The organism is Herbaspirillum sp. WTB6 (assembly GCF_057457785.1).
Genome location: NZ_CP176522.1, coordinates 1,813,611 through 2,718,408, shown reverse-complemented (window position 1 = coordinate 2,718,408; position 904,798 = coordinate 1,813,611). Strand labels below are relative to the sequence as shown.

The following is a 904,798-nucleotide window of genomic DNA, read 5'->3' as shown; positions in this document are numbered from 1 at the left end:
CCACCGTCAAGAAGCTGGGCCTGGAACTGGGCGGCCATGCGCCGTTCATCGTGTTCGAGGATGCCGACCTCGACGCCGCGGTGGAAGGTGCGCTGGCCTCCAAATACCGCAACGCCGGCCAGACCTGCGTCTGCACCAACCGCTTCTATGCGCACGAATCGATCTACGATGCCTTCGTCGCCAAGCTAGCGGCCGGCGCCGCACAGATCAAGGTCGGCAACGGCTTCGAGCCGGGCGTGGCGCAGGGCCCGCTGATCGACGAGCAGGCGGTGGCGAAGGTCGAGCAGCATGTGGCCGACGCACTGGCCAAGGGCGCGAAGATCGAAAGCGGCGGCAAGAAGCACGCGCTGGGCGGCCGTTTCTATGAGCCGACCGTGCTGTCGAACGTCAGCGCCGAGATGCAGATCATGCGCGAGGAAACCTTCGGCCCGGTGGCGGCGGTGATCAAGTTCAAGACCGAAGCGGAAGCGGTGGCGGCCGCCAACGACACCGAGTTCGGGCTGGCCAGCTATTTCTATTCGCGCGACATCGGCCGCGTCTGGCGCGTCGCCGAGCAGCTTGACTATGGCATGGTCGGCATCAACACCGGCATCATTTCCAACGAAGTGGCGCCGTTCGGCGGCGTCAAGCAGTCCGGCCTCGGGCGCGAAGGCTCGAAATACGGCATCGACGAATACCTGGAAATCAAGTATCTGTGCATGGGCGGGGTCTGAATGACAACACCGGCCGCACCGCCGTATGCGACATAAAAAGCCATCACGAAACGGCTTGCGGCCGCCAACTGCGGCACCCGGCACGGTATAATCGCCAGCTTGTGGCCGCAGCGCGCAAAGGCGCGCCGGCCGTGGCTCCACCCCCGAAAATGCAGTATGCCGGCGACGGCTTGCGGCCCGTCCGAGGCGCGCCGGCATACCGCGCGACAGCGTTGCGCCCACTTGGTTGTCATGCCCAAAAAACCGTCCAGCAAGCCGATCGAAATCAAAATCTCCACCGTGGTGGCCGTCTGCGCCATCCTGCACGATGCCGAGCCGGCCAAGCTGGAGGCCGCGCTGCGCCAGATGACCGGCGGCGTCGCCGATTTTTTCGACCATGAATTCACGGTGATCGACGTCGGTGCGCTGGATCGGAACGCGCTTGCCGCGCTCGACTGGCCGGCGCTGATCGGGTTGCTGCGCGCGGTGCGGCTGAATCCGGTGGCGGTGCGCAACGCCACGCCGGAGATGGAAGCGGCGGTCGTCGCGCACGGCCTCTCCCTCGACAGCGAAGTCAAGCCGCGCGCAGCAGAGCCCGCTGCGGCGCCGGCACGCGCAACTCCGCCGCCCGCGGCTGCCCCCGCTGCTGCAGCTCCGGTCGCGGCCATGATCGTCGACACGCCGGTGCGCGCCGGCCAGCGCATTTACGCGCACGGCGACCTGATCGTCACTGCCGCCGTCAACAACGGCGCCGAAATCATCGCCGACGGCAGCATCCACGTCTACGCACCGCTGCGCGGGCGCGCGCTGGCCGGCGCTTCCGGCAATCTCGAAGCACGCATCTTCGCGCTCGACATGGAAGCGGAACTGGTGTCGATCGCCGGCGTCTATCGCACCTTCGAGGACGGGTTCCCGAAGGGGCTGGCGCACAAGGCGGTACAGGTCCGTCTGCAGAATGACACGCTGGAAGTGGCGGCGGTCGAACGCCACGCACGGGCATGAATCTCATTTTTTGAAGGAGCCTTTTTGTGGCAAAAATCATCGTAGTCACCTCCGGCAAGGGCGGCGTCGGCAAGACCACCTCCAGCGCCAGTTTCGCCACCGGCCTGGCAATGCGCGGCCACAAGACCGCGGTCATCGATTTCGATGTCGGCCTGCGCAACCTCGATCTGATCATGGGCTGCGAGCGGCGCGTGGTGTACGACCTGATCAACGTCATCAATCGCGACGCGACGCTGAACCAGGCGCTGATCAAGGACAAGCACTGCGACCAGCTGTTCATCCTGCCGGCCTCGCAGACGCGCGACAAGGATGCGCTGACCGAGGACGGCGTCGAACGCGTGCTGACCGACCTGGCGGCGATGGGCTTCGAATACATCATCTGCGATTCGCCGGCCGGCATCGAGCACGGCGCGCTGATGTCGCTCACCTTCGCCGACGAGGCGATCGTGGTCACCAATCCGGAAGTATCCTCGGTGCGCGACTCCGACCGCATCCTCGGCATCCTGCAGGCCAAGTCGCGCCGCGCGAAGAATGGCGGCGAGCCGGTCAAGGAGCACCTGCTGATCACGCGCTATTCGCCCAAGCGGGTGGAAGCCGGCGAGATGCTGTCGCACACCGATGTGCAGGAAATCCTGCGCATCCCGCTGATCGGCATCATTCCGGAATCGGAATCGGTGCTGCATGCCTCGAACCAGGGCAGCCCGGCGATCCACCTGAAAGGCAGCGACGTTGCCGAAGCCTATGAAGACGTGGTGGGACGCTTCCTCGGCCAGGACCTGCCGCTGCGTTTCGCCACACATGAAAAGCCGGGATTATTCAAGCGCATCTTTGGGGGGAAATGACATGGCCCTGCTCTCGTTTTTATTCAACCGCGAGCCGAAAAGCGCGGCCGCCGCGAAGGAACGTCTGCAAATCATCATCGCGCGCGAACGCGGCAGCCGCGGCGGCAACGACTTCCTGCCGGCGCTGCACCAGGAATTGATCGCCGTCATTTCCAAGTACACCAAGGTCAATGCCGACGACATCAAGATCTCGCTCGACCGCCAGGGCAACCTCGAAGTGCTGGATGTGAACGTGGTGCTGCCGGATACCGAAGTCCGCGCCTGAAACCGGCGGCAACCCCGGCCGCCCACATACTCCCAATAGCAACATCGATTTCCGGGCATGTAACGGTCGGAATTGACCAATACTCCATATCTGACCATGCCCTCTGACAACGATAAGCCGCTCCCGCAGCCAAGCCTGCCGGCGCTATTCATCAGCAGCAACCTGCTGGCGCTGATCCTGGCCGGGCTGGCGATGCTCGGCCCGTTCGCGGTCGACACCTATCTGCCGGCTTTCCCCAACATCCAGGCCACGCTGGGCGCCAGCCCACTCGAAGTGCAGCAGACGCTGACTGCCTACATGCTGTCGTTTGCGGTGATGATCCTGTGGCACGGCGCGCTGTCCGACGCCTTCGGCCGCCGCAACATCATCCTCGGCTCGCTGGCGCTGTTCGCGCTGGCCTCGCTCGGCTGCGCGGCCTCGCACAGCGTCGGCTACCTGTGGGCGTTCCGCATACTGCAGGGAATCTCGGCCGGCGCCGGCGTCGTCATCGGGCGCGCGATCATCCGCGACCTGTATGCCGATGCGGCGGCCTCGCGCCTGCTGTCGCTGGTGACAATGATCTTTTCGATCGCGCCGGCGATCGCACCGATCCTGGGCGGCTGGATCGTCAAGCTGTTCGACTGGCGAACGATCTTCCTGTTCCTGTTCGCCTACACCGTGCTGCTGCTGTGGGTCTGCTACAAGCGGCTGCCGGAGACCCTGGCGCCGGCGCAACGGCAGCCGTTCAATGCGCGCTTTTTGATGCGCAGCTATCACTCGATTTTCCGCTCGCCACTGTTCCATCTGAAGGCCGGCACCGTCGCCTTCAATTTCGCCGGTCTGTTCCTGTACGTGGCGGCGGCGCCGGTGTTCCTGACCCAGCACCTCGGACTGGGGCCGGATCAGTTCGGCTGGCAATTCATCCCGGGGGTGGCCGGCATCTTTCTCGGCGCGCTGAGCGCAAACCGAATGGCCGGCAGGCTGCCGATTGCGAGGCAGGTGCTGATCGGTTTCGTGCTGCTGGTCGGCTCCGGCCTGTTCAACGTCGGCTATCACCTGTTCTTTCCGCCGGCGCTGCCGTGGTCGGTAGCGCCGCTGTTTTTCTATACCTTCGGCATGTCAATCGTGGCGCCGGGCGCGACACTGCTGGTGCTGGACCTGTTCCCGCAGATTCGCGGCATCGTCGCCTCCTGTCAGTCGTTCACGATGACCATGCTGGCGGCGCTGGTGGCGGGCGTGATCGCGCCCTTGCTGTGGCATTCGGCGCTGTGGCTGGCGCTCGGACAACTGGCATTTGCCCTGATCGCGCTGGCGCTGTGGCTGGGGCGCGGCTCATATCACCAGATGCGGCTGCGGCGCCAGCCGAATGCCTGGCAAAACGTCGAAAACACTCCCGGCTAGCATCCGGCCGGAATGCGCCGCTTTGCGCAAACCGAAAAAGCAGACGGCGCGCGCATTCGATGGCATTTACATCCCACCAATATTTGTTGTTCTGCGGCACGTTTTAGTCATATACTTGACATTCCAATATGGTTATATCCGACCATATTTGCCTTATATCAGCATTTCATCCCTTTCCTCTCCTCCGCGCCCGGATTTCGATGAACAAGAATCAATTTCACCGCATATTCTTTCTCTCGATCCTGGTTGCCGCGCTGGCCGGTTGTAGCGGCGGCAACGACACCCCGCCGCCGCTTGCCAAAAGCGACCCGTTCCACGAATTCCAGTGGCATCTGAAGAATGTCGGCCAGCCCGCCTTCGCGGCGGAAGGCGGCATCGCCGGCATCGACCTGAATATGGAAGAGCTGTTCCAGGCCGGCCATCGCGGCAGCGGGGTCAAGGTGCTGGTACTGGATGAAGGCGTCGATATCCGGCATGAAGACCTGGCGGCCAACATCGATCACGACATGTTGCGCAACTTCGACCGCAACGCGCCGGATGAAAACGACCCAACCCCGCTCGGGATCGACGATGCCCACGGGACGTCGGTGGCCGGCATCATCGCCGCGGTCGCCAACAACGGCCTCGGCGGGCGCGGCGTAGCGCCGCAAGCCTCGCTGGGCAGCGTCAATTTCCTCTGTCCGGGCTGCGTAACCATTCCCAACATGGTGGCGGCTTACGGCAACGACAGCTATAGCGGCAACGCCTGGGTCATCAATGCCTCGTACGGGACCACCGCAACTGCGCCGGAGGCCAGGGACGTCGATACCGACCCCGTCTTGCTGGCAATTCGCGGCTTCACCGGCATGCGCGCGGGCAAGGGGATCGTCATGGTCAAGAGTTCTGGCAACGATTTCGACGGCTTCAAGGGTGAAAACCGGGACGAACCGAACAGCTACTGCGGCCCCGCCCGCCAACACAAACTGAGCTGCCTGAATGCGGCGCTCGACCCCGCGAATGCGATGCCGCAAGTGGTCACGGTCGGCGCCGTGAATGCGCGCGGCGTCAAATCCAGCTACTCGACCGCCGGCTCCAGCCTGCTGGTCGCGGGCCTGGGTGGCGAGTATGGAGATGGCCAGCTAACCAATCATCCGGAAGCCGGACCAGCGATCGTCACCACCGATTTGTCCGGCTGCACGCGCGGCTATGCGCGGCAAAACAATCCCCCGTACCGCAACGTGTTCGTCGATCCGTCCAGCTACCTCGCCAAACAACTTAATCCCGACTGCAATTACAACTCGGTCATGAACGGTACCTCGTCGGCGGCGCCGACCGTGACCGGTGTCGTGGCGCTGATGCTGGAAGCCAATCCAAAGCTGACCTGGCGCGACCTGCGCCTGATCCTGGCCAAGACCGCGCGCCAGATCGACGCCAATATCGCGCCGAACACGCTGAAGCTGGCGGGCGGCGACTACATTGCCGAACCAGCCTGGACCACCAACGCCGCCGGTCTGAAATTCCATAACTGGTACGGCTTTGGCCTGGTCGACGCCGCCGCCGCGGTGGCCATGGCCAAATCCACTACCGCCCATCTGACCGGCCCGATTGCCGACAGCGGCTGGCGCGATGCCAGCCCTGATCCGGACGGCCTGGAGCTGGATGTGCCGCTGGCGGATCCAAACGGCGCCAGCAGCTCAATCACGCTGCCTACCGCCGTCAAGCGCACGATCGAAGCGGTACAGGTACGGGTCATGATCCGCGGCAACGGCAGGCTGGGCGATTTGGGGATAGAGCTGATCTCGCCGAAAGGCACGCGCAGTGTGCTGCTCAACGCCCACAACGTGCTGCAGAAATCACAACAGGCCGACACTCTGCTGTTGCTGTCCAACGCCTTCAACGAAGAAGAGGCGGGCGGCAACTGGACGCTGCGCATCGTTGACGTCAACGGCCGTGAAGCCACCGACCCCGCGCAACAGGCAACCCTGGTCAACTGGTCGCTGCGTGTATATGGCCGCTGATTCCTCTCTTTGAAAGATGGTCCGATGAAACGCTCATTACTTGCTTTTGCCGCCATGCTGACGTGCAGCTGCGCCTTCGCCCAAAGCGCCATCCAGGGACAGCCGGCGCCGGCAACGGTGCTGGATCAGATCAAGCACGCACCGCTCACCAGAATCGGCAGCCAAAGCGTGCGCGCCATCCCGGCCGCGCCGATCGGCGGCAAGCAGGCCGGCGCCGGCGATGTTGGCCAGACGCTGGTGGTACGCGAGCCCGACAATCTGGTCGGCATCAGTGCCAACGAGCTGGTCATCGTCAGCCCCGCGCTGGATGCGATCGCCGCCAAGGTGGCCAGCCTGCAGTTGCCGGGCGCGCGCACCCATGCCTACCCGAAGCTGCAACTGCTGATCGTCAAAACCCCACGCTTCGAGCAACTGGAAACGGTGCGCGGCGAGGTCGCGGCCGCCTTCCCCGCGGCCCGCTTCGACCTGCCAGTGACTTACTTTCCACAGCAGGCCCGCTAAGGCGCCGCGACAGTAGACGCCGCACGAAGCGCCACCGGCACCGATCAGCGGCCGGTTTCTGCGGTGTTACGAATCGTTTTCTTACGTTAATGGAGATGAGCGCCGATGAATAGCAAGAGATTTCACGCCCACCGGGCGCTGCTGGCGGCTGCCGCGCTGGCGTTGGCCGGCTGCGGCGGCGGCAAGGACAACTCGCCGCCACCGGCTGCCAAGGGCGATCCGCTGTATGAATTTCAATGGCACCTGAAAAACACCGGGCAAACCAGCTTTTCCTCGGCGGCCGGGATTGCCGGCTTCGATCTGAACGTGGAATCGCTGTTCAACGCCGGCAGCCACGGTAGCGGCGTCAGGGTGCTGGTACTGGACGACGGCATCGACATCCGCCATGAGGATCTGGCGGCCAATGTCGACCAGTCGATGTTGCAGAACTTCGATCCGAACGCGAAGGACGTCAACGATCCGACACCACTCGGCGCCCACGATTCGCACGGCGTCGCGGTGGCCGGCATCATCGGCGCGGTGGCCGACAATGGCCTCGGCGGTCGCGGCGTCGCCCCCAAGGTTGCGCTCGGCAGCATCAACTATCTGTGCTCGGAATGCATGTCGACCGAGAAAACCATCCTGGCCTATGGCGGCGCCCCGTACAGTGCCGACGCCTGGGTCATCAATGCCTCGTATGGGACAAACCCCACGGCGCCGATCCCGGTCAACATCGATACCGATGCCAAAATGCGGGCGATTCGTGGCTTCGCCAACATGCGCGACGGGAAGGGCATCGTCATGGTGAAAAGTGCCGGCAACGAATTTCTCAGAATCGGCCCCGAAGAGGGCGGGATCGAAGAAGATCAGTGCGGCCCGGCACGCCAGCATGGGCTGAGCTGCGAGATCCCCGCTTTCGATGAAGAATCCGTGATGCCGCAAGTGGTCACAGTCGCCGCCGTCAATGCGCGCGGCGTCAAGTCCAGCTACTCCAGCGCCGGCGCCAGTATCCTGGTGGCGGGTCTGGGCGGCGAGAGCGGCAAGACCATGCCGAAGAATCCGGCAGATGCTGGACCCGCGATCATCACCACCGATCTCCCAGGCTGCGACCGCGGCGAGTCGCGCCGCAATCCGGCCGACCCCTATGAGAACGATTTCGAAAACCCCGACTCCGAAACCGGCAAGAAATTCAATCCGGACTGCCACTACACGTCGCTGATGGGCGGAACATCATCGGCCGCACCGACCGTCACCGGCGTCGTCGCGCTGATGCTGGAGGCCAATCCAAAGCTGACCTGGCGCGACCTGCGCCTGATTCTGGCCAAGACCTCACGCAAGATCGATGAGAACCATCAACCGATCCGGCTGGCGCTGACCGGCGGCACCTATGTTGCCGAGCCCGGCTGGACCAGGAACGCAGCCGGCCTGTGGTTCCACAACTGGTACGGCTACGGACTGGTGGATGCGGCAGCCGCGGTGGCCATGGCCAAGACCTATGCCAATTACCTGCCCGGCGGCCAACTGATCGATAGCGACTGGATTGACTTCAACAGCGGTGGCGCGGTTCCGGTGGGAAATCCTGCCGGGGTCACGAACAGCATCGTTTTTGCCGACAAGCGCACCATCGAAGCGGTGCAAATCCGCGTGACGATCGACGGCGATGGGCGCCTGGGCGATCTCGGCATCGAGCTGGTGTCGCCAAGCGGCACCAGCAGCGTGCTGATGACCCCGCACAACGTGTTCCAGACCAGCGAGACAGTCGTCGATCTGCCGCTGATGTCGAATGCCTTCAACGAAGAACCGGCCGAGGGTACATGGACCCTGCGCGTGGTGGACGTCAATGGCCGGCAGGACGCAGGCGCGCAGGCGATACTGCGCACATGGTCGCTGCGCATCCTTGGCCGCTGACGGCGCCCCGGCTGCCGTTACCTGCCCCATCAACCTCGAGAGAATCCGATGAAACAGGCACTCTATGCAATCGCGCTACTAACGGCCGCCAGCGGCGCGTCGGCGCAAACCCTGCAGCAAGGCCGGCCGGCGCCGCCGGCAGTGGTCGAGCAGATCAAGGATGCGCCGGCAACCCGCATCGGCTCGCAAACCGTGCGCGCCCTGCCGCCCGCGGCGCTCGCCGGCAAGCACGCGAATGGTGCGCTACCAGCCACCGGGGGAGGCCGTACGCTGGTAGTGCGCGAGCCCGACAACCTGGTCGGCGTCAGCGCCAACGAACTGGTCATCGTCAGTCCCGACCTGGATGCAATCGCCGCCAAGGTCGCCAGCCTGCAGTTGCCGGGCGCGCAAACCAACGCCTACCCGAAGCTGCAACTGCTGGTCGTCAAAACCGCGCGCTTTGAACAACTGGAGACGGTCCGCGGCCAGATCGCCGCCGCCTTCCCCGACGCCCGATTCGATCTGCCGGTTACCTATTTTCCGCACAAGCCGCGCTGATGTCTGACCGGAGCCGACCGCCACTCATACCCCTGCTGTAAGGTTCGATGGCCACCATTGCAGGATACAGACCGACCGATCCGTTCGTGGTGCGATCCCTGGCGGCGCCACACCCTACCATATGGCTCATTCGGGCTATATGAGCGGCGCCGCTGATCGCACACACTCATCCAGCCCGGATACTGTGCGCCAGTCGGCACCCTTCCATCATCTGCAACGAGGGATATCCATGACCAAAACTCCTCGCACCGTCCTTCCATCCTGGCTCATCGCAAGCGCGTTGCTCGTGAGCGGCTGCGGCGGCGGAAGCGATCCAGCGCCGCCGCCGGTAGTCAAGACCGATCCGCTGTATCAGCATCAGTGGCACCTGAAAAACACTGGGCAAGCCAGCTTTGCGTCGGAAGGCGGCATCGCCGGAATTGACCTAAACATCGAGAGCCTGTTCCAGGCTGGCGTAACCGGCAGCGGCGTCAAGGTGCTGGTGCTGGACGACGGCATCGACATCCGGCACGAAGATCTGGCTGCCAACGTCGACCATTCGATGTTGCGCAACTTCGACCCGGGAGCGAAAGACGTCAATGATCCGATGCCGCTCGGAATCGGCGATGCACATGGCATCGCGGTGGCTGGCATCATCGGCGCGGCCGCCAACAACGGCGTCGGCGGCCGCGGCATAGCGCCCTCAACGTCGCTCGGCAGCATCAACTTCCTATGCGACGACTGCAAATCCTTGCCGAATCTGCTGGCCGCCTATGGCGGCGCGCCCTATAGCCAGGGAGCCTGGGTCATCAATGCCTCGTACGGCAGCGAGCCGGCCGCGCCGGAAGAAATCGACATTGACACCCACCCTGGAGCTCGTGCGATCCGGGGATTTGCCGACATGCGCGACGGCAAGGGCACCGTCATGATCAAGAGCGCCGGCAATGAATTCAGTAATTTCCAATTGGAAGACGGTGAATGGTCTGACCAATGCGACGCCGCCCAATGGCACGGCCTAAGCTGCCAAAACGCGGCCTTCGACCCCGAATCGACAATGCCGCAAGTGGTGACGGTCGGTGCGGTCAACGCGCGCGGAGTCAAGTCCAGCTACTCCACCGCCGGCTCCAACCTACTGCTGGCCGGCCTGGGCGGGGAATATGGCATGGCAAACCCGGGCACGCCAGACTCGGCCGGTCCGGCGCTGGTGACCACCGACCTGGCCGGCTGCGAACACGGCTACGCCCGTAACGGCAATACGCCGTACAAGAATGCGTTTGAAAATCCGGCCAGCCAACTGGCCCGCGAATTCAATCCGCGCTGTGACTACACCTCGGCCATGAACGGCACCTCGGCCGCGGCCCCGACCGTGACCGGCGTGGTGGCATTGATGCTGGGCGCGAATCCGAACCTGACCTGGCGCGACTTGCGCCTGATCCTGGCAAAAACTGCACGCAAGATCGACGGCGGCCGTCCAGCCAAGGTGGTATCCCTAACGCATGGCGACTACGTCGCCGCAGATGCATGGGTCATCAACCAGGCCGGACTGTCGTTTCACAACTGGTACGGCTATGGGCTGGTGGATGCGGCGGCCGCGGTGGCAATGGCAAAAACCTACGGCAATTACCTGAGCGGCCCGATCGGCGATAGCGGCTGGCTGCCGGCGAGCATGGATCCGGACGGCTTGGATTTGTCAATACCCTTGGAGAATCCGGATGCCCCTGCCAGCCATATCGATTACGCCGCGGCGCATACGGTCGAGGCGGTGCAAGTGATGGTGTCGATCGATGGCACTGCGATCCTGGGCGATCTGGGCATCGAACTGATTTCGCCGCAAGGTACGCGCAGCGTGCTGATGAACGCGCATAACGCATTTCAGAAATCGAGGACCGCGAATAACCTGCTGCTGATGTCGAATGCTTTCAACGAAGAAAAGGCGAACGGCAAGTGGGCGCTGCGTGTGGTCGACGCGAATGGGCGCCGCTCGCTTGGCGGCGACGAGGCGATTCTGGCCAACTGGGCATTGCGCATATACGGCCGGTGAGCCCGCGCTTGGACCACTCGATATGAAAGGACAGGAGATGAAAACATCGGTGTTTGGGATGGCCCTGACGCTGGCCTGCGGTATCGCCATGGCGCAAACCGGCGAGGCGGGTCGGCCGGCGCCGCCGGCAGTAATCGAGCAGATCAAGGATGCGCCGCTTACCCGAATCGGCTCGCAAAGGGTGCGCGCCCTGCCGCCAGCGACGCTCGCCGGCAAGCATGCGAATGGCGCAATGGCGGCAGCCGCCGAAGGCCGCACGCTAGTGGTGCGCGAGAGCGACAATCTAGTCGGCGTCAGCAATAACGAACTGGTGGTCATCGAAGCCAACCTGGATGCAGTCGCAGCGAAAGTTGCCGGCCTGCAGTTGTCGGGCGCGCAAACCCACGCTTACCCGAAGCTGCAACTGCTAGTCGTCACGACCGCGCGCTTTGAACAACTGGAGACGGTCCGCAACCAGGTCGCCGGCGCTTTCCCCAACGCCCGCTTCGACCTGCCGGTCACTTATTTCTCCCGCAAGCGGCGCTAGTGCGGCATTGCACGTTAGGGCCGACCGCACAAAAAAACCGGCCGCAAAAAGCGCGACCGGTCTTGTATGTCAAGCCTCAAACCGGAGACCTGGCTCGCGCTTTAAAACCTGTGGCGAATGCCTGCGTTGAAGGTCGAAGCGCTGGCGCCGGCGGTCTTGGTGCCGATCGTGCCCTGGGCATCATTGCTGATTTTCGCGTAGGACGTGTAGAGGTTGGTGCGCTTGGACAGGCTGTAGGTATAACCGAGCGCCCATTGCTTGGCGTCGGATTGGGCAGCCAGCTTGTCCTTGTGCTGGATGTACGAAGCAAGGATGGTGCTGGCGCCGAATGGCGCGCTGACACCCACCATCCAGTCGCGGCTGTCGACATTGTCGACAACACCGCTGTCGCCCTTGTTCCAGGCAAAGCCGCCGTGTAGTTTGGCTACGCCAAAGTTGTAGGTGCCACCCAGCAGCGTGCTCTTGGCGCTGCCTTTATTCGTAATGGCATCGGTCGACTTGTCCTGATTGTGGTAGGCCAGGGTGATATAGACCGGGCCGTTGGCATAATTCGCGGCCAAACCCAACTGGCGGCTGGCCGAAGTGCTGCCTGCCACTTCACCGAAACCGTAGGCAAGCTGGCCGGAAAAACCCGACAGCTTCGGCGTCGCGTAATTGATCGTGTTGTTGGCGCGCTCGCCGTACACGTTGAAGATGTTCTTGAGATTGCCGGCCAGACCGAGACCGAATGGATCGATCGCTTCGGCGGACACACGAATCGGGTTGTATTGACGGCCCAGCTTGACGCTACCGAAACCACCATTGAGGCCGACGAAGGCTTGGCGGCCAAACAGGGCGCCCTGGCCCTGGGTGCCGTCATCGAGGTTGAAACCGTTTTCCAGCGTGAAGATGGCTGACAGGCCGTTGCCCAGATCTTCGCTGCCCTTGAAGCCGAGGCGGCTACCGGACTGCTGGCCGCTGCCCAGCGCCCATGTCTTGGAATTGGTCGCAGCGCCGTTGTCGGAATAGCCGATGCCGGCGTCGACCACGCCGTAGATGCTGACGCTGGTTTGCGCGGAAGCGGCGCCGGCGATGGCGCCCAGAACTGAAAGTGCAAGAAGCGATTTTTTCATTTACATATTTTCCTGAAGTGATAGGCCAGGAATGATCGGCGTTCGGGAAGTTCGCTGATTTGCGTCGGCTCCCGCGCCGCCGGCATCCAACCGGCCCGTTGTGTTTACTTTCCAGCGTGAAGTAAATCGAAACCGAGTCTAGGGCCGGCATGTGACAACTTCATGAAATCGGGCGCGCTGTCGCGCCGGTGCCACAGAGTACTGAACATGCGGAGCCCCGGGTTGGCATGGCCGATCGCATATAAAAAAGCCCGCTCACCTTGCGGCCAGCGGGCAAAACTCCAACTCTTGGGAAAAAGGAGATGCGTCGAATAGTGCCGGGTCAAAGCTACCGCATGATGACTTCGCCAATTCCCGATCGTCATCGCATCAGAAAATTCGAGACAAATTCCCTGACCACACCCAGCCTGACATTCATCAGGAAGCAGAGTTGCGCCAGGTCCGGGAAAGCGTTTCCGCGCAACGTCGATATGCACCCCGAGCAACCGACCGGTTGCCCGTGTACGCCAGCCACGCGCCTGCCAACGTGAATAGACTGGACAACCAGCGCTCATGGCGACCAGAATGCGTTTCCCCCTCCTCACGCTGCCAAAAATGAGAATATCCCGACGCTGGCCCCGATTTCTCTTGATCGCCGCGCTGTTGGCCGTTGCCGGTTTCACCACATGGAGCTGGGCACCCGATATCCCGGTCGCCGACCTGAAGGCCCGCTGGGCGCAGCCGCCTTCGCAATTCATCGCGCTGGACGGCATGCAGGTGCACGTGCGCGACGAAGGCCCGCGCGACGACCCGCTGCCGCTGGTGCTGATCCATGGCACTTCGTCCAGCCTGCATACCTGGGATGGCTGGACCGCGGCCTTGCGCGGCAGCCGGCGCGTGATCCGCTTCGATCTGCCGGGCTTCGGTCTGACCGGGCCGAACGCCAGCAACGATTATTCGATGGCCGCCTATGTCCGTTTTGTCGCCGCCCTGCTCGACCAGCTTGGCGTTGCGCGCTACGTGATCGGCGGCAATTCCCTGGGCGGCGAAGTGGCCTGGGCGACCGCGCACGCGTACCCGCAGCGCGTGGCAAAGCTGATTCTGGTGGATGCGGCCGGATACCGATTCGAATCGGCTTCGGTGCCGATCGGCTTTCGCATCGCGCGCACGCCCGGTTTGCGCCGCGTGATGACCTATCTGCTGCCACCGGGCATGATCGAAAAGTCGCTGCGCAATGTCTACGGCGATCCGTCGCGCGTGACTCCCGAGTTGATCGATCTGTACACGGACATGGCGCGCCGCGCCGGCAACCGCGAGGCGCTCGGCATACGCATGACGCAGGCCCAGACCGGGCGCGAGCAGGATATCCGCGACCTCAAGCTGCCGACGCTGATCCTGTGGGGCGGCCAGGACCGCTTGATCCCGCCGGCCTATGCGGAACGCTTCCACGCCGACATTGCCGGCTCGAAGCTGGTGATGTTCGAGAATCTGGGCCATGTGCCGCAGGAGGAAGATCCGGCATCGACCGTGGCGGCGCTGCAAGCGTTCCTGTAGCGTTCGCCGGATCGCGCGCCGGTTTTGCCAGCCACCCCGAACGCGCGTAAAATGCGGGCAGCGCGGGTGTAGCTCAATGGTAGAGCAGAAGCTTCCCAAGCTTACGACGAGGGTTCGATTCCCTTCACCCGCTCCAGTTCAGATCAAGGCACCCGCAGTCCGGTGCCTTTTTTCATCGTTTCGCCCCCGTCCAACCGTCTCCTGCGCATGTCTGAAAACAAATCCGGAAAGCCGCTGTTCTACGATCCGACCGAGCACCGCATTCGCAGCTTCGTCACCCGCGCCGGGCGCCTGTCGACGGCGCAGGCGCGGGCGCTGGAGGAACTGGGGCCGCGCTTCTGCATCCCCTACACCAAGAATCTCCTCGATCTGGAGCAGGCGTTCGGCCGGCAAGCGCCGACGATTCTGGAAATCGGCTTCGGCATGGGCGAGACCAGCGCGAAAATTGCGGCCGGCATGCCGGAAAAAAATTTCCTCGGCGTCGAAGTCCACACACCGGGAGTCGGCAGCCTGCTGAAGCTGATCGGCGAACAGGGCCTCTCCAACCTGCGGCTGATCCAGCACGATGCGGTCGAGGTGCTGACGCACATGATCGCGCCGGCCTCGCTGGCCGGCGTGCACGTATTTTTCCCCGATCCGTGGCACAAGGCGCGCCACAACAAGCGGCGCCTGATCCAGCCGCCGCTGGTGGCCCTGCTGGCCTCGCGCTTGACAGCGGGTGGCTACCTGCATTGCGCCACCGATTGGGAAGATTATGCGCAGCAGATGCTGGAAGTATTGAGCGCCGAGCCCGCACTGCAAAACAGCGCCGACGGCTACGCGCCGCGCCCCGATTACCGGCCGGTGACCAAGTTCGAGAACCGCGGCCTGCGGCTCGGGCATGGGGTGTGGGATCTGGTATTCCGCAAGCGCGGCTGATCCGCGTTTCCCCTATACTCCAACATCCAAGGCCTTTTTCCGCCTGCTGTTAAAGCGGAATTTATACATACTCCGCCGATCTACCGGATACAATTCAGGCCATGTCCGCGATCAACGCGATAATATCGGCGCCATAACTCTCCAGCTTCTTTTCGCCGACGCCGCTCACGCCGCGCAGCTCATGCAAGCTGGATGGCTGGAGCTTGGCGATCTCGCGTAGCGTCGCATCGTTGAAAATCACGTAAGCCGGAACGTTGTGCTTGCGCGCGGTCTCGACGCGCCACCAGCGCAGCTTGTCGAAGATGGCCTGTTCCGGCGCCGACAGGCCGGCTTCGACATAGCCTTTCGCCTTGCCGGCCTCGCGCCGCGTCTTCGCCGGTTTCTGGTATTGCCGCAACTGGATGTTCTGCGCGCCGCGCAGCACCGGTTTGGCGGCGTCGGTCAGCTTCAGTGCGCTGTAGGCTTCATGGTCGACCGTCACCAACCCGAGCGCGATCGACTGCCGCAGGATCGCGCGCCATTCGGCCTCGCTGGTGGCGGCGCCGATGCCGAAGGTGGAGAGCTGATCGTGCCGCCATTGCTTGACCTTGTCGGATTCGACGCCGCGCAGCACGTCGATCACGTGCACTGCGCCGAAGCGCTGCTCGACCCGGTACACCGCCGACAGCAGCTTTTGCACCGCCACCGTGGCGTCGAACGAGACCGGCGGCGACAGGCAGGTATCGCAGTTGCCGCACGGCGTCGCCCCTTGGCCGAAATATTCCAGCAGCCGCATGCGCCGGCAAGAGAGCGTTTCGCACAGGCCGAGCATGGCGTCCAGCTTGACTCCCTGCACCCGCTTGAACGTCTCGTCCGCGTCCGATTCGTCGATCATGCGCCGTTGCTGCACCACGTCCTGCAAGCCGTAGGCCATCCAGGCATTGGCCGGCAGGCCGTCGCGCCCGGCGCGGCCGGTTTCCTGGTAATAGCCTTCGATGCTTTTCGGCAGATCGAGGTGGGCGACGAAGCGCACGTCGGGCTTGTCGATGCCCATGCCGAAGGCAATGGTGGCAACCATCACGATCCCGTCCTCGCGCAGGAAACGCGCCTGGTTGGCACTGCGCGCGGCGTGCTCCATGCCGGCGTGATACGGTAGCGCCGCGATGCCGTTTTCGCACAGGAATTCGGCGGTTTCCTCGACCTTCTTGCGCGACAGGCAATACACGATGCCGGCATCGCCCGCATGCTGCCCCTCGATGAAATCCAGCAACTGCTTGCGGCCGTTGCCCTTTTCGACGATCTGGTAGCGGATGTTGGGGCGATCGAACGAAGAGACGAACTGCGGCGCCTCGTCGAGTTGCAGGCGCTGCGCGATTTCAGCGCGGGTCTGGCGGTCGGCGGTGGCAGTCAGCGCGATGCGCGGCACCGCCGGGAACTGCTCGTGCAGCACTGATAGCTTGATGTATTCGGGGCGGAAATCGTGGCCCCATTGCGACACGCAATGCGCCTCGTCGATCGCGAACAGCGCGATCTTCGATGCCTGCAGCAGGTCGAGGCAGCGCGGGGTCAGCAAGCGTTCCGGCGCGACGTACAGCAGATCGAGTTCGCCGCGGCGCGCCATGCGCTCGATGCGCGCCGCCTCTTCATAGCTCTGGGTCGAATTCAGGAAGGCAGCGCGCACGCCAACTTCAGCCAGCGCATCGACCTGGTCCTGCATCAGCGCGATCAGCGGCGACACCACGACGCCGACGCCGTCGCGCAACAAGGCCGGGATCTGGTAGCACAGCGACTTGCCGCCGCCGGTCGGCATCAGCACCAACGCATCGCCACCGCCGGCAACGTGCTCGACGATTTCCGCTTGCTGGCCGCGAAACGACGGATAGCCGAATACCGTTTGCAGCAGATGCAGCGCGCGCGCGCCGCTGGATTCGCTCATCTCAATCTGCCCACACCACCCAGCCGCCATGGGCGCTGACCAGCACCAAGAGGCCGAAGGCAATCCGGTACCAGGCAAAAAAGGTGAAATCGTGCGTGCTGATGTAGCGCAGCAGCCAGCGCACGCACAAGAAGGCGGAGACGAAGGCGGCGATGGTACCGATGCCGAACACCGGGACGTCGGCCATCGACAGCAGCGCACGCTCCTTGTACAGCGAATACACGGTGGCTGCCAACAAGGTCGGAATCGCCAGGAAGAATGAAAACTCGGTGGCGGCCTTGCGCGACAGCCCGAACAGCATGCCGCCGATGATGGTGGCGCCCGAGCGGCTGGTACCCGGGATCAGCGCAAACCCTTGCGCGCAGCCGACCTTGAAGGCGTCCAGCGCGCTCATGTCGTCCACCGACTCGATGCGGGCGGCGACCGGCTTGGCGCCGTTCCGGCGCTCGACCCAGAGAATCACCAGGCCGCCGACGATGAAGGCGATCGCCACCGGCACCGGCGCGAACAGCACTGCCTTGATGCTCTTGTTGAAAAGAAAACCGAGCAGCGCCGCTGGCATAAAGGCAATCAGCAGATTCAACACGAACTTCTGTGCCTTGCGGTCGGAAAACAAGCCGCCCAGCACGCGCCCGAGGCGCACCCGGTATTCCCAGCAGACCGCGAAGATGGCGCCGGCCTGGATCACGATCTCGAACACCTTGATTTTCTCGCCGGTGAAATTCAGCAGGCTGCCGGCCAGGATCAGGTGGCCGGTGGACGAAATCGGCAGGAATTCCGTCAAACCTTCGACGATGCCCATGATGAGCGCTTTGAATGCGAGAATAGGATCCATGTTTGGCAAGCTCGAAGACTGAAAAATCAACAAAAAGCCCGCGCTGCTGGCAGTGCGGGCAACATAAGGAAAGCGCGCAAACGGGGCGTCGCTATTTTACCGGCTCGAAGGTAAGCACGAGCGCATTCGGCCTGACCGCGATCCCGACTGGTGTGAAGTCGACCCCCAGATGGCGGAAATCGCCCGCCTCGAGGCGGTACAGCGGCAACTCGGCCAGCATCTGCTGCAACAGCAAGGCACCGATGCGACCGAGCTGGGCCGCGTAATAGTCGTCAACGCCATCCAGCACGAAGCGCTCGATACGTGGCTGTGCCAGCACCAGGGCGCGCTGGGCGGGGTCGATCCGCAGGCTGCCGGAAACGGCCAGACTGCCATATGTGGGCTGATTGCCAAGCACCGGCACGATGCGGGCGGCCAATTGCACTTCGACGCGTCCCGAATCGGGATGCAGCACCAGGTGCGGCTCGGATAGCGTGACGTCAAACAGCGCCAGATAACGGTTGTCATACGGGAAATGCTTCTCCAGTTCCTGCTGCAGTCGCGGCAATGGCAGCACCAGGTCGCGCGGCCCCGACAGCAGCGAGCAGCCGCTGCCGAGCACCAGCAGTGCCAGCAGTGCCAGCCGCAGCAGTATCGTGGGCAGCGCCCTGCGCTCATTCATAGCGTAGCGCCTGGATCGGCAGCAGCCGGGACGCCTTGCGCGCCGGGTAAAAACCGAAAAACACCCCGATGCCGGCCGAAAAACCGACCGCCAGCACGATCGACTCCGGCGACAGCCGCGTCGCCCAGCCGGCGAAGGCGCCGATCGCGTAGGAGCCGGCAACCCCCAGCAGGATGCCGACGAAGCCGCCGATCAGGGACAGCGTGATGGCCTCGACCAGGAACTGGGTCAGGATGTCCGAGCTTCGGGCTCCGACCGCCATGCGCAGCCCGATTTCGCGCGTGCGCTCGGTCACCGACACCAGCATGATGTTCATGATGCCGATGCCGCCCACCAGCAATGACACCGAGGCCACCGCCGCCAGCAGCAGGGCCATCACGCGCGACGACTCCTCCTGCGCCTGCAGCATCTCGGTCAGGTTGCGCACGGTAAAGGCGTCGTCCTGTCCCTGCGGGGTGCGCTGGCGCTGCCGCATCAGGGCGCGGATCTTGTCTTCCGCGTCCTGCATGCTGGCCCCTTCCAGCACCTTGACCTGGATCGTGCCGACCCGCCGCAGCTTGCCCTGGCTAGTGCCGAACAGGCGGTTGCGCGCAGTCGACAGCGGCACCAGAATGAGGTCGTCCTGGTCGGTTCCCAGCATGCTCTGGCCTTTGGGAGCCAGCAAGCCGACCACCGTAAACGGCACGTTCTTGACGCGCATGCTCTGGTCCAGCGGATCCATGTCGCCGAACAGTTGCGTCGCCACCGTCTGTCCGATCAACGCCACCTTGGCCGAACCGGCCAGCTCCGCCGGTTCGAAATTGCGGCCGGCGGCCAGCGACCAGTCGCGCGCCTCCAGATAGTCCGGCGTGACGCCATAGATTTGCGTGGCCCAGTTGTTGTTGGCGGCGATCAGTTGGCCCGAGCTGCGCGAGGACGGCGCCGCCACCTGCACTTCCGGCACTTCGTTGGCGATCGCGAGCGCGTCGTCCTCGGTCAGGTTCTGGTTGGCGCCGGCACCCAGCCGCACACCGGAAGCGGTGGTCGAGCCGGGGATGATGATCATCGAATTCGAGCCCAGGCTCTTGATCTGGTCCTGGATGCGCGCCTGCGCGCCACCGCCGACCGCGATCATGGTGATCACCGCCGCCACGCCGATGATGATGCCGAGCATGGTCAGCATCGAGCGCAGCAGGTTGACGCGCAAGGCATTGAGCGCAATGCGCAGGGTCGCCAGCAGGTTCATGCGACCGCCCCCAATTGGTCCAGATCGGCCAGTTGCGCCTGCGCATCCTGCGCCGGGTGGGCCTGGTCGCTGACCACGCAGCCGTCGCGAAACGTGATGATGCGCGACGCGAAGCGGGCGATTTCCAGTTCGTGCGTGACGACCACGATAGTCATGCCCTGCCGGTTCAGTTTTTGCAGCAGCGCCATGATTTCGATGCTGGTGCGCGAATCGAGCGCGCCGGTCGGCTCGTCGGCCAGGATCAGCGACGGGTTGTTCACCAGCGCACGCGCGATCGCCACCCGCTGCTGCTGGCCGCCGGACAGTTGCGCCGGGTGATGGTCGAGCCGGGCCTCCAACCCAACCTCGGTCAGGCGCGCGATGGCCCGAGTGCGACGCTCGGCGGCCGGCAACGACGTGTATAGCAGAGGCAATTCGACATTATCTTGCGCACTGGTGCGCGGCAACAGGTTGAATTGCTGGAACACGAAACCGATGCGCCGGTTGCGAATCGCCGCCAGCTGGTCGCCGGACAGCACCGACACATCCTCGCCCGCCAGCAGGTAAGTGCCGGCAGTCGGCGAATCAAGGCAGCCAAGCAAATTCATGAAGGTCGATTTACCGGAGCCGGAAGCGCCCATGATGGCCACGAATTCGCCCTCGCCGATCGCGATCGAGACGCTGCGCAAGGCGCATACGCGATTGGCGCCCATCACGTATTCCTTGACCAGATTGCGGGTTTCGATCAGTTGCGGCACGCGTTATTCCGATCAGAACATGCGCGGACCACCGCGCGGCGCGGCGCCGGGCCGCGCCGCGCCGCTTTGCGGCTGCGCGATGCCGACGATAATCTCGGCCCCTTCCTTGAGATCAGGCGCCATCACTTCGGTCATCGTGCCGTCGGTCAGCCCCAGCCGCACGTTCAACTCCCGCGGCTGGCCGGCGCCATCCAGCGTATAAATGCGGCCACTGCTGCTACGGCCGCCGCGCCCGCCCTGGCTTTCGGCGCTGATCGCGTCAAATTTGCGCGCCTGCTCCGGCGTCAGGATTTCGACGATCTGCGTCCGCATCTCGGCCCGATTGCGCTCCAGCAGCTTTTGCCGCTCCTCCGGCGAGGCGCCTCTGGCTGCCGCCATTTTTTCACGCAAGCCGCTGAAAATCGCATCCAGCCGGGTTTTTTGCGCATCGCTCAACTGCAGCTCGCTTTCCAGCCGCTGCCGCAGTTGCTGGCTTTGGCCGCCGCTGCCGCCACTTCCGGTGGCAGCAGCCGGGCGTTCTGCCGGCGCCGCGTTGGACGCACCGGCGCCGCTTGGCTTGAAGCGCAGCGCGGCGTTCGCCACTTTCAACACCTCCCGCCGGCTGTCGGTGGCGATCCGCACGTTGGCAGTCATCCCCGGCAGCAATTCCTTCTTCGGGTTGTCGGCGCTGACTTCGACCATGTAGGTGATCACGTTCGAGACGTTTTGCGCCGCCTTGCGAATTTGCCGCACTTCACCCTCGAAAGTGCGGCCGGGAAAGGCATCCACCGTGAAGGTCGCCTTCTGTCCTTGGCGGATACGGCCGATTTCCGATTCGTCGATCGCGGTATCGACCCGCATGTCGGTCAGGTCGCCGGCGATGATGAATAATTCGGGTGCCTGCAGGCTGGCGGCCACGGTCTGGCCGGCGTCCACGCTGCGCTTGATGACGACGCCATCCACCGGCGCCTTGATCGCGGTGCGTCCGAGATCGACATTGGCCTGCGCCAGCACTGCGCTGCGCTGCCGTACCGCTGCCTCGCCGTTGCGCAGGTTGGCTTCAGCGACGGTGACTTGCGCGCGCGCCGTGGCCAGTTGCGCCGCCGCCGCGTTATACACGGCGCGCGCCTTGTCGCGGTCGGCGGCCGAAATAAAACCTTTCTCCAGCAACTGCTGCTTGCGCTCGAAATCGCTCTTGGCATCCAGGACCGTGATTTCATTGCGCGCTACTTCCGAACGCTGAGCGGCGATCATGGCTTGCTGGGTCTGCACCTGGGCGCGCGCGGCATCCAGATCGGCCTGCGCCTGCCGCACCTTGTATTCGAAGGTTTCGGGATCGATACGGGCGATCAACTGGCCCTGTTTCACCTCGCTGTTGAAATCGACCAGAATTTCCTTCAACTGGCCGGATACTTGCGATCCGACCTGCACCGAGACCACTGGATTCAAGGTGCCCGACGCCGCCACGGTGGCGGTGATCGCGCCCTTTTCGATTTTCACGGTCTTGTATTGCGGGTCGGAATTTTTCTCCGACCAATATCGGTAGCCGATACCGCCCGCCGCCAGCAACAGCGCGGCCAGCAGCCAAACCTGCCATTTTTGCATCCAGCGCATAGACGATCTACCCAATCAATCAAGGATGTGGCGATTCTACCGGCAATCAACGCTGACCCGGCCGAGCCTTTGTAAGAACTTGTTTCGATCCCGCAAGCTTTCACGAGCGATGCGCTATTTATCAACACCGCGCCACTGCGATCTCAAGCTGCCACGATTTACCGGCAAAATAGCGGTACACGACGACGCTTTCCGAAATTTCGCGAGGTTGCACAACCGGAGCCAGGTCAGCTCATGACTCTTCCAGACGACGCGCGCACCAGTGACGGCCTCACTACGGCAGAGGCAGCCCGCAGGCTGGCCGAGCAAGGCCCGAACGCATTGCCCAGCGCGCGCCGGCGCACATTGATACATATCATGTGGGAAGCTGCGCATGAGCCGATGTTTATACTGCTGTTCGCAGCTGGCCTGCTGTACCTGATTTTGGGCGAACCGCACGAGGGCGTGTTTTTATTTGCCATGGTCCTCCTGATGGTGGGCCTGACGCTCTATCAGGAAGGAAAAACCGAGCGCGCGCTGGAAGCCTTGCGCGATATCAGCAGCCCGCGAGCCTGGGTCATTCGCGACCGCCAGCGCCAGCAAATCGACAGCCGCGAAGTGGTGGCCGGCGACCTCATCGTGCTGTCGGAAGGAGATCGGGTGCCGGCCGACGGCATCCTGATTTCCGGCAACGACATGCAGGTCGACGAATCGCTGCTCACCGGAGAATCGGTGCCGGTGCGCAAGATCGCGGGAGCCGAGACCGATGCTGCCGTCGCGCCTGCCCACCTCGGTGGCGACGACCAGCCGTTCGTTTATTCCGGCACGCTGGTGGTGCAAGGCCACGGCATGCTACGCGTGACCGGGACCGGACCGCGCAGCGAAATCGGGCGGATTGGCTCCGCCCTGCAGAAACTAAAGTCTGAAGCGTCGCCGCTGCAAAAACAGACGGCGCGCATGGTCACGTTATTTGCGCTGCTGGGACTCGGCCTCAGTCTGCTGTTGGTGATTGTCTACGGCCTGCTGCACGACGACTGGCTGCAAGCCTTGCTGGCCGGCATTGCACTGGCGATGTCGATGCTGCCGGAAGAATTCCCGGTGGTGCTGACTGTGTTTCCGGCGCTGGGCGCGTGGCGCCTGGCGCGCCAGCAAGTGCTGACGCGGCGTCTGGCAGCCATCGAAACCCTGGGCGCGACCTCAGTGCTGTGCGTCGATAAAACCGGAACGCTGACCGAGAACCGGATGACGGTGGCCTGCTTGTATGCCGGCGGCGGACAGCTTGCGGTGGACTACAGCGCACAGGCCGAGTTGCCGGAGTCGTTTCACGCGCTGGTGGAATTTTCGATCCTCGGCAGCGCAATTGCTCCGGTTGATCCGATGGAGAAGGCGTTTCACCGGCTCGGCCAGCATTTTCTGGCGCACACCGAGCACCTGCACAACGACTGGAGCCTGGTGCAGGAATATCCGCTCACGCCCGAGTTGCGCGCCATGGCGCATGCCTGGAAAGCCGTTGGCACGGACGAGTACGTGATTGCCGCCAAGGGCGCGTCGGAAGCGATCGTCGATCTGTGCCATCTGGACCGCGTCAGCCAGGAGTCGATTTCAGCAGCGGCGGACGCGATGGCGCGCCAGGGTTTGCGGGTACTGGCCGTGGCGCAAGCGCGTTTCTCGGGTGGCGCCTGGCCTCAGAGCAAACATGAGTTCGACTTCATTTTCCTGGGCCTGATGGGGCTGGCCGACCCGCTGCGTGCGGACATTCCGGACGCGATGCAACAATGCCGCCAGGCCGGCATCCGGGTCATCATGATCACCGGCGACTATCCGCTCACCGCCCGCACCATTGCGCGCCAGGCCGGCATTCCGGCCGGAGAGACACTCACCGGTGACGACCTGGCAAGCCTGGGTGAAGCGGAACTGCGTCAGCGCATCCAGACCGCGAATGTCTGCGCCCGCATCGCGCCCGAACAAAAACTGCATATCGTGCAGGCACTGAAAGCGAACGGCGGCGTAGTCGCCATGACTGGCGACGGCGTGAATGACGCGCCCGCGCTGAAGGCGGCGCATGTCGGCATCGCCATGGGGCAACGGGGCACCGACGTGGCGCGCGAGGCGGCGTCGCTGGTGCTGCTCGACGATCGCTTCCTGTCGATCGTGCATGCGGTCCGGCTTGGACGCCGCATCTTCACCAATATGCAGAAATCGATGACCTACGTGCTGGCGATGCATGTGCCGATCGCCGGCATGGCATTGCTGCCGGTGGTGCTGGGCTGGCCGGTCATGCTGTATCCGATGCACATCGTGTTCCTGGAGCTGATCATCGATCCGGCCTGTTCGCTGGCGTTCGAGAATGAGCCGGCGGAACCGGACAGCATGCAGTCACCCCCACGCAACCCGGCTGCGCCGCTGTTTGGTGGCTGGACGCTGGCCATGGCGGCACTGCAAGGGCTGGGAGCGCTGGCCGCGACGCTGGCGGCTTACACCTGGGCGACGCATGTCCTACCAGAACCGGAGGCGCGCGCCTTTGGTTTCGCGACGCTGATCATTGCCAATCTGGCGCTGATTTTTTCAAACCGCTCGCGCACGCGCACCATCGTCGAAGCCTGGCGCGCGCCCAACCCGATTCTGTGGGTCGTCACCGGCACCACACTGGCATTGCTGGCGCTGGCGCTATACCTGCCGTTGCTGGCGGACGTGTTCCGCTTCGCGCCGCTGAGCGCCGCCGAACTGGCGGCAGCGTGCGGCATCGGTATCGCCAGCGTGCTGTGGATCGAGGTACTCAAGCTGGTTCGGCGCAATGGCATGGGCTGAGCCTGCGCGAGATCGCCATGCCGACGGCAGACGACCAATTTCACATCCAGGCCAACGCCTGTCCGCCATCCACCGGAATCGCCGCGCCAACGATGTAGCTGCCGGCATCGGACGCCAGCAACAGCGACACACCATCCAGGTCTTCCCGTCTGCCGAAGCGCCGCAGCGGCGTGCGCTTCAACAAACCATCCTGGAAATCGTGCAAGGCGTCGTGCATGTCGCTTTCGATCGTGCCCGGGCAGATTGCATTGACGCGGATTCCCTTGCCCCCGAGTTCGAGCGCCATCACCTTGCTCAGATGGATCAGGGCCGCCTTCGATGCCGCATAGCTCGCCAGCCAGCCGCCGGCGCGCAGGCCGGCGACCGAGGCGATATTGATGATCGCACCCGAGCGCCGCGGCAGCATGCGACGCGCCGCCTCCTGGGCGACCAGCATCGCACCCTTCAGGTTGGTATCGAAGATGCGCGCGATTTCCTCTTCTTTCTGCTCGACGAACGGGCTGGCATAGATCACGCCCGAATTGTTGTAGAGGATGTCGATCGGCGCGCCGCACTGCCGTTCCGCGCTCTCGAATGCCGCCGCGATCGTTTCCGTTCGCGTAACGTCGAGATAGACGCCATGGGCCGTATGGCCCTGCTCGCGCAGAGCCGCGACCGCCGCCTCGATACGCTCCATGCGCCGCGCCGCCAGCACCACGGTGGCGCCGGCACGCGCGAACACGCCTGCGATATGCAGGCCGATACCGCTCGAAGCCCCGGTGATCAGCGCCGTCCTGGCGCTCAGGCCGAACAAATTATCCATCGTGTCATCCTTCGGATGTCGGCGCGCCGGCACTGGAATCCCGGCATGTGCCGCGACCGGCGCGGCGCACGCTCAGGACTGGCGGCCGACCCACTCGGGGCGGCGCTTTTCGACAAAGGCCCGGATACCCTCCCTGGCATCGGCATGCGCCATATTCCGCACCACCACTTCGCCGCAATACTCGTAGGCATCCGCCAGCGGCATCGGCAACTGGCGATAAAACGCCTGCTTGCCGAGCGCCAGCGTGTAGGTAGACTTGCTGCCGATCTCGTTTGCCAGCGCCGCTACCGCCACATCCAGTTCGGCGGCCGGTACCACCTGGTTGACCAGCCCGGCGCGCAGCGCGAACTCGGCATCCTGCAGGCGGCCGGTGGCAAGCATCTGCATCGCATGCTTGGGCAGCACGCTGCGCCCGAGCGCCACCATCGGCGTCAGGCACCACAGGCCGATGTTTACCCCCGGCGTGGCGAATTGCGCATCGCTGGCGGCGATCGCCAGATCGGCGCTGGCCACCAGTTGGCAACCGGCGGCGGTCGCGACACCCTCCACGCGCGCGATCACGATTTGCGGCTGCTCGCGCAGCGCCTGCATCATGGCCGAACAGCGCACCGAGACGGCCTTGAAGAATTCCGGATCGGTTTCGGCGCTGAACTCGTTCAGGTCATGCCCGGCACAAAAGATTTTTTGCCCGACGCCGCTCAGCACGATCACACCGATGCCGGTTTCGGAACGCAGCTCGAGCAGGCGCCGATGCAATGCATCGATCATCGCCAGCGACAGGCTGTTGCCGCGCTGCGGGCGGTTCAGGGCCAGATAACTTACCGGGCCACGGTCCAGGCGCGTAACCAGGTTTTCCTGCGGATTCGTCATGGCTCTCTCCTTTGCCGGCCGGTATCAGCCGAGCCAGCGCTTGCGCCGCCGATAGTGCTTCATTTCCCGATAGCTCTTGCGCTCGCCATCCATCGTCAGCCCGAGGTAGAACTCGCGCACGTCCTCGTTGGACTTGAGGTCGGCGGCGGCGCCCTCCAGCACGATGCGGCCGTTTTCCATCACGTAGCCGTAGTCGGCGAGATCGAGCGCCACGCGCGTGTTCTGCTCGACGATCAGGAGCGTCAGGCCGCTCGCTTTCAGTTGCGCCAGCAAACCATATACTTCCTCGATCATCAGCGGCGCCAGGCCGAGCGAGGGTTCGTCGATCATCATCAGTTTCGGGTCCGACATCAGGGCGCGGCCGATCACCAGTAGCTGCTGCTCGCCGCCCGACAGGTAACCGGCGGTGCGGCCGCGCAGGGCGGCCAGGCGGCCGATGCGCTGGTACACGTGCTCCAGGCGCCGGCGCGCCTCGGCTCCGCCCACCATGTGGCCGCCGACCACCAGGTTCTGTTCGACCGTCATGTGCCGCAGCACTTGCCGCCCTTCGACCACGTGCACGATGCCGCGCCGGACGATATGCGCCGGCTCCTGGTTGGTCAGCGGCGCGCCGTCGAAGGAAATGCCGCCTCCCGAAACCCGTCCATCCTCGCAACTGATCAGGTTGGAAATCGCCTTCAAGGTGGTGCTCTTGCCGGCTCCATTGGCTCCCAGCAAGGCCACGCATTTCCCTTTCGGGATATTTACCGAAATCCCCTTGACCGCGAGAATCACGTCGCTATACAGCGCTTCCACGTTATTCAGTTCAAGCAAGTGTCTCTCCCAAGGCAATTCACGCGCCCCGCCGGGGCGGGGCGCGTCAGGTTCATATCACCACTTGTTCAATACGGGAACGGCGACGTTCTGGTCGACGATCGTGTACTTTCCGCCTTGCACCGAACCGATATTCACCGTCAGGCCGCGCGTCGGGAACGGCGCATCTTCGGAATAGGTCAGCGTCGGCAGCACGCCAAAGCTTTGTTCAGTCGAAATCGGCGTCGTCACCAGCGTCTTGCGAACGATCTCGCCGCTCAGCTTGGTCGGGCCCACCGCCTTTGCGGCGTTCTCCACCGTGCGCACGGCGACAATCGCCTGATTCAAGCCCATCAGGCAGGGGACGTTGTAGCCGGCCGTGACCTTGTACTTGTCGCGCAGTTTCTCGTAGAAGCCGCGCGCCGTGGTCTTGTCCTCGGTCGGGATCGCCATGCCGTAGGCTTCGTAGTTCCCTTCCATTTGCGCCAGCCCGCCGATCGCCTTGCCGGATGCCTGCAGGCTGTTGTGCGCGCTCATCATGATGGGGATATTGGTCTTGCCCAGGCTTTGCAGCGCGCGCCGGGTCGCGACCACGGCTGCGGTGTTGGTCTGGATCTGGATCACCTCGCCTCCCTTGCGCACCAGGCGTGCCACCTGCTGCGTCAGGTCGGTCGGCTGCACCTCGGTATAGATGGTCTCGACCACTTCCAGCAATTTCGGATTTTCCTTGGCGTATTTTTCCATGCCCTTATGGATATCCACATAGGCGGGCGAAGCTTCCGAAGAAATGATGCCCAGCTTCAGCGGCGCATCGCCGCCGCGTTTCTTGCGGAACCATTCCATGAAGGCGCTCGCCTCGTGCGGGTAGGTCGGGCGCGCATTGAACACCCAGGGGTTCGGCTTCCAGCCATAACCATAGCCGGCGGTGGCCATGATCATCGGCACCTTGTCAGCCGGCAAGCGCTCCTGCAGCGCGGCGGCATCCGGGCCGCCGATACCGAACACCAGGATCGGATTCAGTTCCGATTTGGCGCCCGGCCACAGGCTGGCCACCTGCGCCACGTCGTAGCGGGTGTCATAGTCCTTGATTTTCAGTACCACGCCAAGATCCTTGCCGACCTCGGCATTCCACCAGTCGACGACCCCGCGGCGGCAGCCCGTGACGTCCTTCATGATGTCGGCATAGGGGCCGGTGAAATCGGCCAGGCCGGCGAGGTTGTAGGTGGTCTGGGCTTGCGCGCCGGCGCCAGCCAGCAGCATGCTCAAGCCGCCCGCCGCGCCGAGCAGCCAGGCATGCGTCCGAGCCGGAGCCGGGGCCGGCCGTTGGTCAAATTTTGCTTCAAAAAAACCCATTTTCATCTCCTTGGTAGTTATCGAACGCACCGACAAGAGGAAGCGCCGCCTTCGGCCGCTTCCGTTTTTTTTCAACTTCAATACGGGAAAGGCCACAAGCGGTAGGAGCGCTTCATGATCTGCCACCTGTGCATCAGGCCGCGCGGCTCGAAAATCAGGAAGCCGGCAATCATCGCTCCCAGGAAGATATTCATCGCGGCAAACACGATGTCGCCGCTCAGGAACGAAACATGCTCGACGATCGTGGAGCCGGCCGAACTGATCATCTCTTGCGCCAGCTTGATCACGAACACGCCGATCAGGGCACCCGTGATCGAGCCGACGCCGCCGACGATGATCATGGCGATCAACCAGATCGAGTGGAACAGCGTGAACTGGTCGACGGCAACGAAACGCACGTAATATGCCCACAGGCCGCCGCCGATGCCGGCATAGAACGCGCCCAGCAGGAAGGCCACGGCCTTGGTGCGGACCACGTTGATTCCCATCATCCCGGAAGCAACGTCGTCGTCACGCACTGCCAGGAAAGCGCGCCCGTGCCGGCTGCGCGCCACACTGTAGGCGCCGAACAGCATCAGCGCCGCCACTGCCAGGCAGAGGTAATAGATCGAGCGGTCCGAGTCGAAGTGGAATCCCAGGATTTCGGCCGGCTTTACCGTGATGCCGTTCGAGCCGCCGAGCCAGGAGGCGGGCAGATTCAGCACCAGGAAGTGGAACAGGATCTGGGCCGCGATCGTGGTCAGGGCCAGATAGAAACCCTTGATGCGGACCGCCGACATGCCAAAAACGAAGCCGAATATGGCGGCCGCCATGCCGCCCGCCGGCAGCGCCGCCCAGATCGGCCAACCGGCCTTGCTGGCCAGGATCGCCGTGGTGTAGGCGCCGGCTCCCATGAACGCGGCTTGCCCGAGGTTGATCTGCCCCGCCAGGCCGGTGTTGATCTGGAGGCCGAGCACCACCACCGCCGTGATCAGCATCGCGGTCACGATGGCGACGATGCGCGGCTCGAACAGCAGCGGCAGGATCGCCATGAACAACCCGAACAAGGCTAGGGTCCAGCGCTGCTTGGAAGTGCGGATCAACGCCTGATCCTGGGCAAAGCTGGTTGCGAATACGCCTGCTGGATCCATGATTTATACCCTCTCGATAGTCTTCCAGCCGAACATGCCGGTCGGCCTGATCAGCAGTACTAAAAGCATGATGATGAATGGCAGCACCGAGCCTACCGCGCCGCCGACCAGCGGATCGAGATAGGCCATGGTCAGCGCCTGGACGATGCCCACCAGCAGCCCGGCCAGCAGCAGGCCGCCAATCGATTCGAGGCCCGCCAGCAGCGCGACCGGCAGCGCCGCCATACCGATTTCCGAGGTCAGCAGATTGAGCGATTTCCCGCTCAGGTAGACGATTGCGCCCAAAGTCGAGAGCACCGAACCCAGCGCCCAGGCGAAGGCCACCGAGCGCCGCACCGAAATCCCCAACGACATCGCGACCTGATGGTCTTCCGCCACCGCGGTCATGCGCAGGCCGGCCCGAGTCCGGTTGAAGAACCATGACAAGCCGAACCCGATGACGATGGTCAGGAGTCCGCCATAGAACAGCGAGCGCGGAATCAGCAGCTCGCCGACCAGGATCGGCGCCAGCGGAAACACGATCGGGAATGGCCGCACCTGCGGGCCGAACGCGACCAGGATGACGCCGCGGATCAGGATCAGCAGGCCGATGGTCACCATCACCATCGAGAAAACCGATTCGCCGACCAGGCGGGAGAAAAACAGCCGTTCGATCAACAGCCCGAATACCGCCGCAGCGGCGAATGCCAGCGGCAAGCCGGCCCACATCGGCAAGCCCATCTGCATGATCATCCACCAGACCAGGAAGCCGCCGAACACCACCAGTTCGCCCTGGGCGAAATTGAACACCTTGGAGGCGCGGTATATCACCACGAAACCCATCGCGATCAGTGCGTACAGCAAACCGATCAGCGCGCCGTTGATCAGATAATTCGGAAACTCGATCATGCTACCCTCCGTTCGGCTGAGACCGCCCCGTGCCGCGCCGCGGCCGGTTCGCTGTCGTAAATCGCGACCCGGGCCGCCAGGCTGCCCTGGCGCCCATCCTGATAGGTGACGGGAATCCGGATGTCGACTACATCGGCCGCCGCGTACAAACCATCGATTACGGCCGCATAGCGCTGCTCCAGGAACTCGCGCCGCAGTTTGCGCGTGCGCGTCAGCTCGCCCTCGTCCGGATCGAGCTCCTTCGGGAAATTGGCGAAACGGCGCACCCGCGCATGGGCCGGCAGAAAGGAATTGACTCGCTGAATTTCACCGCGCAGCAATTCCGCCACCTCGGGTTTTTGCGACAGATCGGTGAAGGTGGAGAAGCTGAGGTTTTGTTCCTCGGCCCAGCGCGACACCACGCTCATGTCGATATTGATCAGGGCCGCGACGAAATCGCGCGTGGCGTCGCCAACCGTCATGATGTCCTTGATGAACGGGCTGAAGCGCAGGCGGGTTTCGACGAACTGCGGCGGGAAGCTTTCTCCCGACCTCAGGCGCCGCAGATCGGCCATGCGCTCCAGGAACACCAGTTCGTCCCGCTCGCTGCGGGTGACCGCGTCGCCGGTGCAGAACCAGCCGTCAACCAGCTTTTCGGCGCTGGCGTCGGGGCGCCGGTAGTAGCCCTGGAAATGCGTGCCGCCGCTTATATGCAGCTCGCCATCGGCAGTCAGGCGCCATTCGAGCGGCGCACCCGCCTCCGGATGCGCGCGCAGCCAGTGCCCGACCGTTTCCAGATCGTAGCGGTCCCCCTGATGCATGGTCAGCAAGCCGGTCTCGGTCGAGCCGTAGATGTTGCGCAAGGGCACACCGATCGCATGGAACATCCGGAACACATCCGGCGCCATGGTGGAACCGCCGCAGCCGGCAACCCGAAGCCGGGTCAGTCCCAGTTGGTCGCGCAAGGGCCGCAATACCAGCGCTTCCGCCAGCGGAAACGCCAGCCGTGCGCGCGTGCTGACCGGCCGGCCTTCGAGGCGGGCGACGTTGACTTCGTGGCCAATGGCCAGGCCCCACTCGTACACGCGGCGGCTGATCTTGCCGGCATCGAGCATGCGTGCCTGCACTGTGGATGCCAGGCTTTCCCACTGGCGCGGCGCGAATACCATCGCTTCCACCGCCAGCTCGCGGATATTGTTCAAGACCTGCTCCGGCCCCTCCGGAAAATTCACCACGAACGGCAAGCCGACGCCGAGCGTGATGCCGATGATCTGCTCGGTCGCCCAGGCCGGAGCGATATAGGTAAGGTACTCCATGCCCGGTTCGGCGCCGGTGGCGTCGATCACGCGCTGCGCATTGTCGATCAGGTACTTGTGGGTCAGAATCACGCCCTTGGGCTTGCCGGTCGTCCCCGAGGTATACGACAGCACTGCGATATCGTCGGGCTTTCCTTGCAGCAGAAAGGCGCGGTACAGCTCGGGTTGCTCGCCATGCAGGCGCCGGCCGTCTTCCTGCAACGCGGCTACCGTGCGCAGCGCGTCATGCCGATAGGACCACATGCCGGTATCGTCCCAATAGACGATCTTGCGCAGCAGCGGCAGGCGCTCCATGGTTGCCAGACCTTTGTCGACCTGCTCCTGATCCTGTGCGAACAGGTACACCGCCTCGCTGTCCTCCAGCAGGTAGGCGACCTCGTCCGCCGTCAAATCTGGGTAGAGGGAGACCACCTTGCAGCCCAGCGCCTGGGCCGCGAATTCGGCCCAGAAGTGTTCCGGTTCGTTTTCGCCGAGAATGGCGACCGTCTCGCCGCGCTGCAGGCCGAGTCGATGCAGGCCGAGCGCCAGAGCGCGCACGTTTTCCTGGACCCGGGCGAAGCTGAATTCGCGCCAGATGCCGCGATATTTGTGCCGCTGGGACAGACGCTCGGGCGTCTTGTCCGCGTGTTGCTGGAGCAACTGCGGAAGCGTTGACATGGGTAGCATCAGTGTCCTCCGTCACCGAGATAGGCTTTCAGAACCGCCGGATCAACCTGGATCTGGGCGGGCGTACCGTCGGCAATCTTGCGGCCGAAATCGAGCACTGCGATGCGATCGGCCAGGTCCATCACCACCCCCATGTCATGCTCGACCAGCACGACGGGAATGCGCCGTGCTTCCCGCACGTCGAGGATGAAGCGGGCCAGGTCTTCCTTTTCTTCCGAGTTCATGCCCGCCATCGGCTCGTCCATCAGGAGGATCTTCGGTTCCTGGGCCAGGGCCCGGCCGAGGTCGACCCGCTTGCGCAGGCCATAGCCGAGGCTGCCCACCGGCTGATGCCGGATCGACTGGATTTCGAGCAGCTCGATGATTTCCTCGACCGCTTCGCGGTGCTGGAATTCTTCGCGCCGGCTGCGGTTGAAATAAAAGAACGCTTCCGGCAGCGTGGCCCGCATGTGGATATGGCGGCCCACCATGATGTTTTCCACCACGCTCATGCCGGAAAAGATGTGCGTACCCTGAAAGGTGCGGGCCAGGCCGGAGCGGGCGATCTGATGCACCGGCCTGCCCTTGATGTCTTCCTGGTTAAGCAGAATGCGGCCCTGCTGCGGACGATAGAATCCGCTCAGGCAGTTCATCAGGGAAGTCTTGCCGGCGCCGTTCGGGCCGATGATGGCGAGCAGCTCGTCGGCGCAAACTTCGACCGATACATTGTCGAGCGCGACGATGCCGCCGAACGCCATGCGGATTCCCTCCGCCGCCAGCACCGCCTGCGCGCCTTGCGCCGCCGGTCGCGGCGTACTCATGCCGCTCCCCGCTGCGCTGATACCTTGTCTCATCTCGTCTCCTGTCGTTTTTTTCTCACGCGGCACCGGCTCGTGGCCCGCGCGCCGCGCTTACTTCCCGGCCGGCGCTCCTTGCGGCGCCTACGGCTTGGTGCGCCAGCTAGCGCGTGCCGACGCGGCCGCCGCCGTCGATACTGATGGTGGTAGCGTTGATGTAGGGGTTTTCCGCGATATGGCGCACCAGGCCGGCGAATTCGTCCGGTTGGCCCATGCGCCCCGGATACAGCACCATGTTATTGATCAGCTTGTCCGCCACTTTGGGCGGCATGCCCGCCGCCATGCCGGTCTCGAACAGGCCGGGCGCGATCGCTACCACGCGGATGCCGTGCTCGGCCAGATCGCGGGCGATCGGCAGCGTCATGCCGATCACGCCGGCCTTGCTGGCGCTATATGCGGCCTGCCCCATCTGGCCTTGCCAGGCGGCGCCGGATGCGGTGTTGAGGACCACGCCGCGCTCGCCGCTCGCGTCCGGTTCATTGCGGGACATGGCAAGCGCCGCATGCCGGATCATGTGGAAAGTACCGCTCAAGTTCACCGCGATGACACGATTCCACAGGTCGATCGGGAACAGTTCGCCTCTCGACAGGGTCTTGCACGGACCAAGGATGCCGGCGCAGTTGACCACGACGTGGATGGCGCCGTGCAATTCCACGACGGCATCGATGCCGGCCTTGATGCCGGCTTCATCGGAGACATCCACCGCCAGCCCCTTCATATCAGGCCCCAGCGCGGTTTGCACGGCCTCGGCATCGAGGTCGAAACCGACCACCCTGGCGCCGGCGGCAAACAGCGCCTTGCAGGTAGCCAATCCAAGACCGGAGGCGGCGCCGGTAACGACGGCGACTTTGTTGTTGAGGTTCATTTGCGGGTTTCCAATTTGTCTGTGGTAAATCTCGGCCAAGCGGCCGCCAGGGCTCGCTCGGCATTTCCTTTTGGCGCGGTGCCGGTATCCTGTTGCGTCACACCGAACGCCATTCGCCTTTCCAGTATTTTTCTCGTATGTCGCGCTTGAGCACCTTGCCCACCGCGCTACGCGGTAATTCGTCCCAGAACTCGATACTTTTCGGTGTCTTGACGCTGCCGAGTTCCTGTTTGCAGAGAGAAATCAGCTCGTCGGCGGCGGCTTGGCAGCCGGGTTTCAGCTGGATCACCGCCTTCACCGCCTCGCCCCACTTTTCATCCGGCACGCCGACGACGGCACAATCCAGCACGGCCGGATGGGTATTCAGCACCGCCTCGATTTCGCTCGGAAAAACGTTGAACCCGCCGCTGACGATCATGTCTTTCTTGCGGTCGACGATGGTGATCAGGCCCCGCGCATCCAGGATGCCGACGTCAGTCGTGTGATGCCAGCCGTAGCCGGACACTTCCGCGGTTTCCGCCGGTTTTTTGTAATAACCCTTCATCACCATCGACGAGCGCACCACGATTTCCCCTTTCTCGCCGGGGGGAAGGATGTTGCCATCGTCGTCCATGATCTCGACACGGGCATAGGGAACTGCGCGGCCGGCCGAGCGCAGCGCTTCCTCGTCGAAACCGCCGTCGGCGTGGATGTAATCCTCCGGTTGTTTGGCCACCACCGGAAAGAGGCATTCGCTTTGCCCGTACACTTCGTAGATCACCGGCCCGAACACCCGCACCGCCTCTTTCAGCTTTTCCGGCGCGATCGGCGCGGCCCCCACCGCCAGGCAGCGCAGCGATGTCAGATCCGTCGCCGCAATCGCAGGGGCGGCAAGCAGGGCATACACGATGGTGGGCGGCATGAACAGATGACTGATGCGCTCACGCTCGATGGTGGCCAGTACCGCCTGCGCATCGAAGCCCGGCAGTACGACCGTGCAGGCGCCACGGGCAGCGCCTGTCAGAGTGATGAAGGCGGCGGCGTGGGTCAGCGGCGCGACCGCCAGGATGCGCGAGCTGGAATCGATCCGCAACGTGCTGAAAATGGAAATCAGCGTCATTTCCAGCGACCGGTTGGAATGCAATGCGCCCTTCGATGGACCGGTCGTTCCGCCAGTCGGCTGCAGCACGCTGGCATGCTCGGGATCTTCCGGCAGCGCGACATATGGCTTGCGATGCGGCGCGATCCAGGTTTCCAGAAATTCTCCGTGCTCGGACGGCCGATCGATGCAGATGAAGCGTCGCACCCGGGGCAACCCGGCTTTCAAGCTCGGGACGATGTGCTCGAAACTGCTGTGGAAAAAAATCAGATCGCAATCCGCATAATCGAGCATTGCCAGGTTAGTGGCCGGCGCATTCCGGGTATGCAACGCGACCCAGACCATTTCCGCCCGGTTGGCCGCGATCTGCAGCAAGCTGATGCGGTAATCGTTGGGCGCGTAAATCGCGACATGGGCACCGCGGCCCAAGCCAGGTTCGCTGGTCAGTGCGTGCGCCGTGGCGTGCACGACTTCCCGCGCCTCGCCATACGTCAGGCGCGTTGCGCCGTCGACGAAGGCTTCGTACCGCGGGAAGCGCGCGGCTGTCGCGTCAAAATAATCTGCCAAACGCAATTTTCTTCTCCTGATTCAACGCTGCTGCGCCGATGCGCAATCCACTAGCGGCCAAGGATGGTGATGCAGGCGACCGCCTCTTCGATGCCTTGCAGGCCACCGCCGTTCTCCGCCAGCGCCAAGCGTGCGCCCATCACCTGCCGCACGCCTGCCTCGTTGCGCAACTGGGTCACCAGCTCGTGCACCTGGGCGATGCCGGTGGCACCGACCGGATGTCCCTTGGATTCCAGGCCACCGGAGGGATTGACCGGAATGCTGCCGCCAATACTGGTTTCACCGCGCTCCGAGAACGGACCACCGTCGCCGAATTCGCAAAACCCGAGATTTTCGATCTGAATGATTTCCCCCATCGCGGTCGCGTCATGGACTTCGGCCACCGAGATGTCTTGCGGTCCAACGCCGGCCAGGTCGTATGCGCGGCGCGCCGCCAGCGCCGTGCAGTGCTGGCGGTAATCGGCCTCGGTCCGATCCGATCCGGTATGGACGATCGACGCCAGCACGCGGATGGCGCGCGATGGATCGATGTTCCAGCGCTTCAGGCCGGCGGCGGTGCAGACCACGGCGGCGGCCGCCCCGTCCGAGATCGGCGAGCACATCGGCAATGTCAGCGGGTAGGTGATCGGCGGCGCGGCGAGGATCTCGTCGGTCGTGTACGCGTTCCGGTATTGCGACAGGGGGTTGTGGACCGAATGCGCGTGATTCTTTGCCGCGACCGCGGCCAACTGTCGCTGGGTGGTGCCGAAGCGCTTCATGTGCGCGCGCGAAAATGCGGCGTAGACGTCCATGAAGACGCTATACGGCTTGGACGATATGCTGCCCTCCGGAACTTCCACACCCTGTCCGAGTTGCAGCAGGCGATCGCGAATTTGCTCGGCCTCGTGCACATCCCAGGCGCTGTCGAACACCGAGAACATGCGGGCGCGGTCGGCGGAATACATCTTTTCCGCACCGACCGCCAGCGCCACATCGGCTGCGCCGGCGCGCAAGTGGTTGACGGCAAGGGTAAACGCGCTGCTGCCGCTGGCGCAGGCATTTTCCACGTTCACCACCGGAATACCGCCCACCCCCATCGAGCGCAGGGTGACCTGGCCGCGGATCATGTGCTGCCCCTCCATATGGCCTTGCGACGCATTGGCAAAGAACGCCGCTTCCAGCGCATCCTTGCCCAGGCCGGCATCCGCCAGCGCGGCTTCGACCGCCTGCCGAGTCAGGGCCTTCATGCTGGTTTCCAGATGGCGTCCGAATGGCGTCATCCCCACACCCACCACGTAAATCTGCTCCATCCCTTTTCTCTCCCTCATCCAGGTCGGCGTCCTGCCGGCATGAGCCCGCCTGCAGGCAACCATACACAAGATTTACTCGTTAGTAAGATAAAAGCCTAATAAGTAATTTAAATTACCAAAAAATCTAATTTTTGAGGCCGGCCATTACGGATTGCGTGTCCGCCCCGAGCGCAGCGACGTCCGACCTCGGCCCCGGATGATCGCCGCCGAAAACTAGCGGCTGCGCCACATGCCAGGAAGCGCCACCGCCCGCGCCTGCGACCTGACGAAACAATCCGCGCTGGCGAAAATGGGGGTCCGACAGCACTTCGTCCAGGGAATTCACCGGCCCCCAGGGGATGCCGGCCTGATCAAACTGCACGCCCCAGGCCTGGCGTGGCTGGCGCGCCAGGCAGGCGGCGATCCGCTCGCGCAAGCGGTCCCGCTCCGCGATCCTCTGCGGGCGCTTCAACGATGCCGCCTCGTCCATGTCGAGCAGCGCGCACAACGGTTCCCAGAACCAATCCTCGTGCGCAATCGATAAGGTCAGCAACTTGCCATCGCCGCATTTGAAGGTGCCGTACGCCGGCTCGTCGTTGACCGATACCGAATCGACGCCATTCATGCGCGGAGCCAGGAGTGTCGTCATCCAGGAAACCAGGCAATCCGTCATCGAAACGTCGATGTAGGTTCCCTTACCGGTTCTCCCGCGCTGCAGCAAGGCCGACAACATCGCTACCAACGTGAACATGGCGGACGAAAGGTCGCCGATCGCCATTTCCGGCGCCGCCTCGATATGTCCGCTGTCAGCCTGGCGGAACAGGAGGCCGGCCAGCGCCTGATAGGAAAGGTCGTGCGCCGGACGATCCCGATAGGGGCCGGTTTGCCCGAATCCGGAGATCGACAGGTACACGATGCGCGGATTGATGGCCGCCACGGAGGAATAATCGAAGCCCAGGCGCGCCATGGTGCCAGGGCGAAAGCCCTCCATCAGGACATCGGCATCGCGGATCAGGCGGCGCAACGCGTCCTTCCCCTGCTCCGATTTCAGATCGAGCACCACCGATTTCTTGTTCCGGTTCAAGGAGGCATGAAAGCCTGGGAACTGGCGCGCCGGATCGCCGGCACCCCGTTCGACAATGATCACTTCGGCGCCGAGATCGGCCGCCACCAAGGTCGCGAACGGACCCGGATACTGCTCGGCCAATGTAAGGACGCGCACGCCTTCAAGCGGGAGAGCCATGATTTTTTCCTATACGAAACCAGGACACCAATCGATTCGGTATTTCGAAAGCCACATACCGGAATCAATTCTACTCGACAGTCAAATAATTTACCATATAATTATTTTTATTTCCAATTAGAAGAATTAGGCTAATAATGGTGCACAGAATCCAACTGATGAGGAATATCCGATGAATGACGCTGAAATCATTTCCGAGGTACGCGGCGGCGCGCTGTGGATCACGATGAACCGTCCTGCCGCGATGAATTCGATCACGCCGCAGGTGTTGACCGGCATCTCCCGCGCCCTGGACCGGGCGCAAGCCGAAAAAGACGTCCGAGCCGTGGTACTGACCGGTACCGGGCGCGCCTTTTGCGCGGGCGCCGATCTGAAATACGTGCAAAGCCAGACCAATGATTCCGGTGACGGAACGAAACGCTTTTTGGGCGACGTCCTGGCGACGATGAATCGCCTGGAGAGCTTCCCACTACCGGTGATCGCCGCCGTAAACGGACTGGCGCTCGCGGGCGGCTTGGAGTTGGTGCTGTGCTGCGACCTGGTGATTGCGGCGCGCTCGGCCAAGCTGGGCGACGCACACGCCAACTACGGCCTGCTTCCGGGCGGCGGCGGGTCGGTGCGGCTGCCGCGCAAGATCGGCCCGACGCGCGCCAAATACCTGCTCTATACGGGAGAGTTCGTCGCGGCCGAGGAACTGGTGGCAGCCGGCCTGGTGAACCTGGTGGTGGACGACGCGGAATTGCCCGCGGCTACCGAAAAACTGGTCGCCAAGCTTGCCAACAAGAGCCCCGTCGGCCTGCGCCGGATGAAGGCACTGGTCGACGATGGCCTGGCCCAACCGATCGAGTCCGCCCTGCGGCTGGAGTTGCTGGCGTCCGAGGTGCATGCCCACAGCGCCGACATGAAGGAAGGACTGGCCGCGTTCAACGAAAAGAGAGCGCCGGTGTTTATCGGCCATTAGCGATTATTTGCGAGGAGACCCAAGTGACATCCAGTGACCGATTTTCCCGTTTGCGCACCGTGCAGGAAACCGCCTGGCGGATGGCGCCGGCCATCCGTGCCATTTATGAACGAACCTGGATGACCCCTGCCGACATTCGGACCGCGGCGGACCTGACACGGCTGCCGATCACAAGCAAGGACGAACTGCTCGCGCTGCAGCAGTCCCACCCGCCGTTCGGCGGATTTCTCGCCGCGCGCGAGCAGGATATCGCGCGGATCTTCGTTTCGCCCGGCCCCCTGCATGAACCCCAACTGCGATCGGACTGCGATGGGCACGGCTTTGCGCGGGTATTCCAGGCGGCCGGCATCGGACCCGGCGACCGCGTGCTGAACACCTGGTCTTATCACCTGGTTCCCGCCGGCCTGCTGCTCGATCAAGGGATTGCCTCCTGCGGCGCCACGGTGATTCCGGCAGGCACCGGCGGTGCCGAGCTGCAGGCGAAAATCGTGCTCGACCTCGGCATCACCTGCATCTGCGCTTCGACCGCATTTTTCATGACCTTGATCGAAACCCTGGAGAATCTGGGACACGGATTGCCGCAGGACTGGAAGGTCCGTGCCGCCATGCTCGGCGGCGAGATGGGCGACTGGATGGGCAAGCGCCGCCGCCTGGAGGAGCGGTACCGCATCCAGACCTTCTCCGCCTATGCCACCGGCGATTTCGGACTGATCGGCTATGAACAGGAAGGCAGGGAGGGTTACGCGATCCACGAAGACCGGCTGCTCCAGATTTGCGACCCGATCACCGGGCTACCGGTCGCGGAAGGCACACCCGGCCAGATCGTCGTCACCACCCTGGCACCCGGCTGGCCGTTGATCCGCTTCGGCACCGGCGACGTCGCCTGCGCCCTCGAAACCGACGCCGATGGATTCGCAGCCCGGATTGGCCCGATACAGGGGCGGGTCGGGCAGGCGGTCAAGGCCAGGGAAATTTTCATTTACCCCAGGCAGTTGGAGGAGTTGGCGATCCGCGTCCCGGGCGTAAAGGCTGCCCAGGCGGTAGTCACCCGTCCCGGCAATCGCGAGGAAGTCACGCTGCGCCTCGCGATCGACCCGACAGCAGAACGCGAATCGCTGGAATTGGCGGCGGCGCAGGAATTCCAGAAATTGTCGCGGCTCAAGCCCGACCACGTCGAATTGCTGGCGATCGACGCCCTGGCGGCGGAAAGCGCGCTGGTCGTGGACCGAAAGGGCGGCGCCTAGAAGATCATCCGGTACCAGGCGCAGCCGTCTTTTTCGATCTGCACCGAGACTTCGCCGCGCGCCACCAGATAGTTGAGATGCGCCAGGCTTTCCCCGGTCGCCATGCTCATCAGATGGTGCTCCGACGTGATCGGCCGCGCGAACAGGGCTCCGTACACGTCGATCGCGCGCCGCGGCTCGCGCAAAGCCTGGCGCAGCCGGTCGAGCGCCCGATGCTGGCTCTGATCGAGCGCATCGAGCCGGCGATGCAAGCCTCGGAACGGCTCGTTATGGGACGGCAACACCAGCACATCGTCCGGCACTTCCCGCTTCAGCTTGCCGAGCGAATCGAGCCAATCGGCCAGCGGATTGGCATCCGGTTCGGTCGGAAAAACCGAGATATTGGAAGAAATGCGCGGCAATACCTGGTCGCCGGAAATCAGCAGCTTCAGTTCGGGGCAATACAGGCAGGCATGTTCGGGCGAATGGCCGTTCCCAACCACGACGCGCCAGCGCCGCGCACCGATCTGAAACTCCTCGCCGTCGTGCAAGCGGCGGTAGCTGTCGGGCAGGGCATAAATCATCTTGCCGAAACCGCCAAAACGGGTACGGTAATTTTCGATGCCGTCCTCGTCCCAGCCGGCCCTGCGGAAAAATTGCACCGCCTCCTCCGGCGCCTCGCGGCCGGTATCGGCGCCGAGCACGCGGCAGCTCAGGTATTCCAGACGGCTGATCCATAGCCGGCAGCCGAACTTCCTGGTCAGCCAGCCGGCCATGCCGATATGGTCGGGATGCATGTGGGTGACGAAGACGCGCGTCAGCGGAGCGTCGAGCGCCCCGGAAAACAACCCGCGCCATGCCGCCGCCGTGTCGGGCGACCAGATGCCGGTATCCACCAGCGCCCAGCCGTCGCCGTCCCGAAGCGCCCACACATTGATGTGGTCGAGCTGAAACGGCAAGTGCATGCGTATCCACAGCACCCCTGGTGCAATTTCCTTGGCACTGCCGGCTGCCGGCGCCGCTCCGTACGGGTAACTCAATCCGGATTTGTCGACCGCCCCGCCCTCGTTTTCCGTACTCATGACGAACTCCCGTTGCGCACCGGCCGTGTCATCCGATCGGCAGGAAAGCCTCAGACCAGGCTGCGTGCGATGATCAGCTTCTGGATGTGGCTGGTGCCTTCATAAATCTTGCAAACCCGGACGTCGCGGCAATAACGCTCGACCGGGAAATCCTTGATATAGCCGTATCCGCCATGAAGCTGCAGGGCGGTCGAGCACACCTTCTCCGCCATCTCGCTGGCGAACAGCTTGGCCATCGAGGCTTCCTTCGCGCACGGAATGTTCGCCTCGACCAGCCGGGCCGCATGCAGCACATACTGGTGCGCGACATCGACCTGCATCGCCATCTCCGCCAGATCGAAGCTGACCGCCTGCAGCTTGATGATCGGTTCGCCATAGGCTTCCCGATCCTTGGCGTAGCGCAAGGCAGCCTCCAGCGCGGCGCGCGCGACGCCGACCGCCTGCGCCGCAATCGCGACCCGGCCGTGCGACAGCAGCGTCATCGTTTGCTGATAGCCGGCGCCTTCGGCGCCGAGAAGGTTTTCCGCCGGCACCCGGCAATCGGTCAATTCGATCTGCGCGAGATGCGCCGTGTGCTGGCCATATTTGCTTTCGACGCGCGCAATGTTGTATCCAGGCTGCTTCGGATCGATCAGGAACAGGCTTTTTCCGCGCTTGCCGGCGGCCGGGTCGGTGACCGCCAGCGCGATCGCCAAGCCGGCCTCGCTGCCGTTCGAGATGAACTGCTTGCTGCCGTTCAGGACATAGTGGGCGCCATCGCGCCGCGCGGAGGTGCGAAACGCCGCGGTATCGGAGCCGGCATGCGGTTCGGTCAGCAGGAAGGCGCCGATATGCATGCCGCTTGCAAGTTGCGGCAAATGCTTGCGTTTTTGCTCCTCGCTACCCGACCACAGCAGCGTCAGGCCGAGGCTGTTGTGGACATGGACGATGGTCGCGAAACCGGCATCCGCGGCCGCGAACTCTTCGATGGCAAGGCAGTAGTCAACGAAGCTCGCTCCCGATCCGCCGTATTCTTCCGGCACCAGCATGCCGAGAAAACCAAGCGCGCCGGCGGCTTTCAACTCATCGTGCGGCCACGCTTGCGATTTGTCCCGCGCGGCTGCCGTCGGCCCAACGACTTCGTTCGCCACTTTTCTGGCGGAGTCGCGGATCATGACTTCCTGTTCGCTCAGGAATATTGTGGAAGTATCGGACATCGTATCTCCTCTGAATCGCGCCGCTTGGAGGCGCATTGTTGTCCCGGTCGACGCAAACCTTGTCTTTTCCTGCTTTCAGGGAGCACCGTCCCTCAGACAAATTCGACCCTTAGGAAAATTATTTTACCTATTGAAAATAAATTCTACTCTAAAGTCAATTATGTTCTCGGCGCATTTGTATGTCAATCATGCCTTGGATCTTCGATGAGACGGCAGCCCTCTCCGCGTCCACAAGAAAAGACGAGGCAGAACCACTTTACCGGGGAGCTGGATAGTTATCGAGAAACCGCTGCCGCCGCGTCAATTCGGGATCGGCGAGTGGATGCTGCTGCCCGGACGACTCCCGGATGGCCGGGCACGCTTCGGGGGGAGTCGAACGCAAGACAAAGGGAAGCGGCCGCCAGCCGCAGTGGGATGCGAGGCAGCCGGATGTAGCGGGAAAGATTTTTATGAAGTTTTTGTCACTTCTGACTTTGAATGCCCTGCACCAGGAATTGCACGAAGGCTTCGGCGATTTCGGTACCGGAGAGTTCGCCGTCGATCCTGAACCAGCGCGGAATGCCGGTGATCGCCCCCATGAACCAGAATACCGCGAGCTTCGGATTGCACTGGACGATGGTTTTGTCGTCTATCCCTTCCTGAATCAGGCTGCGCAGGCGCAGGTCGAACTGCCGGCGGCGCGCCATGATCCGTTTGCGGTCGCTCGGCGTCATGGCATTGTATTCATGCAGGACTGCGGAAGCTCCGAGCTCGCTGGCAAAGTCTTGAATATAGATCGAAAGGAAGCTTTTCAATTTTTCGAGACCGGTTTTACCGGTCGCCATCGCCTGCTCGAACGCCTCGTCACCGATTTCCATCGACAGGCTGTGACACTCATACAACAGCTCCTGCTTGCTCTTGATGTAGTGGTACAACGCCGGCTTGGTGACATTCAGGCTTTTCGCGATGTCGTCGAGCGAGACATTTTGATATCCGCTGTGCCCGAACGCCCGCGACGCTTCCGCGATCACCGCTTGCCGCTTCAGTTGGTATTGCTCATCCTGGCTCTTGACCAGATTGTTCCAGCGCCTAGGCGCGGCCGGCTTTTTCTTGGGAGCCGTCTTCTTCGCTTCGGCGCTTTCGCTAACGCTTTCTGCTTTTCTCAATTTATTTTCCTCGTCCCTGTGCGCGCACAGTCTACTTGCCAATAAAACTTTTTACCCAAGGATCGATTATAAGACCTGCTCTCCATGCGCCAAAGCAGAAGGAGCGCTTGCACTCGACCGGAAGCTGCCTTTTCATGGTGTCCAGAGACACATCCCACCATTTACCGTTTCTTCATTCGACGCGAATTCAACCATACGGTAATATTATTAAACAACAAGTAAATTATGCTCTTATAGTCGCCGGCACGCATAGCGCACTCCAAAATACACGGCCGCAGCCTCGGAGGCGGCTGAACAGCAACTGCCGTCTGTCCACAGATTAATTGCCCCACTTCACACCATGACTTGTAACCGCTTCTGTCGAATCCCTGGTCCGAATGTGCTACCTGTGATCGTGGCGCCAATGTTTCTTGTTTCCGGCCCTAAACTGGTCAACGCCTGTTGCAAAGCCGGCGTGATTGGCTCATTCCCCTCCATCAATGCACGCACTCCGGAACTATTCGAACACTGGCTCCAAGAGATCGAGGCAGCGCTCGCCGATGCCCGCGCAACGGCGCCGGAAAAACCGGTGGCGCCCTACGCGGTCAACCTCATCATGCATCCGACCAATGGCCGGCGCGATATCGACCTCGCCATCCTCGCGCGCTATCGCGTGCCGTTGGTGATTGCCAGCGTCGGCAATCCAGCACCGGCCGTCGGTACGGTACGCGGTTACGGCGGCCAGGTATTTTGCGATGTGGCCACGGTCAGGCATGCGCGCCGCGCCCTCGAGGCTGGCGTGGATGGCTTGATCCTGCTATGCGCTGGTGCCGGCGGACATTCCGGATGGCTCAACCCGTTCGCATTCCTGCGGGAGGTGCGCGACTTTTTCGGTGGCCCGATCGTATTGGCCGGGGGAATCGCGAACGGCCAGGCGATCCGCGCCGCACAAATACTCGGCGCCGATGGTGTCTATATGGGAACACGGTTCCTGGCAGCCAGCGAAAGCCTGGCCTCGGAAGACTATAAGGCTGCCCTCGCCGTCAGCGGTGCTGACGACATCGTGTTAACCACGGCGGTCAGCGGGTTGCCCGGGAATTTCCTGCGCCAAAGCCTGGAGCGCTATGGTTTGCATCGGACGGGCGGCGCCGACCAAGCTTTTCAAATACCGACTGGGGAAAGCGAGGGCAAGCGCTGGCGGGACATCTGGAGTGCCGGCCATGCAGTGGGCGCAATACATACCGTTGAGCCGGCCGCGGCGATCGTGCAGACGCTGGCCGAGGAATTCCGGCAATCCGCCTCGGCGGCCCCCGCCTGAAAAACCTTTCATAACCGTCAACCCAGCCGACCATCGAAGCCTCCTGCAAGCTCGCGTCAACTGCACGTTGATGCCGCTTGCAGGTAGCAAGGCAACGAAGCCGCGGCCGGCAGCATGCTCTGCCATGGGTTGAACCGTCTTGTTCGCATTCACCCCATTTGCCAGCTCACTCGCTCCCCGCTTTGTACAGAGGGAGGCGTACGCCGGCCACCGTGCCCCGGGGGTTGGCACTGGTTCCGCATGGCAGAGATGAATGGGCCAGCGGGATGCGTTTTCTGCCGATTCCTGATGCGGCGTTTTGCTGTTACGCACACGTGATCGGGAGAGCGCAACCGTCCAATCATTCCCCGCATGGGATACGGAAAATTGGTGGCAAATCAACCTGCCTTGACGGCATCCGTAATGCCGATTACATTACTGACCCAAAAGTAAGTTATTCTCCAGGCTGCCTCCAAGATGACCTGCCCGTTCCATGACAAGCCCCGCTGGGCACGCCGCAAGGAAGCGCGCCCGCAGGAACTGCTAGGGGCTGCCCTGGAGCAGTTCGTCGAACGCGGCTATGCGGCAACCCGGCTGGAAGACGTAGCAAGGCAGGCGGGCGTGTCGAAAGGCACCCTGTATCTGTATTTCGCCAACAAGGAAGAATTATTCAAGGCAGTGGTGCGCGAAAACATCGTGCCGGTGATCGGCGAAGCGGAACAGGCGATCGATGGCTATGCCGGCGATAGCGCCACCTTGTTCCGCGAAATCATGCTCGGCTGGTGGCAACGCATCGGCGACACGCCGCTGTCCGGCATTAGCAAGCTGATGATCGCCGAATCCGGCAATTTTCCGGGGCTGGCGCGCTTTTACCAGGAAGAAGTCATCGCGCGTGGCAGCGCCATCGTGGTGCGCATGCTGGAACGCGGCATCGCGCGCGGGGAATTTCGCCCGGGCAACCCACATATGCTTGCCAGCGTGGTGATGGCGCCGATGCTGATGCTGATGCTGTCGAAACACTCACTTAATGCCTGTCAGGCGCAACCGCTGCCCCCGCAGGAATACCTGAACAGTTTCATTGATCTATGCCTGCGTGGCCTGCTGGAAAACAAGCTCTCTGCCCCTCCCACTGCCAAACAATAATGGACTCTTCATGCTGAAACGCCGTACCTTCTGGATCGTCCTGCTGATTGTCGCCGCTGCCGCGGCAGGCGCCGTAACGCTTAAAAAGCGCACCCGGCCGGCGCCGGCCGTTGCCATCAGCGCCGCCGCGCCGGCCACGCTGGAATTTCTGCCGGGCGACCTGATCGTAGTGGAGGCGCGTGATCTGCGCCAGACCATGGCGCTGACCGGCTCGCTGCGCGCCCTGAACCAGGTCACGGTTAAGGCTCGCGTAGCCGGCCAGGTACGCGAAGTCATGGCGCGCGAAGGCGAAGCGGTGAAGAGCGGCCAGGTGCTGCTCAGCATGGATCCGAGCGAATACCAAGCGCGCGTCCATCAGGCACAGGGTGCGCTGGAAGCCGCCCGTGGCCAAGTCGACATCGCCAGCAAGACGCGCGACAACAACCAGGCCTTGCTGGCCAAGGGTTTCATTTCGCAAAACGCCTATACCACCGCCGCCAGCCAGTATGACATCGCGCGCGCCAATCTCGATTCGGCGCGCGGTGCGCTGGATGCGGCGCGCAAATCACTGAACGACACTGTGATCCGGGCCCCGCTGTCCGGCCAAGTCAGCAGCCGCACGGTGCAGCCGGGCGAAAAAGTGGCGCCGGACAATCGGCTGCTGGATATCGTCGACCTGCGCCAACTGGAATTGGCGGCCGCAGTGCCGGCAGCCGAGATCATGCGCATCGCGGTGGGTCAAAAGGTCCAGGTCGGCGTTGAAGGCTTGGCCGCTCCAGTGCCGGGCACGGTGGTGCGCATCAACCCGGCGACCGAGTCCGGCTCGCGCTCGATCATGACTTTTATCCGAGTCGACAATCCAACCGGGGTACTGCGCGCCGGCATGTTTGCCGAAGCCCAGTTGACGCTGGCCGACAAGACTGGCGCGCTTACCGTGCCGCAATCGGCGCTGCAAAGTACGGCCGGAAAACCGTGGGTGTATGCGATTGAAAACGGCAAGCTGGTGCAGAAAATGGTAACGCTCGGCATGCGCGGACGCGATGCTGACGGCATTGCGGTTGAAGTCACCAGCGGCCTGGAGCGCGGCGCGCAAATCGTCAAGACCAACCTCGGCAACCTGCCGCTCGGCACGCCGATCCGCCTGTTGCAAGCGGCCACGGATGCGACTCCGGCCGCTGCTGCTGCCAGCACGGTAGAGGCGCAATGATGGCGCGCCGCCCGAAGTCCAAGCCCGGCGTCGCCGGCCGCGCGACACCCATCGCAACCACCGCCAAACGGAGCTGACGCATGTGGTTCACCCGCATCAGTATCGGTAATCCCGTGCTGGCAACCATGATGATGTTGGCATTCGTGGTGCTTGGCCTGTTTTCCTACAAGAACCTGCGCGTCGATCAATTCCCCGACGTCACCTTCCCGGTGGTGGTGGTGCAGACCGACTATCCGGGCGCCTCGCCGGAAACGGTCGAGTCCGACATCACGCGCAAGATCGAGGAAGCGGTCAATACCGTCAACGGCATCAATGCGCTGACCTCGCGCTCCTATGAGGGTTCGTCGGTGGTCATCATCGAATTCGTGCTGACCGTCGATCCGGCGCAGGCGGCGCAGGACGTGCGGGAAAAGGTGGCGCTGATCCGCTCCGCTTTCCGCAAGGAGGTCAAGGAGCCGCGCATCACCCGCTACGACCCGGCCGACCAGCCGATTTTTTCGGTTGCCGTCAGCAACGATCCGGGCGCGGCCCAGCAGCGCAGCCTGCGCGAACTGACTACGATCGCCGACCAGGTAGTCAAGAAGCGGCTGGAAAACGTGCGTGGGGTCGGTTCGGTTTCGCTGGTGGGCGGCGTCAAGCGTGAAATCGACATCTACGTCAACCCGATCGCGATGGAAGCGCTCGGCATTGGCGTCGATCAGATCATCAACGCGGTACGCAACGAAAACCAGGAGTTGCCGACTGGCGCCATCCGCTCGCTGGCCAACGAGAAAATTGTCCAGGTGCAGGGACGCATCCGCAATCCCCAGGATTTCGGCAACATCATCGTCGCCCGCCGCGGCGGCCAGCCGGTGACGCTGGCGCAGGTTGCGCGCGTGATCGACGGCCAGGAAGAACAAGACAGCCTGGCGCTATACAACGGGCAGCGCACCATGGCACTCAATATCGTGAAGGCGCAGGGCCAGAACACGATCGAGGTTGCGGATGGGCTGAACGCGGCATTGAAAGAATTGGAGCCGCGCATGCAGATGCTGTATCCGGGCGTCAAGACCGAGGTCATCCGCGACGGCTCGCGCCAGATCCGGGTCGGCGTGCAGAACGTGCGCAGCACCTTGCTGGAGGGTGCCGCGCTGACCATCCTGATCGTGTTCCTGTTCCTGAATTCCTGGCGCTCGACGGTGATCACCGGCCTGACTTTGCCGGTGGCGCTGATCGGCACCTTCCTGTTCATGCAAATGTTCGGCTTCACGATCAACATGCTGACGCTGATGGCGCTGTCGCTCTGCGTCGGCCTCCTGATCGACGATGCGATCGTGGTGCGCGAAAACATCGTGCGCCATGCCGGGATGCGCGTAAATGGCCGCTTCAAGGATCACAAGACGGCGGCGCTGGAAGGTACCGCCGAAATCGGGCTGGCAGTCTTGGCCACCACGCTGTCGATCGTGGCGGTGTTCCTGCCGGTCGGTTTCATGGGCGGCATCATCGGCCGCTTTTTCCACCAGTTCGGCGTCACGGTGGCAGCTGCGGTGCTGATCTCGATGTTCGTGTCGTTCACGCTCGACCCGATGCTGTCTTCGGTCTGGCACGACCCGGTGGTCCATGGCCACAGCGGCGAGAGGCGCGGCTGGTACGCCAACACCGTCGGCCGCGTACTGGAACAGTTCGAACGGCTGGTGCAGCGGTTTTCCGACGCCTACCAGTATCTGCTGAAATGGTCGTTGCGGCATCGGCTGTTGACGCTGGCGATCGCCTTCCTCACTTTCGTCGCCGGCCTAGCGATCCCGGCGGTAGGCCTGATCGGCACCGAATTCGTGCCGCAGGCCGATTACTCGGAAACCGGCGTGACCTTCTACACCCCGGTCGGCTCCTCGCTGGAATTCACCGAATCGAAGACGCACCAGGTGGAGGCGGTGCTGCGCGAATTTCCGGAAGTGCGCGACATCTACAGTACCGTGAATACCGGCACTTCCCAAGGCAAGAGCTACGCCAGCGTCTATGTACGGCTGGTGCCGCGCGAACAGCGCGCGCGCAGCACCACCCAGATGATCCCGCTGCTGCGCGAGCGGCTGACGCAGATTGCCGGCATCACGGTAACCCACATTGGCGCCATGGATGGTGTGGGCGGCGACAACAAGCAGTTGCGGCTGTCGCTGCTCGGCAGCGACCTGAAGCAGTTGGCGTCGCTGTCGGAGCAGGCGCAAGCCAGGATGCTGGCGATTCCCGGCTTGGTCGACCTCGATTCCAACCTGAAGGCGGAAAAGCCGACCATCTCGGTGCAACCCAAGCGCGATCTGGCAGCCGACCTCGGTATTGGTGTAGCGCAGATCGGCGGCACGCTGCGCCCGCTCCTGGCGGGGGAAGCTGCCAGCAGCTGGCGTGCTGCGGATGACGAAAACTACGACGTCAACGTGCGCCTGGCGCCGGATGACCGCAACGCCACCGAAGATTTGTCGCGCTTGATGCTGGCTTCCAGCCAAAGCAATGCCGACGGCTCGCCGAAGATGGTGCCGCTACGCCAGGTGGCTGACATCATCCCCTCGACCGGCGCCAACCAGATCAACCGGCGCGACCTGAACCGCGAGGTGGAACTGTCGGCCAACGTCGCGCAGCGCTCGGCCGGGGAGGTCAATGCCGACGTCAAGCACGCACTGGACAGCATCCACTGGCCGCCCGGCTATCGCTACCAGATCGGCGGCGCCACCAAGAACATGCAGGAATCGTTCGGCTATGCGCTGTCAGCGCTGGGGCTGGCGATCATCTTCATCTACATGATCCTGGCCTCGCAATTCGCCAGCTTCCTGCAGCCGCTGGCCATCATGTCGGCGCTGCCGATGACGCTGATCGGCGTATTCCTGGCGCTGATGCTGTTCCGCTCGACCCTGAACATTTTCTCGATCATCGGCTTCATCATGCTGATGGGGCTGGTCACCAAGAACGCGATCCTGCTGGTCGATTTCGCCAACCAGGCGCGCCGCGCCGGGGCCGAACGCGGCGCCGCGTTGCTGGAGGCGGCGCATGTGCGGCTGCGACCGATCCTGATGACCACGCTGGCGATGGTGTTCGGCATGGTGCCGCTCGCCTTCGGCATGGCGGAAGGCTCGGAGCAGCGGGCGCCGATGGGGCAGGCAGTGATCGGCGGCATCATCACGTCTTCGCTGTTGACGCTGGTGGTGGTACCGGTGATCTATACCTATCTGGATGATCTGGCAGCCTGGGCCCGGCGGCGTCGGCAAGGGGTAGGCAGCCGGCCGCATGCGGTCGAAATCGATACCCCCCTTTGATAGAATGACGGTTCCCTTCTTCCGGCAAACACTGACATGAATATCGAACAAGCCCGCTTCAATATGATCGAACAGCAGATCCGTCCCTGGGACGTGCTGAATCAGGATGTGCTTGACTTGCTGCAGGTAGTGCGACGCGAGGAATTCGTGCCTGCGGCCTACCGCAGCCTGGCGTTCGCCGACTGCGAAATTCCGCTGCCGTGCGGCGCCAACATGCTGACACCCAAATTCGAGGCGCGCATCCTGCAGGAAGCGGCGCTGAAGAAGCATGAGACGGTGCTCGAAATCGGCGCCGGCTCCGGCTATATGGCGGCGCTGCTGGCGTATATGGGACGGCAGGTGACCAGCGTCGAAATCGAACCGGAGCTCAAGGCCCTGGCGGAAAAAAACCTGGCCGCCAACGGCATTTCCAATGTCGAGGTGGCGCTGGGCAATGGCGCCCAGGGCTGGCCGGCGGCCGGGCAGGCGCAACCGCTATGGGACGTGATCGTGATTTCTGGCTCCCTGCCGGTCTTGCCGGACCGGTTCCTGCAGCAATTGAAGGTCGGCGGCCGGCTGCTGGCCGTGCTGGGTCAGGCCCCGGCCATGACCGCCCAATTGATCACGCGCAGCACCGAAACCGCATACAACACGCTGACCCTGTTTGAAACCGACATCAAGCCGCTGCGCGACGCAACGCTGCCGTCAGCCTTTAAATTCTAAGGAAAACCCATGTGGGACATCAGCGCGCCGCAACTGGCCGCCTGGCTCGACGATGCCTCACGGCCGCCGCCATTCTTGCTGGATGTCAGGGAACCCTGGGAGTTCGAGACCTGCCATATCGACGGCGCGCGGCTACTGCCGATGCGCACCATCCCGCAACATCTGGCGCAACTCGATCCGCCCGCACCCATCGTCTGCATCTGCCATCACGGCGCGCGCAGCCTGCAAGTGGCGGCGTTCCTGGAGCGGAACGGCTTTGCCGACGTCGGCAACTTGACCGGTGGCGTGCATGCCTGGGCATTGCAGGTCGATCCTGCGATGCCCACCTACTGACTTTCATGAGTGTGTTTCATCTCCGGAGAATTGCATGCGCAACCGCTTAGCCATCCCGCGCCTGGTCCCGCTGATCGCCGCGCTATTTTCCAGCCCGCTGCTCGCGTGGAACGCGGAAGCGGCCGATCTGCTGCAGATCTACAGCCAGGCGCTGGCCAACGACGCGGTCTACGCCAGCGCACGCTCGGCCCAAGTCGCGGGCCAGGAAAAGGCGGTACAAGGCCGCGCCAACCTGCTGCCCGGCATCGGACTCGGCGGCAGCTACACCCGGAATAGCAGCGACGCCACTGGCAGCGCCGATTATTCCGCCAACAGCTACCGTTTATCCCTGACGCAACCGCTGCTCAACCTCGGCAACTGGGAGAGCTATCAGCAAAGCAAGCTGGCGGTAGTACTGGCCGATACCCAGTTCGCGCAAGCGCAGCAAGACCTGATCGTTCGCGTGTCGCAAGCCTATTTCGATGTGCTGACGGCGCAGGACACGCTGCTCTTCCTCCGGCAACAGCAAGCATTCATCAGCGAGCAACTGGCTTCCGCCAAACGCAATTTCGAAGTCGGAACGGCCACTATCACCGACACCAACGAGGCGCAGGCGCGCTTCGACCTGAGCCTGGCGCAGCAGATCGCGGCGCAAAGCGATCTCGAAGTCAAGCGCGCGGCATTGCAGCAAATCGTCGGCGACGCGCCGGCCGAACTGGCACCGCTGCGCCCGGGAGTCAAGCTCTCGGCACCGGAACCGGCGCAACTCAACCTGTGGGTCACCAGCGCCGAAAACCAGAACTACGAAGTGCTGCGCCAGCAACTGGCGCTGGAAATCGCCAAACGCGAAATCAAGCGCAACCGCGCCGGCCATTATCCGACCGTCGATCTGATCGCCAGCCGCAGCCACAGCAATAGCAATCAGTCGAGCGTTCTGAGCCCGAACGGCGGCACCGTGAATTCGAATTCGATTGGCGTGCAATGGTCGATCCCGCTGTTTTCCGGCTTTGCGGTCGACAGCAAGGTGCGCGAAGCGATCGCGCTGGAAGACAAGGCGCGCAACGACCTGCTGTTTACGCAACGGACTTCGGCGCAGGCGGCACGGCAGGCATTCGCCGGCGTCAACAACGGTCTGGCGCAAGTGCGCGCGCTGGAAGCGGCCGAAGTGTCCAGCCAGTCGGCTCTCGAATCGAACAAGCTCGGCTACCAGGTCGGCGTGCGCATCAACATCGATGTACTGAACGCCGAGCAACAACTGTATTCCACCCGGCGCGACCTGGCGAAGGCGCGCTACGACACAGTGATGAACGGCTTGCGCCTGAAAGCGGCAGTCGGCTCATTGCGGGAAGAGGACCTGGCGCAGGTCAACCAGTTGCTGGCGCCGGCTGCCTACTGAGCATCCGTCCTACCTTGCCGAGGGTGATCGGGCCGCGCTGCGCCCTACGCGGCACCGGGGGTTCGACTCATCGAGCCGAACCGCCCTGCGTATCTCGCGCTGCCTTACGAACCCACTGCTACCGGCGCGCCGATCGCTGCAGTGCCTTCGGCAGTTGGCGCCGCTGCCAAGCCGCGCGCTTCCAGCGAACTCAGGAAGCGCCAGACAAACAGCAGCGTCACCAGCAGCAGCCCCGGATAGCCTATCCCGGCCATCAGGTATGGCAGCGTCGGATCGCCTGCCTGCACCCGCGGCAAGTTGAAGCTGAGCAGGCCGAACGTGATGACCGCGCCAAACAGCCACATCCCCAGCAGCCAGATACCGGTTTCGTAGCCGCTCAGCGGCCGCGACCAGCCGCTTGCCGGCACCACAGATTCCGCATGCCGGTCGATGTCGGCTTGGCCGCCCACCGCCGACACCTTGGCCGCGGCGACGGCCCTGGCGCCACGCCCCAGCGTCACCAGATCGAACACCAGTACCCCGGTGCCGATCGCGAACACCATGCCGAATAGCGGCACCAGCAGCTTGAACAGGCCCATGGCCGGGAACACGTCGCCGCCGAACCAGTCCAGTCCCAGTGTACGGTAGACAAAGACCTGGACCGTGCCGCCGATGGCAAACGCGAACGCCATGCCCAGCATGCCGATGAACACCAGCCAGAAGGCCAGCCGTCCCATGCGCTGGTCGAAAGCCGGCACCTTGCGCAGCAGCGGAATCGCATAATAGGCGGCGGCAATTCCCAGCATGCCAAAGGTTCCGAACAGCGCCAGGTGGGCGTGGCTTGGCGTCACCCAGGTGCCGTGCGACCAGACGTTGGTCAGCGCAAACGTCATGGTAAAACCGAGAATGCCGGCGCCGACCTGCTCCAGAATCACCGAACCGAGGATGAAGTAGAACGCAGGCGCGTTTTCCAGCGGCCGTCGGTCGTGGTGCGCATCCAGATAGATATGCCAGAAGCAGAAGATCAGTGGCAACGGCTCCAGCGCCGAAAATAGCGAACCCCAGAACTGCCAGAATTCGGGCGTGCCGATCCAGAAATAATGATGAGCGTTACCCAGCAGGCCGGACAGCCACACCATGGTCACACCCCAGAACACGGCATAGCCCACGGTCTTGACGTCGGCCCGGAACATCAGCACCAGCAGGAAGCCGACCAGGCTGATGTGGATCACTTCCCATACACCCTCGACCCAATAGTGCACCACATACCAGCGGAAGTATTCGCTCACATCCAAGCGCTCGATGAAGAACAGGCCGAACACCCAAACCAGCGTCAGCGCCAGGACGCCCAGTCCCAGGCCCCAATGGATTTCATTCCACTTGCGCAGCGGCGGGAAGGTCCTCAGCACCACATAGGTCAGGATGGCGAAGCCGATCAGGATCACGATATCGGCGATGCGGCCGGCTTCCAGGTATTCCAGCCCTTCCTGGAACCACGGCTGCCCGAGCCACCAGCCGGCAATCCCATACTGCGCCATGGCCTGCGCGATAACGTTCCAGATCACCACCGCCACCAGCGCCACGAACAGGAACTTGATCAACCACGGCGCCGCCAACTCGCGCTCGGACAGCAGCGGTCCGACAAACAGGATGGTGCCGATGAAGCCGGCCAGAATCCAGACAATGCCGAGATTCAGATGCTCGGAGCGCATCACGTTGAAATTCAGGACGCCCGACAGCAGCGTCGGGTCGACCTGCTGCGCCGCCAGCATCAAGCCAAAACCGACCTGGACCAGGAACAGCACCAGCATCAGCAGGAAAAAGCGCAGGCTCAGGCGCTGGGTTTCATACTGGATCTTGATCATCGTCATTCTCCCTTCAAGCTGCGGATATAGGCGACGATGGCGTCCACCTCGTCTGCCTTGAGCAGGCTGGCATAGGCCGGCATGACGCCGGCCGGATAGCCGGCGACGACCTTGCTGTCCGGCTCGCGGATCGATTCCGCCAGATAGGCGTCGTCCGCGGTCACCGCGGCGCCGGAAGCCAGGCTCACCCGGGCGCCATACAGGCCGCCCCAACCCGGGCCCACCAACCGTTGCTGGGCGCTGGAATGGCACGACATGCAGCCATACTCCTGCGCGACCCTGACGCCATGTGCAGCCGCATCGGCGGCAGCCGGTGCCGCGGCGGCTGCCGCCGGTGCGACCAGGGCGGTCCCCAGCGGCTTGGCCGAATGTGCAGCCTGGGCAAACTTGAGCCCGTCCACCTTCGGCTTCGGCGGCCAGCCTTCGTTGTTCATCAAAGACGTGTATTTCAGGAAGGCCACCAGATGACCGACCTCATCCTTGCTGAGCGGCAAATTCGGCATGAAGCTCGTGCCGCCGCCGCGCCGCTCGACCCGCTCGGCAGCGCCCGGATAGCGCTTGAAATAAGCTTCCGCCGATTCGCTCTCCGGCTCCGCCGCTGCTGCCACGTTTTGCAATTGCGTGCGCACCGCGGCGCTGGTAGGCCAGCTTGCCGCCGAAGGCAAAAATGCCGCCAGCCAGGCCGGGCCGGCGCGCTCATACACCTTGGTCAGGTCAGGGCCGAAATAGGCGCCGTTGCCGACGATCGTGTGGCAGCCCATGCAGTTGTACGACTGGAATACGCGCTTGCCTTCCACCGCGTTGTAGCTGCCAAAGGCTACCTTGTCCGGCGTCACTTGGCCCCGCTCCTTCAGGAAAGAGAATACGGACAGGGCTGCGAACAGCAGTGCCATCAGGCCCAGCACGCCGATCGCGATTCGGCGCTTGCGCGGCTCCTCGCATTTTCCGTCAGCGCCGCAGCTCATGGCCGGTCTCCTTCATCGTTGACATCGGGATTCGCATTGGGCGCCTGGGCCGCGGCATGTTCCAGCGCATCGTGCTCGAACAGCGTGCGCAGGCTCCCCAGGAACACGTAAAAGACATACACCGACAAGATGAAACCAACTGCAAAGTAAAGCTGCCACATCGTGTGCGACTCCGGCCAATACTGGAAGTCGCGCCAGAATGGCCATGACAACAGGAAAGCGGCGGCGCTGGCAAACGCCGCCAGCGTGATATCGATGGTTCGCTGTACCATGTTTCCCCTCCAGACGTGGATTGAATTTCATTCGAGCAAGCCTTGGCAAACGCTACCCCGCATGTTTTACCCAGTCAACGCGCCCAAAAATTCATGGTGAAACACAAGATCGCAAGCAATGGCGCGGGTTTTCAGCCCATTGCGCGAATTACCATGCGGGAATGACAATCGTTCCCATAGATTGATTTTTCATAAAAGATAGATATCACATACACTATTTCTTCTCCCGTCCTTTTCCTGCGAACCCACTGGTCAGGCCCTTGGCGCCGCTGGGGCGACAATCGGCACGGCTCCACCAAAAAACCTTCAAAGGCGACGCGAAATCGGAAAAAGAAAGACGTTAGCCGGCGTTTCAAGAAAATGATGCTGGCTACTCTTCGAAAGTTCTTTTGCTTTTCGGCATCTCATTTATACGCAGCAGTGCGTCCTGCGTTATTCTTGCGCTTACCGCTTTTGTATGCGTATCGGCAACAGCCGTCCGGAGCGCTGGCGCCATTCCCCAATCACCGTATGAGAGATTCATGAGCCCAGTTGATTACACTCGCCGTACCCGGGTCTTTCCGCGACTCCTGCCTGGTTGCGCGCTGGCCCTGATGACTCTGTTTGCCGTGTCCGGTTGCGGCAACAAGACGGCCACGACGCCAACCCAGAGCGCCGGTATGCCGCCGGAAGTCGCGGTCATCACGGTCGAGCCGCAACGGCTGGCGGTCATCAATGAACTGCCGGGCCGGCTGGCAGCAACCCGGACCGCGCAGGTGCGGGCGCGCGCCGCCGGTATCGTGCAAAAGCAGGTATTCCGCGAAGGCAGCGACGTCAAGGCTGGCGACGTGCTGTTCCGCATCGATCCGGCGCCGTTCGAGGCGGTGTTTTCCAGTACCGAAGCCGCAGTTGCCAAGGCTGAAGCGAACCTGGCCCAGGCCAGCCTGAAAGTGCAGCGCTACAAACCGCTGGTCGAGCAGAACGCGGTCAGCAAGCAGGAATACGATGATGCGCTGACCGCACAGAAACAAGCGGCCGCCGATCTCGCAACCGCCAGGGCGGCGCGTCAGACCGCAAGCCTGAACCTGGGCTACGCCACCGTCACCGCGCCGATCGCGGGCCGCATCGGCCGCGCCCAAGTTACCGAGGGCGCGCTGGTCGGACAGGGCGAGGCGACACCGTTGGCCACCATCCAGCAGATCGACCCGATCTACGTCAACCTGACCCAGTCCAGCACCGAAGTGCTGCAACTACGGCGCGCACTGGCAGCCGGCAAGCTGGCCAGAGCTGGCGCTGGCCAGGCGAAAGTCACACTGGTCACCGAAGACGGCCAGCTCTATGGGCATGCCGGCAAGCTGCTGTTTTCCGACTTGACGGTAGATGAAAGCTCGGGCGCGATCACGCTGCGCGCCGAGTTTCCCAATCCGGACCGTTTTCTGCTGCCCGGCATGTATGTACGCGCGCGGCTCGAGCAGGCAATCGATGAACAGGCGCTCACGGTGCCGCAGCAAGCGGTGATGCGCGGAACCGACAGCTCGACGGTAATGGTAGTGGGCAGCGACGGCAAGGTGACGGCACGCACGGTCAAGGCCGACCGGGTACAGGGCAATTCCTCGATCGTCAGTGAAGGCTTGAAAGCCGGCGAGCAGGTCATCGTTGAAGGCCTGCAGAAGGTTCGGCCCGGCGTCGCCGTCAAGGCGGTGTCCTGGAAAGGGCCGGTCGGGCAAGCGCCAGCGGATGCCGCCGGCGAGCAAGCGGCTGCGGATAAAAAACCGGCGGCACAATAAGGGGGCCGCAGATGGGACAGTTTTTTATCGATAGACCGGTTTTTGCGTGGGTGATTGCGTTATTCATTATTCTGGCCGGCGCGCTATCAATCACCAAGCTGCCGGTTTCGCAATACCCGACCATCGCGCCGCCCACCATCGTGGTCACGGCGGTCTATCCCGGTGCCACCGCGCAAACCCTGGAAGACAGCGTCACCAGCCTGATCGAACAGGAGATGAACGGCGCCGACGGCCTGCAGTACATGGAGTCGCAAAGCCAGGCCAACGGCCAGGCCCAGATCACGCTGACGTTTTCCACCAACACCAACCCGGACCTGGCCGCGGTCGACGTCCAGAACCGCCTGAAGCGGGTCGAGTCGCGGCTGCCGCAGGCGGTCACGCAGCAAGGCGTACAGGTCAACAAGGCGCGCAGCAACTTCCTGCTGTTCATCACCCTGTCGTCCGAAGACAACCGGCTGGATCCGATTGCGCTTGGCGACTATCTGTCGCGCAACGTGCTGAATGAAATCAAGCGCATCCCCGGCGTCGGCCAGGCGCAGCTGTTCGGCAGCGAACGGGCGATGCGGATCTGGATCGACCCGGCCCGGCTGATGGGTTACCGGCTGACCCCGGCCGACGTCAGCAATGCGATCCGCTCGCAAAACGCGCAGGTCGCCTCCGGCACGCTGGGCGAATTGCCCAGCCCGGCCACCCAGCAGATCGCCGCTACAGTGGTGGTCAACGGCCAGTTGTCGACGCCCGAGCAGTTCGGCGCGATCGTGTTGCGCGCCAACCCGGACGGCTCGGTGGTACGACTGCGCGATGTGGCACGAATCGAGCTGGGGGGGCAGGCTTACGCCACTGCGGCGCGCATCGATGGCAAGCCGATTTCCGCCATCGGCGTGCAATTGTCGCCGACCGCCAATGCGCTTGGCACCGCCACCGCGGTATACGCCAAGATGGATGAACTGCAGAAGTATTTCCCGCCCAACGTCAAGTACACGGTGCCTTACGACACCTCGGAATTCGTCAAGATTTCGATCCAGGAGGTGGTCAAGACGCTGCTGGAAGCGATCGTGCTGGTGTTCCTAGTGATCTTCCTGTTCCTGCAAAACATCCGCTACACGCTGATTCCGACCGTGGTGGTGCCGGTGGCGTTGATGGGCACCTTCGCCACCATGTATGCGCTCGGATTTTCGATCAACGTGCTGACCATGTTCGGCCTGGTGCTGGCGATCGGCATTCTGGTCGACGATGCCATCGTGGTAGTCGAAAACGTCGAACGCATCATGAGCGAGGAAGGTCTATCGCCGCGCGATGCGACCAGGAAGGCGATGGGCCAGATTTCCGGCGCACTGGTCGGCATCACGCTGGTGCTGGTATCGGTATTCATTCCGATGGCTTTCTTCGCCGGCGCAGTGGGAGCCATTTACCGGCAATTCACGCTGTCGATGGTGGCCTCGATCCTGTTCTCGATCCTGATGGCGTTTTCGCTGACGCCGGCGCTGGCGGCGACCATCCTGAAACCGATCAAGCAGGGCGCGCACCTGGAAAGGAAAGGCTTCTATGGCTGGTTCAACCGCAAGTTCAACCGCACCTCGGCCGGCTATCAGGGCACGGTGGCGCGCCTGCTGCAAAAAACCGGTCGCACCATGCTGGTCTACGGACTGGTGCTGGTGGTGGTCGGCTTGTTGTATGTGCGCCTGCCCTCGTCCTTCCTGCCCAGCGAAGACCAGGGCAACATCATCACCAATATCCAGTTGGCGCCGGGCGCCAGCCAGAGCCGGGCGCTGGAAGTGGTGAAGCAGGTGGAGGACTACTACCTGAAACAGCCGGGAGTGGCACATGTGGTCGCGGTCACCGGCTTCAGCTTTTCCGGCAATGGCCAGAATGCCGCATTGGCCTTCATCCCGTTGAAGGAATGGAGCCAACGCGGCAAGGAAGATTCGGCCGATGCCATCGCCACCAGGGCTTTCGCCGCCCTCTCGCAGGTCAAGGATGCCATCATCTATCCGCTGAATCCGCCGCCGATCCGGGAGCTGGGTAACTCCACCGGCTTCACCTTCCGCCTGCAGGATCGCGCCGGCCTCGGGCACGACGCGTTGACCGCCGCGCGCAACCAGTTGCTCGGCTTTGCGGCGCAAAGCAAGGTGCTGGCCGGCGTGCGCCCGGAAGGACTGGAGGATGCGCCGCAACTGCAACTGGATATCGACCGCGACAAGGCAAATGCGCTCGGCGTATCGTTTGCCGATATCAATAGCGTGCTATCAACCGCGCTCGGCTCGACCTATGTCAATGACTTCCCGAACCAGGGCCGGCAGCAGCGCGTCATTGTCCAGGCCGACGCGCCAATGCGGCTGCAGCCGGAAGACCTGGCACGGCTCTATGTGCGCAATGCAAAGGGCGACATGGTGCGTTTCTCGTCGTTCAGCAGTTCGCAGTGGACCAAGGGCGCGGTGCAGATGGTGCGCTATAACGGCTATCCGGCGATGAAGATTTCCGGCAACGCCGCTCCGGGCTACAGCACAGGCGACGCCATGACCGAAATGGAAGCGCTGGTGGCCAAGCTGCCGGAGGGCTTCGGCTATGAATGGACGGGCCAGTCACTGGAAGAGAAGAGTTCGGGCGCCCAGGCGCCGGCGCTGTATGCACTATCCCTGATCGCGGTGTTCCTGGTGCTGGCGGCACTGTATGAAAGCACCTCGATTCCGGTGGCGGTAATGCTGGTGGTGCCGCTTGGCGTACTCGGTTCGCTGCTGGGCGTGACCTTGCGCGGCATGCCGAACGACGTTTACTTCAAGGTCGGGATGATCGCGGTGATCGGCCTGTCGGCCAAGAATGCAATCCTGATCATCGAATTCGCCAAGGACTTGCACGCGCAGGGCAAGGGCCTGATCGAAGCCACGCTGGAGGCGGCCCACATGCGCTTTAGACCGATCATCATGACTTCGCTGGCCTTCATCCTCGGCGTGCTGCCGCTGGTGCTAGCCAGCGGCGCCGGTTCCGCCGCGCAGCGCGCGATCGGTACCGGCGTGATGAGCGGCATGATCACTGCCACGGTGCTGGCGGTGTTCTTCGTGCCGGTCTTCTTCGTCGTCGTGCGGTCCATCTTCAAGGGCAACGAGAGGCAGCGCAAGATGTACGCATCGCATATCAAGGCAAGCCCGGAGGAGCAGAATGTCTAGGTTTTCACCGAAAGGAATCGCCGTTGCCATGCTGGCGGCGGGCGTCCTTGGCGCCTGTTCGCTGGCGCCGCAGTTCGTGCGCCCCGAGGCGCCGGTAGCGGCAACCTATCCCGCCGCTGCCGCCGCCCCGATCAACCCGGACGCGGTCGATCCGAGCGCGCTCGGCTGGCGCCAGTTCTTCCCCGACCAGCGCTTGCAGGATCTGATTGCCACCGCGCTGCAAAACAACCGCGACTTGCGCAGCGCCGCCCTGCGCATCCAGGAAGCGCGCGCGCTATACAACATCCAGTCGGCAGATTTGCTGCCGACCGTGTACGCCGGCGCTTCCGCCGCCCGTGCCCGCACGCCGGCCGCGCTGTCTTCGAGCGGACGTAGTTCTGTCACCAGCAGCTACCAGGTCGGGTTCAACCCGGCCGCGTTCGAGCTGGATTTTTTCGGCCACGTACGCAGCCTGAATGACGCCGCGCTGGCGCAATACCTAGCGACCGAGGAAGCGCAGCGCAGCGCCCATATCAGCCTGGTGGCCGCCGTGGCCCAGGCCTATCTGGCTGAGCGCGCCCTGGCCGAGCAGCAGACGCTGGCGCAGCAGACGCTGGACGGCCGGCGCAGCGCCTACGAACTGGCGCAAAAGCGCTTCGAGGTCGGCGCCTCCTCCGCCCTTGATCTGCGCCTCTCCGAAACCCTGGTGCAATCGGCGCGCGTAGCCTACGTCACCCTGGCACGGCAACATGCGCAGGCCGAGAACGCGTTGAGTCTCCTGGTCGGCACGCCGCTGGCCGCCGCGCCGGCGGCACCGACCCTGAGCGAGCAAAACCTGGTGACCGATATCCCGGCCGGCCTGCCGTCCGAGCTGTTGACGCGCCGCCCCGACATCCGCGCCGCCGAGCAGCGGCTGCGCGCGGCCAACGCCAACATCGGCGCCGCCCGCGCGGCGTTCTTTCCACGCATTTCGCTGACCGCCGCGCTCGGCACCGCCAGCCCGGCGCTATCCGGCCTGTTCGATGCCGATTCGCATGCCTGGAGCTTCGGGCCGCAATTGCTGCTGCCGATTTTCGACGCTGGCCGTAATCGCGGCAATCTGGAACTGGCCGAGGTACGCAAGAACCTGGCGGTTGCCGACTACGAAAAGACGATTCAAACCGCGTTTCGGGAAGTCGCCGACGCTCTGATGGCGCGCGCCACGTTCGACGAGCAGATCGATGCCCAAGACAAGTTTTTACGGGCGCAGGCGGAGCGCCTGAAGCTGTCCGAACTACGTTTCCAGAACGGCGTCGCCAGCTCGCTTGACGTGCTGGATGCGCAACGCGAACTGTTTAGCGCGCAGCAGGCGCTGGTGCAGGCCAGATTGCTGCGGCTGACGAATGCGATCGACCTGTATCGCTCGCTGGGCGGCGGCTTGCAGGAAACTACGGTGGCGGCCAGCGTGCAATAGCGGGGCCGCATCTGTTTGAGCTGCATTTCGCCTCTCATTCGCGCAGTTTTTAGCGGGAACGAACCAGGAAGGGGCAGCAGTTGATGGCGCCGCCGACAGGCGCGGCTTTGGGCTCTGTCGCAGTTATCTGTTGAACTTCAGGCCAATGCCAAGCGAGGCGGAGTGAAACCAGGGTCAGAGTTTTTTTACGCCGGCCTCATGGCGTAACACTCTGACCCTGCTTTCACGGATCAGACGGAGCGGCCTCAAAACCCGCGTGATTTGGAGTCTCATCCCTGTAGGCCGTTACTGGGGTCTGAGTAATTTTCGCGATGAAGCATTGCGAAAAAACTCCGACCCCACTAACTCCGATGTCCGATGGCGCTCAACAGATAACTGCGACCGCCACCATAAAACGAGGAGTATATTTGTTAGAACACCATTTTTAGATCGGAAATGGCCGCATGCTTTGAGAGTATGTTGCAACGCATAGAACCCGGCAGCGCCCTGCCGTACCTGCCTCAATGAAGCAACGGCTTGAGCAAGGCCATGGTCCGTCGCGTCGCGCCCCGGTGTTGCAACGCAAATCCTTGCGCCGCCTGGCCCATTGCGTCGCGCTCGGCATCGGCATGCAGCAGGCGCAGCCCGGTGGCCAGCAGCGCCGCCGCATCGGCCACCCGCAGCGCCGCCCCGGCCGCGACCGCGTCCTCGCTGACCGCGCTGAAGTTGAAGGTATGCGGCCCGATTAATACCGGCTTGCCCATCGCGCAAGCCTCGATCAGATTCTGTCCGCCGAGCGGCAGCAGGCTGCCGCCGATGAAAGCGAGGTCGGACGCTGCATAGTAGGTAAACATTTCCCCCATCGAGTCGCCCAGCAGAACCCGCACCTCGGGCCGCAAGGCCTCCGCCCCTAACGTGGAACGGCGCGCCAGCGGCAACCCTTCGGCCGCCACCAGTTGCGCCACCTGCTCGAAACGCTGCGGATGGCGCGGTACCAGCAACAGCAGCGCATCGCCCAACTCGCAGGTGCGCATGGCCGCCAGGATCAGCGCTTCCTCGCCCTCGCGCGTGCTGGCGCACAGCAGTACCGGACGCGCGCCGATCTGCCGGCGCAAGGACGCGCCCAGGGCGGCAGCCTCGGGCGGCGGCGCGACATCGAATTTCAGGCTGCCAGTGACGTGCACGTTGGGGGCGCCAAGCTGGACGATGCGCTCGGCATCGGCGGCAGTCTGGGCGGCAACGCATGAAATGCTGCGCACCGCAGCGCCAACTAAGTCGGAAAAGCGCTGCCCGCGGACCAGCGAGCGTGGCGACAGGCGCGCATTGACCAGTGCCAGCGGCACCTGGTGGCGCGCGCATTGCGCCACCAGGTTCGGCCACACCTCGGTTTCCATCAGCAGCCCCAGGCGCGGCGCAAAATGCGCGAGGAAGCGGCCGGTCATCCAGCCGGTATCGTATGGCAGCCAGCTTTGCAACACGCGCTTGCCGTGGCGCGCAAACAGCGCGGCGCCGGTGGCGCGGCCGGTCGCGGTCATGTGCGTCAGCAGGATGCTGTGGCGCGGATAGGCCGCCAGCAGCGCTTCCACCAGCGGCTGGGCGGCACGCGTTTCGCCGACCGATACCGCGTGCACCCAGATCAGCGGCGCCGCGCCGGCAGTCAACGGCGGATAAAACCCGAGCCGCTCGGCCACGTGTTGCCGATAGCCAGGTTCGGCATGCCCGCGCCACCAGAGCCGCGCCAGCGCCAGCGGCAACGCCAGCCACCAGGCAATGGAATAAAGAAGGCGGCTCAAATCAGGGGCCGGCCAACAAGGCGGGTCAGGATCGCCAGCGGGCTGGCGGATGGATCGTATTGCTGCGTGGCCGGCAGGTGCAGCGTCTGTTCCAGCAGGTATTGGCCCGACATCGCCGCGTGCGAAGTCTGGTCGGAAAAGCAGACCCAGACGCTGCCGGCCGGAAACAGCATGCTGATCTGCCGGGCATCCTGCTGATAGTCGAGATCGGCTTTCATGCCGTCGTGCAGTTGCAGCATCAGGTGATCATATTCGCTGCGCAGCGACTTGGTGACATGCAAGGCGAACAGCAGCCGCGCCTGCCAGCGCACATAGGGTTTCGCCCGCGGCAGGAAATGGCGCGCCACCGCCTCGAACGGCTCGCCGATGCGCCACACGCGCGGCACGCCGTTCGGGTTGATGTTGGCAAATACGCGCAGGATGCGCTCGCCGTGGTCGGGCCGGGATGGGAAGGCATCGACATGCAGCCGTCGATCGTCGGCGCGCCAATGCTGCGCCCGGGTCTCCACCTGCTCCGGGCGGTAGCTGGTGGGCGCCAGCCGCAAGGCGCCGGCATAGCGCGGCAACAACGCATGGATCAAGGCCTGTGCCTGGGTGCGAAAACGCCCGATCATGATGGCCAATTCCAGTAGCTGCGCGGTATCGCCGCGCGCGCCTTTCAAGTGGCCGTGCTCGTCCAGGCTGATGTTGCGGGCCTTCGGGTCGTGCACCGCCGGTGTCAGGAAACGCCGCTCATCCGGCAACAGCTCAAACGCCAGATGTGGAAAATACAGCACCTTGCCCGCCTCCAGCGCGTTAATCCATTCCTGGTTCGACGGCACGGCCTGCCAGTCGGCACACTCAATTTCAAGGATTTGCTGTTCCATAGGCGATATTATGCCGCGCCGAGCCAGGGTGGTTGTTGAGGTATCTTACGGTGGATACCAAGAGGCTTGTCGTCGCCGCCACTCCCCCGGCGATGGCACCGTTCTTCAAGTGCAGCCTGCACCGGCCGCTGGCAGCCCGATTTCCGACAACGCATCCAGCGCCGCCGCCACCTCCTCCACCGAGGGCGGCGTCCCGCAATCGCCCAGATTGATGATGTTCGGCGACCAGTTGCCCTCGGTTTTCCAGCGCGGCGAATCGCAATACAGCTCGATGGTCGGACGCTCGTACGCGGCCGCGATATGCGTCAACCCGGTATCGACGCCGATCACCAGCGCCGCGCGCTGCGCCAGCGTCACCGCCTCCATCATCGACAGCTGTGGCAGCACTTGCGCATTCGGCATCTGCGCCGCCAGGCGCTGGGCGTCCTGCCGTTCGGCTTGGCTGCCCCACGGCAGCAGCACCGGTAGACCGCGCGCGGCCAGCAACTGCGCGATGCGCAACCAGCCTGCCGCCGGCCATTGCTTGGCGGCGCGCGCGCTGGCGTGAAAAAAAACCGCATACGGCCGCGGCGGCAGCCAGGCTGGCGCGCCGGAAGCGGCAGGCGGCGCCTGCAGGCTGAAATCGGCCCGGTCGTCGACTTGGTACCCCAGCGCCACGGCGGCCACCAGGCGCCCACGCTGTACCGCATGGGTGTGCCGTCCAACCGCCACGCTGTGCGCATGAAACAGCCGCGACAAGGGCTCATAGCCCGAACCTTCGGTGCCATTCGCCAGACCGACCCGACGCCCGCCCGCGGCCAGCTGCGCCAGGCCCATCACGACGCCGGTTTTCAGCAAGCCCTGGGTGTCGAAGACGAAATCGTAGGATTCCTGCCGCAAGCGCCGATAAAACACGCGCATTTCGGCGCGTGTGGCGGCCGACAGCAAACTGCGGCGCCAACGCCGCAAGGCGATCGGGATGATGTGGCGCACATGGGTATTCAGGCGCACCAGGTCGGCATAGGATTCTTCCACCACCCAGTCGATCTGTGCGGCGGGACAGTGGCGCGCGATGTCGGCCAGCATTGGCATGTTGTGCACCACGTCGCCCAGCGACGAGACACGCACGATCAGGATCTTCAAGCGCTCGCTCTCCGCTGCGGCAAGGTTCGACGCAGCGCGCTCAAAACGGCAGCGCCGCGTCGGCCCTGACCGCCAGGATCACACGCCGGAATTCCGCCTGGATTCGCGCCAGCGCCTGCCGGGTCTCGGCCTCGAAGCGCAACACCACGACCGGTGTGGTATTCGAGGCGCGCATCAGCCCAAAGCCCTCTGCATATTCGACCCGCAAGCCGTCCACCGTGATCACCTGCTCCGAACCCGGGAAAACCGCTTCGCGCTGCATCGCGTCGATCAAGGCGAAATTCTCGCCCTCGCCCAGCCACAACTGCAACTCCGGCGTGCTGATCGATTGCGGCAAGGCATTCAGCAATGCCGCCGGATCGGCTACCCGGCTTACCAGTTCCAGCAGGCGCGCGCCGGCATACAGGCCGTCATCAAAGCCATACCAGCGGTCCTTGAAAAATACATGCCCGCTCATCTCACCGCCGAGCGGCGCTCCGGTTTCGCGCATCTTGGCTTTCACCAACGAATGGCCGGTCTTCCACATCAGCGGCACGCCGCCATGCGCCTCGATCCACGGCGCCAAGTGGCGCGTGCATTTGACGTCGTACAGGATCTGCTGCCCCGGATGGCGCGTCAGCACATCCTGCGCAAACAGCATCAATTGCCGGTCCGGGTAGATAATCTGGCCGTCCTTGGTCACCACCCCGAGCCGATCGCCGTCGCCGTCAAACGCGAGGCCGATTTCGGCATCCGTCTGGCGCAGGCAGGCGATCAGGTCCTGCAGGTTTTCCGGATGCGCCGGGTCCGGGTGGTGATTTGGAAAGGTGCCATCGACCTCGCAAAACAGCTCGGTCACTGCGCAACCCAACGCGCGGTACAGCTCGCCGGCAAACGCGCCGGCCACGCCGTTGCCGCAATCGACCGCGACCTTCATCGGCCGCGCCAGCTTGACGCCGCCGGCGATGCGCTGCAGGTAGGCATCCTTGATGTCATGCTTGCGATAACTGCCGGCGCCACTGGCAAACTCACCGGCGACGATGGTCCGATACAGCGCCGCAATCGCCTCGCCATAAATCGCCTCGCCCGCCAGCACCATCTTGAAGCCGTTGTAATCCGGCGGGTTGTGGCTACCGGTGACCATCACACCGGAGCGTGCATCCAGCACATTGGTGGCGAAATACACCATCGGCGTCGCCACCACGCCCAGGTCAATCACATCAACGCCAGCCGCCTGCAAACCCTCGGCCAGCGCCGCCAGCAATTCCGGCCCCGAGAGCCGGCCGTCCCGGCCAACGACCACGGCCTGCTCGCCCCTGGCGCGCGCCGCCGTGCCAAAAGCCCGGCCAATCTGGTGCGCAATTGCCGCGTCCAGGGTCTTGCCTACCACGCCGCGGACGTCATAGGCCTTAAAAATACTGGGAGTCAGAGTCAGTGGTTGGGTCATGGGATGCTGAAGTGACGGTGAATATTATCGAGCGAGCGTCGGGGCCCGCCTCGGAAATACACTTGGAAGGATTGATTATGCAGAATTTACAGCGTATTCCGGCGCGGCGCAGTGTTGTCGTTCCCGCGGCCTTCAGCGGGAATGCATGCCTTCGCCCCCCAGTGGCCTTGTACTGAGCGCACCGTCAGAACGGCATCATCAATGGACAATGAATGGCACTGGCTCCCCGCCTACCGCCTGCATGACAGAATGGCGGGAAAAAATGACTACGCCAACTATACGCGCAAGGCATCCAGCGACTGCCCTGAGGCCACCCACTCCTGAATCCACTTCGGCTGCCGCCCGCGCCCGGTCCATTCCAAAGCGGGATTCGACGGATGGCGGTAACGCACCGCGACGCTGCCCTTGCCGCTGCGCGGCTTCGCGGCACCGATCAGATCCTTCAGCGAAATTCCGGCCTTTTGGGCGATGGCCAGAATCTGCGCGCGCGCTTGGGCGCGCTCGGTTTGCTCGCGCTCCTTCAAGGTTTGCTTGATTTTTTCCTGCAAATTATGCAGTTCCGCAATTGACAGTTTTGACAGGTCCATTACTGCTCCCAAAGATTATTGAAACATTCGCAAACACCACAAGCATCGCCACATTACTGTCGTCATGCCTTCGATGACATCAGTGCACGATCGGCCCCGCTTGCACTACCGCCAATTTTGTCTTCTTGCCCTGCGCCAGCCAGATAAAATCCTCGATATCGCATTGGGGCGTATAGCCGGCAACCGCGCGCAACAGCAACGCCCGGACTCCCTCATAATCGAAGCGGTCGCAGGCGAGCCTTAATTCCGTCAACAGTTCCTGCAGTCTGGCCCAGGGTATTTCAACCTCCTGCGCCCGCATGATCAATGGATGCGCAGTTCCCTCCACGTCTTCCCCAATCAACAGTTCCTCATAAAGCTTCTCTCCCGGACGCAAGCCCACATACTGGATTTCGATCCCGTCATCGGCCTTCGTCTCGCCCCTGACCTCCAGCCCGCTCAGATGCACCATGCGCCGCGCCAGATCCACGATCCTGACCGGCTCACCCATATCCAGCACAAATACATCGCCACCTTCCGCCATGCCTCCCGCCTGCAGGACCAGTTGCGCTGCCTCCGGAATCGTCATGAAATAGCGCGTGATCTCCGGGTGCGTCACGGTGATCGGGCCGCCGGCCATAATCTGCTTGCGAAACAAGGGCACCACCGAACCGGACGACCCCAACACATTGCCGAAGCGCACCATGCAGAAACGCGTCGCCGCCTGCTGGTGCGCAAATGCCTGCAAAATCAACTCCGCCAGCCGCTTGGTCGAGCCCATCACATTGGTCGGGCGTACCGCCTTGTCGGTCGAGATCAGTACAAAATCCTTCACACCGGCGCTCAGCGCCGCCTGCGCAATACCTAAGGTTCCAAACACGTTATTGCGAATACCCTCGATCGGGTTATGCTCGACCAGCGGCACGTGCTTATAGGCAGCCGCGTGGTATACCGTATCCACCATGAACGTGCGCAATATTTTTAGGCATTTCTCGTGTTCCAACACCGAACCGAGGAAGGGTATCACCTCTACCTCAATACCCAAGGCGCTACGCAGCAGCAGTAATTCACTTTTAATCGAATACAACGCGTATTCCGACATTTCCAGCAAAACAATTCGAGTCGGTCGCAATGCAATAATCTGGCGACACAGTTCTGACCCGATAGACCCGCCGGCACCAGTGACCAGCACCGCCTTGCCAGTAATGCAAGTAGAGAGCAATTTCGTATCCGGCGTGACCGCATCCCGTCCCAGCAAGTCTTCGATTTCGATATCCCGTACATCCTGCAGCCGCAATTCGCCATTGATCAGACTCTCGATCGGAGGCGTGACTTTGATCTTGAGCTTGAGCGGCTCCAGTTTTTCAAGAATCTGCTTTTGTCGCTGCTTGCTCTGGGACGGCAGAGCAAGCAGGATTTCCGTGATCTTCTCCCTTTCGATCAAAGCGGGCAGTCGATCCAGCGAATAAACCTTGATGCCACCAATCGTCGCGCCTTGCAATTCCCGCTTATCGTCGATAAAGGCGACCGGCACGTAGTCGCGCACATTGCGCAAGGCACTGACCAGTTGAATCCCCGCCTGTCCGGCACCATAAATTGCCAGCCGTACCGCGCCGCTGGCAGCAGTCGCGCGCAAGAAATAGCCACGTGCGACAAAACGGCTGGCAATGATGTACATGATCGCGCCAGCCCAGTAGATACCGAATACGCCGCGCGACATACCGATCATTTGCTTGGTCAACGCTGCTAACACAACCAGCGCCAACACGGAGAGCGTCACCCCAACGAAGACGATGTATACAATCTTTTGATCTATGAAACGAACCACGGCGCGGTACAGCCCGAGCCGAATGAAAATCGGGATCGAAACAATGGGCGCAGCGATAATCAACAAAAGATACTGCGCGAACAACGCTGCCGTCACACCGTCGTAACGAAGCGAAATTGCCATATAAAAAACCAGCGGCAGCATAAGCAGATCAACCGTCGCTGCGGTCAACTGCTTATAGAGGCGCGGCAGTTTCAGGAATGATTTCATTTAATCCAGTCAGACTTCATTTGACACGTCCTGTTCGCCCCTCAAAGATAGCCTGAGCGCTGTTTATTGATAATTAACAAGAAAATTTCAAATATCGACGGAACGAACCATTTAATCAAAGTAGAAATTCGAAATGCCCGCGAATCATCAAAAAATAAGCTATAAGAGCTAAAATTTTCTCTTGATCAAACGCGGTTGCGGCGCCCCCTCCAGACCGCACACATCGCACTGCCGAGCCCGCTTGAGCTAGTTCTTTTAGAGACTCCCACCGAAGCTCATGTAAACAGCCTTACGAAATTTGCCAGATACCCTATTCCAACAATTACTTTCCCCTTTGTTCCTCAAACCCACTTTAGCCTTGGGCTGTTTGGATTATCCAAAAACGATCCCATCATGTATCACGATGAAAAAATTATCAGGCAACACTAGCATATCTCGTCCATGAATAACCAAATGCATGATGTGTAACAATATCCCGTCATGCCATAGCTACACGACCATTGGAATCAAGCAATATTTATGCAGCCCATGATATTTCAACAAAACAATTTGCTGAAAAATCACGATTGAAAAACAGGATAGGTACGCAACCTTCCCAATTTAATAAAACCAACCGGGGGCTTTATTAAATATATAATTTATTATGAGTCTCGGCTGGTTACGATTTCAGTGGATCCAGGTGGAGGGGTCGGTACCAGCACGTCCCTTCTAAGGGCGATTTGACACAATTTTTTCTCTGCACCCATTTGAGATAGCAATTTACTGACCGCCACCAATGCTTTCTCTCGATTCGCAATTGCGACAATCGTAAAAAATATAATTTTAATATCTATCAATATGGAAGTATTCCGAACATAAAAAAGACCAAGCCATCCTTTCCAGGGGCGAATCAGTTGATTATACGCAATATCCGGATCCGCCTTGTCTTTCAGAATTTCACCCTCGTCTGAAAAAACGATCGAAGAAAAATCGGTAATCCCTGGTTTTACCGACAAAAGCTCTTTTTCAAGCGGTGTATATAAATCAGTTTCTCTTTTAACATTCGGACGCGGCCCAACCAAGCTCATGTCGCCAATAAGAACATTCCATAACTGCGTTAATTCATCAAGCTTATAGCGCCGGATGAAATGCCCAACAGCAGTAATACGCGTATCATTGGCACCAGTGGAATCAACTCCGCTTTTATCCGCATTGACAGTCATGGACCGCAATTTGATCATGCGAAATTGGCGTCCGTTCTTACCGACACGCGGAGCAACGTAAAACGGCGAATGATAATCCTGAAGCCACACGGCGATCATAGTGGGTACAAGCACTATAGATGCAAGTATCAGGCCAAACAATGAAGCGAAAAAATCAAATAAGCGTTTCATCACGTATATCGTCTTATTCAGGAGCTAGAAAGGACCAGGTGCTGTGCCAATTCAACAATGGCCCGCGCGGTAGGATAGTACGCCGCTTCCAGCGGCTTGCTAGTAGGTGCCGGTGCATCGGGCAAGGTAATGCGACGTGGAGCGCTGCGCAATTGCGACGGCTCGATCGCCTCCACCACGCGGGCAAGCACTTCTCCTGCCAGCCCACAGTTGGCCCACCCGCCATCGACTGCGATCAGACGCCCGGTTTTACGGACTGATTTAATGATCTCGGTTACATCTAGCGGGTTGATTACGCGTAAATCGACCACCTCTGCATCGATCCCCTGCTCGGCAAGTATTCCGGCAGCTTCCATGGAACACATCGTGGAATGGCTTGCGGCGACCAAAGTGATATCTTTGCCGGCACGTATGACGCGCGGGCCTATGGTTCGCAAGTCCTGCTCTATGATGGGCGCCGCCGGATCGATGATTTCTGACTGGTCGTACAGCCAGCGGTCGTCGATGTACACGACAGGATCGTCACATAGCGTAGCGGCGATCAGAAGATCGCGCGCGTCCTGCGGAGAATACGGCATCACCACACGCAACCCCGGTATGTGAGCAAACCAGGCATGCAGTGCCTGGGAGTGTTGGGCACCTTGTTCTCCACCTCGGTTCACGATAGCACGGATCACAACTGCTGGATGCGCTTGGCCACCCAGCATGTGAGACCACTTGGCGGCCTGGTTGACGATCGCGTCCATACCATATAACAAAAAATCAATCCGGGGATGGACCATGATCGGGCGATAACCGCATAGCGAAGCTCCCACCGCCGCGCCGGTACATGCCAGTTCGGATACTGGAGTATCGATTATTCTTTGCTTGCCAAATTTCTTGTCCAGATCTGTCATCGTATTACCAACGTACCAGGGACTCCATAAGCCTTGGCCAATTACGAATACGTTTGGATGCCTCGACAGCAAATGTTCAAAACCGATACGGATCGCATCGCCGTAAGTCAGAATGCTATTTTTCATGAATTCAACGGAAGTTAGACATAGACGCAATCCAGCAATGCGGAAAGGGGTGGGTAGTCGGCCTCTTCGGCACGTTGCCAAGCAGCTTCGATTTCCGTCCGTAACGACTGGAGAATATCCTCCAGATCGCTTTCCGTCATTGTGCCTGCGACGTGTAGCGCGTCAAACAAACGGCGCACCGGATCCCGCCGCTTCCAAATAACCAAATCGTTGCCGCGATTTACGCCAACATCCATATCATCGCGCGGGCCAACGTGCCCACGCCAACGATAAGTCACTGCCTCCAGAAAGCCCGGACCATCTCCAGCTCGCGCGCGCTCGAGCAAACGAGCAGTAGCCTTGGCAACCGCAACAACATCATTGCCATCCACAACTTCGGACGCCACGCCATGAGCCTGTGCAAAGCGTGCAACGCTATTGGCGGACTGGCGCAGACTAATATGAAGATGGCTGGAAAAAAGATTGTTTTCAACGACAAAAAGTACAGGTAGCTTGAATACGCTTGCCAGGTTCAACGACTCGTGCACCACGCCTTCTTCCGTTGCTCCATCACCAAAATAGGCCACGCCTACGTCGCCGTTACCATCGAATTTGGCAGCGAAACCTGCGCCCACGGCAAGAGGTACCGTGCCTGCAACGATCGGCACCGAACCCAAGAAACCATTAGCTTGGTCGACCAGATGCATCGAGCCGCCCATACCGCGGGAACAACCGGTCACCTTGCCCAAAACTTCCGCAAAAATGCCGTCGAGTGAGCCGCCAAGCGCAAAGTAGTGCGAATGTGATCGATGACACCCAAATACACGATCGGTTTTGCGAAGATGGGCGGCGACACCTACTGCAACCGCCTCCTGACCGATACCCAGATGCACGGGGCATTTGATCATACCGGCAGTCACCATATCGCCGATTTTTTCTTCTGCTAACCGGATCAATAGCATGTCGCGTAGCTGCCTCGCTAGCAGCCCGACATCGCAATTTTTGATATCGAGTGCCTGATGGTAGGCATCCGCCCGAGCCAAATCACCTAATAAATCCTGCATGTAACGACCTTGTTCAAGCGTGGGTGAATTGGCGCCGTCACGCACCATAGAACGCAGCGATCAGATCACAGATGTAATCCACGTCATCATCGGTGAGTGTCGTATTCATAGGCAACATGAAGCAGCGCTCGAAGAAATGGTCTGTCCTTGGCACGCTCACATTCTTGAACCCCAGATCGGAAAACTGATGAACTGGCGTTCCTGCCCACTGAATGATTGAGCGCACGCCGCGCTCCTCGAGATAAGCACGTAACTCGTCGCGACGATCCCCTTCCAGCTCATAATTTTGGTATACATCATAATGACGCTGATCCGCGTCAGGCGCCGGCGGCAACGTTAGTTGCGGCAATTTGCCGAGCCGTTCCTGATAGTGCGCAGCGATCGCACGGCGGCGCGCCGTATCCTGTTCGAATGTCTTCAGCTTGAAATCGAGCACGGCCGCCTGCAGATTATCCAGGCGCGAGTTGAAACCCCAGGCTACCACACGACCTTCGGCATTGCGGCCATGATCACGCAGCAGCGACACGCGCTCGGCGACCGCATCGTCGTTGGTCACAATTGCGCCGCCATCACCAAAGCAACCGAGCAATTTCGCCGGATAGAAGCTGATCGTGCCGAATTTGCCGAACGTGCCGGCGCTCCTGCCTCTGAATTTCGATCCCAGACCTTGGGCCGCATCTTCGACGATCATCAGACCATGCTTATCGGCAACCGCTTGCAGCGCATCCATGTCGCAGGTCCGTCCATTTACCTGGACCGGCATGATCGCCTTGGTACGCGGCGTAATCAGCTTCTCGACCGAGGCGGCATCCAGCATGTGGTCTGGGCCGATATCGGCCAGCACTGGCGTGGCGCCGACGAAATGGACCGAAGCGGCGGTCGCGATATAAGTATGCGATGGCAAAATCACTTCATCGCCCGGACCAATCCCCACGGCCATCAGACCAATCCAGATCGCGTCGGTCCCATTTGCCACACCGAACGCATGCTTTACGCCCATATAGCTGGCAAGGTTCTTTTCGAACTCGAACACTTCCTTTTGCATGATGTACGCACCGCGACGGCATACGCCTAGCATTACGTCGGTCAGTTCTTTTTCCTGGGAAGCAAACAACGCTTGATAGTTAAAAAATGGAATATTGCGGGTCTTCGTCATACTACCTCCACGTCTTAATTAGGTTATTGCTTAACAAATTCGGATGAAATTATCCAAGTGGGCAAGCAGTATTGCAATACTGCTTAAAAAATCTCACATCAATTTTTATAAAAAATCATCAACTAGAATTGCTTTTGGCCAAACCCCTTTGCGACCAGCACAAATTTGAATCCAGAACGCTTAATCCGGATTACCCGATCAAAAAAATCAGATACCGATCCGGCCCGCTTGTCTCCGAAAAGCCGCGCTACAATCGGCATTGCGAAAGTCAGCGCGCCAAAATAATGCACATCCACAGTTGCAAAGCCACAGCTAAGTGACTCAATGCGTGCAAGGTCAGGCATGTGTTGCAAAGTGCTCTTGGTTCGCTCGCCGCGTCGATAGTGTAGCCAACGGTTGGCGCGATAGATCGGATTATGGTTGAGCGAATCAACGCAAATCAGCATGCCGCCTGGCCGCAATACACGCCTGATTTCGGCATCGACCACATGAGGTTCACCGTAACTCAAGCTGCCCGCGCATGCAATCGCGTCGAATGAGGAAGCTTCATAAGGGAGACGTTCCATGTCGGCGACCTCAGTCTTGAGGATGCCAGAGGTGTTCTGAAAGCGCTGCTTGAGTAGGCTCAGGGAGTTCGGCGAAATATCGCTTGCAGTGACCTGCGCCCCGGATTCCAGCAATATCCGGGTATGCAAGCCAGAGCCGGCGCCCAACTCCAGCACACGGTGACCTGGTCGGATCAGTTCGGCAATTTTCTGCTCATAGAGGATATAGGGCGTCCGCAAATAAGAAGCCATTGTTTGCGAGCCCAAGGGAGCCTCTGCAACCATGGCCGCAGCCATTTGCGATTTGGCACGCGCGTCGTAGCGTTCTCTCTCGACCTGCTTGTCACGCTCCATCATGACGATCGCCTGCTCCGAGCCAGCATTTCCAGATGCCTGACCAGATCGCCATAAACCGTTTCGAAAGAAAACCGCTTCTGAAAGAGCTGCAACGCGTTACCAGAAAGTTCATCGCGCAAACCGGGCGTGGTCATAAGATCTTCAATACACTGCGCCAGCGTTTTACCGGTCGCGGCGCCATACGACATCCCAATACCGGAATCAGAAATCAAACGTTTAACCTCACCATCCAACGGGCTCAACACTGGCAACCCCGAGGCCAACGCGTCAATCACTTTGTTCGGAATACTCATTACAAAGTCTTCACTGTTGTGGTAAGGCGCGAGTGCCGCGCTGGAACGAAGCGCCAACGCCTCGATCCTGGTTCGATCAATCCAGCCCGGGAAATAAACGTTTGTAAGACCAGCCATCTTTTCCCGCCAAGCAGATGAATTGGCTCCATCGCCGCAAAGGACAAATTGGCACGCGCTCCCTGCCCGCGCCATTGAATTGGCGGCTTCGCATACCGGATCGATGTCAAAAGTTGGAGAATGGCTACCTACAAAAATAACGCGCTGGGTCCCGTCAGCTTTAATTCCTTGTCGATCCCACCAATGACCTGCATTCTCAAGCTCGACTGCAGATACCTGCCCAGTCGGCGACGTTAGCGGAGCCACTAGATCAAGCTGGCCAACCGTACGCCCGGCAAAGTCTACCGCCCACCGCAAAAAACTATCAGCCATAGCTGATAAGGCGGTTGCATCCCGCATGGCGCGTCGCCCATAATAAAAATATGGCGTAAGTATGATACGACCAAGGAGCTTAAGAGGCGAAGGCAACGCAGCAATAAAAATAGTTGGCCACTGGTCTTTGACATCAACCATGCAAGGAATTTTGCGCGTTACGAGCCATTGCACCATAGTAGTAGTCGTTTCAATAGGAGGATATCCAATGAAGGCAACGTCCGGCGCATTAGTCTCTGCATTCAGTTCTTTCGCCAGATTGCGAGCCAGTACGGCGTGATCCCACAACCTGCCGAGACCAATATTGCGCTGGTAACCCGGACTTGCGATGAGCCTTATCTCCAATGCCGATGAGACAACAATACGCTGGGTGCCCTGTACCCTGTGACGCTTTTCTTGGTGATAAAACGATGAACTCCACAACACCACCTTGTGTCCAGCAGCGACCAGCGCATTAGCCAAATTCATCGCCCGCATGGGCCTGGGATTTCCTTGATCGCTATGAAGCGGTTCACCAGTTTGCAACAACCAGACCGTTAACGGCTTGTTCATCTTGCAGTGTATTTAAAGGGAATAATGTATATTATGAAAATTCGCCGCGACATTAAATGCCGCAAACAATATGGTTGTAATTTTATATAAAGGCTATTTCATCTACATATAGGTGAAGTATATCTTCAAATATCTCAATCTATCCGGTATGCATACGACAAAATACCTACATAACATCCTGTACATTTATCGCACTACCCTGGCTGTTCTACCTATGCTACCAGACCAATATGCTAACAGACGAATAATCAGCAGCACAATCAAAACGATAAAAAGACCATGTGCACCAAATACCGCCTGCAACGAAGCCGAGGACGGTAATATAGCCAACCCGCACAACAATACGCCATAACTAGCCAGCCCTACCGGATGCGAGGTAAAAAGAAAGGCTGCGCCAACTCTGGCAACCAACAACAAAATCGTCGCGACCGCAACCCCCGCCACCCCCCCGCGGGCAAACGAATCGGCGTCAAAAGAAGCGTAGGCACTGACCGTCCTCGAATACTTGTCAGGGAATCTCGCCTGGTACGCCCAAATACCAACCTCCCGACTCGGAGCATCCCCAGTTGTTGTCCGCCGCGTGGGTAAAAAATTGTGAAAGCCCATGGACGTTTTTTTAACGTAGCTAAAATATTGATACCACCTATTGGAAACATCCGCAGGCGTTAACCATGTTCGGTACAAAATATATTCCGCAATATTCGATACTTTGGAGCGCTGCAGACTGTCATCGGGAGGCTCGAGCCTAATGTAATCACCAAGGGTTAGGGCACGCCGAGGGTCATCAGCATTCATTTGTCCAAACACAGAAGGTGGCAGATAGGACAGTCTGATTTTATTGAAATACTGTGAGCTTGAAAATAACATAATTCCAATGAAAGCCACCCCTAGCAATACAGATACTGCCAAGCCCAAAGACAAGCACCTCCTGAACCGCGAAGGCATGACACATGAAACGAACAGACAGGTAATTAGCAGCAGCACCAATGGAAGTTTGGCCAATGTAGCTGCCGCATACAAACTCGCCATTATCAAACCCAATATGGCCAGAAATTTATGCCCCGTAAAAAATGCAACCATGATATAGATCGGCGCGAAAACTGCCAACGCCCAGGTAAACAAATATTTGACAAGCGGCGGTATGTCCAGAAATTTTGCTGAGTCATCCCGTAGCAACATCAACGAACTTTGGGTGACATCGCTGTCAAATACCGCTATCAGTAATGGAATCTTCGGCATCAAATATAAGTGCGCGGCCGCAGGTAGCAAGAAGAAAAACCCGGCCAAGGTCATCCACAGCTTTGTCGAGCTCTGGGCTATGGCGGGCAACCTCTTTGTGGCTTTACTGAAACATAAAAAATCGGCCAAAAACAAAAATACGGCAATTGCGGTGACCAAAGTGAGCTGCATGCCCCGCGCCGTCGGGTGTAGATCCGAATATTGGAAAACAAGAGGCAATAGCATCAAACACAGCCATCCCAATGACGGCGCAAATTCCACAATGGAATCAATTTGAGCGCCGTGCCTGTCAAACAATGTCACGCCTTAGCCCCGTTAAAAGACGACTTCCTGGGCGTCGGCACTTCGCAAAGCATCGCACTCAGGAGAAGCCCAATCCAGACCAATCGAAAGTCCACGTAATCTCCCCCGAATACAGACCCAATACACATAGCCGCGACGAAGGCAATGAGCGGCAAGCCAGGCTTAATTTTTTCTTTTGTGCGCAACACTTCCCAGGTCAAAATCAAAAGAACACCAGCAATTAACAAGGTTCCGAGCACACCAACCGCGTAAAGAAGCTCGACTACAATGTTATGAGGGTGTGAGTAAGGTTCAGGCATTCCTGTATACAGATTGGTCGCTACGGCATGGAAACTGCCAAACCCATTGCCCACCCAAGGAGCTTGGGAAATTCCGCTCAAACCATGCATCAAGAGACGAATACGGAATGAAAAATCAGGGATGTACACGCGAAATCGCAACATGGTATCGGCAATATCCTGCTCCCAACGCTCTACTTTGAACCCACAAGAGTATTTTCCAGCAGTGCAGGCTACTATGGCAGCCAACCGCCGTTGCGCCTCAAAATTTGAATTGCTCTGTTTTAACAGGCAAGCCGTCGAGGTCGCATCAAGGGAAGGACCAACTGCTACCAATTCTTCGCCTGTCGGCGGTGTGACTGATTCCGTACTCAGCGAATACCCAACTCCGAGTACGCCCTCGGTAATCCTGGCGGTGAACATTCCACCGGACACAATAATGAACAGAATGGTAGCAGCAAGGGAAACGGCAACCACAGCCACCGCCCGACGTTTTTCAAACCAAGTGACATGGACGCCAGCCAGAAGCAGCAGCCCGCCAGTTCCTGCGAGCAAAGCCGCTTTCGACAGAGACATATAGGCTGCGACAAAACAAAGGACTGAGCAAAGCCCCAATAACCATCCCCTAGCTAATTTTTTGAATTGGAAAAGTACAACAAGGGCTGCAAACCCGCCGAAGATCTGAAGTCTGTAGAACGTGAATGTCGTCGCGAGCGGCCTGTCCTCACCGCTAGATTTTGTACCAAGTGACGCCAATAGCATCCACGCGGCCAATAGAAGTGCAACAAACAAAGCAATCCACATCAATACATTGACCAGCCGCGTACCCCACACTTGAAATGCGACACCCAGAATGCCGGCAATCAAAATAATGGTTGTCAACTCCCAAGCAAGGTAATTAGAGTGTGCATTAGGCATATAAAAAAGCGTATGACTCATCACCGCAAATTGAACTCCAACCACTAGACCCACACATCTCCAGACCTGCTGCTTATTGGCAGGATATCTCGCGCTGTTGCGCGACTTCCAGCCGATAGAAACCAAGATCGCCGCGAACAACACTGCCCATGTCCTGACTTCGCCCAACACAAACCATTCTGGTGATATTTTTGGGAAGACTCTTGAAATCGGAAATCTACCCACAAACGTTGCCGCGTAGATTGACAACGCACTACAAAAAAGCAGGAATTTTCCTGAATACCGGTCAATTGGGAACCGTCCCGCAAGCACATTTGAAGGCTTTAACATTTTATTTAAACCTGCGATTTAGCGACTTTTTGCAAAGATAGTATGATGCCGTAATGCGTCACTGCCGCAAAAAATGGAACCAGAACAAGCGCCACTTGAAGAGGGGCCAATAATGAAACGAAGAAAAAAAAGATTGCCGCTAAGATTAACAATCGCAAATGTTCATAGTGATATATCAAACTATTTTTGAGCGAGACCAGTATAACAGACCCGATAGTTAGTATCTGGTAAAGATACATACTGAACCGTACGGCCGTAGAGATGGTATACCCGTAAATTTCACCTGGCTCGCCTGTTTGAATAAATGCCCAATAGGTAATTGAATAAGTTGCAACATTGGTTAGGAAAATGCTTTGAATTAGCTTTTTAAATTCCATGAAGGAACTATCAGAGCGCAAAGAACTGGTAGGGGTTAATCGAATTACCCGCCACATGCTCCACGAAAACACAGTACCTACTGCCACGGCCATAAGAAATGAGGACTCTACGCCCAGCCCCCCAATCACCAATCCGGCCAAAATAACGGAAGAGATAGCTTCACGAATTCTTCCTGAAAAAACCCATCCCCGCTCTATCAACACGCGCGACCATTGCGCACCCGCGATCCACATCAGTAGAATCAAGCTGAGTAAGGTTAAGGTGTGGGGTGTCGCACTTGACATGGGCAACATGACAAATATGACAAACACACCCAGCAGTGAGAGAAAAGTTAACCCGACTTTTCCCAAGGAGCCGCTCCCCAGTGCAATAGCGTTCACACCAAAACTGGCGGCCATGGAAACGACATAAAACAGTTGGAAGAAATGTTTATCTTGAACGGAAAAATTGATAATGGCATAATCTCTCAGCAGAGAAGCCAAAAATGAAATTCCGGCGGCACCATAAGCAGCAAATAAAAATCGAAATTGCAAATTATTTCCCGATTTCAAACTGAGATAATCTTTTGACCGATATGCTCAAATAAGTCATGATACTCATAAACATATAAGACGAACCTACCAATAAGAATCCCCCCTTACCAAAACAAGTACCGGGAAAAATATTTTAATACTCTTTAAATAAAAATCCGTAAAGGTAAGATTTCTTATTCAATCGTCTCTTAAATGATATTTAAAATTAAATAAATCGAAAAATTACAAAAAAATACCTGTATCAAAAACTCGATAATATGGTGACCTATGTATAAAAACCACGTCATACAAAACATTAACAGCCCGAAGGCCGTCGATATCTGGTCGGTAAGCCGGGCGATCGGAAAGTTCAGTTCTCACTTTGATTAGCGCTCACCAGTGCCGATATGATTTTTTTCTGTTCTTCCACTTCAAGGTCTGCACCCATCGGCAAACTCAACACCATTTTCGCCATCTCGACCGATACCGGGCAACACTCGGCGCAGCATAGATGTGCATAAGCAGATTGCAGATGCATAGGAACAGGATAATGAACCGCTGTAGGAATACCCGCGTCCTTTAAGGCTGCCTGTATCTTCTCGCGGCCTGCTACTTTGACGGTATATTGAGCGAAAACGCTGGTGCGGTCGGAACCCTGCGCGATAGTTTCAACCTTATTTGAAAATAATTCGTTGTAGCGAGCGCCAATTTTTAGACGTCGTTCAACTTCCCAATCAAAGCGTTCGAGCTTGGCCAAGACAATGGCGCATTGAATGGTATCCATACGACCACCCACACCGACGCGAGTATGAACGTAGCGTTTGGACTGACCGTGCACGCGAATCTCACGCATGGCTTGCGCTAATGCGTCATCGCTGGTAAAGAGAGCGCCACCATCACCATAACAACCCAGCGGCTTACTGGGGAAAAAGCTGGTACAGCCGATGGTGGAAAGGTTGCAGCTTTTCTTGCCTTTGTAGGTCGCACCAAAACTTTGCGCGGCGTCTTCAACCACGGTCAGACCGTGCTTGGCTGCGATCGCGTTAATCTCATCCAGGTCAGCCGGCTGGCCGTAGAGTGAGACCGGTATGATCGCTTTAGTACGTGCGGTGATTTTCGATTCAATCAGGGCGGCGTTGATGTTACAGGTATCCGGTTCGATATCGATGAAGACCGGCTTGGCACCGAGCAGGACGATCACTTCCGCCGTGGCGATAAATGAAAATGGCGTGGTGATGACTTCGTCACCAGGTCCCACATCCAGCGCCATCAGCGCGATCAGCAAGGCTTCCGTGCCGGAGGCAACAGTAATACAGTGCTTGGCGCCAGTATATGCAGCAAGCTTTTCTTCCAGTTCCTTGACTTCCGGGCCCATGATGTACTGGCCGTGGTCCAGCACTGTCTGGATACGCCCATTGATGTTGTCGCGCAAGGCATTGTATTGAGCCTTGAGATCAATGAATTGCATGAATTTGCCCTTTTATTGATTGGAGATCAGGGTACAAACATTTTCTTTTAATTCGTAGCGCTCGCCAGTATGAGCGCAGGTAGCTTCACCAGTACCTTTGAGCGGCAACTTGAGACGCTCGCCAAACCGGCTCATCCAGCCAATCTGGCGCGCCGGCACGCCAGCCATCAGGGCAAAATCAGGCACATCGCGATTCACGACTGCTCCGGCGCCGATAAACGCATGTTCGCCGATGGTGGTACCGCACACGATGGTGCAATTGGCTCCCAGGGTTGCGCCGCGCCTGACCAGCGTCTTGCGGTATTCGTTCTTGCGCGTCACCGCCGAACGCGGATTGTAGACGTTGGTGAACACCATGCTCGGGCCACAAAATACGTCATCCTCGATCGTTACTGCGTCATAAACCGAGACGTTGTTCTGAATCTTGACGTTGTCGCCAATGACGACGTCGCTGCCGACAAAGACGTTTTGGCCCAGCGAGCAACCGGCACCGATACGTGCGCCACCGCAGACATGCACGAAATGCCAGATCCGGCTGCCGTCGCCGATAATCGCTCCATCGTCGACAATCGCACTCGGATGAATCGTGGCTGCCATCTCAGTACTCCAGCGGCAGCGCGACCCGCTTGCCGTCGCGCGCCGACAGATACGCGGCAATCAGGACTTCCATCGATTTCAAGCCCTCGCGGCCGTCGGTCTCGGGTTCGGACTCTCCGCGCAGTACCCGGATGACGTTGTCGTAGTAGAGCGGATGGCCAAACCCATAGACAGAGGTGGTCTGATAGCTGGCATCCTTGATTTTCTGGTCGTCCTCGTCCGCCTCGGCGAACTCCCAGTGCTGCACCTCATTAACCGCGACCCCGCCGATACGGACAGTACCTTTCTCGCCAAGAATGGTAATGCTGCCCTCCAGGTTCTTGGGGTAGGTCAACATGGTTACGTTCATCGAACCGAGCGCGCCGTTGCGCCAACGCACACTAACGACGCCGCTATCTTCCACCTCGATGTCGCGCGCCAGCGTGGCCGTGTACGCGTGCAGGCTTTCGACCGGGCCGATGATCCAGTCGATCAGGTCGACGTAATGGCTGGCCTGGTTCATGAAGGCGCCGCCGTCAAACTCCCAGGTCCCCCGCCACTTGGCGCTGTCGTAGTATTCCTGTGGTCGTGTCCAGAAGACATTCAGGTTGACCATGTAAATACGGCCGAAACGGTTTTTTTCGACTGCCCGCTTCAGCAATTGCAACGTGGCGTTACGGCGATTTTGCTTGACGACGAACAGACGTACTCTGGCCGCATCGCAGGCCGCAACCATGCGCTTGGCATCGTCCCAGCGCGTCGCCATCGGCTTTTCAGTAATCACATGGCGACCAGCCTGGGCAATCTGAATTGCCTGCTCTGAATGCAAGCCAGATGGCGTAGTCAGAATGAAGGCATCGGCATCGCAACCTTCGAGCATGTCTTTTAAATTCTTGAAAGGCCTGGCGCCCGTCGCGCCTGCGGCCTCTTCCAAGGCTTGCGGATTGATGTCGCAGACGCCGACCAACTCGCAGCGCTCTTCATGTTGCTTCATCGCGGCAAAATGATTTTTGGCGATGCGGCCGCAGCCGACTAGAGCGAAACGGATTTTGCGATCGGTAATCGCGGGAGGAAAGGAACGCATTGAATTGTCTTCCAAGTTCTTAAGCTTTTACTACGTTGGGCAACGGTTTCAAATATACGCCGCGCGTGTCGACGATCAGCTTTGCGTGCTGCTGGATCAGCTCGTAGTCAAATGCCTTATGGTTTGTTGCCAACAACACCACATCATAGGAAGCGATCGAGCCGGCGGTCAGCGCCACGCTCTGCAGGTCGAAATGGTGTTCGCGCATTTTCGGAAATACCGGTACATGCGGATCTGAATAACTGACTGCGGCGCCTTTATCACGCAGAATCTCCATCAATTCGACCGACGGCGATTCCCGCATGTCGTCGACATTTTTCTTGTATGCGATGCCGAGCACCAACACCTTGCTGCCCTTGACCGCGCGGCCACGGTCGTTCAGTGCATCCGCCACCTTGCCAATTACCCAGCGCGGCATATCGCTGTTGATCTCGCCGGCCAATTCGATGAAACGGGTGTGAACCCCGTATTCACGCGCCTTCCAAGTCAGGTAAAACGGATCGATCGGGATGCAATGCCCACCCAGCCCCGGGCCGGGATAATACGCGGTAAAACCAAACGGTTTGGTCGCTGCGGCGCGGATGACCTCGTGAATATCGATATCCATCTTGTCCGCGATGATTTTCATTTCGTTGACCAAGCCGATATTCACCGCCCGATGAATATTTTCCAGCAGCTTGGTCAATTCCGCGGCCCGCGTGGAACTGACCGGCACGACTTTGTCAATCGCCACGCTATACAGGGCAATGCCCGCTTGCTGACAGCCAGGAGTAGTTCCGCCGCATATCTTTGGGATTGTACGTGTTTCGAAATCTGGATTACCGGGATCTTCACGCTCCGGCGAGTACACAAGAAATACGGTTTCACCGACCTTGAAGCCGCGCGATTCAAGTCGCGGCCTCAACTCTTCATCGGTGGTACCTGGATAAGTCGTACTTTCCAAGGATATGATTTGGCCCGCACGGATGTATGGCACCAACGCATCAACCGTATTGAGTACAAAACTCAGATCCGGCTCGCGATAAGCGTTCAACGGAGTTGGTACGCAAATAATCAGCGCGTCCGGTTCCGATGCCCTCGAAAAATCCGTGGTTGCCTCGAAGCCTTTCGCCCGGGCCGCTGCAATCGATTCACCGGATATATGCTCAATATAGCTTTGCCCCTGGTTTAGTTTATCGACCTTATCAAGATCAATATCGATTCCCAACACCTTAAAGCCAACATGAACGAACCGGAGCATCAGCGGCAATCCAACGTAACCAAGGCCGACGATTCCAATAACCGCGGACCCATCATTCAGGCGCGATTGAAGCTGGCGTAACTCTTGTGATTCCACTTTATTACGGATATCCATGCTGTCTACATATAATTGGAAAAATACTAAAAATAACCTCGCAACCGGAATACTAAAATTACAACCTCAGGTAACGCCTCACACGCGCAACTGAGAAACTCCAGCGCGAACTGGTTGGTCAAGCTCCTACCGAAAACAGACACGAACGTTTGAGCGAGTCGCCGCTCATAGCGTGTTTTTTTGATTGGCCATGGCCACGGCTGGACTTTTTACTTCGGATTTCAACGCCTCAATTTCCTGTCTCAAACTCTCGTATTCGGCCATCTTCCGCTCCAGGAAGCGAACCGTGAGACCGGTTTTTTCGGCGATGCCGGCGGGTGTAAGCAGGTAGGCATAAGCCAGTTTCTTCGGGCTTTTGCTGAAGCTCTGTATCTTGATCCATCCCTTGTCCAGCAATGCCTTAATGCAATAGTTGGCCTTACCCAGACTTATTCCCAGTGCGTTGGCCAGATCGCGCTGATTCATGTGCGGGTTGGCCTCCAGAAGACGCAAGACCTTGAGGTGATTTTCTTCTTGGAGGGAGGGAGTTAACATCTTGTTCGATGTCGGTTTTTGGTATTCGAGATCCAAGCCGCCCGAGATAACGATTGGCTGCTAGAGCCGAACAAATGGAAACTCGGGTTGTTCAATTAATGAACACCAATGTTAACACATCGAACACGGCATTGTCTTGGTCAAATCAGCAAGCTGACGGACCGGTTCTACATTGAACCAGTTGTATCGGACAGCGAACCGAGGGAAAGCCATTTATTCCGCCGCACCCATGCACAGGCGCAACGCCTCCGGCCACTGCGGCAGGTCGCAAAACGTATTTCTCAGGCGTTCGGTACAGAGGATGGAGTTCGCGGGACGCTTGGCCGGCAAGGGGTAGTCTTCGGTCCGGATCGGCATCAGCACTGGCCGCTTGACGACGCCGGCATGATCCAGAATTTCCTTGGCGAAGCCATGCCAGGTGGTCTGCCCGCGAGCGCTCAGATGATAAATGCCGCTTCGCTCCTGCCACCAGTCGCACGCCTGCTTCGCCGCATGGCCTTGGGCCACGATATGCGCAGTGATGTCGGCAATGGTGCGGCACCAGGTCGGTGCGCCATGCTGATCGGAAACGATGCGCAACTCATCGCGCTCCTGCGCCAGCCCCAGCACGGTCTGCAGGAAATTCTTGCCCCGATTGCCATACACCCAACTGGTGCGCAGGATCAGGTGCGGGATGCCGGTAGCTTGGATCGCCTGCTCGCCGGCCAGTTTGCTGGCGCCATATACATTGACTGGCGATGGCCGGTCGGTTTCCGTGTACGGGCCGGCCTTGGTGCCGTCAAATACGTAGTCGGTCGAGTAATGGATCATCAGCGCGCCGAGCTTGCGCGCTTCTTCCGCCATGACGCCGGGCGCTTCGCCGTTGATGCGCATGACCAGCTCCTGCTCGCGCTCGGCCTGGTCGACCGCGGTATAGGCGGCCGGATTGACGATCAGCGTCGGTTGGATGTCGCGAATGACGGCGCGTACCTGGGCCAGATTGGCTAGATCCATTTGCGCGCGATCGAGGGCGATGATGTCGCCCAGGCCTTGCAGGCTGCGCTCCAGTTCGTAACCGACCTGGCCGGTTTTGCCGGTGAGGAGAATGCGGGTCATGGAATCGGCTCGCCTGTCGTGCTGTTGTGCGAAGTGATCGCTGCAGGGCTCAAAACACCTTGCCTTCAAGCAGTTGCAGCAGGTAGCGGCCGTAACCGTTCTTCTGTAGCGGCTGCGCCAGTTCCTGCAATTGTTCCGCGCCGATATAGCCTTTGCGATAGGCAATTTCTTCCGGGCAGGCGATTTTCAAACCCTGGCGATTTTCTATGGTAGCGATGAACTGGCCGGCATCCAGCAGGGATTCATGCGTGCCGGTATCGAGCCAGGCCATGCCGCGTCCCATCAATTCGACGTTCAACTGGTTGCGTTGCAGATAGGCACGGTTGACGTCGGTGATTTCCAGTTCGCCGCGCGCGGATGGCTGGATGCCGGCGGCGATATCGCATACCTGGTTGTCGTAGAAATACAGTCCGGTAACCGCGTAATTGGATTTCGGCCTGGCCGGCTTTTCCTCGATGCTGACGGCGCGCCGCGCAGCATCGAATTCGACCACACCATATCGCTCCGGATCCAGCACATGGTAGGCAAACACGGTCGAGCCCGCATCGCGCTCGGACGCGGCGCGCAACTGGCGCTCGAAGTCGTGGCCGTAGTAAATGTTGTCCCCCAGGATCAGCGCCGACGGCGCCGCACCGACGAAATCACGGCCGATGATGAAGGCTTGCGCCAGGCCATCCGGGCTCGGCTGCACCGCGTAGGAGAGGCTCAGCCCCCACTGCCGGCCGTCACCCAGCAGTTCCTGGAAGCGCGGGGTGTCTTGCGGCGTCGAGATGATCAGGATCTCGCGGATACCGGCCAGCATCAGCGTGGTCAGCGGATAGTAGATCATCGGCTTGTCGTACACCGGCAGTAATTGCTTGGAGACCGACATCGTCACCGGGTAGAGCCGGGTGCCGGAACCGCCGGCCAGGATGATGCCTTTGCGAGCTTGGGTCATGGGCGGAGTATGTTCAAAATCGCATTAATTGACATGCCACTGCGTGATCAATGTCGTGGAGTATGTAAATACGGAGGCCTCATGGTATGCGCTGTTCGCCGCCATTCTTGCTGCCTTCGGTCTCGCCACACCCGGTAGCTGCAACCACTTCCTCAGTAGATTCCAGCGCGATGCCCAGCACCCGGCACGCCCGCCGCAGGTTGTCCTGCGCCTCTCCCAGCGTCGGCGCAACGAAGGTGACATGCCCCATCTTGCGGCCGCGCCGCGCTTCGCGCTTGCCGTAGAGATGCAGGTTGGCGCCCGGCAACGCCAGCACCTGGTCCCATGCCGGTTCGCGCGCGTCGGCAGCGCCTTCGCCTTCGAACCAGATGTCGCCGAGAATATTCAGCATCACAGCCGGCGAATGCTGGCGCGCATCGCCCAGCGGCAGGCGCGCCATCGCCCGCACCTGCTGCGCGAACTGGCTGGTGACGCAGGCGTCGATCGTGTAGTGGCCGCTGTTGTGCGGGCGCGGCGCCATTTCGTTGACCACCAGCGAACCATCCTGCAGCACGAAGAATTCGATGCACAGCACGCCGACATAGTCGAGCCGGTCGATGATTGCCAGCGCTGCCGCCTGCGCCCGTTGTGCGCAATCGGCGCTGACATTCGGGCTAGGCACGATGGTGGTGAACAGGATGCCGTCGCGGTGCACGTTTTCGGCGATCGGGTAGACCACTGACTGGCCGTCTGCACCGCGCACGGCCAGCACCGAGATTTCATAGGCCAGCGGCAGCATCTTTTCCAGCACGCACGGCACCTCGCCCATGGAGGCAAACGCGGCGCGCAGTTCGGCGCGGGTCGCCACGCGCGCCTGGCCCTTGCCGTCGTAGCCGAGCCGCACGGTTTTCAGGATGCCGGACAGCAAGGCTTCGTCCGCAGCGTCGATGTCCGCCGCCGACGCGACCAGACAATGCGGTGCCGGCAGCACCCCGGAGAGCGGCGCGCATTCGGTGAAGAAGCGCTTTTCGGCGGCGCGATCCTGCGCGATCGAGACGCAGGCGGCGGCAGGCGCGACAAAGCTGTCCCGCGCCAGGAATGCCAGGCTCGCGGCCGGTACGTTCTCGAATTCGGTGGTCACCGCCGAGCATTGTTGCGCCAGTTCCGCCAGCGCCGCGCGATCCTCGTAGCCGGCCGCCAGCAAATGGTCGGCAGCATGGCCCGCCGGGCAGTCGAGCGCCGGCTCCAGCACCGCGACCTTGTAGCCCATCGCCTGCGCGGCATGGACAAACATGCGGCCGAGCTGGCCGCCCCCCATCACGCCCAGCCAGGTGGCGGGCGCTGCCGTCGGATTGAAAGCTGGGTCACTCAATTGCAGGCTCATACGAATCTCATGCCGGCAAGGTCATGGCTTGCGCCTGCGCGGTTTGGGCGATGCGGAATTCCTGCAGGCGCGCAGCCAGCGCCTGATCACCTGCCGCCAGCATCGCGACCGCCATCAAGGCGGCATTGGCGGCGCCGGCTTCGCCGATGGCGAAGGTGGCGACCGGGATGCCCTTTGGCATTTGCACGATCGACAGCAGCGAATCCTCGCCGCGCAGATACTTCGACGGTACCGGCACGCCCAGCACCGGAACGATGGTCTTGGCAGCCAGCATCCCGGGCAGATGGGCGGCGCCGCCAGCGCCGGCGATGATGGCGCGCAGGCCGCGCTCGCGCGCGCTTTCCGCATAGGCAAACATCTGGTCGGGCATCCGGTGCGCCGAAATCACGCGTGCCTCGTGCGCCACGCCAAACTCCTTCAGCAGCGCCACTGCGTGCTGCATCACTTCCCAGTCGGAAGAAGACCCCATCACCACGCCCACCAGGGGCGCGCCTGCCTGCGCTTCTATCGTCATCTCGGTCCTCTTCAATCTTGCAGCGTGGCGCCGGTCAGGCGCTCCAATGCCTCGCGGTATTTGGCGCCGGTCTTCTCGATCACGTCGGCCGGCAGCGCCGGCGCCGGTGCCGTCTTGTGCCAGTCGGAGAGGGTTTCCAGATAGTCGCGCACGAACTGCTTGTCGAACGATGGCGGCGACATGCCGGGCGCATAGGAATCCGCTGGCCAGAAGCGCGAGGAATCGGCAGTCAGCACTTCATCCATCAGATGCAGCACGCCGTTCTCGTCGAGGCCGAACTCGAACTTGGTGTCGGCGATGATGATGCCGCGCGTCGCCGCATAATCGGCGGCGGTCTGGTACAACCTGATGCTGATGTCGCGCATGCTGGCCGCCAGTTCCTTGCCGATGCGCCGCTCCATTTCCTCGAAGCTGATATTTTCGTCATGCTCACCCAGCTCGGCCTTGGCGGCCGGGGTGAAGATCGGCTGCGCCAGCTTGTCGGCCTGGCGCAGACCCGCCGGCAAGGCGATACCGCAGATGGCGCCAGTCGCCTGATAATCCTTCCAGCCGGAACCGATGATGTAGCCGCGCACCACCGCCTCCACCAGGATCGGCTGCAGGCGCTTGGCGACCACCGCCCTGCCCTTGACCTGATCCGCCTCGTCCTCGCGCACGACGCTCTCCGGCGCGATGCCGGTCAGATGGTTCGGCACGATGCCGGCCAGCTTACCAAACCAAAAATTCGACATCTGGTTCAAGACCTTGCCCTTGCCGGGGATCGGTTCATTCATCACGACATCGAAGGCAGACAGGCGATCGGTGGTGACGATCAGGAGCTTGTCGTCGCCGACTGCATAGTTGTCACGCACCTTGCCACGGCCGAGCAGTGACAGCGAGCTGATGGAGGATTGATAGAGGCTGTTCATGGAAATTCCGGATGCTGCGTTAGTGATTCTCTCGCCCCTTCGGTTTCACGGAGCAGGGCTGTTCATTACTTCAAAGATGTGCACGTCTTCCCTGTTGTTCCCAGCCACGCGGGAACAACAGGAAGACAATGGCCCCCGTTTCACGGGAAGCGAAGCGCCGATTACTGCACCACCTGTTTCAGCTCGCCGTTCTTGTAGCGCTCGGCCATCTTTTCCAGCGTCACCGGCTTGATCCGGGCCGCCTGGCCTTCGCAGCCGAACGCCAAATAGCGCGCCTTGCAGATGTTCATCGCCGCTTCGCGCGCCGGCTTCAGGTAGTCGCGCGGATCGAACTTGGATGGGTTTTCCACAAAATAGCGGCGGATCGCGCCGGTCATCGCCAACCGGATGTCGGTGTCGATATTGATCTTGCGCACGCCGTGCTTGATACCTTCCTGGATCTCTTCCACCGGCACGCCGTAGGTTTCCTTCATGTCGCCGCCGAATTCGCGGATCTCGGCCAGCAGTTCCTGCGGCACCGAGCTGGAGCCGTGCATCACCAGGTGCGTGTTCGGGATGCGGGCGTGAATTTCCTTGATGCGGTCGATTGCCAAAATGTCGCCGGTCGGCTTGCGTGAAAATTTGTAGGCGCCGTGCGAGGTGCCGATCGCGATCGCCAGCGCGTCGCACTGGGTCAGCTTGACGAAATCGGCGGCTTGCGCGACGTCGGTCAGGAGCTGCTCGCGCGTCATCGTGCCTTCCGCACCGTGGCCGTCCTCCTTGTCGCCCTTCATGGTTTCCAGCGACCCGAGCACGCCCAGCTCAGCTTCGACCGTGACGCCGATCGCATGCGAAAACTCGACCACCTTGCGCGACACCTCGACGTTGTAGGCGTAGTCGGCCACCGTCTTGCCGTCGGCCTGTAGCGAACCGTCCATCATCACCGAGGTGAAGCCGGAGCGGATCGCGGTCATGCACACCGCCGGCGACTGGCCGTGGTCCTGGTGCATCACCACCGGGATGTGCGGATAGGCTTCGACCGCCGCTTCGATCAGGTGCCGCAGGAAGGCTTCGCCGGCATATTTGCGGGCGCCGGCCGAGGCCTGCATGATGACCGGCGCGCCGACCGCATCAGCCGCGGCCATGATCGCCTGCACCTGTTCCAGGTTATTGACGTTGAAAGCCGGCAAACCGTAGCCGTTTTCGGCTGCGTGGTCGAGCAGTTGACGCATGGATACGAGAGGCATGATGGTTCTCCAAATAAAAAATATCAAAAACCGGAAATCGCGGGCTTCAATCACCAATCCGCATGATCTTCAGGGCGTTGGTGCCGCCGACCTGCCCCATCGGCTCACCCCAGGTCAGCACGATCATGTCCCCGCGCTGCACCACGCCTTTGGCCAACAGCAAATCCTGCGCAGCCTTCAAAACGGCATCCCGATCGCTCGATGCGGCCAATTCAAAAGTATGGACGTTGCGAAACAAGGCCGCTTTGCGCTGCGTCGAGCGTTTGGGCGTCATCGCATAAATCGGCGTATCGGTGTTGTGGCGACTCATCCACAGCGCGGTCGAGCCGGAATCGGTCAGGGCGGCGATCGCTTTCACTTTCAGGTGGTAGGCGGTAAACAAGGCGCCATAGGCGATCGACTGGTCGATGCGAGTAAATTCGACATTCAGGAAATCGCCGTCCAGCTTGTAGTTTTCGGAATTCTCTGCCTCCAGGCAGATCGCCGCCATCGCTTCGACCGTCTCCACCGGATATTTTCCGGCGGCGGTCTCGGCCGAGGTCATCACGGCGTCGGTGCCGTCCAGCACGGCGTTGGCCACGTCCGACACTTCGGCCCGGGTCGGCACCGCGTTGACGATCATCGATTCCATCATCTGGGTGGCGGTGATTGCCAGCTTGTTGGAGGCACGCGCCATGCGGATCATGCGCTTTTGCAAGGCCGGCACCGCGGCGTTGCCGACTTCCACCGCCAGGTCGCCGCGCGCCACCATGATGCCGTCCGAGGCATCGAGGATTTCCTGCAGGACCGGAATTGCTTCCGCGCGCTCAATCTTGGCAATCAGCATCGGCTTGTGCTTGTACGGCTCGCCGGCAATATTCGCCAACTGGCGCGCCATTTCCATGTCGGTCGCGCTTTTCGGAAACGAGATCGCCAGATAGTCGGCCTGGAAACTCATTGCAGTCTTGATGTCGTCCATGTCCTTGGCGGTCAGCGCCGGCGCCGTCAAGCCGCCGCCTTGGCGGTTGATACCCTTGTTGTTGGACAGCTCGCCGCCGACCCGCACCGTGGTGTGGATTTCACCGCCCGCTACCCGGTCCACCACCAGCACGATCAAGCCATCGTTCAGGAGCAGCACGTCGCCGCGCCGGACGTCACGCGGCAAATCCCGGTAATCGAGGCCGACGCGCTGCTGGTCGCCCAACTCGCAATCAGCGTCCAGAATGAACTGGGCACCCTTTTCCAACTGAATCTTGCCATCAACAAACTTGCCGACTCGGATTTTCGGGCCCTGCATATCGGCCATGATCGCCACTTCGCGCCCGCAGGCAGCCGCCACTTGGCGCACCAGTTGCGCGCGCTCGATATGATCCTGGGCCTTGCCATGCGAAAAATTCAGCCGCACGACGTCGACGCCGGCCTCGATCATTTGCGTCAGGGTTTCGGAATCGCTGGAAGCGGGGCCGATGGTGGCGACGATTTTGGTGGATCTGGGCATGTCGACCTTTTACGGCTGGGCGGCGCGCCGCATCAAAATTTCGACCGCAGGCAAGGTCTTGCCTTCCAGGAACTCAAGGAAGGCGCCGCCGCCGGTGGAGATATAACCGATCCGGTCGGCGATACCGTACTTGGCGATCGCCGCCAGCGTATCACCGCCGCCGGCAATCGAAAAAGCCTTCGAGGCCGCGATCGCCTGCGCCAGCGTCTTCGTGCCGTTAGCGAACTGGTCGAATTCGAACACGCCGACCGGACCGTTCCAGACGATGGTACCGGCGCCGGCGATCTGTGCCGCCAGCCGCGCCGCGGTGTCGGGGCCGATGTCGAGGATCAGGTCGTCGTCTTCCACCGCCGCTACCGGCTTGACGGTTGCGGCCGCATCGGCGGCAAACGCCTTGGCGCACACGACGTCGGTCGGAATCGGCACTGAAGCGCCGCGCGCCGCCATCAGCTCGATGATCGCGCGCGCCTCGGCCACCAGGTCTGGTTCGGCCAGCGACTTGCCGATCCTCAAACCGGAAGCCAGCATGAAGGTATTGGCGATGCCGCCGCCGACGATCAGATGATCGACCTTGTCCGCCAGCGCCTTCAGGATGGTTAGCTTCGACGAGACCTTGGAGCCGGCGACGATCGCCAACAGCGGGCGCGCCGGCTGGTGCAGCGCCTTACCCAGCGCGTCCAGCTCGGCCGCCAACAGCGGGCCGGCGCAGGCCACCGGCGCAAACTGGGCGATACCGTAAGTGGTGGCTTCGGCGCGGTGCGCGGTGCCGAAGGCGTCGTTGACGTAGATGTCGCACAGCGCCGCCATCTTGCGCGCCAGCTGCTCGTCGTTCTTTTTCTCGCCGCGGTTGACGCGGCAGTTTTCCAGCAGCATCACCTGACCCGGCGCCAGATCGGCGGTCGCGCCGCCGTCGAGCCAGTCCTGCTTCAGCGGCACCGGCTGGCCCAGCAGTTCCGCCAAGCGCTCGGCCACCGGCGCCAGCGTGTCCTGCGGCGTCAATTCACCCTCGGTCGGGCGCCCCAGATGCGAAGTCACCATCACCGCGGCACCGGCGTCCAGCGCCTGGCGGATCGCCGGCACCGAGGCGCGGATGCGGGTATCTTCAGTGATCTTGCCGGTGTCGTCTTGCGGCACGTTCAGGTCGGCACGGATAAATACCCGCTTACCTTGCAACTGGCGGGCGGCGATCAGGTCGGAGAGTCGATTGAATTTCATCGCGGGCAAAAAACGGGATGGACGAGAATCCGCCATTTTACCCTACCGTCCGGGCAAAAACCGGCCACGCCGCCCCGGCGGGCGGGCGCTAGAACGCCAGGCGCAGCACCGAAAACAGGCCCATGCCGACGATGATGGTGCCCAACAGATGGCGCGTGGCGAGGAAAAACAGCGTGGCGCCGATCCCGGCCCAGAGTTTCGGGTTGAACCAGGCGAAACTGGCCGCGCCATTCGCCAGCCACAGATCGGGAATCACAATCGCCGCCAGCGCCGCCGCCGGCGCATAGCGCAGCGCGTGCTGCACCCTGGGGGGAAACTTGACCGCATGGCCAAACAGGAACAGCGAGCTCCTGGTCAGGATGGTCGCCAGCGTCAGAAAACCGATGGTGAGCCAGACATCGCTCGCGCTCATGCTTTTTCCTTGTACAAAATCCCATCTACCAGCATCGCCGCTACCATGCCGAGAATCACCGCCAGCAACAGCCCGAGCCGAAACGGCAGGTCGATCGCCAGCACCGCCACCGCGCCGGCCACCGCGACGCCTGCCAGCGCGGCCAGATTCACAGTCAGCGGGATCAGCACCGCCAACAGGGCCAGCGTACCGGCAAAACCAATATTCCAGCTCTCTGGAATCTGGCTGCCGAGCAGGATGCCGGCGATCGATCCAACCTGCCACGCAAACCAGTTGGGATAGGCGATGCCGTTGAAAAAACCAAGCTTGCCGGCCGGCAGGTGCACGCTCGAGGCCGGGAACCGCTGCGGGAAGAAGCCCATCGTCAGGTCGCCGGTGAAGTAGCCGTGCCAGATACGCCGATACCACGGCAGATGCGCGAAATGCGGCCCGATCGCGGCCGAAAAAATCACGAAGCGCAGGTTCACCACCATTGCCGTCGCAAACACGATCCAGATCGGCGCGTTGGCGGCGATCAGCGGCAACGACGCCAGTTGCGCCGAACCGGCAAACGCGGCCAGCGTCATGCCCAGCGCCTGCCACACTGTCAGGCCGGACTTCACCATCGCCATGCCGGTGACCATGCCCCAGGCGCCGATGCCGGGCATGGCGGCGGCGCACAGCTTGAACGCTTCGCGGTAGGCGCTGCGCTCCACCGCATCGATGGCCGCCGGGTTTGCCGCCCGCGTGCCGCTGAAATCGCTATCCATGTTTGCCGTGGGCGTCGCCGGTGGAGGTTGGTACGGGTGCCGCTTGCCAATGTTGCAAGCCGACTGGAATCCGGCCGGAAAGCCGCTGCACGGCGCTCCGATTTTCGGGAAGGCGTATTCTACCGGCGATTTTTTGCCACCGCCCGAATCCGTTAGAATTGGCGTTTCGCTTCAATTTACGGAGATTTCGAGATGTCCATGTCCGACCGCGACGGAAAAATTTGGAAAGACGGCAAGCTGATCGACTGGCGCGACGCCACGATCCACGTGCTGACCCACAGCCTGCACTACGGCATGGGCGTCTTCGAGGGCGTGCGCGCCTACAAGACGCAGGACGGCACGGCGATTTTCCGGCTGCGGGAGCACACGCAGCGGCTGTTCAATTCGGCCAAGATCTTCCAGATGAAAATTCCGTTCGACATGGAAACCATCATCGAGGCACAAAAGCAGGTGGTGCGCGAAAACCGCCTGGAATCCTGCTACATCCGGCCGCTGGCCTGGATCGGCGACGAGAAGCTCGGCGTCTCGGCCCAGGGCAACACGATCCACGTCGCCATCGCCGCCTGGCCTTGGGGCGCCTACCTGGGCGAAGACGGCATGAGCCGCGGCATCCGCGTCAAGGTGTCGTCGTTCACTCGGCACCACGTCAACATCTCGCTGGTGCGTGCCAAGGCTTCCGGCTACTACATCAACTCGATCCTGGCCAACCAGGAAGCGCTGGCCGACGGCTACGACGAAGCGCTGCTGCTGGACACCGAAGGCTTCGTCTCCGAAGGTTCCGGCGAGAACGTCTTCATCGTCAAGAACGGCAAGCTGTATACGCCCGATCTCGCCTCCTGCCTGGACGGCATCACGCGCGACTCGGTGATTACCATGGCGCGCGACCTCGGCATCGAAGTGATCGAAAAACGCATCACGCGCGACGAGATGTACTGCTGCGACGAAGCCTTCTTCACCGGCACCGCGGCCGAAGTCACGCCGATCCGCGAACTCGACAACCGCCAGATCGGCCCCGGCCACCGCGGTCCGATCACCGAAAAATTGCAGTCGCTGTTCTTTGAAATCGTTGCAGGCCGCGCCCCGCAATACCGGCACTGGCTAACGGCAGTTTGATGCCAGCCGAACCCGTAACCCGCACCGCAAACGAACCCGCCATGGAAAATCAGATGATGCCAACCGTTGAAGTCATTCCGGTGGAACTGGACGACGCCAGCTACCTGTCGGCCTACTGCCCGAATCCAAAAATGCCGCTGTGGTCGGCGCACCCGCGCGTGTATCTGACCTTCGATGCCAGCGGCCGCACCAAATGCCCGTATTGCAGCACCGTGTATCAGTTGAAAGCGGGCGTACACACCCATCGCCATTGAGCCGGTCCGGCGCCCTGCGCATTCGCCCGATTTCCCATGTCACGCCCCAAACTGGTGGCCGGCTCGGCCGATGATATCGAAAGCGCGTTCTACGACGCGCTGGCGCGGGCCGACATCGAGGCCCTGATGGCGCTGTGGGCGGAGGAAGACGAGATCGTCTGCATTCATCCGAACGCGCCGCGCCTGGTCGGCTACGCGGCAATCCGGGCTTCATGGGAAGCGGTGTTCGAACAGGGCGGCGTACACATCCGGCCGCGTCAGCTGCACACGGTACGCAACCCGATGACCGAGGTGCACAGCGTGCTGGAGGAAATCAACCGGCCCGGAGCCGGCAGCCAGGAGGTGCACGTACTGGCCACCAATGTCTATGTCAAGACCGTACACGGCTGGCGCATCGTTCTGCACCACGCTTCGGTGGCGCCCGGCAAGGCGCCGCCGGAACCGGCCGGAGCCACGCTGCTGCACTGATTGGGCGGCCGCGGGCCCGCCTTGCAGGCGACGGTTCTGGTGATTTTCATCCGCCTTTGAGGCCGCGCAACAGGCACCCGCGCATCCGGCCACAACATTGAACCTCATGGATTTCCCCGCGCCACGCTGGCTGCCTGGCGGCCATCTGCAAACGATCTATCCCGCGACCTGCATCGCCAGGCCAGCGGTGGCGTACCGGCGCGAGCGCTGGGATGCGCCGGACGGCGATTTCATCGACATCGATTTTGTCGACGGCCGTCCGGGCCAGCCGTTCCTGGTACTGTTTCACGGCCTGGAAGGATCGTCGCAGAGCCATTACTGCCGCGCACTGATGGCGGCCGTAGCAGCGCGCGGCTGGTCGGGCGCGGTGCCGCATTTTCGCGGCTGCTCGGGCCAGATCAACCGGGCACCGCGCTTTTACCATTCCGGCGATGCCGCGGAAGTGGACTGGATTTTGCGCCGGCTGGCGGCGCACGCCGGCGCCGCGTCGAAGTTCTACGCAGCCGGCGCCTCGCTTGGCGGTAATGCGCTGTTGCGCTGGCTGGGCGAAGCGCAGCACCAGGCCGAGTTCGTCGACGCCGCCTGCGCGATTTCGGCGCCGCTTGACCTGGCCGGCGGTGGCGCCGCGCTGACGCGCGGCTTCAACCGGATTTACGGCTGCATGTTCCTGCACACCATGAAGTCGAAGAGCCTGCAGAAGCTGGAGCAATTCCCCGCCCTGTTCGACCGCGAGCAAATGCTGCGCGCACGCGACCTGTATGCGTTCGACAATATCGTCACCGCGCCGCTGCATGGTTACCGCGGCACCGACGATTACTGGAACCGCGCCAGCGCCAAGCACGTGCTGGCCGACATCACGCTGCCGACGCTGGTGCTGAATGCGCAGAACGACCCTTTCCTGCCGGCCCGGTTCTTGCCGCGCAGCGCCGCGCGCAGTGTGACGCTGGAATATCCGCGCGAGGGCGGCCACGTCGGCTTCGCCACCGGCGTGCCGCCGGGACGGCTGGACTGGCTGCCGCGGCGCATCATGCGTTTTCTGGAGGACGACAACGAGGCTTGACGACAGCGGTACCAGACGGCAGCCGCACTGCCACCGGCTTCGCTGCACCGGCGGGTGGCCGCAGGCTGCAGGACACGCTACAGTACCCCCATCGGCAAACCCACATCTATCGAGGAAGGATGCGCATGGATCCTATCGTGCAACAGGCGCTCGCCAAGTGGCCCAACGTGCCCCATTGCTATGGCTGGCTGGCGCTGGATGCGCGCGGCAGCTGGCGCATGCGCGACGAACGGGCACAGGCGCTGAAATTGCCGGGCGACAGGATCAGCAACGCGGCGCTGCTCGGCTTCATCCACCGCAATTACACCCACGACGAACAAGGCCGCTGGTACTTCCAGAACGGTCCGCAGCGCGTCTACGTGAACCTGGAAATCACGCCTTACATCGCGCATACCGATCCGGCCCAGGGCTTTGTCCTGCAGCACGGCGAGGCGCTGACGCCGATCGACTCGGCATGGATGACGGAAAACGGGCAACTGATCCTGCAAGCCGGCGCCAAGGTGGCGGCGCTCGACGACCGCGACCTGGCCGAATGCCTGACCGCCTTGCGCATCGACGGCGCCCCGGCCGGCGACGAACGCCTGCTCGACTGGCTTAGCGGCGCAGCCGACGGCCGGCTGACGCTGCACTACGCCGGTCAGCGGCTGCCGCTGCAGCGCATCGCGCGCGCGGACCTGGCCACTCACTTCGGCTTCGTGCCAGCGCCGCAGCCGGACCCGGCATGAGTGCCGGTACGGCGCGCCGGATATTCGATCTAGGGGTATATTAATTTCCCGACCGGAATACGTACGGAAGTGAGTTGTGCATCAAGGAGTATATGAACGAAAGGAGATCGCGCAGCTAGCGGTTCTTCTTACTCTCTTCCAGTTGCTGGCGCCACTGCGCCTGCAGTTCGCGTTCGCGGGCGTCGATCATCGCCTGTTCGTAAAAGCTGCCATCCGGCGCGCGGCGTGCGATCTTCAACTGCTCCAGCGCGCTCGGCAGGGTGCCCGAGAGCGCATACGATTCGGCCAGTGCCAGATGCTGCAACACCTGCTTGCCCTGCGCCGCGTAGGATTTCGCCAACAGCGCCTGCAACTCCGGTTCCTGCCGGTACAACTGCACCTGGTCGCGCAGGTAGCGCGTGGCGTCGTCGGCGCGGCCGGCTTCGATCAGCGCCTCGGCGTACTGGCGCGCGATGCCGCGCGACAGCGGAAACTGGGCGCGCGCGGCGTCGGCCAACGTCACCGCTTGCTCGGGCTGGCGCGCAGCCAGCTTGAGTTCGATGCCAAAGGCGGCCAGCACCGGACTGCGGGTATTTGCCGGTAGCGCGCGGCGCGCCTGCTGCAGCAGTTTTTCGGCTTGCTCCGGCTGGCCGCGTCGATGCGCGATGACGGCCAGCCCATAGTTGGCGGCGGCGACATCCATTGCGGTTTTCTGCTGCAATTGATTTTCAAAGAACGCAGTGGCGTCGCGCAGGCCCTGCACCGAGCCGTCCTGCAGCACCCGCACGCGCGCCCGGATCAGGTAGAAATCCAGGCTGTCGGCACGCTGCTTGTAGCGCTGGCCGCGAATGCGGGCCTCGATGTCGGCGATGCGCTCGGTGGTCAGCGGATGCGACAGCAGGTAAGGCGGCACGGCATCGGAATAGTTGCGGGTCGCGTTCTGCATCCGGCCAAAGAAAGCCACCATGCCGCTGGTGTCGAAGCCGCCGTCCTGCAGAATCTGCAGGCCGATGCGGTCGGCCTCGCGCTCCGCATCGCGGCTGAAGTTCAGCTGGCGCTGCATGGCCAGGCCGGTACCGCCCATCAGCATGCCGACCGCCGCATCGCCGGAAGAACGCGCCGCCAACGCTGCCAGCAGCACCGAGGCCAGCGGAATCAGCGCATCCTGCTTCTGGCTGCCGATCATGCGCGCGATGTGGCGCTGCGCCACGTGGCCGACCTCGTGCGCCAGCACCGAGGCCAGTTGCGACTCGGTCTGCGCCGCCAGGATTAGCGCCGAATGCACGCCGATGAAGCCGCCCGGCAGTGCAAAGGCGTTGATGCGCGGGTCGCGCACCGCGAAAAAGGAAAAATCGAAAGCCGCCTGACCGCGCACATCCGGCCGCGCCGCCACCAGTGTGGCGCCAAAGTCGTTCAGGTATTCCAGGACTGGCGCGTCGCTCAGGTAATCCGGATCGCGCCGGATGTCGTGCATGATTTCCTCGCCCAGCTTGCGCTCCATCAGTGGCGACAATTCGCTGCCAGCGGCATCGCCTAGGGTTGGCAGGCCATCGGCGGCGAAAACGGGAGGGATAGGAGCGGCGCCGGCGGCGATGCAGGCGGCGCACAGAACGGCCACCGCCCGGCGCGCGGCAACCGTCGCCAAACGCCAGGCGGCCGCCGACGAAGCGTTGAATGATGCGAGGAAAGATTTCACGATACTATGATACTAGCAAAGGAAAATCGTTCGGCTGCCGTTACAACCAGTAATGGCAGCGACGACCCTGCAACAAGCCAACGAACCCGATCATGAACCAGCCGACCGTCTCGCCACCCGCGTCCCAGGTGAAGCCCGAGAGCAATCCGATCCCTCCCGCTCGCGCCACACCGGCGCCCGGTTTGACCCACTTCGACGCTGCCGGCCAGGCGCACATGGTCGATGTCGGCGCCAAGCAGGAAACCCACCGCATCGCGCGCGCCGCCGGCCGCATCCGGATGCGGCCGGAAACGCTGGCACTGATTCAATCCGGCACCGCCAAAAAAGGCGACGTACTGGGGATTGCCCGCACCGCCGCGATCATGGCGGCCAAGCGCACCAGCGATCTGATCCCGCTGTGCCATCCGCTGGCGATCACTCGCGTCGCAGTCGAGTTCCAGATCGTGCCGGAGGCATCTTGCGTGGACTGTACCGCGCAGGTCGAGACGGTCGGCAAGACCGGGGTCGAGATGGAAGCTCTGACGGCGGTGCAGGTCGGCCTTCTGACCATCTACGACATGTGCAAGGCGGTTGATCGCGGCATGGTGATGACCGATGTGCGGGTGCTGGAAAAACATGGCGGCAAATCGGGCGATTGGGTGGCGAGTTCGTAGCAGACGGATCGTGCTTTTCAGATGAACGCCTGCCCTGCAACGACTGCGGCGCAACCGTATCACTGAGACAGATGACATCAGACAAATTGCAGCACGGCGACGATACCAGGCGCAACCAGAGGGTGCTGGAAACAAACAGCATGGTCCTGCAACGCATCGCGCAGGCGGCCCCGCTGGCCGAAACGCTGAGCTGCATCGTGCGGATTGCCGAACAACAAGCTCCTGAAATTGCGGGCGCCATTTTGTTGCTGGATGAGGATGGGGATTACCTGCGCCTGGGCGCGGCGCCCAGCCTGCATCCGGATTACCGTCGCGCCCTGGACGCAATCGCGCTCGGTGCCGGCGGCGTCCAGCGCCAAGTCGCGGCGGACACTCCATTCCACACAGCGATTGAGCAGATCGAAGCCAGCCGCTTCTGGCAGGACTTTCGCCACATGGCTTTGCAACACGGGCTGCATGCCGACGCGGCAATACCGATCTTGTCCGCCGGCCACTACCTGCTCGGAATTTTTGTCGCTTATTCGCGCAGTCCCGATCCCGCCGAAAATCGGCGCGAGAATCGGCAGACGCTGCTGGATCTGGTGCCGCTGACGGTGATCGCGATCGAGCGCAACCATGACCAGGAAAAAATACAAAGGGCCGAGCATACGCTGCATGAAAGCGAAACCCTGATGGCACTGGCGATCGAGGGTAGCGGCACCGGGATCTGGGATCGAAATATCCCTGGCGGCGAGATTTATTACTCCACCACCTGGAAGGCCATGCTGGGCTACACCGAGTCGGAGGTCAGCAACCGGATCGAGGACAGCTACGCGCGGGTGCATCCGGACGATGTGGAGTATGTCAAGGCGACCATCCAGGCGCACTTCGATCGCAAGACCCCAACCTACAAGGTCGAACACAGAATCCGCTGCAAGGATGGCAGCTACAAATGGATCCTGAGCCGCGGCAAGGTGGTGAGCCGCGACCAGCACGGCCAGCCGCTACGCATGATCGGCACGACCACCGACATTACCGCGACGCGGACGCTGTCGGAACGGCTGCAGCAAACCGTCGACCTGATCACCTGCCTCACCAACGAAGTGCCTGGGCTGGTATTCCAATACCGCCTACCGCCCAACCAGCGCGGCTTCCTGACCTATGTCAGCGACGGCATCCGCGACATTTACGAACTGACTCCGGAACAGGCCACCGGGAACATCGGCCTGGTGCACGCCCTGATTTACCCGGACGACCTCGAGAATTACCGCGCCTCGCTGCAAGCCTCGGCGGCCAGCCTGACGCCCTGGCATCTCGAGTATCGCGTGGTGTTGCCGCGACAGGGGTTGCGCTGGCGGCGCGGCGACGCCCGGCCACGGCGGCTGGAGGACGGCGGCACGCTCTGGCATGGCTTCGTCACCGACATCACCGACCGCAAGCACAGCGAGCTTGAACTGCACGAATTCGCCACCATCGATTTCCTGACGCAACTGCCGAACCGGCGCTGCTTCATGGGGTGCATGGGGGAAATTCTGCGCCGAAACCAGCGCCTGCCGGGTGCGCGCGCAGCAGTGCTGATGTGCGACCTGGATCATTTCAAGGCGATCAACGACAGCTACGGCCATGCCACTGGCGATCTGGTACTGAAGCATTTCGCCAGCATCTTGCGCGATGGTTTGCGCAAGCACGATACGGTGGGCCGGGTTGGCGGCGAGGAATTCGCAGTGGTGCTGCCCGATGCCGACATCGATGACGCCACGATCTTTGCAAAACGGATCCAGGCGCGCTTGCGCGAGGCGCCGCTGCGCGACGGCGCGCACCTGATCCCGATTACCGTCAGCATCGGCATTGCGCGCATCCATGAGAGCGATGCCAGTGTCGAGGCGGCCCTGACGCGCAGCGACCAGGCGCTGTACCGCGCCAAGGCGGGCGGCCGCGACCGCATCGAGGTGAACCCCGAGTAGGCCTACCTGGCGCGCTACTTGGCCATCGAGCAGTGGCCGCCGCTGACCTCCTGGCCGGAGCCGGCCGCGATCAGCGGCGGCTCCTGGCGCAGATCGATCGGCGCCGAATGGGTCCAATCCCAGGCCAGGAAAGCCAGCAGCCCGGCCCAGAAGACGATGCGTAATGTGGAAGTTCGTTGCATAGCAATCCGGTCCCGGTTCAGAACTGATAATGGCGCCGCACGCGCACGCCAATCAGGGTGCCGGCGAATGCCACCGGCATCCAGATCCAGCCGTGCAGGCTGCCGGTGGCGATTCCGCTCAGCATGGCGCCGATGTTGCAGCCGAACGCCAGGCGCGAGCTATAGCCGAGCACGAAGCCGGCCACCAGCCCCACCAGCCATTGCTTGGCGCTCAAGGGTTTGGCGGATGCCGGGGTCCGCGCCGAAATCCAGAGCGCGCCACCGAGGATGCCGATGTTGGTAATCGAGGTCACATCCAGCAGCAACGACTGCGACAGCCGCTGCAGGTTGCCGGCCTGGCTCCAGAACGGGTTGATGGCCGGGTCAAACCAGCCGACCGCGTGCGCCACCTTGGCCGCCCACAGACCGAAGCCGTAGACCACGCCCCACGGCTGGCCGGCGATGATCAGGTTCAGCGCAGCCAGCACGCCAAGCGCCAGCGCACCCCAGATCCAGCGCGATTCCAACCATGCCTTGCCCCCGCCGACCCAGGCGCGCACCGCCAGCGCGACCACACCCAGCAGCAGCCAGGTCACCAGCAGCGCGGTGCCGACGCCCCACTGCTCGACGAAACCGACCGGCGCCAACTGGCCCAGGCTGAGCCAGGCATCCAGATGGGCCGAACCGAGAAAGCTGCCGAGCGCAAACAGCGGCAGGATGCCCATGTTCAGCGGCACGCCGAGTCCAGCCTTGTACAGCGTGCCGGAACCGCAGCCGTCGGCGATCTGCATTGCCAGGCCAAACACAAAGGCGCCCACCAGCAGGCTGATGCTGGGCGGACCGAGCGCCGCGTGCAATTCGGGAAAGGCGCCGAGCAAGGGCATCGACAAGGTCGCCGCCAGTCCCAGCAGCAGCAGTTGCCCGAGCGCGCCGCGCGGATCGCGCTGCTCCACCAGTTGGCGCCAGCCGGTGGTGAAGCCGAAGCGGGCGCCGGCCAGAGCCGCGCCCATGCCGATGCCGACCAGGAACAACACTGCCTGACGCACCGAGACGTTCCAGAGCAGCAACACAAAAAAGGCGGCCAGCAAGGCCGCCAGTGGAAAACGTTTCATCATGTCACTTGGCGTTTTTTGCGGCCCACAGCTTGGCATCGATCAGCAACTGGGTGGCGCGCCCCGGCACGTTCTCCATCGGCAGGCTGTTCGCCGCCTGGGTCCAATCCACCATCGAACCCGGGTACAGCTTGACGTTTTTCTGCCCTACCACTTCCGACAGCGCGAACCAGTCGGTGGCCGCCCAGTGGCCGGTGTTGCAGAAGGAAACCGTTTCGTGCTGCGGATCGAGCGGCGCGACAGCGGCGATTTTCTTCGCATCTTCGGTCGAAACGAAGGTCGCGGTACCGGGCACGAACCACTTGTCGTGCTCCAGATTCACCGCGCCCTTGAGTGTGCCGGGCAGCTTGGCGGCGGCGTGGCGGGTTTCGCCGCGGAAGAAATCGGCGGGACGGGCGTCGACCAGGTTCAGCTTGCCGGTCGAGATTTGCGGCGCCAACTCGTCGCGGGTCACGATCAGGCTGTGGTCGAGTTGCGGCGCGTAGCTGCTGGCCGCGACCTTGACTGGCGCCGCATCCAGCGGCAAGCCGGGTTGCGCCCAGCCCTTGATGCCGCCGTTCAGGATCGACAACTGTTTCAGGCCCAGCACCTTCAGCGTCCAGTAGACGCGGGCGGCGGCGCCGAAATCCGTGGCGTCAGCGCCGCTCGAGACCACCACCGCATGTGTCGCCGGCGTCAGACCCAGGCTTTGCACCAGCGCGGTCAGTTTCGGCAATTCCGGCAGTTCGCCGGGATTGGAAGCCGGGCCGCGCCAACTGCCATAAGGAGCCGAGACGGCTCCCGGAATATGCTGCTCGGCGTACGACTTGGCGTCGCGGATATCGATCACGCGCAGGCTGGCATCCTTCAGCCGTGCTTGCAGCTCGGCCGGCGACAGCAACGGTTGCGCGGCCAGAGCCGTGCCAGCGGCGGCCAGCGCCAACAACAAGAACCAGATTTTTTTCATGAACGTCTCGCAGGGAAATTCGGATGATGGCGAGTATGCCGAGCATCCGGCGTTTTCCCAAATACAAATTTCTTGAATGCTTATAACGGCACAACACAGTCGGCTGGCTCGACGTTGCCACGCATGCACCTGTTCGTGTTGTTTACGGCGCGAGCGATGCGCGAGGTTTGAGGGTGCGCAAGCCAGGCAGTGCGGAAGATGCCTATCGTATATCGACGCTGAAGGCTTCGTACCGCGCCTATCCCACTTGAAACCAACGCGGCAGCAAAGGCACGGGGCACACGGCTGAAAAATGAACAACGAGCGGTGGCGTAGTTTTTCCCGGCAGCATTTCCTGCCGCCGGTATTTCACCTCATTCACGACTTCGCCCCATGCCGAATAACGAAACCATCCTGGTCACCGGCGCCTGCGGCTACATCGGCTCGCACACCTGCGTGGCGCTGGCCGAGGCCGGGTATTCGCTGGTGGCCCTGGACAATCTGTCCAATAGCTCGCGTACGGCTTTGCGACGAGTGGAACAAATCATCGACCGCAGCATCCCCTTTTTCGAGGTCGATGTGCGCGACCGCGCGGCACTCGATGCAATCCTGCAGGCGCATCCGGTCGCCGCCGTGATCCACTTCGCCGGCCTGAAGTCGGTGGGCGAATCGGTGGCGCAGCCACTGGCATATTTCGACAACAACCTGTCCGGCACCATCACCCTGCTGCAGGCGCTGCAGGCAGCCGGCGTCAAGCGCTTCGTGTTCAGTTCCTCGGCCACCGTCTACGGTGACCCCCAATCGGTGCCGATCGCAGAATCGGCGCGCCTGTCCACCACCAATCCGTATGGCCGCTCGAAGCTGCTGGTCGAGCAGGTGTTGGAGGATCTAGCGCAATCCGACCCTGGCTGGGCGATCGGCACCCTGCGCTACTTCAACCCGGTCGGCGCGCACCCCTCCGGCCTGATCGGCGAAGACCCGCATGGGGTGCCGAACAACCTGATGCCCTTCGTCGCCCAAGTCGCGGTAGGCCGCCTGCCGCGACTGTCGATCTTCGGCCACGACTACCCGACTCCGGACGGCACCGGCGTGCGCGACTACGTGCACGTGATGGACCTGGCGCGCGGCCATGTGGCCGCGCTCGATCATCTGTTTGCATCCCAACAATGCTTCACCGTCAACCTCGGCACCGGCCAGGGTTACAGCGTGCTGGACATCGTGCGCGCCTTCGAAACTGCTAGCGGCCGCGCCATCCCCTACCAGCTCGCGCCGCGCCGCCGCGGCGACGTCGCTGCGTGCTACGCCGATCCCAGCCAGGCGAAAACGCTGCTGGGCTGGCAGGCGCAACTGGGGCTGGCCGACATGTGCGCCGACTACTGGCACTGGCAGAGTCAGAATCCGAAGGGCTTCAAGGGCGCGGCGCGGTAGCGGCAAGCCAAGCGCCTTGCAGGGTATTTTGCAGTCGAAGCAATTCGCCAAACACTGCACAATATCAGGAGCATATTGTCAAAACATAAATTTTATGCGTGGAATTTGGCGCCATATAAATGAGTATATGATTAATTAAGTATTTGCTGCGCCAGCACATTATCGACGCCTATCGTCATGCATTACATCCCGGCGCAGCCTATGGTCTGGCGGCGCGCGATTCGTTCAAGACAGGAGGTTCGTGCACACCCGCAATATAAATTGGCGGCGGACTAATAAGCTGCAAACAAAAAAACACCCCACGAATGGGGTGTTTCGGAGATACTACGTGGGGACAACAACGCACCCACCCTACCCGGCTTTATTTGCAGCTTGCTGGCAGATATTTGGCCGCAATGGTGCCAGTGCATACCCAAGTAACTTTCCCATCAGCCAGTAAAGTTGGTGTCAAGGTAATATTTCCACCGCCTGGAATCTCGGCCGCCACCGCAGCTGCGTCCACTTTTGTGCCATCCCAAGTCACGCCCGAAACCTTTGGTGTTGCTGTCCAAACAGGCACGTAATCCGCCGCTGCTGGTAACGCATTTTTGGTCTGTGCCCATTCAGCAATAGCAACCTTAGAGGCTGAAGCGGCCAATACGACTTCCGTCACCTTGGCTCGAACTGTGTAATCCTGATACGCCGGCAGCGCCACCGCCGCCAAGATACCAACAATTGCCACCACGATCATCAATTCAATCAGGGTGAAGCCGCGCTGGGCGGATTGCATCATTTTCGTCGATTTCATTTCTTGTCCTCCTTGGATAAATTGGGCACTCGCCAATTTCTTATGAGCAATTGGCGTGCCAGGCGGCGTTATGGCGAAATGTCACACGGATGTTATGAATATGTGAATTTTTCGTCAGTTTGTTGGCCGTGATCATGACAGTATTTGTCACAAGGTAAAAAATTGTCAAATTTCTTCTTTCGTCATGTTGCTAAAATGGCACGTGATTCACTCCAGTGCAAACAGCAACTGTGCCCCGGACAATTCGATGATGTCACCCGAAGCCAGCGGTGTGGCCGAGGTGCCGACCGATTTGCCGTTCAGGAGCGGGTGAGCCTCGCCTTCGATGTGGGCAATGCAATAGTCATGCGGCCGTTCGAGGATGACGGCGACTTGCACGCCCGGGCGGCCGATGCTGGTGAGCGGCTTGGCGAGCACCAGTTCGCGGCCAGCGCCGGGACCGGCCAACACCTTGAGGCGGGCGCGCGGGCGCGGCGCGCGCGCGGCGCCGGCCGGCCCCTGCGCCTCGGCGCGGTAGCGGATTACGTATTTGGCGATCTCGATGGTGTCGCCGTGTTGCAGAAAATGCTTCTTGATCGGCTGGCCGTTGACCAGGGTGCCGTTGGTGCTGTTCAAGTCCTCCAGGAAGGAATCGTTGGCAATGGTGACGATGACGGCATGCTCGCCGCTGACGGCCGGGTGATCGAGCACCATGTCGTTATGGGGGCGGCGGCCGATGGTGACGCGCTCTCGGTCCAGCGTCAGGTGCTGCAATTCGGCCGCGCCGAGAGTCAGCGTGATGCCGGCGGTTTTTTTTCCTGCGCTCATGTTATTTGATCCAATGGGCGACGCGGCCCAGCAGCCCGGGCAGCGCCGTCCTGCCGGATTCGGCCTCCGGTTGCGATTGCGGCCGGGACAGCACCCGGACCAGGATGACGGAGATGTTATCGCGCCCGCCGTGCTGGTTGGCGCGCTGCACCAGCGCATCGGCAGCGCCCTGCAGATCGGCGGCCTGGGCCAGCTCAGCGATTTCCGCTTGCGACAGCATGTCGGACAGGCCGTCCGAGCAGAGCAGATAGAGATCGTCGGCGGCAATTTGATGTTCGTGGATTTCGACTTCGAGCGCCGGTCCGACGCCGACTGCGCGCGTCACCAGGTTCTTGTGGTCGACGAAGCGCGCTTGCTCGGGGCTGATCAGGCCGGCATCCAGTTCGTCCTGCAGCAGCGAGTGATCATGCGTCAATTGCTCGAGGCGGCCGTGGCGGATGCGGTAGGCGCGCGAATCGCCGACGTGGGCGATCGCGACCTGGTCATGGTGGAATAGCGCAGTGACCAGGGTCGTGCCCATGCCGGCGTATTCCGGCTGGCGCTGGGCGCTGGCGAGTATCGCGCTGTTGGCAAATTCGGCCGCGGCCGCCAGCAGTTGGCGCGCGGCGCCGGCACGCGGTGCGCGCTGCCAACTACGCTTGCCGAGCCGCCTTTCGACGCTCTGGCGGATCACGGTGGTGGCGATGTTGCTGGCGACTTCGCCAGCCGAATAGCCACCCATGCCGTCAGCCAGCACCGCCAGTCCGTGCACGGCGCTGACGGCGACCGCATCCTCGTTGTGCGCGCGCATCAGCCCGGTGTCGGTGCGGGCGGCGAACTCGAGTTCGAAGCGGGGGGTCATCGGACGACCGCCCGGCCGTTGCCGGCAGCGAGCCGGGGTAGAGCCTGTCGCCGAATGTTTGAGTCGGGAACAGCAACCCAGCGGCGCTTTTGGCATCCGACCCGGCGAAACAGGATATTCAGCGGTGACGCACCTCGCTGGGTTCCCGCATCCGCGGGAACGACAGGCAAACAATTAATCACCCTGGTCGGCAAGTGGATCGTTCTGATTTTCACAGCACGATTGTAGTGACATTCGCCGTGTTTGGTTATCTCACGGCGCATTTTGCGCGGTTTTTTTCCGCGCGCGCCAGGAGCCGGCCACCACCACCGCGACCGCGCCGATCAGGGCCGGCACGCTGATCAGCAAATCAGTGCCGGGAACCAGAAATTGATGCGGCGGCAGCCACGGCGCGAGGCCGACGTCGGTAAAGATCATGCCGCCAGCCAGATAGCCGAGCAGTCCGGCGCCAAAGGTGACGATGACCGGGAAACGCGTCATCAGCTTCAAGACGACGGTACTGCCCCAGATGATGATCGGGATGCTGACCAGAATGCCGAATATCACCAGCAGCAATTGATGCTCGTCCGCCGCCTGGCTGGCGGCGCTGGCGACCGCGATGACGTTGTCGATGCTCATCGCCAGATCGGCGACGACGATGGTTTTGATGGCGGCCAGCAGACGGTCGCTGGCGGCAATGGCGGTATGGTCCTGGCCGTTATCGGCCAGCAGCTTGACGCCGATCCATAGCAGCAATAGGCCGCCGGCCAGCTTGATGTAGGGCATTTCGAGCAGCGTGACGGCAAACGCGATCAGCGCAATGCGCAGCACGATGGCGCCGGCGGTGCCCCAGAGGATGCCGCGCAAGCGCAGATGCGGCGGCAGATTGCGGCAGGCGAGCGCAATCACGATCGCATTGTCGCCGCCCAGGAGGATGTCGATCAGGATGATCTGACCGACGGCAACCCAGTTCAGCGTCAGCAAAAAATCCATCGTCCGTTCCGAGAAAATATGATGCTGGAAAATAATATGGAGAGCCGCGGCTCTCCATACGGGTACGAGAAGACGTACGGCTGTTTATTTCAGGGCTGCTTTCAGCAGCCGCCCCATTTCCGACGGATTACGGGTCACGGTGATGCCGCAGGCGGCCATGATTTCCAGCTTGGCTTCGGCGGTGTCGGCGCCGCCCGAGATCAGCGCACCGGCGTGGCCCATGCGTTTGCCGGCCGGCGCGGTAACGCCGGCGATGAAGCCGACCACCGGCTTTTTCATGTTGTCGCGGATCCAGTAGGCGGCGTTGGCTTCGTCCGGGCCGCCGATTTCACCGATCATGATGACGGCGTCGGTATCCGGGTCATCGTTGAACATTTTCATGATGTCGATGTGTTTCAAGCCGTTGATCGGATCGCCGCCGATGCCGACTGCCGACGACTGGCCGAGGCCGAGCGCGGTCAACTGGCCCACCGCTTCATAGGTAAGCGTGCCGGAACGCGAAACCACGCCGATGCGGCCTTTCATGTGAATATGGCCGGGCATGATGCCGATCTTGATTTCGTCCGGCGTGATCAATCCCGGGCAGTTCGGCCCGAGCAGCAGGGTCTTGCTGCCGGCCTTGGCCATGCGGTCCTTCAATGCCAGCATGTCGCGCACCGGGATACCTTCGGTGATGCAGATCGCCAGATCCAGCTCGGCTTCCACCGCTTCCCAGATGGCGGCCGCGGCGCCGGCTGGCGGCACGTAGATGACTGACACGGTGGCGCCGGTTTCCTTTTTTGCTTCGCTGACATTGGCGAAGATCGGGATGCCCTCGAAATCCTCGCCGGCTTTTTTCGGATTGACGCCAGCGACGAAGCAGTTCTTGCCGTTCGCATAATCGCGGCACATGCGGGTATGGAACTGGCCGGTCTTGCCGGTGATGCCCTGGGTGATGACCTTGGTGTCTTTGTTGATCAGGATGCTCATTTAATCTTTCCTTTTTACTTGCCGATCGCGCGGGAACGGTCGCTGTATTGATTACTTGCCGTTAGCCGCAGCCACCACCTGCTTGGCCGCATCTTCCATGGTGTCGGCCGAGATGATCGGCAGACCGGATTCGGCCAGCATCTTCTTGCCGATATCCTCGTTGGTGCCTTTCATGCGCACTACCAGCGGTACTTTCAGCGAGACGGCCTTGGACGCGGTGATCACGCCTTCGGCGATGACGTCGCAGCGCATAATGCCGCCGAAAATGTTGACCAGGATCGCCTTCAGACCCGGGTTTTTCAGCATGATCTTGAAGGCTTCGGTGACTTTCTCGGCAGTGGCGCCGCCACCGACGTCGAGGAAGTTGGCCGGTTCGCCGCCGAACAGCTTGATGGTGTCCATGGTGGCCATCGCCAGGCCGGCGCCGTTGACCAGGCAGCCAATGTTGCCGTCCAGGGAAATGTAGGCGAGGTCGAATTTGGACGCTTCGATTTCCGCCGGGTCTTCTTCATCCAGGTCGCGGTAGGCAACGATTTCCGGATGGCGGAACAGTGCGTTGGAATCGAAATTGAACTTGGCGTCGAGCGCGATCACGCGGCCGGAGCCGGTCAGGATCAGCGGGTTGATTTCAGCCAGCGAGGCGTCGGTTTCCCAATAGGCCTGGTACAAGCCTTGCAACTGGACCCGGGCATCGGCAATCGACGCGGCCGGAATGCCGATCTTGGCGGCGATCGCGTCGGCGTCGGCGTCGGTCAGGCCGGTGGCGGGATCGATCGCGACCTTGTGGATCAGTTCCGGATGCTTGTCGGCCACTTCCTCGATGTCCATGCCGCCTTCGGAAGACGCCATCAGCACCACGCGCTGGCTGACGCGGTCGGTGACCATGGAAACGTACAGCTCTTTCTTGATGTCGGCGCCTTCCTCGATCAACAGGCGGCGCACTTTCTGGCCTTCGGGGCCGGTCTGGTGCGTGACCAGTTGCATGCCGAGGATCTGGTTGGCGTATTCGCGCACCTGTTCCAGCGACTTGGCGACCTTGACGCCACCGCCCTTGCCGCGGCCACCGGCGTGGATCTGGGCCTTGACCACCCAGACCGGGCCGCCCAGCGTTTCCGCTGCCTTGACCGCGTCGTCCACCGAATTGCAAGGGATGCCGCGCGGCACCGTCACTCCGAATTTGCGGAGAATTTCCTTGCCCTGATACTCATGAATTTTCATGCGAGCTTCCCTTCTGAAACTTATTGAAAAAAACTGCCAGGTAAAAAATCTAGGATGGTCCGTTATGGTCCGTTTAACCGGGTTCCGATTCGGCCCGCACCGCCCAGCGCGGATAGTATTGCGCCACCGCGGCGCCATCGGTACGCAGCGCGTGGCAGCGGTCCAGCTGGAACGGTTTGACCTCGCGCTCATCGTTGCCGCTGGTATCGAAGACATCGCCGGCAAAGGCCTGGATCGCCGCCGTTGGCAGCACTTGCGCCAGTTCGCTCAGATGGGTGCAGCCCAGAACGCCACCAAGACGCTCGGCCGCTTGCCTGCGAAAACCCTTGAGCAAATTCAGGCCGACCAGCCGCTTGTAGGCCGGGCCGATGGTGTCGCAAAAACCGGGATACGGTACCGCGTCGGAGACCGCCTCGGCATCGAGTATCGTCAATTGTGTATCGACCGTCAGCCGCAACCATAAGTCATGCACCGGCGTGTTGGCCGGACGCATGGTGCCGGCTGCCAGCGGCATGTCGCGCGTCTTGATGTCCGTGATGCGGGCGTCCAGATCCCACAGACCATCGTCGCGCGCAAAGGCCGCAACTTGTATGCTGCGGGTGTGTTTCAGCGTGCGGCCCGATGCGGGTGGCGATAGTGGCATAAAGACCAATGCCGGCGAACGGCGAAATAATAATCGCCGCATTTGCGTGTTGTCGTCGCAGTTTCTGCGGCAACAGCCGCTCCTGCGGCGCTGCAAAAAAACCGTGAAAGTGTAGCACAGCCGGGAGATGCGCCGCTTGGCCGGCTACCGGGCGACGGTCGACGCCGCGCCCTCCGCGCTCAATCGTCGGCGTCATCCTTGCGCATGGCCGCCCGGATCGCCTGCTGCGAGAAACCGCGCTGCAGCAGGAAGCGCACCTGCTTCGCATGCTGCGTCGCATCAGCCGCCGGTTCGGGAAATTTGCGGCGCCAGACTGCGCGGGCGCGCGCCGCTTCATCCTGCGCCAGCCCGGCCTTGAGCGCGCCCAATTCCTCGGCGACGATGCCGTGGCTTTGCAGTTCGGACAGGATGCGGTTATTGCCGAAGCGGGCGGCGCGGCGATGGATCAGGGATTCGGAAAAGCGGGATTGGGACAGCAGGTTGGCGGCTTCCAGCGCATCGAGCAGGGCGTCGATATCGTCGCCCTCCTGCGCGTAGCGCGACAGTTTGCGCGCCAGTTCGAGCCGGCTGTGCTCGCGCGCCGACAGGTAGCGCAGCGCGCGCGCTTTCAAACTGATTTTGGGTGCGGGCATGGCGCGGATTCAGCAAGTCGATGAAGGCCCGCGTGGGCGGCAATGTTGTTCGGCGAAACAAGTTTCCAGGAAACTGTCATGCCCGCGCAGGCGGGAATCCAGCGACGCGTTGAACGAACGTCACTGGGTCCCCGCCTGCGCGGGGACGACCCGAAGAAGTATTTCGCATTAACTAAAACTAAACGGGATTGCCGCACGGGCCGATCTTCCCACGGGCGCCTTATTCCACTTCCTTGGCCGCGGCTTTCTTGCCGGCCGCCGCTGCGGCAACCTGCCCCGCACCCTTGACCGCGCCGAGTTCCGGCACGCCGAGCGCGGCGCGCACCTTGTTTTCGATTTCGCGCGCCAGTTCCGGCCGCTCTTTCAGGTAGTTGCGCGCATTGTCCTTGCCCTGGCCGATACGTTCGCCGTTATAGCTGTACCAGGCGCCGGATTTCTCGACGATCTTGGCTTCGACTCCGAGGTCGAGGATTTCCCCTTCGCGCGAGGTGCCTTCGCCGTACAGGATGTCGAAATGCGCTTCCTTGAACGGCGGCGCGATCTTGTTCTTGACCACCTTGACCCGGGTTTCGTTACCAATCACTTCATCGCCCGACTTGATCGAGCCAGTGCGGCGGATATCCAGGCGCACCGAGGCGTAGAACTTCAGCGCGTTACCGCCGGTCGTGGTTTCCGGATTCCCGAACATGACGCCGATTTTCATGCGGATCTGGTTGATGAAAATCACCAGCGTATTGGTGCGGTTAATCGAGCCGGTCAGCTTGCGCAGCGCCTGCGACATCAGCCGCGCCTGCAGCCCCGGCAGAGAATCGCCCATGTCGCCTTCGATTTCCGCGCGTGGCGTGAGCGCTGCCACCGAGTCGATCACGACCAGGTCGACCCCGCCGGAGCGTACCAGCGCATCGGTAATTTCCAGTGCCTGTTCGCCGGTATCCGGCTGCGAAATCAGCAGGTCGGACAGGTTGATACCGAGCTTTTGCGCATAGCCGACATCAAGCGCATGCTCGGCGTCGATGAAGGCGCAGGTACCGCCCAGCTTTTGCATTTCCGCAATCGTCTGCAGCGTCAGCGTGGTCTTGCCGGATGATTCCGGACCGTAGATTTCAACCACGCGGCCACGCGGCAAGCCGCCGACGCCGAGCGCGATATCGAGGCCAAGCGAGCCGGTGGACACCGTCGCCACCTCTTCCACCACGGCGCCGTCTTCCATGCGCATGACCGAACCTTTGCCGAACTGTTTTTCGATCTGCGCCAGCGCGGCGGCCAATGCCTTGCCCTTTTCGGTAGCGGAGGCGGATTTCTTGTCATCCATAAGAGTGTCTTTCAGCGAAAGGAGGTTGAACAGTAGGTGCGCGATGCTGTGAATTCTCGAACCAAAGCAGCACTGTATAAAATAACAGTGCTTTATGCAAGCACACAATTATTTTCCCGGGCTGCGGCTTGCCTTGTCCCTATTGCGGAAACACAATAGACTACCGGCTCCCGGATTCGGACTTCCCACCTGCCACAGCCCACCATGCGCATATTACTTGCCGAGGATGACAATGTACTGGCAGATGGCCTGACGCGCTCGCTGCGTCACTCCGGTTACGCGATCGACTGCGTCAAGGACGGTGCCGAAGCGGATCTGGCGCTGGCGGCCCAGGATTTCGATCTGCTGATCCTCGACCTCGGCTTGCCGAAAATGCCGGGCCTGGAAGTGCTGCGCCGGCTGCGCGCGCGCAATTCGCACTTGCCGGTACTGATCCTGACCGCCGGCGACTCAATCGAGCAACGGGTGACTGCGCTCGACCTCGGAGCTGACGACTACATGGCTAAGCCATTTGCACTGTCGGAACTGGAGGCACGCGTGCGGGCGCTGACGCGGCGCGGCGCCGGCGGCGGCCCAAGCGTAATCCGGCACGGGCCGCTGTGCTACGACCAGGTCGGTCGCATCGCCTATATCGACGAGCAGATGCTGGAGTTGTCGGCGCGTGAACTGGGCTTGCTGGAAGTCTTGCTGCTGCGCTGCGGGCGCCTGGTGTCCAAAGAGCAACTGGTCGACCATTTGTGCGAATGGGGCGAGGAAGTCAGCAATAACGCCATCGAAGTCTATGTGCACCGGCTGCGCAAGAAAATTGAAGTTGGCGGCGTGCGCATCGCCACCGTGCGCGGCCTGGGCTACTGCCTGGAAAAATTCTCCGACGCCGGTGCCCGCAACGGTGGCGCGCCGGCGCGCTAAAGACCGGCATGCCCTCGTCACCCCATGCGCCGCTTCGCGATCCGACGCCGAGTGCGGATGCCCTGGATGGCTTGCTGGCCGACCCACCGGAAGAACGCGTTCAGCGTTCGCTGTTCGGCGAAATTCTCGACTGGATGCTGGTGCCGCTGTTGCTGCTGTGGCCGCTTTCCATCGGCGTGACCTACCTGGCGGCGAAATCGATTGCCAATCAGCCGTTCGACCGCGCCCTGGAAGATCGCGTGCTGGTGCTGGCGCAGCAGGTCAAGGAAAACAAGGGCAAGCCGCAAGTGCGGCTGCCGGAGACCGCGCAGCATGTATTGCGCGCCGACGACATCGACAATGTGTATTTCCGCATCAGCGGGCCGGATGATGAATTGCTGGCCGGCGACCCCGATCTGCCGCTGCCGCCGCCGTCCCCGGATACGCCGGTGCAGCCGTGGTCGGTGCAGTTTCGCTATGACTACATGCGTGCCGCCGAAGTCCGGGTCGCGTGGCTGTATCTGCAGTTGGGCCCGGCCGCCGATCGCGGGCCGCTCGCGACCGAGCCGCGGCGCGCGCTGGTGCAGGTCGGCGAAACCCTGGACAAGCGAACGCAACTGTCAAACCAGATCATCAAGGGCGTGATCCTGCCCGAATTCGTGATCCTGCCGATCGCGCTGGCGCTGATCTGGTTCGCGCTCTCGCGCGGGCTGTCGCCGCTGGCCGAATTGCAGCGCCGCATCCGCGCGCGGCGCCCGGACGATCTGTCGCCGATCGAATCGGGCCAGGTGCCGGAGGAAATTTCACCGCTGGTGCGCTCGCTGAACGAGATGCTGGAACGGCTGTCGCAATCCATCCAGATGCAAAAGCGCTTCATCGCGGACGCTGCGCATCAGATGAAAACGCCGCTGGCCGGCATGCGGATGCAGTCCGAACTGGCCTTGCGCCAGACCAGCCAGGATGAAATTCACCGCTCACTGGAGCAATTGTCGAAAAGCTCGCAATCGGCGACCCGCCTGGTGAACCAGTTGCTGGCGCTGGCGCGCGCCGAAAACCCGTCGCCGCAGGCGCAGCCGCTGCTCTTGACCGAATTGTCGGACCTGGCGCGCGACGTGGTGCAGGAATGGGTCCAGGCTTCGCTGGCGCAGGGCATCGACCTCGGCTTTGAACAGCCCGGGCATACAGTGATGGTGGCGGCCAATCCGGTCATGCTGCGCGAACTGCTGAATAACCTGATCGACAACGCCGTGCGCTATTCCGCGCCCAGCGGCAGCGTCACGGTGCGGGTGCGCAGCGATGAAGAGGCGCGGCGCGCGATGCTGGAAGTCGAAGACACCGGTGCCGGCATTCCGCCGGCGGAGCGCAGCCACGTATTCGAACGGTTTTACCGGATCCTGGGCAGCAACACCGAAGGCAGCGGGCTCGGACTGGCGATCGTGCGTGAAATCGCCCAGCGGCATGAGGCCGAGGTGGATATCTTCAGTAACCCGCATTGCCAGGATCCCAAATTCCCCGGCTGCCTGGTGCGCGTGACGCTGCCCTTGCGGCAAGCCGCGACCTTGATGGAAGACATCGGCTGACATGAACTCGACGAATGCACCCGGCGCCGCACGGCGGGCGGAACACTGGCGCCGCACTCGGCGCTTGACGCTATGGCTGGCGCTGGCCTGGTTCGCGCTGACTTTTTGCACGATTTTTTTCGCGCGCGAACTGGCGCAAATCAGCTTCTTCGGCTGGACCCTGCCGTTCTATCTGGCGGCACAGGGCGCAACGCTGCTGTATCTGGCGCTGGTGGCCGGATATGCCTGGCGCATGCGGCGCCTCGATCGCATGCTGGAAGGTGGCGGCACCGATGACGAATAAGGTCTTTTTCCGCAAGCTGAAGCGTTACTACTCCTGGTATACAGCCGGCTTCATGCTGCTGCTGCTGGTGCTGGCAATCCTGGAGCGCGAAGGTTTTCCGCGCACCTGGATCGGCTACCTGTTCATGCTCGCCACCATCATCCTGTACGCCGGCATCGGCGTCATGAGCCGCACTTCCGACATCTCCGAGTACTACGTCGCCGGGCGGCGCGTACCGGCCTTGTTCAACGGTATGGCGACCGCCGCCGACTGGATCTCTGCCGCCAGCTTCATCAGCCTGGCCGGCGGCCTGTACCTGCTCGGCTTCGACGGCCTGGCCTTCATCATGGGCTGGACCGGCGGCTTTTGCCTGGTGGCGCTGTTCATCGCACCCTACCTGCGCAAGTTCGGCCGGTACACGATTCCGGATTTCCTGGCGGTGCGCTACAGCGGCCGCTATGGCGGCAACCTGGTACGGATTTGCGCGGTGATGGCCACCGTGGCGGTGTCGTTCACCTATGTCGTGGCGCAGATTTATGGCGTCGGCCTGATCACCTCGCGCTTCACCGGCGTCGATTTTTCGGTCGGCATCTTTCTCGGCCTGGCCAGCATCCTGGTGTGTTCCTTCCTGGGCGGCATGCGCGCGGTGACCTGGACCCAGGTCGCGCAATACATCGTGTTGCTGATTGCCTACCTGATTCCGGTGATCTGGCTGTCGGCCAAGCATACCAGCGTGCCGATTCCCCCCGTCGCCTACGGCGCAGCCTCGGCCAAGCTGGCCGAGCGCGAACGGGCACTGGCTGCCGACCCTGGAGAGCAGCAGGTACGCGAGGTATTCCGCCAGCGCGCCGGCGAGTACGACAGCAAGCTCAACCACCTGCCGCAATCCTGGCAGGATGGGCTGGCCGCGGCGCAGCGCAAGATCGAACGGCTGCGCAGCAACGATGCCTCATTAATCGAGATCAAGGCGGCCGGGCGGGAACTGGCTGCCTATCCCGAGACCGCAACCGACGCCGAGCGCGTCTGGCTCGAAGCCCGGGCCGCCAATCTGGCACGTGCCGAGCCGCCGACGCCGCACGCGACGCCATTTCCCGGCAAGGATCAGGAAGCATCCGACATCAAGCGCAACAATTTCCTGGCGCTGGTGTTTTGCCTGATGCTGGGTACCGCCGCGCTGCCGCACATCCTCGGCCGCTACTACACCGCGCCATCGGTGGCCGAGGCGCGCAGTTCGGTGGCCTGGACGCTGTTTTTCATCAGCCTGCTGTACATCACGATCCCGGCGCTGGCAGTGCTGGTCAAATTCGATATCTACACTTCGCTGGTCGGCACCGAGTTTTCGCAACTGCCGTCGTGGGTGTCGTACTGGGCCGGCATCGACAAGCTCAATCCGCTGGTGAGCATTACCGACATCAATCACGACGGTGTCGTGCAACTGGCCGAGATCGTGATGGACGGCGACATCGTAGTGCTGGCGACGCCAGAGATCGCCGGCCTGCCCTACGTCATTTCCGGTCTGATCGCGGCCGGTGGCCTGGCGGCCGCGCTCTCCACCGCCGACAGCCTGCTGATGACGATTTCCAATACGCTGTCGAACGACATCTATTACAAAATCCTGAATCCGGCCACCTCGACCCAGAAGCGGGTGACGATTTCGAAGCTGCTGCTGCTGGTGATGGCGCTCCTGGCAGCGTATGTGGCGTCGTTGAAGCCGGCCGACATCCTGTCGCTGGTCGGCGCCGCATTTTCGCTGGGCGCCTCGGCGCTGTTTCCCGCCCTGGCGTTCGGCGCCTTCTGGAAGCGAGCCAATCAGCAAGGCGCACTGGCCGGCATCGTCACCGGGTTTTGCGTCTGCGCCTACTACATGCTGCACACGCACCCGGCCTTGGGCGGCGCGGTGCAGAACCAATGGTTCCACATCGCGCCGATCTCGGCGGGAATCTTCGGCGTGCCAGCCGGCATGCTGGCCTTGATCGTGGTCAGCCTGCTGACGCCGGCGCCAGAGGCGCGCGCGCTGGCGCTGGTGGATCATATCCGGGGACCGTGAGCGGCGCGGCGCTGCCGTTGCTTTTGAAGTGGTTTTTGACGTTGCTTTTGACGTGATCCCGCTTGGGCGCTGCCGCTGCTGCGGCGCCGAAATCGGATCAGAAACGAAACATGTCTGAGCGCAGCGAGTTGGTTTCGTTTCCCGATTTTGGCGCCGCAGCGGCGGGAAGCCGAAGGCCAGCGTCCTTGCGGTCGCCTTCTTATGCTTACTTTTCTTGGCGAGACAAGAAAAGTAAGTAGCCGCCGGGCTACCCCCGGCTAATCACCACGAAGTAGCAACCTGATCGCTTAGCCCAAAACCTCACTAGGTTCCCACCTAAACCCTCGGGAACGACGCATGATTGAGTATATCGAAATTCACCAATGCTGAAGCCCGGCATTGATTGGTACAACCAGGAGTATATGCAACTCACACCACGATGGTCTGCGCCTCACCCTCGGCACGCTGACGAATCACCCCAATCCGGCTGACCTGCTCTCCCGCCGCCGTCAATTGCGCCACCGCCGCGTCCGCGTTCTCCGCCGACACGATCACCGCCATCCCAATCCCGCAGTTGAACACCCGATGCATCTCGCCATCCGCCACGCCACCATGCTGCTGCAACCAACCAAACAGCGGCGGCATCACCCAGCCGTCGCGCCGCAATTCGGCGGTCAAATGATCCTGCAACACGCGCGGGATGTTTTCCAGCAAGCCACCGCCGGTGATATGCACCATGCCCTTGACTTCCAGCACCGCCATCAGCGCCAAGAGCGGCTTGACATAGATCCGCGTCGGCTCCATCAGCACGTCGGCCAGCGGCCGGCCGTGAAAATCGGCGTTCAGGTCGGGCTTGGCCACCGACAGGATCTTGCGCACCAGCGAATAGCCGTTGGAATGCACGCCGGACGAAGCCAGCCCCAGCACCACGTCGCCCGGCGCGATCTTCTTGCCGTCGATGATGTCGGCCTTTTCCACCGCGCCGACCGCGAAGCCAGCCAGGTCATATTCGCCTTCCGGGTACATGCCCGGCATCTCGGCGGTTTCACCACCAATCAGCGCGCAGCCAGCCAGTTCGCAACCGTAGGCGATGCCCTTGACGACATCGGTGGCGGTGGCGACGTCGAGCTTGCCGCAAGCGAAATAATCGAGAAAAAACAGCGGTTCCGCGCCCTGCACCAGGATATCGTTGACGCTCATCGCCACCAGGTCGATGCCGACCGTGTCATGGCGCTTCAAGTCGAACGCCAGCTTCAGCTTGGTGCCGACGCCGTCGGTGCCGGAGACCAGCACCGGTTCCTTGAATTTCTTGCTGATTTCAAACAGCGCGCCGAAGCCGCCGATGCCGCCCAGCACGCCTTCGCGCATGGTGCGTTTGGCAAACGGCTTGATCGCATCGACTAACGCATCGCCGGCGTCGATATCCACACCGGCGTCGCGGTAGGAGAGGGAAACTTGGGAAGGGGTAGTCATGATGAAATGAGCAGCAGAGGCGGTAAAATACGCGGTTAGGATCAAAGCCGCAGCGCACGCCGCAGCCAATTCGCCATTTTATCAAACCGATCGCCGCGCCCCCCTCTTACATGCCATTTTCTTTCGCTTCGGATCAAAAACAGGGTTGGTTGTGGCTTGCCGTCGGCTTGGCACTGGCGGCCCTGCTGGTGTTGCTGTCGCCGATCCTGACGCCTTTCATCGCCGCCGCCATCCTGGCGTATGCGCTGAACCCGGGCGTCGACTGGCTTGCCGCACGCCGTCTGGTCGGCCGGTTTCACGTACCGCGCGCGTTGGCGGTGCTGATCGTAATGCTGCTGCTGCTGGCGGCAATTCTGGCGCTGTTGCTGGTCGTGGTGCCGGTCGTGCAAAAGGAAATCCCAGCCCTGCAGCAGCAAATCCCGGCGCTGCTGGAAAAACTGAACGCTGCGGTGGCGCCCCGGCTGCAGGCGCTCGGCTTCGACGTCAACGTCGATATCGCCGGCATCAAGAAACTCCTGGCCGAACACTTGGCAGGCAGCGGCGAAGCGCTCGCCGGCACGCTGTGGGCCTCGGCCAAGAGTGGCGGCAGCGCCGTCATCGGCTGGCTCGGCACTGTGTTCCTGATCCCGGTGGTGTTGTTTTACCTGCTGCTCGACTGGCATGGATTGCTGGCAAGAATCGAGGATGCGCTGCCGCGCAGTTGGGTCGCCCGCGTCGGCGGCCTGGCCCACGAAGCAGACAGCCTGTTGGCGCAATACCTGCGCGGCCAGTTGCTGGTGATGCTGATCCTGGCCGTGTATTACTCGTCGGCGCTGGCGATCGCCGGCTTCGAGATCGCGCTGCCGGTCGGCATCATCACCGGCTTTCTGGCCTTCATCCCCTACCTCGGTTTCGGCCTCGGCCTGACCCTGGCGCTGCTGGCGGCGATCCTGCAGTTCACCGGCCTGTACGGGCTGATCGCGGTGGCGATCGTGTATTCGATCGGGCAAGTGGTGGAAAGCTTCATCCTGACGCCCTACCTGGTCGGCGAACGGATCGGCCTGCATCCGATCGTGGTGATTTTCGCCTTGCTGGCCTTCGGCCAGTTGTTCGGCTTTGTCGGCGTGCTGCTGGCCTTGCCGGCTTCCGCCATCCTCTCGGTTGCGGTGCGGCATCTGCACGTGCTGTACCGCAACAGCACTTTCTACAACCAGCCATGAGACAGTTGCTGCTCGGCCTGGAACCCGACAAGCCGCAAACGCTGGCCAATTTCGTGGTCAGCCAAAATCGCGAGCTGGCGCAGTTGCTGGCGCAGTTCGCCGGCCATGCCGACAACCCGCCAAAAGAGCGCTTCGTCTACCTGTGGGGCGAACCCGGTTCCGGCAAGACGCACTTGCTGAAGGCGCTGGCAGCCGGCAGTGCGGCGCGCTATATCGCGCCAACCGATGATGCCGCGGCCTTCCTGTTTTCCCCCGCGATCCGCCTATACCTGCTGGACGATTGCGACGCGCTGCCGGCCGATGCGCAAATCGCCGCCTTCGCCCTGTTCAACCAGATCCGCGAACACGGCGCGATATTGGTCTCGGCCGGGGCGCTGCCGCCGGCGCAACTGGCGCTGCGCGAGGACTTGCGCACCCGGCTCGGCTGGGGCCTGATTTATCAGGTGCACGGCCTGTCCGACGAGGACAAGATCGCGGCCTTGAGCCAGGCCGCCGCCAGCCGCGGCCTGACGTTGTCGGCTGGGGTCTTGCCGTACCTGATCACGCATTTCCGGCGCGACATGCGCTCGCTGTCGGCCATGCTGGATGCGCTGGACCTATATTCACTGGAAACCCGGCGCCCGATCACGCTGCCCTTGCTGCGCCATCTGCTGCAGCAGGAAAATCAACACGCAACCGAAAACCCGATTTCATGAATCTCGCCCTGTTCGATCTCGATCACACGCTGCTGCCGCTCGACTCCGATTACGAGTGGGGTCAATTCCTGACGCGCATCGGCGCCGTCGACGCCGAAGAATTCGAGCGCCGCAACGCCGGCTTCTATCAGCAGTACCAGGCCGGCACGCTCGATCCGGTGCAATACCTGGAATTCGTGTTCGGCACGCTGGCCCAATTTCCGCGCCGCCAACTGGACGCGTGGCACCGCCAGTTCATGCAGGAAGTGATCACGCCGGCGCTGTTGCCGGCGCCGCGCGCGCTGGTACAGCAGCACCAGGATGCCGGTGACCTGGTAGCGATCGTGACCGCCACCAACCGCTTCATCACGGCGCCGATCGCCGCCGCCTTCGGCGTATCCCACCTGATCGCCGCCGACGCCGAGGTGGACGAGGCCGGCGAGTTCAGCGGCCGCCTGCGCGGCACACCGCCGTATGGCGCCGGCAAGGTGGTCAACACGCGCAACTGGCTGGCGACGCTGAACCGCTCGCTCGACAGTTTCGAGCGCAGCTATTTCTACAGCGATTCGCAAAACGACATCCCGCTGCTGTCGGCAGTCACGCACCCGGTCGCCACCAATCCCAACCCGCTGTTGCGCGCGCATGCCGAACAGCAGCATTGGCCGCTGCTGCATTTGTTCGATGAACCCCAATAAAACCAACCCATCTCGATGATTAAACAATTGATCCGGCGCATTCTGGGCAAGAAGAAGAACGACGCCGAGCGCGACCCGACCCAGCCTGTGGTGCTGGGGCCGAAACAACACGGCATCGATCCGGCGCTGGTCTCGGCCAATGCGATCCGCGTTACGCACACCCTGCAGCAAGCTGGCTTCACCGCCTTCATCGTCGGCGGCGCGGTGCGCGACCTGCTGCTGAACGTCAAGCCGAAGGATTTTGACGTCGCCACCAACGCCACACCGGAACAGGTCAAGCGGCTGTTCAAGCGCGCCTTCATCATCGGCAAGCGCTTTCGCATCGTGCACGTGATGTTCGGCGCCGACCTGATCGAAGTCACCACCTATCGCGGCGCGTCGCCCGACGAAGCGCCCAAGGACGAATTCGGCCGCGTGCTGCGCGACAACACGTTCGGACTGCAACACGAAGACGCGGTACGGCGCGACTTCACCATCAACGCCATGTATTACGACCCGGCGACGCAGACCGTGCTCGACTACCACGGCGGCATGGACGACATCCGCAGCGGCACCTTGCGCATGATCGGCGTGCCGGAAGTGCGCTACCGCGAAGACCCGGTGCGCATGCTGCGCGTGGTGCGCTTTGCAGCCAAGCTGAACTTCACGATCGACCCGGAAACGGCGGCGCCGATCGCGGTTATGGCGCCGCTAATCAACAACGTGCCGACGCCGCGCGTGTTCGATGAAATGCTGAAGCTCTTGATGAGCGGACAGGCGCTGGCCTGCCTGCAGCAATTGCGCAAGGAAGGCTTGCATCACGGCTTGCTGCCGCTGCTGGACGTGGTGCTGGAGCAGCCGATGGGCGAGAAATTCGTGACGCTGGCGCTGGCCAATACCGACGCCCGCGTGCGCGCCGGCAAACCGGTGTCGCCGGGCTTCCTGTTCGCCTCGCTCCTGTGGTACCAGGTGCTGGGCAAATGGAATGCCTATCAGGCCGCCGGCGAACACCCGATTCCGGCGCTGCACCTGGCTGCCGACGACGTGCTGCACGCACAGACCGACGCGCTGGCACTGCAGCGCCGCATCGCCTCCGACATGCGTGACATCTGGTCCATGCAGCCGCGCTTCGAGCGGCGCACCGGCAAGGCGCCGTACCGGCTGCTGGAAAGCGAGCGCCTGCGCGCCGGCTACGACTTCCTGCTGCTGCGCTGCGCATCCGGCGAAATCGATGCCGAGCTGGGCGACTGGTGGACCGCGTTCATCGCCGCCGATGGCGCCGGGCGCGAGGAATTGCTGGCGCAAAAACCGAAGGGCGGCAGCGGCGGCCCCGCCAAAAAGCGGCCACGGCGGCGCGGCGCACGCAAGCCGGCAGCGGGCAGCGCGCCGCAATCACAGCCAGATCAGGAATCATCTTGAACACCGACGCGCCGGTTGCAGTGGCCGCCTATGTCGGCCTTGGCGCCAATCTGGGCGACGCCGCCGATACCGTACGGCGCGCACTGCTGCGGCTGGCCGGCCTGCCGCACAGCCGGCTGACGGCGCAGTCCAGCCTGTTTCGCAGCGCACCGCTGGATGCCGACGGCGACGATTATGTGAACGCGGTGGCGCGGCTCGAGACCGAACTGGCGCCTGTGCAATTGCTACGTGAACTGCAGGAACTGGAGCAGGAATTCGGCCGCGTACGCAGCTACCGCAACGCGCCGCGCACGCTGGACCTGGACCTGCTGCTGTATGGCGATACCCGGATTCAGAGCGATTCGCTGACGGTGCCGCATCCGCGCCTGACCGAGCGCGCATTCGTCCTGCTTCCGCTGCTGCAGATCGAGCCGCTGATCGCCATTCCGGGCGCCGGGCCGGCGCATGCGTTTGCGCCGGGAGTGGCGGCGCAGGTGATCCGCAAGATCTGATTCGGCCTTGCACGATGCAGGCGACGGCACCTCCCGCCCGCGGCCGCGGGAACGACTGACTCTCCTGATTTTTTGCGCACGCAAATAGAACACCATGCAGATTCCCGTCATCGTCCAGACCGTCGGCCTCTTGAGCCTGTCCAACATCTTCATGACGGTGGCCTGGTATGGCCATCTGAAGAATCTCTCCAGCAAGGCCTGGTGGCTGGCGGCCCTGATCAGTTGGAGCATCGCGCTGTTCGAATATCTGCTGCAGGTGCCGGCCAACCGGATCGGCTATAGCGAATACAGCCTGGCACAGCTCAAGATCCTGCAGGAAGCGATTACACTCACGGTGTTTGTGCCGTTTGCGATGCTGTACATGAACCAGCCATTCAAGCTCGATTATGTCTGGGCCGGGCTGTGCCTGATGGGCGCGGTTTACTTCATTTTCCGCACATGAACCTGGAAAAATATCGATACATCGTGGTCGAGGGGCCGATCGGCGCCGGCAAGACTTCGCTCGCACGCAAGATCGCCGAGCACCTCGGCGCGCAGACGCTGCTGGAGCAGCCGCAGGAAAACCCGTTCCTGGAAAAATTCTATCGGGACGCCGCACGCCATGCGCTGCCGACCCAGTTGTTTTTCCTGTTCCAGCGCATCGGCCAACTGCGCGACCTGGCGCAAGGCGACTTGTTCGACGCCCGCATCGTGTCCGATTTCTTGCTCGACAAGGATAGAATCTTCGCGCAACTGACGCTCTCCGACGACGAGCTGAACCTGTACCGCCAACTGTACGATCAGTTGCGCCCGCAGGCGCCAACGCCGGATCTGGTGATTTACCTGCAGGCCGACCCGGACACGCTGCTGACCCGTATCGAGCAACGCGGGATTCCGATGGAAGCCGCGATCTCCGAAACGTATCTATATCAATTGTGCGAAAGTTACAGCCGCTTCTTTCATCACTACGATGCGGCGCCGCTCCTGATCATCAACAATGAGCATTTGAACCCGCTGCAACAGGAGCAGGATTTTGAATTGTTGCTGGCGCGCATCGAGCAGATGCGCGGCCGGCGCGAATTTTTCAATCGTGGAGAGTAGGCATGGCCAATTATTTGCAGGACCCGGATAGCGCGCAGCGCCAGCCGGTCACCATCCCATCGCTGTCGGCCATGCGCCAGCAAGGGCAGAAGATCGCCATGCTGACCTGCTATGACGCCAGCTTCGCGGCATTGATGGACCGCTGCGGCGTCGATGTGCTGCTGGTCGGCGATTCGCTCGGCATGGTGTGCCAGGGCCATGCATCGACGCTGCCAGTATCGATGGCCGACGTCGCCTACCACACCGCCAGCGTGGCGCGCGGCAACCAGGGCGCGCTGCTGGTGGCCGACATGCCGTTCGGCAGCTACGCCACGCCGCAAGAAGCTTTCGAGCATGCGGTACAACTGATGCAGGCCGGGGCCCAGATGGTCAAGCTGGAAGGCGGCCACTGGCTGGCCGACACCATCCGCTTCCTGACCGAGCGCGCGGTGCCGGTCTGTGCCCACCTCGGCTTGACGCCGCAATCGGTGCACCAGATGGGCGGCTACAAGGTGCAGGGCAAGACCGCCACCGCCGCCGGCAAACTGAAGTCCGATGCGCTGACGCTACAGGAGGCGGGCGCGTCGCTGCTGGTACTGGAAGCGATTCCGGCGGCGCTGGCCAAGGAAACCACCGACTTGCTGGCGATTCCGACCATCGGTATCGGCGCCGGCCCCGACTGCTCCGGCCAGGTGCTGGTAATGCACGATCTGCTCGGTGTTTTCCCCGGCCGCAAGGCGCGCTTCGTGAAGGATTTCATGCAAGGCCAGAGCAGCATCGAGGGCGCGCTGCGCGCCTATGTCGCAGCGGTGCGGGACGCTTCATTCCCGGCGCCGGAACACTGCTTCTAGCGCCTTCGCGGTTTTCCGATGCAGTTGACCGCAGCCATCCGCGATGCCTTCATCCTGCTGTTTTCGGGGGACCACGTCCTATGGCAGATCATCTGGGTGTCGCTGAAAACCTCGGTCGTCGGCCTGCTGGCGGCCACGCCGCTGGCGGTGGCGATCGGCTACGCGATCGGCAGCCATCGTTTCCCGGGACGACGCATCCTGATCTGGCTGGCGCAGGCGGCGCTATCGCTGCCGACGGTGCTGATCGGCCTGTTGCTGTATCTGCTGCTGTCGCGCCAGGGGTTGCTGGGCGGGCTGCAATGGCTGTTTTCGCAACCCGGCCTGATCGCCGGCCAGGCCCTGATCGCGCTGCCGGTGTTGATCGCGTTCACGCTGGCGGCGGTGCAGGCCTGCGATCCGCGCCTGGCGGAAACCGCGATCACGCTCGGCGCTTCGCGCCTGCGGGTGATGTTTACGGTGCTGCATGAAGTGCGTTTCGGCGTCATGGCGGCGCTGATCACCGGCTTTGGCCGGGTGATTTCCGAAGTCGGCTCGGCGCTCATGATCGGCGGCAATATCGCCGGTGAAACGCGCACCATCACGACCGCCATCGCGCTGGAAACCAGCAAGGGCGAATTCGCGCAGGGCATTGCACTGGGCATCGTGCTGATCGCGATCGCGCTGGTGATCAATGCGGTGCTGGTGCTGCTGCAAGGCGACGCGCGCAGCGCGGGAGTGGTTTCATGAGCGCGCTGCTGTCGGTGCGCGGACTGCAAAAGCAATTCGGCGCGCGGCCGCTGTTCGAGATCGACCTGCTGGAAATCGAAGCCGCCAGCGCCTACGTGCTGACCGGCATCAACGGCGCCGGCAAGAGCACGCTGTTGCGCGTGTTGTGCGGACTGGAGCAGGCGCAGTGCGCGCAACTCGAGTTTGATGGCCAGCCACTCTTGCTGCACCCGTATCCGCGCATCCTGCGCGACACCATCGTCTATGTTCACCAGCATCCGGTGATGTTTGCCAGCAGCGTGCCGGCCAATATCGGCTATGGCCTCGCGGCGCGCGGTATCGCTACGGCCGAAATCGGGCGCCGGGTCGAGGCGGCGATGGAATGGGCCGGCATCGCGCATCTGCGCCACAGTCGGCCGGCGACGCTGTCCGGCGGCGAAAAGCAACGCATCGCGCTGGCGCGCGCGCGGGTGCTGGCACCGAAATTACTGCTGCTGGACGAACCGACCGCGAACCTGGACGGCGCCGCGCGCGAACAGGTGATCGCGCTGATTCCGGCGCTGATCCGCGAAGGCAGCAGCATCGTGATTGCCTGCCACGACCGCGACCTGATCGGCCTGCCCGGTGTGCGGCGCCTGAAGCTGCGCGACGGCCGCCTGCACTTGCGTTAGCTGCTTTCCTGGTAGCGCGCCAGGCTGCTCGCCATCCCGGCTTCCAGGTCTTCGGGCTTGCTGACGGTCACGCCCAGGTTGCGCAACAGCCCATCCTTCAAGCCATACACCCAGCTGTGCAGCGTCAATTCCTGGCCGCGCTCCCAGGCGTCGCGCACGATCGAGGTGTGCGCCAGGTTGGCCACCTGTTCCATCACATTCAACTCGCACAGGCGGTCGAGCCGGGTTTCGGTGGGCAACACTTCGCCCAGGTAGCGCGCGTGCTTGTGCTGCACGTCTTCGACATGATGCAGCCAGTTATCGACCAGGCCGAGGCGGCGCCGCATCAGCACCGCATGCACGCCGCCGCAACCGTAATGGCCGCAGACGATCACATGCTTGACGCGCAATACATCGACCGCGAACTGCAACACCGTCAGGCAATTCAAATCGGTATGCACCACGACGTTGGCGATGTTGCGATGGACAAACATTTCGCCGGGCAACAGCCCCAGCAATTCATTCGGTGGAATGCGGCTGTCCGAGCAGCCTATCCATAGATATTCGGGCGACTGCTGTGCTGCCAGTTTCTCGAAAAAGCCCGGGTGGGAGGTGGAAATTTCTTCGGCCCATTGACGGTTGGCGCGAAACAATTGTTCCTGCATCGATTCACTTATCTGTTTTTCTGCCATGTAATTTCCTGAAAAAAAACGACTGTTCGACCAGACGCGAAGACGCCGCCATGCAGTCGCTTCAGCCGTCCATTTTATCGGAAGCCGGCTCGGCAGGAGATTCGCCCGGCGGACTCAGTCCGGCACGTCGGCCTTGAACGGTGCCGAAAAACGCTGCATGAAGCGACGGTCGATGCGATCCTTCCAGCGCCAGACCCAGTCGCCCTGCCACACCAGGCCATACCAGGAGGCCACCGCATGGCGCGCGCCGGTCGACAGCAGCGACAGGTAATCGCGCTGCGGCCGGTATGACAGCAATGGGCGCTGTGGCTGCAGCGCGCAGCGCAACAGGTTCTCGGCCAGGAACGGCCCCTGGCGCACCGCGAACACGCCCGCCTTCGACCGCGGGTCTTGCGCGCAACTGGCGATGTCGCCGGCAGCGAATACGTCGGGATGGCTGATCGACTGCAGGTGACGATTGATGGCGACAAAGCCGGCCGCATCGCAAGCCAGCCCGGATGCCGCCGGCCAGGTTTGCGGCGCCGAGCCGGTGGCCCACAGCAAGCGATCGAAGGCGGCGGCGCTGCCGTCGGCGAACAGGAGCCGTCCATCCTCCACCGTTACCACCCTGGCATGCAGGCGCAGCGCCACCCCGGCCTGGGCCAGTTGGCGCGCCAGCAGCCGTGCCGCGCGGCGCGGATAACCGGGCAGCAGCTCGCCGGCGGTCACCAGCGAACACTTCACCTGCGCGCGCCAGGGCGCCAGGCGGGCGGCCAGCGCCAGCGCCGCTTCGGCCCCGCCGGCGCCGCCGCCGACCACCACCAGATGCTGGGTGCGCACCGGCTCGCCTTGCTGGCGCTGCAGTTGCGCCTGGAATTGCTGCCAGTACTCGAGAAAAGCCGGGATCGGCTTGATGCCGCAGGCATGCCGGGCCGCGCCCGGCACCGCCGCCAGCGCCGGCGCCGAGCCGATGTCGAGCGAGACCAGGTCGAACGGCCAGGCCCCGCTATCGGCATGGGCGATGCGCGCGGCCAAATCGATCTGCCGGATGTCGGCCTGCACCAGCGCGACATCGGCGCTGGCCGCCAGCGGCTGCAAATCGACATGGCATTCGCGCGGCCGGTAATGGCCGGCAATCAGCCCGGGCAGCATGCCGGAATACGGTGTGTGCAAGTCGCGCGAAACCAGAGTCACCTGCAGCCGGCCGCGCCACTCGGCGCGGCGCCGGCGCAGCGCCTCCAGCACGAACAGGTGCGAGTGGCCGCCGCCGATCAGCAACAGGCGCTTAGTTGAGCTCACGGGCAGCCATTCTCATTGGTCGGAAAAAAAGATGTCGCCGTACCAGGCGCGGGCGTCAAGGCCGCTGTTATCGCCGTCGGTCATGATCGCTACGGCGTCGATCTGCTCGATGCCGTCGCCGAACGCCGCTTGCCAGTCGGCACGCACGTTGCGCTTGTGCGTCACCCACTGGCCGGCGCCGGTAGTGCCGCTGTCCTGCGCGATCATGCGCGCATTGGCGGTGAACGGATTGGGCCAGATCTGGCCGAGCGGCTTGCTACTGGCCCAGACGTAATTCAGCGCCCGCGTCGCCAGGCCGAATACGCCGCGCTGCGCCACCACATACACGCGCACCGGAAAATCGTCGCCGCCCTTGGTGCTCTCATCCAGCCCGGCATACGGCTTGTCGATCTTCCAGGACCAGTTGAGGTAGGGCGTCTTGCGCAGATCGACCTGGATTTTCTTGATGCGCCCGGACGCCGCGCCCTGGGTGGCGGCGCCAAGCACGGTCTTGCCAAGTTGCGCATCGAGCGTGAGTTGATACGAAGTCTTGCCCTTGAAACTCTTTTCCTCCCAACCACTGAAGTCGCGAGCGGCAAAGCTACCGACCGCCAGGCGCTCGGCGCCGGCGGCCATCGGCCACAAGCAGGCCAGGATCAAGGCCAAGAACCGGATCGCCTTGCGGCTCGCCGTTCGGGCTTCTTGCGGCAATCTCGGGGGATGCATAAAAATTATATACCCCCAATTACAATGGTAATATTCGAACATTAAATGGCGCTTTAAATAACATACTCCCTTGATTCTTCTGGCGACAGCACAGGTACGGTACAAGATGAAGCCCCGAATCAAGAACCGGCTAAGCGAGTTGCTGCAGCGCCTTGGCGACGCCGGCGCCATAGCCCGGGTCGGCCCGGCTGCAGTTCTCGATATGGCGTTGCCGCACCTGCTGTGAGGTACCGCGCATGGCACGCGCGGTGTTGTCGAACAGCGCTTGCTGCTGCGGCGGCGTCATCAGGCGGAACAGGTCGCCCGGCTGCGAATAGTAGTCGTCATCGACGCGGTGGTTCCAGTGGTCGGCCGCGCCTTCGATCGCCAGCGGCGGCTCGGAAAAGTCCGGCTGCTCCTGCCACTCGCCGCGGCTGTTCGGCTCATACGAGGTAGCGGCGCCGTAGTTGCCGTCGACCCGCATCGCGCCATCCCGATGAAAGCTGTGATACGGGCATTTCGGCGCGTTCACCGGAATCTGATGATGATTGACGCCAAGCCGGTAGCGCTGCGCATCGCCATAGGAAAACAGGCGCGACTGCAGCATCCTGTCCGGCGAAAAGCTGATGCCGGGCACCACGTTGGCCGGACTGAACGCGGCCTGCTCGACGTCGGCGAAATAATTTTCGGGATTGCGGTTCAGCTCCAGCACGCCGACCTCGATCAGCGGGTAATCCCTGTGCGGCCAGACCTTGGTCAGATCGAACGGATTCAGGCGGTAGCTGCCGGCATCCCTTTCGGGCATGATCTGCACGCACAGCTTCCAGCGCGGGAATTCCCGGCGCTCGATTGCCTCGAACAGGTCGCGCTGCGCGCTTTCGCGGTCGCGCCCGATCAGTTCGACGGCCTCGGCATCGCTCAGGTTTTCGATGCCCTGCTGGGTCGGCAGGTGGAACTTGACCCAGAAGCGCTCGTTTTGTGCATTGATGAAGCTGAAGGTGTGACTGCCGAAGCCGTGCATGTGACGGTACGAGCGCGGGATGCCGCGCTCGCTCATTACGATCGTGATCTGGTGCAGCGCTTCCGGCAGCAGGGTCCAGAAGTCCCAGTTGTTTTCGGCGCTGCGCAAATTGGTTTTCGGATCGCGCTTGACCGCATGGTTCAGGTCCGGAAATTTGAGCGGATCGCGGAAGAAGAAGACCGGCGTATTGTTGCCAACCAGATCCCAGTTGCCTTGCTCGGTATAGAACTTGACCGCAAAGCCGCGGATGTCGCGTTCGGCATCGGCCGCACCGCGTTCGCCGGCGACGGTGGAAAAGCGCATGAACAGATCGGTCTGCTTGCCGATTGCCGAGAACAATTTGGCCTTGGTGTAGCGCGTGATGTCGTGCGTCACGGTGAAGCTGCCGAACGCGCCCGAGCCCTTGGCGTGCATGCGCCGCTCGGGAATCACTTCGCGATCGAAATGCGCCAGTTTCTCCAGATGCCATACGTCCTGCAGCAAGGCCGGGCCGCGCGGACCGGCGGTCTGGATGTTCTGGTTGTCGACGACGGGCGCACCGGCCGCAGTAGTCAGTTTTTTCATCATGCTTCCTTTCAGGAAAATCTCCCAGGGCAATGAACAGCGACGACTCCGGTTTGCCGGCAGCCGCGCCCCCACTCTAGCAAATAAAGATCGGCGTGACCGGCACGCGCGGCCATCGGCCGGGGCTAGTTCGGCTGCGCGCCGGAGCCGCTGTTCCCGCCTGCGGCCTGGCGTTGCTCCCAGGCCCGCAACTGCTGGCGGTAACGCTCCAGCGCGTCCTGGTACAGCTCGAATATGCAAGGGTCGCAACCGCCGCGGCAGCAGTCGGTGCTGGCCGGGCGAGGCGGTGGCAGCGGACGCGGATCGTTGACGGGTGAGGTAGCCATGGCTGGAAATGAAGCTGGCGCTGGCGGCCTTCGGCGCCAGCCAACGCACTGCTATTTTATGGCTGTCGACGGCTCGGCGGGTTGCCGCAGCGCGGCCAGGCGATTCGCCAGCGCCACGAATTGTTCCATCGGCACCGCTTCCGGCCGCGCCTGCGGATCGACGCCGGCGTCGATCAGATCGTTTTCGGCCAGCATGCCGGCCAGGCAGTTGCGGATCACCTTGCGCCGCTGCGCAAACGCCTTCTGCACCACCTGCTCCAGCAGGCCCTGGTCGCAGGCCAGCGGCTGCGCGATCGGGATCATGCGCACGATGGCCGACTCGACCCGCGGCGGCGGCTCGAATGCGGTCGGCGGCACCACGAACAGCAGTTCCATGTGGTAGCGCCATTGCAGCATCACCGACAGCCGGCCGAACTCCTTGCCGCCGGGTTGCGCCACCATGCGCTCCACCACTTCCTTTTGCAGCATGAAATGCTGGTCGTGGACTTGCGGCGCGATGCCGGCCAGGTGAAACAGCAAGGGGCTGGAAATGTTGTATGGCAGGTTGCCGACCACGCGCAGCTTGTGCGCCGGCGGCGCCGGAATCGCGGCGAAATCAAACTGTAGCGCGTCGCCGGCATGGATGGTCAACTGCGCAGGAGTGAAGCTTTTCCGCAGGTGCGCCACCAGGTCGCGGTCCAGCTCCACCACGTGCAGATGCCGCAGCGACTCCAGCAGCAGGCGCGTCATCGCGCCCAGGCCGGGGCCGATCTCGACCATGACATCATCGGGCTGCGGATCGATGGCACGGATGATGGCGTGCAGCACGGCCTGGTCGGTCAGGAAGTTCTGGCCGAAGCGTTTGCGCGGAATGTGTTTCATCGATTCGGGAGTTTGATCAAGCGGGTTGCGCCGCACCGGCGCTGGCGGCCATCTGCGTCGCCATCTGGATCGCCGCCAGCATGCTGCCATGATCGGCCGCGCCGACGCCGGCCGCCGCCAGGTCGAGCGCGGTGCCGTGGTCGACCGAAGTACGGATGATCGGCAGGCCGAGCGTGATGTTGACGCCGTGGCCGAAGGTGGCGTACTTCAAGACCGGCAGGCCCTGGTCGTGATACATGGCCAGCACGCAATCGGCCTCTCCCAGGTATTTCGGCTGGAACAGCGTGTCGGCCGGGTACGGGCCACGCGCATCGATGCCCTCCGCCTGCGCCGCCTGCAGCGCCGGCGCAATGACGTCGATTTCCTCCCGCCCCAGATAGCCGCCCTCGCCCGCGTGCGGATTCAGGCCGGTGACCAGGATGCGCGGCTGCGCCAGGCCGAACTTGCGCCGCAAATCGCCGTGCACAATCCGCAGCGTACGCAGCAGACCATCAAAGGTGATCGCCGCCGGCACCTCCTTCAGCGCCAGATGGGTGGTGGCCAGCGCCACCCGCAAGGTTGACGATGGCCCGACGGCACCGGCCAGCATCATCACCACCTGTTCGGTGCCGGTTTGCTGTGCCAGATATTCGGTATGGCCGGTGAACGGAATGCCGGCATCATTGATCGTGCTTTTCTGCAGCGGCGCGGTGACGATGCCGTCAAAGCGACCGCGCTGCGCGCCTTCAATCGCCAGATCCAGCGTCTGCAGCACGGAGCGGCCGTTCTTCGCATCCAGCCGGCCCGGCACCACGTGCGCTGCCAGCGGGCAATCGATGACCGCGATGCGGTCGACGGGAAAATCCGGCAAGCCGTCATGGCGCCATGCCGCCGCCGAAATCGCCGCCAGCCGAATCGCCGGATCGATCGCGGACGCAGTCAACGCCAAAAAGGCGGCATCGCCGATCAGCACGCACGCGGTATGCGCGCGCACTTGCCAGGCCGCCTTCAGCGCAATTTCGGGGCCGATGCCGGCCGGTTCGCCGCAGGTGACGGCCAGCACCGGCCGCCGCACCTTAGCTGGCAGCGTCATCGAAGCGGTATTCGACGTAGGCACGATCGCGCAGCACGCGCAGCCACTCCACCGTCGCCTCTTCCAGCTTGCGTTCGCGGATCGCCTGCCGTGCCGCCAGCCGCAGTCGCTCGCGCGAGACGTCGTCGGTCTTGCGCTCCAGCACCTGAATCAGGTGATAGCCGAATGGCGACTCGATCGGATCGCTGACCTGGCCCGGCTGCAGCGCGTTCATCGCGCGTTCGAATTCGGGCACGGTATCGCCGGGGTAGAGCCAGCCGAGGTCGCCGCCCTTGGAGGCGGAGAGATCATTCGAATACAGCTTGGCCAGTTCGTCGAAGGTGGCCGCCTTATTGTCCAGCCGCTGCTTCAGTTCGGTCAGCTTGCGCTGGGCGTCGGTTGCCGACACCAGTTGATTGACCTTGATCAGGATATGCCGCGCATGCGTCTGCGTTACCGATGGCACATTGGCCGCAGCCGCATTGACGCTGCGTTGATCGACCAGCTTCAGGATATGAAAGCCGTTCGCGCTTTTGACGATCGCCGAAATGCCGCCCGGCTTCAGGTCGGCGATCGCATCCAGGAACAGTTGCGGCAGGCGGTCTGCGCCGCGCCACCCCAGTTCGCCGCCCTTCAACGCCTCCTCGGCATCGGAAAAGACCGCCGCCACCTTGGCAAAATCGCCTCCCGATTTCAATTGCCGATAGGCTTCCTCGGCGCGCTGCTGGCGCTGCGCAATCTGTTCCGGCGAGGCGTTCTCCGGCGTGCGCACCAGGATGTGGGCCAGTTTCAATTCCTGATGGGTGCCGGCGCTGCCCATTTCTGCCGCCAGGTAATTGTCGATTTCGCTATCGGAAATCTGGATCTTGTTGTCCACTTCGCGCTCGCGCAAGCGCTGCATCGTGATTTCGCGCCGTACCTCTTCGCGGAACTGCCCGAACGGGGTGCCTTCGCGCTCCAGCCGATTACGAAAATCCTGCAGCGACAACTTGTTTTGTTCGGCGATGCGGGCCAGCGCGCGGTCCAGCATCATGTCGTCGACCTTGATGCCCTGCTCGGCGGCCAGCTGCATCTGCGCGCGCTCGACGATCATGCGCTCGAGAATCTGGCGCTGCAATTCGGCGCGCGGCGGCGGCGTGCCGCCCTGGCCGGCCAGCCGTCGTTCGATGAGGGCGGAACGGCTGACCAATTCGCGCCGAGTAATCACTTCATTGTTGACCACGGCGACGATCGCATCCACCAGTTGCGGTTGCCCGGCGGCGGTGGCGGTCGTTGCCGCAGGTGCCGCCGCCGGCTTTTGCGCGCCGGCGTTCGGCAATTTTGATTGGGCAACGGCTTCGGACGCCAGGCCAGCCAGCGTCATCAACATCACGAGCGCCATGCCGGCACTCTTGATCGGGTTGTGCAGTGTGCGCATAAAATGAAGAGCGTTCATGGAATGGATAAATGGCAAGTGAATGGGGTGGGCAAATCGCTTATTAATTGATCATCTGATAACCAGGTACGTTGGCACGAATGGCTTCCAGCGGATTCGATCCGATTCGGGACAAACCATTCAATTCCAGCTGGATAAAAAATGCCGAGGTGGCGGTCTGGGTTGCGGTCGGAATCCGCTGCGCGACGACCCGGAAAATCCAGCAGTCCGCCTTGTATTCGAGACCCAGCAAGCCTTCGGCCACTCTCCTGTCGGGCAGGGAATAATTGATCCGCCCCACACCGTACCACCGTTGCGCAATCGGCCACTGGCCGGATACATCGACCTGCTTCAATTCGTTCAGCGGATTGGTCGGATCTTTGCGGTCGAAGCGATATTGCAGGTTCAACAATTTCTTCGGCGCCGGCTCCCAACGCAGCGCATAGCTGCTGCGCGTGCTCTGGCGCAAGGTTTGGCTGTACTGCAGGTTGCCGTCCACGGTCAAGCTCGGCAACAGCTTGCCGGTCGCCGCCAGCAGCAGGTCGGAACGGCTCTCGGTGGTTTCGCCACCCAGCGTCACGCGCTGATCGGAAAAGGAAAAGCGCTGGCCGATTGCCAGCCGCATGCGTTCAGCGCCGGACGGCTCGATATAGCGCGTCACCAGTGCCGCGGTCAACTGATTGGCGTCGCCGATGCGGTCATGGCCGGCGTAGCGGTTTTCACTAAATATCTGGGCGAAATTCAAATCGGCCAGGCCGGTGTCGAATACCGGGAACCGGCTCTGGTCGCGGAATGGCGTCTTGACGTAAAAAAGCCGCGGCTCCAGCGTTTGCGTCATCGAATTGCCAAAAAACATCGCGTCGCGCTCGAACACCAGGCCGCTATCCAGCGAGAAAGTCGGTAGCGTCCGGGTCAGGCTGGTGGGCGCACCAGCATTCAAATTTTCCAGCCGATAAGTGGTGGCGTCGAACGATACCTTGGGCGTGATGAAATAACCGGAACGAATGATCGGGTACGAAACGCTGGAATTGAGGTAGGCGCGGTCGCCGCGCACCCCGACCACCGACAGGTCCGGATGCCAAAACCGCGTGAATTCGGTGCTGGTGGTCCAGTCAAATCCACCCACATCGAGTTGCGCGGCATTCAAATTGAACTGCGGCAGGCGATCATATGGGCGCCCGATCGGGTTCAGCGGGTCTTGCAGCACCTGGTAGTTCGACACCCGTGCGCTGGCGGCCCAGAAGGCGCCGCCATAGGTCAGATTCACGTCACGCAGCAGCAGGCGCTGGGTGCTGGCGGTCAGCGAGCTGGCAAAATCGCTCGGATAATTGTCGTCGGAGGCGCCGTTGAGGTTCCAGTTCAAACCCACTCCGGAGGCAAAGGCCTGGGTATGGATGGATGAAATCGAATAGCGCGTCGTATTCGTCACCCGGTCGTTGGGCAGCATTTCGGCGGTGGTGGTGCCGGAATAGCCGCTGCCCAGATAGCGCGCATTGGCGCCCAGTTGCAGCCCGCGCCGCGCGATGAGCTTCGGAAACAGCGTCAGGTCGCGATTCGGCGCGATATTGAAATAGTACGGCACCATCACTTCGAAACCGCCGGTGCTGGTGGTGCCAAAGGTGGGCGGCAGCACGCCCGACTTGCGCGCATCCGACAACGGAAACGACATCGCCGGCGTGCCCAGGATCGGCACCCCCTTGAAATACACGATCGTCTTGCGCGAGGTGCCGAGATCGCGCCCCTGGTCGAGGCGCATGGTGTCGGTTTTCAGGTACCAGTCCGGGTCCGGGCCTTCGCAGGTGCTGTAGGTGCCGTCCGTGATGTCGGCTACCTCTTTCGATTCGAAATCGATGCGCTCGGCGGCCCCGCGCGCATTGTTTTTCTGCAACTGGTAGGTCGGATGCAGCACATAGCCCTGGCCCGACTCCAGGTTCAGCTTCACCTCGTCGCCGGTATAGCGGTCGCCATAGCGCCGCATGCGCACATCGCCGCTGCCCTCGACTTCGTCTTCGACGATGTGGTAAGTGCCGGAGTCGGCGTTGATGACGGTCGCGCCGCGCACGATTTCCACGTCGTGGCGGGCGTTGACTTCGCGATCCGGGCGCCCGGTCAGTTCCTCGGCGCGCACCGTGGTCGGGGCATCCTGGTCGCCACGCGCGCCCTGCGCTGCGGCGGTGCCCGGCCACGCTCCGGCCGCCGCGGCCGCCACGGCGGCGCTTGCGCAAAGCAGGTGCTGCAAGGCGGAAATGGGGCGGAACCGGGTCATGTAAACGGGCGATTGACAACCATGGCGGGCGATTTTTCGGGGCGAATCCCTTATTATATGGGAACTGTCCGCCGCTACCGGCTTCCCCGCACCGTGATTGTCATTGCCTGGCCTTCCATGTCTTCTGCCGCTTCCTCTTCTTCCGCTCATTCCGCATCCTCTTCCGCCGCCGACCCGCGCCTGACGCAACTCCGGCAATGGCTCGTCACGCTGGACACCAGCGCGGAGCTCCCGGTACTCCTGCCCGACTCGTTGCGGCCGGCCTCGGCCGACGCCAGTTTCCGCCGCTATTTCCGCCTCGATACCGCAGCCGGCGGCACGCTGATCGCGATGGACGCGCCACCGCCGCAGGAAGACGTGCGTCCGTTCGTCCACGTGGCGCAATTGTTCGCCGCCGCCGGCGTCTCGGTGCCGCAGGTGCTGGCGCAAGACGCGGCCCAGGGTTTCCTGCTGCTGTCCGACCTTGGCAGCACCACTTACCTGCACCAGTTGAATGCCGACAGCGCACACCGGCTATACCTGGACGCAATCGATGCGCTGGTGCAACTGCAACTGCACAGCCAACCCGGGGTGCTGCCGGAATACGACCGCGCCTTGCTGCAGCGCGAGCTGGCGCTGTTTCCGGAGTGGTACGTCGGCCGCCACCTGGGCGCGACGCTGGATGAAAAACAGGCGACGCAACTGCAGCAGGTGTTCGACGCACTGCTGGCCAACAACTTGGCGCAGCCGCAGGTCACCGTGCATCGCGACTACCACTCGCGCAACCTGATGGTATTGGCGGCGGGCAATCCCGGCATTCTCGATTTTCAGGATGCGGTGTACGGGCCGATCACCTACGACCTGGTGTCGCTGTTGCGCGATGCGTATATCCGCTGGGACGAGGAAATGGTGCTGGACTGGGCAATCCGCTACTGGGAACGGGCGCGCCGCGCCGGCTTGCCGGTCAATCCCGACATCGATGCGTTCTATCGCGATTTCGAATTCATGGGCCTGCAGCGCCACCTGAAAGTGCTCGGTATTTTCGCGCGGCTATACCATCGCGACGGCAAGGATGCCTACCTGAAGGATTTGCCGCTGGTGATGGAATACACACGCAAGACCGCGCAGCGCTACCGCGTCCTGACGCCACTGCTGCGACTGCTCGACACGCTGGAAGAAAAAACGCCGCAAGTCGGCTACACGTTTTAGCACCCAAGGAGTATGACAAAAAACATGGCATTTATCGCAACAAACACGCACGAATTAAAAAATACTCCCGTTAATTCTGGCGCAGCATGAAAGCGATGATCTTTGGCGCCGGACGCGGCGAACGGCTGCGGCCGCTGACCGACACCTGCCCCAAGCCGCTGTTGACGGTGCGCGGGCGGCCGCTGATCGTCTGGCACATCGGCAACCTGGTGCGCGCCGGCATCACCGAAATCGTCATCAACCACGCCCATCTGGGGCAGATGATCGAAGACGCGCTGGGCGACGGCGCGCAATTCGGCGCCCGCATCGCCTATTCGGCCGAAGGCACGGCGCTGGAAACCGCGGGCGGCGTCGCCCGCGCGCGCCATCTGCTGGGCGAGGCGCCGTTCGTGGCGCTGGCGGCCGACATCTACTGTCCGCATTTCGACTTCGAGCAGGTCAAGGACGTGCTGCAGGATGCCGATCCGTGGGGCAATCCGTATCCGCTCGATCAGCGCGACGTCGCCTGGTTGTACCTGGTGAAAAACCCGCCGCATCACCCGCAGGGCGACTTCGCGCTGCACAGCTTTTCGGTGGCAAATGAAGGCGAGCAGCGCTACACCTTTTCCGGCATCGGCGTCTACCGGCCGCAACTGTTCGACGCCGTCGCGCCCGGCGAATCCGCCAAGCTGGCGCCGCTGCTGCGCGAATACGCGGCGCGCGGCCAGGTCGGCGGCGAAGTCTGGCGCGGCGACTGGACCGACGTCGGCACCGCCGAACGGCTGGCGCAACTGAACGCACCCTTATCAAGGAACTTCCGATGAAATCGTATGCAAGCCGGCGCGCGGCGCTGATCGCGCAAATGCAGGCCAAGGGCGGCGGCGTCGCCATCATCCCGACCGCGCCGGAAGTGATGCGCAACCGCGACGCCGATTATCCGTATCGGCACGACAGCTACTTCTACTACCTGTCCGGCTTCACCGAACCGGAAGCGGTGCTGGTGATGGTGGCAACCGGCAGCGCCGGCCGCAGCATCCTGTTCTGCCGCGACAAGAACCCGGAGCGCGAAATCTGGGATGGCTACCGGCACGGGCCGGAGGCGGCGCGCGAGCAGTTCGGCTTCGATGCCGCCTTCGCAGTCGAGGCGCTGAATGTGGAAATGCCGAAACTGCTGGCCAATGCGCCGGCGCTGTTTTACGCGCTCGGCAGCGACGCCCGCCTCGACACCCAGGTGCAAGCCTGGCTGCATCAGGTGCGGCTGCAGGGGCGCGCCGGCGTCACGGCGCCAGCGGCGCTGCATGACGTGCACCTGCTGCTGGACGAGATGCGGCTGTTCAAGGACGCCGGCGAGATCGCGCTGATGCAGCGCGCCGGCGCGATTTCCGCCGCCGCCCATTGTCGCGCGATGCGGGTTGCGCGCCCCGGCCTGCGCGAGTACCAACTGGAAGCGGAATTGCTGCACGAATTCCGCCACAGCGGCGCGCAAGCCCCGGCCTACGGCTCGATCGTCGCCACCGGCGCCAATGCCTGCGTGCTGCACTACCGCGCCGGCGACGCCGAACTGAAGGACGGCGACCTGGTGCTGATCGACGCTGCCTGCGAGCTCGACAGCTACGCTGCCGACATCACGCGTACCTTCCCCGCCAACGGCCGCTTTTCCACACCGCAAAGAACGCTGTATGAAATCGTGCTGGCGGCGCAGGCTGCGGCGATCACCCATACCCGCCCCGGCTACAGCTTCCTGGCCGGCCACGACGCTGCGCTGCGGGTGCTTGCACAAGGCATGCTGGATACCGGCTTGCTGGACGCGAACAAAGTCGGCACGCTGGACGATGTGATCGAGAAAGGCGCCTACCGCCAGTTCTACATGCACCGCACCGGCCACTGGCTGGGGATGGACGTGCACGACGTCGGCGACTATCGCGAACCTGGCAAACCCGGCGGCAGCGGCGAGGATCGCCCGTGGCGCGCGCTGCAGCCCGGCATGGTGCTGACGGTGGAACCCGGCATCTATGTGCGGCCGGCCGAAGGAGTGCCCGAACAATACTGGAACATCGGCATCCGGATCGAGGACGACGCGCTGGTCACGCCTGACGGCTGCCAGATCCTGACCGCCGGTGTGCCCAGCGGCGCCGCCGAAATCGAAGCGCTGATGCAGCGCTGAGCGCCAAACGCAACAGCCAATGAGCACCGACTTCGACATCGCCATCTGCGGCGCCGGCCCGGTCGGCCTGTGCCTGGCGGCCTTGCTGGCGCGGCATGGCATGGCTCCGGCGCGTATCGGCCTGATCGACGCCCGTACGCTGGAGCAGGCCGTGCACGACCCGCGCTCGATCGCGCTGTCCTACGGCAGCCGGCAGATCCTGGAGGCGGTCGGCGCCTGGCCGCTGGCGGCTGGCGAAATCCATCAAATCCACGTGTCGCGCCGCGGCCATTTCGGCCGCACGTTGATCGACCGCGCCGACTACGCCTTGCCGGCGCTCGGCTACGTCAGCCGCTACGGCACGCTGGTGGCGGCGCTGGCGGCGGCGGTTGAACGCGCCGGCGTGACGCCGATCCGGCCGGCCCGCATCGCCGGCGTCGACGAACGGGATGACGCGGTGCAGCTCGAACTGGAGGGCCGCAACGGCATCCGCGCGCCGATCCTGGTGCAAGCCGAGGGCGGCGTGTTTTCCGACCAGGGCGCGCGCAGCCAGCACCGCGATTACCGGCAAATTGCGATCGTGGCTGAAATCAGCGTCAGCGCGCCGTTACCGCAGCGTGCCTTCGAGCGCTTCACCGCGGAAGGCCCGCTGGCCTTGTTGCCGCAGCGTGGCGCGCCTGGGCCGGAGAACAGTTACGCACTGGTCTGGTGCATGCGGCCGGAAAACGCCGAACGCCTGCTGCAACTGCCGGAAGACGCCTTCCTGCAGGAGTTGGGAGCGGCATTCGGCACGCGCCTCGGGCGCTTCGTCAGCAGCAGCGCGCGCAACGCCTTTCCGCTCGGCCTGAACGCGCAACCGGCGGCCAGCGCACGCACGGTGGCAATCGGCAATGCCGCGCAAACGCTGCACCCGGTTGCCGGCCAGGGCTTGAACCTGGGTTTGCGCGACGCCACGGTGCTGGCGCGCCTGCTGGCGCCGCCGGCCAAGCCAGGCGTGCTGCAGGAATTTCTGCAAGCGCGCCAGGCCGACCGCAGTCTGACGATCCGCATCACTGACACCATGGCGCGCATCTTTGCCAGCGCGCCGGACGGCGCGCTGTCGCAAACCTTGCTGGGCTTGGGGCTGGGTGCGATTGACATCCTCGATCCGGCGCGGCGTCTGCTGGCCGAACAGATGATGTTCGGCCACCGCTAGCCAACAGCGCTAGTGGAAGAAGGCATCCACCTCGTCCAGATATGCCTGTTTGGCGGCAGTATCCAGAAAGGCGGCGGTAAAGCTGTTGCGCGCCAGTAGCTGGGCATGCAGCCGCTGCAGCGGCAGCGCTTCAAATGCGGCGATGAAGTTGTCGTTGATATAGCCGCCGAAATACGCCGGGTCGTCGGAATTGACGGTCGCACACAGGCCGGCATCCAGCAGTTGCAGCAGATTGTGGTCGGCCATGCGGTCGAACACGCGCAGCTTGACGTTCGACAGTGGGCAGACGGTCAGCGGAACCTGTTCGCGCGCCAGCCGTCGCGTCAGCTCCGCATCATCCAGGCAGCGCACGCCATGGTCGATCCGCTCCACGTGCAAGACATCGAGCGCGGCCTGGATGTAGGCCGGCGGCCCTTCTTCGCCAGCATGCGCAACCAGGCGCAAGCCCAGTTCGCGGCAGCGCGCAAACACTTGCGCGAATTTTTCCGGCGGATTTCCGCGTTCCGACGAATCGAGGCCGACACCGATAATCTTGTCGCGGTGCGGCATGGCCTGCTGTAGCGTTGCGAAGGCATCTTCCTCCGACAGATGGCGCAGGAAACACATGATCAGGCCGCCGCTCATGTCCCATTGCGCGCGCGCGTCGCCCAGGGCGCGATGAATGCCGCCGATCACGGCCGCGAACGGCACGCCGCGCGCGGTATGGGTTTGCGGATCAAAGAACATTTCGACATGGCGCACCTTGTCCCGACGGGCGCGCTGCAGATAGGCCCAGGCCATGTCGTAGAAATCCTGCTCGGTCAGCAAGACGCTGGCGCCGGCGTAGTAGATATCGAGGAAGGACTGCAGGTCTTTGAACGCATAGGCCGCGCGCAGCCCCTCGACCGAGGAATAGGCAAGCTGCACACGGTTGCGTTCGGCCAAGGCAAAGATCAGCTCCGGTTCCAGCGAGCCCTCGATGTGGATATGCAGTTCGGCCTTCGGCATCTGCTGCAGCAGGCGGCGTAGTTCGTCGTTCATCATTCGCATCCATTAGGTTTGATACAGCACCTGCCAATTATCGGATCAATCCGTCAGATCAATCGCTGCCGAGATAGATGAATTTGAACAGAAACAGGCCGGCAATGACCCAGATGATCCACGGCACCTGGCGTGCGCGGCCGGTCAGCAGCTTCAGCACCGCGTAGCTGATGAAACCGAAGGCCAGGCCGTTCGCAATCGAATAGGTGAACGGCATCATCAGCAGCGTGACAATCGCCGGCACGCTTTCGGTGGCGTCTTCCCAATCGATGTTTACCAGTTCGCGCAGCATCAGGCAGGCCACGTACAGCAAGGCCGGCGCGGTCGCGTACGCCGGCACCACGCCGGCCAGCGGCGCGATGAACAGGCAGGCCAGAAACAGCAGCGCCACCATCAGCGCGGTCAGGCCGGTGCGCCCGCCCGCCTGCACCCCGGCCGCGCTTTCGATATACGCGGTGGCGCTCGAGGTGCCGAGCAGCGAGCCGGCCACAATCGCCGTGCTGTCGGCCATCAGCGCCTTGTTCAGCCGATCCATCTTGCCTTCCTTCAACAGGCCGGCACGGTTCGCCACCCCCATCAGCGTGCCGGTGGCATCGAACAATTCAACCAGGAAAAATACCAGCACCACGTTCAAGAGGCCGGTCGAAAGCGCGCCCATGATGTCGAGCTTGAATAGGGTCGGATCAATCGAGGGCGGGGCCGAGACGATTCCGGCAAACTGGTTGCCGCCGAACACGAAACTCAGGGCGGTCATCAGCAGGATGCCGATCAGGATCGCGCCGCGCACCCTTAGGTGGTCGAGCGCGACGATGATGAAAAAGCCGATGCCGGCCAGCACCGGCGGCGCCTGGTGCAAGTCGCCCAGCGTGATGAAGGTGGCGGGATTGGCGGCCACGATGCCGGCATTCTTGAGCGCGATCAGGCCGAGGAACAGGCCGATGCCGGCCGTGATCGCGTTGCGGATCGAACGCGGAATGCCGTTGACGATCACTTCGCGCAGGCGCACCGCGGTCACCAACACGAACAGGCAGCCGGAGATGAACACCGCGCCGAGCGCCACCTGCCACGTATAGCCCATGCCCAGCACCACGACGTAGGAAAAGTACGCATTCAGACCCATGCCGGGCGCCAGCGCGATCGGGTAATTCGCGTATAGCCCCATCACCAGCGTGCCGATCGCGGCGATCAGGCAGGTGGCGACGAATACCGAATCCTTCGGCATGCCGGCATCGCCCAGGATCGACGGGTTGACGAAGACGATGTAGGCCATCGTCAGGAAGGTCGTCAGGCCGGCCAGCAACTCGGTGCGGACATCGGTCTGATGTTCGCTCAGCTTGAAAAATCTCTCCAGAAATTGCATTTTTCCGCGCCCTTCATCCGTTGTTTTGCACTCGGACGTGATGACCGAATTTCTGCGAAAAATTCAATGCCTTGTGAATTTCAGCAAGCAAGCTATCACATACCTAGATGGAAGTGTAATTTCCGATTTCCCTCCTCCGCTAGTGGACTGTGCCGTTCCTTTTGACTTGAAGCCCTGCTTATTTAAAAGCTCGCGACAAGGCGTCCACAATGATCCAGCACTCCCCCGAAGGGGAGAAACCTGATCAATACCGCTTACTTGACCATGGGCAAGCGCAAGCCATGCTGGTTGGCACAGGCAGCAACGCCGGCCATGCTGGAACGGTTCGCGGCACAGCAGAACGCCGACCGCGACCTGACCACCCGTCTGACCGACGTGGTGCGCCCGGCAAAAAAGCTTCTCGCCGAGCAAATGACGTTCGGCCGCCGCTGATCCGTTCCGCCGCGCACAAAAAAACCGCGTGGGTCGCACGCGGTTTTTTTTCGGCAGGCGGGAAATCAGGACTTGGCCAGCGCTCCCAGCACTTCGTCCAGCATCTTCTTGGCGTCGCCGAACAACATGCGGTTGTTGTCCTTGTAGAACAGCGGATTGTCCACCCCCGCATAACCCGAGGCCATGCTGCGCTTCATGACGATCGAGGTCTTCGCCTTCCACACTTCCAGCACCGGCATGCCGGCGATCGGACTGGTAGGATCTTCCGCCGCCGACGGATTGACGATGTCGTTGGCGCCGATCACCATCGCCACATCGGTGTCCGGGAAATCCTCGTTGATCTCGTCCATCTCCATGACGATATCGTAGGGCACCCTGGCTTCGGCCAGCAGCACGTTCATGTGGCCGGGCATGCGGCCCGCCACCGGGTGGATGCCGAAGCGCACGTTGACGCCCTTCTCGCGCAGGTTCTGCGTGATCTCGTTGACGATGTGCTGTGCCTGCGCCACTGCCATGCCATAGCCGGGCACGATGATGACGCTCTTCGCCTCGCGCAGCAGCTCGGCGGTGTCCTGGGCGCTGATGGCCACCACTTCACCCTGCGGCTGCTCGGCCTCGCCCTTGGCCTTCGGCTTGGCCGCGCCGCCGCCGAATCCGCCGGCGATGACGCTGATGAAGTTGCGGTTCATCGCGCGGCACATGATGTAGGACAGGATGGCGCCGGAAGAACCCACCAGCGCACCGGTCACGATCAAGAGATCGTTCGACAGCATGAAGCCGGTGGCCGCCGCCGCCCAGCCGGAATAGCTGTTCAGCATCGACACCACCACCGGCATGTCGGCGCCACCGATCGCCATCACCATGTGGATGCCGAACAGCAGCGCGATGACCGTCATGACGACCAGAGCCACCATGCCGGCTTCGATCGACCCAGCGCGCACGAATTGCACGCCGTAATAGATGACGACCAGCAGGCCGGTCAGGTTGAGCCAATGGCGCGCCGGCAGCAGCAGCGGCTTGCCGCCGATGCGGGCCGACAGCTTGCCGAAGGCGATCAGCGAACCGGAGAAGGTCACAGCACCAATCAGGATGCCGACATAGATTTCGATATCGTGGATGGTCTTTTCGGCGCCGCTGTAATGCGACGACGCCGCGGGATCGATGTAGCTGGCAAAGCCGACCAGCGCTGCGGCCAGGCCGACCAGGCTATGCATCAATGCGACCAGTTCCGGCATCTGCGTCATCTTGACGACGCGCGCCGCGTACAGGCCGATGGCGCCGCCGACCACCATGGCACCGACGATCCAGGGGATGCCGGCGGCCGCCACGCGCGAACCAAACACGGTGGCCAGCACGGCGATCGTCATGCCGATGATGCCGTACAGGTTGCCGCGCCGCGAAGTTTCCGGGTTGGACAAGCCACCCAGGCTGAGAATGAACAGGATTGCCGCGCCCAGATAGGCGACGATGGTAAGGCTGTCAGACATTTTTATATCGCCTTTCTTCTTATTTGCGGAACATCGCCAGCATGCGGCGGGTCACGGCGAAGCCGCCGAACATATTGATTGCGGTCAGCACGATGCCGATCACCGCCAGCCAGCGGATCCAGTCATCCGGCCGCCCCACACCTGCCTGCAGCGGCGGCGCGATCTGCACCAGGGCGCCGATGGCAATGATGCTCGAAATCGCATTGGTCACGCTCATCAAGGGCGTGTGCAAGGCGGGCGTGACGTTCCACACCACCATGTAGCCGACGAAGCAGGCCAGCACGAAGACCGTGAAGTGGCCGATGAAGGCCGCCGGTGCAAAAGCGCCGATCAGCCAGAACAGCGCGGCGGCGATGCCGAACACGATCGCAAGCGAGCTACCAGACATCGGCGCGCTGGGCGCGCCGTGGCCATGAGCTTTCGGCGCCGGCGCAGTAGCCGGCTTGCCGGCTGCCGGCGCTGCAGCCGGCAGCTTGAGCGCCGGTGGCGGCCAGGTGACTTCGCCATTCTTGATGACGGTTAGCCCGCGAATGGCATCGTCTTCCATGTTGACGTTGATATTGCCATCCTTGGTCTTGCACAGTTCTTCGGTCAGGCGCAACAGATTGCTGGCGTACAGCGTGCTCGATTGCTTGGCCAGACGGCTCGCCAAATCGGTGTAACCGATGATGGTCACGCCATGCTTGACCACGGCCTTGCCCGGCTCGGTCAATTCGCAATTGCCGCCCTGCTCGCCTGCCATGTCGACGATCACGCTGCCCGGCTTCATCGATTGCACCATCTCGGCAGTGATCAGTTTCGGCGCCGGCTTGCCGGGGATCAGGGCGGTGGTGATGATGATGTCCACTTCCCTGGCCTGCTTGGCGTACATTTCGCGCTGGGCTTGCTGGAAGCCTTCCGACATCACTTTGGCATAGCCGCCGCCGCCGGAACCTTCCTCTTCGTAATCAACTTTCACGAACTCGCCGCCCAGCGACTTGACCTGGTCCGCCACTTCCGGCCGGGTGTCGTTGGCGCGCACGATCGCGCCCAGGTTGGCGGCGGTGCCGATGGCAGCCAGGCCGGCCACGCCGGCGCCGGCGATGAAGACCTTGGCCGGCGGGACCTTGCCGGCGGCAGTGATCTGGCCATTGAAGAAACGGCCGAAGGCATTGGCGGCCTCGATGACGGCGCGATAGCCGCTGATACCGGCCATGGAAGTCAGCGCGTCCATCTTCTGAGCGCGGGAGAGCTGGCGCGGCAGCGAGTCGATGGCCAGCACGGTCACCTTCTTCGCGGCGAGCTGCTGCATCAGTTCCGGATTCTGTGCCGGCCAGATGAAGGAAATCAGCGTCGTGCCCTCGCGCATGAAGCCTATTTCTTCCGCATCCGGCGCGCGCACCTTGAACACGATATCCGCGCCGGCCCACAATTTCGCGGCGCCATCGACGATACTCGCGCCCGCGGCGCGATAGGCATCGTCACCGAAATTCGCCGCGTCTCCCGCACCGGATTCGACTGCGACGGCAAAGCCCAGCTTGATGAGCTTTTCCACCACGTCCGGCACGGTTGCCACTCTCTTTTCTCCGGGATAGATTTCCCGGGGAATGCCAATCACTAAAGCCATAGGTGTTCCCCCTTCGGTTGATTTCATTTTTTCCGCATATCCGGCATGGGCATGAGGCTTGTCCGTAAAGGCAGCAATCCCGCTGTGCCCTGATGGACGCAGCGGGATCGGATTTCCGGGTTCGATATGCGTCGCGGTCTTGTACAAGGCCGTGGATCCCTTATTTCTTCAGACCCGTCATCCTGTTCTTGTCATCGACGAAAACGATCTTTGGCTGATAGCTTTCCACCTCTTCCTCACTCATCGGTGCGTAAGTGCAGATGATCAGCAGATCGCCCAAGTGCGCCAGGCGTGCCGCCGCGCCGTTGAGCGAAATCTCGCCGCTGCCGCGCTTGCCCTTGATTGCATAGGTCGAGAAGCGCTCGCCATTGTTCACATTGTATAGTTCGATTTTTTCGAAAGGCCGGATATCGGCCGCTTCCAGCAAATCTTCGTCGATCCCGCAGGAACCTTCGTAATTCAAGTCGCATTGAGTAACGGACGCGCGATGGATCTTTGCGCGCAGCATGATGCGTTGCATGTACTTCCCCCCAAAAACAGTGCCTGCGGAATCTTACAGCAAACTTACTCCGTCACAAGCCGGAATCGAACCCCAAAAGCCCAAAAAAACGGCAACGCATCGTCTTCCCGAACCCAAAATTTCAGAAAATCCAGCAAAATCAGCAGTGATTCCTTTAAATTTCCCCATAGTTCGCTGGCGCTTGGCATTGATCAATCGCAGCGGCCGATTCGCTGGAACAATCACGGGATGCCGTTGGCGTTGCAGCACGAGGCCACTTGCCGCCCCAATGTGGCTGCCACGGTAAAATGGCGCTCTCTCAAGAAACCCCGCCGACACATCGCCCGCCTAGGCGCCGTGATGGATCGCACAGCGCGACAGCCATGAGCTCTCAAGTTTGGACACCTTCGGTCACGGTCGCCGCCATCATCGAACACGATGGCCGCTTCCTGCTGGTCGAGGAAGAAACCAGCGACGGCATACGCTTCAATCAGCCCGCCGGCCATCTCGATCCCCAGGAATCGCTCGAACAGGCGGTGACGCGCGAAACCATGGAAGAAGCCGCGCACGACTTCACGCCGACCGCGCTGGTGGGCATGTACCTATCGCGCTACCTGTCTTCGCGCACCGGCCAGGAAGTGACTTATTTGCGCTTCGCCTTCGCCGGCGAGCTGGGCGCCGCCTATGACCGGCCGCTCGATGATGGCATCCTGCGCACCGTATGGATGACGCGCGAGGAATTGCTGGCTTGCGAAGAGAGGCATCGCAGCGCGCTGGTCTTGCGCTGCGTGGACGACTACCTGGCCGGCAAGCGGGCGCCGCTGTCCTTGCTGTACACCCATCCAGATGTCATCGGCCCGCTGCCCGCGGCAAGCGCTGTTCCCAATCTCCTTGCGATGTTCAAATGAGTTCCAGAAAAAAGGTGGTCATCGGCATGTCGGGCGGTGTCGATTCCTCGGTGTCGGCCTGGCTGTTGAAGCAGCAGGGCTACGAGGTGGTCGGCCTATTCATGAAGAACTGGGAAGACGACGACGACGACGAATATTGCTCGACGCGCCAGGACTGGATCGACGCGGTCAGCGTGGCCGACGTGCTCGGCATTGATATCGAGGCGGTCAACTTCGCCGCCGAATACAAGGACCGGGTATTCGCGGAATTCCTGCGCGAATACCAGGCCGGCCGCACGCCCAATCCGGACGTGCTGTGCAACGCCGAAATCAAGTTCAAGGCCTTTCTCGACCATGCGATGCAGCTTGGCGCCGACCACATCGCCACCGGCCACTATGCGCGTGTGCGCGAGGTCGACGGCGCTTTCCAGCTGTTGAAGGCGGTCGACGCCAGCAAGGACCAAAGCTATTTCCTGCACCGGCTGAATCAGGCCCAACTATCGAAAACCCTGTTCCCGCTCGGGGAAATTCACAAGACCGAAGTGCGCCAGATCGCCGAGCAGCTGAACCTGCCGAATGCGCGCAAGAAGGATTCAACCGGCATCTGCTTCATCGGCGAGCGGCCGTTTCGTGAATTCCTGAATCGCTATCTGTCGTATCAGGCCGGCCCGATGAAGACCGCGGACGGCGAAACGGTGGGCCAGCACGTAGGCCTATCCTTCTATACGCTGGGCCAGCGCAAGGGCATCGGCATCGGCGGCCTGAAGTCGCACCGCGACGCGTCCGGCGACAGCGCGCCCTGGTATGTCGCCATGAAAGACATGGCCGACAACACGCTGTATGTGGTGCAAGGGCATGACCATCCGTGGCTGTTGTCCTCCGCCTTGAGTGCGCGCCAGGCGAGCTGGATCGCCGGCACTCCGCCGGCGCCGGGGCGATTCGCGGCCAAGACCCGCTATCGGCAGGCCGATGTCGGCTGCCGCTTTGCCGCCAGCGATGGTGCATCGTTCCGGCTGGCGTTCGACGACCCGCAATGGGCAGTGACGCCCGGCCAGTCTGCGGTGCTGTATGACGGCGCAATCTGCCTCGGCGGCGGCGTGATCGAGGCCGCCGAAGCAGCCTCTCCGGCCTAGCATTTGCGGCGCAAGCAACGATAGTTATCGAGAAGTCATCGGCCACGGGGGCATGCACAGCGTTTCGCGGCGCAATAAAACACCTTGCCAAGCGCACGTAAATCGGGAATAATCTAAATACGAATTGTTCTCATTTACAAAAAAGGCATGTCCCCATGCAGCAGGTAAAGCCACCCGAACCAGTGCTTGCCGCCGCCGCGAAAGCGGCCGCAAGGCCGGCGGCGGTACGCATCACGAGCCGCGAGTTGTTCGGCCAGGGACGGGAAATCGAGATTGATCATGAGGGACGAATTTACCGTTTGCGCCTGACCCAGCTCAACAAGCTGATCCTGACGGCCTGAGCCCGGACATGCATGGCCGCATCTCCACGACAAGCATCGCTCGGCACAAGCAGTGCCGATCTGGCTGGAAGCAGCCGCAAGGATTATCATGATCGTCTGCATTTGCAATAACGTATCGGATCGGGATATCCGCCAGGCGGTTGACGCCGGCATGAGCACCATGCGCGAATTGCGCGACAATCTCGGAGTTGCCACCTGTTGCGGCAAATGCAATGCTTGCGCCCGGCAGGTACTGCGCGAATCCCTCGCGCAAAGCCGGCAACAGACGCCTAGCGCCGGTTTTCAGCCCGACTGGATGCCGGCCTGATCTACGAGATGAACGCCACCCTTTCGCTACCGATGCACGTATCGCGCCCCAGGTCGTGGCCATATGCCAGGCGGCTGATACCGCTGACGCTGATCCTGCTGCTGCACGCCGGCTTCTTCTACGCGCTGCAAATCGGTTTGTTGCAGCCGCCGCCGCAGACCGCTCAGAGTGAGGTGCTGGTACGGCTGATCGCGGCCGTCCCGGCGCCGCAGCCGGCCCCGGCGCCGGCGCCCAAACCAGCTCCCAAAACATTGCCGGTCATCAAAAAACCGGTCCCTCGGCCGGCAGTAAAGCCCACCCCGGCCCCGGCCGTGATTCCGGCGCCGGCGCCGGCGGAACAGGCGATCACGCTGCCAGCCGCCGAGCCGCAGCCGGTGGCGGCGGAACCATCGGCCAGCACAGCGCGCGAAGCAGCCCCGGCCGCACCGGCGCCGGCGCTGCCCAAAACCATTTCTTCCGGAGTCGAATATCTGCAAGCACCGCAGCCCGAATATCCACTGCTGGCGCGCCGCAGAGGCGAGGAAGGCAAGGTCGTGCTGCGCGCGCTGATCAACCTCAAGGGGCGCCCGGAACAGGTCGAGATCCAGACTTCGTCCGGCTCGCCCCGACTGGATGAAGCGGCGCGCCAGGCGGTATTGCGCGCCGTCTTCAAGCCGCACCTGGAAGACGGCAAACCGGTCATGGTGTACGCCATCGTGCCGATCAAATTCCAGCTGGATCGCTAGCGCGAAGCGGCTGATTACATTCAAGACAGGGAGTGACGATGGAACTGAATCCGTATGGATTGCAAAGCATGTGGCTGCAGGGTGACTTGGTCACGCGCGCGGTGGCGGTATTGCTGGTGGCGATGTCGCTGGCGTCGTGGTATGTGATGCTGACCAAGGCGCTGCAGGTATGGCTGTTGCGGCGACCGTCATGGGCCGCCGGCCACCAGTTCTGGGACACCACCAGCCTGGACGACGGCATGGCCACCCTCGGCCGCGACAACCCGTTCGCCTCGCTGGCCCAGGCCGGCGTCAACGCCATGCGCCATCACGCCGCACACAAGGGCCACCTGCACGACCAGCTCTCATGCAGCGACTGGATCACGCTGTCGCTGCGGCAGGCGATCGATGAAACCGCGGCGCGGCTGCAGTCCGGCATGGCGGTACTGGCCTCGGTCGGTTCCACCGCGCCGTTCGTCGGCCTGTTCGGCACGGTGTGGGGCATCTATCACGCGCTGGTGTCGATCGGCACCTCCGGCCAGGCCAGTATCGACAAGGTCGCCGGCCCGGTCGGCGAGGCGTTGATCATGACCGCGCTCGGGCTGGCGGTGGCGATTCCGGCCACCTTTGGCTACAACGCGCTGGTGCGCGGCAACAAGTCTACCCTGGCCAAGCTCAACAAGTTCGGCTTCGATCTGCATGCGCTGTTCGTCACCGGCGCCCGCGCCGACGGCGCCGATGATGACGGCAAGCCGGCTGCCAACGGCGCCCGACTGATCGCGGTCGGGGGCGCATGATGGCGATGGGCACGCTGTCCGATGCGGACGACGATTTCAACCCGGAGATCAACACCACGCCGCTGGTCGACGTCATGCTGGTGCTGCTGATCATCTTCATCATCACGATTCCGGTGATGAACAACCAGATTCCGATCGACTTGCCGCGCACCGCCAGCCAGCCGGAGCAGATCAAGCCGGACAACATCAACCTGGCGATCGACGCCGTCGGCACCGTGTATTGGAACGACACCGCCGTCACCCCGGCCGAGCTCGACTTGCGGATTGCCGCTGCCGCGCAAAAAACCCCGCAACCGGAGCTGCACTTGCGCGCCGAACGCACCACCCAGTATGAAAAGGTGGCGCAAGTGATGGCGGCGGCGCAAGCCGGCGGTCTGACGAAAATCGGTTTCGTCACCGAACCACCAGCCAGATAGCCGGCAAAACCGGCCTCCCCGCCCGCGCCGTCGGCGCGGCGGCCGTCAATTCAGCCACCTCCCGAGAGGCGGCATCGTTCCTGATGCTGGCGCTGCACTAGTCGCGGAGCGCCTCCTCTGCTGCTGTTCTACTACCTGGCACCAGCCGAAGGAAGGCGATAACAAGATGAGTATATTGCCAGAGCATAGGGTATAAGGGCGAAATCCCACTTGACGGTATGGAGTATATAAGGAGCACGCACTCTCCATCGGTTGCAGGCATGAGCCTGGCAGCACCACGGCTTGGCAGCCACGCCATCTTGCCGAGCAAAAATTTTTGCTTGCAATTCTAAATGAGAATTATTATCATCAGTGCCTGCGACTGCCGTCGGCCGCAAGCAATCCCCCCGCACATCTCCAGCCAGCAATTCCATCGTTTCCTTCGGATAGCCAGCCACCCTGATGGCTTTTTGTTCGAAATAGGAGACTTTGAAGATGCCCTACCCGCCGTCCCGCCGACCATCGGCCGCCACGCCCGATTCGATTCCATTTCCCGCCGTTCCCACCAGCAGCGCGATGCGCCACCCGCCCCTGCTGCCGCTTGGCGTGATGGTGGCGGCAATTGCATTCGGCGGCAACGCCTGGGCGCAGACGGCGCCGTCTGCACCGGCCGCCAAGATGGCGGACGGCGAGACCTTGCCGACCATCGACGTCAAGGGCCAGCGGGACGAACCGGGCTACCAGGCGCAAAAAACCACGATCGGCAAAGGCAAGCAGGAATTACGCGATATCCCGCAATCGGTAACGGTGGTCACCCACCAGTTGATCCACGACCAGAACGCCGATACGCTGAAAGAAGCGCTGCGTAACGTCTCCAACCTCTCGTTCAACGCCGGCGAAGGCGGCCGCATCGGCGACAACATCAACCTGCGCGGCTTTTCCGCCTACGGCGACATCTACCTGGACGGCATGCGCGACGTCGCCCAATACAACCGCGACACCTTCAACATCGAGCAGATCGACGTGCTGCGCGGCTCGGCCTCGATGCTGTTCGGGCGCGGCTCGACCGGCGGCGTCATCAACCAGAGCAGCAAGATGCCGTTCCTGGGCGAACGGAGCGAGCTCGACCTGACCTACGGCAGCAGCGACTACAAGCGCGCCACGGCTGATCTGAACCGGGTGGTCGGCCAGAACGCCGCGTTCCGTCTCAACGTCATGAAAACCAACGCCGGCAGCTTCCGCGACGGCGCCTCCACCAACCGCTTTGGCATCGCGCCATCGTTTACCTGGGGCATCGATTCGGAAGACGAATTCAATCTTTCCTACTACCACCTGAATTACCAGGACACGCCGGACCTCGGCATGCCGTGGTACCAGCAGCGGCCAGTCCACGATTCCAGCCTGAAGGTGCCGGTAACACGCTTCTATGGCCTCAACAGCGATTACCAGAACGACAGCGCCGACATCTTCACCGCGAGCTGGCTGCACCGTTTCGATAATGACAGCTCGCTCAAGACCGTGTTGCGCGCAGGCGACTTCAAGCGTGATCTGTGGGCGACGCAACCGATTTTGGGCAATCCGGTGCCGCTGCTGGCCAGCAGCCCGATCAGGAGAAATTTCCAGGCGCGCGGCGCCAACGAGAAAAACACGACGCTGCAATCGGATTTCACGACCAGGCTGGAAACCGGCGCCATCAGGCACGAACTGCTGGCCGGGATGGAACTGATCCATGAAAAGGTCGAGCGCTACAACTACCTGAAACCGGCCGCGGCGCAGATTCCAACCACTACGCTCAACAACCCGGATCCGAACCAGACGCTGCCGCCCGGCTTTCCGGCGTCCACCATCGTCGACAGCAGTCGCGTCAACTTCGGCGCCAACACCGTCAGCCTGTATGCGCAAGACATGATCGCGCTGACGCCGCGCTGGAAACTGCTGGCCGGCGCCCGCTTCGACAGCATGGACGCCGACTACCATACCGCCACCTATGACACCGCCCGCAAGGACAACGTCTGGAGCTATCGCACCGGGATTCTCTACCAGCCGACCGATACCCAGTCCTACTATGCGTCATACGGCACTTCCTTCAACCCCTCGGCCGATACCTATTCGCTCGACCCGCGAGGCAGCAACACGCCACCGGAAAAGAGCCGCAACATTGAAGTCGGCGCCAAATGGGATCTGCTGGACGGCAACCTGACGCTACGCACCGCGCTCTTCCGCACCGAAAAGACCAATGAGCGCAACACCGATCTCGATGCCAGCCCGGATCAATATCTGCTGTCCGGTAAACGCCACACCGACGGCATCGAATTCGAAATAGCCGGCCGCCTGACGCCGGACTGGGAAGTCTTCGCCGGCTACTCGCCGATGAAGGCCAATGTCGACGTCTCGAATGCCGGCAACCAGGGCTTATGGCCGGACAACACGCCGAAATACACTGCCAACCTGTGGACCACCTACCGGCTGGCCGGCGGCTGGCGCGTCGGCGGCGGCTTCAACAGCATCGGCCAGCGCATCATGTATCGCGGCGGAAATACCTTTACCGCCCCTGGCTACACCCGCTGGGATGCGCTGGTGGAGTACGCGCACGGCAAATACACGATCAAGCTGAATCTGTTCAACCTGTTCAACAAGGAGTACGCGGATGGCCTGTATCCGGGCATGTACATGCCCGGCACCGACCGTGCCGCGCAAGTCAGCTTGAATTACAAGTTCTGAGCGACAAACTCCAACCAAAGACTGGAAAAGCAAAATGCTGTTGCGCGTACCGGAAGTACTGTCGGCAGAAGCGGTGCAACGCTGCCGCCAACTGATCGAAACGGCCGACTGGGGCGATGGCAAGATTACCGCCGGCACCCAGTCCGAGCAGGTGAAGAACAACCGCCAGTTGCCCGAGGATTCGGAAGCATCGCGGGTGGCGCGCGCGATCGTGCTGGAGGCCTTGAGCAAGAGCGCGCTGTTCATCACCGGAGCGCTGCCCAAGAAAACCTTCCCGCCGCTGTTCAACCGTTACGAGGGTGCCAGCAACGCCTTCGGCAACCATATCGACAATGCGGTACGCACCTCCAAGGCCACCGGCCTGTGGGTGCGCACCGACCTGTCCTGCACCCTGTTCCTGTCGCAGCCGGACGAGTACGACGGCGGCGAATTGGTGATCGAGGACACCTTCGGCACGCAATCGGTCAAGCTGGCCGCAGGCGACCTGATCCTGTATCCGTCCTCCAGCGTGCACCGGGTCGAGCCGGTCACGCGCGGCTGCCGGCTGGCCTCCTTTTTCTGGATCGAAAGCATGGTGCGCGACGACAGCCGGCGTCGGCTGCTGTTCGACCTCGACATGGCGATCCTGGCATTGCGCGGCGCCGCCGGCAGCGACGGCGATAGCGAGCCGGTGGTCAAGCTGACCGGCTGCTATCACAACCTGCTGCGCATGTGGGCCGACACCTGACGACCGGCGCCGCGCGCTGAAAAAGCGTGCGGCCTACGCTATCATGTCCTCGCCCCTTCCCCCTGGGCCGCCGGCAGCGCGCCGGCTCCGACCCGGGCGCGAAGTCGTCCTTCCACCCACCAACGAGGCCACCATGCAAGGCGACGCCAATATCATCAAGCTGTTGAATGCCCAGTTGACCAACGAACTGTCCGCGATCAACCAGTATTTCCTGCATGCCCGCATGTACAAGCACTGGGGCCTGGAAAAAATCGCGAACAAGGAATACGAAGAATCGATCGGCGAAATGAAGCACGCCGACAAGCTGATCAACCGCATCCTGATGCTGGGCGGCTTGCCCAACCTGCAGGCGCTGCACAAGCTGATGATCGGCGAATCGACGCCCGAGATGCTGGAATGCGACCACAAGCTGGAGTTGCTGTCGCAAAAGACGGTGAAGGACGGCATCGCCGCCTGCGAGTTGGCCGGCGACTACGTCTCGCGCGAAATCTTCCAGGCCATCCTGGACGATACCGAGGAACACATCGACTGGCTGGAAACCCAGATCGACCTGATCGCCAAGCTCGGCCTGCAGAATTATCTGCAAAGCCAGATGGAATAATCTGGCCGCATCCACAACCAGGCGGTTTCAAACACGAAGTGCAACACCGATCAACGGAAGGAGGGCGAGATGCGCTAGCATTCGAACCCTTTGACCAGCCAGTCGAAAGTTGCCGAATATGCGCTATACGCACCTCACCCGAGACGAACGATACCAAATTCACGAACTGCAGGCAGACGATCATTCAGTCAGCGAGATTGCGCGCCGGCTGGGGCGGCATCGCTCGACGATCAGTCGCGAACTGCGGCGCAACCGGGGCGTGCATCAATGGCGGCCTGGCCAGGCACACGATAAAGCCTTGGCACGGCAACAGAACAGTCGTAATGCGAGCCGGGTTGCCGACGCCGCCTGGTTGGCGGTTCAGGCCTATATCCGCCTGGACCTGTCGCCCGAACAAGCGATCCACCGCCTGACGCTGGAACGGGGCAGCCCGATCGGCATCAGTCATGAGAGCGTCTATCAACGGATCTACGCCGATCGGCGTGGCGGCGGCGATTTGATCCGGCACTTGCGCAGCCAGAAACCCCGGCGCCAGCGCCACGGCAGCGGCCGGCGGCGTCGGGGAATCCTGCCGGGCCGGATCGGCATCGAGCATCGTCCCCTGATGGTCGAGCAACGCCTGCGGCTGGGCGATTGGGAAGGCGACACCGTGATTGGCAAAGGCCAGCAAGGGGTGCTGGTGACGCTGGTGGAACGGCGGTCGCGCTTCACCCTGGCCGCCCCAGCCAACAGCAAGCAGGCCGAGGGCGTGGGTGCGGTGGTGGTCGATTTGCTCAGCCCGCATCGGCGGGTGTGCCACACCATCACCTTCGACAACGGATCGGAATTCGCCGACCACGCCTTGATCAGTGCCCGCCTGCGGGCCGATGTCTACTTTGCCCGCCCCTATCATTCCTGGGAGCGCGGCCTGAATGAAAACACCAATGGCTTGCTCCGGCAGTATTTCCCGAAGAACACCAATCTGAAAACCGTCAGCCAGCAAGCGCTCCAGGCCGCCGTCGACAAACTCAACCACCGCCCCCGCAAATGCCTTGGTTACAGAACCCCGCATGAGGTCTTTTACAACCTTGCTACACTTCCTCTGGATTTAGCCTATGTTGCACTTCGTGTTTGAAACCGCCCCAACGATTAGCGGAGTATGCCGGCAAATCAGCCGATTTCAGGGCGAAATTAACGGTTTAGCCGTGGAGTATATGAAAATGGGCGCATCCGGCCAACCGCCGCATACGCCCATTTCGGTGTGCCGCGCCGGCTCAGCGCGGAACGGTATCCTGGAACGAGGGCCGCTCGGTGAGCTTGTCGTACAACTTGGCCAGGTTCGGATATTCGCCGCGCCAGTCAATTTCCGGGAAGCGGAAGGCCAGCCAGCCGAGCGCGCAGCCGACCGCGATATCGGCCAGCGTGAAATGATTGCCGGCACAGAATGGCGTCTCGCCCAGGCCGGCGGACATCGCCTTCAGGCCGGCCCGCACCTTGCCCATCTGGCGTTCGATCCAGGCCGGGCTTTGCTGCTCCGGCGGGCGCCAGGTTTTTTCCAGCCGCACCAAGACGGCCGCGTCCAGCACGCCGTCAGCCAGCGCTTCCCAGCACTTGACCGCGGCCCGCTCGCGGCTGCTGTTGGCCGGCAGCAGCTTGCCGACCGGAGTCAGCGTATCCAGGTATTCGGCGATCACGGCGGAATCGAACATCGCGCCGCCGTCCTCCATCACCAGGCACGGCACTTTCCCCAGCGGGTTCGACTGCTGCAGCGTGCTGTCGGCGGACCAGACGTCCTCCAGCACGAATTCGCAATCGAGCTTCTTCTCCGCCAGCACGACACGCACTTTGCGAACATAAGGACTGGCAAGGGAACCAATTAATTTCATAGACGCTCATGGTAAAAAGGGCGGCGCCGATTATAGCATCGGCTCCGGCCCGACTTGCCCCGTGGCACAGCCTCGGCGGCGCGGAGGACGGCGGCCAGACGCTGGCGCCGATGGTAAAATTGCCGCTCGCCGCAGCCCGCGGCTCCCCACCCGCGCTGGCGCCGCGCGCCGCCGCCTCACCCTCACCGCTACCGCTTTATGACGTCACTTACACCGCTCTCCGCCCTCTCCCCGCTCGACGGCCGCTACGCCGGCAAAACCGATCCGCTGCGCCCGCTGTTGTCCGAAGCCGGTTTCATGCACCACCGGGTCAAGGTCGAAATCGCCTGGCTGCAGGCGCTGTCGGAAGCCGGCTTTGCTGAGATCCAGCCATTTTCCGCCGCCGCCAATGCCCGCCTGCAGCAATTATCGGACGGTTTCACCGAAGCCGATGCGAGCCAGATCAAACAGATCGAAGCCGTCACCAACCACGACGTCAAGGCGGTCGAATACTGGCTCAAGGAGCGTTTCAAGGACACTCCCGAACTGCTGCGCGCGGCCGAGTTCATCCACTTCGCCTGCACCTCGGAAGACATCAACAACACCTCGCACGGCATGATGCTGAAGGCGGCGCGCGACGACGTGCTGCTGCCGGCGCTGCGCCGCGTGGTGGCGGCACTGAGCGCGCTGGCGCAGGAACACGCGGCGCTGCCGATGCTGGCGCGCACCCATGGCCAGCCGGCCAGCCCGACTACGCTCGGCAAGGAAATCGCCAACGTCGTAGCGCGCCTGCAACGGGCCTTGAAGCGCATCGAGGCGGTCGAAATCTTGGGCAAGATGAACGGCGCAGTCGGCAACTACAACGCCCACCTGGCGGCTTACCCGGAGTTCGACTGGCAGGCGTTTGCCCAAAACGTGGTGGAACAGCGCCTGGGACTCACGTTCAATCCATACACGATCCAGATCGAGCCGCACGACTACATGGCCGAGCTGTTCGATGCCGTCGCCGGCGCCAACACCATCCTGCTCGACCTGAACCGTGACATCTGGGGTTATATTTCAGTCGGCTATTTCAAGCAGCGCACCAAAGCGGGCGAAATCGGCTCCTCGACCATGCCGCACAAGGTCAACCCGATCGACTTCGAGAATTCCGAAGGCAACCTGGGCCTGGCCAACGCTATCCTGAAGCACATGGCGGAAAAGCTGCCGATCTCGCGCTGGCAGCGCGACCTGACCGATTCCACCGTGCTGCGCAACCTCGGCGTCGGTTTCGGCTATGCGCTATTGGCCTACGACAGCTGCCTGCGCGGCCTGAACAAGCTGGAGGTCAATCCGCAACGGCTGGCGGCCGACCTCGACGCCAACTGGGAAGTGCTGGCCGAGCCGGTGCAAACCGTGATGCGTCGCTACGGCATTGAAAATCCGTATGAACAGTTGAAGGAACTGACGCGCGGCAAGGGCATTTCGCAGCAGGCGCTGCAAGACTTCATCCGCACGCTGGCGATCCCAGACGACGCCAAACAGCGCTTGCTCGCTCTAACGCCGGCCAGCTACACCGGCGACGCCGTCCGGCTCGCCCGCGCAATCTAGCCCGCTTCCGCGCCGCCCGGCATTCCACGGCCCCGCGCCGCCGGAATGCCGTTCCCCTTTCGCGGTAAGCGCCCACTTGCACCGCCGAAACAAAAGACTGCTATCATATTAGTCCTAGTTAAGACTAATTTCCAAAAGTGAATTTCATGCCCCGCTTTACGAAAACCGCGATCCTGCTGCACTGGCTGGTCGCGGTATTGATCGTCTCGACCTTCGCGCTCGGCACGGTCATGGTGGACATCCCAGGCCTGACGCCGACCAAGCTGAAATACTTTTCCTGGCACAAATGGCTCGGCGTCACCGTGTTGGCCCTGGTCGCGCTGCGCCTGCTGTGGCGCTTGATCCATGCGGCACCGGCCTATCCGGCCGTGATGCCGGTCTGGCAAAAGCGTGCCGCCCATGGCCTGCACGGCCTGCTCTACGCGCTGATGTTCGCGATCCCCGTCTCCGGCTATTGCTACAGCCTGGCGGCCGGTGTGCCGGTGGTCTATCTCGGCGTTCTGCCCTTGCCGGTACTGATCGCTCCCGATCCGGAATGGAAGGCCGCCCTGAAACAGGTCCATTACGCGTTGAACATGGCCCTGCTCGTTACATTCGCGCTGCATGTGGCGGCGGCGCTCAAGCACCAATTCATCGACAAGGACGACGTGCTCAAGCGCATGCTGCCCTGATTCCGCCGTTTTCATATGAAAGGATTTTCATCCATGTCCAGAACCTCCCTGATGCGCCTGGCCGCGGCCGGCGCCGCCACATTGGCGCTGTTGCTGGCCTTGCCCGCGCTCGCTTCCGCGCTCAAGACCGCCCCGGAAAAGAGCAGCGTGAGCGCGGTCTTCAAGCAATTGAGCGTGCCGGTCGAAGCGAAATTCAAGAAGTTCGATGCCCGGATCAGCTACGACGGCACCAGGCCGGAAGCCTCGAAGGCCAGCGTGGAAATCGACATCCCCAGCTTCGACCTCGGCGATCCCGAGTACAGCAAGGAAGTGCTGAAGAAGGAATGGTTCAATGCCGCCGAATTCCCGAAGGCCAGCTTCGTTTCCAGCGCGATCAAGCCGGCCGGGGCTGGCAAGCTGGCGGTTGCCGGCAAGCTCACCATCAAGGGCAAGACCACCGATGTCAGCTTTCCGCTGACGGTGAAAAAGGAAGGCCCAAACCAGGTTTTCGAAGGGTCGCTGCCGATCAAGCGGCTCGTCTTCAATATCGGCGAAGGGGAATGGAAGGATACCAGCATGGTCGCCGATGAAGTCGTCATCAGGTTCCGCATCGTCGCGGCGCAATAACCGTTCAACCCACTCACTCAACAAGGAATCGCACATGCAAATCAAGCATCTGGTCGCCGCCCTGCTGGCGGCCGCTTCGGCCTCGGCCTTCGCCAACACCTATAACATCGACCCCAGTCATACCTACCCGAGCTTCGAAGCCGACCATATGGGCATCTCCTCCTGGCGCGGCAAGTTCACCAAAACCAGCGGCACCGTCATGCTCGACCGCGCCGCCAAGACCGGCGCGCTGGACATCACGATCGACGCCAATTCCCTGGATTTCGGCCACGCCAAGATGAACGAGCATGCCAAGACCAAGGATATGTTCCATGTCGAGAAATTCCCGACCATCACCTACAAGGGCAAGTCGATCAGGTTCGACGGCGACCAGCCGGTCGCGGTCGAAGGCGAACTGACCTTGCTCGGCGTGACCAAGCCGGTGACGCTGGCGATCACCAAGTTCAAATGCATCCCGCATCCGATGCTGAAGCGCGAAGTCTGCGGCGCCGACGCCAGCGCGCAATTCAACCGCACCGACTTCGGCCTGAGCTACGGGGTGCCGATGGGCTTCTCACCGGAAGTCAAGCTGGCCATCCAGGTCGAAGCCGTCAAGGCGGATTAAGCGCGCGCCCGGCGGCGCCGGCTCTTTCTTTACACCGGAACGGAACTCGAAATCATGGGGGAACGATACCTGCGCAGCATCCGCCTGATGGTGGAGTGCTATCACGCTTTCGAGCGCATGTCGGGCGCGCACATCCGCACGCTCAACCTGACGCCGCCGCAGTTCGACATCATCGCGACCCTCGGCAACACACCGGGCATGTCGTTCAAGGAACTGGGAGAAAAGACGCTCATCACCAAGGGCACCCTGACCGGCGTGATCGACCGGCTGGAGGCCAAGGGGCTGGTCGAGCGGACGGCCAGCCAGGAGGACCGGCGCAGTACCATCGTGGGGCTGACAGTGGCCGGCGAACACGAATTCCAGCGCATCTTCGCGCCGCACGTCCAGTTTTGCAAGTCGCCCTTCGCGCACTACTGCAAGGAAGACTTCGCCGCGCTGGAGAAGGAACTGGGCAAACTGAAGGCCAGCCTGGAGAGGTGCCCGGCCAGCATGGCGGAATAAAAACGGCAGCGCCATCCATCAAAAAGCCAGCATCGAAGCTGGCTTTTTTCATGGATCTGACACCGTATCAAACTACCGCGCCGTCAGTCTCGTCTTTTTCCTTGACCGGCTTGATCAGGTCTTCGCGCTTGACGCCCAGCCACATGGCGATGGTGGAGGCCACGAACACCGACGAATAGATGCCGAACATGATGCCGATGGTCAGCGCCATCGCAAAATAGTGCAGTGCCGGGCCGCCGAAAAAGAACATCGACAGCACCATCACCTGGGTCGAGCCGTGGGTGATCACGGTACGCGAAATGGTGCCCGTGATGCCGTGGTTCAATACCTCGGGTGTCGTCATCCGGTTGCAGCGGCGGTCGCGGAAAGTCTCGCGCACGCGGTCGAACACCACCACCGATTCGTTGACCGAATAGCCGAGCACCGCCAGCACCGCAGCCAGCACCGTCAGTGAAAACTCCCATTGGAAGAAGGCGAAAAAGCCCATGATGATGATCACGTCGTGCAGGTTGGCGATGATCGCGGCGACCGAATACTTCCATTCGAAACGGAACGCCAGATAGATCATGATGCCGATCACCACGAAGGCCAGCGCCATCAGGCCGTCGTGGGTCAGTTCATCCCCGACCTGCGGCCCGACGAACTCGACCCGTTGCAGCTTGACGTCGGGGTTTTGCCGCGTCAAGGCCGCCAGCACATTCTCGCTTTGCTGGGCCGAACCAATGTCCTTGCGGGTTGGTAGCCGAATCATCACGTCGCGCGCAGTGCCGAAGCTCTGCACCTGGTTATCGGTATAGCCCAGGCTCTCGACCGTCTTGCGAATGCTGTCCAGGTCGGCCGGCTGCGAATAGGTGACTTCCATCACCGTACCACCGGTGAATTCGATCGACAGGTGCAGCCCGCGATGGAACAGGAAAAACACCGCCAGCACAAAGGTCACGGCCGAGATGACGTTGAAAACCAACGCATGGCGCATGAACGGTATGTCTTTTTTGATGCGGAAAAACTCCATCACATCCCTTTCTGTCCAGGCTTCGAGCAGCCCGGGAATATCAGCCAACAGGCATCACGGCGGCGAAGCAGCAGCGGCCGTGCTGCGGTCTTGTGTCGAGGGCTCAGGCAGTCGGTTTCCAGACGTGCCCAATCGATACCGAATTCAGTTTCTTCTGGCGCCCGTACCACAAGTTGACCACGCCGCGCGAGACGAACACCGACGAGAAGATCGAGGTCAGGATGCCAAGGCAGTGCACCACCGCGAAGCCGCGAATCGCGCCGGAACCGAAAATCAACAGCGCCAGGCCGGCGATCAGCGTGGTCACGTTGGAATCCAGAATCGTCGCCCAGGCGCGCTCGAAGCCGTGGCTGATTGCCATCTGCGGCGACATGCCGGCCCGCAATTCCTCGCGCACCCGCTCGTTGATCAGCACGTTGGCGTCGATCGCCATGCCCAGCGTCAGCGCGATGGCGGCGATGCCGGGCAAGGTCAGGGTCGCCTGCAGCGTCGACAGCACGGCGACCAGCAACAGCAGGTTGACCGTCAGTGCAAACACGCTGAAGAAGCCGAACAGGTGGTAGTACACGATCATGAAGATCGAGATCGCGATGAATCCGTACAGCACCGAATCGAAACCCTTGTTGATGTTGGCCGCGCCGAGCTGCGGGCCGATGGTGCGTTCCTCGATGATTTCCATCGGCGCCGCCAGCGAGCCGGCGCGCAGCAGCAGGGCCAAGTCGCTGGCCGCTTCGGACGAGCCCATGCCGGTGATCTGGAAGCGCGAGCCCAGTTCGTCGCGGATCGTGGCCACGGTCAGCACCTCGCCTTTGCCCTTTTCAAACAGCACGATCGCCATCGCCTTGCCGATCTTGTCGCGCGTGGCGCTGCGCATCTTGCGCCCGCCATCGCCATTCAGGTCGATGCTGACCGAAGGTTGCTGGTTCTGGTCGAAACTGGCGCTGGCATTCGAGATGTAGTCGCCGGTGATGATCGGCTCCTTGTACAGCACCACCGGCGCGCCCTTGCCGACCTTGAACAGTTCCGAGTTGAACGGGATTGCCGCGGTTTCCTCGGTGCCGCGCGCCACCGATTCATCCACCATGCGCACCTCCAGCGTCGCGGTGCGGCCGATGATATCCTTGGCGCGGGACACGTCCTGCACGCCCGGCAGCTGCACCACGATGCGGTCGGCGCCCTGGCGCTGGATCACCGGCTCCGCGACGCCCAGTTCGTTGACGCGCTTGGAGAGGGTCGTGATGTTTTGCTGCACGCCGTCCTGCTGCGCGGCTTTCAGCGCTTCAGGCTTGAGCGTGACGATCAACTTCAGGCTGTTGGCATTGCCGGCATCGGCCAGCAATACGTCCGGCAGCTCGCTGGCCAGTACGCTGCTCGCCTTGCTGCGGGTATCAGCATCGCGAAAGCTGATTTCGATCTGGTCGCCGGCGCGCGTGATGCCGGCATGGCGGATATTCTTGTCGCGCAAGACGCCGCGCGCGCCGGCCAGCAAACCCTGCAGGCGCTTGTTCAGCAAGGCCTTGGTATCGACCTGCATCAGGAAATGCACGCCGCCGCGCAAGTCGAGCCCGAGATACATCGGGAACGCATGCAGGCTTTGCAGCCACTGCGGTGTATTCGGCACCAGGTTGAAGGCGACGCTATAGGCGGGATCGGTCTGGTCCGGATTCAGCTTGCTTTCCAGCAGCGACTTGGCCTTGAACTGCGTGTCGGTGTTGAGAAAGCGCGCCCGCACCGATCCTTGCGTGCCGCTCATTTCGAAAAATACGCCATCCGGCTTCAGGCCACCTTCCTGCAGGATCTGTTCGATGCGCGGCATCAGGCCGGCTTCCACCTTGATCGTCGCCTTGGCGCTGGCAATCTGTACCGCCGGCGATTCGCCAAAAAAATTCGGCAAGGTGTACAGCGCACCGAACAGCAGCGCGATGGCGATCAGGATATATTTCCAGAGGGGGTAACGATTCATAGCGAGTCAGCGTTCATTGTTGCGCGGCGAGGGGCCGGCCGGATACGGCAGATAGCGGAGCGCCGGCCAGGGGCCGGCGTCCGATTCCGTGTGCTTACAGTGAAGCCTTGATCGTGCCCTTCGGCAGCAGGGTGGTGACGGCGGCTTTCTGGACAACTACTTCGGTGCCATTCGCCACTTCCAGCGTGACAAAATTGTCCGCCACCTTGGTGATCTTGCCGAGCATGCCGCCGACGGTTGCCACTTCATCGCCCTTGGCGAGCGCCTCCATCATCGCTTTCTGCTCTTTCTGACGCTTCATCTGCGGCCGGATCATCAGGAAATACAGCACCACGAACATCAGGATGATCGGCAAAAAGCTGGTCAGGCTGCCACTCAATCCCGCAGCGTCACCGGCGGCTTGGGCATAGGCATTGGAAATAAACACGAAGGACTCCCGTTGGTTGGTTCGAAACAACTCTGCATTTTAGCATTGGGAGCCGCCCGACTCGCCAACTTCTGTGCCGCTCGCGGCAGGCGGCCGACTACACGCCGCGCGCCCGCTCGGCCCGGAATTGCAGCACGAAAGCCGGGAAACGACCTTCGTCGAGCGCGCTTCTGATGTCAGCCATCAGCCGCAGGTAATAGTGCAGGTTGTGGATCGTGTTCAGGCGGGCGCCGAGGATTTCGCCGGTACGGTGCAAATGGTGCAGGTAGGCGCGTGAAAAATTGCGGCAGGTATAACAATCGCAAGTCTCGTCCAGCGGCTGTTCATCCTCGATATGGCGCGCATTCTTGATCTTGATGTCGCCGAAGCGGGTAAACAGCCAGCCGTTGCGGGCGTTGCGCGTGGGCATCACGCAATCGAACATGTCAATCCCGGCCGCCACCCCCGCCACTAGGTCTTCCGGCGTCCCGACTCCCATCAGGTAGTGCGGCTTGGCCGCCGGCAGGCGCGGGCCGATATGCGCCAGCACGCGCAGCATTTCTTCCTTCGGTTCGCCGACCGAGAGGCCGCCGATCGCGATGCCATGAAACGGCAATTCCTCCAGCCCGGCCAGCGATTCGTCGCGCAGATGCTCGAACATGCCGCCCTGGACGATGCCGAACAGCGCGTTCGGATTGTCCAGTTTGGCAAATTCATCGGTCGAACGCTTGGCCCAGCGCAGCGACATGCGCATCGAGCGCGCGGCCTCCGCCTCGGTCGCGGGGCGGCCATCGATCTGGTACGGCGTGCATTCGTCGAACTGCATCACGATGTCGGAATTCAGCGCGCGCTGGATCCGCATCGACACCTCGGGCGACAGGAACAGCTTGTCACCATTCACCGGCGAAGCGAACTGGACGCCCTCTTCCGTGATCTTGCGCATCGCGCCCAGCGAAAACACCTGGAAGCCGCCGGAATCGGTCAGGATCGGCTGGTCCCAGCCCATGAAACGGTGCAGGCCGGCGAACTTGTCCAGTACCTTGGTCCCGGGCCGCAGCCACAGGTGGAAGGTATTGCCGAGAATGATCTGGGCGCCGACTTCCTTCAGCTCGAGCGGCGACATCGCCTTGACGCTGCCGTAGGTGCCGACCGGCATGAAGATCGGCGTTTCTACCACGCCATGATTCAGGCGCAGGCGGCCGCGCCGAGCGCTGGTCTGGCCGCTGTCATCAGTTTTCAGGAGTTGGAATTCAAGCATGGTTGACACCGGTAAGAAGCATGGCGTCGCCATAGCTGAAGAAACGATAGCGTTGCGCCACCGCGTGCGCGTAGGCGGCGCGGATTTGCGGATAGCCGGCAAATGCCGATACCAGCATCAAGAGGGTTGATTTCGGCAAATGGAAATTGGTGATCAGCCGCGTTACGGTGCGAAAGCGATAGCCCGGCGTGATGAACAGCGCGGTGTCGGCGCTGCCGGCCTGCAAGGTTCCGCCTTGCGACGCCGATTCCAGCGCCCGCAGGCTGGTGGTGCCGACCGCGATCACGTCGCGCCCGGCCGCCTGCGCCGCGCGCACCACTTCCACCGTCTGCTGACCGATGGTGTACCACTCGCTATGCATCTGGTGTTCGGCCAGGTTTTCGGTGCGCACTGGCTGGAAGGTGCCGGCACCGACGTGCAGCGTGACGAATGCAAGTTGCACGCCCTTGGCTCGCAGTTGCGCCAGCAGCGCCTGGTCGAAATGCAGGCCAGCGGTGGGCGCGGCCACCGCGCCCGGCGCCTGCGCGTACACCGTCTGGTAGCGGTTTTCGTCGACGGCGGTGGCTGCGTGTTCGATATACGGCGGCAACGGCAGCCGGCCGTGCGCGTCGATCAGCTCCAGCACGTCACCGGGAAAGCGCAGGGTGTAAAACTCGCCGCTACGCGGTCCGACCTCGACCTCGAACGCATCCGCCAGCCGGATCGTGCTGCCCGGCGCCGGCGACTTCGAGGCCCGCACCTGCGCATGCACGGTGCGGGCGTCGAGCACCCGCTCGACCAATACCTCGACCTTGCCGCCGGTCTCCTTGACACCGAAAAAGCGCGCCTTCAGCACCCGCGTATCGTTGAATACCAGCACGTCGCCGGCCTGCAGCAAGTCGACGATGTCGACAAAACTGCGGTCCGTCAGCACCTCGCCCTCCAGTTGCAGCAGGCGCGAGGCGCTACGCTCGGCCAATGGCGTTTGCGCGATCAGGTCCGGCGGCAGCGTGAAATCGAAATCGGAAAGCGAATACATGAAGCAAAGGTAAAGGGGAAAATGGACGGCACGGCTTACAATGGCAAGCGACCCGCAAGCAGGCCCGGCCCTCGATAAACCTGCTATTTTACGCGCTGCCGCTTCTGTTACGGCCCGATATGCCGACCGCCAAACAAAACCCGTCGAACAGCATCCCGCCCGCCAAACCGGCCGCCAGCCGCGCGGCCCGCAGCGCGCACAAGCTGGCCGCACTCGGGCTGCACACCGACATGGATCTGGTGCTGCACCTACCGCTGCGCTACGAAGATGAGACGCAGATCGTGCCGCTGGCGGCGGCGCTGCAGTCGGCGGGCCGGATCGGCGCCCAGCCGGTGCAGGTGGAAGGCGTGGTCAGCGCCTGCGACATCCAGTACCGGCCGCGACGGCAACTGGTAGTGACGCTGGTCGCTGCCGATACGAATGCCGATGGCGCGGCAAGCGAGGCGCACCTAACGCTACGCTTCCTGAATTTTTACGGCAGCCAGGTCAAGCAGCTGGCCATCGGCAACCGGCTGCGCGTGCGCGGCGAAATCCGCATCGGCTTTTTCGGCGCCGAGATGGTGCACCCGACCTACAAAATCGTCACGCCGGACACACCGCTGGCGGCCGCGCTGACGCCGGTCTACCCGGCCGGCGAAGGCTTGCCGCAGGCTTATCTGCGGCGCGCCATCGCCAGTGCAATGGCGCGCGTCGACTGGCGCGACACGCTGGCGCCGGAATGGCTGGCGGCACTGCAATTGGCGCCGTTCGAGCAGTCGGTGCGGTTGCTGCACAATCCGCCGCCCGAGGTCGATCAAGCCGGCTTGCTGGAGCGCTCGCACCCGGCCTGGATCCGCATGAAGTTCGACGAGTTACTGGCGCAGCAACTGTCGCTGAAGCGCGCCCAGCAGGCGCGCCGCACGCGCAATGCCGCCGCCCTGCCGCTGGTCGGACCGCTGTGCGCCGCGCTACGCGTCAACCTGCCGTTTGCGCTGACCGCCGCCCAGGAGCGGGTGTTGGCCGAGATCCGGGCCGACCTCGGGCAAAGCCACCCGATGCAGCGCCTGCTGCAGGGCGATGTCGGCAGCGGCAAGACCGTGGTGGCGGCGCTGGCGGCGGCGCAGGCGATCGACAACGGCTTCCAGGCGGCGCTGATGGCGCCGACCGAAATCCTGGCGGACCAGCATTTCCGCAAGATTGCGGCCTGGATCGAGCCGCTCGGGGTATCGGTCGCGTGGCTGACCGGCAGCCTGAAGAAAAAGGAAAAGGCGGCGGCGCAGGCGGCGATCGAAGCCGGGGCCGCGCAACTGGTGATCGGCACCCATGCGCTGATCCAGGACGGCGTGCGCTTTCCGAAGCTGGGGCTGGTGATCGTCGACGAGCAGCACCGTTTCGGCGTCGGCCAGCGCCTGGCGCTGCGCAACAAGGGCTTGTCGCCAGGCGCGCCGGCGGCATTGCCGGCGCCGGGGGAGATGGTGCCGCACCAGTTGATGATGTCGGCCACGCCGATCCCGCGCACGCTGGCGATGACCTATTACGCCGATCTCGAAGTTTCGGTAATCGACCAGTTGCCGCCCGGCCGCACGCCGGTGCTCACGCGCGCGATCGACCAGAACCGGCGCGACGAAGTGATCGAACGGGTGTACGCGGCCGCGCTCGAAGGCCGCCAGGTGTACTGGGTCTGTCCGCTGATCGAGGAATCGGAGGCGTTGCAATTGCAGACCGCGACCGAGACCCACGCGATGCTCTCGGCGGCGCTGCCCGACCTGCGGGTCGGCCTGGTGCACGGGCGCCTGAAACCAAACGAAAAACAGCAGGTGATGGACGCCTTCGCGCGCGGCGAAATCCAGTTGCTGGTGGCCACCACCGTGATCGAGGTCGGGGTCGATGTGCCGAATGCCTCGCTGATGGTGATCGAGCACGCGGAGCGCTTCGGCCTGTCGCAACTGCACCAGTTGCGCGGCCGGGTCGGGCGCGGCAGCGCCGCTTCGGTCTGCCTGTTGCTGTATCAAGGCCCGCTGGGCGGCACCGCCAAACAGCGCCTGCTGACCATGCGCGAAACCGCCGACGGCTTTGAGATCGCGCGGCGCGACCTGGCGCTGCGCGGCCCCGGCGAATTCCTCGGGGCCCGGCAATCGGGGCAGGCGATGCTGCGCTTCGCCGACCTGGAAAGCGATCAATGGCTGGTGGAACCGGCACGCCAATTGGCGCAGGAGCTGCTGGAGCACGAGCCGGAGACGGTGCGCGCCCATCTGGCGCGCTGGCTCGGGCAGCGCGAGGAATTCCTGAAAGTCTGAAGGCCGGGGACTAGCCGCGGTCCATTTCCTTGCGCTGGCGCTCCATGAAATCGGCCAAAGTATCAATGCCGCGCAGTTGCAGGATGGTGTTGCGCACCGCGGCTTCCAGCAGCACTGCCAGGTTGCGGCCGGCCGCCACCGGGATCACCACCTTGCGCATCGGCAGCCCCAGCACGTCCTGGGTCTGGGCGTCGATCGGCAGGCGCTCGTAGTTTTCGTCCAGCGTGCCGCGCCGCACCAGGTGCACGATCAGGTTCAGCCGCATCTTGCGGCGCACCGCCGTCTCGCCGAAGATGGTCTTGATGTCGAGCAGGCCCAAGCCGCGCACTTCCAGCAGGTTTTGCAGCAGCGGCGGGCAGCGCCCTTCGATCATGTTGGGCGCGATGCGCGCGAATTCGACCGCGTCGTCGGCCACCAGGCCGTGGCTGCGCGAAATCAGCTCCAGCCCCAGCTCGCTCTTGCCCAGCCCCGATTCGCCGGTGATCAGCACGCCCACGCCCAGCACGTCCATGAACACGCCGTGCATGGTGACCCGCTGCGCCAGCTTCTTCGACAGGTAGACGCGCAGGAAGTCGATCACCTGCGCCGCCGGCAGCGGCGTCGAAAACAGCGCGATGTTTTTTTCATCGGCCACCGCCAGGATGTCGGTCGGCGTCGCCAGCCCCTGCGCGATGATGAAGGCGGGCGGCTCGCCGGCCACCAGCTCCGCGGTCTGGTAGGCGCGCGAAGCCGGCGACAGCCGCTGGTAATACTCGGTTTCCTGGTGGCCAAACACCTGGATGCGGCCGGGATGGATCAGGTTCAGGTGGCCAACCTGATCGGCGGCCGAGGCGGCATCGCCCAGGATCAGCCGCTCGCCACCGGAAAAACCGGCAAACCAGCCGAGTTCCAGCGTTTCGCGGTTGTCGTCATACAACTGCTGGATCGACAGGGAAGTGGTGGCGGGCATCGTGGCTCCGGCGGACGGTGGCAAGAAAACCGGGACAAGGCAGCACCGCTGCCGGACGCGGCGGCGGCTAGCCGAATTTCAGCAGGTTGGGCTGCCAGCGCACGATGCGCTGGTAGGCCGCGGCCGGATCGGTTTCCTTGGCCAGACCGGTACGGAACGCCTCATCGGAAAACATTTCGGCTATCTCCGACAGGATTTCCAGATGATGCTGGGTCACGTGGTCGGGGATCAGCAGAAAGACCAGCAGGCTGACCGGCAAGCCGTCCGGCGACTCGAACGGGATCGGTTCGCGCAGGCGCACAAAGGCGGCCAGCGGCGTTTTCAAGCCCTTGATGCGGCCATGCGGCACGGCGACGCCATGTCCCAATCCAGTCGAGCCGAGCCGTTCGCGCGCAAACAGGTTGTCCGATACGGTCGAGCGGGCAATGCCGCAATTGTTTTCGAAGATCAGCCCGGCCTGTTCGAACGCGCGCTTTTTGCTGGAGACTTCCAGGTCCAGCACGACGTTGTCCACGGTCAGGATGTTGGCAAGATTGGTCATGGCATTGGCGCAAATGGTGCAGCGCACAAAATGAATATTCGAGGCAGATTATAGGCCACTTGGCAGCCGGCGCAAGCCATACTCGGCGCGCTTTTGATTCTACGCCGGAATTCAGCGCGGCGAGTCCCGCTCCGGGCTTGGCGCGGCGCCCGCCAATTTCCAGCCTACCTGGGAGTATTTTTTAACTTGACCATAAATAAAGCGGAAATGACCAAATCTCCAGCATACTCCCGGATATAGAGAATTTCAGCGGGATTCCCGGCGAGGCGCCTACTGGCGCGCGTTGCGCCGGTTGGACGGGCGCACGCTGCTGCTGAAATTGCTGCGCCAGGGATTGATGTCGAGTCCGCCGCGCCGCGTGTAGCGCGCATACACCGACAGCTTGTACGGCCGGCACTGGCGCAGGATGTCGACGAAGATCCGTTCCACGCATTGCTCGTGAAATTCGTTGTGTTCGCGAAAACCGATCAGGTAGCGCAACAGGCCCTCCTGTTCGATCGGCGCACCGACGTAATGGATCTGCACGCCGCCCCAATCCGGCTGGCCGGTCACCAGGCAGTTCGACTTCAGCAGGTGCGATACCAGCGTTTGCTCGATCGGCGGCCCATCCTCGGTGCGCAACAGTGCCGGGTCCGGTTGGTAGCGGTCGACCTCGATGTCCAGCCGGTCCAGCAGCAAGCCGTCCAGCTCGCCCATTTCCAGGCTGGAAAAATGCTCGGGCAGAATCAGCTCGATCTGGATCGGCGCGCCGAAGCCGGCCGACAAGTCCGCGCGCAGCAGTTCCAGCAAGGCCTCTGGGCCGCCGAGCCGGGTCTGGTTGAACGAATTCAGGTACAGCTTGAAGGATTTCGATTCGATGATGTTGGGCGAGTCGGCCGGCACCGTGAGCGTGGCGATCGCCACCTGCGGCTTGCCGCGCAGGTTCAGCCACGAGATTTCGTAGGCATTCCACAGATCGAGGCCGAAAAACGGCAGGCTGGCGCCGATCCCGAGTTCCTCGCGCTTGGGTCGACGTGCGATCGGAAACAGCAGCGACGGGTCATACTGGCTGACATAGGCGGCCGGCCGGCCCAGCGGCGAGCCGTGCGGCGTGGGGAAACTGGTCATGGCAAAAACAGGCGTGAAACGCGTATTTTGACAGAGTTCGCCGCATCCCATCCGTGCGCCCGGGCGGTGTCCCCCTGCGTGCGGCAAGCTGCGGCCGGATTACAAAAAGCGTTCATCGCGGCAAGAAAAAATGATAGCATTTACGGCCCGTCGTCCCGACTTGCGCCTGTTGATCCAAGGCTTGGCCGCTAGCGTCGGCGCGAGCCCCCTGCCCCCCAGCGATCCTGGCCCCAGAAGCGCGCTCGCAGTCTCCCCCTATTTGTTAAAGGAATGATCTTGAAATACGCCAGTCTGGATGACTTTCTCGTCATGGTCGCCAAGCGCGACCCCAATCAACCCGAATTCCTGCAAGCGGTCAAGGAAGTGATGACCAGCCTGTGGCCGTTCATTCGCGCCAATCCGCAATATGCCGAGCATGGGTTGCTGGAGCGCCTGGTGGAACCGGAGCGCGTGATCCAGTTCCGCGTATCCTGGGTCGACGACCGCGGCCAGACCCAGGTCAACCGCGCCTTCCGCGTCCAGCACAATTCGGCGATCGGTCCGTTCAAGGGCGGCATGCGCTTTCATCCATCGGTCAATCTGTCGATCCTGAAATTCCTCGGCTTCGAGCAAACCTTCAAGAACGCGCTGACCACGCTGCCGATGGGCGGCGGCAAGGGCGGCTCGGATTTCGACCCGAAGGGCAAGAGCGACGGTGAAGTGATGCGCTTCTGCCAGGCACTGATGCTGGAACTGTTCCGCCACCTGGGATCGAACACCGACGTGCCGGCCGGCGACATCGGCGTCGGCGCGCGCGAAGTCGGCTTCATGGCCGGCATGATGAAAAAACTTTCCAACGACGCTTCCTGCGTGTTCACCGGCAAGGGCATCGCCTACGGCGGCAGCCTGATGCGGCCGGAAGCGACCGGTTACGGCACCGTATATTTCGCCGAACAAATGCTGCGCCGGGTCGGCAAGTCGTTCAACGGCATGACGGTGTCGGTGTCCGGCTCCGGCAACGTCGCCCAGTACGCGGTGGCGAAGGCGATGGAAATGGGCGCCAAGGTGGTCACGGTGTCGGATTCCGGCGGTACCGTCTACGACCGCCACGGCTTCAACCAGGAAAAACTGGAAGCGCTGCTCGAATTGAAGAACGTGCAGCGCGGCCGGCTCGACCAGTTCGCGCGCCAGTTCGACCTGCATTACGAAGCCGGCAAGAATCCGTGGCACATCCCGGCGCAGATCGCGCTGCCGTGCGCGACGCAAAACGAGCTGGACGGCAAGGATGCGCAAACGCTGGTCAAGAATGGCGTGGTGTGCGTGGCGGAAGGTGCCAACATGCCGTCGACGCTGGACGCGGTGGACGTGTTCCTGAAGGCCGGCACGCTGTACGCGCCGGGCAAGGCCAGCAACGCCGGCGGCGTCGCCACCTCGGGTCTGGAAATGTCGCAGAATTCGCTGCGGCTGTCATGGCGCCACGCGGAAGTGGATGAGCGCCTGCACGCGATCATGAAGGACATCCATGAGAACTGCGTGAACCACGGCAAGGCCAGAGACGGCAGCGTCAATTATGTGGATGGCGCCAACATCGCCGGCTTCGTCAAGCTGGCCGACGCCATGCTGGCGCAGGGCACGTACTAACCAGGTCCGAGCAAAAAAACGCAGCGGCCGGCCGCTGCGTTTTTTTTCGCCCTCGCCTGCGGCGCTTGGCGGCCCAGGAACAGTCAGCCCAGAAACAGCTTGTAGGCCGGATTGGCGCTTTCGTCCAGATGCGGGTAACCGAGCGTCGCCAGGAATTCGCGGAATCCCTTCATCTCCTTCTTCGGCACCTGCAGGCCGACCAGGATGTGGCCAACGTCGCCGCCCTCGTTGCGGTAATGGAACAGCGAGATATTCCAGTTCGGCGCCATGCTGTCCAGAAAGCGCATCAGGGCGCCCGGCCGCTCCGGGAATTCGAAGCGGTACAACAGTTCGTCCGGCGCCAACCGGCTCTTGCCGCCGGCCAGGTGGCGGATGTGCAGCTTGGCCAGCTCGTCGTGCGTCAGGTCGAGCGTCGGAAAACCGTGCTTTTCGAAATTCTTCGTGATCTTGCCCGACTCGTCGCGATTCGAGATTTGAACGCCGACGAAGACGTGCGCTTCCTTTTCGTCGTTGATGCGGTAGTTGAACTCGGTCACGTTGCGCGGCCCGACCAGCCCGCAAAAGCGCTTGAAGCTGCCGCGCTCCTCCGGCATCGTCACCGCGAACAACGCTTCGCGCGCCTCGCCGACGTCGGCGCGTTCGGCGACGAAGCGCAGGCGGTCGAAGTTCATGTTGGCGCCGCAGGCGATGGTCACCAGCGTCTCATTCTTGATCGGCTTCTTGTCGGCCGCCGCGCGCTCGACGTAGGCCTTGGCGCCGGCAATCGCCAGTGCGCCGGCCGGCTCCAGGATGCTGCGGGTGTCGGTAAACACATCCTTGATCGCGGCGCAGACGGCGTCGCTGTCGACCAGGATGATGTCATCCACGTATTGCTTGGCCAGGCGGAAGGTTTCCTCGCCCACCAGCTTGACCGCGGTGCCGTCGGAAAACAGACCGACGTCGTTCAGGGTCACGCGGCGCCCGGCTTTCAGGCTGCGCGCCATCGCATCCGAATCGGTGGTCTGGACGCCGATGATCCGGATGTCGGGGCGCACCGCCTTGACGTAGGCGGCGATGCCGCTGATCAGCCCGCCGCCGCCGATGGCGACGAAAATCGCATGGATCGGATCCGGATGCTGGCGCAGAATTTCCATGCCGATCGTGCCCTGGCCGGCGATCACGTGCGGGTCGTCAAACGGATGCACGAAAGTCAGCTTCAGTTTCTTTTCCAGCGTCAGCGCATGGTTGTAGGCATCGGTGTAGGAATCGCCGAACAGCACCACTTCGCCGCCGCGCGCCTTGACCGCGTCGATCTTCACCGGCGGCGTGGTGGTCGGCATCACGATCACGGCGCGGCAACCCATGCGCGCCGCCGACAGCGCCACGCCCTGCGCATGGTTGCCGGCCGAGGCGCAAATCACGCCATGCTTCAACTGGCTCGGCGTCAGATGCGCCATCTTGTTGTAGGCACCGCGCAGCTTGAAGCTGAACACGCTTTGCATGTCTTCGCGCTTGAAATAAATCCGGTTGCCTAGCCGTCGCGACAGCGCGGGCGCCAGTTCAAGCGGGGTTTCGATGGCGACATCGTAGACGCGCGCGGTCAGGATCTTTTGCAGATAGTCGGTGGTCATGAAGAAGAGAGGGGTTTGAGGGCGGGAATGCGTGGTTGGCGCTGGATGGTTTGACGGTAATTATAATGGAGCCCCCGCCGCACGCTGGCGCCCAAGCCTGCGCAGGCCGCCCGCAACGTACGCGCCACTGCCAAGGAAAACCGATCTTGTCCCAGTTTTCATGTCCACGATGATCGAAACCGCGATTGCCTGGCTGCTGGGCGTTCTGGCGCTGCCGGCTGTCGGTCTCGGCTCGGTATTCCTGATCAGCCTGGTATCGGCCACGCTGCTGCCGCTCGGCTCGGAACCGGCGGTATTTGCCGTGATCAAGGCCAATCCGGCGCTGTTCTGGCCGGCGTTGGCGGTCGGCACGCTTGGCAACACGATCGGCGGCGCAATCGGCTACGGCATCGGCTATGGCGCGCAAAAAATCTGGCTGCGCGAGCGCGAACACCGCTGGCTCGGCTGGCTGCAGCGCTTCGGCCCGAAAACCCTGCTGCTGGCCTGGCTGCCGGTCGTCGGCGATCCGCTGTGCACGCTGGCCGGCTGGCTCAAGCTGCCGTTCTGGGCCAGCGTCGGCTACATGGCGCTCGGCAAGTTCTTGCGCTATCTGACCATGACCTGGCTGCTGCTGAAGGTGCCGGACGGATTCTGGCATCAGATGCTGGCATGGCTGTGAGTTCTGCTTGCGGCATACTATAGACGGTATTTTTTAGATCGCCCGGATCGCGAGCGCAATCGACCGTTTTTTTGGCATACTCCAGCTTCACGTGTTTTCGATCGCAGATATGCGGCGGCGGCAGCAACACCGGCTTCGGGCGGGGGCGTCGCCCGTGGCAATCAGCTAAAATGCCCGCTTGACGTACGCCCCTCCTTTCCTTCTGCCGATGAACGCTCCCACCCTGCTCGATTCCCCGCTTGCCGCCGCATCGGACGACGTAGGCGCCACGCGCCTGCGCGAAATCCCGTACAACTACACCTCGTTTTCCGACCGCGAAATCGTCATGCGCCTGCTGGGCAAGGACGCGTGGCGCCTGCTGGACGAACTGCGCGGCAAGCGCCAGACCGGCCGCTCGGCGCGCATGCTGTTCGAGGTACTGGGCGACATCTGGGTGGTGCGGCGCAATCCCTACCTGCAGGATGACCTGCTGGACAATCCGAAGCGGCGCCAGGCCTTGATCGATGCCTTGAACCACCGGCTGGCGGAAGTCGACAAGCGGCGCCTGCTGACCGATCTCGGCGACAGCGGCGACCCACTGGCCAAGGCGCGCAGCGCCAGCGTCGAGGCGCTGCTGCGCGCAGCCAAGCAGGCGGTCGCCGATTTTTCGCAGGAATTCCGCCAGACCTACGATTTGCGCAAACGCGCCACTCGCATACTGGGGCGCCATACCGCCAGGGACAACATCAAGTTCGACGGCCTCTCGCGCGTGTCGCACGTGACCGACGCCACCGACTGGCGCGTCGAATACCCGTTCGTGGTGCTGACGCCCGATTCCGAAGACGAAATGGCCGGGCTGGTCAAGGCCTGTATCGAACTCGGCCTGACCATCATTCCGCGCGGCGGCGGCACCGGCTACACCGGCGGCGCGGTGCCGCTGACGCCGCTGTCGGCGGTGATCAACACCGAAAAGCTGGAAGCGCTGGGCGAAGTCGAAATGACCGCGCTGCCGGGGCTGGAGACGCCGTTCGCGACGATCCACTCGGGCGCCGGCGTGGTCACGCGGCGCGTGGCCGATGCCGCCGAGCGCGCCGGCTTCGTATTCGCGGTCGACCCGACCTCGGCCGACGCCTCCTGCGTCGGCGGCAACGTCGCGATGAACGCCGGCGGCAAGAAGGCCGTGCTGTGGGGCACCGCGCTCGACAACCTGGCCTCGTGGCGCATGGTCGATCCGAACGGCGACTGGCTGGAAGTCACCCGCCTCGATCACAACCTGGGCAAGATCCACGACGTCGAACTGGCCCGCTTCAAGCTGGAATGGACGCACCCGGCGCAAAACGGGAAAAGCGGCAAGCCGGGCACGCCGTTCAAGACTGAAATCCTGGAAATCCCGGGCCGGACTTTTCGCAAGGAAGGCCTGGGCAAGGACGTCACCGACAAGTTTTTGTCCGGCCTGCCCGGCATCCAGAAGGAAGGCTGCGACGGCCTGATCACCTCGGCACGCTGGATTTTGCACAAGATGCCGAAGGTCACGCGCACGGTCTGCCTGGAATTCTTCGGCCAGGCGCGCGAGGCGATTCCGTCGATCGTCGAGATCAAGGATTACCTCGAAGCCGAAACCAGAAAAGGCGGCGCGATCCTGGCCGGCCTGGAACATCTGGACGAGCGCTACCTGCGCGCGGTCGGCTACGCCACCAAGTCGAAACGCGGCGTGCTGCCGAAGATGGCATTGTTCGGCGACATCGTCGGCGACGACGAAAACGCGGTGGCGCAGGCCGCCTCGGAAGTGGTGCGCATGGCCAACAAGCACGTCGGCGAAGGCTTCATCGCGGTCAGCCCGGAGACGCGCAAGAAATTCTGGCTCGACCGCGCCCGCACCGCCGCGATCGCGAAACACACCAACGCCTTCAAGATCAACGAAGACGTGGTGATTCCGCTGAACCGGATGGGCGAATACACCGACGGCATCGAACGCATCAACATCGAACTGTCGATCAAGAACAAGCTGCAATTCCTGGCCGAGCTGGGCAGCTTCTTCGCGCGCGGCAGCCTGCCGCTGGGCAAGATCGAAGACGCCGACGGCGAAGACATACCCGACGCCGAAATGCTGGAAGACCGCGCGCACCAGGCCGAGGACCTGCTGGACGCCACCCATGCGCGCTGGTCGTATCTGCTGCTGCATTTGGACACGCCGCTCGCCACGGCGCTGCCCGAGCTGGCGGCGCTTGGCTTCGGCCAGGCGATGGCGGTATTCGACGAACGCCTGCAGCGACAGCCCGACGCCACCCTGTTCCACCTGGTGCAGGACCGCACGGTGCGCGTCTCGTGGAAGCAGGAAGTGCGCGCACCGCTGCGCCAGATTTTCAACGGCGCGGCGTTCCGCCCGGTGCTGGAGGAATGCAGCGCGATCCACAAGCGGGTCTTGCGCGGACGGGTGTTCGTGGCGCTGCACATGCACGCCGGCGACGGCAACGTCCACACCAACATCCCGGTCAATTCCGACCACTATGAAATGCTGCAGGATGCGCATGCGGCGGTAGCGCGCATCATGGCGCTGGCGCGTTCGCTGGATGGCGTGATTTCCGGCGAACACGGGATCGGCATCACCAAGCTGGAATACCTGACCGAAGATGAAATCAAGGATTTCCGCAGCTACAAGCTGCGCGTCGACCCGGAAGGCCGTTTCAACAAGGGCAAGCTCTTGAACGACCCGGCCATGCCAGCCGATTTGCGCAACGCCTACACTCCGTCGTTCGGCCTGATGGGACACGAATCGCTGATCATGCGACAAAGCGACATCGGCGCCATCGCTAACAGCGTCAAGGATTGCCTACGCTGCGGCAAGTGCAAACCGGTGTGCGCCACCCACGTGCCGCGCGCCAACCTGCTGTACTCGCCGCGCAACAAGATCCTCGCCACTTCGCTGCTGGTGGAAGCCTTCCTGTACGAAGAGCAGACCCGGCGCGGGATCTCGATCAAGCACTGGGAAGAGTTCGAGGACGTGGCCGACCACTGCACGGTGTGCCACAAATGCGTCACGCCGTGCCCGGTCGACATCGACTTCGGCGACGTCTCGATGAACATGCGCAACCTCTTGCGCAAGATGGGCAAGAAATCCTTCAAGCCCGGCACCGCGGCTTCGATGTTCTTCCTGAACGCGACCGATCCGGCCACCATCAACGCCACCCGCAAGGTCATGATCGACTGGGGCTACAAGGCGCAGCGGCTGGGCCACGAGGTGCTGCAGAAGTTCGCGAAGAAGCAGACCAAGGCGCCGCCGGCGACGCACGGCAAGGCGCCGGTGCGCGAGCAGGTGATCCACTTCATCAACAAGAAGATGCCGGGCAACCTGCCGAAGAAAACCGCGCGCGCGCTGCTCGACATCGAAGACGACAAGATCGTGCCGATCATCCGCAACCCGCAGGCGACCACGGCCGATACCGAGGCGGTGTTCTACTTCCCCGGCTGCGGTTCGGAGCGGCTGTTCTCGCAGGTCGGGCTGGCGACGCAGGCGATGCTGTGGCAGGTCGGCGTGCAGACCGTGCTGCCGCCGGGCTACCTGTGCTGCGGCTATCCGCAGCGCGGCAACGGCGAATACGACAAGGCGGAGAAGATCATCACCGACAACCGGGTGCTGTTCCACCGCATGGCGACCACGCTGAACTATCTCGACATCAAGACCGTGATCGTTTCCTGCGGCACCTGCTACGACCAGTTGCAGGGCTATGAATTCGACAAGATCTTCCCCGACTGCCGCATTCTCGACATCCACGAATACCTGATGGAAAAAGGCGTCAAGCTGGAAGGCGTGACCGGCACCCGCTACATGTACCACGAGCCGTGCCACAACCCGATGAAGCTGCAGGAATCGGGCAAGACCATCAATGCGCTGATTGCCACCGCCGACCATGTCAAAATCGAAAAGAACGAGCGCTGCTGCGGCGAGTCCGGCACGCTGGCAGTCGGCCGCCCGGACATCTCGACCCAGGTGCGCTTCCGTAAGGAAGAGGAAATGAGCAAGGGCGCGGACAAGCTGCGCGCCGACGGCTTCGCCGGCGAGGTCAAGATCCTGACTTCCTGCCCGTCCTGCCTGCAGGGCCTGTCGCGCTACAACGACGACAGCGGCACCCAGGCCGACTACATCGTGGTGGAGATGGCGCGCCACCTGCTGGGCGAGAACTGGCTGCCGGACTACGTGGCGCAGGCCAACAACGGCGGCATCGAGCGCATCCTGGTATGAGCATGAGCACTGCCTGCGAACTGTGCGCGACGGACGGCGGTGCGGTCGTGCATCGCGACGACTTCCTGCACGTGGTGCTGGTGGCGGATGCCGACTACCCCGGCTTTTGCCGCGTGATCTGGAATGCGCACATGCGCGACATGACCGATCTGCCGGCCGAACAGCGCGCGCGCCTAATGGCCGCCGTGTGGCAGGTGGAAGCGGCGCTGCGCGAAGTCATGCAGCCGCACAAGATCAACCTGGCAAGCCTGGGCAACATGACGCCGCACCTGCATTGGCACGTGATCCCGCGCCATACGGACGACCGCCATTTTCCCGATCCGGTGTGGGCGCCCGCCCGGCGCGCTGCCGAGCCATCCAGCCTGGCACAGCGCGCGGCGCTGCTGCCGGCACTGCAGCAAGCGATCCGGCGCCGGCTGACGCCGGTCATGTAATTCCGTTTCCAAGACGGCGGACAGACCAAGGAGGACATCATGGCAACGAGCTCGAAACAGACGCCGGCCGCGCCGGTACCAAGCGACCTGACGGTGCGCATGCAATCGCGCACGCTGGAAGTCAGCTTCGACAACGGCCTGCAGTTTTCGCTGCCGTTCGAATTCCTGCGCGTGTATTCGCCCTCGGCCGAGGTGCGCGGCCATGGACCCGGGCAGGAGGTATTGCAGACTGGCAAGCGCGAGGTGACCCTGACCGCACTCGAGCCGGTCGGCAACTACGCCGTGCAGCCGCATTTTTCCGACAGCCACAACACCGGCATTTATTCCTGGGATTACCTGATGTGGCTGGGCAGCAACCAGGAGGAACTGTGGGAAGCCTATCTGCAGCGGCTGGAAGCCGCCGGCTTCACGCGCGAATCCGGGCGCGACAAGCGGATGCCGATCACGATGGCCGACCTGCATCGCGCCGCCAAGGCCAAGCAGGAGCGGGACCAGCACCAATCCTGATTTGCCGGCCCTGAACTGCCGCGCCGGATCGGGTGAGCGGCGCGCTTGCGCTTGTATATAATGGCCGCTGACCATGCAGACAGACAGGCGAATCCAGCAATGACCAACACCACCCATTTCGGCTACCAGACCGTGGCCGAGGAAGACAAGGCGCACAAGGTAGCCGGCGTGTTCCACTCGGTAGCCGCCAAATACGACGTGATGAACGATGTCATGTCGGGCGGCCTGCACCGTCTGTGGAAAATGTTCACCATCGCGCGCGCCGGGGTGCGGCCCGGCTTCAAGGTGCTCGATATCGCCGGCGGCACCGGCGACCTGGCCAAGGCCTTCGCCAAGCAGGCTGGTCCGACCGGCGAAGTGTGGCTGACCGACATCAACGAATCGATGCTGCGCGTCGGCCGCGACCGGCTATTGAATAGCGGCCTGATCACCCCCACCTTGCTGTGTGACGCCGAAAAGCTGCCGTTTCCCGACAATTATTTCGACCGCGTCAGCGTCGCCTTCGGCCTGCGCAACATGACGCACAAGGAAGCGGCGCTGGCGGAAATGCGGCGCGTGCTGAAACCCGGCGGCAAGCTGCTGGTGCTGGAATTCTCAAAAGTGTGGCAGCCGCTGCAAAAACCGTACGATACCTATTCGTTTTCGGTGCTGCCGTGGCTGGGCCGCAAGATTGCCGGCGACGCCGACAGTTACCGTTATCTGGCGGAGTCGATTAGAATGCACCCGGACCAGGAAACGCTGAAGAACATGATGCAGGATGCAGGTCTGGAGCGGGTCGAGTATTTCAACTTAACGGCTGGTGTAGCCGCACTTCATACCGGAATCAAACTTTAGGAGGTTGCATGAAGAAATTATTGATGACTTTGGCGCTGGTGTTGACCACGATGACGCTGGTGATGCCGGAAGCCGAAGCCAGGCGCATGGGCGGCGGCGGCTCCTTCGGCAAGCAGTCGCAAGGCGTCAGCCGCTCGGCGCCTTCGCAGTCCTCGCAAAACGCCACCAACACCGCCAAGCCGGCGGCCGCGCCGAATAGCGCACCGCAAGGCACGCCGCCGAAACCGGCTTCGCCGTGGAAAGGCATCCTCGGTGGCGCGCTGCTCGGCCTCGGCCTCGGCGCCCTGTTGTCGCACCTGGGCCTGGGCGGCGCCATGGCCAGCATGATCAGCACGCTCCTGATGGTCGCCCTGCTGGCATTCGCGGCGATGTTCATCTTCCGCATGATCCGCCGCAAGAGCGCGGCCAACGGTCCGCAAGCTGCCTATGCCGGCGGCTACGAAAAATCGGCCTACACGCCGGAAATCGGCTCGCGCATCGAGTCCCAGCCGGCCGCCCTGCAGTCGGTACCGCTGGCTTCCGGCGCCGGCCTGGCGGCCAGTGCGCCGTGGGGCGTGCCCGCCGATTTCGACACCCCGGCCTTCCTGCGCAGCGCCAAGACCTATTTCATCCGGTTGCAGGCAGCATGGGACAAGGCCGACATCAATGATCTGCGCGAATTCACCACGCCGGAAATGTTTGCCGAACTGAAAATGCAGATCCAGGAACGCGGCGCCAATCCGAACAATACCGACGTCGTCAGCCTCGATGCCGAATTGCTGGGGATCGAAACCGTCGGCGACGAATATCTGGCCAGCGTCAGGTTCAGCGGCAGGATCAGCGAAGCCGCCGGCGCGCCGGCCGAACCCTTCACCGAAGTCTGGAATCTGTCGAAGCCGGTTTCGGGTGCGGGCGGCTGGGCTCTGGCCGGGATCCAGCAAATCTCGTAAGCCGATGCCCTCAGCCACTACCATCCGGCTGATGCGCTAGCGCAAGCTGTTAAACTGGAAACCGCCCGAGGATCATCCCGGGCGGTTTTATTTTGTGACGATGACTCCTTCCCGAATTTTCCCGATCCCGGCCGCGATCAACCACTTGCTGGGCACCGAACCCTGGGCCCGGCGCCGGCTGGCGCCGCATGCCGGCAAGGTGGCCTGCATCGACGCCGGCCTGGCCACGGTGGCGCTGCTGGTGACCGCCGACGGCTTGCTGCAGGCGGCGCCGGCGGACGCTGTGGCCGCCGTCACGATCCGCATCCAGGCGGCCGATCTGCCGCTGATTGCGCAGCATCGCGAGCGCGCATTTTCCTACGTCAAGGTCGAGGGCGACGCCGAGTTCGCCAACGTGATTTCGCTGCTCAGCCAAAACCTGCGCTGGGAAGCCGAAGACGACCTGGCCCGGCTGGTGGGCGACATCGCCGCCGCGCGCATCGTCGGTGGCGCCAGGGGCATTCTCGAGCGCGCCAGCAGCGGCAGCCGCAAGCTGGCCGAGAACGTGGCGGAATACCTGGTCGAAGAACAGCCGATGCTGATGCGGCCGCTGGCGGTGCGCGAATTCGCCGATCAGGTGACCACCCTACGCAACGATCTGGAGCGCCTGTCCAAGCGCATCGAACGGCTGGAAAGCAGCCGCAAAAAAAAAGGCTTGAAATGATCCTGAAATTCCTGCGCGTGCTGAAAATCCTGCGCGTGGCGGTACGCTACGGGTTGGATGAAATCGCCATCTCCAACCTGGCGATTCCGCGCACCGCCAAGCTGATCGACACACTGATCTTCTGGCGCGACATCTCGGCGCCGCGCGGTGTACGCCTGCGCCGCGCGCTGGAAGACCTGGGGCCGATCTTCGTCAAGTTCGGCCAGGTGCTGTCGACCCGGCGCGACCTGATGCCGCCCGACATCGCCGACGAACTGGCGCGCCTGCAGGATCGCGTGCCGCCCTTCGATTCCGGCCTGGCGATCGCGCAAATCGAGAAATCGCTGGGCGCCCATCCAGACCAGTTGTTCGCCAGTTTCGAGCGCACGCCGGTGGCTTCCGCCTCGATCGCGCAGGTGCATTTCGCCTGCCTGAAAAACGGCACCGAAGTCGCGGTCAAGGTGCTGCGCCCCGGCATGAAGAAAACCATCGGCAAGGACGTGGCGCTGATGCACATCGCCGCCGGCTGGGTCGAACGGCTGTGGGCCGACGGCAAGCGGCTCAAGCCGCGCCAGGTGGTGGCCGAATTCGACAAGTACCTGCACGACGAGCTGGACCTGATGCGGGAAGCCGCCAACGCCAGCCAGTTGCGGCGCAATTTCGCCAACTCCGAATTGCTGATCGTGCCCGAGATGCACTGGGACTATTGCTCGGAATCGGTGATCGTGATGGAGCGCATGCACGGCATTCCGATTTCCCAGACCGAGCGCCTGCGCGCCGAAGGCGTCGACCTGGAAAAACTGTCGCGCGACGGCGTCGAGATTTTCTTCACCCAGGTGTTTCGCGACGGCTTCTTCCACGCCGACATGCACCCGGGCAATATCCTGGTATCGGTGGCGCCGGCAACCTTCGGCCGCTACATCGCGCTCGACTTCGGCATCGTCGGCACGCTGACCGACTTCGACAAGGATTACCTGTCGCAGAATTTCCTGGCCTTCTTCCGCCGCGATTACAAGCGGGTGGCGGAAGCGCACATCGAATCCGGCTGGGCGCCGCCCGAAACCCGGGTCGACGAGCTGGAATCGGCGGTGCGCGCCTGCTGCGAGCCGATCTTCGACCGCCCGCTGAAGGATATTTCGTTCGGCCAGATCCTGCTGCGCCTGTTCCAGACTTCGCGCCGCTTCAATGTCGAGGTACAGCCGCAACTGGTACTGCTGCAAAAGACGCTGCTGAATATCGAGGGCCTCGGGCGCCAGCTCGATCCCGAGCTGGACTTGTGGAAGACCGCGAAACCGTACCTGGAACGCTGGATGAAGGAGCAAGTGGGCTGGCGCGGCCTGATGGAGCGGCTGCGCGCCGAGGCGCCGCGCTACAGCCACCTGATCCCGCAATTACCGCGCCTGGCGCACCAGGCGCTGACGCAGGCCAATGTCCCGCAACACAACGCCGACTTGCTGCAACGGCTGCTGGCCGAGCAAAAGCGCACCAACCTGCTGCTCGCCCTGGCGGTCTATTTCGGCGGCGGCCTGTTGGGCGGGGTGCTGCTGGCGCAACTGCTGCTGCACTGGCAGCGCCTGCCGTTCTAGCGCCAGGCCGGTAAAAGCGGAGTATATTTCTTAGAAGTCCGTTTGTAGGACGGAAACAAGCGTCGTATCTTGGAGTATATAAAACCCGCCACAGGCCGAACCATGAACTTGCAAACGCGCGATCCCTCGTCGCCCGACTTTTGGAGCGAACGCTTCGAACAACACTTCACGCCCTGGGATCGCGGCGCGGTACCGTTGGCCCTGCGCGATTACGTCGCGCGCGAGCCACAGCCGCGGCACGTGCTGATCCCGGGCTGCGGCGTCGGCCACGAGGTCGCCTATTTATCCGAGGCCGGATGGGAGGTCAGCGCCATCGATTTTTCCGCCGCCGCGGTGGCCGCCGCGCGCGCGGCGCTGGGGCCGTGGGCCGGGCGCGTGCAGCAAGCCGATTTCTTCACCTACCAGCCGGCCGCGCCGCTGCAAATGATTTACGAACGCGCCTTCCTGTGCGCATTGCCGCGCCACATGTGGCCGGCGCTGGCGGCGCGCTGGGCCGGGCTGCTGCCGGCGGGCGGCTTGCTGGCCGGTTTTTTCTACTTCGATCAGGCACCCAAGGGGCCGCCGTTCGGTGCCACCGCGGAGCAGTTGCAGGCCTTGCTGGAACCCGCCTTCGAGCGCGTCGAGGACGCTGCGGTAACCGATTCGATCCTGCCGTTTCGCGGCAAGGAACGCTGGCAAGTGTGGCGTCGGCGCTAGTCCCGCGGCCCATATGATCCGCAAGCGGCGGTGCCGTCTATAATGCCGTGAAATTTTTGTACGGAGGCTGGATGTGGGCACCCTGATCGGTTTCGTTGTCCTCTATTTGCTGGTGTCGATTGCGATCGGCCTGTTTGCGGCGACCCGCGTCAAGAACACGCGCGACTATGCAAATGCCGGCCGTTCGCTGCCGCTGTATATCGTGATCGCCACCGTGTTCGCCACCTGGTTCGGCTCGGAAGCGGTGCTGGGGATTCCGGCCACCTTCGTGCGCGACGGCCTGGGCGGCATCGTCGAGGACCCGTTTGGCGCCGGCATGTGCCTGATCCTGGTCGGGCTGTTCTTCGCGCGCAAGCTGTACCGCCTGAACCTGCTGACCATCGGCGACTACTATCGGCAACGCTACAGCCGCAGCGTCGAAGTCATTGTCTCGCTGTGCATCGTGATTTCCTACCTGGGCTGGGTCTCGGCCCAGATCACCGCGCTTGGCCTGGTGTTCAACGTGCTCTCGCAAGGCGCGATCTCGGTCCCGGTCGGCATGGTGCTCGGAGCCGGAGTCGTCCTGCTGTATACGCTGTTCGGTGGCATGTGGTCGGTGGCGCTGACCGATCTGTTCCAGATGTCGATCATCATCGTCGGCCTCCTGTACATCGCCTATGTGCTGTCCGGCCTGGCGGGCGGCGCGACCACCGTGATCAGTCACGCCGCCGCCGCCGGCAAATTCGAGTTCCTGCCGAAGCTGAACTCGCGCGACGTCCTGGCCTTCGCCGCCGCCTGGGTGACCATGATGTTCGGCTCGATTCCGCAGCAGGACGTGTTCCAGCGCGTGACCTCGGCCAAGAGCGGCAACATCGGCGCCATCGGCGCGGTGGCGGGCGGCGCGCTGTACATCGCCTTCGCCTTCGTGCCGATCTACCTCGCCTACTCGGCCTCGCTGATCGATCCCAAGATGGTGGCTTCCCTGATCGACAGCGACGCCCAGATGATCCTGCCGACGCTGATCCTGCACAACACGCCGCTGTTTGCGCAGGTGATGTTCTTTGGCGCGCTGCTGTCGGCCATCATGTCCACCGCCAGCGGCACGCTGCTGGCACCTTCCATCACCGTCACCGAAAACATCCTGCGCGGCTTCGTGCCGATGACCGACCGCCAGTTGCTGCGCGCGACGCGCATCGCCGTGCTGTGCTTTACGGTCGCGGTGACCGTGTTTGCATTGTTGTCGCAGGGCAAGTCAATTTACGAAATGGTTGGCAACGCCTACAAGGTGACGCTGGTGGCGGCATTCGTGCCGCTGGTGATGGGCCTGTACTGGAAGAAAGCCTCGACCCAGGGCGCCTTGTGTTCCGCCATCGGCGGCCTGTTGACATGGGTCGGGATGGAATTGCTGGCCCCTGACTCGATCTGGCCGCCGCAACTGGCCGGCCTGCTGGTCAGCTTTGGCGGCATGGTGGTCGGTTCGCTGGCGCCGCAGTGGACGGCGCGCTCGGCGCCCGCCTGAGCCCGCGCCGCTGCCGCAGGGTATCCTGATGATGGCTGGAAAGCTACTATAATAGACGGTTTTCGACGTTTTCCGGTTGGGAGGTGCGATGCCGATTTATGCTTACCGCTGCGAATCCTGCGGCTTCACCAGGGATGTACTGCAAAAATTATCCGATGCGCCGCTGACGCAATGCTCGTCCTGCGGCCAGCCGACGTTCAAGAAGCAGTTGACGGCGGCCGGGTTCCAACTGAAGGGAACCGGCTGGTACGCGACCGACTTCCGCGGCGGCGGCAACAGCGCCAGCGCGCCGGCCGCCGAGCAGCCGGCCAGCACCCCCGCCGACGCGGCCCCAGCCACCTGACGGCAAACCCGGGCGGCCGGCGCTGCGATGCCCAACCAAACCAAAAAAATGCGTAAATATTTCATCACCGGCTTGCTGGTACTGGTTCCGCTGGCGATCACCCTGTGGGTGCTGAACCTGATCATCGGCACCATGGATCAATCGCTGCTGCTACTGCCGGAACGCTGGCGGCCGGAGGCGCTGTTCGGCTTCCGGATTCCCGGCCTGGGCACGATCCTGACCCTGCTGGTGATCTTCCTGACCGGCCTGGCGACGCGCAATTTCGTCGGCAACCGGGTGGTGCTGATGTGGGAATCGATGCTGACCCGGATTCCGGTCGTCAATTCGATCTATTCCAGCGTCAAGCAGGTGTCCGACACGCTGTTTTCGTCGTCCGGCAACGCCTTTCGCAAGGCGCTGCTGGTACAGTATCCGCGCCACGGCAGTTGGACCATCGCCTTTTTGACCGGAGCGCCTGGCGGCGATGTGCGCAATCACCTGCAGGGCGACTACATCAGCATCTACGTCCCGACCACGCCCAACCCGACTTCCGGCTTCTTCCTGATGGTGCCGCGCAGCGACGTGATCGAGCTCGACATGAGCGTCGACGCGGCCCTCAAATACATCATCTCGATGGGCGTGGTGGCGCCGGAACAAGCCAGGGACAAAGCCGTCATCAACCCGCCCAAAATGTAAATCAAGCCGGCTTGCCGGGGCCGATTACGCCCCATCGCCTGGCGCCATAGAAACCGAACTGGAAATCAACATGTCAATGCGTACTCACTACTGCGGCCTCGTCACCGAAGCGCTGCTCGGCCAAACCGTCAGCCTGTGCGGCTGGGTGCACCGGCGGCGCGACCACGGCGGTGTCATCTTCATCGACCTGCGCGATCGCGAAGGCCTGGTGCAGATCGTGTGCGACCCGGATCGCGCCGACGTCTTCAAGCAGGCCGAGGCGGTGCGCAACGAATTCTGCCTGCGCATCACCGGCCTGGTACGCAGCCGCCCGGAAGGCACCGGCAACGCCAACCTGAAGTCGGGCCAGATCGAAGTGCTGTGTCAGCAACTGGAAGTGCTGAATCCGTCGGTGACGCCGCCGTTCCAGCTGGACGACGACAACCTGTCGGAAACCACGCGCCTGACGCATCGCGTGCTCGACCTGCGCCGCCCGCAAATGCAGAACAACCTGCGCCTGCGTTACAAAGTGGCAATGGAAGTGCGCAAGTACCTCGATGAACACGGCTTCATCGATATCGAGACGCCGATGCTGACCAAATCGACGCCCGAAGGCGCACGCGACTACCTGGTGCCGTCGCGCGTGAACGCCGGCGAATTCTTCGCGCTGCCGCAGTCGCCGCAATTGTTCAAGCAATTGCTGATGATCGCCAACTTCGACCGCTACTACCAGATCACCAAATGCTTCCGCGACGAAGACCTGCGCGCCGACCGCCAGCCGGAATTCACCCAGATCGACTGCGAAACCTCGTTCCTGAATGAACAGGAAATCCGCGACCTGTTTGAAAACATGATGCGGCTGGTGTTCAAAAAGGCGCTCGAGGTCGACCTGCCGAATCCGTTCCCGGTCATGGACTACGCCAGCGCGATGGGCCTGTACGGCTCCGACAAGCCGGATCTGCGCGTCAAGCTGCAGTTCACCGACCTCACTGCGGTGATGAAGGACGTCGACTTCAAGGTGTTCAGTGGCGCGGCCAACATGGACGGCGGGCGCGTGGTCGGCTTGCGCGTGCCGGGCGGCGGCGCCATGCCGCGTTCCGAGATCGACGCCTATACCCAGTTCGTCGCCATCTATGGCGCCAAGGGCCTGGCCTACATCAAGGTCAACGAGAAAGCCAAGGGCCGCGACGGCTTGCAGTCGCCGATCGTCAAGAACCTGCACGACGCCGCCCTGGCGCAGATCGTCGAGCAGACCGGCGCGCAGGACGGCGACCTGATCTTCTTTGGCGCCGACAAGGCGAAAGTGGTCAACGATGCGATCGGCGCGCTGCGCGTGAAGATCGGCCATTCCGAGTTCGGCCGCAAGAACGGCCTGTTCGACGACGTCTGGAAGCCGCTGTGGGTGATCGACTTCCCGATGTTCGAATACGATGAGGAAGCGCAGCGCTGGAGCGCCTGCCACCATCCGTTCACGGCGCCGAAAGACGGCCACGAAGACTACCTGGAAACCGATCCCGGCCGCTGCATCGCCAAGGCCTACGACATGGTGCTGAACGGCTGGGAACTGGGCGGCGGCTCGGTGCGGATCCACCGCGCCGAGGTCCAGAGCAAGGTATTCCGCGCGCTCAACATCAACGACGAGGAAGCGCAACTGAAGTTCGGCTTCCTGCTCGACGCGCTGCAGTACGGCGCCCCGCCGCACGGCGGCATCGCCTTCGGCCTGGACCGGATCATCACCATGATGGCCGGTGCCGACTCGATCCGCGACGTGATCGCCTTCCCCAAGACCCAGCGCGCGCAGTGCTTGCTGACGCACGCGCCGTCACCGGTGGACGAAAAGCAATTGCGCGAACTCCATATCCGCTTGCGCAACGTCGAGCCGACGCCAAAAGCATAGGCGACGCAGCGCCGTTTCGGAGCATAATGAAAAGCGCGGGCGACCGCGCTTTTTTATTCGGCCACCGTCTTGTTTAACAGGAGTATGTTGTTGGAACGGCCATTTTATATACGGAAATGATGTTTCCAATTAGGAGTATATGGCGGCAAGCGCAGTCCGGGGCAAGGACCGGTAGTATCATTGCTGCTTGAAAAGCCAGGCTTCGGACGCATATCCTGTCAACATGGAACCCCGCTATAAAATTCCCGAATCGGTACTGGTCGTGATCCATACCGCGGAGCTGGACGTGTTGCTGCTGGAACGCGCCGACCAGCCGGGATTCTGGCAATCCGTAACCGGCTCGAAAGACACGCTGGAAGAACCGCTGGAACTGACTGCGGCGCGCGAGGTGCTGGAGGAAACCGGAATCCGGGTCGCCGTGGCCGGCCGGCAGCCGGCCGGCGTCGGGATTCCGGCGCGCAATCTTCGAAACTGGCAACTTTCCAACACCTACGAAATCTACCCTGTGTGGCGCGCCCGTTATGCGCCCGGTGTGACCCGTAACATCGAACACGTGTTCGGCTTGCTGGTGACGCCGGATGTGCCGGTGACGCTGGCACCGCGCGAGCACCTGCGCTATTGCTGGCTGCCGTACCGGGAAGCGGCGGACAAGTGTTTTTCGCCCTCCAACGCCGAAGCGATCCTGCAATTGCCGCACCACCGATACTAAACAAAGTCATTCATGAAACTGCGTGTGGCCACTTACAACATCCACAAAGGCGTGACCTCGATCGGCACCCGCCCACGCGTGCTGGGTCTGAAACAGGCCTTGACCTCGATGGATGCCGATGTGGTGTTCCTGCAGGAAGTCCAGGGCCGGCACGACCGGCTGGCGGAACGCCATGCGGCGGTCTGGCCGCAGCAGCCGCAATACGATTTCCTGGCCGGCGAGTCGCACCACGCGGCCTACGGCATGAACGCGGTATACAACCACGGGCATCACGGCAATGCGCTCCTGAGCGCATTCCCGATCGCCTCCTGGGACAACAAGAACGTCTCCGACCATGCCTATGAATCGCGCGGCATCCTGCATTGCGTGATCCAGGCGCCGACCACCGAAGTGCACTGCTACGTGGTGCACCTGGGCTTGTTCGGCGGCGGCCGCAAGCGCCAGACCGAAGCCTTGATCGAGGCGGTTGGCGACACCTCGCCCAGCGGTTCGCCGATCATCATCGCCGGCGACTTCAACGACTGGGGCGATCAATTGAGCGACTCGCTGCGCAAGGACCTGGGCGTCTCCGAAGTATTCGACGAGCGGGTCAGCGCCGCCGGCTTCGGCTCCTACCTGCGGCAATTGAGCGGCCGCCAGCAGAAAATCCTGCAGCCGGCCCGCACCTTTCCGGCGGCGCTGCCGTGGCTGCGGCTGGACCGCATCTACGTGCGCGGCTTCAAGGTGCAATCGGCCGAGGTCTTGCGCGGCATGTCATGGGCTAAACTATCGGATCACGCGCCGATCGTGGCAACGCTGGAGCTGATGTAGCCAGGTACAGGGAGCAGGCTGCGCAGCACGCATGCCGCCACGGTCATCGACAGAACGCAAACGGAGATTTGCCACAGATGCCGACTTTTCCATGCGCACGGTAAGCTTCACCGGCGATAACGACATCACGCTGCTGCAATCGGGCGCGCAATATTTCCCATCCCTGATCGACGCCATCGATCGGGCGCGCCACGAAATTTTCCTGGAAACCTACATCTTCGCGCTGGACGCCATCGGCGTGTTGGTGCGCGACGCCTTGCAGCGCGCGGCAGCGCGCGGGGTGGCAGTGTACGTGGTGGTCGACTGGCTCGGCACCGGGCGCGCCACCTGCAACCTGCTGCGCCAGCAACTGGGCGCCGCCGGCGTCCAGTTCCGCAGCTTCAATCCGTGGTTTAGGCGCGGCATCGCACGCACGCATCGCAAGATCTGCGTCACCGACCGCGACTACGCGTTCGTCGGCGGCCTCAACATCAACGACGACCTGGTCTCCGACCGCCGGCCCGAGATCGTGCTGCCGGCGCCGCGCTGGGATTTCGCGATCCGCATCCGCGGCACGCTGGTGGCCAACGTGTACCTGGAGATGACGGCGCAATGGACCCGGCTCGGCAACATGAAACTGCTGGCGCGCTGGGAAAACTTCCGCCGCAGCCGCGCCTTGCTGCCGGCGGCCGGCGGCGGGCCGGCCCAGGCCGGGCTGGTGCTGCGCGACAACCTGCGCGACCGCCGCACGATCCAGCGCGCCTATCTGCAGGCGCTGGGCCGTGCACGCAAAAGCGCGTTCTTGGCCAATCCGTATTTCGCGCCGGGGCGCAAGCTGCGGCGGGCGCTGGAATCGGCCGCGCAGCGCGGGGTGGCCGTCACGCTGCTGCTCGGGGTCGGCCAATTCCACCTGCAGGATGCGATCGCGCACTCGTTCTACCCGAAACTGCTGGCCTCCGGCGTGCGCATCTTCGAGTACCGCAAGACCGATCTGCACGCGAAAGTCGCAGTGGTGGACGACGAATGGGCCACGGTCGGCTCCAGCAACTACGACGGCCTCTCGCTGTTCGTCAATCACGAGGCCAACGTGGTGGTGCAGGATCACGCCTTTGCCGAAAACCTGCGGCGCCGCCTCGAAAGCGCCGTGGCCGAGGCAGTGCCGGTGCGGCCAGCCGATTTTTCCCATATCGGCTGGCTCAGGCGTTTGCGCAACGGCACCATCTTCGTGCTGTACCGGGCGGCGATCCGCCTGGTTTCCTGGGGCCGCTACGACTGAGTCGCAGTCGCTATCGGTCCAGCGCCGGGTAGTGGCGGAAGATGCCGCTCTGGTTGAACGGCAGGCGGCGGCGCGAAGCCAGGTATTTTGCCACCCGTGGCTCGGCCGCGACCCGCTCGTGCAGCGCCAGCAGCAATGGACAATCAGGCGCCAGCCGGCGCAGGGCTTTTGGATACGCATAGCGCAAGCCGGCGATGATCTGGAACAGCGACAGATCGACAGTCGTCAGCGCAGCCCCCACCGCATGCCGCTCACCTTCCGGATTGCGCCGCAGGACCTGTTCGAAATAGCCGAGGAATTTCGGCAGCCGTTCCGCAGTCAGGTCGGCAGCGCGCCGCAGCGCTTCGGCCTTTTGCTCTTCGTAATACAGGCCTCCAGCAATCGGATGATGGCTGTCGTGGATTTCCGTGACCAGATCGGCGATGGTCAACTGCAATTGATGCGCCCACAGGCGGCCCGCCTCGTCTTCCGGCGCCAGCCCCAGGCGCGGGCCGAGAAACAGCAGGATGTTGGCGGTCTGGCCGATCAGCAGATCGCCGGCCTTCAGGTAGGGCGGCGCGAACGGCGGCCGGACGACGGCTTCGTCTTCGAGAAAATGCATCAGGGCCGGCATTCCCAAGCCACTCTTGGCCGAGCGGCGCGCGACATCGACATACTCGGCGCCAGCCTGCTCCAGCGCCAGCCGGATGAACTCGCCGCGGCCCTGGATCGTTGGCCAGTAATACAGTTCGTAGCGCATCGCCGCCCTCCTCGGGTCAAGCCTCAGAATCGCTGATATCCCGCCAGATAACGCCATTGCCCGGGCGGCAAGCCGGCCATCGGCACGCGGCCGATGCGGATGCGCTTGACGCTCAGCGCATCGAGGCCAGCCTGCCGGCAGATGGCGGCGATCTGACCTGCCTGCGGCGTCTTGATGGCGAAGCGCAGCCGGGTTTCGTTCTGCCAGCTGACCTTGGCCGGCGCCAGCAGCTTGCCGTTCCAGCGCAAGCCCTGATTCAGCCGGGCCAGACTATCCGCCGCCGCATCTCCGGCTCCAGCCACCTCGACAATATATTCCTGTTCGATGCCGGCGAGGTCATCCACCAGCTTGCGCGCTACCCGCCAATCCTGCGTCAAGACCTGCAGGCCGCTGGCCTCCGCCTCCAGCGGCGCAACCGGCATCAAGTTGTCCAGATGCCGCTTCAGGAAACGGATGCGGGTGTGGTCGTCGGCGGCATGCGCCGCCTGGGTAAGGAGTGGCAGCAGCGCCGCGCTGTCAGCACGCGTGCCAGCCGGTTTATGCAGCAGCAGCGTGATGGGCTCCAGTGCCGCCGCGCTCGCCTGCGGCAGCAACTCCACCCGTTGCTGCGGCAGCACCCGCAAACCTGGCTCTTCCACCACCTGGCCATCCACCAGCACCCAGCCGCCGGCGATATAGCGCTCGGCCTCGCCGCGCGAGCAAGGGAGCATTTCGGCGAGGCGTTTGGCAAGGCGGACGGTTTCGGTCATCGGATGGCTGCGCAACAAAGTCAGCCCCCATTGTAGCGACTGCGTCAATCGCCAGTGCGCCAAAGCCTTGCGGCGCGCAACCAGGACGCCGGCGATCACCCCTGCCATCAAGGCCAGCAGGCTGGAGGTAGCCGAGACGAACGACCCGATGTTTCCCGAAATCGATGAAGAATGCGCTCAACATCCCGAGTTGATGGTGTCGGCGGCCTCGCATCCGATGTCGCACTAGACGGTCAGCAGCCGCGAAAACTGCGTTTGCGCCCGGCTGGCGGTAATCACGGACGCAACCTGAAAACCCTGGCTGCCCTTCCGGTACTGGCGCAGGTGCTGTGTGCGACCGGCCAGCAATTGTCCTGACAATCGGAAATCATCGCCGAACGTATGCTCCCGGTGGCAAAGCAAAGCGGGCAATCATCCGATTAGCCAGCCGCCGCTCCGTTCGGAGAGTCCTGATGCGTGCCGGCGGCCGTGCGGGACGGCCTCGTTCCCCTGAAGAGAGGTATCGAACCGTGGGAAATCACCCGGTTTGTCCAACTATCTGTAATATTCAGCGCCAGTCGAAATGAAGCCCGTCTCCAGATCGATGCAGGCAACCAAGAACAGACATCAGAACGATTTTCAAAGGTTGGACATGCCAAGGAAAAAAATCCTGAGGGTCACCATTGCGCTTCTTTGTGGCACCGCCGGCGCTGAAGAGACAACGCTACCCGACATCGTGGTATCGGCGACCCTGTCGGCACACGATACGCGCACCGCGCCGGCCTCGGTCACGCTGTTGCCGCGTGAAGAACTGGAAGCGCGCAACGCCGCCGACCTGCTGGACGCCGTGCGCGGCACCCCCGGCATCACCTTGACTCCCCGCAGCACGGTGGGTGGGCGCAAGGCGCTGGCACTACGCGGCATGGACGGCAAACACACGTTAACGCTGATCGACGGCCGCCGCATCTCGCCATCCGATGACGTCGTCGGCCACTCCGATTTCCAGTACGGCTGGCTGCCGATGGCGGCGATCGAACGGATCGAAATCATCCGCGGCCCGATGTCGACGCTATACGGTTCGGAAGCGCTGGGCGGCGTCATCAACCTGATCACGCGCCAGCCAAAGGAGCGCTGGACCGGCTCGGTTGCTGCATCCGGCCGGGCCGCCGTCAGCAGCGCGAATGACGCGGGCGGCAACGGTGGCAGCGTATCGGTCTTCGCCGGTGGCCCGATCAATGACAGCCTCAGCCTGCGCGTTGCCGGCGAGCGTATCCGCAGCAGTCCGGTGCCGCGCAAGGAAGACCCGCGCTATTCGGAAATCGAGGGGCGGGATTCCACCATCGGCAGCCTCGGCGCGAGTCTGCAGTTGACGCGCGAACAACGGCTGGAGGCCGACTGGGTCGGCGGCACCGAACAGCGCTTTTTTGACGATGTCACCAAGGCCGGACGGCCGTATACAAACCGCTATGACCTGCGCCGTTCGCACGCCAGCCTGGCATGGAACGGCGAATTTCGCGACTGGCGCGGTCAACTGCGCGCTTATCGCAGCGAATTTGACATCGCAAACCTGCCGACCAATGGGGTTGCGCCAACCCGCCCGCAAAACATGAGCAATCAGGTCTTTGACGGTTTCGTGGCAGCCTCGGCGGGCGCTCACGCGCTGACCGCAGGCGGCGAATTTCGTCGGGAAACGCTGGTTAATGATGGCTTGAAAAACGGCAGCGATTCGGCGCAGCACCGGGCGCTCTTCATCCAGGATGAATGGGCGATCGACAACCGGTTGCTGCTGACTGCCGGCGTGCGCGCCGACTGGCACGAATTGTTTGGCAGGGAGCTCAGCCCGCGTCTGTACCTGGTCTGGGAAGCCACGCCGGAGTTGGCGATTAAGGGTGGCTACGGCCACGCTTTCAAGGCGCCGACGCTAAAGCAGATTTCGCCCAACTATGTCAGCACCGAGCTCCAGTTTACCTTCCTCGGCAACCCCGCGATCCAGCCGGAAAAATCGGATTCGATCGAAATCGGCGCCGACTGGAAGCGTGGCCCGTTGGCGCTCAGAGTCGCGCTGTTCCATAATGAAGTGCAGAACCTGATCTTTCAGCGTCCTGTGGCGTGGGTGGGGCCGCGACCCACGACCTATCTCTTCGACAATATCAACCGGGCGAGCATTACCGGCCTGGAGAGCGGCTTCAACTGGTCCCTCCACCCGCGCCTCGACTGGAGCGGCGCCCTGACTTTGCTGAAGACCCGCGACCGCGACACCGGACAGCGGCTGGAAAACCGGCCCAACGTCACGCTGGCTTCGCATCTTGACTGGCGCAACGATGGCGGCTGGAGCTGGCGCGGCGGTTTCGAACTGGTCGGCTCGCAGATCGCCACCGGCGGCACGACGAACTTGCCGTCCTATACGCTGTGGAACGCCAGCGTCGCCAAACAACTCGGCAAGAACCTGACACTGCGCGCCGGCATGAACAACATCGGCGACTTGCGGCTGGCTGAAAAATCGCCGAATTTCACCTATGCGGAACGCGGCCGCACGCTGTACGCAACCCTGCGCGCCGACTTCTAGCAAACACCGGCGCGGCGGCCCGAAACGAGGCAATTCTGACCCCGCCAGATCAGGGCGACGCAGCGCCACCGCGAACCTTCATCACGCGGTAGCCACCCCACGTCCAGGCAAGCGAAGGCTGGCCGGAAAAGGACTTATCGCGCGGTCATCCACAGGCCGTCATTTGTAGATGCCGCACCCCACGATCATGTCGTCCACCTTTTCGACATAGGTCGATTTCGCTTCGACCACGCCAGTGACGGGATTGGGCCAGCGGTAATCGATCCAGCCTTTTCCGTGGGCGCCAGCAACACGCACGAACTCCCTGATGAAACCCTTGCCGTCGGCATCCTTCAGGTCGATCAGGTTCTTGCCCACCAGCTTGGCGTTTTCGCCGTGCGCAAACGTATTGCCGTTCATGTCGATGACATTGATGTACAGATCGTTTTTCTTGAACGCCGGATCGGGCAGATTGAATGCGGCCAGCGCGGTTTGCATGCCCTTTTCCCGAATGCAGGCGGCGGCGCGACGCACCATCCCGACTGCTTCGTCGGTATTGCTTTCGAGCCGGAACACGCTGACCGAGCGCGCCAGCGCCGCGGCCTGCATACGCATCCCTTCGGTGGCAGCGGAAGCCTGCTCCACCAGCGCGGCGTTCTGCTGCGTCATCTCATCCATTTGCAGGATCGCGCGATTGATTTCCTCGATGCCGGCGCGCTGCTCCTGGCTGGCCTGCGCAATCTCGCCCATGATACGCGCCACCGAGCCAATCGAGGTCACGATCTCGTCCATGGTCTGGCCGGCATTCTCGACCAAGGCGCTGCCTGAATTGACCCTCTGCACCGAACCGACGATCAATTCCCTGATTTCGCGCGCCGCGCCGGCGGAACGCTGCGCCAGATTTCGTACTTCGGCCGCGACCACCGCAAAGCCCTTGCCGCCCTCGCCGGCCCGTGCCGCCTCCACCGCGGCATTCAGGGCCAGGATATTGGTCTGGAATGCGATCGCGTCGATGACGCCGATGATGTCGGCGATCTGGCGCGAACTGTTCCTGATTTCCTCCATCATCACGACCACTTCGCGCATCGCCTGCCCGCCCCGTCCCGCCACCTCGGAAGAGCCGGCAACCAGTTGGTCGGCATTGCGTGCGCTATCGGCGTTCTGCCCGACCTTCTCGGTCAATTGCTTCATCGAGGAAGCCGTTGCTTCCAGCGAGCCTGCCTGCGCCTCGGTGCGTACCGACAGATCCGCATTACCGGATGCGATTTCCCCAGACGCGGTTTCGATCGAATCAGTACCGCGCCGCACTTCCGCCACCAGCTTCAGCAGGTGATCGTTCATGGTCTTGAGCGAATGCAGGAGGTCGCTGACTTCATCGCGGCCGGCCACGATCGGCTGCGATGACAGGTCGCCAATGGCGACCCGGCGTGCGATCGAAACCGCCGTCTGCAGCGGACGCGTGATGCTGAGCGTCAAGCGCCAGGAAATCAATCCGCCGCAAGCAACGGTGACCGCGCAGATCGCCGCCAGCAGGGACAGCAACTGGCGATCGCGCTCGGCCGCGGCGTCAAACAATCGGCGGCTCTCGCCCTGTTGCAGTTCGGCAAGGCGATCCACTGCGGCGACCGCTTGCGTGCCGGCTGCCCTGAGCGCGACTGCCGTGCTGGCGTCGCCCTCCTGTCCTTGCGTGCTTAGTTTTCGGTATGCCTGACGCAGCCCGGCCACGGCCACCTCGATGCCGGCCAAGCGAGCCTTTTCTTCCTCGTGCAGGCCACTGGCCGCGAACTTGGCGCGTGCTTCCGCATGGCGTGCCAGATATGCTTCCGCCTCGCGGGCCGCGCCGGCATCGAACATCGCCAGCGCGGCTTCCAGCAGCCCCGATTTCATCGAAGCGACCAGCGCGCTCTTGTGGTTGGAAGCTTCGACCTGTGCGATCAGCGCTTCCCGGCCCGCGACATTGGTCGCGTTCATCAGGACTACGGTTGAAATCAGGATCAGCAGGCTCGCCCCGAATCCGACGCCCAATCTCGTGCCTATGCGCCAATCGCGCAGGTTCATTTCACTCTCTCCTCCGTCCGGTCATGCCGGCTCTTGTTCCATACCCGCGTGCAAAAATCACATGCCGAGGTAGGCCGCCTTCACCCGCTCGTTTTCCAGCAGTTCGCGCCCTGGGCCGGAAAGCGCGATGCTGCCGGTTTCGATCACGTAGCCGACGTCTGCGATCGCCAGCGCGGCATGCGCGTTCTGCTCCACCAGCAGGATGGTGATGCCTTGCGCCTTCAGGCTCTTGACGATGCGGAATATTTCCTCGACCAGCAGGGGCGCCAGTCCCATGCTTGGTTCGTCCAGCAACAGCAGCCGCGGCTTGCCCATCAGCGCGCGCGCCATCGCCAGCATCTGCTGCTGCCCGCCAGACAGCGTGCCCGCCAGCAGATGCCGCTTTTCCTTGAGGATGGGAAACAGCGCGTACATCTCTTCAATCTCGGCGTCGATCTCGCCCTTGGGCCGCGTGAACGCGCCCAGCCGCAGGTTGTCCTCGATCGACATCGGGCCGAACACCTGCCTGCCTTCCGGCACCTGGCAGATGCCGGCACGCACGCGCTTGTCGGCGCTCATGCGCGTGATGTCCGCGCCCTGCAGGCGGATGCTGCCGCCGCTGGCCGGCTGCACTCCGGACAAGGTGCGCAGCAGCGTCGTCTTGCCGGCGCCATTCGCGCCCACCAGGGCCACCAATTGGCCTTCGCCGACCTCGATATCAACGCCATGCAGCGCCTGGATACGCCCATAGTGGCTGGTCAGGCCCTTGATCTCGAGCACCTTGGCTGTTCCAGCCGACGCCGACGCTGCCGGCGGGGTGCCGCCGAGGCCGACCGGCTCCGGTGCCAGCGTTACCAGGCGCGAGCGCAGTTCCGCGAATTCGGTTTTGGCATTGGCGCCGAACAGCGGATCGTCGTTGTTCAGGAACGCGGCGTCGATTTCTTCCCAGTCGGCGGCGGTGAGCATTTTTTTTGCCAGCGGCATCACCCGGGTTTCCTCGAAACGGATGTGCTCGCGCAGGCTGCCGGTAAAGCGCGCCAGATGCTCGAAGAATGCCGACCTGGCTTCCGCCCGGCCTTGCGCGACCGCGACGGTCAACTCGCGCAGCGCCGCCAGCTGCTCCGGCCCTTGCACATGTTCGGCCCGCAGGCGGTCGATGTCGGCACCGGCTTCCGGAGAGCGCAGACGCAGCAGACGAAACAGGTACTCATCTTCCTTTGGGTGATGCATGCGGTCGATATACGAACTCAGGTAGTCCAGCATCAGCGCCACCACCTGCGCCGGCGCATGCGCGCCACTGTTGCGCATTTCCTGGCCGATGCTGTCGAGCGCCGTCGTCAGCCGCCACATCCCGCTGTGCTCCGCGCTGATGATATTGAGGGCTTGCATGTATGTCTCCTTATGCCGACGCGCCGAGATAGGCGGCGATCACGTCGGGATTGGCGCGCACCTCGGCGGGTGAGCCTTCGGCCAGCTTCTTGCCGTAATCGAGCACCGAAATGTGATTGGACAGGTTCATCACCAGCTTCATGTCGTGCTCCACCAGCACCACCGTCACGCCGGACTCGGCGACCTTGCGAATCAACGCTTCGATCTCGCCGGTTTCGGTATGGTTCAAGCCGGCGGCCGGCTCGTCGAGCAGCAGGATTTGCGGGCGGGCGGCGAGCGCGCGCGCGATTTCCAGCCGCTTCAACGCACCGTACGGCATCTGGCTGGCCGCATGGCCGAGATATTTACCAACACCGACGAAATGCATCAGCTCGGCCGCTTCTTCGCGGCAGGCGCTGTCGGCGCGCCTGATGCCCGGCAATCGCAGCATGCCGGCAATCAGGCCCTGGTTCAGGCGCAGGTGGGCGCCGACCATCACGTTTTCCAGCGCACTCATGTTCATGCACACCTGCAGGTTCTGGAAGGTGCGGCTCATGCCGCGTCGCGCCAGCTCGTCCGGCGACTTGCCGGCGACGTTCTCGTCGCAGAACAGGATTTCGCCAGAAGTGGGTGTGTAGACGCCGGTGATCAGATTGAACAGTGTGGTCTTGCCGGCACCGTTGGGGCCGATCACCGAGTGGATCGCGCCTTGCTTGATGTCGATGCTGACGTCCTGCACCGCCTTGACGCCGCCGAAGGTCTTGCTGAGATTGCGTACGCTCAACATGATCAGCTTCCCTGCTTGCCGAAGCGGCGCGCCAGCGTAGGCACCAAGCCTTTGGGCATGAATATCATGGTCGCCATCAGGATCACGCCGAACACCACCGTCTCCCAGCCTTCGAAGGTCGACAGCACTTGCGGCAGCAGGGTCAGCAAGGCCGCGCCGACGATCGAGCCGAACACCGACGCCATGCCGCCAGTGACCACCATCGTCACCAGCTCGATCGAGTGAAAGAAGCCGGCGATGCCGGGAGTCAGAAAGCCGACATAGTGGGCGCTCAGGCTACCCGCCAGGCTGGCCACGACCGCCGATAGCACGAAAATGCGCACCTTGAAGCGCGTGGTGTCGACGCCGGCAACGCGGGCCGCGACTTCGGAGCCGTGGATCGCCTGCAGCGCGCGCCCGCCAGGGGAGTCGATCAGGTTGAGCGCAGCCCAGGTGACCAGCACCAGCAGCACCGCGATCACCGCGTACCAGGTTTTCTCGCCGGAGAGGGCCCAGCCGAACAGTTCGAACGCCGGCACGGAAATGCCGTCCGGCCCGCCGGTGTACTGCGCTTCGTTGCTGATGATGATCGAGATGATGATGCCCAGTCCCAGCGTCGCCATCGCCAGCGTATGGCCTTTCAGTTTCAGGATCGGACGCGCAACCAGGAAGGCCAGGATGCCGTTGGCAAGTATGCCCGCGACCAGCGCCGCCACCGGCGACCAGCTGAAGTGCGTGGTCAGCACACCGGACGAATACGCGCCGATGCCGAAAAAGCCGGCGTGGCCAAGGCTGATCTGCCCCGTGTAGCCCATCAGCAGGTTCAATCCGATGACGACGATGGCATTGATGGCAATGCGGATGACGACGTCATAGTAGAAGCTGTTCGGGAGCAGCAGCGGCAGCAGCGCCAGCACCGCCACCAGTACGGCCAGGCCCTTGTAGCGTGCCAATCCGCGCCCGGCCAGTCCGAGCAAGGGGCTTGTGCCGCTAGGCGCAGCAATCGGGGTGGAAGTCTTCATACGCGCTCCGCCAGTTTGGAGCCGAACAATCCGTCCGGCCTGAAGAACAGGATCAACAGGATCAGCACGAACGGCACTGCATCCTTGTACGCGGACGAGATATAGCCGGCGGCCATCGCTTCGGCGATGCCGAGGATCAGGCCGCCGGCAATCGCGCCGGCACCACCGCCCAGCCCGCCGAGCACGGCGGCAACGAAGCCTTTCAGGCCGAGCATGATGCCGATGTCATACGAGGTATAGGTGATGGGCGCGAGGATGATGCCGCCGACCGCGCCCAGCACCGCCGACAGGCCGAACGACAGCAGCAGGATCACCTTGGTATTGATGCCGACCAGTTGCGCGGCCAGCTTGTTGTGCGAGGTCGCGAGCATCGCCTTGCCCAGCGTCGTCCGGCCGAAGAACCAGCCGAGCAGGAGCACGATGACCAGCGCCACGCCGAGCACCCAAAGGCTTTGCGGCAGCAGGCTGGCGCCGAGGATCTGGATCGGCGTCTCGCCGGAAAAGGCCGGCAATGCGTGGTTTCCCTTGCCCAGCCACACCTGCACCAGTCCGCGCAGCGTCAGCGATGCGCCGATGGTAATGATAATGAGCGTCACCACTTCCGCGTTCTTCGCCGGCTCGATCGCCAGCTTCTCGACCACGAGACCGATCAGGCCGGTGGCGACGATCGCCAGCGCGATCGCCAGCGGCAGCGGCAGGCCGACTGTCAGCAGCGCCGCCGACAGCATCCCGCCCAGCATGATGAATTCGCCTTGCGCGAAATTGATCACGCCGCTGGTGTTGTAAATGATCGTGAATCCGAGCGCTGCCAGCGCATACGCGGCGCCGACCGTGATCCCCGAAAACAGAAACTGCAAAAATTGCGCCAACATGGGTGTCTCCTAGAGGGGACTTTCAGAATGCGTGCAGCCCTCCCCTCCAGCAAAAGGGGAGGACCGCTGGCCATCGTTCATTGGCAGCAGCGTTCTGGCTGCCGATGCATCGGCCTTACTTCAGCAGCTGCCAGTCGCCGTTCTTGACTTCCACCATGCGGAAGGCGCTCAGATCCAGGCCCATGTGGTCGGTCGGGCTCATGTTGAAGGCGCCGGTGGTGGCGACAAACCCCTTAGTCTGTTCGATGGCGGCGCGGATTTTTTCCTTGTCGGTCGAGTTGGCGCGCTTCATCGCGTCAACCGCCAGCAACAACGCGTCGTACGCATAGCCACCGAAGGTCGACGGCTCCGTCTTGAACTTGTCGCGGTAGGTCTTGTTGTACCCGGTCACCATCGTCTTTTGCGGGTCGTTGGCCGGCAGCGCGTCGGCAACCAGCATCGCTGGAGTCGGCAGACGGATGCCTTCAGCGGCCTTGCCGGCGAGCTTGATGAACTCGTCCGATGCCACGCCGTGCGACTGGTACAACGGCAGCCCGCTGCCCAGCTGACCGTAGTTCTTGGTCACGACGGCCGGACCCTGGCCGAGACCAAACACGAAGATCGCCTGCACGCCGGGCGTGTTCTTGATCTTGGTGATCTGTGCGGTCATGTCGGTATCCTTCGGGCCGTAAGTTTCATCGGCTACCAGCGTGATGCCGTACTTGCCGGCGACGGTGTGGGATTCCTTGCGGCCCGACTGGCCGAAGCCGCTGGTTTCGGACAGCAGGCCGACCTTGCTGATACCGCGCTTCTTCATGTCCTCGAACACTTTTTCCGCCGCCATGCGATCGGTGTGCGGCGTCTTGAACACCCACTTCTTCGCGGGCTCGACGATCACCACCGCGCCGGCCAGCGAAATGAACGGCACGCCTGCTTTCTCGACCAGCGGCACCATTGCCATGGTAGCGCCGGTAGTGGTGCCGCCGATCAGCACGTCGACGTTGTCGGATTCGATCAGGCGCTTGGCGAAGCTGTTGGCCTTGCCCGACTCGCTACCGTCGTCGTAATGCACCAATTCCAGCTTGCGTCCGAGCACGCCCCCTTCTGCGTTGATCTTCTCGACATAAGTCTGCAAGGTTTTCAGTTCGGGGTCGCCGAGGAACGCGGCCGGCCCGGTAACCGACAGCACGGAACCGATCTTGATCGGTTCGGCCGCGATCGCGCCGATCGCCGCCGACACCAGGGACCCGAGCACCAGCGCCTTGCCAAACATTTTTCCAATCATGTCTACCTCCACCTTTCGATAAATTTTTATGAAATGGTTGAACTACTCTTTTTTCGCCCGCTTTCACTCAGGCGCCTGCCGCCCTTCATCGGCCGCATTCTTATACGCGCTCGATGACGAGCGCGATGCCTTGCCCGACGCCGATGCACATCGTGCACAGCGCGTAACGACCGCCGCCACGCTCCAGCTGATTCAACGCGGTCGTGACCAGCCGCGCGCCGGAGGCGCCGAGCGGATGGCCGATGGCGATGGCGCCACCGTTCGGATTCACATGCGGCGCATCGTCCGGCAGGCCGAGGTCGCGCGTCACCGCCAGCGCCTGCGCGGCGAACGCTTCGTTCAATTCGATCACGTCCACCTGCTCCAGCTTCAGCCCGGCCAGCGCCAGTACCTTGCGCGTCGCCGGCGCCGGGCCGAAGCCCATGATGCGCGGTGCCAGTCCGGCGACCGCCATGCCGAGCACGCGGGCGCGCGGCTTCAACCCGTGCCGGTCGGCTGCCGCCGCCGACGCCAGCAGCACCGCGCATGCGCCGTCATTGACGCCGGACGCATTGCCCGCCGTGACGCTGCCATCGGGGTAAACCACGCCCTTCAGCCTGGCCAGCATCTCGAGCGTCGCATCCGGACGTGGATGCTCGTCGGTCGAAAACATCTTCGGCTCGCCCTTCTTCTGCGGGATGATGACCGGCACGATCTCGGCGTCGAAGACGCCTGCCGCCCGCGCGGCCGCCCAGCGCTGCTGGCTGCGCAGCGCGAATGCATCCTGGTCGGCGCGGCTGATCCTGAAGTCGACCGCCACGTTTTCGGCGGTTTCCGGCATCGAATCGATGCCGTACTTCGCCTTCATCAGCGGATTGACGAAGCGCCAGCCGATGGTCGTATCCTCGATCTTCGCCGAGCGCGAAAACGCGCTGTCGGCCTTGCCCATCACGAAGGGCGCGCGGCTCATGCTTTCCACGCCGCCCGCGATCACCAACTCCGCCTCGCCCGACCTGATGGCGCGCGCGGCCGTGCCGATCGCATCCAGGCTCGAGCCGCAAAGGCGATTGATAGTGTTGGCCGGCACATCGACCGGCAAGCCCGCCAGCAGCGCCGCCATGCGGCCGACGTTGCGATTGTCCTCGCCGGCCTGGTTGGCGCAGCCATATAGCACGTCGTCGACGCGCGCCCAGTCGACGCCCGGGTTGCGCTCGATCAGTGCCTTGATCGGCAAGGCCGCGAGGTCGTCGGCGCGCACCGTCGACAGCGTGCCGCCGTAACGGCCGAAGGGCGTACGGATGGCGTCGCAGATGAAAGCCTCAGTCACGTTGGATGCTCCGTTCTATGGTTCTATGGAAGGCTGTCGGATCAGGGTGCGACCTTGGGCCGCTTGTCAACCACACGGCGCGCCTTGCCGGTGGCGGTGCGTTCAATGGTGTTGGATGCCATCACGCGCACGCGGGTAGTGACGCCGACATGGGTCTTGATGTGGTGCTGCAGTTCGCGGCAGATGGCTTCCATTTCAAGTTCGGACAGCTTGCCGGAGATTTCCGGACGCAATTCCGTCAGCACGTCCAGCTTGTCGAGATGCCCCTCGCGCGTCACGATCAACTGGTATTGCGGCGCCAGGCCCGCCTGCTTCAGGATCAGTTCCTCGATCTGCGACGGGAATACGTTGACGCCGCGGATGATCAGCATGTCGTCCGAGCGGCCGGTGATCTTGCCGATGCGCCGCATCGAGCGCGAGGTCGGCGGCAAGAGGCGCGTCAGGTCGCGCGTCCGGTAGCGGATGATGGGCAGCGCCTCCTTGGTCAGCGAGGTGAACACCAGCTCACCTTCCTCGCCGTCCGGCACCACTTCACCGGTGTCCGGATTGATGATCTCCGGATAGAAATGGTCTTCCCAGATCACCGGACCGTCCTTGCTTTCAATGCACTCGCTGGCCACGCCTGGCCCCATCACTTCGGACAGGCCGTAGATGTCGACCGCGTCGATGCCTGCGCGCGCCTCGATTTCGGCCCGCATCGCATCGGTCCATGGCTCGGCGCCAAAAATGCCGACCTTGAGCGAACACTCGGCCGCGTCCAGCCCCTGGCGATAAAACTCTTCAATGATGTTGAGCATGTAGGACGGCGTCACCATGATGATTTTGGGCTTGAAGTCCTGAATCAGCTGCACCTGCTTTTCCGTCTGCCCGCCAGACATCGGGATCACGGTGCAGCCAAGCCGCTCCGCGCCGTAATGCGCGCCCAGGCCGCCGGTGAACAGGCCATAGCCGTAGGACACATGTACTATGTCGCCGGGGCGGCCGCCAGCTGCACGGATCGAGCGCGCCACCACGTTGGCCCAGGTGTCGATGTCGTTCTGCGTATAGCCGACCACGGTCGGCTTGCCAGTGGTTCCACTGGAGGCATGCAGGCGCACCACCTTTTCGCGCGGCACTGCGAACAGGCCGAATGGGTAGTTATCGCGCAAGTCCTTCTTGCCGGTGAACGGAAACTTGGCCAGGTCGGCCAGCGTTTTCAGGTCGTCTGGGTGCACACCGGCGGCATCGAATGACGCGCGGTAATGCGGCACATGGTCATACGCGTGGCTCAAAGTCCACTTCAGGCGCTTCAGTTGCAATGCCTGCAACTCGTCCCGGCTGGCCTTTTCGATGGGCTCAAGCTCGCCCGGATTTTGTGTAGCTTGTAGCATGGTGTCTCCTCCGATGAATTTTTCCGGCGCCAGGTTTCAGGAGCCGGCGCCGATGACTTCGCCCTTGATCTGATGGGACTTGCCGCGGAACAAAGCAATGCGGGTACCTTCCTGGTTCGTCACGCTGATGTCGTACACGCCGCTGCGCCCCACCCTGGCCTGCTCGACCGCTTGTGCCGTCAGTACGTCCCCCGCCCTGCCGGGCGCGAGGTATTCGATCGAACAGCCGGCGGCCACCGTGTTGAGGTTGTAGCTGTTGCAGGCGAACGCGAAGGTGCTGTCGGCGAGCGCGAAGATGAAGCCGCCATGACAGGTTTGGTGCCCGTTGAGCATGTCCGGCCTTACCTTCATGCTGATGCGCGCGGTGCCGGGGCCGACGGCAAGGATTTCCATGCCGAGCGTCCTGGTGGCTTCGTCGCGCGCATACATGGCTTTCGCCGTGGCTTCGGCCAGCTCCTGCGCATCCGATTGTTTGAGTACTTCATGCATGGAACAAGGCTCCCGTTGCGACTTTCCTGCGAATCAGCGGCGACACGCGGTAACGGTCCTCGCCATAGCTTCCCGCGATGTTTTCGAGCACCGCCATCACTCTGGCGATGCCGATCGCATCGGCCCAGGCCAGTGGCCCGCGCGGATAGTTGACACCTTTCTGCATCGCGGTGTCGACCGCCTGCACGCTGCACACTCCCTGATTCACTGCATCCGCGGCTTCGTTGGCCAGCATCGCGACCGTGCGCATGACCGCCATGCCGGGCACGTCATCCAGGCGCGACACCGTATAACCGGCCGCCTGGAAAGTACCGACCACGGCGCGGTAGGCAGCCTCGTCGCACTGATCGGCGCACGTCAGCGCGGCCCGGCTGGCGGTGCTCCAGTCTAGCGCCAGATCCAGCAGCACGGTGTTGCACACGCCGTTGTCGCGCGCGCGCCGCGTGGCGCTGCGGCCGTCGGTCAGATACACGGTGGCGGCGCCGCATTGCAGCAAGGCGTCGCTGCTGGCGGCGGCGACGCGCTCCACCTGCAGGCCGCCGGCCGCGATCCGCGCCGCCAGCGCCTGTGCGAAGGCATCGGCGCCAAAGACCGTCACGCCGGCCGGAGCGGGCTGCACAGCTTCATCCTGTGGCTGCGGCGCCGGCGCTTGGTTGCCGTATTGGTAAAACCCGCGTCCGGTCTTGCGGCCGAGGAAACCCGCATTGACCAATTCCTGCTGCATCAGCGACGGCGTGAAACGCGGGTCGTTGAAGTAGGCTTCGAATACCGACTTCGTCACCGCGAAATTGACATCGTGGCCGATCAAGTCCATCAGTTCGAACGGCCCCATGCGGAAGCCGCCCGCTTCGCGCAGGATGGCATCGAGCGTAGCCGGGGCCGCCGCCTGCTCGGTGGCGATGCGCAGCGCTTCGGCATAGTACGGGCGGGCGACGCGGTTGACGATGAAGCCGGGCGTCGACGCGGTATGCACCGGGCTCTTGCCCCAGGCGGCCGCGGTGGCATAAACGACGTCGGCCACTTTCCGCTCGCTGGCCAGTCCGCTGACCACTTCCACCAGCGCCATCAAGGGCACCGGGTTGAAAAAATGCATGCCGACCAGGCGCTGCGGAAAACGCAGGCCGGCGCCGATGGCGGTGACCGAAATCGACGAGGTGTTGGTGGCGAGAATGCAGCGCTCGCCAACAATCGCTTCGAGTTCGGCAAACAGCTTGCGCTTGGCCTCCAGGTTTTCGACGATGGCTTCCACCACCAGGCCGGCATCGCCGAGCCGGTCGATCGACGCCACCGCTTGCAGTCGCGCGCCGGCGGTCTCGGCATCGGCGGCGTTCATCCTGCCCTTCTCGACGAGCTTGCCGAAATTCCGGCGGATATTGGCGATCGCCTGCTCCGCCGCTTCGGCGCGGGCGTCATACAGCTTGACCGGATGACCGGCGGCGGCCGCGACCTGCGCGATGCCCGCGCCCATAGCGCCGCTGCCGACAACCGCGACCGTGACCGACGGATCGAGTGCCGAGACCATGCTTCAGGCTCCGGTGAAGCGCGGCGCGCGCTTTTCCATGAAAGCGTTCACGCCTTCGCGGTAATCGTGGCTGTTGCCGAGTTCGCGCATGAAGTCGCGCTCCAGGTTCAACTGTTGTTCGAGCGTGTTGCCGGGGCTGGCGTAGATCGCCTGCTTGGTGCGCGCCAGTCCCTTGGTCGGCGCGGCGGCGAAATGTTTCGCCAGCGCATCGACTTCACCCGCCAGTGCGTCGTCGTCGACGCATTTCCAGATCAGGCCCCAGCTTTCCGCGCGTTCCGCGCTGAGCTTGTCGCCCAGCATCGCCAGCCCCATCGCGCGCGGTGTGCCGATCGCGCGCGGCAGGAAATAGGTGCCGCCAGTATCGGGAATCAGACCGAGGCGGCAAAACGCTTCGACGAAGGAAGCGGATTTCGCCGCGATCACGATGTCGGCCGCGAGCGCCAGATTGGCGCCGGCGCCGGCCGCGACGCCGTTGACCGCGCAGATTACCGGCAGCGGCAGATTGCGCAGCGCCAGCACCAGAGGGGCGTAATATTTTTCCACCGATTCGCCGAGATCAACCGCGGCGGCGCCGGGCGCGACCGCGCGGTCCGCCAGATCCTGGCCAGCGCAGAAGCCGCGGCCCGCGCCGGTCAGCACCAGCACGCGCACGGACGGATCGGCCTTCACCTTTTCCAGCGCTTCACGTACTTCGAGATGCATCGCGGCGGTGAAGCTATTGAGCTTGTCGGGCCGATTGAGCGTTAGCCGGGCAATCCCTTGGCCGATCTCGAACAGGATATTTTGATATGTCATCGCTTGCTTTCAATCAGGGCTAGATATGCGCGCGGCTTTGCACGACACGAAAACGGTTTGCGACGAAGGCGGCGTCGCACAGCGCCGCATTGGCGGCCGGGTTGGCGCCGGTCCCATGGAAGTCGCTGAAGGCCGCCGACTGGTTCACGAACACGCCGCCGGTCAGGTTGATCGACAGTGCGACGCCCGTCTCCTCCGCCAGGTCACGCGCCTGCTCGATCACTTGCGGATCGCGCGCATACACGGACAGCGTCAGCGCTCCCTGTTCGCGCACGCCTTTATCCGCCAGCGCGAGGCTGTGCGCGGTGCCTTTGGTCGCGACGCCGAACGAGATCGGGCCGAAGAATTCCTGCATGATCCTGTCTTCGTCGAAAGTCTTGATCTTCAGCAGCAGCGGCGTGCGGGTACGTGCGGCCGGAAATTGCGGATGCGCCAGCGGCCGGCTGTCGGCCACCACTTCGCCTAGTGCCCGCGCGGCTTCGATACGGTCGATCACCGCGCTGTTCTGGATCGCGCCGGTTATCTCCACCGCCTTGGCGGCATCACCGGTCAATTTGGCGATGCCATCGGCGATTGCCTGCACTACCTCGTCGAAGCCGACGCGGCCATCCGGCGTGTCGATGCCTTCGGCCGGGATGTAGATGTTTTGCGGCGCGGTGCACATCTGCCCGGAATACAGCGTGAGCGAGAACGCGATGTTGCGCGCCATGCCTTTCAGGTCGTCGGTCGAGTCGATGATGATCTGGTTCACGCCGGCCTTCTCGGTATACACCTGCGCCTGATGCGCGTTGCGCTCCAGCCAGTTGCCGTTGGCGCTGCTGCCGGTGAAATCGATCAGGCGCACTTCGGGACGGGTCGCAAGCGTGGCGGCGGTATCGTCGCCCTGGTCATGCGCGGCCAACGTGACGATGTTCGGATCGAATCCCGCTTCCTGCAGCACCTCGCGCGCGATCTGGACGGTGATCGCGAGCGGCAGGATCGCGCCGGGATGCGGCTTGACGATCACTGCATTGCCGGTGGCAAGGCTGGCAAACAGGCCCGGATAGCTGTTCCAGGTCGGGAAGGTGCAGCAGCCGATCACCAGGCTCACGCCGCGCGGCACGACGGCGTAACGCTTTTCCATCCTCAGCGGCTCGTTCTTGCCTTGCGGCTTTTCCCAGCAAGCGGTCTCGGGAATGCGGCGCATCTGGTCCCACGCATAGGCGACGGCTTCGAGGCCGCGATCCTGCGCATGCGGGCCGCCCGCCTGGAACGCCATCATGAAGGCCTGGCCGGTTGTATGCATCACCGCATAGGCGATCTCGAAGCTGCGTTTGTTCAGGCGTTGCAGGATTTCCAGCGACACGCCGACCCAGGCTTCCGGGCCGGCCTTGCGCCAGGCTGGCGACGCCACCTTGATCGCCGCGAACAAGGCATCCAGATCGGCTTTCGGATAGGTGATGCCGAGATCGAAACCGTATGGAGAGGCTTCCCGGCCGCCGCGACCGACGGTCGCTGCCTGTTCCAGCGCAAATGGCTTGTCCAGCAAGGCCTCGAAGGCGGCCTTCCCGTCGTCATTGGCGGTCTCGCCGTACGCCTTCGGGCTCGGCATTTCGGCGTAGGCGCTCCAGTAGCCGCGCGTGACGATCGATTCGGTCGCCTTATCCAGCAAGGGCCGGTGGCGTTCAAGGAAAGAGGTGGGCATGCATGTCTCCAAAAATCTGTTCTTGTCTGGCGCCGCCAAGTGTTAGTGATCCTGGTCGAAATCCATCACCAGCCTGTCCGTCACCGGGAAGCTCTGGCATGACAGCGCGAAACCGCGCGCGATCTCGTAATCCTCCAGCGCGTAGTTCACATCCATGTCGACCTTCCCTTCCACCACCTTGCAGCGGCAGGTCGAGCACACGCCCGCCTTGCAGGAATGGCGCACGTCGATACCGTGCCTGAGCGCCGCGTCCAGCACCGATTCCTTGTCTTTTTCCATGCTGAAGTTGACATGGTTGCCGTCGATGACTAAGGTCACCTCGCATTCCGTGCCGCCGGGAACCGGGCGCGCTCCAGGCACGTGCTCGCGCCGGGGCGCGCTGGCGGCGAATAGTTCCACCTTGATTTTTTCCTTTGGAAAGCCGTGTTCGCGCAGCGCCCTCGACACCTCGTGCATCATCTGCTCCGGGCCACAAATGAAGGCGGCATCGATGTCGTCGAGCACGACCCAGCTCTTGAAGAAGCGCGCGCACTTGTCCCCATCGATGCGGCCGTTGAACAGGTCAATGTCCTGCTGCTCGCGGCTCATCACATAGACCAGCTTGAAGCGGGCCAGATAGAGGTCTTTCAGTTCGGCCAGCTCTTCCTTGAAGATCACCGACGACGATGCGCGGTTGCCATAGAACAATGTGAAACTGCTGCCTGGCTCCGTCTGCAGCGTGGTCTTGATAATCGACAGCATCGGAGTGATGCCGCTGCCCGCAGCGAACGCGAGATAATGTTTGCAGTTATCCGAAGACAGCGGTACATGGAAGTGGCCCATCGGCGGCATCACATCGAGCTGCGCACCGGCCTGCAGCGAATCGTTGGCCCAGGTCGAAAACAGGCCGCCAGGCGTGCGCTTGATCGCCACGCGCAGCGTGGCGTCCCGCACCGACGAGCAAATCGAATACGAGCGACGCACATCTTCCCCGCCGATCGCCACCCGCAGCGTCAGATGCTGCCCCTGCGTATAGCGGTACGCATCACGTAGCTCGGACGGCACGTCAAAAGTGACGGCGACAGCGTCGCGTGTCTCGCGCCTCACCTGCGAGACGGTCAACGCATGAAACTTGCTCATATCAAACTGCTCCCCCAACCCTGTCAGGCATCCGGCGTCGCGTGCCAGAGATTGCCTGTTCAATGGCTTTTGAAATAATCGAACGGTTCCAGGCAGTCGTCGCAGCGGTACAGCGCCTTGCATGCTGTCGAACCGAAACGGCTGCTCAGGCGCGTTTTGACCGAGCCGCAACGCGGGCACTCCACCTCCGACTCCATCGATTCCTTTCTGCGTAGACGGCTGATATCGATCACCTGATGATTACTTGCTTTTCGCGTCGGCGGCGCGATGCCGTAACTCTTCAGCTTCTGCTTGCCGCTTTCCGTCATCCAGTCGGTGGTCCACGCCGGCGACAGCTGCGTCTCCAGCCGCACTCTTTTGAGACCATGGCTGCGCAGAACCGCTTCGACCGCACTGGCGATCGCCAGCATCGCCGGACAGCCGCTATAGGTCGGCGTGATGGTGACGACGAACTCCTCGCCGCCCGCCTGTTCCACCTTGCGCACGATGCCCAGATCGACGACCGAAATCGCCGGGATTTCCGGATCCGGGACTTCCTCCAGCCATTGCCAGACCTGCTCTACGGTGGCCGTCATCGCGCTCACCAGTTGGCGCCCGGATACGCGCGCTGCAGAAACTGCATTTCCGCCAGCAGATAACCAAGGTATTCGCTATGTACGCCGCGTTTGCCGCCTCGCTGCATCCATGCATCCGGTGCCGGCATGCGCAAGGTGGCCTCTTCGAGCACTTCGCGCACATGCCGCAGCCATGGCTCGCGCAGGCTGGCGAGATCCGGCGCCACGCCCTGGCCGGCCATCGCACGGTCGATCTCATCGGCCTCGAACATTTCGCCGGTATACATCCAAAAATCATCAAGCGCGGCCTGCATCAGCGCGTGGCTGTGGTCGGTGCCATCGCCCAGCCCCACAACCAGATCGCCGCTGCGACGCAGGTGGTAACTGACCTCCTTCAGCGACTTCTCAGCGATGGCTGCCACGCCTGTGTCACAGGACGCGCAAAGCCGCTGCAGAAGCAGGAAATGCCATGCATCGAAATAAAACTGTCGCGCCAGCGTGTCGGCGTAATTGCCGTTGGGCTGCTCGACCAGCAGCAGGTTGCGGAAGTCGTGCGCGTCGCGCAGGAACGCCAGTTGGTCTTCGTCGCGGCCTTTGCCTTCAACCTCGCCCGCGTAGGAAAACCAGAATCGGGCCTGGCCGATCAGGTCCAGCGCCACGTTGGTGAGCGCCATGTCTTCTTCCAGTGCCGGCCCCTTGCCGCACCATTCGCTCAGCCGCTGGGAAAGCACCAGCGCATTGTCGGCGAGACGCAGCAGGTATTCGAATTTTTGATCTACCATGACTATCCCGGCTCTACAGGTTCTTCACTTCTTCGGGCATCGGGAAGAAGGTCGGATGGCGATAGACCTTGCTGTTGGATGGCTCGAACAGCGGCACCTTGTCGCCGGGGCTGCTGGCGGCAATATCGGCCGCTTTCACTGCCCAAATGCTGATACCTTCATTGCGGCGGGTATACACGTCGCGTGCGTTATTGATCGCCATCTCCGCGTCGGGCGCGTGCAGACTGCCCACATGCTTGTGCGCCAAGCCGTGCTGGCTGCGGATGAAGATTTCCCAGAGGGGCCATTCCTTGCTCATATCCGTCTCCATTGATTCAGATGGCGGTCTGCCTGGATGCCTTGCGGCGCTCCTGCTTTTCAGCATGCGCGACCAGTGCGTCGCGAAACCATTCGCCATCCTTGTATGCCTTCACGCGCGCGCGCAAGCGGTCGCGGTTGCAGGGGCCATTGCCCCTGATGACGTCGTTGAATTCGCTCCAGTCGATAGCACCGAAGTCGTAGTGCCCGGTTTCCTCGTTCCACTTCAGCTTCGGGTCGGGAATCGTCAAGCCCAGGTATTCGGCTTGCGGTACCGTCTGGTCGACCATGCGCTGGCGCAAGTCGTCGTTGGAATGCAGCTTGATGCGCCATGCGGCTGATTGCGCGCTGTTGACGGAGTCTGCGTCGGACGGACCGAACATCATCAGCGCCGGCCACCACCAGCGGTTGAGGGCGTCCTGCGCCATCCGCTTCTGCTCGGGCGTGCCCCTGCATAGCGACAGCATGATGTCGTAGCCCTGGCGTGCATGGAAAGACTCTTCCTTGCACACACGAATCATCGCGCGGGAATATGGCCCGTAGGAGCAACGGCACAACGGGATCTGGTTGATGATCGCGGAGCCGTCTACCAGCCAGCCGATCGCACCCATGTCGGCCCAGCTCAGGGTCGGGTAATTGAAGATGCTGGAGTATTTCGCCTTGCCGGAGTGCAGGTCGGCCAGCACTTGATCGCGCGACACGCCCAGTGTTTCGACCGCGCTATACAGGTACAGGCCATGGCCGGCCTCGTCCTGGATCTTCGCCAGCAGGATGGCCTTACGCTTAAGCGTCGGCGCACGCGTCACCCAGTTCCCCTCCGGGAGCTGGCCTACAATCTCCGAATGCGCGTGCTGCGAAATCTGACGGATCAGCGTCTTGCGATAGCCTTCTGGCATCCAGTCCTTGGGCTCGATCTTGATGCCAGCCTCGACGCGCTGCTGAAACCCGCGCTCCTGCGGCGCCATTTCGTCAAGCGATCGGACTTTCCCGCTTCCGGTATCGACCAATTGTGCGTACACGCCCCTACTCCCTCTTGAATCGGCTCGAAACATTTCATTCCGGCCCGTAACGTGCGACCGCATGGAAGCAGAACCGAATTTTGAAATTCTTGATGCGAATCATTTGCGCAAGAATTATTTAGGTTTAGCCACGCCCTCATAATATGATACGTAGATTGGTATGTAAATAGTTTTAAGCGTATCATTAAAAATATTTGTATCGTTTTTGGATTTCCTTCGCCAGCGTGTGTTCCATATGTATCATCTTTCCCCCTGAAGAATATTTACGTAGAAACCTGATCAACCCATGTCATCAACCAAAAGCCATGCCCTCAAGAAATGGATCGACCAGTACATGACCGATCACCCGCCGCGCGCGAAATCCCTCGTGATGACGCTGTTCGGCGATGTGATCACTCCGCACGGTGGAAAGGTGTGGCTGGGCAGCCTGATCGACTTGCTGGCGCCATTTGGAATCAGCGACCGCTTGGTGCGTACCAGCGTGTTCCGACTTGCGGAAGAAGGCTGGCTTGATGCGCAGCGCGAAGGGCGACGCAGCCTGTACGCGCTGAATCCGTCTGCGGCGCCCCGTTTCGAGCGCGCCTACCAGCGCATCTACACGCCGTCGGTACGGGAATGGAGTGGCGAATGGACGCTGCTGTTTGCGACCTCCGGCACGATTACCGCCGAGCAGCGTGCGGGCTTGCGCAAGGAGCTGCTATGGCAGGGGTACGGGATGATCGCGCCCTCCGTGTTCGGCCACCCGAATGCCGACCCGGAGACGCTGGATGAAATCCTGCAACGCGTGGGCGTGAAGGGAAATGTCTTCGTTTGCGTCGCGGCCGACTCCGCCGCGTTCGCGACGCGACCCTTGAGGGACCTGATCGGGCAGTGCTGGGAACTGGGCAGCGTGGTCGACGATTATGCGCACCTAAGCGAACGCTTCGCGGCAGTGCCGAAATTGCTGGACGGAAGAAGCGCGCTCGACCCCGAGCATGCGTTCATGATCCGCACGCTGCTGATTCACGCCTACCGGCGCGCGCAGCTGCACGATCCGCAATTGCCGCTGGAATTGCTGCCCGAGAACTGGCCAGGCATGATTGCCTATGAATTATGCCGCAAGGTATATCGCGGCACCTGGAAAAACGCCGAACAATACGTCCTGGCAACGCTACGCCGCGAAGACGAAGCGGCGCCGGAGGCCGCGCCGTATTTCTACCAGCGTTTCGACGGCCTCCACTGACACCGTCGCAGCGTATCGCTTGTTGGGGACACGGCACGGAGCGCCAAAGGCGCCATCAACGTGGCGCGATTTCCGGTGCGTAGAACGCACCCCGGCCCGATTCATCGAAGCCGGCGTGGTGCGCATCGCACGTTCACATCACGAGCGCTTGGCCACCAGCGTAAGGATGTCGTAGCTGGCGACCAGTTCACCATCCTGATTGATCACCGCCACATCCCATGCGACTACGCCTTGCCCGACGCCTTTCGGATCTTTCTTGCGGCGGTCGATCTTTCGCTTGCAGGTCAGGCGCGCCTGGATCGTGTCGCCAATGCCGACCGGCTTGACGAAGCGCAGCGTGTCGAGGCCATAGTTCGCGAGCACCGGCCCCGGCGCGGGCGACACGAACAGGCCGGCAGCAGCCGACAGCACGAAGTAGCCGTGCGCGATGCGCTTGCCGAATTGCGTTTGCTTCGCGGCGATCTCGTCGAAATGCATGTAAAAGTAATCGCCCGACAGGCCCCCGAAGGCGACGATATCGGCTTCGCTGACGGTGCGGCGGTGAGTCAGCAGCGAATCGCCGACTTGCAGGTCGTCGAAATGGCGGCGGAACGGATGCACGTCGGATTCGTTGAGCGCGGCGCCGCGTACATATTCGCCGGTGACCGCGGTCAGCATCGTCGGCGAACCCTGTACCGCGGCGCGCTGCAGATAATGCTTGACCGCGCGGATCCCACCCAGTTCCTCACCGCCGCCGGCACGACCCGGGCCGCCGTGCTTGAGCATCGGCAGCGGCGAGCCGTGGCCAGTCGATTCGACCGCCGCTTCGCGGTCCAGTACCAGCAGGCGACCATGGCGCATCGCGGCAACCGGAATCGCCTTGGCGGCGATCTTCGGATCGCGCGTAACCAGCGAACCGACCAGGCTGCCCTTGCCTTTCGCGGCCAATGCCAGCGCTTCGTCGATGTCATCGTACGGCATCAGCGTGCTGACCGGGCCGAAGGCTTCGATGTCGTGCACGCGCTCGTCGCGCAGCGGATCGCGGCACAGCAGCAGTGTCGGCGAGAAGAACGCGCCGTTGCCGACGTTATCGCCCACCGGCGCGAAGCCGTCGCGCTCGCCATAGACGACTTCATTGCCCTGCGCCAGTTGCGCGACGCGCTCGGCCACGTCGGCCTGCTGCGCATGCGAGGCCAGGGCCCCCATTTTCACGCCTTCGCGTGCCGGATCGCCAACCACGGTCTTCGCCAGACGGTCGCGCAGGCGCTGCGCGACCGCGTCGAGATGCTTGCGCGGTACGATCGCGCGGCGCACGGCGGTGCATTTCTGGCCGGCCTTGGTGGTCATTTCGCGCGCCACTTCCTTGACGAACAGGTCGAACTCTTCATCGTCCGGCGTGACATCCGGTGCGAGGATCGCGCAATTGAGCGAATCGGCCTCGGCGTTGAACGGGACCGCCTGGCGGATCAGGTTCGGATGCGCGCGTAGCTTCGCCGCGGTGTCGGCGGAACCGGTGAAAGTGACGACGTCGAAACCATCGAGCCGCTCCAGCAGGTCGCCGGTGCCGCCGATGACCAGTTGCAGCGCGCCTTCCGGCAGCAGGCCGGACTCGTTCGCCATGCGCACCATCGCCTCGGTCAAATAGCTGGTCGCGGTTGCGGGCTTGGCGATGCATGGCATGCCGGCGAGGAAGGTCGGCGCGAATTTTTCGAGCAGGCCCCAGATCGGGAAGTTGAACGCGTTGATGTGGACCGCGACGCCGCCGCGCGGCACCAGGATGTGGGAACCGAAGAACTTGCCCTGCTTGCCGATCTGGATTGCCGGCCCTTCATGCACCACGTTGCCGGAAGGAAGCTCGTTCGACCCCATGCTTGCATAGGCGAACAAGGTGCCGTTGCCGCCTTCGATGTCGATCCAACTATCGGCGCGGGTCGCGCCGGTATGGTAGGACACGGCATACAGCTGCTCCTTGCGTTCGGAAAGGTAGGCGGCCAGCGCTTTCAGGCGCGCGGCGCGCTCCTGGAAATCCATCGCCATCAGCGCCGGCACGCCCTTGCCGCGCGCAAATGCAACCGCTTCGGCGAAATCCGGTGCCTCGGCGTGGGTGTGGGCGACGATGCGCCCATCGACCGCGCTGGCGAGCGCCTGCGCCGCCTGCTGGCCAAACCAGCGTCCGCCGATGAAACTTTGTAGGGTAGGCGCGTTGGCCATGTGTGTTCTCCTGGTTGATCTTGAATGAATGAAAGAGCGGAGGCGGCTCAGGCCGGCTCCGGCGATTCTGGCCTCGGCGGCACGCGCACGGCCGGGATGCCACCGAAGAAAAGGTCGGCAACGACCGGCGCCATCGCTTCGTAAGTCAGTTCGCCATCCGGCTTGAGCCAGGTGAACATCCAGTTGATCATGCCGAACAGCAGCATGGCCAGCGGCTTGGCCATGCGCGCCGTATCCAACTCGGGGCGCAGCTCGGCAATGGTGTCGGCGAAGCCGACGACGACGCGGCGCTCCCCGGCGAGAACGCGTTCGCGGTCGTCGTCGTTCAGGAAGCGCACGTCGCTGGTCAACACCTGATGCGCATGCCGCGCGCCCGCGTATTCCTCGACGAAACGCCGGATCAGCCGCTCCAGCCGCGCTTTCGGATCGAGCGGCTCCCGCCGCACGTGGTCGACGACGGATTCGAGGCGCGTCACGTGGCCTTCGGCGATGTTCACCAACAGCGCGTACTTGTCGCGGAAATAGTGGTACAGCGACGGTTTGGACACGCCGCAGGCTTCCGCGACTTCGTTCATCGAGGTCGCAGCGAATCCGCGCTCGGCGAAGAGCTGCGCCGCGCGCGACAGGATCATTTCGCGCTGCTCTTCGTAGGCGGGTGAGCGTCCTCTTGCCATGAGATGTAAGCCTTAATAATGGCCTGCCGCCACCAAAAACATTATTGACCGACCGGTCGGTTTAAATTATATTGAAGTGCCAGCCAGAGATCAACCACCTCAAACTGCATTAATCGTCCGCCTTCCCACATCATCTTTTAGCTATTTCGCCGTGTGCGTATCCGCTCCGGCATCCCCCCGGAGGAGTTTCGCATGCCCTACTATTCCCTTGAAGGCGTCATTCCTGTTGTCGATCCGAGCGCCTACGTGCATCCGACCGCCGTACTGATCGGCGATGTCATCGTCGGTCCGAACTGCTATATCGGTCCCTGCGCAGCCTTGCGCGGCGACTTCGGGCGCATCGTGTTGCAACGCGGCGCGAACGTGCAAGACACCTGCGTCATCCACGGCTTTCCCGCATCGGACACGGTGGTGGAGGAAAACGGCCATATCGGCCACGGCGCGGTGCTCCATAGCTGTGTCGTCCGGCGCGATGCATTGGTCGGCATGAACGCGGTGGTGATGGACGAAGCCGAGATTGGCGAGCAAGCGATCGTGGCTGCCAGTGCCTTCGTCCGCGCCGGCATGAAGGTCCCGCCGCGTTCTCTGGTCGCCGGCGTGCCCGCGAAAGTGTTGCGCGAACTTAGCGCAGAAGAAATCGCGTGGAAGCTGGAAGGCACCCTCACCTATCAGGACCTGACCAAGCGCTGCCTGGCGACCATGACCGAAGTGGCGCCTCTGACCGCGATCGAAGCAAATCGTCCGCGCTTGCAGGCGCCCGACGTGCAGCCGCTGATCGCGAAGAAAAGAGGCTGACGCCGCCGCACACCCAGTCTCAGACCGCCGCCAGCTTGGATGCCGGCGCGGTCTGCGGCTGCTGCTGCTGGAAATATCCCTCGACATGGATCAGTTCGTCCTTCGCGCCAAGACGCTTCGCCGCCTCCGTGCAACTTTCGACGAATTCCGGCGTGCCGGCGATGAAAACGCTATATCCCGACAGATCGGCGAACTGCGTCGACAGAATGTCGGGGATGCGGCCATGCAGCATGCCGTCATGTTTTTCGCGGGTCAGTGTCGGCATGAACTTGAAGCGCCGGTTCTTTGCCTGCAGGAAGGCCATCAAACCTTGGTCGTACAGATCTTGGGCTGTGCGCGCGGAAAACATCAGCTTCACCGGCTGCCTGAAACCGCGCCGCAAAGCGGCTTCCGTCAGCGACAGGATCGGCGCCAGCCCGGAGCCGGCTGCCAGGCACAGCACCGGTGTCTCGACTGAGGGATCGCCAATAAAGGTGCCATAGGCGCCGGATAGTTTGACCATGTCACCCACCTGCACCTGGTCGTGCAGCCAGCGGCTGGTGGCGCCGTTTTCATCGCGCGTAATGTGCAGCACGATTTCGCCGTCCGGCCTCGGCGCGGCGGCGATCGAATAGCAGCGCGGCGGCGCACCAGTGTTCGCATCGCCGACCATTACATACTGGCCGGGCCAGTAGCGCACCGGGTTGCCCAACGGGCGCAGGCGGAATTCGGTGATGCGCGGCGTGCGCCGGATCTTGTCGGTGACCACGTGCAGCATGTTCTCGCGCGGCGGAAACAGCTTGGGCTTGGCGTCTTCCGTACCCCATTCGATCACCAGTTCGTCCGACAAGGGCTTGGCCATGCACATCAACCCGTAGCCCTGCGCGCGCTCCTCCGGCGACAAGGCCATATCCAGCACCATCCCCTGATCGAACTCGCCCCGCAGCACTTTTACCTTGCATTCGCCGCACGCACCGGCGCGGCAATTGTTGGGCAGAGCGTAACCCGCACGCTCGACCGCCGTCAGGACAGTATCTCCGTGCTGACAGACAATTTCATGGCCCGATGGATGCAGTTTGATTCGGCTCACTTGTCATCCTTCAACAAATTCATGATACGCAAATACGGATGGCGCGAAGGCCTTGCGGCGCCCGCACCATCCGCCAGGAACATCAGAACACCGGAATGATGTCCTTCATGTCGATGTCGGTGACTTCCTCGCCCGAAATGCCGACTTCCGGAATCGCTGGAAACGGAATGTCGTACTTGTCGAGCACACCTTTGAGGTTAAGCATCGCGGCCTTCCAGTTTTCCTTTTTCTGCTCATAGCCGGGGATATGGAAGCCAGCTTCGCGTGCCACCGCTTCCCCCTTGCGCTGGACTTCGATGAAATTGGCGGGCAGATCCCAGAAATCCGCCGGCGGCTCGAACAGCACGGCCGACAGGAACAGGTAGCCGGCGCGCACCTGCTTGGTGATGATCGCGCGGTCTTCCATCTTCATCCTTGGATAGTCGCGCTCCATCAGCGCCATGCAGATCGCCATGTGGCGGCCTTCGTCGCGGCCGATGTTGCGGAAGCCTTCCTTGAATACCGGCTCGGTGCAGCCCGCCGCCATCTGGTGGAAGATCGTCGCGGCGGCAATCTCGCCCATCAGGAAGGAACTGAACAGCACGGCGAGGCTGTATTTCGGCACGGCCGCCTTGTAGCCGGTCCAGTAGCGGCCGCCGTTGTAATACAGCCAGGCGGTGTTGCGCTTGAGCTGCTTGCCAAGCTCGGTCTTCGGCTCGTAAGTCAGCGGATCGGTATGTTCTAGCAGCTTGGTGATGGCCAGGCCGCACATCTGTTCATGGTTCTGCTCGTCGCGCGTGACCGAGAAGAAGCAGCGGCGCACCGCATCTTCCTCATGCACTTCATACGTCTTGATAAAGGCTTCGGCGAAGACCGGCGGCGCGGATGCATCAAACACCGAGAGCAGGGTCCACCAGTATGCAATCGCCTCGCGCTCCTCCCAGGTGTAGCTGCTGACATCGAAGGTGTCCCACGGCAGCGCCTGCGGATCCCACGCCTCGCGCAGCGACGCGCTCCACACCTCCTCCAGTTTCGAGGTCTGCCGGTGCCAGGACAGCGGATACACGTTCGGCTGTTCCGTGGCTGGCGGGTATTCCATCAAGTGAGCGATTTTTTCTTGGTTCGACATGCTGCGTCTCCTTCAAAGAATGTGATGCCGGCCGGGCATAGACCAGCGTTGAGAAGCTCGTAGGCGTTGCATCGGTGCGTTCATAGAACGTCCCAATCATGATACTGCTTTTTATTTGTGTCAATCATTTTTTGTGTCGTATTTATTTTCGGTATCATGTTTCCAAGGCGATACATTGCCGCCCCGGGTACGGCTCGTTAGCCGTGGAGTTGCCGACAATGGCGAAAAAAGCGGCTTTGGTTGAACGGCAAGCCCGGCTGCTGCCGCGATAGGCGGCACGGGCTCTATCGCAAACGTTCCACCCTCAGCCGCCTCCGGCCGCGCAGTCCACTTTGGTCAAGCCTTGCGTCCTGCTTGCCGAGTTATCATTGAAAACACCATCCGGCCAAGCCGGAGAAGGCGGACGCGAGCGAGGAGCGAAGCGATGACCAACCTGAACCGGAAGTGGCTGCCGTGGATCGCCAGCGGCTTGGTGCTGGCGGCAGCGGCCGGCCTGCTGGGACGCCAATACCTGGGCCGCGACCAGAACAGCGACAACATCGTCAGCGGCAACGGCCGCATCGAGGCCACCGAGATCGACGTCGCGGCGCGCGCCGCCGGCCGCATCAAGGAGATATTGGTCAACGAGGGCGACTACGTGCAGGCCGGGCAGGTGCTGGCGCGCATCGATTCCGACGCCATCGATGCCCAATTGCGCCAGGCCGAGGCGCAGGCGCAGCAGGCGCAAAACGCGATTACCACCGCCCAAAGCCAGCTGGCGCAACGCATTAGCGAGAAACAGGCGGCGCAAGCCGTGGTGGCGCAGCGCGAGGCCGAACTGGCCGCGGCGCGCAGCCGCTCGGCGCGCTCGGCGACGCTGGTGGAGGCCGGCGCGTCGTCGCGCCAGGAAGCCGACGACGACCTGACCCGGCTGCGCAGCGCCGAAGCGGCGATTGCCGCGGCCAGGGCGCAGGTGGCGGCGGCCGATGCCGCGATCGCCACCGGGCGCGCGCAGGTGCAGGGCGCCGAGGCGGGCGCCGCAGCCGCCGGCGCCACGGTCGAGCGGGTTCGCGTCGATCTGGCCGACAACCAGTTGAAGGCGCCGCGCGACGGCCGGATCCAGTACCGCGTGGCCCAGCCCGGCGAAGTGATCGGCATCGGCGGCCGGGTGCTGAACATGATCGACCTGGCCGACGTCTACATGAGCTTCTTCCTGCCGACGGCGGCGGTCGGTCGCGTGGCGCTCGGTGCGGAAGTCCGGCTGGTGCTGGATGCGGCGCCCGAGTATGTGATTCCGGCGCGGGTATCGTTCGTCGCCGATGTCGCCCAGTTCACGCCGAAGACGGTGGAGACCGCCAGCGAGCGCGAGAAACTGATGTTCCGCGTCAAGGCGCAATTGCCGCCCGAACTGTTGCGCGCCCACATCCACCAGGTCAAGTCCGGTCTGCCCGGCACCGCCTACGTGCGGCTGGATGCGCGGCTGCCCTGGCCTGATCGTCTGCAGGTGAAATTGCCGCCATGAATCCCGACAGCGCAATTGCCAGCGCAACGGCACCGCTGGTGCGGGTGACCCGGCTTGGCCTACGCTACGGCAAGACGCTGGCGCTGGACGAGGTCACGCTGGATTTGCCGGCCGGCCGCATGAGCGGGCTGATCGGCCCGGACGGCGTCGGCAAGTCGAGCCTCCTGGCGCAAATCGCCGGCGCCCGCGCAATCAGCCAGGGGCAGGTCGAAGTCCTCGGCGGCGACATGCGAAATGCGCGCCACCGCCGCGCGGTCTGCCCGCGCATCGCCTACATGCCGCAAGGCCTGGGGAAGAATCTCTACCCGACCCTGTCGGTCCAGGAAAACATCGATTTCTTCGCCCGCCTGTTCGGCCATGGCCGCGGCGAACGCGAACGCCGCAGCGCCATCCTGCTGCAAGCCACCGGCCTGGCGCCGTTCGCGACGCGCCCGGCCGGCAAGCTGTCGGGCGGCATGAAGCAAAAGCTGGGTCTGTGCTGCGCACTGATCCACGACCCCGACCTGCTGATCCTGGACGAGCCGACCACCGGCGTCGATCCGCTATCGCGCCGCCAGTTCTGGGAGCTGATCCGGCAGATCCGCGCCGACCGGCCCCACATGGGCGTGCTGGTCGCCACCGCCTACATGGAAGAGGCGCTCGGCTTCGATTCTCTGATCGCAATGAACCAGGGCCGGGTACTGGCCGCCGGCACGCCGGCGCAACTGTTGCAGCGCACCGGCGCCGCCTCGCTGGAGGAGGCGTTCGTGCGCCTATTGCCGGGCAGCGCCAACGCCTCACATAACGCGATCGCCATCCCGCCGCGCGCGGCCAGCGGCGAAATCGCGATCGAGGCGCGTGAGCTGTGCCTGCGCTTTGGCGATTTCGTCGCGGTCGATCATGTCAGCTTTCGCATCGAGCGCGGCGAAATCTTCGGCTTTCTCGGCTCCAACGGCTGCGGCAAGACCACCACGATGAAGATGCTGACCGGCCTGTTGCCGGCCTCGGCCGGCCAAGCCTGGCTGTTCGGCCACCAGGTCAACCCGCACGATCTCGATACGCGGCGGCGCGTCGGCTACATGTCGCAGTCGTTCTCGCTGTACACCGAACTCACGGTGCGCCAGAACCTGGAGCTGCATGCGCGCCTGTTCCGCCTGCCGTCCGAGGGCATCGCCGCCCGCGTGCACGAGATGGGCGAGCGCTTCGGCCTGGGCGAAGTAATGGACGCGCTGCCGCCGGCGCTGCCGCTCGGCGTGCGCCAGCGGCTGTCGCTGGCGGTGGCGATGATCCACGGGCCGGAGCTGCTGATCCTCGACGAACCGACCTCGGGAGTCGATCCGGTCGCGCGCGACGAGTTCTGGCGCATCATGGTCGAGCTGGCGCGCCGCGACCAGGTGACGATCTTCATTTCGACCCACTTCATGAACGAGGCCGAGCGCTGCGACCGCATTTCGCTGATGCATGCCGGCAAGGTGCTGGTGACCGACACGCCGGCCGCACTGAAGACCGGGCGCGGCGCAGCCACGCTGGACGATGCCTTCGTCGCCTACCTAAAGGAAGCGGTCGAGCCGGGCGCCGCACCGCTCGCGGCAGGCGCGATCGCGGCGCCTCCGGACGACAGTGACGCGCGCCGGCCGGCGGCCGGCTTCAGCCTGCGCCGGCTATTCGCCTACCTGCGCTGCGAAGTGCTGGGGTTGCGGCGCGATCCGATCCGCCTGACGCTGGCGCTGTTGGGCAGCATCCTGCTGCTGTTCGTGATGGGTTTCGGTATCAACAGCGATGTCGAGGACTTGAGCTTCGCCGTGCTCGACCGCGATCAGACCGCCACCAGCCGGGACTACACGCTGAACCTGGCCGGCTCGCGCTACTTCATCCAGCAGCCGGCCATCGCCGACTACGACGATATGGATCGCCGCATGCGTGCCGGCAAGCTCAGCCTGGCGCTGGAGATACCGCCCGGTTTCGCGCGCGACCTGGCGCGCGGCACGCCGGTAACGATCGGCGGCTGGATCGACGGCGCGATGCCGATGCGCGCCGAAACCGTGCTGGGCTACGTGCAGGGCATGCACGCCGAATGGCTCGCGGCACAGGCGCGCCGGGCGCTCGGCTCCCGGGCCCGCTTCGACAACATCGACATCGAGACCCGCTTTCGCTACAACCCGGACGTAAAAAGCATCATCGCGATGGTGCCGGCGGTGATCCCGCTGCTGTTGATGCTGATCCCGGCGATGCTGACCGCGCTGTCGGTGGTGCGCGAAAAGGAGCTGGGCTCGATCGTCAACCTGTACGTGACGCCGGTCACGCGGCTCGAATTCCTGCTCGGCAAGCAGATCCCCTACGTGCTGCTGGCGATGCTGAATTTTTTCCTGCTGACGCTGCTGGCGGTCACCGCCTTCGGCGTGCCGCTGAAAGGCAGCCTGCCGACGCTGACCGCCGGCGCGCTGCTGTACGTGCTCGCCGCCACCGCGATCGGCCTGCTGATCTCGACCTTCATGCGCAGCCAGATCGCCGCCGTGTTCGCCACCGCCTTGTTGACGATTCTACCGGCCGCACAATTCTCCGGGCTGACCACGCCGGTGTCGTCGCTGGAAGGCATCCCGGCGGCGATCGGAACGGTCTATCCGACCACGCACTTCCTGACCATCTCGCGCGGCGTGTTTTCCAAGGCGCTGCAGTTTTCCGACCTGCATGCCTCGTTCCTGCCGCTCGTGCTGGCGGTGCCGCTGTTGCTGGTGCTGTGCACCGTGCTGCTGAAGAAGCAGGAGCGCTGACGATGCGCCTCGCCAACATCGTCCAGCTCGGCATCAAGGAATTGCGCAGCCTGCGGCGCGATCCGGGCATGCTGGTGCTGATCGCGTTCGCCTTCACGGTAGCGATCTACACCGCCGCCAGCGGCATGCCGGACACACTCAACAAGGCGCCGCTGGCGGTGGTCGACGAGGACGGCTCGCCGTTGTCGGCGCGCATCGTCGACGCCTTCTATCCGCCGCAATTCATGCCGCCGGCCGTGATCAGCCGGCAGCAGATGGACGCCGGCATGGACGCCGGCCGCTACACCTTCACGCTCGACATCCCGGCCGGCTTTCAGCGCGATCTGCTGGCCGGCCGCCAGCCCGGCCTGCAGCTGAACGTCGACGCCACCCAGATGAACCAGGCGTTTTCCGGCGCCGGCTACATCCAGGCGATCGTCGCCGGCGAAGTCCGGGCCTTCCTGCACGCCGACCGGCGCGCCGCCGCACCGCCGGTCGATCTGGCGCTGCGCACCCGCTTCAACCCGACGCTCGACAAATCCTGGTTTGGCGGTGCGATGGAGCTGATCAACAACGTCACGATGCTGTCGATCGTGCTGACCGGCGCAGCCCTGCTCCGCGAACGCGAGCACGGCACCATCGAACACCTGCTGGTGATGCCGGTGACGCCGCTGGAAATCATGATCAGCAAGATCTGCGCGATGGGGCTGGTGGTGCTGATCGCCTCCGCACTGTCGCTGACCTTCGTGATCCGGGGATTGCTGGCGATGCCGATCGAGGGTTCGCTGGCCCTGTTCATGGCCGGCACCGCGCTGCTGTTGTTCGCCACCACTTCGATGGGCATCTTTCTCGGCACCGTGGCGCGCTCGATGCCGCAGTTCGGGCTGCTGCTGATGCTGGTGCTGCTGCCGCTGGAAATGCTGTCGGGCGGCATGACGCCGCGCGAGTCGATGCCGGCGCTGGTGCAGGACCTGATGCTGGCGGCGCCCACCACGCACTTCGTGATCTTGGCGCAGGCCGTGCTGTATCGCGGCGCCGGCCTGGAGATCGTCTGGCCGCAGATGCTGGCGCTGGTGGCGATCGGCGCCACCCTGTTCGCACTCTCGCTGGCGCGCTTTCGCCGCGCGCTGGGCAGCATGGCCTGAGGGATCAGGCGCCCATCGCCTGCTGCCGCCGGCGCGCAAAGTCGATGAAATAATCGAGCGAGCCGGGATTGCTCATCGCGTCGCGGTTGGCGATCTTTTCGATCGGCATGCCGAGCAGCAGCTTCTTGATCGGCAATTCCATCTTCTTGCCCGACAGCGTGCGCGGGATTTCCGGCACCGTGAAGATCTCGTTCGGCACGTGGCGCGCCGACAAGGCATCGCGGATGTTGTCCTTGATGCGTTTGACCAGAACCTGGTCCAGCTCGACGCCTTCGCGCAAGACGACGAACAGCGGCATGTAGGACTCGCGGCCGAGATATTCCAGGTCGACCACCAGGCTGTCCAGCACTTCGGGCACCTCCTCCACCGCGCGGTAGATTTCGCTGGTACCCATGCGGATACCGTGACGGTTGATGGTGGTGTCGGAGCGGCCGTAGATGACGGCGCCGCCGCGCGACGTGATGCGGATCCAGTCGCCGTGCCGCCACAGGCCCGGGTAGACGTCGAAATAGCTGTCGTGGTAGCGCAAGCCGTCCGGATCGTTCCAGAAATACAGCGGCATCGACGGCATCGGCTCGGTCACCACCAGCTCACCGACCTGGTCGATTACCGACCGGCCCTGCTCGTCGAAGGCATAGGCGGCAATCCCCAGGCCGCGCGCCTGCATCTCGCCCGAATACAGCGGCAAGATCGGGCAGGCGCCGACGAAGGCGGCGGCGATGTCGGTGCCGCCGGAGATCGAGGCCAGCAGGATGTCGCGGCCGACGTTGGCATAGATCCATGCATAGCCTTCCTGCGGCAACGGCGAGCCGGTCGAGCCGACCGAGCGCAGGCGTTGCAGGTCGGCCACCCGATTCGGCACGATGCCGGCCTTCATGCAACTGGCGTAGTAGGCGGCACCGGCGCCAAAGAAAGTGACACCGGCGCGCTCGGCGAATTTCCACAAGGTGCCGAGGTCGGGCGTGCCGGGGTTGCCATCGTAGATGCAGATGGTGGCACCGACCAACAGGCCGGTCACCTGCGAATTCCACATGATCCAGCCGGTGGTCGAATACCAGTGGAAATGATCCTGCGGCCCGAGGTCGAGCTGCAGTGCATGGCCTTTCAGCGTTTCCAGCAGCGCGCCGCCGTGGCCGTGCACGATCGGCTTCGGCATGCCGGTGGTGCCGGACGAATACAAAATCCACAGCGGGTGATCGAACGGCAATTGCTCGAAGCGGATCGCTTCGTCGGTCGGCCGCAGCAGGCTGTCCCAGGCCAGCGCATCCGGCAGGCTGGCGGCCTGGTTCAGGTACGGCAGCAGCACCGTGTGCTGCAGCGTCGGCAACGCGCGCCGCATTTCCTCCAGCACCGGCAGCCGGTCGAAATCGCGCCCGCCGTAGCGGTAACCGTCGACCGCGATCAAGAGTTTCGGATCGATCTGGCGGAAGCGGTCGAGCACGCCAGCACTCCCCATATCGGGCGAACAACTGGACCAGACCGCGCCGATCGAGGCGCAGGCGAAGAACGCCACTGCCGCTTCCGGGATGTTCGGCAGATAGGCGGCGACGCGGTCGCCGGGCTGGACGCCGAGCGCGCGCAGGCTGTGCGCCACCACCGTAACCTGTTGCCGCAGTTCGCGCCAGGACAGTTGCGTCAGCGGCCGCAGTTCCGATTGCGCGATGATCGCCGGCCGCCCACCCTCCTCCCCCTCGTGAAAGCGGAACAGCTGCTCGGCGAAATTCAGCCGCGCGCCATCGAACCATGTGGCGCCCGGCATCTTGTGCGCGTCCAACACCTGCCGGTACGGCGCCGAACTGCGCACTTCGAAGTATTGCCAGACCGATTCCCAGAAATCCTCCAGGTGCTCGACCGACCATTGCCACAGCGCATGGTAGTCGCCGAAAGCCAGCGCTTTTTCGCGCTCCAGCCAGCGCATGTAGTCGTGCAGGCGGCTGTTTTGGATGCGCTGCTGCGACGGGGTCCATAGCAATTGATTGTCGGTCGACATGGCGTGCTCCTGTTTTAATATTTATGCGGGGAAACGAGCCAGGGCGTGCAAGCGGGATCGGCGGGGCGAAAGAGTTGACGGCGTCTGACGGTGCCGTTCATTACAGCAACAATCGGCGCAGGGTGCAATCCCTGGCGCCATGAAAATCTGCCATGCGTATTTTTACGACTTGTCGCGAACCATCATTCCGACTAACTTGCAGTAAGATGAATTTCTGCAAAGTTGCAACTCTTTCCACGCTACTGAAAGGAAACAAAAATGGACGACGTCGTCATCGTTGCCGCGCAACGCACGGCAGTAGGCAAGTTTGGCGGTTCGCTGGCAAAAATTCCGGCGTCCGAACTGGGCGCGCAAGTGATCCGCGCGCTGCTGGCGAAAACAGGCCTCAAGCCGGAGCAGATCAGCGAAGTGATCCTGGGCCAGGTATTGACCGCGGGCGTCGGCCAGAATCCGGCGCGCCAGGCCGTGATCAAGTCCGGCCTGCCCGACATGGTGCCCGGCATGACCATCAACAAGGTGTGCGGCAGCGGCCTGAAGGCAGTACATCTGGCGGCGCAGGCGATCAAGTGCGGCGACGCCCAGATCGTGATCGCTGGCGGCCAGGAAAACATGAGCGCCGCGCCGCACGTGCTGAACGGTTCGCGCGAAGGCCAGCGCATGGGCGACTGGAAGATGATCGACAGCATGATCGTCGACGGCCTGTGGGACGTCTACAACCAGTACCACATGGGCATCACCGCCGAAAACGTTGCCAGGAAATACGACATCTCGCGCGCGCAGCAGGACGAGTTCGCGCTGGCCTCGCAAAACAAGGCCGAGGCGGCGCAGAAAGCCGGCAAGTTCAAGGATGAAATCGTGCCGATCGAGATCCCATCGAAGAAGGGATCGGTGGTGTTCGACAGCGATGAATTCATCAAGCACGGCGCCACGCTGGAATCGCTGGCGGCGCTGCGCCCGGCCTTCGACAAGGCCGGCAGCGTCACCGCCGGCAATGCCTCCGGCATCAACGACGGCGCTGCCGCGGTGGTGCTGATGTCGGCCACGCTGGCGAAGGAACTCGGCCTAACGCCGCTGGCGAAAATCAAGGCTTATTCGTCAGCGGGCGTCGACCCGACCATCATGGGCATGGGCCCGGTGCCGGCGTCGCAGCTGTGCCTGAAAAAAGCCGGCTGGAGCGCGCAAGACCTCGACCTGATGGAAATCAACGAAGCCTTTGCCGCGCAGGCACTGGCGGTGAATCGGCAGATGGGCTGGGACACCAGCAGGATCAACGTCAACGGCGGCGCGATCGCGATCGGCCATCCGATCGGTGCGTCCGGCTGCCGGATTCTGGTGACGCTGCTGCATGAGATGGTGCGGCGCGACGCCAAGCGCGGCTTGGCCAGCCTGTGCATTGGCGGCGGGATGGGTGTGGCATTGGCGGTGGAGCGATAGGGGATTAGGAATTCCTAACGCCTGAATTGAGCCGGGTCGCGAAGCGGGTTCGGCTTGAATAATTTGTTATACGGATTCCAAATCCTTTAGCGTCCTGCCAGCTTGGTTTTTCCAGGCTGTGCGCCCATTCGCTGTGCCTCCATGGACAACGGCCGCCGCCGCACTTGGGCTAGAAAATTCTGTGTCCTTCGTGAAGCAAAGAGCGTCCGAGCCAGCACGAAGAACGCCTTCATCCATAAGCCGCTGGCGCGCATTGATGACCCAGGGATATTGCTGCGCAGAGGCGCGTGGCTCCAAGACGGCTTGGGAGCCCTTCAATACAACAATTCCATTCGGTGTCAGGTGTCCAGTCGCCCGCAAACCATGTATTTCGCACGATAAGATTTCCTGCTCTGCCTTAACTTCCGGCTTGGATGACGTGGGGACCAAAACTTCAACACCAAGTGCAGGCAGAAGTTGATGGATTTTTTCTAAATATATCTCCATATCTTGACGATCGGACTCGGGTAGTTTGGAGCCACTGCCTTGACCGTTTTGAACCGTGGCGCGGCCTGCTTGTTTGGCTTGCTCGATCAATCTACCTTCTAAATAGCGGATGTGAGATTTGGTGAGATTTTCGTCTTTACTAATGAAGAAGACGATGTGGTTCCAAAAATCCCTGTCAACATGATTCTTGACGCGATCACGAATGCATTCAGATTCTCCGATGTAAACAGCGGGTGATCCTGTATCTGGATCGTTGCCAGACAAAAAGTAAACGCCTGGGCTTCCACATTCATCCCGCGCCAGAATACTGTCAAATTCAGTACGTGGCCCTGCGATAGCTTTTCCTGTCCAGTTGGAAATTTCTGCGGTTCGCAGGCGCTTCGGATCGCCATGAACGAGAAAAATTTTGATCGTTGCGCTCGGCATTCTGGATATCCGTATGGCTTGATTTGTCTTTCGATAAGATAACAGATTGATCCGCCAAACCAATGATAGGGGTATGCTTAACAAATTGCGATTTCAAAACGGATATTAACTGCCCATGTTTGGAGTATATGATTGCCAAGGAGTCGCTTGATTGCGGCAACACTGCAACGCGAGAAAAAAATCGGCCAGCGCAGATGTGACAACTCACCGCGATGCTGTCAAAACTCCAGTCGCAGGTGGCTCTCGAATTGCCGCAACTGGCCGGAAATCGGATCGATAAATTCCAGTGATTGCGCCAGCAATTGCAGCGGCCGGCTGAAATCCTCGGCGCCATCGGCCGCTTGCGGCAAATGCAGCGGATAGATGCAGTCGTTCAAGATCGGAATGCCGAGCCCATTCATGTGCGCGCGCAACTGATGCTTCTGTCCCGTCGTGGGCCGCAGCGCGTAGCGCGCCAGCTTGCCTCGCACTTCCAGCAACTCGATCGCGGTCTCCGCATTTGGCTCACCGGCAACTTCCTCCATCTGCATGAAGGCCGCGCTTTGCGCGAGCCGGCTGCGATACACCAGTGGCAATTCCAGCTCAGGACGCCATGGCGCAATCGCTTGATAGCGCTTGACCACGGCGCGCTCGCGAAACAGCGCCTGGTAGCGGTCGCGGGTTTCTGGCCGGATCGTGAACAGCACCAGGCCGGCGGTTTCGCGGTCAAGGCGGTGCATCGGCGCCAGGGTGTCGATGCCGAGCTGGCGCTTCAGGCGCACCAGCAGGGTTTCCTGCAGGTAGCGGCCAGCCGGCGTCACCGGCAGAAAGTGCGGCTTGTCGGCCACCACCAGATAGTCGTCCTGGTACAGCACCGTGGCTGCGAACGGAATCGGCGTCTCCGCCGGCAGGCTGCGGTAGTAATGGATTTTTGCGTGTGGCCGGTAGGAGCTGTCGGGCGAGATCCTTTCGCCGTGGGCGCCGAGCACGTCGCCGCGCAGCATGCGCGCGCTCCATTCCACGCGCGCCACGTTCGGGAAGCGCTGTGCCAGAAAATCGAGGATGGTCGGCCAGGTGCCGGGCGGCAGCGCGACGCAACTGGCGCCGACGCCGTCCCTGGCAGGCGGGGTTGTCTTAGTCTGCCGCATCCAGCCGTTTGGCCCGCTGCAGGCGCCAGGCGCCGTCCGGCTCGTCGCGATACACGTCTTCGGCGGTGGTGGCGGTTTCCTGCAGTTTGGTATCGAGCGCGATGCGGTTGTCGAACACGAAGCACTCGCCTTCCCAGTCCCGTTCCGCATCCGGCATGGCCTGAAAATAATTCAGGATGCCGCCTTCCAGTTGGTAGATGTCGATGCCGAGATCGGTCAGGGCGGCGCTGGTTTTTTCGCAGCGGATGCCGCCGGTGCAATACATGGCGACGCGCTTGCCTTGCTCTTTCCAGGCCGGCGCTTGGGCCGCGACATAGGCTGGGAAGTCGCGGAAGTTGGCCACCTGCGGGTCGAGCGCCGACTTGAAGCGGCCGAGGCGGTATTCGAAGCTGTTGCGGTTGTCGATCAGCACCACATCGGGTTCGGCGATCAGGCGGCGCCAGTCGGCCGGGCTGACGTCGATGCCGGCGCCGGCGGTGTTGCCGGGAGATGGGCCGACGCCGAGCGCGACGATTTCAGATTTGCGGTGCACCTTGATGCGGCGAAACGGCACGCTCTTGCAACCGCTGCGCTTGAAAGTGATGCTGGCGAAGCGGTTTTCGAACAGCGAATCGTCGAGCAAGGCTTGCTGGAACTCATCCAGCGCCGCCGCGCTGCCGGCCAGCACGCCATTGATGCCCTCTTCCGCCACCAGGATGCTGCCGAGCAGCTCGCACGTGAGTTCGCGCAGGCGCGCCGCCACCGCGTCCGGATCGGGCAGTGCGACGAACTGATAGAACGCAATGTGGAACAGCGGCGGGTTCGGCTGCGGTGCGGTGCAGGGCGCCACGGTATTGGCGGGGATGGTCATGGTCGGAGGAATTGTCGCAGAATTTGCCGGCGCCAAGCCGGGTGGATATGTCAAAGGGCGATTGGAATGATGTGCAGGCTGCGCTCGATGATCGGCTTCACCAGGATTTTGTAGCTGTCGGCATCGAAGACGCGCCGCGCCGGCCGCTTCAGCTTGCCGGCGCCACCGGCGCCGTCGATCGAGCCGAGATAGAACCAGTGGTCGACCACGTGGGTCTGCTTCCAGTTTGCCGATTGTTCGACGATGCCGACCGCTCCCGGGTACGGCCAGACGATCACGCGCAGCGTCTCCAGCGCACCGCGCAAGCGGCCGGCATGCGCCGCGGCCGATTCGGCGCCGACGCAGGCGCCGTGGCAACGCGCCAGTTGCCGCGCGAAACAGGGGCGCCCGGGCGCGAGCTTTTCCAGCCCGACCAGGGCCGAGCATAGCTGATGCAAATCGACCAGTTCGCGCAGTTTTTCCAGCGCCGCGCGGCGCGTCGCAAACAGACCGTACAAGCCTGCGGTGCGTGAAAAATCCAGCTCGCGCGCATGCACGATTTCCGGCGCGGAACCGGCCTCACCAGTCAGGCGCAGCGTGCACATGTCGCGCGTGCGGCGCAGCTTCTTGTTGTGCACCGGTTGCAGTTCCTTGATCAGGCGCGACTCCAGCAGCAGCGCGCCGATCTCGCCGGCGGTGCGGAAAAATTCGACGCGGCGGCTGTGCTTCAGCATCCGCGCTTCTTCCGGCGTGCGCAGGTGGGACAGCACGCGGCTGCGCAGATTGACGCTCTTGCCGATATACAGCGGCGCGTCGTTTTCATCGCGAAAGATGTAGACGCCGGCGTGCCGCGGCAGCGCGTCCAGGCTGGCGCGGTCGATATGCGCCGGGTATTCGAACAGATCGGCCGGATTAGGCCCGATCAGCAATCCGGCCGAAGTGAGACGTACTGGCATGCAAAGCGGAATTCAAAAGATAACGAGCGGATAAGACTGTTGAAGCAAACGGACGAATCGGGGTTTGACTAATTCGGGGCCACCCTTATACTGTACATATATACAGTTATTTTACAGACTCATTAATTGCCTGATGGCAAGTTCATCGGGACTTTCCGGACTGCCAACAACTCCGAATTCACCGATGTCCGCCCTCCCCTCCAGCCGTTGCAGTATAGCCGCTGCCGATGCGGTGGTTGCCCGCATGCCACACGCCTTGTGGCGCGCCAGCCAGATGGCGGCGCCCCGCTCGGCGGTGACGCCGTCCGGCGCCGCCGCGCTCGACCGCGAATTGCCGGGTGGTGGCTGGCCGCGTTCGGCGCTGATCGAGCTGCTGTTGCCGCAGCCCGGCATCGGCGAAATGCAGTTGCTGCGCCCAGCCTTGGCCGTGCTCGTGCGCCAGCACCGGATCGCGCTGCTGCAGCCGCCGTATGCGCCGCAGGCAGCCGCGTGGTTGGCCTGGGGCTTGCCGCATGAACGCCTGCTGTGGGTCAAGACCGCGCGCAGCGCCGATGCGCTGTGGAGCGCCGAGCAGATATTGCGCAACGGCAGTTGCGGCGCGCTGCTGTTCTGGCAATCGCAGATCCGGCCGGAAGCGTTGCGCCGGCTGCACTTGGCGGCGCAGGCCTGCGACACCACGCTGTGGATGATGCGGCCGCTGGCGCAAGCGCAGGATGCATCGCCGGCGCCGCTACGGCTCGCCTTGCGCGCGGCGCCTGGCGGCATCCGCATCGCGCTGGTGAAACGCCGCGGGCCGCCGCACGACGGCGAACTCTTTGTGCCGCTGGCCGCAGCGCCGGCGGCGCGCGCCCTTGCCAGGACCCGGAACCATGATGCGCCTGTGGATCGGTGTACACCTGCCCTTGTTGTCGCTGGAAAGTCTGCGCCCGCGCTGGTGTGAGCCGGGCTCGCATGTGGTCGTCGAGCAGGCGCGGGTGGTGGCGGCCAGTGCGCCGGCAGCGGCGGTTGGCGTGCGTCCGGGCATGCGGCGTGGCGGCGTGCTGAGCCTGTGTCCGCAGGCCGTGCTGCATGAACGCGATGTACGGCGCGAGCAGGCGGCGCTGCACGAAGCGGCGCTGGCCATGCTGCGCTATACGCCGGAAGTGGCGCTGGCCGAAGAGAGCTCCTTGCTGCTCGACGTCGGCGCCAGCCTGTCGGCGTTCGGCGGCCGCCGCGCGCTGTACCGGCAGGTCGGCGCCAGCCTGGCGGCGCTCGGATTCACCGCACGGATCGGCATGGCGCCGACCGCGCAGGGCGCCTGGCTGCTGGCGCGCCAGGGCGGCAGGCGGCGCCGCACCGTGCAGCCGACCAGCCTGGCGCGCCGGCTGGATGCCTTGCCGCTAGCCATACTGCCCGCCGCGCGCCCGCATGCCGACTGGCTGCGCGGCATCGGCTGCCGCACCCTGGCCGACCTGCGCCGGCTGCCGCGCGCCGGACTGCAAAGACGCTGCGGCCCGGCCGTGCTGGCAACACTGGACCGGGCCTACGGCGATGCCGCCGAACTGTTCGAATGGGTGGCAGCGCCGCCGGCGTTTTCGGTCCGGCTCGAATTGCCGGATCGCATCGAACATGCGGAAGCGCTGCTGTTCGCGGCGCGCCGTCTGCTGCTGCAACTGTGCGGCTGGCTGGTGGCGCGGCAACTGGCGGTGGCGCGCTGCGTGTTGTTGCTGGAACACGAGCGCGGGCGGATGGCGATCGCGCCGACCGCGATCGAGATCGCGCTGGCCGAGCCCGCCTGGCGCGAAGAGCATCTGCTGCGGCTGTTGCGGGAACGGCTGGGGCGTACCGAACTGCCAGCGGCGGTGATCGCGTTACGGCTGCAGGCGCACGAGACGCGGCCGCTGGCTCCAGGCTCGGACACGCTGTTTCCGGAACCGGGCGGCACGCCGGCCGATTACCGCCGGCTGCTGGAACTGCTGACCGCGCGGCTCGGCGCCGATTGCGTGCTGACGCCGGCACCGCGCGCCGACCATCGGCCCGAAGTGCGCAACGGCTGGGCTCCTGCTTCGATTGCGAGCTCGATTTCGGCCGGCAGCGCCGTACCCGCCCGGCCGCCGATGGCCGGCGCCGGCGAGCGGCCGTTCTGGCTGCTGCAGGAGCCGTTGGCCTTGCCGCTGCGCGGGCAGCGGCCGTTTTACGGCACACCGCTGACGCTGCTGCGTGGCCCGGAACGGATCGAATGCGGCTGGTGGGACGGCATGCCGGTCATGCGTGATTATTTCGTCGCCCAAAGCGAGACGGCGGCCTGCTACTGGATCTACCGGCAGCGCAGTAGCGAGGACATGTGCTGGTTTCTGCACGGATTGTTTGCCTGAGCTGCCGGCCGAAGATACCGGCGGGGGCCAGCCCTACCAATATACTCCGTCAATCATCAACCTTATCCGCCGGTAAATCAATTGTTCTACGAGCATACTCTCTTCGAGAGACGAATACCCGTCCGCGCATCCGATGCCTAAAACAATTCCAACTGCCCGTTCATGCCGTTGTCATCGCCAGTTGCGGCCACAGGCCGGCGAAAGCGCGACCCATCCAGGCCGCGGAAACTTTCCGCGCGCGCTCCCAGCCCGAAGCGGGCAGCCGCCTTTTCGAAGCGCTGCCGGATCAGCTCGGCCCATACGCCTTCGCCGCGCATGCGGCTGCCGAAGCCGGCATCGTAGTCCTTGCCGCCGCGCATGTCGCGTATACGGTTCATCACGCGTTGCGCGCGCTCCGGAAAGTGCGCCTGCAGCCATTGCTGGAACAACGGACTCACTTCCCACGGCAGGCGCAGCACGATGTAGCTGGCATTGACGGCGCCTGCGTCGGCCGCGGCCGCCAGCACGCGTTCGAGGTCGGGTTCGGTGACGAACGGGATCACCGGCGCGATGCTGACGCCGACCGGGACGCCGGCCTCGCTCAGGGTGCGCACCGTGCGCAGCCGCCTCATCGGCGCGGCCGCGCGCGGCTCCAGCGTGCGCGCGATGTGCGCATCCAGCGTGGTGATGGTGATTGCCACCGCCGCCTGCCGCTTGGCCGCCATCGGCGCCAGCAAATCGAGGTCGCGCTCGATCAGCGCGGACTTGGTGATCAGCGCCACCGGGTGCTCGCATTCGTGCAGCACTTCCAGGATGCGCCGCGTCAGCCGCAAGTCGCGCTCGCACGGCTGATAGGCGTCGGTGTTGACGCCGAGCGCAATTGATTCGGGAACATAGGAGGGTTTCGCGAGTTCCCGCCGCAGCAGTTGCGGCGCGTTGCGCTTGGCAAAAATCCGGCTTTCAAAGTCGAGTCCGGGCGACAGGCCGAGGTAGCTGTGCGAGGGTCGCGCGAAGCAGTAGATACAGCCGTGCTCGCAGCCGCGATAGGGATTGAGCGAAACGCTGAACGGGATGTCGGGCGAGGCGTTGCGGGAGAGGATGCTCTTGGCGTCCTCTTCGGTGACCCGGGTTCTCCAGGCCGGCGCCGCGCCCGCCGCCTCGGCTCCATCATCATCGGCGCCCCAGCCGTCGTCGAACGCTTCGCGCGCCAGCAATTCATAGCGGCCTTGCAGGTTCGACACCGCGCCGCGCCCCTTGCGGGCTGTGGGCGGCGGCTGGAGCAGCCGGGATTCCACTCCCGCGTCCCATTTCAGATCGGACATTGGGCACTCCTAAATACTGTATATAAACACAGTATAATGAAAATGAATGCAGGGTGCGGAAAACGCTCCTCCAAGCGCGCACCGCCCCTGTTTCGACAGCATTTTCATTCAGCCATGCCTACGGCAATTCCCCACTTCCTCCCCGCCTATGCCGAGTTGCAATGCGCCAGCAACTTCAGCTTCCTGCGCGGCGCCTCGCACCCGGAGGAGCTGGCGGCACGCGCGGCGCAGCTCGGCTATGGCGCGCTGGCGATCACCGATGAGTGTTCACTCGCCGGCGTGGTGCGCGCGCACGTGCAAGCCAAAGAGCTGAAACTGCCCTTGCTGATCGGCAGCCAGTTCCGCCTGGAAAACGCGGACGGCAGTCCGGCGTTTTCGCTGATCCTGCTGGCGCAAAGCCGGGAAGGCTACGGCAACCTGGCGGAACTGATCACGCTGGCGCGCATGCGCGTCGAAAAAGGCGCCTACCGCCTGACGCCGGACGATCTGGCGGTACCGGCAGCGCTCCATGCGCATCTGCGTGGCATGCCGGATTGCCTGGCGATCCTGACGCCGGCGCATGGTGTCGCCCTCGAGCATTTGCGCCCGCAGGCGGAATGGATGCGGCGCGTATTCCCCCAACGCGCCTGGATCGCGCTGACGCTCTTGCACCGCGCCGGCGATGAACAGCATCGCGCCGTGGTCGAGCAAGCCGCGCACCAAACCGGCTTGCCGCTCGTCGCCACCGGCGATGTCTGCATGCATCTGCGCTCGCGCAAGCCGCTGCAGGACACGCTTGCTGCGATCCGGCTCGGCAAGCCGATCGCGGAATGCGGATTCGAGCTGGCGCCGAATGCCGAACAGCATCTGCGCTCGCGCCTGCGGCTGGCCAATCTGTATCCGCCGGCTGCGCTGGCAGAAACGCTGCGGATCGCGCAACGCTGTCGCTTCTCGCTCGACGAATTACGCTACGAATATCCGGAAGAACTGGTGCCGCCGGGTGAGACGCCGGCCAGCTATCTGCGCAAGGAAGCCTATGCCGGCGCGCTGCAACGCTTTCCTTCAGGAATACCTGCTGCGATACGCAAGCAGCTCGAACATGAATTGCAACTGATTGCCGAGAAATCCTATGAACCGTATTTCCTGACGGTGTACGACATCGTGCGCCACGCGCGCAGCATCGGCATCCTGTGCCAGGGCCGCGGCTCGGCGGCCAATTCCACCATCTGCTATTGCCTGGGCATCACTGAAGTCGACCCTTCGCGCGGCACGCTGCTGTTCGAGCGCTTCATCTCGCGCGAACGCGACGAGCCGCCCGACATCGACGTCGATTTCGAGCACCAGCGGCGCGAGGAAGTGATCCAGTACATCTATGAAAAGTACGGCCGGCTGCGCGCGGCATTGACGGCCGTGGTCATCAGCTACCGGCCGCGCAGCGTGTTGCGCGACGTCGGCCGCGCGCTCGGGGTTGACCTATCGATCGTCGACCAGGTGGCCAAGTCGCATCACTGGTGGGACGGCAAGAGCAACCTGGCCGAGCGCTTCGCCGAATGCGGGATCGACCCGGCTGCCCCGCTCGCGCAGCAATGGGCCGCGCTGGCGCTGACGCTGATGGGATTTCCGCGCCATCTGTCGCAGCACCCGGGCGGCTTCGTCATCGCGCGCGGCAAGCTGTCGCGGCTGGTGCCGATCGAAAACGCCGCCATGGAAAAGCGCAGCGTGGTGCAATGGGACAAGGACGACCTCGATGCGCTCGGCTTGCTGAAGATCGACGTGCTGGCGCTCGGCATGCTGTCAATGATCCGCCGCGCGCTGGCCCTGGTCAGCGCGCGGCGCGGCGCGCCGTTCCGCATGCAGGACATCCCGAAGGAAGATCCGGCCACGTACGCGATGATTTCCGCAGCCGATACCGTCGGCGTGTTCCAGATCGAAAGCCGGGCGCAAATGAGCATGCTGCCGCGGCTGAAGCCGAAGGAATTCTACGACCTGGTGATCCAGGTGGCGATCGTGCGGCCGGGGCCGATCCAGGGCGGCATGGTGCATCCATATTTGCAGCGCCGGCAGAATCCGGCTTTGGTAACCTACCCCAGGGACGAAATCAGGCCGGCGCTGGAGCGCACCTGCGGCGTGCCGATTTTCCAGGAACAGGTGATGCAGATCGCGATGATTGCCGCCGGCTTTTCCGCCACCGAGGCCGATGGCCTGCGCCGTTCGATGGCCGCGTGGCGGCGCAAGGGCAACATGGAGAAATATCACCAGAAGCTGGTCGATGGCATGGCAAAAAAAGGTTACGAGCCGGAATTCATCAACGCCATCGTGGAGCAGACCAAGGGCTTCGCCGAATACGGTTTCCCGGAAAGCCACGCCGCCAGCTTTGCGCTGCTGGCATACGTCAGCGCCTGGCTCAAGCGCCACGAACCCGCCGCTTTTCTGGCGGCGCTCTTGAACAGCCAGCCGATGGGCTTTTATTCGCCGTCGCAACTGGTGCAGGATGCGCGCCGCCATGGCATCGAAGTGCGGCCGGTGGACATCCACGGCAGCGCCTGGGAGGCGGCGCTGGAACCGGCTCTTGGCGCCCAGCCGGCAGTGCGGCTGGGCTTCAACATGGTCGGCGGGCTAACGCACGCCGCGGCAATGCGCATCGAGCAGGCGCGCACAGGGCGGGATCGACAGCAGCCGTTTGCCGACGTCGCCGACCTCGGCCTGCGCGCGCAATTGACGCGCGCCGAACTGCAGGCGCTGGCCGCCGCCAATGCGCTGCAGCCACTGGCCGGCCACCGCCGGCAGGCGCTATGGCAGGCGCAGGCCGGCGCTCCCGACCAGGGTTTGCTGCAGCCGGCGCCGATCCGTGAACGGCCGCTGGCGCTGGCGCCGCCGTCGGAAGCGGAAGACATCCTCGGCGACTACCGCGCGCTCGGCCTGACGCTGGGCCGCCACCCGCTGGCGCTGTTGCGGGAAGCGCTCTTGGCGCAGCGATTCCTGCCGGCCGCGACACTGAATACATTTACCAGCGGCCAGGTCGCGCGCGCCGCCGGCATCGTCACCGGACGCCAGCGGCCGCAGACCGCGAACGGCACGGTGTTCGTCACGCTCGAGGACGAAACCGGGCCGGTCAACGTGATCGTCTGGCCGGCGCTGGTCGAGCGCCAGCGCAAGGAATTGCTGGCTTCGTTGTTGTTGGGCGTGTACGGCGTCTGGCAGTCGACAGACAACGTGCGGCACCTGGTCGCGAAACGGCTGGTGGACCTCTCGCCCTGGCTCGGCAAGCTGCACACGTCGAGCCGGGATTTCGCCTGAGCGCCTGGCCCGCATGCGGTATGATCCCCCCATGCGAATCATCCTCATCACCGGCATTTCCGGCTCTGGAAAAACGGTCGCCTTGAACGTCCTGGAGGACGCCGGTTATTTCTGTGTCGACAACCTGCCGCCGACCCTGTTGCGCGAGCTGGTCGCGACCCGCATTCGCGAAGGGGCGCAGATGCTGGCGGTGGCCACCGACGCCCGCAGCGCCGATTCGCTGGCCGGCCTGCCGTCCGACATCCAGTGGCTGAAGGAACAGGGACACGATGTGCGGGTGCTGTTCTTGACCGCCAAGACCGAATCGCTGATCAATCGCTATTCGGAAACCCGCCGCAGCCATCCGCTGTCGCACCGCTTGCTGCCGGGCCAGAATCCGTCCGATCGCATGACCCTGTCCGAATACATCCTGCAGGAACGGGAAATGCTGAGTTCGATCGAGGAGCTGGGACACGTGGTCGACACTTCCGGCCTTTCCGCCAACAAGCTGCGCGGCTGGGTCAAGGAATTCATTGCGGCCGAACGCTCGTCGCTGACCTTGCTGTTCGTTTCGTTCGCGTTCAAGTTCGGTGTGCCGCTGGATGCCGACCTGGTGTTCGACGTGCGCATGCTGCCCAACCCTTACTACGACACCAAGCTGCGCCCAATGACCGGCCGCGATGCTCCGGTGAAGGCGTTTCTCGAGGCCCTGCCGATGACGACCGAGATGCAAAACGACATCCGCAGCTTTGTCGAAAAATGGCTGCCGGCATTCAAGGACGACAATCGCAGCTACTTGACGGTTGCCGTCGGCTGTACCGGCGGCCAGCACCGGTCGGTGTACATGGTGGAGCAACTGGCGCAGCATTTCCAGCACCGCGAACGGGTTGTGCGCCGCCATCGGGAGCTGGACTGAAGCGCAACCCGGTCCGGAACGTTGCGAATCGCCACCATCCCCTCCTCCTGAAATCCGCCATGCCCGATCTTCCGCCCTGGCTGCCGCTATTTCCCCTGCATGCGGTGCTGTTTCCGAACGGTATCCTGCCGCTCAAGATATTCGAGGCGCGCTATATCGACATGGTCAGTTCCTGCATGAAACAGGCCCGGCCATTCGGCGTCGTGTTGATCCGGGAGGGCCAGGAAATCGGCGCGGCGACGCCGGAAGCCGTCGGCTGCCTGGCGCATATCGTTCAATGGGATATGCACGGCGATGGCCTGTTGACGCTGCGGGCCGAAGGCAGCCGGCGCTTTCGCATCCTCGAACAGCAGCTGTCGGGGCAACTGCTGGAAGCGCGCATCGAGTTGCTGCCAGCCGAATTGCCGCGCGCCATACCGGACCGGCATCAGGCGTGCGCGGATACGCTGCGGCGGATAATCGACGAGATCGAGAGCAAAGGCCGGGTCGCCGATGCGAATCGAAACTCTTATTGCAGCCCGTTCGCTCGCCCCTTGCAATTCTCCGATGCCGGCTGGGTAGCCAATCGCTGGTGCGAAATCCTGCCGATCCCGCTCAAGGCCAGGCAAAAACTGCTGGAACTGGATGACGCCGCCAGCCGCCTCACCATCGTCGATCAATACCTGCGGCAGCACCACATCCTCCATTGATTGGCGATGTGGCGGCGATTCCAGCCGGCAAAATTTTCTTGCAGATTGTTGTTTTAACGCAAGGCCGACCGGTGCCGGCTGGCTTACAACGGCAATGGCTCGCTATCAGCCTCGCGGATAACCCACGCCCCGCAGCGACGCGGCAGGCGTTACGCGGAATGCCAACCGATGACGCCAACCCATGCCGCCCCAACCTCCGAATCGCAGAAGGGCCAAAGCCACTGCGCATTTCCTGAAGATATCCCACGTCAGCCTGCTACTGCTGGCGTATCTGCTGACCCTGCTGTTTTTCTACCGGGAAGGCAGCTTGCGCTGGCAAGCCCTGATTTCCGCCGCATTCCTGATCGCCTTCGATATCGCGTGCTTTTACCTGCTCTTTCACTATGGATGGAACGTGCGCAGCCGCGAACCGCAACTCGTCATTCCGCAAATCATGGCGGCCATCGCGATCCTGTATTGCATCGCCTGGCTGGACCGCTCCAGCCAGGTGGTGCTCGCGCCATTTGTGCTGGCCGTGTTCCTGTTCGGCGCGCCGCGCCTTTCCACCACCGCGCTGGCGCTGTTGGCGCTGGCCTGCCTGGCCGCCTATCTGGCGCTGATCCTGCTACGGGGACTGGACACGGGGCCAGAAGATCTGCCTGTCGACCTGTTGCAGTGGTTCGTCCTGATGGTGGTGCTACCGAGCGTGATCCTGGTTGGCAACCAGATCCGGCAATTGCGGAAAATTCTCGACATTACGCGCCACCAGCTTTCGCATTACGAGAAGCAGGCGTCGCGCGACGAGCTGACCGGCCTTTACAACCGGCGCCAGCTCCAGATCGAACTGGAGCAGGCCAAACTGCGCGCGGTGTTTTCCTCGGTGCCGTTTTGCCTGTGCCTGATCGACATTGATCATTTCAAGGAAATCAACGACAAGAGCGGCCATCTGGCAGGCGACATGGTGTTGCGCCGATTCGCCCGCCTGGCGCGCGACAGCATACGCAGCAGCGACATTTTCGGCCGCTACGGCGGCGACGAATTTCTGAAGATATTGCCGGATACCGATTTGCCAGGCTCGATAGTGCACGCGGAACGGCTGCGGCTGCTGGCGTCGCAGCTGGATTGCCAGGATGTGCTGGCGCAGCCGCGCATCTCGATCTCGATCGGCGCCGCCCAGTATCGTCACGGCGAACCCATCACGACCCTGATCCAGCGCGCCGACAAGGCCTTGTACCGCGCCAAGCAGTTGGGCCGCAACCGGGTCGAATGGATCGACTGAAGTGCAGGCCTGATGGCGATCAGGCGGCTCCGCCCAGCGTTTGCAGCAGCAATTTCTTCACCGGCGCCGGCAGCGGCGCCTGCGCCAGCCGATCCGTGTCATACCAGACATGCGGCAACTGGCCGGCGATATCGGCGCGCCGCTGCAGGCTGATCCGGTACGGCACCACATGCAATTTGAAGTGCGTAAAGACATGGGAAAACGGCGCCAACGCTTCCCAGCCGGCGATGCTGCCGAACGGCGCCAGGGCCTGGATCAATGCCGGCGACGGCACGGCCGCAGCCGCGATTGGCTCCGCATCCAGCTCCGGCAGCGACAGCAAGCCGCCCCAGATACCGCTATCGGGCCGCTGCATCAGCAATACCTGGGCGCGGTCGACCACCACCAGCATCGCCACCCGTTTTTCCGGACGGACTTTGGCCGGCTTACGCTGCGGCAATTGATCGACCCGCCCTGCGGCCAGCGCAACGCAGCGCGAACGCAGCGGGCAGCGCTCGCACGACGGCTTGCTGCGCTTGCAACATGTCGCTCCCAGATCCATCAAGCCCTGCGTGTAGGCTTCAATCCCGTGTTCCGGCAGCAAGGCCAGCGCGCGCTGCCACATCAGGTCCGCGACCGGTTTGTCGCCGGGATAGCCGTCGATCCCGAATACCCGCGCGAATACCCGTTTGACGTTGCCGTCCAGGATGGCCGCGCGCACGCCGCAGGAGAATGCCGCGATCGCCGCCGCGGTGGAGCGCCCGATACCGGGCAGCTCGGCCAGCAAGGCCGGATCGGAAGGAAATTTGCCGCCGTATTGCTGCACCACGCGTTGCGCGCATTGATGCAGGTTGCGTGCGCGCGAGTAATAGCCCAAGCCGCTCCAATGCGCCATCACCTCTGCCACTGGCGCCGCAGCCAGCGCGGCGACATCGGGAAAACGCGCCAGGAAGCGCTGGTAGTACGGAATCACCGCCGCCACCTGGGTTTGCTGCAGCATGATTTCGGAAAGCCAGATGCGGTAGGCATCGCGCGTGTCTTGCCACGGCAGCGCGTGACGTCCATGCTGCCGTTGCCAGGCAACGATGGCGCTGGAAAAGGATGGATCGGCGAATTCCTCCGCAGCCGGCAAAGCGGCCGCCGCATCGGCCATCCGTCGCATCAGGCGACCGCTCTGGAGGGCTGGCGCGCGACCCCGATGATTTGGTTCAGCTCCGTCTCCAGCGCCGCCAGCATCCTCTTGTGCTGTTCCAGGCCGGCTTGCATCTGCTCGAACGCCTGCACCTTTTCGTCCAGGCTGTCGGTCGCCAGATGAATCCGCTCCATCGATTGCATGCGCTGCTTCAACTGTTTCTTATGCTCGCGGATCTGCGTCTCGAGCGGCGCCATCACCACTTTCAGCCAGGCTTCGACATCGCGGTTGGCCTGCAGGAAACTCTGCTTGACGCGCGACGCGATCGAATCGAAAAACTTCTGCATCAGCACCACCTGCCGGGTCGTCATCACCACTGCGGTGCCGAATTGGCGCTGGTACACGCCTTCGATCATGGCGATTTCCTGGCGATACTTGTCGAGCGAAAACGGCATCGGTGTCGACAGGGCGAGGCCATGTTCGGTGGAGAACTTGCGGTACATCACGCTCATCATTTCGCCGATTTCATCGGTTTTCTGGCCCGACAGCGTCAGGTTGTGCTGCATCTGCTCGAAGAATTCCCTGACCGCGGCGCGAAAGCCGGAGGTGAAGCGGCTGCGGTTCATCGCGTCGCGCGTGTGCGCGATGTTGGCTTTCAGCATATCCATGCCGAGGCTGGTGAACACCTCGGTCGACAGCCGCGAAAACACGGTGCGCGTGCCTTGCAGTTTCAGCAGGCTGCCGTCGAACTCGCTTTTTTCGACTTCGATGCGCTTCATCATGTGGTTGATGATGGTCTGGTTCTTGCCGCGCAGGCTTTTCAGTTCCAGCAACTGCTCCAGCACGCTGCGCGCGCGCGCCGCCAGCAATGCCTGCCGGCCGCTGGCGAGGGCGGCGAAGTCGGCAGCCAACTGGGCGCGGATCAAGTCCGAGGTGTGCGGAATCAGCTCGGCCGACAGCGCGCTCTCCAACGCGGTCAGGCGGCTTTTACGCAGCAGTGCGGCGTCGCGGTTGATCTTGCCGACCAGGCCTTTTTGCGCCGACACCGGGAAAATCTGCGACGGCGACAGATCCAGCGTCTGCGCCACGCTGACGACCTGGCGCTCGATCTGGGCCTCGACTTCCTGCGCCGAGCGCAGCTCGTCCCACATGCTGTCGATCTTGTTCAGCACCACCATGCGGCCGGCGCCGCCGCCGATGTGGTCGCGCCAGACTTCGATATCGCTCTTCGTGACTCCGGTGTCGGCGGCCAGGATGAACAGCACCGCATGCGCATTCGGAATCAGGTTCAGCGTCAGTTCCGGCTCGGTGCCGATCGCGTTCAGGCCCGGCGTATCGATGATCACCAGGCCCTGCTTCAAGAGCGGATGCGGAAAATTGATGATCGCGTGGCGCCACTGCGAAATCTCGACCATGCCGTCGGCATCGGCCGCCTGCGCATGGTCGGGGTCGGCGGCATCGTACAGGCCGTAGCTTTGCGCCTCGTCGGCCGGCACCCGCTTGGTCAGGCTGACTTGCAGGAATGCTTCCAGCATGCCGTCGCCGGATGCGATATCCAGCGGCAGCACGGTCCAGGCCTGGCTTTGCGCCTTGAAGTCGGAAGTCGATTGCGTTTCGCTGCGGGTTTCGATCGGCAGCAGGCGGATCGACGGCGGCAGGGTTTCGTCGTACAGCAGTTCGGTCGGACACATCGTGGTACGGCCGGCGGCCGAGGGCAGGATGCGCTGGCCATAGTCGGCAAAAAAGATGGCATTGATCAACTCCGATTTGCCGCGCGAGAACTCGGCGACGAAGGCGATCGTCAGCTTGTCGTTTTGCAGGCGCGCCAGCATGCGTTCGATGTGCGCATCGCCGGCCGCGTCCGTCAATTCCGTTTGCCGGCCCCAGGCCTGGTAGCGCCGCAACGCCGCCGCCACTTGCTCGCGCCAGTCGCTGTATTGCTGGAACTGCTGAATCAGATCGCTCACTTTTTCCCCATTCGCTGTGCCGCGATTGCCTCGCGCCAGATGCTGCAGCCGCCTCAGGTCTGGCAATGCGCGCAGTAAAACGTCGACCGCTGCCCCTGTTTCAACTGGCGCACCGCGCCGCCGCATACCCGGCACGGCAGCCCGGCCCGATCGTACACGAAGTAGCTTTGCTGAAAATAGCCGGATTGTCCATCGGCACCGATGAAGTCGCGCAGCGTACTGCCGCCCTGTTCGATCGCCGCCGCCAGGATTTCCCGGATCGCCAGCTCCAGCCGCGCATAGCGCACCAAGCCGATGCGCCGCGCCGGCGTCTTCGGGTCGATGCGCGCGCGAAACAGGCTTTCCGAAGCGTAGATGTTGCCGACGCCGACCACGATGTCGCCTGCCAGCAACACCTGCTTGATCGGCGCGCTGCGCGTACGCGTCTCCCGGTACAGCAGTTGCGCAGAAAATCCGTCTTCCAGCGGCTCGACGCCCAGCTCGCACAGCAGCGGGTGCTCCTCCACCGGCCCGGCCGCCGCCGGATGCCACAGCACCGCGCCAAAACGCCGCGGGTCGGTCAGGCGCATCAGTTGCGCGCCGATCACCAGGTCGAAATGATCATGCTTCTGCGGCGGCGTTTGCGCCGCCAGGATGCGCAGCCGCCCCGACATCCCCAGATGCACGATCAGGGTGCCATGCGCAAACCGGATCAGCAGGTATTTGCCGCGCCGGCCGGTACCGAGAATCGGCTGTCCGCGCAAGCTGTGCTCGAGCCCGGCCGGAAACGGCCAGCGCAAGCCGCTGTGGCGAAATACCACGGCACTCACGGTCCGCCCCTGCAAATGTGGCGCGACACCGCGCCGCGTGACTTCAACTTCCGGCAATTCAGGCATGGGAAAAATCAGGAAACGAAACGAAGACGGTGCGCCACGGCACCCTTGGCACGGCAGCGCAGCGGGCGCCAACGACCGATGGCTGCAGGCATAATATAGCCGCCGCCGTCAGGCATGTGCACCCGTTTTGCCGCTGGGCCGGGCGGTGGCTTCAGCGTAAAATCAATCTTCGCAGAACAGTCGGGACTTCTCTTGAAAAACATCGCCGCCATTGTAACGCTCTCGCTTTTGCTGCCGGCTTGCGCACAGTTACAACCGCCCGCCACCAGCGCGGCAGCACCGGTCGCCGCCGCTCCCAGCCCGGCGCCGGAGGCGGCAAAGGCCGAAGTCAGGAAGCCGCCGGTCAAGCTGCCCAGCGTGGCCCTGACGCCGGATATCATGGTCAAGCTGCTTTCCGCCGAACTCGCCTTCCAGCGCGGCGACTCGCAGTCCGCCTACGTGACTCTGCTGGCGCTGGCGCAGCAGACGCGCGACCCGCGCCTGGCGCAGCGTGCCTCGGAAGTGGCCCTGAGTTCGCGCCGCCCGGCCGAGGCGCTGGCGGCGGTACGGCTGTGGCGCGAACTGGCGCCGGACTCCGAGCAGGCGACGCAATACTACCTGGGCTTCGTGATCCTGAGCGACAACCCGGAAGAAGCGCAGCCGATCCTGGCCGCACGGCTGCAGCAGGCCAGCCCGCAAAGCCGCGGCGTGATGATCCTGCAGGTGCAGCGCACGCTGTCACGCGCCAAGGACAAGGCGGCGGCGTTTTCCATGCTGGAAGCACTGGTGACGCCCTACCTGGTGCTGCCGGAAGCGCACCTGGCGCTGGCCCAGGCCGCTTTTTCAAATGGCGACGGCGCGCGCGCCACGCACGAGGCGCAACTGGCGCTGGCGGCCAAACCCGACTCAGAACTGGCGGTTCTGACGCTGGCCCAGGTCGCCGCCGACAAGGCCACCGCCGCGCGCGAGTTGGCGGCCTTCCTGCAGCGCTACCCAAAGGCGCGCGAGGCACGGATGGCCTATGCGCGCGTGCTGTCCGAACAAAAACTGTACCGCGAGGCGCGCGCCGAGTTCGCCACCCTGCTGAAATCCGACCCCAAGGATTTGACCACCCTGTTCGCGCTCGGGGTGCTGTGCACCCAGCTTGACGATTACCTGGCCGCCGAGCGCTACCTGACTTCGTATATCCAGATCCTGACCGCACAGCCGGATGAAGCGCGCGACCCGACCCAGGCGCTGCTGCTGCTGGCGCAGATCGCGCAGGAGCGCAAGGATACCGACGCCGCTCTCAAATGGCTGGGCCAGATCGAACCCGGCCCGGCCTATGTCGGCGCCCAGATCCGGCGCGCGCAACTGGTGGCGGCGCGCGGCGACGTCGACGAGGCGCGCAAGATCCTGGAGGAAATCCCGACCGAAGGCGAGCGCGAGCAAACCCAGGTGACGCTGGCCGAAGGCCAGATCCTGCGCGACGCCGGGCGCGTGCCGGAAGCGCTGGCGCTGCTGCAAAACGCGGTGCAGCGCGCCCCGGAGAATACCGACCTGCTGTACGACTATGCGATGCTGGCCGAAAAGCTCGACAAGCTCGACGTCATGGAAGGCGCACTGCGCAAGGTGATCGAACTGGCGCCCAAGAGCCAGCATGCCTACAACGCCCTTGGCTATTCGCTGGCGGATCGGAACCTGCGCCTGCCGGAAGCGCTGCAACTGATCGAAAAGGCGCTGCAACTGGCGCCGGACGATCCGTTCATCCTGGACAGCATGGGCTGGGTGCAATACCGGCTCGGCAAGCTGCAGGAGGCGGAAGAATACCTGCGGCGCGCCTATGCGCTGCAACCGGATGCCGAAATCGGCGTGCACCTGGGCGAAGTGCTGTGGGTCAAGGGCCAGCGCGAGGCCGCGCAGAAACTGTGGCGCGACGCGCGCGCCAAGGACCCGCAAAATGATGCGCTGAAGAGCACGCTGGCGCGGCTGCACGTGCAACTGTAGCTGGGTGACGCCAGTGCCGAATCCCGATCACAGCACATACTGACATGGGTATTTTTAATGCCGCTCGAAAATCCTGCGAAAATGGCGCATTTTCAGGCATACCCCCTCAAGTATCGATTCCATCCAGAAGCGTGACAGCTCTCATTTGCGCCGGCGCACGCCTGCGGCGCGGCGCGGCTCTGCTGGCTACCTTGCTGCTGGCCGGCTGTGCCAGCCTGGCGCCGCCACCGCCGGTCGCCGGCGGCCCGGCGCCGACCTACCTGGATGCAATCGAACTGGGCGGCCGGCTGTCGCTGCGCTACCAGCAGAACGGCAAGGACGAAGCGGTGCACGGCAGCTTTACCTGGGACCAGGCGCCGCAGCGCACCGAACTGATCCTGCTGTCGCCGCTGGGCCAGACCATCGCCCGCCTCGACATTACGCCGCTCGCCGCCAGCCTGACCCAAGCCAACCAGCCGCCGCGCGTGGCGACCGATGTCGATGCGCTCGCCAGCCAGACGCTGGGCTGGCCGCTGCCGGTGGCCGGCATGCGCGACTGGCTGCAGGGTTTCGTGCTGGCTCCCGGCGGCCAGCGCCAGGCGGTGCCGCGCACGCCGGGCGCGACCGTCCGCAGCAACGGCTGGCGCATCGAGTATGCCGACTGGGACCATAACGGCAGCGGTGCTGCCCACCCCCGGCGCATCGACCTCGAACGCAACGACAGCGGGACGGAGGACAACGCCGGCCCGGTCATGATCCGCATCCTGATCGACAGTTGGCAAGCGCGATGACGCCGGTCAGCACCCACAGCATGCCGGCCGCGCTGAACGACTGCCCGGCGCCGGCCAAACTGAACCTGTTCCTGCATGTGGTGGGCCGCCGCGCCGACGGCTACCACTTGCTGCAAACGGTGTTCCAGTTGCTCGACCACGGCGACCTGCTGCATTTCGAACGGCGCGACGACGGCATCATTCGTCGCACCACGGATTTGCCCGGCGTGCCGGAGGACAGCGATTTGTGCATGCGCGCGGCGCGCCTGCTGCAAGCGGCAGCCGCTGCGCGCGGCCAGGCCGTGCCCGGCGCCAGCATCGCGCTCGACAAGCGCCTGCCGCAAGGCGGCGGCCTGGGCGGCGGCTCGTCGGATGCCGCCACCACGCTGATCGCCCTGAATCGCCTGTGGCAAACCGGCCTGACGCGCGCCGAGCTGATGGCGCTCGGGCTGCAGCTGGGCGCCGACGTGCCGTTCTTCTTATGCGGCGGCAATGCCTTCGCGGAAGGAATCGGCGAGGCGCTGCAGGTGCTGGAGACCCCGGAACGCTGGTTCGTGGTGATCGAACCGGGCGTCACAATTCCGACCGCGGCAATATTTGGCGCAACGGAATTGACAAGGGACTCCAAACCGGTCAGAATATCGGACTTTTCCAGAAGCCCGGAAAGCTTCGGGAAAAACGACCTGCAAGTCGTGGCCAGCCAGCGCTTTCCGGTTGTCGCCGAAGCCATAGAATGGCTATCCGCGCACGGAAATGCGAGAATGACCGGCTCCGGCGCCTGCGTTTTTTGTCCGTTTGAAAACGAGCGGCAGGCAGACCAGGTACTGAAGCAGGTGCCGTCGCGCTGGAAGGCATGGAAAGCACGCAGCATGCAGCGCCATCCGCTGGCTGACTGGCTGCCGCGGTAGCACGGTTTGCAGAGAAGGACTTGAAGTACAGAATTGAATTGGTTTGACGCGGCATCAGGCTGCGGCAAACACCCGGTTGTGTAGGGGAATCGCCAAGCTGGTTAAGGCACTGGATTTTGATTCCAGCATTCCAAGGTTCGAATCCTTGTTCCCCTGCCATTAATTGCAAGTGCAAGTCAGTCGTGCCCCGGCCGCGCCCCGGTTTGACAACGTCAGGCAGCAGGCAAACATATCTCACGTCACGACCCAAATAGTTAGCAGATCAGCCAGTGGCAGATACACGAACCGTTTCGCATATCCCCCGCCCGCCGCTCTCGCCTCGATCAACGACCCCGCTTAGGACTCTCCATGTCAATTGAAAACCTGATGGTTTTTACCGGCAATGCCAATCCGGAACTGGCGATGGGAGTGGTCAAGCACCTCGGCATCCCGCTCGGCAAGGCCCTCGTTTCCAAGTTCTCGGACGGCGAGGTGATGGTCGAAATCAATGAAAACGTGCGCGGCAAGGATGTGTTCGTGCTGCAATCGACCTGCGCGCCGACCAACGACAACCTGATGGAACTGATGCTGATGGTCGATGCGCTGAAACGCGCCTCGGCCGGCCGCATCACCGCCGCCATCCCCTACTTCGGCTATGCGCGCCAGGATCGGCGGCCGCGCTCGGCGCGGGTCGCGATCTCGGCCAAGGTGGTGGCCAACATGCTGCAGGAAGCCGGTGTCGACCGCGTGATGATCATGGACTTGCACGCCGACCAGATCCAGGGCTTTTTCGACATTCCGGTCGACAACGTCTACGCCTCGCCGCTCCTGCTGGACGACCTGGTCGCCAAGCACCACGACAATCTGCTGGTGGTTTCGCCCGACGTCGGCGGCGTGGTGCGCGCGCGGGCTCTCGCCAAGCGCCTCGATTGCGACCTGGCGATCATCGACAAGCGGCGCCCGAAAGCGAACGTCTCGGAAGTGATGAACATCATCGGCGAAGTCGAAGGCCGCAACTGCGTGATCATGGATGACATGGTCGATACCGCCGGCACCCTGACCAAGGCTGCCGAGGTATTGAAGGAGCGCGGCGCGCAGAAAGTCATCGCCTACTGTACCCACCCGGTATTGTCCGGCCCGGCGATCGAGCGCATCGCCAATTCGCCGCTGGACGAACTGGTGGTCACCGACACCATCCCGCTGTCCGCCGCTGCCGCAGCTTGCAGCAAGATTCGCCAGCTGAGCTGCGCCAAGCTGCTGGCCGAGACCTTCAAGCGCATCAGCACGGGCGATTCGGTAATGATGCTGTTTGCGGATTAAAAACTTATCAATTGCGGGACAGAGTTTGTGAGGCGCCGCAGCGCGCCGAGCTACTCTGTCCCCAACAAATCAGAAAAGGTCACACAAGGTTGGCTCCCGCAGAAACGCCGGTCGAGCAACCATGAACGACACTGGGTTCCCACCTACGCGGGAACGACAGGCAAAGATGATTACCACACCGTTCCTTCCGGAGCGGTTTTTCAAATCCCCTGGTCGCGGGGGATTTTCACCGTAAGACGCAGTCCGGTCTTACTTAACTGGAGCTTCAAAATGAAAATCGTTGCATTTCCACGCACTGAGCTGGGGTCCGGAGCGAGCCGCCGCCAGCGCACTGCGGGCCAGACGCCGGGCATCATCTATGGCGGCACGACCGCACCCGTTTCGATCTCGCTTGACCACAACGCGCTGTACCATGCGCTGAAGAAGGAAGCGATCCACTCCTCGATCCTCGATCTCGAAATGGACGGCAAGGTGGAGCAGGTCCTGCTGCGCGATTTCCAGATGCACGCCTACAAGCAACTGGTGCTGCACGTCGATTTCCAACGCGTCGATGCCAGCCAGAAGATCACGGTCAAGGTGCCGCTGCACTTCGTGAATGCCGAAGCCTCGCCGGCCGTCAAGCTGTCGGGCGGCATCATCAACCACGTGCTGGTCGATCTCGAAGTCTCGTGCCTGCCGAAAGACCTGCCGGAATTCATCGAAGTCGACCTGTCCGGCCTGGAAGTCGGCCATTCGATCCACCTGTCGGCACTCAAGCTGCCGGCCGGCGTCACCGCCGTCACCCGCGCCGGTGAAGACGATCTGACGGTCGCCAACGCCTCGATCCCGGCCGGCAAGGTGGAAGCTGAAGCGGAAGCCGCCGCCGCACCGGCAGCAGCGGCCGGTGCTGCCGCGCCAGCCGAGAAGAAGTAATCCGGCCGCCGGCCCTTGCGGCCGGCACCGGACAAAGAGAGCCCGCCGTGCAAACGGCGGGCTTTTTTCTGCCCGCTGGCATTGGCTTGAGATTCCAGACTTCCTGCCAGATCACATACTCCCATAATTCAACATCGATTCCACTTATAAAATTTGCTCGTATAAAACATACTCCCACTAAACTGCGGTAGCGAAATGAAGCCAGGGGAAGAGCACATTGGACGATCCGCCGTCCATCCCTGATAATCGCCATTTTCCTTCCCAACGCCCATGTCCATCCGCCTCATCGTCGGCCTCGGCAACCCCGGCCCGGAATACGAACAAACCCGCCACAACGCCGGTTTCTGGCTGGTCGACGCGCTGGCCGACCAGACCGGCGCCCGCCTGCAGCGCGAGGCGCGCTACCAGGCGTTGGCAGCCAAGACCGTCATCGGCGGCGCCGAGGTCTGGCTGCTGCAGCCGCAAACCTACATGAACCGCTCCGGCCAGTCGGTCGGCGCGCTGGCGCGCTTCTACAAGATCGGCGCCGATGAAATCCTGGTGGTGCACGACGAACTCGACCTGCCGCCGGGCGCCGCCAAGATCAAGAAAGGCGGCTCCTCCGGCGGCCACAACGGCCTGAAGGACATCACGGCCGCGCTCGGCACGCAAGACTACTGGCGCCTGCGCATCGGCATCGGCCACCCACGCACCGTCGGCGTGCAACAGCCGGTGGTCGACTACGTGCTGCACCGGCCGCGGCGCGAGGAGCAGTTGCTGATCGACGAAGCCGTCGCCCGCAGCCTGGAGGTGCTGCCGCTCTTGTGCGAAGGGAAATTCGAGGCGGCGATGATGCGGCTGCACTCGGCCGCGCACCCGGCCAAATAGGCGGCCGGGACGGCGCCGGGAGTTACAATTGCCGTTTGCCGAAAATCCGGCCGCGGCCGCCGCTGGCGTCCGCTGTCGCACCCTTTTCACGCGCTTCACCCAGTCATTTAGAAAGTCTTCCCATGAGTCTCCAATGCGGTATCGTCGGCCTGCCTAACGTCGGCAAATCCACCCTGTTCAACGCCCTGACCAAGGCCGGCATCCCGGCCGAGAATTACCCGTTCTGCACCATCGAACCGAACGTCGGCGTGGTCGAAGTACCCGACCCGCGCTTAAAGGCGCTGGCCGAGATCGTCAAGCCCGAGCGCGTGGTACCGGCGGTGGTCGAATTCGTCGACATCGCCGGGCTGGTGGCCGGCGCCTCCAAGGGCGAAGGCCTGGGCAACCAGTTCCTCGCGCACATTCGCGAAACCGACGCCATCGTCAACGTCGTGCGCTGCTTCGAGGACGACAACGTGGTGCACGTGGCCGGCAAGATCAGCCCGCTGGACGACATCGAAGTGATCCAGACTGAGCTAGCGCTGGCCGACATGGGCACGGTGGAAAAGGCGATCCACCGCGAAAACAAGAAGGCGCGCTCGGGCGACAAGGACGCCGCCAAGCTGGTCGCGCTGCTGGAACGCATCATGCCCGCGCTGAACGACGCCAAGCCGGTGCGCGCGCTCGGCCTGGACGCCGAGGAAATGCTGCTGATCAAGCCGTTGTGCCTGATCACCGCCAAGCCGGCGATGTACGTCGCCAACGTTGCCGATAACGGCTTCACCAACAACCCGCTGCTGGACCAGTTGTCAGCCTACGCCGCCTCGCAAAACGCACCGATCGTGGCGATTTGCGCCGCCATCGAATCCGAAATCGCCGACCTGGACGATGCCGACAAGGCCGAATTCCTGGCCGACATGGGGATGGAAGAGCCGGGCCTGGACCGCCTGATCCGCGCCGCCTACAAGCTGCTCGGCCTGCAGACCTACTTCACCGCCGGCGTCAAGGAAGTGCGCGCCTGGACCATCCACGCCGGCGATTCGGCACCGCAGGCGGCCGGCGTGATCCACACCGACTTCGAGCGCGGCTTCATCCGCGCCCAGACCATCGCCTACGAAGACTTCATCGCCTACAAAGGCGAGCAAGGAGCAAAGGAAGCCGGCAAGATGCGCGCCGAAGGCAAGGAATACATCGTCAAGGATGGGGATGTGTTGAATTTCCTGTTCAACGTCTGATGGTGCCTGGAGGTGCCTGGAAGGCGCTCGCCAAGTTGAACCCCACAGCGCAAGGATGACTGGTGATTCTGTAGCGCCCCGATCGCGAGCGTTACGAAAACGAAAAACGCCAGAAAGTCAATGCCGCATGTCACCGCTGTCCGACGGCAGGCATGGTATACCTGCTGGTGACGCGCCGGTAGCGGCGCGTCGTCCGTCATCCGACGACTGCGATTCGCTCACCAGATAAAAAAGGAGAAACCAAATGGACACCTGGCTGACCACCCTGAAGACCGCCACCCCGCAAGAGGGTTTTGAACTGGCCATCAAGCTGGCCCGGATGGGCGTCAAGTACACCCAGCCGTCGGCCGAAGTGCGCGACAAGCTGCGCCCGGAATACGGCGAAAGCGCCGACAGCCTGATCGCTTCGTCGCAGGTGGTGGCCACCAATTTCCAGACCGTCGCCGCCGCCAACGGCTACTGGCGCGGCTGAGCGGCTGCCGCCGTCGGTGCGGCGCCGGGTGCAACCGGCAAGTCTTCAAGGTCGCCGAAGCGCACGATCACCGGCGCCTTGGCTCCTTCCCGGATCAGGGTTTCGGCCGCGCGCTGGATCGCTTCGCGTCCCTGCTCGAAGGCGCCGCGGTGATGCTGGCCGGGGATGCGGTACACCGCCGCCAGCCGGTTCAGCTCGGCGTAGGGCATGGTGCAGCGCACGCTCTGGTTGTTGACGACGACTTCGAAATCGACGCCGTCTTCCTCCGGATACAGTTCGTCGCTGAATTTGAAGGTGGAGTAGCGGTCGACGGTGGTGGTCGGCATGCCGCGTCCGGTGCGGTGCCGCAGCGAGGGCCTTGGCGGCATCAGTTCGGTTCTGGCGACTGCCTCGATGCGGGCGATTTCGGCATCAACCTCTGGCCGCAGTTTTTCCAATTGAGTGGCGCGCGCGCCCGGGTCAAGCGCCGCAGACTGCGCGATGCGTTCGGCGTGGCGGCGCAACTGCAACAGCGGCGCGATCAGGCCGGCGTCGGGCGCGCGCTCCAAAGGGAGGTACAGCAACGCCAGACCCAGTTGCTGCGCCTGCGGCACCAGTTCGGCTGGCGCCAACATGCGCGAACCGTCGTACAGCAGCCGGCGCGCCTCGTGCCCGAGCGCCAGCGCGGTGTCGATGAATTGCCGCTCGCGCTTTTTGTCGCGCCGCCGTACCTGCCAGGCCGAGAGCGCATAAATCGCCAGCGCCAATAGCGCCGCCAGCACCACTCCCATGGCCTGCAGCCACGCGGCCAACACCTGCTGTCCGGCGGCCCATTCCGATAGTGCGGCCATGCCACGCCTTTCGCCCGGCTGTCGATGCCGATCGTGCTTCATGCTGCGCCGACCTTGCTGCCGCAGCAAGAGTTGCGCCCGGGATTCCATTCATTGCATGACCTCGCTCAAGCATCCGGCGCGCCTCCTGTCGACTTAGCTGCAGGCGGTCGGCGTGGCATACTTTCGCCTGTTCCCATTTATTTCCAGCCAACTCATGCCAACCCTGACCGCACTGACGCTGTATCCGATCAAATCCTGCGCCGGCATCGCGCTCTCCGAAGCGACGCTGACCGAAGCCGGCCTGATGAGCGAGCAAATTTACAACCGCGAATGGATGGTGGTCGATTTGGAAGGCAATTTCCTGACCCAGCGCGAGCACCCGAAGATGGCGACCATCGTGCCGCGCATCCGGACCGAAACCCTGGAGTTGCGCGCGCCCGGTATGCTGCGGCTGGACATTCCACTCGGCCTGCCGCACCCGGACGAGGCGCGCACGATTGCCGTGCGGGTCTGGGATGACAGGCTGGAAGCGCTGGATTGCGACGATCTCACCGCCGCCTGGTTTTCCAGTGCGCTTGGCGTGCCGTGCCGGCTGGTGCGCTTTCATCCGGATGCGCGCCGCATCGCCAGCCTCGACTGGACCGGCGGCATCGAAGCGCCGACCATGTTCGCCGACGGCTTTCCGCTGCTGGTACTCAGCCAGGCCTCGCTCGACGACCTGAACCGCAAGCTGGCCGCGCAGGGACGCGCGGCGCTGCCGATGAACCGTTTCCGGCCCAGCCTGGTGATCGATGGGGTGGAGGCGTTCGAGGAGGATTTCGCGGCCTCGATCGCGATCGGCGACGCGCGCCTCAAGCCGGTCAAGCCCTGCCCGCGCTGCCCGATCCCGTCGGTCGACCAGGCCAGCGGCGAAGTCGGCCCCGATCCGCTGGATATCCTGCGCGGCTATCGCGCCAGCCCGAAGCTGGATGGCGGCATCGCCTTCGGCATGAATGCGATCGTGACGGCGGGCGCCGGACAGGTGCTGCGGGTGGGCCAGGAAATCGAGGTCGAACTGGCGCTGTGAGTTATTTGGCGCCGGTGCAGTTGTCGCCGGCGGCGGCATTCGCCGCCAGCTTCTGCTTCAGCCAGCGCTCGACCGAGGGGAAGACGAATTTCGAGACGTCGCCGCCCAGGGTGGCGATCTCGCGCACGATGGTGCCGGAAATGAACTGGTACTGATCGGACGGCGTCAGGAACAGCGTCTCGACATCCGGCAGCAGGTAGCGGTTCATGCCGGCCATCTGGAATTCGTATTCGAAGTCGGACACCGCGCGCAGGCCGCGCACGATCACGCGCGCATCGTGGCGCCGCACGAAATCCTTCAGCAAGCCGGAAAAGCTCTCGACCTTGACGTTGGGATAATGCCCCAGCACTTCGTTGGCGATCGTCAGGCGCTCGTCGAGCGAAAAGAACGGCCTCTTGTTCTGGCTGTCGGCAACGCCAACCACCAGACCATCGAACAGGCCGGAAGCACGGCGCACCAGATCTTCATGACCGCGCGTGAGCGGATCGAATGTTCCCGGATAAACGGCTGTGACCATCGCAGCTTCCTCTCGGCGTGACCTGTGAAACGCGCATTATGCCCTACTGCTGCCCGCTTTTGCGTTGCAGCAAATGATAAAACACCAAGCCGGCCCGATCGGCGCGCACAATTTCCCAGTCGTCCATCCAGGCCGGCACCGCATCGCCTTCCAGTGCGGCCTCGTTTTCGACATATACGATAGCGCGTTCCGTCAGCAGCCGCGCACACAGCGGCAGCACCTTCTCCAGCCATTCGCGGTGATACGGCGGGTCGATGAAAATCAGGTCGAAGCGCGGAGCATCGGGCACCCCCTCCGCGGCCCAGGCTTGCGCCAGGCGCAAGCCGTCGGCACGCAGGATCGTCACTTGCTGCGCCTGTAACTTGGCCTTGGTTGCCTCCAGTTGCCGCGCCGCCGGCGTGCTCTGTTCGACCAGCGTCACCTGGGCCGCGCCGCGGCTGGCGGCCTCGAAGCCGAGCGCGCCGCTGCCGGCGAACAGGTCCAGACAGCGCACCCGCGCCCAGTCGCCATCCAGCAGGTGGCCGAGCCAGTTGAACACCGTTTCGCGCACCCGATCCGGCGTCGGCCGCAAGCCCTCCGCGTCCAAGACCGGGAGCGGCGTGCGCTTCCACTGGCCGCCGATGATGCGCACCTGATGCGGCACCGCCGGCCGGCCCCGTGCCGGAGTTTTCTGTCGTTTTTGCATTTACCAGGAGTATGCGTTCAAATCGGCCGATTCCGCCCGTCAGATGGGCGGTTTTTAAAATACTGGCGAATAAGATGAATAAGCCGGTTATTTCCCGGGATTCTCGGCGCCGACGATCACGGTCGACAACTGCTGCTGCACCACCTTGCGCGCAAAGGCGGCGCGGATGTCGGCGATGCCGACCTTGGCCACCTGGTCGGTCCAGGTATCGAGGTAATCCAGCGGCAGGTTGTAAAAGCCGATCAGCGCGATGTTGGCGAGGATCTTGCGGTTGTTGTCGATGCGCAGCGCAAAGCCGCCGATCAGGTTGTCCTTGGCCGCCTGCAGTTCATCCGCGGTCGGGCCGTCGCGCAGGAAGGCCGCCAGCGTCTGGTTCACCAGTTGCAAGGCCTGCTCGGCGTTTTCCTTCTTGGTCTGCAAGCCGATCCGGAACGGTCCTTTTTGCGCCATCGGCATGAAGCTGCTGTAGACGCCATAGGTCAAGCCGCGCTTTTCGCGCACCTCGGCGGTCAGGCGCGAGACGAAACCGCCGCCGCCAAGGATGTAATTGCCGACCATCAGCGCGAAATAATCCGGGTCGCCGCGCACTTCGGCCGGCATGCCGAGCAGGATGTGCGCCTGCGAGGCCGGGTGCGGAATGCGCTGCTGCTGCGCGCGCGCTTCCGGCACCGGCGGCATCGCCGGCAAGGGCGCGCCCTGCGGCAGGCGCAGCGTCAGTTGGCGCGCGATTTCCTCGGCCTCGGCGCGCGTGACGTCGCCGATGATCGCGATCACCGCGCGATTGGCGACGTAGTGCGTGCGGTGAAACAGCGCCAGGTCGTCGCGCGTGATGGCTTCGACCGAGGCCACCGTCGCCTCGTTGGCGTATGGATGATTGCCGTACAGCAGGCGCCAGAAGGCCTTGCCGGCGATCGCCTCGGGCCGCGTCAGGTCTTCCTTGATGGCGGCGATGGTGCGCGCCTTGTCGCGCGCCAGCAAGTCTTCGGGAAAGCTCGGCTGCGCCACGATGCGCGCCAGCAGCTTGACCGCCCGCTCGCGCTCCGCCTGGCTCGACAGACTACGCAGGGACAGGCTGCCGCGCTCGGCATCGGCGCCGCCGCTGCGCTGGGCGGCGATGTCGGCGAAGGCATCGGAAATCTGCGCCTCGGACAGCGCCGGCTCCAGCGTCATGTACGCCGGGTCGGCCGGACCGCGCTCACCATCGCCGAAGCGCTCCTCGCGCACGCCGCGCGCCAGCATCGCATTGGTCAGCGCCGCCAGGCCGGCCTTGTCGGCCGGATCGCGCCGGTTGCCGGCATCGAAATCGAGATTGACGTCGACGATCGGGATCGAATGGTTTTCGACGAACAGCACGCGCGCGCCGTTGGCCAGCGTCCAGTTCTGGATCTGCAGCGCCGCCTGCGCGCTGAAGCTGAAGCAGGCGACGAAACTGGCGGCAATGACGAGGATCAGTTTTTTCATCGGGGTAGCCGGTTATGGGGAACAGGGGCGGCGCATCTGGCCGCGCCGCGATATCGGAGTTAGCGCAGCAGGCCGGCCGCCGCCGGCGCCGGCTTCTTGTCCGCCAGCGGCAACGGCACCAGGGTTGCGACCGTCAGGCTGTCGTCGCCGAAATATTTTTGCGCCACCGCCTGCACCTGCTGCGCGCTGACCGCTTTCAGGCGCTCGATGATGCGATCGTTCAGGCGCTGCGAAATGCCGCTCATTTCCAGCATTCCGATCTCCATTGCCTGGCCGAAAATCGAATCGCGCTTGTAGATCTGGCTTGCCACCAACTGCGTCTTGACCCGCTCCAGCTCGGCTGCGGCCACTCCGTCCCGGGCGACGCGCTGCACTTCGGCGCGCAGCTTCTGTTCCAGTTGTTCAGTGGAAACGCCGGCCACCGGCTCGCCTTCCAGCGTGAACAGGACCGGGCCGCGCGCGGTGCCGGAATAACTGGCGCCGACCGCGTTGGCAACGCGCTCGGTGCGCACCAACGTCGCATTCAGGCGCGCATTGTCGTAGCCGTCGAGCACCGCCGCCAGCACCTGCAGCGCGAACACGTCGTCATCGCGTTCGACATCCGTCAGGCGCGGCGCCTTGAACGCCAGCGCCACGTTCGGGTTTTCCGCCGGCGCCTTGACCGTGACGCGCCGCATCCCCTTCTGTGCCGGCTCGTCCTGCGGCTTGCGCACCGGCAGCGTCTTGGCCGGGATGGCGCCGAAGTATTTTTGCGCCAGCGCATGCACCGCTTGCGCGTCGACATCGCCGGCCACGACCATGGTGGCGTTGTTCGGCGCATACCAGCGATCGTGCCAGGCCTTGGCATCGTCCACCGTCATGTTTTGCAGGTCGTCCATCCAGCCGATCACCGGGCGGCGGTACGGATGGGCGACGAAGGCGGCCGCATTCAGCGCCTCGTCCACCTGCGCGCCCGGCTGGTCGTCGGTGCGCAGCCGTCGCTCTTCCATCACCACCTTGATTTCCTGCGCGAACTCGGCCGGATCGAACACCAGGTTGGCCAGGCGGTCGGCTTCCAGCGCCATCACCGCCTCCAGCTTCGATTTCTCGATTTGCTCGAAATAAGCGGTGTAGTCCTTGCTGGTGAAGGCATTTTCGCGCCCGCCCAGCGCCGCCACGCGGCGGCTGAATTCGCCCGGCTTCAGCGTCTTGGTGCCCTTGAACATCATGTGCTCCAGCGCATGGGCGACGCCGGTGGTGCCGTTGAATTCGTCGATCGAGCCAACCCGGTACCAGATCATGTGCGCCACGGTGGGCGCCCGATGGTCTTCCTGGACGATGATCTTCATGCCGTTGGCCAGCATGAATTCCTGGGCCGGCGCCGCCTGCGCCAGCAGGCACCAGCCCAGCCAAAGCCAGGCCAGCGCGATTGCGCGAATCGAAAATTTCATGGTCGGTGCTCTGTTAGAATGCGGGTGATTGTATATCCTTGCCCGCTACCCCGCTGTGGGCATTCTCGCCTGGCTGCCGATGTTTAGTTTCTTCAAGAAAAAACCCAAACCCGAAACCACCGTCGCGCCCGAGCCAGCGCTGCCGATTCCGGCGCCCGCCCCGAATGCCGCGGCGCCCGCTCCGGCACCAACCACCCTGGCGGCCACCGATGACGGGGTCGTGATCCCGGCCGCCGCCAACCCGGAACAGAAAAAATCCTGGATCGCGCGCCTGAAAACCGGGCTGGCCAAGACTTCGTCCAGCCTGACCATGATTTTCGTCGGCGCCCGCATCGACGACGCGCTGTACGAAGAGCTGGAAGCGGCGCTGCTGATGGCGGATGCCGGGGTCGATGCCACCCAGTTCCTGCTTGGCGCACTGAAGAAGAAGGTCAAGGACGAGAAGTTGACCGAGGCGCAGCAAGTCAAGCAAGCCTTGCGCGCGCTGCTGACCGAATTGCTGTCCCCGTTGCAAAAGCCGCTGGTGCTGGGCCGCCATCAGCCGCTGGTGATGATGATCGCCGGCGTCAACGGCGCCGGCAAGACCACCACCATCGGCAAGCTGGCCAAGCATTTGCAGGCGCATCGACAATCCGTGCTGCTGGCGGCTGGCGACACTTTCCGCGCGGCCGCGCGCGAACAACTAACGATTTGGGGCGAACGCAACAATGTGGCCGTGATCGCGCAGGAATCGGGCGACCCGGCCGCGGTCGCCTTCGACGCGGTGCAGTCGGCGCGCGCGCGCGGCACCAGCGTCGTGATGGTCGATACTGCCGGCCGCCTGCCGACCCAGTTGCACCTGATGGACGAGCTGAAGAAGATCAAGCGCGTGATCGGCAAAGGCATGGAAGGCGCCCCGCACGAAGTGCTGCTGGTGATCGACGGCAACACCGGCCAGAACGCGCTGGCCCAGGTCAAGGCTTTCGATGCCGCGCTGGAACTGACCGGGCTAGTGATCACCAAGCTGGACGGTACCGCCAAGGGCGGCGTGCTGGCGGCGATTGCGCGCAGCAACCCGGTGCCGGTGTATTTCATCGGCGTCGGCGAAAAGATCGAAGACCTGCAACCCTTCGATGCGGCCGAATTCGTCGATGCACTGCTGGGCTGAGCGGAAGCGAGCACGATGACCGCCATGATCGAATTCCAGCGGGTCGGCAAGCGCTATGCGGCCGATGCGGTGGCCCTGCGCGAGGTTTCGCTGGCCGTGGAACGCGGCGAGTTGGTGTTTCTGGCCGGGCCGTCCGGCGCCGGCAAATCGACGCTCTTGAAATTGATCGCCGGCATCGAACGCCCGAGTTCCGGCACGGTGCTGGTGCAGGGGCAGGACATCGGGCGCCTGAAAAGCGCCGGCCTGCCGTGGCTGCGGCGCAAGCTGGGCCTGATCTTCCAGCAGCAGTCGCTGTTGAACGACCGCCCGGTGCTGGCCAACGTGATGCTGCCGCTGCTGGTCTGCGGCGCCGCCCGCGCCGAAGCCGAAAAGCGCGCGCGCGCCGCGCTCGACAAGCTGGGCCTGCTGGACAAGGCGGCGGCCGAGCCGCTGGCGCTGTCCGGCGGCGAGCAGCAGCGGGTGGCGATCGCGCGCGCGATCGTCAACCGGCCGCAGATTATCCTGGCCGACGAGCCGACCGCCAACCTTGACCGCGCCAGCGCCAACCAGGTACTGGATGCGCTGAAATCGTTTCACGCGGTCGGTGTCACTTGCCTGATTTCCACCCACGACGAGCAATTCCTCGATTCGGCCAACCGCGTGGTGTTCCTGGATCACGGCCAGGTAACCGAAACCTGGCGCCGGCAAGAGCCGGCGGAGGCGGGCGCATGAAAGGCTGGCTGCGGCAGCATCGCTTCGCGCTGGCGGTGGCTTGCGCCCATTTGCTGAAGTCGCCGGCCAGCTTCGCGCTGAACGTGCTGGTGGTAGCGATCGCCTTCGCGCTACCGATCGCCGGCCTGACCCTGCTGGAGAATATCCGGCCGGTGTCGGCGCAACTGGCGGTGGAGCCGGAAATCAGCATTTTCCTCAACATGGACACCTCACGCGAGCAGGCCAAGGCGCTGGCGCCGGCGATCCGGCGCGTGTTGCAGCAGCAGGCGCAGGGCGCCGCCAAGCTGGAATTCGTGCCGCGCGAGCAGGCGCTGGACGCGCTGAAGGACAAGAGCGGCCTGTCGGATGCGCTGGCCACCCTCGGCTCCAACCCGTTGCCGGACGGCTATGTGCTGAAACTGCCGGGTTTTCAGGATGCCGCCGACGCCGCCGGCATCGATACCCTGGCGACCCGCTTGCAGGCGCTGCCGGGAGTGGAAGCGGTGCAGGTCGATTCCGCCTGGGTCAAGCAGCTGGCGGCGCTGCTGCGCATTCTGCGCCTGTCCTTGCTGCTGCTGGGAGCGACGCTGGCGGTGGTGGTGATCGCCGTGATCTTCAACACGATCCGCCTGCAGGTGATGACGCAGCGCGAGGAAATCGAGGTCTCGCGGCTGGTCGGCGCCACCGATGCCTTCATCCACCGGCCGTTTTACTACAGCGGCGTGCTGCTTGGCCTGTGCGCCGGCGGCGTGGCGATGGGCGGCGTGGCGCTGGCGCTGCAACCGTTGAACCAGGCGATTACCGAATTCGCCCGGCTGTACGCATCGGACTTCCGCCTGGCGCCGCTCGGATTGTCGACCACGCTCAGCCTGCTGGCGGTAGGCGCGCTGCTGGGGCTGGCGGGTGCGCTGCTATCGGTCAGGCGCCATCTGGCCCGGCTAAGCTGAATTCACTTTCCTGCGGCTGACAACATACTACCCGCCGTATTTTCAATGCCGCCCTATATATCAGCGAAATTCACCTGTTTTACAACATACCCTGACCAACATCAATTTCCGATGGGGATTGATTGATTCTGTCGCGCTTTCCTTTGTGGTAACGCAACTTTCGGCCTTCGATTCATTCTAATCTCTTGATTTGAAGAGCAATCAATCCAGTTTGATTCATAGCTGTCAGCTATAGCGTCGTTCAATTGCCGCAATTAGCACTCGACAGGTAGGAGTGCTAAAATTGATCAATGAATTGCTTGATGGCTGTTCCAGAAGCAAAGCAACGCCGCACATTATTGGGAGAAACGATGAAATCACGCTCTGCGCAAGCTGCACTGATTCCAGTGAACAACACTGCCTTGGCGCTCGGTTTTACCGGAGGCCTGGGCAATATCGATGCCTACATCTCGGCCGTCAACCGGCTGCCGATGCTGACCCACGACGAGGAAGTCTCGCTGGCACGCCGCCTGCGCGACAGCAACGACCTGGCCGCCGCGCAAGAGCTGGTGCTGTCGCACCTGCGGCTGGTGGTGTCGATTGCGCGCGGCTACCTGGGCTATGGCTTGCCGCATGCGGACCTGATCCAGGAAGGCAACATCGGCCTGATGAAGGCGGTCAAGCGCTTCGATCCGGACCAGGGCGTGCGCCTGGTGTCGTATGCGATGCATTGGATCAAGGCCGAGATGCACGAATACATCCTGAAAAACTGGCGCCTGGTCAAGGTCGCGACCACCAAGGCGCAGCGCAAGCTGTTCTTCAACCTGCGCAGCCACAAGGAAGGGCTGGACACGATGACGCCGGCCCAGGTCGACGCCCTGGCGCAGACCCTGAACGTCAAGCGCGAGGAAGTGATCGAGATGGAAACGCGCCTGACCGGGCGCGACATCGCACTGGAAGCGCCGACCGACGACGATGACGAGAAATTCGCGCCGATCGGCTACCTATCGTCCGAGCTGCATGAGCCGACCAGCGTGCTGGAAGCGCAGCAATACGACCGCCTGCAGTCGGAAGGCCTGGAAAGCGCGCTCGGCAAGCTGGATGACCGCTCGCGCCGCATCGTCGAGGCGCGCTGGCTGGCCAACGACGACGGCTCGGGCGCCACGTTGCACGAACTGGCCGGCGAGTTCGGCGTGTCGGCCGAACGCATCCGCCAGATCGAGGCGGTGGCCTTGAAGAAGATGAAGGGTTCGCTGGCCGAATACGCTTGAAGCCAGGCCGAGCCAGGCTGAAAACGAAAAGCGCCCGCAGGGGCGCTTTTTTTCTGGGCAGCGGCCGCCGGACGTAGTGCCGGAGCGCGCCCGGGATAAACATATACTCTAGAATGAAACAGCCGAATCCGCCCTGAAAATGGTGGATTTTACAACATACTCCAGCGATCAGGACAGCAGCAGCTTCAAGTCATGCACGATCGGCTCGGCACCCTGCCCGTGCCGGATGAACAGGCGGATGCGGCCCTGCGGGTCGAACACATAGCTGCCGGCGGTGTGATCCATCGTATAGCTGCCCGGCTCCTTGCCCGGCACTTTCTGGAAGAACACCTTGAATTCCTTGGCCACCTTCTCGGTCGCCGCCTGGTCGCCGTACAGGCCGAGGAAACGGGAATCGAAGGCCGGCACGTATTTCGCCAGCAATTCCTGCGTGTCGCGCGCTGGATCGACGGTCACGAACAAGACCTGCACGCGCTCGGCCAGCGGCCCCAGTTCCTGCATCACGCCGGCCATCTCGGCCATCGTGGTCGGGCAGACATCCGGACATTGGGTATAGCCGAAGAACACCACCACCGCCTTGCCCTTGAAGTCGGCCAGCGTACGCGGCTTGCCATTGTGGTCGGTCAGCGCAAAATCGCGCGCATAGTCGAGCCCGGTGACGTCGGTATTCTTGAACTTGCCGGTACTTTGCGCCGGCGCCGAACCGCCCGCGCCCTTATCGCCGCAGGCGGCCAGCGCCAGCAGCATCAGCAGCGCGAACAAGGCGCGCCGCAGGTTCATGTTCATGACCATTCCACAAACCTCAAATAGTGATCCACCAGCAAGGCGGCAAACAGCAAGGACAAGTAGACGATCGAATAGGCGAAGGTCTTGCGCGCGATCCGGTCGCTGTAATGGCGGTAGATCTGCCATGCGTACCAGAGGAAAATCGCGTCCAGCACCAGCGCGCCGGCCAGATACAGCCCGCCGCTCATGCCGACCGCGAACGGCAGCAAGGTGGTCGCCACCAGCGCGATCGTGTACAGCAGCACATGAAACTGGGTGAATGCCAGGCCGTGCGTGACCGGCAGCATCGGCAGGCCCGACTTGACGTAATCGTCGCGCCGGTACAGCGCCAGCGCCCAGAAATGCGGTGGCGTCCAGATAAAGATGATCAACACCAGCAACCAGGCCTGCATCGGCACGTCGTTGGCGATCGCGGCCCAGCCCAACGCCGGCGGCATGGCGCCGGCCAGGCCGCCGATGACGATGTTTTGCGGCGTGGCCGGCTTCAGCACGATGGTATAGATCACCGCATAGCCGACGAAGGTGGCAAAGGTCAGCCACATGGTGAGCGGATTGACGAAGTTGTACAGCACCCACATGCCGATGCCGCCGATCATGCCGGAAAACGCCAGCGTCTGCGCCACCGTGATTTCGCCGCGCGCCATCGGCCGGCGCGCGGTGCGCGCCATGCGCGAATCGATTTCGCGCTCGACCAGGCAATTGACCGCGAAGGCGGCGCCGGCCAGCAGCCAGATGCCGATGGTCGCGGCCACCACCCGGCGCCAGTCGGGCAGCTCCGGCGTCGCCAGGAACATGCCGATCACCGCGCAGAACACCGCCAGCTGTGTCACGCGCGGCTTGGTCAGGGCCCAGTACTGGGCCAGGCGATTGGGGGAAATGGTCAGGGTAGTCATGAGTGAGGGTTCCGCAGATAGCCCGGCGCCGACTGGCCACTATGCACGGAAGCCGGCGCGTGCAAGGGCAGATATCTGGTCCTGAAGTTTAGCATGACCAGCAGCAACACCAGCAGCGCGGCGCCGCCATTGTGCACGACCGCGATCGCCAACGGCCAGTTCAGGAATACGGTGGCCAGCCCGGTCGCGAGCTGCAGCGCCAGCGCCGCCAGCAGCCAGCTCCCAAGCTGGCGCACATGCCCGATGCCAAGCGCGCGCCAGCCGAGCCAGGCCAGATAGGCGAAGACCACGAAGGCAAAGCTGCGATGGGTCCAGTGAATCGCGGTCAGAGCCGGGAACGGCAGGTATTCGCCGTCCACCGTCTTGCCCAGTTCGCGCCAGGCGGAAAAGCCGTGGGTAAAATCCATCTGCGGCACCAACGCGCCGTGGCACAGCGGGAAATCGGTGCACGCCACGGCCGCGTAATTGGTGCTGACCCAGCCACCCAGCGCGATTTGCACCGCAAGCAGCAACAGCCCGAAGCCGGCGGCGCCGGCCAGGACCGGCGCCGCCGCGCGCTGCGCCAGCGGGTCGTTCTGGCGCACGCCGAACCAGGTCAACAGCGCCAACAGGCCCAGGCCCAACATCAGATGAGTGGTGACGATGATCGGCTGCAGCTTCATGGTCACGGTCCAAGCGCCGAATGCGCCCTGCAGGCAGACGAAGACCAGCAGCACGCTGGGCAGCGCCGGGGAAAACTTGCGGTCGCGCCGTTCCGACTTCAGCCACATGCGCCAGGCGATCACCACCAGCGCGATGATCAGGACGCCAACCGCCATCGCCAGATAGCGATGGATCATCTCGATCCAGGCCTTCATCACCGTCACCGGGCCATCCGGCAGTAGGGTTTCGGCGGCGCTGATATGCGCATGGGCTTGCAGCGGATTGGCGTGCCCGTAGCAGCCCGGCCAGTCGGGGCAGCCGAGGCCGGAGTCGGTCAGGCGGGTAAAGGCGCCGAACATGATCAGGTCGAAGGTTAAAAACAGCGTGATCCAGCCTAACTTCCGGTATTTGTCGGCATCGCCCGAGGCCCAGACCACGGTCAGCGGCAGCAATGCCACCAGCACGCCCATCAGCGCAAGTTGAATCAGCATGTGACTATCCTATGCTCGACGCTTTCAACAGCCGCGTCAGGTCTTTCTTGATCTTGTTGGGGTCGGCGTCCTTCGGAAAACGCATCATCAGGTTGCCGAGTGGGTCGATCATGTAGATATGATCGGCGGGGCTAGTTCCGGCCTCGGTCGGCAGCCAGTCTTTCAGCGCCTCGGGCTTGACGCGCAGCAGATGGGTGCCGTCATATTCGCGCAACAGCATGGTTTCGACCGGCTCCCGGTCGGTGATCAGCCAGACCCGCTCGACCCTGTTGCGGTCCCGCCCCTGGGTTAGGCGCAACTGCCGCATTTCAAACAGCTTGGTGCGGCAGGCCTGCGCGCATTCGGCACGATCGACTTGCAGCATGATCCATTTGCCCTGGTAGGCATCGAGTCCGGCCGGGGTGCCGTCCAGCGCCGTCGTATCGAGCGCCGGCATCGGATGATTACGCGGGTCGAGCAGGGTGCCGTAATTGGTGCGCGCCTGCGGCTTCAGTACATAGTAGGTGAAATAGGAGGCGATCAGCGGCGAAGCGCAGACCGCGAGAATCGCCAGGAGCTTCCAGCGGCCGCGTGCTTGCTTATTTCTTTCCATTCCGAAATCCCGTTGCAATAAAAAATAACACCGCCATCAGGGCCAGCGCATACCACTGGAAGGCATAGCCGCGATGCGTCTCGACGCCGGAGGACGGCCGTGGCCAGTCACGCTCCAGGCCGTCATGCGTGTCGCTCGCCTGCTCCAGCAGGAAGGGCTGGAATGCCAATTTGCTGGCCTCGCCGAATTCGGCGATGTCGAGATTTTGCACGATTGCCCACGGCCGCACCACGTCGGCCCGACCCAGGCTCAGCAGGCGACCCGGATTGCGGCGCGCCACGCCCTCGATCTCGATCGTCCCGGGCGGTGTCGTCAGCGCCGGCAGTCGGGTGCGGTCGGCCGCATCGCGCGGCAGCCAGCCTCGCGCCACCAATACGTAGCGCCCACTGCCGGCGAGGTGAAACGGCATCAGCAGGTAAAAACCGGCCACCCCGTGCAGCGGCCGGTTGTCCAGATAGACCGGCCAGTCGGCAACGAATTCGCCGCGCGCCACGACACGACGAAATTCGACTTCCTCCGGCGCCAGCGGCGCAGCGCCCAAGCGCAGCGCCGGCAGCGCCTGCCGGCTCACCAGTTGTGCCTCGATCGCCTGCTTTTCGGCGGCTCGCCGCGTCTGCCACTGGCCCAAGGCGACACCCGCCAACACCACGATCAGCGTTGCCACCAGCGGAATTGCCCTGAAGCGGAATGTGATTCGCATTACAATGTCGCTTTATCTGCTGGCTACCGCCGCACGCCGGAGCGGCGCGGGAACTCCCTTGAAAATCGTTGTCGTCGTCGCGTTTGTCCTGATCATCGCCAGCCTCGGTTCGGCGCTGGTATTCCTGATGAAGGACCGCGGAAAGAGCGATCGTACCCTACATGCGCTGGCGTTGCGGGTCGGATTTTCAATCGCCTTGTTCCTGCTGCTGCTGATCGGCTACCGGCTCGGCTGGATTGCACCAACCGGCATTCGCTACTGAAGCATGATCCGAAGCAGCCGCCGATAGGCGTCATCAGCAAAAAAGCCGCACCGAAGTGCGGCTTTTTCATGACTGGAACTGGAACCAGGCCAGCTTACAGCCAGTAGATCACCACGTACAAACCGAGCCAGACCACGTCCACGAAGTGCCAGTACCAGGCGGCTCCTTCGAACGCGAAATGATTCTCGGGCGTGAAATGCCCCTTCAATACCCGGTACAGCACCACCGACAGCATGATGGCGCCGACCGTCACGTGGAAGCCGTGAAAGCCGGTCAACAGGAAGAAGGTCGAGCCATACGCTCCCGAGGTCAACTTCAGGTTCAGTTCGGTGTAGGCGTGAATGTATTCATAAACCTGGAAGCCCATGAAGGTGGCGCCCAGCAAAATCGTCAAGAACAGCCAGAAAGCCGTCTTGGCGCGCGCGCCGGCGCGCAAGGCGTGGTGCGCAATCGTCAGGGTGACACCGGAAGTCAGGAGCAGCGCAGTGTTGATGGTCGGGATCGGAAACGGTCCCATGGTCTGGAATTGCTCGACCGTGCCGGCCGGCCCGACATTACCCCAGTGCGCGACGAAATCGGGCCACAGGATCTTGTGATCCAGATCGCCCAGCCACGGCATCGACACGCTGCGCAGGTAGTACAGGCCGCCAAAGAAGCTGCCGAAAAACATGACCTCAGAAAAAATGAACCAGGCCATGCTCCAGCGATAGGAGACGTCGATCCGGGCGCTGTACAGGCCACCCTCAGACTCGGCAATCGAATCCCCAAACCAGTTGTACAGCACCACCAGCAGGGAGAATATTCCCAGCAGGTTGGCGTACGGACCCCAGCCATAGCCGTTCAGCCAGGCGGTGCCGCCCACCATGGTCAGGAACAGCGCGGCGCCGGCCAGCACCGGCCACCTGGATGGCCCCGGCACAAAATAATACGGCGCACTAGCGTGTTGAGAAGCCATCTTCATTTCTCCCGATACGATTTCAAAGTAAGTTGCTTATTGTTATGCCGCGACCGCGATTTTGACCAGCATCACCAGCACACCGATAAAAATCGAGACGCCAATCAGTGCCGCAATAATCACATGAACCGGGTTCAGGTGTACCGCATCTTTTTCGTAGGCGCTTCTCTTTCTGACTCCGAAAAAAGACCAGAATACCGCTTTCATCGCCGCTACAAAGGACAGCCTGTCACCTTCGCGCTTGCCTGGGTCTTGCATATCCACACCTCAACCCGATTTCTTGTCCGGGCCGCCAATCTCGAAAAAGGTATAAGACAAAGTGATCGTCTTGATATCCTTCGGTAGTGCCGGATCGATGAAAAACACCACCGGCATTTGTTTCGCCTCGTTCGGCCCCAAGGTCTGCTGCTGGAAACAGAAGCATTCCACCTTCTTGAAGTGCGGCGACGCCTGTTGCGGCGCGTAGCTCGGGATCGCTTGCGCGTTGACGCTGTGCGCCTGCGTATTCACCACCTCATAAACCACCTGGGCCATTTCGCCCGGATGCACCTGCATGCTATTGACGGTAGGCCGGAATCTCCACGGTCCATGCGAATTGGCGTCAAATTCGATCGTCACGGTGCGGCTGCGATCGACCTGGGTATTCTCGACCGGCGGCGCCGTGCCATCTTTCAATGCCAACACATTGATTCCGGTGATCTCGCAAATTTTCTTGTAGACCGGAACCAGCGCATAACCAAAACCAAACATCAGCACAGCCACCACCAGCAGCTTGCCCAGCATCTGCGAATTCAGTTTTCCGGTTTCGCCGCTGGCGCCGCCACCGGAATCATGTTTTTCCATCTCAGGTAAACCACATCCTTTTGACTACCAGACCGAGAAAAAAGGCCAGCGCAATCGACGCTAAAATCAGCCCGGTCTTGAGGTTATTCGGATTCTTCCGAGGCATGCGAAATCGGCAGGCATCCGCCTGCCGCCCTGTTATTTGACCACCGGCGGAACTTCAAAGGTATGGAACGGCGCCGGGCTCGGCACGGTCCATTCCAGCCCTTCGGCGCCGTCCCACGGCTTGGCTGCCGCCTCCTGCCCACCACGGATCGACGGGATCACCACCGCCAACAGGAAATACACCTGGCTCAAGCCGAATCCGAGCGCACCGATCGAAACGATCATGTTGAAATCGGTGAACTGCGCCGGGTAGTCGGCGTAACGGCGCGGCATGCCGGCCAGGCCGAGGAAGTGCATCGGGAAGAAGGTGATGTTGAATGTGATCAGCGAGGCCCAGAAATGGATCTTGCCGCGCGTCTCGTTATACATGAAGCCGGTCCATTTCGGGCCCCAGTAGTAGAAGCCGGCGAACAGCGCGAACAACGAACCGGCCACCAGCACGTAATGGAAGTGGGCGATGATGTAGTAGGTATCCTGGATCTGGATGTCGATCGGCGCCACCGCCATGATCAGGCCGGTGAACCCGCCCATCGAGAACACGAAGATGAAGCCGACTGCAAACAGCATCGGCGTCTCGAACGTCATCGAGCCGCGCCACATGGTGGCGATCCAGTTGAAGATCTTGACCCCGGTCGGCACCGCGATCAGCATCGTCGCGTACATGAAGAACAACTGTCCGGTGACCGGCATGCCGGTAGTGAACATGTGGTGCGCCCATACCAGGAACGACAGGATCGCAATCGAGGCAGTTGCGTACACCATCGATGCGTAGCCGAACAGCGGCTTGCGGGCGAAGGCAGGAATGACCTGCGAGATAATGCCGAACGCCGGCAGGATCATGATGTACACCTCGGGATGGCCGAAGAACCAGAATACGTGCTGGTACATCACCGGGTCGCCGCCGCCGGCGGCGTTGAAGAACGAGGTGCCGAAGTGGCGATCCGACAGCGTCATCGTAATGGCGCCTGCCAGCACCGGCATCACCGCGATCAGCAGATAGGCGGTGATCAGCCAAGTCCAGCAAAACATCGGCATCTTCATCAGCGTCATGCCGGGCGCGCGCATGTTCAGCACGGTGGTGATGATATTGATGGCGCCCATGATCGACGATGCGCCCATCAGGTGCAAGGCGAAGATCGCCATGTCCATGCCGACGCCCATTTGGGTCGACAGCGGCGCGTACAAGGTCCAGCCGGCGGCGGTGGCGCCGCCCGGTACCAGGAACGAACCGGCCAGCAACAGCGCGGCCGGCGGCAGCAGCCAGAACGAAAAGTTGTTCATCCGCGCAAATGCCATGTCCGAGGCGCCGATCTGCAGCGGGATCATCCAGTTGGCGAAGCCGACGAAGGCCGGCATGATCGCGCCGAACACCATGATCAGGCCGTGCATGGTGGTCAACTGGTTGAAGAACTCGGGGTGGAAGAACTGCAGGCCAGGCTGGAACAATTCGGCCCGGATCAACAGCGCCAGCACGCCGCCGGTCATGAACATCGTGAACGAAAATATCAGGTAGAGGGTGCCGATGTCTTTATGGTTGGTCGCGTATAGCCAGCGACGCCAGCCGTGCGGTTGCTCGTGCGCATGATCGTGAGCGTGATCGTGTGCGTGCTCGACTGCGGTTGTGCTCATCTCAAACTCCTAATTTATTAAAAACAGAGCAACGGCTGACCCGGCCCTGTCCCGCACTTTCCATCATGCCGGGGGCAGAGCGCCTACCCTGCTCCCATTTCCACTCTGCTGCGACAGGGCAGCCTGCGCCCAACCCTGCCTCGCAATCAATGGCTTCCTCTACTTGCGCGCAACCAGCACTTCAGATGGCTGCACAATATTCTCTTGCGCCTTGTTGGACCAGGCATTACGGGTATAGGTGATTACGGCTGCAATCTCGGTATCCGACAAAACCGCTTTCCATGCCGGCATCGCATTCTTGCCGTCCATCACAGTCTTGATCTGCCCGGCTTTCGGCCCATTGACCACCGCCGAGCCATCGAGCGCCGCGAATGCCCCCGGCACACCTTTGCCGTTGGCCTGATGGCAAGCCACACAGTTCGCCGCATAAACCTTTTCGCCGCGCTGGCTCAGCTCATCAATAGTCCAGACCTTGTTCGGGTCATCGGCCTTGGCGGCCATTTCCTTCTTCTTGCCATCGACCCATTTGGCGTAATCCTCATCGCTCACCACATGCACCACGATCGGCATGAAGGCGTGTTCCTTGCCGCACAACTCGACGCACGATCCGCGATAGGTGCCGATCGTATCGGCCTTGAACCAGGTATCGCGCACGAAACCGGGAATCGCATCCTGCTTGACGCCGAAGGATGGCACGGTCCACGAGTGGATCACGTCATTGGCGGTCAGAACCACGCGCACCTTCTTGTTGACCGGCACCACCATCGGGTTATCCACGTCCAGCAGATAATTGTCGTCCTTGGTCAGAGCGGCATTCGTGATCTGTTCGCGCGGCGTCGCCAGACTGGACAGGAAGGAAATTCCTTCACCGCCGCCCTTCAGATAGTCGTAGCCCCACTTCCATTGCATGCCGGTAACCTTGATCGTCAAATCGGCGTTCGAGGTATCTTTCATCGCAATGATGGTCCGGGTGGCCGGCAAGGCCATGCCGATCACGATCAGGAACGGCACCACGGTCCAGGCGATTTCGACCGCGGTACTTTCGTGGAAGGTGGCCGGCTTGTGCCCGAGCGATTTGCGATGCCTGAAGATCGAATAGAACATCACGCTGAAAACGGCGATGAAAATCACCAGGCAGATGACCAGCATCAACGTATGCAGCGAATAGATCTGCTGCGCGATTTCGGTGACGGGCTTATGCAAATTAAGCTGTAGCACGGCCGGGCCGCCCGGACTGTCCACCACTGCCCAGGACGGCAAAGCCGCTGCCAGCAGCGGGGCTCCTGGCATCAACGAAAGAAGGCGCTTCGCATGTTTCATGTTTTCCCCAACAGCCCTGAATAAGAATCCTGTCTAACCACCTGCGGCCGGACCGCGCCGCAGCTCCCGTTTCAGCTCCTGCGCGAACTCGCGCCGCTTGTGTTCGGTAAGAAATCGCCCTACTTCGACGCGCACGCCAACGGCCTCCAGCGTGATCAGCGCATGCCGGGACGATGGCAATTCGATCCGCGTCAGATCGCGCCTCAAGCGGAATTGCCGCGCCCGCCCCACCTCTATCAACTCCACCAGCAAACAATCGCCAATCAGCGCAATACGCTCGCGGTCGCCCACATGGCGCGCATATGTCAGAAATGCCGCCCCGATCACCGACATTTCCAGCAACGCGAATCCGAACACGTAGTGCACGCCAAGCAGCGCACATATGCCCGCGATGGCGAAAGACGCGACGCACAAACTCGCGTAGAACAGCGCCAGTTGGCGCGGCGAGAGAGAACAATTGCGCCTTAAAATCCATTCGCGCGCGGCCATGGCATTACGCTCCGGCGGCAAATCGAATGCGTACCTCCCAAAAGAAGTGCAGGAAGTATAAGACCGAACAATGATTTATATCAAGAAAATTCAACCTTGCTCAAAACCGGTACGCGCCCACTCGGCACATGAAAATCAGGCATCGATCCGGCATCACATTGGATTGAGGCGCGCAGCTTTCCCGTTCTTCACGCCGGCCCAGGCGAGGCCACCATCTCGTCAGCACGCTTGAAGCGCGGCGCCGGCCGGAACGCATGGCCGTAAATGATTTCAAAGCTGAGTGGAATCCTGCCATCCGGCCGGCGCATGGCTTCCAGTTCGCGTAGCATGCGCGTCCAGGCTGCGCGGCCCACCAACCCGCGGCCGCGCGTGTCGAGCGGGTTGCCGCCCCAGGCGCGGACATCGGCCAGCAGCTTGTCGGTGGTTTCGTAAGTCACGGTGATCGTTTCCATATCCATCACCGGCGTCGAAAAACCGCTGCCGGTCAACATGTCGCCAAAATCATGCATGTCGACAAAGGTGAGCGCATGCGGCGCCGCGTCGGCGGCGGCAAATGCGGTGCGCAATTCCTTGAACGTATCCGGACCAAAGCAGGAAAACATCAGCAAGCCGTTCAGACGCAGCACGCGCCGCCATTCAGTGAAGACGCGATCGGGCTGCGGATGCCAGTGCAGCGCCAGATTCGACCAGATGACGTCGACCGCCTTGACACCCAGCGGCAGCGCCGCGAAATCGCCGCACGTCAGGCCAATCCCAGCCTCGGCCGCGACGCCCGGCCTGGTTGGCAGCCATTTCTTCAGCATCCGCTGCAATGCGGAGCTGGCCGCCTGCTGCCCGCCGCGCGCCGCCGCCAACATGGCCGGCGACGCATCCAGGCCCAGCACGTGCGCATCGCCAAAGCGCTGTTGCAGCAGCGCCAGATCCGCTCCCTCACCGCAGCCGGCATCCAGGATCTGCCGCGGCTCGATCTTGATCAACTCCAGCCGCTCATGCATCCTGGCGGCAATTTCGCGCCGCAGGAAGGCCGATTCGGCGACCCGCTCGGCGCGGGCAAACAGATGGCGCACGCGGCGCAGGTCGATCGGCGCGCTGTGCTTGGCTTTGGAAGGGGCTTTCGGTTGCATGGAAGTCGCTGGCGGGGGGTGAGATAATCGGACCAGTTTACACCTTGAAAAGGTTTGTCGCGATGCTGTCTGGCTTGCGCCGCTGCTCACGCCAATGGTGGCAGCGCCTGCCGGCGTTGCTGCCGTCGGCCTGCGCGCTGTGCGGCCGTTCCGGCGAATTACTGTGTGTCGCCTGCCAGGCGCAATTTTTCGAGCCATCGCAGCCGCGCTGCCGCCAGTGCGCGACCCGGCTGCCGGCGGCAGCCGCCGCCGAAATCTGCGGCAATTGCCTGAAAGCGCCGCCCGCCTTCGATGCCACCCTGGTTGCCGCCGATTATGCGGCGCCGATCGATCAACTGGTGCAAGGTTTGAAGTTCGGCCACCGGCTGGCGCTGGCGCCGCTGTTTGCCGGCCTGCTGCGCGACGCGGTGCTGCAGGACGGTGCCGGCGCGCCGCTGCCGACGCTGCTGACGGCGGTGCCGCTCGGGCCGCAGCGGCTGGCGCAACGCGGCTTCAACCAGGCGCTGGAAATCGCGCGCCCGCTATCCGCCATGCTCGGCATCGAACTGGCGCCGCAACTGGCGCTACGCCTGCGCGAAACCCGGCCGCAGACGCTGCTGCCGCCTGCGCAACGGCAGCAAAACGTCCGCCACGCCTTCATGGTCGACGGCAGCGCGCTGCGGCGCATCGCCGGCCGCCATGTCGGCGTGGTGGACGACGTCATCACCACCGGCGGCACGCTAGGCGAACTGGCGACGACCCTGAAGCGCTACGGCGCCGCGCGCGTCACCAATTTCGTCTTTGCACGCACCCCGCCGCATTAGCGGCTACTGGAGAAATCACTTGTTTCATGTCGTTCTGGTCGAACCGAAGATCGCCCCCAATACCGGCAACATCATCCGTCTGTGCGCCAATGCCGGCGCCCAGTTGCATCTGGTCGAGCCGCTCGGATTTACGCTGGATGACGCCCGCATGCGGCGCGCCGGGCTGGACTACCACGAATTCGCCCGCATGCAGGTGCATCGTGATTGGCCGTCCTTCCTGCAGGCCGCACGACCCGATCCGGCGCGCCTGTTTGCGCTCACCACGCACGGCTCGACCCCGATCGGCGAGTTGGCGTTCCAGCCGGGCGACATGTTCGTGTTCGGCTCCGAAACCAGCGGCCTGGATGCGGCGCTGCGCGAATCGTTTCCACCGCAACGCCGTATCCGGCTGCCGATGCGGCCTGACAACCGCAGCCTGAATCTGTCGAATGCGGTGGCGATCGTGGTGTTCGAGGCGTGGCGCCAGAACGGTTTTGCCGGCGGCGTCTAGAAAAAATTGCCGCCTTGGCACGGTTGCTATAATCGCGCGGTCCACACGTCTTGCTCCGCTTGCCATGCCACGTGCCGTTTCGCGCTCATTGATTGCCTGGCTCGCAGCGTTCAGCCTGCTGCTGAACGGGCTGCTGCCGGGCGTCGCGCAAGCGATGCCGGCAACACCGGCGCTCGAGATGGCGATCTGCAGCGTCGCCGGCGCCACCACTCCGGATCAGCAGCACGGCGCCGCGGCGCATTGCCTGGCTTGCTGCCACCATGGCCAGTTGCTGGCGCTGCCGGCGACAACCGCAGCGATACCGGTGGGTGTGCGGCCGGCATTGCAGCCGGCGCAAACCGCAGCCGCCACGCGGACCGGCGCGCAACCATACCGGCGCGCGCGGCCGCGCGGGCCGCCGCACGCCTGATGCGTGCCGGCGCTAGGCCGGCGCCGCTTTATATTCCCTGATTCGCTATACCGGCCGACCGGCGCGTCCAAGGCGCGCATCGGCCAATGACTCGAACCCACCACCTGAAGGATCATCATGCAATTTCGCTTTTTCGCTCCCTTGTTTGCGCTGCTGGCGTTTTGCGCCGCTGCCTCGGCTCACGACTATCAAGCCGGCGCTGTCCATGTCGACCACCCATACGCGCGCGCCACGGTTCCCGGCCAGCCGTCCGGCGCCGCCTACATGACGCTGGAAAACAGCGGCAAGGACGGCGACCGGCTGCTCGCCGCCGCCAGTCCGGCCGCCCAGAAAACCGAAATCCACACCATGGCGATGGATGGCAACGTGATGAAAATGCGCCAGGTGGACGGCATCGAATTGGCGCCGGCGGCCAGGGTCGTGATGAAGCCGGGCGACGGCTACCACATCATGCTGCTCGGCCTGAAGCAGCAATTGAAGATCGGCGATACGCTGCCGCTGACGCTGACTTTTGAAAAAGCCGGCAAGCTCGAGGTCTCGGTGCAGGTGCAGGAAGTCAAGCAGCCGATGAAGCACAGCCACCAGTGACGGGCGGCGCGGCCGCGGGCGACGGCAAGGACGCTGGACGCTAGGCCTTGCCGATTTGCAGCACCGGCCGCACTTCGCCGGTGTGCAAGCCCATGAAGTTGCGGAGCTGCGGCCGCAGCCACGGCGCCAGCGGCGAATGTTCCGGGTCTGCGACCAGCCCCAGTTGCTGCAATACCGCGACCGCCGCCGTATAGAGCGCGCGCATGTTGCCGTCGACCACCTTGATCGCGATCCCGAGTCCGGCCGAACGCACGCCGATCACTTGCACGCCGTCAGCGCCGATCTTGGCGACCCAGTCGCCGGCGCCGGTTTGCATGAACGCCAGGTCGTTGCGGCCGCTGCCCGACACCAGTTCCGGATGGCCGGTCATGGCCCGATACAGCGCGCCGAGCGCGTCGCCGTACTCGTCATCCGGCGCGCCCTGCGCCAGCCGCGCGTACGCCAGCGCCAGGTGCGACAACGGCATCGCATAGTTCGGCGCCGAGCAGCCGTCGATGCCCATCTTCAGTTGCGCTGCCGGCAGGCCGGCGAAATGGGCGACGGCGGCGCGCACCTCCTGCTGCAGCGGGTGCGACGGCGCCAGGTAACTGTCGAGCGGATAGTCGTGCTGCACGCAAGCCGCCAGAAAACCGGCATGCTTGCCGCTGCAGTTGTTGTGCAACTGGTTGAACACTTCCTCGGCCGGCACCCGGTCGTTGGCGCCGTAGCGCATCGGAATGTGGCAGCCGCAGCGCAGGTGATGCTCGTCGCAGTCGGCCTTGTGCAGCATCGACTGCACCGCGTCGATGTGCATCGCTTCGCCGGAATGGCTGGCGCACAGCAGCGCCACTTCCGCCTGCGTGTAGCCGAACCGCGCCGGGCCGCCGTCGCGCATGAACGGCGCCGCCTGGAACGGCTTGATGGTGGAACGGGTGAAAGTCAGGAAATGCGGATCGCCGGCCTGGCACAGCAGCTTGCCGTGCAGATCGACCACCGCCACCGACCCGGCGTGGATGCACTCGACTTCCTGACCGCGCGTAACTTCCACCAATGGCACGTACTGCATATCGACTTCCTTTCGCGCCAGCGTGTCAACGTGCCGGCATTTTCATATACTCCAGCGTGTGACGGCAGATTCCACCCGTCCACGCTCCAATATTGACGCATACCCTATCTTAACGGGGGGGTGGGAGCGCGATGCGCGCATACGCCGAACCGCCATCAGCCCTGTCGCCGGGCCTTGGCCAGCAGCTTGCTGGTCGAGCGATCGTGCTCGAAGGCGATCGCCACCACCCGGCCCCCGTACGCCTGCACTGCCCGCCCCTCCGGAATCGCCGCCATGTCGTAGTCACCGCCTTTGGCATATACCGCCGGGCGCACCTGCCGCACCACTTCCAGCGCCGTGTCCTCGTCGAACGGCACCACCAGGCTGACCGCTTCCAGTGCCGCCAGCACCGCCATACGATCGGCGCAGGAATTCAACGGCCGGTCGTCGCCCTTGCCCAGGCGCTTGACCGAAGCATCGGTATTCACCGCCACCACCAGCGAAGCGCCGAGCGCGCGCGCCTGCGCCAGATAGCTGACATGGCCGCGATGCAGGATATCGAAGACGCCATTGGTCAGCACCACCGGCTGCGGCAAGCCGGCGACACGCGCGACGAGGCTGGCACGGTCGCAGATTTTCTGTTCAAAGGAGGGCATCGCACAACCGATTAAAAACGCAAGCAGACCTTGCGGCCCCGATTATACGGCGCGCTTGCGCCGCCATCCCATGCGCAGCGCCGGCACTCAGGATGGCTTGCGCTTGCGCGCGGCGGCGGGCTTGGTTTTTGCTGCCGGCGGCGATTTCGGCTGGGCCGCGGCCGGCGCGCTGCCGGTTGTCTGATCGCTGAGCGCATGCATGACCGCTTGCTGGAATTGCTCCTGCAACAGGTTCCACCAGGCCGATGGATTGGCCGATGCGGAAGCGAAATCCGGCATGCCGGGCTTGGCCTCGGAGGCACTGGGGGTTGCTGCCGGCCCACTCCAGGCCGGGATTTCGAAGGCCGGCTTGGCGGGCGCCGCAGCTTGCTCCGTTGCACCCTGCGCCGGCGCCGCGAACGGCGATTCGAACGGCGGCGCCGACTCGCCTTGCGGCGTGCCCGGGATGCCGATTGCCGCACTCATCGATTGCAGCGCCGCAATCGTGCCGCTTTGTACTTCAAGCGCCTGAATCGTCCCGCGCAGCATGTTCATGTTCAGGGCCAGCCAGGATTCGACCGCCTTCAGATCGGAAATTTTCTTGTTGATCTCATCGATCGACAGCGTCGGCACGACCATGCCGGGCACACCCAGATTGCCCCACATTTTCTTGACGAAATCCAGCGTATCGGTCATCGCCCCAAGAGCGGCGATTCCGGGCGGGTTCGGGTTTTCCATGCGCTCCTCCGTGAAAGGATGATTCCTGCCAGCCATTGCCGTGCGCCGTGCCAGACCGGGATCCCAGCCATTGCCTGCCGTGCTGGCGCACGCCGCAGAGGGTCATGATGCCACGCTTTGCACCGCGCCGGACGCACACCGCACCAACCCGCCCAGCAATCCATGCAAGCCAGCGCAAGCCGGCCGCCGCTGGCCCGGCAAGCCCGGTTTACAATGAACAGAGCCGCCGACATCGTGCCAGCGGCGGCCACCGAGCCCAGCCTCAGTCTGATGACCGATTTTCCACCTGCTGCCCGTTCGTCGCCTCGCGCCACGCCACCCGCCTCCAGGCGCTGGATCGTGGTGCTGGCACTGTCGATCCTGCTACATCTGCTGGTGCTGGGCTGGGGTTCGGATAGCCTGCGGATTCCGGTGCCGCATGCGGCACCGGAGCCGCTCCTGGAAGCCGCCTTGCTGGTGCCGCCGGCGCCGGTGATCCCGCCAACACCGCCGGTGGCGGCACCCGCTCGGCCGGCTGCCGCCGCGCAAGCGCGACCCAGGCCGCCAATCCCGGCGCCGGCTACTACGGCAATCGCGCCCCCGGCCGAGGCCGAACCCGCAACTGCTCCGGACCGCGCTTACAGCGTGCCAGACGGGCCATTGCCAGTGCTGCCAACATCTCATATAGGCAGCGCCACGCCGGAACAGCCGGCAACCAACCCCGCCGAAACCTCCGCCGAGCCGCACTACCTGGTCGACCCGCCGCCCTCGGTCACGCTGAAATACGATGTCGAAGCCTGGCGCCAGGGGCAGCGCGTGTATGGCCACGGCAGCATCGCCTGGGACACCGACGGCGGCAGTTACCGCATCCGCGGCGATGCCGGTATCCTGTTCTTCTCGGTGCTGAGTTTCACCAGCGAAGGCATGATCGACGCCTTCGGCGTGGCGCCGGTGCTATACAACGAAAAGCGCTTCCGCAAGTCAGCCACCAATACCCATTTCCAGCGCGAACGCAATCTGATCAGCTTTTCTGCCTCCACCGCGTCCTACCCGCGCCAGGGCGGCGAACAGGATCGCGCCAGCGTGATCTGGCAACTGGCCGGCATCGGCCGCGGCGACGGCGGCCGCTTCGTAGCCGGCGCCGACATCGACCTGTTCGTGGCCGGCGTGCGCGATGCCGAAACCTGGCGCATCCATGTCGTCGGCCAGGAGCAAATCGAGATCGACGGCCAGTTGACGCCGGCTTGGCATGTGGTGCGGGCGCCGCGTCCCGGTTCTTACGACCAGCGCATCGACATCTGGCTGGCGCCCGGGCAGCAGTGGTATCCGGTAAAGTTGCGCTATACCGAAACCAGCGGCGATTATCTCGATTTGCTGCTGTCCAATCTCAAGCCGTCGCAACCACCAGCGACCGCGGCCGAAACGCCGGCGGCTGACAACCCGGCGCCAAGCCCGGAATGGATCAATTGATGCTTCGTTTCCTGTTATCCACCAGCATCGCCACTCTGCTGCTGGCCGCGCTGCCGGCGCTGGGCGCAACCGATGCCGGACACCCAGCACCCAAGCGCAAGTTCAACCTGCCGCCATCGGTCGATCTGGTCTATGTGATCGATGCCCGCCAGGGCGGATTGCGGATCCAGGGCAGCGCCCTGGTGCAATGGCGGAATGGCGGTCAGCATTACAGCGTGGCGGCGGAAACGCGCGCCATGCTGGTGGGAAAAATCCTCGAGGCCAAAAGCGAGGGCGCAATCGACGCCTATGGCCTGGCGCCCGCCAGCTTTACCGAAAAACGCTTTCGCAAGGGCGCCACCAGCACCACCTTCGACCGCGCCGCCCGCACCATCACGTTCGCGCAATCGGACGCGAGCTACCCGCTGATCGGCGGCGAGCAGGATCGCACCAGTATCACCTGGCAACTGGTCGCAATCGCGCGCGCGCAGCCGAAAAAACTCACGCCCGGCTCCGAATGGCCGTTTTTCGTCGCCGGCCAGCGCGACGCCGAGCGCTGGTCATTCGAGGTCATCCGCCAGGAAAAAATCCGCACCCCGGCCGGCGAACTGCCGGCCCTGCACATCGTGCGCGCGCCGCCGCCCGGCGATCAGAGCCAGAAGCTGGACCTGTGGCTGGCACCGGGACTGGAATGGTATCCAGTCAAGCTGCGCTTCACTGATGCCGACGGCGAATACATCGAACAGACGCTGCAGGAATACCGCAAGCCATAACCTCGACACCTTCCGATATTTGCGGGAGTATGCAGATAAACACCTGATTTCCGTAAATATTTTCTACGGATTTAAAAACACTACTACCAGTATCAAGAGCCAATCACGATGAGCGAATCACTATCCGCCAGCCGCGCGCTGGTCCTGTTCAGCGGCGGCCAGGATTCCACCACCTGCCTGGCCTGGGCCTTGGCGCGCTATGCCCATGTCGAAACCATCGGCTTCGATTACGGCCAGCGGCATGCAATCGAACTTTCAGTGCGGCCGGCGCTGCGGCAAAAACTGCCGTCCGTATCGCCGGCCTGGGCGACACGCCTCGGCCCCGACCATATGATCGACCTGTCGCTGATCGCGCAGATTTCCGATACCGCGATGACGCAGGAAATCGAAATCGTGACGCAGGAAAACGGCTTGCCCAACACCTTCGTCCCCGGGCGCAACCTGTTGTTCATGACGGTCGCCGCCACCGTTGCCTACCGCCGCGGCCTCGATGTCCTGGTCGGCGGCATGTGCGAAACCGATTTTTCCGGCTATCCGGATTGCCGCGACGACACGATGAAAGCGCTGCAAGTCGCGCTCAACCTCGGTATGGCCACGCGCCTGAAACTGGAGACGCCGCTGATGTGGCTGGACAAGGCAGCCACCTGGCGGCTGGCGCAAGATCTGGGCGGCACGGCGCTGATCGACCTGATCCGCGAAGACACGCATACCTGCTACCTCGGCGAGCGCGGGGCGCTGCATGACTGGGGCTACGGCTGCGGCACTTGCCCGGCTTGCGCATTGCGGGCTCGCGGGTATCGGCGGTTTGTCGGATAATGTCGACGGTTGCGCTTGCCGCCTGTTTTCAGATCGTGCGCCGCCCCCACGCTCATAATCTCTCATGCCAAACATTCCGCCCAACCAAGCAATTACCTCGCCGCAGCGCGCCGATGCCAACTCCGACTATCAGGATGATTCCATCGATCTGGCGCGAATAGCAGGATTTGTGCAACGCAATTGGGGCACGCTGGTCATCTGCGTGTTGCTGGCGCTGGCGTGCGGCGCGGCGCTGTTTGCGGCACTGCCGTCACGCTGGCAGGCACTGACCACGATTGAGATCGGGCAAGTACCGTTGGGAACGCCTGTAAGCGGATCGCGTGGGTCCGCTCTGATCGAACCATCCACGCAGGTGGTCGAACGATTGAAGCAACGCGAATTGATGAACATAACGCTGACCAGTCTCGAGATTCCGACTGACCAGTAGGATGAAGCGCGGGCATCTTTGTTTCGACACACCCTGAAGGGAACGGTGGTCAAGAATACCAACTTCATCCAGGTCGCCGTCGCCGGCTACTCGCCGGACGAAGCACGCGATAATCTGGCGGCCGCCGCGCGCGCGTTGATGGAAACCCATAACCGATTGATGATTCCGATCGTCGGGCGCATGATGGCGCAACTGGAGGACAATGCGAAAAAGATGGCTGACGCCCAGGCCGAACGTACCCGGTTGACAGAGCTCTTGAATAATGCGGAGAAAGCCAATTCGAAAATCGAATTCGCACCGAACATCGTCGCGATCAACCAGTTGGCAAACACAGATGAGCAGATCCGAAAAATCATCGCCGAACGCGCCGAACTGCAAGACGCGATGGCTTCTTCACGTACTTATCCGACCCGCATCATCGATCCGGTGTACGTAGAGCCAAGGCCTTCCTTCCCCAAACTGCCGCTATTCCTGGCGGTGGCGGCGATACTGGGTTTGGGTCTGGGCGTCATTGTGGCGCTCTATCGCGAGCACAGGAAAGCGGCCAGACTTCTGGCAACCTGAGCGTCCCAACCAAAAAATGGCCGGCAGATCGCCGGCCACGTTCTTGTTTGGACGACCTTCCTCAGGCAGCCACCGAACGCCCGCCCACTGCCCCGACAGCGGATGAGCGCGCGCCAAACTCGACCAGCAGCCGCGCTTCTTTTTCCCGCGCCGTCTTCAAGTGTCGCTCCTTGACATGTCCATAGCCGCGGATTTCTTCCGGAATGGCGGCAATCGCCGCCGCCTGCGGCAGGTTTTCAGCGGTCAGTTGCGGCAGCAAGGTCGTGATGGTGTCGCGGTATAGCCCGATCAGTTGTCGCTCGACGCGCCGTTCGGCGCTGTAGCCGAAGATATCCAGCGCAGTCCCGCGCAGGAACTTCAGTTTCGCCAAAAGACCAAACGCCTGCATCATCCACGGCCCGAACTCCTGCTTGATCAGGTGGCCGTTGGCGTCGCGCCTGGCAAACAGCGGTGGCGCCAGGTGGAATTTCAGCTTGTAATCGCCTTCGAACATGGCGGCTACCTTGCCGGCGAATTTCGAACCGGCCGCGGCGCTGGCGTACAGCCGCGCCACTTCGTATTCGTCCTTGTAGGCCATCAGCTTGAACAGGTAACGCGCCACTGCTTCGGTCAGGCGCAATTTGGTCGTGCCCGCGACCCCTGCTTCGGCCTGGCGCACCCGCTCGACAAAGGCGCGATAGTGCTCCGCATACGCGGCGTTCTGGTAGCCGCCCAGGAATTCGACGCGGCGCGCGATCACCTCATCCAAGGTCGGCGCGCGCTTGAATTCGATCACTTGCGCCGGATTCGCCTGCTCCGCGACCAGCTTTTCGAGCGCGGCCAAGTCGTGCGCACCACGCCGGCCCCAGGAGAATGCCTGCTGGTTGAAAGCAACCGATACGCCGTTCAACTCGATCGCGCGCAGAATGGCCGCCTCGGACAGGGGTACCCAGCCCTTTTGCCAGGCGTAGCCGAGCATGAACATGTTGGTGGCGATGGCGTCCCCCATCAGCGCGGTGGCGATCCTGCCGGCATCGATGAAGTCGACCCGCTCGCTGCCGCAGGCGCCACCGATATTGTGCTCGGCGGTGGTACCGGGAAATTGCCAGTCCGGATTCCTGACGAAGGCGGCGGTCGGCGTGCGGCCGGCATTCACCGCCGCCCGCGTGCGCCCCTCGCCCATGCGCGACAGCGCATCGCTGCTGGCGCTGACGATCAGGTCGCAGCCGATGACCAGATCGGCGGCACCGGTACCGACCCGGGTCGAATGAATCTGTTCCGGACGAGCGGCCAGCCGCACGTGCGACATTACCGGCCCGCCCTTTTGCGCCAGCCCGCTCATGTCCAGCACCGAGCAGCCCTTGCCCTCGACGTGCGCGGCCATCGCCAGGATCTGGCCGACGGTGACGACGCCGGTGCCGCCAATGCCAGTCACCAGAATGCCGTACGGCTCTTCAATGATCGGCAAAACCGGCGCCGACAGCGGCGCTGCGGCAACCCCAGCCTGCGTGAAGCTTGCTGCCGCCGCTTTCTTCGGTTTTTTCAATTGGCCGCCCTCGACCGTGACGAAACTTGGGCAAAAACCGTTGACACAGGAAAAATCCTTGTTGCAGGACGACTGGTTGATCTGCCGCTTGCGCCCGAACTCGGTTTCCAGCGGTTCGACCGACAGGCAGTTCGAGGCCACGCTGCAATCGCCGCAGCCTTCGCACACCGCCTCGTTGATCACCACGCGCTTGGCCGGGTCCGGGTATTCGTTCCTTTTCCGGCGCCGCCGTTTTTCCGAGGCGCAGGTCTGGTCGTAGATCATGGCCGACACGCCGACGACTTCGCGCAGCTCGCGCTGCACCGCGTCCAGTTCGCTGCGGTGGCGCACCGTCACGCCCTCGGCCCAGGCATAGCCGGCCGGGTACTTGTCCGGCTCGTCGGTGACGACGATGATCGGGCGCACCCCTTCGGCGGCGATCTGGCGCGAGATCATGCCCGGATCGAGTGGGCCGTCGAACGGCTGGCCGCCGGTCATCGCCACTGCGTCGTTGTACAGGATCTTGTAGGTGAGGTTGACCTTGGCCGCGACCGCGGCGCGGATCGCCAGCAGGCCGGAATGGAAATAGGTGCCGTCGCCCAGATTCGCGAACACATGCTTTTCGCTGGTGAACGGCGCCTGCCCGACCCAGGTCACGCCTTCCGCACCCATGTGGGTGAAGGTCGCGGTTTCCCGATCCATCCACAGCGCCATGTAGTGGCAGCCGATGCCGGCCAGCGCGCGGCTACCGGCGGGCACCTTGGTCGACGTGTTGTGCGGGCAGCCGGAGCAGAAATGCGGAATCCGGTCCTTGGCCGGGTCTGGCCGGCTGCTCACCTTCAGGATCGCTTCCTTCGCCTCCAGGTAGGCGATGCGTTCCTGCACCCGCTGCGCCACCGGATGGCCGCCGAAGTATTTGCCGATGCGCGCGGCGATCGCGCGCGCGATCTGTGCCGGATTCAATTCATAGGTCGCCGGCAGCAGCCAATCGCCGTGGCCGCTGCGGTCGGGATTGCTCCATTCGCCGGTGTCGTCGAACTTGCCGACCACGCGCGGCCGCTCCGCATCCTTCAGGTTGTACAGCTCTTCCTTCAACTGGTATTCGAGGATCTGGCGCTTCTCCTCGACCACCAGGATTTCTTCCAAGCCGTGCGCAAACTGGTGCACGCCCTCGGCCTCCAGCGGCCAGGTCATGCCGATCTTGTACAGGCGGATACCGATGTCGCGTGCGATCTGCTCGTCGATGCCGAGGTCGGCCAGCGCCTGGCGCGTATCCAGATACGACTTGCCGGCGGTGATGATGCCGATCTTCGCGCGCGGGCTGTCCCAGACGATGCGGTTCAGGCGGTTGGCGCGCGCATAGGCCAGCGCCGCGTACCACTTGTAATTGTTCATCCGCGCTTCCTGCTCCAGCACGGCATCCGGCCAGCGGATGTTGAGGCCGCCGGGCGGCAACTCGAAATCGTCCGGCAACGCGATCCGCACACGCTCCGGATCGAGTTCGACCGCGGCGCCGGATTCGACGATGTCGGTCACGCATTTCATCGCCACCCACAGGCCGGTGTAGCGCGAGATCGCCCAGCCGTGCAGGCCATAGTCGAGGTATTCCTGCACGTTGGACGGATACAGCACCGGGATGCCGCAGGCTTTCAGGATGTGTTCGCTCTGGTGCGCGGTGGTCGAGGACTTGGCCGCGTGGTCGTCGCCGGCCAGTACCAGCACGCCGCCGTGCGGCGCGCTGCCGGCCATGTTGGCGTGCTTGAAGACGTCGCCGCAGCGGTCGACGCCCGGGCCCTTGCCGTACCACAGTCCAAACACGCCGTCGTATTGCGCGCCGGGAAACAGGTTGACCTGCTGCGTGCCCCAGATGCTGGTGGCCGCCAGGTCTTCGTTGACGCCGGGATGAAACTTCACATGATGCGCATCCAGATGCTTCTTCGCCTTGGCCGCTGTCAGGTCGATGCCGCCCAGCGGCGAACCGCGATAGCCGCTGATGTAGCCGGCGGTATTCAGGCCGGCGGCCAGGTCGCGCTGACGCTGCAGCATCGGCAGGCGGACGATCGCTTGGGTGCCGGTCATGAAAGCGCGACCGCGCTGCAGCGTGAATTTATCGTCGAGGGAAATTCGATCCGCCATGGGTTCCTGCGGCAGCGGCAGGGCGGAAGCGAGGGGTGCGTTCATTCAGTCTCCAGGCCAAAAATTGTGTCTTTGGATTGCTTGCGCCATTCCATGGTGCGCCGTCAAACGGATTCACCTTGTGGGCTGACCGTACTTGTCTTGACGCACGTCAGCGTAGCATAGCGCCCCCTGCCGCTCAATGCGCGGCGCAGCATGCCGCGCTCGAACGTAACACCTGTAACAACGGGTAAATGCGATGTTGCAGCGCAGCCGCCTGACTTTAAATGGGAACAAGTCAACCGGCCTCGCAACTTGCCAAGGAGATTCACATGCAATCGAAATTCTTACTGACGGTCGTCAGTAGCTTGTTCGCCAGCGGCGGCGTCCTGGCGCAAACCGGCCCCGCCCCGGCAACCCCGCTGACTCCGGCGCCTGCCGCGGCTCCAAGTGCAGCGGCGGGATCGTCCAGCACCGATCGTGCCGCCAGGATACCGGAGCGCTTCGCCCGGTTTTTTGTCCAGTTGGACCAAGATGGTGACGGCACCATCAGCCGCGCAGAAGCGGCCCGGAACCCGCGGCTGGCGAAGGACTTCGACGCCATCGACAGCAACAGGGATGGCAAACTCGACAAGGACGAGCTGCGCGCACAAGACCCCGTCATGCATCCACGAAGCGAGCGGCACGCGAGAGAGGGCCGGCGCTCGGAACGCTTCGATGCAACATTCAAGGCCGCCGATCTGGATGGCGACGGCGCGCTGACGAAAGCGGAAGTGGAAACGGCGGCCGGCAAGTGGTTCGACCAGATGGATGCCAACAAGGACGGCAAGCTGACCCGCGACGAACTGCGTGCACAGTGGCAGGCACACGGCGGACCATATGCGAAGCGCGGCGAACGACCGGCGAGATTCGAGACGGCATTCAAGGCGGCCGACGCCAATGGCGACGGCGCATTGACGAAGGCTGAAGCGGAAACCGGCAAGCTCGACTGGATCGTCAAAAATTTCGATGCGATCGATGCCAACCAGGACGGCAAGGCAACGCGCGAGGAAGTACGCGCCTTCATGATGAGCCGGCACAAACGCAGTTGAGCGCCGCCAGCACTCGCGCCAGGCGGACTGCAGCGCTGCTGCAGTCCGCTTTTTTTTATGCGACCGGCAAATTCACCTCACCCGCCAACAGCGTGTTCGCGGCCAGCGGCGGCAATTGCTTCAGACGCGCGTACAGCGGCGCGAAATCGGGCGCGGTGTCATCAAACAGTTGCTGGAAATCGTCAATGACAAAATAGGTTTCCTGGTACGAATCGATCTTGTACAGGGTGCGCATCACGCGCTCGACGTTGAACGGGATGCGGAGCGGGGTTGGACTCGAAAGGCAATAGCCGATCTCGCCGCCGGACGACAGGATGCCCGCGCCATAGGCACGCAAGCCTTGCGGACTCTTGATCAGGCCGAATTCGATGGTGTACCAGTACAGCCGCGCCAGCAGCTCCAGCCCGCCCAGCCGCAATGCTTTCAGGCCGCCCTTGCCATATTCCTGCATGTGGTCGGCGAAGATCGGGTTGAACAAGAGCGGCACATGGCCGAAAAAATCGTGGAACACGTCGGGCTCGACAATGTAGTCGAATTCCGCCGGTTCGCGCAGCCAGACCGTGACCGGAAAACGACGATTCGCCAGATGCTCGAAAAACACCTGCTCCGGCACCAGCCCGGGCACCGCCACCAGGCGCCAGCCGGTGGCCTTCTCCAGGGCGTCGGAAGTGCGGGAAAAATCGGGAATCCCGGCACCGATCTCTAGCCGCGCCAGGCTGTCGATGAACGCGTCGCAGGCGCGCCCCGGAATCAGTTGCGCCTGGCGCTGATACAGGCGGCGCCATAGTTCATGCTGAGCCGGCGTATACGCGGCCCAATCCTGCGTCACCACGTATTGCGCATCAGCGCGGCTGTAATCGCCGCGCAGCGCGCCGCTTGCGGATTTGTCGGCGACGGTGGCAAAAAATTCTTCGGTTGCGATCGCGGTATTCATGTTCGCTGACCTCCATTCAGATGGCAGCCGGGCTCAGGCGAGCGCGCTGTCGTCTTTCAATACACCGCGCCGGATCTGATCCAACTCGATCGATTCGAACAGCGCGCGGAAATTGCCCTCGCCAAAACCCTGGTCGCCCTTGCGCTGGATGATCTCGAAAAAGATCGGCCCGATCACGGTCTGGGTGAAGATCTGCAGCAGCAGTTCCGGCGTACTGGCATTGCTGTTGCCGTCGATCAGGATGCGCAGCCGGCGCAATTCTTCCAGCGGTTCGCCGTGCCCCGGCAGGCGCTTGTCGACCAGGTCGTAGTAGGTGTCGATGGTGTCCTGGAACACGACCTGGCGCGCCTTCATCGCCTCCACCGTGGCATACACGTCGCCGGTGCCGAGCGCGATGTGCTGGATGCCTTCGCCGTGGTACAGGTCGAGGTATTCGGCGATCTGCGACTTGTCGTCGGACGATTCGTTGATCGGGATGCGGATCTTGCCGCAGGGCGAAGTCATCGCCTTCGATTTCAGGCCGGTCAGCTTGCCTTCGATGTCGAAGTAGCGCACCTCGCGGAAGTTGAACAGGTTTTCATAGAACTCGGCCCACTCCTTCATGCGGCCGCGATGCACGTTGTGCGTCAGGTGGTCGATGTAGGTCAGGCCGCAGCCCTTCGGATTGGCCTCGGCGCCCGGGATCGCGACGAAATCGACGTCGTAGATGCTGATGTCGCCAATGCCGCCGGCAGCGCCGTTGGCGGCATGCTTGCCGCGCCAGCGGTCGACGAAATAGATCAGCGAATCGCCGATGCCCTTGATCGCCGGGATGTTCAGTTCCATCGGCCCGGTCCGGTTGTCGAAGCCCCAGGCGCCCAGGTCCAGAGCGCGCCGGTAGGCATGGGCAGCGTCCCGCACCCGAAACGCGATGGCGCAGATCGACGGTCCGTGCAGGCGCGCGAAGCGCTGCGCGAACGAATCCGGCTCGGCGTTGATGATGAAGTTGATCTCGCCTTGGCGATACAGCGTCACGTCCTTGTGGCGATGGCGGGCAATGGCGGCGAAACCCATCTGTTCGAACAGCGCGCCCAGCGCTTTCGGATCGGGCGCGGCATATTCGATGAATTCGAAGCCGTCGGTGCCCATCGGGTTGTCCCAGGGGGTGAAATCCATTGTTGTCTCCTCGATGCGAATTATGTCCGGCGCATCAGTATAGACAATAGGGCATGGCATAAAATTGCAAATGAATGCGTAAAACTCCAGCCTTGCGCAATACTATAGCCTTTAAATGTCAATCCAAGGTTAATCATGCCAATCATCGAATTGGATCAAACCGATCGCAAAATCCTGGCGATCCTGCAGACCGACGGCCGCCTGTCCAACCAGGAGATCGCCGAGCGCGTCAACCTCTCGCCCTCTCCCTGCCTGCGCCGCATCAACCGGCTGGAACGGGCCGGCGTGATCCGCCAATACGTGGCGCTGCTGGCGCCGGAAAAGATCGGGCTGGGTTTGCTGGCCTATGTCAACGTGCGCCTGGCGCGGCAAAACGACCCCGCCAGCGGCATGCGCTCGCCGCGCGCCGATTTCGCCGCCGCGGTGGCGCAGTGGCCTGAAGTGGTGGCCTGTTATGCGATGACCGGCGACATGGATTACCTGTTGCGCGTGCATGTCGAGGACATGGAGCATTTCTCGCGCTTCACGATGGAAACGCTGTTGCGCCATCCGGCGGTGCAGGATGTGAAGTCCAGCTTTGCCCTGCAACGCGTGAAAGACACGACGGCGTTGCCTCTGGCGTGAGGGAAAGCTAGGCCGCCACCAGGTTATGAAGGAGTATGCCAAAAAATGGCCGAATTCCGCCCTGAATATGACGGGATTGAAAAATACTATATTCGGTATATAGGAATGTGCGGTGATTTTGAACCCGGCGGCAGTTCAACTACCGTCCTTGCCGGACCCCGTCAGGTTTTCCAGCCATTTCACCGCGGCACGCGCATTGGCTTTCAACGCATAGTCGAAGGTCGCCACCTGTTCGTCCACCGCCTCCTGCAGCATGCTGGCCGGGTTGGCCGGCGGCAGCCGCAGATAGGCATCCGCTTCGCCGTAGTCGCGCTGGATTTCCATGCCGGCTTTCTTGGCGATGTGCATCATTACCTGGTTTGACGACAGGCAATGCATGTATAGCGTGTCGACGTCGGCGTTGCGGCAGCGGATCGCGGCGCGTTCGAACAGCTTGCTGCCGACTCCCATGCCGCGCGCCGCAGCCGAAACCGAAACGCCGAATTCGGCTATGCGTTCCCGGGTGGTATGCGCCGCCAGGTTCGGCAGCGCTTCGCGCGGCGCAAACGCCAGGTGGCCGACGCCAACCAGCTTCAAATGGCCGTCATAGACGCCGAACACGGTGTCACGCTCGAAATCGATGCCTTCGACATACTTGATGATCAACTCATCCGGCAGTACGCTGCCGAAGCGCAACAGCCGGTCGTGCTCATCCAGCGCCAGGAAATGCTTGCGCAGGCGCCAGTGCGCGCGCTTGGACAATTCCTTGACCAGTACCCACGGCTTGGCCCTGCGCTCCGGGGTCGGCGCCGGGTCCGGTTTCGATGGATTCATGACTTACCTCCTGCAAAACGATTTGTGCACTGCACCATCAAATTGTAGGCGATGATGCCTGGCACTGCCAGCGCTGGCGCCTCCTCTGGAAGTAGAGGCCGCAGAGCCGCTCCGGTTCTCGGCTACGTGTATCTACGTAATGCTGGAATTGTTAACTCCTTGTATGATCATTTTCCTCGGGCAACATTCTTGCCGTCCTTTCTCCGCCCACAATCGAGGAAATACCATGAAGATGCATCGATTTATCGCCATTTTCGTCGCGTTGCTGAGCGCCGCCATCCTTCCAGCCGGCGCGGAAGACGGCGTCACCGACACCAGCATCCTGATCGGCCAGACCATCGGCATCACCGGCACCGTCGCCGCCCCGGTCAAGGAAATGAACCAGGGTGCCAAAGCATATATCGACAGCGTCAACCGTGCCGGCGGCGTCAACGGCCGCAAGATCGAACTGCGCATCCTGGACGACGGCTTCGTGCCGGCCAAGGCCGCCGCCAACGCCGAACAATTGATCAAGCAGGAGCGCGTGTTCGCACTGTTCCAGACGCGCGGCACGCCGCATACCGAAGCGGTGGCGCCGATCCTGGCCGCCAACGGCGTGCCGCTGGTGGCGCCCAGCAGTGGTGCCGCGCTTTTTCACAAGCCGGTCAACCGCCTGATCTTCAACGTCCGCGCGCCTTACCAGGAAGAGGTGATCAAGGGCATCGAGCATTTCACCACGGTCGGCTTCAAGCGCATCGGCCTGTTGCACGTCGACGATTCGTTTGGCCGCGACGGCCTGGAAGGCTTCCAGAAGGGGATGGCGGCGCACAAGCTGGAGCCGGCCATCATCGCCAGCTTCGCGCGCGAGAAGCCCGACGTCAGCGCCGCCGCGGCGCAACTGATCAAGGCCGACCCGAAGGCGCTTATCATCGTCAGTTCGTCGAAAAATACGGTGGACGTGATCAAGGCGATCCGCGCCCAGGGCGGCAGCATGCAGATCATGACGCTGTCCAACAATTCCTCGGATTCCTTCGTCAAAGACCTGGGGCCGGCCGGGGTCGGCCTGATCGTGTCGCAGATCACGCCGGCGGCCGACCTGGTGTCCTCCATCCTCGGCCAGGAATTTCAGCTCGCCGCCAAGGCCGGCGGCGCCACCCGGTCCTATGCGGCGATGGATGGCTTCGTTTCGGCCAAGGTGCTGGTGGAGGGCTTGCGCCGCGCCGGCCGCAACCTGACGCGCGAGAGTTTCGTGCGCGGCCTGGAGTCGATCCACCAGATGGATCTGGGCGGATTGATGATCAGCTACGGCCCGAACGATCACACCGGCAGCGAATTCGTCGAACTGACCATGATCGGCCGCAACGGCCGTTTTGTGCGTTAGGCGGCGCGACAACTATAGACCACACAAGCCCAGCACTTTTTCTTGCTGGCTGCAGGTTTTCGCCGGCCCCGGCAACTGTCCGGACGGCCCCCCGCCCGCATTCGCGATGCCGCTGCGGCGCGCGATGCAGGTGCGTAATACCTTCTCCATTGGCGGGTAATAAGTCCAGCCCTTGCCGAGCGGCGGCAACTCCAGCTTCACCTGCTGCCACTTGGCGTGTCCCTGGCTTTGCAGATTGTCGAAATTGGCGCATAGCGCTTGGGCGAAGCGGTTCAAATAAGCCTGCGTATGCGCCATGCGGTAGTCGTAGGTGACCAGGAAAGCCTTGACCGTCAGCGTCGGCACGCCTTCGCTGAGCCAGTTCGGATAGCTGCTGGGACGGATGGTGGCCGGAAAATACGTCTTGGTCGCGCGCAGGCTTTCGGCCGCCTTGTCGTCGAGCCGCAGTAGCTTGATGAAGTTGCGCGCCTCCGGCGTCATGTCGGCAAACAGTTTGGCCGGCTGGCCGGCGACGATCACGACCACATCGATCGACTTGTCGCTGGTCAGCTTGATCAGCGCCTCTTCGTTCGACAGATAACTGGCATTCGCCTCCGGCAAAGCCTGGCCGAACATCAGCTTGTACAGGGTGGTCGCAGACAGCGCGGTGCCGCTGCCGACCGGGCCGACGTTGATTTTCTTGTCCTTGATCTGGTGGATGAATTCGAGCGGCGTATCGGCCCGCGTGACGAAATAGATTTCTTCGTCATACAGCGGCAGCACCACGCGCAACGGCTGAATCAATTGGCCGGCCGCGCGGTTGCCGGCTGCGGCCTGGTCGAGCATCGCCTGATACACGTCCGATTGCACCAGCGCCAGCTTGACGCCGGGCTCATAACGCAGCCGCTGCACGTTCTCGGCCGAGCCCTTGGATGGCAGCACTTCGAGCGTGATGTCGGCCGGCGCCGCCACCCATTTCGCGATGTCGCGTCCGATCTGGATATAGGTCCCACGTTCGGACGCGGTGACGATCTTGTAGTCGATGTTGGGCAGCGCCTGCGACGACGGCGGCAGCGCCAGCATGACCAACCAGACCAGGACTTGGGCAAGCATGGTGCGGGACTTGTTCATCATATTCCTCGGCTGTATTTCGATTCGATCAACGACTCCTGACGTCGCATAAAGCCATTGCCCGCGCGGCGGCGCTGCAGGACGGCGCGGGGCTGGCATCGCTCGCCGGGCTCTTGGCAGCGATCGGATTCGATGCACGACGAGCGGCGCTCTTGTTGGTGGCAGCCGCCATCGGTTGAACCGGTGCATCGACCGCTGCCGCACCGGCGGCTGCGGCATCTGGCGGTGGGCGCCCATTTATCGCAGGCGGCCGACTGTCAGGCGGCGGCAATTCCTCGTTTGTCATCTCGCCTCCCCCCGACCTGGTCGTGGTGGTTGACGCCGGTTCCAGCCAGGAAAGTCGAATCAAGCCGGCTGTCACAGCCAGCATCAGCAACAGGCAGAGCCCCAATATCCAGCGCCATTGTTGTTGCTGAGGGGATGAATGTTTCATCACTCGACCGGTCCAGGGGGTACGCCAGCTGCCGACTCCCGCTCAACCTGATTCGCGCTATCGCTCAATCTCCTCGATCGGATATGGCGGCAGCGCCGGGGGCGTCATCGGAATGGCTGGCGATCTGGCATCAGTATCCATTTGATAGCGCCGCAAGCTGCCGTCCTTGAGCGAACTCAACAAACGGTCTGTTTCGGAACTGCTGCCACCGTGTCAGGCCGCAATCATGTTGCTCCCGCCTGGAGGCGGGGCGATATTTGCGGTGCCGCACATTGGACCGGCCCAACCGGGAAACGCTCGCAGGCGGGCCAAAACCACGCGCCGCTGAGCGAGCTTTTCCGCAAGCCGCGCGTGCCGGCGGCGTCCCAGACCCCGCGATCTCGTTACGGCCGCTCCGGCGCCCAGGCTGCGGCTGGCTCGGCGGCGCGCCAGGCGTCCATCCGTTCGCGTACCAACTCGACGCGCGCCGCCCGGATCGCCTCCGGGATGCGCTGCGGCTCTTGTGCAAACATGGCGGCGATTACGCCCGCCTTGACCGATTGTGCCGCGGCCAATAGCGCCTCCAGATATGGTGCCTGCGGGAACGGCCGCTGCTCGAAACCAGGGCGACCGCAGTAGTCGCACTCGGCCGCGCGCAGCATGTCGATGAAGCGCTGCGGCTTGCGGAAGGCGTCGCAGCGCTCCAGCAGGTCGAGCACGGTGTCGGCGCGCAACTCCAGTGCGCGCGCGACGTTGCCGTGCTCGCGTGCCGTCATTTGTGCCAGATCCTGGCATTCATTGGGAATTTTCAGGCGCTGGCAAACCGTCTTCACCAGCGCAACGCCGCGCCCTTCGTGGCCGTGGTGGCGTGGCCACTCGGCCGGCGGGGTGGCGCCCTTGCCCAGATCGTGGGTCAGGGCCGCAAAGCGGATCGGCAGCGCATGGTTCATACTGGCGGCGAGGTCGATCACCAGCATCACGTGCACGCCGGTATCGATTTCCGGATGGTGCTGCGGCGGCTGCGGCACGCCCCACAGCGCGTCCAGTTCGGGCAGGATGCGCGCCAGCGCGCCGCAGGCGCGCAGTACCTCAAACATGCGCGACGGCTTGGCTTCCATCAGCCCGCGCGCCAGCTCCTGCCAGACGCGCTCCGGCACCAGCGCGTCGACCTCGCCGGCGGCCACCATCTGTCGCATCAGTTCATTGGTTTCCGGCGCCACCGTGAAGTCGGCAAAGCGCGCGGCGAAACGGGCGATACGCAGGATACGCACCGGGTCTTCGGCGAACGCCGGCGACACGTGGCGCAAGACGCGATCCCGCAGGTCGCGGCGGCCGCCGAACGGGTCGATCAGCGCACCGTCCTCGGACTTGGCGATGGCATTCACGGTCAGGTCGCGCCGGATCAAGTCCTGCTCCAGCGTAACGCCGGGATCGGTGTGGAACACGAAGCCGGAATAGCCGGGCGCGGTCTTGCGCTCGGTGCGCGCCAGCGCGTATTCCTCATGCGTGGCCGGGTGCAGAAATACCGGGAAATCCTTGCCGACCGGGCGAAAGCCGTGCGCGACCATCTGCTCGGGCGTGGCGCCGACCACCACGTAATCGCGATCCTGCACCGGCAAGCCGAGCAGTTCGTCGCGCACCGCGCCGCCGACGGTATAGATCTTCATGCCGCTGCCATCTTCCTGCGCCGCGCTGTGCCGCAAATCAATGACCGCCCGGTTCGTATTTCGGAATCACTTCCGTTTCGGCCAGGGCATCGCGCATCCAGCGCGCCACCGCCGGATGCGCGGCGACGCGATCGGCATAGGCCTGCAGCGCCGGCGCCAGCGACACCGCATAGGTGCGAAAGCGCATCACCACCGGCGCGTAGAAGGCGTCGGCGATCGAGAAATCACCGAATAGGAATTGCCGATGGCCAAAATTCGCCAGGCAGGTTTCCCAGATTTCGCAAATGCGGCCGACATCGGCCTGGGCCGCCGGCGTATGGCCCTGGCCCGGCAGGCTGGCGCGGATATTCATGCCCATCTGGCTGCGCAAATCGGGGAAACCGGAATGCATTTCGGCAGAAATGCTGCGCGCCACCGCACGCGCGGCGGCATCCTGCGGCCACAGCGGCAGGGGCGCGAATTGCTCGGCCAGATATTCGCAGATCGCCAGCGAATCCCACACCGTCAGATTACCGTCGATCAGCGCCGGCACCCGGCCGGAGGCCGAATAAGCGGCAATCCGGGCGGCGGTATCGGGGCGGTCCAGCGTGATCCGGATTTCCTCGAAGGCAATGCCGAACGCGGTCAGTACCAGCCACGGCCGCATTGACCAGGACGAGTAATTCTTGTTGCCGATTACCAGTTTCAGGCCGGTTTCATCGAACGCACGGCGCGGCGTTATGGCTGTTTGGGGGCGCGTCGGCTCCAGTTCAGTGGTTTGCATGCTGCTCCTTGATCTTTGGCTTGGTTTTTTGAATTGGATGCGGAGGAAGGCCGGCGCTATCCGGTCAATGGTGGAATGGCGTTGCGCGGCGCCTGTCCCGACAAATAATACGGCGCCACCGCTTCCAGCGCGACCGGATCGATGCCCAGCACCGGCGCGATCGGCCCGGCGGCAACGTTATCGACCTGCATCGAATCGAGATTGTCGCGGGACATCAGCGGCTCGCCCGGCAGGCATTCCAGCAGCCCTACCTGCAGCCGCGCCAGCGCCGGCGGCAAGCCGATGACCGGGCGCGGATGGCCGGACCAGACGCCGGCCAGCCGCACCAACTCGCGCAGCGTGTACACCTTGGGCCCAGCCAGCTCGTAGGTATGGCCGATGGTGGCGTGGGCGTCCAGCGCGTTGATGAAGGCGCGCGCCACATCTTCCACCCAGACCGGCTGAAAACGGGCGTTGGCAGCACCCAGCGGCATCACCGGAAAGAGTTTCTGCAGACTGGCAAAACGGTTCATGAAATGATCATCCTGCCCGAAGATGACCGAGGGACGGAAAATTGTGCTTGCCAGCGCCGGATTCGACTGCGCCTCCCGTTCGCCGGCCGCCTTCGAGCGCAGGTACATCGAGGGCGCGTCGGCTGCCGCTCCCAGCGCGCTCATATGCAGGTAGCGCGGCACGCCCTGCGCCACGCAGGCGGCGACGATGCGGCGCGGCAGCTCGACATGGGTATGGGCGAAGGCCGGACCGAACGGCGAGCCGGGCTTCGAATGCAGCACGCCGGCCAGATTGATCACGACATCGACGCCGGGCAGCAGCGCCGCCAGCGCATCGTCGCGCCCGACATCGGTCTCGACGATGCTGACCGTCGGCAACGGCAGCAAATGGCGCGCCCGCATGTAGCGCCGGGTCGGCACCACGATGTCGCAGCCGCCGCGCGCCGCCAGTTGCGCCACCAGGTGCGAGCCGACGAAGCCGGAAGCGCCGATCACCAGAATAGTGCGATAAGCCATGTCCAGGTACTCCATCAAAGGCAACCGACCGCATCCCGCCGGGCGATTTGCCGGATCATCTCAAGGCGTGACGGTACCTAGCCGCGCCTTCAGCGATTGCGCGCGATTTTCGAACAGCGCCGCGTACCAGGTGGCGTTCGACAGCACGTTCTTGACGTAACCGCGCGTCTCCGCAAACGGAATCGATTCGGCAAAGATCGCGCCCTCCACCGGTCCCTTCAGGGTCGAGCGCCAGGCGCGCGGCCGGTTCGGACCAGCGTTGTAGGCGGCGGAAGCCAGCGTCTGCGAGCCATCCAGTTGGCCCAGCACCATGTTCAGATAGTTGGTGCCGAGCAGGATATTGGTGTCGATGTCGTTAACCTGGCTCGGGTTGAAGCCATCGAAGCCGATCTTGCGCGCCACCAGCCGCGCGGTGGCCGGCATGATCTGCATCAGGCCGGAGGCGCCGACATGCGAACGCGCATGCATGATGAAGCGCGATTCCTGCCGGATCAGGCCATACACCCAAGCCATGTCGAGTCCGAGCGCCTGCGTGTTGGCCAGCATGACGCTGCGGAACGGGGTCGGAAAGCGCTGCGTGAAATCGACTTCAACCCGGGTGCGGTCGGAGGTGTTCACCATCCGGTCCAGCACATCCTTTTGCCGCGCGAACTCGGCCGCCGCCAGATGCGCGCGCTCGTCCATCTGACGCAATTCCCAGTTCCATTCGCGCACGCCCTCGAAGCGCAAGCCCATGTCGAAGAAACGCAGCGCGCGACGAAATCCCTGGTTCTGCGCCATCGGCGCCACTTCGTCGGCGGAAGGCGGGGTGGCGCGCGGCGGCGGCAGGATCTCGCGCCCCAGTTCTTCGCGCGCCAACTGGCCGTAAAAGCCGGTGCGCTCGGCGATCGCCGCAAAGCGCGCCGCGGCTTGCTCGCCCTTGCCCTCGCTCTGCAGGGCCCGGCCATCCCAGTAGACCCAGCTTGGGTCGTTGCGCAAGGCAGGCGGCATCGCGTCGATCCCGGCCTTGACCAGTTTCCAGTCGCCATCGCGCAAGGCGGAGCGTACCTTCCACTGATAGCCATCTGCCGACAGCGGAGCGTCTTTGGCGCGGCGCCAGTAGTCGCCCGCCTCCGGCGCCAGCTTCAGTGCCGCCTGCAGCGCGATCTGGGCCCAGCCCAACGCCTGATCGGCGCCTCCCAGGCGCGGCGCTTCGGCAGCCAGCGCGGCCGCAGCCTGCTGCGGATCGTTGCGCGCCACGCGTCCAAGCGCAATCAGATACAGTTGATGGGCGACAGCTCCGCGGCCGGCACTTTGCGGAACGCCACGGGCCAGCGTCAGCGCCGGCTTGTCGAAGGCTTCCGCAATCAGCTTGTCGGCGGCTCCGGCCAGCGCCGCAACCCGCTTGCCAATCGCCAGGTAATTCGCCTCCGACGCCAGCCGCACCTGAGCCCAGAGGTCGGACTGGCTGAACTGGCCGTTTTGCGCCAGCGCCGCGATCAGCGCCACGCAGCCTTCGCCATAGTCCTTCGGCGTGTCCAGTAGCGCGCGCGCCGGCTCGGCGACGTTCTGCCCTTTCGCCGCAGCCGACAGCAGCGCATAGCATTTCAGTTGAGTGTCGTCTTGCAGCACAAACAGCGGAAACTGCTCGTCAAAGGTGCTCCAGTTGCGCGCCCTGCCCAGTTCCAGCAGCCAGTCGTTGCGCAGGCGGTCGGCAATCGCGCTACCGTCATAGCGCTGCAGGTAGGCACGAATTTCGCCATCCGGGAAATCTGCAATGCGCGGTTTCAGCCGGTAGTAATCGACGTAGGAAGGAATGTCATAATCCTGCAGGCGCGCCGCCAGCGCTTCCACCTTGTTCAGGTCCTTCTTGCGAGACGCCTCGCGCAGCGCCAGAAAAGCTTCGTCGGCGGCGGAACTGGCGGCGCTTGTCTGAGCCCGGACAAACGGCGCTGTCGCACCAAGCACGGCAACGGCAAGCGTAACGACAACCAGGTAATTCTTGAAAAACATGACTTTCCCGACTTGTTTATCGAATCCGAAGCGATTCAAGGATAGCACGTGATGACGTCCGACAAGGCCGCATCCCCGGCCGCGCTTGCGCCGGCGCAGACCGGGCGCAACGCGCTGCGGCAACAGTTGCTGGCGCAGCGCAACGCGCTCGACCCAAACTTGAAAGAACGCTGGGACCAGGCGATCCGGCAGCACTTGCTGGACTATTTTGCGACGCCACTGCAGGGGCCACCCCTTGCGCCGCTGGGCGTGTATTGGCCGATGCGCGGCGAACCCGACCTGCGGCCAGCCTACGCGGCGCTGGCGGCGCGCGGGATGCAACTGGCCCTGCCGGTGGTGGTCGAACGTGCAGCGCCGCTCCGCTTCGCAAAATGGACGCCGGACACGCCGCTGGTGGCCGGCACTTTCGGGGCACTGGTTCCTGCCGAGCCGGCGTGGCTCAAACCGTCAACGCTGCTGGTGCCGTGCCTGGGCTTCAATTCCGCACGCATGCGGCTTGGCTATGGCGGCGGTTTTTACGACCGCACGCTGGCCGCTGCGCCGCGTCCGGCCACGATCGGCATCGCCTATGACTGTCTGCATGCCGAATTCGAGGCGGAGCCGCATGACGTCGCACTCGATTGCATCCTGACTGAGAGCGTTTGCCGCTAAAAAAGCTAGGCCGAATGCAGTTGCAGCCGCTGCACGATTGCCTCGGTCGACACCGCCTGATTCAGCGAATAGAAATGCAAGCCCGGCGCACCGCCGGCCAGCAGCCGCTCGCACAGCGCGGTCGTGACATCCAGGCCGAAGGCGCGGATCGACGCCACATCGTCGCCGAAACTCATCAGCTTCAGGCGGATCCAGCGCGGGATCTCGGCGCCGCACATTTCGGAAAAGCGCAGCAGTTGCGAGCAGTTGGTGATCGGCATCACGCCGGCCACGATCGGCACCGTGACACCGGCCTTGCCGGCATCGTCGACAAAGCGGAAATAGGCGTCGGCGTTGTAGAAATACTGCGTGATCGCGGCGTCGGCGCCAGCCTTGATCTTGCGCGCGAAATGCTGCACATCGTCCTGCGGCGACTTCGCCTGCGGATGGGTCTCCGGATAGGCACCGACGTGGATCTGGAACCAGTCGCCGGTTTCGGCGCGGATGAATTCGACCAGTTCATTCGCGTAACGGAATGCGCCGGACGACAATTCGAGCGCGCCGAAACCGCTCGGCAAGTCGCCGCGCAAGGCCACCAGCCGGTGGATGCCGGCCTCCCGGTACTGCGCCAGGATCGCGCGCAGGGTGTCGCGCGAGCTGCCCATGCAGGACAGGTGCGGCGCGGCATCGTGCCCTTCGCGCCCGATCTCGAGCACGGTATCGAGCGTGCCCTGCTGGGTCGAGCCGCCGGCGCCGAAGGTGACCGAAAAATATCTCGGACTCAACTGCGCCAGGCGGGCTCGGACGACGCGCAGCTTTTCCGCGCCTTCCGCCGTTTTCGGCGGGAAAAATTCAATGCTGAAATCGGCCGCAGTCATGTGATTCTCATGATTTGATTTTCATTAGCAATGCGGACAGCGCCCACGAGATGATGCTGTACAGCAGCGCGCCGCCGACCGCCGACCAGAAGCCGGCCACATGGAAACCACCCACCAGTTGCGCCACCACCCAGAACATCAGGCCGTTGATGATGAAGATAAACAGGCCCAGCGTCAGCACCGTGACCGGCAGCGTCAGCAGCACCAGCACCGGCCGCACCAGCGTATTCACCAGCCCCAGCACCAGGGCTGCCACCAGCGCCGTCCACAGGCTGTCGACCTGCACCGAGTGCATCAGGTAGGGCACCGCCAGCAGCGCCAGCGCGTTCACGATCCAGACGATGAGCAAAGGCATGATTTTTCCTCGTTCGTTGTCAGACGCCATCCGGCGCGGGCACTGCCAGATCAGGTGCATGGCCCGCGCTGGACAATGTTAGCGCCGATCAATAACGGTAATGCTCGGCTTTGTACGGACCTGCCTGCGCCACGCCGATGTACGCAGCCTGCTCGGCAGTCAGTTCGGTCAACTGCGCGTTCAGCTTTTTCAACTGCAGGCGCGCCACCTTCTCGTCCAGATGCTTCGGCAGCGTATATACGCCGACCGGATAGGCTTGGGTATTCGTAAATAGCTCGATCTGGGCGATGGTCTGGTTGGCAAAGGACGAGCTCATCACATACGACGGATGGCCGGTGCCACAACCCAGGTTCACCAACCGGCCTTCGGCCAGCAGGATGATCCGTTTGCCGTCGGGGAAAATCACGTGGTCGACCTGCGGCTTGATGTTTTCCCAGGTGTACTGTTTCAAAGCCGCGACTTCGATTTCATTGTCGAAGTGGCCGATGTTGCAGACGATCGCCTGGTCCTTCATCTGCTGCATGTGGGCATGCGTGATCACGTGGTAGTTGCCGGTGCAGGTGACGAAGATGTCCCCGTGTGCGGCCGCATAATCCATCGTCACCACGCGATAGCCTTCCATCGCCGCCTGCAGCGCGCAGATCGGATCGATCTCGGTGACCCATACCTGCGCCGACAGCGCACGCAAGGCTTGCGCCGATCCCTTGCCGACGTCGCCATAGCCGGCCACCACCGCCACCTTGCCGGCGATCATGACGTCGGTGGCGCGCTTGATGCCGTCCACCAGCGACTCGCGGCAACCGTACAGATTGTCGAACTTGGACTTCGTGACCGAGTCGTTAACGTTGATCGCCGGGAACGCCAGCTTGCCTTCCTTGTGCATCTGGTACAGGCGGTGCACGCCGGTGGTGGTTTCCTCGGTCACGCCCTTGATTTGCGCCAGGCGGGTCGAATACCAGTTGGGCGATTCGGCCAGCTTCTTCTTGATCGAATTAAACAGGCAGACCGCTTCTTCCGAATCCGGGTTGGCCAGCACGCCGAGGTCTTTTTCGGCGCGGGTGCCGAGATGCAGCAGCAGCGTCGCATCGCCACCGTCGTCGAGGATCATGTTGGCCTGCTGGCCCGGCCAGTCGAAGATGCGGTGCGTGTAATCCCAGTATTCGTCCAGCGATTCACCCTTGACCGCGAACACCGGCGTGCCGTTGGCGGCAATCGCGGCGGCGGCGTGATCCTGGGTCGAATAGATGTTGCAGGAAGCCCAGCGCACCTCGGCGCCCAGCGCTTCCAGCGTCTGGATCAGCACCGCGGTCTGGATCGTCATGTGCAGCGAACCGGCAACCCGCGCGCCCTTCAGCGGCTGGCTGGCGGCGAATTCCTCGCGGATCGCCATCAGGCCCGGCATTTCGGTTTCGGCGATGCGGATTTCCTTGCGACCCCAATCAGCCAGATTGAGATCGGCGACGAGAAAATCGGAGGAAGTATGGGATACAGCGGATTTCGACGGGGTTGCTATAGCGGCGCTCATCACGCGCTCCTTTCCATGAGAAAAAAGTGACGTGAGCGCCGTTGCGGTGAGATTCCAAGCCTGACACGATCCGTTAAAACCGTGCTGCAACGCTCCTTGGAGGGGATGGATTATAGCGCAGATATTTGACATCGATCTTGCCTGGGCAAATACCGCACTCCCGAAATATCAGCGGAAAACGGCAGGCAATATTCTTGCCGGCAATCGGGATCATCAATACACTTTAGCGCTCGTCCACCGGCCAACCCAAGGTAAAGAAGAGATTTCATGCGCGCACCCACCCAATTGGCACGATTCATCGATTTCGGAAAACTGTCCGGCGCACTAATACTCGCGCTTGCGGTCGCCGCCTGCGGCGGCGGCTCTTCCAGTCCGGCGCCGGTTGATCCGCCGCCGGCTGCCGGCACGTTGCTGATTTCGGAAATCGCAACCAATTTTCACTCCGATGCCGTCGCCTGGTTCGAGGTATACAACCCGAATGGGAGCGCAGTCGCACTGGCGGATTACACGTTGAAAAGTGGCTGGATCGATCCGACCAGCGGCGCCGGGAGCACCGAGCCGGTCGGCTTCGGCTTGCCAACCATCGACGTGCCGGCCAAAGGCTATCTGGTGATCGCCGCCGGCGTGCACGACAAGCTGGAAAACAACGCCCAAATCGTCTATGTAAAAAACGGCAACCGGGTGCCGTTCTGGAACGCCAACGGTTCGGTGGAACTGCTGAAGGGCGGCCAGACCACCGATTTCGTCCGCTTCGGCACTTCCAATGCGGCGCCGCAGACCGCCTCACACTGGAGCGGCGCGGCGGTACCGGCACTGCCCTCGGGCGCGAATGAATACAGCAAGGCCATCGTGCGCCTGGCATCCGGCGGCATGGCCGACACCAACAGCGCGGCCGACTGGAAGCTGGTGAATTTCGCGACACCGGCCGGCCCCAACGACATCGCCCCCGGCGTCGTCGACTCCGACGGCGACGGCATCCCCGACAGCGCCAAGGTCGCCGGCAGCACCTATGGCGGACTGGACCTGTACGCGATGGGCGCGCGCCCCGGCCGGCGCGACCTGTTCGTCGAAATCGATTACATGGGCGGCGCCGACCCGGCGCTGACGCCGCGCCAGGAAGCACTGCAAAAAATGGTCGACGCGTTCCAGAAGCAGAATATCGCGCTGCACCTGGATACCGGCCCGCTGTACAGCGCCGCGTTCGACCCGGCGGGCTTCAACCTCGGCGGCGGCAACGCGATTGCATTCGCCAAATGCATCGAGCTGGTTACGGACAGCGCTGAAGCGACGCCGGGCTGCACCTCGTTCTACAGCTACAAGAATTCCAATTTCGACGTGCGCCGCAAGCTGGCCTTCCATTACGCCCTGTTCGCCAATTCGCGCAACGTTGATGGCTCGGCCGGCTCCTCGGGCGTCGCCAAGGTCTTCGGCAACGACCTGGTGGTGACGCTGGGCGGCTACGGCTTCAACACCGCCTCCAGCGCAAGCCTGAACTGGCTGATCAACGTGCAGGCGGGAACCTTGATGCACGAATTCGGCCACAACCTTGGGCTTCAGCATGGCGGCGACGAAGACGTCAACAACAAGCCGAACTATTACAGCATCATGAACTACCTGTATCAGTGGGCCGGCCTGAGCAAGACGCCCGACACCATCAACGCCGCCGAACGCTACTACCTGGAGCGCGGCTGGAAGGGCAAGACCAACTGCAACCTGGTCGAGAATTCGCCCTGCACCGACCAGTTCTACATGGATTATTCCGATGGCAGCAGCGCTGCACTGGACGAAACCAAACTGTCGGAAGCGCTCAACATCGGCCGCGACAGCGTCGGTGGCGGCTATGCCGACTGGAACAACGACAACGTGCTGACGTCGGGATTGTTGTCGCTCGACCTCAACGGTGACGGAAACAAAACCATCCTGAAAGACTACAACGATTGGGCCAATCTGCAACTTCCGTTCGCGCGCACCTTTTACGGCAGCACCTCGGGCCGGCCGCTGGCACAAAAAACGCCGCGGCCGCGCTTCGATCCGATGGCCGAACGCGCCGAGCGACTGGTGGTCGAGGCGCCGCTGCCGGCCGCGCTGCAAAACGAATTGCGCAAACTGCGGCCGGTGCACTGAGATGGCGACGCAACTACCGCGAGTTCTGGCGCGCTGCCTGCTGGCCGCCGGCATGCTGTGCGCCGGTGGTGCCCAGGCGCTGCGCATCGATGGCCTGAAGCCGATGGAAGCGCTGACGGCCGCGCCCGCCAGCGCGGTGGTGCGCGACGGCCACCTTGAACTCACGCTGACCGATGGCAATACGCTTGGCGTTGCCGACTGGCCGGCCTTTTTGCCGCAGCGCTTCGGCCCGCAGCGGGTGGATGCCAGCCGCCGTCTGCATCCGACCGGACCGACCGACCAGTTGAGCCTGACCCGCACTGGCGAAAACCAGCCGTGGCTGATCGTCGGCAGCGGCGCGCGGCGCGGAGCAACCCTGATCGGTGCATGGCAGTTGCGGCTGACCGGCCGCCTATGGAGCATTTCCGACGGCGTCACGGAAAAGGCGCTCGGCATCGATGCGCAGCAAGCGACTCCGGTGCGGGTCTCCGTAGAGCGGCAGGACTGGTGCATCTATTTGCTGCAGACGCGGCTGCCGCAGCCACGCCCCGGCCTCGCGCTGGAAGACGAGCCGCAAATTTCCTGGGCCGGATGGCGGCTGCAGAAGAACCGGAAGCACTGCCCGCCCATCCGCTGAGGGATGCCGGCTGGCATTTTTCCGATAAACAACGGAGTATGTTACAAATTAGACCGCCTTACGCCCGGAATGGCATGCAATCGGTCGGAGTATGCGATTCCAACGCGACGCTCAGAACACCCCACACGCACCTCCAGCGCGCTGCAAACAACAAAAAAGTGCGCCGCAGCGCGCTTTTTCAGCTCCACACTTGGAATTCAGAATCCGGCCGCGGCCTTCAGTGCCGCCGCGCGATCGGTGCGCTCCCAGGTGAACTCCGGTTCTTCCCTGCCGAAGTGGCCGTAGGCGGCAGTCTTCGCATAGATCGGCCGCAGCAGGTCGAGCATCTGCACGATGCCTTTCGGCCGCAGGTCGAAATGTTCCTGCACCAGTTGCGCCAGCTTTTCGTCGCTGATCTTGCCGGTGCCGAAGGTGGTCACCATCACCGAGGTCGGGCGCGAGACGCCGATCGCGTACGAGACCTGGATCTGGCAGCGCTCGGCCAGGCCGGCGGCGACGATGTTCTTCGCCACGTAGCGTCCGGCATAGGCGGCCGAACGATCGACCTTGGAGGCGTCCTTGCCGGAGAAGGCGCCACCGCCGTGTGGCGCCGCGCCACCGTAGGTATCGACGATGATCTTGCGTCCGGTCAGGCCGCAATCGCCCTGCGGACCGCCGATCACGAAGCGCCCGGTCGGGTTGACCAGGTAGCGCGTGTTTTGCAGCCATTCGGCCGGCACCACCGGCTTGATGATCAGTTCGATCACCGCTTCTTCGATCTGGCTATGCTTGACGTCCGGCGCATGCTGGGTTGACAGCACGATGGTGTCGATCGCCACCGGGCGGCCGTCGACGTATTTCAGCGTCACTTGCGATTTGGCGTCCGGGCGCAGCCACGGCAGGCGACCGTCCTTGCGTAGCTGCGACTGCCGTTCGACGATGCGGTGCGCGTAATGGATCGCGGCCGGCATCAGCTCCGGTGTTTCGTCGCAGGCGTAGCCGAACATCAGGCCCTGGTCGCCGGCGCCCTGGTCGAGATCGACGCCCTCGCCTTCATTGACGCCCTGCGCTATGTCCGGCGATTGCTTGTCATAGGCCACCAGCACCGCGCAGCTCTTGTAGTCGATGCCGTAATCGGCATTGTCGTAGCCGATGCGCTTCAAGGTGTCGCGCGCGATCTGAATGTAGTCGAGGTTGGCGTTGGCGGTGATTTCACCAGCCAGCACCACCAGACCGGTGTTGCACAAGGTTTCGGCGGCGACGCGGGCACGCGGGTCCTGTTCCAGCGCGGCATCCAGGATGGCGTCGGAAATCTGGTCGGCAACTTTATCGGGGTGGCCTTCGGAGACGGATTCCGAAGTGAAGAGGTATTCGTGGGTCATTTACGTCAGGCTCCTGTTTCTATTGGTGACCATGTCGCGGCCAAAAACTGAAACTGAGCCTGCGACGCTTTAGCGATTTTTCGGCGACGCTGCTGCTGTCGCCGACCGCCTCGCAAGTTGTCTATTAAACTTGGCGGTTATTACACTGTGCTATTTTACGCCTTCTAAAAAATTTTTGGCGCATGCCGCTGATTGACCTTGATCAATGCTGGTTCTCCTGTTCCGCCTGTTGTCCAGGCTGCCATTGTCCGTGCTGCACGCGCTGGGGAGCGCGCTCGGCTGGCTGGTATACCTACTGTCCCCGACTTACCGCCGCCGCCTGAGGGGCAATCTGGAAAGCGCCGGCTTCGGCGCGCTCCTGCCTGACGCCATCGCCGAAGCCGGCAAGAGCATCGCCGAACTGCCGTTCATCTGGTGCGCGCCGCCAGAGCGGGTGTTGCGCAGCGTGACGATGGTCAACTGGGAGCTGGTGCAGGCGGCACTGGATGCGCGCTCCGGCGTGATCTTCCTGACGCCGCATCTTGGCTGCTTCGAAGTCAGCGCCCAGGCGACCGCAGTACATACGCGCCTGACGGTGATGTACCGGCCGCCGCGCAAGGCGGCGTTGAAGCCGCTGATGGAAGATGCGCGCGCGCGCGGCAACCTGTTCCTGGCACCGGCCAACCTGGGCGGCGTGCGGCTGCTGCTGAAGGCGCTGAAACGCAACGAGACGGTCGGCGTCTTGCCGGACCAGGTGCCGCAAGAGGGGGAAGGCGTGTGGGCCGATTTCTTCGGCCGCCCGGCCTACACCATGACGCTGCCGGCCAAGCTGCAGCAACTCTCGGGCGCGCCAATCATCCTGGTGTATGCCGAGCGGCGGCCGCACGGCCAGGGCTATCGGCTGCATTTCGTCGAATGCGGACAACTGCCAGCCGGCACCCCGCAGCAACAGGCGCGCGCGATCAACGCCGCGATGGAGGCGCTGATCGCGCGCTGCCCGGCGCAATACCTGTGGAGCTACCAGCGCCACAAGGCGCCGCCCGGCGTGCCCGCACCCACGGCGCCCGCCGACGGACAGGAGCCGGCGTGAGACTGCTGCTGGGCTTGCTGTGGCTACTGCACTGGCTGCCGTTGCCGCTCCTGGGCCGGCTGGGCGAAGCGATCGGTGCGCTGCTGTTTGTGCTGGTGCGTTCGCGCCGCCATATTGCGCTGACCAATCTGCGCCTGTGCCTGCCGGAACTATCGGAAGCCGAGCGGCGTGCAGTCGCGCGCCAGCATTTCCAGGATTACGCGCGTGCCGTCCTCGAGCGCGGCATCCTGTGGTGGGCGCCGCCGGCGCGCTTGCAGCGGCTGATCCAGATCGAACCGGCGGCGCCGCTGGAATTGATCGGCGCCGGCCCGCTGATCTTCCTGTGCCCGCATTTTGTCTGCCTCGACGTCGCCGCGTCCGCGCTGGCGCAAATCGGCCCCGGCTGTTCGATCTACACCCGCCAGAAGAGCCGCGTATTCGATCGCGCCTTGCTGCGCGGGCGCACGCGCTTCCATCCGATCCAGGTGTTTTCCCGCGACCAGGGCATCAAGCCGATCCTGCGCGCGATGCGCGACAATCTGCCGTTCATGATGCTGCCGGACATGGATTTCGGCAGCAGGGATGCCGCATTCGTCCCTTTCTTCGGGGTGCCGGCGGCGACCCTGACCGCACCGGCGCGCATTGCCGGCCTGACCGGCGCCACCGTGGTGCCGGTAGTAGCCACCTTCCTACCGGACTATCGCGGCTGGAAAGTCGCGTTCTATCCACCCTGGCAGGATTATCCGGGTAGCGACGTGCTGGCCGCGACGCGCCGCATGAACGCCTTCATCGAGGAGCGCGTGCGCGAAACTCCGGCCGAATATTTCTGGACCCACAAGCGCTTCAAGACGCGTCCGCCAGGCACGGCCGATGTCTACCATCCGCCAAAACCCCTTGCTTGAGCGCCACCGGAAGCGTGCCGCTCGCGGTCTATAATGCCGGCATGAAGCTCAAATTCACCAAGATGCATGGCGCTGGCAACGACTTCGTGGTGATCGACGCCATTCGCCAGCAGGTCGAGCTGACGCCCGAGCAATGCCGGCGGCTGGCCGATCGCCGCTTCGGCATCGGCGCCGACCAGATTCTGGTGGTCGAGGCGGCGCCGGCGGAACTGGCCGATGTCGATTTCCGCTACCGCATCTACAACGCCGATGGCGGCGAGGTCGAACAATGCGGCAATGGCGCCCGCGCCTTCGCCCGCTTCGTCGCCGAGCATGGCTTGTCGACCAAGCGCACGATCCGCGTCGCCACGCTGGGCGGCGTGATCGCGCCGACGCTGGAAGACGGCGAGCGCGTCACGGTCGACATGGGCGTGCCGCTGCTGGAAGCAGCACAGGTGCCGTTCGATGTCGCCGGCTTGCAGGCGCAACAGGAGGGCGACGCCACGCTGTGGCCGTTGGAACTGGGCGCCGGCCATGCAATCGTCTGGATCTCGGTAGTTTCGATGGGTAATCCGCACGCGGTGCAGATCGTGCCCGAGGTCGAGAGTGCACCGGTGGCCGCCGACGGACCGTTGATCGAACGCCACCCACGCTTTCCGCAACGGGTCAATGCCGGCTTCATGCAGATACTCGAACCGCACGCGATCAGGCTGCGCGTGTTCGAGCGCGGCGCCGGCGAAACCCTGGCCTGCGGCACCGGCGCCTGCGCCGCGGTGGTGGCCGGTATCCTGCTTGGGCGGCTGTGCTCGCCGGTGGCGGTCGCCACGCGCGGCGGCCAGTTGTCGATCGCCTGGGACGGCCCGGGCAGCGCGGTGCGCATGACCGGGCCGGCGGTCACGGTATTCGAAGGCGAAATTTCCCTTTAGACTCCACCTCTTTAATCTCCAGACGAGTAAGCGATGAGCCCGATGCACAGTTTGAATTCCGACGATGTCGCGCACTACCTGGCGGAAAATCCGCATTTTTTCGAAGAACACGCGGAACTCCTGTCCGGCGTGCGCCTGACCAGCCCGGTGCTGGGGCGCGCGGTGTCGCTGCAGGAAAGACAGATGGAAGTGCTGCGCGAAAAAATCCGCACACAGGAACTGCATCTGGCCGAATTGCTGCGCGTGGCGCAAGACAACGACGCCATCGGCGTGCGCTTCCAGGACTGGACCCGGGCCTTGCTGCAGGCGCGCAACGACGTCGATTTGCCGCATGTGCTGACCTCCGGCCTGCAATCGATCTTCTCGGTGCCGCACGCCACGCTGCGCCTGTGGAACGTGGCGCCGGCCTTTGCCCATACCTGGTTCGCCGCGCCGGTGTCGGAGGATGCGCGGATTTTTTCGAACAGCCTGGATGCGCCGTTCTGCGGCCCGAATCATGACTTCGAAGTCTGTGCCTGGCTGGAGGACGCCAGCCCGGTACAGTCGGTCGCGCTGCTGCCACTGCGAAGCGAGGGTGGCAGCGGCGAAACCTTCGGCCTGCTGCTGCTCGGCTCGCCCGATCCGGCGCGTTTCGGCAGCAACATGGCGACCGATTTCCTGAGCCGCATCGGCATCACCGCCAGCGCCGCGCTGGCCTGCCTGCTCGACTGAATCGGGCCACCGATGGCGGCGCCGGCACAACGCGACTGGATACGCGACTACCTCGCCTTCCTGACCAGCCAGCGCCAACTGGCCGCGCATACCGTCGGCAATTACGGGCGTGACCTGAGACAGTTGCAGCAACTGGCACAAGACAGCCAGGCAGACTGGGAACTGGCTGGCCTGAATCATTTCGACATCCGCAAGTTCGCCGCGCAATTGCACGCACGCGGTCTTTCCGCGCGCTCAATCGCGCGCAAGCTGTCGGCCTGGCGCGGCTTTTTCGACTGGCTGGCACAACAGGTGGAACTGGCCTCGAATCCGGTTGCCGGCGTCAAGCCGCCCAAGCGCGCCCGGCCGCTGCCGAAAGCGCTGGCGGTCGATGACGCGGTACGCCTGGTGTCGCGCCCCAATCCGCTGCGCGCTGACGGTTCGGCGGCGCAAGCCTGCGATCAGGCGATGTTCGAACTGCTGTATTCAAGCGGCCTGCGGGTGTCGGAACTGGTCGGCCTCGACTTGCGCTATAGGCGGACGGCGCAGCGCGTCTCCGCCGGCTGGATCGATTTCGAGGCCGGCGAAGTGGCGGTGACCGGCAAGGGCAGCAAGCAGCGCCGGGTACCGGTCGGCCGCGCCGCGCTGGACGCGGTGCAGCGCTGGCTGGCGTTGCGCCCGGCCCTGGCCAGAGAGGACGAGGACGACGCCCGCTGTGCGCTATTTCTGAACGCGCGCGGCAGGCGCGTCTCGGCGCGCGTGGTGCAACTGCGGCTGAAGGCACAGGCGCGCGCCATCGGCCTGACCAGCTCCGTCCATCCGCACGTGCTGCGCCATTCGTTCGCCTCGCATGTGCTGCAATCGTCCGGCGACCTGCGCGCGGTCCAGGAAATGCTGGGCCATGCCTCGATTGCTTCGACCCAGATCTATACGGCGCTCGATTTCCAGCGGCTGGCCGAGGTATACGACGCCGCCCATCCGCGCGCGCGGAAAAAGCCCGACGCCGGCACATAGGCGGCGCCGGCCGCGCCCTGCCCCGGAATCGACAACGACCTTATACCGGATAGAGTATTTTTGGATCCGCCAATATACTTTGCGGAAAATAGCCATTTTTGACCATACTCCCGCATTGTGGTAAGTTCTCAAGAAGCTGGCACGAGTCCCTTGCAATCCGCCGCCGGCCGCCCCATGTATGCAACTGGATTGCATGCATGGGGCATAATCAATCGATACCGATTCCCCGACAGGCGATGAACACCCGAGCACAGACCCGTTTGCAGCAAGACGGCACAAGCCGCGCGCCGGCACTGCCGCCGGCGCAGGCCGAGGCGCAACTGCGCGCGGCCGCCGTGCGCGTGACCGCAGCCCGGATCAAGGTCCTGGCGGCGCTGCTGGACGCACCGAGCGCGGTGTCGCACCAGGATTTGCAGGCGCGCTTGAGCGAACTGGACCGGGTCACGCTGTATCGCGCGCTGGATTGCCTCACCGATTCCGGGCTGGCGCACAAGATCGCCGGCGACGACCGCATATTCCGCTACAGCGCCGGCACCGAGCACGGCGCCCGCGACTGGCCGCATGCGCAGCACCCGCACGGCCATTTCAAGTGCACCCGCTGCGCCCGCGTGTTTTGCCTGGACGACGACAACGGCCCCGCGGCACCGCAGCCTGGCTTGAGCCTGCGCGAAGCCGGCGCCCAGGCCGCGTTGCAGCGGCAATTGCAAGACGTCGTGCGCCAGACGCTGGGCGACGGCTTTCAAAGCCACGATATCGAACTGACCATCAAGGGCTGGTGCGCCGATTGCGCCCAGTAACCACTAACCAACCAAGACGCCATGGCTCTGATTCCCACCACCATCCTGACCGGCTTTCTCGGCGCCGGCAAAACCACGCTACTGAACCGCGTCCTGCAGGAGCAGCACGGCCACAAGATCGCCGTCATCGAAAACGAATTCGGCGCCGAAAACATCGACAATGAAATCCTGGTGCAGGACCAGGGCGAGCAGATCGTCGAGATGAACAACGGCTGCATCTGCTGCACCGTGCGCGGCGACCTGATCCTGGCGCTGTCGGCGCTGGCGCAAAAGCGCGCGGCCGGCGAACTGGCATTCGAGCGCGTGATCATCGAAACCACCGGTCTCGCCAACCCGGGGCCGGTGGCGCAAACCTTTTTCATGGATGACGAAGTCGCGTCGCAATTCCGGCTGGACGCGATCATCACCGTGGTCGATGCGCGGCATGCGATGCAGCAACTGGATCAACACGAGGAAGCGCAGCGCCAGGTGGGGTTTGCCGATCGCATCCTGCTGTCCAAGACCGATCTGGTCGGCGCCGATGAAGTGCAGGCCCTCTGCGCGCGCCTCACGCACATCAATCCGCGCGCGCCGATCGAGCGCGCCGATTTCGGGCGCGCGCCACTGACGGCGATTCTCGACGTTCACGGCTTCAACCTGAACGACAAGCTGGAAATCGACCCCGACTTCCTGGCGGCGGAAGAACCGCACGTGCATGACGAACATTGCGGGCACGACCACGCGCACGAGCATGGGCACGGCCCTGCCGGCCACGGCCATACCGATGACATCGCCGCCTTCGTCTTCAAGAGCGCGCGCCCGTTCGATCCGGCGCGGTTGGATGATTTCCTCGGCAGCATCGTCCAGGTGTACGGTCCGCGCATGCTGCGCTACAAGGGCGTGCTGCTGATGGAGGGCGCCGACCGCAAGGTGGTGTTCCAGGGCGTGCACCAGATGATGGGCAGCGATATCGGCAACAAGTGGGGCGAGCAGGAGGAACGCGGCAGCAAAATGGTGTTCATCGGCAAGAACCTGCCGCAAGATATCTTTATTCAGGGACTCGAGCAGTGTTTGGTATAAACTACCGTGGTTTAAATTAAGGGGCCGAAGGCGGGGAACGGCAAAATCACAAACGGACGGCTGAACATCGTGCACGGTCCGACCGGAATGGCGGTTCGGACAGATTCTTGAGGATAAGGGAATCATGAACACAACCGTTACAAAAATCACGAAAAAAAGTGCGGTCGCCAAACCATCGAGCAAGGCAGCGCGCGGATCCGCCTCGGCAGCCCGCCCGGGCCGCAAACCGGCCACCCCCGCGACACTGAAGTCGGCAGCCGGAAAGCTGGTAAAGTCCCTGGTGCAGGCACTCAAGCCGAGCGCCAAGGCGACCGCGAAACCGGCGGCAAAGAACCTTCCCATCGCCCCTGCCAAGGCGCCAAAACCGGCAGCCAAAACGGGCAGTAGGGCGACAATCAAGCCCGCCCAGAAAACGCCGGCCGAGCCCGCTCCCAGACAGCGGGCTGCGGCCGCCACCCCCACCAGCACGGTCAAGGCCGTAACGCCTGCCGCAGGAACGGCCGGCAGCAAGCAGCCAGCAACGCGCAACGGAGCACAACCTGCCACCGGCGCCAAGCGCAAACCCGCCGCGCAAGCGGCATCCCAGACGCCCCGACCCGGCGTAGCTCTGCGCAACAACAAGGCAGCCGCCGGGATAACGGATAAAATTGAACCAATCGTTGTATCGAGAGCAAGCGAAGTGACCACGAAAACTACCAAACCGACCTCTGCCGTCCCGACCGACGGCACCCTGCTGACCGAAGCGCAAATCCTGAAGATGAGCGACAAGGACTACATGAACGCGGCGCAGCGTGCCTTCTTCAAGGCGCGTCTGCAGCAACTGGAAAAGGACCTGCTGAAAAACGCCGGCGAAACTACCGAACACCTGCGGGAGACGGTGCTGGTTCCGGACCCCGCCGATCGCGCCACCATCGAAGAAGAACACGCGCTGGAATTGCGCACGCGCGACCGCGAACGCAAGCTGTTGAAAAAGGTCCAGCAGTCGATTGCCAGCATCGACTCCGGCGATTACGGCTGGTGCGAGGAAACCGGCGAGCCGATCGGCGTGCCGCGCTTGCTGGCGCGCCCGACCGCGACGCTGTCGCTGGAAGCGCAGCAGCGGCGTGAGCTGAAGCAGAAACTGTACGGCGACTGAAGTCAGCCGGGCTCCGGCATGTCGGATGCCGGCATCTTCCGTCGTTGGGAAAGCTGCCGCGCGTGGCACCTGTCACGCCGCCCGGCTTGCCAGCGGGCTGGTGGCAAGCCGTTATGTGATACCGCTGAACGCCGCGCCGGCGTTCAATCATGCTGACCAGGATCAGGAGCACCGTGGGGATTTTTTCGCATTTCAGGAAAAAAGATCGGCAACCGCTGCCCGCTGAAGACAGGCCCTCTTCAAACGGCAAGCGGACTGGCGACACCCCGGAGCCGCTGTCCGACCCCTCCACCATCCAGCGCGACATCGCCCGCGCCACCGCGTTGAAGATCGATGCGATCGAATCCGAGATGACGCTGGAATTCGTGACCACCACCCAGCTCGGCAACGCCGGCAATACCGTGGCGCCGATCCTCGACCAAGGCCCGGCAGCGGGCAAGAAAACCGGGGGCGATACCCGCAAGCTGCCGGAAGCCGAAGCCGCCATACCACTGGTCTGTGAGCCGGCGACGGCTGCGGCCAAAGTGGCGCCCTCCATCGCCGCCGCGGCCAGCGCCAAACCCGCGCCCGAGTTGCCGAGCGCGCCGGCGCTGGAGGAAGCGGCAATCCTGTTCGCCAACGGCCAGACCGCAGTAGCGCAGCAAATCCTCGAGGAAGCGATACGCGACGACACGCTGGGCGCGGCGACGGCGCTTGCGTGGAGCATGCTGTTCGACCTGCACCAGGTGACCGGGCAGCGCGAGCAATTCGATGCGCTGTCGATCGCCTATGCCGGCAAATTCGAAACTTCACCGCCAGCCTGGCTGGATGCGCCGGCCCTAACCATGGCACCCGGTTCCGAGAGCGGCCGGCCGGCCGCGACGCCGAGCGTGGCCTTTTCCGGCGTGCTGGATGCGCAAAGCACGAAGCAACTGGCGCGAGCCCAGAAACTGGCCGAGAGCCACGCGCTGCTGCGCCTGGAATTTTCCCGCGTCACTGCGGTCGATCCAGTCGGCTGCGGACTGCTGCTGCGGGTGCTGAAGCGACTGCAGAAATCCGGCCTGGAACTGGTTCTGGTCGGCGCGCCGGAGCTGGCCAACAAGATCCGCGCGATCCTGACGGTCGGGCGGCGCGACGAAACCGAGGCACCATGGCTGCTGCTGCTGGAAATCCTGCAACTGCTGAACCGCGAGCAGGAATTCGAGGAAACCAGCATCGATTACTGCGTGACCTTCGAAGTCTCGCCGCCGCCCTTCATCACACCCCAGACCCGGGTCAGCACCGCGCCGGAAGAAATCCCGGCCGAAACGGACGCCGACGCCTTCCTGATGCCGCTGGTGATCGAGGGCGATACCCAGCAGTTGGCGAGGACGATTGCCGACTACGTCGAGCAGCATCAGCCGGCGATACTCGATTGCCGGCAACTGGCGCGGGTCGATTTCAGTGCCGCCGGACAACTGCTGGGCGACCTCGCGGCGCTAGCCGGCAGGTCGATCGAATTACACAACGTCAACCATCTGGTCCTCGCCCTGCTGCAGACACTCGGCCTGCATCGCAGTGTGCCGATCTTCCCGCACAAGAATTGAGCGCCCGGCGCGGCTGCATCTTGCAATCAACGCCGCCGCCCCCATCCTTTCCAAAGGTCATCGGCGCTCGGCCGAACCGGTTCATTTTCAGAGGAAAACATGGAACAATTTCACGGCACCACCATCCTCTCGGTGCGGCGCGGCAACCAGGTTGCGCTCGGCGGTGACGGCCAGGTAACACTGGGCAACGTCGTCATGAAAGGCACCGCGCGCAAGGTGCGCAAGCTGCACCACGGCAAGGTGCTGGTGGGTTTTGCCGGCGGTACCGCCGACGCCTTCACGCTGCTCGACCTGTTCGAGGCCAAGCTGGAAAAGCACCAGGGCAACCTGATGCGGGCCTCGGTCGAACTGGCCAAGGACTGGCGCACCGACCGCATGCTGCGGCGGCTGGAAGCGATGCTGCTGGCGGCCGATCGCGATACCACGCTGATCATCACCGGCAACGGCGACGTGCTGGAGCCGAACGACGGCATCGGCGCCATCGGCTCCGGCGGCACTTTTGCGCAATCGGCGGCCAAGGCGCTGCAGGACAACACCGACCTGGCGCCGGAAGAGATCGTCAAGAAATCGCTGACTATCGCCGGCGAACTGTGCATCTACACCAACCTGTCGCACATCATCGAAACGCTGGACTAGGCGCTTCGCGGCACGGTGCGGCACGGCAACCATTCATTCAGGCACTATCCCTCATCATGAACATGACACCCCAAGAGATTGTTTCCGAACTCAATAAACACGTGGTCGGCCAGGCCAACGCCAAGCGCGCGGTCGCCATCGCACTGCGCAACCGCTGGCGCCGGCAGCAGGTGACGGAGCCGCTGCGGCATGAAATCACGCCCAAGAACATCCTGATGATCGGTCCCACCGGAGTCGGCAAGACCGAGATCGCGCGCCGCCTGGCCAAGCTGGCCGATGCGCCGTTCATCAAGATCGAAGCCACCAAGTTCACCGAGGTCGGTTATGTCGGGCGCGACGTCGACACCATCATCCGCGACCTGATCGAAATCGGTATCAAGCAGACGCGCGAGGCCGAAATGCGCAAGGTGCGGGCGCGAGCCGAAGATGCGGCGGAGGACCGGGTGATCGACATCCTGGTGCCGCAGCCGCGCGACTTCGGCTTTTCCACCACGCCCGGCGCGGCGGGCGACGACGGCGGCAACAGCACGCGGCAGACGATGCGCAAGCGGCTGCGCGAGGGCGCGCTGGACGAGCGCGAAATCGAAATCGAAGTGGCGGAAGCCGGACCGCAGATGGAAATCATGGCGCCGCCCGGCATGGAGGAAATGACCGAGCAAATCAAGTCGATGTTTTCCGGCGTCGGCGGCGGCCGCAAGAAGGCGCGCAAGCTGAAGATCGCCGACGCCATGAAGCTGCTGATCGAGGAAGAAGCCGGCAAGCTGATCAACCACGACGAGCTGAAGCAGAAGGCGATCGCCAACGTCGAACAGAACGGCATCGTGTTCCTGGACGAGATCGACAAAATCGCGACCCGCTCCCAGGTCGGCGGCGCCGACGTCTCGCGCGCTGGCGTGCAGCGCGACCTGCTGCCGCTGGTGGAAGGCACGACTGTCAACACCAAGTACGGCATGATCAAGACCGATCACATCCTGTTCATCGCTTCCGGCGCCTTCCAATTGGCCAAGCCGTCCGATCTGATTCCGGAATTGCAGGGCCGGCTGCCGATCCGGGTCGAGCTGGAATCGCTGTCGATCGCCGATTTCGAACGCATCCTGACCGGCACCGACGCTTGCTTGACCACGCAGTACGCGGCGCTCCTGGCGACCGAAGGCGTGACCATCGAATTCGCGCCGGAGGGCATCGCACGGCTGGCCGAAATCGCCTTTGAGGTCAATGAAAAGACCGAGAACATCGGCGCCCGGCGCCTGTACACGGTGATGGAAAAGCTGCTGGAAGAAATTTCCTACAGCGCCAGCGAACACACCGGCAGCGCGCTGGTAATCGACGCCGCCTATGTCAATGAACGGCTGGGCGCGCTGGCAGTCAACGAAGACCTGTCGCGCTACGTGCTGTAGGCGGCAGCGGCGCGTCCTGCGCTCGTGGCGGCGACATCGAGGCTCGGATCATGGCCAACAAAAGTCTGCGGACCCGGCAGAAACTGGTATTTCGCGCAGCGCTGACGCCGCGCCAGCAAAAACCGCGCAACCCGGTGGCGGTGGCAGCCGGGCTGCGCGCCGCCGGGCCGCACCGGAAAAGCGCCTCGGCCCTGCGCCAGGCGCAGCGGCGCGCGCTGAAGAAAACCCTGGCCGGCTCCGGCGAGGATTGAACGGCGCTACTGCGATGGCGTGGCCGGATTGGCGGGCGTGGCCGGATTGGCGGGCGTGGCCGGATTGGCGGGCGCGCCCGGTACCGATTGCTGGATCGGCATCGCCGGCCCGACACTGACGGCCGGGACAGGCTGGCTGCTGGGCGGATTGGGCCGGACCGGCGCCGGCGGCGGGTTGGACCCGATTGGATTGACACGGGCCGAGGATGGCGCGCTTTCCGGCAATTCGACCCGCTTCGGCACGCCGCCGTCCGACACCAGCACATAGCGCCGGTGCACCTCCTTGACCACCGCGCCCGGCACGATTTCCGCACCCTGGCGCACCGCTTGCGCCGGCTTGCCGTTGGCGGAGAGGATCGCCACGCTGTCGCGACCATCGTCAGCCGCCACCACGCCCTTCAACTGGAAATTGCTGGCCGCGGCCACCGTGCTGCGGCCGCCGAACAGTCCGGCCGCCGCCTGCAAGTCGACCTCGCTCGAAACTGGCGGCGGCGCACTCACCGCGCGCACCGCCGGCTTGAACAACTGCATCGCCCAGAACGCCAGCGACACGCACAGCGCGATGAACAGCACAAAACTGGCCAATCCCGGCAAACGTTTCATTTCATCTTCCTTCGAGCTGCTGCCACAAACATATACTCCAGATGCACATAGAAAATTCCGCACATATCATGGTAATTTTACCGACATACTCCATATAATTTTATCCAATCAAATGCCACATGCCGGCCGTGCCGCCGCATCTCAGCGTACCAACTGGTTGATCTCGATGATCGGCATCAGCACCGCCAGCACGATCAGCAGCACCACCACTCCCATTCCCAGGATCAGCGCCGGTTCCAGCAAGCCGGCGATGGTCAGCGCGCGCCGTTCCAGATCCTGCTCCTGGGCATTCGAGGCGCGCTCCAGCATCGCCGGCAGTTCGCCGGTAACTTCGCCAGCACGGATCATGTGGATCAGCATCGGCGGGAAATGCTTGTGCGCCGACAGCGCGCGCGCCAGGCTGACGCCTTCGCGCACGCTGGTGGTGGCGTCTTCGACCTGCTGGCGCATGGCGACGTTGGTCAAGGTGTCGCGGCTGGTTTGCAGCGCGCGCAGGATCGGCACGCCGGAGCCGGTGGTGATCGCCAGCGTGCTGGCGAAACGCGCGGTGTTCAGGCTGCGCTCGAACTTGCCATACAGCGGCGCATCCAGCAGCCAGGCGTGCCAGCGCAGCTTGATTTCCGGATTTTTCAGCAGCCGGCGCCAGAACATAAACAGCCCGACGACGATCAGCGCCACGATCCAGCCGTAATTGCGCACGAAGTCCGAGATCGCCAGCATCATCACCGTCAGCAGCGGCAGCTTCTGCTTGGTGTTGGCGAATACCGAAACGATCTGCGGCACCACATAGGTCAAGAGGAAGATCACGATCGCGAACGCCACCACCGTGACGATGGCCGGATAGGTGAACGCCAGCTTGACCTTTTGCACCAGCGCGTTGCGTCGCTCGATGTAGTCGGCCAGGCGCGACAACACCCGCGCGAGCTGGCCGATCTGCTCACCGGACGAAACCAGTGCCCGGTAGATGTCGGCGAAGTCGCGCGGATGCTGCGCCAGCGCGTCCGACAGCGAGGCGCCGCCCATCACGTCGGAACGGATCGAGGCGATCAAATCGCGCAGATAGGGCCGCTCGGCCTGCTCCAGCAAGGCCGAAAAAGCCTGCTCCAGCGGCAGACTGGCTTCCAGCAGGCTGGCCAGCTGGCGCGTGAACAGCGCCAGTTCGGTGGTCGACAGATGCGAGCGCAAGCCACGCCCGCCGGCGCGGCCGGCGGCATCGAGCTGGGCGCTGATGGCCTCGACCGCGATCGGCGCCAGCCCCTGGCTGCGCAAATCGGAGCGCGCCGCGCGCGCGCTGTCGGCATTCACGACGCCGCGCCGGGTACCGCCGGCGGCGTCCACCGCTTCATAACGAAATGCTGGCACGGCGCGATACTACCTTTCGGAAAATGGAGGGAAGTGGCACCACCTGACCCTAGTCCTTGGTAACCCGCAGCAATTCAGCCTGGGTCGTGGTGCCGTCGGCCAGCCAGCGCTCGCCATCCTCGCGCATGGTGCGCATGCCGTCGCGCTGGGCGGCGGCGCGAATCTCGGCTTCCGAGGCCTGCTCATGGATTTGCGCCCGGATCTGCTCGGTGGTCAGCAGCAGTTCATAGACGCCGACGCGGCCCTGATACCCGGTTTGCCCGCACTGGTCGCAGCCGACCGCGTGCCAGTGCTCGCCATCGTAGCGCTTGCAATGCGAACACAGCTTGCGCACCAGCCGCTGCGCCACCACGCCCAGCAGCGACGACGACAGCAGAAACGGTTCGATCCCCATGTCGAGCAAGCGCGTGACCGCCGCCGGCGCGTCGTTGGTGTGCAAGGTCGCCAGCACCAGGTGGCCGGTCAACGACGCCTGCACTGCGATCTGCGCGGTCTCGAGATCGCGGATTTCGCCGATCATGATGACATCCGGGTCCTGCCGCAAAATCGCCCGCAGCGCCTTGGCAAACGTCATGTCAATGCGCGGATTGACCTGGGTCTGGCCGACCCCGGCCACTTCGTATTCGATCGGGTCCTCCACCGTCAGGATATTGGTGGTCGAGGCGTTCAGGCGCGACAGCACCGCGTACAGCGTGGTGGTCTTGCCGGAGCCGGTCGGCCCGGTCACCAGCACGATGCCATGCGGTTGCGCGATCAGATGATCGAATTGCCGCTGCACCTCGGCGCTCATGCCGAGATGATTCAGGTCGAGGCGGCCGGCTTCCTTGTCCAACAGGCGCAGCACCGCCCGTTCGCCGTGCCCGGTCGGCAGCGTCGATACCCGCACGTCGACCGGCTTGCCGCCGACGCGCAGGGTGATGCGGCCATCCTGCGGCAGGCGCTTCTCGGCGATGTCCAACTGCGCCATGATCTTGATGCGCGAAATCAGCGAGGCGTGGATGCCCTTCTTCGGCCGCACGACGTCGCGCAGCGTGCCGTCGATGCGGAAGCGCACGATCGAGATCTGCTCGAACGGCTCGATGTGGATGTCGGACGCGCCTTCGCGCAGCGCCTGCGTCAGGAGCGCGTTGATCATGCGGATCACCGGCGCATCGTCGGCCGATTCCAGCAAGTCCTCGACCGCCGGCATGTCCTGCATCAGCTTGGCCAGGTCGAGGTCGGATTCGTATTCGTCGATCACCTGCGCGGCGTCGCCGCCGGAGCCGGCATAGGCTTGCGCGATCGCCGCCTCCAGCTCCGCCAGCGGCATCGCCTTCAGCCGCACGCGACCGAAACGGCGCCCGACTTCGGCAATCGCCGCCGGTGCGGTGGCGTTCGACACCAGCACCTCGACCGCGCTGTCGGGGTCATCGCCGCGTTGCGCCAGCAGCGCGAAGTCGCGCGCGAAGGCATAGGGTAAAAGGCGAGCTTCCATGTTCAGCGAATCAGTTGGTTCAGTTGACGAAGCGATCGATCGGCGACTCGGCCGGCTCCACTGGCGGCAGCGGCACGAATTTCTGCGGCAGCGGCTTGGCGGCAGGCTCCTTGTCGGCCGGAACATTGTTGTACAGGGAACCACCTATCATGCGCCCATCCTGCAGCGGCGGCAGCACCGGCGCATTCATTTTCGGCAGCACGATGGTCGGCTCCGGCTGGGTCGCGATCTGCAGGTTGCGAATGAAATCATAGCGGTCGGCGGCGACGTTCACGCTCTGTTCATTGCTGCGGATCACGCTTGGGCGCAGGAACACCATTAGATTGGTCTTGGCGCGCCCGCGCGTGCGGTACTTGAACAGATTGCCGACCACCGGGATGTCGCCCAGGCCGGGCACCTTCTCCAGGCTGTCGGTGACGGAATCCTCGATCAGGCCGCCCAGCACGACGATCTGGCCATCGTCCACCAGCACGTTGGTCTCGATCGAACGCTTGCTGGTGATCAGGTCGGCGGCGCCGGTGGTGGCGGTGGTGGTTTTCGGCTGGATATTCGAAGTTTCCTGATAGATCGCCATCTTCACCGTGCCGCCTTCCGACACTTGCGGCCGCACCCGCAGCGACAGCCCGACATCCTTGCGCTCCACCGTCTGGAACGGGTTGACGCCGGCCGCACCACCCGAGGCCTGGGTGGTGAACTGGCCGGTGATGAACGGCACGTTCTGGCCGACGATGATCCGCGCCTCCTCGTTGTCGAGCGTGATCAGGTTCGGCATCGACAGGATGTTGGTGTTGGTCTGGCTAGCCAGCGCATGCGCGATCGCCCCCAACCCGAGCTGGCCGTTGATCTGGCGGAACACTCCCAGGTTCAGGCCGTTTGAGGGCGGCGTCGTTGCCGGCTTACCGGTGGTAGCCTGGGAGATGATCTGGTTGATCAGGTTGTCGCCGCCGCTGGAAAATCCGGTAATCGTGCCGACCCGGTAACCGCTGCTGCTGTCGCCGGAGAGGCCGGCCCACTGGACGCCCAACTGGTCGGCGTCGCTGGCGGTGATTTCGACGATCAGCGATTCAATGTACACCTGCGCCCGGCGCGCATCGAGCTGCTCGATCACGCTGCGCAGATTGCGATACACCGCCTCGCTGGCGGTGATGATCAGCGAATTGGTGGCCGGGTCGGCCTGGATGAATCCGGCCGCGCCGCCGCTCGGCAGCGTTGCCTGGCCTTGCCCCGGCGCCGACGGCTGGGCCGCACTGGTGTTCAGGCCACCCGCCATCCCGCCGGAACCGAGTCCGGAGGAATTCGCCGGGTTCGGGCTCAGGCTGGAACTGGTGCCAGCGGCGGCCGCGCCGCTGGCCGATGTGTCGGAAGACACCACGGCGCGCAAGGTTTGCGCCAGCCGGGTTGCTTCCGCGTTCTTCAGGTACACCACATGCACATTGCCCGGCTGCGCGGTCGGCAGGTCCAGCTTGGCGACCAGCGACTTGGCCAGGTTGGCGCGCGCTGCCGACGGCGCCCGGATGATGACGGAATTGGTGCGCGGATCGGCCAGCAGGCTGACGCGGCCGCTATCGGCGGCGCCCGGCGCCGCGCCCGCGCCAACAGCCCCCGGTTCCAGCAGCCGGTTGACCATCAATGCGATATCGGAGGCCACCGCGTACTGCACCGGCACCACGTCCAGATCGGCCGCGGCCGGCGCATCCAGCGCGGCAATGATCTTGCCCAGCCGCTTCAGGTTGTCGGCATAATCGGTGATCACCAGCGAGTTGCTGCCGGGATTGGCGTTGATCGTGTTGTTGGGAGAGATCAGGGGCCGCAGCACCGCCACCAGGTTGGCCGCCGACTCGTAGTTCAGGCGGTAGATCTGGGTCGCGATCTGGTCGCCGCGCACCGCACCGGATTGGGTCGGGCTGACCTGCAGCTTGGCGTCGGCCTCCGGCACCACCTTGGCATAGCCGTCACTCATCACCACCGCATACCCCTGCAGCCGCAGCACGGAACTCAGCATCTGGAACGCCTGCGCCTTGCTGACCGGCTTTTCCGACACCAGGTTGATGGTGCCCTTGACGCGCGGATCGATCACGAAGGTGATGTTGGTGTATTGGCCGATTGCCTTGATCACGGTATCGATATCGGCGCCGACGAAGTTGAGATTGGCCGTACCGGCGGCCGTTGCCGCCATCGGCTCCGCTTCGGCGCCGATGGCCGGCGGCGCCAGCAGCACCCCGAACAGAACTGCGGCCGCGCCCAGGCGCTTCCACTGGCGCCGCGACGGCAAGTTGGCTGCGATTTTCTTTTTCATTGTCTGAACTCTAAGGCGATAAAATTTTTGCCATCTTCGGTACGGCGCTGACCCAGCAAATTCAGCAGATTTGCCAGCCTTTCCTCGTCCCCCGGCGCCGCTTCCGCCCGGCCGCTAAACTGGAAGCGACCATTCTGGATGCTTCCGGCGCCGCTCAGCAGCATCGGTCCGCGCTCCGTTTTCAGTTGCATCGCCGCGCTCTGGCCCTGCCAATCCATTGTCAGCCGATATGCCCCCAGCGGCTTGATCGGCGACAGGCGCGACCCGATATCCATCATTTCCAGCAGCAGCGATCCGCGCAGCTCGACCTGCTGACCATGCCGCGCCAATTGCAGCCGCTGCCACGACAGCCGCATCTGGCCGGACGGCTGGATCGTATTCAACGGCGCACCCAGCGCCGCCAGCCGCTGCGCCGGCAGCATCACTGCCGCCGGACTGACCTGCCACTCGCTCCAACTGCCGTCAACGTGCAACGGGGCCGACAGGGCCGCCGGATTCTGCAGCTCCAGATCGACCCTAGCCAGCAGCAGCGCCGGCGACAGGCGCCAGGAAAACCGTCCCGGCAACAGCGGCGTCAGCGCATCATTGCCGCCCGGCGCGCCGCCGACGAAAGCCGAACCGCGCCACAGCGTGCCGTCGGCATCACCCAGCGCCAGGCGGCCGCCGGTTTGCCGCTCGAGCAGCACCGACAGCCACGCGGCCGGCAGGAAAGCCATTACCGTCAGCGCCGCCGCCAGCAGGCCGGCGCCACACCATATCACGAGGCGGCGCATGTATCCGCCCGACTTGGCCGCGCACGATTCGTCCGCCGCAGCGCCGCTTCACTCACTTTGCCGCCGCTGCAAGGTCAGCGTCGCATTCACGCTGCCCGGCTCGGCCAGCGCCGTCACGGCGGCTTCGCTGACGGCCAGGCGAGCGCCGGTTTGCATGTCATTCAGCCAGCCGACGATACCGGCAAACGGCGCCGCCGCCAATTGCACCTTGACGAAATCCCCGGTCACCACCACGCTTTGCGCCACCAGTCCGCTGCGCGCCAGACTGGTTTCGATGCTTTGCTTCGACACCGCCAGCGCCGGCGCCGCCGCCTTGTCCCCGAGTGCCGCAGCCTCGCTCGCCAGCACCTGCAATTCCGCCACTTGCTGATGCAGGTCCGGCAGGCTCTTGCGCAACTGGGCGCGGCCGCCCAGGGCAGGGTCGATCAACAGCGCGTAAACCAGCGCCACCGCCAGCGCGGCCGCTCCCCAGCCCAGCATGATCCGTTCGCGCCGGTCGCGCGCCGCCAGAAACAGCAGCACCGCTTGCCTCAGCCGCTGCAAGGCGTTCATCGCGCGCTCCGGATCTGCAGCGCATCCGCGCCTTGCTGGGTTAATGCCAGGTTGCGCGCCGCCAGCGCCGGCTGCAATTGCGCCAGCGGAATCTCGCCCGGTGCCTTGATGCGCACCAGCAACGCGCGCTCGCGGTATTCCAGCGCGGCAATGGCCGGCAACGGCTGACCGCCGCTGCCGGCACGGCTCCAGGCCTCGGCAAAGCCAGCTGCCAGCGGCGCAAAGTCGTCCGGCGCCGGCTGGCCGGCCTCGCGCTTGGCGGCGGCAATTTTTTGCCGCATCTGCAATACCGGGTCGATGATCACGGTCTCCTTCGGATAGGCTTGCTGGAACACTTGGGCGAGGGCCGAGCGCGTCGTATCCGCTTCCCGCTTCAGGCGCCACCAGTCCAGATTCAACGCCAAGGCATTGACCAGCAGCAGCGCGCCGGCCAGCGCCAGCGGCCAGCGCCAGCGGTTCCAATCGATGCCAGGACCGGCGGCGCCAGCGAGGCCGGCCAGCAAATCCGGCTGCGCGCGCTGGGCGCCGGCAATCCAGTGCGCCCACGAATCCGCTTGCAGCGTGACGCGTTGCTCTCCTTCGGTTTCCAGCGCGACCTGATACGCGCGCACCTCGGCGGCCGGCACATACAACGTGATTGCAGCTTCCGGCGCCATCAGCCGCAGCATTTGCAAGGTTGCCGGCGCCGTGGCGGTACCGGTCTGCGGCAGCACCGGCAGGCCGATTCCCGCTTCCTCCGCCAGCCGCAACGCGAGCGTGAGGTCGCGCTCGCCGCCAGTCTCGATGACGCACAGCGCGGCGCTGACGGTGTCGGCGCGGTAGGGTAAGCATAGTTGCGCCGGCAACGCCAGGATTTTGCGCGCACCCAGCGCCAGCATGATATTGACCAGCAATTCGAGCCAGTCGCGCTGCACCACCGCCACTGTGCGCAAGCCGTCAGTGGCGCGTCCGGCAGCCACCACCACTTCCGCCGGCTCGGCCAGCAACTGGTCCTCGACCAGATTGGGCAGCGCCACCCGCAGCCGCGCCGGCGACAGCGGCGGCACCGCCACCCGCAACAGGCTGACATCAGTGGCCGCCAGAATCAGCAGCACGCGCTGCGCGCCGGCAACCAGCGCGCCCAGTTCCGACAGCGGCGCCATGCCTTCGCGCTCCACGTTGCCGGCGTCGGACGCCAGCGCAAAGGCGCAGCCCAGTTGCGCCGGCTGCAGCGCATGATTGGCCGCATGGCCGGCTGCAATGCGCGCCGGCAGGCGAATGTAAAGTGTGCTCAAAGGCGTCCCGATTTCCTGATTTTTATGTCGCTTCCGCGATGTCCTGGCATCGATTCTGCACTGCTTTTGTGACTTTCCGATTTTCCTTAATTTTCCCTGACCCAGAGCAGCTTGGTACTCGATCCGTTGCGTTCGATCAAGGCCAGCATTTGCAGCGAGGCCCGACCGATTCTGACCTTGCCGTCCACCAGAAAGAAATTGGTGGCAAAGGCGAGCTGGCTGCTGCTCGGCGCGATTCCGGGCACGCGCTGCGCCAGATCGGCGCCGTCGCGAAAATAGGCGCGGTCGCGGCTGGCAACCAGCGCCGTGGCATCGGACGCCGACAGTGTATCAATGATCGCCTGCAGCACTTCGGCCGGCGCCGTATTGGCATTCACCGGCGTCGGGCGCGGCAGCACCGTGACGAAATCCTTCAACCTGGCATATATCTCCGGAGAAAAACCCGGCACCGCCAGCAAATCGTCAATCTGGGTGATACCGATCGGGCCCTTGGCAGGCGGCACCACAGCCGCGCCGGTGGCAGAGGCGGCCTTGGGCTGGCTCGCAGCCAGCAGTTCGGCGCTGGCCTGGGCCAATCCGGTATCCAGTTGCAGCGCGCTTAACAGGCGCTGAAAGATCGCGACCTGCGCCGCATCGACGGTGCCATTGGCGGCCAGATTGGCGAGATTGAAGCGCGACTGGGCATCGATGACACGGCCGGATAAGGTGGCGTTCCCGATATCGCCTTCGATCCGTTCATTTTCCACGTACTGATCGAGCCTGGTTTCCGCCAGCTCCACCGCCCACGGCTCGCCCAACTGGTCCACCGTCGAATATTTGGCGTCTTCGCGCAAGATCAGCCGCGCCCAATCCAGTGCTCCACGCAGCACCCACTGCTTCTGCAATTGCAAGCGCTGGTTCTCGATCGAGCGCACCTGCACCTGCTGCTGCCAGAACAGGCTGGCAACGATCGTAATCGCCAGCGTGGTCAGCAGCAAGGCGGTGATGATCGCCACGCCGCGCTGCCGCCGGCGGAATCGGTGCCGTACCCGCATCTCTACACCGCCCCCAGCAAAAACACCTTGACCATGCTGGTCTGCTGGCCACGCAATTGCAGCGCAACTTCCAACCCGGTCGGTTGCGGCGCCGCCGCTCCAGGGCTGGCGTTGGCGCCGGCCAGCGCGGCGTCGGCGGAGCTGCGCCAACCCGGGCGATCGGCGCCCCAGATCCGCACCGTCATCGCCGCCAGGTCCGATTCCAGCACCACCGCCGGCGCCGGTGCGCTATTGTTTTGCGCAGCCAGCCACAAGCCGTCCAGCTCTGCCAAGTCGCGGGTCGGCACCGATTCCTGGCGCGTCAGCACGCCCTCGTGCAGACGGTAGCCGACCACCTGCAGGCGCGTCGGCTGGTCGTCGGCGTATACCGTACGCACCAACAGCAAGCGCTCCGGATCGACCGCCAGCGCGCTGCGCCCGGCGAGCAAGCTGGCCGGCACGATGCGCGCGCAATCGCTTTGCAATTGCGCGAACGCCAGTTGCAGGCCGCGCGTTTGCGCCAATTGCTGGTTGAGCGCAATCCGCGCACGGACGATGCCGTCCAGGCCGCGCCAGCCCAGCACCGCCACCACCGCCAGCACGCTGATCGCCACCAGCAATTCGATCAAGGTGAAACCGGCCCGGCGCCGGCGCAGCAACCTAGCCATTCGGCACCACCTGCGCCAGGCGCACGATGCGCCGCTCCGGCTGGCCGCTGACGAAGACGCTGACCTGCACCCGGCGGAAATAAGGATTCGGCGTCGCCAGCACTTCCTCTTCGCAGATCAGCGCCAACTCGCCCTGGGAGCAGGCGAACTCGCGTTTGCCCAACGCTGGCCATTCGCGCGCCAGGCGGATCTGCGAGAGCCGGTTCTCGGCCGACCAGGTCGCCATCATTGCCGCCCGCAGATCGTCGCTGTTGCGGGTCAGGCTGCCGACCGCGCGCAGGCTGGCGCCCAGCGCGGTGCCGACGATCACCAGCGCCACCAGCACTTCAAGCAGGGTGAAACCGCGCGCCGCGGGTGTAGCCGGGCACGAGCGGGGGCGCCGCATCTCACTCGGCGGCATTGCCTTCAACCTCGTAATGGCCGATGCCGTCGGCCCGGATGGCGACCCGGCTGGCGCCGGCGGCCAGCGTCAGCACGAATGGCTTGTCGACCGGTTCGCGACCAAAGACGATGCGCAGCGGATTGCCAACCGCGGCGCCCGCCGGTTCGATCGACAGCGCCACCGGCGGCCGCTGGAACCGGCGCTCACGCAACATCTCGTCCTGCTCCAGCGGCTTCCAGACATTGCCCTCGCGCAGCACGAAGCGATAGCCATCGGGCGCCGCTTCGAACGCAATCGGCCGGTCGCGCACGATCGCCTCGTCGCGCGCCAACTGCATCAGCAGCGCGATCCGCTGCGCCTCGTTTTGCAACCCCTGCTGCACACTCGGCGCGGCGTTGAAGGACACCAGTCCGAGCGTGATGCCGGCGATCACGATCACCAGCAACAGCTCCAGTAACGTGAAGCCGGCGCTGCGCGGATCGCCGCGCGACGGCTTGCGGTAAAACCGAGATGGCGGGGTCAAAGATCCCACGAACCGATATCGGCATCGTTGTCAGCCCCGCCGGCCTGGCCGTCGGCGCCATAGGAAAACACGTCGACCTCGCCTTTGACCCCGGGTGACAGGTAGTGATACGGATTGCCCCACGGATCCTTGGGCAGTTTGTCGAGATAGCCGCCGGTCTTCCAGCCATTGGCGGCCGGTCCGGCGGTCGGCTTCGTGATCAGCGCCTGCAAACCCTGTTCAGTGGTCGGATAGCGGTGATTGTCAAGCCGGTACAGCTTCAACCCCTGCATGATGGTGGCAATGTCCTGCTTGGCGGCGATGATGCGGGCATCATCGGTACGCCCCATCAGTTTCGGCACCACCAGTGCCGCCAGGATGCCCATGATGACCACCACCACCATGATCTCAATCAGCGTGAATCCGCGCGAACGCGACTGCGGCAACGGACGCCGCGGCGCCGGGAGGAATACTGTATGCATAAGGGAAATCGGCAAGAATCGTAAGAGTGACAAAATGAAGGGCCAGTATAAAGCGCAACCCGCTCTTTCCGTATTATTCGAATCTGGATCGGATCGCTGCGGATGACAGCAGAATATCGCAAAATGACGTTGCGTTGGAGGCCCACGTGGAACTTCCGGCAAGCCAGCGGAAGGTCGATATTGCCGATTGGACGCCATGCTGCCGCTTTGGTTCGCCGTTTCCCGACATCGAACCGGGCATCGCGGGTTTGTTTTTACACCAGACTCAAGGAGACGAACATGGCTTTGCCACATGCCCGTTCCGGCGACGTGATCGACGTCCGGCCGCTCGGCGCCAGGCTGACGCAGGCGAGTTCCAGCGCCTTGTTCAAGAGCGATACGCTGGAAGTGATGCGGCTGGTGCTGCCGACCGGCAAGAAACTGCTGAACCACAAGGTACCGGGTGCAATCACGATCCACTGCCTGGAGGGTGTGGTCGAGTTGCAGGCGCACCAGTGCAGCAGCACACTGCAAGCCGGCGAAATGATGTATCTGCAGGGCGGCGAGCCACACCAGTTGCTGGCATTGCAGGACGCCTCGCTGCTGGTGACGGTAGCGCTCAAGCCTTAACGGCCGGCAACCATCCTCAAGACCGCGCGCCTCAGGCGCTTTCCTCGCGCGGATCGCGCGCCAACAGTTGCGCCACCATCCGTTGCGGCGAATCGCCGGCAAACAGCACGCCGGCCACCGCATGCGTGATCGGCATCTCGACGCCGCAGGCGCGCGCGCGCGCCGCTACCGCTTCGGCGCAATACACGCCTTCCGCCACATGGCCCAATTCCGCCACCACCTGCTGCAGGCTCTTGCCCTGCGCCAGTGCCAGCCCGACCCGGCGATTGCGCGACAGGTCGCCGGTGCAGGTCAGAATCAGGTCGCCGACGCCGGCCAGCCCCATGAAGGTTTCCGCGCGGCCGCCGAGCGCGACGCCGAGCCGGGTGATTTCCGCCAGCCCGCGCGTGATCAGCGCCGCGCGCGCATTCAAGCCGAGGCCGAGGCCGTCGCTGATGCCGGCCGCGATCGCCAGGATATTCTTGACCGCGCCACCGACTTCGACGCCGATCATGTCGTCAGTGGAGTACACCCGCATCGCATCGCCATGCGCCGCCGCCACCACCCGCTCCGCCAGCGCCGGCTCGCTGCTGGCCACCGTCAGCGCGCACGGCAAGCCGCGCGCCACCTCCTGCGCGAACGACGGCCCGGACAGCACGCCCAGCGCAATCCCCGGTCCCAGCACCTGCCGCACCACCTGGTGCGGCAGCAGATCGCTATGCTGCTCGAAACCCTTGCACAGCCAGACCAGATGCGGCACCGGCCGCCCCTGCAGGCGCTCAGCCAACGGCCGCAAGCCGGACACCGAGGAGGCCGCGATCAGCAAACCGTCGGCCGCGGCCGCGTGCGCCAGCGCGGCCTCGAAATCGGCGCTGACGGCCATGCCGGCCGGTAACTCGAAGCCGGGCAGATATTTGAAATTTTCGCGCCGCTCGGCAATCGCGCGCATGGTCGCGTCGTCGCGCCCCCACAGCAGCACCCGATGGCGCGCCGCCAGCGAGATCGCCAGCGCGCTGCCCCAGGCGCCGGCGCCGAGGATCGTGATATTCATGCCGGCCCTCCCGCCAGCCGCGACGAACCGAGGATCATCCCCTACTCCAACAATATACTATTGCCAGTATAAAAAATCCCGCCCAAATTGCGGGCGGAACACGGCTGTTTTTGAAGATACTCCCGACTTGAATGGGAGATGGCACAGCAGGGAAACGGCGCCTCAGTCGCCCCAGACCTCGGTCGCCTTGACGTAGCCGCCCTGGCCATCGCGATGCCTGACCTTGAGCCAGGGCGATGACGGCGGCTCCACCAGTTCCAGCAGCACACCCTTGTCGGCGGAAAACACCAGCGCGCTGGCCTCATCGGCAGCGGCATGAATCCGCGCCTTGGGCGCGCTCACCACCAGCATGCGGGCATTGCTGAGCGCCTTGCTCTCGACCCACGACAGGTCGCCGCCAGCGTCGCGCACCTTGCTCCATTCGTTGTAGGTCAGCACCACCTCCACCGGCATGCCGCGCGGCGCGACAAAGATGCGCCGGCCACGTTCCGAGGGCGCGTCGTAGAGCACCGCCGGCGCCGCCCCGATCGATTTGAAATCGGCGGCGCGGACGGCGCCAGCCGCCAGCGACAATGCTGCCAGCAGCAACAGGAGCGCGCTTTTCAGCCTGCCAAGTTTGCGGGGAAGCATGCGCCGCCTCCCGCGCTCAATGGGTTGCCGCGCTGGAGCCGTCCGGCATCACAATGCCCGAACCCGCGCTCTGCGCCTGCTGCTCGGCCAGTGCCTGCAGGCGCTGCTGGTAAAACACCTCGAAATTGATTTCCGACAGATGCACCGGAGGGAAGCCGGCGCGCGTGATGGCGTCGGCGATATTGGCGCGCAGGTAGGGATAGATGATGTTCGGGCAGCCGATTCCGAGCAGCGGATCGAGCTGCTCGGCAGGGATATTGCGTGCCTCGAAAATGCCGGCCTGCTTGCCTTCGACCAGGAACGCGACCTTGTCGTTGATTTTCGAAGTGACGGTGATCGTTACGGTCGATTCGAAAATGTTTTCGGCCAGGGCGGCGGCGCCGACATCGACCGCGACTTCAATCGTCGGCGCATCCTGCTCCAGGAAAATCGCCGGCGAGTTCGGCTGCTCCAGCGACAAGTCCTTCAGGTACACGCGCTGGATCTGGAATACCGGCTGCTGCTCTTCTGCGTTTGCTTGGTTCTGATCGGCCATACAATACTTTCGTCAAGATTGGGGGTGGCGGCAAATTGCCGCCGCGTTGGGTGAAGCCGGATTACGCGCCCTGCAGCAGCGCATCCAGTTGGCCGGCATGCTCCAGCGCACTCAGGTCGTCGAAGCCGCCGACGTGGGTATCGCCGATATAGATTTGCGGCACCGTGCGGCGGCCGGTCTTCGCCATCATTTCGGCGCGCTGGGTTGCGTCGAGGTCGATCCGGATTTTTTCGATATCGGCGACGCCCTTCGCCTTCAGCAGCCGCTCGGCCATCTGGCAATACGGGCACACGCCGGTGCTGTACATTAAAACACGTGCTGTCATCGATGCTTCTCCTGGCTTATTTGGTGACCGGCATGCCTTGCGCCTGCCACGCGGCGAGGCCGCCGTCCAGATTGAAGACCGACTCGAAGCCCGCCTTGTTCAGCACGCTGGCCGCCTTCGGCGAACGTACCCCGGACTGGCACATCACGATCACGTTTTTCGCCTTCGCCTTTTCCAGCTCGGCGAGGCGCTGCGGCAGCTGGTTCAACGGGATATTCCTGGCATCGCGCAGATGGCCGGCGGCGAATTCGGCCGGCTCGCGCACGTCCAGCACGAGCGTCTTGCCCTGGTTGATCATTTGCGTGGCCTGCAGCAGCGAGACCTTGCTGCCGCGCCGCTGTAGATGCGGCCATGCCAGCGCGCCGCCGGACAGCAGCACGATTCCGAACAGCGGAAGGTTGTCAATGATGAATTTCACGGCACTCCAATGGTATTAATCAATACCTGCATTATAAAATAGAAGCTGCAAGCTGCTTCCGAATCGCGCAGCGGGTTGGCAGATGTGGCAGACGCCGCCTCGACGGCCAACGATTTTTCACCTTTCCCGCCCACTTACCGCTATCCACAATGTACAAAATAGTCTTCATGCGCCATGGCGAATCCACCTGGAATCTGGACAACCGCTTCACCGGCTGGACCGACGTCGATCTGACGGAAAAGGGCATGGCCGAAGCGCGCCAGGCCGGCAAGCTGCTGCTCGATGCCGGCTTTGACTTCGACCTGACCTATACCTCGGTGCTGAAGCGGGCGATCCGCACGCTCTGGATCACGCTCGACGAAATGGACTTGATGTGGCTGCCGGTAGTGCACAGCTGGCGCCTGAACGAACGCCACTACGGCGCCCTGCAAGGCTTGAACAAGGCAGAAACGGCGGCCAAATACGGCAACGAGCAGGTGATGGTGTGGCGCCGCAGCTATGATACGCCGCCGCTGCCGCTGGAGCCGTCCGACCCGCGCAGTTCCGCCCACGACCCGCGCTATGCGCGCCTGAAACCGGAAGAAATCCCGCTCACCGAGTGCCTGAAGGACACGGTGGCGCGCGTCATGCCGCTGTGGGACGAATCGATCGCGCCGGCAATCCGCGCCGGCAAGCGCATCCTGATCTCGGCCCACGGCAACAGCCTGCGCGCGCTGATCAAGATGCTGGACAACATCAGCGATGCCGACATTGTCGGCTTGAACATTCCCAACGGCCAGCCGCTGGTGTATGAACTGGACGCCGATCTGAAACCGATCAAGAGCTACTACCTGGGCGACGCCGCGGCGGTGCAGGCAGCGATGCAAGCGGTAGCGGCGCAAGGGAAGGCAAAATAACACCTTGCGCAGTTTGCCGATTCGCCCTCCCCGGCCACTGGCGGCGGCGTTGCTGCTGGCGCTGCTGCTGACCGGCACGGTCGCCGCACTGGCGCAGCCGGCGCCCAAGGTGACCGAACGCAGCCGGCAAAAGCAGGCTGTGGAAAGCGAACGCGCCGATCTGCGGCAAAAACTCTCCGAGCTGAAACGCTCGATCGAGCAAACCGAAAGCGCGCGCGGCCAGGCGGCCGATGCCCTGGCCGATTCCGAAAGCGCGATTTCCAGGGCCGACCGCGCGCTGCACGACCTGGCGCAGGAACAAAAACTGACCGAGGCCCGGCTCGAACGCCTGGCCCGGCAGCAGGCCGAACTGGCCGCCACCGTCGCCGCCCAGCAAAAACGCTTGGCCAAGCTGTTGCGCGGGCAGTACGCAGCCGGCAACGAAGACCGGCTGAAACTGTTGCTGTCCGGCGATAACCCGAACCGCATCAACCGCGATCTGCATTACTTCGGCTATGTGTCGCAGGCGCAGGCCAGCCTGATCGAAGCGCTGCGGGCCAACCTGCAGGCAGTGGAACGCAACCAGGCCGAGACCCGCAACGCCAGCGACGAACTGGAAGAAATTGCGCAGGAACAGCAACAGCAGAAAACCCGGCTGGAAACCGAAAAGGCGCACCGCGCGACGCTGCTGGCGCAACTGGCGGGCAGCCTGGCGGAACAGCGCAAGCAGGCTGGCGGCATCGCGCGCGATGAGCAACGCCTCGGCCGCCTGGTGGATCAACTATCGCGCCTGATCGAAGAGCAACAAAAGGCGGAGGCCGCGGCGCGCGAAAAGCGCCGTCAGGAAGAGTTGGCGCGGGCTCGGGCCCGCGCCGCTGAGGAAAAGCAGCGCGCAGCGGCGGCCAAGAACCCTGCTGCCATGCCGCACGCCGCCAACCCGGACGCGATCGACGACGACGAGCCGCCGGCGCGCGCGCTGGTACAAAATGACATCACGCCTGAAGCCGGCGCCCACGCCGGGCGCGCCTTCGCCGCCCTGCGCGGCCACTTGCGCTTGCCGGTGGCGGGAGAGGTCACGGCGAAATTCGGCGGCCGGCGCAGCGACGGCTCCGGCCCTGGCGGCAAAGGCCTGTTCATACGCGCCGGCGAGGGCAGCGCGGTGAAGGCGGTCGCCGACGGCCGGGTGGTGTTCGCCGACTGGCTGCGCGGCTTCGGCAATTTGCTGATCGTCGACCATGGCAGCCAGTATCTGACGATCTATGGCAACAACCAGGCGTTGCTGAAGCGGCCCGGCGATCGCGTGACGGGGGGTGAGACCATTGCCCGCACCGGAAATACCGGTGGCAGCGAAGAATCGGGTTTATACTTTGAAATGCGGTATCAAGGGCGTGCGTTCGACCCGCTCGGATGGGTGACAACTAGGTGATCAATGGGTAGCAAACTCAAGAATTTCGGCCTCGTCGGCCTCGGTCTGGTGGCCGGCATCGCCGCCTCGATGCAGTTTGACGCGCTGGCGCAGAAAAACGCCGGCTCGCCGTTGCCGGTCGAGGAGTTGCGGCAACTGGCGGACGTGTTCGGCCTGATCAAATCCGACTATGTCGAACCGGTGGAAGACAAGAAGCTGCTGACCGAGGCGATCTCCGGCATGGTGGCCTCGCTCGACCCGCACTCGGCCTACCTGGACAAGAAAGCCTTCAAGGAACTGCGCGAAGGCACGCAGGGCAAGTTCGTCGGCCTCGGCATCGAGGTCGGCATGGAAGACGGCTACGTCAAGGTGATTTCGCCGATCGAGGACTCGCCCGCCTATCGCGCCGGCATCAAGGCCGGCGACCTGATCACGCGGCTCGACACCACGCCGGTCAAGGGCATGACGCTGGATCAGGCGGTCAAGCGCATGCGCGGCGAGCCGAACACCAAGATCACGCTGACCATCGCCCGCAAGGATGAGGACAAGCCGGTCATCGTCACCATCATCCGCCAGGAAATCCGGGTGCAAAGCGTCAAGGCGAAAATGGTCGAGCCGGGCTACGCCTGGCTGCGCGTGTCGCAATTCCAGGAGCCGACCGTGGCCGACCTGGCGAAAAAATTGAACGCGCTGTACGCCGAAGACCCGAATCTGAAAGGCCTGGTGCTCGACCTGCGCAACGATCCGGGCGGCGTGTTGCCGGGCGCGATCGGCGTCGCCGCCGCCTTCTTGCCGAAGGACGCGGTGATCGTTTCCACCAACGGCCAACTGGCCGGCTCGAAAGCAACGTTTTACGCCAAGCGCGAATACTATGCCTCGGGACCGCTGGGCGATCCGCTGGCGAAACTGCCGGAAGCGGCGAAGAAGGTGCCGATGATCGTGCTGGTGAATTCCGGCTCGGCCTCGGCCTCCGAAATCGTCGCCGGCGCGCTGCAGGATTACAAGCGCGCGACGATCATGGGCACGCAAACCTTCGGCAAGGGCTCGGTGCAATCGATCGTGGCGCTGCCGCCGGAGCGCGATACTGCGGTCAAGCTCACCACCGCCCGCTATTACACGCCGAATGGCCGCTCGATTCAGGCCAAGGGCATCGTGCCCGACCTGATGGTGGACGAGTATGCAGACGGCGACGGCTTGAACGGCATGCGGCTGCGCGAAGCGGACCTGACCAAGCATCTGTCAAACGACAAGGACAAGAATGCCGAGGCCGGCAACCCCAAAGTCGACGAACTGGAAGAAGAGCAGCGCCTGATCGCCGCGGCCAAAAAGCGCAAGCCGCTGGAATTCGGCAGCAAGGAAGACTTCCAGTTGGCGCAGGCGCTGAACCAGCTGAAGGGCAAGCCGGTGCAGTTGTCGCAGGCCAAGGTGGTGGAAAACAAGAAGGAGCCCGGCATCAACCAGACTCCCGAGGATGAGAAAAAATAATTCCGGCCTGACCGATCCATGTGGCGCGCGCGCAATGCGCCGGCACCCTGACCGGACATGCCACCAGGCCGCAGCGATGCGGCCTTTTGTTTGGGAATGTGCGATCGCCGAACCTGCCGGGAAATTCCTGACCAGTCGATGAACGACCAACAATTGCTGCGCTATTCGCGCCATATCCTGCTCGACGAAATCGGCATCGAAGGCCAGGAGAAGCTGCGCGCCGCGCATGCGCTGATCCTCGGCGCCGGCGGCCTCGGCTCACCGGCCGCGCTGTACCTGGCGGCGGCCGGCGTCGGCAAGATCACTCTGGTGGACGACGACGTGGTCGACCTGACCAACCTGCAGCGCCAAATCTTGCACACCACCGCGCGCATCGGCCTGGCCAAGACAGTTTCCGGCCAGCAGGCGCTGGCGCAGATCAACCCGGAAGTCGAGGTGGTGGCGATCGCCGAGCGGGTCGACGGCACGCGGCTGGAGATGCTCCTGGCCGACGTCAGCGTGGCACTCGACTGCACCGATAATTTCGCCACCCGCCACGCACTGAACCGCGCCTGCGTCGGCCGGCGAGTGCCGCTGGTGTCGGGCGCGGCGATCCGCTTCGACGGCCAGATCAGCGTGTTCGACGCGCGCAGCGCCACCTCGCCCTGCTACGCCTGCCTGTTCCCGCCCGGGCAGCAATTCGAGGAAGTCAGTTGCGCCAGCATGGGCGTGTTCGCGCCGCTGGTCGGCATCATCGGCTCGATGCAGGCGGCCGAGGCGCTGAAGCTGCTGCTCGGCATCGGGCCATCGCTGGCCGGGCGCCTGCTGCTGCTGGATGCGCGCAGCATGGAATGGAGCAGCATCGGCATCGCCCGCGACCCGGCCTGTGCGGTCTGCGGCAGGGTAGTGGAATCCCCGCTTCCACCCGCCCCCTGATTCCCATACTCCAACTTATGGAGATGGATTCCGCAAGTAAATCCGGAGAACTTTAGACATACTCCAGATACTTAACAAAAAGATCACCGCCGCCGCTAGCCCACCTTCTTCGCCAGCCCGAGGTAGGTGTCGATCACCTTCGGATCATCGGCCAGCACCGCCGCCGGCCCTTGCAGCACCATGTCGCCGGTTTCCAGCACGTAGGCATGATCAGCCGCCTGCAACGCCGCGCGCGCATTCTGCTCGACCAGCAGGATCGCGACGCCAGTCTCCTTCAGGCGCACGATGATGTGGAAGATTTCCTTCACGATCAAGGGCGCCAGGCCCAGGCTCGGTTCGTCCAGCATCAACAGTTGCGGCTTGGCCATCAGCGCCCGCCCCACCGCCAGCATCTGCCGCTCGCCGCCGGACAGCGTGCCGGCTTCCTGCCGGCGCCGCTCGCGCAGGCGCGGAAACAGGTCATACACCACCGCCATTTGGTCGGCATAGTCCTTTTCATGCGCCCGGTAGCGACGGTAGCTGCCCAGCAGCAAATTGTCTTCCACGCTCATGCTGGCGAACAGTTCACGCTTTTCCGGCACCAGGCACATGCCGCGCGCCACCCGCGTCTCGATCGGCACGCCGTCCAGGTCGTGCCCAAGCAGGCTGACGCCGCCCTGCATCGCGCCGGAAGCCGGCAAGGCGCCGGCAAGCGCGTTCAGCATGGTCGATTTGCCGGCGCCGTTGGGGCCGATCACAGTCACGATCTGGCCGGCGCCGACTTCCAGGCTGACGCCGTGCAGCGCCTCCACCTTGCCATAGGCAACATGCAGGTCGGTCACCTGCAGAACAGGCGTAGTCATCCGCGCTTCCTTTCCTCTATCAATCGATGCCGCCCAGATAGGCTTCCAGCACGGCCGGATTCTGCTGCACCTCGGCCGGCAAGCCCTCGGCGATCTTGCTGCCGAATTCCATCACCACCAGGCGGTCGGTCAGGTTCATCACGAAATCCATGTCGTGCTCGACCAGCAGGATGCTCATGCCTTCGGCCTTCAGCTTTTGCAGCAGTTCGGCCAGCGCCTGCTTTTCCTTGTAGCGCAGGCCGGCGGCCGGCTCGTCCAGCAACAGGAGGGTCGGGTCGCAGCACAGCGCGCGCGCGATTTCCAGGATGCGCTGCTGACCCAGCGCCAGGCTGCCCGCCTCTTCGTACAGCAGCTCGCCCAGGCCGACGCGCTCGAGCTGCTGCTTGGCTTCGAACAGCAGGGTCTGTTCTTCGGTCTTGTTGAGGCGCGCGATGCCAGTGAAGATGCCGGCGACATCGCCGTGCGTGCCGCGCAGGTGGGCGCCGATGGCGACGTTCTCCAGCACGCTCATCGCCGGCAGCAGGCGCACGTGCTGGAAGGTGCGGCCGATGCCGCGCCTGACGATCTCGCGCGAGGGCAGGCCGTCGATGCGCTGCAGTTGGCCGCCGCTGCGGAAGCGGATTTCACCGCTGGTCACAGGCAAGACGCCGGTGACCAGGTTGAACATGGTCGACTTGCCGGCACCGTTGGGTCCGATTAGGCCCATGATTTCGCCGGCGCGCACGGAAAATTCCAGGTCGTTGACCGCCACCAGGCCGCCAAATTCCTTGCGCGCCTGTGCCACTTCCAGCACCACTTCGTCGTCGGCATGGCGCGCGCGCATCGGCAGCGCGGCAGCCGCGGCCGGCGCCACCGCCAGCGGCTTTTGCGGAAACCATTGGCGGATGAACGGCCAGATGCCGTCACGCGCGCGCTGCAGCAGCAACACCATCATGATGCCGAACACGATGATTTCGAAGTTGCCGTTGCTGCCCAACAGCGCCGGCAGGATCGACTGCAACTGGTCCTTCAGCAACGTCAGCAGCGTCGCGCCCAGGATCGCGCCCCAGACGTAGCCGGCACCGCCGACCACCGCCATGAACAGGTATTCGATGCCGGCGTTCAAGCCGAACGGGGTCGGATTCACCGAGCGCTGCAGATGCGCGTACAGCCAGCCGGAAATCCCGGCCAACAGCGCGGCGATGACGAAGATCACGATCTTCATCCAGGCGGTGTTGACGCCCATCGCCTCGGCCATCACGCCGCCACCCTTCAGGGCGCGGATCGCGCGCCCCGGGCGCGAATTCAGCAGGTTCTGCAGCGCGACCACTGCCAGGATCACCACCAGCCAGATCAGGTAGTAGATCCTGTGGCCGGTATTCAGGGAAATCCCGAACAGGTCGATCGACGGGATGCCGTTGATGCCGTCGTACTTGCCAAGGAATTCCAGGTTGCCGAACAAAAAGAACAGCGACAGGCCCCAGGCGATCGTGCCCAGCGGCAGATAGTGGCCGGACAGACGCAGCGTAATCGCCCCCAGCGCGAAGGCGGCGACGGCGGTGATGACCAGGCCGGCTACCAGCCCGAGCCAAGGCGAGAGGCCGAACTGTGTGGAGAGGTAGGCGGTGGTGTAGGCACCGAGGCCGACGAAGGCTGCCTGGCCGAACGAGGTCAGGCCGCCGACCCCGGTTAACAGCACCAGGCCAAGCGCGACGATCGCGTACAGGCCGATGTAGTTGGCCAGCGTGATCCAGAATTCCGGCACCGGCAGCAGCGGCAGCAGCGCGGCGGCGGCGCTGAAGAACAGGAGGGACTTGCGCATCACTCTTCCTCCTCTTCGACCTGGCGCGAAGTCAGCGAGCGCCACAGCAGCACCGGGATGATCAGCGTAAACACGATCACTTCCTTGAAGGCGCTGGCCCAGAACGAGGAGTACGACTCCAGCAATCCGACCAGCACCGCGCCGCCGGCCGCCACCGGGTAGCTGCCCATGCCGCCGATGATGGCGCCGACGAAGCCCTTCAGGCCAATCAGAAAACCGCTGTCGTAATACACGGTGGTGAGCGGCGCGATCAGCACGCCGCACAGCGCGCCCATCGCCGCCGCCAGCACGAAGGCCAGGCGCCCGGCCTGGGTGGTTCCGATCCCGACCAGGCGCGCGCCCAGGCGGTTGACCGCGGTGGCGCGCAGCGCCTTGCCCGACAGCGTGCGTTCGAAGTACAGGTAGAGCCCGACGATCAACGCGATCGAGACGCCGACGATGACGATGCTCTGGCCGGTGATGGCGAGCGCACCGATCTCGATCCGGGCATCGGAAAACGGCGTGGTGCGCGAGCCCTCGGCGCCGAACATCAAGAGACCCAGGCCGGTCAGCGCGAAATGCACGCCGACCGCGACGATCAGCAGCACCAGCGTGCTGGCTTCGGCCAGAGGCTGGAACGCCAGCCGGTACACCATCGGCCCCATCGGGATCACGATCGCCAGCGTCAGCAGCACTTGCCATGGCAGCGCCAGCGCGGCGTTGCCGACACTCCTGGTCAGCGCGAAGATCGCCAGCGGAAACAGCACGAACTTGCCGAACGCGAGTCCAATCGCGCGCACGGCGCCGCGCCGGCGCTCGGCGCTGCGCAGGTTGGCCGCCACGTCAACCAGGAAGGTCAGCACGCCCATGCCGACCAGCAGCGTGGCCGATTGCGGGAACCGGTCCGACTGCAGCGCCGCCAGCGTCAGCGCACCGAAGGCGACGAACTCGCCTTGCGGGATGAAGATCACACGCGTGACCGAAAACACCAGCACCAGCGCCAGCGCCAGCAGCGCATAGATGGCGCCGCTGGTGATGCCGTCCTGCACCAGGATGGCGGCAATTGAAAAATCCATTCCGATTCCCGATTAATTTCAACAAGAAAAAGGCGCGATGCCGATCGCGCCTTTTCTGGAATATTGGCCTGCCGCTTTATTTTGCCGCGTCAGCCAGCTTCCATTTGCCGTTGACGATCCGTACCATCACGCGCGCGCGCTGGTCCAGCCCGAGGTGGTCATTCGGCCCCATGCTGAAAATGCCGTGCGCACCGGGCAGGTCCTTGACCTTTTCCAGCGCGTCGCGCAGCGCCTTGCGGAATTCCGGCGTACCGGGCTGGGCGCTCTTCAGCGCCACCGGCGCGGCCGCCCCCAGCAGCAGGCCGGCATCCCAGGCATGGCCGCCGAAGGTCGAGACGCTGCCGGCGCCGTATACTTTTTCATAGGCGGTCTTGTAGGTCATGGCCGACTTCTTGACCGGATTGGAATCCGGCAGTTGCTCCGCCACCAGCAGCGGACCGGACGGCAGCCAGGTGCCTTCGCAATCCTTGCCGCACACGCGCAGGAAGTCGTTGTTGGCGACGCCGTGGGTTTGATAGATCACGCCCTTGTAGCCGCGCTCCTTCAGGGTTTTTTGCGGTAAGGCGGCAGGCGTGCCGGCGCCGGCGATCAACACCGCATCCGGATTGGTGCTCATGATTTTCAGAATCTGGCCTGTGACCGAGGTGTCGGGACGGGCGAAGCGCTCGTTAGCGACGATCTCGATCTTGCGTACATCGGCCAGCTTGGCGAATTCCTTGTACCAGCCTTCGCCGTAGGCGTCGGAAAAGCCGATGAAGGCGACCCGTTTGATACCGTGGTCCGCCATGTGGCCGGTGATCGCGGTCGACATGTGGGAATCGTTTTGCGGCGTCTTGAAAATCCACGAGCGCTTGGCGTCGACCGGCTCGATCAGCATGGCCGAAGCAGCCATCGTGATCATCGGCGTCTTGGTTTCGGCGGCGACGTCGCTCATCGCCAGCGAATTGGGGGTGATGGTGGAGCCGATCAGCAGGTCAACCTTGTCCTCGGAAATCATCTTCCGCACGTTCTTGACCGCGGTGGTCGGGTCCGAAGCATCGTCCAGCACGATGTATTCGACGCTCTTGCCGGCGATTTCCTTGGGCAGCAGCGCGAAGGTGTTTTTTTCCGGAATCCCGAGCGAAGCCGCCGGGCCAGTGGCGGAGACCGACACGCCGACCTTGATCTGGGCCGAAGCGGCAGTAGCGAACGCCAGCGCCAAGAGCGGCGGCAGGACTACGTGCAGTAATTTGTTTTTCATTCCCTCATCTCCGTAACTGGGGTTGCCGCCGCGCTGGCGCGCATGGCGGCGATTCATCGATTCGCGGTGTTGCAGTGTAGCGGTTCAATTTCCATGGCACAAGCTTGGCGCCAATCACACCGCGTGCCGCAATTGCGTCAAGGCAACCTGTATTATGCCGTTGTTGTCTCCGATCGACCGTTCGTTTTTCCCCGTGAAAAAAATTTTCATGCTCCCGCTCGATCTCGCCAAGCTGATCATGCTCGCCGCCATCTGGGGCGGCTCCTTCATTTTCCTGCGCATCGCGGTGCCGGAACTGGGGCCGATGCTGACCGCCACGCTGCGGGTCGGCCTGGCCACGCTGGCGCTGGTCGGGTATGCCACCGCAATCGGGGTACGGATGGAATGGCGGCGCAACCTGAAGGCATATGCGCTGGTCGGCCTGACCGCCGCCGCCATACCGTTTGCCAGTTTCAGTTACGCCGCCCAGTACTTGCCGGCCGCCTACTCGGCGGTGCTGAATTCGACCGCGCCGCTGTTCGGCGCGCTGCTGTCGATTTTCTGGCTGTCCGAACGCTTGAGTCTGCGCAAGGCGGGTGGACTGCTGCTGGGCGTGGCCGGGGTCGCCATCCTGATGGGGGCCGGTGCGCTCGCCACCGATGCCCCGACGCTGCTGGCGGCGGGGGTCTGCATGTTCGCCGCGGCGTCGTACGCTGTGTCGTCGATCATCGTCAAGCTGCTTGGCCGCGCAGCCGGGCATCGGCCGATCGAACCGCTGGCACTGGCTACCGGGTCGATGGCATGGGGCACGCTGTTCCTGCTGCCGACGGTACCGTTCAGTCTGCCGGCGGCCGAACCGTCGCTGCTGGCCTGGGGCTGCGTGGCGGCGCTGGCGCTGCTGTCGACGGCACTGGCGCAAGCCACCTTCATTCCGCTGATCATGCGCATCGGCCCTACCCCGGCAATGTCGGTCGCCTTCCTGATCCCGTTGTTTGCGATGCTGTGGGGCGTCGTATTCCTGCAGGAAGCGGTGCAGTTATCGATGCTGATCGGCGCCGCGATCGTGCTGCTGGCAATGGCGTTGGTGCTGCCGACCAGCATCATGAAACCCTTCCGCAACCGCCCCTAGGCAAACTGCAGTAGCCGGGTATTTCCCAAGCGGCAAGCAGAGATTGCGTTAAATGTGCTATTTTGCAACATACTCCACGCCAACCCGCAAAACGACCAGCGGCTGGCGCGATCGCGTACCGGATCACCATGTCTGCCACTACTCCTAGCTTCGCCGTACAGCGCCCGTTCCTGACCGCGCTGGCACTTTCCCTGGGCGCCGCCGTATCGCTCGGCCTGACCCGATTTTCATACGCACTCCTGCTGCCACCGATGCGCAGCGACCTCGACTGGAGCTACCTGCTAGCGGGCGCGATGAATACCGGCAATGCGCTCGGCTATCTGATCGGCGCCTTGTTGACGCCGGCGCTGATGCGGCGCTTCGGCGCCCAGAAGACCCTGATCGGCGGCTGCCTGCTGGCGGCCGCCTTCATGCTGTGGTCAGGCTTTGAAATCCACACCAGCTTGCTGATGGCGCAGCGAATTCTGGCCGGCATCGCTTCCGCCTTTGTCTTCGTCGCCGGGGGTGTGCTGGCGGCACGCCTGGGCTCGCTGCATCCACGGCGCGCTGGCCTGCTGATCGGCCTGTACTACGGCGGCGTCGGCATCGGCATCGCGCTCTCCGCCTTGCTGGTGCCGCTGACCCTGGCGGCGGCGGCCGGCGCCCAGGCCACGCATGGCTGGCAATGGGCCTGGCTGGTGCTGGGCACCCTGTGCCTACTGGCCATCGCACTGATGGCCGCTCCAGCCGCCAGCATCGATGGCGCGCCGGCGGCCGCCAGCGGCGGCGGTCGCTTCCGTATTCGGCCATTTGCCTTCGGGCTGGCCGGCTACTTCATGTTCGGCGTCGGCTACATCGGCTACATGACGTTCGTGATTGCGCTGCTGAAGGAACAGGGCATGGGCACGCCGATGACCACGCTGTTCTTTACCGCGCTGGGGCTGGCGGTGGTCGCTTCGTCGCGCATCTGGGCCGGCATGCTGGACCATTTCAAGGGCGGCGAATCGCTGGCGATCCTGAACGGCCTGCTGGGGGTGGCGATCCTGCTGCCGGCGCTGACCGCCGCGCCGGCGGTCAGCTTCGCCTCCGGCCTGCTGTTCGGCGCGGTATTCCTGTCACTGGTCGCCTCCACCACCGCGCTGGTGCGGCACAACCTGCCGCAGGAAGCCTGGTCGGCCGGCATTGCCGCCTTCACCATTGTGTTCGCCTTTGGCCAGATCGTCGGGCCGGCGATCGTCGGCTGGATCGCCGACGGCGCCGGTGGCCTGCAGCGCGGCTTCCTGTATTCGTCGGCGGCCCTGTTCATCGGCGCGCTGCTGGCCTGGCGCCAACGGCCGCTAGTGCCGCCTGCAAACGACGGGATCTAGCTGCCGCGCTTGGATAAATAAATTCCCCACAGCAACAACACGCCGCCGACGATCTGCAGCGGCGCCAGCACTTCCTGGAACAGGAACCAGGCGGCGATGGTCGCGGTCAGCGGCTGGATCAGCAGGCTAACCGAGGCCAGCGTGGCCGGCAGGTGGGCGAAGGCGTAGGCGATCACGGTCTGGCCGCCGATCTGCGCCAGCAAGCCCAGTGCCAGCAGCGGCCACCATCCGGCAGCCTGCAGCGGGAAAAACGGGCCCGGCGCAAGCAGGGCGAACGGCAGCAGGGCGAGCGCGGTGATACTGGTGCTCCAGGCCATCAGGCGCGCGGTCGAATAGCGCTCGCGCGCATCCTTGATCACCAGTTGGTAGGCGGCGTAGAACACCGCCGAAAACAAGCCCAGGCCATCGCCCAGCAGTTTGCCGGCGCCATCAGCGCCACCGGCGTTGGGCCCGACCAGCAGCACCGCGCCGAGCAGGGCCAGCGCCATGCCGAGCAGGAACACGCGCGCAAAGCGCGCGCTGTGCGCCAGCCACATCCACAGCGCGAGAAATATCGGCGCGAAATTCGACAACAGGCTGGCGTTCGAGACGGTGGTGTAGTGCAGCGCCAGATGCCAGACGCCGATGTCGCCGGCGAAATAAATCCCGGCCAGCGCCAGCACCGGCGCGAAGTCGATCGACTTGCCGGCGGCGCGATCCTGCTTGCGCACCACGAAGGCCCACAGCCACAGCGGCGGCGCCGCCAGCGCCATACGCCAGAAGGCCGATGCCAGCGGACTGACGTCCGACCAGCGCATGAAGATGGCGCCAAAGCCGATGGCAACACCGCCCGTCAGCAGCAGCGCGAAGGCGCCGGCCGGAAATTTTGGAAGAGACATGAAAGATAAAAGAATGACGCGCCGCAGCGCGGCAAGACGGGCCCGCTCAGGTTAGCAACAGGGTGATCTGGGCGGCGGCGCCGTCCGACGGATTGTACCGAAAGCCGCTTTTGGCGAAACGCTGCCAGCGGCCCAGCACGTAGCTGGCGATCAGATTGGCGCGCAGCGCCGCTTCTTCTTCGCGCGCCTGGCCCTGGCTGGCGGCGATCCGCAGCGACTGCTTCAAGGCCAGTTCGATGCGCTCGACGAATTGGTTCATACGCTGCTGCAGCCGCTCGTCTTCGTTTACCAGCGCATCGCCGATCAAGACCCGCGTCATGCCGCGATTTTTCTCGGCGAAGTTGAGCAGCATGCCGGTGATCGAGTGCGCCTGCGCCAGGCCGTTTTCCTGCTGCTCGGCGATCTGGTTGATCAGGCCGAACACGGTCGCCTCGATGAATTCGATCAAGCCCTCAAACATCTGCGCCTTGCTGGCAAAATGCCGGTACAGCGCCGCCTCCGAGACATCGATTCTGGCCGCCAGCGCGGCGGTGGTGATCTTTTCGCCTTTCGGCTGCTCCAGCATCGCCGCCAGGGTCTGCAGGATTTGCAGTTTGCGTTCGCCGGGTTTAGTGGTTGCCATGTCGTTCTGATGGGTGAGCGGTCGGGAGCAGGTCGCTGCACGTTCACCAAACTTAGCGCAGCCGATGCAGGTTACCAGATAGTTGCCGCACCGACCTTATTTTGACATCGACATAGGGCGGATGCGGCACCCGCAGGCGCGGCGGCAAGCCGGCCGCCGCCCTCTCGCGCCGCTGCTGGCCGGCCAGATAGCCGGTCACCCACACGGTGCGCAAGCCCAGCGCTCGCGCCGCTTTCAGGTGGCCAGGCGTATCCTCGACCAGCACGCAGCGACCAGGGGCCACGCCTTCGCGCGCCAGCAGCTTGCGCAGTAATTGTGGCGCCGGCTTGGGCCGCAACTGGCCATGCACGCGCATCGATTCGATCGCGATGTGGCGCGCGAAATGGCGCTGCAGGCCGAGCTGGCGCAGCACCTGGCGCGAATAATCGAGCGGCGCGTTGGTCAGCAGGATCTTGCGCCCAGGCAGGCGCTTCAACAAATCGAGCAGGCCGCGTTCGGCGCGGATCAGCGCCGTCAAGTCGTCGAATTGATGCGCTTCGCGCAGGAAATGTTCGGGTCGCACCCGGTGGTGACGCACCATGCCGAGCAGCGTCGCGCCATAACGCCGCCAGTAGTCGAGCCGCACCGCGTTGGCGAGCTCGGGCGAAGCCGGCACACCATCCACTGCCAGTTCCTGCATCAGGAACGCATTCATGTTGTGTTTGATGGCGGGGAAGATCGCATGCGAGGCGTCGTGCAGCGTATTGTCCAGATCGAACAGCCAGAGCGTGGAAGGTTTTGACATACACCGGCAATTTGTAAAATTGCTGGTTAGTATAGATTCGTAACCAGAATGAAGAGGGTAGAAATTTTTTTGACCCGCTCCCGATTCTAAAGCAAAAGATCCGATTCACTCCGATGTTGCTCCCACCCGCCTCCCGGCTCAGAGCAAACTGATGCCAGCCAGCTGCAGCCGTGCCTCAATAAGACTGGCACCACCAAATCGCGAATCCTCTCAATGCAACAGCAAGACAAATTCAAACAAATCCTGGAACTTTTCCGCGCGATTTCACCATGCATGATCGCCTAGTTTCCGCAGGTTCCGAACCACATTGCTTACCTGCTATGTACTACCCGCCACCAGTCGGATCGTGCTTCATTTGCTCCGCACCGAGTCAGCCGGCGCAGAAGAATGTACTGACCAACAAGATCCGTGCCGACAATCAGAAACCCGACTTCACCTTGCACTTTCGTTGGTGCCGCCGACGAACAGCCTGGCCAGCCAGACGGCAAAAAGCAGCCCGGCGAGCGCGACCATCAGCCACCCAGCCTTCGTTTGCTGATCCGACAGGTAGTTGTTGCAAATGCGCACTGGGAGCGCGATATAGAGCCAGCCAACGACGGCCAGCATGCTGATGAAGTTGGTCAATATGAAGCCCTGACCGACGATCGGGAGCCGCGGCCAGGCCAGCGCCAAGGGTAGGCCGACCAGAGCGGGAAGACTGACGAACTTTGCCGTCTCCATCAGCGGGTCGGTCAACGCCGCATCCAGCGCGCGTGGCAGCATCCAGTAGCTTGATGCGAAGAGCGCCAGCAAAACACAGGGAGTTGCGCCGCCCGCAGCAGCAAGCAGCGAATCCTGCCATCGCAGCGGCAGCAAGCGGCCAGCGATGCAGCCGATCACCACGAGCAGTGGTATCTGTACCAGCATGTGGGCGCCCATCACGGCCTCCAGCGTGGTTCGTGCGGTCGGCATCGCCAGGAACAGGTACAGGACGCCGAGGCCGAACGGGGCATACCGGGACCGGGAAATCTTCAGAACCATGCGGCCACCCCTGCGGCAAACGTTATGGGCTGGTCAATGTCGCTGATCTGCGCCAGTTTGCCGTCGCGGCCGACCAGATGAATGGCCGCGTTATGTTCGAATCCGCCCAGTCGATCCGGAATCACGACGATGCCGAAGGCCGCAAGCAGCGGCTTCAGATCCGCCTTATTGCGCACCCGCGCAATGCGCCAGTGTTCGCCGTCGGCGCCATACGTATCGCCATACGCCTTCAGACTGGCCAAATCGTCCCGATCCGGATCAAAACTGATGCTGAGCAAGACGAACTCGCGCCCCAGCGCTTGCTGCGGCAGATGATCGCGGATCTGTCTAAAGGCCATACCCAGACTGCGGCAAATCGTGGCGCAGCGCGTATAGATGAACTCTACCGCCAGCAGCCGGCCCTGATAATCCTGCAGGCGAAAGGCACGGCCATCCTGATCTTCAAGGACGGCGGCCGGCAGCGCTCGTGGCGAGCGCTGGATGTCCAAACGGCGGGCGGTTTCGGCGGTGAAGGCACTGAAACCGTCGGTGCCCCACCAGAAGACGCCGATGCCCGCGAGGGTCACCAGCGCCGTGGCGGCGAGGCTCCGTTTTCCGTGTTTCAAGCGGCGGCACTGCGCGCCAGAGTAGCCCGTGGGTAGTCACGTCCGGACGAGCTCAAGCGGGTAAGGAAGCGGACGATGAACACCAGCACGGAAGCAATCACGAGTACCACGAAGACCGACGCGATGCGGTCGTATGGAACCCACTCGGGGAGATGCTCGGCGTAGCGGCGCGGCACGCTTTCCTTGCCCGAATAAAGGAAGCTCAGGATGAAGCCGAGCACACCGACGGTGAATCCCCAGAATGCAGCGCGGTCGAGCAGGCTGTCCTGCGCCTCCTGGTTGGGTTTGCCGATGTAATACATGAAACCGAATACCATCGCCACCATGCCGAGCAGCAGATAAGTATGGAAATGCCCCGGCACCCACAAGGTATTGTGCATCACGTAGTTGATCGTGATCGTGCCGTCGATGAACGCCGGCATCGTGCCGGCCGCCCAGCCGAACAGCGATACGAATAGCAACTTGGAGGCCATGTCCCAGCGGATACCCGAACGGTAGACGATCATCAGCGCACCGTAGCCGGTCACTACCAGGATCGGGAAGGTGTTCAGGTAGCCGATCACCTGGCCCATGATCAGAAACCATTTCGGGAAAGCGAAATCCATCAGCAGGTGATGCGGGAAGATGAACAGGACCATCACCGTGGACGCCGTCCACGAGGCGAGAAACACCCGGTTCGATTTCCACGGGCGCTGCGTGTAGCGCGGCAGGATCTCATAGACCGCAATCACCGCCATGTAGATGACGGCATTGATGAATATGTGGCCGAACACGTAGATCATGCCCTTGGCCAGCAGTGCATCAATGGCGAAGCCCGGGGAATAGAGGTTCACCAGCATCATGGTCAGGATGCTGGCGCCGACCACCAGGCCGACGATGTTGACGATGGTGACCATGGTGCTGGCGACTATCGTGGGCGGCGGCGCCTTGCCGTCGTCCTCCCCGAACAGCTGCGGCCAGCCGAGCGCGTGGGCGAAGTTGCCATAGCGGGCGATGATCGCGCGGGAGATATCCAGGTGCATCAGGAGGAAGCCGACACCAATCACCAGCAAGCCGCCCATGAACAGGGCCGCAGCTCCAGGACTCCACATGCCCATTGATTTCGACGGCAGCGGGTAGAGGAAGGTCCAGGCGCCGTGGAATTGGCCGAAAAGGACGCTTGCCAGGATCATGACGACGCCGACCAGGAACAACACCAGGTTGGCGACAAATATGCGTTGGGATAGGTCCACATATTGGCGCAGGAAGTGCCACATGATGGCAGCCCCGGCGATAGCGGTAATGCCGACCATGCCGGCGCCGTGCAGCGTCATGATTTTGTAGAACCAGACCGGTCCGACGGAAATGAGCTGCGCCTGCTCCAGACGCATTAGCAGGCCAAAAGACATCATCAGCAGCAATACGGCAGCTGCGGTGATCAGATAGGCCAACACGCTGGCTTTGGCTCCATGATCGGGAGCCGGGATATAGGTGTAGTTCGCCATGTCCAGTTCCTCCGTTACGGTTTAGAGGGCACCCACTTTGATTTCGGCCACCATGTTGTGGTGCGCGGCACCGCAGTACTCCAGGCACATGACTCTGTAAGTGCCTTCATCGCGGAAGGTGTGCCGGATGATGTTGGTGTAGCCGGGCATCGCCTGAGTCTGTGCAACCAGGCGCGTGTTGGCGTCATAGATGCCGAAGCCGTGGTTGACGTCCGCGCTGGTCACGCGAAACTCTACCGGCTGGTCCTTTGCCACGTGGTCACGACTCAGTTCCCAGCGCCATTGATGCCCGATTGCCTCGACAATCTGCACTGCGTCCGGGTTGTTGCTTCTCGCGCGGCTGGCGTCGTAGGGGAGCTCCAGAAGGGTGTAGATCATCACCGGTCCGAGCGTAAGTGCCAGCACCCAGAACAGCTTGGTGCGCAGGCCATAGGCGCGCTTTGTCAGGAGTGCGTAGTCTTCCTCCCGTGCGCCGGAATTAAGGGCGACGAAGGCAAACCCCAACGCCACGAGCAACATCAGGACCAAAGAAGCCTGCCAGGCGATCTGTTGGGACATGTGCTCCCCCTTTCTGTGGTTGCGTGAGAAACATCAGTTATTCGGCCAAGACCGGAGACGACTGGTGATGCTTGCTAAACGCATACGCCAGCGCCAAGGGCACGGTGCATGCGGGCAATCTTGCATACTTGCTTCACGTAACTACATAAGTCCGATACTAATCGATAGAATTGATGTAAATCAAGGATATTTTTAAAGAAATCTGAGTCACGGAATCGAATGAAGATATCCGCCCCCTGCATTTCGTTTTTCAACAGGATTCAACAAGGGAATGAGATGACCACTGCGACCCAATGAAATCGGAACGGTGCCGCCTGCCGGTGGCTAACCACTTGGCGGCGTGGTTGATGCGCATAGCGTTCATTCGCCAGCCGGTTAGGCAAATGTCATTTCAATTTTCATTGGGAAAGGGGACGGAACAGATAGTCACAGACCGCTGCCCGTGCCGCAGGACATTGCGATACACCTGCGGTTTTCAGCATCGAGCAGGGATGGCTTGCCTATAGCGCCGAAAACCACGGCAATTCGATGCTTGCGGAGGACTTGATGCGCAATGTGTGCAACCTGCAGGCCGAGACGCTTATCGAGGCCGATGTGATCAACATGGGGTAGGGGTCACCTCCCGAACTGGGACGACCTCTATGCCTCGGCGGTCGTCTCAATAATCGGAGAACCAGTAAGAACCCTATGCACGGGGCAACGATCCGCGATTTCAAGCAACTTCGCTAATACTTTATCTTCCGGCATTGGCTCGATGGTGACGATGCGGCGGAAACGATCTCTCTTTTCACCGCCAGTCGATGGTATCCATTCATGCTCAACCGAAATCGTGATCTTTCCGATGTCCCATTTTTTCTGTTGAGCGTACATTCGCATGGTCATGGAGGAGCATGCGGCCAGGCTCGACATCAATATTTCGATCGGGTCCGGCCCTGTGTCGCGTCCTCCCAGACCCTGCGGTTCGTCCGCAGTGAAAACATGACGGCGAGCGACGGCAACTTGACCGTAAGGACCTAATCCACTTTCACCTATAACCACTCGCCGCGTTCGATCGAATGCCTCACTCATACCTGGAAACTCCATTAAGTCCAATCAGGGTATTGTTGCCATACCGCTGATTAATAAAAATCATTCACATCGGCGGATTGACTTGAATCGGCCGCAGCCCATAGACAAACATATTCGCGTAATGAAGCGCCACCGTTTCCGGATCCAAAGGGCCGGAAACCCGATACCACTTGGGAATGATATTGATCGCGCTCATCAGCATGAGCACTACCAGCTTGGGCTCGGCCTTCGGGATGCGGCCCTGATCGATCAAGCTCTCGACCAGCTTGCGCAGCTTGGCATGCACCGCTTCCCTGCGTAGCTGAATTTCCACACGGTCCTGCTCGGGAAGCAACTCGATGTCGAGAAGCACCGCACCAGGGCTTTCATCCCCGATCAACAGAAGCACATAGGAATGGATGAATTTCCGTAAATGCTCAAGTGGATCTTCATCGAACGACTCCAGAAAAGCTCTCTCCAGCAATTCGGTTGCCAGCGTATGGCAGACTTTGAAAATATCCTGCTTGCTTGAAAAATAGTAGTAGATGATCGTCTTCGTCAGCCCGAGCCTGCTCGCGATATCTTCAACCGTAATCCGTTGATATCCGATAGAGCAAAACATTTCCCCCGCGACCCGGACGATTTCCGAGCGCTTCTGCTCACGGACGTGGGAGCGATCGAAAGGGCTATGAGAACTCAACGGTCAAGCATGGCATCGGGCAGCCATGTCGCAATTTGGGGGTACGCCAACAGAGCGGCAAGAGTCAATAACTCCAAGAATATGAATGGAATCACACCTCTGAACAGCTCACCTGTTCGAACTTGTCCCTTGAGTGCGCCCAATACCGCAAACAAATTCAGTCCTACCGGCGGTGTTATAGCCGCTATCTCAATCAATTTCACCACTAGCACCCCTAGCCAAATTGGATTGACGCCAAGATTCATTGCAATGGGGTATAGGAACGGCAAAGTTATGACCAGAACCGAAACGCCATCAACGAACAAACCAAGCACAAGGTAAATAATAACCACAATGGCAATAAATTGCGTCTTGCTAATGTCAAGCTGGACCAACAATGCAGACAATTCCGTCACCAATCCGGTCGAGATCAGGAACCGGGAAAACAGCAGTCCGGCTATAACAATCATGAACAGCGCGGTTGAAGTGATGGCAGCTTCGCGCAGCGCATCTGCCATGTCCCCCGCCTTCAGCTTGCGCCGCAGCAGCCCAATCAATACCGCGCCGGCGGCACCGACCGCACCGGCGGAGGACGGGGAAAACGCGCCCGAATAAATCCCCCCGAGCACCAAGGCAGCCAGCGCAATGACGAATACAACCGGTTTCAGCGAGGAAAATTTTTCCGCCCACGAAAACGGCTGCGCCGGAGCCGGCGCCCAGTTCGGATAGAAAACCAGCAGGATCCTGGTCCCGACGGCATATACGATTGCGGTCATGACACCCGGTATCAGGCCGGCCAACAACAGCGCGCCGATCGATTCGTTAGTCAGGATGCCGAACAACACCATGACCAGCGATGGCGGAATCATGGCCGACAGCGTACCGGCCGCCGCAATACATCCCGCCGCCACGCCGACCTTGTAACCGTAGCGCTTCATTTCCGGCAAAGCGATGCGGCTGAACACCGATGCCGCAACCACGGTCGAACCGGAGATCGCGGCAAATGCGGCAGACGACAGGATTGTCGACATAAAAAGCCCGCCTTTCATCGCTGAAGTAAAGCGATAAGCGGCGGCGTACAGGTCGCTGATGACGCCGATGCGTGCACAAACTCCGCCCATCAGCACAAACATCGGCACAACCAGAAAGGTATATTGGCTTGCTAGGCTATACGGCAACGTTTCCAGGGTCGCAAACAGGAATGTCGGACCGACGGAAAAATAGAGTCCTGCGGCTGCAACGATTCCAATCGCGTACGCGACGGGAATTCCCAATGCCAGAATCAGCAGCAGCGCTACGGCAGCGAGTCCAGAGAGTTCAAAGCTGCTCACGCGTTACTCCCGGAATTGTTCAATTCGAAACCCAGCATTGCCAGAAATGCTCCGACGGTGGATATCGACACCCCTGCCGCGCAGAGCATCTTAAATGGCCAAACGGGAAAGGCCCAGTATCCAACCGCAACTTCATCGATCTCAATGCTGTGATATACCAAGCGCCACATGAAGATCGAAACCAGCAGTTGAAAGCAGAATCCGAAAAGTGCCGCGAGCCGCGCAAAATGCGGCTTCCATTTTTCGCTCACATTTTCCCGAAGTAGATCAATCGAGATGTCGGCACCGGATTTTTGCACCATCGGCAGCGCCAGAAAAATCGCCGAGGCCAACATGACCTCCGACAACTCAAGCTTGAATGCAAACGGCTTGCCAACAAACTGTGCGATGACATCGAATGCTCCCAATACCGCCAGGAAGAGCAGGAATATACCGCTCAAGGCAACCGCACCTGTACAAATGACCGAATAGCCTTTGGCAACGTTCATTGTTAAAAGACCTCTTTGGGAAACATGACTAATAGCAGGCTCGCTTGGTTTTTCTATGTCACTTGACCATTGCAGCTTCCGGCTTCAACAAGGTCATAATTTCCGTAGTCACTTCCTCGTGACCTGCGGATTTCATTTTCTTGGCCCAAATATCGAGCGCAGAGGGCACTCGTTCGGCGAACTCACTCGGATTCGTCAGTTCGACAAAGCTCACTCCTTTGGCCGTCAGCGCTGGAACGGCCTTGTTCAATGCCTCTTGCGCCGCACTCACATCGCGAGCCGTAGCTTCCTCACCTACCTCCTGCAGAAGCTTCTGTACATTTTTCGGCAGCTTGTTGAACGTGGAGTTACTGGCCCAAATCTGCCAGGTCGAAAGAGCACCAAAGTTGATTCCACTGGCAAATTTCGCAACCTCATAGATCTTGGAAGCGAACATCTGGTCGTATGAGAGCAGTGTGCAATTCAGATTTCCCTTTTCAAGAGATTCATAGACCTCATTGGCGGGAGTATTGACGGGCACAAAGCCGGCTGCTTTATAGACGATCGGAATGTATTCGCCAACCGATCGGATTCGATAGCCCTGCATGCCAGCCAACGTTGCAACGGACTTGTTGCAAGCGACCCGGTAGGGATTCGCATAGTGGCTCATCATGAGCGTGACGTTATTTTTCCGATGCTCCTCCTGAACCTTCGGCATCTTGTAGACCTTCGACAGGGCCGCATGAGCGCGACTCACATCGGAAAAATTCCGCGGCAGGCTGCCCACGTTGGTTAGGCCGAATTGACGCGGATAGTAGCTCACTGGAAATGCGGCAAAATCCACCGCCCCGGAACCGACCAGGTTCAGCAGCTCACTCGCATTACCCATCGAGCCTGCCCAATAAATCTCAACCTCGATGGCTCCGTTTGAGCGCTTTTTCACCTCATCGGCGAACCATTGGTCGACGTCTGCTTGCGCAAAGGTGGCCGGCAAAAAATGGCCCATTTTCATTTTCATCTTGGGATACGTTGTATCCGCCTGCGCGCTCATGGCGACGCCTCCCAAGGCCAAGCCCATCGCGACTGTAGTCAATAAATTCCGCATTTCCATATCTCCTGAGTTTTATGATTTTTTAAATGACTATTTTGTTCGCGAACGCGCCTCGTCCCGTACCTGGCGGCGCAGGATCTTTCCGTAGTTATTCTTTGGAAGGGCATCGACAAACTCTGCTGTTCTTGGGCGTCGATCATTTGGCAGGCGTTCTTTCGCCCACCCCAGTAGTTCGGCATCGCTCACCGACGAACCCTTTTTTCGGACGGCGACCACATGCACCGTTTCTCCCCACAGGTCATCCGGCAGACCGACCACACATAGCTCTTCCAGCTCCGCATGCTGATAGAGCGTGTGCTCAATCTGCGTGGGGTAGACGTTCATACCGCCGGTGATGATCATGTCCTTCTTGCGGTCGGTAATGTAGAGATAACCTTGCTCGTCTTTGTAGCCGACATCTCCGGTTCTCTGCCAAATGCCATGCCGAATCTCCCTGGTTGCCTCCTCGTTCTTGTAATAGCCAACCATGAGTTGCGGGCCAGAGGTCGCAATCTCGCCAAGGCTGCCGGCTTCCAGGACGTTTCCTTCATCATCAAGAATCTCAATATCGGAAAACATCGTTGCACGGCCGCCCGAGGAAAGGATCGATGAATTCCCTTGCAATCCGTCAACGTGGTCTTGGCGGGTTAGTAGCGACACGGCAATCGGTGATTCCCACTGCCCGTAGCCCTGAACCATGACAGGCCCAAATAGCTCGAGCGCTTCCTGTAGCCGGTGCGTCGGGAACGGCGCGCCACCATATAGCAGGCAGCGTAAACGAAATTTTTTGGCCTGGGCTGGCGTGACATGCTGCATCAACAACTGAATCATGGTCGGCGCCATGAAGGTTGAAGACACGCCCTCGGACGCCAACAAATGATTGACGCGCCCAGCGTCGAAATGGTCGAGCAGCAAGAGCTTTGAACCCCTGAGCAAGGTCGGCATGACCAGGGAGCCCGTGGCGTGCGTCAACGGCGCAGCGAGCATGGCCACATCATTTTCCCCTTGCCAAGGGTCCATTTCGGCCGAATAGCAGTAGGTAATCCGCATCCAGTTCAGGTGCGAGAGCAATACACCTTTCGACTTCCCGGTCGTTCCAGATGTGAAATAAATGGAATGAGGCGCGTTCGCCGAAATCAGCGCCCGCTCACATGATGGGGAGGCCTTGGCAAGCAACGTCTCGTAGTTTTCGGCCCACGGGAACTGGCCGCCAACGCAGACATAGCGCTGGACCTCAAGCTGATCGCGGATCGCATCGATGACATCGACCAGCGACACGTCGAACACCAATACTTTGGCGCCAGCCAGATTGAGCGAATGAACATAGTCTTCAGCCGGCGCCTTCGAGTTCAGCAGAGTTCTGATGAATCCGCCAGTTGAACAGGCGAGATCCAGCTCCACCAGCTCATGCTTGTTCGGCATGATCCCCGCGACCACATCGCCGACGGAAATCCCATACATGCGCAACACATTGCAAAGTCTGGCAGTACGTTCAGCGAGCTGGGCGTAGGTTATCGAACGATCTTCGGATGCGATTGCGATGCGATCCTTGAATGATCGCGCCGCACTAAAAAATGCTCCAGAAATACTCATCAAGCGTCTCCATTAATTTATTTTTATCTGCCCAGCCGATACTGATTTTTATCTTCCTTGCCAATTTGGCTGGCGCTTCGCAACAAATGCACTAATCCCTTCGCTTGCATCCGGATGCGCCATGTTTCTAACCACCACTTCACCGGCATACTCGTACGCGTCGGAAAGCGGCATCTGGAGCTGGCGGTAAAACGCGTGCTTGCCGATCGACAGGGTATAGGTGGATTTCGATGCAATTTCCTCGGCAAGGCCGCGCACCGTATCGTCCAGTTGTTCAGGTTCGACGACCTGGCTCACCAGACCCACCCTGAGGGCGAAATCGGCGTCATAGAGACGCCCGGTTGCCAACATCTGCATTGCATGCTTTGGCAGGACGCTGCGCCCCAGGGCGACCATGGGAGTGAGGCACCACAACCCGATATTCACGCCTGGCGTGGCGAATTTCGAGGAACTTGAGCAAACGGCGAGGTCCGCTGTTGCTACGAGTTGGCAGCCTGCTGCGGATGCAATTCCATCCACTTGAGCAATCACGATCTGAGGTTGATCGCGAATTGCCTGCATCATCGCCGAACACCGTACTGACATCGATTTAAAGAATTCCGGATCGCTTTCGGCCGACATTTCCTTCAAATCATGACCGGAACAAAAAATCTTTTTTCCTACACCAGAAAGAACAATGACCCCGATTTTCTTTTCGGTACGCAGATCCAACAGATGCTGATGGAGCGCATCGATTGTCCCCAGGGACAAGCTGTTGCCCCGCTGCGGCCGATTAATAGAAAGATAAGAAATTGCGCCCTTATCTTCGCGGGTCACCAACACTTCATTCACATTGATCATGACATCTCCTTTATTTTTTTGAACTCTAAGGCATCAATATTGAATATGTCAACAATAAATTTGACCTGTAATTCAAATTAACGTAAAAGGACTGCCTACTGCCGCAGGAAGGCGGCGCAGGCCTCCACGGGACGGGGGCTCAGAGGGGTGCTTACGCTATGGATTTCTGCGTTGGGGAGCCAACGCTTGTGGAAAATGAGAGGGCGGATCAATGGAAAGATTTCCGGCCGCCGTTTTAAATTTAGGTATGAAGGGATGCGGATTTCACGATCAAAACCGCTTTGCACAGTGCAGTCAAGCCATCAGATCGGCGGCGGGTTTAGATAGTCCTGGATTTCCGGCAACAGGAAGCTAACGGACGGCCAGCGCCTGCACCAAGCTTGAAAAGTCGGCGTCCCAATCATCTCAGGCACAACAGCCACACTGCAGGCAGATCATGATGTTGAACGGGAGGAAATTAAGATCGCGCATAAGGCATCGCACGGCGTGTCCGGATTGTACATCCAGAGCGCCGAGCGGCTTTGCCGGACCGGAGTCTAATGACATACCCACAAGGTCGATGACAAATTTCCGTATATAAAGCAAGAGAAATTAGATCATACTCCCTATTTTTTGAGAAAATGGCTGCGCGCACCGTAATTCAATGCGAGCGAATCATCGTTCCGAATGCCTGTTCCGTCAGCACTTCCAGCAGCAGCGAATGCTCAATCCGGCCGTCGATGATGTGCACCGTGTTAACGCCCGATTTGGCGGCGTCCAGCGCCGATGAAATCTTCGGCAGCATGCCGCCGGAGATGGTGCCGTCGGCAAACATTTCATCGATCTCGCGCGCCGACAGGTCGGTCAACAAGTTGCCGGCCTTGTCCTGCACGCCGGCGATGTTGGTCATCATGATCAGCTTTTCCGCGCGCAGGATTTCGGCGATCTTGCCGGCCACCAGGTCGGCGTTGATGTTGTAGGCCTGGCCGTCCTCGCCGAAGCCGATCGGCGAGATGATCGGGATGAAGGCATCGTCCTGCAGGGCTTTCACCACCGCCGGATTGATGGCGTCGATCTCGCCGACGAAGCCGATGTCGATGAACTGGCCCGGATGCTCCTTGTCCGGCATCGCCATCTTGCGCGCGCGGATCAGGCCGCCGTCCTTGCCGGTCAGCCCGACCGCCTGGCCGCCGTAGTGGTTGATCAGCATCACGATGTCCTGCTGCACCTCGCCGCCCAGCACCCACTCGACCACTTCCATCGTCTCTTCGTCGGTGATGCGCATGCCCTGCACGAAAGTGCCCTGCTTGCCGACCTTCTTCAGCGCATTGTCGATCTGCGGGCCGCCGCCATGTACCACCACCGGATTCATGCCGACCAGCTTCAGCAGGATCACGTCACGCGCGAAGCCGTGCTTCAGGCGCTCCTCGGTCATCGCATTGCCGCCGTACTTGATTACAATGGTCTTGCCATGGAATTTGCGGATATACGGCAGGGCCTCGGCCAGGATCTCTGCCTTGACTTGCAGGGAAACGGCGCTAAGGTCGGTGGGATCGGTCATGTTGGGGTCCTGGCGGCAGGTAAATGGAATGGCGCGATTTTACAGCGAAAGCAGCAGCCGTTCCGGCCATTCGATGCGGTGCAACACGGCCTGCGCCGGTGGCCCCGAGGCCAAACAATCCAGCCGCCGTTGCGAGAAAAACAAGATTTAATTTTTCCGCCAGGACACTATGATTTACTTGGAATCTCCATACATAAAACAGCAATTCATCCAGGAGGGGACATGAAACAGATGACAGGAGCCGCCGGCACGGCGGCCATGCTTGGAGCGCTACTCCTGATGGTCGGCTGCAGCCGCGATGCGACGGTCAAGATCGGCGTGGTCGCGCCAATGAGCGGGGCGCTAGCGCAGTACGGCAAGGATATTGCGCATGGCGCCGAAATCGCGGTCGATGAATTGAACCGCGACAACTTCTGGATCGGCGGCAAGCGCGGCCGTTTCGAGCTGGTGATCGAGGACGACAAGGCGTCGCCGGAAGAAGGCAAGCGCGCCGCCCAGCGGTTGCTCGATGCCAAAGTGCATGCGGTATTCGGCCACTTCAACTCGGGCGTGACGATCGCCGCCGCGCCGCTATATGCGCAGGCCGGCGTCCCGCAACTGTCGGTCTCGACCAATCCGAAATACACGCGGATGGGCCTGAAAACCGCGTTTCGCATCACCGCCGACGACGTCGCGCAAGGCGCCACCCTGGGCCGGATGGTGAGCGAGAAATTGCGCGCCAAGTCGATCTACATGGTGGATGACAAGACCACCTTCGGTCTCGGCCTGGTGGAGGAAATCAGCAAGGTGTTCAAGGCCCGAAACATCGCGGCGCCGCAGGCCAGTGTCGACGCCAAGAACGCCGATTATGCGGCGCTGGCGCAAACAATCGCCACCGCCCGTGCGGACACCGTCGTCTTTGCTGGCGACGAGGCGGTCGGCCTGCCGCTGCTGAATGCGCTGCGCAAGGCCGGCTCGACGGCCCGCTTCGTTGCCGCCGACGCGATGTGCGACCAATCGACGCTGAAGAACGCGAAGGGCGACGCCAACGACGACTTCTATTGCACCATCGCCGGCGTGCCGCCGTCCTGGCTGGCCGCCGGCATCGGCTTCACGCAGATGTACCAGGCCAAGTTCGGCGCACCGGGCGCCTATTCGTCGCTCGCCTATGACGGCGTGCATGTGCTGGCGCAAGCGATGCAGCAGGCCGGCTCGACCGACCCGCGGATCTATTTGCCGGAACTGGCAAAAGGCTCGTTCGACGGCAAGATCCAGGGCACGGTGGAGTTCGACAGCAAGGGCGACGTCAAGGACGGCGAAGTGGTGGTGTTCCAGGCGATCGGCGGCAAGCTGACCGAGCAGCGCCGGCTGATGGGCGCCGGCCTGTAGCCGCGGGGCTCGCCTTCAACCGTTCGTGTGGCCCTCGGCCGGGCCGCACGGGCGCGCCTGCTGCGCCGGAAATTCGGCGCGCACTTGCTCGAACGCCGCCTGCTCCTCCGGCTCCAGCCCGCGCAACTGGAACGACTGTTTGCCGGGAGAGCTTCCACGCACATGGATGCGGGCGCCACGCAGGCCTTTCTTCTGCAGATTCGCCAATTGCGTACTGGCCCCCTCCTCGGTCTTGAATACACCCAGAGAAATCGCCCCGGGCAGGATTGCCGCCTGCGGCAGGACGAAAAAATCCTTGACCTCGAGCCGCTGCAACTCGGCGCTCTGACGCTCCAGCGCGGCACGGTCGGCCGGCGCTGGCAGGTAGACCATGTAACCGCTGGCGCCATCGTGTCCGCCCAGTGCGCGCGCCACGGTCTTGCCTTGCAAGCCGAGCGCCGCCAGTTGCGCCGCGAAACGCTGGCCGTCGGCGGCGCCAAAATCGCCAATCTCGACGCAGGCCGCGGCCACCGGCGCTTGCGGCGCGGCCGCAGGCGCCGCCGCGCTGGCAGGCAGCGGCGCAATGGCAGCCCGGGCGCTGCTCTCGCTGAGCAGTTTTATCTGGTCGGCCTGCAGTTGCGAACGCATGCGCTCGGCTTCGTGGCGCTCGCTGCCGCTGCTGCCGAGATAGCCTTGATGCAGCGCGAACAGCACGCCATTGGCCAGCAGCAAGATCCAGAAAAACAGCTTCAACATGTCGCCTCATCCTCCATCGCCGCCACCTGCAAGCCGATCAGCACCAGGTTGTCCACCCGTTCGCAGGGCACGGCCAGATGCGGCGCAATCCAGGCCGCCGCCCCGCCCGCCAGCACGCAGCGCGGCGCGCCGGCCGTGGGCGCACGCGCATGCAGCGCCAGCGCGTGTTCAATGGCGCCGACCTGGGCCGCGATACAGCCGCTGACGATCGCGTCCAGCGTATTATCGGCGAACTTGTCGAGCGCGGCCGTCTGCGGCGCTGCCTGCGGCAGTTGCGCAGTATTGCTGGCCAGCGCACGCGCCATCAATTCGAGTCCGGGCAGGATCATGCCGCCCAAAAATACGCCGTCCGCCGTCAGCGCATCGATCGTGGTCGCGGTGCCGCAGTGAACGACGATCAGCGGCCGGGCCGGAAACAGCGCATGGGCGCCGATCGCGGCGGCGAAGCGGTCGCAGCCAAGCTGCTCCGGATCGCGGTAAGCATTGCGCACGCCGGCCAGGGCCGGCAACGAGGCGAACCATTGCAGCCGCACGGCGGCGCCGAACGCCTGCCGCAGCTGCCGCTCCAGTTGCGCGCGCAGGGCGGCGCCGGCCACGTTCGACACCAGCACGCGAGTCACCGCCGCGTTGGCCGCCGCCGCGCCGCACCAGGCCGCCGCCAGTTGTTCGACCTGTTCCCGGGCGCAGGCGCCGGCTTGCCGCCAGCGCCCCAGGGCCGCGCCGGCGGCTGGCGCGCCGCCTTCGAGCATGGCCCACTTGATCGAGGTATTGCCGGCATCCACCAATAGCCACATGGCTCACGCTCCCTGCAGGCGCAGCGAAACGTCGCCGGCCATCACCGGCAGCACGCCGGCCGCAGTCTGCAGCAGCAGGCAGCCGCTGGCATCCACCCCCTGCGCCACGCCCTGCTGCACGATGTTGCCGTGATCCAGCAACACCACCGGCTGGCCGGCATACGCATGGTGCCGGTTCCAGCGTTCGCAAAACATCGCAAAGCCGTATTGTTCGAACTGCAGCAGCGTATCGGCCAGGCCGCTCAGCAACTCGGCCAGCAGCAATTCCGGCTCGACCCGCAGCAGCTCCGGCATGGCCGCCGCCGCGGCCTCGTCGTCCAGAGCCGGCGGCAACAGATTCAGGCCAACGCCGATTACGGCCCAGCAGCCTTCGGCGCGCGGATAGGACGGCGTTGCGGTCTCGATCAGCACGCCGCCAACTTTTTTGCCGTCGCGCAGCAGGTCGTTCGGCCATTTCAGTTGCAACGGCAGATTGAAGCCGTCCAGCACTTCGGCAATGCCGACACCGATCGCCAGCGGCAGGCCGATCAACTGATGCAGCGGCTGCGCAAAGCGCCACGCCAGCGAAAAGGTCAGCGAGGCGCCCGGGGCCGACTGCCAGGAACGCCCGGCACGCCCGCGCCCTGCGCTCTGGCTGGCGGCCACCAGCAGCGTCGGCTGCGTCAGGCGCTCGACTTGGGCCAGCAGGTCGGCATTGGTCGATCCGGTGCTGGCGACAGTTCGAATCTCGATCTGCTGCGCGCTGCTGCGCAAGTGGGCGGCAATCTGGGCTGCCGAAAGTGGGGAAGTCATGCCGCGCATTGTAACGGTAGGCCGCCGGCGATGACACGGCCGTTGCGGCCGGCCAGCACGCCGCGTTTGGCACGTGACCGCCCACCCGTTTGCCCTTAAACTTGCCACATGCCTAATCAACAAGCGTCGCCGCCCACCCTGGAACTGCTACACGGCTCGATCGTGCGCGCGCGCGGCGACTGGCAAGTCCAGCAACTGGCGCATGCCGACATCACCGACGCCATCCAGGCGCAATTGCGGCGCTTGCCGCCCGGCGCCGCCTGGGACCTGTCGCAGATCGGCGCGCTCGACCACTTCGGCGCGCAGTTGCTGTGGAATGCCTGGAATCGCCGGCAGCCGGCGCAGTTGCAGTTGCAGCCACGCAACGCACAAATCTTCGAACGGCTGGCGCAGCAGCCGCTGCCGGCACTCCCCACGCCAGTGCGCACACCGTGGCTATCGCCAACCAGGCTGAACCGGCGACTGCAGCAAGTGCTGGAACAGTTGCTCGGCTTCGTTAGCCTGCTCGGGCAATTGGTGCTGGACCTGGCGCGCTTCGCCAGGGCGCCGCAGCGCGGGCCGTGGAAGGAAATCTCGGCCAATGTGTTTCATGCCGGCTACCAGGCGCTCGGCATCACGGCGCTGGTCGGATTCCTGATCGGCATCGTACTTTCCTACCTGTCGGCGCAGCAGTTGCGCACCTTCGGCGGCGACGTCTACCTGGTCAACATCCTCGGCATGAGCATCATCCGCGAGCTGGGGCCGCTTTTGGCGGCGATCCTGGTGGCCGGCCGTTCCGGCTCGTCGATCACCGCGCAATTGGGTGTGATGCGCGTCACCGAGGAACTCGACGCGATGCTGGTGATGGGCTTGCCGCACGGCTTTCGCCTGATCATGCCGAAAGTGCTGGCGCTGGCGCTGGTGATGCCGCTGCTGGTGATCTGGACCGACGCCGTGGCACTGTTCGGCGGCATGGTGGCGGCCAAGATGGAGCTCGGGATCTCGATCCGCTATTTCATTGCCGCGCTGCCGGATGCGGTGCCGCTGCCGAATTACTGGATCGGCCTCGGCAAGGGCGTGACCTTCGGCGCGCTGATCGCGCTGGTGGCCTGCCATTTCGGCTTGCGCATCGAACCGAACACCGAGAGCCTGGGGCGCGGCACCACCACCTCGGTGGTGACGGCGATCACGATCGTGATCCTGGCCGACGCGATTTTTGCGATCGTGTTCAACGACGTCGGATTTTATTGATGGCGGTGCAGAATCCTTCGGGCCCGCCGCCGGTGATCCGCATCCGCAATCTGTGGAAACAGTTTGGCGATTTCACGGTCCATCAAAGCCTGAACCTGGAAGTGCCGCAAGGCGCGATCGTGTCGCTGGTGGGCGGTTCCGGCTCCGGCAAGACCACGCTGCTGCGCCAGATCCTCGGCTTGGAACAGCCGTCGCGCGGCGTCATCGAAGTGTTCGGCACCGACATCTGCCGCGCCGACGGCGCGCAACTGCAGGCGATGCGCAACCGCTGGGGCATGCTGTTCCAGCAGGGCGCGCTGTTTTCGGCGCTGACCGCATTCGACAACGTGGCGCAGCCGATGCGCGAGTTGCGCCGCCTACCGGAGCCGGTGATCCGCGACGCGGTGCTGCTGAAGCTGGGCATGGTCGGCATCACGCCGAAGGATGCGCTGAAGATGCCAGCCGAGCTGTCCGGCGGCATGATCAAGCGGGTGGCGCTGGCACGCGCGCTGGCGCTGGAGCCGGAATTGCTGTTCCTGGACGAGCCGACTGCCGGTCTCGACCCGGATCGCTCCGATAGTTTCGTCGACCTGATCCGCTCGCTGCATCGCGAACTGGAGCTGACGGTGGTGATGGTGACGCACGATCTGGACACGATTTTTGCGCTGTCCACTGCGATCGCGGTGCTGGCCGACAAGCACGTGGTGGTCTGCGCTCCACCGCGTCAGGTGATCGAGTTCGAGCATCCGTTCATCCGCCATTTCTTCCTTGGCCCGCGCGGCCGCCGGGCGCTGCAAGTACTGGACGAAACGCCCGCGGCGCCAGCGCCGCGCACCTGAAGTTCGACTATGGAAACGAATCATGGAAAATAAGTCACACGCCCTAATCGCGGGCCTGTTCACCATCCTGCTGCTGGCGGCGGCGATCCTGCTGTCGATGTGGTTCAACCGTGACCGCGTGGTACGGGTGCCGTATGAGTTGGCGACCAAGCTGTCGGTGCCGGGCTTGAATCCGCAGGCGGCGGTGCGTTATCGCGGGCTGAACGTCGGCAAGGTCGACCAGATCATTTTCGACCCGCAGGTACCGGGCCAGATCCTGGTGCGCATCAGCGTCAATCCGGACACGCCGATCACGCAGTCGACCTTCGCCATGCTCGGCTACCAGGGTGTGACCGGCATCGCCTACGTCCAGCTCGACGACGACGGCAGCCGGCCGGTGCGCGTGTCCAGCTCGCGCGAGCATGTGGCGCGCATCGAGCTGCGCCCGAGCCTGTTCGAGGCACTGCAGGGCAAGGGTCTGGCGATCCTGACCGAGGCCGAGGAACTGGCGCGGCGTTTCAACGCGCTGCTGGAACCAGCCAACCAGAAGACGATGCTGGCCGCCTTCACCGACGTCAGCCGCGCGGCCAACGAATTCGGCACCGTCCCGCGCCAGTTGCAGCCGACCCTGGCCCGGCTGCCGGCGCTGACCGCCCGCCTGGATCAGACGCTGGCATCGATCTCGACCCTGTCGCAGGACGTCAGCCGGCTCTCCGCCAACCTGGATACACTGACCACCAGCCTGCAGGCGCAAAACGGGCCGATCGAGCGCCTGTCCGACAGCATGGAAAACCTCGGCGCGGCGGCCGGCAGCCTGGAACGCGGCACGCTGCCGCGCGTCAACCTGCTGGCCGGCGACGCCCGCACCTCGCTGCACACGCTGAACCGGACGCTGGAGAATTTCAACCAGCGTCCTCAGAGTATCCTGTTTGGCGCGCCGTCTGCGCCGCCTGGCCCGGGTGAAGCGGGTTTCGTTGTCCCCGCGCGATGATATTGCCACCCATTAAATAGGGAGTATGTTGAAAAATCCGGCGCTCTCGCTTATTTTTATTGCGGAATTTTAAATACCACCATCAGTACAGAATATGTTGGGAATTGCCGCCAACTGTCGCCACTCCTGCACAAGGGCTCCGATGAAAAAAAACCTGCTCGCAATCGTATTCCTGGCCAGCCTGCTGGCCGCCTGCGCCCATACGCAGCCCCCGTCGGCGCCAACCCTGTATGACTTCGGCCCGCTGCCGGCAACCGCCGCCGTGCCGAACCTGCCCGCCCTGACCCTGAGCGAGGTCAGCGCTCCTGCCTGGCTCGACAATCCCGGCATGGTCTATCGGCTCGCCTATGCCAACGGCCAGCAGCCGCGTCCGTATGCGGACAGCCGCTGGAGCATGGCACCGGCGGCGTTACTGGAGCAGCGGCTGCGGGCGCGCCTGGCGGCGGCCGGCGGCGTGGTCGCACCGGCCGCCGCCGGCGCCTTGAACCTGCCGCTGTTGCGCATCGAACTGGACGACTTCAGCCAGAATTTCAGCGCTCCGGCCGCCAGCACGGCGCACATCAGCGCCCGCGCCACGCTGTTTTCCGGCCGTCTGCTGCTGGCGCAAAAGAGCTTTGCGCAACAGGTGCCGGCCCCCAGCGCCGACGCCGCCGGCGGCGCGCGCGCGCTGGCCACGGCCAGCGACCTCCTGATCACCGACCTGCTGCAGTGGCTGACGACGGTGCAGCTCAAGAAATAATGAGCGCATCGACGGCGGCCGCCACCAGCCACGGCTCCTCTTCGGCCCGCGCCAGCCTGTTCTTTTACCTCGTGCTGATCGTTTACGGCAGCTGGTACCCGTTTTCCGGCTGGGAGAATCGCGGACTGTCGCCGCAGGCGCTGCTGCTGGCTCCCCTGCCGCATTACTGGACGCTGTTCGACGCCGCGACCAACGTGCTGGCCTACCTGCCGTTCGGCCTGCTGCTGGTGTTCGCGCTTTATCCGCACATACGCGGCGTAAAAGCCGCCTTGCTGGCGGTCGCCGCCGGCACCTTGCTGTCGGCGGCGATGGAAGCGGGCCAGACCTTGTTGCCCAGTCGCGTGCCATCCAACCTCGACTTGCTGACCAATGCGCTGGGGGCCTGCATCGGCGCGGTCGCCGGTGTGCTGCTGACGCGCCCGTTCCTGGAGCAGAGCCGCCTGCTCGCATTGCGGCGGCGCTGGTTCGGCGGCGATGCCGGGCGCGGCCTGATCGTGCTGGGGCTGTGGCCGCTGGCGCAGATTTATCCGCAGGGCTATCTGTTCGGCCAGGGCCAGCTCACGACCGTGCTGTCTGACTGGTTGTCCGACTGGCTGGCGACCCCGATCGATCTGGCCGAGTTGTTGCGGCACGGCGTCGAGCCGAGCGTCGAACAATACTGGCTGGCGGAAACCATCATCACCGCCTGCGGCATGTCCGGCGCCGTGCTGGCCCTGCTGTTCCTGCTGCGCAAGCAGGCGCCGAAAAGCGCGCTGGCGCTGGCGCTGGTGGGCGCCGCGGTGACGGTGAAAGCGCTGGCCAGCGCACTGCTGTTCGCGCCGGAAAATGCCTTTGCCTGGCTGACACCGGGCGCCGGCGGCGGCCTGCTGGTGGGCACCCTGATGCTGGCCGGGCTGACCGTTGCGCCGCCACTGGCACAGCGCCGGCTGGCGGTGGCAACGCTGGTCACCAGCCTGGTGATCGTCAACCTGGTGCCGTCCAACCCGTATTTCGTCGCCACCCTGCAAGCCTGGGTCCAGGGCAAATTCCTCAACTTCAACGGCGCCGCCCAATTCCTGTCGCTGCTATGGCCGTTCTTCATGCTGTGGTTCCTGCTGCACCCGACGCACCGCCGCAAGCGCTGGCCGGCCTGAACGGTATCCGGCCTGCCCGCGGCGCGCTCCTTATCCGGCTGCGATGTACGCCGTCTTTACCGTCGTATAGAACTCCGCCGCATAACGCCCCTGCTCGCGCGGCCCGTAACTTGAGCCTTTGCGGCCGCCGAACGGCACGTGGTAATCGACGCCGGCAGTCGGCGTATTGACCATCACCATCCCGGCCTGGACTCGGCGTTTGAACTGCGCCGCATGCTTCAGCGAGGTGGTGCAAATGCCGGCCGACAGGCCGAACTCGGTATCGTTGGTGAGTTCCAGCGCATGTTCGAAATCCTCGGCGCACAACACGCAGGCAACCGGCCCGAAAATCTCTTCGCGGCTGATCCGCATCGTCGGCGTGGCGCCGACAAACAGCGCCGGCTCCAGATAATGGCCGGGGGCGGCACGTTCCAACAAGCGGCCTCCCTGTAGCAGTTCGGCGCCCTCGGCGCGGCCGATGGCGATGTATTCCAGATCCGCCTGCAACTGTTGCTCGTCGACCACCGGGCCGATGTGCGTGTCCGGATGGCGCGCGTCGCCGACCACCAGGCGCGCCAGGCGCTGGCGCAAGCCGTCGACGAACGCGTCGTGGATCCCGCGCTGGACGATCAGCCTGCTGGACGCCGTGCAGCGCTGCCCGGTCGAGTAATACGCACCTTGCACCGCGCATTCGATCGCCTGCTCCAGGTCGGCGTCATCCAGCACCAGCAGCGGGTTCTTGCCACCCATTTCCAACTGCGCCTTGGCCAAGCGCCGGCTGGTGCCTTCGAGCACGCGCCGTCCGGTCGCGGCGGACCCGGTAAACGTCATGGCATTCACGCGCTGGTCGTCGATCATGGCCTGGCCGACGATCCGCCCCGGCCCCATCACCAGATTGAACACGCCGGCCGGAATACCGCAGCGGTGAATGATTTCCGCCAGCGCCCAGGCGGATCCGGGCACCAGGTCGGCCGGCTTGAAGACCACGCAGTTGCCATAGGCCAGCGCGGGCGCGATCTTCCAGGCCGGAATCGCGATCGGGAAATTCCAGGGCGTGATGATGCCGACCACCCCGAGCGGTTCACGGGTGATCTCGACCTCGATCCCGGGCCGCACCGAGGCCAGGCGCTCGCCCGGGATGCGCACCGCTTCGCCGGCGAAGAAGCGGAAGATCTGGCCCGCGCGCTTCACCTCGGCCACTGCTTCCGGCAAGGTCTTGCCCTCTTCGCGCGCCAGCAGGTCGCCCAGTTCCGCTGCCCGCGCCAGCAGTTCGGCGCCCACCTTGTCCAGCGCGTCGGCCCGTACCTGCGGCGACGCCATCGACCAGGAATCGAAAGCCCGCTGGGCGGCGGCCACCGCCAACTCGACTTGCGCCGCATCGGCCTGCGCATACTCGTCGATCACGTCGCGCGTATCGGAGGGGTTGATGTTGGGCCGGGAAGCCGCGCCGGCGATCCATTCGCCGTTGATCAGATTCTGTTTCATGACTTTGTCCTTCGGATGGGGGCGGGCGCTCAGCGGATGACGCCGCCGTCCTTGAGTCTTTGCATCTCGGATTCGGTTAAGCCGAGCCAGTCGGAAAGCACCTCATCGGTGTGCTGGCCCAACAGCGGCGGCGCGCGCCGGTATTCGACCGGCGAGGCGGACAACCGGATCGGATTGGCGACCAGCGGCACTTCGCCCGCCACCGGATGCGGCAGCGTCACGCGCAACTGCCGCGCCAGCACCTGCGGATCGGCGAATACCTGATCGATGCGATTGATCGGCCCGCATGGCACGCCCGCCTTCTCCAGCGCGGCGATCCATTCGTGCGTTGGCCGGAATACCGTCGCCTGCCGGATCAGCGGCAGCAGCGCCGCGCGGTTTTCGACGCGGCCGCGATTGCTGGCGAAGCGCTCATCCTGCGCCCACTCGGGGTGGCCGGCAATGCCGCAGAAGCGCGCGAACTGGGCATCGTTGCCGATTGCCAGGATCATGTCGCCGTCCGCGGTCGGGAAATCCTGGTAGGGCACGATGTTCGGATGCGCATTGCCCATCCGTTCCGGCACGATACCGCCGATCAGGTAATTGGCCGCCTGATTGGCCAGCGCCGCCACCTGCACGTCGAGCAGCGCGATATCGATATGCTGCCCATGGCCAGTCTTTTCCCGTTCGGCCAGCGCCGCCAGCACGCCCACCGCGGTGTACAGGCCGGTCATCACGTCGGTCAGCGCCACGCCCACCTTTTGCGGCCCGGCGCCCTCTTCGCTCTGGTGGCGGCCGGTCACGCTCATCAGCCCGCCCATGCCCTGGATCAGGAAGTCGTAGCCGGCGCGCGCCGCATACGGGCCATCCTGGCCGAAGCCGGTAATTGAGGCATAGATCAGGCGCGGGTTGAGTTTCAGCAGCGACTCGGCGTCGAGGCCGTATTGCCGCAGTCCGCCTACCTTGAAATTCTCCAGCAGCACGTCGGCCTGGCCAGCCAGGCGACGAATCAGCGCCTGCCCTTCGGCGGCGCTGATGTCGATCGCGAGCGAACGCTTGTTGCGATTGGCGCTGAAGAAATAGGCGGCGTCCGTCGTCGCATTGCCGGCTTCGTCGCGCAGCCACGGCGGGCCCCAACCGCGCGTGTCGTCGCCAGCTCCCGGGCGCTCGACCTTGATCACGTCGGCGCCGAGGTCGCCCAGCAACTGCCCGGCCCAGGGCCCGGCCAGGATGCGCGACAGGTCGAGCACCTTGAGGCCGGTCAGGGCCGCGGGCCGCGCGGCCGCCGATGGGGTGGATGCGCTTGCCACCTCAGAACGCCGCGATGCCGGTCTGCGCGCGTCCCAGGATCAGCGCATGGACGTCGTGCGTGCCTTCGTAGGTATTCACCACTTCCAGGTTGACCAGGTGGCGTGCCACGCCGAACTCGTCCGAGATGCCGTTGCCACCCAGCATGTCGCGCGCCAGGCGGGCGATGTCCAGCGCCTTGCCGCAGGAGTTGCGCTTCATGATCGAGGTGATCTCGACCGCCGCCGTGCCTTCGTCCTTCATCCGCCCCAGCCGCAGGCAGCCCTGCAGGCCGAGCGTGATCTCGGTCTGCATGTCGGCCAGCTTCTTCTGGATCAGCTGGTTGGCCGCCAGCGGCTTGCCGAACTGGGTACGGTCCAGCACGTACTGGCGCGCGCGGTGCCAGCAATCCTCGGCCGCACCCAGCGCGCCCCAGGCGATGCCGTAGCGCGCCGAATTCAGGCAGGTAAACGGCCCCTTCAAGCCGCGCACTTCGGGGAAGGCGTTTTCCTCCGGGCAGAACACTTCATCCAGCACGATTTCGCCGGTGATCGAGGCGCGCAGGCCAACCTTGCCGTGGATCGCCGGGGCACTCAATCCCTTCCAGCCTTTTTCCAGCACGAAGCCGCGGATCGCCCCTTCGTCGTCCTTGGCCCAGACCACGAACACGTCGGCGATCGGCGAATTGGAAATCCACATCTTGCTGCCGGTAATCGCATAGCCGCCGGCCACTTTCTTGGCGCGCGTGACCATCGAGCCGGGGTCGGAGCCGTGGTTCGGCTCGGTCAGGCCGAAGCAGCCGATCCATTCGCCAGTAGCCAGCTTCGGTAGGTATTTCTGTTTCGTCTCTTCATTGCCGAATTCGTAGATCGGCACCATCACCAGCGAGGACTGCACGCTCATCATCGAGCGGTAGCCGGAATCGACGCGCTCGACTTCGCGCGCGATCAGGCCGTAGGCGACGTAGTTCAGGCCGGGGCCGCCGTACTGCTCGGGAATGGTCGGGCCCAACAGGCCCAGTTCGCCCATTTCGCGGAAGATCGCCGGATCGGTCTGCTCGTGGCGGAAGGCTTCCAGCACGCGCGGCGCCAGCTTGTCCTGGCAATAGGCCTCGGCGGCGGCGCGCACCGCGCGTTCGTCGGGGGTGAGCTGCTGCTCCAGCAGCAACGGGTCGCTCCAGTTGAAACTGGCTTTGGCCTTGGACACACTCATGACAACTCCTTCGATGGTAGGTAACGAATCAATTTCGAAAAATATTTTAAGCGGCCTGGCGCTAATGGCCGCCTTCCGCCTGACGCAACCTGGCGACGGTATGCTCGATATCGCTCCAGGCCGGCTTGTCCAGCGCATAACGCTGCCGCATGTAACCGGCAATCCGGGCAATCTGCTCATCGCTCAGGCTGTGCTTGAAGGCGGGCATGAAGCCGCCTTCGCGCCCCGCCGTATCGCGCACGCCGTTCAGGACGACTTGCACCAGGTTGTCTGGCGTCTGGCTATGCAGGTTGCTGTTGAGCGCCAGCGGACGATTCAGGCCGAGCAATGCCGGACCCTCGCCGTCGTGATGGCAACTGCCGCAGGCGGTCGAGAACAGGCGGCTGTCGCTGCTCACCAACTGCTGCGCCTTGGCCTGGGACGCCGTGACCAGTTCGCGCGCCGCCGCCGCGGCCTCGTGCGCGGCGGGCGGCGCATTGAACGAGGTCAGATAGTGGGCCATCGCCCGCACATCGTCTTCCGGCAGCGTCGCCAGTTGCTGCACCACCGGCAGCATGGGCCCGGACGCCACGCCGTGCTGGGCGCTATCGCCATGCCGCAGATAGCGGAACAACTCCTGTTCGGTCCACGGCACCGGCGCATGCGTAATCGCGGTCAGAGGCGGCGCTTCCCAGCCATCGATCAGCGCCCCGGTCAAATAGTGCTTGCCGTCCTTTTCCGCTCCCAGGGCATTGCGCGGCGTATGGCAGGCGGTGCAATGGCCCAGGCCATTGACCAGATAGGCGCCGCGGTTCCATTGCGCCGAGCGCGTCGGATCTGCGGCGTCGGGGCCAGGCTTCAGGTACAGCGCGTTCCACAAGCCCACCAGCGGCCGCATATTGAATGGAAACGCCAGTTCGTTGTTCGGCACTTCGGCGCGCACCGGCGGCTGCGACATCAGATAGGCATAGAGCGCCATCAGGTCGTCGTCAGTGGTCTTGGTGAACGAGGTGTACGGGAACGCCGGATACAGGTGCCGGCCGTCGCGCGAGATGCCTTCGCGCATCGCGCGCTGGAAGGCGGTGAACGACCACTTGCCGATGCCGGTTTCAGGATCGGGCGTCAGGTTGGTGCTGTAGATCGCGCCGAACGGCGTCTGCAGCGCGCGGCCGCCGGCATTCGGCACGCCGTTGGGCGCGGTATGGCACACGACGCAATCGCCGGCCGCTGCCAGCAGCCGGCCCCGCTCGATCACGCCTTGCGTATAGATCGAGGGATCGGTGCGCGTCACCTCGGGAATGCTGGGCTTCCAGCCGATCATGGCAGCGGCGATGCCGGCCACGCCGGCCAGCAGCGCGCCGGGAACCGCCCACCAGCGGCGGCGCGTGCGCGGCGGCGCCGCTGGCTCCGGTGGCGGCGGGTTCAACGCAGCCTTGACCACCTCGGGGGTAAACGGCGGCTGCCGCAAGCGCACGCCGGTCGCATCGAAGATGGCGTTGGCGATCGCTGCCGTACCCGGCACCGAGGCGGATTCGCCGGCACCCTGCGGCGGCTGGTCGGGGCGCGGCATCATCATGACGTCGATCACCGGCACTTCGCGGAAATTCAGGATCGGATAGCTGCCCCATTCCTTGCTGACCACGGTGTTGGTGACCTTGTCCACCTCCACCTTTTCCTTCAGCGCGCGGCTGGTGGTCTGCACCACGTTGCCGTGGATCTGGTGCTTGACGCCGGCCGGATTGATCATCAGGCCGGCGTCATGCCCGACCACCACCCGCCGTACATGCACTTCGCCGGTGTTGCGATTGACCTCGACGTCGGCCACCCAGGCGGCCCAGGAGGCGCCGAAGCCGGGAAAGCGGCTGTGCGTGTAGCGGGCATAGGCGAAACCCTGCCCCTTGAGGAATTCGCCGTCCGGCTCCTGCTGTTGCGCCTGCGTATGCGGCAGCCAGCCGGCGCGCTCGGCGGTGGCGCGCACCAGGTCGACGGCGCGCTCATCCTTCAGGTAGCGCAGGCGGTACTCGACCGGATCGACGCCGGCCTCGGCCGCCAACTCGTCGATATAGCATTCATGCGCGAACGAGTTGGGCAAGGCGGACACGCCGCGCAGCCACGACGCGCGCAGGATCGGCGCCATGTCGTTGATGGTTACCCGCAGGTTCTGGTAATCGTAGGGCGGCACCGAGGTGCGGTCGCCCATCTCGTAGGCCACCGGCTGCGGGTTGACCTTGCCGGTCAGGAGCAGCGCCAGCGAGACCGCGCCGTTGGATGGATAGGAGGTTTGAAAATCGTAGCCGGCGACGCCGCCGTCGGCATTCAGGCCGCCCCGGATCTCCATCAACTGCGCGGCGCCCTTCGGCTCCCACAGGTGCTCCTGCTCGCGCGTCAGTTGCACCCGCACCGGGTGGGCCACCGCGCGCGACAGCAGCGCGGCATCCGCGGCCACGTCGTCGGCGCAGTTGCGGCCGTAGCAACCCGAGGCTTCCATGCGGATGACGTCGATCGCGAGATCCGGCAGGTCCATCAGCCTGGCGAGCTCGGCCCGCAAGACATGCGGGTTCTGGCTGCCGGCCCATACCGTCATGCCGTCCTCGCGCCAGTCGGCCACCGCGCAGGAGGGGCCGATCGACGCATGCAGCTGGTACGGCCAGACATAGCTGCGGTCCATGCGCACGGCGGCGTCGGCCAGCGCGGCGTCGACATCGCCCTGGTTTGCCACCACCCGCTGGGTGGAGGGGTTCTGGCGCAGCGCAACTTCCAGATTGGCGAGGTTGGGCAGGGCCGGCCAGTCGCGCCACTGGACGGCCAGCTCGCGCATCGCCTGTTCGGCATGTTCCTCGCGCAGCGCGACCACGCCGACAAAGTCACGGATCACGACCACCGCGACGATACCGGGAATGTGCGCGATCGAGCTTTCATCGACCGATTCCAGCGTATTGCCGATGAAATCGCCATGGTCGGCGCCGGCATATGGCGGCCGGATCACCCGGCCATGCAGCATGCCCGGCACGCGCACGTCATGCACGTAGGTCAGCTCGCCGACGGCCTTGCCCGGAATATCGACGCGCGGCGCGCTTTGCCCGACCAGGCGGTAGTCTGCCGGTGCCTTCAGCGGCGCTCCGCTGTCGAGCAGCAGTTCGACGTGGCGCCCTCGGACCAGTTCGGCGTAGCTGACCGAACGCTGCGGCTGGGCGCGGACCGCAACGATGCCGGCCTCGACCTCGAGTTCGGCCGGCGTGGCACCGAGCCGTTGCGCCGCCTGCGCCACCAGCCAGGCGCGCGCCTGCGCGGCGGCACTGCGCAGCGGCACCGCATGGATCTGGATCGAAGCGCTGGCGATGGTCGCCCCCTGGTTCGGAGCGCGGGTGGTGTCGCCCAGCACCATGTTGAGCTGTTCCATCCGCACATCGAGCTCTTCGGCGGCGATCTGTGCCAGCGCGGTGCGGATCCCGGTGCCGAGGTCGACGTGACCGTTGAGGGCGGTGACACTGCCGTCGTCCCACACCGCGATCAGGATTTCGACCCCTTCGGCCGGATTCCCCGACACCGCCGCCGGCTGGCCCTGCACCGGCGGTGGCGGCGGCGGCGGTTGGCGGGTAATCAGCAGCACGCCGGCCGCCTGGTGGAAATCACGCCGGTTGTAAGGCAGATCGGCGCGCCGGCTCATCTCGCTCTCTCCTCGGTGGCGGCCAGCAATTCGACGGCCCGATGAACCGCTTGCAGGATTTCGACATGGGTGCCGCAGCGGCACAGATTGTGCGCCAGCCCGTCCCGGATCTGGGCATCGCTCGGCCGCGGGTTGATCCGCAGCAGCGCCACGGTCGCCATGATCATGCCGTTCAGGCAGTAGCCGCACTGCGCGGCCTGGGCCTCGATGAACGCCCGCTGAACGAAATGTAGCGCTTCCCGGCCGCCCAGCCCCTCCAGTGTCGTGATCTCCCGCCCGGCCGCGCCGCGCACCGGGATCACGCAGGAGCGCGCGCATTTGCCGTCGACCAGCACCGCGCAGGCGCCGCACTGGCCGAGGCCGCAGCCGTACTTCGGGCCGTTGAGCTGCAGGTCGTTGCGCAGCACGTGCAGCAACGGCGCATCGCCCGGCACCTCCAGGCAATGCCGCTCGCCGTTGACGGTCAGCGCGATTGCGGTGGGCGATGTGCTCATGCCGATTGCAGCCTCAGACGCTGAGGTAGGCCTGCCTGATCGCTTCGTTCGCGGCCAGTTCCTCGATCGTGCCCTCGAAGCGGATCTGGCCCTTTTCCAGCACGTAGGCGCGATCGGACACCAGTTCGGCGAAATGCATGTTCTGCTCGGACAGCAGGATACTCACGCCCTCCGCCTTCAGTTCCAGGATCATGTGCGCCATCTGCTCGACGATCACCGGCGCCACGCCTTCCGACGGCTCGTCCAGCAACACCAGGTAGGGATTGCCCATCAGCGTGCGCGCCACCGTCAGCATCTGCTGCTCGCCGCCGCTCATGCGGCCACCGGGCCGGTTCGGCATTTCGCCGAGGTTGGGAAACAGCTTGAACAGCCGCTCGGGGGTCCAGGTCGGCGCCGCCGAGCCGTCCGGCCAGCGACGATCGGACTGGCGGCCGACGTCCAGGTTTTCCATCACGGAAAGATCGGTGAAGATGCGCCGGTCCTCGGGCACGAACCCGAGACCGCGCGCGGCGATCTCGTGCGGCTGCGCCGACGAAATGTCCTGCCCGATGAAGGACAGGCTGCCGCGCCGTTTCGGCACCATGCCCATGATCGCCTTGAGCGTGGTCGACTTGCCGGCGCCGTTGCGGCCCATCAGGGCCACGACTTCACCGCGCCGCACCTCGAGGTCGACATTGAACAGGATCTGCGCCGCCCCATACCAGGAATTCAGCGCCTTGATCTCGAGCAGTTTTTCCCTGGCGGTGCGGGTTTCAGTGCGGGCACCCAGCACGGCGCTTGCTGCAGCGGCTGGCATCATGCGGCCTCCTTCGATGTCTTGTTTTTTTCAAACGTCTTGCCGCTGCCGAAGTAAACTTCCTGCACCTTCGGATGATCGCGGATCTCGTGCGGCGCGCCGCCGGCGATCAGACGGCCGCGCGCCAGCACGATCATGCGGTCGGCATACGCGAACACCACATCCATGCTGTGCTCGGTGAACAGTACCGCCATATTGCTTTCGGTCACCAGTTTCTTGGTCAGCGCCATCAATTCGTTGCGCTCCTTGGGCGCCATGCCGGCGGTCGGCTCGTCCATCAGCAGCAGCTTCGGCCGGTTGGCCATCGCGATCGCCAGTTCGACTCGCTTGACGTCGCCATACGCCAGCACGCTGCAGGGGCGGTCCGCCTGCGCCGCCATGCCGACCTGATCCAGCAGCGCCAGCGCTTCGGCGCGCTTGTGTGACGACGCCTTGCGCCACATCGAAAACAGTTTACCGTCGGCCGATAGCAGCGCCATTTGGACGTTCTCGACTACCGTCAGCGAGGCAAATGTCTCGGCGATCTGGAACGTGCGGCCGACGCCCAGGCGCCAGATCTCGCGCGGCTTGAGCCCGACCAGTTCCTTGCCGCCCAGCTTGATCGAGCCGACGTCGGCCTGGAGTTGGCCGTTCACCATGTTGAAGGTGGTGGATTTGCCGGCGCCGTTTGGCCCGATCAGCGCCAGCAGCTCACCGGCATGGAGGTCGAAGGTGATGCCGTCGACCGCCTTGATGCCGCCGAAGGACTTGCCAAGATTGCTTACTGTCATGAGGCTCATTGGTGCGCCTCCTTCATTTCGGTGGTTTTGGCATTTTCGGTCCTGCGCTCGGTCAGATTGACATACAGTTGCCGGGCAAAGCCGGCGACACCCTGCGGGAAGAGCAACACCAGCAACAAAATGATGCCGCCCAGCATGGCGCGCCAGTAATCGGTACTGCGCGCGATGGTGTCATGCAGCCAACTGAAGGTGACCGCGCCGACGATCGGACCGACCAGGGTCTGGATGCCGCCCAGCATCACCATCACGATACCATCCACCGATTTGCCGACGTGCAGGCTTTCCGGCGATATGCTGCCTTTGGAAAAGGCGAACAGTGCACCGGCGACGCCCGCCACCAGGCCGGCGACGACGAAGGCGGCCCATTGCATGCGCTTCACATCGATCCCGATCGCATCGGCCCTGAGCACCGAATCGCGGCAGGCTCGCATCGCGTAGCCGAACGGCGCAAACAGTACCCGCCGCAACAGCAGTACGCCGGCCACCACGATGGCGAGCGTCAGATAGTAGTACGAGGTTTTGTCGGACAGCCAGCCTGCCGGCCACACTCCGGTCAGGCCATTGCTGCCGCCAGTGACCGCATCCCACTGGTAGACGATCGCCCAGGTGATCTGTGCAAAGGCCAGCGTCAGCATCGCCAGGTACACCCCCGACAGGCGCACGCAGAACCAGCCGTACAGCAGCGCGCCGGCAGCGGCCACCAGGGGACCGACCACCAAGGCCACTTCCATCGGCAGATGCAGGCTGCGTACCAGCATCGCGGCCCCATACGCACCCAACCCGAAATAGGCGGCGTGTCCGAATGAGTGCATACCGGCTGGACCCATGATGAAGTGCAGGCTGGCGGCGAACAGCGCTGCGATCAGCAAGTCGATCGCCAGCACGATCATGTAGGGCGAGTCGCCGGTCAACTGCGGCATCACCACCAGCAGCAGCACGAGTGCCACGCCGGTGGCCTTGTAGACGTTGCCGGCGGCGCGCAACGGCGCCTCCGCCGCGCCGTAGCTGCGGGCCGGTGCCTGCGGCCTTCCCAGCAGCCCGCAAGGGCGCACCACCAGCACGGTGGCCATCACGAGAAACTCGACCACCAGGGTCAGCTTGGAAAACGACACGCTGACCCCCAGCACGTCAACCAGCCCGAGCCAGATGCAGATCGCCTTGATTTCCGCGATCAGCAGCGCCGCGATGTAGGCGCCGGGAATCGACCCCATGCCGCCCACCACCACCACGACAAACGCGGCGCCGATCGTGATCAGGTCCATCTCCAGGTTGGCCGGTTCGCGCGGCAATTGCAAGGCGCCGCCCAAGCCCGCCAGCAATGCGCCCAGCGCAAACACGCTGGTAAACAGCCAGGCCTGGTTCACGCCCAGCGCGCTGACCATCTCGCGGTCCTGGGTGGCGGCGCGCACCAGCGTGCCCCAGCGGGTGCGGCTCAGCAACAGCCAGAGCAAGCCAAGCACCACCGGGCCGACCACGATCAGAAACAGATCATAGGTGGGGAACTGGCGCCCGAGAATCGACACCGACCCTTCCAAGCCGGGCGCCCTCGGTCCAAGCAGCTCTTCCGGCCCCCACAACCATAGCGACGCGTCCTTGATGACCAGCACCAGTGCAAAGGTGGCCAGCAGCTGGAACAGCTCCGGCGCGCGGTAAATACGGCGCAACAGTACTATTTCGACCACGGCGCCGAGGATGCCGACAACCACCGCCGCCAGCAGCAGGGCCGGCCAGAATCCCATGCCGTCACCCATCCGGGCCACCAGCGTATAGGCGACATAGATGCCGACCATGAAAAAGGAGCCGTGCGCGAAATTGACGATACGCGTCACGCCGAAAATCAGCGACAGTCCGGCGGCCACCATGAACAGCGATGACGCGCCGGCCAGGCCATTGAGCAACTGCACCGAGAAGCTTGAAAAATCCATGAAACGTTCTTTCTTTCAGCGGGATGGCTTGATGAGTGTCCGGCAGCTACCGGACGCCCACGCCCTCCCTATACCGGGTATCCCGTTTCTGGCACGGGAAGGAAAACAGCTCCCCTCGTGGCCTGAAGACCGCCGGGATGGAGGCGAAATCCGGGCGGGTGTCGCCGCCGCTCATTCGCCAAACCCGTCAGCATCATTGTCGCAGGGGGTGCCGGGCGGCACGCCCTGCGTCTTGCGCATGCTTCCCGCGGACGATCCGTCAGTCAGCCGGGCGCAGCTTTGCCACTTCGGCCGCCGAAGGAAGATAGCCGGCACCATCCAGGTAACGGAAGTCGACCATCACACCCTTGCCGTCGTTGTTCTTGGTGCGTCCCACGTAGACGCCCATGGTCGACTGGTGGTCGGAGGCGCGGTAAACGATCGGGCCGAACGGCGACATCAGCTTCAGGTTCTTGAACGCTTCCACCAGCTTCTCGGTATCGGTCGATTTTGCCTTCTTGATACCCTCGGCAAGCGACACGATAGCGGTATACCCGACGACTGTGCCCAGACGCGGGTAATCCTTGAACTTCGCTTCATAGGCACCACGAAACGCCTTATGTTCCGGGGTGTCGATGCCGTACCAGGGATAGCCGGTGACAATCCAGCCGTCCGGAGTCTCATTTTTCAGCGGGTCGAGGTATTCCGGCTCGCCGGTCAGCAGGCTCACCACTTCGCGACCCTTGAACAGTCCGCGCGTATTGCCTTCACGGACAAACTTCGACAGGTCCGCGCTGAACAGCACGTTGAAGATCGCATCCGGCTTGGCGTCGGCCAGCGCCTGCACTACGCTGCCGGCATCAACCTTGCCCAGCGGCGTCGCCTGCTCCGCCACGAACTCCACATCCGGCTGCGCTGCCTTGAGCAATTTCTTGAACGAGGCAACTGCGGATTGGCCGTACTCATAGTTGGGATAGACCAATGCCCAGCGCTTCTTCTTCAGCTTGGCCGCTTCCGGCACCAGCATCGCGACCTGCATGTAGGTTGAGGTACGCAAACGGTAAGTGTAACGGTTGCCGTTCTCCCAGACGATCTTGTCGGTCAGCGGTTCGCCGGCCAGGAAGAAAATTTTGCGCTGCTTGGCAAAATCCGTCATCGCCAGCCCCACGTGCGATAGAAAGCTTCCGGTCAGCATGTCGACGCGCTCGCGCGAAATCAGCTCTTCAGCCGCCCGCACCGCATCGCCCGGGTTGCCGTTGTCGTCACGGATGATCAGTTCGAGCTTCTTGCCGTTGACGCCACCGGCGGCGTTAATTTCCTCGACCGCCAATTCCATGCCCTTGCGGTATGGCTCAAGGAATGCCGGTTGCGCCTTGTAGCTGTTGACTTCGCCGATCTTGATGACGCCTTGCGCCTGTGCCTGCGCAGTGAAGGCACTACCGGCAGCCCAGAGAGCGGCCGCCGTGGCGAGCCAACTGGTTGTCTTTGTCATGTGTGTCTCCTTTATGAGTGGACTGGTTAACGCAATAATTGTTGACGAATAGCGAAATGGCAGACTTGCTAGCGCAGGCCATCCTCGCCTTTGATTTCGTGGGACTGCAACCCTCCCACGCGAGGTAACGGTCGGCCGCTGTCGGTGACAACAACGGCGACAACGATTTCGTGCGGGCGCGGCGCATCCGCCACCCTTGCCTCCATGGCGTCGAAATGGCTGCGGACGAACGCAGCATCCTTGTGGCCAAGCGGGACGTCGATCGCGGTACCGACGCCACCCATCTTCTTGGAGGACGGGACGAGCGCGGCGCCCTTGCTTACCGCCTGGCGCAGCGGTGCGCCAAGTTTGGGATGAAGAATGGCCGCGGCATGCTCGAGTTCACCCCCCTCGCCAACAATCGCGGCCTTGCCGTAGCTTTGTGCTTGCTCCGGCGCGATACCCAGCGCCTCGACACAGCGGCGCCCGAGCAGACCGCCCAGTTCCTCGCCGATCGCGATCAGTTCGTCGAGCGACTCGGCGTAACGGCCAGCGTAGGGGTTGTCGATGACCGCCATCGCCAGCGCCTTGCGGGTGGGCGGGTCAATGGCTTGGCCCATTTCGGAGCGGGTTTCGTCGACTTGGACGATAAGCTTGCGAATCTTTGCTGGCATTGCGTCTCTACCTTCCATGTATGAGTTGGGAAATGAACGGCCCGGGTCAGCGCAGACCGTCCCACTGGGCGATGTCGGCTGCCTTCAGGCCACCGACGCGGTTGTGAATACGCGGGCCGGTGCTCATCGCCAGGATGAACACCAGTTCATCGGGACGCGGCGCCCCAGGAACCCGGACTTCGATGGCATCGAAATGGCTGCGCACATAGGCGGCGTTGATGTGTGTCAGCGGCACATCAAGCGTTGCCCCCGCGCCTCCGACTTTTTTCGTGGATGGCACGATCGCCAGCCCATTGGCGGGCTGCCCTTTGACCCCGCCTCCCTTGCCCGCCGCATAATCGGCCGGATTGCCTTTCCAGCCCAGCAGCTCGCGCATCGCATAACCGCCGGGCACGTGCCAAAGCGCGCCGTGCTCGAGCTCGCCAGCGGCACCAACCAGGGAGCCCTTGCCATACCCCTCGATTTGCTCCACCGTGACCGCGAGACGACCGAGCAATGCATGTGCCAACTCGGTGCCGACGTCATTGAGCTGCGCCATCATCGGCAGGATGTCGGCCTCGTAGCGCCCGGCATAGGGATTGGCGAGAACCCCGGCAATATAGCCGCGCCGCAGCGGCGTCGGTGCCACAGGTCCGAATTCATGAAAAATGTCTTCCACATGGCAGAAGACGCGGCGTATCTCGATCATGGGCATATCCTCGCGGTTCTCAGTTCGATGGTGTTTGGTATCGGCATGGTCTGCTCTCGGGAATGTTCAACACGCCATAGCGGCGACGCCGGCTGCGGCTGTCAGCGGCGCATTCCAACCGGAGGGGGCTGCGGACAGCGCCTCGGCGGCATCGCCATGCAGTTGCGCCACCTGGCCCTGGCACACCAGGACCGCGCCCCAGATCAGTCTCATGTCCCGCAATTGCCGCGCCCGTGCCAGGCCGGCACGCAACGCGGCATGAATCAGATCGGCCTCAAGGTGCGGCACATCGGCAGTCACCAGCAGGTCGCCAAGGTCCGAATCATCCTTGAGCGCGCAGGCCGGCACACGCTCGATACGGGCATCCTGCACGTTGACGGCGTTGGCGATGACGGTCGCCGCGGCATCGGCCTGTGCGGCGCTTGCCGCCAGCACCGTGACGCTGTCGGCAATCCCGAGCGAGAAACTGCGCCCGCGCCAGCCGCTGGTTGCGATGCCGCGCACCGGCATCTGTGCATCGATCCGGATTTCGCCATCCGGCCGCAGCACGCCGCGCGCGGCGTCTGCGGTCGCGGTCAAAACATCGGCGCAGACACCAACCCGATATGACTCACCGGCATCCAGATGGAGCGCGATGTCGCCGCCATTGTTGACCGCAGCCCGAGCGACCCCCGGCCGCGCATAGCAGGCGATCAGCTCCTGCGCGACCGCACCCGCCACCGCCGCCATCGGCGTGATGTAGCCGGCGCGAAATGGGTGACATGCCTGCCACATGCGCCTGGCAATAACTCCATGCAGCGGATTGGCGCCGGCTACCGGACGCCGCAATTGCTCAAGCTCGCACACCAACTCCGGCAGCACCGCCTCGAAGCGGCGCCACGCAATCTGATGTGCAGCCTGCACGACATCCGCCCGACCGTCGGCCTGAATCACCAGATCGATCGGACCGTGCGCAAAATGCAGGCGCCCATCCGGAAGCGAGGTGCACTGGGGTGTCACGTTCAGCCCTTTCAGTCAGCCAAGCATCGGACCGGCGTCGGCCGGCCATGCATTCACTGAGGGCGGAGACAACCATTTGCGGCGTGTCGGTGCGCCTTCGTTGTGCCAGGCGCCGGTATCGAGTACGGACGACAGCGGGCGCACATACTCCATATGCCCGCCCAGCACAGAATAGTCGGCTAACTTCATCGTGAACTCGATCGGCGCAACGATGGCGGGCGTCGGCACGGTGCCGAAGCTGTTGTCCGGCATGCGCATCACGTCCGCCATGACGGTGATGCCGCCACCTGGCCAGACATAGGCTGGTGCGCCGCCGCAGGTCACATTCACCAGCGTCTGCTTGATCGAGCGTGTCAGCAGGACGGGATTTTCGGTGACGCCGGCCCTCAGACTGCCGCCGGCACCGCCGAGGAATAGGACCGTGGTCAATGACGGTTCGCAGTTTTCACCGATCCGATCCACCACTTTTTTGACCTCGGGCGGCATCGGTTGCTCCACCGCGCACAGCTTATCGTCCAGCACGAACCAGGCGGCATGCTCACCGGTGGTGGAGGTCATCAGCAGCCTGAATCCCGGCCGTGCCACTTCCGGGTCCCACCCCTCGATGATGGAAAGCGGATCGGCGATATCGGTCCCACCCCATCCGGTGCCGGGGTTGGCGACCTGGAAGTAGCGGCCCGGTGTCGACTTGCGACCGCGAATCTTGACGCCGGATGGCGAGATTCCCAGGCAGCGCCCGGCCTGATGCTCGGTCAGCACGCCGGTGATGTGATCGTCGACCACGATCGCCTCATCCACCTGGCCGTACAGCTGCTTGGCAAAGATGCCGATGGTGGCCGAACCGCAGCCGACGCGCATGCGCCGCTCCTCGACGCCATTGACGATCGGCGCGCGCCCGGCCTGGACCACGACCTGGGAGCCGCCGTCGATGGCCAGTTCGGCCGCCTGTTTGTTGCCGATCAACTGCATCATCTCGGCCGTCAGACGACCTTCCTTCTTGCTACCTCCGGTCAGATGATGAACGCCACCGAGCGACAACATCTGCGAGCCGTATTCGGCAGTCGTCACGTGGCCGACCACCTCGCCCTTGTAGCGCACGTTGGCCTGCTCCGGTCCGAGGTAGCGGTCGGTATCGATCTTCACCTTGAAACTGCAATAGCTGAAGATGCCTTCCGTCACCACCGTCACCATGTCCACACCCTCCGCCCTGGAGGCGACGATGAAGGGCGCAGGCTTGTAGTCCGGATAAGTGGTCGACGAGCCGACGCCGGTGACGAACACCTCGCTGGCCTGCAGCAGATCCCCATCCCAATCGGCTGCGGCGGCGCCCTCGCTACCCCGCTTCGCCCCGCCGTCATCCCCCCCCAGGCGCGGACGCCCGGAAAACGGCACGACCGCCCCATCCGGCGCAGCGAGCGTCTTCTGCAGCAGGACCACGGGGTCCACCCGCACCAGAGTCCCATCGACGTTGGCATAGCGATCACAGGCACCGGTGCGGCCCGCAGTAATCTGGCACAACACGGGACAGGCATTGCATTCGATTTTGTCGCTTGCCATACGCTCGCTGCGCGGCTTGGCGCGCTCCAGCACTTGCGGCTCGAGTTGCGGCAGTCCGTCGGTCTTGGTGTGCTCGGTCATGACGCTGGCGTCTCCTTCGTGGCGTGAGCATGCGTCGCATGCGATCGACGCGTTTCACATTCAATTTTAAATGTAGTGTACACCACATTTTTGTTTAGTGTACACTTCATCTTAATGTAGTGTTCTCTACATTAATACAATGTAAAGCACCTGCCGATATTTGGCAATGCCCCACTGCCGGGGCCCGCCAGCAAGGAGACCACGATGACCCATGTAGTGACCGAATCCTGCATCCGCTGCAAATACACGGACTGCGTCGATGTATGCCCGGTCGATTGCTTCAAGGAAGGACCGAATTTTCTGGTAATCGATCCGGAAGAATGCATCGATTGCGCCGTGTGCATCGCGGAGTGTCCGGTGCAGGCGATTTACGCGGAAGACGACCTTCCGGCCGAGATGGAGCAATTTATCGGCCTCAACGCCGAACTTGCAAAAGCCTGGCCGACCATCACCAAACGCAACGGCCCGCTGCCGGACGCGGAGCACTGGAAAGATCAAACGGAAAAGCTCGCGCACCTGGCGCGTTGAACCAGGCCGAATTTTTAAATGTCATCGATTACGGAGAAAATATGAGTGCCCTGAATGAAGAACGAGTCCTGACCGTTCACCACTGGACCGACCGCCTTTTCACGTTCACGACCACGCGCGATTCCTCGCTGCGTTTTTCCAACGGCCATTTCACGATGATCGGCCTGCGAGTGGACGGCAAACCCCTGCTGCGGGCGTACAGCATTGTCAGCCCCAATTACGAAGACCACCTGGAGTTCCTGAGCATCAAGGTACCGGATGGTCCGCTGACCTCCAAGCTGCAGAACATCCAGGTCGGAGACACGATCATCGTCGGCAAGAAACCTACCGGAACGCTGGTTACCGACTATCTGCTGCCCGGCAAACGGCTCTATCTGTTGTCTACCGGGACCGGGCTGGCGCCGTTCATGAGCATCATCCGCGATCCGGAAATCTACGAAAAATTCGAACAGGTGATCCTGGTGCATGGCGTGCGCCAAGTCGACGAGCTTGCTTATCACGACCTGCTGGTGGAAAATTTGCCGAATCATGAATTCCTCGGCGACCTGGTGACCAGCAAGTTGCGCTACTACCCGACCGTGACGCGCGAACAGTACAAGAACATGGGGCGCGTGACCGACCTGATCACCAGCGGCAAGCTGTTTGCCGACCTCGGGGTGCCGAGCCTGGACCCACAGGCTGACCGCATCATGATTTGCGGCAGCCCCGGCATGTTGCGCGACCTGAAGCAGATGCTTTCGGACAGCGGCTTCACGGAGGGAAATACTTCGACACCGGGTGATTTCGTGATCGAGCGCGCCTTTGCAGAACAATGATTTGGCATTGCCGCGCGCATTCGACTTGACGGTTTCGACGAACTTCAATAACGGCTGATTATGACGACACCTACTCCACGACGAGCCACTGCCAACGGAGCAGCAGTAAAGCGGCCGCGCGTGCGCGAGTTGGCTGCCCTGACGACCCAGGAAAACATCCTGCGTGCGGCCACCAAGGAGTTCGCCAAACACGGCCTGGCGGGCGGACGCATCGACCAGATATCCAAGGCCGCCAAGTCGCACGACCGCATGATCTACTACTACTTCGGCAGCAAGGAAGGATTGTTCATCGCCGTGATCGAGGACGCCTACCGGCGCTTCAACGAAGCGGAATCGAAGGTCGCCCTGAAAATGGACGATCCGGTCGAGGACCTGAAAACGCTGGTCCAATTCATGTGGTCGTACTACCAGAAAAAGCCCGAGTTCATCACGCTGCTCAACAGCGAAAACCTGCATCGTGGCAAGCACATTTCCAAGTCGATGCGCGCGCGCGAGTATTCGTCGCCGGCCATTTCGGTGCTCAACCAGGTGCTGGCGGCCGGTATCGAAATGAATATTTTCCGGCGCGACGTCAGGGCGCGCGACATTTACCTGATGAGCGCTGCGCTGGCCTATTTCTACGTTTCCAACCGCTTTACGCTGTCGGCCTTTCTGGGCGAGGACCTGATGGAGCCGGAGGCGTTGGCGCACTGGGAAGAATTCATCACCTCTGCGGTGATCCGGCAGGTTTCGATCGCGCCATCGCCGTAAGCCCCGGAAGCCCCGCCAATACCGATGAGACCATCCGGGCTGCAGCCCGGATGGCTGAACCTATATACCAGGAGATAACCCATGGCAGAAGCAGCCACCACCTCGAAGTCGGGAAAAGTCGTCATCAAGAATATCGGCCTTCTCCTCTCGGGCGATATCGACCAACCGATCCTCCAGGCCGATACCATCGTGATCAACGACAGCCTGATCGCTGCCGTCGGCAAGGCCGCCGATTGCGACACTTCGCACGCCGAGCTCGTCATCGATGCCCGCCAGACTTGCGTAGCGCCCGGTCTGATCGACAGCCACGTGCATCCGGTTTTTGGTGACTGGACGCCGCGCCAGAACCAGCTAGGGTGGATCGACTCGACCATGCACGGCGGCGTCACTACCATGATTTCCGCCGGCGAAGTGCACCTGCCGGGCCGCCCCAAGGACATCGTCGGCCTGAAGGCGCTGGCGATCACGGCGCAGCGCGCGTTCGACAATTTCCGCCCCGGCGGCGTCAAGGTCATCGCCGGTGCTCCGATAATCGAAAAGGGCATGACCGAGCAGGATTTCAAGGATCTGGCCGAGGCCGGCGTCAAGCTGCTGGGCGAGGTCGGCCTCGGTTCGGTCAAGGCCGGCTACGAGGCGCAACAGATGGTGGCCTGGGCCCGCAAGTATGGCATCCAGAGCACGATCCACACCGGCGGCCCGTCGATTCCCGGTTCCGGCCTGATCGACAAGGATGTGGTGCTGGAAGCCGATGCCGATGTCATCGGCCACATCAACGGCGGCCACACCTCGCTGCCGGAAGCGCACGTCTGCGAGCTATGCGAGAAATCGAGCCGCGCGATCGAGATCGTCCATAACGGCAACGAGCGCGTCGCGATTGCCGCGGCGCAGGCAGCGCTCCAGTTGAAATGCCCGCACCGCGTGATTCTCGGCACCGACGGTCCAGCCGGTTCCGGCGTCCAGCCGCTCGGCATGCTGCGCATGATTGCGCTGCTGTCGAGCCTGGGCCGGATTCCGGCCGAGCTGGTGTTCTGCTTCGCCACCGGCAACACGGCCCGCATCCGCGGCCTGAACTGCGGCCTGATCGAGGTCGGACGCGCGGCGGATTTCGTCTTCATGGACAAGGCACAGCACTCGGCCGGGCGCGATCTGCTGGACAGCGTCCAGCTTGGCGACATTCCCGGCGTCGGTATGGTGATGATCGACGGCATCGTGCGCTGCGGACGCAGCCGCAACACACCGCCCGCCACCGAAATTCCGGTGGCCGTCGCGGCAACACATTGAGCACGCATGCTGGCGTCTGCACGAGAATGCATTTTTCAGATATGAAATGGAGAGTCATATGAAGGTATTGGTTCCAGTCAAGCGCGTGGTCGACTACAACGTCAAGGTCCGGGTGAAATCGGACGGGACCGGAGTCGATATCGCCAACGTCAAGATGTCGATGAATCCGTTCGACGAAATCGCGGTGGAAGAGGCGATGCGGCTGAAGGAAGCCGGCAAGGCGAGCGAAGTGGTGGCGGTCTCGTGCGGCGTGGCGCAATGCCAGGAAACCCTGCGCACCGCGCTGGCGATTGGCGCCGACCGCGGCATCCTGGTCGAAAGCGACGCCGAACTGCAGCCGCTGGCGGTGGCCAAGCTGTTGCAGGCGGTGGCCGACCGGGAACAGCCGCAACTGATCATCCTCGGCAAGCAGGCGATCGACGACGACTGCAACCAGACCGGCCAGATGCTGGCGGCGCTCCTGGGCTGGCCGCAAGCCACCTTCGCCTCCAAGGTGGTGCTCGAGGACGGCAAGGCCACGGTCACGCGCGAAGTCGACGGCGGCCTGGAAACGGTGGCGCTGACGCTGCCGGCCATCGTCACCACCGACCTGCGCTTAAACGAGCCGCGCTACGTGACGCTGCCCAACATCATGAAGGCCAAGAAAAAGCCGCTGGACGTGCTCAAGCCGGCCGATCTCGGGGTCGACGTCGCACCGCGCTTAAAGACCCTGAAAGTCGCCGAACCGCCCAAGCGCTCGGCCGGCGTCAAGGTGCCGGACGTCGCCACCCTGGTCGCCAAGCTGAAGAACGAAGCGAAAGTCATCTGATGCATTGCGGGACAGAGTTGAGCGTAGCGCGTTTTGTCCCTTGTGGGACAGAGTGAAGCGTAGCGCGTTTTATCCCTTGTGGGACAGAGTTCAGCGTAGCGGTACTCTGTCCCCAACACTTCAGAGAATTTTAGAATTTTAGAAATTTAGAAATTTAGAAGGAACATCATGACTGCACTCGTCATTGCCGAACACGACAACGCCTCACTCAAGGGCAGCACCCTGAATACCGTCACCGCCGCCGTCCAGTGCGGCGGCGAAGTCCACGTGCTGGTGGCCGGCTCCAACTGCGGCGCCGCCGCTGCGGCCGCCGCCCAGATCGCCGGCGTCGCCAAGGTGCTGGTGGCCGATGCGCCGCAGTTCGCCGACGGCCTGGCCGAAAACGTCGCTGCCCAGGTGCTGGCGCTGGCAGGCGATTACTCGCACATCCTGGCGCCGGCCACCGCCTACGGCAAGAACATCGCGCCGCGCGTGGCCGCCAAGCTGGACGTCGGCCAGATTTCGGAAATCACCAAGGTCGATGCGCCCGACACCTTCGAGCGCCCGATCTACGCCGGCAATGCGATCGCCACCGTGCAATCGGCCGACGCCGTCAAGGTCATCACCGTGCGTACCACCGGCTTCGATGCCGCCGCCGAGGGCGGGGCCGCCGCCATCGACAATCTGACCGCGGTGGCCGATTTCGGCAAGTCCGCGTTTGTCTCGCGCGAACTGGCCAAGTCCGACCGGCCGGAGCTGACCGCCGCCAAGATCATCGTCTCGGGCGGGCGCGGCATGGGTTCGGGCGACAACTTCAAGATTCTGGAGCCGCTGGCCGACAAGCTGGGCGCCGCCATGGGCGCCTCGCGCGCGGCGGTGGATGCCGGCTTCGTGCCGAACGACTGGCAGGTCGGCCAGACCGGCAAGATCGTCGCGCCGCAGTTGTATATCGCAGTCGGCATTTCGGGCGCGATCCAGCACCTGGCCGGCATGAAGGATTCGAAGACCATCGTCGCCATCAACAAGGACCCGGAAGCGCCGATCTTCTCGGTGGCCGACTATGGCATCGTCGGCGATTTGTTCGAGATCGTGCCGCAGCTGACCGCGGCCCTCTGAACGACGCGCCAGCTACCCGGCCCAGAGCCGGGCAGCCTGCGCGAACTATCCGAGCAGCAGCACGTCATCGTCGATCTGTTCGCCGCGCGTGCGCTCAAACATCCGCAGCAGGTCCGGCACGTCCATGCCGGCGCGTTCCTCGCCCGCCACATCCAGCACCACCCGGCCCTGATGCAGCATCAGCGTGCGCTCGCCGTAATCGAGCGCCTGGCGCATGCTGTGCGTGACCATCATCGTGGTCAGGTTGCTTTCGCGCACGATGCGATTGGTCAGCTCCAGCACGAAGGCGGCGGTCTTCGGATCGAGCGCCGCCGTATGTTCATCCAGCAGCAAGATGCGCGACGGTTGCAGCGATGCCATCAACAGGCTGACCGCCTGCCGCTGGCCGCCCGACAACAGGCCGATGCGATCCGCCAGCCGATTTTCCAGACCCAGGTTGAGAATGGACAGCTTGTCGCGGAACAGCTCGCGCAAGCCGCGGTTCAAGGCCAGCCGGAAGCCACGGCGCGAACCGCGCGCCATCGCCAGCGCCATGTTTTCCTCGATCGTCAGCGCTTCGCAGGTGCCGGCCATCGGGTCCTGGAACACACGCGCCACCAAATTGGCGCGCTCCCAGGCCGACTTGCGCGTAACGTCGATGCCGTCGATCTCGATACGGCCGCTGTCGATCGGCAAATCGCCCGAAACCGCGTTCAGGAAGGTCGACTTGCCGGCGCCGTTGGAGCCGATCACGGTGACGAACTGGCCGCTCGGAATCTCCATCGACAATCCGCGCAAGGCCCGGGTTTCGATCGGCGTACCGGCGTTGAAGGTGATGTGCAGGTCTTGTGCATTCAACATCTCACGCCCCTCCTTTTTTCGCCGGCAGCAGCTTGCGCTTGGCCAGCGGCAGGATCAGCGCGATCGCCACCAGCAAGCCGGTGATCAGGTTCAGGTCTTGCGCCTGCAGGCCGATGAAGTCGCTGTTCAGCGCCAGCGCAATGAAGAAGCGGTACAGGATGGCGCCGATCACCACCGCCAGCGTGGTCAGCATGATGCGCCGCGCCGGCAGCACGCTTTCGCCAATGATGACCGCAGCCAGGCCGATCACGATGGTGCCGATCCCCATCGAAATGTCGGCCACGCCCTGGGTCTGCGCAAACAGCGCGCCGGCCAGCGCCACCAGGCCGTTCGACAGCGCCATGCCGGCCAAGGTCGCGCGTCCGGTGGCAATGCCCTGGGCGCGCGCCATGCGCGGGTTGGCGCCGGTGGCGCGCAGCGCCAGCCCAACCTGGGTCGAGAAAAAGAAATCCAGCGCCAGCTTGATGACCAAGACCAGCACGAACAGAATCGCCGGCCGCGCCACTGCGTCCGACATCCACTCCGGCTGCAGCAGCGTGAAGATGGTCGGCTCCATGATCAGCGGCACATTGGGTTTGCCCATGATGCGCAGGTTGATCGAATACAGCATCGTCATCAGCAGGATGCCGGCCAGCAAGTCCATGATTTTCAGGCGCACGTTGAGCCAGCCGGTGACGAAGCCGGCCAAGGCGCCGGCGGCGATCGCGGCCGCGGTGGCGGCAAACGGGTTCCAGCCGACCACGATCAGGGTTGCGGCCACTGCGCCGCCGAGCGGGAAGCTGCCATCCACCGTCAGATCGGGAAAATTCAGGGTGCGGAAGGTAATCAGCACGCCCAGCGCGACCAGGCTATAGATCAGGCCCAGTTCCAGCGCGCCGAGTAAAGCGAATAGCGACATAAATGACCTTGTAAGTCGGCGGAATCAAACGACCTCGGCGCGGAGCATGCCATGCGGCAGCATCCGCGCCTGGATCGGCCCGGGCGACGCCGGGCGGCATTCAAGCTTACTTGACGACGCTCTTGGCCGATTTGATCAAATCGGCCGCCAACGTCACGCCCTGCTTCTCTGCCATGCCGGGATTGACGAACAATTCCAGCTTGCTGCTGGTTTCGGAGGCGATCGCTCCCGGCTTTTCGCCCTTCAGGATGCGCACCACCATCTTGCCGGTTTGCCGGCCCAGGTCGTAATAGTTCAGGCCAAGCGCAGCGATGGCGCCGCGCTTGACAGTGTCGGTGTCGGACGCGATCAGCGGCAGCTTCGATTCGGTCGCCACCTTGACCATCGATTCGTAGGACGAGACGACGTTATTGTCGGTCGAGGTATAGATCAGGTCGACCTTGCCGACCAGGCTCTTGGCAGCGGCGCCGACGTCCACCGTGCGCGGCGCCGGCGCTTCGACCAGGGTCATGCCAGCGGCCGCCAGCAGTTTCTTCATCTGATTCACCACCACCACCGAGTTTGCCTCACCCGGGTTGTACACCATGCCGACGCGCTTGGCGTTCGGCAGCACCTGCCTGATCAGCGCAATTTGCTTATCCAGCGGCAACAGGTCGGAAACGCCGGTGACGTTACTGCCGGACGGCTCCCAGCTCTTGACCAGCTTGGCGGCGACCGGATCGGTGATAGCGGAATACACCACCGGAATCGACTTGGTGGCGGACACCACCGCCTGCGCCGCCGGCGTCGCGATTGCCACGATCACGTCCGGCTTGTCGCCGATGAACTTGCGGGCGATCTGGGCGGCGGTGCCGACGTTGCCCTGCGCGCTCTGGAATTCCCATTTCAGGTTCTTTCCAGCCTCGTAACCTTCCGCCTTCAGTTCGTCGCGCACGCCGTCGCGCACCGAATCCAGCGCCGGGTGCTCGACGATCGACAGCACCGAGACCGATACCACCTTGTCGGCCGCCAAGGCGGGGCCGGCAGACAGCGCCGACAACAGCATGACTCCAGCCAAGACGCGCAACTTTGCTTTTCCTGCAATAAACATCACCTGCTTCTCCATAAAAAATCAAAAAATGGCCGGCCGCGATCATACCGCGCATACTGCCAGCCAAGCCGGGAGTGTACCGCCGAAGCGGCCGTGCACTCGGGCGCACGCCATGCAGAAAACCTGTGCAAGTACCGCAGCGTGGGCGCAGTGTATGATTTGCGCCTGTCTTCACGATTCGTCCGAACCTTCCATGAGTGAACCATCCTACTACCGGCAACATGTTTTTTTCTGCATCAATCAGCGTGACGGCGGGCGCACCTGCTGCGCCGACAAGGGGGCGCAAACGGCGCAGGAGCACGCCAAGCAGCGCATCAAGCAGCTGGGCCTGAGCGGCCAGGGCAGGATCCGCATCAACAAGGCCGGCTGCCTCGACCGCTGCGAAGAAGGCCCAGTGCTGGTGGTGTACCCGGAAGGCACCTGGTACACCTACGTCGACACCAAGGACATCGATGAAATCATCGACAGCCACCTGGTCGGCGGCAAGATCGTCGAACGCCTGAAGATCTAATGCTACCGCGCGGCCTGCCGCTGCTTCCGTAACGACCCCGCCCATGATCAACATGAACCCGCACACGCAATTCTTTTCGCTGCAGGGCGCCGCCGGCGCGCTCGAATGCGCGCTTGACCTGCCGCCCGATCCGCAGACCAACCCGCCGCGCGGCATCGCGCTGGTGGCGCACCCGCATCCGCTGTATGGCGGCACCATGAACAACAAAGTGGCGCAGACGCTGGCGCGCGCCTTCGTCGCGACGGGCTATGCCGCGGCGCGCATGAATTTCCGAGGAGTCGGCAACTCGGCCGGGGTGCATGACCATGGCCGCGGCGAAACCGATGACATGGCGCTGCTGGCGGCGCACATGCGGCGTCAATATCCTGGCCTGCCGCTGGCGCTGGCCGGCTTTTCCTTCGGGACCTTCGTCCAGGCACAGTTGCAGCAGCGCCTGAGCGCGGAAAAGGCGCCGGCCGAACGGCTGGTGCTGGTCGGCAGCGCCGCCGGCAAATGGGCGATGCCGGAGGTGCCGGCCAACACCCTGCTGATCCACGGCGAACACGACGAAACCATCCCACTAATCGACGTGTTCGACTGGGCGCGCCCGCTGGACATCCCGGTAATCGTGATCCCCGGCGCCGACCACTTTTTTCACCGCAAGCTGCAACATATCAAGAGCCTGGTGGTCGAAGCGTGGCATTGCTGAGGCATTGCCTGCGCCGTGGCGGCGCTATAATCTGCACCAGCCGGCAGCCGTCATGCCTTGAATCCGCTCCTTTTTTGAACCGCCTGCCTCGCCAAATTTGCGGCGGGGCGCAGTTATCGACACACTCCATGAAAAAATTCCTCGCGGCAGTCGCCGCCGCTGCCCTATCCGTATCACTATCGTTTTCCACCGCCTTCGCGCAGGCGCTGCCGCCGCCGTCCATCGCCGCCAAATCCTGGCTGCTGCAGGACGTCACCAGCGGCCAGACCATCGCCGCCGAAAATGCCGACCTGCGCATCGAGCCGGCCTCGCTGGTCAAGCTGATGACGGTCTATCTGGCGTTCGAGGCGCTGAAGGATAAGAAGCTGACGCTGGATCAGATGATCACCGTCTCGGAACGCGCCTGGAAGGTCGACCCGGCCAGCTCGAAGATGTTCATCGAGCCGCGCGTGCCGGTCAAGTTCGGTGACCTGCTGTACGGCGTCATCGTCCAGTCCGGCAACGACGCCTCGGTGGCGGTGGCCGAAGCGGTGGCCGGCACCGAAGATGCGTTCGTGGTGCTGATGAACCGCGAGGCGCAGCGGATGGGAATGAAATCGACCCGTTTCGCTAACGCCCACGGCTTGCCCAGCCCGGACAACTACTCGACCGCGCATGACCTGGCGCTGCTGGCCTCGCACCTGGTGGCCGATCATCCGGAGTCATACAAGATGTATTCGACCCGGAGCTTCACCTACAACAAGATCACGCAGCAAAACCGCAACCGCCTGCTGTGGCTCGACCCGAGCGTGGACGGCATGAAGACCGGCCACACGCAGGCGGCCGGCTATTGCCTGATCGCCTCCGCCAAGCGGCCCAATGGCGGCGGCGAACGGCGTTTGATTTCGGTGGTGCTTGGCACCAGCTCGGACCAGCAGCGCGCGCAGGAAAGCCAGAAGCTGTTGAACTGGGGCTTCCAGAATTTCGACACCGTCAAGCTGTACGCCAAGGGCGCGCCGGTGGCGACGCCGGAAATCTGGAAAGGCACGCAAAACCAGATCAAGCTCGGCTTCAACCATGACGTCTTCGTCACCGTACCGCGCGGCATGGCCGACAAGATGAAGCCGGTGCTGGAACGGCGCGATCCGCTGGTGGCGCCGGTGGCTGCCAACAGCCAGGTCGGCACGCTGAAGATGGTGGCCGACGGCAAGACGCTGGCCCAATTCCCGCTCTTGGCGCTGGAGCAGGTGAACCAGGCCAGCATCTTTGGCCGCGCCTGGGATCAGGTACGCCTGTGGTTCAAATAGAACGGCCGGGCGCAATGGCGCCGGCCACGCCCGCCTGACGATACCGCAAGGGCGCCGCGTTCGCGGCGCCGATTTCGAGCGCCACTGCCCGCGCCGCGCGCTTCCGCTTCTATTCCGTTTTTGCATCGGCGCCGGCCGGCGCCTGTGCAAAAATGGTCTGTCTTCAATTCACGGGAATTCCTCATGCACGACCCGCTGGTTTACCTGAATGGCGCCCTGACGCCGCTCTCCGAAGCCAAGATCCCGGTGCTCGACCGCGGCTTCATTTTTGGCGATGGCATTTACGAGGTGATCCCGATTTATCGCGGCAAGATGTTTCGCGCCGAACATCATCTGGCGCGCCTGTTTCGCAGCCTGGCCGCGGTCGGCATACGCAATCCGCATAACCGCGAAGAGTGGCTGGCGCTGATCGCGCGCGTGGTCGCGGCCGATGCCGATCAAATGGTCTACATCCAAGTCACGCGCGGCGTCGCACCACGCAAGCATTCGTTTCCGCAGGATGCCACGCCGACCGTATTCATCATGAGCAATCCGCTGGTGCTGCCGTCGGCGGCGGCGCGCGAGCGCGGCGTCGCCTGCGTCTCGATGGAAGACCTGCGCTGGCTGCGCTGCAAAATCAAATCGACTTCGCTGCTGGGCAACGTGCTGGCGGCGCAGAACGCGGCCGAGCAGGACGCCACCGAAACCATCCAGTTCCGCGACGGCTTCCTGACCGAAGCCTCGTCCTCCAACGTCTGGGTGGTGAAGGATGGGCAACTGATGGCGCCGCCCACGGACAACCTGATCCTGGAAGGCATCCGCTACGGCCTGATCGAGGAATTGTGCGCCGCCAACGGCATTCCGTTTACAGCCCGCCGGATCGGGCGCGACGAGGTGTTCGACGCCGACGAAGTGCTGCTGTCATCGGCCACCAAGGAAGTGCTGCCGGTGGTGTCGATCGACGGCAAGACCGTCGGCAACGGCCGACCGGGACCGATCTATCAACAGCTGTATGCGGCCTATCAGGTAGCCAAGGCCGCCCTGTAAATCATGCCAACCCCATTTCGAGACTGAAAGCCGATGCCGGAACAGCACCCACCCAAGCAGCGCACGGAAAGCCTGATCGACTATCCGAGCGACTTCCCGATCAAGATCATGGGGCCGATGCACGATACCTTTGCGCAAACCATGGTCGAAGTCGTGGTGAGCTTCGACCCTTCCTTTCATGCCGGCAAGATGGAAATGCGACCTTCCTCCAAAGGCAACTACCTGTCGCTGACCGCCACCGTGCGCGCCACCAGCCGCCAGCAGCTGGACGATCTGTACCGCGCACTGTCGTCGCATCCGATGGTCAAGGTGGTGCTGTAACACCCGGCGCGCTCTGGTTGCACATACTCCATTACTAACACCTGTTTTCTGGCCATGAAAAGGTGAGTTTCTTAATATACCCGTACGTATTTTGAGCGCAGCAAAAACAACCGAGGTTGTCGCCATCTTTAATGAGAATGATTAGCATTTGTGTTAAAGTGCTGCACGTCATTCAATCCAACCGCCGGGAGCCTCAATTGAAACGTGTATTGCCCACCCTGTTCGCCTCCCTTGCCATGCTCGCTGCCGTTGCACCGGCGACCGCCGCGGCCGAGGAAGTGGTCGTCTATTCCGCGCGCAACGAACAGTTGATCAAGCCGCTATTCGATGCCTACAGCAAGCAGACCGGCGTTGCGGTCAAGTTCGTGACCGACAAGGAAGGCCCGCTGATGCAGCGCCTGAAGGCGGAAGGCGCGAACACGCCGGCCGATGTGCTGATCACGGTTGATGCCGGCAACCTGTGGTACGCCGCCAGCCAGGGTTTGCTGCAGCCGATCGACTCGGCCACACTGAAAGCCAACATCCCGGCTCACCTGCGCGACCCCGGCAACCAGTGGTTCGGGCTGTCGGTGCGGGCACGCACGATTTTCTACAACACGCAAAAGGTCAAGCCGGAGGCGCTGTCGACCTATGAGGCGCTGGCCGAGCCGCAATGGAAGGGCCGGCTGTGCCTGCGCACCTCGAAGAAGGTGTACAACCAGTCGCTGACGGCGATGATGATCGAGGAGCATGGCGCCGCCAAAACCGAACAGATCATCAAGGGCTGGGTCGCGAACCTGGCGACCGACGTATTCGCCGACGACACCAAGATGCTGGAAGCGATCGGCGCCGGCCAATGCGACGTCGGCATCGCCAACACCTACTACTTCGGCCGCCTGCAGGCGAAGAAGCCGAACCTGCCGGTGGCGGTGTTCTGGGCCAACCAGAACGGCAAGGGCACTCACGTCAACGTCTCCGGCGCCGGCGTCACGCATTACGCGAAGAACCCGCAAGGGGCCCGCAAACTGATCGAGTGGCTGTCCTCGGCGCAGGCGCAAAACCTGTTTACCGACGTTGATCTGGAATACCCGGCCAATCCGGCGGTCAAGCCGGATCCGCAACTGGCGGCCTGGGGCCCGTTCAAGCAAAACCTGATCAATGTCGCCAAGGCCGGCGAATTGCAGGCGGAGGCAGTAAAACTGATGGACCGCGCCGGCTACAAATAAGCACAAACCGGTACCGGCAAGCATCAATAGCAGCGACAATAGCGGCTGATTCCAACCAGCCACGGCGGGCGCTCGCGGCGATCCGCGCGCTCCCTAGTCAAGCAAAACCGTATGCAAGCTGCCATTCCCGACCACTCGCCGCGCGCCGCCTGGCGGCCCGGCGCGCTGCTGGGCCGCTGGTTCGGCGGCTGGCGCATCGCCGCCTTCCTGGTCTCGTTGGTGACGCTGGTGCCGCTGGTGGTGGTGCTGTCGTCGTTCCTGACGCCGCAAACCGAAATCTGGCAGCACCTGGCGCGCAACGTGCTGCCCGAGCTGCTGGTCAATACCTTCTGGCTGGTGGCCGGCGTCGCGCTCGGCACCGGCGTGCTGGGCACCTCGCTGGCCTGGCTGACCGCAGTCTGCGAGTTTCCCGGCCGCCGCTTCTTTGCCTGGGCGCTGATGCTGCCGCTGGCGATCCCGGCCTACGTCACCGCCTTCGTCAGCATCGGCCTCTTGGACTACACCGGCCCGCTACAGGAGGGCTTGCGCGCACTGTTCGGCAGCAGCGCCTGGGTGCCGCCGATCCGCTCGCGCGGCGGCGTGATCCTGGTGATGACACTGGCGCTGTATCCGTACGTCTATCTGCTAGCGCGCAACGCCTTCCTGACCCAGGGCAAGCGCTCGCTGGAAGTCGGGCAGTCGCTCGGCCTGTCACGCCGCCAGGGCTTCTTCAAGGTGGCGCTGCCGATGGCGCGGCCGTGGCTGGCGGCCGGCGTGATGCTGGCGACGATGGAAACCCTGGCCGATTTCGGCACCGTCGCCGTGTTCAATTACGACACCTTCACCACCGCCATCTACAAGGCCTGGTTCGGCCTGTTTTCGCTGTCGGCGGCGGCGCAACTGGCCTCGATCCTGGTGGTGCTGGTGCTGGCACTGGTGCTGGCCGAACAAGTCTGGCGGCGCGGCAAGCGCTATCACGCGGTCGGCCGCTCGCAGGCGGCCTCGCGCCTGCAAATGGGCCGGCGCGCGCGCCTCGCCGCCTGCGCTTACGCCGGCATGGTGCTGGCTGCCGCCTTCGTGATCCCGGTATTGCAGTTGCTGGTCTGGAGCGTGCAGGTATTTGCCGAAGATTTCGATGCGCGCTACCCGTCCTTCGTCTGGCATTCGATCGTGCTGTCGGCGCTGGCGGCGCTCTTGGTGGTGGCCGCGGCGCTGGTACTGGTGGTCACGCTGCGCCTGCACCGCGACTGGCCGACACTGTTTTTCACCCGGCTGTCCACGCTCGGCTACGCGATCCCCGGCACGGTGCTCGCGGTCGGCATCTTCATCCCGATCGCCTGGCTCGACAACCAGTTGGTTGCGCTGCTGAAAGCATGGTTCGGCATGAACCTCGACGCGCTGCTGCGCGGCACGCTGGCGGTGATGCTGCTGGCGTATGTCGCGCGCTTCCTGGCGGCCGGCTTCAACCCGATCGAGAGCGCGATGCAGCGCATCACCAAGAGCCAGGAAGAAGCCGCGCGCGGTATGGGCGTCACCGGCTGGCGGCTGTTCGCGCGGGTCCATTTGCCGCTGTTGCGCGGCGGCCTGGTCAGCGGCGCAATCCTGGTGTTCGTCGACGTCATGAAGGAAATGCCGATCACGCTGATGACGCGCCCATTCGGCTGGGACACGCTGGCGGTGCGGATTTTCGAGATGACCTCGGAAGGCCAATGGGAACGCGCCGCGCTGCCGGCGCTGGCGCTGGTGCTGGCGGGCCTGTTGCCAGTGATCCTGCTGACGCGGCACTCGGAAACCTGATACGGATTCGCCATCCGACCAGCCTTCAACCCTAGCCCTGCCCCCTATAATTCGCACCCATGAATCCTGCCGCCGCCATCCGCGCCACATCCGAACCAGAACCGCTGCTGCGGCTCGACCGCGTGTCGCATGCCTATGGCGCCACCACCACCTTCAGCGATCTCGGGTTCAGCCTGGAAAAGGGCCGGATCGGCTGCCTGCTGGGGCCGTCCGGCTGCGGCAAGACCACCGCCCTGCGCTGCATCGCCGGCTTCGAACCGATTTCCAGCGGCGCCATTCATCTGAACGGACAGCAGGTCAGCAGCGCCGCCTCTTCGCTGCCGGCGCACCAACGCCGGATCGGCATGGTGTTCCAGGATTACGCGCTGTTTCCGCATCTGAACGTGCACGACAACGTCGCCTTCGGCCTGCATGGCGCCGACCGGGCGCAGCGCGCGCGGCGCGTGGCCGAGTTGCTGGAAACGGTTGGCCTGCAGGCGCTGGCCCGCGCTTATCCGCATGAATTGTCGGGCGGCCAGCAGCAGCGCGTGGCGCTGGCGCGGGCGCTGGCACCGCAACCCGACCTGTTGTTGCTGGACGAGCCGTTTTCCAATCTGGACGTCGAACTGCGCGAGCGGCTCGGCCTTGAAGTGCGCGACATCCTGCGCCAGCAAAACACCACCGCGGTGCTGGTCACGCACGACCAGCACGAGGCGTTCGCGATCGCCGACGAGATCGGCGTCCTGCACCAGGGCGTGATCCAGCAGTGGGATAGCGCATACAAGCTGTATCACGAGCCGGCCAATCTGTTCGTGGCCGGCTTCATCGGCGAAGGCGTGCTGATTCCGGGCGCGGTGGTCGGCCCCGCCATCCTCGACATCGAACTGGGGCGGGTGCCGGCACAGTTGCCGGCCTGCTGCGCGGCCGGCTGCCGGGTCGACGTGCTGGTGCGGCCGGACGATGTCGTGCACGACGACGCCAGCAGCATGCAGGCCACCGTGCTGGCCAAGGCCTTTCGCGGCGCCGACTTCCTGTACACGCTGCAACTGGCAAGCGGTACCCGCGTGCTATCGCTGATCCCCAGCCATCACAATCATCCAATTGGCGAAAAGATCGGCATCCGCCTGGAAATCGACCACGTGATTGCCTTCGAGCACCCCGATTGCTAGTGTGGTGTTGCCGCGCAAGGAACGACCAGCTTCGGTAAACTGAGGCCATGTCCAGTCCCATCATTCTCCAGCGCGGCCGCGAAGCGTTTGAAGCCAGCTACCAGGCGATGCGCGCCTTCACCGATACCCGCGACGCCAGCACTCCGGACCAGTTGTGGCTGGTCGAACATCCTCCGGTTTTCACGCTCGGCGTGGCGGCCGATCACGCCCACGTGCTGGACGCGCACCAGATCCCGATCGTGCAGACCGACCGCGGCGGCGAAGTGACCTATCACGGACCCGGGCAGGCGGTGGTCTACCTGCTGCTGGATTTGCGCCGCAAGCGACCCGGTGCGCGCTGGTTCGTGCGCGAATTTGTCACCCACATCGAGGATGCGGTCCTCGACACGCTGGCCGCGCATGGCGTGACCGGCACGCGCAAGACCGGCGCACCCGGCATCTACCTGGCAGACGGCGCCTGGCAAGGCGCAAAAATCGCCGCACTCGGCCTGAAAATCCGCGGCAACGGCTGCACCTATCACGGCGTGGCGCTGAACGTGGCGATGGACCTGACGCCATTCTCCTGGATCAATCCGTGCGGCTACCGGGGCTTGGCGACCATCGACATGAAGACGCTCGGGGTCGACGCCAGGCCACAGGACGTGCAGTTGGCACTCGCTCACAAACTGATCGAACGGCTCTGACGGACCAGCGCCGCGACCCCTCCTCCACACCACATGAATCCCGCCATGCCGCCCTCTCCATCCGAGCCACTGCCAGATCGGCCGCGTCCCAAATCGCCGTCCGACCTGTTTTTCGCCTTCACCATGCTGGCCTTGCAGGGCTTCGGCGGCGTGCTGGCAGTGGTGCAGCACGAGCTGGTGGAACGCAAACAGTGGCTGACGCGCGAGGAATTCCTGGAAGACTGGGCCGTGGCGCAACTGATGCCCGGGCCGAACGTGGTGAATATCTCGCTGATGATCGGAGCCCGCCATTTCGGTTTGCGCGGCGCGCTGGCGGCACTCGCCGGCATGCTGGCCGCACCATTGCTGTTGCTGCTGGTTCTGGCTCTGGTATATGCCCGCTTCGCCTCGCATCCGGGCGTGGCCGGCGCGCTGCGCGGCATGAGCGCGGTGGCCGCCGGCCTGGTGACCGCGACCGGCCTGAAGCTGGGTAGCGCGCTGCAAACCAATGCGCTCGGACTCTGGCCATGCCTGGGATTCGCGCTGGCGTGTTTCGCGGCGATCGCCTGGCTGCACTGGCCGCTGCCGTATGTGCTGGGCGGCCTGGGTGTGCCGGCCTGCGTGCTGGCTTGGCACACGCTCAAGGCATGAGTACGCCGCTCTCGATTGCGCTGGCCCCGGACGACTGGCTCCAGCTGTTCGTCCATTTCCTCGGCCTGTCGCTGATGTCGATTGGCGGCGCGATCACCACGGTAGCGGAAATGCATCGCTACCTGGTGGTGCAAGAGCACTGGCTGACCGATGCCCAGTTCAACGCCGCGATCGCGCTGGCGCAAGCCGCGCCAGGGCCGAACGTGCTATTCGTGGCGCTGATGGGATGGAATGTCGGACTGAATGCCGGCGGCCTCGGCAGCGCGCTGTTCGGCGTGCTGGCTGCGATGTCCGGCATCCTGATTCCCAGCACCACGCTGACTTACCTGGCGGCGCATTGGGGCCACCAAAACCGCACCCGACTCGCGGTGCGGGCTTTCAAGCAAGGCATGGCGCCGCTGGTGGTCGCGCTGATCATCGCCACCGGCTGGACCCTGGCCGGCGCCAGCGACACGTCCGGCCCGCAGTTGGCACACTGGGCGCTGATCCTGGCCACCATCCTGCTGATATGGCGCACCAGGATTCACTTGCTGTGGCTCCTGGCCGCCGGCGCGCTGCTCGGGTGGTACGGCCTGGTGTAATCGCGGCCGCATGATTCTCAAGGGAAATGAAGCGATTTTCTGTATCATTGCCCAATGTCAATTTTTCACAGCATCAAGTTCCGCATCGTCGCCCTGGGCGTATTGCTGGTCATGTCCGGCGTCTGCGTCCGGCTGTGGGTTGCACTGCCGTTCGCGCAGGATCTGCTGCGCGACCAGGTGGCGGACCAGCAATCCTCGATCGCCTCCTATGTGGCGCGCGACATCGAGCTTGCCATCCGGGAGCGGCGCGCGCTGCTTGCCGAGTTGGGCTCCGCGCTGCCGCTCGCGCTGCTGCGGCAGCCACAGCAACTGGCGGCCTGGATTGCCGAGCGGCAGCGGCTGAACCCCTTATTCAATAAAGGACTGTGGGTGCTACCGCCGGATGGCATCGGCGCGCTGGCCGAACATCCGGCAGCCGGACGCAACAAGCTGCGCTATGCGGATGCCGACTGGTTCCAGGCGGCGTTGCGCGCGGAAGCGCCGGTGATGGGCAAGCCGCAGCGCGGCCGCATCAGCGGCGAACCGGTCCTGATCATGGCACAGGCGGTGCGCGATACAAGTGGCCGCGTAGCGGCAGTGCTGGCCGGGGTGGCCGCGCTCGATACGCCCGGCTTCCTCGATTTGCAGGATATCCGCCTGGGCGCCAGCGGCGGCTTCCTCGTGATTTCGCCGGCCGACCAACTGTTCGTCGGCGCCAGCGATCCCGCCATGGTGTTAAAGCCAACCCCGCCGGCCGGCGTCAACCCGCTGCACGATCGGGCCATGGCCGGCTACCGCGGCACCGGCACCACCATCAACGCCAACGGCGTCGAGGAACTGTCGGCAATGGTGACGGTACCCAGCACCGGCTGGTTTGTCGTCGCCCGCATCCCGACCAAGGAGGTGTTCCATCCGATTGCCGCCATGCGCAGCTTCACGCTGCAGGCCACGCTGGTAATGGGAGCGGTCGTGATTGCGGCCCTGCTGGTGCTGTTGCCGCTCATGCTGCGGCCGCTGACCGATGCCGCGCGCTCGATCCGCGACATGGCCGATGGAAAGCGCCAATTGGCACCGCTGCCGATCAGGCGCCGGGACGAGGTCGGCGACCTGCTGCTCGGTTTCAATCATCTGGTGGCGCGGCTGCATGAAAAGGAAGAAGCACTCAAGGCGAGCGAAGCGCGGCTGGGATTCATGGCGCACCACGACGCCCTCACCGGCCTGTGCAACCGCACCATGCTGGAAGACCGTCTGCAGCAAGCCCTGGCGCATGCCGAGCGCAGCGGCTCGCATTTTGCGCTGCTGTTTTGCGATCTCGACGATTTCAAACCGATCAACGATCAGTTCGGGCATGAGACCGGCGATACCATCCTGCGCCAGGTCGCCGTGCGGCTGCGGGAAGGGCGTCGGCGCACCGATACCGTGGCGCGGTTCGGCGGCGACGAATTCGTGGTGCTGCTGACCGATCTGGACGATGCCCGCGGCATGGCGGTTGGCATCGCCCAGCAATTGCTGGCAACGATCGGCATGCCGTTCGAGGTCGACGGCAAGACCTTTACCCTCAGCGCCTCGATCGGCATCGCGCTGTATGACAACGCCAGCGCCGCCGGCGCCACCACGTCGCAATTGATGTCGCAGGCCGACACCGCCATGTATCACGCCAAGCGGACCGGGAGGAATGGGTTTTGCCTGTTTGACCAGGCGCTGGAAGCCACAGCCGTTCAACCGGCATAAGGCGCATGCCGCCGGCTTGCCGATCATGCTTGGCCGCAACGGCCAGCTAGGCCGATGGCGGCGCAGGCACCAGGCCGTATCCGGCCATGACGGCCAGCAGCTTCAGGCGATCCGGCGGACCGCCGGCATCGATGACGGCAGCCACGTCCCGGAAGTACTGGGCGCCGATATCGGGCGTCTGGATTACCAGTGCGCGGGCGGCTGCAGTGTGCGGATTGCTGAACTGATGCAGCGAGCCTTTCGGTGAAAACATCCAGTCGCCTGGCGCCAGATCACGCGTGGCGCCGTCCACCGAATAACGCAGCGTTCCCTCGAGAAGATAGATGCATTCGTCGTTTTTTGAATGGCTATGCGGCGGCGGCACGTTCGAGCCGGGCGGCACCGTCAGTTCGAACAAACCCATGCCGCCGCTGGCGGAACCGTCGATCAGGTAACGAATGGTCAGTTGACCGACCTTGATGGCGTCCTGCTGGATCATGGCTGCCTCCAGTGGCTGGCGGGTAAAAGGAAAAGAACCTGAGGTTTGACACGAGCGGCGCGGTGCCGGTTCATCGCGCAATGTCCGGCTGGCATCACGGCCAGGCACCCGCTTGCCGGCGTCAACGCTTGCGCTGCGGCGGGAAATACCACCACACCGCCGCGACGATCAACCCGAAGAGCGAGTAGCCCAGCGTGAATACCCAGGAAGGCGCCTCGTAGTACAGGGCCCGCTGCAACCAGTGCTCGATGAAGCTGCCCGCGTAAGTGGTGACTTGCGCCTTGGCGCGCAGCCACATTTCAAGCGAGGTGAGCGGACAGGTGGCGCCGAACCAGGCCTCTGCGACCACGACGGCAATCGCGGCCAAGTGCGCAAGTCTGAACCCGAAGCCATTGACCCAGTGCCAGCCACGCAGATTGCCGGCAACGATGAGAATCAAGCCGCCGACGACGAATGCAACCACGGCTACATGCAGAACAAGCACCGCATCGGCGAGCAGTTGAAATGGCATGGAGTCGTGCATTCCGGATCAGTGCGCGCCGCGTGCGGATCAGGCCACCTCAGCTCGACATTTACATGAGTATATTGCCTAGACTATCTAAATATAAGCAATAAAGCGGCAAGCATTCAGGAGTATATGGCGCAGGCGAATTCCAACGAGACGCCGGCACAGTACCTGGGTGAAGATCGAGGGCTGCGCGCAATCGCCGCAGCCATGAGCCAGGTAGCGCTGGCGCTCAGGCGGCCAGCGCCTTTTCCAGCAACACGTGCAACTGGGCGAAGTCGGGCGCGCCGACGTAGCGCTTGAGGATGCTGCCGTCCTTGCCAATGACGAAGGTGGTTGGGGTCAGCTTGACGTCGCCGAACGACTTCGCCAGCGTGTCCTGGGTGTCGAGCGCGACATGGAATGGCAGTTGCCGCGTTTGCGCGTAGTTCAGCACGTAGTTCGGCGGATCGTAGCTCATCGCCACCGCGACAAAATCCAGGCCCTGGCCCTTGTACTTGTCGTAGGTCTGGATCATTTCCGGCATTTCCTGCACGCAGGTGGTGCAGGACGTGGCCCAGAAATTCACCATCACGACCTTGCCGCGCAGGCTTTGCAGCGACAGTTTCTCACCTTTCAGGTTGGTGAAGCTGACGTCCGGCGCCTTGGGCTGCGCCGACATCGAGACGTAGCCGCCGATGGCGACGGCGGCCACCACCAGCGCGGCGGCCAGCTTGAGCCAGCGCCGTTTGCCGCCGGCGGCCGGGTCTGTTGCGGTATTCGATGCTTGCATGATGGTGCCCCCTGGCACGGAAAAACATTCACGTAAAAGACATTATAGCCAGCCGCCGCGGCGCCTGCCGGAGCGCTCCAGCCGGATTATATAATTCTGGGAGTATGATTAAAAATCACGTTTTTACGCCCGATTTATATACGATTCTGAAAATACTCCATGTCGTACGGATACAGATCGTCGAACCGGTCAGGGCCGCAGGTAGACGAAGCCCTCTTCGGCTTGCAGCCGTGCAATCTCCGCCACGCCGGACGGCACGATCGTCGCTTGCGGCAGCAGGCGCGCCGCCGGCACGTCGTGCGCGGCCAGCGTGTTGTCGCAGACGCGAAATTCGACGCCCTGCGCCGCCAGCGCCGCCACCTGCGCGTCGAACGGCTTGCCGTTGCGGTCCTTGGCGTCGGTCAGCAGGAAGCTGATGCCATCGGCCAGCGCCACCACCACGATCCGCGTCTGCGGCGCGGCGCGCAGATGGTTGCGGATATTCGCCAGGCCGCGCGCCGCCTGCGCGGTGCCGTCGACGAAGTGATACACCACCTTGACCTTGGCATCGGCTGCCAGCGCCGGGCGGCTGACGGCCAGCGTGCCAGCGGCGCTCAGCGCGGCCAGCGGCAAGCCGGCCATCAGGTTTTTCAGAAAGGTGCGACGCATTCAAGACTCCCATGAATATCAAATAATGGCCGGAATCAGGCCGGCTTCATGCCTGGCCCTGAAAACAATCGGCATAGCTGGCGGCGACCACGGCCGGAATCGGCGCGTCGATCGCCGCGCACAGCGCCCGCAGCACATCGGCACTGACCGCAGAGAGCAGCTTGCCGTCCAGCGCCACCGCCAGCCAGGCCTCCACCAACTCCGGCTTGGCCCGCGGCGCCAACTGATTGGCGCGCTCCAGCGCGGCGCGCACGGCGACGAAGCCGATCGCGCTCGCCGCCGTGAAATCCCGGGCCGTGAAGCCCAGTTGCGCACAACCGGCGGCGCCGTGCAGAAAGCGCTGCAACGCAGCGGATTCGACCACGACGGTAGCCGACGGTTCCGTGGCGCTGGCAGCCGCCACGTGCGCCACCAGCGACAGCAGCAACGCGACTTCGGCGCGCACGCCGGCGAGTGTGCCAAAGCGCACCGGCACCGCGCGCCCGGCATGCGCGCCAAGCCGACGCTGCAGGATCGTTTGCAGCACCAATTCGGCCAGCGTGACGCGCGCGTCGGCGGCGATCAACTGGTCGGCAGTCTGCAACAGGATACGCTGCTGCCGATTCGACAACTGGCGCAAGGCCGGCATCGCCAGGTCGAGCAACGGCAGGCGCGTGCTTTTCGGCCAGCGTGCCAGCGTCTGCGCCAGCCAGACCGCCAGTTTCGCCTGCTGCGGCTGGGCCGCCTGCAGCAGCGCCAGTTGCGGTGGCCGCTCGGACGCCGGGCCGAGCAGCAGCGCGTAAACCACGGCACACGCGGTTTGCGGTTCGCGCACGGCATTGCGCAGCCCGATCGGCAACCGCGACACGCCAGCCGCCGGCAAGGCCATCGTCGTTGCTGCCGCTACGGCCGGCCCGGGCTGCGGAGCCTGGGCTCCGGCTACGACCGGGCTTAAATACGGAATATCCGCCAGCATCGGCTCGCCGGCGGGCGCCGGCTCGGCGATTTCCGGCGCCTCCAGCAGCTCGACGCCACGGCCATAGATGCGCCGCAGGCGCTCGGCCAGCGGCGGGTGGGTGGCCAGCCAGCCATTCATCAGCGCTGGCCGCGCCGCGCCCAAAAACAGGTGCGACAGTTGTTCCGCATTCGAATTGTCGATGCGCGAACCGGGGCCGTCGTGGCGCGCCAAGCCGCCAATCTTGCGCAGCGCGCCGCCGATGCCGTCCGGGTTGCGGGTGAATTGCACCGCGCTGGCGTCGGCCAGGAATTCGCGCTGGCGCGATACCGCGGCCTTGATCAGGCGCCCGAAAAAAATCCCGATGTAGCCGACCACGAACAGCACCAGCCCGATCGCCACCACGATTGCCCGCCCCGCCGCGCCTTTCTCGTCGCGCCCGCGCCGGCCCCAGACGCGGGGGCCGAACTCCATCAGCGTGCGGCCGAACGCGGCCACCATCTGGATCCCGAACAGCACGCCGATCAGGTTGACGTTCAGGCGCATGTCGCCGTTCAGGATGTGGCTGAATTCATGTCCGACCACGCCCTGCAACTCGTCGCGGTTCAGGCGCGTCAAGGCGCCGCGCGTGACCGCGAGCACCGCCTGGTTCGGGTTGTGGCCGGCGGCAAAGGCGTTGATCGCCTGCTCCTGGTCCAGCAGATAAACCTTGGGACAGGCGATGCCGGCCGCCAGCGCCATTTCCTCCACCACGTTCAACAGGCGCCGCTCCGCCAGGTCGCGCGAGCCGGGCAGGACCGGCCGGCCGCCGACCATGCGCGCCACCGTGTCGCCGCCATCGCGCAAATTCCAGCTCTGGATCAGGGTACCGCCGCCGATCAGCGCCAGCGTGACGAGCGTATTGGTGGCAAAAAATCCGGCCGGATAGTCATGACTGCCGGCCAGCGGCTGGCCGTTGGCCCCGATCCAGATCAGCGCCAGCGCCAGGTTGACGGTGGCCACGATCGCGACCACCGCCAGCGCGAACAGCAGCAGCAGCGTCCTGGTCTGGCGCCGTGCGTGTTCCTGCTGTGTGAAGAAGTCCATGTGGTGATGAGCGGCCTGACCGGCGGCTGAGCCGGGGTTCAGCATCCGGTCAGGCCGGGCACGCTCAGAAAGTGACCTTGACCGGCTGCCGCTCCTGCGCCGATTCGGTGGCTTCCAGCAGTTGCCCCGGCACGAAGGCGAACATGCCGGCGACGATCGAGGCCGGGAATAGTTGCAGCGCGGTGTTGTACTCGGTGACGCCATCGTTGTAGGCCTGGCGCGCGAAGGCGATGCGGTTCTCGGTGCTGGTCAACTCCTCGGTCAACTGCATCATGTTTTGGTTGGCCTTCAGGTCCGGATAGGCTTCCGACAGCGCGAACAGCTTGCCCAGCATCGCCGTCAGCGTGCCTTCGGCGGCGGCCATCTGCTGCACCGAGGCGGCGTCGGCCGGATTACCGGCGGCGCGGGCGGTGGCGCTGACCGCCTGGCTGCGGGCAGCGATCACCGCTTCCAGCGTGTCGCGCTCGTGCTGCATGTAGCCCCTGGCGGTTTCCACCAGGTTCGGGATCAGGTCGTAGCGCCGCTTCAACTGCACGTCGATCTGGGCAAAGGCATTCTTGAAGCGGTTGCGCAGGTTGACGAAGCGGTTGTAGGCGCCCACCGCCCAAAATACCGCCAGCAGGACGATGGCCAGCGCCACGATCAGAGCGATCATGCTTCCCCCGAAAAAAAACCGCCAGACGGATTGTCTGGCGGCTTACGTTAACCCAGTTGATACCTGAAAGCAAGATTCGGACTACTTGCTGGCCTGCGCCTCCGGCTTGGCGGTCAGGTCCTGCAGCTCGGCATCGGTGATGTATTCGAACACCTTGACCACCTTCTGCACCCCGGACACGCCGCTGGCAATCGACGCCGCGCGCGCACCCTCGGGCGGCGTCACACGCCCCATCAGGTAAACCACGCTGCGTTCGGTGACGACCTTGATTGAATTGGCATAGATCACCTTGTCATCGACGAAGGAGGCCTTGACCTTGCCGGTCAACAGCGAATCATTGGAGCGCGCGGAGAAGCTGGTGGCGCCCATCACCGCCAGCTCGTTGACCACCGATTGCACGCCCTCGATGCCGGCCACTTCGCGCGCCGCCGCCGCTTTCGCCGATTCGTCGCGCACTTCGCCGGTCAACAGCACCTTGCGGTTGAAGCTGGTGACGTTGACATGGTTGCTGCTCGCACCCGGCACGTTCGCCAGGCGGTCGATCGCCTTCAGCGCGATCGCCTTGTCCTCGGTTTGCGCGCCCAGCGTGCGGCGGTCGGTCGCCGCCAGCGTGCCCATCACGGCGCCGCCCACCGCCAGCCCGAAACAGCCCTGCAGGCTGACGGCCAGCATGCCGCACAGCGCCACCGCGGCCAGCGGCCGCCGCACTGCATTCCAGCCGCGTTGTAATTTCGAGCCTGATTCAATCATGCGCATCTCCTCCAAATAAAGCGACATCGATGCCGTCGCACAGGCAGTGAATCGTCAACAAGTGGACCTCCTGGATGCGCGCGGTGCGGTCGTGCGGCACGCAGATATGCACGTCGTTGCCGCCCAGCTTGCTGCCGATCGCGCCACCGCCCCTGCCGGTCAGCGCCACCACGTGCATGTCGCGCTCCAGCGCGGCGTCGATCGCGGCCAGCACGTTGGCCGAATTGCCCGAAGTCGACAGCGCCAGCAGGATGTCGCCGGCCTGGCCGAAGGCTTGCACCTGCTTGGCGAAAATCTCGTTGAAGCTGTAGTCGTTGCCGACCGCTGTCAGGATCGAAGTGTCGGTGGTCAGCGCCAGCGCCGGCAGCGGCAATCGTTCGCGCTCGAAGCGCCCCACCAGTTCGGCCGCAAAATGCTGGCAGTCGGCAGCCGAGCCGCCGTTGCCACAGGCCAGAATCTTGTTTCCATTAGACAAGGCGGAAAACATTAGTTCCACCGCTTGTGCAATTGGCTCGGCCAGCAGTGAAGCAGCCTGGATCTTGAGTTCGGCACTTTCCTGGAAGTGCCCCAGAATGTATTGGAAATTCATGGTCGACGATTATAAAGGAGCGCAAGCCGGGCAGCGCGTTCATCCGTATCCGTATCAGTTCTCGATCGCGTTTTTCAGCCAGGTCATGGCGCCACCGTCAATTGCGATGACGTCGAAGCGGCAGGCCGGCGGCGCCCGGTAGCGCAGCAGGTAAAACTGCGCCGCCCGCAGCAGGCGCGCCTGCTTGGCCGGCGTCACGCTGGCGGCGGCGCCGCCATGGCGCGCATCGGCACGGCGCCGCACCTCGACGAATACCAGCGTCGCCCCGTCGTGCAGAATGAGGTCGATCTCGCCGCCCTTGCAGCGGAAATTGCGCTCGACCGGCACCAGCCCCTGCTGCTGCAGATAGGCCAGCGCCGCATCTTCCCCGGCCTGGCCGATGAGCTGGCGGCTGGTGCGCAAGCGCCGCAGGAGCGGGCTGAAATCCATCTAGGCGGATACCTTCAAGCGCATTGGAGCCGTTTCATTGGAAGGTGAATCGAAAATGCGCGGGCCGCGCACGACGCTAATCGGGCCGTCAGTCGTCAGCTTTCCGTTGGTCGTGCGGCTCGTGCCGGAACCTGGGCAGGTTCCAATGGTAACGCAACGACAGGTAGCGCAGGCCGAAGCAGGCCAGGATCGGCAGCCAGGTACTGGTCGCGGCCGGCCATTGGTAATGCACGCCCGCCACGGCGAGCGCGGCACCGACCAGTGCCGCCGACGCGTAGATTTCCTTCCGCAGCACGATGGCCACGCGATTCAGCAGCACATCGCGCGCCATGCCGCCGCCGACCGCCGTGATCATGCCGAGCAGGATGGCGATTTCCGCGCCGTGGCCGAAATGCAGTGCTTTTTGCGCGCCGGAGACCGCGAACAGGCCGAGGCCACCGGCATCGAACAGCAAGACCGGCTGCTGCAGCCTGCGCACCAGCGGGTAGGCGCCGATGGTCAGCAGCGCCGCGCCCAGCGCCAGCGCCAGATAGCGCCAGTCGGCAAGCCCGGCGGGCGGGATGGCGCCGATGCACAGATCGCGGAAAATGCCGCCGCCACAGGCGGTGACAAAGGCGATCGCGAGCACGCCGAACAGGTCGAGATTGCGCTGCCGGGCGGCGGTGGCGCCGCTGATGGCAAACACGAAGGTGCCGATCAGGTCGAGCAGGTTGAACGCGAACTGGCCACTCATGCGGCCAGCCCGCTGCCGCACAACCACGCCGCTGCCGCCGCCAGCATCGCCTGCAGCCCGGTTTTCAGGGTCGGGGCCAGCACCGGCGCGTATTTGGGTGAATGGTTGCTGGGAAGAGCGTTCAGTTGCTTGCTGGCCTTGGCTTGTTTATAGACCTCCGGGTCGGTGCCGCCGACGATCCAGAAGACATAGGGAACGTTCCAGCGCCGGCCAAAGACGCTGAAATCCTCACTGGCCGAGGCGGGCGCCGTTTCATAGGCGTTCGCGCCGAATTGCGCCTGGAACGCCTGCACCACGCGGGCGGTGGCGGCGGCGTCGTTCTCGGTCAGCGGATAGCTGCTCAGGCTGCTGAACTCTGGCTCGCGCGGCGCGTCCGAGGCCCGGCATTCGGCGCAGCAGATGCGCCGCACGGCCGCCAGCATGTGTTCGCGCACGTCTTCGTCGTAGGTGCGGATATTCAGCTTGATCGTGGCATCGTCCGGGATGATGTTTTCCTTGGTGCCGGCCTGTAGCGCGCCGATCGTCAGCACCGCGCTCTGCAGCGGCCCGATCTCGCGCGACACGATCGTCTGCAAGCGCATCGTGGTGGCCGCCGCCATGATGACCGGATCGATCGCCGTCTGCGGCTGCGAGCCGTGCGAACCGCGTCCGAACAGCTTGACCTTGAGGCTGTCGCCGGCCGACAGGATGATGCCGCTGCGATAACCGACGGTACCGGCGGCGCCGACCATCACATGCTGGCCGAGGATCACATCGGGCTTCGGAAAGCGCTGCGCCATGCCGTCGTCCATCATCCCTTGCGCGCCGCGCGACACTTCCTCGCCCGGCTGGAACACCGCCAGCAGCGTGCCCTGCCATTGCCGGCGCTGGGCAGCCAGCACGCGCGCCGCGCCGATCAGCCAAGTCACATGCAGGTCGTGTCCGCAGGCATGCGCCACCCCCACTTCCACGCCCTCATCGTCCGTGGCCGTGACGGTGCTGGCATACGGCAAACCGGTGGCTTCCGTGATCGGCAGCGCGTCCATGTCGGCGCGCAACATCACGGTCGGGCCGTCGCCGTTGCGCAATACGCCCACCACACCGGTGCCACCGATGCCGGTCGTCACTTCGAAACCGCACGCGGCCAGCGCATCGGCGGCGATCTTCGCCGTCCGCACCTCTTGCATCGACAGTTCTGGATGGCGGTGCAGGTCCTGGTAAATCGTGGTCAGCTCCGGGATCTGCCGCTCGATGTCGGCCTGCGCGGCGGCGATGAAGGGATGCATTGCCATCTCCCAAGGATGCATTGAAACGTCCGACCCGGGTGCCATTTCCATCGGACGCCGCACGCACACATCCGCGCCGCGGTTCGTGGTCCGGAATCGCAAAACGCCATGTTGATTATTTACTATAGCGTGGCGCCGGCGTTTTTCCATGCTTTTTTGCGGTGAAGGCACAGGCAATATTGGGGCTGTGCCGCCAAGCATGGCTCATGGTGCGGCCAGTGGCTGTACGCGGCCGTCACGGTAGACCGCCTGCGTTTCGATGCGCTGGAAGCCGGCAGGGCCTGCGCCAAAGCTGACCGCCAGCCGGCCGGTGACGCCATCGAGCCCGAAACTAGTACCGCCGGCGGCGATTTGCCGCGCCACCCGGTAAGCGTCGATGCCGAGCGCATACAGCCGCTCGAGGTCGGCGCTGCGCTTCTGGTCGGCCGCCACCACCGGATGCGGATACACCATCACCGCCGGGTGATCCGGCTGCAACTGCCACGGGATGTCGACCAGAAGCGCGCCATTCATTTCATTGGCCGGCTCGGCCGTGACCCACTCGGCCGGAGTCAGCGGATTCAGTTGCGAGGTGCCGTACAGCGCGATGTCATCGCCGATGGCGACCCGCAATTGCCGCGCCTGGCCGGCGTCGAGCGCGACGAACAGCGCCTGCGGCTGCTCGGCCGCGATCCGCTGCCGCAGTTGCACCAGCCCGCCCGGCGCGAGGGCGCCGCCGGCCAGGCTCAGCTCCATGCTTTGCGTGCGCAAGCCGGTGGCTTGTGCCTGGAGCGCGAAGGCGCGCGCGGCGCGCTGCTGCCAGGCGATGCCGCTCGACAGCACGAACACCTTGGCCATCGGTTCGGCGGCGCCGATCCAGTCAGCCACCTGGCGCGCTTCATCTTCCAGCGACAGCCCGACCACCAGCATGCGCGGCGGCAGCGGCGCTTCTTCCGCGCCGCCCTGGCCGGCAGGCTGCGGCTGCGCCAGCGCAATCGTCGGCCGCCTCACATTCCCGCCCTGCGCCACGGCGGCAACCTCGGAACGCGACAGCGGTCCGATCACCAGATCGAACTGGTCGACGGCGGCGGCATAGGCCGGCAACAGTTCCGACGGCGCCTCGCCGCTGTCCAGCACGCTCAGGGTGACGCCGGTCGGCTCGCGCTCATGCGCCGCCAGCACGCCGGCGCGCACCGCGCCCGCCGCTGCACCCAGCGTCGCCGAGCGCAATGGCAGCAGCAATGCGATGCGAGTCGGAGCCGGCACGGCCGGCAGCGGCTGCACCTGCAGCACGTTCTGCGCCAATTGCAGCCGCTCGCCGGCGGTTGTATTTGCCGGCACGGCAGCGCACAATCCGCACCATGCCAGCGTCAGCAGCGCTTTCACCGACCTGTACCACATCGCCACCTCCCGATGATCCACCACGCTTCCGATATTTCCGCTGCCTTGCCGATCATGCGCGAGGTGGCGCAGCAGACCTATCCGTTGTCAACATTATATGTTCTGGCCACACCGATCGGGAACGTCGGCGACATCACGCTGCGCGCGCTGCACGTGCTGACGCTGGTGGACGCGGTCGCCTGCGAAGATACGCGCAACACCGGCCATCTGCTGGGCCGCTACGGCCTGTCGAAACCGCTGATAGCCGCCCATCAACACAATGAGCGCACGGTAGCCGAGCAGATCGTCGCCCGCCTGCAGGCCGGTGCACGCATCGCGCTGGTATCGGATGCCGGCACGCCCGCAGTGTCCGATCCCGGCGCACGCATTGTCGATGCCGTGCTGCAGGCCGGCCTGCGCGTGCTGCCGCTGCCAGGCGCCTCGGCCGCGATTGCCGCGCTGTCCGTCTCGGGACTCGTCAACGAGCATTTCCATTTCGTCGGCTTCCTGCCGGCCAAGGCGCAACAACGCGCCAGTGCGCTGGCCAACTTGCGCGCGCTGCCGGCCACGCTGGTGCTGTATGAAGCGCCGCACCGCATCGTCGAGACCGTGGCGGCGCTGGCGTCGGCCTTCGAAGGCGCGCGGCAAATCGTGTTCGCACGCGAACTCTCCAAGCTGTTTGAAGAAATCCACCGCTGCCCGCTGGCCGAGGCCGGCGCCTGGCTGGCGGCCGATCCACACCGGCAAAAAGGCGAATTCGTGTTGTTGCTGGAAGGCGCGCCGGCCGCCGGCGACGCCGAAGCCGCAGAGGCTGAACGCATCCTGCGCATCCTGCTGGGCGAATGCACGGTCAGCCAGGCGGCGGCGCTAGCTGCGCAAATTACCGGCCAGAAAAAAAACGCGCTGTATCAGCGCGCCCTGCAAATCAAGGCAGAGTAATACAATCGCACGCCGCATTCTTCGGCAACACTCTTTCGCACAGGAAACACGGGAAGCTGCCCAGCCCGATGCGAAACGGTGCCAGGCTACCGCGCGTCCGGCCGCTTTGACTTACTGCCGTTCGCGACCTAAATTGACCATGCGGCGACCGGACAGCGTCGGTTGCGCCTGGGCCGCTCGCAAGCCGATCGCAGAGGCGGCATGACTTGACTGCCAGTGGAGGTTCTTCAAACAAGGGGTGCAACGCCATTCTCAACCTCAAGGAGAATTTGCATGGCCAAGTACATTGTGTTGGTCAACTGGACTGACCAGGGTATCCGCAACGCAAAAGATACCGTCAAGCGCGCTCAAGCGTTCCGTGAAATGGCCAAGTCGATGAAAGTCAAGGTCGATGAATTTTTCTGGACGCTTGGCCCCTACGATCTCGTCTGTTCATTCGACGCCCCGGACGACGAAACCGTGACCCGGCTCGGCCTGATGCTGGGCATGCAGGGCAACGTCCGAACGATCACCTTGCGCGCGTTCGGGGAAACCGAAATGGGGCATATCCTGCAAAAACTGGCTTGAGCGGGAGTTTCATCACCTCAATCGTGCCGACAGGCCCAAGCGCACTGTCACCGCTTCCGCCAGCTCTTGATGGCAACGATGCCTGCCTCAGTGGCTGGCGGGCGGCGCCACCAGCAGAAATTGCCGCCAGAGCTTACCCAGCCGGCGCAGGCCGTTCGGCCTGCTGCCTGCCAGATACCCTCTGGCGAAACCGGCGCCATGCGCCAGTTCCGGCCGGCGCGTCGCCAGTTGTCGCAGCAAGCCGTCGGCCACCGTCATGTCATTGATCCAGCCCAATTCGTCCTGCAGCGCCGACAACGCGGCAAGACAGGGCCGCACGCGCCGTGGATGGCACAGCGACTGGAAAAACTCGGTCGCATAGCGCGCTTTCTTGGCGGCGATGCGCAGCCGGTGGCATTGGCGCGGGTCGGCCTTGCGCACCCGTTTGCCGCGCCGCCGCAGCCGCTTCTGGCTGCGCGCCAGCACCTGCCGCCCGTATCGCGCCAGTGGCGCCGCCAATGCCGCGGCCTGGCCCGGCGTCGGCGCGACGCACCAACCCGCGCCTTGCAGCCAGCCGCCCAGCATCAGCCACAGGCGCGCGTAGCGGATCGAATCGATTGCCGCTGCCGCCTGGCGCCGGCGCGCTCTGGCAACCTGCTGCGCGGCCCTCCGCAGCGGCTCCAGATCCGGCGCACCGGAAGCCGCGCCGATCACCTTGCCCAGTGTCTCCGCGGCCAGCACTTCCCAATCGCGCGCCGCCCCCAGTGCGGTCGCCAGCCATTCGATCTCCGCCTGCAAGGCCGGCGGACAAGGCCTGAGCGACTCGAATAGTTCCAGCGCACAGCGCAGGCGGCGCAGGCCCACCCGCATCTGATGCACGCACTCCGGATCGCTGCCCTGCATGACACCGGCTTCGTTGGCTTGGATCTGCTGTAGGCAGTCGCCGGCTATCGCTTGCCAACCCTGCTCGACGCTCAAGCCCGGCGCCAGTTTCAGCGGCGTCGCCGGCACCGCCGCCAACGGTTGCGGGGCGCTCAGCGCATAGCCACGCTCGGCCTTGCTGAGGCTACCCGCGCGCAGCGGCAGGTCCTGCTGCAGCGCGAGCGCGAAATCGAATAGCGAACTGGTCTGACCCGACTTCAGTTCCAACTCGATTTCGCAGATCGGCAGGCGCATGCCAGGGTGCCGCAACTCGCCCTGGTCCAGCGCCAACTCGACCTCATCTCCTTGCTCCAGGCGCAGTTGCCAGGTGGTGCGCGTGACGTGGCTGGAGAACATCGGCCGCAGGCGTTGCGCCAGTGCCGGATCGGACAGGATGGGGGCCCACTCCGAGTCCGGCCCCACCAGTTGCAACAAGGCCGCAAGCTCGGGCTGCCTGCCGGCAATTGCGGATTCCCACTCGTCGCGCCGGTGCAGCCCGGCTTGCGCCGTGCCGCCGCCTTTCAGGGTCTGGACCCAGCGTCGCGCCACGCGTCGCACGCGCAGCGCGCCGGCGCGGCGTTTGAAGGTCAGCTCCGGGGTGTCGAAATACACGCTGACCAGCCTCTGCCGCAACGGCGCAGCGCTCGCATATCGCCTGAGCAGCGGATGCCGGCGCAAGGCGGCGACGTCGTCCGAATCGATCGACAGTTTCAATTCGGTTTCCATTGCCAGGGTTCGGAAAATTGATTGCCGGCAAAACCGCCGGCCGGCCGCCGCGCTCACATCTGCCAGCGCAGCCATGTAAACAACACGTTGCCATTGCCGACGCCACCGGGAATGTAGGTGGATTGGATTGCCAGGCGCCCGTATTCGAGCGAAACCAGCGGGAACAACACCGGAAATGGAATGTAGTGATATTCGGCGCGCGCGGTCACGCCCAGCGTGAAGCCGGCGCCCAGCCGCAGAGCGCCCGCCGGTCGCCAGATCTTCTGGAATGCGTAGCCGGCGGTCGGCTCGACGTCATTGTGCGATTCGAGAAAGGCCATGGCATACAGCGCGTGCCAGTCGCCATCAGCATCATAGCGATACTCGCCGATCCCCAATCCCCACGGGTCTTCATTGAAGGAAGCAATTTTTTGCGGACTGTAGCGCGAACGGTTGTGCCACATGTTGATCGGCACATACAGTTCATACTGGTTCGAGCGCCAAGTGTCGCCCAGGGTCTTTTGAAACTGCTCCCAATGAGAGGCGAGCGCCGTCGTTGTCGCATTTGTGGCGCCATCGGCAGCATCGCCGGCATGGCAAGCCAGCGGCGCCAAAGCGGCGACGCACAGCACCAGCCGGCAGCAGAGCGAGGACAGAAGCATGGCTTCGATGTTTCGGGTGCAGTTAAGACGCCTCCAACATATTCCATGGTGGCTTCAGGCAATTTGATTATCGACAAGCGCGGGGAACCGAAGTTACGCCGGACTTCGGCAGCAGTGCGAGAACAGCCATCGGCGGCACCAGCGCGGAAGTTGGTTGCGTGATGCCGATCTGCCCGATCTCGACGGTGCGCCGCGCCAATGCCGTCAATTGCCCGAATCTTGCGCCAGCGATCGTTGCCGATATCCAAGCTGCTGCGCCACGAAGCCGTCGAACGCACGCAACAAGCTTGGGTATTTATCGCCTGTGCCCTCGATTCGCATCAGGACATGACAGGTGGCTTCCAGCGTCGAAAGCTGGTCGCGCCGATGCGCTTGCCGGATGCGATAGCGCGATGCCGGCGCATCGCTAAGCGACAGTCGTGGCAGTTGCTGCAGCAGCGGATTCCGCAACAGCATTTTCCGGCTCTTGCGCCAGGTACCGTCCAGTACGATCAGGCGCAGGCGCTGCGGCTCATGCAATATGGATGAATCCAGCGGCGGCGGCGGAGGCATCCCGGGGCTGTCCGGATACAGCAGGACCGCAGCGCGATGAGCCGGCGGCGGCGTGCTCCGCTGCAGCGCCGGCGTCCAAGGCTGATGCAACAGCGCCTGCAATTCCTGCTCCGCAAACGTTTCCCCGACCTGCAACCGACTGTGGCGCAGGCTCAGGTGCAGCAGGCGGGCGCTGCCTTTGGCATGGTTCAGCTCCAGCGGATGCTGCAGAATCAGCACTTCGACCTGGTTCTGGATCGCTGTGCTCCACTGGCAAATGCAGGCAGATTGCGGGCGCTGGCAACGCACGCAAACGAGGCGTTTCGGAATTGAAGCGAATGGCATGGGCCGATTGTATTACCGGCGCCGCTAGCCTGGTGGCGCCTTGCCACTCCTGGCGTCGGCCAGCAGCGTAAAGATATCCATCGGCACCGGAAACACGATGGTCGAGCTTTTGTCGCCGGCGATCGCGGTCAGCGTCTGCAGGTAGCGCAACTGCATCGCCTGCGGCTGCTGCGCCAGCATCTGCGCCGCCTGCAGCAGCTTTTCCGAGGCCTGCAGCTCGCCCTCGGCATGGATCACCTTGGCGCGCCGTTCGCGCTCGGCCTCGGCCTGGCGCGCGATGGCGCGGATCATGGTTTCGTTGATGTCGACGTGCTTGATTTCGACCGTCGAAACCTTGATACCCCAGGCGTCGGTCTGGCTGTCGAGCACGCGCTGGATGTCGAGGTTGAGCCGTTCGCGCTCGGCCAGCAATTCGTCCAGCTCGTGCTTACCGAGCACCGCGCGCAGCGTGGTCTGCGCCAGCTGGCTGGTGGCTTCCAGAAACTGCGCCACCTGGATCACCGATTTTTCCGGGTCGATGACGCGGAAATACACCACCGCGTTGACCTTGACCGAGACGTTGTCGCGCGTGATGACATCTTGCGGCGGCACGTCGAACACGATGATGCGCAGATCGACCTTGACCATCTGCTGCACCAGCGGAATCAGCAGAAAGAAGCCGGGGCCCTTGACGCCGGAAAAGCGGCCCAGCGTAAACACCACGCCGCGCTCGTACTCGCGCAGGATGCGCACCGCCATCATCAGCAACAGTAGCACCAGCAGCAACAGGACGCCGCCGAATCCGAGGCCTGCTCCCATGACTATTCTCCTTGCCTGGTTTGACTTCTCTCGTCGGCCGCGACCACCGACAGCACCAGCCCGTCGCGCGCCACCACCCGCACCCGCTGGCCGCGCCGCAGCGGCGCCGCGCTACGGATCGCCCACTGCTCGCCCTGCACGCGGGCCCAGCCCTGGCCGCCCTGCGGCAGATCGGCCAGCACCTCGCCCAGGCTGCCGGACAGGGTTTCCTGACCGCTCACCACGGGCCGTCGGCGCGCCTTCAGGGCCACGCCGGCGACCACGAAAATGAAGCTGGCGGAAAACACGCTGACCGCCGCCACCAGGCCCAGCGGCACGCCATAGGCGGGCGACTCGGTATCAATCAGCATCAGCGCGCCAACCGCGAAGGCGATCATGCCGCCCACCGCCAGCACGCCGAAGCTGACCAGGAACACTTCCGCCACCATGAACGACAGGCCGAGCAGGATCAGCGCCAGGCCGGCGTAATTGACCGGCAGCATGTGCAGCGCGAACATCCCGAGCAAAAGGCAGATGGCGCCGACCACGCCCGGCAGCACGAAACCGGGACTGGCGAATTCGAAGAACAGGCCGTACACGCCGGCCATCAGCAACAGCAAGGCGATGCCGGGATCGGTGATCACGGCCAGCAGGTGCGCCTTCCAGTCGGGCTCGACGCGGATCACGGCCGCATCCCGCGTGTGTAGCAGGTGCTCGCCGCTGGCGGTGCGCAGGTGGCGGCCGTCGAGCGCCGCCAGCAGTGCCGGCACGTCGGCCGCGGTGAGGTCGATCACGCGCTGTGTTAGCGCCTCATCGGCCGACAGGCTGACCGCTTCCCGCACCGCGCGCTCGGCCCATTCGGCGTTGCGCCCGCGCAGTTGCGCCAGGCCGCGGATGTAGGCGGCGGCGTCATGCACCTGCTTGCGCTCCAGCGCACCCGGCTGAGCAGCGGGCGCGCTCTTGCCGCCTGCGGCCGCATCCGGCGCCGGCTTCCCGCTTTCGTCCGGCGCGCCGCCCAGGCCGATCTGCACCGGAGTGGCGGCGCCCAGATTGGTGCCGGGCGCCATGGCGGCGATGTGGCTGGCGTACAGGATGTAGGTGCCGGCGGAAGCGGCGCGGGCGCCGCTGGGCGAGACAAAGGCGGCGACCGGCACCGGCGAGGCGAGGATCGCCTGGATGATGTCGCGCATCGACAAATCCAGGCCGCCGGGCGTATCCATCTGCAGCACCAGCAGTTGCGCGCCGTCATGGGCGGCGCGGGCGATGCCGCGCGTGACAAAATCGGCGCTGGCCGGGCCGATGGCGCCGACCAGCGGTAGCACCAGCACCGGCGGCGGCGCCGGGCCGACTACAGCACTGGCTCCCGGCAGAAACAAGCCGCAGCAGGCCAGCAGTACGGTAGGGAACAGCTTGCGCACGTTCGCACCCGGATCGATCAGGTGCCTTGATTATTGCAGAAATCCGGCAACGCGGCGGCCGGCGCCGGGATCAGGCGATGTGGAAGATCGAGTCGTAGCCGTCCTGCGCGCTGTGCGCATCTTGCAGCTCGTCCACCAACTCCAGATCGGCCAGTTCCTCCACCGCATTGGTGTAACTGGCCAGCCGGTCGGCGCCGATGATGCGGTAGATTTCGCCGGCTTCGTTGCGAATGCCGATGATCAGCGCTTCCTGCCGCACCTCGGCAACGCTCGCGTGGTCCAATAGCAGGTTGCCGATGATGGTGGAATCGATTTTGGCGATCTGGACGCGCTCGATCAGTGCTGTTTTCAAGGTACTTTCCGGTAATAGGGTTGGGTCATGATTGGCGGCGCTCAATATAACCGCAAATGCCTTTCTGCGCCTTGCCGCGAATCAATTCCGGCTTGCCGCAGATTGGCGCTGCCAGCGCCGGATTGTATGTTCCAATAGCGGCCTGCCCGGCGCTTGGCGCCGCCCATTCTTCCTTTCGATTGCCGATTTCCATGATTGTTCAGCCACCGGTTGTTTCCGCCCCGCATGCCAAAGGGGGCGCGATACCTGAGCCAAGCGCGCCGCCGCTGCTCCACTGGAGCGAAGACGATCAGCCGCGCTCGGCGCGCTGGCGCTCGGAAAGCGGGCTGGCGCCGCCGAAACGGGTGATCCTGGCCGACGACACGCTGAGCGCCGATAGCGCCTACCGGCTGGCCTGCGAGGGCACCGGCTTGCTGTGGCGCGGCGACTTCCAGAATGCGCGGCAATTGCTGGCGGCGCTGGCGCGGCGCATCGATCGCCCGCACAAGAAAAGCAGGAAAGGGCCGGCGACGCCGCCAACGCCGGCCACCGCCTTCCATTTGCACCGGCAGGCGCAGGCGCAGCGGGCGCGCGTGTTGGCGATGCTGCTGCTGCCGTTCGACGCCGACTACCGGATTCCGCTGCGCCGCGCGCCGGACGTGAAACTAGCCTGCAACGAAGCCTGGGGTGCCGGCCGCGAACCGTTCGTGGCCTCGCTGCGCGAGTTGCAAGGCGTGATCGGCGCGCACGAGTGGCGCAAGAACGGGGTCGAGATTCCGGCCCTGGGCGCGCGCATCCACCCGCATTACGGCGTGTTTTCGCCGCTGCGCGGCGAATATGTCGATTTGGTGGCAGCCGCGCCGCTGCCCGCCACCACGCTGGCGTTCGACATCGGTACCGGCAGCGGCGTGCTGGCGGCGCTGTTGGTGCGACGCGGCGTTTCGCGCGTGGTGGCGACCGAACTGGAGCCGCGCGCGCTGTCCTGCGCACGCGAGAATTTCGCCTGGCTGGACGTCGCCGGGCAGGTCGAGCTGGTCGAAGCCGATTTGTTTCCGTCCGGACAGGCGCCGCTGGTGGTGTGCAATCCGCCCTGGCTGCCGGCGCGCCCCAGTTCGACCATCGAGCACGCCATTTATGACCCCGACAGCCGCATGCTGCGCGGCTTCCTGGCAGGCCTCGGCGCGCACCTGACTGCGGGCGGTGAAGGCTGGCTGCTGCTGTCGGATCTGGCCGAGCATCTGGGTTTGCGCTCGCGCGCCGAACTGCTGGAGTGGATCGCCGCCGCCGGCCTCCAGGTGCTGGGCCGCAGCGAAATCAAGCCGCAACACCCGAAAACCGCCGATGCCAACGATCCGCTGCATACGGCGCGCGCGGCCGAAGTGACCTCGCTGTGGCGCCTCACCGTCCGCACCTGATCCAAGAGTATGCTGAAAATAGCTCCATTTTTTGCCCGGTATTGACCAGGCATTAATGGAGTATATGAATCTGCCGCAGTCCTAGCGCTGTACCACCAGGGGCCGCGCGGCGCCGGCATCCTGCACCTGCTGCGCCGCGCCGGCGGCATCGTTGCGGCTGGCGAACGGACCGCTATGGACCCGGAACAGCGTGCCGTATTGCACCACTTCCAACGGCGGCAGCGCGGCTGACCAGGTTTGCGCCAGCCGCGCGCGCAGCGCTTCAGCGTTGGCCGCCTGCGAATAGGCGCCCAGTTGCAGATAGAAGCCGCCGCCGGCCGCGGCCGGCGCGATCGAGGTGGCGACGCGCGTCGGCACTTCCGCCGCCGGCTGCGCCGCGCCGGCTTCCGCCTGCAGCAGCGTGTCGATCGACACTGGCGCGACCGCGCTGGCCGTCGCCGCCGACGCAGTCTCCGGATTCTGCGGATTCTGCTTGTTGGCGGCGATGCGCAGGATTTCGTCCGGCAGCAGCCGCTCGACTTCGAGCTCGGTGCTGCCGTGCGTCAGGTAGCCGAGTTTCAGCGCCGCGGTATACGACAGGTCGATGATGCGGTCGGAACGAAACGGCCCGCGATCATTCACTCGCACGATTACCTGGGTGCCGGTGGCGAGGTTGGTCACCCGCACATACGACGGCAGCGGCAGGGTCGGATGGGCAGCGGTCATCTGGTACATGTCGTACAGCTCGCCGGATGAAGTCTTCTGGCCATGGAATTTCTTGCCGTACCAGCTACCGATGCCGCGCTGCTTCAGCGGCCGCTCGTCGGTGATCGGGGTGTAGGTCTTGCCGAACACCACATACGGCCGCAGTGTCGCTTTGGCATAGGGCTCGATCTTCGGTTCGGCATCGGGTATGGACAGCAAATCCTCCGGCGGCGCGTCGCCCGGGCCGTCGTCCAAGTAATAGCCGCCGCGCCCGGAACCGGCCGGCGGCAGCACCGGCAGCTTGCGCGCGGTAGCCGGCTGCGCCTGGGTCGGCCTCGCCACCGGCGCCTGTGGCGCAGGCTGTTGCGGCACGCTGCCGCAGGCGGCCAGGATCAAGGCCGGCACGACTGCCGCCAGCCGGAGCAGCAGGCGGTCTCTCTGCGGATGCAGGCTTGGTGGCATCGAAAGGCTCCTTAAGTCTGAATCAGTTTTCGATGGCGCTGGATGCTCATCAGGATACCGACGCCCAGGCCGAGCGTCACCAGCGCCGTACCGCCGTAGCTCATGAACGGCAGCGGCACCCCGACCACCGGCAGAATACCACTCACCATGCCCATGTTGACGAAGGCATAGGTGAAGAAGATCAGCGTGATGGCGCCGGCCAAGAGGCGCGTAAAAAAGCTTGGCGCATTGGCGGCGATGATCAGGCCGCGCCCGATCAGCAGCAGATATAGCAGCAACAGCACGCCGTTGCCGATCAGGCCGAATTCCTCCGAATACACGGCGAAGATGAAATCGGTGGTACGCTCGGGAATGAAGGCCAGGTGCGATTGCGTACCGTTTAACCAACCCTTGCCGGAAATCCCGCCGGAACCGATGGCGATGGTCGACTGGATGATGTGAAAACCCTTGCCGAGCGGGTCGGCGGTGGGGTCGATCAGCGTCATCACGCGCGAACGCTGGTAATCGTGCAGCATCGACCACACCACCGGCAGGCTGGCGGCCACCGCCAGCACCAGCCCGGCCAGCACCTTCCAGGACAGCCCGGCCAGGAAAATCACGTAGAACCCCGCCGCCAGCACCAGCAGCGCGGTACCGAGATCCGGCTGCTTGGCGATCAGGCCGACCGGCACCAGCAGCAGCAGCGCCGCCAGCAGGTATTCGCGCCAGCCGATCTGGCCTTCGCGCTTCTGGAAGAACCAGGCCAGCATCAACGGCATCGCGATCTTCATGACTTCCGACGGCTGCACGATGATGCCCACGTCGAGCCAGCGGCGCGCGCCCTTCTTGACCAGCCCGAACAGCGCCACCGCAATCAGGAGCGCCACGCCGAAGGTATACACCGGCAGCGCGAAGCGCATCAGTGTTTGCGGTGGCACGTTGGCGGCGGCCCACATGACGACGAAGGCAATCAGGATGTTACGCAACTGGTCCTCGACCCGGCCCGGCACGTCGATCCCGGCCGAATACAACGTGACCAGGGCCACCGACAGCAGCAGGAACACGATCAGCGCCAGCGGGCCGTCAAACACCGTGAAATACGGCTTGGCGACTTCCCAGAAGGTACGCCGGTCCTTCAGCCCCATGACTGGACTCCGGCACCGAGCAGCGGCATGGCGGCAAATGGGCGTTGCGCAAGAATGGGCACGTCAATCCTCGTGAATGTGGGTGCCGGCAGTGGCGGCAACGGCCTTGGCCAACGGTGCTGGCGCCGGCGTCGCGTCCTGCGCTCCCGGCTTTTTGCCAAGCAGGAAATAGTCGAGCGCGGCGCGCACGATCGGCGCCGCCGCTTGCGCGCCGAAACCGCCGTTCTCGACGATGATGGCGAGCGCGATGCGCGGCTGCTCGGCCGGCGCGAACGCGGTGTACAGCGCGTGGTCGTGGTGCCGAGCGTCGATCTTGCTGGCATCGTATTTCTCGTTTTTCTTGATCGCGATCACCTGCGCGGTGCCGGTCTTGCCGGCCGACTCATAGCCGGCGCCGGCGAATACCCGGCGCGAAGTGCCTTCCAGCGTGACGCCGACCATCGCCTGCTTGATGACGTCGATATTTTTTTTCTGCAGCGGGATGCGGTAGCTTTCCTTCGGCACCGTCAGCGTGCGCTCATGGCTGTCCGGGTCTTCGACCGCCTTCACCAGGTGCGGTTTCATCACCACGCCGTTGTTCGCCAGGATCGCGGTCGCGTGCGCCAGTTGCAGCGGCGTGAAGGCGTTGTAGCCCTGGCCGATGCCAAGCGAAATGGTCTCGCCGGCAAACCATTTCTTTTGCTCCGGCTTCTTGTAGGCCGCTCTCTTCCAGGCGGTCGACGGCAACAGGCCAGCGCGCTCATGCTCGAGGTCGATCCCGGTCAACTGGCCGAAGCCGAACGGTTTCATGAAGTCATGGATCGCATCCACCCCCATGTCGTTGGCCAGCAGGTAGTAGTAGGTATCGCACGACTGCACGATCGACTTGTACATGTCGACCATGCCGTGGCCGCCTTCGTTGTCATCGCGGAACTTGTGGTTGCCGAGCCAGAAATAGCCGGGGTCGGCGATCGCGTCCTGCGGCTTGCGCTTGCCCAGCTCCAGCGCCGCCAGCGCCATGAACGGCTTGTAGGTCGAGCCGGGCGGATAGGCACCCGACAGCGGCCGGTTCACCAGCGGCTTGTCGGGGGAACTGTTCAATTCGTCCCAGCTTTGCTGGTCGATGCCGTCGATGAACAGGTTGGGGTCGAAGCCGGGGCGCGAGACGTAGGCCAGGATGTCGCCGGTCGCCGGCTCGATCGCCACCAGCGCGCCGCGTCGCTCGCCGAAGGCCTGTTCCACCACTTTCTGCAGTTCGATGTCGATCGACAGGATCAGGTTGTGGCCAGGGGTGGCCGGCGTACGCGACAGAGAGCGCACCGCGCGGCCGCTGGCCGAGACTTCGACCTCTTCGTAGCCGGTGGTGCCATGCAGGTATTTTTCGTAGCTTTTTTCGACCCCTTCCTTGCCGATGTGATTGCTGCCGGCATAGTTGGCGCCGTCCTCGCTTTGCTCGATCAGATCGGCGTCGCGGGCGTTGATGCGGCCAATGTAGCCGATCACGTGCGACGCCACATCGCCCAGCGGATACTGACGGAACAAGCGCGCCTCGACCTCGACTCCGGGAAAGCGGTAGCGTTGCACCGAGAAACGCGCCACTTCCTCGTCGGAAAGACGGGTGCGGATCGGCACGCTTTCGAACTTGCGCGAATCCTCCAGCAGACGGCGGAACTGCTTGCGGTCGCGCGGCGTGATCTCGACCAGCGTGGACAGGTCGTCGATCACGTCCTCCAGCTTGCCATCGATCTTGGAGGGTGTGATTTCCAGCGTGTAGGCGGAATAATTGCGCGCCAGGATGACGCCGTTGCGGTCGAAAATCAGTCCACGGTTGGGCACTACCGGCACCACCGAGATGCGGTTGTCCTCGGCCTGCGCCGCGTACTGGTCGTGGCGCGCCACTTGCAGCCAGACAAAGCGCGCGGCCAGCACGGCGAAACACAGCAGCACGAACAGCGCCACCGCCGACAGCCGCAACCGGAACAGGTACAGCTCGCGCTCGGCATTCTTGAATTCAGTCATGCGTGGCGGTCTTTCGTGTTTTTCCGGCGCGCCGCGCCTAGCGCGGCCGCCGCTTCAAAGCGGACGGTTGTCATCGCGGTTGACGGCGCGCCGCTGCGGCGCCAGCAACAACCAGGTCGCCAGTGGCCAGAGCGCCACCGAAATCAGGCTTTCGGTGAAATACAGCCAGCCCGGAAAACTGCCGCCCGCCATCAGGCGAATCAGCAACTGCACCAGTTGCGTCAGCAGCAGCAGGGGCAGCACGTGCAGCGCCTGGGTCCCCATCGAAAACCACAGCACGCGGCGATGGATCATGATCGCAAAATACGACAGCAGCGTGTAGGCCAGCGCATTCTCGCCCAGCAGGCTGGCATCATGCACATCCATCATCAGCCCCATGAAAAAGGCGATGCCGATGCCGACCTTGCGCGGCTGGTGAATGTTCCAGAACACCAGGATCAGCGCGAGGAAATCCGGCACCCCGCTCCAGCGCCCCCAAGGCAGCAGGTTGAGCAGGAAGGCGATGATCAGGCTGGCTGCGATGAACAGCCCGGAAGCCGGCAGCAGGATGTATTGCGGGCGATTCATCGGGCGATCTCCCCGGCCGGGGCCGCCTTTTTCGGCGGCGCCTGGATTTTTTGCGGCTCCTGCTTGGCTCGTTGGCGCGCGGCGCGGGATCCGGGCTGCTTTCGTGCGTCCTGTTGCTCCACCTCGATCGGCGGCAGCGGCTTGGCGGCAGTCAGCAGCACCAGCAACTGGCGATGGCGGCCAAGCCCGGCCAGCGGCTCACACACGATATGGGCAAAGGCATCGGTCACCTTGTTTTCAACCTGGGTCACGCGCGCTACCGCCAGCCCCGCCGGATAGACGCCGTCGATGCCGGAAGTGACCAGCACGTCGCCGTTGCGGATGTCGCCGTTGGCCACCATGAAACGCAGTTCCAGCAGGCCCGACTGGCCGCGCCCGTAGACCACGCTGCGCAAACCGTTGCGCAGCACCTGCACCGGAATCGCCTGGTCCTTGTCGGTCAAGAGGCTGACCTCGGCGGCAAAAGGAAATACGCGCGTCACCTGGCCAACCACACCGGTATCGTCGATCACCGGCTGGCCGGCGGCGACGCCATCGCGGCTGCCGCGATCGAGTACGATCTTGCGCGTAAATGGATCGCGGGTGTCATACAGGATTTCGCTAGCGACCGATTGCACCGCGAGCTGGTCGCGGATTGCCAGCAACTTGCGCAACTGCTGGTTCTCCGTCGCCAGAAATTGCGCCTGCTGCAAGGTGCGCGCATTGTCGGCGTGCTGGCGCCGAAAGCTCTGGTTTTCCTGCTCCAGGCGCGTTTGGGAAGTGAAGTAATCGCCGATCCGATACAGCGCATCGCGCGGCATCAGCGCGGCAGCCTGCAACGGATAGAGCGCGGCACCCACCAGTTGGCGCAGCATCGCCAGCGACTGCGTGCGGGCATCCGTCACCAGCAATGCGACCGCGATGAGGGCGAAAAAGACCACTTTCGCACGAGCCGAAGCGCCCTGCTTGAAAAGTGGCGGTGGGCTACTGAGTTCCATTTATCGTCTTGCAAACCCCGGCGAGTACGACGGCACCGGCGCCCCGGCGCCGGCTTGGTTGCGGGTCAGGCTGAAAGGTTGGTGCCGATGCTGCCGAACGTGCCGCGCACAGCATCGCGGCGCTTATTCGTAGGAGAAGATCGAACCGAGTTTGTCCATGCGTTCCAGCGCCATACCGGAACCGCGCACCACGCAAGTCAGCGGGTCCTCGGCGACGATCACCGGCAGGCCGGTTTCTTCCATCAGCAAGCGGTCAAGATCGCGCAGCAGGGCGCCGCCGCCGGTCAGCATCATGCCTTTTTCGGCGATGTCGGCGCCCAGTTCGGGCGGCGTCTGTTCCAGTGCGTTCTTGACGGCGGAAACGATGCCGTTCAACGGTTCGGTCAGCGCCTCCAGAATTTCATTGCTGGAGATGGTGAACGAGCGCGGGATGCCCTCCGACAGGTTGCGTCCCTTGACTTCCATTTCCTTGACTTCCGAACCGGGGAAGGCGGAGCCGATTTCCTTCTTGATCGCCTCGGCGGTCTGCTCGCCGATCAGCATGCCGTAATTGCGGCGGATATAGTTGACGATCGCTTCGTCGAAGCGGTCGCCGCCGACCCGGATTGAACCCTTGTACACCATGCCGCCGAGCGAAATGATGCCGACTTCGGTGGTGCCGCCGCCGATGTCGACCACCATCGAGCCGGTGGCGTCCGCCACTGGCAGGCCGGCGCCGATCGCGGCCGCCATCGGTTCCTCGATCAGGAATACCTGCGAGGCGCCGGCGCCCAGCGCCGATTCGCGGATCGCGCGCCGTTCGACCTGGGTCGAGCCGCACGGCACGCAGATGATGATGCGCGGCGACGGCCGAAACAGCTTGGAATCGTGCACCATGCGGATGAACTGCTTCAACATCTGCTCGGTGACGGTGAAGTCGGCGATCACGCCGTCCTTCATGGGCCGGATCGCCTCGATGTTGCCGGGCACCTTGCCCAGCATCTGCTTGGCTTCCTTGCCGACCGCCATGATGGTTTTCTTGCCATTCGGCCCGCCCTGCTCGCGGATCGCCACTACCGACGGCTCGTCCAGCACGATGCCCGAGGTACGCACATAAATCAGCGTATTGGCCGTCCCCAGATCGATCGCCAGGTCATTTGAAAAATAACTGCGTAAAAATCCGAACATGTGTCAATTTCCATTTCATTGTGGGGCGAAACTCAGCCCGGCGGAACTCGCTCCGCAAGAAATCCGGTTACTGCGAAATAAGGCCCGGCGCCCAGACACCCGTCCCGGCAAGCCTCGGCCCCAAGGTTGCCGGCGCCACGCACGGTCGGTTGCGGCCCGCGATTCCATGCCGGCCCGGCGCCCGTCGAGTATTAGCCCCGCATTCTACCTTATAATTTGTACGTGCCCGATCGGACATTTCCTCTAAAACTCAGCGTCAATTGCCGGTTTTGACAAGTTTTTGCCGGCATTAAGGCGCCATTCGAACCATCTGAACTTCTCGCCGACGCAAGCCATTTGCGCACCCGACCATGTCACTCGATCTGTCCGATGTCAAACGCCTCGCCATCCTCGCCCAACTCGAATTGAGCGAGGCCCAGGCCGCCGCCACCCTCTCCAAGCTGAATGACATCTTTGCACTGGTGGAGCAGATGAAAACCGTCGATACCAGCGGCATCGAACCGCTGGCGCACCCGATTGCCGCGTTCCAGCCAGGGCTGTCGCTGCGCCTGCGCGAAGATGAAGTCACCGAGCCCAACCGGCGTGACGATTACCAGCGCAATGCGCCTGCCGTCCAGGACGGCCTGTTCCTGGTCCCCAAGGTCATCGAATGATGTCGGATTCGCAATAATCGTCGCTCAATGTCCGGTCGGCCGAGTTTGCGCCGGGCACCCACACCACGCTGAATCGAACATGATGCATACCAAAACCATCCGGCAGCTATCGGATTTGCTGCAGACCCGACAAATTTCCGCAGTCGAGCTGGCCAGACTGTTCCTCGGCCGCATAGCCGACAGCAGCCTGAATGCGTTTTTGCATATCGACCCCGAGCTCACTCTGCAGCAGGCGGCCGCAGCCGACCAGTTGCTGGCGCAAAAACAGGCAACGCCGCTGACCGGAATTCCGATCGCGCACAAGGACCTGTTCGTCACGCGCAACTGGCGCACCACGGCCGGCTCCAAGATGCTGGAAAACTATGTCAGCCCGTTCGATGCCACGGTGGTCGAGCGCTGCCAGCAAGCCGGGATGGTAACCTTGGGCAAGCTGAACTGCGACGAATTCGCGATGGGCTCGACCAACGAGAATTCGTTTTTCGGCGCCGTCAGGAATCCATGGGACACCACGGCGATCCCGGGCGGATCTTCCGGCGGCTCGGCGGCGGCGGTGGCGGCGCGCCTGACGCCGGCCGCGACCGGCACCGATACCGGCGGCTCGATCCGGCAGCCGGCCGCGCATTGCGGCGTGACCGGCATCAAGCCGACCTACGGCAGCGTCTCGCGCTACGGCATGATCGCCTTCGCGTCCTCGCTCGACCAGGGCGGGCCGATCGCGCGGAGCGCCGAGGATTGCGCGCTGTTGCTGAATGCGCTGGTCGGCTTCGATGCGCGCGATTCGACCAGCGTCGCGCGCCGTGCCGATGGCGCCGCCGAAGATTTCACGGGCGCGCTGAACGACGATCTGCGCGGCCTGAAGATCGGCGTGCCGCGCGAGTATTTCGGCGATGGCCTGGCACCCGAAGTCGAGCAGGCAGTGCGCGCGGCGCTCTCCGAATACGAAAAACTGGGGGCGACGCTGGTCGACATTTCGCTGCCGAATACCGCGCTGTCGATCCCGGCCTATTACGTGATCGCGCCGGCCGAAGCATCTTCCAACCTGTCGCGTTTCGACGGCGTGCGCTACGGCCATCGCGCCAGCCAGTATCACGACCTGGCCGACATGTATCAGAAGACCCGCGCCGAAGGCTTTGGCGACGAAGTCAAGCGCCGCATCCTGGTCGGCGCCTACGTGCTGTCGCACGGCTATTACGACGCCTATTACCTGCAGGCGCAGCGCATCCGGCGCCTGATCGCGCAGGATTTCCAGAACGCGTTCCGGCAATGCGATGTCATCATGGGGCCGGTGGCGCCGACCGTGGCCTGGGATCTCGGCGCCAAGGCGGACGATCCGGTGGCGATGTATCTGGCCGATATCTACACCTTGTCGACCAGCCTGGCGGGCCTGCCCGGCATGTCGGTTCCGTGCGGCTTCGGCCAGGATGAAAAAACCCGGGGGCGTCCGGTCGGCCTGCAAATCATCGGCAATTATTTTGCCGAGGCAAAATTACTGAACATCGCGCACCGCTATCAGGGCGCCACCGACTGGCACCTGCGGCAACCGGAAACAGCATGAAACCTGGTCGCCAGTTTGCCATCCTGCTGCATGCCGCGCTGCTGCTGGCACTGACGGCCTGGGCCGCGCCGAGTTGGGCGCAACGGCTGGATACGCGCTTTTCCTGCAGCGCGACGCGCGACGAAGATGGCGAGCGCGTGATCTACAGCGACAACGGCGAGTTCCACCTGGACGGCGACCGGATCGAGTCCTTTCGCTGGGAATCGGCGCTGCATCGCCCAACCCACGGCTTCGATTGCAGCATCGACGACGGCGACGGCTTGCAGGCGGAACTGATGCAGGGACTTGACCACGACGCCTGGCGCATCCGCCTGCGCGACGCCCGCGCCGCGCGCGACGCCCGCGGCTACAACTTCGATCGCGGCCTGAATTGCAGCATCCGGCTCGAGCGCCACGGCGACACCCTCGCCGTGAAGCCGAGCTGCCCGGCGCTGTGCGGGTCGCGCGCCAATTTCACGCAACTGTCGGTCGATCTGAAAACCGGCAAGTGCCATTACGTTGAATAAAACAGCAAGCGGGGAAATCATGCAGTGGGAAGTCGTCATCGGTCTGGAAACGCACGCGCAGCTCACGACCCAATCCAAGATCTTCAGCGGCGCCCCGACCCGGTTCGGCGCCGAGCCGAATACGCAAGCCTGCCCGGTCGACCTGGCCCTGCCGGGCGTGCTGCCGGTGCTGAACCGCGGCGCGGTCGAGCGCGCGATCCAGTTCGGGCTGGCGATCGGGGCAACGATTGCACCGCGCTCGGTGTTCGCGCGCAAGAATTATTTCTATCCCGACCTGCCCAAGGGCTACCAGATCAGCCAGTTCGAAATTCCGGTGGTGCAGGGCGGCAGCCTCTCGTTCATGCTGGAACAGGACGGCCAGCCGAGCCTGAAAACGGTGGCACTGACGCGCGCGCATCTGGAAGAAGACGCCGGCAAGTCGCTGCACGAGGATTACCACGGCATGAGCGGCATCGACTTGAACCGCGCCGGCACGCCGCTCTTGGAAATCGTCACCGAGCCCGACATGCGCAGCGCCGCGGAAGCGGTGGCCTACGCCAAGGCGCTGCATGCGCTGGTGACCTGGCTCGGCATCTGCGACGGCAACATGCAGGAAGGCTCGTTCCGCTGCGACGCCAACGTCTCGGTGCGCCCGCTCGGGCAAAAGGAATTCGGCACCCGCTGCGAGATCAAGAACCTGAACTCGTTCCGCTTCATGGAAGACGCGATCAACTATGAAGTGCGGCGCCAGATCGAACTGATCGAGGACGGCGGCCGCGTGGTGCAGGCAACCCGCCTGTACGATCCGGACAGGAAGGAAACGCGCGCCATGCGCAGCAAGGAAGATGCGCAGGATTACCGCTATTTTCCCGATCCCGACCTGCCGCCCTTGGTGATCGAGCCGGAGTGGATCGAACGCGTGCGCGCGACGATGCCGGAGTTGCCGGGCGCGATGCGCGAACGCTTCGTGCGCGATTATGGTTTGCCGGAATACGATGCGGCGGTGCTGACGCAGTCGAAGGCGATGGCGAATTATTTCGAGGCGGTGCTCGCCAAGGCCGGCCGCGAACAGGCCAAGACCGCCGCCAACTGGCTGATGGGCGATGTCTCGTCCACGCTGAACCGCGCGGGCGTCGAGATCGCTGCGGCGCCGGTCACCGCGCAACAACTGGCACTGCTGCTGCAACGCATCGCCGACGGCACGATCTCGAACAAGATCGCCAAGGAAGTGTTCGGCGCGATGTGGGAAGCGCAGTCGGCGGCGCCGACGCTGGCCGACGACATCATCGAAGCCAAGGGCTTGAAACAGATTTCGGATACCGGCGCACTGGAAAAAATCGTCGACGAAGTGCTGGCGGCGAATGCGAAGTCGGTCGAGGAATTCCGCGCCGGCAAGGAAAAGGCCTTCAATGCGCTGATCGGACAGGCAATGAAGGCGACCAGGGGCAAGGCCAATCCGGCGCAACTGACCGAGCTGCTAAAGCAAAAGCTGGCCGGCTGAGCCGGCGCCCCACCGATGACCCGCATCAACGCCGATCTGCTGCCGGCGGTACTGACCGACCAGCATCTGTTCGCCGAGTACCGCGAGATGCGTCGGATACCGAAGAACCTGCTGAAATCCCTGGCGGGGAAGTCGCACGACGAGTTGATCGGCCAGATCCCGACCGACTTTCGGCTGGGGGCCGGCCACGTCAAGTTTTTCTATGACAAGGGGCATTTCCTGATCGCGCGCTACGCCTTGCTGCGCCGGGAGCTGGTGCAACGGAACTACCAATTGACCGACGACGGCGTCTTCGACAATCTGGGCGTCTATCAGCAACACCCTGCCTTCCTGGGCAGCAGGCGCTATTCGTTTACGCCCGAATCCAGGAGCTTGATCGTCGAACGCATCATGGAGCGCATCCGCGACAAACCGCATATCTATACGCTCAAGAAATCACCAATCGAAATCGAGCGCTACTACGCGTTGCTCCAATCCAGCCTGGGCGCCTGAGCCGCCACCCCTTCGTCACATCCGCCTCCATACTCCCGCAAGGTCGAATGGAGTATGCACAAAAAAACAAGAATTTACGGGCGGAATTTGCCTCACAAGCATGGAGTATTCATCCGATGGGCGACTCACTCGCAGAGTTGTGCCGGCGTCCGTTCGCGATAGGCGAGGATGTAGTCGTCGAAACTGCTGCCGCGATCGGCCTGTTCCATGCGCGCCTGCTCGGCCAGCGAGGCGCGCCCCAGTTCGCTGAAATAGGCATCATCCTCGGCGCTAGGCGGGCGGGCGCGGAAATCGGCCGCGTGCGCCAGGCTTTGTGTCAGCGCAAAGGCAGGGAACGAGCCGCCGTTCGCGCGCAGCGCCGCCAGCACCTGCGCCGACGGCGTCAATTCGGGATCTTCCAGCTTGGCGGCCTGCGCCTGCAGGGCCTGCGCGTGCACCGCGCCGTCGCGCTGGGCATCCAGCACTGCGGCCGCGGCACCGATCCGCTCCAGTAATTCCAGTCCCCACGCGCGCAGCCCGACGGCGGCGCCGTTTCGTTGCAGGCGCAGCCCGGGCGCGCGGCCGCGCTTGACGACCGCCGCGAAATTCGCGGCATTTTCCCGGTTTTCCGCCTGGTCGGTCGGGGCGCTGTGATCGAGCGCGCAAAACAGCAGGAAGGCATCCAGGAAGCGCGATGCTTGCAGGCCGATGCCGAGCGGCTGGAACGGATCGACGTCGAGGCAGCGCACTTCGATGTATTGCACGCCGCGTGCGCACAGCGCTTCCAGCGGCCGCTCGCCGCTACGGATCACGCGCTTGGGCCGGATCGTCGCATAGAACTCGTTTTCAATCTGCAGCAGATTGGTATTCAACTGCACCCATTGGCCGTCGCGCCGCATGCCGATTTTTTCGTAAGGCGGATACGGCTGTCGCACCGCGCGCGCCAGCCCGGCCATGTAGTCGTGCAGTGTGTTGTAGGGCGGCATCAAACCGGCTTGCGCATTGTTCTTGTAGCCGAGGTCGCTCATGCGCAGGCTGGTGGCATGCGGCAGGTACAGGGTATCGGCCGCCAACGGCTGCAACTCATGTGGACGGCCGCGCAGGAAACCGGCTTCCATCGCCGGCGAGGCGCCGAACAGGTACATCAGGAGCCAACTGTAGCGATGGAAGTTGCGGATCAGCGCAATGTAGCTTTCCGATTGGTAATCGAGCGCAGTCATGGCGGCCGGCGCCGCTTCGGCCTCCTGCAGCACGCGCCACAGCGCTTCGGCCAGCGAAAAATTGTAGTGGATGCCGGCGATGCACTGCATGCTCTTGCCGTAACGCAGCGCCAATCCGCGCCGGTACACATGCTTCAGCATGCCGATGTGCGAACTGCCATACCAGGCGATCGGAATCTCCGCCTCGGCCGGTAGGGCGCCCGGCATCGACTGGCTCCACAGCAATTCATCGCCCAGCTTGGTATAGGCATAGCGGTGAATTGCGTCGAGCCGCTCCAGCGCGATGCCGATGTCGGGTTCGGCCGGAGTGATGAATTCCAGCAGCGATTCGGAATAGTCGGTGGTGATCTGCACATGCGTCAGCGCGGCGCCGAGCGCGCGTGGATGCGGCGTCAGCGCCAGATGGCCGTGCCGATCGACGCGCAGCGTTTCGCGCTCGATGCCCCGCAAACCTTGCATCAGCAACGGTCGATGGGCGGCGGAGGACAGCAGTGCGAGGCGGCGGGCGAGCAGATCGCTCATGAAGATCCTTGTTTCGTATAGGCAGCGCCGCGGGAGTACGCGACAAATTTTATGCAAGGATAAACGAAAAGTGCGAATCGAACCGGGCGCCGGCGGCGTGCTTGGGCGACAAGCGGTACTATTCCTACCTGACGGCAACCTCGCCCGGGTCGCCGAACCAAACAGAACGCGGCCCGCTCATCCGACTCCGATTGCCACCCGTCGCCATGGAATTTGCCTTGCACAGTCTGCGTTGGCCCGCTCGCGTTGGCGGTGCGCCCCACCCCGCCGCCAAGGGCTGATCTTGCCCGCCCTCAGTTCCCGCGCGATCGGCCTGCTGTGCCTGCTGGTGACTTCGGTCGGCTGGGGCTTCAACTGGCCGGTCATGAAATTCCTGCTGACGCAATGGCCGCCGCTGTTCGCGCGCGGCAGCGCCGGCCTGGTCGCGGCGCTGGCGCTAGCGCTGCTGGCATGGCGGCGCGGCGAACGGTTGACGGTGCCGCGCGCGCAGTACGGCCGGCTGCTGGCGGCCGCCTTCATCAATGTGTTTGCCTGGATGGGATTTTCGACGCTGGCGCTGCAATGGCTGGCGGCCGGCCAGGCGGCTTTGCTGGTGTATACGATGCCGATCTGGGCCACGCTGCTGGCATGGCCGCTGCTGGGCCAGCGGCCACGGGCGCGCAACATCGGCGGGCTGGTGTTGGCGCTGGCCGGCTTGCTGCTGCTGTTTGGCGGCTCCGGCGCGGGCTTGGCCGGGGGCCAGTGGCCGGGTGTGCTGTTTGCACTGGGCGCGGCGCTGCTGTTCGCGCTCGGCACCGTCACCTTGGGCGCGCTGGCCTTGCCGCCATTGACCGCCGTGGTCTGGCAACTGGTGCTGGGCTGCACGCCGATGCTGGTGTACGGGGTTTTGTGCGAGCAGCCGCGGCTGGCAGCGCTGACGCCCACCGGCTGGGCCCTGATGGCATATGTGACGGCGGTGCCGATGGCACTGTGTTACCTGACCTGGTTCGCAGCGCTGCGCCGCCTGCCGCCGGCCACCGCCTCGATCGCGACGCTGGCCACGCCGGTGATCGGCGTGCTGGCCGCCGCCGCGGCGCTGGGTGAGCCGCTGACGGCGAAAGAGCTGCTGGCCATGGGCCTGACCATCGGCGGCCTGGCGCTGGTACTCAGGCGCGGCTGAGGCGGCCGCCTATTCCCCCGGCACCGGCACGTGGCCGCGCAACAGGGCCGCGAATTCATCGCCCGGAATCGGCCGGCTGAAGTAATAACCCTGCATTTCGTCGCAGGCATGGGCGCGCAGGAAGGCTTCCTGCTCCTGCGTTTCAACCCCTTCCGCTACCACCGTTAGCGACAGCGTCTTGCCCATGGCGATGATCGCTTCGGTAATCGCCTTGTCTTCGGTGTTGGTGGCCAGATCGCGGATGAAGGAGCGATCCACCTTCAGCGTATCGATCGGAAAATTCTTCAGCTGGCCGAGCGACGAGTAGCCGGTGCCAAAATCGTCAATCGCCAGCCGCACGCCCAGTTGCTTGATGGCTGAGAGCAGCTTGATGGCCTGCGCCGGATTCTGGATCACCATGCCTTCGGTGATTTCCAGCTCCAGCAGGCTCGGCTCCATGCCGGTTTCAGCCAGGATTTCGGCCAGGTCGCACAGCAATTCCTCGTCGCTGAACTGGCGCACCGACAGGTTGACCGCCATGCAGATCGGCGGCAAGCCCTGCTTTTGCCAGGCGACGTTCTGCAGGCAGGCGGTGCGCAGCACCCATTTGCCGATCGGGACGATCAGGCCGGTTTCCTCGGCGGCCGGGATGAACTGCGCCGGCGACACCGAGCCCAGCTCCGGATTGTCCCAACGCAGCAGCGCCTCGACCCCGGTAATCGTGCCCTTTTGCAGGTCGCGCTTGGCCTGGTAATGCAGGGCCAGTTCGCCCCGGGCCATCGCATGCCGCAGGTTGTTTTCCAGCGTCAGCCGTTCCAGCGTCTGCGACGTGATGTTGCTCGAATAGAACTGGAAATTATTCTTGCCTTCGCTCTTGGCGAAATACATCGCGATGTCGGCGTTCTTCATCAGCGCCTGCTCATCCTCGCCGTCGCCCGGATAAAGCGCGATGCCGATGCTGGCGGTGACCCGGCATTCGCGTTCCAGCAGCATCACCGGCTTGATCGCCGCCGACAACAGCTTGCGGGCAACCGTGGCGGCCTGTTCGGTGCCGTCCAGTTCCTGGATCAGCACGACGAATTCATCGCCACCGAGGCGGGCCACGACATCGCTGGCGCGCAGCGCCTTCTTGAAGCGGCGGGTGATTTCCTGCAGCAACTGGTCGCCGGCGACGTGGCCCAGCGTGTCGTTGATGAACTTGAAGCGATCCAGATCGATGAACAACACCGCGCACTGGCGTTCGTAGCGCTGCGCGCTCGACAAAGCGTGGTTCAGCATCTGATTGAACATCGCACGATTCGGCAGCCCGGTCAGGCTGTCGTGCGTGGCCAGGTGCTGGATGCGCGCCTCGGCGATTTTCTGGTCGGTGATTTCGCGCGAGACGCCGCGATAGCCGAGGAAGCGGCTGTCGCCGTCGAACACCGGCTCGCCGGACACGCTGATGTAATACGGCGTGTCGTCGGCCAGTTGGCGAAACATGATGGCGTCGCGGAACGGCTGGTGCGCCAGCAACTGCAACCGGTGCTCATCCCAGCCGCCGGGCGCATGCATCTCCAGCTCGGTTTCCCACGGCCGCTTGCCGATGAAGGTCTTTTGCACCGCATCGCTGGTGGTATACCGGCTTTCCATCCGTGTGTAGCGCAATTCGGCGTCCTGCTCCCAGTACCAGTCGGACGACAGGTTGGTCAGCGCGCGGAAACGCGCTTCGCTCTCGCGCAAGGCCTGTTCGATCTGGCGCCGTTCGGTGACGTCGCGCAGGATGCCGGCAAAACCAATCGGGTGGCCGGCGGCGTCGCGCACCAGTTGCACCGAGCCCTCGCCGACCACCAGATGGCCATTCTTGTGCAGCATCTCCCATTCAAAGCTGGGAGTTGCAATCCCCGTGCGATAGACGGCGTTAAAATTTTCGAACACGCGAGTGGCGGTTTCGGGTGGCTGGATTTCGCGATAGTTCTTGCCCGCCATCTCGCTCTCGGAATAGCCGGTCAGGCGGCAAAAAGCGCCGTTGCACTGGACGATGTTGCCCTTCAGGTCAACTTCGTAATAGGCGTCTTCGATGGTTTCCAGAATCCTGCGGTATTTGGCCTCGGCCAGGCGCTGCTCCTGCGCGGCCTGCCTGCGCTCGTCTTCCCGCGCAAAGCTCTGCAGCGCAAAGGCGACATTGCGTGCCAGCCGTTCGATCAGGCCCAGCGTTTCTTCTTCGAAGGCGTTTTTCTCGACCGAATAAAACAGCAGTACGCCCAGCACCTGCTGCTCGCGCAGCAGCGGCACGGCGGCGCCCGACTGCACGCCCTGGCTGACGGCCACTTCACGCCATGGCGCGGTGCGCGGATCATTCAGGAAATCGTTGCTGAAACAGGGGCGCCGGCCGCGGAATGCGTTGCCGACCAGCCCCTGGCCGTGCGGTGTATCGTCCACCACCGAAATCGCGATGCCGCCCCCTAGTTGCCGCGATTGCGCGCCGGCGGTGGCAACGATCTGGATGCGGCCGGTATCGGGGTCTGGAATTGCCACCGCCATCACCAGGAACTTGCCGCTCTCGACCGCGGCTTCACATACTTTCTGGTACAACTCGTCAGCGTTGGTGGCGCGCAGCAGGGCCTCGTTGGTAGCGCTCAGAACCGCGTAAATCGCTGCCAAATGTCCCCGTGCCGCACCGTCCTGCGGCAGTTTCATGCTTGCCATGGTTATTTTTCCGATCGGTTGCAGGCGCCCAGTGAAGACCAGGCCAGCGCCCGCCGATGCGGTGGCGCCGGACTTCAGTCTAGCCTGTCAGTTACCGGTAGGCAACCGTTCGCTTGGCTAGCTTCCCGCCGCCCCGCTACCGATTCCATAACGTTGGCGATAAGCGGCCACCGCCGCCTGATATTGCGCCAGTTGTGAGCCGGCGCCGGCAGCGGCGATATATTCCAGCAAATCGTCCAGGTTGGCGATGGCAATCACCGGCATCCCATACAGCGCACTGACTTCCTGCACCGCCGAGCCGGCTGACAGCGCGCCGTCGCGCCCGGAGCGCTCCATGCGGTCGAGTGCGATCAACACTGCGCACGGCGTGGCGCCAGCGGCGCGGATGATCTCGACCGATTCGCGCACCGAGGTGCCGGCCGAGATCACGTCGTCGACGATCACCACCCGGCCGGTCAGCGGCGCGCCGACCACGCTGCCGCCCTCGCCGTGGTCCTTGGCCTCCTTGCGGTTGAAAGCGAACGGCACGTTGCGCCCCTGCTGCGCCAGCGCCACCGCGGTGGCCGAGGCCAGCGTGATGCCCTTGTAGGCGGGACCGAACAGCATGTCGAACTGCAGTCCGGAAGCGGCCAGCGTGCGCGCATAGAAATCCGCCAGCCGCCCCAGCGAGGCGCCGTCGTTGAACAGGCCGGCGTTGAAGAAATAGGGCGAATTGCGGCCGGCCTTGGTCACGAATTCGCCGAAGCGCAACACGCCGGCGGCGACGGAAAAGGCGATGAATTGTTGGCGTAGGTTGCTCAAGTTCGACCTCGATGGTGGTTGCACAGACAGGAATGCGCCAGGCTGGCGCCGGCGCGGCAGCGCTATTTTATGGCTTCCGCAACACGCGGGCGCAATCGGGTATCCTAGCCGGCCTGACTTTTACCTTGCGACACCGATGAAAATCATTTCCGCCAACCTGAACGGTATCCGCTCCGCTGCCAAAAAGGGTTTCTTCGAGTGGCTGCCGGCGCAGAATGCCGACGTCGTCTGCGTGCAGGAACTGAAAGCGCAGGCTACCGACATGGCGCCGCAATTCCTGGCGCCGGCCGGCTACCACGGCTATTTCCACTACGCCGAAAAGAAGGGCTATTCCGGCGTCGGCCTCTATAGCCGCACGCCGGCCAGGAACGTGATCATCGGTTTCGGCAATCCGGAATTCGACGCCGAGGGCCGCTACGTCGAATGCGACTTCGGCGCGCTGACGGTGATTTCGCTGTACTGCCCATCCGGCTCCTCCAGCCCGGAACGGCAGGAAGCCAAATTCCGTTTCATGGAAATTTTCCTGCCGCACCTGCTGGCGCTGAAAAACAGCGGCCGCGAGATCGTCATCTGCGGCGACTGGAACATCGCGCACCAGCAGATCGACCTCAAGAACTGGAAGAGCAACCAGAAAAATTCCGGCTTCCTGCCGGAAGAGCGCGCCTGGCTGTCGCGCGTGTTCGACGAGGTCGGGCTGGTCGACGTCTATCGCACGCTGTATCCGGATGCCACCGGCGAGGCCTACACCTGGTGGAGCAACCGCGGCCAGGCCTGGGCCAAGAACGTCGGCTGGCGCATCGATTATCAGATCGCCACTCCCGGAATTGCGCAATCCGCCTCCCAGGCTGGCGTCTACAAGGAAACGCGCTTTTCCGACCATGCGCCGCTGACGGTGGACTACGACAACAGCCGCTAGCCGTTTCGGGCCAAGCCGGCCGCCGCGCCATGCAATAGAATGCCGGTTGCAAAAAATTCTCCCTCCTTCAACCGACACGCCTTGCCGGCGACAGGATCGCAGCATGACCCAACTTTCCACCGAACAGATGGCCGCCGATTGGCGGCGTCTGCTGCTCCGCTTTACGAGCCATGTCCTGCAGCGCGTGCGGGTGTTGGCCGAGGAGCACCGGGAAGCACTGGCCAGCCATTTCTACCAGCAGATGCTGCAAGACTCGGCGGCGTCCAAGCTGCTCTCGCACGAACAGGTGCAAGACCGGCTGCACGGCTCGATGCAGCGCTGGGTGGCGGCCGCGTTTGCCGCCGGCCCGGAGGACGACTTGCAGCCGGTGGTAGCGCGCCAGATGCAGATCGGCGAAGTGCATGCACGCATCGACGTGCCGGTGCACCTGGTCCTGCGCGGCACCCGCAGCCTGAAGTACAAATTCTACGAATTGCTGGACGCCGACCAGGAACTTAAGGAGGCCGAGCGCACCGACGCCGCCCGCCTGGTGCACGACGTGATCGACTTCGCGATGGAAATCATGAGCCACGCCTATTCCAGCTCGCACGACCGCAATTCGCGCGCGGCGGAGGCGTACCGGCTGTTTTCGGTGGTGCAGGACGTTGCGACCGAACGCGAGCGCCAGCGCGCCGCGCTGCTGGACTGGGAAAACCACCTGATGTTCGAACTGGCGGTCGGCCAGGGGGCGTCTCGCCTGCCGCGCCTCGGCTCAGCCGAGTTCGGCCTGTGGTTTCGCCACAAGGGCGCGCATGCGTTCCAGGGCGCCGCCGAAACCGACCTCATCCTGCAGGCGATCGACCATGTCGACGCGGTGCTGCTGCCGGTGTTCGACCTGCCCGCGCGCCCCGGCGAGGACGAGCGCGTGCAGCACCTGCGCGAATTGCGCGAACAGGCCAGGACCATCGCCTTTCATCTCGATGCGCTGTTCCAGCAGAACAACGAACTGGAAGCCGGACGCGACGTCCTGACACGCCTGTTGAACCGCAAATTCCTGCCGGTGGTGCTGCGCAAGGAAGTGAGTTACGCGCGCCAGCGCGGCGCCAGCTTCGCCATTCTCGCGATCGACATCGACCACTTCAAGCAGGTCAACGACAGCTACGGCCATGAAGCCGGCGACATGGTGCTGCAGCAGGTCGCGGTGCTGCTCGCCAACAGCAGCCGCGGCGGCGATTATATTTTCCGCCTGGGTGGCGAGGAATTTCTGCTGTTGCTGGTCGATGTCGACCAGCAGCGCGCGCGCAAGGCCGCGGAAAAACTGCGCCAGCAGATTGCAAGCGAAAGTTTCCGCCTGCCGCAGGAGCGCAGCCTGACGGTTACCATCAGCGTCGGCCTGGCCCTGTACAACGGCCATCCCGACTACAAGCGCATGCTGCGCCGCGCCGACGATGCGCTGTACCGCGCCAAGCATGGCGGGCGCAATTGCGTGGTGGAAGCCGAAGAATAGCAAGGCGGCGGTGCGGCCTTGCCGGAGGATTTGCCGACGGTCGCCGGGCCGCTTCCATGCCAGATGGAGTATTTTAAAACCCGCCCTGAATACCGGCGGAATTGCGCTATTTTCCTGTATACTCCCGCTAATGACGAACCGCGCCGTCAGCCAGCGCCGGCTTCGGCTGGCTCCACGGCGCCACTTTCGGCAGCAGCAGCATGCCCGGCAGCGCCAACGCGAAGCAGATCAGAAAGAAATTGAACCAGCCGGTCTGGTCGACGATGTAGCCGACCGAGGAATTGATGAAGGTGCGCGGCACCGCCGCCAGGCTGGTGAACAGAGCGAACTGGGTGGCGGTATAGCGCGGATCGGTGGCAGTGGCGATGTAGGCGACGAAGGCAGCGGTGCCGACGCCGACGCCGAATGCCTCGAAGCCAATCACCAGCGCCAGCACCAGCGGATCGGCGCCGACCTGCGCCAGCCAGGCGAAGCCGAGGATCGCCACCGCCTGCACCACGCCGAAAATCCACAGGCCGCGATTGATGCCGATACGGATCATCCAGACTCCGCCCAGCAGGCCGCCGACCAGGCTGGCCCAGAAGCCGGTGGTCTTGGCGATCACGCCGATCTGGGTCATCGTGAAGCCGAGGTCGAGATAGAACTTGGTGGCCAGAGCGGTGGCCATCGAGTCGCCCAGCTTGTACAGGAAGATGAAGCCGAGGATCCACAGCGCGTTGGCCCAGCCGCCACGCGCGATGAATTCGCGAAACGGCAATACCACTGCCTCACGCAGGTTTTTCGGCGGAGATCCATACACCGCCGGCTCCCTGATCAGCAGCGTGCAGACCAAGCCCGGCAGCATGAACGCGGCGGTAATCCAGAATACCGCCTGCCACGCCATCAGGTCGGCCAGGATCAGCGACAGCGCGCCCGGCACCATGCCGGCCACGCGGTAGGCGTTGACGTGCACCGCGCTGCCCAGCCCCTGCTCGTTGTCTTCCAGCAGTTCGCGCCGGTAGGCGTCGATCACGATGTCCTGGCTGGCCGACAGGAACGCCACCGTCGATGCCACGAAGGCGATCAACCCCACCTGCGTCTGCGGATCGAGCATGCCCATGCCGCCGATCGAAAAGAACAGCAGTACCTGGGTCAGCGCCATCCAGCCGCGCCGGCGCCCGAGCGAGCCGAAATGGTAGCGATCCATCAAGGGCGACCACAGGAATTTCCAGGTGTAGGGGAACATCACCAGCGCGAACAAGCCGAGCGCCTTGACGTTCAGGCCGGACTTGGCGAGCCAGGCCTGCAGCAGGCTCAAGAGAATGAACAGCGGCAGGCCGGAGGTGAAGCCGAGGAAGACGCAGATCAGGATGCGGCGGTTGAGATAGCTTTGCAGTGGCATTGCGGCGTCCCGATGGTCGGTAGAGTGCGGAAAATTATCTTTTCTTGAGGCGGAAGATCGCCAGGCTGCCGCGCCAGTTCGGCAGCAGCGTCACCTGCCGGCCGTCGTCCAGCGCGACCCGCTCCAGCACTTCCAGCCCGACCTCGTTGGCCAGTTGCTCGAAATCCGGAATCGTCGCGCAGCGCAGGTTGGGCGTGTCGTACCACTCGTAGGGCAGCGATTTCGAGACCGGCATGCGGCCGCCGAGCAGAGCCAGCCGGTGCGGCCAGTAGCCGAAATTCGGGAACGAGACGATCGCCTCGCGCCCGACGCGGGCGATGTCGCGCAGGATGCCTTCGACATCCTTCATCATCTGCAGCGCCGACAGGCACAGCACGGTATCGAAGGCGTTGTCGGCGAAGATCGCCAGCCCCGCCTCTAGGTCCTGCTGGATCACCGACACCCCGCGCGCCACGCACAGCGGGATCTTGTCGTCGTCGATTTCGACGCCGTAGCCGGTGCAGCCCTTGTCGCTGCGCAGATAGTCGAGCATGACGCCGTCGCCGCAGCCGAGATCGAGCACATGCGAGCGCGCGCCGACCCAGTGCGCGATGAAGGCGAGGTCGGGCCGCAGGCGGCTGAGTTCGCGGAAATTCATGCCTGTCTCCCGAGTTCCTGCCACACCCGGTCGTAATAGGTGCGGATCACGCTCATGTAGCGCGGGTCTTCCAGCAGGAAGGCATCGTGCCCGTGCGGCGCGTCGATTTCGGCATAGGTGACGCGGCGCCGGTTGTTGACCAGCGCCTGCACCATCTCGTGGCTGCGGGCCGGCGAAAAGCGCCAGTCGGTGGAAAACGACACCAGCAGGAAATCGGCCCGGGTGGCGGCCAGCGTTTTGGTCAGGTCGCCGTCGAAGGCGCGCGCCGGATCGAAATAATCGAGCGCCTTGGTGATCAGCAGATAGGTGTTGGCATCGAAATATTCGGAAAATTTCTCGCCCTGGTAGCGCAGGTAGGATTCGATCTCGAAATCGATGCCGAAGCCGAACTGGTAGCCGCCATTGCGCAGATCGCGGCCGAATTTTTCCGCCATATCGTCGTTCGACAGGTAGGTGATGTGGCCGATCATGCGCGCCACCCGCAAGCCGCTTTTCGGCACCACGCCATGCGCGTAGTAGTCGCCGCCGTGAAAATCCGGATCGGACAGGATCGCCTGCCGTGCGACGTCGTTGAAGGCGATGTTTTGCGCCGACAGCTTGGCGGTCGAGGCGATCACCACGCAGTGGCGCAGTCGCTCTGGATACAGCAAGCTCCAGGCCAGCGCCTGCATCCCGCCCAGCGAGCCGCCCATCACCGCCGCCCACTGGCCGATGCCGAGCGCGTCGGCCAGCCGCGCCTGCGCATGCACCCAGTCCTCGACCGTCACCACCGGGAAATTGGCGCCGTACGGCTTGCCGGTGCCCGGATCGGTGTGCATCGGCCCGGTGGAGCCGAAACAGGAACCGAGGTTGTTGATGCCGATCACGAAAAACTTATTGGTGTCGAGCGCCTTGCCGGGGCCCACCATGTTGTCCCACCAGCCGGCGCTTTTCGGCTCGCCGGCGTAGGTGCCAGCCACGTGGTGCGACGCGTTCAGCGCGTGGCACACCAGCACCGCGTTGCTGCGTTCGGGGTTCAGGCTGCCGTAGGTTTCATACACCAGCGTGTAATCGGCGATCGACGCCCCGCTTTGCAGTGGCAGCGGGGTCGAAAAATGCATGGTCTGGGGTGCTACGGTTCCAATGGACATACGTTCCTGGTCAAGCCGGATGGGGACTGCTGCAACGCGGCCGCTGCCTGAATTGAAAAAGCCCGACTGCAATCCGCTGGTCGGGCTAGACGATGCCTGCACTTCAAGCACGCTTTAGCCGTATTTATCAAGGCGCCCGCAAGCTGGTATCAAATCGGCGCAAAGCGTAAGAATAACCAAGTCGCCGGGCAGCGTCAAACGGCCACATCCGGCCGTCCGCCGTCACAGGTTGGCGAGCATGCCGACCGCCTCGCCGATCGCATCCGGCTCGGTGGCGCGCAATATCTTCCTGGTCTGCTGCGTCAGCGACCCCAAATCGCTATTCAGAATCTCCTGTTTCACCGCCAGCAACTGCGACGGATGCATCGAGAATTCCAGCAGGCCCATGCCCAGCAACAGCCGCGTCAGGCGCGTGTCGCCGGCCATTTCGCCGCACAGCGAGACCGGAATGCCGGCTTTCCTGCCGCCGGCGATCACCAGCGACAGCAGATGCAAGATGGCCGGATGCAATGGGTCGTACAGATGCGCGACCTCATGATCGACTCGATCGACCGCCAGCGTGTACTGGATCAGGTCGTTGGTGCCGATCGACAGGAAATCCATGCGCTTGACGAACATCGGCAGCGCCAGCGCCGCTGCCGGCACCTCGATCATGGCGCCGACCTGGAGCAACGGATCGAATTTCTTGCCGGCCACTCGCAGTTGCGCCTTGGCGTGCTCGATTTGCGCCAGCGCCTGGTCGATCTCGAACGCGTGCGCCAGCATCGGGATCAACAGCTTGACCGGGCCGAAGGCCGAAGCGCGCAGGATGGCGCGCAATTGCGCCTGGAAAATTTGCGGCTCGGCCAGGCAATAGCGGATTGCGCGCAGGCCCAGCGCCGGATTTTGCGCGGTGTGCTCGGCGCTATCGAATGGCTTGTCGGCGCCGATGTCGATGGTGCGGATCGTCACCGGCCGCCCCTTCATCGCCACCACCGCCTTGCGGTAAGCCTCGAACTGCTCGTCCTCGGAGGGCAGTTTGTGGGTATGGCCGATGCGGCCCATGAACAGGAATTCAGAGCGGAACAGGCCGATGCCGGCGGCGCCCACTTCCATCGCCGCCGCGCAATCCTCCGGCAGCTCGATATTCGCCAGCAAGGTGATCGGCGTGCCGTCGCGCGTGACGCTGGCGGTCTTTTTCAGCTTGCCGAGCTTCTTGCGGGTGCGCAGCAGGCGCGCCTGCCATTCGCGGTACTGCTCCAGCACCAGCGGCGGCGGATCGACGATGACGACGCCGGCATCGCCGTCGATGATCAGCCAGTCGTCGTCCTGGATCAGGGCCGACGCATTGTCCATGCCGACCGCGGCCGGAATGTCGAGGCTGCGGGCGACGATCGCGGTATGCGAATTCTGTCCGCCGAGGTCGGTGACGAAACCGGAAAAGGCGCGGCTACGGAATTGCAGCATGTCGGCCGGAGAAATGTCGTGCGCGACGACGATCACGTGCGCCGCCGCCTCGTCGCCGTCGAGGTCTTTTTTCGGCAGTGCGTGGGCCGTGCCGACCAGCACTTTCAGCACCCGTTCGCCAACCTGTTGGATATCGACCTTGCGCTCGCGCAGGTAGGCGTCCTCGATTTCGTCGAACTGCGCCGACAGCTCGCCGATCTGGGTCTGCAGCGCCCATTCGGCGTTGTAGCGGCGGCGGCGGATGATGTTCACGGTGGATTCGGCCACCATCGGGTCCGACAGGATCAGCGCATGGACGTCGATGAAAGCGGCCAGTTCAGCCGGAGAGTCGGGCGGCAGCTCTTTCCAGATCGTCTGCAATTCCTTCTGCACCGCGGCGATCGCGCTCTTCAGGCGCTGGACCTCGGTTTCCACCTCGGCTTCGCTCACCAGTTCGTGCTTGATCTCGTGCGCCGCCGGCGCCAGCAGGTGCGCCCGTCCAATCGCGATCCCGCGCGAAACCGGAATGCCATGTAGCGTGAAGGATGCCATCGAGTTCAGTCTGGGTTGCGTCTGCATGCCGGCCCCGCCCGGGCCCGCCGTCATTCGGTTTCGTCAAATTTCCTTGCAATCAGCGCCGCCAGCGCCGCCACGCATTCGGCTTCATCGGCGCCGGAAGCCTCCAGCGTCACGGTCGAGCCGCGGCCGGCGGCCAGCATCATCACGCCCATGATCGATTTCGCATTCACCCGCTTGCTATTGCGCGTCATCCAGACTTCGCTGTCGAATTGCGCCGCCAACTGCGTCAGTTTCGCGGAGGCGCGGGCATGCAGCCCAAGTTTGTTGATGATTTCGGTTTCTTGCTGAATCATATTGTAGTTTTTTTAACGAGTGCCAATAAACCCTCCGGCCGCGGCCGCTAGCTGATCGACAAGCGGATCCGGTGATCGACCCGCAGCGCGCCCGCCTGGCCGCCGGCCAGCGCCATTTGCGCCGCCACTTCCAGCGTGTCGTTGCGATAGGTAATGGCGCGCAGCAGCATCGGCAGGCTCAGGCCGGCGATCACCTCGACCTTGCCGGCGACGGCGATGGCGTCGCTGCAGTTGGACGGCGTGCCGCCCATCACATCGGTCAGCACCAGCACGCCGCTGCCGTCGTCCAGACGCGCCACCGCCGCCTGCGCCAGGCGCCGGACTTCGGCCGGGTCCTGGTCGGGCCGCACGTCGAGTGCCTCGATCCGTGCCGGGCAGACGCGGAACACGTGCGCGGCCGCGGCCAGGAACGCTTCCCCCAGCGGCGCGTGGGTCAAAAGAAGAATGCCAACCATAGCCTTGAAGTGTCAGTCACCGGCTGGCCTGGCGCCTGCGCGCCCCGGCCCGGAATCCGGCGCCCATCATTATGCATTCTTCGCCGGCGCGCTGCGCGCCAACATCAGCACGCCGCTTCCAGCGCGTCGATGAACATGGCGGCGACATCGAAGCCGGTCTGCTGCTTGATTTCCTGGAAACAGGTCGGGCTGGTGACGTTGACTTCGGTCAGGTAATCGCCGATCACGTCCAATCCTACCAGCAACAATCCGCGCTGCGCCAGGATCGGCGCCAGCGTTTCGGCGATTTCGCGGTCGCGCGCCGAGATCGGCTGCGCCACGCCGACGCCGCCGGCGGCCAGGTTGCCGCGCACTTCGGTCCCTTGCGGAATGCGCGCCAGGCAATACGGCACTACTTGGCCGCCGATCAGCAGGATGCGCTTGTCGCCCGCCGCCACTTCGGGGATGAAGCGCTGCGCCATGATCATGCGCCGCCCGTTGTCGGACAGCGTCTCGATGATCGCGCCCAGATTCAATTCGTCTTCGCGGACACGGAAAATCCCGGTGCCGCCCATGCCGTCCAGCGGCTTGAAGATCAGGTCGCGGTGCTCGGCATGGAAGGCCCGCAGGCGCCGCTCGTCGCGCGTGACCACGGTCTCCACCACGAATTGCGGGAATTCGGCGATCGCCAGCTTCTCGTTGTGGTTGCGCACCGCCAGCGCCTGGTTGACCACCCGTACGCCCTGCGCCTCGGCGCGCTCCAGAAGATAGGTGGTGTAGACATATTCCATGTCGAACGGCGGATCCTTGCGCAGCAGGATCGCGTCCAACCCGGCCAGCCGCGTCGGCGCCGCTTCCGAGGCGCGGTACCAGTCGCCGGTGTCGCCGGTCAGGGTAACCCGCCGCGCATTGGCGACCACCTCGCCGCGCTCCAGCGCCAGGTCGCCCTGCTCGAATGCGTACAGCTCGTGGCCACGGCGACCGGCCTCGGCCATCATGGCGTAGGTGGTGTCCTTGTAGGTCTTGAAGCTGGCGAGCGGATCGGCGAGGAAGGCGATTTTCATAGTTGGGCTTGGGGGAGAATCATATACTCCATGTCATATGCAATAATTTCGGACGTCGTTCCGCTGTTTCTTCAGCATACTCCACTATTAATTTTGTCGCTCCCGCGCAGGCGGGAGCCTAGTGGCGTTTGGCGGTTGCCCAACCAGTCTTTCTGCGGGAGCCAATCTTGCTCAAGCTCTGCTCTGATTGGTTGGGGACAGAGTAGCTCGCCGCCTACGCGTCTCACAAACTCTGTCCCGCAATGATTAATATATTTCCGGATTCGGATCGGTCTTTTCCAGCTCCAGCGACGCCGCCAACAGCGCCAGCCGCGCCACCACGCCGTACATGTAGAAACGGTTGGGCGCGGCGGTGCCCGGCTTGGCGTGCAGATCCGGCAGCGCGTGCTGCTGGGCGAAGGCCAGCGGCACGAAGTGGGCGCCCGGCGCATTCAGGTTTTCGTTGACGCCACGCTCGGCGTGCACGCGGTAGAAGCCGCCGACCACGTAGCGGTCGATCATGTAGACCACCGGCTCGGCGACGGCGTCGTTGATGCGCTCGAAGGTATGCACGCCTTCCTGCACGATCACTTCCGACACCGCCACCCCTTCCTTGATCACCGACATCTTGCTGCGCTGCTTGTGGTTCAGGTCTTTCACCTGGCTGCCGTCGGTCACCGTCATGATGCCCATGCCGTAGGTGCCGGCATCGGCCTTGATGATCACGAACGGCGTTTCCTTGATGCCGTATTCGCGATATTTCTTGCGGATCTTGGTCAACAGAGAGTCGACGCTGGCCGCCACGCACTGCTCGCCGCTGTGGTGCTGGAAATCCACTTCGCCGCACTTGGCGAAGAACGGATTCAGCATCCACGGGTCGACATCGATCATCTTGGCAAACTTCTTCACCACTTCGTCGTAGGCGGCGAAGTGGTTGCTCTTGCGCCGCACCGCCCAGCCGGCATGGAGCGGCGGCAGCACATTCTGTTCATGCAGATTTTCCAGCACCGCCGGAATTCCTGACGACAGGTCGTTGTTCAAGAGGATGGTACAGGGATCGAAATTCTTCAGGCCCAGCCGGCGTCCGCCGGCCAGGTGCACCAGCGGCTCCAGCATCAGCGTGCTGCCGTCCGGCAGATGGATCGGGGTCGCCTCGGCCAGGTCCTCGTCGAGCGAACCGAGCCGCACGTTCAAGCCGGTCTGGCGGAAGATCTGCACTAGGCGCGCGATGTTTTGCAGGTAAAACGAGTTGCGCGTATGGCGCTCGGGAATCAGCAGCAGGTTCTTGGCGTCCGGACAATATTTTTCGATCGCCGCCATCGCCGCCTGCACCGCCAGCGGCAGCATTTCCGGCGCCAGGTTGTTGAAGCCGCCGGGAAACAGGTTGGTATCCACCGGCGCCAGCTTGAAGCCGGCGTTGCGCAAATCGACCGAGCAATAGAACGGCGGCGTGTGCTCCTGCCATTCGAGCCGGAACCAGCGCTCGATGGCCGGCGTCGCATCCAGAATCTTCTTTTCCAGCTCGAGTAGCGGGCCATTCAGGGCGGTGACGAGATGCGGAACCATACAAACCTTTGATTGAACTGCACAGGAATTGACGCCGATTCTAACGGCAATTCCCACCCATCGTCGATTGCGCGACGAGGGGCGGGGACAAATCAGCGTGCCAATGCAATTCAGATCAGGGCGAATCCGGGGTTTTAAAGTGCCAACGCACAAAACGCTCCGGGCGGGAGCGTTTTCTGTCTTTTTCGCAAAATTTGAGGCTAGTAGTGATAAGCCGATTCGCCGTGGCTGGCAATATCCAGCCCTTCGCGCTCGTGCTCTTCGCCCACGCGCAGGCCGATCAGCAGATCCACCAGCTTGTAGGCAATGAAGGCCGCCACGCCCGACCAGGCGATCGTCACCAGCACGCTCTTGACCTGCACCCAGAGCTGATGGCCGATGACAAAATCGGGGCCCTGCGTCCCGCCCAAGGCCGGCGCCGCCAGCACGCCGGTCAGGATGGCGCCAAGGATGCCGCCCACCCCATGCACCCCGAACACGTCGAACGCATCGTCGGCGCCCAGCAGCTTCTTCAGGCCGCCGACGCCCCACAAACAGACCAGTCCGGCCAGCAGCCCCAGCACGATCGCGCCCATCGGGCCGACGAAGCCGGCCGCCGGCGTCACTGCCACCAGGCCGGCGACGGCACCGGAGGCGGCGCCCAGCATCGACGCCTTGCCCTTGATCAGCGCCTCGCCGCCGATCCAGGACAGCGTGGCGGCGCTGGTCGCCAGCATGGTGTTGATGAAGGCAAGACCGGCGACGCCGTTGGCGGCGCCGGCCGAACCGGCATTGAAGCCGAACCAGCCGACCCACAGCAGCGAGGCGCCGACCATGGTCAGGGTCAGGCTGTGCGGGGTGAACGCTTCGCGCCCAAAGCCGATGCGCTTGCCGAGCACGAAGGCGCCCACCAGGCCGGCCACGCCGGCATTGATGTGCACCACGGTGCCGCCGGCAAAATCGAGCGCGCCATCCTGCGCCAGCCAGCCGCCACCCCACACCATGTGCGCCATCGGAACGTAGCTGAAGGTAAACCAGAGGATGGCAAACAGCAGCACCGCGGAAAACCGGATGCGCTCGGCAAACGAGCCGACGATCAGTCCCACCGTGATCGCCGCGAAGGTGGCCTGGAAGGCGATGAACACATATTCCGGAATGGTCGGCAGCGCCGCCGACAGAGACTCCGGCGCAACCCCCTTCAGGAACAGTTTGCCGAAGCCGCCGACGAACTGGCCAGTACCGCCAAAGGCCAGGCTGTAGCCGTAAATCGCCCACAGCAGGTTGATCAGCGCAAAGATCACGAACACCTGCACCAGCACCGACAGCATGTTCTTGGAGCGCGCCAGGCCGCCGTAAAACAACGCCAGTCCGGGGATGGTCATCAGGATCACCAGCATGGTCGAGGTCAGCATCCAGGCGGTGTCGCCGCCATCCAGCTTGGCCGCCGCGGTAGCGGCAGGAGCGACGGCTGCGGCGACCGGTGCGGTTGCCGTGCTTTCCGCCGGGGTCGGGACCGGCGTCTGCGCCAGGGCGGCGCCGCCCAGCAACAGTCCGAACCCCAGGATGAAGGATGCGAGCAGATTTTTCATATTGTTTCCTCTTGGGTACGATTGGATGTCAGAGCGCTTCCTTGCCGGTTTCCCCGGTGCGAATCCGCACCACCTGCTCCAGCGCCGTGACGAAAATCTTGCCGTCGCCGATCTTGCCGGTGCGCGCCGCGGTCTGGATCGCCTCCACCGCATGCTCCACCACGGCATCCTCGACCGCCGCTTCGATCTTGGTCTTGGGCAGCAGATCGACCACGTATTCGGCACCGCGATACAGCTCGGTATGCCCTTTCTGGCGACCGAAGCCCTTGACCTCGCTCACCGTAATGCCCGGTATGCCGATCTCCGACAGGGCTTCGCGCACTTCGTCCAGCTTGAACGGTTTGATGATCGCGGTAATCAGTTTCATGTCAGCCTCCTGCGCAGATATGTTTAAAAGAGCGCTTAAAACGTTTTGGAAAGGGACAGCACGGCCGTGGTGCCGCCAATGTCCTTGGTGTTGCCGGCACCATCGGTGACGATGTACCAGGCGCGATCGGCATTGGTGCCGACCAACGCCAGCCCCAGCGTGGCGAAGCCAAAGTCGCGCGCGACGCCGAGCTTGTAATCGGTGTAGTTGAGCTGGCCGTAATGGCGCACGGTCTGGCGCCCGGCGTGCAGGGTCAGCGTGGTCTTGTCGGCGACCTCAAAATTCGCGTTCAGGTCGAGATAGCCGGAACCCCTTGAGCCGCCGTTGGCCCCGCCCGAGCGCGCATTCAGGCCGAAAAAGTCGGTCAGGCCATAACTGTACTTGACGGAAAACCAGCGATAGCCGAAGCCGAAATACAGCTCGCCATTGTTGTATTTCTCGCCGCTGCTGCCGATCGAGGCTCCCGGGTAGTAGTAGTACAGCAGACCGATGTCGGCCATGACGTCCTTGACCGGTTCGAACTTGTAGCCGCCATAGAAGTCCATTTCGAGACCGGCGCCATTGTTATACTGGTTGCCGCTGACGCTGGAATTCCAGTTGCCGACATACAAACCACTGGGATGGGCGTAATCGAAGCCGCCCTGCAGCGCCGGCTGCCGAAAGCTTTGCGACAGCCCGCGAAAACGGTAGTCGCTGACCACGGTCAGGTTGACACTCAGCGGCGCGGCTGGGGTGGCCGGTTGGGCCGGCTCGGCAGGAACTGTCTGGGCGGAAACGGACAGGTTGAACCCGGCCAGCAAAGCGGCGGTGAAGAGCGGTTTTTTCATCAGACTCCCCTTGGACGGTGTGAAAACATGGCTGAAGCTGGGGTTTCAGGCTAGGATTAGCAGGAGACGTGCCAGCCGCAGCCGGCGGCCGCGCGTAGGTTTTTGCCCCATCGCATGGCCCGATGCGGGTTGGATGGCAGTGCGCGGTGAATCGCGCACCAGAATGCAGCGGGCCGGCCCCAAAAACGCACCGTCCCGGTGCCGGCGCAAGGACGACCAGCAATGGAAAGGAACGCTATGGACAAGCCCAATTTTTTCGACGACATGCAGGCCAAAATCAACAAGGTGATTGAAAACTCCCCGGCCAAGGACCTTGAAAAGAACGTCAAGGCGATGCTGAACTCGGGCTTCGCCAAGCTCGACCTGGTGACGCGCGAAGAATTTGAAGTGCAAGCGCAAGTGCTGGCAAAAACCCGCGCCAAGCTGGAAGACCTGGAAGCGCGCGTGGCGGAACTGGAAATCCAGGCCGGGAAATAGGCGCGGCGCCAGCCTTGGCGTCGAACCGCTACTGAAAGACCAGATCGTGACCCTGACACTTGGCAACGGCGTCGACAGGATTCGCCTAACCCGCATGCGCGCGGCGCGCCCTTGCCGATGAGTCTCGCGGTCCTGAAAAGCCGGGCGTTGGCCGGCATGGAGGCGCCGCAAGTCACGGTTGAAATCCATCTGGCCAACGGCTTGCCGTCGTTCACCATCGTCGGTTTGCCGGAAACCGAAGTCAAGGAATCGAAGGACCGGGTGCGCGCGGCGCTGCAAAATGCGCACTTCGAATTTCCGGCGCGGCGCATCACCGTCAACCTGGCGCCGGCCGATTTGCCGAAGGAATCGGGCCGCTTCGATCTGCCGATCGCGCTCGGCATCCTGGCGGCTTCGCAGCAGATGCCGGCCGACGAACTGGGCGACTACGAATTCGCCGGCGAATTGTCGCTGTCGGGTGAACTGCGACCGATCCGGGGCGCGCTGGCAATGGCCTTCGCGATGCATCGCGCGCCTGGCGCCAACGGCCGCCGGCCGGCTTTCATCCTGCCGCGCGCGAATGCCGAAGAAGCGGCGCTGGTGCGCGAGGCCAGCATTTTCCCGGCCGACTCGTTGCTGCAGGTATGCGCCCACTTCGCCGCCAGGGACGGCACGGCCAGGCTGACGCGGCATACCGCGCGGCCGTTGGTAGACCCACCGAGCGGCCCTGATTTCAGCGAAGTGAAAGGGCAATTGCCATCCAAGCGGGCGCTGGAAGTAGCGGCCGCCGGCGGCCACAGCATCCTGCTGATCGGCCCGCCGGGCACCGGCAAGTCGATGCTGGCGACGCGTTTTGCCGGCATCCTGCCGCCGATGACCGACCAGGAGGCGCTGGAGTCGGCCGCGGTGCAGTCGCTTTCTTCGGGTTTTTCCAGCGCGCGCTGGAAGCGGCGGCCGTTCCGCGCGCCGCATCACACCGCCTCCGGCGTGGCGCTAGTGGGCGGCGGCGGCATTCCGCGTCCCGGCGAAATTTCGCTGGCGCATTGCGGCGTGCTGTTCCTGGACGAATTGCCCGAATTCGACCGCAAGGTGCTGGAAGTGCTGCGCGAGCCGCTGGAATCGGGCCGCATCACGATTTCGCGCGCGGCGCGCCAGGCCGACTTTCCGGCCCGCTTCCAGTTGATCGCGGCGATGAATCCCTGCCCGTGCGGCTATCTGGGCCACGCCGCCAACCAGTGCCGCTGCACGCCGGATCAGATTGCGCGCTATCAGGACCGGATTTCCGGGCCGTTGCTGGACCGCATCGACATGCAGATCCAGGTCGGCGCGCTGGCGCACGACGATATGCAAAAACAGGCCGACGGCGAGCCGTCGGCAGCCATCGCGGCGCGCGTGGCCCAGGCGCATGCGCGCCAATTGCAGCGCCAGGGCAAGGCCAACCACCTGCTCTCGACCACCGAACTGGACGCGCTGTGCCGGCCGGATGCCGCCGGCGAACAGCTGCTGCGCGGCGCCATGACGCGCCTGAACTGGTCGGCGCGTGCCTATCACCGGGTCTTGAAGGTGGCGCGCACGATCGCCGATCTGGACGGCAGCGCCGGCATCGGCGTCCTGCATATCGGCGAGGCAATCCAGTACCGGCGCGCGCTGCGCGAGCGCTGACGCCGTCGAGACATCGGTAACGCGCGGCATGGTGCCGTCGGACGGCGCAGCCTGCGGTGCAGGCCGTGATAGCTGACCGGGTAGGTGTCGCCGCTTTCGCGGCAGCGATGCATGCGCGCAATCGCCCTCGCTCGGCATGCCAGCCGGACCTGCCATTGACGGCGAGAAAATCATGTTCTAATCCCGGCTCGCACCCGGCACGGAAGCCGCCACCCAAAAATCAGATGAATACGTATTTCAAGGCAGTATATATAAACTTCGCAGACATAAAGAGCGATAAAACTTTATATCACAGGGAGTATAAGAGGCGGCCGAAGGCACTCCCGGCGGCATCGATTGGCGCCGGCTGGCGATGCTGATCGGCTTTCTCTGCGCGCTCGGCGCCGGCCTGCTGTGGGGCCTGGTGTTCGTGGCACCGCTGATGCTGGCGGATTATCCGGCCGCCATGCTGTCGTTCGGCCGCTACTTCGCCTTCGGCCTGATCGCGCTGGCGCCGGCGGTGTTCGACCGCAAGCGCATCGCGCGCTTGTCGAGGGCCGACTGGCTGGTCGCCTTCAAACTGGCGCTGGTGGGCAATCTGCTGTACTACGCGGCGCTGGCCTCCGCCATTCAGTTGGCGGACGCACCGCTGCCGACCATGCTGATCGGCACCCTGCCGGTGGTGATCGCCATCTGCTCCAACCTGGCTCCCGGCCATCCCTCCGACAGCGTGGCTTGGCGGCGGCTGGCGCCATCGCTGGCGATCATCCTGTCCGGCCTGCTGCTGGTGAATGCCAGCGAGCTGCGCGCCTTCGACGGCAGCCGGACGCTGACCGACTATGCGCTGGGCTGCGCGATCGCGCTGGGCGCGGTGGCTGCCTGGACCTGGTATCCGATCATGAATGCGCGCCACATGAAAGCGCATCCGCACATCGGCTCCTCGACCTGGGCCACCGCGCAGGGCTTGGCGACGCTGCCGCTGGCGCTGCTTGGCTTGGCCGGCTACGGCTTGTACAACGGCCTCAGCGGCGGCGCCTATGCTTTCCCGCTGGGACCGCAACCGCTGCGCTTCGTCGGCCTGATGCTGGTGATCGGCCTGCTCGCCTCCTGGCTCGGCACGCTGCTGTGGAACCGCGCCAGCCAGCGCCTGCCCACCACGCTGGCCGGCCAGTTGATCGTATTCGAAACGCTGTCGGCCTTGTTGTATGCGTTCCTGTGGCGCGGCGTGCTGCCGTCGGCGCAGGCGCTGGCCGGGATCGCGCTCCTGTGCGCCGGCGTGGTGCTGGGCGTGCGCCTGTTCCGCGCGCCGCCGCATTAGAACCGGATTGAACCGGCCTGCTACCATGGCATCCATGTCAAACACGTTCAACTGGCGCCGCGCCGCAACCGCCGGCATCGCCGGCCTGCTCTTCGCGGCTTGCGCCCCACACTACGACTGGCGCGAAGTGCACGGCAGCAACGCGCCGTTTTCGGTGTTGCTGCCGGCCAAGCCGGCCACGCTGTCGCGCCCGGTCAATCTGAATGGCATCCAGGCAACGATGACGATGACCGCGGCCGAAGTCGATGGCGTCGCCTTTGCGGTCGGCAGCGCCGAACTGGCCGATGCAGCCAGCGCCGGCAGCGCGCTGGAGGCGATGCGCGAGGCGATGCTCAACAACATCGGCGGCAGCGTGCGCCACGAGGAGAGTAGCGCTTCCGGCAGCAGTCGCCGGATCGACCTCGAAGCTGGCGGCGCGCTGCCGGCGCACGGCAGCGCGGGGAGTGCGCCGCTACTGGTCGCGCGCTTCGTGGCGCGCGACCGGCGCGTGTATCAGGCGGTCGTGCTGGGGCCGGAAAGCGCGGTTTCGCACGAGGCGGTCGATACTTTCTTGAGCTCGTTCAAAGTCGATTGAGAGCGCTGGCAGTCGGCGCCGACGCGGGTTATTCTAGTTATACAGTTGCCATTTTCGTCATCCACACGGAGGCTCTATGCTCATCACCTTCAAATCCAAGGCCGCCGCCGATGTTCTGATGTACGAGCAGCATGCAAAGCGCATCCTGGATCTGCTGCACAAGGACGTCAAACGCGGCGTCATCACCGTGGCCGAACTGGGGCCGGCGCTGGACGTGCTGGAAACCGTGCTCGGCGAGTCGCGCAACCAGATGGCAGCCGAAGGCTTGCACCGCGAGACCGGCAATCAACCAGGCGAGCCTGGCGCCGAAGGCGAGGAGCATGCCGACTATGTCAGTTTCGCGGCGCGCGCCTATCCGCTGCTGGCGATGCTGCGCGAAGCCAAGAAGGGCGGCGTCAATGTCGCCTGGGGTATCTGATGGCGGCTGCCGGCGCTCCGGCGCGTGAAAAAATGCTGACGGCGGCCGACGGCACGCCGCTCTTCGTACGCGACTGGCCGCTGCCGGCCGGCATGGTGACGGCCGGCGCCGTCATGCTGATGCACGGACTGGGCGAACATTGCGGCCGCTACGCCCACGTGGCACGCTTTTTCAATCAGCGCGGGTACGTCGTGCGCGGCTACGACCATCGCGGCCACGGGCGCTCCGGCGGCGCGCGCGGCGATGTGCCGGATGACGCAGCCATCGTGCGCGACGCCCGACTGGTGCTGGATGATTTCATGCAGCCGGGAGGCGAGGCCGCCGCCAGCGGCCATTTGCCGCTGCTGTTCGGGCACAGCATGGGCGGCCTGTTCGCGGCGCGCTTTGCCACTGCCCAGACGGCGCCGCTCTCCGGCCTGATCCTGTCGTCGCCGGCGCTGGCGTTGCCGCTGTCCGGCGGCCAGAAAACCCTGCTCAAGATCCTGGCCGCGGCCGCGCCCGGCCTGGGCGTGCCAAACGGCCTGCAAACCCGCTACCTGTCGCACGACCCGGCGGTCGAAACGGCTTATAAGCAGGACCCGCTGGTGCATGCAAAAATCAGCGCACGGCTGTTGCGCAGCATGCTGGACGCGATCGAGTTTGCGCAAGCGCGGGCGCGGACGCTGGATATTCCGACGCTAATGCTGGTGGCCGGCGACGACCGGCTGGTCGACGCCAACGGCAGCCGCGCCTTCTTCCCCAAGCTGGCGCCCGGGCTTGGCACGCTGCGTGTCTACGACGACTTCTACCACGAGATTTTCAACGAGCGCGGCGCCGAACGGGTATTCGACGACACCCATGCCTGGCTGGCGGCGCAGGGTTTCGCGCCTCAGACGGCGGCGGCCGGGTTGGCGGGGACAGCGCCGGCATGGGCGGCGATTTCCACCTGATTATGGCCGCCCTGCTTGCTCGATAGCATCGCCTCATCGGCGCGCCGGAACAAGTCCTTGTGCGATTCGTCGGCGCGCAGGCTGGCCACTCCGACCGAAATGGTGATGGCCTGTTCCAGCCCGAAATTGAATTTCTCGATCTTTTGCCGCAGCCGTTCCGCGATCTTGTAGGCGGTGTCGGTATCGGTATCGCGCATGATGACGGCAAATTCGTCGCCGCCCCAGCGATACAGCAAGTCGTCGACGCGCAGACCCAGCTCGAACAGCCCCGCCACCTGTGTCAGCATCTGGTCGCCGACGCTGTGACCGTAGCGGTCGTTGATCGATTTGAAGTGATCGAAATCGATCAGCATCAGCGACAGGTCGAGGTTCTTTTCGCCGGCACGGCGCACCAGGGTCGGCAAGTGCTGGGAAAACGTGCGCCGATTCAACAAGCCGGTCAACTCATCGTGATTGGCGCGGTGTTCGGCGCGCTGGAACAAGGCTTCGTTTTCAATCATCTGCGCATGCAGCGTACTGAAAATGGCCACCAGTACCAGTACCACCACCGCCTGCGCCACCGCCAGGACCGTGCCGAACGGAAACAGGCTCTTGCCGATCGGCCGCAGCACGCCCGCATCCATGATCAGGAAGGTCGCGTAGTACAGTGCGACCTGGCCCAACCCGAAACGGCGCTGGTCATGAAACACCATACCCCAGTACACCGCCAGCAACGGCGCCCAATACAGGTAGGCGGCCAGCGTGTCGAGACTGGCTGGCGTCGGCAGCAGCGCCACCTGCAGCAGGACACTGCCGAGCGAGGCCCAGACCATCAGCGAGACGCCGATATCGACGTGGCGCAGGCGCGGCGCCTGCGGGCCGGGCAACCAGGTCGCTCCCCACAGCATCAAGAACAGTGCCGCCGTCAGCGCGCCGGCGAACAGATCCAGCCGGTCGCCGGCTTGCCATGCCCGTGCCATCCCCCATATCACCAGCAGCGGCAGCGCAAGCCGATACAGGTACAAGTGCCAGTTGCGGGCAATACTGGCCTGACTGGGAAGAGTGAATAGCATAGATATAGTTTATTTACAGCAATAATTTTAGTAACGGTACAGTAAACAAACGTGCTGTATTGTCAAATATTGCAAACTGTTATCAAAGTTACCTCTTCACAATCATCAAAAATCAGGAATATCTGGCTCATCGCTCACCGGGCGCCGCTACAATCAGGCTTTTCCCTCACCCCACGGCTGCCATCCATTTCATGTCCCTGCCCGCCCGCTCCAATTCCCCCCGACTTGACCCGTCTCCCGGGCACAGGCTGACATGCCCGGCATCGCACTGAAGCCTGATTCACTGGCTTTCAGCCTGGCCGGCGCGGCCCAGGCGGTGACGCTGGTACGCGCCGGCACGGCATTGCCGCAGGCGCTCACCACCGTATTTGCGCGCCCTGGCGCGCCGGCGGCGCGCGGCGCAATCCAGGACATCGCTTATCGCAGCATGCGCCAACTGGGGTTGACGCAGACCCTAGTCGCCCGGCTGACCGAGCGCGCGCCGCCGGCGCCGCTGCACAGCCTGTTGTGCTGCGCGCTGGCGCTGATGTGCGCGCCCGACGACACGCCGCCGTACGAGGCATTTACCGTGGTCGATCAGAGCGTCGCCGCCGCCGCGGCCGATCCGGTCGGCGCGCGCGCCAAGGGCATGGTGAATGCCGTGCTGCGGCGCTTCCTGCGCGAGCGGGAAACCCTGCTGCAACAGGCGCGCCAGACGCCGCTGGCGCGCTGGAACTATCCGCAATGGTGGATCGATGCGGCACGCTCGGCCTGGCCCCACGACTGGCAGCGGATTCTGGAGATCGGCAACATTGCCGCGCCGCTGACGCTGCGTGTCAACCGCCGGCATGGCAGCGTCGCCGATTACCTGCAACTGCTGGCGGCGCACGGACTGGCCGCCAGCCAGATCGGACCGGACGCGGTGCGCCTGCAGCGGCCGCTGCCGGTGGCGCAAATTCCGGGTTTCGAGCGCGGCCTGGCATCGGTGCAGGATGCGGCGGCGCAGTTGGCGGCGCCGCTGCTCGATCTGCGGGATGGCATGCGCGTGCTGGATGCCTGCGCCGCGCCCGGCGGCAAGAGCGGCCACCTGCTGGAATGCGCACAGGTCAACTTGCTGGCGCTCGACAACGACGCCGCGCGGCTGGCGAAGATCGACGACAACCTGCACCGCCTCGATTTGACGGCCACGCTGAAACAAGGAGATGCGGCGCAGGACGACTGGTGGGACGGCGTACCGTTCGAGCGCATCCTGGCCGACGTGCCGTGCACCGCTTCCGGCATCGTGCGCCGCCATCCGGACATCCGCTGGCTGCGGCGCAAGAGCGATACCGCGCAATTGGCGGCGCAGGCGGCGCGCATTCTCGACAATCTTTGGCGCATGCTGGCGCCGGATGGTAAATTGCTGTTTGTAACCTGCTCGCTGTGGCCGCAGGAATCCGAGGCGCAGGCCGCGGCGTTCGCCGTGCGGCACCAGGCTCGCCGCCTGGCAGCGCCCGGCCAATTGCTGCCGACGGCCAGCGCAACGACCGAACATGACGGCCTGTTTTATGCGCTGTTTCAAAAATCCTGATGCAAGTATTTTTTTCAACCCCTGGCACCAGCCTATTGCGCGGAGATCGGTCCGCAGCCGGACGCGCGTGAGGCGGCGGCTCCTTTCTTTTTCGCTGCCGTGGCTATTCGGGCTGCTGCTGGCCGGCATGCTGCAGGCGCCGGCCAGCGCGCGCGCCGCCGAGCAGATCGACCTGCTTGAAGCCCGGCTGGAAAACAGCGACGACGGCTACAAGCTGGCGGCCATTTTTTCCTTCGACCTGAACCATGGGCTGGAAGACGCGCTGAGCCGCGGGGTGCCGCTGTATTTCACCACCGATGTCGAAATCACGCGACCGCGCTGGTACTGGTTCGATGAAAAAACCATCCGCGCCACGCAGACCGTGCGCATCTCGTACAACGTGCTGACGCGCCGCTATCACGCCGGTGCCGCCGGCCAGTTGCAGCAAAGCTTCAATACGCTGGAGGATGCGCTGGCGCTGATCCGGCGCCCGACTCGCTGGCTGGTGGCAGAAAAAAATGTGCTGAAGGCGGGCGAAACCTACCGCGTCGCGCTGCGCATGGGGCTGGACGTGGCGCAATTGCCGAAGCCGTTCCAGATCAATGCGCTGAACAATAGTGACTGGCGGCTCTCGTCCGACTGGAAATCCTTCAACTTCAGGGCGGAATAGCGGTGACGCGGGCCTTGCGCTACGTGCTGGTGGTGGGCGGAGCCATCCTCGGCATCCTGTTGTTCCTGCTGGCTTCGGCCTCCGAGAATTCCGCCTTCTTCGACCAGCACTACCCGTGGCTGCTGGGGTTGAATGCGCTGGTCGCGGTGGCGCTGCTGGCGCTGGTGGTGCTGCTGCTGACGCGGCTTTACCAGCGCTACCGGCGCCGCAAGTTCGGCTCGCGCCTGATGGCGCGGCTGGTGCTGATGTTCGCCCTGGTCGGCATCCTGCCGGGCCTGGTGATCTACCTGGTGTCGGTGCAGTTCGTCTCGCGCTCGATCGAATCCTGGTTCGACGTGCGGGTCGAGGCGGCGCTGGAATCCGGCCTCAACCTGGGGCGCACCGCGCTCGACTCTTCGCTGCACGATCTCGGCGAACGCGCGCGCGCGATGGCGCGCGAACTGGCCGACCTGCCGGACAATGCGCAGGTGCGGCAACTCTCCGGGCTGCGCGACCAGACACAGGAAGCCACCATCGTCAGCGGCAGCGGCCAGGTGATCGCGATGGCGGGTGGCCAGTTGGCGGCACTGGTGCCGGAATTGCCGAGCGCGGCGATGCTGCGCCAGGCGCAGACGACGCGCGGCTTTGCCGCGATCGAAGGCAGCGCCGACGCCGCACCGGTAACCGATGCCGCCGGCACGCCGGACGCGGCAACCAGCTTGCGCCTGCGGGTGGTCGTGATGATTCCGAGTTCCAGCAATGCGCTGGCGCTGCGCAGCGAAGCCCGTTTCCTGCAATTGATGCAGCCGGTGCCAACCCCGCTCGCGGTCAACGCGGAGGCGCTGCGGCAGGCCTACAGCGAGTACCAGCAGCGCTCGGTGGCGCGCTCCGGCCTGCGCAAGATCTATCTGGTGACGCTGACCCTGACCCTGCTGCTGGCGATTTTTGGCGCCATCGCCAGCGCCTTCCTGATCGCCACCGAACTCGCCAAGCCGCTGCTGCTGCTGGCCGAAGGCACCAAGGCGGTGGCCGAAGGCAATCTGTCGCCGCGCCCGATCAGCAGCAGCAACGACGAGCTCGGCACGCTGACGCAATCGTTCAACACCATGACCCGGCAACTGCATGACGCCCGCGCCGCGGTCGAAAAAAACCGGCTGGCGCTGGAAAACGCCAAAGCCTACCTGGAATCCGTGCTGGCCAACATGTCGGCCGGGGTCATGGTGCTGGACGGCGAATTCCGGCTGCTGACTTCCAACCAGTCGGTCGAGCGCATCCTGCAGCAGGACGTTGCCAGCCACATCGGCGCGCCGCTGGCCGCGATCGACGGCCTGCGCGGCTTTTCCGAAGTGGTCACCAGCGCCTTTTCCGAACAGAGCGCGCAGTCGGCCACGGCCGGCGACGGCGCCCAATTGCACTGGCAAAAACAGATCGAGATCGTCCGCAGCGAGGGCGACGACCTGGCGCTGCTGGCGCGCGGCACCCGGCTGCCGATCGAAAACGGGCTGGGCTACCTGGTGGTGTTCGACGACATCTCCGACGTCATCTCGGCCCAGCGTTCAATCGCCTGGGGCGAAGTGGCGCGGCGCCTGGCGCATGAAATCAAGAATCCGCTGACGCCGATCCAGCTCTCTGCCGAACGGCTGCAGATGAAACTGGAAAACAAGCTGGACGGCGCCGATGCCGCCATGCTGAACAAGGGGACCGCCACCATCGTCAACCAGGTGGCGGCGATGAAGCGGATGGTGGATGATTTCCGCGATTATGCGAAAACGCCGCCGGCGGTACCGGCCGCGCTGGACCTGAATGCGCTGATCGGCGAGATCCTGAACCTGTACCTGGACGACGTCGAACGCGGCGTGATCCGGCCGCAGCTTGCGCCCGGCCTGCCGAAGGTCATGGGCGACGCGACCCAGTTGCGGCAGGTGATCCATAATCTGCTGCAGAACGCACAGGATGCGGTGAGCGAGCGCCACGGGCCGGGGTCGGCGCAAATCGATGTGCTGACCGAGGAAGTCCTGTATCAGGGCGCGGATGGCGCCCGCCACAGCGCGGTACGGCTGTCGATCACCGACAACGGCCCCGGCTTCGCGCCCAAGATTCTGGCGCGCGCGTTCGAACCCTACGTCACCTCCAAGCCGCGCGGCACCGGCCTCGGCCTGGCGATGGTGAAAAAAATTATCGAAGAACACGGCGGTCGCATCGACCTCCAGAATCGCACAGACGGGAAAGGGGCAAGAGTGGCGATTTTGCTGTTAAAGTTAGCCGCCTAACCAATTGGCAAATCGACATCAACCATGATGGGCAGCAACCTCTCGCAAGCTTGAAAAGGATCGAATGGAAATAAGGAAGGTACGCGCATGGCGAATATCCTGGTAGTGGACGATGAAATGGGCATCCGCGAACTGCTCTCGGAAATCCTGGGCGACGAGGGGCACGTGGTGGCAACCGCGGAAAATGCGCAGCAGGCACGAGCGGCCCGCCAGGCAGCGGTACCGGACCTGGTGCTGCTGGATATCTGGATGCCGGACACCGATGGCGTCACACTGCTGAAGGAATGGCAGCATGACGGTTTGTTGACGATGCCGGTGATCATGATGTCGGGCCATGCCACCATCGACACCGCGGTCGAGGCAACCCGCATCGGCGCCTTGAATTTCCTGGAAAAACCGATCGCGTTGCAAAAATTGCTGAAGGCGGTGCAGCAAGGCCTGGCGCACCAGCAGGAACCGATTCCGGCCATGGCGCCGGCGGCGCGCCCGCAACCAGCCGCCAGCATGGCCAGCGTCATTAGTGCCGCGGCGGCGCCGCTCCTGGTGCGGGTTGCCGAAAGTACGCCGGCGATGGTCGATCAGCGGCTCTCCGGCTCGTTCGAGCTGCCGTTGCGCGAAGCGCGCGACAACTTCGAGCGCGCCTATTTCGAGTATCACCTGGTGCGCGAAAACGGCAGCATGACGCGGGTCGCCGAAAAAACCGGCCTGGAACGTACCCACCTGTACCGCAAGCTAAAGCAGCTCGGAGTAGAACCGGGCCGGCTGGGCAAGAAAGGCGGATGACACTCGTCACGCTGGTCGGCGGCGGTTCGGCGGCGGCGCGCGAAGCGGCGATTGCGGCAGCCATCGGCGCGGCCCAGACTGCCGAGCCGCCACTGCCGGTGGTGGCGCTGTTGGAAGGCCTGGCCGACGGCCGCGCCAAACCGGCGCTGGCCGCCGGCCCGCACTTGCAGATCATCCGCATCGCCGCCGGCTGCCCCTGTTGCGTCGGCAACCTGACCCTGCGCGTGAGCCTGAACCGCATCCTGCGGCGGCCGCCGGCGCACCTGTATATCGGCCTGGCCAGCAGCGACCATCTGCCGCAAATCCGTGATTTCCTGTGCCAGCCTCCCTACTGCGACTTGCTGCAATTGAACCCGGAACTGCGGATCGACTCCAATTCATAGCTGCTGCGTTGCCGTGCCGAAGTGCTCTGCTGCGGACGGGGGCGGACTTGAAAATGCGGGTTCGGACGCCATCTTGGGAGCAAGGCGAATGCAATGTCATTCTGCAATTTTAGGAGCGCACATGAACCTGATCTACAACAGCGACCAGTACAGCGTGGTCGAATTCGGCAGCGATAGCGAGCGCGAAGCCCTGCGTTTCGGCGCCTTTGAAATTGTCGACAAGCCGTCCCGGCGCGAAATCTTCATTGGTGGCGATCTGGCCAAATCGTTTCGCGCCGGCGTCGAGGAATTGATTGCCGGCACCCCCAGCGTCGAGGAGATCGATACTTTTCTCGGCCGGTACGATGCCTTGATGAGCCAGTCGCTGACCCTGCACTGACTGGACGAAAAATCGGCACAACCCGCAGGCGGGGCAAGGCATGAAATTTTGGCATGACTGACCATTGCCGCAGACCGTATTTCCCGATCGACAGCAGCCGCGCCAGCGGCTGTTTTTTTTGGCCGACGGTGCCGCGGCGTGCTAAATTCAGGCGCCTCGTCCATCGGTCCAAGCCCGCCGCCACCGTCTCATGCACACCCCGTCCCGTCCGATTTTCAGCGCCCAGACCGGCGTCCACCAGCGCTTGCCGCAACTGCTGGCGCGCCACCTGGCGCAGCCGTTCCGGCGCCCGATCGCGGCGCACAACCGGCTGGCCTTCGACCACAGCATGCGCGCCTGGCGTGCGGCCGGCGCGCCGCCGCTGGTACTGGACGCCGGCTGCGGCGTCGGCCTCTCCAGCCTGTACCTGGCGACGCAGTTTCCCGATCATTTCGTGATCGGCATCGATCAGTCGGCCGACCGGCTAGCGCGCAATACGCGTTGGGCCGGCAGCCTGCCGGAAAATTGCCTGCGCCTGCGCGCCGACCTGGTCGACTACTGGCGCCTGCTGCTGGAAGCCGGCGTGCGGCCGGCACGGCATTATGTGCTGTACCCGAATCCGTGGCCGAAGATCGGCCAGCTCGCCCGCCGCTGGCACGGGCACCCGGTGTTCCCGACGCTGGTCGCGCTGGGCGGCTATTTCGAATGCCGCAGCAACTGGCGCGTCTACATCGAGGAATGCGCGGCCGCCCTGCGTCAGTTGACCGGCATCGACGTGACGGCCGAAGCCTACGCCACCGCCGATCCGATCACGCCGTTCGAGCGCAAGTACCTGGATTCCGGCCACGGCCTGTGGCGCTGCCGGGTGCAGCTTGTGAGGCCTGAGGGCGCCTGAGCCCGCCTGCGCGCGAGCGCCTGCCAGCTCGCCGGCCTCCCGATTCGGCGGTGCCGAAGCGATCTTTTATGACGTAATATTGGTGCTGGCCAACACCGCGACCAACCTCTCGATTTTCAAAAACATGTGCCAGCTCCTCGGAATGAACTGCAATGTCCCGACCGACATCGTGTTCAGCTTCACCGGCTTTGCCACGCGCAGCAGCGTCGGCCGCCACAACGACGGCTGGGGCATCGCCTTTTTCGAGGGCGCCGGCGTGCGCCATTTCGTCGATTACCAGTCGGCGCTGGCGTCGCCGGTGGCGGAGCTGATCAAGCGCTCGCCGATCAAGTCGAAGAACGTGATCGCGCATATCCGCAAGGCGACCCAGGGCCGGGTGGCGCTGGAAAACTGCCACCCGTTCGTGCGCGAACTGTGGGGCCGCTACTGGGTGTTTGCGCACAACGGCGACCTGAAGGATTTCGCGCCGACCCTGGACGGGCCGTATCGCCCGGTCGGCAACACCGACAGCGAGCATGCGTTTTGCTATCTGCTGCAGGAATTGCGGCGCCGCTTCGGCGACGACCCGCCGGCGCGCCCGGCGCTGACCGCCGCGCTGCGCGAACTGTGCGCGGAAATCGCCGCACACGGCACCTTCAACCTGATGCTATCGGACGGCTCGGCCCTGTTCGCGCACTGCTCGACCGACCTGCACTACCTGGTGCGCCAGTATCCGTTTGCCGAGGCGCGGCTGGCGGACGAAGACTTGAGCGTCGATTTCTCGCAAGTCACGACGCCCAACGACCGCGTCGCCATCATCGTCACCGAACCGCTGACCGCGAATGAAACCTGGCAGCGCTTCGGCGCCGGCGAACTGAAGGTGTTCGTCGACGGCGAGCCGCTTGCGCCGTGAACGCCAGCCAATAGGGCTTTACATACTCCAAATATCGAATCGTATTTCCGCCTATAAATAAACGGAAAACAAGACATACTCCGCAGCGGCGCAAACCCGAGCGGCTTCGCCTGCGCTACCGGCGCCGTGCGAACTTCAGGTGCGTCACGCTCGGCGTGGCGACGGTACGCACCAGTTCCAGGCCATGCAGGTCGTCGCCGACGCCATCGAACAGCCGCTCGCCGCTGCCGAGCAGCGTCGGCACCAGATTGATCTCCATCTCGTCCACCAGGCCGGCGGCCAGATACTGCTGGGCTGCCTGGGCCCCGCCAGCCAAGGAAACGTCCTTGCCGGCGGCGGCGCGACGCGCCAGTTCCAGCGCCTTCTCGATGCCTTCGGTGACGAAGGTGAAGCTGGTCCCGCCTTCCAGCACCAGCGGCGCGCGCGCGTGATGCGTCAACACGAACACCGGGTGATGGAACGGCGGATTCGCACCCCACCAGCCAGTCCACGGATGCTCGGCACCCCACGGCCCGGGGTGCCCGCCGAACATGTTACGCCCCATCACCGTGGCGCCGATGTTGACCCAGGATTCCTCGACCACCGCGGTGCTGGCGTTGACTTCGCCGCCCTCCATGCCGAGCAGCGTCCGAAACGCGGCCAGCCGGAAGGCCCACTCGTGCAGGCGAGTGCCGCCGATGCCGAGCGGATTGGCGACACTCTGGCTGGGGCCGGCCACGAAGCCGTCCAGCGACATCGAGATCTTGAAGCGCAGTTTCGACATATCCGATCTCCCGCATTCCCACTGCTCGCACGGCAGGATCTTTGAAGGGTGGCCCGGCTCCCTCGTCCCAAGCTTCGCCGAGCCCGATCTGGCATTCGTAACAAGCATCATAGCCGAGGACCGAAGATGCCTGTGGGTGCCGGAGCCGATGCCATATCCGCAGGCATGCCACGCGAGCAAGTACGCCGACAATGCCGCTAAAATGGGCAACGTGCGATTCATCGCGCCTGCCGAATGCAGCGGGAGTGTTTGTCATGCATCAAGCCCCTCACCCGAACCGCCGCCGGCTGCTCCAGTCTGTTGCAGCGCTGGGAGCCGGCATCCTGCTGGCCCCGCTCGCCAGGGCGGCGGCGCCGCGCGCCATCCTGACCCGGCCGATTCCGTCAAGCGGCGAAGTCCTGCCGGTGATCGGGCTGGGAAGCTGGATCACCTTCAACGTCGGCAACGACCCGGTCGCGCGCGCCGCCTGCGCCGAAGTCATGCGGGCCTTCTTCGACCTGCAGGGCCGCCTGATCGACTCGTCGCCGATGTACGGCTCGGCGCAGCAAGTCATCGGCGCCGGCCTGCAGCAGCTCGGCATGCCGCCGCAAGTCTTCGCCGCCGACAAGGTCTGGATCGCCTCCGGCGCGCGCGGCCCGAGCCAGATCGAAACCTCGCGCCGCGACTGGGGCATCCCGCGCTTCGACCTGCTGCAGGTCCACAACCTGCTGGCCTGGGAGGAGCACCTGCCGACGCTGTTTGCGATGAAGGCCGCCGGCCGCCTGCGCTATGTCGGCATCACCACCTCGGAAGGCCGCCGCCACGACGAAATCGAACGGGTCATGCGCAGCCAGCCGATCGACTTCGTGCAGATCACCTACAACATCCTCGACCGCGAAGTGGAAGCCCGCATCCTGCCGCTGGCGCGCGAGCGCGGCATCGCCGTCATCGCCAACCGGCCGTTTCGCCAGGGCGCGCTGATCAGGGCCGTGGCGCGCCAGCCGCTGCCGCCGTGGGCGGCAGAAATCGAGTGCGCCAACTGGGCGCAATTCCTGCTCAAGTTCATCGTCTCGCACCCGGCCATCACCTGCGCGATTCCGGCCACGTCCAGCGTCGCCCACCTGCGCGAGAACATGGGCGCCGCGCTCGGCCGCCTGCCGGATGAGGCGCTGCGCCGGCGCATGATCGCCCACATCGAGCGGCTCTGATGTCCGAATGGTGGACTTACCGGCTGTCGAATTTCCTGCTATTTTCGGCGCGCACCTACTATCGGCTGTTCGAGCTGTACAACCGCGACGTCTGGCCGGCCCAGCTCGTCGCTCTCGCGCTCGGTGTCGTCATCCTGGCATGCCTGTTCAGGCATGTGGCCTGGCGTGGAAAGGTCGTGGCGGCGATCCTCGCCGCCTGCTGGCTGTGGGTCGCCTGGGCATTTCTTGCCGAACGCTATGCCACCATCAATTGGACCGCGCGCTATTTCGCGATCGGCTTCGCGGTCGAGGCTCTGCTTCTGCTCTGGGCCGGGATCGTGCGTGCCGAACCGGCGGACATGCCGGCGCGCAGCCCGATCACTGTCACCGGTATCGCCCTATTCCTCTTCGCGCTGGTCGTTCAACCTCTGATCGGCCCGATGCTGGGCCGGCCGTGGCTGCAGGCGCAGATTTTCGGGATGGCGCCGGACCCGACCGTGGCCGCCACACTCGGCACCCTGCTGCTCACGGGGCGCCAGCCCCGGTGGCTTCTGATGATCATTCCAGTCGTTTGGTGCCTGATCAGCGGAGCCACGCTTTGGACGATGGGCTCTCCAGATGCCGGGGTGATGCCGGTCGTTGCATTGCTGGCGGTGTTGCTGGCCGTTCGGAAGGCGCTGATGCCGCGACCGACTGACTTGGCCAAAACTGGTTAGGGCCGAATCCGGTTCGTTGCCGCCGCTCGGCCGAATCTTGTGAGTGTCTGCTGCTGCGCGAGAAGCGGGCTAGCGACATTGCGACGTCCCAAGTTCGGTGGTGTACCCGAGCCGGCACAGCGGCCAGCGGCGGATATGGGAGGATTGGCTGGCCTCGCTAATCGGCACGCATTAGTGATTCTGCCGTGACTGTCCGTCTTCCGCGTGTGATAGCTCGCGATGGGTGTGCCACGGTCTCGCGCAACCCCGCGCCGATGGTCGGGCTGGTGGATCGTGGTGAAAGCGCGCCGGAGTCATGCAAACGGGGCGGCGGATTAGGTGAGTTTAGGTGCGCCGGGAAATGGGAGGGCGATCCAACGCTTTGCGCCCTTGGACGTTGGTTGACGTTGAGTCAGTTTTGCAGGGCGCATCCTTCGGCATAGGAAGCTGCTGCGCTCCAGGCGCGCCCGCGCAAGAACTCCGTAAACTGAAGCGCCGGCCCATCCTGCGCTTCGCTTTCCCGCCGGACCAGGTAGATTTCCTTGCGCGGCGGTTCGCCTTCGATACACACCGCATGCAACCAGCCAGTGCGCAGTTCCCGTTCCACCGTGGCCGCCATGACAAGAGAGATCCCGAGCCCGGCATGCACCGCATGTTTGACAGCTTCCGTGCTGCCGAGCTGCATGGAGGCGGCCATGCTGGAAACATCCTCTCCGAGATACTGCCGCAACAGGCGGCCAGTGCCGGTACCGCTTTCGCCGCCCAGCATGCTTTGGCCTTTGATCCAATGGCGCGGTATGCTGTGCCGCCCAGCCCATGGATGCCCGGGCGGTACGATGAGGACCAGCTCTTCACTGCGCCAAACCTCGGCCACGAAACCCGGCGAATGGTCCCACCATTCCATCACGGCAACGTCAATTTCGAAGCTTTTCAGCTTCCCTGCGATGCGGTTGTTGTCGCCGATACTCACATCCACCGCGTGTCGCGCGGCTTCCTTGTAGGCTTTCAGGTGCGGCTGCAACAGGTAGATCCCGGTGTTCGAACTTGCCCCGACGACAATCGAATTTTTTTCGAATGCGGCGCGGGCGCGGCTGCAAATGGCGAGCAGGCATTCCGCGTAGGGCAGAAAGCTCCGCCCTTGCGGAGTCAGCGTACTGCCGGCATTGCTGCGGTTGATCAAGGGCGCATTGAGCGATTGCTCCAGACGTTTGACATGCTGGGTGACCGCCGATTGCGACATGCCGGTATGCTTGGCGGCCTCGCGGAATCCGCCGTATTGCGCCACTGCTAGGAACGTCGCGACCCGCTCCAGATCGATCACGCAACACCCATCCCGGATGCCGGACGATTGATCGCACCGCTTGGCCGTTGGCCGCGAAGCGCCTGGATGATGTTGCGCGCCGCCTCGCGCTCGATTTCGATCCGGACTTCCCTTACCGCCGAACCGAGATGCGGGGTGAAGAAAGTCTGTGCCGGGTTGTCCAGCAAGGCTTGCGGAATGCTGGCGGGCCGGTCGCTGCGCTGCCATTCTTCCATTTCGAACACGTCGGCGGCATAGCCGGCCAAGTGCCCGCGCCGCAATGCGTCGACCACCGCCTGCTCGTCCACTACCGAGCCGCGGCAGGCGTTGATCAGATGGCTGCCGCGCTTCATCCGGTTGATCCTGGCGGCATTGAGCAGATGCAGGGTTTGCGGCGTCATCGGCAACATCGGCACCACAAAATCGCTCTGCTGCAGCAGCTCGTCCAGGCTGACGCGCCGCGCTCCCCACGCCTGCTCCTGCTCCGCGGCGAGCGCAACCTCGTCACAGTAGAGCAGTTTCATGTCGAAGCCCGACAGGCGCTTGGCGATGGCACGGCCCACCGCGCCCATGCCGATGATCCCCAGGGTACGGCCGGTCAGTCCCGTGCCGTACAGCTCCGGTCGCCAACCGCGGAATGCGCCGCTGCGGATCCGGCGGTCGCCCTCGGGCAAGTGGCGCGTCAGGCCAAGGAGCAGTCCGATCGTCAGTTCGGCGGTCGGTATCGTCAGCAAATCGGGCACGATGCTGAACCACACGCCGCGCTGCGTGCAGGCGTCGACATCGAAGTTGTCGTAGCCCTTGAGTGCCGCACCGACGATCTTCAGCTTGGGGCAGGCGTCGAGAAAGCTGGAGTCGATACTGTCCGGCATGAACACCATCAGAGCATCGGCGTCTTTCGCGCGCGCCAGTACTTCCTCCCTTGGCAGGGTGTCGCGCGTGGTGTTGGGGATCACCTCCGCGACCGCTTGCAGCATTTCGATGATTTCCGGGTGCACCCAGTGGGTGAGTACGACTTTGGGCTTCATGGCGTGTTCAGTGTGGTTCAAGGTGTTATTTGAATTTGCGCCGCAGGAAGGAACTGAATGCATCCACCAGCGTCACCATGAAAAGAATGACGAGCAGGATGGCCGATACGTCCTGGTACTGCATGATGCGCAACGAACCCATCAGTTCGAAACCGATGCCGCCGGCGCCCACCATGCCCATCACGGTCGATGCACGAAAGTTGTATTCCCAGCGGTAGATCGCGGTATCGGCCATCTGCGGCAATACCTGCGGCAGAATCCCGTGAAAGATCACTTGCAGCGGACTGCATCCGGCGGCGCGCGCCGCCTCCACCGGCGCCTGGTCGGCATGTTCGATCGCCTCCGCGAAGAACTTGGCGACCATGCCGATCGAATGCAGCGCAAGCGCCAGCACGCCAGGCAGCGCGCCGAATCCGACCGCCGCGACGAACACGATGCCCATGATCAGCTCGGGGATCGAGCGCAAGGCATTCAACAGGCCGCGCGATAACTGGTACAGGACCGGATGCGGACTGGTATTACGCGCCGCAAGAATGGCCAGCGGCAGCGAAAGCAGCACGGCGATGGCGGTGCCGGCAACGCTCATCGCCAGCGTGTCGAGCAGCGGTTTGACCCAGCTGCCGGCTGCGGCAAAATTGGGCGGAAACATTTCACCGACCAGGCTGAACAGGCTGGGCACCCCCTCGCCCAGGCGCTGCGCATCGAACAGCCCGACGTAGTACCAGCATACGGCCACGACGGCCAGCACCACGGCGAGAGTGCGTAGCGAGCGGTTCCACGCTTGCCGCTGCTGCAGCAATACCAGTTTGTAATCAGCTTGCATGGCAATCTGTTTTAAAACTTCGACAGGTCAAGTTTCAGCAGGCCGCCGAGATCGCGCACGACGTCGTAGTCCTTGTCCGAAATCGGACCGAAGCCATCGGCCTTGAATGATTTCAGCACTGCCGGATCGGTGATATTGAGGAAGACGGCCCGGATTTTTTCTTTCAGTTCAGGCTTGAGGTTGGAACGCAGGGTCCAGGGGTATTGCGGGAACGGCTTGGACTCGGCGAGCACCTTCACCTTGCTGCCGTCGACCATGCCGCGCTGTACCAGCGATTCAAAGATCGGTTTGCTCAATCCGCCGGCCTGCGCATGACCGTTTTGCACTGCCATCGCAACTGCATCATGCGCGCCCACGAAGTGCTCACGGTAATCCTGGCCGGCATTCAGGCCGCTCTCGGCAAGCAGCGCCTTGGGGATCAGGTGGCTGGAGGTCGACGCCTTGTCGCCGTAGGCCACATTCTTGTTGGCGATGTCGCCGATCTTGTTGATGCCGGCAGCGGCATTGGCGATCAGCACCGCTTGGTACGTCGTGGTTCCTTTTTGCTTGATCGCCGCGAACGGCTCGATCTCGCTCTTCTGTTTCGCCAATACGTAGGATAGCGGGCCGAAGTAAGCCAGGTCGAGACGGCCATGGCGCATGGCTTCGATCATCGAGGAATAATCGGTGGTGACCACCAGCTCGACCTTCTTGCCGAGTTCCTTTTCGAGCAGCAGTTTCAGCGGCTGGTTATTCTTGATCACCGTCGACGCATTTTCATCGGGCAACAGCGCAACCTTGAGCGTCGCCGGATCGGGATCGGGAGCGGCATGCGCGGCATTCCCCAGCAGGGTCAGTGTCGCCAGGCCGAATATTGCCAATAGTTTTTTCATGTTCATTCCTCTACGGTTGCGAGATTGAGTGGAAATAGCGAGGGGTGGGATGAAGACGGCTGCGGCTCGGCGATCGCTGGCCGCTGCGCGTACAGCGCTTCCGCCTGCTCCGCAGTCAGTTCTTCGGGCGCGGCGTCAAATACCAGCTTGCCGTGCGCCAGCCCGATGATGCGGTCGGCGTAGCGCTTGGCCAGCTCCACCTGGTGCAGGCTGACCACGGCGGAAATGCCGTCTTCCTTGCAAATCTGATGGAGCATGGCCACCACCTTGTCGGCGGTTGCCGGGTCAAGGCTCGCGACCGGCTCGTCGGCGAGAATCAGTCGCGGTTGCTGCGTCAATGCGCGGGCGATACCGACACGTTGTTGCTGGCCGCCACTCAACTGGTCGACACGGGACAGCGCCTTGTGCAGCAAGCCGACCCGTTCAAGGCTGTGCAAGCCGATCGCCTGCTCTTCCTTCGGCAAAGGCAGGAGGCTGCGCCAGATCGAGTGATAGCCGAGGCGTCCCATCAGCACGTTTTGAAGCGCCGATAGACGGGCGATCAGTTGATGCTGCTGGAAGATCATGCCGGTACGGCGACGATGGGCTTGCAGTGCCTGTTTGTTGTGCAGGCTGCCCAGTCCGCTGACGGCGATGCTGCCGCCATGCGGCTGGTTCATCAGGTTCAGGCAGCGCAGCAAGGTCGACTTGCCGGCTCCGGACGCGCCCAGCAAGACCGTGAATTGGCCTTCCCGAAACGAGAGTGAGGTTGGATGCAGTGCCTGGAAGCTGCCGAACCGCACCGATACGTCGTTTAGTTGAATCATGGCTTCTCCGTTTATTTCGGTCCGCAATCAAAGTGCACTGGTGATTACGAAAACGAATTACGAAGCCATGTTAGTGCGCCGTTGCTACCTCGCCGTGACGGTTGTGTGACAGCGGCGTGACTTTCACGAGCCACGGCAGTGCGCTTGCCATGTCGAAGCCGCTTTGAGCGCCGGCTCCGCAGCCCGCCTCACGCTCACATGGCTGTATGTCCGCTCTCAGTCCGCAGTCCTGAAGCGGGCCTTTTCACGGAATAGTCGACAGACGGCTCCTGGCCGCCTGCTGCGGGCGAGAGTTGAGAATAATCGCGACTTTGACGAGCGCGTGAGGGCAGTATTGATGTGGTATTCGCGAATCAAGATTTTGTCGCGATGGCTTGTTGCAACCGCCGCGCAGCCTGATCCGGGCAGGCCGTGTAGGTAGCTTTCGATGCGCTTTTGCGCTGCCACTGGACGAACGGAGTTCCAGCACACATGATCACCATCAGCAGCGACAGGGTGACCTGGATGCTACCCTCACCGACACCGAAGGATTGCGCCAGCAGAGGAAAGGCTGGCAGGTAGACGTCGGTGGCCAGCGGCGGCAGCGCCTACCGCAGGCCGAGGATCAGGATCGGGAAGCCGGTGGAGGAAACACCGGCGCGGGCGACGATCATATGGGAGCGGGTCAAGGTGGCGGCCGCCGGCCGGCGCCGGCAGCCGGAGGATCAGGACTGCCCGATCACTTGCTGGCGAAAGACTGCGGATAGAGTCCCCGCCAGAAGCTGCACTGGTATTCCCGGGCGGCGTCGAACAGGGCGTTCTTGCCCGGCTCGAAACGCATCGTCGCGCCGCGCTTGCCGAAGGTTTCCCAGGCCGGCACGCCGGCGGCCTTCGGCACCCCGGTGCGGATGAAGCTGGCCCAGGTCGCCACCATCTGGTCGGCCAGTTTCTGCGACGCCGGCTTCAGGTCGGGCGCGTCGATCCTCGAAGTGTTCGAGAAATTAGGGAAGAAATAATTCAGCTCGGCCGCATGCACCGCGCCCAGCTCGAAGCCGGGTTCGGGCGTGGCCGGGATCGACACGCCCAGCGTCGGCGCGTCGCGGTCGGCGAAGTCGACCTGGTAGACCGGCACATGGCGCGACAGCAGCTTGGCGGTGTCCAGGAACTGGCAATGGTTGATGCCGTTGTCGGGACGGAAGTCGGAGGTGAGCGAGCCGAGCGCGGCCGGCGCCGACGAATATTGGCCGACCGGATAGCGCGCCTGCACGGCGGCGGCGTGGTCGCCGTAGACGGCGCGGATGTTGTCGCCATAGTTGTCGGCGGTGATCTTTTGCCCGGCCTGGACCGCGTAGCCGACCCACAAGCGCAGCTCGTCGCGCGTGCCGCCGTACAGCACCGGCACGCGGGCGAACTGGCCCGCCTGCAGCGAATCCAGCCCTTGGCGCGGCAGGGTCTGGTTGCCGTAAACCGGCGCGAAGGCCATCAGGTCGGAGCCCGCCACCTTGTCGCCGGCGGCGATCAGCTCCTGCACGCCCTTGCCGCGCATGCAGGCCACCGCCTTGGCCGGATCGGTGCAGCCGACCTCCTGCGCCACCTTGCTGCCGAACTCGCTCCACGCCTTGACCTCGCGCAGGCCGAAAGAGCAGGCGGCGCTCTGGATGATGGCCTTGTGGAACAGCCCCTGGGTGTGCTCGGGCGTCATCAGGTGCATGCAGGCCGAGGCGCCGCCGGCCGATTCACCGGCCAGCGTGATGTTGTCCGGGTCGCCGCCGAAGGCCGCGATATTGTTCTTGACCCAGCGCATCGCCAGGCGCTGGTCTTCCAGCGCATAGCCGCCGTTATGATCGGCTTCGAAGCCGGGATGCGGCATGAAGCCGAACACACCGAGCCGGTAATTGATCGAAACGACCACCGCGTCGGCCAGTTTCGCCAGACGATCGAGCCGGTACAGCGAGCCCGAGCCGCCGACGAAGGAGCCGCCGTGGATCCACACCAGCACCGGCCGCTTTTGCTTCGCCAGCGACACGCCAGTCCGATAAGGGCGGGAGATGTTCAGGTGCAGGCAATCCTCGTTGTCGCTGGCCTCGGTCAGGTTGTAACGCGCCGCCTGGGCGCAGGCCCCCTTGAAGCTGACCGCCGGCAACACGCCGTCCCATGGCTGCGCCGGCTGCGGCAAGGTCCAGCGGCTGTCGCCGGCCGGCGCGGCGCCGTAGGGAATGCCGCGGAATTCCAGCACACCGTTGCGGATCACCCCTTGCACCTTGCCCTTGTCGGTGTCGACGATCGGCAGCTTGTCGGCCGCCAGCGCCTGCTGCGCCGGCGCGCCGATGGCGCCGAAAACCAGGCATGCCGCCAGGCAGCCACCCGCCATTCTTTTGATCCAGCCGTGTTTTTTCATCTTGTCCCCAATCGGTTGTCGCAAAACCTTCTTGCCGCGCGTCCTCTGGAACCGACTGGTGCCAATTCAGCGCGGACCGGAAGCCCTCTGGACAGCCCAGGGCGGCGCGCAAAATTGTAAACAAGAAAACAAGCAACGGGATACGGTCCGACGATATTTTCGTCGCCTCCCTCCGGGAGTCCGGAAGCCGCTCTCGGATGCACCTTCCACGGCCCCGCAGGCGACCGCGCTACAGATTCGGCGCCAGCCAGCGCTCGACCTCTTCACGCGCCACGCCGCGCCGCTATGTCCTCGGCCCCTCGAATGATGGGATGGACTCCCCCCGTCTTTTTGCGTCAAAGTAGGCGCACTGGTCAACGTGGGGACGGGGATCAGTTTTCAACGAAAGGAGTCCGCCATGAAGTCTACTACCGTGGCCGTTGACCTGGCCAAATCCGTGTTTCAACTTGCCGTTGCCGATGCAAACTGGCGCGTTACCGAACAGCATCGATTGACACGTACCCAATTCGAGCGCTGGTTCGTCAATCGCGACGTCTCGCAGGTCATCATGGAAGGCTGCGGTTCCGCTCATCACTGGGCGCGCTGGCTCAACAGCCTGGGCATCGACGTCAAGATTCTGCCGGCTGCCTACATCCGGGCTTACGTCAAGCGCAACAAGACCGATGCGACCGACGCGTGAGCGAACGGTTAGGCCCCGCTTGGCGGCGGGGGAAACTGAATTCCGAACGATTGACCATATGCCTCCAGTGCCTGCGCGGCAGAAAGGCCGAAGCGCCAAAGAGTGATGATCGTGTCGTACAACTCGCTGGCCTGTAAACGAACCAGTTCGCCAATCTCGAACTGTCGCTCGTTGTCGACGAAGTGCAGTTCCAACATTGAGTCTTCCGTGGTCACTATGCCAGGGCGATCAATGACAAGTTCTTGTCCAGTCTCTTGGCCCCGAGCAACGAACTTGGCATGCTGGAAGGTGATTTTCAGAACTCCCGTGTCATCGACATCAAGTGCCGACACGACGCCGAGCCTGTGCACGACACAAGTACGGGCCTTGTTCAAACTCAAGACGTTTGCGTTGAAGCGCGTAGCTATGCCGAACTGCCGCTCAAGCTTCTCGAGCTTCTTCGGAAAGTGCAGCTTGTGGTTAGTGCGGGGCAGGTCGTGGAAGATGCGGTGAAGCTCGGCAGCTTTCGCGGACCCCTTTGCCGCCAGTGGGAAGAGCTCGCAGACCTGGAGGCACTGATCGAGAAAATGTCCGGCTGCTTCGATCGCATCACGAAGGAATCCCCGCAGCAGCCAGTCCTGGGCTTCCGCCTTGGCGTCATCGTGTTTGAGCTGGGCGCCGTGTGCAGGAACGAAAGCGCCAAACTCTCTCTGCTCGGCTATCTGCTCGGCGGTAACGCGTTCGCATCCAACCTGCAGCACCTTTGTCATGTCAAGCTGATGCTGCAGACGATGGAAGAACGTGGCCTGCAGGGCGGAAAGGTCGATCTGGATGTTGAGTGGATCGGACGGCACTGACGAGGCCTAACGTTTGATATGAGAGGGGCTTGGAGGCCGTAGGCCGGAAAGCGTCCTCTCGATGGAAGGGTTGGGCGTCACTGATGCCATACCTATACCCGCATTTCTTCGGGTCTACCGGGTCGTCCTAGCGATTTGATGTACTCGATGTCGGACGGCTTCAGATCGAACCACTCGCCTTCGAGTCTTTGGGAACGAAAGTGATCGTGAAGAGACCTTTCGGCTTCTGTGTAGTTATCGAAGTGTGCGAAGTGCTCGACCGAAAACCGGAAGGGTAACTTCACTTCAAACAATCTTGTTCGCGACTGCATGCTTACGGTCTTGCCAATCTTGAATCCGTACTCTGAGCGAAGCAGATACACGAATCCTGGTGTTGCAATCGTCGGCAGGCGACGCGCGATGCCAGTCATCGGCTTTCTGCTCGAGAACGCTAGTTGATCGAGGTCGACAAACCGCTCTGCAAATAAATCGGCCAAGCCGTAGCGCTGTGTGACAGAGTCTGCGAATCCGAAGAAGGGCTTGCTCCGCCAGTGTGCGCGACCGGCAGGCAAGGGCTTCAGAATCGTCTGTACTTCGCGCCAATCCATCCTTGCGCCTTCGTCGCTTTTGTCTAGGCATACGCCAAGTGCGCTGACATTGCCCACCAAATCCACTTCATCCCAGGATGCGAAAGCGACACCTTCGCCGGGTTGAATGCGACGCAGCAGTTCAGTCGGGGCAGGCAACCATTCGTTCTCGAATGGCGAAAAGTTTGCAGGAAGAGCGGAAGGAGCCACTCGCCAGTAGTTTTTGATTGTGACCATGAGATGGAACTCGCCTGTGACGCCCAACTTCAGACAGGGTAAAAAAAAATTTCTGCCTATCCTGGCGAGGCCTCTGCCTAACCTGGCGTGCCAAATCGCCTACGATAAATATAGAGTATATGAAAATATCTCCCTATTTATCTGCGGAAATTGTCGTGACTTATGCCAGTATATCAATGGACCTCACGGTGGCGCCACCCTCGCCTACAAATTCGGCGCCAGCCAGCGCTCCACCTCTTCGCGCGCCACGCCGCGCCGCGCCGCCATGTCCTCGACCTGGTCCATGCCGATCTTGCCGACCGCGAAATACTTGGATTGCGGGTGGCTGAAGTAGAAGCCGGAGACCGAGGCGCCGGGGAACATCGCCATCGCTTCGGTGACCCGCATGCCGATCTCGGCGCAGTCCATCAGGCGGAACATGTCGCCCTTTACCGTGTGCTCCGGGCAGGCCGGATAGCCGGGCGCCGGGCGGATGCCGCGATAGGCTTCCCCGATCATTTCCTCGTTGTTCAAGGATTCGTCCGGCACGTAGCCCCACAGGTCGGTGCGCACCCGGTGGTGCATGTATTCGGCGCAGGCTTCGGCCAGGCGGTCGGCCAGCGATTCGAGCAGGATCGCCGAATAGTCGTCGAAGGCAGCGCGGAAGCGCTGCGCATGCGGCTCGATGCCGAGGCCGGCGGTGACCGCGAACATGCCGATGTAGTCGGCCACGCCGGATGACTTGGGCGCGATGAAGTCGGCCAGGCACTGGTTGGGCCGCTGCACGCCGTCGATCACCGGTTTCACGCCCTGCTGGCGCAGGCCGTAGTAGGTCAGCAGGACTTCGCTGCGCGACTCGTCGGTATAGATCTCGATGTCGTCGTCGTTGATGCTGTTGGCCGGCAGCAGCATGATGACGCCGTTGGCGGTCAGCCAGCGGCCTTCGATCACCTGCTTCAGCAGCGCCTGCGCTTCGGCGAACACCTTGCTCGCGGTTTCGCCGACCACCGGGTCTTGCAGGATCGCCGGAAACTTGCCGGCCAAATCCCAGGTCTGGAACAGCGGGCCCCAGTCGATGTATTCGGCGATGGTCGCCAGGTCGAGATTCTTGAACACGCGGCGACCGATGAATTTCGGCTTGGTCGGCGCGTGCGCGCCGGTGAATTCGAGTTGCATCTTGTTCTGGCGCGCGTCGGCCAGCGATAGCATCGGCAGCGCCTTCTTGTTGGCGTGCTGGGCGCGCACCCGCTCGTAATCGGCGGCCACTTCGGCGATGTACTGTTCGCTGCTTTCCGGCGTCAGCAGCGACTGCGCCACCGAGACCGAGCGCGAGGCGTCCGACACGTACACCACCGGGCCGCTGTAGTTCTGGTCGATCTTGACCGCGGTGTGCACGCGGCTGGTGGTGGCGCCGCCGATCAAAAGCGGGATTTTCCGTTCGCGGAAATACGGGTCGCGCTCCATCTCGCGCGCGACGTACGCCATTTCCTCCAGCGACGGCGTGATCAGTCCCGACAGCCCGACCATGTCGGCGTTCTCTTCCTTCGCCTTGGCCAGGATTTCGGAGCACGGCACCATCACGCCCATGTTCACCACTTCGAAGTTGTTGCATTGCAGGACCACGGCGACGATGTTCTTGCCGATGTCGTGCACGTCGCCCTTGACCGTGGCGACCACCAGCTTGCCCTTCGGCTTGGCGGCGACGCCGGTAGCTTCCTGGTTCAGCAATTTTTCCTGCTCGATGAACGGGATCAGGTGCGCCACCGCCTGCTTCATCACGCGCGCCGATTTCACCACCTGCGGCAGGAACATCTTGCCCTGGCCGAACAGGTCGCCGACGATGTTCATGCCATCCATCAGCGGCCCTTCGATCACCTGGATCGGCCGGCCGCCGGCCGCCTGCAGTTGCAGCCGCGCTTCCTCGGTGTCTTCCACCACCCATTGCGTGATGCCGTGCACCAGCGCATGCGCCAGCCGCTGCTGCACGCTGCCGGCGCGCCATTCCAAGCTCTCTTCCTGCTTCTTGTCGCCGGCTTTCAGCGTGGCGGCGAATTCGACCAGGCGTTCGGTCGCGTCCGGCCGCCGGTTCAGCACCACGTCTTCGACCCGCTCGCGCAGTTCCGGCGCCAGCTCACTGTAGACGCCCATCATGCCGGCGTTGACGATCCCCATCGTCAGGCCGGCCTGGATCGCGTGGTACAGGAACACGGTCTGGATCGCCTCGCGCGCCGGATCGTTGCCGCGGAAGCTGAACGAGACGTTGGAGACGCCGCCCGAGACTTTCGCGTGCGGCAGGTTGGCGCGGATCCAGCGCGTGGCCTGGATGAAATCGACCGCGTAGTTGTTGTGCTCCTCGATGCCGGTGGCGATGGCAAAGATGTTGGGGTCGAAGATGATGTCTTCCGGCGGGAAATCGACTTCGTTCACCAGGAGCTCGTAGGCGCGCTTGCTGATTTCGGTCTTGCGCTGGAAAGTGTCGGCCTGGCCCTGTTCGTCGAAGGCCATGACGATGATCGCCGCGCCGTAGCGCCGGCACAGCTTCGCCTGGCGCAGGAATTCTTCCTCGCCTTCCTTCATCGAAATCGAGTTGACCACCGGCTTGCCCTGGATGCAGCGCAGGCCGGCTTCCAGCACCGCGAACTTGCTGGAGTCGATCATGATCGGCACGCGCGCGATGTCCGGCTCGCCGGCGATCAGGTTCAGAAAGCGCGTCATCGCCGCCACCGCGTCGAGCATGCCTTCGTCCATGTTGATGTCGATCATCTGCGCGCCGTTTTCGACCTGCTGGCGCGCCACCGCCAGCGCCTCGTCGTATTTCTCGCCCAGGATCAGGCGCGCGAACGCCTTCGAGCCGGTGACGTTGGTGCGCTCGCCGACGTTGACGAACAGCGAACTGTCGTCGACCGTGAACGGCTCCAGCCCGGACAGGCGCAGCGCGCGCGGGATTTCCGGCACCACGCGCGGGGCGATGCTCTGCACCACCTCGGCGATCGCGCGGATATGCGCCGGCGTGGTGCCGCAGCAGCCGCCGGCGATGTTGACGAAGCCGCTCTCGGCGAACTCCTTCAGCAGCGACGAAGTCACGTCCGGCGTCTCGTCGAAGCCGGTGTCGCTCATCGGATTCGGCAAGCCAGCGTTCGGATAGATGCAGACGAAGGTGTCGGCGATCTTCGACAGTTCTTCCGCGTAGGGCCGCATCAGCGCCGCGCCGAGCGCGCAGTTCAGGCCGATCGTCAGCGGCCGCGCATGGCGCACCGAATTCCAGAACGCCTCCACCGTCTGCCCGGACAGGATGCGGCCGGAAGCGTCGGTGACGGTGCCGGAAATCATGATCGGCAGTTTCTTGCCCGATTCCTCGAAGAAGCTGTCGATCGCAAACAGCGCCGCCTTGCAGTTCAGTGTGTCGAACACGGTTTCCACCAGCAGCACGTCGACCCCGCCTTCGACCAGCGCGCGCGTCTGCTCCAGATAGGCGTCGACCAGTTGCATGAAGCTGACGTTGCGCGCCGCCGGGTCGTTCACATCCGGCGAGATCGAGGCGGTCTTCGGCGTCGGCCCGAGCGCGCCGGCGACGAAGCGCGGCCTGTCCGGGGTCGAATGCTTGTCACAGGCGGCGCGCGCCAGCTTCGCCGAAGCCAGGTTCATTTCATACACCAGGTGCGCCATCTGGTAGTCGTCCTGGGCGATGCCGGTGGCGCCGAAGGTATTGGTTTCGATCAGGTCGGCGCCGGCCGCCAGGTATTGCTCGTGGATTTCGCTGATGATCTGCGGCTGGGTCAGCGACAGCAGTTCGTTGTTGCCGCGCACGAATAGCTCGCGCCCGCCGGCCGCTCCCTTGAAATCGATGAAGCGCCCTTGCGGCCCGCCGCGATAATCTTCCTCCGTCAGTTTGTATTGCTGGATCATGGTGCCCATCGCGCCGTCCAGCACCAGGATGCGTTTGGATAGCAGGTCGCGCAGCAGCGCTTCGGTGGCGGAAGGAGAGGTAGGTGTCATGGCGCGCTTTCGGACGATGAAAAAACCCGGCTGCTGGCAATAAAAAAACCCGGCCAAAGCGGGCCGGGTTCTTTGCCTTCCGCTTTAGCGGTATTTGTTTGGGACCGGCACGGGTGGCGATCCTGGCGCCCGCAAGCTGGGTTTGACGTTTTGCATCAAATCGGCGCTTCAAAATTATACGTGAGATCGGCTGCCGCTGCCGCCGGGCGCCGGATCAGCCCGCCAGCGGCGGCAGCAGTTTCTGGAATTCGGCGGCCGGCAGCGGCCGGCTGAACAGGAATCCCTGGTACGAATTGCAGCCGTTCTCGCGCAGGAAGTGCAACTGCTCGATGGTTTCCACGCCTTCCGCGATCACGCCCATCTTCAACGCCCGCGCCATGGCGATCACGGCGTCGGTAATGGCGGCATCGTTCGGATCATCGATGATGTCGCGTACGAAGGACTGGTCGATTTTCAGCGTATCGATCGGAAAGCGCTTCAGGTAACTGAGCGACGAATAGCCGGTGCCGAAATCGTCGATTGCAATCTGCACCCCCATCTTGCGCAGCGCATGCAGGGCCAGGGTATTTTGCTCCGGCGCCTGCATCACCGTGCTTTCGGTAAGCTCCAGCTCCAGCCAGCATGCCGCGAGGCCGGTCTGGGCCAGGGTGTCCGACACGGTCGCCACGATGTCGCCCTGCAACTGGCTGCTGGAGAGGTTGACCGACACCACCAGCCCGGTGTGTCCGTTACGCTGCCACTCGGCATTCTGGCGGCAGGCTTCCTCCAGCGCCCAGCCGCCGATGATGCGGATCAGGCCCATTTCCTCGGCCAGCGGAATGAAGCGCGCCGGCCCGATGACGCCCAGATCCGGATGATTCCAGCGCAGCAGCGCCTCCATGCCGTAAATGCGCGCCCCCGACCCGCGCACCTTGGGCTGGTAGTACAACTGGAACTCGCCGCGCGTCAGCGCGTGGCGCAGCGCGTTTTCCAGCATGATGTGTTCCAGCGGCGCGGTGTCCATGCCAGCCGCAAAGAACTGGTAATTGTTCTTGCCGCTGCCCTTGGCCCGGTACATCGCCACATCCGCGCTCTTGATCAGGGCCTCGGCGTTGGCGCCATCCTGCGGAAAAATCCCGATGCCGATGCTGGCGGCGACGAACAGTTCCTGCCCTTCGATATGGAAGGGCTGCGACAAGGCCGCCATCACCTGTTCGGCCAACTCGGTGGCAGCCTCCATGTCGGCCGTCGATTCGGCCAGGATCGCGAATTCGTCCCCGCCCAGGCGCGCAATCAGATCGGTCTTGCGCACGCATTCGTAGAGCCGGTGCGCCACCAGTTGCAGCAGCAAGTCGCCGGTCGGATGGCCGAAGGTGTCGTTGATGTTCTTGAAGCGGTCGAGATCGATGAAAAACACGGCGAAACTGCGCTGTTCGCGGCTCGCCGCGGCAATTGCCTGATCGAGCCGCTTGTAGAACAAAAAGCGGTTCGGCAGGCGCGTCAGCACGTCATGGTTGGACAGGAACAGCAAACGGTTTTCATGCTGGCGCCAGGCACTGACGTCCTTGTATACCGCCACCAGAGTGACCGGATCGCTCGCCCCCTGGCGCGTAAAATGCAGCGACAGCAGGCACGGAAACAAGCTGCCGTCTTTCCGCCGCAGCATAACCTCGGCATCACCTGGTGTTTGGCTGCGCAGGCACTTGGAGGCGATACGGTGCCACAGCTTCTTGTCGTCGTAGAAAAAGCCGCCGTCGCGCCCGACCAATTCCTCCTGGCCGTAGCCGGTCATGCTCGTCAGCGCGCCATTGACCGTCAGGATCGGGCCCGGCCAGGCGCTGATCACCACCCCTTCGGTCATGCTTTCATACACTTTTGCCGCCAACGACAGCGCTTTCTCGGCTTGATGCTGGGCGCTGATGTCGCGCGCCATGACGCAGGCCAGCCGGCGCCCGGGCACAGGGACAAAGCAGGTTGTGCATTCGGCCAGAAAAACCGAGCCATCCTTGCGCTTCAACTTGCGGTGCAAGACACCCGGCGGCTGCGCCGAGACCAGCAGTTCCTGCATCAGCGCCTGCGCCCGCCGCGGCTGCGTGCTGACCCGGGTAATTGCCATGCCGGTCGCTTCCTGGCGGCTGTAGCCGAACAGCCGCTCGAACGCCGGATTGACGGTGACGAAGGTTTCCAGTTGCGGGTCGATGATCGCCATCGAATCCTGCTCGTTCTCGAAAATGGCGCGAAACATCTGTTCGTTCTCGACCAGGCTGTCGTCCAGTTGCTTGCGCCCGATCGTGCGGCCGGCCAGGAACGCCACGTGCTGCACCACTTCCAGTTCGAATCCCTGCGGCGCACGCGCCTCCCGCAGATACACGACGAGCGCGCCCAACACCTCATGCTGGGCCGATATCATCGGTACCGCCCAGCAAGCCTGAAAACCGGCTGCCAGTGCCGCCGCGCGCAATTCAGCCCAGCGCGGGTCATGCTCGATGTCGGTGATGATCGCCGGTTCGCGGGTCCGGATCGCGACCGCGCAGGAACAACTCGGGCGCTGCAGGTTGGCGCGCTCCAGCGCTTGAAGGAACGGCGCCGGCAGGTGTGGCGCCGAGGCGACGTGAAAACCGGCGACGGAGTTGTCCAGTTGCAGGATGGCGCATACGATGCCGGCACCCATGCTCTCGAGCTCGAGCGTCAGCGTATCCAGCAGGTCGCCCAGCGGCAGCCGGTTCGCCAGCCGCTCCATCATGAGCTTTTCGATGTCGAGCAAATCCCGCAGCGATTGCTCGCCGCCAAAATTGCCGCCGGTAATATCAGTTTGCTTCATGCGACTCTTCAAAATAAGAATGCGGCTGGCCGCAGGCCGGCCTCATGGCTCGAATACCACGCTGCAATCGCGCGTCTGCTTGGCCTGCAGCAGCGCCATGTCGGCCGCGTGCAGCGCTTCTTCCCAGCTCTGGCCATGCTGCGGATAGAGCGCGACGCCGAGCGAAATCGTGATTTCGCCAAGCGTCGCGCCATTGATCTGGATGTGCAGCAGGCGGACTTGCTGGCGCAGCTTTTCGGCGATCTCGCCGGCCTGCGGCAAGCCGGTGCTGGGCAGGATGATGGTGAATTCCTCGCCGCCGTAACGGCAGGCCAGGTCGCCGCCGCGCATCTGGGTCTGCAGCAGCTTGCCGATTTCGCGCAGCAGGGCGTCGCCGGCGGCATGGCCGAAACTGTCGTTGAAACGCTTGAAGTGGTCGATGTCGAGCATGATGATGGCGATCGTGCTGTGGTTGCGCCTGGCGTTGCGGGTTTCGCGCAACAGGGTTTCCTCCATGTAGCGGCGGTTGAACAGCCCGGTCAGGCCGTCGCGCATGGCCTGGTCGTGCAGATGGTTGGAGAGCCGGATGTGCGCCAGCCGCAAGCCCGCATGTTCGGCCGCCGCTTCCACCAGCGCCTGCGACCCCGGCTCGGTTTCGTCGGTCGGAAAGCCGTGGTCGTTCTCCAGGTGCAGCATGCCGATGATTTCGCCCTGTACCAGCAGCGGCACGCACAGGTAGGAAAACGGCGGCGGCTGCTGCACGTGGCGGCAGCGGATTTGCTGGCCGCCGCCGGCATCGACCCGGAACGTCTTGCCGCGCCGCACGGCCCAGCAGTCGTTCGGCAGGAATTCGCGCTCGCTGGCCGGTTCCTGCCAGTGCGCCACGCTGGTAAAACGGTCGCCGCTGGCGTCCAGCATGTAGAGCGCGCCGGCCCGGCCCGGAAACAGCCTCTGCAGGCATTGCCGCACCACTGCATACACTTCGTCGCGCGTCACGCACGCCTGCAGCGCATCGTTCATGTCGCGCAACTGGCGCATTTCCTGCCCGTGCCGCTGCAATGCCTCGACCCGGCTTTCGATCGCCTGCGCCATGCTGTCGATCGCGCCGGCCAGTTGCGCCGCCTCGTCGGTACCCGGCTTCAGACCACTGCGCACCTGTAGGTCGCCGTGCCGGATGCGGTCGGCAGCCTGGATCAGGAGCCGCAGCTTGTTGACGATCAGCACACCGCTGCCGATCCAGGCAATCGCCAGCACCAGCAGGCAGGCCAGCGCCAGGCTGAACATGTCGTAGCGAAACGCCTGGCGGGCGCCGGCGTAGGCATCTCCGGCGGCGATGCCCAGGCCCAGGAACACGGTCTGCTCGGCCGTCTTGTGCACCGTCGTATAAGCGTACAGGCGCTCGATACCGCTCGGGCCGGGAAGGTCGGCCACGCCCTCCTCGCCATGCTGGCGCGCATATTGCACCAGCGGCGCCTGCGGCCGGTAGCTGCCAGTCCAGTGCAGGCTGTCGCGGTAGCGCGCCAGGACCAGCCCTGCCTGGTCGAACATGACGATCAGCGAATCGGGCTGCAGTTGCAGCGCCTCCGACCAGTTGACGAACCCGGACAGGTCGAGCGCGGCAAACAGCACCGCCACAACTTGCCCCGAGGCATCCATGATCGGCACGCCGATATACACCACCGCGGCCGGTGCCAGCGCATCCATTTCATACGGTCCTGAAGCGGTCATGTGGGTAGCCACGGCGTCCTTGAAAAAGCGTAAATGGGCGATGTTTCCGCGCAACCGGGCGGGCGACGCGTTGCAATAGACATCGCCATTCGACGCGGCCAGGCCAAAGGTACGAAAGCGCGGAAAATGCTGCGTCAAATCGCGCATTGCGGCCTGGCACTGCGGCGCCGTCAGCCGTTCGCGCGGTGTCAGGCGCGAAATCGCCTCCAGCACCGCCGAGGCTTGCGCCACCAACTCGCGGTGACTGACTTCCATCACGCGTACCAGGCGCAAGGCGTTGCTTTGCTGCTCCATCTGCTGGGCATGCAGACGCTGCACTGAACTCACGATCGCCAGGCTGAAGGCGGGAATGAAGGCAAACAGGATCAATAGGAACAGGCGAGTCTTCAGATTGGCGCGAAACAAGGCTTTCACATCAGGCTTTCACTCGACCGGCCACCCATCCGCCAGAATCCGGCAAACCCGCAAATGCCAAATTGGACACGCTTTGGCCGCAGGTGTTCCGGCAGGCCGTGCATGTTTGTTGTGATTCAAGCCAGCGGCGCGCGGCCGAAGCCGCCAGTCGCTGCGGTATCGGCACGGATGATGCGCAGCAAGGAAAGCTCGGACGAAAACGGCCATGGCGCCTGCCAGTGCCTCCGCAGAAAATTATTTTCTGTGGGTATATGCAATATCTTGATAGCTTATCGGCGACGCAAAGCCGAGCATTAAGGAGTATAGGGGTGCGGCCGGGACCCGCGCAGAGTTGCGCTAGGTAAAGCGCCCGTCGCGCGGCGCATAGCCTTGCAGGAATTGCGCTGCCGACAAACGCTTGCCGCCGGCTTTTTGCAACTCGGTCAGGCGCAGGACGCCGCTGCCGCAGGCGACGTCGATCCCGGCTGCCGTCGCCGCCAGCAGGGTGCCGGGAGCGGCATTTGCCTTGCCGGCTGGCAAGGCATCGGCGCGCCACAGCTTGAGCGGCGTGCCGTCCAGGCGGGCAGTCGCGCCGGGAAACGGATTGAAGGCGCGAATCTTGCGCGCCAGCACCTCGGCCGGCAGCGCAAAGTCGAGCGCCGCCTCGCCCTTGCCGATCTTGGCGGCATAGGTCGCGCCGGCCGCCGGCTGCGGCTCGGGCGCCAGCCCATCCTGTTCCAGCGCGCGCAGCGTCTGCACGATCATGCCGCCGCCCAGTGGCGCCAGCTTGTCGTGCAGGCTGCCGGTGGTGTCGTCGGCGGCGATCGGCAGTGCCTGCCGCAGCAGCATCGGTCCGGTATCCAGCCCCTCGTCCATCTGCATGATGGTGATGCCGGTTTCGGCATCGCCGGCTTCGATGGCGCGGTGGATCGGCGCCGCGCCGCGCCAGCGCGGCAACAGCGAAGCGTGGATGTTGATGCAGCCGCGCGGGGGAATTTTCAGGACGGCGGCCGGCAGGATCAGACCGTAGGCCGCCACTACCATGACGTCATGTTCGCTGGCGCGCAGCAGCTCATGCGCCTCCTGCGCGACCTGCGGGTATTTTCCATCCAGCCGCAGTGACACCGGCTGCGCCACCGGGATGCCGTGCGCGACGGCGAATTGCTTGACCGCCGACGCCTGCAATTGCAGGCCGCGTCCGGCCGGGCGATCCGGCTGGCTCAGCACCAGCGGGATCTCGAAGCCGGCGGCGTGCAGCGCGCGCAAGGCGACCGCGGCGAATTCGGGCGTACCCGCGAAGATGATTTTCATAGGGGAAGGTGGTGCGCCGCCGCCTGCGCGACGCGCACGTCAACAACTTAACGTACCGCCGCCAACTGCTTTTCGCGTTTTTGTTCGCGCTTCTGTTCCCGCTCTTCCTTCAGCATGCGGGCCTTGATCCGGTTGCGCTTCAACGGCGACAGGTATTCGACGAACACCTTGCCTTTCAGGTGGTCGATCTCGTGCTGGATGCAGACCGCCAGCAGGCCGTCCGCCGCCAGCTCGAACGGCTTGCCGTCGGCATCCAGCGCCCGCACCTTGACCTGCACATGGCGCTCGACGCCGTCATACACGCCCGGTACCGACAGGCAGCCTTCGTCATAGACCTGCTTTTCCGCGCTGGCCCAGACGATTTCGGGATTGATGAAGACCCGCAGTTCGTCGTGCGTGTCGGAGACGTCGATCACGATCAACTGCTCGTGCACGTCGACCTGGGACGCGGCCAGCCCGACGCCGGGCGCGTGGTACATGGTCTCGGCCATGTCGGCCACCAGTTGCTTCAGGCGCGCATCGAAGGTGCGCACCGGTCGGGCGACCTTGTGCAGGCGCGCATCGGGATAACGCAGGATCGGTAACAGTGACATATGGACGGCTTATATACGGCTTTTGTGCAACAAGGTAACAATAGGAGACGGCGGTTGTTCTTGCTAGTTCAAGGATTTATGGGCAGAATTTGATTCACTTTGGCAAGTTTTTTGTCAACTTTTCCTCTTGCGCCACCCATTATTCACGGCATCTCGCGTTCGCCGTCTTCACCGGAAGAACCATGAAAAAGTTTAGCACAGCCGCCTGCATGTCCGCTCTCGCCATGGTACTGGGCGTACTGTCCGGCGCGGCCGCCGCCGCCCCGGCCGCACCCCATTGCGGCTTCCTCGACAATGCGCCGGACCAGCATACGGTGGTGCGCGGCGATACGCTGTGGGGGATCTCCGGCAAATTCCTGCAGCATCCGTGGTGCTGGCCGCAGGTATGGGACATGAACCGCGAGCAGATCCGCAACCCGCACTGGATTTATCCGGGCCAGATCGTCTACCTGGATCGCGCCGCCGGCCGCCTGCGCCTGGCACAGCCAGCCGGCACCAACGGCGCCGAGCAGCGCCTGACGCCGCAAATCCGCAGCCAGCAACTGGGGGACGATGCCATTTCCTCGATTCCGGCCGGCGAGATCGAACCCTTCCTGTCGCAGCCGCTGATCGTCGAGCAGAATCAGTTGCAAAACACGCCGCGCATCATCGCCACCCAGGAAGGGCGCGTCTACCTGGGCAAGAACGACAAGGCCTATGTGCGCGGCGAACTGGGGGCGGCGACTGCGTTCCAGGTATTCCGCCCCGGCACGCCGTTGCTCGATCCCGACAGCAAGGCGATACTCGGCTATGAGGCGGTTTATCTGGGCGACGTCAAGCTGGAGCGCGCCGCCGGCACGGCGGACGAAGCGCATACCTTCCGCGTCACCCGTTCGAAGGAAGAAATGGGAGTCGGCGACCGCCTGCTGCCGATGCCGCCGACGCCGATCATGAATTACGTGCCGCATGCGCCGGCAAACCCGGTCGCGGCGCGCGTGATCTCGATCTACGGCGGCGTCAGCCATGCCGGTGGCAACCAGATCGTGGCGCTCAACCGCGGCGCCGCCGACGGCATCGACATCGGCACCTCGCTCGAACTGTACCGCTTCGGCCGCGTGGTGCTGGATCGCACCGACGACAAGAAGCCGGTCAGGCTGCCGGATGAGCGCTACGGCTCGCTGTTCGTGTTCCGCGTGTTCGAGCAGGTGTCGTACGGCCTGATCATGCAGGTCACCGATGCGGTGCAGGTCGGCGACCTCGCCCGTTCGCCCGAGTAACCCGCTGCCGATGGCCGACAGCCGTCCGCCCCAGGCCGGAGACGACGATCTGGCCGCATGGCTGCGCCTGGCCCGCACGCCCGGCGTCGGCCCGGAAACCGCGCGCCGCCTGCTGGCGGCCTTCGGCTTGCCGGGAAATATTTTCGCCGCCAGCTTTTCCAGCCTGCAAAAAATCGTCTCCGAACGCGTCGCCCAAGCCCTGCGCCTGCCTCCCGCCGAAGCCGCCGCCGACCAGATCGGCCAAACCCTGGCCTGGGCCGCTCAGGCCGGCAACCGCGTGCTGACGCTGGCCGACGCCGACTATCCGCCCAGCCTGCTGGACATTCCCGATCCGCCGCTGATCCTGTACGTCAAGGGCCGGCTGGAATTGCTGGCGCGCCCGGCCCTGGCGGTGGTCGGCAGCCGCAACGCCAGCGCGCAGGGTGTGCTGGACGCCGAAAAATTCTCGCAAGCCTTGAGCCAGGCTGGCTACACCATCATTTCCGGCCTGGCGCTCGGGATCGACGCCGCCGCCCATCGCGGCGCGCTGTTGGCCGGTGTCGAGGGCGGCTCGACCATCGCCGTGATCGGCACCGGCGCCGACATCGTCTATCCGGCGCGCAACCGCGAGCTGGCGCACCGCATCGCGGCCGAAGGCTGCATCGTCAGCGAATATCCGCTCGGCATGCCGGCGATTGCCGCCAACTTTCCGCGCCGCAACCGCATCATCTCCGGCCTGGCGCGCGCGGTGCTGGTGGTGGAAGCGGCGGCCCAGTCCGGCTCGCTGATCACCGCCCGCATGGCGGCCGAACAGGGGCGCGACGTGCTGGCGATTCCGGGCTCGATCCACGCCCCGCTGTCCAAGGGCTGCCATCGGCTGATCAAGGAAGGCGCCAAGCTGGTCGAATCGGTGCAGGACGTACTGGAAGAATTGCAGCATCTGCCGCTGTCGGCGCAGGTGCCGCCGACCGAGGTGGCCGCTGCGGCCGGCGAGCCGGCGTCGCCATTGCTGCAGGCGATGGGCTTCGATCCGGTCACGCCGGACTTGCTGGCGGCACGCTGCGGGCTGGATGCCGCCACCCTGATGGCGCAACTGCTGACGCTGGAACTGCAAGGCCAGATCGAAGTGTTGCCGGGGGGCAGCTACCGGCGACTGGCCTGATCCGGCCGCGAGCCTTGTGCTACAGTGGCGGCATGTTTGATGTCCTTGTATACGTTTACGAAACTTATTACCGGCCCGACGCCTGCCCGGAACCGGCAGCGCTGGCACGCAAGCTGTCGGCAGCCGGCTTCGAGCAGGATGAAATCGCGCAGGCGCTCGCCTGGTTGACCGATCTGGCGGAAACCAAACATGAATTTGCCGGTCATCCTGCACAGCAAGAGCCGTTTTCCAGCGGCATCCGGATTTATGCGGATGCCGAATTGAACTTGCTGGGCACCGCGGTGGTCGGCTTCATTCAATTCCTGGAGTCGGCCCGAATGCTGAACCCGGTGCAGCGCGAAATTGTCATCGAGCGCGCGCTGGCCGCCAGCGAATCACCGCTGACGCTCGACAAGCTGAAGGTGATCGTACTGATGGTGCTGTGGAGCGAAGGCAAGGAACCGGACGGCCTGATGTTCGACGAACTGTTCGAGGACGACGATCCCGAACCGCGCCTGCTGCACTGACAGGCCGCCAGTCGCCGCGCCTCTTGCGGCTCCTGCCAATGCCGGGCTGGCTTGCGATTTTCGCGGCATCACGCTTATCATTGGCCGCTCAATTACTTGATTCCGATTGATGCATACGAAGCAGCAATGAAGTTGCGGCGTCGCAATTTCTGTACACTGCATGGTTTCGCGCCTGCCCGGACGGCATCTTGCGCGCCAATTTCGAGACCCTATTCATGAGCAAAACCCTCATCATCGCCGAGAAACCCTCCGTCGCGAACGATATCGCGAAGGCGCTCGGCGGCTTCACCAAGCACGATGAGTACTTCGAGTCAGACCAGTATGTATTGTCGTCGGCGGTCGGCCACCTGCTGGAAATCGCGGTGCCGGAGCAATACGACGTCAAGCGCGGCAAATGGTCGTTCGCCAACCTGCCGATGATTCCGCCGCACTTCGACGTCAATCCGATCGCCAAGACCGAGGCGCGACTGAAGGTGCTGAACAAATTGATCAAGCGCAAGGACGTCACCGCCCTGATCAATGCCTGCGACGCCGGGCGCGAGGGCGAGCTGATTTTCCGCCTGATCGTGCAGCACGCGAAAGCGAAGCAGCCGATCCAGCGCCTGTGGCTGCAGTCGATGACCCCGGGCGCGATCCGCGACGGCTTCGCCAAGCTGCGCAGCGACGCCGAGATGCTGCCGCTGGCCGACGCCGCGCGCTGCCGCTCGGAAGCCGACTGGCTAATCGGCATCAACGGCACGCGCGCGATGACCGCCTTCAACTCGAAGGAAGGCGGCTTTTACCTGACCACGGTGGGCCGGGTGCAGACGCCGACGCTGTCGATCGTGGTCGAGCGCGAAGAGAAGATCAAGAAATTCGTACCGCGCGACTACTGGGAAGTGCGCGCCGAATTCGTCTGCGCCGCCGGCATCTACGAAGGGCGCTGGCTCGACACCAGGCACAAGAAGGACGAGACTGATCCCGAGAAGCGCGCCGAACGCCTGTGGAGCCGCGCCGCCGCCGAATCGATCGTGGCCGCCTGCCGCGGCAAGCTGGGTAACGTCACCGAAGAATCGAAGCCGACCACTTCGATGGCGCCGGCGCTGTTCGACTTGACCAGCCTGCAGCGCGAAGCCAACTCGCGCTTCGGCTTTTCCGCCAAGAACACGCTCGGGCTGGCGCAGGCGCTGTATGAAAAGCACAAGGTGCTGACCTATCCGCGTACCGATTCGCGCCACCTGCCGGAAGACTATCTCGCCAGCGTCAAGCAGACGCTGGAGACGATTGCCGAAAACCATAACTACCAGCAGTTCGCGGCGCAGATCCTGAACAAGAACTGGGTCAAACCGAACAAGCGGATTTTCGACAACACCAAGATTTCCGACCACTTCGCGATCATCCCGACCACGCAGGCGCCGAAAAACCTGTCGGAACCGGAACAGAAGCTGTACGACCTGGTGACCAAGCGCTTCATGGCGGTGTTTTTCCCGGCCGCCGAATTCCAGGTCACCACCCGCTATACCGAAGTCTCCGGCCACCAGTTCAAGACCGAGGGCAAGGTGATGACCAACCCCGGCTGGCTGGCGATCTACGGCAAGGAAGCAGCCGGCGACGACGACAAGGAAAACGCCGGCACGCTGGTGGCGGTGGCGAAAGGCGAAAAGGTCAAGACCGAAAAAGTCACCGCCAACGGCCTGGTCACCAAGCCGCCGGCGCGCTACACCGAAGCGACGCTGCTGTCGGCGATGGAAGGCGCCGGCAAGCTGGTCGACAACGAAGACCTGCGCGAGGCGATGGCCGGCAAGGGCCTGGGTACGCCGGCCACGCGGGCGGCGATCATCGAAGGCCTGCTGACCGAGAAATACCTGCTGCGCGAAGGCCGCGAGATGATGCCGACCGCCAAGGCGTTCCAGCTGATGACCCTGCTGCGAGGGCTCGGCGTCAACGAGCTGACGGCGCCGGAACTGACCGGCGGCTGGGAATACAAGCTGGCGCAGATGGAAAAGGGCAAGATCAGCCGCGAGGAGTTCATGCGCGAGATCGCGCAGATGACGCAGATCATCGTCAAGCGCGCCAAGGAATACGACAATGACACGATTCCCGGCGACTACGCGACGCTGTCGACACCGTGCCCGAATTGCGGCGGCGTGGTCAAGGAAAACTACCGCCGCTTCGCCTGTACCCAGTGCGAGTTTTCGATGTCGAAGACTCCGGGCGGGCGCCAGTTCGAAGTGGCCGAAGTGGAAGAACTGCTGAAGAACCGCAGCATCGGCCCGCTGCAGGGCTTCCGCTCGAAGATGGGACGGCCGTTCGCGGCGATCCTGAAGATTTCGCGCGACGAAGAGATCAACAACTTCAAGCTCGAATTCGACTTTGGCCAGGGCCAGGACGACGACGAAAACGCGGAAGGCGTCGATTTTTCCGGCCAGACGCCGCTCGGGCCGTGCCCGAAATGCGGCAGCGGCGTGTACGAAATGGGGCTGGCCTACGTCTGCGAAAAATCGGTGGCCAAGCCCAAGGCCTGCGACTTCCGCAGCGGCCGCATCATCCTGCAGCAAGAAATCCTGCCAGAGCAGATGACCAAGCTGCTGAACGACGGCAAGACTGATCTGCTGCCGGGCTTCGTCTCACAGCGCACGCGCCGTCCGTTCAAGGCCTTCCTGGTCAAGGGCAAGGATGGCAAGGTGAGCTTCGAGTTCGAGCCGCGCAAGGCAAAGGCTCCAGCGAAAAAAGACCAGGCAGCGGAGGCCGCCGCGGAGGACGGCGCGGCCGCGACGCCAAGCAGGAAAGCCGCCCCGAAAAAACCGGTCCGGGCCAGGGCTGCAGCGAAGAAAGCAAGTGCCTGACCTGGCAGCGCCTGCCTGATCCGGGTTTGCAAGCAACGTGAGAACCAGGCGTGCAGCCGCAGACCGTGCTGGTGCACGGCAAGGCGAAGCAACACAGTGTTCGCTTTGATTGCGAATCCGCCTGAACCAAGAGAGTAGACATGAATGACATCATCGAAGTCGGCCCGAGCCGCGACGAAACCAATCTGGCGATGCTGGCGCATCTGTTCGGCATCTTTACCGGCTTCATCGGCGCCATGGTGATCTGGCTGCTGAAGAAAGACGATTCCGCCTTCATCGGCCAGGAGGCGCTCGAAGCGCTGAATTTCCAGATCACGCTGATGGTCGGCTACGTGATTGCCGGCATCCTGGCGTTCTTGCTGATCGGCCTGATCCTGTTCCCGATCCTATTCATCCTGAACGTCGTGTTTTGCCTGATCGGGGCGACCAGCGCCTCCAAGGGCAAGCCGTACCGTTATCCGTATTCCCTGCGCCTGCTGAAATAACCCCGGCTCTCGCCCTCATTATGGAGTATGTGGCTAAAAAAGCCATTTTACGCCCGGCAAACACTGTCAACTCCGAGAGTATATGTGACGCCTGCGGCTGGCGCCGCACCGCTCACGCGCGTTCCGGCTCCAGCCCGGGGTAGCGCGGCCAATCCTCGTCCAGCGCCGCCCATGGCGGCACCGTGGTCGCGAAAATATGCGCGACCGGCACCGCATCGACCGCCGTGTCGAGCGTTCCCATGCGCAGCCGCAACACCTGCGGCGCATCGTCGCGCCGCGAATACAGTGGCGTGCCGCAGCGGCGGCAGAAGGCGCGCTGCTTGCCGGGCGAGGATTCGTATTCGGCGATCAACTCGGTCTCGCCGCTCCAGCGCAGCCGTGCGGCGTCGGCCGGCGCTGCGGTCACGCTGCCGCCCTGCGCCTTGCGACAGGTGGCGCAATGACAGACGGTGATGGCGCCGAAGCCGCCGTCATATTCGTAGCGCACGCCGCCGCACAGGCAACTTCCATGGATCATGTCGAACTCCGCTGATTGACGTTGCTTGTTTGAAGTGAGCGCGGCTCACGAATGGCCGAGCACCGGATGCGGCTGATAGGCGCTTTCCAGCGCGCCGATTTCTTCCGCCGTCAGGCTGAGCTCGGTCGCGGCCGCCGCCTGCTCCACCTGTCCCAGCTTGGAGGCGCCGACGATCGGCGCCGTCACGCCCTTGTGCAGCAGCCAGGCATACGCGGCCTGCGCATTCGAGATGCCCTTCGCCTGCGCCACCCTGGAGAGCGCCGCCACCACCGCGAAATCGGCGTCGTTGTAATAATACTTCTGCGCCATGTCGTCGCTGCCGGCGCGCGCGGTGGCCGCATGGGTGGTCGCGCCATCGACACCGCCCGCCCTGTCGCCGCGCGCCCGGTTGCCGGCCAAGAAGCCGCGCGCCAGTGGGCTCCACGGAATCAGCGCCACGCCCTGCTCGCGGCACAGCGGAATCATCTCGCGCTCTTCTTCGCGGTACACCAGGTTGTAGTGGTTCTGCATCGACACGAACGGCGTCCAGCCATGCTCCTTGGCCACCTGCTGCGCCTTGGCGAACTGCCAGGCCCACATGCTGGAAGCGCCGAGATAGCGCACCTTGCCGGCCTTCACCACGTCGTGCAGCGCCTCCATGGTTTCCTCGATCGGCGTCGCATAGTCCCAGCGGTGGATCTGGTACAGGTCGATGTAGTCGGTACCGAGGCGCGCGAGCGAAGCATCGACCGCGTGCAGGATGTGCTTGCGCGACAGGCCCTGCCGGTTCGGCCTCAATAGCTCCGGCGGCGCCGTGTGATGATCGAGATGCATCTGCTCGAACACCGGGAAAAACACCTTGGTCGCAATCACTACTTCCTCGCGCCGCGCATATTCTTTCAGCAGCGCGCCGGTGGCAGTTTCCGAGGCGCCGTTCGAGTACATGTCGGCGGTATCGAAAAAATTCACGCCAAGTTCCAGCGCGCGCCGCACGAACGGCCGCGCCGCCGAGGCATCCAGCACCCACGGCCGCCATCGCGGCGAACCATAGGTCATCATCCCGAGGCAGATGCGGGATACCTGAAGGCCGCTACGGCCGAGACGTGCATATTTCATGATCAATCCTTTTCCTGCCGCCGGCACCGACGGTTCCGCCAAAGCATGCCCGTCCGGAACCATCGCCGGCGCGGCCGATCTTAACAACAAAGGGAGTGAAACGTAGTCTGGCATCCGCCCCCTGTCAAGCATGCCCGCCAGCACCAACATTCACGGAGGAATCATGATTTCCCGCACTCTCGCTTCATTCACCTGCGCGGCCGCGCTGCTCGCACTATCGGCATGCTCCACTCCTCCCACCCGCCAACAGGTGGGCATCGGCACCGGTGCGGTGGTGGGCGGTGTGGTCGGCAATGCTGTCAGCGGCGGCGGCGCGCTCGGCACACTCGGCGGCGCAGCGGTCGGCGGCGTGATCGGCAACGAGGTCACCAAGCCGCATAAATAAAGATTGCGGCGCGGTCGCCGGGTTCCCGGCGGCGGATACGCGCCGCTTACTAGTGCTGCGTGCTTTCGTTTTCGGCGCCGGCAAAGTCCGGCTCGAAAAAACACCACACCGCTTGCGGCCATTGCCGCTGCAGCCCAGCTTCAATCGCGTTGATCGCCTCGACCAGCGCCCGATCGCTGCTTTGCGGACGCATTTCTGCCTGCACCGCGACCATCAGCTGCGCGCCCCATTGCAGCGTGATGAAGTTGATCACGCGCACGACTTCCGGATGCGTCTCGATATACGCCAGGATCGCGGCGTCGATTTCCGGATCGGCCGATTCGCCGGTCACCATCGCCTTCAGTTCGCGCGTGATCACCAGCGCCACGATCATCAGCAGCACGCCGACCGCGATCGAACCGAGCGCATCCCACAGTGGATTGCCGGTGACCACGCTCAGCAGCACCGCCGCGAAGGCCAGCGCCAGCCCGGCCAGCGCGGCGATGTCTTCGCCGGCAACCACCATCAGCTCCGATTGCCGGGTTTCGCGAAACCATTTCAGGAACGGCTTGCCGTTGGCAACCTTGCGGATCTCGCGCAGCGCGCCATACAGCGAAAACGCCTCCAGCGCGACCGAGATCCCGAGCACCGCCAGCACCACGATAGCATTGCTGAGCGGCTGCGGATGCTTCAGATGTTCGATCCCCTGCAGCACCGAAAAGGCGCCGCCTAGAAAGAACAGCAGCAGCGCCACCATCATCGCCCAGAAATACACCACCCGCGCGTGCCCCATCGGGTGCGCGCGGCTGATCGGCTGTTGCGCCTGGCGCAGGCCGATCAATAGAAATACCTGGTTGGTACAGTCAGCCAGCGAGTGGATCGCTTCCGCCAGCATCGCGTTCGAGCCGGAAAACAGCGCCGCACCGAACTTGGCCAGCGCGATGCCGCCGTTGGCACCGAGCGCATAGAAAATTGCCTTGGTTGAGCCTGCGGTATGCGCGGCCATCGGGGTCACTCCAAGTCGATCAAAGAGATCACATTAGCCGCTCCACTGCCGCCAGGCAAGCGCTGCCGGCGTTGCCGAATATCGTATTTATACTACTGTGCGCACCTGCGGACTTCGGTTACTCTAACCGCACAATAAACTGAATCACCCCATGGAGGAGAAACCATGAAACACCATCTGATCGCGGCGCTGGCCGTGCTCTGCTGTGCCGCCCCGCTGCAGGCCAAGGACATCCGGATCGCCCACGTCTATGACAAGACCGGCCCGCTCGAAGCCTACGCCAAGCAAACCCAGACCGGCCTCATGATGGGCCTCGAATATGCGACCGGCGGCAGCATGACGGTCAACGGCAGCAAGCTGGTGCTGATCGAGAAAGACACCCAGGGCAAGCCGGACGTCGCCAAGTCGCAACTGGCTGCCGCCTATGCCGACGACAACGCCGACATCGCGGTCGGTCCGACCGGCTCCGGCGTGGCGCTGGCGATGCTGCCGGTGGCCGAGGAATACAAGAAAATCCTGCTGGTGGAGCCGGCGGTGGCCGATGCCATCACCGGCGAAAAATGGAACCGCTACGTGTTCCGCACCGGCCGCAATTCGTCGCAGGATGCGATCTCGAACGCGGTCGCACTCGACAAGGACGGTGTCACGATCGCGACGCTGGCGCAGGATTATGCGTTCGGCCGCGACGGCGTCAAGGCCTTCAAGGACGCGCTCAAGCACGCCAAGATCGTGCATGAGGAATACCTGCCGACCAGCACCACCGACTTCACCGCCGGCGCCCAGCGCCTGTTCGACGCCTTGAAGGACAAGCCGGGACGCAAGGTGATCTTCATCATCTGGGCCGGCGCCGGCAACCCGTTCAAGATCGCCGACCTCGATCCGAAGCGCTACGGCATCGAGATCGCCACCGGCGGCAACATCCTGCCGGCGATGGCGTCCTACAAGAACTTCCCCGGCATGGAAGGCGCCACCTACTATTACTACGGCATCCCGAAGAACCCGGCCAACGACTGGCTGGTGAAGGAGCATGAAAAGCGCTTCAAGTCGCCGCCCGACTTCTTCACCGCCGGCGGCATGGCGGCCGGCATGGCACTGGTCGAGGCCTTCAAGAAGACCGGCGGCAGCACCGACACCGAAAAGCTGATCGCCACCATGGAAGGCATGAGCTTCGACACGCCCAAGGGCAAGATGACTTTCCGCAAGGAAGACCACCAGGCGCTGCAATCGATGTACCACTTCAAGATCAAGGTCGACCCGGCGCTCGCCTGGGGCGTGCCGGAACTGGTGCGCGAGATCAAGATCGAGGACATGAACATCCCGATCCGCAACAAGCGTTAAGCAATTGCTTTAGTTGCGGCGCGGATTGCCGGTGGCCCCACTCGCGCAGGGCGGGGCCGCCTTCGATTTACCTTGCCTGACGGCCGGCGTATCCAACCATTGACCAACGCTCCCGACGGAGGTTGACCATGTCCCTGCAACAATCTGATTCCCGACGCGCGGCCTCGCTCGAAACCCGCGACCTGACGATCCGCTTCGGCGGCCACGTCGCGGTCAATGCGGTGTCGTGTGCCTTTTTGCCCGGTACGCTGACCGCGATCGTCGGCCCCAACGGCGCCGGCAAGACTACCTATTTCAACCTGATTTCCGGCCAGTTGCAGTCCAGCGCCGGCCAGGTGCTGTTGGGCGGGCGCGATATCTCGGCGCTGCCGGTGGCGGCGCGCACCCACGCCGGCCTCGGGCGCGCCTTCCAGTTGACCAGCTTGTTCCCGCATCTGACGGTGCTGGAGAACGTGCGCCTGGTGCTGCAGTCGCGCCGCCACCTGGGGCTCGACCTGTGGCACGTCTGGAGCCGCCATCGCGACCTGATCGAGCGCGCCGAGCAGGTGCTGGAAACGGTGGCGCTGACGGCCAAGCGCGATTTGCCGGCGGCGGCGCTGCCGCACGGCGACCAGCGCAAGCTGGAAGTCGGCCTGTTGATGGCGCTCGACCCTGAGGTCTACATGTTCGACGAACCGACCGCCGGCATGAGCGTCGATGAAGTGCCGGTGATCCTCGACCTGATCCGTCAACTGAAGGCGCATTCGGGCAAGACCATCCTGCTGGTCGAACACAAGATGGACGTCGTGCGCGAACTGGCGGACCGCATCATCGTACTGCACAACGGCACCCTGATGGCGGACGGCGAACCGGAACGGGTGATCGCCTCGCCGGTGGTGCAGCAAGCCTATCTCGGCCTGGCGCCGTTGGAGGAAGCCGCATGAACGCCACGACACTCTCGCCGCTGCTGACGCTGAAAGGCGTGCATACCCACATCGGCGCCTATCACATCCTGCACGGCGTCGACCTCGACGTGCCGCGCGGGCAACTGACGATGCTGCTGGGCCGCAACGGCGCCGGCAAGACCACCACTTTGCGCACCATCATGGGCCTGTGGTCGGCGTCGCAGGGCCGCATCAGCTTCGACGGCGCCGACATCACAGGCCAGGCCACGCCCGACATTTCGCAGCGCGGCATCGCCTACGTGCCGGAAAACATGGGCATCTTCGCCGACCTGTCGGTCAAGGAAAACATGCTGCTGGCGGCGCGTGCCGCGCGCCGCATCGACGACATCGACAGCCGGCGGCTGGAATGGATTTTCGAACTGTTTCCGGCCATCCGGAAATTCTGGCTGCACCCGGCCGGCAAGCTGTCCGGCGGCCAGAAGCAGATGCTGGCGGTGGCACGCGCGATCGTCGAGCCGCGCCAGCTGCTGTTGATCGATGAACCGAGCAAGGGGCTGGCGCCGGCGATCATCGCCAACATGATCGACGCCTTCCGCCAACTGAAGCAGACCGACACCACGATCCTGCTGGTCGAGCAGAACTTCAATTTCGCCCGGCAGCTGGGCGACACGGTGGCGGTGATGGACGACGGCAAGATCGTGCATCGCGGGCAGATGGCGGAACTGGCGCAGGACGAGGAATTGCAGACGCGCCTGTTGGGCCTGTCGCTGGCGGCGCACCACTGAGCGGCACACATGAGCGCGACAAACGGAGACACGATGGAACCAAGCACGACCCTGCCGGCCGCGCCGACGACGCCGGCGGCAACACCAGCGGCCCCGGCCGCCAGGACAATCGACTGGGCGCCGCTGCTGCTGGTGCCGGCGCTGGCGGCTGCGGCGCTGCCGCTGATCGGATCAGTCCCGACCTGGATCACGCTGACCGCCGCCGGCCTGGCGATGGGCATGATCATCTTCATCATCGCCTCCGGCCTGACGCTGATTTTCGGCCTGATGGACGTATTGAATTTCGGCCACGGCGTGTTCATCGCGCTCGGTGCCTTCGTCGCGGTGTCGGTGCTGGGCGCGCTCCCGGGCTGGACCGCGGCCGACGACCTCGGCCTGAACCTGGCCGCGCTCGGGCTGGCGGTGGCCGCAGCCATGCTGGCCGCCGGCGCGCTCGGCTGGGTGTTTGAGCGGGTGCTGGTGCGCAAGGTGTACGGACTGCACCTGATGCAAATCCTGATCACGATGGGCGGCATGGTGATCGGCGAGGAATTGATCAAGGTGATCTGGGGGCCGCAGCAGATTCCGCTGCCGCTGCCGGGCGCGCTGCGCGGCGCGCTGCTGGTGGGCGAGGCCGCGATCGAGAAATACCGGGTGCTGGCGGTGGTGGTCGGGCTGGCGGTGTTCATCGGCCTGCTGCTGATGCTGAACCGCACCAAGCTTGGCCTCCTGATCCGCGCCGGGGTGCAGGACCGGGAAATGGTCGAGAGCCTCGGCTACCGCATCCGCCGCCTGTTTGTCGGCGTGTTCGTCGCCGGCTCGGCGTTGGCCGGCCTCGGCGGCGTGATGTGGGGGCTGTACCAGCAAAACGTGATTCCGCAGATGGGGGCGCAGGTCAACGTGCTGATCTTCATCGTCATCATCATCGGCGGCCTCGGCTCGACCGCCGGCTGCTTTCTGGGCGCGCTGCTGGTCGGCCTGCTGGCCAATTACACCGGCTTCCTGGCGCCCAAGGTGGCGCTGTTTTCCAACATTCTGCTGATGGTCGCGATCCTGCTGTGGCGGCCGCAGGGCTTGTATTCCGGTGGCAAGCAATGATCGGCCGCCTGCTCTCCCAGGACTTGCCAAGGAGCCGGCTGCTGGCGCTGCTGCTGATCGCGATCGTGCTGGGCCTGGCGTTGGCGCCGTTCCTGTTCCCCGGCGCCAAGGCGCTGAATGTCGCCGCCAAGATCCTGATCTTCATCGTGCTGGTCGCCAGCTACGACCTCTTGCTCGGTTACACCGGCATCGTTTCGTTCGCGCACACGATGTTCTTCGGCATCGGCGCCTACGGGGTGGCGATCGCCAGCAGCCAGCTCGGCCCGGGCTGGGGCAATCTGGCGCTCGGCATCGGCGCCGCACTGCTGTTATCGCTCGCACTGTCGCTCGTGATCGGGCTGTTTTCGCTGCGCGTGCGGGCGATCTTTTACGCGATGATCACGCTGGCGGTGGCGGCGGCGTTCCAGACGCTGGCTTCGCAGCTCTCGAACATCACCGGCGGCGAGGACGGCCTGAGCTTCAAGCTGCCGGAACTCTTGTCGCCGGCCTTCCGCCTGCTGGAAGAGCCGCTGTTCGGTGTCGTCGTCAACGGCAAGCTGATCACCTATTACCTGGTGTTCTTCGCTGCCGCCCTGCTGTTTCTGGCGCTGCTGCGCATCGTCAATTCGCCGTTCGGCCGCGTGCTGCAGGCGATCCGCGAAAACGACTTCCGTGCCGAGGCGATCGGCTACCGCACGGTGGTGTTCCGCACGCTGTCGAACGTGCTGGCGGCGCTGTTCGCGACGCTGGCCGGCAGCCTGCTGGCGATCTGGCTGCGCTACAACGGCGCCGACACTTCGCTGTCGTTCGAGATCATGATCGACATCCTGTTGATCGTGGTGATCGGTGGCATGGGCACGATGTATGGCGCAGTCTGCGGCGCCACCATCTTCATCCTGGCGCAGAGCTACCTGCAGGATTTGATGGCGGCAGGCGCCGGCGCCGCGCAAGGCGTGCCGCTGCTGGCGGCGTTACTATCACCGGACCGCTGGCTGCTTTGGCTGGGCATCCTGTTCGTGCTGTCGGTATATTTCTTCCCGACCGGCATCGTCGGCAAACTGCGCACCTGGAGATCACGATGACGCCTACCTCGCACTACCTGCGCTGCTGCGAACGGGAAATCCATTACACCGCCTGGGGCAAGAAAAGTGCGCCGCCGCTGATCCTGTGGCATGGGCTGGCGCGCACCGGGCGCGACTTCGACGACCTGGCGCAGGCGCTGGCCGGCGACTACCGCATCGTTTGCCCCGACACCATCGGCCGCGGTCTGTCGCAGTGGAGCCCGGACCCGGATGCCGAATACTGCCTGGCGTTCTACGCGCAGATCGCGCAGGCGCTGGCCGACCAGCTCGGCATCGAACGCATGCGCTGGGTCGGCACTTCGATGGGCGGCGCGCTCGGCATGGTGGCCGCCGCCACTGCGCTCAAGGGTCGCATCAGCCACCTGGTGCTGAACGACATCGGGCCGGAGTTGGCGACGGTCGCGATCGAGCGCATCAAGTCCTACGCCGGCAGCCCGCCGGCGTTCGACACCGTGACCGAACTGGAAACCTACCTGCGGACGATCTATAAGCCCTACGGCTGGCAGAGCGACGCCCAGTGGCGACGGATGACCGAAACCTCGGTGCGGCGCCTGCCGAACGGCCAGGTCACCACGCATTACGACCCGGCGATGGTGCGCCAGTTCTTCGTCCATCCGCACGACTATGACCTATGGGACGCCTACGACACGCTGGAGCTGCCGACGCTGGTGTTGCGCGGCGAACACTCCGATCTGCTGACCGCCGCCACCGCCGAACAGATGACCCGGCGCGGGCCGCGCGCGCAGCTGGTGGAAATCGCCGAATGCGGCCACGCGCCGTGCCTGAACGTGCCGCACCAGATCGAGCTGGTACGGGCATTTCTCGCCACTGCGGATTGATATACCGGGAGTATGGGCAAAAACAAGCCATTTCCGTTCGAGAAAATTACGGGTCGAATAATACTGCCATACGTATGAACCAAGGCCGGGCAACACTACCGTGCCGTGCGCGGCTGCCGGCACCGCCTTGCGGCCAGAATTCATTGCATCAGCCCTAGCCGCTGCACCCCCGCAGGAAGCAAAGTTCATTGCTTTAGAGCAGTTTTTTCGGCAAACTTTTGGCTCGGCATGTTTGCCCACACTCGCCCGCTGCTTCCTCCATGCCGTCCTTCCCGAATCTCTGGAAAAAATATCACCTGCTGATCTGGTTGAGCGTGCTGCTGGTCGTCGGTTTTGTCACCACCAGCGTTGCCAGCTATATCGTTTCGCGCGACACGATACGGCGCGATATTACCGAGCAGGGTCTGCCGCTGACCGGCGACAGCATCTATTCCGAAATCCAGAAAAACATCCTGCGTCCGACCTTCATTTCTTCGCTGATGGCACACGACACCTTTGTGCGCGACTGGATCTTGAACGGCGAAAAGGATGACGACCAGATCGTGCGCTACCTGGCCGAGATCAAGCAGAAATACGGCACCGTCAGCAGCTTCCTGATTTCCAACCGCAGCTACAAATACTATTACGGCGAGGGGCTGCTGAAATCGGTCGACCCGAAGGCGGAGCGCGATGTCTGGTTTTTCCGCGTGCGCGACATGAGCCAGCCGTATGAGATCAATATCGATCTGGACATGGCCAACCGCGACACCGTGACCATCTTCGTCAACTACCGGGTGCTCGACTACCAAGGCAATTTTATCGGCGCCACCGGCGTCGGCCTGACACTCAATGCCCTGGCGCACACCATTGACGACGCGCAAAAGCGCTTCCAGCGCAGCATCTATTTCGTCGCCCCCGACGGCAAGATCATGGCCGCCGGCAGCGCGATGAATGTGCCCCAAGGGTCGATCCACCAACTGCCCGGCATTTCATCGATTGCCGCGCGCATCCTCAACCACAGCACCGAACCGACGCAACTGCAATATCGGCGCGATCACGCCACGGTGCTGGTCAATTCGCGCTTCATTCCCGAACTGGGATGGTATCTGGTGGTGTCGCAAGACGAGCGGGAGGCGGTCAAGCCCTTGCTGCAGGTATTCCTGATGAACCTCGCCGTCAGTTCGGCGGTGACGCTGTTGGTCCTGACGCTGACCCTGTTTGCGGTGACCCGCTTCCAGCGCCGCCTGGAAAATGCGGCCGCGGTCGATGCGATGACCGGCATGCTGAACCGCCAGCATTTCGAATCCGCCTTCGAGCAGGCCAGGCGCGACGCCCGCCGCAGCCGGCAGCCGATGTCGCTGATTCTGGTCGACATCGACCTGTTCAAGGCGATCAACGACCAACACGGCCACCTGGCCGGCGATAAGGTGATCGCCGCCGTTGCCGACCTGATCCGGGACTCGGTACGCCAGAACGATGTGCTCGGCCGCTGGGGCGGCGAGGAATTCCTGATCCTGCTGAAGGATTGCCGATCCGAACAGGCCTACGCGCTTGCCGACAAGCTGCGCCAGTCGATCGCGGCGCAACGCTTCCACTTCGACGGCGGAGAAGTCAGCGTCAGCGCCAGCATGGGGGTGGCCGAGTGCCGGGCCGACGAGCCGCTGGCCGGCACTTTCGCGCGCGCCGACGCCTCGCTGTATCGCGCCAAGGGCGACGGACGCAACCGGGTCGAACTCGCCGCCGCCTGACGTTGCGCCGGCGGCCCGCTATGGCAGCGGGGCGGACTCGCTGCGCGTGACCAGCAACTGGTCGATCCGGTAATTGTCGATATCGACCACCTCGAACTTGTAGCCGGCATGCTGCACGCAGTCGGTGCGTTTCGGAATCTTGCGTAACTGGTACATCATGAAACCGGCGATGGTTTCGTAGTTTTCGCTGTCCGGGAAATCATCGATGTCGAGCGCGCGCTGCACGTCCTGCACCGGCGTGATGCCGTCCACCAGCCAGGTGCGCTCGTCGCGCCGCACGATCTGGTCTTCCGCCGACGGGCTGGCGATATCGCCCATCAGCGTGCTCATCACATCGTTTAACGTGATGACGCCGACCACCCGCGCGTATTCGTTCAGCACCACCGCGAAATCCTCGCGCGTGCCCTTGAAGCGATCCAGCACTTCGGACAGCGTCAGCGTTTCCGGGATCGCCAGCACGGTGTGCATCGTCAGTTCGCTCAATGCGATCGTCTTGCCGTTCAGCAGGCGCATCAACATGTCCTTGGCATTGACGTAGCCGAGCACGCTGTCGACATCGTCGGTGCACACCAGGTACGAGGTGTGCGGCTGCTCGGCGATCTTGCGCTTGATGCCGGCCTCGCTTTCCTGCAGCGAGAAATAGACGATGTCCTCGCGCTGCGTCATCGAGGCGCTGGCGGTGCGCGACTCCAGCTCCAGCACGTTCTCGATCAAATGGTGTTCCTGCTGCTGCAATACGCCAGCGGAAGCGCCGGCATCCATCATCGCCAAGATGTCGTCGGCGGTGATGTCGTCGCTGCGCGCGGTCGGCAGCTTGAATAGCCGCAGCAGCAGGTCGGCCAGGCCGTTGAACACCAGCACCAGCGGCTTGAACAGGCGCACGCAGAACAGCATCGTGCCGACCGTGGCCAGCGCCACCCGCTCCGGCGCGATCATCGCCAGCCGCTTCGGGATCAGGTCGGCGATCAGGATGAAGAGCGAAGTCATCAACAGGAACGACAGCACCGGCGCCGCCTGCGCGGCGAACGGCAGGCCGGCCGGCAGATACGCCAGCAGCGCGGCAAAGTGCGGCGAGAACACCGCTTCGGAGAGGATGCCGCCCAGGATCGCGACCGCGTTCAGGCCGATCTGCACCACCGTGAAGAAATGCCCCGGCTGCGCCTGCAGCGCCAGCACGCGGGCGGCGTTACGGTTGCCCTCGTCGGCCAGCAACTGCAGCTTGAATTTGCGCGCGGCGGCCAGCGAGATTTCGGCGCAGGAAAAAAATGCGCTGCAGCCGATCAGGGCAAGGACGATCAACAGGGTGCTGGGCAGGCTCATCGGTTTTCGGCTTTTGGCCAGGAATGCGGTTGGATGATTGCTTGCGATCATAGCATCGGCGCGGCCATGCACGGCCTCCGCTACCTGGCCTGCCACCGGCGCCGGGCCACCTCCGGCGGCGCTTTAGGCTACACTCGCTTTCCATCGATCCGACTCGTTTGCCGCCATGTTGACTGCCTCCCGCGCACCTTCGCTGACCACCCTGCTCCTCGCCAGCGGCGTGGTGCTGACCCTGGCGATGGGCGTGCGCCACGGCTTCGGCTTCTGGCTGCAGCCGATTTCGCAGGCGCATGGCTGGACCCGCGAAACCTATTCGCTGGCGATGGCGCTGCAAAACCTGATGTGGGGCGTGTTCGGCCCGTTCGCCGGCATGGCGGCCGACCGTCTGGGCACCGCGCGCGTGGTGATCGCCGGCGCCCTGCTGTACATGGCTGGACTGTTGTGGATGGCGCTGGTCAGCCAGCCGACGCTGTTCGTACTCGGCTCCGGCGTCCTGATCGGCGCCGCGCTGTCCTGCACCGCATTCGGCGCGATTGCCGGCATCATCGGCCGCCACGCCCCGGAAGCGAAACGCTCCTGGGCCTTCGGCATTTCGGCCGCGGCTGGCTCCTTCGGCCAGTTCGCGATGATGCCGGTGGAGCAGCAACTGATCTCGCTGACCGGCTGGCAGAATGCCTTACTGATCCTGGCCGCGCTGGTGGTGCTGGCGATGATCCCGATGGGATTCCGCCTGCGCGAACCGGCACCGGCCAAGACGCACGGGCCGCAGCAAAGCAGTTGGCACGCGACGCGCGAAGCCTTCGGCCACCGGCCATTCCTGCTGCTGCTGTCGGGCTATTTCGTATGCGGTTTCCAGGTGGTGTTCATCGGCGTCCACCTGCCGGCCTACCTGCGGGACAAGGGCATCCTCGACCCGAACGTGGCGGTGATCGCGCTGGCGCTGGTCGGCCTGTTCAATATTTTCGGCTCCTTCTACGCCGGCAAGCTGGGCGGTATCTTTCCCAAGCGCTACCTGCTGGCGCTGATCTATATTGGCCGCTCGGCCATCATCGGCCTGTTCCTGCTGGCGCCGCTGTCGCCGGCCTCGACCTACGTCTTTGCCGCCGCGCTCGGCCTGCTGTGGCTATCCACCGTACCCCTGACCAATGGCGTGATCGCCGGCATCTTCGGCGTGCGCAACCTGTCGATGTTGTCCGGCTTCGTGTTTTTCTCGCACCAAGTCGGCAGTTTCCTCGGGGTCTGGCTGGGCGGCTTCCTGTATGCGCGCCAGGGCAGCTACGACACGGTCTGGGGCATCGTGCTGGCGCTCGGCGTATTCGCGGCGCTGATCAACCTGCCGATCAATGAAAAGGCGATCGCGCGCGGCCAGCCGGTGCTGGCCTGAGCGAGCGCACCGGCCATGGTGCATGGGTCTCATTGAAGATGCAAAATGGCTCATTCGCGTGAAAATTTCATTTCACAGAACGTGACGCCATGATTTCGCTGTTGCAATTCCCATAGGCGTAAGAGGATGATAACTTAGCTTCATGCTCAAATTGCCATCTTCCCTTAGCTGGTTGATTGAAAAACGTGGACGAGTTGATGGTTCGATCCAGAAAATCGAACAATATCTGGACAACCATCGGCGTCAATTTGAAAAATATCAGGAATTAACCAATGAACTCTCCCTATTGAAAGAGACATTGGCCTCAATCGATACGGCCTTACGACTGCACAAGTTGCAAGTTGATCCTCAAAACATCCCTGCGATTCGCGGGAAAAATCCTATCACCGACCTGCCACGTGGAGCGTTAACTCAGCTCATCTGCGAAAGAATAGAAATGGGCAAGGGGACCCCAATCTCTTCAGAGCAAATCGTCGATTTCATTTTGGAGCATCGGCAAACTGCAGGTGAGCCACCAATTGTCCGGACCTTTCTCTCTAAGCAGGTCACCAGACGACTTAATGGTTTATATCGGGAAAAGCAATTGGTACGCCACCATCCGCAGCAAACGAGTTATTGTGGATGGTGGACACTTTCTTCAAATCTCACCCAAGATATTCAAGCGGCAGACGACGCCCTTGACAGTAGCCTCTAAAAGCAAACGAGATAGCTCCTCGCAGAACGGAACTGAGCAGAGATTTGAATTTCTCTTTCATCGATTTTTTTCGATTGTCATCACGCCAGCCAAATTCCGCAGCATAGAATGCGAGATATTTCGGACGCATGCCGTGATATACACCATACTCAGCACGACGTAGGCGAGAAAAAAGTCCTTCGGCTTGGTTGTTATTGACGCCATCGTCTGTCGAATACTCAACTGAGTGACGCACTGTTTTATGGTGATAACCAAGGCTTTTCAACGCTGAAAACGCCTTCCCATCATCAGTTTCGATATAGGTTCCTAGTGCAACATACTTCCGTACCGCTTCAATTACTTCAGCAGAAGATTCAGCCGTCAGCACACACGTAATCGTACGAACTACGCCATGGCCTTTTTCGCCTATCTGCCGTAATGCCAAGATGATGCGACGATTCTTGAGCTTATCAATGTTCCAAGGTTCGATTGGAAGACGATTGGGAACCATGCCTGCTTTCCGGTTCTTCAAATGGTTGTTGATGATGTTGTTGTCCATTTTCAGACGCTTGCGACCGCGGCGTGGTTTGCCGCAAACGTGGCAACCGTCGATCTGCACATGACTGTTAAGTTTCATACGATCTTGATCATGAAAGATCGCTTCACGAACCTTGTTCAAGTTCTGCCATGCAGTGCGATAGGTAATGCCCAACTTGGAGCAAATATCACTGGCAGCAATTCCCTTCGGAGCAACCGCATATTCGTAGATCAGTTCAATTAGTTTCACGAAGGGTAAACGGCGGTTTGCGAATGGCGTATCTGATGTGACACTGAAAACGTGACCGCATAATTTGCATCGCCATTGTTTTCTGGCCGGATTGGGATAGTGATTATCAATTTCGTGACAGGTCGGACATGGCATGTAGGTTTTGCTTCCCCAGCGAATTTCGCAGAATAGCTCCCAAGCACTACGCTCCGTCATTTGTTTGATTTCGTCTCGGGAAAAATCCCGGAATTTTTTACTTCTTGAGATGTGCTGCGCCATCCAATGCCCCTTGAGCTTGGGTTGTGCTGTCAGGTCATGATTTTTTATCTCATGACCCACCTGATGTCGGGTTTCCCCCGACAGGGGGCACAGCGTTGGGCAAAACCTCCCCTCAAGCGAATGTTTGCTTGACAGTTCCATCCAACCTCAGCACAATGAATGCACAGGTGACCACTTGTGCACTTTTCCGAGCCCGAATCTCCTCGCCAAAGGACTTCGGGCTTTGTGCTTTCTGCGCCAGTAGTTCCGTTTATGGGTCCATGGCGCCTCCGTTTTCTTGATCCGAGCGGGTAGTAGAGCGATTTCGTTGTCCAGCAAGCCAGGCCGCGACGTCTTTCGTCAGCACGAATTTCCCTCTTCTCTGCTCAAGACCGAATACTGGGATGGGCACCGTCTTGCGCGCGAGCGCCTGTCGGAAGGCGTCTTTCGATGGATAGCCGAGCGCAATCCGCAAAGGCTCTCCCGTCATCATCGGGCCATGCAGCCGTAGAAGGGATTCGAGGAGTTGCGCTTCCAGGAGAGATGGTGTGTCAAGGGTTTCCGTTGGTGTATTCATAAATGGTGGCTGAAAGCTGGTAGTCACATATTGTTTGTGACTTGCCCCATTTTTTCCACCCGAACTGATAATCTTATTTTCCGTACTCCAGATTTTTCACATCTCATGAACGTTGAACCACGCAAGCGAGGCCGTCCAGCCACCCATCCTGTGGATCGGCTCAGGACAAAGCTATGGTTCAGCGTACTTAAAGAGGTATCGGGCCTGTCTTCCGCTTATGCCATTGAAATGGAACTCGATGGTGAACTCGTGCGCAAACGTGCCACGGACGTGGCGCGCCCCAGAAAATGGGATAGGTACAGAACGGGGAAGAAGGTGCCAGACGATCAACGGGAAGCGCGCAATGCTGTCGACCAGGCGGAGGAACGATTTCCAGGAGCTGCGCGTTGGTTTCGCAGCCCGCTTTGGAGCTATTTAAAAAAAGAGTCATTCGATGCACGACAATTCGAGGACGCTCTACGGACACTGGAGCCAACCGTTGTCTCGCTGCTATTCGAGGCAAAACCGCGCGAACATGAAAAGGAACCGCGTCAGCGCCCTTTCGATGATGCCGCCGCCAAGCAACTGATCGCGCTCGGCAGCTTGGATTCACTGGTCGCGGCTGTGTTGCTGATAGGCATGTCGGAAGTAATTGCTTCGCCGGAGCTACGGGAACTGGCGTTGAACGTCTACGTGGAAATACAAGCACCGTTGCGACGAATGCCTATCTTGAAAGACATCTATCCTGAGTTGTTTTCTCGAATCGATTCGCACTGCAAACACTGGGTCTATCTTTCGCCGAATCAACGTATGGACATAGTAATCTTTTGGCAGGGAATGGCCGACGATGCAGAACGTCGCTCTTCTAAGGATGCAAAAGACATCGACCTCAACTGAACAGCAAATTCGAGCCGGCGGGCACGCCATACCGTTACTCCCAATTTTTGCCTCAGATACAGAAACCGAACGAAAGGTGGCTTGAAAACTCATTTCGCAACGGCGGTGGATTTCCGCGCGAATGCGGGCCTCATGAGGGGCCGGAATGACAAAACAGTCCGCTCATGGCGAGCTGCTAAAGAGACAGGGTGTATAGCGCTGCGGAACAACGTCTAGGTTAGTTAGTCCGCGCGGCATCAATGGGTCGTACGGCCAAGTTGCAGCCTTCTCCAAGCAGTGGAAGGTGAATTAGATAGGCCGACTCAAGGCGGCAAACAAAGGAACAATCAAGCTGGGCGTCGTATCTTGTGCTACGATCTATGTCAGATCCAGCCAATAATGGCGTATCTCAATAGGTCCAAGCTCTCCCTGACGATCATGATGAGACTTGTATCGTGAGTTCCGCTGCTCATTTCTACAGGAATCGGATGATCAGAAGTGCTCCATCCAGGCACTTTTGCTGCAACACGATCATCCACCCAGCCAATCACTTTTGACAACCATGAAGGAGCAGCTTGCTCTTGTACAAATCCAATCATCGCAGCTAGTGAGTGGCGAGATCCATGGTGCCCATCTTTGAATCGTTGAATCCCACCTGTAGTGGATTTCTCGGTGAAGACGTACTTAGTTTTCTCTCGGTCTTTATCCTTTGGCATAGACTGCGGCTAAATTACTCGCTGCAAATCTGTTCGGTGTCAGGTAGCCGAGCGAGTAGTGCGGTCGCTCGCCATTGTATTCCTGGCGCCAATCTTCGATCACTTGCCGCGCATGCCGCGTCGAGATAACCCAATGCTCATTCAGGCATTCCTCGCGGAACTTACCGTTGAAGCTCTCGGTGTAGGTATTATGCAGCGGCTTGCCAGGTTGGATGAAGCTCAGTTGCGCCCTTGCTGTAAGCCCATTCATCCAGCGTCTTGGCTTAGTCCCGCCGTGATCGGGTTCCTCCAGATCAGTTGCTCGCGAATGCGTCTCCAGTCAATAGCAGCGCGGAAATATCGGGTTTCGATGCACGAAGATTGTTCGGTTGCGCAATGTATCTTTTCGGCTCGGCTAGTGGAATAGCGACTTTATAGCCATTGTTGTCCTTGGCATATCTCATTTCAAAGCAAGCCAGGCCAGCCCCTACCGTGATTAGCTTACTTCCCAACGGAGTCACCACCAAACGGCAGTTCCCCAATACTTTTAAGCTTTGCTGATAGCGCTTCATTGCCCCAAGCAATTGGCGGTAGGCTTCAAACGGGTTCGATTCATGTACAAAAACGATATTAGAGGTCGGCGTTCTGCTGCTTTTGAATAGAGGCTCTTGATACTCCATCAAAAGATTGTCGCCTCTCCGCGGATTCTTCGAAGGATGCGGAATTACCGGACAAATTTCAGCATCTCCCGAAATTTCTGAGGAGGTCAGCACTTTGACCAACTGATTTGCCCTGTTCTCCCCGAGTATTGGGAACCATACGAGCGGCCAATCCTTAATTGACTCAGCATGGAATGCGCCGGCAAATCCCGGTAGTTGTACGAGCTCACTGCTGGGGTCTTCAGCTTTAATGTGCCCGTCCAGTTCCGCATCCTCGGCTACGAGTACCTGGAAGTTGATTCCATTGGCAAATAGCGGGTACGGCTTGTCAGCGGCAATCGTCGTATCCGGAACAAGTTTCCAAAGTAGGCTCGTTAGAAGCGCTAAATAGGCGACCCTCGGAAGAGAGCTGACGTCGAGGACAATGTCCGTTTGCCCATCCACAAACTTCAGTACCTTTTGCGCACCCACTCGAAGTGCATTACTAGATGTGACCTCTTCGCCATCATCGCCAAGCTGACCGCTTCCGATCGTGATGGTCTCAGCAGTCCCCAGCCGTGAGAAGATCGCCTCCAATTGCTTTGCGTTTTCTTCTGTCAGGTCCTTGATATCTTCGTCCAATTCATAACCTGAAAACCCTACAAGTAGCAATTTCGCCTCATCGACGCGGTTTCCACTAGTAATCAATGAAGATACATACTCCTGCATGACGGCTTGAGCACGAACGTCGAAGCCTCGACCCGCGATATACAGTATCTTGAGCGGGCGAGAGCCATGGGTCCGCTCCCATAGCTCGTTTACGGCGTTGCTACCGCGGCGGAAAACGTAGTGGTCCCAAAGCATATTAAGCCTCTGACAGGTCTAGTTTTGATGGGGTAAGTCGGCGCTCCATCCACTTGATGAGTTCACCAGCGGAAACGTCCTGCCATCCGCCCAATTGCAATGGGAGCTCGTGCATGGCACATAACGTTCGATTTAGATAAAAAATAGTGCCGCTGTCTCGGTTAGTGCTGGCTGAGCTTTCTTTTGGCACCAAGAGATTTTCGGCTGCGCACTCTGCGAGCACCTTAGCCAAGCGGTTTCCTGGCTCTCCCAGAGGTCGATCTTTACGGGTCAGTTTATCCAGCTCACTCTTTGAGAGCCTCACACCAGTTACACCCGGCGCATAAGGTGCGTTGGGCAAGTAGGTTTTTTCTCTACAAAAAATGGCTATCGATTCGAGTAGGCGTTGAGCCCGTTGGCCCTCTGTATGACTCTTTGGGATGAAGTCCCATTTTTTACGTGCCGCTTCTTTGATTAGCCGCTCTTGTTCTTCGGGGGAAAGAATTATCTCTGGCTTACGCAGGATTTGCCTTGACTGCAAACCCTCATACAAAGGTGCAGCCAGGAAGAGCAATTCTTCAACATTGTTGGTCGCCATCACGCAGAGACGGTCGAGCCCGAAGTAGTAGGGAATTTTAAGTTCCAAGTGCATAAACAATTCTGCAGCTGCACGCACTTGTGAGTTTTCCCTGTCTTCGAGTTCTTCAGCAGAAAGAGCCAAATCAAGTGACATCTGCTTCTTCGCCTCATCCCGGATCAACAATATACGTGTCGTATAAAGCTCAAGAACGGTGTCGATGGATACGTCAGAAGCAATTTTTTCTGCTTTGGCGAGCCATTCACTGTAGCGCACGTTGTTCTTCCGCTTTTCAACCGATATTCGAAACTGTTCGATACCGGCGGCTGCTTCCTTTTTTAACGACTCGACGACAAGTTCGTTTTTCAGGCAATTGGCGAAGAACCTAGATGCAACCACGTCTTGGTTGCTCATCCGGCGATCAAGAATATTTTGCGCGTAAGAAGAGAACTGTTTGGCAGTCCAAATGTTGTCGAGATCGATTTGGTCCACGTCGCGTCCGTCCCGGCCTCCTTGGGACAGTACCTCCTCCCCCAGAGCAATTTTGCGTTCTGCCAGCCAGATCGGGAACATTGGGCGAAGTACGATTAGCTCATCGATCAGCAGGTTTCGTTGCTTGCGGCGAAGGCGGTGAAGATCGTCCACCATCAACATTCTTTTGGGCGCAACCTCACTACCATCATAAGTGAAGGTGGCAAATTGAAGCCAAAGCACGCTTTCGAAGCGCTCATGGCGTGGTCCTGGATCACCATCGAGCGAGAAGGTATCGAGCTGGGCATATACATTCTGCTCGTATCGTTCTGCCCAATCCACTAGCTCTTTTGCGGTTCCGGCTGAAGGTATATATTTAAGAGTTTCGCCCGTCGGCGGCGCGTACTTCACCTGAATTTTATCTAGGTGTTCGGAGCCTACCCCAATGAGTAGGGTTAAGCTGCGCAACGACCGGAGGACTACCCGGCAATCGAGCAAAGCCCTAAACAGGCCTTCGTGTTGATTTTCGTCCGGCGGCAAGTCGGCATATCCCGCTGCACAAGACAATACAATTCCTAAGAATGACGGTGCTTCATCATTAGTTAGTACTTGGTGTCCTACTAAACTTTGAAACGATTCGTTGAGTTCAGGTGAGCGACGGGCATTCCAAAACGCTCTCAGCGCAAGTGGCGTGAAAGCTCGCAGAAGTGTTGTTTTTCCAGCCCCAGGGGCGCTGCGAAGGATATGGACTCCTCCCTTAAGTGCGTTCTCTTCTAATTTCTCAAGAATTTTTGGAGAAAAAAGGCGAACGAAATCGTGGTCGGAGGCCGTCCGTTCGGACATTCGCTCTAAAAAAGGATTCGACTGATAAGCCATTAGAATTCTCTGTGTCGGCTAATTCTCGGGAACAGTCCGGAGAACTGCATGTCCTCTGGTCCCCAGAGAATGAAGATGGAATTGTTAGGTGTGTTATGCGATAGGACCAATGGTAGCGCGCAATTCGCGAATCCCATTCGCGGGTCATCTGTGCCGCCTTTTTTGAAATGCTCGTCCGCAGCTCGTTGATCCGAATAGCGTGCGTTTCCTAGTAAGGCTGTTACATCATTGTTGCTGTTCTTCAGGAGCGAGTTTTCCGGTTCAATGATGCATAGCACCTTGACCTGTAACGGCTTATAGCCCTTCTCGGATGTAAAACGCTCAGCCCAGTATTCGATGTGATCTATCGCTTGGCGGGTTGCGACATATAGCAGCAAGAAAACCTCGTAATGCTGCGGGTCAATCAAATCGCCCTTCTTCAAAAGGCGTTCGTATATTTTCGGAATTTTCCCTTTGAATCGTTGGTCCTTGCTATCGAAGCGTACGTACGTATTCCCACTCCCGGAAAAGTCATCAAGCAGCCAGATGAGATTAAATCTAGGTTGCTCGACGACTTTCTTTGTCTTTTTTTCGAGCGCCTTTTTTAGCTCTCCAATCATATCGCCCGCTTTTTCTTCCCCCAGCTCATACGCTTGCCAGATTTGTTCGTTGCTTATCTCTCCATAGCTGGCCCGCCTAAGTTCATTTGTCCTAGCTCCATCGCTTAGCCCAAGGTAAAGAGATTTCAAGCCCAAATCGGTGAATCGAGGATGTTTCGAGATTTGGACAACCTTGTGCGACCCAACATTGAATTCCTCAGCTACCAAGCGAATTCGTTCCTGGACTATCAAGTCTGGGTAAGCAGTCGTTACCAGATGAGACATTTCTGCGTCCGAGAAGAAGACCAACCGACGTCTCACGAAATTCAAAGCGTGCTCACGATCAGCGACGTCGAATTGATTGATCCATAAAGCCAGGCTTTCAATGAAGCGCTTGCCAGGAGCGAACCGCTGGTAATGGTCATACTTGTAGTCTGCCAGCAATTGAAGTGGAAGCAGTACTTTTGAGACTTCATTGACCTCATCCCAGTTCATCACATGCGCGAGCAATCGCGCAGCGTTCTGGTCCTGCATGTTTGCCTCCCCCTAATCGAGCTTTACTTTGCAGCGTCCGCCATCTATAGTTTTAAGTCGTTCCAAATACCAGATCGTTGCGCTTACGTCTCTTTTATAAGCAGGTGCCAGCTTCCAGCCTCGATCTAGCCTTCTCGTTGGCTCGTCCACGCTCAGCGAGTATCGGTGCTCCAGCAAGGCAGCATCATTTCCTGGCCATGCGCCCTGGTCACCCATCGTTAGAACCTCATAGGGCTCGATTTTCGACATGTTAACGATGTGAGCTATCAGCCTGGCCTTACTTACGCCAGTTGCCAACACATCAATGGAGTGTTTGCTGCGAACCATCGTAGAAAGGTCGAGACCTGCTTGTCGAAGCACATCGCCAACAACGAACCACATAGAATCCGTAAGCAGCCCCTCCCTAAAGCGAATGCTAACCTGGTAGGGGTGCGTCGTTCGAACCGTGTCGATTGGGACGCCAAGTTCCCTGAGCCGATTCACGATCCGCGTTACGTGGCTAAGGAATTCGCTCGTCTGCTCGCTAACTGTAGGCGAGACAGTGGCGTCTGCTATCCAACCGCAGTTGTACAAGCCAAGCTGAATTTTGCTCAAGACTTCCTCTGGCAATTCCTCTTTGAGCTTTTCTTGAACTGAGCCTCCACGTCCTGAAGCGATGCCCACCACGATCCCGGCCCTCACGAGCCGTTCGAGGTGCATGAGAATTTCGTTTGAAGGGGGGTGATCAGCCCGCTGGGAGCTACATAGCGTTCCGTCGTAGTCAAATACGATTGCTCGAAACTCCCGTTGCCCGATGTCCTTTTCGAACTCAAGGCGCGCTCGACGCATTGATGGATGATTGAGTTCGGACGGCCATTTTGCACCGAGAACCTCATACTTTGACTTTTCGCTCTCTCCCTCATGCTTAGCTGGAGTGGGAATTACTGACGGCAAATCTACATAGTAGAGATCACGACCAAATTGTGGGACGCTCGGACGCCCGATGTCTTGATTTTGAACATTGGCGATGTTCGATACGAAATGCATTTGAGCAATCAGGCCGGTGATCAAGTCTCGCGGGCTTGATCCTTGCAGTGGCATGGTCAATGTAGGTACTTCACTCGGGAAAAGCGCCTTCATACGGCTCCACAGATCGCCGAGTGACGGCTCAGTTAGCGCCAATATTGCACACTCCTGTGGCCTATTTGCCAACCACAGATGGCGTCCATGCGCATATGAGCGTAGGTCAGCAAACTGTACATGCAAGAGTGCCGCTTCAGAAAGCCTCGACTCAAGATCGATGGCAATAGGTTTGAGAAGTGGCGAATAGATGACCGTCAAGGCGCCCCGTGCGCTGGCCTGTTCAGCAAAAGGCTTGGCTTTTTTTACCCATTCATCGACGCTCTCATCACCGATTTTTAATTCGCTAAAATCAGTTGGAAGGTCGCTGGTAGTGCGGTCTAGTTCCGTATATGCCCGCGCGATCAGCGCCGCATCTAGCAGAAGACTATTCGTCGCAAGGTAGCCGTCCTTATCTACGAGGGTGAATACGTGGGCGGTCACATCATTGTGGTCTGCCACGCGTGACATGAGCAGGCTTTCTTTGCGATTGGTCAGAACATGCAACCTCCGTGAACTGTGATGGCTTGCTCGTTGTAGCGCCTCACAAATGTCAGGGTTCTTGCCCTCGGCAGATATTAGGAATACGGGGCTAGATGAAGCCAGCGTCGGGTTACATATGATTTCCAGCGGCGTCGACGCACGTGAAACGCGTCCCGTGTAGGTTTCATGAAGGTGGCAAAGCAACGAAGCGGTCGTAAATGAGCCACCCGAACCAACACCGATGAGACTGGATTCGCTTGCGCTTTGGATCGCAGACTTAAGTTTATTAACGTCTGCTACTGAAGCATTCAGCGCAGCTCGATACGTTTCAGCGAGCTGCGCCAGTTCCTTTTCGTAATGGGTAGTCGTCATAAATATGAGTATGCCACCTCATGCTGCGAGTGCGAACTCCCGCTCGACGGCCGACTTACTCTTGGCCTTTCCAGCCTTGACCGTAGAGCCAGCTTTGGGTTTTTGATTTTCCTTCGCTTTTCGAAGCTCCTCCCTAACCTCCATTAGCAAGACCCCCAGCATATTCTTCCCCTTGCCGTTGACCTCGCCCCAGGTCCTATTCACGAGATTATCCGTAGTCCCCGCTTCTACTAACCGAGCATTTCCTGTCTCAAGCAGCAATTGCTTCAGGTGTTCATGTTGAGTGAATTTTGCGCGCAGAACATCACGCATCCGGTCGAATTTGATCTTCGACCAATTTGGAACGATGTCCCACGTATAGAGACCGTGGGCAGCCATCGCTACCAGCGAGGGGGTTGGGGCACTCAATATCCATTCACGAACTGCCTCCTTGCTGGCCTTGCCCGCTTGATAGGCGTGTTCCGAGGTCGGGTATTCCCTGCCTTCGAAGACTACCGGCGTCCGATGCAGGTTGCTAAAGACACCATAAGGCTTTTCGTTTGAACGGTAGAAACGAATTTCTTCGACGTTTTCCGTTTTTGCCGGTGTTACTGCGGCCTTTGGTTTTGCAACGGTCTTTGTTTTCATGACGTAGGCTCCTGCTTGCTGGACTGAGGGGGCTCGATACCAATGGACTCACCGTGCTTTAGCAACAGTATTTCGACCAAGCTCGTGACACTGCGGCGCTCCCGCTTCGCGGCGAGCTCGGCAATAACCTTTATCTGCGGTTCAACGCGCAAGGTCATCACGGCTGTCTTCAACTTTGGCTTTCCCTTTGGCATACATGAAATATATAGTATTAATACTTAAAAGCACAGTTATTTGCGCATAATGTGTACTGCATTTTTAAGTACGTTAGAGGAAGATCCTATTCCACTTTTCCATCGAACCCTCCGGAGTTGGGGGCGGAGCCCCCCTTGAGACAAGAATGACGACCCGTGCCCAAATATTTGATGCTCCAAGGGCGGACTAATACTGCATTTGTGAAAAAAAATGCCGCTCAAAACGAGCGGCATCTGTTGTAAGTTGTTGATATAATTACATTTTATGCATCAGTGAGATCATGGCGGAACGTGATGAACAAAAAGCCCCGCAAGAGGCTTTTTGTTTATGCATGCATTGGCGAAAAGTAACGAATGTTTTGATGCATACGGGTCCTGCTGACTGACAGCGTCAAATAGCCTCCGGTACGGTGGTCGCTTCGTTCCGACCCACAGTCACTGGAGGCTAATACCCTATCTGGGGGGGAATCACCCTCTCTCCGCCAGTTGTGCAAAAACCCGCATCGCGACACGCTTTGCGGGTTTTTTTCTGCCGGACGGATAACCTGTCTCCGGTTCATTTTTGTGGGGCCGGTGGGATGAACGCACCGGCAATCCATGTCAGCTGCCTGGTTTGTCAGAGCTTTCCGATCGGTTGCATTTCCAGCCAGGCCGTGCCTTCCACCGGTTCACCATTCAGCGTGCCGGTCACGTTGCCCAGGCCTTCGTAGACGAATCTTCCACGCACATTCGCCTCCTGCTCGTCCCAGGCCATTTTGACGTGCAGATGGGTTGGGTACTCGCCGGCCAGATCGATCTTGAACTCGGTGTAATAGCTCAGCTTGGATTGTGGACTGGTCCAAATCTTGTCAGTCAGCGGGGTTATCTTGATATCCTGCAGATTCCAACGGTATTTCGGCTCCAGGACCCCATTGGCGTTTTTCGGCGCGTCGTGGGTAAACAGGGAACTGATCGGGTAGGTTCCAACCGGGGTTCCGACCGTGGTCGTCATGAGGGCTTTCTTTTGCTTGGGGAATTGCATGATGAAGAAAGACCAGGTGGCGTCTTTGATGATGTCCGCGGTAGAGTCTTCGAAGGTCTGATAGACGACATCCATCCACAGCAGGCCACCGGTGCCTGACGAAATGACTGCGTTGTTGCGCTTGATCGAGTAGGTCAGGACTTTCAGGAAGGGCGCCGAATAGTAATAAGATCCTTGGCCGGTCATCGGATCCTGGGTGTTCTTCAGATATTTTTCCAGTGAACCGCCGTAGTTTTCCATCACGGATTTTCTCTGTGCCGGATACAGCCAGTTCGGAACGAAAGCGTTGGGACCAAAGCCCTCGTTGACGAAACCCATGCTGTCTTCCACCAGTACCGAGGTTTCCAGCAAGCCGCCTTCGTTGTCCTGGTTGGTAGAGACGATTTCGTAGCGGGCGCCCGGCTGGCCAAAAGTGCCCGAGACAATCCGGGCTTGGGTGGTGTTTTGAGGGGTGACCGATCCAGCGGGATTGCTCTCGGTCACGCGGAAGTTCCAGGGCTGTTCGAGCGTGATCCAGTTGTCGCGGTAAGAGAGGTCGAAGGTTCCGCCCAGCAGGATGCGCTTCAAATCCGGGTTGCTGACCCCTGTCCCGACCATGATGAGAGGCAGTCTTGTATTATCGGCCTCCGGGAACTGTTTGTTCAATCGTTGGACCAGGCTGAAATAGGCCTGCTTGGGTTGCCCCTCTTCCCCCAGGTAGCCAAAAAAGCAGTAAGCCTGCAGGGAAATTCCGGGCTGGTCGAAAGACAGGAACTTTTCCAGTCCGGCCGGGTTTTGGGTTTGGGTCAGATTGAGGTTGTCGGCGTAGTACAGGCTGCCCATACCGAGCGTCGTCACGCTGATCTGATTGGGGCCGGCCGCGACCTGGACTGCCTGACTGGTGGTCCCCAGCAGGGCGCCCTTCGAATTGAAGGCGGAACTGCGGATGCGATACGCGCCCGTCTGCCGGACGGGAAAGTCAACCTGGACGGTATCACTGTCAGCAGAAACATCGACCTTGAGAAGATCCAGAGGTTTCCCCTGGTCGTCGAGCAGTTCGACCTGGAACCAGCTGATTCCACCAAGCAGCTGGATGGATTGATGCCAATCGGCGGTAGGGGTTGGATTTTTAGACAGCTGCACCCGCAGATTGGCTGCGTAATCGCTATGACCCGAAGAACATGCAGTCATCACAAAGGCCACAAAGAGAACGGCGGCGGCCAGGAATTTTTTGCAATTTGAATCGAACATCAAAATCCCATTGATAAAATTGATTGGCGGACACGTTGTTTATAGCATCTCTCTTGCCCCTAGTCTGTAGGAAAGACGCTGTCGATCAGCACAGTGGAAGCACAGTTGAAAGTTTGGGAAGCGAAAGAACGAATGGGGGCATGGTAGTCATGTGGTGGCAGTCAGCGCTGCCCAACGCCAAGTGGCAACGGCGTGTCCGGTGCCACTTGGGAAGTTTTGTTTCATCGAACTGACCTGCTCCCCTCACCCCGTGCCGCCAAAAAATAGAGCAATCCGTCAAATCAAGGAGAATGACGGTTATGAAGAAAAGCAGATACAGCGAAGAGCAAATCATTGGTTTTTTGAAACAGGCTGATGCCGGGGTTCCGATCAGGGAACTGTGCCGTTAAAGCGGTTTTTCAGAAGCCACGTTTTACAAATGGCGTGCCAAGTTCGGCGGTATGGACGTCTCGGGCGCCCGCCTGCTGAGAGAACTGGAGCATGAGGATGCTCGGCTCAAAAAACTGCTGGCAGAAGCTCACGTCGACATGGCGGCTTTGAAAGGCGTCTTCAGGGTAGGGCGCTCATACGCCTCTCTTGTCGGAATATGCGCTTTGAGTTCTGTATGGGACTCGGAAATGCATAACAATGGTGTTTTCACGATACTTGAAAAAAGTAGCGATTTTTCATGGAGCGTGAGGCTGCGCGGAATAAGTAATGTCTCATTGAGATGTAAGATCCTTCATGAACCATGGCGCCGCTTTTCATCTTCAATGAGACCTTACACATGGCGAACCAACCAGAAGAAGAGATGGCGATTTCGCGGCGCAAACTGCTGTTGGCCGGCGACGCCCCCGGCATCGGCCGGATCGGCATTGGCGCCGCCACCGTTGCCGTCGCGGCCGACTTCTACCGCCCGCAAAAGCTGATCGACGGCGTGCTGACGACGCAAACCGACCAGCTGTTTCAGCAGCGCTCCAATTGATGCCGAACCGGACCACAGCATGACACCCGCCCTGCGCTCTCGCCTGCTGCCCCTGCTACTTGGCGCTGCCTTTGCCGCGCTGCTGGCGCTGCTTTTTTTGGCCTATTTGCAGCCCGACTTCGTGCTCGATCTGGCCAACCGCATCTATCTCTGCTTCTAGCCGCCGGAAGATGTACATCATGCTGACCGAACTGGCTCGCACCACCAACCACTGGTGTCGGCAGCGATGAGCGCCGACGTGCGCTTCCGGCTGCGCATCCGGCGCGCCGGCGAGATCGTGATCGGCCCTGGCAAGATCGAGCTGCTGGAAGCGATCGACAGCGCCGGCTCGATCGCGGCGGCGGCGCGCGCGCAAAACATGTCGTACCGCCGCGCCTGGCTCCTGATCGATGAAATGAACCGCGGCTTGCGCGAACCGGTGATCGAAGCCCGGAGCGGCGGCGCCCACGGCGGCGGCGCGCTGCTGACGGCCACCGCGCACGACATCATCCGCCGCTATCGCGCGATCGAGCAATTGGCGCAGCGGGCCGCCGCCGCCGAACTGGCGGCGCTGACCCGGCTATTGAAGGATTGATGCGGCGAACCTGCATGAGCCTCAGCCAGACTGGCCGACGCTGCGCCGGTCCAGCGACACCGCCTTGATCAGCGCAAACACGGTCTGCCCCGGCGCCAATTGCAGCAGATGTGCCGAGCGGCGCGTGATGCGCGCGATCAGGAACACCGAGCCGACCTGGATGCGCGCCTCGACGATCGGCCCCGACTCTGCCGTCAACTCCAGCAGCCGCCCTTCCAGCACGTTCAACAGGCTGACATTCTGCGGGCGCGTGGTGGCCAGCGAAATGTCGCGCGCGCGGATGCGCACCCGTACCCGTGCGCCGGGCGCGACATCGATCTGCGGCATCTGCAACTGGCCGCCGTCGAAAGCCAGCGTGGTCAGCTCAAACTCGGGGTCGTGCCGCAGCACTTCGGATTCGATCAGGGCGCCGGCTTCGTAGCGTCCGGTGTGCGGCCGCAAATCGAGCCGGCCCATCACGTCATGCACGTCGCCGGCAGCGATCATCTTGCCGGCCGACAGCAGCACCAGCAGATCGGCGATGCGCGTGACTTCCGGCACCGAATGGCTGACGAACACGATCGGAATGTGCAACTGGTCGCGCAGCAGCTCGATATAGGTCAGGATTTCGTGGCGGCGCTCCATGTCGAGCGAAGCCAGCGGCTCGTCCATCAGCAGGATGCGCGGATTGGCCAAGAGCGCGCGGCCGATCGCGACCCGCTGCTTTTCGCCGCCCGACAACAGCGCCGGCCGCCGCGCCAGCAAATGGCCGAGGCCCAGCAATTCGATCACGCGCGCGGCATCGATCGGCGCGCCGCCGGCCCGATGGAAGCGTGCTCCATACAGCAGGTTGCGCTCGACCGAGAGGTGCGGAAACAGCAGCGCATCCTGGAACACGTAGCCGATGCGGCGCTGCTCCGGCGGCAGGTCGATGCCGGCCGCGCCGTCGAACAGCACGTGGCCATCGATTTCGATATGGCCGCGGTCCGGCCGCGTGATGCCGGCCAGGCAATTCACCAGGCTGGTCTTGCCGGAGCCGGAGCGGCCGAACAGCGCCACCACCGGCGCCGCCGTCTCGAATACGGCCTCCAACTGAAAGGCGCCCAGCCGCTTGCTGACCTCGATCTTGAGCATGGCCGCCGTCCCCTACAGCAGCGGGTTGCCAAAGGCGCGCCGGTAGCGCCGCGCCAGCCATTCGGAGCCGCCCAGCGCGGCTACCGACAGCAGCACCGCGAACAGCGACAGGCGCAGGGCCTGCCAGTCGCCGCCCGGCGTTTCCGTCAGCGCGAAAATGGCCAACGGCAAGGTCTCGGTTTCGCCCGGAATGTTGGAGACGAAAGTGATGGTGGCGCCAAACTCGCCCAGGCTGCGCGCGAACGACAGCAGCACGCCGCTGGCGATGCCGGGCAGCGCCAGCGGCAGGGTGATGCTCCACAGCACGTGCCAGCGGCTGGCCCCCAGCGTGCGCGCCGCGGTTTCCAGCCGGCGGTCGATGCCGGCCAGCGACAGCCGAATCGCCCGCACCATCAGCGGGAAGCCCATAATGGCTGCCGCCAGCGCGGCGCCGGTCCAGCGGAATGCGAACACGATGCCGAACCAGTCATGCAGCCAGGCGCCAAGCGCGCCCTGCTTGCCGAACAGCAGCAGCAGCGCAAAGCCGATCACCACCGGCGGCAGCACCAGCGGCAGATGCACCAGCACATCGAGCGCGGTCTTGCCGGGAAATTCGCTACGCGCCAGCAAATAGGCGACGCCAAACGCGATTGGCAGACTGGCGCCGACGCCGACCAGGGAGACGCGCAGGCTCAACAGGATGATGCCGGTTTCGGCACTGGTTAGTCCGATCATCGGATTTGATTGGTTGGGCTAGAAATCGGATTGCCGGCGCACGCCGGACTGGATGCCTGCGCTGCCATTCTGCGGCGTCAGTCAAGCACGGTAAAGCCGAATTTTTTCCACGGCGCCGCCGCGCTCCACAGGTAAGCGGCGAAGCGCTGCGCCGCCAGCGCGCTGGCGCCCGACTGCACATGCGCCGTCAGCGCCAGCGGATAGACGATCGGCTGGTGGCTAGCGGCCGGGAAGGTGTCGACGATGCGCACCTTCGGCTCGGCCAGCGCGTCGGTGCGGTAGACGATCCCGTAGGGGGCTTCGCCGCGCGCCACCAGCACCAGCGCCGAGCGCACGCTGATCCCGCGCGCCACCTGTTTTTCCAGCGCCGGCCAGACGCCGAGCGCCTGCAGCGCCGCCTTGCCGTATTTGCCGGCCGGGACCGTATCCGGATTGGCCATCGCCAGCTTGCCATTTCCCAGATGCGCCGCCAGCGCAAAGTTGGGCCCGATCTTCAGCGTGCCGGTGCTGGCGGCGGGCGCGATCAAGACCAACTGGTTGCCGAGCAGGTTCTTGCGCGTGGCGGGGTCGATCAGCTTGCGCTCGGCCAGATAATCCATCCAGTCGAGGTCGGCCGAGATGATCAGATCGGCCGGCGCGCCGTTTTCGATCTGGCGCGCCAGTGCCGAGCTGGCGGCGTAGGAAACGGTGATCTTGTCGCCCGCTTGCCGGCTGTATGCGGCGGCCACGGCATCCAGCGCCTCCTTCAGACTGGCGGCGGCGAACACCGTGACGTCGGCGGCGCCGGCGGCGCGGCACAGCAGCAGGAACGGCAACAGCGCGAGGACGAGGATTTTTTTCATCGGAAGCGGCAGCGGAACCGCAAGAGTGGGGTCAGCGTGATATCCGTCAGAATATCACGATGATCTTCCGGCCCGGTAACCACCGACTGCGCGGCGCACTGGGCCGAGCCGTCACTGGCACATACTCCATACATAAGCAGTGTTTTTCGCCTATATAAAGTCCGTTTATGCTGCATACTCATCAAATCTGGTTCTGTCGCCGTTTGCTGTTGAGCACCCTCGGACAACGGAGTTAGTGGGATCAGACTCCAAACCACGCGGGTTTTGGCGCTGCTGCGCTTGACCCTGGTTTGACTACGCCTTGCTTGGCGTCCGCCTGAATTTCAGCAGCTAACTGCGGCATAGCCGAAAACCATGGTTTGACGCAACGCCGCCCGCGATTTTTCGTGCGCCGTTGCCACTGGCGGCGCAAGCGCTGGTTAGCCTAATCGACTTCGGCCGCATTCCGGCGGCGCGCCTGGCGCGGTGGCAAGGCTTGCGGCCCCAGCTTGCCGGCGGCTGCGGCGGATTTCACGGGCGCCGGCGGCCGACTGGCGCGCCCGGCCTGGTCGCTGGCCAGCAGCGCGCCGGCGTGCTCGGCATCGACATCCTGGGTTTGCAGCCATTGCAGCAGCAGCGCCGCCAAGCGCTCCAGCGCAATCCGGTGAGTGGCGTCGGTCGTCAGGTAGAGCCAGTCGGACAAGGCCATGAAGCGCGCGAATGGCGCCGCGCCCAGGATCAGCGGCAGGGTGTTGGCAAAGCGGCCGGAATTGGCGATCAGGTCCCAGTAGCGCGCAAAGCGCACCAGCCGCTGCATGGCGGCAAAGTCGATGCGGTCGGTGGCCAGGATCGCGTACGGCGGATGGGGGTCGAACACCAGCCCGAACGCTGCGGTGTGGCGGATGATCGGCGTGCCGCGCAGGCGCTTCAGGATGCCGAACTGGATTTCGTGCGGACCCAGCTCCCACAGGCGGTCAAAGCCGCGCGCGAAGCTCGCGACGTCCTCGCCCGGCAGGCCGGCGATCAGGTCGACGTGCAAGTGGGCGTTGGAGTGCTGCACCAGCCAGCGGATGTTGGCGGCCGCCTTATCGTTGTCCTGACGCCGGCTGACCAGCGCCTGCACTTCCGGGTTGAAGCTCTGGATGCCGATCTCGAACTGCAGCGCGCCAGGCGGAAATTGCCGGATCGAATCCTTCAGCGCGTCCGGCAAATGGTCCGGCACCAGCTCGAAGTGCAAGAACAGCGGATCGTCCGGGGCGGCGGCCAGCTTGTCGAGGAAGAACTGCATGATCTTCAGGCTGGTCTTGACGTTCAGGTTGAAGGTGCGGTCGACGAACTTGAACAGCCGCGCGCCGCGCGCATAGAGCGCGTCGAGCTCGGCCAGGAAGCGCTCCAGCGGGAACGGCCAGGCGGTCTTGTCGAGTGACGACAGGCAGAATTCGCATTTGAACGGACAGCCGCGCGAGGCTTCGACGTATAGCGTGCGATGCGCGAGGTCCTCGTCGCTATAGAGCGAATAGGGCAAGGCGATCTCCTCCAGCGGCGGCTGCACGCCGGCGTGGATCTTCATCAGCGGCTTGGGGCCGTGCAGGATCTGCCGGCACAGTTGCGGGAAAGTGAGGTCGCCCCAGCCGGTGACCAGGTAGTCAGCCAGTTGCACGATGCTCTGCTCGCCCGGCTCATGCGAGACTTCGGGCCCGCCCAGCACGATCACCACCTCGGGCGCAACGCGCTTGATCATCGCCACCACTTTCGCGGTTTCCTCGGCATTCCAGATGTAGACGCCGAAGCCTATCACCAGCTTGCCGCCGGCGTCGGCCGGCGGCCGGTGCGCCAGCAGCTTTTCGACGATGTCGGCGGTCTTGACGCCGATCACGAATTCAACCAGCCGTGTGCGCTCGCGCAGTTCGCCCATGTTGGCCAGCAGGTAGCGCAGGCCGAGCGAAGCGTGCGCATAGCGCGCATTCAGGGTGGACAGCAGGATGGTCATGGGCGCGCCAGGAAGAAATGAAAACCGGGCCGGCCATTCTACGGCATGGCGCCGCGCTCCGGCTCAGGACGCCAGTTCCTTCTCCTGCAGCGCGCGCCACATCACCTTGCCGGTGGCTGACTTCGGCAGCGCGGCGACGAATTCGACCAGGCGCGGCACCTTGTAGGCGGCCATCCGTTCATGCGCCCAGGCGATGATCTCGTCGGCGTCCACCGCGCTGCCGGCGCGGGCGACGATCACCGCCTTCACCGTCTCGCCGCGATAGGCGTCGCGCGCGGCGATGATGCAGCACTCCTGGATCGCCGGGTGCTGGTACATCATCGACTCGACTTCGGCCGGCCACACCTTGAAGCCGCTGGCGTTGATCATCCGTTTCAGGCGGTCGATGAAATAGAAATAGCCGTCGGCGTCGACGTAGCCGAGGTCGCCGCTGCGGAAGAAGCGCTTGCCGTCGCGCTCAAAAAAGGCTTCGGCGGTCTTTTGCGGATCGTTCCAGTAGCCTTCGAACACCTGCGGGCCGCGGATCACGATTTCGCCGACCTCGCCTGCCGCCAGCGGCTCCAGCGTGGCCGGATCGACCACCAGCGCTTCGGTGTTGCAGATCGGAATGCCCAGGCATTGCTGGCGCAAGCCCTGCGGCGGATTGGTGTGCGACGGCGCCATGGTTTCCGACAGACCATAGCCCTCCATGTATTGCAGCCCGGTCAGCTCCAGCAGCTTTTGTGCGATCGCGACCGGCATCGCGGCGCCGCCGCCGCCGATGCGGCGCAGGCTCGACAGATCGTATTCGGCCAGGCGCGGATTCGACAGGAAATCGATCAGCATGGTCGGGATGTTGGTCCAGCCGGTGACCCGGTAGCGCGTGATCAACTGGCCGGCAGCGTCGTGGTTCCAGCGCGGCAGAATGACGATCGTGGCGCCGCAGTAGATCACCGCGTTCATGCTGCCCTGCATGCCGGTGACGTGGAAGAACGGTAGCACCGCCAGCGCCACCTGGTCCGGCACCGCCGGCCCGGCCCAGTGGGCGCCGGCCACCGCAGTAAACATGACCGAGCGATGGGTGTGCACGCAGCCCTTCGGCGCGCCGGTGGTGCCCGAGGTGTACGGCATGCAGGCCAGATCGTCCGGGCCGGCCTGGTGCGGGCGCGGCGCGTGCCGCGCCGCCAGCGCCTGGTGCCAGGCGACCACGCCCAATTGGGCCGGCAGCGCGCGCGGCGCGGCGACGAAATCCGGCAGTGGCAGATCGGTCGGCGCGGTCAGGTAATCGGAGTAGGTGGCCACCACCGCATGCGCCAGGCCGCCTTCGCCCATCAGCGGCGCCAGCCGCGCAAACACTTCCTGCGCCGCGATCGCGACCTTGGCGCCGCTGTCCTCGACGTAGTGGCGCAATTCCTCGGTCATCAGCATCGGATTGACCGGCACCACCATCGCGTCGGCACGCAGGATCGCGTAATAGGCGATCACGAATTGCGGGCTGTTCTGCAGATCCAGCAGCACCCGGTCGCCGCGCTGCACGCCGCAGGCCTGCTGCAGGTAGCCGGCCAGCGCCTCGACTTCGGCCAGCAGTTGCCGGTAAGTCAATACCGAGTCGTAGAACACGGTCGCTCGCTGCTCCGGGTAGCGGCGCGCGCTGATCTCGAGGTTGGTGAAGACGCTGGTGGCGGGCGCGGTCAACTGCCGCGGCATGCCCGCCGGCCAACTCGGAGGATGGGTGATGGTCATCTCTGCGCCTATTCCGATGAATGAATGCCGGGCCGAATCATTATAGGCAGGCGGCGCCCTGCGCGTAACCGACTGCGGTGCGATGCTCTGCAGCATCTTGAGCGCTGCGCTACCATGCACGCGGCAAGCCGCCGACGCGCGCCACCGCCGGCAAGTCGCCGGCAGCCCGATGCGCGCCTTACCCTCCTCGTGAAAGACCAACCAATATGAAACTGTATTTTTCCCCCGGCGCCTGCTCGCTGTCGCCGCATATCGTGCTGCGCGAAGCCGGCCTCGCATTCGAGCTGGTGAAAACCGACCTGCGCAGCAAGCAGACTGCCGGCGACGCCGACTACACCGGCATCAACCCGAAAGGCTCGGTACCGGCGCTGGAGCTGGCCGATGGCCAGGTGTTGACCGAGGGTCCGGCGATCGTCCAATACCTGGCCGACCTGGCGCCGGAAAAACAACTGGCGCCGACCGCCGGCAGCCTGCCGCGCTACCGGCTGATGGAGTGGCTGAATTTCATTTCCAGCGAAGTGCACAAGGGCTTCTCCCCGCTGTTCAACCCGGCCATGCCGGAAGATGCCAAGAAACTCACCATCGAACGCCTGATTTCGCGCATCGACTATATCGAGACGCAACTGCAGCCGGGTGCCCACCTGCTGGGTCCGCAATTCACGGTGGCGGACGCCTACCTGTTCGTGGTGCTGCGCTGGAGCGCCTATTTCGACATCGGCTTATCGCGCTGGCCGGCGATCGCCGCCTGGTTTGCCCGCGTCGAGCAGCGCCCGGCGGTACAAGCCGCGCTGGCGGCCGAAAAATAGCGGCGGCATGGCGCGGATCCCGGCCTGGCCTGATTCCCTGGAGAAACAAGGGCTTGGCGGCATTCTGGCGGCAGCAAAAGTTTTCATAAAATAAATTGGTGCGTCGCACAAAAATATGTTGACATCCACTTGGATTGGTCTACAATCGCTTTTGTTGCGGCGCACCAAACGGGTTTGCCGCCAGAAATGTCACTCATTTCAATTTAGGAGAAACCATGTTTGCCACCGTACCGGAACAGTTTTCCGCCGCCACCAAAGCCAACTTCGAATCGCAACTGGCGATGTTGAATGCCTTGACCACCAAGGCCTTTGAAAGCGTAGAAAAAGTCATCGAATTGAACATCAACGCCACCCGCGCCTCGCTCGAAGAAACCTCGGAAGCCGCGCGCAAGCTGCTGGCCGCCAAGGATGCGCAGGAATTCTTTTCGCTGAGCGCCGCGCAAACCCAGCCGACCGCTGAAAAAGCGCTGGCCTATGGCCGTCATCTGGCCGGCATCGCCTCCAGCACCCAGGCTGAATTCGCCAAGGCTGCCGAAACCCAGGTCGCCGAAGCCACGCGCAAGGTCAGCGCGCTGGTCGACGAAGTCACCAAGAACGCCCCGGCCGGTTCGGAAAACGCGATCGCGATGTTCAAGGCAATGCTGGGCAATGCCAGCGCCGGCTACGAGCACCTGACGCGCAGCACCAAGCAGGCGATCGACACCCTGGAAGCGAACCTGGCCAGCGCCACCAGCCAGTTCGTGCAGCCGGCGGAAAAAGCCGCCCCGCGCGCCGCCCGCAAGTAAGCGCCTCGGCGTTTCCCCCGAAACGGGCCGCGCTGCGGCCCGTTTTCATTGCGCCCGCCGCCCAGCGGCGGCGCTTCAATATTCCAGGCTGAGCGTCAGCGAGCCGTAGCCGTGGCGGCTGGGTTGGCCCTCAAACTCCTTGCTGCGGATGTATTGCGCATAGCTGAGCTTGCCGCCCGGCCATTGCCAGGACAGGCCGAGCGCGGCATCGCCCACCAGATGCTTTTTCGGCACGCTGTGGCTGCCGCCAAAGGTATTGCCGTCGAGGAAAATATCGCGCGCCACCGCCCGCGCGTCGAGCGCCAGGAACACGTGCATGCCATTGCTGCTCAGGCGCCGCATCTGGTTGCTTTCCAGCGGCGCGTTGCTGTCGGCGCCGGGACGGATCGGCGCCGTGCCGAAATCGTCCGGCACATGGCCGAGCCGCAATTCCACCCCGCCGTTCAAATACGTCTTGACGTTGCCGAGGCTGGCACCGTAGTGGGTGATCACGTCGAACTGCGGGCCGGTCGGGTTGGCGCTGATGAACACCTTGTTCTTGCGTTCACGCACGATCTGAACCCCGAGCTCGTTGTGCAACTGGTTGTCCCACCCCTGGAAGCGCTCGAAGCCGCGCACCCGGTGCACGAAATCCTGCGCCTGCTTGGCCAGCGAAGCCGGGCCGACCACGCCGAGGTCGATCTCGGTGGTATCCATCTGGCGCGCATTGCGGGCGTTGTAGGCGAGGCCGAGATACAGCCAGCCGGCATATGGGCGGTCTTCCTGGATCAGGTCGCGCCGATGCAGATCGGTCGGCGTATACATCGCCTGGCCCACCGTCACCACCATGTTGCGCGACTCGTAGCCGCCCGGCTTCAGCACTTCCGAAATCCGGTTCAGTTGCCGCACCCAAGGCGGCAGGCAGGGGTCGCTGACATAGTCGCTCAGGTTCGACGAGACCCACGAAAGCTTCATGCCGTTGGTGTAATTGTTGTCGCTGCCGGCGAACAGGTCGTTTTCGTAATAGAAGTTGTAGACGCCGGGATAGGCGCGAATCGCCTGCACTCCGGGCTCGCGCGCGCAAGCGCCGGCGGCCACCGGCTCGGCCGCCACCGCCAGCGGCGCCCAGCCGAGCGCGGCCGCGAGCAGTATCAGGGAATGGAAAACGCGGCGGCAGTTTGGCATCGACAATTGGCGGGCCGGGCCGGGCAGCTTGGACGGCAGCCGGCGTCACTCCGGGAGAAAACCAGAATAGATGGAGTATATGAAAAAATGCCGGCGTTTTCGCTTATAAACATTGCTGGTATAAAAAATACTGATCACAGTACCGGTGCGCCCTGATACCGTTGGAGCCGTGAAAGCCGGTCCAGCGGCCATTCTACCGTAGCGTCAGCGCCTCCCGCCGGCACGCCGGCGCAACCAGCCCAGCGCCAGTTTGACCGCATACACCACCAGCAGGCTACCCAGCAAGTCGCCGATGAACATCACCGCCAAGCCGGCCGGCAAGCCATCCGTAATTCCACGCAGCCAGAACCCGAGGTGAAACAGCAGCGAATTGGCGAACGCGTACAGCACGATCAGCGCCAGCAGGCGGCGGCCGCTCAGGTTGGCCAGCGACGGGCGCAGGCCACACCAGCGCTGGGCCACCAGATACGCCAGATATGGCGCGGCGGCGGAACTGGCGGCGCCAACCATGGCGCGGCCGAAATCGCCGGGAAAATAATAGAAAAACGCGGTCAGCCCGGACGCCAACAGGATGCCAAGCGCGCCAACCCCGCCGAACAGCAGCGTGCACAGCAGGCGCACGCCGGCCGGCAGGTAGACCCAGTTGATGCCGCGCACGAATTCGGCCCGCCCAAACAGCCACTCGTTGAGCGCGAACGCCAGCAGGAACAACAGCATGGAGGCCGCCAGCAACAGCAGATTGAACCGCAAGCGCTGCATCATGGTTAAATTTCCGCGATCAAAAGTGTGAAACCAGGCGACTTCTTTCCCGATTGCATGTTAGATTACCCGCGCTGTCCATTTGAGCCGCTTTACCGCAATGAAAACCTCCAAACGCCCTGCCGAGATCTATCTGCGTTTCCTGCAACTAGCCGACGCCTTGCGCGACTTGCCGTCGCTGCCGTCGCTGGACCCGCTGGAAGAGCGCATCCTGACGCTGGTGGCGCGTGCCGGCCAGGAACAGCAGCGGCTGTCGGTGCGCGACATGATGGCGCAGCAGGCGCTCGGCTCACCGGCGACGCTGCACAACCGGCTCAAGTCGATGCGCGAAAAAGGCTGGATCATGCTGGCCGACACCGAAGACAGCCGGCGCAAGCAGATCACCCTGACCCAGGCCGCGCTGCTGCATTTCGACAAGCTGTCCAAGTGCCTGCTGCAGGCCGCCAGCGACGGCCGCTAGGAAGCCTGCCCTTTCCGCCAACCGACAATCAGAGACGCGGATTCAATTCGCCCAACGATCGGGCTGATTCCACCCTTTGCATGGTGAAAGGAAAAATCCGCCCGGTGCCGGCAGCGGATCATCCTGTTCAGAAAAATTTGATCCGATAGCCGATCAAAGCGGTTTCCACAAGGCGGGCGTGGTGGATGGGGTCCATCCTGCGCCGACCCATGCGGTATGCGGCTGCAGGCAACTATATTTCTTGCCCATATAACTCACTACCTGACCAAGTTTGTAGGTTGGCCCTTCCTTCCATTCATCGCCGGCAACCGGCGGCACCACGTCACCCTCGCCTTTTTTCAAGTCAATGTTGTAGGTATAGCCCTGGTAACTGTCGTTGAGATAAACGTTGTTGGAAGTCGCGCTTCTTTCCGGAACGATGGTGACGTTTTTATCCGTCTGCTTGATGACGCCGATCCGCATCGAGGGCGATTCCGCATTGACTTTCATGCCCAGTTCATACGGCCAATTGCTTGCCATGCCGGCAGTCGCATCCAGGCTGACGGTGTGTTTTTCCGCATCGCGGCCTTGAGCGTCGAACACGCGCAAGGTGGCGGTACTCTTGGCCGGCAAATTTTCATGCGCAGTCACGCGGCCCAGCTCTTTCCACGGATTATTCAGCGGCGGGTCCACCGGCGTGCCGCCGTTGCCGGCGAACTTCACATCGGAACAGGAATAAAACGCTTCCTCGCTATCGGAGCGCTTCCAGACGTTAAAAATAATGTGCTCGCCGGTTTTATTCGCCGGCAATTTCACCGTCATCTTGTAGCGGCCATCCACCAGCGGCGGAGTGCCATGCACCACTGCGAATTCTTCCAGGTCGGACCAGGTCAGCGCCGCATTTCTATTCCAGCCATTCTTGGTGACATAGAACTTGAAATACTTGGTGGCGTGCGGCGCGGTGGCACGATAGACGAATTCAAAATTGCCGCGGCTATCGGGAACGATATTGGTGGAAACCCAATCGGTACGGCCCAAATCATAGCCCCGATGTTTGCTATTGCCGCCGGAGCACAGCATGCCATTCGCGACGACCGATTGATGATTGTCGCCGGGCGGATTTTGACTAATGGCATTCCAGTCATAGGCAGCCTGAGTGCCGCCAATGTTCTTGGCTTCCTTGCAGGCGGCGGACCTAGGGTTCTCGGCACCTTCGTTATAGCAGTTGAGAACGCGGTTCACCGGCACTTCCATAGTGCCGTGAGCAAAGGACAGCACAGGAACAGAGGCCAATGCCAGCAGCATGTACCCAGCAGATTCTATATGTCGCATGTAATCCCTAATCAGTTAAATTAAAGTGACGTGAATCCATGGAGTCCTCCGAACTAAGAATTAAAGGAGGCGTTACTCCAACCGGCGCAAGTATCTTAAAAGCAGGAGGGAGCGGCTATTGTGGTTTTTACTGATAAAAAGCCAACAATGCCCGTAAACACTAAGGTAACGGGACTATTAGATGAATCCCTCTATGAGTTCGGCGGCAAGGCTGAGTCCGGGATCAAGAGCGCGTTCGGAAGAGCACGGCCCATCACCCGGACACACTCCAGAGCAGTGACATGAGCGCTGATAAAACGCTGAGCGAAATCGCGCGGCCATACGAAATCCACCCGCGCCTGGTAGCTGAATGGCAGCCGTCATGGCCGGAGCGGGCGACCGCTGCCGGTAATCGATTTTCTTAGCCGGCGGAGGCCCGATGGCAGCCGGCCAGGTGATCGTCCACCATGCCGATCGCCTGCATGTAGGCATACACGATGGTGGGGCCGACAAACTTGAAACCGCGCCGCGCCAAATCTTTCGACAGCCGCTCCGACAGCGCGGTTTTCGCCGGCACCTCGGCCATGCTGCGCCAGCCGTTGCGAATCGGCACTCCGTCCACGTAAGCCCACAGGAACGCATCCAACCCACCTTCTTCCGCGCGCAGGCGCAGCGTGGCCTGGGCATTGGCGATCGTTGCCGCCACTTTCAGGCGATTGCGCACGATGCCGGGATCGGCCAGCAGCGCCGCCACCTTGGCGGCGTCGTAGCGGGCGATTTTTTCCGCGTCCCAGCCGTCGAATACGCACCGGTAGTGCGCGCGCTTGTTGAGGATGGTTTCCCAGGAAAGGCCAGCCTGCGCGCCTTCCAGGTTCAGCATTTCAAACAGCCGGGTTTCGTCGTGGCAGGGCACGCCCCATTCGCGGTCGTGATATTCGAGATACAGCGGATTGGCCGGATTGGCCCAACTGCAGCGCAGCAAGGAAGTCATGGCAGGCGGAATATGCGTAAAATTGCGGCCCCGGCCGCGCAAGTTCCAGTATACGGCCAGCCGGCATGGTTTCATCCCTTCCCATTCTCGCCAGCGCCCGCCATGACCGCTTCCGCTCCACAGCCAGCCACCCGCGTCGCCGTCATCGGCGGCGGCCCGGCCGGGCTGATGGCGGCGCAAACGCTGGCCGCGGCCGGGATCGGCGTCGACCTGTACGACGCCATGCCCTCGGTCGGGCGCAAGTTCCTCCTGGCCGGCAAGGGCGGCATGAACCTGACCCATGCCGAACCGGCGCCGGCCTTCCTCGCCCGCTACGGCGCGCACGCGGCGCAGGTCGGGCCGTGGCTGGACGCCTTCGCGCCGACCGCACTACGCGACTGGGCGCACGGGCTCGGGATCGACACCTTCGTCGGCAGTTCGGGCCGCGTGTTCCCGACCGACATGAAGGCGGCGCCGCTGCTGCGCGCCTGGCTGCAGCGCCTGCGCGCGGCCGGCGTGCAATTCCACATGCGCCATCGCTGGCTCGGCTGGGACGCCGCCGACGGCAGGCGCGGCCTGCGCTTCGCCACGCCCGACGGCGAACGCACGCTGGGCGCCGACGCCGTGCTGCTGGCGCTGGGCGGCGGCAGTTGGGCGCGGCTCGGCTCCGACGGCGCCTGGCTGTCGCTGCTGGCGCAACGCGGCATCGCGGTGGCGCCGCTGCAGCCGGCCAACTGCGGCTTCGAAGTCGGCTGGAGTGCGCATTTTTCCGCACGCTTCGCCGGTCAGCCACTGAAATCGGTGATGGCCGGGTTCACCGACATCGCCGGCATCGCCCACCGCCGCCCCGGCGAATTGATGATCACCGCCGGCGGCGTCGAAGGCAGCCTGATCTACGCCTGGTCGGCCATGCTGCGCGACGCCATCGCCGCGCGCGGCAGCGCCGAGCTGCGGCTTGACCTGGCGCCGGCGCGCGAACTGCCGTGGCTGATCGAACAACTGGCGCACCCGCGCGGCTCGCGCTCGCTGTCCAGCCATTTGCAAAGCCGGCTCGGCCTGTCCCCGCTGAAGACCGGCCTGCTGCGCGAACTGGTGGCCGCCGACGACTTCCGCGACCCGGCGCGCCTGGCCGCCGCGATCAAGGCGCTGCCGCTGCGCCTGATCGCGCCGCGCCCGCTCGACGAAGCGATCAGCAGCGCTGGCGGCGTGCGGTTCGAGGCGCTCGACGCGCGCCTGATGCTGCGCGAGTTGCCCGGCGTGTTTTGCGCCGGCGAAATGCTGGACTGGGAAGCGCCCACCGGCGGCTATCTCTTGACCGCCTGCTTCGCCAGCGGCCGCTGGGCCGCGCAAGGCGCGCTGGCCTGGCTGGCGGAAACCGGGCACTAATCAATTCGCTGGGGTATGCGTGAAAAGCTCTCGCATAACGCCGGAATCAAGCTGCTCTTACGATGAGTATTTCAAGAATTATCCACCCTGGCTCAAAACCGGGCGGCCTTGTGTCATCATGGCAACTTGATATAGTGATGACATAAAGCAAATTTATTCGCGCTGACTCTTACTGAATCGGCGTTACGCGTTTGCGGCAATCTGGACGGCCTAAGTATCCGCACTAGGACTCCTTAGAGAACTGATGAATAAAATCAGTATGTTTCGCGCATTAAGGATGCGCTATCCACCTGCTCAATTGGATACATGCCTGTAAAGGTGTATATCAAACGTCAGGCGGCATGAAACACCGCGCGCCATTCCGGCAGCGCTAATCGTAATTGACCAATTAATCATCATCGATGTGTATTAATTCCTTATGACGATCAAATTCAACTGAAAACGGTTCGATTCGCCATGCAAGTTCAATAAGGAGCCTCGTATGAAAAGATTTCTTTTTGTTGCGCTGTGGGCAATTTTCTCCACCAATTCGACTGCATTTGAAATATTTGCGCTCGGCACGAGTAATACAAATTGCAAGGGTGTTGATAGATCAAAAATATTTACGGTTCATCTAGAGGAATTGCTGCGGGCTGATGGTTTCGACGTAAATGTCATTAATGCCGGCGTGGATGGGGATAAACCGGTTTGGATGATGGATCGGTTGGCCAATGCAAATCTGGAAAAGACCCGTTTGGTAATTTTTGAACCGGGCGCCAATGATCCAAACAAGACTTCAAATATTGAAACCTTAGAAAAAATATTATCGCAATTGCAGGACCGAAAGATACCAACAATATATGTTTCTATAGGCCTAATTCAAACCATTAAGGAAGCAGAGGAGACTGCAAGAAAGTATAACGCTTACTATTACGGGAGCTGGATAAAAGATATTCCGGTCGATAAAGAGCATAGGCAATTTGACAGAAGCCAGGGAGGCCACCTAACCGCCAAGGGCTGCCAACTGTGGGCAAAAAATATGTTTCCTTTAGTGAAACGTATATTGGTAGAAAAAGACATTAAATAAATTTGTCATAAGAAAACTCCAACGCGTAAATATTCGGATTGCCACCAAACTTCCTGGCTCTCCCGAGTGATACGTGTCCGCGCTGGGTGGATCAGGGGCCAATGCAGTACGCAACCAAGTGCCGCATAACACTTAGGTGGAACAGACGGGCGGATATGGTCCCAAGTTTCTGCGGAGCGCGTGACGGCGCCGCCCCGCTCGACGAAGCAATCAGCAGCGCAGGCGGTGTGCTGTTCGAGGCGCTCGATGCGCGCCTGATGCTGCGCGCCCTGCCCGGCGTGTTCTGCCACGGCGAAATGCTGGATTGGGAAGGGCCCACTAGCGGGTATCTCTTGACCACCTGCTTCGCCAGCGGCCGCTGGACCGCGCAAGGGGCGCTGGCCTGGCTGGCGGAAACCGGGCATTAATCAATTCGCCCGGGTATGCACAAAAAACATCCGTGCGATGCCCGACTCAAGCCACCCATATCACCAGTATTCAACGGCTGCTTCGCCCCTGCTTAAAACGGGCCGCGCTTGTGTCATCATGGCAACTTACTGCCGTAATGACGTGGACCAAATTTATTAGCGCTTGCTTTGACTGGAACGACTTTTACACGTTTCGCCGCAGTTTGGGTGGCTGAGTGTCACAACTCGGCGCCATCAGAGGATTGATGAATCAAATCAGTACATTGCGCATATTAAGGATGCGCTATACACCCATTCAATTGGCTTGGGCAAACGTTAGGCACCAAGCACACCCCTCACAATCTTGCGTCCAATCTAAAGGAGGAAAGTCATGGACTTCATCGACCAGTTGCGCATGCTGGCAAGCAGAATTGTCAATACCAGAACGATGATTCAAACTGAGGAGGCCACCAAGAACGCGATGGTCATGCCATTTATCCAGGCCCTTGGATACAACGTGTTTGATCCGTTGGAGGTTACGCCTGAGCTTGTGGCTGACGTTGGAACAAAGAAGGGCGAGAAGGTCGACTACGCGATCTTGCGTGACGGTAAGCCGATCATGCTGTTCGAGTGCAAGAAGTGCGGCGGTGACCTCAACATCAATCATGCAGGTCAACTCTTCCGATACTTCCATGTCACCGAAGCTAGGTTCAGTGTTCTCACGAACGGGCTCGTCTATCGTTTCTTCACCGACCTTGAACAGCCCAACAAGATGGACGAGAAGCCGTTCTTCGAGTTCAATATCCTCGACTTCAAGGAACGGGACGTCGAGGAACTGAAGAAATTCGCTAAATCGGCCTTCGACCTCGATACGATCCTGACGACGGCGAACGATCTGAAGTACACGCGAGCTATCCAAACGAAGCTGGCTGAACTGGTGGCAAACCCCTCCGAGGATTTTGTGCGTCTCCTCGCGACTGATCTTCTCGGGTCAAAACGATTCACCCCGGCTGTTCGAGATCAGTTCACCACCATCTCTAAGCGGGCATTCGAACAGTTCATCGGTGAGCGAATCAACGAACGACTAAAGGGAGCCATGTCTCCTGAGTCAGTCACGATTTCCGATAAATCTGCTGCTGTGGTTCAGAGCGAATCTTCCGTGGCAAATGAGCCAGTCATCGTCACTTCAAGCGAAGAGCTTGAAGGCTTCCACACCGTTCGGGCGATCATCCGAAATCTTGTGCCTACGAAGCGTGTTGTCATGCGAGATGCGCAGAGCTACTGTGCAATTCTTCTTGACGACAACAACCGAAAGCCGATCTGCCGACTACGCTTCAACAACACCCAGAAGTTGAAGCTCGGGGTCTTTAACGCGCAGAAAGAGGAAGAACAAGTTTCGCTTGAGTCGGTGGACGACATCTACAATTATGCCGAGCAGCTTCAGGCAACGGTTACATCCTATGTTGGTAACGTTGATGCCTAACCCTTACATTGAGAGAACGTTGGGCATCTTAGGATACGGCGCATCCAGCCAGCTCCGAAAACGCCAGATCAGACTAGGCCGTACCCGCTCAATTCGCGCTTGACGTAGGCATACAGCACCGGCGCCGCAATCACACCCGGGACACCGAACAGCGCTTCCATCGCCAGCATCGCGGTCAGCAATTCCCACACGTGGGCGTTGATGTGGGAGCCGATGATCTTGGCGTTCAGGAAATATTCGAGCTTGTGGATCAGCATCAGGAACAGCAGCGAGGCGACCGCGATGGAGAGCGAGTGCGACAGCCCGACCACCACCAGCACCGTATTCGAGATCAGGTTGCCGACCACCGGCAGCAGGCCGGCGACGAAGGTGATCGCGATCATGCTCTTGGTCAGCGGCAGATGGACCCCGGCCAGCGGCAGGATCACGACCAGGTAGATCCCGGTCAGCACCGCGTTGATGGCGGCGATCCGCACCTGGGCGAAGACGATGTTGCGAAACGCCCGTTCCAGGTGCACCACGCGCGCATGCAGCGCCGCCGCCAGCGGCCGGTAATTGGCCACCGAGCTGGCGTTGTACAGCGCCGCCATGGCGCCGATCACCATGCCGATCAAGAGGTGGACGATGATGCGGCCGGCTTCCTGGCCGACGGTCTTGGCCTGGGTCGCGTGTTCGCGCAGCCAGACGGTGAACATCTCGCGCAACGCTTCGGCGTTTTGCGGCAGGTTTTCGCGCAGCCAGGGCGGGATCTGGTCGCGCGAGGCTTCGATGATGTCGGCCATGCGCTGCAACACCATCTGCATGTTGCCGGCATCGCTTTGCATGAAGATCACCACGCCCCAGATGGCCAGGCTGAGCAAGGCGACGATCAGCGAGCCGAGCAGCGCCACCGCGATCATGCGCGCGCGCTGGCTGCTGATTTTCTTGCCCAGCACGGGCGCCAGCAACAGCACCAGCGAATACACCAGCAAGCCGGAAAACAGCGCCGCCAGCAGACCGGTCCCCATCACCAGCAGCAGGGCGCCGATCATCAGGACATAGGAGGCAATTACGATCGGGCCGAATTTTTGTTGATCGGGCATGGCAATCTTCGCGTGGCGTGTGGGTGGAGCCGGTCATGCCGGCAGCACGGATTGTGCCACGAAGCGCTGTTGCCGCCCTACAGGGGATGCGCCGCCACACTGGCGTCTCCAGGCAGGCGCGGGAATGAAGCTACCTGCCGCCGCCCACTTCCAAGCCGGCGCCGCGCGCGGAAGGAATGCGTACTGGCGGCAGAAATGCCCGAGCCGTATCTGCCGCACCAGGCGTGCTCGCCTCCATGCGCGGCCAGGATGGCCGATGGCGGGCAGCTGGCCACGGTGCCGACAGTCGCCGAGGCGGCTGGATTAGTAGCCGGGCGGGGGCGGCGTGTTCGGCGGCGGCGGCCGGTAGGAGCCCGGCCGCGGTGCTCCGCCCGGAACGGGAGGCGCGGGCGGCGCCGCCATGAAGCGCCCGGAAACCGGCACCCGATGCCCCTGCGCATACATGCATTGCGTGTAGGAAAAATCGTAACGCTGCTGGGTACCGTAGGCGGAAGTGTTGGCGGCGCCGACGCCGGACAGGCCGCCCATCGCCGCGCCAACCCCGGCGCCCACACCGGCACCGCGGCCGCCGTTGATCGCAGCCCCGGCCACCGCGCCCAGCACGGTGCCGACCGCGGCGCTGCGCAGGCCGCTGTCAATCGCCGCCTGGTCCGCGCTCATGCCATTCATCTGGAATTGCGCATACTGGCGGCAGGACGCGTCATCGGCCCGGAACTGGTCGAAACTCTTGCCGGTTCCCGGCAGCGCCAGGATGCTCGGGCCGGTCGGCAAGGTGGTGCAGGCGCCCAGCGCCAGCAACGCCAGCAACGGTGAAAATTTCAGATTTGCAGCCATGATGCCTCCCTATCAGTTGCCGTCAGCCGGCGGTTGCGGCGTCACCTGGCGCCAACCCGACGGACAGGTCTGGACGTAGGGGTAATATCCTTTTGGATCGGCGCAGAAATACCAGTACTGGTCGGCGTCGGCGGCGTCCGATCCCTGCTCGATGTAGGTCTGCGGCACCGGCGTCACCACTATCGGCGGGCTGTAATACGGCCCCGGATAATACGGATAATAGGGATAGGAGTAATAGGGCCAGTACAGCGGGCCGCCAATCACCACCCCGACCCTGCCGCGGAAATGCCCGCCGCCATGGAAATGGCTGCCACCTCCGTGGAAACCGGCGCCGCCATGGAAGCCGCCGGGCGCGGCCCATGCCGTGCTGCCGGCCACCGCCGCCAGCAGGACCGACAACAGCAATACCGATTTGATCGTTTTCATGATATACCTCACCCTTCCACACGCCACGTGCGTCACACCCTGCGCCAGCCGTCCGCACGGGACACAGTCCAGTATTGCAGCTTTCCCGGCCCCGGGAACGCGCTGAAACATTTGCTAACCAACGAAACCCGGCCGACACACGCAGCGGCCGCGGCCGGCTTGCCCTGCCGCAATGCGCGCACCATGACCTAAAAGCGGTTCAGCGGAATCTTCAGGTAATGCACGCCGTTGACTTCCGGCGGCGGCCAGGCGCCGGCGCGGATGTTGATCTGGATCGCCGGCAAAATCAGGTTCGGCATTTCCAGAGTGGCATCGCGCGCGCTGCGCATGGCGACGAATTCCGCTTCGCCAATGCCGTCGTGCACGTGGATGTTTTCCGCGCGCTGGCGCGCCACCGAACTTTCCCATTGCGGCGCCCGCCCCTGCGGATAGTCGTGGCAGACGAACAGGCGGGTGGAGTCCGGCAACGCCAGCAGGCGGCGCGTCGAACGGTATAGCTGATGCGCGTCGCCGCCGGGAAAATCGCAACGGGCGGTGCCCAGGTCCGGCATGAACAGCGTGTCGCCGACGAACACCGCATCGCCCACCTGGTAGGCGACGTCGGCCGGGGTATGGCCGGGCACATACAGCGCGCGCGCCGTCAGGCGGCCGATCGCAAATTCCTCGCCGTCGCCGAACAGGTGGTCGAACTGGCTGCCGTCGCGGCGGAAATCGGCTTCGAGGTTGAAAATCCGATGGAACACCTCTTGCACCACGCCGATCCGGTCGCCGATCGCAATCCGCCCGCCCAGTTGCTGCTTCAGGTAGGGCGCGGCCGACAGGTGATCGGCATGCGCGTGGGTTTCCAGGATCCACTCCACCGTCAGGCGCTCGGCGCGCACGAATTGGAGCAGCCGATCGGCCGCCAGCGTGCTGGTGCGCCCGGCCTTGGGGTCGTAATCGAGCACCGGATCGACGATGGCGCAGGCGCCGCCGGCCGCCTCATACACGACATAGCTGACGGTGCCGGTGACCGGATCGTGAAAACCTTGTACGTGGGGCGACATGGGCAACTCCTGAACGCGGGGTTCGATACTATACTTTGCGGCGCGCGGCGCGGACAAGGTAGCGCCGCGCGCCCTTCTTTCAATACGGAAAAATATGGAAATCCCCTTGGCGCTGGGCCTGGTGGTCGGCCTGATCCTGGCGCTGACCGGCGCCGGCGGCGGCATCTTGGCGGTGCCGCTACTGGTGTTCGGCGCGCACCTGGGCATGGCGCAGGCGGCACCGATCGGCCTGCTGGCGGTGGGCATGGCGGCGGCGCTGGGCGCGCTGCTGGGTTTGCATGCCGGCCACGTGCGCTACAAGGCGTCGCTGCTGGTGGCGGCGGCCGGCATTCTGGTCACGCCGCTCGGCCTGTGGCTGGCGCAGCGGCTGCCGAACCGGCCGCTGGCGCTGCTGTTTGCCGTGGTCTTGCTGGGCGTGGCGCTGCGCATGTGGCGCCAGGCGGCTGGCAGCGCCGCGACTGCGGCCCGGGGCGCGCCGCCATGCCGCCTGAACCCGGCGCACGGGCGCTTCCACTGGACCTGGCCATGCGCGCGGGCGCTGGCCGCGGCCGGCATGCTGACCGGGTTTTTATCGGGCTTGCTGGGCGTCGGCGGCGGCTTCGTGATGGTGCCGGCCCTGCGCCGCTACACTGACCTGCCGCTGCCGCAGGTGGTGGCGACCTCGCTCGCGGTGATCGCGCTGGTGTCGTTTTTCGGCGTCGCCTCCAGCGCCGTGGCCGGCACCCTGCACTGGCCGGTGGCGGCGCCGTTCGCCGCCGGCGCCTTGCTCGGCATGCTGGGTGGACGCGCGGTCGGCTCGCGGCTGGCGGGGCCGCAACTGCAAAAGGGATTTGCGCTGGTGGCGGCGCTGGTGGCGGTCGGGATGATGGTACGTGCGCTACGCTAGACGGCACAGCCCGGGAACAGCGCATACTCCCAGCAATGAACACCAATTTCGCATATAAAAATGGATCATTTTTTGCATACCCAGATATTGCGCGACGACCATCCACAACCGACCGGTACGCCAAGCAAGGTCTTGCTGTTTGCCGGAGCGCATCTCAACACCATTAAATGGATGCCTCACCCATGAAAAAAACCACTCTCCGGCTGGCATTTGCCATTGCCGCGATCCTGCCGCTGATGGCAGATGCGGCCAATACGGCCGACGCCCAGCGCCAGGCCGAAATCGCCAAGCGCGGGCCAGACGTGATGCCATTCAGCCTCCAGGCCACCATCCATATCTTTACCAAGACCGCCGACGGCGGGACGCAACGCGTGGTGGCCAGGAACATCGCCGACGCCGGCCAGACCCGGCTGGTGCGGCAACATCTGCAGGAGATCCAGGCGCAGTTTCTTAAGGGTGATTTTTCCGGGCCGGCGCACATCCACGGCCAGAACATGCCGGGCCTGGCGCAACTGCGCTCGGCCAAGCCCGGCCAAGTCGCGATCGAATACCGCCAAGTCGAGGGCGGCGCGGAACTCGTGTTTCGCAGCGCCGACGCCGGCCTGATCTCGGCCCTGCACCAATGGTTCGACGCCCAAGTCTCCGACCATGGGCCGGACGCCATGGCCGGCCACCAGCACCACCACGGCGAGCAACCAAAGAACTGAGCGGCTTCGCCCGGATCCATCGGAATCGATCCGGCCAGCGCCGCCAAGCCAAAAAAATAGCCCGGAGATCATCCGGGCTATTTGCAACTTCCACATACTCCGCGACACAAATAAGGATATCGCTCTTAAATAGGCAGCTTTCTACCTATACTCATCCATGATCCGACTGGCCCGCAGCCGCGCCCTCAGACTGCGGCCAGCGCCTGATCCAGATCGGCGATCAGGTCGTCGATGTGCTCGATGCCGACCGACAGCCGGATCATGTCTTCCGAGACGCCGGCCTTGGCCAGTTCGGAGGCATCCAGCTGGCGGTGCGTGGTGGAGGCCGGGTGGGTGGCGAGCGACTTGGTGTCGCCGATGTTGACCAGCCGCATGAACAATTGCAGCGCATCCAGCGCGCGGGCGCCGGCCGCGCGCGGGTCGGCGCCGTCGCTCTTGACGCCGAACGACAGGATGCCGGAGGCCTTGCCGCCCATGTATTTCTGCACCAGCGCATGATCCGGATGCTCCGGCAGGCCGGCGTAGTTGACCCACGCCACTTTCGGGTGCGACTGCAGGTATTTGGCCAGCGCTAGCGCGTTGGCGCAGATGCGCTCCATGCGCAAGCTCAGCGTATCGATACCTTGCAGGAACAGGAAGGCGTTCATCGGCGCGATTGCCGCGCCCATGTTGCGCAGCGGCACGACGCGCGCGCGGCCGATGAAGGCGGCGGCGCCCAGCGCCTCGGTGTACACCACGCCGTGGTAGGACACGTCCGGCTCGTTCAGGCGCTTGAAGCGCTCCTTGTGCTCGGCCCAGGGGAACTTGCCGGAGTCGACGATGATGCCGCCGATGCTGTTGCCATGGCCGCCCAGGTACTTGGTCAGCGCATGGATCACGATGTCGGCGCCATGCTCGATCGGCCGGCACAGGTAGGGGCTGGGCACGGTGTTGTCGACGATCAGCGGGATGCCGTGCGCGTGCGCGATCTCGGCCAGGCGGGCGAAATCGGTGACGTTGCCGAGCGGGTTGCCGATCGATTCGCAAAAGATCGCCTTGGTGCGGGCGTCGATCAGCGGCGCGAAGGTTTCCGGCTGGCGCGCATCGGCAAAGCGCACTTCGATCCCCTGCTGCGGGAAGGTGTGGGCGAACAGGTTGTAGGTGCCGCCGTAGATGGTGCCGGCCGAGACGATGTTGTCGCCGGTTTCGGCGATGGTCTGGATCGCCGCCGTGATGGCCGCCATGCCGGAGGCCAGCGCCAGCCCGGCGATGCCGCCTTCCAGCGCCGCCACCCGCTGTTCCAGCACGTCCTGGGTCGGGTTCATGATGCGGGTGTAGATGTTGCCCGGCACCTTGAGGTCGAACAGGTCGGCGCCGTGCTGGGCGTTGTCGAAGGTGTAGGCGACGGTCTGGTAGATCGGTACCGCCGCCGCCTTGGTGGTGGGGTCGGAGGTGTAGCCGGCGTGGACGGCGAGGGTTTCAAACTTCATGGGAACTCCTGTGGTGGGGAAACAAATTCACGGTGGCGCCAGCGCCCGGTCGGCCGCCAGCGGCGCAGCGGCATCTCGCGGTAAAGTGAGGCTTTGATCGATCCGCTCTGCACGCGCACGTTCCGCGCCGCGCATCATGCTTCGGCGGATTATAGGATAACCCTGCCGGCCCGCTCCATGTCTGTCGATACCACCGCCGCCAACCAGTTGATGGACCATTTCGACGGCCACCACCAGGTGTGGCTGTTCGGCTATGGCTCGCTGATCTTCAAGGCCGATTTCCCCTACCTCGAACGGCGCCCGGCCAGCATCCGCGGCTGGACGCGCCGCTTCTGGCAAGGCTCGCACGACCACCGCGGCACGCCGGCCGCGCCGGGACGGGTGGCGACGCTGGTGCCGCAAGCCGATGCGGTGTGCGACGGCATGGCCTACCTGATCACGCCGCAGGTGTTCGGCCACCTCGATTACCGCGAGAAAAACGGCTACCTGCGCTTCGTCACCGACATGGAATTCGACGACCACACGCACGCCGAAGGGCTGGTGTATATCGCCACCGAGGACAACCCGGCCTTTCTCGGAGCCGCGCCGGAAACCGATATCGCGCGCCAGATCCATGCCGCCCACGGTCCGAGCGGCGCCAACCGCGAGTACCTGCTGCAACTGGCGCAGGCGTTGCGCGCGCTCGGCAAAAACGACCCGCACGTGTTCGCGATCGAGCGCCATCTGCGCAAGCCATAGCGCCGGCCTTGATCCCGGAAACACTCGACACTCAACTGGAGGGTAGGCATGGGCATGTTGATCGACGGCCAATGGGTCGACCAGTGGTATGACACGCAAGCCAGCGGCGGCCGTTTCGTGCGCAGCGAAGCGCAGTTCCGCAACTGGGTCACGGCGGACGGCGCCGCCGGCCCCTCAGGCATTGGCGGCTTCCAGGCCGAGGCCGGCCGCTATCACCTGTACGTGTCGCTGGCCTGCCCGTGGGCGCACCGGACCCTGATTTTCCGCGCCCTGAAGGGGCTGGAATCGATGATTGGCGTCTCGGTGGTCAACCCGTTCATGGGCAGCGAGGGCTGGAGCTTCGAGCCGGATGCCGGCGTGATCGCCGACGAGGTCAACCATGCACACTACCTGCGCCAGGTGTATACCGCCGCCGCGCCGCGCTACAGCGGCCGGGTGACGGTGCCGGTGCTGTGGGACAAAGAGCGCCGCACCATCGTCAACAATGAGTCGGGCGAAATCATCCGCATGCTGAACAGCGCGTTCGACGGGCTGGGAGCGGCTGCGGGCGATTTCTATCCGCCCGCCTTGCGCGCCACCATCGACGAGATGAATGGCTTCGTCTATCCCAACGTCAACAACGGCGTGTACCGCGCCGGCTTCGCCACCTCCCAGGCCGCCTATGAGCAGGCGGTCAGCGAATTGTTCGCCGCGCTGGAGGTGCTGGAGCAGCGCCTGGCGCAGCGGCGCTACCTGACCGGCGAGCGCATCACGGAAGCCGACTGGCGCCTATTCACCACGCTGCTGCGCTTCGACGCGGTGTACCACGGCCACTTCAAGTGCAACCTGAAGCGGATCGCCGATTTTCCGAATCTATGGGGTTTCACGCGCGAACTCTATCAATGGCCCGGCGTCGCCGCGACCGTCAACATGGATCACATCAAGGGCCATTACTACCGCAGCCACGACATGATCAATCCGACCCGGATCGTGCCGCTCGGGCCGCAACTCGATTTCGGCGCTCCACACGGGCGAGGATGAGCTGGAGTATATGGAAACAAACCATATTTTATCGGCGGCATCTAAGGCCTAAACATAGAGTATCCGGCGGCGCCGATCACGGCGGCCGATGCGGCATCGCGCCGGACCCTACCGCACCGCCGGCTCGCTTGTCGGACACCGTTCATGCCCTGCGGCAATCAGGTCGGCCAGGGCCGCGGCGGCGCGCCATCGAAAATATGGATAAACAGCATCGAAATATTGCGCTGCCCGCGCCAGTTGCCGCTCAATACAATGGTGCATGCCGGCATCGCGCACACTGCGCGGCGGATTCAATCCGGGAAATTCCGACCATTCATCGACAGGGCTTACATGACAACCAAAGTACAGATCGTTTTCTATAGTTCCCACGGACACGTTTATAAAATGGCCGAGGCGATTGCCGCCGGCGCGCGCGAGGTGGCGGGCGTCGAAGTCACGCTGCTGCAGGTGCCCGAACTGGTGCCGGACGCGATGCTGGAAAAATCCGGCGCCGCAGCCGCGCGCAAGGCGTTCGCCCATGTGCCGCTGGCAACGCCGGAGCATCTGGCCGAGGCCGACGCAATCATTTTCGGCACCCCCACGCGCTTCGGCAATATGTGCGCGCAGATGCGCAATTTCCTCGATCAGACCGGCGGCCTGTGGATGAGCGGCGCCCTGATCGGCAAGGTCGGCAGCGTCTTCGCCAGCACCGCAACCCAGCATGGCGGCCAGGAAACAACCTTGACCAGCTTCCACACCACGCTGCTGCATCAGGGCATGATCGTGGTCGGCTTGCCGTATTCCGAAGCGCGGCAAATGACGATGGCTGAAATATCGGGCGGCAGCCCCTATGGCGCCACCACCATCACCGGCGGCGACGGCTCGCGCATGCCGAGTGAGGCCGAGTTGGCGATGGCGCGCTTCCAGGGCCGCCATGTGGCGCAGATCGCCCGCAAGCAGGCGACCAACTAAGGTGGCGGCGCAACCCGCTCACGGGCAATATCCAGTAGCCGCCCGGCAGCGAGTCGGCCGCCCTTTGTTCCATGTCAAGAAAACGTTGCTCCAGCGGAATGCGACCGCTGCGAATGCGGGTACATTGAGTGCTCTGGAATCCGGGATGTCCGAAACAATCAACCATCAGGAGAGAACATGGATAAGGTATTGAACCTCGCGGCACGGTTGCTGATGTCGCAAATTTTCATCATTTCCGGCTTCGGCAAACTCACCGGCTATGCCGGAACCCAGGGATATTTCACCTCGATCGGCTTGCCCCTGCCGGCTCTGGTGACGCCGCTGGTGATCCTGATCGAACTGGGCGGCGGCCTGGCCTTACTGTTCGGCTTCAAGACGCGCTGGGTGGCTGCGGTGCTGGCGCTATTTTCGGTCGGCTCGGCGCTGATCGCGCACACCAATTTTGCCGATCAGATGCAGATGATCAACTTCATGAAAAACATGGCGATGGCCGGCGGCTTCCTGCTGTTCGTGCAACACGGCGCCAGCCAGCCCAGCATCGACCGAGAGGCGGCCGATTAACCACGGCGTTTGCTCAAACAACACGCAACGCCGGGCAACCTGGATTCAGCGCCGGGCAATCAGCGGCACCCCGGTCAGGCGCTGCAGTTCGTCAAACGATATGTCGGCCAGGATCTCGCGCAGCGCCAGGCCGTCGGGTGTCACGTCCAGCACCGCCAGGTCGGTATAGATGCGGTTGACGCAGCCGATCCCGGTCAGCGGATAGCTGCAGCGGGAAACGATCTTGCTCTCGCCACTCTTGGTCAGGTGCTCCATCATCACGAACACCTGGCGCGCGCCGGCCGCCAGATCCATCGCGCCGCCGACCGCCGGAATCGCATCCGGCGCGCCGGTATGCCAGTTCGCCAGGTCACCGGTGACCGACACCTGGAACGCCCCCAGCACGCAGATGTCGAGATGGCCGCCGCGCATCATCGCAAACGAATCGGCGTGGTGGAAATAGGCACCGCCGGCCAGCAGCGTCACCGGCTGCTTGCCGGCATTGATCAGGTCTTGGTCTTCCTGCCCTGGCACCGGTGCCGGGCCCATGCCGAGCAAACCGTTTTCGCTGTGCAGGATGATTTCACGGTCGGCCGGCAAGTAGTTCGATACCTTGGTCGGCAGGCCGATGCCGAGATTGACGTAGGCGCCTTCCGGGATGTCGCGCGCGACGCGCTCGGCGATCTGGTCGCGGGTCAGGGGTTTCATCGGATCTCCTTCGCTTGCGCCGTTTCCGACACCACGCGCTGCACGAAAATCCCCGGCGTCACGATCGCCTCCGGGTCGAGCGCGCCCAGTTCGACCACCTCGGCCACCTGCACGATCGCGCACCTGGCCGCCATCGCCATGATCGGGCCAAAGTTGCGTGCGGTCTTGCGATACACCAGGTTGCCCCAGCGGTCGGCGCGCTGCGCCTTGATCAGCGCGAAGTCGGCGTGGATCGGCTTCTCGAACACATAGTGCTTGCCGTCGATTTCGCGGGTTTCCTTGCCTTCGGCCAGCAGCGTGCCGTAGCCGGTCGGCGTGAAGAAGCCGCCGATGCCGGCGCCGGCAGCGCGGATGCGTTCGGCCAGGTTGCCCTGCGGCGCCAGTTCCAGTTCGATCTCGCCGGCACGAAACAGCGCGTCGAATACCTGCGAATCGACCTGGCGCGGAAACGAGCAGATGATCTTCCGTACCCGCTTCGCCTTCAACAGCGCCGCCAGTCCGGTTTCGCCATTGCCGGCGTTGTTGTTGACGATGGTCAGGTCGCGCGCGCCCTGCGCGATCAGCGCATCGATCAGCGCGGCCGGCATGCCGGCATTGCCGAAGCCGCCGATCATCACGGTTGCGCCGTCGTGAATGTCGGCCACCGCTGATTGCAGCGATTCATAAGTTTTATCGATCAAATTCCAACTCCTTTCCTGCTTCCATTCGCCTTTCCATCCTTTGCAGACCGGCGCCGCCTGGATCAGCGATACGAAAATTTCTGCGCGGCCTGCTCCGGCGTGTAATAACCTCTTGCCACATCCTGCTCGACCGCCTTCCGGTCGCGTAGAGCAGGGTCGCCATAGCCACCACCACCGGGAGTAAACACTTCGATCACGTCGCCCGCATGCATGATCACGCCCTGGTCCTTGCTGATGTGCGGCGGCTCGTAGGGCACCCCATCGCGATAGATGACAATCCGCGTCTTGCCGCCGTCGCCGCCGCCGAGCGCGCCGGGCGGTCCAAACTTTCCATGATCCATCACCATCGACGCGGTGGCGGTGCCGCGCAGGAGGCGCATCCGGAAATGGATGCCCATGCCGCCTCGGAACTGGCCGGCGCCGCCGGACCCTTCATGGATCGCGTATTTTTCAAAGACGACCGGGTAGAGTTGTTCCAGCACTTCCGCCGGTTGCGATTTCGAGATGCCGATGGTCGAGCAGCCGTTGGTCAGGCCATCGCCGTCTTGATAGCCGCCGTAGCCGCCGCCGGAAATCGCGTACATCACATACGACCGCTTCTTCTCAGGATCGTATCCGCCGATCGCCAGGTTGGCGGTGGTACCGGCCGGCGCCGCGAACAGCAAATCCGGTATGGCATTGATCAAGGCATTGAAGACCGCTTCGGCGATCCGCTGGCTGACTTCGGCAGCGCAACCGGATACCGGCCGCGGATACCGGGCATAGAGAAAAGTGCCGTCCGGATCCTTGATCGTCAGCGGCTCGAAGATGCCGGCGTTGATCGGCACTTCGGGAAAAATATGCTTGATCGCCAGGTAGATCGACGATTTGGTGGTCGCCAGCACGCTGTTCATCGGTCCCTGGCAGGGCGGACTAGACTGGCCGAGATCGAACGCAAGGCGCCCGGCGGTCTTGGTCACGCGGATGTGGATGCGCAGCGGTTCATCGACCACGCCGTCGGAATCGAGGAAGGATTGGCCGACGTATTCGCCATCCGGAATACGGTCGATGCAAGCCCGCATCTGGACGCTCGAACGGCGCTTCAATTCCTCGATGGCATCCTCGATCGTGGCTTCGCTATAGCGGTCAAGCATTTGCGTCAGGCGCTTTTCCCCGATCACCAGCGCCGACGCCTGGGCCTTGATGTCGCCGATCCGCTGTTCTGCAATGCGGATATTCGACATGATGATGGCCAGGATTTCCTGATCGATCTCGCCGCGCTTGAACAGCTTAACCGGCGGCAGACGCAGCCCCTCCTGTTCGATTTCAGTCGCATGTGCGGAAAAGCCACCGGGGACCATCCCGCCGATATCGGGCCAGTGACCGGTATTCGCCAGCCAGGCGAACAGCTTGCCCCGATAAAAAAACGGTTTGACGAAGCGCACGTCCATCAGGTGGGTCCCGCCCAAGTAGGGATCGTTGACGATGTAAATGTCGCCGGGCTCGATGGCAGCGGCGCGCTTGATCACTTCCTGGGTCGAGAATTGCATGGTGCCGACGAATATCGGCAGCCCGTAGTCGCCCTGGGCGATCAGCTCGCCGCTGGTTCGATGGTAAATCCCGTTGGAGCGGTCTTGCGATTCCGAAATCACGGGTGAGAATGCCGCTCGACAAAATGAGAGATCCATTTCGTTGCAGACCTGCTGCAAGCCGCTCTGGATTACCGTAAGCGTTACGGGATCGATAACTGCCATGGTGTTACCTCAATGGGAATATTGTTGGATAGCGATGATCAGGTTGCCGGACGCGTCGGATCGCGCGGTATTGCCTGGCTCCAGCACGATGGTTGCATCGAGTTGCTCGATGATCGCCGGGCCGGCAACGTCGACATCCGGCAGCAATTCCCGGCGGTAGATCGGCGTTTCAAGCCAACCGGCGCCATCGAACCACACCCGCCGGCGACTCACTTCGGCGCCGGCCAGTGTTGCCGCCGGCCGGGACTGCGCCAGATGGGATAGCGAAGGCTCGGCGCGCGTCCCGATCACGGTGGTATTCAAGGTCACCAGCACCGGCCGCAGCTCGCTCAGCTCGACTTCGAAACGATTCCAGTAGGCACACGCAAACGCTTGGTTCAGCGCCGCGATGCCGCACGCATCGCGCGCAAGCTCGACGGTCAACAGATGGCTTTGCCCCTGGAACTGCATTTCCGCGGTGTGCAGCACGTCGACGCCCGTGACCGGGATGCCTTCGCGGTCGATAATCGCATGCCCCTGCCTTACCTGGTCGTCGAGGCAGTCGGCGATGTCGCCATCCGCCAGGCTTGTCAGAGGACGATTGAAAGTTTTGACCAGATCGTGGCGCACATCGGCAACCAGGCAGCCAAGCGCGTTGGTCAAGCCGGGGCGCACCGGGATCAGTACCTTCGGAATGCCCAGTTCCCGCGCCAGCGCGGTGGCGTGCAACGGCCCCGCTCCGCCGAATCCGAACAGCGCAAAGTCGCGCGGATCATAGCCGCGTGCCAGGCTCACCAGGCGGATCGCCCCGGCCATATTGTTGTTGCCGACACGCAGGATGGCCGCTGCCGCCGTTTCCGCATCGAGGCCGAGTGGACGACCGATCTTTTCTTCGATAATGCGGGCCACCGCCGCCAACTCGACCGGATTATCCACCGCCAGCAGTTTTTGCGAATCGAGCCGGCCGAGCAAGAGGTTGGCGTCGGTGAGCGTCGGCTCGGTACCACCGCGGCCATAGCAAATCGGCCCCGGACGCGCGCCGGCACTTTCCGGCCCGACCTGTAGAATGCCGCCGGCATTGACGCGTGCGATCGAGCCGCCGCCGGCGCCGACCGTATGGACATCGACCATCGGCAGATGAATCGGCATCGCGTATTCAAGCTCGAGTTCGCTCGATACTTTCGGCAAGCCATTCTCGATCAGAGCCACATCGGACGACGTACCGCCCATGTCGTAGGTAATCAAATTCGGCAGACCGGCGATGCGCCCGGCATGCGCCGCCGCCATCACGCCCGAGGCCGGACCCGACATCACGGTATTGACCGCTACCTTCGCAACCGATCTGGATGACACGGTGCCACCGTTGCCTTGCATGACCAGCAACTCGCTGCGAAAACCCTCCTTGGTCAATTCACCCTGCAGGCGGTCGATGTAGCGGTCGAGAATCGGCTGCACCGCTGCGTTCACGGCGCCAGCGGTGCCGCGCTCATATTCGCGGAATTCCGAGATCACCTGGTGGCCGGCAGTGATATAGCCGTTATGCCAGTGCTCGCGCGCCAGCTGCAGCGCTTCCTGTTCATGCGCCGGATTGATGTAGCTATGCAGAAAATGGATCAGCAGCGACTCGGCGCCCATTTCGCGCAGCCGCTTGACGGCACTCACGAACTGGTCACGGTCGAGCGGCGTCAACACCTTGCCGGCCGCGTCCATCCGTTCGTCGACCTCGAGACGGAATTCGCGCGAAACCACCGGATTGAACCTGCCCTTCAGCCCGTAGGCTTGTGGCCGGGTGCGACGTCCGAGTTCCAGGACGTCGCGAAACCCGCGGGTGGTGATCATCCCGACCAGCGCGACCTTGCGCTCAAGCAAAGCGTTGGTGGTGGTGGTGGTGCCATGCACGATACTGTCGACATCCGCCAGCGCGACGCCAGTGTTCGCCAGCGCCTGCAGCACCCCAAACGCCTGATTATCGAGCGTTGTCGGGACTTTCGACAGGCGCACCTCGCCCTTCACGTCATCCATCAGGATCAGGTCGGTGAAGGTGCCGCCCACGTCGATGCCGACGGTAATTGCCATAAGATTCTCCAAAAAAAATGGTCCCCTGCCGCTGCGCCGGGGGCAGTGGCACTCGTCCCATCTGGTAAATATTCGCTAGTTGCGGATCAGCCGTTGGCGGCGCCCGGCCCTTCGCTGGCAAGCTCGCCCAGCGCGCGTGTGAATGCAGCCCCGATCTGCTCGATGTCCTGATCGGTCATCGCCGTCGACAAGGCGATCAATCCGTAGCTGGCCGTCATGACGCCGCTGTTCAGCAGCTTGGTGGTCAGCCGCGCCAGCATCCGCTGCTGCTGCGCGCTCGGGTATGCCGAGCGGTAATCAGTGATCTGTCGCCGATGGAAATGCACTTTCAGCAGCGAGCCGACACCCGTGGCCTGGCCTTCGAGTCCGGTGGCGCTGAACGCGTCGTTGATGGCATTACGCAGCACATCGCCATGGCGATCCAGTTGTGCGAACGCCTCGTCGTTCAGCAATTGCATGGCCCGAAGGCCGGCAGCCATAGTTACCGGGTTGGCCGAGAACGTTCCGCCGTGTGGTACCGGTGGGCGACCCGACGACGGGTCGAACACCGACATCACCTCGGCGCTGCCACCTACCGCGCCGACCGGAAAACCGCCGCCGATGATCTTGCCGGCGGTGGTCATGTCCGGCACGATGCCGTACATTGCCTGTGCGCCGCCGGGTGCCAGGCGCAGCGTGATCACCTCGTCCATGATCAGCAGGATGCCCAGCTCGCGGGTGATCCTGCGAAGTGCCGATAAATACTCTTTCGATGCCGGAATCAGGCCGACGCGGTTGGGCACCGGATCGAGCAGCACTGCCGCCAGCGACGCGGCATTCTCGCGCAACAGCCGTTCGGCGGCCGCAACATCGTTGAACGGCAGCACAACGACATCAGACAACACGCCCTGCGGCGTGCCTTGCGAGTAGGGGATCGAATTCGGCCGGGCCTCGCCCCAGTTCGACGGCGCCGCGTCCAGGCTGGTCTCGGCGTAGTCGTAGGAACCATGGTAAGACCCTTCGACCTTGGCGATCTTGGCGCGGCCGGTATAGGCGCGCGCGGCCTTCAACGCCATCATCACGGCCTCGGTGCCGGAGTTCATGAAGCGCACGCGCTCGATCGACTGCACGCGCGAACACAGCAGTTCGGCCAGGTCGACCTCGCTCGGCGTCGGCATGCCGAAGGTCGTGCCGAGCTGGATCTGGCGGACCGCGACATCGATTAGCTCAGGGTGGGCATGGCCGTGGATCAGCGAGGTGAAATTATTGATGCAATCGATGCGCTCGACGCCGTCGAGGTCGGTGACCCGGCAGCCCTTGCCGGACGCGGCATAGATCGGATATGGCGACATAAATACCGTGGTGCGGGTATTGCCGCCGGGCAGGGATTGCTTGGCACGCTGATAAAGCTGGGCGGATTTCGAAGATAGATCTGGGTACATGGGTTGGCCCTTCCTGGTGAGTTAGCGACCGAGATACGCGTCGCGCACGCGCGGATGGTCTCTGAGTGTCTCGGCACGGTCGGTAAGAACGATCTGTCCGTTTTCAAGCACGTAGGCGCGCGATGCGACTTGCAGCGCGAGCACGGTGTTTTGCTCGACCAGCACCACCGTGAGGCCGCCTTCGTTGATGGTGGCGATGCGCGCGTACACTTCTTCGGCCAGGCGTGGCGCCAGCCCGAGCGACGGCTCATCCAGCAACAGCACGCGCGGACGCGACATCAGTGCGCGCGCGATGGCCAGCATCTGCTGCTCGCCGCCCGACAATGACCAGCCGAGCTGCTTCTGCCGTTCGGCCAGTCGCGGAAACAGGTCGAACATGTGCGCGAAATTTTCATTGATTTCACTCTTGCGGAAGCGTCTAACCGACGCGCCAACCTCGAGATTTTCACGCACCGTCAGTCCGGGGAAAATGCGGCGTCCCTCGGGTACATGGGCGATGCCACTGCGCACCCGCTGCTCCGGCGACAAGCCGTCGATATTCCGGCCATCGAAGCTGACGCTTCCGGAACGCAGCGGCATCAAGCCGGAGATCGCGCGCAACAGCGTGGTCTTGCCGGCGCCATTGGCGCCGATCAGCGCAATCGCCTCGCCCTCGGCGACGTCGATGTTTATTCCGCGCAACGCGACGATATCGCCATACGCGGCACTGAGGTCATCACACTTCAACATGCTTGTATCCCTTGCCGAGGTAGGCTTCCAGCACCTTCGGATGCCGCTGAATTTCAGTCGGCGTGCCTTCCGCGAGCTTTTCGCCGAAGTTCAGCACCGCGATCTGTTCCGCCAACCGCATCACCATGCCCATGTTGTGCTCGATCAGGAGCACGGATAGCTGATGCTCGTCGCGCAGTTCGCGCAACAGGCTGATCAATTGTTCGACCTCGCCGAGGTTGAGGCCGGCGGCCGGTTCATCCAGCAGCAACAGTTTCGGCCTGCCCATCAGCACGCGAGCCATCTCGACCAGGCGCCGGTTGCCGTAGGAAAGCGAACCGATTTCGCGGTCGGCGAGGTGCGCCAGACGAAAGCGTTCCAGCATCGCCATGCATTTGCCCCGATTCACTGTTTCGAGCGCGCCGCCTTTGCCCAAACCAGTCAGCGACGACAACAAGCTGGGCCGCTCGTGAATCGCGGCGCCGGGCATCAGGTTTTCGAGGACCGACAATCTGCCGAACAGCTTGCCATTCTGGAAAATTCTTCCGAAACCGGACCTGACCAGCGCATCAGTCGGCAAGCCGGTAATATCGCGGCCGCAGAATTCGATGCGACCGGCGGTCGGCTTGTACAAGCCGGTCAGCACGTTCAGCAGCGTCGTCTTGCCGGCGCCGTTGGGGCCGATCACGGCAAAGAACTGGTTTTCCGCCACCTGGATGTCGATCCCGCTCAGCGCCTTCAGGCCGCCGAAATTGATTCCGAGCTTTTCTATGCGCAGCAGGCTCATGATTGGCTCTCCATCTCTTTGGCAACAACCGCCGTTGTAACTGGACGCTTGCGTTTGAACATGCCCGGCAGTCCGACCAACCCTTTCGGCAGCAGCACCAGCACCGCCAGCACCAGGACACCGAAGATCAACAGATAGGCTTCACCAGTGCCGCGCAGCACTTCGGGCAGCATCGTGACCACCAGCGCGCCGAGGATCGCACCGGCGAGCGACCCTTCGCCGCCGACGATCAGCATCGCGAGATGGGTAATCGAATGGTGATAACCGAAGTCCTCAGGAGACACGAAGCGCACGTGAAACGCGAACAGGCAGCCGGCGATCGCCGCATATACGGCAGCCAGCGTAAACGCCGCGGTCTTGGCCTTGGTGACCGAGATGCCGGTCATGGCTGCGGCGATCTCATCGTCCCGCACGGCGATGAAAGCGCGCCCGAAATGGGAGTGCCTCAAGCGCTCTACGGCGAATGACAGCAGCACCAGCACCGCCAGCGCGAACCAATAAAAATGGCGTTCTGTGGTGATTTGCAGCGAAAACAATGGCAGGGCCGGAATGTTGGCGATACCGTCGGTGCCGCCGGTGAACTTGATCCAGTTCGACACGACGATGGTGAAGCTGACGTTGAGGCCAAGCGTTGCCAGCGCCAGGTAGTGTCCCTTGAGTCGCAGCACCACGCGCCCGATCCCGTAGGCGACGACAGCGCTGATCGCGATCGCGATCAGGGCAGCAAGCCAGGGGCCGACGCCATGGCGAACCGTCAGGATCGCGACTCCGTATGCCCCCATGCCGACGAAGGCCGCATGGCCGAGTGAAATCAAGCCAGCATAGCCGAATGCAATATTCAGCCCGACCACCGCGACCGCCGCGATCGTCGCCACGGCAAGCAAGCGGGTCAGATATTCAGTTGCGAAGAGCGGAGCGATTACCGCCACGGCGACAACGGCCGCGATCAGAGTCCAGTTGGTTTTGGTAGGTCGCATTCTCATCCCCTTTCGCTGATGCGTTCGCCAAAGATGCCCTGCGGGCGCACGAGCAGGAACAGGATCATGAACCCGAACGAGAGCAGGTCCTTGTAGGTCGAGGATATGTAAGAGGCGCCAAGGATTTCGACCAGGCCGACCAGCAGGCCGCCCGCGATCGCGCCGGGAACGCTGCCGAAGCCGCCGATGATCGTTGCGGCGAACGCCTTCAGCGCAATCGGGTCGCCCATATTGACGTCGGCAAACCACATCGGCGTCACCAGCAATCCGGCGAACGAAGAAAACACCGCCGCCAAGAACCAGGAAAAGGCGAGCCACAAGGTGACCGGCAACCCCATCATGCGCGCCGCTTCGACGTCCTGCGCAATGGCGCGCATCGCGCGGCCGGCACCGGTACGGTATAGCAATAGATAAAGCAGTGCGATCAACACCAGCGTGATCGCGATCGTCGCCAGCGCATGGATCGTCACCACGCTCGACCCGATCGACACGTTGCCGTCGCTGAACGGCGATGGGATGCGCAGCGGCCACGGCCCCCAGATCAGCAGCGCAGCGTTTTGCATCACGATGCCGGCAGCGACCGTGCCGATGATGATGGAAACGATCGGCCGCTTCTGCAGCGGCACGTGAACTGCGAGGTAGAAGACAATGCCGAACAGCCCCATTGCTGCGACCGCCAACGGAAACGCGGCCATGGCCGGTAGTTGCAGGTTCACGATCGTCAGCACGCCGAAGAAGGCGCCCAGCATCACAAACTGTCCGGCGGCGAAATTCACCACGCTGGTGGCCGAATAGACGATGACGAAACCGAGCGCGGCCAGTGCATAGACGCTGCCGAGCGCAACGCCGTTGACCACCAGTTGAAGTAGTGCATCCAATGTCTTTCTCCCTGCCGGCAGCCGCTGGCGCGGCTGCCGTTGGCTTCTTATTTAACCGTGATCGACTCGAGATATTCCACGTCCTTGCTGCCGGCACGGAACTTCACGACTGCGACGTCATGGACGCCGTTGCGGTTTTCATCGAAGCTGTAGACGTGAGACACCCCTTGATAGCCCTTGACCTTCAGCAGGTAGGCCTGGAGTGCAGCAGCATCGGTGCCGACGGCATTCATTGCCTGCGCCATCAGCATCGCGCCGTCGTAGTAAGCGGCGCCGTACGGGTCGGCGTCGGTGCCGAATTTGGCCTTGTAGCGGTCGAGGAAATCCTTGCCGCGCGGCGTGCCAGGCAAGTGTGCGTCGATCACCCCCCAGACATTTTCCAGATCCGACGGTGACAGCAACTGCATCGCCGCCGGCACGAATGCGGCGGATGAGGCGACCACCGGCTGCTTCAGGCCGAGCGTCTTGATCTGGCGCAGCAGCAGTGCGCCATCCTGCGGATAGACGAACGCGAGAATGACGTCCGCGCCCTTGTTTTTCAGGTTGAGAAGCTGGGCCGACATGTCCTTGTCGTTCTGGCCATACGATTCACTGCCGACCGTCTTTACGCCCTGCTCTTCCAGAAACTTCTCGGCCGCCTTGGCGCCGCCCTGGCCGAAGTCGTTCTGGATATAGATCAGGCCGGGTTTCGAGCCCTTCAGCTTGTCCTTGACGTAGCGCGCCATCGCTACCGCGGCCGTACTATCCTGCGGGCGGATACGGAACATCCATGGATTCTTCAAATCGGCAACCGCGTCCGCGCCGCCCGCATACATCACGGGTATGGCCGCTTTCGTGACCTCGGGCGCGACGGCGATGTTTTGCGTGCTATAGCTGGTCAGGAAGACAAACGGCGGCTTGCGTTCCTGGACCACCTTGATGAAGGCATTGATGCTGGTGCCATTTGACGCCTGCGCGTCCTCGAAGGCGAACGAAATTTTCGCGCCTTTAACCCCTCCCGCCTTGTTGATGTCTTCCTCTGCCAACTTGAGAGAATTGAAATACTGCTTGCCGGTCAGCGACAGCGGGCCGGTCAACGGCACGGTCGCGCCGACATGGATTGCCTGCTGGGCAGACACTGCGGCGCACGCGGTAACCAGCAACGAACCCATGACCACTTTAATCAGGCCGGCTCGTAAATTTAAAAAATGGCTTTTCATCTACATTTCCTCCATTGGGGGTTAAATTGATGTTCCGAAAATCGGAATTATGTTTTGATTTATGGTACAGTGTAGGTTTCCAATTTTTGAGTGTCAAGCACATTTTTTCCAATAAGCTGTCTCTGGTGTAGATTCGCGTGCTGGAAATCAGCCCCTAATGTGAAGTGAAGTGAACCCCGATGTCTGAAAAAGAAAAATTGCCACCGCTGGAACGGTATATCCGCATTCTCGAATTGCTGTCCGCGTTCCCGAATGGTTTGTCGCTCACCGATGTCGCGACGATGGTCGAGCTACCCAAAGCCAGCGTTCACCGATTGCTTAAGACGATGCAGGATTTGGAGTTGATTGAACCAGCAAGAATAGGGACGCTCAGCTACGTCACAGGAAGCCGTATGCGAAAGCTCGCGTATATGAGCGCAGACACCGAATGGATCGAGGCGGTCGTGCGACCCTACCTACACGATTTGACGGCCGATACGGGCGAGACCAGCTATATCGCCAAGATGGAAGGGATCACCGTCCGGTCGATCGCGATGGAGGCTCCGGATACGCCGTGGCGCGGTTTCGTCGTGCCTGGTCGTGAGATGCATCCGCACGCCGCCGCATCCGCCAAGGCGATCCTTGCCTTCCAGGATGCTGCCACCATCGAGCGGGCACTGAGCCAGCCGCTCGAACAACTCACCTCGCGCACGAATACCTCGGAAGCATTGGTCAAGAAGGAATATGAAACGATACGGAAGACCGGCTTCGCGACCTGTATCGGCGAGATTGACGAAGGCCTGGTTGCCATCGCGGTGCCAATCTTCGTCCGTGGCCCCGAAGTCATCTTCAGCCTCGGCCTCACCGGGCCGATTAACCGCATTGCCGCCCACGAAATGGAAAATCTGGCGGCAACGATGAAGGGCTATGCAAAGCGCATTGCGACCGGACTCTCGGTCGGACTTTCAAAGCGGACGAAGTAATTCCAGCCAAGCGGCAACCATTCCAGGCTTGGCCCGGATGAATGGCACAGAAATGGGCAACTTCAGATTCTTGCCCTGGTCCACCAAGCCGTAGGAGCGCGCCCACGAATTAGACTAGTGCTGTGCAATGGCAGTCAAAACCGGTGCCCTAGCCCCAGCGCGTTCAACGACTGAAGAGATGTCCTCAGATCGTCGAGGCGAAGCGGAACAGGAGTATATTGTCTGAATTTCCATTCCATAACGGAAATGGATGCTCTACTCTTGGAGTATGTAAACGAACGGGGATCCAGCGGCATTTACGGCAAGCGCCCGCGCCTGACCTTCGCGCTGCCGTCGATTCACCCGGCGCCCCGAACCAACCAAGGACAAGCATGACGGCCAACTTGGCGCCGGAGAGTGCGCTGGAACTGGTGGTGGTGCCGCGCACGCACAATCTGGGCGATGGCTTCGAGGTGCGGCGTGCGTTGCCGTCGCGCCAGCGGCGCATGGTCGGGCCGTTCGCGTTTCTCGACCAGATGGGGCCGCACCGGTTCGCCGCCGGCCAGGGGCTGGACGTGCGTCCGCATCCGCACATCGGCCTGGCCACGGTCACCTATCTGTTTGCCGGCGAGATCCTGCACCGCGACAGTCTGGGCAGCGTGCAGGCGATCCGCCTCGGCGACGTCAACTGGATGACGGCGGGGCACGGCATCACCCATTCCGAGCGCACCGCGCCCGAATTGCGGCAACAGCCATTGCCGCTTGCCGGCCTGCAATGCTGGGTGGCGCTGCCGCGCGCGCAGGAAGAATGCGCGCCGGCCTTCCACCACACCGGGGGCGCCGAGCTGCCGCTGGAAGAAGGCGAAGGCGTGACCGCGCGCATCATCGCCGGCAGCCTGTTCGGCCGCAGCTCGCCGGTGCCGACGCAGTCGCCGTTGTTCTACGCCGACGTCCAGTTGCAGCCGGGCGCGCGCCTGGAACTGCCGGCCGAATACCCGGAGCGCGCGATCTACGTGGTCGAAGGCGCGCTGGACCTGGGCGCCGACGGCCAGTTCGAGGCCGGCCGGCTGCTGGTCTTGAAACCGGGCCAGTACGTGACGCTGGCCGGCGCCGGAGCAACCGCAGCGCGGTTCATGCTGCTGGGCGGCGAACCGATGGACGGGCCGCGCTACCTCTCCTGGAATTTCGTTTCCAGCTCGGCCGAGCGGATCGAACAGGCGCGGCAGGATTGGCGCGCGCAGCGCTTTCCCGAGATCCCCGGCGAAACCGAATTCATCCCTCTACCCGACACTCCCGGCAAGCCGGTGCGTTACCCGTAAACCAGCACACTTGCGGCAAATCAAATCCGCCATCGGCAAACGGCCGCAAATTAAAGCGTAGTCCAACATGGACAGCATGCAGGGCGGCAAGCTGCGCAGAAAAGGAAGCCATTCGACGAGCTAGCCGATGCCCGGCATGCAGCCACTCCGCCAAGTGTTGGCGGCACCGACTGAAAGGGATTCGACATGCCTCTGAAACACAGGGTGTTGCTGGCGGCAGTGGCGGTCATGAGTGCCGGTGCATGGGGCGAAGCGGCGGCGCAGACCGGCCTGGCTATCTACGGCACGCTCGATCTGGCGCTGGTGTATACCAGCAATCAAGGCGGAGCCTCCAACACCTACATGCGCAGCGGCAATCTTGCTGCCAGCAAACTCGGATTCAAGGGCAACGAAGACCTGGGCGGCGATACGCAGGCGCTGTTCGTACTGGAGAACGGTTTCGAGGCCGACACCGGCGCCATGAGTTCTTCCAACACCCTGTTCAACCGCCAAGCTTATGTCGGCCTGGCCAATGCCCGCTACGGCACGCTGACCGCCGGCCGCCAGTACACGCCGTACTACCTGTTCGTCGGCCCGCTCGGCCCCACCGCCGTGCTGACCGGCGCCACCGGCGCCCATCCGGGCGACATCGACGGGCTGGACACCACGATCCGGGTCAGCAATTCCTTGAGCTATACCTCGCCGCTGTGGTCGGGCGCGCAGATCGGCGTGCTGGTTGGCCTGGGCGAAACCCCCGGCCACCTGTCAAGCGGCAGTTCGCTCAGCGCGGCCTTCAAGTACGACTACAACGCCTGGAACTTCGCGCTCGGCTATCTGAAATTGAAGAACGGCAATGCCGCCGGCATTTTCGACCCGACCGCGTCCGGCAGCTTCGGCGCCTCGCCGCTCAACCGCGGCTACCTGTCGGCCGACTCGGTGCAATACCTCGCCGCCGTTGCGCGCTACACGATGGGCAAGCTGGCGCTCGGGGTCAACGCCAGCAATGTCGCCTATCGGCCCAAGGGCAGTTCGCTGTTCGCCGACACCGCGGTCTTCAATACCGCCGGCCTGGTCGCCACCTACCAGCTCTATCCAGCCCTGTTCGTCAGCGCCGGCTACAGCTACACCCGCGAAAACGCGGCCAACGGCATCGCCGACCCGGCGCGCTATCAGCAACTGTCGCTGGAACAAACCTACTCGCTCTCCAAGCGCACCGCGTTCTACCTGCTGGAAGCGTATCAGGTCGCCCGCGGCAGGACGCTGGGCGTGACCGGCATCGGCAATCCGGTCGATGCGGTGGCGGTCGTCGGGGATTCGCAAAACGGCAGCCCTTCCAACAACGGCAACCAGGGCGTGCTGATGATCGGCGTCCGCCATTCCTTCTGAGTGGGGCCACAGCATGAATCGCTACGGCCAGGCGGCGCCAGCCGGACCGACGTTTCACGGCCGCAGTTGAGCCAGCGTCAAGGGATCGGGCTCGCCGCCGAAATATTTCTCCAGGCATTCGAGGAACACAGCGTTATCGGCGCCGGCCTGGGCGAACAAGCTCATCGACGAGCGGAACTTCAGGTCGTCGGGATAGCCGAAGATTTCCTCGATCGAAGCCGCATTCGCCGCCGCCACCAGCCGGCTGCATTCGCGCAGCCGGGGTCCGAGCAGCGGGTGCGCCAGATAAGCCCTGGCCTCGTCCAGCGAAGAGATCGCGAAGCGGCGCGCCATCGGGCTCGAGCCCAACCCCCGGATCTGCGGAAAGATGAACCACATCCAGTGACTGCGTTTCTTGCCGGCGCGCAGTTCTTCGCAGGCGGCATCGAATACGCTGCGCTGCGCATCGACGAAGCGTTGCAGATCATAGCGGTCGTTCATGTCGGGCTCTCCGCTGATGGCTGGCGCACTCAGTCCGATACTTTCCCGCGCATCGCCTTGATCTGGCCGCGCAGGCTTTTGCTGTCGAGGCGCTTGTGCTGCGAACTGCGGGTCGGCCTGGTGGGCCGCCGCACGCGCGGCAGGACGGCGACGCTGGCCACCATTTCCTGCAACCTTGCCAGCGCCTCGGCTCGGTTCTTTTCCTGGCTACGGTGCGCCTGCGCCTTGATCACCACCAGGCCGTCCCGCGTAATGCGCTGGTCGTGCAGCCGCAGCAGGCGCTCCTGCAGCAGCGCCGGCAGCGAGGAGGCGCGTATGTCAAAGCGCAAGTGGACTGCGCTGGACACCTTGTTGACGTTCTGGCCGCCGGCGCCCTGGGCGCGAATCGCGCTGAATTCGACTTCGCTTTCGGCAATGATCGGGACGTGAATGATATGAGTCCTTGCTGGCGAACAATCTGGAGCACCGGCCTTGGCGCGGCCTCCATGCTGGTTCCCATTGTAGGCGACGCCGGCGCCGGCACTGCCGGCCAGTCAGCGGTCGCCGCTGTCGCAGCCACAGCCGGCAGCCTGCGCGATCCGCAGATGCAAGGCGTGGTAAGCGTGCTCGGAGTCGTCGTCGAAATCCAGGCAATGGATCATCGAATCGACCATGAACCAATCTTCCTGCCGCAAACGCGCCAGCAGCGGATAGAGCTCGCGCTCTTCGCCTTCGATGTCCCGGCGCAAGCGGGCAACATAGGCGCGCGCCTGGCTCTCCACGGCCTGCCGCGGCAGCATCGCGCCATGCATGACAGCCCGCAAGTCGGCCACCAACCGAACCCCGGCAGCGGCCATCTCGGCATGCTGGCGGTTGAGCGCGGCAGCGACGGCGGTCACCGTCGGCTGGCGGCGGGCCAGCCGCTGGAAGGCCAGGTCTTCCCTGGCATGGTGAAAGCGGTCGGCGTAGCGCGTCATGTAATGCATGACGTCCAGCATCAAGTCATAGTCCGGCCGTTCGCCGCCCTGAAACAACTCGAACTGCGCTTCCAGCAGTTCCAGCAGGCGGACAAAGTTGGCGTGCTCGCGCTGCCATTCCTTCACGTGTTGCGACATGATGCTTCCCCCTCGGTGGAATCCTCGGACGTTGCCGCTTGCCAGGCCGCAACGCGCCAAAAGCCATGGGTACAGAGTAGCCGCCCCGAGCCGCACCGCGGAATGACTTCGGTCATGTCGATGACAGTCGCGCTCCCGTATGCTGGTGGCGTAATCGGCGGCATTCGTCACGGCGCGCTGCGCCGTTAGCCCGGACCGGCATGCCACAAGCCTCCGGCCGCCGGAATGCCGCCGCCCATGTGGCCCGCGACCAGCGATGGAGGGTTTCATGCACAAGCTGATTTTTGCGCTGCACGACCTGCGCAGCCGATTCGCGCCACACCAGGCGGCGCGCTGGCCGGAGGCAGCGCCGGCCAAGCCGGCGGCGGTTTTCTGCGCGACATCCTCGGTGCCGATATTCGCAACAGCACCGGCCCCGCCGCCGCTGCCGAAGCGGCGCCGCGACGTGGCGACACTGCGCGCCGACTCCCGCGGCAATACCACGCTGGAGCTGATCACGCGCTGGCTGCGCAAGCAGCCGTGACGGCGCCAGGCGCCGCTGCCGCTGCGAGTGGGCGGCAATGAGCACGGCCAGCGCCGAACAATACCCGTGCGAGTGGCAGCGCATTACGCTGGTGTGCGAGCGCGACGGGCTGGAACGCGGCCTCGATTTTTGCGCGCAGAGCGCGCGCATCTACCGCAGCGTCCTGCTGAGCACCGCGCGCCGCGGCCACCAGCATCCGCACTTCGCAACATTGCCGGCCTACCGCGCCGGATTCATCGGCAGCTACCTGGATTTCAAGCGCTTCTTGCGCGCGCACCGGCGCAGCGTGGCCTGAAGCCGCACAACACGTCGTCGCCAGCGGCGCCGGCGCGGTTATACTCTCGGCCCCTGTCAACACTGCATTTGCACCCGGAGAAATCATGCCGACACTGCCACCCTGCCCTCAATGCGGCATGGAAAACACTTACCCTGACGGCGGCAACACGGTGTGCGCCGACTGCGGCCACGAATGGCCGACCTCGCCAGCCGCGCGCGCCGCGGACGACGCCGACGCGGTCATCGTCAAGGATGCCAACGGCAACCTGCTGAGCGACGGCGACGCGGTGGTGCTGATCAAGGACTTGAAAGTGAAGGGTTCATCCATCACGCTGAAACAGGGCACCCGGGTCAAGAGCATCCGCCTGGTCGGCGGCGACCATGAAGTTGATTGCAAGATGGAGGGCGGCAGCTTCATGCTGAAGGCCTGCTACCTGCGCAAAGCCTGAGGAAAGGCTGGCGCGCAGGCTTATACTCCCTTGGCAGACCGCCGATACCACTCATTAAATGGCAGCTTTAACAACATACTACCCATAACAATCGCACGGCAAGGCGGTTGCTGGTTCCCGCCGTTGCCGGCGGGAACCCGGGAGCGCAAGGCTAGACCCGCGCGAACACCAGGCTGCCGTTGGTGCCGCCAAAGCCGAAGCTGTTGGACATGATGGTATCGACGCGCTGCTCGCGGCTTTCGCGCAGAATCGGGAAACCTTCGGCGCCCGGATCGAGCTTGGAAATATTCGCCGAGCCGGCCAGGAAACCGTCCTTCAGCATCAACAGGCAATAGATCGCCTCGTGCACGCTGGCCGCACCGAGCGAATGGCCGGACAGCGCCTTGGTCGAGGATAGCGGCGGGCAGGCGTCGCCAAACACCGCGCGCACCGCTTGCAGCTCGATCAAATCGCCGACCGGGGTCGAGGTGCCATGCGTGTTCAGGTAGTCGATCGGCTGCTTGATGCCGGCCAGCGCCATCTGCATGCAGCGCACCGCGCCTTCGCCGGAGGGCGCCACCATGTCGGCGCCGTCGGAGGTGACGCCATAACCGATCAGCTCGGCGTGGATGCGGGCGCCGCGCGCCTTGGCGTGCTCGTACTCTTCCAGCACCAGCATGCCGCCGCCGCCGGCGATCACGAAGCCGTCGCGCTCGGCGTCATACGGGCGCGAGGCTTTTTGCGGCTGGTCGTTCGAGCCGGTGGAGAGCGCGCCCATGGCGTCGAACTGCGAGCTCATGCCCCAGTGCACTTCCTCGCCGCCGCCGGCGAACATGATGTCTTGCGCGCCGTGCCGGATCATGTCGGCGGCGGCGCCGATGCAATGCGCCGAGGTGGCGCAGGCAGCCGAAATCGAATAGCTGACGCCGTGAATCGGATAGGCGGTGGCCAGCGTGGCCGAGACGGTCGAACCCATGGTGCGCGGCACCATGTAGGGGCCGACGCGGCGGATGCCGCGCTGGCGCAGCAGGTCGGCGGCTTCGATCTGCCATTGCGGCGAACCGCCGCCGGAGCCGGCGATGACGCCGGTGCGCACATCGCTGACGGCGGCCGCGTCCAGGCCGGCATCGGCGATTGCATCGCGCATCGACAGGTAGGCGTAGGCGGCGGCATCGCCCATGAAGCGCTTCAGCTTGCGGTCGATCGCCGCTTCCAGGTCGATCTGCGGCACGCCGGCCACCTGGCTGCGCATGCCGAGCGCGGCATATTCGGGAACATGGCTAATACCCGGCTGCAGGTCGCGCAGCGATTGCGCGACACTGGCTTGGTCGTTTCCCAGGCACGACACAATGCCCATACCGGTGACAACAACTCGGCGCATCATTAAAACCCCACAGTTGATTTGAACAGGCCCACCCGCAAGTCCTTGGCCACGTAAATTTCACGATCGTCGACGAAGGTGCGGCCGTCGGCGATCACCAGTGCCAGCTTGCCGCGCATCACGCGCCGCACGTCGATCTGGTAGCGTACCTGCTTGGCGCTCGGCAGCACCTGGCCGCTGAATTTGACCTCGCCCACTCCAAGCGCACGGCCATGGCCGGGTTCGCCCAGCCACGGCAGGAAAAATCCGGCCAGTTGCCACATCGCATCCAGCCCGAGGCAGCCCGGCATCACCGGATCGCCCTCGAAGTGGCAGGCGAAAAACCACAACTCGGGATGGATGTCGAATTCGGCCCGGATCAAACCCTTGCCATACTCGCCGCCTTCAGCCGTGATTTCGGTAATGCGATCGAACATCAGCATCGGCGGCATCGGCAGTTGCGCATTGCCGGGGCCGAACATGTCGCCACGGGCGCAGGCGAGCAACTGCTCGCGGTCAAGTGAAGAAGGTCGTGTCATCTATTTTCCTGGCTTTTGAAGAAAGAGTCTATCGGTGCAGTCTTGGAATTCTGATTGACGCGGATCAATGCCGGGCGACGGCAGCGCCGCCTGGCACATCCGCCGCGCACAAAGCACCGCTGCGGTGAGAACGGAAGCGAACTCGCTTAAACGTCGATGTTGCCGGCACGCAGCGCGTTGGTTTCGATAAATGCGCGACGCGGTTCAACATCGTCGCCCATCAGCGTGGTGAAAATCTGGTCGGCGGCGATGGCATCGGCGATCTGCACCTTCAGCAGCCGGCGCACGCTCGGATCCATCGTGGTTTCCCACAACTGGTCGGGATTCATTTCGCCCAGCCCTTTGTAGCGCTGCTTGGAAACACCGCGTTCGGCTTCGGCGCGCAGCCAGTTGACCGCCTGATGGAAATCGGCGATCGCCGCTTCCTTGGCCTTGTCACCCTGGCCGCGCCGCACCAGCGCGCCGGCGCCGATCAGGCCGCGGAACACCGCCGCCGCATGCGAGAGCACCTGGTAATCGGGGCCGGCGACAAAATCGGCATCGATCACGGAAATCCGCACGTTGCCATGCACCCGGCGCGCGATGCGCAGCGCATGCGTGCCGCTCGCCGGATCGGCTTGTACCTCGATCGTGACGTTGGCATCGTCGATGGTGGCGGCCAGCGCCTGCGCCGCCTGCTGCGCTTCGGCGTCGGAGCCGAGCGCCAGCGTGACGCCGGTCATGATGGCCGACAAGGCGGCATCGTCGATCACGCGCGCCAGGCGCAGGATGATGGCGTTGGCGGTATTGTATTGGCGCACCAGTTCGGCCAGCGCCGCGCCGGCAATTGGCGCCGCCCCCGCCGCCGGCACCAGCTCGGCATCGTTGAGGGCGATCTGCAGCATGTACTGCGCCTCTTCCAGATCGTCCTTCAGGTAGCGCTCGTCCTTGCCGTGCTTGACCTTGTACAGCGGCGGCTGCGCGATGTAGATGTGGCCGCGCTCGACCAGTTCCGGCATCTGCCGGTAGAACAGGGTCAACAGCAGGGTGCGGATGTGGGCGCCGTCGACGTCGGCGTCGGTCATGATGATGATGCGGTGGTAGCGCAGCTTGTCGGCGTTGAATTCGTCCGGGCCGATCGAGGTGCCGAGGGTGGCGATCAGGGTCGTGATCTGTTCCGACGACAGCATCTTTTCAAAGCGCGCCTTTTCCACGTTCAGCACCTTGCCGCGCAGCGGCAGGATGGCCTGGAATTTGCGGTCGCGGCCCTGCTTGGCGGAGCCGCCGGCGGAATCGCCCTCGACGATGTACAGCTCGCACAGCGCCGGATCGCGCTCCTGGCAATCGGCCAGCTTGGACGACAGCCCGAGGCCGTCCATCACGCCCTTGCGCCGCGTCAGCTCGCGCGCCTTGCGCGCGGCTTCACGGGCGCGGGCGGCTTCAACGATCTTGCCGCAGATGATCTTGGCATCGTTCGGCTTTTCCATCAGGTAGTCGGTCAGCGTCTTGGCGACGATTTCCTCGACCGGGCCGCGCACTTCGGAAGACACCAGCTTGTCCTTGGTCTGCGAGCTGAACTTCGGCTCCGGCACCTTGACCGACAGCACGCAGGTCAGGCCCTCGCGCATGTCGTCGCCGCTGACCTCGACCTTGGCCTTCTTGGCGAAGTCATGCTCGTCGATGTACTTGTTGATGACGCGCGTCATCGCCGCGCGCAGGCCGGTCAGGTGGGTGCCGCCATCGCGCTGCGGGATGTTGTTGGTGAAGCACAGCACCTGTTCGTTATAGGCGTCGTTCCATTGCATCGAGACGTCCACGCTGATGTTGGTATCGTGTTCCGACATCCGTTCGCCGGTGGCCTGGAAGATGGTCGGATGCAGCACGCTCTTGTTCTTGTTGATGTATTCGACGAAGCCGCGGGTGCCGCCCTCGAAGGCGAAATTTTCTTCCTTGCCGCTGCGCTGGTCGACCAGCTTGATGTGCACGCCGTTATTCAGGAACGACAGTTCGCGCAGGCGCTTGGCCAGGATGTCGTACTGGAAGTCGATGTGCTCGAAAATCTCTTCGTCCGGCCAGAAATGGACTTCGGTGCCGTGCCGGTCGGTGTCGCCGGTGACCAGGATCGGCGAGACTTCAACGCCGTCGAGGACTTGCAATTGCCGGTTCTGCGGAATGCCGCGCGCAAATTCCATGTAGTACGCCTTGCCATCGCGCCGGATCACCAGCTTCAAGAGCTTCGACAGACCGTTGACGCAGGAGACGCCGACGCCGTGCAGGCCGCCCGAGACCTTGTACGAGTTCTGGTCGAACTTGCCGCCGGCATGCAGTTCGGTCATGACGATTTCTGCGGCGCTGCGCTTCGGTTCATGCTTGTCGTCCCACTTGATGCCGGTCGGGATGCCGCGACCGTTATCGGTCACCGACACTGAATTGTCGGCGTGGATCGTGACGCCGATTTCGGTGCAGTGGCCGGCCAGCGATTCGTCGATCGAGTTGTCCAGCACTTCGAACACCAGATGATGCAGTCCGGTGCCGTCCGAGGTGTCGCCGATGTACATGCCGGGACGCTTGCGCACCGCTTCCAGGCCCTCCAGGATCTGGATCGAGGACGCGCCGTACAGGTTCGCTTGCGGCTGGTGGGAGTGATCAGTGGGAATTGCGGACATTGGCTACTTTCAAAAAACGATTACCGGACGACCAAACAGGTTCATGACGAGGCGGATAAGGCACCCCTAAGCGCGGCAAAGGGGCGCTACGGCCCCTCCGGCGAACGGCGCTGCCAGAGCGCGTCAAATGCGCATCGGCATCACCACATACTTGAAGTCGGCGTTGTCTGGCACCGAGATCAACGCCGAAGAGTTGGCGTCGCCGAGCGCGACGTTGACGCTGTCGCTCTTCAGGTTGTTCAGGACGTCGAGCAGGTAGGTGACGTTGAAACCAATATCGATCTCGTCGCCGCCATAGTCGATTTCGATTTCCTCGACCGCTTCTTCCTGCTCGGCGTTGGTGGAGCTGATCTTCATGCTGCCCGGAGCGACGATGCAGCGCACGCCCTTGAACTTGTCGGAAGTCATGATGGCGGCGCGTTGCAGCGAGCGCAGCAAGGTCTCGCGGCCGATCTTGAAGTTGTTCTTGTAGCCCTTGGGCACGACCCGCGTGTAGTCGGGGAACTTGCCTTCCACCAGCTTCGATACCAATTCGATATCGGCAAAATTCAGCTTGACCTGGTTGTTGGCGATTTCCAGTTCGACCGGATCGTCGTTTTCTTCCAGCAGGCGCTGCAACTCGAGGATGGTCTTGCGCGGAATGATGACTTCCTGGCGCGCGAATTCCTGCTCGGTGACAACCTGGCAAAAGGCCAGCCGATGGCCGTCGGTGGCAACCGCGATCACGTTCCTGCCATCCACCACCAGCAGCAGGCCGTTCAGGTAATAGCGGATGTCCTGCTGCGCCATGGCGAAATGCACCATATTGAACAAATGCTTCAGAGTTTTTTGCGGCAACACTACCTTGGCGTTGAAATGCTCGGCCAGCGCCACCGTCGGGAATTCTTCTGCCGCCAGTGTCTGCAAGGCGAAACGCGACTTGCCGGACTGCACCGTCAAGCGCTTGTTGGCCAGCGTCAGCGACACTTCGCCGGACTCCGGCAGCGCGCGCAGGATATCCAGCAATTTGCGGGCGGCCACCGTGGTTGCGGCCACTTCGCCGCCGCTGCCAACCTGGGCGTGAGTCGTGATCTGCACTTCGATATCGGTCGCCAGGAACGACACCGCCTCGCCTTCCTTGCGAATGAGGATATTGGCCAGAATCGGCAGCGTATGCCGACGCTCGACAATACCACTCACGATTTGCAGCGGCCGCAGCAGAGTGTCCCGGTGGGTTTTAACCAATTGCATAGTCATATCCTCGTAGTGATGATTGGCTCTAGTGTCGCCCAAAAGTGTTGCGGAAAACCGTTATTGTACAAACCCCGTCTCCCTCTCCCACCAGACAGTTATCCACAGGCGGACGGGCAGCGACTCAGCCCTTCAAGGTTTGTTCCAGCACATGCAGCTCATGATTGCACTCGGGACTCTTGGCACGGTCCGCCGTAATCTTGCGTACCGCATGCAAGACGGTGGTGTGGTCGCGCCCACCAAACAGATCGCCGATTTCCGGCAAGCTCTTCTGCGTCAATTCCTTCGCCAGGTACATCGCGATCTGGCGCGGCCGCGCGATATTCGCCGGCCGTTTCTTCGAATACATGTCGGCCACCTTGATGTTGAAAAAATCGGCGACCGTCTTCTGGATGTTTTCTACCGAAATCTGCCGGTTCTGTACCGACAGCAAGTCTTTCAGCGCGTCTTTCACGACGTCGATCGTGATGTCGCGGCCGTGGAAACGCGAATAGGCGAGGATCTTGCGCAGCGCCCCTTCCAGTTCGCGCACGTTGGAACGCAGGTGCTTGGCGACGAAGAAAGCGACGTCGTCCGGCAGCGCCACCCCCTCCTGGGTTGCTTTCTTCAGCAGAATCGCAACCCGCATTTCCAATTCGGGCGGCTCGATGGCCACCGTCAGGCCGGAATCGAAACGCGAAATCAGGCGATCGTCCATCCCGGTAATTTCCTTCGGGTAGGTATCGCTGGTAATGATGATTTGTTTCTTGGCCGCAATCAGCGCCTCGAACGCATAAAAGAATTCTTCCTGGGTGCGGCTCTTGCCGCCGAAGAACTGGATATCGTCGATCAGCAGCAGATCGAGCGAGTGATAATAGCGCTTGAAGTCGTCGAAACCCTTGCGCTGGTAAGCGGTCACTACGTCACGCACGTACTGCTCTGCATGGATGTAGCGAATCTTGGAAGACGGGTTGTCGACCAGCACCTGGTTGCCGATGGCGTGGATCAAGTGCGTCTTGCCGAGGCCGACGCCGCCATACAAGAACAGCGGGTTGTAGGAACTGCCGGGATTGTTCGCCACCTGGATCGCCGCCGCGCGCGCCAATTGGTTGGCTTTGCCGGTCACGAAACTCTCGAACGTCAGCGCGCTGTTGATGCGGGTTTGCTCATGGCGCGGCGCCGGGTCGATCGGCGCCGGTACCATCTGTACATGATTCGGCACGGTATCCGTCGGCGAGCCATTGACCGCAGCCCCGTTCACCGCTACCGGTGCCGTCCTTCTGGCACCCAGTTTCGGGTCCAGCACGAACTGCACTTCGATCGGCGCATCCCAGTATTGGGCCGCGAGGGTGCTGATCCGGCTCGCGAACTGGGTCTTGACCCAATCCAGCTTGAAGCGGTTGGGTGCAGCAATCCGCAACTTGCCATCCTCGTAATCGAGCGGAGCAAGCGGCTTGATCCATGCGCTGAATTGTTGGGGGGTCAATTCCTGTTCCAGTTGCGCGGAACAGGCTTGCCAGAAATTATCCATGAATTGCCGTAATGAAAGGATGTGAGGGGATGCTCGGGCCGGCTGCGAGCCGTTTTTACTGCTGGTAAGCGCGCCACACATTCAAGCTATTTTACCCTCCCGGGCCCAAGTTATCCACAGGCATGCCGCTTATTTCCCGGTTGGTGGCACTTTGCCAATCCCCGCCAAGCATCAGCAAGTCATTGACAAACAAGCAGAAAGTACTGTCTAATTCAGGGTTCACCATCCGTTCCACGCGCGCAATACGGGCGCCGTGCCGGCGGCGCCCCGAACCACCAAGGTGTCAGGCGATATGCGCGCTGCCCCAATTTAATTTCTGCACATTAGCGAGATCAACCATGAAACGTACCTACCAGCCTTCCGTCGTACGGCGCAAACGCACCCACGGCTTTCGTGCCCGCATGGCAACCGCCGGTGGCCGCGCCGTGCTCAACGCGCGCCGCGCCAAAGGCCGCAAGCGCCTCGCGGTCTGAGGCGGAGCTACCCTGCTGTTGGCGTGACTGACGGCCTTTCGCACGCCTACCCCCGCGCTCGGCGTATCGTTAAAACGGATGACTTTTCATCCGTTTTTCGTTTGCGCCCGGTTCGAAAAACGGCGCATTTCGTCCTTTATGCCCGCCCCAATTCCTTGCCCCAGGCGCGCCTGGGGGTGGTGGCAGCCAAGCGGCTGGCGCCGCGTGCCGTGACCCGCAACGCGATCAAGCGGGCGGCGCGCGAATGGTTCCGCCAGACGCCGCTGCCAGCTTGCGACTACATCGTGCGCCTGGCGCAAGCGCTCAACCGCAAGGCCGACGCCGCGATCAGCGCCCGGCTGAAAGCGCAGTTGCACGCGGAATTGAAGCAGTTGTTCGAATCACAGCGCCAGCCCGGAGAGGGAGTATGAAAAAGCTGTTCCTGCTGCTATTGCGCGGATACAAGCTGGGCATCAGCCCGTTCCTGGGCCAGAACTGCCGCTTTTATCCGAGCTGCTCGGACTACGCCGCCGAGGCCATCCGCGAATATGGCGCCGTCAAAGGCAGCGCGCTGGCCGCGCGGCGGCTGTGCAAGTGCCATCCGTGGCATCCGGGCGGATTCGACCCGGTGCCAAGCCGCACTCCCGATCCATCTTCTGCAAGCCATCACGGTTGCGGTCATTCCTGAATTTTCCTGAGAAACACCAATATGGATATCAAACGTACCGTGCTGTGGGTCGTGTTTTCCCTGTCGATACTGATCCTGTGGGACAACTGGATGCGGCACAACGGCAAGCCGTCGATGTTTTTCCCGACTGCCTCGCAACAGGCTGCGCCGGCGCCGGGCACCGGCAATGAAACCAAGCGTGGCGAATTGCCGCAAGCCAGCAACCCCGCTCAGGCCAGCGCCGGCAGCGCGGCCGGCGAGGTTGCCGGCGGCCCGGCCGCGGCGCACGGCGAAACCATCACCATCACCACCGACGTGATGAAAGCCGATATCGACACCATCGGCGGCGAATTGAAACGCCTGGAATTGCTGCAGCACAAGGACACGCTCGATCCGAGCAAGAACCTGGTGCTGTTCGACGACAGCCAGAAACTCACCTATCTGGGCGAATCGGGCCTGATCGGCGGTCCGTTCCCGAACCATAAATCGCTTTTCGTCGCCCAGCCCGGGGTGCGCACGCTGGATGGCTCCAATCAGGTGCAATTGGTGCTGGTGTCCGAGCAGGACGGCGTCAAGCTGACCAAGACCTATACCTTCAGCCGCGGCGACTACACAATCGACCTGAAGCACACCGTCACCAACGGCAGCGGCGCGCCGATCGCACCCTCGCTCTACCTGCAACTGGTGCATGACGGCAACAAGCCGCCCGGCGATTCGATGTTCTACAGCACCTTCATCGGCCCGGCGATCTATACCGATGCCGACAAGTACCAGAAAATGACTTTCGACAAGATCAAGGAAGGCAAGGCGGATCACGCGCGCCAGGCCGACAATGGCTGGATTGCGATGGTGCAGCACTACTTCGTTTCGGCGCTGATTCCACAAGACAAGGCACCGCGCGAAATCTTCACGAAGACGGTCGCGCCCAACCTGTATGCGGTCGGCACCATCCAGCCGCTGGGAACGATCGCGCCGGGCGCCAGCACTACGGTCGACACCCACCTGTATTCCGGACCGCAGATTTCCTCGGTGCTGGAAAAACTCGCACCGGGGCTGGAACTGGTCAAGGATTATGGCTGGCTGACGATCGTCGCCAAGCCGATTTTCAGCCTGATGACCTATATTCACAAGGTGCTCGGCAACTGGGGCTGGACCATCATCGTGCTGACGGTGCTGATCAAGCTGGTGTTCTTCCCGCTCTCGGCCGCCAGCTATCGCAGCATGGCCAAGATGAAGCAAGTGACGCCGAAGATGCAGGCAATCCGCGAGCGCCACAAGGGCGATCCGGCCAAGATGAACCAGGAAATGATGCAGCTCTACAAGACCGAGAAGATCAATCCGCTTGGCGGCTGCCTGCCGATCGTGGTCCAGATCCCGGTCTTCATCGCGCTTTACTGGGTGCTGCTGGCCTCGGTCGAAATCCGCAACGCACCCTGGCTGGGCTGGATCCACGACCTGGCGTCGCCCGATCCGTTCTACATCCTGCCGGTCGTGATGGCGGTCTCGATGTTCATCCAGACCAAGCTCAATCCGACGCCGCCGGATCCGATCCAGGCCAAGGTGATGCTGTTCATGCCGATCGTATTCTCGGTCATGTTCTTCTTCTTCCCGGCCGGGCTGGTGCTGTACTGGGTAGTCAACAACATCCTGTCGATCGCCCAGCAGTGGGTCATCACCAAGAAGATGGAAGCTGGCACCATCAAGTAAGCTCCAGCCGATATCGCGCAAAGCCTGTGGTTTAATCTCCACAGGCTTTTTCATTTTCCCCCTGCCCCTTAGAATTCAGGCATGAACCTCGACTCTTCCCCCATCGCCGCCATCGCCACCGCGCCCGGACGCGGCGGCATCGGCGTCGTACGCCTGTCCGGCAAGAACCTGACACCGGTGATCGCGGCGCTGTTCGGCGCCGCCGCCAACCTGGCCCCGCGTCACGCCACCTACCTGCCGTTCACTGACGCCAAGGGCGAAGTCATCGACCAGGGCTTGGCGCTGTATTTCCAGGCGCCGCATTCCTATACCGGCGAAGACGTGCTGGAACTGCACGGCCACGGCGGTCCGGTGGTGCTGCAAATGCTGCTGGCGCGCTGTCTCGAGGCCGGCGCCGGGATCGGCCTGCGGCTGGCCGAGCCGGGCGAATTCACGCGGCGCGCCTTCATGAACGACAAGCTCGATCTGGCGCAGGCGGAAGCGGTGGCCGATCTGATCGAAGCCTCGACCGAAGCCGCGGCGCGTTCAGCCTCGCGTTCGCTGTCCGGGGCCTTTTCCAAGACCATCCACGAACTGGTGGAAAAAGTGACCCACCTGCGCATGCTGGTCGAAGCCACGCTCGATTTCCCGGAAGAGGAGATCGATTTCCTGGAAAAATCCGATGCCCGCGGTCAACTGGCCGAGATCCGCACGACGCTGGATCAGATCTTCACGCAAGCCGCACAAGGCGCGTTGCTGCGCGAGGGCTTGAACGTAGTGCTGACCGGCCAACCGAACGTCGGCAAATCGTCGCTGTTGAATGCGCTGGCCGGCGCCGATGTCGCGATCGTGACGCCGATCGCCGGCACCACACGCGACAAGGTGATCGAAACCATCCAGGTCGACGGCTTGCCGCTGCGCATCATCGACACCGCCGGCATCCGCGATATCAGCAGCGACAGCGCGCAAGATAGCGACCAGGTGGAACGGATCGGCATCGAGCGCGCCTGGAACGAAGTCGAGCAAGCCGACGTCATCCTGCACCTGCTGGACGCCAATCGCGGCCCGACCCGCGCCGACGAAAAGATCGTCGAGCGCTTTCCGCCCGGCATCCCGGTACTACGCGTCTGGAACAAGATCGACCTGTCCGGCCACAAGCCGGCCGCCGACCGCATGCCGGACGCTACCCACATATACCTGTCGGCCACCGAACGGCGCGGCATCGACCTGCTGCGCGCCGAATTGCTGCGCATCGCCGGCTGGCAACAAACCGGCGAATCGCTGTACCTGGCGCGAGAACGCCACTTGATCGCGCTGCAGGCGGCGCGCGCACATCTCGACAGCGCCGCCGCGCATGCCAATGCCGAGCACAGCGTCAACGACCAGGCGCTCGACCTGTTCGCCGAAGACTTGCGGCTGGCGCAGGACCGTCTGGCCAGCATCACCGGCAAGTTCACGCCGGACGATTTGCTGGGGGTCATTTTTTCGCGCTTTTGCATTGGCAAATAGCGAAAGTCGGCAGAGCCGGCCCTCTGCCCATGCCCGCCTTGAGATTGATCGATATTGCGGCATCGCAAGCAAAGCCAATGCCGACGCCGCTTAAGCCGGTGCGCAAGGAAGATATGCACTGGCTTATCCACAAAATTTGTGGGTATTCATGCCAAAGCGCGCCCTTGAAAACGAATCACCGGGACACATATCGACTGTGTCTCCTCCGATTCATCCAGGAATTGGATTGTGCCCGCCGCCGCAAGGTGCGCGGGCTTTTTTTTGCCTGCTTGGCGGCAAGACGGGCAACACGCGCAAGCAGTCGCGAGGGAATGGCGGCAGAGTTGGTAGCGGTAAAACCCGCCACCGGGCTACTGGGTGGTAAATGACCAGGCGCGGCTGACTGCCTGGCCGCCGGCGCTGCCGCTGAATTGCACGTCGTAGGTGGTGCCCGGCTGCAGTACCGTCAGCGGTATGATGGCGGCCGCGCCCTCCGGAGTTTCGGTATCCGGCGCAGGGATCAGCAGCTTGACCGCCAGGGGCAGCCCGGCGCGCGGCCGGATGGTGAAGCTGTCGACCGTGAGCGGCGTCGCGATGCCGGCCTGGACGCTGACCGGATAGCCGACCGCATTGGCGTCGGCAACCGGGTCCGGGGTTTCGTTATCGCTGAAAAAAACCGTCGGCACCTGTTGCTGGCCGGGTGTCGGATAGACCGCCACTGTGCCCGGCGCCAGTGCCGGACCGAAGCCGTCAGCGGCCAAATCCACCGTGACATACGTGTAGCCGTCCGGCACCGCGGCGGAGCCGACGCCGATCTCCTTGAAGCGCGGCTCGAGCACGATGAAACGGTGATAGATCGCGACCAGCAAGGCGTCGGCCACGCTGGCGCCGGCCGGGTTGCCGGTCGCCACCAGCACTTCGCCGTAGGCCGAGGTGGGTTGGGTAAAACGGTAGCCGGCAGCGTCCAGCCGATTGGTCAGCGTGGCACCGGTAAAGCCGGGGCTGCCGGGCTGCTGCACATGCATGATGACGTTATTTAGCCGCTGGTAATCGGAATGTCCTTGCGCGGCCAGGTCCAGCAAGCCGTTGCGCACCAGCGCAGGCAAGCCCGCTTGCTGGCGCCGCAGATTGATGGCGTTGAAGGTATCGGCGGCCGTGACACTGGCGGCCGGCAGCGCGGCTTGCCGGCCGTTGTCGCCGCCCCCACCGCCGCAGGCAGCCAGCAACAGCAACAACAGCAGGGCAATCGTCCGCGCGAGCGGATGCAAGGAATGGGGCATGGCGAGCGTCCAACAGGAAGGAGAGCCCGTTAGACGATGGCGCCGGGAGTTTAGTTGCGCACAAGACAAGCCGGCTTGAGCCAACTCCAGGCGGGGTCAATCCCCGCGCCCAGTCCTGCATGGGTATATCTTGCACATCGCCATTTCATGCACGAAATAACAGGTCGATACCAGCAGTATGTGATATCGACCGGAACCCGAAAGGCTCAGGCGAACTTGGCCAGCATCTCCGCCAGGTGTTTGGCACGCTCAGCAGCGTCTTCGGTGCTGGCGGCGCCGCTGGTATGGGTGACGATGGCGCCGGTCAAGAGCGTCACGAAGGCGCGATCCAGCGCCTTGCGGGCTGCCGCCAGTTGTTGCGCCACGCCATCGCAGTCGGCCGGTACCGCAGCCTGCGCCACCAGTTTCTGCACGCCGCGCAATTGGCCTTCGACCCGTGCCAGACGATTCAGCAGGTCTTTCTTTTGTTCGCCGTTCAAGGCCGTGCCTTCGACGACTTTCAGCGGAGCATCGTACAAGATATACCTCCTTCGCAAGTAAAACAGGGTGGTTTACTACAATACTATACAGGGTATATTATCACCAACAAAGCCGGATGCAAGGAAAATCTGCAGCACTCACCTCACGCTCTGCCCGGGGCGCAGGCTTGGCGCCGAGTCGCGTCGGGCAGGCAAGCTGCCGGCGCTATCGCTGCCGGAATAAATCGGGCGGCCGATCAGCGGATCTTTATTCAATGCAACGCATGCACAATTCGGGTATATATTTCAGGTTCGGTGCGGGGCAGCAGTTGAGCCGCCGGCTCTACCGCCGCTATTTGCAAAGGAAGGACGATGCGCCTTGGATGCCGCTTGCCGCTGGTCTGGTTTCTTCTTGGTGCCGCCGTCACGGCCAGCGCGGCCGGCACCGATGGCCCCGACTGTTCGCGCCGCCTGACACTGGCGCTGCATGACCACGGCTTGCTGTATTCTGCGCAAACCGATACCGGTATCGATCGCGATTTTGCCGACGCACTGACCGCCCGCAGCGGCTGCCAGATCGCCGTCAGCGTCATGCCGCGCGACCGCATCTGGCAACTGATCGAATCCGGCGCGCTCGATTTCAGCCTGTCCGGCATCGCCACCGAGGAGCGCAGGCGCTTCGCCGGTTTCGCCTGGTATTTTGCCAACAAGTACTATCTGCTGGCGCGGCGCGACGCCGGCGTCGGCAGCGTTGCCGATTTCGTCCGGGACGGCAAACTCAAGCTGGGCGCCATCCGCAGCTTTCGCTACAGCAGAAATGCGGATTGGATGCTGCATCGCCTGGATGCCGACCAGCGGGTCGAATACGCCTCCCGGCTCGAACCGCTGTATCAGATCCTGACCCTGAACCGGGTGCAGGGGATGATCATTGAACCGTTTGACTATCCGCAAATCGAGACCACCCCGATCCGCGCCATCACCACCATCATCGATACCGGCGACCCGGCGGTACCGCATGGGCTGATCATGTCCAACCGGGCGCTGTCGTCGTCGGAGCAACAAAAATGGCGCGCGCTGGTGAACGAGATGCGCGCCGACGGCACCGTGCACCGCATTTTCGGCAAGTACTTCGGCCCGGAACTGACGCGCGCCATGGTCGACTTCTGACTTCATCATGTACCGCCTGCCACGCCGCCTGCTGACGCCGCTGGTTCTTGCCGGCGCACTGGGGGTTACCTGGCTGCTGTGGCAGCATGAGCGTCAGAGCGTGGCACGCGATCAGCAGGCCACGCTCGATTTCGTACTGCGCGGCAACGTCAGCCGCATCCAGCAGGCGATGACGACCTACCAGCAGGTCCTGCGCGGCGTGCAGGGCTTGTTTGCCGCGTCCGGGCAGGTCGAGCCGGAGGCGTTTCGCGCCTACGTCGAGGCGCTGCGCCTGAATGCCGACTTTTCCGGCCTCGACGACGTCGGCCTCATCCCGCTCGTGCCGCAAGCCGGGCGCAGCGCACATGTGGCGGCGATGCGCCAGCGCGGCTGGGACAACTACCAGATCTGGCCGGAGGGCGAACGCGCGCTGTACGCACCGCTGAGCCAGATCGAGCCGACACCGTCGGGCCGGCTGGCACTGCTCGGCTTCGACGCCTGCACCGATCCGCTGCAGCGCCCGGCGATGGAACTGGCGCGCGACGCCGACGTGCCATCGATTACCGGCAAGCTCGGGCTGGGCTCCGGTCATGCCCCCCAACCCGGCTTCATCATGTATCTGCCGCTGTATCGCAAGGATGCGCCCCACGATACGCTGGCAACCCGGCGCGCCAACCTGACCGGCTGGGTTTCCGCGCCGTTTCGCATGCACAAACTGATGGCCAGCTTGTACGGCGCGCACCGGTACGGTACCCGCATCCGCATCTTCGACGGCATCGAGCTGTCACCGCAAAACCTGCTGTACACCTCAATCCAGCATGGCGAGGATGAAGACGCCGGCAGCGTCAAGCGGCTGGAATACCTCGAGGTCGCCGGCCGCACCTGGACGCTGGAGATCAGCATGCCAGCCGCCGGCGGCGCGCCGCTGGCCAGAAACCGCCCGCAGATGATCGCGCTGGCCGGCATCAGCTTGAGCCTGCTACTGGCGCTGCTAACCTGGGTTCTGGTCTCGGGCCGCGAACGCGCGTTCGCGCTGGCCAGCAACATGACGGCGGCGCTGCGCGCCAGCGAAGCGCGCTACCGCCATCTGGCGCAGCACGACACGCTGACCGACCTGCCGAACCTGCCGCTGTTCTCGGACCGCCTGCAGCAGGCGCTGATCCTGGCCGGGCGCAACCGGCAGCAACTGGCGGTGCTGTTTCTCGATCTCGACCAGTTCAAGTCGATCAACGACGAGCTGGGGCACCATGTCGGCAACCTGTTGCTGCAGGCAGTGGCCAAGCGCCTGCACGACTGCGTGCGCGCCTCCGATACCGTGGCGCGCATCGGCGGCGACGAATTCGTGCTGCTGTTGCCAGTCATCACCGGCTTGCCGGAAGCGCTGTCGCTGGCCCGGACGATCTGCGACAGACTCAGCCAGCCGTTCGAAATAGCCGACGGCCAAAGCCTCCAGGTTTCATCCAGCATCGGGGTGGCGGTCTATCCGGAGCACGGCAGCGACGGCGCACAGTTGATGAAGCATGCCGACCAGGCGATGTACGAGGCCAAGCGGCGCGGCCGCAACCAGGTCTGCTGGCATGGCATAGAGCCCGGCACCCGAATCGGCACACCGGACGCGCCGGCACAACCGGAGCGAACGGCGTGAGCGCAAACCGGGGTGGGTCCTGCGCGGGTTCAGTCGGTGGCCACGATGTCGGCCGTGTGCACCGAGGTCGCCACCGCGCTGCGATTCCTGCCGCCAGTCTTGGCGGCATATAACGCCTGGTCGGCGGCCTGCAGCAGCCCTGCGGCATCCAGTTCGCGCCCCAGCGTGTCGCCGCCGGCGACGCCGATGCTGACCGTGACGATCCCGTACTCGCTGGTCTGGTGCTCGATCCGCAGCGCGCGGACCGCGCGGTGAATCTTGGCTGCGAGCTGCAGCGCGCCGGCCGTATCGGTGGACGGCAGCACCACCACGAACTCTTCGCCGCCGAAACGGCCGGCGATATCGCCCGGGCGCCGGACGGCGCCGCCAATCGCTTGCGCGACCGCCGCCAGGACATCATCTCCGGCCTGGTGGCCATAGCTGTCGTTGAAATTCTTGAAGCGGTCGATATCGATGAACACCAGCGACAGCGGCGCGTCTGCGCGCCTAGCACGCTGCCATTCGTTCTCCAGCGCCTGATCCAGCGTGCGGCGGTTGTCCAGGCCGGTCAGGCCATCCTTGCGCGATAGCAGCAGCAACTCGTTCTGGATCTTCATCCGGTACCGGAACTGCTCGGCCAGCAGCCAGGCGGCGCCCAGCAAGGCGGCCGCCAGAAACAGGGCAAATGCGCCTATCGTCCATGCGCGCCGGGTCCAGGCGGCAAAGATGTCTTGCCGGGCTGGGGCGACGCTGATCAGCATCGGAATTTTTTCGAATTTGCGGGAAACGTACAGGCGTTGTTCCGCGTCCAGCGCGGCGCGGCCGAAGAACCAGCGCTCGCGCGCCTGCTTGAAGCGTTCGAAGTTCGAGGTCCCCTTCAGGTTGCTGCCAATGCGCGCGGCGCCATCCGGGTAACGCATGATGATCGTGCCATCCTCGTGAAACAGCGTGATCGCGCCATGCGGACCGAGCTTCAGGTCGGCCAGCAGATCGCGAAAATGGCTGATCCGAAGCGCGCCGACCGCCACCCCGGCAAACGAGCCATCGGCATGATTGACGCGCCGGCTGAAGGCAATACTCCATTCCTGGTTGCGCAGGCGCGACTGGTAGGGCGGACTGATGAACAGGCCGGCCGCAGGGTTGTCCCGGTGCACGGAAAACCACGAACGGTCGGCGAAATTGCCCTGGCGTGGCACCGGACTGGTCGAATCCACGGCGATGTCGCCACGTTCGTCGACGTAGAGCAGCGCACCCATGTATTTCCCGGCGCTGGCGGAGCGGTCGAACAACAGATGCTGCCGGTATGGCGGCGACAAACGCATGACTTCCGGATCCTGGACGCCGTCCACCACCGCCTGCAGCGACAGGTCGAACAGTTCAACCGTGCGCGCCACGTCGCGCTCGACAATCAGTGCCAGATTTCCCGCATTGTCGGCCGCGCGCGCGGCCGCATCGTGCCGCTCCTGCACCAGCATCGTCGCTACCAGCGCCAGCAATATCAGCGTAAATGCGCCGCAACCGGCCACGATCATGCCGGGATGCCGGACCAGGAATGACGCGAAACGCGCAAAGAATGTCAGCTTTTTCAGAATTTTTCCGTGTTTGCGGTGCCACGGCGATGACTTCGCAAACCGACGCGTGCGCATGCCATGAGGAAGGAATTGCCGGCAAGATACAACAATTGCCTGGCCAAGTCATCCCAAGGCGCTCCGATCAGCAACAGGCCCTGATTTTCTGAGCTTGAATCGTGGCTTGCGCGGACTGCGTCCAGCCTACTCGAGTGCATATCAAGCATGCCAAATGGATACGTGTTGGCAACTATGGAAATGACCGTACTGGAACTTTTCCCCACGGCATGGGTTCGTATAGAGCCTGTGATCGTGCACGATTGCTTTTTCCAATCGGGGACCGGCAACCATCCGGTCTTTTTACATAGGAGTATTCATGGAACTCATCCGCCTAGGGGTGGTGTACCTTCATCTAGTCGCTTGCTGTATTGCCATCGGTCTGATTCTGACCAGCGACCTGAAAATGATCAAGCAACTGGCCGCCAGAGAGAGTGCCGAACACCATGATCCCGCGCATCTCGACTCATTGCAATCGACGATTTCCAGTGCCTTGATTGCGCTGTGGATTACCGGTGCCGCCATTATCTGGCTTGACGCTTCGACCAAGGGCTTGTCCTATTTCTACAATCCGAAATTGCAAGCCAAAATCGGGATGGTGATCCTGGTAACACTCAATGGTTATCTGCTGCACTCGGCCGTAATGCCAGCAATCAAAAAAGCCGGCTCGCTGCTGGACTTGAAGTTCAACCAGCGGATGCTGGCCATATTCTGCGGCGTCGTATCCGGTGTGTCCTGGCTGTATGCCGCGATGCTGGGAGTCGGTCGACCGCTGGCCTGGAAGTACTCGCTGGTGCAATTGCTGGCAGCGTATCCGTTTCTCATCGCCAGCGGAGTCACCTCGATGCTGGCATTCACGATCTGGGCCAATAACCGGGATCGCGCCGGTGCCGGGGACGTTGCACAAATCTAGTTGTTGAGCGTAACAATTCCCGTATCAAGATAGCCCTGCGGGCCTGACACCAGCTTCGGGCACTGCAAGGCTGTATCGTCTTTGCACCGCGACCCATGCATGCTTTCTGACCACGTGCCTTGCGTGCGCCAGACTCCGTCGAAACGCCATGCAACCGCGCCTGCAACAAGAGCGTCCGTCCAATCGACTGCAAACCCAAAACTCGAATAGTATTAAGGGGTTTTTAGGTACGAACGTGCTTTTCCACCTTCCCAAAGAAAACTGGCAATCGCGCAACCGCCGGGAGGCGGTCACAGGTTCACCGCGGGCAACGCCGGGCCAGCCGTGTTTTGTCTTAACCAAACTCTTTTGAAATGGCCATTTTCGGGCTAACCACGATGCCGGACGACACCCTCTTCAACACCGAACAAGTCTTGAATTTGCTGCAACTGGAGACGATCGACACTGACCGCTTCCGCGGCCAGAGCCATTTCATGGGCAGCCCGAACGTGTTTGGCGGCCAAGTGCTGGGACAGGCATTGCAGGCGGCGACGCAAACCGTGACGGGCCAGGCGCCGCAGCGGCGCGTGCATTCGCTGCACTCGCTGTTCATCCTGGCGGGCAACCACCGCTTGCCGATCGAATATGAAGTCGAACGGGTGCGCGACGGCGGCTCGTTCTCGACCCGGCGCGTGGTCGCCAACCAGGAAGGGCGGCGGATTTTCGTGATGTCCGCCTCGTTCCAGCAGGAGGAAGATGGCTTGTCGCACCAGAAGGACGCGCCGCCGGCCGCCGACCCCGAGAGTCTGCCATCGAGTGTCGCAGCCTGGAAAGAGCGCGGCAAGGACGGCCGGCTGTTCCAGCCGGTGCCGGTCGATTTCCGTGCCGATCATGCGGGCGACATCTATGACAGCCACAACGGCAAGCCGAGCAAGCAAGTGTGGGTGCGCGCACCGATGGGGTTGCCCGACGAGCGCTTGACGCATGAATCGCTGTTTGCCTACGTTTCCGACTACGGCCTGCTCTGGACCGCGCTGCAGCCGCACGGCATCCGCATGGGCGACCCGCGCCTGCAAATCGCCAGCCTCGACCACACGATCTGGTTCCACCGGCCGTTCCGCATGGACGAATGGCTGCTGTTCGCGATGGACAGCCCGAACGCCTCCGGCGGCCGCGGGCTGAGCCTGGCGCATGTGTACAACCGGCGCGGCGAGTTGGTGGCGACGCTGGCGCAGGAAGGTTTGATCCGGCTGCGGGAAAGATTGGCCTGAGCGGCGCAGGCCGTATTGGGTTTGTGGGCACTCAGCAGAAGCGCGACAGATAAAAAATATCCCAGAGATCCCGAATAAGGGACACCAGACAGTGATTGCCCCGCAATCCTGCAGGGAAAACCAATTTTGGCCGCATTTTCCGGAATTGCTATAGTCCCATATTGGGACTATGATGCAAGACATGAGAGTCATCGCGAAAAAACGTTTGCTGGAATATTGGGGCAAGCACCCCGACGCGGAGCAGCCATTGAAAGCCTGGTACGACGAAGCAGTGAAGGCACAATGGAAGACATTCCAAGACATCAAGAAACGCTATCCCAGCGCGAGTTTCCTTTCCAATAACAGAGTGGTATTCAATATCAAGGGTAACGACCACCGACTGATTGTGGCCGTGGCCCACCGGCTGGGCGTGGTCTATATCAAGTTTGTCGGCACCCATCAGGAGTACAACAGGATCGATGCCGCCACTATTGAAAAGGAGTGAAGATGAAACTGAAATCCGAACTGAAACCGGCATTGAAACCTATCCGTACCAAAGTCGAATACGAAGCCGCGCTGCGCGAAGTCGCCGCTTATTTCGATAACGAACCGGCACCCGGCACGGCGGACGACGATCGCTTCGAAATTCTGGTCATGCTGATCGAAAACTACGAAGCACAGCACTACGAAATCCTGCCGCCCGATCCGATTGAGGCGATTAAATTCCGCATGGAACAGGCGGGCCTAACGCCCAAGGATCTGGAACCGATGATAGGCCGCACCAATCGCGTATATGAGGTATTGACCCGCAAACGCCCGCTTACGCTGGCAATGATCCGGCGTTTGCATGCCGGGCTGGGCATTCCCGCAGAGAGCTTGATCGCCGATGTGGCGTCCGTATAATTTCTGAAAGCCGAATAGCTTGGAGACGGAACCGAGCCGCTTCTTGATATTAAACCGTGACCAGGGTTTTCTCTGACATCAAGCCGCGTTCGACTTGGCCAGCAGCGCCTTCAAATTCGCCAGCCGATTTTGCGGCGTGATCGCTTCCGCTTCAGTCGGCACCGCATCGCCCTCGTCCAGCTTCATTTCCTTGATGAAGCGCGACACGTCGCACTGCACGCTCTCTCGCGCGCGCTTGCGCTTCTTGCACCAGGACACGTGCAGCGTGCGCTGGGCGCGCGTGATGCCGACGTACATCAGGCGCCGTTCTTCCTCGATGCGGGCGGCGAGCGTCTCCACCGGCGCATCGGGGTCGCCCTTGTGCGGCAGGATGCCTTCCTCGACCCCGACCAGGAATACGTGCGGAAATTCCAGCCCCTTCGACGCGTGCAGCGTCGATAGGCGCACGGCGTCCGGCTCTTCGTCGCGGCCGTCGAGCATGGTCATCAGCGCCACCATCTGCGTCAGGTCCAGGAGGCTTTTTTCGGCATCGGCGCCATCCTTGCCGCCGCTGCTCTTTTCCTTCAGCCAGGTGGTGAAGTCGAGTACGTTCTGCCACTTGTTTTGCGCGGCGCGCTCGTCGAAGGTGTTGTACAGATAAGCCTCGTACTCGATTTCCTTCATCATGTCGTCCAGCAGCCGTGCCGCGTGGCCCTCGCGGTGCGCGTGCGCTTCGAGCTGGTTGATGAAGTCGCCGAACTGGCGCAGCGGCATCAGTTGGCGCTCGGACAGGATCGCCTCGACGCCGCCCTTGTACATCGCTTCGAACAGCGAACATTGCCACTGGCCGGCGTAGGCGCCGAGCGCCTCCAGCGTCGCTTGGCCGACGCCGCGCTTGGGCGTGGTGACGGCGCGGATGAAGGCCGGGTCGTCGTCCTGATTGGCGATCAGGCGCAGGTAGCTGATGATGTCCTTGATCTCGGCGCGGTCGAAGAAGCTCTGGCCGCCCGACATGGTGTACGGTATCCGCTCGCGCCGCAGCGCCTTTTCGATCACCCGCGCCTGGTGGTTGCCGCGGTACAGAATCGCGTAGTCGGAAAACTTGGCGCGCCGCTCGAAGCGATGCGCCGACAGCATGATCGCCACCTGGTCGGCTTCAGCCTCGTCGTCTTCCATCGCCAGCACCTTGATCGGATCGCCCAGGCCGTGCTCCGACCATAGCGACTTCTCGAACAGCTTCGGGTTGTTGCCGATCACGGCATTCGCGGCCTGCAGGATGCGCGTGGTGGAGCGGTAGTTCTGCTCCAGCTTGATCACCTTCAGGTCGGGAAAATCGACCTGAAGGGTCTTCAGGTTTTCGATGGTGGCGCCGCGCCAGGCATAGATCGCCTGGTCGTCGTCGCCCACCGCGGTGAACAGCGGTTTCTTGCCGATGCCGGTCACCAAGAGTTTCACCAATTCGTACTGGCAGGTGTTGGTGTCCTGGTATTCGTCCACCAAGAGGTAGCGCAGCCGGCGCTGCCACTTGTCGCGCACTTCGTCGTGGGCGCGGAACAACTCCACCGGCAGCCGGATCAGGTCGTCGAAATCGACCGCCTGGTAGGCGGACAGCGTTGCCACATAGCTGCGGTAGATGCGCGCCGCCTGCGCTTCGTCTTCGTCCAGCGCGTTCTTGAGCGCGGTATCGGGGTCCTGCATCGCATTTTTCCATAGCGACATCGCGTTCTGGATGCGGCGGATCAACTGCTTGTCGGTGGTCGCCGCCAGATCCTGCACCAGCGCGAAACAATCGTCGCTGTCCAGGATCGAGAAGCGGTCCTTCAAACCCAGGTGTTTCGCTTCCTGGCGCAGGATTTTCACGCCCAGCGAGTGGAAGGTCGAGATCGTCAAATGCTTGGCCTGCTTCGGCTCGACCAGCAGCTTGGCGATGCGTTCCTGCATTTCGCTCGCGGCCTTGTTGGTGAAGGTCAGCGCCGCAATGTTTTTGGGGTCATAACCGCAATTTTCGATCAGGTGCGCGATCTTTTGCGTGATCACGCGGGTCTTGCCGGAACCGGCGCCGGCCAGCACCAGGCAGGGACCGTCTAGGTATTTGACTGCTTCGCGCTGCGGGGTATTCAGACCAGACTGCGGAGGATGTGACATGCGGAAATGAAGGGCGAGACCGGGCGCGCCATTGTAGCAGTGCATATACTCCACATAATTGCCACCAATTATCGCCATTAAATATCACTTTTTTGAATATACCCCTGCAATCATCGCGTAATGCCAGCCGCGACTGCGCAGGTTTGATTTGCCTGGACCTCACGCCATTTATTTAAGTGGCGTCAACCGATGCATTTTCTTTCCGATCGGCAACTAGTTACATATGTATACCCATGTATATCCGGCTCTTGATTCGCTCAATCTGCAGATTGGCGCGCCAAAACTTGACTCTTTTGTTTGAATCCTGTAAAGCCTAAAAACAGGCTGGATTGACAACAAAAGACAGGAGACAAGCACATGCAAGTTCAACTGACGGTCAATGGCAAATCCTCCACCCTTGACCTCCCTCCGAATACGCTGCTGGTCCAGGCGTTGCGCGAACACCTGAATCTGACCGGCACCCACGTCGGCTGCGACACTGCCCAGTGCGGCGCCTGCACCGTGATCATGAACGGGCACGCGGTCAAGTCGTGCAACCTGCTGGCAGCCCAGGCCAGCGGCGCCGAGATCACCACCATCGAAGGCCTGGCGCAACCGGACGGCACGCTGCATCCGATGCAGGCGGCGTTCAAGGAATGCCACGGGCTGCAGTGCGGCTTTTGCACCACCGGCATGGTGATGAGCGCGATCGACCTGTGCCAGCAGAACCCGCACGCCTCCGAAGCCGAGATCCGCGAACTGCTGGAAGGCAACATCTGCCGCTGCACCGGCTACCAGAACATCGTCAAGGCAGTGCAGCAAGGCGCTGCCGCCATGACTGCCTGATTCATCGCCAAACCTCCAAAGGAGTACAAGCATGGGTGCAAGTAACTTTGCCGGCCTGCCGCATATTGGCGAGGCCGTCCGCCGTAAAGAAGACTACCGCTTCCTGACCGGGGGCGGCCAGTACACCGACGATGTGAATCTGGCCAACCAGCGCTACGCGGTATTCGTGCGCTCGCCGTATGCGCACGCCGTCATCAAGAGCATCGACGTCAGCCGCGCCGAAGCGATGCCGGGCGTCGCCAAGGTATTCACCGGCAAGGACGTGGAAGGCAAGATGGGCGGCCTGCCCTGCGGCTGGCTGATCACCAGCACCGACGGCACGCCGATGAAGGAACCGCCGCATCCGATCCTGGCCCAGGGCAAGGTGCGCTACGTCGGCGACCACGTGGCGATGGTGGTGGCCGATACGCTGGAGCAGGCGAAGAACGCTGCCGAGGCGGTGGAGGTCGACTACGATGCGCTGCCGGCGGTGGTCGATGTGCGCGACGCCGCCAAGGGCAGCGCGCTGCACGAGGTGGCGCCCGACAACCATTGCTACAAGTGGGTGCTGGGCGACAAGGCGCAAGTCGATGCCGCTTTTGCCGGCGCCGCCCACGTGACCAAACTCGATCTCGTCAACAACCGGCTGATTCCGAACGCGATGGAGCCGCGCGCCGCGATCGGCTCCTACAATCGCGCCAGCGACGAATACACGCTGTACGTTTCCAACCAGAACCCGCACGTCGAGCGCCTCTTGATGACCGCCTTCGTGCTCGGCCTGCCCGAGCACAAGGTGCGCGTGATCGCGCCCGACGTCGGCGGCGGCTTCGGCTCCAAGATCTACCTGTATGCCGAAGACGTGTGCCTGACCTGGGCCGCCAAGCAGTTGAACTGCGCGATCAAGTGGACCGCCGAGCGCAACGAGAGCTTCGTCAGTGACGCGCATGGCCGCGACCACGTCAGCCACGCCGAAATGGCGATGGACAAGGATGGCAAGTTCCTGGCGATGCGAGTGCACACCGACGCCAACCTCGGCGCCTACCTGTCCACCTTCTCGACCGCGATCCCTACCATCCTGTACGGCACGCTGCTGGCCGGCCAGTACGCGACGCCGCAGATCTACGTCGAGGTCGACGCCTGGTTCACCAACACCGCGCCGGTCGACGCCTACCGCGGCGCCGGCCGCCCTGAGGCTACCTATCTGGTGGAGCGGCTGGTGACCCGTTGCGGCTGGGAGCTGGGGCTGTCGCAGGATGAAATCCGCAAGCGCAACTTCATCACCCAGTTCCCGCACCAGACGCCGGTGGCGCTGCAGTACGACGTCGGCGACTACCATGCCTGCATGAACCAGGCGCAGGAGCTGGCCGACGTCGCCGGCTTCGACGCCCGGCGCAAGGAAAGCGAAGCCAAGGGCCTGCTGCGCGGGATCGGCTATTCGAGCTACATCGAAGCCTGCGGGCTGGCGCCGTCCAACATCGCTGGCGCGCTGGGGGCGCGCGCCGGCCTGTTCGAGTGCGGCGAGGTACGCGTGCATCCGACCGGCAGCGTGACGGTGTTTACCGGCTCGCACAGCCACGGCCAGGGGCATGAAACCACCTTTGCGCAGGTGGTGGCGGCGCGCCTCGGCATCGCGGTCGACGCGGTGGACGTGGTGCACGGCGACACCGGCCGCGTGCCGTTCGGCATGGGCACCTACGGCTCGCGCTCGCTGTCGGTCGGCGGCGCCGCCATCATGAAGGCGCTCGACAAGATCGAGGCCAAGGCCAAGAAGATCGCGGCGCACCTGATGGAAGCCTCCGACGCCGACGTCGAGTTCGCCAACGGCGAATTCACCGTCAAGGGCACCGACAAGAAAGTCACCTTCGGCCAGGTGGCGCTGACCGCCTACGTGCCGCACAACTACCCGCTCGACAAGCTGGAGCCGGGGCTGAACGAAACCGCATTCTACGATCCGACCAATTTCACCTACCCGGCCGGCACCTACATCTGCGAAGTCGAGATCGATCCGGCCACCGGCACCACCCGTGTCGACCGCTTTTCCGCGGTGGATGACTTCGGCGTGATCGTCAACCCGATGATCGTCGAAGGCCAGGTGCACGGCGGCATCGCGCAGGGTATCGGCCAGGCGCTCTTGGAACGCTGCGTGTACGACCGCGAAAGCGGCCAGTTGCTGACCGGCAGCTTCATGGATTACGCGATGCCGCGCGCCGACGATTTCCCCGAGTTCAAGCTGGGCCATGTGTGCACGCCCTGCACCCACAACCCGCTCGGTTCCAAGGGCTGCGGCGAGGCGGGCGCGATCGGCTCGCCGCCGGCCGTGATCAACGCCGTGCTCGACGCGCTGCACGCGGTCGGCGTGCAGGAGTTCGACATGCCCGCTTCGCCCGGCCGCGTGTGGGAAGCCATCCAGTCTGCCAAGCAATCCGCACAAGCCTAAGGAGAGCCATCATGTATGCATTCACACTGGAGCGCCCCGCCACCACCGCGGAAGCCGCCAAACTGGCCGCCGCTGGCGCCAAGGTGCTGGCCGGCGGGCAAACCCTGCTGGCGTCGATGAAGCTGCGCCTGTCCGATCCCGGCCAACTGGTCGATCTGGCCAACATCAAGGAACTGGCCGGCATCCGGCGCGACGGCAACGCCTTCGTGATCGGCGCCATGACGCGCCATGCCGAGGTTGCCGCCAACACCGAACTGAAGGCCGCGCTACCGGCGCTGGCCGAGCTGGCCGCGCACATCGGGGACCGCCAGGTGCGCGCGATGGGCACGCTGGGCGGCTCGGTGGCCAACAACGATCCGGCGGCCGATTACCCGGCAGCGGTGCTGGGACTGAACGCCACGGTGCACACCACGCAGCGCCAGATCGCCGCCGACGACTTCTTCCAGGGCATGTTCACCACCGCCTTGCAGGATGGCGAGCTGATCACGGCCATCAGCTTCCCGATCCCGCGGCGCGCGGCCTACATGAAGTTCCGGCAGCCGGCGTCGCGCTTCGCGCTGGTGGGCGTGTTCGTGGCGCAAACCGACGCCGGCGTGCGCGTGGCGGTAACCGGCGCCGGCAACGGCGTGTTCCGCCACCAGGGTTTGGAGAACGCGCTGACCGGGAGCTTCACGCCCGCGGCGGCGGCCGCCGTTCGCATCGACGCCGCAGACCTGAATGGCGACATCCACGCCAGCGCGGCCTACCGTGCCAACCTGATCAGCGTGCAGACGCAGCGCGCGGTGGCCCAGGCGCTAGGCTAGATACACCGTGTTTGCCACGATCGATGCGCTGATGCTGGCCCTGGAGGAGGCCGGCTACTATGCCGACCGCCGGCTGGCCACCGCGGTATTCCTGGCGCTGCGCCTGCAGCGCCCGCTGCTGCTGGAAGGCGAGCCGGGCGTCGGCAAGACCGAGTTGGCGAAGGCGCTGGCGACCGCGCTGCAACGGGTGCTGATTCGCCTGCAGTGCTACGACGGGATGGAGCAGCGCGAAGCCCTGTACGAGTGGAATTACGCGGCCCAGTTGCTGCACATGCGGGCCGCCGAATTGCGCCGTGAAGGCCTGGGCAATAGCGAGCAGATCGAGCGCGAGGTCTACCAGGACCGCTACCTGATCCACCGGCCGCTGCTGCAGGCGCTGCAGACGCCGGCGCCGGGAGCGGTGTTGCTGATCGACGAGGTCGACCGCGCCGACGAACCGTTCGAGGCCTTCCTGCTGGAATACCTGGGCGAGTACCAGGTCAGCATTCCCGAGATCGGCACGGTGCGCGCCGCCAGCACGCCAGTCACGATCCTGACCAGCAACCGCACGCGCGAGCTGCACGACGCGGTCAAGCGCCGCTGCCTGTATCACTGGCTCGACTACCCGGAACGCGAGCGCGAACTGGTGATCGTGCGCGCCCAGGTGCCGCTGGCCAGCGCCGCGCTGTCGGCGCAAGTCGCCGAATTCATCGGCCGCTTGCGCAGCGCGCCCTTTGCCAGCGCTTTCCAGCGCGCGCCGGGGATTGCCGAAAGCGTCGAGTGGGCCAAGGCGCTGGTTGCGCTCGACACGCTGGCGCTCGATCCGGAAGTGGTGTTCGACACTGCCGGCATCCTGTTCAAGCAGCGCGAAGATGTGGCAGCCTTGACGCGCGACATGGCGGCCGAGTTGCTGCAGCCCGCAGACACCCCCGCTCCTGCGCCCACACCCGCGCCCGCAGCCGCCTGAGGCCACCCGGGCGAGGAAATCCCATGCTGCTCGGCGACGCCCGTTCCGGCAAACTGGCCGACAATATCACCGGCTTTGGCCGCGCCCTGCGGCGCGCCGGTGTACGGGTCGACAGCTCGCGCATTGCGCTGGCCGAAGAGGCGGCGCTGGCGGTCGGGGTCGACGCCAGGCAGGATTTGAGCGCCGCGCTGGAGGCGGTGATGATCAGCCGCGAACAGGACCGGCTGGTATTTCGCGAGCTGTTCGACGCCTACTTCCGCGATCCCGACATCGCCAGGAAACTGCTGGCGCAACTGCTGCCCAGCGCCGAAGGCCGGGCCGAGCCCAGCAAGCGCCGCCCGCGCGTGCGCGAGGCGCTGGCGCCGCAAAAAGCCTATGGCCAGCAGGCCAGGCCGGCACCGCAAGACCAGAAATTGGAATTCGACGCTGCCATGACCGCCAGCGACCTGCAGCGCCTGAAACACGCCGACTTCAACGCACTGTCTGGCAAGGAATACCTGCTGGTGGAGCGGCTGGCGCGCGACGTGCGGCTGCCGCTGCCACAGTTCGCCGCGCGCCGTACCTATCCGGCCGCTGCCGGCGCGCGCCTGCACTGGCCCGGCGTCATGCAGCGGGCCTCACGCACCGGTGGCGAACTGCTGGACCTGCCGCGCCTGCAGCGGCGCGAACAACCGCTGCCGCTGCTGGTGCTGGTGGATGTGTCCGGTTCGATGGAACGCTACGCGCGCCTGCTGCTGGCCTTCCTGCATGCCGCCACCCGGCGCCATCCACGGCGCGACGTGTTTGCCTTCGGCACCCAGTTGACCGATCTGACGCCGGCGTTCCGGATCGCCGATACCGACCAGATGCTGGCCGTGGCCGGCGCCGCGATCGAAGACTTTGCCGGCGGCACCCGGCTCGGGTCGTCCCTGGCCAGCCTGCGCTTGCTGCATGCGCGGCGGCTGGTCGGGCGCCGCACGCTGGTGCTGATCATCACCGATGGTCTCGACACCGGCGAGCCGCAAGATTTGATGCAGGAGCTGGCCTGGCTGCGCCGCGCCAGCCGCCGGCTGCTGTGGCTCAATCCGCTGCTGCGCTTTGATGGCTACACGCCCAGCGCGCGCGGCGCCGCCGTGCTGCACGCGCAGGCGCATGGCATGCTGGCGGTGCACAATCTGGAAAAGCTGGAAGACCTGGCGGCCAGCCTGGCGGCGCTGCTGAAGCGCTGAACGGTGCACAATCAAACCTGGAGAGCGAGGAGAACACAATGGAGATGCAGGCAAACCGGCAACTGGCGGTCACGCAACAACAAGCCTGGGACGCGTTGAACGATCCCGTGGTGCTCAAGACCTGCATTCCGGGCTGCGACAAGGTCGAAGCCAGCGGCGACAACCAGTACGCGATCGGCCTGGCGCTGAAGATCGGCCCGGTCGCGGCCAAGTTCAACGGCAAGATCACGCTTTCCGACATCCAGCCGCCGAACAGCTACAACATCGCGTTTGAGGGACAGGGCGGGCCGGCCGGGTTTGGCAAGGGCAATGCCCAGGTCACGCTGACGGCCAACGATGCCGGCTGCGACCTGGCTTATACCGTGCATGCCTCGGTCGGCGGCAAGGTAGCGCAGCTCGGGCAGCGCCTGATCGATGGCGCCGCCAAATCGATGGCGGAAGATTTTTTCAAGCGCTTCGACGAGGAAATGCAGCGCCGCTTCCCGCAAGCGTATGCGGCCCGGGCAGCGGAAGCGGCAGTTACCACGGAGGCGGCGGCTGCCGCCGGCGCCGGGATTCCAGCCTGGGCCTGGGTCGCGGGCGCGGTGGTGCTGGTGGCGGCCCTGATCTGGTGGCTGCGCTAGGGTGTCGGCGGCGACAGACACGGCAACGAAAAAGGAGTGGCGATGGAAAACCTCGACGTGATGGTATTGCGCACGCTGCGCGACTGGCGCCTGGCCGGCAAGCGCGCCCTGCTGGCGACCGTGGTGCGCACCTGGGGCTCGTCGCCGCGGCCGGTCGGTTCGATCATGGCGCTGTGCGAAGATGGTGTGGTGGCCGGCTCGGTCTCGGGCGGCTGCATCGAAGATGACCTGATCTATCGCCATACGCAAGCCTATGCCAGCCAGGATGCGAGCAAGCAAATTCCCAGCGGCGCGCCCGGTTTCGTCAAGTACGGCGTCACGGCCGACGAGGCGCACCGCTTCGGCCTGCCGTGCGGCGGCACGCTGGAATTATTACTGGAATACGACCCCGACGCCGCCAGCCTGGCCAGCCTGGTCGGCGCGCTGGAAAGCGGGCAGTCGATGCGGCGAACGGTACGCCTGGCCGATGGCCTGGTGTCGCTGGCCCCGGCCAGCGCGCCGGCGGAACTGGACCTGACGCCGACCGAACTGGTCAATAGCTTCGGCCCGGAATACCGGATGCTGCTGATCGGCGCCGGCCATCTGGCCGAGTACCTGGCGACGATGGCGCTGTTTTCCGGCTTTACCGTCACCGTCTGCGACCCGCGCGAAGAGTACCGCAGCGGCTGGTCGGTGGCCGGTGCCAAGGTGGTGGCCGAGATGCCGGATGACGTGGTGCTGGACTTCAAGCCCGACCACCGCAGTTGCGTGGTGGCGCTGACGCACGACCCCAAGCTGGACGACCTGGCGCTGCTGGAGGCGCTCAAGACCGAGGCGTTTTACGTCGGCGCGATCGGTTCGCGCCGCAACAACGACGCCCGCAAGCAACGCATGATCGAGCACTTCGAGCAGACCGAGGCCAGCCTGCAACGGCTGCGCGGCCCGATCGGCATCTACATCGGCAGCAAGACGCCGCCCGAGATCGCGGTCAGCGTGATGGCGGAAATTCTCGCCGTCAAGAATGGCGTGACCCTGCCGCGCGACATGAACGTCGCGCAAGCCAAGAACGAACGCGCGATCGTCCACAACGATCCGGGCGAGATGGTGTGCGCGCTGCCGCAGGCGCAGGCGTGACGTCAGCCGCCGGCTCCAGCCACATACTCCATCAATACATGGCCCGTTCCACCCTTGAAACGGGATCTATTTGGATATACTCTGCGATTCGATGAAATAGGCTGTCAACTGGCCGGATTCCGGCTTGGCGCTCAACTGCCTTGCAAATCCGTAACCGTATCGATGTCGCGGCAGACGCCCGGATCATCGACCGCGATTTCGACCACCGGATAGTGTTGCAGCAGCTTGCGGGCGCCGACGTCCCCCGACAGTTGCAGCAGATGTTCCAGATGCACGCGGCCGAATCCCACCGGATTGCCGCGCACGCCGTGGTAGACCGGAACCGCGATCCCTGCCCCTTGCGCCAGCGCAGCCACGATCCGGCTAATGGTGTCCGGACGCACGAACGGCATGTCGCCCAGCGCGATCACCCAGCCGCTGGCGTCTTGCGTTGCCCGCAAGCCATGCACCAGGGAAGCCGCCATGCCGCTGTCGGCGTCGACGCATTCGGTCATCTCCACGTCCAGCGCGGAGAGCTGCGCGGCGAGGTCGGGCGAAGCGGGCGGAACCACCGCCAGCGTTCTGCCGACCGCGGCCTGCAGGCTTTTCGCTGCTTGCGCCACCACCGTGTCGCCGCCCGGCAAGCGCTGCAGCAACTTGTTGCGGATGCCGGCCGGATCGAAGCGGCGGCCCTTGCCTGCCGCCAGCAGGATTCCCGCCGTGTGCAATTCTTCCGGTTGGTTCGCCGCCACGTTGCTCTGACCCATGTTGCCCCCGTTTTAATTGCCGTCCAGCCGGCTTGCCAAGGTGAAACACAAAGCGGCCACGAATGAGTTGAGAAAGATCAAACTCCAGACGGGCCTGAGCCGTATTGTAAGTAGAACGGCTGCCGATGCACGCTTCACGCCATCTGGCTGCGACCGTGAGCCAGCCTTCGCCGTCATGCGCCGTCGTACCGGGGCTTGCCAGCCTGCCGAACACTCCCGCCGTCCTTTGGAACTGCCATCATTCTTGCCGAGGTGGATCATGCCCAACCTGAAAAACGAAATCGTCGATCAATTCAAAGCCGGCTTGCGCGGCCCGCTGCTGCGGCCGGACGATCCCGGCTACGATCAGGCGCGCAGCGTCTGGAATGCGATGATCGATCGCCGGCCGGCACTGATCGTGCGCTGCGCCGGGGTGGCCGACGTCATGCGCGCGGTGGTCTTCGCGCGCGACAACGATTTGCTGCTGGCGGTGCGCGGCGGCGGCCACAACATCGCCGGCAATGCGGTATGCGACGGCGGCCTGATGCTCGACATGTCGCTGATGCGCTCGGCCTGGATCGATGTCCACGCCAGGCACGCATTCGTCGAAGCCGGCGCCACGCTGGGCGACTTCGACCACGAGGCGCAGGCGTTCGGACTGGCGACGCCGCTCGGCATCAATTCCACCACCGGCGTCGCCGGCCTGACGCTGGGCGGCGGCTTCGGCTGGTTGAGCCGCAAGCACGGCCTGACGGTCGACAACCTGATTGCGGCTGAGATCGTCAGCGCCGACGGCGAACGGCGCTGGACCAGCGCCGAGCAGGAGCCCGACCTGTTCTGGGCGATCCGCGGCGGCGGCGGCAACTTCGGCGTGGTGACGCTGTTTGAATTCCAGTTGCATGCAGTCGGGCCGGAAATCTTCGGCGGCCTGATCGTGTTCCCGCACGACCAGGCCAAGTCGGTGCTGACCCAATACCGCGATTTCGTCGGGCGCCTGCCACAGGATTTGAGCGTGTGGGCGGTGCTGCGGCAGGCGCCGCCGCTGCCGTTTTTGCCGGCAGCGGTGCATGGCAAGGATGTGGTGGTGCTGGCCGCGTTCTACTGCGGCAAGAGCGCCGACGGCCCGGCGGCGGTCGAGCCGCTGCGCGGCTTCGGCCAGCCCTACGGCGAACATCTCGGGCCGATGCCGTACACCGCCTGGCAAAAGGCGTTCGACCCGCTCTTGACGCCGGGCGCGCGCAACTACTGGAAATCGCACAACTTCAGCGCGTTGAGCGACGATGCGATCGACACCGTGATCCGCTACGCCGGCCAGTTGCCGTCGCCGCAGTGCGAAATCTTCCTCGGCCTGATCGGCGGCGAGGCCAGCCGGCCAGCAGCGGATGCCACCGCCTACCCGCACCGCGACGCGCTGTACGCGATGAACGTCCATACGCGCTGGAGCGATCCAGCCGAAGACCGCAAGTGCATCGACTGGGCGCGCGCCTTCTTCGACGCCGCCGCGCCGTATGCCAGCGGCAGCGTGTATGTCAATTTCCTGACCCAGGACGAGGCCGGACGGATCGGCGCCGCCTACGGGCCGAACTACGAGCGCCTGGTGCGGGTGAAAAACCGCTACGACCCGCGCAACCTGTTCCGGCAGAACCAGAATATCGCGCCGAACGTATAGCCGATCAGCCGATTGCCACCTGCCCGGCCGGATAGCGGACCGCCGCGCCACGCGGATTGGCAATCACGAACGCCAGCGTCAGCGGCCCGACGCGGCCGATCAGCATCAGCAGCATGATCACGCCCTGGCCGGCGGCCGACAGCCGCGGCGTGACGTCGCGCGACAGGCCGACGGTGGACAGCGCTGAGACCACCTCGAACGCCAGGTCGAGAAAGTTGCCATCTTCGGTCAGCAGCAGCACGAAGGTGGCGCCGACCGCGCACAGCATCGCGATCAGCGTCACTGCCAGCGCCTTTTGCACGGTGGCGGCATCGATGCCGCGGCCGAATACCACCGGCTGCGCTCGCTGCTGCATGAAGGCGCGCGTCGCCACCAGCAGGATGATGAAGGTGGATAGCTTGATGCCGCCGCCGGTCGAGCCGCTGCCGGCACCGATGAACATCAAGGCCATCACGAACAGCGCGGAAGACGGCAGCAGATGGCCGATATCAACCGTGCTCATGCCGGCGCTGCGCGGCGTCACCGCCTGGAACCAGGTGGCCCACAGCCTGGCGCCCCAATCATGGAGGCCGCCGATGGTGGCCGGGTTGCCATACTCCAGCAGCAACAGCACCAGCATCGCCACCGCGTTGATCACCAGGGTGCCGACCAGCATCAGCTTGGTATGCAGCGTCAGGTCGGCGAAGCGCTTCTTGCCGCGCAGGTCGGTCACCACCACGAAGCCGATGCCGCCGGCGATGAACAACAGCGAGATCACGCTGTTGACCAAGGGGCTGCCGGCGTACGCGACCAGGCTGTTCGGCTCGAGCGCGAAGCCGGCATTGTTGAAGGCCGAGATCGCATGAAACAGGCTGTAGTACAGCCCGCGGCCCCAGCCCATCTGCGGCACCCATTGCAGCGCCAGCAAGGCGGTGCCGAGCACTTCCATGACGGCAACGAACGCAATCATGGTGCGCAGCAGTTGCCCAAGGTCGCCGCGTCCGGTCTGGTTGAAGGAATCGCGCAGCGCGGCGCGATCGCGCAGGCGCAACCGGCCGCTGCTGAGATGCATGAAAAACACGCCGAAGGTCATCAAGCCAAGCCCGCCAAGCTGGATCAGCAGCAACAGCACAGCCTGCCCGAACAGCGTGAACTGGCTGCCGACATCGACCACCGACAGGCCGGTGATGGTGGCGGCCGAGACCGCGGTAAACAGCGCCTGCAGCCAGCTGGTCGGGACCTGGGTCGCGATCGGCAGCTTGAGCAGCAGCGCGCCGGCCAGAGCCAGACCGACGAATGACAGGATCAGCGCCTGCGGCGGCGTCAGGCGCCCCACTCCGGCGCCGACCTTTACCCGCAACCGATGCGCCAGCCGCGGCGTCAGATGGCGGCGCCCCCTCATAGCAGCGGCGAAATCTTGCGCAGGTCGCTCAGGGCGCCGAGCAGCACGATCTGGTCGCCGCGCTGGAACACCAGGTCATCCGCACCCGCCGCCAGCACCTCCTTGCCGCGCTTGACCAGCAGCAAGCGGATTCTGCGCTGCGCCAGCCCGAGCGCCGCCACGTCACGCCCGGCCAGTCGCTCGGAGGCACGCACCTCCACCGTGAACTGATCGTGACCAAGATTGATGTAGTCGACCACTTCCGGATAGGTCAGCATGTGCGCCAGCCGCAGGCCCATGTCGTATTCCGGATGGACGATGTGGTCGGCGCCGAGCTTTTGCAGGATGCGGTGATGGTTGTGGGTCAGCGCCTTGGACCAGACCGCCGGCTTGTGCATGTTCTTGATGTTGAGCGTGATCAGGATGTTGGCTTCCATGTCCGAACCCATCGCCACCACCACCGCGTCGCATTCGGCCACGCCGAGGTCGCGCAAGGTTTTTTCATCGCGCGCATCCGCCACCACCGCCTGCGTGACGCTGTCGGCGATGTCGTTGACGCGGCCGGCATCGGAGTCGATGCATAGCACCTCGTGCCCGAGCCGCGCCAGTTCGCGCGCGGCGGTGCTGCCGAAAGCGCCGAGTCCGATGACGGCGAAAGTACGTTTCATGTTCGAGTTCGACCTGGGTTGAAAGACAAGGGCAAATTAAACCATACGACGGATCAAATGCCGGACGGTAAGTCAATCAGCCGACATGGCGCGCCACAAAATATGAAACAGCTCATCGAACTGGTCGATCAGTGGGCGTTCTTCGCCACGCACGATGTGCATCAGCACCACGCGCCCGATGATGCCCATGAAGACATCCAGCAGCACCTTGCTGGACACGCGGTGGTTCAGCACGCCACGCTCCTGGCCGTCCTTGAACACGCCAAGAAAGGCGCGCATCAGTTCAGGATTTTCATAGATGTCGATGTTCTGGTAGCGCGACACCGGTAGGGCCGTAAACAGCAGCAGCATCACGGCCGGGTGGCGGTCCATGTAGTCGAGCGTCACCCAGCAGGTCTTGCGCAGCCGCTCGCGCGCGTCGTCGATGCCTTGCAGGTGATCGATCATGCGCTCGGCCAGGCGGCCCAGCATCACATCCAGCATGGTGTAGACCAGGATTTCCTTGCTGCCGAAGTATTTGTAGATGGTTTGCAGCGACACATTGGCCGAGCGGGCCACGTCCAGCAGGCCGACGTCGTGAAAGTCGCGCGTCGAAAATAATTCGAGCACGGCTTTTTCGATGCGGCGCCAGGTATCGGGCCGCATCGCGTGGTGCGCGGCGCGACGCTCGTGCGGCGGTACGGGTTCCGCAGCACCCGCGGCGGCAGCGGTGGGAGGCCGGCGAGGAGAAGGCATGGGACAAGACTCGTTCAGGATGGAAATTTGAATTACCAAATATATGGAATCCGGCCTGCAAGCAGCATTTCTTCTTGCAATGAGGACGCCGGACGGACACCATAGCCAGATACAGGCACCCAACCCCGGGGTGCCGTTGGCCGTGATAGTAATCTAAATTACCGCAATTGGAGAACCGAGATGCCGATCAACAACTTCGCCCCTCCCTGGATGACCGCAGAGCACTCGATGCTGCTGGACTCGGCCACCCGCTTCTTCAAGGAACAATGGGGGCCCAAGGACGAAGCCTGGCGCGCCGCCGGCGTGATGGATCGCCAAGCCTGGCTGGACGCCGGCGCCAACGGCTTCCTGTGCGCCTCGATGCCGGAAGCCTATGGCGGCGGCGGCGGCGATTTCGGCCACGAAGCGGTATTGATCCTGGCCCAGGGCGCGGCGGCGATCGGCGGTTTTGGCGGTTCGCTGCACTCCGGCATCGTCGCCCCCTATATCCTGCGCTATGGCACCGAACAACAAAAGCAGCGCTGGCTGCCGAAGCTGGCCAGCGGCGAGTTGATCGGCGCCATCGCCATGACCGAACCGGGCACCGGCTCCGATCTGCAGGGCGTGCAGACCCGCGCCGTCCTGAAGGGCGACCGCTACCGCATCAACGGCAGCAAGACCTTCATCACCAACGGCCAGTTGGCCAATCTGGTGATCGTGGTCTGCAAGACCGACAAGGACAAGGGCGCGCAGGGCATCTCGCTGCTGGTGGTCGAGACCGAGCAGGCGCCGGGGTTCCGGCGCGGCCGCAACCTCGACAAGATCGGCATGGAGGCGCAAGACACCTCCGAGCTGTTCTTCGACGACGTGGCGGTGCCGGCCGACAATCTGCTGGGCGGCCAGGAAGGTCAGGGCTTTTTCCAGTTGATGCAGGAGTTGCCGCAGGAGCGGCTGATCGTGGCGGTCGCCGGGATTGCCGCGATGGAGCTGGCGATGAAGGAGACGCTGGCCTATACGAAAGAGCGCAAGGCCTTCGGCAAGCCGATCTTCAACTTCCAGAACACCCGCTTCAAGCTGGCCGAATGCCAGGCGCTGCTGCTGGCCTCGCGCGCGCTGGTGGACGCCGCCATGGTGGCGCACCTGAAGGGTGAGCTGGGAGTCGACCGCGCCGCGCTGATCAAGTACTGGATCACCGACAACCAGTGCAAGCTGATCGACGAATGCCTGCAACTGTTCGGCGGCTACGGCTACATGAAGGAATACCCGATCGCCCGCCTGTACGCCGATGCCCGCGTGCAGCGCATCTACGGCGGCACCAATGAAATCATGAAAGAGCTGGCTTCGCGCTTCCTCTGACCCATCCATTTTTTGAAGGAACTGGCATGACTGAAGCCTATATTTTCGACGCCGTGCGCACCCCGCGCGGCAAGGGCAAGAAGGACGGCAGCCTGCACCAGGCCTCGCCGGTGTGGCTGCTGCGCACGCTGCTGCAGGCGCTGCAGCGGCGCAATCGGCTCGACACCGCACTGGTCGACGACGTGATCCTGGGTTGCGTGACCCCAGTCGGCGAACAAGGGGCCGACATCGCCCGCACCGCGGTGCTGGACGCCGGCTGGGCCGAAAACGTGGCCGGCGTGACGCTGTCGCGCTTCTGCGGCTCGGGGCTGGAAGCGGTCAACCTGGCCGCCGCACAGATCGCCTCCGGCATGGAAGACATGCTGGTGGCCGGCGGCGTCGAATCGATGAGCCGCTGGGCGATGGGCAGCGACGGCGGCGCCTGGATCATGGATCCGCGCATCAACAGCGCGCTGGCGTTCGTGCCGCAAGGGATCAGCGCCGACCTGATCGCCACCCTGGAAGGCTTCAGCCGCGCCGACCTCGATGCCTTCGCCGCCGAATCGCACCGGCGCGCCGCGCAAGCCCAGGTCGAGGGCCGCTTCGAGAAATCCATCGTCGCGGTGCAGGACATCAACGGCATGACGCTGCTCAACCGCGACGAAACCATCCGTCCCGGCACCTCGGTCGAATCGCTGTCCAAGCTCAATCCGTCGTTTGAAATGATGGGTGCGATGGGCTTCGACGCCACCGCGCTGGACAAGTACACCACCATCGAGAAAATCAACCACGGGCACCACGCCGGCAATTCCTCCGGCATCGTCGACGGCGCCGCGCTGCTGCTGTTGGGCAGCAAGGAAGCCGGTCTCAAGGCTGGCCTGAAGCCACGCGCACGGGTGCGCATGTGCTCGGTGATCGGCTCCGAGCCGACCATCATGCTGACCGGCCCGACCCCGGCCTGCCGCAAGGCGCTCGGCAAGCTGGGCATGGCCCCGGCCGACATCGACCTGTGGGAAATCAACGAAGCCTTCGCCACCGTGCCGATGAAGACCGCACGCGATTTGGGTATCTCGCTGGGCCGGGTCAACGTCAATGGCGGCGCGATCGCGATGGGCCATCCGCTGGGCGCCACCGGCGCCATCATCCTCGGCACCGCGCTGGACGAGCTGGAGCGCAGCGGCAAGGGCACCGCGCTGGCCACGCTGTGCATTGGCGCCGGCATGGGCATCGCCACCATCATCGAACGCGTTTGAGGAAGACCACGACATGACACAAGCCAACACCCTCACCTTCGAGATCGACGCCAACGGCATCGGCCTGGTTACCTTCGACCAGCCGGCGCGCGCGATGAACGTGCTGAATCCATCGCTGGCCGAACCGTTCGCCGCCATCGTCGAGCGGCTGGAGCAGGACGCCGCCATCAAGGGCCTGGTGCTCACTTCCGGCAAGCCGACCTTCATCGTCGGCGCCGACATCGATCAACTGACCCGAATCGAAAGCGCCGAAGAAGCCTTCGCGCTGGCCGAAGGCCTGAAGGCGCTGCTGCGCCGGATGGAAAAATGCGGCAAGCCCGTGGTCGCCGCCTTGAATGGCACGGCGCTCGGCGGCGGCCTGGAACTGGCGCTGGCCTGCCACGCCCGCTTTGCGCTGGCCGACCCCAAACTGAAACTCGGCCTGCCGGAAGTCAAGCTGGGCCTGCTGCCGGGCGGCGGCGGCACGCAGCGACTGCCGCGCATGATCGGCATCCAGCAAAGCTTCGAGCTGATCACCCAGGGCAAGGAATTGTCCGCCGCCAAGGCGAAGGAAATGGGCCTGGTCAACGAGCTGGCGGCCGACCGCGCCGAACTGCTGCAGAAGGCGCGCGCCTGGTGCCTGGCGCACCCGAAACCGGTGCAGCCGTGGGACGCCAAGGGCTTCCGCTTTCCCGGCGGCGACAGCAAGAGCCCGGCGGTGGTGCAGGTGCTGGCGATCGCGCCGTCGATGGCGAACGCCAAGGCGCACGGCAACTACCCGGCCGTCACCCACATCATGTCCTGCCTGTTCGAGGGCGGCTTGCTGGACTTCGATGCCGCATCGCAAGTCGAGTCTCGCTACTTCGCCGCCTGCGTGATGTCGCCGGCATCGAAGAACATGATCGGCACGCTGTGGCACCAGTTGAATTCGATCAAGAAAGGCCAGTCGCGGCCGAAGGATTTTGCGCCCGCCAAGGTCAGGAAACTCGGCATCCTCGGCGCCGGCATGATGGGTGCAGGGATCGCCTACGTCTCGGCCAAGGCCGGCATCGAGGTGGTGCTGCTCGACACCACGCAGGAAAATGCCGAGCGCGGCAAGGCCTACTCGCAGGGCCTGCTGGACAAGGCGGTGGCGCGCGGCAAGAGCAGCGCCGAACAGCGCGAGCAACTGCTGGCGCGCATTGCGCCGACCACCCGCTACGATGATCTGAAGGCCTGCGACCTGGTGATCGAGGCGGTGTTCGAAGACCGCGCAATCAAGGCCGCCTGCACGCAGAAAACCGAAGCCGTGCTCGCGGCCGATGCAGTGTACGCGTCCAACACCTCGACCCTGCCGATCACCGGCCTAGCGAAGGCCAGCGCGCGGCCGGCCAATTTCATCGGCCTGCATTTCTTTTCACCGGTGGACAAGATGCCGCTGGTCGAGATCATCGTCGGCGCGCAAACCTCGGACGAAACGCTGGCACGCGGCTTCGACTACGTGCTGCAGATCGGCAAGACGCCGATCGTGGTCAACGACAGCCGCGGCTTCTACACCTCGCGCGTGTTCGCCACCTACGTGATGGAAGGCCTGGCGATGCTGGCCGAAGGGGTGCATCCGCGCTCGATCGAAGTGGCCGGGGTCAAGGCCGGCATGCCGATGCCACCGCTGGCGCTGCAGGACGAGGTCTCGCTCAGCCTGTCGCTGCACATCGGCGAGCAGACCAGGAAGGATTTGGCGGCTGAAGGCAAGACGCTGCCCGAGCATCCGGGCGCGGCGGTGCTGCAACTGGTCGGCGCCCAGCATGGGCGGGTCGGCAAGAAGGCGGGCCAGGGCTTTTACGACTACCGCGGCAAGGAAAAGAGCCTGTGGCCGGAACTGACCACGCTATTCCCGCCGGCAGCCGAACAGCCGGCGCAGCAGGAACTGGTCGACCGCCTGATGTACATCCAGGCCAACGAAGCCGCACGCTGCTTCGAGGAAGGCGTGCTGCGCTCGGTGGCCGACGCCAACATCGGCTCGATCTTCGGCTGGGGCTTCGCGCCGTTCCATGGCGGCGCGCTGCAGTTCATCAACGCCATCGGCGCGACGCGCTTCGTGGAACGCTCGCGGCAACTGGCCGAGCGCTACGGCGAGCGCTTCGCGCCGGCCGCGATCGTGCTGCGGCAGGCGGCCGAGGGCAGGCGCTTCGAGGACGCCGTGTGACGGTTGCCGGCAACGAGAGCAACCAGCGCGCCGGACTCGGCCAAGCCGGTGCCTTGTCGGGGCTGCTGGCCGGGCTGCGCGTCATCGATCTGACGCGCAACCTGCCGGGGCCTTTTTGCACTCGCATGCTGGCCGATCTCGGCGCCGAAATCATCAAGGTCGAGCCGCCGGAAGGCGACCCGGCCCGCGCGCTCGGCCCCTTGTTCGACGCCTTGAACCACGGCAAGGAATGCCGCCGCATCGACTTCAAGCAGAATGCCGACCTCGAGCATTTACGCGGCTGGCTGGCGACTGCCGACGTCATGCTGGACAGTTTTCGGCCCGGCGTCTTGCGGGCCTTGGGCCTGGATTTCGCGGCGCTGAAGGCGATCAACCCGAAGCTGGTGCTGGTCTCGATCACCGGCTATGGCCAGCAAGGTCCTTGGGCGCAGCGCGCCGGACACGACCTGAATTTCATGGCGATGTCCGGCGCTCTGGATCAGATACGCGCGCCCAGCGGCGAGTTGGCCCTGTCCAACGTGCAATGGGGCGACCTGTCGGCCGGCAGCGCGCTGGCCTGCATCGCCGTCCTGGCCGCGGTTTTCGATGCGCAGCGCCGCGGCCAGGGACGCCACCTGGATGTCAGCATGACGCATGGGCTGCATGCTCACCTGGTGCTGCCGCAGGCGACGGCGGCATTGCTGGCGCCGCTGCTGGGACACCGCCCGCGGGCCGGCGAAGACCTGCTGAACGGCGGCCTGCCTTGCTACAACCTGTACGCCACGGCCGACGGCCGCCATCTGGCGCTGGGCGCGCTGGAGTTCAAATTCTGGAAAGCCGCGTGCGAAGTGTTTGCACGTCCCGACTGGGTCAAGCGCCACTGGCAACGCGGCCAGGTGCCCGGCTCCGCGGATTGCGCGCTGCTGCGCGACGAGGTGGCCGCCCTGGTGGCTTCCCGGCCGCTGGCTTACTGGAGCGAGCGCTTCGAGTCCGCTGACGCCTGCGTCACACCAGTGCTGACACTGGAGGAGGCACAGGCGCACCCGCTGTTTGCCGGCAGCACCCGGCGTCAGCCATGGGCCGGGGTTGCGAGCTGATTCGGGGTCAGGGTCGAATCCTGCGCAACGACCGGTGCCTAATCCGCCAGCGCCGCCCGCACCTGTTTGCGCAACACCGGCAAGACTTCAGCGGCAAACCACGGATTGCGGGTCTGCCAGAAGCGGTTGCGCGGGCTCGGATGCGGTAGCGGCATGAAGCGCGGCAGATAATCGGCGTAAGCCGCCACGGTCGCGGTCAGGGTCGGCTTGCAGGCTTTTTTCAAGTACCAAGCCTGCGCGTAACGGCCGATCAATAGCGTAAAACGGATTTCCGGCATCGCCGCCAACAGGCGCGGGTGCCACCGCGGCGCGCACTCGGGGCGCGGCGGCAGATCGCCGCCGGCGCCCTTGCCCGGATAGCACAAGCCGACTGGCACGATCGCCACCCGGCTCGCGTCGTAAAACTGCTGCGGCGTCAATTGCAGCCAGGCCCGCAACTGATCGCCGGACGGGTCGTTCCACGGAATTCCGGTTTCGTGCACCCGGCGTCCGGGCGCCTGGCCGACGATCAGCAGGCGCGCGCCGGGGCCGGCCGCCACCACCGGGCGCGGCGCGTGCGGCAGGCTGGCGGCACAAGCCTGGCAGGCGGCAATTTCCTGGAGCAGGCAATCGAGCGGGGACGAAGACATCAATCGCAATCGGCAAGCAACATGGGCGGGGTCAGTGTAAGACGGATCGGGCGAACGCGGATGCGCGCGGCGCGGACTCAGGTCTTGAGACGGTAGCCGGTGCGGAAAATCCAGCGCACCAGCAGCAGGCACAGGGCCAGGAACGCCAGCGTCATGCCGATGCTGAGCCCGACGCTGACATCGGCGACGCCATAGAAGCTCCAGCGAAAACCGCTGATCAGGTACACCACCGGATTGAACAAGGTGACTTTTTGCCAGAACGGCGGCAGCATGTGGACCGAATAGAAGCTGCCGCCGAGGAAGGTCAACGGCGTGATGATCAGCATCGGGATGATCTGCAGTTTTTCAAAACCGTCGGCCCAGATGCCGATGATGAAGCCGAACAGGCTGAAGGTCAGCGCCGTCAGCAGCAGGAACAGTAGCATCCACAGCGGGTGGGCAATCTCGAACTCGACGAACAGGCGCGCGGTGGCCAGGATGATCAGTCCCAGGATCACCGACTTGGTGGCGGCCGCGCCGACATAGCCGGCGACGATTTCGACGCTGGAGATCGGCGCCGACAACACCTCGTAAATCGTGCCCGAGAACCGGGGCATGTAGATGCCGAACGAGGCGTTGGAAATGCTTTCGGTCAACAGCGACAGCATGATCAGGCCCGGCACGATGAAGGCGCCGTAGCTGATGCCGTCGATCTGTCCCATGCGCGAACCGATCGCCGAGCCGAACACGACGAAGTAGAGCGCGGTCGCGATCACCGGCGAAGCCAGGCTTTGCATCAGCGTGCGCCAGCTGCGCGCCAGCTCGAACAGGTAGATGGCGCGGATCGCATACAAGTTCATGGCCGCCCCCGCACCAGGCTGACGAAAATTTCCTCCAGCGAACTCTGGCTCGACTGCAGGTCCTTGAAGTCGATGCCGTGCTCGTTCAGTTGCCGCAGCAGGCCGCCGATGCCGGTCTGCTCGCCCTGCGCATCGAAGGTGTAGACCAGCTCCTCGCCGCCGGCGGACAGCTCCAGCCGGTGCGCGCCCAGCGCTTCCGGAATCTGCGCCAGCGGGCGTTGCAACTGCAACCGCAATTGCTTCTTGCCGAGCTTCTCCATCAGCGCCGCCTTGTCCTCGACCAGGATGATTTCGCCCTTGCTGATGACACCGATGCGGTCCGCCATTTCCTCGGCTTCCTCGATGTAATGAGTGGTCAGGATGATGGTGACTCCATGGTCACGCAGACGTCGCACCATCTGCCACATATCGCGCCGCAGTTCGACGTCGACACCGGCGGTCGGCTCGTCCAGGAACAGGATCTGCGGCTCGTGCGACAGCGCCTTGGCGATCATCACGCGCCGCTTCATGCCGCCTGACAGGGTCATGATGCGCGCGTCCTTCTTGTCCCACAGCGACAGCTCGCGCAGCACTTTTTCGATGTGCGCGTGATTGCGCGGCTTGCCGAACAGGCCACGGCTGAAATTGACCGTGGCCCACACGGTCTCGAACGCATCGGTGGACAATTCCTGCGGCACCAGGCCGATCTGCGCGCGCGCCGCCCGGTAGTCGGCCACGACGTCATGGCCAGCCGCTTGCACCGTGCCCTTGCTCGGATTGACGATGCCGCAAATGATGCTGATCAAGGTCGTCTTGCCGGCGCCGTTCGGCCCCAGCAGCGCAAAAATTTCGCCGCGCCGGATGTCGAGGTCGACACTCTTCAGCGCATGCAAACCGGAGGCATAGGTCTTGGTCAGATTTTTTACCGAGATGATCGACTGCATAACTTCCTTCTGCCGCAGCTTGGGATTCATGTCCGCCACAGCGGCCCGCAGCGCGGCGCAAACCGATGCGTGTCAGTCGGCCGGAGCGTGGTTTCTTTGCCGAATGATACCGAACGGCCGGCAGCGCTGCACGCAGGCGCCGCCATCGATGACACGCGAATCCGCCGGCTCTTGCCGGCAAGCACTTCGATATCCGCCCGCGCCGGCTTGCCGTCCGGCGTCGCAAATATGGTGTCTAATAGGCTATGCGTCGCCGCTGCGCGGGCGGCGACCGTTTTCACAAGCCAGGCCTACACCATGAAATTCACTCACCTGATTGAAGTCAACGACCCTCTGAACCCGCTGCTGGAGCCGCTGTCGCGCGACCAGCTGTGGCGTGGCCTGGTGCTGCGCGCGCAAGCGCCCACCTTGTTCATGCCGCACCTGGATGAATGCACGATTTTCGAGCACAACGAAGAAGTGATGTTGCGCGAATTGCGCTACGGCAGCCTGGTGATCCGCGACCAGGTGACGCTGCTGCCGCAGCAACAGGTGCAGTACCGGGTGCCGGCGCAACACGACATCGTCGCCTCCAGTCTCGACATGACGATCGAGGAGCCGCAGCCCGGCTTGCTGTACGTGCGCTTTACCTACGATGCGGACGACGCCGGTGCCGAGGGCGAGGAGGAAGCGATGTACAACGATTTCCGCCGTTCCGCCTATGAAGAAGCGGATATCGACACCATCAGCATGATTCGGGAGATGGCGGCGAGCAACCGTTTCGGGCCGGACTGAGCAGCCCCCGTCAGGCCAATGCCTCGTCCTCCAGCACTGCTTCCTGCATCCCGGCAAACCAGCCCAGACGGTCATGCAGGGCCGCCACCTGGCCGACGATGATCAGGCAAGGCGATTTGAAACCGCGCGCGGCAACCAGGCGGGAAATGTTTGCCAGCGTGCCGCGCGCGACCCGCTGCCGCGGCGTGGTGCCTTGCTCGACCACCGCGGCCGGCATATCGAACGGCTGGCCGTGCGCAATCAACTGTCGGCTGATTTCCGGCAGTGCCTTAAGTCCCATATAGATCACCACCGTCTGGCGCGGCTGCGCCAGGGTTTCCCAATCCAGATTCAGCGTGCCGTCTTGCAGGTGGCCAGTGGTGAAGATGCATGACTGCGCGTGATCGCGGTGCGTCAGCGGAATCCCGGTGTAGCACGAGATGCCGCTGGCCGCGGTGACGCCCGGCACCACTTCGTAGCGGATGCCGCCAGCCGCCAGCGCTTCCAGCTCTTCGCCGCCGCGCCCGAAGATGAAAGGGTCACCGCCTTTCAGGCGCACCACCTGGCGGCCTTGCCGTGCCAGCCGCACCAGCAGCGCGTTGATGCCGTCCTGCGACAAGGTGTGATTGCGCTCCTCTTTGCCGACGTAGATCCGTTCGGCATCGCCGCGCACCAAAGCCATGACGCCGCTGCCAACCAAGTGGTCGTACACCACGCAATCGGCCTGCCCCAGCAGGCGGGCCGCACGCAGCGTCAACAGGTCGGGATCGCCTGGCCCGGCGCCGACCAGATAAACAGTGCCGGTGCGAGGTGGCCTGACCAGCATGTCCAGCGTATCCGGCAGGGCGGGGAATTTGCTCATCATGTTTTCTGGATTCCGTTTTTTTCCAAGATCCGACTGGGTTCAGCATGGCGCCAATTTATCGCGAGCAGGTCGAAATAAAACTGATGCGGATTAAGGAAACAGAAACATGTATGCAGCAAGCTGCGGGCGACTGGAAGCAAAAGAAGTCATGCATTGCCAATCATGGCGTTCGCATTTGAATCAGCCCTATCGCAGTTCAAACATCCTTAAAAGGGGAGTCAACATGATGCTGAGTAAATCCTCGATCCACCGATTAGCGGCAACGCTGGTAGCGTTGCCGCTGGCGATCGGCATGGCCTATGCCGACGAAAAGCCGAAAGACGCGCACACCGACACGGAAATGCGCTATCAGGCCGGCAGCTCGCCGCTGGCCAACGAACCGATGCACCAGAATATCAACCCGAAAGCGCCGCCGATGAAAGAGGCGGAGTTCCAACAAGGCAAGCAGATCTACTTCGAGCGCTGCGCCGGTTGCCACGGCGTCCTGCGCAAGGGCGCCACCGGCAAGCCGCTGACTCCGGATATCACGCTTACCAAGGGCACCGACTATCTGAAGGTGTTCATTGCCTATGGTTCGCCGGCCGGCATGCCGAACTGGGGCACCTCGGGTGAGCTGACCGATGCCCAGGTCGACCTGATGGCGCGCTATATCCAGCAAGAGCCGCCGACGCCGCCGGAATTCGGCATGAAGGACATGGAAGCGACCTGGAAGGACATCATCCCGGTGGCCAAGCGTCCGACCAGGAAAATGAACAAGTACAACATCGCCAACATCTTCTCGACCACGCTGCGCGACTCCGGCGAAGTGGCGCTGATCGACGGCGATACCAAGAAGATCATCAACATCGTCAAGACCGGCTACGCAGTGCATATCTCGCGCACCTCGGCCTCGGGCCGCTATCTGTACGTGATCGGCCGCGATGCCCGCATCAACCTGATCGACCTGTGGATGGAAACACCGGACAACGTTGCCGAAATCAAGATCGGCCTCGAAGCGCGTTCGGTCGAAACCTCGAAGTACAAGGGCTTCGAAGACAAGATCGCGATCGCCGGCGCCTACTGGCCGCCGCAGTTCGTGATCATGGATGGCGCCACCCTGAAGCCGTTGAAAATCGTTTCCACCCGTGGCATGGCGGTGGATAACGAATATCACCCGGAACCGCGCGTGGCCTCGATCGTGGCCTCGCACTACCACCCGGAGTTCGTGGTCAACGCCAAGGAAACCGGCAAGATCATGATCGTCAACTACCAGGATCTGAAGAACCTGAAGACGACCACGCTCGACGCCGCGAAATTCCTGCATGACGGCGGCTTCGATTCGACCGGCCGCTACTTCATGGTGGCCGCCAACGCCTCCCACAAGATCGCGGTGGTGGATACCAAGGACAACAAGCTGGCGGCAATGGTGGATGTCGGCAACACCCCGCATCCGGGGCGCGGCGCCAACTTCCTCCATCCGAAGTTCGGTCCGGTCTGGTCCACCAGCCACCTGGGCGACGACACCATCTCGCTGATCGGCACCGACCCGATCAAGCACAAGGCGCAGGCGTGGAAAGTGGTACAGACCATTAAGGGCCAGGGTGGCGGATCGCTATTCATCAAGACCCATCCGAAGTCGAAAAACCTGTGGATCGATACGCCATTGAATCCGGATGCCAAGATCAGCCAGTCGGTCGCGGCGTACGACATCAACAACCTCGACAAGGGCTTTGTGACGCTGCCGATCGCCGAGTGGGCCGACATCGGCGACGGCGCCAAGCGCATCGTGCAGCCCGAGTACAACATGGCCGGCGACGAAGTCTGGTTCTCGGTCTGGAGCGCGAAGGACAAGCAGTCGGCGATCGTGGTGGTGGATGACAAGACGCGCAAGCTGAAAGCGGTGATCAAGGATCCGAAGCTGATCACACCGACCGGCAAGTTCAACGTCAACAATACCCAGCATGACGTCTATTAAAGCAGAGCCGTAGCCGGGCCCGGCATGGAGCGGCTCGAGCCGCCCCATGCCGGAGTCAGCAGAGAACATCGCCATGGACAGCGCATCACACTGTAGAACCGGAATCAGGACCGCCATCGCGCGCCTGTGCGCCGCCGCCCTGGTTCCATCCTGCATCTGGATTTTTCCGAGCATCTCGACGGCGGCCGATGCCGCCGCCTACGTTCCAAGCGCCGCGCGCCGCGGCGAACTCATCACACTGGTGCGGCAGGACTGCGGCTCCTGTCACGGCCTGACGCTGAAGGGAGGCCTCGGGCCGGCCCTGCTGCCGGAAACGCTAACCGACAGGCCGCGCGAAAGCTTGATCGCCACCATCCTGCAGGGCCGCACCGGCAGCGCGATGCCGCCCTGGCACCGCTTCCTGACGGAGCAGGAGGCGGCCTGGGTAGTCGATCATTTACAGAAAGGATTTCCCCCGTGAGCTACCGGATTCTTGCTGCCGCCACAGTGCTCATGGCACTCGGGGCTTGCGCCAGCCCGCCGTTGCGCGGCACCGGCGACCTCGGCGTCATCATCGAGCGCGCCAGCGGCAGCGTGCAGGTAATCGATACCACGCACCAGACCGCGATCGCATCGGTACCAGGACCGGGCGACCTGTCGCACGCCTCGCTGGTGTATTCGCGCGATGCGCGCTATGCCTACGTGTTCGGACGCGACGGTGGCCTGTCGAAGGTCGATCTGCTGAAGGGAACAATAGAGCGACGCGTGGTCCAGGCCGGCAACAGCATCGGCGGCGCGATTTCGCAGGACGGAAAACTGCTGGCGGCGCAGAACTATGCGCCAGGCGGGGTCAAGATTTTCGATGCCGACACGCTGGAACTGCTGTCCGACATCCCGGCCACCTACGGCGCGCAGGGACAGCGCTCGAAGGTGGTCGGGCTGGCCGATTTGCCGGGCAACCGCTTTGTCTGGAGCCTGTTCGACGGTGGTGAAATCTGGGTCGCCGACCTCAAGAACCCGCGCGCGCCCGACATCCAGAAGTTCACAAATATCGGGCGCGAACCCTACGATGCGCTGATCACGCCCAACGGCCGCTACTACCTGGCCGGCCTGTTCGGCGAGGATGGCCTGGCGTTGCTCGACCTGTGGCATCCGGAGCGGGGCGTCAAGCGGATACTGAACGGCTACGGCCGCGGCGAGGAAAAGCTGCCGGTGTTCAAGATGCCGCATCTGCGCGGCTGGGCGGTGGCCGGGCGCTACGCCTACCTGCCCGCGGTCGGACGCAACGAGGTACTGGTGCTGGACATGGAAACCTGGCAGGAAGCGGGCCGGATTGCGGTTGCCGGCCAGCCGGTGTTCGTGATGGCGCGCCCGGACGGGCGCCAGGTGTGGGTCAACTTCGCCTTTCCCGACAACAGCCAGGTGCAGGTGATCGACGTCGAGACGCGGCGCGTGCTAACGCGGCTGGAGCCGGGCAAGACGGTGCTGCACATGGAATTCGCGCCACGCGGCGAAACGGTCTGGATCTCGGTACGCGACGACAATCGCGTGGTGGTGTACGACACTGCGTCGTTTGCGCGCCGGGCGGAATTGCCGGCACAGGCGCCGAGCGGGATCTTCTTCACCAACCGCGCCGGCCGCATCGGTTTCTGACGACCGGAACAAGCACATGAACTCCGACCCAGCCACCGCGCCAACCCCGTTCGAGTTTGATCTGCTGAATCGCTTTCAGCGCGACTTCCCGCTGCAGCCGCGTCCGTTCGCGGCGCTGGCCGCCACGCTGGGCAGCGGCGAGGTGGAGGTGCTGGCAAGCTTGCGCCGGCTGCGTGCCGCCGGCACCATCAGCCGCGTCGGCGCGGTGTTTCGGCCGAACACGATCGGCGCCAGTGCGCTGGCCGCGCTGGCGGTGCCGGCGCCGCGGCTGGAAGAGATTGCGCACCACATCAGCGGTTTTCCCGAAGTCAATCACAATTACGAGCGCGAGCACCACTTCAACCTGTGGTTCGTGGTCGCCGCGCCCTCGGCTGCGCACTTGCGCGCGGTACTGCATGAGATCGAAGCGAGCTGCGCATGCGGCCAATTGCTGGCGCTGCCGCTGGTCGAGGATTATCACATCGACCTCGGCTTCGATCTGTCGGCTGCTGCCGGCGACTACGCGACGCCAGCGCATGCCGCCGATGCCTGCACGCCGCGGCGTCCGGCCGCGGTCGGTCTGAGTGACTCCGAACAGCGCGTGGTCGCCGCGCTGCAGGACGGCTTGCCTCTGTTTGAGCGCCCGTTTGCCTGCCTCGGGGTGGCGGAAGCGGAGGCCATCGAGATCATCGCGCATTGGCTACAGAGCGGCGTGGTCAAGCGCTTCGGCGTCGTGGTGCGGCATCACGAACTGGGCTATACCGCGAACGCGATGACGGTGTGGGATGTGCCGGACGACGCGGTCGACGCCGTCGGCCAGCGCATCGCCGCCAGCGGCCGCGTCACGCTGTGTTACCAGCGGCCACGCCAGATGCCGGACTGGCGTTACAACCTGTTCTGCATGATGCACGGCAAGGACCGCGCCCAGGTGCAGGCGCACATCGCGGCGCTGGCGGCCGAGTGCGGGCTGGCTGCCTACCCGTCCGAAATGCTGTTCAGCCGGCGCCGCTTCAAGCAGCGCGGCGCGCATTACGCGAGCGTGCGCCATGGATGAACTGGAGCGCGCCATCATCAATACCCTGCAGGGCGGCCTGCCGGTATGCGAACGGCCCTGGCTGCAAGCCGCGCAGCGCCTGGGCGTTTCCGAAGATGCGCTGCTGGAGCGGCTGGCGCAGATGCTGGAGCGCGGCACGCTGACCCGCATCGGGCCGCTGTTCCAGATCGAACGGATGGGTGGCGCCTTCACGCTGGCGGCGCTGCAGGCGCCAAGGGCAGAGTTCGAGCGGATCGCCGAGCGCGTCAATGCGCTGCCGGAAGTTGCGCACAATTACGCGCGCGACCATGCACTCAACATGTGGTTCGTGGTGGCGGCGGAAACGCCGGACGGCGTCGCCCGCACGCTGGCAAAGATCGAACGCGACAGCGGCTGCCGGGTATTCAACTTCCCCAAGCAGCGTGAATACTTCGTCGAGCTGAAATTGACCGTCTGAGCCGCCATGAACACCGCCAACGCCTCCGCCGCCTCTGCAACAAACCCCGCCGCCGATGACGCCATCGACCGCGCGCTGATCGTCGCCACCCAGCGCGGCTTGCCGCTGGTGCAGCGGCCGTATCACGCGCTTGCCGAGCAATTGCGGCTCGACCCGGAAGAAGTCATGGCGCGCATCCGGCGCATGCAGGAACACGGCCTGATCCGTCGCATCGGCGTCGTGCCCAACCACTATGCGATCGGCTACGTCGCCAACGGCATGTCGGTATGGGACGTGCCGGATGAGATGGTGGACGAACTGGGCACCGGCGTCGGCCGCCTGGAATTCGTCAGCCACTGCTACCGCCGCCCACGCCAATTGCCGTATTGGCGCTACAACCTGTTTGCGATGGTGCATGGCCGCACGCGCGATGAAGTAGAAGCCAAAGTGGCGCAAATCGCCCGCTTTCTGGGCGTGAACGTGCGCGCCCATGACGTGCTGTACAGCACCCGCATCCTGAAAAAGACCGGTCTGCGGCTGGCCTCCCAATCAGCCGAATAGAGGAAAAACCATGTTTCGCATCAGCCAGTACATGCAGGAAATCGTCCACCCGACGCCGCTTGGCCCGAGGCGCAATCCGCCAGGACCGGTGGTGATCTGGAATCTGATCCGCCGCTGCAACCTGACCTGCAAGCATTGCTATTCGATTTCGGCGGACAAGGATTTTGCCGGCGAACTGACGACTCCGGAAATCCATGCGGTGATGGATGACCTGCGCGCGTTCCGGGTGCCGGTGCTGATCCTGTCCGGCGGCGAACCGCTGTTGCACCCGGACATCTACGCGATCGCGCGGCGCGCCAAGGACATGGGGTTTTATGTCGGCCTGTCGACCAACGGCACGCTGATCGACGACGGCAATATCGAACGGATCGCCGCGGTCGGCTTTGATTATGTCGGCATCAGCCTGGACGGCATCCGCGCCACGCACGACCTGTTCCGCCGCCGGCAGGGAGCGTTCGACGCCTCGCTGCGGGCGGTCCAGTCATGCCGCCAAAACGGCATCAAGATCGGCGTGCGCTTCACGCTGACCCAGGGCAATGCGCACGACCTGCCGGCGCTGCTGCAACTGGTGGACGACGAAGGCATCGACAAGTTCTACCTGTCGCACCTGAACTACGCCGGCCGCGGCAACACCAACCGCGCCCAGGACGCCTTCCTGCAGACCACGCGCGACGCGATGGACCTGCTATTCGACACCTGCTGGACCCATATCCAGCAGGGGCGGCACAAGGAATTCGTCACCGGCAACAACGATGCCGACGGCGTCTACCTGCTGCACTGGGTGCGCCGCCACCTGCCGGAGCGCGAGCCGCACCTGCGCGCCAAGCTGGCGCAATGGGGCGGCAATTCGTCCGGCGTCAACGTCGCCAATATCGACAACCTCGGCAACGTCCATCCGGACACCATGTGGTGGAGCCACAACCTGGGCAACGTGCGCGAACGCAAGTTCTCCGATATCTGGCGCGATACCTCCGACCCGCTGATGGCCGGCCTGAAAGCCAGCCCGCGCCAAGTCAAGGGCCGCTGCGGCGAGTGCGCCTACTTCGACGTCTGCGGCGGCAACACCCGCATGCGCGCATTCCAGGTCACCGGCGATCCATGGCAGGAAGATCCGGCCTGCTACCTGAGCGACGCCGAAATCGGTCTGTTTGGGGAACGCGAGCGGGTACCGATGAAGCCCTACGGCGGCAGGAAGCGCGAAGCGAGGCCGGCATGATGCTGCGCGCACTCCTGACCGCCGGCGCCGCGCTGGCGGCGCTGTGGGCCGGCTCTGCGCAATCGGCGCAGACAGCACAATCGTCGGCGCGGTCGGCGCCGAACGCCGCCGCGCTGTACCAGCAGCACTGCGCTTCCTGCCACGGCGCCGACCGCCTGGGCGGCACCGGGCCGGCGCTGCTGCGGGAGAACCTGGCGCGCCTGCGGCCGGCGCAGGCGCAAAAGACGATTGCCGAAGGCCGCGTCGCAACCCAGATGCCAGGCTTTACCGGCACGCTGGACGCCGCCGACATCCAGTCGCTGATCGAGCTGATCTATGCGCCACTGGCGCAAACGCCGGTCTGGGGCGCCAACGAAATGCGCGCCTCGCGCATCGAATACCACGCGCCCGGCAGCCTGCCGGACAAGCCGGTGTTCGACGCCGATCCGCTGAACCTGTTCGTGGTGGTCGAGCTGGGCGACCATCACGCCACCATCCTGGACGGCGACAAGTTCGAACCGGTGGCGCGCTTCGCCACGCGCTATGCGCTGCACGGCGGGCCGAAATTCTCGCCGGACGGCCGCTACGTCTACTTCGCCTCGCGCGACGGCTGGATCGCCAAGTACGACATCTGGAACCTGAAGCTGGTGGCGGAAATCCGCGCCGGCATCAATACCCGCAACCTGGCGGTATCGAGTGATGGCCGTTACGCGATGGTCGCCAACTACCTGCCGCACACGCTGGTGGTGCTCGACACGCGCGACCTGAAACCGCTCAAGGTGATCGAGGTCAAGGACGACCACGGCAAGTCCTCGCGCGTGTCGGCGGTGTACGACGCCGCGCCGCGTCACAGTTTCATCGCGGCCTTGAAGGACCTTCCCGAAATGTGGGAAATCAGCTATGACGACCACCCGCCGCCGGTCTACCGCGGCCTGGTGCACGACTACAAGATGGCCGAGGGACTGGCCGAGCCGGGGCCGTTCGCGGCGCGCCGGATCGCGCTCGACGACTACCTGGACGATTTCTTCTTCGATCCCTCCTACACCAACCTGATCGGCTCGTCGCGCGAAGGCAAGAGCCAGATCGTCAACCTGAACATCGGCCGCAAGATCGCCAATGTCGAGCTGCCCGGCATACCGCACCTCGGCTCCGGCATCAGCTGGGACTATCACGGCACGCCAGTGCTGGCGACGCCCAACCTGAAGGACGGCATCGTCACCGTGATCGACATGAAGACCTGGAAAACCGTCAAGCAGATCCAGACGCTGGGGCCGGGCTTCTTCATGCGCAGCCATGAAAACACGCGCTACGCCTGGGTCGACGTGTTCAACGGCAGCACCGATCGCGACGTGATCCAGATCATCGATAAGGAAAAGCTGGAAGTGGTCGCGCGGCTGCGCCCCAGCCCCGGCCAGGTCGCGGCTCACACCGAGTTCACGCGCGACGGCAAGTATGCGCTGGTCAGCGTCTGGGAAAACGACGGCGCGCTGGTGGTCTACGACGCCGCCACGCTGCAGGAAGTCAAGCGCCTGCCGATGAAAAAACCATCCGGCAAGTACAACATCTACAACAAGATCACGCGCTCGGCCGGCACCAGCCACTGAAGCCGCCCCGCTCGCCACCGGCAGCAGTCCGGCGCTGGTTTACCCTGAGTATGTGTAAATTTCCGCCTTTTTATATACGGAAAACACTATCTGCATCAGGAGTATATGGTCATGGCGTGCGGCTGGCTATTTGCCGTCGTTCGCCACCGCCCACACCGCCGCCTCCAGCCGTGAACGGAACTGCATCTTCTTCAGCAGGTTGCGGATATGCACCTTGACCGTGCTTTCCATGATGTCGAGTTCGCGCGCGATCAGCTTGTTGGATTTGCCGCCCGCCAGTAGCTGCAGGATTTGCCGCTCGCGTTCGGTCAGTTCAGCCTGGGCGCGCGCCTGGTCCAGCGCTTCGGCGCGCAGCGCGCCGGCCAACAGGCTGGACAGCTCGGGGCTGATCGTGGTGCGCCCGAACATCGCTTCATGCAGCGCCTTCAGCAAGTCTTCCGGCTCGGTGTCCTTCAACAGATAGCCATCGGCGCCGGCGCGGATCGCCGCCACCAGGTGCTCGGCGGCGTCCGACACGGTCAGGATCACGATGCGGGCGTCGATCTGGTGCGCGCGCATGCGCTGCAGCGTGGCGATGCCGTCCATGCCTTTCATGTTCAGGTCGAGCAGGATCAGGTCGGGCTCGAGCGCCTTGGCTTGCACCAGCCCGGCTTCGCCGGAATCGGCTTCGCCGACGCACACCAGGCTGGGGTCGATTTCAATCAGTTGCCGCACGCCCTTGCGAAACAGCGGGTGGTCGTCGATCACCAGCACCCGCGCCGGGGCAGGCGCATCCGCTACGGCTTTTTCGGCTTTCATCGCTTCTCCATGTCAGGAGTACATCGGCGCGGCCTGGAAGCGCAGTTCGACGCCGGTGCCGGGCCGCGCCGGGTCCAGCTGCCAGTTGCCGGCTTCGGCCGGCAGTGCCGCTGCAGCCGGACCGACCCGCAGGCTGCCGCCCAGGCTGGCGGCGCGGTCACGCATGATCGAAAGGCCAAAATGATGCGAGGGCGCAGTGGCGTCGCTGATGCCGATGCCATTGTCGCAAATGTCGACCACCAGTTCGCGCTGCGCGATGTCGCCGCGCAGCGCAACCAGCGCGGCGCTGGCTTGCGCATGATGCTCGATGTTCGAAAGTGCCTCGCGCACGATATGCAGCACGTGGATTTCCTGATTGGCCGACAGTTGCAAGCCGCCCAGGCGCAGGTCGAGCCGGGCATCGATGCCGGTGCGTTCGCGGTAGGCGTCCACCGTGCTGCGCAAGGACTCCTGCAGATCGTCGCCATCCAGCTTCAGGCGGAAGGTGGTCAGCAGTTCGCGCAACTGGCGGTAGGCGGACTTCAGGCCGCCGCGCAACTCGCCGAGAATGGCGTCGTCCGGCCCGACCGCACCCTGGCGCAAGCCGTTTTGCAGCCGCAGCACCTGGATGTTCAGGTAGGACAGCGACTGTGCCAGCGAATCGTGCAGTTCGCGCGCCATCACGCTGCGCTCCTCCAGCACCGCCAACTGGCGCTGGTCTTTCTCGCGCCGGGCATTCGCCAGCGCCGCCGCGATATGCCGCCCGACCGCTTCCAGCACCGGCTGCTGCCATTCTTCCAGCTTGGCTCCGGGCGCCAGCAGCAGCGGCATCACGCCATGCGCCGCGTGGCCCTCGCGCAGCGGCACGCTGATCACCTGCGCGCTGCCGGCGTCGATCTGGTGCAACTCGCCCGCGCCGCGGCAATGGTCGCAGCCGATGTGGCCGCACAGTTGTTCGCGCTCGCGCGTCGACAGGCTGGTGGCGACCGGCCAGGCGCGCCCGTCCTGTTCGTTGCGCACGCAAATCAGGCCGGCGCGCACCCCGATCGACGCCTCGACATCGCGCAATACCTGGTGCAGTTTTCCCTGGCTCAAGCCGTCTTCGCTCAGGCTGCGGCTGGTGCGATACAGCAATTGCAGCGACTGGTTGCTGCGTTGCAGGTCGGCGGTTTTTTGCGCCACCCGCTGCTCCATCTGGCCGGTCATCTTCAGCACTTCGTCGGTGGCGTGGTCGAAGGCCTGCGCTAGGCGCGCCAGTTCATCGCCGCCCTCGATCGCCAGGCGGCGGGAAAAATCGCGTCGGCTGATGCGCCCGGCTTGCTGCAGCAACGCGTGCAACGGCTGCAGCACCTGGCTCTTGATCATCCACAGCACGACGCCAGCCACCAGCAGGATCAGCGCCAGCAAGCCGCGCTGTGCCCATTGCAGGAGGCCGATGCGGTGTTCCAGATCGTGCTCGATCAGCGAAGTCAGGCGATCGGCGCGGCGAAAGAACTCGTCCGCGCTTTGCAGCAGCTCGCTGTCGGCTACGCTGGCGCGCGCGCTGACCAATTGCAGGGCCAGCGGCTCGGTGCTGCCGCGCCATTGCTGCACCAGGTCCTGATATGCCTGCGGCACCGCGCTGTAATCGCCGCTGCCTTGGCGCACCAGCGCACCGAGCGACTCCAGCCGCTGGTTGATCAGGCCGTCGATGCGCGGCACCGCCTGCGCCGCCTGACCGCTGGTCAACTGCTCGGTCAAGCGGTAGGTCAACATGCGCAGGGAGCCGGAATCGTTGATCGCCTTGGCCTTGCCGACACTGTTTTCGGCGACGAAGGAAGACAGCAGGATCGAAAAGATCGCCAGCACCGTGATGGTGCCGATCGCCAGACCGACCCGCACCGCCAGCGATTCACGCCAGCGCGTCGTCAAAACCGCCATACCGCTTCTCCCGAATACCGCCTTGCCAGCCACCCCGCGAGCCACATCGGCGCACCTACCTCCAATGCGCTGAATCTGGCACAAGGCGCGCGCATCTTGCCAGAAGCATTTCTAATGCATTGATTTTAAATGTTTTTGATCTTATCCCCACTACCTATTTGGAGGTAGAACGGTGCCGCCCCGAGGTCCTGCGGGGGCTGTTCGCGCACGCGAGCCACTTCTATGATGCAAGCGTCATTGATGCCAGCGCCATCGCCTCAGCTGCCTCCCAACATCAGCCCGCGGGAAATTTCATATGCTCAATCGCCAACAGCTTTCGGTTCTCATTATGAGCACACTGGCGTTCACCGTGTGCTTCGCGATCTGGATGATGTTTGCCGTGATCGGCATTCCGATCAAGGAAAAACTGGGCCTGAATGCAACACAGTTCGGCTTGCTGGCGGCCACCCCGGTACTGACCGGCTCGCTGATCCGGTTGCCGCTCGGGATGTGGACTGACCGCTTCGGCGGGCGCATCGTGTTTTTCCTGCTGATGGTCGCCTGCGTGCCGGCAGTCTGGCTGATCGGCAACGCGAGCCGGTACTGGCAACTGCTGCTGCTGGGCGCGCTGGCCGGCTGCACCGGCGGTTCGTTCTCGGTCGGCGTGGCCTACGTCGCGCGCTGGTCGAACAAGGACAACCAGGGCCTGACGATGGGGATCTTCGGCGCCGGCAACGCCGGTTCGGCGCTGACCAAGCTGGTCGCGCCCGGCATCGTGGTCGCCTTCGGCTGGACCATGGTACCGAAAGTGTATGCCGTGGCCCTGCTGGTGACGGCGCTGCTGTTCTGGCTGTTCACCTACACCCATCCGTCGCACCTGTCGGCCTCCAGCATCACCATGCGCCAGCAATTGCAGACACTGCGCGACCCGCGCGTCTGGCGCTACTGCCAGTACTACTCGATCGTGTTCGGCGGCTATGTCGCGCTGGCGCTGTGGATGACCCAGTATTACATCGGCGAATACGGCTTCAGCCTGCAAAACGCGGCGCTGCTGGCGGCCTGCTTTTCGCTGCCGGGCGGCGTGCTGCGCGCGATCGGCGGCTGGCTGTCGGATAAATACGGCGCCCATGCGGTGACCTGGTGGGTGATGTGGGTGTCCTGGATCTGCCTGTTCATCCTGTCCTATCCGCAGACCGAATTCGTGATCCAGACCGTGGCCGGCCCAACCAGTTTTCACCTTGGACTGAACCCCTGGCTGTTTACCGCGCTGCTGTTCGTGATGGGCATCGCCTGGGCTTTCGGCAAGGCTTCGGTATTCAAGTACATCGCCAACGATTTCCCCGACAGCATCGGCGCCGTGTCCGGCATTGTCGGCCTGGTCGGCGGCCTGGGCGGCTTCGTGCTGCCGATCCTGTTCGGCGCGCTGCTCGACCTGACCGGCGTACGCTCCTCGGCCTTCATGCTGCTGTACGGCATCACCTGGGTTTCGCTGATCTGGATGTATTTCACCGAAGTACGACGTGCTCCGGTGATGGCATGAGGCGCCGCATGTTGCCCGACCGGTCACCGCATCATTCAACCACAAGGAAGCTCCATCATGGCAGCTAACAACCCAGGCGGCCGCCTGCTGAAAATCTGGACGCCGGAAGACCAGGCGTTCTGGAAACGCGAAGGACAGGCGATCGCCAGCCTGAACCTGTGGATCTCGGCGCCGGCGCTGTTTCTGGCGTTCGCCATCTGGCAACTGTTTTCGGTGATCGCGGTGCAGTTGCCGCAGCTCGGCTTCAAATACACCCAGGACCAGTTGTTCCTGCTGACCGCGGCGCCGTCACTGACTGGCGCCACGCTGCGCATCTTTTACTCGTTCGTGGTGCCGGTGTTCGGCGGCCGCCGCTGGACCGCGATCTCGACCGCCTCGCTGTTGATCCCGGCGGTCGGCATCGGGCTGGCGGTGCAAAATCCGGACACGCCGTACTGGGTGATGCTGACGCTGGCGCTGTTGTGCGGCTTTGGCAGCGGCAATTTTTCATCGTCGATGGCCAACATCAGCTTCTTCTTCCCGAAGGAGCGCAAGGGCTCGGCGCTGGGCGTGAATGCCGGCCTCGGCAACCTCGGCGTGTCCTCGCTGCAATTCCTGGCGCCGCTGGTGGTCGCGGTCGGCGTGCTCGGCCCGCTGGCCGGCGCGCCGCGCGTGGTGACCAACCTGAACGGCGACACGGTACATTTCTGGGCGCAGAACGTCGCCTTCATCTGGGTCCCGTTCATCATCCTGTTCACGCTGGCGGCCTGGTTTTTCATGAATGACATCGCCGACGCCCGCGCTTCGTTCAAGGAACAGTCGGTGATTTTCAAGCGCTCCCACAACTGGCTGATGTGCTGGCTGTACCTGGGCACCTTCGGCTCCTTCATCGGCTATTCGGCCGGCTTCCCGCTGCTGATCAAATCGCAGTTCCCGCAGATCAACGCGCTGCAATACGCCTGGCTCGGCCCCTTGCTGGGGGCGCTGGCGCGGCCGTTCGGCGGCTGGCTGGCGGACCAGGTCGGCGGCGCCCGCGTCACCTTCTGGGTATTCGCAGCGATGACGCTGGCGGTGCCGGGCGTGCTGTATTTCCTGCCGTCAGGCCCGTCCGGCGGCAGCTTCGCCGGTTTCCTGTCGCTGTTCCTCATCCTGTTCCTGGCGTCCGGGATCGGCAACGGCTCGACCTTCCGCATGATTCCGGTGATCTTCCTGACCCAGCACATGCGGCAGGCGCAGGGCAAGAGCGCGGCCGCGCAGGAGCAGGCGGTCAAGGCCGCCAACATGGAATCGGCCGCCGTGATCGGCTTCACCGCCGCGATCGGCGCCTATGGCGGCTTCTTCATCCCGAAGAGCTTCGGCACCTCGGCCGCGCTGACCGGCGGCCCGCAAGCCGCGCTATATGCCTTCATCGTGTTTTACCTGTCCTGCCTGGCGCTGACCTGGTGGTGGTATGCGCGCAAGAACGCGCCGATGCCATGCTGAACCATTCGCCGCGCACCGCTTCCAATCATTTGCCTGGACCCAAGGAGCCCACATGAGCCATTTCCTCGACCGCCTGCGCTTTTTCAGCGCCGACAAGCCGACCTTTGCCGATGGCCACGGCATGACCACCAGCGAAAACCGGGCTTGGGAAAACGCCTACCGCGACCGCTGGGCGCACGACAAGATCGTGCGCTCGACGCACGGCGTCAACTGCACCGGCTCCTGCTCGTGGAAGATCTACGTCAAGGGCGGCATCGTCACCTGGGAAACCCAGCAGACCGACTACCCGCGCACCCGGCCCGACATGCCGAACCACGAGCCGCGCGGCTGTGCGCGCGGCGCTTCCTATTCCTGGTACCTGTACAGCGCCAACCGCTTGAAGCACCCGATGATCCGCAGCGCGCTGTTGAAGCTGTGGCGCGAGAAGCGCAAAACGCTGGAGCCGGTGGCGGCCTGGGCCGCGATCACCGGCGATTCGGCCGCGCTCAAGTCTTACCAGCGCCAGCGCGGCATGGGCGGCTTCCTGCGCGCCAACTGGGACGAGGTGAATGAGCTGATCGCCGCCGCCAACATCCACACCATCAAGGAATACGGTCCGGACCGCATCATCGGCTTTTCACCGATTCCGGCGATGTCAATGGTGTCGTATGCCGCCGGCAGCCGCTACCTGTCGCTGATCGGCGGCGTCTGCATGAGCTTCTACGACTGGTATTGCGACCTGCCGCCGGCCTCGCCGCAGACCTGGGGCGAACAGACCGACGTGCCGGAATCGGCCGATTGGTACAACTCGACCTACATCATGATGTGGGGCTCGAACGTGCCGCAAACCCGCACGCCGGATGCGCACTTCATGGCCGAGGTGCGCTACAAGGGGGCGAAGATCGTCTCGGTATTCCCCGATTACGCCGAAGGCGCCAAGTTCGGCGACATCTGGCTGCACCCGAAACAGGGCACCGACGCCGCGCTGGCGCTGGCGATGGGCCACGTGATCCTGAAGGAATTCCACCTGTCCGGCGCCAGCAGCTATTTCCACGACTATTGCCGCCAGTACACCGACATGCCGCACCTGGTGCGGCTGGTGAAACAGGGCGAACACTACGTGCCGGAGCGCCTGTTGCGCAGTTCCGACTTCGCCGACCGCCTTGGCCAGGACAACAATCCGCAGTGGAAAACCGTGGTGCTGGACGAACTGTCCGGGCGCTTCACCGCGCCGGTCGGCTCGATCGGCTTCCGCTGGGGCCAGAAGGAAGGCCAGGATCAGGGCAAATGGAACCTGAAGGAAGAGGATGCCGGCGGCGCCGCCATCCGCCCGCGCATGTCGCTGGTCGGGCAGCACGATGAAGTGGTCGCAGTCGGCTTTCCCTACTTCGGCAACCAGGAGCATGAGCATTTCGCCTCCACCAGCCACGCCGGCATCCTGCCGCGCCACATCGCCGCCAAGCGGGTGCAGACGGTCGAGGGCGAAATCCTGGTGGCCACCGTGTATGACTTGTTCGTCGCCAACTACGGCCTGGACCAGGGCCTGGGCGGCCCGAACGTTGCCGCCAGCTACGACGACGACCTGCCGTACACCCCGGCCTGGCAGGAAAAGATCACCGGCGTACCGCGCGCCGACGTGATCCAGGTGGCGCGCGAATTCGGCGACAACGCCGACAAGACGCACGGCAAGTCGATGGTGATTCTCGGTGCCGGCCTGAACCACTGGTATCACATGGACATGAATTACCGCGCGATCATGAACATGCTGATCATGTGCGGCTGCGTCGGCCAGTCGGGCGGCGGCTGGTCGCATTATGTCGGCCAGGAAAAGCTGCGCCCGCAAACCGGCTGGACACCGCTGGCCTTCGCGCTCGACTGGAACCGGCCGCCGCGCCAGATGAACAGCACCTCGTTCTTCTACGCGCACACCGACCAGTGGCGTTATGAAACGCTGCAGGTAGCCAGCATCCTGTCGCCGCTGGCCGACGCCAGCCAGTTCAGCGGCCAGTTGATCGACTACAACGCGCGCGCCGAACGCATGGGCTGGCTGCCGTCGGCGCCGCAATTGCAGGCCAACCCGATCGCCATCACCAAGGAGGCCAAGGCTGCCGGCATCGAACCGAAACAGTACGCGCTGGATCGGCTGAAAAGCGGCGAGCTGAAATTTGCCTGCGAAGACCCGGACCACCCGCAAAACTTCCCGCGCAACCTGTTCGTCTGGCGCTCCAACCTGCTCGGCTCGTCCGGCAAGGGACATGAATATTTCCTCAAGCACCTGCTCGGCACCACGCACGGCGTGCAGGGCAAGGACCTGGGGCAAAGCGGCGGCGCCAAACCGGAAGACGTGGCCTGGCATGAACAGGCGCCGGAAGGCAAGCTGGATCTCTTGGTGACGCTCGACTTCCGCATGTCGACCACCTGCCTGTATTCCGACATCGTGCTGCCGACCGCGACCTGGTACGAAAAGAACGACCTCAACACCTCCGACATGCACCCGTTCATCCATCCGCTGTCGGCGGCGGTCGACGCCGCCTGGGAGGCGAAGAGCGACTGGGAAATCTACAAGGGCTTCGCCAAGAAGTTTTCGGAACTGGCGGTCGGCCAGCTGGGCGTCGAGCAGGACCTGGTGACGCTGCCGCTGCAGCACGACACGCCGGCCGAGCTGGCGCAGGCCGAAGTCAAGGACTGGAAGAAAGGCGAATGCGAGGCGATTCCGGGCCAGACCATGCCGGCCATGATCGTGGTCGAGCGCGACTACCCGAACACCTACGCCCGCTTCACCTCGCTCGGACCGCTGATGGACAAGCTCGGCAACGGCGGCAAGGGCATCAACTGGAACACCGAGCACGAAGTCAAGCTGCTCGGCCAATTGAGCTACACCGTGGCCGACGGCGCCGCCAAGGGGCGGCCGCGCATCGACAGCGACATCGACGCCGCCGAAGTGATCCTGGCGCTGGCGCCGGAAACCAACGGCGAAGTGGCGGTCAAGGCCTGGGCCGCGCTGTCGGCTTTCACTGGCATCGACCACACCCACCTGGCGCGCACCCGGGAGGATGAAAAAATCCGCTACCGCGACATCCAGGCACAGCCGCGCAAGATCATCTCGTCGCCGACCTGGAGCGGGATCGAGTCCGAGCACGTCAGCTACAACGCCGGCTATACCAACGTGCACGAGCTGATTCCCTGGCGCACGCTGTCCGGGCGCCAGCAGTTGTACCAGGACCACGCCTGGATGCGCGCCTTTGGCGAAGCGCTGTGCGTGTACCGGCCGCCGATCGACACCCGCAGCCACCAGGCCCTGCATAACGCCAAGCCGAACGGCAACCCGGAGATCCTGCTGAACTTCATCACGCCGCACCAGAAATGGGGCATCCACAGCACCTACAGCGACAACCTGTTGATGCTGACGCTATCGCGCGGCGGGCCGATCGTCTGGATTTCCGAAACCGATGCGAAAAAGGCCGGGATTGTCGACAACGACTGGATCGAAGCCTTCAACGCCAACGGCGCGCTGTGCGCGCGGGCGGTGGTCAGCCAGCGCGTGATGCCGGGCATGGTGTTGATGTACCACGCGCAGGAAAAGATCATCAACGTGCCAGGTTCGGAAATCACCAACACGCGCGGCGGCATCCACAACTCGGTGACGCGCGCGGTGCTGAAGCCGACCCATATGATCGGTGGCTATGCGCAACTGTCGTACGGCTTCAACTACTACGGCACGGTCGGCTCGAACCGCGACGAATTCGTGATCGTACGCAAGATGAACAAGATCGACTGGATGGACGGCGAAGCCGACGCCGCCACCGCCAACACCTCAGAGGCCTGACATGAAAATACGCGCCCAAATTGCGATGGTGCTGAACCTGGACAAGTGCATCGGCTGCCATACCTGCTCGGTGACCTGCAAGAACGTCTGGACTTCGCGCCCCGGCATGGAATACGCCTGGTTCAACAACGTCGAAACCAAGCCCGGCATCGGTTATCCGAAGGACTGGGAAAACCAGGAGCGCTGGCAGGGCGGCTGGCAGCGCAAGGACAACGGCAAGATCGCGCCGAAGATCGGCGGCAAATGGCGCGTGCTGGCGAAGATTTTCGCCAACCCGCACCTGCCGCAGATCGACGACTATTACGAGCCGTTCACCTTCGACTACCAGCATCTGCACAACGCGCCCACCAGCCGCACGCAGCCGGTGGCGCGGCCGCGCTCGCTGATCACCGGCGAACGGATGGAAAAGATCGAGTGGGGTCCGAACTGGGAAGAAATCCTCGGCGGCGAATTCGAGAAGCGCTCGCAGGACTACAACTTCGAGGCGGTGCAGAAGGACATCTACGGCCAGTTCGAGAACACCTTCATGATGTACCTGCCGCGCCTGTGCGAGCACTGCCTGAACCCGGCCTGCGTCGCCGCCTGCCCGTCCGGCTCGATCTACAAGCGCGAGGAAGACGGCATCGTGCTGGTCGACCAGGACAAGTGCCGCGGCTGGCGCATGTGCGTCTCGGCCTGTCCGTACAAGAAGATCTACTACAACTGGCAGTCCGGCAAGGCGGAAAAATGCACTTTCTGCTACCCGCGCATCGAAGCCGGGCAGCCGACGGTCTGTTCGGAAACCTGCGTCGGCCGCATCCGCTACCTGGGCGTGCTGCTGTATGACGCCGATGGCATCGAGCAGGCCGCCAGTGCGGCCAACGAGCAGGACCTGTACCAGGCCCAGCTCGACCTGTTCCTCGATCCGCACGATCCAAAAGTGCAGGAACAGGCACGCAAGGATGGCGTGCCGGAAGCCTGGCTGGTCGCGGCGCAACAGTCGCCGACTTACAAGATGGCGATCGAGTGGAAGATCGCCTTCCCGCTGCATCCCGAGTACCGCACGCTGCCGATGGTCTGGTATGTGCCGCCGCTGTCGCCGATTTCCGCTGCCGCCAACAACGGCCAGATCGGCACCCGCGGCCTGCTGCCGGACGTCGAATCGCTACGCATCCCGCTGCGCTACCTGGCCAACCTGCTGACCGCCGGCGACGAGCAGCCGGTCAAGCTGGCGCTGGAGCGGATGCTGGCGATGCGCGCCTTCATGCGCGAACGCCACGTCGACAAGCACGACAACCCGGCGCTGCTGGCGCAGGTCGGCCTCTCCACCGCGCAGGTCGAGGACATGTACCGCTACATGGCAATCGCCAATTACGAAGACCGCTTCGTGATCCCGTCCACGCACCGCGAATATGCCGAAAACACCTTCGATCTGCGCGGCTCGTGCGGCTTTTCGTTTGGCAACGGCTGTTCCGGCGGCGACTCCGAGTTGAGCCTGTTCGGCGGCAAGAAAAAGAGCCGCGTGATCCCGATCAAGGAGGCGCTATGAACACCGTCACTACCGCTTGCCGCCTGCCGACGTATTCCGCAATCGCCGCCCTGCTCGACTATCCGCAGGCCGAACTGCTGGCGGCGCTGCCCGAATTGCGCGCCGCGTTGCAGGCGGAAAAACTGCTGCCGCGTCAGGGCCTGCAGGAGATCGTTGCATTGTGCGACTACCTGGGGCGGCACGACCTCTACACGCTGCAGGAAAACTACGTCAGCCTGTTCGACCGCGGGCGCGGCCATTCGCTGCACCTGTTCGAGCACGTGCACGGCGAATCGCGCGACCGTGGCCAGGCGATGGTCGACCTGCAGCAGCTGTATGCTGGCCAGGGGCTGCACCTGGCCGCCGCCGAATTGCCCGATTATCTGCCGGTATTCCTCGAATTCCTGTCGCGCCAGCCGCGCGCCGAGGCACGCGAACTGCTGGCCGAAACTGCGCACATCCTGCAGGCGCTGGGCGCGCGGCTGGCTGCGGCCGGCAGCCATTATCACCATGCGTTGAATGCGCTGCTCTCGCTGTGCGGCGAAAAGCCGGTCGCAGGCGAATTCGTCGCCCGGGATGGTGCCATCGAGGCTGACGACTTCGAGGCGATCGACGCCGCCTGGGCCGAGGAGCCGGTCGCCTTTGGCGGCGGCTGCGCGACGCCGACCGTCAATCCGGCCGGCGAAGCGGTGATCCGTTTCCAGCCGCGTGCCGGCAGCCCGTCTGCCGCGTCTGCGTCCCCCTCCCGTTCCCCTTCCAGCCCCAGCGCAGGAGCCTGACATGAGCGCCTTTCATAACTTCCTGTTCGGAATCTATCCGTACATCGCCCTCACCATCTTCCTGCTCGGCAGCCTGGTGCGCTTCGACCGCGACCAGTACACCTGGAAGAGCGATTCCTCCCAATTGCTGAAGCGCGGCCAGTTGCGCTGGGGCAGCAACCTGTTCCATATCGGCGTGCTCGGCTTGTTTTTCGGCCACCTGGTCGGCCTGTTGACGCCGCAGGACTTGTACCACGCGGTGGGCTTGTCCACTGCCGGCAAGCAACTGCTGGCGATGGCGGCCGGCGGCGTGATGGGCTTGCTGTGCCTGATCGGCCTGGTGCTGCTGGTGCACCGGCGCCTCGCCGAGCCACGCATCCGCGCCACCAGCAGCCGCATGGACATCTTCATCCTGCTCTGGATCCTGGTCACGCTGCTGCTCGGCCTGATCAGCATCTTCGCCTCGTTCGCCCACATGGATGGCTCGGTGATGCTGCTGCTGGCCAACTGGGCGCAGCACATCGTCACCTTCCGCGGCGACGCCGCCGCCTTCCTGGCCGGCACGCCGCTAATCTACCGCGTGCACCTGTTCTTCGGCATGACGCTGTTCCTGCTGTTTCCATTCTCGCGCCTGGTGCACGTCTGGAGCGGCTTTGCCAGCATCGGCTATGTGGTGCGACCGTACCAGATCGTGCGCAAGCGCTAACCGCTTTTGACTGCGAAGGAATCGACCATGGATCAAGCCTTGCCACTGGTGATCAACGACACCGTGATTCCGCCCGCCGCGATCGCCGCCGAGCTGGAATGGCACGACTCGGAAGCGGCGGCGCGCAACGCGCTGGCGATCCGCGAATTGCTGCGCCAGCGGGCGCTGGAGCTGGGCTTGCTGACAGCCGACACCGCTGCCGAGGCCAACCCCGACCACGGCGCCGCCTTCGATGCCGCGCTGGAACGCCTGCTGGCGCAGGAAGTGCGCCTGCCGCAAGCCGACGAGCAGGAATGCCGGCGCTACTACGCGCTGCACGCCGATTCTGAATTCTGCGTCGGCGAACTGGTGGCCGCCAGCCATATCCTGTTCGCCAGCTCGGAGCGGGTGCCGCTGGCGGCGCTGCGCGCGGCCGCTGAACGGGTGCTGCACGAGGTGCTGGCGCAACCGGACAGCTTTGCCACCGCCGCCCGCGACAATTCGAATTGCCCGTCGGCCGCGGTCGGCGGCAGCCTGGGCCAGCTCGGGCGCGGCGACAGCGTGCCGGAATTCGAGCAGGCGCTGTTCGAGCACAAGCAGCATGCCAAGCCGGCGCTCGGCATCCTGCCCGGCCTGGTGAATACCCGGTACGGTTTTCATATCGTGCGCATCGACCAGCGCGTGCCGGGCCGGGTGCTGCCGTTCGAGGAAGTGCAGCCGCAAATCGCCGAGCGCATGCGGCAGGCGGTGTTCGCCAAGGCCTTCCAGCAATACGTGCGGCTGCTGGCCGGCGCCGCCAGCATCTGCGGGGCCGAGCTGGACGCCGCTGGCAGCCCGCTGGTGCAATGATGAAAGTCTTCGGCATCAGCGGCTATTCCGGCAGCGGCAAGACGACGCTGATCGAGCAACTGATCCCGCGCTTCCGCCAGGACGGCTACACGGTGTCGGCCATCAAGCACACCCACCACGGCTTCGACCTCGACCGCCCCGGCAAGGATTCGCACCGGATGCGCCGCGCCGGCTGCGGCGAAGTGCTGCTGGTCGGCGACTGCCGGCTGGCGCTGCTGCAGGAGTTCGCGCCGGACGAGCCGCCCGGCCTGCCGCAACTGCTGGCCCGGCTGGCTCCCTGCGACCTGGTGCTGGTGGAAGGCTATAAGGACAGCGACCTGCCGCAACTGCGGCTGCACCGCAGCTCCCTGGCGCGGCCACCGCAACTGGACAACCCGGCCATCGTCGCGGTCGCCAGCGATATCGCGCTGGATTGCGCACAACCCTGGCTGCCGCTGGCGGACGTGACGGCGATCCATCGCTTCCTGCAGGATCATCTGTTCGGCGCAGCGCGCTCCGGCTCCCGCTCAGCGCCGGCGTATTGCTGGGCTTGACCGCCGCCTCTGCTGGAGCGGACAGATACTCCAGATCCACCGACCTGTTGTCGCCTATAAATAAACCCTGATTACCACATACTCCAGCTGATCATAAAAATTTCCGGAAAATCCCGGGCACTGAAGGCGGGCCCTGATCAAGCCTGGCCGCTGGCGCCAGGATCCGGCGCCGGGCGCCGCGCCGACACCAGCGCGACGCCGGCGCAGGTCACCGCAATGCCGGCGAGGCTGAGCGAGGCCGGCACCACGCCATACATCAGCCATTCCAGCAGCACGGCGATGATCGGCGTCAGGAAAAACAGGCTGGTGACGCGGGTGGCGTGGCCGCGCCGCATCAACAGGTGCAGCGCGTTGACCGCCAGGATCGAGGCGAAGATCACCAGGAAGGCGATCGAACCCAGCAGGCTCCAGCTCCAGCGCACCGCGAAGCCCTCGACTTGCCACGCCAGTGGCAGCAGCACCAGTAGCGACGCCAAGAATTGGATCAGCGAGGCGCTGCGCAGATCGACCGCCGGGCAAAACACCCGCTGATACAAGGTGCCGCCGGTAATCGCCAGCAGCGAAATGCCGACCGCCATCAGGCTGGCGCCGGAAGCGGCCTGGAAGTTGACCTTGTGCCACACCACCAGCGCCACGCCCAGCAGGCCGAGGCCGACCCCCAGCCATTGCGCCGGGCGCAGCCGCTCGCCCATCAGCCGGGATGCGAACACTGCCGTCAGCAGCGGCTGGGTCGCCAGCAGCAAGGCGGTGATGCCGGCCGACATGCCGAGGTATTGCGCATAGTGGCTGCCGCTCAGATTGACCGCATGCATCAGCAGGCCGGCGACGCAAATATGGAAAAATTCGCGGCCGCTGCGCGGCCAGCGCGCTCGCGCCAGCAACAGCCATGGAAGCAGGCAGGCGACGCCGAACAGGTAGCGCAGGGACAGGAAGGTGAATGGCGGCGCATCCTGCATGCCGGCCTTGCTGGCCAGGTAGCCGGAACCCCAGACCAGCACGAAGAACCAGGCCAAAAAGCTGTCACCACGATGGGCGGCAGGTAGGCTGGCAGCGGGCGCGGACGGCATCAGGCAGCTTCAGCGGGCATTTGCGGCATGGCTGGCCAGCACGATCCTTACCGCGGGGTCGAGCGTGGCCATGAAACCTTCGACCGTGTCGGTATACGCACCGGGCAGGCCGAGCTCCTGATTGATCTGGCGGTGCGACAAGTCTTGCTCCAGCACCCCGGCCGGGCGGCCGAACAGGTTCACCTTGGCGGCAAATGCATGCGCCGGCGTGCAGGAATCGGCTTGGCGCCGGGTCGAGCACACCATCAGCATCGGCAGTGCAGCGGTCGTCAATTGGTCGAACGGCGATACCGACTGCCAGTAGGCCGGGTTGCTGCCGAATACCCGGTCGTACAGCCTCGAATGGCGGGCCTGCATCAGTTGCACCAGGTCGAGCGCGGCGCTGTCCAGCACGATCGCGCCCAGCCACGGCCGGGCGCCGAGCGCCAGCGCCCGGGCCGGCGCCGCCGCCAGCAGCGCAACCAGGTGTGCACCGGCTGAATGCCCGAGCAGGATGAAACGGGCCGGGTCGCCGCCCCATTGCTGCGCTTTGCCTTGGGCTGCGGCCAGCGCGTGCGCGACATCCTCGGCCTGCTGCAACGGGTCGGCCCTTGGCCACAGCCGGTAATTGACTGAAACCAGGATGAAACCCTGCGGCGCCCAGCGCGCCAGCTTGTTTTCCACCACTGCGCGCGCACCCTTGTCGCCATAGCGCCAAGCGCCGCCATGCACCATCAGCAATACCGGCGCCTGCTTCGCCTGCGGCGGCAGATATACGTCCATGCGCTGTTGCGGGTCGCGACCATAGGCCACATCGCGCAGCAGCCGCACCCCGGCCGGCAGTGTCACGGTTTCGGCGGCAGTTGCCGCGGGTATTGCGCCCGGCAGTTGGGCCGGTTGCGCTACAGTAGGCTGCGCCGTCCGCTCACCCGGCGTCCCGCCGAATGCGAGTTGCGCGGCAAACGACAGCGCCAGCGCCAGCGCGCACACGGGGACGCCGGTTCTGATCACGCTGGCAGGAAGTCTCATGTTTTTTTGGGGCGCGGCGCAAGCAACGAAGGAAGTGGAAAGGGTGATGATCTTTGCGCAAACCGTTTGATTCCACCTCCGACCGGACAGCCGAATTACACTATCCGGTTGGGTAACCGTTGGAGGCATCGCATGCCGCGCAAAGTATTCTGGGACGATCCTTACCAAACCACGCTAGAGACCCGCATCGCCAGCGTTCGCGGCGCGCAGGTGACGCTGGAAGCGACCATTTTCTATGCGTTTTCCGGCGGCCAGGAAAGCGATGCCGGTTCGATCGCTGGCCAGCCGGTGCTGGCGGCGCAGAAGGACGGCATGGAGATTCTCTATACGATGGCGCCGCAGCATGGCCTGTGCACCGGGCAGGCGGTGCGGGTCGAGATCGACTGGTCCCGGCGCTACCGCCTGATGCGGCTGCATTTCGCCGCCGAACTGGTGCTGGAACTGGTCTATAAAACGCTGGGCGACATCGACAAGGTGGGTGCGCACATCGCCGTCGACAAGGCCAGGATCGACTTCGCCTGGCCGCACAACATCGCGCCGCTGCTGCCGGCGCTGGCGACCCAGGCGCAGGCGATCGTTGACGCCGACCGCACCATCGTCAGCGCCTTCGCCGACGGACCGAGCGAACAACGCTACTGGGAACTGCCGGGTTTTGCGCGCGTGCCCTGCGGCGGCACACACCTGCGGCGCACCGGCGAAGTCGGCATACTGCGTCTGAAGCGCAATAACATCGGGCGCGGCAAGGAGCGGATCGAAATCTTCGTCGATTGACCGCCGGACCGGCGCTGCCTCAAAGCATTCGGCAGGCATTCGCCGCTACCTATCCCCACTTCTTGCCCAGCTCCTCCAGCCCGGCTTGCTGCAGGTCCTCCGGCGTCATCGCGATCCGGAATTGGCAGTCGGCATTGAAGTGCAGGAACCACGGCTCGGCCAGCGCCGGGATCTGCGCGGCCCGTTCGACATCGACGATCAGCACGGCGCCCCGTTGCCCGCTCTGCTCGGTAAAGTAGATTGCTTCCGGCTTGATTTCTTCGGTGATGCGTCGAATCACGGCCCCCGCCGTGCCGTTCCGGACCGCGGTATTGAACGGCTCATGGGGGAATACGACGTTGAGTAACATACGCACGATGCTTGACTCCTTGAACTGGTGCCAACCAGGCCAGCCGGTGCAGCGAGCATGGCCAGTTCCGGATGGCGACGGCGGTCAGTGCTACTACAGCCCATACGCGCCGCGGTGTTGAAAAACCCCCGCCAGCGCGTGATTTTGCCGCCTTTGACGGTGAAGACATGGGCCCATTCGGAGGCAAAATCCTGCTTGCTGTCGAGCGCCGTGGATTGCTCCCATCCGAGTACGGTGACATGCTCGCCAGCCTCAATGAATTCGCGCGGCTCGAACACGTGAATCGCGTCCGCCACCAGGATTGCCGCAAAAAAAGCGGCCACCTCGGCGCGGTTGCGCCGCCGCCCGGCGTACGGCAAATTGTTCGAACCGACGAACTCCCAATCGACCTCGTCCGCCACCAGCTCCAGGATCGCCGGCACATTTCCCTGACCGAAAGCAGTGTATGCCTGCTGCACGATGGCAGTAGCGGTGCTCATGCCGAAGCCTCCTGTCGAGCAACCACCCGAGAGATCTGGGCGGAACCACATCGATGCCGACGACTTGATTTGCTGGTGATGTAAAGGCCGCGGCGGCAACGCAGCCATAGGAAGACCCTTGCCAAGCCTGAACTTTAGTATTTCTCACTGCGATTACCATGCGCGAGCACGGCGCATTTGCGCTATATCAAACGGCCGCCAGGAAAGGCCGGCCGCATGGAACCAGGTCGTACGCCCGCGCTTTCTCGGGCGTTTCAGTTCGTGCGCGGCACGGCTCCACGCATCTCGCGTCAAATATCGACCGGATCGACTTCCAGCGACCATTTGACGCGGCTCTTCATCGCGCGCAGCGCCGCAACCCACTGTTTCAGGAACGCCTGCAGCGCCGGCCGCGACGCGCATTCGAGCAACAGTTGCGCGCGCTCGACGTTGGCCACCCGGGTCAGCGTCATCGGGATCGGGTCGTGCAGCGTGATGCCCTGGTGCGGCAGGCAGTCCTTGGCCAGTTGTAGGAAATCCAGCGCCACCTGCAATTCGCGCGCCTCGGCGCGCAGCAGCGCCTGGTGGATGTAGGGTGGCAGTTCGGCGGCGCGCCGCTCGGCCAAGAGCGCGGCAGCGAAATGGTCGTAGTCGTGCGCCATCACCGCGGCAAACAGCGGGTGCTGCGGATAGCGGCTCTGGATCAGCACTTCGCTGGGACTGCCGCCCTCCTTTTGCGCAGCACGGCCGGCGCGCCCGGCGACCTGCATCAGTTGCGCGAACAGCCGCTCGCTGGCGCGGTAGTCGTGTGAAAACAGTGCGGTGTCGGGGTTCAGCACGCCGACCAGGGTCAGGTTTTTGAAGTCGTGCCCCTTGGCCACCATCTGGGTGCCGATCAGGATGTCGACTTCGCCCTGGTGCACCTGCTCGAACGCGGCTTGCGCGCTGCCCTTTCTGCGGGTCGAGTCGGCGTCGATGCGCAACAGGCGCGCTTCCGGAAACTGGATCTGCAGACTTTCCTCCAGCCGCTGGGTGCCGCGCCCGAGCGGCTGCAGGTCGACGTTGCCGCAGGTCGGACAGTGGCGCGGGATCGGCAGCTCCAGGCTGCAGTGATGGCAGCGCAGGCGCCGCTCCGGCTTGTGCAGCACCATGAAGGCCGTGCAGCGGCGGCAGTCGCTGACCCAGCCGCAGGCGTCGCACGCCAGCACCGGCGCATAGCCGCGCCGGTTCAGGAACAGCAGCGACTGCTCGCCGCGCTGCAGGCGCTGCTTCAAGGCGCCGATCAGGGTCGAGGTCAGCCCTTCAGCCGGCTTGTCGCGCTCCATGTCGATCAGGCGCACCTTCGGCAGCATGGCGTCGCGCACCGCGCGGGCGCGCAGTTCCAGTTTCCGGTAGCGGCCCGACTGCGCGTGCTGCCAGGATTCCAGCGACGGCGTGGCCGAGCCCAGCACCACCGGGATCTGCAACTGGTGCGCGCGCCACACCGCCAGGTCGCGCGCCGAATAGCGCAAGCCCTCCTGCTGCTTGTAGGACGGATCGTGCTCTTCGTCGATCACGATCAGCTTCAGGTGCGGCAGCGAGGCCAGCACCGCCAGCCGCGTGCCGAGCACGATCGCCGCGCGCCCCAGGTGCGCCGCCAGCCAGTGTAGTGTGCGCTCGCCTTCGGCCAGGCCGCTGTGCAGGGTCGCTACCAGCGTGCCGGGAAAGCGCGCGCGTACGCTGGCTTCCAGTTGCGGCGTCAGGTTGATCTCGGGCACCAGGATCAGGACCTGCGCCGCCTCGCCACGCGCCGCCGCCAGCGCCAGCACGCGCGCGGCGGCATGCAGATAGACCTCGGTCTTGCCGCTGCCAGTGACCCCATATAAAAGGCTGGGCGCGAAACCATCGGCGCCGGCAATCGCGTCGGCCGCGGCCTGCTGCGCCGGATTCAATGCGGGTGCGTCGGCAACCGGCGCCGCGACTGGCGCCGCCCCGTCCTTGGACAGCTTTTTCAGCGCGCGCAGCAGCGCCAGCGGCTTGGCTGCGCGCAGGTTCTTCGGCAAGCCGGGCAGCATCACCTCGCCCAGCGGCCGCTGGTAATACTCGGCGGCAAAAGCGCACAGCGCCAGCCACGACGCCGACAGCGGCGCCAACTCGGCGCGCAGCGCCAGCACGGTTTTCAGCTTGTCCGGCGCCAGCGCGGAAACGTCTTCGATGCCGACGATCACGCCGACCTCCTCGCGCCGGCCGAACGGCACCAGCGCCAATTGCCCGATTTGTGGCGGCGGCACATCCGACGCCGCTTGCCAACGGTAGTCGAAAGCAAAGTCAAGCGGGGTATCGAGCGCGATTTTGAGGATTCGTGGTTCCACGACTTAATGTAATTCCTGAGAAGTCGGGCTAACTAACGGTTTCATATGGAATTTTCAGACTATCCACAAAAACTGTGGATAACTTTGTGGGTAAGTACCTCTTGACAGCCGTAAACGCCAGAATTCATGCGGCTTGCATTAGATTGCCCAAACCAAATGCAAAATATAACTTCTTTAAAATCAATGGCTTGCAAATCTCTCTGAAAACATAAAAAATTCTTTTCATAAAAATTTGCCGTCCCGCATCCCATTCAGGAATGTGCATAAGTTGTTGCAGTGCAGATAAAAATTGTTCCTGGTGCCGGCTCTTGCATGACCTGAGTATGCAAATCCGCGGCTTATCGAGGCATTTCGGGCGGAACATGGCACGGGCTCTGGCTTTCCATAAACAAACCTTGCAAATAGGGAAACCTCGGGCCGCCCGGCTGCCACGCGCAGCATGTTGCAGCTTGACAAACAAGTTTGCGCATCCGGGTGAATTTGTAAAATCGAACGCCGCCGATGTCCGGCTTGCCGCCACCGCGCCGCTCTACTGGCGGGGGGAAAACGGCCGCCTGTCAAGCTGGTTTAATCCAGACAGCGACGATGCAACGCAACAAGAAGTTAATGTAAAAATTCATGTTGTCACCTAAGCACCCGATTCTAAAGCGCTTTTTCAACTATCCACAAAAATTGTGGATAACTTTGTGAGTAAGCGCCTCTTGACAATCGCTAGAGCCATGATCCACGCGGGTTTCAACAAAATGCACAAACTAATCGCAAAAATTAACTACTTGAAAATCAATAACTTAAGAATTTTCTCTGCGCCAAGGCAATAAGGTTTTTTTTAATTTTCGCGACGTTGTTTAAAAGATCATTTTGTGCATAAGTAAGCACGTTTTACTGCCTTGGGCGCTGCCGCAAAGCCGCTTTCCGCTACCGGCGGCGGCTTTCCGCAGGGTTCGCCCGGCTGCACTCCAGTGCCCTCAGGCGCGCATGGAGCGGCTGATTTGATGCACCGCCTCGACCAGCGCCGTGACCGCTTCGGGCGGCGTGAATTGTGAAATCCCGTGCCCCAGATTGAACACATGGCCGCTCCCAGCGCTGGGCGCGCCGAATGCCGTCAGTACCCTTTCCACTTCGGCGCGGATCTGCTCCGGCTGGGCGAACAGCACCGCCGGATCGAGATTGCCCTGCAGCGCCACGCGCTGGCCGACCCGGGCTCGCGCCTCGGTGAGGTTGACGGTCCAGTCGAGGCCAACCGCATCGGCGCCGATCGCCGCGATCTGCTCCAGCCACAGGCCGCCGCCCTTGGTGAAGACGATCACCGGAATCGATTCGCCATCCTTGTCCCGCTTCAGTTGCGCCAGCACCGCGCGCATGTAGTCCAGCGAAAACTGCTGGTAGGCGCCGTCGGCCAGCGCCCCGCCCCAGGTGTCGAACAGCATCAGCGCCTGGGCGCCGGCGTCGACCTGGGCGTTCAGGTAGGCCGCCACCGCTGCCGCGTTGGTGCGCAGGATGTGGTGCATCAGATCCGGGCGGTTGTACAGCATGGTCTTGACGGTGCGGAAATCGTCCGAGCCGCCACCTTCCACCATGTAGCAGGCCAAGGTCCAGGGGCTGCCGGAAAAGCCGATCAGCGGTACCCGCCCGTTCAGCTCGGTGCGGATCTGGGTGACGGCGTCGAATACGTATTGCAGGCTGCCGAGATCGGGCGCGCGCAGGGCCATGACGGCCTTTTCATCGCGCAGCGGATGGCGGAATTTCGGCCCTTCGCCGTCGACGAAATACAGCTCCAGCCCCATCGCGTCCGGCACCGTCAGGATGTCGGAAAACAGGATCGCCGCGTCCAGCGCGTAGCGGTCGAGCGGCTGCAAGGTCACTTCGGTGGCGTAGTCCGGGTTCTTGGCCAAACCGAGGAAGGAGCCGGCGCGTTCGCGCGTGGCGCGGTATTCGGGTAAATAACGCCCGGCCTGGCGCATCAGCCACAGCGGCGTGTAGTCGGTCGGCTGGCGGCGCAGCGCGCGCAGGAAGGTGTCGTTCCGCAAGGGGGAAAAATGTGGCATGGCAAGTGGGAGATTTCAGGAAGCCGCTATTATCGCCCAAAGCATGGTGCCCGGGCCGCATCCGCGCTGGCGTCACCGAAGTGCGCCGGCGGAGCCCGCAGTAACCCGATCCGTTTATATACTCCCACCGATCGGGACTAATCTCGTCGATAAAATAGCTGCTTTCACAAAATACTCCACCAAGAGTGGCGCAGACGGCAGATTGCCGCCTGCTTGCCCGGCACGCCTAGAACTGTTCCCATTCGTCGTTGGAGCTGCCCTGCGCCGCCGCCAGACGCTTGGCCGGGGCCGTCCGTTTGGGTGCAGCGGGAATGGTGCGCGCGCTGCCGCCCGGCGCCGCCTGCTGCAGTTGCGCCCCATCCAGCCGGAACACCGCCACTACCTGCGCCAGCTTGCCAGCCTGTTCCTGCATCGCTTCCGAGGCCGCCGCCGCTTCTTCCACCAGCGCCGCGTTTTGCTGCGTGACCTGGTCCATTTGCGTGATCGCCTGGTTGATCTGTTCGATCCCCGAGGTCTGCTCCGCACTGGCTGCGGTGATTTCGCTCATGATGTCGGTGACCCGCTGGATGCTGTCGACGATTTCCTGCATCGTGGCGCCCGCTTCGTCCACCAGCTTGGCTCCCGAGTCGACCTTGTCGACCGAGTCGTCGATCAGGGTCTTGATTTCCTTGGCCGCGGCTGCACTGCGCTGCGCCAGGTTCCTGACTTCGGCAGCCACCACCGCGAATCCTCTTCCCTGTTCGCCGGCGCGCGCCGCTTCCACCGCCGCGTTCAACGCCAGGATGTTGGTCTGGAAGGCGATGCCGTCGATGACGCCGATGATGTCGACGATCTTTTTCGACGAGGCGTTGATCGAGCCCATCGTCTGCACCACTTGCGAGACCACCGTGCCGCCGCGGCTGGCCACTTCCGAGGCCGAGACCGCCAGTTGATTGGCCTGGCGCGCGTTGTCGGCGTTTTGCTTGACGGTCGAGGTCAGTTCTTCCATCGAGGAGGCGGTTTCTTCCAGCGAGCTGGCTTGCTCTTCGGTGCGCGAGGACAAGTCCTGGTTGCCGGCCGCGATCTGCCCCGAGGCGGTGGCGATGGTGTCGGTGCCGCTGCGTACTTCACCCACCACTTTCGCCAGGCTGTCGCGCATGCTTTTCATCGCATACAGCAGGCTGCTCTTGTCGTTGGCCTTGGTCTCGACTGCCACCGTCAGGTCGCCCGCCGCAATCTTGCCTGCTATCCCGGCCGCGTAATTCGGTTCGCCGCCCAGTTGCTTCATCAGTCCGCGGGTGATGAACCATGCGGCCAGAATGCCGAGCAGCACGGCAAAGGCGCCGAGGCCGAGCATCAGTATGGTTGTCGCCCGCGCCGTTTCTTCGGCCTGCTTGCCGGATTGGCGCATCAGCGTTGCCTCGAATTCCACCATATCCGCCAAAGCCTTGAAATAATCAGCCTGCAACGGACGAACCTGCAAAAACAACGCGTCGCGTGCCTGATCCTTCTTGTCCTCGCTGGCCAACTGGATGACGCTATCGCGCGCCCCGATGTACGCGCTACGCACCTCCATCAATGCCTTCAAGCGCGTCCGCGCTTCCGGCAGGCGAAGTACCTTTTCCAGCTGGGTGAAATCCTGGGCCACGTTCGAACTGGCTTGCAGGATCCGATCCAGTTCCTGCTTCGCTTCCGCCTGGTCGGTCAACAGGATCATGTTACGCATGCTGCGGGCCTGCAGGTTGACCTGGTCCTGCAGCCGGTGCAGCAGCGCGGTGGTTTCATAATGTTCGTTGACCACCTCGTCGATCTGCGTTGCCAGTTGCGTCAAGCGCACCACACCGGCCAGCGTGATGATTGTCATGAATACGATCAACATGCCAAAGCCAAGGGCGAGCCGCTGGCTGACTTTCAGGTTTGCAATGTTCATGGTGTTTCAGATGAATGGTTGACGGTTTGGTTAGGTGGCCAACTGGTCGATCAGCCCGATCTCGGCGCTCGACATCAGGCGCTCGATATCGACCAGGATCAGCATCCGCTCGTCGAGCGCACCGAGGCCGATCAGGTAATCGACGTTCACCGCCGAGCCCATTTCCGGCGCCGGCTTGACCTGCTCCGGCGTCAGGGTGATCACGTCCGAGACGCTGTCGACCACCATCCCAACCACCCGCCCGCCGATGTTGAGAATGATCACCACCGTAAACTGGTCGTAGCTCGGCGTGCCGAGATTGAACTTCAGGCGCATGTCGATGATCGGCACGATGATGCCGCGCAGGTTGACCACGCCCTTGATGAATTCGGGGGCGTTGGCAATCCGGGTCACGCTGTCGTAGCCGCGCAACTCCTGCACCTTCTGGATGTCGATGCCGTATTCCTCCGTGCCCAGGGTAAACGCCAGGAATTCCAGTGTGGGCGGAAGCGCCGCAGCGGACGACCCGATGTGGCCGGCCGCGAGATTCGGTGTGGGATTGGTTTGCATCGCGTATTGATTAAATAGTGAATGGAGTTCCGCAGCCGGTCTGGTCTGCCGACCAGCCGGCATGCGCCCGGTTTGCGCGCTCGATGGTGCGGCGGCAATCGGGTCGCGATTCGGACACACTGTGCAGTGCCGAAGGCTGGATCGCTCCGGAAAATTTGATTCCATACGGCAACATTGCGGGGCAATGTAACACATTCGATTTGGAAATGTGTTAACTAATGTGTCATGCCGCAACCATTCGGGGCAGCGAGCCGCTCGGGCTCGCCGGATGTGTCGGGGACAGAGGCTGCGGGGACGTTTGCAGCCTCATATACTGCCGTCAATAAACCGCTTTCCTGCTTAAAAATAAAGGGAAATTTATTTATACTCCCTGATCCTTTGGATAAGGATCAGGGCCGGGCGGCGCCGGCTAGAACTGTTCCCATTCGTCGTTGGAGCTGCCCTGCGCCGCCGCCAGACGCTTGGCCGGGGCCGTCCGTTTGGGTGCAGCGGCGGGAATCGTGCGCGCGCTGCCGCCCGGCGCCGCCTGCGGCGTGATGCTTCGCACTGCCGCCTGCTGCAGTTGCGCCCCATCCAGCCGGAACACCGCCACCACCTGCGCCAGCTTGCCGGCCTGTTCCTGCATCGCTTCCGAGGCCGCCGCCGCTTCTTCCACCAGCGCCGCGTTTTGCTGCGTGACCTGGTCCATTTGCGTGATCGCCTGGTTGATCTGTTCGATCCCCGAGGTCTGCTCCGCACTGGCTGCGGTGATTTCGCTCATGATGTCGGTGACCCGCTGGATGCTGTCGACGATTTCCTGCATCGTGGCGCCCGCTTCGTCCACCAGCTTGGCTCCCGAGTCGACCTTGTCGACCGAGTCGTCGATCAGGGTCTTGATTTCCTTGGCCGCGGCTGCACTGCGCTGCGCCAGGTTCCTGACTTCGGCAGCCACCACCGCGAATCCTCTTCCCTGTTCGCCGGCGCGCGCCGCTTCCACCGCCGCGTTCAACGCCAGGATGTTGGTCTGGAAGGCGATGCCGTCGATGACGCCGATGATGTCGACGATCTTTTTCGACGAGGCGTTGATCGAGCCCATCGTCTGCACCACTTGCGAGACCACCGTGCCGCCGCGGCTGGCCACTTCCGAGGCCGAGACCGCCAGTTGATTGGCCTGGCGCGCGTTGTCGGCGTTTTGCTTGACGGTCGAGGTCAGTTCTTCCATCGAGGAGGCGGTTTCTTCCAGCGAGCTGGCTTGCTCTTCGGTGCGCGAGGACAAGTCCTGGTTGCCGGCCGCGATCTGCCCCGAGGCGGTGGCGATGGTGTCGGTGCCGCTGCGTACTTCACCCACCACTTTCGCCAGGCTGTCGCGCATGCTTTTCATCGCATACAGCAGGCTGCTCCGGTCATTGGCCTTGGTCTCGACCGCCACCGTCAGGTCGCCCGCCGCAATCTTGCCCGCTATCCCGGCAGCGTAATTCGGTTCGCCGCCCAGTTGCTTCATCAGCCAGCGCGTCATCAGGAAGGCGGCGACGATGCCCAGCGCCAGGGCACCGAGCAGCAGACCGATGATCAGGCTGCGCGCTGTCTCGTACAGTGCATCGCCCACGTGCGAAGCCTGGATGCCGCCGTCCACACTCAATTGCGCCAGCATATCGATGTTCTTGGTGAGTTCGGCGTTCAACCGCGACGATTCGCCGCGGATTGCGGTTCGCGCTTCCTCAGTCATATTTCCACGTGACAAGGCGACGATGTTGGTGCTTTCGTCGATATACGTTCCCCACAGCTTGAGGATTTCGCCGTACATCGCTTTTTCTTCCGATCTGGAAATGCGGCGCGAAAATTCTTCACCGTTTTTCTGGAAGTCTGCCGCAGCGGTAGCCATGCTTGCTTCATACCTCGTCATTTCGGGTTCGTCGACCGAAAGAATATGCTGCAATGCCTGCCCCCGATAGCGCGCCAGGCTGGCCTTCATTTCCAGCGCCGCGCGCGAGGCCGGCATCCAGTTGTCGGCGATATCGCTGGAGCTGGCGTTGACCTTCGCCAACTGGATGATCGAGAAAGCGCCGAGGATCAAGGTCAATACGAGTACGGCGGCGAAGGAAAGCGCCAGTTTGGTGGCGAGTCGCATGTGATGAAACCAGTTCACGGGTCTGCTCCTGAAAATAGTGTTTGATGGCCGGGTGCGGCCGTGTATTGGCAGGCCGGCTCAAGCGGCCAGCTTATCGATCAGGCCGATTTCTTTACTGGACATCAGGCGATCGATATCGACCAGGATCACCATCCGCTGGTCGAGCGTCCCCAAGCCGATCAGATAGCCGGTATCGACCACGGTACCCATCTCCGGCGCCGGCTTGATCTGCTCCGGCGTCAGGGTAATCACGTCCGAAACGCTGTCGACCACCATGCCGACCACCCGCCCGCCGATATTGAGTACGATGACGACCGTGAGTTGGTCATAGGCTGGCTGGCCCAGATTGAACTTGATGCGCATGTCGACGATCGGGACAATCGTGCCGCGCAGATTGACTACGCCCTTCAGGAAAGCGGGCGCATTGGCGATGCGGGTGACGGCATCGTAGCCGCGCAACTCCTGTACCTTTTGGATATCAATGCCGTATTCTTCGGCACCAATGGTAAATGCCAGAAATTCCAGCGGCGACTCGATCCTCGCGGCCGGTGGCCCGGTATCAGACCGCCGAAGATTCGGCGTGGCGCTTGCTTGCATCGTAGTCCCTTCTATTGCGGTTGATCATCAAGGGGGTGCCCCGCTTCGTAATGGCCGATCGGTAAATGATGTCTGGCAGTGCACATATACCGGTTTCATGGCGTCGACTCACCTTCTCAAAAAACAGAGCGCCAAGTTTGCTGCCTCGCCACGTTCGGTCGATGGCTGTCTGTAAATTTAGTTCCATACGGCAACATTTACGGCGCGAAGGGTACAGCATCCAGCCCCGGATGTCACGATTAGTGTGTTCACTGTTAGTGTGCCTTGGGCAACAGTGGACGTTTATGTCACAACTGAGACGCCGTTTTGGAGAATGCATCCGTGAGCTGCGCCAGGCACAGGGCTTGTCGCAAGAGGCATTCGCGGATAAATGCGGTTTTGCCCGTACCTACATGAGCCGGATCGAAACTGGCGGCGCCAACCCGTCGCTGGACGCAATCCACACACTGGCGACGGCGCTCGGGCTGAGCCTAAAGGGTCTGTTCCAGCACCTGTGAGGCGCCATCGGCATGCCGGTGACAGGAGCGCATCAGTCTCCGCAATCCAAGTACGGCAGGGTTTCGTCATACTCCCTGTTTTTCCCATTTCGGCGGGAGGACACACTGGTCCCATCGCCGAGGTACCGGGGTGTTGCTGACAATCAGGTGACCAGCCGATGACGCCGGTGCCGCGCGCTGCCCTCAAGCGCGCGAATCAGGCTTGCAAGCGAACATGAGCGGCTCGATACCGCGGGTGGCGACGCCAACGTGACGCGACGGACGTCGCTCGGCGGCACGCCTAGAACTGTTCCCATTCGTCGTTGGAGCTGCCTTGCGCCGCCGCCAGACGCTTGGCCGGGGCCGTCCGTTTGGGTGCAGCGGCGGGAATCGTGCGCACGCCGCCGCCCGCCACCGCCTGCGGCGTGATGCTGCGCACTGCCGCCTGCTGCAGTTGCGCTCCATCCAGCCGGAACACCGCCACCACCTGCGCCAGCTTGCCGGCCTGTTCCTGCATCGCTTCCGAGGCCGCCGCCGCTTCTTCCACCAGCGCCGCGTTTTGCTGCGTGACCTGGTCCATTTGCGTGATCGCCTGGTTGATCTGTTCGATCCCCGAGGTCTGCTCCGCACTGGCTGCGGTGATTTCGCTCATGATGTCGGTGACCCGCTGGATGCTGTCGACGATTTCCTGCATCGTGGCGCCCGCTTCGTCCACCAGCTTGGCTCCCGAGTCGACCTTGTCGACCGAGTCGTCGATCAGGGTCTTGATTTCCTTGGCCGCGGCTGCACTGCGCTGCGCCAGGTTCCTGACTTCGGCAGCCACCACCGCGAATCCTCTTCCCTGTTCGCCGGCGCGCGCCGCTTCCACCGCCGCGTTCAACGCCAGGATGTTGGTCTGGAAGGCGATGCCGTCGATGACGCCGATGATGTCGACGATCTTTTTCGACGAGGCGTTGATCGAGCCCATCGTCTGCACCACTTGCGAGACCACCGTGCCGCCGCGGCTGGCCACTTCCGAGGCCGAGACTGCCAGTTGGTTGGCCTGGCGCGCGTTGTCGGCGTTTTGCTTGACGGTCGAGGTCAGCTCTTCCATCGAGGATGCGGTTTCTTCCAGCGAGCTGGCTTGCTCTTCGGTGCGCGACGAGAGGTCCGCGTTGCCGGCCGCGATCTGCCCCGAGGCGGTGGCGATGGTGTCGGTGCCGCTGCGTACTTCGCGCACGGTTTCGATCAGGCTGTGCTGCATCTTCGCCAGCCCGCTCATCAGCATGCCCATTTCATTGGTGGACGCCGCTTCGATGCGACGGTTCAGGTTGCCGCCGGCAATCGCATCGAAATGGCCGAGCATTTCCTGCAGCGGCCGCGTAATGGCGCGCACCAGGAAGAACGCGGATACGGCTACTGCCAGCAGTCCGAACAGGACGCCGCCGATAGCCAGGACACGGAAGATCTCGAACATCGACTGGCTGCGCTCATAGGTCGCGGCGGCGGTTTTCATCTGAAAATCCGTGAGCGCCCTGGTACTTTTCTCAAAGGGGGAAAACAGCGGAACCATTTTTTCAAACATGATCCGCTCCGCTTCTTCCCCTTGTCCGGCATTGATGGCGGCCAGCAATGCGCCGACACCATCGCGCAGATAGATGTCGCGGTTGGCGATCACTTCATCCGCCAGTTTTTTTTCCTCTGCGCTTGCCGGCAACGCCAGGTAGGTCTTCCATGCCGTATCCGATTGTTCGCGAAACCCCTGGGCGCGCTTGACGGTCTCGGCGGCATTCGACGCACCCGGACGCATGATGACGCGATCAAGCGCCGTGCGCTCCTGGAGCAGCCGGATTATCGACGTATTGATCGCGGTGGCGGAGGCCAACTGGGTGCTGTACACCTCCTGCAAGGAGCCATTCGTGCTTTGCAGGCCAAGGACCCCCATCGCGCCGCCGATAATCAGCATGACTCCCATGAAGGCCATCGTGGCAACCAGGCGCAATTTGATTGATATGTTTCTGAACATTGTGTCTCCGAACCGATAAATATTGAGTTGGCGGGGCTGTGATCAGGCCGCCATTTTTTCGATGAGCCCCATTTCGGCGCTCGACATCAGGCGGTCGATATCGACCAGGATCAGCATCCGCTCGTCGAGCGCGCCCAGGCCGATCAGGTAATCGACGTTCACCGCCGAACCCATTTCCGGCGCCGGCTTGACCTGCTCCGGCGTCAAGGTGATCACGTCCGAGACGCTGTCGACCACCATCCCAACCACCCGCCCGCCGATGTTCAGAATGATCACCACCGTAAACTGGTCATAGCTCGGCGTACCGAGGTTGAACTTCAGGCGCATGTCGATGATCGGCACGATGATCCCGCGCAGATTGACCACGCCCTTGATGAACTCGGGGGCGTTGGCAATCCGGGTCACGCTGTCGTAGCCGCGCAACTCCTGCACCTTCTGGATATCGATGCCGTATTCCTCCGTACCCAAGGTGAATGCCAAAAATTCCAGTGCGACCAGGGGTACTGCGGCGGGCACGGCGGACCCAGCCGAAAAATTCGGTGTGAGATTGATTTGCATCGCGTATTTGTTAAATGATGAATAAGGTTCCGGCGCCAGGCGTGTACTGACGCTGACTGGCCGGCATGCGCCCGCGTTGCGCGCTCGATGGTACGGCGGCAAGCGGGTCGCCATTCGGACACACGGTGCGGTGCCGAAGACTGGATTGCCTAGGGAGATGTAATTCTGGACGGCAATATCGCGCTGCAGCGTAACAGCATTCCAAGTTGAAATGTGTTAATTACTGTGTCGTGTCGCACCCATCGGGCGGCGAGCCGATCGCACTCGCCGGATGGGTCGGGAACAGGGGCCGCGAATACGCTCGCAGCCCCATATACTGCCGTCGATAAATCGCTTTCCTGTTTAAAAATAAAGAGAAATTTATTTATACTCCCTGATCCTTTGGATAAGGATCAGGGCCGGGCGGCGCCGGCTAGAACTGTTCCCATTCGTCGTTGGAGCTGCCCTGCGCCGCCGCCAGACGCTTGGCCGGGGCCGTCCGTTTGGGTGCAGCGGCGGGAATCGTGCGCGCGCTGCCGCCTGCCACCGCCTGCGGCGTGATGCTGCGCACTGCCGCCTGCTGCAGTTGCGCTCCATCCAGCCGGAACACCGCCACCACCTGCGCCAGCTTGCCGGCCTGTTCCTGCATCGCTTCCGAGGCCGCCGCCGCTTCTTCCACCAGCGCCGCGTTTTGCTGCGTGACCTGGTCCATTTGCGTGATCGCCTGGTTGATCTGTTCGATCCCCGAGGTCTGCTCCGCACTGGCTGCGGTGATTTCGCTCATGATGTCGGTGACCCGCTGGATGCTGTCGACGATTTCCTGCATCGTGGCGCCCGCTTCGTCCACCAGCTTGGCTCCCGAGTCGACCTTGTCGACCGAGTCGTCGATCAGGGTCTTGATTTCCTTGGCCGCGGCTGCACTGCGCTGCGCCAGGTTCCTGACTTCGGCAGCCACCACCGCGAATCCTCTTCCCTGTTCGCCGGCGCGCGCCGCTTCCACCGCCGCGTTCAACGCCAGGATGTTGGTCTGGAAGGCGATGCCGTCGATGACGCCGATGATGTCGACGATCTTTTTCGACGAGGCGTTGATCGAGCCCATCGTCTGCACCACTTGCGAGACCACCGTGCCCCCGCGGCTGGCCACTTCCGAGGCCGAGACTGCCAGTTGGTTGGCCTGGCGCGCGTTGTCGGCGTTTTGCTTGACGGTCGAGGTCAGCTCTTCCATCGAGGATGCGGTTTCTTCCAGCGAGCTGGCTTGCTCTTCGGTGCGCGACGAGAGGTCCGCGTTGCCGGCCGCGATCTGCCCCGAGGCGGTGGCGATGGTGTCGGTGCCGCTGCGTACTTCACCCACCACTTTCGCCAGGCTGTCGCGCATGCTTTTCATCGCATACAGCAAGCTGCTCCGGTCGTTGGCCTTGGTCTCGACCGCCACCGTCAGGTCGCCCGCCGCAATCTTGCCCGCTATCCCGGCCGCGTAATTCGGCTCGCCGCCCAGTTGTTTCGATAATCCCCGTGTGATCAGGAATCCGATGACTGCGGCAAGCAACAGTGCCGCCGCGCCCAAAATGAGCATCAAGCCGCGTGCACTGGCGTAGGTTTCGCTGGCCGTCTTGGCGGCGGCTTCGATCTGCTCGACCTGATAGTGAACCATATTGTTCAAGGCCTCTTGATAAGAAACCAGAATGGGGCGCAACTCATGATTCAGGTAAGCCTTTGATTCTGTGGATTGTTCCGCAGTGATCAGTTCAATTAATTTTTGTTGGCCGGCAACATATTTTTCGCGATTGGCGGCAATCTTCTGAAACAGTTCTTCTTCCTTCGGCGTCGTTATTATTTTTTGCAGCCTGTCCATATTTTCTTTCGCTGTTTTTCTTGCCTGCAGGATGCCATCGGCTTGCTTTTGCTTGTCGGCCTTGTCGTCGCTTAGCATCATGTTGCGTAGCGCAATTGCGATATGGTCGTTATATGACTTTGCTTCCGACACCATCGAAATTTTGGGCCAGTGATTGTGGGTGATGTTGGACGTCCCGTCGTCAAGCGTAGATAGTTTGCTTAGCCCAATGCCGATAATGATCAGCAAGAACACGCAAATACTGCCAAAACCGAGCCCCAAGCGCGTACCGACTTTCAAATTCGAAAAATTCATGTTTTCCTCGAAAGTATTGGTTGGTGATTGTTGGTACAGGACGCAGCGAAAAAATCTTCGGCAACAGAATTTAGGCAACAAGTTTTTCGATCAAGCCGATTTCGTCGCTCGACATCAGCCTTTCAATATCGACCAGGATCAGCATCCGCTCGTCGAGCGTCCCCAAGCCGACCAGGTAGTCGGTATTCAGCACCGAGCCCATCTCCGGTGCCGGCTTGATTTGCTCCGGATTTAACGTGATCACGTCCGAGACGCTGTCGACCACCATGCCCATGACCCGATCCGCCACGTTCAGAATGATCACCACCGTAAACTGATCGTAGGCCGGGCTGCCAAGCTTGAATTTGATGCGCATGTCGACGATCGGGACAATCGTGCCGCGCAGATTGACTACGCCCTTCAGAAAAGCGGGCGCATTGGCGATGCGGGTGACGGCATCGTAGCCGCGCAACTCCTGCACCTTTTGGATATCAATGCCGTATTCTTCGGCACCAATGGTAAATGCCAGAAATTCCAGCGGCGACTCGATCCTCGCGGCCGGTGGCCCGGTATCAGACCGCCGAAGATTCGGCGTGGCGCTTGCTTGCATTGCATCCTCCCGTTCCGGTTGATGGTTTTGCTACTCCGCGCCTCGCTATATTTACCGGGCTAAATCGGGCTATTCGCGAACAGTCGCCATTTGATGGCGATGCTTCCCGACAGGGCCACGAGGCTGAAACTATCACGCCACGTTATGGTCTATTGATTCGCTAGTTTTATTCCTGAAAGCAATATTGATGTCTCAGAGCGTACAACACTTTTGGCTCGACTGTCACGATTAGTTAACATTACGCAACAGTTGAATCCTATGTTCTTATGTCATCTCTGAGAAACGATTTCGGGCGACGCATCCGCGAATTGCGCCAGGCACAGGGCTTCTCGCAGGAAGCGTTCGCGGATCAATGCGGATTCGCCCGTACCTACATGAGCCGAATTGAAACCGGCGGGGCCAATCCTTCGCTAGATGCCATTCAGACAATCGCCTCGACCTTAGGCATCAGCCTGAGCTCCCTGTTTCAGTACCTGTAAGACATCGTCGACGCGGCGATACCGGCCCAAGCCCAAGTTGCCCGCGCCTGCTGCCTGTGGATTTGTCACGCTTGGCCGAGAGCCCGCGCGCAGCGATCACGATCGGCCGCGCGCGCCTTTCTCCAGCGCCTCCAGCCGCGCCGCCAACTCTGGCGACTTCAGGGATTCGGCATAATGCCGGCGCAGCACGGCTTCGTCCGCCACCCCTGCCGCCTGCGCCATCAGATCGGCTTTCATGGTAGTGACCACCTTGCTCTCGCAGGCCAGGATGCCGTCCACGTAGGCGCGCACGGCGGCATCCAGTTGCTCGGCTGGCACCAGCTCGTGCAGGAAGCCGAGGCGCAGCATTTCCAGGTCGCCAATGGTTTGCGCGGTCAGGAACAGTTTCTTGGCGGCGGCCAGGCCCAATACCGTGACGTAGCGGCGGATGCCGCCCGGGTAATAGTGCAGGCCGATACGGGAAGCCGGCATCAGCAGGCGCGAACCGAACACGCCGATGCGGAAATCGCAGCACAGCGCGAGGTCGGTCGCGCCGCCGTAGACGCTGCCGTTCAGCGCGCACAGCGTCGGCAGCGGAAAGCGCTCGATGTGGTCCAGCATGTCTTCGAAGCGGCTATCGAGCTGATCGCGGATTGCGCTCAGCGTGTAGCCGGAACTGAAGGTTTTGGCGCCGGTGCCGGTAATGATCAGCAGGCGCAGCCCTGGCGTGGCCTCCAATTGCGTGAGATAGCTGCGAATCACCTCGGAATCTTCCGGCGCGATCCGGTTGTGCTGGCTGGGGCGGCGCAGCGTGAGCGTCGCCACCGCGCCTTCCACGGTAAGGCCGGGGGCCTGGTCTTGCATCAAGTCGGACATGAATTGCTTTCCTCGTTCATTGAATTCGCGGCGGACGCCGCGCGAATACCAGGACTAGGTCGCCGGCCCCATCAGGGTATCGGGCAGCCAGGTGGCGATGCCCGGGAAGATCGCCAGCAGCACGATGAAGGCCAGCATGATGACGACGAACGGCAGCGCGCCCCACATGATGTCGCGCAGCGGCACTTCCGGCGCCACACCGCGGATCACGAACAGGTTCAGCCCCAGCGGCGGGTGGATCAGGCCAATTTCCAGGTTGATCGTCATCATCACCGCGAACCAGACCAGGTCGATATTGCTGTGCACCAGCACCGGCAGGATCACCGGCATGCTCATGAGGATGATCGACACCGCCGGCAGGAAGAAACCGGCGATTAGCAGGAACAGGTTCAGGATCAGGATCAGTTCCCACTTCCCCAGGTTCCAGCCGAACATCCATTCCGCCAGGCTTTGCGTGATGTACAGGTAGGACATCATGTACGCATATACCGCGGCACCGGCGACGATCATCAGGATCATGCACGACTCGCGCACGGCGTCGCGCATGATGGCCCAGATTTCCGTCACGCGCCAGGTGCGGTACACCAGCACCACCATCGTCAGCGCCAGGAAGGCGGCGATCGCGGCCACTTCGGACGGCGTCGCAAAGCCACCGTACATCACCACCGTGACCGAGATGATGATGGCCAGGAACGGCAGGATGCGCATCAGTCCCGACAGCTTTTCGGACAGCGTGTAGTTTTCGACCACGCGCACCGGGTTGTTGCGCAGTTCGCGGTAACTGCTGCCCCAGGCATAGGCGGCGAAGATCAGCACCAGCATGATGCCGGGCACGACCCCGGCCAGGAACAGGCGCGCGATCGAAGTGTGGGTGACGATGCCGTAGATGATGAAGGTGAGCGAAGGCGGAATCAGGATGCCGAGCGTGCCGCCGGCGGCGATCGAGCCGGTGGCCAGGCGCGCCGGCACATGGCGCCGGATCATCTCGGGAATGCCGACGCGGCCGATCGCCGCCGCCGTCGCCGGACTGGAGCCGCACATCGCCGCGAACAGTCCGCAACCGAGGATATTGGCGATCACCAGCCCGCCCGGCACCTTGCACATCCAGCGATGCAGCGAGTCGTACAGATCCTTGCCGGCGCGCGAGGCGCCGATGGTGCAGCCGAGCAGCACGAACAGCGGGATGGTCAACAGCGCGAAATTGGACAGCTCGCCGACAAAGGTATTGGGAATCGCGGCCAGGCCGCCAGCGTCACCAAAAAAATACAGAAAGCCGATCGACACCAGGATCAGCGCGAACGCGATCGGGATGCCGGAAAACAGCACAGCGAAGGTGACCACGAACAGCAGCGCACCCACTTCTAGTTCCGACATGCAGACGCTCCCTTGTCATTTTTGCCATTGCGGTCGCGGCGCGCGCAATATTCGCCGTGCATGCCGACCGCATACTGCAGCGCAGTCATGAACATGCCGATTGGAATCGTGGCGTATTTGGGCCATGCCAGCGGCTGCCAGATGCCCAGTGCGCGCTCGCCGGTCACGAACGCGTGCTGCGTCATCTGCCAGCCTTTCCAGCCCAAGTACAGGCACACCAGGCAGCCGACCAGCTTGGCCACAAACGCCAGCTTGTGTTTCATGCTCTCGGGCAGGATGGTCTCCAGCAAATCCATCTTGACGTGGCCACCGGTCGCCAGCGTGTAGGGCGAAGCCAGGAAGATGGCGCCGATCATCAGTTCGATCGACAGTTCCAGCTCCCACGAGTTTTGCAGGCCGATGCCGCGCTTCACCACCATCATGGTGATGATCAGGGTCGCCGCCAGCAGCAGCGCGGCGGCCGCCACCGCCATGGCGGCGCTGATGCGGTTTACCCAGCGATCGAAATTACGCATCCGTGTCTCCGTAAATATTCTGGCGCGGGCGGACCCGAGCGGGCCGCCCGACTGGTTCGCCGCGTCTTATTTGTTCAGCTTTTCCACCGCTTCCAGCAAGCCCTTGGCTTCCGGGCTGATGCTGGCGTAGTCGGGCCAGGCGGTTTTCTTCGCCAGGTCCAGCCATTGCGCATACTCACCCTTGCTCATCTGGTGCACCTCGACCTTGGCCGCCTTGAACTTGGCCACCACCTCGGCCTTGATCTTGTCCTGCTCGGCGTTGAAGTTGGCCTGGGTGGCTTCCGCGGCCTTCTCGAATATCTTCTTTTGCTCCGGCGTCAGCGCATTCCAGGCCTTGGTCGAAATCACCAGCGGCTGGAACACCACGAACACCGTGTAGTCGCCGCCCAGCGTCGCGTACTTGACCTGCTCGTAGAGCCGCATGCTCATGAAGGTTTCGTAGGACGTCATCAGGCCGTCTAGCACGCCGCTTTGCATCGCGTTGTACAGCTCGGTCGAGGGCATCGCGAATACCGAGGCGCCGGCCTGCTTCAGCATGGTGTCCAGGGTGCGGTCGGCGCCGCGGAATTTCAGGCCCTTGACGGTGTCCGGCGTGGTGATCGGGCGCACGCGGTCGGCGATGCCGCCTTCGGTCCACCACCAGGTCAGGATACGGAAGCCCTGCTTCTCGGCCACCGCCTGCAGCCGCTTTTCATAGTCGGTGCCCTTGAAGCGCATCGCATCCTGCACGCTGTTGATGGCGCCTGGCAGGATGGTGATGGAAAACTCCGGCGCCCGGCCGACCGCGTAAATCAGCGGGAAGATCGAGAGATCGACCGAGCCGCTGGAGAGCGCGTCGATCTGCTTCACCGGGTTGCTGATCAGCGAGGCGCCCGGATAAATCCGGAACTTGAACGACGGGTCCTGCTTCACGACTTCCTCGACGAAGTGGCGCGCCCCCTTGTCGCGGCCATCGCCCTGCGGCCATTGATGAGTCAGTTTCAGCACGTCGGCGTGCGCGATGCCGAGACTCAGCACGCCAGCCGCCAGCAAGATCAGGTTCTTGAGTTTCATGTTGGTCTCCGTTCATGTGATTCATACTTGCGCGCCAGGCCGGTTCTATCGCCCGCCGTGGCATGCGCCGCTTAACTGCTCTGGAACACTACCTTATTGGCCACCAGCTCCCGAATCGCCTGCTGCGGCAGGCCGTAAGCTGCCAGCACTTCTTCGGTGTGCTGGCCGAACAGCGGCGGCGCGCTGCGCACCGAACCGTGCGCGGTGGCCGCCATGCTGATCGGCAGCGCCACCTGCTTCAGCGCACCCAGCAGCGGATGCTCGACCGTTTCGACCAGATTGCAGGCCTTGACCTGCTCATCTGCAAAGACGTCGGCCAGCGTATTGATCGGCCCCGCAGGAATCCCGGCCCGGAGCATCAGCGGCGTCCATTCCATGCGGGTCTTCCGGGCCAGGCTGGCTTCCAGCAATTGCTTCAGCGCCAGCCGGTTTTGCATGCGCTCGGCATTGGTCGTGAAACGCGGATCGTCCGCCAGCTCCGGCAGTTCCAGCACCTCGCACAGCCGCAGCCACATGTCCTGGGTCGCCGGCGCCAGATTCAGCGGGCCGTCGGCAGTCTCGAAGGTGCCATAGGGAGCGATCACCGGATGCACGTTGCCGCTCGGTTCGGGGACTTCGCCGACGCTCAGATAGCGCTGGCCCTGCACGCTCAACAAGCCCAGCAGGCTGGCCAGGAGCGAGGTCTCGACGTGCTGGCCACAGCCGCTCTTCTGGCGCTCGATATACGCGGCCAGGATGCCGATCGCCACCCACATGCCGGCGGTCAGGTCGCCGATCGCGGTACCGACCCGGGTCGGGCCGGACTCGGGCGTGCCGGTCAGGCTCATGAAGCCGGAATAGCCTTGCGCGATCTGGTCGAATCCCGGCCAGTCGCGTGCCGGGCCGGTGCTGCCGAAGCCGGAAATCGAGGCATAGATCAGCTCCGGCCGGGCCGCCGCCAACTCCGCGTAGCCGAGGCCCATGGCGTCCATGGTGCCGACCTTGAAGTTTTCCACCACCACGTCGGATTTCAGCGCCAAGTCCTTGATCAGGGCCAGGCCTTCCGGTTTGCGAAAATCGACGCCGATTCCTTTCTTGTTGCGGTTGGCGCTAAGATAATAAACACTTATATCTTGATCGAACGGGCCCCACTGGCGGATCATGTCGCCGTTCGGAGTCGGTTCGACCTTGATGACTTCCGCGCCCAGATCGGCCAGGATCATGGAACAGAATGGCCCGGATAGGGCGCGGGTCAGGTCGAGCACCCGGATGCCGGAAAGAGGCAACTGCATGACTGCTGGTCTCCTGTGTTGGTTATTGCATGTCTTTGCACGGATTCTAGGCAGTCAGCGTCGCAGAATGAAATACTGTTTACTGAGCACACAATAAGATTGTCTTATGGCGCGCCGGTGGCTTCCCGCCCGCGCGCCGCCAGGGGGGAATGGCGTGAACCTGAAACAGTTGAATTACTTCGTCAAGATCGTCGAAGCGCAGAACATGACGCGCGCCGCCGAAGGCCTGCACATCGCGCAACCGGCCCTGAGCCAGCAAATCACGCTGCTGGAAGACGAGCTGGGGGTGAAGCTGCTGAGCCGTAGTTCGCGCGGCATCCAGCCCACGCCGCATGGGGACCTGCTGTACCGCCACGCCAAGACCATCCTGCGCCAGGTCGACAACACGCGCATCCTGCTGTCGAAGAAGGAGGGTGACGTCACCGGCAACGTCTCGGTCGGTATGCCGTCTTCCACCGCCAAGCTGCTGGCACTGCGCCTGATGCGCCTGGTCAAGCAGCGTCATCCGTCGATCGTGCTGGAAATCGTCGATGTCCCGAGCGCCGACCTGACCTCGCTGGTGGCGCACGGACGGGTCGATTTTTCGCTGGTGCCCGATCCGCAAAAGCCGAAGGACATGAGCTTCTTGCCGCTATTCCGGGAAGAACTGTATTTCATGAGCCGCCGCGGGGCGATCCCGGGCAGCGGCAAGATCAGCCTGAAAAGAATCTGCGAACTGCCGCTGATCCTGCCCAGCTTGCCCAACACGCTGCGCTCGCGACTCGAGCACGCGTTCCTGAAAGCCAACCTCGCCTTCAACCTGTTCGGCGAGGCCAGCACCTCGGCAATCCTGATTCCGGCTGTGCGCGCCGGCCTGGCGACGACGGTGCTGCCCTATTCGGCGGCGCATGAGGAAATCCTGGACGGGAAAATCGATGCTCACCGGATCGAAACCGGCTTTGCGCGCGACATGTACCTGTGCACCAGCGACACGCTGCCGGCCTCGCCTGCCACCGCGACCGTGATCGCGCTGTGCTGCGAAGCCTTGCAGGAACTGGTTGCCAGCGGTAGCTGGAAGGGCTGCAAGCTACTGCACTGAAGCTGGCTGCGGCGCCGGCTTCTGCCGTTTCGGCGGCAACAGGAACTGGCGCGGGTAGAACAGCAGCCGGTGCAGCACCATGCCGAGCAGGCTCCAGCCCTGGAAGAAGGTCACCTGGCGCGCGCGCAGCGCCACCAGCAGCGCCAGCGTGAAGCTGACCACCAGGTTGGTGATGCCGATCACCGCCACGCCCAGCACCGCCATCAGCAGCAGGTGCAGATCGGGCGCGAAATCGAAGGCCACCAGCGCAAAACCGACGCTGGTGGCGGAAAACGTGATGTGGCGGATGTCGATCGGCAAGCCGACCAGCAGGCCGAAGGTGGACATGCCGCCCAACAGGAAGCCGAAATAGAAATTCCCCGCCAGCGCCCCGAGGTTGCGGTCGATGTAGGCGGCGAAGCGCTGCATGCGCGCCGCGCCGAACAGGCGGCGCGGCCAGGCAAGCTGCAGCAGCCGCTGCGGAATCCGGTTGTAGGCGGCCAGGTTGTCGTAGTAGCCGGCGATCAGACCCGACAGGAACAGGCAGAAGCCGGCATTCATCGCGAAAAAGAAGGCGCCGCTGGAGAGCGGGTCGATGTCGCGCAACATGGCGGTGGCCTTGCCGGTATCGAGGAAATGCGCGCCGAAGGCGAAATTCCAGACCAGCGCGATCGCCATCGCCACCGGCACCGTCAGCGCCAGGTTGCCGAAGATCGCTGCCAGCTGGCTGCGCACGGTGCGCGCGATCAAGGTCGTCAGCTCGGTCAGGCTGCGGCCGCCGCTGCCGGTATCCTGGATGCTGGCGGCGATCGCGTTGGCGGTCATCGCCGGCTGCTTGGTGGCGACCGTGAAGTGCAACATGTGGATCAGCACGAAGCCCAGGCCGTAGTTCAAGCAGTACAGCAAGCCCTGCACCAGCGGCGCCAATTCCAGCTTGCCGAGCAGCGTCTTGATTGCGGCCATGAAGGCAATGATGAAGCCGGCCCCAAGCGCCGAGCGCAGCAGCGCGAAATACTCTTCGCGGCTGGAGGTAATGTAGTGCTCACCGGTGCGCTTGGCGCTTTCGGTGACGCGCAGCGCCAGCAGAGACACGGTCTGGCGCCAGTAGTGGCGCAGATTGTTGCGCCGGCATTCGGCCGCCACCACCTGCGCGAACAGCTTGGCGAGCGGCGCGCCGACCGCTTCCAGCGTGCGGCTCTGGCCCATCGCCGCCAACAATTCCAGCAGCTCTTCGCTGCGGTCCAGGTGCTGCCGCAGCCGCTCCAGCGTGAAGGTCAGGCGCACGCTGGTGCCGCTTTGCACCGCGTGCTCGCGCGTGCGCCGGATGACCTCGCGGCATTGCCCCAGTTGCACCTGCAGGCGGATGCTGTTCGGCCACGGCTGTTCGGGGTCGGCCCACCAGGCGGCATAGGCGTCGACATAACTGCGCATCGCCTCGTTTTGCGACAGGAAAGCGGAGTCCGGCTCTTCCAAACGCGGATCGACGTGGATCAGTTCCGAATCCAGCCCCATCGCCGAGATGTGGTAGGACAGCACCTGCAAGCCCTCCAGCAACTGGCCAATCGCATACGGCAGCGTGTGCTGGCAAAACTCTTCATCTTCCTCGAATTGCAGCGCCGCGAACAGGCCGAGCCAGGTCGAGCCGGCCATGCGCTTGACCCAATGGGCGTCGCCCGGCTTGTTGAAGATCAGGCGGATCGTATCGCGCAGGTAAATCGGGTCGATCGCTTCCGGCAACAGCTTGTGGCTGAAGCGGCGCGAGGTTTCGGTGAAAAAGCCGGAATTCGGCAGGATGCCGCTTTCCACATACAGCAGCAGATGCTTGCGATTGCCGAGCAGATTGACGATCGCTGCGCGCAGGGTGGCGCGGCAGCCGGCGTCGGCCGCCACCAGGTCGGACAGCGCGCGCAACCGGCGCGTGGCCAGCGCCACGTTGCCGCTGCGGCGCGGCCGGACCGCCTTCACCAGCGCGGCCAAGAGCGGCACGGGATCGGAATCGGCTTGGTGTTGGCGCAGCAAGGTGTCGAACATGGCGAATATTTTTCAGTGGTGGTGTTGGCAGGGCTGCCAACGCTGGGACGATGAACCGGGAAAACAGTAGCGGTAAAAATTGCGCGGCAAAATTCCGGCTTGCGAATATACCATCGGCAGCGGTCGGCGCACAGCAGGCGAACGGCGTATATTTGACCGGCACATGCAAGCCGGCGCCGCATCCCGCCGCGCCGCCCGACCAAGGGAGAGTCCAAGATGGAACATCCGATGTATCCGCCGCTAACCAAGGAGCTGGCCAAACAACGGGCCGAGCTGACGCCCGAAATCCAGACCGCGTTCAAGGTCTTTTCCGCCCGCGTCTTTGCCGACGGCGCGTTGCCGAACAAGACCAAGCAACTGATCGCGGTGGCTGCCGCCCACGTCACGCAATGCCCGTACTGCATCCACGGCCACACCGAGTTGGCGCTGAAAGCTGGGAACACGCCACAGGAAATCATGGAAGCGATCTGGGTCGCGGCCGAGATGCGCGCCGGCGCTGCCTATGCGCATGCCGGGCTGGCGCTGGATACGATCAACCGGGTGCAAGGCGCCGCCGACGCGTAAGGCCGCCGGGCGTCCACAGTCGTAAAATGAGCGTATCCGGACTGGCTTTCTGCAAGGAATCGCCATGGCGCAAATGACACCCGAATGGATCGACTGGATCGAGGAAAACATCGCGCGCGGAGTATCGCCGCAAACCCTGATCGACACCCTGCTGCAGCACCAGTTCGCACGCGCCCAGGCCGAATATGCCGTGCAGTCGCGCCTGCCGGGCTATGTGGCGCCGCCTGCGCCGGCCGCCGCCGCAGCCGAGCAATACCGGATCGAAGAAGGCGGCCCGCAGCCCGGCAACCGCATCGCGCTCGACGGCCACGTGGTCGGAGTACGGATGATGCTGGCGCGGCCGCGCCTGATGGTGTTCGACCATGTCCTGACCGGGGACGAATGCCAGCAGTTGATTGCACTCTCCGAGAGCAAGCTGGCGCGTTCGACCACGATCGACGAGGCCACCGGCCGCGCCGAGGTCCACGCCCACCGCACCAGCAGCGGTACTTTCTTCGCGGTCAACGAAACGCCGTTCATCGCCGACCTCGATGCCCGCATCGCGGCGCTGATGCGGCTGCCGGTGGAAAACGGCGAAGGCCTGCAAATCCTGCATTACCAGGTCGGCGGCGAATACAAGCCGCACTACGACTACTTCCCGCCCGATCAACCCGGCAGCGCACTGCATCTTGCCCATGGCGGCCAGCGCGTTGCCACCCTGGTCATGTATTTGAATGACGTCGAGGAAGGCGGTGGCACGGTATTCCCCGAGCTCGGGCTGACGGTGGCTCCGGCGCAGGGCAGCGCGGTGTATTTTTCGTACTGCAATTCAAGCAACCAGCTCGATCCGCTGACCTATCACGGCGGCGACCCCGTGACGCGCGGCGAGAAATGGATTGCCACCAAGTGGATGCGGCAGCGCGCCTATCGGTGACGCCCGGCTCCCGGGTTCGTCAAATACTCCCATGAGATAACGTGGTTACCACCGATTAAATAAAGGTATTTACAACATACTCCATATAATTTTGATTGGTGCCCGTTGATCCGGTTACGGAGCATGCGTTTTCTAAATCCAAAAACCGGCCGGCTCAACCCTGGTTCAGCGCCGCCAGTACCTGTCCCTTCAGGATCTTGATCAGCGATGCTTCATCGCTCGGCACTCCTTCCGGCGCCAATTGCACGCGGTCGGCATAGAACAGGCCGAACGGCGTTTTTTGCACCACCAGCGGCAGCACGATGAAGCTGCGCGCATCCGGCAGCAGCAGCCGGTGCCAGAGCGGGATCAGTTCGCGGATATTGGCCGCGCTGGCGTCGGAAATCATCAAGTCGGCGTCGTTCTCCAGCGCCAGGTGAAACAGGTCGCGTTGGCTCGCCATCGGGAACGTGAAGCCGGCCTGGCGCGCCGCAGGCTGCTCGCCGATCGCCACCCGGGCGCGGAACTGGCCGCTCTTCGGATCCTTCAGGCACACCGTGGCAAAGCGGAAACCCATGCTGTGATAAATCGTTTCCAGCACCAGCAGGATCAGTTCATTGGTCTTGCAGCGCCCGGACGCCATCATCTGCGTCGCGTCCTGCACCCCGGCCAGCAGCAGTTCGCGCGCATTGCGCGGCTTGCCGCTGGGGTACTGGCGGCTGGCGCTGGGCGAAGCGCCCGGCTCGGGCGGCGCCAGCAGCAGTTCCCCCGGCAAGCCGCCCGCCGGCACCTCCGGCGCCGCCGCTTCGACCGGCTGCGGCGGCAGCGCCAGGTCGACGCTGTCCAGCAAGCTGCGGATTTCTTCCGAGGTTTTGGCAAACAACTGCTCGATCCGATCCTGATCCAGATTCAGCGCAGCGCCAAAACGGTTCAGCAGCACCTGGCGCCAGACATTGCCGTCGGCGCCGTCCAGCGCCGGCAGCAGGCGCGCCGCCTCGGCGGCAAAGGCGGTGACTTGCTGCATCCATTCCGGACGGCTGGCGGCCGGCCGCAGGGGACGCGCCGGCAGCGGCGCCAGCGCACGCACAATGCTGTCGGGAATTTCCCAGGCGCGCAGCACGGTTTCCGCCAGCGCATCGAAGCGAAAGCCGAGCACCTGCACCGCCGCCTGCGCCTCGCTCAGGTTGCCGCTGCTGTCGCCGTTCTCGACCAGAGTCTGCACCGCGCTATAGCCGGCATGTTCGTGGGCGGCCACCAGCAAGCGCCCGAGGTTCTTGAACAGGGCTGCGATCGCCGCTTCTTCCGCATCCTGATAATGGCTGCGGCGCGCCATCTCGCGCCCGACCACGCTGGCATACAACGCCTGGGCCAGCTCGGCGCGCACGCTTTGTGCGTGTTCGCCCTTGGCCAGGCCGTCCACCAGCAGCAGCGCCAGCGCGCTGGTCTTGATAGTATCGAAGCCAAGCAGGAAAATCGCGCGCGAAATCGTCGTCACCGGTTTACCGCCGGTCACGGTGCGGTAGATCGCGGCGTTCGACAGGCGCAGGATTTTCTGCGTCAGCGCGACATCGGACAGCACGAAATAAGTCAGGTCATGCACCGCTTCGTTGTCCGACGACGCCAGTTGCACCACCCGCGCCACCGCGCTGCCGAGCGCCGGCAGGTCGGTATCCTTGCCGATTCTTTGCAGGAACTGTTCACAGGTGCCGGCAGGGCGGGCAGCGGCGGACTTGCTGGGCATTTCTGGCATCGCGCTTTTCAGGTAAGGGTATTCATCTGGCCGCAGGCGCCGCCATCCAGCGCCATTATGCGGCCGGCACGACTGGCAAACTGTGACTTAACGTAAAAAGAAGCCGGTCGGAAACGGATCGGATTCTTCCAGCAGCCACTGGTTCATGCCCATGATGTGCGCGGCGCCGCTCACTTCGGTTTGCGCCGCGTCGAATGTGCCGACCCTGGCGGGTGCCGTGACGCGCACCGAAAAGCGGCTGCCGACGATGCTGTCGTTGACGTAGGACTGGTTCAGGCCGAGCTTGCCGCGCAAAAAGAGCTGGGCGGCGCGGCCCGAGGTGCCGGTGCCGGTCGGCGAGCGGTCGACTTCGCGGTCGGCGAAAATGCAGACGTTGGCCTGGTCGGCGCCAGGCTGGTTGGGCGCGCCGTCGATGATGGTGCCGTACAGCTGGTCGAGTCCCGGTTCCAGCGGATGCTGGATTTTCACCTTGGCCTGCACCGCCGCCTTGGCCTCAGTCCCGAGCTGGATCAGCGAGCGCACCTGTTCCGGCCGCACTTCGAGTCCGCTCTGGGCGATGTTGATGTAGTAGTAGAAGGCGCCGCCGAACACGATGTCGCCGACTACCTTGCCGAACGACGGCGTGTCCACTTCCAGGTCGCGCAGATAGATGAAAGCCGGCACGTTGTTGAAACGCACGCGGCCGGCGCGGCTGCCGTCCCACTCGACCCAGGCTTCGATGAAGCCGGCCGGGGTGTCGAAGCCGATCCGCGTTTCCGGCGCCACGCGCTCGACGAAATTCAGCTCCACCAGCACCTTGCCGAGCGCGATGATGCCGTGCCCGCACATGTCGCTATAGCCTTCGTTGTGGATGAAGATGACGCCGAAATCGGCATTCGCGGTGACCGGCGGCAGCAGATAGGCGCCGTACATGTCGGCGTGCCCGCGCGGCTCGTTCATCAGGAAGCAGCGCAGATCGTCGCGCTCGGCCTTCAGCCAGGCGCGCTTTTCCAGGATGGTGACACCGGGAACCGGCGGCATGCCGGCGGCGACGATGCGCAAGGGTTCGCCGCCAGTGTGGGCGTCGATGGTGTGGATGGTGCGGGTCAGGTTGAGCATGGTGATTCCCGGGATAATGGATTGCGTGCGGCGACCGGCGGCACGGTCGGCGTCATCCGGAACTATACCCGCAGGCAGTTCGCTGCGCGCAGCCAGCCATCGGCCGGCAAATGCCGCGTCGATCGCCATAAAGGATCGCATGGCGACTCATGGGCGTTCGCCTCCGTGTCATTGAGCGCGATGTTGTCGCCCAATCAAGCGTTGCGCCTTTCCATGAGCGACAGATTCCCGCTCGGCCGTCCCATCCGCCCGGTCCGGCCATCCAGGCCTGTCATCGCCGTCGCCACCAAGAGCGCGGCCCTGGTACACGACTCTTCCGAACGTCGCGGATGCCAAACAGCGTCGGGCCCGAGTGTGCTGCCGCCAGCATTTGCGGATCGGTGGAATTCTATTGATCTCTCACGTAACATGTTTTAAGATATATCAATACCCTTGGGAATCACGCGGCATGTCATTTCGTGTTTTGAGGCCGCACCAGGTAAGCAGGTTTTTTGTTGGCCCCCCACTTTCAATCAACGCGAGGAATCCATGTCAATCGATCAATTCAAAACACGACGCGCCACGTTGCTGGGAATTGCCAGTGCCGGCGTACTTGGGCTAGCGCTTGCCCCCCTTGCGGTCCATGCCCAGACACCTGCCCCATTCAAGATTGGCGTGCTGGCCACGCTGACCGGTGGCGTCGCGGACATCAACATCGGCGAGGTCAACGGGTTGAAGTTGCGCCTGAAGCAATTGAACGGCCAAATCGCCGGCCGCAAGATCGAGTTGATCGTGGAGGATGACGCGGGCGATCCCAACCTCGGCGTGACCAAGGTTCAAAAGCTGGTCGACCGCGACCAAGTGGATATCGTGATTGGTCCGTTCCTGGCGCACGTGGTCGCCGCCACCCAGGACTACATCGGTCGCAAGGGTATTCCGCACATGCCGATGACCGGCCAGACGCCGGAGAACGCGAAGCACCCGAATACGCTGGTGCCGAGCTGGAATTCGGTTCAGCTCGGACGCATGATGGGCGACTACTCGTACCGCAAGCTCGGCTACAAGAATGCGGTCGTGGTCAGCTCCAAATACAGCTACGGCACCCGGGTCTCGGACGGCTTCCGTGCCGGCTTCATCGCGGCGGGCGGGAAAGTAGCGAAGGAACTGTACGTGCCGTTGGGCACGGCCGATTGGGGACCGTTCCTGGGCGGCCTGCCGGAAGCGAACACCGTCTTCTCCGCGACGGCCGGCGCCGACGCGATCAAGTATGTCAAGGCCCGTCACGAATTCGGTCTGCGCGACAAGCTGCCGCTGGTTGGCGTGATCAGCACCGTCGACGGCATGCTGCTGCCTGCCATGGGCGAGGCGGCGGTCGGCTCGGTAGCGGTTACCCACTACCTGGAAGAACTCGACAACCCGGAGAACAAGCGCTTCATCGACGATTACAAGCGCGAATACTCGAAGACGCCGGCCGGCTATTACGAAGCGCTCGGCTACACCATCGGCCAGATCATCGAGGCCTCGCTGAACGCGACCAACGGCAAGAGCGAACCGGCAGCGCTGCTGGCGGCGATGAAGGCGGTGGATCTGAAGACGCCGCAAGGGCGGTTCCGTTTCGATGCCGAGAAGCGCTATCCGTACCTCGACTACTACTTCGTGAAAGTGGTCAGCAAAGGCGGCAAGCCGGGCTACCAGATTCTGGACGTCGTCAAGGACGTGCGGCCTGACTAAGTGTTGCGGCTTGCATGCGACTCGTGTTTGTGCCGCGCCCGTGAGCGGCGCACCTGAACCCCGGGCCATGGCCTGGCGTTCAGGTGCGCCAGCAGGGCAAGTGCTGACCACGCGGTTCGGCATGCGCGGCAATCCGTCCCGTGGCACACCGCTCGCTGCCGCGTCCGCTTGTTCAAATTTCTATTTTTCGGAGAAAGCTCCATGCAAGACAGTACTTCCATCGGCCAGCTAGCGGCGCAAGGCACGCCAGGACTGGATGAGATCCTCATTCATGCGACCGATATGTCGTGGCGGCCGAAATCCCTGGCCGGGGTGCACGAGAAAATGTTGTGGCGCGACGAGTCGACCGGCGCCTCGATCGCGCTGATCAAGTTCGAGAAGGGGGCCAGCATCCCGAAGCCGCACAGCCATGCCTCGAACCAGTTCATGTATTGCCTGAGCGGCAAATACGAGTACACCGCCACCGGCGTGACCCTGCTGCCCGGGTCGTTTTACTGCAACCCGAAAGGCAACGTGCACGGGCCGACCCTGGCGCACGAGGAAACCGTGGTGGTCGAAGTGTATGACGGTCCGCACTACCCGCAGATGCCCGACTGGTACACCGATGAGCAGGACGCGCGTTGAGCGCTGCAACCGACGCAATAACGGACTGAATTCATAAATGAGCAATATACAAGTTACCGCCGCTTCCCTCGCGCAACTGATCGAAGAGCTGTTTGTCGCGCTCGGCGCCGCCCAGCCGCAAGCTGCCTGTCTGGCCGATTCGCTGGTCGCCGCCGACCTGGAAGGCGTCGCCTCGCACGGCGTGGCGCTAGTGCCGATGTATGTCGAGCGCGTGCGCGCCGGCAGCGTGTCCCTCACCGCCACACCGGTCATCGTCGAGGACCACGGCGGTCTGGTCGTGATGTCAGCCGGCAACTCATTCGGACAGGTATCGTCCGTGGCGGCGGTGGAACTGGCCATCGAACGCGCACACCAGCATGGCCTGGCCTCGGTGGCGGTGCGCGATGCCTTCCATTTCGGAGCGGCCGCATACTGGGCAGGCCGCTTTGCGCAGGCCGGCATGATCGGCTTCGCCTTTTCCAACACGCGTCCGCTGATGCCGGCGCCGGGCGGCGCCGAGCGCGTGGTCGGCAACAACCCGCTGGCGATCGCCTTCCCGTCCGCCAGCGGCGAGCCGCTGGTAGTGGACATGGCGATGAGTGCCACCGCGATGGGCAAGATCCGTCTGGCGCAGGCGCAGGGGAAATCGATCCCCGAAGGCTGGGCGACCGATGCCGGCGGCCGGCCGACCACCTCCCCAGCGGACGCCATCAACGGCATGCTGCTGCCGGCGGCCGGACCGAAAGGCTTCGGACTGGCGGTGGCGGTCGACCTGCTGTGCGGCGCGCTGGCCGGTGGCGCCTTCGGCGCCGCAGTGCGGCCGCTATACGGCGAACTCGACAAGCCCTACAACTGCGCGCACACCTTTCTCGCGATCGACGCCCAGCGCGTCGGTGGCGGCGCCGGCATCGGCGCCCAAGTGGCGGCATTCGCGCAAACCATCCGCGATTCGCGCAAGGCACCCGGCAACGAACGCATCTATGCGCCGGGTGATTTGGAACGTGCCCGCCGCCAGCAACAAAACGGCCGCTGCCTGCTGGCGGCCGATCTGGTCGACAACCTCAACCAATTGGCGCAGCAGACCGGAATCGGCGCGCGCCTCAATTTTTCGCAACCCTGAAGGAGTATCACCATGAAAGAACAAATCACTTCCCCGCTGCTGGCCAAGCCGAACGGTCAATTTTCGCAGGCGACCGCGATCGAAGCGCGCGGCAAACTGGTGTTCATCTCCGGCATGACGGCACGCGCCCAGGACGGCAGCATCGCCGGCATCGGCAATGTCGAAGTGCAGACGCGCCAGGTGTGCCAGAACCTGAAAGCGGCGGTGGAAGCCGCCGGCGGCACGCTGAAAGACATCTGCCGGGTCGACGTCTACGTGCGCAATATCGAGCATTTCAGCGTGATCCACAAAGTGCGCCAGGAATTCTTCGAGGCACCGCTGCCGGCTTCCACCATGGTCGAAGTGGCGAAGATGGTGTCGCCGGAATACCTGATCGAAATCAGCGCCATCGCTGTCATTCCGGAATAAGGGACGCCAGCGTGAAAATCGGAACCGTTCTGGCAGGAGGCGCCGAGCGCGTCGCCTGCCTGCTGGATGACCGGCAGGGGGTGCTGGCGCCGGTCGCCATGGGCGACCTGGTCAGCATCATCGGACAAGGCGACGCGGGCCTGCGGGCCTTGCGCGCGCTGGCCGGCGATGCCGGCGCCGAGCGCTTCAACCTGGCCGAGGTGCGGGTGTTGGCGCCGATTCGCCGTTTCCAGCGCGACATCCTGTGCACCGGCTGGAACTACTGGGATCATTTCTACGAGAGCGCCGGTAAACGCGAAGGCCAGGATGTGCCGAAGCCGGATGCACCGACCTTCTTCACCAAGGGGCCGGACGTCGCGATCGGTCCGAACGACGACATCGCGTTCGATGCCGTGCTGTCCGCCAAGTGGGACTACGAGGCGGAAATCGTGGTGGTGGTCGGCAAGACCGGCCGCAGCATCCCCAAGGAACGGGCGATGGAGCACGTGTTCGGCTATTGCCTGGCAAACGACATCTCGCAACGCGACCTGCAGCGCCGCCACGGCGGCCAGTGGCTCAAGGGCAAGAGTATCGATGCCACGATGCCGCTCGGTCCGTGGATCGTGCTGCGCGACGATATCGATCTCGCCCAGGTCACCATCGAGTGCGAGCTGAACGGCACGCTGATGCAGCAGGCCAGTGCTTCGCAGATGGCGTTCAGCATCGCCGAATTGATTTCGGAGCTGTCGTTCGGCATGACGCTGCGCGCCGGCGACGTGCTGCTGACTGGCACCCCCAGCGGGATCGGCAACGCCCGCACGCCGCCGGTGTTCCTGGCCGCCGGCGACGAACTGCGGGTGTGCGCCACCGGCCTGGGCGAATTGCACAACCGTATGTGCGCAACCGACCTCAGCTCCTATCGGACTTAAGGAAACAACATGGAAACATTACGGGTTCAACATCTGGCAGGCTACGGCCTGGAAGTGCCCGACGTCGATGTGGCCGAGAAGTTCTACACCACCTTCGGCCTCGCTGCCGACACCAGCGGCGGCACGCTGCAACTGCGCAGCCTGCAGTCCGGGCCGGCGGAAATGGTGGTGGTCAAAGGTGCGCAGAAGCGCCTGCACCACCTCTCATTCGCGATTCGCGAGCAAGATCTGGCGCGCTTCGGCGAGCATCTGAAAAGCATCGGCACGCCGCCGGTCACGCCGCCGTTCGGCGCGCTGCGCGACGGCCTGTGGTTCCAGGATCCGTGGGGCACCTGGATCAACCTGGTGCCGGCGGCGCCGGCCGCGGAGAGCCTGCCGGAGCCGGTGGTGCTGCAGCCGCGCGTGGACCGTCACCTGTGGCAGGAATTGAAGCGCGAGGTACGCCCCAATCGCCTCGGTCACATGCTGATGTTTACCCAGGATTGGGAAAAGACCGAGGCCTACTACAGCCTGGCGCTCGGCCTGCGCACCAGCGACCGCGCCGCCGGCAAGGTGTCGTTCATGGCAGGCGGCACCGGGGTGCGCGACCACCACTGTTTCGGGCTGATCAACAGCACGCACCGGGGTTTCCAGCACAGCAGCTTTCAGGTCGATTCGGTGGACGCGATCGGCTTCGGCGCGCTGCAGATGCACAAGGCCGGCTACACCGATGGCTTCGGCCTCGGGCGCCATGCGCTGGCCTCCAACCTGTTCCACTACACGCGCGATCCGTGGGGCAGCTGGATCGAGTACTACGCCGACATGGACAAGATCAGCGAAGCCTGGCAGTCGCGCGACTGGAACGAGCTGCCCTATGTCTGGCCGCAGTGGGCGCCGGAATTCTGGGGCAAGGAAATGAATGCCAATCATGAGCCGCGCTGAGCACAGCATGATCGAGCTGGACGTCCATACCCACCTGGCGCCAATCAATCCCGGCCGGCTGGCCGGGATGCCCGGGGTAAGCTGGTTGCCGGATGAGGGCGCGTTGCTCCTCGACGGCCATCGGGTCGGCATGCGCGACCTGTTCCATCCGGAGCGCCTGCTGGGCTGGATGGATGAAAACCAGGTACGGCGAGCGCTGGTCTCGATCCCGCCGCCGTTATATCGGCAAGCTCTGCCGGCGCCGCAGGCGCTGGCGTGGGTGCGCTATGTCAACGAGGAAATGCTGGCCATCACACAAGCCAGCGATGGCCGGCTGAGCACCCTGTTTTACCTGCCGCTGGAGCATCCGGAACTGATCGAAACCCTGTTGGCCGACTATCGCGCCGGTCCCTATGAGGGCATGGCGCTGGCCGCCGGCGGCCATCCGGACATCGACTATTCGCAGGGCCGCTACGCGGCGCTGTGGCAATGCCTGGATGAAAAAAAGGCCTTCGTCTTCATCCATCCCGGCACCTGCGCCGATCCGCGGCTGGCGCGTTTCTATCTCGAAAACCTGGTCGGCAATCCCTACGAAACCGGGGTCGCGGCCAGCCATCTGGTGATGGCCGGCGTGCCGGCCAGGTATCCCGGCATCCGTTTCTGCCTGGCGCATGCCGGCGGCGTTTTTTCCGCGCTGTGCGGGCGCATGCAGCAAGGTTTCGACACCAGCCGCCCCGGCGTCGACCTCGAGCAGGAACTGCCGTTGCAAGCAGCGCTGCGCTTTCGCGTCGATTGCATCGCGCACCACCCGGGCGTGCTGCGCCTGGCGCGGGACGTGTTCGGCGCCGACAACATCCTGTTCGGTTCCGACTGGCCGTTTCCGATGGGCATCCGCGATGCGGTTGCGAACTATACGAGTCTCTTGAAGGATACCGATGGGGACTAGGCACAGCCTGCAAAGGCTACCCGCGCCGATCGCCGATGCCGTCATAGCCGCCACGCGCGGCTTTCCGGTTCATCGATGGCCATCGCGGGGTGCGGAATTGACACTATTCGACTAGCAGGAGACTTCCTTGATTGACGATGCATTCGTCCGCTGTACCCGTTCCCGTGCCCACCTGGCCTCCCAAGGCATGGGCAACCGATCCGCCCGCAGGCGGCCCGAGTTGTTCGGCATCGAGAAGCCCGGGGCGGCCCCACACCATTCCGGGACCACATCATGACTTTCTGGATTTATCAGTTACTTAACGGCCTGTCGTTCGGCATGCTGCTGTTCCTGTCGGCGGCCGGGCTGGCGCTGATCTATGGCGTCATGCAGATCCTCAACCTGGCCCACGGCGCGTTCTATGTGTTCGGCGTGTGGACCGCGATCTCGGTCTTCAAGCACACCGAAAGCCTGCTGCTGGCGGCCGCCGGCGGCATCCTGGCGGTGATCGTGATCGGTGTCCTGGTCGAACGCTTGCTGCTCAGGCGTTTGCCGCGCGACGAATTGCCACAAGCCTTGATGACCTTCGGCCTGATGCTGATGCTGGGCGACCTCGCGCTCTGGATCTGGGGCGGCACACCGCAAACCCTGCCCCGCCCCGAATGGCTGTCGGGCGCGCTGAACGTGGCCGGCGTCATGTTTCCGAGCTACCGACTGTTCGTCATCGGCGTCGGCCTGGTGGTCGGCATCGCGCTGTGGTACCTGCAGGCGCACACCCGTATCGGTGCGCTGATCCGGGCCGCGATCGACGACGCCGAGACGGCGCAAAGCATCGGCATCAATGTGTCCTTGCTGTCCACCATGACCTTCGTGGTCGGTGCTGCCCTGGCGGCGTTCGGCGGCATCATCGGCGGCCCGATCATCGGCGTGCATGTCGGCACCGAACTGGAAGTCTTGCTGCTGTCGTTCGTCGTCGTCATCATCGGCGGCCTCGGCAGCCTGCAGGGAGCCTTCGTCGGCGCCATCATCGTTGGCCTGCTCGACAGCATCGGCAAAGCGCTGATCCCCGACTTCGCCCTGTTTACCCTGTTCGTGCCGATGGCCCTGATTCTGGCCATCCGCCCCAATGGTCTTTTTGGTCGCAAATCATGATGAATCCGCTCGCTCCATCCATATCCGGAACACGCTCGCCGCAACGGCGCAACCTTGTGCTGGTAATCGCTGTCCTGCTCGTGCTGGCGGCGCTGCCGCTGGTCACCGGCTCGTATTACCAGGGAGTGGCGGCGAAGATGATGATCTTCGCGCTGTTTGCCGCCAGCCTGAACCTGATCCTGGGCTACGCCGGGCTGGCTTCGCTCGGGCATGCCGCCTATTTCGGGGTCGGCGCCTACGCGGCCGGCAAGCTGGCGGCCAGCGGAATTCCGAGCTTCTGGCTGCAACTCGGACTGGCGGCCGGGCTGGCGCTGCTGACCGCCGCGCTGTTCGGTTTCCTGACCTTGCGCGCCAAGGGCTCTTATCTGCTGATGATCACGCTGGCGCTGGCCCAGGTGCTGTGGGGCGTGGCCTATAGCTGGCGCGAGTTCACCGGTGCCGATGATGGCATTCCGGGGATTGCCCGGCCGTCCGGCGCGCTGATCTGGAATCTCGCCAGCGACACCGGTTTCTACTACCTGGTGTTCCTGATCTTTTGCCTGCTGCTGCTGGCAATCTGGGTGCTGGTCGGCTCGCCATTCGGCAAGGCCCTGGTCGGCATCCGCGAGAACGAGCGCCGCATGACCGTGCTTGGCTACAACGTCTGGCTGTACAAATACCTGGCCTCGCTGCTGGCCGGCATGGTGGCCGGCATCGCCGGGGCCCTGCTGGTATGGCAGAACGGCTTCGTCGGCCCGAGCTACCTCAGCATCACGTTCTCGGCCACCGCCCTGATCATGGTGATTCTCGGCGGCGCCGGCACCGTGTCCGGTCCGGTGCTGGGCGCCTTCATCATCATCGCGCTGGAAAATCTGGTCAGCGGCATAACCGAGCGCTGGGTCCTGATTCTGGGCGCAATCTACGTACTGGTGACTCTGTTCGCCCCGCATGGCCTGGTCGGCCTGTTCTCTACCCGCAAGAAGGATCAGGCATGAACGCGCTGTCGATTGAAAACCTGAGCTTGCAGTTCGGCGGCCTGCGCGCCATCGACGACTTGAGCTTCAGCGTCGAGGCCGGCGAGCGCCTGGTCCTGTTCGGACCGAACGGCGCCGGCAAGACCACGCTGTTCAATGTCATCACCGGCCTGCTGGCGCCGACCGGCGGACGGGTCAAGCTGTATGGTCGCGATCTGGCCAAAAGCAGCGTGCGCCAGCGCGTCGCGCTGGGACTCGGCCGCACCTTCCAGATCACCACGCTGTTCCCGCGCATGACCGTGCTCGAAAGCGCGATGCTGGCGGTGCAGGCCGGCGAGCCCTCGCGCTACACCATGTACCGCTCGCTGATGTCCTACGGCCATATCAAGCAGCGCGCGCTCGAACTGCTGGCCGACTGGGGCATCGCCGCCAAGGCCGAGGTCGAGACGCGCTTCCTGTCATACGGCGAGCAGCGGCAAGTCGAACTGGTGCTGGCGCTGGCGCGGCGGCCGCGCCTGCTGCTGCTGGACGAGCCGGCCGCCGGCTTGTCGGCGGCGGAAACGGCGACGGTGGAGGCGATGATCGAAAAATTCCCGCGCGACATCACGGTCTTGCTGATCGAGCATGACGTCGATATGGCATTGAGGCTGGCCGACCGCGTGCTGGTTTTGCAGCAGGGCCGTTTGATGGTGTCCGGGTCGCCGCAGACCATCCGCAACGATCCGGCAGTGGCGCAGATCTATTTTGGAGTTGAAAGTGTCTGACATCCTGGTTGTCAACAATGTGCATGCGGGTTACGGCGCGAGCACCGTACTGCACGGTATTTCCTTCGCGCTGCAGCCGGGCCGCATCTGCGCCATTCTGGGTCGCAACGGGGTCGGCAAGACGACCCTGATTCAGGCCCTGGCCGGCCACAACCGGGTGCGCCAGGGCTCGGTCCACCTGGCCGGTGAAGAGGTCACGAATCTCGCGCCCTACCTGCTCGCGCGCAAGGCGGTCGGAATGGTGCCGCAAGGCCGGCGATTGTTCCCCTCGCTCAGCGTGCGCGAGCACTTGAGCGTCGGCGCGCGCGCGGCGACGGCGGGCATTCGCCCCTGGACGGCCGAGCGCGTGATCGAAGTCTTTCCGCGCCTGGGCGAGCGGCTCTCTAACCTGGGCGGGATGCTGTCCGGCGGCGAGCAAAGCATGGTGGCGCTGGGTCGGGCACTGGTCGGCAACCCGCGCGTGCTGCTGCTCGACGAGCCGTCCGAGGGCCTGTCGCCGCTGCTGGTGAATAATGTCGCCACGGTGCTGCGCACGCTGCGGGACGAGGGCCTGGCGATCCTGCTGGTCGAACAGAACCTGAACCTGGCGCTATCGCTGGCCGATGAGGTGCACATCATGAGCAAGGGGCAGATCGTACATTCCGGGACTGCCGGGGAGTTGCGCGCCGATCCCGATCTCAAGGCGCGCTTCCTGGGGGTCTGATAACCGGGAGTCGCGGCTCCGGCGGCGTTGCGCGATATTGAGGCTTGTTGTCGCGCCACGAAGCCCGGCCTGATTCATACTGATGGGCTTTTAGTAACGGCAATCAATCGTTCGGCAGAAACGCATATGACCAAGAAAATGACCAGCAAGGCCAACCACCCAGAGGATATCTCCGGCGAGCATGAGCCGGCCGCCCGCGGCATGTCGCTCAGCGAGCATGCTTATACGCAGATCAAGGACAAGATCCTGTCGCTCGAACTGCGGCCCGGCTTGTTCCTGAACGAAGCCAACCTGTGCGAAATGCTGGATCTGGGCCGCATGCCGGTGCATCAGGCCATCCATCGGCTGAAGGCGGAAGGTCTGGTCGAGGTGATCCCGCGCAAGGGGCTGGTGATCCGTTCCGATTCCTTGCACGACATCCTGGAACTGATCGAAGCCCGGCTGGCGATGGAACCCAACATCGTCGCCCTGACGGCGGAGCGCATCACGAAGGAGCAGATCACGGAACTCAAGAAAATGCTGCAGGAGTCGCGCAAGCTGAAGAACCAGAGCAGCCGCGAAGCGTTCAGCGTGATCGATCGCGCCTTCCACACGCTGGTCGCGGAGGCCGCCGGCAACCGTTTCCTGGCGGATGCGCAGCGGCTGCTGCACGACCGCTCGACCATGATCTGGCATCTGCGCATCATGCCGGAGGATGGCCTGGTCGTGACCCAGCGCGAGCACGAGGCGATCGTCGACGGCATCGCGCGCCAGGACGCCAATGCGGCCAGGGCGGCCATGACCGAGCATCTGCTCTCGCTGCAGAAGCGGATTCTGAAGGCATTGCGCTAGCTCGCCGCGGAAATTCCATCTTCCTTTCGGCGCACTCCGGGTTCCGTGCATCGGAGTGCCGCCATCATCCAAGCCACGGTTCACAGATCGATCAAATGACTAATCCAAATCCCAAGCAATTGCCTGTCGCCATTGTTGGTGCAGGCCCCATCGGGCTGACCACGGCGCTGGGGCTCGCGTATTACGGCATCCCCACGGTGGTCTACGAGGACGATGTGCAACTCTCGCTCGATACCAAGGCCGGCACCATCCTCACCCGCACGCTCGAGATTTTCCGCCGCTATGGCGTGGCGGACGACGTGCTGGCGCGCTCGCTGCGGGTGGACGAGATCGGCGAGATCGATCGCCGCACGCAGCAATCGACCTTTCCAGTGCTGCTCGACGCCTTGTCGGCCGAGACCCGCTACCCGTTCGTCATCAACCTGCCGCAGCATCATCTGGAGCCGATCCTCGCCGCCGCGGTGGAGCGCTCCGGGCTGATCCAACTGAAGATGGGGCATCGGCTGGAAACGTATGAAGACCGGGGCGATCATGTGGTGCTGAACCTGCGCACCAGTGACGGTCTGGTGCAGGAGGAAGCCGCTTTCCTGCTGGCCTGCGACGGCGGCCGCAGCACGGTGCGCGAACAGCTGGGGGTGATGGTCGAGGGCAAATCGCTGCCGGTCAAATACGCGCTGGTCGATCTGGTAGTCGACCTCGATCTCGAGAATCCGCGCGACTATCCTTACCTGGCCTATTTCGCCGACCCCGAGGAATGGATGATCCTGGTGCGCCATCCGCACTGCTGGCGCTTCCTCTATCCGCTGCAGGAAGGCGCCGAGGAGCCGACCGAAGAAGAATTGCGCGACAAGTCGCTATCCTTCATCGGCCATGTCAGCAACGTCAAAGTGATCAACAAGGTCACCTACAACGTGCATCATCGGGTGGCGACCGAGTGGCGCCGCGGGCGCGTGTTCCTGATGGGCGATGCCGCGCATCTGATCACGCCGATGTGGGCGCTGGGCCTGAACACCGGCGCGCTCGACGCCTCCAACCTGCCGTGGCGGCTGTCGTGGTACCTGCGCGGCTGGGGCGATGAAAACATCCTGGACGGCTACGAACGCGAACAGCGGCCGCTGGCGGTGCACGGCTCGGGCGAGATGGCCGAGGCGGCGCGGCTGTCGATGGCCAAGCGCGGCGATGCATCGCATGCGATGTCGGACAACAACTGGAGCAACGCCTACACCCGCACCATGCTCGGCGTCAAACTGGACGTCAACGGCTCCAACGACTGGTCGATGGTCACCCGCAGCAGCCGCCCCGCGGTCGGCGCGGGCGACCGCCTGCCCGATTACCTGGTGCACACCCCGGCCGGCTGCGAGGAGCGTATCCACGACTTGTGCTCGGGGCGCTTCACCGCGCTGTATTTTTGCGACGCGCGGCGCCGCCCGCTGATCCCCGAAGACAAGTCGCCGACGCTGCGGCACTACGCGGTGTCGCGCTACGACGCGCCGCACGACTCAGGCCTGCGCGACCGCAGCCTGCTCGATCCGGGCGACGCGCTGGCCAAGCGCCTTGGCATCCCGCCCAACACCCTGGTGCTGCTGCGCCCCGACGAGCACATCGCCGCCATCGTGCCGATGACGGACAACCCGACACAGGCGCAAGAGTTGTACCAGCAGATCACCGGTCTACCGCCGGTCACGGAGATGCAATCATGAAGGTCAGCTACGATTTTTCAGGCCGCACCGTGCTGGTTGCCGGCGCCGCTTCCGGCATCGGCCGCGAAGCCGCGCTGGCTTGCGTGCAGGCTGGCGCCACCGTGCTGGCATTGGATATCGACGCCGCCGGCCTGGCCGAACTGGCGGGACCGCGCATGCTGGTGCAAACCGTCGATATCGCCGACCCGGCGGCGGTAAATGGCGCGGTGACCGGACTGCTGCAAGCCACCGGCCGGATCGACGCTGCCATCATCACCAGCGCGATCCAGAAGCGCACGCCGATCGATGCGCTGTCGGATGCCGAGTGGCAGCGCCATCTGGATGTCAACCTGTCCGGCGTGTTCTACTTCTTGCGGGTGCTGTTCCCGGTGATGAAACAGCAGCGTTCCGGCTCCATCGTTGCCTTCACCTCGGGGCTGGCCAGCAACGGCTGGCCGGGCGCCGCCGCCTATGCGGCGACCAAGGCCGGCATCATCGGCCTGGTGAAATCGGCCGCGCATGAGTTGCGCAGCCACGGCGTGCGCATCAATGCGGTATCGCCCGGCCTGGTGGCGACGCCGGTATTCCTGCAATCGGCCAGCGCCGAAGAATTGGCGATGTACGAAAAATCACTGGGCGTCTCGACTCCGGACGAAGTGGTACCGACCTTGATGCACCTGATTTCCGACGGCGCCGCCACGATTTCCGGCAACATCATCGAGCGGCGCCTGATTCCGCGCGCTAGCGAGTAACCCGGCGGGATACCCATGCCGGGCGCTGCCCGAGGCCCGGCATAGTTTTCCGAAAACCAGGGTATATGCAAAAACCTTCCGATTGACGACCGAAACAAGCCGTTAATCCATGGAGTATAGGTGCGGATAACGACCTGACGCGCCTCCGGTAGCGGCGCCGCCTTCTCCAGCGGCGCCGCCGGAAAACACCCCCGCCGCCTGCAGCAGATGCGTCATGCGCCCGCGCCTGGCAGCCGAACTTGTCGCGCCCGGTCACCGGCCGGATGACGCGCGGCTGCCCGGTTATGGCCTGCGGCATGATTCACGCCTGCCAGCGCCAATGCAGCTTGCAAGGGCGGCGCCCACGCCGTTTGTTCTTTAGGCCAGAGGATTCCCGCTGACCCTCGCGGGAGCACAGTGGAATGAACCCGATGGGCACTGGCGACAGGCCCCACTCCTGGCTGTGTCACGGATCACTGTTGCGGCTCGTTTGCTGTCATCATCACGCCGCGGTTAAGATCGTGCTGCGGCCTGGGCTGAAATTGCACCGCGCTGCCGCACGCTTGCTCACCGCACCCGCACCGGAGACATCAGGATGAATCGTTTTTCCCTTGCCCCGATCCTGGCGCTGGCCTTGGCCTTGAGCGCCTCGCAAGCCGGCGCCTGGACCAACCACAGCCCGCCGACTTACCGCGCGCTGGAGCGGATGCCGGAGGTAGCCGAGGCTCCCGCCGTCACTGTGGAACCGCTGGAAACCTTCCTGAAAGCGGAGGAAAAAGCGATCGAAGCCCTGCTGGCCAGCCAGGAAGCCTGGGCCGTCGCCAATCTGGACCCCTACCCGGCGCGCCCGCCGGCGCTGGCCTTCGTGGCCGATGCCGGCCGTTCGGACCAGGCACGCCGGCTGGCGTTCCTGCGCGCCCTGCGCATCGCCGCCGACAGCAAATTCGCGCTCTACCTGCAGCCCGACCCGTGGCGCGAGGCGGCCGGCACGCCGCTGCCCTATTCCGCCGTCAGCACGCTGCCCGAGCCCGCGGCGCGCTACCGTTTCATCAGCCTGAAGGCGGGCGACCGGGTGGCGCCGCTGGCGGTGATCGCCTCGGCCGCCGACGAGCCGGATTACGGGCTGGACATCAACCTGTGGCAGGACAGCCCGTCCGCCTGGGGCAAGGAGTATGGCCTCGGCGCGCTGCCATTCGGTAACCCGGCGCTGTCGTTCTCGACCCAGGCGCCGTTTCACATGGGGTTTTTCCACGAAGGCCGCATCCTCTACCTGGCGGCACCGTTCATCAAGCGCACCTTCCCGCTGCTGCGCTCGCACCAATATGCGTCGCTGGCTGCGCTGGCGTTTCGCAGCGGGCATGCGTACTGGGGCTGGCGCTTTACCGGCCTGTCGCTGCATTACCTGCAAGACCTGACCCAGCCCTACCACGCCAGCCTGGCGCCTGGCGAGTCGACCGCCAAGCTGCTCGGGATCAACCTGCTGGCGATGGCCGGCCTGCACGGCTACAAGGACGACATGATCGTGCTGCTCTCCAACCGCCACCTGGCGCTGGAAAACTACCAGCATGAGCAAATGCGCGCAGCCGCCCGCCAGCGGCGCGAAACCGCGTTTGAACAAGCGCTGCACGACACCGGCAAGGACCGCGACTACCCGGCCTGGAGCGAGCGCTACCTGCGCGACGTGGTGTCCACCCAGTCCCGCCGCAGCGCGCCGCAAGTGGCCAAAACCGTAGTCGCCGCGCTGCCCGCGCAGTATGTCTCCGACCCGGCGTTCGACTTCGGCGCCCACGAATCCGAAATCGACCTGCTGCGTGCGATGGAGCAGCAGGACGCCACCCGCCGCGCCCGGCTCGACCGCACGGTGGCCGAATTGCTCGGCAACTTCGGCGCCCATACCCGCAACGCGGTGCGCGGCATCCTGCAAGCCGGCCAGCGGCAGTAGCAGGCGGTTGCCGCCGCACCGGCGGCGCGGCTCGAACCCCCATTTTGGCGCGAGGACAATGCCAGCAATGCCCGACAAAATCGATTGCATCGAGTGCGATGTGCTGGTGGTCGGCGGCGGCATCAACGGCGCCGGCATCGCGCGCGACGCCGCCGGGCGCGGCCTGTCGGTCGTGCTATGCGAAAAGGACGACCTCGCGCAGCACACCTCGTCAGCCTCAACCAAGCTGATCCACGGCGGCCTGCGCTATCTCGAATATTACGAATTCGGCCTGGTCAGGAAGGCGCTGATCGAGCGCGAAGTGCTGCTGCGCGCAGCGCCGCACATCATGTGGCCGCTGCGCTTCGTTATGCCGCATGAAAAAGGCCAGCGCCCGGCCTGGATGATCCGCGCCGGCTTGCTAATGTACGACCTGCTGGCGCGGCGCGAATTGCTGCCGGCATCAACCGGCGTCGACCTGCGCCGCCACCCGGCCGGCACACCACTGAAAAGCGGCTTCGTGCGCGGCTTCGAATACTCGGACGGCTGGGTCGACGATGCGCGGCTGGTGGTGCTGAACGCGATCGACGCTGCCGACAAAGGCGCGACGGTGCTGACCCGCTGCCGCTGCGAGGCGGCCGAACGGCGCGCCGATCATTGGCTGGCGACGCTGCGCAAGGCCGACAACAGCACCCTGCAAGTGCGCGCGCGCTGCCTGGTCAACGCTGCCGGGCCCTGGGCCGCAGAATTCCTGCAGACTGCGGCGTGGCAGCCGGCGGCCAAGGCGCTGCGCCTGATCAAGGGCAGTCACATCGTCGTGCCGCGGCTGTTCGAGCATCCGTATGCCTACATCTTCCAGCACGCCGACGGCCGCATCGTCTTCGCCATCCCCTACGAGCACGACTTCACGCTGCTCGGCACCACCGACCTCGACTACCACGGCAGCCTGGACCAGGTCGCGATCGCGCCGGACGAAGTCGACTACATCTGCGGGCTGGCCAACCATTACTTCCAGAAACGGATCACGCCAGCCGACGTCGTCTGGTCGTATTCCGGCGTGCGACCGCTGGTCGAAGACTCTTCGGCCGACGCCGCCGCGGTGACGCGCGACTACCGCCTCGAATTCGACGCCGGCGTGCAAGATAGCCGGCGCGCGCCGCTGCTGTCAGTCTTCGGCGGCAAGATCACCACCTTCCGCAAGCTGGCCGAGGAAGCACTGGACCGGATCGCGCCGGCGCTCGGCAACCGCCACGGCACCTGGACCGCGAACGCCTGCCTGCCGGGCGGCGACCTGTACGGGCCGCGGCCGTCGAAGCGCTCGGTGCTGGAATTCGCCGGCTACGTCCAGGACTTGCAGGCGCGGTACGGCTGGCTGCCGGCGCCGCTGGTGGCGCGCTACGCGCGCGCCTACGGCACCCGCATTCACGCACTCTTGGCGGGGCGGAGCGAACTGACGCAGATGGGTGAAGAGATCGCGCCCGGATTGTTTGCGGCTGAAGTGGAATACCTGATCGAGCACGAATGGGCGGTTAGCGGCGTCGACATTCTGTGGCGGCGCTCGAAGCTTGGGTTGCATTTAGCTACGGATGTGGAGCGGCGGCTGGATGAATGGATCGCCAAGCGCGGTTTGATTGCAACTAGCAGACCAGCTTGATTCGGATAAATCGGCGAGAAAGAACAATCTGGCATGGCATGTTAGAACGCGAACGGCTCAGATCGACCCAAAGCCGACCTTGAGTTTCTGGCCAGTATCGGACTGCTAAGCGACATTTAGCTGCTATTCAGCCAAGGACACCCACAGGTATCTAATGGCCAGATTATGGATGCTATAAAGATATTACAAGTGCTTTCTCTGCTATTCTCACGGCATGCTGAATCACTACTTGCAGTTTGAAGAAAAATAATGACCAAAAATTAGGGGACTAAGGGGGCGTAGTTGGATACAACAAGTGGATCGCCAGGTAGTAACCCTCTTGCCGCAGCACAGCGAGAAAGGGCTGGCGCACAAACGTTCGAGAAGTACGAATACCAGTATCACTGGGCGCTCTGTCGAATTCTTGGTGCTCACGAAAACGCTGCCGATTACGTTGTCTTTATCGAGCTGCATGAGGACGTGGTGTTGGCGACTTCGACCAATGAATCCGTCGCACGGTTTGAATTCAATCAGGTCAAAAATGTCAGCGCTACACCTTGGAACCAGAAGAAATTGACTTCGGTCCCAAAGGCCACCGCCAAAAAAGTGACAAACTCAATTCTCGGCAAAATGCTCCAAGGGGTTCGTAAAAAGCCCTTTGTCGACAAGCTGAACTCGCTCGATTTAGTTGCAACCTGTGGCTTCAACCTGCCTCCTAAAACTGATTGCCTGAAGCTCTCAATCATTTCGATTGGTGATCTCCACGATGACTGCCTCAAAGACATCCAGGCTGCAATCGACAAGGAGCTTGGCCCCTATCCCATCCCTAAAACCTTGAGGTTCATTACACCGGATCTACCTGCCTCCGGCTTTCAGGATGTAGCTATTGGCCGAATTTCCAAGCTTGTCGACGTGAAAGCTCCTGGCGCCAAGTGCAATGCATCAACAATCTATCGCGTGCTAATTGACGACTTGCATCGTAAGGGAACTGTGGCGTTTGACTTTACTGAATGGAACAACCTTGTAAAGAACAAAGGAACCACTCACAGCGACGTTGAGAGAGTTATTTCCGCATACACGGAAAGCAAGGGTATTGAGGCCTTTTTACAGGACTTCGAAGACATCCTTAAAGATTTGGAACTGAAATCAAACAAGCGGATTCAGGTTCGCAGAGCTTTTGAGCGCTACCACAATGCAGTGCGGCTGGAGCGGACCTTGATTGCCATTGACAATCAGGAAGCAGTCAAAGATACAGTGGAACGCAACTTTGAATTATTCAAAGAACAAGGTGTGAAAGAGTTTATGGAGCAGGCATTAGCGTCCTTGCCCGAGACGACCCAGAACAACCTTGTCGATTTGGAATCAACCCAGGCCGCGATCATCTACGAGCTGTTGAGCAAATGCCATGAAAAATGAGCCGACCATCGACAACTTCAAACTGCTGATTAGAAATCTCAGGACAAAGCAGCATGAAAAACTTAGCATTCAAACGACTGGTAGTAGCGTCCGATACCCTAAAGTCCGGAAATCAGTTCGAGTTCAAACCCCGCTTCAACCTAATAACGGCGAACGACAATAGCTTTGGAAAATCGACCCTAGCCAAATTGCTGTTCTGGACATTAGGTGGAGATCCGGTGCTGGATATCACATGGACATCATTTGATGTTCGCTGCTTGGTTGATTTCAGTGTTGGCAACGAGACCTATCAGGCTGGACGATACGGGAACATAATGTTCCTCCGTCGCCCGAATGGTCAATGGGAAAAATTCTCCAAGATCACTGGCGCGTACTCAGAGACCTTTGCCGAAATCGTTGGTTTTGAGGCACTATTACCAAACAGAAACGATGCGACCAAACTTGAAACCCCTCCCCCTGCTTTCTACTTCCTGCCGTTCTACGTAGATCAGCAGCGTAGTTGGTCTCAAGCATAGAATGGCTTCATCAATCTTGAGCAATATTCCAAGTGGCAAAAGACCATCATCGAATATCACACAGGATATTTACTGCCCGAATTTTTCGCGTTCGAGGAGCAAATTGCAGCTCGGAACCTTGAGAAAAAAACGGCAGAGGTTGAGGTCAGAAAGATTGAGACTGCGATCGAGGTAGTCAAAACGTACCTGCCGACGTCGAGCAAAACCGTTGCCCTATCAAAGGGAGAGTTCGACACCCTCGCAGCCGAGGTCTCTGAAGACATCGCCAAACTTCAGGCTAAGCAAGATGAACTGCTTGGGACGATTGCCGAAACCCAAACGGAACGCCTCTATTTACAGGGTCAGCTTGATCTGGCGAAACTGGCATCTGCTGAGCTTGAAAAGGATTACACCTTCTCTGTCGAATGTGTCGAAGGTGAGTCCCTGCTGTGCCCGTTATGTGGAACCGTGCACGACAACTCGTCACCAAAGCGGGCCTCAATCCTCGCTGATAAGGACGAGGCAGACAGCCAGGTAATTCAGCTCAGTGGAAAGATCGAGCGCCTAGACAAAAAACTGGCCAAAAGTCAGGAACGGCTTGAGAGCACGCGTTCTGAAATTGACACCATCAACAACAAATACAAACCGCTTGAAACCTCGGAAACGACTGACACAGAGGCAAGCGCAGCCGAATCATCATTCCTAGACAGCATCGCATCTCGTGCGGTCCAGAAGCATGTGCAACGAACGATGGAAACCAAGACGGCCCTGATTCGAACCATCAAGTCTACGAACAGAAACTTGAGGGCCGAACAAAAAAAGCTACTGACCAAGGAAGAGCGGGAAGATCTGGACGCCGCGTTCAAAGACTCCTTGGCCAAGTATGTCGATGATCTGAAGGCCCAAGGCGTCAATTTGTCACCGGTCGAGTCCCCGCTTGATTACAAGAAGCTCTACGGAAGCGGTGGAGCGGCGGAAAGCACCCGTGGCATCCTAGCCTACTACATGTCCGTTATCCGACAGGTGCACAAAGCAGAGAATGAGGCCTTTTCGGCTGTTGTGATCGACACTCCGAATCAACAGGAGCAAGCTGATTTCAACTACGAAAAGATCCTCAAGTTCCTGATGGACACCGTTCCTTCAAACGCACAACTCATTTTGTGCGCCATGAATCGCAGCGAAATCCAGAGCTACAAGAGTGCTGCACACGTTATTGAGCTGGACGAAAAGAAGATTCTCAGGGACACGAAGTACGCCGAATGCCGAGCTTTGCTCAACTTTGACGGATCAATCGTAGAAGCCGCCACCTAATCTGACGGGTTCCCGTTTTGAGGGTGCAGGATTGTCAGATTGAATCGCCCCGACTTATGTAGTCAGTATTTAACGTGTGCTCTGCGGCGCAATACAGCCGCAGAGCAAAAGGCGGTTGGAAGACAGCTTTTGGCCGATCAGCGACGCACTAGCAGCCGACGCTGCGCAACAGCCAACATCGACGCCGCCGCTGAAAAGCCCGTCGCTTATGCCGGCGATTCCCTGTCGGTGCCATCACCGGGACCGTTTGGCCCGACCCTCACCTGCGAGCGGCTATCCCTGTCTTTTCGCGAAATACATGGCCTCGTCGGCGTGTTTGAGCAACTGCTGCTCCCCCTCGCCATGCTCGGGATAAAGCGCGATCCCGATACTCGGCACCATGCTCAGACGGTGGCCGTCGATGTTCAGCGGTTGCTGCACAGCGTTGCGGATTTTGTCGGCCACCATTGCGGCGCACTCGGGCGATTGCAGGTTTTCGAGCAGCACCACAAACTCGTCGCCGCCGATGCGCGCGACCGTGTCCGATTCGCGCACGCTCTGCCGCAGACGCCTGGCGACTTCCTGCAGCAACAGGTCGCCGGCGGTATGGCCAAAGCTGTCGTTGACCTGCTTGAACTTGTCCAGGTCGAGGTAGAGCAGGGCCAGGCGTCCTTGTTCGCGCCGCGCTCGGGCCAGCGCGACTTTCAGGCGGTCATGCAGGAATCCGCGATTGGGCAGATCGGTCAGCTGGTCGTATTGGGCCATGTGCTGCAGGCGGGCGTACAACTGCTGGCGCTCGATCGCGGTGGCGATCTGGGCGGAGACGAACTGCAGCAGCTCCTTGTCCTTTTCGCTGTAGCGCACGCCGCCCTGGTAGCTCTTCAGCACCAGCACTCCGATCGTGCCCTTGTGCGAGTTGAGCGGGACGCCCAGCCAGCACAGCGAATTCCTGCCCACAGCGGCGCGCAAGCCTGCGGGAAGGACCGCCATCGTCTCGGGAGTCAGCAGCAGCGGCTGGCCGGTATGGATCACCTCTGCGCAGAGCGTGCCGGCGGCCGGCCTGGGTGGGACGGAGGACTGGTCATACTCGTCCACCATATAAGGAAAGCTCAGCAGGTCTTTTTCCTCGTCGTACAGCGCAACCGAAAAATTAACCGCCGGCAGCAGTTCACCGAGGATCTGATGGATTCGTTGAAACAGCGCGGGCAAATCCTCTGCGGCGTGCGCGGCTTCGGAAATCGCATACAGCGCAGCCTGCATCGCCTCGGCCTGCTTGCGCTCTGTGATGTCGCGCGCGACCCCGATCCGCAGTTGGTCGACTTCCGACCAGCGCGCCGACCACATGATGTGGACGATTCGTCCGTCCTTGCGGATATAGCGGTTCTCGAAATGCAGTTGGGGCTGGCCGGACATGACCTCGCGCGCCGACTGCAGGGTGCGCTCGCGATCCTCCGGCGCCACCAGTTCGAACATGCTCTTGCCGACCATTTCTTGCGGGGTATAGCCGAAAATGCGCTCGCAGGCGGCACTGACAAAGACGATACGGCCGTCGGTATCGACCGCACAGACTGCGTCCAGCAAGAGGTCAATGAAGCCGGCCGGAGGAGAAGGGCTTATTGTTTGCATGTTGGCAGCGTATTGCCTGAAAGTTATGCGAACGCCTTGTTCAGTTCACCCGCAAAATCGGATGCCTTGAAATAGTCGACTTCATTGATGCGCGCCATCTTCATCATGGCTGATAGCGACAATTATATACTCCAATACATATGGACAATTTACGCCCGTAATTTATTGAAATTTTGCATATACTGGTACATTTTTCTGGAAACCGCTCACTTGGTCACAAAACTATCCGCAGCAGCCCAAAGGCAAGTATGTGGCGGCGCTGAGACAGATCGGCTAAGGGAGCATCAGCAAGGGGGCCGACGCCAGGCGAAGCGTTTGGTCGATCCAGGAAATATGAAAGGGCGCGGCACCGCCCCGCCGCAACCAGCCGCTCAGGACTTCCCGGCAGTAAAGCCCCCATCCACCAGCAGATGCGCACCGGTGATGAAGCTGGCCTCGTCGCTGAGCAGGAACAGCACCGCGTTGGCAACTTCTTCCGGGCGGCCCAGGCGCCCGATCGGGTGCAGGTCGATCAGGGCCTGGCGCATGCTGGCGTCCAGCGCCGCCAGCAATGGCGTGTCGATGTAGCCGGGGCCGACGGCGTTGACCCGCACGCCCTTGGTAGCCGATTCGAGCGCCAGCGTGCGCGTCAGGTTGACCACGCCGCCCTTGGCGGCCGAGTAGGCGGCGGTCATGCTTTGGCCGAATACGCCGAGGATCGACGCGCAGTTGACGATGCTGCCGCTGCCCTGCCGGTACATCTGGCGCAGCGCGGCGCGCGCCACGCGAAACACGCCGTTCAGGTTGATGTCGAGCACGCGCAGGAAGTCTTCGTCCGGGTAGGCGTCGGCCGGGCACAGGCTGCCGATGCCGGCGTTGTTGAAGACGCCATCCAGGCTGCCGAGTTGCGCCACGGTATCGGCAATCAAGCGGTCCACCTGATCGGTCGACGTGACGTCGACCGGCAGGAACAGGCAGCGGCCGGAGTAGCGCGCCTCGAGGTTCCGGGCGTGCTGTTCGCCGGCGGGGCCGGGCAGGTCGGCGATGACGAGGTTGGCACCTTCCCGCAGGCAACGTTCGACCGTGGCCAGACCGATGCCGCTGGCGCCGCCGGTGACGATGATGTTCTTGCTCTTCAGGCGCATGACAGTTCCTTGAAATCGTGGATGGAGCAGAGGCGATGCCCGACAAGCCATCGCCTGCGGCAGCGCCAATTATCAGGCAAAAAACCGGGGGGCCGGATCGAGTTCGACCCGACCCTGCGTTCCATCAAATTCGCGTCTCGCGTGAGCGGATGCCGGTTTGCATGGCGGCGGCAGGCGACGGCTCGCCGCTCAGGCTCGCTGCGGGACGTCCAGACCCTTGACGACCGCCGGCCGTGCCAGGAACGCCTGCAGCGTGCGGATGACATGGGGGAAATCCGCGATGCCGACCAGTTCGCCCGCTTCATAGAAACCAATCAGGTTGCGCACCCAGGGGAAGGTGGCGATGTCGGCGATCGTGTAGTCGTCGCCCATGATCCAGTCGCGTTCCGCCAGGCGCCGGTTCAGCACGCCGAGCAGGCGCCGCGATTCCGCCACGTAGCGCTCGCGCGGGCGCTTGTCTTCGTAATCCTTGCCGGCGAACTTGTTGAAAAAGCCGAGCTGGCCGAACATCGGGCCGATGCCGCCCATCTGGAACATCAGCCACTGGATGGTTTCATAGCGGGCGCCGGTATCTTGCGGCAGGAGGCGCCCGGCCTTGTCGGCCAGATAGATCAGGATCGCGCCGGATTCGAACAGCGGCAGCGGCTTGCCACCCGGACCGTTGGGGTCGAGGATGGCCGGAATCTTGTTGTTCGGATTCAGCGACAGGAATTCCGGCGAGGTCTGGTCCTGGGTATCGAAGCTGACCAGATGCGGCTCGTAAGGCAGGCCTGTTTCTTCGAGCATGATCGAGACCTTGACGCCATTCGGCGTCGGCAGCGAATAGAGCTGGATGCGGTCGGGATGGCGCGCGGCCCATTTGCGCGTGATGGGGAAAGCGGAAAGAGAGGTCATGGAAAATCCGGTAGGTTGCGGGGAATGGTGTGAGCCGATTTTCTCACGGGACACGCGATCCGGCCGGCGCGGCCGATCCTGCGCCGGCTGGCCGGTGGCGACCATGCAACGCTAATCGGCGGCCGGCGCCAGGCTGGCCATGAACACCGCGCACAGCGCCTGCATGCCGGCGCGGTCTTCCTGATCGAAACGGTTGATTACCGGACTATCGACATCCCACACGCCCAGCAGCGTGCCGTCGGCGCGAATCAGCGGCACCACGATTTCCGATTGCGACGCCGAGTCGCAGGCGATGTGGCCGGCGAAGGCGTTGACGTCGGCCACCAGTTGCGTCTGGCGCGTCTGCGCGGCGGTGCCGCAGACGCCGCGCCCGAGCGCAATGCGGATGCAGGCCGGCTTGCCCTGGAACGGCCCCAGCACCAGCTCGCGGCCGTCGTACAGGTAGAAGCCGGCCCAGTTCAGTTGCGGCAGGCTGTGGTAGACCAGCGCGCTGAAGTTGGCGGCGTTGGCGATCAGGTCGCGCTCGCCGGCCGACAGCGCGCGCGCCTGCTGCAGCAACTCGGCGTAGTGCTCGCGCTTGCCGGCGTAGATTTGCGGTTTCAGATCGAACATGCGGTGCTCCGGTGATGATGCGGAAGGCGGCCGGGAAAAATACGGTGCGGGAATTTACATTCCTCAGATACTCCTGATTGCGACATCTAATACCGCCCTGTTTTTATTGTAATTTTAACCATACTCCGCTTACTTTGGGTTGACCAGCGGCGCCAGGAAGCTCCCGGTTAGTCGATTTTCAGCGTCAGGTATTCCGGATGCGGCGGCGGATAGGCAAGCTTCATCTCCTCGAGGGTTTCCAGCACCACCGAGGCGATCGCCAGGTTGCGGTGCGTTTTCGAGTCCGCCGGAATCACGTACCAGGGCGCGTGGTCGGCGTCGGTGGCGTTGATGGCATCGGCATAGGCGCGCTGGTAGTCGGCCCAGAGGACGCGCTCCTTCAAATCCTGCGGATCGAATTTCCAGTGCTTGTTGGGATCGGCCAGGCGCTCCTGCAGCCGCTGCTTTTGCATGTCGGCCGAGATGTGCAGGAAAAACTTCAGCAGCACAGTGCCGGTTTCGGCCAGCATCCGCTCGAATTCGCGGATCTGCGCATAGCGCCGCCGGCATTCATGCTCGTCGATCAAGCGGTGCACGCGGGTGATCAGCACGTCTTCATAATGGCTGCGGTTAAAAATCACGATCTCGCCGCGCGCCGGCACTTCGCGGTGTATCCGCCACAGATAGTCGTGGTCGAGTTCGATCGGCGTCGGCGCCTTGAAGGAAATGCTGCGGATACCGAGCGGTTCGATTTCGCGGAACACGCCGGAGATGGTGCCGTCCTTGCCGCTGGTGTCCATGCCTTGCAACACGACCAGCAGCTTGCTCTTGCGCTGCGCATAAAACACTTCTTGCAGCTCGGCGATGCGGCGCGCCATCTGCAGCACGCGCTCCTTGTCGGCCGCCTTGTTGTTGCTTGCCAACGGAGTTTCGCCGGCGCCGGCGTCGTTCAGCGTCAGCTTGCCCGGGGCGCGAAAGCGCGCTTGTGCCTTCATTCGGTTGCCTCCCGCGTTACTTTCCCTGACGCCGGCGCGCTCACAGGACGCCGTGCAGGTTGCCCTCGGCGTGCTCGATCTTGATGCAGCGATCCATGATCACGGTGGCGCCGGCGGCGCGCGCGCGGGCGGCGGCGGCTTCGTCGATGACGCCCAGTTGCATCCAGATGCACGGCAGGCCGAGCGCCAGCGCTTCGTCGACGACGGCGCCGACCTCGCTCGACTTGCGGAAGCAATCGACGATGCCGATCCGCAGGCCCTCCCCTTCCAGGGCGGCAGCCGATTCGTGCAGGCTTGCGTAGCAAGGCTCGCCAAGAATGTGAGTACCTGCATACGTCGGATTGACCGGGATGATGCGATAGCCCTGCGCCTGCAAATATTGCGCCACTTCATGGCTGGGACGGCTGCTCTTGGCGGACAAGCCGACCACCGCGATCAGCGGCAAGACGGCGGGAAGCGGCTCCGGAGGGGTGCTGGACATGGCGTGTCTTCTTCGGTATCGAGTGGAAATAACGTGGATATCTTACCGCCATCCGGTCGGCGGCGCGGCGACACGCGCCACACGTGGCGCCCTTGCGCCGGTAGAAGCGGCAACCGCGGCAGTGCGATCGCTTCGGGAACAAAGCGAGTGGTCGCAGCGCCGTTTGCGGCCGCGAAAACAAAAAAAGCAGCCGAAGCTGCTTTTGATGTTACCGCGTGAAGCACGATCAGCGCTTTTGGCGCAACTTCTGAATCGCCGCCAATTGCGCGATCGCCACCGCCAGCTCGGCTTGCGCCGCCGCATAGTCGATCTTCGATTCGCGGTTGACCAGCGCTTCTTCGGCCTGCTTCTTGGCTTCGATCGCCTTCGCCTCGTCCAGGTCGGCGCCGCGGATCGCGGTATCGGCCAGCACGGTGACATTGTCCGGCTGCACTTCCAGCAGGCCGCCGGCCACGAACACGAATTCCTCGCCGGCCTTGCCCGGCACCTTGATGCGCACCGCGCCCGGACGGATGCGCGTGATCAGCGGCGTATGGCGCGGATAGATGCCGAGTTCCCCGGCTTCGCCCGGCAACACGACGAACTCGGCTTCGCCGGAAAAGATTTCCGCTTCGGCGGAGACCACGTCAACGTGGATGGTGTTTGCCATATAAAACCCTTAAGCTTTTCCCGGTCGCTGCAGGCGCCGATTGCCGGTTTCTCACCGTACAACCAGCACCGGCGCGCATCGACCGAGGCGTTGCCGCCGTTACTGAATCTTCTTGGCTTTTTCGATTGCTTCCTCGATCGTGCCGACCATGTAGAACGCCTGTTCCGGCAGGTGATCCAGTTCGCCGGAAGCGATCATCTTGAAGCCCTTGATCGTGTCCTTCAGCGAAACGTACTTGCCGGGCGAGCCGGTAAACACTTCGGCGACGTGGAACGGCTGCGACAGGAAGCGCTGCATCTTACGCGCGCGGGCCACCACCAGCTTGTCTTCCGGCGCCAGTTCGTCCATGCCCAGAATCGCGATGATGTCGCGCAATTCCTTGTAGCGCTGCAGCGTGCCTTGCACCGCACGCGCCGTTTCATAGTGCTCCTGGCCAACCACCAGCGGATCGAGCTGGCGCGAGGTCGAGTCGAGCGGGTCGACCGCCGGGTAGATACCGAGCGAAGCGATGTCACGCGACAGCACCACGGTCGAATCCAGGTGGGCGAAGGTGGTAGCTGGCGACGGGTCGGTCAAGTCGTCGGCTGGCACGTACACGGCCTGGATCGAGGTGATCGAACCGGTCTTGGTCGAGGTGATGCGTTCCTGCAGGCGGCCCATTTCTTCGGCCAGCGTCGGCTGGTAGCCCACCGCAGACGGCATCCGGCCCAGCAGCGCCGAGACTTCGGTACCGGCCAGCGTGTAGCGATAGATGTTGTCGACGAAGAACAGCACGTCCTTGCCTTCGTCGCGGAAGCCTTCAGCGATCGTCAGGCCGGTCAGCGCCACGCGCAGACGGTTGCCCGGCGGTTCGTTCATCTGGCCGTAGACCATCGCGACCTTCGAGTTTGCCGGGTTTTCCAGATCCACCACCTTGGCTTCGGCCATCTCGTGGTAGAAGTCGTTGCCTTCGCGGGTACGCTCGCCGACACCGGCGAACACCGACAGACCGCTGTGCGCCTTGGCGATGTTGTTGATCAGTTCCATCATGTTGACGGTCTTGCCGACGCCGGCGCCGCCGAACAGGCCGACCTTGCCGCCCTTGGCGAACGGGCACACCAGGTCGATCACCTTGATGCCGGTTTCCAGCAAGTCTTGCGACGGCGACAGCTCGTCATAGGCCGGGGCCTTGCGGTGAATCGACGCGGTTTGCGCATGGCTGACCGGACCGCATTCGTCGATCGGGTTGCCCAGCACGTCCATGATGCGGCCCAGCGTGGCCTGGCCGACCGGCACCGTGATCGGGTTGCCGGTGTTTTGAATCGTCATGCCGCGGCGCAAGCCGTCGGAGCTGCCGAGCGCAATGGTGCGGACAATGCCGTCGCCGAGCTGCTGCTGCACTTCCAGCGTCAATTCGGAGCCTTCCATTTTCAGGGCATCGTAAATCTTGGGCATCGCATTGCGGGGAAATTCAACGTCCACCACGGCGCCGATACACTGAACGATTTTGCCATCAGCCATTTTCGTTCCTTCAATAGTTAATTTAAATTCTGGTTAGCGCGCTGCCGTTCGGGGAGCCATCGCTAATTTTTTCTAATCAGTTGGGGACAGAGTACCGCTGCGCTTAACTCTGTCCCACAATGTACGAACTTCGCTACGCTTAACTCTGTCCCGCAATACATCAAACGGCAGCCGCGCCCGCGACGATCTCGGACAGTTCCTTGGTGATCGCGGCTTGGCGGGTCTTGTTGTAGATCAGCTTCAACTCGTTGATCACGTTGCCGGCGTTGTCGGAAGCGGATTTCATCGCCACCATCCGTGCCGACTGCTCGGACGCCAGGTTTTCCGCCACCGCCTGGTAAATCAGCGCCTCGACGTAACGCACCAGCAGTTCGTCGATCACGGTCTGCGCATCCGGCTCGTAGATGTAGTCCCAGGAATGGTTTCCCTTGTCGGCTTGCATCCGATGCTCGGCGAGCGGCAGCAGCTGCTCCATCATCGGTTCCTGCTTCATCGTATTGATGAACTTGGTGTACACCAGATAGACCGCGTCCAGCCGCCCTTCCTGATACGCATCCAGCAACACCTTGACCGGCCCGATCAGCTTGTCCAGATGCGGCGTGTCGCCCAACTGGACCGCGTGCGATACCACCTTGGCGCCGATCCGGTTCAGGAAGCCCAGGCCCTTGTTGCCGATCGCAACCGCCTCGACCTTGTTGCCCTGCGTTTCCAGTTCGCGCACCTTGTTCGTGACCAGCCGCAGCGCGTTGGTGTTCATGCCGCCGCACAGCCCCTTGTCGGTGGTGACGACGATGAAGCCGACCGCCTTGGCGTTGTCCTGCTTGATCAGGAACGGATGCGTGTATTCCGGATTGGCTTGCGCCAGATGCGAGGCGATATTGCGGATCTTGTCGCTGTATGGACGGGCCGCGCGCATCCGGTCCTGCGCCTTGCGCATTTTGGATGCGGCGACCATTTCCATCGCCTTGGTGATCTTCTTCGTATTTTCTACGCTCTTGATCTTGCCGCGTATCTCTTTACCCGCTGCCATGAGGCTTTACTCCTTGTGCGCCGTGCTCAGAACGATTTCTTGAAATCGGCAACCGCGGCGGCCAGTGCAGCTTCGCCATCCTTGTCGAGTTGCTTGGTTTCTTCGATCTTTTGCAGCAGTGCCGCGTGGCTGGTCTTCATGAAGTTATGCAGACCAGCTTCGAACGCCAGCACTTGCTTGACGTCGATGCTGTCGAAAAAGCCCTTGTTGACCGCGAACAGCGACACCGCCATCAGTGAAATCGGCAGCGGCGAGTACTGTGCCTGCTTCAAGAGTTCGGTGACGCGCGCGCCGCGATCGAGCTGCTTGCGGGTCGCTTCATCCAGGTCCGAGGCGAACTGGGCGAACGCCGCCAGTTCACGATACTGCGCCAAGTCGGTACGGATACCGCCGGACAGGTTCTTGATGACCTTGGTCTGCGCCGCACCACCCACGCGCGACACCGAAATACCGGCGTTGATCGCGGGCCGGACACCGGCGTTGAAGAGCGAGGTTTCAAGGAAGATCTGACCGTCGGTAATCGAAATCACGTTGGTCGGCACGAACGCGGAAACGTCGCCGGCCTGGGTTTCGATGATCGGCAGCGCGGTCAGCGAGCCGGTCTTGCCCTTGACTTCGCCGTTGGTGAATTTCTCGACGTAGTCGGCATTGACGCGCGCGGCGCGTTCCAGCAGACGGCTGTGCAGGTAGAACACGTCCCCTGGATAGGCTTCGCGGCCCGGCGGACGGCGCAGCAGCAGCGATACCTGGCGATAGGCCACGGCCTGCTTCGACAGGTCGTCATACACGATCAGCGCGTCTTCGCCACGGTCGCGGAAATACTCGCCCATTGCGCAGCCGGAATAGGCCGATACGTATTGCATCGCGGCCGATTCGGAAGCGGTGGCGGCGACCACGATGGTGTAGTCCATCGCGCCGTTCTGTTCCAGTGCCCGCACCACGTTCTTGACCGACGACGCCTTCTGGCCGATCGCGACGTAGATACAGGTCATGTTCTGACCCTTCTGGTTGATGATGGCGTCAATCGCCACCGCCGACTTGCCGGTCTGGCGGTCGCCGATGATCAGTTCGCGCTGGCCGCGGCCGATCGGCACCATCGAGTCGATCGATTTCAGGCCGGTCTGCATCGGCTGCGAAACGGATTGACGGGCGATTACGCCCGGGGCGATTTTCTCGATCGGCGCGGTCAGCTTGGCGTTGATCGGGCCCTTGCCGTCGATCGGCTGGCCCAGCGCGTTGACCACGCGGCCTTTCAGTTCTGGGCCGATCGGCACTTCCAGGATGCGGCCGGTGCACTTGACGGTATCGCCTTCGGAAATATGCTCGTAGTCGCCCAGAATCACGGCGCCCACCGAATCACGTTCCAGGTTCAGCGCCAGGCCGAAGGTGTTGCCCGGGAATTCCAGCATCTCGCCCTGCATCACGTCGGACAGCCCGTGGATGCGGCAGATGCCGTCGGACACGGAAATCACGGTGCCCTGATTGCGAATCTCGGCGCTGTTGTCGAGTCCTTGAATCCGGCTCTTGATCAGTTCACTGATTTCAGACGGGTTGAGTTGCATGTTAACTCCTAAAAGTATTCTCTGTTCTGGGCGGCCTGGGGCCTAGGCGGTCAGTGCTGCCTGCATCTGTTGCAGCCGCGCACGCACCGAAGTGTCCAGCACCTCGTCGCCAACCACCACGCGCACGCCGCCGATCAGATCCTGATCAACCGTTACCGACGGGTTCAGCTTGCGCCCGAATTTCTTTTCCAGTGCCGCAATCAAGTCGCCGACCTGGGCATCCGACAACGCGAAGGCGCTGGTGATGCTGGCATCGGCCGCACCTTCCTGGGCGTTCTTCAACGCATGGAATTGGGCTCCGATTTCCGGCAGCAGGCTCAAGCGGCCGTTTTCGGCCAGCATGCCGACGAAGTTTTTGGCTTCCGCACCGACCGGCGATTTCAGCAACGCCAGCATGGTGTCAGCCACCTGTTGCGCCGACAGCTTGGGATTGTTGGCCAACGACTGGAAATCGGGATTGGCGGCGACCTGCATCATCTCGGAAACCAGGTCGGACCACGCCGCCAGGTTGCCCGACTGGGCAACCCGGAATAGCGCTTCGGCGTAAGGACGGGCAATCGTTGCGAGTTCGGCCATGATTACAGCTCGGTTTTCAGCTGATTCAGCAAATCGGCGTGCGCTGCGGCATTCACTTCGCGCTTCAGGATCTGCTCGGCGCCCTTCACGGCCAGGCTCGCCACTTCGGCGCGCAAGGCTTCGCGCGCCTGGGTCACTTGCTGCTCGGCTTCTTCACGGGCGGCGGCGACGATGCGGGCGGCTTCATCGGCGGCGCTTTTCTTGGCTTCCTCGATGATGCCGAGCGCGCGCCGTTCGGCGTCGCCAATCCGCTTCTGGCCTTCGTCGCGGGCAGCCGAGAGTTCGACCTGCACGCGTTTTTCCGCAGCGGCCATTTCGGCCTTGCCACGATCGGCGGCAGCCAGGCCATCCGTGATCTTCTGGGCGCGTTCGTCCAGAGCCTTCATCAGCGGCGGCCAGATGAACTTCATCGTGAACAGCACCAGGATGAAGAAGACCACGAACTGTGCAAACAAGGTTGCATTGATGTTCACGGTGATTTCCTTCTTAAAAATGACGTGCGCCGCGCCCGATTCCGCGAATCAGGCCGGCGACAAACCAACGATACAGCCTGGATTAGCCCGCGAACGGATTGGCGAACGCAAACATCATCGCGATACCGACGCCGATCAGGAACGCCGCGTCGATCAGACCGGCCAGCAGGAACATCTTGGTTTGCAGGGTGTTCATCAGTTCCGGCTGACGTGCCGAAGCTTCAATGAACTTGCCGCCCATGATACCGATGCCGATACAGGCGCCGATCGCGCCCAAACCGATGATCAAACCGCAAGCCAAAGCAACGAGAGCGACGTTAGTCATGAAAACTCCTTAGATAGTCAAAGTCGAAAAAAGTTGAAACCCAAATACTGCGAAACCTGCAATTACAGCGATACCAAAACCACGTTCCTAATGACTTTCATGCGCCTGGCCGACATACACCAGCGCCAGCATCATGAAGATGAAGGCTTGCAGGATGACGATCAGGATATGGAAGATGGCCCAGATGGTCCCTGCGAATACGTGCATGCCGAAGCCCCACCAGGTCGCGGTCGAGCCGAGCAAGGCGATCAGCAGGAAGATCAGTTCGCCGGCATACATGTTGCCGAACAGCCGCATCGCCAGCGACACCGTCTTGGCGACGAACTCGATGATGTTCAACGCCAGGTTCGGAATCCACAGCGCCGGATGAGCGCCAAACGGCGCGCAAAACAGTTCGTGCACGAAACCGCCGGCGCCCTTGATCTTGAGGTTGTAGTAAATCATCAGCGCGAACACGCCGAGCGCCATGCCGAGGGTGCCGTTCAGGTCGGCGGTGGGGACGATGCGCTGATATGGCACCGCCTCGCCCAAGCCGACCAGGCCGAGCAGGCCGGACACCATGTCGACCGGCAGGAAGTCCATCGAATTCATCAGGATTACCCAGATGAAGACGGTCAGCGCCATCGGCGCGATGAAACTGCGGTCGCCATGGACGATGGCTTTCGACTGGTCTTCGACCATTTCGACGATGATTTCGATGAAGGCCTGGAACCGGCCCGGCACGCCGGAAGTCGCGCGGCGCGCCACCATCCACATCACGGCCGAGCCGATGATGCCGACCGCGATCGACCAGAACAGGGTATCCATGTTGATGATCGAGAAATCAACGATCTTGGACTGATGCACGGTGGAAAAGTGCGTCAGGTGATGGATGATGTACTCGGAAGCGGTGGGCGCGTGCGCCGCAGCCTGATGCGCCCCCTCAGCAGCCATTTCAGTTGCCATGTCAGTGCCTAAACAATAAGATGATGTAACTTTTCAGCGCCGCGATGAAGGCGGCGATCAGCGCCAGCCAGTTCAAATCGCGGTACAGCCAGGCGACCGCGCCCAAGAGCGCCACCGTCAATGCAATCTTGATGAATTCACCGATGACAAACGACATCGGGTTGGCACCGCCGGGCCGTTGCGCATTCGCGAACAGGCGCAGCGCAAACAGTGCATTCGGCACCACGCAACACAAGCCGCCCAGAAGCGCCGACCACAGCGCCGACCAACCGCCGAGCGCGCCGGCAATCACAGCCACGATCAGCGTTACGACGAATTGCAATACAACGATACGCCGCATGTTTGCCCAAATCGTACGACTGGTGTCGCGCAAGCCAGCGTCATTCCGCTGCCGGCACCTTCCAAAGCCACGGGATTATAAGGGTTTTCCGCAATGGGCGTCAAACGTTTGCGGCGCTGCAATGCTCCGCGCGCACGGTCTGGCGTCAGCGGGGAAGATCGGAGACTTCCGGTTGTGACAATTGCTGTAGCCAGCGCTGCCCCTGCGGCCAGTCGGCCAGCCCGCTGTCGGCGTTCAGATGGCCGCGCGGCCCCGCCGCCTGCCACTGTGCGCCCCACTGCCGGGCCCAGCCGCGGGCACGCGGCAACGCGCACCACGGATCGTTTTCGGACGCCACCACGATACTGGCAAACGGCAGCGGCACGCCCGGCATCGGCCCGAAATCGCGCACTGCGGGCGGAGCGTCGCCCCGTTCGACGTCCGGCGGCGCCACCAGCAAGGCGCCACGGACCTTGCGCGCATGGGGTTGGGCGCCATGCGTCAATGCCCACCAGGCCGTGGTGGCGCAGCCGAGGCTGTGCGCGGCCAGCACGATCGGCCCGGTGGCCGCGCGCACCGCGGCGTCCAGTTGCGCTACCCATTCGTCGCGGCGCGGCGCGTTCCAGTCGCGCTGCTGCACGCGCCGCGCTTGCGGCAGCGTAGCCTCCCACAGGGTTTGCCAGTGGCCGGGTCCGGAGCCATACAGGCCGGGGATCAGCAGGACAACGGCATTCATCGGCACCGCCAGTCGGCAGATACTCCTGGATATGTCTGCAAAATCCGGTCTTGAAATGGCCGTTTATTTAACATACTCCATCCACACCAGTATGATCAGCCGCGCAGCCGGGCGATCACGCCGTCCAGCGCATCCAGGCTGGCGAAATCGATGATCAACTGGCCCTTGTTGCGGGCGCCGGTCTTGATGCTGACTGCGGTCGCCAGCAAATCGGACAATTCTTCCTCCAGGCGCGCGATGTCGCGCGACTTTTCCTTGCGTGGCGGCGCGCTGGCGGCGCGGCTGCCGTCCTGTTCTGCGGCGGCGCGCGTCACCAGTTTTTCGGTTTCGCGCACCGACAGCCGTTTCGCCACCACCTGGTTGGCCAGCGTGATCTGGGTCGCGCCATCCACCGCCAGCAGCGCCCGCGCGTGGCCCATGTCGATGTCGCCCGCCATCAGCATGGTTTGCAGCGGCCGCGCCAGATTCAGCAGGCGCAGCAGGTTGGAGACTGCGCTGCGTGAGCGGCCGACCGCGCCGGCCGCCTGCTCGTGCGTGAATTCGAAATCGTTGATCAGCCGCGCGATGCCCTGCGCTTCTTCCAGCGGATTCAAGTCTTCGCGCTGGATGTTTTCGATCAGCGCCATCGCCGCCGCCGCCTGGTCGTCGACTTCCTTGACCAGCACCGGCACTTCCGCCAGGCCGGCCAGTTGCGCCGCGCGAAAACGCCGTTCGCCGGCAATGATTTCGTAGTGCGCGTCGCCATTGGCGCCGATCGGCCGCACCAGGATCGGCTGCAGCAAGCCTTGCGCCTTGATCGACGCCGCCAGATCGGCCAAGCCACCCTCGTCCATGCGGGTGCGTGGCTGGTACTTGCCGGCCTGCATGCGGGTGACCGGCAGCACCGACGGCGCACCCGGTACCGACGGCACCGCCTCGGCCAGATCCATCGAGCCGCCCAGCAGGGCTTCCAGTCCGCGTCCGAGGCCTTTGGATTTTTTCGTGACCATGTTTTCTCTCTAGTCGGTTGGGGACAGAGTACCGCTATGCTTAACTCTGTCCCGCAAATTGTCGGCTTAGTTGGGGACAGAGTACCGCTACGCTCAACTCTGTCCCGCAATAATGGATGACGCGCTGCGCTTAACTCTGTCCCGCAAATTACATGCTTTTGATCCGCTCAACCATTTCGGCGCCGAACGCGACGTAGGCCTGCGCGCCCTTGGACGCCGGGTCGAAGTTCACTCCCGGCAAGCCGTAGGACGGCGCTTCGGCCAGCCGCACGTTGCGCGGGATCACGGTCTTGAATACCTTGTCGCCGAAATGCTGCTCCAGTTGCGCCGACACTTGCTGTGACAGCGTCATGCGGGTATCGAACATGACGCGCAGCAAGCCGATGATCTTCAGGTCCGGATTCAGCTTGGCATGCACCCGCTTGATGGTGTTGACCAGGTCCGACAGGCCCTCCAGCGCATAGTATTCGCACTGCATCGGGATGATCACGCCATTGGCCGCGCACAAGCCGTTCAAGGTCAGCATCGATAGCGCCGGCGGGCAGTCGATCAGGATGAAGTCGTAGTCGGCATCCACCGTGGCCAGCGCCTGCTTCAGCCGCATTTCGCGCTGTTCGAGCGCCACCATCTCGACTTCGGCGCCGGCCAGTTCGCGATTCGCCGGCAGCACGTCAAAGCGGCCGGCACCCGAGCGCACCCGCACTTCGGCCAATTGCGCCATGCCGAGCAAGACTTCATAGATCGATGCGTTCAGCGCCGACTTGTTGATGCCGGCGCCCATCGTCGCATTCCCCTGCGGATCGAGGTCGACCAGCAGCACGCGCTGATCGATCTGCGCCAGGCCGGCGGCGAGATTGACGGCGGTAGTGGTCTTGCCAACGCCGCCTTTCTGGTTGGCAACGCAGAATATTTTGGCCATATTGTTTTAGTTGGTGGTGAGCTTGATGCCGAAGCCGATCAAGAAAATTCCGGCCGCTTTCGACGCGTAGGCGCCGATGCGCCGGTGATGCGCCAAGCGACGCGCGGCGGCGTTGCCCACGAGAACCAGCAAGCTGCCATACAACAGCGTGCAGCAGGAAATCACCGCCGCCATCGCGATGAAGGTCAGGCTGCCGCGCTGCAGCGCCGGGTCGATGAAGAGCGGGAAGAAGGCCATGTAAAACACGATCGCCTTCGGGTTGATCAGCGTCACCAGCAAGCCGCGACGAAAATCGGCAGCATTCGAAAACGGCACCACGGTTGCGCCCTCTTCCCGCCTCGTGCTCAGCAGCTTGAAGCCGAGCCAGGCCAGGTAGGCGGCGCCCAGGTACTGCACGCCGTGAAACAGCAACGGGTTGGCTTGCAGCAAGGCGGCGACGCCAATCGCAGCCAGGAAGATCAGTACCGCGTCCCCCAGCATCAAGCCGGCCAGCGAGGTGAAGCCGCCGCGCAGGCCGCGCTGGCCGGCGCAGGTCAGCACGCAAAAGGTGCCTGGGCCGGGCAGCATCAAAAACACCATGGTGGCAGCGATCAATTGCCAGACATCGGTGATGCCCAAAGAATGAAATAGTGCGCTCATGCTCCTTGCTCTCCGTTTTTTTCCATCAATACCAGATGACGCTCGGCCTGCAGACCGGGTACTTGCAGCTGCCGCACTTCGGTCACGCGCCAGCCGGGCGGCAGGCGTGCCATTTCCGCCTCCGGCCGCACGCCTTTGAGCGCAATGAAGCGGCCGCCCGGCGCCAGCAGATGACCGGACCAGGTGACGAAATCAGCCAATTCGGCAAACGCGCGCGAAGTGATCACGTCGAACTGGCGCGCCACCCGCAGTTGCTCGACCCGGCCGGTGTATACGGTGACATTCGCCAAGCCGAGTTGCGCCTTGGCCTGAGTCAGGAAGGCGGTCTTCTTGTGCACGGTGTCGATCAGCGACACCTGCAGCGCCGGTTCGGCTTCAGCCGCCCAGATCGCCAGCACCATGCCCGGCAAGCCGCCGCCGGCGCCGACATCCAGCACATTCTGGGCGCCAACAAAGGCTGGCAACGCCGCCAGCGAGTCGAGCAGATGCTGGACCACCATCTGCGCCGGGTCGCGCACCGCGGTCAGGTTGTAGACCGCGTTCCATTTCGCCAGCAACGCGAGATAGTCGAGCAGGCGCTCGATCTGCGCCGGGCTCAGGTGCAGGTCGAGCGCCTCGACCCCTTGCGTCAATTTGTCCGTCAGCGCGGCACGCTCCGGCAAGCTCATCACCGCTCAGGCCGCATCGACGTCGGGCGCCACCGGCACCCGGTAGCCGCGTTTTTTCAAATGAATCAGCAGCAAGGAAATCGCCGCCGGCGTCACGCCGGCGATGCGCGAAGCCTGGCCTAGCGTCTGCGGGCGCTGCTTGTCGAGCTTTTGCCGCACTTCGATCGACAGCGCGCTGACCGCCATGTACGGGAAATCGGCTGGCAGCTTGAGGTTTTCATAATGCTCGTTGCGATCGATTTCGCGCGCCTGGCGCTCGATATAGCCGGCGTACTTGATCTGGATTTCGACCTGCTCCCTGATCAGCGGATCAGCCACGCCCGGGCCGGCCAGCAACTGGCCGTCGGTGCCGGTTAGCGTCATCAGCGCAGCGTAGTCGACGCTTGGCCGGCGCAGCAAGTCAGTTAGTGCATACTCTCGCTCAATCGCTTTACCCAGGACACGATTCGCCTCATCCTCGCCAAGTATCCGGGGGCTGACCCAGGTCGACTTCAGGCGTTCCAGCTCGCGTGCCACGGCTTCCCGCTTGCGCTCGAAGGCGGCCCACTGAGCATCGCCGACGCAGCCCAGGCGGCGCCCGATCTCGGTCAGGCGCAGGTCGGCATTGTCTTCGCGCAGCGACAGCCGGTATTCGGCGCGGCTGGTAAACATCCGGTATGGCTCTTGCACGCCCTGCGTGATCAGGTCGTCCACCAGCACGCCGAGGTAGGCTTCGTCGCGGCGCGGGGTCCAGGCTTCCCGCCCCTGGGTTTGCAGCGCGGCGTTGATCCCGGCCAGCAAGCCTTGCGCCGCCGCCTCTTCATAGCCGGTGGTGCCATTGATCTGGCCGGCGAAAAACAGGCCGCCGATCGCTTTCGTTTCCAGCGAAGCCTTCAAGCCGCGCGGATCGAAATAATCGTATTCGATCGCATAGCCGGGGCGCAGGATATGGGCGTTTTCCAGGCCGCGGATCGAGCGCACCAACTCCAGTTGGACATCGAACGGCAGGCTGGTCGAAATCCCGTTCGGATAAAACTCGTTGGTGGTCAGCCCTTCCGGCTCCAGGAAAATCTGGTGCGAAGCCTTGTCGGCGAAGCGATGAATCTTGTCCTCCACCGACGGGCAATAGCGCGGGCCGACGCCCTCGATCTTGCCGGTGTACATCGGACTGCGGTCGAGCCCGGCACGGATGATGTCGTGCGTGCGGCTATTGGTATGGGTAATCCAGCAGGGCAACTGGGCCGGGTGCATGGCTACCGAACCCATGCTGGAGAATACCGGGATCGGATCGAGGTCGCCAGGCTGCTCATCCATCACGGAAAAATCGATGCTGCGGCCGTCGATGCGCGGCGGGGTGCCGGTTTTCAGGCGGCCGATGCCGAGGCCGCCGTCCTTCAATTCCTTCAGCCGCAACGCCAGAGAAATGGCGGGCGCATCCCCTGCCCGTCCGCCCGAGTAATTATTCAGGCCAACATGGATTTTCCCGTTCAGAAATGTTCCTGCCGTCAACACCACGGCCCGACTGCGGAACTGGATCCCGACCTGGGTTACCGCACCCACCACTCGATCCTGCTCGATCAGCAAATCATCGACCGCTTGCTGGAACAGCCACAAATTGGGCTGGTTCTCCAGCATGCTGCGAATCGCCTGCTTGTACAGGATGCGGTCGGCTTGAGCGCGAGTGGCGCGCACAGCCGGGCCTTTCGACGAATTCAGGATGCGGAACTGGATCCCCGCCTGATCGGTGGCGAGCGCCATCGCGCCACCGAGCGCATCGACTTCCTTCACCAAATGGCCCTTCCCTATGCCGCCAATCGATGGATTGCACGACATCTGACCCAGGGTTTCGATGTTGTGGGTCAACAGCAGCGTCCGTTGGCCAATGCGGGCAGAAGCCAGCGCGGCTTCGGTGCCGGCGTGGCCGCCGCCGACCACGATGACGTCAAATTCGGTAGGAAATAGCATGGGGCGCCTCAGGGAGACGATGAGCAGAGGCCGAATTATAAGGTTTTTTTGAACCACCGACCTTGCCGATAACGTGTTCCACGTGGAACATATCAGTGCAGGTAGCGCATCAAAAGCGACAGCATGATGAACAGCACGCCGATCCCGATGAACCAATACTCCCAGGACGGCTTGCGCTCGGCATCTGGCGCCTGCCCGACAGGCGCGCGCTATGACTAGGCATCCGATTTGCCGGCAGCGGATGCGCGCCCGTCTCCGGCGCCTCGCCCAGTGGCAAATAAAAATCGACGCTGCTCGCCTCTGGCTTGGGGGACGCCTGCGGCGGGGCGGTGCGCTGAGCCACCCAGCTATCGACATTGATCGACGGCAGCGTGTTGCTGGTATCCGCCAGCCCGGGGGCGGTCAGCTCGAAATCCTGCTCAGGCTCAAACGAAATCACCGTGACCGGATCGAGCGGATCCTGGTGCAGGAATCGCTCGATCTCCGCGCTATCGAAATTTTCCGCGAGCTGGACTTCTGGAACCAGCAGCAACTCCGAGATCAGTCCAAGTTGCTCTAGCTTCAACAGGATTTGCTGCAACCTCTGCGGACTGAGGCGAATCAGCTTTTGTCCCAAGGCATCGCAAGAAGTGCCGCCATCCACCAGGATCAGCGTCTGGCGTTCGCTCTGAGTCAAGCCGCGACTCTTGTTCCTGATTTCGGTCCGACCTTGTTCCGTGCGCTGATAGACCGTCGATTCTTGCATCATCGCCCCTTCCACAGTGTTTCACGTGAAACAAACCGGCAAACTTATTTCATGAAGGCATCGTAACCGGTCTTGACTATCAACAGCGCCACCACCAGCAGGAATATCTTGCGCACGAACCCGCTGCCATGTCGGATCGCCAGCCGGCTGCCCACCAGCGATCCGCCAACATTAAATACCGCCATCACCAGGCCGACTTGCCACAGCAAGTGACCACTATACCCAAACCAGATCAACGCCGAAATGTTGCAGGCAACGTTGACGACCTTGGCAATCGCCGACGCACCCAGAAAATTGAAGCCAAAAAACCGGACAAACAGGAACACCAGGAAACTGCCGGTGCCCGGGCCGAAAAAACCGTCATAAAAACCGATGCCGGCACCGACCAGCACCGCCACCAGCTTTTCCTTGGCGCCGGTATGCAGAGGCGTATGCAGGGCGCCAAAATCCTTTTTCTTGTAGGTATACAGTGCCACGGCCAGCAAGATGAAAGGCAGCATCTTGCGGATGAAGTCCGGCGGCACCCGGGTCACGGTATACGCACCGGCAAAAGCAAACACAAATGCGGTCAAGGCCGCCGGGGCGGCGGTACTCCATGCCAACCGGATGCGGCGCGAAAAATGCAGCGCGGCACTGGCGGTACCAAACACCCCGGCCAGTTTGCTGGTGCCGAGCAGGCTGGCCGGGGCCGCGGCCGGCAATACTGAAAACAATGCCGGGATCTGGATCAGCCCTCCTCCGCCCACTACTGCATCGATCAATCCGGCCAGAAATGCGGCGGCCGCAAGCAAAATATAATCAGGCATGCTTACCCATTACCACGCATCAAGAGAATTTGAGCAAAAAGAGTTATGATTATTTTTGTATCGGAATAGGCATGCGCCGCAGGCGTATTTTACGTGCGCCCCCAGTTCGACAGCATAAAAGTTTTCAAAACAACATCCTCCTTTTCCCGCGAACCAGCGCCGCGCACCATTACCCGTCATTTCAAGGAAATCCCATGACCTCGCTGCAAACGCCAACTCCTTTCAGCTTCAGCACCGTGCCGCACATCATCTGCGAACCCGGCGCCAGCCGGCGGCTGGGCGCGCAGCTCGGCCAGCAATTCCCGAATGCGCGGCGGGTGCTGATCGTGACCGATGCCGGCTTCCGGCAAACCGGCCTGCTTGAGCCGGTCATCGCCAGCCTGCGCGAAGCGCGGCTGCAGGTCGAGATATTTTCCGAGGTGCTGGCCGATCCGCCGGAGGCGGTAGTGCTGCAAGCCGCCAGCGCGGCGCGCGGCGCCGGCATCGACCTCGTGATCGGCATCGGCGGCGGCAGCTCGATGGACGTCGCCAAGCTGATCGCGGTATTGGCGGCCGGCACGCAGGAATTGAAGACCATGTACGGCATCGGCAACGTCGAGGGCCGCGCCTTGCCGTTGGTGCAAGTGCCTACTACCGCCGGAACCGGCTCGGAGGTGACGCCGATCTCGATCGTGACGACCGGCGCCACGACCAAGATGGGGGTCGTCTCGCCGCATCTGTTCGCCGACCTGGCGGTGCTGGACGCCGAACTGACGCTCGGCCTGCCGGCGCGCGTTACCGCCGCTACCGGCATCGACGCCATGGTGCATGCGATCGAGGCCTACACCACGCGCCACAAGAAAAATCCGCTGTCCGACATGCTGGCACGCCAGGCCTTGACGCTGCTCTCGGCCAACCTGGTGGCCGCCTGCCGCGACGGCCGGAACCTGGCCGCGCGCCAGGCCATGCTGCTGGGGGCGATGCTGGCCGGACAGGCCTTCGCCAATGCGCCCTGCGCCGCCGTGCATGCGCTGGCCTACCCGATCGGCGGCATCTTCCACGTACCGCACGGCTTGTCCAACTCGCTGGTGCTGCCGCACGTGCTACGCGTCAACGCCTCGCATGCGGCGCCGCTGTATGCCGAACTGGCGCAGATCGTCGTGCCCGGCGCACAAGGCAGCGACGAGGCACGCACCGAAGCCCTGATCGCCGGCATGGAACGACTGGCACTGGAAGTCGGCATCGAAACCCGGCTGCGCCAGGTCGGCATCGCCGCCAGCGATCTCGACCGCCTGGCCGATGATGCCATGCTGCAAACCCGGCTGCTGACCAACAACCCGCGCGAACTGACGCGCGCCGAGGTGCATGCGATCTACGCGGCCGCCCTGTAGCGGGAGCGGTGTCCACCCCCTCTTTCGCAGTGATGCTTGGAGTATATTCGATAGCTTGTTATTTTATGGGCGTAAGCCGCGTCTAAACAGGCCAGTATCTATAAAGCCAGAATTCAGCAAGCGCGGCCGCGCATAAAAAAAGGCCGGAAGACTCCGGCCTTGTGTTCTGCTTGCTGTGGCGCCTCAGGGCTTCTTGCCCGGCGCGAAATGCGCCACGATCTCGCCCACGATGCCTCTGCGGAAGGCCAGCACGCAGACGATGAAGATGAATCCGATCACCATCGTCACCGACTCGCCGATCTGCTTGAACCACTCGATGCTGGTGGCGTCGGCCAGGAAGTTGCCCATGTTGCCGAGCCGGTTTTCCAGAGAAATGACGATGATCGCGCCCACGATCGGCCCGGCCAGTGTACCCATCCCGCCCACCAGCGTCATCAAGACCACCAGCCCCGACATCGCCCAATGGACGTCGGTCAGCGTGGCAAAGCCCAGCACCACCGTCTTGGTGGCCCCGGCCAGTCCGGACAAGGCCGCCGACAGCACGAACGCCAGCAGCTTGTAGCGGTCGACGTTATAGCCGAGCGAAATCGCGCGCGGCTCGTTCTCCTTGATCGCCTTTAACACCTGGCCGAACGGCGAATGCACGGTGCGCATGATCAGCGCGAAGCCGGCCACGCAAATCGCCAGCACCACGTAGTACAGGACCAGGTCGTTGCCGAGGTCGACGACGCCGAACAGGCGCCCGCGCGGCACCCCCTGCAAGCCATCCTCGCCGCCGGTGAAGTGCACCTGCAAGGCGACGAAATACAGCATCTGCGCCAGCGCCAGCGTGATCATCGTGAAATAGATGCCCTGGCGCCGGATCGCCAACAGCCCCATGCCGAGCCCGATCAGGGCCCCCAGCGCGGTGCCGGCCACCAGCCCCAGCTCGGTCGGCCAGTGCAGCGAGGCCAGCGTATAGCCGGTCAGATAGGCGGCCCAGCCGAAGAAGGCCGCATGGCCGAACGACAACAGGCCGGTGTAGCCGATCAACAGGTTGAAGGCGCAGGCAAACAGCGCAAAGCACAACAACTTCATCAGGAACACCGGGTAGAGAACCAGCGGCGCCACCAGTGCCAGCGCCAGCGCGATGCCATAACCGACTTTTTTGTTCATGTACTGCTCCGATCCACTTGAATAACCCGGTAACCACTGCGCCGCCGCACGCGGCACGCCATCCTATTTTTCCTTGCCGAACAAGCCGGCCGGCCGCACCATCAGCACGATCGCCATGATCACGAACACCACGGTAGACGAGGCTTCCGGGTAGAACACCCGGGTCAGGCCCTCGATCACGCCCAGCCCGAGGCCGGTGACGATCGACCCCAGGATCGAGCCCATGCCGCCGATCACCACCACCGCGAACACCACGATGATCAAATTCGACCCCATCAAGGGCGAGACCTGGGTGATCGGCGCCGCCAGGACGCCGGCAAAGGCCGCCAGCGCCACGCCGAAGCCGAAGGTCAGGGTCACCATCAGCGGCACGTTGATGCCGAACGCTTCCACCAGCTTGGGGTTCTCGGTGCCGGCGCGCAGATAGGCGCCCAGCCGGGTCTTTTCGATCACGAACCAGCTGGTGAAGCACACCACCAGCGACGCCAGCACCACCCAGGCGCGATAGTTCGGCAGGATCATGAAGCCGAGGTTGGTGGCGCCCGAGAGCGCGGCCGGGGTCGAATACGGTTGGCCGGAGACGCCATAGAAGGAGCGGAACAGCCCTTCCAGCAAGAGCGTGATGCCGAAGGTCAGCAACAGGCCGTACAGGTGGTCCAGCTTGTACAGCCAGCGCAGCATGGTGCGCTCGATGACGATGCCCAATAGGCCCACCACCAGCGGCCCGACGATCAGCATCACCCAGTAGTTCAGGCCGAAATAGGTCAGGCCCATCCAGGCCGTGAAGGCGCCCATCATGTATAGCGCGCCATGCGCGAAATTGATCACGTTCAACAGGCCGAAGATCACCGCCAGTCCCAGCGACAGCATCGCGTAGAACGAACCGTTGACCAGGCCCAGCAGCAACTGGCCCAACATCGCTTGCAGCGGTATGCCGAATATTTCCATGGCGATAGGAAGAAAAAAATCACCCGCGACAGGTGAAGGAGCAGAAAAAAAAGCGGCGCGCCAGGCTCGTGCTGCGAGCCGCGCGCGCCGCCCGGGCTAGCTTACTTCCAGAGCGCGCACTTCGATTCGGCTTTGGTGGTGAACGCCTGGTCGCCCGGAATCACTTGCGCGACTTTCAGGTAGTCCCACGGCGTCTTCGATTCGGCCGGCGCTTTCACCTGCATCAGGTACATGTCGTGCACCATGCGGCCGTCGGGACGCAGAGTGCCATTTTTCACGTACATGTCGTTGAACTTGGTGGTGCGCAGCTTGGCCATGACCTTGTCGGCGTCATCGGTGCCGGTCGCCTTCACCGCTTGCAGGTATTGATAGGCCACCGAGTAGTCGGCTGCCTGCAGGCTGGACGGCATGCGTTTCATCTTTTCAAAGAAGCGCTTGGCCCAGGCGCGCGATTCCGGGCTCTGGTCCCAGTACCAGCTATCGGTCAGGTACATGCCCTGGGTAGCGTTCAGGCCCAGCGCGTGGATGTCGTTGATGAACATCAGCAGACCGGCCATTTTCATGGTCTTGGTGATGCCGAACTCGTTGGCGGCCTTGATCGCGTTGATGGTGTCGCCGCCGGCATTCGCCAGCCCCAGGATCTGCGCTTTCGAAGCCTGCGCCTGCAGCAGGAACGAGGAGAAATCGGACGCGGACAGCGGGTGCTTGACCGAGCCCACCACGGTGCCGCCGGCGGCCTTGACCACATGCGCTGTATCCGATTCCAGCGAGGCGCCGAAGGCGTAGTCGGCAGTCAGGAAGAACCAGCTCTTGCCACCCTGCTTGACTACCGCCGAACCGGTGCCCTTGGCCAGCGCCACCGTGTCGTAGGCATAGTGCACGGTATACGGCGAGCATTCTTCATTGGTCAGGCGCGCGCTGCCCGGGCCGATTGCCAGATACGGCTTTTTCTTCTCTGCCATCACCTTGGCGGTGGCCAGCGCGGTCGCCGAGTTGGTGCCGCCGATGATCATGTCCACACCCTGCTGGTCGACCCATTCGCGCGCCTTGGAAGCGGCGATGTCGGCCTTGTTCTGGTGATCGACCGTCAGCAGTTCGATTTTCTTGCCGTTGATGGCGCCACCCATGTCGGCAATCGCCATCTTGATCGCTTCGGCGCCGCCAGGGCCGTCGATGTCCGAGTACAGGCCCGACATGTCGCTGATGAAGCCGATCTTGATCGTGTCGTTCGAGATTTGCGCCGATGCCGATGCGCCGATACCCAGAGCAAGTGCAGCGGACACGGCGAGCGTGATGGTTTTCAACTTCATTGTCTTCTCCTTTGTTTTATTACAAGAACAGCGCCCGATTTCAGGCCAGACGATCTTTAAACCCCCAGCAATTGATTGAGTACCGGCATCCTCGCCTCGAGTTCGGACGAGTCGAACGCCAGTGCCACCTGGCCATGCTCGATCACATAGAACCGGTCCGCCAGGGGGGCGGCGAACCGGAAATTCTGTTCCACCATGACGATCGTGTAGCCCTTGGCCTTCAGGGTCGTGATCATCCGCGCGAGGGCCTGCACGATCACCGGCGCCAGCCCTTCGGAGATTTCGTCCAGCAGCAGCAGCCGCGCCCCGGTGCGCAGGATGCGCGCCACCGCCAGCATCTGTTGCTCGCCGCCCGATAGCCGCGTGCCTTGGCTGTTCTTGCGCTCGGCCAGGTTGGGGAACATGGCGTAGATTTCCGCCACCGACATCCCTTTGTCGGTGGCGGAGACCGACGGCGGCAACAGCAGGTTTTCTTCCGCCGACAGCGATGAGAAGATGCCGCGCTCTTCCGGGCAGTAGCCGACCCCGAGGTGGGCGATTTTGTGCGTCGGCAAGTCGATCGATTCGACGCCATTGACCTTGATCGAGCCGCTGCGCCGTCCGGTCAGGCCCATGATCGCGCGCAGCGTGCTGGTGCGGCCGGCGCCGTTGCGCCCCAGGAGCGTGACCACTTCACCCGGATTGACCGTCAGCGACAGGTTGTGCAGGATGTGTGATTCGCCGTACCAGGCCTGCAGGTCGCGGATTTCCAGCGCCGGGGTGGCGGGCCGGGACGCCGCTTGCGGCTGTGCCGCCATCTGTGCGGCCATCAGTGCGCCCCTTCCAGGGCGCCGGTGGTGGTTCCCATATACGCTTCCATGACTTGCGGGTTGGCCGAGACTTCGGCATACGGCCCTTCGGCCAGTACCGCGCCGCGCTGCAGCACGGTGATCTTGTCGCAGATGCCGGCCACCACGTTCATGTTGTGCTCGACCATCAGGATGGTGCGCCCGGCCGAGACTTTCTTGATCAGCGCGGTGACGCGGTCGACGTCTTCGTGGCCCATGCCCTGGGTCGGCTCGTCCAGCAGCATCAGCTCCGGCTCCATCGCCAGCGTGGTGGCGATTTCCAGCGCGCGTTTCCTGCCATATGGCAGGTCCACCGTGAGGGTGTCGGCGAACTCGGCCAGGTCGACTTCGGCCAGCAATTGCATGGCGCGCTCGTTCAGGCGGTTCAGGCTCTGCTCGCTCTGCCAGAAGTAGAACGAGGTGCCGAGCGTGCGCTGCAGGCCGATGCGCACGTTCTCCAGCACCGTCAGGCGCGGGAACACGGCCGAGATCTGGAACGAGCGGATGATGCCCTGGCGCGCGATCTGGGCCGGAGCGGCGGCGGTGATGTCGCGGCCGTTGAACAGGATCTGGCCGGCGGTCGGCACCAGGAACTTGGTCAACAGGTTGAAACAGGTGGTCTTGCCGGCGCCATTGGGCCCGATCAAGGCATGGATCTGGCCGCGCTCCACCTGCAGATTGACATTGTCGACCGCGGTGAAACCCTTGAAATCCTTGGTCAGGTGCTTCGTCTCCAGGATGACGTCGGTCATCGGGCCTCCTTCTATTTTTTACTTTATATGGAATTCTTATACTAATTTTTTAATGGTACACAGTGTATCCGCAACCGGGCAATACGTATAAATACTACTCTCTCAAGCGCCAGCTAGCGCGCGTTGCGGGCCGCGCGGATCAGGCCGGCGGCCTTTTCGGCGATCATGATGGTTGGCGTATTGGTGTTGCCGCTGGTGATCAGCGGCATCACCGAGGCATCCACCACCCGCAGTCCGGCCACGCCCTTTACCCGCAACTGGCTGTCCACCACCGCCGTCGGATCGCCGGCCGCTCCCATCTTGCAGGTGCCGACCGGATGAAAGATGGTGGTGCCGATATTGCCGGCCGCGTGCGCCAGCTCCTCCTCGCTGCGCAGTTGCGGGCCCGGCATGAATTCTTCCGGCGCGTATTTCTGCAGCGCCGGCGCCGCCACGATTTTACGCGTCAATCGCAGGGAATCGGCAGCCACCTTGCGGTCTTCGGCCGTCGACAGGTAGTTGGTGGTGATCTTCGGCGCCGCCCGGTAATCGCCGGAGGCGATCCGCACATGGCCGCGCGCGCTCGGCTGCAGGTTGCAGACGCTGGCGGTAAACGCCGGAAACGGATGCAGCGGATCGCCGAATTTATCCAGCGACAGCGGTTGCACATGATATTCCAGGTTCGGCGCCGGCTGGCTCGGGTCGGAGCGCGCAAACGCTCCCAATTGCGACGGCGCCATCGCCATCGGTCCGCTCTGGAACAGCGCGTACTGGGCGCCGATCTTCATCTTGCCAAACCAGTTGCCGGCCATCGTGTTCAGGGTCTTGGCGCCGCGCACCTTGAACGCCATCCGTATCTGCAGGTGATCCTGCAGGTTTTCGCCGACGCCGGGCGCATCCAGCAGCACCGGAATGCCGTGCTGCTGCAACAACGGCGCCGGCCCGATTCCCGACAACTGCAGGATCTGGACGCTGCCGATCGAGCCGGCCGACAGGATCGTCTCGCACGCCGATTCGGCCATCCACTCGCGGCCGTCGCCGAAGAACTCGACGCCGCTGCAGCGCACGCCGGCAGTGTTTTTTTCGATGCGCAAGCGCCGCACCTGGCTGCCGGTCATGACCGTCAGGTTACCGCGCGCGAGCGCCGGTTTCAGGAACGCCTTGGCGGTATTCCAGCGAATCCCGCGCTTCTGGTTGACCTCGAAATAGCTGCAGCCTTCATTATCGCCCTGGTTGAAATCGGCGACCTTGGGAATCCCGACCTCCGCCGCCGCCTCGCGAAACGCGTCCAGGATGCGCCACGACAGGCGCTGCCGTTCGACCCGCCATTCGCCGCCGGCACCGTGAAACGCGTCGCCGCCGCCATGATGATCCTCGCTTTTGATGAACAGCGGCAGCACCTGCTCCCAGCTCCAACCGTCGTCGCCGGTCAGTTGCGCCCAGCGGTCATAGTTGCGCGCCTGGCCGCGCATGTAGATCATGCCGTTGATCGAGGAGCAGCCTCCCAGCACCTTGCCGCGCGGGTAGATCAGTTGGCGCCCGTTCAGGCCGGGATCGGCCTCGGTGCGGTAGCACCAGTCGGTGCGCGGGTTATTGATGCAATACAGGTAGCCGACCGGGATATGGATCCAGATGTAGTCGTCCTTGGCCCCGGCCTCGATCAGCAGCACGCTGACCGCCGGGTCCTGCGTCAGGCGATTCGCCAGCACGCAGCCGGCGCTGCCGGCGCCGATGATGATGTAGTCGTATTTACCTGCCGATCCCATGAGCCTGATCCTCGCTTGGTTCACTTTACTTGGCCACCGGCATGGTGAATTCGGCGCCCTTGGCAATGCTCTGCGGCCAGCGCTGCATGATCGACTTGTAGCGCGTGTAAAAACGAATCCCTTCTTCGCCGTACGCGTACGTATCGCCGAACAGCGAGCGCTTCCAGCCGCCGAACGAATGCCATGCCATTGGCACCGGGATCGGTACGTTGACGCCGACCATGCCGACTTCGATCCGGCGCCCAAATTCGCGCGCGGTATTGCCGTCGGCAGTAAACAGCGACACGCCGTTGCCGAATTCATGGTCGTTGATCAATTCCACCGCCGCCGCGAAATCCGGCACCCGCACGATCCCCAACACCGGCCCGAAGATTTCCTCGCGATAGATCTTCATGTCCGGCGTCACATGGTCGAACAGGCTGCCACCGATGAAGAAGCCCTGTTCGTGGCCCGGCACCGCCAGGCCGCGGCCGTCGACCAGCAGCTTGGCGCCCGATTGTACGCCGTCTTCGATATAGCCCTCGACCCTGGCCTTGTGCTGGCCGCTTACCAGCGGCCCCATTTCGGCATCCGCTTCCATGCCGTTCTTCACCTTCAACGCCTTGACCCGCGGGATCAGCGCTTCCACCAGCCGGTCGGCCACGCTGCCGACCGCCACTGCCACCGAAATCGCCATGCAGCGTTCGCCGGCCGAGCCGTAGGCGGCACCGATCAGGGCATCGACCACCTGCTCCAGGTCGGCATCCGGCATCACCACCAGGTGGTTCTTGGCGCCGCCCAGCGCCTGCACCCGCAACGGGTATTTGCCGGCACGCTTGCTGCCTTCGCTGTAGACATATTCGGCGATCGGGGTCGAGCCGACGAACGAGACCGCCTTCACGTCCGGGTGCTGCAGCAGGGCGTCAACCGCCACCTTGTCGCCTTGCACCACGTTGAACACGCCGTCCGGCAAGCCGGCTTGCCGGAACAAATCGGCCAGCAACAGCGAAGACGAAGGGTCGCGCTCGGATGGCTTCAGCACGAAAGTATTGCCGGTGGCGATCGCCAGCGGCGCCATCCACAGCGGCACCATGACCGGAAAATTGAACGGCGTGATGCCGGCGGTGACGCCCAGCGGCTGGCGCAAATTCCAGTTGTCGATGCCGCCGCCGATGTTGTCAGTGAATTGCGTCTTCAGCAGTTGCGGCACGCCGCAAGCGAATTCCACCACCTCCAGCCCGCGCGTGACTTCGCCGCGGGCGTCGGACAGCACCTTGCCATGCTCGCGTGTGATTGCCGCCGCCAGCGCGTCATGCTGCTGTTCCATCAATTCCTTGAAGCGAAACAGTACCCGCGCGCGCTTCAGCGGTGCCAGCGCGGCCCATGCCGGGGCGGCGGCGGCGGCGGCGGCCACTGCCTGATTCACTTCGTCGACGCTGGCCAGCGCCACCTGCGCCGCCACGGCGCCGGTGGCGGGGTTGAACACCGGTTGCTGGCGGCCGCTGGCAGGAGTTACCAGCCGGCCGTTGATGTAATGGGAGATGGTGGGCGTTGCGGAATTGGTCATGATGATTCCTTCGGATTGATGGATTTGCTAGCAGCATAGCCGCGGCCAAGAGCGGAATCCAATGAGTTATCATCGGTTTCGTTATAAGAGGCGCTAATGATGCGGCATTGGCATCTGGACATCGAAGCGGTGGGCAAGCTGTTTTCTCGAGACACGAGGGTTACGGCATGGATCTGATTCAACTGCGGGCTTTCGTTGCGGTGGCGCGCGAAGGCAACCTGACCCGCGCGGCCGAACAGCTGCACGTAACGCAGCCAGCGGTCAGCCTGCAGCTCAAGGCGCTGCAAACTGCGTTGAACCTGCAACTGTTCACACGCATCCCGAGCGGCATGCGGCTGACCGACGACGGCGCCAAGCTGCTGCCGTTGGCGGAACGCACGCTGGCCGGCATCCATGAATTGACCCAATCGGCACAAGTGTTGCGGGCGCGGGCCGCCGGCACGCTGACCGGCTCGCTGGCGATCGGCACCATCCTCGATCCCGAATTCACGCGCCTGGGCGCCTTCCTGAAACAGCTGGTGGAAACCTATCCGCAACTCTCCACCCAGCTACGGCACAGCATGTCGGGCGATGTCCTGCTGCGAATCGAGAACGGCAGCCTGGATGTCGGCCATTATCTGGGACGGCCGCCGCGCCATTTCCACAGCCTGACACTGACGCCGTTCACCTACCTGGTGGTGGCGCCGCGCGGCTGGAAGAACCGCGTCAGCGGCCGCGACTGGCGCGCGCTGGCACGGCTGCCGTGGATCTGGACGCCACCGCAATCGGCGCATAACAGGCTCTTGAGCAAGACCTTTGCCCAGTACAAGGTCGCTCCCAACAAGGTGGCGCTGGTGGATCAAGAATCGTCGATGCTGGATCTGGTGAAGTCTGGTGTCGGCCTGTCGCTGATGCGCGAAGCGGTGGCGCTGCGCGAGGCGCATGCGCACGGCCTGGTGATCGCCGATACGGTCAGCCTGAATACCGAGCTGTCGTTCATCACCTTGAAACGACGCTGCAACGAACCGGAGATCGCCGCCGTGCTGGCGATCATGTCCGCGCTGTGGTCAAGCTGAAGCGGCTTGCCGCAGGCTGTGGATAAGGCTGGGGACAAACGGTGCACGCTTTGCGGATAAGCAAGGATTTTCCGATCGGAAAAATTGTTATCCAGAATCGATACGGCATCATCCCGGCCTTATACCGGTTTTTATACCGTATACAGGTTTTTGAATTCAAACAGGTTTACGGGGTTATCCACAAAAAATGGAGAACACTACTATTACTACTATTTTTATATATGTAAGACACGGATTAAAACCGGAAACTCGTTATGCGAGCGCCATGAACCAGGTACTGTCGTTAAACATGGCCATAACCGATGTCCGATCGCACCTTGCCGCGAAATACCCAATACGACCAGAACACGTACAAAAGGATCACCGGCAGCAAAAATAGCGTGCCGACCATCAGGAATTCCTGCGCCATCGGTGCCGCGGCAGCGTCGCGCAACGTGATGGAGGGCGGCGCGACGTACGGCCAGAGAGAAATGATCAAGCCGGTGTAAGCCAGGAAGAACAATCCCATCGCGCAGATGAATGGCAGCACATGGCGTTCCCTGCGCAAGGCAAGCCACAGCAGCCAGGCCAGCAGCGCCGTCAGGATCGGTACCGGCGAGAAGAACAACAGGTTGGGAAAACTGAACCAGCGTGCCGCAGTGCGCGCATCCATCAGCGGCGTCCAGATGCTGATCATCAGGATGAACAGCAAAATCCCGAGCAAGCCCCAGCGGGATTTTTGCCGCGCCCATTGCTGCAAGTCATCTTCGGTTTTCATGTACAGCCAGGTCGCGCCCAGCAAGCTGTAGCCGACCACCAGTCCAAGCCCGGTCAACAGCGGAAACGGTGCGATCCAGTCCCAACTGGTGCCGGAAAAAACCCGGCCGCTGACTGGAAAGCCCTGGATGAAGTTGCCCAGCACCACGCCCTGGGCAAACGCGGCGATCAGCGAACCGAAGCCGAAAGCGCCGCTCCATACCCATTTGCGCGCGCCCGGTACGTCGCGAAACTCGAAGGCGACGCCGCGAAACAGTAAACCAAGCAGCATCACCAGGATCGGGAAGTAGAGCGCCGGCATGATCACCGCGAACGCCAGCGGAAATGCTGCCAGCAAGCCGCCGCCGCCCAGAATCAGCCAGGTTTCGTTGAAATCCCAGACCGGTGCCACCGAGGTCATCATCAGATGGCGGTCGGCTTCGTTCCTGTGAAACAGGAACAGGATGCCGACACCGAGATCGAAACCGTCCAGCAGTACGTACATCAGCACTGCCAGCGACAAAATACCAGCCCACAAGGGCACCAGATCAAGATGCATCGCGCGCTCCCGGTACCGGGGGCAGGGAGGTACTACTCGCCTCGGCGGCGGCCGCCAGCGGTGAATGCGAGGCAGGCAGACGCGTCGCGTCGCCGGCGGTGGCCGAAGGCCCGATCTGGACTAGTTTTTTCAGCAACACCAAGCCGCCGCCGAAAATCACCAGGTAGCTGACTACGTAAGCTGCCAGCGACAACCAGACATCCTGTGCGGTCAGCGATGGGGTCACGCCGTCGGCAGTGCGCATCAGGCCGTAGACCACCCAGGGCTGGCGGCCGACCTCGGTGGTGGTCCAGCCGGCCAGCACGGCAATGAAGCCGATCGGCATGCACCAGGTACAGAGTCGCAAATACCAGCCGGTTTCGAACAGGCGGCCGCGGCGCCACAGCACCAGGCCGGTAATTACCAGCGCCAGCATCAGCAAGCCCAGGCCGACCATGATGCGGAAGGCGAAATAGACGATCGCGACCGGCGGCCAGTCGGCGCGCGGAAACGCCTGCAAGCCCTGTACCTCCCCATTCCAGTCGTGCGTCAGATACAGGCTGGCCAGCTTCGGAATCGCAATTTCATAGTGATTTTTTGCCGCGGCCTGATCCGGCACGGCAAACAGCGATGCCGGCGCCCCCCGTTGCGTTTGCCACAAGCCTTCCATCGCCGCCAGCTTGGCCGGCTGATGATGCAAGGTGTTCACCCCATGCAGGTCGCCGACGACCACCTGGATCGGCACCATGATGATCAAAAACAGCAGCGACATGCGCATCATGATCCTGCTTTCGGCAGCAAAACGTCGCTGTCGCAGATACCAGGCGCCGACTCCCAGGATCACGAACGCCGTGGTAATCACGAACGCCGTTACCGTATGCATCAGCCGATACGGAAGCGAAGGCGTGAAGATCACGTCCAGCATGCCGGTCGGGAAGAAGCGGCCATCGATGAATTGGTAGCCGCCCGGGGTCTGCATCCAACTGTTGACCGCCAGGATCCAGAACGACGACAGCAAGGTGCCGAGCGCCACCATCACGCCGGACAGGGCATGCGCCCAGCGCGGCACCAGCTTGCGGCCGAACAGCAGCACGCCGAGGAATGCCGATTCCAGGAAAAAAGCGGTTAGCACTTCGTAGCCCAGCAAGCCGCCGATGATGTTCGACGTGCTATCGGAAAAGCGGCTCCAGTTAGTGCCGAACTGGAACGGCATCACGATACCGGACACCACGCCCATGCCGAACGAAACCGCAAAAATGCGAATCCAGAAGGCCGATAGCCTTCCCACCACTTCATCCCTGGTGATCCACCAGCGCACTTCCAGTGTGGCGATGTAGCAAGACAGACCAACCGTGAAGGCCGGCAACAGGATATGCAGCGCAACCACCCAGGCAAACTGGATTCTGGACAACAACAATGCATCCATGCCGCAGCCTCTTTGTCGCCGATTGCGTGGTCATGCAATGAACTCGCTGCGCAAGCTGCAGCGGTGAATTGATATTAGGCGGAGAAATGCGGCGGAACTTGAGCAGGGACAAGAGCGGGTAATCGGAACTCGATTCCGACCACGGAAAGCGCAAGAGTATGGTTTACAAAACTATTTACATATACAAATAGTAGTAATAGTAGAGCTAGTCGTTTCCTGTGGGTAAGTGACAGAATCCCTTGGAAATCAGGCGGTTGCTGCTTTCATAAGGACTGGATAATGGCGGTATTGGCACCAGGTCGATTCTGGATAAAAGTTTCGCCCTTTCTGGTTGGCGATTTATCCTCAATCGGTACACCGCTTATTCACAGGTTTATCCACACCTTAGCCATAAACCAGAACCTTGAAGAACAGGCTGATCTGGGGTACGTAGGTAATTAGCATCAGGCACAGCAGCACGACCCCGACGAATGGCAACAGCGGCCGCACTAGCCGTTCGATCGGCAGCTTGGCGACATCGCAGGCGGCAAACAGGTTGACCCCGAATGGCGGCGTGACCATGCCGAGCGCCAGGTTGACGACCATGATCACGCCGAAATGGGCTGGTGCGACGCCGAACTGCACCGCCACCGGCAACAGGAGCGGCGCCAGCACCACGATCGAGGCCGAGGTTTCAATGAACATGCCGATGACAAACAGGGCGGCGTTCACCCCCAGCAAAAAAGTGTATTTATTGCTGAAAATGTGGCTCAGCCACTCACCCAGCGCGGCTGGAATGCCGGCCCGGTTCAGCAGGAAGCCGAATACGCCGGCATTGGCGATCACGAACATGATGACCGCGGTCGAAATCACCGAGCGATGCAGCGTCTTCGACAGATTGGACAGGGTCAGCCGCCGATAGATGAAGATGCCGACCACCAGCGCATAGATCACCGCCACCGCCGAGGCTTCGGTCGGCGTGAAGATGCCGCCATAGATGCCGCCCAGGATGATGGTCGGCATCAGCAGCGCCAGCCATGCCCGCTTGAAAGCCGGCCACAGCGCCAGCCGCCCTTCGCCATCGGTTTTTCCATAGCCATGGCGGCGCGCATACAGCCAGACATACAGCATCAGTGCGCCGCCGATCAGCAAGCCCGGCCCAATGCCGGCGATGAACAGTTCGCCCACCGAGGTATCGGTGGCGACCGCAAACAGAATCATCGGGATTGAGGGCGGAATGATCACGCCCAGTTCCGCCGCGCTCGCCTGCAGTGAGGCGGCAAACGGTTTCGGATAGCCGTGCCGCACCATGGCCGGAATCAGGATCGCACCCACCGCAAAGGTGGTGGCGACGCTGGAGCCGGCCACCGCCGCAAAAATCATGCAGGTCAGCACGCAGGTGCAGGCCAGGCCGCCCTGAAAGCCGCCGACCACGCTCTTGGCGAAATCGACCATCCGCTCGGAGATTCCGCCCGCTTCCATCAGGTTGCCGGCCAGGATGAAGAACGGCACCGCCACCAGCGGATATTTGTCCAGCGACGCGTAGATTTGTTGTGCCACCACCAGCCAGGTCATGTTGCCGTCGTAGGCCACGCCAGCCATGCCGGCCAGGCCGATCGAGACGGCGATCGGCACCGACACCGCGAAAAACAGCAGCATCGAAACAACCATCAGTTGCGGCATGCGCTCACCCGGAAAATTGGTTTGGGAGGGAAATATGGAAACGGCGGCTCAGATCACGGTATCGTCGATCGCCGTTTGGTGCGGGCCTTCGGACCAGTGCGCCAGCACCGCCAGGATCGCCAGCGCCGAGCCGATCGGAATCGCCACGTAAACCCATGAAATCGAAATTTCCAGGCTCGGCATGGTTTGAAAGCGTACGCGCCACGTCATCTGGCCGCCGACCCAGGCCAGAAAGCCGAGAAACGTAACGCAGACGAGCAGAATCAGATGCTCCAGGCGGCGTTTGTTGCGCACGCCCAGAAAGCCGTGCAGCATGTCCACGCTCAGCATCGCGCCATGCCGGAATGCCAGCACGATCCCCAGCATCACGGTCCAGATCAGCGCCGAGCGGGTCCAGGCTTCGCTCCAGTCGGCGGGCGATTGCAGGATGAAGCGCGCGATCACTTGGTAGAAGCCGGCCGCTACCGCTGACAGCAGCAGCAACTGAGTCAGTAGCGAAACCACGCGAAACAGGCTACGGTCCAGCAAGCGGATGATGGCCACGGTCAGGTCCCAGGCAGGTGGTGGAGATCGGATGTCGGAGGGCGGCGCATCCGGGGATTGATCCGGCTGGCGCCGGCATCCCCGGGACGGCCATGCATGGCGCGCCGGCTGGCCTTACTTGGTATTGCGGATCGCTTCTACCAGATCCTTGCCGAACTGCTTGTAATATTGCGGGTAGACCGGCTCCACCGCCTTGACGAAGGCGGCATGGTCAACGCTATTGACCTGCATGCCCTGCTTCTTGACCTCCTCGACGCCGCTCTTTTCCACCGCATCGACATAGTTCCGCATCGCCGCCGCCGCCTGCTGGCCGGCGCTCTTGAACTTCGCCTTGTCGGCGGCCGACAGGCTGTCGTAGACATTCGGCGAGATCAGGATCAATGCCGGGCCGTACACATGCGCGGTCAGCGACAGATATTTCTGCATCTGCGGCAATTTGGCCGACACGATCACCGACATCGGGTTTTCCTGGCCGTCAATGGTGCCTTGCTGCAATGCCGTGGCCACTTCGGGCCAGGCCATCGGCGTCGCCAGCACGCCAAGCTGGCGGAACGCGGCGATATGGATCGGGTTCTCGGTGGTGCGGACCTTCAGGCCCTTCGCATCTTCCGGCTTGGCCACCGGCCGCACGTTATTGGTCAGTTGCCGGAAACCCTGTTCGCCCCAGGCCAGCGCCACCAGGCCGCGCTTGGGAAATTCGGCCAGCAGCTTCTGGCCGATCTCGCCGTCCAGCACCTTGCGCGCATGGCCCAGATCGCGGAACAGGAAGGGGATGTCGAACACGCCGGTTTTCGGCACGAAATTCAGGGTGGCGCCGGTCGAGACGATCGCCAGATCGATGGTGCCGAGCTGCAACCCCTCGATCACTTCGCGCTCGCCGCCGAGGGCGCTGTTCGGGAATTGCTGGATCTTGAAATTGCCGCCGGCGCTCGCCTCGATCGACTTGGAAAACGCCTCGCCGCCAGCGCCATAGTGCGAACTGGTCGACAGCGCGTAGGCCATTTTCAAGGTCTTGTCGGCATGCGCCGGCGCCGCGACGAAAAGGCCGGCCGAAGCCAGCGCCAGAATCACCCTGGAAAACGAAGTTTTACGCATATCGAAAGCCCGTCCGGTTGTGTGGAAAGCAACGATATTACTGCGCGCGCGTTTCAATTCCAAGAGTAATATTTCTTGGGGAAAACAAAAAAATTGCCGGCATATTGCCGTGAAGCCGACGCTGAACCCAGCTGCTGAAACGGGGGGGGGCAACCGGAGTGCTTTACATACTCCTGTTTAGATCAATTAAATCCGTTCACAAACGCTGGGTCATTACGGCATACCCTGCCGTTCAAATGAACGGGGGGGACCATATGGGTGCGCTGGCGGCGCCTCAGCCGCCCAGCGTCATCAGGCTGGCATTGCCGCCGGCCGCCGTGGTGTTGATGCACAGTGCCCGTTCCGCCACCAGCCGCCACAATGGGATCGGCGCGTCGGCAACGGTTTCGACCACCGTCACCAGTGCGCCGGGCCGGGCCGCCAGCCGCGCGCGCCACGCCGCGTCGGCGCCATGCTCGAGCAAGGCCAGCGCCAGCGGCGCCGCCTCCAGCGCGGCCTCGTCCAGCAAGTCGATGCGTTCGCGCACCGCAGCCGGGGCGCCGAGCGGAATCAGCGCCGCGCTGCGGGCGGCGACCGCGGCGCGGTTACCGCTGGCCAGCACCGCCGCCAACTGGTTCAGCATGGCATTGACGCTGGTCGCCGCGCACAGCACCAGCCCGCGCGGCGCGAACGACAGGGTATTGCGCTCGCCGGTCGGACCCGGCAACACCAGCGTGGTGCCAAGCAGCGTGCCGTGCGCGTATTGCTCGGCCAGCGCGGCGAAGCGCTGGTGGCCGTGAGTCTGGGCCCAGGTTAGCAGCGCATCAAGCGCCGGCGTCGGCGATTGCGCACCGCGCGGGCGGGCTGCGGCGTGGATGGTGTGGGCGCCGAGGCTGACCGTCGGCTGCCGCTGCAGCCGTTTCAGGTACAGCGGGCCGCCGGCTTTCGGGCCGGTGCCGGACTTGCCTTCGCCGCCGAATGGCTGCACCCCGACCACGGCGCCGACGATGTTGCGGTTGACGTAGATGTTGCCGACGTGCGCCTGGCTGCTGATGAAATCGATGCTTTCGTCGATGCGCGAATGAATCCCGAGCGTCAGGCCGTAGCCGCTGCCATTGATCTGTTCCACCAGTTGCGGCAACTGCTCGCGCCGATAGCGCAGCACATGCAGCACCGGGCCGAACACTTCCTGCTGCAGTTCCGCCAGCGACTCGATTTCGATCACGGTCGGCGCCACGAAGGTGCCGTGGCCGGCGCCATCCGGCAGCGGCAACTGGTACGGCGCGCGCCCGTTGTCGGCCATCTGTTCGATGTGGCGCAGCAGCTTTTGCTGCGCTTCGGCATCGATCACCGGGCCGATGTCGGTCGCCAGCCGGTCCGGATTGCCGACCACTAGCTCCCGCATCGCCCCTTTCAGCATTGTCAGCGTCTTGTCGGCGATGTCGGCCTGCAGGCACAGCACGCGCAAGGCCGAGCAGCGCTGGCCGGCGGAATCGAAGGCCGAGGTCAGCACGTCCTGCACCACCTGCTCCGGCAAGGCCGAGGAATCGACGATCAGCGCATTCTGGCCGCCGGTTTCGGCCACCAGCGGAATATCGCCGGATTCTGCCGCCGAGCGCTGTGCCAGCGTGCGGTTGATGATCTGCGCCACTTCGGTCGAGCCGGTAAAGATCACGCCCGCCACGCGGGCGTCGGCCACCAGCGCCGCGCCCACCGTCTCGCCGCGCCCCGGCAGGAATTGCAGCACCGCGCGCGGCACGCCGGCCTCGTGCAGCAATTGCACCGCGCGCTGCGCGATCAACGGCGTTTGCTCGGCCGGCTTGGCCAGCACCGCATTGCCGGCCGCCACCGCGGCACTCACCTGGCCGGTGAAGATCGCCAGCGGGAAGTTCCAGGGGCTGATGCAGGTCACCACGCCCAGCGCCGGCGCGTTCGCTTCCGGCAGGATCTGCGCCGCGTAGTAGCGCAGGAAATCGACCGCTTCGCGCACTTCGGCCAATGCGTTCGGCAGCGACTTGCCGGCTTCGCGCACCGCCAACGCCATCAGTTCGGCGCGATGCACTTCGAACAGGTCGGCGCCGCGCTGCAGGATGGTGGCGCGTTCGGCGGGCGGCTGTTGCTGCCAGCCGGGCGCTGCCTGTTGTGCCGCCTCCAGGGCTGCTTCCACCTCGTCGTCGCTGGCTTCGCGCACGCTGCCGACCACGTCGCGGCGGTCGGCCGGATTGTGCAGCGGCTGCGGGGAGCCGACCGGGGTCGACGCCGGTCCCGCGATCAGCGGCGCGGCCTGCCACTGGCGCTGGCCGAAGGCGGCGAATTCCGCGTTCAACAGGCGCAACTGGTCTTCGTTGCTGAAATCGAGTCCGGCCGAGTTTTTCCGTTCGGCGCCGTACAGGTCGGCCGCCAGCGGAATCTGCGGATGCGGGCTGATGCCCTGCTGTTGCACCAGCTCGAACGGGTCGGCGATCAGCGCCTCGATCGGCACCGTTTCATCGACAATCTGATTGACGAACGAGGAATTGGCGCCGTTTTCCAGCAGGCGCCGCACCAGGTAGGCCAAGAGCGTCTGGTGCGAGCCGACCGGGGCGTAGATGCGGCACGGCCGATCGAGGTTGGCGGCGCCCACCACCTGGTCGTACAGCGCTTCGCCCATGCCGTGCAGGCACTGGAATTCATAGTCGCCGATGCCGCGTGCCGCCGCCAGCGTGTAGATCGTGGCCAGGGTTTGCGCATTGTGGGTGGCGAATTGCGGATAGATGCGATCGGTCAGGCCGAGCAGCTTTTGCGCGCACACCAGGTAGGACACATCGGTATGCACCTTGCGCGTGTAGACCGGGTAGCCCGGCATGCCGCCTTCCTGCGCACGCTTGATCTCGCTGTCCCAGTAGGCACCCTTTACCAGCCGCAGCATGAACTTGCGGCCGCTTCTCTGCGCCAGGTCGGCCAGGTAGTCGATCACGAACGGGCAGCGCTTCTGGTAAGCCTGCACCACGAAGCCGATGCCGTCGAAGCCGGCCAGGGAAGGATCAAAAGCTAGTGCTTCCATCAGGTCCAGCGACAGCTCCAGCCGGTCGGCTTCCTCGGCGTCGATGTTGAGACCGATCTGGTACTGCTTGGCCAGCAGCAGCAATGCCTTCAGGCGCGGCAGCAGCTCGGCCAAAACGCGCGCGCGCTGGGCCCGGCTATAGCGCGGATGCAGTGCCGACAGCTTGACCGAGATGCCGGGGCCGTCCTGGATCCCGCGCCCATTCGAAGCGCGGCCGATGGCGTGGATCGCGTGTTCATAATCGGCGTAGTAGCGCGCCGCGTCTTCCGCGGTCAGCGCCGCCTCGCCCAGCATGTCGTACGAATAGCGGTAGCCGCGCTTTTCATTGTCGCGGCTGTTGGCCAGCGCTTCCTCGATGGTCTGGCCGGTGACGAACTGGTTGCCCAGCATGCGCATCGCCAGGTCGACGCCCTTGCGGATCAGCGGCTCGCCGCCCTTGGCGATCAGCTTGTTCAAGGCCGCGCCCAGCCCCTGCTCGCTGCTGGTGCCAACCAGCTTGCCGGTAATCAACAGGCCCCAGGTGGCGGCGTTGACGAACAGCGACGGCGATTCGCCCAGATGCTTACGCCAGTCGCCGCGGCTGATCTTGTCGGCGATCAGGCGGTCGGCGGTCTGGTGGTCGGGAATCCGCAACAGCGCCTCGGCCAGGCACATCAGCGCCACGCCCTCTTCCGACGACAGCGAAAATTCGTGCATCAGCGCATCGACGCCGGAGGCGCGGCTGCGTTTTTCGCGTACCGCCTGCACCAGCTTTTGCGCCAGCGTACGGGCGGCGCCGGTCTGCGCCGGGTCGCGCTGAAACTGGCTTTGCAGCCACCGCACCGCGTCTTGTTCGTCGCGCCGATAGGCGCCGGTGACGGCGGCGCGCGCCGGGCTGGCGGCGCGCTCCACTTCGTGGTCGAAGGCGGCGAATGGCACCTCGGGCGCGCCAGCGGGTCGCGGGCCTGACACGGATTTGGTACTCTGGCGGTGCGGGTCGGACATGGGAGTTTCTCGAAATGGATGATCCAGCGGGCGGGCTGAACGGGAAATCGGCGCAGATGCTTCTGATTTGCGGATATTTTGATTGTATCGACGAAGCGGATAGATTTATTCTGGTATTGCACCGCACTATCCAAATTTTGTTATAGGTGCGAAAATTTCGCCGAATAAAGTTTTCCGAGGGTGGCAATGCTCGACAAGATCAGCAAGAAAATTCTGGACGAACTGCAAACCGATGGCCGCATCAGCAATGTCGACTTGTCGGCGCGCGTCAACCTGTCGCCCGCCGCCTGCCTCGAGCGCGTGCGCAAGCTGCACGAAGCTGGCTACATCCTCGGTTATAGCGCGCAACTGAATCCGCATTTGCTGGACGTGTCGCTGCTGGTCTTTATCGAGGTGATCCTGGAACGCACCACGCCCGAAGTGTTCGATGCCTTCAAGCGCAGCGTGCAGACCATCCCGGAAATCCAGGAATGCCATCTGGTGGCGGGCGGTTTCGACTACCTAGTCAAGGCGCGGGTGAAGGACATGAACGCCTACCGCGAGTTTCTCGGCAAGTCGCTGCTGCAACTGAAAGGCGTGCGCGAAACGCATACCTATGCGGTGATGGAAGAAGTCAAAAGTACCACCAAGCTCGTGATCCGTTAGCTGCTGCCCATATACTCCAGGTGTTGCACCCTCATTCCGGGTGTATGGTAAATGTTTTTATAACATACTCCCGTGGTGACGCCGAACGCCGCCACCAAAACAAACGGCCCGCCAGTGGCGGGCCGTCGTCTCCGGCAAGCAGCACGGCAGCCGCCGTGCCAGCCATGTTGCATCGACCACTTACATCTTGATGCCTTTGAGGTCGGCGGTCAGGTAGCCGACCGCGGCGCCGAACTTGTCCTTGTAGTTGGCCTTGATCAGTGGATCGAGCTGGTCCTTGACCTTGCCATGGATGCCGCCCCAGTCGCCGGCGTGCTGGAAGTTGTTCATGATGTAGGTCCAGCCGTTGATTTCATCGACCGCGTGCAGGCCGGTCGATTCGCCGCCGGCCGGGATCGACATCACGCGGGCGAGCTGCTTGGTGTCGATGTTGTAGGCCCACAGGAAGTTGTTGACGTGCTGGCCGCTGTCCTCGCCGATGAACAGGGTGCGCATCTTCTCGGAGAATTTCAGGTTGTCCGGATTGGCGATCTTGTCCGGGTTGGCGGTGTTGCCCAGCGCATCGGCGGCGATGTCTTCGCCGGTGATCAGCGCCCTGGTGTCGACCGGCATCCAGTCGCTGTTGATGGCCGCGCCCTTGTCGTCCTTCTGGCCGCCCTTCAGATTGAGCGCCATCACGGCGCCGGCCTTCAGTTCCTTATTGACTGAAATGCCGTTGCCGGGCACGTTCGCCTTGTCGCCGGCGACCATGGACGCCTGGACGTTCTGCAGCGCCGAATAAGCCACCTTGTCCTTGACGTTGACGGTGGTGCCTTCCATCTTCGAGAAACCCATGCTGGCGCCGACATAGCCGGCGTAGCGGTGGGTTTCCAGGAACGCCGCGGCTTTTTCATTGATGACCTTGATCCACTCGGTCTTGCCGTTGGCGACCACCTTGCGATGCTCGGGGCTTGGCTGCGGCGTGGTGACGTCATCCTTGTAAGCCTGCACGTCCAGGATGTCGGTCGGTTTGATGCCGCCGTCTACCAGCGCGCGGATTTCGGCGCTGGTGGCGGCGCCGAGCTTGATCCAGGTCAGCGGTGCGGCGGCGGCGGCCGGGTCGATCGAGAAGCCGGCGCCGACCTTGGCCACGTACAGCGAACCGGACGACAAATCCTTTTCCTTATCGGCGACGAATACGAAATAGCCGGAGTTGGTGGCGTCGTCGCCCATGAACGCGGTGCGGTTGTCCGGCATCACCTGCACCAGCTCGTGCGAGATGCGGCCCATGCAATAGTGCTTCTTGATGCTGGCGCTGCCGTCGGCGTTGACGATCACTTCCGGCATGTGGCCGTAGTGGTAGGGATTGGCGGTGGCCGGATTGCCATACAGGTTCTGGCTGAAGTCGTTCATGAAGTTGCTGGCGCGTTCGGCGAAGGCGTCCGGCTCGTATTCTTCCGACGACAAATGCGTGCCCCAGGGCGACAGGCTGGCGCCGCAGGTGATCCACAGGCCGTTGACGCCGCTGGTGTCGACGTTGTGGTACTTCACCAGCGACAGGCGGCCGCTGTCCGGGTCCTGGTCGAGCGTGAGCACCGCGATCGGCGACGGCAGCTTGCCGTACATCTTGGTTTTGCCGTCCTGGGCATAGGTCGCGTATTCGAACTGCACCACCGCGAACACGGTATTGCCCTTGACGCCGTTCACCTTGGCGCCCTCGATCTTCAGCAGCGAAGTGCCGTCCGGCGAATCGCTGAAGTAATGGCGCTCCTTGCCGGCCACCGTGTTGTCCATGATCGGCTGGTTGTTGATGTCGTAATAGCCGCCTGCCAGGACCTTGCCGCCCTTGCCGTCGGCCACCAGGTCGCCGGTGATGAAGAACGGCTGGTAGGCCAGCTTGTAGCTCTGGGTCTTGCCGTCAGACAGCAGGATGTCGAGCGTCGAGTCGACCGTGGTGGTGGCCATCGCGCCGGGATTGGCGAGGCTGGGCGCCGCCATCGAGGAGAACTTGGCGGATACGAAGCCCGCCGCCGCCGGAGCGGCATCGCTGCCGCCGCCGCAAGCAGCCAGCAGCGAGCTGCTGCCCAGCGCGGCAACCGGCAACAGCGGTACGCCGGACAGGAATTTGAGGGCGCGGCGGCGCACGGGATCAAGGGCTTGGGTCATGTCGGTCTTTCTGCAGTAAGCGGACAAAAGGAAAGCAGGTGGCCCGCGCCTGCCGCGCGCCAGTTGGGCGGCGCGGTGCGCGCTGGGTGCCTGCATCCTAGTCAGCGTATGTGACCGAGGAGTGACTGCAAGATGTCAGGAAAATGACTGATGACGATGGCGTACCCGGCTCGAATACGAGCCGTCAATCGTCCGCCGGGACCTTGCTGTAGGGGTTGCTTTGCATGGCCGACATGTGCTCGCGCAGCCATTTGTGCGCCGGGCTGCGGGCGTCGCGCTCGTGCCACAGCATGTCGACGTTGACTTCCGGCATCGGGAACGGCAATTCCTTCGAAATCAGGGCATCGGTCATGCCGGTCGAGGCGATCAGATGGCGCGGCAGCACGGTGATCAGGTCGGAATTGGCGACCACGCGGCCCGCGGTGATGAACTGGTTGACGATCAAGAGGACCCGCCGCTCCCGGTTCAGTTCCAGCAGCGCCTTGTCCACCAGGCTCTGGGCGCGTCCCGAAGAGCTCACCATCAGGTGATTGGCGGCGCAATAATTGTCCAGCGTCAGCTCGACGCCGGCCAGCGGATGGTGCCTGCGCATCACGCACACGTACTGGCCGGTATATAGCCGTTCATGCCGGATCGGCGTGTTGCGCGAGGCTGCCAGTTGGGCCGCCACGCCCGGGAAAAATCCGATCGCCAGGTCGATCTCGCCGCCCAGCAGCATCGGTCGCGGATCGCGCGTCATCAAGGTCACCATGCGCACGCTCATGTGCGGCGCCTCGCGTTCGATCGAGCGCACCAGCGACGGCAGCCACAGCGCCGCGGTCGAATCGGCCATCGCCATGCGGAAGATTGCGTGGGTCTTCGAGACGTCGAAGGTCCCCGGCGTGATCGCGGCCTCCAGTTCCGACAAGGCGCGCCGTACCGTCGGCCACAGTTCTTCGGCGCGCGCCGTCGGCCGCATGCCATGCGCGGTGCGAATCATCAACTCGTCGCCCAGCGCGTCGCGCAGCCGGCGCAAGGCGTTCGACACCGCCGGCTGCGTCATCGCCAACAGGCTGGCGGCGCGCGTCAGATTTTGCTCGGTCATCACCGCGTCGAATACGCGCAGCAGATTCAAATCGAGATTCACAAAGCTCATGGAGGGGGCCTATCGGGTCGGCGTTGCCGGTCAAAAGTGATATTCATAAAAAGCATAATAGGTATGGTGCAACAAAATTGGATATCTCGCATGGAAAGCCTATACTGCACTGCAACAAAACAGCTTTTTCGAGAGGGAAATATCATGTCCAACTTCGCTTACGCTGCCGCCAACCATGCTGCCAATAACGTCGTTCGCGGCCACCAAATTACCACCCTGCAAGCCTATGCCGACAACTTGGGGTACGCCGCCCGCCTGTTGCTGGGCGCCCTGTTGGCGCGCAAACCGGCACAGGTGGAACGGCAATTGAGCCGGCGTCAGAAGCTGCGCGCGGTACTGGCGTTGAACGACATGGCGCGCGACGTGGAAGGTTCGATGCCGAACCTTGCCGCCGAATTGCGTTACTTGGCGGCAAACCGCTGAAGCAAGCCAAAGCCACTCGTGTGGCATTGCAGCATAAATAGTCGTCAACCAGGAAAATATCATGTCCATCTGGGCTCTCGCGTTTCCCGTGGAAGCAGCACTGCCGCTGGCGGAAACTGCGGTTGTCACCGCCGCCCGCTTTTCGCGGCCGTTGCTCGGCTTGGGCGCGACCGCCGGCTTGCTGGTGCTGTTCAAGCCCCTGCTGATCGGACTTTTGCAGGCGGCTATCCTGGTACTGCGCCCGCGCCAAAGCCTGGCACAGCGCAGCGCCGCGCAGAAATTGCGCGACATGCTGCTGCTCAACGGTTTGGCGCGGCATGTTGAACAATCGCAGCCGAACCAGGCCGCCGAATTGCGCGCGCTGGCTTCGCGCGACTGACACTGCAGCATCTACCGGCAGGAGAATTTTTATCATGCTGAACGCTTATAACCCGCCGATCGCCGTCGTTCCCGGCTGCGTTGCCCCGAAACTGAGCCCGCAGGAAGCGGTTCGCCGGAACGGGTGGTCGCTGGCGCATGAAACAATCCGCGGCCTTGCCCTGAATGACATTGCAGCCGTCTCGGCGCGTGCCACTGCTGTCAACGGCCTGGCGCCGCGGCGCAAGCCGCACGGCGATCCGATCCGCCGCTGACGCGTAACCGTGTCTCCTCCTCCCTCCCAAGGAAGGATTTAGCCCCGCCCGGTACAGCCCCGGCGGGGTTTTTTTTGGCGGCGTGTCGCGGGCAAGGTCGTGCTGTGACGAAGGGCAAGCGCGGCCGGATCAGCGTTGCCGCGGCGGCGCAAACGATTTGACCGGTCGCGACGACCTGTCAGACCCTTGCCAGGCGCGGTGATTTCGGCTTGGGCCACAGGCCGGGCATCTCGGGCGCGCCCTCGTCTGCCGGCAATCGGGCGGCGCCATCTTCTGCGGAAAAGGTATGGGACAACAAATAATTGATCAGTAGCCGGACGCGCGAAGGCATGAAGCGGTTGCGCGCATACACGATGTTGAGCGCCGCCGAATCCGCGCTGTGCCATTCCTTGAAGAGCGGTACCAGGCGGTGCGTCCAGCCGGTTTCGAGCAAGTCGCAGGCCGGGACGTGGATCACGCCCAGCCCCAGCAGTGCCGCCTGGATCAGGATCTCGGCGCTGTTGCTGCAAAGAGGGCCTGCAGGTTCGATTACGGCCTCCTGCCCGCTGCGGCAAAACCGCCATGGCCGGCCTGCGAACGACAGGCAAAGGTTTTCCTGAAGCGTCAGCGGCGAGAGCGGGGTACCGGCCTCGTTTTCCAGCCGTTCGATCAGGCCTGCGCTGGCCACCGTCACCATCGGCATTTCCGCGAAGCGCCGCGCGACCAGCGCATTGCTGTTTTCCAGCGGTGCCATGCGCAGCGCGAAATCGAACCAGCCATCGAGCAGATCGACCTTTTGGCCCGACAGGTCGACCTCGATGCGCACCCTGGGGTGCGCGGCGCAGAAATTTGCCAGTTGCGGCAACACCTGGCGCACGACGAACGCGCCGGCCATGCTGAATCGGATCGAGCCTTCGAGCGACTCGGTCGCCGCCAGCACGCCATCCTGTATCCGCTCCAGTTCTTCGAGCAACGGCAGGCTCCGGCTCGCCAGCTGTTCGCCGGCCACGGTCGGCCTTACCCGCCGAGTGGTGCGGGCAAACAGCTTCGTTCCCAGCCGTGTCTCCAGCCCTGCCACGTGACGGCTGACATGCGCGACCGAAGCACCGAGCTTGCGCGCCGCGCTGGAAAACGATCCGGTTTCGATCACCGCCATGAATTCGATCAAGCCCTCGAACCGGTTCATTGTTTCATTTTCGAAATAGTCTTTTTTGGGTCGGCCGATTATGCGGGTTATGGAAACGCTTGATAAGCCATCTATTTTTCCATTTTAGTAATAGTTTTTTGCAAATCCGATGGGTTCCGGGAGTAGATGAAACGGTCTACATTATGACCATTGCTTTCTGGAAATTTTACCTGTCCATTCGCGCCGCCCGCTGTAGTAGGCACTGTTCTGTTTCGGCACCAAATGGCGAAGTTTGCAGGATTTCCTGAATGCACAGGCCCGGCGACGCAATCCGCCCGGTGCGTCGCTGGCATGCTCATACCGAAAATGGGGGACGGGAAATGGACAATCAGCAGCGGTGCGAAGGAATCGAAGCGCTGGCATTCAGGCTGGGCGGGGAAGAGTACGGCGTCAACATCCTGAAGGTGCAGGAAATTCGCGGTTATGACGCCGTCACCCGCATCGCCAATGCGCCCGACTTCATCAAGGGCGTGGTCAATCTGCGTGGCAGCATCGTGCCGATCATCGACATGCGCATCAAGTTCAATCTGGGCCAGCCAGCCTATGACCAGCTCACGGTCGTCATCGTGCTCAATATCGGTGGACGGGTGGTCGGCATGGTGGTCGACAGCGTCTCGGACGTGATTACCCTGACGCCGGAGCAGATCAAGCCGGCACCGGAAATGGGCACCGTCGTCGATACCGGCTACCTGATCGGCCTCGGAACGCTCGATCAGCGGATGGTGATCCTGGTCGATATCGACCGCCTGATGTCCAGCAAAGAAATCGGCCTGATCGACAAGCTGGCCGCTTGAGCCGGCCTGCCAATACACGGCCGCACCCGGCCATCAAACACTCTTTTCAGGAGCAGACCCGTGAACTGGTTACATGACATGCGACTCGCCACCAAGCTGGCGCTTTCCTTCGCCGCCGTACTCGTATTGACCTTGATCCTCGGTGTTTTCTCGATCATCCAGTTGGCGAAGGTCAATGCCAGCTCGACCGATATCGCCGACAACTGGATGCCGGCCTCGCGCGCGGCGCTGGAAATGAAGGCCAGCCTGGCGCGCTACCGGTCGCAGACGCTGCAGCATATCCTATCCACCGAAGAGGCCGAAATGGCCAGATACGAAAGCCGGCGGAACGAAGCGGCGGCTACCTTGGCCAAAAACCAGGAAATCTATTCCAAGCTGATTTCCAGCTCCGAAGAAAAAGCTCTTAACGATGAATTCGTCAAGCTGTGGGGGCAGTACACCGCCGACGGCAACAAGATCATCGCACTGTCCCGCGAAAACAAGAACGAGGAAGCGCGGGCCGCGATTCGCGGCGAGTCGTCGCAGCTGAATGACGCACTTATTGAACGCATCGATAAAATGGCTCAGATCAATGTGAACGGCGGCATCCAGGCATCGGAGGCGGGCGATACACTGTACGAGACGGCGCGCAGCTTGATCATCGGGCTGCTGCTCGCCGCCCTGGCGCTGGGCATCGTCGCCGCCTTCCTGATGACGCGCTGGCTGATGAAGCAACTGGGCGGCGAACCGAACTACGCGGCGGGGATAGCGGGCAAGATTGCGGCGGGCGACCTGACGGTGGCAGTCAACACCAAAGCCAACGACCGGAGCAGCCTGTTGTTCGCGATGAAAAGCATGCGCGACAGCCTGGCGAAAGTGGTGGGTGAAGTACGCAGCGGCACCGACACCATCGCCACCGCCTCGGGGCAGATCGCGGCCGGCAACCAGGACTTGTCGTCGCGCACCGAAGAGCAAGCCAGCTCGCTGGAAGAAACCGCCTCCTCGATGGAAGAACTGACCTCGACCGTCAAGCAAAACGCCGACAACGCGCGCCAGGCCAACCAACTGGCAGTCTCGGCCTCGGAAGTGGCCAGCCGCGGGGGCACGGTGGTCTCGCAAGTGGTGCAGACGATGGGCTCGATCAACGCCTCGTCGAAAAAGATCGTCGACATCATCGGCGTCATCGACGGCATCGCCTTCCAGACCAACATCCTGGCGTTGAACGCGGCGGTGGAAGCGGCGCGCGCCGGCGAACAGGGAAGAGGATTCGCGGTGGTGGCTGCCGAAGTCAGGAACCTGGCGCAGCGCAGTGCAGCCGCGGCCAAGGAAATCAAGACCCTGATCGACGACTCGGTCGACAAGGTCGACTCGGGAGCCAAGCTGGTGGACGAAGCGGGCGCCACGATGCAGGAAATCGTCGACAGCATCCAGCGGGTCACCGACATCATGAGCGAAATCACCGCAGCCAGTGCGGAGCAGACCTCGGGGATCGAACAGATCAACCAGGCAATCACGCAAATGGACCAGGTCACGCAGCAAAACGCGGCGCTGGTGGAAGAAGCGGCGGCGGCCTCGGAAGCGATGCAGGAACAGGCTGGCAAGCTGGCGCAGGTAGTGGCGGTGTTCCGGCTGGATGGGGCGCAAATGCAGGCGCCGGCGACTGCCGGCGCGCGCGTCGTGTCCGAGCCGAAGAAATCGCAAATGAAGAAGGCTGCTGCTGCTTCCGCGCTGCCGCCCGCACCGCCACGCCGGCTGGCTGCGGTGGCGCCGGTGGCGAAGGGTCAGGAGTGGGAAGAGTTTTAGGTCGCCTCCGGCCTGACGGCGGCGTTCATATCGGGCCTTGTCCGGGGCGCACCGACTGGATGGCGGTGCGCCTTTTCTGCAGCTTGCGGATTCAGGATACACTGGCCCGATTTTTCAACAGGTAAGAGCAACCCATCGCCAGCCCGTTGGCGCTTCCCTCCCGGTGCTGGCACTGCCGCCGGCGCCTGAATTACCCCTCGCTTGCGGTGCGCGACCGAAAGAATGTTCAAGCCACTCTCCATTCTGCTGCCGCGGAAACCAAGGTTTGCCGCGCTCGCATTGCCTCTGGCCGGCCAGCTGGCGATTTTCCTCGGTTGCGCGCTGCCCTTGCTATGGTTCGCCATCGCCTTTGGCCTGCAACGCCTGCATGACCAAAGCCTCGCCGATGGCCACAAGGAAACCGAAAATCTGAGCCGCCTGTTCGCCGAGGAAACCCGTTTCGCACTGCATACGGTGGATCTGGCGCTGCTCGACTTGCGCGAGAGCTGGAGCGGCGATGCGCAGGATTTCGCCGCCAGGGTACGGGCCCGTCAGGTCTTGCTCGACAAGCATGTCGGGTTCGAGGTCGGCGTCACCGATTCCCGCGGTATGCTGATCTTCACTAGCACCGCGCGGCTGACGGCGCCAATCGACTTGAGCAGCCGCGAACACTTCCTGAAGCAGCGCGAGGCCGGCGGCGACCATCTGTTCATCGGCAAGCCGCTGGTCAGTCAGGTTTCGCAACGCTGGTCGATACCGTTCAGCCGGCGGTTGACCGATGTGCGCGGCCGCTTCGCCGGCGTCATCGTGCTGGCAGCGGTGCCGGAATACTTCACCCGCTTTTCGCAGGCGGCCGATCTTGGGCCTGGCTCCTCGCTGGCGTTGCTGCGCGCCAGCGGCGAACTATTGTTGCGCTCGCCCGGCACGCCTGGCGCATCGGATCGACCGGGGCAAGGGCTACCCGACTGGCCTGCCGGCACCACGGAACAAGGTTCTTTCCAGTCTATTTCCAGCACTGACGGCATCGAGCGCTACCATGCCGCGCACCTGCTGACCGACTATGGCCTGGTGGCGGGCATTGCCCGCAGCACGGATGAGTTGCTTGCTCCTTATCAGCGGCAACGGCCGATTTACCTTCTGGCCGGCGCCGGTATTTCGATATTGCTGGCCTTGACCGGCTATGCATTGCTGGCCGGCTTGCGGCAGCGCGCGAGGGCGCGGGCGGCGTTGGAGCAGAGCGAGCTGCGCTGGAAATATGCGCTGGAAGGGGCCAGCGAAGGCGTGTGGGATTGGAATAACGAGACCGGAGAGGTTTTTTATTCCAGGCGCTGGAAGGAAATGCTGGGTTATGCCGAGCAGGAATTCGGCAACCGGATCGAGGATTGGGAGCGCAGCCTGCACCCCGACGACAAACCGGCGGTGCTGGCGGCCCACGCCGACTATGCCGCCGGCCGGACCGACGCCTATGTCTACGAATACCGGTTACGCTGCAAGGACGGTAGCTGGAAGTGGATCTCCAGCCAGGGCAAGGCGATCAGCCGCGACGCCCGCGGCCGGCCGCTGCGCATGATCGGCACCCACGCCGACATCACCGAGCGCAAGCATGCCGAGGAAGCGATGCACTTGGCATTCCTGGTGTACGAGAACAGCAGCGAGGGCATGCTGGTTACCGACGCCGAAAACACCATCATCACTATCAATCAGGCTTTCACCGACCTGACCGGCTATACGGCCGAGGATGTGGTCGGCAAGAAGCCGGGCATCCTCAACGCCGGCCATCACGATCGCGCGTATTACGAAACGATGTGGCAGGCGATCCTGGCTACCGGTCGCTGGCAGGGCGAGATCTGGAACCGCCGCAAGAACGGCGACGTGTACGCCGAGTGGATCAGCATCAGCACCATCTTCAAGGAAAAGGGCGAGGTGTATCGGCGGGTCGCGCTGTTTTCCGACCTGGCCAAAAAGAAGGAATACGAACAGCTGATCTGGCAACAGGCCAATTGCGATCCGCTGACCGGCCTGCTCAATCGCCGCATGTTCCAGGAGCGCCTGGAGCAGGAAATTCGCCGCGCCCAGCGCACCGGCGCTTCGATGGCGTTACTGTTCCTTGACCTGGACCGGTTCAAGGAAGTCAACGACGCGCTCGGGCACGCAGCCGGCGACCTGCTGCTGCAGCAGGTCGGACAGCGCTTGCGCGGCTGCGCCCACGATCCGGAGGGGGCGGCGCGCCTGGGCGGCGATGAGTTTGCCGTGATCGTCGATGAATCGAACGGGGGCGCGCAGGCTACGCGCATCGCCGACCAGATCGTGGAAACGCTGGGCGCACCGTTCCGGCTGGAATCGGAAACGGTCTTCATCTCGGCCAGTGTCGGCATCACGCTTTACCCGGAGGACGGGCGCACGGTCGAGGCCTTGCTGAAGAACGCCGAGCAGGCGATGTATGCCGCGAAAGACCAAGGCCGTGCCCGCGCGCATTTTTTCATGCCGTCGATGCAGGAGGCCGCGCAGGCGCGCATGCGGCTGACTACTGATTTGCGCGGCGCCCTGGTCGGCAACCAGTTGCACGTGGTGTATCAGCCAATCGTGGAGTTGGCGAGCGGTGCCGTACGCAAGGCCGAAGCGCTGATTCGCTGGCATCATCCGGAGCGCGGCCTGATCAGCCCGGCCGATTTCATCCCGATCGCGGAACAGACCGGCGTGATCCGCGACATCGGTAACTGGATATTCCATCAGGCCGCGCGCCAGGTACGACGCCTGCGGGACGGGTATGACCCTTTGTTCCAGGTCAGCGTGAACGTCTCGCCGGCCCAGTTTCACGAGCAGGGAGACACGCACCAGAACTGGATCGGCTGTTTGCGCGAGCTCGATCTTCCGGGGCACGGCGTGACCATCGAAATCACCGAAGGGTTGCTGCTGGATGCCGGCGCCGCCGTGACCAACAAGCTGGCTGCGGTGCGCGCCGCCGGGATCCAGATCGCGCTCGACGATTTCGGCACCGGCTATTCATCGCTGGGCTCTCTGAAGAAATTCGAGATCGACTACATCAAGATTGATCAGTCGTTCGTGCGCAACCTCGCCACCGGCCCGGATGATCTGGTGCTGTGTAACGCGATCATCGCCATGGCCCATGCGCTGGGCCTGCAGGTGATTGCGGAAGGGGTGGAGAGCGGCGCGCAACGCCAGTTGCTGGCGGCCGCCGGCTGCGATTACGGCCAGGGCTACCTGTTTTCCCGGCCTTTGCCGGCCGCCGAATTCGAGGCCTGGCTGGAGCGCAGCCGGGCGGAATGCGGGTGATGTGGTCGGGGCAATGAGGCCGCCGGCCGATTTGCCAGGGTGGTAGTGCCAGGCGAATCGGTCATCGAAAAAGCGCGGTCAGGTTGCCCTGCCGCGCCTCATGCCCGGGTGACCGGCGCGCTATGCCAGGCGCTGTGTCAGCCGTTCCTTGGTGGCCGCCAGTTCCTGCGGCAAGTGGTACTCCAGCTTGTCGAACAATTCGCTGTGCAGCTTCAATTCGGCTTGCCATGCCGTCTTGTCGATCGAGGTGATTTGCTCGAACTGCGCGGGCGAAAAATCCAGGCCATCCCAGTTCAGGTCGCCAAACTGCGGGCTGATGCCGAACACGTTTTCAACCCCGCCGGCGCTGCCTTCGAGCCGGTCCAGCATCCATTTCAGCACCCGCATGTTGTCGCCGAAGCCGGGCCAGACGAATTTGCCATTGGCGTCCGTGCGGAACCAGTTGACGCAGTAGATCTTCGGCAGCGCGGCACCGGTGGCGGCAATCTTCTGGCCCATGTCGAGCCAGTGCTGGAAATAGTCGCTCATGTTGTAGCCGATGAACGGCAGCATCGCGAACGGATCGCGCCGCACCACGCCTTGCTGGCCGGCGGCGGCGGCGGTGGTTTCCGAACCCATGGTGGCGGCCATGTACACACCTTCGATCCAGTCGTGCGCCTCGGTTACCAGTGGCACCGTGGTCGAGCGGCGGCCGCCGAAGATGAAAGCCGAGATCGGCACCCCGGCCGGATCGTCCCAGGCCGGGTCGATCACCGGATTTTGCGTGGCGGCAACGGTAAACCGGGCGTTCGGATGCGCTGCCTTGCGCCCGCTTTCCGGTGTCCAGTCCTGACCTTGCCAGTCGATCAGGTGTGCCGGCAATTCCTTGGTCATGCCTTCCCACCAGACGTCGCCGTCGTCGGTCAATGCGACGTTGGTGAAAATCGTGTTCTCGGCCAGCGAGGCCATGCAGTTGTGGTTGGTGTGCTGGTTGGTGCCAGGGGCGACGCCAAAGTAGCCGGCTTCCGGATTGATCGCGTACAGGCGGCCATCCTTGCCCGGTTTGATCCAGGCGATGTCGTCGCCGATGGTGGTGACTTTCCAGCCTTCGAAGGCCTGGGGCGGGATCAGCATCGCGAAGTTGGTCTTGCCGCAGGCGGACGGAAAGGCGGCCGCCACGTAATGTTTCTGTCCCTGCGGATTTTCGACGCCCAAGATCAGCATGTGCTCGGCCAGCCAGCCGTGGTCGCGGCCCATGGTGGAGGCGATGCGCAGCGCCAGGCATTTCTTGCCGAGCAATGCGTTGCCGCCGTAGCCCGAGCCGTAGGACCAGATTTCGCGCGTCTCCGGGTAATGCACGATGTACTTGGTGGCGTTGCATGGCCAGGGGACGTCTTGCTGCCCCGCCTGTAGCGGCGCGCCGACGCTATGCACGCAGGGCACGAATTCGCCGTCGCTGCCCAGCACGTCATACACGGCGCGCCCCATGCGGGTCATGATACGCATGCTGGCCGCGACATACGGCGAATCCGACAGCTCGACGCCGATATGCGCGATCGGCGAACCCAGCGGACCCATCGAGAACGGCACCACGTACATCGTGCGGCCGCGCATGCAGCCGTCAAACAGCGGTTGCAGCGTGGCACGCATTTCGGCCGGCGCCATCCAGTTGTTGGTGGGGCCGGCATCGTTCTGGCTGGCGCTGCAGATGAAGGTGCGATCTTCCACGCGGGCGACGTCGCTTGGGTCGGAGCAGGCCAGATAGCTGTTCGGGCGCTTGGCCGGGTTCAGCTTTTTCATCGTGCCAGCGGTCACCATTTCGGCGCACAGGCGGTCGTATTCCTCTTGCGAGCCGTCGCACCAGACGATGCGCGCCGGCTTGGTGAGCGCGGCGATTTCGGCAACCCAGTTGATCAGCTTCTGCTGCTTGACGTAGGGCGGCGGGTTGATGGCGGAAATGCCGCTCATAACGGGTTGATTCACGATGAAACCTCCAATGACCTGAATGGAAAAATCTTGTAGCGACACGGCAGCGTCGTTGCCGGGATCTCCAGCGGCCGCTCCGGCAGATATGGATGCGGGGCAAGCGGGACAGCGATTCTGTCGGATATGATTGGTGCGCGAAAGTGTGTTCCGCGCAGCGAATTCGGGCCAGGCAATTGTGATGCGCAGGCGTCCGGACCATGCTGCGAAAGCCGGGATTTTACACCCGCCGATGGTTTCAGCCCAGCCCCGCCCGACAACCGCTCTTCTCGAAAGTAGCATCGTGAAAATAGCCATACTTGACGACTATCAAGACCAGGTCCGCCACCTCGACTGCTTCCGGCTGCTGGACGGCCATGAGGTCAAGGTGTTTACCACCGGCGCACGCGGTACCGGCCAATTGGCGCTGCGCCTGGCAGCATTCGAGGCGCTGGTGCTGACCCGCGAGCGCACCGCGTTTTCCCGGGCGCTGTTGGAAAAATTGCCGAACCTGAGGTTGATCTCGCAAACCGGCAAGGTTAGCGGCCATATCGATGTTGCCGCCGCCACCGCCCGCGGCATCGCGATCGCCGAGGGAGTGGGCGACCCGACTGCGCCGGCCGAGCTGACCTGGGCTCTGATCATGGCCGCGCGCCGCCATCTGCCGCAATACATCGCCAACCTGAAGGCGGGTGCGTGGCAGACCGTGTCGGCCGTACCCGAGCACAACCGGCTCGGCACCGCGCTGACGGGCAGGACGCTCGGCATCTGGGGCTACGGCAAGATCGGGCGCTTGGTGGCTGGCTATGGCAAGGCGTTCGGTATGCAGGTGCTGATCTGGGGGCGTGGCCCCAGCCGCGAGGCGGCGGTGCGCGATGGTCATCGCGCGGCAGACTCGAAAGAGGCTTTCTTTGCGGAATCCGATGTCATATCCCTGCATCTCCGGTTAAATGACAATACACGCGGCATTGTCGATGCGGCCGATCTGGCGCGCATGAAGCCCAGTGCGTTGCTGGTCAACACCAGCCGCGCCGAACTGGTCGCGCCCGGCGTGCTGGAAGCCGCGTTGCGCCACGGCCGGCCCGGCTATGCCGCGCTCGACGTGTTCGAGAGCGAGCCGCTGGCGCCTGAGGCGCCGCTGTTGCAGATGGAGAATGTGGTGGCGACGCCGCACCTCGGTTATGTCGAGCAGGATGGCTACGAACTCTACTTTGGCGCCGCGTTTCAGAATTTGGTGAATTTCGCCAAGGGTCTGCCCAGTAACATCCTGAACCCCGAGGCGCTGCACCGTTAGCCGCGCCTCGGAGTTGCATTGGCCGGCTATTAGAGCTTGACCCGGGTTTGTTCCAGCAAGGTGTGATTGATGTCGAAGCCCATGCCCGGCGTTTGTGGAACCGCCACCTTGCCTGCGCGAATCTGGAACGGCGCGGCGATGATGTTGTCGCGCAGCGAAACGTCGGCCACGTCGCGCAGCATCAGGGAGAAGTTCGGCTGCGACGCGACCAGGTGCAGGCAGGCCGCGAAGCCGATATCCGACCCATAATGGTGCGGCGAAATGGGAATGCCCTGATCGTAGGCATGACGCGCCATCCGCACCGATTGCGACAGGCCGCCGCTGCGGCAGGGGTCAGGCATGACGTAGTCGACCAGCATCGGCTGCCCCATTGCTGCATAGTCCTGCAGCGAGAAGGCGTTCTCGCCCCATGCCAGCGGAGTTTCCGGAAATTCGGCGCGCAACTGCCGCCAGGCAACGAGATCGTCGGTCAACACCGGCTCCTCCACCCAGTACGGCTGGACTGCCGCCAACTGGCGCAGCACACGCCGTGCACGCGGCAGATCGTACGCCTGATTGGCATCGATCATCAGGCCGACTTCCGGCCCGATCGCGTCCCGTACCCGCTGCACGTTTTCGATGTCTCTGGCGTCATCGAAGCCGGTACGTACCTTGATCGTGCGGTAGCCGGCCGCGACCGCTTCCAGTGCACCGGCGGCGATGTCGTCGGTGCGCATTCCGGTCGCATAGAGTTCCACTTCGTTGCGATAGTTGCCGCCCAGCAGCTTCCACACCGGCACCCCATATTCCTTGCCGGCGATATCCCATAGCGCCAGGTCAATGCCCGAAATGGCCTGGACCAGCGCGCCCTGCGCCCACATGCGGGTGAAGCCGCGCGTGGCTTGGTGCATGTCCCGACCGAGGCGATCGATTTCCAGCGGATCGCGCCCGATCAACAGTGGTGCCAGGCCCTGCTCGATCGTGGCCTTGCGCTCGTGCGCAGCCCACGGCGGGAAATTGATAGAGGTTTCGCCCCAGCCGGTAATGCCGGCATCGGTCTCGATTTCAATTAAACCGAAGTTGCGGTGACTCAGGATGCCGCACGACAAGGGAATCGGGCGCTGCAGTGCCTGCCGGCACAGATGAAAGCGTACTTGGCTGATTTTCAAGTTGTAATCTCGCTGGATGGGTGATGAATGATTGCGTCCCCGCTGCAAATAGTTTTGCAATCCGGGAAAACGCATGCTAGAGTAACTGGTATGACCTCTAATCATCATACCACTTTGCGAGGCGCACATGTCCAGCAGTGAAACACCGACCAGGCAAACGCTATCGGCGCAAGTGGCGCAGCAATTGCGGCGGGCGATTGATGAGGGGCGCTACCAGGCTGAGGAGCGACTGCCGAGCGAGCGCGAGATGTGCGTACAGTTCGGCGTTTCGCGCACTGTCTTGCGCGAAGCGCAGCGCGAACTGGTGCGGGCCGGCTACATCGAGGCGCGCCACGGCAGCGGCACCTATGTGCGCTCGCGCGCCGAGATGCAGCAGCAGGCGCTGAGCGACTGGTTGTCCAATCATGACAACCACATTGTCAAGTTGCTGGAAGTGCGCTCGCTGCTGGAGCCCGGGATCGCCGAGCTGGCCGCGCGCCGAGCCGATCCAGTCGGCATTGAGGCCTTGCAGCAAGCGGTCGACCTCATGCGCGGCAGCGATGACGTCGAAAAAACCATCCAGGCCGACGAGCTGTTTCACAGCATCCTGGCCAAGCTGACCGGCAATTCGGTGGTAGTGCAATTGATCGACCACACCCTGCATGCGATAGGCGGCGAGCGCGAAGTGACCCTGAGTACTCCGGAAGGCGTGATCGTCGCTGCCGACGGCCACCAGAAGGTGGTCGACGCGATTCGCCGCGGCGACCCGGTTGCCGCCTCGCAAGCCATGCAGCACCACTTGGAAGACGCGCGCAGCTACGCCTTGCGCGGCGGTGCGCCAGAAGCCAAACCAACGCGATCCTGAATCGCCATTTTTCCCACCTGACTTACCTTTTACTGAGAGAAAGGACGACCCTTGTCTAAACCCGAACAACGTACCGCCTTGCGCCCGGAGCAGATTCTGGATGGCGCGCCCATGCAACAACAGCACGGCGGCGTGCGCGACCTGAAACTGGTGTATCCGGAAACCGGCCTGGACGCCCAGACCCTGTGCATGGGCGTGGTCGAAATCGAACCCGGCCACGCGTCGCCTCTGCATCGCCACAACTGCGAAGAAGTGTATTACGTCCTGGGCGGCGAAGGCGTGCTGGAGATTGAAGATGAACAAGGTGTCATGAAATCGCACGCATTGGTCGCCGGCGGTTGTTCCCTGCAACGGCCGAACCGGACCCACCGCGTGCGCAGCGTCGGCAGCGAAGCCTTGCGTCTGGTGGTGGTGGGTGGCGTGATGTTGGTGCCGCTGTTGCCGACCTGGCCGACCGCCTCTCCTTATGAAGTGTTTGAGGGTAATACCCAAAACGCCTGATTGAAGTTTCATTTCGTATGCTCAAGGAGACAAGCATGACCATTACCCTGAAAAAAATCCTGGGCGGCGCGGTAGCCGCGCTCGCCCTGTCGGCGCTCGCCAGCGCGCACGCCGAAGTACGCCTGAAGCTGGGCCACGTTTCTCAGCCTTCCCATCCGTTCCACACCGGCGCCTTGAAGCTGGCCGAGCTCGCCAAGCAATACTCGAACGGCGAATTGGTGATCGACGTCTTTCCCGCCAGCCAGATCGGCAACGAACGCGATCTGATTGAAGGCGCGCGCCTGGGTACGGTCGACATGCTGCTGACCTCGACCGCGCCGGTGATGGGGTTTGAAAAGCGGTTCGGTGTGCTCGACATGCCCTTCGTGTTTCGCGACGTGCAGCACGCGCACAAGGTGCTGGATGGCGAGATCGGCGCGCAGTTGTTCGCGGCACTGGAGCCGAAGGGCCTGAAGGGGCTGGCCTGGTTTGAAAACGGCTTTCGCAACGTCACCAACTCCGCGCATGAAATCAAGTCCGCCTCGGATATGAAAGGCTTGAAAGTACGCACGATGGAAAACCCGATCCATATCGCCTACTTCAAGAAACTGGGTGCGGTACCGCAGCCAATGGCCTTTGGCGAGCTGTATCCGGCGCTGGAAAAAAAGGTGGTCGATGGCCAGGAAAACCCGATCGGCGCGATCGTCAGCGGCCGCTTCTATGAAGTGCAGAAATACACCAGCCTGACGGGCCACGTGTATTCCGGGGTGCCGGTGCTGATGTCGCTCAAGCGTTTCAATAGCCTGAGCAAACCGCAGCAGGAAGCCCTGCAGCGCGCCGCCAAGGAAGCGGCCGCGTTTGAACGCAGCCAATTGGCCAGCCAGGACAAGGATGGCCTGGAACTGCTGCGCAAGCATGGGGTGCAGGTGAGCACGCCGGATACCGCCAGTTTTGCGGCTGCGGCGGAGTCGATCCGTGCCAGCTTTGCCGACAAGACCGATCCCGAATTGTTGCGCAAGATCGTGGAAACCAAGTAATTGGCCGTCGGGGTGGCCGCAGGCCGCCCCGACGCTCATCTTCCTACCGACCATGAGGAGTACTTGGTGCGCACATTTGTAAACCGATTCGCGCAAGCCTTGCAGGCGGCCACCGGCTTCGCGCTGATGCTGATGCTGGGCGTGATCCTGCTGCAGGTGATCCTGCGCTACGCATTCGCCGATGGCTTGATCTGGGGCGAGGAATTTGCCCGCATCATGATGACCGCCGCCGCTTTGGTGGGCGCCGCCGTGGCGCACCATGAAGCCAAACACATCCGCTTCGACCTGCTGGAGCACGTTCTTCCGGCACGCTTCCAGGGCCCGCTGGCGATCGCCGCCGAACTGGTGGTGCTCGGTACTGCCGCCATGCTGGCCTGCTTCGGCTGGGAACTGATGGTGGAAAACGAATTCCAGGAGTCCCTCACCATCGGGATTTCGATGCTGTACATCTATGCGCTGTTGCCACTCAGCATGGGATTGCTGGCGCTGGCCTCGCTTGGGCGTTTGATCAACATTATCTGCGGCATCCGACACGATACCGATCGCACGCCAGGAGAGTATCAATGAATCTGCAATTTCTGCTGATTGTCATTCCCGTCGCGCTGTTATTCATCGGCGCGCCGATTGCGCTATCGCTGGCTGCCACGGCCGCGATCTATATGGCGATCGTCGACGTGCCGCTGGTGGCGGCGGCGCAACGCATTTACACCTCGCTGGACCAATTCACGCTGACCGCGATCCCGGCCTTCATGCTGGCTGGCGCCATCATGGAGCATGCCGGAATCTCGCGCCGTCTGATCGATTTCGCGATGGCCGGAGTGGGCCGCTTTCGGGCCGGCATGCCCAAAGTGACGGTGCTGACTTCGATGTTGTTTGGCGGCATGTCCGGGGCGGCGGCGGCCGATAGTGCGGCGGTCGGTGCGGTGATGATTCCCGAGATGGAACGCCATAACTATCCACGCCCCTATAGTGCGGCGCTGGTCGCAGCCGCCTCGATTACCGCGGTGCTGATTCCGCCCAGCATTCCGCTGGTGTTCTATGGGGTGTTGGCCTCGACCTCGATCAGCCAGTTGCTGATGGCGGGCGCAATTCCCGGCTTGCTGGCAGGACTGGCGTTGATGCTCGTCGTGCATTTCCAGAAGGAAGCCAATCTCGAAGCGAAATCCAGCGTGCGGCAGCCGCTGCTGCAAACGGTATGGCGCGCCTTGCCGGTGCTGGCGCTGCCGGCCATCATTCTCGGCGGCATCTTCTTCGGACTGGTGACAGCCACCGAGGCGGCGGTGGTCGCGGTCGCGTATGCGCTGTTCCTCGGCTGCGTCGGCCTGCGCTCGCTGAAGCCGCGCGACGCCGCCAAGCTGTTCGGACAGACCGCGGTGAACTCCAGCACCGTGATGCTGCTGATCGCCCTGGCCTCGGTCTATTCCTGGATACTGACGCGCGAGCTGATCCCGCAACAGATTGCCGAAGCCGTGCTGTCCATCAGCCATGAGCGCTGGGTGGTCCTGCTGATGATCAACATCCTGCTGTTGTTTGTCGGCTGCGTGCTGGATACCGGTTCGGCGATGATCATCTTCGTCTCGATCTTTTTCCCGGTGGTGAAGGAGCTCGGCATCGACCCGGTGCATTTCGGCGTGATCATGGTGTTCAACCTGGCGATCGGCATGCTGACGCCGCCGGTCGGGATTTGCCTGATGGTGGCCAGCTCGGTCAGCAAGGAGCCGATGCAGCGGCTGATTCGGCCAGTGCTGCCGTTCATCGGCGCCTTGCTGGTGGTGCTGGCACTGGTGACCTACGTCCCCGAGATTTCCTTGTGGCTGCCTGGCTTGAGTGCCGGGAACTGACAGCGATGAGCCTATCGGTATTTCACTGGGGCGCGGTGCGCCCCCGCGTCGAGGCTGGCCGGGTGCAGGGCTTGGCGCCGTTCGAGACGGATCGTCATCCTTCCGCCCTGCTCGCCGGCACTCACGAGAGCCTGTATTCGGAACTGCGCATTCGCCAGCCGCTGGTGCGCGCCTCGTGGCTGGAGCGGGTAGCGGGCGCCGATCATCGGCTGCGGCGCGGGGTGGACGGCTATGTCGCCGTCAGTTGGAGCGAGGCACTCGAGCTGGCGGCGCAGGCGATTCGCGGCACCATCAGCCGCCGCGGCAATCGCGCGATCTACGCCGGCTCCTACGGCTGGGCCTCGGCCGGGCGCTTTCATCACGCCCCTTCGCTGCTGCATCGCCTGCTGAATTGCGTCGGCGGCAGTGTGCAGCACGTGCAGACCTATTCCTACGCGGCGGCCCAGACCATCTGTCCGCACGTGGTTGGCAGCAACGATTGTGTCTTCGGCGGCACCAGCACCACCTGGCCCAGCATCGCCGCGCATACCGAGCGCATGTTCTATTTCGGCGGCGTCAACCTGCGCAATGCCCAGGTCAATGCCGGCGGCGTGCTGACGCACGAAACCGCGGAGCGCATGCAGGCAGTAGCCCGCAAGCCGGGATTTCGCGCGTATTCGATTTCGCCGATCCGGGATGACGCGCCGGCCTTTCTCGACGCCACCTGGGTGCCGATCCGTCCCGGCACCGATACCGCGCTGATGCTGGGCATTGCGCACATCCTGATCAGCGAAGCCTGGGTGGACCAGGCCTTCGTCGGCAGCCACACGGTGGGCTATGAGCGGCTGCGCGACCATATTCTGGGCCAGGACGCCAGCGTCCCCAAGACGCCGCACTGGGCAGCGGAAATCACCGGCATTCCGGTTGCGATGATTCACGAGATGGCGCAGCAGATGGCGCAGCATCGCAGCCTCTTGACCGGCAGCTGGTCGCTGCAGCGCGCCGAGCATGGCGAGCAGCCGTACTGGATGATGATCGCGCTGGCCGCCATGCTGGGCCAGGTCGGCCTGCCGGGCGGCGGCGTCTGCTTTGGCTACGGCTCGATCGGCAACCGCGGCGAGCCGCGCAGCCCGTTCGGCGCGCCGCGCATGGAAGAAGGCGAGAACCCGGTCGGCCTGCGCATCCCGGTGGCGCGCGTGGCCGACATGCTGCTGGAGCCGGGCAAGACGGTGCCGTTTAACGGCGGCACCATCGAATACCCGGAGATCGAACTGGTGTACTGGGCCGGCGGCAATCCCTTTCATCACCACCAGGATCTGAACCGGCTGGTGCGCGCCTTCGCCCAACCGGAAACCATCATCGTTAACGAGATTTTCTGGACTGCCACCGCGCGCCGTGCCGACATCGTGTTTCCGGCCACCACCGCGCTGGAGCGCAATGACCTTGGCGCCTCCAGCAGCGATAACCATTTGATGGCGATGAAGCGCCAGATCGATCCGGTCGGCGACGCGCGCGGCGACTTCGAGATCTTCCTCGGCCTGGCGCAGCGCCTGGGCGTCGAAGCGGAGTTTTCGCTCGGACTGGATGAAATGGGCTGGCTGCGGCGGCTGTATCGGCAATTCGCCGAGCGCTGTGCGCGCGGCGGCCATGCGCTGCCCGATTTCGACCAATTCTGGGCGACCGAGGTGCTGCCGATGCCGGGCGCGCGCGAGCAATACGACCTGTTCGCCGAATTTCGCGCCGCCGCCGGGAGCCATCCGCTCGCCACGCCGTCGGGACGCATCGAGCTGTGGTCGCAGACCATTGCCGATTTCGATTACCCGGATATGCCGGCCCATCCGGCCTGGCTGGAACCGCGCGAGTGGCTCGGCAATGCCGCGCCCGACGAACTGCACCTGATCTCGAACCAGCCGGCCACGCGCCTGCATGCCCAGCTCGACCCGTTCGGCGCCAGCCGCGCATCCAAGCATCAGGGACGGGAACCGCTCCGCCTGCATCCGGCGGACGCCCGGCAACGCGGCTTGGCGGCGGGCGACATCGTGCGCGTCTACAACGCGCGCGGCGCCTGCCTGGCGGCGCTGGTGGTGGACGACGCGCTGCTGCCGGGTGTGGCGCAGCTCGCCACCGGCGCCTGGTACGACCCGCTGGAGCCGGGCGTGCCGGATTCGCTCGAAGTGCATGGCAACCCGAACGTCCTGACGCCGAATCTGGCCACCTCCGCACTGTCGCAAGCTCCCGCCCATCACAGCACGCTGGTGCGGGTCGAGCGCTATACCGGCGAACTGCCGCCGATCCGGGCGCACCAGCCGCCCGCCATCGTTTCCAGACAAGCTGCCGCACCGGCAACGTAATCCCAACCGCATAAGGATCAATCACATGAAGCAACATCGCAATTTCATCGCCGGCGAGTGGGCCGAGAGCGCCGAGTGGGCGCCCAACGTCAACCCTTCCGACACCAACGATGTCATCGGCGAGTACGCGCATGCCGATGCAACGCAGATGCGCCAGGCAATCGACGCCGCGCGCGCGGCGTTTGCCGGCTGGTCGCTGGCGTCGCCGCAGGTGCGCTCCGATGCGCTCGACAAGATCGGTTCGGAAATTCTGAGCCGCAAGGCCGAGTTGGGCGATCTGCTGGCGCGCGAGGAAGGGAAAACCCTGCCGGAGGCGGTGGGCGAAGTGGCGCGCGCCGGACAAATCTTCAAGTTCTTTGCCGGCGAAGCGCTGCGCGTGGTGGGCGACAAGCAGCCCTCGGTGCGGCCGGGGATCGAGATCGAAGTCACGCGCGAACCGCTGGGCGTGATCGGCATCATCGCGCCGTGGAATTTCCCGATCGCGATCCCGGCCTGGAAGATCGCGCCGGCGCTGGCGTATGGCAATTGCGTGGTGTTCAAGCCGGCCGATCTGGTGCCGGGCAGCGCCTGGGCGCTGGCCGAGATCATCAGCCGCGCCGGTTTGCCGGCCGGCGTGTTCAACCTGGTGATGGGGCGCGGCCGGGTGGTGGGCGAGATCATGCTGAACCATCGCGAGGTGGACGCCATCAGCTTTACCGGGTCGACCACTACCGGCGCGCGCGTGGCCGCCGCCTGCGTCGCCCGCAACGCCAAGTTCCAGCTGGAAATGGGCGGCAAGAATCCGCTGGTGGTGCTGGATGATGCCGACCTCGATACCGCCGTCAACTGCGCGATCCAGGGCTCGTTCTTCTCGACCGGGCAGCGTTGCACCGCCTCCAGCCGCCTGATCGTCCAGGCCGGCATCCATGACCGCTTTCTGGCGGCGATGGTCGAGCGCATGCGCGCGCTGAAGGTGGGCGATGCGCGCGGCGCCGGCATCGACATCGGGCCGGTGGTGGATCAGTCCCAGCTCGACCAGGATTTGCGCTACATCGAGATCGCCAGGAACGAAGGCGCCACGCTGGCCTGGGGCGGCGAGCTGGTGCAGGCGGCGACGCCAGGCTTCTTCCTGACGCCGGCGCTGTTTGCCGAGACCGGCAACGAGATGCGCATCAACCGCGAGGAAGTCTTCGGGCCGGTGGCGAGCATGATCCGGGTCGGCAGCTACGAAGAGGCGCTGGCGGTGGCCAACGATACCGAATTCGGCCTGGCCAGCGGCATCTGCACCACCTCCTTGAAGTATGCGACCCACTTCAAGCGGCAGGCGCAGGCGGGCATGGTGATGGTCAATGCGCCGACTGCCGGCGTCGATTATCACGTGCCGTTTGGCGGCCGCAAGGGTTCCAGCTACGGACCGCGCGAGCAAGGCCGCTATGCAGCCGAGTTCTACACCACGGTCAAGACCGCCTACGTTCTGGCCTGAGCATCCGATCGCGGCCGCAAGCTTGCCGCGTGCCTGCGGCCGCATGCATACACAACCCAGGCGCTAGGGCGTGGGCATCCCGGTGCGCAGCGCGGCCAGGGCCGCTGCGCCACGGCTCCATAGCCCGCTCCAGCCCGGCGGCCAGGGCAGCGGCGCACCGGCGTATTCCGGCACGTTGCGCCGCACCGGAATCACCGGCAGTGTCGCCGGGATCTGCGCGCCATGCTCCCAGCTCAGGCTGTACGCATAGTCCGGCAGCAAGGCCGCGCATACCGCCTCGAACCACTCGGCGTGGTTCTCGTCGCGCCCCAGCGCCTGCGCCAAGCCCTGCGGGTCGAAGCGCGCCAGCGCGCTCGCCATCTCGGCCGCCGAAGCGCCCGGCGCCTCGCCCCAGCCGAGTACCGGGTTGAAGTTGTAATCGGCGCCGGAGCCGTACCAGCCTTCGCGCCACGGCCGTTCCAGCCAGTTGCGCCGGCCGGTGAACAGTTGCCAGCGCCAGTGCAGTCCGGACGGCTTTGGCCAGCTATACAGGTACAGCCGCTGGTATCCGGCCCGATGCAGTTCGCGCACCATGCCCATCAGCCGTGCATGCGGCATGCGGTCCGGCGGCGCGCGCCGGAAGCGGATCGGTTCGCCATCGGCGTGCTGCACCTCGTCCGACGACAGGTTGAGGTCGAGCGTGCGCAGTTCGCTGCCGAAGCGGGCCGCGATCCAGCCGGTCAGCAGATTGACCGACACGATCACGCCGTAGCCGCGATAGCGGTGAAAGATGATGGTGCCGGGAGCGATCGCTTGCATGGTCGAAAAGCGGAACGGGTGAACGCTGATTTTACGGGATCGGCGCGGCTTGCCGCAGCTTTTGTCGCATAGCCACGGCCGGGCGCGCCCCTTATACTGCGTCCTTTCCCGATTGCAACAATGGAGCTCCGTCGATGCCGTTTCCCCGCCTGCTTGCCGTTCTGTCGGTACTGGTTTTCAGCATGCTGCTCGCCAGTTGCGGCGGCGGCGATCCGTTGCCGCAGCGCAAGAACGCCACCCAGCTCAGCGGCGCCGAGCGCGCCGAATTCGTCGCTGCCCTGCTGCGCATGAAAACGCTGCCATCGCAGTTCGAGCCCAAGCTGAATGCCTACGATTACTTCGTCGATCTGCACGTGCGTGCCTTTGAAGACCATTCCGGCGCCCACATGGCGCCCGGCTTCTTGCCCTGGCATCGCGAACTGCTGCGCCGCTTCGAGGCGGAAATGCGGCGCGCCAGCGGCAACCCGCACCTCACGCTGCCCTACTGGGACTGGACTGAGCCCGGCAGCGTGGCGGCGATCTTCAGCGACGACTTTCTGGGCGGCAATGGCGACCCGACGCAAGACTGGTTCGTTACCAGCGGGCCGTTTCGCAAGGGCAACTGGGCGATGGCCGACAACTATGACGCGACCGACGACGAATTCGACGGCGAGGTCGATCCCGACACCCCGCTGTTCAAGGCCGGCCTGCAGCGCCGCTTCAACCAGAACCGCGGAGTGGACTTGCCGACTGCGGCCGACGTTGCCGGCCTGCTGGAGGCGGTGCGCGCCTATGATGTCGCGCCGTACGATACCACCGCCGACATTCGCCGCAGTATGCGCAATTATCTGGAGGGTTTCTGGTGGGAAGGTCCGGTGCGGCGCTCGGCGATGCACAACGCGGTGCACGTCTGGGTCGGCGGCCAGATGCAGACCGGCTCCTCGCCCAACGACCCCGCCTTCTTCCTGCATCACGCGAATATCGACCGCCTGTGGGCGCTGTGGCAGGCGCGCTATGGCGACAGCAGCTACCCGACCGAAGGGCCGCACAACGACCGGGAAAAGCTGTTCCAGTTTGGCGATCTGACGCCGCCGCAGACCTTCGACCTGGAGCGGCATTCGGGGGTCAGCTACCGCTAGCCGCCGCACACCGCCGATCAGATTTACGGAGTATGTTGAAAATATCGCCTGTTTTATTGCGATAATTGGCTTTGTACTGAGGAGTATGAGAATAACTCGGGTTTCCCGAGCCGGCCTACTCCATGTCTTCCCACTTCTCCGCACTGGCCCCGGCCAGCGCCCGCACCCGCTCCTCGTCGCGGCCGAACTCGGCCGCCGAACCCGAATACACGATGTGGCCATCGTCCAGCACGTAGGCGCGGTCGGCGATCTCGACCGCCGCCCGCACGTTCTGCTCGATCAGGAGCACTGACGTGCCCTCGTTGCGGGTGGCGACGATCACCTTGAACACTTCCTGCACGATCAGCGGCGCCAGGCCCTGCGACGGCTCGTCCAGCAGCAGCAGCTTCGGGTTCAGCAGCAGGGTGCGCGCGATCGCCAGCATTTCCTGTTCGCCGCCGGAAAGTTGTCGGCCCTTGTTGCCCTTGCGTTCGGCCAGGCGCGGAAACAGTTGGTAGATGCGCTGGATGGTCCACGCTCCGGGGCGTTCGACCGGCACCTTGAGGTTTTCGTCGACCGTCAGGTTGGCGAAGATGCGCCGCCCTTCCGGCACGAAGCCGACGCCCAACCCGGCGATGCGGTACGGCGGCGCATGCGTGGTATCGGCGCCGAAGATGCGGATGCTGCCTTCGCGCGCCGGCGTCAGGCCGACGATGCTGCGCAGCGTGGTCGATTTGCCGGCGCCGTTGCGGCCCAGCAGCGTCACCAGTTCGCCCGGCTCGACCGTCAGGTCGATTCCCTTCAGGATGTGGCTCTTGCCGTAATAGGTGTGGATGCCGGCCACTTCAAGCGTGCTCATGCTGCTTTCCCCAGGTAAGCTCCCTGCACTCGTTCGCTGGCGGCGATCTGCTCCGGCGTGCCTTCTTCCAGCACCGAACCTTCGGCCAGCACGGTGATGCGGTCGGCCAGGTTGAAGATCACCCGCATGTCGTGCTCGATCAGCACGATGGTCAGGTTCTGCAGCTTGTGCAGGCGGCGGATCAGGCGCGCGGTATGGTAGGTCTCCTGATGGCCCATGCCGGCGGTCGGTTCGTCCAGCAGCAACAGGCGCGGGCGCAGCGCCAGCGTCATCATGATTTCGGTGGCGCGCTGGTCGCCGTGCGACAGCTCGCCGACCAGGCGGTCGGCGTGCGCGGAGAGGCCGCCGAGATCGATCAGGTCGGCCACCTGTTCGTCGATGCGCGCCGCCAGCGCCTTCGATTGCCACAGCTTCAGGCGCAGGCCGCGCGCCAGCTCGACCGGGATGCGCAGGTTTTCGCGCACCGTCAGTTCCGGAAAAATCTCGGTGATCTGGAAGGTGCGCGCCATGCCGAGCGCCACCCGCTGGTGCGGCGGCAGCGTCGTGATGTCGTAGTTGTCGAACAGGATGCGGCCGGCGCTGGGCCGGAAGAAGCCGCTGATCATGTTGAAGAAGGTGGTCTTGCCGGCGCCGTTGGGCCCGATCACCGCGCGCAGTTCGCCCGGCTCGACTGTCAGCGAAACCTTGTTGACCGCGATCAGGCTGCCGAAATGCTGTGAGACGTTTTCCACTTGCAGCAGGCTCATGATAATTTTCTCCGGATCAGGCCCAGCACCCCGCGTGGGAAAAACAGCACCACCAGCATGAAGAAGACGCCGATGAAGAACATCCAGTTCTGCGTGTGGCTGGAGACATAGTCCTGCAGCACGACGAAGATCGCGGCGCCGACCAGCGGCCCCCAGAACGAGCGCATGCCGCCCAGCACCGCCATGATCACGAAGTTGCCGGATAGCGTCCAGTGCAGCGCGCGCGGGTCGGTGAAGTTGGCCAGGAGCGCGTACAGCGTGCCGGCCAGGCTGGCGAAGAAGCAGGAGATGACGAACGCGAGCCAGATGTGGCGCTCGATCGGAATCCCGAGAAAGCGCGCGCGCTGCTCGTTTTCGCGGATCGCCAGCAGCGTGCGGCCGAACGGCGAGCGCAGCAGCAGCGCCATGGCGCCGGTGGCGACCGCGAAGATCAGCAGCACCAGGTAGTAATACGCCTTGTCGTTGCCGAGAATGTCGATCTGTGCCAGGCCGAAGTCGAGCGGCAGTCGGCTCCAGCCGGTCAGGCCGTCGTCACCGCCGGTCACCGAACTCCAGCGGAAGGCGATGAAGTAAAACACCTGGCCGAAGGCGATCGTCACCATCGCAAAATAAATCCCGCGCAGCTTGACGATCAGCGCCCCGATCACGGCCCCGGCCAGCGTGCCGACGCCGAGCCCGACCAGAATCCCGAGCGGCGTACTGGGCACCAGGTACTTCAGCGTCATGCCGACGCCATAGGCGCCCAGGCCGAAATAGGCGGCATGGCCGAACGACAGCACGCCGGTGAAGCCGAGCAGGAAATTCACCGACATCGCCGCCAGCCCGAGCACCAGTACGCGCGTCGCCAGCTCGGTATAGCCGCCGACTGCCGCCATCCAGTACGGCATCGTCAACAGCACCAGCCATAGCATGGCCAGCCTCAGGCCTTTGCTGGCGCGGCTCATAGCTTCATCCCCTCTTCGCCGAGCAGGCCGCGTGGCCGTATCAGCAGCACCAGCGCCATCATCACGTAAATGATCGCCTCCGACGCCGATGGAAAGAACACCGTGGTGACGCCGGCTACGACGCCGATCAGAAGCCCGCCCAGCAGGGTGCCGGTCAGGCTGCCGATGCCGCCGACGATGATGGCGACGAAGCTGGGCATGATCAGCGAGTCGCCGATGGTCGGCTGCAAGCCCAGCAGGCCGGCGGCCAGCACGCCCGCCAGTCCGGCCAGATAGATGCCGAGTCCGAAATTCAGGTTGCGCAGCACGCGCACATTGACGCCCAGTACCGACACCATTTCCAGGTCGAGCGTGCCGGCGCGGATGCGCATACCGAGCCGGGTGCGGTTCAGCACATAGAACAGGCCGGCCACCGCCGCCGCCACCAGCCCGACCATGAACAGCCGGTAGCCGGTGAGGAAGAACAAATCGCTGGAAAGCGGCGTCATGAGCCAGCCGGGAACCTGGAACGGCAGGCTTTGCGCACCCCAGATATAGCGGGTGGTGTCCTCGAACACATAGGCCAGGCCGAAGGTCAGCAGCAGGCTGTACAGCGGGTCGCGGCCATAGCAGTGGCGGATCAGCACCCGCTCCACCACCAGGCCGAGCAGTGCGGTCAGGATCGGCGCCACCAGCAGCGCGCCCCAGAAGCCGATATGCGGGATCAGCATGTAGGCGATATAGGCACCGAGCGCCAAAAAACCGCCGTGGGCGAAATTGATCACCGAAGTCAGGTTGATGATGAGCGACAGGCCGAGCGCCATCAGCGCATAGAAAGCGCCGACGATCAGGCCATTGAAGGTATTGAATAAAACCAGTTCCATCACGCCCTTCCTTTGTGGGTTGGCTATTGCGATGCGGCACTACGCGCTGCGTGTCGTCGTTCCCGCTTACACCTGCGGGAACGACGGTCTGACTGGCTGGAGCCGGGGATTGCCGAGTTGGCTGTGCACCCTACGCCGGCCAGGTCATCTTGCAGCCGGATTCGCCAACCGTACCGGCCACTTCGGCGCCGTTGACCACCTTGGTGACGTGGAACAGGTCATCCGTTGCCGCCCCTTTTGCCTGCGCATTGCCGACATACAGCGAACCGATCAGCTGGTGCTGGTTGGCGCGGTAGAACGGCAGGTTTGGCATCAGCCCGACTTCCGGCGGCAACTGCAAGCCGTCCAGTGCGCGCGCCATCTTCAGCGCGTCCAGCGACTTCGCCTTGTTGGCCGCCAGCGCGCAGGTCCAGGTGCCGACGAAACCGAACCAGGTACGCGCGGTCGGCACGCGACCGGTTTTTTTCTTGATGGCGGCGACGAAGTCGTCGACGTGCGGCACGCCCGGCTGGATGTGGTACCACTCGGCGACCCAGTCGCCGATGCGCGCTTCCGGTGGCAGGCCTTCCAGCACTTCGAGCTCGGTATTGGCGCCGGCCAGGTGAATCCGCTTGTCGAGGCCGAACTGCACCGCCTGTTTCAGCGCGTTCAGCAAATCGTCGCCGTTCTGCAGGAACACCAGCACATCGGGCTTGGTCGCCTGCGCCTTGATCAGGTAGGACGAGAAATCGGTGGTGCCGAGCGGCGCCAGATCCTCGCCCAGCTTGGTGCCGCCGTACTGCTTGAGGTTGGCGTCGTAGCCCTCCTGCAAGGTATGGCCGAAGGCATAGTCGGAGGTGATGAAATACATCTTCTTGCCATAGCGGTCCATCAGCGACTTGGCGATCGCATTGGTCAGCATGCGGGTGGTGTTGCACACCCGGAACACGTTCCAGTGGCAGGTGGTGCCGGTGATGGCGTCGGTATGGCCGCCCGGCACGATGTGCAGGATGCCCTTTTCATTGCTGACCTGTGCCATGGCCAGCGATAGCCCCGAATTGACGTTGCCGAGCAGGAAATTGACCTTGTCGCGATCGATCAGCTTGCGCGCCTTCTGCACCGCGGTGCCGGCGTCGCCGCTGCTCGAATCCTCGATCAGCAACTCGGCCTGGCGTCCGAGGATGCCGCCCTTGGCATTGATCTGCTCGATTGCCAGCTGGCAGCCGGTCAATTCGTTCTTGCCGGTGGCCGCGTATACCCCGGTCAGCGGGTTGTCGAGCCCGAGCTTGACGGTTTGCTCGCCGCGCGCGCTGATCAGAAAGGGTGGCGCCAACTGCGCGACCGTGGCCGCAGCGGCCAATTGCAATACCGCACGGCGCTTGATGCCGCCGCCTGTCCCATGCTTTTCCATTTGTAATGCTCCTCCTGTGGTGAGTAGGCGGTGGCAATGACGTTTCAGACTGGATGAGTGAATGCTTGTCGCCGCACTGCTGATTGCTGTGGATGACCTTATTAGCACTGTCTCTTGGCTTGGGCCGGCGTCGGAATGGCGTCAGTTGCGTCATGGAATGGGACAGTGGCGCTTAAGTTATGCCTGTTGCAACACCATGTCAATTGATTCTCATTAAAATTTGCAACTTCCGCTGGGCCGGACATCGGGCTGCTTGATGTCGATCGCTTGGTCGTCGCGCATGATGTGCGAACCGGATTGGACGTGTTGCGCTGCACCACCGCCGGCGCACTTTTCTAGGCGGTGCACCCCGCAGTGCTGGACGCGAGCGGAAAGCTCAGACGACAAAGCGGATGCTGACCCCCAGGCCGCGCCCTTCGAGCCCGGTGCCGATCTCCAGCGTGCCGCCATGGGCGGCGGCGATTTTCTCGACGATCGATAGCCCCAACCCGCTGCCGGCGGCGTCGTTGCCCTCGACCCGGAAGAAGCGGTCGCGCAGGCGGGCGCGCTCGGCCGGCGCCACGCCCTCGCCGTCGTCCGCCACCGCCAGCACCAGGCCGCCCGTCTCGCGCCGCAGCGTGACGGCGACATGGCCGTCGGCGCGGCCGTACTTGATGGCGTTGTCGAGCAGGTTGTCGAGCAGGATCGCCAGCATCGCCGCATCGCCTTGCAGCACGCAGGCCGGCGCCGCCGCCAGTTCCAGCTCGATGCCCTTGCGCGCGGCCTCATCGGCGCGCTGCGCCACGCAGTCGGCCGCCAATTGCCCCAGATCCACCTGCTGGTGCGCGCCGGGTTCGCCATGTTCCAGCCGCGCCAGCAGCAGCAATTGCTGCGCCAGATGGGTGGTGCGGTTGACGCCGGCGATCACCTGCTCGATCGCGTGCCGGCGGCTGGCGTCGTCCTCCGCCGCCAGCGCCACTTGCGCCTGCACCTTGATCGCCGCCAGCGGCGTGCGCAGTTCGTGCGCGGCGTCGGCGGTGAAGGCGCGCTCCTTGTCGAGCGAGTGCGCGAGGCGCTCCAGCAGGCGGTTCAGGGCGCTGACCAGCGCCTGCGCTTCGACCGGAACCTGCGGCAGCCGGATCGGCTCCAGCTTGTTGGCGTCGCGCGCGGCGATCGCGTCCGACAGCCGCGCCAGCGGCCGCAGGCTTTGGCTGATGCTGACCCAGATCAGGAGCGCCAACAGCGGCAGCGCCAGCAGCAGCGCCTGGCCCATGCGCTGGGCCAGCTTGCGGATCAATTGCTCGCGCAGGCGGATCGGCTCCAGCACCGTGACCTGGTAGCCGCGCTTGCGGTCGCGCACGGTGTAGCTGCGCCAGGGCTCGCGCTCGATGGTTTGGGTCGCGTAGCCGGCGCGCGCTTGATACGGCGCGGGCGGGGCGCCGGCGCTGGCCAGCAGCAGTTCGCCGCCGTCGCCCCAGACCTGGAACGCGAGCGCGCCATCGTCGTCGTGCCGCTCGTTGGCATCGTCGTGATTGCCGGCCTTGGCCAGCCGCCCGAGCCGCTTCAGATCGAGCACCAGCAGCGTGCGTGCGCCCTGCTCCAGCCGGGCGTCGGCCAGTTCATGGATTTCTTCATGGGCCTTCTCGTAGCTGACGCCCAGCATCGCACCCCACACCAGCACCAGGCTGCCGAGCGATAGCCAGAGCAGGCGGCGCCGGATCGAGAAGCGCTGCGCGCTGCGCTTCATGCCGTGTCCTTGGTGATCAGGTAGCCGACCCCGCGGATGGTCTTGATCAGCTCGCTGCCGAGCTTCTTGCGCAGGTTGTGGATGTGCACTTCGACCGCGTTGCTGTCGACTTCCTCGTTCCAGCCATACAGGCTTTCCTCCAGCCGCGCGCGCGACAGCGCAGTGCCGCGATGCTCCAGCAGATCGACCAGGATCGCGCATTCGCGCGCCGACAGCGTGATGCTCTGCTCGCCGCGCGTCACCGTCAGGCTGTGCGGCGCCAGCAGCAGGTCGCGGTAGCGGATGGTGTCGGTGCTGCGGCCGTGCGCGCGCCGCAGCAGGGCGCGGATGCGTGCCACCAGTTCGGCCAGGTCGAACGGCTTGACCAGGTAATCGTCGGCGCCGGCCTCCAGCCCGGCCACGCGGTCGCGCACCGTGTCGCGCGCGGTCAGCAGCAGCACCGGCAGGTCGCTGCCCTTGGCGCGCAACTGCTGCAACAGATCCATGCCGGAGATGCGCGGCAGGCCGAGATCCAGCACCACCAGCTCGTACTCGGTGGTCTGCAGCGCCAGTTGCGCGGCGCGCCCGTCGCGCGCCCAATCGACGGCGAAGCCGGCCTGCTTCAAGCCGGCTTCAATCCCGTTGCCGAGGATCGGATCGTCTTCCACCAGTAATAAGCGCATCGGTTTTCCTTGCTGCCGGGCCGTCCAAACGCGGCCCGATCGCCGTTGTCGCCGTTCCAGCTTAAGCCGATCTTAAGCGGCGGCGAAAAAATTTTTGCTTCTTAAGATTCGCTTCAGGCGCCAGCCGCATTCTGCCCCCATGCCAAACGGCATACCGGCATCTGCCGCATACGCAACCACTGAAAGGAAACATCATGACCGCATTGTCACTCAAGATCGCCGCTACCCTGGCCTGCGGCGCCGTCTCGCTGGGCGCCTTCGCGTCCACCTACGACGGCGACTGCACTACCCAGCCGAAATCGAAATGGATGAGTAGCGCCGACGTCAAGGCCAAGTTCGAAGCCCAGGGCTACAGTGTCGGCCGCGTCAAGACCGGCGGAAGTTGCTACGAGGTGTACTCGAAGACAGCCGACGGCAAGAAGATCGAGCTGTTCGTCAATCCGGTCGATGCCAGCGTGGTCGGCCAGGCGAGTAAAAAATGAAAACCGCAGTCTCGAACGTAAGCGGGGCCGAGGCTAAAGCGGTGTGGGTGTGGGATCCGCTGGTGCGGATCTTCCACTGGTCGCTGGTGGCCGCCTTCTTCGGCGCCTATCTGTTGGGCGATGACGGCGGCCAACTGCACCAGACACTCGGCTATGGCGTACTGGGGCTGGTTGCCTTCCGCCTGGTGTGGGGCGTGGTCGGCAGCCGCCCCGCGCGCTTCGTCGGCTTCGTGCCATCGTACCGTCAACTGGTCGGCTACCTGAAGGACCTGGTAGCGCACCGCGAGGCGCGCTACCTCGGCCACAATCCGGCCGGCGCGGTGATGATCATCGCCCTGCTGCTGGCGTTGATCGGCACCGGCGCCTCCGGCTGGCTGCTGACCACCAACGCCTTCTGGGGCAGCGAGGCGCTGGAGGAAGTGCACGAGGCGCTGGCCAACGGCACGCTGTTCTTGGTCGGATTACACGTGGCCGGTGTCATTTTCAGCAGCCTGCGCCAGCGCGAAAACCTGGTGCGCGCGATGTTCACCGGCAGGAAGCGTGCCGATTGAAGCAGACGATAATGCATCGGGCTATGCCTGCACGGCATAGCCCGATGCATATTTTGCATTGGCTTTGCTGCGCTGCGTTCTTCTAGCATGCGCCCACTCCGTGCAGTGCGGCATGCCATCAGCGTGTTCGCCGGCCGCGGACTCCCGGCGCGGCATGTTGCTGCGCGCCACACCATGGCAAGCGAAAGGGGCCGTTGCATGCTTGATATCGACCACCACATCCTCGGCAATGGCGTCTTGCATCGGCGTTTCTGTACCAGCGTCGAAATCCTCGCCAAGCTGGTATCCTGCGCGCCGCGCGCCATCCCGCTGCAGCAGATTGAAGAATGCACCGGCTGCGCGGCCGCCGAACTGGAGCCGCTGTGCGCCGATCTGGCGCGTGCCGGCTTGCTGCGCCAGCAGGATGGCCTGGCGGGCAGTTGGGCGCTGGCTTGCCGCCCGGCCGATGCCACGCTGGAAGACGTGTTTCGCAGCGTGAGCGGCGCCCGCAGCGAGCCGGCGGACAATGCCGTGCACGAGCCCGTCCACGCCGAAGTCGGTTTGCTGATGATGCAAGTCACGATGGCGATCAACCAGAGCGTGTTTCGCCATTTGCGCCAGTTTCCGCTGGATCGGCTGAAGTCGCGCGCCGGCGCCTGGCCCATCCACGGCGGCCCGCAGCGCGCGGCCGTGCGCGGGCTGCGCTTTCCGGAGGCGGCCGATTTCGGTTATGCGCATACCGCATACTGACATTCCGGAACCGCATACTCCAGGCATTGGCTGGCGTTTCCGATGGTGAAATGACGGAATTTTGCCCATACCCTTGCTGAGCGTGGCGCGGTTTCAAACACGAAGTGCAACATAGGCTAAATCCAGAGGAAGTGTAGCAAGGTTGTAAAAGACCTCATGCGGGGTTCTGTAACCAAGGCATTTGCGGGGGCGGTGGTTGAGTTTGTCGACGGCGGCCTGGAGCGCTTGCTGGCTGACGGTTTTCAGATTGGTGTTCTTCGGGAAATACTGCCGGAGCAAGCCATTGGTGTTTTCATTCAGGCCGCGCTCCCAGGAATGATAGGGGCGGGCAAAGTAGACATCGGCCCGCAGGCGGGCACTGATCAAGGCGTGGTCGGCGAATTCCGATCCGTTGTCGAAGGTGATGGTGTGGCACACCCGCCGATGCGGGCTGAGCAAATCGACCACCACCGCACCCACGCCCTCGGCCTGCTTGCTGTTGGCTGGGGCGGCCAGGGTGAAGCGCGACCGCCGTTCCACCAGCGTCACCAGCACCCCTTGCTGGCCTTTGCCAATCACGGTGTCGCCTTCCCAATCGCCCAGCCGCAGGCGTTGCTCGACCATCAGGGGACGATGCTCGATGCCGATCCGGCCCGGCAGGATTCCCCGACGCCGCCGGCCGCTGCCGTGGCGCTGGCGCCGGGGTTTCTGGCTGCGCAAGTGCCGGATCAAATCGCCGCCGCCACGCCGATCGGCGTAGATCCGTTGATAGACGCTCTCATGACTGATGCCGATCGGGCTGCCCCGTTCCAGCGTCAGGCGGTGGATCGCTTGTTCGGGCGACAGGTCCAGGCGGATATAGGCCTGAACCGCCAACCAGGCGGCGTCGGCAACCCGGCTCGCATTACGACTGTTCTGTTGCCGTGCCAAGGCTTTATCGTGTGCCTGGCCAGGCCGCCATTGATGCACGCCCCGGTTGCGCCGCAGTTCGCGACTGATCGTCGAGCGATGCCGCCCCAGCCGGCGCGCAATCTCGCTGACTGAATGATCGTCTGCCTGCAGTTCGTGAATTTGGTATCGTTCGTCTCGGGTGAGGTGCGTATAGCGCATATTCGGCAACTTTCGACTGGCTGGTCAAAGGGTTCGAATGCTAGCGCATCTCGCCCTCCTTCCGTTGATCGGTGTTGCACTTCGTCTTTGAAACCGCCTGGCGTGGCCCGGTGACATGGCGACGCTGCCGCGCCTGTGGTCAAATGCGGCGTCGGCCCCATTTTTGCGCGTGGCCGGCAAGCAACGGAGAAACCGATGATGGAAGAACGGCTGGTCGAGATCGAAATCAAGCTGACGCAGCAGGAAGACTTGCTGGATACGCTGAACCAGGCGCTGTATGCGCAGCAGAAAAAGATCGACGAGCTGCAGGCGCTGTGCGCGGCGCTCGCCGCCCAGCTTGCCAAGCGCGCCGGCGACGACGCCGAACGCCGCCTGCCGCACGAGCGGCCGCCGCACTACTGAGCGGCCGCAAGCCGGAGCGCGCTGCTAAACTGTGGCCGTAGCCGCGCGCGGCGACGGCGCCGCAAACCACGCCGTACTTTGCCACCTTATTTGCCCACAGAAAGCCGCATCATGAATACCGACCACCTGAAACAGTCGCTGAAAAATCTGCATGCGAATCTGGAAGGAACGGCCGACGTCGATCCGGAACTGCGCGAGCTGTTGCAGTCGCTGGAGCGCGACATCCAGGCGCTGCTGGCGCGCGAGGCCGCGCCCGCCGCCACGCCGGAATCGAACCGCCTGCTGGAGCGGGCGCAAGCGATCTCGGCCCGGCTGGCGGCGCGCCATCCGAACATGGAACTGGCGCTGCGCGAGCTGACCGATATTCTCGGCAATATCGGGATTTAGCCCGGCGCAAGGACAAGAAGAATGAGTCAATCCGATTTCACCAACATGGCGCTGTTCTGCGATTTCGAGAACATCGCGCTCGGCGTGCGCGACGCCCGCTATGCACAATTCGACATCCGCAAGGTGCTGGAGCGGCTGCTGCTGAAGGGCAGCATCGTGGTCAAGAAAGCGTATTGCGACTGGGAGCGCTACAAGGACTTCAAGAGCACGATGCACGAAGCGGCGTTCGAGCTGATCGAGATCCCGCACCTGCGCCAGTCCGGCAAGAACTCGGCCGACATCCGCATGGTGGTCGATGCGCTCGACCTGTGCTACACCAAGGCGCACGTGGATGCCTTCGTCATCATCAGCGGCGACTCGGACTTTTCGCCGCTGGTGTCGAAGCTGCGCGAGAACAACAAGTACGTGATCGGCATCGGCGTCAAGGATTCCACCTCCGACCTGCTGGCGGCGAATTGCGACGAATTCATCTTCTACGACGACCTGGTGCGCGAGCAGGAAGCGAAGAAGAAGCGCGCCGAGAAGAAGGCGCCGGCCAAGGCCGCCGCCAACGGCGGCGCGAAAAAACCGGCCGCCAAGAAAGCCGGCAGCAAGGACGAAGAACGGGCCGACGAAGAGCGGCACCAGGAAGCGCTCGACTTCCTGATGGAAACCATCGAGGCGCTGATCGCCGAACGCGGCGAGGAAAAAATCTGGTATTCGATGCTGAAGCCGACCATGCAGCGGCGCCGGCCCGGATTCACCGAATCCACCTATGGCTACCGCTCGTTCCGCGAACTGGTGGAAGACGCGCAGAAACGCCACCTGCTGACGCTGGTGCGCGACGACAAGGCGGGGCAATACACGATCCGCCTGCCGCTGGCTGAAGACTGAGTCGGATTCGCACTCCAAGCGATCACTGTGTCGCTTCGCCTTGCCGTGCAGCGGCACTGTCTGCGGCTGCGCGCCTGATTCTCACTTGGATTGCGAACCCGCGTGAACCGGCTCAGGCCGGCAGCGCGCGCCAGGCTTGCGCGCGCCGCCACGGCTCGACCCATTCCGGCGGCAGCACCAGGCACAGCGCGCCGATGTCGGCCACCAGCGCGCCGAGCGCCGCCGACTGCACCGACACGCCCTGCGTCAGGAGCGGGAAGCGGCGGTCGATTTCCCCTCGCACCAGCGGCGCCAGCCAGTCGGCGTGGTGGCTCCAGATGCTGCCGCCGACCGCGATGCGGCGCAAATCGAGCGTCGCCACCAGGTTGTACAGCGCGCGCCCGAGGCGGCGCGCCGCCTGCGTGGCCAGCGCCAGATCGGCCGCATCGCCGCCGGCCGCGCCGGCGAACAGCTCGCGTACCGGCTTGCCGCAGCGCAGTTCCAGGTTGTGCCCGCCGGCCAGCGCCTCCAAGTCGCCCAGGTTGCCGCAGCCGCACGGCGCATCCGAATCGTCGGTTATCAGCATGTGGCCGGCATGGCCGGCATTGCCGTGCTTGCCGCGCAGCACCTGGCCGTCGACGCACAGGCCGAAGCCGATGCCGGTGCTCCAGGTGACGTAGGCGCAATCGCGCTCGCCCTGCAATGCGCCGAAAGTGCGCTCGGCGATCAGGGCGGCGGTGCAGTCGTTTTCAATCGCGACCGTGTCGAACTGCTCGCACAGCACCTGTTCCAGCGGAATCGATTGCCAGTCGTTCGGCACGCCGCGCGCACCACTGCCGCCGCACAGGTTCGGCGCCACCACCGCCAGCCCGCCCCCGGTGCGGAGAAACGGGCCGCAGGAGGCCACGCCGACATGCCGGATCGCAGCCGGTGTCACACCCGCCTGGCGACAGACGGCGTGCAGCAGCGCCGCCGCCTGCTCCGGGATTGCGCGCTCGGAGCCGGTCTTTGGCGTCGGCTGCGTCAGCCGCAGCAGCAGGCCGTCGGCATTGGCGATGCAGGCGGCGAGCTTGGTGCCGCCGATGTCGAGCGCGCCGATATAGGAGGGGGTCATGCCTGGCCTATTCCGCTTGGCATCGCCTCAGATGGCACATGAAATCAGCTTGAATCGACATGCATACTCCATTGTAGTGTTCATATTTCCGCATATAAAATGGTCATTTATGAAGCATACTCCATTAAAACTTCGACCATATGTGAATTTGAGTGGGTCCTCGAACTTCAGCTTCCGACAGAGGAAGCAAATCATATTGATGGGGTTGTCGAAATTGCGAAAGCCGCGGGCATTGCGTTTGGCCAGCTGCACCTTGCTGTTGAAGGCCTCCAGGATGCCGTACACCGACTGCAGCGGCGCGCCGCTAAAATGAGGTCTGGGCTGCCGGTGGTAGCCGCAAATCTGTTGTCTCACCTCATCTTGGACGCGCCGCTGCGAAAAATCATCCATTGCGACTGCGACTGTTTCTATGCCGCGGTCGAAATGCGCGATAACCCGGCGCTGGCCGAACTGCCGGTCGCGGTCGGCGGCCGCGCCGACGCGCGCGGCGTGATCGCCACCTGCAACTATGCGGCGCGCCGCTTCGGGGTGCGCTCGGCGATGGCGACCGGCCAGGCGCTGCGCCGTTGCCCGCAACTGGTGGTGCTGCCGCCGGCGATGGAGAAATACCGCGCCGCCTCGCGCCAGATCCTGGCGATCTACCGCGACTACACCGAGCTGGTCGAGCCGCTGTCGCTGGACGAAGCCTATCTCGACGTCAGCGCCGCCAGGCACGCCAGCGGCAGCGCCACCCTGATCGCGCAGGAAATCCGCGCCCGCATCCGCACCACGGTCGGCATCACCGCCTCGGCCGGTATTGCGCCCAACAAGTTCATCGCCAAGATCGCCAGCGACTGGAACAAGCCGGACGGCCAGTTCGTGGTCACGCCGGCACAGGTCGATGCCTTCGTCGCCGCCTTGCCGGTGGCCAAGCTGTTTGGCGTCGGCCGCGTCACCGCCGCTCGCCTACAACAACTGGGCGCGCATACCTGCGCCGATTTGCGCGCCTGGCCGCTGGCCAAGCTGCAAGCCCAGTTCGGCAAGTTCGGCGGCCGGTTGTACGAGCTGTGCCGCGGCATCGACTCGCGTCCGGTTTCGCCGAGCCGCGAACGCAAGTCGATCAGCGTCGAGGAAACCTACGTGACCGACCTGCCCGACCTGGCCGCCTGCCTGCAACAGTTGCCGCCGCTGCTGGAAATGCTGCAGGCACGAATACTGCGCGCCGATGCGGAGCGCCATACGCGCAAGCTGTTCATCAAGATCCGTTTCGCCGATTTTCGCCAGACCACGGCCGAATGCGTGGCGACACTGCCCGATGCCGCGCTGTACCGCCAGCTGCTGGCAACCGGGTTTGCGCGCGGCCGGCAGCCGGTGCGGTTGCTGGGCGCCGGCGTGCGTCTGGGCGAAGAACAGAGCGCGCCGCAGCTCGGCCTGTTCGGCAACCTCCCCGCCAGCGCGCGCTAGCGCCAGGGAAACTGGGTCAGAGTGCTGGCCTTCTTGTCCGGCTCGATAGGGAAATTCGACTCTGACCCCAATTTCGTTTGGAAGAGCCGTTCTTGCCGGTGGCGGCCGGCGTGTAGAATGGCGCCTTTTTTGCGCGCTCACCATGTGGTTCAAGAACCTGCAGATTTACCGTCTCCCCGCCCCGTGGATGATGTCCTCCGACCAACTGGAAGCCTTTTTGGCGCCGCAGGCGTTCGCGCCCTGCAATAGCGGCGACATGCAGAGCCAGGGCTGGCTGCCGCCGCGCCCGAACGGCGCGCTGGTGCACAGCGTCCAGCGCCAGATGCTGCTTACGCTCGGCACCGAAAAAAAGCTGTTACCGGCGTCCGTGATCAACCAGGTGTGCAAGGCGCGCGCCGCCGAGATCGAGGAGCAGCAAGGCTTCAAGCCGGGCCGCAAGCAAATGAAGGAATTGAAGGAGCAGGTCACCGACGAGCTGCTGCCACGCGCGTTTTCGATCCGGCGCGAGACCCGGGTCTGGATCGACCCGGTCAACGGCTGGCTGGTGGTCGACAGTTCCAGCCCGGCCAAGGCCGATGAAATCCTGAAACTGCTGCTGAAGGCGGTCGATTCCTTGCCGCTGACCAACCTGCGCGTGGCGCGGTCGCCGCAGGCGGCGATGACCGACTGGCTGGCCGCCGATGAAGCGCCGCCCGGCTTCTCGGTCGACCAGGACACCGAATTGCGCGCCTCCGGCGACAGCAAGGCCGCGGTGCGCTATGTGCGCCACGCGCTGGAAGCCGAAGACCTGCGGCGCCACATCGCCGCCGGCAAGCAATGCACGCGGCTGGCGCTGACCTGGGCCGACCGCGTGTCGTTCGTGCTGACCGAATCGCTGGCCTTGAAACGCATCGCGCCGCTCGATGTGCTGAAGGAAAACACCGACAGCATGGCGGCCGGCGAGGATGAACGTTTCGATGCCGATTTTGCCCTGATGAGCGGCGAATTGAGCCGGATGCTGGCCGATCTGGTGCAGGCGCTGGGCGGTGAAGCGGCCCCTGCCTGAGTCGCGTTCCTGCGGGCGAGCGGCCAGCCGCAGGAGCGGGGCCGGGCGCGCATCGTGGCGCTTCGGATTGCCGCCGCGCCATGTGACGTCGACGCCCGGAACGGCTGTTCGCGGATGCGCAGCATCGGGTGGATTTCCTGCGTGATGAATGGGAAACCGCCGCTGCCGTCCTGCTTGACCGCGGCTTCCCGGCCATTGCGCGAAATCAAGGTCGACGCCGCCAGGTGCGGCACGAATTCGGTCAGACGCCCATAATCGGTCAGCACCCGCCACGCCCGTTGCGGGGCGGCGCAGACGAATCCCCCGGCGCGGACTTCGATTCCGGCTGATTCCGGTGCTTACCGGTGGGTGCGGTGCAGGGCCAGCGGTCACACCGGCCGCTGCCGGACCACAACCAGTGCGAGCGTCCCGGATGGCTGATGGCAGGCAAGTCGTGGCAATCGCCACGGTCGAATTGAGCAAGCGCTTCGACCACTTCACCGCGCTCGACCGGCTCAACCTCTCTGTCGGGCGCGGCTGCATCTTCGGCCTCCTGGGCCCGAACGGCGCCGGCAAGAGCACCACCATCAAGATCCTCACCACCTTGCTGGACGCCAGTTCCGGCGCCGCCACCGTGGCCGGTTTCGATACCGCCGCCGACCCGGTCGAGGTGCGGCGGCGCATCGGCTACGTACCGCAGTTGCTATCGGCCGACGGCGCCCTGACCGCGATCGAAAACCTCAACCTGTCGGCGCGCCTGTATGGCTTGCGCGGCGCCCGCCGCGCCGCGCGCGTGGCCGAGGCGCTGGCGTTCGCCGGGCTGGAGACGGTGGCGCGCAAGCTGGTGCGCACCTACTCGGGCGGCATGATCCGCCGGCTCGAGGTGGCGCAGGCGACGCTGCACTACCCGGAAGTCCTGTTCCTGGACGAGCCGACCATCGGCCTCGACCCGGTCGCGCGCCGCACCGTCTGGGAACGGCTGCAGCAGTTGCAACAGGGCCAGGACATGACGATCCTGCTGACCACCCACGACATGGAGGAGGCCGACGTGCTGTGCGACGAACTGGCGATCCTGCATCAGGGCAAGCTGGCGGTGGTCGGCCAGCCTGGCGCGCTCAAGGCCCAGGTCGGGCCGCAAGCGACGCTGGACGACGTGTTCGTGCATTTCAGCGGCGCCGTGATCGAGCATGGCGGCAGCTATCGCGACATCCGCGAGAGCCGCGGCACCATCCAGCGCCTCGGATGACGCCCATGCTCGCTCTGGCCTATGAGACCACCGCCGTCGCCGACGCCGAGATCCGCAAGCTGGCGCGCGACCCGACCGAGCTGTTGTCGCGCGCGGTGCAGCCGGTGCTGTGGCTGGCCGTGTTCGGCCAGGTGTTCAGCCAGGTGCGCGGCATCCCGACCGGCAACCTGCGCTACCTCGACTTCATGGCGCCCGGCATCCTGGCGCAGAGCATCCTGTTCAGCGCGATCTTCTACGGCATCGCCATCATCTGGGAGCGCGACCTCGGTATCGTCCACAAGCTGCTGGTGACGCCGGCCCATCGCAGCGCGCTGGTGCTGGGCAAGGCGCTGGCAGCCGGGCTGCGCGGCTTGGTGCAGGCCATCGTGGTCTATCTGGTGGCGATCGCGCTGCAGGTGGACATCCGCTGGCAGCTGCTGCCGATGCTGACGGTGGCGGCCGGCGTGTTCGTCGGCTCCTGCATCTTCTCCACCTTCTCGCTGCTGATCGCCTGCATCGTCAAGACCCGCGAGCGCTTCATGGGCATCGGCCAGGTGCTGACGATGCCGCTGTTCTTCGCTTCGAATGCGATTTATCCGCTGGAACTGATGCCGGGCTGGCTGAAAGCGATCGCGGTGTTCAACCCGCTGACCTACCTGGTGGACGTGCTGCGCGGCGCGATGATCGTCGGCGGGCGGAGCGCCTATGCCGCGGGCACCAGCTTCGGCATCATGCTGCTGGTGTTCGCGGCGCTGCTGGCGCTGGCGTCGACGCTGTATCCGGGGCTGGCGCGCTAGGGCCGGCAAGTGGGGAGGCTGACATGGCAAAACGCTCGTTTCCGCTACCCAGGGTCTACGGCCTGCTGGAGTCCGGGCCGGTACTGCTCTTGACCACCGCGCACCGGGGCCGCGCCAACGTCATGACGATGTCGTGGCACACCATGATGGAGTTCGAGCCGCCCTTGGTCGGTTGCGTCGTCAGCGGCCGCGACTTCAGCTTCGCGGCGCTGACGGCGACGCGCGAATGCGTGCTCAACATCCCCACCGCCGAGCTGGCGGCACAGGTCGTGGCCTGCGGTAACAGCTCCGGCCGCCGCCTCGACAAGTTCCAGGCCTTCGGCCTGACGCCGGTGGCGGCGTCAGTGGTCGGCGCGCCGCTGATCGCCGAGTGCTACGCCAGCCTGGAATGCCGGGTGGTGGATACCCGGCTGGTCAACCGCTACAACTTTTTCGTGCTGGAAGTGCTAAAGGCCTGGCTCGATCCGGCCGACAAGGAGCCGCGCACCCTGCATCACCGCGGCCGCGGCGTGTTCATGGTGGCCGGCGCGACGATCAAGCTGCGCTCGAGGATGAAGTGAGCCGGCCGGCGAGTTTCAGTCTGGATCAAAAGAGAATATTGACCTTGCCGCTGTGCTTGGCATTGTGGGACAGGTATAGAGCCGGCTTTCGATACCGGCGATCCAACCGCCAACCGGTTCAGGCCGGGCCATTCCGGCCGTTCGCGGTTATCAAGTCGCAGTGCAGAAATCCGGTTTGTTTATTTTTCGTCAATGCCTGAGTGGCGGCATCGAAGTCTAATCAAAGGGCAGATGGTCTGCTGGCTTTCCCGGCCGGCAAACAGGCCAGGCAAAAATCGTTTATCACTTTTTTCCAGGGTATTGCCATGAATCCATTCAGACTCTTTGCTTCACTCGTGCTGCCCATTGTGCTGGCCTTTCAGGTCGGTTGTGCATCGTCACCGACCCATGAGGGAACGGGGGAATACGTCGATGACACGGTCATCACAACCAAAGTCAAGGCTGCCATTTTCAATGAACCGGATTTGAAATCGGCGGAAATCAACGTCGAAACCTTCAAAGGCACGGTTCAGTTGTCCGGCTTCGTGAGCTCACAGTCCGCTATTCGGAAGGCGGTGGAAGTTGCGCGCGGCGTCGAGGGAGTGAAAGCGGTCAGAAACGACATGCGCGTCAAATAGTTGCGTTTCAAATATTGCGGAAAAAAATAGTGCGCTGGCCTCGCTGGCCTGGATCGCGCCGGTCACGCGACATGTTGCAATTGTTTAGGAGAACACCATGAATTGGGATCGTATTGAAGGAAATTGGAAGCAATTCAAGGGCAAAGTGCGAGAGAAATGGGGCAAGTTGACCGACGACCATCTCGATGTCGTGGCCGGGAAACGAGAGCACCTGGCAGGCAAGATTCAAGAAGTGTATGGCATCGGCAAGGACGAAGCGAACCGGCAAATCGACGAATTCGCCAACTCGCTGGAGGACGCGGTGAATGCCGAACCGCGCAAGAAGGGTCCACCTTAAAGTGCGCAGCGGCTTGTTGCAGTCCGGGCGTCGGGTGCATGCGAGGCAAGCAGCGCCAGATGCGGGGGCACACAAGGAACCTGATCCCCTGAGCTTGGGGGGCGGGTTTGCTGGATCGAGCCGCGTAAACGCGACTCGGTGCGAACTTGGCATTCCCCGGGCGCCCTACTGCGAATCCATTTGATCAATATTTTGGAGCTAACATGAATAGGCTATCTATCAGTTCGATTGCTCTGGCACTCAGCCTTGCTTTCAGCACTCACGCCATGGCTCAAGGCATGTCGAAAGACGAACACAAGGCGGCGGAAGATCGTATTGCGGCCGAATACAAAATGGATAAGGCGCACTGCGATTCCCTGGCTGGCAATGCGAAAGACATTTGCCAGGCCGAAGCCAAGGGCAAGGAGAAGGTCGCCAAGGCCGAGCTCAAAGCGCGCTACAAGCCTTCTAAAAATGCCGATTACGACGTCAGCGTTGCCAAGGCAGAAGCGGAGTACGCCGTGGCCAAGGAAAGATGCGACGACAAGGCGGGCAACGAAAAAGACGTCTGCGTGAAAGAAGCGAAAGCCGCCTTGGAACGCGCCAAAGCCGACGCCAAAGCACGGTCGAAGTCCTCGAAAGCAAATGCGACGGCCCACGAGGAATCCTCCCAAGCAAGGCAGGATGCGGCGGCCGCTAAACGCGACAGCGAGTACCAGGTTGCGATCGAAAAATGCAATAAATTTGCCGGCGATGCGAAAGACAAATGTGTTGCGGATGCCAAATCACAATACGGCAAGTAGCAATGGCGAGAATCCCGGTCCACGCTAGCGCACTTCTGCCGTGGGCCACTTCTGGTCGCCAGGCGAGTTGTCAGCGCTGAGCGTCCAACCAGTCATGGAATGATCTTGGGATAGCCAACGGTCTGCGACAGCAGCACTTCCTGATCGTGCGTCAGCCCCAGCGCATCGGCGATCGCGGTGCGGTCGATCCAGGCGCGGATCACCGTAGACAAGCCTTGGTTGGCGGCAAACAGGTACACGTTCTGCGCGATCGCACCCGCAGCGAAGTAGGCGTAGGCGGCGCGTTGTCCTGCCGGCACCAGGCGCATGCGCGCGTGGTCGGCCACATACACCAGATCCAGCGGTGCATCGTCGACGAAATCCTGGTAGCCGGTCACGCGCCGCACGTCGCTGCCCGCCACCAGTTGCAGCGCGTGCGCAGCGGCGTCGTAGCGGTAGGCGCCGCCCGGCAGCGCGACGAAGATGTCGATCTCCTGCGCGTTCAGGGCCGAGGGCGCGGTGCGCCCGCCATCGGCGCGGTTCACGCCAAAGGCCGCCCACAGCAAACCGGACAGCACCGGCAAGGGCAAGGCATCGGGCGCAAACTCGCGCGCCGAATGGCGACGGGCCAGCGCTTCCATCAAGGGCAGGCCGCCCTGTTTCTCGGGCGGCGGCAGGGCAATCACAGCGGTCGAGTCGCCCAGCGCGGGCTGCGGCCGCAAGCGTCCCATCATTCCGAGCGCCAGCTTGCTCAGGGTAGTCATCGGCGACCTCCATTGAATCGGCAACCACATGCACTGATGCGGCCAGCCTATGCCGCCGCGCCACCCGCGTCTTGACCACGCTCAACCGCGGTCGGGCATTGGGGGCGTCGGGCGCCGTCCGGTCTTACTCTGGAGCAAAGCGGCGGAAGAACCATTGCTTCATCGCCTCCACCGCCAGCAGGTAGCACAGCAGCATGGCCGCCAGAATCAGGAAGAAGAACGGTGGCGGCTCCACGAAACCGAAGCGCGCGCCCAGCGGTGTGAGCGGCAGCAGCACGGCCGTCGCCACCACCGCCAGCGAACAGGCGACGAGCCAGGGATTGGGGCGGCTCTTGAAGGGATTGCGGCGGGTACGGATGATAAAAATCACCAGCACTTGGGTGGCCATCGATTCGATGAACCAGCCGGTCTGAAACAGCGCTTCGCCGGCCTGGAACACCGCCAGCATGACGTAGAAGGTGAGAAAGTCGAACACCGAGCTGACCGGGCCGACGATCAGCATGAAGTTGCGGATGAAGCCCATGTCCCAGTGGCGCGGATGGCTCAGGTAGTCGTCGTCCACCCGGTCCAGCGGGATCGGCAGCTCGGAGACGTCGTACAGCAGGTTGTTGAGCAGGATCTGCACCGGCAGCATCGGCAGGAAGGGCAGAAACAGCGCAGCGCCGGCCATGCTGAACATGTTGCCGAAGTTGGAGCTGGTGCCCATCATGATGTATTTCATGATGTTGCCGAAGGTGCGCCGCCCTTCGAGCACGCCGGCATGCAGCACGCCCAGGTCGTGCTCCAGCAAAATCATGTCGGCCGCCGCCTTCGCCACGTCGACCGCGCTGTCGACCGAAATGCTGACATCGGCCGAGTGCAGCGAGGGCGCGTCATTGATGCCGTCGCCCAGATAGCCGACTACATGGCCGCGCCGCTTCAGCGCCAGGATGACCCGGTTTTTCTGGGCCGGCGCCACCCGGCAGAACAGGTTGACCTGCTCCACGCGCGCCGCCAGCGCCGGCTCATCCATCTGCTGGATCGCGGCGCCGGTCAGCACCCCGCTCACCGGAATCCCGAGCTGCGCGCAGACATGCTGCGTCACCAGCTCGTTGTCGCCGGTGATGATCTTGACCGCGACGCGGTCGGCCGCCAACGCGGCCAGCGCCGCCTTGGCGCTCTGTTTGGGCGGATCGAGGAAGGCGGCGAAGCCGGCGAACACCAGTTCGCTTTCATCGCCCACCACCGCGTGCGGATGGTCGATCCCGACCGGCCGCGAGGCAATCCCCAGCACCCGGAAGCCATCCTTGCCGAGCGCCTCGAACTGGGCATTGATGCGCGCGCGCGCCGTCTCATCCAGAGGCTGCGTGCCGGCCTCGTCGCCTAGGCCGTAGCTGACCGACAGCCGCAGCACATCTTCGGGGGCGCCCTTGACCACCAGCAACCGGCTGCTGCCGTCGTCCAGCAGCACCGAGACCCGGCGGCGCTCGAAGTCGAACGGCACTTCATCGATCTTGCGCCAGCCGCTGGTGGCGATCTCGGCGTGCTCCAGGATGGCGTCGTCGAGCGGGCTTTTCAGGCCGGTTTCAAAAAAACTGTTGAGGTAGGCCAGTTCCAGTACGTGCTCGCTTTCCCGGCCGAGCGGGTCCAGGTGCCGTTCCAGATGGATGCGGGCCTCGGTCAGGGTGCCGGTCTTATCGGTGCAAAACACATCCATGCTGCCCAGGTTGTGGATCGCGGCCAGCCGCTTGACGATCACCTTGCTGGCGGCCATGCGCAGCGCGCCGCGCGACAGCGTCACCGACACCACCATCGGCAGCAGTTCCGGCGTCAGCCCCACCGCCAGCGCCACCGCGAACAGGAAGGATTCGAGCCAGGGACGGTGAAAGAAGGCATTCACCAGCAGCACGAACAGCACCAGCAGCAGCGTCATGCGCATGATCAGGATGCCGAAATTTTGGGTCCCCTGCTCGAAGGCGGTGGGCGGCGCCTTGACCAGCAGGGTGTCGGCGATCTCGCCCAGCGCCGTGTTCTGCCCGGTGCGGCACATCAGCACGCGGGCGCTGCCGCTGATGACTGACGTTCCCAGCAGCACGCTGTTGTTGGCCGCGAGGAGGTCGGTTTCTTGCGGCAAGTCGGCGGCCGCTTTTTCCACCGGATACGGTTCGCCAGTCAGGATTGCCTGGTTGACGAAGAAGTCTTTCGCCTCCAGCAACCTGCCGTCGCAGGGAATCAGGTCGCCGGCTGCCAGCAGTGCGACGTCGCCCGGCACCAGTTCGGCAAACGGGATCTGGCGCGGCTTGCCGTCGCGCAGCACATGGGCGCGCACCACCACTGACTGCCGCAGCCGTTCCGCCGCCTGCCCGGCCCGGTATTCCTGGACAAAATCGAGGCTGACGCTGATGACAACGATGATGGCGATGATGAAAAAGCTGGCGGCGTCGCCGGTGAAGGCCGACAGGGCGCTGGCCGCGAGCAGGATGATGATGAGGGGATTGCGGAACTTGGCCAGGAATTGCAGGACCAGCGCCCTGGTGCGTTCCGCATGGATCAGGTTGGGGCCGAACCGCGCCAGGCGCACCGCCGCCTCGGCGCTGCTCAAGCCATCAGGGCTGGCCGCCATCTGTGCCAGCAGCGCCGCGACCGGCGTTTGCCAGAATGCGGCATCCGTTTTGACGGCGGCCTCAGGCATGGCGGACCCCTTCGGACAACCGGACCGGAATCGGAAAAATCGGCCGCAATCAACGCTTGCAGCTCAAGCCGATTATTCCAAGCCAGACCACAGGCAGTACGGGGATAGATCAAACGGAGTGCCCTTGCGCTCGCGCCAGCGTACCCGCCGCGATCGGCCCGGTTTGTTGTCCCGGATGCGCCCTACGTCAATGTTGCGCGGTCGGTTTGGAACTACGATTTTCCTTTGCCCCGATCGGCGCCCGGGCCCGGTCAGACGCGGCCGGCGTGCGTTGCACGATGCAGGAGGGACAGTTTGCCCCGGATACATGGCTTGCCGCCAGGAAGGGAATCGACATGGCATCACTGCACAAGAGCGTTACCAGCACCGACGAGCTGCTTGCCGCGACGCAAGACCCGGCCGTGCACAGAATCATCGTGCGCGGCGTCCTGTCCAACCTGCCGTCGATTCGTCTCGGCCCCGGCCAGGCGCTGGCCGGCGAAAGCGAGCAGGCGACCTTTTCTTTTGCCGCCGGCAGTGATGGCCTGCAACTGAGCTCGGACAATGCCGTCGCCAATCCCCGCCTCGAAGCGTCGCTCGACAAGCGAGCGATCTTTAACGACACCGGCGTCGACAGCGGAGAGTCCTTGGTCAAAGGCGTGGTGGTGCAGTTGTCTGCGATTGCCTTGAGCATCAAGGCCGGCGGTTCGGTGCGCGAGATTGAAATCGATGGCGGCGTGGTGACGCATGGCAAGGACATCGCGCCGCTGGAACTGCATGGCGCGATCGGGGCGCTGCGGATCACCGGCGGCATCCAGGCGGCGGAGCATGCAACACCACACTAGGGCGCCGCAATGCGACCCAATCGGTCAATCATTTTGATCAAGGCTGACGCTCAAAAAAACATCGCGCCTGACTGGGTAAGCGCGATGTTTTGTCACCCTTAAATTCGTCCCATCAGCAATAGGATGATCAAGACCACCACGATCAGACCGACGATGCCGCTTGGGCCATAGCCCCAACTCCGGCTGTGTGGCCAACTCGGAAACGCGCCTATCAGAATCAATATCAAGATAATCAGGAGAATCGTACCTAAGCTCATGTTTTGCTCCGGTTATGGTTGATGAGCCTGTCGCGATTCCCGGCACGGGTATCGAGATCATCTCAGGCCAGTTCGCCCTGAAGATAAGTTATGCGCGCAGGTCGTCCAACTACGTGTGGTCTCTTAGCAAGGATGGATTTCCTCCCCTTCAGTCTGGCCTGCCTGGGTGGACCGCCTGTCCCTATCGAATCCCGATGCAGGTTCGAGGCGATCCTGTGCCACATTCAGCACGACGCGCATATCCTGCGTATCGAGCATGATCCTGTTCCATGGCACCGCGAAAAGCCCTTCGCCCGTCCCAGCACATCTATCTGACTCACTCAATACAATGGAGATTGACAAACCATAGGGCCAAGTTATGCCAGTTTCGGCACATGTCTTTGATGCGAGACAATCCGAATGCACTTGGCAAAAAACGGCGCCAGCCTTGTCTTTGCGGTACAAAATCCGATGGCTTATACGATTGCTCGCTTATCCCTGATGCCAAATCTATCGAACAGTTTCTTGTGCTGCAGGGAACCCATATCGGAAGGGTTGGGTGTCATCGCCGGATGGTGGCGGGATGCGAGTGCGCGGGATGGGTCAGTCGCGACATCGCGCGACCCGGGTGATGGAACGGGACTGGTAACGTCGCCCGCCACCGCGCTCGGCCTGGTCGGCATTCCGTTGATCGCGTTTGCGATCGCGGTGCGGCTGTTGCAGCGCGCCTTGGCGCCCGGCACCAGAACCATATACTCCCATTATAAGATGCTAATTTCATCAGTAAAGCATATGTTTTTACAATATACTCCATGATGTAGGTTGCATCAGGAACACGGAACCGATGCCGGGCCAGGATCGGGTCGTATGCGGCAGGAATGACGTATTTTAGAGTGTTGCCCCAAGGACATTTGGGCCCGCCCGGTGATACCCTGCCTTTTTCCACTCGCCGCCGCGGCCACGCCCCGACACCATGAGCAATCCCCACTACCCGAACCTGCTGGCGCCGCTCGACCTCGGTTTCACCACCTTGAAGAATCGCGTGATCATGGGCTCGATGCACACCGGGCTGGAAGACCGCTTCTACAACTACCCGAAGCTGGCGGCCTACTTCCGCGAACGCGCCAGGGGCGGTGCCGGCCTGATCGTCACCGGCGGCATTTCGCCGAATCGCAGCGGCTGGCTGCTGCCGTTCGGCGGCACCCTGAACAATTCCTTCGACCTGCGCAATCACCGCCGCCTGACCGCCGCCGTGCATGAGGAAGGCGGCAAGATCGCGCTGCAGATCCTGCACGCCGGACGCTACGGCTATCAGCCGCTGGTGGTCTCGGCCTCGGCGCTGAAGTCGCCAATTTCGATGTTCAAGCCGCGCGCACTGTCCGAGCGCGGCATCCTGCGCACCATCGCCGACTACGTGCGCTGCGCCCGGCTGGCGAAGCGCGCCGGCTACGACGGCATCGAGATCATGGGCAGCGAGGGCTATCTGCTGAACCAGTTCCTGTGCGCGCGCACCAACCGTCGCAGCGACCGTTGGGGCGGCAGCATCGAAAACCGGATGCGGCTGCCGGTCGAGATCGTGCGCCGCGTACGCGCCGCGCTCGGCACCGATTTCATCATCATGTACCGCCATTCGCTGCTCGATCTGGTCGAAGGCGGCAACAGTTGGGACGAAGTGGTGGCGGTGGCGCAGGCGCTGGAGCGCGCCGGCGTCACCATCTTCAACACTGGCGTCGGCTGGCACGAGGCGCGGGTGCCGACCATCGTCACCTCGGTGCCGCGCGCGGCGTTTGCCAGCCTGGCCGGGCGCCTGCGCCGGAACGTCACGGTGCCGGTGGTGGCCTCGAACCGGATCAACATGCCGGACGATGCCGAGGCCATCCTGGCGCGCGGCGACGCCGACCTGATCTCGATGGCGCGGCCGTTCCTGGCCGATCCCGAGTTCGTCAACAAGGCCGCTGCCGGCCGTGCCGACGAAATCAACACCTGCATCGCCTGCAACCAGGCCTGCCTCGACCACACCTTCGCCAACAAACGCGCCACCTGCCTGGTCAATCCGCGCGCCGGCTACGAAACCGAGCTGGTCTACCGCAAGACGGCGCAAGCCAAAAAGATCGCCGTGGTCGGCGCCGGCCCGGCCGGGCTGTCGGCGGCCACCGTGGCCGCCGGGCGCGGCCAAGCGGTGACGTTGTTCGAAGCCAGCGGCCGCATCGGCGGCCAGTTCAAGCTGGCGATGAAAATTCCCGGCAAGGAAGAATTCGCCGAAACCCTGCGCTATTACGCGCGCCAGATCGAGATCACCGGCGTGGTGCTGAAGCTGAACACGCGCGTTTCGCGCGCCGAATTGCTGGGGCAGGGCTTCGACCACGTGATCGTCGCCGCCGGCGTGACGCCGCGCACGCCGCCGATTCCGGGCATCGACCATCCGAAGGTGATTTCCTACTACGATTTGCTGCAAAACGACCCGCCGGTCGGCCAGCGCGTCGCCATCATCGGCGCCGGCGGCATCGGCTTCGACGTCGGGGAATACCTGCTGCACGACCGCCGCGTGCCGCTGCCGGTGCCGCTGTCGCACTGGCTGGACGAATGGGGCGTCGACCTGGAAGCGCGCGTAGCCGGCGCCGGCGGCCTGCGGCCGCCGCTGACGGCAACCCCAGTGCGCCAGATATACCTATTGCAGCGCAAGACCACGAAGATGGGCGCCGGCCTCGGCAAGACTACCGGCTGGGTGCATCGCGCGCTGCTGCAGCGGCATGGCGTGCAAATGCTGACCGGCATCGACTACCGCCGGATCGACGATGCCGGCCTGCATGTCACGCAGGACGGCGTCGAACGCCTGCTGGAAGTCGACCACGTGATCGTTTGCGCCGGCCAGGATTCTTTGAACGAACTGATGCCGGCGCAAAATGACGCCGCCGGCCCGCAGTTCCACCTGATCGGCGGTGCCAAGCTGGCGGCCGAGCTGGACGCCAAACGGGCGATCCGGGAAGGGGCGGAGCTGGCGGCGCGGTTGTAATCCAGCCGGCTGCGGTCGACAGGCTTGTTTTCGCAGCGTAGTTTGGCCCGGGTGGGCACCGCGCGCTCGCTGTCTTGCGTATTTGCAAACGCCGAGCAAGGAGCGAAACGCACTCGAGTTTGGCGTAGTGTCGAGCCCGATTCGGGTGTTACCATCGCCCTATCGTTGTTTCCAGCCCGCAGCCATGTACCGCAGACTCGCACCCTTGCTTGCCGCCGCCCTCGCCGCCTGTTCCAGCGTACCGCTCGAACCGGCGCGGCCGCTGCCGCCCGCCGCCGAGGCGGGCCGGGTCGAAAGCGTTGCCGGCAGCGCCTCGAGCGCGGGCTCGCTGGCGGCATATAAATACGACCTCGCCAACCGCATTGCGCAGGCCAATTCGATCCAGGTGTTTGCCGGCCGCCCGCAAGCTCTGCTGCGCTCGGTGGTGGTGGTCAAATACCAAGTGGACGCCAACGGCCGCCTGCTGAGCAGCAACATCCTGCGCTCGAACCACGACCGCGTCACCGAAAGCACGGCGCTGGCCGCCTTGCGCAAGGCCGCGCCGTTTCCGAAGCCGGCCGCACATCTGTTGCGCCGCGGCCAGGTCGAAGTATTGGAAACCTGGCTGTTCAACAACGATGGCCGCTTCCAGTTGCGCACCATAGCCGAAGCGCAAGCGAACGAGTAGCCCCGGCCCGCGCCGGCTTGCTTCCGCCGCGTTTCTCGCCTACCATCAGGCCAGACTCGATGCGTCAGTTCGACCGCATTTCACCCGAATACCGATTCCCCCTTTGGCCGCCTGCCCCGCGCCGCCGAGCGCGCGGGATCGGCTCATTGCTCATAGATTGGAAATACCGATGGATACTCGCCCCGGCATCATCATTTCGAGTTTCGACCTGGAACGGCTGGAACAATTACTGGAATCCGACAAGTACCGCAACCTGCCCGGCATCGATGCGCTGCAAAGCGAAATCGACCGCGCCACGATCGTCGCGCCCAACGAGGTGCCGCCGAACGTGATCACGATGAATTCGGCGGTCAAGTTCGTCGATGACGCCACCGGCACCGAATACCGGCTGTCGCTGGTGTATCCGGGCCAGACCGACGTGCCGGACGCGGTCTCGGTGCTGGCGCCGGTCGGCAGCGCGCTGCTCGGGCTGTCGGTCGGGCAATCGATTTCCTGGCAGGCCCCGGGCGGCCGCGAACTGCGCCTGCGCGTGCTGGAAGTCACCTATCAGCCGGAGGCCAGCGGCGAGTTTCATCGCTGATCGGCGCCGGCCGGCATGAACGCCAGTTGGGTGGCGACCAATGCGGTGGCGACGCTGCTGTTGCCGCCGCTCAATCTGGTCCTGATCGCCGCGTACGGCCTGTGGTTGCGCCGTCGCCAGCCGCGACTCGGGGCGTCGCTCAGCATCGGCGCGCTGGCGCTGTTGCTGGTGCTGTGTACCAAGGCCGGCGCCTTGCTGCTGGTGGCGCCGCTGGAAAATCTGACGCAGCCGCTGGCGCCGGCCGGGCTGCCGGCGGTGCAGGCCATCGTGGTGCTCGGCGGTGGACGCATCGGCGGCGCGCCCGAATATGGCGGCCGCGATTCCCCCGGTTTGACGACGTTGGTGCGCTTGCGCTATGCCGCCCATTTGCAGCGCACCAGCGGCTTGCCGCTGCTGGTTTCCGGCGGCAGCCCGGACGGTGCGGCCGAATCGGAGGCGGCGCTGATGGCGCGCAGCTTGCGCGAGGATTTCGGGGTGCCGGTGCGCTGGCTGGAGCCGGGTTCGGACAACACCGCCGAAAATGCCCGCTACGCGGCGCAGCAGTTGCGCGGCGCCGGCGTCCGCCGCGTGCTGCTGGTCACCGACGCGATCCACATGCCGCGTTCCCGGTCGGTGTTTATCCGTTACGGGCTGGAGGTGGTACCGGCGCCGACGGTATTTTTCAGTCATCAGCGTCTGACTCCGCTTGATTTTTTCCCGGACGGCGAAGGCTTGCGGCGCTCGCATTACGCCTTGCATGAGTGGATCGGGCTGCTGTGGTACCGGCTGCGGTATGGTGCTGGCGCCTGAGGCGGTTCCTGCGCCAGCGCCAGCGCCGAGCGCGTGAAAGGAGTGGCGATGAATTCGCTTGAAGTGGATGTGGCGGTGATCGGCGCCGGCACCGCTGGCCTGGCCGCCTTGCGCGCGGCACGTTCGCATGGCCAGCGCGTGGTGCTGATCGAGGGCGGCGCCTATGGCACCACCTGCGCCCGGGTCGGCTGCATGCCGAGCAAACTGCTGATCGCCGCTGCCGACGCGGCGCACACCGTGGCCGGCGCCGACCGCTTCGGCGTGGCCGCCGGGCCGGTGCGCATCGATGGCCGCGCCGTGATGGCACGCGTGCAGGCCGAGCGCGACCGCTTTGTCGGCTTCGTGCTGGACGGCGTGGAGCAAATCGCGCCGCACGAGCGGCTGCGCGGGCATGCCCGCTTTCTGGACCCGCAACGCCTGCAGGTCGATGCGCATACCGTGGTGCAAGCCGGCCGGGTCGTGATCGCCACCGGTTCCAGCCCGCTGATCCCGGAGCAGTTCAAGGCCGCCGGCGCATTGGCGCAAACCAGCGATGACATCTTTGAATGGCCCGATTTGCCGCGTTCGGTGGCGGTGATCGGCACCGGCATCGTCGGCCTTGAACTGGGTCAGGCGCTGCATCGGCTGGGCGTGCGGGTGGCGCTGTTCGGGCATCGGCGGCTGGCGCAACTGAGCGACCCGGTGGTGCAGGAAACCGCCGCGCGCTGCCTCGGCGCCGAACTGGACTTGCGGCTGCCTGCCGAAGTGCTCGAGGTGCGGCGCGAGGCCGGGGAAGTCGTGCTGACTTCGCGCGCCGCCGACGGCGCGGTGCGCAGCGAGCGCTACGAGCGGGTGCTGTGCGCCACCGGGCGCGTGCCGAACCTTGGCGATCTCGGCCTCCAGCAAGCCGGTATCGAACTGGACCAGCGCGGCGTGCCGCGCTTCGATCCGGCTACCATGCGCTGCGGCACCAGCACGATCTTCATCGCCGGCGACGCCAGCAACGAGCGGCCGCTGCTGCATGAAGCCGCCGACCAGGGCCGCATCGCCGGCGACAATGCCGGCGCCTATCCCGAGCGTCGGCCGGGACCGCGCCACGAGCCGCTGGCGATCGTCTTTTCCGACCCGCAGATCGCCAGCGTTGGGCGCAGTTGGCACAGCCTGCAGGAGAATGGCGCGGCGCCGTTTGCGGTGGGCCAGGTCTCGTTCGAGAATCAGGGGCGCAGCCGCGTCATGCTGCAAAACCAGGGCGTGCTGCGGGTGTATGGCGAGTACGGCTCGGATCGCTTCCTCGGCGCCGAGATGATCGCGCCGCGCGCCGAACACCTGGCGCATCTGCTGGCCTGGGCCTGCCAGAGCCGGATGACGGTGGCGCAGATGCGCGGCATGCCGTTTTACCACCCGGTGATCGAGGAAGGCGTGCGCAGCGCGCTGCGCGATCTGCAGGAGCAGTTGCGGCATGGCCTGCCGGCGATCGAACACTGCGCCGATTGCACGCCCGGCATGTGACGGCCGGGGCTGGGCGGCGCAGCTATTTCTTGTTGAGCAGGCCGAATACCAGCGACACCACGAAGATCAGCACGAAGAGCCAGAACAGCACCCGGGCAATCTCGGCGGCGCCGGCGGCGATGCCGCTGAAACCGAAGACGCCGGCAATGATCGCAATTACAAAAAAAATGGCGGCATAGCGGAGCATATCAATCTCCTTCGAGGTCGATAGTGGTATTAATATCGCTAGCTGTTACCTTATCGGAAAGCCGGATAGTGTGGTTGATCCGGAACAACCCGGCGACGCACCTTGAAATCCGGCGTTTCCCGCGTTCACCGTCTGACCGCTTGCATTTTTTACAGGAGAAGAACCATGCTGACCCCGAATCTGAAAACCTCCCGCAACGACATGAAAACCCTGGTGCGCGATGCCCAGGACCTGTTCCGCGAAGCGGCTTCCGCCACCGGCGACAAGGCTGAAACCCTGCGCGGCAAGGGCTTGGCCCTGCTCGACACGGCGCTGAACAAGGCCCAGGACGTGCAGGCGGCGGCGCTGGATACCGGCAAGGAACTGGCCGCCACCGCGGACGATTACGTGCAGGAGAATCCGTGGCGCGCGGTTGCCATTTCGGCCGGCGTCGGCTTGCTGGTCGGGCTGATCATCGGCCGCAAGTAGCCGCGCGACGGGCGACCGATTGCGCCAGCGCACGCTTTGCCGGATTGATATTGCACATCAAGAACCATCCGGCCATGGCCAGGGTCGAATCATTGTTTCATGACTAGAGGAGGCCGCTGATGCGCACCCGAATGATGATTTCCATGCTGGCCGCCGCGGTGGCGGTTGGCGGCTGTGCCGAGATGTCGCCGACCCAGCGCGGCACTGCTACCGGCGCCGGCATCGGCGCCGGCCTGGGGGCGATTCTGGGCGCCACCACCGGCGGTGGTGGTGGCGGGCGCGCGGCGACCGGCGCGGTGCTGGGCGGCGCCGCCGGCGCGGTGGTCGGCAACATCTGGTCCAATAAAATGGAAAACCAGAAACGCCAGATGGAACAGGCCACCCAGGGCACCGGCGTTCAGGTCAGCCAGACCGCCGACAACCGGCTCAAGCTGGACATTCCGAGCGACATCTCGTTCGATACCGGGCGCGCCGACATTCAGTCGAACTTCCGGCCGATCCTGGACCGCTTCGCCACCGGCCTGCTCGACAATCCGAATACGATCATCACCATCATCGGCCACACCGACAATACCGGCAACGACGCCATCAACGATCCGCTGTCACTGAATCGCGCCGCCCGGACGCGCGACTACCTCGCCAGCCGCGGCGTCGCCGCCAACCGTTTCATCGTCGAAGGGCGCGGCTCGCACGAGCCGCTGGTCGCCAACGACAGCGCCACCAACCGCGCGCGCAATCGCCGCGTCGAAATTTACGTCGCCGAGCAGCAACCGGGTGCGCCGGGCGCATCGCCAAGATAGGCTCGATGCTTGTCCGGCCATACCAGAATGGCGTACAGACCTGGCCGCATGCGGGCCTGTGCCAGGCTATATACTCCCGTAATGAATATCGGTTTTCGCACATAAAATGGATAATTTTGATGCATACCCCTGCATTTCGGCGGTGCTATGCCGATCCAGCGCGGGCCCGCGGTATGTCCTCTCGGCTCCAATGAAAAGAGCCGCAAACCTTGACGGGTGCGGCTCTTTCTGAGCCATCCACAGCGCGCTGCAGACGGCCGGCAATGACTGGCCCGGCTTACTTCACGGCAGCCATCATATAGGCGACGGCGGCCTTGACTTCGTCGTCCGAAGCTTGCGAACCACCCTTGGCTGGCATCATGCCGGTCTTGCCCTGGAAACCCTTGATCGCATGCTCGTCCAGGACGGCCACCCCTTGCTTGATGCGATCCGCCCAGGCTGCCTTGTCGCCGAACTTCGGCGCACCGGCGATGCCGGCGGTGTGACATGCCATGCAGGTGCTGTCGTACAGCTTTTTGCCGGCGTCGCTGGCCGCCTGAGCCGGCGCGGCCGCGGCTGGCGCCGCTGCGGCAGGAGCTGGCGCGCTGGCGGCCGGCGCCGGTGCAGCAGCAGCCGGCTTGGCAGCCGGTGCTTCCGGTTCCTTGAATTTGGCGCCCGACTGGTTCGCCATGTAGACCACCGCGCGTGCCACTTCGACGTCATCCAGATCGGGATTGCCGCCCTTGGCCGGCATCGCATTCAGCCCCTTCATTGCATGACCCAGCACGGTGTCGTAGCCGGCGGCAATCCGCGCCGACCAGGCGGCGGCGTCACCCAGCTTCGGTGCGCCGGCGGCGCCGCTACCGTGACAGGCGGCGCAGGTCGCCTTGTACACCTGCTCGCCGGTCTGCAGTTGTTTCGGTGCGCTGGCGTCTTTCAACGTGAAGCCCTGGTCAGCCACGGGCTGGATGCGTGCCTCGATCGCCGCCGGTGTTTGCGCTTCCGAGCCGGTTCCGACCTTGGGGCCGTTTGACGCATACTCGACCAGCAGGCCGATGATGATGATCGGCACCAGGAAACCCGCGATGACCGCGGCAATCAGTTGTTTCGGAGTCCTGATGCCGGACTGATGTTCGTTGTGTGCGTCACTCATGATTCCCTCGGTGCAATTTTCGAAATCGGTGGCCAGGCGTGTCTTGCAACAGGACCTGAAATATGGCAGCGGATGCCTCGCCAAACTCTTAATTATAGACTTAACGATTGCTATTTGGAATGAAAAACCCGCGCTTTACGTGGACGCGGCCGCCGAAAACCGTTATCCTTCACGCCTGTTCGGCATTCCCGCGCGGCTGTAGCTCAGTGGATAGAGTATTGGCCTCCGAAGCCAAGGGTCGTGGGTTCGATCCCCGCCAGCCGCACCAATTAAATCAAGTACTTATTGAGGGCCTTCGTGCTTTGAAGGTGCAATTAAGGGCTTAATTCTTAGTTGTGTACCCGTTGTGTACCCGAATTTTGTCAATTTCGGTCTGCGTAAATCAATCTGAATTGGGCTTGCCGGGCCATACTCGGGCACAAGTGCTTGTCATGGTGTTCTATTCGAACCCAGTCCATTTCATCGTCCGCAGCCATTGCGATACATCATATTCCCAGGTTCCAATAAGGTAAGCGGATTCACGAGTCTATCCAGAGCCGTTCCGCCACTGTCAGCATCGCTCCGATACATTGATCGTCGTTTTACCGCCGCCCTCACCAATGCATCAACGTGCAAATCGTTGTCAAAGTTGGCTCGATCGACGACAGAATTCCTTGCCCAGTAGTCGGGCCCATCGGCAGCTAAGCGCGTCCAAACAGCCGATGCCGAAATCTGTCGGACTTCAGACCCCGACCAATCCCGGTCACTAACCATGCTAAACGTCACCTTGATGAAAGTTCCCGTTCGCGACAATGTTGCATACAGTATGGAAGCCAGATGTTGTCGCCGCAGTTGTCGCATCGGCTCATGCTTTGCTCGAGATTGTGCGTCTTCAAGAAGTCGAGCCAGTCGTGGCTACTGTACTGGCTGCCTTGTCTTGTATGGGCCGTTGGGGTATGCGGGCAAGGCGCTCGGTCTGCCAGTGAATCCAAGTGCGGTTACGAGAGCGCTATTGGTGTAGCGGGCGCGGTCTGGCTGGGGGGAGGCCGATGCATAAGCGGATGCGTAGGCGCATGAGCTGACTTCAGAGTAACGTGTATAGTTGATAAGCGCCATAGCAAAATGGCTGCTGCTTGAGGGCCGCTACGCGCTCAACCGAGTTCGCGTCGCCCAGATTCATTTTGTTTTTGAGTTCGGGATCGGAAATATGCTCGAATAATTGCATTGCGTCTGTCCCCGGCATTGTAATCAATGACCCCAGTGCAATACTGAATGCGCGAGAGAGTTCGGTTCCCTTGCCGAGTTCGATCGCGAAGCGTGTCGACAGCAAGTAGTCGAAGCGATCGAGGGTGGCCCATGCGGCGCCAGTCACGACGCTCTGCCGGTTTGTCAAAAGAATGCTGGGGTAGCCCGCCAATTCATGTGAATCGAAGTCGCGCTGGGCGTTTCGACTGATTAGGCCTCCACTATGACATGCGCTCAGCATGACCAGTCGATGCGGCCAGCGATACGCCGACTGCTGGATGGTGTCGAAATACATTGCGGTGTCAGCATGGACACCGCGAGTATTAGCGAAAGCCGGGTCAGCAAAGATCCCGATGGACACGCCATGCTGCGCCAGGATCAACGTATCCGTTGCCTCCATGGCTTCTTTAAGCTGGGACGATGTCGAGTTGATAATGGATTGCCCAGCGAGGCCCAAAACACTGCAGAAGCTTTCGAATTGCGTCCTAGCGAACTGCAGGTTCGTCGGCTCTTCCAGCAGCGCCAGAGGCTTATTGAGCGGTGCATCGCACGTTATTCTGGGATAGATTGCCACACAAGTACGAACCTCGAACTCTCCGTTGGCCATCCGCGCCTGCAATGGAGCGTGTCCGCAGACTAACAGGTTGGCCGACAGCAGATCCAGCCGGTCCGGGAATAAAACGAGACCGCGGCACTGGTCGGAAGCGAGCAGCGGCAATACGCTTTCGAACGAGGATAAAAGCGCCTCTTGGTATCCGTTCAGTACTTTGACGAAGCTCGGCGTCGAGATCGTGTTCTGCCTGTGTCCGTGCAGCGATTCATAAAAGGCGGCAGTCTGGTCGATCGGCAAATCACAGAAGTGATACCGTTCACCGACAAGGAGCAGCGCTTTTCCCTTCGCGGTCAGGAGCATGACAAGTAATGCGTATCCTTCGTCCAGTCTGTGCTTTATCAGATTCGCGGCGTTTTCAAGGCACGCGGTCGCAAGCGCATGTCGGAAGCTGTAACGCTGAGAGAGTTGATTGGCCAGTTCGCTGAATTCGCGCCATGGATCAGGTATCAAGTCTTGCGCAAATGGATCGTTGTACTTCTCAAGATAGCCTTGGAGATAGGGGGCACCGAAGTTCGCGAGTCGAAATATGCTTTGGTCGAGGGCCTCCCTTTCCTGATCTGTTAGCCGGCTCGACAGTTCGTTTGCCCAATCGAGGAGATGAAGCCAGTCCGTCAATTGGTTGCAACGGGTGCTGGCAACTATATCAATCAAGTCATTTGCGGAGCCTTGCGCCGGCAATTTGCACATGAGCGATTCGATTCGGTCGATATAACGTTCGCGCAGGGCTCGTCGATAGTGGAGTTTGTCAACGGTTGACAAGGTATGATTGAGGAACATTGCAGCGTCTCTCAGGCATTTTGCTGCTCCCGTTGGCCTGGCGCCTGAGATGGCATTGGCAGCCGCCACCAACTCCAACTCGACGAGTTGTTCCGGGTCATTACCTTCTTGCTGGGCGGCACAGATTCTGGCTTGGCGCATCTGTTCATCGGCGCGTGCCAAATCGCCAAGCTTGCGTAGGCAAGCGCTCATGTTAATGCGAAGTGGAAGCCAAGGAGTTTCCTCGGCGTTGGAGTTCAGGCATTCTTCATAAGCCGCGACTGCCTTGTCATGGTCACCCGATCGCATAGATGAGGTTGCCAAGTTGAGCGTTATGCTGAGTGGTACAGCAAGGTTCATCTTTCGATAAAGATCTCTTGCAATCGTGGCCGCCTTCACGCCGAAAGTCTCGTCGCCCTCAAGAAACGCGACGGCCGCTTCCGTTTCCATGACCCGTGTGAGCAGTCTTGCGTTGCGGTGCTGCCGTGCCAGGCCTTCCGCATCGGCAAGCGCATGGTAAGCAGGCTGGAAGGCTCCATAGTCGGCCAGCAGCTGTGCAATCTCCAGAATTGCCGAAACCGCAAGGTCAATTGCATCAAAGTGGACGTAGAAGCGCGTCATTTGGGCGAGCAGATGCATCAGATAGTCTGGACTCCCAAACCGGTCCATCCTTGCGCGAACGTTATCGATGCCTGACAGTCCGGCCTGAGGCGTTTCATTGTCGATCGAATGGGAGACTAGTTCAGCCAGCGCCATCCGGCTCTGAGCAAAATCGCCACACTCGAAAGACGCAAGGATCAACGTGTTGAGTGCATAGGCCTTGGGCCAAGGACGAGACGAGGCTGAAAACAACTCGACGGATATTTTCGCGCAATCGACTACCCGCTTCGTGTCACCCTGATCGAGTTGGCGGTGCAGCAAGTTGTCGACTTCGTCCAACTCTTCATCGGATGCGCCGGATTCTACTAACGTGCTTAGATATGCCCTGAACAGTTCGGGATCAAGCGGTATGTCTGCCGTCATGCGTATTTTCCTGGTCGTGTTGTTGGGAAGGGCGATCGCGAGCGGTAGCGGACCTTCACCGTGGTCTAGCCGTAGCGCCGGCGCACGGGCCAACTTCGAGGAGTCGCCGATTTCCTCCGTACTTCATCGGGGCGCAAGGTGGAGCGCCCACCGTCGGCCGAAAGCCGTCAGAAATTGCCAGATCGAAACTCAGCCAGCCATAATTAAAGCATTACAACAGACAAGGCTACTATGAGCATCAACCGCGCAATCCAGCACACCAAAGCCATCATAGGCGACGCGATGTTGAGCACAATTCCTGGCGCAGGTGGAAGGCTGGACAACGATTCGCTCAAGCATGGTTGCGCCATCTACCGCAGCGGCAAGCAGCTCGCTGCGGGCTATGTTTCGGACAATGCCCCTTGGCATGCAGTTGAATTCGCGCTCAATCAGGATCTCTTGGCCGATCGGCCTTCCGAGCGCGTTGCTCTGATGCGATGGTTCGAGTACCAGAAACACCGTTTCGGCGGGCTGGACCCTAACATTCATCAGCGCGCCAACCCGGTGCATTGGTTTCGGATTGGCTTCAACTCCGTCGCAGATGCACTCAAATTCCTTGGTGAGTTCTCCGACCAGCGGAGAAAGTCCGATGCATTTGCGCGTTGGACGATCGCGCAAGGCGAAGTCTTGGACGTAGCGACGAATGCCCCACCACCTGCGATCGTCGAGGACGCACCGGCCGAAGCTGCCCTCCCCACGATTATGCCATCAAGCGAAGGGCTGCCTAACGGTGCGGTGCACGAAACACGGGAGGAGGTCGAACAGGATGACTGGGCCGGCGCAGACCAGGGGAATGAAGAGATTGAGGAACGCATTGGAAACCTGAGCAACGAGGACTATGCGCTTGCCTGCATCCCGGTTCTCATCGACCATGTGCTGCGCCAGACCGATGAAGTGATGCAAAAGTTCACCTATGAGGAACTGGCACGCCACTTGGGGCGCCTCGACAAACACGGCCGGCCGGCGGCACGCGGCTTGGGCGTTATTCTCGGGCAGGCCATGGACCATATCGACCACGCGGCCGCGCAAATGGGTGCGGCGGCGCCGTACCTGACCACGGTCGTTGTGGCAAAGAGCGGTCCGGATAAGGGACTGCCTGGCGTCGGAGTGCGCGAGCGCTGGCACGGGTACGACCAGCTAACGCGAGCTGAGAAAGCCGACCGGGTCGAGGCCGAGTATAAGCGCATCCTGCTATTCGGTAGCCGCTGGAACGATGTGTTAAGGGCGCTCGGGTTACCTTCCCTCCCTGCCGAGGAAACATTGCCACCCTATGGGGCCGGCGGCGGATGGGGCGGCGGCGAATCCGCCGAGCACAAGGCCCTCAAGGAGTATGTCCGGAAGCACCCGGAACTGTTCGGGGCCGGGGGCGACGCCGTGGAATGGCGCGCGACGGAGGAATATGCATTACGATCGGGCGACGAGATTGACGTCTTCTTCAAGTCGAAAGGCGCCTGGATCGGCGTCGAGGTCAAGTCGGCGGTGTCCGACGGTAACCTCAAGGACTATGAGCGTGGCGTGTACCAGGCAGTGAAGTATCGGGCTGTACTGGCAGCGCAGGCGAAAATCGATCATTCAGTTGAGCAGCCAACCGTCAAGGTGGTGCTAGCCTTGGACACTGTGCTGCCGTCGCAACTACGCGCCGTGGCACAGTCCTTGGGGGTGGAGGTCATTGACAATCTCGGCCTCGCCGAGCGCCGCGCTGCGCAAGCCGCTTGAGCGGAGGCGTATACGTGGTGACGCCCGGTTTTGGGACTAAGGTCTTTGCAGTAGAGAATTTCGATTTATGCTTCAGTTCACCACGCTGGCATTGAGCCCATGTGGCAGTCCCCCCCGAGCCCGTTTGATTGATACATCGCCGAATTCGTTCTCTACATTTCGGGTCATGAATGGCGGGTATGATGAAGGAAGGGCGTGACAAGTCTTCGACACCAACGCTCTCTTCCACAGACTCATGTATCTCGATCCTGTTGGTAGGACGCGTGAATGACAGTTTCAAACGAGGACGCTAGCCAGCGACTGAGAGACGCCGCTTCCTTGGAACGGAAGCGTCTCATGGACTCGCTATCGGATATCGACGGGGCGTACGCCGCCATAATCTTGATTGAAGCCCTTCGAGTGATGGACTACGAAAATGTCCTAATTGGTTTTAGTCGCGACGAGTCACTTCATCTTAAGTACCCTGAATTTGACATCCTGACGCGAGGGTGGAATTCGTTGATTGCATTCTTGCTGCCACGTATTCCAAACATGGGTGGAATTCCGATGATGGAGAGTTCTCCCGACAGTCGAGCGCGCACGCGGTCGTTACTTTATTCATTTGGCAAGTGTTCAGTGCTTATCAAAGCTGCCGACATGGCTTATCACGGTATGTTGGTTGCAGAGGAGGTCGACGGAGTCCTTAGTCTAACGTTCGCAATAGGGGAGCGCAGTGATCACTTTCTTGATCAGCTGGAGGGCGATAAACTCGACGAAGCACTTAACCCTAGGGACACCGGGGAAGCGTTGTGGGAACGGCTTGAATTAAGTCCGGACGATGTGCGTTCATTGATCTCGTCGCTCGTGTTCCCCTTCGACACTGGCCACGGCATTATGGTCGGATACGATGCACGACCGGAGTTGGACGCGCATTTCCTCGCTATGGTAAGTGAGCGGACACTGGAGTGGCGATCAGATGCTGGAATACATCCAGATGTGCGGATGCCTGGCTTTTATGGCGACGATGTGGCGGTCGTCACGCTTTTGCTGATCAGCTTTTACATGAAGCACATATGGTTTGTCGGTGTCGGCTCGAAACAGATCGTAAACTGTAACTACAGTATGAGTCTGACTATCTGGAAGCGGCCCGAAGATCTCATCAGCTCAATTTCTAAGTTTACTAAAATTCCCACAGCCCGGGTTGAGCGCGCACTGGGGGCAGTCTTGGTAAGAAAGAGCGATGCTGGATACTTCGAAACGGAAGGGACGCCATTTGTACCGTTGCTTATTGAAATATCTGAGGGATATTGGATGGCGCCGGTCAGTGGCGTGTTTCGGAACCCTTTTGAGACGATAAGGATGTTGAACGAATATCGAACACCGCTAACGGGGCCGGCTGTCAGAGCGCACCGAGAGAAGTGGATGATTTCAGATCTCCATCAATTATTTCAGGGTAGTAGATATCGAATTGTGAACTCCCCGACCCGACTCAAGAGAAACAATGTCACTATCACCGATATTGACGCTGCTATTCTGGATATGACAACTGGAGAGCTCGCGCTATTTCAATTGAAATGGCAGGACTTTGGGACCAATGACCTAAAGCGTATAAAGAGTAGGGCAAAAAACTTCGTTGAGCAGGTGGATGCCTGGACGGCGCAAACGGCAAGCTGGATAGATGAGTTTGGCGTTGCCGAGCTGTGCCGCAATTTGCGCCTGAAAATACCTAAAGGTTTGCCTCTGCCCCGCGTCATCCTTTTTGCTATTGGCAAATCGAACGCACGTTTTTCTAGTTATGGCTACGAAATAAAAGAAAACTTGACCGCCGCGTGCACATGGAAACAGTTTCTTCGAATTAGGCATGAAGTCGGACCAGTTGCCCTTGTATTCTCCGAAATGCATCGGCGTATTGTAAGCGAGAGAATCCAGCATTCAGCTCGTGAGCCAATTCCGCACACGATTAAGATCGAGAATTCGATTTTTCGCTTTGAGGATATGTGGAGTAAGTCGAATCATTAGATGCACGGACTGGCTACATCCAGCTCCTAACAAGTTCATGCAATTGCATCGGCGGTCGGTGCCTCGCTTAAGTGGAGCAAAGGATGCCGGGGTAACTTTTGCGAAGGATTCGCTTTTTCTTTCAGAGTCCAGTAAGCATTGCAATCCGTTCACTTCTGATCGAGCAACCACGGGATTTAAGCGGGTCGCGATAGCTTGGCTTGGCTAAATTTCAAGCGTTGCCTTGTAACAATTAATTACGAGATTGATATACTCCAATAGGGGTGCACTCAAAAAGCTCATACTTTTGGTTATTCCGGTCTGGTTCTAGACTGACCAAACCAAAACTTAGCAATTCGCGCGTCCCGCATGCTTGAGGCATACGACAGCCAACGCCAGCTGACTGTCGCATAACATTGGGGGGGCGAAATAAACATGCTGCAATACATTCCGGATCCCGCACAGCAGGCAGTCATTGATGCTGGAGTGGAGGAGCGGCTACTAGTGGCTGCTGGCCCAGGCACCGGCAAGACGCAGATATCCGCTATGCGTCTGTCCCATCTTGTGCGCTGTGGGGTCCGCCCATCTCAAATTCTTGTCCTGAGCTTTTCCCGCAGTGCAGTGCGTACGCTTGTGCGCCGTATCGAAACCTTGGCAGCAGGGGGCGACAGCACTGTGGAAGATTTGCGTCATCTGTCCGTGCGAACCTTCGACTCTTGGACCTTCCGAATTCTTCGGCTGATCGGATTCCAGCCATCCCAGCTGCTGTCGCGTACCTACGAGCAGAACATCGAACAGCTGGTTGACAAGATGAGCGGTCCGGAATCCGGTCAGGTCCGGGAACTGCTCGCAGGAATCCGGCATGTCATCGTTGACGAGGCCCAGGATCTGTCAGGTGTGAGGAGCCGCTTGGTCATGTCGCTCCTTGCTCTTGTCGCGCCACCAAAGCAGCCTGGTGCAGGCTTCACGGTGCTTGGCGACAATGCTCAGGCCATCTATCGTTTTGCTGACCGCAATGCGGGAACGACAGCGGACGGCGGCGATGACCTAATACGGATGATCAGGGCTGCATACACGCCCTGTCTACGTGAAATTGAGATCAGTAAGAACTACCGCGCGACACCGGAGCTTGCTGACGCGACACGCAGACTCCGGACTATCCTCGCCGAAGACATTTCCGGACCCGAGAAACTGAAGCGGATGCAGAAATACATCAGCGAACTGCCGGCATCCGACCAGAAAGTCTCGCCCGACTGGCTCAACACCGTCCCGAAAGGGACGCTTGCGATACTGACCCGCACCAATGGCGAGGCGCTCCGGGTTGCCCTGCAACTGGCAGGAAACGACCCGGCCGGCCCTAGTGTGTCGCTCTGTCTCCGACTTGCAGGGCATAGCCAGCCTGTGCCGGGATGGATTGCGGCCCTGCTCAGTCCACTGCGATCCGACACGCTTACCCGCACTCTGTTCAGAAAAATTTACGCCAGCCGGTTCGGACAGCTCGGGGAGTCGGGCCGGCAGGCGATCTGCCTGCCCGCAGAAGAGATTGCATGGCTGCGCCTGCTGCGCGCCTGCAGCTTGGCCGAAACCGCGACCGCGGTCTCTGTTCCTGAACTGCGTGAACGACTCGGATGGCCTGATGCCTTCCCGGATGACCATAGCACCACCGAGGCCAGAATCGACATCACCACCATTCATCAGGCAAAAGGAATGGAATTTGACTCTGTTGCGCTGCTGGCCGCGTCTCCTGAAGCCGCAGAGGACGGGGAAACGGAAGAAAATGATGACGACGATGAAGCACCTCAGACGCGCGCCGCTGACACTCAGTTCGACGCAGAGGAGGAAGCCAGCGTCCTCTTTGTGGCTGTCACCCGCGCCGCTACGCAGCTGGGTGTCGTACCCGCACACCTGATTTACCGACCGTTTACGACTAAAAGCTATTCTCGTGGCGCGCGCACGCGCCTGTGGAAATGGTGGAACGGCTGGATGAACCTCGAGGCAGGCGTGCCGGGCGATATCGATCCCTGCAGTTTTGTGGATCAGCGCCTCCTTGGCAGTGTCGCCGCCGTCGAAGAAAACCAGGACTTCCTGCTGACGCAAGCAACTGTGCTGCGCGGACATAAGGTGATGTTGCGCAAGACACCCGTACCGGGCAAGCCGGGCGAATCGATCTACAACATCCATCTTCAGGAGGGCAAAGGCCCTGGCCGCCTGCTCGGACAGACTACCGCACAGCTGACCCGGGACCTTCTGTCACCACTCTGGAAGAAAGGCTACCAGCTGCCATGGCAGATCATGAATCTGCGGATCGGACAGGTGGTGACAGTGGCCGGCCCTGCAGAGGTGACGCCGGACGTGCCCGAGCCCTACAGGATCAGTCGCCTCTGGCTGGGCGTCACGCTGTGGGGAACAGGTGACTTCAAGCCGCATAAACGGGGAGCATAAGTTCAAATATGGACAAGAATGCGGTACGCATGGAAATGATCGGGCAGCTGTCAGCCCTGCTGAGCGGCCCGCTGACGCTAGATGAGGTGATCGGTTCCGCGCCGGCGGACACCTATCTGACAGGGATTCTCTGGCCTCGTGGCGAAGCACTTTCGGCGGAAGAGGACGATGACGGCAGCAACCAGGGGGAGGGTGGCGCCGACGAATCCGAGACCGGCGTGCCAGGATATCGCTCAATCCGCCCGTGTTCGATCGGCATAACGTTTGCGGCGGACGCCGACGCGACTGTCACGATCAGCCTCGGCGAGACGGCACGGTACGAACCATTGCCTGCAGAAATACCGGAAGAAGCCGGCAGCGACGTGGATGCTGTACGCAATCAGCGGTGGGCCCGCCGCCCGCTCGGATATAGCATTGTCCTGCCCCAGGAAAATACCGCCGCCACATGGAAGATCAACAGATTCACGACGTCCTTGGGGACGGAGGTGACGGATGACCGTGTCGCCGTACATATCCGCCGGCGCATCAGCGATGGCCAGCACGTCTATACGGCGACGCTCATTAACGAGGCGACCGATGGACGCAATGACGGCGAACTGCGGGATGCACGCTGCCTGTTCCAGGCCGGACTTGTGATCCGCGCACAGCGCGAGGGAGACGTTCCCGCGATCCGCCCGCGTCCGCAGCCACCGCTGGCCGGGGGCGATGAAGATGCGCTCACCAATGCGCTGCTTTACCGGGACGTGCATGAATTTGCGGTCGGCCACGGGATTGCCGCAATGTGGGACACGGATGCCGGCGGCGCGGTCGGAGAGGTGCGAACCGCGTGGCTGCCTTTGGCCGTCGTGCAGGGCACGAGCGCAGCTGGCAGCCGTGACCTGGAAAAAGTCACGGCCGCACATCCAGACCTGTTTTCCGCGGCCTTTCTCGGGCAGGAAAAAAGCCGCGCCGGCGTCATTACCGCGCTACGCGCGTTCGCTGCCTGCTATGGTGACTGGATCAAAGACACACTGAAGCCCAACCTGTCCGGCTTCACCGGTGTGCTGGAGGAAGCCGCGAGGCAGAACCTGGAACGCTGTACCGATACACTCAATCGCATCAGCGATGGCATACAGGTGCTGGAGGATGACGATGATGCATGGACCGCCTTTGCGCTGGCCAACAGTGCAATGGACCGGCAGTCGTTGTTCCCGGCGCGGGCACAGCGGGCAAAACCGCTTTGCTGGCGGCCCTTCCAGCTGGCATTCATGCTGCTTGTCCTGCCCGGTCTGACCGATCCGGCAAAGCCGGACCGGGACTGCATGGATCTGCTCTGGTTCCCAACCGGTGGTGGCAAGACTGAAGCATATCTCGGTATAACCGCCTTCCAGATATTCTACCGTCGTCTCACCGATGCCGGCCGGCGGACCGACGGTGGGGTGGACGTTCTGATGCGCTACACACTGAGGCTGCTTACTGTGCAGCAGTTTCAGCGGGCGGCGGCACTGATTACTGCGTGTGACCTGATGCGTGCAACGGACAGGCGTCTCGGACAGGCAAGAATCACGCTGGGCCTGTATGTAGGTGACGAGGCGACGCCAAACAAGATGAAGAATGCACGCGACGCCCTTCAGGAGGAGCAGTCAGGCAACATGCCGAAGTCGACACCCCGCCAGCTGCTGCGCTGTCCGGTATGCGGTGCCGATCTGCCGTCGACCGCCTACACTGCTGATCCTGAGTTGTCCTGCATTGATATCGTGTGCGGGAATGACAGCTGTGAGGTCCGAGGACAGCCGCTTCCCGTACTCACCGTCGACGACGTCATGTACGCAGCGCCACCCTCTCTGCTGATCGGCACCATCGACAAGTTTGCACAGGTCCCGCGCAGCACCGAGTTGCGGCAGCTGTTTGGTTTAGATGGCGGATTGCGGCCGGGCCTGATTATTCAGGACGAACTGCATCTTATTTCCGGACCGCTTGGTTCGATGGCAGGGTTGTATGAAACGGTGATTGACCTGTTCTGTACCCGTGACGGTGTGCGCCCGAAAATTATCGGCTCAACGGCCACCATTGGCCAGGCCGCACGGCAGGTCCGCGCCCTGTTCGACCGGGATGTGCTGCAGTTTCCGCCACCCGGATTCGATGCCGCGGATTCCTTCTTTGCCGTGAGGGATGCGAAGGAGCCGGACAGAATCTATGTCGGCCTGCCGACTGCGGGGCGAAGCCCGAAATTTGCCCTGCAGGCGCTGGTCGCCACGTTGCTGCAGAGTGCATGGACTCTGCAGGAGACCGGCAGCGCGCCGGACGCATCGATCGATCCTTACTGGACCTGCGTTGCCTATTTCAACAGTCTGCGGGAGCTCGGTGGCGCCTGGGTTCTGATGCAGGACGACGTCCCGCGTCAGATGCAGTTCCTCGCCGCACGGCTCGGCGCCTCCAGACGGCCGGTGGAAATGGAGCCGGTGGAATTGAGCAGTCGCGTAGCGTCCCGAGATCTTCCCTCCGTGCTGCAGAGCCTCGAAGTGAGTCTTGACGGCATGCAGGCATATGAAGAACCGAAAGACACGGTGCTTGCGTCCAACATGATCTCAGTCGGCGTCGACGTGCCGCGACTCGGTCTGATGGTCGTCAACGGGCAGCCGAAGTCTACTGCGGAATATATCCAAGCCAGCAGCCGCGTGGGCCGCGGTATGCCGGGTCTGGTCGTCACACTGTACAATTTCAGCCGGCCTCGCGACCTGTCTCATTTCGAGCATTTCCGCAGCTATCATGCGGCGCTTTATCGCAGCGTCGAGGCTACCAGTGTCACCCCGTGGGCTCCAAGGGCGAGGGACAAGGCACTGCATGCGGTCGTGATTGCGGCAATTCGTCATCTCGTGCCCGGCCTGTCGGGATCGGAAGATGCCGCCCTGTTTGATCATGATGCACCGGCCGTAAAGGAGCTGATCGCCCGTATCAAAGCGCGTGCCGCTGCCGCATCGGAAGATGTCGAGACGGATGAAGCGGCTACTGACATCGCAGCCGTCATCGCGCAGTGGCAGCGGCGCAGCCGCGATGCACGCAATGGCCAGACCCGGCTGCTCTACTGGGAGAAAAAAGCACCGTTCGGCAAAGGCGCGCCTCACCTGATGAGTTCGGCCGAACAGGGAAGGCAGAACGGTACGCTGGCATGGCCAACACCCAACACGATGCGTGAGGTGGAGCCATCCACGGCATTTGTACTGAAACGGTCTTCTAGGGAGTGAAAACTCAAATGGTGACACGCCGCTATGCAAAACCTGTGACGAACGGCGCTCCGGCCTCCCAAGGGACTGAACCGCTGGGTAAAATCCGTCGTTCGCAGCTGATATCGACTTATGGTATCGGTGCCATCATCGATCTGGACAAGGGTTCCTTCATGCCGATGGGACTCGAAGGATGGGACGGCGCGACAGGAGCCCCGTCACTCACCATCACGGAAGCGCGTCTGCAGGCGCAGCTGGGCGTTGATCATTTCCGGCTTCCGCCGGTGGTAAAGCCGGTGCCTGGCACTGCCCTGGTTGAAATCAAGCCCACGCTGCCGGCAGTCAGATTCCCGGAATGGCATGAGTGCCCGAAATGTCATCGCATAGGAAAGGAAGGAAATCCGTTTGAGCTGGCAACGGACCAGAGTCGCCTTACATGCGTTGAATGCCGTACCTTCACGACACCGGTACGCTTCGTCGTGGCCTGCCGCAACGGTCATATTGATGAATTCCCATGGGAGTGGTGGGCTCACCGCAACCGCGCACAGGGTATATGTGACAACCCATCACTGGAGCTACTGTCACACGGACGGTCGGCATCGCTCGGGGACCTGTACGTTAAATGCAGACACTGTAAAGAGAAGTCCACGCTCGGCGACGCTTTCCGGTCCGACGTGCTGGAACAACCCTGTTCCGGATACCAGCCCTGGCTGAATCATCATTCGTCTTCCTGCGGCGCCCGTGTGCGCGTGCTGCAACGCGGTGCCTCCAACGTTCATTTTGCTGTCGTCGCGTCAGCCTTGTCGATTCCGCCGGTCTCAGACAGTGTGTTTCAGGTAATTGACGAGTCTTGGATGAGCCTGGGGGCTATGCCGCCCGATGCCGTCGAACCTGTCATACGGCACATCGCGGGACAGTATGACGTGCCGTATGAAGCTTTATTGGCGGCATACCGGGAAAGAAAACAGATTGCGGACCCATCCAAGGTCTACACGGAAAGCAGCTCGCGGGCAGACGAATACGCCGCTCTGTCGCAGGCTCGCGATGATGACATCGTTGGCGGATTCGTCCCACAGTTCTGCAACTCTGTAGCGCCTCCCCCGCCACCGCTCGACCGCTGGTTCGACCTGGTTGCCGGAGTATCCCGGCTTCGCGAAGTCCGCGCTCTGGCAGGATTCTCACGGATTGAACCCTACCCGGTCGCCGGTGAGCGGATTGCTCAGGCACTTGCCGAAGGCAGGATCGCCCGGCTCTCTCTCGGGCACCGCAACTGGCTGCCGGCCAGCGAAATCCGCGGTGAGGGCCTGTTTCTTCGCTTCCGCACGGAAAAAATTGACCAGTGGATACAGGACAATCCGGCAATCGCCGGACGTGTCGCCGCGATGGAATCAACATCGGCCGCGGTAGCGGCCGCACGCGGTTATGAGAGGGACTACACGATTACTGCCCGCCTGTTGCTGGTACACACGTTCGCGCACGCGCTGATACGGCAAATTTCGGTGGATTGCGGCTATTCATCGTCGGCGCTCCGGGAGCGCCTCTATATTGCCGATGCGGCCGGCGGTGCGTCCGCAATGAACGGCGTGCTGATTTATACTGGGTCACCGGATTCCGAAGGTAGTCTCGGCGGACTGGTACGCCTTGCCGATCCGCAGATTCTGCCGCATATCGTCATGCAGGCAATACGCAATGCCCACTGGTGCGGCAGCGACCCGGTGTGCCTCGAAACCGATCCTGCTCAGTCCGGAGAAAAAATCAGTGGTGCAGCCTGTCATTGCTGCGTGCTGGTGCCCGAAACTGCTTGCGAAAAATTCAACCGTGAACTCGATCGGGCCATGTTGACCGGCGATGCGGAATATCGCTGGAAAGGATATTTCCATGGCATTGATGAGTAAATCATGGCTGTCCTGATTCCAGACACGCCCAAGGAGTGTCCGTTCGGCGAACGGACCGTCTACGAAAAACTCGGCCGAGACCTCGATGATGACTGGATCATCCTGCACTCGCTCGGGTTGCCGGGCCATCCTACCAAGATCTGGGGCGAAGCCGATATTGTGGTGCTGTCGACAAAGGGATTTTTTGCGCTGGAAGTCAAGGGCGGCAAGGTATCCTGCCGCGATGGCATCTGGTACTACGGCGAACCTGGTGCCCCCGGTTACACTAAGAAAGAAGACCCGTGGACCCAAGCCAAGACCACCATGTTTGCGATAAAGGAACGGCTTGCCGCGGCCAAGCCGGAGATGGCACGGCTGCTTTTCGGTTTCGGGGTCGTCATGCCGATGGAAACCTTCAATGCATCCGGCGCCGAGATCGAGCCGGCGGTATTGCTGGACCGCAGGGACTTCCGCAGAAATCTGGGGTTCTATATCGGTGATCTGCAGCGGCACTGGACGGCTACCTATCAGGCGCGGCATGGCCACGCGCCGCGGCTGCCAACCCGTGCCGACACCCGGCGCGCGCGCGAAATCCTGCGTCCGGACGTGGAGTCCGCATTCAGTCTCGGCAGCTGGCTCAATGGCGTCGAAAGCCGACTGATCCAGCTGTCCAATGACCAGATTCGCGCGTCACGGCGCATGGCAGCCAATCCGCGCACGATCGTCAGCGGCAAAGCCGGTACGGGGAAGACTATCATCGCGGTCGAACGTGCCAGACGACTGGCAGCCGACGGCCACAGTGTCCTCTATCTCTGTTTCAATCATCTTCTTGCCGATCACATCCGTTCTGCGCTGGCGGAGGACCCGCATGCCAACCGCATTGAAGTCCGCCACGTCCACTCGCTCTATCGCGAGGTGATCGGTCGCGCCGGCCTCGCAGACCGGATAAAGGAGGAGGCGGACACGACGGAGTTGTTTGGAAAAGTGTTTCCCGAGCTGTTTGTCGAGGCAGCCATTGAATGCGGAGCAAAAAGCTATGATGCGCTGGTGGTCGACGAGGCGCAGGATCTGCTGACGCCGGAAAATCTGGAGGCGCTGGATGTGCTGCTCAATGCCGGCCTCAACCGCGGGCGCTGGCATATATTTCTCGATCCGTTACAGAATATCTATAACACCGAAACGCAGGAGCAGGTCGTTCAGCGACTGGCCGAAGCGCAACCCGCCCACGACGATCTCTTTGAAAACTGTCGTAATACCCGGCAGGTTGCAGTGCAGGCATCGATTGTATCCGGCATAGACCTTGCACTTGAGGGAGCGCCAGACGGTCCGGAGTCGGGCAACGTGTATTACCGCGACCGTGCCGGATTCCTGTCGGCACTGGAGACCGAGATATGCAGTCTCATCCGGGGAGAGGTGCGCCCCGGTGACATCGTGATCCTGTCGACGCGCAAAAAGGAAAATTCCCTGATTGCCGGCCTTGACCATTTTGCCGGTATCGCCATCACCGACGTCACAACACCGCGCACCGACGCTATCCTTTTTTCGACGATGCATGGATTCAAGGGACTTGAGCGCAAGGTGGTGCTGGCGATCGATCTCGAACGCATCGGCCAAGCGCAGATGGCGATGCTGCACTATGCGGGATTGTCGCGGGCAACCATAATACTGAAGGTGTTTCTCCCGGAAGAGGCCAGGACCGCATATGCGCGCCAGGCTGTGCTTTTCACGGAGCGGAATATGTTGATGTGAACCGGAGCAGACAGGAACTGCCGGAGGGTCGTGATTTTGAGTGGAGACGGCCGGAACGCCGTGACTTCGAAATACCGGGAGAACAGAGTGGAGTGGGAAAAAGGAACGGAAGTCCGGCGCATCGACAACCCGGGCAAGACCGGGATGACGACGGGGCAGGTACGTCAGCGCGGGGACCTCAAGTATTACGGAATACGATGGCAGGACGGCGCGAATGACTATGTCGCCGAGGACCAGCTGGAACCGCTGACTGCGACTGTGTCCAGAGATCCGTACCTGTTGATTGAATCCGGACGTTATGGACGGTCGGAAGACCTGCGGCGAAGCCTGACGCACGTGCACCTTTCCGGGCGGCTTGCCAATCTGGTCTACTCGATGGGCATCACCAACACCGAGTTCTACCCGCACCAGTACAAACCGCTGCTGACCCTGCTCGAGTCGCCTGCCGAAGGCATGCTGATTGCGGACGAAGTCGGTCTCGGCAAAACGATTGAGGCAGGCATCATCTGGACGGAGCTGCGCGCGCGCGAGGATATGCGGCGCCTCCTCATCGTCTGTCCCGCCATGCTGCGGGAAAAATGGCAGGATGAGCTGCGGCTGCGCTTCGGCATAGATGCTGCAGTCGTCGATGCGCGCGAACTGGCGGGCGAACTGTCGCGAACTTCGGCAAGCAGCACGGCAAAGGCATGGATTGCCAGCTACCAGTCCCTGCGGCCGCCGAAGAGCTGGCGCTCCGGGGGGGAACCGGCGGAGAAACGCCCGTCGTCGCGACGTCTGCTCGCAGACCTGCTTGACGGTACGCCTGAAGGCGAGAGCCTGATAGATCTGGTGGTGTTCGATGAAGCGCACTACATGCGCAATCCCGAGAGCGCGGCGCACCGCCTCGGCGAGCTGCTGCAGAAGGTATCGCAGCAGCGCGTACTGCTGTCCGCTACGCCAATCAATCTGAACAACGAAGATCTGTTTTATCTTCTGAGGCTGTGCGATCCCGATCATTTTCAGTATCCGTCCAGCTTTCATGAAATGCTTGTGGCGAACCGGCCACTGGTTGCCGCGCGCGACGCGGCGTTGCGCCACACGTCGACAGCGGACGAGATCGTCGGCCATATCCGCGAAGCGGCGGCAAGCAGCCTGCTGTCCGGATCCCGCCAGCTCGCCACCCTGATCGAGGAGCCGCTGACAAACGAGATGCTGTTGGATCCGGCCTGCCGGGCCGAACTGGCTGCAGGTCTGGAAAGGGTTAATCTGCTTGGCCATGTCATCACGCGCACCCGCAAGCGGGACGTGCAGATGGAACGAGCGGTGCGGGAGGTCCATCCGGAAAAAGTCACCATGACGGACGCCGAGCGCAAGTTCTATGAGTACGTGACAGAAGTGACCCGGGATTACGCCTGGCGCCGCGGCATCTCCGACGGTTTTCTGCTGGCGACGCCGCAGCGCCAAGTCTGCAGCTGCCCGGCGGCTTTTGCAAAAGCCTGGCTGAGCGGGGACATGTCATTTGTCAGCGAGCTGGCCGAGCAGGTACTGGAAGACGCGGAGGGGTCGGAAGACGATGTAGAGGTTGAGGACATCAGTTCCTCGCTCAAGGAGTTCCTGGTCGCGAACCGCCCGCGTGACCTCGATCCCTCGTTTCTCGAAAAATCCGATTCCAAGCTGGTACGTCTGACGGAAGTGCTCGGCGAGTACTTTGCAGAAAACCCTGATGAAAAAGTCATCCTGTTCACGTCATTCCGGGTTACAGCGCAGTACCTGCGAGACCGGCTCAACGTTTCCGGTATGCCGTCGCTTCTGCTGTGGGGCAATATGTCGGAATCCAAGCAGGGTCTTATCAATGAATTCCGTGAAAGGCCCGACCTGCGTGTCCTAGTGTCGACCGAGGTGGCATCCGAAGGCGTGGACCTGCAGTTTTGCCGACTGCTGGTGAACTATGACCTTCCATGGAACCCGATGCGGGTGGAGCAGCGGATCGGCCGGATTGACCGTCTCGGGCAAAAAGCCAAAGTTATCCATATCTGGAATCTGTTTTATCAGGGCACCATTGACGACCGGATCTTTACACGGCTGCTGAGCCGGCTTCGTGTCTTCAGCGAAGCGCTGGGCGAACCTGAACCGAGCATTGGCGAAACAGTGCAGAAGCTCGAATCACGCCTGCTTACGCAGAAGCTGTCTGCAGAGCAGGAAGATGAGGAGATCGAACGTGCGCGGCAGGCTCTGGAGAATGTCCGCAAGCGTCAGGAGGAACTCGAACGCAATGCCTCGCAGATGATGGCACACGGCGGTATCGTCCTCGACCGAATCGCGGCGGCAAAAGAATTGTCGCGCCGCGTCAGCGAAACCGACCTTGTCATTTATGTCCGAGATTTCCTTCTGCGCCACGCACCTGGCCACCAGTTCCATAAAATGGCGAATCCGGACGAGTACACGATACAGTTGCCTGCGTCGACTGCCTCCGAGCTGGAAGATTACTGCCGCCGCAACGGCATCGCCGGAGAAACAATTCTCGGGAATTCGCTGCCGCGTCTCTGCCGCTTTATCAACAGCGTGACAAGTGCAAGTACACGGGCCTGCGAAGTGATCCATCAGTTCCACCCTCTTGTCCGATTTATCGGTCACAAACTGAAAGAACTCGATGAAGCTTTTTATCCGCTGGTTGCGGTGACGCTTCACAGCGATGTCGCAGGTGTGGCGGCGGATGACTACATGTTTGCGGTGCGCCGATGGACATTCAGCGGTGTCCGCGAAGAAGAATGGCTGCAGGCCGCGGTATGTACGCTCGACAATCACCAGGTACTCGCCGAGGAGCAGGCCGACACGCTCCTGAATCTGATACGCGTTCATGGCCACGACTGGCTCGAAGCACCGCACCTGATGAAGCCCGACGTGGTGGCCGCCTGTCTGGATGTGCTGGATGTCCACCTGGATCAGGTATACCAGCGCGCCAAACGTCGCAAGCAGGATGAGAACGCGGATCGTCTCATGTTCCAGCTGCACGGGATCGACCAGCATCTGCAGCGTCGCCTGCAAGTGCTTGAAGGGGTACGGGCTCGGCACGCCTCTCTCGGCCGCAGCGGCCTTGTGAAAGCAACTCAGGGACGGATAGACAATCTTCGGGCTCAGATGGGTCTGAAAAAAGAGCAGGTGCTGCGTCATGAAAAAGTCATTCCTGACAGCCAGCTGATCTGCGCCGGAGTGTTGCGCGTCACAACGGAGTGAGACATGGAAAACTGGAAGAAAGCGCTGAAGGACATCAGGAAGCAGCTTGCGACTCCAGCTTCTGATTCTCCGGAGACAAAACGGGCGCGTGAAATCGGCTCGACGAAAGTCATGTACGGGACTGTCAGCCGGCCTCCGAAACATGGCTCCGGCTCGGATACTATGCGGGATAAGCAGCAACGCACCGGGCAATCGGTGCAAACAATGCCAAAGCCTGTAAAGGCTGCAAACGCTGTGAAGCCGGATATACCGGCTCCGGTAAGCCTGAACCGCCCTGTCCAGACCAGACCCGCTTCCGCGCATCCAGCCACTGCCGCGCGCAGCCCGGAAGTGCCGGTTTCTCAGCCAAAACCGGTTCCCGTGCCCGACATCATCACGCCGCGCCGCCCGAGTGTCCTGAGCCGTCAGAGCTGGTTCCGGTCTCCGGCAGAATGGGTGGAAAAGGGCATGCGGGTCCAGCTCGCCGCACCTGGACAGAAGCGGCGCGCCATTGATGTCGTGATCGGTCTCGATTTCGGTACCTCCTACACCAAGGCAGCTGTTGGCATGCTGGATAAGATCTATCCCATCAGCTGGGAAGGGACGGCTGTACTGCCCGATCCTTATCTCTTGCCTAGTGAATATACGATCCGGACCGACGGATCTGTCGTCCTGGGGCAGCACCCCAACGCGGACGCGACTCAGATCAGACAGGACCTTAAGCTGCCGTTCCTCTCTCCCGGGGTATCGGCAGCCTCGGTCGCGTCCGCAGCGATGTTTATCGGGCTGGTGCTGTGTTACATCCGGGCATGGGTTTTCGAAAAGCATGCCACGAAGATTGGCGACGCAACGATTCGCTGGCATTTCAATCTTGGCGTGCCCAGCAATGGTCTGGAAGACGAACGGCTGAAATCCACGTACCACAGGCTCGGCTGTACCGGCTGGTTGCTGAGTGAATCGGCGGATCCGATATCCCTGCCGGGTGCGGAGGCAGTAGCGATGGCATGGGCGGCCGGCGGTCGACCCGACTCGCTGCAGGATCTGAGTGTCGCTCCGGAATTCGTGGCCCAGATTGCCGGTTATGTCCAGTCTCCGCAGCGCATCGACGGACTGCATGCGCTTGTTGATGTGGGAGGCGGGACGATGGACATCGCAACGTTCATTGTCCATCATGTTGAAGGCGACGACACCTTCCCGTTTCTTGTTCCTGTTGTGAGGGCGCTTGGTACGCAGATGTTGATTCAGAACCGGCTGGTGGGATCGGAACACAACGATGTCAAGCGTCTTCCAGACTACCTGTCGCCGATAGCTGAAACTACGGAATTTGCCGTGCAGTCGGGGATTAGCGAAAACCATGTCAGGCAACGCGATGTGTTGTTTGCGGAGGCCGTGCAGAAGGCCGTTCATGACGTATTTTTTAAAACGCGCTCGAGGCGATATCGGCTGTCGGACGCGTGGTCCGTCGGGCTGCGCACGTTCGTCGCCGGTGGCGGCGCAGCGGCATGCGGGTACGTCGATGCAGTAAGAGACGGTGGCACGCGCGTTGCCAGGAGCATCGACATCATGCACTTGCCTTTTCACCCCCGGCTTGCGGATTTCAACGGAACGCAGACTGACTACCAGCGTATATCCGTAGCGTGCGGCCTAGCGCAGGATGCGTTTTCTCTCGGACGGATTATCCCTGCTAAGGAGGTAGAGGACGACACGGCACTAACGATGCCGGTCGCGGAACGCTATTCACATGAAGACCTTTACGGGCGTTGAGATACGAAATTGGCAGCAAATGTCACTGGCGTCCATTGTCTCCTCGTCGCCCGCAATTGCCACCCAGCTCTCGCCAGGTGGCATCATTGATCGAACGCTCTCTCGATCCCCTGCACTTGAGTCGCACCTGCTTCAAGCTCTTGGGGGTGATGACGAAACCGGAAATCCAGTCATCCGCCCGGAAATAAATCGTATCAAACGCGTCGTCCGAAAGAATGCCATGGGCCTGTTCGCGTTGCGTTATGGCCGGATACCATCCGCAGAAAAAGCTGGTCCTGTTGGCTTGTATCCGTATCAAAGCCCAAACGAACTTTCCGCGCCGTACTTCATGGCCACGTTCACCGAGCGCTTCAAATCAAAACCGTGGGTAACCGTTCAGCGCCGGGCGTTTTCCTACATCTTCGTCCGCGACCCGCAGCACAGTGGCAAGGTCTGGTGTGCCAGGAATATCCATCGCTCCATGTGGGATGTTGTTCATTTTCCCGATCCCAAAGAGTGCCCCTATACGAAGCTCTCCCCAGCGCTGGCTGTTCCCTGAGCAAAGCGTAAGCCAGTTGTAACAAACGATCTGGGGCTGCAGGTCAGCATTCGTGTCCCGGCAAGCGTGGGGATAGTTTTGTTGCGTGTCAATTTAACTGTTTTTTTATACAGTGTTTTATGTGTCCCTGTTAAAATTATGGGGATCGCAAGTCGGCAGGCCACTTTGACTTGGCCCGGCTCAGCGTTGCGTGGCTATGCTCAACCCGACACAAAATTTCAGAAATTCCTGGAAATGGGGGCGGCAATAACCCATAATGTCCGCAAGTTTACCCAGATATGACAACATGGCCAAATCCCAACCCTTAGAACTGTTGAAGCAGGCACGAACCCGCTTCACACAACGTGAAATCGCCGAGCGCGTCGGCAAGAATGCCAAGACTGTGGGTCGCTGGGAAAAAGGCGAAACGCCATGTCCTATCATGCTCGAACCGGCATTGCGGGACATGCTGCAAACGCCGCCGACCTGTGCTGCAGCAGGCGATCAGAACTTCCGCTTTATCGATCTGTTCGCGGGCATCGGTGGTATCCGCATGGGCTTCGAAGCACATGGCGGTGAGTGTGTGTTTACCAGCGAATGGAATGACTTCTCGAAAAAGACCTATATCGAGAACTACGGTAATAATCACCCGTTCGTCGGTGACATAGTGCCATTCCCCGCCGAAGACATACCCAATCATGATGTGCTCTTGGGCGGCTTCCCGTGCCAACCTTTTAGCCTTGCCGGGGTGAGCAAGAAGAATTCGCTCGGTCGTCCGCACGGCTTCGAATGCACCACCCAAGGAACGCTTTTCTTCGACGTGGCCCGTATAATCGCCACCAAGCGGCCTGCCGCGTTCCTGCTGGAAAACGTGAAGAACCTGCTTTCGCACGACAAGGGCAATACATTTGACGTGATCCTGCAAACACTGCGGAATGAGCTTGGTTACAACGTGCATTACAAGGTGATCGATGGCCAGCATTTCACTCCACAGCACCGCGAGCGGATCATCATTGTTGGATTCCGCGAGAAAACCGGCTTTTCCTGGGATGATCTGCGCTTACCTACGGACGGCCCGCGTCTGGCGTCAATCCTGCACAAGACCGATGGCACCGAACCTGTCTTGGAGTGGGACGAAGACAGATTTTTCGACCACCAAAAGCGCAGCCTCCAGCCCAAGTACACGCTTACCCCTAACCTGTGGGCCTATCTGCAAAGTTACGCCGAAAAACACCGCGCGGCTGGCAACGGATTCGGCTTTGGCATGGCCTTTCCGGACAGCGTTACGCGTACTTTATCGGCCAGGTATCATAAAGACGGATCCGAAATCCTGGTCTATCAAGGCAAGACGAAACGTCCGCGCCGTCTGACGCCGCGCGAGTGTGCCAGATTGATGGGCTTTCCCGATACGTTCAAGATTCCCGTGAGCGATACACAAGCATATCGTCAGTTTGGCAATAGCGTCGTCATGCCGGTGATGCAGGAAGTGGCGCGCATCATGGTGCCACATATCCAGGCGCTGATCGCGCATGAGCGTGATGGCGCGCCGCTTGCAATGCCACTCTTTGGCTAATGGCCGATGTAGTTGATAGTGTAACCCGTAGCCGGATGATGTCCGGCATACGGGGCCGCAACACCAAACCGGAAATCCTGATCCGCAGCCTGCTGCATGGTCAAGGTTTCCGGTTTCGTCTTCATGCCCGAGATTTACCAGGTAAGCCCGATATCGTTTTGCGTCGCTTCCATGCAGTAATATTCGTGCATGGTTGCTTTTGGCATGGGCATGACTGCCCACTGTTCAAATGGCCGAGCACACGCCCGGATTTCTGGCGGGAAAAAATCGATCGGAACCGATCGAGCGATCACAAGACAACGGACGCTCTGCTCGCGAGCGGGTGGCGGGTTGGTATCGTTTGGGAATGCGCAATACGTGGCAGAAACAGGAATATCGAGGGCGTTACGCAACGGTTGTCTGACTGGCTTCGAAGTGATGCCCCATTTATCGAGGAGCGGGGATGAAACGTGGGTATCTGTCCGAATATTTCGAGGGGGTTGCGGCCAAGCGTTTAAGTGCGGTTGAAGCTGATGTCATTACGTCGCACCAGCATGAGTTCAACGGCGTGGAAGGGTTGCGGGAGATCCTGGGCGAACCGCAAGGTAAGGTACATTACGAAGCCACGCTCATGTATCTTACGGACCATGACGACGAGCCCATAGTCGAAGACAGTACACTGACTTGGTATGACGCACGCCAGCGGGCACGACTCGAACGTGGGGTCATGCGATACGAATACCGTCTCTACTTCAAAACGACAAACGTATCACTGAACGCCGCCGCTGGTGACCTCCTTGTAATCGCGAAATCGCGCGATGGCGGTTTGCTGGTGGTCATAGCAGAAAGCGGTTCGAGCATAGCCCGGCAGATCGAGTGGTTGTTCGGCTTTGTTGACTTAGCGCATCCTGGATTTTCCGTTAAGTCCGAACTTGAAACAGAGCAAGACCGCATCGAGTTTGCATCGCGCTTCATCCTGGAAAGCATCGGCGTTGTGGTGGAGACATCCGCTGAAACGTACCTCGATGTCATGCTTGAAAAATTCAAAAGCAAATTCCCTACTACACGCGAATTCTCCGCGTATGCACGCTCGACCCTCAAGGAAATTGACCCACGTGATGACCCGGACATCGTACTCATGACTTGGATGGAGCGCGAGGAAATCCTGTTCCGCACACTTGAGCGCTACCTCATCGCAGACCGGCTCTCACGAGGTTTCGCAGGCGACGTGGCCGCTGGCGTTGATGTTGACGGCTTCCTGTCGTTCTCATTGTCGGTGCAGAACCGCCGCAAAAGTCGTGTCGGTCTCGCGCTGGAAAACCATCTCGAACTCCTGTTCGTAGAAAACGGTCTGCGCCACACCCGAACTGCCGTTACGGAAAACAAGGCAAAACCGGACTTCCTGTTTCCCGGCATCGCCGAATACCACAATCCGGCTTTTGACACTTTGAAACTGACCATGTTGGGAGTGAAGTCCACTTGCAAAGACCGGTGGAGGCAGGTGCTCGCCGAAGCCGACCGGATCGACGACAAGCATCTGTTGACGCTGGAAACCGCGATTTCCACTCAGCAGACCGACGAAATGGCCGCGAAGCGCTTGCAACTGGTCTTGCCGGGTGGGCTGCATCAGACCTACACGTCCGCGCAGCAGGCGTGGTTGATGAACATTGCAGATTTCACTGCTCTTGTTCGCGAACGGCAAGAGCCGTAAGGACACGCCCCGGGTCGATCAGTTGAAGTACGGACACTGGTTCGCATCCGGAAATTAGCAACCCGTGGCGATTCGCCTATCAAAAAGAAGAAACGAATGCATACACCTTGGGGCAATCTTTGTGATATCGATTTCGTAGACCATTCGATGGCCGAGAAAATTATCAGTGCCGATAAGCATCAGCTCGTCGAGGGGCTGGTCGTCGAATGTCTGTTCGATCAGATCGCTCAGAAAGTGCCAAACTCCGCCGATTGCAAAATCGTTCCACTCGATGTGGAAACCATCGTGGTCGACACGAACAAGGCGTCAGGGCGTTGGGTAGCGCTTGTTTGGGCGCGCACCAAAACGGAAGGCCTAGGACGATATTTACTGGCACTCGAACAAGGATTCGTGCCTTATCTGCTTGAATATAATCCCGTCATCGGATTTACCGCCACGAAGAGGGAAAATGGAAGGTCGGTAGCGCCACCTGAATCGCTTTCGATCCTCATGGAAAAACTTTCCGAAACAAAATACAAGCCTTTCTCGGTAAATGCTTCCGTGAGGGATGAAATGCGCCAAAAGCAGGCGTTCTGGGGCTTCATTTCGAATTATTACGGGAGCGAAATAGGAACGCAGATCGTTCTTCCACGTATCCTGATTAATTGTGGCGTTCAGCCATATTTTCGCAGGGTATGGAACCTTGATCGCGTCTTCCTGGTAGACAACGAAATCTGGTTATTGGAAGTTAAACACAAGTTTCCGATGGAGTTACCTCCAAAGGAGAATTACCCTACGCTCCGGTTCGGTATCAACGAAGGTGAACTCGCTGTGATTAGCAGACTTGTCGACTCCGGAATTCGATGCTTACACACCATATTGGTCAAACCTTTTTGGTCGAAGGAAATCGGATCGATGTATTTGTTGAATGATCTTGCGTCGCGAGAGAAAACGGCAATGATCGCTGTCGACCTCAACCGGCAGATCATAAAAAAAATGATAGCGGGCCAGTCCGGAAAATCCGGGGCGCACACGACAATTACAGGCGAATCTGGAATGAAATATCGTACTCTCCCAGCCAAGTCCTTCAGTGACCTCGGTATTCTTTCGGATCCCCCGGAGAAAATCGCAAGAAAAATGGTCGCTGCCATGAAAAGCGAATGCGTCTCTTTTGTTCACGAGGAGCATTTGCAAGCGCTGCGTAGCAAAGTTGAAAAATGATCCGTTTATTTGACTGGATGAAATTTAATAGCTCCGGTATGGATAACGGCGGCACCGCTGACGCCCAATATGGTAACCGTGCCCACTTCCTGATCTCGAATACCCGTTTCACCTGGCAGGCTGCCAAGACCTGCTCATTGTGAAATCGCAAGTCCTGATTCCGCGTCATCAGGAAAAACCTAAAGGCACGTGCAACCACTTCATCAAGATATGGGCGTTCTCCGGCGTACAAACGTTCCTAACATTGGGCTGAGTCTTGTTCCATACCCGATCTCTACTCTAAGTCGCTGTTCAGCAAGACTCGAATGCGACTGGCCTTCTAGAAGTGCATGAGCCAGCTCATACGTGATTACACGGTTCCGACCAATAGATTCAAAGGGTTGCAGATTTCACCTGTAACCTTTTTTCATTTGAATGATTGATGTCCGGCAAACAGCCGAATTACCTGTGACTCGGGCCAAGCACGATCGCGTGTAAAGCCATTCCCCTATAAGAGCGCTTTAAAGATGAGCCTCTTCCAAGGCGATTCAAAATAAATTCAACCATATATCCCAGTACTGAGGCGGCTGCGTTATCGACATCACCACGCCCTCTCGCGCTCCGCTCACTCCTTGTGTTTCGGTACATTCAACCAGACTGAAATTGACTAGGGAGGATGAGCGCAACGATCCAGGTAGTACATCAAAAACAGAAGGGCCTATTTCTCGATAGACGGATGATCATCGAGAAGTAGGCTTTTTTTGTTTCAACCCCACACATTTAAAGGAGTCACGATGCAAGAACAGCCTTTTTCAATTATCGAGGAACAGCCTGTACCGTCCCTCATCTGCCCCCATTGCCAATCCAGCCGTATCAGTACAAGGAACTACGCGAAGAAAGCCGGTGGCGCCGTCGGCACCGTTGCCGGCGTGGCGGCAGGCGCCGCGGGCGCGATGAGCGGCGCCGAAGCAGGAGCCGTTGTCGGTGCCCTAGGTGGCCCGGTCGGCATCGCCATCGGTGGTCTGGCGGGCGCGATCCTCGGTGGACTGTTTGGCGGCGCTGCAGGCTGTGCAGCGGGCACCACACTGGGCAGCATTGTGGACGACACCGTCCTAGACAATTACCAGTGTCTGGCGTGTGGCCACACCTTCGGCAAGCAGCACCACTAAACCGCCGTTGGGGTGACCACCAGCATCAACCTTCCCCGTACGTCACGGCTCACCATCCGCACCACGAACCTGATCCTGCCGGGCTTCGATCTACCCGCAGTCATCCGATCCATCGCACCGCAGTGGTAACACGACCGTAACCAACCCCACGCACTGAACCGCCTTTGCTGTTTTGACCCAGCGGCATCGTCACGTGCGTAGCAAATGAAAGGAACACCCCATGGTACATCTCCTCGAAAACATGGCCTACGTCGGCGCCACGCCCTGGCACGGTCTCGGCAACCCACTCACCGCCCGGCAGCCGATTGAAGTCTGGGCCCGGCAAGCCGGTATGGACTGGCAGATCCGGGAAGCGCCGGTGCGCTTCATGACCGAAAGCGCCGGCCCCCTCGGCGCGATCCTGTCCTTCCCGGAAAACAAGGTCCTGTTCCGCTCCGACACCCATGCCCCACTGTCGGTCGTCAGCCAGCGCTACCAGGTGGTGCAGCCGCGCGACATCCTGGAGTTCTATCGGGACCTGACCGAAATCTCCGGCTTCGAGCTGGAAACCGCCGGCATCCTGAAAGGCGGCCGCAAGATCTGGGCGCTGGCACGCACCGGGCAGTCATCGACTATCAAGGGCAACGACGTCACCAACGCCTACGTGCTGCTGGCCACCGCCTGCGATGGCACCCTGGCCACCACGGCCCAATTCACCTCGATCCGGGTGGTGTGCAACAACACCCTGGCGGTGGCACTGGCCGGCAGCCATGGTGCGGTCAAGGTGCCGCACAACACGGCGTTCGATCCGCAGGCGGTCAAACAGAAACTGGGCATCTCGGTGTCAACCTGGGATGAGTTCATGTACCGCATGAAAGCCCTGAGCGAACGGAAGGTGAAATCGAAGGAAACGCTGAATTACTTCTTGCGGGTCTTTACCGACCACAACAAAACCGCCGCCGGCCACACCAACGAACGCGCGATGGCGAAAGCCATGGCGCTGTTCGATGGGCACGGTAAAGGCGCGGAAATGGCCTCGTCCAAAGGCACGGCATTGGGCCTGCTGAATGCCATGACCGAGTTCGTCGACCATGAACGACGCGCTCGCAGTGTCGATCACCGGCTGGAATCGGCCTGGTTTGGGCAAGGCGCCAACCTGAAGCAAAAGGCGCTCGACCAGGCCTTGTTACTGATTGCCTGAATCCATCGTTGCATCCCCCCAACCCCGCCCGACTGAGCTTATCGCCTGGTCGGGCTTTTTATTTCGAGGAGAACAAGAATGAATACTGCAGCGATTGCCGTCAAGGCAAGCCGGCCCGCGTTGCGGCTGGTCTCGACCAAGGAACTGAGCCGGGACGATTGGCTCACCGTTCGGAAAGGAGGCATCGGCAGCAGTGATGCCGCCGCCGCTGTCGGACTCAATCCGTATCAGTCCCAACTGGAGCTGTGGCTGATCAAGACCGGCCGTGATGGCGACTTGCCGAAGATCGACCCCAAGGACGAAAATTCGCCGATGTATTGGGGTTCGTTGCTGGAACCGATCGTGGCCGCGCACTATACGAGACGCTCGGGCAACCGGGTCCGACGGATCAACGCGGTCCTGCAGCATCCCGATCCGGACAAAGCCTGGATGCTGGCGAACATTGACCGGGAAGTCATCGGTGCCCGGGACGTGCAGATCCTGGAATGCAAGACCGCGGGCGAGTTCGGTGTCCGGCTGTGGCGCGACGGGGTGCCGGAATACGTCCAGTGCCAGGTCCAGCATCAGCTGGCGGTGACCGGCAAAACCGCGGCCGATGTGTGCGTGCTGGTGTGCGGGCAGGAAATCCGGATTCACCGGATTGATCGGGACGACGCGCTGATTGCCCGCTTGATCGAACTGGAACGGCAGTTCTGGCGTTACGTCGAGACCGATACGGCACCACCCGCCGATGGCTCGGATTCGGCGGACCTGGCATTGCGCTGCCTGTATCCACAGGATGCCGGTCAAACCCTGGATTGGCGCGACGACCGCCCCTTGTCGGCCACTTTCGCCGACCTGGTGGCAGTCCGGGCTGAAATCGAAACCCGGCAAAGCCTGGAAGCGGAGCTCAAGCAGCGCCTGCAGCAGCGCATGGGCGACGCCAGCCGGGCGCTGTTCGGGACCGGCAGCGTCAGCTGGAAACGCTCGAAGGACGGCAGCGGCCTGGATCTTGCCAGGCTACTGCAGGATCACCCAGATCTGCTGCAGCGCTATCCGCTGGTCAAACCCGGCAGCCGCCGCTTTCTCATCAGTACGTAATTCCGTCGGCATTTCCCCACCGCAGTTCAACCGATGCAGTCGCCCCCTCTGCTGGGGCTGTGTGTGCTGTCCGCCCCATGCGAAAACCGGGGCGGGCTTTGCTATTTCAAGGAGAAGATCATGATCAAAGGCTTAGCCATTACCCCGCCGATACTGGGGCGGATCTCGATCGGCCGGGTGGTCGAGAAAAACGGCAAACGTCTGCCGGAAAAAGACGATCAATTCACGATCACGTCGCAGGTGCAGAACCGGGATGGCTGGGTAACCCATCCTTACGACGCCGACCTGCGCCAGAAGCTGGATGGCGACAAGCTGCGCTCGATTCCGATCCGGGTGCTGTTCAACGATCCGCAACTGAACCTGCGCGCCGAGTATTGCCTGTTCGACCGCAAGAGCGGTCGCCCCCTGTGCGTCGGCAACGGGGAGCAATGCCGGCGCTATGCCGGCGCGCAGGTGCAATCGCTGCCCTGCCCGTCGCCGGATGAATGCGAATTCTCGGATGGCTTGTGCAAACCCTATGGCCGCCTGAACGTGAAAATCGGGGACGACGACGACTTAGGCACCTTCATCTTCCGCACTACTGGCTACAACAGCATCCGCAACCTGACCGCCCGACTGCACTACTATCGGGCGGTCTGCGGGAATTTGCTGGCCTGCCTGCCCCTGCAACTGCGTTTGCGCGGCAAGAGCACCACGCAAAGCCATCGCGCTCCCATCTATTACGTCGACCTCACCATCCGCGATGGCCTGAGCCTGGTCGATGCGGTCAACCGGGCCAGGGAAGAGCATCAGCTGCGCGACGCCATGGGCTTCGACCAGGAGGCGCTGGATACGGCGGCAGAAAGCGGCTTTGCCAGTGGCGCCTTCGAGCATACGGCTGAGGAGATGATCGATATTGGGGAGGAGTTTTTTGCTGCGGCCAGTGCCGATGCCATTCCCGCTACCGGCAAGGTCGCCGCAGGGTTGCGGGAGAAGCTGGAGAGTAAGGTGAAGAAGCTGGACGGGGAATCGCCACCTGGTCAAGGCAGCCCCAACGCAGACTGATCAAACAGTGTCCTGCAACTGCTTGACCAACTCTTCCAGCAGGTAACGGCGCTGCGGCGACAAAGACTGGATTTTCAATGCCAGGTCCAAGGCGTCGGCGGACGGCTCGAGGTCCGCCGTCTTGCCTCCCTGGGCCTTGCCTTCCGGTGTCCCGGGAGGCGGGCCGTAATGCAGCCAGTGTTCATCCACCTTGAGCCATTTTGCCAGCGTTGCGAGTTTGTCCTGGGTGGGAATCGTCCGGCCGGTCAGCCATTTATGGGCGGTTTGCGTCGATACCGCCGTCCCGGCGTAGCGCAGGTTGAAGCGCAAGGCCAGTTCAGTCGCACCGTTGACCGGCTCGGGACTGCGACGCAAGGCAAATTCCAGCCGCTTGGAGAACGCGACTTTTTCATCATGGGTGGGCATGCAGCGATTGTGCTGTACCCGATGATTCCGCATGGCAACCAGTTGGGTTAATTATATCTCACTTGGGATATACTGATCTTGCCTAAGACAAACATTTTCACCCTATTCACTTTTTAAACCAAAGGAGAAATTCCCCATGAAGCGTTCCGTTTTGGGTGTTCTGTGTGCATCCCTTTGCCTGTCCGCTTTCGCTGCCGAGGGGCGGTGGACTGAAGGGTATGGACAAGGGAATCTCGAATATTTCATCGACAACCAGGGCATCCGGCTTCACATCGCGTGCCCCACGAAAGACGGTAGTGCAGAGACATCCTCTAGCGTCTCCCTGCAGCAGGTCAGCAATGGCGCAGAAGCCAAGCAGTTCAGCGTGACAGTCAACGGCGTGACTTACGAAGGGCCATTCGCAGCAGACAGCAGGGTGGGCGAAAACAGTTTCAGGTCGCTGATTGATGGTCTGCGCAAGGGCAACGCCGTAGTCAAGGCCGGAAAAAAGACGATCACCTATCCCAAGAGCAATGCCGCCCAGGTTCTTCCCCACGGGAAGAAATTCGCCTGCAACACGATGTAAGTGTCACTGACCCCGTGCTAACGGGATGCTCAGCACTTTCTCCATACAAAGTGCTGTTTTCATTCTTATCAACCCCCGACATTTCAATGGGAGATCATCGTGTCCGTCAAACAAAAAATCATCAATGCCTACCTCGTCGCCTGGTTGCTCTTCGCTTTGTATGGCTGGCTGTTTGGCCCAAATAGTTATCGTGGCTTCATGTACAACATCGGACGTGGCTTGCTGTGGCCAGTCATGATTTTCCCTGAGCTCGGCACAGCCATTAGCGCCCTCGTCATCCTGGTCGTTGTCATCGGCGTCCTCGTCTTCGTGCGCAATCCCCGAAAATAAATTCCTTTTGAAAACATGAAGAACCCACTCTTGATGTGGATAGCGCTCGGAATCGCCCTCACGGGCTGTTCCAGCAAAAAATCCCAGTTCGAATCTCAATTCATGGACGGTTGCGTAGGGCTGAATGGGGGGCGCCAGCAGAAGAGAATCTGCTCCTGCGTGGTTGAAAAACTCGAAGCACGCCATTCAATCGACGATCTCTTCGCACTGGCACAACAACCCCATCTGTTGTTGCGGGAGACCATCCCCCACGCACAAGCTTGCAGCGCAAGAAACTGAGGGCGCCGTTTATCACCTCGCCATTGAACGACATCGGCAAAGATGGAAACCCTACGTGTCCACGTCAAAAGACTATTATGAAATTCTCGGTGTCCGGCCCACGGCCAAGCCGGCAGAGATCGACCTGGCGTTCAAAGGGCGGCGAACGCAGTATCACCCTGACAAGTACGCGAATGCCGACGCCGACACCCTCCTTTGGGCAACCGAAAAGATGCAGGAGGTCAACGAAGCCTACACTGCCCTCGGCCATCCTGACGCCCGGTCACGCTACGATCAAGGGCGCAAATCTGCCTACCGCGACCCGCATCATGCATCGGGTCAGAATCAGTCCGGCAGGGCAGAGACCAATGAAGACGCCATCGGGAATATCCCCTTTATTCTCGACTACCTGATGGCGTTACCGCTGGATCAGGCGGACGCAAAGCGGTTCCACTTTGCGCCCAATATTCCACGTCGAAAACTGAGCAATGCGCTAGCGTGCCGAAGTTATTACGCGACCAAACCACCCGGTCAAGCCTACCTTTTAGTGGACGATACGGTATTCGAAGGCGGGGCCGACGGCCTGCTCATTACAGACGAAGTCATCAGCTTCAAGGGGATGTTCGTCAGCTCCAATGACTATAGCTATACCTATGGCTGGAATGGCACATTTTCCGTGGAAGGCTCCACCGTCAAACGATATGACCAGGTATGCAAAATTTTTTCGCTTGTCAGCACCCCCGCCGTGCAAATGCTGGTATGGGCACTGAATCAATTCTTCGCTGATCGCTTCGATTGGCATACGAAGATGGCATTGCGTGGCCACGTCAAATCGCAATTCATCCTGAGTAATAGCTATCATGGGCAACCGGAGGAAGCGCTGCGTTGGCTAACACTGGCAGCAGAAAACGGGCATATGGTTGCACAGCATAACCTTGGCGTACATTACCTCCACAAGAACCTGCAACTTGCCTTTCAATGGTTCACCAAAGCTGCTCAACAAGGTTCCGCTCATTCCCAGCGAGAGCTGCGGTTGGACATTTACAAGCAGTTCTACTGAAACCCGTGTTGGTCGACCTGAGCTGCCCCGTACCAGTCGTACCAGCGAAAATTCCAGGAATTCGGTCAACCAGGAAGATGACAGACATGAAAAATTCGTGTCCAATCAAACGGGGCCACCTCTGTTCTTCATGCGAAGTCTACGCGAGGTCGTCCTGACTTTATCTTATTCGGCACCCGACTTGTGGCGAACGTCCGTATCTGGTTTCCTTGCTTCATCATCAGGTATTGGTCAGACTTGGCGAGGTAGCAAATGTTCTTACGCAAAGCCTCACGCTTGGCCGTGTCGGTACGATCGATCATCCCGGTGCCGATTCCGTGTCCGTACCAAAGATGCTTCATTTTTTCGGAATTGCTGTTCCAGTAGGATCCCTTGCCCTTCGTGATCATGTTCTGCCAATATTCCCCTATCTGCTGCGCGATGTACACGTCAGCCTGTGAACTTGCGGCGTAGAAGAGCAGTACGTGCAGGTGCAGTCCTGAATTTTCACCTTGCTCGAGTTTCCAGATAAAACCGGTAATACCCCTGAGCAGGGTGTTCATGCGACGGTTGCCGAAGAAGCGCTCACGATGTCGCTGAATCTCATCAAGTGTAATGGACTTGCGATACTGCTCCTGATAGCCGAGGTTTAGCCTCAGGATCAGGTGTCGCGACTTCCATTCATACATCTGTGCTTCCAGCGCGATCCCCTGCATCTCATTGTCCTTCGCATTCTCTTTGCGATAGCGAAGGCGAGCCCTGAATTCCGACGAGCGACACGTTGCTCGTATCCTGATAATTAGTTCGTTAAAGAGATCAGCATGGAGCCGTCCAGAGACCCCATCGACCTCCCATGGCTCACCAGGCAGGAATGAGTCATGCAACATGCCGAGTGCTTCGCAGGCCGCGTAAAACGCATCCACATGCAAGGTGTACACGGGACTGCACGAGTAATCATTCAGGCACGCCCTCACCATTGCGTAATAGGTCCTCGCCAATGCCAGCGGCTGTATCGCACTCTTACGCGGATAACCCCACCCGATTACGAATCCGGAATCCTCCGTTGCTTCTATTTTACGTACCATCTTCTCGATTTCATACAGTCGATAGGACACAGTGCCATAGTCTTGATGCAAGGTAATCGTGCTACTGCCATTAATCTCCTGCTCTTCCGTGTTCAGATCGAAATCAGCCTGTCTGAAGAGCGATTTCAGTTCTCCGAGATGGTTTTCCATGTTTCCAATCCTTCTTAATTCATCACTGCGAACAGGATGATTAATTATTCTCGCTGTTCTGATTTTTATCCTGGATATCAGAGGCTATTTGCTATTTTTGATTCAGTTGTATTGCATCCTTCAGCCAACAGAATTCCTGAGTCTCTTGATAAAGCGCCTGAGTCATCTTCACTATCGGCTGACATCTTCATGAGTCATCAATCATCTGTACCTTTCCATAGAACCATCAACAACATCCGTGTTTTAGTTAACTATTAAGCGATTAGCATGCCCATTACATAAGAACCATAAATCCGTGTTTCGCGATATGTGCGTGGCGCATGCATGTAGCACCGAATCTTCATCGTGAAGCGCTCATTTCTTATTTCACTCTACATACCTATTTACGCCTGCGTAAAAAATAACTGTGCAGCACCAATCCTCCACGTGAGAGTCAGGGAAGCGATGGCTAAGCTGCTGTGCGAATTCCGGCACAAAATCATAACGTGTCATATAGGAGCAAAAAAGATACAAAAGACGTGATACGAAATTTCACGGCAATGGAGGTCCGTAACGATGTCGTTTTTAAGTGTGCAAACTGAAACTAGGAGCAGACCCCGGCAAGCTCTCCCCATTTTTTCTTTCCGGCCGAATGGCTATCCGCGCAATTCATCTTGTGCTACCACCGGGAGGGGACGCGATTCATGCGACGAATCGCACGAATCGCCCCGGAATGTATTGCGGTGGCGATAATTTTCTGAATGGCGGGAGGTATCAGGAGGTAACCCAATGAGCCTTGCCCTTGGAATTTTTATACCAAAAAAATGGGGATATCCGAAGCTGTATGAGTAAATCTCGGAATCAGTAAGCGAGCCTGAATAGGCTTGGCTACCAAATTCCAGATCAGCAGGCGCATCCAGCACAAAGCTTCCAGATATCAACTTGCTCGTACCTGAAGCTTCCGTGCACTACGGCATAAAGAAGCATGAAGAGCGATGCTCCTCATGCTTCTTGCACGGAACAGTACGTTTAACAACATGTACTACATGGAAATATTTAGTCCGGAAAAGTAGTGCGATTGAAGATTAATGTACCGCTCCCCTTTCTTACCGACACCGATCCATATTCGGTTCAGCGCCTGAAGGTAATCCAGTGCGGCGTCAAGTCGTCGAACCGGACGCAACGGACCGCTACGAAGCACTGCATTTTTCGGGGCGACCGGATACTGTCTGCACCAGTAATTTTTAAAAAGATAATGCTCCAGGGCCTGCGCATCCATCTGGGCGGGAGGAGCGACGGACTGGGGCGAAAAGATTCGCTTGAATTCATGTAAATGCCACTCCACGATCGCTAAAGCACGCTCAAGGGTATCGATCGAGATCTTGCCCTCTTGCCTGGAAAACCAGTGAAACAGTGCAGCAACGCGTGCAACAATTTCCATTGCCTTCGAGGCGAAGTCCTTGATGTCATGCAGATATCCCCATGGTGAGAGCATCGACTCTGTTTTGTTCACCATGTCGATCCATCGCGCCTTCGCTTCGTCGGAAAATTCCAGGACTGTCCGCTCAACCTTTCCTGTCTCGATACTGCGGCCGTACTCCTCGAGGAGTTCAGTTACACGCGCATGAAAGACCGGCAGGTGTTTCCACTCGGGATCGGCATGCGCCATATAACGCATACCTTGTGTCGAGGCAGGCCATCCGAAAATATACCGTGCCCAGTGGCCAGATCCGCGCGTCACGTCTCCATGACGCGCGGAATACTCTTGAAGCACGGCCTGCTGCACCATGAACGCCACCGTTACCCGCGGATTACGGGCGATGATGCTTTCTGAATTTGCACGATCGAATGCCAGTAGTCGTGGGCCATCCCATTCTTTGTTGCGCATGCCGACCTGGCTCATTGCGCCGCCCTTGATAATGACTTGACCCTCGTCGTCCATGAAGGCGATTGCCTCGCCATCGCCCTGCAGCGCATCCATAATGGCCCGTGCTGTCGCGTTATGGCGCATGATGCGGCGCAGTCTGGGTTTCGAGGGTTCTTTCGCCGCGTGTTCAGACAATTCCCGGTACAAGTTATTCATCTGCTCCCCGCTTTTGTGTAATCTTCCGGCGAATGCCGGAATCAATCGCTTTCCAGAAGCGTAATTCGACGTTGTATTTAGCAATATCGGTTTCGTACTTTTTTGCACGCAATTCGTCGTAGGCATAGATCGGCGCTGAAACGAGGCTGTCGATTGCGCTCTTACGTTCGCCCGATTCGGCGACCATCAGGAGATTGAGCGAAACTGGGCGCACCTGCCCGGTGGGCAGGCGGACATCGATTAACCCCTGGCACGATACCGACAGTGTGGTCAAAAATGACATGCCGACCAACGCATCCGGCGCCTGCACATGTCGGTAGACTTCCTCTGCGGCGTTCTTCGCGATCAGATGAAAGGCATTCAGCGGGTATGGGCTGGAATTGATCGTATTCATGCAGCCTCCTGCTCGACGGCGTTAGCCGCTTCACCCCGTGGGTACCGGTCATTGGGCAGGCATGGTGTCGTCATGTCCAAAAGCGATCCGCAACGATCGCAGCGCACATGGTCGCCGCACTCGGCTAGTGCCTGGGCCTCCGCTGTCAGCATTACCTTGAAGCGTGCTGGATGCAGTTTCAGACCAAGTCGATCCAGTTCCGCCAGGATCTTTTTTTGCGATACATTGCGGCCCAATGCGCGCAAAATGCCTGGGTACGCCTTTGCAAAAAGGGTGTTTTTCTGTTGCCGTTCGCCGGGCTGCAGCGCGTCAAGTGCGCGGAGGAGTTCTTCGCTGGTCCCGGTGGCCTTTTCACGGCCGGAACGCGCCAGATTTGGAGGCATGTTCATTGCATACCTCCATTCAGCAGCTGCTCGACAGAATCCGCGGGCCACAGCAGACGGCGATTCGGTAACTTGATCGGCCGCAACTTAAAATAACTGCCCGTTTGCGAGTATCGTTTCCGGATCGATTGGGCGCTCATGCCCAGCCGCGAAGCCAGTAGTTCCGTCGTCAGGCGGTAGTTATTGCCGTGGCCGACGACCGAATGATGTGCACCATGGGCTTTGTGGGTACATTGCGGGTATTGGGATTGGCTGCCATGAACGCGCAGGCGATCGCTGTTCGGTGTTAAGGAATGCTGGTTAATAGACATGTTGTGCTCCTTTGGTTGTGGATGAAAGACTCCACATCCTAAGGAATTGATCGCCGTTAATAAATGTACTCTTGGGAGCCCCGTGGGCGTAACAAATGACTGAGCGCAAACTTGACAACACACTGTATGTACATCTCAAGAGTGTCATCAATCAGGCCCTCCCCTTGGAATATGCGATCCGCGCGGCAAGGGGCGCGAATCCACATGAGCTCGAGAAGCTTTCAAAAATAGACCAGAAAATCAGACAGGACTGGATCGCCCTGGGAGCGAGCGATGCCGAAATCGACTCAGAATTCCTGATGGATTTCGCATGGGATACGATTCAGGTTGGTTTTCCCCTGACGCGCAGACACGGCTGGGTCTACCCCAGCCGCGAGTTTCTTGACATGATTCATCGCGGCCTGGCCCATGCTAAGGAGACGTTCAAAACAGAAGTCGACCAATTGAATGTTCCCGCCACCCGATATTTTCGAATCTGCGATCTTCTAAACGGAAACGACGTGTTGCGCCTGCTGGATGCCGTCGCGTGGTGTCTGCAGGATTCTAGGGACTATAAATCCTCGGAAGACATCGAATTGAGCATGTTCGTTCGAGGAGTTCGACAGCCGATTCATCTCCATCCGGGACTGCAGTACGTCGCAGGCGAGTATCGAAAGGGGGAAAGGTTCGTTGAAAGCTTCGGTCTTCTGCTGGACACGGAAATGGAATTTTCCTTGCCCGATTTGAAGCGGCAGATCCGGGAGTTCCTTTATCAGTTCGCCGTTCGGAGGCAGTCCTTACGTCCTACCTATCCTGTCGATCACATCTCGGACGCATTGATCCAGGATTTTCTGGAAGATGAGATGTACGGGCGTGTCGACGAACACAAAGTTAACCGGCTTGACGGGTTCATCAGTGTCTTGACGGGGCTGCATTGCTGGGACATCGCGCAGAAGTATCGGCAGGAGAAAAGGAAATCCGCGATGAGCGAAGCCTTTGTCGATACGCTTGCGATCTACCCGAAAAACATTCGAGCGGTTGGAATTGATACCATCAGGAAGAACTACTACACAGCAAGAGCCATGATCAGAAAGTTAACATTTAATTCATAGCTAGAAGGAAGTTGCCCTAGTCAGCAAATTGCAGCGCCCGATGTAGCATTTCTTACCCTATTGCTTAGTGGACGATGAGTCATAGGCGAGACCACCCACCGTCCGAATGCAGATCTATAGGTTGGCAACGCGGTCAACCTGAAATTCAATGCCCCCCTGCTGAAGCATCCAGACCTCTATTTTGTCGTGCCACATTCGCAGCAGATCAAGCGGCCGGCGACGGTAATGCTTTTCGGCCAAAGCGCTCGGTTTGTGTCCCATGATTTGGGCAGAGACGCCACTTGGGACCTCGATCCATTCGCACAACGTACCGAATGAGCGGCGCAAGCCATGCAACGACACATGCGGTAGTCCCGCCTCGGCCAGCGCTTTCGTATGCGCGATCCGTGGCTCCGTCAGTCGCCCGTTGGCGGCAGATGGACTGCTGAATACCCATTCATTTCGGTGGGGGAGCGCTTTTAGCAGCGTTGAAAGATAGGGGGAAAGCGGAATCGTACGCACCCCTTCTACCTTGTCGCGAATAGTCAGGCTGCGCCACTGGAAATCCACATCAGTCCATCGCAGCTGCGCTAATTCTTCCCGTCGTGCGCCGGTAATGAGCAATCCCTGCAGATAGGCGCTGATCACAGGGTTGGACAAATTCCGTACGGCACTACACCATGCTGGCAGCTGTTCACGTTGCAGGCAGTCGCCTTCCTTCGTTCTGTTGGCGGGCACAATGTCCCTTACTTCCTCAGTTACGCAGCAATCTGCATGGACAGCATCCTGATATTGCTGTTGCCGGGTGCACCATTGGATGAATGTCCTGAATTTTCGGTATGCGTTATGCGCGGATGTGGGCCGCACCTCGCATTCCGCAGCAAGCCATTCACATACTACCGGAGCTGTAACTGTATGCAGCGGCCGGTCAAGTAAAACGGCAAGCGGCCCTGCCTTGGTCTTCCGGTCGCCGATCTTTGCCGGGGTGCCCCCTTCATTTGCGGCGATAACATGGTCAGTGTAGTGTTGCTTGCCCCATTTGCCGCGTCGAGCGGTCAAATAATCATTCCAGGCACTGCGTCCGAGAAGAGCGTGCTTTCTATTCTCGATTATTTCCTGCTGCACCTTAAGTGCTTGCTCGGCTTCCGTGGCGGCTTGAGCGGCCTGTCGTGCCTCGCGCGCCGCCTGCTCGGCAGCTAGGCCGTCTGCCTTAATCTGGCGGGGATCCTGCCCGTTGTCAATAATCATGCGAAGGCGCGTAGCTTCTGTCTGAGCCGCTGAAATATCCCAGACGGCAGGATCACCGATCGTGAGGCGAATGACATTGCCGCGCAGCTTGGCCTGAAAGATATAGGACTTGCTGCCCTTCGGGGTGACGCGTAATCCGAGTCCGGGTACAGTTGCATCCCACAAGAAGGAAGGGCGTTGGTCAGAATCACACCGAAAATCCCGCACGCGTCCCACTGTAAACCTGACCTTCGCCATATGAGCCTATCCCGTAAAATCCGTGTACCCGTTATGTACTCCTTTTTGGAGAGTATCAGTCCACTGCGATCAACACAAGAAAATCTTAGATATGGATTAAGTAATTGATTTATAAAGAATGTGCCAACTTTTACGAAGTGGATCAACGCCAATAAACGTTGTTTTTTTAGGCCTCCGAAGCCAAGGGTCGCTGGTTCGATCCCAGCCAGCCGCGCCACTTTCCGGTATCTTGATCGAATGCGCCTGCAAGCCGAGCATGCGCCGGCAGGAGGCTCATCAAGAACGACAATCCTCCCCTCTCTTCAGGATTCCGCGGCGATTTCGCCCATTCTCTCCAGCAAGCCCGAATGCCGTTTGGTCGGCGTGCGGATCGCATGTTCGATCACCTTGCCCGGCCCGACCAGGTGCGCCTGATGCCGGGCGCGGGTGACGCCGGTGTACAGCAGTTCGCGGGTGATGACGCGGTTCGGCTGTTCGGGCAACAGCAGCAGCACGCGTTCGAATTCCGAACCTTGCGATTTGTGGATCGTCATCGCGAATGCGGTTTCGTGCAGCGGCAGGCGGCCCGGGGCGATGCTGCGAATGCCGCCTTCGGCATCCGGAAAATACACCAGCAATTCGCCGCTGGCGTCGCGCAAGGCGATGCCGATGTCGCCGTTGAACAGGCGCACTGAATAGTCGTTGCGCAGGATGATCACCGGCCGGCCGGCGTACCAGGTGGCGCCGGCGGCGGCGCCGAGCAGCGGGCGCAGGCGGGCCGACAGTAGCGCATTCACCTGTTCGACGCCGCGCGCGCCGTTGCGCAGCGCGCACAGCACCCGGAAGCGGCCGAAGGCATCGAAGATCGCGCCGATGTCCGCACCGGCACTGGCAGTGGTTGCGCCGTGCACCGCCGCGACATAGCCGGCGTAGCCGGCCAGCATGGCGTCGATTGCTTCCGGCGCCGGTTCGGCGCCGCCATCGTCGCTCCAGCGCACTTCGCTGCCATCCTCCGCCCGCAGCCAGTCGATGGTGCCGGCCGGATCGCCGGCGCCGATACCGGCCGCCAGCCGGCCGATGCCGGAATCGCGGCGAAAGCGGAAATTCTCCGTAAACCAGATCACGCTGTCGTGCAGGCGGGTGTGCTTGACCGGCGCCGGCGGCTGGATGCGTTCGGCCGGGGTGTCGCTCAGCGCCGCCAGTTCGACGATGCAGCCGCCGGACAGCGTCGGGTCGGCGCACAGCTCGGCAAACACCGCGCCCGATTCAACCGCCGCCAACTGGTCCTTGTCGCCCAGCAGCACGATGCGCGCCGTGGGCGGCGCCGCCTCGAACAGCTTGACCGCCAGCGCCAGATCCAGCATCGAGGCTTCGTCCACGATCAGTGCATCGACCGCCAGCGGGTTGCCGGCATGGTGGCGGAACACCCCCGGCGTCGGTGTCGCACTCAGCAGGCGATGCACGGTGTACGACTCGGGCGGCAGCAGCGCGCTTATCGCCGGCGGCAGATGCGCGGCGCGGGCGCGGATCGCCTCCAGCATGCGCGCCGCCGCCTTGCCGGTCGGCGCCGCCAGCGCGATGCGGCAGCCCGGGTCTTGCGCCAGCAGGCAGGCCAGCAGGTTGACCACGGTGGTGGTCTTGCCGGTGCCGGGGCCGCCGCTGATGACCGTGAACGGCTGGCGCAGCGCCAGCGCCGCCGCGATCTGCTGCCAGTCGGGGCGGCCGCCGAGCTGGGCCCGGTTGGCGGCGAACAGCTCGCGCAGCAGCCGGCGCGCGGCCTCGCTCACCGGCGGCAGCGACGGCCGCTGGCCGAGCAGGCGCCGCGCCAGCCGGTTTTCATAGTCGAAATAGCGGTGCAGGTACAGGCGCCCGGCCTGGTCCAGGATCAGCGGCAAGGCGTCGGGCGCATCGGGCGTGCCGACCACGCCCGAAGCCAGCAGCAGTTGCCGCAGTTCGGCCGGCGGCGGATCGCCGGCTTCGCTGAAAGCTTCGTCGAGCAGCGCGCAGACGTGGCCGTCGCTGGTGGCGGCGCTGGCCAGCGCGGCGGCGCGCCGCACCAGTTGCAACGTGCGCGGATCGGCCGCGGTGCCGGCCTGCTGCGCGCGTTCGCCGGCCCAGGCCAGCACGTGTTCGGCAAAACCGGTCGCCAGCAGCGCGGCGCCATCGGGCAATTGGGACGGATTCATGCGGCCTCCGGGCGCGTATGCGGTGCGACTACCTGCTCGATCGCGGCCAGCTGCTGCGCGTTCGGGCAGTGAAAGAACACCCCGGCCGGCGTGCCATCGGCCAGCGTCCAGGCCGGCCGCACGCCGCGCACGAACAGGTACAGCACGCCGCCGAAATGGCGCGCGTGCTCGTAGTCGGGCAGGCGCTGCCGCAGGTAGCGCTGCAGCGCCACCGCGTACAGCAGGTATTGCAGGTGGTAGCCGTGTTGCGCCATCGCCGCCGCCAGCGCGGCCGGGCCGTAGTCGTCCGGCGCGTGGCCGAGGTGGTTGGATTTCCAGTCGAGGAGGTAATAGCGGCCCTGGTGCTCGAACACCAGGTCGATGAAGCCGTTCAGGTAGCCGGCCAGGTCGCGGAAGGCCAGTTCCGGCACCTCGTAGCCGGCCTCGCGCAGCGCGCGGTTGAGCGCGCCGGCGGAAATGTGCGGCGCCGGCAGCCGGAATTCGAGTTCGGTCAGGCGCCGGGTCAGGGGAATCGCCTGCAGCCGGATGCCGTCGGCCAGCGGCGTCGCCAGCACATCGTCCAGCATGTGCCGGATCATCGCCGCCTGCGCCGCTTGCCAGCGCGCGCGGTCGGGCTCGCCCTTGCTGCCGCCATCCGGCGCCGGCTGCGGATGCGCCGCCAGGGCCTGGGCGATCGCCGCCTCCCAGCCCTCCGGCCGGCTGAAGTCAATCGCTTCGAACACCGCGTGCAGGCAGTCGCCGGCGGCCGGGCCGCGCGGGAACTGCAGGATGTCGTCGCCGCCGATCGGCAGCGGCGCGGCGCGGGCGACGGGTGCCGCCGTGGCAATCCGCGCATCGTGGTCGCTGGCGGCGCGCTCGCTGGCGGCGCCGTGGCTCAGCAGGCTGAAGCTGCCGCTGCGCCAGCCGGCGTGGATCGGCGCTGGCGGCGGCAATGCGGCCAGCGCGTCGGCCGCCGGTCGCTCGAAGCGGACCGGGATCCCGGCCGCGCTCGGCAGCGGCGCCAGCCCGATGTGCGGCGCGTTGCCGGCGGCCAGCGCCTGCCATTGGTGGTTGATGTCGCCCGGCGCCAGCTCGTCGGCGAACCACTGCTCCGGCGTGCGGCCGGCGCCGGCCACCAGCCAGTTCAGCAGGTTGTGGGTGCCTTCCTTGAGCGACAGGCTCTTGCCGGTGCGCCGTGCATAATTGCCGGCCACCAGGTAGCAGCGCTGCGCGGCGCGGGTCAGCGCGACGTAGATCAGGCGCAGGGTTTCGGCCGACTGCTCGAGCTTGATCGCGCGCCTGGCGGCATCGATCGCGGCGTCGTCGGTGCGAAAGTCGATCACGCTGCGGCCGTCGGCGGCGTGATATTCGAGCCCCTCGAGGCCGCCGCTGTTGGCCGCCGCGCTCCATAGCAGCGGGCAGAACACGACCGGGTATTCCAGCCCCTTCGACTTGTGGATGGTCACGATCTGCACCAGGTTCTGGTCCGATTCGAGCCGCAGCTGGCTCGCTTCGTCGCCGCCCTCGGCGCGCCGCTGCGCCTGCAGCCAGCGCAGCAGCGCGTCCGGCGACGGCTGCTGCTGCGCGGCCCGGTGCAGCAGCTCAAGCAGATGCAGCAGGTTGGTCAGGCGCCGCTCGCCGTCCGGCCGGCACAGCATGCGGGCGCTGACCTGGTCGTCGGCCAAGAGCTGGCGCAGCATGAAGCCGACGCCGCGCCCCAGCCACAGTTCACGGTAACTGTTGAAACGGTCGAGCTGCGCCATCAGTTGCCGTTCGTCGGCGCTGATGGCGGCGATCGCGGCGGCGTCGCGTCCCAGCAGCGGCGTCGCCAGCGCCGCCAGCAGCAGGCCGCTGCGGGTCGGCTCCAGCACCGCGCACAGCACCGCTTCGAGGTCGGCGGCGTCGCTGCTTTCAAACACGCTGGCCTGCGACAGTTCGACGCTGCCGATATCGAGCGCCGCCAGCGCCGCGCGCACCTCGCTGCCCTGGCCGTGGCTGCGCACCAGCACCGCGATGTCGCCCGGGCGCAGCGGCCGGCCGTCGAGCGTGATCTGGCCCCGGTTGGCGGCGCCGATCAGGCGCGCGATTTCCGCCGCGGTGGCGGCGATCGCGGCGCGCCGGGCGGCACCGCGCTCGATCGCCGCGCCGTCGTCGGCCGGCAGCAGCCACAGCTGCAGGTCGGCGCGCGGCTCGGAGTGGTCGATGAAAGCCTTGCGCGGCTTGTGGCCGAACTGCACGCGCTGGTAATCGAGTCCGGGCAGCATGAAGGCCGCCGGGTTGGCGCCGAACAGCGCGTTCAGGCCCTCGATCAGCCCGTGCGACGAGCGCTGGTTGCCGGACAGGGTGTGGGCGGCGCTGGTTTTATCCTTGGCCTGCAGATAGGTGTGCAGATCGGCATTGCGGAAGCTGTAGATCGCCTGTTTCGGATCGCCCACCAGGAACAGCGGCGCGTCGCTGCCGCCATAGACGGCGTCGAAGATCGCGAACTGCAGCGGGTCGGTATCCTGGAACTCGTCGATCAGCGCCGCCGGGTAGCGCGCGCGCAGCGTCTGCGCCAGCCAGGGCGTGTGGCCGCCGGTCAGTGCGTCGTAGACGTTGAACAGCATGTCGTCGTAGCCGGTGATGCGCTGCTCGCGCTTCTTGCGGCGCAGCTCCGGCCCTGCTTCTTCCAGCAGGCGCCGCAGCAGTTGCAGGCGGGCGCCGTCCCGCGCCGCCGCCAGGCGCTGTTGCAGCGCCGGCAGTTCGTCCAAAAGTGAGTCGAGCTGGGTGAAAAACGCATGGCTCGGCGCGCTTTTGCCTTGCTTGACCGCCGCCGCCAGCGCGCCCTGGCGCAGCAGCTTCATCTGCACGCCGCGCAGGCTGGGCGCCAGCGGCGGCGCTTGCTCGTTGCGGAAAAACGCCTCGCACTCGGCCAGCGCGGCGCCGATTTTTTCGGCGCCGTGGCTGGTTTTCAGGTCGGGCTGGGCGGCGGCCAGCAGGGCGCGGATGGCGGCCGATTCGGCGCTCCAGACCTGCCTGGCGTCGGCAAACAGTTGCCGCATGCTGTCGATCATCTGCTCAACCGCGCCGTCGGCCGCCGGCGCCGGCCACAGCGTTTGCGCCTTCGGCTTGGCCAGATGGCGTTTCAGCAGGCGCGCGAAACCCTGCGGCGTGTCCTTGTATTGCAGCAGGGTAGCCGCCAGATCAGTCGGTAGTTCGGCGCTGCCGATGTGGCGCCGCCAAAAGTCGTACACCGCTTCCAGCAGCTGCGCGCTGTCATCTGGCACCAGCTCGTTGGCGAACGGCATGCCGGCGGCGAACGGCGTATCGGCCAGCGCGCGCTGGCAAAAGCCGTGGATCGTGAAAATCGCCGCCTCGTCGAACGCCTGCAGCGCCAGATCAAGCAGCTGCGCCATGCGTTCGCGCGCCTGGCCGTGGCGCTCGGCCACGCTCGCCACCAGCGCCGGCACGAACGGGTCGCCGGCCGGCGCGCCGCTGCCGTGCAAAAAGGCCAGGGTTTCGGCGATGCGCGCGCGGATGCGCTCGCGCAGCTCGGCGGTGGCGGCGTTGGTAAACGTCACCACCAGGATCTGCTGCACGCCCAGTTCGCGCTCCAGCAGCAGGCGCAGATACAGGCCGCAGATGTTCCAGGTCTTGCCGGTGCCGGCCGAGGCTTCGATCAGCGTCGCGCCGTCCAGCGCGCAGGAAAAGACGTCGAGTTCGGTCGGGGTGGTCATGGCTGTCCTCGATCGGTCAGGGAATGCAGCAGCGGTGCATACACCTGCTGCGCGATCTGCTCGAACTCGGACCCGAGCGGATCGGCCTCGCCGCGCAACGCCAATTGATACGCCTGGTGCCGGTCTTCGCCGTATGGCCGATGCATACTGCTGTGCCATGCGGCCCCTGCCGCCCGTATGTTCATGTCTTTATCTACATACTCCCAGGATGACTTGGGAAAGAACGGCAGCGGCCGCGACAGGCCCTGGCGGTACAGCGCCAGCAGCTGGCGCAGGCAGTCGCGCGCGGCCGGATATGGCGCGAAGCAAAACGGGCCGTCGCGCGCGATCCAGTGCGTCGCCAGCGTGGCGCCGTCGCCGCCGGCGGCGTTCAGGAACAGGTGGTCGAGCCAGCCGCTCAGGTAGTCGGCGGCGCGGGCGTCGTCGTAGCGGTAGCGCACCAGGCCGCCGGCACGGACGTCGCCCAGCGCGCCCTGCAGCCGCCAGCGCTCGCCGTCGAGCTCGAATTCGAAGGTGGCGCTAAGTGGCGGCAGGCAGGGTGCCGCGATCTGTTCCCGCACCTGGGCGGCGAACTGCGTCAGCGTCCGCAATTCCGCCTCCAGCGCCAATTCGCCCAACGGCCCTGGCGGATATTCGAGCCCGGCCGCCGCCAGCGCGCGGATCTCGGCCTCTGGCACATCGTTCAGCAGATGCGGCAGCAGCCGCGCGGCCAGCGCGCCGCGGGCGGCGAACTCCGGCAGCAGCGGCTCGTCGTCGTCCAGCTCCAGCACCGTGTCGGCCATCGCGATGCCGAGCCGCTGGCGCAGCAGGTAGCGGCTCGGGTTGCGGAAAAACTGCAGCAATTGTTCGAGCGACACCGTGCGCCATTCCGGCCCCGGCGTCGGCAGCGGGGCGGCGAAGAAGCGCGGCAGCGGCTCGCGCGGCGTCTCCTCGTCGCCCTCGTCGGCTTCCTCGGCCAGCTGATCCGTGCCGGCCGCCGCCGGCGCTTCGGCGTCGGCCGCCAGCCGCCGCTGCAGCGCGCGGCAGTATTCGTCGTTGAAGCTGGCCAGGCGCGCATCGGCGCCGCTGAAGTAGCTCGCGGCAAACGGCTGCAGCGGGTGTTCCAGCACCAGCCGCGCGCGCGCCGCGCGCAGGCTGGCGCTGTCGTGCGGATCGGCGGCGATCGCCGGCACCAGCACATCGAGCAAATCGGACACCAGCACCGAGGGCGGCAGGCTGGCGTTGTCGCGCACGCTGTTGCCGGTATAGCTCAGGTAAAAGCGCTCGCGCGCCGCCAGCAGCAGGTCGAGAAACAGGTTGCGCTCCTCGCTGCGGCGCTGGCGGTCGCCGCGCCGCGCCGCCAGCGGCATCAAGTCGAATTCGAGCGGCCGATTCGGCAGCGGGAAGGCGCCGTCGTCCATGCCGACCAGGCAGATCACGCGGTACGGCAGGTTGCGCAGGCTGGCGATGGCGGCGAAGGTCACGCTGCCGCTCGGCGTGCCGCCCAGGGTCGGCTGGTCCAGCAGCGCCTGCAGCGCCCCGCGCACCACGCTGGCCGGCACCGCTTCGCTGACGCCGCCGCCGTCCATCTCGGCCGCCAGCCGTGCGATGCCACGCTCGACCTCGCGCCGCTCGTCGACCTGCTCGGCGCCGGCGTCGACGAAGGTGTCCAGCATGGCCAGCAGCGCATCGCGCCAGGCATCCGGCGTCAGCGGCTGCGCCAGTTGCCGCTGCACGCGCTCGAGCTGGGCGAAGAACTGGGCGAAGCTGCCGAGCGCGGCGGCGGCGCTGCCTTCCGGCTGGCCGGCGGCGATCCGGTCATTGAACGGCAGCGCGATCGCCGCCGGCAGCGCGTAGCCCAGAAACAGCCGGTGCAGGCCGTCGCGGAAGCTGTGGCGCGCGCTCGGCGGCAGGCCGAACTGGGCGCGATGCTCGGCGTCGATGCCCCAGCGGATGCCGGCTTCGACCAGCCAGTCGCGGATGGTGTCGAGCTGGTCGGCGCCGATGCCGAAGCGCTGCCCGACCAGCGGCTGCTGCAGCAGGGCGAACACGGCGCCGGCCGGGTAGCGCGAGGCCGCCAGCGCCAGCAGGTCGAGCAGCGCTTGCGCCACCGGATTGACGCTGCTGCCGGGGCGGCCGGTGATAGTGTAGGGAATGCGGCGCGCTGCCGGCACGCTGCCGAACACCGCATCGATCAGCGGCGCCGCCTGTTCCAGGTCCGGCGTCACCACCAGGATTTCGGAGGCGCGCGGCGGATTGGGGCCGGCGAACAGCGCCAGCAACTGGTCGTGCAGCACCTCGAGCTCGCGCGTCAGCGTGTGGCAGACGTGGACTTCGATGCTGCGGTCGTGCGGCGCCAGCGCGACGCTGCCCGGCTCCAGCTCGCGCAGGTCGAGCACCGCCGCCTGCAACTGGCCCAGCAGCGTGCTTGCGGCCGGCGCCTCGAAGCGGCTGTGCTCGACGGCGGCCTGGCCGGCGTCGTCCAGCAGCAGCTCGAGGAAGGCCTGGCTCTGCTTGCCCCAGGCCGCCAGCAGGCGGTTGCCGACCTCGTGATACAGGTCTTGCTGGCGGCTGGCGAGGTAGGACAGGCGGCGCTGGTCGACGATCTCGAACCAGTATTCGCGGCACGGGTTGAGCACGTACAGTTCGACCTCGATCTTCTGCCCGAGCCGGCGCAGCATGTCGAGGTACAGCGGCGGGATCGCCGGCGGGCAGAACACGTGCAGGCGCGGCGGCAGGCCGGCGGCCTGCAGCGCGGCCGCGTCCAGCGCCGCCAGCCGCTCGAAAAACGCCAGCGCCGGATGCTGCCGGCGGATGCCGAGGCCGTCCGCGATGCGGCGCCACAGGTCCATCTGCCAGCGCTGATCCTGTTGCTGGGCAGCGCTGGCGCCGGCCAGCTCGACCGCCTCGCCGCGCAGCCAGTGCTCCAGCCAGTCCGGCCGGTAGGTCAGGTATTGCTCGAACAGTGCCGCCGTGCGCTGCGCCAGTTCCAGCCGCATCACCGGGTCGGCCTGGGCCAGGTAGCCGGCCAGTCGCGGATGCGCGGCCGCCAGCGCCGGCTGCCCCAGCAGTTCGTAGATGCGCCAGGCCAGCGGTTGCGGATCGAACGGCGACTGCGCGCCGACCTCGACCAGCCGGCCGATCTGCGTCCACAGCCACTGCGCCAGGAACGCAAAGCGCACGTTGGCGCAAATCCCGAAGCGGTCTGCCATCGCCAGCTCGATTTGGCGCCGCAGCGCCGCCCCCGGCACCAGGATCTCGACTGCGGCGAACGGCCCCGGCGCATCGGCCAGCGAGCGCACGAGCAGCGCTTCCAGCAAGATCTCGAAGCGGTTGGAAAAGCGGATGTGGAGCATGTGCCGTTGCAGGAAGGTGGCCGGTGGCGAATGCGGGGATGATGACACCGATCCGCCGGCACGTGCCAGTCCGATTCAAGTACAGTATCAGGCAGAGTATACGGATCGCCGCGGCAAATTGCGTCGCCTATCGACCGTTTGATTCATTTTCAACAGCGGGAGCAAAGCATGGGCATGATCGGACCGGAAGTGGTGTTGCGCGATGTCGCCTACGTGCACGACAGCGCCAACCTGTATGGAAAAATCTCGGTGGCCGAAGGCGCCTCGATCTGGATCAACGTGGTGGCGCGCGCCGAGCTGGCCGAAATCACCATCGGTCCCTACAGCAACATCCAGGATTTCGTCATGCTGCACATCGGCAGCGCCAGCCCGACCCATATCGGTAGCCACTGCTCGATCACCCACCACTGCACGATCCACGGCGCCACCATCGGCGACAACTGCCTGATCGGCATCAACTCGACTATCATGGACGGCTGCGTGATCGGCGCCAACAGCATTGTCGCTGGCCACACTTTCCTGAAGGAAGGCACGATCATCCCGCCGAACTCGATCGTGATGGGCGCACCCGGTAAGGTCACGCGGATCAAGAATAATTACGTCGCCAACCGGCTGAACGCGTATCTGTACCACCGCAACGCGCTGGCCTACGCGCAAGGCCACTACCGGGTCTGGAGCGATGCCGACCTGCCGGCGCAGATCGGGGCGGAAATTGCGCGGTTGACCGCGGAACTGGAGCGGATCGAGCACCAGCCGTGAGCGGGGACGAGCCGGCGACCAGCGGGCCGCCATCCAATTGGAGCCGGAAACGGCGCCCGGCCGCTTCAAAAAACTCCGGATTTCAGCGCTGTACCACGCGCCGGTAGAAGAAAGCGCACAGGCCCGCGAAATACAGCAGGCCCAGCCACACGGCCGGCGCAAAATCCGGGCCGACGATGGCCAGCGGGGCGTCCTTGCCGCTGAAGCCGATCAGCGCCGCGATCACCAGTCCCATCAGGCTCTCGCCGACGATCAGGCCGGACGCAAGCAGCAAGCCGCGCTCTTCGGCGGCCGCCACCCATGCCTTGCCGGCGCGCTCGCCGTAAGCCTTGATGGCGCGCTGGATAAAGTAACCCAGCACGGCGCCGATGGTCAGCGTCATGCCGATCGTGGGCGGCAGATAGATGCCCAGGCCCACCGCCAGCGGCGGCAGCGCGCCCTTGCCGCCTTTGCGCAGCAGCAGGTCGGCGACGATGACCGCCACGCCCACCAGCACGCCCAGCCCCAGCATGCTCCAGTCCAGCGAACCGCTGAAGATGCCGCTGGCGATCTGCTGCATCAGCGTGGCCTGCGGGGCGGCCAGCGCCTGGTTGGGGTCCATGCCGGCGCGCGGCAGGGAGCCGGCGAAACCATAGGCGTTGTAGAGCAGATCCAGCACCGGCGGAATCACGAGCGCGCCCGCCAGGCAGCCGATAATCAGCACCACCTGCTGGCGCCAGGGCGTGGCGCCGATCAGGTAACCGGTCTTCAGGTCTTGCAGGTTGTCGTTGGAGATCGACGCCATGGCCAGAATCACCGAGACCATGAACAGCACCAGCGCCACGCCGAGCTGGCCCGACATGCCGTCGGCAAACGCCGGCACCATCGAGTGCAGCGCCAATAGCGAGATCGCCATGAGGATGGTGGCGATGATGCCGATGCCCGAAATCGGGCTGGCGGACGAGCCCACCAGGCCGGCCATGTAGCCGCAGGCCGCCGCGACCAGAAAACCGAACACCGCGGCGAACAGCACGCACAAGGCCGTCAGGCCGTAGCGGGCGCCGCTCGTGAGAGTTGGCACGTGCTGCTGCACGAAATAATTGACGACCAGGAACAGCACGGCCAGCGCCGCGAAGCCGATCAGCAGCATCCAGCTGCGCGGCATGTCGCGGTCGGTTTCGTCCAGCGCCACGCCCGCATTTGCCGCCGGACGCGCCGGTTGCTTACGAATGGCCTGGAGGATGGGGCCGGCCAGCGTCAGCACGGTCCAGAGCGCCGAAATGCCGATCACGCCGGCGCCCAGGAAGCGCGCCTTGCTGCCCCACAACTGGGTCGCCAGCTCGCTCATGGCCTGCCCGGCTGCCGGCGTCGCAGCGGCCGTCAGCCAGGGCACGACCACGCCCCAGCACAGCACCAGGCCCAGCAGCACGGCCATGCCGGCGGCAGCCCCCATCAGGTAGCCGGCGGCCAGCAGCGCGGGCGAAAAGCCGGCCGCAATCCGAAACACCATATTGCCCGCCGGCACCCAGAGGTTGACCGCATCGCCCAGCAAACGCAGGCTGCCGCTCAGAAAGGCGAACAGGGCGGCTAGGCCCGTGCCCCAGCCGAGGTCGCGCAGACCCGAATGCCCGGCTTGCCCATCTTGCGCGCGCTCATCCCGATGGCGCTGCTCCTCGCCCACGCGCAGCACTTCGGCGGCAGCCACGCCCTCGGGGTAGGGCAGATTGGACTGCACCACCATCACGCGGCGCAGAGGCACGGTGTAGAGCACGCCCAGGGTGCCGCCGGCGGCGCAGATCAGCGCCGTCTGCCAGAACGGAAAGCCCGTCCACAAGCCCACCATCAGCAGCGCGGGCAGCACAAAAATCACCGACGACAGCGTGCCCGCCGCCGAGGCCTGGGTCTGCACCAGGTTGTTTTCCAGAATATTGGAGTCCTTGAAGCGGTACAGCAGCGCCATCGAAATCACGGCCGCCGGAATGGCGGAGGCAAACGTCAGGCCGACCTTGAGGCCGAGATACACGTTGGCCGCCGTGAAAACCAGGGTAATGAGCGCGCCCAAAATGACGCCACGCAAAGTGAATTCACGCACAGGAATATTTGTTTTCATAGTTGTTAAGACCGTGAGGCCGGTGGTAGCCGTTTTTCCGGACCAATGCGCCCGTTGGCGAATTGTCAAAAAATTTCTGCGGGTACGGATTCTATCCGACCTGGCCGGCCGGTAGTCCTTCAGGACTTGCTCAGGCGCGCGCCGAGCTGGCCGAAATCAGGATCGGCGCCTATACCAACATCCAGGATTTCAGCATGCTGCACATCGGCGGCGCCAGCCTGACCCATATCGGCAGCCACTGCTCGATCACCCACCACTGCACGATTCACGGCACCACCATCGGCGACGACTGCCTGATCGGCATCAACTCGACCATCATGGACGGCTGCGTGATCGGCGCCAACAGCATCGTCGCCGGCCACACCTTCCTGAAGGAAGGCACCGTCATCCCGCCGAATTCGATCGTGATGGGCGTGCCTGGCAAGGTCATGCGGATCAAGACGTTACCAATCGGCTGAACGCGTACCTGTACCACCGCAACGCGCTGGCCTATGCGCGCGACCACTACCGCGCCTGGAGCGATGCCGAGCTGCCGGCGCAGATTGCGGCCGAAATCGCGCGGCTGACGGGGGAGTTGGAGCGGATCGAATCCCGGGGATGAGGAACGCGACCTTGCGGTTGGCAGCTACTTGTTTTTCGGATGGCTGAAAACCGTTGTCTGCTTCCCGTCATTGCTATTTTTGTTCGATTGGCGGCTGCTCGTTTTTTGGGATAACGGCCGTGGTCCGTCCTTGGTTATCGAAGAATTCAAATGGTGAGAGAATTCACTAAGTAACAAAAATAATTAGCGGGGGCCGACATGTTGTTGAAATCAGCGGACGACAAATCCAAGCGGCTGGCTTTGCTGGAAGATTTGCAACGGTCGCACTTGCTGGACCAGGATCAAAAAAAATGGCTGCGCGATGAGTTGATGCGCCTGAAGAAAGGCATTCAAGGCGAGAAGCAATCCGCCCACTATCTCGACGGTTATTTCCAGGATGGAGAAAACCACGTCGTATTACATGATCTCCGGTTTGTCGTGGACGGTGAAATAGCCCAGATTGATCATCTGGTTATGAACCGCATGCTCGGTATCTACCTGCTTGAAACCAAGAATTATGCTGGCAACCTGATAATCAATGAGCAGGGTGAGTTCACTGTCGAGTATGGGGACATGCGCTTTGGCATCCCCTCGCCAATCGAGCAAAGTCTGCGTCATGAGCGGGTGCTGTGCAAGCTGCTTGAAACGCTGGGGATCGTGGGACGTACCCAGAAGCAACCCCATTTTTATCATGTGGTGATGCTGCATCCTAAGGCGATCATTGCGCGCCCACCCGCGAAAGCTTTCGATACTGGCAATATCATCAAGTCAGACCAGTTTCCAACCTGGCACCAACGTTTTGTGGACCGGCTCGGGGCCGGTACGGTTTTAAAAAGCATGCTTAACATGCGTAGCCTCGACACGATCAAGGAATGGGGGGAGAAGCTGATCCGCCAGCACCGGCCTGCGGATTTGTTGGCACTGCCAGATTTCATCCAGCCTAGGGAACGCAGTCAGGCAGCGGCGTCGGTTGCCACCGCTCCTTCACCGGTTTCCAGCGCCGGCGTATCGCCTCTCAAATCCGTTCGCCCCAGCGAGCGACCAGCCAATGCCACTTCCCCCGTCTCGGAAAATCCCGCGAAGCGCCTGATTTGCGCCCACTGTGGAACCAAAATTACGTATCCCGAAGGTAAATTTTGCTGGAACAATTCAAAGAGATTTGGCGGCTTGGCGTATTGTCGGGAGCATCAGGCGCTTTTTTAGACGGCGCAGAACAATTGGGGATTGACGACGGTTTTCGTTAGCGGCAACTAGACAATGGAATCGCCGGTTGGCGTAACGGGTTGAGTGCCTTGCCATCCGCCTCGTGCCATATTCGCCGGAATTGCTGGCAATGGCGCCCGATCCGTCATCTGCGGCGTCGGATAAAAAAACCGGTAATTCAGATAATCCATTCTGAATCAAAAGCGTGTGCAGACGGCCACTAGCCCCGCATGTGCGATGGCATCGCTGGTAGAGCGTTTTGGATAAACTGGCGACCGCGCCGAAATCCCGGCCCGCCATACAGGAACAGTCATCACATGAAGATCATCGAAATCCGCGAAAAGACCATCCCGATCAGCTCCCCGATCCGCAACGCCTACATCGATTTTTCCAAGATGACGCTGAGCCTGGTGGCGGTGATCACCGACGTCGTGCGCGACGGCAAGCCGGTGGTCGGCTACGGCTTCAATTCCAACGGCCGCTACGGCCAGGGCGCGCTGATGCGTGAGCGCTTCATCCCGCGCATCCTGGCCGCCGATCCGGGTTCGCTGGTGAACGATGCCGGCGACAACCTCGACCCGCACAAGGTCTGGCGCTGCATGTTCACCAACGAAAAGCCGGGCGGCCACGGCGAGCGCGCGGTCGCCATCGGCACCATCGACATGGCGCTGTGGGACACGGTGGCCAAGATCGAAGGCAAGCCGCTGTATCAGCTGCTGGCCGAGCGCTACGGCGACGGCAAGCCGAACCGCAAGGTGTTCGTGTACGCGGCCGGCGGCTACTACTATCCGGGCCAGAACCTGGACATGCTGAAGGACGAGATGCGCGGCTACATCGACCGCGGCTACACCGTGGTCAAGAAAAAGATCGGCGGCGCCTCGCTCGACGAAGACCTGCGGCGCATCGACGCCATCATGAGCGTGCTGCAGGATGGGCAGAAGCTGGCGGTCGACGCCAACGGCCGCTTCGACCTCGACACCGCGATCTCCTACGCCAAGGCGCTGTCGCAGTACGACCTGTTCTGGTACGAGGAAATCGGCGACCCGCACGACTTCGAGCTGCAGGCGGTGATGGGCCGCTATTACGACAAGCCGATGGCGACCGGCGAAAACCTGTTCTCGATGGAAGAGGCGCGCAACCTGATCCGCTATGGCGGCATGCGCGCCGACCGCGACTGGCTGCAGTTCGACTGCGCGCTGTCCTACGGTCTGGTGGAATACCTGCGCACGCTGGAGATGCTGCGCCAGCATGGCTGGTCGGCCAGCCGCTGCATCCCACACGGCGGGCACCAGATGTCCCTGAACATCGCCGCCGGTCTCGGGCTGGGTGGTAACGAGTCGTATCCGGACCTGTTCCAGCCGTTCGGTGGATTTCCGGATGGCGTGGCGGTCGAGGATGGCTACATCACGATGCCGGAACTGGTTGGCATCGGCTTCGAGGGTAAGTCCAACCTGTATGCGGAGATGCGCGCGCTGGCCGCATGAGTCGCGTAGGCCGCTGCATTTGTTGCAATTGGCCTATCGAGGTGCCAAAGTTTGCGCAACCAGTCCAGCGTTGACTTGAGCCTCTCGCCCCTCTTTGGCCCTCCTAGTGGAGGGGCGTTCTACGTCTGGGAGGGCTCGTATACGGTCGCTTGAAGAGAAAGGAAAAGATGCCGTAGACGACCAGTAGCCGCTGGTCAACTCCCCGAAAATCGGATGTTCTACACTGGAATTAAGCCGAGTCGCGAAGGGACTTCGGTTTGAATGAATTGTTAGCCAGTTCCCAAAGGTGCCTGGCACACGGAACACAACCGAAATTTTGTGTTTATCCGCGTAGTTGAGGATTTCTTTCGCTTTGAATCCCAGCAAGCTGGACAGTAAAGGCCGTCGTCCCCGCGAAACTGATAGCAGCCATACCTTCTGCCAATAGGCCCTTCATCAGCTGGAGGAGTGGTCTTCTTGAGCAAGGCGTTCTCCTCCTGCAGCAACGCGATGCGTTCTTTGAGCGCCGCAGCCTCAAGCTTGAGATCTGCAAGTTCACTCGACAAGTCCGCCAGTAGATTTTTGAACTCGGCGTCTGCGATGTTCTTCGAGATCTCGCGCAGCCGCTGAGCCAACGCAATAGACGTGCTTATGGTCGAGATAATATCCATTGATGTCCCTGAGGGCTAACGATTGAGTTCACCAGCGCCATGCGTTTGGGTGCAACGACGAGTTAGGCTAATGGAATGCACAGAATTCACTGAACCCTCCGTAGATGGCGTTGTAAGCATTCAGATCGCCACTCCCAGTAGTCAGAAAGTCGATGGTTGGAGGCTATTAGCCGATCAACTAGTTTCTCTAGCGATTCAACTGAGAACTGCACGTACTCTTGCAGCATACCTTTGGGAGACATTTTAAGTCTCACGTACGTATAACCCTCGTCATCAGTGCTACTCCAATCTGCGTGAACGGCCAAATTACGAAGCTTGCTGACTTCGTTTAGTTCACTGATTAGCTCATTGAACGCTGCGGGCGCTGAGTCGAAATCAGTATGAAAGTCGTCGCAGAAACGTTTGAAGAGATCGACCTTTGCTGCATACATCAGCTTCTGAATAACAATCAAGCCGGGAGCGTCTGTCCTGTCCGATATGATCTCGCAAAGGAAAGAATCAAGCGATTTCTCCAGGGAGTTGAAATACATGACGACGAGCCCAATGAGCGGTAGAGAATCATCGAGATACGCCTCCGCTTTGCCTTCATCTTCAATGTCATGAGACAAGTGCTGGATAAATTGCTTGGTTTTACTTTTCATGTGCGAATGGAAAGTCTGACGAAAAGTTTGAACGCCGACGTAAAGAGTCCGTCTCGAAGCGCATAGTAGGGTTATTCGACCTGAGCATCATGAACACCAGTGTCGTAATTGAATCGGAAGAACATCGAAGCAGGATAATCTCGCCCGACAAGGCGGAACAAAGTAGTAACCTGTTCCAAGCGCACTCGATATAACTTCTTGTTCCTATCCCGATCAGAAGACACGAAAAATCCACCTATCTTGGCGTTTTCCTCATAAGGCACAAATACGAAACTATGCACAAACTGATTGCATAGAAACACAATGTCTCGCACTTCTTTTTTTGAAGTATTAAAATCATAAAGCAAATCAAGATGCTCACAATTCATGTGATGCACCGCCCTCCGATTTGGGTGCCATTCCAACTCCGTAGTGGCTTTCTTGACTTGGTCGGAAACCTTCAGAGTGTCGAAAAGCTTCCGGATGGCATAGAACGAAACGAAAATCTCACGTTCGATGCGGACGTAAGTACGCTCGCGAGTCCTCTCACTCAGCCGAACGTCGACAAGCCATCGAGCAGTCTTAAGTAGTGGTTCCTTCCAGTAAGAAGACTCGTAAATCATCTGCCATAGCCCTAACTACAAATAGGTGAAAAAATTTCTGCCTAACCTAACGAGCTGTTCGCCTATCCTAGCGTGCTCATTCGCCGGCAGTCGTTGCTGTGCCAAGCTTTGCTTCATATACCGTATATTTTTACGGTGTTAAATAGCTCGAAAGGACAGGCAGCCTCCATGGTCGCCGGAAATCTCGCTGCTCAATCTGGCTCCAATTCACCGAAATTGCTCGACCAATTCAAACGTTGCATTCGTGACAAGCGCCATAGCTTACGGACGGAAGAAGCCTGCGTCTACTGGAGTCGATGGCATATCCGCTTTCATGACCTTCGCCATCCGATGGAAATTGGGGCGGTCGAGGTCAAGGCGTTCCTGTCGTATCTGACCAATGAACGCCACGTCAGCGTTTCAACCCACAAGCAGGCGTTGAGCACCAATAAGCGGACATCGCTCCATCAACACGGCCCACGGACTAAAAAAGAGACGGGTCGACCAAGTGGTCAGCCCTCCATTTCCGAAACTCCTCGAACTCCCTTGTAAGCCAGTTGCCCCCACCAGCGCCCGCCAGTTGCAAATTAGTTGCGCGAATTGCACACATTTTGGCGCCCTACGAGTCGCGCTCCGCTCTACCCCGGGCACCTGGCGCAGTCGCAGCTACCGGTTCGCGCCGACCTGCCGACGGCGCCGCAACAGCGCCCATTCGACCAGCTCGAACAACCCTTGCGTCGCCAGCGCGAACAGCGCCGCCGGAATCGCGCCCGCCAGCAGCATGTCGTTGGAATTCAGCGCCAGCCCGACCGCGATCCGCTCGCCATAGCCGCCGGCGCCGATGAAGGCGGCAATCGTCGCGGTGCCGACGCTCATCACCGCCGCGGTCTGGATGCCGGCCAGGATCACCGGCAGCGCCAGCGGCAGCTCGACCAGCCACAGGCGCTGGCGCGGCGCCAGGCCGAGCGCGGCCGCCGCCAGCCGCAGGCCGGCCGGCACTTCGAGCAGGCCGGTGCAGGTGTTGCGCACGATCGGCAAGAGCGCGTACAGGAACAAGGCGATCAGCGCCGGCAGCGTGCCGATCGTGCCCAGCAGCGGGATCAAGAGCGCCAGCAGCGCCAGCGAGGGTACCGTTTGCAGCCCGCCGGCCGCCGCCAGCACCGCCTGCCGCAGGCGCGGTGCGAACGCGGCCAGGATGCCGAGCGGAATCCCGAGCAGGCAGGCGGCGGCCACCGAGATCAGCACCAAGAGCGCGTGCTGGCGCGTCAGGCGGCCGAGGTCGGCGGCGAACAGCTTGGGCCAGAAGCCGGCGCGCGCGGCAGGTGCCGTCGCCGCCGGCGTCGTTGACTCCGGCGCCGCGCCCTGGCGCGCGAGAAAGGCGGCGGCGATCGCGGCAAAGCTCTGGCCGTCGAGTTCGGCGGCGGCGTTCATCGCGATCATGTCGGCCGCCGAAATCCGCCCTTGCAGCCGCTGCAGCGCTTGCCACGCCTGCGGAAAGCGCGTCGCGACGTCGAGCCGGTACAGCAGCAGCGCGTCGTAGCGCGGGAAATAGCCGAGGTCGTCGTCCAGCAGGCGCAGGTGGTAGCGGCCGATCTTGGCGTCGGTCGAATAGATGTCGATCGCGTCGACCTGGCCGGCCGCCAGCGCTTCGTAGGCAAGGCCGTGATCGAGGCCCACCGGCCGCTGCGGCAGCCGGTAGCGCCGCGCCAGGCCGGGCCAGCCGTCGGCGCGGCCGAGGAATTCGTGCGACAGCCCGAGCCGGATTTGCGGCTGCTGCGCCAGTTGCGAGAGGCTGCGGATGGCGGCGGTTTGCGCTTCGTCGCGCAGCGCCAGCGCGTAGCCATTGTTGAAACCGAGCGGAACCGCGGCGCCCAGGCCCAGCGGCGCCAGTGCGCGGTTGATCGCCGCCAGCGAGGCCGGCGCAGACGGCTGATCGGGCGCCGCCGGCGCCGGGCGCTTCAGGATTTCGCGCTCGATGGTGCCGAGGTATTCCGGATACAGGTCGATGGCGCCGGCTTTCAGCGCCTCGAACACCACCGCGGTGTTGCCGAGGCCGGGCCGGTATTCGACGCGCGCGAACGGCGCCGCGCTCTGGGTCAGGATCGCGCCCAGGATGTAGGACTCGGTGAAGCGCTTGGAGCCGATGCGCAGCACAGCGTCGGCGCCGAGCGCTTGCGCGCCGCCGCAGATCAGCAGCAGCGCGGCGACCGCCAGGCGCCAGCGCGGGCGGCGGCGGAGTGCGGCGAGGAACACGCGGGCAGTCATCGGCTGGTTGGCGTTGACACGATATTGGTCCCAGTTAACAGGGAGTATGCCGTATATTGCGCCGATTCCGCCGGTATTGCTTGCGGTATTGAAAATACAATAGCTAGTATCGACATGGCGCCAGGAGCCGCCGGCAAGCGCCGGGCGGGGCGGCGCCGGCTTGGCGGCAGTTGACATGGCGGCCCGCCCTGGATGACCGGCGCGCCGCCCCGAGCCGGTATAATCGGGGCTTGTTTTTCCGGTCGCGCCGCGCTCCGTTTGCCGTGGCGGCGCCGCCCCAACCCACTTCCCGACCCATGCTCGTCCACCAGAAACAACAAATCATTGCGCTCTTCCAGCAGGCGATGGCGCCGCTGCTGGCCGAATCGGCCGTCTCGCCGGCCATCACGCTGGAGCGCCCGCGCGATCCGGCGCACGGCGACGTCGCCAGCAATATCGCGATGCAACTGGCCAAACCGCTGAAAAAGAATCCGCGCGAACTGGCGCAGGCGCTGGTGACGGCGCTCCTGGCCGATCCGGCGCGGCAGGGATTGATCGACAGCGCCGAAATCGCCGGCCCCGGCTTCATCAACCTGCGCCTCTCCGCCGCCGCGCGGCAAGCGGTGGTACATGCGGTGCAGCAGCAGGGCGCGGCCTACGGCCAGGGCGCGGCCGGTGCCGGCAAGAAGGTGCTGGTCGAATTCGTCTCGGCCAACCCGACCGGGCCGCTGCACGTCGGCCACGGCCGCCAGGGCGCGCTCGGCGATGCGATGGCGGCGCTGCTGCAGTCGCAGGGCTACGACGTCACGCGCGAGTTTTACTACAACGACGCCGGCGCCCAGATCGGCAACCTCGCGTACTCGGTGCAGGCGCGCGCGCGCGGCCTCAAGCCCGGCGATCCGCACTGGCCGGAGGCGGCCTACAACGGCGACTACATCGCCGACATCGCCGCCGATTTCCTTGCCAAAAAGACGGTGGCGGCCAGCGACGGCGCGCCGGTGACCGCCAGCGGCGACCCCAACGACCTGGAGTCGATCCGGCTGTTCGCGGTCGCCTACCTGCGCCACGAGCAGGACCTGGATCTGCAGGCGTTCGGCGTCAAGTTCGACAACTATTACCTGGAATCCTCGCTGTACCACGACGGCAAGGTCGCCGCCACGGTCGAGGCGCTGGTCGCGGCCGGCCACACCTACGAGGCGGACGGCGCGCTGTGGCTGGCCACCACCGGCTACGGCGACGACAAGGACAGGGTGATGAAGAAGTCCGACGGCAGCTACACCTACTTCGTGCCGGACGTCGCCTATCACGTCACCAAGTGGCAGCGCGGTTTTAGCCAGGCGATCAACGTCCAGGGCAGCGACCACCACGGCACCATCGCCCGCGTGCGCGCCGGCCTGCAGGCGCTCGACATCGGCATCCCGGCCAGCTACCCGGATTACGTGCTGCACAAGATGGTGACGGTGATGAAGCATGGCGAGGAAGTGAAGATTTCCAAGCGCGCCGGCTCCTACGTCACCTTGCGCGACCTGATCGAATGGTCGGCCGGCGATGGCAGCAACAGCAACGCCGAGGCCGAAAACGGCGCGCGCGACCTCGGTCGTGATTTAACTCGCGGCCGCGACGCGGTGCGCTTCTTCCTGATCTCGCGCAAGGCCGATACCGAATTCGTGTTCGACGTCGACTTGGCGCAGGCACAATCCGACGAAAATCCGGTGTATTACGTGCAATACGCGCACGCGCGCATCTGCTCGGTGCTGGCGCAGTGGGGCGGCGACGAAGTGCTGCTGGCCGGCGTCGATCTGGCGCCGCTGACCGCGCCGCGCGAAGCCGCGCTTTTGGCCAAGCTGGCCGATTATCCGGAAACGCTGCAAAAGGCGCTGGAAGAGCTCGGCCCGCACCAGGTCGCGTTCTACCTGCGCGACCTGGCCGGCGAGCTGCACGGTTATTACAACGCCGAACGGGTGCTGGTGGATGATGCTGCGCTTAAAATGGCCCGCCTGGCCTTGCTGGTGGCGACGCGCCAGGTGCTGAGAAACGGACTGGCGCTGCTTGGAGTTTCGGCGCCGGCCAGGATGTGATCGAAAAACCTATGCTCAACTACAGACAGAAGCAGGCGGGCGGCACTTTCCTCGGGCTGATCCTGGGCCTGATCATCGGCCTGGGGATCGCGGTGGTGGTGGCGGTGATGATCATGAAAACGCCGATCCCGTTCGTCAACAAGCAGGCGCGTCCGGAACGGCCGCCGGAAGCCGCCGGCGGCCAGATCACCGACCCCAACCAGCCGCTGTACAGCAAGCGCGATCCGGCCCGCAACGGTGCGCCGGATGCCGCTGCCGTTGCGCCGGCACCGGCGCCAGCTCCAGGAGCGGTGCCGCCCAACACCGTGCAGGCGCCGGACAACCGGGCGCCGATCGTCGAGAATTCGATCCTGGACAAGCCGAAGAAGCCGGACGATGCCAAAGCAGACAACGGCCAATGGATTTATTATCTGCAGGCTGGCGCTTTCCGTTCCCAGTCCGACGCTGACAGTACGCGCGCCAAGCTGGCGCTGCTCGGCTTCGAGGCGCAGGTCACCGAGCGGCAGTCGGAGCAGGGCACGCTGTACCGGGTGCGGCTGGGCCCGTTCACGCAACTGGAAACCATGAACCGGATGCGCAGCAAGCTGTCCGACAATGGCATCGATGCGGCCGTGGTGCGTACCGCCAAATAGCGATTGATCTCCCTGGCCGCTGCAACCAATTTTGCAGCCGATTTTTTTGAAAAGGATCCCTATGCGCATTTTGTCCCGCCTGCTGGCAAGCCTTGGCTTTGGCCTGGTGGCGCTGTCCGCCGCCGCTTCCCCCGCCAGCCCGCAAAACGGCCTGGATTACCGCACCCTGGAGCAGGCGCAGCAAACTACGGCCGGCAACAAGGTCGAGGTCACCGAATTTTTCTGGTATAGCTGCCCGCACTGCCATGCGTTCGAGCCAGATCTGGAAGCCTGGGTGAAAAAGCAGGGTGACCGGATCGTCTTCAAGCGCGTGCCGGTCGCTTTCCGCGAGTCCTTCATCCCGCAGCAAAAGCTGTACTACGCGTTGGAAGCGATGGGCAAGCTGGATGAACTGCACCAGAAGGTATTCCGCGCGATCCATGTCGAGGGCCAGCGCCTCGATACCGACGCCGACATCGCCAACTTCATCGCCAAGCAAGGCGTCGATCGCCAGAAATTCCTCGACCTGTACAACTCGTTCGCGGTGCAGACCAAGGTGCGGCAAGCAACCCAAATGCAGTCCGCCTACAAGGTGGATGGCGTGCCGCTGGTGGCGGTCGAAGGCCGCTACCTGACCTCGCCGTCGATTGTCGGCGCCAGCATCGGCAACAAGCCGGAAGCGGTACTGCAAGCCTCGACCTTGCAAGTGATGGACTTCCTGGTGGCGAAAGCGGCCCGGGAGCGCGCACCGGCGGCGGCACCGAAGAAATAGGAGCGGCCGATGCGCTCCGGTTCGTCGCCGGAGCGCTTGGCAGCGCGCCCGCCACTCGCAAGAGGGCGGGCTTTTTTGTATCAGGCATTCGAATCGAGCGAGAGTCGAGCATGCAGCGAGTATTCATCACCGGCGCCTCCAGCGGCATCGGCGCCGCGTTGGCGCGGCACTACGCGGCGCAGGGCGCCAGCCTGGGCCTGGTGGCGCGCCGGCAGCCGGAGCTGGAACAGTTGGCCGCCGGCCTGCCGCATCCGGAACGGCACCGGGTCTATGCGCTGGACGTCACCGACCATGGCGCGCTGGCGGCGGCGGCCGCCGATTTCCTTGCCGCCCACGGCGGGGTCGAGGTCGTGATCGCCAACGCCGGCATTTCGCATGGCACCCTGACCGCGCATGCGAAAGACCTGGCGGTGTTCGAGCGCATCTTCGCCACCAACGTTGCCGCCATGGTGGCCACCTTCGCGCCGTTTCTGCCCGCCATGCAGCAACAGGCGCGGGCCGGCCGCCGCGACTGCCGGCTGGTCGGCATCGGCAGCGTGGCCGGCATCCGCGGCCTGCCCGGCGCCGGCGCCTACAGCGCCTCGAAAGCGGCGGCCATCAGCTATTGCGAATCGCTGCGGGTGGAGCTGCGCGCGTCCGACATCCGGGTGGTGACGATCTGCCCCGGCTACATCGACACGCCGATGACGCGCGGCAACCCCTACCCGATGCCGTTCCTGCTGCCGGCCGAGCGCTTCGCCGAACGCGCCGCCGCCGCCATCGCCACCGGCAGCAGCTACCGCGTGATCCCGTGGCAGATGGGGGTGGTTGCCAAGCTGCTGCGCGGCTTGCCGAACTGGCTATACGACGCCGCATTCGCCAGGGCGCCGCACAAGCCGCGCAAGGAGCAGGCGTAGAGCGCGCCGATCGGGTTTGGTTTTGACGTTGCCGTTGCTGTTGATGTGAAATCCGCTTGGGATGCTGCCGTTTGTGCGCGGCAGAAAATGGATCAGAAACGAAACATGTCTGAGCGCAGCGAGTTGGTTTCGTTTCCCATTTTTTGCCGCACACAAACGGGAAGCCGCAGGCCAGCATCTTGCGGTCGTCTTTCTTTGCTTACTTTCTTTGACGAAGCAAAGAAAGTAAGTGGCCGCCGGGCCACCCCGGCAAGTCACTACGGAGTGGGAATCGTGTCATCAAGCGACAAACGCCGTAGGGTGAATGCATGCCTTCCCACTTCACAGATCAAGCGCCGCAGCGCCAAAACCGGCCTGGACTGGAGTCGCATCCCTGTAGTCCGTTACTGGGGTCAGAGTAATTTTCGCGATGAAGCACCGCGAAAAAAAACTCTGACCCCCCTAACTCTGACTCCACAAACTCCGATGTCCGAAGGCTCTCAATAGCTCACTGCGAGATAGCCTAAAATTGCGGAGTATATTGAAATTCTGCTTTATATAAAGCAGATAACAGTCATTGGTAGTTGGAGTATATAAACAGCCTACTCACTCCCCGCCTTCTCCACCACCAATATCCGCGCCTCCCCGACCGGATGCGCCACATGTTCGCAGCCGACCCCGGCAAAGAACACGTCGCCCGCCTCCAGCCGCGCCACCTCGACCCTGCCATCGACCTTGTGATGCATCTCGACCACCCCATCCAGCACCGCGAACACCTCGGCGCCGTCATTCACATGCCAGCGGTACGGCTGGTCGGTCCAGTGCAGGCGCACCGTGGCGCCCTCGATGCGGGCAATATCCAGCGCGCCCCAAGCGCGCTCGGCGCGAAACTCGCGCGCGCGGATCACGTTCTGTTCCATGTTTTTTCCTCCTAACGGTTGGTCAGCGACACCCCGGCGATCACCAGCACGCCGCCGATCACCATCGAAATCAGGATCGTCTCGTGCAGCATCAGCGCTCCCAGTCCGACTGCGAACACCGGCACCAGGTTGGTGAATACCGCGGTGCGCGCCGGGCCGATCGCCTGGATGCCTTCGCTGTACCAGACGAAGCCGATCACGGTGCCGAACACGCCCAGGTACAGCAGCGAGGCGACCACCTGCCAGTTGAACTGGCTGGCGTGCAGTTGCGGCAGTTCGAATGCGGCGCCGAGCGCCAGCAGCAGCAGGCCCCACAGCGAGGCGTAGGTGGTGGCGGCGATCGGCGACAGGCCGCGCAGCGCGTGGCGGCCGAGGATGGTGTAGGCCGCCCAGCTCGCAATTCCGCAAAACATCAGCAGTTCGCCGGTGCCGAGCGCTTGCGACAGGTCGCGCCACGCGCCCAGCAGATCGCCGCGCGCCACGATGATCACCGCGCCGACGAAGGCCAGGCCGATGCCGAGCCAGCGCCTGGCGCCCAGCCGCTCGCGGAAAAACACCGCCAGCGCGAGCGCGGTCATGATCGGGCTCAGCGTGACGAACAGCGCGGTGCGGCCCGCCGGCATGCGCCCCAGCGCGGCGAAAAAGAACGCGTTGTAGAGAAAGATGCCGGTGGCGCCAAGCGCGAAGGTGGACAGCATTTGCGAGCGATTCAGGCGCGGCAGGCCGCCTTCCAGCTTCCAGGCTAGCGGTAGCAGCAGCACGCAGGCGACCGCGTAGCGGCCGGCGGCGGCCATCATGTGCGGAATCACCTGCGCCACGATGCGCCCGGCGATGAAGGTGCCGCCCCAGAACAGCGCGACCAGCACCAGCTTGGCCGCGATCCGGGCCGGGATGGCCGGCATGCGGCCCGGCAGGGGAGCGTGCGGTTGGGAATCGTTCAAGATAGCCTTGGGGCCGGGAAAGAAGATGGGCGCCGCGCGCGCGGCCGTGTTCTGCTCACCTCAGGCCGCGCTGCGCAGGCGAAAGCGCAAGATGCCATCGGCATCTAGCGAACGGTGCAGCACCCGGTCCAGCCACAGCTTGTGCAGATGTGCCAGCGCCTCGCCCAGCGCGAAGCTGAACTGGTGCGCGTCCAGTGGCCGGCGGAACATGATCGGCACGATGTCGGCCGCCGATTGCGGCACCGCGCACGCCTCCAGCACTTCGGCCAGGCGTTCGGCGTGATGTTGGTTCAATTGCGCGATGCGCGTGTGCAGGCCACGAAACGGCTTGCCGTGCGAGGGCAGTACCAGCACGTCGGTCGGCAGGTGGCTGTATTTCGCCAGCGAATCCAGATATTGCTGGACCGGATTGGCGTTCGGTTCCAGTGCGAATACCGAGACATTGGTCGAAATGCGTGGCAGCACCATGTCGCCGGAAATCAGCAGCTTCAGTTCGGCGCAATACAGCGACGCGTGTTCCGGCGCATGGCCGAAGCCGGTGATCACGCGCCAGGCGCGACCGCCGATGTGCACATCCTGGCCGTCCTGCAGCCGGGTATAGGCATGCGGCACCGCCGGCACCAGCGAGGAGTAATGGTTCTTGCGGCCGCGCATCCGTTCCAGCAGGTCCGGGTCGGTCAGGCCGTTGCGCTGGAAGTGCGGCAGCGCCGCCCAGCCGTCGGCGCCCGGCAGCCCGGCCGCCATCATGCGCGCCGACGCGTATTCGCCGGTGGTCATCCACAGCGGCGCGGCCCAGCGCTGGCACAGCCAGTCGGCCAGGCCGACGTGGTCCGGGTGGCAATGCGTGACCAGCACGCGTACGATCGGCAGGCCGCGCAGGTGCTCGGCGAACAGGGTTTCCCACGCTGCGCGCGTGGCGTCGCTGGCGATGCCGCAGTCGATTGCGGTCCAGCCGCGCACCATCTTGCCGTCCTCCTGCTCGAACTCGTCTTCCAGCAGCCACAGGTTGATATGATCCAGCGCAAACGGCAGCCCCATGCGCAGCCACAGCACGCCGGGCGCGATCTGGTGTACGGTGCCGGGTTCCGGCAGGGTGTCGCCAAACGGATAGTCGAGCTGGGCTTCAAGATGATTCATGGAGTTCCTGGAAAAAGAGACGGTTCCCATTGCGGGCCGGCAAGCCTACAATACGGTTTACGTTAACGTAAGCGTCGATTCTAGCAAAAGACCTGTTGCCACGTTTGCCACCGCATTGCCCGATGCCAACCATGCCGCCCACCTACACCATTGCCGAACTGGCGCGCGAATTCGATATCACGCTGCGCGCCATCCGCTTCTATGAAGACCAGGGCTTGATCAGCCCGCTGCGCGAAGGCGTGGCGCGCACCCGCGTCTACAGCGCGCGCGAACGCACGCGCCTGAAGCTGACCCTGCGCGGCAAGCGGCTCGGGCTGTCGCTATCGGAAATCAAGAGCGTGGTCGACATGTACGAATCGCCCAAGGATACCGAGCCGCAGATGGAGCGCCTGTTGCAACTGCTGGCGCAGCACCGTGAAAAACTGGAGCGGCAGCGCGAAGACATCGAAGGCGCGCTGGCTGAAATCGTCGCGCAGGAAGCCGAGTGCAAGCGCCTGCTGCAACAGCATCGGCAATTGAAAAAGGCCAAACAGAAATGAGCCAACCAACTTTTGGGCAAGATCAGGGCATCGTTCCGCAGCTGCATGGCGAATACAAGATTCCCGGCGGCAAGCTGGTGGTGGTCGATCTGCAGGTGGCGGACGGCCGCCTGCGCGGCGTGCAGTTGAGCGGCGACTTCTTCCTCGAGCCGCCGGAAGCGCTGGACGCGATCAATGCCGCGCTGGAAGGCTTGCCGGCCGCCAGCAGCGCCGAACAATTGGCGCAGGCGGTGACCGCGGCGCTGGCGCCGCAGGTGATGATGTACGGGCTGACGCCGGCAGGCATCGCGACCGTGGTGCAAAGGGCGCTGTCATGAGCCGCAGCGAGTGGCGCCAGCATGACTGGCAACTGATTCACACCGTGCCGCAAATGCCGCAGCAGCACATGGCGCTGGACCAGGTGCTGGTGGATGAGGTCGCCGCCGGCCGCCGCCCGCCGACCTTGCGCGTGTGGGAATGGGCCGCGCCGGCGGTGGTGATCGGCATCTTCCAGTCGCTGAAGAACGAAGTCGACGCGGCGGCCGCGCGCGAACACGAAATCGAAGTGGTGCGCCGCATCAGCGGCGGCGGCGCGATGTTCATCGAGCCCGGCAACACCATCACCTACTCGATCTACGCGCCGAAGTCGCTGATTGAAGGCATGAGCTTTGCCGACGCGTATGCCCACATGGACGCCTGGGTGCTGGAAGCGCTGGGCGAACTCGGCATCCGCGCCTGGTACCAGCCCTTGAACGACATCACCTCGGACGGCGGCAAGATCGGCGGCGCGGCGCAGGCGCACCGCGGCGGCGCGGTCTTGCACCACGTGACGATGGCGTACGACATCGATGCCGCCAAGATGCTGCAGGTGCTGCGCATCGGGCGCGAAAAACTGTCGGACAAGGGCACCACCAGCGCCGCCAAGCGGGTCGATCCGCTGCGCAGCCAGACCGGCCTGGCGCGCGAGGCGGTGATCGAACGCATGATCGCTACCTTCCGCCGCCGCCACGGCTTGGCCGACGGCGCGTTGCTGCCGCACGAGATGGCGGCGGCCGAGAGGCTGGTACAGGAAAAATTCGGCAGCGCCGAATGGATCACTAAAGTCGCGTAAGCCCGTGCGGAGGATGAGCGGCCCCGGACAATGAGCGCGCTGCCCGACCTTCGCAAGGGCGAGCCGGCGCCGCAGCGAATCCGCTCACAGCCCCTCTTTCATCTCAATCCGTTCCCGCGCGAGCCGGGGGAAAGATCGCGCCGAGTCGAGCCGGAATTTCGTCGCCACTCGTCCGCCGCGGTGTCGGCAATCGCTCGTCGAAGAAACGGCGTGTCCAAATTTCGCGCACGACACATGCCATCAGCTCAATTGTCCAGATCAATAAAATCGTTTGTCTGAGCGGAGTGCGCCATCTAGATTGCTTGCTGAGGGAGTTTTTCATTCCAACCAACTTTTAGCATGGGCCTCCTTATGCAAAACACATCGACGAGACAAGATACCAAGGCATCAGAATCCGGCAACCGGCGCTACTTCAGTCCCCGACGGTTGGGACATGTCAACCTGATCGTGCGCGACACCGACGCCTCGATGCAGTTCTACAAGAACGTGGCGGGCTTCGAGGAGGTGTACCGGGTTCCGGCCATCGGTGGCGGCTTTTTGAGCAACGGCAATACCCACCATGACGTCGGCATGGTGCAAAGCTCCGGCCCATCCGGCAAGGGGCGACCGCCCAGCTTGAATCACTTGGCGTTCGAACTGGAAACCGAAGTAACGCTCGTGGAGGGCTACGAGCGCTCATTGCAGGATGGCCTGAGTTTCGAGCGCACCCTGGATCACGATATCGCCCACTCGGCCTATTGCGCCGATCCCGATGGGAATTCGTGCGAACTCTATGCCGACGTCATTCGGGATTGGCGCAATGCCCGCACCGGGCAGGTGACCAAACCGAAACCGGTATGGCGGCCGGGTCTTACTCCGCCGAACGCCGAGCAGAATTACGAAAGCAATCCGGAATTCCGGCGGGTGCAGGATGCGATATTTCATCCACTGCGAACCAAGCATGCCTGCCTGGTCGTTGCCGATCTGGAGAAAAGCATCCGGTTCTATACCACGCGGATCGGACTGGATGTGTTGGCGCAGGGCGCGCATGCCGACTACGCGATGTTGGGCGGCACCTGCGGCGAGCGTAACCTGACCCTGGTCCAGGCAAACGACTCGCTGGCGCCCGGCTACCATCATGTCGGTTTCGAGTTGGCCTGCGAGGAAGATCTGGAAAAATCCGCCGCTGCACTCAAGGCCGCCGGCATCGACCCGGTGCGCGTTGTCCGGGATAGCTTGCGATCCGCAATATTCATCCGGGACCCGGACGGGCTGCTGCTGCAATTCTTCGTCGACCATGCTGCTCCGGAAATGGCGTGGTCGGAATTGGATGCCGAACGGGCCGTATGGCTGGGTTAAGGGGAGGCCGGATGGACAGCGACAAAGGGCAGATTACCTTACCCGCATCACGGCAATTTCGGGATGTACTCGGCATACGCACCGCCTACTATCAGAGCGAAGGCACGCTGACGCCGGGATCCGCCCGGAAAAAAACCGTGGTACTGCTGCATGGCGGCGCTCCGGGTGTGTGCTCGGAACTGAACTGGTTTCGCAATTTCGGTGCACTGGCCGATGCTGGCTATGAAGTCATCGCTTACGATCAGCCCGGGTTTGGCTATAGCGCGATACCCGACGATCACAGCATCGATTTCCGCTACCGGCATTTGGCTGCGTTTTTGCAGAGCCTGAGACTGGACGACGTACACCTGATCGGCAACTCCATCGGCGGGCTATTGTGCACATTGCTGGCTCATCGGAATCCCGATGCCTTGAGTCTGCAATCGCTGGTGCTGTCGGCACCCTATCCGTATTTCGATCCACCGGCGGCGGCCGCCGAGCGCTTGCAAAATCATCGCGCGCGGCTGAGTTCGATCGAACCCACGTTTGAAAGTGTGCGCAACCTCTGCCTGAACACTTTCAATCAAGCGCACGCGGTGACGGACGAGATCGTCGGTCTGCGCCTGGCCATGCTGCAAGGCCAGCGATGGGATGCCTACAAGGCCAGGTCTGCAAGCTCCAGAGAGTTTCAGCGCCAGGATATCGGCCATCAGCCGATCGCCATCCCGACGTTGCTGGTATGGGGTGTCGAGGACCGGAGCCTGCCGCATGAGATCGGCATTGAAGCGATGAAGTATTTTCCGACTGGGCGATTCCTTTTCCTGACTCAATGCGGGCATTGGCCGCAGACCGAGCAATCCAATGCGTTCAATCAGGCCATGATCGACTTCCTGGCCGCCCATAGCTGACGGATACTATAGCTTGCCACCCAGGCCGGTCCAGCATCGGTCTGGCGTCAGGCACCCAATCCAAAGTGAGCAGAAAAGCTTGGCGCGCCGTTCTATTTCGAACGGCGTGCCAAAGGAAGGTAAGCGATCAGATATTCAGGACCAGCAGTTTGCTTTTCGCGCGCGAACAGCAAGGAAGGAACTGGTCGTTCAGACTCTTCTCACGGTCGGACAGATAAAAATCCCGGTGATCCGGAATACCTTCAACAATCTGAGTGAGGCAGGTTCCGCAGATACCCTGCTCGCACGATGTTTCGAGCGTTACTCCATGCCGCGCCAGGACCTCGACCACGGTTTCGTCGGCCCCGACGGTAAACTGTTGACCAGTCGAGACGAGGCGAACCTCGAATTCCGTATCGTCCCCCTGACTCGCTGTATTGCCGGTGAACCGCTCGAAGTGGACGTGGCCGGGATCCCAGCCTTGCTTTTCCGCTTCCGCGAGTACCGCCTCGATGAAGCCGGACGGTCCGCACACGTAGATATGGGTATCGCGCGGCGTGGAATCGAGCAGGGTACCCAGGTCGAGCCGCTGGTTCGCGGGTCCATCGTCCGTGTGTATGCTCACGCAGTTGGAAAAACTCGACGCCAGCAGACGGTCCCGAAAGGCCATGCGATCTGCGGTACGCCCGCAGTAGTGCAAGCTGAACCGACGATTCTTGGCGGCCAGGAACTCGGCCATGCAAAGAATGGGGGTGATTCCGATGCCTCCCGCGAACAGCAGTGCCGGCTCGTCGTTCTCGGACAAAGAAAACAGGTTCCGGGGTCTGCCAATTTTCAGAACGTCGCCGACGCCGATGCGGTCATGCACGGCCCGCGAGCCGCCGCGGGACTGGGGTTCGCGCAAAACCGCGATCTCGTACCGTTGGGGCATGCTCTGGGCGGTGCAGAGCGAATATTGGCGGCAAAGCTGGTCGCCAAGGTGAATGTCGATGTGAGCGCCCGGCGTAAACCCCGGCAGCGGGGCGCCGTCTTCACTGGCGAGCTCCAGCAGGCAAACATCCAGCGCTTCGGTAGCCTTGCGCACCACTCGGACTGACAGCAACTCGCTCATTTCAGTTTTGCGCCGTCATGTCAGGACTCCACCGGGGTGGCCAGGCGCTCGAGGAAAGTCTTCACATCCCCGGTGTCGACAACCGTGTCGACCGGTGCGGTCTGGAAGGCGGTGCCGTCCTGGACCAATTGGCGGAATCGTTCCAGCGATTCCGGTGTCGCCAGGAAATCCAATATCTTGCGTCGCGCCATGACGATCGCGAGATCGGCACTGACCAGCTTTTCCTTGGTGCGATCGACAATCCGGCCCATGCCCTCCTGCATCGCGCGGTCCTGATCGTTGACCCCATGGATCCCGGTGGTCGGTGTGCCACGTTGCGCGGCCCGATCGACCAGGTAGTCGTTCCGCATATTGCGGACCGGTTGCCAGGTGTCGATGATCGATCCGGTGTTCAGCCGGATCGCTTCGTAACGATATTCCGGAGGGAACGAGACTCCTCTTGCCACGAAATCGTAGAATTCCTTGGGCAACTCGCCATCCAGTACGTAGCTGAAATCCCAGCAATAGGTGTTGTCGTCATCGATCGGCACCCAGGCGCGGCCACCGATGGGCCAGGCGGCACTCGGAATCACGGAGAACATCGGCGCCATCCATTGCGTGACACGCCAATAATATTGCTCGTCGGCACGACGCCGAGCGATCGACATGAATCCGATCGACGTTTCTTCGATATTCAGTTGCGGTTTCGGATCCTTGAACGTATAGGTGCGATGCACCCGGTCCGATGCGATTCCGTGATCGGATTTGTGCAGGGTCGAGACGTGGGAGCTGTCGATCTCGCCCTCCGCGCCCTGGACCCAATTGGTTTCCTGGAGCCAGACGGTGGCCAGTCGCTGTTTGGCCGGCAAATCGATCCAGGGGAACTTGGGCAGCTCCGGGGCCGGTCCCTTGCCCATGTAGATCCAGATGATGTCGGCCTTTTCTTCGACCTGATAGGCGACCAGCCGCATTTTCTGGCAAAGGCTGGAGTTGCTCTCGCTTGGCAACTCGAGGCACTGCCCGCTCTTGGCATACAACCATCCGTGATAGGAACAGCGGATCCCCTGGTCTTCGACCTTGCCGAAAAAAAGGGGAGCGCCACGGTGCAAGCAATGCGCTTGAGTAATGCCGACTTGCTCACTCCCGTCGCGAAACGCGATCAGTTCCTCGCCCAGAAGCTTGAGGCGCACAGGGGTTCGGCTACCCACCGGCAGTTGCGAAGACAGCAAGGCGGGCAACCACAATGAGCGAAACAATTCGTTCCCTGGGGTTTCGGCGCCCACCCTGCAAAGGCGCTCGTTGTTTTCTTTGGTCAACACAATGATTACCCTTTCTCTTTCTCTTTCTCTTACTTGCCGGCCACGCCGGCGACGGCGGCCATGATCTCCTTGGCGGCTTCTTCCGAGGTGCGGAGTTGCTCCTCGGATTTCACTTCGACGACCGTCACGTTAGGCCGCATCGCCCGGATCTTCTTGCTGGTGGACGAATCCGGGTCGGAATACAGCGACAGGAATTCCTCCTGTTCCTGGAGTGCCGCACCTTCAGTGGCCAGCCAGGCGAGGAAAAGCTTGCCGAGGTTGGGCTGAGGAGCCCCCTTCAGCATGAACATGAACAGCGGACCGATGGGCATCGTGTCCAGCGGTACCCACTCGATCGGAGCGCCCTTCTGTTTCTGGGCTTCGGCCAAGGCGGTGTAGCCCGACACGCCCACCGCCACCTCGCCGCTGGAAATCGCGCCAACCACCGCAGGAGGACCGGGCTTGAAGCGGGGCTTGTTGGCGATCAGCTTCTTGGTGAGTTCCACGGCATTGTCCTTGCCGATCTGGACTGCAAGAATATCGAGTGGCGGCGGCGTGTTATTGGCCATCGCGAAGCGGCCTTCCCACTCCGGCTTGGTCAATTCCTCGAGGCTCTTCGGTACGTTTTCCGGTTTCACGAGGTTCTTGTTATAGACCATGACGTACTGCACGTCCCACTGCCGCAGCATGCGGTTCTGGTAGCTGGGGAGCACCCCGTCCACCGCCGCGCGGCGGATCTTTGGAAACATTTGCCCGAAATCCTCGACCCAATTGACCTTGAAGTCCAGGTTGTTCTTGGCAAACCAATGCTCATAGGTGTTGTAACCGTAACCGCCGATGGCGCTTGGCACCGGTAGCCCCGATTGCGCTTGCTGATATACGCGGGGGGCGGATACGGTCGACGTCAGGGGAGTCCACTCCCAGTTCAGCTTGAGATTGAAGCGCTTCTGGAACGCGTCCATGATGCGCCGCTGCGCCTTCTCGGACTTTGGGGAGCTGACCATGATCATGAACGGACCTTGAGCCGCCTCCTTGCGGGCCTGTTCCACAATCGCGGCGTTGTCGGCTGCACAGCTCAGGCCCGGCATGGCCAGGCATACCCCGGCCATAAGGGCGCCGGCATTGAGGCGGATGCGGGATTTGTTGATGGATTTCAGTTGAATTTTCATTGTGTCTCTTCCGTATTGTCGTTGGCAAAATCAAGTAGGGAGTTTCAGAGAATTCTTTCCTTGTTGCGCTACTCTAGGAATTAAGGGCAGCGCATTCAAACGATTTCTTTGACGCTAATGCATGATTGCTGCTCATATCGTTCACTGAGTGCGTTCATCGATCCTGGCCATGTAGATCTGCAGTGGAGTAACCACGGCTGTCAGCAGAAGCACCAGGATGATCGACAGTGCGGCTGCGCTGGGCACGTCCGGATAGCCCCACAGCATCCAGAGCGCCGAACTCAGCATGACGGTCTTGGTGGTAAGGAAAATCAGGGGCACGCCGACGTCGCGCATCGCGTGAGCGAACACCAGCAGCCAGCCGTTGAAAATCTGGGTCCGCAAGATCGGCGCGAGGATGTGCAGCATGATGCTGATGCGACCGACTCCCCCCAGACTGGCAGCGCGCTCGATATCCGGATGGACCTGAATCAATGCCGACGACAGGATGCGGGTTCCGAAAACCATGTTCACCAGCACCTGGGCGAGCATGATCGCGCCTATCGTTCCATAAACCGGGGTCTTCACGTACAGCAGAAGTACCGCGAGGCCGAGCACGATGTTGGGAATCGCGATGGGCAGAAAGGCCAGTACATCGAGCCAGCGGCACCATTCGCTGGTCGGCCGCACGGTGACATAGGCGACAAGAAAACTGATGACCATCGTCAACGTGGACCCGAGGATGACCACGATCGCCGTATTGCTGAGGCTGCGCTGAAACATTGGCGACGCAAACAGCTCCACATAGTTGGTCCAGGAAAGCGACGCCGTGGCTTCCAGCGAAGGCAGGGTATAGAACGGCAACAGGCTGGCCCAGAGCAATATCAGGATCGGCATGAACGCCAGGGAGAAGAAGCCCACGCCATAGACGGAAACGAGGTGCTTGCGCCACCCGAGGCTGCTAGGCAGAATACGGAAATTCTTGCCACCGATGACGGCGAATTTTTCCGATTCCCGCGTGAAGCGCTGGTACAGCAAGACCAGGAACAAGGCGATCAGCACCAGCACGATGCCGAACGCGGCGGCCAGGTTGTAGTTCGGAGCGCCCAGCTCGGCCGTGCTCAGCAGGTAGATCCGGGTGCTGAGAACCTGGATGCCGGCGGTCAAACCGATGGAGAGCGGAATTTCAAAGACTTGGATCATGATCATCACGGTGTAGATCAACACCGACAACAATCCAGGCAGGAGGATGGGTCCGACCACCTTGAGCAACACCTTGGACGCCGAAACGCCGGCCAGCGTGGCCGGAAATTCCAGCTTGGAATCCATGTTTCTGATGATGCCGGACAACATGACGTAGATGGTTGGGGTCAGTAGGAAACTGCTGACGACTACCATCATGCCGAGGCTGTAGAGATTGATTGGTCCGGAGGTCGTGCTCAGATTGAACCAAGTCCGCAGCAGGTGATTCACATAGCCGTTGCTGGGATTCAGCAGGAGAATCCAGCCGAATCCCTGGATCAGTGTCGGCAATGAAAGCGTGACGATCATCATCACACGCACCGTTACCTTGTAGCGAAAATCGGTTCGCTCGGTAATCCAGGCCCATATCGTGGCGAAGATCGAAGCCAGGGCAATCGTGCCGCCGACATAGATGACGGTATTGGACAGTAATTGCCCCAGGCCGGACTGGGTGGCGAGATTGACGAAGTTTTCCAGCGTGAAGCCGCCGCCATCCAGCCATAGGCTGCCCTGCGGCCGCAAACTGGTCACCAGAAGCACGATGAGGGGAAGCACCGTCAGAGAAATGACCAGAAAGCTGGCCAGCCCGAGAATCGCTACCATATTCACGACTCCCGGATGTAGTGGATCTTGTCGGACAGGTAACGGAGTGCAATCGTATCGGCGTCCGCCGGCACGGCGCGGGCGTTGACGTAGATGGAAACGGTTCTCTGCGTTTCATTCGGAGCGCGACACACCAGTTCCATCCGCTCCCCCAGAAACACCCGCTGGGCGATGGAAAACCGAAAGGCGTTTTCCGCCGGGGACGTCTCCTGGCCAGCCGGCAGCGGCTCGAAGTCCTCCTGCCTCAGGACGAGAGTAATCCTGTCTCCAGTCTCGACATTGTCACCCTGCCAGGACACCAGTAACGGACCCAGGGCGCATTGCACCGTCAAACGCCTGGCATTGGCATCGACCGCCGAAACGGTCGCTTCTACCAGATTCGGGAACCCCATGAACTTCGCCACGAAATGGGTTCGCGGTTTGTAGTAAATCTCGTAGGGGGTGCCGATCTGCTCGATGTCGCCATCGTTCATGACGATGATGACATCCGACATGGACAGCGCTTCCTTTTGGTCGTGGGTAACGTAGACGGCGGTAATGCCCTCATCCGTCACCACCGAGCGGATCTGCTTTTGCATCGCCTCGCGCAGGTTGGCGTCCAGATTCGACAAGGGTTCATCGAGCAGGATCAGCCCCGGACTCTGGGCGATCGCCCGGGCCAGCGACACGCGCTGCTGTTGTCCGCCACTGAGCAAGGGCGCGGGGCGATCGGCGAATGCCGTCAGATGCACCTTTTCCAGGGCCAGAGCGACGATGCGCTCGCGTTCCGCCTTGGATTCCTTGCGCTTGCGCCCATGCTGGAGCGGAAATGCGATGTTTTCCCGCACCGTCATGTGAGGCCAGATGGCGTAGCTTTGAAACACCATGGAAATGTTTCTTTTCGCCGGCGGCATGAACAGCGACTGGCTGCTGTCGTACACCGCCACGTTGTTGACTTCAATGCGTCCGGACGACGGGCGGTCCAGCCCGGCGAGGAGGTTCAGGAGCGTCGATTTTCCGCAGCCACTTGGGCCGAGCAGCGTCACGAAAGCGCCGGTCGGCGCGGAAAACGAGATGCTTTTCAGCGCCTGATGCTCCTGACCATGGCGCGCATAGATTTTTGAAAGTCCGGTAACCGTCAAACCCATTGCCGCCCCCTCACAGTTCCACCTGTTTTCCGGTGGCACTCGATTCGAGAATGGCCAGGCAGACGGCAAGGGTTTCCTTGCCCCAGTGTGCATCCCGCAGGGTCGGGGTCTTGCCGGTGATGGCGTCGTACAGTTCGTCGATGGTGTCGCCTTGCCCAAACGCGCCATTGCCGGTCAAGGCCGGAATTTCCCGGATGCCTTCGTCTGCATAGACGAGTACGCCTTCCGGCGACGCGCGCAGATCGGCGTGCTCGCAGGTGACCAGCATCACGCCGAAATGGGGCTGCTTGCGCCCCACATTGCCGGAGGCCATGGCTTGCGCGACCGGCCCGCCGAATCCGTAGCGCGAGCGCCGAAGTTCGCCTTCATCGCCTTGCAGATTGCGCAGCACCTTGCGGGCATTGCCATGGTTCGGCGTCTTGCTGCGACCGCCTTCCGCGATCCAGAAATGCATTTCGTCGCTATCGAAATGGTCGTAGCCGCTGTAGACGACGACGGCGCAGGCGTTGTCTTCCAGGGTCAGCAGCGCGGCGCAATTGCCTTCAGTGGGGCGCTTCGGGTCCAGCCGCCCGGTCATGGCGCGCACGGCGACCACGCGCTGTCCGGTGATCGCCTTGATGCTGTCGATCTGGTGCGGAAGCTGGTTGTAAATGATGCCGCCGCCTAACCGGGTATCCAGTTCTTCCGGGCGGCGCGGGCGATACAGGAAATCGGTATAGTTAAAGCAGTTCAACATCGAGACGCGGCCAAACTCGCCGCTCCGGACGATCTGGCGCATCGTGCGTATCACCGGATCATGGCTGCGCGAGGTTCCGACAACCAGGTGAACCCCGGACTCATCGGTCGCCGCAATCATCTGGTCCGCCTCGTCTTCGCTCAAGGTCAGGGGCTTTTCGACGATAATGTGCAGCCCGCGAGCGCTGGCCTCGATCACCTGCTGGCAGTGATATTGATGGGGCGACGCGATATAGACGGCATCCAGGTTCCCGTGCTCGATCATTTCCTGCAGCGAGCCGAACACCGGGATGCCGTATTCCTGCCCGAATCGGGTCCGGACATCTTCATTCGGATCGCAGGCTGCCACGATCTGCGCATGGGGATGCTCCCTCATTGCAGGAGCCATCAGCACCGAGCCGGCGAATCCCAGCCCGCAAATACCAAACCGGATTTTCATTTTGTCTCCTCTCCGTCCGCCTTGATTTTCAGACGTGGCCGTATTGGGCCAAGGCTTGGGCCAGAGTCAAGCCCTTGGCCAGCTCCACACGAATCTGACGCTCCGTCGCAGTCAGCTTTTCTGCTTCGACCAGGGTCTTTTCGACCACTTCCGCCGGAATGACGATGGCGCCGTCTTCATCGGCCAGGATGAAGTCCCCGGGGCGGACGAGAACCGTCTTGGTGGTGGCGCCGCGCAGATAGACCGGCACCTGGTGGCCGGTTACTTTCCAGCGGCCGATCGATTGGACCGGAGTGCGATAGCGCGCGTAAACCGGAAACCCATGTTCGCCGATCCAGCGGACGTCCCGAATGCCGCCATCCACCAAAGCGCCGGCACAGCCGCGTTCCTTCATTCCCAGCGCAATCAGCTCGCCGAAATAGCAGATTCCCTCGCCATCGCCGCTCCATACGCTGATTTCACCCTCGGTGATGCCCTGGCAGGCTTCCATCTTCCGAGCGTCGCCACCGAGCGGGTAGGGCATCATCTGCCCGTGAATGGTATAGGCCCAGCCGGCCAAACGCGGGGCGCCGGATGGAAAGGGCGAAAATTCCTGTGCCAGGCCCTGATTGAGATAGCCCAAGGTGTCCAGGACGTCAGCCACATTGGCCGTATCCACCGATTGGTAGCGCCGGCGGATTTCGTTTCGTTGTTCTTTGGAAAACATTGCTTGCTCCTGTTTCATGTTTCTTGCGTAGGTTAATTAGATGCTGTTGATCAAGCCGCCGTCGACCCGAATCACGGAGCCCGTAATATAGGAAGCGCCCTGACTGGCCAGAAACGCAACCGTATCGCCGTATTCCTGGGGCTTCCCATAGCGCTTGACCGGAATGCTGCCGGTGCTTTCCTGCACCACGTCCGCGAGTTCGCGGCCCTCGCGTTGGGCCTTGGCCTGATCCAGCTGCTCGATGCGTGCGGTGGCGATGCGGCCGGGAAGGATGATGTTGGCGGTGATACCGTCGGGCGCTACTTCCCGGGACAGCGTTTTCGACCAGCCGACCAGGGCGGAGCGCAGGGTATTGGAAATGCCCAGATTGGGAATCGGCGCCACGACACCCGACGAGGTGCTGGTGATGATCCTGCCCCACTGCCTGGCGCGCATGCCCGGCAATACCAGGTCGGTCAGGTGAATCACGCTGCACACCATGCTCTGGAAGTATTTTTGCCAGTCCGCGGACTTGACCCCGTGCGCCAGGGTCGGTGGCGGCCCTCCGGTATTGTTGACCAGAATGTCGACCCCTCCCCACTGCTCCTGAATGCTTGCGATGTTCCGCACGGCGCCGTCGACATCGGCCAGATCCCACGGCAGGACGATCGCGTCGCCGCCGGACGCGCAGATGGCTTGCTTCACTCGCTCGAGCGCATCCACGTTGATGTCGGCCAATACCACTTTGACGCCTTCGCGTGCCAGCGAGGCACCGATTGCGCCCCCCAAGCCGCCGCCAGCGCCCGTCACGAGCGCGACCTTGTTGCTGATGCCCAGATCCATGGAAACTCCTCCTATGTGCCCACACGCATCGGTGCGGTCATTTTTTTCAACATGGCAATAACGCTTTGCGCGGTGATGCGGCCGGTCTTCGGGTTTTCCGTGGGAATGTTTTCGATCGTCATGTGCAGCAACGCGGCATCGGATACCACTTCGATGTGATGGGTGTTGCGCACGATTCCCGGATCGGCCCAAACCTCGAGTTGAGTCTCATCCGGACCCATGCCGGCCAGCGACAGGGCCACCGCCACGTTCAGGTTCGCCGGAAAACCGGTGGCGGCGCCCCGTGCCGGGCCGGAATATAGCAACAGCGGCTCGGTCAGGTTTTCGATGCTCAGGTTCTTTTCGGCAAGGATCGGTGCGCCTTCGAAACCCTTGGGTGGTTTGCGCGATACCATTTTCACGGATTCGATCTTCCCCACCGCGGCCGCCGTCACGGCATCCAGCCCGAGCAGAGCGCCCGAGGGAACCAGGATCTGGCCGCCGCGCTCGGCGGCGCTTTCGATCAGCTGCGGCCGATCGAGCAACGCTCCGACCGAGAGAACAATCACTTTCTTGCCCGCGCTTAATGCCGGTTCGACGATCTGCGACAACAGGGCCGCCGGCGCGCACTCGACGATAATGTCGGCTGCCCGGGCAAGCCCATCCAGCGGCAGGTTCGGCACCGGGCGGCGCAGAGTGTTGATGAATTCGTTCGTTTTTTCCGGATCGCGGCCACTGACCGCGCTGAGCACGCATCCAGACACTTCGCCCTGATCCAGCCGCTTCGCCAGCGCGGCTCCGATTGCGCCCAGACCCGCAATCGCCACTTTCAAGTCAGTTCTACCACTCATTATTTTCCTTTGATTCACATATCAAATTACCAAATTGGTATGCACCCCTCGGAAAACTATAGGTGGTGGCCCAAAACCGGACAAACGATTTGTTCACGGGCTCACTATGATTTTTGGTAATGTATGGGCCCTGCAACCACGGACGTGTCAGAAGGATTGAATGTCATGAATAACCGATTGCCGCCGCTGATTGCCTTGCGCTTCTTCGAGGCAGCCGGGCGTCTGCAGAGCTTTTCCAAGGCCGCACTGGAACTCCATGTCACGCAAGGAGCGGTGAGCCGCCAAATTCGGACGTTGGAAAACGAGCTGGGGATCAAGCTGTTTACCCGCCTTACCCGCAAAGTCGAACTGACCGAAATCGGCCGGAAATACTTGGACGAAGTCAGCGAAGCCTTTTTGAAAATCCGGGCGGCGACCGACCAGCTCCAGCGGCATCAGGAACATGCCATTTTGCACATCAGCGTATTGCCTTCGGTGGGGACGGCGTGGGTCATGCCGCGGCTGGGGAGCTTCACGCGCGAGTATCCGAATATAGAAACCCGCATCAGTAGTTCGATCGAGCCGGCCAACCTCCATGCCGGTGGAGTGGACGTGGCAATCCGGGTCGGCCCCAAGCCCGGCCATCAGTACACCAAGGAGATGCCAGCCATCGATCTGGAAATGACGACCGATTGGCGCGGCCTCCTGGCCGAGGAACTGGTGCCGGACATCCTGGTGCCGGTTTACTCGCCCAACATCCTGGAAGAAGCCGCGCACCTGGATGATGTGCAGATATTCCAGAACCTGCCGCTCATCCATACCAGCAGCCGTTCGGATGCCTGGGCCGGTTGGATGAGGACCTATGGTCTGGCCGAACTGCCCGCCACGCCGCGCATCGAGTACGGACATTTTTTCATGTCGCTGGATGCCGCCCGGCAAGGCCTGGGCGTCGCCTTGATTCCCGAGCTGGTACTGGCCAATTCGGATACTCGCGGCCTGTATTGGGCCGAGAACTACAAGGTGCGCAGCGCCGGGGAATACTACCTGTTGAGCCTGGCGCAGCGTGGAGAGGAATATCACATGGCGGCGTTCCGAAAATGGGTTCGGAAACAGTTTCAACAGGTTCCCCAGTCCGTCGAGGCAGAGCGTCCAACCAGCCAGTAGGCGGCGGATATGATCTCTGCCGGTTGGGTCGGCGCCTCAGGATGGATTGCGCTTGACGAAGAACAGCGCCGCGCCGACCGCCATCAGAATGCCGCCGAACACCTGGTTTTGCCGCTTGACCGCATGGGCGTCGCGCAGATAGCGCTGCATGCTGGCGGCGGCCAGCGCATAGCTGTGCATCACCAGCAGATCGATCGTGCACATGGTCGCCGCCAGGATCAGCAGTTGCGGCAGCAGCGCGGCCTGGTGCGTGATGAACTGCGGCAGCACCGCGACCATGAAGACGATGCCCTTGGGGTTGGTGGCATTGGTCAGGAAGCCGAGCAGGAAACGCTTGCGCCAGGGCGGCGCCACGGTATGCGCGCGGCTGCGCGCCGGCAGCGCGGGATCGACCACGACCTGCGCGCGCCATTGCGAAAAACCGAGATAGATCAGGTATAGCGCGCCGACGATCTTGACCGCGTTGAAGGCGACTTCCGACGCCAGCAGGATCGAGCCGACCCCGGCCCCGGCAATGAACAGCACCAGCAGCAGGCCGGCCTGCAAGCCGAGGATGGTGCCGGTGGTTTTCTTGACGCCATACGACAGGCCGTGCGACATCGACAACACGGCGCCGGAACCGGGCGAAATGGCGATCAGGCAAGCGGCGACGACGAAGGTGATCCAGACGGTGAGGCTCATCGAAATTTTCCGGCAAAGCGAGCATTATGCCGCGCGGCGGCGCCGGGCGTAGGGGCGCTGGAATTTTCTTCGCGGCCGCAGGCGGCAAGGGATAATCGCTGCAGCTTGCAGGTAGTTGATTGATTCGACGGATAGGCAGGCGGTTTTCATCAATGGAGTGGCGGATGTGGTCAGCAGAGCATGCAGTCGGGAAAGTTGCCGCCGCGCGCGCAGGAACGGTGTTTCTGCTGTTCCTGCGCCTGGGCTTGACCTCGTTTGGCGGCCCGATCGCCCATCTGGGCTACTTCCGCGATGAATTCGTCGCGCGTCGGCGCTGGCTGAGCGAACGCAGCTACGCCGACCTGGTGGCCTTGTGCCAGTTCCTGCCCGGCCCCGCCAGCAGCCAGGTCGGCATCGCGCTCGGACTGTCGCGCGCCGGCTTGCCGGGTGCGCTGGCGGCCTGGGCCGGGTTCACGCTGCCATCGGCAATCCTGCTGGTGCTGTTCGCGCTCGGCCTGTCCGCCTGGGGCGATGCCGTTCCCGGCGGCGTGCTGCACGGTTTGAAGGTGGCTGCAGTGGCGGTGGTGGCGCAGGCGGTATGGGGCATGGGGCGCAATCTGTGCACCGATATGGCGCGGATTTCGATTGCCGCGCTGTGCGCCTGCAGTGCCCTGTTGTGGCCCGGCGCCGGCGGCCAGGTCGGCGTAATCGCCGCTGCTGCCGCCGTCGGCTGGGTGTTGTTCAAGCCGGCCCCGGAGGCGGCTGCGCCGCATGACCCGCTGCCGATAGCGGTCAGCCGGCGTTTCGGCAGTGCGCTGCTGGCACTGTTCTTCGTCCTGCTGGCCGGCCTGCCGCTGGCGGCGCGGGTCTGGCCGGGGCCGATCCTGGAGATCGTCAACGCCTTTTATCGCGCCGGGTCGCTGGTGTTTGGCGGTGGCCACGTCGTGCTGCCGCTGCTACAGGCAGCGGTGGTGCCCAGCGGCTGGGTCGCGAACGACGCTTTTCTGGCCGGCTACGGCGCGGCGCAGGCGGTTCCCGGTCCGCTGTTTACCTTTGCTGCTTTCCTCGGGGCGTCGCTGACGTTCGCGCCCGGAGGGTGGCTGGGGGCGGCGCTGTGCCTGGGCACGATTTTCCTGCCGTCGTTTCTGCTGGTGATCGGGGTGCTGCCGTTCTGGGAGCAGCTGCGCCACAGCTTGCACGCGCGGGCGGCCCTGGCCGGAGTCAACGCGGCGGTGGTCGGCCTGCTGCTGGCAGCGCTGTATCACCCGGTCTGGACCAGCGCCGTATTGCAGCCGCAAGACTTCGGACTGGCCTTGCTGGCACTGGTGGCGCTGATGTTCTGGAAGCTGCCGCCCTGGCTGGTCGTGCTCGGCTGCGCGGCGGCCGGATGGTTGTTGAGCGGCATTTTTTGACGGTGGCTGGCGCAAGCCGCAAGCGGCAATCGACGGCCGGATTGCTTTACGTTTACGTAAACGTCAATCTTGGGTATGATGACCGCCAGCGTTGATAATATGCAGCCGCATCACCATTTATCCACTAGCCGATTTTGCCCATGCCGACCGTCCCCGACACCATCGCCACGCTGCTGCAGCGCAGCTTTGCGCGCCAGGGCGCGCTGATGGCATGGGACGCGCGGCTGCAGAACCTGACGCCGGGCACTTGTGAAATCCTGCTGCCGATGAGCGCGGTGGTGACCCAGCAGCACGGCTATTTTCACGGCGGCGTGATCGGCACCGTCGCCGATGCGGCCGGTGGCTATGCCGCCAATACTCTGCTGCTGCCGGAATCCGAATGCCTGACCGCCGAATACAAGATCAATATCGTCGCACCCGGCGTCGGCCAGGCGCTGCTCGCGCGCGGCTCGGTGCTGAAGGTCGGGCGCACGCTGGTGGTGGCGCGCGCCGACGTCTTTGCGGTGCGCGACGGCGTCGAAAAACTGTGCGCCGTGATGCAGCAAACCCTGTTCGTTATCCCCGCAGACAAAACCTTGAGGACAGCATGATCCACTTGCCCGGCTTGACCTTTGACCACGGCGCCGACATCGCCGCGCTGCGCGAAACCGTGCAGCAGTTTGCCGCCGCCGAAATCGCACCGCGCGCGCAGGAAATCGATCGGAGCGACCAGTTCCCGATGGATTTGTGGCGCAAGATGGGCGAGCTGGGCATCCTCGGCATCACGGTCGGCGAGGAATACGGCGGGGCCGACATGGGCTACCTGGCGCACATCGTCGCGATGGAAGAAATCTCGCGCGCCTCGGCTTCGGTCGGGCTGTCGTATGGCGCCCATTCCAACCTGTGCGTGAACCAGATCAAGCGCAACGGCACGCCCGAGCAAAAGGCCAAGTATTTGCCGAAGCTGATTTCCGGCGAACACATCGGCGCCTTGGCGATGTCGGAGCCGAACTCAGGCTCCGACGTGGTTTCCATGAAGCTGCGCGCCGAATTCAAGGGCGACCGCTGGCTGCTGAACGGTTCCAAGATGTGGATCACCAACGGCCCCGACGCCGACACGCTGGTGGTGTATGCGAAGAACGACATCGAAGCCGGCGCGCGCGGCATGACCGCGTTTCTGGTCGAAAAGGGCTTCAAGGGCTTTTCGATTGCGCAAAAACTGGACAAGCTCGGCATGCGCGGCTCGCACACCGGCGAGCTGGTGTTCCAGGATTGCGAAGTGCCGGCCGAAAACGTGCTGGGCGGCCTCGGCAAGGGCGTCAACGTCCTGATGTCCGGGCTCGACTTCGAGCGCACCGTGCTGTCCGGCGGCCCGCTCGGCATCATGGCGGCCTGCATGGACGCGGTGGTGCCCTACATTCACGAGCGCAAGCAATTCGGCCAGCCGATCGGCGAATTCCAGTTGATGCAAGGCAAGATCGCCGACATGTATTCGACGATGATGGCCTGCAAGGCATACGTGTACGCGGTCGGCCAGGCCTGCGACCGCGCCGCGACACCGGAGGCGGTGCGCGCGCTGCGCAAGGACGCCGCCAGCGCCATCCTGTACTCGGCCGAAAAGGCGACCTGGATGGCCGGCGAAGCGATCCAGACCCTGGGCGGCAACGGCTACATCAACGAAAACCCGACCGGCCGCCTGTGGCGCGACGCCAAGCTGTACGAAATCGGCGCCGGCACCAGCGAAATCCGCAGGATGCTGATCGGCCGCGAGCTGTTTGGCGAGACGCGTTAGATGTGAGCTGGAGTATGTTCTAAAAACTGACTTTTAAAGGGCGGAAATATGCGCATCCATTGGGAGTATGTGAGGTGTTCGCGGCGATTTTGAAGTTGCCGTTGAATTACTTCCGCTTGGGACGCTGCCGTTTGTGTCGGCGGGAAAATGGATCAGAAACGAAACATGTCTGAGCGCAGCGAGTTGGTTTCATTTCCCGATTTTGGCGCCACACCAGCGGGAAGCCGAAGGCCAGCGTCTTGCGGTCGTCTTTCTTTGCTTACTTTCTTTGACGAAGCAAAGAAAGTAAGTGGCCGCCGGGCCATCCCCGGCAAAGCGCCACGGAGTGGCGACCGGATCAGTAAGCGATGAACGACGCTGCATTCCCGCCTGAACCCGCGGGAATGACAGGACGAGACAGCATGGCAAAAACCAGAACCGCAGGAATCACGAACTCTTGCTCCAACCCGGCTAAACTGGCGATCTGAAAAAACCACCTCCCGCTTCCCATGCACGCAGCCTTCCCCAAACTGCTGTCCTCGCAAATCGCCTTCGACATCGCGCGCACGATGCTGGACGGTTTCGACAAGCATTACCGCTTGTTCCGCCAGGCCAGCCAGGATGCCAAGCGCTATTTCGAGACGCGCGACTGGAAGACCGCGCAGGCCGCGGCCACCCGCCGCATTGCGTTCTACGACGCGCGGGTGCTGGAATGCGTGCAGATCCTGGAAGACGAATACCATCAGAGCGAACTGACCGATGAAGTCTGGCACGAAGTCAAGCTGCATTACATCGGCCTGTTGACCGACCACAAGCGGCCCGAGCTGGCGGAAACGTTTTTCAATTCGGTGTTCTGCAAGGTGCGCCACCGCACCCATTTCCATAACCGCTTCATCTTCGTGCGGCCGGCGGTGGCCACCGAATACATCGAAACCGAAGAGCCGGCGCCGACCTACCGCGTCTACTACCCGGGCAAGGATGGCCTGCGCGCGACGCTGTCGCGCATCGTCACCAATTTCCAATTGAGCGCGCCGTTTGCCGACCTGGAGCGCGACGTCGCGCTGGTGGAAGCGCGGCTGCGGGCGCAATTCGGCGCCGCCACGCTGGAGCCGAACCACCAGATCCAGGTGCTGGCCAGCCTGTTCTTCCGCAACAAGGGCGCCTACATTGTCGGCAAGGGCATCAACGGCAACCGCGAATATCCATTCGTGGTGCCGATCCTGTACAACCGCAAGGGCCAGCTGGTGCTGGACACGGTGTTGCTCGACCCGCTGCAGATCAGCGTGCTGTTTTCCTATACGCGCGCGTATTTCATGGTCGACATGGAAGTGCCGTCGGCCTACGTACAGTTCCTGCGCAGCCTGATGCCGACCAAGCCGAAGAGCGAGATCTACACCATCCTCGGCCTGCAGAAGCAGGGCAAGACCCTGTTCTACCGCGACTTCCTGCACCACCTGAAGCATTCGTCGGATCGCTTCGACGTCGCGCCCGGCATCCGCGGGCTGGTGATGGCGGTATTCGCGCTGCCGTCGTTCCCGTACGTGTTCAAGGTGATCAAGGACCATTTCCCGGCGCCCAAGGAAACCACGCGCGCCGAGGTCAAGCAAAAATACCAGTTGGTGAAAAACCACGACCGCGTCGGCCGCATGGCCGACACGCTGGAATATTCCAGTGTCGCCTTCCCGCGCGCGCGCTTCGCGCCCAAGCTGCTGGCCGAATTGAAGGAGGTGGCGCCGTCGATGATCGAGGAAGACCACGACCAGATCGTCATCAAGCACCTGTACATCGAACGGCGCATGGTGCCGCTCAACATCTGGCTGACCAAGGCCGAAAAGCGCGGCGACATGGAAGCCATGGAACACGGCGTGCGCGAATACGGCAATGCGATCAAGGACCTGGTGGCGGCCAACATCTTCCCCGGCGACATGCTGTACAAGAATTTCGGCGTCACCCGCCAGCGGCGCGTGGTGTTCTACGACTATGATGAAATCGAATACATCACCGACTGCAACTTCCGCGTGATTCCGACGCCGCAGAACGAAGAGCAGGAAATGGCGGCCGAGCCCTGGTATCCGGTGCACAAGAACGACGTCTTTCCAGAGCAACTCGGAACCTTCCTGCTGGGCAATCCGCACGTCAAGGAATTCTTCCTGAAGCACCACGCCGACCTGCTCACCGCCGAGTTCTGGCAGACGCGCAAACAGCGGATAATGGAAGGTCACCTGGAGGACGTTTATCCGTATCCGCAGGAGTTGCGTTTCAGCCATCAGGCCGTCGCCGCGCAACCGGCGGCACTGCCACCTCAGGAACCCGTTTCGTCAACCATCCAACCTTGAACTGAAGGAATTATCATGAACGATCCGATTGTCATCGTAGGCGCCGCCCGCACGCCGATGGGCGCCTTCCAGGGCGATTTTTCAGCGCTCTCGGCCAACGATCTGGGCGCGGTCGCGATCCGCGCCGCGCTGGAGCGCGCCGGCCTCGATCCGAACCAGGTGCAGGACGTGCTGCTCGGCAACTGCCTGATGGCTGGCCAGGGCCAGGCGCCGGCGCGCCAGGCAGCGGTCAAGGCCGGCATTCCGACTTCGGCCGGCGCCGTGACGATGTCGAAGATGTGCGGCTCGGCGATGCAGGCAGCGATGTTCGCGGTCGACTCGATCGTGGCCGGCACCAATGAAGTTGTGGTGGCAGGCGGCATGGAATCGATGACCAACGCCCCCTACCTGATTCCAAAGGCGCGCGGCGGCTACCGCATCGGCCACGGCATGATCTACGACCACATGATGATGGACGGCCTGGAAGACGCGTATACCAAGGATGAAAAGGGCAATGCGCGCTCGATGGGCACCTTTGCCGAGGATTGCGCGGCCAAATACCAGTTCACGCGCGAGGCGCAGGACGCGTTCGCGATCGAATCGGTGAAGCGCGCCCAGGCTGCCGCCAGCAATGGCTGGTTCGCCTGGGAAATCGCCCCGGTCACGCTGCAGGGCCGCGGCGGCGAGGTCGTGATCGACAAGGATGAAGGCCCGGCCAAAGCCAAGCTGGACAAGATCCCGGCGCTGAAGCCGGCATTCAAGAAAGACGGCACCATCACCGCCGCCTCGTCGTCCTCGATCAACGACGGCGCCGCCGCGCTGGTGATCATGCGCGAATCGACCGCGAAGAAACTCGGCTGCACGCCGATCGCGAAGATCGTCGGCCACGCCCGCCATTCGCAGGAGCCGAACTGGTTCACCACTGCGCCGATCGGCGCGATCGAGAAGCTGTACCAGAAGACCGGCTGGAGCACCCAGGAAGTCGACCTGTTCGAGATCAACGAAGCGTTCGCGGCGGTGCCGATGGCGGCGATGAAGGAACTCGGCATCGGCCACGACAAGGTCAACATCCACGGCGGCGCCTGCGCGCTCGGTCACCCGATCGGCGCCTCCGGCGCGCGCATCATCGTCACCCTGATCGGTGCGCTGAAGAAAACCGGCGGCAAGCGCGGCGTCGCTTCGCTGTGCATCGGCGGCGGCGAAGCCACCGCGATGGCGATCGAGCTGGTTTGACGCTGCCTGTCGTTCCCGCCTAAATCCGCGGGAACGACAGGATGCATGACCGAAAGGACAATCCTGATGTCCACCGCACTGATCATCGGCGCCTCGCGCGGCATCGGCCGCGAGTTCGTGCGCCAGTTGCTGGCCGCCGGCTGGAAGGTGTTCGCCACCGCGCGCGATGCGGCGGCGCTGGCGGCGTTGCAGGCGGAAGGCGCGCACGCGATCCGGGTCGACGTGACGCAGCCGGAATCGATGGCCGCGCTCGGCTGGCAACTGGATGGCGAAAAGCTGGATCTGGCGGTGTACGTGGCCGGCGTCTACGGCCCGGCGCACCAGCTGGGGGTGCCGCCACAGGCCGCCGACTTCGACCGCGTGATGCACACCAACGTGCTGGGCGCGATGCAGGCGATGGCCCTGGTCGGGCCGCTGGTGGAGGCGGCGCGCGGCCGCTTCGCGGTGCTCAGCAGCGGCCTGGGCAGCATCGGCGAGGCGAAGTCGAGCGACGCCTGGCTGTACCGGGTATCGAAGGCGGGCTTGAACATGGCGCTGCGCAGCGCGGCTTTCGATTACCCGCATGCGATCTTCGTCGCGCTCGACCCTGGCTGGGTGCGCACCGACATGGGCGGCAAGCTGGCCCCGAGCGCGGTGGATGACAGCGTGCGCGACTTGCTGCGGGTGATCGGCGGTCTGGCGCTGGAGGACAGCGGCAGCTACCGCAGCCACAGCGGGCGCCGGCTGGCCTGGTGAGGCGGCAAGCGATACAACAGAAAGAGGAGGAGTGATGGCAGCGGCAATCGATTTTTATTTCGACTTTACCTCGCCCTACGGCTATTTCGCCGCGCAAAAAATCGACCAGATCGGCGCGCGCCACGGCCGCGCGGTCGAGTGGCATCCGATGCTGCTGGGCGTGGTGTTCAAGCAAACCGGCGCCGCGCCGCTGACGCAGGTGCCGCTGAAGGGGCCATACTCGCTGCACGACTTCCAGCGCACGGCGCGCTTTCACGGCATCGACTACCGGCAGCCGCAACCGTTTCCGATCGCCACCCAGGCCACCGCGCGCGCCATGCTGTGGCTGCAGGAGCAGTACGGCAAGCAGCGCGCGGTCGACTTCGCCAAGGCGGCGTATCGCGCCTATTTCGTCGACGGCGTGCTGATCGGCGATGCCGCCAACGTGGTGCAGATCGCCGCCGAACAGGGGGCGGACGCGGCGGCGCTGACCGAGGCGCTGGGCGGCGCGCCGCTGAAGGAGCGGCTGAAAGCCGAAGTCGAGCAGGCGATCGCGCACGGGGTGTTCGGCTCGCCCTTCATGATCGTCGACGGCGAGGCGTTCTGGGGCTTTGACCGCTTCGACCAACTGGAAGCCCATCTGCGCGACGGCAAGGTATGAGCGGCATGCTGAACGGCACGACAGCCTGCAACCAACGATGGAAAGCACAATGAAGCTCGGCTACAAAATTCTGGTGGACCAAGCCACAGCGCAGATCAAAACTTACTCGGTGCCGGAGGCGTTGGCCCGGCTGGACGATCCCGGCGTGCAGTTCGTCGATGTGCGCGACGCCCGCGAACTGGAGCGCGAAGGCATCATTCCGGGCGCCTTTCATGCACCGCGCGGCATGATCGAATTCTGGATCGATCCCGATTCGCCTTATTTCAAGCCGGTGTTCGGCGCCGGCAAGGAATACATCTTCTTTTGCGCCGCCGGCTGGCGCAGCGCGCTGACCACCAAGACCGTGCAGGACATGGGGCTGGCGCCGGTGGCGCATATCGACGGCGGTTTTGCCGCCTGGAAGGCCGCGGGCGCGCCGGTGGCGCACAAGGAAAAGAAATCCTGACGCCGATGCGCCGCACCCAGCCCCTGCCCTGCCCGTGCGGCGCGCCGGATTATGCCGCCTGTTGCGGTCGTTACCACGGTGGCGTGCTGCCGACCAGCGCCCTGGAGCTGATGCGCTCGCGCTATAGCGCCTACGTGCTGCGCAACGAAACCTATCTGCAGGCCACCTGGCATCCGGACACGCGTCCGGCCAGTGCGGTGCTGGAAGACGGCGACCACGTCAAGTGGCTCGGGCTCGAGGTGCTGCGGCATACGCAGGACGGCACCCAGGCCACGGTCGAGTTCGTCGCCCGCTACAAGCTCGGCGGCCGCGCGCGCCGGCTGCATGAAGTCAGCCGCTTCGTACAGGTCGACGGCCATTGGCTGTATCTCGATGGTGGTTTCCCATCTGAGCAGGAAGGCTAGCCAACCCGGCTCGGCAAATCAGAAAAGAGAAAAGAGAAAAAAGGACGCATACCATGCCGCAAATAGAAAGCAAGCTGAACCCGCGCAATGCCGATTTCAAGCAGAACGCCGACGCGATGCAGGCCATCGTCGACGATTTGCGGCAGAAGGTGGCGGCGCTCGCGCAGGGTGGCGGCGAGGAAGCGCGCAAGAAGCACGTGGCGCGCGGCAAGCTGCTGCCGCGCGAGCGGGTGCAGATGCTGCTCGACCCGGGCACGCCGTTCCTGGAGTTTTCGCAACTGGCCGCATATCAGATGTACAAGGACCGGCACGGGGTCGGCGCGGCGCCGGCGGCCGGCATCATCACCGGCATCGGCCGCGTCGCCGGCGTCGAGTGCGTGATCGTCTGCAACGACGCCACGGTGAAGGGTGGCACCTATTATCCGATCACGGTGAAAAAACATCTGCGCGCCCAGGAAATCGCCGAGCAGAACAACCTGCCCTGCGTCTACCTGGTCGACTCCGGCGGCGCCAACTTGCCGAACCAGGATGACGTGTTTCCCGACCGCGACCACTTCGGCCGCATCTTCTACAACCAGGCCAGTCTGTCGGCCAAGGGCATTCCGCAGATCGCGGTGGTGATGGGCTCCTGCACCGCCGGCGGCGCCTACGTGCCGGCGATGAGCGACGAATCGATCATCGTCAAGAATCAGGGCACGATCTTCCTCGGCGGCCCGCCGCTGGTGAAGGCCGCCACCGGCGAAGTGGTCAGCGCCGAAGACCTGGGCGGCGGCGACGTCCATACCCGGCTGTCGGGCGTGGTCGACCATCTGGCGCAGAATGACGCCCACGCGCTGGCGCTGGCGCGTTCCATCGTCGCCAACCTGAACCGGCGCAAGCCGCAGGGCCCGGCGCTGCGCGAGCCGGTCGAGCCGAACTACCCGGCGCACGAACTGTACGGTGTGATCCCGGCCGATACCAGGAAGCCGTTCGACGTGCGTGAAATCATCGCGCGCGTGGTGGATGGCAGCGAGTTCGATGAATTCAAGGCACGCTACGGCACCACGCTGATCTGCGGCTTCGCGCACATCTTCGGCATGCCGGTCGGCATCATCGCCAACAACGGCATCCTGTTTTCGGAATCGGCGTTGAAGGGCACGCATTTCATCGAGCTGTGCTGCCAGCGCAAGATCCCGCTGGTGTTCCTGCAGAACATCACCGGCTTCATGGTCGGCCGCAAATACGAGAACGAAGGCATCGCCCGCAACGGCGCCAAGATGGTGACGGCGGTGGCCACGGCCGCGGTACCGAAATTCACCGTCATCATCGGCGGCAGCTTCGGCGCCGGCAACTACGGCATGTGCGGGCGCGCGTTTTCGCCGCGTTTTTTGTGGATGTGGCCGAACGCGCGCATTTCGGTGATGGGCGGCGACCAGGCCGCCAGCGTGCTGGCCACCGTCAAGCGCGACGGCATCGAAGCCAAGGGCGGGGTCTGGAGCGCGGAAGAAGAAGAGGCATTCAAGCAGCCGGTCAAGGACCAGTACGAGCATCAGGGCCACCCATACTACGCCAGCGCCCGGCTGTGGGACGACGGCGTGATCGACCCGGCCGACACCCGCATGGTGCTGGGGCTGGGCTTGTCGGCGGCCTTGAACGCGCCGATCCCGGAAACCAAGTTCGGCGTGTTCCGGATGTAAGGAAGACGATGCCGATGCGTGATTATTTTGCCATGCTGGCGCGCTACCACGTCTGGGCCAGCGACAAGTTGCTGGCGGCGGTGGCGGTGCTGGACGAGCCACACTACCGCCGCGATTGCGGCCTGTTCTTCGGCTCGGTGCACGGCACGCTGAACCATATGCTGGTCGGCGAGAGACTCTGGCACGCGCGCGTTGCCGACGGCGTGTCGCCGCAACTGGCCTTGAACAGCGAGCTGGAAACCGTTCGCGTTGCGCTGGCGCAAGCGCTGCATGCCGCCGTCCGGCGCTGGGGCGGCTGGCTGCAGTCGCTGCCGCCGCAGCGTTTCGAGGAACGCATCGACTACCGCCGCACCGCGGGCCAGCCGGCCAGCGCGCCGTTCGCCGGCACGCTCGGACATGTGTTCAATCATGGCACCCATCATCGCGGCCAGATCAGCGCGGCACTGACCGGCATGGGCCAGCCGTGCCCGGAACTGGATCTGATTTATTTTCTGGTGGCGGAAGGAAAGAAATGACGTATCAAACACTCGAATTGCTGCACGTTGGCCGGGTCGCCACCGTCACCCTGAACCGGCCCGAGGTGCGCAACGCTTTCAACGACACCACGATCGCCGAATTGAGCACGGTGTTCCGCCAACTGGGCGCCGACGACGGTGTGCGCGCAATCGTGCTGGCGGCGCGCGGCCCGGCCTTTTGCGCCGGCGCCGACCTCAACTGGATGAAGCGCATGGCCGACTACAGCCATGAGGAAAACCGCGCCGATGCCGCCCTGCTGGCGGAGATGCTGCGTACGATCTGCCTGTGCCCGCAGCCGGTGGTGGCCAAGGTGCAGGGCGACTGCTATGCCGGCGGCATGGGACTGGTGGCCGCCTGCGACATCGCGCTGGCGGCCGAACCGGTACAGTTCTGCCTGTCCGAAGTACGGCTCGGCCTGATCCCGGCCACCATTTCGCCCTACGTCATCAAGGCGATGGGCGAACAGGCGGCGCGCCGCTATTTCGTCACCGCGGAACGGTTTTCGGCGGCCGAGGCGCTGCGCATCGGCTTCGTGCACCAGGTGGTGGCAACCGATGCGTTGGACGCGACCGCCGACGGCATCGTCCGGGCGTTGGCGGCGAACAGCCCGAACGCGGTACGCGAAGCCAAGCGCCTGGTGCGCGAGGTTGGCGGCATGCCGATCGGGGATGAGTTGATCGCCGCCACGGTCGAAGGCATCGCCCAGATCCGCGCTTCGGAGGAGGGGCGCGAAGGGGTGCGCTCGTTTTTGGAAAAGCGCAAACCGGCGTGGCTGAACAATTGATGTCCGGTCCGCCTCTTCCTCCATGGAAAGGCGAACGGAATGGATAGTTTTGGAGAAATTTTGAAGTCAGAGCAACAAACCGACTGGGTCGCGCGCAGCCTGCACAGCGTCTGGCATCCGTGCACCCAGATGCAGCACCACGCCGGCGTAAATCCTGTGCCGCTGATCCCGATCAGCCGTGGCCGCGGCGCCTGGTTATACGACACCGGCGACCGCCGTTATTTGGACGCCATCAGTTCCTGGTGGGTCAACCTGTTCGGGCATGCCAATCCGCGCATCAATGCGGCGATCAAGGACCAGCTCGATACGCTGGAGCACGCGATGCTGGCCGGCTGCACGCATGAACCGGTGGTGCGGCTTTCCGAGCAATTGGCGGCGCGCACCGGCGGCGTGCTGGGCCATTGCTTCTATGCCTCGGACGGCGCCTCGGCGGTCGAGATCGCGCTGAAGATGAGCTTTCATTACTGGCGCAATTCCGGTCAACTGGACAAGCGCGAATTCGTCTGTCTGCGACACAGCTATCACGGCGAAACCATCGGCGCGCTGGCGGTGACCGACGTCGCGCTGTTCCGCGATGCCTACGGGCCCTTGCTGCACAACGCCCACGTGGTCGCCAGCCCCGACGCGCGCGGCGCGCGCGACGGCGAATCGGCGGCCGATGTCGCGCGCCGCGCCGCCGGCGAACTGGAGGTGCTGCTGCAGCAGCGCGCCGGTCGGATCGCGGCGCTGATCGTCGAGCCGCTGGTGCAATGCGCGGCCGGCATGGCGATGCACGATCCGCTGTATCTGGCCGAAGTGCGCGCACTGTGCAACCGCTACGGCGTGCACCTGATCGCCGACGAAATCGCGGTCGGCTGCGGCCGCAGTGGCACCTTCTTTGCCAGCGAGCAAGCCCAGACTCAAAACGGCACGGCATGGCCCGACTTCCTCTGCCTGTCGAAAGGCATCAGCGGCGGCTATTTGCCGCTGTCGCTGGTGATGACGCGTGACGCCATCTACCAGGGGTTCTACGATGCCGACGTGGCGCGCGGCTTTTTGCATTCGCATTCCTATACTGGCAATCCGTTGGCTTGCCGCGCGGCATTGGCGACGCTCGCAATCTTCGACGAAGACGACGTGCTGGTACGAAACCGAGCGCGCGCGGCGCGCCTGACGCAAGCGCTGGCGCCGCTGGCGGCGCATTCCAAGGTCAGGCATTTCCGCCGGCGCGGCATGATCTGGGCCTTTGATGCTCAGACCGACGATCCTGCCTTTTCGCGCAAGTTCTTCGCCGCCGCGCTCGAGCACGAACTGCTGCTGCGCCCGATCGGGCGCACGGTCTACCTGATGCCGCCTTACATCCTCGACGATCAGGAGATTGACGGTTTGGCCGCGCGCACCCAGGCGGTGTTCGAACAAGTGATCGGGGGCGCGTGATGGAATTGCTCGCCAGCCTCGAACACGAATTGCAGCAGCTCGATGCGCAGCGGCTGCGGCGCCGGCGGCGCGTCGCCGATACCTCCTGCGCGCCACGGGTGACGGTCGACGGCCGCCCGATGCTGGCGTTCTGCAGCAACGACTACCTCGGCCTGGCCTCGCATCCGCGCCTGGTCGCAGCGCTCCAGGAAGGCGCGGTGCGCTACGGCGTCGGCAGCGGCGGCTCGCACCTGATCTCGGGCCATTCGCGCGCGCACGTGCTGCTCGAGGAGCGCTTCGCCGAATTCATGGCGCCGCACCTGGAACAGCCGCGCGCGCTGTATTTCTGCACCGGTTATATGGCCAACCTTGGCGTGCTGACCGCGCTGGCCGGGCGCGGCGCCGAGCTGTTCTGCGAAGAACTGAACCACGCCTCGCTGATCGACGGCGCGCGCCTGGCGCGCGCCCAGGTGCAGGTCTACGCGCACGGCGACGCCGGCCAACTGGAGCGCCTGCTGCAAGCCAGCACAGCCAAGAGCAAGGTGGTGGTGACCGACAGCGTGTTCAGCATGGACGGCGACCTGGCGCCGCTGCCGCAACTGCTGGCGCTGTGCGAGCGCCACGGCGCCTGGCTGGTGGTGGACGATGCGCACGGCTTCGGCGTGCTGGGCGAACACGGCCGCGGCGCGCTGGAATATTTCAACTTGCGCTCGCCGCACTTGGTCTACATCGGCACGCTGGGCAAGGCGGCCGGCGTCGGCGGTGCCTTCGTCGCCGCGCACCAGACCGTGATCGAATGGCTGGTGCAGCGCGCGCGGCCCTACATTTACACCACCGCGGCGCCGCCAGCGCTGGCGCATGCGCTCCTGGCCAGCGTCGATCTGATCGCCGGCGCCGAGGGCGCAGAGCGCCGTGCGCACCTGCAGGACTTGATCGCGCAGCTGCAGGGCGCCTTGCGGTTGCGGCGCTGGACCCTGTTGCCGTCGGCGACCGCGATCCAGCCGGTGATCGTCGGCGCCAACGATGAAGCCTTGCGCGCCGCCGCCGCGCTGCATGAGCAGGGCATCTGGGTGCCGGCGATCCGGCCGCCGACGGTGCCGGCCAATACCGCGCGCCTGCGCATCACCTTGTCGGCGGCACATACGGCGCAGGATGTGGCGCAACTGGCGGCCGCCTTCCACGCGCTGGAACAGCCGGAGGCGGCATGAGCGCACAGGCCAAACCGACCGCCTACTTCGTCACCGGCACCGACACCGAGATCGGCAAGACCTTGATTTCGGGCGCGCTGCTGCACGCGTTGACGCTGCGCGGCGTGCGCACCGCCGGCATGAAGCCGGTCGCTGCCGGCGCCGAGCTGCGCGGCGGCGTCTGGCACAATGAGGATGCCGATTTTCTGGCGGCGGCCAGCAGCGAACGGCTGCCGCAAACGCTGACCACGCCCTACCTCCTGCGCGAGGCGACCGCGCCGCACATCGCCGCCGCCCGGGAAGGCGTGGCGATCGAGGCGGCGCACATCCTCGCGTGCTACGCGCACATCGCCGCCGCCGTCGATGCGGTGGTGGTGGAAGGCGTTGGAGGCTTCCGCGTGCCGTTTTCCGAGCATTTCGACAGCGCTGACCTGGCGCAACGGTTGGCCTTGCCGGTGCTGCTGGTGGTCGGGCTGCGGCTGGGCTGCATCAGCCACGCGCTGTTGACGGCGGAGGCGATCGCCGCGCGCGGCCTGCGGCTGGCCGGCTGGGTCGCGAATACAGTAGACCCGGCGCTGCCGAACGCGGCGCAGAATGTCGAGGCGCTGGCGGCGCGCCTGCCGGCGCCGCTGCTGGGAAGCGTGCCGCGCCTGCCGCTGGCCTCGGCGGCGGCGGCTGCCGCTCATATCGATTTTTCATGCCTGCCGGGCTGGCCCGGCCGGCATGCCTGACTTCACTTTTTGACGCAAAAGGAAACCCGCATGTCTCAAGCAGAATTGAAATCCACTGCCATCCGCCGGGCCCCGGCACCGGTCGTCGCCGAGACTTGGCCGGTCGACGAAGTGCTGGCGCTGTTCGAGCTGCCGTTCAACGACCTGATGTTCCGGGCGCAGCAGGCACACCGCGCCCATTTCGATCCGGCCGAAGTTGAACTGGCGACGCTGTTGTCGATCAAGACCGGCGGCTGCGAGGAAGACTGCGCCTATTGCCCGCAGGCGGCGCGCTACGACACCGGCCTGGTCGCCAAGAAACTGCTCTCCACCGACGAAGTGCTTGAAGCCGCGCGCGCGGCGAAAGAGCACGGCGCCACCCGCTTCTGCATGGGCGCCGCCTGGCGCGGACCGAAAGAGCGCGACATGGAAAAGGTCGCCGACATGGTGCGCGAGGTCAAGGCGCTCGGGCTGGAAACCTGCGCCACGCTCGGCCTGTTGCAGGATGGCCAGGCGCAGCAACTGAAGGATGCCGGCCTCGATTACTACAACCACAATCTCGATACTGCGCCCGAGTTCTACGGCAACGTGATCTCGACCCGCGAATATCAGGACCGGCTCGACACCCTGGGGCGGGTGCGCGAAGCCGGCCTGAAAGTCTGCTGCGGCGGCATCGTTGGCATGGGCGAGTCGCGGCGCCAGCGTGCCGGTCTGATCGCACAACTGGCGAACCTGAATCCCTACCCGGAATCGGTGCCGGTGAATCACCTGGTGCAGGTCGAGGGTACGCCGCTGCATGGCATCGATCCGCTCGACCCGCTCGAATTCGTGCGCACCATCGCGGTCGCCCGCATCACGATGCCGAAGGCGCGCGTGCGGCTGTCGGCCGGCCGCCGTCAGATGGGCGAGGCGGTGCAGGCGATGTGTTTCCTGGCTGGCGCCAATTCGATCTTCTACGGCGACAAGCTGCTGACCACCGGCAACCCGGACGCCGAGGACGATCGCGCGCTGCTGGCCAAGCTCGGCTTGCGCCCGCGCGTGACGGAACCGATGGCGCCGCCGGCCTGCCAGTCGTGATCGGAGAGCCGCCGGCCGGAGCCGGTCGTGCCATCAAGTGAATCCATCGTTGAAAGAAACGCATGTTCGATAAAATCCTGATCGCCAACCGCGGCGAAATCGCCTGCCGCGTCGCCGCCAGCGCCCGCAAGCTGGGGGTTGCCACCGTCGCCGTCTATTCCGACGCCGACGCCCAAGCCAAGCATGTCGCAGTGTGCGACGAGGCGATCCGGATCGGCCCGGCCGCGGCCAAGGAAAGCTATCTGTGCTCCGACAAAATCATCGAGGCGGCGCTGACGGCCGGCGCGCAGGCGATTCATCCGGGCTATGGTTTCCTGTCGGAAAACGCCGATTTCGCCGATGCCTGCGCCAAGGCCGGGCTGGTGTTCATCGGCCCGCCGGCCGCCGCGATCCGCGCCATGGGTTCCAAGTCGGCGGCCAAGACGCTGATGGAAAAGGCCGGCGTGCCGCTGGTGCCGGGCTACCATGGCGACGACCAGGACCCGGCGCTGCTGAACGCCGAAGCCGATCGCATCGGCTATCCGGTATTGCTGAAGGCTTCCGCCGGCGGCGGCGGCAAGGGCATGCGCATCGTCGACAAATCGGCCGACTTCCGGGAGGCGCTGGCGTCCTGCAAACGGGAAGCCATTTCCAGCTTCGGCGACGACCGCGTGCTGGTGGAAAAATACCTGACGCGGCCGCGCCACATCGAGATCCAGGTGTTCGCCGACGGCCATGGCGAATGCGTCTACCTGTTCGAGCGCGACTGCTCGGTGCAGCGGCGCCACCAGAAGGTGCTGGAAGAGGCGCCGGCGCCCGGCATGACGGCCGAGCGGCGGCGCGCGATGGGGGCGGCGGCAGTGGCGGCGGCACAGGCGGTAGGCTACGTCGGCGCCGGCACCGTCGAATTCATCGCCAACCAGGATGGCAGTTTCTATTTCATGGAAATGAACACGCGGCTGCAGGTCGAGCATCCGGTGACCGAGATGATCACCGGCACCGACCTGGTCGAATGGCAGTTGCGCGTGGCGGCCGGCGAGCCGCTGCCGAAGAAGCAGGAGCAGCTGGCGATCCACGGCCACGCGATCGAGGCGCGCGTGTATGCGGAAAACCCGGAGAAGGGTTTCCTGCCGTCGATTGGCACGCTGCGCCACCTGCGCACGCCGGCGGCGGTGGAGTTCGAATCGGGTGCCGGCGTTGTCGGCGGTGTAGTGAGGATCGATTCCGGCGTGCGCGCGGGCGATGCGATTTCGCCGTTCTACGACCCGATGATCGCCAAGCTGATCGTCTGGGGCAGCGACCGCCAACAGGCGCTCTCGCGCATGGCGCAGGCCTTGGCCGAATTCCAGATCGTCGGCCTGGTCAGCAACATCGCCTTCCTGAAGCGCCTGATCGAAAGCCAGCCGTTCGCCAGCGCCGAGCTGGATACCGGGCTGATCGAACGGCACCAGGCGGAATTGTTCCCGCCGCTGCCGCCGGCGCCACTGCCGGCGCTGGCGCTGGCTGCCGCCGCCCTGCTGGGCGACGAACGGGAAGGGGCGGCCGCTGGCGATCCGTGGGCCGGTCGCGACGGCTGGCGTCTGAATGGCGTGCTGCAGCGCCAGTTGCAATTTGCCGACGACGCCGGCACCTACCCGCTGACGATCGCCTATCGCGCCGGCGGCTGGCTGCTGAGCCATCAGGGACATAGCGTCGCACTGACGCCGGTGGGGCGCGCCGGCTGCGACCTGGAACTGCGGCTAGGCGACAATGTGCTACGCGGCGCGGTAGTGCGCGCGCCGGGCGCCGAGGCCGAGCAGTTTCACGTGTTTGGCGGCGCCGGCCTGGGCCAGCGGGTGTTGAGCTACCTCGATCCGCTGGCCCAGGCCGGCGCCGCCGAACTCGAAGGCGGCCGCCTGACCGCGCCAATGCCCGGCAAGATCGTCGCGCTGCTGGTCGGCAAGGGCGAGCGCGTGGCGAAGGGCGCGCCGCTGCTGATCATGGAAGCGATGAAGATGGAGCACACGATTTCCGCGCCAGCCGACGGCGATGTCGACGAACTGCTGTACGCGGTCGGCGACCAGGTCGCCGAAGGTGCACAATTGTTGTCGTTTAAGGCAGCTTGAAATTGGCAAGAAGTTGGCAAAACAAGGCGCGTTCAGCCTTGAACCGTGAGGGTGGTAGCGATGCGAATTTTGTTCTATGCGCAGGGCGGCGCTCCCGAGCCGTGGCTGGAGGCACTGCACCAGGCCTTGCCGCGCGCCAAGGTGCGGCTGTGGCAGGAAGGCGACCATGAAGCAGCCGACTACGCGGTGGTATGGAAACCGCCGGCCGAGGTGCTGCGGGGCCGCGCCGGCCTGAAGGCGGTGTTCAACCTGGGCGCCGGCTGCGATGCGCTGCTGCAACTGGGCGATGCCTTGCCGCCGGTGCCGATCGTGCGCCTGGACGACGCCGGCATGGCGCTGCAGATGGCCGAGTACGTGACCTATGCGGTGCTGCGCTACTTCCGCCGCTTCGATCAGTTCGAATTGCAGGCGCAGCGCGGCGAATGGCGCTTCATGAAGCCCTACAGCAGGAGCGATTTCACGGTCGGCATCCTGGGCCTGGGCGTGCTCGGGCAGCGCATCGCGCAAAGCCTGGCCCATTTCGATTTTCCGCTGGTCGGCTGGAGCCGCACGCCGAAGAACTTGCCGGGCATCACCTGCCATTCCGGCGCCGAGGGTTTCGATGCCTGCCTGCGCGCGGCCAAGTTGCTGGTGTGCGTGCTGCCGCTGACGCCGGAAACCACCGGCATCCTGAACCGCGACAGCCTGGGCAAGATGGAGCAGGGCGGGTTCCTGATCAACGTCGCACGCGGCGCCCATGTCAACGAAGCCGACTTGCTGGAACTGGTGCAGCTCGGCCATATCGCCGGCGCCACGCTGGACGTGTTCGCGCACGAGCCGCTGCCGCCCGGGCACCCGTTCTGGAACGAGCCCAACATCACCATCACGCCGCACGTGGCGGCGCTAACCCTGCGCGCGGCCAGCGTGCGCCAGATCGCCAAGAAGATCCACGCGCTGGAACAGGGCCAGCCGATTGCCGGCGTGATCGACCTCGCCAGAGGTTATTGAAAGGATGTTGAAATGAACTTACCTGCCCAGGTCAAAATCGTCGAAGTCGGCCCGCGCGACGGCCTGCAGAACGAAAAGGAGACCATCCCTGCCGCCGTCAAGATCGAGCTGGTCGATCGGCTGACGCAAGCCGGTTTCGCCAACATCGAGGCGGCTTCGTTCGTGTCGCCGAAGTGGGTGCCGCAGATGGCGACCTCGGCCGAGGTGATGGCCGGTATCGCGCGCCAGCCGGGCGTGGTGTATTCGGCGCTGGTGCCGAATATGCAGGGCTTCGAGGCGGCGCTGGCGGCCGGCGCCGACGAAGTGGTGATCTTCGGCTCGGCTTCGGAAGCGTTTTCGCACAAGAACATCAACTGTTCGATCGCCGAATCGGTCGAACGCTTCCGCCCGGTGGCGCAAGCGGCCAAAGAGCACGGCCTGCGCCTGCGCGGCAGCATCAGTTGCGCGCTCGGCTGCCCCTATCAGGGCGAGGTGCCGCTGGCGGCGGTGGCCGACGTCGTGCGCCGCCTGGCCGAGCTCGGCTGCGACGAGCTCGACATCGCCGACACCATCGGCGTCGGCACGCCGAAGAAGACGCAGGCGGTGCTGCTGGCGGCGGCGCAGGAGTTCCCGCTGGCGCGCCTGTCCGGCCATTTCCACGATACCTACGGACAGGCGCTGGCCAACATCTATGCCAGCCTCGAAGTCGGCGTCGCGATTTTCCATGCGTCGGTCGCCGGCCTGGGCGGCTGCCCGTACGCCAAGGGCGCGACCGGCAACGTCGCCAGCGAGGATGTGCTGTACCTGATGCAAGGGCTGGGCATCGAGACCGGAATCGACCTGAATGCGGTGGTGGACGCCGGCCAATTCATTTCGCAGCACCTGGGACGCAAGGCGGTCAGCCGCGCCGGCAATGCGATCGCGGCCCGGCGCGCGGGCTGAGGTGGTTCACATACTCCAAATGCACAGGGGGTTTTTCCGGCTTTGAAATCGATGTTTTTGCAACATACTCCCGTATTCGTGATTGAGGACAGAGGAGCGACAGGCGCCGCGAGTGGTGCCGGGTAGCGCGCCGACGGCAAAGGAAAAACAAAAAGGGACCAACATGGAAATCAACCGCGCGCTGTTGCAGGATGCCGCCGCCCAAGGCTTGTTGAGCGAAGCGCAGGCCGAACGGCTGTGGCAATTCCTGGGTGAACAGAGCGCCGCCACGCCCGGCTTTCGCGTCACCCACATCCTGTATTACCTGGGCGGCCTGATTGCGATCGGCGCCATGAGCCTGTTCATGACGCTTGGCTGGGAAAGTTTCGGCGGCCTCGGTCTGCTGGCGATCGCGCTGGCCTACGCCGCCGCCGGCCTGTGGCTGACCGATCTGCTGCTGGCGCGCGGCCTGCGCATCCCGGCCGGTATCGCTGCCGCCTTCGTGGTGGCGCTGACGCCGCTGGCGGTGTACGGCTTGCAGAATGCGCTTGGATGGTGGGCCGAGGGCCGCGTCTATCGCGACTATCACACCTACATCGACTGGCGCTGGATTCTGATCGAACTGGCGACGCTGGCGGTCGGCTCAGTGATGCTGTGGCGCTACCGGCTACCGTTCCTGATGCTGCCGGTAGCCTTCACGCTGTGGTACATGAGCATGGACTTGACGCCGTTCCTGTTCGGCACCGAAGAGCGGCTGTGGGAATTGCGCAAGTGGGTCTCGCTGTGGTTCGGCCTGGGGATGGCGCTGCTGGCGTTCTGGGTCGATCTGCGCAGCCGGGGCCGGCAGGATTTCGCGTTCTGGCTGTACCTGTTCGGCGTCATCGCGTTCTGGGGCGGCCTGTCGCTGATGGAGTCCGGCAGCCAATTCAACAAATTCCTGTATTTCTGCCTCAACCTGCTGATGATCGTCAAAGGCGCGGTGCTCGGACGGCGCGTGTTCGCGGTGTGCGGCGGCCTGGGCGCGGCCGGTTACCTGGCCTATCTGGCGCGCGACGTGTTTCAGGACAGCCTGCTGTTCCCATTCGCGCTGACCGCCATCGGCGGCGCCGTGATCTATGCCGGCATCGTCTGGCAGCGCCACGAAGCCGCGCTCGGTGCTTGGTTGCGCGGCATGCTGCCGCCGGCTGTGCGAACATTGCTGGATAACCGTACCTAATTCTTTCCTGATTCATCATGACCGACACCACCAAACTGCCCGATACTGCCCGCCGCGTGGCCGACCTGCTGGCCGCGCTCGGCCACGACCAACCGGTCGTGATGTTGCCGGCCAGCGGCAAGACCTCGGCCGAAGCGGCCGCCGGGCTTGGCTGTAGCGTGGCCGAAATCGCCAAGTCGATCGTGTTCCGCCGCACCACCGACGATGCGGCAGTGATGGTGGTGGCTAGCGGTATCAACCGCGTCGATGAAGCCAAGGTGGCGGCGCTGGTCGGTCCGCTCGGCCGCGCCGACGCCAAATTCGTCAAGGAGCGCACCGGCTATACGATCGGCGGCGTCTGCCCGATCGGCCACGCCGGCCCGACCGTGATGCTGGTGGACCGGGACTTGCTGCAGTTCGACAGCGTCTGGGCCGCCGCCGGCCATCCGCACGCAGTGTTCAACCTGACCCCGGCGCAACTGCTGGCGCTGACGGCGGCACCGGTGGCTGACGTCGCCCTGCAAGCATGACGCGTCGCCCCTTCCGGTCGCG

Annotated in this window: 838 protein-coding genes, 3 tRNA genes, 7 pseudogenes and 1 riboswitch (2 of these 849 only partly in view); of the genes and pseudogenes, 411 read left to right on the top strand and 437 right to left on the bottom strand. The window is 63.0% G+C overall.

Translation table 11 applies throughout. The features are described 5' to 3' along the window. From ACK2VC_RS12695 to ACK2VC_RS12645, 11 genes are all read left to right on the top strand, one after another. Positions 1 to 713, top strand: partial view of an NAD-dependent succinate-semialdehyde dehydrogenase gene (locus ACK2VC_RS12695; protein WP_486730718.1) — the end only. 766 nt of this gene lie to the left of the window's left edge; only the last 713 of its 1,479 coding nucleotides appear in the window; the start codon falls outside the window, past its left edge; its stop codon occupies positions 711 to 713. A gap of 231 nt (positions 714 to 944) precedes the next feature. Then, positions 945 to 1,694: a septum site-determining protein MinC gene (gene minC / locus ACK2VC_RS12690; protein ID WP_486730717.1), complete on the top strand. Its 750-nt coding sequence runs from the start codon at positions 945 to 947 to the stop codon at positions 1,692 to 1,694. A 26-nt stretch (positions 1,695 to 1,720) separates the two neighbouring features. Beyond that, a complete protein-coding gene (gene minD, locus ACK2VC_RS12685) occupies positions 1,721 to 2,536 on the top strand; it encodes a septum site-determining protein MinD (protein WP_486730716.1) in 816 nt (271 codons plus the stop codon). A gap of 1 nt (position 2,537) precedes the next feature. Next, positions 2,538 to 2,801: a cell division topological specificity factor MinE gene (minE, locus tag ACK2VC_RS12680; protein ID WP_486730714.1), complete on the top strand. Its 264-nt coding sequence runs from the start codon at positions 2,538 to 2,540 to the stop codon at positions 2,799 to 2,801. A 96-nt stretch (positions 2,802 to 2,897) separates the two neighbouring features. Then, positions 2,898 to 4,181: a multidrug effflux MFS transporter gene (locus tag ACK2VC_RS12675; protein WP_486730713.1), complete on the top strand. Its 1,284-nt coding sequence runs from the start codon at positions 2,898 to 2,900 to the stop codon at positions 4,179 to 4,181. A gap of 200 nt (positions 4,182 to 4,381) precedes the next feature. Then, on the top strand, positions 4,382 to 6,178 hold the full coding sequence (locus ACK2VC_RS12670; RefSeq protein WP_486730712.1) for a S8 family serine peptidase: 1,797 nt from the start codon (positions 4,382 to 4,384) through the stop codon (positions 6,176 to 6,178). Positions 6,179 to 6,202: 24 nt separating this feature from the next. Next, positions 6,203 to 6,679 (top strand): hypothetical protein, encoded by a 477-nt coding sequence (locus ACK2VC_RS12665; protein WP_486730711.1) that lies wholly within the window; start codon positions 6,203 to 6,205, stop codon positions 6,677 to 6,679. Positions 6,680 to 6,784: 105 nt separating this feature from the next. Then, the gene (locus tag ACK2VC_RS12660) at positions 6,785 to 8,566 is read left to right on the top strand and encodes a S8 family serine peptidase (RefSeq protein ID WP_486730710.1); all 1,782 of its coding nucleotides are present in this window, start codon (positions 6,785 to 6,787) and stop codon (positions 8,564 to 8,566) included. Between the two features lie 48 nt (positions 8,567 to 8,614). After that, complete coding sequence (locus ACK2VC_RS12655) at positions 8,615 to 9,103, top strand: hypothetical protein (protein ID WP_486730709.1); 489 nt, start codon at positions 8,615 to 8,617, stop codon at positions 9,101 to 9,103. 229 nt (positions 9,104 to 9,332) lie between these two features. Next, positions 9,333 to 11,123 (top strand): S8 family serine peptidase, encoded by a 1,791-nt coding sequence (locus ACK2VC_RS12650; protein ID WP_486730708.1) that lies wholly within the window; start codon positions 9,333 to 9,335, stop codon positions 11,121 to 11,123. A gap of 37 nt (positions 11,124 to 11,160) precedes the next feature. Then, a complete protein-coding gene (locus tag ACK2VC_RS12645; protein WP_486730707.1) occupies positions 11,161 to 11,649 on the top strand; it encodes a hypothetical protein in 489 nt (162 codons plus the stop codon). Positions 11,650 to 11,750: 101 nt separating this feature from the next. Here the strand turns inward: ACK2VC_RS12645 and ACK2VC_RS12640 are convergent, their stop codons facing one another. Further along, a complete protein-coding gene (locus ACK2VC_RS12640) occupies positions 11,751 to 12,761 on the bottom strand; it encodes a porin (protein ID WP_486730706.1) in 1,011 nt (336 codons plus the stop codon). 627 nt (positions 12,762 to 13,388) lie between these two features. On the opposite strand from ACK2VC_RS12640, the gene ACK2VC_RS12635 reads away from it, so the two are divergent. The 3 genes from ACK2VC_RS12635 (at position 13,389) to trmB (ACK2VC_RS12625) (ending at position 15,212) form a co-directional block, all read left to right on the top strand. Continuing rightward, complete coding sequence (locus ACK2VC_RS12635) at positions 13,389 to 14,294, top strand: alpha/beta fold hydrolase (protein WP_486730705.1); 906 nt, start codon at positions 13,389 to 13,391, stop codon at positions 14,292 to 14,294. A gap of 62 nt (positions 14,295 to 14,356) precedes the next feature. Continuing rightward, positions 14,357 to 14,430 (top strand) — tRNA-Gly (locus tag ACK2VC_RS12630). Between the two features lie 71 nt (positions 14,431 to 14,501). Beyond that, positions 14,502 to 15,212: a tRNA (guanosine(46)-N7)-methyltransferase TrmB gene (gene trmB, locus ACK2VC_RS12625; protein WP_486730704.1), complete on the top strand. Its 711-nt coding sequence runs from the start codon at positions 14,502 to 14,504 to the stop codon at positions 15,210 to 15,212. 94 nt (positions 15,213 to 15,306) lie between these two features. On the opposite strand, the gene recQ is transcribed toward trmB (ACK2VC_RS12625), so the two are convergent. The 6 genes from recQ to ACK2VC_RS12595 form a co-directional block, all read right to left on the bottom strand. Beyond that, a complete protein-coding gene (recQ, locus tag ACK2VC_RS12620) occupies positions 15,307 to 17,127 on the bottom strand; it encodes a DNA helicase RecQ (RefSeq protein WP_486730703.1) in 1,821 nt (606 codons plus the stop codon). A gap of 1 nt (position 17,128) precedes the next feature. After that, a complete protein-coding gene (locus tag ACK2VC_RS12615) occupies positions 17,129 to 17,962 on the bottom strand; it encodes an undecaprenyl-diphosphate phosphatase (protein ID WP_486730702.1) in 834 nt (277 codons plus the stop codon). Positions 17,963 to 18,053: 91 nt separating this feature from the next. Beyond that, entirely contained in the window at positions 18,054 to 18,623 is a 570-nt protein-coding gene (locus tag ACK2VC_RS12610; RefSeq protein WP_486730701.1) for a DUF1439 domain-containing protein, read from the bottom strand. Further along, positions 18,616 to 19,848: an ABC transporter permease gene (locus ACK2VC_RS12605; RefSeq protein WP_486730700.1), complete on the bottom strand. Its 1,233-nt coding sequence runs from the start codon at positions 19,846 to 19,848 to the stop codon at positions 18,616 to 18,618. The genes ACK2VC_RS12610 and ACK2VC_RS12605 overlap by 8 nt, the downstream gene beginning before the upstream one ends. Then, on the bottom strand, positions 19,845 to 20,585 hold the full coding sequence (locus tag ACK2VC_RS12600) for an ABC transporter ATP-binding protein (protein WP_486730699.1): 741 nt from the start codon (positions 20,583 to 20,585) through the stop codon (positions 19,845 to 19,847). Before ACK2VC_RS12600 ends, ACK2VC_RS12605 begins: the two co-directional genes overlap by 4 nt. 12 nt (positions 20,586 to 20,597) lie before the next feature. Beyond that, positions 20,598 to 22,178 carry a hypothetical protein gene (locus tag ACK2VC_RS12595; protein WP_486730698.1) on the bottom strand — a complete coding sequence of 527 codons (1,581 nt, stop codon included), beginning with the start codon at positions 22,176 to 22,178 and terminating at the stop codon, positions 20,598 to 20,600. 234 nt (positions 22,179 to 22,412) lie between these two features. On the opposite strand from ACK2VC_RS12595, the gene ACK2VC_RS12590 reads away from it, so the two are divergent. Further along, positions 22,413 to 24,965: a cation-translocating P-type ATPase gene (locus ACK2VC_RS12590; protein ID WP_486730697.1), complete on the top strand. Its 2,553-nt coding sequence runs from the start codon at positions 22,413 to 22,415 to the stop codon at positions 24,963 to 24,965. 40 nt (positions 24,966 to 25,005) lie between these two features. On the opposite strand, the gene ACK2VC_RS12585 is transcribed toward ACK2VC_RS12590, so the two are convergent. From ACK2VC_RS12585 to ACK2VC_RS12530, 12 genes are all read right to left on the bottom strand, one after another. Then, entirely contained in the window at positions 25,006 to 25,767 is a 762-nt protein-coding gene (locus tag ACK2VC_RS12585; protein ID WP_486730696.1) for an SDR family NAD(P)-dependent oxidoreductase, read from the bottom strand. A 72-nt stretch (positions 25,768 to 25,839) separates the two neighbouring features. Then, positions 25,840 to 26,637, bottom strand: a complete 798-nt coding sequence (locus tag ACK2VC_RS12580; RefSeq protein WP_486730695.1) for an enoyl-CoA hydratase — start codon at positions 26,635 to 26,637, stop codon at positions 25,840 to 25,842. 24 nt (positions 26,638 to 26,661) lie between these two features. Next, positions 26,662 to 27,450: an ABC transporter ATP-binding protein gene (locus ACK2VC_RS12575; RefSeq protein ID WP_486730694.1), complete on the bottom strand. Its 789-nt coding sequence runs from the start codon at positions 27,448 to 27,450 to the stop codon at positions 26,662 to 26,664. A gap of 57 nt (positions 27,451 to 27,507) precedes the next feature. Then, positions 27,508 to 28,782: an ABC transporter substrate-binding protein gene (locus ACK2VC_RS12570; protein ID WP_486730693.1), complete on the bottom strand. Its 1,275-nt coding sequence runs from the start codon at positions 28,780 to 28,782 to the stop codon at positions 27,508 to 27,510. 77 nt (positions 28,783 to 28,859) lie between these two features. After that, positions 28,860 to 29,912, bottom strand: coding sequence for a branched-chain amino acid ABC transporter permease (locus ACK2VC_RS12565; RefSeq protein ID WP_486730692.1), 1,053 nt, complete (start codon positions 29,910 to 29,912; stop codon positions 28,860 to 28,862). A gap of 3 nt (positions 29,913 to 29,915) precedes the next feature. Next, a complete protein-coding gene (locus ACK2VC_RS12560) occupies positions 29,916 to 30,800 on the bottom strand; it encodes a branched-chain amino acid ABC transporter permease (RefSeq protein ID WP_486730691.1) in 885 nt (294 codons plus the stop codon). After that, on the bottom strand, positions 30,797 to 32,752 hold the full coding sequence (locus ACK2VC_RS12555) for an AMP-dependent synthetase/ligase (RefSeq protein WP_486730690.1): 1,956 nt from the start codon (positions 32,750 to 32,752) through the stop codon (positions 30,797 to 30,799). The genes ACK2VC_RS12560 and ACK2VC_RS12555 overlap by 4 nt, the downstream gene beginning before the upstream one ends. Before the next feature lie 8 nt (positions 32,753 to 32,760). Next, a complete protein-coding gene (locus ACK2VC_RS12550) occupies positions 32,761 to 33,561 on the bottom strand; it encodes an ABC transporter ATP-binding protein (protein WP_486733237.1) in 801 nt (266 codons plus the stop codon). 139 nt (positions 33,562 to 33,700) lie between these two features. Then, on the bottom strand, positions 33,701 to 34,462 hold the full coding sequence (locus tag ACK2VC_RS12545; protein WP_486730689.1) for an SDR family NAD(P)-dependent oxidoreductase: 762 nt from the start codon (positions 34,460 to 34,462) through the stop codon (positions 33,701 to 33,703). Between the two features lie 97 nt (positions 34,463 to 34,559). After that, complete coding sequence (locus tag ACK2VC_RS12540; protein ID WP_486730688.1) at positions 34,560 to 36,107, bottom strand: class I adenylate-forming enzyme family protein; 1,548 nt, start codon at positions 36,105 to 36,107, stop codon at positions 34,560 to 34,562. A 50-nt stretch (positions 36,108 to 36,157) separates the two neighbouring features. Beyond that, positions 36,158 to 37,396: a thiolase family protein gene (locus ACK2VC_RS12535; protein ID WP_486730687.1), complete on the bottom strand. Its 1,239-nt coding sequence runs from the start codon at positions 37,394 to 37,396 to the stop codon at positions 36,158 to 36,160. A 124-nt stretch (positions 37,397 to 37,520) separates the two neighbouring features. Further along, a complete protein-coding gene (locus ACK2VC_RS12530) occupies positions 37,521 to 38,618 on the bottom strand; it encodes a CaiB/BaiF CoA transferase family protein (RefSeq protein WP_486730686.1) in 1,098 nt (365 codons plus the stop codon). Between the two features lie 172 nt (positions 38,619 to 38,790). Between ACK2VC_RS12530 and ACK2VC_RS12525 the strand changes: the two genes are divergently transcribed. Further along, complete coding sequence (locus ACK2VC_RS12525; RefSeq protein WP_486730685.1) at positions 38,791 to 39,579, top strand: enoyl-CoA hydratase/isomerase family protein; 789 nt, start codon at positions 38,791 to 38,793, stop codon at positions 39,577 to 39,579. A 23-nt stretch (positions 39,580 to 39,602) separates the two neighbouring features. After that, positions 39,603 to 40,823 (top strand): phenylacetate--CoA ligase family protein, encoded by a 1,221-nt coding sequence (locus ACK2VC_RS12520; RefSeq protein WP_486730684.1) that lies wholly within the window; start codon positions 39,603 to 39,605, stop codon positions 40,821 to 40,823. Here the strand turns inward: ACK2VC_RS12520 and ACK2VC_RS12515 are convergent. From ACK2VC_RS12515 to ACK2VC_RS12505, 3 genes are all read right to left on the bottom strand, one after another. Beyond that, the gene (locus ACK2VC_RS12515) at positions 40,820 to 41,884 is read right to left on the bottom strand and encodes an MBL fold metallo-hydrolase (RefSeq protein ID WP_486730683.1); all 1,065 of its coding nucleotides are present in this window, start codon (positions 41,882 to 41,884) and stop codon (positions 40,820 to 40,822) included. The genes ACK2VC_RS12520 and ACK2VC_RS12515 overlap by 4 nt on opposite strands. A 50-nt stretch (positions 41,885 to 41,934) precedes the next feature. Continuing rightward, complete coding sequence (locus tag ACK2VC_RS12510) at positions 41,935 to 43,062, bottom strand: acyl-CoA dehydrogenase family protein (protein ID WP_486733236.1); 1,128 nt, start codon at positions 43,060 to 43,062, stop codon at positions 41,935 to 41,937. Positions 43,063 to 43,541: 479 nt separating this feature from the next. Beyond that, entirely contained in the window at positions 43,542 to 44,225 is a 684-nt protein-coding gene (locus tag ACK2VC_RS12505; protein ID WP_486730682.1) for a TetR/AcrR family transcriptional regulator, read from the bottom strand. Positions 44,226 to 44,628: 403 nt separating this feature from the next. On the opposite strand from ACK2VC_RS12505, the gene ACK2VC_RS12500 reads away from it, so the two are divergent. From ACK2VC_RS12500 to ACK2VC_RS12470, 7 genes are all read left to right on the top strand, one after another. After that, entirely contained in the window at positions 44,629 to 45,522 is an 894-nt protein-coding gene (locus tag ACK2VC_RS12500; RefSeq protein WP_486730681.1) for an NAD(P)H-dependent flavin oxidoreductase, read from the top strand. A gap of 456 nt (positions 45,523 to 45,978) precedes the next feature. Beyond that, positions 45,979 to 46,644, top strand: coding sequence for a TetR/AcrR family transcriptional regulator (locus tag ACK2VC_RS12495; protein WP_486730680.1), 666 nt, complete (start codon positions 45,979 to 45,981; stop codon positions 46,642 to 46,644). Between the two features lie 10 nt (positions 46,645 to 46,654). Continuing rightward, positions 46,655 to 47,830 (top strand): efflux RND transporter periplasmic adaptor subunit, encoded by a 1,176-nt coding sequence (locus ACK2VC_RS12490; protein ID WP_486730678.1) that lies wholly within the window; start codon positions 46,655 to 46,657, stop codon positions 47,828 to 47,830. Between the two features lie 80 nt (positions 47,831 to 47,910). Next, entirely contained in the window at positions 47,911 to 51,111 is a 3,201-nt protein-coding gene (locus ACK2VC_RS12485; RefSeq protein ID WP_486730676.1) for an efflux RND transporter permease subunit, read from the top strand. Between the two features lie 36 nt (positions 51,112 to 51,147). Beyond that, entirely contained in the window at positions 51,148 to 51,813 is a 666-nt protein-coding gene (locus ACK2VC_RS12480; protein WP_486730674.1) for a protein-L-isoaspartate O-methyltransferase family protein, read from the top strand. Between the two features lie 9 nt (positions 51,814 to 51,822). Further along, a complete protein-coding gene (locus tag ACK2VC_RS12475; protein ID WP_486730673.1) occupies positions 51,823 to 52,146 on the top strand; it encodes a rhodanese-like domain-containing protein in 324 nt (107 codons plus the stop codon). A 34-nt stretch (positions 52,147 to 52,180) separates the two neighbouring features. Beyond that, positions 52,181 to 53,521: a TolC family outer membrane protein gene (locus ACK2VC_RS12470; RefSeq protein ID WP_486730672.1), complete on the top strand. Its 1,341-nt coding sequence runs from the start codon at positions 52,181 to 52,183 to the stop codon at positions 53,519 to 53,521. Between the two features lie 104 nt (positions 53,522 to 53,625). Here ACK2VC_RS12470 and ACK2VC_RS12465 read toward each other — a convergent pair whose 3' ends face one another. Genes ACK2VC_RS12465 through ACK2VC_RS12455 form a run of 3 tightly spaced genes read right to left on the bottom strand, consistent with a single transcriptional unit; the run spans position 53,626 to position 56,602 of the window. Beyond that, positions 53,626 to 55,365 carry a cbb3-type cytochrome c oxidase subunit I gene (locus ACK2VC_RS12465; protein ID WP_486730671.1) on the bottom strand — a complete coding sequence of 580 codons (1,740 nt, stop codon included), beginning with the start codon at positions 55,363 to 55,365 and terminating at the stop codon, positions 53,626 to 53,628. 2 nt (positions 55,366 to 55,367) lie between these two features. Next, entirely contained in the window at positions 55,368 to 56,330 is a 963-nt protein-coding gene (locus ACK2VC_RS12460; protein ID WP_486730670.1) for a c-type cytochrome, read from the bottom strand. Beyond that, positions 56,327 to 56,602, bottom strand: a complete 276-nt coding sequence (locus ACK2VC_RS12455; protein ID WP_486730669.1) for a hypothetical protein — start codon at positions 56,600 to 56,602, stop codon at positions 56,327 to 56,329. Before ACK2VC_RS12455 ends, ACK2VC_RS12460 begins: the two co-directional genes overlap by 4 nt. Before the next feature lie 521 nt (positions 56,603 to 57,123). Here ACK2VC_RS12455 and ACK2VC_RS12450 point away from each other — a divergent pair. The 3 genes from ACK2VC_RS12450 to ACK2VC_RS12440 are packed head-to-tail and all read left to right on the top strand — an operon-like array spanning position 57,124 to position 62,964. Further along, complete coding sequence (locus ACK2VC_RS12450) at positions 57,124 to 58,368, top strand: efflux RND transporter periplasmic adaptor subunit (RefSeq protein ID WP_486730668.1); 1,245 nt, start codon at positions 57,124 to 57,126, stop codon at positions 58,366 to 58,368. Positions 58,369 to 58,379: 11 nt separating this feature from the next. Next, the gene (locus ACK2VC_RS12445; protein ID WP_486730667.1) at positions 58,380 to 61,532 is read left to right on the top strand and encodes an efflux RND transporter permease subunit; all 3,153 of its coding nucleotides are present in this window, start codon (positions 58,380 to 58,382) and stop codon (positions 61,530 to 61,532) included. Beyond that, on the top strand, positions 61,525 to 62,964 hold the full coding sequence (locus tag ACK2VC_RS12440; RefSeq protein WP_486730666.1) for an efflux transporter outer membrane subunit: 1,440 nt from the start codon (positions 61,525 to 61,527) through the stop codon (positions 62,962 to 62,964). The genes ACK2VC_RS12445 and ACK2VC_RS12440 overlap by 8 nt, the downstream gene beginning before the upstream one ends. A 500-nt stretch (positions 62,965 to 63,464) precedes the next feature. Here the strand turns inward: ACK2VC_RS12440 and waaA are convergent, their stop codons facing one another. From waaA to ACK2VC_RS12290, 30 genes are all read right to left on the bottom strand, one after another. After that, positions 63,465 to 64,736: a lipid IV(A) 3-deoxy-D-manno-octulosonic acid transferase gene (gene waaA / locus ACK2VC_RS12435; protein ID WP_486730665.1), complete on the bottom strand. Its 1,272-nt coding sequence runs from the start codon at positions 64,734 to 64,736 to the stop codon at positions 63,465 to 63,467. Beyond that, on the bottom strand, positions 64,733 to 65,602 hold the full coding sequence (gene kdoO, locus ACK2VC_RS12430) for a Kdo hydroxylase KdoO (RefSeq protein ID WP_486730663.1): 870 nt from the start codon (positions 65,600 to 65,602) through the stop codon (positions 64,733 to 64,735). The genes waaA and kdoO overlap by 4 nt, the downstream gene beginning before the upstream one ends. A 105-nt stretch (positions 65,603 to 65,707) precedes the next feature. Beyond that, positions 65,708 to 66,724, bottom strand: a complete 1,017-nt coding sequence (waaC, locus tag ACK2VC_RS12425) for a lipopolysaccharide heptosyltransferase I (protein WP_486730662.1) — start codon at positions 66,722 to 66,724, stop codon at positions 65,708 to 65,710. A 40-nt stretch (positions 66,725 to 66,764) separates the two neighbouring features. Beyond that, positions 66,765 to 68,150, bottom strand: coding sequence for a phosphomannomutase/phosphoglucomutase (locus ACK2VC_RS12420; RefSeq protein ID WP_486730661.1), 1,386 nt, complete (start codon positions 68,148 to 68,150; stop codon positions 66,765 to 66,767). 275 nt (positions 68,151 to 68,425) lie between these two features. Continuing rightward, on the bottom strand, positions 68,426 to 68,737 hold the full coding sequence (locus tag ACK2VC_RS12415; RefSeq protein ID WP_486730660.1) for an H-NS histone family protein: 312 nt from the start codon (positions 68,735 to 68,737) through the stop codon (positions 68,426 to 68,428). A 79-nt stretch (positions 68,738 to 68,816) separates the two neighbouring features. Next, positions 68,817 to 70,754 carry a polysaccharide biosynthesis protein gene (locus tag ACK2VC_RS12410; RefSeq protein WP_486730659.1) on the bottom strand — a complete coding sequence of 646 codons (1,938 nt, stop codon included), beginning with the start codon at positions 70,752 to 70,754 and terminating at the stop codon, positions 68,817 to 68,819. Between the two features lie 641 nt (positions 70,755 to 71,395). Beyond that, positions 71,396 to 72,127: a sugar transferase gene (locus ACK2VC_RS12405; protein WP_486730658.1), complete on the bottom strand. Its 732-nt coding sequence runs from the start codon at positions 72,125 to 72,127 to the stop codon at positions 71,396 to 71,398. Positions 72,128 to 72,144: 17 nt separating this feature from the next. After that, positions 72,145 to 73,149, bottom strand: a complete 1,005-nt coding sequence (locus ACK2VC_RS12400) for an alpha-ketoacid dehydrogenase subunit beta (protein ID WP_486730657.1) — start codon at positions 73,147 to 73,149, stop codon at positions 72,145 to 72,147. Positions 73,150 to 73,163: 14 nt separating this feature from the next. Continuing rightward, positions 73,164 to 74,240: a thiamine pyrophosphate-dependent dehydrogenase E1 component subunit alpha gene (locus ACK2VC_RS12395; RefSeq protein ID WP_486730656.1), complete on the bottom strand. Its 1,077-nt coding sequence runs from the start codon at positions 74,238 to 74,240 to the stop codon at positions 73,164 to 73,166. Further along, complete coding sequence (locus ACK2VC_RS12390) at positions 74,230 to 75,348, bottom strand: DegT/DnrJ/EryC1/StrS family aminotransferase (protein WP_486730655.1); 1,119 nt, start codon at positions 75,346 to 75,348, stop codon at positions 74,230 to 74,232. Before ACK2VC_RS12390 ends, ACK2VC_RS12395 begins: the two co-directional genes overlap by 11 nt. 122 nt (positions 75,349 to 75,470) lie before the next feature. Continuing rightward, a complete protein-coding gene (locus ACK2VC_RS12385; protein ID WP_486730654.1) occupies positions 75,471 to 76,250 on the bottom strand; it encodes a class I SAM-dependent methyltransferase in 780 nt (259 codons plus the stop codon). Next, a complete protein-coding gene (locus ACK2VC_RS12380; protein ID WP_486730653.1) occupies positions 76,247 to 77,524 on the bottom strand; it encodes a glycosyltransferase in 1,278 nt (425 codons plus the stop codon). The genes ACK2VC_RS12385 and ACK2VC_RS12380 overlap by 4 nt, the downstream gene beginning before the upstream one ends. A gap of 186 nt (positions 77,525 to 77,710) precedes the next feature. Further along, a complete protein-coding gene (locus tag ACK2VC_RS12375) occupies positions 77,711 to 79,066 on the bottom strand; it encodes a hypothetical protein (RefSeq protein WP_486730652.1) in 1,356 nt (451 codons plus the stop codon). Continuing rightward, positions 79,063 to 80,592, bottom strand: coding sequence for an O-antigen ligase family protein (locus ACK2VC_RS12370; protein ID WP_486730651.1), 1,530 nt, complete (start codon positions 80,590 to 80,592; stop codon positions 79,063 to 79,065). The genes ACK2VC_RS12375 and ACK2VC_RS12370 overlap by 4 nt, the downstream gene beginning before the upstream one ends. Positions 80,593 to 80,597: 5 nt before the next feature. Next, complete coding sequence (locus tag ACK2VC_RS12365; protein ID WP_486730650.1) at positions 80,598 to 81,503, bottom strand: hypothetical protein; 906 nt, start codon at positions 81,501 to 81,503, stop codon at positions 80,598 to 80,600. A 349-nt stretch (positions 81,504 to 81,852) separates the two neighbouring features. Then, a complete protein-coding gene (locus ACK2VC_RS12360) occupies positions 81,853 to 82,950 on the bottom strand; it encodes a DegT/DnrJ/EryC1/StrS family aminotransferase (protein ID WP_486730649.1) in 1,098 nt (365 codons plus the stop codon). 12 nt (positions 82,951 to 82,962) lie between these two features. Beyond that, positions 82,963 to 83,547 (bottom strand): acyltransferase, encoded by a 585-nt coding sequence (locus ACK2VC_RS12355; RefSeq protein ID WP_486730648.1) that lies wholly within the window; start codon positions 83,545 to 83,547, stop codon positions 82,963 to 82,965. 1 nt (position 83,548) lies between these two features. Further along, complete coding sequence (locus ACK2VC_RS12350; RefSeq protein WP_486730647.1) at positions 83,549 to 84,610, bottom strand: Gfo/Idh/MocA family protein; 1,062 nt, start codon at positions 84,608 to 84,610, stop codon at positions 83,549 to 83,551. Between the two features lie 19 nt (positions 84,611 to 84,629). Further along, positions 84,630 to 85,964 (bottom strand): nucleotide sugar dehydrogenase, encoded by a 1,335-nt coding sequence (locus ACK2VC_RS12345; RefSeq protein WP_486730646.1) that lies wholly within the window; start codon positions 85,962 to 85,964, stop codon positions 84,630 to 84,632. Positions 85,965 to 86,129: 165 nt separating this feature from the next. Beyond that, a complete protein-coding gene (locus ACK2VC_RS12340; RefSeq protein ID WP_486730645.1) occupies positions 86,130 to 86,498 on the bottom strand; it encodes a MarR family EPS-associated transcriptional regulator in 369 nt (122 codons plus the stop codon). Positions 86,499 to 86,711: 213 nt separating this feature from the next. After that, positions 86,712 to 87,593 (bottom strand): dTDP-4-dehydrorhamnose reductase, encoded by an 882-nt coding sequence (gene rfbD, locus ACK2VC_RS12335; RefSeq protein WP_486730644.1) that lies wholly within the window; start codon positions 87,591 to 87,593, stop codon positions 86,712 to 86,714. 49 nt (positions 87,594 to 87,642) lie between these two features. Further along, entirely contained in the window at positions 87,643 to 88,530 is an 888-nt protein-coding gene (gene rfbA, locus ACK2VC_RS12330) for a glucose-1-phosphate thymidylyltransferase RfbA (protein ID WP_486730643.1), read from the bottom strand. Positions 88,531 to 88,609: 79 nt separating this feature from the next. Next, positions 88,610 to 89,893 carry a 5-(carboxyamino)imidazole ribonucleotide synthase gene (locus ACK2VC_RS12325; RefSeq protein WP_486730642.1) on the bottom strand — a complete coding sequence of 428 codons (1,284 nt, stop codon included), beginning with the start codon at positions 89,891 to 89,893 and terminating at the stop codon, positions 88,610 to 88,612. 7 nt (positions 89,894 to 89,900) lie between these two features. Then, positions 89,901 to 90,407, bottom strand: a complete 507-nt coding sequence (gene purE / locus ACK2VC_RS12320) for a 5-(carboxyamino)imidazole ribonucleotide mutase (RefSeq protein ID WP_486730641.1) — start codon at positions 90,405 to 90,407, stop codon at positions 89,901 to 89,903. Positions 90,408 to 90,418: 11 nt separating this feature from the next. Continuing rightward, positions 90,419 to 91,315, bottom strand: coding sequence for a phosphoribosylaminoimidazolesuccinocarboxamide synthase (locus ACK2VC_RS12315; protein ID WP_486730640.1), 897 nt, complete (start codon positions 91,313 to 91,315; stop codon positions 90,419 to 90,421). A 161-nt stretch (positions 91,316 to 91,476) separates the two neighbouring features. Beyond that, entirely contained in the window at positions 91,477 to 92,541 is a 1,065-nt protein-coding gene (gene fba, locus ACK2VC_RS12310; RefSeq protein WP_486730639.1) for a class II fructose-bisphosphate aldolase, read from the bottom strand. Positions 92,542 to 92,587: 46 nt separating this feature from the next. Next, entirely contained in the window at positions 92,588 to 94,018 is a 1,431-nt protein-coding gene (pyk, locus tag ACK2VC_RS12305; protein ID WP_486730638.1) for a pyruvate kinase, read from the bottom strand. A gap of 9 nt (positions 94,019 to 94,027) precedes the next feature. Continuing rightward, the gene (locus ACK2VC_RS12300; RefSeq protein WP_486730637.1) at positions 94,028 to 95,233 is read right to left on the bottom strand and encodes a phosphoglycerate kinase; all 1,206 of its coding nucleotides are present in this window, start codon (positions 95,231 to 95,233) and stop codon (positions 94,028 to 94,030) included. Between the two features lie 88 nt (positions 95,234 to 95,321). After that, on the bottom strand, positions 95,322 to 95,645 hold the full coding sequence (locus ACK2VC_RS12295) for an AzlD domain-containing protein (protein WP_486730636.1): 324 nt from the start codon (positions 95,643 to 95,645) through the stop codon (positions 95,322 to 95,324). After that, the gene (locus ACK2VC_RS12290; protein WP_486730635.1) at positions 95,642 to 96,394 is read right to left on the bottom strand and encodes an AzlC family ABC transporter permease; all 753 of its coding nucleotides are present in this window, start codon (positions 96,392 to 96,394) and stop codon (positions 95,642 to 95,644) included. The genes ACK2VC_RS12295 and ACK2VC_RS12290 overlap by 4 nt, the downstream gene beginning before the upstream one ends. A 192-nt stretch (positions 96,395 to 96,586) precedes the next feature. Between ACK2VC_RS12290 and ACK2VC_RS12285 the strand changes: the two genes are divergently transcribed. The 5 genes from ACK2VC_RS12285 to ACK2VC_RS12265 all read left to right on the top strand — a co-directional run bounded on the left by ACK2VC_RS12285 (position 96,587) and on the right by ACK2VC_RS12265 (position 100,014). Further along, a complete protein-coding gene (locus ACK2VC_RS12285; RefSeq protein WP_486730634.1) occupies positions 96,587 to 97,507 on the top strand; it encodes a branched-chain amino acid transaminase in 921 nt (306 codons plus the stop codon). Between the two features lie 53 nt (positions 97,508 to 97,560). Next, positions 97,561 to 97,761, top strand: a complete 201-nt coding sequence (locus ACK2VC_RS12280; protein WP_486730633.1) for a zinc-finger domain-containing protein — start codon at positions 97,561 to 97,563, stop codon at positions 97,759 to 97,761. 36 nt (positions 97,762 to 97,797) lie between these two features. After that, positions 97,798 to 98,229 (top strand): YybH family protein, encoded by a 432-nt coding sequence (locus ACK2VC_RS12275; RefSeq protein ID WP_486730632.1) that lies wholly within the window; start codon positions 97,798 to 97,800, stop codon positions 98,227 to 98,229. 106 nt (positions 98,230 to 98,335) lie between these two features. After that, entirely contained in the window at positions 98,336 to 99,289 is a 954-nt protein-coding gene (locus ACK2VC_RS12270) for a YheT family hydrolase (RefSeq protein WP_486730631.1), read from the top strand. A gap of 125 nt (positions 99,290 to 99,414) precedes the next feature. Continuing rightward, on the top strand, positions 99,415 to 100,014 hold the full coding sequence (locus ACK2VC_RS12265) for a DUF2946 family protein (protein WP_486730630.1): 600 nt from the start codon (positions 99,415 to 99,417) through the stop codon (positions 100,012 to 100,014). Between the two features lie 115 nt (positions 100,015 to 100,129). On the opposite strand, the gene ACK2VC_RS12260 is transcribed toward ACK2VC_RS12265, so the two are convergent. Continuing rightward, positions 100,130 to 101,689 carry a M48 family metalloprotease gene (locus tag ACK2VC_RS12260; RefSeq protein WP_486730629.1) on the bottom strand — a complete coding sequence of 520 codons (1,560 nt, stop codon included), beginning with the start codon at positions 101,687 to 101,689 and terminating at the stop codon, positions 100,130 to 100,132. Positions 101,690 to 101,904: 215 nt separating this feature from the next. On the opposite strand from ACK2VC_RS12260, the gene moaC reads away from it, so the two are divergent. Further along, entirely contained in the window at positions 101,905 to 102,342 is a 438-nt protein-coding gene (gene moaC, locus ACK2VC_RS12255; protein WP_486733235.1) for a cyclic pyranopterin monophosphate synthase MoaC, read from the top strand. A gap of 71 nt (positions 102,343 to 102,413) precedes the next feature. Then, the gene (locus tag ACK2VC_RS12250; RefSeq protein WP_486730628.1) at positions 102,414 to 104,285 is read left to right on the top strand and encodes a diguanylate cyclase; all 1,872 of its coding nucleotides are present in this window, start codon (positions 102,414 to 102,416) and stop codon (positions 104,283 to 104,285) included. Positions 104,286 to 104,299: 14 nt separating this feature from the next. Here the strand turns inward: ACK2VC_RS12250 and ACK2VC_RS12245 are convergent, their stop codons facing one another. From ACK2VC_RS12245 to ACK2VC_RS12235, 3 genes are read right to left on the bottom strand one after another with little or no spacing between them, the layout of a single operon-like run. Then, positions 104,300 to 104,467 carry a hypothetical protein gene (locus ACK2VC_RS12245; RefSeq protein WP_486730627.1) on the bottom strand — a complete coding sequence of 56 codons (168 nt, stop codon included), beginning with the start codon at positions 104,465 to 104,467 and terminating at the stop codon, positions 104,300 to 104,302. A 17-nt stretch (positions 104,468 to 104,484) separates the two neighbouring features. Continuing rightward, positions 104,485 to 105,558, bottom strand: coding sequence for a YeeE/YedE thiosulfate transporter family protein (locus ACK2VC_RS12240; protein ID WP_486733234.1), 1,074 nt, complete (start codon positions 105,556 to 105,558; stop codon positions 104,485 to 104,487). A 4-nt stretch (positions 105,559 to 105,562) separates the two neighbouring features. Beyond that, positions 105,563 to 106,504, bottom strand: a complete 942-nt coding sequence (locus ACK2VC_RS12235; RefSeq protein WP_486730626.1) for a sulfurtransferase — start codon at positions 106,502 to 106,504, stop codon at positions 105,563 to 105,565. 372 nt (positions 106,505 to 106,876) lie between these two features. Between ACK2VC_RS12235 and galE the strand changes: the two genes are divergently transcribed. Continuing rightward, the gene (gene galE / locus ACK2VC_RS12230; protein WP_486730625.1) at positions 106,877 to 107,911 is read left to right on the top strand and encodes a UDP-glucose 4-epimerase GalE; all 1,035 of its coding nucleotides are present in this window, start codon (positions 106,877 to 106,879) and stop codon (positions 107,909 to 107,911) included. Between the two features lie 361 nt (positions 107,912 to 108,272). Here the strand turns inward: galE and ACK2VC_RS12225 are convergent, their stop codons facing one another. The 9 genes from ACK2VC_RS12225 to recA all read right to left on the bottom strand — a co-directional run bounded on the left by ACK2VC_RS12225 (position 108,273) and on the right by recA (position 116,092). Next, positions 108,273 to 108,698 carry a pilin gene (locus tag ACK2VC_RS12225; RefSeq protein WP_486730624.1) on the bottom strand — a complete coding sequence of 142 codons (426 nt, stop codon included), beginning with the start codon at positions 108,696 to 108,698 and terminating at the stop codon, positions 108,273 to 108,275. Positions 108,699 to 108,905: 207 nt separating this feature from the next. Further along, complete coding sequence (locus ACK2VC_RS12220; protein ID WP_486730623.1) at positions 108,906 to 109,505, bottom strand: FHA domain-containing protein; 600 nt, start codon at positions 109,503 to 109,505, stop codon at positions 108,906 to 108,908. A gap of 1 nt (position 109,506) precedes the next feature. Further along, positions 109,507 to 110,346, bottom strand: coding sequence for a Stp1/IreP family PP2C-type Ser/Thr phosphatase (locus tag ACK2VC_RS12215; protein ID WP_486730622.1), 840 nt, complete (start codon positions 110,344 to 110,346; stop codon positions 109,507 to 109,509). A gap of 252 nt (positions 110,347 to 110,598) precedes the next feature. Further along, positions 110,599 to 111,318 carry a TerC family protein gene (locus tag ACK2VC_RS12210; RefSeq protein WP_486730621.1) on the bottom strand — a complete coding sequence of 240 codons (720 nt, stop codon included), beginning with the start codon at positions 111,316 to 111,318 and terminating at the stop codon, positions 110,599 to 110,601. An 84-nt stretch (positions 111,319 to 111,402) separates the two neighbouring features. After that, on the bottom strand, positions 111,403 to 112,287 hold the full coding sequence (sucD, locus tag ACK2VC_RS12205) for a succinate--CoA ligase subunit alpha (RefSeq protein WP_486730620.1): 885 nt from the start codon (positions 112,285 to 112,287) through the stop codon (positions 111,403 to 111,405). A 51-nt stretch (positions 112,288 to 112,338) separates the two neighbouring features. Beyond that, positions 112,339 to 113,505, bottom strand: a complete 1,167-nt coding sequence (gene sucC / locus ACK2VC_RS12200) for an ADP-forming succinate--CoA ligase subunit beta (RefSeq protein ID WP_486730619.1) — start codon at positions 113,503 to 113,505, stop codon at positions 112,339 to 112,341. A 73-nt stretch (positions 113,506 to 113,578) separates the two neighbouring features. Next, positions 113,579 to 114,148 (bottom strand): DUF2889 domain-containing protein, encoded by a 570-nt coding sequence (locus ACK2VC_RS12195; protein ID WP_486730618.1) that lies wholly within the window; start codon positions 114,146 to 114,148, stop codon positions 113,579 to 113,581. A gap of 179 nt (positions 114,149 to 114,327) precedes the next feature. Further along, complete coding sequence (gene recX, locus ACK2VC_RS12190) at positions 114,328 to 114,780, bottom strand: recombination regulator RecX (RefSeq protein ID WP_486730617.1); 453 nt, start codon at positions 114,778 to 114,780, stop codon at positions 114,328 to 114,330. A gap of 220 nt (positions 114,781 to 115,000) precedes the next feature. Beyond that, positions 115,001 to 116,092, bottom strand: coding sequence for a recombinase RecA (gene recA / locus ACK2VC_RS12185; RefSeq protein ID WP_486730616.1), 1,092 nt, complete (start codon positions 116,090 to 116,092; stop codon positions 115,001 to 115,003). 204 nt (positions 116,093 to 116,296) lie between these two features. Here recA and ACK2VC_RS12180 point away from each other — a divergent pair, with 204 nt between their 5' ends. The 4 genes from ACK2VC_RS12180 to ACK2VC_RS12165 are packed head-to-tail and all read left to right on the top strand — an operon-like array spanning position 116,297 to position 120,869. Then, positions 116,297 to 117,001, top strand: a complete 705-nt coding sequence (locus ACK2VC_RS12180) for a response regulator (protein WP_486730615.1) — start codon at positions 116,297 to 116,299, stop codon at positions 116,999 to 117,001. Positions 117,002 to 117,009: 8 nt separating this feature from the next. Further along, a complete protein-coding gene (locus ACK2VC_RS12175; protein WP_486730614.1) occupies positions 117,010 to 118,560 on the top strand; it encodes a sensor histidine kinase N-terminal domain-containing protein in 1,551 nt (516 codons plus the stop codon). A 1-nt stretch (position 118,561) separates the two neighbouring features. Beyond that, positions 118,562 to 118,843 (top strand): DUF4212 domain-containing protein, encoded by a 282-nt coding sequence (locus tag ACK2VC_RS12170; protein ID WP_486730613.1) that lies wholly within the window; start codon positions 118,562 to 118,564, stop codon positions 118,841 to 118,843. Further along, entirely contained in the window at positions 118,833 to 120,869 is a 2,037-nt protein-coding gene (locus tag ACK2VC_RS12165) for a sodium:solute symporter family protein (protein ID WP_486730612.1), read from the top strand. The genes ACK2VC_RS12170 and ACK2VC_RS12165 overlap by 11 nt, the downstream gene beginning before the upstream one ends. 408 nt (positions 120,870 to 121,277) lie before the next feature. Here the strand turns inward: ACK2VC_RS12165 and purM are convergent, their stop codons facing one another. Further along, a complete protein-coding gene (gene purM / locus ACK2VC_RS12160; protein ID WP_486730611.1) occupies positions 121,278 to 122,321 on the bottom strand; it encodes a phosphoribosylformylglycinamidine cyclo-ligase in 1,044 nt (347 codons plus the stop codon). A 110-nt stretch (positions 122,322 to 122,431) separates the two neighbouring features. On the opposite strand from purM, the gene ACK2VC_RS12155 reads away from it, so the two are divergent. From ACK2VC_RS12155 to ACK2VC_RS12110, 10 genes are all read left to right on the top strand, one after another. Next, positions 122,432 to 123,520, top strand: coding sequence for an AI-2E family transporter (locus ACK2VC_RS12155; protein ID WP_486730610.1), 1,089 nt, complete (start codon positions 122,432 to 122,434; stop codon positions 123,518 to 123,520). Continuing rightward, positions 123,517 to 124,215, top strand: coding sequence for a DnaA regulatory inactivator Hda (hda, locus tag ACK2VC_RS12150; RefSeq protein ID WP_486730609.1), 699 nt, complete (start codon positions 123,517 to 123,519; stop codon positions 124,213 to 124,215). The genes ACK2VC_RS12155 and hda overlap by 4 nt, the downstream gene beginning before the upstream one ends. After that, positions 124,212 to 124,889: a histidinol-phosphatase gene (locus ACK2VC_RS12145; protein ID WP_486730608.1), complete on the top strand. Its 678-nt coding sequence runs from the start codon at positions 124,212 to 124,214 to the stop codon at positions 124,887 to 124,889. Before hda ends, ACK2VC_RS12145 begins: the two co-directional genes overlap by 4 nt. A 15-nt stretch (positions 124,890 to 124,904) precedes the next feature. Continuing rightward, complete coding sequence (pcnB, locus tag ACK2VC_RS12140) at positions 124,905 to 126,287, top strand: polynucleotide adenylyltransferase PcnB (RefSeq protein WP_486730607.1); 1,383 nt, start codon at positions 124,905 to 124,907, stop codon at positions 126,285 to 126,287. Beyond that, positions 126,278 to 126,778, top strand: a complete 501-nt coding sequence (gene folK / locus ACK2VC_RS12135) for a 2-amino-4-hydroxy-6-hydroxymethyldihydropteridine diphosphokinase (RefSeq protein ID WP_486733233.1) — start codon at positions 126,278 to 126,280, stop codon at positions 126,776 to 126,778. Before pcnB ends, folK begins: the two co-directional genes overlap by 10 nt. A gap of 94 nt (positions 126,779 to 126,872) precedes the next feature. Then, on the top strand, positions 126,873 to 127,220 hold the full coding sequence (locus ACK2VC_RS12130) for a DMT family protein (protein ID WP_486730606.1): 348 nt from the start codon (positions 126,873 to 126,875) through the stop codon (positions 127,218 to 127,220). Continuing rightward, positions 127,217 to 127,858, top strand: coding sequence for a deoxynucleoside kinase (locus tag ACK2VC_RS12125; protein ID WP_486730605.1), 642 nt, complete (start codon positions 127,217 to 127,219; stop codon positions 127,856 to 127,858). The genes ACK2VC_RS12130 and ACK2VC_RS12125 overlap by 4 nt, the downstream gene beginning before the upstream one ends. A 2-nt stretch (positions 127,859 to 127,860) precedes the next feature. Next, complete coding sequence (gene panB / locus ACK2VC_RS12120) at positions 127,861 to 128,688, top strand: 3-methyl-2-oxobutanoate hydroxymethyltransferase (RefSeq protein WP_486730604.1); 828 nt, start codon at positions 127,861 to 127,863, stop codon at positions 128,686 to 128,688. 18 nt (positions 128,689 to 128,706) lie between these two features. Continuing rightward, entirely contained in the window at positions 128,707 to 129,414 is a 708-nt protein-coding gene (locus ACK2VC_RS12115) for an ABC transporter permease (protein WP_486730603.1), read from the top strand. After that, a complete protein-coding gene (locus ACK2VC_RS12110; RefSeq protein WP_486730602.1) occupies positions 129,411 to 130,064 on the top strand; it encodes an energy-coupling factor ABC transporter ATP-binding protein in 654 nt (217 codons plus the stop codon). The genes ACK2VC_RS12115 and ACK2VC_RS12110 overlap by 4 nt, the downstream gene beginning before the upstream one ends. Here ACK2VC_RS12110 and can read toward each other — a convergent pair. The 9 genes from can to ACK2VC_RS12065 form a co-directional block, all read right to left on the bottom strand. Then, complete coding sequence (can, locus tag ACK2VC_RS12105) at positions 130,061 to 130,735, bottom strand: carbonate dehydratase (RefSeq protein ID WP_486730601.1); 675 nt, start codon at positions 130,733 to 130,735, stop codon at positions 130,061 to 130,063. The two genes, ACK2VC_RS12110 and can, sit on opposite strands and share 4 nt — an antisense overlap. Positions 130,736 to 130,849: 114 nt before the next feature. After that, positions 130,850 to 132,013 (bottom strand): FAD-dependent oxidoreductase, encoded by a 1,164-nt coding sequence (locus tag ACK2VC_RS12100; protein ID WP_486730600.1) that lies wholly within the window; start codon positions 132,011 to 132,013, stop codon positions 130,850 to 130,852. Between the two features lie 12 nt (positions 132,014 to 132,025). Next, on the bottom strand, positions 132,026 to 132,658 hold the full coding sequence (locus ACK2VC_RS12095; RefSeq protein ID WP_486730599.1) for a DUF3047 domain-containing protein: 633 nt from the start codon (positions 132,656 to 132,658) through the stop codon (positions 132,026 to 132,028). Positions 132,659 to 132,848: 190 nt separating this feature from the next. Then, entirely contained in the window at positions 132,849 to 134,282 is a 1,434-nt protein-coding gene (locus ACK2VC_RS12090) for a catalase (RefSeq protein ID WP_486733232.1), read from the bottom strand. A 125-nt stretch (positions 134,283 to 134,407) separates the two neighbouring features. Then, positions 134,408 to 134,608, bottom strand: coding sequence for an oxidoreductase-like domain-containing protein (locus ACK2VC_RS12085; protein ID WP_486730598.1), 201 nt, complete (start codon positions 134,606 to 134,608; stop codon positions 134,408 to 134,410). Positions 134,609 to 134,659: 51 nt separating this feature from the next. Then, positions 134,660 to 135,469, bottom strand: coding sequence for a 16S rRNA (adenine(1518)-N(6)/adenine(1519)-N(6))-dimethyltransferase RsmA (gene rsmA, locus ACK2VC_RS12080; RefSeq protein WP_486730597.1), 810 nt, complete (start codon positions 135,467 to 135,469; stop codon positions 134,660 to 134,662). Positions 135,470 to 135,485: 16 nt separating this feature from the next. Then, positions 135,486 to 136,541, bottom strand: a complete 1,056-nt coding sequence (gene pdxA / locus ACK2VC_RS12075) for a 4-hydroxythreonine-4-phosphate dehydrogenase PdxA (protein ID WP_486730596.1) — start codon at positions 136,539 to 136,541, stop codon at positions 135,486 to 135,488. Next, entirely contained in the window at positions 136,525 to 137,937 is a 1,413-nt protein-coding gene (locus ACK2VC_RS12070; protein WP_486730595.1) for a peptidylprolyl isomerase, read from the bottom strand. Before ACK2VC_RS12070 ends, pdxA begins: the two co-directional genes overlap by 17 nt. 61 nt (positions 137,938 to 137,998) lie before the next feature. Further along, positions 137,999 to 140,173, bottom strand: coding sequence for an LPS-assembly protein LptD (locus ACK2VC_RS12065; protein WP_486730594.1), 2,175 nt, complete (start codon positions 140,171 to 140,173; stop codon positions 137,999 to 138,001). Positions 140,174 to 140,317: 144 nt separating this feature from the next. On the opposite strand from ACK2VC_RS12065, the gene ACK2VC_RS12060 reads away from it, so the two are divergent. From ACK2VC_RS12060 to ACK2VC_RS12045, 4 genes are all read left to right on the top strand, one after another. Then, positions 140,318 to 141,388 carry an aminoglycoside phosphotransferase family protein gene (locus ACK2VC_RS12060; protein WP_486730593.1) on the top strand — a complete coding sequence of 357 codons (1,071 nt, stop codon included), beginning with the start codon at positions 140,318 to 140,320 and terminating at the stop codon, positions 141,386 to 141,388. Between the two features lie 86 nt (positions 141,389 to 141,474). Further along, positions 141,475 to 142,191 (top strand): N-acetylmuramate alpha-1-phosphate uridylyltransferase MurU, encoded by a 717-nt coding sequence (gene murU / locus ACK2VC_RS12055; protein ID WP_486730592.1) that lies wholly within the window; start codon positions 141,475 to 141,477, stop codon positions 142,189 to 142,191. Beyond that, a complete protein-coding gene (gene pepP / locus ACK2VC_RS12050) occupies positions 142,188 to 143,531 on the top strand; it encodes a Xaa-Pro aminopeptidase (RefSeq protein WP_486730591.1) in 1,344 nt (447 codons plus the stop codon). The genes murU and pepP overlap by 4 nt, the downstream gene beginning before the upstream one ends. Positions 143,532 to 143,550: 19 nt before the next feature. Further along, positions 143,551 to 144,705: a UbiH/UbiF/VisC/COQ6 family ubiquinone biosynthesis hydroxylase gene (locus ACK2VC_RS12045; protein ID WP_486730590.1), complete on the top strand. Its 1,155-nt coding sequence runs from the start codon at positions 143,551 to 143,553 to the stop codon at positions 144,703 to 144,705. Between the two features lie 9 nt (positions 144,706 to 144,714). Here the strand turns inward: ACK2VC_RS12045 and ACK2VC_RS12040 are convergent, their stop codons facing one another. Together ACK2VC_RS12040 and ACK2VC_RS12035 are read right to left on the bottom strand one after the other, a co-directional pair. Then, positions 144,715 to 145,728, bottom strand: coding sequence for an adenosine deaminase (locus ACK2VC_RS12040; RefSeq protein ID WP_486730589.1), 1,014 nt, complete (start codon positions 145,726 to 145,728; stop codon positions 144,715 to 144,717). A 55-nt stretch (positions 145,729 to 145,783) separates the two neighbouring features. Beyond that, positions 145,784 to 147,085 carry an NCS2 family permease gene (locus ACK2VC_RS12035; protein WP_486730588.1) on the bottom strand — a complete coding sequence of 434 codons (1,302 nt, stop codon included), beginning with the start codon at positions 147,083 to 147,085 and terminating at the stop codon, positions 145,784 to 145,786. A gap of 264 nt (positions 147,086 to 147,349) precedes the next feature. On the opposite strand from ACK2VC_RS12035, the gene ACK2VC_RS12030 reads away from it, so the two are divergent. After that, positions 147,350 to 147,517: a hypothetical protein gene (locus ACK2VC_RS12030; protein ID WP_486730587.1), complete on the top strand. Its 168-nt coding sequence runs from the start codon at positions 147,350 to 147,352 to the stop codon at positions 147,515 to 147,517. Between the two features lie 65 nt (positions 147,518 to 147,582). Here the strand turns inward: ACK2VC_RS12030 and pntB are convergent, their stop codons facing one another. The 3 genes from pntB to panD all read right to left on the bottom strand — a co-directional run bounded on the left by pntB (position 147,583) and on the right by panD (position 151,130). Continuing rightward, complete coding sequence (gene pntB, locus ACK2VC_RS12025; protein WP_486730586.1) at positions 147,583 to 149,004, bottom strand: Re/Si-specific NAD(P)(+) transhydrogenase subunit beta; 1,422 nt, start codon at positions 149,002 to 149,004, stop codon at positions 147,583 to 147,585. Between the two features lie 19 nt (positions 149,005 to 149,023). Next, entirely contained in the window at positions 149,024 to 150,610 is a 1,587-nt protein-coding gene (locus ACK2VC_RS12020; RefSeq protein WP_486730585.1) for a Re/Si-specific NAD(P)(+) transhydrogenase subunit alpha, read from the bottom strand. 160 nt (positions 150,611 to 150,770) lie between these two features. Then, a complete protein-coding gene (panD, locus tag ACK2VC_RS12015; protein WP_486730584.1) occupies positions 150,771 to 151,130 on the bottom strand; it encodes an aspartate 1-decarboxylase in 360 nt (119 codons plus the stop codon). Between the two features lie 362 nt (positions 151,131 to 151,492). Here panD and ACK2VC_RS12010 point away from each other — a divergent pair, with 362 nt between their 5' ends. The 11 genes from ACK2VC_RS12010 to ACK2VC_RS11960 all read left to right on the top strand — a co-directional run bounded on the left by ACK2VC_RS12010 (position 151,493) and on the right by ACK2VC_RS11960 (position 160,836). Then, positions 151,493 to 152,017 carry an NUDIX hydrolase gene (locus ACK2VC_RS12010; RefSeq protein ID WP_486730583.1) on the top strand — a complete coding sequence of 175 codons (525 nt, stop codon included), beginning with the start codon at positions 151,493 to 151,495 and terminating at the stop codon, positions 152,015 to 152,017. Beyond that, positions 152,014 to 153,129 carry a tRNA 2-thiouridine(34) synthase MnmA gene (mnmA, locus tag ACK2VC_RS12005; RefSeq protein ID WP_486730582.1) on the top strand — a complete coding sequence of 372 codons (1,116 nt, stop codon included), beginning with the start codon at positions 152,014 to 152,016 and terminating at the stop codon, positions 153,127 to 153,129. The genes ACK2VC_RS12010 and mnmA overlap by 4 nt, the downstream gene beginning before the upstream one ends. Before the next feature lie 155 nt (positions 153,130 to 153,284). Then, a complete protein-coding gene (gene hemP, locus ACK2VC_RS12000; protein ID WP_486730581.1) occupies positions 153,285 to 153,470 on the top strand; it encodes a hemin uptake protein HemP in 186 nt (61 codons plus the stop codon). 88 nt (positions 153,471 to 153,558) lie between these two features. Next, positions 153,559 to 153,777 carry a (2Fe-2S)-binding protein gene (locus tag ACK2VC_RS11995; RefSeq protein WP_486730580.1) on the top strand — a complete coding sequence of 73 codons (219 nt, stop codon included), beginning with the start codon at positions 153,559 to 153,561 and terminating at the stop codon, positions 153,775 to 153,777. 8 nt (positions 153,778 to 153,785) lie between these two features. Next, complete coding sequence (locus tag ACK2VC_RS11990) at positions 153,786 to 154,502, top strand: energy transducer TonB (RefSeq protein ID WP_486730579.1); 717 nt, start codon at positions 153,786 to 153,788, stop codon at positions 154,500 to 154,502. Positions 154,503 to 154,540: 38 nt separating this feature from the next. Beyond that, positions 154,541 to 155,278: a MotA/TolQ/ExbB proton channel family protein gene (locus tag ACK2VC_RS11985; protein WP_486730578.1), complete on the top strand. Its 738-nt coding sequence runs from the start codon at positions 154,541 to 154,543 to the stop codon at positions 155,276 to 155,278. Further along, positions 155,278 to 155,694, top strand: a complete 417-nt coding sequence (locus ACK2VC_RS11980) for an ExbD/TolR family protein (protein WP_486733231.1) — start codon at positions 155,278 to 155,280, stop codon at positions 155,692 to 155,694. The genes ACK2VC_RS11985 and ACK2VC_RS11980 overlap by 1 nt, the downstream gene beginning before the upstream one ends. Positions 155,695 to 156,168: 474 nt before the next feature. Then, on the top strand, positions 156,169 to 158,394 hold the full coding sequence (locus tag ACK2VC_RS11975; RefSeq protein WP_486730577.1) for a TonB-dependent receptor: 2,226 nt from the start codon (positions 156,169 to 156,171) through the stop codon (positions 158,392 to 158,394). 34 nt (positions 158,395 to 158,428) lie between these two features. Beyond that, a complete protein-coding gene (locus ACK2VC_RS11970; protein WP_486730576.1) occupies positions 158,429 to 159,121 on the top strand; it encodes a Fe2+-dependent dioxygenase in 693 nt (230 codons plus the stop codon). Positions 159,122 to 159,254: 133 nt separating this feature from the next. Further along, entirely contained in the window at positions 159,255 to 159,722 is a 468-nt protein-coding gene (gene bfr, locus ACK2VC_RS11965) for a bacterioferritin (protein WP_486730575.1), read from the top strand. A gap of 118 nt (positions 159,723 to 159,840) precedes the next feature. Beyond that, positions 159,841 to 160,836 (top strand): IS30 family transposase, encoded by a 996-nt coding sequence (locus ACK2VC_RS11960; protein ID WP_486730009.1) that lies wholly within the window; start codon positions 159,841 to 159,843, stop codon positions 160,834 to 160,836. Positions 160,837 to 160,975: 139 nt separating this feature from the next. Here the strand turns inward: ACK2VC_RS11960 and ACK2VC_RS11955 are convergent, their stop codons facing one another. Then, positions 160,976 to 161,587, bottom strand: coding sequence for a glutathione S-transferase C-terminal domain-containing protein (locus tag ACK2VC_RS11955; protein WP_486730574.1), 612 nt, complete (start codon positions 161,585 to 161,587; stop codon positions 160,976 to 160,978). Between the two features lie 198 nt (positions 161,588 to 161,785). On the opposite strand from ACK2VC_RS11955, the gene purB reads away from it, so the two are divergent. From purB to ACK2VC_RS11930, 5 genes are all read left to right on the top strand, one after another. After that, entirely contained in the window at positions 161,786 to 163,156 is a 1,371-nt protein-coding gene (gene purB / locus ACK2VC_RS11950) for an adenylosuccinate lyase (RefSeq protein WP_486730573.1), read from the top strand. A gap of 146 nt (positions 163,157 to 163,302) precedes the next feature. Then, positions 163,303 to 163,827 (top strand): cytochrome b, encoded by a 525-nt coding sequence (locus ACK2VC_RS11945; RefSeq protein ID WP_486730572.1) that lies wholly within the window; start codon positions 163,303 to 163,305, stop codon positions 163,825 to 163,827. Between the two features lie 33 nt (positions 163,828 to 163,860). Next, a complete protein-coding gene (locus ACK2VC_RS11940; protein WP_486730571.1) occupies positions 163,861 to 164,433 on the top strand; it encodes a YceI family protein in 573 nt (190 codons plus the stop codon). A 34-nt stretch (positions 164,434 to 164,467) separates the two neighbouring features. Beyond that, the gene (locus ACK2VC_RS11935; protein ID WP_486730570.1) at positions 164,468 to 165,037 is read left to right on the top strand and encodes a YceI family protein; all 570 of its coding nucleotides are present in this window, start codon (positions 164,468 to 164,470) and stop codon (positions 165,035 to 165,037) included. 54 nt (positions 165,038 to 165,091) lie between these two features. Continuing rightward, a complete protein-coding gene (locus ACK2VC_RS11930) occupies positions 165,092 to 165,538 on the top strand; it encodes a MarR family winged helix-turn-helix transcriptional regulator (RefSeq protein ID WP_486730569.1) in 447 nt (148 codons plus the stop codon). Between the two features lie 67 nt (positions 165,539 to 165,605). Here the strand turns inward: ACK2VC_RS11930 and secF are convergent, their stop codons facing one another. The 5 genes from secF to queA form a co-directional block, all read right to left on the bottom strand. Further along, positions 165,606 to 166,550, bottom strand: a complete 945-nt coding sequence (secF, locus tag ACK2VC_RS11925; protein ID WP_486733230.1) for a protein translocase subunit SecF — start codon at positions 166,548 to 166,550, stop codon at positions 165,606 to 165,608. Positions 166,551 to 166,653: 103 nt separating this feature from the next. Continuing rightward, positions 166,654 to 168,513: a protein translocase subunit SecD gene (gene secD / locus ACK2VC_RS11920; protein WP_486730568.1), complete on the bottom strand. Its 1,860-nt coding sequence runs from the start codon at positions 168,511 to 168,513 to the stop codon at positions 166,654 to 166,656. A gap of 94 nt (positions 168,514 to 168,607) precedes the next feature. Further along, positions 168,608 to 168,940, bottom strand: coding sequence for a preprotein translocase subunit YajC (gene yajC / locus ACK2VC_RS11915; protein WP_486730567.1), 333 nt, complete (start codon positions 168,938 to 168,940; stop codon positions 168,608 to 168,610). A gap of 97 nt (positions 168,941 to 169,037) precedes the next feature. Then, positions 169,038 to 170,177: a tRNA guanosine(34) transglycosylase Tgt gene (gene tgt / locus ACK2VC_RS11910; protein ID WP_486730566.1), complete on the bottom strand. Its 1,140-nt coding sequence runs from the start codon at positions 170,175 to 170,177 to the stop codon at positions 169,038 to 169,040. Next, complete coding sequence (gene queA, locus ACK2VC_RS11905; protein WP_486730565.1) at positions 170,170 to 171,195, bottom strand: tRNA preQ1(34) S-adenosylmethionine ribosyltransferase-isomerase QueA; 1,026 nt, start codon at positions 171,193 to 171,195, stop codon at positions 170,170 to 170,172. Before queA ends, tgt begins: the two co-directional genes overlap by 8 nt. A 119-nt stretch (positions 171,196 to 171,314) precedes the next feature. Between queA and recG the strand changes: the two genes are divergently transcribed. Beyond that, positions 171,315 to 173,471 carry an ATP-dependent DNA helicase RecG gene (gene recG / locus ACK2VC_RS11900; protein WP_486730564.1) on the top strand — a complete coding sequence of 719 codons (2,157 nt, stop codon included), beginning with the start codon at positions 171,315 to 171,317 and terminating at the stop codon, positions 173,469 to 173,471. 10 nt (positions 173,472 to 173,481) lie between these two features. Here recG and hprK read toward each other — a convergent pair whose 3' ends face one another. The 3 genes from hprK to queF form a co-directional block, all read right to left on the bottom strand. Next, positions 173,482 to 174,420, bottom strand: a complete 939-nt coding sequence (gene hprK, locus ACK2VC_RS11895; RefSeq protein ID WP_486730563.1) for an HPr(Ser) kinase/phosphatase — start codon at positions 174,418 to 174,420, stop codon at positions 173,482 to 173,484. A gap of 67 nt (positions 174,421 to 174,487) precedes the next feature. Further along, entirely contained in the window at positions 174,488 to 174,961 is a 474-nt protein-coding gene (locus ACK2VC_RS11890) for a PTS sugar transporter subunit IIA (RefSeq protein ID WP_486730562.1), read from the bottom strand. Positions 174,962 to 175,231: 270 nt separating this feature from the next. Further along, the gene (gene queF, locus ACK2VC_RS11885) at positions 175,232 to 176,068 is read right to left on the bottom strand and encodes an NADPH-dependent 7-cyano-7-deazaguanine reductase QueF (protein WP_486730561.1); all 837 of its coding nucleotides are present in this window, start codon (positions 176,066 to 176,068) and stop codon (positions 175,232 to 175,234) included. A 276-nt stretch (positions 176,069 to 176,344) separates the two neighbouring features. On the opposite strand from queF, the gene gdhA reads away from it, so the two are divergent. Further along, positions 176,345 to 177,688, top strand: coding sequence for an NADP-specific glutamate dehydrogenase (gene gdhA, locus ACK2VC_RS11880; RefSeq protein WP_486730560.1), 1,344 nt, complete (start codon positions 176,345 to 176,347; stop codon positions 177,686 to 177,688). 83 nt (positions 177,689 to 177,771) lie between these two features. Here the strand turns inward: gdhA and ilvA are convergent, their stop codons facing one another. Then, positions 177,772 to 179,298, bottom strand: coding sequence for a threonine ammonia-lyase, biosynthetic (gene ilvA / locus ACK2VC_RS11875; RefSeq protein ID WP_486730559.1), 1,527 nt, complete (start codon positions 179,296 to 179,298; stop codon positions 177,772 to 177,774). 169 nt (positions 179,299 to 179,467) lie between these two features. On the opposite strand from ilvA, the gene ACK2VC_RS11870 reads away from it, so the two are divergent. The 16 genes from ACK2VC_RS11870 to clsB all read left to right on the top strand — a co-directional run bounded on the left by ACK2VC_RS11870 (position 179,468) and on the right by clsB (position 197,009). Then, entirely contained in the window at positions 179,468 to 179,956 is a 489-nt protein-coding gene (locus ACK2VC_RS11870) for a YqaA family protein (protein ID WP_486733229.1), read from the top strand. 208 nt (positions 179,957 to 180,164) lie between these two features. Continuing rightward, on the top strand, positions 180,165 to 184,175 hold the full coding sequence (locus ACK2VC_RS11865; RefSeq protein WP_486730558.1) for a DUF3683 domain-containing protein: 4,011 nt from the start codon (positions 180,165 to 180,167) through the stop codon (positions 184,173 to 184,175). Beyond that, entirely contained in the window at positions 184,172 to 184,609 is a 438-nt protein-coding gene (locus tag ACK2VC_RS11860; RefSeq protein WP_486730557.1) for an HIT family protein, read from the top strand. The genes ACK2VC_RS11865 and ACK2VC_RS11860 overlap by 4 nt, the downstream gene beginning before the upstream one ends. Before the next feature lie 39 nt (positions 184,610 to 184,648). Beyond that, a complete protein-coding gene (locus ACK2VC_RS11855; RefSeq protein ID WP_486730556.1) occupies positions 184,649 to 185,116 on the top strand; it encodes a gamma-butyrobetaine hydroxylase family protein in 468 nt (155 codons plus the stop codon). Positions 185,117 to 185,215: 99 nt separating this feature from the next. Next, on the top strand, positions 185,216 to 185,950 hold the full coding sequence (ubiE, locus tag ACK2VC_RS11850; RefSeq protein WP_486730555.1) for a bifunctional demethylmenaquinone methyltransferase/2-methoxy-6-polyprenyl-1,4-benzoquinol methylase UbiE: 735 nt from the start codon (positions 185,216 to 185,218) through the stop codon (positions 185,948 to 185,950). Positions 185,951 to 185,958: 8 nt separating this feature from the next. Beyond that, positions 185,959 to 186,879, top strand: coding sequence for a Tim44 domain-containing protein (locus ACK2VC_RS11845; protein ID WP_486730554.1), 921 nt, complete (start codon positions 185,959 to 185,961; stop codon positions 186,877 to 186,879). A gap of 100 nt (positions 186,880 to 186,979) precedes the next feature. After that, complete coding sequence (locus ACK2VC_RS11840) at positions 186,980 to 187,582, top strand: ubiquinone biosynthesis accessory factor UbiJ (protein ID WP_486730553.1); 603 nt, start codon at positions 186,980 to 186,982, stop codon at positions 187,580 to 187,582. Beyond that, entirely contained in the window at positions 187,579 to 189,147 is a 1,569-nt protein-coding gene (gene ubiB / locus ACK2VC_RS11835) for a ubiquinone biosynthesis regulatory protein kinase UbiB (protein WP_486730552.1), read from the top strand. Before ACK2VC_RS11840 ends, ubiB begins: the two co-directional genes overlap by 4 nt. Positions 189,148 to 189,249: 102 nt before the next feature. Further along, a complete protein-coding gene (locus tag ACK2VC_RS11830; protein ID WP_486730551.1) occupies positions 189,250 to 189,843 on the top strand; it encodes a methyltransferase domain-containing protein in 594 nt (197 codons plus the stop codon). 73 nt (positions 189,844 to 189,916) lie between these two features. Beyond that, on the top strand, positions 189,917 to 191,341 hold the full coding sequence (locus ACK2VC_RS11825; protein WP_486730550.1) for a high affinity choline transporter 1: 1,425 nt from the start codon (positions 189,917 to 189,919) through the stop codon (positions 191,339 to 191,341). Between the two features lie 88 nt (positions 191,342 to 191,429). Then, positions 191,430 to 191,684: an FmdB family zinc ribbon protein gene (locus ACK2VC_RS11820; RefSeq protein WP_486730549.1), complete on the top strand. Its 255-nt coding sequence runs from the start codon at positions 191,430 to 191,432 to the stop codon at positions 191,682 to 191,684. Positions 191,685 to 191,732: 48 nt separating this feature from the next. Beyond that, positions 191,733 to 192,359 carry a DUF502 domain-containing protein gene (locus ACK2VC_RS11815; RefSeq protein WP_486733228.1) on the top strand — a complete coding sequence of 209 codons (627 nt, stop codon included), beginning with the start codon at positions 191,733 to 191,735 and terminating at the stop codon, positions 192,357 to 192,359. Positions 192,360 to 192,429: 70 nt separating this feature from the next. Next, positions 192,430 to 194,235: an aspartate--tRNA ligase gene (aspS, locus tag ACK2VC_RS11810; RefSeq protein WP_486730548.1), complete on the top strand. Its 1,806-nt coding sequence runs from the start codon at positions 192,430 to 192,432 to the stop codon at positions 194,233 to 194,235. Between the two features lie 223 nt (positions 194,236 to 194,458). Continuing rightward, positions 194,459 to 194,944 carry a dihydroneopterin triphosphate diphosphatase gene (nudB, locus tag ACK2VC_RS11805; RefSeq protein ID WP_486730547.1) on the top strand — a complete coding sequence of 162 codons (486 nt, stop codon included), beginning with the start codon at positions 194,459 to 194,461 and terminating at the stop codon, positions 194,942 to 194,944. 12 nt (positions 194,945 to 194,956) lie between these two features. Continuing rightward, positions 194,957 to 195,754: an endonuclease/exonuclease/phosphatase family protein gene (locus ACK2VC_RS11800; protein WP_486730546.1), complete on the top strand. Its 798-nt coding sequence runs from the start codon at positions 194,957 to 194,959 to the stop codon at positions 195,752 to 195,754. Positions 195,755 to 195,845: 91 nt separating this feature from the next. Beyond that, the gene (clsB, locus tag ACK2VC_RS11795) at positions 195,846 to 197,009 is read left to right on the top strand and encodes a cardiolipin synthase ClsB (protein WP_486730545.1); all 1,164 of its coding nucleotides are present in this window, start codon (positions 195,846 to 195,848) and stop codon (positions 197,007 to 197,009) included. A 10-nt stretch (positions 197,010 to 197,019) separates the two neighbouring features. Here the strand turns inward: clsB and ACK2VC_RS11790 are convergent, their stop codons facing one another. Continuing rightward, positions 197,020 to 197,748 carry a glutathione S-transferase gene (locus tag ACK2VC_RS11790; protein WP_486730544.1) on the bottom strand — a complete coding sequence of 243 codons (729 nt, stop codon included), beginning with the start codon at positions 197,746 to 197,748 and terminating at the stop codon, positions 197,020 to 197,022. Positions 197,749 to 197,771: 23 nt separating this feature from the next. Then, on the bottom strand, positions 197,772 to 198,497 hold the full coding sequence (locus tag ACK2VC_RS11785; protein WP_486730543.1) for an RNA pseudouridine synthase: 726 nt from the start codon (positions 198,495 to 198,497) through the stop codon (positions 197,772 to 197,774). Positions 198,498 to 199,128: 631 nt separating this feature from the next. Between ACK2VC_RS11785 and ACK2VC_RS11780 the strand changes: the two genes are divergently transcribed. Further along, complete coding sequence (locus ACK2VC_RS11780) at positions 199,129 to 201,042, top strand: TonB-dependent receptor plug domain-containing protein (RefSeq protein WP_486730542.1); 1,914 nt, start codon at positions 199,129 to 199,131, stop codon at positions 201,040 to 201,042. Between the two features lie 159 nt (positions 201,043 to 201,201). Here ACK2VC_RS11780 and ACK2VC_RS11775 read toward each other — a convergent pair whose 3' ends face one another. The 18 genes and pseudogenes from ACK2VC_RS11775 to paaA all read right to left on the bottom strand — a co-directional run bounded on the left by ACK2VC_RS11775 (position 201,202) and on the right by paaA (position 219,287). Then, positions 201,202 to 203,079 (bottom strand): methyl-accepting chemotaxis protein, encoded by a 1,878-nt coding sequence (locus ACK2VC_RS11775; RefSeq protein WP_486730541.1) that lies wholly within the window; start codon positions 203,077 to 203,079, stop codon positions 201,202 to 201,204. A 57-nt stretch (positions 203,080 to 203,136) separates the two neighbouring features. Beyond that, positions 203,137 to 203,838 carry an ABC transporter ATP-binding protein gene (locus tag ACK2VC_RS11770; protein WP_486733227.1) on the bottom strand — a complete coding sequence of 234 codons (702 nt, stop codon included), beginning with the start codon at positions 203,836 to 203,838 and terminating at the stop codon, positions 203,137 to 203,139. Between the two features lie 252 nt (positions 203,839 to 204,090). Then, a pseudogene (locus ACK2VC_RS11765) lies at positions 204,091 to 204,408 on the bottom strand (hemerythrin domain-containing protein); the annotation flags it as partial. Between the two features lie 49 nt (positions 204,409 to 204,457). Further along, complete coding sequence (locus tag ACK2VC_RS11760; RefSeq protein WP_486730540.1) at positions 204,458 to 205,213, bottom strand: ABC transporter ATP-binding protein; 756 nt, start codon at positions 205,211 to 205,213, stop codon at positions 204,458 to 204,460. A 2-nt stretch (positions 205,214 to 205,215) separates the two neighbouring features. Continuing rightward, positions 205,216 to 206,214, bottom strand: a complete 999-nt coding sequence (locus ACK2VC_RS11755) for a branched-chain amino acid ABC transporter permease (protein ID WP_486730539.1) — start codon at positions 206,212 to 206,214, stop codon at positions 205,216 to 205,218. Beyond that, on the bottom strand, positions 206,211 to 207,083 hold the full coding sequence (locus tag ACK2VC_RS11750) for a branched-chain amino acid ABC transporter permease (protein ID WP_486733226.1): 873 nt from the start codon (positions 207,081 to 207,083) through the stop codon (positions 206,211 to 206,213). The genes ACK2VC_RS11755 and ACK2VC_RS11750 overlap by 4 nt, the downstream gene beginning before the upstream one ends. A 118-nt stretch (positions 207,084 to 207,201) precedes the next feature. After that, the gene (locus tag ACK2VC_RS11745; protein WP_486730538.1) at positions 207,202 to 208,350 is read right to left on the bottom strand and encodes an ABC transporter substrate-binding protein; all 1,149 of its coding nucleotides are present in this window, start codon (positions 208,348 to 208,350) and stop codon (positions 207,202 to 207,204) included. A 100-nt stretch (positions 208,351 to 208,450) separates the two neighbouring features. Further along, entirely contained in the window at positions 208,451 to 209,656 is a 1,206-nt protein-coding gene (gene pcaF / locus ACK2VC_RS11740) for a 3-oxoadipyl-CoA thiolase (protein ID WP_486730537.1), read from the bottom strand. Positions 209,657 to 209,697: 41 nt separating this feature from the next. After that, on the bottom strand, positions 209,698 to 211,026 hold the full coding sequence (gene paaK / locus ACK2VC_RS11735; protein WP_486730536.1) for a phenylacetate--CoA ligase PaaK: 1,329 nt from the start codon (positions 211,024 to 211,026) through the stop codon (positions 209,698 to 209,700). A 36-nt stretch (positions 211,027 to 211,062) separates the two neighbouring features. After that, on the bottom strand, positions 211,063 to 211,515 hold the full coding sequence (gene paaI / locus ACK2VC_RS11730) for a hydroxyphenylacetyl-CoA thioesterase PaaI (protein ID WP_486730535.1): 453 nt from the start codon (positions 211,513 to 211,515) through the stop codon (positions 211,063 to 211,065). After that, positions 211,508 to 213,037 (bottom strand): 3-hydroxyacyl-CoA dehydrogenase PaaH, encoded by a 1,530-nt coding sequence (gene paaH / locus ACK2VC_RS11725; protein WP_486730534.1) that lies wholly within the window; start codon positions 213,035 to 213,037, stop codon positions 211,508 to 211,510. Before paaH ends, paaI begins: the two co-directional genes overlap by 8 nt. A gap of 3 nt (positions 213,038 to 213,040) precedes the next feature. Then, the gene (gene paaG, locus ACK2VC_RS11720; RefSeq protein WP_486730533.1) at positions 213,041 to 213,832 is read right to left on the bottom strand and encodes a 2-(1,2-epoxy-1,2-dihydrophenyl)acetyl-CoA isomerase PaaG; all 792 of its coding nucleotides are present in this window, start codon (positions 213,830 to 213,832) and stop codon (positions 213,041 to 213,043) included. A 19-nt stretch (positions 213,833 to 213,851) separates the two neighbouring features. Then, entirely contained in the window at positions 213,852 to 215,516 is a 1,665-nt protein-coding gene (gene paaN / locus ACK2VC_RS11715; protein ID WP_486730532.1) for a phenylacetic acid degradation protein PaaN, read from the bottom strand. A gap of 42 nt (positions 215,517 to 215,558) precedes the next feature. After that, positions 215,559 to 216,635 (bottom strand): 1,2-phenylacetyl-CoA epoxidase subunit PaaE, encoded by a 1,077-nt coding sequence (gene paaE, locus ACK2VC_RS11710; RefSeq protein WP_486730531.1) that lies wholly within the window; start codon positions 216,633 to 216,635, stop codon positions 215,559 to 215,561. 59 nt (positions 216,636 to 216,694) lie between these two features. After that, positions 216,695 to 217,210 (bottom strand): 1,2-phenylacetyl-CoA epoxidase subunit PaaD, encoded by a 516-nt coding sequence (paaD, locus tag ACK2VC_RS11705; protein WP_486730530.1) that lies wholly within the window; start codon positions 217,208 to 217,210, stop codon positions 216,695 to 216,697. Between the two features lie 5 nt (positions 217,211 to 217,215). Then, positions 217,216 to 217,971 (bottom strand): 1,2-phenylacetyl-CoA epoxidase subunit PaaC, encoded by a 756-nt coding sequence (paaC, locus tag ACK2VC_RS11700; RefSeq protein WP_486730529.1) that lies wholly within the window; start codon positions 217,969 to 217,971, stop codon positions 217,216 to 217,218. A gap of 13 nt (positions 217,972 to 217,984) precedes the next feature. Next, positions 217,985 to 218,269, bottom strand: coding sequence for a 1,2-phenylacetyl-CoA epoxidase subunit PaaB (gene paaB, locus ACK2VC_RS11695; protein ID WP_486730528.1), 285 nt, complete (start codon positions 218,267 to 218,269; stop codon positions 217,985 to 217,987). A gap of 16 nt (positions 218,270 to 218,285) precedes the next feature. Continuing rightward, a complete protein-coding gene (gene paaA / locus ACK2VC_RS11690) occupies positions 218,286 to 219,287 on the bottom strand; it encodes a 1,2-phenylacetyl-CoA epoxidase subunit PaaA (protein ID WP_486730527.1) in 1,002 nt (333 codons plus the stop codon). Positions 219,288 to 219,573: 286 nt separating this feature from the next. Here paaA and paaX point away from each other — a divergent pair, with 286 nt between their 5' ends. Then, positions 219,574 to 220,509 carry a phenylacetic acid degradation operon negative regulatory protein PaaX gene (gene paaX / locus ACK2VC_RS11685; protein ID WP_486730526.1) on the top strand — a complete coding sequence of 312 codons (936 nt, stop codon included), beginning with the start codon at positions 219,574 to 219,576 and terminating at the stop codon, positions 220,507 to 220,509. Positions 220,510 to 220,647: 138 nt separating this feature from the next. Here the strand turns inward: paaX and paaZ are convergent, their stop codons facing one another. Both paaZ and ACK2VC_RS11675 read right to left on the bottom strand, forming a co-directional pair. Beyond that, positions 220,648 to 222,699: a phenylacetic acid degradation bifunctional protein PaaZ gene (paaZ, locus tag ACK2VC_RS11680; RefSeq protein WP_486730525.1), complete on the bottom strand. Its 2,052-nt coding sequence runs from the start codon at positions 222,697 to 222,699 to the stop codon at positions 220,648 to 220,650. Between the two features lie 47 nt (positions 222,700 to 222,746). Next, a complete protein-coding gene (locus tag ACK2VC_RS11675; RefSeq protein WP_486730524.1) occupies positions 222,747 to 223,373 on the bottom strand; it encodes a TetR/AcrR family transcriptional regulator in 627 nt (208 codons plus the stop codon). 192 nt (positions 223,374 to 223,565) lie between these two features. On the opposite strand from ACK2VC_RS11675, the gene ACK2VC_RS11670 reads away from it, so the two are divergent. Beyond that, the gene (locus ACK2VC_RS11670; protein ID WP_486730523.1) at positions 223,566 to 224,168 is read left to right on the top strand and encodes a phenylacetic acid degradation protein PaaY; all 603 of its coding nucleotides are present in this window, start codon (positions 223,566 to 223,568) and stop codon (positions 224,166 to 224,168) included. A 19-nt stretch (positions 224,169 to 224,187) separates the two neighbouring features. Here the strand turns inward: ACK2VC_RS11670 and ACK2VC_RS11665 are convergent, their stop codons facing one another. Both ACK2VC_RS11665 and ACK2VC_RS11660 read right to left on the bottom strand, forming a co-directional pair. Further along, entirely contained in the window at positions 224,188 to 225,237 is a 1,050-nt protein-coding gene (locus tag ACK2VC_RS11665) for a 2Fe-2S iron-sulfur cluster-binding protein (protein WP_486730522.1), read from the bottom strand. 82 nt (positions 225,238 to 225,319) lie between these two features. After that, positions 225,320 to 226,345, bottom strand: a complete 1,026-nt coding sequence (locus ACK2VC_RS11660) for a hypothetical protein (protein ID WP_486730521.1) — start codon at positions 226,343 to 226,345, stop codon at positions 225,320 to 225,322. Positions 226,346 to 226,769: 424 nt separating this feature from the next. Here ACK2VC_RS11660 and ACK2VC_RS11655 point away from each other — a divergent pair, with 424 nt between their 5' ends. From ACK2VC_RS11655 to ACK2VC_RS11645, 3 genes are read left to right on the top strand one after another with little or no spacing between them, the layout of a single operon-like run. Continuing rightward, a complete protein-coding gene (locus tag ACK2VC_RS11655) occupies positions 226,770 to 227,846 on the top strand; it encodes an HlyD family secretion protein (RefSeq protein WP_486730520.1) in 1,077 nt (358 codons plus the stop codon). Next, the gene (rbbA, locus tag ACK2VC_RS11650) at positions 227,843 to 230,596 is read left to right on the top strand and encodes a ribosome-associated ATPase/putative transporter RbbA (RefSeq protein ID WP_486730519.1); all 2,754 of its coding nucleotides are present in this window, start codon (positions 227,843 to 227,845) and stop codon (positions 230,594 to 230,596) included. The genes ACK2VC_RS11655 and rbbA overlap by 4 nt, the downstream gene beginning before the upstream one ends. A gap of 2 nt (positions 230,597 to 230,598) precedes the next feature. Then, positions 230,599 to 231,720 (top strand): ABC transporter permease, encoded by a 1,122-nt coding sequence (locus ACK2VC_RS11645; RefSeq protein WP_486730518.1) that lies wholly within the window; start codon positions 230,599 to 230,601, stop codon positions 231,718 to 231,720. A 4-nt stretch (positions 231,721 to 231,724) separates the two neighbouring features. Here ACK2VC_RS11645 and ACK2VC_RS11640 read toward each other — a convergent pair whose 3' ends face one another. Continuing rightward, positions 231,725 to 233,710 carry an acetoacetate--CoA ligase gene (locus ACK2VC_RS11640; RefSeq protein WP_486730517.1) on the bottom strand — a complete coding sequence of 662 codons (1,986 nt, stop codon included), beginning with the start codon at positions 233,708 to 233,710 and terminating at the stop codon, positions 231,725 to 231,727. A 258-nt stretch (positions 233,711 to 233,968) separates the two neighbouring features. Here ACK2VC_RS11640 and ACK2VC_RS11635 point away from each other — a divergent pair, with 258 nt between their 5' ends. Then, positions 233,969 to 235,144, top strand: coding sequence for an acetyl-CoA C-acetyltransferase (locus ACK2VC_RS11635; RefSeq protein WP_486730516.1), 1,176 nt, complete (start codon positions 233,969 to 233,971; stop codon positions 235,142 to 235,144). A gap of 66 nt (positions 235,145 to 235,210) precedes the next feature. Here the strand turns inward: ACK2VC_RS11635 and ACK2VC_RS11630 are convergent, their stop codons facing one another. The 4 genes from ACK2VC_RS11630 to ACK2VC_RS11615 form a co-directional block, all read right to left on the bottom strand. Next, complete coding sequence (locus ACK2VC_RS11630) at positions 235,211 to 236,056, bottom strand: GIY-YIG nuclease family protein (RefSeq protein ID WP_486730515.1); 846 nt, start codon at positions 236,054 to 236,056, stop codon at positions 235,211 to 235,213. Positions 236,057 to 236,274: 218 nt separating this feature from the next. Further along, the gene (locus ACK2VC_RS11625; protein ID WP_486730514.1) at positions 236,275 to 237,183 is read right to left on the bottom strand and encodes an RluA family pseudouridine synthase; all 909 of its coding nucleotides are present in this window, start codon (positions 237,181 to 237,183) and stop codon (positions 236,275 to 236,277) included. After that, a complete protein-coding gene (gene trhO / locus ACK2VC_RS11620) occupies positions 237,170 to 238,033 on the bottom strand; it encodes an oxygen-dependent tRNA uridine(34) hydroxylase TrhO (protein ID WP_486730513.1) in 864 nt (287 codons plus the stop codon). The genes ACK2VC_RS11625 and trhO overlap by 14 nt, the downstream gene beginning before the upstream one ends. 50 nt (positions 238,034 to 238,083) lie before the next feature. After that, the gene (locus ACK2VC_RS11615) at positions 238,084 to 238,968 is read right to left on the bottom strand and encodes a GIY-YIG nuclease family protein (protein WP_486730512.1); all 885 of its coding nucleotides are present in this window, start codon (positions 238,966 to 238,968) and stop codon (positions 238,084 to 238,086) included. A 244-nt stretch (positions 238,969 to 239,212) separates the two neighbouring features. On the opposite strand from ACK2VC_RS11615, the gene imuA reads away from it, so the two are divergent. Both imuA and ACK2VC_RS11605 read left to right on the top strand, forming a co-directional pair. Then, positions 239,213 to 239,908 carry a translesion DNA synthesis-associated protein ImuA gene (gene imuA / locus ACK2VC_RS11610; RefSeq protein ID WP_486730511.1) on the top strand — a complete coding sequence of 232 codons (696 nt, stop codon included), beginning with the start codon at positions 239,213 to 239,215 and terminating at the stop codon, positions 239,906 to 239,908. Then, a complete protein-coding gene (locus tag ACK2VC_RS11605; protein ID WP_486733225.1) occupies positions 239,841 to 241,322 on the top strand; it encodes a Y-family DNA polymerase in 1,482 nt (493 codons plus the stop codon). Before imuA ends, ACK2VC_RS11605 begins: the two co-directional genes overlap by 68 nt. 137 nt (positions 241,323 to 241,459) lie before the next feature. Here the strand turns inward: ACK2VC_RS11605 and ACK2VC_RS11600 are convergent, their stop codons facing one another. After that, complete coding sequence (locus tag ACK2VC_RS11600; protein WP_486730510.1) at positions 241,460 to 242,623, bottom strand: PA0069 family radical SAM protein; 1,164 nt, start codon at positions 242,621 to 242,623, stop codon at positions 241,460 to 241,462. Between the two features lie 114 nt (positions 242,624 to 242,737). Between ACK2VC_RS11600 and ACK2VC_RS11595 the strand changes: the two genes are divergently transcribed. The 4 genes from ACK2VC_RS11595 to ACK2VC_RS11580 all read left to right on the top strand — a co-directional run bounded on the left by ACK2VC_RS11595 (position 242,738) and on the right by ACK2VC_RS11580 (position 248,741). Next, on the top strand, positions 242,738 to 245,899 hold the full coding sequence (locus ACK2VC_RS11595) for an error-prone DNA polymerase (RefSeq protein ID WP_486730509.1): 3,162 nt from the start codon (positions 242,738 to 242,740) through the stop codon (positions 245,897 to 245,899). Between the two features lie 31 nt (positions 245,900 to 245,930). Beyond that, the gene (gene rapZ / locus ACK2VC_RS11590) at positions 245,931 to 246,794 is read left to right on the top strand and encodes an RNase adapter RapZ (RefSeq protein ID WP_486730508.1); all 864 of its coding nucleotides are present in this window, start codon (positions 245,931 to 245,933) and stop codon (positions 246,792 to 246,794) included. 59 nt (positions 246,795 to 246,853) lie between these two features. Next, positions 246,854 to 247,483, top strand: coding sequence for an LON peptidase substrate-binding domain-containing protein (locus ACK2VC_RS11585; protein WP_486730507.1), 630 nt, complete (start codon positions 246,854 to 246,856; stop codon positions 247,481 to 247,483). A gap of 181 nt (positions 247,484 to 247,664) precedes the next feature. Next, entirely contained in the window at positions 247,665 to 248,741 is a 1,077-nt protein-coding gene (locus ACK2VC_RS11580) for a GGDEF domain-containing protein (protein WP_486730506.1), read from the top strand. Between the two features lie 19 nt (positions 248,742 to 248,760). Here ACK2VC_RS11580 and mutY read toward each other — a convergent pair whose 3' ends face one another. From mutY to mutM, 3 genes are read right to left on the bottom strand one after another with little or no spacing between them, the layout of a single operon-like run. Further along, positions 248,761 to 249,882 carry an A/G-specific adenine glycosylase gene (gene mutY, locus ACK2VC_RS11575; RefSeq protein WP_486730505.1) on the bottom strand — a complete coding sequence of 374 codons (1,122 nt, stop codon included), beginning with the start codon at positions 249,880 to 249,882 and terminating at the stop codon, positions 248,761 to 248,763. Beyond that, a complete protein-coding gene (locus tag ACK2VC_RS11570; RefSeq protein WP_486730504.1) occupies positions 249,882 to 251,819 on the bottom strand; it encodes a dynamin family protein in 1,938 nt (645 codons plus the stop codon). The genes mutY and ACK2VC_RS11570 overlap by 1 nt, the downstream gene beginning before the upstream one ends. A 53-nt stretch (positions 251,820 to 251,872) precedes the next feature. Next, positions 251,873 to 252,694 (bottom strand): bifunctional DNA-formamidopyrimidine glycosylase/DNA-(apurinic or apyrimidinic site) lyase, encoded by an 822-nt coding sequence (gene mutM / locus ACK2VC_RS11565; RefSeq protein ID WP_486730503.1) that lies wholly within the window; start codon positions 252,692 to 252,694, stop codon positions 251,873 to 251,875. Between the two features lie 192 nt (positions 252,695 to 252,886). Here mutM and ACK2VC_RS11560 point away from each other — a divergent pair, with 192 nt between their 5' ends. The 9 genes from ACK2VC_RS11560 to ACK2VC_RS11520 all read left to right on the top strand — a co-directional run bounded on the left by ACK2VC_RS11560 (position 252,887) and on the right by ACK2VC_RS11520 (position 261,080). Further along, positions 252,887 to 254,659, top strand: coding sequence for a tetratricopeptide repeat protein (locus ACK2VC_RS11560; protein ID WP_486730502.1), 1,773 nt, complete (start codon positions 252,887 to 252,889; stop codon positions 254,657 to 254,659). Between the two features lie 131 nt (positions 254,660 to 254,790). Further along, a complete protein-coding gene (gene lolB / locus ACK2VC_RS11555) occupies positions 254,791 to 255,429 on the top strand; it encodes a lipoprotein insertase outer membrane protein LolB (protein ID WP_486730501.1) in 639 nt (212 codons plus the stop codon). A 20-nt stretch (positions 255,430 to 255,449) separates the two neighbouring features. Continuing rightward, positions 255,450 to 256,316: a 4-(cytidine 5'-diphospho)-2-C-methyl-D-erythritol kinase gene (gene ispE, locus ACK2VC_RS11550; RefSeq protein WP_486733224.1), complete on the top strand. Its 867-nt coding sequence runs from the start codon at positions 255,450 to 255,452 to the stop codon at positions 256,314 to 256,316. Between the two features lie 82 nt (positions 256,317 to 256,398). Then, positions 256,399 to 256,475: transfer RNA gene (locus tag ACK2VC_RS11545), tRNA-Gln, on the top strand. Positions 256,476 to 256,664: 189 nt separating this feature from the next. Continuing rightward, entirely contained in the window at positions 256,665 to 257,615 is a 951-nt protein-coding gene (locus ACK2VC_RS11540; RefSeq protein WP_486730500.1) for a ribose-phosphate pyrophosphokinase, read from the top strand. Between the two features lie 270 nt (positions 257,616 to 257,885). Then, positions 257,886 to 258,527 carry a 50S ribosomal protein L25/general stress protein Ctc gene (locus tag ACK2VC_RS11535; protein WP_486730499.1) on the top strand — a complete coding sequence of 214 codons (642 nt, stop codon included), beginning with the start codon at positions 257,886 to 257,888 and terminating at the stop codon, positions 258,525 to 258,527. A 270-nt stretch (positions 258,528 to 258,797) separates the two neighbouring features. Continuing rightward, positions 258,798 to 259,394, top strand: a complete 597-nt coding sequence (gene pth, locus ACK2VC_RS11530) for an aminoacyl-tRNA hydrolase (RefSeq protein ID WP_486730498.1) — start codon at positions 258,798 to 258,800, stop codon at positions 259,392 to 259,394. Positions 259,395 to 259,516: 122 nt separating this feature from the next. Then, on the top strand, positions 259,517 to 260,608 hold the full coding sequence (gene ychF / locus ACK2VC_RS11525; protein WP_486730497.1) for a redox-regulated ATPase YchF: 1,092 nt from the start codon (positions 259,517 to 259,519) through the stop codon (positions 260,606 to 260,608). 244 nt (positions 260,609 to 260,852) lie between these two features. Next, a complete protein-coding gene (locus ACK2VC_RS11520; RefSeq protein ID WP_486730496.1) occupies positions 260,853 to 261,080 on the top strand; it encodes a hexameric tyrosine-coordinated heme protein in 228 nt (75 codons plus the stop codon). On the opposite strand, the gene ACK2VC_RS11515 is transcribed toward ACK2VC_RS11520, so the two are convergent. Further along, positions 261,065 to 261,910 carry a DUF1488 family protein gene (locus ACK2VC_RS11515; RefSeq protein ID WP_486730495.1) on the bottom strand — a complete coding sequence of 282 codons (846 nt, stop codon included), beginning with the start codon at positions 261,908 to 261,910 and terminating at the stop codon, positions 261,065 to 261,067. The genes ACK2VC_RS11520 and ACK2VC_RS11515 overlap by 16 nt on opposite strands. A 196-nt stretch (positions 261,911 to 262,106) precedes the next feature. Here ACK2VC_RS11515 and ACK2VC_RS11510 point away from each other — a divergent pair, with 196 nt between their 5' ends. Further along, positions 262,107 to 262,958 carry an MOSC domain-containing protein gene (locus ACK2VC_RS11510; protein ID WP_486730494.1) on the top strand — a complete coding sequence of 284 codons (852 nt, stop codon included), beginning with the start codon at positions 262,107 to 262,109 and terminating at the stop codon, positions 262,956 to 262,958. A gap of 1 nt (position 262,959) precedes the next feature. Here the strand turns inward: ACK2VC_RS11510 and coaD are convergent, their stop codons facing one another. From coaD to ACK2VC_RS11490, 4 genes are all read right to left on the bottom strand, one after another. Next, positions 262,960 to 263,475, bottom strand: a complete 516-nt coding sequence (gene coaD, locus ACK2VC_RS11505; RefSeq protein WP_486730493.1) for a pantetheine-phosphate adenylyltransferase — start codon at positions 263,473 to 263,475, stop codon at positions 262,960 to 262,962. A gap of 43 nt (positions 263,476 to 263,518) precedes the next feature. Beyond that, positions 263,519 to 264,160, bottom strand: coding sequence for a 16S rRNA (guanine(966)-N(2))-methyltransferase RsmD (gene rsmD, locus ACK2VC_RS11500; protein ID WP_486730491.1), 642 nt, complete (start codon positions 264,158 to 264,160; stop codon positions 263,519 to 263,521). A gap of 87 nt (positions 264,161 to 264,247) precedes the next feature. Beyond that, the gene (locus ACK2VC_RS11495) at positions 264,248 to 265,621 is read right to left on the bottom strand and encodes a M16 family metallopeptidase (RefSeq protein ID WP_486730490.1); all 1,374 of its coding nucleotides are present in this window, start codon (positions 265,619 to 265,621) and stop codon (positions 264,248 to 264,250) included. A 59-nt stretch (positions 265,622 to 265,680) separates the two neighbouring features. Further along, positions 265,681 to 267,051, bottom strand: coding sequence for a M16 family metallopeptidase (locus ACK2VC_RS11490; RefSeq protein WP_486730489.1), 1,371 nt, complete (start codon positions 267,049 to 267,051; stop codon positions 265,681 to 265,683). A gap of 79 nt (positions 267,052 to 267,130) precedes the next feature. Here ACK2VC_RS11490 and ftsY point away from each other — a divergent pair, with 79 nt between their 5' ends. From ftsY to rpoH, 4 genes are all read left to right on the top strand, one after another. After that, positions 267,131 to 268,198, top strand: a complete 1,068-nt coding sequence (ftsY, locus tag ACK2VC_RS11485; RefSeq protein WP_486730488.1) for a signal recognition particle-docking protein FtsY — start codon at positions 267,131 to 267,133, stop codon at positions 268,196 to 268,198. Positions 268,199 to 268,222: 24 nt separating this feature from the next. Next, on the top strand, positions 268,223 to 268,909 hold the full coding sequence (locus ACK2VC_RS11480) for a cell division ATP-binding protein FtsE (protein WP_486733223.1): 687 nt from the start codon (positions 268,223 to 268,225) through the stop codon (positions 268,907 to 268,909). Next, entirely contained in the window at positions 268,906 to 269,835 is a 930-nt protein-coding gene (gene ftsX, locus ACK2VC_RS11475) for a permease-like cell division protein FtsX (protein WP_486730487.1), read from the top strand. Before ACK2VC_RS11480 ends, ftsX begins: the two co-directional genes overlap by 4 nt. Positions 269,836 to 270,185: 350 nt before the next feature. Beyond that, positions 270,186 to 271,085 carry an RNA polymerase sigma factor RpoH gene (rpoH, locus tag ACK2VC_RS11470; RefSeq protein WP_486730486.1) on the top strand — a complete coding sequence of 300 codons (900 nt, stop codon included), beginning with the start codon at positions 270,186 to 270,188 and terminating at the stop codon, positions 271,083 to 271,085. A 168-nt stretch (positions 271,086 to 271,253) separates the two neighbouring features. Here rpoH and ACK2VC_RS11465 read toward each other — a convergent pair whose 3' ends face one another. From ACK2VC_RS11465 to ACK2VC_RS11445, 5 genes are read right to left on the bottom strand one after another with little or no spacing between them, the layout of a single operon-like run. Then, on the bottom strand, positions 271,254 to 271,865 hold the full coding sequence (locus tag ACK2VC_RS11465; protein WP_486733222.1) for an SCO family protein: 612 nt from the start codon (positions 271,863 to 271,865) through the stop codon (positions 271,254 to 271,256). A 2-nt stretch (positions 271,866 to 271,867) separates the two neighbouring features. Beyond that, positions 271,868 to 272,764 (bottom strand): heme o synthase, encoded by an 897-nt coding sequence (gene cyoE / locus ACK2VC_RS11460; RefSeq protein ID WP_486730485.1) that lies wholly within the window; start codon positions 272,762 to 272,764, stop codon positions 271,868 to 271,870. Further along, positions 272,761 to 273,897 carry a COX15/CtaA family protein gene (locus tag ACK2VC_RS11455; RefSeq protein WP_486730484.1) on the bottom strand — a complete coding sequence of 379 codons (1,137 nt, stop codon included), beginning with the start codon at positions 273,895 to 273,897 and terminating at the stop codon, positions 272,761 to 272,763. Before ACK2VC_RS11455 ends, cyoE begins: the two co-directional genes overlap by 4 nt. A 4-nt stretch (positions 273,898 to 273,901) precedes the next feature. Continuing rightward, on the bottom strand, positions 273,902 to 274,489 hold the full coding sequence (locus tag ACK2VC_RS11450; protein WP_486730483.1) for an SCO family protein: 588 nt from the start codon (positions 274,487 to 274,489) through the stop codon (positions 273,902 to 273,904). Beyond that, positions 274,476 to 275,189 (bottom strand): SURF1 family protein, encoded by a 714-nt coding sequence (locus tag ACK2VC_RS11445; RefSeq protein ID WP_486730482.1) that lies wholly within the window; start codon positions 275,187 to 275,189, stop codon positions 274,476 to 274,478. Before ACK2VC_RS11445 ends, ACK2VC_RS11450 begins: the two co-directional genes overlap by 14 nt. 58 nt (positions 275,190 to 275,247) lie before the next feature. Between ACK2VC_RS11445 and ACK2VC_RS11440 the strand changes: the two genes are divergently transcribed. After that, entirely contained in the window at positions 275,248 to 275,451 is a 204-nt protein-coding gene (locus tag ACK2VC_RS11440; RefSeq protein ID WP_486730481.1) for a twin transmembrane helix small protein, read from the top strand. Between the two features lie 94 nt (positions 275,452 to 275,545). On the opposite strand, the gene ACK2VC_RS11435 is transcribed toward ACK2VC_RS11440, so the two are convergent. From ACK2VC_RS11435 to ACK2VC_RS11400, 8 genes are all read right to left on the bottom strand, one after another. Then, positions 275,546 to 276,412 carry a cytochrome c oxidase subunit 3 gene (locus tag ACK2VC_RS11435; protein WP_486730480.1) on the bottom strand — a complete coding sequence of 289 codons (867 nt, stop codon included), beginning with the start codon at positions 276,410 to 276,412 and terminating at the stop codon, positions 275,546 to 275,548. Positions 276,413 to 276,448: 36 nt separating this feature from the next. Beyond that, complete coding sequence (locus ACK2VC_RS11430; protein WP_486730478.1) at positions 276,449 to 276,664, bottom strand: DUF2970 domain-containing protein; 216 nt, start codon at positions 276,662 to 276,664, stop codon at positions 276,449 to 276,451. Positions 276,665 to 276,673: 9 nt separating this feature from the next. After that, positions 276,674 to 277,249: a cytochrome c oxidase assembly protein gene (locus ACK2VC_RS11425; RefSeq protein WP_486730477.1), complete on the bottom strand. Its 576-nt coding sequence runs from the start codon at positions 277,247 to 277,249 to the stop codon at positions 276,674 to 276,676. Between the two features lies 1 nt (position 277,250). Beyond that, positions 277,251 to 277,355 carry a cytochrome oxidase small assembly protein gene (locus ACK2VC_RS11420; RefSeq protein ID WP_486730476.1) on the bottom strand — a complete coding sequence of 35 codons (105 nt, stop codon included), beginning with the start codon at positions 277,353 to 277,355 and terminating at the stop codon, positions 277,251 to 277,253. A 32-nt stretch (positions 277,356 to 277,387) separates the two neighbouring features. After that, on the bottom strand, positions 277,388 to 278,983 hold the full coding sequence (ctaD, locus tag ACK2VC_RS11415) for a cytochrome c oxidase subunit I (RefSeq protein ID WP_486730475.1): 1,596 nt from the start codon (positions 278,981 to 278,983) through the stop codon (positions 277,388 to 277,390). 159 nt (positions 278,984 to 279,142) lie between these two features. Next, positions 279,143 to 280,303 carry a cytochrome c oxidase subunit II gene (coxB, locus tag ACK2VC_RS11410; RefSeq protein WP_486730474.1) on the bottom strand — a complete coding sequence of 387 codons (1,161 nt, stop codon included), beginning with the start codon at positions 280,301 to 280,303 and terminating at the stop codon, positions 279,143 to 279,145. Between the two features lie 33 nt (positions 280,304 to 280,336). Beyond that, positions 280,337 to 280,792 (bottom strand): DUF2244 domain-containing protein, encoded by a 456-nt coding sequence (locus ACK2VC_RS11405; RefSeq protein ID WP_486730473.1) that lies wholly within the window; start codon positions 280,790 to 280,792, stop codon positions 280,337 to 280,339. Between the two features lie 188 nt (positions 280,793 to 280,980). Further along, complete coding sequence (locus tag ACK2VC_RS11400; RefSeq protein WP_486730472.1) at positions 280,981 to 281,916, bottom strand: methyltransferase domain-containing protein; 936 nt, start codon at positions 281,914 to 281,916, stop codon at positions 280,981 to 280,983. Between the two features lie 44 nt (positions 281,917 to 281,960). On the opposite strand from ACK2VC_RS11400, the gene ACK2VC_RS11395 reads away from it, so the two are divergent. The 4 genes from ACK2VC_RS11395 (at position 281,961) to ACK2VC_RS11380 (ending at position 284,206) form a co-directional block, all read left to right on the top strand. Continuing rightward, a complete protein-coding gene (locus tag ACK2VC_RS11395) occupies positions 281,961 to 282,719 on the top strand; it encodes a double zinc ribbon domain-containing protein (RefSeq protein ID WP_486730471.1) in 759 nt (252 codons plus the stop codon). A gap of 19 nt (positions 282,720 to 282,738) precedes the next feature. Next, positions 282,739 to 283,209, top strand: coding sequence for a tRNA (uridine(34)/cytosine(34)/5-carboxymethylaminomethyluridine(34)-2'-O)-methyltransferase TrmL (trmL, locus tag ACK2VC_RS11390; RefSeq protein WP_486730470.1), 471 nt, complete (start codon positions 282,739 to 282,741; stop codon positions 283,207 to 283,209). Positions 283,210 to 283,273: 64 nt separating this feature from the next. Next, entirely contained in the window at positions 283,274 to 283,618 is a 345-nt protein-coding gene (locus ACK2VC_RS11385) for a DUF2946 family protein (RefSeq protein ID WP_486730469.1), read from the top strand. 117 nt (positions 283,619 to 283,735) lie between these two features. Next, positions 283,736 to 284,206 (top strand): copper chaperone PCu(A)C, encoded by a 471-nt coding sequence (locus ACK2VC_RS11380; RefSeq protein ID WP_486730468.1) that lies wholly within the window; start codon positions 283,736 to 283,738, stop codon positions 284,204 to 284,206. A gap of 40 nt (positions 284,207 to 284,246) precedes the next feature. Here the strand turns inward: ACK2VC_RS11380 and ACK2VC_RS11375 are convergent, their stop codons facing one another. From ACK2VC_RS11375 to ACK2VC_RS11365, 3 genes are all read right to left on the bottom strand, one after another. Continuing rightward, positions 284,247 to 285,251 (bottom strand): asparaginase, encoded by a 1,005-nt coding sequence (locus ACK2VC_RS11375; protein ID WP_486730467.1) that lies wholly within the window; start codon positions 285,249 to 285,251, stop codon positions 284,247 to 284,249. Between the two features lie 155 nt (positions 285,252 to 285,406). Continuing rightward, positions 285,407 to 285,886, bottom strand: a complete 480-nt coding sequence (gene rfaE2, locus ACK2VC_RS11370; protein ID WP_486730466.1) for a D-glycero-beta-D-manno-heptose 1-phosphate adenylyltransferase — start codon at positions 285,884 to 285,886, stop codon at positions 285,407 to 285,409. 87 nt (positions 285,887 to 285,973) lie between these two features. Then, on the bottom strand, positions 285,974 to 286,603 hold the full coding sequence (locus ACK2VC_RS11365) for a PhaM family polyhydroxyalkanoate granule multifunctional regulatory protein (RefSeq protein ID WP_486730465.1): 630 nt from the start codon (positions 286,601 to 286,603) through the stop codon (positions 285,974 to 285,976). Between the two features lie 213 nt (positions 286,604 to 286,816). Here ACK2VC_RS11365 and ACK2VC_RS11360 point away from each other — a divergent pair, with 213 nt between their 5' ends. The 5 genes from ACK2VC_RS11360 to ACK2VC_RS11340 all read left to right on the top strand — a co-directional run bounded on the left by ACK2VC_RS11360 (position 286,817) and on the right by ACK2VC_RS11340 (position 290,611). Beyond that, positions 286,817 to 288,052, top strand: a complete 1,236-nt coding sequence (locus tag ACK2VC_RS11360; protein ID WP_486730464.1) for a DUF3108 domain-containing protein — start codon at positions 286,817 to 286,819, stop codon at positions 288,050 to 288,052. Continuing rightward, positions 288,052 to 288,804, top strand: coding sequence for a DUF3108 domain-containing protein (locus ACK2VC_RS11355; protein WP_486730463.1), 753 nt, complete (start codon positions 288,052 to 288,054; stop codon positions 288,802 to 288,804). Before ACK2VC_RS11360 ends, ACK2VC_RS11355 begins: the two co-directional genes overlap by 1 nt. Positions 288,805 to 288,912: 108 nt before the next feature. Beyond that, positions 288,913 to 289,620: a 7-cyano-7-deazaguanine synthase QueC gene (queC, locus tag ACK2VC_RS11350; protein ID WP_486730462.1), complete on the top strand. Its 708-nt coding sequence runs from the start codon at positions 288,913 to 288,915 to the stop codon at positions 289,618 to 289,620. Positions 289,621 to 289,684: 64 nt separating this feature from the next. After that, positions 289,685 to 290,047 (top strand): Wzz/FepE/Etk N-terminal domain-containing protein, encoded by a 363-nt coding sequence (locus tag ACK2VC_RS11345; RefSeq protein ID WP_486730461.1) that lies wholly within the window; start codon positions 289,685 to 289,687, stop codon positions 290,045 to 290,047. A 45-nt stretch (positions 290,048 to 290,092) separates the two neighbouring features. Beyond that, the gene (locus tag ACK2VC_RS11340) at positions 290,093 to 290,611 is read left to right on the top strand and encodes a hypothetical protein (protein WP_486730460.1); all 519 of its coding nucleotides are present in this window, start codon (positions 290,093 to 290,095) and stop codon (positions 290,609 to 290,611) included. Positions 290,612 to 290,672: 61 nt separating this feature from the next. Here the strand turns inward: ACK2VC_RS11340 and ACK2VC_RS11335 are convergent, their stop codons facing one another. Next, on the bottom strand, positions 290,673 to 294,296 hold the full coding sequence (locus tag ACK2VC_RS11335) for an indolepyruvate ferredoxin oxidoreductase family protein (protein WP_486730459.1): 3,624 nt from the start codon (positions 294,294 to 294,296) through the stop codon (positions 290,673 to 290,675). Positions 294,297 to 294,562: 266 nt separating this feature from the next. Here ACK2VC_RS11335 and ACK2VC_RS11330 point away from each other — a divergent pair, with 266 nt between their 5' ends. Beyond that, positions 294,563 to 295,321 (top strand): EF-hand domain-containing protein, encoded by a 759-nt coding sequence (locus tag ACK2VC_RS11330; RefSeq protein ID WP_486730458.1) that lies wholly within the window; start codon positions 294,563 to 294,565, stop codon positions 295,319 to 295,321. A 55-nt stretch (positions 295,322 to 295,376) separates the two neighbouring features. Here ACK2VC_RS11330 and phhA read toward each other — a convergent pair whose 3' ends face one another. Next, positions 295,377 to 296,255 (bottom strand): phenylalanine 4-monooxygenase, encoded by an 879-nt coding sequence (gene phhA, locus ACK2VC_RS11325; RefSeq protein ID WP_486730457.1) that lies wholly within the window; start codon positions 296,253 to 296,255, stop codon positions 295,377 to 295,379. A gap of 33 nt (positions 296,256 to 296,288) precedes the next feature. Further along, positions 296,289 to 297,410, bottom strand: coding sequence for a 4-hydroxyphenylpyruvate dioxygenase (hppD, locus tag ACK2VC_RS11320; protein ID WP_486730456.1), 1,122 nt, complete (start codon positions 297,408 to 297,410; stop codon positions 296,289 to 296,291). A 135-nt stretch (positions 297,411 to 297,545) separates the two neighbouring features. Between hppD and ACK2VC_RS11315 the strand changes: the two genes are divergently transcribed. Beyond that, on the top strand, positions 297,546 to 298,034 hold the full coding sequence (locus ACK2VC_RS11315; RefSeq protein WP_486730455.1) for an Lrp/AsnC family transcriptional regulator: 489 nt from the start codon (positions 297,546 to 297,548) through the stop codon (positions 298,032 to 298,034). A gap of 135 nt (positions 298,035 to 298,169) precedes the next feature. On the opposite strand, the gene ACK2VC_RS11310 is transcribed toward ACK2VC_RS11315, so the two are convergent. Next, on the bottom strand, positions 298,170 to 298,847 hold the full coding sequence (locus ACK2VC_RS11310) for a GNAT family N-acetyltransferase (protein WP_486730454.1): 678 nt from the start codon (positions 298,845 to 298,847) through the stop codon (positions 298,170 to 298,172). A gap of 226 nt (positions 298,848 to 299,073) precedes the next feature. On the opposite strand from ACK2VC_RS11310, the gene ACK2VC_RS11305 reads away from it, so the two are divergent. After that, positions 299,074 to 300,207: an ABC transporter substrate-binding protein gene (locus ACK2VC_RS11305; RefSeq protein WP_486730453.1), complete on the top strand. Its 1,134-nt coding sequence runs from the start codon at positions 299,074 to 299,076 to the stop codon at positions 300,205 to 300,207. Between the two features lie 12 nt (positions 300,208 to 300,219). Here the strand turns inward: ACK2VC_RS11305 and ACK2VC_RS11300 are convergent, their stop codons facing one another. From ACK2VC_RS11300 to ACK2VC_RS11280, 5 genes are all read right to left on the bottom strand, one after another. Further along, on the bottom strand, positions 300,220 to 301,320 hold the full coding sequence (locus ACK2VC_RS11300) for a TAXI family TRAP transporter solute-binding subunit (RefSeq protein ID WP_486730452.1): 1,101 nt from the start codon (positions 301,318 to 301,320) through the stop codon (positions 300,220 to 300,222). 813 nt (positions 301,321 to 302,133) lie between these two features. Then, complete coding sequence (locus tag ACK2VC_RS11295; RefSeq protein ID WP_486730451.1) at positions 302,134 to 303,396, bottom strand: multifunctional CCA addition/repair protein; 1,263 nt, start codon at positions 303,394 to 303,396, stop codon at positions 302,134 to 302,136. Between the two features lie 37 nt (positions 303,397 to 303,433). After that, entirely contained in the window at positions 303,434 to 304,159 is a 726-nt protein-coding gene (locus tag ACK2VC_RS11290) for a glutathione S-transferase family protein (RefSeq protein WP_486730450.1), read from the bottom strand. Positions 304,160 to 304,215: 56 nt separating this feature from the next. Continuing rightward, entirely contained in the window at positions 304,216 to 305,166 is a 951-nt protein-coding gene (locus ACK2VC_RS11285; RefSeq protein WP_486730449.1) for a complex I NDUFA9 subunit family protein, read from the bottom strand. Between the two features lie 60 nt (positions 305,167 to 305,226). After that, a complete protein-coding gene (locus ACK2VC_RS11280; RefSeq protein ID WP_486730448.1) occupies positions 305,227 to 307,158 on the bottom strand; it encodes a lytic transglycosylase domain-containing protein in 1,932 nt (643 codons plus the stop codon). 51 nt (positions 307,159 to 307,209) lie between these two features. Between ACK2VC_RS11280 and ACK2VC_RS11275 the strand changes: the two genes are divergently transcribed. Further along, the gene (locus tag ACK2VC_RS11275) at positions 307,210 to 307,809 is read left to right on the top strand and encodes a 5-formyltetrahydrofolate cyclo-ligase (protein WP_486730447.1); all 600 of its coding nucleotides are present in this window, start codon (positions 307,210 to 307,212) and stop codon (positions 307,807 to 307,809) included. Between the two features lie 5 nt (positions 307,810 to 307,814). On the opposite strand, the gene metF is transcribed toward ACK2VC_RS11275, so the two are convergent. From metF to ahcY, 3 genes are all read right to left on the bottom strand, one after another. Beyond that, the gene (gene metF / locus ACK2VC_RS11270) at positions 307,815 to 308,666 is read right to left on the bottom strand and encodes a methylenetetrahydrofolate reductase [NAD(P)H] (protein WP_486730446.1); all 852 of its coding nucleotides are present in this window, start codon (positions 308,664 to 308,666) and stop codon (positions 307,815 to 307,817) included. A 7-nt stretch (positions 308,667 to 308,673) separates the two neighbouring features. Beyond that, on the bottom strand, positions 308,674 to 309,021 hold the full coding sequence (locus ACK2VC_RS11265; protein WP_486730445.1) for a phage holin family protein: 348 nt from the start codon (positions 309,019 to 309,021) through the stop codon (positions 308,674 to 308,676). 88 nt (positions 309,022 to 309,109) lie between these two features. Continuing rightward, positions 309,110 to 310,546: an adenosylhomocysteinase gene (gene ahcY / locus ACK2VC_RS11260; protein WP_486730444.1), complete on the bottom strand. Its 1,437-nt coding sequence runs from the start codon at positions 310,544 to 310,546 to the stop codon at positions 309,110 to 309,112. A 26-nt stretch (positions 310,547 to 310,572) separates the two neighbouring features. Then, a riboswitch (S-adenosyl-L-homocysteine riboswitch) is annotated at positions 310,573 to 310,650 on the bottom strand. 163 nt (positions 310,651 to 310,813) lie between these two features. Between ahcY and ACK2VC_RS11255 the strand changes: the two genes are divergently transcribed. Next, positions 310,814 to 312,670: a lamin tail domain-containing protein gene (locus ACK2VC_RS11255; protein WP_486730443.1), complete on the top strand. Its 1,857-nt coding sequence runs from the start codon at positions 310,814 to 310,816 to the stop codon at positions 312,668 to 312,670. A 1-nt stretch (position 312,671) separates the two neighbouring features. Then, the gene (locus tag ACK2VC_RS11250; RefSeq protein ID WP_486730442.1) at positions 312,672 to 313,286 is read left to right on the top strand and encodes a hypothetical protein; all 615 of its coding nucleotides are present in this window, start codon (positions 312,672 to 312,674) and stop codon (positions 313,284 to 313,286) included. 197 nt (positions 313,287 to 313,483) lie between these two features. Here the strand turns inward: ACK2VC_RS11250 and metK are convergent, their stop codons facing one another. Continuing rightward, the gene (gene metK / locus ACK2VC_RS11245; protein ID WP_486730441.1) at positions 313,484 to 314,647 is read right to left on the bottom strand and encodes a methionine adenosyltransferase; all 1,164 of its coding nucleotides are present in this window, start codon (positions 314,645 to 314,647) and stop codon (positions 313,484 to 313,486) included. A gap of 205 nt (positions 314,648 to 314,852) precedes the next feature. Between metK and ACK2VC_RS11240 the strand changes: the two genes are divergently transcribed. The 12 genes from ACK2VC_RS11240 (at position 314,853) to ACK2VC_RS11185 (ending at position 326,046) form a co-directional block, all read left to right on the top strand. Beyond that, positions 314,853 to 315,716, top strand: a complete 864-nt coding sequence (locus ACK2VC_RS11240; protein WP_486730440.1) for a lysophospholipid acyltransferase family protein — start codon at positions 314,853 to 314,855, stop codon at positions 315,714 to 315,716. Next, positions 315,713 to 316,597 carry an LpxL/LpxP family acyltransferase gene (locus ACK2VC_RS11235; protein ID WP_486730439.1) on the top strand — a complete coding sequence of 295 codons (885 nt, stop codon included), beginning with the start codon at positions 315,713 to 315,715 and terminating at the stop codon, positions 316,595 to 316,597. Before ACK2VC_RS11240 ends, ACK2VC_RS11235 begins: the two co-directional genes overlap by 4 nt. 41 nt (positions 316,598 to 316,638) lie before the next feature. After that, positions 316,639 to 317,502 carry a diaminopimelate epimerase gene (dapF, locus tag ACK2VC_RS11230; RefSeq protein WP_486730438.1) on the top strand — a complete coding sequence of 288 codons (864 nt, stop codon included), beginning with the start codon at positions 316,639 to 316,641 and terminating at the stop codon, positions 317,500 to 317,502. 42 nt (positions 317,503 to 317,544) lie between these two features. Next, the gene (locus tag ACK2VC_RS11225) at positions 317,545 to 318,213 is read left to right on the top strand and encodes a DUF484 family protein (RefSeq protein WP_486733221.1); all 669 of its coding nucleotides are present in this window, start codon (positions 317,545 to 317,547) and stop codon (positions 318,211 to 318,213) included. Positions 318,214 to 318,225: 12 nt separating this feature from the next. Further along, positions 318,226 to 319,206: a tyrosine recombinase XerC gene (gene xerC / locus ACK2VC_RS11220; protein WP_486730437.1), complete on the top strand. Its 981-nt coding sequence runs from the start codon at positions 318,226 to 318,228 to the stop codon at positions 319,204 to 319,206. Positions 319,207 to 319,442: 236 nt separating this feature from the next. Further along, positions 319,443 to 320,003 carry a Fur family transcriptional regulator gene (locus ACK2VC_RS11215; RefSeq protein ID WP_486730436.1) on the top strand — a complete coding sequence of 187 codons (561 nt, stop codon included), beginning with the start codon at positions 319,443 to 319,445 and terminating at the stop codon, positions 320,001 to 320,003. Positions 320,004 to 320,024: 21 nt separating this feature from the next. Continuing rightward, on the top strand, positions 320,025 to 321,062 hold the full coding sequence (locus tag ACK2VC_RS11210) for a CobW family GTP-binding protein (protein WP_486730435.1): 1,038 nt from the start codon (positions 320,025 to 320,027) through the stop codon (positions 321,060 to 321,062). Between the two features lie 679 nt (positions 321,063 to 321,741). After that, a complete protein-coding gene (gene dksA, locus ACK2VC_RS11205) occupies positions 321,742 to 322,197 on the top strand; it encodes an RNA polymerase-binding protein DksA (protein WP_486730434.1) in 456 nt (151 codons plus the stop codon). Positions 322,198 to 322,346: 149 nt separating this feature from the next. Next, positions 322,347 to 323,762 (top strand): STAS domain-containing protein, encoded by a 1,416-nt coding sequence (locus ACK2VC_RS11200; protein ID WP_486730433.1) that lies wholly within the window; start codon positions 322,347 to 322,349, stop codon positions 323,760 to 323,762. A gap of 99 nt (positions 323,763 to 323,861) precedes the next feature. After that, positions 323,862 to 324,398 carry an ATP-dependent protease subunit HslV gene (gene hslV, locus ACK2VC_RS11195; protein WP_486730432.1) on the top strand — a complete coding sequence of 179 codons (537 nt, stop codon included), beginning with the start codon at positions 323,862 to 323,864 and terminating at the stop codon, positions 324,396 to 324,398. A 56-nt stretch (positions 324,399 to 324,454) separates the two neighbouring features. Beyond that, positions 324,455 to 325,795 (top strand): ATP-dependent protease ATPase subunit HslU, encoded by a 1,341-nt coding sequence (hslU, locus tag ACK2VC_RS11190; protein WP_486730431.1) that lies wholly within the window; start codon positions 324,455 to 324,457, stop codon positions 325,793 to 325,795. A 50-nt stretch (positions 325,796 to 325,845) separates the two neighbouring features. Further along, positions 325,846 to 326,046: a hypothetical protein gene (locus ACK2VC_RS11185; protein WP_486730430.1), complete on the top strand. Its 201-nt coding sequence runs from the start codon at positions 325,846 to 325,848 to the stop codon at positions 326,044 to 326,046. Between the two features lie 6 nt (positions 326,047 to 326,052). Here the strand turns inward: ACK2VC_RS11185 and ACK2VC_RS11180 are convergent, their stop codons facing one another. The 12 genes from ACK2VC_RS11180 to gspG all read right to left on the bottom strand — a co-directional run bounded on the left by ACK2VC_RS11180 (position 326,053) and on the right by gspG (position 337,427). Next, entirely contained in the window at positions 326,053 to 326,649 is a 597-nt protein-coding gene (locus ACK2VC_RS11180; protein WP_486730429.1) for a type II secretion system protein N, read from the bottom strand. A 141-nt stretch (positions 326,650 to 326,790) separates the two neighbouring features. Continuing rightward, the gene (gene gspF / locus ACK2VC_RS11175; protein WP_486730428.1) at positions 326,791 to 328,011 is read right to left on the bottom strand and encodes a type II secretion system inner membrane protein GspF; all 1,221 of its coding nucleotides are present in this window, start codon (positions 328,009 to 328,011) and stop codon (positions 326,791 to 326,793) included. Between the two features lie 49 nt (positions 328,012 to 328,060). Beyond that, on the bottom strand, positions 328,061 to 329,485 hold the full coding sequence (gene gspE / locus ACK2VC_RS11170) for a type II secretion system ATPase GspE (RefSeq protein WP_486730427.1): 1,425 nt from the start codon (positions 329,483 to 329,485) through the stop codon (positions 328,061 to 328,063). Between the two features lie 19 nt (positions 329,486 to 329,504). Beyond that, a complete protein-coding gene (gene gspD, locus ACK2VC_RS11165; RefSeq protein WP_486730426.1) occupies positions 329,505 to 331,781 on the bottom strand; it encodes a type II secretion system secretin GspD in 2,277 nt (758 codons plus the stop codon). Continuing rightward, positions 331,778 to 332,554, bottom strand: a complete 777-nt coding sequence (locus ACK2VC_RS11160) for a type II secretion system protein N (RefSeq protein WP_486730425.1) — start codon at positions 332,552 to 332,554, stop codon at positions 331,778 to 331,780. The genes gspD and ACK2VC_RS11160 overlap by 4 nt, the downstream gene beginning before the upstream one ends. Positions 332,555 to 332,602: 48 nt before the next feature. Beyond that, positions 332,603 to 333,106 (bottom strand): type II secretion system protein GspM, encoded by a 504-nt coding sequence (gspM, locus tag ACK2VC_RS11155; RefSeq protein WP_486730424.1) that lies wholly within the window; start codon positions 333,104 to 333,106, stop codon positions 332,603 to 332,605. Continuing rightward, positions 333,103 to 334,380 (bottom strand): type II secretion system protein GspL, encoded by a 1,278-nt coding sequence (gene gspL, locus ACK2VC_RS11150; RefSeq protein ID WP_486730423.1) that lies wholly within the window; start codon positions 334,378 to 334,380, stop codon positions 333,103 to 333,105. The genes gspM and gspL overlap by 4 nt, the downstream gene beginning before the upstream one ends. Before the next feature lie 86 nt (positions 334,381 to 334,466). After that, complete coding sequence (gspK, locus tag ACK2VC_RS11145) at positions 334,467 to 335,375, bottom strand: type II secretion system minor pseudopilin GspK (RefSeq protein WP_486730422.1); 909 nt, start codon at positions 335,373 to 335,375, stop codon at positions 334,467 to 334,469. A 41-nt stretch (positions 335,376 to 335,416) separates the two neighbouring features. Further along, entirely contained in the window at positions 335,417 to 336,061 is a 645-nt protein-coding gene (locus ACK2VC_RS11140) for a PulJ/GspJ family protein (RefSeq protein WP_486730421.1), read from the bottom strand. Continuing rightward, positions 336,054 to 336,446 carry a type II secretion system minor pseudopilin GspI gene (gspI, locus tag ACK2VC_RS11135; protein ID WP_486730420.1) on the bottom strand — a complete coding sequence of 131 codons (393 nt, stop codon included), beginning with the start codon at positions 336,444 to 336,446 and terminating at the stop codon, positions 336,054 to 336,056. The genes ACK2VC_RS11140 and gspI overlap by 8 nt, the downstream gene beginning before the upstream one ends. 1 nt (position 336,447) lies before the next feature. Next, positions 336,448 to 336,975, bottom strand: a complete 528-nt coding sequence (locus tag ACK2VC_RS11130) for a GspH/FimT family pseudopilin (protein WP_486730419.1) — start codon at positions 336,973 to 336,975, stop codon at positions 336,448 to 336,450. Then, the gene (gene gspG, locus ACK2VC_RS11125; protein ID WP_486730418.1) at positions 336,963 to 337,427 is read right to left on the bottom strand and encodes a type II secretion system major pseudopilin GspG; all 465 of its coding nucleotides are present in this window, start codon (positions 337,425 to 337,427) and stop codon (positions 336,963 to 336,965) included. The genes ACK2VC_RS11130 and gspG overlap by 13 nt, the downstream gene beginning before the upstream one ends. 279 nt (positions 337,428 to 337,706) lie before the next feature. On the opposite strand from gspG, the gene ACK2VC_RS11120 reads away from it, so the two are divergent. Continuing rightward, positions 337,707 to 338,036 (top strand): cupin domain-containing protein, encoded by a 330-nt coding sequence (locus ACK2VC_RS11120; RefSeq protein WP_486730417.1) that lies wholly within the window; start codon positions 337,707 to 337,709, stop codon positions 338,034 to 338,036. A gap of 31 nt (positions 338,037 to 338,067) precedes the next feature. Here ACK2VC_RS11120 and ACK2VC_RS11115 read toward each other — a convergent pair whose 3' ends face one another. The 5 genes from ACK2VC_RS11115 to ACK2VC_RS11095 all read right to left on the bottom strand — a co-directional run bounded on the left by ACK2VC_RS11115 (position 338,068) and on the right by ACK2VC_RS11095 (position 340,974). Further along, positions 338,068 to 339,066 carry an NAD(P)H-dependent glycerol-3-phosphate dehydrogenase gene (locus ACK2VC_RS11115; protein ID WP_486730416.1) on the bottom strand — a complete coding sequence of 333 codons (999 nt, stop codon included), beginning with the start codon at positions 339,064 to 339,066 and terminating at the stop codon, positions 338,068 to 338,070. Positions 339,067 to 339,228: 162 nt separating this feature from the next. Continuing rightward, complete coding sequence (locus ACK2VC_RS11110; protein WP_486730415.1) at positions 339,229 to 339,696, bottom strand: SH3 domain-containing protein; 468 nt, start codon at positions 339,694 to 339,696, stop codon at positions 339,229 to 339,231. A gap of 16 nt (positions 339,697 to 339,712) precedes the next feature. Then, a complete protein-coding gene (secB, locus tag ACK2VC_RS11105) occupies positions 339,713 to 340,231 on the bottom strand; it encodes a protein-export chaperone SecB (protein ID WP_486730414.1) in 519 nt (172 codons plus the stop codon). A 61-nt stretch (positions 340,232 to 340,292) separates the two neighbouring features. Continuing rightward, positions 340,293 to 340,556: a glutaredoxin 3 gene (gene grxC, locus ACK2VC_RS11100; protein WP_486730413.1), complete on the bottom strand. Its 264-nt coding sequence runs from the start codon at positions 340,554 to 340,556 to the stop codon at positions 340,293 to 340,295. A 16-nt stretch (positions 340,557 to 340,572) separates the two neighbouring features. Further along, complete coding sequence (locus ACK2VC_RS11095; protein ID WP_486730412.1) at positions 340,573 to 340,974, bottom strand: rhodanese-like domain-containing protein; 402 nt, start codon at positions 340,972 to 340,974, stop codon at positions 340,573 to 340,575. Positions 340,975 to 341,123: 149 nt separating this feature from the next. On the opposite strand from ACK2VC_RS11095, the gene gpmA reads away from it, so the two are divergent. The 4 genes from gpmA to ACK2VC_RS11075 all read left to right on the top strand — a co-directional run bounded on the left by gpmA (position 341,124) and on the right by ACK2VC_RS11075 (position 345,654). Continuing rightward, the gene (gpmA, locus tag ACK2VC_RS11090) at positions 341,124 to 341,870 is read left to right on the top strand and encodes a 2,3-diphosphoglycerate-dependent phosphoglycerate mutase (RefSeq protein WP_486730411.1); all 747 of its coding nucleotides are present in this window, start codon (positions 341,124 to 341,126) and stop codon (positions 341,868 to 341,870) included. Positions 341,871 to 341,874: 4 nt separating this feature from the next. Further along, positions 341,875 to 343,275 carry a murein hydrolase activator EnvC family protein gene (locus ACK2VC_RS11085; protein WP_486730410.1) on the top strand — a complete coding sequence of 467 codons (1,401 nt, stop codon included), beginning with the start codon at positions 341,875 to 341,877 and terminating at the stop codon, positions 343,273 to 343,275. 3 nt (positions 343,276 to 343,278) lie between these two features. After that, positions 343,279 to 344,739, top strand: coding sequence for a S41 family peptidase (locus ACK2VC_RS11080; RefSeq protein ID WP_486730409.1), 1,461 nt, complete (start codon positions 343,279 to 343,281; stop codon positions 344,737 to 344,739). A gap of 138 nt (positions 344,740 to 344,877) precedes the next feature. Next, positions 344,878 to 345,654, top strand: a complete 777-nt coding sequence (locus ACK2VC_RS11075; RefSeq protein WP_486730408.1) for a HesA/MoeB/ThiF family protein — start codon at positions 344,878 to 344,880, stop codon at positions 345,652 to 345,654. 95 nt (positions 345,655 to 345,749) lie between these two features. Here the strand turns inward: ACK2VC_RS11075 and ACK2VC_RS11070 are convergent, their stop codons facing one another. From ACK2VC_RS11070 to ACK2VC_RS11055, 4 genes are all read right to left on the bottom strand, one after another. Continuing rightward, a complete protein-coding gene (locus tag ACK2VC_RS11070; protein ID WP_486730407.1) occupies positions 345,750 to 346,496 on the bottom strand; it encodes an ABC transporter ATP-binding protein in 747 nt (248 codons plus the stop codon). Between the two features lie 19 nt (positions 346,497 to 346,515). Next, positions 346,516 to 348,297, bottom strand: a complete 1,782-nt coding sequence (locus ACK2VC_RS11065) for a branched-chain amino acid ABC transporter ATP-binding protein/permease (protein WP_486730406.1) — start codon at positions 348,295 to 348,297, stop codon at positions 346,516 to 346,518. Then, positions 348,297 to 349,352, bottom strand: coding sequence for a branched-chain amino acid ABC transporter permease (locus tag ACK2VC_RS11060; protein WP_486730405.1), 1,056 nt, complete (start codon positions 349,350 to 349,352; stop codon positions 348,297 to 348,299). Before ACK2VC_RS11060 ends, ACK2VC_RS11065 begins: the two co-directional genes overlap by 1 nt. Before the next feature lie 76 nt (positions 349,353 to 349,428). After that, positions 349,429 to 350,592, bottom strand: coding sequence for an ABC transporter substrate-binding protein (locus ACK2VC_RS11055; protein WP_486730404.1), 1,164 nt, complete (start codon positions 350,590 to 350,592; stop codon positions 349,429 to 349,431). A 208-nt stretch (positions 350,593 to 350,800) separates the two neighbouring features. Between ACK2VC_RS11055 and ACK2VC_RS11050 the strand changes: the two genes are divergently transcribed. Both ACK2VC_RS11050 and ACK2VC_RS11045 read left to right on the top strand, forming a co-directional pair. Continuing rightward, the gene (locus ACK2VC_RS11050; RefSeq protein ID WP_486730403.1) at positions 350,801 to 351,700 is read left to right on the top strand and encodes a DMT family transporter; all 900 of its coding nucleotides are present in this window, start codon (positions 350,801 to 350,803) and stop codon (positions 351,698 to 351,700) included. A 128-nt stretch (positions 351,701 to 351,828) separates the two neighbouring features. Beyond that, the gene (locus tag ACK2VC_RS11045) at positions 351,829 to 353,046 is read left to right on the top strand and encodes a YbfB/YjiJ family MFS transporter (RefSeq protein WP_486730402.1); all 1,218 of its coding nucleotides are present in this window, start codon (positions 351,829 to 351,831) and stop codon (positions 353,044 to 353,046) included. On the opposite strand, the gene ACK2VC_RS11040 is transcribed toward ACK2VC_RS11045, so the two are convergent. The 15 genes from ACK2VC_RS11040 to argB all read right to left on the bottom strand — a co-directional run bounded on the left by ACK2VC_RS11040 (position 353,043) and on the right by argB (position 367,584). After that, positions 353,043 to 353,924, bottom strand: coding sequence for a DMT family transporter (locus tag ACK2VC_RS11040; protein ID WP_486730401.1), 882 nt, complete (start codon positions 353,922 to 353,924; stop codon positions 353,043 to 353,045). The genes ACK2VC_RS11045 and ACK2VC_RS11040 overlap by 4 nt on opposite strands. Before the next feature lie 46 nt (positions 353,925 to 353,970). Beyond that, on the bottom strand, positions 353,971 to 354,546 hold the full coding sequence (slmA, locus tag ACK2VC_RS11035; RefSeq protein WP_486730400.1) for a nucleoid occlusion factor SlmA: 576 nt from the start codon (positions 354,544 to 354,546) through the stop codon (positions 353,971 to 353,973). 52 nt (positions 354,547 to 354,598) lie between these two features. Next, complete coding sequence (locus ACK2VC_RS11030; protein WP_486730399.1) at positions 354,599 to 355,330, bottom strand: pyrimidine 5'-nucleotidase; 732 nt, start codon at positions 355,328 to 355,330, stop codon at positions 354,599 to 354,601. Between the two features lie 432 nt (positions 355,331 to 355,762). Beyond that, positions 355,763 to 356,350 carry a hypothetical protein gene (locus tag ACK2VC_RS11025; RefSeq protein WP_486730398.1) on the bottom strand — a complete coding sequence of 196 codons (588 nt, stop codon included), beginning with the start codon at positions 356,348 to 356,350 and terminating at the stop codon, positions 355,763 to 355,765. Next, positions 356,341 to 356,955: an SCO family protein gene (locus ACK2VC_RS11020; RefSeq protein WP_486730397.1), complete on the bottom strand. Its 615-nt coding sequence runs from the start codon at positions 356,953 to 356,955 to the stop codon at positions 356,341 to 356,343. The genes ACK2VC_RS11025 and ACK2VC_RS11020 overlap by 10 nt, the downstream gene beginning before the upstream one ends. After that, a complete protein-coding gene (locus ACK2VC_RS11015) occupies positions 356,952 to 358,439 on the bottom strand; it encodes a cbb3-type cytochrome c oxidase subunit I (protein WP_486730396.1) in 1,488 nt (495 codons plus the stop codon). The genes ACK2VC_RS11020 and ACK2VC_RS11015 overlap by 4 nt, the downstream gene beginning before the upstream one ends. A 21-nt stretch (positions 358,440 to 358,460) precedes the next feature. Further along, on the bottom strand, positions 358,461 to 358,997 hold the full coding sequence (locus tag ACK2VC_RS11010) for a hypothetical protein (protein ID WP_486730394.1): 537 nt from the start codon (positions 358,995 to 358,997) through the stop codon (positions 358,461 to 358,463). 639 nt (positions 358,998 to 359,636) lie between these two features. Beyond that, positions 359,637 to 360,065, bottom strand: a complete 429-nt coding sequence (locus ACK2VC_RS11005) for an OsmC family protein (protein ID WP_486730393.1) — start codon at positions 360,063 to 360,065, stop codon at positions 359,637 to 359,639. A 64-nt stretch (positions 360,066 to 360,129) separates the two neighbouring features. After that, complete coding sequence (locus tag ACK2VC_RS11000; protein ID WP_486730392.1) at positions 360,130 to 360,744, bottom strand: TetR/AcrR family transcriptional regulator; 615 nt, start codon at positions 360,742 to 360,744, stop codon at positions 360,130 to 360,132. After that, the gene (locus ACK2VC_RS10995; protein ID WP_486730391.1) at positions 360,741 to 362,054 is read right to left on the bottom strand and encodes a TRAP transporter large permease; all 1,314 of its coding nucleotides are present in this window, start codon (positions 362,052 to 362,054) and stop codon (positions 360,741 to 360,743) included. The genes ACK2VC_RS11000 and ACK2VC_RS10995 overlap by 4 nt, the downstream gene beginning before the upstream one ends. Further along, a complete protein-coding gene (locus ACK2VC_RS10990) occupies positions 362,051 to 362,542 on the bottom strand; it encodes a TRAP transporter small permease subunit (RefSeq protein WP_486730390.1) in 492 nt (163 codons plus the stop codon). The genes ACK2VC_RS10995 and ACK2VC_RS10990 overlap by 4 nt, the downstream gene beginning before the upstream one ends. Positions 362,543 to 362,600: 58 nt before the next feature. Continuing rightward, complete coding sequence (gene dctP / locus ACK2VC_RS10985; protein ID WP_486730389.1) at positions 362,601 to 363,572, bottom strand: TRAP transporter substrate-binding protein DctP; 972 nt, start codon at positions 363,570 to 363,572, stop codon at positions 362,601 to 362,603. Between the two features lie 90 nt (positions 363,573 to 363,662). Further along, on the bottom strand, positions 363,663 to 365,204 hold the full coding sequence (locus tag ACK2VC_RS10980; protein WP_486730388.1) for an AMP-binding protein: 1,542 nt from the start codon (positions 365,202 to 365,204) through the stop codon (positions 363,663 to 363,665). Positions 365,205 to 365,252: 48 nt separating this feature from the next. After that, entirely contained in the window at positions 365,253 to 366,044 is a 792-nt protein-coding gene (locus ACK2VC_RS10975; protein WP_486730387.1) for an enoyl-CoA hydratase, read from the bottom strand. Positions 366,045 to 366,684: 640 nt separating this feature from the next. Further along, positions 366,685 to 367,584 (bottom strand): acetylglutamate kinase, encoded by a 900-nt coding sequence (gene argB, locus ACK2VC_RS10970; protein WP_486730386.1) that lies wholly within the window; start codon positions 367,582 to 367,584, stop codon positions 366,685 to 366,687. A 222-nt stretch (positions 367,585 to 367,806) separates the two neighbouring features. Between argB and ACK2VC_RS10965 the strand changes: the two genes are divergently transcribed. Next, a complete protein-coding gene (locus tag ACK2VC_RS10965) occupies positions 367,807 to 368,952 on the top strand; it encodes a branched-chain amino acid ABC transporter substrate-binding protein (RefSeq protein WP_486730385.1) in 1,146 nt (381 codons plus the stop codon). A gap of 15 nt (positions 368,953 to 368,967) precedes the next feature. On the opposite strand, the gene ACK2VC_RS10960 is transcribed toward ACK2VC_RS10965, so the two are convergent. From ACK2VC_RS10960 to ACK2VC_RS10950, 3 genes are read right to left on the bottom strand one after another with little or no spacing between them, the layout of a single operon-like run. Then, positions 368,968 to 369,687: a hypothetical protein gene (locus ACK2VC_RS10960; protein ID WP_486730384.1), complete on the bottom strand. Its 720-nt coding sequence runs from the start codon at positions 369,685 to 369,687 to the stop codon at positions 368,968 to 368,970. After that, the gene (locus ACK2VC_RS10955; RefSeq protein WP_486730383.1) at positions 369,681 to 370,481 is read right to left on the bottom strand and encodes a type III pantothenate kinase; all 801 of its coding nucleotides are present in this window, start codon (positions 370,479 to 370,481) and stop codon (positions 369,681 to 369,683) included. The genes ACK2VC_RS10960 and ACK2VC_RS10955 overlap by 7 nt, the downstream gene beginning before the upstream one ends. A 3-nt stretch (positions 370,482 to 370,484) precedes the next feature. After that, positions 370,485 to 371,273: a biotin--[acetyl-CoA-carboxylase] ligase gene (locus ACK2VC_RS10950; protein ID WP_486730382.1), complete on the bottom strand. Its 789-nt coding sequence runs from the start codon at positions 371,271 to 371,273 to the stop codon at positions 370,485 to 370,487. Positions 371,274 to 371,381: 108 nt separating this feature from the next. On the opposite strand from ACK2VC_RS10950, the gene ACK2VC_RS10945 reads away from it, so the two are divergent. From ACK2VC_RS10945 to ACK2VC_RS10925, 5 genes are all read left to right on the top strand, one after another. Next, entirely contained in the window at positions 371,382 to 372,503 is a 1,122-nt protein-coding gene (locus tag ACK2VC_RS10945; protein WP_486730381.1) for an MlaE family ABC transporter permease, read from the top strand. Next, positions 372,503 to 373,321: an ABC transporter ATP-binding protein gene (locus ACK2VC_RS10940; RefSeq protein WP_486730380.1), complete on the top strand. Its 819-nt coding sequence runs from the start codon at positions 372,503 to 372,505 to the stop codon at positions 373,319 to 373,321. The genes ACK2VC_RS10945 and ACK2VC_RS10940 overlap by 1 nt, the downstream gene beginning before the upstream one ends. A gap of 22 nt (positions 373,322 to 373,343) precedes the next feature. Continuing rightward, positions 373,344 to 374,291, top strand: a complete 948-nt coding sequence (locus ACK2VC_RS10935) for an MlaD family protein (protein WP_486730379.1) — start codon at positions 373,344 to 373,346, stop codon at positions 374,289 to 374,291. A 142-nt stretch (positions 374,292 to 374,433) separates the two neighbouring features. Beyond that, positions 374,434 to 375,030 carry an ABC-type transport auxiliary lipoprotein family protein gene (locus ACK2VC_RS10930; protein ID WP_486730378.1) on the top strand — a complete coding sequence of 199 codons (597 nt, stop codon included), beginning with the start codon at positions 374,434 to 374,436 and terminating at the stop codon, positions 375,028 to 375,030. Then, a complete protein-coding gene (locus tag ACK2VC_RS10925) occupies positions 375,030 to 376,163 on the top strand; it encodes a VanZ family protein (protein ID WP_486730377.1) in 1,134 nt (377 codons plus the stop codon). The genes ACK2VC_RS10930 and ACK2VC_RS10925 overlap by 1 nt, the downstream gene beginning before the upstream one ends. A 30-nt stretch (positions 376,164 to 376,193) precedes the next feature. On the opposite strand, the gene ACK2VC_RS10920 is transcribed toward ACK2VC_RS10925, so the two are convergent. From ACK2VC_RS10920 to ACK2VC_RS10860, 13 genes are all read right to left on the bottom strand, one after another. After that, the gene (locus ACK2VC_RS10920) at positions 376,194 to 377,627 is read right to left on the bottom strand and encodes an aldehyde dehydrogenase family protein (protein ID WP_486730376.1); all 1,434 of its coding nucleotides are present in this window, start codon (positions 377,625 to 377,627) and stop codon (positions 376,194 to 376,196) included. A 29-nt stretch (positions 377,628 to 377,656) separates the two neighbouring features. Then, positions 377,657 to 378,916 (bottom strand): CaiB/BaiF CoA transferase family protein, encoded by a 1,260-nt coding sequence (locus tag ACK2VC_RS10915; protein ID WP_486730375.1) that lies wholly within the window; start codon positions 378,914 to 378,916, stop codon positions 377,657 to 377,659. 1 nt (position 378,917) lies between these two features. Further along, entirely contained in the window at positions 378,918 to 380,105 is a 1,188-nt protein-coding gene (locus ACK2VC_RS10910) for an acyl-CoA dehydrogenase (RefSeq protein ID WP_486730374.1), read from the bottom strand. Positions 380,106 to 380,166: 61 nt separating this feature from the next. Next, positions 380,167 to 383,751 (bottom strand): molybdopterin cofactor-binding domain-containing protein, encoded by a 3,585-nt coding sequence (locus ACK2VC_RS10905; RefSeq protein WP_486730373.1) that lies wholly within the window; start codon positions 383,749 to 383,751, stop codon positions 380,167 to 380,169. After that, positions 383,748 to 384,245 carry a (2Fe-2S)-binding protein gene (locus tag ACK2VC_RS10900; protein ID WP_486730372.1) on the bottom strand — a complete coding sequence of 166 codons (498 nt, stop codon included), beginning with the start codon at positions 384,243 to 384,245 and terminating at the stop codon, positions 383,748 to 383,750. The genes ACK2VC_RS10905 and ACK2VC_RS10900 overlap by 4 nt, the downstream gene beginning before the upstream one ends. 13 nt (positions 384,246 to 384,258) lie before the next feature. Beyond that, complete coding sequence (locus ACK2VC_RS10895) at positions 384,259 to 385,041, bottom strand: ABC transporter ATP-binding protein (protein WP_486733220.1); 783 nt, start codon at positions 385,039 to 385,041, stop codon at positions 384,259 to 384,261. Next, entirely contained in the window at positions 385,041 to 385,820 is a 780-nt protein-coding gene (locus tag ACK2VC_RS10890) for an ABC transporter ATP-binding protein (RefSeq protein ID WP_486730371.1), read from the bottom strand. The genes ACK2VC_RS10895 and ACK2VC_RS10890 overlap by 1 nt, the downstream gene beginning before the upstream one ends. After that, positions 385,817 to 387,745 carry an ABC transporter permease gene (locus ACK2VC_RS10885; protein WP_486730370.1) on the bottom strand — a complete coding sequence of 643 codons (1,929 nt, stop codon included), beginning with the start codon at positions 387,743 to 387,745 and terminating at the stop codon, positions 385,817 to 385,819. Before ACK2VC_RS10885 ends, ACK2VC_RS10890 begins: the two co-directional genes overlap by 4 nt. Positions 387,746 to 388,004: 259 nt before the next feature. Beyond that, positions 388,005 to 389,216, bottom strand: coding sequence for an ABC transporter substrate-binding protein (locus ACK2VC_RS10880; protein ID WP_486730369.1), 1,212 nt, complete (start codon positions 389,214 to 389,216; stop codon positions 388,005 to 388,007). A 68-nt stretch (positions 389,217 to 389,284) separates the two neighbouring features. Beyond that, positions 389,285 to 389,869: an amino acid synthesis family protein gene (locus ACK2VC_RS10875; RefSeq protein WP_486730368.1), complete on the bottom strand. Its 585-nt coding sequence runs from the start codon at positions 389,867 to 389,869 to the stop codon at positions 389,285 to 389,287. 46 nt (positions 389,870 to 389,915) lie between these two features. After that, positions 389,916 to 390,557, bottom strand: coding sequence for an amino acid synthesis family protein (locus tag ACK2VC_RS10870; protein WP_486730367.1), 642 nt, complete (start codon positions 390,555 to 390,557; stop codon positions 389,916 to 389,918). A 66-nt stretch (positions 390,558 to 390,623) separates the two neighbouring features. Further along, a complete protein-coding gene (locus ACK2VC_RS10865) occupies positions 390,624 to 391,556 on the bottom strand; it encodes a UPF0280 family protein (RefSeq protein ID WP_486730366.1) in 933 nt (310 codons plus the stop codon). Between the two features lie 15 nt (positions 391,557 to 391,571). After that, the gene (locus tag ACK2VC_RS10860) at positions 391,572 to 393,194 is read right to left on the bottom strand and encodes a 6-hydroxynicotinate reductase (RefSeq protein WP_486730365.1); all 1,623 of its coding nucleotides are present in this window, start codon (positions 393,192 to 393,194) and stop codon (positions 391,572 to 391,574) included. 204 nt (positions 393,195 to 393,398) lie between these two features. On the opposite strand from ACK2VC_RS10860, the gene fdxA reads away from it, so the two are divergent. From fdxA to ACK2VC_RS10830, 6 genes are all read left to right on the top strand, one after another. Next, the gene (gene fdxA, locus ACK2VC_RS10855) at positions 393,399 to 393,722 is read left to right on the top strand and encodes a ferredoxin FdxA (protein ID WP_486730364.1); all 324 of its coding nucleotides are present in this window, start codon (positions 393,399 to 393,401) and stop codon (positions 393,720 to 393,722) included. Between the two features lie 41 nt (positions 393,723 to 393,763). Beyond that, positions 393,764 to 394,537, top strand: a complete 774-nt coding sequence (locus ACK2VC_RS10850; RefSeq protein ID WP_486730362.1) for a ferredoxin--NADP reductase — start codon at positions 393,764 to 393,766, stop codon at positions 394,535 to 394,537. Positions 394,538 to 394,657: 120 nt separating this feature from the next. After that, positions 394,658 to 395,287 carry a TetR/AcrR family transcriptional regulator gene (locus ACK2VC_RS10845; RefSeq protein ID WP_486730361.1) on the top strand — a complete coding sequence of 210 codons (630 nt, stop codon included), beginning with the start codon at positions 394,658 to 394,660 and terminating at the stop codon, positions 395,285 to 395,287. An 81-nt stretch (positions 395,288 to 395,368) separates the two neighbouring features. Beyond that, on the top strand, positions 395,369 to 396,568 hold the full coding sequence (locus tag ACK2VC_RS10840; protein ID WP_486730360.1) for an amidohydrolase family protein: 1,200 nt from the start codon (positions 395,369 to 395,371) through the stop codon (positions 396,566 to 396,568). A 58-nt stretch (positions 396,569 to 396,626) separates the two neighbouring features. Then, positions 396,627 to 397,376: an electron transfer flavoprotein subunit beta/FixA family protein gene (locus ACK2VC_RS10835; protein ID WP_486730359.1), complete on the top strand. Its 750-nt coding sequence runs from the start codon at positions 396,627 to 396,629 to the stop codon at positions 397,374 to 397,376. A gap of 168 nt (positions 397,377 to 397,544) precedes the next feature. Continuing rightward, entirely contained in the window at positions 397,545 to 398,471 is a 927-nt protein-coding gene (locus ACK2VC_RS10830) for an electron transfer flavoprotein subunit alpha/FixB family protein (protein ID WP_486730358.1), read from the top strand. Positions 398,472 to 398,516: 45 nt separating this feature from the next. On the opposite strand, the gene ACK2VC_RS10825 is transcribed toward ACK2VC_RS10830, so the two are convergent. The 3 genes from ACK2VC_RS10825 to ACK2VC_RS10815 form a co-directional block, all read right to left on the bottom strand. Beyond that, positions 398,517 to 399,311 carry an ABC transporter ATP-binding protein gene (locus ACK2VC_RS10825; protein ID WP_486730357.1) on the bottom strand — a complete coding sequence of 265 codons (795 nt, stop codon included), beginning with the start codon at positions 399,309 to 399,311 and terminating at the stop codon, positions 398,517 to 398,519. Position 399,312: 1 nt separating this feature from the next. Continuing rightward, the gene (locus tag ACK2VC_RS10820) at positions 399,313 to 400,209 is read right to left on the bottom strand and encodes an ABC transporter permease (protein WP_486730356.1); all 897 of its coding nucleotides are present in this window, start codon (positions 400,207 to 400,209) and stop codon (positions 399,313 to 399,315) included. 106 nt (positions 400,210 to 400,315) lie between these two features. Beyond that, a complete protein-coding gene (locus tag ACK2VC_RS10815) occupies positions 400,316 to 401,299 on the bottom strand; it encodes an ABC transporter substrate-binding protein (RefSeq protein WP_486730355.1) in 984 nt (327 codons plus the stop codon). Between the two features lie 193 nt (positions 401,300 to 401,492). Between ACK2VC_RS10815 and ACK2VC_RS10810 the strand changes: the two genes are divergently transcribed. From ACK2VC_RS10810 to ACK2VC_RS10755, 12 genes are all read left to right on the top strand, one after another. Continuing rightward, complete coding sequence (locus ACK2VC_RS10810) at positions 401,493 to 401,810, top strand: (2Fe-2S) ferredoxin domain-containing protein (RefSeq protein ID WP_486730354.1); 318 nt, start codon at positions 401,493 to 401,495, stop codon at positions 401,808 to 401,810. Between the two features lie 52 nt (positions 401,811 to 401,862). Next, positions 401,863 to 402,498: an alpha/beta hydrolase gene (locus ACK2VC_RS10805; protein WP_486733219.1), complete on the top strand. Its 636-nt coding sequence runs from the start codon at positions 401,863 to 401,865 to the stop codon at positions 402,496 to 402,498. A gap of 128 nt (positions 402,499 to 402,626) precedes the next feature. Next, positions 402,627 to 403,784: a D-alanyl-D-alanine carboxypeptidase family protein gene (locus tag ACK2VC_RS10800; protein WP_486730353.1), complete on the top strand. Its 1,158-nt coding sequence runs from the start codon at positions 402,627 to 402,629 to the stop codon at positions 403,782 to 403,784. Between the two features lie 183 nt (positions 403,785 to 403,967). Then, positions 403,968 to 404,810: a D-amino acid aminotransferase gene (locus ACK2VC_RS10795; protein WP_486730352.1), complete on the top strand. Its 843-nt coding sequence runs from the start codon at positions 403,968 to 403,970 to the stop codon at positions 404,808 to 404,810. A 33-nt stretch (positions 404,811 to 404,843) separates the two neighbouring features. Further along, complete coding sequence (locus tag ACK2VC_RS10790; protein ID WP_486730351.1) at positions 404,844 to 405,131, top strand: DUF493 family protein; 288 nt, start codon at positions 404,844 to 404,846, stop codon at positions 405,129 to 405,131. Between the two features lie 197 nt (positions 405,132 to 405,328). Then, positions 405,329 to 406,336 carry an extracellular solute-binding protein gene (locus ACK2VC_RS10785; protein WP_486730350.1) on the top strand — a complete coding sequence of 336 codons (1,008 nt, stop codon included), beginning with the start codon at positions 405,329 to 405,331 and terminating at the stop codon, positions 406,334 to 406,336. A 111-nt stretch (positions 406,337 to 406,447) separates the two neighbouring features. Further along, the gene (locus ACK2VC_RS10780) at positions 406,448 to 408,112 is read left to right on the top strand and encodes an ABC transporter permease (protein WP_486730349.1); all 1,665 of its coding nucleotides are present in this window, start codon (positions 406,448 to 406,450) and stop codon (positions 408,110 to 408,112) included. Between the two features lie 59 nt (positions 408,113 to 408,171). Then, positions 408,172 to 409,260, top strand: coding sequence for an ABC transporter ATP-binding protein (locus ACK2VC_RS10775; RefSeq protein WP_486730348.1), 1,089 nt, complete (start codon positions 408,172 to 408,174; stop codon positions 409,258 to 409,260). A gap of 47 nt (positions 409,261 to 409,307) precedes the next feature. Beyond that, positions 409,308 to 409,943: a lipoyl(octanoyl) transferase LipB gene (gene lipB / locus ACK2VC_RS10770; protein WP_486730347.1), complete on the top strand. Its 636-nt coding sequence runs from the start codon at positions 409,308 to 409,310 to the stop codon at positions 409,941 to 409,943. A 45-nt stretch (positions 409,944 to 409,988) separates the two neighbouring features. After that, complete coding sequence (locus ACK2VC_RS10765; RefSeq protein ID WP_486730346.1) at positions 409,989 to 410,573, top strand: chromate transporter; 585 nt, start codon at positions 409,989 to 409,991, stop codon at positions 410,571 to 410,573. Beyond that, positions 410,570 to 411,154, top strand: coding sequence for a chromate transporter (locus ACK2VC_RS10760; protein ID WP_486730345.1), 585 nt, complete (start codon positions 410,570 to 410,572; stop codon positions 411,152 to 411,154). Before ACK2VC_RS10765 ends, ACK2VC_RS10760 begins: the two co-directional genes overlap by 4 nt. Positions 411,155 to 411,208: 54 nt before the next feature. Next, positions 411,209 to 412,864, top strand: coding sequence for a diguanylate cyclase domain-containing protein (locus ACK2VC_RS10755; protein ID WP_486730344.1), 1,656 nt, complete (start codon positions 411,209 to 411,211; stop codon positions 412,862 to 412,864). 46 nt (positions 412,865 to 412,910) lie between these two features. On the opposite strand, the gene ACK2VC_RS10750 is transcribed toward ACK2VC_RS10755, so the two are convergent. The 12 genes from ACK2VC_RS10750 to ACK2VC_RS10695 form a co-directional block, all read right to left on the bottom strand. Then, positions 412,911 to 413,342 (bottom strand): cupin domain-containing protein, encoded by a 432-nt coding sequence (locus ACK2VC_RS10750; protein WP_486730343.1) that lies wholly within the window; start codon positions 413,340 to 413,342, stop codon positions 412,911 to 412,913. A 121-nt stretch (positions 413,343 to 413,463) separates the two neighbouring features. Then, positions 413,464 to 413,853, bottom strand: a complete 390-nt coding sequence (locus ACK2VC_RS10745) for a DUF2784 domain-containing protein (RefSeq protein ID WP_486730342.1) — start codon at positions 413,851 to 413,853, stop codon at positions 413,464 to 413,466. Between the two features lie 226 nt (positions 413,854 to 414,079). Beyond that, a complete protein-coding gene (locus tag ACK2VC_RS10740) occupies positions 414,080 to 414,619 on the bottom strand; it encodes a TlpA family protein disulfide reductase (protein WP_486730341.1) in 540 nt (179 codons plus the stop codon). Between the two features lie 189 nt (positions 414,620 to 414,808). Continuing rightward, positions 414,809 to 415,267 (bottom strand): DsrE family protein, encoded by a 459-nt coding sequence (locus ACK2VC_RS10735; protein ID WP_486730340.1) that lies wholly within the window; start codon positions 415,265 to 415,267, stop codon positions 414,809 to 414,811. A 46-nt stretch (positions 415,268 to 415,313) separates the two neighbouring features. Continuing rightward, the gene (locus tag ACK2VC_RS10730) at positions 415,314 to 417,287 is read right to left on the bottom strand and encodes a M48 family metallopeptidase (RefSeq protein WP_486730339.1); all 1,974 of its coding nucleotides are present in this window, start codon (positions 417,285 to 417,287) and stop codon (positions 415,314 to 415,316) included. A 64-nt stretch (positions 417,288 to 417,351) separates the two neighbouring features. Next, positions 417,352 to 417,942: a LemA family protein gene (locus tag ACK2VC_RS10725; protein ID WP_486730338.1), complete on the bottom strand. Its 591-nt coding sequence runs from the start codon at positions 417,940 to 417,942 to the stop codon at positions 417,352 to 417,354. Between the two features lie 81 nt (positions 417,943 to 418,023). After that, positions 418,024 to 418,692 (bottom strand): BON domain-containing protein, encoded by a 669-nt coding sequence (locus tag ACK2VC_RS10720; protein ID WP_486730337.1) that lies wholly within the window; start codon positions 418,690 to 418,692, stop codon positions 418,024 to 418,026. After that, positions 418,685 to 419,281, bottom strand: a complete 597-nt coding sequence (locus tag ACK2VC_RS10715) for a phosphoheptose isomerase (protein ID WP_486730336.1) — start codon at positions 419,279 to 419,281, stop codon at positions 418,685 to 418,687. Before ACK2VC_RS10715 ends, ACK2VC_RS10720 begins: the two co-directional genes overlap by 8 nt. Positions 419,282 to 419,335: 54 nt before the next feature. Beyond that, positions 419,336 to 419,710, bottom strand: a complete 375-nt coding sequence (locus tag ACK2VC_RS10710; protein WP_486730335.1) for a YraN family protein — start codon at positions 419,708 to 419,710, stop codon at positions 419,336 to 419,338. An 88-nt stretch (positions 419,711 to 419,798) separates the two neighbouring features. Next, positions 419,799 to 420,443, bottom strand: coding sequence for a trimeric intracellular cation channel family protein (locus tag ACK2VC_RS10705; RefSeq protein WP_486730334.1), 645 nt, complete (start codon positions 420,441 to 420,443; stop codon positions 419,799 to 419,801). Next, on the bottom strand, positions 420,440 to 421,708 hold the full coding sequence (locus tag ACK2VC_RS10700; protein WP_486730333.1) for an amidohydrolase: 1,269 nt from the start codon (positions 421,706 to 421,708) through the stop codon (positions 420,440 to 420,442). The genes ACK2VC_RS10705 and ACK2VC_RS10700 overlap by 4 nt, the downstream gene beginning before the upstream one ends. A 204-nt stretch (positions 421,709 to 421,912) precedes the next feature. Then, positions 421,913 to 423,088, bottom strand: a complete 1,176-nt coding sequence (locus ACK2VC_RS10695; protein WP_486730332.1) for a penicillin-binding protein activator — start codon at positions 423,086 to 423,088, stop codon at positions 421,913 to 421,915. Between the two features lie 12 nt (positions 423,089 to 423,100). Here ACK2VC_RS10695 and rsmI point away from each other — a divergent pair, with 12 nt between their 5' ends. Continuing rightward, complete coding sequence (rsmI, locus tag ACK2VC_RS10690) at positions 423,101 to 424,006, top strand: 16S rRNA (cytidine(1402)-2'-O)-methyltransferase (RefSeq protein WP_486730331.1); 906 nt, start codon at positions 423,101 to 423,103, stop codon at positions 424,004 to 424,006. Positions 424,007 to 424,279: 273 nt separating this feature from the next. Beyond that, entirely contained in the window at positions 424,280 to 424,573 is a 294-nt protein-coding gene (locus ACK2VC_RS10685) for a GYD domain-containing protein (protein ID WP_486730330.1), read from the top strand. A gap of 87 nt (positions 424,574 to 424,660) precedes the next feature. Here ACK2VC_RS10685 and ACK2VC_RS10680 read toward each other — a convergent pair whose 3' ends face one another. The 7 genes from ACK2VC_RS10680 to ACK2VC_RS10650 form a co-directional block, all read right to left on the bottom strand. Further along, positions 424,661 to 426,199: a CYTH and CHAD domain-containing protein gene (locus tag ACK2VC_RS10680; RefSeq protein ID WP_486730329.1), complete on the bottom strand. Its 1,539-nt coding sequence runs from the start codon at positions 426,197 to 426,199 to the stop codon at positions 424,661 to 424,663. A gap of 53 nt (positions 426,200 to 426,252) precedes the next feature. Next, positions 426,253 to 426,840, bottom strand: a complete 588-nt coding sequence (gene pagP / locus ACK2VC_RS10675; protein WP_486730328.1) for a lipid IV(A) palmitoyltransferase PagP — start codon at positions 426,838 to 426,840, stop codon at positions 426,253 to 426,255. Between the two features lie 204 nt (positions 426,841 to 427,044). Continuing rightward, positions 427,045 to 427,716, bottom strand: coding sequence for a tRNA-uridine aminocarboxypropyltransferase (locus ACK2VC_RS10670; RefSeq protein ID WP_486730326.1), 672 nt, complete (start codon positions 427,714 to 427,716; stop codon positions 427,045 to 427,047). Between the two features lie 24 nt (positions 427,717 to 427,740). Next, positions 427,741 to 428,514 (bottom strand): slipin family protein, encoded by a 774-nt coding sequence (locus tag ACK2VC_RS10665; RefSeq protein ID WP_486730325.1) that lies wholly within the window; start codon positions 428,512 to 428,514, stop codon positions 427,741 to 427,743. Between the two features lie 2 nt (positions 428,515 to 428,516). Further along, the gene (locus ACK2VC_RS10660) at positions 428,517 to 429,911 is read right to left on the bottom strand and encodes an NfeD family protein (RefSeq protein ID WP_486730324.1); all 1,395 of its coding nucleotides are present in this window, start codon (positions 429,909 to 429,911) and stop codon (positions 428,517 to 428,519) included. A gap of 70 nt (positions 429,912 to 429,981) precedes the next feature. Continuing rightward, the gene (locus ACK2VC_RS10655) at positions 429,982 to 430,263 is read right to left on the bottom strand and encodes a hypothetical protein (RefSeq protein WP_486730323.1); all 282 of its coding nucleotides are present in this window, start codon (positions 430,261 to 430,263) and stop codon (positions 429,982 to 429,984) included. A gap of 25 nt (positions 430,264 to 430,288) precedes the next feature. Further along, on the bottom strand, positions 430,289 to 430,456 hold the full coding sequence (locus tag ACK2VC_RS10650; protein WP_486730322.1) for a hypothetical protein: 168 nt from the start codon (positions 430,454 to 430,456) through the stop codon (positions 430,289 to 430,291). Here ACK2VC_RS10650 and ACK2VC_RS10645 point away from each other — a divergent pair. After that, on the top strand, positions 430,455 to 431,657 hold the full coding sequence (locus ACK2VC_RS10645; RefSeq protein WP_486730321.1) for a 50S ribosomal protein L11 methyltransferase: 1,203 nt from the start codon (positions 430,455 to 430,457) through the stop codon (positions 431,655 to 431,657). The two genes, ACK2VC_RS10650 and ACK2VC_RS10645, sit on opposite strands and share 2 nt — an antisense overlap. A gap of 81 nt (positions 431,658 to 431,738) precedes the next feature. On the opposite strand, the gene ACK2VC_RS10640 is transcribed toward ACK2VC_RS10645, so the two are convergent. The 6 genes from ACK2VC_RS10640 to ACK2VC_RS10615 form a co-directional block, all read right to left on the bottom strand. Next, positions 431,739 to 432,803, bottom strand: coding sequence for a septal ring lytic transglycosylase RlpA family protein (locus ACK2VC_RS10640; protein ID WP_486730320.1), 1,065 nt, complete (start codon positions 432,801 to 432,803; stop codon positions 431,739 to 431,741). 11 nt (positions 432,804 to 432,814) lie between these two features. Continuing rightward, positions 432,815 to 433,927 (bottom strand): rod shape-determining protein RodA, encoded by a 1,113-nt coding sequence (gene rodA / locus ACK2VC_RS10635; RefSeq protein ID WP_486730319.1) that lies wholly within the window; start codon positions 433,925 to 433,927, stop codon positions 432,815 to 432,817. A 63-nt stretch (positions 433,928 to 433,990) separates the two neighbouring features. Next, the gene (mrdA, locus tag ACK2VC_RS10630; RefSeq protein WP_486730318.1) at positions 433,991 to 435,925 is read right to left on the bottom strand and encodes a penicillin-binding protein 2; all 1,935 of its coding nucleotides are present in this window, start codon (positions 435,923 to 435,925) and stop codon (positions 433,991 to 433,993) included. Positions 435,926 to 435,979: 54 nt separating this feature from the next. Then, positions 435,980 to 436,492, bottom strand: a complete 513-nt coding sequence (gene mreD, locus ACK2VC_RS10625) for a rod shape-determining protein MreD (RefSeq protein ID WP_486730317.1) — start codon at positions 436,490 to 436,492, stop codon at positions 435,980 to 435,982. Further along, positions 436,489 to 437,469: a rod shape-determining protein MreC gene (gene mreC / locus ACK2VC_RS10620; RefSeq protein WP_486730316.1), complete on the bottom strand. Its 981-nt coding sequence runs from the start codon at positions 437,467 to 437,469 to the stop codon at positions 436,489 to 436,491. The genes mreD and mreC overlap by 4 nt, the downstream gene beginning before the upstream one ends. A gap of 123 nt (positions 437,470 to 437,592) precedes the next feature. After that, positions 437,593 to 438,636 carry a rod shape-determining protein gene (locus tag ACK2VC_RS10615; RefSeq protein ID WP_486730315.1) on the bottom strand — a complete coding sequence of 348 codons (1,044 nt, stop codon included), beginning with the start codon at positions 438,634 to 438,636 and terminating at the stop codon, positions 437,593 to 437,595. A gap of 350 nt (positions 438,637 to 438,986) precedes the next feature. Here ACK2VC_RS10615 and gatC point away from each other — a divergent pair, with 350 nt between their 5' ends. From gatC to ACK2VC_RS10590, 5 genes are all read left to right on the top strand, one after another. Next, the gene (gene gatC, locus ACK2VC_RS10610) at positions 438,987 to 439,289 is read left to right on the top strand and encodes an Asp-tRNA(Asn)/Glu-tRNA(Gln) amidotransferase subunit GatC (protein ID WP_486730314.1); all 303 of its coding nucleotides are present in this window, start codon (positions 438,987 to 438,989) and stop codon (positions 439,287 to 439,289) included. A gap of 82 nt (positions 439,290 to 439,371) precedes the next feature. Further along, on the top strand, positions 439,372 to 440,844 hold the full coding sequence (gene gatA, locus ACK2VC_RS10605; protein ID WP_486733218.1) for an Asp-tRNA(Asn)/Glu-tRNA(Gln) amidotransferase subunit GatA: 1,473 nt from the start codon (positions 439,372 to 439,374) through the stop codon (positions 440,842 to 440,844). Next, complete coding sequence (locus tag ACK2VC_RS10600; protein WP_486730313.1) at positions 440,841 to 441,350, top strand: hypothetical protein; 510 nt, start codon at positions 440,841 to 440,843, stop codon at positions 441,348 to 441,350. Before gatA ends, ACK2VC_RS10600 begins: the two co-directional genes overlap by 4 nt. Before the next feature lie 19 nt (positions 441,351 to 441,369). Continuing rightward, entirely contained in the window at positions 441,370 to 442,830 is a 1,461-nt protein-coding gene (gene gatB, locus ACK2VC_RS10595) for an Asp-tRNA(Asn)/Glu-tRNA(Gln) amidotransferase subunit GatB (protein WP_486730312.1), read from the top strand. A 15-nt stretch (positions 442,831 to 442,845) separates the two neighbouring features. Further along, on the top strand, positions 442,846 to 443,322 hold the full coding sequence (locus tag ACK2VC_RS10590) for a pyrimidine dimer DNA glycosylase/endonuclease V (RefSeq protein ID WP_486730311.1): 477 nt from the start codon (positions 442,846 to 442,848) through the stop codon (positions 443,320 to 443,322). A gap of 125 nt (positions 443,323 to 443,447) precedes the next feature. Here ACK2VC_RS10590 and gshA (ACK2VC_RS10585) read toward each other — a convergent pair whose 3' ends face one another. Next, positions 443,448 to 445,043 carry a glutamate--cysteine ligase gene (gene gshA / locus ACK2VC_RS10585; RefSeq protein WP_486730310.1) on the bottom strand — a complete coding sequence of 532 codons (1,596 nt, stop codon included), beginning with the start codon at positions 445,041 to 445,043 and terminating at the stop codon, positions 443,448 to 443,450. A gap of 283 nt (positions 445,044 to 445,326) precedes the next feature. On the opposite strand from gshA (ACK2VC_RS10585), the gene ACK2VC_RS10580 reads away from it, so the two are divergent. Further along, positions 445,327 to 446,202 (top strand): DMT family transporter, encoded by an 876-nt coding sequence (locus tag ACK2VC_RS10580; protein WP_486730309.1) that lies wholly within the window; start codon positions 445,327 to 445,329, stop codon positions 446,200 to 446,202. 9 nt (positions 446,203 to 446,211) lie between these two features. Here ACK2VC_RS10580 and ACK2VC_RS10575 read toward each other — a convergent pair whose 3' ends face one another. Together ACK2VC_RS10575 and pyrE are read right to left on the bottom strand one after the other, a co-directional pair. Beyond that, the gene (locus ACK2VC_RS10575) at positions 446,212 to 448,866 is read right to left on the bottom strand and encodes a bifunctional diguanylate cyclase/phosphodiesterase (RefSeq protein ID WP_486730308.1); all 2,655 of its coding nucleotides are present in this window, start codon (positions 448,864 to 448,866) and stop codon (positions 446,212 to 446,214) included. Positions 448,867 to 448,983: 117 nt separating this feature from the next. Next, positions 448,984 to 449,667, bottom strand: coding sequence for an orotate phosphoribosyltransferase (gene pyrE / locus ACK2VC_RS10570; RefSeq protein WP_486730307.1), 684 nt, complete (start codon positions 449,665 to 449,667; stop codon positions 448,984 to 448,986). Between the two features lie 136 nt (positions 449,668 to 449,803). Here pyrE and ACK2VC_RS10565 point away from each other — a divergent pair, with 136 nt between their 5' ends. Further along, on the top strand, positions 449,804 to 450,583 hold the full coding sequence (locus tag ACK2VC_RS10565) for an exodeoxyribonuclease III (protein WP_486730306.1): 780 nt from the start codon (positions 449,804 to 449,806) through the stop codon (positions 450,581 to 450,583). A 103-nt stretch (positions 450,584 to 450,686) separates the two neighbouring features. Continuing rightward, positions 450,687 to 452,069: a diguanylate cyclase gene (locus tag ACK2VC_RS10560; protein WP_486730305.1), complete on the top strand. Its 1,383-nt coding sequence runs from the start codon at positions 450,687 to 450,689 to the stop codon at positions 452,067 to 452,069. A 127-nt stretch (positions 452,070 to 452,196) separates the two neighbouring features. Here ACK2VC_RS10560 and ACK2VC_RS10555 read toward each other — a convergent pair whose 3' ends face one another. From ACK2VC_RS10555 to ACK2VC_RS10505, 11 genes are all read right to left on the bottom strand, one after another. Continuing rightward, positions 452,197 to 453,450: an AmpG family muropeptide MFS transporter gene (locus tag ACK2VC_RS10555; protein WP_486730304.1), complete on the bottom strand. Its 1,254-nt coding sequence runs from the start codon at positions 453,448 to 453,450 to the stop codon at positions 452,197 to 452,199. Between the two features lie 34 nt (positions 453,451 to 453,484). Next, positions 453,485 to 454,087, bottom strand: a complete 603-nt coding sequence (gene metW, locus ACK2VC_RS10550; protein ID WP_486730303.1) for a methionine biosynthesis protein MetW — start codon at positions 454,085 to 454,087, stop codon at positions 453,485 to 453,487. Then, on the bottom strand, positions 454,084 to 455,217 hold the full coding sequence (gene metX / locus ACK2VC_RS10545) for a homoserine O-succinyltransferase MetX (RefSeq protein ID WP_486730302.1): 1,134 nt from the start codon (positions 455,215 to 455,217) through the stop codon (positions 454,084 to 454,086). Before metX ends, metW begins: the two co-directional genes overlap by 4 nt. 222 nt (positions 455,218 to 455,439) lie before the next feature. Further along, the gene (ptsP, locus tag ACK2VC_RS10540; protein ID WP_486733217.1) at positions 455,440 to 457,194 is read right to left on the bottom strand and encodes a phosphoenolpyruvate--protein phosphotransferase; all 1,755 of its coding nucleotides are present in this window, start codon (positions 457,192 to 457,194) and stop codon (positions 455,440 to 455,442) included. Between the two features lie 50 nt (positions 457,195 to 457,244). Further along, positions 457,245 to 457,514: an HPr family phosphocarrier protein gene (locus ACK2VC_RS10535; protein ID WP_486730301.1), complete on the bottom strand. Its 270-nt coding sequence runs from the start codon at positions 457,512 to 457,514 to the stop codon at positions 457,245 to 457,247. A 47-nt stretch (positions 457,515 to 457,561) separates the two neighbouring features. Further along, positions 457,562 to 457,969, bottom strand: coding sequence for a PTS sugar transporter subunit IIA (locus ACK2VC_RS10530; RefSeq protein ID WP_486730300.1), 408 nt, complete (start codon positions 457,967 to 457,969; stop codon positions 457,562 to 457,564). A gap of 104 nt (positions 457,970 to 458,073) precedes the next feature. Continuing rightward, positions 458,074 to 459,012, bottom strand: a complete 939-nt coding sequence (gene gshB / locus ACK2VC_RS10525; protein ID WP_486730299.1) for a glutathione synthase — start codon at positions 459,010 to 459,012, stop codon at positions 458,074 to 458,076. A 246-nt stretch (positions 459,013 to 459,258) separates the two neighbouring features. Continuing rightward, the gene (gshA, locus tag ACK2VC_RS10520; protein WP_486730298.1) at positions 459,259 to 460,557 is read right to left on the bottom strand and encodes a glutamate--cysteine ligase; all 1,299 of its coding nucleotides are present in this window, start codon (positions 460,555 to 460,557) and stop codon (positions 459,259 to 459,261) included. A gap of 200 nt (positions 460,558 to 460,757) precedes the next feature. Further along, positions 460,758 to 462,125 (bottom strand): ammonium transporter, encoded by a 1,368-nt coding sequence (locus ACK2VC_RS10515; protein ID WP_486730296.1) that lies wholly within the window; start codon positions 462,123 to 462,125, stop codon positions 460,758 to 460,760. Between the two features lie 28 nt (positions 462,126 to 462,153). Further along, positions 462,154 to 462,492 carry a P-II family nitrogen regulator gene (locus ACK2VC_RS10510; RefSeq protein ID WP_486730295.1) on the bottom strand — a complete coding sequence of 113 codons (339 nt, stop codon included), beginning with the start codon at positions 462,490 to 462,492 and terminating at the stop codon, positions 462,154 to 462,156. Positions 462,493 to 462,527: 35 nt separating this feature from the next. Beyond that, on the bottom strand, positions 462,528 to 463,319 hold the full coding sequence (locus ACK2VC_RS10505; protein WP_486730294.1) for a TorF family putative porin: 792 nt from the start codon (positions 463,317 to 463,319) through the stop codon (positions 462,528 to 462,530). Positions 463,320 to 463,556: 237 nt separating this feature from the next. On the opposite strand from ACK2VC_RS10505, the gene ACK2VC_RS10500 reads away from it, so the two are divergent. The 6 genes from ACK2VC_RS10500 to ACK2VC_RS10475 all read left to right on the top strand — a co-directional run bounded on the left by ACK2VC_RS10500 (position 463,557) and on the right by ACK2VC_RS10475 (position 468,655). After that, complete coding sequence (locus ACK2VC_RS10500) at positions 463,557 to 463,796, top strand: accessory factor UbiK family protein (protein ID WP_486730293.1); 240 nt, start codon at positions 463,557 to 463,559, stop codon at positions 463,794 to 463,796. 117 nt (positions 463,797 to 463,913) lie between these two features. Further along, positions 463,914 to 465,437, top strand: a complete 1,524-nt coding sequence (locus ACK2VC_RS10495) for a YifB family Mg chelatase-like AAA ATPase (RefSeq protein ID WP_486730292.1) — start codon at positions 463,914 to 463,916, stop codon at positions 465,435 to 465,437. A gap of 352 nt (positions 465,438 to 465,789) precedes the next feature. Beyond that, positions 465,790 to 466,734, top strand: a complete 945-nt coding sequence (locus ACK2VC_RS10490) for a DMT family transporter (protein WP_486730291.1) — start codon at positions 465,790 to 465,792, stop codon at positions 466,732 to 466,734. A 34-nt stretch (positions 466,735 to 466,768) separates the two neighbouring features. After that, positions 466,769 to 467,308 (top strand): hypothetical protein, encoded by a 540-nt coding sequence (locus ACK2VC_RS10485; protein WP_486730290.1) that lies wholly within the window; start codon positions 466,769 to 466,771, stop codon positions 467,306 to 467,308. Between the two features lie 76 nt (positions 467,309 to 467,384). After that, positions 467,385 to 467,726 (top strand): DUF1840 domain-containing protein, encoded by a 342-nt coding sequence (locus ACK2VC_RS10480; protein WP_486730289.1) that lies wholly within the window; start codon positions 467,385 to 467,387, stop codon positions 467,724 to 467,726. Then, a complete protein-coding gene (locus tag ACK2VC_RS10475; RefSeq protein ID WP_486730288.1) occupies positions 467,726 to 468,655 on the top strand; it encodes a lysophospholipase in 930 nt (309 codons plus the stop codon). The genes ACK2VC_RS10480 and ACK2VC_RS10475 overlap by 1 nt, the downstream gene beginning before the upstream one ends. On the opposite strand, the gene ACK2VC_RS10470 is transcribed toward ACK2VC_RS10475, so the two are convergent. Then, on the bottom strand, positions 468,595 to 469,707 hold the full coding sequence (locus ACK2VC_RS10470; protein ID WP_486730287.1) for a GGDEF domain-containing protein: 1,113 nt from the start codon (positions 469,705 to 469,707) through the stop codon (positions 468,595 to 468,597). The genes ACK2VC_RS10475 and ACK2VC_RS10470 overlap by 61 nt on opposite strands. 253 nt (positions 469,708 to 469,960) lie before the next feature. On the opposite strand from ACK2VC_RS10470, the gene rsmB reads away from it, so the two are divergent. The 8 genes from rsmB to ACK2VC_RS10430 all read left to right on the top strand — a co-directional run bounded on the left by rsmB (position 469,961) and on the right by ACK2VC_RS10430 (position 477,465). Continuing rightward, positions 469,961 to 471,256, top strand: a complete 1,296-nt coding sequence (rsmB, locus tag ACK2VC_RS10465; protein WP_486730286.1) for a 16S rRNA (cytosine(967)-C(5))-methyltransferase RsmB — start codon at positions 469,961 to 469,963, stop codon at positions 471,254 to 471,256. Between the two features lie 67 nt (positions 471,257 to 471,323). Next, entirely contained in the window at positions 471,324 to 471,905 is a 582-nt protein-coding gene (locus ACK2VC_RS10460) for a DUF4390 domain-containing protein (protein WP_486730285.1), read from the top strand. 2 nt (positions 471,906 to 471,907) lie between these two features. Then, positions 471,908 to 474,154 (top strand): sensor histidine kinase, encoded by a 2,247-nt coding sequence (locus ACK2VC_RS10455; RefSeq protein ID WP_486730284.1) that lies wholly within the window; start codon positions 471,908 to 471,910, stop codon positions 474,152 to 474,154. Between the two features lie 87 nt (positions 474,155 to 474,241). Then, on the top strand, positions 474,242 to 474,937 hold the full coding sequence (locus tag ACK2VC_RS10450) for a response regulator (RefSeq protein ID WP_486730283.1): 696 nt from the start codon (positions 474,242 to 474,244) through the stop codon (positions 474,935 to 474,937). Beyond that, a complete protein-coding gene (locus ACK2VC_RS10445) occupies positions 474,934 to 475,320 on the top strand; it encodes a GTPase (RefSeq protein ID WP_486730282.1) in 387 nt (128 codons plus the stop codon). The genes ACK2VC_RS10450 and ACK2VC_RS10445 overlap by 4 nt, the downstream gene beginning before the upstream one ends. 121 nt (positions 475,321 to 475,441) lie before the next feature. After that, positions 475,442 to 475,699 (top strand): BTH_I0359 family protein, encoded by a 258-nt coding sequence (locus ACK2VC_RS10440; protein ID WP_486730281.1) that lies wholly within the window; start codon positions 475,442 to 475,444, stop codon positions 475,697 to 475,699. Positions 475,700 to 475,889: 190 nt separating this feature from the next. Further along, entirely contained in the window at positions 475,890 to 476,573 is a 684-nt protein-coding gene (gene trmB, locus ACK2VC_RS10435) for a tRNA (guanine(46)-N(7))-methyltransferase TrmB (protein WP_486730280.1), read from the top strand. A gap of 124 nt (positions 476,574 to 476,697) precedes the next feature. Continuing rightward, positions 476,698 to 477,465, top strand: a complete 768-nt coding sequence (locus tag ACK2VC_RS10430; RefSeq protein WP_486733216.1) for a class II glutamine amidotransferase — start codon at positions 476,698 to 476,700, stop codon at positions 477,463 to 477,465. A gap of 115 nt (positions 477,466 to 477,580) precedes the next feature. Here ACK2VC_RS10430 and ACK2VC_RS10425 read toward each other — a convergent pair whose 3' ends face one another. Then, entirely contained in the window at positions 477,581 to 478,228 is a 648-nt protein-coding gene (locus tag ACK2VC_RS10425; protein WP_486730279.1) for a dihydrofolate reductase family protein, read from the bottom strand. Positions 478,229 to 478,482: 254 nt separating this feature from the next. On the opposite strand from ACK2VC_RS10425, the gene ACK2VC_RS10420 reads away from it, so the two are divergent. Both ACK2VC_RS10420 and ACK2VC_RS10415 read left to right on the top strand, forming a co-directional pair. Next, positions 478,483 to 479,415, top strand: a complete 933-nt coding sequence (locus tag ACK2VC_RS10420) for an aldo/keto reductase (RefSeq protein ID WP_486730278.1) — start codon at positions 478,483 to 478,485, stop codon at positions 479,413 to 479,415. Then, the gene (locus ACK2VC_RS10415) at positions 479,415 to 480,110 is read left to right on the top strand and encodes a DUF6064 family protein (RefSeq protein ID WP_486730277.1); all 696 of its coding nucleotides are present in this window, start codon (positions 479,415 to 479,417) and stop codon (positions 480,108 to 480,110) included. The genes ACK2VC_RS10420 and ACK2VC_RS10415 overlap by 1 nt, the downstream gene beginning before the upstream one ends. Positions 480,111 to 480,501: 391 nt before the next feature. On the opposite strand, the gene ACK2VC_RS10410 is transcribed toward ACK2VC_RS10415, so the two are convergent. From ACK2VC_RS10410 to ACK2VC_RS10385, 6 genes are all read right to left on the bottom strand, one after another. Further along, entirely contained in the window at positions 480,502 to 481,410 is a 909-nt protein-coding gene (locus ACK2VC_RS10410; RefSeq protein WP_486730276.1) for a LysR family transcriptional regulator, read from the bottom strand. Beyond that, positions 481,407 to 482,417 carry a phosphonate dehydrogenase gene (locus tag ACK2VC_RS10405; RefSeq protein WP_486730275.1) on the bottom strand — a complete coding sequence of 337 codons (1,011 nt, stop codon included), beginning with the start codon at positions 482,415 to 482,417 and terminating at the stop codon, positions 481,407 to 481,409. Before ACK2VC_RS10405 ends, ACK2VC_RS10410 begins: the two co-directional genes overlap by 4 nt. A 25-nt stretch (positions 482,418 to 482,442) precedes the next feature. After that, positions 482,443 to 483,240 (bottom strand): phosphonate ABC transporter, permease protein PhnE, encoded by a 798-nt coding sequence (gene phnE, locus ACK2VC_RS10400; RefSeq protein WP_486730274.1) that lies wholly within the window; start codon positions 483,238 to 483,240, stop codon positions 482,443 to 482,445. A gap of 11 nt (positions 483,241 to 483,251) precedes the next feature. Beyond that, positions 483,252 to 484,112 carry a phosphate/phosphite/phosphonate ABC transporter substrate-binding protein gene (phnD, locus tag ACK2VC_RS10395; protein ID WP_486730273.1) on the bottom strand — a complete coding sequence of 287 codons (861 nt, stop codon included), beginning with the start codon at positions 484,110 to 484,112 and terminating at the stop codon, positions 483,252 to 483,254. Positions 484,113 to 484,114: 2 nt separating this feature from the next. Beyond that, positions 484,115 to 484,918: a phosphonate ABC transporter ATP-binding protein gene (gene phnC / locus ACK2VC_RS10390; RefSeq protein ID WP_486730272.1), complete on the bottom strand. Its 804-nt coding sequence runs from the start codon at positions 484,916 to 484,918 to the stop codon at positions 484,115 to 484,117. Positions 484,919 to 485,636: 718 nt separating this feature from the next. Continuing rightward, positions 485,637 to 487,295 carry a carboxylesterase/lipase family protein gene (locus ACK2VC_RS10385; protein WP_486730271.1) on the bottom strand — a complete coding sequence of 553 codons (1,659 nt, stop codon included), beginning with the start codon at positions 487,293 to 487,295 and terminating at the stop codon, positions 485,637 to 485,639. Positions 487,296 to 487,692: 397 nt separating this feature from the next. Between ACK2VC_RS10385 and ACK2VC_RS10380 the strand changes: the two genes are divergently transcribed. After that, positions 487,693 to 487,974, top strand: coding sequence for a hypothetical protein (locus ACK2VC_RS10380; RefSeq protein WP_486730270.1), 282 nt, complete (start codon positions 487,693 to 487,695; stop codon positions 487,972 to 487,974). 8 nt (positions 487,975 to 487,982) lie between these two features. Here ACK2VC_RS10380 and ACK2VC_RS10375 read toward each other — a convergent pair whose 3' ends face one another. Continuing rightward, positions 487,983 to 488,171, bottom strand: a complete 189-nt coding sequence (locus ACK2VC_RS10375) for a hypothetical protein (protein ID WP_486730269.1) — start codon at positions 488,169 to 488,171, stop codon at positions 487,983 to 487,985. An 81-nt stretch (positions 488,172 to 488,252) separates the two neighbouring features. On the opposite strand from ACK2VC_RS10375, the gene ACK2VC_RS10370 reads away from it, so the two are divergent. Beyond that, the gene (locus ACK2VC_RS10370) at positions 488,253 to 488,810 is read left to right on the top strand and encodes a hypothetical protein (protein ID WP_486730268.1); all 558 of its coding nucleotides are present in this window, start codon (positions 488,253 to 488,255) and stop codon (positions 488,808 to 488,810) included. 92 nt (positions 488,811 to 488,902) lie between these two features. On the opposite strand, the gene ACK2VC_RS10365 is transcribed toward ACK2VC_RS10370, so the two are convergent. The 6 genes from ACK2VC_RS10365 to def form a co-directional block, all read right to left on the bottom strand. Then, entirely contained in the window at positions 488,903 to 489,613 is a 711-nt protein-coding gene (locus ACK2VC_RS10365) for a GIY-YIG nuclease family protein (protein ID WP_486730267.1), read from the bottom strand. Positions 489,614 to 489,817: 204 nt separating this feature from the next. Then, positions 489,818 to 493,588, bottom strand: coding sequence for a methionine synthase (gene metH, locus ACK2VC_RS10360; protein WP_486730265.1), 3,771 nt, complete (start codon positions 493,586 to 493,588; stop codon positions 489,818 to 489,820). Between the two features lie 214 nt (positions 493,589 to 493,802). Further along, positions 493,803 to 496,388, bottom strand: coding sequence for a bifunctional diguanylate cyclase/phosphodiesterase (locus ACK2VC_RS10355; protein WP_486730264.1), 2,586 nt, complete (start codon positions 496,386 to 496,388; stop codon positions 493,803 to 493,805). Positions 496,389 to 496,430: 42 nt separating this feature from the next. Continuing rightward, positions 496,431 to 498,509, bottom strand: coding sequence for a diguanylate cyclase (locus ACK2VC_RS10350; protein ID WP_486730263.1), 2,079 nt, complete (start codon positions 498,507 to 498,509; stop codon positions 496,431 to 496,433). A 336-nt stretch (positions 498,510 to 498,845) separates the two neighbouring features. After that, on the bottom strand, positions 498,846 to 499,799 hold the full coding sequence (gene fmt, locus ACK2VC_RS10345) for a methionyl-tRNA formyltransferase (protein ID WP_486730262.1): 954 nt from the start codon (positions 499,797 to 499,799) through the stop codon (positions 498,846 to 498,848). 47 nt (positions 499,800 to 499,846) lie between these two features. Further along, complete coding sequence (gene def, locus ACK2VC_RS10340; protein WP_486730261.1) at positions 499,847 to 500,392, bottom strand: peptide deformylase; 546 nt, start codon at positions 500,390 to 500,392, stop codon at positions 499,847 to 499,849. A gap of 182 nt (positions 500,393 to 500,574) precedes the next feature. On the opposite strand from def, the gene ACK2VC_RS10335 reads away from it, so the two are divergent. From ACK2VC_RS10335 to ACK2VC_RS10315, 5 genes are all read left to right on the top strand, one after another. Continuing rightward, complete coding sequence (locus ACK2VC_RS10335) at positions 500,575 to 501,648, top strand: LysM peptidoglycan-binding domain-containing protein (RefSeq protein WP_486730260.1); 1,074 nt, start codon at positions 500,575 to 500,577, stop codon at positions 501,646 to 501,648. A gap of 10 nt (positions 501,649 to 501,658) precedes the next feature. After that, positions 501,659 to 502,789: a DNA-processing protein DprA gene (gene dprA / locus ACK2VC_RS10330; protein ID WP_486730259.1), complete on the top strand. Its 1,131-nt coding sequence runs from the start codon at positions 501,659 to 501,661 to the stop codon at positions 502,787 to 502,789. 32 nt (positions 502,790 to 502,821) lie between these two features. Then, positions 502,822 to 503,295 (top strand): Smg family protein, encoded by a 474-nt coding sequence (locus ACK2VC_RS10325; protein ID WP_486730258.1) that lies wholly within the window; start codon positions 502,822 to 502,824, stop codon positions 503,293 to 503,295. 215 nt (positions 503,296 to 503,510) lie between these two features. Continuing rightward, a complete protein-coding gene (locus tag ACK2VC_RS10320) occupies positions 503,511 to 506,120 on the top strand; it encodes a DNA topoisomerase III (RefSeq protein WP_486730257.1) in 2,610 nt (869 codons plus the stop codon). A 140-nt stretch (positions 506,121 to 506,260) separates the two neighbouring features. Further along, a complete protein-coding gene (locus ACK2VC_RS10315) occupies positions 506,261 to 506,605 on the top strand; it encodes a DUF4870 domain-containing protein (RefSeq protein ID WP_486730256.1) in 345 nt (114 codons plus the stop codon). Positions 506,606 to 506,717: 112 nt separating this feature from the next. Here the strand turns inward: ACK2VC_RS10315 and ACK2VC_RS10310 are convergent, their stop codons facing one another. After that, positions 506,718 to 507,122, bottom strand: a complete 405-nt coding sequence (locus ACK2VC_RS10310; RefSeq protein WP_486730255.1) for a GFA family protein — start codon at positions 507,120 to 507,122, stop codon at positions 506,718 to 506,720. Positions 507,123 to 507,167: 45 nt separating this feature from the next. After that, positions 507,168 to 508,217, bottom strand: a complete 1,050-nt coding sequence (locus ACK2VC_RS10305) for an aldo/keto reductase (protein WP_486730254.1) — start codon at positions 508,215 to 508,217, stop codon at positions 507,168 to 507,170. 163 nt (positions 508,218 to 508,380) lie between these two features. Here ACK2VC_RS10305 and ACK2VC_RS10300 point away from each other — a divergent pair, with 163 nt between their 5' ends. Beyond that, positions 508,381 to 508,602 (top strand): glycine zipper 2TM domain-containing protein, encoded by a 222-nt coding sequence (locus tag ACK2VC_RS10300; protein ID WP_486730253.1) that lies wholly within the window; start codon positions 508,381 to 508,383, stop codon positions 508,600 to 508,602. 49 nt (positions 508,603 to 508,651) lie between these two features. Here the strand turns inward: ACK2VC_RS10300 and ACK2VC_RS10295 are convergent, their stop codons facing one another. Then, a complete protein-coding gene (locus ACK2VC_RS10295; protein ID WP_486730252.1) occupies positions 508,652 to 509,587 on the bottom strand; it encodes a cation diffusion facilitator family transporter in 936 nt (311 codons plus the stop codon). Positions 509,588 to 509,752: 165 nt separating this feature from the next. Here ACK2VC_RS10295 and ACK2VC_RS10290 point away from each other — a divergent pair, with 165 nt between their 5' ends. From ACK2VC_RS10290 to ACK2VC_RS10260, 7 genes are all read left to right on the top strand, one after another. Beyond that, entirely contained in the window at positions 509,753 to 510,925 is a 1,173-nt protein-coding gene (locus ACK2VC_RS10290) for a substrate-binding domain-containing protein (RefSeq protein WP_486730251.1), read from the top strand. Between the two features lie 128 nt (positions 510,926 to 511,053). Next, a complete protein-coding gene (locus ACK2VC_RS10285) occupies positions 511,054 to 511,848 on the top strand; it encodes an ABC transporter ATP-binding protein (protein ID WP_486730250.1) in 795 nt (264 codons plus the stop codon). After that, positions 511,845 to 512,594 (top strand): ABC transporter ATP-binding protein, encoded by a 750-nt coding sequence (locus ACK2VC_RS10280; protein WP_486730249.1) that lies wholly within the window; start codon positions 511,845 to 511,847, stop codon positions 512,592 to 512,594. The genes ACK2VC_RS10285 and ACK2VC_RS10280 overlap by 4 nt, the downstream gene beginning before the upstream one ends. Positions 512,595 to 512,627: 33 nt before the next feature. Then, entirely contained in the window at positions 512,628 to 513,671 is a 1,044-nt protein-coding gene (locus ACK2VC_RS10275) for a branched-chain amino acid ABC transporter permease (RefSeq protein WP_486730248.1), read from the top strand. After that, entirely contained in the window at positions 513,668 to 514,732 is a 1,065-nt protein-coding gene (locus tag ACK2VC_RS10270) for a branched-chain amino acid ABC transporter permease (RefSeq protein ID WP_486730247.1), read from the top strand. Before ACK2VC_RS10275 ends, ACK2VC_RS10270 begins: the two co-directional genes overlap by 4 nt. Next, complete coding sequence (locus ACK2VC_RS10265) at positions 514,729 to 515,571, top strand: alpha/beta fold hydrolase (protein WP_486730246.1); 843 nt, start codon at positions 514,729 to 514,731, stop codon at positions 515,569 to 515,571. Before ACK2VC_RS10270 ends, ACK2VC_RS10265 begins: the two co-directional genes overlap by 4 nt. 260 nt (positions 515,572 to 515,831) lie before the next feature. After that, positions 515,832 to 517,298 (top strand): sensor domain-containing diguanylate cyclase, encoded by a 1,467-nt coding sequence (locus tag ACK2VC_RS10260; protein WP_486730245.1) that lies wholly within the window; start codon positions 515,832 to 515,834, stop codon positions 517,296 to 517,298. An 18-nt stretch (positions 517,299 to 517,316) separates the two neighbouring features. Here the strand turns inward: ACK2VC_RS10260 and paeA are convergent, their stop codons facing one another. Further along, the gene (paeA, locus tag ACK2VC_RS10255) at positions 517,317 to 518,618 is read right to left on the bottom strand and encodes a polyamine export protein PaeA (RefSeq protein WP_486730244.1); all 1,302 of its coding nucleotides are present in this window, start codon (positions 518,616 to 518,618) and stop codon (positions 517,317 to 517,319) included. A 166-nt stretch (positions 518,619 to 518,784) separates the two neighbouring features. On the opposite strand from paeA, the gene ACK2VC_RS10250 reads away from it, so the two are divergent. After that, a complete protein-coding gene (locus ACK2VC_RS10250) occupies positions 518,785 to 520,002 on the top strand; it encodes an MFS transporter (RefSeq protein WP_486730243.1) in 1,218 nt (405 codons plus the stop codon). A 142-nt stretch (positions 520,003 to 520,144) separates the two neighbouring features. Next, a complete protein-coding gene (locus ACK2VC_RS10245) occupies positions 520,145 to 520,696 on the top strand; it encodes a hypothetical protein (protein ID WP_486730242.1) in 552 nt (183 codons plus the stop codon). Here the strand turns inward: ACK2VC_RS10245 and ACK2VC_RS10240 are convergent. Further along, positions 520,647 to 521,861 (bottom strand): IS1595 family transposase, encoded by a 1,215-nt coding sequence (locus ACK2VC_RS10240; protein WP_486730241.1) that lies wholly within the window; start codon positions 521,859 to 521,861, stop codon positions 520,647 to 520,649. The genes ACK2VC_RS10245 and ACK2VC_RS10240 overlap by 50 nt on opposite strands. Positions 521,862 to 521,970: 109 nt before the next feature. Then, positions 521,971 to 522,276, bottom strand: a complete 306-nt coding sequence (locus tag ACK2VC_RS10235; RefSeq protein ID WP_486730240.1) for a hypothetical protein — start codon at positions 522,274 to 522,276, stop codon at positions 521,971 to 521,973. Positions 522,277 to 522,381: 105 nt separating this feature from the next. On the opposite strand from ACK2VC_RS10235, the gene ACK2VC_RS10230 reads away from it, so the two are divergent. Next, a complete protein-coding gene (locus ACK2VC_RS10230) occupies positions 522,382 to 523,152 on the top strand; it encodes a hypothetical protein (RefSeq protein ID WP_486730239.1) in 771 nt (256 codons plus the stop codon). A gap of 362 nt (positions 523,153 to 523,514) precedes the next feature. Here the strand turns inward: ACK2VC_RS10230 and ACK2VC_RS10225 are convergent, their stop codons facing one another. From ACK2VC_RS10225 to ACK2VC_RS10190, 8 genes and pseudogenes are all read right to left on the bottom strand, one after another. Continuing rightward, the gene (locus ACK2VC_RS10225; RefSeq protein WP_486730238.1) at positions 523,515 to 523,847 is read right to left on the bottom strand and encodes a hypothetical protein; all 333 of its coding nucleotides are present in this window, start codon (positions 523,845 to 523,847) and stop codon (positions 523,515 to 523,517) included. Then, a pseudogene (locus ACK2VC_RS10220) lies at positions 523,834 to 524,092 on the bottom strand (integrase core domain-containing protein); the annotation flags it as partial. The gene ACK2VC_RS10225 and the pseudogene ACK2VC_RS10220, both read right to left, overlap by 14 nt. 48 nt (positions 524,093 to 524,140) lie before the next feature. Further along, a complete protein-coding gene (locus ACK2VC_RS10215; protein ID WP_486730237.1) occupies positions 524,141 to 525,328 on the bottom strand; it encodes a hypothetical protein in 1,188 nt (395 codons plus the stop codon). A 1-nt stretch (position 525,329) separates the two neighbouring features. Next, the gene (locus tag ACK2VC_RS10210; protein ID WP_486730236.1) at positions 525,330 to 527,231 is read right to left on the bottom strand and encodes an ORC-CDC6 family AAA ATPase; all 1,902 of its coding nucleotides are present in this window, start codon (positions 527,229 to 527,231) and stop codon (positions 525,330 to 525,332) included. Further along, positions 527,231 to 528,343 carry a phosphoribosyltransferase-like protein gene (locus ACK2VC_RS10205; RefSeq protein ID WP_486730235.1) on the bottom strand — a complete coding sequence of 371 codons (1,113 nt, stop codon included), beginning with the start codon at positions 528,341 to 528,343 and terminating at the stop codon, positions 527,231 to 527,233. Before ACK2VC_RS10205 ends, ACK2VC_RS10210 begins: the two co-directional genes overlap by 1 nt. Before the next feature lie 12 nt (positions 528,344 to 528,355). After that, complete coding sequence (locus tag ACK2VC_RS10200; protein ID WP_486730234.1) at positions 528,356 to 530,296, bottom strand: HAD-IIB family hydrolase; 1,941 nt, start codon at positions 530,294 to 530,296, stop codon at positions 528,356 to 528,358. Between the two features lie 18 nt (positions 530,297 to 530,314). Continuing rightward, on the bottom strand, positions 530,315 to 530,923 hold the full coding sequence (gene ybiA, locus ACK2VC_RS10195; protein WP_486730233.1) for a riboflavin biosynthesis intermediates N-glycosidase: 609 nt from the start codon (positions 530,921 to 530,923) through the stop codon (positions 530,315 to 530,317). An 810-nt stretch (positions 530,924 to 531,733) separates the two neighbouring features. Beyond that, positions 531,734 to 533,368 (bottom strand): hypothetical protein, encoded by a 1,635-nt coding sequence (locus ACK2VC_RS10190; RefSeq protein ID WP_486730232.1) that lies wholly within the window; start codon positions 533,366 to 533,368, stop codon positions 531,734 to 531,736. Positions 533,369 to 533,667: 299 nt separating this feature from the next. On the opposite strand from ACK2VC_RS10190, the pseudogene ACK2VC_RS10185 reads away from it, so the two are divergent. The 4 genes and pseudogenes from ACK2VC_RS10185 to ACK2VC_RS10170 form a co-directional block, all read left to right on the top strand. Further along, positions 533,668 to 533,910 (top strand): annotated as a pseudogene (locus ACK2VC_RS10185) (transposase); the annotation flags it as partial. A 188-nt stretch (positions 533,911 to 534,098) separates the two neighbouring features. Continuing rightward, entirely contained in the window at positions 534,099 to 534,332 is a 234-nt protein-coding gene (locus ACK2VC_RS10180) for a hypothetical protein (protein WP_486733313.1), read from the top strand. Positions 534,333 to 534,351: 19 nt separating this feature from the next. Further along, positions 534,352 to 534,492, top strand: a complete 141-nt coding sequence (locus ACK2VC_RS10175) for a hypothetical protein (RefSeq protein ID WP_486730231.1) — start codon at positions 534,352 to 534,354, stop codon at positions 534,490 to 534,492. A gap of 66 nt (positions 534,493 to 534,558) precedes the next feature. After that, a complete protein-coding gene (locus ACK2VC_RS10170) occupies positions 534,559 to 534,906 on the top strand; it encodes a winged helix-turn-helix domain-containing protein (protein ID WP_486730230.1) in 348 nt (115 codons plus the stop codon). Positions 534,907 to 534,927: 21 nt separating this feature from the next. On the opposite strand, the gene modC is transcribed toward ACK2VC_RS10170, so the two are convergent. From modC to ACK2VC_RS10145, 5 genes are all read right to left on the bottom strand, one after another. Then, positions 534,928 to 536,019, bottom strand: a complete 1,092-nt coding sequence (modC, locus tag ACK2VC_RS10165; RefSeq protein WP_486730229.1) for a molybdenum ABC transporter ATP-binding protein — start codon at positions 536,017 to 536,019, stop codon at positions 534,928 to 534,930. Positions 536,020 to 536,031: 12 nt separating this feature from the next. Further along, positions 536,032 to 536,733: a molybdate ABC transporter permease subunit gene (modB, locus tag ACK2VC_RS10160; protein WP_486730228.1), complete on the bottom strand. Its 702-nt coding sequence runs from the start codon at positions 536,731 to 536,733 to the stop codon at positions 536,032 to 536,034. Positions 536,734 to 536,810: 77 nt separating this feature from the next. Continuing rightward, the gene (gene modA / locus ACK2VC_RS10155) at positions 536,811 to 537,575 is read right to left on the bottom strand and encodes a molybdate ABC transporter substrate-binding protein (protein ID WP_486730226.1); all 765 of its coding nucleotides are present in this window, start codon (positions 537,573 to 537,575) and stop codon (positions 536,811 to 536,813) included. Between the two features lie 424 nt (positions 537,576 to 537,999). Then, complete coding sequence (locus tag ACK2VC_RS10150) at positions 538,000 to 539,544, bottom strand: B12-binding domain-containing radical SAM protein (RefSeq protein ID WP_486730225.1); 1,545 nt, start codon at positions 539,542 to 539,544, stop codon at positions 538,000 to 538,002. Positions 539,545 to 539,607: 63 nt separating this feature from the next. Beyond that, entirely contained in the window at positions 539,608 to 541,266 is a 1,659-nt protein-coding gene (locus tag ACK2VC_RS10145) for a long-chain fatty acid--CoA ligase (protein ID WP_486730224.1), read from the bottom strand. A 206-nt stretch (positions 541,267 to 541,472) separates the two neighbouring features. On the opposite strand from ACK2VC_RS10145, the gene gstA reads away from it, so the two are divergent. Next, positions 541,473 to 542,072, top strand: a complete 600-nt coding sequence (gene gstA / locus ACK2VC_RS10140) for a glutathione transferase GstA (protein ID WP_486730223.1) — start codon at positions 541,473 to 541,475, stop codon at positions 542,070 to 542,072. A 215-nt stretch (positions 542,073 to 542,287) separates the two neighbouring features. Further along, complete coding sequence (locus ACK2VC_RS10135; protein ID WP_486730222.1) at positions 542,288 to 542,857, top strand: phasin family protein; 570 nt, start codon at positions 542,288 to 542,290, stop codon at positions 542,855 to 542,857. Between the two features lie 75 nt (positions 542,858 to 542,932). Here the strand turns inward: ACK2VC_RS10135 and ACK2VC_RS10130 are convergent, their stop codons facing one another. Together ACK2VC_RS10130 and ACK2VC_RS10125 are read right to left on the bottom strand one after the other, a co-directional pair. Beyond that, on the bottom strand, positions 542,933 to 544,021 hold the full coding sequence (locus ACK2VC_RS10130) for a lipid A deacylase LpxR family protein (protein ID WP_486730221.1): 1,089 nt from the start codon (positions 544,019 to 544,021) through the stop codon (positions 542,933 to 542,935). A gap of 204 nt (positions 544,022 to 544,225) precedes the next feature. Then, a complete protein-coding gene (locus ACK2VC_RS10125; RefSeq protein WP_486730220.1) occupies positions 544,226 to 544,783 on the bottom strand; it encodes a hypothetical protein in 558 nt (185 codons plus the stop codon). 97 nt (positions 544,784 to 544,880) lie between these two features. On the opposite strand from ACK2VC_RS10125, the gene ACK2VC_RS10120 reads away from it, so the two are divergent. Continuing rightward, the gene (locus tag ACK2VC_RS10120; protein ID WP_486730219.1) at positions 544,881 to 545,240 is read left to right on the top strand and encodes a winged helix-turn-helix domain-containing protein; all 360 of its coding nucleotides are present in this window, start codon (positions 544,881 to 544,883) and stop codon (positions 545,238 to 545,240) included. A 153-nt stretch (positions 545,241 to 545,393) separates the two neighbouring features. Here the strand turns inward: ACK2VC_RS10120 and ACK2VC_RS10115 are convergent, their stop codons facing one another. Next, entirely contained in the window at positions 545,394 to 546,524 is a 1,131-nt protein-coding gene (locus ACK2VC_RS10115; protein ID WP_486730218.1) for a lytic polysaccharide monooxygenase, read from the bottom strand. A gap of 427 nt (positions 546,525 to 546,951) precedes the next feature. Further along, a complete protein-coding gene (locus tag ACK2VC_RS10110) occupies positions 546,952 to 547,521 on the bottom strand; it encodes a DNA-3-methyladenine glycosylase I (protein WP_486730217.1) in 570 nt (189 codons plus the stop codon). A gap of 102 nt (positions 547,522 to 547,623) precedes the next feature. Between ACK2VC_RS10110 and ACK2VC_RS10105 the strand changes: the two genes are divergently transcribed. The 4 genes and pseudogenes from ACK2VC_RS10105 to ACK2VC_RS10090 all read left to right on the top strand — a co-directional run bounded on the left by ACK2VC_RS10105 (position 547,624) and on the right by ACK2VC_RS10090 (position 551,821). After that, the gene (locus ACK2VC_RS10105; RefSeq protein ID WP_486730216.1) at positions 547,624 to 548,886 is read left to right on the top strand and encodes a TIGR03862 family flavoprotein; all 1,263 of its coding nucleotides are present in this window, start codon (positions 547,624 to 547,626) and stop codon (positions 548,884 to 548,886) included. A 481-nt stretch (positions 548,887 to 549,367) separates the two neighbouring features. Then, a complete protein-coding gene (locus tag ACK2VC_RS10100) occupies positions 549,368 to 549,952 on the top strand; it encodes an SGNH/GDSL hydrolase family protein (protein WP_486730215.1) in 585 nt (194 codons plus the stop codon). Between the two features lie 194 nt (positions 549,953 to 550,146). Beyond that, a pseudogene (locus tag ACK2VC_RS10095) lies at positions 550,147 to 550,359 on the top strand (NAD(P)/FAD-dependent oxidoreductase); the annotation flags it as partial. Positions 550,360 to 550,729: 370 nt separating this feature from the next. Beyond that, complete coding sequence (locus tag ACK2VC_RS10090; RefSeq protein WP_486730214.1) at positions 550,730 to 551,821, top strand: type I restriction endonuclease; 1,092 nt, start codon at positions 550,730 to 550,732, stop codon at positions 551,819 to 551,821. 68 nt (positions 551,822 to 551,889) lie between these two features. Here ACK2VC_RS10090 and ACK2VC_RS10085 read toward each other — a convergent pair whose 3' ends face one another. The 4 genes from ACK2VC_RS10085 to ACK2VC_RS10070 all read right to left on the bottom strand — a co-directional run bounded on the left by ACK2VC_RS10085 (position 551,890) and on the right by ACK2VC_RS10070 (position 555,209). After that, entirely contained in the window at positions 551,890 to 552,903 is a 1,014-nt protein-coding gene (locus ACK2VC_RS10085; protein WP_486730213.1) for an AI-2E family transporter, read from the bottom strand. A 303-nt stretch (positions 552,904 to 553,206) separates the two neighbouring features. Beyond that, positions 553,207 to 553,737 carry a hypothetical protein gene (locus ACK2VC_RS10080; RefSeq protein ID WP_486730212.1) on the bottom strand — a complete coding sequence of 177 codons (531 nt, stop codon included), beginning with the start codon at positions 553,735 to 553,737 and terminating at the stop codon, positions 553,207 to 553,209. Positions 553,738 to 553,749: 12 nt separating this feature from the next. Beyond that, the gene (locus ACK2VC_RS10075; RefSeq protein WP_486730211.1) at positions 553,750 to 554,163 is read right to left on the bottom strand and encodes a hypothetical protein; all 414 of its coding nucleotides are present in this window, start codon (positions 554,161 to 554,163) and stop codon (positions 553,750 to 553,752) included. Positions 554,164 to 554,351: 188 nt separating this feature from the next. After that, complete coding sequence (locus ACK2VC_RS10070) at positions 554,352 to 555,209, bottom strand: MBL fold metallo-hydrolase (protein WP_486730210.1); 858 nt, start codon at positions 555,207 to 555,209, stop codon at positions 554,352 to 554,354. A gap of 94 nt (positions 555,210 to 555,303) precedes the next feature. On the opposite strand from ACK2VC_RS10070, the gene ACK2VC_RS10065 reads away from it, so the two are divergent. Further along, positions 555,304 to 556,095, top strand: coding sequence for a sulfite exporter TauE/SafE family protein (locus ACK2VC_RS10065; RefSeq protein ID WP_486730209.1), 792 nt, complete (start codon positions 555,304 to 555,306; stop codon positions 556,093 to 556,095). A 182-nt stretch (positions 556,096 to 556,277) separates the two neighbouring features. Beyond that, entirely contained in the window at positions 556,278 to 556,802 is a 525-nt protein-coding gene (locus tag ACK2VC_RS10060; RefSeq protein ID WP_486730208.1) for an aspartate carbamoyltransferase, read from the top strand. 185 nt (positions 556,803 to 556,987) lie between these two features. On the opposite strand, the gene ACK2VC_RS10055 is transcribed toward ACK2VC_RS10060, so the two are convergent. Continuing rightward, positions 556,988 to 558,271, bottom strand: a complete 1,284-nt coding sequence (locus ACK2VC_RS10055) for an O-acetylhomoserine aminocarboxypropyltransferase/cysteine synthase family protein (RefSeq protein ID WP_486730207.1) — start codon at positions 558,269 to 558,271, stop codon at positions 556,988 to 556,990. Positions 558,272 to 558,448: 177 nt separating this feature from the next. Here ACK2VC_RS10055 and ACK2VC_RS10050 point away from each other — a divergent pair, with 177 nt between their 5' ends. The 4 genes from ACK2VC_RS10050 (at position 558,449) to ACK2VC_RS10035 (ending at position 561,541) form a co-directional block, all read left to right on the top strand. Continuing rightward, positions 558,449 to 559,009, top strand: coding sequence for a gamma-glutamylcyclotransferase (locus ACK2VC_RS10050; protein WP_486730206.1), 561 nt, complete (start codon positions 558,449 to 558,451; stop codon positions 559,007 to 559,009). Positions 559,010 to 559,057: 48 nt separating this feature from the next. Beyond that, entirely contained in the window at positions 559,058 to 560,029 is a 972-nt protein-coding gene (locus ACK2VC_RS10045; protein WP_486730205.1) for a glutathione S-transferase family protein, read from the top strand. A 330-nt stretch (positions 560,030 to 560,359) separates the two neighbouring features. Beyond that, positions 560,360 to 560,980 carry an NAD(P)H:quinone oxidoreductase gene (wrbA, locus tag ACK2VC_RS10040; protein ID WP_486730204.1) on the top strand — a complete coding sequence of 207 codons (621 nt, stop codon included), beginning with the start codon at positions 560,360 to 560,362 and terminating at the stop codon, positions 560,978 to 560,980. Positions 560,981 to 561,157: 177 nt separating this feature from the next. Then, positions 561,158 to 561,541, top strand: a complete 384-nt coding sequence (locus ACK2VC_RS10035) for a DoxX family protein (RefSeq protein ID WP_486730203.1) — start codon at positions 561,158 to 561,160, stop codon at positions 561,539 to 561,541. Between the two features lie 45 nt (positions 561,542 to 561,586). On the opposite strand, the gene ACK2VC_RS10030 is transcribed toward ACK2VC_RS10035, so the two are convergent. From ACK2VC_RS10030 to ACK2VC_RS09985, 10 genes are all read right to left on the bottom strand, one after another. Continuing rightward, positions 561,587 to 562,228, bottom strand: coding sequence for a CoA transferase subunit B (locus tag ACK2VC_RS10030; protein ID WP_486730202.1), 642 nt, complete (start codon positions 562,226 to 562,228; stop codon positions 561,587 to 561,589). After that, positions 562,225 to 562,908, bottom strand: coding sequence for a 3-oxoacid CoA-transferase subunit A (locus ACK2VC_RS10025; protein WP_486730201.1), 684 nt, complete (start codon positions 562,906 to 562,908; stop codon positions 562,225 to 562,227). Before ACK2VC_RS10025 ends, ACK2VC_RS10030 begins: the two co-directional genes overlap by 4 nt. A 62-nt stretch (positions 562,909 to 562,970) precedes the next feature. Next, a complete protein-coding gene (locus tag ACK2VC_RS10020) occupies positions 562,971 to 564,641 on the bottom strand; it encodes a hydantoinase B/oxoprolinase family protein (RefSeq protein ID WP_486730200.1) in 1,671 nt (556 codons plus the stop codon). Positions 564,642 to 564,650: 9 nt separating this feature from the next. Then, a complete protein-coding gene (locus ACK2VC_RS10015; RefSeq protein ID WP_486730199.1) occupies positions 564,651 to 566,696 on the bottom strand; it encodes a hydantoinase/oxoprolinase family protein in 2,046 nt (681 codons plus the stop codon). Positions 566,697 to 566,782: 86 nt separating this feature from the next. Beyond that, positions 566,783 to 568,117: an aspartate aminotransferase family protein gene (locus ACK2VC_RS10010; protein WP_486730198.1), complete on the bottom strand. Its 1,335-nt coding sequence runs from the start codon at positions 568,115 to 568,117 to the stop codon at positions 566,783 to 566,785. Between the two features lie 21 nt (positions 568,118 to 568,138). Then, positions 568,139 to 568,846: an ABC transporter ATP-binding protein gene (locus ACK2VC_RS10005; protein WP_486730197.1), complete on the bottom strand. Its 708-nt coding sequence runs from the start codon at positions 568,844 to 568,846 to the stop codon at positions 568,139 to 568,141. Then, the gene (locus tag ACK2VC_RS10000; RefSeq protein ID WP_486730196.1) at positions 568,833 to 569,612 is read right to left on the bottom strand and encodes an ABC transporter ATP-binding protein; all 780 of its coding nucleotides are present in this window, start codon (positions 569,610 to 569,612) and stop codon (positions 568,833 to 568,835) included. The genes ACK2VC_RS10005 and ACK2VC_RS10000 overlap by 14 nt, the downstream gene beginning before the upstream one ends. After that, positions 569,609 to 570,589, bottom strand: coding sequence for a branched-chain amino acid ABC transporter permease (locus tag ACK2VC_RS09995; protein ID WP_486730195.1), 981 nt, complete (start codon positions 570,587 to 570,589; stop codon positions 569,609 to 569,611). The genes ACK2VC_RS10000 and ACK2VC_RS09995 overlap by 4 nt, the downstream gene beginning before the upstream one ends. Positions 570,590 to 570,591: 2 nt before the next feature. Beyond that, positions 570,592 to 571,467, bottom strand: a complete 876-nt coding sequence (locus tag ACK2VC_RS09990) for a branched-chain amino acid ABC transporter permease (RefSeq protein ID WP_486730194.1) — start codon at positions 571,465 to 571,467, stop codon at positions 570,592 to 570,594. 47 nt (positions 571,468 to 571,514) lie between these two features. Further along, complete coding sequence (locus tag ACK2VC_RS09985; RefSeq protein ID WP_486730193.1) at positions 571,515 to 572,618, bottom strand: ABC transporter substrate-binding protein; 1,104 nt, start codon at positions 572,616 to 572,618, stop codon at positions 571,515 to 571,517. A 227-nt stretch (positions 572,619 to 572,845) separates the two neighbouring features. Here ACK2VC_RS09985 and ACK2VC_RS09980 point away from each other — a divergent pair, with 227 nt between their 5' ends. The 3 genes from ACK2VC_RS09980 to ACK2VC_RS09970 all read left to right on the top strand — a co-directional run bounded on the left by ACK2VC_RS09980 (position 572,846) and on the right by ACK2VC_RS09970 (position 576,291). Then, the gene (locus ACK2VC_RS09980; protein WP_486730192.1) at positions 572,846 to 573,628 is read left to right on the top strand and encodes an IclR family transcriptional regulator; all 783 of its coding nucleotides are present in this window, start codon (positions 572,846 to 572,848) and stop codon (positions 573,626 to 573,628) included. A 371-nt stretch (positions 573,629 to 573,999) separates the two neighbouring features. Beyond that, a complete protein-coding gene (locus ACK2VC_RS09975) occupies positions 574,000 to 574,926 on the top strand; it encodes a pirin family protein (RefSeq protein ID WP_486730191.1) in 927 nt (308 codons plus the stop codon). A 186-nt stretch (positions 574,927 to 575,112) separates the two neighbouring features. After that, the gene (locus ACK2VC_RS09970) at positions 575,113 to 576,291 is read left to right on the top strand and encodes a porin (RefSeq protein WP_486730190.1); all 1,179 of its coding nucleotides are present in this window, start codon (positions 575,113 to 575,115) and stop codon (positions 576,289 to 576,291) included. 54 nt (positions 576,292 to 576,345) lie between these two features. On the opposite strand, the gene ACK2VC_RS09965 is transcribed toward ACK2VC_RS09970, so the two are convergent. From ACK2VC_RS09965 to ACK2VC_RS09955, 3 genes are all read right to left on the bottom strand, one after another. Next, positions 576,346 to 576,771: a DUF1810 domain-containing protein gene (locus ACK2VC_RS09965; RefSeq protein ID WP_486730189.1), complete on the bottom strand. Its 426-nt coding sequence runs from the start codon at positions 576,769 to 576,771 to the stop codon at positions 576,346 to 576,348. Positions 576,772 to 576,800: 29 nt separating this feature from the next. Next, complete coding sequence (arfB, locus tag ACK2VC_RS09960) at positions 576,801 to 577,190, bottom strand: alternative ribosome rescue aminoacyl-tRNA hydrolase ArfB (RefSeq protein WP_486733215.1); 390 nt, start codon at positions 577,188 to 577,190, stop codon at positions 576,801 to 576,803. Between the two features lie 114 nt (positions 577,191 to 577,304). Next, positions 577,305 to 577,865: a hemerythrin domain-containing protein gene (locus ACK2VC_RS09955; RefSeq protein WP_486730188.1), complete on the bottom strand. Its 561-nt coding sequence runs from the start codon at positions 577,863 to 577,865 to the stop codon at positions 577,305 to 577,307. 268 nt (positions 577,866 to 578,133) lie between these two features. On the opposite strand from ACK2VC_RS09955, the gene ACK2VC_RS09950 reads away from it, so the two are divergent. The 3 genes from ACK2VC_RS09950 (at position 578,134) to ACK2VC_RS09940 (ending at position 579,113) form a co-directional block, all read left to right on the top strand. After that, positions 578,134 to 578,388 (top strand): hypothetical protein, encoded by a 255-nt coding sequence (locus ACK2VC_RS09950; protein ID WP_486730187.1) that lies wholly within the window; start codon positions 578,134 to 578,136, stop codon positions 578,386 to 578,388. A 37-nt stretch (positions 578,389 to 578,425) separates the two neighbouring features. Continuing rightward, positions 578,426 to 578,683 carry a hypothetical protein gene (locus ACK2VC_RS09945; protein ID WP_486730186.1) on the top strand — a complete coding sequence of 86 codons (258 nt, stop codon included), beginning with the start codon at positions 578,426 to 578,428 and terminating at the stop codon, positions 578,681 to 578,683. An 85-nt stretch (positions 578,684 to 578,768) separates the two neighbouring features. Further along, entirely contained in the window at positions 578,769 to 579,113 is a 345-nt protein-coding gene (locus ACK2VC_RS09940) for a zinc ribbon domain-containing protein YjdM (protein ID WP_486730185.1), read from the top strand. A gap of 151 nt (positions 579,114 to 579,264) precedes the next feature. On the opposite strand, the gene fabB is transcribed toward ACK2VC_RS09940, so the two are convergent. The 5 genes from fabB to dnaA form a co-directional block, all read right to left on the bottom strand. Further along, entirely contained in the window at positions 579,265 to 580,473 is a 1,209-nt protein-coding gene (gene fabB, locus ACK2VC_RS09935; RefSeq protein WP_486733214.1) for a beta-ketoacyl-ACP synthase I, read from the bottom strand. 2 nt (positions 580,474 to 580,475) lie between these two features. Next, positions 580,476 to 580,991, bottom strand: coding sequence for a 3-hydroxyacyl-[acyl-carrier-protein] dehydratase FabA (gene fabA / locus ACK2VC_RS09930; protein ID WP_486730184.1), 516 nt, complete (start codon positions 580,989 to 580,991; stop codon positions 580,476 to 580,478). A gap of 146 nt (positions 580,992 to 581,137) precedes the next feature. After that, entirely contained in the window at positions 581,138 to 583,636 is a 2,499-nt protein-coding gene (gyrB, locus tag ACK2VC_RS09925; RefSeq protein ID WP_486730183.1) for a DNA topoisomerase (ATP-hydrolyzing) subunit B, read from the bottom strand. Between the two features lie 123 nt (positions 583,637 to 583,759). Then, positions 583,760 to 584,866 (bottom strand): DNA polymerase III subunit beta, encoded by a 1,107-nt coding sequence (gene dnaN / locus ACK2VC_RS09920; protein WP_486730182.1) that lies wholly within the window; start codon positions 584,864 to 584,866, stop codon positions 583,760 to 583,762. 124 nt (positions 584,867 to 584,990) lie between these two features. Next, a complete protein-coding gene (gene dnaA / locus ACK2VC_RS09915) occupies positions 584,991 to 586,376 on the bottom strand; it encodes a chromosomal replication initiator protein DnaA (protein ID WP_486730181.1) in 1,386 nt (461 codons plus the stop codon). A gap of 338 nt (positions 586,377 to 586,714) precedes the next feature. Between dnaA and rpmH the strand changes: the two genes are divergently transcribed. From rpmH to mnmE, 5 genes are all read left to right on the top strand, one after another. Continuing rightward, positions 586,715 to 586,849, top strand: a complete 135-nt coding sequence (gene rpmH, locus ACK2VC_RS09910) for a 50S ribosomal protein L34 (RefSeq protein WP_486730180.1) — start codon at positions 586,715 to 586,717, stop codon at positions 586,847 to 586,849. A 101-nt stretch (positions 586,850 to 586,950) separates the two neighbouring features. Beyond that, positions 586,951 to 587,259 carry a ribonuclease P protein component gene (locus tag ACK2VC_RS09905; protein WP_486730179.1) on the top strand — a complete coding sequence of 103 codons (309 nt, stop codon included), beginning with the start codon at positions 586,951 to 586,953 and terminating at the stop codon, positions 587,257 to 587,259. Further along, complete coding sequence (gene yidD / locus ACK2VC_RS09900; RefSeq protein ID WP_486730178.1) at positions 587,256 to 587,516, top strand: membrane protein insertion efficiency factor YidD; 261 nt, start codon at positions 587,256 to 587,258, stop codon at positions 587,514 to 587,516. Before ACK2VC_RS09905 ends, yidD begins: the two co-directional genes overlap by 4 nt. A gap of 21 nt (positions 587,517 to 587,537) precedes the next feature. Continuing rightward, complete coding sequence (gene yidC, locus ACK2VC_RS09895) at positions 587,538 to 589,202, top strand: membrane protein insertase YidC (protein WP_486730177.1); 1,665 nt, start codon at positions 587,538 to 587,540, stop codon at positions 589,200 to 589,202. Between the two features lie 81 nt (positions 589,203 to 589,283). After that, the gene (mnmE, locus tag ACK2VC_RS09890; RefSeq protein ID WP_486730176.1) at positions 589,284 to 590,690 is read left to right on the top strand and encodes a tRNA uridine-5-carboxymethylaminomethyl(34) synthesis GTPase MnmE; all 1,407 of its coding nucleotides are present in this window, start codon (positions 589,284 to 589,286) and stop codon (positions 590,688 to 590,690) included. Positions 590,691 to 591,040: 350 nt separating this feature from the next. Here the strand turns inward: mnmE and ACK2VC_RS09885 are convergent, their stop codons facing one another. After that, complete coding sequence (locus ACK2VC_RS09885) at positions 591,041 to 591,949, bottom strand: CAP domain-containing protein (RefSeq protein ID WP_486730175.1); 909 nt, start codon at positions 591,947 to 591,949, stop codon at positions 591,041 to 591,043. Positions 591,950 to 592,155: 206 nt separating this feature from the next. Next, the gene (locus ACK2VC_RS09880; RefSeq protein ID WP_486730174.1) at positions 592,156 to 592,467 is read right to left on the bottom strand and encodes a metal-sensitive transcriptional regulator; all 312 of its coding nucleotides are present in this window, start codon (positions 592,465 to 592,467) and stop codon (positions 592,156 to 592,158) included. 312 nt (positions 592,468 to 592,779) lie between these two features. Between ACK2VC_RS09880 and ACK2VC_RS09875 the strand changes: the two genes are divergently transcribed. Together ACK2VC_RS09875 and ACK2VC_RS09870 are read left to right on the top strand one after the other, a co-directional pair. Further along, positions 592,780 to 593,574, top strand: a complete 795-nt coding sequence (locus ACK2VC_RS09875) for a substrate-binding periplasmic protein (RefSeq protein WP_486730173.1) — start codon at positions 592,780 to 592,782, stop codon at positions 593,572 to 593,574. Positions 593,575 to 593,581: 7 nt separating this feature from the next. Then, on the top strand, positions 593,582 to 595,198 hold the full coding sequence (locus ACK2VC_RS09870) for a CHASE domain-containing protein (protein ID WP_486730172.1): 1,617 nt from the start codon (positions 593,582 to 593,584) through the stop codon (positions 595,196 to 595,198). A 29-nt stretch (positions 595,199 to 595,227) separates the two neighbouring features. Here the strand turns inward: ACK2VC_RS09870 and ACK2VC_RS09865 are convergent, their stop codons facing one another. Next, positions 595,228 to 596,709: a GGDEF domain-containing protein gene (locus ACK2VC_RS09865; protein WP_486730171.1), complete on the bottom strand. Its 1,482-nt coding sequence runs from the start codon at positions 596,707 to 596,709 to the stop codon at positions 595,228 to 595,230. A gap of 412 nt (positions 596,710 to 597,121) precedes the next feature. On the opposite strand from ACK2VC_RS09865, the gene ACK2VC_RS09860 reads away from it, so the two are divergent. The 4 genes from ACK2VC_RS09860 to ACK2VC_RS09845 all read left to right on the top strand — a co-directional run bounded on the left by ACK2VC_RS09860 (position 597,122) and on the right by ACK2VC_RS09845 (position 599,847). After that, positions 597,122 to 597,715, top strand: a complete 594-nt coding sequence (locus tag ACK2VC_RS09860) for a hypothetical protein (protein ID WP_486730170.1) — start codon at positions 597,122 to 597,124, stop codon at positions 597,713 to 597,715. Between the two features lie 377 nt (positions 597,716 to 598,092). Next, positions 598,093 to 598,965, top strand: coding sequence for an acyl-CoA thioesterase (locus tag ACK2VC_RS09855; protein ID WP_486730169.1), 873 nt, complete (start codon positions 598,093 to 598,095; stop codon positions 598,963 to 598,965). A 181-nt stretch (positions 598,966 to 599,146) separates the two neighbouring features. After that, positions 599,147 to 599,449 (top strand): type II toxin-antitoxin system HigB family toxin, encoded by a 303-nt coding sequence (locus tag ACK2VC_RS09850; protein ID WP_486730168.1) that lies wholly within the window; start codon positions 599,147 to 599,149, stop codon positions 599,447 to 599,449. Positions 599,450 to 599,451: 2 nt separating this feature from the next. Continuing rightward, a complete protein-coding gene (locus tag ACK2VC_RS09845) occupies positions 599,452 to 599,847 on the top strand; it encodes a helix-turn-helix domain-containing protein (RefSeq protein WP_486730167.1) in 396 nt (131 codons plus the stop codon). Between the two features lie 78 nt (positions 599,848 to 599,925). Here ACK2VC_RS09845 and ACK2VC_RS09840 read toward each other — a convergent pair whose 3' ends face one another. Then, complete coding sequence (locus ACK2VC_RS09840; RefSeq protein WP_486730166.1) at positions 599,926 to 601,971, bottom strand: UvrD-helicase domain-containing protein; 2,046 nt, start codon at positions 601,969 to 601,971, stop codon at positions 599,926 to 599,928. Positions 601,972 to 602,328: 357 nt separating this feature from the next. Here ACK2VC_RS09840 and ACK2VC_RS09835 point away from each other — a divergent pair, with 357 nt between their 5' ends. Genes ACK2VC_RS09835 through ACK2VC_RS09805 form a run of 7 tightly spaced genes read left to right on the top strand, consistent with a single transcriptional unit; the run spans position 602,329 to position 609,905 of the window. Beyond that, on the top strand, positions 602,329 to 602,796 hold the full coding sequence (locus tag ACK2VC_RS09835) for a (2Fe-2S)-binding protein (protein WP_486730165.1): 468 nt from the start codon (positions 602,329 to 602,331) through the stop codon (positions 602,794 to 602,796). A 31-nt stretch (positions 602,797 to 602,827) separates the two neighbouring features. Beyond that, a complete protein-coding gene (locus ACK2VC_RS09830; protein ID WP_486730164.1) occupies positions 602,828 to 605,212 on the top strand; it encodes a xanthine dehydrogenase family protein molybdopterin-binding subunit in 2,385 nt (794 codons plus the stop codon). An 11-nt stretch (positions 605,213 to 605,223) separates the two neighbouring features. After that, entirely contained in the window at positions 605,224 to 606,015 is a 792-nt protein-coding gene (locus tag ACK2VC_RS09825) for an FAD binding domain-containing protein (protein ID WP_486730163.1), read from the top strand. Positions 606,016 to 606,046: 31 nt separating this feature from the next. After that, positions 606,047 to 606,961: an AAA family ATPase gene (locus tag ACK2VC_RS09820; RefSeq protein ID WP_486733213.1), complete on the top strand. Its 915-nt coding sequence runs from the start codon at positions 606,047 to 606,049 to the stop codon at positions 606,959 to 606,961. A 23-nt stretch (positions 606,962 to 606,984) separates the two neighbouring features. Then, entirely contained in the window at positions 606,985 to 608,169 is a 1,185-nt protein-coding gene (locus ACK2VC_RS09815) for a vWA domain-containing protein (protein WP_486730162.1), read from the top strand. Positions 608,170 to 608,207: 38 nt separating this feature from the next. Further along, positions 608,208 to 608,792 carry an SRPBCC family protein gene (locus ACK2VC_RS09810; protein WP_486730161.1) on the top strand — a complete coding sequence of 195 codons (585 nt, stop codon included), beginning with the start codon at positions 608,208 to 608,210 and terminating at the stop codon, positions 608,790 to 608,792. 42 nt (positions 608,793 to 608,834) lie between these two features. Further along, positions 608,835 to 609,905: an XdhC family protein gene (locus ACK2VC_RS09805; protein ID WP_486730160.1), complete on the top strand. Its 1,071-nt coding sequence runs from the start codon at positions 608,835 to 608,837 to the stop codon at positions 609,903 to 609,905. 131 nt (positions 609,906 to 610,036) lie between these two features. On the opposite strand, the gene ACK2VC_RS09800 is transcribed toward ACK2VC_RS09805, so the two are convergent. Beyond that, positions 610,037 to 610,651, bottom strand: coding sequence for a nucleotidyltransferase family protein (locus tag ACK2VC_RS09800; protein WP_486730159.1), 615 nt, complete (start codon positions 610,649 to 610,651; stop codon positions 610,037 to 610,039). Positions 610,652 to 610,910: 259 nt separating this feature from the next. Here ACK2VC_RS09800 and ACK2VC_RS09795 point away from each other — a divergent pair, with 259 nt between their 5' ends. Continuing rightward, positions 610,911 to 612,299 carry an FAD-binding oxidoreductase gene (locus tag ACK2VC_RS09795; RefSeq protein WP_486730158.1) on the top strand — a complete coding sequence of 463 codons (1,389 nt, stop codon included), beginning with the start codon at positions 610,911 to 610,913 and terminating at the stop codon, positions 612,297 to 612,299. A gap of 4 nt (positions 612,300 to 612,303) precedes the next feature. Here ACK2VC_RS09795 and ACK2VC_RS09790 read toward each other — a convergent pair whose 3' ends face one another. The 3 genes from ACK2VC_RS09790 to ACK2VC_RS09780 all read right to left on the bottom strand — a co-directional run bounded on the left by ACK2VC_RS09790 (position 612,304) and on the right by ACK2VC_RS09780 (position 615,062). Next, a complete protein-coding gene (locus ACK2VC_RS09790; protein WP_486730157.1) occupies positions 612,304 to 613,680 on the bottom strand; it encodes a TrkH family potassium uptake protein in 1,377 nt (458 codons plus the stop codon). Then, positions 613,677 to 614,327: a potassium channel family protein gene (locus ACK2VC_RS09785; protein ID WP_486730156.1), complete on the bottom strand. Its 651-nt coding sequence runs from the start codon at positions 614,325 to 614,327 to the stop codon at positions 613,677 to 613,679. Before ACK2VC_RS09785 ends, ACK2VC_RS09790 begins: the two co-directional genes overlap by 4 nt. A gap of 72 nt (positions 614,328 to 614,399) precedes the next feature. After that, complete coding sequence (locus ACK2VC_RS09780) at positions 614,400 to 615,062, bottom strand: TetR/AcrR family transcriptional regulator (RefSeq protein WP_486730155.1); 663 nt, start codon at positions 615,060 to 615,062, stop codon at positions 614,400 to 614,402. 180 nt (positions 615,063 to 615,242) lie between these two features. On the opposite strand from ACK2VC_RS09780, the gene ACK2VC_RS09775 reads away from it, so the two are divergent. Genes ACK2VC_RS09775 through ACK2VC_RS09760 form a run of 4 tightly spaced genes read left to right on the top strand, consistent with a single transcriptional unit; the run spans position 615,243 to position 620,869 of the window. Continuing rightward, positions 615,243 to 616,397, top strand: coding sequence for an acyl-CoA dehydrogenase family protein (locus ACK2VC_RS09775; RefSeq protein WP_486730154.1), 1,155 nt, complete (start codon positions 615,243 to 615,245; stop codon positions 616,395 to 616,397). A 26-nt stretch (positions 616,398 to 616,423) separates the two neighbouring features. Beyond that, a complete protein-coding gene (locus ACK2VC_RS09770; protein ID WP_486730153.1) occupies positions 616,424 to 617,629 on the top strand; it encodes an acetyl-CoA C-acetyltransferase in 1,206 nt (401 codons plus the stop codon). Between the two features lie 13 nt (positions 617,630 to 617,642). Then, a complete protein-coding gene (locus ACK2VC_RS09765) occupies positions 617,643 to 619,793 on the top strand; it encodes a 3-hydroxyacyl-CoA dehydrogenase NAD-binding domain-containing protein (RefSeq protein ID WP_486730152.1) in 2,151 nt (716 codons plus the stop codon). Beyond that, the gene (locus tag ACK2VC_RS09760) at positions 619,790 to 620,869 is read left to right on the top strand and encodes a CaiB/BaiF CoA transferase family protein (protein ID WP_486730151.1); all 1,080 of its coding nucleotides are present in this window, start codon (positions 619,790 to 619,792) and stop codon (positions 620,867 to 620,869) included. Before ACK2VC_RS09765 ends, ACK2VC_RS09760 begins: the two co-directional genes overlap by 4 nt. 38 nt (positions 620,870 to 620,907) lie before the next feature. Here the strand turns inward: ACK2VC_RS09760 and ACK2VC_RS09755 are convergent, their stop codons facing one another. The 3 genes from ACK2VC_RS09755 to ACK2VC_RS09745 form a co-directional block, all read right to left on the bottom strand. Further along, on the bottom strand, positions 620,908 to 621,498 hold the full coding sequence (locus tag ACK2VC_RS09755) for a uracil-DNA glycosylase family protein (protein ID WP_486730150.1): 591 nt from the start codon (positions 621,496 to 621,498) through the stop codon (positions 620,908 to 620,910). A gap of 77 nt (positions 621,499 to 621,575) precedes the next feature. Next, a complete protein-coding gene (locus tag ACK2VC_RS09750) occupies positions 621,576 to 622,337 on the bottom strand; it encodes an ABC transporter permease (RefSeq protein WP_486730149.1) in 762 nt (253 codons plus the stop codon). Then, positions 622,334 to 623,260, bottom strand: coding sequence for an ABC transporter ATP-binding protein (locus tag ACK2VC_RS09745; protein WP_486733212.1), 927 nt, complete (start codon positions 623,258 to 623,260; stop codon positions 622,334 to 622,336). The genes ACK2VC_RS09750 and ACK2VC_RS09745 overlap by 4 nt, the downstream gene beginning before the upstream one ends. 297 nt (positions 623,261 to 623,557) lie before the next feature. On the opposite strand from ACK2VC_RS09745, the gene ACK2VC_RS09740 reads away from it, so the two are divergent. Then, a complete protein-coding gene (locus ACK2VC_RS09740; protein WP_486730148.1) occupies positions 623,558 to 624,034 on the top strand; it encodes an SRPBCC family protein in 477 nt (158 codons plus the stop codon). A 10-nt stretch (positions 624,035 to 624,044) separates the two neighbouring features. Here ACK2VC_RS09740 and cobA read toward each other — a convergent pair whose 3' ends face one another. After that, on the bottom strand, positions 624,045 to 624,878 hold the full coding sequence (gene cobA / locus ACK2VC_RS09735) for a uroporphyrinogen-III C-methyltransferase (protein ID WP_486730147.1): 834 nt from the start codon (positions 624,876 to 624,878) through the stop codon (positions 624,045 to 624,047). A gap of 226 nt (positions 624,879 to 625,104) precedes the next feature. Between cobA and ACK2VC_RS09730 the strand changes: the two genes are divergently transcribed. Genes ACK2VC_RS09730 through ACK2VC_RS09695 form a run of 8 tightly spaced genes read left to right on the top strand, consistent with a single transcriptional unit; the run spans position 625,105 to position 633,272 of the window. Beyond that, positions 625,105 to 626,832 carry a cytochrome D1 domain-containing protein gene (locus ACK2VC_RS09730; RefSeq protein WP_486733211.1) on the top strand — a complete coding sequence of 576 codons (1,728 nt, stop codon included), beginning with the start codon at positions 625,105 to 625,107 and terminating at the stop codon, positions 626,830 to 626,832. 46 nt (positions 626,833 to 626,878) lie between these two features. After that, positions 626,879 to 627,292 (top strand): c-type cytochrome, encoded by a 414-nt coding sequence (locus ACK2VC_RS09725; protein WP_486730146.1) that lies wholly within the window; start codon positions 626,879 to 626,881, stop codon positions 627,290 to 627,292. Positions 627,293 to 627,324: 32 nt separating this feature from the next. Next, the gene (locus ACK2VC_RS09720; RefSeq protein ID WP_486733210.1) at positions 627,325 to 628,464 is read left to right on the top strand and encodes a cytochrome D1 domain-containing protein; all 1,140 of its coding nucleotides are present in this window, start codon (positions 627,325 to 627,327) and stop codon (positions 628,462 to 628,464) included. 16 nt (positions 628,465 to 628,480) lie between these two features. Continuing rightward, positions 628,481 to 629,497, top strand: a complete 1,017-nt coding sequence (gene ahbB, locus ACK2VC_RS09715) for a siroheme decarboxylase subunit beta (protein ID WP_486730145.1) — start codon at positions 628,481 to 628,483, stop codon at positions 629,495 to 629,497. Beyond that, a complete protein-coding gene (locus tag ACK2VC_RS09710; protein ID WP_486730144.1) occupies positions 629,490 to 629,933 on the top strand; it encodes an Lrp/AsnC family transcriptional regulator in 444 nt (147 codons plus the stop codon). The genes ahbB (ACK2VC_RS09715) and ACK2VC_RS09710 overlap by 8 nt, the downstream gene beginning before the upstream one ends. Positions 629,934 to 629,939: 6 nt before the next feature. Then, the gene (gene ahbB / locus ACK2VC_RS09705) at positions 629,940 to 630,473 is read left to right on the top strand and encodes a siroheme decarboxylase subunit beta (protein WP_486730143.1); all 534 of its coding nucleotides are present in this window, start codon (positions 629,940 to 629,942) and stop codon (positions 630,471 to 630,473) included. A gap of 10 nt (positions 630,474 to 630,483) precedes the next feature. Beyond that, entirely contained in the window at positions 630,484 to 631,689 is a 1,206-nt protein-coding gene (gene nirJ, locus ACK2VC_RS09700) for a heme d1 biosynthesis radical SAM protein NirJ (protein WP_486730142.1), read from the top strand. Continuing rightward, positions 631,689 to 633,272 (top strand): cytochrome D1 domain-containing protein, encoded by a 1,584-nt coding sequence (locus ACK2VC_RS09695; RefSeq protein WP_486733209.1) that lies wholly within the window; start codon positions 631,689 to 631,691, stop codon positions 633,270 to 633,272. The genes nirJ and ACK2VC_RS09695 overlap by 1 nt, the downstream gene beginning before the upstream one ends. Positions 633,273 to 633,398: 126 nt before the next feature. Here the strand turns inward: ACK2VC_RS09695 and narL are convergent, their stop codons facing one another. Both narL and ACK2VC_RS09685 read right to left on the bottom strand, forming a co-directional pair. Further along, the gene (gene narL / locus ACK2VC_RS09690; protein WP_486730141.1) at positions 633,399 to 634,070 is read right to left on the bottom strand and encodes a two-component system response regulator NarL; all 672 of its coding nucleotides are present in this window, start codon (positions 634,068 to 634,070) and stop codon (positions 633,399 to 633,401) included. Between the two features lie 12 nt (positions 634,071 to 634,082). Beyond that, positions 634,083 to 635,969, bottom strand: coding sequence for a histidine kinase (locus ACK2VC_RS09685; RefSeq protein WP_486730140.1), 1,887 nt, complete (start codon positions 635,967 to 635,969; stop codon positions 634,083 to 634,085). Between the two features lie 295 nt (positions 635,970 to 636,264). On the opposite strand from ACK2VC_RS09685, the gene ACK2VC_RS09680 reads away from it, so the two are divergent. Genes ACK2VC_RS09680 through mobB form a run of 8 tightly spaced genes read left to right on the top strand, consistent with a single transcriptional unit; the run spans position 636,265 to position 647,086 of the window. Further along, a complete protein-coding gene (locus ACK2VC_RS09680) occupies positions 636,265 to 637,488 on the top strand; it encodes an MFS transporter (protein ID WP_486730139.1) in 1,224 nt (407 codons plus the stop codon). A 57-nt stretch (positions 637,489 to 637,545) separates the two neighbouring features. Continuing rightward, positions 637,546 to 638,949 carry a NarK family nitrate/nitrite MFS transporter gene (locus ACK2VC_RS09675; protein ID WP_486730138.1) on the top strand — a complete coding sequence of 468 codons (1,404 nt, stop codon included), beginning with the start codon at positions 637,546 to 637,548 and terminating at the stop codon, positions 638,947 to 638,949. A gap of 52 nt (positions 638,950 to 639,001) precedes the next feature. Next, a complete protein-coding gene (locus ACK2VC_RS09670; RefSeq protein WP_486730137.1) occupies positions 639,002 to 642,754 on the top strand; it encodes a nitrate reductase subunit alpha in 3,753 nt (1,250 codons plus the stop codon). A gap of 1 nt (position 642,755) precedes the next feature. After that, positions 642,756 to 644,282: a nitrate reductase subunit beta gene (gene narH, locus ACK2VC_RS09665; protein ID WP_486730136.1), complete on the top strand. Its 1,527-nt coding sequence runs from the start codon at positions 642,756 to 642,758 to the stop codon at positions 644,280 to 644,282. Then, complete coding sequence (gene narJ, locus ACK2VC_RS09660; RefSeq protein ID WP_486730135.1) at positions 644,279 to 645,040, top strand: nitrate reductase molybdenum cofactor assembly chaperone; 762 nt, start codon at positions 644,279 to 644,281, stop codon at positions 645,038 to 645,040. Before narH ends, narJ begins: the two co-directional genes overlap by 4 nt. Position 645,041: 1 nt before the next feature. After that, entirely contained in the window at positions 645,042 to 645,725 is a 684-nt protein-coding gene (narI, locus tag ACK2VC_RS09655) for a respiratory nitrate reductase subunit gamma (RefSeq protein ID WP_486730134.1), read from the top strand. Between the two features lie 27 nt (positions 645,726 to 645,752). Further along, complete coding sequence (locus ACK2VC_RS09650) at positions 645,753 to 646,553, top strand: peptidylprolyl isomerase (protein ID WP_486730133.1); 801 nt, start codon at positions 645,753 to 645,755, stop codon at positions 646,551 to 646,553. Beyond that, positions 646,550 to 647,086 (top strand): molybdopterin-guanine dinucleotide biosynthesis protein B, encoded by a 537-nt coding sequence (gene mobB / locus ACK2VC_RS09645; protein WP_486730132.1) that lies wholly within the window; start codon positions 646,550 to 646,552, stop codon positions 647,084 to 647,086. The genes ACK2VC_RS09650 and mobB overlap by 4 nt, the downstream gene beginning before the upstream one ends. Positions 647,087 to 647,223: 137 nt before the next feature. Here mobB and ACK2VC_RS09640 read toward each other — a convergent pair whose 3' ends face one another. Both ACK2VC_RS09640 and ACK2VC_RS09635 read right to left on the bottom strand, forming a co-directional pair. Further along, positions 647,224 to 648,153, bottom strand: a complete 930-nt coding sequence (locus tag ACK2VC_RS09640; RefSeq protein ID WP_486730131.1) for a DMT family transporter — start codon at positions 648,151 to 648,153, stop codon at positions 647,224 to 647,226. 9 nt (positions 648,154 to 648,162) lie between these two features. Continuing rightward, on the bottom strand, positions 648,163 to 649,161 hold the full coding sequence (locus ACK2VC_RS09635; RefSeq protein WP_486730130.1) for an alpha/beta hydrolase: 999 nt from the start codon (positions 649,159 to 649,161) through the stop codon (positions 648,163 to 648,165). Between the two features lie 132 nt (positions 649,162 to 649,293). On the opposite strand from ACK2VC_RS09635, the gene ACK2VC_RS09630 reads away from it, so the two are divergent. After that, complete coding sequence (locus ACK2VC_RS09630; protein WP_486730129.1) at positions 649,294 to 649,932, top strand: alanyl-tRNA editing protein; 639 nt, start codon at positions 649,294 to 649,296, stop codon at positions 649,930 to 649,932. A 49-nt stretch (positions 649,933 to 649,981) separates the two neighbouring features. Here ACK2VC_RS09630 and ACK2VC_RS09625 read toward each other — a convergent pair whose 3' ends face one another. From ACK2VC_RS09625 to ACK2VC_RS09615, 3 genes are all read right to left on the bottom strand, one after another. Beyond that, entirely contained in the window at positions 649,982 to 650,287 is a 306-nt protein-coding gene (locus tag ACK2VC_RS09625) for a panthothenate synthetase (protein WP_486730128.1), read from the bottom strand. Then, positions 650,209 to 650,760 (bottom strand): nuclear transport factor 2 family protein, encoded by a 552-nt coding sequence (locus ACK2VC_RS09620; protein WP_486730127.1) that lies wholly within the window; start codon positions 650,758 to 650,760, stop codon positions 650,209 to 650,211. The genes ACK2VC_RS09625 and ACK2VC_RS09620 overlap by 79 nt, the downstream gene beginning before the upstream one ends. Before the next feature lie 290 nt (positions 650,761 to 651,050). Then, on the bottom strand, positions 651,051 to 653,090 hold the full coding sequence (locus ACK2VC_RS09615) for a primosomal protein N' (protein ID WP_486730126.1): 2,040 nt from the start codon (positions 653,088 to 653,090) through the stop codon (positions 651,051 to 651,053). Positions 653,091 to 653,539: 449 nt separating this feature from the next. Here ACK2VC_RS09615 and ACK2VC_RS09610 point away from each other — a divergent pair, with 449 nt between their 5' ends. Then, positions 653,540 to 653,722 carry a hypothetical protein gene (locus ACK2VC_RS09610; protein WP_486730125.1) on the top strand — a complete coding sequence of 61 codons (183 nt, stop codon included), beginning with the start codon at positions 653,540 to 653,542 and terminating at the stop codon, positions 653,720 to 653,722. Positions 653,723 to 654,055: 333 nt separating this feature from the next. On the opposite strand, the gene hemE is transcribed toward ACK2VC_RS09610, so the two are convergent. The 5 genes from hemE to ACK2VC_RS09585 all read right to left on the bottom strand — a co-directional run bounded on the left by hemE (position 654,056) and on the right by ACK2VC_RS09585 (position 660,297). Beyond that, complete coding sequence (hemE, locus tag ACK2VC_RS09605; RefSeq protein WP_486730124.1) at positions 654,056 to 655,135, bottom strand: uroporphyrinogen decarboxylase; 1,080 nt, start codon at positions 655,133 to 655,135, stop codon at positions 654,056 to 654,058. A gap of 226 nt (positions 655,136 to 655,361) precedes the next feature. Next, positions 655,362 to 657,044, bottom strand: coding sequence for a methyl-accepting chemotaxis protein (locus tag ACK2VC_RS09600; RefSeq protein WP_486730123.1), 1,683 nt, complete (start codon positions 657,042 to 657,044; stop codon positions 655,362 to 655,364). Positions 657,045 to 657,074: 30 nt separating this feature from the next. Beyond that, on the bottom strand, positions 657,075 to 657,593 hold the full coding sequence (locus ACK2VC_RS09595) for a chemotaxis protein CheW (protein ID WP_486730122.1): 519 nt from the start codon (positions 657,591 to 657,593) through the stop codon (positions 657,075 to 657,077). A gap of 409 nt (positions 657,594 to 658,002) precedes the next feature. Next, positions 658,003 to 659,718, bottom strand: a complete 1,716-nt coding sequence (locus tag ACK2VC_RS09590; protein ID WP_486730121.1) for a methyl-accepting chemotaxis protein — start codon at positions 659,716 to 659,718, stop codon at positions 658,003 to 658,005. A 60-nt stretch (positions 659,719 to 659,778) separates the two neighbouring features. Next, entirely contained in the window at positions 659,779 to 660,297 is a 519-nt protein-coding gene (locus tag ACK2VC_RS09585; protein WP_486730120.1) for a chemotaxis protein CheW, read from the bottom strand. A 284-nt stretch (positions 660,298 to 660,581) separates the two neighbouring features. Between ACK2VC_RS09585 and ACK2VC_RS09580 the strand changes: the two genes are divergently transcribed. Beyond that, the gene (locus ACK2VC_RS09580; RefSeq protein WP_486730119.1) at positions 660,582 to 660,794 is read left to right on the top strand and encodes a helix-turn-helix domain-containing protein; all 213 of its coding nucleotides are present in this window, start codon (positions 660,582 to 660,584) and stop codon (positions 660,792 to 660,794) included. A 280-nt stretch (positions 660,795 to 661,074) separates the two neighbouring features. Here ACK2VC_RS09580 and ACK2VC_RS09575 read toward each other — a convergent pair whose 3' ends face one another. The 4 genes from ACK2VC_RS09575 to ACK2VC_RS09560 all read right to left on the bottom strand — a co-directional run bounded on the left by ACK2VC_RS09575 (position 661,075) and on the right by ACK2VC_RS09560 (position 666,050). Next, on the bottom strand, positions 661,075 to 662,778 hold the full coding sequence (locus ACK2VC_RS09575) for a methyl-accepting chemotaxis protein (RefSeq protein WP_486730118.1): 1,704 nt from the start codon (positions 662,776 to 662,778) through the stop codon (positions 661,075 to 661,077). 42 nt (positions 662,779 to 662,820) lie between these two features. Further along, positions 662,821 to 663,336 (bottom strand): chemotaxis protein CheW, encoded by a 516-nt coding sequence (locus ACK2VC_RS09570; RefSeq protein ID WP_486730117.1) that lies wholly within the window; start codon positions 663,334 to 663,336, stop codon positions 662,821 to 662,823. Between the two features lie 412 nt (positions 663,337 to 663,748). Continuing rightward, entirely contained in the window at positions 663,749 to 665,461 is a 1,713-nt protein-coding gene (locus ACK2VC_RS09565; RefSeq protein WP_486730116.1) for a methyl-accepting chemotaxis protein, read from the bottom strand. 70 nt (positions 665,462 to 665,531) lie between these two features. Continuing rightward, on the bottom strand, positions 665,532 to 666,050 hold the full coding sequence (locus ACK2VC_RS09560) for a chemotaxis protein CheW (RefSeq protein WP_486730115.1): 519 nt from the start codon (positions 666,048 to 666,050) through the stop codon (positions 665,532 to 665,534). Between the two features lie 266 nt (positions 666,051 to 666,316). On the opposite strand from ACK2VC_RS09560, the gene ACK2VC_RS09555 reads away from it, so the two are divergent. After that, a complete protein-coding gene (locus ACK2VC_RS09555) occupies positions 666,317 to 666,529 on the top strand; it encodes a helix-turn-helix domain-containing protein (RefSeq protein ID WP_486730114.1) in 213 nt (70 codons plus the stop codon). Positions 666,530 to 666,625: 96 nt separating this feature from the next. On the opposite strand, the gene ACK2VC_RS09550 is transcribed toward ACK2VC_RS09555, so the two are convergent. From ACK2VC_RS09550 to ACK2VC_RS09530, 5 genes are all read right to left on the bottom strand, one after another. Further along, the gene (locus ACK2VC_RS09550; protein WP_486730113.1) at positions 666,626 to 667,384 is read right to left on the bottom strand and encodes an enoyl-CoA hydratase/isomerase family protein; all 759 of its coding nucleotides are present in this window, start codon (positions 667,382 to 667,384) and stop codon (positions 666,626 to 666,628) included. Positions 667,385 to 667,438: 54 nt separating this feature from the next. Beyond that, a complete protein-coding gene (locus ACK2VC_RS09545; RefSeq protein ID WP_486730112.1) occupies positions 667,439 to 668,758 on the bottom strand; it encodes a TRAP transporter large permease in 1,320 nt (439 codons plus the stop codon). Continuing rightward, positions 668,746 to 669,273: a TRAP transporter small permease gene (locus ACK2VC_RS09540; protein WP_486730111.1), complete on the bottom strand. Its 528-nt coding sequence runs from the start codon at positions 669,271 to 669,273 to the stop codon at positions 668,746 to 668,748. The genes ACK2VC_RS09545 and ACK2VC_RS09540 overlap by 13 nt, the downstream gene beginning before the upstream one ends. 66 nt (positions 669,274 to 669,339) lie before the next feature. Beyond that, positions 669,340 to 670,326, bottom strand: a complete 987-nt coding sequence (gene dctP / locus ACK2VC_RS09535) for a TRAP transporter substrate-binding protein DctP (protein ID WP_486730110.1) — start codon at positions 670,324 to 670,326, stop codon at positions 669,340 to 669,342. Positions 670,327 to 670,397: 71 nt separating this feature from the next. Continuing rightward, positions 670,398 to 671,597 (bottom strand): CaiB/BaiF CoA transferase family protein, encoded by a 1,200-nt coding sequence (locus ACK2VC_RS09530; RefSeq protein WP_486730109.1) that lies wholly within the window; start codon positions 671,595 to 671,597, stop codon positions 670,398 to 670,400. Positions 671,598 to 671,751: 154 nt separating this feature from the next. On the opposite strand from ACK2VC_RS09530, the gene ACK2VC_RS09525 reads away from it, so the two are divergent. Further along, positions 671,752 to 672,675 (top strand): LysR substrate-binding domain-containing protein, encoded by a 924-nt coding sequence (locus ACK2VC_RS09525; protein WP_486730108.1) that lies wholly within the window; start codon positions 671,752 to 671,754, stop codon positions 672,673 to 672,675. Here ACK2VC_RS09525 and ACK2VC_RS09520 read toward each other — a convergent pair. Continuing rightward, positions 672,664 to 674,685, bottom strand: coding sequence for a site-specific recombinase (locus ACK2VC_RS09520; protein WP_486730107.1), 2,022 nt, complete (start codon positions 674,683 to 674,685; stop codon positions 672,664 to 672,666). The two genes, ACK2VC_RS09525 and ACK2VC_RS09520, sit on opposite strands and share 12 nt — an antisense overlap. Before the next feature lie 216 nt (positions 674,686 to 674,901). Between ACK2VC_RS09520 and ACK2VC_RS09515 the strand changes: the two genes are divergently transcribed. Together ACK2VC_RS09515 and ACK2VC_RS09510 are read left to right on the top strand one after the other, a co-directional pair. Further along, positions 674,902 to 675,249, top strand: coding sequence for a carboxymuconolactone decarboxylase family protein (locus ACK2VC_RS09515; RefSeq protein WP_486730106.1), 348 nt, complete (start codon positions 674,902 to 674,904; stop codon positions 675,247 to 675,249). Positions 675,250 to 675,313: 64 nt separating this feature from the next. Beyond that, positions 675,314 to 676,162 (top strand): 2OG-Fe(II) oxygenase, encoded by an 849-nt coding sequence (locus ACK2VC_RS09510; protein WP_486730105.1) that lies wholly within the window; start codon positions 675,314 to 675,316, stop codon positions 676,160 to 676,162. A gap of 154 nt (positions 676,163 to 676,316) precedes the next feature. On the opposite strand, the gene ACK2VC_RS09505 is transcribed toward ACK2VC_RS09510, so the two are convergent. Next, positions 676,317 to 677,882, bottom strand: coding sequence for an HDOD domain-containing protein (locus tag ACK2VC_RS09505; protein WP_486730104.1), 1,566 nt, complete (start codon positions 677,880 to 677,882; stop codon positions 676,317 to 676,319). Positions 677,883 to 677,978: 96 nt separating this feature from the next. Next, positions 677,979 to 678,989 (bottom strand): trans-3-hydroxy-L-proline dehydratase, encoded by a 1,011-nt coding sequence (gene lhpH, locus ACK2VC_RS09500; RefSeq protein WP_486730103.1) that lies wholly within the window; start codon positions 678,987 to 678,989, stop codon positions 677,979 to 677,981. Between the two features lie 528 nt (positions 678,990 to 679,517). On the opposite strand from lhpH, the gene ACK2VC_RS09495 reads away from it, so the two are divergent. The 19 genes from ACK2VC_RS09495 to ACK2VC_RS09405 all read left to right on the top strand — a co-directional run bounded on the left by ACK2VC_RS09495 (position 679,518) and on the right by ACK2VC_RS09405 (position 699,151). Continuing rightward, a complete protein-coding gene (locus ACK2VC_RS09495; RefSeq protein ID WP_486730102.1) occupies positions 679,518 to 680,699 on the top strand; it encodes an ABC transporter substrate-binding protein in 1,182 nt (393 codons plus the stop codon). 201 nt (positions 680,700 to 680,900) lie between these two features. Then, entirely contained in the window at positions 680,901 to 681,323 is a 423-nt protein-coding gene (locus tag ACK2VC_RS09490) for a cupin domain-containing protein (RefSeq protein ID WP_486730101.1), read from the top strand. Positions 681,324 to 681,360: 37 nt separating this feature from the next. Continuing rightward, a complete protein-coding gene (locus ACK2VC_RS09485) occupies positions 681,361 to 682,422 on the top strand; it encodes an Ldh family oxidoreductase (protein ID WP_486730100.1) in 1,062 nt (353 codons plus the stop codon). Positions 682,423 to 682,434: 12 nt separating this feature from the next. Next, on the top strand, positions 682,435 to 682,830 hold the full coding sequence (locus tag ACK2VC_RS09480; protein WP_486730099.1) for a RidA family protein: 396 nt from the start codon (positions 682,435 to 682,437) through the stop codon (positions 682,828 to 682,830). 11 nt (positions 682,831 to 682,841) lie between these two features. Continuing rightward, entirely contained in the window at positions 682,842 to 683,738 is an 897-nt protein-coding gene (locus ACK2VC_RS09475; protein WP_486730098.1) for a fumarylacetoacetate hydrolase family protein, read from the top strand. 9 nt (positions 683,739 to 683,747) lie between these two features. Continuing rightward, positions 683,748 to 684,659: a VOC family protein gene (locus tag ACK2VC_RS09470; RefSeq protein ID WP_486730097.1), complete on the top strand. Its 912-nt coding sequence runs from the start codon at positions 683,748 to 683,750 to the stop codon at positions 684,657 to 684,659. Next, positions 684,646 to 685,584: an amidohydrolase family protein gene (locus ACK2VC_RS09465; RefSeq protein ID WP_486730096.1), complete on the top strand. Its 939-nt coding sequence runs from the start codon at positions 684,646 to 684,648 to the stop codon at positions 685,582 to 685,584. Before ACK2VC_RS09470 ends, ACK2VC_RS09465 begins: the two co-directional genes overlap by 14 nt. A gap of 273 nt (positions 685,585 to 685,857) precedes the next feature. Next, the gene (locus ACK2VC_RS09460; RefSeq protein WP_486730095.1) at positions 685,858 to 686,715 is read left to right on the top strand and encodes a branched-chain amino acid ABC transporter permease; all 858 of its coding nucleotides are present in this window, start codon (positions 685,858 to 685,860) and stop codon (positions 686,713 to 686,715) included. Further along, positions 686,712 to 687,689 carry a branched-chain amino acid ABC transporter permease gene (locus ACK2VC_RS09455; RefSeq protein ID WP_486730094.1) on the top strand — a complete coding sequence of 326 codons (978 nt, stop codon included), beginning with the start codon at positions 686,712 to 686,714 and terminating at the stop codon, positions 687,687 to 687,689. The genes ACK2VC_RS09460 and ACK2VC_RS09455 overlap by 4 nt, the downstream gene beginning before the upstream one ends. Further along, on the top strand, positions 687,686 to 688,432 hold the full coding sequence (locus ACK2VC_RS09450; RefSeq protein ID WP_486730093.1) for an ABC transporter ATP-binding protein: 747 nt from the start codon (positions 687,686 to 687,688) through the stop codon (positions 688,430 to 688,432). Before ACK2VC_RS09455 ends, ACK2VC_RS09450 begins: the two co-directional genes overlap by 4 nt. Then, a complete protein-coding gene (locus tag ACK2VC_RS09445) occupies positions 688,425 to 689,135 on the top strand; it encodes an ABC transporter ATP-binding protein (RefSeq protein ID WP_486730092.1) in 711 nt (236 codons plus the stop codon). The genes ACK2VC_RS09450 and ACK2VC_RS09445 overlap by 8 nt, the downstream gene beginning before the upstream one ends. Positions 689,136 to 689,261: 126 nt before the next feature. Then, positions 689,262 to 689,966 (top strand): GntR family transcriptional regulator, encoded by a 705-nt coding sequence (locus ACK2VC_RS09440; protein WP_486730091.1) that lies wholly within the window; start codon positions 689,262 to 689,264, stop codon positions 689,964 to 689,966. Between the two features lie 95 nt (positions 689,967 to 690,061). Further along, entirely contained in the window at positions 690,062 to 691,666 is a 1,605-nt protein-coding gene (locus ACK2VC_RS09435; protein WP_486730090.1) for an FAD-dependent monooxygenase, read from the top strand. After that, positions 691,663 to 692,397: an SDR family NAD(P)-dependent oxidoreductase gene (locus tag ACK2VC_RS09430; RefSeq protein ID WP_486730089.1), complete on the top strand. Its 735-nt coding sequence runs from the start codon at positions 691,663 to 691,665 to the stop codon at positions 692,395 to 692,397. Before ACK2VC_RS09435 ends, ACK2VC_RS09430 begins: the two co-directional genes overlap by 4 nt. A gap of 574 nt (positions 692,398 to 692,971) precedes the next feature. Continuing rightward, positions 692,972 to 694,318 carry a hypothetical protein gene (locus ACK2VC_RS09425; RefSeq protein WP_486730088.1) on the top strand — a complete coding sequence of 449 codons (1,347 nt, stop codon included), beginning with the start codon at positions 692,972 to 692,974 and terminating at the stop codon, positions 694,316 to 694,318. A 67-nt stretch (positions 694,319 to 694,385) separates the two neighbouring features. Beyond that, on the top strand, positions 694,386 to 695,951 hold the full coding sequence (gene glpD / locus ACK2VC_RS09420; protein ID WP_486730087.1) for a glycerol-3-phosphate dehydrogenase: 1,566 nt from the start codon (positions 694,386 to 694,388) through the stop codon (positions 695,949 to 695,951). Positions 695,952 to 696,233: 282 nt separating this feature from the next. Further along, a complete protein-coding gene (locus ACK2VC_RS09415) occupies positions 696,234 to 697,346 on the top strand; it encodes a DUF4297 domain-containing protein (protein ID WP_486730086.1) in 1,113 nt (370 codons plus the stop codon). A gap of 53 nt (positions 697,347 to 697,399) precedes the next feature. Continuing rightward, positions 697,400 to 697,861, top strand: a complete 462-nt coding sequence (locus ACK2VC_RS09410) for a hypothetical protein (RefSeq protein WP_486730085.1) — start codon at positions 697,400 to 697,402, stop codon at positions 697,859 to 697,861. Between the two features lie 447 nt (positions 697,862 to 698,308). After that, complete coding sequence (locus ACK2VC_RS09405; protein WP_486730084.1) at positions 698,309 to 699,151, top strand: coiled-coil domain-containing protein; 843 nt, start codon at positions 698,309 to 698,311, stop codon at positions 699,149 to 699,151. 273 nt (positions 699,152 to 699,424) lie between these two features. Here the strand turns inward: ACK2VC_RS09405 and ACK2VC_RS09400 are convergent, their stop codons facing one another. The 23 genes from ACK2VC_RS09400 to ACK2VC_RS09290 form a co-directional block, all read right to left on the bottom strand. Then, positions 699,425 to 700,756, bottom strand: a complete 1,332-nt coding sequence (locus ACK2VC_RS09400; RefSeq protein WP_486730083.1) for a sensor domain-containing protein — start codon at positions 700,754 to 700,756, stop codon at positions 699,425 to 699,427. A 371-nt stretch (positions 700,757 to 701,127) separates the two neighbouring features. Next, positions 701,128 to 701,880: an SDR family NAD(P)-dependent oxidoreductase gene (locus ACK2VC_RS09395; RefSeq protein ID WP_486730082.1), complete on the bottom strand. Its 753-nt coding sequence runs from the start codon at positions 701,878 to 701,880 to the stop codon at positions 701,128 to 701,130. 189 nt (positions 701,881 to 702,069) lie between these two features. Further along, positions 702,070 to 702,774, bottom strand: coding sequence for a glutathione S-transferase N-terminal domain-containing protein (locus ACK2VC_RS09390; RefSeq protein WP_486730081.1), 705 nt, complete (start codon positions 702,772 to 702,774; stop codon positions 702,070 to 702,072). A 111-nt stretch (positions 702,775 to 702,885) separates the two neighbouring features. Then, the gene (locus ACK2VC_RS09385; RefSeq protein WP_486730080.1) at positions 702,886 to 703,386 is read right to left on the bottom strand and encodes a GAF domain-containing protein; all 501 of its coding nucleotides are present in this window, start codon (positions 703,384 to 703,386) and stop codon (positions 702,886 to 702,888) included. A 167-nt stretch (positions 703,387 to 703,553) separates the two neighbouring features. Continuing rightward, the gene (locus ACK2VC_RS09380; protein WP_486730079.1) at positions 703,554 to 704,360 is read right to left on the bottom strand and encodes a PPK2 family polyphosphate kinase; all 807 of its coding nucleotides are present in this window, start codon (positions 704,358 to 704,360) and stop codon (positions 703,554 to 703,556) included. A gap of 40 nt (positions 704,361 to 704,400) precedes the next feature. Beyond that, positions 704,401 to 704,841, bottom strand: a complete 441-nt coding sequence (locus ACK2VC_RS09375; RefSeq protein WP_486730078.1) for a CoA-binding protein — start codon at positions 704,839 to 704,841, stop codon at positions 704,401 to 704,403. A 226-nt stretch (positions 704,842 to 705,067) separates the two neighbouring features. Then, positions 705,068 to 705,490: a F0F1 ATP synthase subunit epsilon gene (locus tag ACK2VC_RS09370; RefSeq protein WP_486730077.1), complete on the bottom strand. Its 423-nt coding sequence runs from the start codon at positions 705,488 to 705,490 to the stop codon at positions 705,068 to 705,070. 99 nt (positions 705,491 to 705,589) lie between these two features. Next, the gene (gene atpD / locus ACK2VC_RS09365) at positions 705,590 to 706,990 is read right to left on the bottom strand and encodes a F0F1 ATP synthase subunit beta (protein WP_486730076.1); all 1,401 of its coding nucleotides are present in this window, start codon (positions 706,988 to 706,990) and stop codon (positions 705,590 to 705,592) included. A 160-nt stretch (positions 706,991 to 707,150) separates the two neighbouring features. Then, positions 707,151 to 708,020 (bottom strand): F0F1 ATP synthase subunit gamma, encoded by an 870-nt coding sequence (atpG, locus tag ACK2VC_RS09360; protein WP_486730075.1) that lies wholly within the window; start codon positions 708,018 to 708,020, stop codon positions 707,151 to 707,153. Positions 708,021 to 708,046: 26 nt separating this feature from the next. Beyond that, complete coding sequence (gene atpA / locus ACK2VC_RS09355) at positions 708,047 to 709,582, bottom strand: F0F1 ATP synthase subunit alpha (protein WP_486730074.1); 1,536 nt, start codon at positions 709,580 to 709,582, stop codon at positions 708,047 to 708,049. 42 nt (positions 709,583 to 709,624) lie between these two features. After that, on the bottom strand, positions 709,625 to 710,158 hold the full coding sequence (locus tag ACK2VC_RS09350) for a F0F1 ATP synthase subunit delta (RefSeq protein WP_486730073.1): 534 nt from the start codon (positions 710,156 to 710,158) through the stop codon (positions 709,625 to 709,627). Between the two features lie 2 nt (positions 710,159 to 710,160). Further along, positions 710,161 to 710,631, bottom strand: a complete 471-nt coding sequence (locus ACK2VC_RS09345) for a F0F1 ATP synthase subunit B (RefSeq protein ID WP_486730072.1) — start codon at positions 710,629 to 710,631, stop codon at positions 710,161 to 710,163. An 82-nt stretch (positions 710,632 to 710,713) separates the two neighbouring features. Continuing rightward, positions 710,714 to 710,956 (bottom strand): F0F1 ATP synthase subunit C, encoded by a 243-nt coding sequence (gene atpE / locus ACK2VC_RS09340; protein ID WP_486730071.1) that lies wholly within the window; start codon positions 710,954 to 710,956, stop codon positions 710,714 to 710,716. An 87-nt stretch (positions 710,957 to 711,043) separates the two neighbouring features. Then, positions 711,044 to 711,901, bottom strand: a complete 858-nt coding sequence (atpB, locus tag ACK2VC_RS09335; RefSeq protein WP_486730070.1) for a F0F1 ATP synthase subunit A — start codon at positions 711,899 to 711,901, stop codon at positions 711,044 to 711,046. Between the two features lies 1 nt (position 711,902). Further along, complete coding sequence (locus tag ACK2VC_RS09330; protein WP_486730069.1) at positions 711,903 to 712,241, bottom strand: ATP synthase subunit I; 339 nt, start codon at positions 712,239 to 712,241, stop codon at positions 711,903 to 711,905. 145 nt (positions 712,242 to 712,386) lie between these two features. Beyond that, a complete protein-coding gene (locus ACK2VC_RS09325; protein ID WP_486730068.1) occupies positions 712,387 to 712,956 on the bottom strand; it encodes an RBBP9/YdeN family alpha/beta hydrolase in 570 nt (189 codons plus the stop codon). 95 nt (positions 712,957 to 713,051) lie between these two features. Then, positions 713,052 to 713,945, bottom strand: coding sequence for a ParB/RepB/Spo0J family partition protein (locus ACK2VC_RS09320; protein ID WP_486730067.1), 894 nt, complete (start codon positions 713,943 to 713,945; stop codon positions 713,052 to 713,054). 148 nt (positions 713,946 to 714,093) lie between these two features. Then, positions 714,094 to 714,864 carry a ParA family protein gene (locus tag ACK2VC_RS09315; RefSeq protein WP_486730065.1) on the bottom strand — a complete coding sequence of 257 codons (771 nt, stop codon included), beginning with the start codon at positions 714,862 to 714,864 and terminating at the stop codon, positions 714,094 to 714,096. Between the two features lie 6 nt (positions 714,865 to 714,870). After that, a complete protein-coding gene (leuE, locus tag ACK2VC_RS09310) occupies positions 714,871 to 715,503 on the bottom strand; it encodes a leucine efflux protein LeuE (protein ID WP_486730064.1) in 633 nt (210 codons plus the stop codon). Next, the gene (gene rsmG, locus ACK2VC_RS09305; RefSeq protein ID WP_486730063.1) at positions 715,500 to 716,171 is read right to left on the bottom strand and encodes a 16S rRNA (guanine(527)-N(7))-methyltransferase RsmG; all 672 of its coding nucleotides are present in this window, start codon (positions 716,169 to 716,171) and stop codon (positions 715,500 to 715,502) included. The genes leuE and rsmG overlap by 4 nt, the downstream gene beginning before the upstream one ends. A 6-nt stretch (positions 716,172 to 716,177) precedes the next feature. Then, positions 716,178 to 718,115 carry a tRNA uridine-5-carboxymethylaminomethyl(34) synthesis enzyme MnmG gene (mnmG, locus tag ACK2VC_RS09300; RefSeq protein WP_486730062.1) on the bottom strand — a complete coding sequence of 646 codons (1,938 nt, stop codon included), beginning with the start codon at positions 718,113 to 718,115 and terminating at the stop codon, positions 716,178 to 716,180. 109 nt (positions 718,116 to 718,224) lie between these two features. Next, entirely contained in the window at positions 718,225 to 718,863 is a 639-nt protein-coding gene (locus ACK2VC_RS09295; RefSeq protein ID WP_486730060.1) for a hypothetical protein, read from the bottom strand. A gap of 41 nt (positions 718,864 to 718,904) precedes the next feature. Further along, on the bottom strand, positions 718,905 to 719,666 hold the full coding sequence (locus ACK2VC_RS09290) for a TSUP family transporter (RefSeq protein ID WP_486730059.1): 762 nt from the start codon (positions 719,664 to 719,666) through the stop codon (positions 718,905 to 718,907). A 194-nt stretch (positions 719,667 to 719,860) separates the two neighbouring features. Here ACK2VC_RS09290 and ACK2VC_RS09285 point away from each other — a divergent pair, with 194 nt between their 5' ends. Then, the gene (locus ACK2VC_RS09285) at positions 719,861 to 721,036 is read left to right on the top strand and encodes an iron-containing alcohol dehydrogenase (protein WP_486730058.1); all 1,176 of its coding nucleotides are present in this window, start codon (positions 719,861 to 719,863) and stop codon (positions 721,034 to 721,036) included. Between the two features lie 183 nt (positions 721,037 to 721,219). Here ACK2VC_RS09285 and ACK2VC_RS09280 read toward each other — a convergent pair whose 3' ends face one another. The 7 genes from ACK2VC_RS09280 to ACK2VC_RS09250 form a co-directional block, all read right to left on the bottom strand. Further along, positions 721,220 to 722,191 (bottom strand): branched-chain amino acid ABC transporter permease, encoded by a 972-nt coding sequence (locus tag ACK2VC_RS09280; protein WP_486730057.1) that lies wholly within the window; start codon positions 722,189 to 722,191, stop codon positions 721,220 to 721,222. A 63-nt stretch (positions 722,192 to 722,254) separates the two neighbouring features. Further along, positions 722,255 to 723,139 (bottom strand): branched-chain amino acid ABC transporter permease, encoded by an 885-nt coding sequence (locus ACK2VC_RS09275; protein WP_486730056.1) that lies wholly within the window; start codon positions 723,137 to 723,139, stop codon positions 722,255 to 722,257. Between the two features lie 101 nt (positions 723,140 to 723,240). Further along, positions 723,241 to 724,449, bottom strand: a complete 1,209-nt coding sequence (locus tag ACK2VC_RS09270; protein ID WP_486730055.1) for an ABC transporter substrate-binding protein — start codon at positions 724,447 to 724,449, stop codon at positions 723,241 to 723,243. Between the two features lie 56 nt (positions 724,450 to 724,505). Beyond that, positions 724,506 to 725,258: an ABC transporter ATP-binding protein gene (locus ACK2VC_RS09265; RefSeq protein WP_486730054.1), complete on the bottom strand. Its 753-nt coding sequence runs from the start codon at positions 725,256 to 725,258 to the stop codon at positions 724,506 to 724,508. After that, positions 725,258 to 726,028 (bottom strand): ABC transporter ATP-binding protein, encoded by a 771-nt coding sequence (locus ACK2VC_RS09260; RefSeq protein WP_486730053.1) that lies wholly within the window; start codon positions 726,026 to 726,028, stop codon positions 725,258 to 725,260. Before ACK2VC_RS09260 ends, ACK2VC_RS09265 begins: the two co-directional genes overlap by 1 nt. A gap of 113 nt (positions 726,029 to 726,141) precedes the next feature. After that, the gene (locus ACK2VC_RS09255) at positions 726,142 to 727,773 is read right to left on the bottom strand and encodes a GMC family oxidoreductase (RefSeq protein ID WP_486730052.1); all 1,632 of its coding nucleotides are present in this window, start codon (positions 727,771 to 727,773) and stop codon (positions 726,142 to 726,144) included. A gap of 25 nt (positions 727,774 to 727,798) precedes the next feature. Continuing rightward, entirely contained in the window at positions 727,799 to 729,319 is a 1,521-nt protein-coding gene (locus ACK2VC_RS09250; RefSeq protein ID WP_486730051.1) for a CoA-acylating methylmalonate-semialdehyde dehydrogenase, read from the bottom strand. Between the two features lie 167 nt (positions 729,320 to 729,486). Here ACK2VC_RS09250 and ACK2VC_RS09245 point away from each other — a divergent pair, with 167 nt between their 5' ends. After that, a complete protein-coding gene (locus ACK2VC_RS09245) occupies positions 729,487 to 730,374 on the top strand; it encodes a LysR family transcriptional regulator (protein ID WP_486730050.1) in 888 nt (295 codons plus the stop codon). A 283-nt stretch (positions 730,375 to 730,657) separates the two neighbouring features. Here ACK2VC_RS09245 and cydB read toward each other — a convergent pair whose 3' ends face one another. The 6 genes from cydB to putA form a co-directional block, all read right to left on the bottom strand. Beyond that, a complete protein-coding gene (cydB, locus tag ACK2VC_RS09240; protein WP_486730049.1) occupies positions 730,658 to 731,668 on the bottom strand; it encodes a cytochrome d ubiquinol oxidase subunit II in 1,011 nt (336 codons plus the stop codon). Next, the gene (locus ACK2VC_RS09235) at positions 731,658 to 733,073 is read right to left on the bottom strand and encodes a cytochrome ubiquinol oxidase subunit I (RefSeq protein WP_486730048.1); all 1,416 of its coding nucleotides are present in this window, start codon (positions 733,071 to 733,073) and stop codon (positions 731,658 to 731,660) included. The genes cydB and ACK2VC_RS09235 overlap by 11 nt, the downstream gene beginning before the upstream one ends. A 384-nt stretch (positions 733,074 to 733,457) precedes the next feature. After that, positions 733,458 to 734,735: a TRAP transporter large permease gene (locus ACK2VC_RS09230; RefSeq protein WP_486730047.1), complete on the bottom strand. Its 1,278-nt coding sequence runs from the start codon at positions 734,733 to 734,735 to the stop codon at positions 733,458 to 733,460. A 48-nt stretch (positions 734,736 to 734,783) separates the two neighbouring features. Then, the gene (locus ACK2VC_RS09225) at positions 734,784 to 735,269 is read right to left on the bottom strand and encodes a TRAP transporter small permease (protein WP_486733208.1); all 486 of its coding nucleotides are present in this window, start codon (positions 735,267 to 735,269) and stop codon (positions 734,784 to 734,786) included. A 123-nt stretch (positions 735,270 to 735,392) separates the two neighbouring features. Then, on the bottom strand, positions 735,393 to 736,373 hold the full coding sequence (locus ACK2VC_RS09220; RefSeq protein WP_486730045.1) for a TRAP transporter substrate-binding protein: 981 nt from the start codon (positions 736,371 to 736,373) through the stop codon (positions 735,393 to 735,395). A 274-nt stretch (positions 736,374 to 736,647) separates the two neighbouring features. After that, positions 736,648 to 740,379: a trifunctional transcriptional regulator/proline dehydrogenase/L-glutamate gamma-semialdehyde dehydrogenase gene (gene putA / locus ACK2VC_RS09215; RefSeq protein WP_486730044.1), complete on the bottom strand. Its 3,732-nt coding sequence runs from the start codon at positions 740,377 to 740,379 to the stop codon at positions 736,648 to 736,650. Between the two features lie 186 nt (positions 740,380 to 740,565). Between putA and ACK2VC_RS09210 the strand changes: the two genes are divergently transcribed. Further along, the gene (locus ACK2VC_RS09210) at positions 740,566 to 741,024 is read left to right on the top strand and encodes an Lrp/AsnC ligand binding domain-containing protein (RefSeq protein WP_486730043.1); all 459 of its coding nucleotides are present in this window, start codon (positions 740,566 to 740,568) and stop codon (positions 741,022 to 741,024) included. Between the two features lie 180 nt (positions 741,025 to 741,204). Here the strand turns inward: ACK2VC_RS09210 and ACK2VC_RS09205 are convergent, their stop codons facing one another. Both ACK2VC_RS09205 and ACK2VC_RS09200 read right to left on the bottom strand, forming a co-directional pair. After that, a complete protein-coding gene (locus tag ACK2VC_RS09205; protein ID WP_486730042.1) occupies positions 741,205 to 743,169 on the bottom strand; it encodes a PhoX family protein in 1,965 nt (654 codons plus the stop codon). 184 nt (positions 743,170 to 743,353) lie between these two features. Then, a complete protein-coding gene (locus tag ACK2VC_RS09200) occupies positions 743,354 to 744,304 on the bottom strand; it encodes a LysR family transcriptional regulator (RefSeq protein WP_486730041.1) in 951 nt (316 codons plus the stop codon). Between the two features lie 144 nt (positions 744,305 to 744,448). Between ACK2VC_RS09200 and ACK2VC_RS09195 the strand changes: the two genes are divergently transcribed. From ACK2VC_RS09195 to ACK2VC_RS09185, 3 genes are all read left to right on the top strand, one after another. Beyond that, positions 744,449 to 744,727: a hypothetical protein gene (locus ACK2VC_RS09195; protein ID WP_486730040.1), complete on the top strand. Its 279-nt coding sequence runs from the start codon at positions 744,449 to 744,451 to the stop codon at positions 744,725 to 744,727. A 61-nt stretch (positions 744,728 to 744,788) separates the two neighbouring features. Then, complete coding sequence (locus tag ACK2VC_RS09190; RefSeq protein ID WP_486730039.1) at positions 744,789 to 745,106, top strand: hypothetical protein; 318 nt, start codon at positions 744,789 to 744,791, stop codon at positions 745,104 to 745,106. Between the two features lie 34 nt (positions 745,107 to 745,140). Next, positions 745,141 to 745,359 (top strand): hypothetical protein, encoded by a 219-nt coding sequence (locus ACK2VC_RS09185; RefSeq protein ID WP_486730038.1) that lies wholly within the window; start codon positions 745,141 to 745,143, stop codon positions 745,357 to 745,359. 178 nt (positions 745,360 to 745,537) lie between these two features. Here the strand turns inward: ACK2VC_RS09185 and ACK2VC_RS09180 are convergent, their stop codons facing one another. After that, positions 745,538 to 746,524 carry a LysR family transcriptional regulator gene (locus ACK2VC_RS09180; RefSeq protein ID WP_486730037.1) on the bottom strand — a complete coding sequence of 329 codons (987 nt, stop codon included), beginning with the start codon at positions 746,522 to 746,524 and terminating at the stop codon, positions 745,538 to 745,540. Between the two features lie 320 nt (positions 746,525 to 746,844). Here ACK2VC_RS09180 and ACK2VC_RS09175 point away from each other — a divergent pair, with 320 nt between their 5' ends. The 3 genes from ACK2VC_RS09175 to ACK2VC_RS09165 all read left to right on the top strand — a co-directional run bounded on the left by ACK2VC_RS09175 (position 746,845) and on the right by ACK2VC_RS09165 (position 752,373). Next, complete coding sequence (locus ACK2VC_RS09175; protein ID WP_486730035.1) at positions 746,845 to 747,318, top strand: chemotaxis protein CheW; 474 nt, start codon at positions 746,845 to 746,847, stop codon at positions 747,316 to 747,318. 60 nt (positions 747,319 to 747,378) lie between these two features. Further along, positions 747,379 to 749,100, top strand: a complete 1,722-nt coding sequence (locus tag ACK2VC_RS09170) for a methyl-accepting chemotaxis protein (RefSeq protein WP_486730034.1) — start codon at positions 747,379 to 747,381, stop codon at positions 749,098 to 749,100. Positions 749,101 to 749,322: 222 nt separating this feature from the next. Further along, a complete protein-coding gene (locus tag ACK2VC_RS09165) occupies positions 749,323 to 752,373 on the top strand; it encodes a bifunctional diguanylate cyclase/phosphodiesterase (protein WP_486730033.1) in 3,051 nt (1,016 codons plus the stop codon). Between the two features lie 120 nt (positions 752,374 to 752,493). Here the strand turns inward: ACK2VC_RS09165 and ACK2VC_RS09160 are convergent, their stop codons facing one another. Then, the gene (locus ACK2VC_RS09160; RefSeq protein WP_486730032.1) at positions 752,494 to 754,335 is read right to left on the bottom strand and encodes a phosphoenolpyruvate carboxykinase (GTP); all 1,842 of its coding nucleotides are present in this window, start codon (positions 754,333 to 754,335) and stop codon (positions 752,494 to 752,496) included. A 283-nt stretch (positions 754,336 to 754,618) separates the two neighbouring features. On the opposite strand from ACK2VC_RS09160, the gene ACK2VC_RS09155 reads away from it, so the two are divergent. Then, the gene (locus tag ACK2VC_RS09155; protein WP_486730031.1) at positions 754,619 to 755,608 is read left to right on the top strand and encodes a D-2-hydroxyacid dehydrogenase family protein; all 990 of its coding nucleotides are present in this window, start codon (positions 754,619 to 754,621) and stop codon (positions 755,606 to 755,608) included. Between the two features lie 29 nt (positions 755,609 to 755,637). On the opposite strand, the gene ACK2VC_RS09150 is transcribed toward ACK2VC_RS09155, so the two are convergent. After that, positions 755,638 to 756,756: a mandelate racemase/muconate lactonizing enzyme family protein gene (locus ACK2VC_RS09150; protein WP_486730030.1), complete on the bottom strand. Its 1,119-nt coding sequence runs from the start codon at positions 756,754 to 756,756 to the stop codon at positions 755,638 to 755,640. 127 nt (positions 756,757 to 756,883) lie between these two features. Here ACK2VC_RS09150 and ACK2VC_RS09145 point away from each other — a divergent pair, with 127 nt between their 5' ends. From ACK2VC_RS09145 to ACK2VC_RS09115, 7 genes are all read left to right on the top strand, one after another. Further along, the gene (locus tag ACK2VC_RS09145) at positions 756,884 to 757,600 is read left to right on the top strand and encodes a FadR/GntR family transcriptional regulator (RefSeq protein ID WP_486730028.1); all 717 of its coding nucleotides are present in this window, start codon (positions 756,884 to 756,886) and stop codon (positions 757,598 to 757,600) included. Positions 757,601 to 757,651: 51 nt separating this feature from the next. Beyond that, a complete protein-coding gene (locus ACK2VC_RS09140; RefSeq protein ID WP_486730027.1) occupies positions 757,652 to 758,101 on the top strand; it encodes a cupin domain-containing protein in 450 nt (149 codons plus the stop codon). Positions 758,102 to 758,136: 35 nt separating this feature from the next. Beyond that, a complete protein-coding gene (locus tag ACK2VC_RS09135) occupies positions 758,137 to 759,117 on the top strand; it encodes a TRAP transporter substrate-binding protein (RefSeq protein ID WP_486730026.1) in 981 nt (326 codons plus the stop codon). A gap of 66 nt (positions 759,118 to 759,183) precedes the next feature. Then, positions 759,184 to 759,684 (top strand): TRAP transporter small permease, encoded by a 501-nt coding sequence (locus ACK2VC_RS09130; protein WP_486730025.1) that lies wholly within the window; start codon positions 759,184 to 759,186, stop codon positions 759,682 to 759,684. Further along, complete coding sequence (locus ACK2VC_RS09125; protein ID WP_486730024.1) at positions 759,681 to 760,958, top strand: TRAP transporter large permease; 1,278 nt, start codon at positions 759,681 to 759,683, stop codon at positions 760,956 to 760,958. Before ACK2VC_RS09130 ends, ACK2VC_RS09125 begins: the two co-directional genes overlap by 4 nt. Before the next feature lie 5 nt (positions 760,959 to 760,963). Continuing rightward, positions 760,964 to 763,288, top strand: a complete 2,325-nt coding sequence (locus ACK2VC_RS09120; protein WP_486730023.1) for a molybdopterin-dependent oxidoreductase — start codon at positions 760,964 to 760,966, stop codon at positions 763,286 to 763,288. Between the two features lie 25 nt (positions 763,289 to 763,313). Beyond that, entirely contained in the window at positions 763,314 to 764,750 is a 1,437-nt protein-coding gene (locus tag ACK2VC_RS09115) for an aldehyde dehydrogenase family protein (RefSeq protein WP_486730022.1), read from the top strand. A 63-nt stretch (positions 764,751 to 764,813) separates the two neighbouring features. Here ACK2VC_RS09115 and ACK2VC_RS09110 read toward each other — a convergent pair whose 3' ends face one another. Next, positions 764,814 to 765,548 carry an L-asparaginase gene (locus ACK2VC_RS09110; RefSeq protein WP_486730021.1) on the bottom strand — a complete coding sequence of 245 codons (735 nt, stop codon included), beginning with the start codon at positions 765,546 to 765,548 and terminating at the stop codon, positions 764,814 to 764,816. Positions 765,549 to 765,682: 134 nt separating this feature from the next. On the opposite strand from ACK2VC_RS09110, the gene ACK2VC_RS09105 reads away from it, so the two are divergent. Then, positions 765,683 to 766,666 (top strand): tyrosinase family protein, encoded by a 984-nt coding sequence (locus ACK2VC_RS09105; protein WP_486730020.1) that lies wholly within the window; start codon positions 765,683 to 765,685, stop codon positions 766,664 to 766,666. A gap of 115 nt (positions 766,667 to 766,781) precedes the next feature. Here ACK2VC_RS09105 and ACK2VC_RS09100 read toward each other — a convergent pair whose 3' ends face one another. The 7 genes from ACK2VC_RS09100 to ACK2VC_RS09070 form a co-directional block, all read right to left on the bottom strand. Continuing rightward, on the bottom strand, positions 766,782 to 767,504 hold the full coding sequence (locus ACK2VC_RS09100; RefSeq protein WP_486730019.1) for an ABC transporter ATP-binding protein: 723 nt from the start codon (positions 767,502 to 767,504) through the stop codon (positions 766,782 to 766,784). Beyond that, positions 767,501 to 768,250: an ABC transporter ATP-binding protein gene (locus ACK2VC_RS09095; protein ID WP_486730018.1), complete on the bottom strand. Its 750-nt coding sequence runs from the start codon at positions 768,248 to 768,250 to the stop codon at positions 767,501 to 767,503. Before ACK2VC_RS09095 ends, ACK2VC_RS09100 begins: the two co-directional genes overlap by 4 nt. Continuing rightward, positions 768,247 to 769,194: a branched-chain amino acid ABC transporter permease gene (locus ACK2VC_RS09090; protein WP_486730017.1), complete on the bottom strand. Its 948-nt coding sequence runs from the start codon at positions 769,192 to 769,194 to the stop codon at positions 768,247 to 768,249. Before ACK2VC_RS09090 ends, ACK2VC_RS09095 begins: the two co-directional genes overlap by 4 nt. Next, positions 769,191 to 770,060, bottom strand: coding sequence for a branched-chain amino acid ABC transporter permease (locus ACK2VC_RS09085; protein ID WP_486730016.1), 870 nt, complete (start codon positions 770,058 to 770,060; stop codon positions 769,191 to 769,193). Before ACK2VC_RS09085 ends, ACK2VC_RS09090 begins: the two co-directional genes overlap by 4 nt. Before the next feature lie 127 nt (positions 770,061 to 770,187). Then, complete coding sequence (locus tag ACK2VC_RS09080; protein WP_486730015.1) at positions 770,188 to 771,447, bottom strand: ABC transporter substrate-binding protein; 1,260 nt, start codon at positions 771,445 to 771,447, stop codon at positions 770,188 to 770,190. Between the two features lie 376 nt (positions 771,448 to 771,823). Further along, positions 771,824 to 773,173 (bottom strand): ATP-binding protein, encoded by a 1,350-nt coding sequence (locus ACK2VC_RS09075; protein ID WP_486730014.1) that lies wholly within the window; start codon positions 773,171 to 773,173, stop codon positions 771,824 to 771,826. Continuing rightward, the gene (locus ACK2VC_RS09070; RefSeq protein ID WP_486730013.1) at positions 773,170 to 773,835 is read right to left on the bottom strand and encodes a response regulator; all 666 of its coding nucleotides are present in this window, start codon (positions 773,833 to 773,835) and stop codon (positions 773,170 to 773,172) included. The genes ACK2VC_RS09075 and ACK2VC_RS09070 overlap by 4 nt, the downstream gene beginning before the upstream one ends. Before the next feature lie 194 nt (positions 773,836 to 774,029). Here ACK2VC_RS09070 and ACK2VC_RS09065 point away from each other — a divergent pair, with 194 nt between their 5' ends. The 3 genes from ACK2VC_RS09065 to ACK2VC_RS09055 all read left to right on the top strand — a co-directional run bounded on the left by ACK2VC_RS09065 (position 774,030) and on the right by ACK2VC_RS09055 (position 775,597). Beyond that, positions 774,030 to 774,317 (top strand): PepSY domain-containing protein, encoded by a 288-nt coding sequence (locus tag ACK2VC_RS09065; RefSeq protein WP_486730012.1) that lies wholly within the window; start codon positions 774,030 to 774,032, stop codon positions 774,315 to 774,317. Beyond that, entirely contained in the window at positions 774,314 to 774,868 is a 555-nt protein-coding gene (locus tag ACK2VC_RS09060) for a cytochrome b/b6 domain-containing protein (protein ID WP_486730011.1), read from the top strand. Before ACK2VC_RS09065 ends, ACK2VC_RS09060 begins: the two co-directional genes overlap by 4 nt. A 198-nt stretch (positions 774,869 to 775,066) precedes the next feature. Further along, on the top strand, positions 775,067 to 775,597 hold the full coding sequence (locus tag ACK2VC_RS09055) for an Rrf2 family transcriptional regulator (RefSeq protein WP_486730010.1): 531 nt from the start codon (positions 775,067 to 775,069) through the stop codon (positions 775,595 to 775,597). Positions 775,598 to 775,690: 93 nt separating this feature from the next. Here the strand turns inward: ACK2VC_RS09055 and ACK2VC_RS09050 are convergent, their stop codons facing one another. Next, complete coding sequence (locus tag ACK2VC_RS09050) at positions 775,691 to 776,686, bottom strand: IS30 family transposase (RefSeq protein ID WP_486730009.1); 996 nt, start codon at positions 776,684 to 776,686, stop codon at positions 775,691 to 775,693. 195 nt (positions 776,687 to 776,881) lie between these two features. On the opposite strand from ACK2VC_RS09050, the gene ACK2VC_RS09045 reads away from it, so the two are divergent. From ACK2VC_RS09045 to ACK2VC_RS09035, 3 genes and pseudogenes are all read left to right on the top strand, one after another. Next, positions 776,882 to 777,088, top strand: coding sequence for a SlyX family protein (locus tag ACK2VC_RS09045; protein ID WP_486730008.1), 207 nt, complete (start codon positions 776,882 to 776,884; stop codon positions 777,086 to 777,088). A 111-nt stretch (positions 777,089 to 777,199) separates the two neighbouring features. Next, the gene (locus ACK2VC_RS09040; RefSeq protein ID WP_486730007.1) at positions 777,200 to 777,475 is read left to right on the top strand and encodes a DUF4404 family protein; all 276 of its coding nucleotides are present in this window, start codon (positions 777,200 to 777,202) and stop codon (positions 777,473 to 777,475) included. Between the two features lie 45 nt (positions 777,476 to 777,520). Then, a pseudogene (locus ACK2VC_RS09035) lies at positions 777,521 to 777,974 on the top strand (NYN domain-containing protein); the annotation flags it as partial. A 486-nt stretch (positions 777,975 to 778,460) separates the two neighbouring features. Here the strand turns inward: ACK2VC_RS09035 and ACK2VC_RS09030 are convergent. Then, positions 778,461 to 779,441 (bottom strand): ROK family protein, encoded by a 981-nt coding sequence (locus tag ACK2VC_RS09030; RefSeq protein ID WP_486730006.1) that lies wholly within the window; start codon positions 779,439 to 779,441, stop codon positions 778,461 to 778,463. A gap of 153 nt (positions 779,442 to 779,594) precedes the next feature. Further along, positions 779,595 to 779,720: pseudogene (locus tag ACK2VC_RS09025) on the bottom strand (transposase); the annotation flags it as partial. A gap of 30 nt (positions 779,721 to 779,750) precedes the next feature. Between ACK2VC_RS09025 and dinB the strand changes: the two are divergent. After that, positions 779,751 to 780,884: a DNA polymerase IV gene (gene dinB / locus ACK2VC_RS09020; RefSeq protein ID WP_486730005.1), complete on the top strand. Its 1,134-nt coding sequence runs from the start codon at positions 779,751 to 779,753 to the stop codon at positions 780,882 to 780,884. Positions 780,885 to 781,026: 142 nt separating this feature from the next. Continuing rightward, positions 781,027 to 781,929 carry a recombination-associated protein RdgC gene (locus tag ACK2VC_RS09015; protein ID WP_486730004.1) on the top strand — a complete coding sequence of 301 codons (903 nt, stop codon included), beginning with the start codon at positions 781,027 to 781,029 and terminating at the stop codon, positions 781,927 to 781,929. Between the two features lie 197 nt (positions 781,930 to 782,126). Here ACK2VC_RS09015 and ACK2VC_RS09010 read toward each other — a convergent pair. Next, positions 782,127 to 782,195, bottom strand: a pseudogene (locus tag ACK2VC_RS09010) (hypothetical protein); the annotation flags it as partial. A gap of 167 nt (positions 782,196 to 782,362) precedes the next feature. Between ACK2VC_RS09010 and ACK2VC_RS09005 the strand changes: the two are divergent. The 6 genes from ACK2VC_RS09005 to ACK2VC_RS08980 all read left to right on the top strand — a co-directional run bounded on the left by ACK2VC_RS09005 (position 782,363) and on the right by ACK2VC_RS08980 (position 786,226). Further along, positions 782,363 to 783,154, top strand: coding sequence for an ATP-binding cassette domain-containing protein (locus ACK2VC_RS09005; protein WP_486730003.1), 792 nt, complete (start codon positions 782,363 to 782,365; stop codon positions 783,152 to 783,154). A 5-nt stretch (positions 783,155 to 783,159) separates the two neighbouring features. Continuing rightward, complete coding sequence (locus ACK2VC_RS09000; protein WP_486730002.1) at positions 783,160 to 783,930, top strand: ABC transporter permease; 771 nt, start codon at positions 783,160 to 783,162, stop codon at positions 783,928 to 783,930. Positions 783,931 to 783,953: 23 nt separating this feature from the next. Continuing rightward, positions 783,954 to 784,490: a flavin reductase family protein gene (locus tag ACK2VC_RS08995; RefSeq protein ID WP_486730001.1), complete on the top strand. Its 537-nt coding sequence runs from the start codon at positions 783,954 to 783,956 to the stop codon at positions 784,488 to 784,490. A 305-nt stretch (positions 784,491 to 784,795) separates the two neighbouring features. Beyond that, positions 784,796 to 785,107 (top strand): BON domain-containing protein, encoded by a 312-nt coding sequence (locus ACK2VC_RS08990; protein ID WP_486733207.1) that lies wholly within the window; start codon positions 784,796 to 784,798, stop codon positions 785,105 to 785,107. 97 nt (positions 785,108 to 785,204) lie between these two features. Further along, entirely contained in the window at positions 785,205 to 785,444 is a 240-nt protein-coding gene (locus ACK2VC_RS08985; RefSeq protein ID WP_486730000.1) for a CsbD family protein, read from the top strand. 203 nt (positions 785,445 to 785,647) lie between these two features. Then, a complete protein-coding gene (locus tag ACK2VC_RS08980) occupies positions 785,648 to 786,226 on the top strand; it encodes a hypothetical protein (RefSeq protein ID WP_486729999.1) in 579 nt (192 codons plus the stop codon). Positions 786,227 to 786,318: 92 nt separating this feature from the next. Here ACK2VC_RS08980 and ACK2VC_RS08975 read toward each other — a convergent pair whose 3' ends face one another. Both ACK2VC_RS08975 and mgtA read right to left on the bottom strand, forming a co-directional pair. Beyond that, positions 786,319 to 786,969 (bottom strand): nitroreductase family protein, encoded by a 651-nt coding sequence (locus ACK2VC_RS08975; protein WP_486729998.1) that lies wholly within the window; start codon positions 786,967 to 786,969, stop codon positions 786,319 to 786,321. Positions 786,970 to 787,093: 124 nt separating this feature from the next. Beyond that, positions 787,094 to 789,640 (bottom strand): magnesium-translocating P-type ATPase, encoded by a 2,547-nt coding sequence (gene mgtA, locus ACK2VC_RS08970; protein WP_486729997.1) that lies wholly within the window; start codon positions 789,638 to 789,640, stop codon positions 787,094 to 787,096. A gap of 335 nt (positions 789,641 to 789,975) precedes the next feature. Here mgtA and ACK2VC_RS08965 point away from each other — a divergent pair, with 335 nt between their 5' ends. Then, on the top strand, positions 789,976 to 790,464 hold the full coding sequence (locus ACK2VC_RS08965) for a hypothetical protein (protein WP_486729996.1): 489 nt from the start codon (positions 789,976 to 789,978) through the stop codon (positions 790,462 to 790,464). 98 nt (positions 790,465 to 790,562) lie between these two features. Here the strand turns inward: ACK2VC_RS08965 and ACK2VC_RS08960 are convergent, their stop codons facing one another. After that, positions 790,563 to 790,721, bottom strand: coding sequence for a DUF3309 family protein (locus tag ACK2VC_RS08960; RefSeq protein WP_486729995.1), 159 nt, complete (start codon positions 790,719 to 790,721; stop codon positions 790,563 to 790,565). Positions 790,722 to 791,126: 405 nt separating this feature from the next. Between ACK2VC_RS08960 and ACK2VC_RS08955 the strand changes: the two genes are divergently transcribed. The 6 genes from ACK2VC_RS08955 (at position 791,127) to ACK2VC_RS08930 (ending at position 797,237) form a co-directional block, all read left to right on the top strand. Continuing rightward, positions 791,127 to 791,516: a hypothetical protein gene (locus tag ACK2VC_RS08955; protein WP_486729994.1), complete on the top strand. Its 390-nt coding sequence runs from the start codon at positions 791,127 to 791,129 to the stop codon at positions 791,514 to 791,516. 157 nt (positions 791,517 to 791,673) lie between these two features. After that, positions 791,674 to 793,713, top strand: coding sequence for an oxidoreductase (locus tag ACK2VC_RS08950; protein WP_486729993.1), 2,040 nt, complete (start codon positions 791,674 to 791,676; stop codon positions 793,711 to 793,713). Between the two features lie 184 nt (positions 793,714 to 793,897). After that, positions 793,898 to 794,380 carry an energy transducer TonB family protein gene (locus ACK2VC_RS08945; RefSeq protein ID WP_486729992.1) on the top strand — a complete coding sequence of 161 codons (483 nt, stop codon included), beginning with the start codon at positions 793,898 to 793,900 and terminating at the stop codon, positions 794,378 to 794,380. A gap of 169 nt (positions 794,381 to 794,549) precedes the next feature. After that, entirely contained in the window at positions 794,550 to 794,960 is a 411-nt protein-coding gene (rnk, locus tag ACK2VC_RS08940; protein WP_486729991.1) for a nucleoside diphosphate kinase regulator, read from the top strand. 15 nt (positions 794,961 to 794,975) lie between these two features. Then, positions 794,976 to 795,749: a YdcF family protein gene (locus ACK2VC_RS08935; RefSeq protein ID WP_486729990.1), complete on the top strand. Its 774-nt coding sequence runs from the start codon at positions 794,976 to 794,978 to the stop codon at positions 795,747 to 795,749. 48 nt (positions 795,750 to 795,797) lie between these two features. Next, positions 795,798 to 797,237, top strand: a complete 1,440-nt coding sequence (locus ACK2VC_RS08930) for a dihydrolipoyl dehydrogenase (RefSeq protein WP_486729989.1) — start codon at positions 795,798 to 795,800, stop codon at positions 797,235 to 797,237. 22 nt (positions 797,238 to 797,259) lie between these two features. Here ACK2VC_RS08930 and ACK2VC_RS08925 read toward each other — a convergent pair whose 3' ends face one another. Beyond that, positions 797,260 to 797,424, bottom strand: coding sequence for a DUF1328 domain-containing protein (locus tag ACK2VC_RS08925; protein WP_486729988.1), 165 nt, complete (start codon positions 797,422 to 797,424; stop codon positions 797,260 to 797,262). Positions 797,425 to 797,589: 165 nt separating this feature from the next. Between ACK2VC_RS08925 and ACK2VC_RS08920 the strand changes: the two genes are divergently transcribed. Then, the gene (locus tag ACK2VC_RS08920; RefSeq protein WP_486729987.1) at positions 797,590 to 797,892 is read left to right on the top strand and encodes an ElaB/YgaM/YqjD family protein; all 303 of its coding nucleotides are present in this window, start codon (positions 797,590 to 797,592) and stop codon (positions 797,890 to 797,892) included. 119 nt (positions 797,893 to 798,011) lie between these two features. Further along, positions 798,012 to 798,692: a YiaD family glycine zipper/OmpA-like lipoprotein gene (locus ACK2VC_RS08915; RefSeq protein WP_486729986.1), complete on the top strand. Its 681-nt coding sequence runs from the start codon at positions 798,012 to 798,014 to the stop codon at positions 798,690 to 798,692. 277 nt (positions 798,693 to 798,969) lie between these two features. Here ACK2VC_RS08915 and ACK2VC_RS08910 read toward each other — a convergent pair whose 3' ends face one another. Beyond that, on the bottom strand, positions 798,970 to 799,824 hold the full coding sequence (locus tag ACK2VC_RS08910) for a c-type cytochrome (RefSeq protein ID WP_486729985.1): 855 nt from the start codon (positions 799,822 to 799,824) through the stop codon (positions 798,970 to 798,972). Between the two features lie 43 nt (positions 799,825 to 799,867). Between ACK2VC_RS08910 and ACK2VC_RS08905 the strand changes: the two genes are divergently transcribed. After that, the gene (locus ACK2VC_RS08905) at positions 799,868 to 800,026 is read left to right on the top strand and encodes a hypothetical protein (RefSeq protein WP_486729984.1); all 159 of its coding nucleotides are present in this window, start codon (positions 799,868 to 799,870) and stop codon (positions 800,024 to 800,026) included. Further along, positions 800,017 to 800,092, top strand: a tRNA-Arg gene (locus ACK2VC_RS08900). The genes ACK2VC_RS08905 and ACK2VC_RS08900 overlap by 10 nt, the downstream gene beginning before the upstream one ends. Before the next feature lie 795 nt (positions 800,093 to 800,887). On the opposite strand, the gene ACK2VC_RS08895 is transcribed toward ACK2VC_RS08900, so the two are convergent. After that, positions 800,888 to 803,440: a tetratricopeptide repeat protein gene (locus ACK2VC_RS08895; RefSeq protein ID WP_486729983.1), complete on the bottom strand. Its 2,553-nt coding sequence runs from the start codon at positions 803,438 to 803,440 to the stop codon at positions 800,888 to 800,890. A gap of 231 nt (positions 803,441 to 803,671) precedes the next feature. On the opposite strand from ACK2VC_RS08895, the gene ACK2VC_RS08890 reads away from it, so the two are divergent. The 18 genes from ACK2VC_RS08890 (at position 803,672) to ACK2VC_RS08805 (ending at position 830,828) form a co-directional block, all read left to right on the top strand. Next, the gene (locus tag ACK2VC_RS08890; protein ID WP_486729982.1) at positions 803,672 to 805,195 is read left to right on the top strand and encodes a hypothetical protein; all 1,524 of its coding nucleotides are present in this window, start codon (positions 803,672 to 803,674) and stop codon (positions 805,193 to 805,195) included. A 336-nt stretch (positions 805,196 to 805,531) separates the two neighbouring features. Continuing rightward, positions 805,532 to 807,193: a hypothetical protein gene (locus ACK2VC_RS08885; RefSeq protein ID WP_486729981.1), complete on the top strand. Its 1,662-nt coding sequence runs from the start codon at positions 805,532 to 805,534 to the stop codon at positions 807,191 to 807,193. A gap of 414 nt (positions 807,194 to 807,607) precedes the next feature. Further along, entirely contained in the window at positions 807,608 to 809,614 is a 2,007-nt protein-coding gene (locus ACK2VC_RS08880; protein ID WP_486729980.1) for a UvrD-helicase domain-containing protein, read from the top strand. A gap of 8 nt (positions 809,615 to 809,622) precedes the next feature. Next, a complete protein-coding gene (locus ACK2VC_RS08875) occupies positions 809,623 to 812,838 on the top strand; it encodes a helicase-related protein (RefSeq protein WP_486729979.1) in 3,216 nt (1,071 codons plus the stop codon). A gap of 8 nt (positions 812,839 to 812,846) precedes the next feature. After that, positions 812,847 to 814,712 (top strand): DrmB family protein, encoded by a 1,866-nt coding sequence (gene drmB / locus ACK2VC_RS08870; RefSeq protein ID WP_486729978.1) that lies wholly within the window; start codon positions 812,847 to 812,849, stop codon positions 814,710 to 814,712. Positions 814,713 to 814,715: 3 nt separating this feature from the next. Continuing rightward, positions 814,716 to 816,440, top strand: coding sequence for a nuclease-related domain-containing DEAD/DEAH box helicase (locus ACK2VC_RS08865; protein ID WP_486729977.1), 1,725 nt, complete (start codon positions 814,716 to 814,718; stop codon positions 816,438 to 816,440). A 60-nt stretch (positions 816,441 to 816,500) separates the two neighbouring features. Then, on the top strand, positions 816,501 to 819,653 hold the full coding sequence (locus ACK2VC_RS08860) for an SNF2-related protein (protein WP_486729976.1): 3,153 nt from the start codon (positions 816,501 to 816,503) through the stop codon (positions 819,651 to 819,653). Between the two features lie 3 nt (positions 819,654 to 819,656). Then, the gene (locus tag ACK2VC_RS08855; RefSeq protein WP_486729975.1) at positions 819,657 to 821,396 is read left to right on the top strand and encodes a hypothetical protein; all 1,740 of its coding nucleotides are present in this window, start codon (positions 819,657 to 819,659) and stop codon (positions 821,394 to 821,396) included. Next, positions 821,374 to 821,934 carry a hypothetical protein gene (locus ACK2VC_RS08850; protein ID WP_486729974.1) on the top strand — a complete coding sequence of 187 codons (561 nt, stop codon included), beginning with the start codon at positions 821,374 to 821,376 and terminating at the stop codon, positions 821,932 to 821,934. The genes ACK2VC_RS08855 and ACK2VC_RS08850 overlap by 23 nt, the downstream gene beginning before the upstream one ends. Positions 821,935 to 822,220: 286 nt before the next feature. After that, positions 822,221 to 823,486 carry a DNA (cytosine-5-)-methyltransferase gene (gene dcm, locus ACK2VC_RS08845; protein WP_486729973.1) on the top strand — a complete coding sequence of 422 codons (1,266 nt, stop codon included), beginning with the start codon at positions 822,221 to 822,223 and terminating at the stop codon, positions 823,484 to 823,486. Further along, positions 823,486 to 823,932, top strand: coding sequence for a very short patch repair endonuclease (locus ACK2VC_RS08840; protein WP_486729972.1), 447 nt, complete (start codon positions 823,486 to 823,488; stop codon positions 823,930 to 823,932). Before dcm ends, ACK2VC_RS08840 begins: the two co-directional genes overlap by 1 nt. Further along, positions 823,929 to 825,176, top strand: a complete 1,248-nt coding sequence (locus ACK2VC_RS08835) for a type II restriction endonuclease (RefSeq protein ID WP_486729971.1) — start codon at positions 823,929 to 823,931, stop codon at positions 825,174 to 825,176. The genes ACK2VC_RS08840 and ACK2VC_RS08835 overlap by 4 nt, the downstream gene beginning before the upstream one ends. 96 nt (positions 825,177 to 825,272) lie before the next feature. Then, positions 825,273 to 826,376, top strand: a complete 1,104-nt coding sequence (locus ACK2VC_RS08830; RefSeq protein WP_486729970.1) for a hypothetical protein — start codon at positions 825,273 to 825,275, stop codon at positions 826,374 to 826,376. Further along, positions 826,373 to 826,519 (top strand): hypothetical protein, encoded by a 147-nt coding sequence (locus ACK2VC_RS08825; RefSeq protein WP_486729969.1) that lies wholly within the window; start codon positions 826,373 to 826,375, stop codon positions 826,517 to 826,519. The genes ACK2VC_RS08830 and ACK2VC_RS08825 overlap by 4 nt, the downstream gene beginning before the upstream one ends. A 630-nt stretch (positions 826,520 to 827,149) precedes the next feature. Then, the gene (locus tag ACK2VC_RS08820) at positions 827,150 to 827,524 is read left to right on the top strand and encodes a hypothetical protein (protein WP_486729968.1); all 375 of its coding nucleotides are present in this window, start codon (positions 827,150 to 827,152) and stop codon (positions 827,522 to 827,524) included. Between the two features lie 220 nt (positions 827,525 to 827,744). After that, the gene (locus ACK2VC_RS08815; RefSeq protein ID WP_486729967.1) at positions 827,745 to 828,704 is read left to right on the top strand and encodes a DUF932 domain-containing protein; all 960 of its coding nucleotides are present in this window, start codon (positions 827,745 to 827,747) and stop codon (positions 828,702 to 828,704) included. A gap of 78 nt (positions 828,705 to 828,782) precedes the next feature. Beyond that, positions 828,783 to 829,784 carry a YqaJ viral recombinase family nuclease gene (locus ACK2VC_RS08810; RefSeq protein ID WP_486729966.1) on the top strand — a complete coding sequence of 334 codons (1,002 nt, stop codon included), beginning with the start codon at positions 828,783 to 828,785 and terminating at the stop codon, positions 829,782 to 829,784. Positions 829,785 to 829,904: 120 nt separating this feature from the next. Next, positions 829,905 to 830,828, top strand: a complete 924-nt coding sequence (locus tag ACK2VC_RS08805) for a recombination directionality factor (RefSeq protein WP_486733206.1) — start codon at positions 829,905 to 829,907, stop codon at positions 830,826 to 830,828. On the opposite strand, the gene ACK2VC_RS08800 is transcribed toward ACK2VC_RS08805, so the two are convergent. After that, positions 830,829 to 831,233 (bottom strand): transcriptional regulator, encoded by a 405-nt coding sequence (locus ACK2VC_RS08800; protein ID WP_486729965.1) that lies wholly within the window; start codon positions 831,231 to 831,233, stop codon positions 830,829 to 830,831. 136 nt (positions 831,234 to 831,369) lie between these two features. Between ACK2VC_RS08800 and ACK2VC_RS08795 the strand changes: the two genes are divergently transcribed. The 4 genes from ACK2VC_RS08795 (at position 831,370) to ACK2VC_RS08780 (ending at position 833,446) form a co-directional block, all read left to right on the top strand. Next, on the top strand, positions 831,370 to 831,798 hold the full coding sequence (locus ACK2VC_RS08795) for a hypothetical protein (RefSeq protein WP_486729964.1): 429 nt from the start codon (positions 831,370 to 831,372) through the stop codon (positions 831,796 to 831,798). A 99-nt stretch (positions 831,799 to 831,897) separates the two neighbouring features. Beyond that, positions 831,898 to 832,128 (top strand): hypothetical protein, encoded by a 231-nt coding sequence (locus ACK2VC_RS08790; RefSeq protein WP_486729963.1) that lies wholly within the window; start codon positions 831,898 to 831,900, stop codon positions 832,126 to 832,128. A 15-nt stretch (positions 832,129 to 832,143) separates the two neighbouring features. Further along, positions 832,144 to 832,407, top strand: a complete 264-nt coding sequence (locus ACK2VC_RS08785) for a hypothetical protein (RefSeq protein ID WP_486729962.1) — start codon at positions 832,144 to 832,146, stop codon at positions 832,405 to 832,407. Positions 832,408 to 832,462: 55 nt separating this feature from the next. Then, entirely contained in the window at positions 832,463 to 833,446 is a 984-nt protein-coding gene (locus tag ACK2VC_RS08780; protein ID WP_486729961.1) for a DnaJ domain-containing protein, read from the top strand. A gap of 128 nt (positions 833,447 to 833,574) precedes the next feature. On the opposite strand, the gene ACK2VC_RS08775 is transcribed toward ACK2VC_RS08780, so the two are convergent. From ACK2VC_RS08775 to ACK2VC_RS08755, 5 genes are all read right to left on the bottom strand, one after another. Further along, positions 833,575 to 834,660 carry a hypothetical protein gene (locus ACK2VC_RS08775; RefSeq protein ID WP_486729959.1) on the bottom strand — a complete coding sequence of 362 codons (1,086 nt, stop codon included), beginning with the start codon at positions 834,658 to 834,660 and terminating at the stop codon, positions 833,575 to 833,577. A 1,021-nt stretch (positions 834,661 to 835,681) separates the two neighbouring features. Then, positions 835,682 to 836,722, bottom strand: a complete 1,041-nt coding sequence (locus ACK2VC_RS08770) for a YfjI family protein (RefSeq protein WP_486729958.1) — start codon at positions 836,720 to 836,722, stop codon at positions 835,682 to 835,684. Continuing rightward, a complete protein-coding gene (locus ACK2VC_RS08765) occupies positions 836,715 to 837,116 on the bottom strand; it encodes a DUF3987 domain-containing protein (protein WP_486729957.1) in 402 nt (133 codons plus the stop codon). Before ACK2VC_RS08765 ends, ACK2VC_RS08770 begins: the two co-directional genes overlap by 8 nt. Beyond that, positions 837,113 to 837,505: a hypothetical protein gene (locus ACK2VC_RS08760; RefSeq protein ID WP_486729956.1), complete on the bottom strand. Its 393-nt coding sequence runs from the start codon at positions 837,503 to 837,505 to the stop codon at positions 837,113 to 837,115. The genes ACK2VC_RS08765 and ACK2VC_RS08760 overlap by 4 nt, the downstream gene beginning before the upstream one ends. Continuing rightward, positions 837,502 to 837,810 (bottom strand): helix-turn-helix transcriptional regulator, encoded by a 309-nt coding sequence (locus tag ACK2VC_RS08755; RefSeq protein ID WP_486729955.1) that lies wholly within the window; start codon positions 837,808 to 837,810, stop codon positions 837,502 to 837,504. Before ACK2VC_RS08755 ends, ACK2VC_RS08760 begins: the two co-directional genes overlap by 4 nt. Positions 837,811 to 837,905: 95 nt before the next feature. Here ACK2VC_RS08755 and ACK2VC_RS08750 point away from each other — a divergent pair, with 95 nt between their 5' ends. After that, entirely contained in the window at positions 837,906 to 838,901 is a 996-nt protein-coding gene (locus tag ACK2VC_RS08750; protein ID WP_486729954.1) for a hypothetical protein, read from the top strand. 114 nt (positions 838,902 to 839,015) lie between these two features. Here ACK2VC_RS08750 and ACK2VC_RS08745 read toward each other — a convergent pair whose 3' ends face one another. The 4 genes from ACK2VC_RS08745 to recC all read right to left on the bottom strand — a co-directional run bounded on the left by ACK2VC_RS08745 (position 839,016) and on the right by recC (position 849,560). Further along, on the bottom strand, positions 839,016 to 840,365 hold the full coding sequence (locus tag ACK2VC_RS08745) for a tyrosine-type recombinase/integrase (protein WP_486729953.1): 1,350 nt from the start codon (positions 840,363 to 840,365) through the stop codon (positions 839,016 to 839,018). A gap of 302 nt (positions 840,366 to 840,667) precedes the next feature. Then, positions 840,668 to 842,530, bottom strand: coding sequence for an exodeoxyribonuclease V subunit alpha (gene recD, locus ACK2VC_RS08740; protein ID WP_486729952.1), 1,863 nt, complete (start codon positions 842,528 to 842,530; stop codon positions 840,668 to 840,670). Further along, complete coding sequence (gene recB, locus ACK2VC_RS08735) at positions 842,527 to 846,225, bottom strand: exodeoxyribonuclease V subunit beta (protein WP_486729951.1); 3,699 nt, start codon at positions 846,223 to 846,225, stop codon at positions 842,527 to 842,529. Before recB ends, recD begins: the two co-directional genes overlap by 4 nt. Continuing rightward, positions 846,222 to 849,560, bottom strand: a complete 3,339-nt coding sequence (gene recC / locus ACK2VC_RS08730) for an exodeoxyribonuclease V subunit gamma (protein WP_486729950.1) — start codon at positions 849,558 to 849,560, stop codon at positions 846,222 to 846,224. Before recC ends, recB begins: the two co-directional genes overlap by 4 nt. Positions 849,561 to 849,728: 168 nt before the next feature. Between recC and ACK2VC_RS08725 the strand changes: the two genes are divergently transcribed. Next, a complete protein-coding gene (locus tag ACK2VC_RS08725; RefSeq protein WP_486729949.1) occupies positions 849,729 to 850,319 on the top strand; it encodes a gamma carbonic anhydrase family protein in 591 nt (196 codons plus the stop codon). A gap of 82 nt (positions 850,320 to 850,401) precedes the next feature. Here ACK2VC_RS08725 and ACK2VC_RS08720 read toward each other — a convergent pair whose 3' ends face one another. Then, on the bottom strand, positions 850,402 to 852,408 hold the full coding sequence (locus ACK2VC_RS08720) for an OPT family oligopeptide transporter (protein WP_486729948.1): 2,007 nt from the start codon (positions 852,406 to 852,408) through the stop codon (positions 850,402 to 850,404). A gap of 62 nt (positions 852,409 to 852,470) precedes the next feature. Here ACK2VC_RS08720 and ACK2VC_RS08715 point away from each other — a divergent pair, with 62 nt between their 5' ends. The 3 genes from ACK2VC_RS08715 (at position 852,471) to ACK2VC_RS08705 (ending at position 855,675) form a co-directional block, all read left to right on the top strand. Further along, a complete protein-coding gene (locus ACK2VC_RS08715; protein WP_486729947.1) occupies positions 852,471 to 852,866 on the top strand; it encodes a gamma carbonic anhydrase family protein in 396 nt (131 codons plus the stop codon). Positions 852,867 to 853,207: 341 nt separating this feature from the next. Then, the gene (locus tag ACK2VC_RS08710) at positions 853,208 to 854,191 is read left to right on the top strand and encodes a nuclease-related domain-containing protein (RefSeq protein WP_486729946.1); all 984 of its coding nucleotides are present in this window, start codon (positions 853,208 to 853,210) and stop codon (positions 854,189 to 854,191) included. 317 nt (positions 854,192 to 854,508) lie between these two features. Then, positions 854,509 to 855,675, top strand: a complete 1,167-nt coding sequence (locus ACK2VC_RS08705) for a mandelate racemase/muconate lactonizing enzyme family protein (RefSeq protein ID WP_486729945.1) — start codon at positions 854,509 to 854,511, stop codon at positions 855,673 to 855,675. Between the two features lie 269 nt (positions 855,676 to 855,944). Here the strand turns inward: ACK2VC_RS08705 and ACK2VC_RS08700 are convergent, their stop codons facing one another. Both ACK2VC_RS08700 and ACK2VC_RS08695 read right to left on the bottom strand, forming a co-directional pair. Then, positions 855,945 to 856,325 (bottom strand): hypothetical protein, encoded by a 381-nt coding sequence (locus ACK2VC_RS08700; protein ID WP_486729944.1) that lies wholly within the window; start codon positions 856,323 to 856,325, stop codon positions 855,945 to 855,947. Between the two features lie 86 nt (positions 856,326 to 856,411). Beyond that, entirely contained in the window at positions 856,412 to 856,966 is a 555-nt protein-coding gene (locus tag ACK2VC_RS08695; protein ID WP_486729943.1) for a hypothetical protein, read from the bottom strand. Between the two features lie 770 nt (positions 856,967 to 857,736). Here ACK2VC_RS08695 and ACK2VC_RS08690 point away from each other — a divergent pair. After that, on the top strand, positions 857,737 to 858,099 hold the full coding sequence (locus ACK2VC_RS08690; protein WP_486729942.1) for a phage integrase N-terminal SAM-like domain-containing protein: 363 nt from the start codon (positions 857,737 to 857,739) through the stop codon (positions 858,097 to 858,099). 114 nt (positions 858,100 to 858,213) lie between these two features. On the opposite strand, the gene ACK2VC_RS08685 is transcribed toward ACK2VC_RS08690, so the two are convergent. Then, on the bottom strand, positions 858,214 to 859,812 hold the full coding sequence (locus ACK2VC_RS08685) for a glycine betaine ABC transporter substrate-binding protein (protein ID WP_486729941.1): 1,599 nt from the start codon (positions 859,810 to 859,812) through the stop codon (positions 858,214 to 858,216). Positions 859,813 to 860,108: 296 nt separating this feature from the next. On the opposite strand from ACK2VC_RS08685, the gene argS reads away from it, so the two are divergent. The 4 genes from argS to ACK2VC_RS08665 all read left to right on the top strand — a co-directional run bounded on the left by argS (position 860,109) and on the right by ACK2VC_RS08665 (position 864,148). After that, a complete protein-coding gene (argS, locus tag ACK2VC_RS08680) occupies positions 860,109 to 861,869 on the top strand; it encodes an arginine--tRNA ligase (RefSeq protein WP_486729940.1) in 1,761 nt (586 codons plus the stop codon). Positions 861,870 to 861,880: 11 nt separating this feature from the next. Beyond that, a complete protein-coding gene (locus tag ACK2VC_RS08675) occupies positions 861,881 to 862,501 on the top strand; it encodes an SPOR domain-containing protein (RefSeq protein ID WP_486729939.1) in 621 nt (206 codons plus the stop codon). Positions 862,502 to 862,562: 61 nt separating this feature from the next. Beyond that, positions 862,563 to 863,252: a thiol:disulfide interchange protein DsbA/DsbL gene (locus ACK2VC_RS08670; RefSeq protein WP_486729938.1), complete on the top strand. Its 690-nt coding sequence runs from the start codon at positions 862,563 to 862,565 to the stop codon at positions 863,250 to 863,252. 110 nt (positions 863,253 to 863,362) lie between these two features. Next, entirely contained in the window at positions 863,363 to 864,148 is a 786-nt protein-coding gene (locus ACK2VC_RS08665) for an SDR family oxidoreductase (protein WP_486729937.1), read from the top strand. A 581-nt stretch (positions 864,149 to 864,729) separates the two neighbouring features. On the opposite strand, the gene ACK2VC_RS08660 is transcribed toward ACK2VC_RS08665, so the two are convergent. From ACK2VC_RS08660 to ACK2VC_RS08650, 3 genes are all read right to left on the bottom strand, one after another. After that, positions 864,730 to 865,047: a cupin domain-containing protein gene (locus tag ACK2VC_RS08660; RefSeq protein ID WP_486729936.1), complete on the bottom strand. Its 318-nt coding sequence runs from the start codon at positions 865,045 to 865,047 to the stop codon at positions 864,730 to 864,732. Positions 865,048 to 865,058: 11 nt separating this feature from the next. Further along, positions 865,059 to 865,949, bottom strand: a complete 891-nt coding sequence (locus ACK2VC_RS08655; RefSeq protein WP_486733205.1) for a DMT family transporter — start codon at positions 865,947 to 865,949, stop codon at positions 865,059 to 865,061. A 99-nt stretch (positions 865,950 to 866,048) separates the two neighbouring features. Then, a complete protein-coding gene (locus ACK2VC_RS08650; RefSeq protein ID WP_486729935.1) occupies positions 866,049 to 867,125 on the bottom strand; it encodes an MBL fold metallo-hydrolase in 1,077 nt (358 codons plus the stop codon). A gap of 131 nt (positions 867,126 to 867,256) precedes the next feature. Between ACK2VC_RS08650 and ACK2VC_RS08645 the strand changes: the two genes are divergently transcribed. The 5 genes from ACK2VC_RS08645 (at position 867,257) to ACK2VC_RS08625 (ending at position 870,979) form a co-directional block, all read left to right on the top strand. Further along, positions 867,257 to 867,664, top strand: coding sequence for a MerR family transcriptional regulator (locus ACK2VC_RS08645; protein ID WP_486733204.1), 408 nt, complete (start codon positions 867,257 to 867,259; stop codon positions 867,662 to 867,664). Next, positions 867,661 to 867,981, top strand: coding sequence for a lipoate-protein ligase small subunit (gene lplB / locus ACK2VC_RS08640; RefSeq protein ID WP_486729934.1), 321 nt, complete (start codon positions 867,661 to 867,663; stop codon positions 867,979 to 867,981). The genes ACK2VC_RS08645 and lplB overlap by 4 nt, the downstream gene beginning before the upstream one ends. Further along, positions 867,978 to 868,754: a lipoate--protein ligase family protein gene (locus ACK2VC_RS08635; RefSeq protein ID WP_486729933.1), complete on the top strand. Its 777-nt coding sequence runs from the start codon at positions 867,978 to 867,980 to the stop codon at positions 868,752 to 868,754. Before lplB ends, ACK2VC_RS08635 begins: the two co-directional genes overlap by 4 nt. 351 nt (positions 868,755 to 869,105) lie before the next feature. Beyond that, entirely contained in the window at positions 869,106 to 870,092 is a 987-nt protein-coding gene (locus tag ACK2VC_RS08630) for a VOC family protein (protein WP_486729932.1), read from the top strand. 11 nt (positions 870,093 to 870,103) lie between these two features. Continuing rightward, positions 870,104 to 870,979, top strand: a complete 876-nt coding sequence (locus ACK2VC_RS08625; protein ID WP_486729931.1) for an alpha/beta fold hydrolase — start codon at positions 870,104 to 870,106, stop codon at positions 870,977 to 870,979. Positions 870,980 to 871,106: 127 nt separating this feature from the next. On the opposite strand, the gene ACK2VC_RS08620 is transcribed toward ACK2VC_RS08625, so the two are convergent. The 9 genes from ACK2VC_RS08620 to ACK2VC_RS08580 all read right to left on the bottom strand — a co-directional run bounded on the left by ACK2VC_RS08620 (position 871,107) and on the right by ACK2VC_RS08580 (position 880,998). After that, positions 871,107 to 872,069 carry a PDR/VanB family oxidoreductase gene (locus ACK2VC_RS08620; RefSeq protein ID WP_486729930.1) on the bottom strand — a complete coding sequence of 321 codons (963 nt, stop codon included), beginning with the start codon at positions 872,067 to 872,069 and terminating at the stop codon, positions 871,107 to 871,109. 20 nt (positions 872,070 to 872,089) lie between these two features. Next, positions 872,090 to 873,367: a Rieske 2Fe-2S domain-containing protein gene (locus tag ACK2VC_RS08615; RefSeq protein WP_486729929.1), complete on the bottom strand. Its 1,278-nt coding sequence runs from the start codon at positions 873,365 to 873,367 to the stop codon at positions 872,090 to 872,092. A gap of 29 nt (positions 873,368 to 873,396) precedes the next feature. Continuing rightward, positions 873,397 to 874,515: an extracellular solute-binding protein gene (locus ACK2VC_RS08610; RefSeq protein WP_486729928.1), complete on the bottom strand. Its 1,119-nt coding sequence runs from the start codon at positions 874,513 to 874,515 to the stop codon at positions 873,397 to 873,399. 141 nt (positions 874,516 to 874,656) lie between these two features. After that, positions 874,657 to 876,339, bottom strand: a complete 1,683-nt coding sequence (locus tag ACK2VC_RS08605; protein ID WP_486729927.1) for an ABC transporter permease — start codon at positions 876,337 to 876,339, stop codon at positions 874,657 to 874,659. A 2-nt stretch (positions 876,340 to 876,341) separates the two neighbouring features. Then, positions 876,342 to 877,466: an ABC transporter ATP-binding protein gene (locus ACK2VC_RS08600; protein ID WP_486729926.1), complete on the bottom strand. Its 1,125-nt coding sequence runs from the start codon at positions 877,464 to 877,466 to the stop codon at positions 876,342 to 876,344. Positions 877,467 to 877,476: 10 nt separating this feature from the next. Then, the gene (locus ACK2VC_RS08595) at positions 877,477 to 878,640 is read right to left on the bottom strand and encodes a Gfo/Idh/MocA family protein (RefSeq protein ID WP_486729925.1); all 1,164 of its coding nucleotides are present in this window, start codon (positions 878,638 to 878,640) and stop codon (positions 877,477 to 877,479) included. A gap of 28 nt (positions 878,641 to 878,668) precedes the next feature. Then, positions 878,669 to 879,364 (bottom strand): RraA family protein, encoded by a 696-nt coding sequence (locus ACK2VC_RS08590; protein WP_486729924.1) that lies wholly within the window; start codon positions 879,362 to 879,364, stop codon positions 878,669 to 878,671. Positions 879,365 to 879,382: 18 nt separating this feature from the next. Next, entirely contained in the window at positions 879,383 to 880,168 is a 786-nt protein-coding gene (locus tag ACK2VC_RS08585; RefSeq protein ID WP_486729923.1) for an SDR family oxidoreductase, read from the bottom strand. Between the two features lie 11 nt (positions 880,169 to 880,179). Next, a complete protein-coding gene (locus tag ACK2VC_RS08580) occupies positions 880,180 to 880,998 on the bottom strand; it encodes an aspartate dehydrogenase (protein ID WP_486729922.1) in 819 nt (272 codons plus the stop codon). A gap of 123 nt (positions 880,999 to 881,121) precedes the next feature. On the opposite strand from ACK2VC_RS08580, the gene ACK2VC_RS08575 reads away from it, so the two are divergent. Next, positions 881,122 to 882,141 (top strand): LysR substrate-binding domain-containing protein, encoded by a 1,020-nt coding sequence (locus ACK2VC_RS08575; protein ID WP_486729921.1) that lies wholly within the window; start codon positions 881,122 to 881,124, stop codon positions 882,139 to 882,141. A gap of 36 nt (positions 882,142 to 882,177) precedes the next feature. Here the strand turns inward: ACK2VC_RS08575 and ACK2VC_RS08570 are convergent, their stop codons facing one another. Continuing rightward, positions 882,178 to 882,822, bottom strand: a complete 645-nt coding sequence (locus ACK2VC_RS08570) for a LysE family transporter (RefSeq protein WP_486729920.1) — start codon at positions 882,820 to 882,822, stop codon at positions 882,178 to 882,180. Positions 882,823 to 882,986: 164 nt separating this feature from the next. Here ACK2VC_RS08570 and chrA point away from each other — a divergent pair, with 164 nt between their 5' ends. The 22 genes from chrA to ACK2VC_RS08460 all read left to right on the top strand — a co-directional run. Next, on the top strand, positions 882,987 to 884,213 hold the full coding sequence (gene chrA, locus ACK2VC_RS08565) for a chromate efflux transporter (protein WP_486729919.1): 1,227 nt from the start codon (positions 882,987 to 882,989) through the stop codon (positions 884,211 to 884,213). Positions 884,214 to 884,353: 140 nt separating this feature from the next. Next, positions 884,354 to 884,803 carry a PaaI family thioesterase gene (locus ACK2VC_RS08560; protein ID WP_486729918.1) on the top strand — a complete coding sequence of 150 codons (450 nt, stop codon included), beginning with the start codon at positions 884,354 to 884,356 and terminating at the stop codon, positions 884,801 to 884,803. Beyond that, positions 884,800 to 885,984 (top strand): isovaleryl-CoA dehydrogenase, encoded by a 1,185-nt coding sequence (locus ACK2VC_RS08555; protein ID WP_486729917.1) that lies wholly within the window; start codon positions 884,800 to 884,802, stop codon positions 885,982 to 885,984. Before ACK2VC_RS08560 ends, ACK2VC_RS08555 begins: the two co-directional genes overlap by 4 nt. 488 nt (positions 885,985 to 886,472) lie before the next feature. Then, positions 886,473 to 888,299 (top strand): bifunctional isocitrate dehydrogenase kinase/phosphatase, encoded by a 1,827-nt coding sequence (gene aceK / locus ACK2VC_RS08550; protein WP_486729916.1) that lies wholly within the window; start codon positions 886,473 to 886,475, stop codon positions 888,297 to 888,299. Positions 888,300 to 888,314: 15 nt separating this feature from the next. Further along, entirely contained in the window at positions 888,315 to 889,511 is a 1,197-nt protein-coding gene (locus ACK2VC_RS08545; RefSeq protein WP_486729915.1) for an acetyl-CoA C-acetyltransferase, read from the top strand. A 66-nt stretch (positions 889,512 to 889,577) separates the two neighbouring features. Continuing rightward, a complete protein-coding gene (locus ACK2VC_RS08540; RefSeq protein ID WP_486729914.1) occupies positions 889,578 to 890,246 on the top strand; it encodes an SDR family oxidoreductase in 669 nt (222 codons plus the stop codon). A gap of 34 nt (positions 890,247 to 890,280) precedes the next feature. Next, the gene (locus tag ACK2VC_RS08535) at positions 890,281 to 890,886 is read left to right on the top strand and encodes a DsbA family protein (protein ID WP_486729913.1); all 606 of its coding nucleotides are present in this window, start codon (positions 890,281 to 890,283) and stop codon (positions 890,884 to 890,886) included. 49 nt (positions 890,887 to 890,935) lie between these two features. Next, complete coding sequence (locus ACK2VC_RS08530; protein ID WP_486729912.1) at positions 890,936 to 891,331, top strand: rhodanese-like domain-containing protein; 396 nt, start codon at positions 890,936 to 890,938, stop codon at positions 891,329 to 891,331. Positions 891,332 to 891,336: 5 nt separating this feature from the next. Then, positions 891,337 to 891,735, top strand: coding sequence for a YchJ family protein (locus ACK2VC_RS08525; RefSeq protein WP_486729911.1), 399 nt, complete (start codon positions 891,337 to 891,339; stop codon positions 891,733 to 891,735). Positions 891,736 to 891,788: 53 nt separating this feature from the next. After that, the gene (locus tag ACK2VC_RS08520; RefSeq protein WP_486729910.1) at positions 891,789 to 893,411 is read left to right on the top strand and encodes a carboxyl transferase domain-containing protein; all 1,623 of its coding nucleotides are present in this window, start codon (positions 891,789 to 891,791) and stop codon (positions 893,409 to 893,411) included. An 8-nt stretch (positions 893,412 to 893,419) separates the two neighbouring features. Next, positions 893,420 to 893,926 (top strand): DinB family protein, encoded by a 507-nt coding sequence (locus ACK2VC_RS08515; RefSeq protein WP_486729909.1) that lies wholly within the window; start codon positions 893,420 to 893,422, stop codon positions 893,924 to 893,926. Further along, positions 893,923 to 894,711, top strand: a complete 789-nt coding sequence (locus tag ACK2VC_RS08510) for an enoyl-CoA hydratase/isomerase family protein (RefSeq protein WP_486729908.1) — start codon at positions 893,923 to 893,925, stop codon at positions 894,709 to 894,711. Before ACK2VC_RS08515 ends, ACK2VC_RS08510 begins: the two co-directional genes overlap by 4 nt. Before the next feature lie 39 nt (positions 894,712 to 894,750). Continuing rightward, positions 894,751 to 896,127 carry an adenosylmethionine--8-amino-7-oxononanoate transaminase gene (gene bioA, locus ACK2VC_RS08505; RefSeq protein WP_486729907.1) on the top strand — a complete coding sequence of 459 codons (1,377 nt, stop codon included), beginning with the start codon at positions 894,751 to 894,753 and terminating at the stop codon, positions 896,125 to 896,127. Next, on the top strand, positions 896,127 to 897,314 hold the full coding sequence (bioF, locus tag ACK2VC_RS08500) for an 8-amino-7-oxononanoate synthase (RefSeq protein WP_486729906.1): 1,188 nt from the start codon (positions 896,127 to 896,129) through the stop codon (positions 897,312 to 897,314). Before bioA ends, bioF begins: the two co-directional genes overlap by 1 nt. Next, complete coding sequence (gene bioD / locus ACK2VC_RS08495) at positions 897,311 to 898,024, top strand: dethiobiotin synthase (RefSeq protein WP_486729905.1); 714 nt, start codon at positions 897,311 to 897,313, stop codon at positions 898,022 to 898,024. Before bioF ends, bioD begins: the two co-directional genes overlap by 4 nt. 30 nt (positions 898,025 to 898,054) lie before the next feature. Further along, positions 898,055 to 899,080: a biotin synthase BioB gene (bioB, locus tag ACK2VC_RS08490; RefSeq protein WP_486729904.1), complete on the top strand. Its 1,026-nt coding sequence runs from the start codon at positions 898,055 to 898,057 to the stop codon at positions 899,078 to 899,080. 62 nt (positions 899,081 to 899,142) lie between these two features. Then, positions 899,143 to 901,164: an acetyl/propionyl/methylcrotonyl-CoA carboxylase subunit alpha gene (locus ACK2VC_RS08485; protein WP_486733151.1), complete on the top strand. Its 2,022-nt coding sequence runs from the start codon at positions 899,143 to 899,145 to the stop codon at positions 901,162 to 901,164. A 60-nt stretch (positions 901,165 to 901,224) separates the two neighbouring features. Further along, positions 901,225 to 902,151: a 2-hydroxyacid dehydrogenase gene (locus ACK2VC_RS08480; protein WP_486733150.1), complete on the top strand. Its 927-nt coding sequence runs from the start codon at positions 901,225 to 901,227 to the stop codon at positions 902,149 to 902,151. A 12-nt stretch (positions 902,152 to 902,163) separates the two neighbouring features. After that, the gene (locus ACK2VC_RS08475) at positions 902,164 to 903,072 is read left to right on the top strand and encodes a hydroxymethylglutaryl-CoA lyase (RefSeq protein WP_486733149.1); all 909 of its coding nucleotides are present in this window, start codon (positions 902,164 to 902,166) and stop codon (positions 903,070 to 903,072) included. Positions 903,073 to 903,235: 163 nt separating this feature from the next. Further along, positions 903,236 to 904,267, top strand: a complete 1,032-nt coding sequence (locus tag ACK2VC_RS08470; RefSeq protein ID WP_486733148.1) for a DUF2157 domain-containing protein — start codon at positions 903,236 to 903,238, stop codon at positions 904,265 to 904,267. A gap of 17 nt (positions 904,268 to 904,284) precedes the next feature. Beyond that, on the top strand, positions 904,285 to 904,776 hold the full coding sequence (locus ACK2VC_RS08465; RefSeq protein WP_486733147.1) for a YbaK/EbsC family protein: 492 nt from the start codon (positions 904,285 to 904,287) through the stop codon (positions 904,774 to 904,776). Next, positions 904,773 to 904,798, top strand: the start of a protein-coding gene (locus ACK2VC_RS08460; protein WP_486733146.1) for a DUF2242 domain-containing protein. 589 nt of this gene lie beyond the right edge of the window; the window shows 26 of its 615 coding nt (coding positions 1-26); it begins with the start codon at positions 904,773 to 904,775; its stop codon lies off the right edge, out of view. Before ACK2VC_RS08465 ends, ACK2VC_RS08460 begins: the two co-directional genes overlap by 4 nt.

What these genes read in the sequence shown, in the direction of transcription:
- minC (WP_486730717.1), top strand. Translation starts at nt 945, where the DNA reads ATGCCCAAAAAACCGTCCAGCAAGCCGATCGAAATCAAAATCTCCACC.
- minE (WP_486730714.1), top strand. Translation starts at nt 2,538, where the DNA reads ATGGCCCTGCTCTCGTTTTTATTCAACCGCGAGCCGAAAAGCGCGGCC.
- ACK2VC_RS12675 (WP_486730713.1), top strand. Translation starts at nt 2,898, where the DNA reads ATGCCCTCTGACAACGATAAGCCGCTCCCGCAGCCAAGCCTGCCGGCG.
- ACK2VC_RS12670 (WP_486730712.1), top strand. Translation starts at nt 4,382, where the DNA reads ATGAACAAGAATCAATTTCACCGCATATTCTTTCTCTCGATCCTGGTT.
- ACK2VC_RS12665 (WP_486730711.1), top strand. Translation starts at nt 6,203, where the DNA reads ATGAAACGCTCATTACTTGCTTTTGCCGCCATGCTGACGTGCAGCTGC.
- ACK2VC_RS12660 (WP_486730710.1), top strand. Translation starts at nt 6,785, where the DNA reads ATGAATAGCAAGAGATTTCACGCCCACCGGGCGCTGCTGGCGGCTGCC.
- ACK2VC_RS12655 (WP_486730709.1), top strand. Translation starts at nt 8,615, where the DNA reads ATGAAACAGGCACTCTATGCAATCGCGCTACTAACGGCCGCCAGCGGC.
- ACK2VC_RS12650 (WP_486730708.1), top strand. Translation starts at nt 9,333, where the DNA reads ATGACCAAAACTCCTCGCACCGTCCTTCCATCCTGGCTCATCGCAAGC.
- ACK2VC_RS12645 (WP_486730707.1), top strand. Translation starts at nt 11,161, where the DNA reads ATGAAAACATCGGTGTTTGGGATGGCCCTGACGCTGGCCTGCGGTATC.
- ACK2VC_RS12640 (WP_486730706.1), bottom strand. Translation starts at nt 12,761, where the DNA reads ATGAAAAAATCGCTTCTTGCACTTTCAGTTCTGGGCGCCATCGCCGGC.
- trmB (WP_486730704.1), top strand. Translation starts at nt 14,502, where the DNA reads ATGTCTGAAAACAAATCCGGAAAGCCGCTGTTCTACGATCCGACCGAG.
- recQ (WP_486730703.1), bottom strand. Translation starts at nt 17,127, where the DNA reads ATGAGCGAATCCAGCGGCGCGCGCGCGCTGCATCTGCTGCAAACGGTA.
- ACK2VC_RS12615 (WP_486730702.1), bottom strand. Translation starts at nt 17,962, where the DNA reads ATGGATCCTATTCTCGCATTCAAAGCGCTCATCATGGGCATCGTCGAA.
- ACK2VC_RS12610 (WP_486730701.1), bottom strand. Translation starts at nt 18,623, where the DNA reads ATGAATGAGCGCAGGGCGCTGCCCACGATACTGCTGCGGCTGGCACTG.
- ACK2VC_RS12605 (WP_486730700.1), bottom strand. Translation starts at nt 19,848, where the DNA reads ATGAACCTGCTGGCGACCCTGCGCATTGCGCTCAATGCCTTGCGCGTC.
- ACK2VC_RS12595 (WP_486730698.1), bottom strand. Translation starts at nt 22,178, where the DNA reads ATGCGCTGGATGCAAAAATGGCAGGTTTGGCTGCTGGCCGCGCTGTTG.
- ACK2VC_RS12590 (WP_486730697.1), top strand. Translation starts at nt 22,413, where the DNA reads ATGACTCTTCCAGACGACGCGCGCACCAGTGACGGCCTCACTACGGCA.
- ACK2VC_RS12585 (WP_486730696.1), bottom strand. Translation starts at nt 25,767, where the DNA reads ATGGATAATTTGTTCGGCCTGAGCGCCAGGACGGCGCTGATCACCGGG.
- ACK2VC_RS12580 (WP_486730695.1), bottom strand. Translation starts at nt 26,637, where the DNA reads ATGACGAATCCGCAGGAAAACCTGGTTACGCGCCTGGACCGTGGCCCG.
- ACK2VC_RS12570 (WP_486730693.1), bottom strand. Translation starts at nt 28,782, where the DNA reads ATGGGTTTTTTTGAAGCAAAATTTGACCAACGGCCGGCCCCGGCTCCG.
- ACK2VC_RS12565 (WP_486730692.1), bottom strand. Translation starts at nt 29,912, where the DNA reads ATGGATCCAGCAGGCGTATTCGCAACCAGCTTTGCCCAGGATCAGGCG.
- ACK2VC_RS12560 (WP_486730691.1), bottom strand. Translation starts at nt 30,800, where the DNA reads ATGATCGAGTTTCCGAATTATCTGATCAACGGCGCGCTGATCGGTTTG.
- ACK2VC_RS12555 (WP_486730690.1), bottom strand. Translation starts at nt 32,752, where the DNA reads ATGTCAACGCTTCCGCAGTTGCTCCAGCAACACGCGGACAAGACGCCC.
- ACK2VC_RS12550 (WP_486733237.1), bottom strand. Translation starts at nt 33,561, where the DNA reads ATGAGTACGCCGCGACCGGCGGCGCAAGGCGCGCAGGCGGTGCTGGCG.
- ACK2VC_RS12545 (WP_486730689.1), bottom strand. Translation starts at nt 34,462, where the DNA reads ATGAACCTCAACAACAAAGTCGCCGTCGTTACCGGCGCCGCCTCCGGT.
- ACK2VC_RS12535 (WP_486730687.1), bottom strand. Translation starts at nt 37,396, where the DNA reads ATGGAGCAGATTTACGTGGTGGGTGTGGGGATGACGCCATTCGGACGC.
- ACK2VC_RS12530 (WP_486730686.1), bottom strand. Translation starts at nt 38,618, where the DNA reads ATGGCTCTCCCGCTTGAAGGCGTGCGCGTCCTTACATTGGCCGAGCAG.
- ACK2VC_RS12525 (WP_486730685.1), top strand. Translation starts at nt 38,791, where the DNA reads ATGAATGACGCTGAAATCATTTCCGAGGTACGCGGCGGCGCGCTGTGG.
- ACK2VC_RS12515 (WP_486730683.1), bottom strand. Translation starts at nt 41,884, where the DNA reads ATGAGTACGGAAAACGAGGGCGGGGCGGTCGACAAATCCGGATTGAGT.
- ACK2VC_RS12500 (WP_486730681.1), top strand. Translation starts at nt 44,629, where the DNA reads ATGTTTCTTGTTTCCGGCCCTAAACTGGTCAACGCCTGTTGCAAAGCC.
- ACK2VC_RS12495 (WP_486730680.1), top strand. Translation starts at nt 45,979, where the DNA reads ATGACCTGCCCGTTCCATGACAAGCCCCGCTGGGCACGCCGCAAGGAA.
- ACK2VC_RS12490 (WP_486730678.1), top strand. Translation starts at nt 46,655, where the DNA reads ATGCTGAAACGCCGTACCTTCTGGATCGTCCTGCTGATTGTCGCCGCT.
- ACK2VC_RS12485 (WP_486730676.1), top strand. Translation starts at nt 47,911, where the DNA reads ATGTGGTTCACCCGCATCAGTATCGGTAATCCCGTGCTGGCAACCATG.
- ACK2VC_RS12480 (WP_486730674.1), top strand. Translation starts at nt 51,148, where the DNA reads ATGAATATCGAACAAGCCCGCTTCAATATGATCGAACAGCAGATCCGT.
- ACK2VC_RS12475 (WP_486730673.1), top strand. Translation starts at nt 51,823, where the DNA reads ATGTGGGACATCAGCGCGCCGCAACTGGCCGCCTGGCTCGACGATGCC.
- ACK2VC_RS12470 (WP_486730672.1), top strand. Translation starts at nt 52,181, where the DNA reads ATGCGCAACCGCTTAGCCATCCCGCGCCTGGTCCCGCTGATCGCCGCG.
- ACK2VC_RS12465 (WP_486730671.1), bottom strand. Translation starts at nt 55,365, where the DNA reads ATGATCAAGATCCAGTATGAAACCCAGCGCCTGAGCCTGCGCTTTTTC.
- ACK2VC_RS12460 (WP_486730670.1), bottom strand. Translation starts at nt 56,330, where the DNA reads ATGAGCTGCGGCGCTGACGGAAAATGCGAGGAGCCGCGCAAGCGCCGA.
- ACK2VC_RS12455 (WP_486730669.1), bottom strand. Translation starts at nt 56,602, where the DNA reads ATGGTACAGCGAACCATCGATATCACGCTGGCGGCGTTTGCCAGCGCC.
- ACK2VC_RS12450 (WP_486730668.1), top strand. Translation starts at nt 57,124, where the DNA reads ATGAGCCCAGTTGATTACACTCGCCGTACCCGGGTCTTTCCGCGACTC.
- ACK2VC_RS12445 (WP_486730667.1), top strand. Translation starts at nt 58,380, where the DNA reads ATGGGACAGTTTTTTATCGATAGACCGGTTTTTGCGTGGGTGATTGCG.
- ACK2VC_RS12440 (WP_486730666.1), top strand. Translation starts at nt 61,525, where the DNA reads ATGTCTAGGTTTTCACCGAAAGGAATCGCCGTTGCCATGCTGGCGGCG.
- kdoO (WP_486730663.1), bottom strand. Translation starts at nt 65,602, where the DNA reads ATGGAACAGCAAATCCTTGAAATTGAGTGTGCCGACTGGCAGGCCGTG.
- ACK2VC_RS12420 (WP_486730661.1), bottom strand. Translation starts at nt 68,150, where the DNA reads ATGACCCAACCACTGACTCTGACTCCCAGTATTTTTAAGGCCTATGAC.
- ACK2VC_RS12415 (WP_486730660.1), bottom strand. Translation starts at nt 68,737, where the DNA reads ATGGACCTGTCAAAACTGTCAATTGCGGAACTGCATAATTTGCAGGAA.
- ACK2VC_RS12410 (WP_486730659.1), bottom strand. Translation starts at nt 70,754, where the DNA reads ATGAAATCATTCCTGAAACTGCCGCGCCTCTATAAGCAGTTGACCGCA.
- ACK2VC_RS12405 (WP_486730658.1), bottom strand. Translation starts at nt 72,127, where the DNA reads ATGAAACGCTTATTTGATTTTTTCGCTTCATTGTTTGGCCTGATACTT.
- ACK2VC_RS12400 (WP_486730657.1), bottom strand. Translation starts at nt 73,149, where the DNA reads ATGAAAAATAGCATTCTGACTTACGGCGATGCGATCCGTATCGGTTTT.
- ACK2VC_RS12395 (WP_486730656.1), bottom strand. Translation starts at nt 74,240, where the DNA reads ATGGTGCGTGACGGCGCCAATTCACCCACGCTTGAACAAGGTCGTTAC.
- ACK2VC_RS12390 (WP_486730655.1), bottom strand. Translation starts at nt 75,348, where the DNA reads ATGACGAAGACCCGCAATATTCCATTTTTTAACTATCAAGCGTTGTTT.
- ACK2VC_RS12385 (WP_486730654.1), bottom strand. Translation starts at nt 76,250, where the DNA reads ATGATGGAGCGTGACAAGCAGGTCGAGAGAGAACGCTACGACGCGCGT.
- ACK2VC_RS12380 (WP_486730653.1), bottom strand. Translation starts at nt 77,524, where the DNA reads ATGAACAAGCCGTTAACGGTCTGGTTGTTGCAAACTGGTGAACCGCTT.
- ACK2VC_RS12370 (WP_486730651.1), bottom strand. Translation starts at nt 80,592, where the DNA reads ATGTTAAAGCCTTCAAATGTGCTTGCGGGACGGTTCCCAATTGACCGG.
- ACK2VC_RS12360 (WP_486730649.1), bottom strand. Translation starts at nt 82,950, where the DNA reads ATGCAATTCATTGATCTCAAGGCTCAATACAATGCCTTGCGCGACAAC.
- ACK2VC_RS12355 (WP_486730648.1), bottom strand. Translation starts at nt 83,547, where the DNA reads ATGGCAGCCACGATTCATCCGAGTGCGATTGTCGACGATGGAGCGATT.
- ACK2VC_RS12350 (WP_486730647.1), bottom strand. Translation starts at nt 84,610, where the DNA reads ATGCGTTCCTTTCCTCCCGCGATTACCGATCGCAAAATCCGTTTCGCT.
- ACK2VC_RS12345 (WP_486730646.1), bottom strand. Translation starts at nt 85,964, where the DNA reads ATGGATATCCGTAATAAAGTGGAATCACAAGAGTTACGCCAGCTTCAA.
- ACK2VC_RS12340 (WP_486730645.1), bottom strand. Translation starts at nt 86,498, where the DNA reads ATGTTAACTCCCTCCCTCCAAGAAGAAAATCACCTCAAGGTCTTGCGT.
- rfbD (WP_486730644.1), bottom strand. Translation starts at nt 87,593, where the DNA reads ATGACCCGCATTCTCCTCACCGGCAAAACCGGCCAGGTCGGTTACGAA.
- rfbA (WP_486730643.1), bottom strand. Translation starts at nt 88,530, where the DNA reads ATGACCCAAGCTCGCAAAGGCATCATCCTGGCCGGCGGTTCCGGCACC.
- ACK2VC_RS12325 (WP_486730642.1), bottom strand. Translation starts at nt 89,893, where the DNA reads ATGAGCCTGCAATTGAGTGACCCAGCTTTCAATCCGACGGCAGCGCCC.
- purE (WP_486730641.1), bottom strand. Translation starts at nt 90,407, where the DNA reads ATGACGATAGAAGCGCAGGCAGGCGCGCCCCTGGTGGGCGTGGTGATG.
- ACK2VC_RS12315 (WP_486730640.1), bottom strand. Translation starts at nt 91,315, where the DNA reads ATGAACAGCCTCTATCAATCCTCCATCAGCTCGCTGTCACTGCTCGGC.
- fba (WP_486730639.1), bottom strand. Translation starts at nt 92,541, where the DNA reads ATGCCTCTCGTATCCATGCGTCAACTGCTCGACCACGCAGCCGAAAAC.
- pyk (WP_486730638.1), bottom strand. Translation starts at nt 94,018, where the DNA reads ATGCCCAGATCCACCAAAATCGTCGCCACCATCGGCCCCGCTTCCAGC.
- ACK2VC_RS12300 (WP_486730637.1), bottom strand. Translation starts at nt 95,233, where the DNA reads ATGAAATTCAATCGACTCTCCGACCTGATCGCCGCCCGCCAGTTGCAA.
- ACK2VC_RS12295 (WP_486730636.1), bottom strand. Translation starts at nt 95,645, where the DNA reads ATGAGCGCGAGCGATGTCTGGCTCACCATCGGTTTTCTGACGCTGGCG.
- ACK2VC_RS12290 (WP_486730635.1), bottom strand. Translation starts at nt 96,394, where the DNA reads ATGGATAGCGATTTCAGCGGCACGCGGGCGGCAAACCCGGCGGCCATC.
- ACK2VC_RS12285 (WP_486730634.1), top strand. Translation starts at nt 96,587, where the DNA reads ATGTCCATGTCCGACCGCGACGGAAAAATTTGGAAAGACGGCAAGCTG.
- ACK2VC_RS12280 (WP_486730633.1), top strand. Translation starts at nt 97,561, where the DNA reads ATGATGCCAACCGTTGAAGTCATTCCGGTGGAACTGGACGACGCCAGC.
- ACK2VC_RS12275 (WP_486730632.1), top strand. Translation starts at nt 97,798, where the DNA reads ATGTCACGCCCCAAACTGGTGGCCGGCTCGGCCGATGATATCGAAAGC.
- ACK2VC_RS12270 (WP_486730631.1), top strand. Translation starts at nt 98,336, where the DNA reads ATGGATTTCCCCGCGCCACGCTGGCTGCCTGGCGGCCATCTGCAAACG.
- ACK2VC_RS12265 (WP_486730630.1), top strand. Translation starts at nt 99,415, where the DNA reads ATGGATCCTATCGTGCAACAGGCGCTCGCCAAGTGGCCCAACGTGCCC.
- moaC (WP_486733235.1), top strand. Translation starts at nt 101,905, where the DNA reads ATGGTCGATGTCGGCGCCAAGCAGGAAACCCACCGCATCGCGCGCGCC.
- ACK2VC_RS12250 (WP_486730628.1), top strand. Translation starts at nt 102,414, where the DNA reads ATGACATCAGACAAATTGCAGCACGGCGACGATACCAGGCGCAACCAG.
- ACK2VC_RS12245 (WP_486730627.1), bottom strand. Translation starts at nt 104,467, where the DNA reads ATGCAACGAACTTCCACATTACGCATCGTCTTCTGGGCCGGGCTGCTG.
- ACK2VC_RS12240 (WP_486733234.1), bottom strand. Translation starts at nt 105,558, where the DNA reads ATGAAACGTTTTCCACTGGCGGCCTTGCTGGCCGCCTTTTTTGTGTTG.
- ACK2VC_RS12235 (WP_486730626.1), bottom strand. Translation starts at nt 106,504, where the DNA reads ATGAAAAAAATCTGGTTCTTGTTGTTGGCGCTGGCCGCCGCTGGCACG.
- galE (WP_486730625.1), top strand. Translation starts at nt 106,877, where the DNA reads ATGCCGAATAACGAAACCATCCTGGTCACCGGCGCCTGCGGCTACATC.
- ACK2VC_RS12225 (WP_486730624.1), bottom strand. Translation starts at nt 108,698, where the DNA reads ATGAAATCGACGAAAATGATGCAATCCGCCCAGCGCGGCTTCACCCTG.
- ACK2VC_RS12220 (WP_486730623.1), bottom strand. Translation starts at nt 109,505, where the DNA reads ATGAGCGCAGGAAAAAAAACCGCCGGCATCACGCTGACTCTCGGCGCG.
- ACK2VC_RS12215 (WP_486730622.1), bottom strand. Translation starts at nt 110,346, where the DNA reads ATGACCCCCCGCTTCGAACTCGAGTTCGCCGCCCGCACCGACACCGGG.
- ACK2VC_RS12210 (WP_486730621.1), bottom strand. Translation starts at nt 111,318, where the DNA reads ATGGATTTTTTGCTGACGCTGAACTGGGTTGCCGTCGGTCAGATCATC.
- sucD (WP_486730620.1), bottom strand. Translation starts at nt 112,287, where the DNA reads ATGAGCATCCTGATCAACAAAGACACCAAGGTCATCACCCAGGGCATC.
- sucC (WP_486730619.1), bottom strand. Translation starts at nt 113,505, where the DNA reads ATGAAAATTCATGAGTATCAGGGCAAGGAAATTCTCCGCAAATTCGGA.
- ACK2VC_RS12195 (WP_486730618.1), bottom strand. Translation starts at nt 114,148, where the DNA reads ATGCCACTATCGCCACCCGCATCGGGCCGCACGCTGAAACACACCCGC.
- recX (WP_486730617.1), bottom strand. Translation starts at nt 114,780, where the DNA reads ATGCCCGCACCCAAAATCAGTTTGAAAGCGCGCGCGCTGCGCTACCTG.
- recA (WP_486730616.1), bottom strand. Translation starts at nt 116,092, where the DNA reads ATGGATGACAAGAAATCCGCCTCCGCTACCGAAAAGGGCAAGGCATTG.
- ACK2VC_RS12180 (WP_486730615.1), top strand. Translation starts at nt 116,297, where the DNA reads ATGCGCATATTACTTGCCGAGGATGACAATGTACTGGCAGATGGCCTG.
- ACK2VC_RS12175 (WP_486730614.1), top strand. Translation starts at nt 117,010, where the DNA reads ATGCCCTCGTCACCCCATGCGCCGCTTCGCGATCCGACGCCGAGTGCG.
- ACK2VC_RS12170 (WP_486730613.1), top strand. Translation starts at nt 118,562, where the DNA reads ATGAACTCGACGAATGCACCCGGCGCCGCACGGCGGGCGGAACACTGG.
- ACK2VC_RS12165 (WP_486730612.1), top strand. Translation starts at nt 118,833, where the DNA reads ATGACGAATAAGGTCTTTTTCCGCAAGCTGAAGCGTTACTACTCCTGG.
- purM (WP_486730611.1), bottom strand. Translation starts at nt 122,321, where the DNA reads ATGACTACCCCTTCCCAAGTTTCCCTCTCCTACCGCGACGCCGGTGTG.
- ACK2VC_RS12155 (WP_486730610.1), top strand. Translation starts at nt 122,432, where the DNA reads ATGCCATTTTCTTTCGCTTCGGATCAAAAACAGGGTTGGTTGTGGCTT.
- hda (WP_486730609.1), top strand. Translation starts at nt 123,517, where the DNA reads ATGAGACAGTTGCTGCTCGGCCTGGAACCCGACAAGCCGCAAACGCTG.
- ACK2VC_RS12145 (WP_486730608.1), top strand. Translation starts at nt 124,212, where the DNA reads ATGAATCTCGCCCTGTTCGATCTCGATCACACGCTGCTGCCGCTCGAC.
- pcnB (WP_486730607.1), top strand. Translation starts at nt 124,905, where the DNA reads ATGATTAAACAATTGATCCGGCGCATTCTGGGCAAGAAGAAGAACGAC.
- ACK2VC_RS12130 (WP_486730606.1), top strand. Translation starts at nt 126,873, where the DNA reads ATGCAGATTCCCGTCATCGTCCAGACCGTCGGCCTCTTGAGCCTGTCC.
- ACK2VC_RS12125 (WP_486730605.1), top strand. Translation starts at nt 127,217, where the DNA reads ATGAACCTGGAAAAATATCGATACATCGTGGTCGAGGGGCCGATCGGC.
- panB (WP_486730604.1), top strand. Translation starts at nt 127,861, where the DNA reads ATGGCCAATTATTTGCAGGACCCGGATAGCGCGCAGCGCCAGCCGGTC.
- ACK2VC_RS12115 (WP_486730603.1), top strand. Translation starts at nt 128,707, where the DNA reads ATGCAGTTGACCGCAGCCATCCGCGATGCCTTCATCCTGCTGTTTTCG.
- ACK2VC_RS12110 (WP_486730602.1), top strand. Translation starts at nt 129,411, where the DNA reads ATGAGCGCGCTGCTGTCGGTGCGCGGACTGCAAAAGCAATTCGGCGCG.
- can (WP_486730601.1), bottom strand. Translation starts at nt 130,735, where the DNA reads ATGGCAGAAAAACAGATAAGTGAATCGATGCAGGAACAATTGTTTCGC.
- ACK2VC_RS12090 (WP_486733232.1), bottom strand. Translation starts at nt 134,282, where the DNA reads ATGAAAAAACTGACTACTGCGGCCGGTGCGCCCGTCGTCGACAACCAG.
- ACK2VC_RS12085 (WP_486730598.1), bottom strand. Translation starts at nt 134,608, where the DNA reads ATGGCTACCTCACCCGTCAACGATCCGCGTCCGCTGCCACCGCCTCGC.
- rsmA (WP_486730597.1), bottom strand. Translation starts at nt 135,469, where the DNA reads ATGAAACACATTCCGCGCAAACGCTTCGGCCAGAACTTCCTGACCGAC.
- pdxA (WP_486730596.1), bottom strand. Translation starts at nt 136,541, where the DNA reads ATGACGCTGCCAGCTAAGGTGCGGCGGCCGGTGCTGGCCGTCACCTGC.
- ACK2VC_RS12070 (WP_486730595.1), bottom strand. Translation starts at nt 137,937, where the DNA reads ATGCGCACACTGCACAACCCGATCAAGAGTGCCGGCATGGCGCTCGTG.
- ACK2VC_RS12060 (WP_486730593.1), top strand. Translation starts at nt 140,318, where the DNA reads ATGTCTTCTGCCGCTTCCTCTTCTTCCGCTCATTCCGCATCCTCTTCC.
- murU (WP_486730592.1), top strand. Translation starts at nt 141,475, where the DNA reads ATGAAAGCGATGATCTTTGGCGCCGGACGCGGCGAACGGCTGCGGCCG.
- pepP (WP_486730591.1), top strand. Translation starts at nt 142,188, where the DNA reads ATGAAATCGTATGCAAGCCGGCGCGCGGCGCTGATCGCGCAAATGCAG.
- ACK2VC_RS12045 (WP_486730590.1), top strand. Translation starts at nt 143,551, where the DNA reads ATGAGCACCGACTTCGACATCGCCATCTGCGGCGCCGGCCCGGTCGGC.
- ACK2VC_RS12040 (WP_486730589.1), bottom strand. Translation starts at nt 145,728, where the DNA reads ATGATGAACGACGAACTACGCCGCCTGCTGCAGCAGATGCCGAAGGCC.
- ACK2VC_RS12035 (WP_486730588.1), bottom strand. Translation starts at nt 147,085, where the DNA reads ATGCAATTTCTGGAGAGATTTTTCAAGCTGAGCGAACATCAGACCGAT.
- ACK2VC_RS12030 (WP_486730587.1), top strand. Translation starts at nt 147,350, where the DNA reads ATGGGCAAGCGCAAGCCATGCTGGTTGGCACAGGCAGCAACGCCGGCC.
- pntB (WP_486730586.1), bottom strand. Translation starts at nt 149,004, where the DNA reads ATGTCTGACAGCCTTACCATCGTCGCCTATCTGGGCGCGGCAATCCTG.
- ACK2VC_RS12020 (WP_486730585.1), bottom strand. Translation starts at nt 150,610, where the DNA reads ATGGCTTTAGTGATTGGCATTCCCCGGGAAATCTATCCCGGAGAAAAG.
- panD (WP_486730584.1), bottom strand. Translation starts at nt 151,130, where the DNA reads ATGCAACGCATCATGCTGCGCGCAAAGATCCATCGCGCGTCCGTTACT.
- ACK2VC_RS12010 (WP_486730583.1), top strand. Translation starts at nt 151,493, where the DNA reads ATGAGCTCTCAAGTTTGGACACCTTCGGTCACGGTCGCCGCCATCATC.
- mnmA (WP_486730582.1), top strand. Translation starts at nt 152,014, where the DNA reads ATGAGTTCCAGAAAAAAGGTGGTCATCGGCATGTCGGGCGGTGTCGAT.
- hemP (WP_486730581.1), top strand. Translation starts at nt 153,285, where the DNA reads ATGCAGCAGGTAAAGCCACCCGAACCAGTGCTTGCCGCCGCCGCGAAA.
- ACK2VC_RS11995 (WP_486730580.1), top strand. Translation starts at nt 153,559, where the DNA reads ATGATCGTCTGCATTTGCAATAACGTATCGGATCGGGATATCCGCCAG.
- ACK2VC_RS11990 (WP_486730579.1), top strand. Translation starts at nt 153,786, where the DNA reads ATGAACGCCACCCTTTCGCTACCGATGCACGTATCGCGCCCCAGGTCG.
- ACK2VC_RS11985 (WP_486730578.1), top strand. Translation starts at nt 154,541, where the DNA reads ATGGAACTGAATCCGTATGGATTGCAAAGCATGTGGCTGCAGGGTGAC.
- ACK2VC_RS11980 (WP_486733231.1), top strand. Translation starts at nt 155,278, where the DNA reads ATGGCGATGGGCACGCTGTCCGATGCGGACGACGATTTCAACCCGGAG.
- ACK2VC_RS11975 (WP_486730577.1), top strand. Translation starts at nt 156,169, where the DNA reads ATGCCCTACCCGCCGTCCCGCCGACCATCGGCCGCCACGCCCGATTCG.
- ACK2VC_RS11970 (WP_486730576.1), top strand. Translation starts at nt 158,429, where the DNA reads ATGCTGTTGCGCGTACCGGAAGTACTGTCGGCAGAAGCGGTGCAACGC.
- bfr (WP_486730575.1), top strand. Translation starts at nt 159,255, where the DNA reads ATGCAAGGCGACGCCAATATCATCAAGCTGTTGAATGCCCAGTTGACC.
- ACK2VC_RS11960 (WP_486730009.1), top strand. Translation starts at nt 159,841, where the DNA reads ATGCGCTATACGCACCTCACCCGAGACGAACGATACCAAATTCACGAA.
- ACK2VC_RS11955 (WP_486730574.1), bottom strand. Translation starts at nt 161,587, where the DNA reads ATGAAATTAATTGGTTCCCTTGCCAGTCCTTATGTTCGCAAAGTGCGT.
- purB (WP_486730573.1), top strand. Translation starts at nt 161,786, where the DNA reads ATGACGTCACTTACACCGCTCTCCGCCCTCTCCCCGCTCGACGGCCGC.
- ACK2VC_RS11945 (WP_486730572.1), top strand. Translation starts at nt 163,303, where the DNA reads ATGCCCCGCTTTACGAAAACCGCGATCCTGCTGCACTGGCTGGTCGCG.
- ACK2VC_RS11940 (WP_486730571.1), top strand. Translation starts at nt 163,861, where the DNA reads ATGTCCAGAACCTCCCTGATGCGCCTGGCCGCGGCCGGCGCCGCCACA.
- ACK2VC_RS11935 (WP_486730570.1), top strand. Translation starts at nt 164,468, where the DNA reads ATGCAAATCAAGCATCTGGTCGCCGCCCTGCTGGCGGCCGCTTCGGCC.
- ACK2VC_RS11930 (WP_486730569.1), top strand. Translation starts at nt 165,092, where the DNA reads ATGGGGGAACGATACCTGCGCAGCATCCGCCTGATGGTGGAGTGCTAT.
- secF (WP_486733230.1), bottom strand. Translation starts at nt 166,550, where the DNA reads ATGGAGTTTTTCCGCATCAAAAAAGACATACCGTTCATGCGCCATGCG.
- secD (WP_486730568.1), bottom strand. Translation starts at nt 168,513, where the DNA reads ATGAATCGTTACCCCCTCTGGAAATATATCCTGATCGCCATCGCGCTG.
- tgt (WP_486730566.1), bottom strand. Translation starts at nt 170,177, where the DNA reads ATGCTTGAATTCCAACTCCTGAAAACTGATGACAGCGGCCAGACCAGC.
- queA (WP_486730565.1), bottom strand. Translation starts at nt 171,195, where the DNA reads ATGTATTCGCTTTCCGATTTCGATTTCACGCTGCCGCCGGACCTGATC.
- recG (WP_486730564.1), top strand. Translation starts at nt 171,315, where the DNA reads ATGCCGACCGCCAAACAAAACCCGTCGAACAGCATCCCGCCCGCCAAA.
- hprK (WP_486730563.1), bottom strand. Translation starts at nt 174,420, where the DNA reads ATGCCCGCCACCACTTCCCTGTCGATCCAGCAGTTGTATGACGACAAC.
- ACK2VC_RS11890 (WP_486730562.1), bottom strand. Translation starts at nt 174,961, where the DNA reads ATGACCAATCTTGCCAACATCCTGACCGTGGACAACGTCGTGCTGGAC.
- queF (WP_486730561.1), bottom strand. Translation starts at nt 176,068, where the DNA reads ATGACCAGTTTCCCCACGCCGCACGGCTCGCCGCTGGGCCGGCCGGCC.
- ilvA (WP_486730559.1), bottom strand. Translation starts at nt 179,298, where the DNA reads ATGACCACCGACTATCTGCAAAAGATCCTGACCGCGCGCGTCTACGAT.
- ACK2VC_RS11870 (WP_486733229.1), top strand. Translation starts at nt 179,468, where the DNA reads ATGATCGAAACCGCGATTGCCTGGCTGCTGGGCGTTCTGGCGCTGCCG.
- ACK2VC_RS11865 (WP_486730558.1), top strand. Translation starts at nt 180,165, where the DNA reads ATGAACGCTCCCACCCTGCTCGATTCCCCGCTTGCCGCCGCATCGGAC.
- ACK2VC_RS11860 (WP_486730557.1), top strand. Translation starts at nt 184,172, where the DNA reads ATGAGCATGAGCACTGCCTGCGAACTGTGCGCGACGGACGGCGGTGCG.
- ACK2VC_RS11855 (WP_486730556.1), top strand. Translation starts at nt 184,649, where the DNA reads ATGGCAACGAGCTCGAAACAGACGCCGGCCGCGCCGGTACCAAGCGAC.
- ubiE (WP_486730555.1), top strand. Translation starts at nt 185,216, where the DNA reads ATGACCAACACCACCCATTTCGGCTACCAGACCGTGGCCGAGGAAGAC.
- ACK2VC_RS11845 (WP_486730554.1), top strand. Translation starts at nt 185,959, where the DNA reads ATGAAGAAATTATTGATGACTTTGGCGCTGGTGTTGACCACGATGACG.
- ACK2VC_RS11840 (WP_486730553.1), top strand. Translation starts at nt 186,980, where the DNA reads ATGACTCCTTCCCGAATTTTCCCGATCCCGGCCGCGATCAACCACTTG.
- ubiB (WP_486730552.1), top strand. Translation starts at nt 187,579, where the DNA reads ATGATCCTGAAATTCCTGCGCGTGCTGAAAATCCTGCGCGTGGCGGTA.
- ACK2VC_RS11830 (WP_486730551.1), top strand. Translation starts at nt 189,250, where the DNA reads ATGAACTTGCAAACGCGCGATCCCTCGTCGCCCGACTTTTGGAGCGAA.
- ACK2VC_RS11820 (WP_486730549.1), top strand. Translation starts at nt 191,430, where the DNA reads ATGCCGATTTATGCTTACCGCTGCGAATCCTGCGGCTTCACCAGGGAT.
- ACK2VC_RS11815 (WP_486733228.1), top strand. Translation starts at nt 191,733, where the DNA reads ATGCGTAAATATTTCATCACCGGCTTGCTGGTACTGGTTCCGCTGGCG.
- aspS (WP_486730548.1), top strand. Translation starts at nt 192,430, where the DNA reads ATGTCAATGCGTACTCACTACTGCGGCCTCGTCACCGAAGCGCTGCTC.
- nudB (WP_486730547.1), top strand. Translation starts at nt 194,459, where the DNA reads ATGGAACCCCGCTATAAAATTCCCGAATCGGTACTGGTCGTGATCCAT.
- ACK2VC_RS11800 (WP_486730546.1), top strand. Translation starts at nt 194,957, where the DNA reads ATGAAACTGCGTGTGGCCACTTACAACATCCACAAAGGCGTGACCTCG.
- clsB (WP_486730545.1), top strand. Translation starts at nt 195,846, where the DNA reads ATGCGCACGGTAAGCTTCACCGGCGATAACGACATCACGCTGCTGCAA.
- ACK2VC_RS11790 (WP_486730544.1), bottom strand. Translation starts at nt 197,748, where the DNA reads ATGCGCTACGAACTGTATTACTGGCCAACGATCCAGGGCCGCGGCGAG.
- ACK2VC_RS11785 (WP_486730543.1), bottom strand. Translation starts at nt 198,497, where the DNA reads ATGACCGAAACCGTCCGCCTTGCCAAACGCCTCGCCGAAATGCTCCCT.
- ACK2VC_RS11780 (WP_486730542.1), top strand. Translation starts at nt 199,129, where the DNA reads ATGCCAAGGAAAAAAATCCTGAGGGTCACCATTGCGCTTCTTTGTGGC.
- ACK2VC_RS11775 (WP_486730541.1), bottom strand. Translation starts at nt 203,079, where the DNA reads ATGAACCTGCGCGATTGGCGCATAGGCACGAGATTGGGCGTCGGATTC.
- ACK2VC_RS11760 (WP_486730540.1), bottom strand. Translation starts at nt 205,213, where the DNA reads ATGTTGAGCGTACGCAATCTCAGCAAGACCTTCGGCGGCGTCAAGGCG.
- ACK2VC_RS11755 (WP_486730539.1), bottom strand. Translation starts at nt 206,214, where the DNA reads ATGAAGACTTCCACCCCGATTGCTGCGCCTAGCGGCACAAGCCCCTTG.
- ACK2VC_RS11745 (WP_486730538.1), bottom strand. Translation starts at nt 208,350, where the DNA reads ATGATTGGAAAAATGTTTGGCAAGGCGCTGGTGCTCGGGTCCCTGGTG.
- paaK (WP_486730536.1), bottom strand. Translation starts at nt 211,026, where the DNA reads ATGCTACAAGCTACACAAAATCCGGGCGAGCTTGAGCCCATCGAAAAG.
- paaI (WP_486730535.1), bottom strand. Translation starts at nt 211,515, where the DNA reads ATGCATGAAGTACTCAAACAATCGGATGCGCAGGAGCTGGCCGAAGCC.
- paaH (WP_486730534.1), bottom strand. Translation starts at nt 213,037, where the DNA reads ATGGTCTCGGCACTCGATCCGTCGGTCACGGTCGCGGTTGTCGGCAGC.
- paaG (WP_486730533.1), bottom strand. Translation starts at nt 213,832, where the DNA reads ATGACATATCAAAATATCCTGTTCGAGATCGGCCAAGGGATTGCCCGG.
- paaN (WP_486730532.1), bottom strand. Translation starts at nt 215,516, where the DNA reads ATGCCCACCTCTTTCCTTGAACGCCACCGGCCCTTGCTGGATAAGGCG.
- paaE (WP_486730531.1), bottom strand. Translation starts at nt 216,635, where the DNA reads ATGAGCAAGTTTCATGCGTTGACCGTCTCGCAGGTGAGGCGCGAGACA.
- paaD (WP_486730530.1), bottom strand. Translation starts at nt 217,210, where the DNA reads ATGACGGCCACCGTAGAGCAGGTCTGGCAATGGCTGGAGGAAGTCCCG.
- paaC (WP_486730529.1), bottom strand. Translation starts at nt 217,971, where the DNA reads ATGGTAGATCAAAAATTCGAATACCTGCTGCGTCTCGCCGACAATGCG.
- paaB (WP_486730528.1), bottom strand. Translation starts at nt 218,269, where the DNA reads ATGAGCAAGGAATGGCCCCTCTGGGAAATCTTCATCCGCAGCCAGCAC.
- paaX (WP_486730526.1), top strand. Translation starts at nt 219,574, where the DNA reads ATGTCATCAACCAAAAGCCATGCCCTCAAGAAATGGATCGACCAGTAC.
- paaZ (WP_486730525.1), bottom strand. Translation starts at nt 222,699, where the DNA reads ATGGCCAACGCGCCTACCCTACAAAGTTTCATCGGCGGACGCTGGTTT.
- ACK2VC_RS11675 (WP_486730524.1), bottom strand. Translation starts at nt 223,373, where the DNA reads ATGGCAAGAGGACGCTCACCCGCCTACGAAGAGCAGCGCGAAATGATC.
- ACK2VC_RS11670 (WP_486730523.1), top strand. Translation starts at nt 223,566, where the DNA reads ATGCCCTACTATTCCCTTGAAGGCGTCATTCCTGTTGTCGATCCGAGC.
- ACK2VC_RS11660 (WP_486730521.1), bottom strand. Translation starts at nt 226,345, where the DNA reads ATGTCGAACCAAGAAAAAATCGCTCACTTGATGGAATACCCGCCAGCC.
- ACK2VC_RS11655 (WP_486730520.1), top strand. Translation starts at nt 226,770, where the DNA reads ATGACCAACCTGAACCGGAAGTGGCTGCCGTGGATCGCCAGCGGCTTG.
- rbbA (WP_486730519.1), top strand. Translation starts at nt 227,843, where the DNA reads ATGAATCCCGACAGCGCAATTGCCAGCGCAACGGCACCGCTGGTGCGG.
- ACK2VC_RS11645 (WP_486730518.1), top strand. Translation starts at nt 230,599, where the DNA reads ATGCGCCTCGCCAACATCGTCCAGCTCGGCATCAAGGAATTGCGCAGC.
- ACK2VC_RS11640 (WP_486730517.1), bottom strand. Translation starts at nt 233,710, where the DNA reads ATGTCGACCGACAATCAATTGCTATGGACCCCGTCGCAGCAGCGCATC.
- ACK2VC_RS11635 (WP_486730516.1), top strand. Translation starts at nt 233,969, where the DNA reads ATGGACGACGTCGTCATCGTTGCCGCGCAACGCACGGCAGTAGGCAAG.
- ACK2VC_RS11630 (WP_486730515.1), bottom strand. Translation starts at nt 236,056, where the DNA reads ATGCCGAGCGCAACGATCAAAATTTTTCTCGTTCATGGCGATCCGAAG.
- ACK2VC_RS11625 (WP_486730514.1), bottom strand. Translation starts at nt 237,183, where the DNA reads ATGCGGCAGACTAAGACAACCCCGCCTGCCAGGGACGGCGTCGGCGCC.
- trhO (WP_486730513.1), bottom strand. Translation starts at nt 238,033, where the DNA reads ATGACCATCCCCGCCAATACCGTGGCGCCCTGCACCGCACCGCAGCCG.
- ACK2VC_RS11615 (WP_486730512.1), bottom strand. Translation starts at nt 238,968, where the DNA reads ATGCCAGTACGTCTCACTTCGGCCGGATTGCTGATCGGGCCTAATCCG.
- imuA (WP_486730511.1), top strand. Translation starts at nt 239,213, where the DNA reads ATGCCACACGCCTTGTGGCGCGCCAGCCAGATGGCGGCGCCCCGCTCG.
- ACK2VC_RS11605 (WP_486733225.1), top strand. Translation starts at nt 239,841, where the DNA reads ATGCGCCTGTGGATCGGTGTACACCTGCCCTTGTTGTCGCTGGAAAGT.
- ACK2VC_RS11600 (WP_486730510.1), bottom strand. Translation starts at nt 242,623, where the DNA reads ATGTCCGATCTGAAATGGGACGCGGGAGTGGAATCCCGGCTGCTCCAG.
- ACK2VC_RS11595 (WP_486730509.1), top strand. Translation starts at nt 242,738, where the DNA reads ATGCCTACGGCAATTCCCCACTTCCTCCCCGCCTATGCCGAGTTGCAA.
- rapZ (WP_486730508.1), top strand. Translation starts at nt 245,931, where the DNA reads ATGCGAATCATCCTCATCACCGGCATTTCCGGCTCTGGAAAAACGGTC.
- ACK2VC_RS11585 (WP_486730507.1), top strand. Translation starts at nt 246,854, where the DNA reads ATGCCCGATCTTCCGCCCTGGCTGCCGCTATTTCCCCTGCATGCGGTG.
- ACK2VC_RS11580 (WP_486730506.1), top strand. Translation starts at nt 247,665, where the DNA reads ATGCCGCCCCAACCTCCGAATCGCAGAAGGGCCAAAGCCACTGCGCAT.
- mutY (WP_486730505.1), bottom strand. Translation starts at nt 249,882, where the DNA reads ATGCGACGGATGGCCGATGCGGCGGCCGCTTTGCCGGCTGCGGAGGAA.
- mutM (WP_486730503.1), bottom strand. Translation starts at nt 252,694, where the DNA reads ATGCCTGAATTGCCGGAAGTTGAAGTCACGCGGCGCGGTGTCGCGCCA.
- ispE (WP_486733224.1), top strand. Translation starts at nt 255,450, where the DNA reads ATGCCGGCCGCGCTGAACGACTGCCCGGCGCCGGCCAAACTGAACCTG.
- ACK2VC_RS11540 (WP_486730500.1), top strand. Translation starts at nt 256,665, where the DNA reads ATGTCAATTGAAAACCTGATGGTTTTTACCGGCAATGCCAATCCGGAA.
- ACK2VC_RS11535 (WP_486730499.1), top strand. Translation starts at nt 257,886, where the DNA reads ATGAAAATCGTTGCATTTCCACGCACTGAGCTGGGGTCCGGAGCGAGC.
- pth (WP_486730498.1), top strand. Translation starts at nt 258,798, where the DNA reads ATGTCCATCCGCCTCATCGTCGGCCTCGGCAACCCCGGCCCGGAATAC.
- ychF (WP_486730497.1), top strand. Translation starts at nt 259,517, where the DNA reads ATGAGTCTCCAATGCGGTATCGTCGGCCTGCCTAACGTCGGCAAATCC.
- ACK2VC_RS11520 (WP_486730496.1), top strand. Translation starts at nt 260,853, where the DNA reads ATGGACACCTGGCTGACCACCCTGAAGACCGCCACCCCGCAAGAGGGT.
- ACK2VC_RS11515 (WP_486730495.1), bottom strand. Translation starts at nt 261,910, where the DNA reads ATGGCCGCACTATCGGAATGGGCCGCCGGACAGCAGGTGTTGGCCGCG.
- ACK2VC_RS11510 (WP_486730494.1), top strand. Translation starts at nt 262,107, where the DNA reads ATGCCAACCCTGACCGCACTGACGCTGTATCCGATCAAATCCTGCGCC.
- coaD (WP_486730493.1), bottom strand. Translation starts at nt 263,475, where the DNA reads ATGGTCACAGCCGTTTATCCGGGAACATTCGATCCGCTCACGCGCGGT.
- rsmD (WP_486730491.1), bottom strand. Translation starts at nt 264,160, where the DNA reads ATGCAAAAACGACAGAAAACTCCGGCACGGGGCCGGCCGGCGGTGCCG.
- ACK2VC_RS11495 (WP_486730490.1), bottom strand. Translation starts at nt 265,621, where the DNA reads ATGAAAAAACTGATCCTCGTCATTGCCGCCAGTTTCGTCGCCTGCTTC.
- ACK2VC_RS11490 (WP_486730489.1), bottom strand. Translation starts at nt 267,051, where the DNA reads ATGAAATTTTCGATTCGCGCAATCGCGCTGGCCTGGCTTTGGCTGGGC.
- ftsY (WP_486730488.1), top strand. Translation starts at nt 267,131, where the DNA reads ATGTTTAGTTTCTTCAAGAAAAAACCCAAACCCGAAACCACCGTCGCG.
- ACK2VC_RS11480 (WP_486733223.1), top strand. Translation starts at nt 268,223, where the DNA reads ATGATCGAATTCCAGCGGGTCGGCAAGCGCTATGCGGCCGATGCGGTG.
- ftsX (WP_486730487.1), top strand. Translation starts at nt 268,906, where the DNA reads ATGAAAGGCTGGCTGCGGCAGCATCGCTTCGCGCTGGCGGTGGCTTGC.
- rpoH (WP_486730486.1), top strand. Translation starts at nt 270,186, where the DNA reads ATGAAATCACGCTCTGCGCAAGCTGCACTGATTCCAGTGAACAACACT.
- ACK2VC_RS11465 (WP_486733222.1), bottom strand. Translation starts at nt 271,865, where the DNA reads ATGAACCTGCGGCGCGCCTTGTTCGCGCTGCTGATGCTGCTGGCGCTG.
- cyoE (WP_486730485.1), bottom strand. Translation starts at nt 272,764, where the DNA reads ATGACTACCCTGACCATTTCCCCCAATCGCCTGGCCCAGTACTGGGCC.
- ACK2VC_RS11455 (WP_486730484.1), bottom strand. Translation starts at nt 273,897, where the DNA reads ATGCTGATTCAACTTGCGCTGATGGGCGTGCTGGTGGCATTGCTGCCG.
- ACK2VC_RS11450 (WP_486730483.1), bottom strand. Translation starts at nt 274,489, where the DNA reads ATGGAAAGAAATAAGCAAGCACGCGGCCGCTGGAAGCTCCTGGCGATT.
- ACK2VC_RS11445 (WP_486730482.1), bottom strand. Translation starts at nt 275,189, where the DNA reads ATGCGAATCACATTCCGCTTCAGGGCAATTCCGCTGGTGGCAACGCTG.
- ACK2VC_RS11435 (WP_486730480.1), bottom strand. Translation starts at nt 276,412, where the DNA reads ATGAAGATGGCTTCTCAACACGCTAGTGCGCCGTATTATTTTGTGCCG.
- ACK2VC_RS11430 (WP_486730478.1), bottom strand. Translation starts at nt 276,664, where the DNA reads ATGCAAGACCCAGGCAAGCGCGAAGGTGACAGGCTGTCCTTTGTAGCG.
- ACK2VC_RS11425 (WP_486730477.1), bottom strand. Translation starts at nt 277,249, where the DNA reads ATGGAAAAACATGATTCCGGTGGCGGCGCCAGCGGCGAAACCGGAAAA.
- ACK2VC_RS11420 (WP_486730476.1), bottom strand. Translation starts at nt 277,355, where the DNA reads ATGCCTCGGAAGAATCCGAATAACCTCAAGACCGGGCTGATTTTAGCG.
- ctaD (WP_486730475.1), bottom strand. Translation starts at nt 278,983, where the DNA reads ATGAGCACAACCGCAGTCGAGCACGCACACGATCACGCTCACGATCAT.
- coxB (WP_486730474.1), bottom strand. Translation starts at nt 280,303, where the DNA reads ATGAAACATGCGAAGCGCCTTCTTTCGTTGATGCCAGGAGCCCCGCTG.
- ACK2VC_RS11405 (WP_486730473.1), bottom strand. Translation starts at nt 280,792, where the DNA reads ATGGCCGCGCGCGAATGGATTTTAAGGCGCAATTGTTCTCTCTCGCCG.
- ACK2VC_RS11400 (WP_486730472.1), bottom strand. Translation starts at nt 281,916, where the DNA reads ATGCAACCGAAAGCCCCTTCCAAAGCCAAGCACAGCGCGCCGATCGAC.
- ACK2VC_RS11385 (WP_486730469.1), top strand. Translation starts at nt 283,274, where the DNA reads ATGCCACGTGCCGTTTCGCGCTCATTGATTGCCTGGCTCGCAGCGTTC.
- ACK2VC_RS11380 (WP_486730468.1), top strand. Translation starts at nt 283,736, where the DNA reads ATGCAATTTCGCTTTTTCGCTCCCTTGTTTGCGCTGCTGGCGTTTTGC.
- ACK2VC_RS11375 (WP_486730467.1), bottom strand. Translation starts at nt 285,251, where the DNA reads ATGCAGTACGTGCCATTGGTGGAAGTTACGCGCGGTCAGGAAGTCGAG.
- rfaE2 (WP_486730466.1), bottom strand. Translation starts at nt 285,886, where the DNA reads ATGCCCTCCTTTGAACAGAAAATCTGCGACCGTGCCAGCCTCGTCGCG.
- ACK2VC_RS11365 (WP_486730465.1), bottom strand. Translation starts at nt 286,603, where the DNA reads ATGGAAAACCCGAACCCGCCCGGAATCGCCGCTCTTGGGGCGATGACC.
- ACK2VC_RS11360 (WP_486730464.1), top strand. Translation starts at nt 286,817, where the DNA reads ATGAACAGAGCCGCCGACATCGTGCCAGCGGCGGCCACCGAGCCCAGC.
- ACK2VC_RS11355 (WP_486730463.1), top strand. Translation starts at nt 288,052, where the DNA reads ATGCTTCGTTTCCTGTTATCCACCAGCATCGCCACTCTGCTGCTGGCC.
- queC (WP_486730462.1), top strand. Translation starts at nt 288,913, where the DNA reads ATGAGCGAATCACTATCCGCCAGCCGCGCGCTGGTCCTGTTCAGCGGC.
- ACK2VC_RS11345 (WP_486730461.1), top strand. Translation starts at nt 289,685, where the DNA reads ATGCCAAACATTCCGCCCAACCAAGCAATTACCTCGCCGCAGCGCGCC.
- ACK2VC_RS11335 (WP_486730459.1), bottom strand. Translation starts at nt 294,296, where the DNA reads ATGAACGCACCCCTCGCTTCCGCCCTGCCGCTGCCGCAGGAACCCATG.
- ACK2VC_RS11330 (WP_486730458.1), top strand. Translation starts at nt 294,563, where the DNA reads ATGCAATCGAAATTCTTACTGACGGTCGTCAGTAGCTTGTTCGCCAGC.
- phhA (WP_486730457.1), bottom strand. Translation starts at nt 296,255, where the DNA reads ATGAATACCGCGATCGCAACCGAAGAATTTTTTGCCACCGTCGCCGAC.
- hppD (WP_486730456.1), bottom strand. Translation starts at nt 297,410, where the DNA reads ATGGATTTCACCCCCTGGGACAACCCGATGGGCACCGACGGCTTCGAA.
- ACK2VC_RS11315 (WP_486730455.1), top strand. Translation starts at nt 297,546, where the DNA reads ATGCCAATCATCGAATTGGATCAAACCGATCGCAAAATCCTGGCGATC.
- ACK2VC_RS11310 (WP_486730454.1), bottom strand. Translation starts at nt 298,847, where the DNA reads ATGAATCCATCGAAACCGGACCCGGCGCCGACCCCGGAGCGCAGGGCC.
- ACK2VC_RS11305 (WP_486730453.1), top strand. Translation starts at nt 299,074, where the DNA reads ATGAAGATGCATCGATTTATCGCCATTTTCGTCGCGTTGCTGAGCGCC.
- ACK2VC_RS11300 (WP_486730452.1), bottom strand. Translation starts at nt 301,320, where the DNA reads ATGATGAACAAGTCCCGCACCATGCTTGCCCAAGTCCTGGTCTGGTTG.
- ACK2VC_RS11295 (WP_486730451.1), bottom strand. Translation starts at nt 303,396, where the DNA reads ATGAAGATCTATACCGTCGGCGGCGCGGTGCGCGACGAACTGCTCGGC.
- ACK2VC_RS11290 (WP_486730450.1), bottom strand. Translation starts at nt 304,159, where the DNA reads ATGCAAACCACTGAACTGGAGCCGACGCGCCCCCAAACAGCCATAACG.
- ACK2VC_RS11285 (WP_486730449.1), bottom strand. Translation starts at nt 305,166, where the DNA reads ATGGCTTATCGCACTATTCTGGTGATCGGCGCTTCCGGCTTCGTCGGC.
- ACK2VC_RS11280 (WP_486730448.1), bottom strand. Translation starts at nt 307,158, where the DNA reads ATGTTTTTCAAGAATTACCTGGTTGTCGTTACGCTTGCCGTTGCCGTG.
- ACK2VC_RS11275 (WP_486730447.1), top strand. Translation starts at nt 307,210, where the DNA reads ATGACGTCCGACAAGGCCGCATCCCCGGCCGCGCTTGCGCCGGCGCAG.
- metF (WP_486730446.1), bottom strand. Translation starts at nt 308,666, where the DNA reads ATGACTGCGGCCGATTTCAGCATTGAATTTTTCCCGCCGAAAACGGCG.
- ACK2VC_RS11265 (WP_486730445.1), bottom strand. Translation starts at nt 309,021, where the DNA reads ATGCCTTTGCTCATCGTCTGGATCGTGAACGCGCTGGCGCTGCTGGCG.
- ahcY (WP_486730444.1), bottom strand. Translation starts at nt 310,546, where the DNA reads ATGAGCGCCGCTATAGCAACCCCGTCGAAATCCGCTGTATCCCATACT.
- ACK2VC_RS11255 (WP_486730443.1), top strand. Translation starts at nt 310,814, where the DNA reads ATGCGCGCACCCACCCAATTGGCACGATTCATCGATTTCGGAAAACTG.
- ACK2VC_RS11250 (WP_486730442.1), top strand. Translation starts at nt 312,672, where the DNA reads ATGGCGACGCAACTACCGCGAGTTCTGGCGCGCTGCCTGCTGGCCGCC.
- metK (WP_486730441.1), bottom strand. Translation starts at nt 314,647, where the DNA reads ATGACCCACGAATACCTCTTCACTTCGGAATCCGTCTCCGAAGGCCAC.
- ACK2VC_RS11240 (WP_486730440.1), top strand. Translation starts at nt 314,853, where the DNA reads ATGCTGGTTCTCCTGTTCCGCCTGTTGTCCAGGCTGCCATTGTCCGTG.
- dapF (WP_486730438.1), top strand. Translation starts at nt 316,639, where the DNA reads ATGAAGCTCAAATTCACCAAGATGCATGGCGCTGGCAACGACTTCGTG.
- ACK2VC_RS11225 (WP_486733221.1), top strand. Translation starts at nt 317,545, where the DNA reads ATGCACAGTTTGAATTCCGACGATGTCGCGCACTACCTGGCGGAAAAT.
- xerC (WP_486730437.1), top strand. Translation starts at nt 318,226, where the DNA reads ATGGCGGCGCCGGCACAACGCGACTGGATACGCGACTACCTCGCCTTC.
- ACK2VC_RS11215 (WP_486730436.1), top strand. Translation starts at nt 319,443, where the DNA reads ATGAACACCCGAGCACAGACCCGTTTGCAGCAAGACGGCACAAGCCGC.
- ACK2VC_RS11210 (WP_486730435.1), top strand. Translation starts at nt 320,025, where the DNA reads ATGGCTCTGATTCCCACCACCATCCTGACCGGCTTTCTCGGCGCCGGC.
- ACK2VC_RS11200 (WP_486730433.1), top strand. Translation starts at nt 322,347, where the DNA reads ATGCTGACCAGGATCAGGAGCACCGTGGGGATTTTTTCGCATTTCAGG.
- hslV (WP_486730432.1), top strand. Translation starts at nt 323,862, where the DNA reads ATGGAACAATTTCACGGCACCACCATCCTCTCGGTGCGGCGCGGCAAC.
- hslU (WP_486730431.1), top strand. Translation starts at nt 324,455, where the DNA reads ATGAACATGACACCCCAAGAGATTGTTTCCGAACTCAATAAACACGTG.
- ACK2VC_RS11185 (WP_486730430.1), top strand. Translation starts at nt 325,846, where the DNA reads ATGGCCAACAAAAGTCTGCGGACCCGGCAGAAACTGGTATTTCGCGCA.
- ACK2VC_RS11180 (WP_486730429.1), bottom strand. Translation starts at nt 326,649, where the DNA reads ATGAAACGTTTGCCGGGATTGGCCAGTTTTGTGCTGTTCATCGCGCTG.
- gspE (WP_486730427.1), bottom strand. Translation starts at nt 329,485, where the DNA reads ATGGAAGCTCGCCTTTTACCCTATGCCTTCGCGCGCGACTTCGCGCTG.
- gspD (WP_486730426.1), bottom strand. Translation starts at nt 331,781, where the DNA reads ATGAAAAAGAAAATCGCAGCCAACTTGCCGTCGCGGCGCCAGTGGAAG.
- ACK2VC_RS11160 (WP_486730425.1), bottom strand. Translation starts at nt 332,554, where the DNA reads ATGCGCCGCCTCGTGATATGGTGTGGCGCCGGCCTGCTGGCGGCGGCG.
- gspM (WP_486730424.1), bottom strand. Translation starts at nt 333,106, where the DNA reads ATGAACGCCTTGCAGCGGCTGAGGCAAGCGGTGCTGCTGTTTCTGGCG.
- ACK2VC_RS11140 (WP_486730421.1), bottom strand. Translation starts at nt 336,061, where the DNA reads ATGGCTAGGTTGCTGCGCCGGCGCCGGGCCGGTTTCACCTTGATCGAA.
- gspI (WP_486730420.1), bottom strand. Translation starts at nt 336,446, where the DNA reads ATGCGGCGCCCCCGCTCGTGCCCGGCTACACCCGCGGCGCGCGGTTTC.
- gspG (WP_486730418.1), bottom strand. Translation starts at nt 337,427, where the DNA reads ATGCATACAGTATTCCTCCCGGCGCCGCGGCGTCCGTTGCCGCAGTCG.
- ACK2VC_RS11120 (WP_486730417.1), top strand. Translation starts at nt 337,707, where the DNA reads ATGGCTTTGCCACATGCCCGTTCCGGCGACGTGATCGACGTCCGGCCG.
- ACK2VC_RS11115 (WP_486730416.1), bottom strand. Translation starts at nt 339,066, where the DNA reads ATGAATATCACGATCCTCGGCGCCGGCGCCTGGGGCAGCGCGCTGGCG.
- ACK2VC_RS11110 (WP_486730415.1), bottom strand. Translation starts at nt 339,696, where the DNA reads ATGCTTCCCCGCAAACTTGGCAGGCTGAAAAGCGCGCTCCTGTTGCTG.
- secB (WP_486730414.1), bottom strand. Translation starts at nt 340,231, where the DNA reads ATGGCCGATCAGAACCAAGCAAACGCAGAAGAGCAGCAGCCGGTATTC.
- grxC (WP_486730413.1), bottom strand. Translation starts at nt 340,556, where the DNA reads ATGACAGCACGTGTTTTAATGTACAGCACCGGCGTGTGCCCGTATTGC.
- gpmA (WP_486730411.1), top strand. Translation starts at nt 341,124, where the DNA reads ATGTACAAAATAGTCTTCATGCGCCATGGCGAATCCACCTGGAATCTG.
- ACK2VC_RS11080 (WP_486730409.1), top strand. Translation starts at nt 343,279, where the DNA reads ATGGGTAGCAAACTCAAGAATTTCGGCCTCGTCGGCCTCGGTCTGGTG.
- ACK2VC_RS11075 (WP_486730408.1), top strand. Translation starts at nt 344,878, where the DNA reads ATGAACGACCAACAATTGCTGCGCTATTCGCGCCATATCCTGCTCGAC.
- ACK2VC_RS11070 (WP_486730407.1), bottom strand. Translation starts at nt 346,496, where the DNA reads ATGACTACGCCTGTTCTGCAGGTGACCGACCTGCATGTTGCCTATGGC.
- ACK2VC_RS11065 (WP_486730406.1), bottom strand. Translation starts at nt 348,297, where the DNA reads ATGCGCAAGTCCCTCCTGTTCTTCAGCGCCGCCGCCGCGCTGCTGCCG.
- ACK2VC_RS11060 (WP_486730405.1), bottom strand. Translation starts at nt 349,352, where the DNA reads ATGGATTTTTCAATTGCCGCCATCCTGGTGCAGGACGGCATCACCAGC.
- ACK2VC_RS11055 (WP_486730404.1), bottom strand. Translation starts at nt 350,592, where the DNA reads ATGAAAAACAAATTACTGCACGTAGTCCTGCCGCCGCTCTTGGCGCTG.
- ACK2VC_RS11050 (WP_486730403.1), top strand. Translation starts at nt 350,801, where the DNA reads ATGCTCCCGCTCGATCTCGCCAAGCTGATCATGCTCGCCGCCATCTGG.
- ACK2VC_RS11045 (WP_486730402.1), top strand. Translation starts at nt 351,829, where the DNA reads ATGTCTGCCACTACTCCTAGCTTCGCCGTACAGCGCCCGTTCCTGACC.
- ACK2VC_RS11040 (WP_486730401.1), bottom strand. Translation starts at nt 353,924, where the DNA reads ATGTCTCTTCCAAAATTTCCGGCCGGCGCCTTCGCGCTGCTGCTGACG.
- slmA (WP_486730400.1), bottom strand. Translation starts at nt 354,546, where the DNA reads ATGGCAACCACTAAACCCGGCGAACGCAAACTGCAAATCCTGCAGACC.
- ACK2VC_RS11030 (WP_486730399.1), bottom strand. Translation starts at nt 355,330, where the DNA reads ATGTCAAAACCTTCCACGCTCTGGCTGTTCGATCTGGACAATACGCTG.
- ACK2VC_RS11025 (WP_486730398.1), bottom strand. Translation starts at nt 356,350, where the DNA reads ATGGTTCTGAAGATTTCCCGGTCCCGGTATGCCCCGTTCGGCCTCGGC.
- ACK2VC_RS11015 (WP_486730396.1), bottom strand. Translation starts at nt 358,439, where the DNA reads ATGGCGAACTACACCTATATCCCGGCTCCCGATCATGGAGCCAAAGCC.
- ACK2VC_RS11010 (WP_486730394.1), bottom strand. Translation starts at nt 358,997, where the DNA reads ATGTCCCAACAGATCGCCTGGCAGGCTTCTTTGGTCCTGATGTTGCTC.
- ACK2VC_RS11005 (WP_486730393.1), bottom strand. Translation starts at nt 360,065, where the DNA reads ATGAGTGAGGCATTCGATCGAACGCGGCGAGTGGTTATAGGTGAAAGT.
- ACK2VC_RS10990 (WP_486730390.1), bottom strand. Translation starts at nt 362,542, where the DNA reads ATGAACGTTGCCAAAGGCTATTCGGTCATTTGTACAGGTGCGGTTGCC.
- dctP (WP_486730389.1), bottom strand. Translation starts at nt 363,572, where the DNA reads ATGAGCGCGCAGGCGGATACAACGTATCCCAAGATGAAAATGAAAATG.
- ACK2VC_RS10980 (WP_486730388.1), bottom strand. Translation starts at nt 365,204, where the DNA reads ATGAGTATTTCTGGAGCATTTTTTAGTGCGGCGCGATCATTCAAGGAT.
- ACK2VC_RS10975 (WP_486730387.1), bottom strand. Translation starts at nt 366,044, where the DNA reads ATGATCAATGTGAATGAAGTGTTGGTGACCCGCGAAGATAAGGGCGCA.
- argB (WP_486730386.1), bottom strand. Translation starts at nt 367,584, where the DNA reads ATGACCGATCCCACCGACCTTAGCGCCGTTTCCCTGCAAGTCAAGGCA.
- ACK2VC_RS10965 (WP_486730385.1), top strand. Translation starts at nt 367,807, where the DNA reads ATGAAACAGATGACAGGAGCCGCCGGCACGGCGGCCATGCTTGGAGCG.
- ACK2VC_RS10960 (WP_486730384.1), bottom strand. Translation starts at nt 369,687, where the DNA reads ATGTTGAAGCTGTTTTTCTGGATCTTGCTGCTGGCCAATGGCGTGCTG.
- ACK2VC_RS10955 (WP_486730383.1), bottom strand. Translation starts at nt 370,481, where the DNA reads ATGTGGCTATTGGTGGATGCCGGCAATACCTCGATCAAGTGGGCCATG.
- ACK2VC_RS10950 (WP_486730382.1), bottom strand. Translation starts at nt 371,273, where the DNA reads ATGACTTCCCCACTTTCGGCAGCCCAGATTGCCGCCCACTTGCGCAGC.
- ACK2VC_RS10945 (WP_486730381.1), top strand. Translation starts at nt 371,382, where the DNA reads ATGCCTAATCAACAAGCGTCGCCGCCCACCCTGGAACTGCTACACGGC.
- ACK2VC_RS10940 (WP_486730380.1), top strand. Translation starts at nt 372,503, where the DNA reads ATGGCGGTGCAGAATCCTTCGGGCCCGCCGCCGGTGATCCGCATCCGC.
- ACK2VC_RS10935 (WP_486730379.1), top strand. Translation starts at nt 373,344, where the DNA reads ATGGAAAATAAGTCACACGCCCTAATCGCGGGCCTGTTCACCATCCTG.
- ACK2VC_RS10930 (WP_486730378.1), top strand. Translation starts at nt 374,434, where the DNA reads ATGAAAAAAAACCTGCTCGCAATCGTATTCCTGGCCAGCCTGCTGGCC.
- ACK2VC_RS10925 (WP_486730377.1), top strand. Translation starts at nt 375,030, where the DNA reads ATGAGCGCATCGACGGCGGCCGCCACCAGCCACGGCTCCTCTTCGGCC.
- ACK2VC_RS10920 (WP_486730376.1), bottom strand. Translation starts at nt 377,627, where the DNA reads ATGAAACAGAATCTGATCAACGGCGAATGGATCGCCGGCGCGGCTTCC.
- ACK2VC_RS10910 (WP_486730374.1), bottom strand. Translation starts at nt 380,105, where the DNA reads ATGAGTGTGTCCAAGGCCAAAGCCAGTTTCAACTGGAGCGACCCGTTG.
- ACK2VC_RS10905 (WP_486730373.1), bottom strand. Translation starts at nt 383,751, where the DNA reads ATGAGCCGGCGCGCCGATCTGCCTTACAACCGGCGTGATTTCCACCAG.
- ACK2VC_RS10900 (WP_486730372.1), bottom strand. Translation starts at nt 384,245, where the DNA reads ATGAGCACATCGCCCACCGCAATCGCGCTGACCGTCAACGGCGAGCGG.
- ACK2VC_RS10895 (WP_486733220.1), bottom strand. Translation starts at nt 385,041, where the DNA reads ATGCCAGCCGCTGCAGCAAGCGCCGTGCTGGGTGCCCGCACTGAAACC.
- ACK2VC_RS10890 (WP_486730371.1), bottom strand. Translation starts at nt 385,820, where the DNA reads ATGAGCCTCATGACAGTAAGCAATCTTGGCAAGTCCTTCGGCGGCATC.
- ACK2VC_RS10885 (WP_486730370.1), bottom strand. Translation starts at nt 387,745, where the DNA reads ATGGATTTTTCAAGCTTCTCGGTGCAGTTGCTCAATGGCCTGGCCGGC.
- ACK2VC_RS10880 (WP_486730369.1), bottom strand. Translation starts at nt 389,216, where the DNA reads ATGACAAAGACAACCAGTTGGCTCGCCACGGCGGCCGCTCTCTGGGCT.
- ACK2VC_RS10875 (WP_486730368.1), bottom strand. Translation starts at nt 389,869, where the DNA reads ATGCCAGCAAAGATTCGCAAGCTTATCGTCCAAGTCGACGAAACCCGC.
- ACK2VC_RS10870 (WP_486730367.1), bottom strand. Translation starts at nt 390,557, where the DNA reads ATGATCGAGATACGCCGCGTCTTCTGCCATGTGGAAGACATTTTTCAT.
- ACK2VC_RS10860 (WP_486730365.1), bottom strand. Translation starts at nt 393,194, where the DNA reads ATGACCGAGCACACCAAGACCGACGGACTGCCGCAACTCGAGCCGCAA.
- fdxA (WP_486730364.1), top strand. Translation starts at nt 393,399, where the DNA reads ATGACCCATGTAGTGACCGAATCCTGCATCCGCTGCAAATACACGGAC.
- ACK2VC_RS10850 (WP_486730362.1), top strand. Translation starts at nt 393,764, where the DNA reads ATGAGTGCCCTGAATGAAGAACGAGTCCTGACCGTTCACCACTGGACC.
- ACK2VC_RS10840 (WP_486730360.1), top strand. Translation starts at nt 395,369, where the DNA reads ATGGCAGAAGCAGCCACCACCTCGAAGTCGGGAAAAGTCGTCATCAAG.
- ACK2VC_RS10835 (WP_486730359.1), top strand. Translation starts at nt 396,627, where the DNA reads ATGAAGGTATTGGTTCCAGTCAAGCGCGTGGTCGACTACAACGTCAAG.
- ACK2VC_RS10830 (WP_486730358.1), top strand. Translation starts at nt 397,545, where the DNA reads ATGACTGCACTCGTCATTGCCGAACACGACAACGCCTCACTCAAGGGC.
- ACK2VC_RS10825 (WP_486730357.1), bottom strand. Translation starts at nt 399,311, where the DNA reads ATGTTGAATGCACAAGACCTGCACATCACCTTCAACGCCGGTACGCCG.
- ACK2VC_RS10820 (WP_486730356.1), bottom strand. Translation starts at nt 400,209, where the DNA reads ATGTCGCTATTCGCTTTACTCGGCGCGCTGGAACTGGGCCTGATCTAT.
- ACK2VC_RS10815 (WP_486730355.1), bottom strand. Translation starts at nt 401,299, where the DNA reads ATGTTTATTGCAGGAAAAGCAAAGTTGCGCGTCTTGGCTGGAGTCATG.
- ACK2VC_RS10810 (WP_486730354.1), top strand. Translation starts at nt 401,493, where the DNA reads ATGAGTGAACCATCCTACTACCGGCAACATGTTTTTTTCTGCATCAAT.
- ACK2VC_RS10805 (WP_486733219.1), top strand. Translation starts at nt 401,863, where the DNA reads ATGAACCCGCACACGCAATTCTTTTCGCTGCAGGGCGCCGCCGGCGCG.
- ACK2VC_RS10800 (WP_486730353.1), top strand. Translation starts at nt 402,627, where the DNA reads ATGAAAAAATTCCTCGCGGCAGTCGCCGCCGCTGCCCTATCCGTATCA.
- ACK2VC_RS10795 (WP_486730352.1), top strand. Translation starts at nt 403,968, where the DNA reads ATGCACGACCCGCTGGTTTACCTGAATGGCGCCCTGACGCCGCTCTCC.
- ACK2VC_RS10790 (WP_486730351.1), top strand. Translation starts at nt 404,844, where the DNA reads ATGCCGGAACAGCACCCACCCAAGCAGCGCACGGAAAGCCTGATCGAC.
- ACK2VC_RS10780 (WP_486730349.1), top strand. Translation starts at nt 406,448, where the DNA reads ATGCAAGCTGCCATTCCCGACCACTCGCCGCGCGCCGCCTGGCGGCCC.
- ACK2VC_RS10775 (WP_486730348.1), top strand. Translation starts at nt 408,172, where the DNA reads ATGAATCCTGCCGCCGCCATCCGCGCCACATCCGAACCAGAACCGCTG.
- lipB (WP_486730347.1), top strand. Translation starts at nt 409,308, where the DNA reads ATGTCCAGTCCCATCATTCTCCAGCGCGGCCGCGAAGCGTTTGAAGCC.
- ACK2VC_RS10765 (WP_486730346.1), top strand. Translation starts at nt 409,989, where the DNA reads ATGCCGCCCTCTCCATCCGAGCCACTGCCAGATCGGCCGCGTCCCAAA.
- ACK2VC_RS10760 (WP_486730345.1), top strand. Translation starts at nt 410,570, where the DNA reads ATGAGTACGCCGCTCTCGATTGCGCTGGCCCCGGACGACTGGCTCCAG.
- ACK2VC_RS10755 (WP_486730344.1), top strand. Translation starts at nt 411,209, where the DNA reads ATGTCAATTTTTCACAGCATCAAGTTCCGCATCGTCGCCCTGGGCGTA.
- ACK2VC_RS10750 (WP_486730343.1), bottom strand. Translation starts at nt 413,342, where the DNA reads ATGATCCAGCAGGACGCCATCAAGGTCGGTCAACTGACCATTCGTTAC.
- ACK2VC_RS10745 (WP_486730342.1), bottom strand. Translation starts at nt 413,853, where the DNA reads ATGCCATTTCAACTGCTCGCCGATGCGGTGCTTGTTCTGCATGTAGCC.
- ACK2VC_RS10740 (WP_486730341.1), bottom strand. Translation starts at nt 414,619, where the DNA reads ATGCAAGCATCGAATACCGCAACAGACCCGGCCGCCGGCGGCAAACGG.
- ACK2VC_RS10735 (WP_486730340.1), bottom strand. Translation starts at nt 415,267, where the DNA reads ATGCGTCGCACCTTTCTGAAAAACCTGATGGCCGGCTTGCCGCTGGCC.
- ACK2VC_RS10730 (WP_486730339.1), bottom strand. Translation starts at nt 417,287, where the DNA reads ATGGACTTCTTCACACAGCAGGAACACGCACGGCGCCAGACCAGGACG.
- ACK2VC_RS10725 (WP_486730338.1), bottom strand. Translation starts at nt 417,942, where the DNA reads ATGATCGCTCTGATCGTGGCGCTGGCCATCGTCCTGCTGGCGGTATTT.
- ACK2VC_RS10720 (WP_486730337.1), bottom strand. Translation starts at nt 418,692, where the DNA reads ATGATTGAATCAGGCTCGAAATTACAACGCGGCTGGAATGCAGTGCGG.
- ACK2VC_RS10715 (WP_486730336.1), bottom strand. Translation starts at nt 419,281, where the DNA reads ATGAATTTCCAATACATTCTGGGGCACTTCCAGGAAAGTGCCGAACTC.
- ACK2VC_RS10710 (WP_486730335.1), bottom strand. Translation starts at nt 419,710, where the DNA reads ATGGATTTCAGCCCGCTCCTGCGGCGCTTGCGCACCAGCCGCCAGCTC.
- ACK2VC_RS10705 (WP_486730334.1), bottom strand. Translation starts at nt 420,443, where the DNA reads ATGAGTGGCCAGTTCGCGTTCAACCTGCTCGACCTGATCGGCACCTTC.
- ACK2VC_RS10700 (WP_486730333.1), bottom strand. Translation starts at nt 421,708, where the DNA reads ATGCATCCCTTCATCGCCGCCGCGCAGGCCGACATCGAGCGGCAGATC.
- ACK2VC_RS10695 (WP_486730332.1), bottom strand. Translation starts at nt 423,088, where the DNA reads ATGTGGTACAGGTCGGTGAAAGCGCTGCTGACGCTGGCATGGTGCGGA.
- rsmI (WP_486730331.1), top strand. Translation starts at nt 423,101, where the DNA reads ATGATCCACCACGCTTCCGATATTTCCGCTGCCTTGCCGATCATGCGC.
- ACK2VC_RS10685 (WP_486730330.1), top strand. Translation starts at nt 424,280, where the DNA reads ATGGCCAAGTACATTGTGTTGGTCAACTGGACTGACCAGGGTATCCGC.
- ACK2VC_RS10680 (WP_486730329.1), bottom strand. Translation starts at nt 426,199, where the DNA reads ATGGAAACCGAATTGAAACTGTCGATCGATTCGGACGACGTCGCCGCC.
- pagP (WP_486730328.1), bottom strand. Translation starts at nt 426,840, where the DNA reads ATGCTTCTGTCCTCGCTCTGCTGCCGGCTGGTGCTGTGCGTCGCCGCT.
- ACK2VC_RS10670 (WP_486730326.1), bottom strand. Translation starts at nt 427,716, where the DNA reads ATGCCATTCGCTTCAATTCCGAAACGCCTCGTTTGCGTGCGTTGCCAG.
- ACK2VC_RS10665 (WP_486730325.1), bottom strand. Translation starts at nt 428,514, where the DNA reads ATGGGAGCAGGCCTCGGATTCGGCGGCGTCCTGTTGCTGCTGGTGCTA.
- ACK2VC_RS10645 (WP_486730321.1), top strand. Translation starts at nt 430,455, where the DNA reads ATGATTGTTCAGCCACCGGTTGTTTCCGCCCCGCATGCCAAAGGGGGC.
- ACK2VC_RS10650 (WP_486730322.1), bottom strand. Translation starts at nt 430,456, where the DNA reads ATGGAAATCGGCAATCGAAAGGAAGAATGGGCGGCGCCAAGCGCCGGG.
- ACK2VC_RS10640 (WP_486730320.1), bottom strand. Translation starts at nt 432,803, where the DNA reads ATGCCACCAAGCCTGCATCCGCAGAGAGACCGCCTGCTGCTCCGGCTG.
- rodA (WP_486730319.1), bottom strand. Translation starts at nt 433,927, where the DNA reads ATGGGGCTGAAGGACCGGCGTACCTTCTGGGAAGTCGCCAAGCCGTAT.
- mrdA (WP_486730318.1), bottom strand. Translation starts at nt 435,925, where the DNA reads ATGACTGAATTCAAGAATGCCGAGCGCGAGCTGTACCTGTTCCGGTTG.
- mreD (WP_486730317.1), bottom strand. Translation starts at nt 436,492, where the DNA reads ATGAATCGCCCGCAATACATCCTGCTGCCGGCTTCCGGGCTGTTCATC.
- mreC (WP_486730316.1), bottom strand. Translation starts at nt 437,469, where the DNA reads ATGGAACTCAGTAGCCCACCGCCACTTTTCAAGCAGGGCGCTTCGGCT.
- ACK2VC_RS10615 (WP_486730315.1), bottom strand. Translation starts at nt 438,636, where the DNA reads ATGTTCGGATTTTTACGCAGTTATTTTTCAAATGACCTGGCGATCGAT.
- gatC (WP_486730314.1), top strand. Translation starts at nt 438,987, where the DNA reads ATGTCACTCGATCTGTCCGATGTCAAACGCCTCGCCATCCTCGCCCAA.
- gatA (WP_486733218.1), top strand. Translation starts at nt 439,372, where the DNA reads ATGCATACCAAAACCATCCGGCAGCTATCGGATTTGCTGCAGACCCGA.
- ACK2VC_RS10600 (WP_486730313.1), top strand. Translation starts at nt 440,841, where the DNA reads ATGAAACCTGGTCGCCAGTTTGCCATCCTGCTGCATGCCGCGCTGCTG.
- gatB (WP_486730312.1), top strand. Translation starts at nt 441,370, where the DNA reads ATGCAGTGGGAAGTCGTCATCGGTCTGGAAACGCACGCGCAGCTCACG.
- ACK2VC_RS10590 (WP_486730311.1), top strand. Translation starts at nt 442,846, where the DNA reads ATGACCCGCATCAACGCCGATCTGCTGCCGGCGGTACTGACCGACCAG.
- gshA (WP_486730310.1), bottom strand. Translation starts at nt 445,043, where the DNA reads ATGAGCGATCTGCTCGCCCGCCGCCTCGCACTGCTGTCCTCCGCCGCC.
- ACK2VC_RS10575 (WP_486730308.1), bottom strand. Translation starts at nt 448,866, where the DNA reads ATGGCAAGCATGAAACTGCCGCAGGACGGTGCGGCACGGGGACATTTG.
- ACK2VC_RS10565 (WP_486730306.1), top strand. Translation starts at nt 449,804, where the DNA reads ATGAAAATCATTTCCGCCAACCTGAACGGTATCCGCTCCGCTGCCAAA.
- ACK2VC_RS10560 (WP_486730305.1), top strand. Translation starts at nt 450,687, where the DNA reads ATGACCCAACTTTCCACCGAACAGATGGCCGCCGATTGGCGGCGTCTG.
- ACK2VC_RS10555 (WP_486730304.1), bottom strand. Translation starts at nt 453,450, where the DNA reads ATGCCACTGCAAAGCTATCTCAACCGCCGCATCCTGATCTGCGTCTTC.
- metW (WP_486730303.1), bottom strand. Translation starts at nt 454,087, where the DNA reads ATGAATTTCCGCGAACTCAGCCGCCTGCGGCCCGACCTCGCCTTCATC.
- metX (WP_486730302.1), bottom strand. Translation starts at nt 455,217, where the DNA reads ATGTCCATTGGAACCGTAGCACCCCAGACCATGCATTTTTCGACCCCG.
- ptsP (WP_486733217.1), bottom strand. Translation starts at nt 457,194, where the DNA reads ATGGCATCCTTCACGCTACATGGCATTCCGGTTTCGCGCGGGATCGCG.
- ACK2VC_RS10535 (WP_486730301.1), bottom strand. Translation starts at nt 457,514, where the DNA reads ATGATTCAGCAAGAAACCGAAATCATCAACAAACTTGGGCTGCATGCC.
- ACK2VC_RS10530 (WP_486730300.1), bottom strand. Translation starts at nt 457,969, where the DNA reads ATGGTTGGCATTCTTCTTTTGACCCACGCGCCGCTGGGGGAAGCGTTC.
- gshB (WP_486730299.1), bottom strand. Translation starts at nt 459,012, where the DNA reads ATGAAAATCGCCTTCCTCGCCGATCCGCTCGCCAGCTTCAAGACCTAC.
- gshA (WP_486730298.1), bottom strand. Translation starts at nt 460,557, where the DNA reads ATGGTTCCGCATCTCGTCACCGCCCTGAATGGCCCGCTACTCGAGCTG.
- ACK2VC_RS10515 (WP_486730296.1), bottom strand. Translation starts at nt 462,125, where the DNA reads ATGAAAAATCTGCTCGCATCCTTCATCCTGGGGTTCGGACTGTTGCTG.
- ACK2VC_RS10510 (WP_486730295.1), bottom strand. Translation starts at nt 462,492, where the DNA reads ATGAAACTGATTACCGCGATCATCAAACCGTTCAAGCTGGACGAAGTG.
- ACK2VC_RS10505 (WP_486730294.1), bottom strand. Translation starts at nt 463,319, where the DNA reads ATGAAAAAACCGCTCTTCACCGCCGCTTTGCTGGCCGGGTTCAACCTG.
- ACK2VC_RS10500 (WP_486730293.1), top strand. Translation starts at nt 463,557, where the DNA reads ATGGACAAGCCCAATTTTTTCGACGACATGCAGGCCAAAATCAACAAG.
- ACK2VC_RS10495 (WP_486730292.1), top strand. Translation starts at nt 463,914, where the DNA reads ATGAGTCTCGCGGTCCTGAAAAGCCGGGCGTTGGCCGGCATGGAGGCG.
- ACK2VC_RS10490 (WP_486730291.1), top strand. Translation starts at nt 465,790, where the DNA reads ATGCTGATCGGCTTTCTCTGCGCGCTCGGCGCCGGCCTGCTGTGGGGC.
- ACK2VC_RS10485 (WP_486730290.1), top strand. Translation starts at nt 466,769, where the DNA reads ATGTCAAACACGTTCAACTGGCGCCGCGCCGCAACCGCCGGCATCGCC.
- ACK2VC_RS10480 (WP_486730289.1), top strand. Translation starts at nt 467,385, where the DNA reads ATGCTCATCACCTTCAAATCCAAGGCCGCCGCCGATGTTCTGATGTAC.
- ACK2VC_RS10475 (WP_486730288.1), top strand. Translation starts at nt 467,726, where the DNA reads ATGGCGGCTGCCGGCGCTCCGGCGCGTGAAAAAATGCTGACGGCGGCC.
- ACK2VC_RS10470 (WP_486730287.1), bottom strand. Translation starts at nt 469,707, where the DNA reads ATGCTATTCACTCTTCCCAGTCAGGCCAGTATTGCCCGCAACTGGCAC.
- rsmB (WP_486730286.1), top strand. Translation starts at nt 469,961, where the DNA reads ATGCCCGGCATCGCACTGAAGCCTGATTCACTGGCTTTCAGCCTGGCC.
- ACK2VC_RS10450 (WP_486730283.1), top strand. Translation starts at nt 474,242, where the DNA reads ATGGCGAATATCCTGGTAGTGGACGATGAAATGGGCATCCGCGAACTG.
- ACK2VC_RS10445 (WP_486730282.1), top strand. Translation starts at nt 474,934, where the DNA reads ATGACACTCGTCACGCTGGTCGGCGGCGGTTCGGCGGCGGCGCGCGAA.
- ACK2VC_RS10440 (WP_486730281.1), top strand. Translation starts at nt 475,442, where the DNA reads ATGAACCTGATCTACAACAGCGACCAGTACAGCGTGGTCGAATTCGGC.
- trmB (WP_486730280.1), top strand. Translation starts at nt 475,890, where the DNA reads ATGCACACCCCGTCCCGTCCGATTTTCAGCGCCCAGACCGGCGTCCAC.
- ACK2VC_RS10430 (WP_486733216.1), top strand. Translation starts at nt 476,698, where the DNA reads ATGTGCCAGCTCCTCGGAATGAACTGCAATGTCCCGACCGACATCGTG.
- ACK2VC_RS10425 (WP_486730279.1), bottom strand. Translation starts at nt 478,228, where the DNA reads ATGTCGAAACTGCGCTTCAAGATCTCGATGTCGCTGGACGGCTTCGTG.
- ACK2VC_RS10420 (WP_486730278.1), top strand. Translation starts at nt 478,483, where the DNA reads ATGCATCAAGCCCCTCACCCGAACCGCCGCCGGCTGCTCCAGTCTGTT.
- ACK2VC_RS10415 (WP_486730277.1), top strand. Translation starts at nt 479,415, where the DNA reads ATGTCCGAATGGTGGACTTACCGGCTGTCGAATTTCCTGCTATTTTCG.
- ACK2VC_RS10405 (WP_486730275.1), bottom strand. Translation starts at nt 482,417, where the DNA reads ATGAAGCCCAAAGTCGTACTCACCCACTGGGTGCACCCGGAAATCATC.
- phnE (WP_486730274.1), bottom strand. Translation starts at nt 483,240, where the DNA reads ATGCAAGCTGATTACAAACTGGTATTGCTGCAGCAGCGGCAAGCGTGG.
- phnD (WP_486730273.1), bottom strand. Translation starts at nt 484,112, where the DNA reads ATGAAAAAACTATTGGCAATATTCGGCCTGGCGACACTGACCCTGCTG.
- phnC (WP_486730272.1), bottom strand. Translation starts at nt 484,918, where the DNA reads ATGATTCAACTAAACGACGTATCGGTGCGGTTCGGCAGCTTCCAGGCA.
- ACK2VC_RS10385 (WP_486730271.1), bottom strand. Translation starts at nt 487,295, where the DNA reads ATGAAAAAACACGGCTGGATCAAAAGAATGGCGGGTGGCTGCCTGGCG.
- ACK2VC_RS10380 (WP_486730270.1), top strand. Translation starts at nt 487,693, where the DNA reads ATGAAGTCTACTACCGTGGCCGTTGACCTGGCCAAATCCGTGTTTCAA.
- ACK2VC_RS10375 (WP_486730269.1), bottom strand. Translation starts at nt 488,171, where the DNA reads ATGTTGGAACTGCACTTCGTCGACAACGAGCGACAGTTCGAGATTGGC.
- ACK2VC_RS10370 (WP_486730268.1), top strand. Translation starts at nt 488,253, where the DNA reads ATGCTGGAAGGTGATTTTCAGAACTCCCGTGTCATCGACATCAAGTGC.
- ACK2VC_RS10365 (WP_486730267.1), bottom strand. Translation starts at nt 489,613, where the DNA reads ATGGTCACAATCAAAAACTACTGGCGAGTGGCTCCTTCCGCTCTTCCT.
- metH (WP_486730265.1), bottom strand. Translation starts at nt 493,588, where the DNA reads ATGACACCTACCTCTCCTTCCGCCACCGAAGCGCTGCTGCGCGACCTG.
- ACK2VC_RS10355 (WP_486730264.1), bottom strand. Translation starts at nt 496,388, where the DNA reads ATGAAGCAAACTGATATTACCGGCGGCAATTTTGGCGGCGAGCAATCG.
- fmt (WP_486730262.1), bottom strand. Translation starts at nt 499,799, where the DNA reads ATGAAAATCATCTTCGCGGGTACGCCCGAATTCGCCGCGGTCGCCTTG.
- def (WP_486730261.1), bottom strand. Translation starts at nt 500,392, where the DNA reads ATGTCACTGTTACCGATCCTGCGTTATCCCGATGCGCGCCTGCACAAG.
- ACK2VC_RS10335 (WP_486730260.1), top strand. Translation starts at nt 500,575, where the DNA reads ATGAAAAAGTTTAGCACAGCCGCCTGCATGTCCGCTCTCGCCATGGTA.
- dprA (WP_486730259.1), top strand. Translation starts at nt 501,659, where the DNA reads ATGGCCGACAGCCGTCCGCCCCAGGCCGGAGACGACGATCTGGCCGCA.
- ACK2VC_RS10325 (WP_486730258.1), top strand. Translation starts at nt 502,822, where the DNA reads ATGTTTGATGTCCTTGTATACGTTTACGAAACTTATTACCGGCCCGAC.
- ACK2VC_RS10320 (WP_486730257.1), top strand. Translation starts at nt 503,511, where the DNA reads ATGAGCAAAACCCTCATCATCGCCGAGAAACCCTCCGTCGCGAACGAT.
- ACK2VC_RS10315 (WP_486730256.1), top strand. Translation starts at nt 506,261, where the DNA reads ATGAATGACATCATCGAAGTCGGCCCGAGCCGCGACGAAACCAATCTG.
- ACK2VC_RS10310 (WP_486730255.1), bottom strand. Translation starts at nt 507,122, where the DNA reads ATGATCCATGGAAGTTGCCTGTGCGGCGGCGTGCGCTACGAATATGAC.
- ACK2VC_RS10305 (WP_486730254.1), bottom strand. Translation starts at nt 508,217, where the DNA reads ATGAAATATGCACGTCTCGGCCGTAGCGGCCTTCAGGTATCCCGCATC.
- ACK2VC_RS10300 (WP_486730253.1), top strand. Translation starts at nt 508,381, where the DNA reads ATGATTTCCCGCACTCTCGCTTCATTCACCTGCGCGGCCGCGCTGCTC.
- ACK2VC_RS10295 (WP_486730252.1), bottom strand. Translation starts at nt 509,587, where the DNA reads ATGGCCGCGCATACCGCAGGCTCAACCAAGGCAATTTTCTATGCGCTC.
- ACK2VC_RS10290 (WP_486730251.1), top strand. Translation starts at nt 509,753, where the DNA reads ATGAAACACCATCTGATCGCGGCGCTGGCCGTGCTCTGCTGTGCCGCC.
- ACK2VC_RS10285 (WP_486730250.1), top strand. Translation starts at nt 511,054, where the DNA reads ATGTCCCTGCAACAATCTGATTCCCGACGCGCGGCCTCGCTCGAAACC.
- ACK2VC_RS10280 (WP_486730249.1), top strand. Translation starts at nt 511,845, where the DNA reads ATGAACGCCACGACACTCTCGCCGCTGCTGACGCTGAAAGGCGTGCAT.
- ACK2VC_RS10275 (WP_486730248.1), top strand. Translation starts at nt 512,628, where the DNA reads ATGGAACCAAGCACGACCCTGCCGGCCGCGCCGACGACGCCGGCGGCA.
- ACK2VC_RS10270 (WP_486730247.1), top strand. Translation starts at nt 513,668, where the DNA reads ATGATCGGCCGCCTGCTCTCCCAGGACTTGCCAAGGAGCCGGCTGCTG.
- ACK2VC_RS10265 (WP_486730246.1), top strand. Translation starts at nt 514,729, where the DNA reads ATGACGCCTACCTCGCACTACCTGCGCTGCTGCGAACGGGAAATCCAT.
- ACK2VC_RS10260 (WP_486730245.1), top strand. Translation starts at nt 515,832, where the DNA reads ATGCCGTCCTTCCCGAATCTCTGGAAAAAATATCACCTGCTGATCTGG.
- paeA (WP_486730244.1), bottom strand. Translation starts at nt 518,618, where the DNA reads ATGAGCCTGCCCAGCACCCTGTTGATCGTCCTTGCCCTGATCGGCTGC.
- ACK2VC_RS10250 (WP_486730243.1), top strand. Translation starts at nt 518,785, where the DNA reads ATGTTGACTGCCTCCCGCGCACCTTCGCTGACCACCCTGCTCCTCGCC.
- ACK2VC_RS10245 (WP_486730242.1), top strand. Translation starts at nt 520,145, where the DNA reads ATGCTCAAATTGCCATCTTCCCTTAGCTGGTTGATTGAAAAACGTGGA.
- ACK2VC_RS10240 (WP_486730241.1), bottom strand. Translation starts at nt 521,861, where the DNA reads ATGGAACTGTCAAGCAAACATTCGCTTGAGGGGAGGTTTTGCCCAACG.
- ACK2VC_RS10235 (WP_486730240.1), bottom strand. Translation starts at nt 522,276, where the DNA reads ATGAATACACCAACGGAAACCCTTGACACACCATCTCTCCTGGAAGCG.
- ACK2VC_RS10230 (WP_486730239.1), top strand. Translation starts at nt 522,382, where the DNA reads ATGAACGTTGAACCACGCAAGCGAGGCCGTCCAGCCACCCATCCTGTG.
- ACK2VC_RS10225 (WP_486730238.1), bottom strand. Translation starts at nt 523,847, where the DNA reads ATGCCAAAGGATAAAGACCGAGAGAAAACTAAGTACGTCTTCACCGAG.
- ACK2VC_RS10215 (WP_486730237.1), bottom strand. Translation starts at nt 525,328, where the DNA reads ATGCTTTGGGACCACTACGTTTTCCGCCGCGGTAGCAACGCCGTAAAC.
- ACK2VC_RS10210 (WP_486730236.1), bottom strand. Translation starts at nt 527,231, where the DNA reads ATGGCTTATCAGTCGAATCCTTTTTTAGAGCGAATGTCCGAACGGACG.
- ACK2VC_RS10205 (WP_486730235.1), bottom strand. Translation starts at nt 528,343, where the DNA reads ATGCAGGACCAGAACGCTGCGCGATTGCTCGCGCATGTGATGAACTGG.
- ACK2VC_RS10200 (WP_486730234.1), bottom strand. Translation starts at nt 530,296, where the DNA reads ATGACGACTACCCATTACGAAAAGGAACTGGCGCAGCTCGCTGAAACG.
- ybiA (WP_486730233.1), bottom strand. Translation starts at nt 530,923, where the DNA reads ATGAAAACAAAGACCGTTGCAAAACCAAAGGCCGCAGTAACACCGGCA.
- ACK2VC_RS10190 (WP_486730232.1), bottom strand. Translation starts at nt 533,368, where the DNA reads ATGTTCGATTCAAATTGCAAAAAATTCCTGGCCGCCGCCGTTCTCTTT.
- ACK2VC_RS10180 (WP_486733313.1), top strand. Translation starts at nt 534,099, where the DNA reads ATGGCGCCGCTTTTCATCTTCAATGAGACCTTACACATGGCGAACCAA.
- ACK2VC_RS10175 (WP_486730231.1), top strand. Translation starts at nt 534,352, where the DNA reads ATGACACCCGCCCTGCGCTCTCGCCTGCTGCCCCTGCTACTTGGCGCT.
- ACK2VC_RS10170 (WP_486730230.1), top strand. Translation starts at nt 534,559, where the DNA reads ATGAGCGCCGACGTGCGCTTCCGGCTGCGCATCCGGCGCGCCGGCGAG.
- modC (WP_486730229.1), bottom strand. Translation starts at nt 536,019, where the DNA reads ATGCTCAAGATCGAGGTCAGCAAGCGGCTGGGCGCCTTTCAGTTGGAG.
- modB (WP_486730228.1), bottom strand. Translation starts at nt 536,733, where the DNA reads ATGATCGGACTAACCAGTGCCGAAACCGGCATCATCCTGTTGAGCCTG.
- modA (WP_486730226.1), bottom strand. Translation starts at nt 537,575, where the DNA reads ATGAAAAAAATCCTCGTCCTCGCGCTGTTGCCGTTCCTGCTGCTGTGC.
- ACK2VC_RS10150 (WP_486730225.1), bottom strand. Translation starts at nt 539,544, where the DNA reads ATGACCATCCTGCTGTCCACCCTGAATGCGCGCTATGCGCACGCTTCG.
- ACK2VC_RS10145 (WP_486730224.1), bottom strand. Translation starts at nt 541,266, where the DNA reads ATGACCATCACCCATCCTCCGAGTTGGCCGGCGGGCATGCCGCGGCAG.
- gstA (WP_486730223.1), top strand. Translation starts at nt 541,473, where the DNA reads ATGAAACTGTATTTTTCCCCCGGCGCCTGCTCGCTGTCGCCGCATATC.
- ACK2VC_RS10135 (WP_486730222.1), top strand. Translation starts at nt 542,288, where the DNA reads ATGTTTGCCACCGTACCGGAACAGTTTTCCGCCGCCACCAAAGCCAAC.
- ACK2VC_RS10130 (WP_486730221.1), bottom strand. Translation starts at nt 544,021, where the DNA reads ATGCCAAACTGCCGCCGCGTTTTCCATTCCCTGATACTGCTCGCGGCC.
- ACK2VC_RS10125 (WP_486730220.1), bottom strand. Translation starts at nt 544,783, where the DNA reads ATGATGCAGCGCTTGCGGTTCAATCTGCTGTTGCTGGCGGCCTCCATG.
- ACK2VC_RS10120 (WP_486730219.1), top strand. Translation starts at nt 544,881, where the DNA reads ATGAAAACCTCCAAACGCCCTGCCGAGATCTATCTGCGTTTCCTGCAA.
- ACK2VC_RS10115 (WP_486730218.1), bottom strand. Translation starts at nt 546,524, where the DNA reads ATGCTGCTGGCATTGGCCTCTGTTCCTGTGCTGTCCTTTGCTCACGGC.
- ACK2VC_RS10110 (WP_486730217.1), bottom strand. Translation starts at nt 547,521, where the DNA reads ATGACTTCCTTGCTGCGCTGCAGTTGGGCCAATCCGGCCAATCCGCTG.
- ACK2VC_RS10105 (WP_486730216.1), top strand. Translation starts at nt 547,624, where the DNA reads ATGACCGCTTCCGCTCCACAGCCAGCCACCCGCGTCGCCGTCATCGGC.
- ACK2VC_RS10100 (WP_486730215.1), top strand. Translation starts at nt 549,368, where the DNA reads ATGAAAAGATTTCTTTTTGTTGCGCTGTGGGCAATTTTCTCCACCAAT.
- ACK2VC_RS10090 (WP_486730214.1), top strand. Translation starts at nt 550,730, where the DNA reads ATGGACTTCATCGACCAGTTGCGCATGCTGGCAAGCAGAATTGTCAAT.
- ACK2VC_RS10085 (WP_486730213.1), bottom strand. Translation starts at nt 552,903, where the DNA reads ATGCCCGATCAACAAAAATTCGGCCCGATCGTAATTGCCTCCTATGTC.
- ACK2VC_RS10080 (WP_486730212.1), bottom strand. Translation starts at nt 553,737, where the DNA reads ATGGCTGCAAATCTGAAATTTTCACCGTTGCTGGCGTTGCTGGCGCTG.
- ACK2VC_RS10075 (WP_486730211.1), bottom strand. Translation starts at nt 554,163, where the DNA reads ATGAAAACGATCAAATCGGTATTGCTGTTGTCGGTCCTGCTGGCGGCG.
- ACK2VC_RS10070 (WP_486730210.1), bottom strand. Translation starts at nt 555,209, where the DNA reads ATGTCGCCCCACGTACAAGGTTTTCACGATCCGGTCACCGGCACCGTC.
- ACK2VC_RS10065 (WP_486730209.1), top strand. Translation starts at nt 555,304, where the DNA reads ATGGAAATCCCCTTGGCGCTGGGCCTGGTGGTCGGCCTGATCCTGGCG.
- ACK2VC_RS10060 (WP_486730208.1), top strand. Translation starts at nt 556,278, where the DNA reads ATGAAAAAAACCACTCTCCGGCTGGCATTTGCCATTGCCGCGATCCTG.
- ACK2VC_RS10055 (WP_486730207.1), bottom strand. Translation starts at nt 558,271, where the DNA reads ATGAAGTTTGAAACCCTCGCCGTCCACGCCGGCTACACCTCCGACCCC.
- ACK2VC_RS10050 (WP_486730206.1), top strand. Translation starts at nt 558,449, where the DNA reads ATGTCTGTCGATACCACCGCCGCCAACCAGTTGATGGACCATTTCGAC.
- ACK2VC_RS10045 (WP_486730205.1), top strand. Translation starts at nt 559,058, where the DNA reads ATGGGCATGTTGATCGACGGCCAATGGGTCGACCAGTGGTATGACACG.
- wrbA (WP_486730204.1), top strand. Translation starts at nt 560,360, where the DNA reads ATGACAACCAAAGTACAGATCGTTTTCTATAGTTCCCACGGACACGTT.
- ACK2VC_RS10035 (WP_486730203.1), top strand. Translation starts at nt 561,158, where the DNA reads ATGGATAAGGTATTGAACCTCGCGGCACGGTTGCTGATGTCGCAAATT.
- ACK2VC_RS10030 (WP_486730202.1), bottom strand. Translation starts at nt 562,228, where the DNA reads ATGAAACCCCTGACCCGCGACCAGATCGCCGAGCGCGTCGCGCGCGAC.
- ACK2VC_RS10020 (WP_486730200.1), bottom strand. Translation starts at nt 564,641, where the DNA reads ATGGCAGTTATCGATCCCGTAACGCTTACGGTAATCCAGAGCGGCTTG.
- ACK2VC_RS10015 (WP_486730199.1), bottom strand. Translation starts at nt 566,696, where the DNA reads ATGGCAATTACCGTCGGCATCGACGTGGGCGGCACCTTCACCGACCTG.
- ACK2VC_RS10010 (WP_486730198.1), bottom strand. Translation starts at nt 568,117, where the DNA reads ATGTACCCAGATCTATCTTCGAAATCCGCCCAGCTTTATCAGCGTGCC.
- ACK2VC_RS10005 (WP_486730197.1), bottom strand. Translation starts at nt 568,846, where the DNA reads ATGTTGAAGTGTGATGACCTCAGTGCCGCGTATGGCGATATCGTCGCG.
- ACK2VC_RS10000 (WP_486730196.1), bottom strand. Translation starts at nt 569,612, where the DNA reads ATGAGCCTGCTGCGCATAGAAAAGCTCGGAATCAATTTCGGCGGCCTG.
- ACK2VC_RS09995 (WP_486730195.1), bottom strand. Translation starts at nt 570,589, where the DNA reads ATGCGACCTACCAAAACCAACTGGACTCTGATCGCGGCCGTTGTCGCC.
- ACK2VC_RS09985 (WP_486730193.1), bottom strand. Translation starts at nt 572,618, where the DNA reads ATGGGTTCGTTGCTGGTTACCGCGTGCGCCGCAGTGTCTGCCCAGCAG.
- ACK2VC_RS09980 (WP_486730192.1), top strand. Translation starts at nt 572,846, where the DNA reads ATGTCTGAAAAAGAAAAATTGCCACCGCTGGAACGGTATATCCGCATT.
- ACK2VC_RS09975 (WP_486730191.1), top strand. Translation starts at nt 574,000, where the DNA reads ATGACGGCCAACTTGGCGCCGGAGAGTGCGCTGGAACTGGTGGTGGTG.
- ACK2VC_RS09970 (WP_486730190.1), top strand. Translation starts at nt 575,113, where the DNA reads ATGCCTCTGAAACACAGGGTGTTGCTGGCGGCAGTGGCGGTCATGAGT.
- ACK2VC_RS09965 (WP_486730189.1), bottom strand. Translation starts at nt 576,771, where the DNA reads ATGAACGACCGCTATGATCTGCAACGCTTCGTCGATGCGCAGCGCAGC.
- ACK2VC_RS09955 (WP_486730188.1), bottom strand. Translation starts at nt 577,865, where the DNA reads ATGTCGCAACACGTGAAGGAATGGCAGCGCGAGCACGCCAACTTTGTC.
- ACK2VC_RS09950 (WP_486730187.1), top strand. Translation starts at nt 578,134, where the DNA reads ATGCACAAGCTGATTTTTGCGCTGCACGACCTGCGCAGCCGATTCGCG.
- ACK2VC_RS09945 (WP_486730186.1), top strand. Translation starts at nt 578,426, where the DNA reads ATGAGCACGGCCAGCGCCGAACAATACCCGTGCGAGTGGCAGCGCATT.
- ACK2VC_RS09940 (WP_486730185.1), top strand. Translation starts at nt 578,769, where the DNA reads ATGCCGACACTGCCACCCTGCCCTCAATGCGGCATGGAAAACACTTAC.
- fabB (WP_486733214.1), bottom strand. Translation starts at nt 580,473, where the DNA reads ATGCGCCGAGTTGTTGTCACCGGTATGGGCATTGTGTCGTGCCTGGGA.
- fabA (WP_486730184.1), bottom strand. Translation starts at nt 580,991, where the DNA reads ATGACACGACCTTCTTCACTTGACCGCGAGCAGTTGCTCGCCTGCGCC.
- gyrB (WP_486730183.1), bottom strand. Translation starts at nt 583,636, where the DNA reads ATGTCCGCAATTCCCACTGATCACTCCCACCAGCCGCAAGCGAACCTG.
- dnaN (WP_486730182.1), bottom strand. Translation starts at nt 584,866, where the DNA reads ATGCAATTGGTTAAAACCCACCGGGACACTCTGCTGCGGCCGCTGCAA.
- dnaA (WP_486730181.1), bottom strand. Translation starts at nt 586,376, where the DNA reads ATGGATAATTTCTGGCAAGCCTGTTCCGCGCAACTGGAACAGGAATTG.
- rpmH (WP_486730180.1), top strand. Translation starts at nt 586,715, where the DNA reads ATGAAACGTACCTACCAGCCTTCCGTCGTACGGCGCAAACGCACCCAC.
- yidD (WP_486730178.1), top strand. Translation starts at nt 587,256, where the DNA reads ATGAAAAAGCTGTTCCTGCTGCTATTGCGCGGATACAAGCTGGGCATC.
- yidC (WP_486730177.1), top strand. Translation starts at nt 587,538, where the DNA reads ATGGATATCAAACGTACCGTGCTGTGGGTCGTGTTTTCCCTGTCGATA.
- mnmE (WP_486730176.1), top strand. Translation starts at nt 589,284, where the DNA reads ATGAACCTCGACTCTTCCCCCATCGCCGCCATCGCCACCGCGCCCGGA.
- ACK2VC_RS09885 (WP_486730175.1), bottom strand. Translation starts at nt 591,949, where the DNA reads ATGCCCCATTCCTTGCATCCGCTCGCGCGGACGATTGCCCTGCTGTTG.
- ACK2VC_RS09875 (WP_486730173.1), top strand. Translation starts at nt 592,780, where the DNA reads ATGCGCCTTGGATGCCGCTTGCCGCTGGTCTGGTTTCTTCTTGGTGCC.
- ACK2VC_RS09870 (WP_486730172.1), top strand. Translation starts at nt 593,582, where the DNA reads ATGTACCGCCTGCCACGCCGCCTGCTGACGCCGCTGGTTCTTGCCGGC.
- ACK2VC_RS09865 (WP_486730171.1), bottom strand. Translation starts at nt 596,709, where the DNA reads ATGATCGTGGCCGGTTGCGGCGCATTTACGCTGATATTGCTGGCGCTG.
- ACK2VC_RS09860 (WP_486730170.1), top strand. Translation starts at nt 597,122, where the DNA reads ATGGAACTCATCCGCCTAGGGGTGGTGTACCTTCATCTAGTCGCTTGC.
- ACK2VC_RS09855 (WP_486730169.1), top strand. Translation starts at nt 598,093, where the DNA reads ATGCCGGACGACACCCTCTTCAACACCGAACAAGTCTTGAATTTGCTG.
- ACK2VC_RS09850 (WP_486730168.1), top strand. Translation starts at nt 599,147, where the DNA reads ATGAGAGTCATCGCGAAAAAACGTTTGCTGGAATATTGGGGCAAGCAC.
- ACK2VC_RS09845 (WP_486730167.1), top strand. Translation starts at nt 599,452, where the DNA reads ATGAAACTGAAATCCGAACTGAAACCGGCATTGAAACCTATCCGTACC.
- ACK2VC_RS09840 (WP_486730166.1), bottom strand. Translation starts at nt 601,971, where the DNA reads ATGTCACATCCTCCGCAGTCTGGTCTGAATACCCCGCAGCGCGAAGCA.
- ACK2VC_RS09835 (WP_486730165.1), top strand. Translation starts at nt 602,329, where the DNA reads ATGCAAGTTCAACTGACGGTCAATGGCAAATCCTCCACCCTTGACCTC.
- ACK2VC_RS09830 (WP_486730164.1), top strand. Translation starts at nt 602,828, where the DNA reads ATGGGTGCAAGTAACTTTGCCGGCCTGCCGCATATTGGCGAGGCCGTC.
- ACK2VC_RS09825 (WP_486730163.1), top strand. Translation starts at nt 605,224, where the DNA reads ATGTATGCATTCACACTGGAGCGCCCCGCCACCACCGCGGAAGCCGCC.
- ACK2VC_RS09820 (WP_486733213.1), top strand. Translation starts at nt 606,047, where the DNA reads ATGCTGGCCCTGGAGGAGGCCGGCTACTATGCCGACCGCCGGCTGGCC.
- ACK2VC_RS09815 (WP_486730162.1), top strand. Translation starts at nt 606,985, where the DNA reads ATGCTGCTCGGCGACGCCCGTTCCGGCAAACTGGCCGACAATATCACC.
- ACK2VC_RS09810 (WP_486730161.1), top strand. Translation starts at nt 608,208, where the DNA reads ATGGAGATGCAGGCAAACCGGCAACTGGCGGTCACGCAACAACAAGCC.
- ACK2VC_RS09805 (WP_486730160.1), top strand. Translation starts at nt 608,835, where the DNA reads ATGGAAAACCTCGACGTGATGGTATTGCGCACGCTGCGCGACTGGCGC.
- ACK2VC_RS09800 (WP_486730159.1), bottom strand. Translation starts at nt 610,651, where the DNA reads ATGGGTCAGAGCAACGTGGCGGCGAACCAACCGGAAGAATTGCACACG.
- ACK2VC_RS09795 (WP_486730158.1), top strand. Translation starts at nt 610,911, where the DNA reads ATGCCCAACCTGAAAAACGAAATCGTCGATCAATTCAAAGCCGGCTTG.
- ACK2VC_RS09790 (WP_486730157.1), bottom strand. Translation starts at nt 613,680, where the DNA reads ATGAGGGGGCGCCGCCATCTGACGCCGCGGCTGGCGCATCGGTTGCGG.
- ACK2VC_RS09785 (WP_486730156.1), bottom strand. Translation starts at nt 614,327, where the DNA reads ATGAAACGTACTTTCGCCGTCATCGGACTCGGCGCTTTCGGCAGCACC.
- ACK2VC_RS09780 (WP_486730155.1), bottom strand. Translation starts at nt 615,062, where the DNA reads ATGCCTTCTCCTCGCCGGCCTCCCACCGCTGCCGCCGCGGGTGCTGCG.
- ACK2VC_RS09775 (WP_486730154.1), top strand. Translation starts at nt 615,243, where the DNA reads ATGCCGATCAACAACTTCGCCCCTCCCTGGATGACCGCAGAGCACTCG.
- ACK2VC_RS09770 (WP_486730153.1), top strand. Translation starts at nt 616,424, where the DNA reads ATGACTGAAGCCTATATTTTCGACGCCGTGCGCACCCCGCGCGGCAAG.
- ACK2VC_RS09765 (WP_486730152.1), top strand. Translation starts at nt 617,643, where the DNA reads ATGACACAAGCCAACACCCTCACCTTCGAGATCGACGCCAACGGCATC.
- ACK2VC_RS09755 (WP_486730150.1), bottom strand. Translation starts at nt 621,498, where the DNA reads ATGTCTTCGTCCCCGCTCGATTGCCTGCTCCAGGAAATTGCCGCCTGC.
- ACK2VC_RS09750 (WP_486730149.1), bottom strand. Translation starts at nt 622,337, where the DNA reads ATGAACTTGTATGCGATCCGCGCCATCTACCTGTTCGAGCTGGCGCGC.
- ACK2VC_RS09745 (WP_486733212.1), bottom strand. Translation starts at nt 623,260, where the DNA reads ATGCAGTCGATCATCTCGGTAAAAAATCTGACCAAGACCTATGCCTCC.
- ACK2VC_RS09740 (WP_486730148.1), top strand. Translation starts at nt 623,558, where the DNA reads ATGAAATTCACTCACCTGATTGAAGTCAACGACCCTCTGAACCCGCTG.
- cobA (WP_486730147.1), bottom strand. Translation starts at nt 624,878, where the DNA reads ATGATGAGCAAATTCCCCGCCCTGCCGGATACGCTGGACATGCTGGTC.
- ACK2VC_RS09730 (WP_486733211.1), top strand. Translation starts at nt 625,105, where the DNA reads ATGCTGAGTAAATCCTCGATCCACCGATTAGCGGCAACGCTGGTAGCG.
- ACK2VC_RS09725 (WP_486730146.1), top strand. Translation starts at nt 626,879, where the DNA reads ATGCCGGAGTCAGCAGAGAACATCGCCATGGACAGCGCATCACACTGT.
- ACK2VC_RS09720 (WP_486733210.1), top strand. Translation starts at nt 627,325, where the DNA reads ATGGCACTCGGGGCTTGCGCCAGCCCGCCGTTGCGCGGCACCGGCGAC.
- ahbB (WP_486730145.1), top strand. Translation starts at nt 628,481, where the DNA reads ATGAACTCCGACCCAGCCACCGCGCCAACCCCGTTCGAGTTTGATCTG.
- ACK2VC_RS09710 (WP_486730144.1), top strand. Translation starts at nt 629,490, where the DNA reads ATGGATGAACTGGAGCGCGCCATCATCAATACCCTGCAGGGCGGCCTG.
- ahbB (WP_486730143.1), top strand. Translation starts at nt 629,940, where the DNA reads ATGAACACCGCCAACGCCTCCGCCGCCTCTGCAACAAACCCCGCCGCC.
- nirJ (WP_486730142.1), top strand. Translation starts at nt 630,484, where the DNA reads ATGTTTCGCATCAGCCAGTACATGCAGGAAATCGTCCACCCGACGCCG.
- ACK2VC_RS09695 (WP_486733209.1), top strand. Translation starts at nt 631,689, where the DNA reads ATGCTGCGCGCACTCCTGACCGCCGGCGCCGCGCTGGCGGCGCTGTGG.
- narL (WP_486730141.1), bottom strand. Translation starts at nt 634,070, where the DNA reads ATGAAAGCCGAAAAAGCCGTAGCGGATGCGCCTGCCCCGGCGCGGGTG.
- ACK2VC_RS09685 (WP_486730140.1), bottom strand. Translation starts at nt 635,969, where the DNA reads ATGGCGGTTTTGACGACGCGCTGGCGTGAATCGCTGGCGGTGCGGGTC.
- ACK2VC_RS09680 (WP_486730139.1), top strand. Translation starts at nt 636,265, where the DNA reads ATGCTCAATCGCCAACAGCTTTCGGTTCTCATTATGAGCACACTGGCG.
- ACK2VC_RS09675 (WP_486730138.1), top strand. Translation starts at nt 637,546, where the DNA reads ATGGCAGCTAACAACCCAGGCGGCCGCCTGCTGAAAATCTGGACGCCG.
- ACK2VC_RS09670 (WP_486730137.1), top strand. Translation starts at nt 639,002, where the DNA reads ATGAGCCATTTCCTCGACCGCCTGCGCTTTTTCAGCGCCGACAAGCCG.
- narH (WP_486730136.1), top strand. Translation starts at nt 642,756, where the DNA reads ATGAAAATACGCGCCCAAATTGCGATGGTGCTGAACCTGGACAAGTGC.
- narJ (WP_486730135.1), top strand. Translation starts at nt 644,279, where the DNA reads ATGAACACCGTCACTACCGCTTGCCGCCTGCCGACGTATTCCGCAATC.
- narI (WP_486730134.1), top strand. Translation starts at nt 645,042, where the DNA reads ATGAGCGCCTTTCATAACTTCCTGTTCGGAATCTATCCGTACATCGCC.
- ACK2VC_RS09650 (WP_486730133.1), top strand. Translation starts at nt 645,753, where the DNA reads ATGGATCAAGCCTTGCCACTGGTGATCAACGACACCGTGATTCCGCCC.
- mobB (WP_486730132.1), top strand. Translation starts at nt 646,550, where the DNA reads ATGATGAAAGTCTTCGGCATCAGCGGCTATTCCGGCAGCGGCAAGACG.
- ACK2VC_RS09640 (WP_486730131.1), bottom strand. Translation starts at nt 648,153, where the DNA reads ATGCCGTCCGCGCCCGCTGCCAGCCTACCTGCCGCCCATCGTGGTGAC.
- ACK2VC_RS09635 (WP_486730130.1), bottom strand. Translation starts at nt 649,161, where the DNA reads ATGAGACTTCCTGCCAGCGTGATCAGAACCGGCGTCCCCGTGTGCGCG.
- ACK2VC_RS09630 (WP_486730129.1), top strand. Translation starts at nt 649,294, where the DNA reads ATGCCGCGCAAAGTATTCTGGGACGATCCTTACCAAACCACGCTAGAG.
- ACK2VC_RS09620 (WP_486730127.1), bottom strand. Translation starts at nt 650,760, where the DNA reads ATGAGCACCGCTACTGCCATCGTGCAGCAGGCATACACTGCTTTCGGT.
- hemE (WP_486730124.1), bottom strand. Translation starts at nt 655,135, where the DNA reads ATGCCACATTTTTCCCCCTTGCGGAACGACACCTTCCTGCGCGCGCTG.
- ACK2VC_RS09600 (WP_486730123.1), bottom strand. Translation starts at nt 657,044, where the DNA reads ATGAACATTGCAAACCTGAAAGTCAGCCAGCGGCTCGCCCTTGGCTTT.
- ACK2VC_RS09595 (WP_486730122.1), bottom strand. Translation starts at nt 657,593, where the DNA reads ATGCAAACCAATCCCACACCGAATCTCGCGGCCGGCCACATCGGGTCG.
- ACK2VC_RS09585 (WP_486730120.1), bottom strand. Translation starts at nt 660,297, where the DNA reads ATGCAAGCAAGCGCCACGCCGAATCTTCGGCGGTCTGATACCGGGCCA.
- ACK2VC_RS09580 (WP_486730119.1), top strand. Translation starts at nt 660,582, where the DNA reads ATGTCACAACTGAGACGCCGTTTTGGAGAATGCATCCGTGAGCTGCGC.
- ACK2VC_RS09575 (WP_486730118.1), bottom strand. Translation starts at nt 662,778, where the DNA reads ATGTTCAGAAACATATCAATCAAATTGCGCCTGGTTGCCACGATGGCC.
- ACK2VC_RS09570 (WP_486730117.1), bottom strand. Translation starts at nt 663,336, where the DNA reads ATGCAAATCAATCTCACACCGAATTTTTCGGCTGGGTCCGCCGTGCCC.
- ACK2VC_RS09565 (WP_486730116.1), bottom strand. Translation starts at nt 665,461, where the DNA reads ATGAATTTTTCGAATTTGAAAGTCGGTACGCGCTTGGGGCTCGGTTTT.
- ACK2VC_RS09560 (WP_486730115.1), bottom strand. Translation starts at nt 666,050, where the DNA reads ATGCAAGCAAGCGCCACGCCGAATCTTCGGCGGTCTGATACCGGGCCA.
- ACK2VC_RS09555 (WP_486730114.1), top strand. Translation starts at nt 666,317, where the DNA reads ATGTCATCTCTGAGAAACGATTTCGGGCGACGCATCCGCGAATTGCGC.
- ACK2VC_RS09550 (WP_486730113.1), bottom strand. Translation starts at nt 667,384, where the DNA reads ATGTCCGACTTGATGCAAGACCAGGCCCCCGGCCTTACCGTGGAAGGC.
- ACK2VC_RS09545 (WP_486730112.1), bottom strand. Translation starts at nt 668,758, where the DNA reads ATGTCGGAACTAGAAGTGGGTGCGCTGCTGTTCGTGGTCACCTTCGCT.
- ACK2VC_RS09540 (WP_486730111.1), bottom strand. Translation starts at nt 669,273, where the DNA reads ATGCGTAATTTCGATCGCTGGGTAAACCGCATCAGCGCCGCCATGGCG.
- dctP (WP_486730110.1), bottom strand. Translation starts at nt 670,326, where the DNA reads ATGAAACTCAAGAACCTGATCTTGCTGGCGGCTGGCGTGCTGAGTCTC.
- ACK2VC_RS09530 (WP_486730109.1), bottom strand. Translation starts at nt 671,597, where the DNA reads ATGCAGTTGCCTCTTTCCGGCATCCGGGTGCTCGACCTGACCCGCGCC.
- ACK2VC_RS09520 (WP_486730107.1), bottom strand. Translation starts at nt 674,685, where the DNA reads ATGTTCGACACCTTGCTGCGCCAACACCAAGCCGATTCCGATCCCGTG.
- ACK2VC_RS09515 (WP_486730106.1), top strand. Translation starts at nt 674,902, where the DNA reads ATGGAACATCCGATGTATCCGCCGCTAACCAAGGAGCTGGCCAAACAA.
- ACK2VC_RS09510 (WP_486730105.1), top strand. Translation starts at nt 675,314, where the DNA reads ATGGCGCAAATGACACCCGAATGGATCGACTGGATCGAGGAAAACATC.
- ACK2VC_RS09505 (WP_486730104.1), bottom strand. Translation starts at nt 677,882, where the DNA reads ATGCCCAGCAAGTCCGCCGCTGCCCGCCCTGCCGGCACCTGTGAACAG.
- lhpH (WP_486730103.1), bottom strand. Translation starts at nt 678,989, where the DNA reads ATGCTCAACCTGACCCGCACCATCCACACCATCGACGCCCACACTGGC.
- ACK2VC_RS09495 (WP_486730102.1), top strand. Translation starts at nt 679,518, where the DNA reads ATGTCAATCGATCAATTCAAAACACGACGCGCCACGTTGCTGGGAATT.
- ACK2VC_RS09490 (WP_486730101.1), top strand. Translation starts at nt 680,901, where the DNA reads ATGCAAGACAGTACTTCCATCGGCCAGCTAGCGGCGCAAGGCACGCCA.
- ACK2VC_RS09485 (WP_486730100.1), top strand. Translation starts at nt 681,361, where the DNA reads ATGAGCAATATACAAGTTACCGCCGCTTCCCTCGCGCAACTGATCGAA.
- ACK2VC_RS09480 (WP_486730099.1), top strand. Translation starts at nt 682,435, where the DNA reads ATGAAAGAACAAATCACTTCCCCGCTGCTGGCCAAGCCGAACGGTCAA.
- ACK2VC_RS09470 (WP_486730097.1), top strand. Translation starts at nt 683,748, where the DNA reads ATGGAAACATTACGGGTTCAACATCTGGCAGGCTACGGCCTGGAAGTG.
- ACK2VC_RS09465 (WP_486730096.1), top strand. Translation starts at nt 684,646, where the DNA reads ATGAGCCGCGCTGAGCACAGCATGATCGAGCTGGACGTCCATACCCAC.
- ACK2VC_RS09460 (WP_486730095.1), top strand. Translation starts at nt 685,858, where the DNA reads ATGACTTTCTGGATTTATCAGTTACTTAACGGCCTGTCGTTCGGCATG.
- ACK2VC_RS09455 (WP_486730094.1), top strand. Translation starts at nt 686,712, where the DNA reads ATGATGAATCCGCTCGCTCCATCCATATCCGGAACACGCTCGCCGCAA.
- ACK2VC_RS09450 (WP_486730093.1), top strand. Translation starts at nt 687,686, where the DNA reads ATGAACGCGCTGTCGATTGAAAACCTGAGCTTGCAGTTCGGCGGCCTG.
- ACK2VC_RS09440 (WP_486730091.1), top strand. Translation starts at nt 689,262, where the DNA reads ATGACCAAGAAAATGACCAGCAAGGCCAACCACCCAGAGGATATCTCC.
- ACK2VC_RS09435 (WP_486730090.1), top strand. Translation starts at nt 690,062, where the DNA reads ATGACTAATCCAAATCCCAAGCAATTGCCTGTCGCCATTGTTGGTGCA.
- ACK2VC_RS09430 (WP_486730089.1), top strand. Translation starts at nt 691,663, where the DNA reads ATGAAGGTCAGCTACGATTTTTCAGGCCGCACCGTGCTGGTTGCCGGC.
- ACK2VC_RS09425 (WP_486730088.1), top strand. Translation starts at nt 692,972, where the DNA reads ATGAATCGTTTTTCCCTTGCCCCGATCCTGGCGCTGGCCTTGGCCTTG.
- glpD (WP_486730087.1), top strand. Translation starts at nt 694,386, where the DNA reads ATGCCCGACAAAATCGATTGCATCGAGTGCGATGTGCTGGTGGTCGGC.
- ACK2VC_RS09410 (WP_486730085.1), top strand. Translation starts at nt 697,400, where the DNA reads ATGAAAAACTTAGCATTCAAACGACTGGTAGTAGCGTCCGATACCCTA.
- ACK2VC_RS09400 (WP_486730083.1), bottom strand. Translation starts at nt 700,756, where the DNA reads ATGCAAACAATAAGCCCTTCTCCTCCGGCCGGCTTCATTGACCTCTTG.
- ACK2VC_RS09395 (WP_486730082.1), bottom strand. Translation starts at nt 701,880, where the DNA reads ATGCGCCTGAAGAGCAAGAACATCATCGTCACCGGCGGCGCCAGCGGC.
- ACK2VC_RS09390 (WP_486730081.1), bottom strand. Translation starts at nt 702,774, where the DNA reads ATGACCTCTCTTTCCGCTTTCCCCATCACGCGCAAATGGGCCGCGCGC.
- ACK2VC_RS09385 (WP_486730080.1), bottom strand. Translation starts at nt 703,386, where the DNA reads ATGTTCGATCTGAAACCGCAAATCTACGCCGGCAAGCGCGAGCACTAC.
- ACK2VC_RS09380 (WP_486730079.1), bottom strand. Translation starts at nt 704,360, where the DNA reads ATGAAGGCACAAGCGCGCTTTCGCGCCCCGGGCAAGCTGACGCTGAAC.
- ACK2VC_RS09375 (WP_486730078.1), bottom strand. Translation starts at nt 704,841, where the DNA reads ATGTCCAGCACCCCTCCGGAGCCGCTTCCCGCCGTCTTGCCGCTGATC.
- ACK2VC_RS09370 (WP_486730077.1), bottom strand. Translation starts at nt 705,490, where the DNA reads ATGGCAAACACCATCCACGTTGACGTGGTCTCCGCCGAAGCGGAAATC.
- atpD (WP_486730076.1), bottom strand. Translation starts at nt 706,990, where the DNA reads ATGGCTGATGGCAAAATCGTTCAGTGTATCGGCGCCGTGGTGGACGTT.
- atpG (WP_486730075.1), bottom strand. Translation starts at nt 708,020, where the DNA reads ATGGCAGCGGGTAAAGAGATACGCGGCAAGATCAAGAGCGTAGAAAAT.
- atpA (WP_486730074.1), bottom strand. Translation starts at nt 709,582, where the DNA reads ATGCAACTCAACCCGTCTGAAATCAGTGAACTGATCAAGAGCCGGATT.
- ACK2VC_RS09350 (WP_486730073.1), bottom strand. Translation starts at nt 710,158, where the DNA reads ATGGCCGAACTCGCAACGATTGCCCGTCCTTACGCCGAAGCGCTATTC.
- atpE (WP_486730071.1), bottom strand. Translation starts at nt 710,956, where the DNA reads ATGACTAACGTCGCTCTCGTTGCTTTGGCTTGCGGTTTGATCATCGGT.
- atpB (WP_486730070.1), bottom strand. Translation starts at nt 711,901, where the DNA reads ATGGCAACTGAAATGGCTGCTGAGGGGGCGCATCAGGCTGCGGCGCAC.
- ACK2VC_RS09330 (WP_486730069.1), bottom strand. Translation starts at nt 712,241, where the DNA reads ATGCGGCGTATCGTTGTATTGCAATTCGTCGTAACGCTGATCGTGGCT.
- ACK2VC_RS09325 (WP_486730068.1), bottom strand. Translation starts at nt 712,956, where the DNA reads ATGAATGCCGTTGTCCTGCTGATCCCCGGCCTGTATGGCTCCGGACCC.
- ACK2VC_RS09320 (WP_486730067.1), bottom strand. Translation starts at nt 713,945, where the DNA reads ATGGTCACGAAAAAATCCAAAGGCCTCGGACGCGGACTGGAAGCCCTG.
- ACK2VC_RS09315 (WP_486730065.1), bottom strand. Translation starts at nt 714,864, where the DNA reads ATGGCCAAAATATTCTGCGTTGCCAACCAGAAAGGCGGCGTTGGCAAG.
- leuE (WP_486730064.1), bottom strand. Translation starts at nt 715,503, where the DNA reads ATGAGCGCACTATTTCATTCTTTGGGCATCACCGATGTCTGGCAATTG.
- rsmG (WP_486730063.1), bottom strand. Translation starts at nt 716,171, where the DNA reads ATGAGCTTGCCGGAGCGTGCCGCGCTGACGGACAAATTGACGCAAGGG.
- mnmG (WP_486730062.1), bottom strand. Translation starts at nt 718,115, where the DNA reads ATGCTATTTCCTACCGAATTTGACGTCATCGTGGTCGGCGGCGGCCAC.
- ACK2VC_RS09295 (WP_486730060.1), bottom strand. Translation starts at nt 718,863, where the DNA reads ATGATGCAAGAATCGACGGTCTATCAGCGCACGGAACAAGGTCGGACC.
- ACK2VC_RS09290 (WP_486730059.1), bottom strand. Translation starts at nt 719,666, where the DNA reads ATGCCTGATTATATTTTGCTTGCGGCCGCCGCATTTCTGGCCGGATTG.
- ACK2VC_RS09285 (WP_486730058.1), top strand. Translation starts at nt 719,861, where the DNA reads ATGACCTCGCTGCAAACGCCAACTCCTTTCAGCTTCAGCACCGTGCCG.
- ACK2VC_RS09280 (WP_486730057.1), bottom strand. Translation starts at nt 722,191, where the DNA reads ATGAACAAAAAAGTCGGTTATGGCATCGCGCTGGCGCTGGCACTGGTG.
- ACK2VC_RS09275 (WP_486730056.1), bottom strand. Translation starts at nt 723,139, where the DNA reads ATGGAAATATTCGGCATACCGCTGCAAGCGATGTTGGGCCAGTTGCTG.
- ACK2VC_RS09270 (WP_486730055.1), bottom strand. Translation starts at nt 724,449, where the DNA reads ATGAAGTTGAAAACCATCACGCTCGCCGTGTCCGCTGCACTTGCTCTG.
- ACK2VC_RS09265 (WP_486730054.1), bottom strand. Translation starts at nt 725,258, where the DNA reads ATGGCCGCACAGATGGCGGCACAGCCGCAAGCGGCGTCCCGGCCCGCC.
- ACK2VC_RS09260 (WP_486730053.1), bottom strand. Translation starts at nt 726,028, where the DNA reads ATGACCGACGTCATCCTGGAGACGAAGCACCTGACCAAGGATTTCAAG.
- ACK2VC_RS09255 (WP_486730052.1), bottom strand. Translation starts at nt 727,773, where the DNA reads ATGGGATCGGCAGGTAAATACGACTACATCATCATCGGCGCCGGCAGC.
- ACK2VC_RS09250 (WP_486730051.1), bottom strand. Translation starts at nt 729,319, where the DNA reads ATGACCAATTCCGCAACGCCCACCATCTCCCATTACATCAACGGCCGG.
- ACK2VC_RS09245 (WP_486730050.1), top strand. Translation starts at nt 729,487, where the DNA reads ATGGATCTGATTCAACTGCGGGCTTTCGTTGCGGTGGCGCGCGAAGGC.
- cydB (WP_486730049.1), bottom strand. Translation starts at nt 731,668, where the DNA reads ATGCATCTTGATCTGGTGCCCTTGTGGGCTGGTATTTTGTCGCTGGCA.
- ACK2VC_RS09235 (WP_486730048.1), bottom strand. Translation starts at nt 733,073, where the DNA reads ATGGATGCATTGTTGTTGTCCAGAATCCAGTTTGCCTGGGTGGTTGCG.
- ACK2VC_RS09230 (WP_486730047.1), bottom strand. Translation starts at nt 734,735, where the DNA reads ATGCCGCAACTGATGGTTGTTTCGATGCTGCTGTTTTTCGCGGTGTCG.
- ACK2VC_RS09220 (WP_486730045.1), bottom strand. Translation starts at nt 736,373, where the DNA reads ATGCGTAAAACTTCGTTTTCCAGGGTGATTCTGGCGCTGGCTTCGGCC.
- putA (WP_486730044.1), bottom strand. Translation starts at nt 740,379, where the DNA reads ATGTCCGACCCGCACCGCCAGAGTACCAAATCCGTGTCAGGCCCGCGA.
- ACK2VC_RS09210 (WP_486730043.1), top strand. Translation starts at nt 740,566, where the DNA reads ATGCTCGACAAGATCAGCAAGAAAATTCTGGACGAACTGCAAACCGAT.
- ACK2VC_RS09205 (WP_486730042.1), bottom strand. Translation starts at nt 743,169, where the DNA reads ATGACCCAAGCCCTTGATCCCGTGCGCCGCCGCGCCCTCAAATTCCTG.
- ACK2VC_RS09200 (WP_486730041.1), bottom strand. Translation starts at nt 744,304, where the DNA reads ATGAGCTTTGTGAATCTCGATTTGAATCTGCTGCGCGTATTCGACGCG.
- ACK2VC_RS09195 (WP_486730040.1), top strand. Translation starts at nt 744,449, where the DNA reads ATGTCCAACTTCGCTTACGCTGCCGCCAACCATGCTGCCAATAACGTC.
- ACK2VC_RS09190 (WP_486730039.1), top strand. Translation starts at nt 744,789, where the DNA reads ATGTCCATCTGGGCTCTCGCGTTTCCCGTGGAAGCAGCACTGCCGCTG.
- ACK2VC_RS09185 (WP_486730038.1), top strand. Translation starts at nt 745,141, where the DNA reads ATGCTGAACGCTTATAACCCGCCGATCGCCGTCGTTCCCGGCTGCGTT.
- ACK2VC_RS09180 (WP_486730037.1), bottom strand. Translation starts at nt 746,524, where the DNA reads ATGAACCGGTTCGAGGGCTTGATCGAATTCATGGCGGTGATCGAAACC.
- ACK2VC_RS09175 (WP_486730035.1), top strand. Translation starts at nt 746,845, where the DNA reads ATGGACAATCAGCAGCGGTGCGAAGGAATCGAAGCGCTGGCATTCAGG.
- ACK2VC_RS09165 (WP_486730033.1), top strand. Translation starts at nt 749,323, where the DNA reads ATGTTCAAGCCACTCTCCATTCTGCTGCCGCGGAAACCAAGGTTTGCC.
- ACK2VC_RS09145 (WP_486730028.1), top strand. Translation starts at nt 756,884, where the DNA reads ATGTCCAGCAGTGAAACACCGACCAGGCAAACGCTATCGGCGCAAGTG.
- ACK2VC_RS09135 (WP_486730026.1), top strand. Translation starts at nt 758,137, where the DNA reads ATGACCATTACCCTGAAAAAAATCCTGGGCGGCGCGGTAGCCGCGCTC.
- ACK2VC_RS09125 (WP_486730024.1), top strand. Translation starts at nt 759,681, where the DNA reads ATGAATCTGCAATTTCTGCTGATTGTCATTCCCGTCGCGCTGTTATTC.
- ACK2VC_RS09120 (WP_486730023.1), top strand. Translation starts at nt 760,964, where the DNA reads ATGAGCCTATCGGTATTTCACTGGGGCGCGGTGCGCCCCCGCGTCGAG.
- ACK2VC_RS09115 (WP_486730022.1), top strand. Translation starts at nt 763,314, where the DNA reads ATGAAGCAACATCGCAATTTCATCGCCGGCGAGTGGGCCGAGAGCGCC.
- ACK2VC_RS09110 (WP_486730021.1), bottom strand. Translation starts at nt 765,548, where the DNA reads ATGCAAGCGATCGCTCCCGGCACCATCATCTTTCACCGCTATCGCGGC.
- ACK2VC_RS09105 (WP_486730020.1), top strand. Translation starts at nt 765,683, where the DNA reads ATGCCGTTTCCCCGCCTGCTTGCCGTTCTGTCGGTACTGGTTTTCAGC.
- ACK2VC_RS09100 (WP_486730019.1), bottom strand. Translation starts at nt 767,504, where the DNA reads ATGAGCACGCTTGAAGTGGCCGGCATCCACACCTATTACGGCAAGAGC.
- ACK2VC_RS09095 (WP_486730018.1), bottom strand. Translation starts at nt 768,250, where the DNA reads ATGAGCCTGCTGCAAGTGGAAAACGTCTCACAGCATTTCGGCAGCCTG.
- ACK2VC_RS09090 (WP_486730017.1), bottom strand. Translation starts at nt 769,194, where the DNA reads ATGAGCCGCGCCAGCAAAGGCCTGAGGCTGGCCATGCTATGGCTGGTG.
- ACK2VC_RS09080 (WP_486730015.1), bottom strand. Translation starts at nt 771,447, where the DNA reads ATGGAAAAGCATGGGACAGGCGGCGGCATCAAGCGCCGTGCGGTATTG.
- ACK2VC_RS09075 (WP_486730014.1), bottom strand. Translation starts at nt 773,173, where the DNA reads ATGAAGCGCAGCGCGCAGCGCTTCTCGATCCGGCGCCGCCTGCTCTGG.
- ACK2VC_RS09070 (WP_486730013.1), bottom strand. Translation starts at nt 773,835, where the DNA reads ATGCGCTTATTACTGGTGGAAGACGATCCGATCCTCGGCAACGGGATT.
- ACK2VC_RS09065 (WP_486730012.1), top strand. Translation starts at nt 774,030, where the DNA reads ATGACCGCATTGTCACTCAAGATCGCCGCTACCCTGGCCTGCGGCGCC.
- ACK2VC_RS09060 (WP_486730011.1), top strand. Translation starts at nt 774,314, where the DNA reads ATGAAAACCGCAGTCTCGAACGTAAGCGGGGCCGAGGCTAAAGCGGTG.
- ACK2VC_RS09055 (WP_486730010.1), top strand. Translation starts at nt 775,067, where the DNA reads ATGCTTGATATCGACCACCACATCCTCGGCAATGGCGTCTTGCATCGG.
- ACK2VC_RS09050 (WP_486730009.1), bottom strand. Translation starts at nt 776,686, where the DNA reads ATGCGCTATACGCACCTCACCCGAGACGAACGATACCAAATTCACGAA.
- ACK2VC_RS09045 (WP_486730008.1), top strand. Translation starts at nt 776,882, where the DNA reads ATGATGGAAGAACGGCTGGTCGAGATCGAAATCAAGCTGACGCAGCAG.
- ACK2VC_RS09040 (WP_486730007.1), top strand. Translation starts at nt 777,200, where the DNA reads ATGAATACCGACCACCTGAAACAGTCGCTGAAAAATCTGCATGCGAAT.
- ACK2VC_RS09030 (WP_486730006.1), bottom strand. Translation starts at nt 779,441, where the DNA reads ATGACCCCCTCCTATATCGGCGCGCTCGACATCGGCGGCACCAAGCTC.
- dinB (WP_486730005.1), top strand. Translation starts at nt 779,751, where the DNA reads ATGAGGTCTGGGCTGCCGGTGGTAGCCGCAAATCTGTTGTCTCACCTC.
- ACK2VC_RS09015 (WP_486730004.1), top strand. Translation starts at nt 781,027, where the DNA reads ATGTGGTTCAAGAACCTGCAGATTTACCGTCTCCCCGCCCCGTGGATG.
- ACK2VC_RS09000 (WP_486730002.1), top strand. Translation starts at nt 783,160, where the DNA reads ATGCTCGCTCTGGCCTATGAGACCACCGCCGTCGCCGACGCCGAGATC.
- ACK2VC_RS08995 (WP_486730001.1), top strand. Translation starts at nt 783,954, where the DNA reads ATGGCAAAACGCTCGTTTCCGCTACCCAGGGTCTACGGCCTGCTGGAG.
- ACK2VC_RS08990 (WP_486733207.1), top strand. Translation starts at nt 784,796, where the DNA reads ATGAATCCATTCAGACTCTTTGCTTCACTCGTGCTGCCCATTGTGCTG.
- ACK2VC_RS08985 (WP_486730000.1), top strand. Translation starts at nt 785,205, where the DNA reads ATGAATTGGGATCGTATTGAAGGAAATTGGAAGCAATTCAAGGGCAAA.
- ACK2VC_RS08980 (WP_486729999.1), top strand. Translation starts at nt 785,648, where the DNA reads ATGAATAGGCTATCTATCAGTTCGATTGCTCTGGCACTCAGCCTTGCT.
- ACK2VC_RS08975 (WP_486729998.1), bottom strand. Translation starts at nt 786,969, where the DNA reads ATGACTACCCTGAGCAAGCTGGCGCTCGGAATGATGGGACGCTTGCGG.
- mgtA (WP_486729997.1), bottom strand. Translation starts at nt 789,640, where the DNA reads ATGCCTGAGGCCGCCGTCAAAACGGATGCCGCATTCTGGCAAACGCCG.
- ACK2VC_RS08965 (WP_486729996.1), top strand. Translation starts at nt 789,976, where the DNA reads ATGGCATCACTGCACAAGAGCGTTACCAGCACCGACGAGCTGCTTGCC.
- ACK2VC_RS08960 (WP_486729995.1), bottom strand. Translation starts at nt 790,721, where the DNA reads ATGAGCTTAGGTACGATTCTCCTGATTATCTTGATATTGATTCTGATA.
- ACK2VC_RS08950 (WP_486729993.1), top strand. Translation starts at nt 791,674, where the DNA reads ATGAGCAATCCCCACTACCCGAACCTGCTGGCGCCGCTCGACCTCGGT.
- ACK2VC_RS08945 (WP_486729992.1), top strand. Translation starts at nt 793,898, where the DNA reads ATGTACCGCAGACTCGCACCCTTGCTTGCCGCCGCCCTCGCCGCCTGT.
- rnk (WP_486729991.1), top strand. Translation starts at nt 794,550, where the DNA reads ATGGATACTCGCCCCGGCATCATCATTTCGAGTTTCGACCTGGAACGG.
- ACK2VC_RS08935 (WP_486729990.1), top strand. Translation starts at nt 794,976, where the DNA reads ATGAACGCCAGTTGGGTGGCGACCAATGCGGTGGCGACGCTGCTGTTG.
- ACK2VC_RS08930 (WP_486729989.1), top strand. Translation starts at nt 795,798, where the DNA reads ATGAATTCGCTTGAAGTGGATGTGGCGGTGATCGGCGCCGGCACCGCT.
- ACK2VC_RS08925 (WP_486729988.1), bottom strand. Translation starts at nt 797,424, where the DNA reads ATGCTCCGCTATGCCGCCATTTTTTTTGTAATTGCGATCATTGCCGGC.
- ACK2VC_RS08920 (WP_486729987.1), top strand. Translation starts at nt 797,590, where the DNA reads ATGCTGACCCCGAATCTGAAAACCTCCCGCAACGACATGAAAACCCTG.
- ACK2VC_RS08915 (WP_486729986.1), top strand. Translation starts at nt 798,012, where the DNA reads ATGCGCACCCGAATGATGATTTCCATGCTGGCCGCCGCGGTGGCGGTT.
- ACK2VC_RS08910 (WP_486729985.1), bottom strand. Translation starts at nt 799,824, where the DNA reads ATGAGTGACGCACACAACGAACATCAGTCCGGCATCAGGACTCCGAAA.
- ACK2VC_RS08895 (WP_486729983.1), bottom strand. Translation starts at nt 803,440, where the DNA reads ATGACGGCAGACATACCGCTTGATCCCGAACTGTTCAGGGCATATCTA.
- ACK2VC_RS08890 (WP_486729982.1), top strand. Translation starts at nt 803,672, where the DNA reads ATGAGCATCAACCGCGCAATCCAGCACACCAAAGCCATCATAGGCGAC.
- ACK2VC_RS08885 (WP_486729981.1), top strand. Translation starts at nt 805,532, where the DNA reads ATGGACTCGCTATCGGATATCGACGGGGCGTACGCCGCCATAATCTTG.
- ACK2VC_RS08880 (WP_486729980.1), top strand. Translation starts at nt 807,608, where the DNA reads ATGCTGCAATACATTCCGGATCCCGCACAGCAGGCAGTCATTGATGCT.
- ACK2VC_RS08875 (WP_486729979.1), top strand. Translation starts at nt 809,623, where the DNA reads ATGGACAAGAATGCGGTACGCATGGAAATGATCGGGCAGCTGTCAGCC.
- drmB (WP_486729978.1), top strand. Translation starts at nt 812,847, where the DNA reads ATGGTGACACGCCGCTATGCAAAACCTGTGACGAACGGCGCTCCGGCC.
- ACK2VC_RS08865 (WP_486729977.1), top strand. Translation starts at nt 814,716, where the DNA reads ATGGCTGTCCTGATTCCAGACACGCCCAAGGAGTGTCCGTTCGGCGAA.
- ACK2VC_RS08855 (WP_486729975.1), top strand. Translation starts at nt 819,657, where the DNA reads ATGGAAAACTGGAAGAAAGCGCTGAAGGACATCAGGAAGCAGCTTGCG.
- ACK2VC_RS08850 (WP_486729974.1), top strand. Translation starts at nt 821,374, where the DNA reads ATGAAGACCTTTACGGGCGTTGAGATACGAAATTGGCAGCAAATGTCA.
- dcm (WP_486729973.1), top strand. Translation starts at nt 822,221, where the DNA reads ATGGCCAAATCCCAACCCTTAGAACTGTTGAAGCAGGCACGAACCCGC.
- ACK2VC_RS08840 (WP_486729972.1), top strand. Translation starts at nt 823,486, where the DNA reads ATGGCCGATGTAGTTGATAGTGTAACCCGTAGCCGGATGATGTCCGGC.
- ACK2VC_RS08835 (WP_486729971.1), top strand. Translation starts at nt 823,929, where the DNA reads ATGAAACGTGGGTATCTGTCCGAATATTTCGAGGGGGTTGCGGCCAAG.
- ACK2VC_RS08830 (WP_486729970.1), top strand. Translation starts at nt 825,273, where the DNA reads ATGCATACACCTTGGGGCAATCTTTGTGATATCGATTTCGTAGACCAT.
- ACK2VC_RS08825 (WP_486729969.1), top strand. Translation starts at nt 826,373, where the DNA reads ATGATCCGTTTATTTGACTGGATGAAATTTAATAGCTCCGGTATGGAT.
- ACK2VC_RS08820 (WP_486729968.1), top strand. Translation starts at nt 827,150, where the DNA reads ATGCAAGAACAGCCTTTTTCAATTATCGAGGAACAGCCTGTACCGTCC.
- ACK2VC_RS08815 (WP_486729967.1), top strand. Translation starts at nt 827,745, where the DNA reads ATGGTACATCTCCTCGAAAACATGGCCTACGTCGGCGCCACGCCCTGG.
- ACK2VC_RS08810 (WP_486729966.1), top strand. Translation starts at nt 828,783, where the DNA reads ATGAATACTGCAGCGATTGCCGTCAAGGCAAGCCGGCCCGCGTTGCGG.
- ACK2VC_RS08805 (WP_486733206.1), top strand. Translation starts at nt 829,905, where the DNA reads ATGATCAAAGGCTTAGCCATTACCCCGCCGATACTGGGGCGGATCTCG.
- ACK2VC_RS08800 (WP_486729965.1), bottom strand. Translation starts at nt 831,233, where the DNA reads ATGCCCACCCATGATGAAAAAGTCGCGTTCTCCAAGCGGCTGGAATTT.
- ACK2VC_RS08795 (WP_486729964.1), top strand. Translation starts at nt 831,370, where the DNA reads ATGAAGCGTTCCGTTTTGGGTGTTCTGTGTGCATCCCTTTGCCTGTCC.
- ACK2VC_RS08785 (WP_486729962.1), top strand. Translation starts at nt 832,144, where the DNA reads ATGAAGAACCCACTCTTGATGTGGATAGCGCTCGGAATCGCCCTCACG.
- ACK2VC_RS08775 (WP_486729959.1), bottom strand. Translation starts at nt 834,660, where the DNA reads ATGGAAAACCATCTCGGAGAACTGAAATCGCTCTTCAGACAGGCTGAT.
- ACK2VC_RS08770 (WP_486729958.1), bottom strand. Translation starts at nt 836,722, where the DNA reads ATGAATAACTTGTACCGGGAATTGTCTGAACACGCGGCGAAAGAACCC.
- ACK2VC_RS08765 (WP_486729957.1), bottom strand. Translation starts at nt 837,116, where the DNA reads ATGAATACGATCAATTCCAGCCCATACCCGCTGAATGCCTTTCATCTG.
- ACK2VC_RS08760 (WP_486729956.1), bottom strand. Translation starts at nt 837,505, where the DNA reads ATGAACATGCCTCCAAATCTGGCGCGTTCCGGCCGTGAAAAGGCCACC.
- ACK2VC_RS08755 (WP_486729955.1), bottom strand. Translation starts at nt 837,810, where the DNA reads ATGTCTATTAACCAGCATTCCTTAACACCGAACAGCGATCGCCTGCGC.
- ACK2VC_RS08750 (WP_486729954.1), top strand. Translation starts at nt 837,906, where the DNA reads ATGACTGAGCGCAAACTTGACAACACACTGTATGTACATCTCAAGAGT.
- ACK2VC_RS08745 (WP_486729953.1), bottom strand. Translation starts at nt 840,365, where the DNA reads ATGGCGAAGGTCAGGTTTACAGTGGGACGCGTGCGGGATTTTCGGTGT.
- recD (WP_486729952.1), bottom strand. Translation starts at nt 842,530, where the DNA reads ATGAATCCGTCCCAATTGCCCGATGGCGCCGCGCTGCTGGCGACCGGT.
- recB (WP_486729951.1), bottom strand. Translation starts at nt 846,225, where the DNA reads ATGACCACCCCGACCGAACTCGACGTCTTTTCCTGCGCGCTGGACGGC.
- recC (WP_486729950.1), bottom strand. Translation starts at nt 849,560, where the DNA reads ATGCTCCACATCCGCTTTTCCAACCGCTTCGAGATCTTGCTGGAAGCG.
- ACK2VC_RS08725 (WP_486729949.1), top strand. Translation starts at nt 849,729, where the DNA reads ATGGGCATGATCGGACCGGAAGTGGTGTTGCGCGATGTCGCCTACGTG.
- ACK2VC_RS08720 (WP_486729948.1), bottom strand. Translation starts at nt 852,408, where the DNA reads ATGAAAACAAATATTCCTGTGCGTGAATTCACTTTGCGTGGCGTCATT.
- ACK2VC_RS08710 (WP_486729946.1), top strand. Translation starts at nt 853,208, where the DNA reads ATGTTGTTGAAATCAGCGGACGACAAATCCAAGCGGCTGGCTTTGCTG.
- ACK2VC_RS08705 (WP_486729945.1), top strand. Translation starts at nt 854,509, where the DNA reads ATGAAGATCATCGAAATCCGCGAAAAGACCATCCCGATCAGCTCCCCG.
- ACK2VC_RS08700 (WP_486729944.1), bottom strand. Translation starts at nt 856,325, where the DNA reads ATGGATATTATCTCGACCATAAGCACGTCTATTGCGTTGGCTCAGCGG.
- ACK2VC_RS08695 (WP_486729943.1), bottom strand. Translation starts at nt 856,966, where the DNA reads ATGAAAAGTAAAACCAAGCAATTTATCCAGCACTTGTCTCATGACATT.
- ACK2VC_RS08690 (WP_486729942.1), top strand. Translation starts at nt 857,737, where the DNA reads ATGGTCGCCGGAAATCTCGCTGCTCAATCTGGCTCCAATTCACCGAAA.
- ACK2VC_RS08685 (WP_486729941.1), bottom strand. Translation starts at nt 859,812, where the DNA reads ATGACTGCCCGCGTGTTCCTCGCCGCACTCCGCCGCCGCCCGCGCTGG.
- argS (WP_486729940.1), top strand. Translation starts at nt 860,109, where the DNA reads ATGCTCGTCCACCAGAAACAACAAATCATTGCGCTCTTCCAGCAGGCG.
- ACK2VC_RS08675 (WP_486729939.1), top strand. Translation starts at nt 861,881, where the DNA reads ATGCTCAACTACAGACAGAAGCAGGCGGGCGGCACTTTCCTCGGGCTG.
- ACK2VC_RS08670 (WP_486729938.1), top strand. Translation starts at nt 862,563, where the DNA reads ATGCGCATTTTGTCCCGCCTGCTGGCAAGCCTTGGCTTTGGCCTGGTG.
- ACK2VC_RS08665 (WP_486729937.1), top strand. Translation starts at nt 863,363, where the DNA reads ATGCAGCGAGTATTCATCACCGGCGCCTCCAGCGGCATCGGCGCCGCG.
- ACK2VC_RS08660 (WP_486729936.1), bottom strand. Translation starts at nt 865,047, where the DNA reads ATGGAACAGAACGTGATCCGCGCGCGCGAGTTTCGCGCCGAGCGCGCT.
- ACK2VC_RS08655 (WP_486733205.1), bottom strand. Translation starts at nt 865,949, where the DNA reads ATGCCGGCCATCCCGGCCCGGATCGCGGCCAAGCTGGTGCTGGTCGCG.
- ACK2VC_RS08650 (WP_486729935.1), bottom strand. Translation starts at nt 867,125, where the DNA reads ATGAATCATCTTGAAGCCCAGCTCGACTATCCGTTTGGCGACACCCTG.
- ACK2VC_RS08645 (WP_486733204.1), top strand. Translation starts at nt 867,257, where the DNA reads ATGCCGCCCACCTACACCATTGCCGAACTGGCGCGCGAATTCGATATC.
- lplB (WP_486729934.1), top strand. Translation starts at nt 867,661, where the DNA reads ATGAGCCAACCAACTTTTGGGCAAGATCAGGGCATCGTTCCGCAGCTG.
- ACK2VC_RS08635 (WP_486729933.1), top strand. Translation starts at nt 867,978, where the DNA reads ATGAGCCGCAGCGAGTGGCGCCAGCATGACTGGCAACTGATTCACACC.
- ACK2VC_RS08630 (WP_486729932.1), top strand. Translation starts at nt 869,106, where the DNA reads ATGCAAAACACATCGACGAGACAAGATACCAAGGCATCAGAATCCGGC.
- ACK2VC_RS08625 (WP_486729931.1), top strand. Translation starts at nt 870,104, where the DNA reads ATGGACAGCGACAAAGGGCAGATTACCTTACCCGCATCACGGCAATTT.
- ACK2VC_RS08620 (WP_486729930.1), bottom strand. Translation starts at nt 872,069, where the DNA reads ATGAGCGAGTTGCTGTCAGTCCGAGTGGTGCGCAAGGCTACCGAAGCG.
- ACK2VC_RS08610 (WP_486729928.1), bottom strand. Translation starts at nt 874,515, where the DNA reads ATGAAAATTCAACTGAAATCCATCAACAAATCCCGCATCCGCCTCAAT.
- ACK2VC_RS08605 (WP_486729927.1), bottom strand. Translation starts at nt 876,339, where the DNA reads ATGGTAGCGATTCTCGGGCTGGCCAGCTTTCTGGTCATTTCTCTGACG.
- ACK2VC_RS08600 (WP_486729926.1), bottom strand. Translation starts at nt 877,466, where the DNA reads ATGGGTTTGACGGTTACCGGACTTTCAAAAATCTATGCGCGCCATGGT.
- ACK2VC_RS08595 (WP_486729925.1), bottom strand. Translation starts at nt 878,640, where the DNA reads ATGAAAATCCGGTTTGGTATTTGCGGGCTGGGATTCGCCGGCTCGGTG.
- ACK2VC_RS08590 (WP_486729924.1), bottom strand. Translation starts at nt 879,364, where the DNA reads ATGAAACAGGAGCAAGCAATGTTTTCCAAAGAACAACGAAACGAAATC.
- ACK2VC_RS08585 (WP_486729923.1), bottom strand. Translation starts at nt 880,168, where the DNA reads ATGGATCTGGGCATCAGCAACAAGGTCGCGCTCGTGACGGGCGCTGGC.
- ACK2VC_RS08580 (WP_486729922.1), bottom strand. Translation starts at nt 880,998, where the DNA reads ATGAGTGGTAGAACTGACTTGAAAGTGGCGATTGCGGGTCTGGGCGCA.
- ACK2VC_RS08575 (WP_486729921.1), top strand. Translation starts at nt 881,122, where the DNA reads ATGGGCCCTGCAACCACGGACGTGTCAGAAGGATTGAATGTCATGAAT.
- ACK2VC_RS08570 (WP_486729920.1), bottom strand. Translation starts at nt 882,822, where the DNA reads ATGAGCCTCACCGTCTGGATCACCTTCGTCGTCGCCGCTTGCCTGATC.
- chrA (WP_486729919.1), top strand. Translation starts at nt 882,987, where the DNA reads ATGTGGTCAGCAGAGCATGCAGTCGGGAAAGTTGCCGCCGCGCGCGCA.
- ACK2VC_RS08560 (WP_486729918.1), top strand. Translation starts at nt 884,354, where the DNA reads ATGCCGACCGTCCCCGACACCATCGCCACGCTGCTGCAGCGCAGCTTT.
- ACK2VC_RS08555 (WP_486729917.1), top strand. Translation starts at nt 884,800, where the DNA reads ATGATCCACTTGCCCGGCTTGACCTTTGACCACGGCGCCGACATCGCC.
- aceK (WP_486729916.1), top strand. Translation starts at nt 886,473, where the DNA reads ATGCACGCAGCCTTCCCCAAACTGCTGTCCTCGCAAATCGCCTTCGAC.
- ACK2VC_RS08545 (WP_486729915.1), top strand. Translation starts at nt 888,315, where the DNA reads ATGAACGATCCGATTGTCATCGTAGGCGCCGCCCGCACGCCGATGGGC.
- ACK2VC_RS08540 (WP_486729914.1), top strand. Translation starts at nt 889,578, where the DNA reads ATGTCCACCGCACTGATCATCGGCGCCTCGCGCGGCATCGGCCGCGAG.
- ACK2VC_RS08535 (WP_486729913.1), top strand. Translation starts at nt 890,281, where the DNA reads ATGGCAGCGGCAATCGATTTTTATTTCGACTTTACCTCGCCCTACGGC.
- ACK2VC_RS08530 (WP_486729912.1), top strand. Translation starts at nt 890,936, where the DNA reads ATGAAGCTCGGCTACAAAATTCTGGTGGACCAAGCCACAGCGCAGATC.
- ACK2VC_RS08525 (WP_486729911.1), top strand. Translation starts at nt 891,337, where the DNA reads ATGCGCCGCACCCAGCCCCTGCCCTGCCCGTGCGGCGCGCCGGATTAT.
- ACK2VC_RS08520 (WP_486729910.1), top strand. Translation starts at nt 891,789, where the DNA reads ATGCCGCAAATAGAAAGCAAGCTGAACCCGCGCAATGCCGATTTCAAG.
- ACK2VC_RS08515 (WP_486729909.1), top strand. Translation starts at nt 893,420, where the DNA reads ATGCCGATGCGTGATTATTTTGCCATGCTGGCGCGCTACCACGTCTGG.
- ACK2VC_RS08510 (WP_486729908.1), top strand. Translation starts at nt 893,923, where the DNA reads ATGACGTATCAAACACTCGAATTGCTGCACGTTGGCCGGGTCGCCACC.
- bioA (WP_486729907.1), top strand. Translation starts at nt 894,751, where the DNA reads ATGGATAGTTTTGGAGAAATTTTGAAGTCAGAGCAACAAACCGACTGG.
- bioF (WP_486729906.1), top strand. Translation starts at nt 896,127, where the DNA reads ATGGAATTGCTCGCCAGCCTCGAACACGAATTGCAGCAGCTCGATGCG.
- bioD (WP_486729905.1), top strand. Translation starts at nt 897,311, where the DNA reads ATGAGCGCACAGGCCAAACCGACCGCCTACTTCGTCACCGGCACCGAC.
- bioB (WP_486729904.1), top strand. Translation starts at nt 898,055, where the DNA reads ATGTCTCAAGCAGAATTGAAATCCACTGCCATCCGCCGGGCCCCGGCA.
- ACK2VC_RS08485 (WP_486733151.1), top strand. Translation starts at nt 899,143, where the DNA reads ATGTTCGATAAAATCCTGATCGCCAACCGCGGCGAAATCGCCTGCCGC.
- ACK2VC_RS08480 (WP_486733150.1), top strand. Translation starts at nt 901,225, where the DNA reads ATGCGAATTTTGTTCTATGCGCAGGGCGGCGCTCCCGAGCCGTGGCTG.
- ACK2VC_RS08475 (WP_486733149.1), top strand. Translation starts at nt 902,164, where the DNA reads ATGAACTTACCTGCCCAGGTCAAAATCGTCGAAGTCGGCCCGCGCGAC.
- ACK2VC_RS08470 (WP_486733148.1), top strand. Translation starts at nt 903,236, where the DNA reads ATGGAAATCAACCGCGCGCTGTTGCAGGATGCCGCCGCCCAAGGCTTG.
- ACK2VC_RS08465 (WP_486733147.1), top strand. Translation starts at nt 904,285, where the DNA reads ATGACCGACACCACCAAACTGCCCGATACTGCCCGCCGCGTGGCCGAC.